841 protein-coding genes, 40 tRNA genes, 9 rRNA genes, 1 other RNA gene, 7 pseudogenes, 9 riboswitches and 7 other annotated features (2 of these 914 cut by a window edge) are annotated in these 922746 nt (G+C 35.8%); of the genes and pseudogenes, 200 read left to right on the forward strand and 698 right to left on the reverse strand.

Translation table 11 applies throughout. From position 1 onward, the window contains the following. The 4 genes from recJ to ACWV26_RS13590 form a co-directional block, all read right to left on the reverse strand. Window positions 1–26: the beginning of a single-stranded-DNA-specific exonuclease RecJ gene (gene recJ, locus ACWV26_RS13575; protein ID WP_455895265.1), read on the reverse strand. It extends 2323 nt beyond the left edge of the window; only the first 26 of its 2349 coding nucleotides appear in the window; the start codon lies at window positions 24–26; its stop codon lies off the left edge, out of view. Window positions 27–164: 138 nt separating this feature from the next. Further along, window positions 165–2090 (reverse strand): S8 family serine peptidase, encoded by a 1926-nt coding sequence (locus tag ACWV26_RS13580; protein ID WP_455895266.1) that lies wholly within the window; start codon window positions 2088–2090, stop codon window positions 165–167. A gap of 150 nt (window positions 2091–2240) precedes the next feature. After that, entirely contained in the window at window positions 2241–4508 is a 2268-nt protein-coding gene (secDF, locus tag ACWV26_RS13585; RefSeq protein WP_455895267.1) for a protein translocase subunit SecDF, read from the reverse strand. A 316-nt stretch (window positions 4509–4824) separates the two neighbouring features. Continuing rightward, on the reverse strand, window positions 4825–5127 hold the full coding sequence (locus tag ACWV26_RS13590; RefSeq protein WP_455895268.1) for a post-transcriptional regulator: 303 nt from the start codon (window positions 5125–5127) through the stop codon (window positions 4825–4827). Between the two features lie 82 nt (window positions 5128–5209). Between ACWV26_RS13590 and ACWV26_RS13595 the strand changes: the two genes are divergently transcribed. Continuing rightward, window positions 5210–6727 carry a putative polysaccharide biosynthesis protein gene (locus tag ACWV26_RS13595; protein ID WP_455895269.1) on the forward strand — a complete coding sequence of 506 codons (1518 nt, stop codon included), beginning with the start codon at window positions 5210–5212 and terminating at the stop codon, window positions 6725–6727. On the opposite strand, the gene ACWV26_RS13600 is transcribed toward ACWV26_RS13595, so the two are convergent. The 9 genes from ACWV26_RS13600 to ACWV26_RS13640 form a co-directional block, all read right to left on the reverse strand. Further along, the gene (locus ACWV26_RS13600) at window positions 6722–7354 is read right to left on the reverse strand and encodes a DUF421 domain-containing protein (RefSeq protein WP_455895270.1); all 633 of its coding nucleotides are present in this window, start codon (window positions 7352–7354) and stop codon (window positions 6722–6724) included. The genes ACWV26_RS13595 and ACWV26_RS13600 overlap by 6 nt on opposite strands. A 50-nt stretch (window positions 7355–7404) precedes the next feature. After that, window positions 7405–7620, reverse strand: a complete 216-nt coding sequence (locus tag ACWV26_RS13605; protein ID WP_455895271.1) for a hypothetical protein — start codon at window positions 7618–7620, stop codon at window positions 7405–7407. A gap of 145 nt (window positions 7621–7765) precedes the next feature. Beyond that, window positions 7766–8047, reverse strand: coding sequence for a preprotein translocase subunit YajC (gene yajC / locus ACWV26_RS13610; protein WP_455895272.1), 282 nt, complete (start codon window positions 8045–8047; stop codon window positions 7766–7768). A 46-nt stretch (window positions 8048–8093) separates the two neighbouring features. Beyond that, window positions 8094–9236 carry a tRNA guanosine(34) transglycosylase Tgt gene (tgt, locus tag ACWV26_RS13615; protein WP_455895273.1) on the reverse strand — a complete coding sequence of 381 codons (1143 nt, stop codon included), beginning with the start codon at window positions 9234–9236 and terminating at the stop codon, window positions 8094–8096. Window positions 9237–9239: 3 nt separating this feature from the next. Continuing rightward, window positions 9240–10289 carry a tRNA preQ1(34) S-adenosylmethionine ribosyltransferase-isomerase QueA gene (gene queA, locus ACWV26_RS13620; RefSeq protein ID WP_455895274.1) on the reverse strand — a complete coding sequence of 350 codons (1050 nt, stop codon included), beginning with the start codon at window positions 10287–10289 and terminating at the stop codon, window positions 9240–9242. A 92-nt stretch (window positions 10290–10381) separates the two neighbouring features. Next, on the reverse strand, window positions 10382–11386 hold the full coding sequence (gene ruvB / locus ACWV26_RS13625; RefSeq protein ID WP_455895275.1) for a Holliday junction branch migration DNA helicase RuvB: 1005 nt from the start codon (window positions 11384–11386) through the stop codon (window positions 10382–10384). A gap of 18 nt (window positions 11387–11404) precedes the next feature. Continuing rightward, the gene (gene ruvA / locus ACWV26_RS13630; protein WP_455895276.1) at window positions 11405–12025 is read right to left on the reverse strand and encodes a Holliday junction branch migration protein RuvA; all 621 of its coding nucleotides are present in this window, start codon (window positions 12023–12025) and stop codon (window positions 11405–11407) included. Between the two features lie 137 nt (window positions 12026–12162). Then, window positions 12163–13026, reverse strand: coding sequence for a phosphotransferase (locus tag ACWV26_RS13635; RefSeq protein WP_455895277.1), 864 nt, complete (start codon window positions 13024–13026; stop codon window positions 12163–12165). Window positions 13027–13029: 3 nt separating this feature from the next. Next, window positions 13030–14532 carry a LysM peptidoglycan-binding domain-containing protein gene (locus tag ACWV26_RS13640; RefSeq protein WP_455895278.1) on the reverse strand — a complete coding sequence of 501 codons (1503 nt, stop codon included), beginning with the start codon at window positions 14530–14532 and terminating at the stop codon, window positions 13030–13032. A gap of 135 nt (window positions 14533–14667) precedes the next feature. Between ACWV26_RS13640 and ACWV26_RS13645 the strand changes: the two genes are divergently transcribed. Then, entirely contained in the window at window positions 14668–15201 is a 534-nt protein-coding gene (locus ACWV26_RS13645; RefSeq protein WP_455895279.1) for a 3H domain-containing protein, read from the forward strand. Window positions 15202–15528: 327 nt separating this feature from the next. Here ACWV26_RS13645 and pheA read toward each other — a convergent pair whose 3' ends face one another. The 26 genes from pheA to ACWV26_RS13775 form a co-directional block, all read right to left on the reverse strand. Further along, window positions 15529–16428, reverse strand: coding sequence for a prephenate dehydratase (gene pheA, locus ACWV26_RS13650; protein ID WP_455895280.1), 900 nt, complete (start codon window positions 16426–16428; stop codon window positions 15529–15531). Window positions 16429–16443: 15 nt separating this feature from the next. Beyond that, a complete protein-coding gene (locus tag ACWV26_RS13655; RefSeq protein WP_455895281.1) occupies window positions 16444–16899 on the reverse strand; it encodes an ACT domain-containing protein in 456 nt (151 codons plus the stop codon). 18 nt (window positions 16900–16917) lie between these two features. Beyond that, window positions 16918–18207 (reverse strand): GTPase ObgE, encoded by a 1290-nt coding sequence (gene obgE, locus ACWV26_RS13660; RefSeq protein ID WP_455895282.1) that lies wholly within the window; start codon window positions 18205–18207, stop codon window positions 16918–16920. An 11-nt stretch (window positions 18208–18218) separates the two neighbouring features. Continuing rightward, window positions 18219–18746: a Spo0B domain-containing protein gene (locus tag ACWV26_RS13665; protein ID WP_455895283.1), complete on the reverse strand. Its 528-nt coding sequence runs from the start codon at window positions 18744–18746 to the stop codon at window positions 18219–18221. Between the two features lie 213 nt (window positions 18747–18959). Next, a complete protein-coding gene (gene rpmA / locus ACWV26_RS13670; protein WP_102691199.1) occupies window positions 18960–19256 on the reverse strand; it encodes a 50S ribosomal protein L27 in 297 nt (98 codons plus the stop codon). A 12-nt stretch (window positions 19257–19268) separates the two neighbouring features. Beyond that, window positions 19269–19610, reverse strand: coding sequence for a ribosomal-processing cysteine protease Prp (locus tag ACWV26_RS13675; protein WP_455895284.1), 342 nt, complete (start codon window positions 19608–19610; stop codon window positions 19269–19271). A gap of 12 nt (window positions 19611–19622) precedes the next feature. After that, on the reverse strand, window positions 19623–19931 hold the full coding sequence (gene rplU / locus ACWV26_RS13680; RefSeq protein WP_455895285.1) for a 50S ribosomal protein L21: 309 nt from the start codon (window positions 19929–19931) through the stop codon (window positions 19623–19625). Window positions 19932–19943: 12 nt separating this feature from the next. After that, window positions 19944–20019, reverse strand: a sequence feature (ribosomal protein L21 leader region). 35 nt (window positions 20020–20054) lie between these two features. Next, the gene (locus tag ACWV26_RS13685) at window positions 20055–20675 is read right to left on the reverse strand and encodes a site-2 protease family protein (RefSeq protein WP_455895286.1); all 621 of its coding nucleotides are present in this window, start codon (window positions 20673–20675) and stop codon (window positions 20055–20057) included. Further along, the gene (locus ACWV26_RS13690) at window positions 20672–21193 is read right to left on the reverse strand and encodes a peptidoglycan DD-metalloendopeptidase family protein (RefSeq protein ID WP_455895287.1); all 522 of its coding nucleotides are present in this window, start codon (window positions 21191–21193) and stop codon (window positions 20672–20674) included. The genes ACWV26_RS13685 and ACWV26_RS13690 overlap by 4 nt, the downstream gene beginning before the upstream one ends. A 221-nt stretch (window positions 21194–21414) precedes the next feature. Beyond that, window positions 21415–22215 (reverse strand): septum site-determining protein MinD, encoded by an 801-nt coding sequence (minD, locus tag ACWV26_RS13695; protein ID WP_455895288.1) that lies wholly within the window; start codon window positions 22213–22215, stop codon window positions 21415–21417. Between the two features lies 1 nt (window position 22216). Further along, window positions 22217–22888, reverse strand: coding sequence for a septum site-determining protein MinC (minC, locus tag ACWV26_RS13700; RefSeq protein ID WP_455895289.1), 672 nt, complete (start codon window positions 22886–22888; stop codon window positions 22217–22219). Between the two features lie 23 nt (window positions 22889–22911). Beyond that, entirely contained in the window at window positions 22912–23439 is a 528-nt protein-coding gene (gene mreD / locus ACWV26_RS13705; RefSeq protein ID WP_455895290.1) for a rod shape-determining protein MreD, read from the reverse strand. Further along, window positions 23439–24344, reverse strand: coding sequence for a rod shape-determining protein MreC (gene mreC / locus ACWV26_RS13710; RefSeq protein WP_455895291.1), 906 nt, complete (start codon window positions 24342–24344; stop codon window positions 23439–23441). The genes mreD and mreC overlap by 1 nt, the downstream gene beginning before the upstream one ends. 14 nt (window positions 24345–24358) lie before the next feature. Continuing rightward, window positions 24359–25375, reverse strand: a complete 1017-nt coding sequence (locus ACWV26_RS13715; RefSeq protein WP_455895292.1) for a rod shape-determining protein — start codon at window positions 25373–25375, stop codon at window positions 24359–24361. Between the two features lie 94 nt (window positions 25376–25469). Next, window positions 25470–26168: a RadC family protein gene (gene radC, locus ACWV26_RS13720; RefSeq protein WP_455895293.1), complete on the reverse strand. Its 699-nt coding sequence runs from the start codon at window positions 26166–26168 to the stop codon at window positions 25470–25472. After that, the gene (locus ACWV26_RS13725; RefSeq protein ID WP_455895294.1) at window positions 26158–26769 is read right to left on the reverse strand and encodes a Maf family protein; all 612 of its coding nucleotides are present in this window, start codon (window positions 26767–26769) and stop codon (window positions 26158–26160) included. Before ACWV26_RS13725 ends, radC begins: the two co-directional genes overlap by 11 nt. Before the next feature lie 97 nt (window positions 26770–26866). Beyond that, complete coding sequence (locus tag ACWV26_RS13730; RefSeq protein ID WP_455895295.1) at window positions 26867–27511, reverse strand: hypothetical protein; 645 nt, start codon at window positions 27509–27511, stop codon at window positions 26867–26869. Between the two features lie 83 nt (window positions 27512–27594). Continuing rightward, a complete protein-coding gene (locus tag ACWV26_RS13735; RefSeq protein WP_455895296.1) occupies window positions 27595–28350 on the reverse strand; it encodes a prepilin peptidase in 756 nt (251 codons plus the stop codon). Window positions 28351–28455: 105 nt separating this feature from the next. Continuing rightward, window positions 28456–29271 (reverse strand): hypothetical protein, encoded by an 816-nt coding sequence (locus ACWV26_RS13740; protein WP_455895297.1) that lies wholly within the window; start codon window positions 29269–29271, stop codon window positions 28456–28458. Next, window positions 29268–29855, reverse strand: a complete 588-nt coding sequence (locus ACWV26_RS13745) for a hypothetical protein (RefSeq protein ID WP_455895298.1) — start codon at window positions 29853–29855, stop codon at window positions 29268–29270. Before ACWV26_RS13745 ends, ACWV26_RS13740 begins: the two co-directional genes overlap by 4 nt. Next, window positions 29852–30832, reverse strand: a complete 981-nt coding sequence (gene pilM, locus ACWV26_RS13750; protein WP_455895299.1) for a type IV pilus biogenesis protein PilM — start codon at window positions 30830–30832, stop codon at window positions 29852–29854. Before pilM ends, ACWV26_RS13745 begins: the two co-directional genes overlap by 4 nt. A 137-nt stretch (window positions 30833–30969) precedes the next feature. Further along, window positions 30970–31500 (reverse strand): prepilin-type N-terminal cleavage/methylation domain-containing protein, encoded by a 531-nt coding sequence (locus ACWV26_RS13755; protein ID WP_455895300.1) that lies wholly within the window; start codon window positions 31498–31500, stop codon window positions 30970–30972. A 34-nt stretch (window positions 31501–31534) separates the two neighbouring features. Then, a complete protein-coding gene (locus tag ACWV26_RS13760) occupies window positions 31535–32740 on the reverse strand; it encodes a type II secretion system F family protein (RefSeq protein WP_455895301.1) in 1206 nt (401 codons plus the stop codon). Further along, the gene (locus ACWV26_RS13765) at window positions 32737–33780 is read right to left on the reverse strand and encodes a type IV pilus twitching motility protein PilT (protein WP_455895302.1); all 1044 of its coding nucleotides are present in this window, start codon (window positions 33778–33780) and stop codon (window positions 32737–32739) included. The genes ACWV26_RS13760 and ACWV26_RS13765 overlap by 4 nt, the downstream gene beginning before the upstream one ends. Before the next feature lie 11 nt (window positions 33781–33791). After that, window positions 33792–35456 carry a GspE/PulE family protein gene (locus ACWV26_RS13770; protein ID WP_455895303.1) on the reverse strand — a complete coding sequence of 555 codons (1665 nt, stop codon included), beginning with the start codon at window positions 35454–35456 and terminating at the stop codon, window positions 33792–33794. Window positions 35457–35473: 17 nt separating this feature from the next. Continuing rightward, entirely contained in the window at window positions 35474–36871 is a 1398-nt protein-coding gene (locus ACWV26_RS13775) for a VanW family protein (protein WP_455895304.1), read from the reverse strand. Window positions 36872–37262: 391 nt separating this feature from the next. Here ACWV26_RS13775 and ACWV26_RS13780 point away from each other — a divergent pair, with 391 nt between their 5' ends. Genes ACWV26_RS13780 through ACWV26_RS13790 form a run of 3 tightly spaced genes read left to right on the forward strand, consistent with a single transcriptional unit; the run spans window position 37263 to window position 39530 of the window. Beyond that, the gene (locus tag ACWV26_RS13780; RefSeq protein ID WP_455895305.1) at window positions 37263–37727 is read left to right on the forward strand and encodes a type IV pilus modification PilV family protein; all 465 of its coding nucleotides are present in this window, start codon (window positions 37263–37265) and stop codon (window positions 37725–37727) included. A gap of 1 nt (window position 37728) precedes the next feature. Further along, window positions 37729–38157: a PulJ/GspJ family protein gene (locus tag ACWV26_RS13785; protein ID WP_455895306.1), complete on the forward strand. Its 429-nt coding sequence runs from the start codon at window positions 37729–37731 to the stop codon at window positions 38155–38157. After that, window positions 38157–39530: a DUF7305 domain-containing protein gene (locus tag ACWV26_RS13790; RefSeq protein ID WP_455895307.1), complete on the forward strand. Its 1374-nt coding sequence runs from the start codon at window positions 38157–38159 to the stop codon at window positions 39528–39530. Before ACWV26_RS13785 ends, ACWV26_RS13790 begins: the two co-directional genes overlap by 1 nt. Window positions 39531–39594: 64 nt before the next feature. On the opposite strand, the gene ACWV26_RS13795 is transcribed toward ACWV26_RS13790, so the two are convergent. After that, a complete protein-coding gene (locus ACWV26_RS13795; RefSeq protein ID WP_455895308.1) occupies window positions 39595–41247 on the reverse strand; it encodes a sensor domain-containing diguanylate cyclase in 1653 nt (550 codons plus the stop codon). A 131-nt stretch (window positions 41248–41378) separates the two neighbouring features. Beyond that, entirely contained in the window at window positions 41379–42635 is a 1257-nt protein-coding gene (locus ACWV26_RS13800; RefSeq protein ID WP_455895309.1) for a bifunctional folylpolyglutamate synthase/dihydrofolate synthase, read from the reverse strand. 84 nt (window positions 42636–42719) lie between these two features. On the opposite strand from ACWV26_RS13800, the gene ACWV26_RS13805 reads away from it, so the two are divergent. Both ACWV26_RS13805 and ACWV26_RS13810 read left to right on the forward strand, forming a co-directional pair. After that, on the forward strand, window positions 42720–43598 hold the full coding sequence (locus tag ACWV26_RS13805) for an ATP-grasp domain-containing protein (protein ID WP_455895310.1): 879 nt from the start codon (window positions 42720–42722) through the stop codon (window positions 43596–43598). After that, entirely contained in the window at window positions 43591–44403 is an 813-nt protein-coding gene (locus ACWV26_RS13810; protein WP_455895311.1) for an ATP-grasp domain-containing protein, read from the forward strand. The genes ACWV26_RS13805 and ACWV26_RS13810 overlap by 8 nt, the downstream gene beginning before the upstream one ends. A 170-nt stretch (window positions 44404–44573) precedes the next feature. On the opposite strand, the gene ACWV26_RS13815 is transcribed toward ACWV26_RS13810, so the two are convergent. The 15 genes from ACWV26_RS13815 to ACWV26_RS13885 form a co-directional block, all read right to left on the reverse strand. Then, entirely contained in the window at window positions 44574–47201 is a 2628-nt protein-coding gene (locus ACWV26_RS13815) for a valine--tRNA ligase (RefSeq protein ID WP_455898259.1), read from the reverse strand. 145 nt (window positions 47202–47346) lie between these two features. Continuing rightward, window positions 47347–47559, reverse strand: a binding site (T-box leader). 534 nt (window positions 47560–48093) lie between these two features. Then, the gene (locus ACWV26_RS13820) at window positions 48094–48666 is read right to left on the reverse strand and encodes a hypothetical protein (RefSeq protein WP_455895312.1); all 573 of its coding nucleotides are present in this window, start codon (window positions 48664–48666) and stop codon (window positions 48094–48096) included. A gap of 163 nt (window positions 48667–48829) precedes the next feature. Beyond that, entirely contained in the window at window positions 48830–50122 is a 1293-nt protein-coding gene (gene hemL, locus ACWV26_RS13825) for a glutamate-1-semialdehyde 2,1-aminomutase (RefSeq protein WP_455895313.1), read from the reverse strand. 3 nt (window positions 50123–50125) lie between these two features. Then, window positions 50126–51109, reverse strand: coding sequence for a porphobilinogen synthase (gene hemB / locus ACWV26_RS13830; RefSeq protein WP_455895314.1), 984 nt, complete (start codon window positions 51107–51109; stop codon window positions 50126–50128). Beyond that, window positions 51106–51870 carry a uroporphyrinogen-III synthase gene (locus ACWV26_RS13835; RefSeq protein WP_455895315.1) on the reverse strand — a complete coding sequence of 255 codons (765 nt, stop codon included), beginning with the start codon at window positions 51868–51870 and terminating at the stop codon, window positions 51106–51108. Before ACWV26_RS13835 ends, hemB begins: the two co-directional genes overlap by 4 nt. Beyond that, on the reverse strand, window positions 51860–52792 hold the full coding sequence (gene hemC, locus ACWV26_RS13840) for a hydroxymethylbilane synthase (RefSeq protein ID WP_455895316.1): 933 nt from the start codon (window positions 52790–52792) through the stop codon (window positions 51860–51862). The genes ACWV26_RS13835 and hemC overlap by 11 nt, the downstream gene beginning before the upstream one ends. A 19-nt stretch (window positions 52793–52811) precedes the next feature. After that, window positions 52812–53642: a cytochrome c biogenesis protein CcsA gene (gene ccsA, locus ACWV26_RS13845; protein WP_455895317.1), complete on the reverse strand. Its 831-nt coding sequence runs from the start codon at window positions 53640–53642 to the stop codon at window positions 52812–52814. A 97-nt stretch (window positions 53643–53739) separates the two neighbouring features. Next, a complete protein-coding gene (gene hemA, locus ACWV26_RS13850; RefSeq protein WP_455895318.1) occupies window positions 53740–55104 on the reverse strand; it encodes a glutamyl-tRNA reductase in 1365 nt (454 codons plus the stop codon). 558 nt (window positions 55105–55662) lie between these two features. Then, window positions 55663–56244, reverse strand: a complete 582-nt coding sequence (gene yihA, locus ACWV26_RS13855) for a ribosome biogenesis GTP-binding protein YihA/YsxC (RefSeq protein WP_455895319.1) — start codon at window positions 56242–56244, stop codon at window positions 55663–55665. Next, window positions 56241–58568: an endopeptidase La gene (gene lon, locus ACWV26_RS13860; protein WP_455895320.1), complete on the reverse strand. Its 2328-nt coding sequence runs from the start codon at window positions 58566–58568 to the stop codon at window positions 56241–56243. Before lon ends, yihA begins: the two co-directional genes overlap by 4 nt. Before the next feature lie 208 nt (window positions 58569–58776). Continuing rightward, window positions 58777–60045, reverse strand: coding sequence for an ATP-dependent protease ATP-binding subunit ClpX (gene clpX, locus ACWV26_RS13865; RefSeq protein WP_455895321.1), 1269 nt, complete (start codon window positions 60043–60045; stop codon window positions 58777–58779). Between the two features lie 181 nt (window positions 60046–60226). Continuing rightward, on the reverse strand, window positions 60227–61519 hold the full coding sequence (tig, locus tag ACWV26_RS13870; RefSeq protein WP_455895322.1) for a trigger factor: 1293 nt from the start codon (window positions 61517–61519) through the stop codon (window positions 60227–60229). A 105-nt stretch (window positions 61520–61624) separates the two neighbouring features. After that, window positions 61625–62620, reverse strand: coding sequence for a DUF3196 family protein (locus ACWV26_RS13875; protein WP_455895323.1), 996 nt, complete (start codon window positions 62618–62620; stop codon window positions 61625–61627). A gap of 353 nt (window positions 62621–62973) precedes the next feature. Then, on the reverse strand, window positions 62974–63951 hold the full coding sequence (locus tag ACWV26_RS13880) for an MBL fold metallo-hydrolase (RefSeq protein ID WP_455895324.1): 978 nt from the start codon (window positions 63949–63951) through the stop codon (window positions 62974–62976). Window positions 63952–64472: 521 nt separating this feature from the next. Further along, complete coding sequence (locus ACWV26_RS13885; protein WP_455895325.1) at window positions 64473–65879, reverse strand: amino acid permease; 1407 nt, start codon at window positions 65877–65879, stop codon at window positions 64473–64475. Window positions 65880–67007: 1128 nt separating this feature from the next. On the opposite strand from ACWV26_RS13885, the gene ACWV26_RS13890 reads away from it, so the two are divergent. The 5 genes from ACWV26_RS13890 (at window position 67008) to ACWV26_RS13910 (ending at window position 72437) form a co-directional block, all read left to right on the forward strand. Continuing rightward, window positions 67008–67781, forward strand: coding sequence for a gluconate 2-dehydrogenase subunit 3 family protein (locus tag ACWV26_RS13890; protein WP_455895326.1), 774 nt, complete (start codon window positions 67008–67010; stop codon window positions 67779–67781). A gap of 22 nt (window positions 67782–67803) precedes the next feature. Next, a complete protein-coding gene (locus ACWV26_RS13895) occupies window positions 67804–69531 on the forward strand; it encodes a GMC family oxidoreductase (protein ID WP_455895327.1) in 1728 nt (575 codons plus the stop codon). A 411-nt stretch (window positions 69532–69942) separates the two neighbouring features. Further along, window positions 69943–70821 carry a LysR family transcriptional regulator gene (locus ACWV26_RS13900; protein WP_455895328.1) on the forward strand — a complete coding sequence of 293 codons (879 nt, stop codon included), beginning with the start codon at window positions 69943–69945 and terminating at the stop codon, window positions 70819–70821. A 227-nt stretch (window positions 70822–71048) separates the two neighbouring features. Next, window positions 71049–71345, forward strand: a complete 297-nt coding sequence (locus ACWV26_RS13905) for a hypothetical protein (RefSeq protein ID WP_455898260.1) — start codon at window positions 71049–71051, stop codon at window positions 71343–71345. Between the two features lie 273 nt (window positions 71346–71618). Further along, a complete protein-coding gene (locus ACWV26_RS13910) occupies window positions 71619–72437 on the forward strand; it encodes a purine-nucleoside phosphorylase (protein WP_455895329.1) in 819 nt (272 codons plus the stop codon). 67 nt (window positions 72438–72504) lie between these two features. Here the strand turns inward: ACWV26_RS13910 and ACWV26_RS13915 are convergent, their stop codons facing one another. From ACWV26_RS13915 to ACWV26_RS13930, 4 genes are all read right to left on the reverse strand, one after another. After that, window positions 72505–73857 (reverse strand): MFS transporter, encoded by a 1353-nt coding sequence (locus ACWV26_RS13915; protein WP_455895330.1) that lies wholly within the window; start codon window positions 73855–73857, stop codon window positions 72505–72507. 190 nt (window positions 73858–74047) lie between these two features. Then, window positions 74048–75172, reverse strand: coding sequence for a cupin domain-containing protein (locus ACWV26_RS13920; protein WP_455895331.1), 1125 nt, complete (start codon window positions 75170–75172; stop codon window positions 74048–74050). A gap of 16 nt (window positions 75173–75188) precedes the next feature. Next, on the reverse strand, window positions 75189–75692 hold the full coding sequence (locus tag ACWV26_RS13925) for a DinB family protein (protein WP_455895332.1): 504 nt from the start codon (window positions 75690–75692) through the stop codon (window positions 75189–75191). Next, on the reverse strand, window positions 75689–76636 hold the full coding sequence (locus ACWV26_RS13930; RefSeq protein ID WP_455895333.1) for a fumarylacetoacetate hydrolase family protein: 948 nt from the start codon (window positions 76634–76636) through the stop codon (window positions 75689–75691). The genes ACWV26_RS13925 and ACWV26_RS13930 overlap by 4 nt, the downstream gene beginning before the upstream one ends. Before the next feature lie 181 nt (window positions 76637–76817). On the opposite strand from ACWV26_RS13930, the gene ACWV26_RS13935 reads away from it, so the two are divergent. Beyond that, window positions 76818–77564, forward strand: coding sequence for an IclR family transcriptional regulator (locus ACWV26_RS13935; protein WP_455898261.1), 747 nt, complete (start codon window positions 76818–76820; stop codon window positions 77562–77564). A gap of 7 nt (window positions 77565–77571) precedes the next feature. Here ACWV26_RS13935 and ACWV26_RS13940 read toward each other — a convergent pair whose 3' ends face one another. Beyond that, entirely contained in the window at window positions 77572–78771 is a 1200-nt protein-coding gene (locus tag ACWV26_RS13940) for an FAD-dependent monooxygenase (RefSeq protein ID WP_455895334.1), read from the reverse strand. A gap of 138 nt (window positions 78772–78909) precedes the next feature. Here ACWV26_RS13940 and ACWV26_RS13945 point away from each other — a divergent pair, with 138 nt between their 5' ends. The 3 genes from ACWV26_RS13945 (at window position 78910) to ACWV26_RS13955 (ending at window position 81552) form a co-directional block, all read left to right on the forward strand. Then, window positions 78910–79626 (forward strand): helix-turn-helix domain-containing protein, encoded by a 717-nt coding sequence (locus tag ACWV26_RS13945; protein ID WP_455895335.1) that lies wholly within the window; start codon window positions 78910–78912, stop codon window positions 79624–79626. 304 nt (window positions 79627–79930) lie between these two features. Next, entirely contained in the window at window positions 79931–80371 is a 441-nt protein-coding gene (locus ACWV26_RS13950) for a MarR family winged helix-turn-helix transcriptional regulator (protein WP_455895336.1), read from the forward strand. Next, complete coding sequence (locus ACWV26_RS13955; protein ID WP_455895337.1) at window positions 80368–81552, forward strand: MFS transporter; 1185 nt, start codon at window positions 80368–80370, stop codon at window positions 81550–81552. The genes ACWV26_RS13950 and ACWV26_RS13955 overlap by 4 nt, the downstream gene beginning before the upstream one ends. Before the next feature lie 191 nt (window positions 81553–81743). On the opposite strand, the gene ACWV26_RS13960 is transcribed toward ACWV26_RS13955, so the two are convergent. The 12 genes and pseudogenes from ACWV26_RS13960 to ACWV26_RS14015 all read right to left on the reverse strand — a co-directional run bounded on the left by ACWV26_RS13960 (window position 81744) and on the right by ACWV26_RS14015 (window position 93802). Beyond that, window positions 81744–82307, reverse strand: a complete 564-nt coding sequence (locus ACWV26_RS13960; protein WP_455895338.1) for a 5' nucleotidase, NT5C type — start codon at window positions 82305–82307, stop codon at window positions 81744–81746. 12 nt (window positions 82308–82319) lie between these two features. Beyond that, complete coding sequence (locus tag ACWV26_RS13965; RefSeq protein WP_455895339.1) at window positions 82320–83396, reverse strand: FAD-dependent monooxygenase; 1077 nt, start codon at window positions 83394–83396, stop codon at window positions 82320–82322. Window position 83397: 1 nt separating this feature from the next. After that, window positions 83398–84495, reverse strand: coding sequence for a bifunctional diaminohydroxyphosphoribosylaminopyrimidine deaminase/5-amino-6-(5-phosphoribosylamino)uracil reductase RibD (gene ribD, locus ACWV26_RS13970; RefSeq protein WP_455895340.1), 1098 nt, complete (start codon window positions 84493–84495; stop codon window positions 83398–83400). Between the two features lie 13 nt (window positions 84496–84508). Continuing rightward, window positions 84509–85252, reverse strand: a complete 744-nt coding sequence (locus tag ACWV26_RS13975; protein WP_455895341.1) for a GTP cyclohydrolase II — start codon at window positions 85250–85252, stop codon at window positions 84509–84511. Window positions 85253–85632: 380 nt separating this feature from the next. Beyond that, window positions 85633–85842 (reverse strand): DUF3797 domain-containing protein, encoded by a 210-nt coding sequence (locus ACWV26_RS13980; protein WP_455895342.1) that lies wholly within the window; start codon window positions 85840–85842, stop codon window positions 85633–85635. Window positions 85843–86128: 286 nt separating this feature from the next. Then, window positions 86129–86347: a gamma-type small acid-soluble spore protein gene (locus tag ACWV26_RS13985; RefSeq protein ID WP_455895343.1), complete on the reverse strand. Its 219-nt coding sequence runs from the start codon at window positions 86345–86347 to the stop codon at window positions 86129–86131. A 161-nt stretch (window positions 86348–86508) separates the two neighbouring features. Next, on the reverse strand, window positions 86509–87030 hold the full coding sequence (locus tag ACWV26_RS13990; RefSeq protein WP_455895344.1) for a DUF6241 domain-containing protein: 522 nt from the start codon (window positions 87028–87030) through the stop codon (window positions 86509–86511). 736 nt (window positions 87031–87766) lie between these two features. Beyond that, window positions 87767–88849, reverse strand: a pseudogene (locus tag ACWV26_RS13995) (type I restriction endonuclease subunit R, EcoR124 family); the annotation flags it as partial. After that, the gene (locus ACWV26_RS14000; protein WP_455895345.1) at window positions 88839–89252 is read right to left on the reverse strand and encodes a hypothetical protein; all 414 of its coding nucleotides are present in this window, start codon (window positions 89250–89252) and stop codon (window positions 88839–88841) included. The gene ACWV26_RS14000 and the pseudogene ACWV26_RS13995, both read right to left, overlap by 11 nt. A 666-nt stretch (window positions 89253–89918) precedes the next feature. Then, complete coding sequence (locus tag ACWV26_RS14005; RefSeq protein WP_455895346.1) at window positions 89919–91310, reverse strand: hypothetical protein; 1392 nt, start codon at window positions 91308–91310, stop codon at window positions 89919–89921. A 112-nt stretch (window positions 91311–91422) separates the two neighbouring features. Next, window positions 91423–91749, reverse strand: a complete 327-nt coding sequence (locus ACWV26_RS14010; RefSeq protein ID WP_455895347.1) for a hypothetical protein — start codon at window positions 91747–91749, stop codon at window positions 91423–91425. Between the two features lie 67 nt (window positions 91750–91816). After that, complete coding sequence (locus ACWV26_RS14015; RefSeq protein WP_455895348.1) at window positions 91817–93802, reverse strand: FRG domain-containing protein; 1986 nt, start codon at window positions 93800–93802, stop codon at window positions 91817–91819. 114 nt (window positions 93803–93916) lie between these two features. On the opposite strand from ACWV26_RS14015, the gene ACWV26_RS14020 reads away from it, so the two are divergent. Next, window positions 93917–94528 carry a DUF1643 domain-containing protein gene (locus ACWV26_RS14020; RefSeq protein WP_455895349.1) on the forward strand — a complete coding sequence of 204 codons (612 nt, stop codon included), beginning with the start codon at window positions 93917–93919 and terminating at the stop codon, window positions 94526–94528. 640 nt (window positions 94529–95168) lie between these two features. Here the strand turns inward: ACWV26_RS14020 and ACWV26_RS14025 are convergent. The 7 genes from ACWV26_RS14025 to ACWV26_RS14055 all read right to left on the reverse strand — a co-directional run bounded on the left by ACWV26_RS14025 (window position 95169) and on the right by ACWV26_RS14055 (window position 102912). Next, window positions 95169–96143, reverse strand: coding sequence for a toll/interleukin-1 receptor domain-containing protein (locus ACWV26_RS14025; protein ID WP_455895350.1), 975 nt, complete (start codon window positions 96141–96143; stop codon window positions 95169–95171). A 1-nt stretch (window position 96144) separates the two neighbouring features. Next, window positions 96145–96654 (reverse strand): hypothetical protein, encoded by a 510-nt coding sequence (locus tag ACWV26_RS14030; RefSeq protein WP_455895351.1) that lies wholly within the window; start codon window positions 96652–96654, stop codon window positions 96145–96147. A 123-nt stretch (window positions 96655–96777) separates the two neighbouring features. Next, window positions 96778–98016, reverse strand: coding sequence for an HNH endonuclease (locus tag ACWV26_RS14035; protein ID WP_455895352.1), 1239 nt, complete (start codon window positions 98014–98016; stop codon window positions 96778–96780). Between the two features lie 182 nt (window positions 98017–98198). Continuing rightward, the gene (locus ACWV26_RS14040) at window positions 98199–99971 is read right to left on the reverse strand and encodes a DUF262 domain-containing protein (protein WP_455895353.1); all 1773 of its coding nucleotides are present in this window, start codon (window positions 99969–99971) and stop codon (window positions 98199–98201) included. 3 nt (window positions 99972–99974) lie between these two features. Next, window positions 99975–101285, reverse strand: coding sequence for a DUF262 domain-containing protein (locus ACWV26_RS14045; protein WP_455895354.1), 1311 nt, complete (start codon window positions 101283–101285; stop codon window positions 99975–99977). Between the two features lie 64 nt (window positions 101286–101349). Continuing rightward, a complete protein-coding gene (locus tag ACWV26_RS14050; RefSeq protein WP_455895355.1) occupies window positions 101350–101475 on the reverse strand; it encodes a hypothetical protein in 126 nt (41 codons plus the stop codon). A gap of 372 nt (window positions 101476–101847) precedes the next feature. After that, entirely contained in the window at window positions 101848–102912 is a 1065-nt protein-coding gene (locus tag ACWV26_RS14055) for a hypothetical protein (RefSeq protein ID WP_455895356.1), read from the reverse strand. A gap of 198 nt (window positions 102913–103110) precedes the next feature. Between ACWV26_RS14055 and ACWV26_RS14060 the strand changes: the two genes are divergently transcribed. Further along, complete coding sequence (locus ACWV26_RS14060; RefSeq protein WP_455895357.1) at window positions 103111–104226, forward strand: site-specific integrase; 1116 nt, start codon at window positions 103111–103113, stop codon at window positions 104224–104226. 159 nt (window positions 104227–104385) lie between these two features. Here ACWV26_RS14060 and ACWV26_RS14065 read toward each other — a convergent pair. The 10 genes from ACWV26_RS14065 to ACWV26_RS14110 form a co-directional block, all read right to left on the reverse strand. Next, a tRNA-Arg gene (locus tag ACWV26_RS14065) sits at window positions 104386–104459 on the reverse strand. 73 nt (window positions 104460–104532) lie between these two features. Then, complete coding sequence (locus tag ACWV26_RS14070) at window positions 104533–105033, reverse strand: metallophosphoesterase (RefSeq protein WP_455895358.1); 501 nt, start codon at window positions 105031–105033, stop codon at window positions 104533–104535. A gap of 11 nt (window positions 105034–105044) precedes the next feature. Further along, window positions 105045–105638, reverse strand: a complete 594-nt coding sequence (locus ACWV26_RS14075) for an XTP/dITP diphosphatase (RefSeq protein ID WP_455895359.1) — start codon at window positions 105636–105638, stop codon at window positions 105045–105047. 88 nt (window positions 105639–105726) lie between these two features. After that, the gene (gene racE, locus ACWV26_RS14080; protein ID WP_455895360.1) at window positions 105727–106521 is read right to left on the reverse strand and encodes a glutamate racemase; all 795 of its coding nucleotides are present in this window, start codon (window positions 106519–106521) and stop codon (window positions 105727–105729) included. A gap of 1 nt (window position 106522) precedes the next feature. Continuing rightward, window positions 106523–106993, reverse strand: a complete 471-nt coding sequence (locus ACWV26_RS14085; protein ID WP_455895361.1) for a MarR family winged helix-turn-helix transcriptional regulator — start codon at window positions 106991–106993, stop codon at window positions 106523–106525. A gap of 74 nt (window positions 106994–107067) precedes the next feature. Beyond that, complete coding sequence (locus tag ACWV26_RS14090; protein WP_119415556.1) at window positions 107068–107286, reverse strand: helix-turn-helix domain-containing protein; 219 nt, start codon at window positions 107284–107286, stop codon at window positions 107068–107070. Window positions 107287–107381: 95 nt separating this feature from the next. Continuing rightward, window positions 107382–107837: an acyl-CoA thioesterase gene (locus ACWV26_RS14095; RefSeq protein ID WP_455895362.1), complete on the reverse strand. Its 456-nt coding sequence runs from the start codon at window positions 107835–107837 to the stop codon at window positions 107382–107384. 192 nt (window positions 107838–108029) lie between these two features. Further along, window positions 108030–108803, reverse strand: coding sequence for a succinate dehydrogenase iron-sulfur subunit (sdhB, locus tag ACWV26_RS14100; protein ID WP_455895363.1), 774 nt, complete (start codon window positions 108801–108803; stop codon window positions 108030–108032). A gap of 2 nt (window positions 108804–108805) precedes the next feature. Next, window positions 108806–110557 carry a succinate dehydrogenase flavoprotein subunit gene (gene sdhA, locus ACWV26_RS14105; protein ID WP_455895364.1) on the reverse strand — a complete coding sequence of 584 codons (1752 nt, stop codon included), beginning with the start codon at window positions 110555–110557 and terminating at the stop codon, window positions 108806–108808. Window positions 110558–110621: 64 nt separating this feature from the next. Next, the gene (locus ACWV26_RS14110; protein ID WP_455895365.1) at window positions 110622–111230 is read right to left on the reverse strand and encodes a succinate dehydrogenase cytochrome b558 subunit; all 609 of its coding nucleotides are present in this window, start codon (window positions 111228–111230) and stop codon (window positions 110622–110624) included. Window positions 111231–111505: 275 nt separating this feature from the next. Between ACWV26_RS14110 and ACWV26_RS14115 the strand changes: the two genes are divergently transcribed. Further along, the gene (locus ACWV26_RS14115; RefSeq protein ID WP_455895366.1) at window positions 111506–111925 is read left to right on the forward strand and encodes a DUF2507 domain-containing protein; all 420 of its coding nucleotides are present in this window, start codon (window positions 111506–111508) and stop codon (window positions 111923–111925) included. A 72-nt stretch (window positions 111926–111997) separates the two neighbouring features. On the opposite strand, the gene ACWV26_RS14120 is transcribed toward ACWV26_RS14115, so the two are convergent. The 13 genes from ACWV26_RS14120 to zapA all read right to left on the reverse strand — a co-directional run bounded on the left by ACWV26_RS14120 (window position 111998) and on the right by zapA (window position 127284). After that, window positions 111998–113233 carry an aspartate kinase gene (locus tag ACWV26_RS14120; protein ID WP_455895367.1) on the reverse strand — a complete coding sequence of 412 codons (1236 nt, stop codon included), beginning with the start codon at window positions 113231–113233 and terminating at the stop codon, window positions 111998–112000. Window positions 113234–113354: 121 nt separating this feature from the next. Continuing rightward, window positions 113355–113537, reverse strand: a riboswitch (Lysine riboswitch). A gap of 57 nt (window positions 113538–113594) precedes the next feature. Next, window positions 113595–115370 (reverse strand): excinuclease ABC subunit UvrC, encoded by a 1776-nt coding sequence (gene uvrC / locus ACWV26_RS14125; protein WP_455895368.1) that lies wholly within the window; start codon window positions 115368–115370, stop codon window positions 113595–113597. Between the two features lie 390 nt (window positions 115371–115760). Then, complete coding sequence (gene trxA / locus ACWV26_RS14130) at window positions 115761–116075, reverse strand: thioredoxin (protein ID WP_455895369.1); 315 nt, start codon at window positions 116073–116075, stop codon at window positions 115761–115763. A gap of 165 nt (window positions 116076–116240) precedes the next feature. After that, window positions 116241–117218 carry an electron transfer flavoprotein subunit alpha/FixB family protein gene (locus tag ACWV26_RS14135; protein ID WP_455895370.1) on the reverse strand — a complete coding sequence of 326 codons (978 nt, stop codon included), beginning with the start codon at window positions 117216–117218 and terminating at the stop codon, window positions 116241–116243. A gap of 33 nt (window positions 117219–117251) precedes the next feature. Continuing rightward, on the reverse strand, window positions 117252–118025 hold the full coding sequence (locus ACWV26_RS14140; RefSeq protein ID WP_455895371.1) for an electron transfer flavoprotein subunit beta/FixA family protein: 774 nt from the start codon (window positions 118023–118025) through the stop codon (window positions 117252–117254). A 21-nt stretch (window positions 118026–118046) separates the two neighbouring features. After that, entirely contained in the window at window positions 118047–118820 is a 774-nt protein-coding gene (locus tag ACWV26_RS14145) for an enoyl-CoA hydratase (RefSeq protein WP_455895372.1), read from the reverse strand. A gap of 57 nt (window positions 118821–118877) precedes the next feature. After that, window positions 118878–119462, reverse strand: a complete 585-nt coding sequence (locus tag ACWV26_RS14150; RefSeq protein ID WP_455895373.1) for a TetR/AcrR family transcriptional regulator — start codon at window positions 119460–119462, stop codon at window positions 118878–118880. Between the two features lie 99 nt (window positions 119463–119561). Next, entirely contained in the window at window positions 119562–121250 is a 1689-nt protein-coding gene (locus tag ACWV26_RS14155; RefSeq protein WP_455895374.1) for an AMP-binding protein, read from the reverse strand. A 647-nt stretch (window positions 121251–121897) separates the two neighbouring features. Continuing rightward, entirely contained in the window at window positions 121898–122311 is a 414-nt protein-coding gene (locus tag ACWV26_RS14160; protein ID WP_455895375.1) for a DUF350 domain-containing protein, read from the reverse strand. Between the two features lie 28 nt (window positions 122312–122339). Next, window positions 122340–124706, reverse strand: coding sequence for an endonuclease MutS2 (locus tag ACWV26_RS14165; RefSeq protein WP_455895376.1), 2367 nt, complete (start codon window positions 124704–124706; stop codon window positions 122340–122342). Window positions 124707–124720: 14 nt separating this feature from the next. Then, complete coding sequence (gene polX / locus ACWV26_RS14170) at window positions 124721–126424, reverse strand: DNA polymerase/3'-5' exonuclease PolX (RefSeq protein WP_455895377.1); 1704 nt, start codon at window positions 126422–126424, stop codon at window positions 124721–124723. A gap of 55 nt (window positions 126425–126479) precedes the next feature. Beyond that, window positions 126480–127019 (reverse strand): CvpA family protein, encoded by a 540-nt coding sequence (locus ACWV26_RS14175; protein ID WP_455895378.1) that lies wholly within the window; start codon window positions 127017–127019, stop codon window positions 126480–126482. Continuing rightward, window positions 127012–127284 (reverse strand): cell division protein ZapA, encoded by a 273-nt coding sequence (gene zapA / locus ACWV26_RS14180; RefSeq protein ID WP_455895379.1) that lies wholly within the window; start codon window positions 127282–127284, stop codon window positions 127012–127014. Before zapA ends, ACWV26_RS14175 begins: the two co-directional genes overlap by 8 nt. An 87-nt stretch (window positions 127285–127371) precedes the next feature. Between zapA and rnhC the strand changes: the two genes are divergently transcribed. Further along, the gene (gene rnhC, locus ACWV26_RS14185; RefSeq protein ID WP_455895380.1) at window positions 127372–128307 is read left to right on the forward strand and encodes a ribonuclease HIII; all 936 of its coding nucleotides are present in this window, start codon (window positions 127372–127374) and stop codon (window positions 128305–128307) included. A 364-nt stretch (window positions 128308–128671) separates the two neighbouring features. Here rnhC and opp4A read toward each other — a convergent pair whose 3' ends face one another. From opp4A to ACWV26_RS14230, 9 genes are all read right to left on the reverse strand, one after another. After that, window positions 128672–130468 (reverse strand): oligopeptide ABC transporter substrate-binding protein, encoded by a 1797-nt coding sequence (gene opp4A, locus ACWV26_RS14190; protein ID WP_455895381.1) that lies wholly within the window; start codon window positions 130466–130468, stop codon window positions 128672–128674. Between the two features lie 19 nt (window positions 130469–130487). Then, entirely contained in the window at window positions 130488–131393 is a 906-nt protein-coding gene (locus ACWV26_RS14195) for an ABC transporter permease (protein ID WP_455895382.1), read from the reverse strand. A 33-nt stretch (window positions 131394–131426) separates the two neighbouring features. Then, window positions 131427–132389, reverse strand: a complete 963-nt coding sequence (gene opp4B, locus ACWV26_RS14200; protein WP_455895383.1) for an oligopeptide ABC transporter permease — start codon at window positions 132387–132389, stop codon at window positions 131427–131429. Window positions 132390–132391: 2 nt separating this feature from the next. Beyond that, window positions 132392–133339, reverse strand: coding sequence for an ABC transporter ATP-binding protein (locus tag ACWV26_RS14205; RefSeq protein WP_455895384.1), 948 nt, complete (start codon window positions 133337–133339; stop codon window positions 132392–132394). Continuing rightward, the gene (locus ACWV26_RS14210; protein WP_455895385.1) at window positions 133336–134349 is read right to left on the reverse strand and encodes an ABC transporter ATP-binding protein; all 1014 of its coding nucleotides are present in this window, start codon (window positions 134347–134349) and stop codon (window positions 133336–133338) included. Before ACWV26_RS14210 ends, ACWV26_RS14205 begins: the two co-directional genes overlap by 4 nt. Window positions 134350–134823: 474 nt before the next feature. After that, window positions 134824–137229: a phenylalanine--tRNA ligase subunit beta gene (gene pheT / locus ACWV26_RS14215; protein WP_455895386.1), complete on the reverse strand. Its 2406-nt coding sequence runs from the start codon at window positions 137227–137229 to the stop codon at window positions 134824–134826. A 12-nt stretch (window positions 137230–137241) separates the two neighbouring features. Beyond that, window positions 137242–138279: a phenylalanine--tRNA ligase subunit alpha gene (gene pheS, locus ACWV26_RS14220; protein ID WP_455898262.1), complete on the reverse strand. Its 1038-nt coding sequence runs from the start codon at window positions 138277–138279 to the stop codon at window positions 137242–137244. 50 nt (window positions 138280–138329) lie between these two features. Continuing rightward, window positions 138330–138565, reverse strand: a binding site (T-box leader). Between the two features lie 61 nt (window positions 138566–138626). Then, the gene (locus ACWV26_RS14225) at window positions 138627–139388 is read right to left on the reverse strand and encodes a TrmH family RNA methyltransferase (RefSeq protein ID WP_455895387.1); all 762 of its coding nucleotides are present in this window, start codon (window positions 139386–139388) and stop codon (window positions 138627–138629) included. Window positions 139389–139412: 24 nt separating this feature from the next. Continuing rightward, a complete protein-coding gene (locus ACWV26_RS14230) occupies window positions 139413–140390 on the reverse strand; it encodes a zinc-binding dehydrogenase (protein ID WP_455898263.1) in 978 nt (325 codons plus the stop codon). 130 nt (window positions 140391–140520) lie between these two features. Here ACWV26_RS14230 and sspI point away from each other — a divergent pair, with 130 nt between their 5' ends. Both sspI and ACWV26_RS14240 read left to right on the forward strand, forming a co-directional pair. Next, window positions 140521–140727 carry a small acid-soluble spore protein SspI gene (gene sspI, locus ACWV26_RS14235; RefSeq protein ID WP_455895388.1) on the forward strand — a complete coding sequence of 69 codons (207 nt, stop codon included), beginning with the start codon at window positions 140521–140523 and terminating at the stop codon, window positions 140725–140727. A gap of 124 nt (window positions 140728–140851) precedes the next feature. After that, window positions 140852–142237 (forward strand): FAD-binding oxidoreductase, encoded by a 1386-nt coding sequence (locus tag ACWV26_RS14240; protein ID WP_455898264.1) that lies wholly within the window; start codon window positions 140852–140854, stop codon window positions 142235–142237. A gap of 66 nt (window positions 142238–142303) precedes the next feature. On the opposite strand, the gene ACWV26_RS14245 is transcribed toward ACWV26_RS14240, so the two are convergent. The 14 genes from ACWV26_RS14245 to hmpA form a co-directional block, all read right to left on the reverse strand. Then, entirely contained in the window at window positions 142304–143047 is a 744-nt protein-coding gene (locus ACWV26_RS14245; RefSeq protein ID WP_455895389.1) for an ABC transporter ATP-binding protein, read from the reverse strand. Further along, window positions 143040–143813: an ABC transporter ATP-binding protein gene (locus ACWV26_RS14250; RefSeq protein ID WP_455895390.1), complete on the reverse strand. Its 774-nt coding sequence runs from the start codon at window positions 143811–143813 to the stop codon at window positions 143040–143042. Before ACWV26_RS14250 ends, ACWV26_RS14245 begins: the two co-directional genes overlap by 8 nt. Next, the gene (locus tag ACWV26_RS14255; protein WP_455895391.1) at window positions 143803–144765 is read right to left on the reverse strand and encodes a branched-chain amino acid ABC transporter permease; all 963 of its coding nucleotides are present in this window, start codon (window positions 144763–144765) and stop codon (window positions 143803–143805) included. Before ACWV26_RS14255 ends, ACWV26_RS14250 begins: the two co-directional genes overlap by 11 nt. Window positions 144766–144769: 4 nt before the next feature. Then, the gene (locus ACWV26_RS14260; protein WP_455895392.1) at window positions 144770–145654 is read right to left on the reverse strand and encodes a branched-chain amino acid ABC transporter permease; all 885 of its coding nucleotides are present in this window, start codon (window positions 145652–145654) and stop codon (window positions 144770–144772) included. 163 nt (window positions 145655–145817) lie between these two features. Further along, window positions 145818–146972, reverse strand: coding sequence for an ABC transporter substrate-binding protein (locus tag ACWV26_RS14265; RefSeq protein WP_455895393.1), 1155 nt, complete (start codon window positions 146970–146972; stop codon window positions 145818–145820). A gap of 237 nt (window positions 146973–147209) precedes the next feature. Beyond that, window positions 147210–148178, reverse strand: a complete 969-nt coding sequence (gene argF / locus ACWV26_RS14270) for an ornithine carbamoyltransferase (protein WP_455895394.1) — start codon at window positions 148176–148178, stop codon at window positions 147210–147212. Between the two features lie 295 nt (window positions 148179–148473). Continuing rightward, window positions 148474–149148, reverse strand: a complete 675-nt coding sequence (locus tag ACWV26_RS14275; RefSeq protein WP_455895395.1) for an ABC transporter ATP-binding protein — start codon at window positions 149146–149148, stop codon at window positions 148474–148476. Further along, entirely contained in the window at window positions 149149–150264 is a 1116-nt protein-coding gene (locus tag ACWV26_RS14280) for an ABC transporter permease (protein ID WP_455895396.1), read from the reverse strand. It lies immediately after the preceding gene. A gap of 102 nt (window positions 150265–150366) precedes the next feature. Continuing rightward, window positions 150367–150939, reverse strand: a complete 573-nt coding sequence (locus ACWV26_RS14285) for a TetR/AcrR family transcriptional regulator (RefSeq protein ID WP_455895397.1) — start codon at window positions 150937–150939, stop codon at window positions 150367–150369. 222 nt (window positions 150940–151161) lie between these two features. Then, window positions 151162–152250, reverse strand: a complete 1089-nt coding sequence (locus tag ACWV26_RS14290) for a M42 family metallopeptidase (RefSeq protein WP_455895398.1) — start codon at window positions 152248–152250, stop codon at window positions 151162–151164. 70 nt (window positions 152251–152320) lie between these two features. After that, window positions 152321–152758, reverse strand: coding sequence for a dUTP diphosphatase (gene dut / locus ACWV26_RS14295; RefSeq protein ID WP_455895399.1), 438 nt, complete (start codon window positions 152756–152758; stop codon window positions 152321–152323). A 122-nt stretch (window positions 152759–152880) separates the two neighbouring features. Beyond that, window positions 152881–153150 carry a DUF1294 domain-containing protein gene (locus ACWV26_RS14300; RefSeq protein WP_455895400.1) on the reverse strand — a complete coding sequence of 90 codons (270 nt, stop codon included), beginning with the start codon at window positions 153148–153150 and terminating at the stop codon, window positions 152881–152883. A 92-nt stretch (window positions 153151–153242) separates the two neighbouring features. Continuing rightward, window positions 153243–154601 (reverse strand): DUF5776 domain-containing protein, encoded by a 1359-nt coding sequence (locus tag ACWV26_RS14305; RefSeq protein WP_455895401.1) that lies wholly within the window; start codon window positions 154599–154601, stop codon window positions 153243–153245. Window positions 154602–154996: 395 nt separating this feature from the next. Then, a complete protein-coding gene (gene hmpA, locus ACWV26_RS14310) occupies window positions 154997–156187 on the reverse strand; it encodes an NO-inducible flavohemoprotein (protein ID WP_455895402.1) in 1191 nt (396 codons plus the stop codon). A 169-nt stretch (window positions 156188–156356) separates the two neighbouring features. Between hmpA and ACWV26_RS14315 the strand changes: the two genes are divergently transcribed. Further along, window positions 156357–156797 (forward strand): Rrf2 family transcriptional regulator, encoded by a 441-nt coding sequence (locus ACWV26_RS14315; RefSeq protein WP_455895403.1) that lies wholly within the window; start codon window positions 156357–156359, stop codon window positions 156795–156797. Window positions 156798–156981: 184 nt separating this feature from the next. On the opposite strand, the gene rplT is transcribed toward ACWV26_RS14315, so the two are convergent. The 3 genes from rplT to infC are packed head-to-tail and all read right to left on the reverse strand — an operon-like array spanning window position 156982 to window position 158132. Beyond that, a complete protein-coding gene (gene rplT / locus ACWV26_RS14320) occupies window positions 156982–157341 on the reverse strand; it encodes a 50S ribosomal protein L20 (protein WP_403095966.1) in 360 nt (119 codons plus the stop codon). A gap of 51 nt (window positions 157342–157392) precedes the next feature. Beyond that, window positions 157393–157593, reverse strand: a complete 201-nt coding sequence (gene rpmI, locus ACWV26_RS14325) for a 50S ribosomal protein L35 (protein ID WP_397539582.1) — start codon at window positions 157591–157593, stop codon at window positions 157393–157395. Between the two features lie 32 nt (window positions 157594–157625). Next, on the reverse strand, window positions 157626–158132 hold the full coding sequence (gene infC, locus ACWV26_RS14330; protein WP_455895404.1) for a translation initiation factor IF-3: 507 nt from the start codon (window positions 158130–158132) through the stop codon (window positions 157626–157628). Window positions 158133–158527: 395 nt separating this feature from the next. Here infC and ACWV26_RS14335 point away from each other — a divergent pair, with 395 nt between their 5' ends. Together ACWV26_RS14335 and ACWV26_RS14340 are read left to right on the forward strand one after the other, a co-directional pair. Next, on the forward strand, window positions 158528–159736 hold the full coding sequence (locus tag ACWV26_RS14335) for a glycosyltransferase (protein WP_455895405.1): 1209 nt from the start codon (window positions 158528–158530) through the stop codon (window positions 159734–159736). Further along, window positions 159717–160454 carry an HAD-IIB family hydrolase gene (locus tag ACWV26_RS14340; RefSeq protein ID WP_455895406.1) on the forward strand — a complete coding sequence of 246 codons (738 nt, stop codon included), beginning with the start codon at window positions 159717–159719 and terminating at the stop codon, window positions 160452–160454. The genes ACWV26_RS14335 and ACWV26_RS14340 overlap by 20 nt, the downstream gene beginning before the upstream one ends. 99 nt (window positions 160455–160553) lie before the next feature. On the opposite strand, the gene thrS is transcribed toward ACWV26_RS14340, so the two are convergent. The 13 genes from thrS to citZ form a co-directional block, all read right to left on the reverse strand. Beyond that, a complete protein-coding gene (gene thrS / locus ACWV26_RS14345) occupies window positions 160554–162491 on the reverse strand; it encodes a threonine--tRNA ligase (protein ID WP_455895407.1) in 1938 nt (645 codons plus the stop codon). 538 nt (window positions 162492–163029) lie between these two features. Then, window positions 163030–163268: a binding site (T-box leader), on the reverse strand. Window positions 163269–163339: 71 nt separating this feature from the next. Further along, entirely contained in the window at window positions 163340–164287 is a 948-nt protein-coding gene (gene dnaI, locus ACWV26_RS14350) for a primosomal protein DnaI (RefSeq protein ID WP_455895408.1), read from the reverse strand. Beyond that, a complete protein-coding gene (locus ACWV26_RS14355; protein ID WP_455898265.1) occupies window positions 164287–166098 on the reverse strand; it encodes a DnaD domain protein in 1812 nt (603 codons plus the stop codon). Before ACWV26_RS14355 ends, dnaI begins: the two co-directional genes overlap by 1 nt. A 34-nt stretch (window positions 166099–166132) precedes the next feature. Beyond that, window positions 166133–166603, reverse strand: a complete 471-nt coding sequence (gene nrdR / locus ACWV26_RS14360) for a transcriptional regulator NrdR (RefSeq protein WP_455895409.1) — start codon at window positions 166601–166603, stop codon at window positions 166133–166135. 238 nt (window positions 166604–166841) lie between these two features. Continuing rightward, window positions 166842–167861, reverse strand: coding sequence for a glyceraldehyde-3-phosphate dehydrogenase (locus ACWV26_RS14365; protein WP_455895410.1), 1020 nt, complete (start codon window positions 167859–167861; stop codon window positions 166842–166844). A gap of 135 nt (window positions 167862–167996) precedes the next feature. Then, entirely contained in the window at window positions 167997–168590 is a 594-nt protein-coding gene (coaE, locus tag ACWV26_RS14370) for a dephospho-CoA kinase (protein ID WP_455895411.1), read from the reverse strand. 15 nt (window positions 168591–168605) lie between these two features. Further along, window positions 168606–169478: a bifunctional DNA-formamidopyrimidine glycosylase/DNA-(apurinic or apyrimidinic site) lyase gene (mutM, locus tag ACWV26_RS14375; protein WP_455895412.1), complete on the reverse strand. Its 873-nt coding sequence runs from the start codon at window positions 169476–169478 to the stop codon at window positions 168606–168608. A gap of 198 nt (window positions 169479–169676) precedes the next feature. Beyond that, on the reverse strand, window positions 169677–172304 hold the full coding sequence (gene polA / locus ACWV26_RS14380) for a DNA polymerase I (RefSeq protein ID WP_455895413.1): 2628 nt from the start codon (window positions 172302–172304) through the stop codon (window positions 169677–169679). A gap of 395 nt (window positions 172305–172699) precedes the next feature. Beyond that, on the reverse strand, window positions 172700–174238 hold the full coding sequence (gene pnpS / locus ACWV26_RS14385; RefSeq protein ID WP_455898266.1) for a two-component system histidine kinase PnpS: 1539 nt from the start codon (window positions 174236–174238) through the stop codon (window positions 172700–172702). Then, entirely contained in the window at window positions 174238–174954 is a 717-nt protein-coding gene (locus ACWV26_RS14390) for a response regulator (protein ID WP_455895414.1), read from the reverse strand. The genes pnpS and ACWV26_RS14390 overlap by 1 nt, the downstream gene beginning before the upstream one ends. A 57-nt stretch (window positions 174955–175011) precedes the next feature. Further along, on the reverse strand, window positions 175012–175458 hold the full coding sequence (locus ACWV26_RS14395; protein ID WP_455895415.1) for a MaoC/PaaZ C-terminal domain-containing protein: 447 nt from the start codon (window positions 175456–175458) through the stop codon (window positions 175012–175014). Window positions 175459–175824: 366 nt separating this feature from the next. Then, on the reverse strand, window positions 175825–177090 hold the full coding sequence (gene icd, locus ACWV26_RS14400) for an NADP-dependent isocitrate dehydrogenase (RefSeq protein ID WP_455895416.1): 1266 nt from the start codon (window positions 177088–177090) through the stop codon (window positions 175825–175827). Window positions 177091–177171: 81 nt separating this feature from the next. After that, a complete protein-coding gene (gene citZ / locus ACWV26_RS14405; RefSeq protein WP_455895417.1) occupies window positions 177172–178287 on the reverse strand; it encodes a citrate synthase in 1116 nt (371 codons plus the stop codon). A gap of 218 nt (window positions 178288–178505) precedes the next feature. Here citZ and ACWV26_RS14410 point away from each other — a divergent pair, with 218 nt between their 5' ends. Beyond that, a complete protein-coding gene (locus tag ACWV26_RS14410) occupies window positions 178506–179504 on the forward strand; it encodes an AI-2E family transporter (protein WP_455895418.1) in 999 nt (332 codons plus the stop codon). Here the strand turns inward: ACWV26_RS14410 and ACWV26_RS14415 are convergent. The 8 genes from ACWV26_RS14415 to ACWV26_RS14450 all read right to left on the reverse strand — a co-directional run bounded on the left by ACWV26_RS14415 (window position 179485) and on the right by ACWV26_RS14450 (window position 189505). Beyond that, complete coding sequence (locus ACWV26_RS14415; RefSeq protein ID WP_455895419.1) at window positions 179485–179874, reverse strand: FxsA family protein; 390 nt, start codon at window positions 179872–179874, stop codon at window positions 179485–179487. The two genes, ACWV26_RS14410 and ACWV26_RS14415, sit on opposite strands and share 20 nt — an antisense overlap. A gap of 56 nt (window positions 179875–179930) precedes the next feature. Next, window positions 179931–181691: a pyruvate kinase gene (pyk, locus tag ACWV26_RS14420; RefSeq protein WP_455895420.1), complete on the reverse strand. Its 1761-nt coding sequence runs from the start codon at window positions 181689–181691 to the stop codon at window positions 179931–179933. A 20-nt stretch (window positions 181692–181711) separates the two neighbouring features. Next, on the reverse strand, window positions 181712–182671 hold the full coding sequence (gene pfkA, locus ACWV26_RS14425) for a 6-phosphofructokinase (RefSeq protein ID WP_455895421.1): 960 nt from the start codon (window positions 182669–182671) through the stop codon (window positions 181712–181714). 166 nt (window positions 182672–182837) lie between these two features. Further along, window positions 182838–183791: an acetyl-CoA carboxylase carboxyl transferase subunit alpha gene (accA, locus tag ACWV26_RS14430; RefSeq protein ID WP_455895422.1), complete on the reverse strand. Its 954-nt coding sequence runs from the start codon at window positions 183789–183791 to the stop codon at window positions 182838–182840. Next, window positions 183792–184649 (reverse strand): acetyl-CoA carboxylase, carboxyltransferase subunit beta, encoded by an 858-nt coding sequence (gene accD / locus ACWV26_RS14435; RefSeq protein ID WP_455895423.1) that lies wholly within the window; start codon window positions 184647–184649, stop codon window positions 183792–183794. It abuts the gene before it with no gap. 2 nt (window positions 184650–184651) lie between these two features. Continuing rightward, window positions 184652–185299: a FadR/GntR family transcriptional regulator gene (locus tag ACWV26_RS14440; RefSeq protein ID WP_455895424.1), complete on the reverse strand. Its 648-nt coding sequence runs from the start codon at window positions 185297–185299 to the stop codon at window positions 184652–184654. A gap of 159 nt (window positions 185300–185458) precedes the next feature. Continuing rightward, window positions 185459–188545: a DNA polymerase III subunit alpha gene (gene dnaE, locus ACWV26_RS14445; protein WP_455895425.1), complete on the reverse strand. Its 3087-nt coding sequence runs from the start codon at window positions 188543–188545 to the stop codon at window positions 185459–185461. An 18-nt stretch (window positions 188546–188563) separates the two neighbouring features. Then, window positions 188564–189505 carry a DHH family phosphoesterase gene (locus tag ACWV26_RS14450; protein WP_455895426.1) on the reverse strand — a complete coding sequence of 314 codons (942 nt, stop codon included), beginning with the start codon at window positions 189503–189505 and terminating at the stop codon, window positions 188564–188566. Window positions 189506–189620: 115 nt separating this feature from the next. Here ACWV26_RS14450 and ACWV26_RS14455 point away from each other — a divergent pair, with 115 nt between their 5' ends. Beyond that, the gene (locus ACWV26_RS14455) at window positions 189621–189938 is read left to right on the forward strand and encodes a YtpI family protein (protein WP_455895427.1); all 318 of its coding nucleotides are present in this window, start codon (window positions 189621–189623) and stop codon (window positions 189936–189938) included. A gap of 69 nt (window positions 189939–190007) precedes the next feature. On the opposite strand, the gene ACWV26_RS14460 is transcribed toward ACWV26_RS14455, so the two are convergent. Next, complete coding sequence (locus ACWV26_RS14460) at window positions 190008–191318, reverse strand: DRTGG domain-containing protein (protein WP_455898267.1); 1311 nt, start codon at window positions 191316–191318, stop codon at window positions 190008–190010. Window positions 191319–191422: 104 nt separating this feature from the next. Then, on the reverse strand, window positions 191423–192103 hold the full coding sequence (locus ACWV26_RS14465) for a metal-dependent hydrolase (RefSeq protein ID WP_455895428.1): 681 nt from the start codon (window positions 192101–192103) through the stop codon (window positions 191423–191425). A gap of 162 nt (window positions 192104–192265) precedes the next feature. Here ACWV26_RS14465 and ACWV26_RS14470 point away from each other — a divergent pair, with 162 nt between their 5' ends. Next, window positions 192266–193363, forward strand: coding sequence for a M24 family metallopeptidase (locus ACWV26_RS14470; RefSeq protein ID WP_455895429.1), 1098 nt, complete (start codon window positions 192266–192268; stop codon window positions 193361–193363). A gap of 76 nt (window positions 193364–193439) precedes the next feature. Here the strand turns inward: ACWV26_RS14470 and ald are convergent, their stop codons facing one another. Further along, window positions 193440–194552: an alanine dehydrogenase gene (gene ald, locus ACWV26_RS14475; protein ID WP_455895430.1), complete on the reverse strand. Its 1113-nt coding sequence runs from the start codon at window positions 194550–194552 to the stop codon at window positions 193440–193442. 615 nt (window positions 194553–195167) lie between these two features. Between ald and ACWV26_RS14480 the strand changes: the two genes are divergently transcribed. Beyond that, on the forward strand, window positions 195168–195620 hold the full coding sequence (locus ACWV26_RS14480; RefSeq protein ID WP_455895431.1) for a universal stress protein: 453 nt from the start codon (window positions 195168–195170) through the stop codon (window positions 195618–195620). A gap of 41 nt (window positions 195621–195661) precedes the next feature. Here the strand turns inward: ACWV26_RS14480 and ACWV26_RS14485 are convergent, their stop codons facing one another. The 11 genes from ACWV26_RS14485 to ezrA form a co-directional block, all read right to left on the reverse strand. Next, the gene (locus ACWV26_RS14485; RefSeq protein ID WP_455895432.1) at window positions 195662–196600 is read right to left on the reverse strand and encodes a class I SAM-dependent methyltransferase; all 939 of its coding nucleotides are present in this window, start codon (window positions 196598–196600) and stop codon (window positions 195662–195664) included. A gap of 78 nt (window positions 196601–196678) precedes the next feature. Then, on the reverse strand, window positions 196679–197185 hold the full coding sequence (gene tpx / locus ACWV26_RS14490) for a thiol peroxidase (RefSeq protein WP_455895433.1): 507 nt from the start codon (window positions 197183–197185) through the stop codon (window positions 196679–196681). A 68-nt stretch (window positions 197186–197253) separates the two neighbouring features. Next, window positions 197254–197814: an RDD family protein gene (locus ACWV26_RS14495; RefSeq protein ID WP_455895434.1), complete on the reverse strand. Its 561-nt coding sequence runs from the start codon at window positions 197812–197814 to the stop codon at window positions 197254–197256. A 12-nt stretch (window positions 197815–197826) separates the two neighbouring features. Beyond that, a complete protein-coding gene (gene sppA / locus ACWV26_RS14500; protein ID WP_455895435.1) occupies window positions 197827–198849 on the reverse strand; it encodes a signal peptide peptidase SppA in 1023 nt (340 codons plus the stop codon). 56 nt (window positions 198850–198905) lie between these two features. After that, window positions 198906–199817, reverse strand: coding sequence for an EamA family transporter RarD (gene rarD, locus ACWV26_RS14505; protein WP_455895436.1), 912 nt, complete (start codon window positions 199815–199817; stop codon window positions 198906–198908). Window positions 199818–199932: 115 nt separating this feature from the next. Beyond that, complete coding sequence (gene mbcS / locus ACWV26_RS14510; protein ID WP_455895437.1) at window positions 199933–201516, reverse strand: acyl-CoA synthetase MbcS; 1584 nt, start codon at window positions 201514–201516, stop codon at window positions 199933–199935. A gap of 178 nt (window positions 201517–201694) precedes the next feature. After that, window positions 201695–201913 carry a small, acid-soluble spore protein, alpha/beta type gene (locus ACWV26_RS14515; RefSeq protein ID WP_455895438.1) on the reverse strand — a complete coding sequence of 73 codons (219 nt, stop codon included), beginning with the start codon at window positions 201911–201913 and terminating at the stop codon, window positions 201695–201697. A gap of 257 nt (window positions 201914–202170) precedes the next feature. Continuing rightward, complete coding sequence (locus ACWV26_RS14520; protein ID WP_455895439.1) at window positions 202171–202380, reverse strand: small, acid-soluble spore protein, alpha/beta type; 210 nt, start codon at window positions 202378–202380, stop codon at window positions 202171–202173. Window positions 202381–202460: 80 nt separating this feature from the next. Continuing rightward, complete coding sequence (thiI, locus tag ACWV26_RS14525) at window positions 202461–203663, reverse strand: tRNA uracil 4-sulfurtransferase ThiI (RefSeq protein ID WP_455895440.1); 1203 nt, start codon at window positions 203661–203663, stop codon at window positions 202461–202463. A gap of 6 nt (window positions 203664–203669) precedes the next feature. Continuing rightward, on the reverse strand, window positions 203670–204806 hold the full coding sequence (locus ACWV26_RS14530; protein WP_455895441.1) for a cysteine desulfurase family protein: 1137 nt from the start codon (window positions 204804–204806) through the stop codon (window positions 203670–203672). Window positions 204807–204888: 82 nt separating this feature from the next. Further along, window positions 204889–206574, reverse strand: a complete 1686-nt coding sequence (gene ezrA / locus ACWV26_RS14535; RefSeq protein ID WP_455895442.1) for a septation ring formation regulator EzrA — start codon at window positions 206572–206574, stop codon at window positions 204889–204891. 148 nt (window positions 206575–206722) lie between these two features. Here ezrA and hisJ point away from each other — a divergent pair, with 148 nt between their 5' ends. Together hisJ and ACWV26_RS14545 are read left to right on the forward strand one after the other, a co-directional pair. Then, window positions 206723–207523: a histidinol-phosphatase HisJ gene (gene hisJ / locus ACWV26_RS14540; RefSeq protein WP_455895443.1), complete on the forward strand. Its 801-nt coding sequence runs from the start codon at window positions 206723–206725 to the stop codon at window positions 207521–207523. Window positions 207524–207538: 15 nt separating this feature from the next. Then, window positions 207539–208021, forward strand: coding sequence for a GAF domain-containing protein (locus tag ACWV26_RS14545; protein WP_455895444.1), 483 nt, complete (start codon window positions 207539–207541; stop codon window positions 208019–208021). A gap of 255 nt (window positions 208022–208276) precedes the next feature. On the opposite strand, the gene ACWV26_RS14550 is transcribed toward ACWV26_RS14545, so the two are convergent. Next, window positions 208277–210151, reverse strand: a complete 1875-nt coding sequence (locus ACWV26_RS14550) for a sensor domain-containing diguanylate cyclase (RefSeq protein ID WP_455895445.1) — start codon at window positions 210149–210151, stop codon at window positions 208277–208279. Between the two features lie 525 nt (window positions 210152–210676). On the opposite strand from ACWV26_RS14550, the gene rpsD reads away from it, so the two are divergent. After that, complete coding sequence (gene rpsD, locus ACWV26_RS14555; RefSeq protein WP_455895446.1) at window positions 210677–211279, forward strand: 30S ribosomal protein S4; 603 nt, start codon at window positions 210677–210679, stop codon at window positions 211277–211279. A 256-nt stretch (window positions 211280–211535) separates the two neighbouring features. Then, window positions 211536–212018, forward strand: coding sequence for a CotD family spore coat protein (locus tag ACWV26_RS14560; RefSeq protein WP_455895447.1), 483 nt, complete (start codon window positions 211536–211538; stop codon window positions 212016–212018). A gap of 98 nt (window positions 212019–212116) precedes the next feature. On the opposite strand, the gene ACWV26_RS14565 is transcribed toward ACWV26_RS14560, so the two are convergent. Beyond that, window positions 212117–212890 (reverse strand): sulfite exporter TauE/SafE family protein, encoded by a 774-nt coding sequence (locus tag ACWV26_RS14565; protein WP_455895448.1) that lies wholly within the window; start codon window positions 212888–212890, stop codon window positions 212117–212119. 156 nt (window positions 212891–213046) lie between these two features. Next, window positions 213047–213343, reverse strand: coding sequence for a rhodanese-like domain-containing protein (locus ACWV26_RS14570; protein WP_455895449.1), 297 nt, complete (start codon window positions 213341–213343; stop codon window positions 213047–213049). Window positions 213344–213513: 170 nt separating this feature from the next. Here ACWV26_RS14570 and ACWV26_RS14575 point away from each other — a divergent pair, with 170 nt between their 5' ends. Beyond that, window positions 213514–214326 (forward strand): cobalamin-binding protein, encoded by an 813-nt coding sequence (locus tag ACWV26_RS14575; protein WP_455895450.1) that lies wholly within the window; start codon window positions 213514–213516, stop codon window positions 214324–214326. 73 nt (window positions 214327–214399) lie between these two features. Here the strand turns inward: ACWV26_RS14575 and tyrS are convergent, their stop codons facing one another. Next, window positions 214400–215668: a tyrosine--tRNA ligase gene (tyrS, locus tag ACWV26_RS14580; protein ID WP_455895451.1), complete on the reverse strand. Its 1269-nt coding sequence runs from the start codon at window positions 215666–215668 to the stop codon at window positions 214400–214402. Window positions 215669–216002: 334 nt separating this feature from the next. Beyond that, window positions 216003–216205: a binding site (T-box leader), on the reverse strand. Between the two features lie 494 nt (window positions 216206–216699). On the opposite strand from tyrS, the gene ACWV26_RS14585 reads away from it, so the two are divergent. Together ACWV26_RS14585 and ACWV26_RS14590 are read left to right on the forward strand one after the other, a co-directional pair. Beyond that, entirely contained in the window at window positions 216700–219414 is a 2715-nt protein-coding gene (locus tag ACWV26_RS14585; protein WP_455895452.1) for a transglycosylase domain-containing protein, read from the forward strand. A 393-nt stretch (window positions 219415–219807) separates the two neighbouring features. Next, a complete protein-coding gene (locus ACWV26_RS14590) occupies window positions 219808–220776 on the forward strand; it encodes an NAD(P)-dependent alcohol dehydrogenase (protein ID WP_455895453.1) in 969 nt (322 codons plus the stop codon). Window positions 220777–220958: 182 nt separating this feature from the next. Here the strand turns inward: ACWV26_RS14590 and ACWV26_RS14595 are convergent, their stop codons facing one another. Beyond that, the gene (locus ACWV26_RS14595) at window positions 220959–222503 is read right to left on the reverse strand and encodes an AMP-binding protein (RefSeq protein WP_455895454.1); all 1545 of its coding nucleotides are present in this window, start codon (window positions 222501–222503) and stop codon (window positions 220959–220961) included. A gap of 283 nt (window positions 222504–222786) precedes the next feature. On the opposite strand from ACWV26_RS14595, the gene ACWV26_RS14600 reads away from it, so the two are divergent. From ACWV26_RS14600 to ACWV26_RS14610, 3 genes are read left to right on the forward strand one after another with little or no spacing between them, the layout of a single operon-like run. Then, window positions 222787–223419: a GNAT family N-acetyltransferase gene (locus ACWV26_RS14600; RefSeq protein ID WP_455895455.1), complete on the forward strand. Its 633-nt coding sequence runs from the start codon at window positions 222787–222789 to the stop codon at window positions 223417–223419. A 25-nt stretch (window positions 223420–223444) separates the two neighbouring features. Next, window positions 223445–224095, forward strand: a complete 651-nt coding sequence (locus tag ACWV26_RS14605; protein WP_455895456.1) for an acetoin utilization AcuB family protein — start codon at window positions 223445–223447, stop codon at window positions 224093–224095. Further along, a complete protein-coding gene (locus tag ACWV26_RS14610) occupies window positions 224062–225252 on the forward strand; it encodes an acetoin utilization protein AcuC (RefSeq protein WP_455895457.1) in 1191 nt (396 codons plus the stop codon). Before ACWV26_RS14605 ends, ACWV26_RS14610 begins: the two co-directional genes overlap by 34 nt. 54 nt (window positions 225253–225306) lie before the next feature. Here the strand turns inward: ACWV26_RS14610 and ccpA are convergent, their stop codons facing one another. After that, a complete protein-coding gene (gene ccpA / locus ACWV26_RS14615; RefSeq protein WP_455895458.1) occupies window positions 225307–226308 on the reverse strand; it encodes a catabolite control protein A in 1002 nt (333 codons plus the stop codon). Between the two features lie 173 nt (window positions 226309–226481). Next, window positions 226482–227567 carry a bifunctional 3-deoxy-7-phosphoheptulonate synthase/chorismate mutase gene (locus ACWV26_RS14620; protein ID WP_455895459.1) on the reverse strand — a complete coding sequence of 362 codons (1086 nt, stop codon included), beginning with the start codon at window positions 227565–227567 and terminating at the stop codon, window positions 226482–226484. 201 nt (window positions 227568–227768) lie between these two features. On the opposite strand from ACWV26_RS14620, the gene ACWV26_RS14625 reads away from it, so the two are divergent. After that, on the forward strand, window positions 227769–229925 hold the full coding sequence (locus tag ACWV26_RS14625; protein ID WP_455895460.1) for a cell division FtsA domain-containing protein: 2157 nt from the start codon (window positions 227769–227771) through the stop codon (window positions 229923–229925). A gap of 199 nt (window positions 229926–230124) precedes the next feature. Here ACWV26_RS14625 and ACWV26_RS14630 read toward each other — a convergent pair whose 3' ends face one another. From ACWV26_RS14630 to ACWV26_RS14675, 10 genes are all read right to left on the reverse strand, one after another. Next, window positions 230125–230658 (reverse strand): YtxH domain-containing protein, encoded by a 534-nt coding sequence (locus ACWV26_RS14630; RefSeq protein ID WP_455895461.1) that lies wholly within the window; start codon window positions 230656–230658, stop codon window positions 230125–230127. An 18-nt stretch (window positions 230659–230676) separates the two neighbouring features. Beyond that, window positions 230677–231141, reverse strand: a complete 465-nt coding sequence (locus ACWV26_RS14635) for a DUF948 domain-containing protein (RefSeq protein WP_455895462.1) — start codon at window positions 231139–231141, stop codon at window positions 230677–230679. Window positions 231142–231349: 208 nt separating this feature from the next. Next, window positions 231350–232654, reverse strand: a complete 1305-nt coding sequence (gene murC / locus ACWV26_RS14640; protein WP_455895463.1) for a UDP-N-acetylmuramate--L-alanine ligase — start codon at window positions 232652–232654, stop codon at window positions 231350–231352. 194 nt (window positions 232655–232848) lie between these two features. Further along, on the reverse strand, window positions 232849–236397 hold the full coding sequence (locus tag ACWV26_RS14645) for a DNA translocase FtsK (RefSeq protein WP_455895464.1): 3549 nt from the start codon (window positions 236395–236397) through the stop codon (window positions 232849–232851). Between the two features lie 268 nt (window positions 236398–236665). Further along, window positions 236666–237274: a YtpR family tRNA-binding protein gene (gene ytpR / locus ACWV26_RS14650; RefSeq protein WP_455895465.1), complete on the reverse strand. Its 609-nt coding sequence runs from the start codon at window positions 237272–237274 to the stop codon at window positions 236666–236668. 2 nt (window positions 237275–237276) lie between these two features. After that, window positions 237277–238086: a DUF1444 domain-containing protein gene (locus tag ACWV26_RS14655; protein ID WP_455895466.1), complete on the reverse strand. Its 810-nt coding sequence runs from the start codon at window positions 238084–238086 to the stop codon at window positions 237277–237279. A 16-nt stretch (window positions 238087–238102) separates the two neighbouring features. Continuing rightward, window positions 238103–238426, reverse strand: a complete 324-nt coding sequence (locus tag ACWV26_RS14660) for a thioredoxin family protein (protein WP_455895467.1) — start codon at window positions 238424–238426, stop codon at window positions 238103–238105. Between the two features lie 12 nt (window positions 238427–238438). Next, window positions 238439–238960, reverse strand: coding sequence for a hypothetical protein (locus tag ACWV26_RS14665; protein WP_455895468.1), 522 nt, complete (start codon window positions 238958–238960; stop codon window positions 238439–238441). Between the two features lie 80 nt (window positions 238961–239040). Then, window positions 239041–239568 (reverse strand): DUF84 family protein, encoded by a 528-nt coding sequence (locus tag ACWV26_RS14670; protein WP_455895469.1) that lies wholly within the window; start codon window positions 239566–239568, stop codon window positions 239041–239043. Window positions 239569–239749: 181 nt separating this feature from the next. After that, window positions 239750–240808 carry a M42 family metallopeptidase gene (locus ACWV26_RS14675; protein WP_455898268.1) on the reverse strand — a complete coding sequence of 353 codons (1059 nt, stop codon included), beginning with the start codon at window positions 240806–240808 and terminating at the stop codon, window positions 239750–239752. Between the two features lie 265 nt (window positions 240809–241073). On the opposite strand from ACWV26_RS14675, the gene ACWV26_RS14680 reads away from it, so the two are divergent. After that, a complete protein-coding gene (locus ACWV26_RS14680; RefSeq protein WP_455895470.1) occupies window positions 241074–241388 on the forward strand; it encodes a hypothetical protein in 315 nt (104 codons plus the stop codon). A 146-nt stretch (window positions 241389–241534) separates the two neighbouring features. On the opposite strand, the gene ACWV26_RS14685 is transcribed toward ACWV26_RS14680, so the two are convergent. The 7 genes from ACWV26_RS14685 to pepV form a co-directional block, all read right to left on the reverse strand. Further along, a complete protein-coding gene (locus ACWV26_RS14685; protein ID WP_455895471.1) occupies window positions 241535–242398 on the reverse strand; it encodes a YtnP family quorum-quenching lactonase in 864 nt (287 codons plus the stop codon). Between the two features lie 168 nt (window positions 242399–242566). Then, complete coding sequence (gene trmB / locus ACWV26_RS14690; protein ID WP_455895472.1) at window positions 242567–243220, reverse strand: tRNA (guanosine(46)-N7)-methyltransferase TrmB; 654 nt, start codon at window positions 243218–243220, stop codon at window positions 242567–242569. A 165-nt stretch (window positions 243221–243385) separates the two neighbouring features. Continuing rightward, on the reverse strand, window positions 243386–244381 hold the full coding sequence (locus tag ACWV26_RS14695; RefSeq protein WP_455895473.1) for an NERD domain-containing protein: 996 nt from the start codon (window positions 244379–244381) through the stop codon (window positions 243386–243388). 144 nt (window positions 244382–244525) lie between these two features. Then, the gene (gene dat, locus ACWV26_RS14700; protein ID WP_455895474.1) at window positions 244526–245377 is read right to left on the reverse strand and encodes a D-amino-acid transaminase; all 852 of its coding nucleotides are present in this window, start codon (window positions 245375–245377) and stop codon (window positions 244526–244528) included. A gap of 78 nt (window positions 245378–245455) precedes the next feature. Next, window positions 245456–247765: a hypothetical protein gene (locus tag ACWV26_RS14705; protein WP_455895475.1), complete on the reverse strand. Its 2310-nt coding sequence runs from the start codon at window positions 247763–247765 to the stop codon at window positions 245456–245458. A 32-nt stretch (window positions 247766–247797) separates the two neighbouring features. Further along, on the reverse strand, window positions 247798–249045 hold the full coding sequence (locus ACWV26_RS14710) for a right-handed parallel beta-helix repeat-containing protein (protein WP_455895476.1): 1248 nt from the start codon (window positions 249043–249045) through the stop codon (window positions 247798–247800). A 497-nt stretch (window positions 249046–249542) separates the two neighbouring features. Further along, window positions 249543–250937: a dipeptidase PepV gene (pepV, locus tag ACWV26_RS14715; protein ID WP_455895477.1), complete on the reverse strand. Its 1395-nt coding sequence runs from the start codon at window positions 250935–250937 to the stop codon at window positions 249543–249545. A gap of 327 nt (window positions 250938–251264) precedes the next feature. On the opposite strand from pepV, the gene ACWV26_RS14720 reads away from it, so the two are divergent. Continuing rightward, on the forward strand, window positions 251265–251486 hold the full coding sequence (locus ACWV26_RS14720) for a DeoR family transcriptional regulator (protein ID WP_455895478.1): 222 nt from the start codon (window positions 251265–251267) through the stop codon (window positions 251484–251486). A gap of 156 nt (window positions 251487–251642) precedes the next feature. On the opposite strand, the gene ACWV26_RS14725 is transcribed toward ACWV26_RS14720, so the two are convergent. Together ACWV26_RS14725 and ACWV26_RS14730 are read right to left on the reverse strand one after the other, a co-directional pair. Next, the gene (locus tag ACWV26_RS14725) at window positions 251643–252356 is read right to left on the reverse strand and encodes a pseudouridine synthase (RefSeq protein WP_455895479.1); all 714 of its coding nucleotides are present in this window, start codon (window positions 252354–252356) and stop codon (window positions 251643–251645) included. Between the two features lie 2 nt (window positions 252357–252358). Then, complete coding sequence (locus tag ACWV26_RS14730) at window positions 252359–253975, reverse strand: putative polysaccharide biosynthesis protein (protein WP_455895480.1); 1617 nt, start codon at window positions 253973–253975, stop codon at window positions 252359–252361. A gap of 127 nt (window positions 253976–254102) precedes the next feature. Between ACWV26_RS14730 and ACWV26_RS14735 the strand changes: the two genes are divergently transcribed. After that, on the forward strand, window positions 254103–255371 hold the full coding sequence (locus ACWV26_RS14735; RefSeq protein ID WP_455895481.1) for an NAD(P)/FAD-dependent oxidoreductase: 1269 nt from the start codon (window positions 254103–254105) through the stop codon (window positions 255369–255371). A gap of 141 nt (window positions 255372–255512) precedes the next feature. Here the strand turns inward: ACWV26_RS14735 and ACWV26_RS14740 are convergent, their stop codons facing one another. The 20 genes from ACWV26_RS14740 to ACWV26_RS14835 form a co-directional block, all read right to left on the reverse strand. Continuing rightward, entirely contained in the window at window positions 255513–256211 is a 699-nt protein-coding gene (locus ACWV26_RS14740; protein WP_455895482.1) for a YczE/YyaS/YitT family protein, read from the reverse strand. Window positions 256212–256281: 70 nt separating this feature from the next. Beyond that, a complete protein-coding gene (locus tag ACWV26_RS14745; protein ID WP_455895483.1) occupies window positions 256282–257586 on the reverse strand; it encodes an MFS transporter in 1305 nt (434 codons plus the stop codon). Window positions 257587–257617: 31 nt separating this feature from the next. After that, window positions 257618–258403 carry a 2-keto-4-pentenoate hydratase gene (locus tag ACWV26_RS14750; protein WP_455895484.1) on the reverse strand — a complete coding sequence of 262 codons (786 nt, stop codon included), beginning with the start codon at window positions 258401–258403 and terminating at the stop codon, window positions 257618–257620. A 124-nt stretch (window positions 258404–258527) separates the two neighbouring features. Beyond that, on the reverse strand, window positions 258528–259382 hold the full coding sequence (locus tag ACWV26_RS14755) for an alpha/beta fold hydrolase (protein ID WP_455895485.1): 855 nt from the start codon (window positions 259380–259382) through the stop codon (window positions 258528–258530). A gap of 19 nt (window positions 259383–259401) precedes the next feature. Beyond that, window positions 259402–260217, reverse strand: a complete 816-nt coding sequence (locus tag ACWV26_RS14760) for an FAD synthetase family protein (protein WP_455895486.1) — start codon at window positions 260215–260217, stop codon at window positions 259402–259404. Between the two features lie 20 nt (window positions 260218–260237). Continuing rightward, window positions 260238–260714: a flavin reductase family protein gene (locus ACWV26_RS14765; RefSeq protein WP_455895487.1), complete on the reverse strand. Its 477-nt coding sequence runs from the start codon at window positions 260712–260714 to the stop codon at window positions 260238–260240. Between the two features lie 29 nt (window positions 260715–260743). Beyond that, entirely contained in the window at window positions 260744–261928 is a 1185-nt protein-coding gene (locus tag ACWV26_RS14770; RefSeq protein ID WP_455895488.1) for an acyl-CoA dehydrogenase, read from the reverse strand. Window positions 261929–262332: 404 nt separating this feature from the next. Beyond that, the gene (locus ACWV26_RS14775) at window positions 262333–264207 is read right to left on the reverse strand and encodes a XylR N-terminal domain-containing protein (protein WP_455895489.1); all 1875 of its coding nucleotides are present in this window, start codon (window positions 264205–264207) and stop codon (window positions 262333–262335) included. Between the two features lie 92 nt (window positions 264208–264299). Continuing rightward, a complete protein-coding gene (gene dmpG / locus ACWV26_RS14780; protein WP_455895490.1) occupies window positions 264300–265316 on the reverse strand; it encodes a 4-hydroxy-2-oxovalerate aldolase in 1017 nt (338 codons plus the stop codon). A gap of 17 nt (window positions 265317–265333) precedes the next feature. Next, window positions 265334–266209 carry an acetaldehyde dehydrogenase (acetylating) gene (locus tag ACWV26_RS14785; RefSeq protein ID WP_455895491.1) on the reverse strand — a complete coding sequence of 292 codons (876 nt, stop codon included), beginning with the start codon at window positions 266207–266209 and terminating at the stop codon, window positions 265334–265336. A 75-nt stretch (window positions 266210–266284) separates the two neighbouring features. Further along, window positions 266285–267238, reverse strand: a complete 954-nt coding sequence (gene hpaD, locus ACWV26_RS14790; protein WP_455895492.1) for a 3,4-dihydroxyphenylacetate 2,3-dioxygenase — start codon at window positions 267236–267238, stop codon at window positions 266285–266287. Window positions 267239–267780: 542 nt separating this feature from the next. Beyond that, on the reverse strand, window positions 267781–268248 hold the full coding sequence (locus tag ACWV26_RS14795) for a DUF2231 domain-containing protein (protein WP_455895493.1): 468 nt from the start codon (window positions 268246–268248) through the stop codon (window positions 267781–267783). 78 nt (window positions 268249–268326) lie between these two features. Beyond that, the gene (locus ACWV26_RS14800) at window positions 268327–268884 is read right to left on the reverse strand and encodes a hypothetical protein (RefSeq protein ID WP_455895494.1); all 558 of its coding nucleotides are present in this window, start codon (window positions 268882–268884) and stop codon (window positions 268327–268329) included. Window positions 268885–268915: 31 nt separating this feature from the next. After that, on the reverse strand, window positions 268916–269551 hold the full coding sequence (locus tag ACWV26_RS14805) for a DedA family protein (protein ID WP_455895495.1): 636 nt from the start codon (window positions 269549–269551) through the stop codon (window positions 268916–268918). Window positions 269552–269561: 10 nt separating this feature from the next. Further along, entirely contained in the window at window positions 269562–270740 is a 1179-nt protein-coding gene (locus ACWV26_RS14810) for an MGDG synthase family glycosyltransferase (protein ID WP_455895496.1), read from the reverse strand. Window positions 270741–271124: 384 nt separating this feature from the next. Continuing rightward, complete coding sequence (locus ACWV26_RS14815) at window positions 271125–271709, reverse strand: DedA family protein (RefSeq protein WP_455895497.1); 585 nt, start codon at window positions 271707–271709, stop codon at window positions 271125–271127. 8 nt (window positions 271710–271717) lie between these two features. After that, window positions 271718–272419, reverse strand: coding sequence for a polysaccharide deacetylase family protein (locus ACWV26_RS14820; protein ID WP_455895498.1), 702 nt, complete (start codon window positions 272417–272419; stop codon window positions 271718–271720). Window positions 272420–272449: 30 nt separating this feature from the next. Next, entirely contained in the window at window positions 272450–273826 is a 1377-nt protein-coding gene (locus tag ACWV26_RS14825) for a sensor histidine kinase (protein ID WP_455895499.1), read from the reverse strand. 3 nt (window positions 273827–273829) lie between these two features. Continuing rightward, window positions 273830–274525 (reverse strand): response regulator transcription factor, encoded by a 696-nt coding sequence (locus ACWV26_RS14830; RefSeq protein WP_455895500.1) that lies wholly within the window; start codon window positions 274523–274525, stop codon window positions 273830–273832. A gap of 318 nt (window positions 274526–274843) precedes the next feature. After that, complete coding sequence (locus ACWV26_RS14835) at window positions 274844–275473, reverse strand: Bax inhibitor-1/YccA family protein (protein WP_455895501.1); 630 nt, start codon at window positions 275471–275473, stop codon at window positions 274844–274846. A gap of 159 nt (window positions 275474–275632) precedes the next feature. Here ACWV26_RS14835 and ACWV26_RS14840 point away from each other — a divergent pair, with 159 nt between their 5' ends. Beyond that, window positions 275633–275932, forward strand: a complete 300-nt coding sequence (locus tag ACWV26_RS14840) for a hypothetical protein (protein ID WP_455895502.1) — start codon at window positions 275633–275635, stop codon at window positions 275930–275932. Window positions 275933–275987: 55 nt separating this feature from the next. On the opposite strand, the gene ACWV26_RS14845 is transcribed toward ACWV26_RS14840, so the two are convergent. Further along, window positions 275988–276989 (reverse strand): immunoglobulin-like domain-containing protein, encoded by a 1002-nt coding sequence (locus ACWV26_RS14845; protein ID WP_455895503.1) that lies wholly within the window; start codon window positions 276987–276989, stop codon window positions 275988–275990. Between the two features lie 586 nt (window positions 276990–277575). Here ACWV26_RS14845 and ACWV26_RS14850 point away from each other — a divergent pair. Genes ACWV26_RS14850 through ACWV26_RS14860 form a run of 3 tightly spaced genes read left to right on the forward strand, consistent with a single transcriptional unit; the run spans window position 277576 to window position 281499 of the window. Beyond that, entirely contained in the window at window positions 277576–278916 is a 1341-nt protein-coding gene (locus tag ACWV26_RS14850; RefSeq protein WP_455895504.1) for a tyrosine-type recombinase/integrase, read from the forward strand. 2 nt (window positions 278917–278918) lie between these two features. Further along, complete coding sequence (locus ACWV26_RS14855) at window positions 278919–281060, forward strand: site-specific integrase (RefSeq protein ID WP_455895505.1); 2142 nt, start codon at window positions 278919–278921, stop codon at window positions 281058–281060. Beyond that, entirely contained in the window at window positions 281026–281499 is a 474-nt protein-coding gene (locus tag ACWV26_RS14860; RefSeq protein ID WP_455895506.1) for a hypothetical protein, read from the forward strand. The genes ACWV26_RS14855 and ACWV26_RS14860 overlap by 35 nt, the downstream gene beginning before the upstream one ends. Window positions 281500–281650: 151 nt before the next feature. Here ACWV26_RS14860 and ACWV26_RS14865 read toward each other — a convergent pair whose 3' ends face one another. The 5 genes from ACWV26_RS14865 to ACWV26_RS14885 form a co-directional block, all read right to left on the reverse strand. Further along, a complete protein-coding gene (locus ACWV26_RS14865; protein WP_455895507.1) occupies window positions 281651–282289 on the reverse strand; it encodes an alpha/beta family hydrolase in 639 nt (212 codons plus the stop codon). A gap of 406 nt (window positions 282290–282695) precedes the next feature. Continuing rightward, complete coding sequence (gene leuS, locus ACWV26_RS14870; RefSeq protein WP_455895508.1) at window positions 282696–285113, reverse strand: leucine--tRNA ligase; 2418 nt, start codon at window positions 285111–285113, stop codon at window positions 282696–282698. Between the two features lie 92 nt (window positions 285114–285205). Then, window positions 285206–285417 (reverse strand) — a binding site (T-box leader). 90 nt (window positions 285418–285507) lie between these two features. Beyond that, complete coding sequence (locus tag ACWV26_RS14875; RefSeq protein ID WP_455895509.1) at window positions 285508–285672, reverse strand: hypothetical protein; 165 nt, start codon at window positions 285670–285672, stop codon at window positions 285508–285510. Window positions 285673–285679: 7 nt separating this feature from the next. Beyond that, window positions 285680–286447, reverse strand: a complete 768-nt coding sequence (locus ACWV26_RS14880) for a 3-hydroxyacyl-CoA dehydrogenase family protein (protein ID WP_455895510.1) — start codon at window positions 286445–286447, stop codon at window positions 285680–285682. A 494-nt stretch (window positions 286448–286941) separates the two neighbouring features. Continuing rightward, window positions 286942–288132 carry an MDR family MFS transporter gene (locus ACWV26_RS14885; protein ID WP_455895511.1) on the reverse strand — a complete coding sequence of 397 codons (1191 nt, stop codon included), beginning with the start codon at window positions 288130–288132 and terminating at the stop codon, window positions 286942–286944. A 251-nt stretch (window positions 288133–288383) separates the two neighbouring features. Between ACWV26_RS14885 and ACWV26_RS14890 the strand changes: the two genes are divergently transcribed. The 7 genes from ACWV26_RS14890 (at window position 288384) to ACWV26_RS14920 (ending at window position 293405) form a co-directional block, all read left to right on the forward strand. Further along, window positions 288384–289355 carry a TIGR01212 family radical SAM protein gene (locus tag ACWV26_RS14890; protein WP_455895512.1) on the forward strand — a complete coding sequence of 324 codons (972 nt, stop codon included), beginning with the start codon at window positions 288384–288386 and terminating at the stop codon, window positions 289353–289355. Continuing rightward, complete coding sequence (locus ACWV26_RS14895) at window positions 289352–289921, forward strand: class I SAM-dependent methyltransferase (RefSeq protein WP_455895513.1); 570 nt, start codon at window positions 289352–289354, stop codon at window positions 289919–289921. The genes ACWV26_RS14890 and ACWV26_RS14895 overlap by 4 nt, the downstream gene beginning before the upstream one ends. A gap of 163 nt (window positions 289922–290084) precedes the next feature. Beyond that, window positions 290085–291152 carry a type III polyketide synthase gene (locus ACWV26_RS14900; protein WP_455895514.1) on the forward strand — a complete coding sequence of 356 codons (1068 nt, stop codon included), beginning with the start codon at window positions 290085–290087 and terminating at the stop codon, window positions 291150–291152. Window positions 291153–291209: 57 nt separating this feature from the next. Further along, complete coding sequence (locus ACWV26_RS14905) at window positions 291210–291692, forward strand: isoprenylcysteine carboxyl methyltransferase family protein (protein WP_455895515.1); 483 nt, start codon at window positions 291210–291212, stop codon at window positions 291690–291692. 199 nt (window positions 291693–291891) lie between these two features. Next, on the forward strand, window positions 291892–292818 hold the full coding sequence (locus ACWV26_RS14910) for an alpha/beta hydrolase family protein (RefSeq protein ID WP_455895516.1): 927 nt from the start codon (window positions 291892–291894) through the stop codon (window positions 292816–292818). 39 nt (window positions 292819–292857) lie between these two features. Continuing rightward, window positions 292858–293178: a heavy metal-binding domain-containing protein gene (locus tag ACWV26_RS14915; RefSeq protein WP_455895517.1), complete on the forward strand. Its 321-nt coding sequence runs from the start codon at window positions 292858–292860 to the stop codon at window positions 293176–293178. Further along, on the forward strand, window positions 293178–293405 hold the full coding sequence (locus tag ACWV26_RS14920) for a hypothetical protein (RefSeq protein ID WP_455895518.1): 228 nt from the start codon (window positions 293178–293180) through the stop codon (window positions 293403–293405). The genes ACWV26_RS14915 and ACWV26_RS14920 overlap by 1 nt, the downstream gene beginning before the upstream one ends. Before the next feature lie 47 nt (window positions 293406–293452). Here ACWV26_RS14920 and ACWV26_RS14925 read toward each other — a convergent pair whose 3' ends face one another. Further along, window positions 293453–294940: an alanine/glycine:cation symporter family protein gene (locus ACWV26_RS14925; RefSeq protein WP_455895519.1), complete on the reverse strand. Its 1488-nt coding sequence runs from the start codon at window positions 294938–294940 to the stop codon at window positions 293453–293455. Between the two features lie 519 nt (window positions 294941–295459). After that, window positions 295460–296260 carry an alpha/beta hydrolase gene (locus tag ACWV26_RS14930; protein WP_455895520.1) on the reverse strand — a complete coding sequence of 267 codons (801 nt, stop codon included), beginning with the start codon at window positions 296258–296260 and terminating at the stop codon, window positions 295460–295462. A gap of 126 nt (window positions 296261–296386) precedes the next feature. Here ACWV26_RS14930 and ACWV26_RS14935 point away from each other — a divergent pair, with 126 nt between their 5' ends. Both ACWV26_RS14935 and ACWV26_RS14940 read left to right on the forward strand, forming a co-directional pair. Next, the gene (locus tag ACWV26_RS14935; protein ID WP_455895521.1) at window positions 296387–296914 is read left to right on the forward strand and encodes a gamma carbonic anhydrase; all 528 of its coding nucleotides are present in this window, start codon (window positions 296387–296389) and stop codon (window positions 296912–296914) included. A gap of 139 nt (window positions 296915–297053) precedes the next feature. Next, on the forward strand, window positions 297054–298319 hold the full coding sequence (locus ACWV26_RS14940) for an MFS transporter (protein ID WP_455895522.1): 1266 nt from the start codon (window positions 297054–297056) through the stop codon (window positions 298317–298319). Window positions 298320–298377: 58 nt separating this feature from the next. On the opposite strand, the gene ACWV26_RS14945 is transcribed toward ACWV26_RS14940, so the two are convergent. Together ACWV26_RS14945 and metK are read right to left on the reverse strand one after the other, a co-directional pair. After that, window positions 298378–298821, reverse strand: a complete 444-nt coding sequence (locus tag ACWV26_RS14945) for a YiaA/YiaB family inner membrane protein (RefSeq protein WP_455895523.1) — start codon at window positions 298819–298821, stop codon at window positions 298378–298380. Window positions 298822–299125: 304 nt separating this feature from the next. Continuing rightward, window positions 299126–300319, reverse strand: a complete 1194-nt coding sequence (gene metK, locus ACWV26_RS14950; RefSeq protein WP_455895524.1) for a methionine adenosyltransferase — start codon at window positions 300317–300319, stop codon at window positions 299126–299128. A gap of 274 nt (window positions 300320–300593) precedes the next feature. Then, a riboswitch (SAM riboswitch) is annotated at window positions 300594–300710 on the reverse strand. 199 nt (window positions 300711–300909) lie between these two features. Here metK and pckA point away from each other — a divergent pair. After that, window positions 300910–302496 (forward strand): phosphoenolpyruvate carboxykinase (ATP), encoded by a 1587-nt coding sequence (pckA, locus tag ACWV26_RS14955; RefSeq protein ID WP_455895525.1) that lies wholly within the window; start codon window positions 300910–300912, stop codon window positions 302494–302496. Window positions 302497–302751: 255 nt separating this feature from the next. On the opposite strand, the gene ACWV26_RS14960 is transcribed toward pckA, so the two are convergent. The 6 genes from ACWV26_RS14960 to ACWV26_RS14985 all read right to left on the reverse strand — a co-directional run bounded on the left by ACWV26_RS14960 (window position 302752) and on the right by ACWV26_RS14985 (window position 306105). Beyond that, the gene (locus ACWV26_RS14960) at window positions 302752–303243 is read right to left on the reverse strand and encodes a hypothetical protein (protein ID WP_455895526.1); all 492 of its coding nucleotides are present in this window, start codon (window positions 303241–303243) and stop codon (window positions 302752–302754) included. Beyond that, window positions 303219–304004, reverse strand: coding sequence for an alpha/beta hydrolase family protein (locus tag ACWV26_RS14965; protein ID WP_455895527.1), 786 nt, complete (start codon window positions 304002–304004; stop codon window positions 303219–303221). Before ACWV26_RS14965 ends, ACWV26_RS14960 begins: the two co-directional genes overlap by 25 nt. Next, window positions 303988–304455 carry an RNA deprotection pyrophosphohydrolase gene (ytkD, locus tag ACWV26_RS14970; protein ID WP_455895528.1) on the reverse strand — a complete coding sequence of 156 codons (468 nt, stop codon included), beginning with the start codon at window positions 304453–304455 and terminating at the stop codon, window positions 303988–303990. The genes ACWV26_RS14965 and ytkD overlap by 17 nt, the downstream gene beginning before the upstream one ends. Before the next feature lie 52 nt (window positions 304456–304507). Continuing rightward, entirely contained in the window at window positions 304508–304825 is a 318-nt protein-coding gene (locus ACWV26_RS14975; protein ID WP_455895529.1) for a transposase, read from the reverse strand. 312 nt (window positions 304826–305137) lie between these two features. Then, window positions 305138–305605 carry a GNAT family N-acetyltransferase gene (locus tag ACWV26_RS14980; protein ID WP_455895530.1) on the reverse strand — a complete coding sequence of 156 codons (468 nt, stop codon included), beginning with the start codon at window positions 305603–305605 and terminating at the stop codon, window positions 305138–305140. 71 nt (window positions 305606–305676) lie between these two features. Continuing rightward, window positions 305677–306105: a VOC family protein gene (locus tag ACWV26_RS14985; protein WP_455895531.1), complete on the reverse strand. Its 429-nt coding sequence runs from the start codon at window positions 306103–306105 to the stop codon at window positions 305677–305679. A gap of 224 nt (window positions 306106–306329) precedes the next feature. On the opposite strand from ACWV26_RS14985, the gene ACWV26_RS14990 reads away from it, so the two are divergent. Together ACWV26_RS14990 and ACWV26_RS14995 are read left to right on the forward strand one after the other, a co-directional pair. Next, window positions 306330–306644, forward strand: a complete 315-nt coding sequence (locus ACWV26_RS14990) for a hypothetical protein (RefSeq protein ID WP_455895532.1) — start codon at window positions 306330–306332, stop codon at window positions 306642–306644. A gap of 623 nt (window positions 306645–307267) precedes the next feature. Continuing rightward, window positions 307268–308314, forward strand: a complete 1047-nt coding sequence (locus ACWV26_RS14995; RefSeq protein ID WP_455895533.1) for a Cj0069 family protein — start codon at window positions 307268–307270, stop codon at window positions 308312–308314. A 44-nt stretch (window positions 308315–308358) separates the two neighbouring features. Here ACWV26_RS14995 and ACWV26_RS15000 read toward each other — a convergent pair whose 3' ends face one another. Continuing rightward, window positions 308359–308607 carry a GlsB/YeaQ/YmgE family stress response membrane protein gene (locus tag ACWV26_RS15000; protein WP_455895534.1) on the reverse strand — a complete coding sequence of 83 codons (249 nt, stop codon included), beginning with the start codon at window positions 308605–308607 and terminating at the stop codon, window positions 308359–308361. A 102-nt stretch (window positions 308608–308709) separates the two neighbouring features. Then, window positions 308710–309486, reverse strand: a complete 777-nt coding sequence (locus ACWV26_RS15005) for a M15 family metallopeptidase (RefSeq protein ID WP_455895535.1) — start codon at window positions 309484–309486, stop codon at window positions 308710–308712. A 230-nt stretch (window positions 309487–309716) separates the two neighbouring features. Between ACWV26_RS15005 and ACWV26_RS15010 the strand changes: the two genes are divergently transcribed. The 3 genes from ACWV26_RS15010 (at window position 309717) to ACWV26_RS15020 (ending at window position 311187) form a co-directional block, all read left to right on the forward strand. Continuing rightward, window positions 309717–309887, forward strand: coding sequence for a hypothetical protein (locus tag ACWV26_RS15010; protein ID WP_455895536.1), 171 nt, complete (start codon window positions 309717–309719; stop codon window positions 309885–309887). Next, window positions 309884–310117: a membrane protein insertion efficiency factor YidD gene (gene yidD / locus ACWV26_RS15015; RefSeq protein ID WP_455895537.1), complete on the forward strand. Its 234-nt coding sequence runs from the start codon at window positions 309884–309886 to the stop codon at window positions 310115–310117. Before ACWV26_RS15010 ends, yidD begins: the two co-directional genes overlap by 4 nt. A 101-nt stretch (window positions 310118–310218) precedes the next feature. Then, window positions 310219–311187: a metal ABC transporter solute-binding protein, Zn/Mn family gene (locus ACWV26_RS15020; RefSeq protein ID WP_455895538.1), complete on the forward strand. Its 969-nt coding sequence runs from the start codon at window positions 310219–310221 to the stop codon at window positions 311185–311187. 78 nt (window positions 311188–311265) lie between these two features. Here the strand turns inward: ACWV26_RS15020 and ACWV26_RS15025 are convergent, their stop codons facing one another. Then, window positions 311266–311700 carry a Dps family protein gene (locus ACWV26_RS15025; RefSeq protein WP_455895539.1) on the reverse strand — a complete coding sequence of 145 codons (435 nt, stop codon included), beginning with the start codon at window positions 311698–311700 and terminating at the stop codon, window positions 311266–311268. 447 nt (window positions 311701–312147) lie between these two features. Further along, window positions 312148–312717 carry a manganese efflux pump MntP gene (locus tag ACWV26_RS15030; RefSeq protein WP_455895540.1) on the reverse strand — a complete coding sequence of 190 codons (570 nt, stop codon included), beginning with the start codon at window positions 312715–312717 and terminating at the stop codon, window positions 312148–312150. 459 nt (window positions 312718–313176) lie between these two features. Between ACWV26_RS15030 and ACWV26_RS15035 the strand changes: the two genes are divergently transcribed. Then, complete coding sequence (locus ACWV26_RS15035) at window positions 313177–314445, forward strand: PTS ascorbate transporter subunit IIC (protein ID WP_455895541.1); 1269 nt, start codon at window positions 313177–313179, stop codon at window positions 314443–314445. Between the two features lie 53 nt (window positions 314446–314498). Here the strand turns inward: ACWV26_RS15035 and ACWV26_RS15040 are convergent, their stop codons facing one another. Further along, complete coding sequence (locus ACWV26_RS15040; RefSeq protein ID WP_455895542.1) at window positions 314499–314825, reverse strand: GlpM family protein; 327 nt, start codon at window positions 314823–314825, stop codon at window positions 314499–314501. Between the two features lie 107 nt (window positions 314826–314932). On the opposite strand from ACWV26_RS15040, the gene ACWV26_RS15045 reads away from it, so the two are divergent. Both ACWV26_RS15045 and ACWV26_RS15050 read left to right on the forward strand, forming a co-directional pair. Next, window positions 314933–315829, forward strand: coding sequence for a LysR family transcriptional regulator (locus ACWV26_RS15045; RefSeq protein WP_455895543.1), 897 nt, complete (start codon window positions 314933–314935; stop codon window positions 315827–315829). Between the two features lie 703 nt (window positions 315830–316532). Next, window positions 316533–317414 carry a DMT family transporter gene (locus ACWV26_RS15050; protein WP_455895544.1) on the forward strand — a complete coding sequence of 294 codons (882 nt, stop codon included), beginning with the start codon at window positions 316533–316535 and terminating at the stop codon, window positions 317412–317414. Window positions 317415–317555: 141 nt separating this feature from the next. Here ACWV26_RS15050 and ACWV26_RS15055 read toward each other — a convergent pair whose 3' ends face one another. From ACWV26_RS15055 to ACWV26_RS15090, 8 genes are all read right to left on the reverse strand, one after another. Next, window positions 317556–318992 (reverse strand): o-succinylbenzoate--CoA ligase, encoded by a 1437-nt coding sequence (locus ACWV26_RS15055; protein ID WP_455895545.1) that lies wholly within the window; start codon window positions 318990–318992, stop codon window positions 317556–317558. Window positions 318993–319282: 290 nt separating this feature from the next. Then, complete coding sequence (gene menB, locus ACWV26_RS15060; protein WP_455895546.1) at window positions 319283–320101, reverse strand: 1,4-dihydroxy-2-naphthoyl-CoA synthase; 819 nt, start codon at window positions 320099–320101, stop codon at window positions 319283–319285. Between the two features lie 11 nt (window positions 320102–320112). Next, the gene (menH, locus tag ACWV26_RS15065) at window positions 320113–320937 is read right to left on the reverse strand and encodes a 2-succinyl-6-hydroxy-2,4-cyclohexadiene-1-carboxylate synthase (RefSeq protein WP_455895547.1); all 825 of its coding nucleotides are present in this window, start codon (window positions 320935–320937) and stop codon (window positions 320113–320115) included. Then, on the reverse strand, window positions 320925–322652 hold the full coding sequence (gene menD / locus ACWV26_RS15070) for a 2-succinyl-5-enolpyruvyl-6-hydroxy-3-cyclohexene-1-carboxylic-acid synthase (protein WP_455895548.1): 1728 nt from the start codon (window positions 322650–322652) through the stop codon (window positions 320925–320927). The genes menH and menD overlap by 13 nt, the downstream gene beginning before the upstream one ends. Next, complete coding sequence (locus tag ACWV26_RS15075) at window positions 322642–324027, reverse strand: isochorismate synthase (RefSeq protein WP_455895549.1); 1386 nt, start codon at window positions 324025–324027, stop codon at window positions 322642–322644. The genes menD and ACWV26_RS15075 overlap by 11 nt, the downstream gene beginning before the upstream one ends. Before the next feature lie 143 nt (window positions 324028–324170). Then, window positions 324171–325109, reverse strand: a complete 939-nt coding sequence (locus ACWV26_RS15080) for a dipeptidase (RefSeq protein ID WP_455895550.1) — start codon at window positions 325107–325109, stop codon at window positions 324171–324173. Between the two features lie 97 nt (window positions 325110–325206). Beyond that, the gene (locus tag ACWV26_RS15085; RefSeq protein ID WP_455895551.1) at window positions 325207–325713 is read right to left on the reverse strand and encodes a TraR/DksA C4-type zinc finger protein; all 507 of its coding nucleotides are present in this window, start codon (window positions 325711–325713) and stop codon (window positions 325207–325209) included. A 234-nt stretch (window positions 325714–325947) separates the two neighbouring features. Continuing rightward, window positions 325948–326718 (reverse strand): MerR family transcriptional regulator, encoded by a 771-nt coding sequence (locus tag ACWV26_RS15090; protein ID WP_455895552.1) that lies wholly within the window; start codon window positions 326716–326718, stop codon window positions 325948–325950. A gap of 212 nt (window positions 326719–326930) precedes the next feature. Between ACWV26_RS15090 and ACWV26_RS15095 the strand changes: the two genes are divergently transcribed. Then, complete coding sequence (locus ACWV26_RS15095; RefSeq protein WP_455895553.1) at window positions 326931–327425, forward strand: N-acetyltransferase family protein; 495 nt, start codon at window positions 326931–326933, stop codon at window positions 327423–327425. 118 nt (window positions 327426–327543) lie between these two features. On the opposite strand, the gene ACWV26_RS15100 is transcribed toward ACWV26_RS15095, so the two are convergent. Continuing rightward, window positions 327544–327975, reverse strand: coding sequence for a MarR family winged helix-turn-helix transcriptional regulator (locus tag ACWV26_RS15100; RefSeq protein WP_455895554.1), 432 nt, complete (start codon window positions 327973–327975; stop codon window positions 327544–327546). A 235-nt stretch (window positions 327976–328210) separates the two neighbouring features. On the opposite strand from ACWV26_RS15100, the gene ACWV26_RS15105 reads away from it, so the two are divergent. After that, a complete protein-coding gene (locus tag ACWV26_RS15105) occupies window positions 328211–328711 on the forward strand; it encodes a CarD family transcriptional regulator (RefSeq protein WP_455895555.1) in 501 nt (166 codons plus the stop codon). Between the two features lie 231 nt (window positions 328712–328942). On the opposite strand, the gene ACWV26_RS15110 is transcribed toward ACWV26_RS15105, so the two are convergent. The 24 genes from ACWV26_RS15110 to ACWV26_RS15225 form a co-directional block, all read right to left on the reverse strand. After that, a tRNA-Glu gene (locus ACWV26_RS15110) sits at window positions 328943–329014 on the reverse strand. 4 nt (window positions 329015–329018) lie between these two features. Beyond that, window positions 329019–329109 (reverse strand) — tRNA-Ser (locus ACWV26_RS15115). A 3-nt stretch (window positions 329110–329112) separates the two neighbouring features. Next, window positions 329113–329189 (reverse strand) — tRNA-Asn (locus tag ACWV26_RS15120). 9 nt (window positions 329190–329198) lie between these two features. Then, window positions 329199–329275, reverse strand: a tRNA-Ile gene (locus tag ACWV26_RS15125). Window positions 329276–329280: 5 nt separating this feature from the next. Beyond that, window positions 329281–329354, reverse strand: a tRNA-Gly gene (locus ACWV26_RS15130). Between the two features lie 4 nt (window positions 329355–329358). Then, a tRNA-Phe gene (locus ACWV26_RS15135) sits at window positions 329359–329434 on the reverse strand. A gap of 28 nt (window positions 329435–329462) precedes the next feature. Further along, window positions 329463–329539: transfer RNA gene (locus ACWV26_RS15140), tRNA-Asp, on the reverse strand. A 4-nt stretch (window positions 329540–329543) separates the two neighbouring features. Beyond that, window positions 329544–329620: transfer RNA gene (locus ACWV26_RS15145), tRNA-Met, on the reverse strand. A gap of 20 nt (window positions 329621–329640) precedes the next feature. Next, window positions 329641–329733, reverse strand: a tRNA-Ser gene (locus tag ACWV26_RS15150). A gap of 9 nt (window positions 329734–329742) precedes the next feature. After that, window positions 329743–329819 (reverse strand) — tRNA-Ile (locus ACWV26_RS15155). A gap of 7 nt (window positions 329820–329826) precedes the next feature. Continuing rightward, window positions 329827–329900 (reverse strand) — tRNA-Met (locus ACWV26_RS15160). 31 nt (window positions 329901–329931) lie between these two features. Beyond that, window positions 329932–330007: transfer RNA gene (locus ACWV26_RS15165), tRNA-Ala, on the reverse strand. Window positions 330008–330021: 14 nt separating this feature from the next. Continuing rightward, window positions 330022–330098 (reverse strand) — tRNA-Pro (locus ACWV26_RS15170). Window positions 330099–330101: 3 nt separating this feature from the next. Further along, a tRNA-Arg gene (locus tag ACWV26_RS15175) sits at window positions 330102–330178 on the reverse strand. A gap of 37 nt (window positions 330179–330215) precedes the next feature. Beyond that, a tRNA-Leu gene (locus tag ACWV26_RS15180) sits at window positions 330216–330304 on the reverse strand. A gap of 5 nt (window positions 330305–330309) precedes the next feature. After that, window positions 330310–330384 (reverse strand) — tRNA-Gly (locus tag ACWV26_RS15185). Window positions 330385–330433: 49 nt separating this feature from the next. Then, a tRNA-Leu gene (locus ACWV26_RS15190) sits at window positions 330434–330518 on the reverse strand. A gap of 15 nt (window positions 330519–330533) precedes the next feature. After that, window positions 330534–330609: transfer RNA gene (locus ACWV26_RS15195), tRNA-Lys, on the reverse strand. Window positions 330610–330623: 14 nt separating this feature from the next. Next, window positions 330624–330699, reverse strand: a tRNA-Thr gene (locus ACWV26_RS15200). A gap of 9 nt (window positions 330700–330708) precedes the next feature. Beyond that, window positions 330709–330784: transfer RNA gene (locus ACWV26_RS15205), tRNA-Val, on the reverse strand. A gap of 9 nt (window positions 330785–330793) precedes the next feature. Further along, a 5S ribosomal RNA gene (rrf, locus tag ACWV26_RS15210) occupies window positions 330794–330910 on the reverse strand. A gap of 126 nt (window positions 330911–331036) precedes the next feature. Then, window positions 331037–333966: ribosomal RNA gene (locus ACWV26_RS15215) — 23S ribosomal RNA — on the reverse strand. Window positions 333967–334147: 181 nt separating this feature from the next. Beyond that, window positions 334148–335695, reverse strand: a 16S ribosomal RNA gene (locus tag ACWV26_RS15220). The 16S, 23S and 5S rRNA genes sit together here with 20 tRNA genes alongside, the layout of an rRNA operon. 294 nt (window positions 335696–335989) lie before the next feature. Beyond that, complete coding sequence (locus tag ACWV26_RS15225) at window positions 335990–336889, reverse strand: DMT family transporter (RefSeq protein WP_455895556.1); 900 nt, start codon at window positions 336887–336889, stop codon at window positions 335990–335992. Window positions 336890–337002: 113 nt separating this feature from the next. Between ACWV26_RS15225 and ACWV26_RS15230 the strand changes: the two genes are divergently transcribed. The 3 genes from ACWV26_RS15230 (at window position 337003) to ACWV26_RS15240 (ending at window position 339082) form a co-directional block, all read left to right on the forward strand. After that, window positions 337003–337728, forward strand: a complete 726-nt coding sequence (locus ACWV26_RS15230; protein WP_455895557.1) for an MgtC/SapB family protein — start codon at window positions 337003–337005, stop codon at window positions 337726–337728. A 13-nt stretch (window positions 337729–337741) separates the two neighbouring features. Then, the gene (locus tag ACWV26_RS15235) at window positions 337742–338722 is read left to right on the forward strand and encodes a cation diffusion facilitator family transporter (protein ID WP_455895558.1); all 981 of its coding nucleotides are present in this window, start codon (window positions 337742–337744) and stop codon (window positions 338720–338722) included. 108 nt (window positions 338723–338830) lie between these two features. After that, window positions 338831–339082: a DUF378 domain-containing protein gene (locus ACWV26_RS15240; protein ID WP_455895559.1), complete on the forward strand. Its 252-nt coding sequence runs from the start codon at window positions 338831–338833 to the stop codon at window positions 339080–339082. 173 nt (window positions 339083–339255) lie between these two features. Here ACWV26_RS15240 and ACWV26_RS15245 read toward each other — a convergent pair whose 3' ends face one another. The 3 genes from ACWV26_RS15245 to pruA all read right to left on the reverse strand — a co-directional run bounded on the left by ACWV26_RS15245 (window position 339256) and on the right by pruA (window position 343471). Further along, the gene (locus ACWV26_RS15245) at window positions 339256–340500 is read right to left on the reverse strand and encodes a Glu/Leu/Phe/Val family dehydrogenase (protein ID WP_455895560.1); all 1245 of its coding nucleotides are present in this window, start codon (window positions 340498–340500) and stop codon (window positions 339256–339258) included. 97 nt (window positions 340501–340597) lie between these two features. Further along, window positions 340598–341797 carry an ornithine--oxo-acid transaminase gene (locus ACWV26_RS15250; protein WP_455895561.1) on the reverse strand — a complete coding sequence of 400 codons (1200 nt, stop codon included), beginning with the start codon at window positions 341795–341797 and terminating at the stop codon, window positions 340598–340600. Window positions 341798–341926: 129 nt separating this feature from the next. Then, the gene (pruA, locus tag ACWV26_RS15255; RefSeq protein ID WP_455895562.1) at window positions 341927–343471 is read right to left on the reverse strand and encodes an L-glutamate gamma-semialdehyde dehydrogenase; all 1545 of its coding nucleotides are present in this window, start codon (window positions 343469–343471) and stop codon (window positions 341927–341929) included. A gap of 138 nt (window positions 343472–343609) precedes the next feature. Between pruA and ACWV26_RS15260 the strand changes: the two genes are divergently transcribed. After that, on the forward strand, window positions 343610–344917 hold the full coding sequence (locus tag ACWV26_RS15260) for a sigma 54-interacting transcriptional regulator (protein WP_455895563.1): 1308 nt from the start codon (window positions 343610–343612) through the stop codon (window positions 344915–344917). Window positions 344918–344959: 42 nt separating this feature from the next. On the opposite strand, the gene yugI is transcribed toward ACWV26_RS15260, so the two are convergent. Continuing rightward, on the reverse strand, window positions 344960–345337 hold the full coding sequence (gene yugI, locus ACWV26_RS15265; RefSeq protein ID WP_455895564.1) for a S1 domain-containing post-transcriptional regulator GSP13: 378 nt from the start codon (window positions 345335–345337) through the stop codon (window positions 344960–344962). Window positions 345338–345580: 243 nt separating this feature from the next. On the opposite strand from yugI, the gene ACWV26_RS15270 reads away from it, so the two are divergent. Continuing rightward, the gene (locus tag ACWV26_RS15270; RefSeq protein WP_455895565.1) at window positions 345581–345793 is read left to right on the forward strand and encodes a helix-turn-helix domain-containing protein; all 213 of its coding nucleotides are present in this window, start codon (window positions 345581–345583) and stop codon (window positions 345791–345793) included. A gap of 130 nt (window positions 345794–345923) precedes the next feature. Here the strand turns inward: ACWV26_RS15270 and ACWV26_RS15275 are convergent, their stop codons facing one another. Further along, on the reverse strand, window positions 345924–346184 hold the full coding sequence (locus tag ACWV26_RS15275; protein ID WP_455895566.1) for a DUF1871 family protein: 261 nt from the start codon (window positions 346182–346184) through the stop codon (window positions 345924–345926). A 76-nt stretch (window positions 346185–346260) separates the two neighbouring features. Here ACWV26_RS15275 and ACWV26_RS15280 point away from each other — a divergent pair, with 76 nt between their 5' ends. Beyond that, a complete protein-coding gene (locus ACWV26_RS15280) occupies window positions 346261–347442 on the forward strand; it encodes a MalY/PatB family protein (protein WP_455895567.1) in 1182 nt (393 codons plus the stop codon). Between the two features lie 672 nt (window positions 347443–348114). Here the strand turns inward: ACWV26_RS15280 and ACWV26_RS15285 are convergent. Next, window positions 348115–348327 carry a hypothetical protein gene (locus ACWV26_RS15285; RefSeq protein ID WP_455895568.1) on the reverse strand — a complete coding sequence of 71 codons (213 nt, stop codon included), beginning with the start codon at window positions 348325–348327 and terminating at the stop codon, window positions 348115–348117. Between the two features lie 18 nt (window positions 348328–348345). Further along, window positions 348346–348936: a peptidylprolyl isomerase gene (locus ACWV26_RS15290; RefSeq protein ID WP_455895569.1), complete on the reverse strand. Its 591-nt coding sequence runs from the start codon at window positions 348934–348936 to the stop codon at window positions 348346–348348. Between the two features lie 230 nt (window positions 348937–349166). On the opposite strand from ACWV26_RS15290, the gene ACWV26_RS15295 reads away from it, so the two are divergent. Continuing rightward, complete coding sequence (locus tag ACWV26_RS15295; protein WP_455895570.1) at window positions 349167–351023, forward strand: transglycosylase domain-containing protein; 1857 nt, start codon at window positions 349167–349169, stop codon at window positions 351021–351023. A 62-nt stretch (window positions 351024–351085) separates the two neighbouring features. Here ACWV26_RS15295 and ACWV26_RS15300 read toward each other — a convergent pair whose 3' ends face one another. The 3 genes from ACWV26_RS15300 to ACWV26_RS15310 all read right to left on the reverse strand — a co-directional run bounded on the left by ACWV26_RS15300 (window position 351086) and on the right by ACWV26_RS15310 (window position 353542). Beyond that, on the reverse strand, window positions 351086–351646 hold the full coding sequence (locus tag ACWV26_RS15300) for a DUF5366 family protein (protein ID WP_455895571.1): 561 nt from the start codon (window positions 351644–351646) through the stop codon (window positions 351086–351088). A gap of 163 nt (window positions 351647–351809) precedes the next feature. Beyond that, a complete protein-coding gene (locus ACWV26_RS15305; RefSeq protein ID WP_455895572.1) occupies window positions 351810–351968 on the reverse strand; it encodes a hypothetical protein in 159 nt (52 codons plus the stop codon). Window positions 351969–352027: 59 nt separating this feature from the next. After that, the gene (locus ACWV26_RS15310) at window positions 352028–353542 is read right to left on the reverse strand and encodes a leucyl aminopeptidase (RefSeq protein WP_455895573.1); all 1515 of its coding nucleotides are present in this window, start codon (window positions 353540–353542) and stop codon (window positions 352028–352030) included. Between the two features lie 153 nt (window positions 353543–353695). Between ACWV26_RS15310 and ACWV26_RS15315 the strand changes: the two genes are divergently transcribed. Next, window positions 353696–354169, forward strand: a complete 474-nt coding sequence (locus tag ACWV26_RS15315) for a divergent PAP2 family protein (protein WP_455895574.1) — start codon at window positions 353696–353698, stop codon at window positions 354167–354169. A 38-nt stretch (window positions 354170–354207) separates the two neighbouring features. Here the strand turns inward: ACWV26_RS15315 and ACWV26_RS15320 are convergent, their stop codons facing one another. From ACWV26_RS15320 to ACWV26_RS15335, 4 genes are all read right to left on the reverse strand, one after another. Continuing rightward, window positions 354208–354537 (reverse strand): YuiB family protein, encoded by a 330-nt coding sequence (locus ACWV26_RS15320; protein WP_455895575.1) that lies wholly within the window; start codon window positions 354535–354537, stop codon window positions 354208–354210. An 82-nt stretch (window positions 354538–354619) separates the two neighbouring features. Next, entirely contained in the window at window positions 354620–355105 is a 486-nt protein-coding gene (locus ACWV26_RS15325) for an NUDIX domain-containing protein (RefSeq protein ID WP_455898269.1), read from the reverse strand. Between the two features lie 112 nt (window positions 355106–355217). Further along, the gene (locus ACWV26_RS15330) at window positions 355218–356435 is read right to left on the reverse strand and encodes an NAD(P)/FAD-dependent oxidoreductase (protein WP_455895576.1); all 1218 of its coding nucleotides are present in this window, start codon (window positions 356433–356435) and stop codon (window positions 355218–355220) included. Between the two features lie 153 nt (window positions 356436–356588). Continuing rightward, window positions 356589–356951, reverse strand: a complete 363-nt coding sequence (locus ACWV26_RS15335) for a HesB/IscA family protein (RefSeq protein WP_455895577.1) — start codon at window positions 356949–356951, stop codon at window positions 356589–356591. Between the two features lie 144 nt (window positions 356952–357095). On the opposite strand from ACWV26_RS15335, the gene ACWV26_RS15340 reads away from it, so the two are divergent. Continuing rightward, window positions 357096–357785: a DUF2225 domain-containing protein gene (locus ACWV26_RS15340; protein ID WP_455895578.1), complete on the forward strand. Its 690-nt coding sequence runs from the start codon at window positions 357096–357098 to the stop codon at window positions 357783–357785. 74 nt (window positions 357786–357859) lie between these two features. Here ACWV26_RS15340 and ACWV26_RS15345 read toward each other — a convergent pair whose 3' ends face one another. After that, window positions 357860–358108, reverse strand: a complete 249-nt coding sequence (locus ACWV26_RS15345) for a NifU family protein (protein ID WP_455895579.1) — start codon at window positions 358106–358108, stop codon at window positions 357860–357862. A gap of 83 nt (window positions 358109–358191) precedes the next feature. Here ACWV26_RS15345 and ACWV26_RS15350 point away from each other — a divergent pair, with 83 nt between their 5' ends. Continuing rightward, window positions 358192–358518: a YuzD family protein gene (locus ACWV26_RS15350; RefSeq protein ID WP_455898270.1), complete on the forward strand. Its 327-nt coding sequence runs from the start codon at window positions 358192–358194 to the stop codon at window positions 358516–358518. 386 nt (window positions 358519–358904) lie between these two features. Here ACWV26_RS15350 and ACWV26_RS15355 read toward each other — a convergent pair whose 3' ends face one another. After that, entirely contained in the window at window positions 358905–359969 is a 1065-nt protein-coding gene (locus ACWV26_RS15355; RefSeq protein ID WP_455895580.1) for an NAD(P)/FAD-dependent oxidoreductase, read from the reverse strand. Window positions 359970–360153: 184 nt separating this feature from the next. Between ACWV26_RS15355 and ACWV26_RS15360 the strand changes: the two genes are divergently transcribed. Beyond that, the gene (locus tag ACWV26_RS15360; protein WP_455895581.1) at window positions 360154–360390 is read left to right on the forward strand and encodes a YuzB family protein; all 237 of its coding nucleotides are present in this window, start codon (window positions 360154–360156) and stop codon (window positions 360388–360390) included. Between the two features lie 57 nt (window positions 360391–360447). Here the strand turns inward: ACWV26_RS15360 and ACWV26_RS15365 are convergent, their stop codons facing one another. Then, window positions 360448–361209, reverse strand: a complete 762-nt coding sequence (locus ACWV26_RS15365; RefSeq protein ID WP_455895582.1) for a TIGR01457 family HAD-type hydrolase — start codon at window positions 361207–361209, stop codon at window positions 360448–360450. Further along, on the reverse strand, window positions 361209–361658 hold the full coding sequence (locus ACWV26_RS15370; RefSeq protein ID WP_455895583.1) for a DUF86 domain-containing protein: 450 nt from the start codon (window positions 361656–361658) through the stop codon (window positions 361209–361211). The genes ACWV26_RS15365 and ACWV26_RS15370 overlap by 1 nt, the downstream gene beginning before the upstream one ends. An 88-nt stretch (window positions 361659–361746) precedes the next feature. Here ACWV26_RS15370 and ACWV26_RS15375 point away from each other — a divergent pair, with 88 nt between their 5' ends. Continuing rightward, window positions 361747–362013, forward strand: a complete 267-nt coding sequence (locus ACWV26_RS15375) for a DUF3055 domain-containing protein (RefSeq protein ID WP_455895584.1) — start codon at window positions 361747–361749, stop codon at window positions 362011–362013. 22 nt (window positions 362014–362035) lie between these two features. On the opposite strand, the gene ACWV26_RS15380 is transcribed toward ACWV26_RS15375, so the two are convergent. The 6 genes from ACWV26_RS15380 to ACWV26_RS15405 form a co-directional block, all read right to left on the reverse strand. Continuing rightward, on the reverse strand, window positions 362036–362464 hold the full coding sequence (locus tag ACWV26_RS15380; RefSeq protein ID WP_455895585.1) for a YutD family protein: 429 nt from the start codon (window positions 362462–362464) through the stop codon (window positions 362036–362038). Between the two features lie 28 nt (window positions 362465–362492). After that, window positions 362493–363410 carry a lipoyl synthase gene (gene lipA, locus ACWV26_RS15385; protein ID WP_455895586.1) on the reverse strand — a complete coding sequence of 306 codons (918 nt, stop codon included), beginning with the start codon at window positions 363408–363410 and terminating at the stop codon, window positions 362493–362495. 105 nt (window positions 363411–363515) lie between these two features. After that, window positions 363516–364298: a sporulation protein YunB gene (gene yunB, locus ACWV26_RS15390; RefSeq protein WP_455898271.1), complete on the reverse strand. Its 783-nt coding sequence runs from the start codon at window positions 364296–364298 to the stop codon at window positions 363516–363518. 50 nt (window positions 364299–364348) lie between these two features. Next, on the reverse strand, window positions 364349–365452 hold the full coding sequence (locus ACWV26_RS15395; RefSeq protein ID WP_455895587.1) for an HD-GYP domain-containing protein: 1104 nt from the start codon (window positions 365450–365452) through the stop codon (window positions 364349–364351). A 36-nt stretch (window positions 365453–365488) separates the two neighbouring features. Next, window positions 365489–366877 carry a bifunctional metallophosphatase/5'-nucleotidase gene (locus tag ACWV26_RS15400; protein WP_455895588.1) on the reverse strand — a complete coding sequence of 463 codons (1389 nt, stop codon included), beginning with the start codon at window positions 366875–366877 and terminating at the stop codon, window positions 365489–365491. A gap of 597 nt (window positions 366878–367474) precedes the next feature. After that, the gene (locus ACWV26_RS15405; RefSeq protein WP_455895589.1) at window positions 367475–368326 is read right to left on the reverse strand and encodes a DUF72 domain-containing protein; all 852 of its coding nucleotides are present in this window, start codon (window positions 368324–368326) and stop codon (window positions 367475–367477) included. A 184-nt stretch (window positions 368327–368510) separates the two neighbouring features. Between ACWV26_RS15405 and ACWV26_RS15410 the strand changes: the two genes are divergently transcribed. Then, a complete protein-coding gene (locus ACWV26_RS15410; RefSeq protein ID WP_455895590.1) occupies window positions 368511–368633 on the forward strand; it encodes a hypothetical protein in 123 nt (40 codons plus the stop codon). 113 nt (window positions 368634–368746) lie between these two features. Here the strand turns inward: ACWV26_RS15410 and ACWV26_RS15415 are convergent, their stop codons facing one another. Beyond that, a complete protein-coding gene (locus tag ACWV26_RS15415) occupies window positions 368747–369115 on the reverse strand; it encodes a VOC family protein (RefSeq protein ID WP_455895591.1) in 369 nt (122 codons plus the stop codon). Window positions 369116–369571: 456 nt separating this feature from the next. After that, on the reverse strand, window positions 369572–370003 hold the full coding sequence (locus ACWV26_RS15420; protein ID WP_455895592.1) for a MarR family winged helix-turn-helix transcriptional regulator: 432 nt from the start codon (window positions 370001–370003) through the stop codon (window positions 369572–369574). 285 nt (window positions 370004–370288) lie between these two features. On the opposite strand from ACWV26_RS15420, the gene ACWV26_RS15425 reads away from it, so the two are divergent. Together ACWV26_RS15425 and ACWV26_RS15430 are read left to right on the forward strand one after the other, a co-directional pair. Beyond that, window positions 370289–371803, forward strand: a complete 1515-nt coding sequence (locus ACWV26_RS15425) for an MDR family MFS transporter (RefSeq protein ID WP_455895593.1) — start codon at window positions 370289–370291, stop codon at window positions 371801–371803. A gap of 95 nt (window positions 371804–371898) precedes the next feature. Further along, window positions 371899–372861: an aldo/keto reductase gene (locus tag ACWV26_RS15430; protein WP_455895594.1), complete on the forward strand. Its 963-nt coding sequence runs from the start codon at window positions 371899–371901 to the stop codon at window positions 372859–372861. A 223-nt stretch (window positions 372862–373084) separates the two neighbouring features. On the opposite strand, the gene ACWV26_RS15435 is transcribed toward ACWV26_RS15430, so the two are convergent. The 8 genes from ACWV26_RS15435 to gltB all read right to left on the reverse strand — a co-directional run bounded on the left by ACWV26_RS15435 (window position 373085) and on the right by gltB (window position 385666). Beyond that, on the reverse strand, window positions 373085–373654 hold the full coding sequence (locus tag ACWV26_RS15435) for a GNAT family N-acetyltransferase (protein WP_455895595.1): 570 nt from the start codon (window positions 373652–373654) through the stop codon (window positions 373085–373087). Between the two features lie 193 nt (window positions 373655–373847). After that, entirely contained in the window at window positions 373848–375245 is a 1398-nt protein-coding gene (sufB, locus tag ACWV26_RS15440; RefSeq protein WP_455895596.1) for a Fe-S cluster assembly protein SufB, read from the reverse strand. A 31-nt stretch (window positions 375246–375276) separates the two neighbouring features. Then, a complete protein-coding gene (sufU, locus tag ACWV26_RS15445) occupies window positions 375277–375714 on the reverse strand; it encodes a Fe-S cluster assembly sulfur transfer protein SufU (RefSeq protein WP_455895597.1) in 438 nt (145 codons plus the stop codon). Next, window positions 375701–376933, reverse strand: coding sequence for a cysteine desulfurase (locus ACWV26_RS15450; protein WP_455895598.1), 1233 nt, complete (start codon window positions 376931–376933; stop codon window positions 375701–375703). Before ACWV26_RS15450 ends, sufU begins: the two co-directional genes overlap by 14 nt. Next, window positions 376933–378240 carry a Fe-S cluster assembly protein SufD gene (gene sufD / locus ACWV26_RS15455; protein ID WP_455895599.1) on the reverse strand — a complete coding sequence of 436 codons (1308 nt, stop codon included), beginning with the start codon at window positions 378238–378240 and terminating at the stop codon, window positions 376933–376935. Before sufD ends, ACWV26_RS15450 begins: the two co-directional genes overlap by 1 nt. A gap of 20 nt (window positions 378241–378260) precedes the next feature. After that, window positions 378261–379055 carry a Fe-S cluster assembly ATPase SufC gene (gene sufC / locus ACWV26_RS15460; RefSeq protein ID WP_455898272.1) on the reverse strand — a complete coding sequence of 265 codons (795 nt, stop codon included), beginning with the start codon at window positions 379053–379055 and terminating at the stop codon, window positions 378261–378263. Between the two features lie 595 nt (window positions 379056–379650). Beyond that, window positions 379651–381135 (reverse strand): glutamate synthase subunit beta, encoded by a 1485-nt coding sequence (locus ACWV26_RS15465; RefSeq protein ID WP_455895600.1) that lies wholly within the window; start codon window positions 381133–381135, stop codon window positions 379651–379653. A 13-nt stretch (window positions 381136–381148) separates the two neighbouring features. Beyond that, complete coding sequence (gene gltB, locus ACWV26_RS15470) at window positions 381149–385666, reverse strand: glutamate synthase large subunit (protein ID WP_455895601.1); 4518 nt, start codon at window positions 385664–385666, stop codon at window positions 381149–381151. A gap of 123 nt (window positions 385667–385789) precedes the next feature. On the opposite strand from gltB, the gene ACWV26_RS15475 reads away from it, so the two are divergent. Further along, window positions 385790–386692: a LysR family transcriptional regulator gene (locus ACWV26_RS15475; protein ID WP_455895602.1), complete on the forward strand. Its 903-nt coding sequence runs from the start codon at window positions 385790–385792 to the stop codon at window positions 386690–386692. Window positions 386693–386871: 179 nt separating this feature from the next. On the opposite strand, the gene ACWV26_RS15480 is transcribed toward ACWV26_RS15475, so the two are convergent. The 10 genes from ACWV26_RS15480 to ACWV26_RS15525 form a co-directional block, all read right to left on the reverse strand. Further along, window positions 386872–387705, reverse strand: a complete 834-nt coding sequence (locus ACWV26_RS15480) for a MetQ/NlpA family ABC transporter substrate-binding protein (protein WP_455895603.1) — start codon at window positions 387703–387705, stop codon at window positions 386872–386874. 61 nt (window positions 387706–387766) lie between these two features. Further along, window positions 387767–388435: a methionine ABC transporter permease gene (locus ACWV26_RS15485; RefSeq protein WP_455895604.1), complete on the reverse strand. Its 669-nt coding sequence runs from the start codon at window positions 388433–388435 to the stop codon at window positions 387767–387769. Next, a complete protein-coding gene (locus ACWV26_RS15490; RefSeq protein ID WP_455895605.1) occupies window positions 388428–389453 on the reverse strand; it encodes a methionine ABC transporter ATP-binding protein in 1026 nt (341 codons plus the stop codon). The genes ACWV26_RS15485 and ACWV26_RS15490 overlap by 8 nt, the downstream gene beginning before the upstream one ends. 101 nt (window positions 389454–389554) lie before the next feature. Further along, window positions 389555–389659: riboswitch (SAM riboswitch) on the reverse strand. A gap of 56 nt (window positions 389660–389715) precedes the next feature. Further along, window positions 389716–390024, reverse strand: a complete 309-nt coding sequence (locus ACWV26_RS15495; RefSeq protein ID WP_455895606.1) for a thioredoxin family protein — start codon at window positions 390022–390024, stop codon at window positions 389716–389718. A 12-nt stretch (window positions 390025–390036) separates the two neighbouring features. Next, window positions 390037–390378 (reverse strand): hypothetical protein, encoded by a 342-nt coding sequence (locus ACWV26_RS15500; protein WP_455895607.1) that lies wholly within the window; start codon window positions 390376–390378, stop codon window positions 390037–390039. Between the two features lie 152 nt (window positions 390379–390530). After that, on the reverse strand, window positions 390531–390911 hold the full coding sequence (gene gcvH / locus ACWV26_RS15505; RefSeq protein ID WP_455895608.1) for a glycine cleavage system protein GcvH: 381 nt from the start codon (window positions 390909–390911) through the stop codon (window positions 390531–390533). Between the two features lie 77 nt (window positions 390912–390988). After that, window positions 390989–391345 carry an arsenate reductase family protein gene (locus ACWV26_RS15510; protein WP_455895609.1) on the reverse strand — a complete coding sequence of 119 codons (357 nt, stop codon included), beginning with the start codon at window positions 391343–391345 and terminating at the stop codon, window positions 390989–390991. Window positions 391346–391939: 594 nt separating this feature from the next. Continuing rightward, window positions 391940–393724, reverse strand: a complete 1785-nt coding sequence (locus ACWV26_RS15515) for an acyl-CoA dehydrogenase family protein (protein ID WP_455895610.1) — start codon at window positions 393722–393724, stop codon at window positions 391940–391942. 36 nt (window positions 393725–393760) lie between these two features. After that, entirely contained in the window at window positions 393761–394933 is a 1173-nt protein-coding gene (locus tag ACWV26_RS15520) for an acetyl-CoA C-acetyltransferase (protein WP_455895611.1), read from the reverse strand. 30 nt (window positions 394934–394963) lie between these two features. Beyond that, complete coding sequence (locus ACWV26_RS15525; protein WP_455895612.1) at window positions 394964–397351, reverse strand: 3-hydroxyacyl-CoA dehydrogenase NAD-binding domain-containing protein; 2388 nt, start codon at window positions 397349–397351, stop codon at window positions 394964–394966. 264 nt (window positions 397352–397615) lie between these two features. On the opposite strand from ACWV26_RS15525, the gene ACWV26_RS15530 reads away from it, so the two are divergent. Both ACWV26_RS15530 and ACWV26_RS15535 read left to right on the forward strand, forming a co-directional pair. After that, on the forward strand, window positions 397616–397936 hold the full coding sequence (locus ACWV26_RS15530) for a thioredoxin family protein (RefSeq protein ID WP_455895613.1): 321 nt from the start codon (window positions 397616–397618) through the stop codon (window positions 397934–397936). Window positions 397937–398038: 102 nt separating this feature from the next. Next, complete coding sequence (locus tag ACWV26_RS15535; RefSeq protein WP_455895614.1) at window positions 398039–398557, forward strand: C39 family peptidase; 519 nt, start codon at window positions 398039–398041, stop codon at window positions 398555–398557. Here the strand turns inward: ACWV26_RS15535 and ACWV26_RS15540 are convergent. The 5 genes from ACWV26_RS15540 to ACWV26_RS15560 form a co-directional block, all read right to left on the reverse strand. After that, window positions 398546–399439 (reverse strand): 5'-3' exonuclease, encoded by an 894-nt coding sequence (locus ACWV26_RS15540; RefSeq protein ID WP_455895615.1) that lies wholly within the window; start codon window positions 399437–399439, stop codon window positions 398546–398548. The two genes, ACWV26_RS15535 and ACWV26_RS15540, sit on opposite strands and share 12 nt — an antisense overlap. Before the next feature lie 131 nt (window positions 399440–399570). Further along, on the reverse strand, window positions 399571–401064 hold the full coding sequence (hutH, locus tag ACWV26_RS15545) for a histidine ammonia-lyase (RefSeq protein ID WP_455895616.1): 1494 nt from the start codon (window positions 401062–401064) through the stop codon (window positions 399571–399573). Window positions 401065–401250: 186 nt separating this feature from the next. Further along, complete coding sequence (gene hutU, locus ACWV26_RS15550) at window positions 401251–402918, reverse strand: urocanate hydratase (protein ID WP_455895617.1); 1668 nt, start codon at window positions 402916–402918, stop codon at window positions 401251–401253. 259 nt (window positions 402919–403177) lie between these two features. Beyond that, window positions 403178–403624, reverse strand: a complete 447-nt coding sequence (locus ACWV26_RS15555; RefSeq protein ID WP_455895618.1) for an OsmC family protein — start codon at window positions 403622–403624, stop codon at window positions 403178–403180. A 15-nt stretch (window positions 403625–403639) separates the two neighbouring features. Further along, window positions 403640–404101, reverse strand: coding sequence for a hypothetical protein (locus ACWV26_RS15560; protein WP_455895619.1), 462 nt, complete (start codon window positions 404099–404101; stop codon window positions 403640–403642). Window positions 404102–404358: 257 nt separating this feature from the next. On the opposite strand from ACWV26_RS15560, the gene ACWV26_RS15565 reads away from it, so the two are divergent. Then, on the forward strand, window positions 404359–404988 hold the full coding sequence (locus ACWV26_RS15565; RefSeq protein WP_455895620.1) for a DUF2238 domain-containing protein: 630 nt from the start codon (window positions 404359–404361) through the stop codon (window positions 404986–404988). A 59-nt stretch (window positions 404989–405047) separates the two neighbouring features. Here ACWV26_RS15565 and ACWV26_RS15570 read toward each other — a convergent pair whose 3' ends face one another. The 4 genes from ACWV26_RS15570 to ACWV26_RS15585 form a co-directional block, all read right to left on the reverse strand. Beyond that, complete coding sequence (locus ACWV26_RS15570) at window positions 405048–406187, reverse strand: zinc-dependent alcohol dehydrogenase (protein ID WP_455895621.1); 1140 nt, start codon at window positions 406185–406187, stop codon at window positions 405048–405050. A 465-nt stretch (window positions 406188–406652) separates the two neighbouring features. After that, complete coding sequence (locus tag ACWV26_RS15575) at window positions 406653–407033, reverse strand: FAS1-like dehydratase domain-containing protein (protein ID WP_455895622.1); 381 nt, start codon at window positions 407031–407033, stop codon at window positions 406653–406655. A 258-nt stretch (window positions 407034–407291) separates the two neighbouring features. Then, window positions 407292–407546, reverse strand: a complete 255-nt coding sequence (locus ACWV26_RS15580) for a hypothetical protein (protein WP_455895623.1) — start codon at window positions 407544–407546, stop codon at window positions 407292–407294. A gap of 9 nt (window positions 407547–407555) precedes the next feature. Then, window positions 407556–407840 (reverse strand): hypothetical protein, encoded by a 285-nt coding sequence (locus ACWV26_RS15585; RefSeq protein WP_455895624.1) that lies wholly within the window; start codon window positions 407838–407840, stop codon window positions 407556–407558. A 294-nt stretch (window positions 407841–408134) separates the two neighbouring features. Here ACWV26_RS15585 and ACWV26_RS15590 point away from each other — a divergent pair, with 294 nt between their 5' ends. Beyond that, the gene (locus ACWV26_RS15590; protein WP_455895625.1) at window positions 408135–408680 is read left to right on the forward strand and encodes a DUF2179 domain-containing protein; all 546 of its coding nucleotides are present in this window, start codon (window positions 408135–408137) and stop codon (window positions 408678–408680) included. Between the two features lie 69 nt (window positions 408681–408749). On the opposite strand, the gene ACWV26_RS15595 is transcribed toward ACWV26_RS15590, so the two are convergent. Then, window positions 408750–409157, reverse strand: coding sequence for a hypothetical protein (locus ACWV26_RS15595; RefSeq protein ID WP_455895626.1), 408 nt, complete (start codon window positions 409155–409157; stop codon window positions 408750–408752). A 216-nt stretch (window positions 409158–409373) separates the two neighbouring features. Between ACWV26_RS15595 and ACWV26_RS15600 the strand changes: the two genes are divergently transcribed. Then, complete coding sequence (locus tag ACWV26_RS15600) at window positions 409374–410174, forward strand: helix-turn-helix domain-containing protein (RefSeq protein ID WP_455895627.1); 801 nt, start codon at window positions 409374–409376, stop codon at window positions 410172–410174. 81 nt (window positions 410175–410255) lie between these two features. Here ACWV26_RS15600 and ACWV26_RS15605 read toward each other — a convergent pair whose 3' ends face one another. Genes ACWV26_RS15605 through ACWV26_RS15620 form a run of 4 tightly spaced genes read right to left on the reverse strand, consistent with a single transcriptional unit; the run spans window position 410256 to window position 414516 of the window. Continuing rightward, entirely contained in the window at window positions 410256–411140 is an 885-nt protein-coding gene (locus ACWV26_RS15605) for a VOC family protein (RefSeq protein ID WP_455895628.1), read from the reverse strand. A gap of 18 nt (window positions 411141–411158) precedes the next feature. After that, a complete protein-coding gene (mhpA, locus tag ACWV26_RS15610; RefSeq protein ID WP_455895629.1) occupies window positions 411159–412757 on the reverse strand; it encodes a bifunctional 3-(3-hydroxy-phenyl)propionate/3-hydroxycinnamic acid hydroxylase MhpA in 1599 nt (532 codons plus the stop codon). A gap of 18 nt (window positions 412758–412775) precedes the next feature. Then, entirely contained in the window at window positions 412776–413759 is a 984-nt protein-coding gene (locus ACWV26_RS15615; RefSeq protein ID WP_455895630.1) for a fumarylacetoacetate hydrolase family protein, read from the reverse strand. 46 nt (window positions 413760–413805) lie between these two features. Beyond that, a complete protein-coding gene (locus ACWV26_RS15620; protein ID WP_455895631.1) occupies window positions 413806–414516 on the reverse strand; it encodes a FadR/GntR family transcriptional regulator in 711 nt (236 codons plus the stop codon). 440 nt (window positions 414517–414956) lie between these two features. Between ACWV26_RS15620 and ACWV26_RS15625 the strand changes: the two genes are divergently transcribed. Continuing rightward, the gene (locus ACWV26_RS15625) at window positions 414957–415391 is read left to right on the forward strand and encodes a DMT family transporter (RefSeq protein WP_455898273.1); all 435 of its coding nucleotides are present in this window, start codon (window positions 414957–414959) and stop codon (window positions 415389–415391) included. 113 nt (window positions 415392–415504) lie between these two features. Here the strand turns inward: ACWV26_RS15625 and ACWV26_RS15630 are convergent, their stop codons facing one another. The 10 genes from ACWV26_RS15630 to ACWV26_RS15675 all read right to left on the reverse strand — a co-directional run bounded on the left by ACWV26_RS15630 (window position 415505) and on the right by ACWV26_RS15675 (window position 428949). Then, window positions 415505–416857 (reverse strand): putative bifunctional diguanylate cyclase/phosphodiesterase, encoded by a 1353-nt coding sequence (locus ACWV26_RS15630; RefSeq protein WP_455895632.1) that lies wholly within the window; start codon window positions 416855–416857, stop codon window positions 415505–415507. Window positions 416858–416990: 133 nt separating this feature from the next. Continuing rightward, window positions 416991–417872 (reverse strand): Rgg family transcriptional regulator, encoded by an 882-nt coding sequence (locus ACWV26_RS15635; RefSeq protein ID WP_455895633.1) that lies wholly within the window; start codon window positions 417870–417872, stop codon window positions 416991–416993. 581 nt (window positions 417873–418453) lie between these two features. After that, the gene (locus ACWV26_RS15640) at window positions 418454–420172 is read right to left on the reverse strand and encodes a GMC family oxidoreductase (protein WP_455895634.1); all 1719 of its coding nucleotides are present in this window, start codon (window positions 420170–420172) and stop codon (window positions 418454–418456) included. A 67-nt stretch (window positions 420173–420239) separates the two neighbouring features. Next, window positions 420240–421010 (reverse strand): gluconate 2-dehydrogenase subunit 3 family protein, encoded by a 771-nt coding sequence (locus tag ACWV26_RS15645; RefSeq protein ID WP_455895635.1) that lies wholly within the window; start codon window positions 421008–421010, stop codon window positions 420240–420242. 469 nt (window positions 421011–421479) lie between these two features. Next, window positions 421480–422445, reverse strand: a complete 966-nt coding sequence (locus tag ACWV26_RS15650) for an ABC transporter ATP-binding protein (protein ID WP_455895636.1) — start codon at window positions 422443–422445, stop codon at window positions 421480–421482. Beyond that, window positions 422442–423422 carry an ABC transporter ATP-binding protein gene (locus tag ACWV26_RS15655; protein WP_455895637.1) on the reverse strand — a complete coding sequence of 327 codons (981 nt, stop codon included), beginning with the start codon at window positions 423420–423422 and terminating at the stop codon, window positions 422442–422444. The genes ACWV26_RS15650 and ACWV26_RS15655 overlap by 4 nt, the downstream gene beginning before the upstream one ends. 8 nt (window positions 423423–423430) lie before the next feature. After that, window positions 423431–424351, reverse strand: a complete 921-nt coding sequence (gene opp4C / locus ACWV26_RS15660; RefSeq protein ID WP_455895638.1) for an oligopeptide ABC transporter permease — start codon at window positions 424349–424351, stop codon at window positions 423431–423433. A 13-nt stretch (window positions 424352–424364) separates the two neighbouring features. Continuing rightward, a complete protein-coding gene (locus ACWV26_RS15665; RefSeq protein ID WP_455895639.1) occupies window positions 424365–425321 on the reverse strand; it encodes an ABC transporter permease in 957 nt (318 codons plus the stop codon). Between the two features lie 66 nt (window positions 425322–425387). Further along, window positions 425388–427106, reverse strand: coding sequence for an ABC transporter substrate-binding protein (locus ACWV26_RS15670; RefSeq protein ID WP_455895640.1), 1719 nt, complete (start codon window positions 427104–427106; stop codon window positions 425388–425390). A gap of 385 nt (window positions 427107–427491) precedes the next feature. Next, on the reverse strand, window positions 427492–428949 hold the full coding sequence (locus tag ACWV26_RS15675) for an anion permease (RefSeq protein ID WP_455895641.1): 1458 nt from the start codon (window positions 428947–428949) through the stop codon (window positions 427492–427494). Between the two features lie 620 nt (window positions 428950–429569). Here ACWV26_RS15675 and ACWV26_RS15680 point away from each other — a divergent pair. Continuing rightward, on the forward strand, window positions 429570–430295 hold the full coding sequence (locus ACWV26_RS15680) for a 3-ketoacyl-ACP reductase (RefSeq protein ID WP_455895642.1): 726 nt from the start codon (window positions 429570–429572) through the stop codon (window positions 430293–430295). 500 nt (window positions 430296–430795) lie between these two features. On the opposite strand, the gene ACWV26_RS15685 is transcribed toward ACWV26_RS15680, so the two are convergent. The 3 genes from ACWV26_RS15685 to ACWV26_RS15695 all read right to left on the reverse strand — a co-directional run bounded on the left by ACWV26_RS15685 (window position 430796) and on the right by ACWV26_RS15695 (window position 434221). Continuing rightward, window positions 430796–431284: an immunity protein YezG family protein gene (locus ACWV26_RS15685; RefSeq protein WP_455895643.1), complete on the reverse strand. Its 489-nt coding sequence runs from the start codon at window positions 431282–431284 to the stop codon at window positions 430796–430798. A 5-nt stretch (window positions 431285–431289) separates the two neighbouring features. Then, a complete protein-coding gene (locus ACWV26_RS15690) occupies window positions 431290–433035 on the reverse strand; it encodes a DNA/RNA non-specific endonuclease (protein WP_455895644.1) in 1746 nt (581 codons plus the stop codon). Between the two features lie 475 nt (window positions 433036–433510). Then, complete coding sequence (locus ACWV26_RS15695; RefSeq protein WP_455895645.1) at window positions 433511–434221, reverse strand: DUF4386 domain-containing protein; 711 nt, start codon at window positions 434219–434221, stop codon at window positions 433511–433513. Between the two features lie 330 nt (window positions 434222–434551). Here ACWV26_RS15695 and ACWV26_RS15700 point away from each other — a divergent pair, with 330 nt between their 5' ends. Next, window positions 434552–435049, forward strand: coding sequence for a TspO/MBR family protein (locus ACWV26_RS15700; RefSeq protein WP_455895646.1), 498 nt, complete (start codon window positions 434552–434554; stop codon window positions 435047–435049). Between the two features lie 74 nt (window positions 435050–435123). Here the strand turns inward: ACWV26_RS15700 and ACWV26_RS15705 are convergent, their stop codons facing one another. The 11 genes from ACWV26_RS15705 to secG form a co-directional block, all read right to left on the reverse strand. Beyond that, the gene (locus tag ACWV26_RS15705; protein WP_455895647.1) at window positions 435124–436020 is read right to left on the reverse strand and encodes a hypothetical protein; all 897 of its coding nucleotides are present in this window, start codon (window positions 436018–436020) and stop codon (window positions 435124–435126) included. Window positions 436021–436961: 941 nt separating this feature from the next. Next, window positions 436962–437756 (reverse strand): ABC transporter ATP-binding protein, encoded by a 795-nt coding sequence (locus tag ACWV26_RS15710; RefSeq protein ID WP_455895648.1) that lies wholly within the window; start codon window positions 437754–437756, stop codon window positions 436962–436964. Next, window positions 437756–438787, reverse strand: a complete 1032-nt coding sequence (locus ACWV26_RS15715) for a FecCD family ABC transporter permease (RefSeq protein WP_455895649.1) — start codon at window positions 438785–438787, stop codon at window positions 437756–437758. Before ACWV26_RS15715 ends, ACWV26_RS15710 begins: the two co-directional genes overlap by 1 nt. After that, entirely contained in the window at window positions 438784–439818 is a 1035-nt protein-coding gene (locus ACWV26_RS15720) for a FecCD family ABC transporter permease (RefSeq protein WP_455895650.1), read from the reverse strand. The genes ACWV26_RS15715 and ACWV26_RS15720 overlap by 4 nt, the downstream gene beginning before the upstream one ends. A 2-nt stretch (window positions 439819–439820) precedes the next feature. Then, a complete protein-coding gene (locus ACWV26_RS15725; RefSeq protein WP_455895651.1) occupies window positions 439821–440864 on the reverse strand; it encodes an iron-siderophore ABC transporter substrate-binding protein in 1044 nt (347 codons plus the stop codon). A 1676-nt stretch (window positions 440865–442540) separates the two neighbouring features. After that, on the reverse strand, window positions 442541–443164 hold the full coding sequence (locus tag ACWV26_RS15730; RefSeq protein ID WP_455895652.1) for an EcsC family protein: 624 nt from the start codon (window positions 443162–443164) through the stop codon (window positions 442541–442543). A gap of 414 nt (window positions 443165–443578) precedes the next feature. Then, window positions 443579–443936: a transfer-messenger RNA gene (gene ssrA, locus ACWV26_RS15735) on the reverse strand. Between the two features lie 159 nt (window positions 443937–444095). Then, a complete protein-coding gene (gene smpB, locus ACWV26_RS15740) occupies window positions 444096–444563 on the reverse strand; it encodes an SsrA-binding protein SmpB (protein ID WP_455895653.1) in 468 nt (155 codons plus the stop codon). 49 nt (window positions 444564–444612) lie between these two features. Next, window positions 444613–447018 carry a ribonuclease R gene (gene rnr, locus ACWV26_RS15745; protein ID WP_455895654.1) on the reverse strand — a complete coding sequence of 802 codons (2406 nt, stop codon included), beginning with the start codon at window positions 447016–447018 and terminating at the stop codon, window positions 444613–444615. A gap of 42 nt (window positions 447019–447060) precedes the next feature. Continuing rightward, window positions 447061–447804 carry an alpha/beta hydrolase gene (locus ACWV26_RS15750; RefSeq protein ID WP_455895655.1) on the reverse strand — a complete coding sequence of 248 codons (744 nt, stop codon included), beginning with the start codon at window positions 447802–447804 and terminating at the stop codon, window positions 447061–447063. Window positions 447805–447916: 112 nt separating this feature from the next. Next, complete coding sequence (gene secG, locus ACWV26_RS15755; RefSeq protein ID WP_455895656.1) at window positions 447917–448144, reverse strand: preprotein translocase subunit SecG; 228 nt, start codon at window positions 448142–448144, stop codon at window positions 447917–447919. Between the two features lie 331 nt (window positions 448145–448475). Here secG and ACWV26_RS15760 point away from each other — a divergent pair, with 331 nt between their 5' ends. After that, window positions 448476–449114, forward strand: coding sequence for an O-methyltransferase (locus ACWV26_RS15760; RefSeq protein ID WP_455895657.1), 639 nt, complete (start codon window positions 448476–448478; stop codon window positions 449112–449114). A gap of 123 nt (window positions 449115–449237) precedes the next feature. Here the strand turns inward: ACWV26_RS15760 and ACWV26_RS15765 are convergent, their stop codons facing one another. From ACWV26_RS15765 to ACWV26_RS15835, 15 genes are all read right to left on the reverse strand, one after another. Beyond that, on the reverse strand, window positions 449238–449732 hold the full coding sequence (locus ACWV26_RS15765) for a hypothetical protein (protein WP_455895658.1): 495 nt from the start codon (window positions 449730–449732) through the stop codon (window positions 449238–449240). 330 nt (window positions 449733–450062) lie between these two features. Further along, window positions 450063–451358: a phosphopyruvate hydratase gene (gene eno, locus ACWV26_RS15770; protein ID WP_455895659.1), complete on the reverse strand. Its 1296-nt coding sequence runs from the start codon at window positions 451356–451358 to the stop codon at window positions 450063–450065. Window positions 451359–451377: 19 nt separating this feature from the next. Then, the gene (gene gpmI, locus ACWV26_RS15775; protein ID WP_455895660.1) at window positions 451378–452904 is read right to left on the reverse strand and encodes a 2,3-bisphosphoglycerate-independent phosphoglycerate mutase; all 1527 of its coding nucleotides are present in this window, start codon (window positions 452902–452904) and stop codon (window positions 451378–451380) included. Continuing rightward, window positions 452897–453658: a triose-phosphate isomerase gene (gene tpiA, locus ACWV26_RS15780; RefSeq protein ID WP_455895661.1), complete on the reverse strand. Its 762-nt coding sequence runs from the start codon at window positions 453656–453658 to the stop codon at window positions 452897–452899. Before tpiA ends, gpmI begins: the two co-directional genes overlap by 8 nt. 24 nt (window positions 453659–453682) lie before the next feature. Further along, entirely contained in the window at window positions 453683–454867 is a 1185-nt protein-coding gene (locus ACWV26_RS15785) for a phosphoglycerate kinase (protein WP_455895662.1), read from the reverse strand. A gap of 244 nt (window positions 454868–455111) precedes the next feature. Beyond that, the gene (gap, locus tag ACWV26_RS15790; RefSeq protein WP_455895663.1) at window positions 455112–456116 is read right to left on the reverse strand and encodes a type I glyceraldehyde-3-phosphate dehydrogenase; all 1005 of its coding nucleotides are present in this window, start codon (window positions 456114–456116) and stop codon (window positions 455112–455114) included. A 65-nt stretch (window positions 456117–456181) separates the two neighbouring features. Then, a complete protein-coding gene (locus tag ACWV26_RS15795) occupies window positions 456182–457216 on the reverse strand; it encodes a sugar-binding transcriptional regulator (RefSeq protein WP_455895664.1) in 1035 nt (344 codons plus the stop codon). A 143-nt stretch (window positions 457217–457359) separates the two neighbouring features. Continuing rightward, complete coding sequence (locus tag ACWV26_RS15800; protein ID WP_455895665.1) at window positions 457360–457596, reverse strand: glutaredoxin family protein; 237 nt, start codon at window positions 457594–457596, stop codon at window positions 457360–457362. A 504-nt stretch (window positions 457597–458100) separates the two neighbouring features. Continuing rightward, window positions 458101–458937, reverse strand: a complete 837-nt coding sequence (locus ACWV26_RS15805) for a TPM domain-containing protein (protein ID WP_455895666.1) — start codon at window positions 458935–458937, stop codon at window positions 458101–458103. Continuing rightward, a complete protein-coding gene (locus ACWV26_RS15810; protein WP_455895667.1) occupies window positions 458937–459512 on the reverse strand; it encodes a LemA family protein in 576 nt (191 codons plus the stop codon). Before ACWV26_RS15810 ends, ACWV26_RS15805 begins: the two co-directional genes overlap by 1 nt. A 446-nt stretch (window positions 459513–459958) precedes the next feature. Continuing rightward, the gene (locus ACWV26_RS15815; RefSeq protein WP_455895668.1) at window positions 459959–460651 is read right to left on the reverse strand and encodes a response regulator transcription factor; all 693 of its coding nucleotides are present in this window, start codon (window positions 460649–460651) and stop codon (window positions 459959–459961) included. Continuing rightward, window positions 460644–462083, reverse strand: coding sequence for an ATP-binding protein (locus ACWV26_RS15820; protein WP_455895669.1), 1440 nt, complete (start codon window positions 462081–462083; stop codon window positions 460644–460646). Before ACWV26_RS15820 ends, ACWV26_RS15815 begins: the two co-directional genes overlap by 8 nt. 332 nt (window positions 462084–462415) lie before the next feature. Then, window positions 462416–464998: a YfhO family protein gene (locus ACWV26_RS15825; RefSeq protein ID WP_455895670.1), complete on the reverse strand. Its 2583-nt coding sequence runs from the start codon at window positions 464996–464998 to the stop codon at window positions 462416–462418. After that, window positions 464979–465356 carry a GtrA family protein gene (locus tag ACWV26_RS15830; RefSeq protein WP_455895671.1) on the reverse strand — a complete coding sequence of 126 codons (378 nt, stop codon included), beginning with the start codon at window positions 465354–465356 and terminating at the stop codon, window positions 464979–464981. Before ACWV26_RS15830 ends, ACWV26_RS15825 begins: the two co-directional genes overlap by 20 nt. Next, window positions 465356–466375 carry a glycosyltransferase family 2 protein gene (locus ACWV26_RS15835; protein ID WP_455895672.1) on the reverse strand — a complete coding sequence of 340 codons (1020 nt, stop codon included), beginning with the start codon at window positions 466373–466375 and terminating at the stop codon, window positions 465356–465358. Before ACWV26_RS15835 ends, ACWV26_RS15830 begins: the two co-directional genes overlap by 1 nt. A 304-nt stretch (window positions 466376–466679) precedes the next feature. Between ACWV26_RS15835 and ACWV26_RS15840 the strand changes: the two genes are divergently transcribed. Continuing rightward, window positions 466680–467312 carry a spore coat protein gene (locus ACWV26_RS15840; protein ID WP_455895673.1) on the forward strand — a complete coding sequence of 211 codons (633 nt, stop codon included), beginning with the start codon at window positions 466680–466682 and terminating at the stop codon, window positions 467310–467312. A gap of 60 nt (window positions 467313–467372) precedes the next feature. Here ACWV26_RS15840 and ACWV26_RS15845 read toward each other — a convergent pair whose 3' ends face one another. Continuing rightward, complete coding sequence (locus ACWV26_RS15845; RefSeq protein ID WP_455895674.1) at window positions 467373–468887, reverse strand: MDR family MFS transporter; 1515 nt, start codon at window positions 468885–468887, stop codon at window positions 467373–467375. Window positions 468888–469054: 167 nt separating this feature from the next. On the opposite strand from ACWV26_RS15845, the gene ACWV26_RS15850 reads away from it, so the two are divergent. Further along, on the forward strand, window positions 469055–469954 hold the full coding sequence (locus tag ACWV26_RS15850) for a TetR/AcrR family transcriptional regulator (RefSeq protein WP_455895675.1): 900 nt from the start codon (window positions 469055–469057) through the stop codon (window positions 469952–469954). 67 nt (window positions 469955–470021) lie between these two features. Here the strand turns inward: ACWV26_RS15850 and ACWV26_RS15855 are convergent, their stop codons facing one another. The 4 genes from ACWV26_RS15855 to ACWV26_RS15870 all read right to left on the reverse strand — a co-directional run bounded on the left by ACWV26_RS15855 (window position 470022) and on the right by ACWV26_RS15870 (window position 474849). After that, the gene (locus ACWV26_RS15855) at window positions 470022–471161 is read right to left on the reverse strand and encodes a Ger(x)C family spore germination protein (protein WP_455895676.1); all 1140 of its coding nucleotides are present in this window, start codon (window positions 471159–471161) and stop codon (window positions 470022–470024) included. After that, entirely contained in the window at window positions 471154–472587 is a 1434-nt protein-coding gene (locus ACWV26_RS15860) for a spore germination protein (RefSeq protein ID WP_455895677.1), read from the reverse strand. Before ACWV26_RS15860 ends, ACWV26_RS15855 begins: the two co-directional genes overlap by 8 nt. A gap of 2 nt (window positions 472588–472589) precedes the next feature. Then, window positions 472590–474542, reverse strand: a complete 1953-nt coding sequence (locus ACWV26_RS15865) for a GerAB/ArcD/ProY family transporter (RefSeq protein ID WP_455895678.1) — start codon at window positions 474540–474542, stop codon at window positions 472590–472592. A 235-nt stretch (window positions 474543–474777) separates the two neighbouring features. Continuing rightward, window positions 474778–474849: transfer RNA gene (locus tag ACWV26_RS15870), tRNA-Arg, on the reverse strand. A gap of 185 nt (window positions 474850–475034) precedes the next feature. Here ACWV26_RS15870 and clpP point away from each other — a divergent pair. Beyond that, window positions 475035–475628: an ATP-dependent Clp endopeptidase proteolytic subunit ClpP gene (gene clpP, locus ACWV26_RS15875; RefSeq protein WP_455895679.1), complete on the forward strand. Its 594-nt coding sequence runs from the start codon at window positions 475035–475037 to the stop codon at window positions 475626–475628. 65 nt (window positions 475629–475693) lie between these two features. Here the strand turns inward: clpP and ACWV26_RS15880 are convergent, their stop codons facing one another. The 21 genes from ACWV26_RS15880 to ACWV26_RS15980 all read right to left on the reverse strand — a co-directional run bounded on the left by ACWV26_RS15880 (window position 475694) and on the right by ACWV26_RS15980 (window position 494637). Then, the gene (locus ACWV26_RS15880; RefSeq protein ID WP_455895680.1) at window positions 475694–475951 is read right to left on the reverse strand and encodes an HPr family phosphocarrier protein; all 258 of its coding nucleotides are present in this window, start codon (window positions 475949–475951) and stop codon (window positions 475694–475696) included. An 83-nt stretch (window positions 475952–476034) separates the two neighbouring features. Further along, window positions 476035–476982: a DNA-binding protein WhiA gene (whiA, locus tag ACWV26_RS15885; protein ID WP_455895681.1), complete on the reverse strand. Its 948-nt coding sequence runs from the start codon at window positions 476980–476982 to the stop codon at window positions 476035–476037. A 34-nt stretch (window positions 476983–477016) separates the two neighbouring features. Further along, window positions 477017–478003: a gluconeogenesis factor YvcK family protein gene (locus ACWV26_RS15890; RefSeq protein WP_455895682.1), complete on the reverse strand. Its 987-nt coding sequence runs from the start codon at window positions 478001–478003 to the stop codon at window positions 477017–477019. Between the two features lie 5 nt (window positions 478004–478008). Then, the gene (rapZ, locus tag ACWV26_RS15895) at window positions 478009–478890 is read right to left on the reverse strand and encodes an RNase adapter RapZ (RefSeq protein WP_455895683.1); all 882 of its coding nucleotides are present in this window, start codon (window positions 478888–478890) and stop codon (window positions 478009–478011) included. Next, a complete protein-coding gene (locus ACWV26_RS15900) occupies window positions 478883–479365 on the reverse strand; it encodes an NUDIX domain-containing protein (RefSeq protein ID WP_455895684.1) in 483 nt (160 codons plus the stop codon). The genes rapZ and ACWV26_RS15900 overlap by 8 nt, the downstream gene beginning before the upstream one ends. Window positions 479366–480026: 661 nt before the next feature. Further along, complete coding sequence (gene trxB, locus ACWV26_RS15905) at window positions 480027–480971, reverse strand: thioredoxin-disulfide reductase (RefSeq protein ID WP_455895685.1); 945 nt, start codon at window positions 480969–480971, stop codon at window positions 480027–480029. Between the two features lie 122 nt (window positions 480972–481093). Beyond that, complete coding sequence (locus tag ACWV26_RS15910; protein WP_455895686.1) at window positions 481094–482614, reverse strand: tetratricopeptide repeat protein; 1521 nt, start codon at window positions 482612–482614, stop codon at window positions 481094–481096. A gap of 81 nt (window positions 482615–482695) precedes the next feature. Further along, window positions 482696–483316, reverse strand: coding sequence for a bifunctional phosphoribosyl-AMP cyclohydrolase/phosphoribosyl-ATP diphosphatase HisIE (gene hisIE, locus ACWV26_RS15915; protein WP_455895687.1), 621 nt, complete (start codon window positions 483314–483316; stop codon window positions 482696–482698). Next, window positions 483313–484071, reverse strand: coding sequence for an imidazole glycerol phosphate synthase subunit HisF (gene hisF / locus ACWV26_RS15920; protein ID WP_455895688.1), 759 nt, complete (start codon window positions 484069–484071; stop codon window positions 483313–483315). The genes hisIE and hisF overlap by 4 nt, the downstream gene beginning before the upstream one ends. Beyond that, window positions 484071–484808: a 1-(5-phosphoribosyl)-5-[(5-phosphoribosylamino)methylideneamino]imidazole-4-carboxamide isomerase gene (gene hisA / locus ACWV26_RS15925; protein ID WP_455895689.1), complete on the reverse strand. Its 738-nt coding sequence runs from the start codon at window positions 484806–484808 to the stop codon at window positions 484071–484073. Before hisA ends, hisF begins: the two co-directional genes overlap by 1 nt. Next, on the reverse strand, window positions 484805–485452 hold the full coding sequence (hisH, locus tag ACWV26_RS15930) for an imidazole glycerol phosphate synthase subunit HisH (RefSeq protein WP_455895690.1): 648 nt from the start codon (window positions 485450–485452) through the stop codon (window positions 484805–484807). Before hisH ends, hisA begins: the two co-directional genes overlap by 4 nt. Further along, window positions 485449–486039 (reverse strand): imidazoleglycerol-phosphate dehydratase HisB, encoded by a 591-nt coding sequence (hisB, locus tag ACWV26_RS15935; protein WP_455895691.1) that lies wholly within the window; start codon window positions 486037–486039, stop codon window positions 485449–485451. The genes hisH and hisB overlap by 4 nt, the downstream gene beginning before the upstream one ends. A gap of 1 nt (window position 486040) precedes the next feature. After that, window positions 486041–487321 (reverse strand): histidinol dehydrogenase, encoded by a 1281-nt coding sequence (gene hisD, locus ACWV26_RS15940; RefSeq protein ID WP_455895692.1) that lies wholly within the window; start codon window positions 487319–487321, stop codon window positions 486041–486043. Further along, a complete protein-coding gene (gene hisG / locus ACWV26_RS15945; protein WP_455895693.1) occupies window positions 487318–487959 on the reverse strand; it encodes an ATP phosphoribosyltransferase in 642 nt (213 codons plus the stop codon). Before hisG ends, hisD begins: the two co-directional genes overlap by 4 nt. Next, entirely contained in the window at window positions 487952–489121 is a 1170-nt protein-coding gene (locus ACWV26_RS15950; protein WP_455895694.1) for an ATP phosphoribosyltransferase regulatory subunit, read from the reverse strand. Before ACWV26_RS15950 ends, hisG begins: the two co-directional genes overlap by 8 nt. 118 nt (window positions 489122–489239) lie before the next feature. Next, window positions 489240–489764, reverse strand: a complete 525-nt coding sequence (locus ACWV26_RS15955; RefSeq protein ID WP_455895695.1) for an acyltransferase — start codon at window positions 489762–489764, stop codon at window positions 489240–489242. Further along, the gene (ppaX, locus tag ACWV26_RS15960) at window positions 489757–490416 is read right to left on the reverse strand and encodes a pyrophosphatase PpaX (RefSeq protein WP_455895696.1); all 660 of its coding nucleotides are present in this window, start codon (window positions 490414–490416) and stop codon (window positions 489757–489759) included. Before ppaX ends, ACWV26_RS15955 begins: the two co-directional genes overlap by 8 nt. Before the next feature lie 203 nt (window positions 490417–490619). Further along, window positions 490620–491429, reverse strand: a complete 810-nt coding sequence (gene lgt / locus ACWV26_RS15965; RefSeq protein WP_455895697.1) for a prolipoprotein diacylglyceryl transferase — start codon at window positions 491427–491429, stop codon at window positions 490620–490622. A gap of 41 nt (window positions 491430–491470) precedes the next feature. Next, window positions 491471–492403, reverse strand: coding sequence for an HPr(Ser) kinase/phosphatase (hprK, locus tag ACWV26_RS15970; protein WP_455898274.1), 933 nt, complete (start codon window positions 492401–492403; stop codon window positions 491471–491473). Between the two features lie 360 nt (window positions 492404–492763). Beyond that, entirely contained in the window at window positions 492764–493147 is a 384-nt protein-coding gene (gene cccB, locus ACWV26_RS15975; RefSeq protein ID WP_455895698.1) for a cytochrome c551, read from the reverse strand. Between the two features lie 257 nt (window positions 493148–493404). Continuing rightward, window positions 493405–494637 carry an EAL and HDOD domain-containing protein gene (locus ACWV26_RS15980; protein WP_455895699.1) on the reverse strand — a complete coding sequence of 411 codons (1233 nt, stop codon included), beginning with the start codon at window positions 494635–494637 and terminating at the stop codon, window positions 493405–493407. Between the two features lie 288 nt (window positions 494638–494925). Here ACWV26_RS15980 and ACWV26_RS15985 point away from each other — a divergent pair, with 288 nt between their 5' ends. Next, window positions 494926–495663: an enoyl-CoA hydratase-related protein gene (locus ACWV26_RS15985; RefSeq protein WP_455898275.1), complete on the forward strand. Its 738-nt coding sequence runs from the start codon at window positions 494926–494928 to the stop codon at window positions 495661–495663. A 67-nt stretch (window positions 495664–495730) separates the two neighbouring features. Here the strand turns inward: ACWV26_RS15985 and ACWV26_RS15990 are convergent, their stop codons facing one another. The 3 genes from ACWV26_RS15990 to ACWV26_RS16000 all read right to left on the reverse strand — a co-directional run bounded on the left by ACWV26_RS15990 (window position 495731) and on the right by ACWV26_RS16000 (window position 499450). Further along, window positions 495731–496195 (reverse strand): S-ribosylhomocysteine lyase, encoded by a 465-nt coding sequence (locus ACWV26_RS15990; protein WP_455895700.1) that lies wholly within the window; start codon window positions 496193–496195, stop codon window positions 495731–495733. Window positions 496196–496675: 480 nt separating this feature from the next. Then, window positions 496676–497320, reverse strand: coding sequence for a DedA family protein (locus ACWV26_RS15995; protein ID WP_455895701.1), 645 nt, complete (start codon window positions 497318–497320; stop codon window positions 496676–496678). A 156-nt stretch (window positions 497321–497476) separates the two neighbouring features. Beyond that, complete coding sequence (locus tag ACWV26_RS16000) at window positions 497477–499450, reverse strand: prolyl oligopeptidase family serine peptidase (RefSeq protein ID WP_455895702.1); 1974 nt, start codon at window positions 499448–499450, stop codon at window positions 497477–497479. 193 nt (window positions 499451–499643) lie between these two features. On the opposite strand from ACWV26_RS16000, the gene ACWV26_RS16005 reads away from it, so the two are divergent. After that, window positions 499644–500999 carry an amino acid permease gene (locus ACWV26_RS16005; RefSeq protein ID WP_455895703.1) on the forward strand — a complete coding sequence of 452 codons (1356 nt, stop codon included), beginning with the start codon at window positions 499644–499646 and terminating at the stop codon, window positions 500997–500999. 239 nt (window positions 501000–501238) lie between these two features. On the opposite strand, the gene ACWV26_RS16010 is transcribed toward ACWV26_RS16005, so the two are convergent. The 6 genes from ACWV26_RS16010 to ACWV26_RS16035 all read right to left on the reverse strand — a co-directional run bounded on the left by ACWV26_RS16010 (window position 501239) and on the right by ACWV26_RS16035 (window position 508819). Continuing rightward, the gene (locus ACWV26_RS16010; RefSeq protein ID WP_455895704.1) at window positions 501239–502795 is read right to left on the reverse strand and encodes a fatty acid--CoA ligase family protein; all 1557 of its coding nucleotides are present in this window, start codon (window positions 502793–502795) and stop codon (window positions 501239–501241) included. Between the two features lie 115 nt (window positions 502796–502910). After that, window positions 502911–504848: an FtsX-like permease family protein gene (locus ACWV26_RS16015; RefSeq protein ID WP_455895705.1), complete on the reverse strand. Its 1938-nt coding sequence runs from the start codon at window positions 504846–504848 to the stop codon at window positions 502911–502913. After that, the gene (locus ACWV26_RS16020) at window positions 504820–505593 is read right to left on the reverse strand and encodes an ABC transporter ATP-binding protein (protein ID WP_455895706.1); all 774 of its coding nucleotides are present in this window, start codon (window positions 505591–505593) and stop codon (window positions 504820–504822) included. Before ACWV26_RS16020 ends, ACWV26_RS16015 begins: the two co-directional genes overlap by 29 nt. Before the next feature lie 20 nt (window positions 505594–505613). Next, window positions 505614–506603 (reverse strand): sensor histidine kinase, encoded by a 990-nt coding sequence (locus tag ACWV26_RS16025; protein WP_455895707.1) that lies wholly within the window; start codon window positions 506601–506603, stop codon window positions 505614–505616. A gap of 3 nt (window positions 506604–506606) precedes the next feature. Further along, window positions 506607–507311: a winged helix-turn-helix domain-containing protein gene (locus tag ACWV26_RS16030; protein ID WP_455895708.1), complete on the reverse strand. Its 705-nt coding sequence runs from the start codon at window positions 507309–507311 to the stop codon at window positions 506607–506609. Between the two features lie 515 nt (window positions 507312–507826). Then, window positions 507827–508819: a lipoate--protein ligase gene (locus ACWV26_RS16035; RefSeq protein WP_455895709.1), complete on the reverse strand. Its 993-nt coding sequence runs from the start codon at window positions 508817–508819 to the stop codon at window positions 507827–507829. A 141-nt stretch (window positions 508820–508960) separates the two neighbouring features. Between ACWV26_RS16035 and yhfH the strand changes: the two genes are divergently transcribed. Next, window positions 508961–509086, forward strand: coding sequence for a protein YhfH (gene yhfH / locus ACWV26_RS16040; protein ID WP_119414582.1), 126 nt, complete (start codon window positions 508961–508963; stop codon window positions 509084–509086). A gap of 164 nt (window positions 509087–509250) precedes the next feature. Here the strand turns inward: yhfH and ACWV26_RS16045 are convergent, their stop codons facing one another. The 4 genes from ACWV26_RS16045 to ACWV26_RS16060 form a co-directional block, all read right to left on the reverse strand. After that, a complete protein-coding gene (locus ACWV26_RS16045; RefSeq protein ID WP_455895710.1) occupies window positions 509251–510282 on the reverse strand; it encodes an LLM class flavin-dependent oxidoreductase in 1032 nt (343 codons plus the stop codon). 14 nt (window positions 510283–510296) lie between these two features. Continuing rightward, complete coding sequence (locus ACWV26_RS16050; RefSeq protein WP_455895711.1) at window positions 510297–511133, reverse strand: VOC family protein; 837 nt, start codon at window positions 511131–511133, stop codon at window positions 510297–510299. Window positions 511134–511606: 473 nt separating this feature from the next. Beyond that, the gene (locus ACWV26_RS16055) at window positions 511607–512155 is read right to left on the reverse strand and encodes a hypothetical protein (RefSeq protein WP_455895712.1); all 549 of its coding nucleotides are present in this window, start codon (window positions 512153–512155) and stop codon (window positions 511607–511609) included. Further along, a complete protein-coding gene (locus tag ACWV26_RS16060; protein WP_455895713.1) occupies window positions 512152–512688 on the reverse strand; it encodes a hypothetical protein in 537 nt (178 codons plus the stop codon). The genes ACWV26_RS16055 and ACWV26_RS16060 overlap by 4 nt, the downstream gene beginning before the upstream one ends. Window positions 512689–512891: 203 nt before the next feature. Here ACWV26_RS16060 and ACWV26_RS16065 point away from each other — a divergent pair, with 203 nt between their 5' ends. Beyond that, window positions 512892–513803, forward strand: coding sequence for a hypothetical protein (locus ACWV26_RS16065; protein ID WP_455895714.1), 912 nt, complete (start codon window positions 512892–512894; stop codon window positions 513801–513803). Between the two features lie 95 nt (window positions 513804–513898). Here the strand turns inward: ACWV26_RS16065 and ACWV26_RS16070 are convergent, their stop codons facing one another. From ACWV26_RS16070 to hemE, 9 genes are all read right to left on the reverse strand, one after another. Continuing rightward, window positions 513899–516370 carry a YhgE/Pip family protein gene (locus ACWV26_RS16070; RefSeq protein WP_455895715.1) on the reverse strand — a complete coding sequence of 824 codons (2472 nt, stop codon included), beginning with the start codon at window positions 516368–516370 and terminating at the stop codon, window positions 513899–513901. A 70-nt stretch (window positions 516371–516440) separates the two neighbouring features. Continuing rightward, on the reverse strand, window positions 516441–517010 hold the full coding sequence (locus tag ACWV26_RS16075) for a TetR/AcrR family transcriptional regulator (protein ID WP_455895716.1): 570 nt from the start codon (window positions 517008–517010) through the stop codon (window positions 516441–516443). Window positions 517011–517185: 175 nt separating this feature from the next. Continuing rightward, complete coding sequence (locus tag ACWV26_RS16080; protein WP_455895717.1) at window positions 517186–517686, reverse strand: FixH family protein; 501 nt, start codon at window positions 517684–517686, stop codon at window positions 517186–517188. Then, the gene (locus tag ACWV26_RS16085; RefSeq protein ID WP_455895718.1) at window positions 517686–519077 is read right to left on the reverse strand and encodes a sensor histidine kinase; all 1392 of its coding nucleotides are present in this window, start codon (window positions 519075–519077) and stop codon (window positions 517686–517688) included. The genes ACWV26_RS16080 and ACWV26_RS16085 overlap by 1 nt, the downstream gene beginning before the upstream one ends. After that, window positions 519074–519757 carry a response regulator transcription factor gene (locus ACWV26_RS16090; protein ID WP_455895719.1) on the reverse strand — a complete coding sequence of 228 codons (684 nt, stop codon included), beginning with the start codon at window positions 519755–519757 and terminating at the stop codon, window positions 519074–519076. Before ACWV26_RS16090 ends, ACWV26_RS16085 begins: the two co-directional genes overlap by 4 nt. Next, entirely contained in the window at window positions 519754–520716 is a 963-nt protein-coding gene (locus ACWV26_RS16095; RefSeq protein WP_455895720.1) for a YncE family protein, read from the reverse strand. Before ACWV26_RS16095 ends, ACWV26_RS16090 begins: the two co-directional genes overlap by 4 nt. Before the next feature lie 158 nt (window positions 520717–520874). After that, the gene (gene hemY / locus ACWV26_RS16100) at window positions 520875–522272 is read right to left on the reverse strand and encodes a protoporphyrinogen oxidase (RefSeq protein ID WP_455895721.1); all 1398 of its coding nucleotides are present in this window, start codon (window positions 522270–522272) and stop codon (window positions 520875–520877) included. A 19-nt stretch (window positions 522273–522291) separates the two neighbouring features. Beyond that, a complete protein-coding gene (gene hemH / locus ACWV26_RS16105) occupies window positions 522292–523227 on the reverse strand; it encodes a ferrochelatase (protein ID WP_455895722.1) in 936 nt (311 codons plus the stop codon). 22 nt (window positions 523228–523249) lie between these two features. Then, window positions 523250–524299 carry a uroporphyrinogen decarboxylase gene (hemE, locus tag ACWV26_RS16110; protein WP_455895723.1) on the reverse strand — a complete coding sequence of 350 codons (1050 nt, stop codon included), beginning with the start codon at window positions 524297–524299 and terminating at the stop codon, window positions 523250–523252. A 293-nt stretch (window positions 524300–524592) separates the two neighbouring features. On the opposite strand from hemE, the gene ACWV26_RS16115 reads away from it, so the two are divergent. Then, window positions 524593–525105: an antibiotic biosynthesis monooxygenase family protein gene (locus ACWV26_RS16115; RefSeq protein WP_455895724.1), complete on the forward strand. Its 513-nt coding sequence runs from the start codon at window positions 524593–524595 to the stop codon at window positions 525103–525105. Window positions 525106–525171: 66 nt separating this feature from the next. Here ACWV26_RS16115 and ACWV26_RS16120 read toward each other — a convergent pair whose 3' ends face one another. The 3 genes from ACWV26_RS16120 to ACWV26_RS16130 all read right to left on the reverse strand — a co-directional run bounded on the left by ACWV26_RS16120 (window position 525172) and on the right by ACWV26_RS16130 (window position 528553). Next, window positions 525172–526038, reverse strand: a complete 867-nt coding sequence (locus ACWV26_RS16120) for a DMT family transporter (protein ID WP_455895725.1) — start codon at window positions 526036–526038, stop codon at window positions 525172–525174. A 600-nt stretch (window positions 526039–526638) separates the two neighbouring features. Next, a complete protein-coding gene (locus ACWV26_RS16125) occupies window positions 526639–527820 on the reverse strand; it encodes an ABC transporter permease (protein WP_455895726.1) in 1182 nt (393 codons plus the stop codon). Next, on the reverse strand, window positions 527813–528553 hold the full coding sequence (locus ACWV26_RS16130; protein WP_455895727.1) for an ABC transporter ATP-binding protein: 741 nt from the start codon (window positions 528551–528553) through the stop codon (window positions 527813–527815). The genes ACWV26_RS16125 and ACWV26_RS16130 overlap by 8 nt, the downstream gene beginning before the upstream one ends. A gap of 102 nt (window positions 528554–528655) precedes the next feature. On the opposite strand from ACWV26_RS16130, the gene ACWV26_RS16135 reads away from it, so the two are divergent. From ACWV26_RS16135 to ACWV26_RS16160, 6 genes are all read left to right on the forward strand, one after another. Beyond that, on the forward strand, window positions 528656–529081 hold the full coding sequence (locus ACWV26_RS16135) for an HIT family protein (protein ID WP_455895728.1): 426 nt from the start codon (window positions 528656–528658) through the stop codon (window positions 529079–529081). A gap of 411 nt (window positions 529082–529492) precedes the next feature. Then, window positions 529493–530020, forward strand: a complete 528-nt coding sequence (locus ACWV26_RS16140) for a tryptophan transporter (RefSeq protein ID WP_455895729.1) — start codon at window positions 529493–529495, stop codon at window positions 530018–530020. 335 nt (window positions 530021–530355) lie between these two features. Then, entirely contained in the window at window positions 530356–530739 is a 384-nt protein-coding gene (locus ACWV26_RS16145) for a YtxH domain-containing protein (protein WP_455895730.1), read from the forward strand. Window positions 530740–530849: 110 nt separating this feature from the next. Continuing rightward, the gene (locus ACWV26_RS16150) at window positions 530850–531371 is read left to right on the forward strand and encodes an HTH-type transcriptional regulator Hpr (RefSeq protein ID WP_455898276.1); all 522 of its coding nucleotides are present in this window, start codon (window positions 530850–530852) and stop codon (window positions 531369–531371) included. 159 nt (window positions 531372–531530) lie between these two features. Continuing rightward, a complete protein-coding gene (locus ACWV26_RS16155; RefSeq protein ID WP_455895731.1) occupies window positions 531531–532073 on the forward strand; it encodes a DUF3267 domain-containing protein in 543 nt (180 codons plus the stop codon). 75 nt (window positions 532074–532148) lie between these two features. After that, complete coding sequence (locus ACWV26_RS16160; protein WP_455895732.1) at window positions 532149–532331, forward strand: hypothetical protein; 183 nt, start codon at window positions 532149–532151, stop codon at window positions 532329–532331. Between the two features lie 91 nt (window positions 532332–532422). Here the strand turns inward: ACWV26_RS16160 and ACWV26_RS16165 are convergent, their stop codons facing one another. Further along, window positions 532423–532539: a YjcZ family sporulation protein gene (locus ACWV26_RS16165; protein ID WP_455895733.1), complete on the reverse strand. Its 117-nt coding sequence runs from the start codon at window positions 532537–532539 to the stop codon at window positions 532423–532425. Window positions 532540–532688: 149 nt separating this feature from the next. On the opposite strand from ACWV26_RS16165, the gene ACWV26_RS16170 reads away from it, so the two are divergent. After that, complete coding sequence (locus ACWV26_RS16170) at window positions 532689–533570, forward strand: peptidylprolyl isomerase (RefSeq protein WP_455895734.1); 882 nt, start codon at window positions 532689–532691, stop codon at window positions 533568–533570. A 60-nt stretch (window positions 533571–533630) separates the two neighbouring features. On the opposite strand, the gene yhaM is transcribed toward ACWV26_RS16170, so the two are convergent. From yhaM to ACWV26_RS16185, 3 genes are read right to left on the reverse strand one after another with little or no spacing between them, the layout of a single operon-like run. Continuing rightward, window positions 533631–534569 (reverse strand): 3'-5' exoribonuclease YhaM, encoded by a 939-nt coding sequence (gene yhaM / locus ACWV26_RS16175; RefSeq protein ID WP_455895735.1) that lies wholly within the window; start codon window positions 534567–534569, stop codon window positions 533631–533633. Beyond that, window positions 534566–537460: an AAA family ATPase gene (locus tag ACWV26_RS16180; RefSeq protein WP_455895736.1), complete on the reverse strand. Its 2895-nt coding sequence runs from the start codon at window positions 537458–537460 to the stop codon at window positions 534566–534568. The genes yhaM and ACWV26_RS16180 overlap by 4 nt, the downstream gene beginning before the upstream one ends. An 11-nt stretch (window positions 537461–537471) precedes the next feature. Next, complete coding sequence (locus ACWV26_RS16185; RefSeq protein ID WP_455895737.1) at window positions 537472–538695, reverse strand: metallophosphoesterase family protein; 1224 nt, start codon at window positions 538693–538695, stop codon at window positions 537472–537474. 147 nt (window positions 538696–538842) lie between these two features. Here ACWV26_RS16185 and ACWV26_RS16190 point away from each other — a divergent pair, with 147 nt between their 5' ends. Further along, window positions 538843–539037 (forward strand): YhzD family protein, encoded by a 195-nt coding sequence (locus ACWV26_RS16190; RefSeq protein ID WP_455895738.1) that lies wholly within the window; start codon window positions 538843–538845, stop codon window positions 539035–539037. Window positions 539038–539315: 278 nt separating this feature from the next. On the opposite strand, the gene ACWV26_RS16195 is transcribed toward ACWV26_RS16190, so the two are convergent. Then, window positions 539316–540104 (reverse strand): enoyl-CoA hydratase, encoded by a 789-nt coding sequence (locus ACWV26_RS16195; RefSeq protein WP_455895739.1) that lies wholly within the window; start codon window positions 540102–540104, stop codon window positions 539316–539318. 402 nt (window positions 540105–540506) lie between these two features. Then, window positions 540507–540739 (forward strand) — a binding site (T-box leader). A gap of 152 nt (window positions 540740–540891) precedes the next feature. Here ACWV26_RS16195 and ACWV26_RS16200 point away from each other — a divergent pair. Beyond that, window positions 540892–542064 (forward strand): pyridoxal-phosphate-dependent aminotransferase family protein, encoded by a 1173-nt coding sequence (locus tag ACWV26_RS16200; RefSeq protein ID WP_455895740.1) that lies wholly within the window; start codon window positions 540892–540894, stop codon window positions 542062–542064. Between the two features lie 15 nt (window positions 542065–542079). Next, window positions 542080–543666 carry a phosphoglycerate dehydrogenase gene (gene serA, locus ACWV26_RS16205; protein ID WP_455895741.1) on the forward strand — a complete coding sequence of 529 codons (1587 nt, stop codon included), beginning with the start codon at window positions 542080–542082 and terminating at the stop codon, window positions 543664–543666. Between the two features lie 439 nt (window positions 543667–544105). Here serA and ACWV26_RS16210 read toward each other — a convergent pair whose 3' ends face one another. From ACWV26_RS16210 to ACWV26_RS16255, 10 genes are all read right to left on the reverse strand, one after another. Beyond that, window positions 544106–544897: an HAD family hydrolase gene (locus ACWV26_RS16210; RefSeq protein ID WP_455895742.1), complete on the reverse strand. Its 792-nt coding sequence runs from the start codon at window positions 544895–544897 to the stop codon at window positions 544106–544108. Window positions 544898–545146: 249 nt separating this feature from the next. Further along, window positions 545147–546790, reverse strand: a complete 1644-nt coding sequence (locus ACWV26_RS16215; RefSeq protein WP_455895743.1) for a peptide ABC transporter substrate-binding protein — start codon at window positions 546788–546790, stop codon at window positions 545147–545149. A gap of 452 nt (window positions 546791–547242) precedes the next feature. Then, window positions 547243–548139: an ABC transporter ATP-binding protein gene (locus ACWV26_RS16220; RefSeq protein ID WP_455895744.1), complete on the reverse strand. Its 897-nt coding sequence runs from the start codon at window positions 548137–548139 to the stop codon at window positions 547243–547245. Next, a complete protein-coding gene (locus ACWV26_RS16225; RefSeq protein ID WP_455895745.1) occupies window positions 548132–549190 on the reverse strand; it encodes an ABC transporter ATP-binding protein in 1059 nt (352 codons plus the stop codon). Before ACWV26_RS16225 ends, ACWV26_RS16220 begins: the two co-directional genes overlap by 8 nt. Before the next feature lie 27 nt (window positions 549191–549217). Then, the gene (locus ACWV26_RS16230; RefSeq protein WP_455895746.1) at window positions 549218–550153 is read right to left on the reverse strand and encodes an ABC transporter permease; all 936 of its coding nucleotides are present in this window, start codon (window positions 550151–550153) and stop codon (window positions 549218–549220) included. Continuing rightward, window positions 550153–551082 (reverse strand): ABC transporter permease, encoded by a 930-nt coding sequence (locus tag ACWV26_RS16235; RefSeq protein ID WP_455895747.1) that lies wholly within the window; start codon window positions 551080–551082, stop codon window positions 550153–550155. Before ACWV26_RS16235 ends, ACWV26_RS16230 begins: the two co-directional genes overlap by 1 nt. 126 nt (window positions 551083–551208) lie before the next feature. After that, window positions 551209–552837 carry a peptide ABC transporter substrate-binding protein gene (locus ACWV26_RS16240; RefSeq protein ID WP_455895748.1) on the reverse strand — a complete coding sequence of 543 codons (1629 nt, stop codon included), beginning with the start codon at window positions 552835–552837 and terminating at the stop codon, window positions 551209–551211. Between the two features lie 665 nt (window positions 552838–553502). Next, window positions 553503–554327, reverse strand: a complete 825-nt coding sequence (locus ACWV26_RS16245; RefSeq protein WP_455895749.1) for a DUF2785 domain-containing protein — start codon at window positions 554325–554327, stop codon at window positions 553503–553505. Window positions 554328–554594: 267 nt separating this feature from the next. After that, window positions 554595–555941 carry a GntP family permease gene (locus ACWV26_RS16250; protein WP_455895750.1) on the reverse strand — a complete coding sequence of 449 codons (1347 nt, stop codon included), beginning with the start codon at window positions 555939–555941 and terminating at the stop codon, window positions 554595–554597. Between the two features lie 10 nt (window positions 555942–555951). Continuing rightward, window positions 555952–557082 carry a glycerate kinase gene (locus tag ACWV26_RS16255; RefSeq protein WP_455895751.1) on the reverse strand — a complete coding sequence of 377 codons (1131 nt, stop codon included), beginning with the start codon at window positions 557080–557082 and terminating at the stop codon, window positions 555952–555954. Window positions 557083–557209: 127 nt separating this feature from the next. Between ACWV26_RS16255 and ACWV26_RS16260 the strand changes: the two genes are divergently transcribed. Next, on the forward strand, window positions 557210–558301 hold the full coding sequence (locus ACWV26_RS16260) for a CdaR family transcriptional regulator (RefSeq protein ID WP_455895752.1): 1092 nt from the start codon (window positions 557210–557212) through the stop codon (window positions 558299–558301). A gap of 32 nt (window positions 558302–558333) precedes the next feature. Here ACWV26_RS16260 and ACWV26_RS16265 read toward each other — a convergent pair whose 3' ends face one another. Next, a complete protein-coding gene (locus tag ACWV26_RS16265; protein WP_455895753.1) occupies window positions 558334–559851 on the reverse strand; it encodes a coproporphyrinogen III oxidase in 1518 nt (505 codons plus the stop codon). A gap of 305 nt (window positions 559852–560156) precedes the next feature. Here ACWV26_RS16265 and ACWV26_RS16270 point away from each other — a divergent pair, with 305 nt between their 5' ends. After that, window positions 560157–560900 (forward strand): amidohydrolase family protein, encoded by a 744-nt coding sequence (locus ACWV26_RS16270; RefSeq protein ID WP_455895754.1) that lies wholly within the window; start codon window positions 560157–560159, stop codon window positions 560898–560900. An 80-nt stretch (window positions 560901–560980) separates the two neighbouring features. Here the strand turns inward: ACWV26_RS16270 and ACWV26_RS16275 are convergent, their stop codons facing one another. After that, window positions 560981–561331, reverse strand: coding sequence for a YlbF family regulator (locus ACWV26_RS16275; protein WP_455895755.1), 351 nt, complete (start codon window positions 561329–561331; stop codon window positions 560981–560983). 66 nt (window positions 561332–561397) lie between these two features. Continuing rightward, window positions 561398–562537, reverse strand: coding sequence for a DUF445 domain-containing protein (locus ACWV26_RS16280; RefSeq protein WP_455895756.1), 1140 nt, complete (start codon window positions 562535–562537; stop codon window positions 561398–561400). A gap of 159 nt (window positions 562538–562696) precedes the next feature. On the opposite strand from ACWV26_RS16280, the gene ACWV26_RS16285 reads away from it, so the two are divergent. Next, window positions 562697–562900 carry a YheE family protein gene (locus ACWV26_RS16285; RefSeq protein WP_455895757.1) on the forward strand — a complete coding sequence of 68 codons (204 nt, stop codon included), beginning with the start codon at window positions 562697–562699 and terminating at the stop codon, window positions 562898–562900. Between the two features lie 120 nt (window positions 562901–563020). On the opposite strand, the gene ACWV26_RS16290 is transcribed toward ACWV26_RS16285, so the two are convergent. The 4 genes from ACWV26_RS16290 to ACWV26_RS16305 all read right to left on the reverse strand — a co-directional run bounded on the left by ACWV26_RS16290 (window position 563021) and on the right by ACWV26_RS16305 (window position 571625). Next, entirely contained in the window at window positions 563021–563794 is a 774-nt protein-coding gene (locus tag ACWV26_RS16290) for a hypothetical protein (RefSeq protein ID WP_455895758.1), read from the reverse strand. A 23-nt stretch (window positions 563795–563817) separates the two neighbouring features. Continuing rightward, window positions 563818–567627, reverse strand: a complete 3810-nt coding sequence (locus tag ACWV26_RS16295) for a DEAD/DEAH box helicase (RefSeq protein WP_455895759.1) — start codon at window positions 567625–567627, stop codon at window positions 563818–563820. Window positions 567628–568143: 516 nt separating this feature from the next. Further along, window positions 568144–569886, reverse strand: coding sequence for an ABC transporter ATP-binding protein (locus tag ACWV26_RS16300; RefSeq protein WP_455895760.1), 1743 nt, complete (start codon window positions 569884–569886; stop codon window positions 568144–568146). Beyond that, window positions 569886–571625, reverse strand: coding sequence for an ABC transporter ATP-binding protein (locus ACWV26_RS16305; protein ID WP_455895761.1), 1740 nt, complete (start codon window positions 571623–571625; stop codon window positions 569886–569888). Before ACWV26_RS16305 ends, ACWV26_RS16300 begins: the two co-directional genes overlap by 1 nt. A 757-nt stretch (window positions 571626–572382) precedes the next feature. On the opposite strand from ACWV26_RS16305, the gene ACWV26_RS16310 reads away from it, so the two are divergent. Together ACWV26_RS16310 and ACWV26_RS16315 are read left to right on the forward strand one after the other, a co-directional pair. Continuing rightward, window positions 572383–573729 carry a hemolysin family protein gene (locus ACWV26_RS16310; RefSeq protein ID WP_455895762.1) on the forward strand — a complete coding sequence of 449 codons (1347 nt, stop codon included), beginning with the start codon at window positions 572383–572385 and terminating at the stop codon, window positions 573727–573729. 94 nt (window positions 573730–573823) lie between these two features. Next, on the forward strand, window positions 573824–574720 hold the full coding sequence (locus ACWV26_RS16315; RefSeq protein ID WP_455895763.1) for a cation diffusion facilitator family transporter: 897 nt from the start codon (window positions 573824–573826) through the stop codon (window positions 574718–574720). A gap of 49 nt (window positions 574721–574769) precedes the next feature. On the opposite strand, the gene ACWV26_RS16320 is transcribed toward ACWV26_RS16315, so the two are convergent. Beyond that, window positions 574770–575798, reverse strand: coding sequence for a DUF2332 domain-containing protein (locus ACWV26_RS16320; RefSeq protein WP_455895764.1), 1029 nt, complete (start codon window positions 575796–575798; stop codon window positions 574770–574772). Window positions 575799–576259: 461 nt separating this feature from the next. Here ACWV26_RS16320 and rsgA point away from each other — a divergent pair. Then, window positions 576260–577335: pseudogene (gene rsgA / locus ACWV26_RS16325) on the forward strand (ribosome small subunit-dependent GTPase A). A gap of 212 nt (window positions 577336–577547) precedes the next feature. Here rsgA and ACWV26_RS16330 read toward each other — a convergent pair. Together ACWV26_RS16330 and ACWV26_RS16335 are read right to left on the reverse strand one after the other, a co-directional pair. Next, window positions 577548–578195 carry a response regulator gene (locus tag ACWV26_RS16330; protein WP_455895765.1) on the reverse strand — a complete coding sequence of 216 codons (648 nt, stop codon included), beginning with the start codon at window positions 578193–578195 and terminating at the stop codon, window positions 577548–577550. A gap of 16 nt (window positions 578196–578211) precedes the next feature. Further along, on the reverse strand, window positions 578212–579327 hold the full coding sequence (locus tag ACWV26_RS16335) for a GAF domain-containing sensor histidine kinase (protein WP_455895766.1): 1116 nt from the start codon (window positions 579325–579327) through the stop codon (window positions 578212–578214). Between the two features lie 237 nt (window positions 579328–579564). Here ACWV26_RS16335 and ACWV26_RS16340 point away from each other — a divergent pair, with 237 nt between their 5' ends. Beyond that, on the forward strand, window positions 579565–579990 hold the full coding sequence (locus ACWV26_RS16340) for a disulfide oxidoreductase (protein ID WP_455895767.1): 426 nt from the start codon (window positions 579565–579567) through the stop codon (window positions 579988–579990). Next, window positions 579991–580509: a thioredoxin family protein gene (locus ACWV26_RS16345; RefSeq protein ID WP_455895768.1), complete on the forward strand. Its 519-nt coding sequence runs from the start codon at window positions 579991–579993 to the stop codon at window positions 580507–580509. 117 nt (window positions 580510–580626) lie between these two features. Here ACWV26_RS16345 and ACWV26_RS16350 read toward each other — a convergent pair whose 3' ends face one another. After that, complete coding sequence (locus ACWV26_RS16350) at window positions 580627–581454, reverse strand: aldo/keto reductase (RefSeq protein WP_455895769.1); 828 nt, start codon at window positions 581452–581454, stop codon at window positions 580627–580629. A gap of 154 nt (window positions 581455–581608) precedes the next feature. Here ACWV26_RS16350 and ACWV26_RS16355 point away from each other — a divergent pair, with 154 nt between their 5' ends. After that, window positions 581609–582907 carry an NCS2 family permease gene (locus ACWV26_RS16355; protein ID WP_455895770.1) on the forward strand — a complete coding sequence of 433 codons (1299 nt, stop codon included), beginning with the start codon at window positions 581609–581611 and terminating at the stop codon, window positions 582905–582907. Window positions 582908–582956: 49 nt separating this feature from the next. Here ACWV26_RS16355 and ACWV26_RS16360 read toward each other — a convergent pair whose 3' ends face one another. The 3 genes from ACWV26_RS16360 to queG form a co-directional block, all read right to left on the reverse strand. After that, a complete protein-coding gene (locus ACWV26_RS16360; protein WP_455895771.1) occupies window positions 582957–583112 on the reverse strand; it encodes a multidrug ABC transporter ATPase in 156 nt (51 codons plus the stop codon). Between the two features lie 323 nt (window positions 583113–583435). Further along, window positions 583436–583909 (reverse strand): tRNA (uridine(34)/cytosine(34)/5-carboxymethylaminomethyluridine(34)-2'-O)-methyltransferase TrmL, encoded by a 474-nt coding sequence (gene trmL, locus ACWV26_RS16365; RefSeq protein WP_455895772.1) that lies wholly within the window; start codon window positions 583907–583909, stop codon window positions 583436–583438. A gap of 226 nt (window positions 583910–584135) precedes the next feature. Next, window positions 584136–585278 (reverse strand): tRNA epoxyqueuosine(34) reductase QueG, encoded by a 1143-nt coding sequence (queG, locus tag ACWV26_RS16370; RefSeq protein ID WP_455895773.1) that lies wholly within the window; start codon window positions 585276–585278, stop codon window positions 584136–584138. Between the two features lie 60 nt (window positions 585279–585338). Here queG and ACWV26_RS16375 point away from each other — a divergent pair, with 60 nt between their 5' ends. Next, window positions 585339–586031, forward strand: coding sequence for a B3/B4 domain-containing protein (locus ACWV26_RS16375; protein WP_455895774.1), 693 nt, complete (start codon window positions 585339–585341; stop codon window positions 586029–586031). A gap of 281 nt (window positions 586032–586312) precedes the next feature. Here ACWV26_RS16375 and ACWV26_RS16380 read toward each other — a convergent pair whose 3' ends face one another. The 14 genes from ACWV26_RS16380 to ACWV26_RS16445 all read right to left on the reverse strand — a co-directional run bounded on the left by ACWV26_RS16380 (window position 586313) and on the right by ACWV26_RS16445 (window position 600066). Beyond that, window positions 586313–587320, reverse strand: a complete 1008-nt coding sequence (locus tag ACWV26_RS16380) for an ABC transporter ATP-binding protein (RefSeq protein WP_455895775.1) — start codon at window positions 587318–587320, stop codon at window positions 586313–586315. Between the two features lie 18 nt (window positions 587321–587338). Next, a complete protein-coding gene (locus tag ACWV26_RS16385; protein ID WP_455895776.1) occupies window positions 587339–588262 on the reverse strand; it encodes a C40 family peptidase in 924 nt (307 codons plus the stop codon). A gap of 1 nt (window position 588263) precedes the next feature. Beyond that, on the reverse strand, window positions 588264–589352 hold the full coding sequence (locus ACWV26_RS16390; RefSeq protein WP_455895777.1) for a dipeptide epimerase: 1089 nt from the start codon (window positions 589350–589352) through the stop codon (window positions 588264–588266). Between the two features lie 17 nt (window positions 589353–589369). Next, window positions 589370–590293, reverse strand: coding sequence for a S66 peptidase family protein (locus tag ACWV26_RS16395; RefSeq protein ID WP_455895778.1), 924 nt, complete (start codon window positions 590291–590293; stop codon window positions 589370–589372). A 106-nt stretch (window positions 590294–590399) separates the two neighbouring features. Further along, window positions 590400–592025 carry a peptide ABC transporter substrate-binding protein gene (locus ACWV26_RS16400; RefSeq protein ID WP_455895779.1) on the reverse strand — a complete coding sequence of 542 codons (1626 nt, stop codon included), beginning with the start codon at window positions 592023–592025 and terminating at the stop codon, window positions 590400–590402. 56 nt (window positions 592026–592081) lie between these two features. Then, the gene (locus tag ACWV26_RS16405) at window positions 592082–593131 is read right to left on the reverse strand and encodes an ABC transporter ATP-binding protein (protein ID WP_455895780.1); all 1050 of its coding nucleotides are present in this window, start codon (window positions 593129–593131) and stop codon (window positions 592082–592084) included. 6 nt (window positions 593132–593137) lie between these two features. After that, the gene (locus ACWV26_RS16410; protein ID WP_455895781.1) at window positions 593138–594073 is read right to left on the reverse strand and encodes an ABC transporter permease; all 936 of its coding nucleotides are present in this window, start codon (window positions 594071–594073) and stop codon (window positions 593138–593140) included. Then, window positions 594070–595008: an ABC transporter permease gene (locus tag ACWV26_RS16415; protein ID WP_455895782.1), complete on the reverse strand. Its 939-nt coding sequence runs from the start codon at window positions 595006–595008 to the stop codon at window positions 594070–594072. Before ACWV26_RS16415 ends, ACWV26_RS16410 begins: the two co-directional genes overlap by 4 nt. A gap of 33 nt (window positions 595009–595041) precedes the next feature. Further along, a complete protein-coding gene (locus tag ACWV26_RS16420) occupies window positions 595042–595866 on the reverse strand; it encodes a M55 family metallopeptidase (RefSeq protein ID WP_455895783.1) in 825 nt (274 codons plus the stop codon). Window positions 595867–596491: 625 nt separating this feature from the next. Next, window positions 596492–597412, reverse strand: coding sequence for a S66 peptidase family protein (locus ACWV26_RS16425; protein WP_455895784.1), 921 nt, complete (start codon window positions 597410–597412; stop codon window positions 596492–596494). Window positions 597413–597564: 152 nt separating this feature from the next. Beyond that, window positions 597565–597711 (reverse strand): hypothetical protein, encoded by a 147-nt coding sequence (locus tag ACWV26_RS16430; RefSeq protein ID WP_455895785.1) that lies wholly within the window; start codon window positions 597709–597711, stop codon window positions 597565–597567. A gap of 128 nt (window positions 597712–597839) precedes the next feature. Continuing rightward, complete coding sequence (locus tag ACWV26_RS16435) at window positions 597840–598697, reverse strand: type II toxin-antitoxin system SpoIISA family toxin (RefSeq protein WP_455895786.1); 858 nt, start codon at window positions 598695–598697, stop codon at window positions 597840–597842. A 173-nt stretch (window positions 598698–598870) separates the two neighbouring features. Next, entirely contained in the window at window positions 598871–599095 is a 225-nt protein-coding gene (locus ACWV26_RS16440; protein WP_455895787.1) for a hypothetical protein, read from the reverse strand. Between the two features lie 83 nt (window positions 599096–599178). Then, complete coding sequence (locus ACWV26_RS16445) at window positions 599179–600066, reverse strand: phosphotransferase (RefSeq protein ID WP_455895788.1); 888 nt, start codon at window positions 600064–600066, stop codon at window positions 599179–599181. Window positions 600067–600205: 139 nt separating this feature from the next. Here ACWV26_RS16445 and ACWV26_RS16450 point away from each other — a divergent pair, with 139 nt between their 5' ends. Further along, window positions 600206–600433: a hypothetical protein gene (locus tag ACWV26_RS16450; RefSeq protein WP_455895789.1), complete on the forward strand. Its 228-nt coding sequence runs from the start codon at window positions 600206–600208 to the stop codon at window positions 600431–600433. 253 nt (window positions 600434–600686) lie between these two features. Next, window positions 600687–601547, forward strand: a complete 861-nt coding sequence (locus ACWV26_RS16455) for a patatin-like phospholipase family protein (protein WP_455895790.1) — start codon at window positions 600687–600689, stop codon at window positions 601545–601547. A gap of 29 nt (window positions 601548–601576) precedes the next feature. Here the strand turns inward: ACWV26_RS16455 and ACWV26_RS16460 are convergent, their stop codons facing one another. The 6 genes from ACWV26_RS16460 to ACWV26_RS16485 all read right to left on the reverse strand — a co-directional run bounded on the left by ACWV26_RS16460 (window position 601577) and on the right by ACWV26_RS16485 (window position 606877). Beyond that, window positions 601577–602116, reverse strand: coding sequence for a chromate transporter (locus tag ACWV26_RS16460; protein ID WP_455895791.1), 540 nt, complete (start codon window positions 602114–602116; stop codon window positions 601577–601579). Window positions 602117–602118: 2 nt separating this feature from the next. Continuing rightward, entirely contained in the window at window positions 602119–602718 is a 600-nt protein-coding gene (locus ACWV26_RS16465) for a chromate transporter (protein ID WP_455895792.1), read from the reverse strand. A 227-nt stretch (window positions 602719–602945) separates the two neighbouring features. Then, a complete protein-coding gene (locus ACWV26_RS16470) occupies window positions 602946–603800 on the reverse strand; it encodes a glycerophosphodiester phosphodiesterase (RefSeq protein ID WP_455895793.1) in 855 nt (284 codons plus the stop codon). A 234-nt stretch (window positions 603801–604034) separates the two neighbouring features. Further along, entirely contained in the window at window positions 604035–604790 is a 756-nt protein-coding gene (locus ACWV26_RS16475; protein ID WP_455895794.1) for a 3-hydroxybutyrate dehydrogenase, read from the reverse strand. 26 nt (window positions 604791–604816) lie between these two features. After that, a complete protein-coding gene (locus ACWV26_RS16480; protein ID WP_455895795.1) occupies window positions 604817–605278 on the reverse strand; it encodes a lipocalin-like domain-containing protein in 462 nt (153 codons plus the stop codon). Between the two features lie 279 nt (window positions 605279–605557). Beyond that, a complete protein-coding gene (locus tag ACWV26_RS16485) occupies window positions 605558–606877 on the reverse strand; it encodes a GntP family permease (RefSeq protein ID WP_455895796.1) in 1320 nt (439 codons plus the stop codon). Between the two features lie 247 nt (window positions 606878–607124). Here ACWV26_RS16485 and ACWV26_RS16490 point away from each other — a divergent pair, with 247 nt between their 5' ends. Beyond that, a complete protein-coding gene (locus ACWV26_RS16490; protein WP_455895797.1) occupies window positions 607125–608036 on the forward strand; it encodes a LysR family transcriptional regulator in 912 nt (303 codons plus the stop codon). A gap of 430 nt (window positions 608037–608466) precedes the next feature. Here ACWV26_RS16490 and ACWV26_RS16495 read toward each other — a convergent pair whose 3' ends face one another. The 5 genes from ACWV26_RS16495 to ACWV26_RS16515 all read right to left on the reverse strand — a co-directional run bounded on the left by ACWV26_RS16495 (window position 608467) and on the right by ACWV26_RS16515 (window position 612005). Continuing rightward, a complete protein-coding gene (locus ACWV26_RS16495; protein WP_455895798.1) occupies window positions 608467–609288 on the reverse strand; it encodes an STAS domain-containing protein in 822 nt (273 codons plus the stop codon). 244 nt (window positions 609289–609532) lie between these two features. Beyond that, window positions 609533–610144, reverse strand: coding sequence for a PP2C family serine/threonine-protein phosphatase (locus ACWV26_RS16500; RefSeq protein ID WP_455895799.1), 612 nt, complete (start codon window positions 610142–610144; stop codon window positions 609533–609535). A 77-nt stretch (window positions 610145–610221) separates the two neighbouring features. Next, on the reverse strand, window positions 610222–611226 hold the full coding sequence (locus ACWV26_RS16505; protein ID WP_455895800.1) for a SpoIIE family protein phosphatase: 1005 nt from the start codon (window positions 611224–611226) through the stop codon (window positions 610222–610224). A 2-nt stretch (window positions 611227–611228) separates the two neighbouring features. Continuing rightward, window positions 611229–611639 carry an anti-sigma regulatory factor gene (locus tag ACWV26_RS16510; protein WP_455895801.1) on the reverse strand — a complete coding sequence of 137 codons (411 nt, stop codon included), beginning with the start codon at window positions 611637–611639 and terminating at the stop codon, window positions 611229–611231. 3 nt (window positions 611640–611642) lie between these two features. Then, window positions 611643–612005, reverse strand: a complete 363-nt coding sequence (locus ACWV26_RS16515; protein ID WP_455895802.1) for an STAS domain-containing protein — start codon at window positions 612003–612005, stop codon at window positions 611643–611645. Between the two features lie 436 nt (window positions 612006–612441). Between ACWV26_RS16515 and ACWV26_RS16520 the strand changes: the two genes are divergently transcribed. Then, the gene (locus ACWV26_RS16520; RefSeq protein ID WP_455895803.1) at window positions 612442–612651 is read left to right on the forward strand and encodes a hypothetical protein; all 210 of its coding nucleotides are present in this window, start codon (window positions 612442–612444) and stop codon (window positions 612649–612651) included. Window positions 612652–612948: 297 nt separating this feature from the next. Beyond that, window positions 612949–613581, forward strand: coding sequence for a BA5345 family protein (locus ACWV26_RS16525; RefSeq protein ID WP_455895804.1), 633 nt, complete (start codon window positions 612949–612951; stop codon window positions 613579–613581). A 184-nt stretch (window positions 613582–613765) separates the two neighbouring features. Here ACWV26_RS16525 and ACWV26_RS16530 read toward each other — a convergent pair whose 3' ends face one another. Both ACWV26_RS16530 and ACWV26_RS16535 read right to left on the reverse strand, forming a co-directional pair. Then, entirely contained in the window at window positions 613766–613993 is a 228-nt protein-coding gene (locus tag ACWV26_RS16530; protein ID WP_455895805.1) for a tyrosine-type recombinase/integrase, read from the reverse strand. Window positions 613994–614138: 145 nt separating this feature from the next. Beyond that, a complete protein-coding gene (locus tag ACWV26_RS16535; protein WP_455895806.1) occupies window positions 614139–614699 on the reverse strand; it encodes a flavin reductase family protein in 561 nt (186 codons plus the stop codon). A 417-nt stretch (window positions 614700–615116) separates the two neighbouring features. On the opposite strand from ACWV26_RS16535, the gene ACWV26_RS16540 reads away from it, so the two are divergent. Next, on the forward strand, window positions 615117–616247 hold the full coding sequence (locus ACWV26_RS16540) for an NADH-dependent flavin oxidoreductase (protein ID WP_455895807.1): 1131 nt from the start codon (window positions 615117–615119) through the stop codon (window positions 616245–616247). Between the two features lie 489 nt (window positions 616248–616736). On the opposite strand, the gene ACWV26_RS16545 is transcribed toward ACWV26_RS16540, so the two are convergent. From ACWV26_RS16545 to ACWV26_RS16565, 5 genes and pseudogenes are all read right to left on the reverse strand, one after another. Next, window positions 616737–617570, reverse strand: coding sequence for an STAS domain-containing protein (locus ACWV26_RS16545; protein ID WP_455895808.1), 834 nt, complete (start codon window positions 617568–617570; stop codon window positions 616737–616739). A 229-nt stretch (window positions 617571–617799) separates the two neighbouring features. Then, window positions 617800–618339 (reverse strand): annotated as a pseudogene (locus ACWV26_RS16550) (tyrosine-type recombinase/integrase). Window positions 618340–618407: 68 nt separating this feature from the next. Continuing rightward, window positions 618408–618698 (reverse strand): hypothetical protein, encoded by a 291-nt coding sequence (locus tag ACWV26_RS16555; protein WP_455895809.1) that lies wholly within the window; start codon window positions 618696–618698, stop codon window positions 618408–618410. A 294-nt stretch (window positions 618699–618992) separates the two neighbouring features. After that, on the reverse strand, window positions 618993–619400 hold the full coding sequence (locus tag ACWV26_RS16560; protein ID WP_455895810.1) for a hypothetical protein: 408 nt from the start codon (window positions 619398–619400) through the stop codon (window positions 618993–618995). Window positions 619401–619511: 111 nt separating this feature from the next. Continuing rightward, on the reverse strand, window positions 619512–620216 hold the full coding sequence (locus ACWV26_RS16565; protein WP_455895811.1) for an HNH endonuclease family protein: 705 nt from the start codon (window positions 620214–620216) through the stop codon (window positions 619512–619514). Between ACWV26_RS16565 and ACWV26_RS16570 the strand changes: the two genes are divergently transcribed. After that, the gene (locus tag ACWV26_RS16570) at window positions 620188–620436 is read left to right on the forward strand and encodes a hypothetical protein (protein WP_455895812.1); all 249 of its coding nucleotides are present in this window, start codon (window positions 620188–620190) and stop codon (window positions 620434–620436) included. The two genes, ACWV26_RS16565 and ACWV26_RS16570, sit on opposite strands and share 29 nt — an antisense overlap. A 758-nt stretch (window positions 620437–621194) precedes the next feature. On the opposite strand, the gene ACWV26_RS16575 is transcribed toward ACWV26_RS16570, so the two are convergent. From ACWV26_RS16575 to ACWV26_RS16695, 25 genes are all read right to left on the reverse strand, one after another. Beyond that, the gene (locus tag ACWV26_RS16575; protein ID WP_455895813.1) at window positions 621195–621476 is read right to left on the reverse strand and encodes a hypothetical protein; all 282 of its coding nucleotides are present in this window, start codon (window positions 621474–621476) and stop codon (window positions 621195–621197) included. Window positions 621477–622129: 653 nt separating this feature from the next. Continuing rightward, a complete protein-coding gene (locus ACWV26_RS16580; RefSeq protein WP_455895814.1) occupies window positions 622130–622501 on the reverse strand; it encodes a tyrosine-type recombinase/integrase in 372 nt (123 codons plus the stop codon). Then, window positions 622498–622668, reverse strand: a complete 171-nt coding sequence (locus ACWV26_RS16585; protein ID WP_455895815.1) for a hypothetical protein — start codon at window positions 622666–622668, stop codon at window positions 622498–622500. Before ACWV26_RS16585 ends, ACWV26_RS16580 begins: the two co-directional genes overlap by 4 nt. A 117-nt stretch (window positions 622669–622785) precedes the next feature. Beyond that, window positions 622786–622866 (reverse strand) — tRNA-Leu (locus ACWV26_RS16590). Window positions 622867–622899: 33 nt separating this feature from the next. After that, window positions 622900–622974, reverse strand: a tRNA-Cys gene (locus ACWV26_RS16595). A gap of 20 nt (window positions 622975–622994) precedes the next feature. Further along, a tRNA-Gly gene (locus tag ACWV26_RS16600) sits at window positions 622995–623069 on the reverse strand. A 7-nt stretch (window positions 623070–623076) separates the two neighbouring features. Next, a tRNA-Gln gene (locus tag ACWV26_RS16605) sits at window positions 623077–623148 on the reverse strand. Window positions 623149–623151: 3 nt separating this feature from the next. Next, window positions 623152–623227: transfer RNA gene (locus ACWV26_RS16610), tRNA-His, on the reverse strand. Window positions 623228–623262: 35 nt separating this feature from the next. Beyond that, a tRNA-His gene (locus ACWV26_RS16615) sits at window positions 623263–623338 on the reverse strand. A gap of 31 nt (window positions 623339–623369) precedes the next feature. Then, window positions 623370–623443 (reverse strand) — tRNA-Trp (locus ACWV26_RS16620). Between the two features lie 11 nt (window positions 623444–623454). Further along, window positions 623455–623538 (reverse strand) — tRNA-Tyr (locus tag ACWV26_RS16625). Between the two features lie 5 nt (window positions 623539–623543). Continuing rightward, window positions 623544–623619 (reverse strand) — tRNA-Thr (locus ACWV26_RS16630). Window positions 623620–623628: 9 nt separating this feature from the next. Further along, window positions 623629–623704, reverse strand: a tRNA-Phe gene (locus tag ACWV26_RS16635). Window positions 623705–623734: 30 nt separating this feature from the next. Then, a tRNA-Asp gene (locus ACWV26_RS16640) sits at window positions 623735–623811 on the reverse strand. Between the two features lie 4 nt (window positions 623812–623815). Beyond that, window positions 623816–623892, reverse strand: a tRNA-Met gene (locus tag ACWV26_RS16645). 20 nt (window positions 623893–623912) lie between these two features. Next, window positions 623913–623988, reverse strand: a tRNA-Val gene (locus ACWV26_RS16650). A 14-nt stretch (window positions 623989–624002) separates the two neighbouring features. Then, window positions 624003–624077: transfer RNA gene (locus tag ACWV26_RS16655), tRNA-Glu, on the reverse strand. 33 nt (window positions 624078–624110) lie between these two features. Then, window positions 624111–624202: transfer RNA gene (locus ACWV26_RS16660), tRNA-Ser, on the reverse strand. 7 nt (window positions 624203–624209) lie between these two features. After that, window positions 624210–624286, reverse strand: a tRNA-Asn gene (locus tag ACWV26_RS16665). Window positions 624287–624299: 13 nt separating this feature from the next. Beyond that, window positions 624300–624416, reverse strand: a 5S ribosomal RNA gene (rrf, locus tag ACWV26_RS16670). Between the two features lie 155 nt (window positions 624417–624571). Then, window positions 624572–627501 (reverse strand): 23S ribosomal RNA (locus tag ACWV26_RS16675). 97 nt (window positions 627502–627598) lie between these two features. Next, window positions 627599–627674, reverse strand: a tRNA-Ala gene (locus tag ACWV26_RS16680). Window positions 627675–627689: 15 nt separating this feature from the next. After that, window positions 627690–627766: transfer RNA gene (locus tag ACWV26_RS16685), tRNA-Ile, on the reverse strand. 100 nt (window positions 627767–627866) lie between these two features. Further along, window positions 627867–629414: ribosomal RNA gene (locus ACWV26_RS16690) — 16S ribosomal RNA — on the reverse strand. 344 nt (window positions 629415–629758) lie between these two features. Next, window positions 629759–630637: a nucleotidyltransferase-like protein gene (locus ACWV26_RS16695; protein ID WP_455895816.1), complete on the reverse strand. Its 879-nt coding sequence runs from the start codon at window positions 630635–630637 to the stop codon at window positions 629759–629761. A 129-nt stretch (window positions 630638–630766) separates the two neighbouring features. Here ACWV26_RS16695 and ACWV26_RS16700 point away from each other — a divergent pair, with 129 nt between their 5' ends. Beyond that, the gene (locus ACWV26_RS16700; RefSeq protein WP_455895817.1) at window positions 630767–631141 is read left to right on the forward strand and encodes a YgzB family protein; all 375 of its coding nucleotides are present in this window, start codon (window positions 630767–630769) and stop codon (window positions 631139–631141) included. A gap of 120 nt (window positions 631142–631261) precedes the next feature. On the opposite strand, the gene perR is transcribed toward ACWV26_RS16700, so the two are convergent. The 3 genes from perR to bcp all read right to left on the reverse strand — a co-directional run bounded on the left by perR (window position 631262) and on the right by bcp (window position 633350). Beyond that, window positions 631262–631705: a peroxide-responsive transcriptional repressor PerR gene (gene perR, locus ACWV26_RS16705; protein ID WP_455898277.1), complete on the reverse strand. Its 444-nt coding sequence runs from the start codon at window positions 631703–631705 to the stop codon at window positions 631262–631264. Between the two features lie 224 nt (window positions 631706–631929). Then, entirely contained in the window at window positions 631930–632874 is a 945-nt protein-coding gene (locus tag ACWV26_RS16710) for a D-2-hydroxyacid dehydrogenase (RefSeq protein WP_455895818.1), read from the reverse strand. 2 nt (window positions 632875–632876) lie between these two features. Continuing rightward, a complete protein-coding gene (gene bcp, locus ACWV26_RS16715) occupies window positions 632877–633350 on the reverse strand; it encodes a thioredoxin-dependent thiol peroxidase (protein WP_455895819.1) in 474 nt (157 codons plus the stop codon). 219 nt (window positions 633351–633569) lie between these two features. On the opposite strand from bcp, the gene ACWV26_RS16720 reads away from it, so the two are divergent. Continuing rightward, window positions 633570–634664 (forward strand): FUSC family protein, encoded by a 1095-nt coding sequence (locus tag ACWV26_RS16720; protein WP_455895820.1) that lies wholly within the window; start codon window positions 633570–633572, stop codon window positions 634662–634664. Between the two features lie 39 nt (window positions 634665–634703). Here the strand turns inward: ACWV26_RS16720 and ACWV26_RS16725 are convergent, their stop codons facing one another. The 9 genes from ACWV26_RS16725 to mutY form a co-directional block, all read right to left on the reverse strand. Beyond that, window positions 634704–635591 carry an ABC transporter permease gene (locus ACWV26_RS16725; RefSeq protein ID WP_455898278.1) on the reverse strand — a complete coding sequence of 296 codons (888 nt, stop codon included), beginning with the start codon at window positions 635589–635591 and terminating at the stop codon, window positions 634704–634706. 23 nt (window positions 635592–635614) lie between these two features. Then, entirely contained in the window at window positions 635615–636619 is a 1005-nt protein-coding gene (locus ACWV26_RS16730) for an ABC transporter permease (protein ID WP_455895821.1), read from the reverse strand. Window positions 636620–636753: 134 nt separating this feature from the next. Beyond that, window positions 636754–638370: an ABC transporter substrate-binding protein gene (locus ACWV26_RS16735; protein WP_455895822.1), complete on the reverse strand. Its 1617-nt coding sequence runs from the start codon at window positions 638368–638370 to the stop codon at window positions 636754–636756. 23 nt (window positions 638371–638393) lie between these two features. Next, on the reverse strand, window positions 638394–639383 hold the full coding sequence (locus ACWV26_RS16740; protein WP_455895823.1) for an ABC transporter ATP-binding protein: 990 nt from the start codon (window positions 639381–639383) through the stop codon (window positions 638394–638396). Then, the gene (locus ACWV26_RS16745) at window positions 639355–640377 is read right to left on the reverse strand and encodes an ABC transporter ATP-binding protein (RefSeq protein ID WP_455895824.1); all 1023 of its coding nucleotides are present in this window, start codon (window positions 640375–640377) and stop codon (window positions 639355–639357) included. The genes ACWV26_RS16740 and ACWV26_RS16745 overlap by 29 nt, the downstream gene beginning before the upstream one ends. Window positions 640378–640560: 183 nt before the next feature. Beyond that, window positions 640561–642306 carry an ABC transporter ATP-binding protein gene (locus tag ACWV26_RS16750; RefSeq protein WP_455895825.1) on the reverse strand — a complete coding sequence of 582 codons (1746 nt, stop codon included), beginning with the start codon at window positions 642304–642306 and terminating at the stop codon, window positions 640561–640563. Between the two features lie 112 nt (window positions 642307–642418). Continuing rightward, window positions 642419–642967 (reverse strand): nucleoside tri-diphosphate phosphatase, encoded by a 549-nt coding sequence (ntdP, locus tag ACWV26_RS16755; protein WP_455895826.1) that lies wholly within the window; start codon window positions 642965–642967, stop codon window positions 642419–642421. 134 nt (window positions 642968–643101) lie between these two features. After that, window positions 643102–643500: a gamma-type small acid-soluble spore protein gene (locus tag ACWV26_RS16760; protein WP_455895827.1), complete on the reverse strand. Its 399-nt coding sequence runs from the start codon at window positions 643498–643500 to the stop codon at window positions 643102–643104. A gap of 60 nt (window positions 643501–643560) precedes the next feature. Further along, window positions 643561–644625 (reverse strand): A/G-specific adenine glycosylase, encoded by a 1065-nt coding sequence (gene mutY / locus ACWV26_RS16765; protein ID WP_455895828.1) that lies wholly within the window; start codon window positions 644623–644625, stop codon window positions 643561–643563. 118 nt (window positions 644626–644743) lie between these two features. Here mutY and ACWV26_RS16770 point away from each other — a divergent pair, with 118 nt between their 5' ends. After that, window positions 644744–645739 carry a metal-dependent hydrolase gene (locus tag ACWV26_RS16770; RefSeq protein WP_455895829.1) on the forward strand — a complete coding sequence of 332 codons (996 nt, stop codon included), beginning with the start codon at window positions 644744–644746 and terminating at the stop codon, window positions 645737–645739. Between the two features lie 73 nt (window positions 645740–645812). Here ACWV26_RS16770 and ACWV26_RS16775 read toward each other — a convergent pair whose 3' ends face one another. From ACWV26_RS16775 to recX, 3 genes are read right to left on the reverse strand one after another with little or no spacing between them, the layout of a single operon-like run. Continuing rightward, on the reverse strand, window positions 645813–646070 hold the full coding sequence (locus ACWV26_RS16775; protein ID WP_455895830.1) for a YfhJ family protein: 258 nt from the start codon (window positions 646068–646070) through the stop codon (window positions 645813–645815). Next, window positions 646070–646396 carry a YfhH family protein gene (locus ACWV26_RS16780; protein ID WP_455895831.1) on the reverse strand — a complete coding sequence of 109 codons (327 nt, stop codon included), beginning with the start codon at window positions 646394–646396 and terminating at the stop codon, window positions 646070–646072. Before ACWV26_RS16780 ends, ACWV26_RS16775 begins: the two co-directional genes overlap by 1 nt. Beyond that, window positions 646380–647198: a recombination regulator RecX gene (gene recX, locus ACWV26_RS16785; protein WP_455895832.1), complete on the reverse strand. Its 819-nt coding sequence runs from the start codon at window positions 647196–647198 to the stop codon at window positions 646380–646382. The genes ACWV26_RS16780 and recX overlap by 17 nt, the downstream gene beginning before the upstream one ends. Before the next feature lie 586 nt (window positions 647199–647784). On the opposite strand from recX, the gene ACWV26_RS16790 reads away from it, so the two are divergent. After that, on the forward strand, window positions 647785–648582 hold the full coding sequence (locus tag ACWV26_RS16790) for a polysaccharide deacetylase family protein (RefSeq protein WP_455895833.1): 798 nt from the start codon (window positions 647785–647787) through the stop codon (window positions 648580–648582). A gap of 72 nt (window positions 648583–648654) precedes the next feature. After that, window positions 648655–650028, forward strand: a complete 1374-nt coding sequence (gene rlmD / locus ACWV26_RS16795; protein ID WP_455895834.1) for a 23S rRNA (uracil(1939)-C(5))-methyltransferase RlmD — start codon at window positions 648655–648657, stop codon at window positions 650026–650028. Between the two features lie 75 nt (window positions 650029–650103). On the opposite strand, the gene ACWV26_RS16800 is transcribed toward rlmD (ACWV26_RS16795), so the two are convergent. Beyond that, window positions 650104–651231, reverse strand: coding sequence for an MFS transporter (locus ACWV26_RS16800; RefSeq protein ID WP_455898279.1), 1128 nt, complete (start codon window positions 651229–651231; stop codon window positions 650104–650106). A 289-nt stretch (window positions 651232–651520) separates the two neighbouring features. On the opposite strand from ACWV26_RS16800, the gene ACWV26_RS16805 reads away from it, so the two are divergent. From ACWV26_RS16805 to ACWV26_RS16815, 3 genes are all read left to right on the forward strand, one after another. Further along, window positions 651521–651709, forward strand: coding sequence for an SE1561 family protein (locus tag ACWV26_RS16805; RefSeq protein ID WP_455898280.1), 189 nt, complete (start codon window positions 651521–651523; stop codon window positions 651707–651709). 136 nt (window positions 651710–651845) lie between these two features. After that, a complete protein-coding gene (locus ACWV26_RS16810; protein WP_455895835.1) occupies window positions 651846–653381 on the forward strand; it encodes a fumarate hydratase in 1536 nt (511 codons plus the stop codon). 236 nt (window positions 653382–653617) lie between these two features. Next, a complete protein-coding gene (locus tag ACWV26_RS16815; RefSeq protein WP_455895836.1) occupies window positions 653618–655519 on the forward strand; it encodes a heavy metal translocating P-type ATPase in 1902 nt (633 codons plus the stop codon). Between the two features lie 66 nt (window positions 655520–655585). Here ACWV26_RS16815 and ACWV26_RS16820 read toward each other — a convergent pair whose 3' ends face one another. Together ACWV26_RS16820 and ACWV26_RS16825 are read right to left on the reverse strand one after the other, a co-directional pair. Beyond that, complete coding sequence (locus tag ACWV26_RS16820) at window positions 655586–656524, reverse strand: YihY/virulence factor BrkB family protein (protein ID WP_455895837.1); 939 nt, start codon at window positions 656522–656524, stop codon at window positions 655586–655588. Between the two features lie 27 nt (window positions 656525–656551). Next, window positions 656552–656926 (reverse strand): YtxH domain-containing protein, encoded by a 375-nt coding sequence (locus ACWV26_RS16825; protein ID WP_455895838.1) that lies wholly within the window; start codon window positions 656924–656926, stop codon window positions 656552–656554. A gap of 186 nt (window positions 656927–657112) precedes the next feature. Here ACWV26_RS16825 and ACWV26_RS16830 point away from each other — a divergent pair, with 186 nt between their 5' ends. Next, window positions 657113–657334: a DUF1128 domain-containing protein gene (locus ACWV26_RS16830; protein ID WP_455895839.1), complete on the forward strand. Its 222-nt coding sequence runs from the start codon at window positions 657113–657115 to the stop codon at window positions 657332–657334. Window positions 657335–657529: 195 nt separating this feature from the next. On the opposite strand, the gene motB is transcribed toward ACWV26_RS16830, so the two are convergent. Both motB and motA read right to left on the reverse strand, forming a co-directional pair. After that, entirely contained in the window at window positions 657530–658330 is an 801-nt protein-coding gene (gene motB, locus ACWV26_RS16835; RefSeq protein WP_455895840.1) for a flagellar motor protein MotB, read from the reverse strand. Then, window positions 658314–659117: a flagellar motor stator protein MotA gene (gene motA, locus ACWV26_RS16840; protein WP_455895841.1), complete on the reverse strand. Its 804-nt coding sequence runs from the start codon at window positions 659115–659117 to the stop codon at window positions 658314–658316. The genes motB and motA overlap by 17 nt, the downstream gene beginning before the upstream one ends. A gap of 287 nt (window positions 659118–659404) precedes the next feature. Between motA and ACWV26_RS16845 the strand changes: the two genes are divergently transcribed. From ACWV26_RS16845 to ACWV26_RS16855, 3 genes are all read left to right on the forward strand, one after another. Next, on the forward strand, window positions 659405–659539 hold the full coding sequence (locus tag ACWV26_RS16845) for a hypothetical protein (RefSeq protein ID WP_455895842.1): 135 nt from the start codon (window positions 659405–659407) through the stop codon (window positions 659537–659539). 254 nt (window positions 659540–659793) lie between these two features. Continuing rightward, window positions 659794–660792, forward strand: a complete 999-nt coding sequence (mreBH, locus tag ACWV26_RS16850; protein WP_455895843.1) for a rod-share determining protein MreBH — start codon at window positions 659794–659796, stop codon at window positions 660790–660792. A 211-nt stretch (window positions 660793–661003) separates the two neighbouring features. After that, window positions 661004–661564, forward strand: coding sequence for a beta-class carbonic anhydrase (locus tag ACWV26_RS16855; protein WP_455895844.1), 561 nt, complete (start codon window positions 661004–661006; stop codon window positions 661562–661564). Window positions 661565–661724: 160 nt separating this feature from the next. On the opposite strand, the gene ACWV26_RS16860 is transcribed toward ACWV26_RS16855, so the two are convergent. Together ACWV26_RS16860 and ACWV26_RS16865 are read right to left on the reverse strand one after the other, a co-directional pair. Beyond that, window positions 661725–662270, reverse strand: a complete 546-nt coding sequence (locus tag ACWV26_RS16860) for a GNAT family N-acetyltransferase (RefSeq protein ID WP_455895845.1) — start codon at window positions 662268–662270, stop codon at window positions 661725–661727. A 77-nt stretch (window positions 662271–662347) separates the two neighbouring features. Beyond that, window positions 662348–663112, reverse strand: a complete 765-nt coding sequence (locus tag ACWV26_RS16865) for a polyphosphate kinase 2 family protein (protein WP_455898281.1) — start codon at window positions 663110–663112, stop codon at window positions 662348–662350. Window positions 663113–663279: 167 nt separating this feature from the next. On the opposite strand from ACWV26_RS16865, the gene ACWV26_RS16870 reads away from it, so the two are divergent. Beyond that, window positions 663280–664008, forward strand: a complete 729-nt coding sequence (locus tag ACWV26_RS16870; protein WP_455895846.1) for a tryptophan-rich sensory protein — start codon at window positions 663280–663282, stop codon at window positions 664006–664008. 28 nt (window positions 664009–664036) lie between these two features. Here ACWV26_RS16870 and map read toward each other — a convergent pair whose 3' ends face one another. Then, window positions 664037–664789, reverse strand: coding sequence for a type I methionyl aminopeptidase (gene map, locus ACWV26_RS16875; protein WP_455898282.1), 753 nt, complete (start codon window positions 664787–664789; stop codon window positions 664037–664039). Window positions 664790–665147: 358 nt separating this feature from the next. Between map and ACWV26_RS16880 the strand changes: the two genes are divergently transcribed. Next, window positions 665148–665516, forward strand: coding sequence for a DUF4870 domain-containing protein (locus tag ACWV26_RS16880; protein ID WP_455898283.1), 369 nt, complete (start codon window positions 665148–665150; stop codon window positions 665514–665516). Between the two features lie 325 nt (window positions 665517–665841). Here ACWV26_RS16880 and ACWV26_RS16885 read toward each other — a convergent pair whose 3' ends face one another. The 16 genes from ACWV26_RS16885 to ACWV26_RS16960 all read right to left on the reverse strand — a co-directional run bounded on the left by ACWV26_RS16885 (window position 665842) and on the right by ACWV26_RS16960 (window position 682723). Continuing rightward, on the reverse strand, window positions 665842–667071 hold the full coding sequence (locus ACWV26_RS16885; protein WP_455895847.1) for an aminopeptidase: 1230 nt from the start codon (window positions 667069–667071) through the stop codon (window positions 665842–665844). A 22-nt stretch (window positions 667072–667093) separates the two neighbouring features. After that, window positions 667094–668362, reverse strand: a complete 1269-nt coding sequence (locus tag ACWV26_RS16890; RefSeq protein ID WP_455895848.1) for a DEAD/DEAH box helicase — start codon at window positions 668360–668362, stop codon at window positions 667094–667096. 172 nt (window positions 668363–668534) lie between these two features. Further along, window positions 668535–669236, reverse strand: a complete 702-nt coding sequence (cuyB, locus tag ACWV26_RS16895; RefSeq protein ID WP_455895849.1) for a cysteate racemase — start codon at window positions 669234–669236, stop codon at window positions 668535–668537. Continuing rightward, the gene (locus tag ACWV26_RS16900; protein ID WP_455895850.1) at window positions 669237–670454 is read right to left on the reverse strand and encodes a carboxylate--amine ligase; all 1218 of its coding nucleotides are present in this window, start codon (window positions 670452–670454) and stop codon (window positions 669237–669239) included. Between the two features lie 366 nt (window positions 670455–670820). Then, on the reverse strand, window positions 670821–671825 hold the full coding sequence (locus tag ACWV26_RS16905; protein WP_455895851.1) for a C39 family peptidase: 1005 nt from the start codon (window positions 671823–671825) through the stop codon (window positions 670821–670823). Window positions 671826–671855: 30 nt separating this feature from the next. Further along, window positions 671856–673682, reverse strand: coding sequence for an asparagine synthase (glutamine-hydrolyzing) (gene asnB / locus ACWV26_RS16910; RefSeq protein WP_455895852.1), 1827 nt, complete (start codon window positions 673680–673682; stop codon window positions 671856–671858). A 138-nt stretch (window positions 673683–673820) separates the two neighbouring features. Then, window positions 673821–673973 (reverse strand): Fur-regulated basic protein FbpA, encoded by a 153-nt coding sequence (locus ACWV26_RS16915; protein WP_455895853.1) that lies wholly within the window; start codon window positions 673971–673973, stop codon window positions 673821–673823. Between the two features lie 55 nt (window positions 673974–674028). Continuing rightward, window positions 674029–674625 (reverse strand): VanZ family protein, encoded by a 597-nt coding sequence (locus ACWV26_RS16920; RefSeq protein ID WP_455895854.1) that lies wholly within the window; start codon window positions 674623–674625, stop codon window positions 674029–674031. 400 nt (window positions 674626–675025) lie between these two features. Beyond that, the gene (locus tag ACWV26_RS16925) at window positions 675026–676969 is read right to left on the reverse strand and encodes an FUSC family protein (RefSeq protein ID WP_455895855.1); all 1944 of its coding nucleotides are present in this window, start codon (window positions 676967–676969) and stop codon (window positions 675026–675028) included. A 270-nt stretch (window positions 676970–677239) separates the two neighbouring features. Then, window positions 677240–677428 carry a hypothetical protein gene (locus ACWV26_RS16930; RefSeq protein WP_455895856.1) on the reverse strand — a complete coding sequence of 63 codons (189 nt, stop codon included), beginning with the start codon at window positions 677426–677428 and terminating at the stop codon, window positions 677240–677242. A gap of 179 nt (window positions 677429–677607) precedes the next feature. Further along, the gene (gene dltD, locus ACWV26_RS16935; protein ID WP_455895857.1) at window positions 677608–678789 is read right to left on the reverse strand and encodes a D-alanyl-lipoteichoic acid biosynthesis protein DltD; all 1182 of its coding nucleotides are present in this window, start codon (window positions 678787–678789) and stop codon (window positions 677608–677610) included. Continuing rightward, window positions 678786–679019, reverse strand: coding sequence for a D-alanine--poly(phosphoribitol) ligase subunit 2 (dltC, locus tag ACWV26_RS16940; protein ID WP_455895858.1), 234 nt, complete (start codon window positions 679017–679019; stop codon window positions 678786–678788). The genes dltD and dltC overlap by 4 nt, the downstream gene beginning before the upstream one ends. Window positions 679020–679036: 17 nt before the next feature. Further along, on the reverse strand, window positions 679037–680203 hold the full coding sequence (gene dltB, locus ACWV26_RS16945; protein ID WP_455895859.1) for a D-alanyl-lipoteichoic acid biosynthesis protein DltB: 1167 nt from the start codon (window positions 680201–680203) through the stop codon (window positions 679037–679039). Further along, window positions 680200–681696: a D-alanine--poly(phosphoribitol) ligase subunit DltA gene (gene dltA / locus ACWV26_RS16950; RefSeq protein WP_455895860.1), complete on the reverse strand. Its 1497-nt coding sequence runs from the start codon at window positions 681694–681696 to the stop codon at window positions 680200–680202. The genes dltB and dltA overlap by 4 nt, the downstream gene beginning before the upstream one ends. A 19-nt stretch (window positions 681697–681715) precedes the next feature. Beyond that, window positions 681716–681853, reverse strand: coding sequence for a teichoic acid D-Ala incorporation-associated protein DltX (locus tag ACWV26_RS16955; RefSeq protein WP_455895861.1), 138 nt, complete (start codon window positions 681851–681853; stop codon window positions 681716–681718). A gap of 357 nt (window positions 681854–682210) precedes the next feature. Then, window positions 682211–682723, reverse strand: coding sequence for a YbaK/EbsC family protein (locus ACWV26_RS16960; protein ID WP_455895862.1), 513 nt, complete (start codon window positions 682721–682723; stop codon window positions 682211–682213). Between the two features lie 420 nt (window positions 682724–683143). On the opposite strand from ACWV26_RS16960, the gene cysK reads away from it, so the two are divergent. Beyond that, a complete protein-coding gene (cysK, locus tag ACWV26_RS16965; RefSeq protein ID WP_455895863.1) occupies window positions 683144–684067 on the forward strand; it encodes a cysteine synthase A in 924 nt (307 codons plus the stop codon). Between the two features lie 139 nt (window positions 684068–684206). On the opposite strand, the gene ACWV26_RS16970 is transcribed toward cysK, so the two are convergent. After that, window positions 684207–684977, reverse strand: coding sequence for a DUF2935 domain-containing protein (locus tag ACWV26_RS16970; RefSeq protein WP_455898284.1), 771 nt, complete (start codon window positions 684975–684977; stop codon window positions 684207–684209). A gap of 253 nt (window positions 684978–685230) precedes the next feature. On the opposite strand from ACWV26_RS16970, the gene ACWV26_RS16975 reads away from it, so the two are divergent. Then, on the forward strand, window positions 685231–686127 hold the full coding sequence (locus tag ACWV26_RS16975) for a DUF4405 domain-containing protein (RefSeq protein WP_455895864.1): 897 nt from the start codon (window positions 685231–685233) through the stop codon (window positions 686125–686127). A gap of 109 nt (window positions 686128–686236) precedes the next feature. Here the strand turns inward: ACWV26_RS16975 and ACWV26_RS16980 are convergent. From ACWV26_RS16980 to ACWV26_RS16990, 3 genes and pseudogenes are all read right to left on the reverse strand, one after another. Further along, window positions 686237–687337, reverse strand: a pseudogene (locus ACWV26_RS16980) (chloride channel protein); the annotation flags it as partial. An 18-nt stretch (window positions 687338–687355) separates the two neighbouring features. Next, a complete protein-coding gene (locus ACWV26_RS16985; protein WP_455895865.1) occupies window positions 687356–687598 on the reverse strand; it encodes a hypothetical protein in 243 nt (80 codons plus the stop codon). A gap of 156 nt (window positions 687599–687754) precedes the next feature. After that, window positions 687755–688927 (reverse strand): aminotransferase-like domain-containing protein, encoded by a 1173-nt coding sequence (locus tag ACWV26_RS16990; RefSeq protein ID WP_455895866.1) that lies wholly within the window; start codon window positions 688925–688927, stop codon window positions 687755–687757. 490 nt (window positions 688928–689417) lie between these two features. On the opposite strand from ACWV26_RS16990, the gene ACWV26_RS16995 reads away from it, so the two are divergent. The 6 genes and pseudogenes from ACWV26_RS16995 (at window position 689418) to ACWV26_RS17020 (ending at window position 697992) form a co-directional block, all read left to right on the forward strand. Then, window positions 689418–690197 (forward strand): amino acid ABC transporter substrate-binding protein, encoded by a 780-nt coding sequence (locus ACWV26_RS16995; protein ID WP_455895867.1) that lies wholly within the window; start codon window positions 689418–689420, stop codon window positions 690195–690197. Window positions 690198–690323: 126 nt separating this feature from the next. After that, window positions 690324–690983 carry an amino acid ABC transporter permease gene (locus tag ACWV26_RS17000; RefSeq protein WP_455895868.1) on the forward strand — a complete coding sequence of 220 codons (660 nt, stop codon included), beginning with the start codon at window positions 690324–690326 and terminating at the stop codon, window positions 690981–690983. A gap of 24 nt (window positions 690984–691007) precedes the next feature. Continuing rightward, window positions 691008–691745 (forward strand): amino acid ABC transporter ATP-binding protein, encoded by a 738-nt coding sequence (locus ACWV26_RS17005; protein WP_455898285.1) that lies wholly within the window; start codon window positions 691008–691010, stop codon window positions 691743–691745. 299 nt (window positions 691746–692044) lie between these two features. Further along, the gene (locus ACWV26_RS17010; RefSeq protein WP_455895869.1) at window positions 692045–695509 is read left to right on the forward strand and encodes a S8 family peptidase; all 3465 of its coding nucleotides are present in this window, start codon (window positions 692045–692047) and stop codon (window positions 695507–695509) included. A gap of 314 nt (window positions 695510–695823) precedes the next feature. Continuing rightward, window positions 695824–696165: pseudogene (locus ACWV26_RS17015) on the forward strand (L,D-transpeptidase); the annotation flags it as partial. 150 nt (window positions 696166–696315) lie between these two features. Beyond that, window positions 696316–697992 (forward strand): ribonuclease J, encoded by a 1677-nt coding sequence (locus ACWV26_RS17020; RefSeq protein WP_455895870.1) that lies wholly within the window; start codon window positions 696316–696318, stop codon window positions 697990–697992. A gap of 253 nt (window positions 697993–698245) precedes the next feature. Here ACWV26_RS17020 and ACWV26_RS17025 read toward each other — a convergent pair whose 3' ends face one another. Further along, on the reverse strand, window positions 698246–699094 hold the full coding sequence (locus ACWV26_RS17025; RefSeq protein ID WP_455895871.1) for an AraC family transcriptional regulator: 849 nt from the start codon (window positions 699092–699094) through the stop codon (window positions 698246–698248). Window positions 699095–699174: 80 nt separating this feature from the next. Next, window positions 699175–699387: a cysteine-rich CWC family protein gene (locus ACWV26_RS17030; RefSeq protein ID WP_455895872.1), complete on the reverse strand. Its 213-nt coding sequence runs from the start codon at window positions 699385–699387 to the stop codon at window positions 699175–699177. Between the two features lie 197 nt (window positions 699388–699584). Between ACWV26_RS17030 and ACWV26_RS17035 the strand changes: the two genes are divergently transcribed. Next, window positions 699585–699992 carry a PaaI family thioesterase gene (locus tag ACWV26_RS17035; protein WP_455895873.1) on the forward strand — a complete coding sequence of 136 codons (408 nt, stop codon included), beginning with the start codon at window positions 699585–699587 and terminating at the stop codon, window positions 699990–699992. Window positions 699993–700079: 87 nt separating this feature from the next. On the opposite strand, the gene paaX is transcribed toward ACWV26_RS17035, so the two are convergent. Together paaX and ACWV26_RS17045 are read right to left on the reverse strand one after the other, a co-directional pair. Further along, window positions 700080–700970, reverse strand: a complete 891-nt coding sequence (gene paaX / locus ACWV26_RS17040; protein WP_455895874.1) for a phenylacetic acid degradation operon negative regulatory protein PaaX — start codon at window positions 700968–700970, stop codon at window positions 700080–700082. A 144-nt stretch (window positions 700971–701114) separates the two neighbouring features. Further along, window positions 701115–702074, reverse strand: coding sequence for an NAD(P)H-dependent flavin oxidoreductase (locus tag ACWV26_RS17045; protein WP_455895875.1), 960 nt, complete (start codon window positions 702072–702074; stop codon window positions 701115–701117). A 79-nt stretch (window positions 702075–702153) separates the two neighbouring features. Here ACWV26_RS17045 and ACWV26_RS17050 point away from each other — a divergent pair, with 79 nt between their 5' ends. Then, window positions 702154–702669: a gamma carbonic anhydrase family protein gene (locus tag ACWV26_RS17050; RefSeq protein ID WP_455895876.1), complete on the forward strand. Its 516-nt coding sequence runs from the start codon at window positions 702154–702156 to the stop codon at window positions 702667–702669. Window positions 702670–702807: 138 nt separating this feature from the next. Here the strand turns inward: ACWV26_RS17050 and ACWV26_RS17055 are convergent, their stop codons facing one another. From ACWV26_RS17055 to ACWV26_RS17120, 14 genes are all read right to left on the reverse strand, one after another. Continuing rightward, the gene (locus ACWV26_RS17055; protein WP_455895877.1) at window positions 702808–703584 is read right to left on the reverse strand and encodes an enoyl-CoA hydratase-related protein; all 777 of its coding nucleotides are present in this window, start codon (window positions 703582–703584) and stop codon (window positions 702808–702810) included. 11 nt (window positions 703585–703595) lie between these two features. Further along, complete coding sequence (locus ACWV26_RS17060; protein ID WP_455895878.1) at window positions 703596–704801, reverse strand: 3-oxoadipyl-CoA thiolase; 1206 nt, start codon at window positions 704799–704801, stop codon at window positions 703596–703598. After that, the gene (locus ACWV26_RS17065; protein WP_455895879.1) at window positions 704798–705667 is read right to left on the reverse strand and encodes a 3-hydroxyacyl-CoA dehydrogenase; all 870 of its coding nucleotides are present in this window, start codon (window positions 705665–705667) and stop codon (window positions 704798–704800) included. The genes ACWV26_RS17060 and ACWV26_RS17065 overlap by 4 nt, the downstream gene beginning before the upstream one ends. Window positions 705668–705751: 84 nt before the next feature. Beyond that, window positions 705752–707266: an aldehyde dehydrogenase family protein gene (locus ACWV26_RS17070; RefSeq protein WP_455895880.1), complete on the reverse strand. Its 1515-nt coding sequence runs from the start codon at window positions 707264–707266 to the stop codon at window positions 705752–705754. Window positions 707267–707280: 14 nt separating this feature from the next. Continuing rightward, entirely contained in the window at window positions 707281–708054 is a 774-nt protein-coding gene (locus ACWV26_RS17075) for an enoyl-CoA hydratase/isomerase family protein (RefSeq protein ID WP_455895881.1), read from the reverse strand. Between the two features lies 1 nt (window position 708055). Then, window positions 708056–708832 carry an enoyl-CoA hydratase/isomerase family protein gene (locus tag ACWV26_RS17080; RefSeq protein ID WP_455895882.1) on the reverse strand — a complete coding sequence of 259 codons (777 nt, stop codon included), beginning with the start codon at window positions 708830–708832 and terminating at the stop codon, window positions 708056–708058. Further along, the gene (locus ACWV26_RS17085; RefSeq protein ID WP_455895883.1) at window positions 708832–709134 is read right to left on the reverse strand and encodes an EthD family reductase; all 303 of its coding nucleotides are present in this window, start codon (window positions 709132–709134) and stop codon (window positions 708832–708834) included. The genes ACWV26_RS17080 and ACWV26_RS17085 overlap by 1 nt, the downstream gene beginning before the upstream one ends. A 14-nt stretch (window positions 709135–709148) precedes the next feature. Next, window positions 709149–709646 (reverse strand): 1,2-phenylacetyl-CoA epoxidase subunit PaaD, encoded by a 498-nt coding sequence (gene paaD, locus ACWV26_RS17090; protein ID WP_455895884.1) that lies wholly within the window; start codon window positions 709644–709646, stop codon window positions 709149–709151. A gap of 17 nt (window positions 709647–709663) precedes the next feature. Then, the gene (paaC, locus tag ACWV26_RS17095) at window positions 709664–710452 is read right to left on the reverse strand and encodes a 1,2-phenylacetyl-CoA epoxidase subunit PaaC (RefSeq protein WP_455895885.1); all 789 of its coding nucleotides are present in this window, start codon (window positions 710450–710452) and stop codon (window positions 709664–709666) included. Next, on the reverse strand, window positions 710453–710797 hold the full coding sequence (gene paaB, locus ACWV26_RS17100) for a 1,2-phenylacetyl-CoA epoxidase subunit PaaB (RefSeq protein ID WP_455895886.1): 345 nt from the start codon (window positions 710795–710797) through the stop codon (window positions 710453–710455). It abuts the gene before it with no gap. Between the two features lie 11 nt (window positions 710798–710808). After that, the gene (gene paaA / locus ACWV26_RS17105; RefSeq protein ID WP_455895887.1) at window positions 710809–711759 is read right to left on the reverse strand and encodes a 1,2-phenylacetyl-CoA epoxidase subunit PaaA; all 951 of its coding nucleotides are present in this window, start codon (window positions 711757–711759) and stop codon (window positions 710809–710811) included. Window positions 711760–711839: 80 nt separating this feature from the next. Continuing rightward, window positions 711840–712079, reverse strand: coding sequence for a ferredoxin (locus ACWV26_RS17110; protein ID WP_455895888.1), 240 nt, complete (start codon window positions 712077–712079; stop codon window positions 711840–711842). Between the two features lie 45 nt (window positions 712080–712124). Next, window positions 712125–713120 carry an NAD(P)/FAD-dependent oxidoreductase gene (locus tag ACWV26_RS17115; protein WP_455898286.1) on the reverse strand — a complete coding sequence of 332 codons (996 nt, stop codon included), beginning with the start codon at window positions 713118–713120 and terminating at the stop codon, window positions 712125–712127. Further along, complete coding sequence (locus tag ACWV26_RS17120; RefSeq protein ID WP_455895889.1) at window positions 713114–714451, reverse strand: phenylacetate--CoA ligase family protein; 1338 nt, start codon at window positions 714449–714451, stop codon at window positions 713114–713116. The genes ACWV26_RS17115 and ACWV26_RS17120 overlap by 7 nt, the downstream gene beginning before the upstream one ends. A 359-nt stretch (window positions 714452–714810) precedes the next feature. Here ACWV26_RS17120 and ACWV26_RS17125 point away from each other — a divergent pair, with 359 nt between their 5' ends. Next, window positions 714811–715242, forward strand: coding sequence for a PaaI family thioesterase (locus tag ACWV26_RS17125; RefSeq protein ID WP_455895890.1), 432 nt, complete (start codon window positions 714811–714813; stop codon window positions 715240–715242). A gap of 70 nt (window positions 715243–715312) precedes the next feature. On the opposite strand, the gene ACWV26_RS17130 is transcribed toward ACWV26_RS17125, so the two are convergent. The 5 genes and pseudogenes from ACWV26_RS17130 to ACWV26_RS17150 form a co-directional block, all read right to left on the reverse strand. Then, a complete protein-coding gene (locus ACWV26_RS17130; RefSeq protein ID WP_455895891.1) occupies window positions 715313–718399 on the reverse strand; it encodes a S8 family serine peptidase in 3087 nt (1028 codons plus the stop codon). Between the two features lie 319 nt (window positions 718400–718718). Further along, window positions 718719–718850 (reverse strand): annotated as a pseudogene (locus ACWV26_RS17135) (arsenate reductase); the annotation flags it as partial. 310 nt (window positions 718851–719160) lie between these two features. Further along, a complete protein-coding gene (locus tag ACWV26_RS17140) occupies window positions 719161–720561 on the reverse strand; it encodes a SpoVR family protein (RefSeq protein ID WP_455895892.1) in 1401 nt (466 codons plus the stop codon). A gap of 41 nt (window positions 720562–720602) precedes the next feature. Further along, window positions 720603–721775 carry a sporulation protein YhbH gene (gene yhbH, locus ACWV26_RS17145; RefSeq protein WP_455895893.1) on the reverse strand — a complete coding sequence of 391 codons (1173 nt, stop codon included), beginning with the start codon at window positions 721773–721775 and terminating at the stop codon, window positions 720603–720605. Window positions 721776–721977: 202 nt separating this feature from the next. Beyond that, window positions 721978–723873 carry a PrkA family serine protein kinase gene (locus tag ACWV26_RS17150; RefSeq protein WP_455898287.1) on the reverse strand — a complete coding sequence of 632 codons (1896 nt, stop codon included), beginning with the start codon at window positions 723871–723873 and terminating at the stop codon, window positions 721978–721980. A gap of 268 nt (window positions 723874–724141) precedes the next feature. Here ACWV26_RS17150 and ACWV26_RS17155 point away from each other — a divergent pair, with 268 nt between their 5' ends. Then, entirely contained in the window at window positions 724142–725146 is a 1005-nt protein-coding gene (locus ACWV26_RS17155) for a M23 family metallopeptidase (RefSeq protein ID WP_455895894.1), read from the forward strand. A gap of 92 nt (window positions 725147–725238) precedes the next feature. On the opposite strand, the gene ACWV26_RS17160 is transcribed toward ACWV26_RS17155, so the two are convergent. Then, window positions 725239–725616 carry an iron chaperone gene (locus ACWV26_RS17160; RefSeq protein WP_455895895.1) on the reverse strand — a complete coding sequence of 126 codons (378 nt, stop codon included), beginning with the start codon at window positions 725614–725616 and terminating at the stop codon, window positions 725239–725241. 78 nt (window positions 725617–725694) lie between these two features. Here ACWV26_RS17160 and ACWV26_RS17165 point away from each other — a divergent pair, with 78 nt between their 5' ends. Beyond that, a complete protein-coding gene (locus tag ACWV26_RS17165; RefSeq protein WP_455895896.1) occupies window positions 725695–725874 on the forward strand; it encodes a hypothetical protein in 180 nt (59 codons plus the stop codon). 139 nt (window positions 725875–726013) lie between these two features. On the opposite strand, the gene ACWV26_RS17170 is transcribed toward ACWV26_RS17165, so the two are convergent. The 7 genes from ACWV26_RS17170 to ACWV26_RS17200 form a co-directional block, all read right to left on the reverse strand. Beyond that, the gene (locus ACWV26_RS17170) at window positions 726014–726169 is read right to left on the reverse strand and encodes a DUF1540 domain-containing protein (RefSeq protein WP_455895897.1); all 156 of its coding nucleotides are present in this window, start codon (window positions 726167–726169) and stop codon (window positions 726014–726016) included. Between the two features lie 172 nt (window positions 726170–726341). Then, a complete protein-coding gene (locus tag ACWV26_RS17175) occupies window positions 726342–726707 on the reverse strand; it encodes a DUF2294 domain-containing protein (protein WP_455895898.1) in 366 nt (121 codons plus the stop codon). Window positions 726708–726751: 44 nt separating this feature from the next. Further along, complete coding sequence (locus ACWV26_RS17180; protein ID WP_455898288.1) at window positions 726752–729310, reverse strand: DUF2309 domain-containing protein; 2559 nt, start codon at window positions 729308–729310, stop codon at window positions 726752–726754. A gap of 53 nt (window positions 729311–729363) precedes the next feature. Continuing rightward, window positions 729364–730896, reverse strand: a complete 1533-nt coding sequence (locus tag ACWV26_RS17185; RefSeq protein WP_455895899.1) for an NADH dehydrogenase subunit 5 — start codon at window positions 730894–730896, stop codon at window positions 729364–729366. Between the two features lie 523 nt (window positions 730897–731419). Then, window positions 731420–732520, reverse strand: coding sequence for an NADH-dependent flavin oxidoreductase (locus ACWV26_RS17190; RefSeq protein ID WP_455895900.1), 1101 nt, complete (start codon window positions 732518–732520; stop codon window positions 731420–731422). A 369-nt stretch (window positions 732521–732889) separates the two neighbouring features. After that, window positions 732890–733417 (reverse strand): D-glycero-alpha-D-manno-heptose-1,7-bisphosphate 7-phosphatase, encoded by a 528-nt coding sequence (locus ACWV26_RS17195; protein ID WP_455895901.1) that lies wholly within the window; start codon window positions 733415–733417, stop codon window positions 732890–732892. A gap of 169 nt (window positions 733418–733586) precedes the next feature. Continuing rightward, on the reverse strand, window positions 733587–734186 hold the full coding sequence (locus tag ACWV26_RS17200; RefSeq protein WP_455895902.1) for an FMN-binding negative transcriptional regulator: 600 nt from the start codon (window positions 734184–734186) through the stop codon (window positions 733587–733589). Between the two features lie 215 nt (window positions 734187–734401). On the opposite strand from ACWV26_RS17200, the gene ACWV26_RS17205 reads away from it, so the two are divergent. Continuing rightward, window positions 734402–735850 (forward strand): aminotransferase class I/II-fold pyridoxal phosphate-dependent enzyme, encoded by a 1449-nt coding sequence (locus ACWV26_RS17205; protein ID WP_455895903.1) that lies wholly within the window; start codon window positions 734402–734404, stop codon window positions 735848–735850. Between the two features lie 425 nt (window positions 735851–736275). On the opposite strand, the gene ACWV26_RS17210 is transcribed toward ACWV26_RS17205, so the two are convergent. From ACWV26_RS17210 to ACWV26_RS17230, 5 genes are all read right to left on the reverse strand, one after another. Then, the gene (locus ACWV26_RS17210) at window positions 736276–737610 is read right to left on the reverse strand and encodes a radical SAM protein (protein ID WP_455895904.1); all 1335 of its coding nucleotides are present in this window, start codon (window positions 737608–737610) and stop codon (window positions 736276–736278) included. A gap of 350 nt (window positions 737611–737960) precedes the next feature. Continuing rightward, window positions 737961–739613, reverse strand: a complete 1653-nt coding sequence (locus ACWV26_RS17215; RefSeq protein ID WP_455895905.1) for a methyl-accepting chemotaxis protein — start codon at window positions 739611–739613, stop codon at window positions 737961–737963. Between the two features lie 192 nt (window positions 739614–739805). Next, on the reverse strand, window positions 739806–740753 hold the full coding sequence (gene pstA / locus ACWV26_RS17220; RefSeq protein WP_455895906.1) for a phosphate ABC transporter permease PstA: 948 nt from the start codon (window positions 740751–740753) through the stop codon (window positions 739806–739808). Then, window positions 740743–741645, reverse strand: coding sequence for a phosphate ABC transporter permease subunit PstC (gene pstC, locus ACWV26_RS17225; protein ID WP_455895907.1), 903 nt, complete (start codon window positions 741643–741645; stop codon window positions 740743–740745). The genes pstA and pstC overlap by 11 nt, the downstream gene beginning before the upstream one ends. Before the next feature lie 83 nt (window positions 741646–741728). Further along, window positions 741729–742619: a phosphate ABC transporter substrate-binding protein PstS family protein gene (locus ACWV26_RS17230; protein ID WP_455898289.1), complete on the reverse strand. Its 891-nt coding sequence runs from the start codon at window positions 742617–742619 to the stop codon at window positions 741729–741731. Between the two features lie 646 nt (window positions 742620–743265). Here ACWV26_RS17230 and ACWV26_RS17235 point away from each other — a divergent pair. The 3 genes from ACWV26_RS17235 to ACWV26_RS17245 all read left to right on the forward strand — a co-directional run bounded on the left by ACWV26_RS17235 (window position 743266) and on the right by ACWV26_RS17245 (window position 746264). Further along, window positions 743266–744132 carry a YsnF/AvaK domain-containing protein gene (locus ACWV26_RS17235; RefSeq protein ID WP_455895908.1) on the forward strand — a complete coding sequence of 289 codons (867 nt, stop codon included), beginning with the start codon at window positions 743266–743268 and terminating at the stop codon, window positions 744130–744132. Between the two features lie 133 nt (window positions 744133–744265). Beyond that, window positions 744266–744445: riboswitch (Lysine riboswitch) on the forward strand. Between the two features lie 132 nt (window positions 744446–744577). Then, the gene (dapA, locus tag ACWV26_RS17240) at window positions 744578–745468 is read left to right on the forward strand and encodes a 4-hydroxy-tetrahydrodipicolinate synthase (RefSeq protein ID WP_455895909.1); all 891 of its coding nucleotides are present in this window, start codon (window positions 744578–744580) and stop codon (window positions 745466–745468) included. 187 nt (window positions 745469–745655) lie between these two features. Then, window positions 745656–746264, forward strand: a complete 609-nt coding sequence (locus ACWV26_RS17245) for a cupin domain-containing protein (protein ID WP_455895910.1) — start codon at window positions 745656–745658, stop codon at window positions 746262–746264. A gap of 193 nt (window positions 746265–746457) precedes the next feature. Here ACWV26_RS17245 and ACWV26_RS17250 read toward each other — a convergent pair whose 3' ends face one another. Beyond that, window positions 746458–747519: an LLM class flavin-dependent oxidoreductase gene (locus ACWV26_RS17250; protein WP_455895911.1), complete on the reverse strand. Its 1062-nt coding sequence runs from the start codon at window positions 747517–747519 to the stop codon at window positions 746458–746460. Window positions 747520–748119: 600 nt separating this feature from the next. Between ACWV26_RS17250 and ACWV26_RS17255 the strand changes: the two genes are divergently transcribed. Beyond that, window positions 748120–748908 carry a TatD family hydrolase gene (locus tag ACWV26_RS17255; protein ID WP_455895912.1) on the forward strand — a complete coding sequence of 263 codons (789 nt, stop codon included), beginning with the start codon at window positions 748120–748122 and terminating at the stop codon, window positions 748906–748908. A 49-nt stretch (window positions 748909–748957) separates the two neighbouring features. On the opposite strand, the gene ACWV26_RS17260 is transcribed toward ACWV26_RS17255, so the two are convergent. Beyond that, entirely contained in the window at window positions 748958–749473 is a 516-nt protein-coding gene (locus tag ACWV26_RS17260) for a DUF1456 family protein (RefSeq protein ID WP_455895913.1), read from the reverse strand. A gap of 303 nt (window positions 749474–749776) precedes the next feature. Here ACWV26_RS17260 and ACWV26_RS17265 point away from each other — a divergent pair, with 303 nt between their 5' ends. Continuing rightward, window positions 749777–750193, forward strand: a complete 417-nt coding sequence (locus tag ACWV26_RS17265; RefSeq protein ID WP_455895914.1) for a DUF1284 domain-containing protein — start codon at window positions 749777–749779, stop codon at window positions 750191–750193. A 120-nt stretch (window positions 750194–750313) separates the two neighbouring features. On the opposite strand, the gene thpR is transcribed toward ACWV26_RS17265, so the two are convergent. Next, complete coding sequence (thpR, locus tag ACWV26_RS17270) at window positions 750314–750883, reverse strand: RNA 2',3'-cyclic phosphodiesterase (protein WP_455895915.1); 570 nt, start codon at window positions 750881–750883, stop codon at window positions 750314–750316. Between the two features lie 285 nt (window positions 750884–751168). On the opposite strand from thpR, the gene ACWV26_RS17275 reads away from it, so the two are divergent. Both ACWV26_RS17275 and ACWV26_RS17280 read left to right on the forward strand, forming a co-directional pair. After that, window positions 751169–752860 (forward strand): copper resistance CopC/CopD family protein, encoded by a 1692-nt coding sequence (locus ACWV26_RS17275; RefSeq protein ID WP_455895916.1) that lies wholly within the window; start codon window positions 751169–751171, stop codon window positions 752858–752860. A gap of 24 nt (window positions 752861–752884) precedes the next feature. Continuing rightward, window positions 752885–753544, forward strand: a complete 660-nt coding sequence (locus ACWV26_RS17280; protein ID WP_455895917.1) for a YcnI family copper-binding membrane protein — start codon at window positions 752885–752887, stop codon at window positions 753542–753544. A gap of 161 nt (window positions 753545–753705) precedes the next feature. Here the strand turns inward: ACWV26_RS17280 and ACWV26_RS17285 are convergent, their stop codons facing one another. The 6 genes from ACWV26_RS17285 to ACWV26_RS17310 form a co-directional block, all read right to left on the reverse strand. Continuing rightward, window positions 753706–754785 (reverse strand): NAD(P)/FAD-dependent oxidoreductase, encoded by a 1080-nt coding sequence (locus ACWV26_RS17285; RefSeq protein ID WP_455895918.1) that lies wholly within the window; start codon window positions 754783–754785, stop codon window positions 753706–753708. Window positions 754786–754938: 153 nt separating this feature from the next. Next, window positions 754939–758061 (reverse strand): efflux RND transporter permease subunit, encoded by a 3123-nt coding sequence (locus ACWV26_RS17290; RefSeq protein WP_455895919.1) that lies wholly within the window; start codon window positions 758059–758061, stop codon window positions 754939–754941. Window positions 758062–758178: 117 nt separating this feature from the next. After that, window positions 758179–760542 carry a bifunctional YncE family protein/alkaline phosphatase family protein gene (locus tag ACWV26_RS17295; RefSeq protein ID WP_455895920.1) on the reverse strand — a complete coding sequence of 788 codons (2364 nt, stop codon included), beginning with the start codon at window positions 760540–760542 and terminating at the stop codon, window positions 758179–758181. 416 nt (window positions 760543–760958) lie between these two features. Then, window positions 760959–761228, reverse strand: a complete 270-nt coding sequence (locus ACWV26_RS17300; protein ID WP_455895921.1) for a hypothetical protein — start codon at window positions 761226–761228, stop codon at window positions 760959–760961. Between the two features lie 168 nt (window positions 761229–761396). Next, window positions 761397–761783 (reverse strand): SET domain-containing protein, encoded by a 387-nt coding sequence (locus tag ACWV26_RS17305; protein ID WP_455895922.1) that lies wholly within the window; start codon window positions 761781–761783, stop codon window positions 761397–761399. 204 nt (window positions 761784–761987) lie between these two features. Then, window positions 761988–763487, reverse strand: coding sequence for an MDR family MFS transporter (locus ACWV26_RS17310; protein WP_455895923.1), 1500 nt, complete (start codon window positions 763485–763487; stop codon window positions 761988–761990). Window positions 763488–763752: 265 nt separating this feature from the next. Here ACWV26_RS17310 and ACWV26_RS17315 point away from each other — a divergent pair, with 265 nt between their 5' ends. Beyond that, the gene (locus ACWV26_RS17315) at window positions 763753–763977 is read left to right on the forward strand and encodes a DUF1540 domain-containing protein (protein ID WP_455895924.1); all 225 of its coding nucleotides are present in this window, start codon (window positions 763753–763755) and stop codon (window positions 763975–763977) included. A 189-nt stretch (window positions 763978–764166) separates the two neighbouring features. Next, window positions 764167–764442, forward strand: coding sequence for a transporter (locus tag ACWV26_RS17320; RefSeq protein WP_455895925.1), 276 nt, complete (start codon window positions 764167–764169; stop codon window positions 764440–764442). A gap of 186 nt (window positions 764443–764628) precedes the next feature. On the opposite strand, the gene ACWV26_RS17325 is transcribed toward ACWV26_RS17320, so the two are convergent. Genes ACWV26_RS17325 through ACWV26_RS17335 form a run of 3 tightly spaced genes read right to left on the reverse strand, consistent with a single transcriptional unit; the run spans window position 764629 to window position 767678 of the window. Then, the gene (locus ACWV26_RS17325; protein WP_455895926.1) at window positions 764629–765627 is read right to left on the reverse strand and encodes a VOC family protein; all 999 of its coding nucleotides are present in this window, start codon (window positions 765625–765627) and stop codon (window positions 764629–764631) included. Window positions 765628–765639: 12 nt separating this feature from the next. Further along, window positions 765640–766803, reverse strand: a complete 1164-nt coding sequence (locus ACWV26_RS17330) for an acyl-CoA dehydrogenase family protein (protein ID WP_455895927.1) — start codon at window positions 766801–766803, stop codon at window positions 765640–765642. A gap of 11 nt (window positions 766804–766814) precedes the next feature. Beyond that, on the reverse strand, window positions 766815–767678 hold the full coding sequence (locus ACWV26_RS17335) for an alpha/beta fold hydrolase (protein WP_455895928.1): 864 nt from the start codon (window positions 767676–767678) through the stop codon (window positions 766815–766817). A gap of 161 nt (window positions 767679–767839) precedes the next feature. Here ACWV26_RS17335 and ACWV26_RS17340 point away from each other — a divergent pair, with 161 nt between their 5' ends. Beyond that, complete coding sequence (locus tag ACWV26_RS17340) at window positions 767840–769600, forward strand: V4R domain-containing protein (protein WP_455895929.1); 1761 nt, start codon at window positions 767840–767842, stop codon at window positions 769598–769600. Window positions 769601–769691: 91 nt separating this feature from the next. Then, window positions 769692–770264 carry a uracil-DNA glycosylase gene (locus tag ACWV26_RS17345; protein WP_455895930.1) on the forward strand — a complete coding sequence of 191 codons (573 nt, stop codon included), beginning with the start codon at window positions 769692–769694 and terminating at the stop codon, window positions 770262–770264. Window positions 770265–770414: 150 nt separating this feature from the next. Here ACWV26_RS17345 and glsA read toward each other — a convergent pair whose 3' ends face one another. From glsA to ACWV26_RS17365, 4 genes are all read right to left on the reverse strand, one after another. Further along, window positions 770415–771374, reverse strand: coding sequence for a glutaminase A (gene glsA / locus ACWV26_RS17350; RefSeq protein WP_455898290.1), 960 nt, complete (start codon window positions 771372–771374; stop codon window positions 770415–770417). Between the two features lie 123 nt (window positions 771375–771497). Next, entirely contained in the window at window positions 771498–772910 is a 1413-nt protein-coding gene (locus ACWV26_RS17355; RefSeq protein ID WP_455895931.1) for an amidohydrolase, read from the reverse strand. Continuing rightward, window positions 772894–774126, reverse strand: a complete 1233-nt coding sequence (locus ACWV26_RS17360) for an MFS transporter (RefSeq protein ID WP_455895932.1) — start codon at window positions 774124–774126, stop codon at window positions 772894–772896. The genes ACWV26_RS17355 and ACWV26_RS17360 overlap by 17 nt, the downstream gene beginning before the upstream one ends. Window positions 774127–774344: 218 nt before the next feature. Continuing rightward, on the reverse strand, window positions 774345–775655 hold the full coding sequence (locus ACWV26_RS17365; RefSeq protein ID WP_455895933.1) for a hypothetical protein: 1311 nt from the start codon (window positions 775653–775655) through the stop codon (window positions 774345–774347). A gap of 290 nt (window positions 775656–775945) precedes the next feature. Here ACWV26_RS17365 and ACWV26_RS17370 point away from each other — a divergent pair, with 290 nt between their 5' ends. Next, window positions 775946–776848 (forward strand): TIGR01777 family oxidoreductase, encoded by a 903-nt coding sequence (locus tag ACWV26_RS17370; RefSeq protein ID WP_455895934.1) that lies wholly within the window; start codon window positions 775946–775948, stop codon window positions 776846–776848. 169 nt (window positions 776849–777017) lie between these two features. Here ACWV26_RS17370 and ACWV26_RS17375 read toward each other — a convergent pair whose 3' ends face one another. Next, window positions 777018–777584, reverse strand: coding sequence for a DUF4256 domain-containing protein (locus ACWV26_RS17375; protein ID WP_455895935.1), 567 nt, complete (start codon window positions 777582–777584; stop codon window positions 777018–777020). 120 nt (window positions 777585–777704) lie between these two features. Beyond that, complete coding sequence (locus tag ACWV26_RS17380; RefSeq protein ID WP_455895936.1) at window positions 777705–778664, reverse strand: helix-turn-helix transcriptional regulator; 960 nt, start codon at window positions 778662–778664, stop codon at window positions 777705–777707. A gap of 108 nt (window positions 778665–778772) precedes the next feature. On the opposite strand from ACWV26_RS17380, the gene ACWV26_RS17385 reads away from it, so the two are divergent. Both ACWV26_RS17385 and ACWV26_RS17390 read left to right on the forward strand, forming a co-directional pair. Then, entirely contained in the window at window positions 778773–779258 is a 486-nt protein-coding gene (locus tag ACWV26_RS17385) for a GyrI-like domain-containing protein (protein WP_455895937.1), read from the forward strand. Between the two features lie 21 nt (window positions 779259–779279). Then, window positions 779280–779744, forward strand: coding sequence for a phage tail protein (locus ACWV26_RS17390; protein ID WP_455898291.1), 465 nt, complete (start codon window positions 779280–779282; stop codon window positions 779742–779744). A gap of 205 nt (window positions 779745–779949) precedes the next feature. Here the strand turns inward: ACWV26_RS17390 and ACWV26_RS17395 are convergent, their stop codons facing one another. After that, window positions 779950–780288, reverse strand: a complete 339-nt coding sequence (locus tag ACWV26_RS17395; RefSeq protein WP_455895938.1) for a cupin domain-containing protein — start codon at window positions 780286–780288, stop codon at window positions 779950–779952. 321 nt (window positions 780289–780609) lie between these two features. On the opposite strand from ACWV26_RS17395, the gene ACWV26_RS17400 reads away from it, so the two are divergent. Then, on the forward strand, window positions 780610–781941 hold the full coding sequence (locus ACWV26_RS17400; protein WP_455895939.1) for an MFS transporter: 1332 nt from the start codon (window positions 780610–780612) through the stop codon (window positions 781939–781941). Between the two features lie 131 nt (window positions 781942–782072). On the opposite strand, the gene ACWV26_RS17405 is transcribed toward ACWV26_RS17400, so the two are convergent. The 6 genes from ACWV26_RS17405 to ACWV26_RS17430 form a co-directional block, all read right to left on the reverse strand. After that, entirely contained in the window at window positions 782073–783113 is a 1041-nt protein-coding gene (locus ACWV26_RS17405; protein ID WP_455895940.1) for an NAD(P)-dependent alcohol dehydrogenase, read from the reverse strand. Between the two features lie 236 nt (window positions 783114–783349). After that, window positions 783350–784363: a ThiF family adenylyltransferase gene (locus tag ACWV26_RS17410; RefSeq protein ID WP_455895941.1), complete on the reverse strand. Its 1014-nt coding sequence runs from the start codon at window positions 784361–784363 to the stop codon at window positions 783350–783352. Beyond that, window positions 784360–785127 carry a thiazole synthase gene (locus tag ACWV26_RS17415; protein WP_455895942.1) on the reverse strand — a complete coding sequence of 256 codons (768 nt, stop codon included), beginning with the start codon at window positions 785125–785127 and terminating at the stop codon, window positions 784360–784362. The genes ACWV26_RS17410 and ACWV26_RS17415 overlap by 4 nt, the downstream gene beginning before the upstream one ends. 3 nt (window positions 785128–785130) lie before the next feature. Next, on the reverse strand, window positions 785131–785334 hold the full coding sequence (thiS, locus tag ACWV26_RS17420; protein WP_455895943.1) for a sulfur carrier protein ThiS: 204 nt from the start codon (window positions 785332–785334) through the stop codon (window positions 785131–785133). A 12-nt stretch (window positions 785335–785346) separates the two neighbouring features. Beyond that, complete coding sequence (gene thiO, locus ACWV26_RS17425) at window positions 785347–786459, reverse strand: glycine oxidase ThiO (RefSeq protein WP_455895944.1); 1113 nt, start codon at window positions 786457–786459, stop codon at window positions 785347–785349. Then, on the reverse strand, window positions 786443–787051 hold the full coding sequence (locus ACWV26_RS17430; protein WP_455895945.1) for a thiamine phosphate synthase: 609 nt from the start codon (window positions 787049–787051) through the stop codon (window positions 786443–786445). Before ACWV26_RS17430 ends, thiO begins: the two co-directional genes overlap by 17 nt. Window positions 787052–787209: 158 nt before the next feature. Beyond that, a riboswitch (TPP riboswitch) is annotated at window positions 787210–787319 on the reverse strand. 151 nt (window positions 787320–787470) lie between these two features. On the opposite strand from ACWV26_RS17430, the gene ACWV26_RS17435 reads away from it, so the two are divergent. From ACWV26_RS17435 to ACWV26_RS17445, 3 genes are all read left to right on the forward strand, one after another. Beyond that, window positions 787471–788454 (forward strand): LysR family transcriptional regulator, encoded by a 984-nt coding sequence (locus ACWV26_RS17435; protein ID WP_455895946.1) that lies wholly within the window; start codon window positions 787471–787473, stop codon window positions 788452–788454. 117 nt (window positions 788455–788571) lie between these two features. Beyond that, on the forward strand, window positions 788572–789207 hold the full coding sequence (locus ACWV26_RS17440; protein WP_455895947.1) for an HD domain-containing protein: 636 nt from the start codon (window positions 788572–788574) through the stop codon (window positions 789205–789207). A gap of 38 nt (window positions 789208–789245) precedes the next feature. Further along, window positions 789246–790754 (forward strand): succinate CoA transferase, encoded by a 1509-nt coding sequence (locus ACWV26_RS17445; RefSeq protein WP_455895948.1) that lies wholly within the window; start codon window positions 789246–789248, stop codon window positions 790752–790754. A gap of 112 nt (window positions 790755–790866) precedes the next feature. Here the strand turns inward: ACWV26_RS17445 and ACWV26_RS17450 are convergent, their stop codons facing one another. Then, entirely contained in the window at window positions 790867–792141 is a 1275-nt protein-coding gene (locus ACWV26_RS17450) for an MFS transporter (RefSeq protein WP_455895949.1), read from the reverse strand. Window positions 792142–792545: 404 nt separating this feature from the next. Next, a complete protein-coding gene (locus ACWV26_RS17455; protein WP_455895950.1) occupies window positions 792546–793379 on the reverse strand; it encodes an NAD(P)-dependent oxidoreductase in 834 nt (277 codons plus the stop codon). Window positions 793380–793500: 121 nt separating this feature from the next. Between ACWV26_RS17455 and ACWV26_RS17460 the strand changes: the two genes are divergently transcribed. Further along, window positions 793501–794373: a LysR family transcriptional regulator gene (locus tag ACWV26_RS17460; protein WP_455898292.1), complete on the forward strand. Its 873-nt coding sequence runs from the start codon at window positions 793501–793503 to the stop codon at window positions 794371–794373. A gap of 116 nt (window positions 794374–794489) precedes the next feature. Then, complete coding sequence (locus ACWV26_RS17465) at window positions 794490–794897, forward strand: carboxymuconolactone decarboxylase family protein (protein WP_455895951.1); 408 nt, start codon at window positions 794490–794492, stop codon at window positions 794895–794897. A 291-nt stretch (window positions 794898–795188) separates the two neighbouring features. On the opposite strand, the gene ACWV26_RS17470 is transcribed toward ACWV26_RS17465, so the two are convergent. The 10 genes from ACWV26_RS17470 to ACWV26_RS17515 all read right to left on the reverse strand — a co-directional run bounded on the left by ACWV26_RS17470 (window position 795189) and on the right by ACWV26_RS17515 (window position 807886). Then, window positions 795189–798239, reverse strand: coding sequence for an MMPL family transporter (locus tag ACWV26_RS17470; protein ID WP_455895952.1), 3051 nt, complete (start codon window positions 798237–798239; stop codon window positions 795189–795191). 27 nt (window positions 798240–798266) lie between these two features. Further along, complete coding sequence (locus ACWV26_RS17475) at window positions 798267–798770, reverse strand: MarR family winged helix-turn-helix transcriptional regulator (RefSeq protein WP_455895953.1); 504 nt, start codon at window positions 798768–798770, stop codon at window positions 798267–798269. 233 nt (window positions 798771–799003) lie between these two features. After that, window positions 799004–799972: a tRNA dihydrouridine synthase gene (locus tag ACWV26_RS17480; protein WP_455895954.1), complete on the reverse strand. Its 969-nt coding sequence runs from the start codon at window positions 799970–799972 to the stop codon at window positions 799004–799006. A 228-nt stretch (window positions 799973–800200) separates the two neighbouring features. Beyond that, window positions 800201–800326, reverse strand: a complete 126-nt coding sequence (locus ACWV26_RS17485) for a hypothetical protein (protein WP_455895955.1) — start codon at window positions 800324–800326, stop codon at window positions 800201–800203. Window positions 800327–800644: 318 nt separating this feature from the next. Beyond that, complete coding sequence (locus ACWV26_RS17490; RefSeq protein WP_455895956.1) at window positions 800645–802036, reverse strand: MDR family MFS transporter; 1392 nt, start codon at window positions 802034–802036, stop codon at window positions 800645–800647. A gap of 1036 nt (window positions 802037–803072) precedes the next feature. Further along, window positions 803073–803723: a 2OG-Fe(II) oxygenase gene (locus ACWV26_RS17495; protein WP_455895957.1), complete on the reverse strand. Its 651-nt coding sequence runs from the start codon at window positions 803721–803723 to the stop codon at window positions 803073–803075. Window positions 803724–803940: 217 nt separating this feature from the next. Continuing rightward, complete coding sequence (gene rlmD / locus ACWV26_RS17500) at window positions 803941–805302, reverse strand: 23S rRNA (uracil(1939)-C(5))-methyltransferase RlmD (RefSeq protein ID WP_455895958.1); 1362 nt, start codon at window positions 805300–805302, stop codon at window positions 803941–803943. Window positions 805303–805391: 89 nt separating this feature from the next. After that, window positions 805392–805502: a cytochrome bd oxidase small subunit CydS gene (gene cydS / locus ACWV26_RS17505; protein ID WP_455895959.1), complete on the reverse strand. Its 111-nt coding sequence runs from the start codon at window positions 805500–805502 to the stop codon at window positions 805392–805394. Window positions 805503–805517: 15 nt separating this feature from the next. Continuing rightward, entirely contained in the window at window positions 805518–806543 is a 1026-nt protein-coding gene (locus tag ACWV26_RS17510; RefSeq protein ID WP_455895960.1) for a cytochrome d ubiquinol oxidase subunit II, read from the reverse strand. Beyond that, window positions 806540–807886 (reverse strand): cytochrome ubiquinol oxidase subunit I, encoded by a 1347-nt coding sequence (locus tag ACWV26_RS17515; RefSeq protein ID WP_455895961.1) that lies wholly within the window; start codon window positions 807884–807886, stop codon window positions 806540–806542. Before ACWV26_RS17515 ends, ACWV26_RS17510 begins: the two co-directional genes overlap by 4 nt. A 278-nt stretch (window positions 807887–808164) precedes the next feature. Here ACWV26_RS17515 and ACWV26_RS17520 point away from each other — a divergent pair, with 278 nt between their 5' ends. After that, entirely contained in the window at window positions 808165–808815 is a 651-nt protein-coding gene (locus ACWV26_RS17520; RefSeq protein WP_455895962.1) for a carboxymuconolactone decarboxylase family protein, read from the forward strand. A 56-nt stretch (window positions 808816–808871) separates the two neighbouring features. Here ACWV26_RS17520 and ACWV26_RS17525 read toward each other — a convergent pair whose 3' ends face one another. Beyond that, window positions 808872–809783: a diacylglycerol kinase gene (locus ACWV26_RS17525; protein ID WP_455895963.1), complete on the reverse strand. Its 912-nt coding sequence runs from the start codon at window positions 809781–809783 to the stop codon at window positions 808872–808874. Between the two features lie 192 nt (window positions 809784–809975). Beyond that, the gene (locus tag ACWV26_RS17530; RefSeq protein ID WP_455895964.1) at window positions 809976–810536 is read right to left on the reverse strand and encodes a thioredoxin family protein; all 561 of its coding nucleotides are present in this window, start codon (window positions 810534–810536) and stop codon (window positions 809976–809978) included. A 136-nt stretch (window positions 810537–810672) separates the two neighbouring features. Here ACWV26_RS17530 and ACWV26_RS17535 point away from each other — a divergent pair, with 136 nt between their 5' ends. Then, window positions 810673–811842 carry an MFS transporter gene (locus tag ACWV26_RS17535; protein ID WP_455895965.1) on the forward strand — a complete coding sequence of 390 codons (1170 nt, stop codon included), beginning with the start codon at window positions 810673–810675 and terminating at the stop codon, window positions 811840–811842. Window positions 811843–812105: 263 nt separating this feature from the next. Here ACWV26_RS17535 and gatB read toward each other — a convergent pair whose 3' ends face one another. The 9 genes from gatB to ACWV26_RS17580 form a co-directional block, all read right to left on the reverse strand. After that, the gene (gene gatB / locus ACWV26_RS17540; protein WP_455895966.1) at window positions 812106–813533 is read right to left on the reverse strand and encodes an Asp-tRNA(Asn)/Glu-tRNA(Gln) amidotransferase subunit GatB; all 1428 of its coding nucleotides are present in this window, start codon (window positions 813531–813533) and stop codon (window positions 812106–812108) included. 1 nt (window position 813534) lies between these two features. Beyond that, window positions 813535–814995, reverse strand: coding sequence for an Asp-tRNA(Asn)/Glu-tRNA(Gln) amidotransferase subunit GatA (gene gatA / locus ACWV26_RS17545; RefSeq protein ID WP_455895967.1), 1461 nt, complete (start codon window positions 814993–814995; stop codon window positions 813535–813537). 23 nt (window positions 814996–815018) lie between these two features. Then, the gene (gatC, locus tag ACWV26_RS17550) at window positions 815019–815312 is read right to left on the reverse strand and encodes an Asp-tRNA(Asn)/Glu-tRNA(Gln) amidotransferase subunit GatC (protein ID WP_455895968.1); all 294 of its coding nucleotides are present in this window, start codon (window positions 815310–815312) and stop codon (window positions 815019–815021) included. 423 nt (window positions 815313–815735) lie between these two features. After that, the gene (locus tag ACWV26_RS17555; protein WP_455895969.1) at window positions 815736–816878 is read right to left on the reverse strand and encodes a CamS family sex pheromone protein; all 1143 of its coding nucleotides are present in this window, start codon (window positions 816876–816878) and stop codon (window positions 815736–815738) included. Between the two features lie 19 nt (window positions 816879–816897). After that, complete coding sequence (ligA, locus tag ACWV26_RS17560; RefSeq protein WP_455895970.1) at window positions 816898–818901, reverse strand: NAD-dependent DNA ligase LigA; 2004 nt, start codon at window positions 818899–818901, stop codon at window positions 816898–816900. Window positions 818902–818923: 22 nt separating this feature from the next. After that, window positions 818924–821164, reverse strand: coding sequence for a DNA helicase PcrA (pcrA, locus tag ACWV26_RS17565; RefSeq protein WP_455895971.1), 2241 nt, complete (start codon window positions 821162–821164; stop codon window positions 818924–818926). A 44-nt stretch (window positions 821165–821208) separates the two neighbouring features. Continuing rightward, the gene (locus ACWV26_RS17570) at window positions 821209–821898 is read right to left on the reverse strand and encodes a heptaprenylglyceryl phosphate synthase (RefSeq protein ID WP_455895972.1); all 690 of its coding nucleotides are present in this window, start codon (window positions 821896–821898) and stop codon (window positions 821209–821211) included. A 146-nt stretch (window positions 821899–822044) separates the two neighbouring features. Beyond that, window positions 822045–822362 (reverse strand): YerC/YecD family TrpR-related protein, encoded by a 318-nt coding sequence (locus ACWV26_RS17575; RefSeq protein WP_455895973.1) that lies wholly within the window; start codon window positions 822360–822362, stop codon window positions 822045–822047. Between the two features lie 203 nt (window positions 822363–822565). Beyond that, window positions 822566–824296: an adenine deaminase C-terminal domain-containing protein gene (locus ACWV26_RS17580; protein WP_455895974.1), complete on the reverse strand. Its 1731-nt coding sequence runs from the start codon at window positions 824294–824296 to the stop codon at window positions 822566–822568. Window positions 824297–824452: 156 nt separating this feature from the next. Here ACWV26_RS17580 and ACWV26_RS17585 point away from each other — a divergent pair, with 156 nt between their 5' ends. Further along, entirely contained in the window at window positions 824453–825235 is a 783-nt protein-coding gene (locus tag ACWV26_RS17585; RefSeq protein ID WP_455895975.1) for a hypothetical protein, read from the forward strand. 44 nt (window positions 825236–825279) lie between these two features. Here ACWV26_RS17585 and hutI read toward each other — a convergent pair whose 3' ends face one another. The 15 genes from hutI to ACWV26_RS17660 all read right to left on the reverse strand — a co-directional run bounded on the left by hutI (window position 825280) and on the right by ACWV26_RS17660 (window position 841649). Continuing rightward, window positions 825280–826533, reverse strand: coding sequence for an imidazolonepropionase (gene hutI / locus ACWV26_RS17590; protein WP_455895976.1), 1254 nt, complete (start codon window positions 826531–826533; stop codon window positions 825280–825282). Between the two features lie 454 nt (window positions 826534–826987). Further along, window positions 826988–828244 (reverse strand): phosphoribosylamine--glycine ligase, encoded by a 1257-nt coding sequence (purD, locus tag ACWV26_RS17595; RefSeq protein ID WP_455895977.1) that lies wholly within the window; start codon window positions 828242–828244, stop codon window positions 826988–826990. A gap of 89 nt (window positions 828245–828333) precedes the next feature. Then, window positions 828334–829869 carry a bifunctional phosphoribosylaminoimidazolecarboxamide formyltransferase/IMP cyclohydrolase gene (gene purH / locus ACWV26_RS17600; protein WP_455895978.1) on the reverse strand — a complete coding sequence of 512 codons (1536 nt, stop codon included), beginning with the start codon at window positions 829867–829869 and terminating at the stop codon, window positions 828334–828336. Between the two features lie 72 nt (window positions 829870–829941). Next, the gene (purN, locus tag ACWV26_RS17605; RefSeq protein WP_455895979.1) at window positions 829942–830511 is read right to left on the reverse strand and encodes a phosphoribosylglycinamide formyltransferase; all 570 of its coding nucleotides are present in this window, start codon (window positions 830509–830511) and stop codon (window positions 829942–829944) included. Beyond that, on the reverse strand, window positions 830511–831566 hold the full coding sequence (gene purM / locus ACWV26_RS17610; protein WP_455895980.1) for a phosphoribosylformylglycinamidine cyclo-ligase: 1056 nt from the start codon (window positions 831564–831566) through the stop codon (window positions 830511–830513). Before purM ends, purN begins: the two co-directional genes overlap by 1 nt. A 14-nt stretch (window positions 831567–831580) precedes the next feature. Continuing rightward, window positions 831581–833008: an amidophosphoribosyltransferase gene (purF, locus tag ACWV26_RS17615; protein WP_455895981.1), complete on the reverse strand. Its 1428-nt coding sequence runs from the start codon at window positions 833006–833008 to the stop codon at window positions 831581–831583. Continuing rightward, window positions 832984–835218: a phosphoribosylformylglycinamidine synthase subunit PurL gene (gene purL, locus ACWV26_RS17620; protein ID WP_455895982.1), complete on the reverse strand. Its 2235-nt coding sequence runs from the start codon at window positions 835216–835218 to the stop codon at window positions 832984–832986. Before purL ends, purF begins: the two co-directional genes overlap by 25 nt. Further along, window positions 835202–835888: a phosphoribosylformylglycinamidine synthase subunit PurQ gene (gene purQ / locus ACWV26_RS17625; RefSeq protein ID WP_455895983.1), complete on the reverse strand. Its 687-nt coding sequence runs from the start codon at window positions 835886–835888 to the stop codon at window positions 835202–835204. The genes purL and purQ overlap by 17 nt, the downstream gene beginning before the upstream one ends. Window positions 835889–835890: 2 nt before the next feature. Next, complete coding sequence (purS, locus tag ACWV26_RS17630; protein ID WP_455895984.1) at window positions 835891–836139, reverse strand: phosphoribosylformylglycinamidine synthase subunit PurS; 249 nt, start codon at window positions 836137–836139, stop codon at window positions 835891–835893. After that, window positions 836136–836852, reverse strand: a complete 717-nt coding sequence (gene purC / locus ACWV26_RS17635) for a phosphoribosylaminoimidazolesuccinocarboxamide synthase (RefSeq protein WP_455895985.1) — start codon at window positions 836850–836852, stop codon at window positions 836136–836138. The genes purS and purC overlap by 4 nt, the downstream gene beginning before the upstream one ends. Before the next feature lie 28 nt (window positions 836853–836880). After that, window positions 836881–838176: an adenylosuccinate lyase gene (purB, locus tag ACWV26_RS17640; protein ID WP_455895986.1), complete on the reverse strand. Its 1296-nt coding sequence runs from the start codon at window positions 838174–838176 to the stop codon at window positions 836881–836883. A gap of 12 nt (window positions 838177–838188) precedes the next feature. Further along, on the reverse strand, window positions 838189–839313 hold the full coding sequence (purK, locus tag ACWV26_RS17645) for a 5-(carboxyamino)imidazole ribonucleotide synthase (protein ID WP_455895987.1): 1125 nt from the start codon (window positions 839311–839313) through the stop codon (window positions 838189–838191). Beyond that, entirely contained in the window at window positions 839310–839798 is a 489-nt protein-coding gene (purE, locus tag ACWV26_RS17650) for a 5-(carboxyamino)imidazole ribonucleotide mutase (RefSeq protein WP_455895988.1), read from the reverse strand. The genes purK and purE overlap by 4 nt, the downstream gene beginning before the upstream one ends. A 193-nt stretch (window positions 839799–839991) precedes the next feature. After that, window positions 839992–840090: riboswitch (purine riboswitch) on the reverse strand. Window positions 840091–840182: 92 nt separating this feature from the next. Continuing rightward, window positions 840183–840371: an NETI motif-containing protein gene (locus ACWV26_RS17655; protein ID WP_455895989.1), complete on the reverse strand. Its 189-nt coding sequence runs from the start codon at window positions 840369–840371 to the stop codon at window positions 840183–840185. Between the two features lie 102 nt (window positions 840372–840473). Then, window positions 840474–841649 carry an NAD(P)-dependent malic enzyme gene (locus tag ACWV26_RS17660; protein ID WP_455898293.1) on the reverse strand — a complete coding sequence of 392 codons (1176 nt, stop codon included), beginning with the start codon at window positions 841647–841649 and terminating at the stop codon, window positions 840474–840476. A 475-nt stretch (window positions 841650–842124) separates the two neighbouring features. On the opposite strand from ACWV26_RS17660, the gene ACWV26_RS17665 reads away from it, so the two are divergent. After that, entirely contained in the window at window positions 842125–842349 is a 225-nt protein-coding gene (locus ACWV26_RS17665; protein ID WP_455895990.1) for a hypothetical protein, read from the forward strand. A gap of 144 nt (window positions 842350–842493) precedes the next feature. Here the strand turns inward: ACWV26_RS17665 and rrf (ACWV26_RS17670) are convergent. From rrf (ACWV26_RS17670) to ACWV26_RS17685, 4 genes are all read right to left on the reverse strand, one after another. Beyond that, window positions 842494–842610: ribosomal RNA gene (gene rrf / locus ACWV26_RS17670) — 5S ribosomal RNA — on the reverse strand. A gap of 68 nt (window positions 842611–842678) precedes the next feature. Then, window positions 842679–845608: ribosomal RNA gene (locus ACWV26_RS17675) — 23S ribosomal RNA — on the reverse strand. A gap of 181 nt (window positions 845609–845789) precedes the next feature. Then, window positions 845790–847338: ribosomal RNA gene (locus ACWV26_RS17680) — 16S ribosomal RNA — on the reverse strand. A 403-nt stretch (window positions 847339–847741) separates the two neighbouring features. Next, window positions 847742–849076 (reverse strand): NCS2 family permease, encoded by a 1335-nt coding sequence (locus tag ACWV26_RS17685; protein WP_455895991.1) that lies wholly within the window; start codon window positions 849074–849076, stop codon window positions 847742–847744. A gap of 123 nt (window positions 849077–849199) precedes the next feature. Continuing rightward, a riboswitch (purine riboswitch) is annotated at window positions 849200–849301 on the reverse strand. Between the two features lie 187 nt (window positions 849302–849488). On the opposite strand from ACWV26_RS17685, the gene ACWV26_RS17690 reads away from it, so the two are divergent. Next, window positions 849489–850115: a pentapeptide repeat-containing protein gene (locus tag ACWV26_RS17690; protein ID WP_455895992.1), complete on the forward strand. Its 627-nt coding sequence runs from the start codon at window positions 849489–849491 to the stop codon at window positions 850113–850115. Between the two features lie 343 nt (window positions 850116–850458). Here ACWV26_RS17690 and ACWV26_RS17695 read toward each other — a convergent pair. The 18 genes and pseudogenes from ACWV26_RS17695 to ACWV26_RS17780 all read right to left on the reverse strand — a co-directional run. Continuing rightward, a pseudogene (locus ACWV26_RS17695) lies at window positions 850459–850557 on the reverse strand (GMP synthase (glutamine-hydrolyzing)); the annotation flags it as partial. A gap of 159 nt (window positions 850558–850716) precedes the next feature. Next, complete coding sequence (locus tag ACWV26_RS17700) at window positions 850717–851034, reverse strand: hypothetical protein (RefSeq protein WP_455895993.1); 318 nt, start codon at window positions 851032–851034, stop codon at window positions 850717–850719. Window positions 851035–851979: 945 nt separating this feature from the next. Then, on the reverse strand, window positions 851980–852465 hold the full coding sequence (locus ACWV26_RS17705) for a phBC6A51 family helix-turn-helix protein (RefSeq protein ID WP_455895994.1): 486 nt from the start codon (window positions 852463–852465) through the stop codon (window positions 851980–851982). 21 nt (window positions 852466–852486) lie between these two features. Beyond that, complete coding sequence (locus ACWV26_RS17710) at window positions 852487–854238, reverse strand: hypothetical protein (protein ID WP_455895995.1); 1752 nt, start codon at window positions 854236–854238, stop codon at window positions 852487–852489. Between the two features lie 106 nt (window positions 854239–854344). Next, on the reverse strand, window positions 854345–856081 hold the full coding sequence (locus ACWV26_RS17715) for a hypothetical protein (RefSeq protein WP_455895996.1): 1737 nt from the start codon (window positions 856079–856081) through the stop codon (window positions 854345–854347). A 34-nt stretch (window positions 856082–856115) separates the two neighbouring features. After that, on the reverse strand, window positions 856116–856436 hold the full coding sequence (locus ACWV26_RS17720) for a hypothetical protein (RefSeq protein ID WP_455895997.1): 321 nt from the start codon (window positions 856434–856436) through the stop codon (window positions 856116–856118). Between the two features lie 7 nt (window positions 856437–856443). Continuing rightward, window positions 856444–856803 (reverse strand): DUF2577 family protein, encoded by a 360-nt coding sequence (locus ACWV26_RS17725; RefSeq protein WP_455895998.1) that lies wholly within the window; start codon window positions 856801–856803, stop codon window positions 856444–856446. Between the two features lie 54 nt (window positions 856804–856857). Beyond that, window positions 856858–857469: a hypothetical protein gene (locus ACWV26_RS17730; RefSeq protein WP_455895999.1), complete on the reverse strand. Its 612-nt coding sequence runs from the start codon at window positions 857467–857469 to the stop codon at window positions 856858–856860. A 212-nt stretch (window positions 857470–857681) separates the two neighbouring features. Beyond that, entirely contained in the window at window positions 857682–857885 is a 204-nt protein-coding gene (locus ACWV26_RS17735; RefSeq protein ID WP_455896000.1) for a hypothetical protein, read from the reverse strand. Between the two features lie 129 nt (window positions 857886–858014). Continuing rightward, window positions 858015–858455 carry a hypothetical protein gene (locus tag ACWV26_RS17740; RefSeq protein ID WP_455896001.1) on the reverse strand — a complete coding sequence of 147 codons (441 nt, stop codon included), beginning with the start codon at window positions 858453–858455 and terminating at the stop codon, window positions 858015–858017. Between the two features lie 131 nt (window positions 858456–858586). Then, window positions 858587–858892, reverse strand: a complete 306-nt coding sequence (locus ACWV26_RS17745) for a hypothetical protein (RefSeq protein WP_455896002.1) — start codon at window positions 858890–858892, stop codon at window positions 858587–858589. 48 nt (window positions 858893–858940) lie between these two features. After that, window positions 858941–859765: a hypothetical protein gene (locus ACWV26_RS17750; RefSeq protein WP_455896003.1), complete on the reverse strand. Its 825-nt coding sequence runs from the start codon at window positions 859763–859765 to the stop codon at window positions 858941–858943. Further along, window positions 859722–860072: a hypothetical protein gene (locus ACWV26_RS17755; protein ID WP_455896004.1), complete on the reverse strand. Its 351-nt coding sequence runs from the start codon at window positions 860070–860072 to the stop codon at window positions 859722–859724. Before ACWV26_RS17755 ends, ACWV26_RS17750 begins: the two co-directional genes overlap by 44 nt. Before the next feature lie 66 nt (window positions 860073–860138). Then, window positions 860139–861992 (reverse strand): hypothetical protein, encoded by a 1854-nt coding sequence (locus ACWV26_RS17760; RefSeq protein ID WP_455896005.1) that lies wholly within the window; start codon window positions 861990–861992, stop codon window positions 860139–860141. 286 nt (window positions 861993–862278) lie between these two features. After that, complete coding sequence (locus ACWV26_RS17765; RefSeq protein WP_455896006.1) at window positions 862279–862497, reverse strand: helix-turn-helix transcriptional regulator; 219 nt, start codon at window positions 862495–862497, stop codon at window positions 862279–862281. A 760-nt stretch (window positions 862498–863257) separates the two neighbouring features. After that, window positions 863258–863626, reverse strand: coding sequence for a glycosyltransferase (locus tag ACWV26_RS17770; RefSeq protein WP_455896007.1), 369 nt, complete (start codon window positions 863624–863626; stop codon window positions 863258–863260). Window positions 863627–863963: 337 nt separating this feature from the next. Continuing rightward, window positions 863964–864587, reverse strand: coding sequence for a hypothetical protein (locus tag ACWV26_RS17775; RefSeq protein ID WP_455896008.1), 624 nt, complete (start codon window positions 864585–864587; stop codon window positions 863964–863966). Window positions 864588–865164: 577 nt separating this feature from the next. Beyond that, window positions 865165–865380, reverse strand: a complete 216-nt coding sequence (locus tag ACWV26_RS17780) for a hypothetical protein (RefSeq protein ID WP_455896009.1) — start codon at window positions 865378–865380, stop codon at window positions 865165–865167. Between the two features lie 170 nt (window positions 865381–865550). On the opposite strand from ACWV26_RS17780, the gene ACWV26_RS17785 reads away from it, so the two are divergent. Continuing rightward, the gene (locus ACWV26_RS17785; protein WP_455896010.1) at window positions 865551–865769 is read left to right on the forward strand and encodes a helix-turn-helix domain-containing protein; all 219 of its coding nucleotides are present in this window, start codon (window positions 865551–865553) and stop codon (window positions 865767–865769) included. Between the two features lie 712 nt (window positions 865770–866481). On the opposite strand, the gene ACWV26_RS17790 is transcribed toward ACWV26_RS17785, so the two are convergent. From ACWV26_RS17790 to ACWV26_RS17825, 8 genes are all read right to left on the reverse strand, one after another. Then, on the reverse strand, window positions 866482–867411 hold the full coding sequence (locus ACWV26_RS17790) for a tyrosine-type recombinase/integrase (RefSeq protein ID WP_455896011.1): 930 nt from the start codon (window positions 867409–867411) through the stop codon (window positions 866482–866484). Between the two features lie 160 nt (window positions 867412–867571). Next, complete coding sequence (guaA, locus tag ACWV26_RS17795) at window positions 867572–869125, reverse strand: glutamine-hydrolyzing GMP synthase (RefSeq protein ID WP_455896012.1); 1554 nt, start codon at window positions 869123–869125, stop codon at window positions 867572–867574. A 128-nt stretch (window positions 869126–869253) separates the two neighbouring features. Further along, a riboswitch (purine riboswitch) is annotated at window positions 869254–869355 on the reverse strand. A 35-nt stretch (window positions 869356–869390) separates the two neighbouring features. After that, entirely contained in the window at window positions 869391–871631 is a 2241-nt protein-coding gene (locus tag ACWV26_RS17800; protein WP_455896013.1) for a DUF4129 domain-containing transglutaminase family protein, read from the reverse strand. Further along, window positions 871628–872848 carry a DUF58 domain-containing protein gene (locus ACWV26_RS17805; RefSeq protein WP_455896014.1) on the reverse strand — a complete coding sequence of 407 codons (1221 nt, stop codon included), beginning with the start codon at window positions 872846–872848 and terminating at the stop codon, window positions 871628–871630. The genes ACWV26_RS17800 and ACWV26_RS17805 overlap by 4 nt, the downstream gene beginning before the upstream one ends. Next, window positions 872845–873792 carry an AAA family ATPase gene (locus ACWV26_RS17810; protein WP_455896015.1) on the reverse strand — a complete coding sequence of 316 codons (948 nt, stop codon included), beginning with the start codon at window positions 873790–873792 and terminating at the stop codon, window positions 872845–872847. Before ACWV26_RS17810 ends, ACWV26_RS17805 begins: the two co-directional genes overlap by 4 nt. Before the next feature lie 308 nt (window positions 873793–874100). After that, window positions 874101–874925, reverse strand: coding sequence for an ammonia-dependent NAD(+) synthetase (gene nadE, locus ACWV26_RS17815; RefSeq protein ID WP_455896016.1), 825 nt, complete (start codon window positions 874923–874925; stop codon window positions 874101–874103). A gap of 15 nt (window positions 874926–874940) precedes the next feature. Next, the gene (locus ACWV26_RS17820; RefSeq protein WP_455896017.1) at window positions 874941–876407 is read right to left on the reverse strand and encodes a nicotinate phosphoribosyltransferase; all 1467 of its coding nucleotides are present in this window, start codon (window positions 876405–876407) and stop codon (window positions 874941–874943) included. Between the two features lie 321 nt (window positions 876408–876728). Beyond that, window positions 876729–877232 carry a methylated-DNA--[protein]-cysteine S-methyltransferase gene (locus ACWV26_RS17825; protein ID WP_455896018.1) on the reverse strand — a complete coding sequence of 168 codons (504 nt, stop codon included), beginning with the start codon at window positions 877230–877232 and terminating at the stop codon, window positions 876729–876731. A 127-nt stretch (window positions 877233–877359) separates the two neighbouring features. On the opposite strand from ACWV26_RS17825, the gene ACWV26_RS17830 reads away from it, so the two are divergent. The 3 genes from ACWV26_RS17830 (at window position 877360) to ACWV26_RS17840 (ending at window position 880285) form a co-directional block, all read left to right on the forward strand. Further along, a complete protein-coding gene (locus tag ACWV26_RS17830) occupies window positions 877360–878091 on the forward strand; it encodes an ABC transporter ATP-binding protein (protein ID WP_455896019.1) in 732 nt (243 codons plus the stop codon). After that, entirely contained in the window at window positions 878088–878843 is a 756-nt protein-coding gene (locus ACWV26_RS17835; protein ID WP_455896020.1) for an ABC transporter permease, read from the forward strand. Before ACWV26_RS17830 ends, ACWV26_RS17835 begins: the two co-directional genes overlap by 4 nt. A 467-nt stretch (window positions 878844–879310) precedes the next feature. After that, window positions 879311–880285 carry a proline dehydrogenase family protein gene (locus ACWV26_RS17840; protein WP_455896021.1) on the forward strand — a complete coding sequence of 325 codons (975 nt, stop codon included), beginning with the start codon at window positions 879311–879313 and terminating at the stop codon, window positions 880283–880285. Between the two features lie 168 nt (window positions 880286–880453). Here the strand turns inward: ACWV26_RS17840 and ACWV26_RS17845 are convergent, their stop codons facing one another. Continuing rightward, complete coding sequence (locus tag ACWV26_RS17845) at window positions 880454–881059, reverse strand: response regulator (RefSeq protein WP_455896022.1); 606 nt, start codon at window positions 881057–881059, stop codon at window positions 880454–880456. Window positions 881060–881178: 119 nt separating this feature from the next. Continuing rightward, the gene (locus ACWV26_RS17850; protein ID WP_455898294.1) at window positions 881179–882237 is read right to left on the reverse strand and encodes a fatty acid desaturase; all 1059 of its coding nucleotides are present in this window, start codon (window positions 882235–882237) and stop codon (window positions 881179–881181) included. Window positions 882238–882538: 301 nt separating this feature from the next. On the opposite strand from ACWV26_RS17850, the gene rpoN reads away from it, so the two are divergent. Continuing rightward, complete coding sequence (rpoN, locus tag ACWV26_RS17855) at window positions 882539–883828, forward strand: RNA polymerase factor sigma-54 (protein ID WP_455896023.1); 1290 nt, start codon at window positions 882539–882541, stop codon at window positions 883826–883828. Between the two features lie 60 nt (window positions 883829–883888). Here the strand turns inward: rpoN and metH are convergent, their stop codons facing one another. From metH to ACWV26_RS17875, 4 genes are all read right to left on the reverse strand, one after another. Further along, window positions 883889–887323, reverse strand: a complete 3435-nt coding sequence (metH, locus tag ACWV26_RS17860; protein WP_455896024.1) for a methionine synthase — start codon at window positions 887321–887323, stop codon at window positions 883889–883891. Further along, complete coding sequence (locus ACWV26_RS17865; protein ID WP_455896025.1) at window positions 887304–889163, reverse strand: bifunctional homocysteine S-methyltransferase/methylenetetrahydrofolate reductase; 1860 nt, start codon at window positions 889161–889163, stop codon at window positions 887304–887306. The genes metH and ACWV26_RS17865 overlap by 20 nt, the downstream gene beginning before the upstream one ends. A 96-nt stretch (window positions 889164–889259) precedes the next feature. Beyond that, window positions 889260–889363: riboswitch (SAM riboswitch) on the reverse strand. A 167-nt stretch (window positions 889364–889530) separates the two neighbouring features. Beyond that, window positions 889531–890190, reverse strand: coding sequence for a class A sortase (locus ACWV26_RS17870; protein ID WP_455896026.1), 660 nt, complete (start codon window positions 890188–890190; stop codon window positions 889531–889533). 46 nt (window positions 890191–890236) lie between these two features. Then, window positions 890237–891622 (reverse strand): protoporphyrinogen oxidase, encoded by a 1386-nt coding sequence (locus ACWV26_RS17875; RefSeq protein WP_455896027.1) that lies wholly within the window; start codon window positions 891620–891622, stop codon window positions 890237–890239. A 243-nt stretch (window positions 891623–891865) separates the two neighbouring features. On the opposite strand from ACWV26_RS17875, the gene ACWV26_RS17880 reads away from it, so the two are divergent. Next, window positions 891866–893890, forward strand: coding sequence for a Na+/H+ antiporter (locus ACWV26_RS17880; RefSeq protein WP_455896028.1), 2025 nt, complete (start codon window positions 891866–891868; stop codon window positions 893888–893890). Window positions 893891–893941: 51 nt separating this feature from the next. On the opposite strand, the gene ACWV26_RS17885 is transcribed toward ACWV26_RS17880, so the two are convergent. The 3 genes from ACWV26_RS17885 to ACWV26_RS17895 all read right to left on the reverse strand — a co-directional run bounded on the left by ACWV26_RS17885 (window position 893942) and on the right by ACWV26_RS17895 (window position 896936). After that, window positions 893942–895897 carry an acyltransferase family protein gene (locus tag ACWV26_RS17885; RefSeq protein WP_455896029.1) on the reverse strand — a complete coding sequence of 652 codons (1956 nt, stop codon included), beginning with the start codon at window positions 895895–895897 and terminating at the stop codon, window positions 893942–893944. A gap of 586 nt (window positions 895898–896483) precedes the next feature. Next, window positions 896484–896690, reverse strand: coding sequence for an excalibur calcium-binding domain-containing protein (locus ACWV26_RS17890; RefSeq protein ID WP_455898295.1), 207 nt, complete (start codon window positions 896688–896690; stop codon window positions 896484–896486). Between the two features lie 9 nt (window positions 896691–896699). Further along, the gene (locus ACWV26_RS17895) at window positions 896700–896936 is read right to left on the reverse strand and encodes a thermonuclease family protein (RefSeq protein WP_455896030.1); all 237 of its coding nucleotides are present in this window, start codon (window positions 896934–896936) and stop codon (window positions 896700–896702) included. A 593-nt stretch (window positions 896937–897529) separates the two neighbouring features. Here ACWV26_RS17895 and ACWV26_RS17900 point away from each other — a divergent pair. Further along, window positions 897530–898468, forward strand: coding sequence for a nucleoside hydrolase (locus ACWV26_RS17900; protein ID WP_455896031.1), 939 nt, complete (start codon window positions 897530–897532; stop codon window positions 898466–898468). Between the two features lie 45 nt (window positions 898469–898513). Here the strand turns inward: ACWV26_RS17900 and ACWV26_RS17905 are convergent, their stop codons facing one another. Both ACWV26_RS17905 and ACWV26_RS17910 read right to left on the reverse strand, forming a co-directional pair. Beyond that, window positions 898514–899677 carry an endonuclease Q family protein gene (locus ACWV26_RS17905; RefSeq protein ID WP_455896032.1) on the reverse strand — a complete coding sequence of 388 codons (1164 nt, stop codon included), beginning with the start codon at window positions 899675–899677 and terminating at the stop codon, window positions 898514–898516. A 70-nt stretch (window positions 899678–899747) separates the two neighbouring features. Beyond that, on the reverse strand, window positions 899748–899879 hold the full coding sequence (locus tag ACWV26_RS17910) for a uroporphyrinogen-III decarboxylase (RefSeq protein ID WP_455896033.1): 132 nt from the start codon (window positions 899877–899879) through the stop codon (window positions 899748–899750). Window positions 899880–900007: 128 nt separating this feature from the next. On the opposite strand from ACWV26_RS17910, the gene ACWV26_RS17915 reads away from it, so the two are divergent. From ACWV26_RS17915 to ACWV26_RS17925, 3 genes are read left to right on the forward strand one after another with little or no spacing between them, the layout of a single operon-like run. Beyond that, a complete protein-coding gene (locus ACWV26_RS17915; RefSeq protein ID WP_455896034.1) occupies window positions 900008–900226 on the forward strand; it encodes a spore coat associated protein CotJA in 219 nt (72 codons plus the stop codon). A gap of 3 nt (window positions 900227–900229) precedes the next feature. Continuing rightward, window positions 900230–900493, forward strand: a complete 264-nt coding sequence (locus ACWV26_RS17920; RefSeq protein ID WP_455896035.1) for a spore coat protein CotJB — start codon at window positions 900230–900232, stop codon at window positions 900491–900493. 42 nt (window positions 900494–900535) lie between these two features. Continuing rightward, window positions 900536–901105 (forward strand): manganese catalase family protein, encoded by a 570-nt coding sequence (locus tag ACWV26_RS17925; protein WP_455896036.1) that lies wholly within the window; start codon window positions 900536–900538, stop codon window positions 901103–901105. A 62-nt stretch (window positions 901106–901167) separates the two neighbouring features. On the opposite strand, the gene ACWV26_RS17930 is transcribed toward ACWV26_RS17925, so the two are convergent. Then, window positions 901168–901668, reverse strand: a complete 501-nt coding sequence (locus ACWV26_RS17930) for a pyridoxamine 5'-phosphate oxidase family protein (RefSeq protein ID WP_455896037.1) — start codon at window positions 901666–901668, stop codon at window positions 901168–901170. Window positions 901669–901843: 175 nt separating this feature from the next. Here ACWV26_RS17930 and ACWV26_RS17935 point away from each other — a divergent pair, with 175 nt between their 5' ends. The 4 genes from ACWV26_RS17935 to uvsE all read left to right on the forward strand — a co-directional run bounded on the left by ACWV26_RS17935 (window position 901844) and on the right by uvsE (window position 904493). Beyond that, window positions 901844–902518 (forward strand): DUF421 domain-containing protein, encoded by a 675-nt coding sequence (locus tag ACWV26_RS17935; RefSeq protein ID WP_455898296.1) that lies wholly within the window; start codon window positions 901844–901846, stop codon window positions 902516–902518. Between the two features lie 100 nt (window positions 902519–902618). Then, window positions 902619–903047: a YugN family protein gene (locus ACWV26_RS17940; protein ID WP_455896038.1), complete on the forward strand. Its 429-nt coding sequence runs from the start codon at window positions 902619–902621 to the stop codon at window positions 903045–903047. A 130-nt stretch (window positions 903048–903177) separates the two neighbouring features. Beyond that, window positions 903178–903435: a DUF3243 family protein gene (locus tag ACWV26_RS17945; protein WP_455896039.1), complete on the forward strand. Its 258-nt coding sequence runs from the start codon at window positions 903178–903180 to the stop codon at window positions 903433–903435. A 104-nt stretch (window positions 903436–903539) separates the two neighbouring features. Further along, entirely contained in the window at window positions 903540–904493 is a 954-nt protein-coding gene (gene uvsE / locus ACWV26_RS17950) for a UV DNA damage repair endonuclease UvsE (protein ID WP_455896040.1), read from the forward strand. Window positions 904494–904574: 81 nt separating this feature from the next. On the opposite strand, the gene ACWV26_RS17955 is transcribed toward uvsE, so the two are convergent. Next, on the reverse strand, window positions 904575–905000 hold the full coding sequence (locus ACWV26_RS17955; RefSeq protein WP_455896041.1) for a pyridoxamine 5'-phosphate oxidase family protein: 426 nt from the start codon (window positions 904998–905000) through the stop codon (window positions 904575–904577). A 189-nt stretch (window positions 905001–905189) separates the two neighbouring features. Between ACWV26_RS17955 and ACWV26_RS17960 the strand changes: the two genes are divergently transcribed. Together ACWV26_RS17960 and splB are read left to right on the forward strand one after the other, a co-directional pair. Beyond that, a complete protein-coding gene (locus ACWV26_RS17960) occupies window positions 905190–905450 on the forward strand; it encodes a transcriptional regulator SplA domain-containing protein (RefSeq protein WP_455896042.1) in 261 nt (86 codons plus the stop codon). Next, window positions 905450–906478 (forward strand): spore photoproduct lyase, encoded by a 1029-nt coding sequence (splB, locus tag ACWV26_RS17965; RefSeq protein ID WP_455896043.1) that lies wholly within the window; start codon window positions 905450–905452, stop codon window positions 906476–906478. Before ACWV26_RS17960 ends, splB begins: the two co-directional genes overlap by 1 nt. A 136-nt stretch (window positions 906479–906614) precedes the next feature. Here the strand turns inward: splB and ACWV26_RS17970 are convergent, their stop codons facing one another. Further along, window positions 906615–906791: an asparagine synthase gene (locus tag ACWV26_RS17970; protein ID WP_455896044.1), complete on the reverse strand. Its 177-nt coding sequence runs from the start codon at window positions 906789–906791 to the stop codon at window positions 906615–906617. A gap of 152 nt (window positions 906792–906943) precedes the next feature. Between ACWV26_RS17970 and ACWV26_RS17975 the strand changes: the two genes are divergently transcribed. Beyond that, a complete protein-coding gene (locus ACWV26_RS17975) occupies window positions 906944–907408 on the forward strand; it encodes a TspO/MBR family protein (protein WP_455898297.1) in 465 nt (154 codons plus the stop codon). Window positions 907409–907466: 58 nt separating this feature from the next. On the opposite strand, the gene ACWV26_RS17980 is transcribed toward ACWV26_RS17975, so the two are convergent. The 6 genes from ACWV26_RS17980 to ACWV26_RS18005 all read right to left on the reverse strand — a co-directional run bounded on the left by ACWV26_RS17980 (window position 907467) and on the right by ACWV26_RS18005 (window position 912568). Continuing rightward, window positions 907467–907790, reverse strand: coding sequence for a DUF378 domain-containing protein (locus ACWV26_RS17980; protein WP_455896045.1), 324 nt, complete (start codon window positions 907788–907790; stop codon window positions 907467–907469). A 601-nt stretch (window positions 907791–908391) separates the two neighbouring features. Beyond that, entirely contained in the window at window positions 908392–908667 is a 276-nt protein-coding gene (locus ACWV26_RS17985) for an aldehyde dehydrogenase family protein (protein ID WP_455896046.1), read from the reverse strand. 115 nt (window positions 908668–908782) lie between these two features. Beyond that, entirely contained in the window at window positions 908783–909652 is an 870-nt protein-coding gene (locus ACWV26_RS17990) for an alpha/beta fold hydrolase (protein WP_455896047.1), read from the reverse strand. 15 nt (window positions 909653–909667) lie between these two features. Further along, window positions 909668–910060: a hypothetical protein gene (locus ACWV26_RS17995; RefSeq protein WP_455896048.1), complete on the reverse strand. Its 393-nt coding sequence runs from the start codon at window positions 910058–910060 to the stop codon at window positions 909668–909670. Between the two features lie 209 nt (window positions 910061–910269). Beyond that, on the reverse strand, window positions 910270–912138 hold the full coding sequence (locus tag ACWV26_RS18000) for a sigma-54-dependent Fis family transcriptional regulator (protein WP_455896049.1): 1869 nt from the start codon (window positions 912136–912138) through the stop codon (window positions 910270–910272). Between the two features lie 196 nt (window positions 912139–912334). Further along, the gene (locus tag ACWV26_RS18005) at window positions 912335–912568 is read right to left on the reverse strand and encodes a hypothetical protein (protein WP_455896050.1); all 234 of its coding nucleotides are present in this window, start codon (window positions 912566–912568) and stop codon (window positions 912335–912337) included. A gap of 573 nt (window positions 912569–913141) precedes the next feature. Here ACWV26_RS18005 and ACWV26_RS18010 point away from each other — a divergent pair. Beyond that, complete coding sequence (locus ACWV26_RS18010) at window positions 913142–913420, forward strand: tyrosine-type recombinase/integrase (RefSeq protein WP_455896051.1); 279 nt, start codon at window positions 913142–913144, stop codon at window positions 913418–913420. Window positions 913421–913615: 195 nt separating this feature from the next. Here ACWV26_RS18010 and groL read toward each other — a convergent pair whose 3' ends face one another. Both groL and groES read right to left on the reverse strand, forming a co-directional pair. After that, the gene (gene groL / locus ACWV26_RS18015; RefSeq protein WP_455896052.1) at window positions 913616–915247 is read right to left on the reverse strand and encodes a chaperonin GroEL; all 1632 of its coding nucleotides are present in this window, start codon (window positions 915245–915247) and stop codon (window positions 913616–913618) included. Window positions 915248–915305: 58 nt separating this feature from the next. Beyond that, window positions 915306–915590, reverse strand: a complete 285-nt coding sequence (groES, locus tag ACWV26_RS18020) for a co-chaperone GroES (RefSeq protein ID WP_455896053.1) — start codon at window positions 915588–915590, stop codon at window positions 915306–915308. 190 nt (window positions 915591–915780) lie between these two features. Between groES and ACWV26_RS18025 the strand changes: the two genes are divergently transcribed. Next, entirely contained in the window at window positions 915781–916497 is a 717-nt protein-coding gene (locus ACWV26_RS18025; protein ID WP_455896054.1) for a CPBP family intramembrane glutamic endopeptidase, read from the forward strand. 68 nt (window positions 916498–916565) lie between these two features. Here the strand turns inward: ACWV26_RS18025 and tatC are convergent, their stop codons facing one another. The 3 genes from tatC to ACWV26_RS18040 form a co-directional block, all read right to left on the reverse strand. After that, a complete protein-coding gene (gene tatC / locus ACWV26_RS18030; protein WP_455896055.1) occupies window positions 916566–917348 on the reverse strand; it encodes a twin-arginine translocase subunit TatC in 783 nt (260 codons plus the stop codon). A gap of 17 nt (window positions 917349–917365) precedes the next feature. Then, window positions 917366–917560, reverse strand: coding sequence for a twin-arginine translocase TatA/TatE family subunit (locus ACWV26_RS18035; RefSeq protein ID WP_455896056.1), 195 nt, complete (start codon window positions 917558–917560; stop codon window positions 917366–917368). Window positions 917561–917644: 84 nt separating this feature from the next. Then, the gene (locus tag ACWV26_RS18040; RefSeq protein ID WP_455896057.1) at window positions 917645–918286 is read right to left on the reverse strand and encodes a redox-sensing transcriptional repressor Rex; all 642 of its coding nucleotides are present in this window, start codon (window positions 918284–918286) and stop codon (window positions 917645–917647) included. 126 nt (window positions 918287–918412) lie between these two features. On the opposite strand from ACWV26_RS18040, the gene ACWV26_RS18045 reads away from it, so the two are divergent. Continuing rightward, on the forward strand, window positions 918413–920353 hold the full coding sequence (locus ACWV26_RS18045) for an ABC-F family ATP-binding cassette domain-containing protein (RefSeq protein ID WP_455896058.1): 1941 nt from the start codon (window positions 918413–918415) through the stop codon (window positions 920351–920353). Between the two features lie 406 nt (window positions 920354–920759). Here ACWV26_RS18045 and tsaD read toward each other — a convergent pair whose 3' ends face one another. The 3 genes in view from tsaD to tsaB are tightly spaced (at most 8 nt apart) and all read right to left on the reverse strand, a layout consistent with a single transcriptional unit that may run on beyond the window. Beyond that, complete coding sequence (tsaD, locus tag ACWV26_RS18050) at window positions 920760–921782, reverse strand: tRNA (adenosine(37)-N6)-threonylcarbamoyltransferase complex transferase subunit TsaD (protein ID WP_455896059.1); 1023 nt, start codon at window positions 921780–921782, stop codon at window positions 920760–920762. Further along, window positions 921782–922225, reverse strand: coding sequence for a ribosomal protein S18-alanine N-acetyltransferase (gene rimI / locus ACWV26_RS18055; protein WP_455896060.1), 444 nt, complete (start codon window positions 922223–922225; stop codon window positions 921782–921784). Before rimI ends, tsaD begins: the two co-directional genes overlap by 1 nt. An 8-nt stretch (window positions 922226–922233) precedes the next feature. Continuing rightward, window positions 922234–922746: the 3' portion of a tRNA (adenosine(37)-N6)-threonylcarbamoyltransferase complex dimerization subunit type 1 TsaB gene (gene tsaB / locus ACWV26_RS18060; protein ID WP_455896061.1), read on the reverse strand. It continues 192 nt past the right edge of the window; only the last 513 of its 705 coding nucleotides appear in the window; its start codon lies off the right edge, out of view; it ends in the stop codon at window positions 922234–922236.

Here is a 922746-nt window from a genome sequence, read left to right on the forward strand (position 1 = left end):
TGCCATCTTTTTCTAGTTGCTGTCATTATTTCACTTCCTAACGGATATAATTATACAAAATATATGATTCTATTAATAGTCGAGCGATTTTAATAGACTTATTAAATAATTCTAAACAAAATGACCACATTGCCTTTATAAAGTATAATGTGGCCACTTATTCATTATTTTACTGTAAATTCGATAGCTATTGGTTTTGAAACTACCTTACCTTTAAACGTTTTTAAACCTTTATTGTCAATGAAAATTATATAATTTCCTTTAGTTAAATTACTTTTTGATGATAACTTAATCGTCTTTCCCTTTTGATCTTTCTTTATCGTAAAACCTGATATGTTTTTCCCTTCACTAATCACAAAGACGTTATGGGATGTGAGAGTAGAAGGTTTTATGGCTGTACTAAACGTGATGCTTGTTGTTTTTTTTGTCTTCATACTTTTTAAATTTGTTGCTTTTACTTCTTTCGATGATGAAGTGGCTGTAATTTTCAATAGTTTCATTTTTTCACTGTAATGTTTCACTTCATTTTGTTGTGTTTTTGTTAGCCCAGTAGTTATTGAGTATAAAGGTGCGAATTGTGATTTAAAATTTATGGCTTTTCCTTTATGTATTAGATTAATCCAACTTGTTATAGTACCAGCATTTTTTTCTATAAATTGTTCAGATGCTGATGGTTTTTCAGTAGTAAAGCTTATAAATCTCCCTAATGCAGAAATATTATTTGAATTTACAGCTTTTACCGAAACTTTATAGGTTGTTCCACTAGTTAGATTGTTTAGTTGATAATTTAGGTTTGATGTTGAGGCAACTAAATGATTGTTCGCAAAAATTTGATACTTCTTTGCAGGTACAATCGCATTTTTCTTTGGAATAAAGGAAATAGTTGCTGAAGTTTTTGTAATATGATCCACCTTCACTGATTGAACATCTTCTGGAACGGATTGATTATATCTTATTAAACCATATCCATAATAATCATCTTTTCCCCGCTCCCCCAAATCAAGCGTAAAATTTCTTAATACTTGTCGAAGTTGATCATTTGTATAGTCAGGGAATTGTTGCTTTAATAGCGCCAGAAATCCAGTAACATGTGGTGCAGAAAAAGAAGTTCCTGATTCTTGCATAATCTGATTACTAAGCCCCAATGAGTACACATTACTTCCAGGTGCCGTGAACTCAACTTTGGAACCGGTATTTGAAAAGTTTGATATGCGATCATTTTGGCTGATAGAAGATACAGCAATTACCTGATTGTATCTTGCTGGGAATTCTACATTTTTTCCTACTCCATCATTACCAACAGCAGCAACTAAAGTGATTCCTGCAGCATATGCTTTTTCAACCCCGTTTTTTAAAATAGGATCGTCAACTGAAGTCCCAAGTGACATATTGATAATATCAATATGATTTTCGATTGACCATTCCAGTGCCTTCATCAGCGACTCCATTGTTGCTTCATCTTGTTCAAATACCTTGAGACTATAAAGAGATACATCCGGTGCAACGCCAATCCTATTATTAAAATAGTTTGGCCCTATTCCAGCAGCAATAATCCCGGATACAAATGTTCCATGACCATCGAAATCATACGGGGAACTTTCATCGATTGTCTTGGTTTTAGGATCATCATCTACAAACGAATATCTTTTGACGTTTTGCAAGGAATTATTCACTGCTACTCCTGTATCAATCACCGCTATTTTCACATTTTTGCCTGTAATCCCTAACTTCCATGCGTTCTGTGCTTGCAATGTGTTGATATTCCAACTGGGTGTAATAGAGAGTAGGTTTGCACTAGATGTTTCATAGGATTCAACTTTTTCAGGATTTTTTTCGATTACTTTAATATCTGGTTGTTTTTTTAACTGATTTAATGATTCAGAAGTAAAAGTTCCCTCAATTGTTTTTAGGTTTTCATATGTATGTTCAATTGAAACAGCAAGATTTTTAATTTCATCTTTAACATCATTATTTTTATAAACGATCATGACATCATCTAACTGATTCGTATTGGCATGCGCAAAAAATGGAAGGGCTACTGATGCGATGCATGTTGTAACTGCTGTCGTCAACCACTTTTTATAGTTCATAATTCATTTCTCCATATAATAAAATTTAGTTTAAATTACTCTATTATTTTAACATGTATTTATGAGATTAGTTTGAATTATTTTAGAACTCATTGTACTCGTAATAAAAAGAACAAAAAAAGGACTGTCTAAGACAGTCCTTTTCATGTATTAAACTACAGGCTCGTCTGAACCCCATTGCTTTTTCTTTTTACTTACATCAACATGGCCTTTTTTCTTCATTTGACGTACTTTTAATACGTACCAGATTTGAGCTGCGATGTAAATTGATGAATACATACCAGTGATTAAACCGATTAACAATGCAATTGAGAAGGTTGAAATTGAACTTGCTCCGAAGATCAATAATGCAACAACTACAACAATTACTGTCATTACCGTATTAACAGAACGAGCTAAAGTTTGACGTAATGACTTATTCACAATATGTGCTAAATCGTCAGCATCATTAATTTTCTTCACTCTGTGTAAGTTTTCACGAATACGGTCAAATGTTACGATTGTATCATTGATGGAGTACCCGACAATTGTTAATACTGCTGCGATAAACGTAATATCTACTTCTATACGGAATAGACTGAAGATCGCCACCATGAAGAATACATCATGGAGAAGTGATACAATTGCACCTACACCCATGCGCCATTCAAATCGTAAGGCAACATAGATAATAATACCGATTGCTGCATATGCAAGAGCTTTGACGGCATTTTTTGCAAGTTCTTGACCAATTGTAGGAGACACTGTGCTGATCATTGGTTCATGACCAAATTCTTTATTGAAATCAGCTTTCATTGTCTTAACTTCTTCTTTAGTGAAGTCGTCTTTATATCGGATTACTGCGCGATCATTCTTACCAGAGATAACAATGTCATCTGAGCTGAAACCGATTTTATCAATATAAGTCTTAACATTTTCTTTCGTTAAAGCGTGTTCTGATTGAACTTCTACACGTGAACCACTAGAGAAGTCGATTCCTAGATTTAATTTGAAAATACCTAGTACAATCATCCCCGCAATAATTAATATTGCAGATAACGCAAAGAATTTGTTGCGAGTATGAACAAAGTCGAAACGATCGAAATGAGTTGATAAGTCAAGTGTATCAACACCTTCTTCGATTTTGTGTACACGCGATTTTTTGACTCCAAATAATCCGACTTTACCATCTAAATAGCCACTATTAATTAGTAAACCTAATAGTACACGAGTTCCCCATACAGCAGTTAAGAAGCTGACTAAGATGGAGATGATTAAGGTTGTTGCGAAACCTTTTACTGAACTTGTACCAAAGACGAATAATACGCCTGCTGCTAATAATGTAGTAATATTGGCATCGAAAATCGCAGTAAATGACGATTTAGATCCAGAATGGAATGCTGCTTTTACAGATTTACCTACTCGTAATTCTTCTTTAATACGTTCATACATAAGGATATTGGCATCAACAGCCATCCCTATCCCGAGTACTAATGCGGCAATCCCTGGCAGAGTTAATACTACATGAATCCAACTAAATAATACTAAAACAATAAATGTAAAGATTGTTAGAGTAATATCAGCCACTAAACCCGGTAAACGATAAACTAATATCATAAAGATGAATATTAACGCAACACCGATAATACTAGCGAATACTGTACTATTTAAAGCTGCATCACCGAATTGTGCTCCAACTGAAGTTGAGTACATTTCAGTTAATTTTGCAGGTAGTGCACCAGCATTTAAAATACCAGCTAAGTCTTTTGTTTCTTGAACCGTAAAGCTACCTGTGATTTGAACATCTTTTGAGTTAATCGTTTGAGTAACTTGTGGGTTTGAAACAAATTGTGGGTCTTTTTTAAGTACTTCAGTCTTATAACTATTCTTGCCTTCTACAAAGTCTAACCAAATAACTAATAGATTGTTTGGTGAACCCATTGCAGCAACTTTACTTGTCACTTGACCAAATTTGTTAGGGTCTTTTAGTTTTAAAGTAACCATTGGACGTCCTTGTTGGTCAAATGATGCTTTTGCTCCGCCTTGTTGTAAATCATTACCGTCTAATAACACTTTGTCATTGACATCACGGAAAGTAAGGTTTGCTTGATTTGATAGAACTTCACGTGCTGATTCTTGGTCTTTTACGCCAGCTAATTGAACACGAATACGGTGTCCGCTTTCAATTTGAATGCTAGGTTCGCTTACCCCCAGAACATTGACACGTTTACTGATTGCTTCTGCCGTAGCTTTGACATCAGATTCAGTAATTTGCTGTCCTTTTTTCAAAGGTTCTACTTGATAAAGAACTTCGAAGCCACCTTGTAGATCCAAGCCTAAGTTAATATTACTTAGTACGCCTTTTACGGTCGTTCCTATGAGTGCGCCAATTAGAACGACAATCACTAGAAACGCGACGATTCGGCTTTTAAATTTCATTAAAACTTCCTCCTCAAACAAATGCCGCGGTATTCCTAAATGACAGCTGACAATCTTAGGATGTTCGTTCCGTTAGCTAGTTGTCCTGTAACTATTTTGTTTTAGTGATGTCCTAGTCAGTTTAACTATCTTACATTCACGAGCACTGATTGCCCAAAGAAGCAGTAGAATTCTCGTATACTAATGATTCATATTCTATTGATTCAAACTTGTCACTATAAATGCATAACACGTTTATTATGAAACAGGTTTGTTTACCTGTCAAATCAATCCCATTTACTTAATTACAATTTATGAAGAGTTTTTTAAGTGTTTTTTAAGTTCCTATTAATAATTTCAATTCTTCCTCGTTTATAGGTGCAAACCAATTTGCACTTTTTAGTTCTTCTACTTGAGAGAAAGTCATATACTGAGCAGCAGTTAAAGAAAAAATATCGGAAATAACTTTATGCAATACTAAATCTGTCTCAGTTAACTTTTTCCATTTCTTTAATACTAAAAATCGCCATAAATCCTGTTCTGTTACGTTCTTTAAGCCTTCTATCTTGAAATCTGCTTTTTTAATATTTAGGACAGGTAAAACTTTTGTAAATATTTTCTCATATTGAACTACCATCATTTCACGTCCTTTATCAATTATTTTGAACGTACAAGATTTAATTTTTTTAATTGAAATTGTATATATAGAAAGAAGGGAACTTATGACTTCATTTTTCCATGGCACCTTTTTACTAATGGGAGCTGTACTACTCTCAAAATTATTAGGCTTCTTATACCGAATGCAATTTATGCGTGTTGCTGGAGAAGAAGCTGTAGGCGTTTATATGACAGCTTATCCTGCATTCATCTTCTTTTTATCACTCGTACAATTAGGTATCCCAATTGCGATAGCTAAAATAGTTGCTGAGTTAGAGGCAAAAGGTAAACGAGTAGAAATCAGTAAAGTCATGCGTACATCTAGACTATTAAGCTATATTTCGATTCTTATTTTCTTCCCAATCATATTATTATTTATACCCTATTTAGCAGAAAAACTTCTACACGATAATCATGTTCGAATGTTGTTATATGTTTCATTATTTACTGTTCCACTTTCTATGGCATCTGCATTATTGAAAGGATTATTCCAAGGACTTGCGAGAATCGAAGAAACAGCATGGTCACAAACAATCGAACAAGTTATTCGAATTGCCATGATTACTTGGCTCTTGCCTTATGGTGTTGTACAAGATTCTCCAGTTATGACAGCTACATATGCAATGGTGATCACTGGGCTTGCTGAAGCCTTTGCATTACTCTATTTATATTGGAAATACCTTTACGCAAAAAACAAAGGTCTTGTTTTATCATCAAAAGGCTATTCTTCTCCAAAACCAATATTAGATATTGCACTACCTTCAACTGGTAGCAGATTATTTGGATCTTTTACTTGGTTTTTAGAGCCAATTGTTTTTTTAAAAGCATTAACATTAGCTGGATTAACAGCAGCAGTAGCTACAAAGCAGTACGGGATTATCTCGGGCGTTCATATTCCATTATTACTTTTCCCTTCATTCATTCCGTATGCTTTAGCTGTAGTACTGATTCCTGCTGTAAGTGACGCCGTTGCAAGAGGAAAGCAATCCTTACTTAGAGAGCGTGTTCATATTGCACTCAGATTATCAACAATCGTTGGGTGTTTTAGTGCCGTATTCTTTTATTTGTATGGAGACGAGTTCGCCACTAAACTCTTTCACATCTCAGAAAATCGAGGGTATATGAAATTACTATCTCCCATCTTCTTCTTTTATTATATACAAAGTCCTTTGAACTCCATCCTGCAAGCCTTAGATGAAGCAAAGGCAGCTATGATGAATTCTGTTTATGGTGGAATTGGTAAGCTTTTAGTCATGCTTGCTCTAGCATCTCAACCGGGTATTGCAGAAACAGGTGCAGTCATCGCGATTGGATTTGGCGTTCTAATCACTTCTTTCTTGCATATTGCTACCATTCGTAAGAAAAAGTATGTTGATACTGGTTTTAAGTTATTTATTGTTCCTTATTGGGCTTGTATCCTAATTGTTATTTTCCGTGAATATATCCTTCCGACTACTCAATTTAACCTTTGGATTAATGGTTCCATTACTCTAGGTTTAGTTTTTGTCGTATTGATGATTGCGGATCAAATTCGACTTAGCGATTTCCGCTATCTAACAAAAACCGTAAGAAAAAGATTATGATTTTAGCTGTACATGAATTTGTCCATCTTCAAAGCAACAATAGAAAATTTGATCAATGTTCGTATAGCCAATTTTAGAAAGTTCTTCGTGTAACCATTTTTCATCTTTATTGGTTAATATAAGATGCTTTTTTTGAACCTCACCATCCACAATTAACGGTAATACCGGTGGCTCACTGTCTTTCATGAAGATAGAAAGATTGCCTGATGACTCTAAAAAAGCATATGCAACTTTTTGAATAGAACCAATCTGTTGTTCTCTTAGTTGTTGAAATAAATCGTCCAGATTATAACGTTGCTTTTTCATTGCAGCTTCCATAAGATGACCATCACGGATAATGATGATGGGATCTCCATCAATTTTATCACGAACCTTTTTACTTTTTAATGAAAGATAGGAAATGGTAATTTGTATAATCAATAGGATAATCATTGGTAAAATAGATTCAAATAGGTTTCTATCTGGACTGTCAACTGCAAACGATGCTACATCAGCAAGTAATATAAAAACGACTAAATCCATTACACTTAATTCGCCTACTTCACGCTTTCCCATAAGCTTAAAGATAATTAATATGACAAAGTATAGGAATACCATGCGAAATGCAATAACTAGTAAATCGTTCACATTTTGACTCCTTTTTCTCTTATACTTTGTCTTTCTTATCAATTTATACATTACAAGAAAATGGTAATTGCGGATACAACTAACCCAAATAATAAAAGGATAAATATAAACAGACCAAAAGAGCGAACCCATTTTGGCTTTGGATGCACTTTTAAGCGATTTCTTGTTCGGTTCTGCGCCATTTTTTGTCTAGCGGTTAAGCGAGAATGAATAGTATCATCATATCCTAGTTGCTCCAATTTCTTATTCCGTTTTTTTTTATTCATACAATCGCTTCCTTTTCAAACTGTTGAATAGTATATTACTTCTACATATATGCAAAAAAGCCTTTATTTCTAATTGAAATAAAGGCTTTTTACGTTTAAAGATAGTATTTTTCTAAATTCAGATTTCATTCTAAATATATTTATATTATTTAGTTTGAACTGCACCGTCTAATACTTTACCAATAGCTGCACGTTCAAAACGTAATTTTGAACCGTCTTCAACTTTAATAATTACTGATGCTTCATCAATCGCTTCGATTTGGCCATGTAAACCACCAATCGTCACAACCTTATTACCCTTTGCTAAATTACTTTGCATATTTTGAGTATTTTTACGATTTTTTTGTGCTGGACGAATTAACATAAAATACATCAATGCGAAAATAATAATCATTGGTAATAATCCTTGTAGACCTTGTAATGACATGAATTATATATCCCCCTTTCTCTCTCTAGCATTAATTATACAAGAATCAGAAATTTTTTGCATTTGGTTTATTAAATCCATATTGTTCAAAGAATTCTTCACGGAAATCACCTAGTCGGTCTTCGCGAATCGCTTGACGTACTTGACGCATTAAATCTTGTAAGAAATATAGATTATGATATGAAGTTAATCGTATACCAAATGTTTCATCAGCTTTAATTAAGTGACGGATATATGCGCGTGAATAGTTTTTGCAAGTATAGCAGTCACAATTTGGATCTAGTGGACCAAAATCACGAGCATACTTTGCATTTTTCACTACTAAACGTCCTTGACTTGTCATACATGTCCCATTACGAGCAATACGTGTAGGTAATACACAGTCAAACATATCAATTCCGCGAATAGAACCGTCAATAAGTGAGTCTGGTGAACCTACTCCCATTAAATAGCGTGGTTTGTCTGATGGCAGTAATGGTGTTGTATATTCTAGCATTCGATTCATAATATCTTTTGGTTCACCAACTGATAGACCACCAATAGCGTAACCTGGGAAATCAAGGGATACCAAATCTTTTGCAGATTGTTTACGAAGATCTTCAAATTCTCCACCTTGGACAATACCAAATAATCCCTGATCTTGTGGACGAGCATGTGCTTTTAAACAGCGTTCTGCCCATCTTGAAGTACGTTCAACAGAATTCTTCATATATTCGTACGTAGCTGGAAATGGAGGACATTCATCAAATGCCATCATAATATCTGAGCCAAGCGCATTTTGGATTTCTATTGACTTTTCAGGACTTAAAAACAGCTTGTCCCCATTTAAGTGATTACGGAAATGTACGCCCTCTTCTTCAATACGGCGAATATCACTTAAACTAAATACTTGGAAACCGCCAGAATCTGTTAGGATAGCACGATCCCAGTTCATAAATTTGTGCAAACCGCCTGCTTCACGAACAATTTCGTGACCTGGACGAAGCCACAGATGATACGTATTACTTAAAATAATGCCAGCACCCATTTCTTTTACTTCTTCTGGTGCCATTGTTTTAACAGTCGCTTGGGTACCAACTGGCATAAAAGCTGGTGTTTCGAAAGAGCCGTGCGGAGTATGCACGATTCCTAGTCTTGCGCCTGTTTGTTTATCTGTTTTGATTAGTTCGTATCGGATTGGTAGAGACATGTATTAATTTCCTTTCTTTGCTTTTGGTCGGATGAACATTGCATCGCCGAAACTGAAGAAACGGTATTTATTTTCTACAGCAATTTTATACGCATTTAATACGTTTTCACGGCCAGCTAATGCACTAATCATCATCACGAGAGTCGATTTTGGTAAATGGAAGTTTGTAATCATACCATCGATTGCTTGGTATTCAAATCCTGGGTAGATGAAGATTGTAGTCCAACCTGACTCTGCTACAATTTGTCCTGAATTTCGGTGTGCAATAGTTTCAAGTGTACGTGTTGAAGTAGTTCCAACTGCGATTACTCGTCCGCCATTTGCTTTTGTATCATTAATAATTTGTGCTGTTTCTTCAGACAAATTATAGAATTCAGCATGCATATCATGTTCTTCAATATTTTCAACATTAACAGGTCTAAATGTTCCAATCCCAACATGTAAAGTTAAGAATGCTACTTTTACACCTTTCGCACGAATTTGATCTAATAGCTCTTCTGTGAAGTGAAGGCCGGCTGTTGGAGCCGCTGCTGAACCAAGTTCTTTTGAATAAACTGTTTGGTAGCGTTCCTGATCATCTAGTTTTTCATGGATATAAGGTGGTAATGGCATTGTTCCTAGTTTTTCAAGTATTTCGATGAAAATACCTTCATATTCAAATTTGAACATACGACCACCATGTTCTAATTCACCAGTACATGTTGCTTTAAGTAATCCTTCACCAAAAGAAATTTCTGTGCCAACTTTCACACGTTTAGCAGGTTTTACTAGAGTTTCCCACTCATCATTACTAGTTTGTTTTAATAATAATACTTCGATATGGGCACCAGTTTCTTCTTTAACCCCAATTAAACGTGCAGGTAATACACGTGTGTTGTTTAGAATTAAGCAATCACCTTGGTGTAATTCATCTATAATGTCACGGAAATGATGATGTGATACATCTCCAGTTTCACGATCTAATACCATTAGACGGCTAGATGCACGGTCTTCAAGTGGTACTTGTGCGATTAATTCTTCTGGTAAATAGTAATCAAAGTCTTCTAATTTCATTGTAAACTTAACTTCCTTCTTGTTATTAGCATTGTTAAACAGATATGAAACTTAAATTTCTTACAAATTGGTCATTTAACAATGCTTATATTTTATGTTTCTGATGGATAAGCATAACCAAAATGCTCATAGGCAAGTGCTGTGACCATACGACCTCTAGGCGTTCTTTGGATAAAACCTATTTGCATTAAATATGGCTCATATACGTCCTCAATAGTCATAGATTCTTCACCAATGCTAGCTGCAATTGTATCAAGCCCAACAGGACCACCACGAAAGCGTTCGATCATATTTTCAATCAGTTTGTGATCGATATGATCTAATCCTAGCGGGTCGACTTGCAATAGTTCTAAGGCACCTTGGGCTAATTCCAACGTAATATCACCGTTTCCAATAACTTGTGCGTAATCTCGTACGCGTTTTAGCAGACGGTTTGCTATACGTGGTGTTCCACGAGAGCGTCTAGCAACTTCTCCTGCTGCTATTGTGTCTATCTTTACACCAAATAATTCAGCACTTCTACGAACAATTTCAGTCAATGAATATTCATCATAGTAGTCTAAACGTAATAATACACCAAAACGGTCTCTTAGTGGAGCAGATAGCGCTCCAGCTCTTGTTGTTGCACCAACTAATGTAAAAGGAGGTAAATCTAGTCTGACTGAACGAGCTTGAGGACCTTTTCCCACAACTATATCTAAACAAAAATCTTCCATGGCAGGATAAAGAACTTCTTCGATTGCTCGTGGTAAACGATGGATTTCATCGATAAATAGGACATCACCAGGTTCTAGTGAACTAACAATCGCTGCTAAATCTCCAGGACGCTCAATGGCAGGTCCGCTTGTCATACGAATATTGACACCCATTTCGTTCGCAATAACTGCTGCTAATGTTGTTTTTCCGAGACCAGGCGGACCATATAGTAAGACATGATCAAGACTTTCTTCGCGCATTTTAGCAGCACTTATGAAAATCTTCAAATTTTCTTTAACTTTTTGCTGTCCGATATATTGCACGAGCGTTTGCGGGCGCAATGATAATTCATACTGATCATCATCTCTTGAAGCTTCACCTGAAACGACACGGTCATCCATAAGACTCTCTCCTTTCTACTATTGTTGTTTTAATAATAACTTTAATGCTTGTTTCATATAATCTTCTGTCGTTGTTAAACGATCATCGTCATCTAGCGGATTTCGAATTTTCGCAAGTTCACGTTCAGAATAACCAAGAGCTGCTAATGCTAATAATGCCTCTTCTAGTTCATGCTTATTCGGATTAACTCCAAATAATGGCAATTCATCTTCCGCACTTGGTAATTCAATATCTGACATAAGACTATCCAATTTCCCTTTTAAATCTAAAATCATTTGGCGCGCTGTTTTTTTACCCACACCAGGGAATTTCACTAGGAACTTTTCATCTTCTTGCTCAATTGCAGAAATTACCTGAGTCGGATTACCACTTGCTAGAATAGCTAGAGCACCCTTAGGCCCAATACCAGAAACTTGTATTAGTTTTCGAAACAGTTCACGTTGGTCCAATGTTTTAAACGCAAATAATTGTTGTGCATCTTCTCGAACATGTAAATGCGTATACACTTTGACATTTTCATTTTTAACTTGGAACGCAAATGGATTTGGCGTGTACAATTGCCATCCAATTCCTTGTTGTTCTAGCACAATATATTCAGGCGTTACACGAGTAACAGTACCCATTATGTAGTCGTACATGGCCATTTCTCCTTTTATTAGAACGCTATCGATTATAGCATAATTTCATATAGGTGATGTTTCTAAGTATTATTCATGGGAAAAAAGATAGGCCATAGTTTTTGGCCTATCTTAATAGACAAACGTATATTCTGTTTTTACCCACCACAATCATACCATAATTTTGGCCAAGAAGAGAGTGCACTTTCTGTAAATTGTATTAATTCTTCCACAAACGTTTGTTGCTTCTCAGTCGTAACCGTTTTTACATACATCCATTCTCTTAGTAATTCATTTGGAAAACGCAATGTTTGTAGATAGCTCGCTGGGATTGTTTTAAGTAATGGCTGTTCATTTAGCAATGTACGTAGGTTGTAATTTACATGTGGTAAAACACGATGCATCCACATTATTAGCTCTTCCTCCGGGTGCCCATAAGAAGCTAAGTCAAAATCAATTAAATATTTTCTACCTTTAGAGTCTTTCAAGAAATTATGATGTACTACATCCCCGTGTAATAATGTCTTTCGACTCTGTAATGGTTCTATTTGCTTAAAACCTTGCAGTGCTTCTTGAGCATACAATATAAGCTGATTGCATTGATCCGTGCCTAAATAGACAGATACTTGTGTAAAATGCATGATGAACTTCTGCAATCTTTCTTTCCATTTCAGCTGCAAATCATACGATGGTAAAAGATATACATCTTTTGACCAGTCTACTTTTTCTCCGGTTTGATGTAGCTGATGTAAAATGGCTAGGGATTTTGTTCGATCATATTTTGAATGATAATTAAACGCCCTAGCATCTTTGATCCATGGTTGTATAAGTACGTTTTGATCTTCTAACTGAACTTTTGATAACGTATGTGGGAATTGCATGTCAGCCAATTTTTCATGGATAATTTTCACTTTACCCGCAACTAGTTCATTGTCATATTTTTTGACAACATATTCTTTTTTTCCTGACTGACAATGCCATACATTTGATTTAATCTTCTTATTTATTTCGAAGTTGTTCACCTATCAAGACTCATACCCCTCTTGTGGATAGCTTGGCATATTATATGGCTGAGGTTGTGGGTAATGCCCTGAGAATGGTGAACAACAGTTTCCAGGCCACATCATTTGTTGAGATGGCATTTGTTGAGACATCATTGGGTATTGCTGCATTGGGTATTGTTGCATTCCATAATTCGGCATTTGTTGACCATAATTCCATGGTTCTGCAAATTGCGGATTATACATTGCTGGCATGTGGTGCCATGGCTCTACATATTGCTCAGAATGCCCAGGGTATTGCGGCTGATTGAATGACGAAGATTCAATTTCTCTTGTTGATTCTGGCATTTGCCAATGTGGTGGTGCCATTTGAGTACCCATTGTTGTTTCTGGTCCTGACCATGGTGCTCCCATTGGCATTGGCATTTGACCCGGCATTGGCATTTGACCCGGCATTGGCATTTGACCCGACATCGGCATTTGACCCGACATCGGCATTTGACCCGACATCGGCATTTGACCCGACATCGGCATTTGACCCGACATCGGTTGCGCCCATTGTTGTGGAGCTGCCCATTGTGGTTCCATAAAGTGTCCTGTACCTCCACATCCACACCCTTGATGATGTTGTGGTGCTACCAGTTGTGGTGCTACCAGTTGTGGTGCCATCATATGATGGTGTCCCCCGCATCCACATCCATGATGATGTTGTGGTGCCATCATATGATGTTGCGGTGCCATCATATGATGATGGTGCCCTCCACACCCACAAGGTTTTGGTGCAACATATTGTGGACACGGAGCTGGCATTGGCATTGGCATCGGCATTGGTATTGGAACAGGTACCGGTGCAGGTGGTTTTTCAGCAATAGGTTTAACAGGAGCCTCTTGCTTTATTGGCTGAATTGTGAATTCCTCCTCATGTTGTTCGATCATCTCGACTCTAGCTCTGATAGGGCGGTATTCTACAAATGGATGTTCATGTGGGATTGGCTTTGGTTCTACAATTGGAATTGGAATTGGCTGCTCTTTAGGCATTTCTTTTACAGGTTTTACTGGAGGTCGCATAATTGGTTGTTCTTTTGGCACTACTTTTGGTTGCTCTTTTGGTCGTGCCACTGGATATTCTTTTGGCATCACTTTTGGTTGCTCTTTTGGTCGTGCCACTGGTTGTTCTTTTGGCATCACTTTTGGTTGCTCTTTTGGTCGTGCCACTGGTTGTTCTTTTGGCATCACTTTTGGTTGTTCTTTTGGTCGCGCAATTGGTTGTTCCTTTGGCATCACCTTTGGTTGCTCTTTTGGTCTTGCCACTGGTTGTTCTTTTGGCTGCGTTACAGCATGTTCTTTTTGCTCGTGCTTTTGATGTTCCTTTTTTGGTGCTTCAGGCAAAAATATTTCCATCCCTGGAACAATGTAATCAGGATTCGCTAAATGTGCATTTAATCTTTTTATATCCTCAAAAGAAATTCCATATTGTCTTGCAATTTTCCAGAGTGTTTCGCCCTTTTTGACAGTATGAACGCGCACGTATTTCCTCCTTCCGTCTCCTTACGATATGAAAAGCATCATTATTTGGACACTCGAATCTTATTTGTTTACGCCTTTCATGTTACACTATGAATGTAGAAGTACTATTTATGCTTGTATTTTGAGGTGTTATTTATGAAAAAGTTGCTTGGAGAAGAACGAAGAGCATTTTTATTAAATTTATTAAAAACAGAAGGATCTGCAATAACAGGTACGGAATTCGCAAAAAGAACGAACGTTTCTAGACAAGTAATCGTCAATGATATAGCCTTACTAAAAGCTAGAAACGAACCAATTGTAGCAACAAGTCAAGGCTATCTATATTTAAATAGTCAACCGAGTGTACAAATTTTTGAACGTCAAATAGCAGCTTACCATACTCAAGCTCAAACTGAAGATGAACTAAATACACTAGTTGATGCAGGAATCACAGTTAAGAGCGTCACAGTTGAACATCCAGTATACGGTGAAATAACAGCAAATATTATGGTAAAAAACCGATATGATGTCGAACAATTTATGAAAAGATTGCATGAAACGAATGCGAGCCCGTTAATGGCGTTAACAGATGGCGCGCATCTTCATACCATTACTGCACCGACTGAAGCTCAGCTTGACTTAGCTGAAAAGTTATTAAATGAAAAAGGGTATCTACTATTAAAGGATTAATCATTGCAAAAAAGATGGTACAAAAAGTGTAGCGGATAAAGAACACACTTTTGTAGCATCTTTTTTGGTAGGTTTTATAGTTGAATAGTACACATTTATTTATATTGCTTCTTTAATCATCTTTAACTATTCGAATTTAGTTGTCTCGGATAATGATTATTTTAGTGGTACGAAAATAGAATATGATTTTTATTTAGAATTTATTAATTAATTCCTTGAAAAAGATTAAATTTTATCATTTTTTGCGATTTTCAATGTGAAGGATGTTTGCGAATCTGGCATTTCTTGCTCAAATTATACCTTAGCACAATAAAAAAAGTGCCCTTATTAATGGGCACTTTCCTTTTGTTGTTTTTTTGAATGTTGCTTGAATGTAAAATAACTTCCTAATGATTTTACTGTGCAACCAAGTGCTGCTAGTTCCTCCATTGCCCCTTTCATCATTGGGGCATTTTCATCTTCTAACAAATCCAAGATAAAGAAGTAATCACCTAAACCTGTTTTTAATGGTCTAGATTCAATTTTACTTAAATTGATTTGGCGCCAAGCAAATACAGACAATATCTGATGTAATGCTCCTGAACGGTCATTTGGCAGTTTTACCATAATCGTTGTTTTAATTTGTTCTTCACGATTTAGAAGGTCAATTCGTCTATTCTTTTTAGAAAGCACAAAGAATCGCGTATGGTTAAAATGAAAATCATGAATTTTCGGTTGTACAATTTCCAAGCCATATGTTTTGGCTGCTTCTGTATTTCCTATTGCTGCTATGCACTCTTCTGGGTGCTCATGGACAAATTGTGCTGCTGCAGCAGTTGATGTTGTCTGTTGTAAAGGAATAGTTTTAAAACGATGATAGAGATATTTATGGCATTGTGCAAGTGCATGTGGATGCGAATATATGCCTGTTATGTTTTCCCAGTTTTCCACCTGTTTTTTATGTACCATTAAATGTTGTTCAATGGGAGATAATACCTCTCCTACTACATATAATTTGACCTCATGAAACAAATAGTCAATGGTTAGTGGGACAGTACCCTCCAAAGCGTTCTCTACCGGAACAATGGCTAAATCAACTTGACCTTCAGCCACAGCTTCAATACATTCTGGAATGGTTTTATAAGGAATTGTCCATTCGCTTTGAAATAATTCTTGTGCTGCTAAATGTGTAAATGTACCTTTTGGGCCTAGATAAGCCACTCGATTTTCCCATTCTTCTGATGCCAATTTGATATAGCCCCCTTATAATGCTCCTGAACTAATTACTTCTGCAGATTCTACGAAGTCTAGCTTTTTAAGACTTTGGATTAACTCGTCTAACTCCACATCCATTGCTGTAACATCTAGTGATAGTGTAACATTCGCACGTCCTTGAATCGGAATCGTTTGATGAATTGTAAGTATGTTACAATGCGTATCCGTTACTGTGGATAGAAGTCGAGCTAGTGTTCCTTTGCGGTCCTCTAGCTGTAAAAAAACTGTTAAAATACGTTCTTGTACAATAGAGTGAAAGGGGAAAACAGCATCTCGATACTTATAAAACGCACTTCTTGATAAATCGACTTGCTTAACAGCATCCCAAATAGAAGTAACAGCACCTGTTTGCAACAAGTGCTTTGCTTCTAATGTTTTATGCATGGCATCTGTTAAAACATCTTCGCGTACTAAATAATAGCGTTGATCTGCTACATTTTTCATCTTTTTCCCCCCTGATTACTACTCCACAAAGTCAAATTCAAATTCTAATAAGCGAACAGTATCACCATTTTGAGCACCGCGTTCGCGTAATGCATCGTCAACGCCCATACCACGCAATTGACGTGAGAAGCGTCTTACTGATTCTTCACGACTAAAGTCTGTCATTTTAAATAGACGCTCGATTGTATAGCCTGATAATACGTATGCTCCATCATCGTCACGGCTAATGACAAAATCCTCGCCTTTAGCTTCATGTTTATATAGAACAGTTGCATCTGTTTCTTCCTCTTCAATTTCATGAAGCGGAAATTCTGGTGTCTTATCCAATAGGTCTGCAACTGCAAATAACATTTCTTTTAAACCTTGACGTGAAATAGCTGAGATTGAGAAGATTTGATTATCTTCACCGATTTTTTCTTTAAATAATTTTAAGTTTTCTTCTGCGTCTGGCATGTCCATTTTATTGGCTACAATAATTTGTGGGCGTTCTGTTAAACGCATATTATATTGCTCTAGTTCTTTATTGATCGTTAGATAATCTTCGTATGGATCTCTACCTTCCATACCAGACATATCAATCACGTGAACAATTACTCGCGTACGTTCAATATGACGTAAGAATTGATGTCCAAGACCAACACCTTCAGATGCTCCTTCAATAAGTCCTGGTAAGTCAGCCATTGCAAAGCTTCGGCCATCATCAATTCGAACCATCCCTAAATTAGGTACGATTGTTGTGAAGTGATATGCGCCAATTTTTGGTTTTGCAGATGTCACAACTGAAAGTAGGGTTGACTTTCCTACACTTGGGAATCCGACTAACCCAACATCAGCTAATACTTTTAATTCTAATATAACATTAAGTTCTTGTCCTGGCTCCCCTTTTTCTGAAAGTTCTGGCGCAGGATTTGCAGGTGTAGCAAAACGTGAATTTCCTCGTCCACCGCGACCGCCTTTTGCGATTACGGCTTTTTGTCCATGTTCTACTAAGTCTGCAATGACACGGCCTGTTTTTTCATCCGTTACAACTGTACCAGGTGGAACAGAAACTAATAATGGTTCCGCTTTTTTCCCGTGTTGGTTTTTACTCATACCATGTTCTCCACGGTTTGCTTTAAAATGGCGTTTATAACGGAAGTCCATTAATGTACGAAGTCCTTCATCTACAACGAAAACAACGTCTCCACCATGGCCGCCATCTCCACCAGCTGGTCCTCCATTTGGTACAAATTTTTCTCGACGGAAGGCTACCATTCCATTACCGCCATCTCCACCTTTAACGTAAACTTTTACGTGGTCGACAAACATTAAAGTCACTCCTACTTTTTACAAATGACATATTGCCATTCTTTTTCTGAATATTGTTCATCTTCAATCGCAAGAAGCGGATGTTCAATCGATTGATTGAAAACTGTTTTTTCATTCCAATGTCCTATTAGATGAAATGAAATCTCAAATTGCGATTGTGTTGAATAAATCTGCAATTGTAATTGTTGTTCAGTAAACGGATCTAATGATGAATAGATGTGTGCTACTGATTGTTCTAAATAGTTACATATCGCATCATCTAGTTCTATATCTATTTCATGTTCAATCATACTTTGTATGGTACACTTTAAATTTGGGTGACGCCATCCCAATGTATGAATCCAATCAATTGTTTTGGGCAATCCTAGTCTATTGATTGCGAAAAAATTTTTACACTGATTGGCGCTTTGTTCAATCGATTCTTTTGCAGCCTCTGTTTTACCTAAATCAAGATTTAGTTTTATTAATTGAAGTTGGTTTAGAAAATCATGATTTGCAAAACGTAGTACTTCATTTATAGTGAGTGTTTTTTCTTTCATAAAGTGACACTCCTTAGGATGATATATTCCTTTTACAGTATACCAATTTTCAAATAATTTATCTTCTATTAGAAAAAATTCGGCTTTCGCAAAATATAGCGAAAGCCGATTTTGAACTTAGGTCATATATTTAAACTTACGTTGATTATACTCATCAATCAGTTTAAGAAAGAAAAAGGACTGCAGTAAATGCAGTCCCTTTTAGTGTGTTGATTATGCTTCTTGAGCAACTGGGTACACGCTGACTTTACGTTTATCGCGACCGAAACGTTCGAATTTAACAACGCCATCAACTTTCGCGAATAAAGTATCATCTCCACCGCGACCTACGTTTTCTCCTGGGTAAATTTTAGTACCGCGTTGACGGTATAAAATAGAACCAGCAGTAGCGAATTGACCATCAGCACGTTTAGCGCCTAAACGTTTTGCTTCAGAGTCACGACCGTTCTTAGTAGAACCTACACCTTTTTTAGAAGAGAAGAATTGTAAATCTAAAGATACTAGTAACATATGTTCCACCTCCTAGATCATCTTATATTTTAATTCGATAAAATCTCCATAACTTGCAACCATAGTATATACTTGGGTTACCATCGTTTGAAGAATAATTTGCAGTTTTGCATCCGTTTCAGCATCAACATCGGCTTTGTCAATAACGCAGGATAAGAATCCTCCGTCTTCACCTTGCTCGATTCCTGGTTGTATTTGTAGTATTTGTCCAATCGCATTTACAGTTCCAAAAGAAATAGCAGACGCCCCTGCACATACTAAATCATGACCAGGTTCACCTGAATAGGCATGACCTGAAACTTCAAATCCATAAGATTTTCGATTATCATCGCTATGAATAGTAAATGTAATCATCGTATCACCAACTTAAGCGTTGATAGCTTCAACAACTAATTTTGTGTATGGTTGACGGTGACCTTGTTTACGACGGTAGTTCTTTTTAGCTTTCAATTTGAAAACTACAACTTTTTTCTCACGGCCTTGTTTTTCAACTTTAGCTGTAACTGTTGCACCTTCAACGAAAGGAGCTCCAACTTTAACATCTTCGCCACCAACGAAAAGAACTTTGTCAAAAGTAACTGTTTCACCAGCTTCAGCGTTGATTTTTTCAACGTAGATTGCTTGGCCAGCTTCTACTTTAACTTGTTTACCACCAGTTTCAATAATTGCGTACATAACTGCACCTCCTATAATTCTCAGACTCGCCCTCATAAAGGTGTCACATGGATACTTTAAAACCTTTTCAGTGCGGTTGTAGCACAGGTGCTACATAACATTAGAAATAATACCATACTAAAACTATGGCGTCAACCTATTGTTCACAACGTTTTCAAAGGCTTGTTCGTATTTTCGATAGCGAAAAGCTCTGATGTTTTGATAAAAAAGCAAAATGAGGATTAGCATAAAAAAGATGGATTGTGGTATATACCATATCGCCAAAGTAAAACAAGTTAAACAGCAAGACATGGATAATAGTAGAAATGTTGTTTTGGTAGTTTGAAGGGATTTCTTTTCACTCCATAAGATTTCTAAAATTCGCCCGCCATCTAATGGCCAAATTGGCAGTAAATTAATTAATAATAGGAGCATTTGTATGGATTGTAATGGGTTTTTTAATGAATCTGGAAAGATGTTAGCTAGAATATACAGCAAGAGTGTTGCAACAGGTCCCGCCATTGCTATAAAAAAATGTTGCTTTTTTGTAATCTTCCACCTCATAGAGTATTGGATCTCTCCACCATATGGCATAAATGTGCATGACTTCACTTTTACTTGCAAAATTGATGCGACAAGCAAATGACCAAATTCATGCCAAGCTAAAGAGATAAATATCAGTGCATAGCTAGAAAACTGCCCCGTTATGATTAACCACACGATTAGTGGTAAAAGTGTTGGATGAAGCCTAAGCTTCCCCTTCATTTAAGCCAATCCTTTAATGAGTCAGGATCTAATTTTGCGCCATTACGTTCTACCTGAATATAGAATGTTCCTGCCTCCATCGAAGCTAATGGTTCCCCTTCCTTAATTGAAGTATACGGCAAATAATCCAATGTCTTTAGTAATCCATATGTTACACGTTCCCCTGTATCATATGTAATCGTCATTGTTTTGCCAAGAGATTTCGTATGACCAGTAAAAATAACAAAGCCATCGTGTTTAGCGTAGATTGTTAATGGCTCATCATAGGATAATAATACGCCGTTCGAGAAAGATTGCATTGTATTGTACTCACCAATCTTAGAATCTTCAACAGGTGCCATTACAGTAACTTTTTCTTCATCCTTGAATACTTCCTTTGTCCAATTTGTAAGAATGAATAGGTCGTCATTTGAGAGTACATAATCTGATACGTCACTATCTATGATTTGCTTTTTTTCTAATACGATTACGGTAAATAATAGTATTGCTAATACAACAGCAAATTTCCACTTCTTCATTATCAACCACCTCGATATTACATTTTTATAAAGTTTATGAGGTGAAGAGAATAAACAGTACAATTTGATAAGAGGATGATGCGAGTAATTAGAAATGCTTTCTCGGAATCTGCTTCAAGTTAGGACTTATTTTGCTTGATTCACGGACAAAAAAGCCTTCAAGGGACTACATTCCCCTGAAGGCTCTTTTTCTATGTAGCTAAACTTTTGATCTAATAGATCTAGTTTCTAGCAAATAGTGATTTGATTTTTGCGAAGACGCCTTTATGTTCATGTTCTAATGACATAAGCGGAACAGATTCACCTAAGATTCTGCGGACGATATTACGATACGCAATGGCAGCTTGCGTGGATGGCTCCATTACGATTGGTTCTCCTTTATTTGAAGAACGAATTACGTGCTCATCGTCAGGAATAATTCCCAATAAATCAATCGATAAATGTGTTGTGATTTCGTTTACATCTAGTGAATCACCGTTTTTCATCATTTGAGGACGAATTCGATTGATAATTAGTTTAGGTGGTTCAATTTCTTCTTGTTCTAATAATCCAATTATGCGATCAGCATCGCGTACTGCTGAAATTTCAGGCGTTGTAACAACAATCGCTCTGTCAGCACCGGCAACAGCATTTTTGTAACCTTGCTCAATACCAGCTGGACAATCGATTAATACATAGTCAAAATCAAGTTTTAGTTCTTCAACTAACGTCATCATTTGCTGTGGTGTTACAGCGTTTTTATCAGACGTTTGAGCAGCCGGTAGTAGATAAAGTAAATCATCGAATCGTTTATCTTTTACTAAGGCTTGTTGGATTTTACAACGCCCTTCAACAGTGTCTACTAAGTCATAGATTATGCGGTTTTCTAAACCTAAAATTACATCTAGGTTTCGTAAACCGATATCCGTATCGATTAAGCATACTTTTTTATTCTGAAGGGCCAATGCAGTACCTAAATTAGCAGTGGTAGTTGTTTTCCCTACCCCACCTTTACCAGAAGTAATTACAATAGCTTCACCCACATTAGCTTCCTCCCTTAAATGTCGACAAATTAGGTCTTATAATACGTAAATCCTGTAAACGGTCAATGGCAATATGGCCGTTTGAATGGATATAAGCACATTCCATTTCAGGTTTTTCTGCTAGAACTGTGATCTCATTGGTCATCAATTCCATCAAATCAGCAATCATAAGATGTGTAGCTTCTAACCATGAAGCCGCAATAACACAATCACGATTTCCACCTGCTCCAGCATGTGCAATACCCTTCAAACGCCCCATAACATAAATACTGCCTCCAGCAATCACCTTACCATTCGGATTGACATCACCAATAATAACGAGATCACCTTCAGCTCGTAACTCTTGTCCAGAACGAACAATACCTACGTAAGTTGCAGATTGACTTTTCAAAAGCTTTTGGTTACATTCTTCTACCGTAATAACATCACTTTTAATCTTTGAAACTTTTAGGTTTTTAGATTGTTGAACAACATGAAGAATTTCCTTTAACTGCTCTTGATTACAATAGCGGTTACCTACATGTATTGTTATTTCTGCTTGTCCCTCTAGACCATCTTCAGTGACTTTACGCTTTAATTCATCCAATAAATCAGAGTAAGCGCATTGATCATCTAGCTGAAGCACAAGCCCATGCTTTGTTCCTTTAATTAAGACTAGTTGCTTAGTTGTCAAATGCTTCACCTCACGCTTCTCTACTATAACGTTAATTGATTCGCTTTCTTTAAGAGTCGAGCTTCTATCAAATATTTAAATGTCCAACCAAGCATAATTAAATAAATAGAATTTGCAATCATTGTTGGAATTAAACGTTGATTTAAAAACTCGGCAAATGGAACCGAAGTAAAAGAAATCAATAAGAAAAATTGATGTAAAACAATCTCTAAAAGTGCTACAAGTACCAACGAAAGAATCGTGGTAATTGCTAAATGTTGATGGATGTACTTTACTGTAGAACCAGCAATAAAACAAATAAATGGATATAAGAATGTATATAATCCAATAATATCAATATAGAAAATATCATACAATACCCCAAATATTAATCCGTACAACATTGCACGTTTACGATCATAGTAAATTGACAAAAAGATTAGGTATAATATTAAGAATCTAGGTACTAAGTAATAGAGTTGGCCGTGCCATTTAATCGGCGAAAACAGGGAGAAATCTGTTTCTAAAAAGAACAGAACAACAGCAACGAAAGGAATTAGGAATCTTGCCATTATTGTTGTGCTCCTGTATTTGAAGAAATCACCTTATTTGTATTATTACCATCCGAACCATTAACGCTAATGGATTGACGTTTTGCAATAATAACATGATCGAGCATAGAGAAATCAGCAGCTGGCTTAACATAAGCTAATTTAGTTAATCCGTAATCATCTGTAGAGACTTTTGAAATTTCACCGATTAAGACACCTTTAGGGAAAATACCACCAAGTCCGGATGTTGTTACTTTATCACCCTTTTTAACAGGTAGACTTGAGTCGATTCTCTTCAAAATTAGTTCTCCACGCTTAACATCAAAGCCTTCGATTAAACCAAATGCTTCTGACTTTTTGTTGGCTACTACTGCTGATACTCGGTAATTTGTATTATTTGTTGATAATAATTCAACTTGAGACGTATAAGGTGTCGTTTGAACAATCTTACCGATTAAACCTTGAGAAGTAAGAACTGCCATATTCACTTTTACACCACTCATAGAACCCTCATCTAGTATGAGTTTTTCTTCCCATTGGTCAGGATTACGTGCAATTACACTTGCTTGAATGGGATCGAAATTTCTAAGATCGTCTTTTTTATCTACTAAATCTTTTAACTTGTCATTTTCAACTTTCAACTCATTGACTTTAGCTTGTAGTGTTCCAAATTCTTCCAATCGCGATTTTAAACGTTTGTTTTCGTCATAGGTATTCAATAAATCATCTATATTATTGATTAATCCATTAATATAGCTTGTCGGTTTAGCAACGAGAGATTGTCCAAAACCGACAGTGTCTTTAATGATTTGCTCAGGAAGTGAAGCATGTTGACGATCGCGTAAGGAAAAGCTAATCAATGCCACTAAGAAGATTACGCCGACAAGCAGCAATATAAATCGCTTATTCGAGAAAAACTGTGGCATTGTCTTTATCCCCCTTATTTTGTTTGATGACGACGCATAATTTCAATGTGGTCTAGTGCCATACCTGTACCAATAGCAACACAATCTAATGGGTTTTCAGCGATAAATACAGGCATATTTGTTTCGTCACTAATTACTTTGTCCAAGTTTTTAAGTAGAGCGCCACCACCAGTTAATACGATACCGCGTTCCATAACGTCAGCAGATAATTCTGGAGGAGTTTGTTCTAAAGTTTTTTTCACACCATCGATAATTGCTGCAATTGACTCTTTTAATGCGTCTACAATTTCATTTGATGAAATGCCAATTGTTTTTGGTAGTCCTGTTACTAAATCACGACCACGAATTTCCATTTTTTGTTCTTCTCCATCAATGCTAGCAGAACCGATTTCCATTTTAATGGCTTCAGAAGTACGTTCACCGATTGTTAGGTTATATGTTTTGCGAATATACGCTGTAATTGCGGCATCCATTGCATCACCGCCGACACGTACAGATTCACTTGTTACAATACCACCTAAAGAAATAACGGCTACTTCAGAAGTACCACCACCGATATCTACTACCATACTACCTGTTGGTTCCCAAACTGGTAGATTTGCTCCAATTGCAGCAGCAAATGGTTCTTCGATTGTATACGCTTCTTTTGCACCTGCTTGACGAGATGCATCAATAACTGCACGTCGTTCAACAGATGTAATGCCATAAGGTACACAGATCATGACATTTGGTTTTTTCCAGTTGCCACCAGAAGCTTTCATCGCTTCTTTCATATAATATTCGATCATTGCTGTTGTAATATCGAAGTCAGCAATAACACCGTCTTTCATCGGACGAATCGCTACGATAGAACCAGGTGTACGTCCGATCATATTTTTCGCATCGTTACCTACAGCAACGATTTCACCTGTTTTTGTATTTTTTGCTACTACTGAAGGTTCTCTAAGTACAATTCCTTTACCTTTTAAAAATACCAATGTATTTGCTGTGCCGAGGTCGATCCCGACATCTTTTCCGCCTAATCCAAACACTTTATACGTTCTTCCTTTCTCTTTTAGCCATAACTTTATCAGTCAATAAAATCATAAGTTTCATTATAACGGAAAAGAGTGAAAAATTACAGTGCTACATATACCCTTTCTCTTTTAAACTTATAAATTGATGATCACCAATTATGACGTGATCTAGTAACTCTATTCCGATGATTAAACCAGCTTCTTGAAGACGTTGAGTCACATCAATATCTTCTGGGCTTGGAGAAGGATTGCCAGATGGATGATTATGAGCGCAAATAATCGAGGCAGCAGAGCGTTTTACAGCTTCACGAAAAATTTCACGAGGATGCACAATACTAGCATTTAAGCTACCGATAAAAATAGTCTGCTTATGGATAATTTGGTTTTTGACATTCAAAAAGAGTGTCACAAAGTTTTCCTGCAATAATGAGGACATATCTGGCATTAAGAACGTTGCGGCATCTTGAGGCGAACGAATGGTGAAACGTTCGTCCGTTCGTTTTTTGCTTAAGCGTCTTCCTAATTCAATCGATGCGAGCAGCTGAATTGCCTTGGCTTCACCAATACCTTTAATATCCATTATTTCTTCGATTGTTGCATTCTTTAATTCGTGAAGCTGTTCAAAATGAGTTAATACGCGATTTGCTAAGTGTAGAACTGATTCTTGTTTCGTCCCCGTCCTGAGTAATATAGCGATTAACTCTTGATTTGATAAACTCTCAGCACCTTGACGTTTTAGCCGTTCTCTAGGTCTGTCATCATGATGCACTTCACTAAATCTTAGTGGCGTTTTTACACTAGTTGCCATGGACATGCTCCCCCGTTTCAACCGTGATAATTTTCTTATCACACAGGAAAGTTTTTAATACATCAAGAGGAAGTCCTGCAACATTATATTTGCTTCCAATAATCGTCTTCACTAAATTTTGTCCAACTCCCATTATATTATAACCAACATCTTGTTCAAAAGGTTCCCCTGTTTCGACATATTGTTCAATTATTTTTTCTGATAGTCGATTCATGATTACTTCTGACTGTACGACAAAGGATGAGAGTTGTTCTTCATAGCGAATGCCAACTGCAGTTGTTACTTTATGTTTCTTGTTTGATAATTTTCTGAGATAAGATTTTGCTTCCATTCTCGTTCGTGGCAAACGCAAAATTAACTCATTTATACTAACAACACGTTTTACATTCATGTAGCATAGAGACTTGTGAGGTGCACGCATCCGTAAAAGTTTTAAAACCACTGTACTATTGGTAAATTCGAAGGGATTTGTCGGTAATGCGTAATCCATTGAAATATCTTGATGAATGACTGAAAAAGGTAGTTGTAATTTCTCAAATAATTCCTCACAATTCCCTACTGGATTTAGTAGAATAATTTCCTTATTTAAACTTAGTGACATTTCATCAAACCTCCTTTTTAGTCATCATAATCCAAAAGTAAAAATAAGGGAAATCAGAAAAAATTAGCGAAATTCAATTTCGATAGCTTTTTACCTATCAAAATTGAATTTCTAAACAATCATTTTCTGATCCATAATGCGCTAATAATTGTAATTTTACGATTTCTAAATCATCTGAAACCTTGGACATTGCTGCAATTTGAGCCTTCCAGTCAGTTGGCATAGTAAGTCCTTTCTTAGCGTTTACAATATTTAATTCCGCCACCTTGCTAGCTTCCAATAATTGTGGTATACTTTTAAGTCCTTTTTCTTCACATGCTGCACCTGATAGAGAGAATGGCTTTATAAATGAGTCTTTTGTAACGATTGACTTGATCTTATTTTCATCATTTCCTATGCCACCCCACAGATAAAATTGCTTTCCAGATTGAACAATCGCAGCATTTTCATATTCCGGATGCCCCGCAAGAAAATCTGATGCCGCTTGGGAAGAAGAGTAGACACCATATTGAACCGCATAAAATTTCACAGCATTACTTTTACTCTCTGATACCTTTTCCTGCGACTTACTTACAGGTATTGGCTCATGAGTAGATTGCTGTGCTGCTCTCTTCTCAACAGTCTGCAAGATAAAGAAAAAGAGCAATATACCAGCAGCACCGATCAATACGCCATGAATGACAGCAGCTAGCATAAAATCCGTTTGCTCATTGTGTTTGTGTTTTTTTCTCTTAAATTTCATGACATCACCCCTATTCATACCCTAGCAGAATAGATATAAAAAAAGACAAGACTGATGTCGTCTTGTCATAAAAACTTTTCTAGCTAAACTAACAAATTTGTATACCATTCGAGTATCGCTTGCCCATAAAAGTACGTTAGAACACTTCCTAATGCAATCCATGGACCAAATGGGATGGGGTGCTTACGCCCTTTTCTCTGCCAAACAAGTTGCACAACCCCTGCAAATAAGCCGATTACCGAGGAAATAAATAATGCTAAAATCGTCAGTTTAAATCCTAGCACTAGACCAATCACAAAAAACAACTTGATATCTCCTCCACCCATACCACCTTTCGACAAAAAGGCAATGATAAATAAGATACCAAACCCAATGGTAGCACCTACAAACGCATCCCAAAAAGGATCAAGCGGTGAAAGGATTCGTCCAATGAAAAGAACGATAGTAAATGGTAGTAGCACCTTATTAGGTATGAGCATATAAGCAATATCTGAAACCGTAATGATAACGAGTAATGAAATAAATAATAATGCGACTGCTAATTCAAGTGTTAATCCAAATCGGATATACGCAAAGGCAAATAATATGCCTGTTAGAAGTTCCATCAGTGGATAGAAAAACCCAATCTTCGCACCACAAGTACGACATTTTCCGCCCAAAAATAGATATGAAAAGACTGGTACTAAATCGATTGCCGTTAATCTTCTATTGCACCTGTCACAATGCGATGGTGGAGTGACAATCGATTCCCCTTTTGGTACACGTAACCCTACTACATTAAAAAACGAACCAAATACCAAACCAATAATCACAAAAAATACTGCATAGACAATTTCCATTGTATAATCCTCTCTATCTCATATGAACGGGCAGTACACCCCTATTGCTTTTATTGGCAAAAGGTTGTGACTGCCCGATTCGAAACTAATAATCTATTTAGATTCCTAGTTTACTTGAGTCTTATTTTGATCATCCAATTGACCGACATAATAGAAGGTTGTAAGTTGAATTGTCGCTTGCAATTGATCTGTGTTTGGATCAGTTGATGATGCTGCTACCTCTGTATTTGGGGTATCATACGATACAGCATCTATACGCATAATTCGAGGTAAAATCTCAATTTCCTCTAAAAACTGTTTAATTTCTTTTTTGTCAGTAGCTTCAACCGTTAAATTCATGGTTAATAGTTTCAATGAATCTGGCAGACTACTTGAAGCAATTGGTGATACTGGTGTTTGATTTTCTGTACCAGTTTGATTTTGCCCAGTAGTTGTTGCCTGGTTAGCATTTATAGACGTATTATTTTGAACTGTAGCATTTTGTGCAGCAGTTTGCGTTGGATCCGTTGCTTGGTTTTGATTCGTCGCATTTGTCGCTTGGCCATTAGCAGGATCTGTATTGATTGTTTCTTTAACAGCTGCATCATAGTTATTAAACGCAATATCGACTACATTTGTTTTACTAACGGACTCAACTTGTTCAATTGAATTAATTAAACTACTAAGCTCTCTATTTGTAGGCACTTCTAATTGCAATTCAGCATTACTTTTTGAACTTGCTTGTTGATTAGACTTCATGTTCTTTAACTGGTTTTTAGAATCCTTTATTTGCGACTGCATATCCGAAATTTGGTATTGCAATGAACTTTTCTGTTCTTTCATTGGAAGTAGAAGATACGTATACAATGCAAATCCTATTAAAAAGATTAAGAGCGCGATTAATAGTCCTGCTATTTTTTTGTTTTCACCTAATGATTTCATGGTCGCTTCACCTCCGCTAATAGATTCGCTTGATTTAACGTTAGCTTAATAGAAGCGGTATAGCGTGGCACTAGCAGATCACTAGGTGTCGCGTCTTGATATTCTTTTTTGTCTGGTTCAAATGAAGTAACAGAATCTACTTGAACATCAGTATACAATTTATCCGTTAATAATTTTTGGACATACATAGAGACTCCATTTAGTGTTTCAAAATCCACAGTAATCAAAACGCCTGCTTCACCATATGTAATATTCGTTAACTTTTCATAGGATTCTAGATGACCTTCAATACTATCAATAACCGGAGTGACAGGATAAAATACGGATTCTACATATTTAACAGATTGGTCAAACGAATCTTGTGATTGACTATTTACATTTGAAATTTGTTTTTTGTAGTTTTCCATCTCACTTGAAAGTACTTGTTGCTGAGATTCGAGTGATGAAATATTACTTTTCAACAAACCGTAATAGATACCAAATGCAATGAACATCAGTGCAATTAGAATTACGATAACCCATAGTGCAGGACTATTGGTTGCTCTTTTCTCGACCTTAGGTAAGAGGTTAATATTAGGAATCATACCTTCACAACCTCCTTCAAGGCTAAACTAACTAGGCCAGCCTGTGATGCAGTAAAACTAGGAAACTCTCGTGCCATCACTTGGTCTGTGAGTGTATACACAGGTTGAGGAACGACGGTTTGTAGCATTCTTGATATATAGTCAAGTTCTGGAGAGTCCCCCATCACTACAATTTGGTCAACACCCTTTTCTCCTTTGTTGAGAGAAAAACGGTAGAAATTAATAATTCGTTCGATTTCAGATAATGGCTCCATTAAAGCTGCTTGATATTCGGAAATTTCATCTTTATAAAAATAATCAAAGCCATCCTCTGTATAACGCGATTGCCATTTACTACGCTCAGTTTCAATCGTTTGGAAACGCAAGAATTCTACTTCACCTTGTGAATAAATCACAAGCGATAGCTCATTAATTGACCAGTTGGCAATCAAGGTATTGTGTTTCGGTAATTCAGGCATAACTTGGTTCACTAAGCGAATGAGAGAAATAACTTTAATATCCGCAACAGTTGGCGTTAAACCAGCATCGGTTAATAAACCAACAACCTTCGTCACTTCATCTGCATTTGTCGCAAATATAGTCGCCTTTCCGTCACCTGATTGTGCATCATATAAATCAATTAGTGGATTTTCAAAAGGTAGATGAATCGTCCGGCCAATCTCCATCTCCACATATTGTTTAATTTCATTGGAATCTACTAATTCCTGTGGATGTTCAATCGATTTCATCATGACCGTGCTTTCAGGCACATAAAAGCTAACATTTTGCCCCTTAATGCCCCATTTCTTTACGTTGTCTTTTAACAACTCAAAGAACACAAGCTCATCTTCAATAATCCCATCCACAACAATCCCTTCATCTAGTGGAACGGTTTGTACCTTTGCATGTGCTAAATCGTTCAAACCCGACGTTAACACCTTGATCACAAAATCATTATATACAAGCGATACCTGTCGCTTCTTCTTCCCAAACAACATCATCATTCCTCCTACATGAAAGCTCTAGCTTTAATACTTCGGTGGAGAAAGCCAGTTTGTTTATGCAAATGCATAAGTTGAGTGGCATTCTTCAACGAAAGATTAAAGGGACAGCAGCTGGAAGGCTGCTGAGATATTTATTGATCCATTAATTTTTTTAGTTCAACAGAAGTTACAGAAGTGTCAGAAGTACTAATAACTGCTGTTTCACCAACTTTCTTAAACTTATCATTTTTAATATTAGCTAATCTACCAAAAGTCAATGTGTATGTTATTGTATTTCCACTAATAGACTTTACTACTTTATCTCCACTTGCCAAATCAGCTTCAACATAGGATGCTAATTCTGATGCATCACAAGTAGTTCCATCTGTATCTCCTGTAGTAGTTTTGCATGCATCATCTTGAAAAGCAATTCTTGCACCCGAAATAATATTTGAAGCATCCGCTAATACAGCTTTATCTCTAGAATTATTAATAACATTTCCAATTGCCGGAATAGCAATTACAGCAATAATTGCAATAATAACAATAACTGCTAAAAGTTCAATTAAAGTCATACCTTTTTGATTTTTCATCAATTTTTTCATTTTTGATTTCATTGTATTCTCTCCTTTTTTATATGTAGGCTCAATGCCTTGTAAATCACTTAATGTATCGTTTTTCATCTCCCCTTTCACCCCCTCTCAAATAATTTTTTTGTTACATTTGTTGATATAAGCTATACATAGGTAGCATTACTGCTGCCATTATGAATCCAACAATACCTGCCAATAATAGAATCATGATTGGCTCGATTAATGATTTGAGTGAGTCGACTGTGCGATCGACGTCATCTTCATAGAACTCCGCAATTTTCTGAAGCATATAGTCAAGTGAACCGGTTTGTTCACCGATGGATACCATTTGTGTAACAAGTGGTGGGAATACCCAGCTTTGCTCTAACGGCTGTGCCAGTGAACTCCCTTTTTCCAGTGAAAATTTCGATTTCTTAACAACTTCTTCAATCACTGGATCACCAATAATTTTTTCAACAATGGTTAATGCGCTTAATATAGGAACAGAACTACTAAACAGTGTTGATAGCGTTCTTGTCATACGTGCAATGGCTGACTTTTGAAGTACTTTTCCGAAAATCGGCATTTTCAATAATGCATAGTGTGTATAGAAGTTGAATTTCGGATTATTTTTATAGAGATAGATAAAGACGCCAATTACGACAAGTGCTACTATTAAAAACATCCACCATAGCTTTTTCAATGCATTACTTAATGCAAGAACCATTAAGGTGATAGCTGGTAGTTTTGCTCCAAAGCTTGCAAAGTTAGCCGTGAATTGAGGTACTAACCATAGCAACATAAAGGCAGATACTAAAATAATTAAAATGACTAATACAATTGGATACATCATCGTTGACTGTATTTTCTTCTTTAATTTAAAAAATTTCTCGTAGCTAAACGCCATGCGATCTAACGTATCATCTAGGTTCCCTGTTGCTTCCCCAGCTTTCATCATGTTGATGAATAGAGGAGGAAAAATCTTCGGATGTTTTGCTGCTGCATCTGAGAAGGCAACCCCTGAGCGTATATCTTCCTCTACACCCATTAAAGCTTTTTTCAATCCTTTACTTGACGTCTGATCCGATAAAATACGCGTTGCTTCAACAATGGAAATTCCCGCTCGAATCAGTGTTGCAAACTGGCGGCAATAGATTACAAAATCTTCGGTTTTAACCGCTTTGCCAATCACTAAATCCTTATGTAAGATACTCTTTGATTCATCAAGCTGCCTTGGGTTGATCCCTTTATCTCGAAGTTGTTTAACTGCTAGTTGTTTGGAATTTGCCTCGATTGTGCCTTTTTTCATAGCCCCCTGCATTGTTCGACCGCTAAAACGATAAACTGTCATACAATATCACTCACATTCATATAAACTTTGGCTGTTTGGAAATCGATGATTCTTTTCGCTAAAAGGTCTTGAATTGATTTATCAATTGTATGCATTCCTAGTGCACGATTCGTTTGCATAATGTTCGTTAATTGATGTACCTTATCGTTTCGAATTAGGTTTGCAACGGAAGGTGTATGTACTAATACTTCTGTTGCTGCAATTCGTCCAGGCTTGTCTAGTCGTTTAAACAAACGTTGTGAAATAATTCCTTGCAATACGTTCGCCAACTGAATTCGAATCTGCCCTTGTTGATGTGGTGGGAAGACATCGATAATCCGGTCAATGGTTGTGGGTGCACTACTTGTATGTAATGTTGCCATAACGAGATGTCCTGTTTCAGCAGCTGTAATCGCTGTTGAAATCGTCTCTAAATCTCGCAATTCCCCTACCAGAATAATATCTGGATCTTGACGTAGAGCTGCACGCAAGCCATTGGCAAAGCTTTTTGTATCTGAGCCCACTTCACGTTGGTTAACGATTGATTTATTATGCTTGTGTAAATACTCAATCGGATCTTCAAGTGTGATAATATGTTTTGCTTGATTGGCATTAATATAATTGATCATGGCAGCTAGTGTTGTTGACTTACCTGAACCAGTAGGACCTGTAACAAGAATTAGCCCTTGTGGTTTTTTACATAATTCTTTCAAAACTTCTGGCATACCTAATTGCTCGATTGTTGGAATTTCTGCGGTGATTTTACGAGCTGCTAATGTGCAACTATTACGCTGATGATAGGCGTTCATACGGAAACGACATCTACCAGGAAGTGAGTAGTTAAAATCGACTTCACCGTTTACCTTAAATTCCTCTATTCGATGTGGTGGTAAAACGTCACCAATCATTTGTTCTAAATCTTCAGGTGTTAAATTGTCCTCACCATGTGGCAACAATTGGCCATTAATACGGTAATACGGGGGTACCCCTACTGTTGCATGTAAATCGGAAGCATTCACTTCATCTGCATAAGTTAATAATTCTACGATAGACTTTGTCATTTCCTCACATCCTAATCATCTGTTGCAACACGTAATATTTCCTCTGTTGTCGTCAATCCATCCGCCACTTTTAGTAAGCCATCTTCTAGTAATGTCAGATAGCCATTGTTAAACATATGTTTTTTAATATCTGCCAAACTTGCTTGGTTTAAAATGAGCTCTTTCACTTCTTCATCAACAACCAGTAATTCATGGATAGCTAAACGACCTCTGTATCCCGTATTATTGCAAGACGGACAGCCCTTGCCTCTTTTGACATGAGAAATAGGTACATGATGCTTTCTAAAAATTTCCTGTTCCTGATTTGATAAATCATAGTATTCACCGCAATCTCTACAAACACGACGAACTAACCGTTGGGCTACAATTCCAACTACTGAAGATGAAATCAAAAAAGGTTCAATCCCCATATCAAATAGGCGAGAAATGGATTCTGCCGCACTATTGGTATGTAATGTACTTAATACTAAGTGACCTGTTAAGGAAGCACGCGTTGCTATTTGCGCTGTTTCTAAATCTCGAATTTCCCCAATCATGATAATGTCTGGGTCTTGTCGCAAAATGGAGCGTAATCCAGTTGCAAAGGTTAAACCAATTTCTTCACGAACCTGTATTTGATTGACACCATCTAGTTGATATTCAACCGGATCTTCAACCGTAATAATATTGACTTCTTCACTATTTAAATAAGTTAGTGCAGTAGACAAAGTAGAAGATTTACCAGAACCAGTTGGCCCTGTAATCAGTACTATGCCATTTGGCTTATTGATTATCTCTTTAAAGTGCTCTAAGTTATTAGCAGAAAAGCCCAGTTTATAAAGATCGCCATTCGAAATATTTAAATCTAATATACGCATAACAACTTTTTCACCATAGACTGTAGGCAATGTTGATAATCGAATGTCGACAGGATGCAGATTAATATTCGCTTTTATCCGACCATCTTGCGGTAAACGATTTTCTGTAATATTCAAATTCCCCATGATTTTAATACGTGCAATAATCATATTTTGCATGGTTTTCGGTAATGAACGTTCTGTTTTCAAGACCCCATCAATTCGATAACGAACGCGCAGCTCTGTTTCTTGTGGGTCAAAGTGAATATCACTTGCTCGTTGCACCACTGCATTCGAGATGATTTGATTCACTAATTTAACGATAGGTGAATCGTCGTCAAACATTTCAATTTCTTCATTTTTCTCTGCAGGCATTAAATCATTTAATGCAGCATCCATGGTTTCTTGCAGATCATAATATTTACTAATTGCACGACGTAAATCATCTTTTGTTGCGATACAGGTTTCAATTTGGCATCCTGTCGCCATACGAACTTCTTCAATTGCGAAATAATCCATCGGGTCATCCATTGCGATGAGCAACTTATTTTTTTCTCTTGTCAATGGCATGATTAAAGATTCTTTTGCGATTGCTTTCGGCAATAAATGAATGAGATCTGGATCAATAACAAATTGGCCAATACTGATATGTTGTATTCCCAATTGAATTTCAAGTACCTCAATCAGCTGCTGCTCAGTTAATAAATTTTCTTTAATTAAAAAGTCGCCTAACTTTTCATCTTTGGACTTATTTGTAAGCGCAAAGTCGAGTTGTTGTTCTGTAATGGCACTTGCTTCAATCAGTAAATCGCCGAGTCTTCTTCTTGCAGCAATCCCCAACGCTTTCCTCCCCTTTCTTATTTCGTATCTTTTGGCGTTACAATATCACCGGTCTTGTTATAGTAACTACCTTTTGGCACATCTCCACCATTTTTACTTTCTGTTGCTTCATTTGATTTTGCTTTAGATGTTTCACTGTTTGATGCAATTGTTTGGTTGCTAGTATCAACACTACTATCATCACTTGAATTTGAAGTTGTATTTCGGCTCGCTTCACTAGAAGTGTCTTGAGCATCTGTACTAGTTGTATTATCAGCGTTCACTGTATCAGTAGTTGAGTTATCGCTTACTGGTTGTTTGGATGATTTCTCGATAATTTCATTTTTCGGTGCATAGTAGTTTTGGCTAATCAATTGTGAATTTGAATCGCCATTTTCATCAGTAATCGTTCGATAGATTAGTAGCTGTAGACCTGCTTTGGGCTCTTGAACTTGTTTGGATTGGCCCAACGCTAAATTATCAGAATAGCGATAGATTGTACGTGGTTCTACCGTCATTCGATCCTTCTCAATAATTGTTACTTCTGGATTACCTGGCAAAGAATATAACTCAACTTTTAGTACACCATTTTTTACCTTGGCAACAATTTTCGCAGGGACTGTACTATGCGATACAAATTTTAAATCTTTTTCCAAGAATGGACTAACCGTTGCTTCATAGCCTGGTTTAACGATTGTTGGAATCATATCTGCTTGATGTCGTTCGAGAATTTCAAAACTACTTTGTAAAACAGCACTATATAATGCTGATGCAACCAAAGTCATTTCATCATCATTACCTCCAGCTTTTTCTGCTACCTCATTTAATGAGAATGGTGTCTCAGGTTCAATCACCATTCCATCTAGTTTTTCCGCTATATCTGTAACATCGGCAAGCTGAGAATCTTTAAGGGTAATGGTTTCAAATGAAATTCGCTCTGCATCTTTCATCGCGATATCTTGGACATTTAGTTTAATAGGAGAGTCTTTTAAATAAGAAGCTGCCTCTAAAATTTGTGGTTTAACCTCTACTACCTTCAAATTCGTTTCATTTTGAATTTTTTTGAATAATGAATCCTTAGCTTGTACCATTAATGGTTCGTGAACAGTAGGCTTTTGTTGCCAAAATGAGTACCAAGATTTGTCCGTATCATTGGTATATTGTTGAATTGACGCATTCACATCAAATAAGAAATCATCTCCACTTACCTGAATTTGATGTTCGCCAATTGTTATGTATAAATCGCTATTCTTCCATTCTTTTATAGCTTCGGTTAATTGCTCTTCAATTTCTTTATCTGATAAGTCTTCCACATTCACAGATCCAATTGTTGAACCTTCAGAAGAAGCGAATACCTTATTTAGTGCAAACTGGAATGAAAATAAGATTACCGATATCAATAGTACTAGTGCAATCAACTTAGAGAGTATTTTCATACACAATCTCCTATCTTCGCCAAAATATATGATATATTCTATAACTCCCAATCTATTATATATAGTTTTCAATAAAATAAACATTACTTTTGTAACAGAAATAAAAACTTTTTTCGACATTTTTAAATTTGTCTGTGATTTTTTTCATAGTATTTCATATAAAAAGAATTTACAATGATACAAAGGATGTCATATTATTAAAGAAATGTAAGTCTGTGTAGTTCACATTCATGATTAAAATTCACAGTACATAGTAATGTATACATAAAAATATCTAATATCTGTAAATTTATTATAACAATACGCACACTCTAAATTCTATAGTGACGAATTCCCTAAAAACCTAAAAATAATAAGAGATTCCAATCCAACTACGAAAGAAGGTTTTCTAATGTCACTTCACACAATATTAAAAAAAACCATGCAAAATGAAAAAGGCGTCACACTAGTTGAAGTAGTCGCCTCTTTCGTAATATTGGTGATTTTATTAGTTTCTTTTTATACGTTGTTTATACAAACAAAACAAACTACTAAAAGCTCAGCTGAAATCGTAAATGCAACCTATATTGCACAGACAGAAATGGAAAACGCTTATCAAATAAGTCTGCGAAGAAAAAATAATGCATTTTCAAATCAAGATTCTTTTATAAATTCATTGAGTAATAGTTATCCTGAAGAAATCAATGCCTCAATGCTAAAAGAGTATAGAAAAACAAAAGATCAATTTATTATTGAAATGAAATTAGAAAACAGAACTGAACAACCCTATTTAATGAATATTGTTATTGAGGTTAAAAGCAATAATGGTAAAGATAAAGCTAAAATGGAAAATGTCTTAGTTTGGAAGGATATATAATATGAAAAAAATACTAGACAATCAGAAAGGAATCACTTTGGTTGAAATCCTTGCAGCTGTCGTAATTATGGGGATTGTTTCAGTTTTAATATTCAATATCCAAGCAGAAAGTAATAAACAATACAAAGATCAACTATCAGAAAACGTACAACTACGTGACGTTTCATATGTATTGAAAGTTATGACAAAAGAAATGAGAAAAACAGAATCTAACAAAATTACATCGTCTAATATTAATGAGCTAACGATTAATACGAACACTTATACATTTGATCCAATGAATAACAGCATCAATATAAATGGTCAAGTTTTTGCTAAGAATATCAAAAACTTCACAGCAAAATTCCTAGACAATGCCTGGCAAATCGAGATTATTGACGAAGATAATCTGAAAGTAAATACCAATATAGTTGTTAGGGGTGGAAGTTAATGAAAAGAAAATTGAATCCGATTAGCAATGAGAATGGATACACACTTATTATTGTAATAATGGTACTAGTTGTTATTTCTATACTAGGTTTAGGTTTAATGGGTACTTCTGCAACAACATTAAAACAATCGGATAATGAACGAATTGATCAAGCAACATACTATATTGCTGAGGCTGGATTGGTACAGAAAAGAGAAGGCTTAAAACAAATTATACAAAACTCTTACCAAGATACTTTAAACCACTATAATAACCTATCAGTAAACGATAAAGCTAAATTTGATTTTGAGGGTGATCCTACATACGGATTCTATGCAATAGCAAATGCAAAAATCTCAAGTCCATCAACTACAATATACAGTAGTGAAGCTACAAGTGGGGAAAATAAAGTATATGAAAGACAGTATAACAAACCCACAAAATCTGTAGTAACTGTTCAAAAAGTCGATTCCAATTCTCGAATTTACATTATAAAATCTACAGGCACAATCGCTAATCATAAAAGCAGAACTGTTAAACAAGAGTTGATTGTAGATTTGCACGAAGATTCAACTGATAATAATAAATTTACGTCCAAATATGCTGTTCATGTAAAAAATAGCATTTTTTTAGATAATAATTCTAGTATAAGTGGGGAAATTGCAACTGAATCGTTAAATCCTTCAATTTCAGGAAAAGGAACTATTCCTAGAATAATAAATAAAGGTATTTCGTTACCTACTTTACCTGAATTCCCATTATATAGTTTTGATTCCTCTAAAAATGCTGATGAAATAATTACTGATGACAATGGAAATCTTGTAGTTGATGGTAGATTAGTGATTAATGTTGAGAATTCTAATAAAAAAATATCCATTAACAATTTAACAATTAATAATAACGGAAGTATAGTATTAATTGGACCATATAAATTAAATGTGTACATTAAAGGAAATGTAATCTTTGGAAATAATGTTGAACTTAACCCGACTAAGGATCCAATAATGTTTTCGTTAATTTATGAAGGGGAAAATACAATTGATTTTCCAAATAATATAAATCTAAATGGCTCACTATTCACAAAAAACTCTGCAATTGAAATAAAAAATAATCTTCAAATTACAGGAGGAATTTATTCTTATAGTAATAAAAATATTGCAATAAAGAATAATTCTATCGATAATTCATTGCTAATTTTCGCACCAAGTGCAAATGTTGAAATTAAAAATAACGCAAATTTTAAAGGTTCAATTATAGCAAATTCTTTATCAATAGAAAATAATAATTCTATAGTCTATGGGGCTGTAAATGCTATAACTGGAACAAATATACCGGATCATTCTAAAGTAATTAAGTTATCTTCTCAAAGTAATTTATTAGAAGAAACAGAGTAATTGTTTTTACATACAAAAACAGGAGTTCCTAAATTAGAACTCCTGCTTTTTCTATTTTTCCAACTCAAAACCCCGCAACCCGATTCCTACCCTTCTTCTTCGCCCCAGTATACATAGCCTGATCCGCATTACGTAGAAGTGTTGTGCCTTCGTCAGTATCTTCATATGCAGATGAAACCCCGATGCTTGCTGTGACGTGTACGATGAGGTGTTTTACGCCATCTATTAGGTCGGGTGAGATTTCAAATGGTTGGTTTTCGATTGTGCTGCGTATTTGCTCAGCGAGTTGAAGGGCCTCTTCTTTTGTATAGCCTGGTAGAAGGATTACAAATTCCTCTCCTCCATATCTAGCAATGGTGCCTTGCCCTCCCACTACTCGACGCAGCAAATCCCCAATTCCTATTAATATGTCATTTCCACTTTGATGGCCATAGTTATCGTTAATTTTTTTGAAATAATCGATATCCATCATGATTAATGATAGATTTGAAATATTGTGATTTCTTAATTCATCCATCATTTTAGTTAAATGGTTATCAAAGTATCGATAATTATATAATCCTGTTAGTCCGCAACGTTCGCTCTTCCGTCTTGCTTTTTGAACATATCTTGAATTTTCTAAAGAAACGGCAAAATACGAACAAAGAAGTTCGAGTATTTTCACTTGGTATTCTTTAAAGTAGTTCTTTCTCTTAGATGTAAGTAATAGTGCACCCTCCATATTTGAATTTCTTGTGATAGGCAACACTAAAACACTTTGAGTATTTGGTAGTAAATACTTGTCATGTGCTGAATACCATTCTGTCTTTTTTTTGAAGATTGTTTTTTCTTCTAATTTGAGGGTGTGCTTTAATAGACTTTGACTTAACTCTTTATGTGTTACATTTTTCATGATTTCTTGACCGTTTTCGTAAGCACGTAATACCGATAGTGTTCCTGTTTTATTTCTTCGATCGACAATATATAAACCATTAATATTAGCCATCTTAGGCACTCGTTCCATAAACAAGTCGAGTGTTTCTTCAGAATCTAGTTGGTTCGTTAATTGGTGACCAAAATGAGCAGCTTCTGAAAGTTCTTTATTGAGGTAACTTGAATTGCTATAAAGTCGTAATAATTGCGTTGCCATATAAAATGGAATACCAAGTAATAAGATAGATAAATCACCTACATATTCCCCCAGAAAATATAGGCTTAATCCCATCGGTAAGGCAAAGCAACAAATCAAATAATCCCATCCATCATCTTTTGTTAAGAAAGGCATTCGATTTCCTAACAAAATTCCACTTAGTTTTAATAATAAATGGTTTGCAGCCATATTGACTACTATGTAAAGCAATCCATAAACCACAATATGCATAAGATCCAGAGAATGTACTTTTCCACCGAACAACAAAAATGCAAAACCACTTATAAAAGATATGAAAAGGAACATCATGGAGTTCCATGGAATCCGATAACTACTTTGGGGTGTAAGTTTAATTCGGAAGAAAAAAGGAATAATTGTAATTTGCAATACAACCATTTCTATAAATAAACCAAATCTCAAAAAAATGGCAAGACTTACCCACTGTGTAAGGAAAAATGGAGTACCATTAATAATTGCTGGGCAAGTTGCTGTAAGAATTCCCAATACAATAAATCCAATTAATAATGGCCAATCAATATCTGTGATAGGTGGAAATTGACGATAAACTGTATATATGCTAATTGGCATAGCTACAATCCAGACAATGAAAATCATCATCTGAAAAGGAAAAGACTTTTTCGTACAAATTCCCCCTATCAATTAATTTAATAATGTAAATTATACCATATAAATTTTCCATATCAATACAAATGTATAGGTTATTTATACCTTGATAATAGTACTTTTCTCCATTGAGCTAATAGATAAAGCGAACCTGTCATCATCACAATGCCTGTCCCATCAAGCTTTTCGTCAATAATTTTAATGATATTATCTGTCGAAACTTTTTTACCTTTAGCGTGACTTAAGTCACAGATATTTTCAGCAGGCATAGCCCTTTCATTGTCCACATCTACAAAAGTAAAACTATTACCTACTTCTTCTAATAGTCTTAAAACCCCAGCTACATCTTTATCTTTTAGAATTCCTACAACAAAATGAATCTTTTGTCCTGGGAATTCTTGTTTAATCGTCTCAACAAGCGTTTTTGCACTGGCTGGATTATGCGCACCATCAACATACAGGTTAGGTGCTAATTGTTCAAATCTCCCTGCAAGATGAGCTTGATTGATGCCTCTTCTCAACTGTTCGTTGTTGATTTGAATTCCTTTATTTTCTGCAAATAATGTAAAGGCTTTGATTGCAAGTGCCATATTAGTTCGTTGATGATCGCCAGGCATCGAACGTTGTAAATTTGTAAATTCATTTTCTTTACTACTATAACTTTCTACATTTCCTTGTATATCAACTTCAAAATCTTTCCCATAAACAAATAAGGGTGCATTTTGCTTTGAAGCTTCTTCTTCAAAAACAGTCATGGCTTCATCTGGAAGAGCCCCTATTACAATAGGTCTCTCGTTTTTGATAATGCCTGATTTATGATAAGCAATTTCCGCCAAAGTATTGCCTAAAAACTTCGTATGTTCTAAAGAAATACTCGGGACAACTGAAACAACTGGTGTCATAACATTCGTGCAATCGAATCGTCCACCCATTCCACATTCAATAATCGCAACATCTGGCGCAAATCGACTCATTGCGAGAAAAGCAGCAACGGTAAGTAATTCAAAGTCAGTGAGTCTCCCATCCAAACCTGCTTCACTCATAATTTTGAAAATAGCATCCATTTCTTCTGGTTCAATAGGCAATTCATTTAATTGAATTTGATCATGAACATCTTCTATACATGGTGACATGAAGGTTGCTGTTTTGAGACCATGATTTTTAGCGATATGCTCGATAAAGCTTATGGTAGAGCCTTTCCCATTCGTACCTGCAACATGGATAACAGATAAATTATTCTGTGGGTTTCCTACTAATGCTAATGCCTCTTTCATCGCATCTAACCCTGGTTTTATACTTGCATCGCTTGTTATATGAAAGCGACTTTTATATTCGTCAAGTTTAGGAATCATTTCAACACTCCGTCCTATATATTCCGCAAATTTCGTGCTAAACTTTTATATATTATTATAGCACTGTGTTAAGGGGATTTTATGATGAAAACTTGTTGGATAATTTACAATGGAAGTCTCGTAAACGATAAATTTTTAGATCAAGCAAGACTGATGGCTGAAGCCGCAAGAGAATTAAATGTTCAGCCGGAAATTTATAAAAACTATGAAATTATGATGAAACTAGACGATGAACTCCAAAACAAACCTGATTTTGTCATATTTTTAGACAAAGATATTTTACTAGCAACCTATTTAAAAAATAGCGGTATCCCTGTGTTCAATGATCCAGAGGTAATTGAAACATGTGACAATAAGGCAAAGCAATACATACAGCTCGCAAAAGCCAAACTGCCCATGCCAACGACCATTATTGCGCCAAAAGTATATGCTAACTTTACAATCCGTAACAGTGGCTACTTTGAAAACGTATTAGAAACCTTAGGACTTCCTATGATTATCAAAGAAGGACACGGATCTTTTGGCATGAAAGTCTATCTGATTAATACAGAAGAAGAATTCTTTGAAAAAGTGGAAGAATTGCGAGGGGTAGATTTTGTTTTCCAACAATTTATAGATTCAAGCCGTGGACGAGATATACGTGTGAATGTAATAGGTGATGATATCGTAGCAGCTATGTACCGCCATTCCGAAACAGATTTTCGTGCGAATATTACAAATGGTGGACATGCTGAAAAAATCGTACTTACAGATTCTCAAAAGGAGATTGCTATTCGTGCAGCAAAAGCAGTAGGTGCAGAATTTGCCGGAGTAGATTTACTTTTTGGACCAAATGAAGAACCGATTGTTTGTGAAGTTAATGCAGCAGCACATATTCGAAATCTCTATAATGTAACAGGTGTCAATGTTGGTGTTCAATTTATTGAATATATTTTGAAGAAAATTGGGTGTGCAGATGAATAACGCATACCTATTATACGAAAAACAAGATGCCAAGAAAAATAGGATATTTATCGAACAAATGATAGATGAAGCAAAAAAGCATGAGATTGAACTAGCTTTAGTGATCATAGATGAAAACAATCATGATGATTTTCCAGACAACATTATTAGCAATCCAATTTTTATATGGAATAGAACACGTCATGCTGAAATTGCGAAGAAACTAGAAATGAAAGGTGTTAAAGTGTTTAATCGTTCTATTGTAAATGAACTTGCGAATGATAAAAAGAGCACCTTGCAATTTGCGCAACTTCAAGGAATCCCCACTGTTCCGATTCTATTACAAGACCGTATTCAGCAGTACCCTGTTATCATCAAAACAATTGATGGTCATGGTGGAAATGAAGTGGCACTATGTAAAAATAATGATGAACTGAAAGCTTATCAAGAGAAATGGCATACTCGTAAAATCATTATCCAACCATATATCGAATCAAATGCAACAGATATTAGAGTCTGGGTTCTTGGTTCTGAAATCATTGGTGCAGTCAAACGAATGGGTGGACAAGATTTTCGCTCCAACTACACTTTAGGTGGAACAATTGAAAAATACGAACTAGATGCTGAGAAACGACAACATATTATGAAGTTACAGAACGCATTAAAAAGCGATTATATTGGTATCGACTTTTTACTTTCACCTAATGGGGATTGGCTGTTAAATGAAATAGAGGATCCGGTTGGGGCTAGATCTTATTATAATTTGTATGAAGAAAATTTACCTGATTTGTTAATGCAATATTTCACGCAGGAAATAAGTAAGTAAAAGATATTCCTTAATCGAGGGAAACCCTTTGTTCAGGACTTCCACGATTAAGGGATATATTTTATCTGCAATTCCCACCTTTTATTTCCTCTCTCCCCTCCAACTTAGTCGATAACCAAAAAACCGCCCTAGCTACCAATTAGCTTGGGCGTTTTTCTTTATTCAAAGAATTACATATTTTTCAATTCAGCAATACGTTTTTCAACGGTAGCGAATTTTTCTAGGTAATCTGCTTCTTTTGCACGTTCTGCAGCGACTACTTCTTCTGGTGCTTTTGATACGAAGCGTTCGTTGTTTAGTTTACCTTGAACACGTTTTACTTCTTTATCCCATTTTTCGAGTTCATGAGTAAGACGTTCGATTTCAGCTGTTACGTCGATTAATCCTTCAAGTGGTAAGAATAGTTCAGCACCTGAAACAACAGCTGACATAGTTTTCATTGTTGGTTGTTGGTTTTCACCAAGTTTAAGTGTTTCTGGATTACAGAATTTTTCAATGTATGCTTTGTTTTCTTCAAGTACTGCTAAAGTGGCTGAATCTTTTGCAGAGATATACATTGGTACTTTTTTGCTCATTGGTGTATTAACTTCTGCGCGGATATTACGTACAGCACGAATGATATCCATCAACAATTTCATATCTTGAGATTGTTGTTCAAAGTTAAATTCTTTGTTTACAACAGGCCATGAAGCTTGTGTAATTGATTCTCCTTCATGAGGAAGGTTTTGCCAAATTTCTTCTGTGATAAATGGCATTAATGGGTGTAATAGACGCATTGTGTTGTCTAGTACATAAGCAAGAACTGAGCGAGTCATTTTCTTCGCTGTTTCGTCTTCACCGTATAATGGTAATTTAGCCATTTCGATATACCAGTCACAGAAATCATCCCAGATAAAGTTATGCAGGTGACGACCAACTTCACCAAATTCGTATTTATCTGCAAGTCTTGTTACTTCTTCGATTGTTTCGTTTAAGCGAGTTAAAATCCATTTATCTGCAACAGATTTTTCACCAGTTAAATCGATTTCTTCAAACTTCATACCATCCATATTCATTAGTGCGAATCGAGATGCATTCCAAATTTTGTTTGCGAAGTTCCAAACTGCTTCTACTTTTTCAGTAGTGTAACGTAAATCTTGACCAGGTGATGAACCTGTTGCTAAGAAGTAACGTAATGAGTCAGCACCATATTGTTCGATAACATCCATAGGGTCTACGCCATTACCAAGGGATTTAGACATTTTACGTCCTTCACCATCGCGTACTAAACCATGGATTAATACGTCTTTGAATGGACGTTCGCCTGTGAATTCGATTCCTTGGAAAATCATACGAGAAACCCAGAAGAAGATGATGTCATAACCTGTTACTAATGCACTTGTTGGATAGTAGCGTTTATAATCTGCACTTGCTTCATCAGGCCAGCCCATTGTAGAGAAAGGCCATAATGCAGATGAGAACCAAGTATCAAGTACGTCTTCATCACGAGTCCAGTTTTCTTCATCTGCTGGTGCAACTTTTCCTACATACACTTCACCAGTTTCTTTATGATACCAAGCTGGGATTTGATGGCCCCACCATAATTGACGAGAAATACACCAGTCATGCACATTTTCCATCCAACGAGAATATGTGTTTTCGAAACGATTTGGGACAAAGTTTACTTTTTCCATTTCTTTTTGTTGCAGTTCTAGTGCGGCTTTTGCTAGTGGTTCCATTTTAACGAACCATTGAGCAGAAAGATAAGGTTCTACTACAACACCAGTACGTTCTGAGTGACCAACTGAGTGCATATGGTCAACGATTTTCACTAGTACACCTAGTTCTTGTAAGTCTTTTACGATTTGTTTACGACATTCGAAGCGATCTAGACCTTGATATTTTCCTGCATTTTCGTTCATCGTACCATCTTCGTTCATCACGATAATGCGTTCTAAATTGTGGCGGTTACCAACTTCAAAGTCATTAGGGTCATGTGCTGGAGTCATTTTAACAACACCTGTACCGAAGTCCATATCAACATAGTCATCTGCAACGATTGGAAGTTCGCGACCAACGATTGGAAGAATTGCTGTTTTCCCTACTAGATGTGCATAACGTTCATCTTTTGGATTTACGGCAATCCCTGTATCACCAAGCATTGTTTCTGGACGAGTTGTAGCAATTTCAAGTTTACCAGAGCCATCTGCTAGAGGATATTCCATGTGATAAAATGCGCCTTGAACATCTTTGTAGATTACTTCGATATCAGATAATGCTGTTTTTGCTTGTGGATCCCAGTTAATAATACGTTCGCCACGATAGATTAAGCCTTTTTCATATAGTTTTACAAATACCTCTTTAACAGCATCTGAAAGTCCTTCATCTAATGTGAAGCGTTCACGAGAATAATCTAGTGCTAAGCCTAATTTCGACCATTGTTGACGAATTGTACCAGCATACTCTTCTTTCCATTCCCATGTCTTTTCTAAGAATTTTTCACGACCTAAGTCATAACGAGAAATATTTTGTTCACGTAATTTTGCCTCAACTTTGGCTTGTGTAGCGATACCCGCATGGTCCATCCCCGGTAACCAAAGTGCATCATAACCTTGCATGCGTTTCATACGAATTAGGATATCTTGAAGAGTAGTATCCCAAGCGTGACCTAAATGTAATTTACCTGTTACGTTTGGTGGTGGAATTACGATAGAATAAGGTTGTTTTCCACTTTCAGGTTGTGCTTTAAAGAATTCTCCTTGTAACCACCATTCGTAGCGACCTTGTTCAATTGACTGTGGATCGTACTTAGTTGGCATTGATGTGTTTTGTTCTGTCAATACAATGACCTCCTTTAATATCTCGTCATAGAATGAAGTATTAGTAAGTGAAAGAATTTTTTCGTGTGCAATTTTTATTTTACAAATTTCTACAATTTGTAAAATAAAAAAAACCTTCGCCCTAAAAAAGGGCGAAGGAATATTCGCGGTACCACCTTAATTTCAGCAGAAAACTGCTGACACTTCATCTAATAACGGCTACTAACCGATTTCTGCTACTAATCGTTCACAGAAATTGCTCCAGGGCTACATTCGAACATCTACTTGAGGAACTTGCACCAACCGTTCCCTCTCTAACAAGTAGGAGCGTTCTACTCCTCCCCTTCTTCGCATATAAATATATAGCTGTATACATTCTAACTAATATGACATCATTTTTCAAGTTTTTCAATTTTAAAAAACAATCACCTTAAGTTTTTCTTATGTCTATAATAAGAAATAATTTAATTAATAAAAGGGCATATATACCCCACTATATATTATAATTTCTTCTAGTTTTTAGGTGTTTGACTCTTGTTTAAATTACATAAACTAATTATTATCTAAATATAATACAAACTAAATTGATAATAACTAATTTTAAGAATAAATCGAAGCAATTAATACAAATATTTACCCACATTAACTACAAAAATCCATCCCTAGCTACATATATCACTAGGAATGGATTTTTATTTTAATAGAAAGGAGTTTGAAAATGAAACGAGGTCGTTACAACCCTTATTTACTTCCACCTTGGCTGAGAAAGACTAGATTTTATTGTAAAGGGTTTATTATTCCAATTACTTGTTTTCAATTTATTCGTGTGATCATTGTACCAACTACATGGGACGTTGTTATTCTTCTAATCTTTGGACTACTTTGTTATCTATTATTTACGGATTTTATTTAACTGAATCTCTACAGTTGTATAATGTTCTTCAAGATCCCATAAAAACTCACTCAAGATGGACTCCTCAGAATCTGTATTCTCTACAGATTCTGTTTGTTCTTTTAATTCATTCCCTTCTGAAGGTTGTACAACTTCTGGTTCTTCTGCTTCTTCATCATATAGACAATCAACATTGCAGCTAATTTTACAAGTTCCATTTTCATTTAACTCTACCTTCACATCTCGAGCATTCAAATCAATGGATGAATGTACAACACCAATTTTCGGTAAACTTACATCTAAAGGGATGGCATATTCAAAGTATCCTTGCTTATCTTGCCATTCCACCTCATCTATAAGTGTAGAATCATTTGATAATTGTTTTGCCACTTCTTTACCTTTGTCAAATTCCAGAAAAGCTGATAAATGATAAATTCCTGTAAGAGCTACTGAGTACTCATCTAAATTCTGTTCCCAACGTGGTGTCACATGAACCTCACTCGCTTTTACCGGGCAGCCATAAGTTTCTGGAAAAATAAATGACTCATTTATTTCCCAGGTAATCTTTTGCACTGTAATATCCCTCCTCTATCTTCATGTATATTCTTACATTTTAGAAGATAGAACTAGTCCGCTATAATTAAGCGCCTTTAATATATGTCGAACCAAAAATTATATTGATAAAACGAAAAAATCCAGGGGGATTCTAATACTCCCCTGGATTTTAATTTATATTTTATCTTGCTAATTTTTTAAATACTTTTTGGAATGCTTCTACGGTTTTTGCGATATGTGCTTCTGTATGAGCTGTTGAGAAGAAGACACATTCGAATTGAGATGGTGGAAGGAAGATTCCTTCTTCAGCCATTAATGCATAGTAGTCTGCAAACAATTGTAAATCCGCTGTTTTAGCAGTTTCAAAGTTAATGACTTTTTCATTTGTTAAGAAGTATCCAATCATAGAGCCCACACGATTTACAGTGTGAGGAACATTGTAAGTCTCAGCTGCTTCTCGGAAGCCGGCTTCTAATTGGTCACCCAATTTTTTGAAGTATTCATATGATTCTGGTGTTACATGTTTTAGTGTTTCAAGACCAGCTGTCATAGCTAATGGGTTACCTGAAAGTGTACCAGCTTGATAGATTGGACCTGCTGGAGCTACATGTTCCATAATTTCACGAGAACCACCAAATGCACCTACTGGTAATCCGCCACCAATTACTTTTCCTAGACAAGTTAAATCTGGTGTAACGCCAAGATAACCTTGTGCACAATTGAATCCAACGCGGAAACCTGTCATTACTTCATCGAAGATTAAGATTGAGCCAGCTTTTGTTGTGACTTCACGTAGGCCTTCTAAAAAGCCAGGTAGTGGAGGAACACACCCCATATTACCAGCTACTGGTTCTACGATAATTGCCGCAATTTCTTCACCGTATTTTTCGAAAACTTGTTTCACAGCTTCCAAATCATTATACGGAACTGTAATTGTGTTTTGAGCGATTCCCATAGGAACTCCAGGGCTATCTGGTAAGCCAAGAGTAGCTACACCTGAACCTGCTTTGATTAATAATGAATCCCCGTGACCATGGTAAGAACCTTCGAATTTTACGATTTTGTCGCGGCCAGTATAACCGCGAGCAACACGAATTGCGCTCATTGTTGCTTCAGTACCCGATGATACCATACGAACCATTTCAACTGATGGGACACGTTTAATAACTTCTTTTGCTAATTCGTTTTCGATTACTGTTGATGCACCGAAACTTGTACCAGTTTCAGCAACACGTTGAATAGCCGCTACAACATCAGGATGAGTATGGCCAATGATTAGTGGTCCCCATGATAGAACATAGTCAATATAGTCATTACCGTCAACGTCAGTAATAATTGCACCATGTCCCTTTTCCATAACAATTGGATTCATATTAACCGCATTAAATGCACGAACTGGACTGTTTACTCCACCTGGCATTAAATTGATTGCCTCTGCAAATGCTGCTTTTGATTTTTCATATGAACGAGTCATCGGTTATTTCTCCTCCATCCAGCGAATTGCATCTTTCGCATGATAAGTAATAATTAAATCTGCTCCTGCACGTTTTATACTAGTTAATGTTTCAAGTACGATTTGTTTTTCATCAACCCAACCATTAATTGCTGCAGCTTTGACCATTGCATATTCACCACTAACGTTATATGCAACAACTGGAAGATCATAATTATTACGAACATCGCGAACGATATCTAAGTATGATAATGCTGGTTTTACGATTAGGAAATCTGCTCCTTCTTCCACATCACTTGTTGCTTCGCGCATTGCTTCAAGACGATTTGAAGGGTCCATTTGATATGTTTTTCGATCACCAAACTTTGGTGCACCATCTGCAGCTTCACGGAACGGGCCATAATAAGCTGAAGCATATTTTACTGCATAAGACATAATCGGAACATCTTCAAAACCTGCGTCATCTAAGCCTTTACGAATCGCAGCAACAAAGCCATCCATCATATTAGATGGCGCGATGATATCTGCACCAGCTTGAGCTTGAGATACAGCTGTTTTTGCTAATAAATCTAGGGAAGGATCATTTAAGATTTTATGATCTTCAGAAACTACTCCACAGTGACCATGAGAAGTAAATTCACATAAACAAGTATCCGCAATTACAATGATATCAGGGTAGTTTTCTTTGACGAAACGTGTAGCCTCTTGTACGATACCGTGATCATGGAAAGCTTGTGTACCTACTTCATCTTTTTCTGCAGGAATACCGAAAAGAATAACAGATGGAATACCTAAAGCAACGACTTCATCCATTTCCTCACTTAAACGGTCGATTGAAAATTGATAAACACCTGGCATAGAATTAACAGGGGTTTTAATATTTTCTCCATCGATTACGAAAATTGGGTAAATGAAATCTTCCTTGTGTAAATACGTTTCTTTTACCATAGCACGCATGTTAGCTGAACTACGTAAACGTCTATGTCTTTTAAAGTTTAATTCTGTCATTTTTTAAGTTCCTTTCCTTTAGCCAATTCGTCAATAATGGCCATCATTGTATACTTTTCTGGTTTAATATCTACCGTTGCATTAACATCTTGCAATGCTTTTTCAGTAATATGACCAATTGCAGCAATTTTAAAGCCATGAAAGCCAACGTCAGGCGCTATATGCTTTGCAAAAACTTCTACTGCAGAAGGACTTGCAAAGATCACAGTAACCTTAAGTGATTGTTCAATCAACTCTTTAATCTCAAGCGCATGTTCTGTCGTTTGAATCGTTTCATAGACAGTCCATTCTTCTACTGGAAACGGTAAACCCTCTTTTATAGTATCCTTTGCTAAACTTCCTTTCAAGAATAGACAACTATTTAATTGTCCAACATAATTAGGAAATTCTTTAACAAATGCATCAGCACTATAAATAGATGGCATAAAATCAATATTAAAACCTAACTTTTCAAGTGCTTGAGCTGTTTTCTCACCAACTACTGCAATTTTTGCAGAACAATTTTCATTTGTTAGATGGAACTTTTCTAGCTTATTTGAAAAGGCATTAACTGCGTTTTGACTTGTAAAGATTAGCCATTCACATTCAAGCGCATGAAGTAGTAACTCTTCATCCTGTTGATTTTCCACTTCATGCACAGCAATAAGCGGCAAGTAGTGTACTGTGCCGCCTAGAGTTGTAATTTTGGAAGTTACTGAACGCGTCATTTTCGTGCCTGTAAGAACAATATGTTGTTCAAGTAGAGGCAAGTTATTTGGCATCTTGCTCAGCCTTTACTTTTTGTATTAAATCAAATGCGCCTTGTTCAGTTAGCTTAGCTGCTACTTCTTTACCTGCTGCAATCGCATCTTCAGAAGTCAGTGATTCTTTATAAAATACAGAAGCATCAGGTGCTGCGACTAAACCTTTGAAATCAACTTGTCCGTTATTATAGCGAGCAAATCCTGCAATTGGTACTTGGCAACCGCCGTCCATGGCAGCCAAAAATGCACGTTCAGCTTGCGCTTCTTCCCAAGTTGCTTTATCTGTCAATTTTGCAAGTTCGTTTAGTAATTCTTCATCATCAGCTCGACACTCAATTCCAAGTGATCCTTGGCCAACTGCTGGCATACAAACATCAGTAGATAAATATTCAGTTACTACTTCATCATTCCAACCCAAACGTTTTAAACCAGCTGCTGCTAATATAATTGCATCGTAATCATCTGTTTCTAATTTTGCTAATCGTGTATCGACGTTACCACGAATCCATTTAATTTCTATATCTGGACGAGCAAGTAGTAATTGCGCGCTACGACGTAAACTACTTGTTCCGACCACAGCACCTTTTTTAAGTTCTGCAAATTTTATATGGTTTTTAGAAATAAATGCATCACGTGGGTCTTCACGTTTTGGAATACAACCAATCACAAGTCCTTCTGGTAGAACTGCTGGCATATCCTTCATACTATGAACAGCAAAATCGATGCCTTTATCAAAAAGTTCTTGTTCGATTTCTTTTACGAATAAACCTTTACCTCCAACTTTTGATAATTGAACATCAAGAATTTTATCGCCTTTTGTGACAATTTCCTTTACTTCAAATTCAAAAGGGGCACCTGCTTTTTTTAATTGGTCAATAAACCAGTTTGTTTGTGTTAATGCTAACTTACTTCTTCTAGACCCTACAATAATTTTACGCACTTACAATCCAACCTTTCTCTTAATACCAAAAGTGAAAACTTGATAATCGACTCCCTAGGAAGAAGTTAATAATAACGATCAAAAATGCATAGATATGTGTCCAAGCATACATTGTCGTATGGAGTTTTCCTTTTCGATTTGCATACAATATCAAACAATAGATTAATAACAATACAAAAGAACCGACAATTTTCGCATCGAAAAATGAAAAATGTTCTAATGATACAAAGCTCCATTGTAATCCCAATATTAAACTGATTAATAGAACTGGAACACCTGTTAGTATAGAAGTGGTCATTCCTTTTTGAGCTTGTTCTAACGATGGTAAACGCGTCCATTGTTTTGTCCATTTCTTTTTCTTAAGCACATTATAAAGAATTAAATATAATGTGGAGAATACAAATGACAATGAAAATGCAACATATGACAAAATTGCAAACGTTACGTGAATAAAGAGCAACTCAGATGTTAGTGAATGGCCCACCGGTGACTGAGCGATCTGTGTTGGTGCAAATGTATGTATCGACATAAATATAAATCCAATAACATTTAAAAAGAATACTGGTAAATCTACTCGATACAAACAATGCAACAGAATAGAAATCGTAATCAATAGCCAAGCATAGAAATATATACCTTCAAACAAAGAAAGTATTGGGAAACGATGTGTTTGTATAATATAAAGTCCTAAGAAAGCAGACTGTAAAATCCAAACAATTGATATTAGCCAAAACGCAATTCTATGTGCTTTGGCATCTTTGTTGAGATAATCTATAAAATAAAAGACAAGACTGATCGCATATAAGACGACCATTGCTTCATGCAGCCTTGTCATCGTCAAATCGGCCATAACCTTCTCCTTTGATTAAAATACATAGATGAAAAAAGCGCCTTCGCACCTAATAGTTTACCACACATAGACACGAAAACGCCTTCCATAAAGCTCTTTAATATGACAATTTAGCATCAGTTGTTTGATCTTCTAATGCTATCTTTTGCATGCGTTCTTTTTGGTGAAGTTGTTGTTTTCGAGCTTGTTCTTGTACTTCTTCTTCAATACCAAAAATTTGCTGGAATAACGCTAATTGTTCTTGAGGCTTTTGAGATCCAGCCATTTCTTTTGCTTGCAAAATTGGTTCTTTTAATAATTGGTTGATAATCGATTTCGTATGCTTATTCAATACCTTTCTTTCACGATCAGTTAAGTCAGGCATTTTATTTTCGATACTTTGCATTGTTTCTTCTTGGATTCGAGCTGCTTTTTGGCGTAGTGCTGCAATGACAGGGACAACACCTAAAGTACTTACCCAATCCTTGAATTCATCGATTTCTGAATCAATCATTGAAGTGATTTGATTCGCTGCTTTTTGACGTTCAGCAAGATTAGCTTCTACGATACCGTGTAAATCATCAATATCATATAAGAATACATTTTGAAGATCACCGATTCGCGGATCAAGATCGCGAGGTACTGCAATATCTACCATAAAAAGTGGTTTTCCTTTTCGAATTTCCTCAACATGCTTCATCATGTCATAGTCAATTACATAATCTGATGCACCAGTAGAACTGATTAATATATCTGCTTCTAATAAGACACATTGCAGTTCTTCCATTGATTTTGCAGTTCCATTAAATTTTTCTGCTAATGTCTCTGCTTTTGAGAAAGTACGGTTAATAACTGTTACTTTACCGACACCACTACCATATAAGTTTTCTACAGCCAATTCACCCATTTTACCGGCACCTAAAATTGCTACATGTTTGTTTGTTAGAGATCCAAAAATTTTCTTTGCAAGTTCTACTGCTGCGTATGAAACAGAAACTGCATTTTCACCAATAGCTGTTTCTCCGTGTGCACGTTTTGCAAATGTGATGGCTTGTTTGAATAATTTATTATAAACAGTACCTGTAGCACCAATTTCCTGCGCTGTTAAAAAGCTACCTTTAACTTGTCCTAAAATTTGTGTTTCTCCTAAAACCATTGAATCGATTCCTGAAGAAACTTTAAATAAATGCATCACTGAATTATCTTCTTCACGAATATATAGATGAGATTCAAATGTCTCAACAGGAACTTTAAACCAAGTTGATAAGAATTGTTTTATATAATAACGTCCTGTATGCAGTTGATCTACTACTGCATAGATTTCAGTACGATTACAAGTAGAGACAATTACATTTTCTAATATGCTTTTTTGGCTTTGTAATGCTCTCATCGCTTCGGGAATTTCTTCTTTTGTAAATGAGAATTTTTCACGAATTTCGACGGGCGCTGTTTTATAATTCAAGCCTACTACGATGGTATGCATGAAATTATACACCTCTCATGTTCTAATTAACGATTCCTATTATATCACAAATTATACGATTTCCTGATTCTATTTTGTGAACAGGATATGACATAAAAATCGATTTATTTCTTTAGAATTATTATAATCTATATTTTATCAAATCATACATTGAAGCACAATATTGTTGCTCTTTTATTAATTTTTCTGAAAGTAATTGTTAAAAATAGAAGCTCTTTTAGATTGGACTATTCATATCAAAAAGCCAATGGAAACTAATTTAATACTAATTATTTATTTTAGCTTGATAGGGAATCGGCTTCGCTTGCCTGCGGGCGAGCGGTGAGTCTCGTCACTTCGTTGCGGGGTCTTACCAGTCTCGCTTTTTCCACGGGAGTCTTCGCCGTTTCCACTTCAACATGGTTTGGAGTACTAAACTACATTTGGAATACTAACTTATCTATTTTTTCAATAATCTTGGATCCCATTAATAATCTTTTCCCCTGAACTATAGATGTATATCACATCTATTAAAAAAACCTGTAGAAAATATATAATTCTACAGGTTTATGTAATCTATTACATTCTTTTTTCGATTTCGGCCCATGCTTCTTCCATGCCCATCGCTTTTTCGGATGAAAATAGAATAAGTGGGTCATTTGGATCCATGTCTAGTACCTCTTTGACCATTTTTATATGTTTGGCATAGTTCCCTTTTTTGATTTTGTCAGCTTTTGTAGCAATAACAATTGTTGGAATATTGTAGTGTTTTAAAAAGTCATACATCATGCAATCATCATCTGATGGTTCATGACGAATATCGACAATTTGAACGACCGCTTTTAACACGCCACGACCAGTTATATATTCTTCAATCATTTTGCCCCATGCTTCGCGTTCAGTTTTGGAAACTTTTGCGTATCCGTAACCTGGAACATCAACAAAGAATAATTGTTCTTCTATTTTATAGAAGTTTAGTGTTTGTGTTTTCCCCGGTTTTGAGGAAATACGGGCCATACTTTTTCTACCAATCATTCGATTGATAAATGAAGATTTACCTACATTAGAACGACCTGCTAGAGCGAACTCTGGCAGACCGTCTTCTGGATATTGAGCTGGTCGTACTGCGCTAATGACCAGCTCTACATTATTGACTTTCATGAAATCCCTCCGTCTAACGCTAATTTCAATACTTCATCTGCGTTTGACACGAGCTTGAATGTGAGCCCTTTACGAACACTTTCTGGAATATCATCAATATCACGTTCATTGTCTTTTGGTAAAATTATTGTTGTTAGTCCTGCACGATGCGCACCTAATGATTTCTCTTTTAATCCACCAATAGGTAGTACACGTCCACGTAATGTTACCTCTCCAGTCATGCCCACTTCACGACGAATTGGGCGTTTCGTAATTGCAGAAGTAATGGCAGTTACCATTGTTACGCCAGCTGATGGACCGTCTTTTGGAACCGCTCCTTCTGGTACATGGATATGAATATCATGTGTATCAAAGAAATCTTCCTCAATACCCATATCATGTGCTTTTGAACGTACATAGGACAATGCGGTTTGTGCAGATTCCTTCATAACATCGCCTAATTTACCAGTTAATTGTATCTTACCTTTACCCGGGGAAAGTGAAACTTCAATTTGAAGTGTATCTCCACCAACCACTGTATATGCTAATCCTGTCGCTACGCCAACTTGATTTGTTTTTTCTGCTTGGCCATGATGGAATCGATGTTTTCCGAGTAAATCTTCTAAATTTTTATTGGTAATTACCACTCGTTTTTTCTCGCCTGACACAATCAGTTTCGCAGCTTTTCGACAAAGCGATGCAACTTGACGTTCTAAATTACGGACACCTGCTTCACGTGTATAATAACGTATTAAGTCTAGAACCGCATCGTCTCGTATTTGAAGTTGTGATTTTGCTAAACCGTTTTCCTCCATCTGTCTTGGAATTAAGTGATTTTTAGCAATTTCTTCTTTTTCCACTTCAGTATATCCTGCAATTGTAATGATTTCCATTCGATCGCGTAATGGACCAGGAATCGTACTTAAATCATTGGCAGTTGCAATAAATAATACATTCGATAAATCATAAGGTTCTTCTATAAAATGATCACTAAATGTACTGTTCTGATTTGGATCTAATACTTCTAGCATGGCAGCAGAAGGATCACCACGGAAATCATTAGACATTTTATCAATTTCATCTAATAAAAAGACGGGATTGATGGTACCTGCTTTTTTCATGCCTTGAATAATACGCCCAGGCATTGCACCTACATATGTTCTACGATGACCTCGAATTTCTGATTCATCACGAACTCCACCTAGAGAAATTCGAACAAATTTACGGTTTAATGATTCTGCAACTGATTTTGCTAAAGAGGTTTTCCCTACCCCTGGAGGTCCTGCCAAACAAAGGATGGGTCCACGAAGAGAATTAGTCAATTGTTGAACTGAGAGGTATTCTAAAATTCGTTCTTTTACTTCTTCTAAGCCTTCATGGTCTCGATTTAAAATTTTTTCAGCCAAATTGATATCTCGGCGATCCTCTGTCGCTTCACTCCATGGAAGAGATAAAAGCCAATCTAAATAATTACGAATCACACCACTTTCAGCTGAAGCTGCTGGGATTCTATCGTATCGGCCTAATTCTTTCAGTGCAACTGCCTTTGTATCTTCTGGCATATCAGATGATTCTATACGCTTTCTTAAGTCTTCAACTTCAGATTGTTTTCCTTCACGGTCTCCAAGTTCTTCTTGGATTGCTTTCATCTGTTCACGCAAATAAAATTCTTTTTGCGTTTTTTCCATCGCACGTTTAACTTTTGTATTAATTTTCTTTTCAAGATTTAGCACTTCTTGTTCATCATGTAAACGTTGGATTAAGATTTTGATTCTTTCTTTAATGTCTATTGTATCAAGGACCTCTTGCTTTCCTTGTATTTTAAGTGGTAAATAAGAAGCTATGGTATCTGCAAAGCGCCCAGGCTCTTCTATATCTGCCACCGTTTCAAATGATTCATTCGAAATTTTACTTGATGCTTTAGAATATTTTTCAAAATAAGAAAGCAAAGTACGCATTAGTGCTTCAGTTTCAATATCCATTTCTTTTTCATCTACTTGATTTTCTAAATCAGCAGACAAATAATCCCCATGGTCTTTGATATCTTTAATTTTGGCACGATTAAGTCCTTCTACAAGAACTCGTAAAGTACCGTTCGGTAGTTTAAGCATTTGCTTAACATAAGCAACAGTTCCTACTTTATACAAATCATCTTCTAGTGGGTTTTCAACACTCATGACTTTTTGAGTGACAAGAAAAATCAGATTATCATCTGCCATCGCTTTTTCCAATGCTTCAATTGAGCGTTCACGACCTACATCAATATGTAATAATATCGTTGGATAAACGAGTAACCCTCTGAGCGGTAAAAGTGGTACGTTCTTGTGTCGTGTTACTTCTGCCATACGGGTGAACACCTCCAAGTGATTTCTATGATTATTTATCAATCATTTCTTGTTTTCTTTTTGTTTAAATTACGCTATAAGTATGTTACAAAAAACGCTTTCCATGCACAATTCAAAACTTTTCAAAATTTGTTCCATTAAAAAAGCCGGTCAACGAACAAGTGCAAAATTGGCACTTGTTCGATGCCAGCTTTTCAATCAGTTGTTCTTATGCAGACGTTTTTTCGTTGTCTGGATCTAACTCAGTACCATCATTTAAAAGCAATTTTGGACGTGCTTTTTCAATAACGGTCTCTTTCGTAATAATACATTTCGTAATATCATCACGAGAAGGTAGCTCAAACATTACATCTAACATAATATTTTCAATAATTGAGCGTAAACCACGAGCACCTGTTTTACGTTCAATTGCTTCTTTAGCAATTTCATATAATGCATCTTTTTCAAATTCAAGTTCAACATTGTCTAGTTCAAGCATTTTCTGATATTGCTTAGATAATGCATTCTTTGGCTCTGTTAAAATTTGTACAAGTGCATCTTCATCCAATTGTTCTAAGCTAGCCAATACTGGTAAACGGCCAATAAATTCTGGGATTAAACCGAATTTCAATAGATCTTCTGGAATTAAATGTTTCATCAAGTTTTTATCATCTGTATTATGCTTTTTGACATCAGATCCAAAACCGATTACTTTTTCACCCATGCGGCGTTTGATGATGGATTCAATGCCATCAAAAGCTCCACCTACGATGAATAAGATATTTGTTGTATCGATTTGAATAAATTCCTGATGAGGGTGTTTACGTCCACCTTGTGGAGGAACACTTGCTGTTGTCCCTTCAAGAATTTTAAGAAGTGCTTGTTGAACACCTTCACCTGATACATCACGTGTAATGGATGGATTTTCAGATTTACGTGCAACTTTATCGATTTCATCTATATAGATAATCCCTTTTTCTGCACGTTCAATATCATAATCAGCAGCTTGAATTAGCTTTAAAAGAATATTCTCAACGTCTTCACCTACATAACCTGCTTCTGTTAAAGAAGTAGCATCAGCAATAGCAAATGGTACATTTATGATACGAGCTAAAGTTTGGGCTAATAATGTTTTACCACTACCTGTAGGCCCGATTAATACGATATTTGACTTAGATAGCTCTACGTCATCAACTTTACTATTAGAGTTGATTCGCTTGTAGTGATTGTAAACCGCTACAGATAACGCTTTTTTGGCACGTTCTTGTCCGATGACATAATCATCCAAAATATCTAGTATTTCTTTTGGCTTTGGTATGTCTTTTAGCTCAACTTCTTCTTCTGTGCCAAGTTCTTCAACAACAATTTCAGAACAAAGATCGATACATTCATCACAAATATATACTCCTGGCCCTGCAACTAGTTTACGTACTTGTTCTTGAGGTTTACCACAGAAAGAGCATTTTAAATTGCCTTTTTCATCATTAAATTTGAACAATTATTTCACCCCTATTCAAGCAACAATGTTACAAGATTCATTCTATATTATCAAATATTATGATTTGATGTAACAATATTACTCTCTAATATGTATTATCTAAAAATTCCGTCTTTATGTGAAGAAAACAAGGTACGGATTTAAAACCCGTACCTTGTTCAGGTTTACTAATAGAACTGCATTATTCAGTTACTTTAGCGTTTTCAACTAATAATTCAACTGTTTTGCGGATTTTCACATCATGTTCTAGTACAGCAGTACCACCTAGAACTGATTTAATTTGTTCAACGTCCATTTTGAATTGTTCAGACATTTTTTCTAATTCAGCGTTGATATCTTCTTCAGTTACTTCAACTTTTTCAGCTTCAGCAATTGCTTCAAGAACTAGTGCTACACGCACGCGAGATGCTGCATCTTCTTTCATTTGAGCACGTAATGCAGCTTCGTCTTGACCAGAGAATTGGTAGTAAAGGTCAAGATTCATACCTTGCATTTGTAAACTTTGATCATATTCTTGTAGCATACGGTTAATTTCAGTTTCAACCATAGCTTCTGGAATATCAATTGTAGCATTTTCAGCAGCTTTTTCAACTAAGTCATCACGTAAAGCTGTTTCAGCAGCGTTTTCTTTTTCAGTAGTTGTTTTTTCTTTAAGTTTAGATTTAAGTTCATCTAAAGTTTCAACTTCTGAATCGATTTCTGAAGCGAAATCATCATTTAATTCTGGAAGTTCTTTTGCTTTAACTTCTTTTACAGTTACTTTGAAAGTAGCTTCTTTACCAGCAAGTTCAGCAGCATGATATTCTTCTGGGAATGTTACAACAACGTCTTTAGATTTGCCAGCTTTTACACCTACTAATTGTTCTTCAAATCCAGGGATGAATGAATCCGAACCGATTTCAAGTGAATAGTTTTCACCTTTACCGCCTTCGAATGCTACGCCATCTTGGAAGCCTTCGAAATCGATTACAGCAGTGTCGCCATTTTCTACAGCGCCATCTTCTTTTACAACTAATTCAGCAAGACGAGTTTGTTGGTCTTTTAATTGTTGTTCGATTTCTTCATCAGTAACTGTTGTTTCTTGTTTAGTTACTTCAAGGCCTTTGTAATCGCCAAGTTTAACTTCTGGTTTCACAACTACTTTTGCAGTGAATTTGAAGTCTTTGTTTTTACCTAGGTCTTCCATTTCAAAATCGATTTCTGGTTGATCTACTGGTTCGATTCCAGTTTCATCGATTGCTAAAGGATAGTTTTCGTTTACTAAAAGTTCTAAAGCATCTTGGTATAATGATTCTACACCAAATTTCTTTTCGAACATTTGACGAGGCATTTTACCTTTACGGAATCCTGGTACGTTAATTTGTTTTACAACTTTTTTGAAAGCTTGATCTAAAGCTTCGTTTACTTTTTCAGCAGGTACTTCTACTGTTAATAATCCAGAGTTACCTTCTTGTTTTTCCCATTTTGCTGACATTTATAATACCTCCAAAATTAATTTCAAATGTTGGACTATTCATTCGTTAATACGACTTTCACAACTGTTTTAGTATATCATAGATAGCTATAGTTTCAACTTATTTCATACATTGGTGACCTCAGAGTGCTCCTCTAAACGGTTTATCAAGTCCATTAATTCATAGTCCGTTTCTGTTACTTCTCCAAACATAGAATGTACGTAATCGATATATCCATCTGCTATTTCATCTGCTTGATATTGAAACCACTCAAAGGGATACGTTACGAACATATGTCTTGCTAATAGATATTGAACCATTTCTAATGTTGATGGTTCCTTTTCTAATGCTGTTTCTACAATACTTAATACTTGTTTTGCAATTGGCATTTCATCAGGGAATAGTAGCTTTGCTGGATTTACAGTTAGTTCTTGATAAAATTTTTTCACTTGGACTTCAAGATCAACTTCTTGTTGTACAAGTAAATATAAGGCAAAGCTTTGTATCATTGGATGAGCTCTATTATCTTCAATAATAGCAACCATTAAATCCTTCAGTGGTCTTACATTTACTTCACGTATAGCTTGTAATTGCTGCATTTGCTCTAATGTTGTTTGAGCAAAGAATTGATCTGTTTCAAGTTGACCACTTACTTTTTCCACATCAACTTCGAGCAGATTCTCTTCCTCTTGCGTATCTGCAATCATCGCATTTAAGTTTTTAATCCGTATAAATTTATCTTGGGATTCTGGTGGAATTACGTCCTCCTCAAGTAAAGATTCAATTAATGTCTCAACTTGTTTAAACTCTTTCAATTCCATCAACACTGTAAGATAAAGTTCCATTGTTTCTATGTATAGCTGTGGACCAATGGCAAGTAACTTCTCGCAAATTACTTTTGCTTCTTGAAAATTACGGGTTTCATACAATGAAAAAGCATAGACACTTAAGAGATTTTCATCCCCTTCAGTATATTCCAACGCCATTCTTAGCGATTCAACTGCCTTATCATATTGATAATTTTCAGCATACTGCTTTCCATCTGCAAAAAGTTTGTCTACTGTTCCAGGGAACACAATAACATTTTCGTGTTTTAGAAGTTTTCCTCTTTTTCTACGCAATTGTGTTCACTCTCCCTGTAACCATGATAGCATACTTTGATTTATACTTAAAAACATTTCGTACGACAAAATTAGTGATTTTGAAAGTCTTCGTAATTTTTGATTTCTACTATTATGTGTTGAAATGATAAGATTTATGCCACCTATAATAGTTGATTGAAATAATATTAAGGTTGGGATTTCGTTCGTTGGTCTTTTTTCTTTTAAATAACCCCAAAAATAACAAACCAACAAATCTTTTATTTTGTAATATATTTAAGAAAAAAAACGCAGATGTTTTCGATGAATATTTCGTACCGTTTCACCAATCTGCAGCAAAATCTATTATTATACAATAGTGAAATCTTGTATTTTTATTTTATAGAATAAATCCATTTCCCATCTATTTTTTCTTTTCCAACGGAATTTTGCTCTTCTAAGTAGTCAAGATGGCCAATAATTTCTGACATAACAAGTGAAAATTCGGTTTTATATTTGGATTTATAGTACCGTTTTGCTAATGAGCTTGCTGTCTGTGAACATTCAGTTATTAGCGCTAACAGCCTTTGTGATTTGCGATTCATACTAGCTAATTTTTGATTCACCAATTGTTTATGTTCTTCAATAATTGTTTTATGCCCAGGGAAGACAAATTGTACATCCATTTCCGCACATTTTACTAATGATTCTCTTTGTTGTGAGACGGATTTTAACCGAATTCCGTTTTGGTCAGGATCTATAATTGCATTTGTTGGAAAATCCTTAAGAATTAAATCGCCAGTAAATGCCCATTTTCGTTTCCTGTCCAAAAAACTAATTGAATCCGGTGAATGGCCCGGTGTCTCAATGACTTCAAATCCACAAACAATATCCCCCTGTTGGATAGGTATAAATTCCGCTGTTAGTTTTCTTTCGTTTAATTCATTTAAAGTTTTCTTCATTTTTTCTAATCGTGGTCGTGCATCCGAATGACAATCCATTTCTTTATATAAGTTATCGAAAAACTGATATCTCATATGAAAAAACGAGGAATCCATTTGTAATCTTTGAATCGCAATTGGATGTGCATAGATTGGAATATCTTTTACCGCTAAAATTCGTTTTAATAACCCAACATGGTCTTCATGATGATGTGTCAAAAGGATACATTCTATATCTGATACATTAGCCTCGAGTTCTGCTAATGTAAGATTTAAATGTTCCCAACAACTATCATGATTAATGCCTGCATCAATAAGTGTTAGTGAGTTATTTTGTTTCATAATAAAAAAATTATATGTTCCTACAGATCCATATGGTGCTGGGAAAATGATTGGACATACTTGTTGCTCTTTATTTGATATTATTTGCAAAGCAATTCACTTCCTTAATATACTCTCTCAATGTTTATGGAAATCAAAATGCTAAACTCCTTAACTCTTCAACACTATATTACTAAATATTATGAATTTTTGCTATTTCACATAATTACTTAATATGCTAATTCAACTGGTTCGTATCTTTACTATAGGCAAAGTGAGTTTATTCGATTACTCTGCTTTTCTGTGGGTCTAAAAGGTATTTCATACTTTATTTTATAGTTTACGCTTTCCTGCAGGTGAGCGGGGAGTCTTAGTTACTTCAACTTCAACAATTTTCCGCTTACTAATTTACATAGGTAATTTCCATTCAAAATTTCAATTAAATATGCTTTTCCATTCTTACCTTTATTAATATGGAGTCCTTATACCTTCTTCGTAGGCCTAGTTCTAATAAATCTGGCATATAACAATAGACCCGAAAATTGTTTCTCAAAAAAATGGCACCAAGGATTTTAATGTCCTTGATGCCATCCACGTTATTTCAAACTACTTCATATAAGTAATCAGAATAATTATTTTGTTACGGGTGAACTGATATGAGTCTTATTTTCTGTCTTGCTTGTTTTAGCTTCACGTTTATTCATGCCAAATGCATAGAACAGGATTGTCATCATTGCTAAGAAGATGATTCCTACAATTAATGAGATACGAGTATCATCATTAATCCACATACCGACTAATACAACAAACAAGAAGAGAATTGTAGCGTAATTACTTACTGGTGCAAAAGGCATTTTAAATGGATGTGTCTTCATCTTATCTGCATGTACTTTTCTAAAACGTATTTGTGCGATAAGGAGTGCAAACCATGGGATCATCCCTGGTAACACACTTGCACTATATACATACACGAAAAGTTTTGAAGGTGCAACAAAATTTAAAATTATACCAATTACTAAACCTATTAAAACTGCTATTGTTCCCCAATATGGAACACCATTTTTTGAAACCCTTCCAAACAATTTAGGCGCTTGTCCATTTTCAGCTAATGTATACATCATACGACCTGCACTGAATATACCACTATTACATCCTGACATTGCAGCAGTAATCACAACAAAGTTGATAAAACCAGCAGCTATTGTGATACCTACTTTTGCAAATGTTACAACAAATGGGCTACCTACTTCTTTTAATTGATCCCATGGATAGACTGTGACGATTACGAAAATGGCACCAATATAGAAGATTAAAATACGCCAAATAATTGAATTAATTGCTTTTGTAAGTGTTTTTTTAGGATCTTTTGCTTCACCTGCTGTGATCCCAATTAGTTCCACGCCTTGGTATGCTCCAACTACTAGTGATAAAGCAAAGAAGAAACCTTTAAAGCCACCAGTAAAGAATCCTCCATGAGACCATAAATTTGAAATTCCTAATGCTTCCCCACCATTGCCAAGACCGAAGAATATTAATCCAAACCCTGCAATGATCATTAATATAATTGTAATAACTTTAATAAAAGCGAACCAAAATTCAAATTCACCAAATGATTTAACAGATACTAAATTGGCACTTCCTAAAATAATCATTACGATAATTCCAGGAACCCATGCTGGTAAATCTGGGAACCAATATTGCATATAAGACCCTACTGCAATTACTTCTGACATCCCAACGATTACCCATTGGAACCAGTTACTCCAAGCTGTCAGATAACCAGCTAGTGGATGAATATATTGATGAGCAAATGTTGCAAATGAACCTGTTGTTGGTTCTAGATATAGCATTTCACCCATTGCACGCATGATAAAAAATACAAATATACCTGCTATTGCATAGGCAAGCATAACCGATGGGCCCGTCCAGCTGATCGTACTTGCAGAACCCATAAACAAACCAACACCGATTGTCCCCCCAAGTGCAATCATTTGAATATGTCTTGATTCCAAACCCCTTTTTAATTCTTCGTTAGCCATTTCTTTCCCCTCCTGTTGTTTGACAAAGATGCACATGTTCATACTTTTATTTTTAAAACTAAATAAAAGTTATAAATATAGTAGCTTGGAATTCACTTTACATATGGAAATGATTTTCAAACTAAATTGTGCTACAAATAAGTTTTTTTATATTTTAATAAATTTTGCGTATAAATACAATTGTATTTCTGAAAAATACATTATATTTTTTTAACTAAATTGATATAAGAATAAAATGATTAAAAACAAATAACAAAAAATCTTTACTAGAAACATCATATTATACGTCTAATCAATTATAAAGCTTATTTTTATTAGAAAATTATTCACCTTTTATTCATCTTCTTTTTTATTTAGAAAATTTTATTAATTCAATCCCATAACTTATTAGTTATGTATCCATTCTTTTATCCTATAAATGAGAAATTCTATAATAATAATTTTTATTTTTTTACCTGAAAAGTGATGCTTTTTTACCAAAATTGAAGCACCTTTTATAATCAAGGTTTTTTAATAACATTAGAAATTAAATTCACATAAATTATTTGATGCATTTTTTCACTTTTTTTACATATAAAAACATTTTCTAAGTCTCTAGCTAAAGATAAATATTTATTTAATTAATTTTATATTTATTCATTTATGTCAATACTGTTTTTTTCATTCATTTTCATATAAAAACCCTGTTTTTTTAATTTCTCAGCGTCTGAGTTCACCTTTAAAAAATTACCTTACATAAATTAAAATTTTTACATAAATAAATAAATTCAATTTTACCTAAATTTTAATTAATAAATTCTATATAATGTAGTATTTTAGCTAATATTCAATTTCACATTTTCAAGGTAGATTTATTATATAAAATCGTTTGTTATAAACAAACATCTTTACTAATTTCAAAAAAGTAATGTAAAATGATTTCTTGTTATCAAGGTCATATAATTTCCAATGCATAAAATATTCATTTTTTATACCTTTTACGGGTGCAATTAAATGATTCAAGGTTTACTGGAAAGATAAATGTATTGGCAATTTAACTTAAGCACTTATTGCGAAGTTTATCGTTTTTATAATCTATCTAAGCTTTCCAGTAATTTTTTAGATAAATATTTTTGGAGGTCGACGCAAATGTCTGAAAAAGATAAAAAACAAGATCACGTTGATGATAATTCTCGACGTAGCTTTCTTAAAAATTCGGGTTTAACCATTGGAGGCTTAGTTATTGGTGGTGCATTCGGTGGATTGCTAAATATGAACAACAAGCCAAAAGCTGCTTCAAACAATGGAAGTTCTAAAATGAATATGACACAGCTTACAGCAAACCCAAACGTTGCATTAATGTTCTTTACACAAGATCAGTTCAACACAACACAAGCTGCTGCAGATCGTATTTTCCCGTCTGACGATAATGGTCCTGGGGCCAAAGAATTAAATGCAGCGATTTACATTGATCATCAATTAGCAGGTTCGTACGGTATCAACGCTAAAGATTATCGCTTTGGACCATTCTTACCTGGCCGTGAAACAGCAGTTTCTCAAACGAGAATGTTACGTAAAGACATTTTCTTATCAGGACTTGCAGCACTAGATACTTATAGTCAAAAGAACTTCAAAGATAAATTCCAAGGTCTTGATGCAAAGAAACAAGATAAAGTCTTAACAGCATTTGCTGATGGCAAAGTAAAGCTTAACGGTACTACTTCAACTGAATTCTTTAACTTACTTCGCATCTTAACAATCGAAGGTGTTTACGCTGATCCTATGTATGGCGGTAACCAAGATATGAAAGGTTGGAGCATGAGAAAATATCCTGGTTCTCGCATGAGTTTTACTGCACAGATTACAAATGACAAATTTGAAAATCTTAAACCAGAAAGCTTAAACAGCCACATGAGTCATTGATTACAGAAAGGATTGAAATAGCATGGCTAAAAAATTAAATAGAGTACCCGTAGTTGTAGTAGGTATGGGGTGGGCAGGCGGTATCGTTTCAGCTGAGCTAACAAAAAAAGGTATACATGTTGTTGGGCTTGAACGTGGTAAAGATCGCACTACTGCTGATTATGCAATGGGTCACGATGAACTTCGTTACCAATCACGTACAGAATTAATGCAAGATTTAACAAAAGAAACAATTACACACAGAAACAGTATAAAAGAAGCAGCACTCCCAATGCGCCAATACGGTACTTTCATTGTCGGAGATGGCGTAGGTGGTGCAGGTAGTCACTGGAATGGTCAAACATATCGTTTCTTGCCTTACGATTTTGAAATCAAAACATTAACTGAAAAAAGATATGGTAAAAACAAAATCCCTGCTAACATGCCTCTTCAAGACTGGGGATTGACATACGATGATATGGAACCATATTATGATAAATTTGAAAAAATGGCTGGTACATCTGGTGAAGAAGTTGGAGAACCTTGGGGAAAACGCTCAAATCCATATCCAACAGGCCCAATGAAGAAAACAACAATCATGAAAATGTTTGAAAAAGCTACTAAAAAACTAGGCTATAAACCATATGTCATTCCTTCTGGTAATTTATCTGAAAACTATACAAACCCAGATGGTGTATCACGTGGTGCATGTCAATATTGTGCTTACTGTGAAAACTTCGGGTGTGAATACGGAGCAAAAGCCGACCCCGCTGTTACAGTTATTCCAGTTGCAAAGAAAACGGGTAAACTTGATCTTCGTACACATGCCAATGTTCTTAAACTCTTAAAAACTGGTGATAAAGTAACAGGTGTACTTTATGTTGATACTTTAACAGGTGTTGAATATGAACAACCGGCTGACGTTGTTGTAGTAGCAAGTTATGTATTTAACAATGCTCGTTTATTGTTGAACTCTAAAGTTGGTACTCCATACAACCCTCAAACTAAAACAGGTACAATTGGCAAAAACTATTGCTACCAAATGACATTTGGTACTACTCAATTATTCTTTGAAAACAAAGAATTTAACTTATACGGAGGCGCTGGTGCATTAGGTATTGAAATTCCTGAATTTGAAGGTGATAACTTCGACCATTCGAATGTTAACTTTATCCATGGCGCAGGTATTCGTGTAACACAATATGGTGACCGTCCAATCCATACAAACCGAGTACCAAGTGGCACACCTGCTTGGGGAGCAGAATTCAAAGCGAAATCTATAAAATATGCTAACTCTAACTTCCCAGTAAAAACTCAAGGTGCAACTATGCCAGACCGTTACAACTATCTAGACCTTGACCCAACTTACAAAGACGAATATGGCATGCCACTTCTTCGCATGACTTATGATTATACTGATAATGATAAAGCTATGGGTAAATATATGGCTAAAGTAACAGCAAAAATTGGGAATGAAATTGGTGCAGACATCATTGAAACTAGCACTGATACACCAAACTTCAATGTAAACAAAGATTCAAACACACATAATACTGGTGGTGTAATTATGGGGTTGGATCCTAAGACATCTGCAGTAAACACTTACTTACAAATGTGGGATGCTGACAATGTCTTTGTAGTTGGTTCATCTGCATTCCCTCATAACAGTAACTTTAACCCAACAGGTACACTTGGAGCTCTATCTTACCGTGCAGCAGAAGGTATCGAAAAATACCTTAAACAAGGTGGACTTTTAGTAAAACCAAAATAATATTTTTTTCAATGTGCAGGAATCGATATTAATTCAATTCCTGCTTTTTTCTTTTTCATAACTTTTTGGTTATCTATTTATATAAAAAAATCTATTTTTCATTTTTAGAAATCAGAATTATACTAGTTTGGTGTTAATAATTTGGGTTTACAAGTAATTTTGAAGAGCTATGTATCAATCAGTACGTGATATTATTCTTTTGTTCTATCGATTTTCTATAACAAAGCTATTATAAATAATTATTAATTCTCTATTTCCAAGTATTTGAAAAATAATACTCAGAAATATAATCAACTTATTACTCCATCCTCCAATAAATTCTTGCTCTTTTTTTAGATTGCATAAATGAATGACCATGGTAATTTGGTTATACTAATGGTAAAGATTTCGGGGGTGTTTTTCATAGATTTAATGCAATTACGTTATTTTCAAGTAACAGCTAAGCATGAGCATTTGACTCGTGCAGCTGATGAATTAAACATTTCACAACCCGCCTTAAGTAAAATGATTTCAAAATTAGAAGAAAATCTTGGATATGAATTATTTGATCGAGTAGGTCGTAATATTAAACTAAATAATTTTGGTGAAAGTTATTTAGGGACAGTAGAGAAAATTTTCTTATCGCTCCAAGAAGGCGAAGCAGAATTAGATCAATTAGCAGGAAAAGAGAATAATATCATTTCAATCGCTGTTACGATTCCAACTATTCTCCCTGAGTTATTGGGGGAATTTAACAAAATGCACCCAGAGGCCCGCTTTAAACAACGCCAAGTAATTCCCTCTCACATTAAGAAACTGATTGAGACAGGAGAGATTGATCTCTGCATTTCAACACAACCCGTTTTTGGTGATGATATTATGTGGTTGCCTCTAATAGAAGAAGAAATTCAAATGGCTGTACCACTTACCCATTCACTTGCAAATAAAAAGGAAATTTCATTAAAGCAATTATGTGACGAACCTTTTATTGTCATGCCAAAAGGATATCAATTCCGTGAAATGACAGAACTCTTTTGCATGAAAGCTGGTTTTTATCCCAAAATCATGTTCGAGGGTGAAGAAACAGGTATTACCTATCAATTAGTTGAACAGGGCATTGGAATTGCATTCTACCCTACTATATTATCTGCAGAACGAATTCAGAAGATTAATATGGCTAAGCTAAAAATTGTTGAACCAAAATGTTCAAGAACAGTTGGTCTGGTTTGGAATAAGAATCGAATTCAATCTAAAATGTTAGAGCATTTTATCCAATTTACTGAGACTTTCTTAAGAAATAGATATAAATGATTTTGATATTCAATATTTTTATTATATAAATATGACCTGATATAAAATATTTGATTCTATATCAGGTCGTTTTTATTTCTCCATATTAAATAAGAAGAAACTCCAAATTTATGGAACACTCGTTAAAAAAGTAATCATAGTACTAAAGAATAAATATAGACTTTTTGGGGAGATTAATAAAAAGACAAATACTTAATATAGGATTTTAAAAAAGAGGTGTACTTATGGTGGAATTCCCACTAATTCATACGAACTTTTGGGATGCAGTTTATGCCATTCCTATAATCATGATTGTAACGCAAATTTTAAAGATCTACCTTCGAATACCAAAAAAATATGTTCCAACACTTCCCCTTATTTTAGGTTTATTTATTTCTGTTTTTATCAGTCACCGCCACAATCTTATAGCAGGACTGTTTATGGGATGGTTTTACGGATATGCAGCCATTGGAAACTATGCAGCACTTAAAACAACGATTATTACCTATCAGCAATATAAAAAGAGACAAAGGATGACTGAATAAATCTTTTGTTTCTTTCAAATCGATTAAACGATAAATAGCTAAAACATCATACAAATCTTTAAATAAGAAAAGAATTTCATCAACATTTTTAGTTAGCAAACCTTATAAATGGTTAGTAAGTTTACCCCAAAATTACTTCCTTTTATAAATTTAAACTGATATACATACCATTTTAGTTATTTTGATTTTACAAAGATTCTAACTTCGTTTAAGCTTTTATTTGAGATAGTGCTATTCGCAATAAAGTAGCAACAATTCAAGGAGGAACTATTAATGCATAACACCCAAGATATTATGGAAGCAAAAGATTTCATTTTAAGCAAGACTAGCCAACAACCTGAGGTCGGTTTAATATTAGGCTCAGGACTTGGAAATCTTGCTGATGAAATTGAAAATTCAATTAGCATTCCATATAGTGAGATTCCACACTTTGCAAAATCTAGTGCTATTGGACATGCCAATGAACTTGTAATTGGTTCTTTAAATGGAAAGACAGTAGCAGCTATGAAAGGTCGCTTCCACTATTATGAAGGGTTTACTTTAGATGAAGTAACATTCCCTGTTCGTGTCATGAAAGCACTTGGCATTGAAAATTTAATCGTTACGAATGCTTGTGGCGCGGTAAATACAAACTTTGCACCTGGGGACTTAATGCTAATCACTGACCATATCAATTTAGCAGGTGCAAATCCATTAATCGGTCCAAATAATGATGAATTAGGAACACGTTTCCCTGACCTTTCTGAAGTTTATAGTAAAGAATTACGTAATGTAGCTTTAGAAGTAGCTTCAAAACAAAATATTTCACTGCAACAAGGTGTTTATGCTTGGTGGAGCGGTCCTACTTATGAAACGCCAGCTGAAGTTCGTATGGTCCGCACATTAGGGGCTGATGCAGTTGGTATGTCAACTGTTCCTGAAGCAATCGTAGCAAAACATGGAAATATGAAAGTACTTGGTATTTCTTGTTTAACAAATATGGCATGTGGAATTCTTGATCAACCTTTAAATCATGAAGAAGTGATTGAAGTTGCAGGTCAAGTAAATACTAAATTTGTTGGTCTTATTAAAGGATTATTAGAAGCTATGTAATTCGTAGCAAGCAAAAAGGCACTTGTTATAGCAAGTGCCTTTTTAGTATTTTATATGCAATTTTTTCTTATTCTACAGAAGGAATTGAAGAGATTGTTGTTTCCTCTAATGTATCAGCCTTTGCTTGTGCTTTAACAGGTACAATAGCTAAAGCAATAGCTGCGATTACACCTGGTATTGCAAATGCTAAAAAGTACTGATAATTAGGTAATGTTAGGGTGAGTAAAAAGCCACCTAAAATTGGTCCCATCATCCCGCCAATTCGTCCTACGCCTGAAGATGTCCCAAGTGCTGTAGATCGAATAAACGCTGGATAATATTGAGATACATATGCTTGTACAATATTTTGAGAGCCAATTGTAGCAGCCCCAGCCACCATTACTAAGAAGAATATCCAAACTTGACTTCCACCAAACCCTAATAATGTTAATGCCACTGCACCGGATGCGTACATCGGTACAAGCAAACGTTTAAAGCCATAGCGATCCGCTAATGGACCAATGATTAATGAACCTATAATTGCTCCGCCTTGTAAAGCAACTAAGAACAAAAGACTTGATGTTAAACCGTAGCCAGCTTGAATCATAAGCTTTGGCAACCACGTATTTAGGCCATAAACCATTAGCAAACAGCAGAAAAATGCTATCCAAAATAAAATCGTACTTAATGCTCTATTTTCCCGGAATAATGCTAAAGGACCGGTTTTTGTTGCTTCTGTTTCTAAAATAGTAAACTGCATCGTTTCATTAAAATTCTTTGTAGGTTCTACTTTTTGAAGTGTAAGAGCCAATTCCTTTAAACGATTCTTTTTTATTAAATAACGTGGTGTTTCAGGCAATTTATGATACATAATCGGTAAAATAACAAGTGGAATGAACGCTACCCAGAAAATAGACTCCCAGCCAAGTGTCGGCATTATGGTAATTCCTAAGATTGGCGCTAATATTCCCCCAACAGAATATCCACATAATACAATGGCAATAATAGTACCTTTATATTTTTTTGGAGAATAATCCGTTAATAGCGCGATTACATTTGGCATGATTCCACCTAACCCTAAACCCGCTGCAAATCTGAATATTCCGAATAATGTAGGTGAAGTAACAAAACCACATACTCCTGTAAATAAACTAAACAAGATAACCGTAATTGCAATGACTTTTTTACGCCCAATACGGTCAGCTAAAATCCCAAATACAATGGCACCAAACATCATACCAAATAATCCATAACTACTTAACGCACCTGCTTGGACTGATGTCAATCCCCATTCCTTTATCAGTACAGGTACAACTGTCCCATAAACTACTAAATCATAACCATCAAAAGAGATTAAAATGAATCCCCAAATCAGTAACATTATGTGGAATTTTGTAATTTTGCTCTGAGCAATTACATCATTAACGTGAACATTTTTCATTCTCCGCACCCCTGTCTTTCTATTCATAGTGAACAAAGTTATTAATAAGTGTCCCTTGAGAAGATTATAAGAGTTTACGAAAACGTTTTCAATAGTTTTTTAACAGAAAATTCATTTTTTCATAAAAAATCTAACTATTTTTTTGTATAAAAGAGAAAAAAGCGCATATTTTGCGCTTTTTCTCTTTTAGTTATATTTGAGAAGTTAAGATAACCGGCTTAAATTCATCTTTTACAGTTTGGAAACCGTTATTGCTATCATAATTGACTTTACGTTCTAAATTAAATTTCTCCATGATTGGTAAATCATTTGATTGGAATAATAAGCTTTCCTCTAATGCAACATGCTCATGCAATGCCCAGTTTGGAACAACAAAGTAATCACCTTTTGACCAATCAAAGCGTGTACCATTAATAACCGTATAGCCTGATCCTTCATGTACATGGTAGATAGAAGAATGCGTATGGCGATGTGCTTTTGAATGGAAGCCTTTTGGTAAAAGTTGCATCCATGCAGCAATTGTAGGTACTGCTGTTTCTCCATTAGTAGGATTGATAAACTCAACAGCGTAGCCATCGTATGGATCTGGCTCGAATTGTTGTAATCCGTTTAATGCTGCAATTGTTCCTGCCCATTTGTAATTTCCAACTGGTACGCTCTTTGGATAACGGTCGCCAATCGGACGAACCATGCCACCTTGGTAGCGACTTTGTGTAAAATTATCAGGAACTGTAGGTTGTTGTAAGCCATCTGCATATGGATCAAAGAATGTTCCCGCCGCGTAATAGACAGTAGGAATATCTAAACAATCCATCCAAATCATAGGCTTATCACCTGGATGTCCATGACCGTGCCAAGAGCCAGCTGGTGTTACAACAAAGTCCCCACGTTCCATGAAAATACGTTGACCATCAACAATTGAATATGCACCTTCTCCTTCCATTACGAAGCGAAGTGCATTTTGTACGTGACGATGTGAAGGCGCTGCTTCACCAGGAAGTAACAACTGCACTGCAGCATACAATGTTTGAGTTGTTGATGCCCAGCCCCATGGTTGACGATAGTTTAAACCAGGGTTTTGGAAGTAAATCGCACGACGTTCACCACCACGTTCAGGTGTGAAAATTTCAGATGCGTCCATTAATTTTTTATAGATTAAGTCATATTTCCATAGATATGCTTGTGCATGTGGCTCTGGAGTATGTTTCATTAATTCTGGGATTGCATGCCATAGAGGTCCTAAATGGTAACGTTGTATATCGCGATCAAAATCTTGGACATCTTGATCTTGGTAAAAATCTTGTTTTTCTGCCATATTTACCACTCCGATTCTATATTAAATTAAGTTCCTTAACTTTATTAAGATGTCTTTCCATTTGGCCATAGTGACCTTCTGCATGTTTCACAATTAAATGATCTACAATAAACGACATCGGCTTTTGATCAAAATTCGGATTATAACTTGGTGCAGTAGAAGCTAGTTGTTCTTCTGTGATTGTATTTAATACCTCTTGAACATTTTGATCAAGCTTTGTTAGTATTTCAATCGCCTTTTCAGGTGTTAACTGCTCTGTTACAGCATCTGCAACAGCTGCTAGACGACGCACATGTTCATGATTACGTCCCCATTTTGCACCTGGTACAATTTGCAATGCCTTTATATCATCTAACCAAAAAGATACAGCCTCATCGATATGAGAAGCTACTTGAGCAACAGACCATTCTTCCTCTGATGGCTTTTGATGAAATAGTTTTGGATCAATTGACTCTAAAAGTGTTTTCATTTGTTCAATTGCTTGATGAAAGCGAGAAGTTTCATCTATTAAATTTATCATCGTGCAACAAGCTCCTTAGATACTGACTTCACTTTGTTTTCGATATGACCAATTTTTTCAATTTCAACACGTACAACGTCATCCTCTTTTAAGAACACTTGAGGATTACGAGCAACACCTACACCACCTGGAGTACCTGTTAAGACAACATCTCCTGGTTCTAGTGTCATAAGTTCAGATAAGAATGCTACCATTTTTTGTACTGTAAATACAAGATTCTTTGTATTAGAACGTTGACGTTCCTCACCATTCACAGTTAATACTACTTCAAGATTTGATGCATCTGGTAATTCATCAGTTGTAATTAAATATGGTCCCATTGGAGCAGTGCCATCAACTGTTTTACCTTGAAGCCATTGTAATGTACGGCGTTGAATGTCTCGGTAAGTTACATCATTTGTAATGGTATAACCTGCCACGTAATCTAGTGCATCTACTTCTGATACATTTTTTGCACGTTTACCAACAACGAATGTAAATTCTGCTTCATAATCTAGTTGTTCTGAAATTGGATAGAATGGAATATCTTCTTCTGGACCAATTAGCGTATTTGCATATTTAGCAAAGATTACTGGATTTGGAGGTAATTCACGACCCATTTCTAAAATATGTTCGCGATAATTATGTCCTACACAAACGATTTTTCCTGGGTTAGTAATAGGAGCGCCAATTTTGACAGAATCTTTTTCATAAGTAAGTTGTACATCTGATTTTCCACTTAGTGCGTATTCAATAGCTTTTTGTGCTAAAGCGAAGCTCTCTTCTCCACCTTCTAAAAAGCCCTTTGTATCTTGTGGTACATAAGCTTGTGCAATTTGAGCTGCACGGATTTTTCCTTCAGCTTTTAATGCTTCTTCAGTTGCTCTATTTAAATCAATAACTTGTGTTCCTTCAAGTGCGCCTAATCGCTCGCGGCCATTTTCTGTAAATGTAATAATTTTCATTTTTTTACCTCTTTCCTACGCTAAAATTTAATTTTGCTGAATTAATTTAATCTACTAATTTGATAAGCCTCAAAACTTCCATGTTTTGTAAAAACATAGACATATTCAATTATTTATGCCATGATACTGCATAGATTCATTTAACAAAGGAGAGATTTCTATCGCTACAAATAATTCAACAATTGCTTCACTTGCTACAGGTCTTAGCATTATTGAATTGGTTGCTAATAGTGAGTCACCAATGAAATTCACTGAAATTCAAGATGCTACAGGCATTACAAAAAGTAATTTATACAAATATTTGAATACTCTCATTCAAGCAAATATGCTTTATCGAGATCCTAAGCTTGGAGATTATTCTCTTGGATACGCATTACTTGAATACGGTAGTAAACTAATGCATCACGATGAAGTTTTGCAACGTATGTCTTACCATTTAAAAGAAATAAGTACGGAATCTAATATGACTACATTATTGGCAAGTTGGGTGAATGATCGTCCAATTATTACCCAAATCGTTAATACTAATTTTGGTCTAAACATTGGTGCGCATATTGGAACAGTTCTTCCATTACTATCATCTGTAGGTAAAGTGTTCGCTGCCTTCTCAGCAGATGATATCGTACAAGAATGGAAGCAAGAGTCTATCGCAAAAAGTCAGATTGCTACTTTTGAAAACGAGCTTGTGAAAATCCGCAATCAAAAGTTCGCCTATTCAAAAGAGCCTCTCGTCCGACATGTTTCATCTATTAGCTTTCCTATACTAAACTATCAAAATCAAATTATTGCAGCCATTGCTATTGTTGGATTCACAGAAGACATTCCCTCTTCAAAAGAAGCGGATTTAATCCAAAATATTATGCCAATCATTCTTGAAATGTCTGCAGTATTTGGCTATAAAAAGTCAGAGGAAAATTCTCCACTTTAATAAGATTCTATTTAACTGTTTCAGTTAATTTACGACGAAGATGATAGCCATATAAAAATTCAGGTACATTAATATCATCTTTATTGTGACGTTCAAAAATAACATCTCTTAATTTAATAATGAATGGATCTTCAGCATGGATAAATTCACCCCATGCACGTGCATTTCCTTGAACTTTTGCAGTACGAGGAATTCGTTCTTCTTGGTATGCTAAGAAAGCTTCATTATAAGAATCAGATTCTGCAAGTTTTTCGCCAATTACAAGTGCATCTTCAAATGCTTGACATGCACCTTGAGCTAAATATTGAAGCATTGGATGTGCTGCATCACCAAGTAGCGCAATATTGCCATCTGTCCAGTTATCAAGTGGTAGACGATCATACATTGGCCAGCGAATTTGACGGTGAATGAATGAGATAGCGTTAACCACTTGAGGATGGGCATTTGCAAAACGGCGATCCATTTCCTCTGGTGTACCCCAATCATTACTATCTTCTTTGTACTCGTATGATTTAAATACAACAACTTGGTTGTAAAGTTCTCCACGTCTTACTGGATATTGTACTAAGTGCATATTTGGTCCAATCCACATCATAACATCATCTAAGTTAGTATCATTTGATACTTCTTCAATTGGAATTGTTCCACGATAAGCTACATATTCTGAGCAAATCGGTTCATCATCACTGAAATGTTTACGGATATTTGATTTTAAACCGTCTGCTCCGATAACAGCATCTGCTTCAAATTGATCACCTTTATTATTTTTTACGACTGCACCCTCAGCTGTATTCTCAGCGCTTACGATTACTTGATTTGTTTCGAATGAAATATTTGGGTATTTTTTACACTCATTAAATAAAACACGGTGCAAGTCTGAACGGTGCATTACTAGGTAACCGTTTTCATAATGATTTTTAAAAGCTTCACCTAAATCTAATACTGCTAATTCTTCAGCTGTATACATATCTTTTAAAACTAAACGTTTTGGAAAAACTGCTAATTTTTTAATTTCAGGCATAACCCCAAGTTGTTTTAACACTTCAAGTGCATTTGGTGCTAATTGAATTCCTGCCCCAACTTCTCCGAATTCAGGAGCTTGTTCTAACACCTTCACACTTTTACCAGTTTTCTTTTCAATACTTAATGCTGCAGCAAGTCCTCCAATACCTCCACCTACTACGATTACATCACTTTGTTTTGTCATTTGAGGTACCCCCTTTATATTTTCGATTCCACTTATAGTGAAATTTGTTTACTATTACGATAATTAGATTATAATAAATTATGAATTGTGTCAACTGTCTGACAAAAAATAATTATTAACAATAAAGGAGAAATTGAAGTGATAAAGCAGCAAAACAATGCAGTTATACAATCTCTCGCAACAGGAATTGACTTATTAGATGTAATCATTCATCAAGAAAAACCCTTAAAATTCACGGAGATTCAAGCACTTTCCGATTTAAAAACTAGCAATCTTTATAAATACTTATCTACATTAGCGGAAGCAAACCTTATTCAAAAAAACAGTAAGGAAAACACGTTTTCACCTGGTCCTAAATTGCTTGAATGGCAACAATCCATTGCCAGAAAACAGGTGCCTTTCATCGATGAACTGATCTCAAATTTAGAACATTTAAGTACAATAACCGATCTTACAACACTTATTGCTATTCCCTCATCTGAAGGACCTATTGTTTCAGGTATTCACCATTCACTTTATGGAGTTAACATTGGGGCACAGATGGGCTCTTACTTGCCCCTGGCTTCATCTACGGGCGTTGTTCAAGCAGCTTTTGATCCAAACTTTTCAAAAAGCATTTCAGAATCAATTATTTTAGAGAAAATCATTAATACACAAAAAAACTCCTTTGCAAGTTACAAAGAACCGCTTGTCCAATACATTTCGTCTTGTAGTATGCCAATAATCTTGAATGAACAATTAGTTGCAATTTTAACATTGGTAGGTTTTACACCACTGATACCGGAAGATTCTAAAGATGAAAGAATCGTCAAATGTATGGAATTTATTGATTCTCTTTCTAAGCAAAAAACCTAACTACTTATCAAGAGTTAACTATTGAATCTATTATTCAAATTGAAGTAGAATATTAAAACAGTTATAGGAGAAAAAGCGTCAAACCCTTTATTACTTGGTTTTGACGCTTTTTTTATTATTATTTGCACATGATTATCCCACTTAATAATTTGTCATTCCATAATCCTAAATTAAGAAAAATTACGATTAATAGAGAATAAACAGTAATAAATTTTTATATTGAATTCACCGATATAAAATAGTATAATCCAATTTATTAGTCGAAAAATGTTGTCACTGACAACAAAAATGGAAGGAATTAATCATGTATAACAAAAAATTATTTTTCGATATTATTTTGACATATCATCCCTTTGACAGACAATTAAATGATTTTTTACTAAAACATAATTTACGCCGTCCGGAATGGGCTATACTCTATCTTCTAGTTTCTGCCCCACATTTAGCACTTATTGATGTTGGCCGTTATTTAAACATGGACCGCGGCAATGTGACGCGAGCAATCAAACATTTAATATCACTCAACATAATAGAAATGCATCCTTCAGAAACAGATCGTCGTAAAAAGAATGTCATAATCACAGAAAACGGACATCAAATTTTTAATGAACTTCTTGAAAAAGTCAATAGCTTTGAACTTGAATTACTTGAAGGTATTTCTGAAGAAGAACAGCGGATTACACAGGAGACATTAGAGAAGGTTAAAAACAAATTAATATCAAGAGAGCGAGAGAATCAACAGTGAGTAATTCACAAGAAAAACTGTGGACAAAAAACTTTATTGATATGTCCCTAATTAACTTTATAATCATGGTCATCTTCTATTTGTTAATGGTAACGATGGCCTCTTTTGCAGCGAAGGTATATCATGCATCGGCTGCAGAAGCTGGATTGATTTCCGGTATTTACATTGTGGGAGCATTAATTGGCCGTATTATTACAGGGCGTATTATCAATAAAGTCGGTGCAAAAAAAATCCTTATGATTGGATTAATCTTCTTTACCATTACACTAGCATTTTATTTCATCCAAGCAGGCGTCGCAGTATTACTTGCTAGCCGCTTTGTAAACGGGGTCGCAGTCGGTATTGCATCTACTGCTACAAGTACAGTTGTTGCACAAATTCTACCAGCTGCACGTAAAGGTGAAGGTATTGGATACTTTAGTATGAGTACAACATTAGGTACTGCTATCGGACCATTCCTTGGTTTAATGTTAAGTCAATATACTTCTTACTTCATCATTTTCGCACTTTGCTTTATTCTTGGTTTGTTTACCGTTTTAAGTGGATTTTTCACAAAAGTACCTAAAATACAAGCTACTACAAAAACGACAGAAGTAAAAGGGTTCCACATTTCACAATTTATCGATTTTAAAGCATTGCCTATCGGTATTTTAATGATGTTATTTGCGTTAGGTTATGCAAGCATCATTGCCTTTATCAATTTCTTCGCCGAAGAACGCGATGTCGTTAGTGCATCTAGTTTTTTCTTCTTTGTCTATGCGGTAGCTGTATTGATTACACGCCCATTCTCAGGTCGCATAATCGATACGAAGGGTGCCAATTATATCGTATATCCAGGAATTATACTATTCGGTATTGGATTAATCCTATTGAGTATTTCTCATACACCAGTCCTTTTATTAATCTCAGGTGTAATTATTGGTATAGGATATGGTAATGTTTCTTCAACATTCCAAACGCTTGCTATTAAGGTAACAAGACCTGAAAATATGGGCTTAGCAACATCAACATATTTTATCGGTATGGATGTCGGTCTTGGATTTGGACCTTACCTACTCGGCTATTTAGTTCCTTCGCTTGGATATGGTAGCTTATATTTATGGCTTGGAGTATTTATTTTCATCTTATTGGCCGTTTATTTTTTCTTACACGGAAAAAAAGATCATATATTGATGGCTTAAATTCAACTATTTATATAGTATCCTATTAAAAGTTTAAAAGACATAAATTCAGTATTGCTGAATTTATGTCTTTTTTTGTAAATTGCCCTATTTTTATATTTTAGATTAAAGTAATTGACAAAAAAATCTCTAAGCTGTTTGTCCAACTTAAAGCGGTGTCAGATCAACTTAGAGATTTTTATTACTAATCTTTATATATTTACTAAGGACTTAAATTCAGTCCAAGAATTAAGGCGTGGTAGGTTGACGTCTTGATTATAGGATTGGTTCATGACAATTGCTTTTGTTTCGACATCTTCAAGAGTTAATAATACGGCTGGTTTGTCATCGAAGTAGTAATCAAGATTTAGTGATTTGATTGTCTCGATTTTCTCATGATCTTGCATACCACAATAAAATTGTTCATCTTTCACCGGAAAACCTTTTTCTTTCATCCATTCACGCGTTCTTTCACAATATTGTTTTGGGCGTGAAGTAATGAAGTAAATTTCATGACCATCCGCTTCTAACTGTTGCAGTGTTTCTAATGCATGTTCAAAAGCTGGACAATCTGTAAAGTAAATGTCTTCTAAAGAAGATGACCACATGTGACTGCCTTGTTCATCTGTTAATCCAAATGCTTCGTGAATTTCTACTCTTTGTAATGCACGAAAAACTTCAAGTCCTACTTCTCTTCCAAGTTTTTTGTTGTACAGATGAAAGGCATGTTCGCGTAAATTAATTAATGTATCATCAATATCAAATCCAAATTTCAAAAAAAGTTCCTCCTACGATAATACGGCAAAGTTCTCTGTATATGTTTGTTCCATTTCTAATTGTGATGCTAGAAGTTTCTTTGCTTCTTTTTTGCGTACTGTTGTAAAATAGGCAAAATCAAGTTGTGTGAGATGATCTTTATGGATTAATTCCGCTAATGCATCGGCATCGTTTAATGCACAGTTTAATCCATATCCTCCTGTTGGGGTCATTGTATGTACGGCATCACCAATACATAGCAATCCTTCTTTCCCCCACTCTTCACTGAAGCTACTAAATACATCTAGTAGCACAAAATCGTGCCATGATTGAATATGGTTTCGAACTGTTTCTTCGAGCTCAGGAAATGCCTCAATTAGTTTATCGATAAACGGTGTGATTGATTGTTTACGCAATAAAGGAAATGATCCTTTATCTATATTCCAACCGATTTGAATAAAATTATTTGCCTGTGAATAGACAGCTAATTGTAAATCATCAATGACTGCATTTTTAATCGATGGCGACCAATTTGTTGGCGCAGGAATTCTAGCCCATAACAAATCAAATGCGTGCATATAGGGTGTTGTATCCAAGCCAGCCTTTTTACGAACTGTTGAGTAACGACCATCTGCTCCGACGATTAAATCTGCTTCAACAACTTGTATTTCTTCACCGTGCTTCGTTTTAATAGCATGAAAGCGACCCAATTCATCTTGTAATACATCAGAAACAGTAGTATTTAGCCATAAATGAAAGTTGGGCAGTTTTTTTGCTTCGTTTAGAATAGCTGTCAACAAATTCGCTTGGGGCACATGAATACCTAGATGACCGATTGCTGGATCTGGTTCAATCGCTTTAAAAAGCCTACCATCTTGCCAATACTCAATATGCTCTATCCGTAAAAGCCCTAGTTCTTCTACTTGATCAAATAAATGATGCTTCTTTAAAATTGCTTCACCATCTTCGTTGATATGCTCGCCTCTAAAAAATTTTCCTACTTTTTCGGACTTTTCAATTAAGAGTACAGATATATTCTTCTTTGCTAATAAATAAGCAAGTAATGTACCACCAGGGCCCGCACCTACTACACATATATCTACTTTCAACTTACTCACCCTTTGGATAGGCAATAATACGAAGATCCTCGCCCATTTTTTCAAATGTGTCAAATGATAAGAGTGAGGCTGCATCCATCATGTCCACATCTTCTCCTCGTACTGGAGAAATCGAATGTTCGCCACCAATAATTTTTGGTGCAACATAAACAATATATTTATCAACTAGGTGTTGACGTATAAACGATGCATGAACCGCACCGCCACCTTCTACTAAAATCTCTGTAATGCCTTCTTGATATAGAATATCTAAAGTCGCATTTAAATCAAGGCCATGCTCATTTGTAGGAACATACAGTATTTGCACGCCTTTTGCTTCATATTCTGCCACTTTTGTACGCTCAATTGCTGAATCTGTAACAATAATAGTTTTTGCTTCTGTTGTATCCATCACATTCGCATCAAGTGGTGTACGTAATTTACTGTCTAGAATAATACGAAATGCATTTTTGCCACCTTGAGGTAATCGAGTTGTTAAAGATGGATTATCTGCTAGTACAGTCCCGACCCCTACTAAAATACCATCTACTTCATGACGAATTTCATGAACATCTTTGCGTGCTGTTTCTCCAGTAATCCATTTTGAGTGACCTGTGTGTGTAGCAATTTTGCCATCTAATGTCATCGCAAATTTTGAAATAACAAAAGGTTTACTTGTAAGCATATTGTGTATGAATCGTTCATTTAGACGTTTTGCTTCATCTTCAAGTACTCCAACTTTAACTTCAATACCTGCATCGCGAAGAAGCTTAATTCCACGTCCAGCAACTTGTGGATTTGGATCTTGCATAGCAACAACGACCCGACTTACTTTACCTTCAATTACACGATTCGCACAAGGGGGAGTTTTGCCATAATGGGAACAAGGTTCAAGTGTTACATATAGTGTTGCCCCTTCTGCATGACTACCTGCCATATTGAAGGCATGTACTTCTGCATGCGGTTCTCCGGCCTTACGATGAAGTCCCGTACCGACAATGACACCATTTTTTACAATTACTGCCCCCACAAGTGGATTCGGATTGGTATTTCCTTTTGCACTAGCTGCTAATTCTAATGCTAAACGCATATAGTCTTGATCTGTTTTCATAATGCATAACTCCTTACTGTAACGTAACTTTTTTCAATGGGATATGCCCTGATTTATTTATTTTGGTTTGTAAATAAAACTTATTTGTTTCAGTTAAACCACCCCAAAGTGGAATATGCCCATCTGCCAATAGACCATGTTCTTTTAGAGCATTTAACTTTTTAGGATTGTTTGTAATAAGTGTCACCGGTTTTTGTCGTAACGTTTCTAGGACGCGAATGGCATCTTCATAATTACGAGTATCATCTTCAAATCCTAGTGCATGATTTGCCTCGACTGTATCAAAACCTTGCTCTTGTAGTAAATATGCTAAGGATTTTGAAAACAGGCCAATCCCACGACCCTCATGGTTTGCTAAATAAAATATTGCCCCACATCCATGTTCTTTAATCATTTTCATCGATTCATGGAGTTGGTATCCACAATCACAACGTTGACTTCCAAAGATATCACCTGTGTGACATATACTGTGCATCCGTATAAGCGCTTCATCACCATTTTCAAAATCGCCATAAGCAAGAACAGATGACTGTTGTCCAAAAGCTAAATTCGACGTAGCAAGTGAGTCTATAACTTCTTCTTTTGTTAAACTTGCATCAACAACATGCCATGAATACCATTGAAAAGTCGCTTCAAATTCACCTTGTTTTACAGGAAGTTTTACGGGTCCTACAATACATATATTTTCTGTTTCTGAACGTTTTGCAAATTTCATTTTATCTTGTAAAAAATCTATTGTTTTTTGTAATGTTGTCATAGTTTCTCCTAGTCTTTCTTTTTGGATATTACTTACTAATCGTAAGTAAGTATATAATTATAACCCATCGATAGTCAAATGATATTTCTCTTGATGATCGCAAAAAAAGAAGCGGATGCATTTATTGCATCCGCTTCTAGTATCTACTTGAATCATTCGAAAGTAAATAGATTAGATTCTTATAGTATTTGTTTTTTGTTGACCAGCTTAAACACTAGTCAATTCTTGATTTATGTAATGGTGATATCAATGTATATAATAAATTAAGGAGTACCACTAAAGCTTCATGAAAATATGTTAGATTAAGCGTTTTCGAACCTTCATCTAAGAATTGATCAAGCGAAGATTAACTTTCCAGCTTCCAACAGTTTCCAAATATCTTACACTTTATCTACTTTAATCTTAACTTCCCATCCACATTTGCAAGTACGTTCAAAAGTTCCTACTTTTCCATTGTAATCCATCGTACCAGCCTTTTTGCTATCTCCTATTGCAGCGCTTCCGCATTGAGGACAAGTTCCATAATCCTTAACAAGCTCTTTGATTAAGTTCAAATTGTTGTAAACCTCTTCCTTGTATTTATAACTCAAATTTTCTCCCCTTCACTTTGTTTTTTAAAATACATTACACTCCTAGCATATTCCAATATGGTTAGAATTGGTGCTTGTTTATTATTAATTCATCTGTTTTAAATCTCAGAGTCACCAAAAATAAAAAATGCTTCAAATCCTTAATGAAAAAGATTTGAAGCATTTACTAAAACAAATATTATCTGTTTTGAAAATTAGTTTGAAAAACTTCGTGTGGTTATATAAAAAGAGAAAGTAAAACCTTCTCTTTTATATGACTTTTAAGAAAAATACTCTCTTTGGATTATTATGAGTTATTTTGTTTGTTATAGCTATAAATTCCAGAAGCTTGTTGTTTATTACGCTTAGCTTTTGCATTTTGTTGCCTTACTTCGTTGAAGTTTGTTTCAGCACCAAATTCTTCTTGTTGACCATATAAACCTGCTGTTCCTTGTTCATATGAATTAAAATTTTGTGCATCTTGTTGTCTTACTTCTTGTGCGTATTTATTTGATTTTTTGCCCATTAAAATCACCTCCACGAAATATAACTTGTGCAGTAAAGGTAATTTAATACAAAAGGTCTTAAAGCTCTTTTTGTACGTTTGCCAAATATTTTGCAAAGGTCCTGGCATAGGTAGAATTGAATCCCTCTGAATGAAAAAAATAGACGAAAGGAATTTTTCGCCTAAAATTTATTTCTAAAGTTTTCGGTTGTAAATTCAAGTTCTTCACTATCTGTCAATAATCGGTCTGCACTTCCAATTGTTCCGCCTTGCATATCCCAAATATCGTTGTGTGGATTTACGGCGTCATGGAAGTCGCCTTCTTTCCATTGTGTTAAAATATGACGATAAAGTTTTTCGTGTTCATATTTTGTTTCATCCAGTACTCGAAGCAAGTTATCAACTCGTTCTGATGTCAATTCTAGCGCTCCCCACTTATCAGAAGCATGAACTTTTTGGTGCGACATCATATGAATTTGTTGTTGGAAATCTTCTTCGGAAGGAATCATTCCGTCTTCGATTGCATTCGAAACTTCAATGAACGCTTCGGGTGAACCCATTCGGTCTTTCGTGTAGTTTTGCGTAGTGTCCCTCGAATCACTACTTTCCTCAATATTTTCAAATAATTTTAAAGTTGCTAGTGTACCAACAGCAACAAATAAAACAAACCCAAGTGACCATGCGGCGAATTTTTTCCAAGTCAAATGAATTCCCCTTTTCTCGTATTCTTGTACCTTATTTACATTCTAAGTAATGAAAACAATCGGCAATTAACACCATGCCATTATTTTACTTTATTATCCTTATATTTGTAAACAATTGGTATTCGTTCACCCCGTCGAATCGTTTTTACAAATCGCTCAATACGTTAATTTCCAATGTCGCTTGTCTTTATTTGATTCAATATGAATTTCAATGCAATATCAATTTTTAGTAACCCCGTTTTGTTCAAATCTTTTTTTTAAAAGATCGAACAAGTTGGCTAGATTAGCTTGACCCGTTAGTTTTTTGTTTTTTAACCACAAAAAAACCCTCCTAACATAATCGCTAGGAAGGCGTGTGTTTATGACGGGCTTTATTGCCGTTTAAAATATGTCCCAGGAGTACTTATAAGTATTCCTGGGATGTTGATTTTACAAGGAGTTGGGGGATGCTATGTGTAGAATTTGTGTAAAATATCCTAAGTTGAATTTACATCCTAAATTTTATTAATACTTTATTAAATTAGATCAGTACATCCGACCCACAAAATAAAAGAAACATTTTAACCAACAAGACTTATTAACAAGACTTCTTTCAGATATTTATTTAAGAATTTAAAAGTTAGGGTTCGCATGTTAAAAGAACAAGAATTATTCATTAATTATAACTAAACAGTAAAGTACAAAAAATAATAAGTTTGAGAATTACTCAAACTTATTCCAGTACTTCTAAATCCCTTTACCGTAACTCCTCATCCAACGGCACAACATATTCATCCAGTGTAGTTCTCCATTGTCGTTTCATTTCTGGACCGTATTTTAGAGGTTTTGCATCTGGGTGTGCAATTTTATATTGATCAAATCGCTTACTGTCGATAATCCCTCCGATATTTGGAATAGGATCTGCGCCTATTATATATTGCATAGCTGATGTATGGAGTTCGCCTTCATCTACAAACCAAGTATTCGCAAATTCAGTAATGACGTGATTGCGTGCTGCTGTAAAGAAACTACGTTTTACAACAAAAATATCTTCGTCTGCCTCTACTTCTTTATTATCAATAGCACTCAAAATATTTCGATATATTTCTTTTACTACTTCTGATTTTTTCAGTTTCTGAAGCGCACTTTCGATTTCTTCACGAATATCCTTATTGTTTGCTGAATATGTGCCTAATAGCTGGTCGATATATGCTGAATCAATATCATAAATGTTCCCTACATTATCTCCATAAAACTCAATACTTGAAAAGTCTGGGGATATACCATCTGTTGTTCTTTTATTTACAATGGACCCTTTGACTGTATTATACGCACCAACATACTCTTCTAAAGTCTCTACTTGTTCGTGCAACGCCTTTGATTTTTCTATGTCATCATTGTATTCATCATATGTCACTAAAGCTTCAAATGAATTGCTTAGCTCTTGGAAAGCTTTCACAAAATCAATTTTTACCTCAAGTGGAGAATGTTCATCAATTTCGGTTGGATCTGAAATAACATGTTTTAATTCTTTATGTGCTTTTTTAAAACGTTTTTTCGATTCATCATATGTTGGATATACTAAATTCGTTTCTTCTTGTTCATTAGAATACAATTTTGTTGCATCCGCTACATTTTGCTCCATTGAAAATGGCTTTCTAAATGTGACAATTAAACCTTTTGTTTTCCCTGGATACGTACGGTTCGTTCTTGAAAATGCTTGAATTAAATTCGCATAGCTTAAATTACGATCAACAAATAATGTTTGAATTGTTGGTGCATCAAAACCCGTTAGTAGACGATCGACTACGATTACTAAGTCTACTTGTTTACCAAACTCTTAGATTATCGTTAACGAGTTCTTTACGCAACAACAAAGATTGTTCATGCAATTCTTTAACATATTCGAATATGGGCGTGAAAAAGCTTGGGTGACGTAGATACTTTTTCAAAGAGTAAAATAACCTCTTTCCTACTTCGTTTTCTTCGTAATCATGAAAACAGGCAGGATCAGTCTCTTTAAATTTTTCTATCCATTGTATGAGTGATTTCACTGCATCTGCATCTATACTGCACATCAATTGGATTAAACTACTTTTTGTATTGCTATTCCCTTCTATAAACGGTTGCTCTAAATCTGCTATATGTACTTCTTGAGCTTTAATGAGCTTGGATAATAAATTAACCCCCTTCGTTCTCTCTCTTTTTTCTTCTGAACTAATTAAAGGCAATACTTGTTCCATTATTTCAATTCTCCCTTGTTTTCTTCACCTTATTTTCTTTTTAAGAAAGCTATTCAGCAAAAACCCCCAATAGCATAGGCTTTATTTCTTTATCCCAAAACTTGAAAATCTTTCTTTCACTAAACTGCTCCTTTAGTTTAAGTGTACTTCTTCACAATATTCATTAGCGGTACTACAGAATTTGGCCCTTTAATTGAATAATATTATTGAAATTTTTTTAGGGGTGAAAGAAAAACCCTTTATTATTAATACATAAGCGTTTATTAAATTTAAAATAATGAAGGTTGAATAACGTTTATTGAAGTCGCATCAATCTCTAATTCTTCATTAGATGGGTAAAAATAGCAATCATCAATACCTGAACTCTCTTTTGTCGAAATACAGATTCCCTTTTTCTGCTTCATTCATTAAAGCAAGAACAACATTCATATAAATATACGATCTTTTTATAGTTCCTGATAAAATCCGTTTATCAACATTAAAATATTCCCTCGTGATGCGACTAATTTCGGTTGCACTGGAAACCCCATTAAGTACTAATGAAAAAGCAATTTCAGCAATCGTTGCATTCGAGACCCTAGTAAATATTTAGTGCTTTCAAGGATCCTTTGTCACTTGGCATCTCTTTCCACTAATATTATTTCTCATTAGAATACAATAGTATTTTTACCAGCGATGTTCATTCTTCTTTAATGACTTCTGCTCTTCACTTTTCTCATACTCCCTACGCCCTAATAACTCATCTTCTCGAGCTACAATCGGATCAAACCAGTCAGCCTTCTTCTTAGCCCAATCAATCCACGCTAAGAGATCACCACTAACAGCTTTTTCGCAAAAAGCGTTTTCAACTGCATTGATATATGATCTAATTCTACAAGCTTTCTCATAATCGAGTGCTTCATTTTCTAACACAATTGTCCGCTTAACTTCGTCATTATATAAATTGCGTCTTTCTTCCTTTAATCTAGCCTCTTTTTCACGTTTACGAGCTGCCTCTTCAAGTACTTCGCGCTCAATTCGAACCACTTCAGATTCTTCATATAACTCTATTAACATATCTCCAAGCCTGGATTCTATCTTTGAATTGTCTGTATCTTTGAAATATTTACCTTTACGAATACTTACTCTGAGCCTTCCATTGAAAACATAGTCATACTTACGAATCTTTGGTTCAGATGCCCAGGTATGCCGACGTTTAGCATCCTCATAGACAATTAAAGCTTGTGCTTCTTGCTTTGTAATTTCATGTTTGATTTCATCCTGAAACTCCACAACTTCAATGCTGACTCGCTCATTTCTGATTTGAAGTGAAAGGTCGTCATTGATAGAACCACCTAGACTTTCTACTTGACGAAATAATGCATCAAGTATCCTGAACATACGTGGAAGAGATTCACTTGAAATAACTCCAGCTAGAAAAGGTGGGCGATTGGAAAAATTCTTGTAGCTCCTTTGCGCCCCTTGAGTTTTTGTGTCTTTTTTATTCCAATCCTTTATCACAGCTTTGTATGCATTTATTTTTTTATGTACTTTTGAATTTTCAGCAGATACCTTCATTCCTACCACTGTCAGTAATACTTTATCTCTCTCTTCTCCTGATAAAAATGAAAGTGATACTGATGACCTAACACTTTGCTTAACACCATCAATAGTACTTGCCCCAATTATCTCAGTTACTCCTATTGTCTCGAGTATTGGTAGACCAGTAGAAGCATCTACCATAGACTGCCTATCTGTTATTTCATCTTGATTCAGCACTTTTTGATCAAAAGTATCTGTAGTAGCTACAGTACGTTGAATGCGCTTTTTAGTAGAACTTAACGTCAGGACAACTTCCTCTTCTAATGAATCTGGTAATGGAGTTTTAATAACAAGTTTCCCAGATCTCAATTTTGTCCAGTATCCTGATGGAGGGATTGGAATATCAGACTCTTTGCATAACTTTATCATCTTGGCATATGGTACATTATATTTTTTTGCTACACCGGCCACGGAAATTTCCCAGATCTCATTATATAACTGTTGCCTTAGTAGAATTGTATCTTGTTCTTCAGTCATAGCAATTCCTCCTCTCCTTAATCTTTCGAGTCATTTACCACTTTCTTACTTGCCTGTATAGATTCCTCACCCCAAGAAAGCGAATACGCGAATTCAAACAATTTTATACTTCCTATTCCTCGTCTTCGCTTAATATAAAAAGCAGGTCTTTTTTCATTTCTTCGAATTGTGAAATAATGGCATCAAGATTCTTTTCAATGTTTTGAACTTGAACATTAGTTATCTTTCCATGCTTATAAGCAATAAGCCTCTCATCGATAATTTGATAACTCCAGCTCTCAGAAAACTTGTCTTCATTTTTTATGGCAAACCCAATAGGTAGAAGATTGTTCCTCATTCCAATACTAACAGCCATCGGCGATATTCCTAAATAATCTGCTGCTATTTTGCATGTTATTTTTGGGAAACGTCTTATTTCATCATCTGTATATTTACCCATGTTTCTCCCCCATGATTACTTGATAAAAGTTAGAAAAATTTAGATCAATCCAATCAATCAAAATAGTCTAAATTTTAAACTTCTTATAATAGTTGATAGTAGGTCCAATACCATTCCTGTCAACATATTCTCCATCTAAGTTTTCATATTCCAAACCAGCTTTACTTACAAATTTTTTATCTTGAACCGATGGTATTGAAAGTGAAATATTAGCTTCATATACACCTTCCAAATAGCCTTCACCTTTTCTACTGAATAATCCAAAATCAAAATTCCCATCTATAACATAAGCTTTACTTTGCCCAAGTAAATCCCCTTCATTATTTCTTATCGAAATCATTAATGAAGCCTTATCGAAAAGGTTAGTAGTCCCTTTTGCCGTAATTATATTATTTTCATTTTTAGATATTTCTAGATCAAACCATACTTTTAATGCATCTGGATTTATCGGAATGGTTTGTGAATATTGATATTCCTTTTTAGGATATTCCTTCTTAGCAAGACTTTCATATTCAGAATCCGAAAGACCAATCTTTTGTTTCCAACATTCTGATTGCCCTTTGATAGCATCAAAATTCTTTTTTAGTTCACGAAAGCATGTCGAAAACTGGTATATCTTGTCTTTCTCATGAAGATCATCTCTATTTAACAACCCTACAACATGATCAAGTTGTAAAGAAAATTCATGGTAATTGTTCAGATATTTATTGAAACTATCATCTCTTGAAAGACCAAAGTCACCAAATTGAATATATGACTTTGTAATTAACTTCCTATATCTTTCAGCAAGGTCTTTCAATTGGCATTGATCGTTATGCTCATAAGCTTTCAACATCTCAATATATATGGATTTTATCTTTTCAAAAGTCTTCATATTATTAGTGTATAAAATTTTATCCTCACTAAAAACATTTTCAGAATAATAGTCTGCTAATGTACTGTATGATCTTTCCAATACCCAACTGATATCATTTTCATCAATTGCACCTATTTCAATCGGTTTATGTCTTTTATCAAGTGTAGGTTTTATCCACTGTCCTCTTACTATCCAATTTCTCATAATATAATCATCGCCTGATTTAGCGATGTAAATCCATATTACATCATATTTGCCTTTGTTCTGCTCAATAATTTCCCTACCAATAAGCTTTATTTCTTCAATAAGTAACACTTTGTTTAGAATTCCAATTACAGATATTCTTTTAGCACCAAAATTTGATAATTCTTTAGATTCAAGAATACTGTAAGTCCCATCTGGTGAGAAGTTGATTGACTTATACTTTTCTTTCAAGTAATCAGCTACTGATGGCAACTCAGGATAAATTGTGGTTTCATTTATATTGTATTTTTCATCCAATTCTCTTTTAACTGCAAGTTTATGTTCATATGGAATTCTAATTAACATTGCAGGAACAATAGTATCAAGAGGGTTAATTGATTTCTTAATAAATTCACCTTCGACATTGTTACCACAAATCGCAAAAGTTCCTCGTTGACTAAACAAACGATCGTTCATTTTTATTAATTCCTCAGTATGTTCGATAAAAGCATTTTCAGATGCATATTTCAAGACCTCTTCCTCAGTGATAGTTTCTCCATACTGACTAAGGAAGGATGATTTGATGATTTCTATTTCGTATGAATCCAAAGTAGCAAGGAGCGCCAATAACTTAACCTTTTTATCTCTAAGAGAATGTTTTTGTTGTACATAAACATATACATTACCTGACGAAGTGCTATTTAAGTTTTGGACTGCAAAAAAAAGAGCAATTAAAGGATCCACGCTTAGGTCAATTAATCTTGTAGGTATCCCATAATGTTGCATTTTCGAAAGGTACTCAATGGGTTCTGTCAAACCGTCAAATTCAATGGATTTCATTTTAATGGATTCTTGATAAATAGCATATTCATTTTGAACATAGCCCTGGTTTCTAGAAAGGCTGGAAGTTATGCTTTTGTGTTTTTCAGACTGTCCCCTATAAAACACATTTGGATATTGCTTATATTTTTCGATAATATTCAGAAATTCCTCAATACTATTTGCTTGTTCCATGTTATTTGCCTCCTAAAGAATGCATTTTTTGCTCAAAAAGCTTGAATTTATTTTCTCATTATTCTAATAATATCGTAAGATTGTGTTAAGAAAAAATTTTTATGGGGTGATGATTTGAAAACCGTTTACTTTTCTAATTTTATTGAAGTGGAAAATATTGAGATGAATCCTAAACTTTTTGATTCAAGTGAAAAGACACTCCATCGTTTTTCAATTACGATACCTTTTCGTAATCGAAAAGATGGCGGGCATGCCATTGTAATTTTAAAAAATCCAAGTAATGCAGGTAAGGAAGATACTGGAGGAAGAAGGGTTTCAGATGATACAATTTATAAGGTTACAGATTATCTTTATAAATTAGGAAGTGTCAATAAGGTAACCATTGTTAATTTATTTACGATGGTCAGTGGTACATCAGATTATTTAAAAGAATACATAGGAACGGATGATGAGTTGAAATATCAAAAATACAATAATGAAGTGTTATTGCAATTATTATCCAATTTTAATTTTGAAAAAGATATCATTATTGCAGCTTGGGGTAATTATAAACCTTTACTTGAGAGTAAATATAAAGAAAGAATACGCCAGGTTGTAAAACTAATTGGGGATAAACCACTTTATCGTGTTGGCCCAATGGTAAATAATAATAATTATCCAGGTCACGGTAAATATTGGTATGACTATGAAGACATTTCCCCATACCCATCAAATGCAGTGAGATAAGTTGAATAGAATCATAACACCTAAATTTCCGACTTCATCTCGATTCCTAACATAATTGAAACCCTTGAATATGCCATTAATAAGCCATTTTCAAGGGTTTCAATTATATTTATCTCCTCGTGTCCCATATGTGTCAAAATTCACTACATCGATCCGTTTCTTATTTGAATCAACATCCGCAACTAGATTTTTTACAATAAATACAACCGTAGCTTCCTCTGATTTCATATAGTCGAAATACTATGCTAATACATCTTCATTGTTGTAGTTTTCCATTCTTCCTAACCCCTCCAAAATAATAAAAGCCACCAGTAGATAAATACGAATCCTAAATAAGGATTGTATGAATCTACTGGTGTCTATAAAATTGAATTTTATTTATCAAATAAGTAACTTATTTGAACGCCATCTTTAGCAGAATACTAAAGAAAATTTTAATTTGTTAGTTCTAAGATAACATATTTGTTAAATTACGGCAATTTGAAATCACTTTTTATTTCGACAAATATTAAACGAGCTAGGCATTAGCTATCTCAAGCCAAGCTACTGCTTCACAATGTGGTGGGTGCTGAGGGTGGTGCAAAATATTAATAAAGATGTAGTTAGAACACCTTACTCAATTATAAACAACTTAAAATTCTTACCTTAAGTAAGGCAAAATACTTGAGGTATATATTTCAGTAATTACATCATCCAATGTCATATTTTTATTTTGCGTCATCATATTCATAGGCATAGAAAATGTAAATTGATTACCTTCTGAAATTTCTAATGAAATATATCCATTAGTACTGTTATCGTTACTAACACTTACATGATTCCCTAAATAATATTGAATCACTTTTACAGAAGATCCTCCAAATGAATCTAACCATAATTTTAATTTATGAACTAGTTTACCGTTTATATAAAATTCATAAATCACTTTAAATTCGTGAACTTTATTTTCTTCAAATTCAAAGACAGGATTTTCTTTAGCAATATTGGTAAAGATTCCTTTTATTTGTTTGTTAAGTTCATGATACGACTGATTCATATATTTATTTTTATCTAAATCACTTACCTTATTAAAGCTAGGTATTTTTAAAGTTGAAGAATTGCCTGTACTTTGTAATCCGGGAACCTTTGGTTGCCTGATTCGTTTCTCTCCAACTTCACCAATGTCATATTTAGGAGTTCTCTGCAAGCGATATATTAAATCATCTAAAGAAGATTCAAACTCTTCATTTGAAAAATCAATATAATGGTATCCTTTCAAATAAAATGGGACCTTTTTAGAAACAATATTTGGTTGTTTTGTAACCATTATTACCTTATCTCTATTTTCGTTAATCACTGATAAGAGTAATTCAGTTTCAAATCCTACTCCACCAGCAAATTCATCTGCTTTTTTTACATAGTTTTCTGTAACAACTACAATAACAAAATCATCATTTTTAATGCGTTCAACCATCATTCGATTTAAATTAATTGTATTTTGCGATGTGATATACTGATCGTATGTTGCATTGTAGCCTTCATTTCGTAAACGTCTTACTAAATAAGCAACCCATTCTTGATGTTCTTGAGAATCCCAACTATAACTAACAAAAACATTTTCTCGTTCTTTTTGCATTCTAAACTCCTCCAATATGGTGCGTTAATGAAATAATATCAATCTCCTCAAAACGATCTATGTAAATAAAATCCAACTGGCTAGATTGATTATAAAATATCACATTTTTCAATTCAGGTCTTAGAAAATCATTCTCTATTTGAATATTCATTTCTTTAGCCGTATGAAGCAGCATCTCAAATAGAATAGCTAGTTCTTTTATATTTTCAAACTGCCCTATCGAATGACTTGTAAAATATTTCCTGCAAAATAATGCCCAGGCTTTAGTAAATAATTGAATCTGTGGTTCGTAGTAAGTTGTTCTCTCATATTCGTATGGCCCTAAATAATTTTTTTGAACTAGCACCCCATCATTTAAATCAACAAAATCAGTTTTTATTAAATTACCTTTATAGTGAATAACCCATTTTAGTTCACTACTATCTTTAGTCACTCTTTTTATGAAATCTCTATATTGTAGTTTTTTTAGTAAATAGTCCATTACTTGTGCTTCACAAAGAGAAACAATCACATCTTCACCTCATTCAAATATTTATATATCCTTTTTAGTAATGCTTATCTTTTTCCTAATAGCTACAAGCCGTATACATTTCAAATAATGATTGCCTTCATCTAGGCCTGCATAGAGTTAATGCTAACTATAGTAGGTAATTAGATCCCGTAACGAAATGCGAATCCCACACTTACGTAATCGATCTTTTCTACTATTATATAATTCTTCAACAATCTGTTTCTTTTCTTCTAAGGTCGCATGATGAATTCGTTTATGGCAAATTGGACATAAAGAAACGATATTTGCTTCTACATCTAAGCTATATTTAAATTTATCTTGATATTCCATTGGAACTAAATGATGCGCTTCCACGTAATTTTGTCCGGTAACTTTAGAATTAAAATATGTATGTGATTGGTCATATTCACATTTGTAACTTGCTAGCATAATCGCCTTTTTTGCAGTAACTCCACTTCGCAACCAATGCTGTTTCTCCTTACCCCTACTAATTTTCATTGGATTCACCGGTTTATCTTCAACATCGAAAGAATTCACTTCCATTTTTTCAATATCATCTTGATAAGCATCTTCATCTACCCTACTCATTGAAAATTGGATATTCTTTTCAATTAATAGAAACATAAAATCTTTGTAACCATCAATATTTAAGTTTTGTTGTGAATTTTTAAACCCTATAAAGTCCTTCCATACACTCTTCATATCACTATCATTTAATGGAGGGAATATCGCTATCGAGGAAGGAATAAATTTATAATAACCACTATAACCACCATCTATCACCGATTCGTACATTATTTTTGAATCTAATATTGCCGCCGCAATAATATGTGCTTCATATTGAAATAAAACTAATGTACCTTTGCCCGCATTCATTCCTTTTTTAAAATTATAAATCCTATTTGGCAGTACATCTTCAAACCAACCTTGTACTTCGGAAATATTTTTATTCTTAAACTCAGGATCGTTATTAGACATAGGCAAAATACGTATAGTATTTATTTGTGAATATGGGAAGATATCCTGTAAATACAATGGATTAATTTGGACTATCTCATTTCCATATATATTTTTCCAAGAATGATTATTCCGATTAGCATCGTTTACTAATTTTGTAAATTCATCCTTTACTTTATTTTTTTTGAAAATAAAATAATCACGTCTTTTTTGACCACTGAACATACTTGTCATTGCATAATTGTATGATTCAGCTTTCAATAGACCTGATGATTCTTTTGAAAGAATTGTTCCAATTTCAGAAACTGTATACTCTTTCCGAAAGTAATTGGTGTTATTACTAATAAAACTTAAAAGAAGTTTGAAAAGTTTATCTGCATTTGCATTCCCTTTCATTACTGACATTTTCAAATCCTCCTAGTGTATTTCCAAAATTAACTTAGTTAATAATTTCTTTTACAGTACTTCAAATTTCAACACTACGTCTAAACGAAAGATGCCTACTTTTACATAGATATCTTTTCAAAAATTACAATGATACTAAACATCAATTGTTTTTGTTCATCATTCACGAAAGTTCCTACCTGTTATTTTTCTAAAATTCGGAACATTTCCTGTTGATGTTTTTCAGCTTTGACTTTTGTCCAAGTATCTCCGTTAGTCATTGCTTTCATAATTTTTAGCTTCAAGCTTTGACTAATAATGTCATCATATTGGATTTTACCTTCAGGCGGCATATTAGAAAACTTGGAGTTCCCTGAAACTGTAATCAAAGCCAAATTTCCAAAGCAGTTTAAATGTTCGCTATCCCATGCTTCAGTAGCATCTGGATGTTGAGGATAGAAATGTTCAATTGAACTTCTGAATTGGAACTGCCAATCATCACGCAATGGTGATATTATCTCTTTTCCATCAAAACTGTAACCATCACGATAGAGCAAATAATCTAAATATGAAAATATAATTCGTTCAAATCTAAAATCACTACGATTTCGATAATCAGAAGCAATAACTTTTTCCTTACAATATCCTTCAAGTAAACAAATCAGATTTACAGATTCATTCTTTAACAATTCAGCTAATAGCAAAGTTATCCAATGCATTGTTTTTGGTGACGTATAGGTGATACGTAACGCCGATTGTAATGTTCGAAGCTTCTTATTTGTGCTGTCTTCATCGCCAAATGTGCCAACGTAGTTAGGTTTACCCCCTTTTTTATCAGTGTATTTTTCCAAGCGTTGAAGTGACCATTTTCCTGATTCTTTATAATCACGTGCAAATTCGCGTTTCAAAATATATTTATCAAATAAAACTCTGCATTTAAGCAAATAATATAAAAATTCTTTTGCTTTTTCAGTTGTTGACCAAGCCCAGGATAAATTATCTAAAAAGTTCTTATCATCTAAACTAGAATCCTCTTCTCCTAATTCACGTACTACAGCATTGACCTGAAGTAAAAAATTCGGAAATGAAATCGTTGATTCGAATCGTTCATTTTCCATATCGTTACCTTTGCTAGGATTGTTTAAATTCAATAGTTTATTTTCAACGAGTATATCCTGTAATGTCTTTTTATCAGAATTGCCTCCATCACCAGTTATCCTATCTTTGACTGCATCGAAGTCTTGCAATGTATTTTGTAAACTAGTCCAATCATTAGTAAATAAATTTTGGCGCACGGATGCATCAAAATTCATCTGTACGTATGAATTCATGTCAGAACACTTTTCCCAAATCTCTGCTGCCGCCTTCTTCTCATCATTGTTCGACAAGACTTCCAGAAGTTTCGCTTTCGCAATTTCATGCAATTCCAACTGCTCACCACGCGTATTCATGATTTCAAAGTAATGATTCAAATCAATATTTTGTGGTACTTGAACTCTAATCAAAAATACTTTTTTCAACTTTGTAACGAATTCAGTTTTATCAAGTTGTTTATTGTTAAAGTAGTCATTTATAATTTGAAATCCTTTGACAATCTCTTTTGCAGTCAACTCTTCCAACAAATCATTGCCAACAGATTCACTCACAAAAGCTAACGTTCTTGCGTATTTTTCACGTGCTTCAAATTTCAAAGCCTCTTTCGCGAATGGCAACCCAAGAAATCTTTCGAGTAGATAAAGAGTGGTTAATCGCTGTTGCCCATCAATCACTTCAAATAGATTATTGTCGGTTTGGTTTACAATCAAATTCCCTAAAAAATAGTTCTCTTTTCCGTGACCGATTGCTCCATCAATATCCTCAATCAGCTGATCTATTTGCTTTTCTTCCCAAGCATAATTTCTTTGATAGATTGGCACTATATAATTGTATTTCATAAAAATATCATAAACAGGTATTATTTTTAAGTCACTAGCCATTCTCTACCACCTATTCCAAGTACATAGCTTTTCGTATATTTTGTTGTATTTTTCTATACTCTTGTCATCCGCTTCTGGTCGTTCTAAAACAATTAGTTTTAATTCTTCAGGTTCCATCATCTCACTAATTTTTGAAAACATATCAAGTCCTGCATTAATTCGGTCATGATTCCCACGGGCATATTTATTGATGGTTTGTGGATACACAGCATTCATAGACAGTCGTAACGAGTAACTCCAAGAATAAAACTGCTGTAATACTGATTTCGTGAGACTATCTATGCCGAATCTGTCAGCAAAGAAAAGTAACACACATTCGTACAACTGCTTAATATAGATGTCTCCAGATCGTTTGCTTGGCACTTCAGTTTCATCATGAAACTGATTAATAACCTTTTGGACTTTCTCAAGCAACTCTCCGTAATGCAATGTATAGTTAAAAAATCGCTTTCCGGCAATCAATGGTTGCGTCAGTTGAAACTGATTTAACTCATTTGATGATAACAGCTCATTACTTCCGCTAGAATTGAACTGTTCTATAAATAAATTACTCGCCTTGTGATAGATGGCATAATTGGAAACATTAGAGCTTTTAATCCCCTTAAAGGCACCAATTTTGCTCGATGAATAACCTAATCCTTCTTTACGCTTGTACCACTGTGTCACAGGGTATAAGTAATTTCTAAATAAATCTCTAAGCTCGTTCTGACTTAAATCTTCCCAACGGTTAATTATTTTCAATTTGATATGTTTATCGTCATTTTCCATCTCACGTAAATGATAGGATTTCAATAAATCATGTGGATCCAATTCTTTTCCTCGAGAATTTTGCGAATCAAAGAATTGGAAAGCTTCTTGTTCACTATCGGTTACAATTTGAACTGTCGTACATTGATTAATAAGATATTCTTTATAGTTTTCAAGTTCATCTTTATCAAGTTCACCAGTACGCTTAGCTAAAATTCTATAATTCATTACAATGGCGTCATTTGACAATTTATTATATTTCTCTTGAAGCAGACTTTGTGTTAAGTCACCTAGACAGTACAACAAGATAGACAAAGTTGTTAAACGTTGTTGTCCATCAACAATGTTGTACTTTGCACCTCCACCTTTCATTTCCTTATGCAAGATTACAGAACCAAGTCGATATTCATTTGTACCTTCTTTAAATGCTCCATAGGTGTCTAAAAACAATGTGTTTGTTGATTGAACACTCCAACTGTATGGGCGTTGATATGATGGCAAGGCTAGTTTTTTATCGAGCAATTCTTGGATTTTCACAATTTTTAGTTCTTCTTCAATTAATGCCATAGCCGCTCTCCCTCGAACCAAGTATTACTACAATTATACCATTAGATAGATATATCAATTTCTTTCATTTAACATCTGATTTTAAATCTTGCACAGGATTCTTTTGCATTTTTAAATTTGCAAGAGGTTTACTGCTTTCAGTCATTAAATCCCATCCTTTCGCAATCTTTACTTCACCACTAATTTTCATAAGACCACTTTACATCTTAAATAAGGCTCTCTAATATTTTCTATAAAAAACCAAATCCCTCTAATTAGGATTTGGTTTTTCAATTTTTATTATTTTAACTCCAACCAAGCAACCGCTTCACTATGTGTAGAGTTTATTAAAATATCTTGGATGCTTAGGTTTAATTATATTGGTCTGGTTCATATTAAGTGGGATTTTGGGAGGTTTTTAATCATTGTAAGGGAACTTTTCATAAAAGAAGGTTATTCAATAATATGGCCCTTTAATTGAATAATCCAAATGAAGTTTTAGGGTTAAAAGAAATATACTATATTAATTAATTTTAGTTATATCAATCTTATTATTAATTTACAGAAAGGTCGTTCGTTATTTTTAAAATAACGATGGTTGAATAACGTTCATTGAAATCGCATCAATCTCTAATTCTTCTTTTGATGGGTAAAAATAGCAATCACCCATACCTGAACTCTCTTTGTCGAAATACAGATTCCCTTTTTCTGCTTCATTCATTAATGCAAGAACAACATCCATATAAATATAAGGTCTTTGTAAAGCTCCTGATAAAATCCGTTTATCAACATTAAAATATTCCCTCGTTATGCGACTAATTTCAGTTGCACTAGAAACTCCACTAAGTACTAATGAAAAGGCAATTTCAGCAATCGTCGCATTAGAAAACTCTAGTAAATGCCTAGTAGTTTCTAGGAATTTCTGTTCCCTGGCTTGTTTTTCTTTTTGTTCTAGTTCATAACGTTCTCTTAATATTTCTTTAGCTTTTAAATAAGCTTCTACTTTTTTGGCTGCTTCTACTCGCTCTGCTTTAAGTTTTTCATTTTTAGCCTTTTCTAATTCTTCAGTGTAGTATTTATTGACCTTTTGTTCAATTTTTTTGATATGTCGATTTAACAAAGGAATCTGATATTCTACATGTTCATTTATGTTTTTAGGTAATTCAATTTCTTCTGGAATTTCCTCTAATATTTCATATCCATAATCATCATCTTTGATCTTAACCAATAGTTCATCCAGCTCATAATCTATAGTTTTTAATCCAGCTATTACTGCTTCTATATCTTTTATAGGCAGATTTAAGAATGCTCTTAAATGGTCCTTACCATATGTAATCGTTTTATTTGTTCTCTTATGTTGAACAGTGAACATAAATCGTAAGGTGATACCGCAAGCACATTTTCCTAAACGATTCCCTGGACCAAAATCAACGTAATCAATAATATCCCAATCCTCTACGTTTCTTTCATCCTCTTGTAAATCAATATCTACAGATCTAATTGCTTGTACTTTTTCTTCAACCATAATATTACCAAAAATCGTTCTTCTTCCACGCTTTACTTTATTTAATAAATAATCTTTTTGTTCAGGTGTAACAAGTGATAACAATTCATTTCTCTCAGCTTGAGATAATGGTTCAAATAACATATAGTACCCCCTAAATTAATTAGATTTTCTTAATTTTACCATATTAATCTAATAAAATAGTATTAGGAATTAGAGGATAATTATTATGTTGAAACCATTTATTTTATATCAACAATTTTAATCAACTTCAAACTCTCAATTGTCAAACATTTGTTCTAAATCTATACTATTTTTATACCAATAAAAGGAGGAAATAGTATGGCTAGCTACACAAAGCGCGGTAATTCTTGGCAATATACCATCAGCCGCATAATAAACGGTAAGCAAAACCCAATTCGTAAAGGAGGATTTCGAACAAAAAAAGAAGCACAAGAAGCAGCTTTACTGATGGAACTTGATTTAAAAAACGGAGTACTTGATCCACAAAAAGAATATCCCATTGAAAAATACTTTATGGAATGGTACAAGACATATAAGAGAGATATATCGAATATAACCCTTAACTCATATAAAGCATCCCACAATAAACTTCTAAAATATTTTGGGGATAAAGCCATTCAAAATATTACCAAACGTGAATACCAACAGTTCCTTAATAGTATGGGAGAGCAATTTGCTAAAACAACAAATCGTAAAATGAATGGTTTTATTCGAACTTGTATAAGAGAGGCAATAGATGAAGGTTTAATTAAAACAGATTTTACTCGCAATGTTACGATAACAGGATTGGCAAGTAAAAAAAGCTCTGAAAAATTTTTAGATTATGAGGCAAGTCGACAATTACTAAATTATTTACACAATCATCTTAATAATGGATTGGAATATTTAATGCTGATTGTTGCATTAACATCAGGTATGCGGTATGGAGAATTAGTTGGGTTATCCATTGAAGATATTAACTTTAAAGAGAATACCATTAAAATCTATCGACAATGGCGCTATAAAGAAAATGGTGGATTCGGTCCGTTGAAAAATGAATCATCTGAACGTACAATTGGATTAGACAAGAAGACAATGTACATCTTAAAGAAACGGGTACTTAAAATTAAAAACCATCCGCAAAATGAAAATCACTTGGTGTTTTATGCACCAGATTCACCTATTCAAGTCATTACAAATGATCGTTTAAATGATGTGTTAAGAGCTTCTATAAAAAAACTAAAAATCAAACCTGTTATTACGGTACATGGTTTACGTCATACTCACGCTAGTGTTCTACTTTATAAAGATATTTCTGTTCTGTATGTTAGTGAGAGACTTGGTCATGCATCGATTGATATCACCACTTCTACTTACGCACATCTTTTAAAAGAACTTCGTGAACGGGATTCTTCAAAAACTATCTCAATCTTTGAGGAACTACTCGATGAATAAACTCTGGTGTAAAAGTGGTGTATAATGTGTATAAAAAAGCGACTTTTCATTCGGATTCTTTCTATTTCTTCAAAAACTAAAAAATGCCCCAAACCTTGTTATATCAAGGCTTGACGCATCTTCTTATCGGTTCAAACTTCTTCTATCTGAACCCTTCGATGTCCCAGGAGGGATTCGAACCCCCGACCGTACGCTTAGAAGGCGTATGCTCTATCCAGCTGAGCTACTGAGACAGGTTGCTTGCCTGATGTATTATCAGGACAATATTTATTATAGCAACATATAAGAAAATGTCAACACATTTTATTAAAATAATAAAGTTTTTTCTTCAATTACATTTTTTTCTTCTGTATAAAATATTATATGCCAACCGTGATCTATATTTTCAATGATTGCATAACTTTTTTCTTTTCTTCCTCTAGGAAGTAAGAGGCTTCCTGGATTCACATATAAGATTCCATCAACTAGCTCGACACCAAGTACATGTGAATGGCCAAATAAAGCGATATCTGCTTGCACTTCTCTCGCCCGATAGGATAGAGCCATTAAACTAGATTTTACATTCAAAAGGTGACCATGCGTCATGAATATTTTGTAACCACTGATTTCTTCTATTACTTCAGTTGGAAAATCCACATCATGATCACAGTTTCCTCTTACTTTATAAACACCTAGAAGTTCAGGGCTCTGAAATGTCAATTCACTGTCTCCGCAATGAAAAATAGCATCTACATCAGGATTTTGTGCAATGACCTTCGTAATAACCGTTGCATCACTATGCGTGTCGCTCATTACAAGAATTTTCACGATATTCCCTCCTATTTCAGCCAAGATGGTAATTGCTCTGCTAATAGGCGAATGGCATTTCCCCTATGTGAAATCGCACCTTTTTCTTCTGGGGCCATTTCTGCCATTGTACATTTTTTTGATGGTACGTAGAAGATTGGATCGTATCCAAAGCCTTTATCTCCGTGTTTTTCAGTTAGAATGATGCCTTCACAAGTACCAAAAACGGTTTCTGTTTTATGTATTGGACTTGAAACGGCTAAGCAACAACAAAATCTTGCTGTACGTTTTTCTTCAGGAACACCTTCTAAATTTTTTAGCACTTTCATAATATTCGCTTCATCGTCGTGATTTCCTGCATATCTTGCAGAATATACGCCTGGTTCGCCATGTAAAGTATCTATTTCAAGTCCACTATCATCGGCAATGACAATTGTATTTAATCGTTTAGCAACGGCTTCTGCCTTTAATATGGCGTTTTCTTCAAATGTAGTACCTGTTTCTTCAATATCCATATCTGGAGCTACATCAAATAATGTAAGAACTTCAAATCCAAGTGGTGCGAAAATTGCTTCGAAATCTTTTGCTTTCCCTTTATTCTTGGTTGCAATGACTATTTGTTTCATTTTTTGAACCCTCCTGTTTCTTAGTCCATATTACCATTTTAGCCAAAATAAAACCCGTAAAGTTATCTCTAACTGCACGGGCTTATCACTATAGTTTTATTCGTTTAACATTAACTTCATCTAAGGGTAACCAATTACTTGCGATTGATTGAAAAATAGGAACTGAACCTGTTGTATAAAAAAGGTATTCAGGGGATTTTTTAATAGTTCTCTCTATTTGTTGGAACTGTAAAATTTCCTTCACATGCTTAGCTGTTTCCTCTGCAGAAGAGACAACATGGACTTGATCGCCCATTACTTCTTCAATTAATCCTTGAATAATTGGATAATGTGTACATCCTAAAATCATAGTGTCAAACTTTGAATCTTTTAATGGTGCTAATGTTTCTTCTACTAAATTTTTAGCAAATTCTCCTTGGTATTCGCCACTTTCAACAAGTGGAACTAATCTAGGGCATGCTAATGCTGTTATATTACTAGAAGAGTATAATGAATACAATGCATTTTCATATGCACCACTTTTGACTGTACCTTGTGTTGCGATTACTGCAATATTATGTGATTTTGTCGCTTTAATTGCTGCCTGTGCCCCTGCATTGATAACGCCTACAACAGGGAAATTGCAATGCTTTTGTAAACCTTCTAAAGCAACTGCTGTGATTGTATTACAAGCAATTACAAGCATTTTAATATTCATCTTTGCAAGTTGATCGACTATTTGCCAAGTAAATTGAATGACCTGTTCCTTCGAACGAGGTCCATACGGGCAACGTGCCGTGTCGCCTATATAGGTTATCGATTCATTTGGTAAATAGCGAAGCATTTCCTTCACAACGGTTAGCCCACCGACTCCTGAATCAATTACTCCAATGGGAGCATTCACTTTAACCGCCTCTATCCTGGTTCATTTCTTTGTATAGTTTGCTTAATAATATTGAAAGAGATTGAACTTCTTCGTTATTAAAATCTTTTACGATATCTGTCAAGTAGTTTTGACGTTGTTCAATTACTTCTTCAATAATTCGTTCTCCTTCTTTAAGCAAATGGATACGAACAACACGACGATCTTGATTATCTCGAATACGTTGTACTAGTTCGTTTCTTTCCATACGATCAACTAAATCAGTTGTCGTACTGAAAGCTAAATACATTTTATTCGAAAGATCACCAATTGTCATGTCTCCTAGCTCATGCAGCCATTGTAGAGCGATGAACTGTGGTGGTGTAATGGTATAGTTACTTAAAATTTCTCGACCTTTTTGCTTAATGAGAGCAGCAATATGTCGAAGCTCTTTTTCTAGTAATGCTATTTGTTCTATATCATGAGTTATATGATGTTGCTCTTGGTTTGACATGTAGCTTTCCACTCCTCAAAAGGATTACTTAATCCTATTGTGAAGCGTTTAATGAAAAATGGCAAGTGTACTTTTTACTCTAAAGTAAACTCCCCTAATCGGATTAATTCGAGCATTGCTTGTGCACGACTAGATACGCCCAATTTCTGAATAGTATTAGAAATGTGATTACGGACTGTTTTTTCACTTATACCTAGCTCCTTAGCAATTTCCTTTGTCGTATAATCCTTCATTAATAAAAGAAATATTTCGTGTTCTCTTTTCGTTAATATTGAATGATGAAAACGACTCATTTACGTGCGCCCCTCCAATCCCCTCACACTGTAAAGTATGTTAAGAATAGGATTGCGGTGACGGCATTTGCCCGATGAATTTTCGGGGAGAATGATTATTTAATTATTTCTATTGGTACATGAGCGAGTTGTTCTTCTTTCCATGGTAGTGATTTCCCTGTTTTCGGGTTAACTTGAACTAGATTACCTCTGCCCGTAAAGCAAATTTCATCTTTTTCATTCATCCCTAAATAGTGCATATCAACTGAAGATTTACCAATCGTAGCAATTTTCACAAATACCCTTAATTCTTCTTCAAGATATACAGGCTTCACATAATCACATTGCATATCGGCAACAACAGCCATAGATTGTGCACCTTCACCGAACCAATTTTCCATCAATCCTAAATGCTTCATGTACTCTATCCTTGCTTGTTCAAAATAAATAAAGGGCACGGTGTTATTCATATGACCATTCATATCTGTTTCTGAAAACCGCATTTTAATTGGAACGAAGAAAGTAAATTCTTGCTTCCATTTTTCAAAATTGTCTATATATTTTTTTTGCATCCGCTTTTCCCCCTTGATAATAAAATGAATCATTATTCATTTTATTATAACAGAAATAGATTTTCTATCAAATGGAAGCATCCCATGGAATTCTCAATTTCGAATTCATTTGTTCTATAGCATATTCAAATTCTTATAAAAATGTAAAAACTCCGTACTAAAATAGTACGGAGTTTCAAAATTTCTAGTTTACTAGTCAACCATGTTATCAGAACCAAAGAAGTTCTTGAACATTTGAACTGTAGTAGCACGGTTTAATGCTGCGATAGAAGTTGTCAAAGGAATACCTTTTGGACAAGCAGCTACACAGTTTTGTGCGTTACCACAGCTAGCAAGACCGCCTTCGCCCATAATAGCGTTTAAACGTTCATCTTTGTTCATAGCACCAGTTGGATGTGAGTTGAACAAACGAACTTGTGATAATGGAGCTGGTCCGATGAAATCTGAATGACTGTTTACATTCGGACAAGATTCTAAACATACACCACAAGTCATACATTTAGATAACTCATAAGCCCATTCACGTTTGCGTTCTGGCATACGTGGACCTTCACCTAAATCGTAAGAACCATCGATTGGAACCCATGCTTTAACTTTTTTCAATGAGTCAAACATGCGACTACGATCGATTTGTAAGTCACGGATTACAGGGAATGTGCTCATTGGTTGTAATTTTAATGGTTGTGTCAATTGGTCAACTAACGCTGAACATGATTGACGAGGACGACCATTGATTACCATTGAACATGCACCACAAACTTCTTCTAAACAGTTCATGTCCCATGCAACTGGAGAAGTGTTTTTACCATCAACAGTTACAGGGTTTTGGCGGATTGCCATTAATACAGAGATTACGTTCATATTTGGACGATACGGAACTCTGAATTTTTCCCAATAAGGGTTAGAGTTAGCATCATCTTGACGTTGAATTTCAACGTCAACATATTTTTGCGCTTCGTTTCCCATGATTAGTGAGCTCCTTTCGTATAGTCACGTTTACGAGGTTTGATAAGTGAAATATCAACTTCTTCGTAGCTGATTTTTGGATCAAATGAAGGTGTGAATTCAGCAATTGTAGTTTTAAGGAATTTTTCATCGTTACGTTCTGGGAAGTCAGGTTTAAAGTGAGCTCCACGAGATTCATCACGAAGTAAAGCACCTTTTGTAATAACATTTGCTAAAGCAAGCATGTTTTTCAATTGACGAGTGAATTGAACACCTTGGTTTGACCATTTAGATGTATCGTTAATATTAACATGGTTCCAACGTTCTTTTAATTCTTGTAATTTTACAAGAGTTTCTTCTAATTGATCGTTGTAACGAACAACAGTAACGTTTTTAGTCATAACTTCACCAAGTTCTTTGTGAAGTAAGTATGCATTTTCGTTACCATCTAATTTTAATACTTCTTCCCATTTAGCTTGTTCTTCTTTAACAGCGTTATCGTACATAGATGAAGAAAGATCATCAACGTGTTTATCAAGTCCTTGGATGTAATGTACAGCATTAGGACCTGCTACGCTACCGCCGTAGATAGCTGAAAGTAATGAGTTCGCACCAAGACGGTTACCACCGTGTTGAGAGTAATCACATTCACCTGCAGCAAATAAGCCAGGAATTGTAGTTTGTTGATCGAAGTCAACCCATAGACCACCCATTGAATAGTGAACTGCTGGGAAGATTTTCATTGGTACTTTGTGTGGGTCATCACCAACGAATTTTTGGTAGATTTCGATGATACCACCAAGTTTAACGTCTAGTTCATGTGGATCTTTGTGAGAAAGATCTAGATAAACTACGTTTTCACCATTAATACCAAGTTTTTGGTTAATACATACGTCGAAGATTTCACGTGTTGCAATATCACGTGGAACCAAGTTACCGTATGCAGGATATTTTTCTTCTAAGAAGTACCAAGGTTTACCGTCTTTATATGTCCAAATACGGCCACCTTCACCACGAGCAGATTCTGACATTAAACGTAATTTGTCATCGCCAGGAATTGCTGTTGGGTGAATTTGAATCATTTCACCATTTGCGTATTTTGCGCCTTGTTGGTAAACGATTGATGCTGCAGAACCAGTATTAATCATTGAGTTAGTAGATTTACCGAAGATGATACCAGGACCACCACTAGCCATGATTACAGCGTCAGCACGGAATGCTTTGATTTCGTGAGTTGTTAGGTCTTGTGCTTTAATACCTTTACATACGCCTTCATCATCAAGAATTACGCCTAGGAATTCCCAGCCTTCGTATTTTGTAACTAATCCTTCAACTTCCCATTTACGAACTTGTTCATCAAGTGCATAAAGAAGTTGTTGACCAGTAGTCGCACCAGCAAATGCTGTACGGTGATGTTGTGTTCCACCGAAACGACGGAAATCTAACAAACCTTCTGGTGTACGGTTAAACATAACACCCATACGGTCAAACATATGGATAATAGATGGTGCAGCATCGCACATTGCTTTAACTGGTGGTTGGTTCGCTAAGAAGTCCCCACCATAAACTGTATCATCAAAGTGGATCCATGGAGAATCCCCTTCACCTTTTGTATTTACGGCACCGTTAATTCCGCCTTGCGCACATACAGAGTGTGAGCGTTTTACCGGAACTAATGAGAATAATTCAACCTCTGTGCCCATTTCAGCAGCTTTCATAGTAGACATTAAGCCAGCTAGACCGCCACCAACGACTATCAATTTGCTTTTAGCCATGTTTTTTTCTCACTCCTCGTTCGAATAGTAATCAAGCGCTTACAAGTGGCCTACTGCTTTTCGATTAAACGAAAGCAAATAGAGCCATTACACCGATTACAGATAACACTACAAAGAAAATCATTGTGATGTAAGTTGCAACTTTTTGTGATTTTGGAGATTGTGTAATACCCCAGCTCACTAAGAATGACCAAATACCATTAGCTAAATGGAATGTAGCTGAAATAATACCTAATGCGTAGAATACTACCATGATTGGGTTTGATAGTACATTAGCCATCATATCATAGTCAACTTCTGTTCCAAGTGCTTTTTGGATACGAGTTTGGAAAATATGCCATGCAATAAAGATTACAAGGAATACCCCAGTAATACGTTGTAATAGGAACATCCAGTTGCGGAATGTACCAAAACGTTTGTTATTTGGTTGAGCAGTAAATGCAATGTACAAACCATAAAATGCATGGAACATTAATGGAATGTAAATGATGAACCACTCAAGGAACCATAAGAATGGTAAGTTCCCCATAAAGTTACTTGCTTTGTTGAATGATTCTGCTCCGTGTGTTGCTTGGAAGTTTAATAACAAGTGTTGCGTCACAAACAATCCTACTGGAATAATTCCAAGAAGAGAATGCAGACGACGCAAATAAAACTCTCGATCTTTCGACAAGACTGTTACCCCCCTTAGTACTAGGAAACAAGTGCGTCACCTTTTTGCCATGCTTTTGTAACTCAGCATCTATTGACTGCTTGCTTCATAATGGTACAATATTATGACAAGTTTATTGTACTCTCAACATCCATTAGCGTCAAGGTAACATAAACTATTTATATCAACCCTTTAGTTCTTTGATATTCTCGAAAAGGTACATAAATTTCTCTTTTAAATCTATTACTTCTTTTCAAGACAAAAATTGGACAAAAATTTATGAAAGAAGGATTTCAATGTCTACTCAACAAAAAAATGAATTTACCCAATTTGGCTACGAATTAATACGCGATCATGTACTATCTTCAGTTTTAGGTAAAAACGAAGAAGATATACTATATTGGTGTGGTAAAGAATTAGCGCGTAAATTTCCGCTATACGAATTAGAGGAAGCTGTAGACTTTTTTAAAGAAGCTGGATGGGGAGATTTATCGATTGATAAAGTGTCTGCAAGTGAAGCTTTTTGTACTTTATCTGGTGATCCTGAAATCCTTAAATTTGATCAACGTTGTTTCAAATTAGAAGCAGGCTTTTTAGCTCAACATCAACAAATATGCTGCGGATTCCTCACTGAGTGTTATGAGGAGACAAAACCGAAACTATCCGTTGTGAAATTTCATATAAAATGGGATTTAAAAGATAAAATTGAAGGATAAAGTAAAAGAATTTCAAAGAAGTGTGTAAAACACTTCTTTGAAATCCTTTTTTTATTCATTTTAACAAATCGCTTATTGTTGAGCGATTTTTTCTTGGATTGAGAGGTTAAATTCATCATGCAATGCATTTGCTGCTTTTAGCATATCTTCTTGTGGTACAACCACTGATACTTTAATTTCGCTAGTACTAACCATTTTCACCGGAATTCCTTCGCGATATAAACGGTCAAACATCGAAGCAGCAACCCCAGGATTTGAAACCATACCTGAACCTACAATAGAAACTTTTGCAAGATCACCTTCATGGTCTAAATGGTGATAACCAAGGGTTTTTTGATGCTCAGATAATACATTTAAAGCATCTTGTAAATTTTCTTTTTTCACTGAGAAAGAAACAGAAGGCTCTGTTCCTTCAATAATAGATTGAACAATAATATCAACATTAATATGATTTTTGGCTAATGTTGTAAATATATTGGCTAATGAGCCAGTATAAGCTTTTTCATAATAAACAGTTAATCGAATAATATCTGATTCAAACGCAACCCCACGAACCACTAAATCTTTTTCCACAGAAACTTCCTCCTTCAAAATGGTGCCTTCTACTTCCTCATAGCTAGAACGTACTGACATTTTGATATTATGATTTTTAGCAACCTCTACTGATCTTGGGTGCAAAACACCTGCTCCAAGATTAGCTAGTTCTAGCATTTCGTCATATGACATTTCTTGTAGCTTTCTCGCACCTTTTACATATCTAGGATCACTCGTATACACACCATCAACATCGGTATAAATATCACATCGCTCTGCATCAAGTGCGCTTGCTAAAGCTACAGCTGTTGTATCAGAACCGCCACGTCCCAGTGTAGTAATATTGCCTTCATCATCAATCCCTTGGAATCCAGCTACTACTGCAACTTTCCCAGCTTTTAGAGCTTCTTTTAAAGCATTTGGCGCTATATTCTCAATGCGCGCATTGCTAGGCACATGTTCTGTAACGATTCCTGCTTGCCAACCAGTGAATGATTGAGCCGCAATTCCTAACTTATGCAAAGCCATCGTTAACAATGATATAGTTACTTGTTCACCTGTTGTTAGTAAGACATCCATTTCTCTTTTTGAAGGTGTTTCAGAAATTTCGTGGGCCATTTCAACAAGTTGATCTGTTGTTTTACCCATTGCAGATACAACAACAACAATTTGATAGCCATTTTGTATTTCATGTAAAATGCGCTGTGCGACATTCATGATTTTTTTTGTTGTCGCGACGGATGTACCGCCAAATTTAACCACTAAAGTATTCATCAAAACGCTCCCCTACATAGTTATATGTGGGCGATTTTCACAATGATTTCTAAAGAAAAAAGAGCAGCTTATCACAAATGTGATTAGGCTGCTCTTTGCATGCACGTTCTATAGAACATTCATGTGAGATAGCCCTCCAGAACCGGAATCGATTCTGACAATTCTACATTTCTTCAATGTAGAACCAGCAGCAAGGTGGAATTAGCAAACTTGCAACTTCGGCGGCCTCCCCTTTCGCCGACCTTCTAAGGATCTATTCATCCTCCAGTCGGATACTCTTGAAATCCGCGCCTCTATCATCACTAAATCAGTGATTTTTAATTGGTGTTATTAAGATACCATACGAATGACTATCTATCAATCATTTTCCCGAAAAAAAGTCAATTATTGTATGAGATAGAGTTTTTGGTACACCTGCTTCTTGCAGCTCTTCAAAAGTTGCTTCTTTAATTTTCTTAATAGAACCAAAATATTTCAATAATTGCTGTTTCCTTTTTGGGCCAACTCCTGGAATCTCATCTAAAACAGAAGTTATGGCGTTTTTCTCATGTAATTGTCTATGGAATGTTATGGCAAATCTGTGCACTTCATCTTGTACTCGTTGTAATAGATAAAATGCTTCACTTGTGCGTTTCAATGGAATGATTTCAGGAGGATTGCCATATAAAAGTTGCGAGGTTTGATGCTTATCATCTTTAGCCAAACCTGCGATTGGAATGTCGAGTCCTAATTCATCTTCTAAAATTTCTCGCGCAACCTCCATTTGTCCTTTTCCTCCATCCGTCACGAGTAAATCCGGTAAAGGTAGGCCTTCTTTTAACACTCTAGTATAACGTCTTCGGATAACTTCGCGCATCGCACCATAATCGTCATGGGCTTCCGCATGTTGGATTTTAAATTTGCGATAATCTTTTTTACTTGGTTTTCCATCTATAAAAACAACCATAGCTGAAACAGTATCTGCTCCAAATATATGGGAATTATCAAATGCTTCAATACGAATAGGTGTTGCAATATTCATAGCTTGTCCAAGCGCTTCACATGCACCAATTGTTCGTTGTTCCTGTCTTTCAATCAATTGGAATTTCTCTAATATTGCTACCTGAGCATTTTTTGAAGCCAAATCTAATAATTCCTTTTTTTGTCCTCTTAATGGTTTTATTACTTTAATATCTAATACTTGTTGAAGCACTTCATCGTCAATTTCCTGAGGAATAAGGATTTCTTTTGGTTTTATATGTTCAGTTTTTTCATAGAATTGCCCGACATACGTCAAAAACTCTTCATCAGGCTCACCATAAGATGGAAATAGTGATACATCTCGCTCGATTAATTTTCCTTGTCTGACAAAAAATACTTGAACACACATCCACCCTTTGTCTACTGCATAGCCGAAAACATCTCGATTGGTAAAATCATTCGTTGTGATTTTCTGTTTTTCCATTACTGCTTCAATATGTGCAATTTGATCTCTGTATTCTTTAGCACGTTCGAAATCAAGTTGTTCAGATGCCTCTATCATTTTCTTTTGTAATTCATCCTTGACAGTAGTATGTCCACCATTTAGAAAACTAGTGATTTCTTGTACCATTTTCGTATACGTTTCTTTTTCAATTTCTTTCACACATGGTGCTAGGCATTGTCCAAGATGGTAATACAAACAAACTCTATTTGGCAATGTCTGACATTTACGCAATGGATACAGTCGATCTAAAAGTTTCTTTGTTTCATTGGCTGCGTATGCATTTGGATAAGGTCCAAAATATTTACCTTTGTCCTTTTTGACTTTTCTAACGGTAAGTAATCTCGGGTATTTTTCATTGGTAATTTTAATATATGGATAGGTCTTATCGTCTTTCAGCATGATATTATATTTTGGATCATGTAATTTGATCAAATTTAACTCTAGTAAAAAGGCTTCTTTGTTTGATGAAGTGATAATATATTCAAAATCTTCTATTTCACTTACTAGACGTTGAGTTTTACCATTATGTGTTCCTGTAAAATAAGAGCGTACTCTATTTTTTAATACTTTCGCTTTTCCTACATAAATTACCGTACCTTGACGATCTTTCATTAAATAACATCCGGGTTGATCGGGTAAAATTGCTAATTTTTGTTTAATTAATTCATTCATCAAATCACCTCATAAAAGGGCTTGTCCAGATTATGGAAATATAAACTATAGAGCACAGAGTATGAGCCTCTTCTACTGCTTAGGAGTCTGAGTAAACATTTTCATTCAAATTTGGTGTTAATTTGAAGTACTTATCTCCATCTAAGATTTCTAGTCAAAATATAAATAATAAATATTTTATATTGATACATTATTCAATCGTAATAGACACTTGCTAGATACTAATCCTATAAGAGACTCCACTCAGAAACTTCGGTCTACTATTTATATAATAATTTAAAACAAAATTGCTCTTCTTCATATAAATGAGGAAGAGCAATTTTACTAATTATTACTTCTTTAATTAAATTTTACTTATTGGACAACCTCTTAGTATATCAATCCAAAGACTTAGGCGTGTTTTTGGATGAATTCAGCTAATGCTTCTTTTGGTTGGAAACCTACAGTTTTGTCAACTTGTTGGCCATCTTTGAACAATAATAATGTTGGGATTGACATAATACCGAATTGGCTAGCTGTTTCTTGGTTTTGGTCAACATCAACTTTTACGATGTTCACTTTACCTTCTAATTCTTGATCTAATTCTTCAAGGACTGGAGCGATCATTTTACATGGTCCGCACCAAGTTGCCCAGAAATCTACTAATACTAAACCGTTTGCAATATCATTTGAAAATGTTGCATCTGTTGAATGTACAATTGACATAATTTAATTTCCTCCTTAAAACTCTATGTATCGGTAGTGTAGCATAAAAAGAATGTCGAGCGCGACTGTTCTGCTCACCACTCCATTATTTTAACATAATATAACGCTTCTAATGAAAAAAAGAAACTCTGCATATCACTTAATAATTGCAGAGTTTCTTATGTTTTAAGAATTAACCGCTACTTTTTTGAATTCTTCAATTAGCAAAGGTACAACTTCGAATAAGTCACCTACGATACCATAATCTGCCACTTTGAAAATATTCGCTTCTGGATCTTTGTTGATAGCAACAATGATTTTAGAGTTCGACATCCCCGCTAAGTGTTGGATTGCTCCAGAAATTCCACAAGCGATATATAAATCTGGTGTTACAACTTTACCAGTTTGTCCAATTTGCAATGAATAATCGCAATAATCTGCATCACAAGCTCCACGAGATGCACCAACAGCTCCACCCAAAAGTTTTGCTAGTTCTTTTAATGGTTCAAATCCTTCTGCACTTTTAACACCACGACCACCAGATACGATGACTTTCGCTTCTGATAAATCAACACCCTCAGCAGCTTTACGAACAACTTCTTTGATTACAGTGCGTAGATTCGTAATTTCAACTGATTGGCTTGAAACTTCACCTGAACGAGAATCATCTTTTTCAAGAGGTGCAATATTATTTGGACGAATTGTGATAAATACTAGACCTTCTTTAATCTTCACTTTTTCAAATGCTTTACCAGAATAAATTGGGCGAATAAATAATGCATCATCCCCATCACCTTCAATTGCTGTAACATCAGAGATTAATCCACTTTGCAATTTACTAGCAATTTTTGGTGATAAATCTTTTCCCAAAGCTGTATGACCGAACACGATACCATCTGGATTTTCTCCCTCAACAACTGCCATAAATGCTTGGCTAAAGCCGTCAGAAGTGTATTGTTTCAGATGTGGATGTTCTACAGTTACAATACGGTCTGCTCCATATTGAATGAGTTCTTTACCATACTCTTCAACAGCATCTCCAATTAGAACGCCAACTACTTCACCACCAGAAGCAATTGTTTTTGCAGCTGCAACCGCTTCAAATGATACATTTCTTAAAGAACCCTCACGTACTTCACCTAATACTAATACTTTTTTTGTCATGTGATTTCCTCCTTAAGCATTTGTAAATCAGCTTTATATAACTTTTGCTTCTGAATGTAGTAATTGAACAAGTTCTTTTACTTGGTCTTGTAATTCTCCTTGTAGCACTCGTCCAGCAGCTTTTTGAGCAGGTAAGAAAATTTCAACTGTTTCTGTTTTTGCTTCTACATCATCTTCATCAATATCTAAATCATCTAATTCTAATTCTTCTAATGGTTTTTTCTTCGCTTTCATAATTCCAGGTAATGATGGGTAACGTGGTTCATTTAACCCTTGTTGTGCTGTTACTAAAAGTGGTAGTGAAGTTTCAAGTACTTCTGAATCCCCTTCAACGTCGCGCACAATTTTAGCAAGAGTCCCCTCAATATCTAGTTTTGTAATAGTAGTTACATAGTTAATACCCAATAATTCTGCTAATCTAGGTCCAACTTGTCCAGAGCCACCATCAATGGCAACATTCCCACCTAAGATTAAGTCTGCATCTTTGTCTTTTAAGTACTCGGCTAAAATATATGAGACAGAGAATTGATCTAATTCTTCAACATCATCTTCTGGATTAATCAGTACAGCTTTATCTGCACCCATTGCTAAAGCTGTGCGAAGTTGTTTTTCAGCATCTTCTCCGCCAATTGTTATAACTGTCACTTCGCCACCTTGAGCATCGCGAACTTGGATTGCTTCTTCAATTGCATATTCGTCATAAGGGTTAATGATGAATTCAGCACCATCTTCTTGAATCGCGCCACCATTTAATACGATTTTCTCTTCAGTGTCAAAAGTTCGTTTAACTAATACATAAATGTTCATATTTCTAACCTCCTAATACTTTTATTGTCCTTTAAAAACAGGCTCTCTTTTTTCGATGAATGCATTAATTCCTTCTTTGGCATCTTCTGTAACAAAAACTGTTGCGAATCCTTGAGCTTCAGCTGTGATTCCTTCATAAAAAGATGGCGTTTTGGCAAATTGCAGCATTTCAATTGCTTTTCTTAATGCAACAGGGCTTTTCTTTGCAATTTTCTTCGCAGTATTTAGAGCTTCCTCTAATAAGGATTCTTCTGGTACTGCACGATTAGCAAGACCACACTTTACTGCCTCAACACCTGAAATCGGATCACTAGTGAACATCATTTCAGCAGCTTTTGCTACTCCAACATAACGAGGTAATCGCTGTGTACCGCCAAAACCTGGTATTAAACCAAGTTGTAGTTCTGGTAAACCTAATTTTGCTGTCTCACTAACATAACGGAAATGGCAACTCATCGCTAATTCCAATCCACCACCAAGTGCCGCACCATGAATTGCTGCAATGATTGGTTTTGGAAACTTTTCAAGTCTCTCGAAAATATCTTGTCCTTGAGTTGAAAGGGTTTCAAAATCTTTTGGTGTAGTTAACTCAGTGAATTCTTTTATATCAGCTCCTGCAGAGAAGAATCTACCCTCTCCATGTAGTAAGACGACTCGTACATCTGTATCCTTTTCAACAGCATCAAGAAGTAAATTTACCTCCTCGACTAATGCACGAGATAAAGCGTTTGCAGGTGGACGATTGATTGTTGCTAATGCTACCCCTTCGTCTACTATATAATTTAGATATTCCATTCCCCATATCCTCCTTAGTCTATAAAAAATATGTATGTAGCAAAGTTAAAAACTTTGCTACCCCCTTTGTATACCTTTTAGCAAAATTTGATGAACACTTGGCGCCATAGCAACCAAATCATACTTTTGCTCTTTCATCACCCAAGTTGTTGATACTTCATCAATTGTTCCAAATATAACTTGTCTAGTAAGTCGAATATCAATATCTTCAACAAACTCTCCATCTTGAATCCCTTTTTTTAAAATTTCATCAAGTAAATCAAGGTATTCTTTCAAAATAGCGTTGATTTTCAAACGAAGGTCTTTATTTGATTGGCGAAGTTCTAGTTGTGTAACAATAGCTAAATGATGATCTTCTGAAAGCACTTTAAAGTGTCCCTCAATCATTCCATAAAGCATTTCTTTTGCAGTAGTACTTTGTTTCAATATTTTTTGTAAATTCTCCACAAAAACAGACATTTTCTCCTGGAAAACAGAAATCAAAATGTCTTCCTTGTTTTTAAAATACAAATAAATAGTTCCATCAGCGACTCCTGCTTGTTTTGCAATTTTGGAAACTTGTGCTTGGTGATAACCATTATCTGCAATTACGATGACTGCTGCATCAATAATCTGTCTGTATTTAGGCTTGTCTTTTTTCAATTTTGATCACCACCGGTTTAACATAAAAATATGAATGGTTATTCATTCATATTTTTATGTTATATTCTAAACCGGTTATTGTCAAGTCTGCTTTTTCCCTTAAATAATTTGCTCTAATTTTGCTTTTTCTTCTTCAATTAATGATCTGCGCAATATCTTACCTACCGCTGTTTTAGGCAATTCAGTCCTGAATTCATATATACGTGGTATTTTATAAGCAGCCAAATTTGCTCTACAGTATTGATCTAGCTCACTTTCTGATATTTGATAACCCTCTTTAAATACGATATACGCCTTTACTGTTTCCCCTCTATACGGGTCAGGTACTCCAGCTACAACGCATTCTTGAATAGCATCGTGTTCGTATAAAACTTCTTCCACTTCACGAGGATAAATATTATAGCCACCAGCAATGATAATGTCCTTTTTCCGGTCTACAACAAAAAAGTAACCTTCTTCATCCATGTAACCTAAATCTCCTGTTAAAAGCCATCCATCGCGTAAGGTCATTTCTGTTTCTTCTACACGATTCCAATATCCCTTCATCACTTGTGGTCCTTTTACAGCAATTTCGCCAATTTCACCGATTGGAAGCGACTCTGTTGTACCTGTTTTGAATATCACAGCATCTGTATCTGGCCAAGGAACACCAATTGAACCTTTTTTACGCTCTCCGTACCATATAAAATTCGCATGGGTAACTGGAGAAGATTCAGTCAAACCATATCCTTCTACAAGTTTTCCACCAGTAACTCTTTCAAAATTTTCTTGTACCTCAATTGGTAAGGGAGCTGAACCACTTATACATGCCTTAATCGAAGTCAAATTATATTGATCAAGATCTGGATGATTTAATAATCCAATATATAGAGTTGGGGCTCCAGGAAAAATTGTTGTTTGTTGCTTAGCTATCGTTTTCAATGTATCCGATACATTGAATTTTGGTACTAATACCATTTTATCTCCACGCATAACAGACAGCAGTAATACAGTTGTCATACCATATACATGGAAGAAAGGTAATACACCCATAACAACTTCTTCACCTGGAATACATTCTGACATCCATGCACTACACATTTGTACGTTTGTACTTAAGTTTTTATGCGTCAACATAACACCCTTTGGAAATCCTGTGGTTCCTCCCGTATATTGCAGTAAAGCTATATCATCACTATTATTGGGCGCTAAGTTTACCTTTTTCAGCTCTCCGATTTTCATGATTTCTGAAAATAGATGGTTAGAGCCGCTATGTTCAACCGTCACTTTAAAGCCATATTCTTTCTTTTGAATAAATGGATACAATAGGTTTTTGGGAAAAGGCAAGTACTCTTTAATGCCTGTAACAATGATGTTTTCTAATTCTGTATTTCGCCATACCTTCATAATTCTTGGATAAAGGATATCTAGTGTAATAATTGCTTTTACACCTGCATCCTTTAATTGATATTCAACTTCTCTCTCCGTGTACAACGGGTTTGTCTGTACAACGATACCGCCCGCATATAATATCCCATAATATGCGATAACACTTTGAGGACAATTTGGTAGCATAATTGCTACTCGATCTCCTTTTTCAATTCCGATTTTCACTAAATAATTTGCAAACTTTAATGAGGATTCGTATAACTCTTTATACGTAATGTCTTTCCCTAAGAAATGAATAGCAACTTTTGTAGGATATTTCTCAAATGATCTTGTTAAATTTTCTTGTAAAGGAATTTCTTCATACTTAAGGGATGTTGGAATTTCTTTTGGGTATTTCTTTAACCAAATCTTTTCAGTCAAGCGAACTCCCCCCATGCCATGCAAATTGTTAGAATATTTCCAATTCTAATTATAAATAACGTTGACATCGCTTTCAATTAATACTCACTGCTTTCTTATTTTTTCTATACTATGTAAGATCATAGGCATTTGTCCATGAATTTTGTTTTAGAATCAGATTATGATTTCTTTTATATAGCTAAGGGAATTGAAAATTATTTTATACTTATAATATTTAGACCTGAAGTGGAATCGGCTTCGCTTTCCTGTGGACGAGCGGTGAGTCTGCGCCGTTCCACTTCAATGATATTTGTGGTTCTAATCTCAATTAAAATATTCAGTAAAAATTTTAAAAAGTATATTTTTTCATACTAACTTTTTCCTTTACTATAGATATTTTATACTTGATTACTTGATACAGAATATATAATTTCTCACTAATCATATGCTTGAGTATAATCAAAACACTAAATAATAAAAAATGCCCTGTTCACACAAAAAAACCGTATGAGGTAACCAATAAATTAACGGTTATGCCATACGGTTTATTTTCGTTATTTTATTTAGATTTAGTGCATCATTAGATAGACAATTCCTGTTAAGATGAACAGGCCGCAGATAATCATTAATACTTTTGCTAAAGTTTCCATAAAAACTCCCCTAAACTACTAAGAAATACTTGCTCCTATTACATAGGATAGTCCTGCTGAAATGGTAAAGGAAATAAATCCGACAGATCGGTTGTCCTTTTCAATTTCTTCGTCGATATTGAAGGTAGGCGTCAAAAATTCAAACAGAATATACGCGAGAATTAGTAGTATAAAACCGAATAACCCCCATGCAAGCATTTCAATTAGCGAATTATGACGTTCAATAGAATAACGAAAAATGTTACATACCCCTAAGATTTTCCCGCCAGTTGCTAAGGCGACTGCGACATTACCATTCTTAATTTCTTGCCAATTCTTATATTTGGTCACAATTTCAAATATAGCCATGGCTACAACAAGACAAAGTACTACAATACTAAAATAGCCTGCTGTTTCAACAATTTTGAAATGCCAAAAGCTACTCAGCAACATACATTTCCCCACTCTCTAGATACTTTTTCTATTTTAACTCGACAACCGTCACACCGTATCCACCTTCGCCAGCATCACCAAAGCGGAATGATTTAACCCCTTTATGACGTTTTAGCAAGGATTGAATTCCTTGTCTTAGAGCACCTGTACCTTTCCCATGAATAATCGATACGCGATTATAGTTTGATAACATGGCATCATCTAAATATTTTTCTGTACGAATCATGGCATCTTCATATCGTTCCCCTCGTAAATCGAGTTCAAGTTTTACATAGGAGTCGCGATTACGAACATTTGATACGGAGGCTGTTTCCTTTGTTTTTTCAGGTTTAACGTATTCTAAGTCAGATTCATCTAGTTTCATTTTTAGAATCCCAATTTGAACAATCCATTCTTTGTCAGAAACTTTTTCTAGCAGTGTTCCTTTTTGACCATAGCTTAGAACTTTTACTTCATCGCCTTTTTGAAGGTCTTCAGCACGCGCATTTGCTTGTCGTTGTTTCTTCAAAATACGATTTTCAACAGGAGCAGCTTCTTCTAATCGTTTACGTGCTTCGATAATTTCGTGTTCTTTTACGATTTTATTGGCATTTCGTTGCATTTTATGCAGCTCATCAATTACTTCTTCAGCTTCTTTTTTCGCGTCATCTACAATTTTGCGTGCTTTTTCTTTTGCCTTTTTCGCTAGTTCTTCCTTATTTTCTTCGTATTCTTTTAACTTCTCATCAAGTTCAGCTTGCAGATGTTCTGCTTCTTTTAGCAATTGTTGCGAACGCTCTGCATCCGCTTCTGATCGTCGACGGCTTGCTTCCAACGACGCAATCATACTTTCAACTTCATGACGATCCGTTCCAGTAAATGATTTTGCGCTATCAATAATATGTTCTGGCAATCCAAGTCTTTTCGAAATTTCAAAAGCATTACTTCGCCCAGGAACCCCAATCAATAAGCGATACGTTGGACTAAGTGTTTCAATGTCAAATTCAACACTTGCATTTACTACACCTGGTCGGTTGTAACCATATGCTTTTAACTCAGGGTAATGGGTAGTGGCCATAACTCGTGCACCTCTACCATATACTTCATCTAAAATAGAAATTGCGAGCGCTGCACCTTCTTGAGGGTCTGTACCAGCACCTAATTCATCAAATAACACGAGGGAATGTTCGTCAAATTGTTTTAAAATATCAACAATATTCACCATATGACTTGAGAATGTACTTAAACTTTGTTCAATTGATTGTTCATCACCAATATCTGCAAAAATTTCAGTAAAAACAGCTAGAACAGAACCATCTAGTGCTGGAACTGGAATACCTGCTTGTGCCATTAATGTACATAATCCAACCGTCTTCAAAGTAACCGTCTTACCACCAGTATTGGGTCCGGTAATCACTATTGCTGTAATATCTCGACCAAATTCAATATCATTGGCAACTGCTTCATCCATTGGCAAAAGAGGATGACGTGCTTTTCCTAATCTTATATACCCTTCATCATTCATCTCAGGCATTGTACATTTATTTGCTTGGCCGTATTTTGCTTTTGCTAAAATCACATCAATCTCACAAAGTAACTGTACTAACTCAAAAAGTGAATGTGCCACTTCTTGTACTACTGCAGAAAGATGAAGTAGGATTTTTTGAATTTCAACTTTTTCCTTCGCTTTTAAACGGTGAATTTCATTATTTGCTTGAACAACTGCATCTGGTTCTATATAAAGGGTTTGTCCTGAAGCAGATTGGTCATGCACAATACCACCATAATGGCCGCGATATTCTTGTTTAACTGGAATAACGAAACGATCATTTCGAATAGTAACAATAGAATCTGATAACATTTTCGAAGCATTGCTACCTCGCGTTAAACTTGCTAACTTTTCACGTACTCGCCCTTCTTGTGCACGAAGTTGTTGACGAATCGAACGTAATTCTGAGCTTGCTGAATCCATTACGCCTGCATTTTCGTCAATACATGAATTGATCTCATGCTGGAGTCCTGTTAAAACAGGGATATCATTTTTCTTTTGAATAAAGTATGGGATTTTAATTGTCTCTTCTTCTTCAATCCCTTCGATAAATTCACGGAAAATGCGGCTTGCACGGATTGTACTTGATATCTCCATCAATTCTTGGGGGCTTAGCATCCCGCCTATTTGCGCACGTTTTGCATGTGGGCGAATATCGAAAATTCCACCTAGAGGGACATTTCCTTTAACTCGAAGAATCGATAGACCTTCATCCATTTCATCTAATAATACTTTTACTTTTGCTAACTCGGTTTCCGGTACTAATTTTTCAATTGCTGATGTACCGATTGAACATGTACAAAATGTTGCCACTTGTGCACGTACTTTATCAAACTCTAGTGTTTTTAGTGCGCGTTCTGCAATCACTAAAAAGACACCTCCTATTTTTTCTCTAAAAATTTCAAGAAGTCAGTAAGTGACCATGTATTCACAATATTTTCACTTGTAAGCCAAGCTTTTTGAGTATATTTTGTCCCAATATCCATAAAACGAAGCTGCTCTATTGCATGTGCATCTGTATTAATGGCTATAGGAACACCTGCTTGTGCAGCCATTTCTAAATGCTCAACACAAAGATCTAAGCGATAGGGATTGGCATTTAACTCTAAAATTTTACCATATTCTTTAGCCCAAGCGATAAGCTGAGCTATATCAGGATTGTAACCATCACGCTGACCAATTACACGCCCAGTTGGATGTGCAATCATATCTACATGCGGGTTTTTTATTGCATTATACAATCGTTCCATAATTTTCTCTTGCGGTTGTGAAAAACTAGAATGAATTGATGCAATAACAAAGTCCAGCTCACCCATGACTTCATCATCAAAGTCCAGTGAACCATCCGGTAATATATCCATTTCGGTCCCTCTAAGTAAACGAAATTCAGGATGCTGTTCATTGAAAGCCCAAATTTCTTTTCGTTGTTCAATTAATCGTTCAGGTGTTAGTCCATTTGCTACTCTTAAATATTGAGAGTGATCCGTAATGACCGCATATTGATAGCCTTTTGCAATCAACGCTTCCCCCATCTCACGAACCGTATTTGCTCCATCTGACCATGTTGTATGCATATGCAAATCTGATTTAACATCATTTAATTGTACAAGTTTTGGGATTTGTTCTAAACGATCAAATTCATGTGTACCCGCTCTCACTGTAGGCGGTATAAAAGGAAGATTGAAATGAGCAAAGAATTCTTTTTCGGAGTTAAATGTTAGGACAGTGCCATCTTGTTGTTCAACTCCATATTCGCTGATTTTCTCTCCACGTTCTTTTGCTATTTGGCGCATACGCACATTATGCTCTTTTGAACCAGTAAAGTGATGCAAAGCTGTCGCATATTCATCAAGTGTCACAATACGAAAATCGACATTGATGTCATCTGTTCTTAATGTAACAGATACTTTCGTATCACCTGCTGCTATGATTTCTTTTATCACCAATTTAGAAAGTAATGCCTCTTTCACAGCAATAGGGTTACTTGTAGCAATGATAAAATCGACATCCTTACTTTGCTCTTTGACACGTCTAAAGCTACCAGCAACAGAAGATTGTTCGATTTCTGGTATTGTTTGTAACGTAGTTTCAATTTCAGCTACCACTTCTTCTAACAACCATACGGGGTGAAATTCAGTCTTTTGTCCAAAATTCTCAAGTTCTTTCAAAATTTTCTCTTCTGTTTTCTTGCCAAAACCTGTAAGAGCGGATACTTTCCCCTCTTCACATGCTTTTTTTAAGCTTTCTGCTGAATCCACACCTAGTTCTTGGTACAACTTCGCAATTTTCTTACCACCAAGTCCAGGTAATTTCAACAATGGTGGCAATCCTGTTGGAACTTCTTTCTCTAACTGTTCAAGTACTTCTGAACGTCCATTTTCCAATAAATCGTGGATTACAGCAGCTGTTCCTTTACCAATTCCTTTAATGGCTGTAATGTCTTCAATTTCATCGATACTTCGTATATCTGCTTCTAATGCTGCAGCAGCTTTTCTAAATGCCGAAATTTTAAAAGGATTAACTCCTTGAAGCTCAAGGTAGATTGCAATCTTTTCCAAAGTTTTGATGATTGTTTTTTTATTCATCTGGATTTTCCTCCTTATCGACAAAAGACTTCTCTCTTTTGAGAGAAGTCTAATTTTACTTCATATAAACGAACCACAAATGTTGGAATGCACTTGATAAGATAGGCGTGTATTTAAGTATTAATGTAGTGAAAAACGACCCATCAATATACTTTTGAACTCCCTCTAATGGGATTAATGCTAATACATATAGCACGATGAAAATTAGCAAATATGCCTCAACAATTCCAAGTAGCCCACCTAAAATTCGGTTCAAGCCACCTAAGATTGGGATATATCTTAAAAAATCAAATAATGATGCCAAAATTTGTATTGCAAATTTGACAACAAAGAATATTAATGCAAAAGCTAATAATTGATAGAATGTTTGGCTTAAATCTAATTGCTCAACTGCAAATTTTAATGTAGTATTTTCATCAACGGAAGGATATGGAATCCAAAGCACTAATTTTTCCGCTAACGGTTTATAATAGATATAAGCTACAACTATCGAAATGATAAAGCCTAGCATTTGGATTAGTTGGACTATAAAGCCTCTTTTAGCACCACTAACTAATCCGGCAAATAATAAGATTAATATTATTAAATCAACCATTCAATTCATCCTTTAATTTTTTCAGTTCTGACTCTAGCACTTCTACTTGGTCTTTTAATATCAAGTAATCGTTTACTGCATTGCAAGCTGTGAGGACGGCTAGTTTGGCACTGTCAAGGCTTGGATTTGCACGCTTGATTACACGCATTTGGTCATCTACAGTTGAAGCCACAAAGCGCATATGTCTTGCGGATTCAGTTCCAACTATATTATATGTTTGACCATAGATATCAACTGTGACTCGATTTTTTCGATGCTCAGACATTGCCGTAACCTCCTTTAAAGTCCTATTTATAATGATAACATGAAGTTTTCCAGTTGTGAATTACTTGTGAAGAAAGGGATAAAAAATATGTCTAATATTGTAATTAAATTATCTGAAAAGGCACAAAAGGAAGTCATAAACTATTACTCTCAAAATATGATCGAACGCAAAGCACCAGGTGTCGTCTTTGCCGCAAAGCTTTCTGATTGCGCAATTACTGTCTACTCATCTGGTAAAGTGATGTTCCAAGGAAACGGTGGCCCGCGTGAAGCAAAACAATGGCAAACAATTGCAGAAGATACACCTACTATGACGTTATCAAAAGGAGATTCGTTGCCTAAAGACATATCCTCTTTATCTATTATTGGGTCAGATGAAACTGGAACAGGTGATTATTTTGGACCTATTACAGTAGCATCCGTATATGTACCACAAGACAAAATAGCATTAGTAAAAGAATTAGGAGTCAAAGATTCTAAAATGTTAACAGATGATTACATGCTTAAAATTGCCCCTGATTTAAAAGCAAGTCTTGATTACTGCGTACTCATTTTACGTAATGAAAAATACAATTTAGTACAATCAGCAGGTGCATCTCAAGGAAAGATGAAAGCTAAACTTCATAACCAAGCCATTCATCGACTTCTCTCGAAAATATCCCCTGAGAAGCCCGATTATGTATTAATCGATCAATTTGCTGAAAGAAAAACGTATTATAATTATCTGAAAAACGAGAAGGAAATTGTAACTGACAATGTATTATTTGCAACAAAAGCTGAACAAATTCACGTTGCAGTAGCAGCAGCTTCTATTTTAGCTCGTTGTGCCTTTTTATCCGAAATGGATAAGCTAAGTAAGTTAATTGGCGTTACATTGCCAAAAGGTGCCAGTCATAAAGTAGATGAAATAGCCGCGCAAATCTTACTTACACAGGGTGAAGACGTACTTCACAGTGTTACAAAATGGCATTTTGCTAATACGCAAAAAGCTTCGCGTATTGCATCTAAAACACGTTTTAAATAGACTTTATAACCCAGTATATCTTAAGTTTGTTGCAAAACTATGACTATTATATTATTTTTCAACGTTTACAATAAAAAGTGCCAAGAGATTTTTTTCCTCTTGGCACTTTCTTTGTGTTTATCCCGCATTAACAGGCAGTATGACTCAACTGCAAGGCTTTAGAAAATTCGAAGAAGCAGCAGTTGAGATAACTGCCCGTAAACGCCCGATTGGTGAGATACAGTGAAACTTACCGATGCGATAGCAGAGGTTTAGTTGAACCAATCGGGTTCGTACTGTCAATTGATGCACGCTTGCGATCTTCGCGACAATAGAACAGGACTAACAATCAGTGGGGATGCCCCCCACTGGTTGAAATTCCACTTTATTTCACTGGTTCGTTAGCAACTAACTCCACATTTTGTAAATTATCTTTTGACTCATTTAAGTAGTCAATATTCCAATTTTTCACTCGTTTGTTAACAGGAATAATTTCAGTACGGAAGAATGTTGGAATTGTTGTTGCTTGTTCACTCATATATTCTTGCCATTTTCTGAAGGCTTTTCCGCGGTATTCAGCATCCATGGCTTCTTTAGAATCGATATCATTTAACATTGCAGTTAAATCGTTAGTTACAAATCTACTAAAGTTGAATTGTGCTTCTTTTCCATATAAACCTACTGGTGAAGGGTTTGTACCTGTAGCCCAAGCAGCCATGAACATATCGATGTCTTTATCATCAGCTTGAACTTTATCGTAGAAGCTGTTGAATTCGATTAAACGGCCAGTTGTTAACTCTACTTTTAAACCAACATCTTTCCAGTTTTGGATAAAGAATTTCACAATTTTCTCATCTTTATCAGACCCAGACATTGACGCAAAATTAATAGTGAATGGTTTGCCATTTGGATCTTCTACATAGCCATCATTATTTGTATCTTTATAGCCTGCTTCTTCAAGTAATTTTTTTGCTTTTTCTGGATCGAATTTGTAGCCTGTTAAAGAATCATCATAGAAACTTGAGAAAACTGGTGGAATTAAAGAATTCGCACGAGTACGCAAACCATCGTAGTAAGCGTCCGCTACTTCTTCAATATTCATTGCATAAGCAATTGCTTGACGTAATTTAACATTGTTCATTTTAGATTGATCGTCCATTACGTTAACTGCTTTTTTTGTATCATATTTTCCAAGTTTGAATCCAATGTAAGAGTATGATAGTTCTGGACGTCCTAAAATATCGATGTTTTTCAAATCTTTAATAGATGAATAATCATTTGCAGGGTAATCTATTGCAATATCGTATTTACCTGATTTAAGTGCAGCAGCTGAAGATGAAGAAGGAACAACTTCAAGTACAACCTTGTCAAGTTTCGGTTGGCCTTTCCAGTAATTTTTATTTGCAACCATTTGTACGGATTCACCTTTAACAATCTTATCCACTACAAATGCGCCTAGTGTTACAGGATTTTTACGAACAGCATCTGATTTAACTAAGTCTTTGATTTTAATATCTTTTAATTGGTGTTTTGGTGCTGCATAAGCCCAAAGACCATCACCACCTGAATAAATAGCTGGAGACACTTTTTTGAATGAGATTTCCATTGTGTAATCATCTACTCTTTTTATACCAGAGATATCTTTAGCTTTCCCGTCATGATATTCTTTCGCACCTACGATATTTTGGAAATCTGTATCGTAACGAACGCCAGTGTAGTCTTTATCCGCGATGACATAGTAAGGGAAAATAACATCATCGATTGTGAATGGTTGACCATCAGACCATTTTACATCTTTTTTAATTGTAACTGTCGCTTTATTTGCACCTTCGTCTACTTTCAATTGTGCTAAGCCAGTATCTGAAATTAAAAAGTCTTCTTTTGTTCCGAAGATTGAATTAGATGTAAAGTTCATAATTTCTGCATCGTATTGATCTTCATTTAGCTCCCAGTTGAAAATCCCTTGGAACGGTGAATCTGTTACTAAACCTACTTTTAATGTACCACCTTTGATAGCATCCCCATCATTTTTTGCTTCAGATGGCAATACACTTGTATCTACCTTTTCTGGTTTAGCTCCTTTACCTTTTTCTCCTCCCTTGTCGCCTGAGCCACTACATGCTGCAAGCACTAACATAAGTGCACAAACGAAAGAAAGTAAAAACCATCTCTTTTTCTTCATCTCTCTTCCTCCCCCTTTGTTATCCTAATCTTTGTTTTGCATCTGCCGAACGACGTAATGCCTGTCCAACATAATTTATGCCTAACATCAAGACTAAAATTAGTAATGATGCTGGTAACCATACCCACCACTTATCTGCTAGAACTGTTTGGTTATTTGCATAGCTGACAAGTGTTCCTAAACTTGGCGTTGATTCTGGTAAACCAAAACCTAAGAATGAAAGACCTGTTTCGATTCCTACATTCCCTGCAAAATTTAATGTCATTTCAACGATTATGATAGAACTTAAATTCGGCATAATACCTTTGAACATTATGGAAAAATCGCTTGTCCCCATTGTTTTTGAAGCATTCACATAATCTCTCTTAGATTCTGATAATGCTTTACTACGAACAAGCCTTGCTGTTCCAACCCACATAAATGCACTTAATATCAAGATGAATGATGTGACATTATATTTTGGAATGATTGTCACGAAAACGATGATAATCATTGTAGTTGGTAAAGTCATGATAAAATCAATGATTCGCATGAAAAAATTATCAATAAAACCGCCATAGTATCCGCAAAGAATCCCTACGCCAATCCCTAAAATTCCCGTGATTAACGTAATAGCGATTGCAATAGCAATCGAGTTACGAGCTCCAATAATAAGCTGACCAAGAACATCACTACCACCTTGGTCAGCTCCAAGAATGAAACCATTTTCTCCAGGTTTTGCAAATTCATCTAGAAGACTAATTTTCATCAATTGTTCTTGGTCAATTAATGGAGCCCAAACCATTGTTCCTCCAATTATTAGAATTAACAAAATCAATGATCCAAGTGCTAATTTATCTTTTTTAAATTCACGAAAGACTACTCTTAATCCTGTAGCAGGCGTACCCTCTAATTCTTTTACTTGTTTTTCAGCAATTTGTTCCATTTTTATCACCTCGGCTAAACATCATGTGTAGTGTTATTCAATTCGAATACGTGGGTCGACAATACTCATAATTATGTCTGACAACAAACTACCTAATAATGTTAAGAATCCGTAAAGCATAACAAGTGTCGTAATCACACTGTAGTCACGAGCACTAATCGATTGGATAAATAATTGCCCCATGCCAGGGAATCCAAAAATTGTTTCGATAAAGACCGAACCACCAAGTAATCCCGTAATTGTAAAGCCTAAAAAAGCAGCAATAGGTAATAATGAATTACGGAAAATATGACGGGAATATACTTTTTTCATCGGTATCCCTTTACTACGTGCCGTTTTTACATAATCTTGTGTTTTTGCATCGATTATTTCTGACCGTAAGTATTGAATGATTCCTGTCGTACCAAGAACTGCGTATGTGATTGCAGGCAACAATAGGTGATAAACTTTACTCCAAAAATAACCAATCGTTCCAGGATCCTTGTCAACATCAACCGTACCACTCGTTGGAAACCACGATAATTGATAGCCAAAAATGTATAAGAAAATCAAAGCCAAGACAAATGTTGGAATCGCATAACTGATAAAACTATAAAGTACGATCGTTTTATCTTTTAGTGAGTTTTGATATCTACCTGCAATGACGCCTAATGGAATTGCAATTAGATACACTAAGAAAACACTGACTAATGAAAGCCAAAATGTATTTAATCCACGTTCTCCAATGAGTGAAGCCACACTCATTTTAAATGTATAACTATCGCCAAAATCCCCATGGAAAATGTTAATAAGCCAATGCCAATATCGAACATACCATGGATCATAAAAACCCGCTTGCTGTCGTAATTCTTCTATTCGATTTGGGTCAGTATCAGGTGTAATTAAGCCTGAGAAAGGATCACCTGGCATAAATTTAGCTAAGATAAACACGACTAAACTTAATACAAATAACTGCGGAATCATAATTAGTACACGTCTGATTATCGTTTTCCACATATCTAGATGCCCCCTTTTGCAACGTTCATCATTGCCACTCGATGGTTAGGTGCGACATCTACCAGTGGATAAACCTTACCATCTTCATCATAATACTTATGCTGTTTCGTTTTATAATCTACTTCCACTTGACGACGTTGTTCTTTTCGCTGTAAACGCGTTTCAGGTTCAATATTTGGAATGGCTGATAAAAGGCGATTTGTATAAATGTGTCTTGGATCATTGAAAATATCTTTTCTTCTACCTGTTTCAACGAAGCGGCCCTTATACATTATGGAAATATGGTCGCACATATGACGAACTACACCTAAATCGTGCGAAATGAATAGATAACTAAGTCCAAACTCTAATTGAATATCCTTCATAAAGTTCAATACTTGTGCTTGAACGGATAGGTCAAGTGCTGATACTGGTTCATCCGCAATAATTAATTTTGGATTACAAGCAACAGCTCGTGCAATGCCTAATCGTTGTCGTTGCCCTCCTGAGAATTCATGTGGGTATTTATACATTGCTTCTTCTGACATTCCGACAATTTCAAGCAATTCAATAATACGTCTCCGTTCTTCTTGATCACTTAAATTAGTAAAGTTTCGAATTGGTTCTGCAATGATATCCTTCACTCGTTTTCTTGGATTCATACTAGATGAGGAATCCTGGAAAATCATTTGGATATCACGATTATACGCACTGTTTCTTTTTCTGCGTTGGTTGGTAACATTTTCACCTTCGTACAGAATTTGGCCTGAAGTTATTTTTTCTAATCCAATAATTGCTTTACCTGTTGTAGATTTTCCAGAGCCCGATTCACCAACAAGGCCATAAGTTTTACCTTTTTCAAATTCCATCGATACACCGTCTACTGCATAGACATGATCAACTACTGTATTGAAAAACCCTCCTCGAATTGGATAATGGACACAAAGGTCTTTTACTTGCATAAAACTCATGCGATGTCCCCTCCTTTTTCACTTTCAAAATGGAAGTGTCGATAGCAGGTACATCGAACATAATGATCTGGTGAAATTTCATGAAGTTGTGGATTTTCCTCATGCAAATAAGTTGAAATCCAAGGAATTCGAGCAGAAAAGCGACATCCTTGCCTCGGTAGTTTCGTCAGTGATGGAACCATTCCATGGATCACTTCAAGACGATCAGATTCACTATCAATCTGCGGAATCGAATTGAGTAATGAACGTGTATATGGATGTTTTGGATTTCGAAATAATTCTTCTACTGGTGCTATTTCAATAATCTGACCTGCATACATCACCGCAACACGATCTGCCATTTCTGCAACTACTCCTAAATCGTGTGTTATAAGTATTATGCCTGCACCAGTTTCTCCTTGTAGATCTTTTAGTAAATCTAAAATTTGAGCTTGAATCGTCACATCTAAAGCAGTAGTCGGCTCATCAGCAATGATAATTTTCGGTTTGCATGCAATGGCGATTGCAATCATAACACGTTGTCGCATCCCGCCTGATAATTGATGAGGAAATTGCTTCGCTACACGCTCAGGATTCAAAATGCCTACCTGATTTAATAATTCTAAAACTCTCTCTTTCCTCTTTTTTTCGTCGAATTTTGTATGATAAATTAATGTTTCTTCAATTTGCTCTCCAATTTTCATTAATGGGTTTAATGCAGATAAGGGATCTTGGAAGATAAATCCTATGTCATTCCCACGAATTTCGTTTAATTCATCCTCTTTAAAATGAACTAAATTTCGACCTTTATATAGAATTTCTCCCGTCACTTTTGTATTGCCCGGTGGATGTAATCCAACTATCGATGTTGCTAAAGTACTTTTACCGCAACCAGACTCTCCAACAATTGCAAGAACCTCATTTTCCTTAAGGGTTAGTGATACATCATCTACTGCATCAAAATAGTCGTCTTTAATCCTGAAACTAGTTCGTAAATGGTTAATGTTTAGAATATCATTAGAAGCTCTCAAAATTATGCACCCCCTAAACAAATTGAAAATTCAAACTATTTTAACTGTAAATTACCTACCAAAATCTTTGCGAATCTACGATATTTCGATTCTCTAAGTTTATTATTTTTAACAATAATATAACATTTATTACATTATTGTCCACATATTTTACAGAAATATTTAAAATTTCTGAATTTAATAGACATTTTTTCTACATGAAGTCTGACAACTTTTAAACATTATAGCATAAGGTTATTAGATACACACGATTAATTTCATATTTTTTTACTATTTTTCCTCCTAGATTATAATTATATGATATTTATGTAAAATGAAATGACAGTTATTTGAATAGAAACGGAAACTAAAATTGTTTTTTTACAGCAGGAATTGCCACCACTACCCTAACTAGAGTATAAAAAAATTGCCTTTCTTTTTAATTATAGAAAGGCAATTTTTAGTAACTATCTGCTTAATTTTCAACTCTAATTATTATCGGAGTTCTGCTCCTGATTCAGTTAGTGCTGCTACGACTTGATCGTGAGCTGCTACGACTTCTTCATCAGTAAGTGTTCGTTCAGGTGTGAAGTATGTTAATGTGAAGGCTACTGATTTTTTGCCTTGTTCCATTTTTTCTCCTTCATAAAGGTCAAATACATTCACGTCTTTTAGTAATTTTCCACCTGCAACACGGATAATCGCTTCTAGTTCTGCTGCTTTTGTTTTGCGGTCTACAACTAATGCAATATCTCGTGAAATAGATGGGAAACGAGGAACTGCAATATAAACTAATGGTTCAGTTACTGCTGCAAGTATTGCTTCTAAGTTTAATTCAGTAACATATGTTTCTTTAAGACCATTTGCTTTTTGTTCTACTGGATGAAGTTGTCCTAAGAAACCGATACTTTCTCCATCTAAAAGGATATTCGCTGTACGTCCTGGGTGCAATCCATCTACAACGGCAGTTTCGTAAACAATGCGAGATTTTAAGTCAAGTTTTTCGAATAATGCTTCTAAAATTCCTTTTAAGACAAAGAAGTCAACTTTTTTATGCTCACCTTGCCAAGCATTGTTTACCCATTCTCCAGTAATGGCAGCTGCAACATGTTGTTCTTCATGAGGAAGTCCTTCTTCTGTTTCACCTAAAAATACAGAGCCTACTTCATAAAGTGCTACTGAATCTTGTTGGCGTGAAACATTATAAGATACTGCTTCAATTAGATGTGGAAGAATACTTTGACGTAAAGTACTACGTTCTTCACTCATTGGCATTAAAAGGCGGGTTGTTGGTGCTGTCTTTAATGCATATTTTTGTGAAAGTTCATCTGAAGTTAATGAGTAAGTTAAGGCTTGATATAATCCTGAACCTTGCAATTGATGATGTACGATACGGCGTTTAGCTTGATAATTTGTTAAGCCGCCAGCTTTCGCTTCACCTACTGGAACTGTAGCAGGGATTTCATCATATCCATATAAACGTGCAATTTCTTCCACGATATCTTCTTCTATTTTAATATCTTGACGGCGGGTTGGAGCATCGATATATAGAAGACCATTTGCAGTTTCAACATCAAATTTCAATCGACTTAAGATAGATACCATTTCGTTTAAAGAAATTTTCATACCTAAACGTGCGTTAACAAAGTCAGGTGAAATGACTACTTTTGCAGGTGTCTTATCTAATTCATCAAATACTACTGTTCCTGATAATACTTCACCGTCTGCAAGTTCAGCTAGCAATTGTGCTGCACGTTCTGCTGCAGGAATAACGCGATTTGGATCAATTCCTTTTTCATAGCGAGCACTTGCTTCACTACGTAAGCCAAGGTCTTTTGCTGTATAGCGAACGGATAATCCATCAAAATATGCTGATTCAATAACTACAGTAGTTGTTTTTTCTGTAACTTCAGAATCAAATCCACCCATTACACCAGCAACTGCTACAGGTACTTTACCATTTGTGATGACAAGGTTTTTTGCGTTTAATACTCGATCTTGACCATCTAATGTTTTAATTTCTTCGCCCTCACAAGCTTTTCGAACAACGATTTCGCCTGTGCCAAGTGCATCATAATCAAAAGCATGTAGCGGTTGACCATATTCCATCAAAATATAGTTTGTAATATCGACGACGTTGTTAAGTGGACGAACGCCAGCAGCCATTAATCGTTGTTGCAACCATAATGGTGATTCTGCAATTTTAACGTTTTTCACGACTTTTGCTGTATACAATGGGTTTACTTCAGGTGCTTCTACACGTACTTTTAATACATCTTCTGCTTTTTCACTAGCTTCAGCATGAGTTGTTTCTGGAAGTTTAATATCTTCTGAAAGAATTGCTGCAACCTCATATGCTACACCTAACATACTCATCGCATCTGAACGGTTTGGAGTTAAACCTAATTCTAGAACAACATCATCTAAACCTAATGCTTCAATTGCATCTGTACCAACTGGAATATCATCAGGTAATACAACAATACCCTCTGCATATTTTTTTGGTACAACTTTTCCTTCAACACCAAGTTCTTGTAAAGAACAAATCATACCGTTTGATACTTCGCCACGAAGTTTACCTTTTTTGATTTTCTTACCACCAACGTAACCATTTGGACGAACTGCAACAATTTTTTGGCCTTCTGCAACGTTTGGTGCACCACAAACAATTTGAGAAAGCTCTTCTTCACCAAAATCAACTTGGCAAATATTTAAGTGGTCTGAATCAGGGTGTTTTTTTAATTCTTTGATTTTGCCAACCATTAGTTTTTTTAGGCCATCTGATAAATGATGTACGCCTTCAACTTCGATCCCTGAACGGGTAATTTTCTCTGCTAAAACTTCAGGTTCTAATCCTTGTAAATCTACATATTGTGAAAGCCATTTTAAAGATACTAGCATGTCTATTCCTCCTTACTCTTCTATACGTTGAAATTGTGATAAGAATCGAACATCATTTGTGTAGAAATGACGAATATCATCCACTCCATATTTCAACATGGCAATTCGTTCTGGTCCCATACCAAATGCGAAGCCAGATACTTTTTTAGGATCATAACCTGCCATCGAAAGAACGTTAGGATGTACCATACCAGCACCAAGAATTTCGATCCAACCTGTATGTTTACACACGTTACAACCCGCGCCACCACATTTGAAGCATGAGATATCCATTTCAACAGATGGTTCAGTGAACGGGAAGAAACTTGGGCGTAGACGGATTTCACGGTCTTCACCGAACATCTTCTTCGCGAAGAGGTCTAATGTGCCTTTTAAGTCACTCATACGAATGTTTTCTCCAACAACTAATCCTTCAATTTGAGTGAATTGATGTGAGTGAGTTGCATCATCATTATCACGACGGAAAACTTTACCAGGGCAAATAATTTTAAATGATGAACCTTGTTTTTTCTCCATTGTACGAGCTTGTACTGGAGATGTGTGTGTACGAAGTAAAATTTCTTCTGAGATATAGAATGTATCTTGCATATCACGTGCTGGATGACCTTTTGGTAAGTTTAATGCTTCAAAGTTGTAGTAGTCTTTTTCAACTTCCGGACCTTCAGCAATTTCATACCCCATTGAGATAAACAAGTCCTCGATTTCTTCAATGACACGAGTTAATGGATGTGCATTTCCAACTTTTAAAGGGCGACCAGGTAATGTTACATCGATTGCTTCTTTTTCTAATTGTTCAATCATTGCTTTTTCTTCTAATTCTTTGTTACGGGATTCAAGCACATCTTGAACTTGAGCTCGTACTTCGTTTACTAAAGCACCCATTTTAGGACGTTCCTCTGCTGGAAGTTTCCCCATTCCCTTTAGTAAATCTGTAATAGGTCCTTTTTTGCCTAAATAAGCTACACGGACTTCATTTAATTCTTTTACATTTTGTGCTGCTGCAATTTTTTCTAATGCTTCTTCTTTTAGCTGAGATAATTGCTCAGTCATTGCCATTTGTAAAATCCTCCTTCCGAAAAATAAAAAAACCCCGTCCCTATAAAAGGGACGAGGATCTATTCGCGTTACCACCCTAGTTATTGCATAAAAAAACATGCAATCACTTCATTGACTTAACGGCGTTTCACCGGCCATCCTTTACAGTAAAATTACTGGTCCCGGTGGCTGCTAACGGGGTGAACTTCCATCATTCGCTACAATATGCACGCTTTCAGTCTATGACGTGCACTCCCTAAAGTGCTTGAAAAATGTACTTTTCCCGCTCAAGTGCATTTATTTATAATTCATTCTTCACTTATTATACGCAATTCAATTCTTTACTTCAAGTTTAGATTCCATCATCCTGCGAAATAATAAAGAACGATACCAGTTGCAACCGCTACATTTAATGATTCCGCTTTTCCCATAATTGGGATAATCACATTCTGATCTGTTTTTGAAAGTAAGTCAGGATTCATGCCGCTTCCTTCATTGCCCATTATGAGTGCAAATTTATCTTCTTTTTTCACTTGATTATAGAGAACAGCATTTTCTAATGCAGTACCATAAACAGGTACATTCTTTTCTTTTAACGAATCGACCCAGTCACTTAATTCCCCTCGAATGACTGGTAGATGGAAAATAGATCCTTGTGTAGAACGCACTGTTTTTGGATTAAATGGGTCTGCAGAACCTTTTCCGAGAATGACTGCATCAACCCCCGCAGCATCTGCAGTACGAATCATAGTACCCACATTTCCAGGGTCTTGAACTGCATCAACTAATAACAATTTTGTCCAATTATTTTGTACCTCACTTGTTATAGTAGGTTGTTTTACTTGTGCGAAGATGCCTTGAGAATGTTCTGTCTCCGAAAATTCATCGGCAACTTGTGCAGTTACTTCTACAACAAAGATATTATCTATATTCCAGCTTTTTGGAATTTCTACATCTTCGCGAATGATTAAATTTAAAAGTTCAGCTTTATTTTTTAGCGCTTCTTCTACTAAATGAAAACCTTCTATTAAAAATTCACCCGAGCGATCACGTTCTTTTCGTGTAGTAGCCAGTTTTTTCCAATACTTCACAAGGGAATTTTGTTGCGATTCGATTCTTTTCATGTATTATTTACCGCCTTTATATTGTTAAATCGTAAAAATAATTTTGCCAAACTGATGATTTTCCTTTAAATAATCTAATGCAGCCTGCGCATCATCTAAATTAAAACTACGATCCAAAACTGGATGCGTATTATATTTTTCCATATGCTTTATGCATGCACGGAACTCTTCTCGGCTGCCTAAAGTTGTACCAAGTAGTGTATATTGACCATAGAAAAATTGACGTAGGTCAAAATCCACAACATCCTCAGTTGTAGCACCAAATACCACTATTCTACCACCCTTTTTCAAAACAGCCAAAGAACGATTAAATGTAGCACGGCCAACACTTTCAACGACAAGGTCGATTGTCTCATCTTCAAGTTCTTTTGTCCAATCGTTATTTGTATCAATCGCGCGGTCTGCACCTATTTTCAAAGCAGCTTGGCGTTTTTCTTCTGAACGAGAAGTCACGATGACTCTTGCACCTACATTTTTAGCCATTTGTATTAAAAATGTCGCCACGCCACTGCCAGCACCAGGGATAAACACTGTTTGACCTGCTTTTATTTCACCTTTTGTAAATAGTGCACGGTAACCTGTTAATGGTGAAACACCGATGACTGCTGCTTCTTCAATTGATAAAAACGCAGGCTTTGGCTCAAGTTGTTCTGCAGAAATGGCGATTTTTTCAGCAAATGTCCCATCATCAGGTAAACTTAAAATTTCAAAATCTTCTGGTGGAAAATCCGATTGTTCATACCAACGTAATGATGGATTAATAATCACTTCATCACCAATTTTCCAATTAGTTACACCCTCTCCAAGCTCTTCAACAACTCCCGTTGCATCAGATCCGAGTATTAGAGCGTCGCGATCATTTCCAAGTCTACCTGGTGTATACAAATCACGTCGATTTAATCCTGCAGCCTTGATTGCTACCAATACTTCTCCTGTTTTTGGTTTTGGAGTTGGTACTTCTTTTACTAATAATTGTCCTTTTTCAAATACAACTGCTTTCATCATAACTACCCCCAATTATGTAATTTCGTCAAAAATTTTACTATTCAAAAATCTTTTCTCTAAATAAGTTTACCAAATGTATGTATAACAATCGAGTATTCGGCAAAAATATCATCAGGAGGGATGCCGAATGAATTTTCAAATTCGCGAAGCTATTAAGAAAAACGTCTCAGGTCATAGCCCAGATCAATTAAAAAATATTGTGGAAGATGCAATTAAGCGTGGTGAAGAGCATTTACTTCCAGGGCTTGGCGTATTCTTTGAAACCTGGTGGCAAAATGCGGACAAAAAAGAACAAGAATCATTCATGAGTGAATTATCAAAAGCCTTAGCCTAAAATTTCAAGTAGCAACTTCTAAAAGGAGATGCTACTTTTTTAATTTCCCCCCATTTTCTGATGTATTCGTATATAATTATTAGAAAATATTGAATTTTTGGCAACATTGCGGAAGGGGATAAAAATTATGGTTATTGTTGAATCAGTTATTGCAGCATTGAAAGATATTTTGTCTGATGACCAAGTGTCTGTGAATGAGACAGTACGAGAATTACATAGCAAAGATGAATCCTATCATGAAAGTCGACTCCCAGATGTTGTTGTTTTTCCAACATCTGCAAAGCAAGTTAGTGACATATTAAAAGTGGCAAATGACTTTGAGATTGCGGTCATTCCTTTTGGACGCGGCTCAAGTTTAGAAGGGCATGTAATCCCAGTTACAAATACGATCACCATCGATTTTTCTTTAATGAATACGATTTTAGAAGTTCGACCAGAGGATTTATTAGTTCGGGTTCAACCTGGTGTGACAAGAACACAATTGAATAAAGAGTTGAAAAAGTATGGACTCTTCTTCTCTGTTGACCCAGGAGCAGATGCATCTCTTGGTGGAATGGCGGCAACGAATGCGAGTGGGACAACCGCAGTACGCTATGGTGTTATGCGTGATCAAGTTCGAGACTTAGAAGTGGTGCTTGCAGGTGGCCGTATCATTCATACAGGAAATCTAGCAGCTAAGTCATCTTCTGGCTATCATCTAAATGGGTTATTTGTTGGTTCTGAAGGGACTCTTGGTTGCTTCACTGAATTAACCTTACAAGTATATGGTATTCCTGAATTTGAAATGGCGGCAAGAGCAGTCTTTCCATCAGTAAAAAATGCTGTCAATGCCGTAACTTCTATACTTCAAGCAGGTATTCCTATCGCACGAGTTGAACTTGTAGATGAACAATCGATTGAACAAGTAAATCATTATAGCGAGACGAATTACCCTATAAAACCAACACTATTTTTAGAGTTTCATGGTAATGATGCAGGTCTAGCTCAAGATGTTACATTTACAAAAGAAATAATGCAAGATTATGGTTGTACGGAAATAGAATTTGAAACTGATACAGCTGCACGTAACAAACTTTGGGATGCTCGACATAACCTTGCCTATGCTTATATCCATGCATATAAAGGGAAAAAGCTTATGTCTACAGACGTTTGCGTATCGATAACAGATTTAGCAGATGCGATTAGTTTTGCTCGTTCTGAATTAGAAAATATCGGTTTGCCTGGTGGGGTTGTTGGCCATGTGGGAGATGGAAATTTCCATGCACTTGTTATGATTGATATTAACAATGGTGAAGAAATTGAAAAAGCTAAACGTTTCAATGAATTATTAGTCAATTTTGCTCTAGAACGCGGGGGTACTTGCACTGGCGAACATGGAGTGGGAATCGGCAAACGTATGTATCAAGAAAAAGAACATGGAGAAGCATTAGAAGTGATGAAAACGATTAAGCTAGCTCTAGATCCAAAGAATATCCTAAACCCTGGTAAGTTAATTGATAGTCAAAAGTAGATATAACAAAAACACACGACAACGTTTTATTTTGTCGTGTGTTTTATATGATGATTTACAATTTAATTAAGAAGGAGTTTTTGCTTTTTCTTCTGCATCTCCTGTAGATTTTCTACCTAAGTATGCTTCAACAACACGTGGGTCTTCAAGCAAATCTGAAGCTTTTCCTTCTATTATAATCTTTCCTGTTTCCATTACATAACCGTAATCAGCAATTTTCAATGCTTGCTTCGCATTTTGTTCTACTAGAAGCACCGTTGTGCCATCATCTTTAATCTCTTTAATAATTTTAAAAATGTCCGCAACAATTAATGGGGCAAGACCCATTGAAGGCTCGTCTAGTAATAATAGTTTTGGTTTAGACAATAGGGCTCTTGCGATAGCAAGCATTTGTTGTTGACCACCTGACATGGTACCAGCAAACTGTGTTTTACGTTCTCGTAAAATGGGGAAACGTTCCATAACTGCTTCAATCTCTTTATCAACATTTTTGTCTTTCCGATGGTATGCACCCATATCTAGATTTTCCATAACTGTCATACTAGATAAAATAGCGCGACCTTCTGGAACGAGTGCAACCCCTTTACGTAAAAGTTGATCCGGTCTAAGTCCTGTTACTTCTTCTCCCAAAAATTCAACAGAGCCTTTTTTAGGTTTTAATAATCCTACAATCGTCTTCATTGTTGTAGACTTACCAGCTCCGTTTGCACCTAAAAGAGTAACAATTTTGCCTTCTTCAACGACTAGATTGATTCCCTTTAAAGCTTGAATTTGTCCATAATAAGTTTCAACGTTTGATATTTTAAGCAATGTCATCTTCCTCCTCTTTACCAAGGTAGGCTTCAATCACAGCTTCATTGTTTTGAATTTCTTCCGGCGTACCTTCTGCTAACTTTTTACCAAAATTCAGTACTGTAATACGGTCACACAATTTCATAATTAGAGGCATATCGTGTTCGATGATTAAAACAGTGATCCCTTTTGATTGAATTTTCTTTATCAAATCAAATAGGCTATCTGTTTCTTTTTCATTCATCCCAGCAGCGGGTTCGTCTAATAATAACAATCGAGGGTTACTAGCTAAAGCGCGGGCAATTTCTAAACGTCTTTGTTGTCCGTATGCTAAGTTTTCTGAAAGTATATCCTTAAATTCTAACAATCCAACTAATTCTAATAACTCTTCAGCCTTTTTCTTTAAATCTTGCTCTTCTTTACGTTGTGACCTTGTTCGAAATACTCCTTTAAAAACACCAGAATGTGTTTGAGAATGGCCACCTACCATAACATTTTCCAATGCTGACATTTGTGAGAATAAACGAATATTTTGATAGGTACGGCAAATACCTTTTTCTGTAATTTTATGCGGTTTTATTCCTGTAATATCGTCTCCGTTAAAATTAACCTCTCCAGATGAAGGAGAAAAAATATTGGTTATTAAATTGAACATAGTTGTTTTACCAGCACCATTCGGGCCAATTAATCCATAGATTTCTCCTTCATTTATAGAAAAAGTAACATCAGTTAAAGCGGAGATCCCGCCAAAGTTTTTAGATATATTATTAATCTTAAGAACCATGTACGTCTCCCCCTTTTGTACGTTTTAACTTTCTAAACCAATTTAGTACATTTAAATCTACAATTCCTTGAGGACGTACAGCCATCAAAATAACAAGAAGTAGTCCATAAATAATATAACGATATTCACTAATGAATCGTAATACTTCAGGCATAAGTGTTAAGAATGTTGCACCAAACACTGATCCTGTAATAACTTCACTACCACCAAAAACAGTGAAAATAAGAATTTCAACAGCACGATGATATGCAAAATCCGAAGGAGAAATGTAGCCCATTACGTGAGCAAATAATGCTCCTGCAAAGCCCGCAAAAACTGCTCCTTGAGCAAATGATAGGACTTTATAATACGTAATATTAATCCCCATAGACTCGGCTGCTTTTTCATCTAATTGGATTGCAGAAAAAGCTCTACCTACACGGGATTTTTTTTGACGATAGATAAACCAAAGGATTAAAACAGTTAATACTAACAAGATTAAAAATACTATTAAACTTGCAAACTGGTTGTTTTGTAAACCTAGAACTGTAGGATTAAATCCCGTATCTCTAGCAAAATATAAAATGTTTCTTCCGATTTGAGGAATGTTGGAAATACCAACCGCCCCATTTGTTAATGACTCCCAATTGACAAAAATAACACGAATTACTTCACCTAAACCTAGTGTTGCAATCGCTAAATATACGCCTGATAAACGAAGTGCAGGTAAACCAATTAATATCCCAAGTATACCGGCAACAACTGCCCCAGCTAAAACTCCTACTATAATTGGTGCATTAAAATGAATTGTCACTAATGCTGAAGTATATGCACCAATCCCCATAAATCCAGCACTACCTAAAGATAATTGTCCAGAAGAAAGCGTGACATACACACTAACTGCTAAAATAATATTAATTAGAACAAACGATGCTATTTGTAATTGATATGGATTTAAAAGTTCCCCTAACATATGATTACCTTCCTTCCAATGATGACTTCGAACCAAATAGACCTTGTGGTTTTAATAGAAGAATAACAATAATCATAATAAAGGCTATTGCGTCTCGATAACCAGAATCTCCATATGCTACAAGGACGGTCTCAGACAATCCTAGGATTAATCCACCAGCCATGGCTCCTTTTACATTTCCCATACCACCTAAAATAATGATAGCTAATCCTTTAAGACCAATTGCTAAACCCATTTGTGGGTTAACAGAGTTAAATGCCATACCAACTAAAATACCTGCAATGCCTCCCATTGCGGATGCAATAATAACGGTCATTGTAATTGTACGCTTTGTATTAACACCTAAAATACTCGCTGTTTCTAAGTTTTCAGCAGTTGCACGTAAAGCTTTTCCGGCTTTTGTTTTTGAAAGCCAGTAAGAAAGTGCCATCATTAAAATCACTGATATAACAAAGATTACTATTTGTACTACATAAATTGTAATCGAACCGACTTCAATCTTAAGCTCTGAAAAAGAAGTTTTAAATGGTTGATTACCAGCCCCAAATAAATGATGTGACATATTTTCTAGAAATATAGAAACACCAATCGTACTAATCAATGGAGCTAAATGAGAAACACCTTTTTTTCCACGAAGAGGACGTAATGTTAGTCTTTCTAATAAATAACCTAATATTCCAGTAACAACAATAGATGCTAAAAATCCTAGCCATAAAGGCCAACCCAATACACCAGTTGTCATGACACCAACATAAGCACCTACCATAAAAATTTCACCGTGCGCCATATTGATAATACCCAATACACCAAATACAAGGGTAAAACCAAGTGCTACAATTGCATAAATACTTCCCAAAGTTATTCCATTAACTAATTGCTCTAGTAGCATGATCAATCATTCCCTAACGTTTAATTTATTTAACACTCGAATGATCTGTAAAATACAAACAACCTAAATTGTTTCTACTTCTTTTACTTTTCATTTCATATGACTCCAAGCTTTAACTATTGGCTAGTTAAAGCTTGGGTTGTAAAACATTTTAATTTTCTGACTATTTAAATTCAACAAATTTTCCGTCTTTTATTTCTACAACTTTAGGATCCATTACTACGTCCCCATCTTTATCAAATGAGAATTTTCCAAGGATACCTTCAAAATCTTTTGTTTCGGCTAAAGCTTTATGGAATTTTTCACGATCTGCTTCTCCTGCACGTTTTAATGCATCAGCATAAATGTACATCGCATCATAAGCTTGAGCAGCGAATTGGTCAGGTAATTTACCATATGCTTCTTTGTATTTCTTATTAAAGTCAACCACTTTTTGATCTGTTGATTCGCCAAACCATGGAGTAGCAACGACTAAACCATTCGCAGCGTCTCCTGCAATTTTAATAACTTCTGGGGAGTTGAATCCATTACCACCAACAAACGGAACATTTAATCCCATTTTGCGAGCTTGGTCCATAATTACTGCACCTTCGTTATATAAAGCTGAAGCTAAGATAAAATCAGGTTTTAAATTTTTAATTTTTGTTAATTGTGCGTTGTAATCACTTTGACCTTTTTGGAATGTTTCGATTGTTACAATGTCAAGTCCCATTTTTTCTGCTTCTTTTTTCATTGTATCGAAGCCTGATTTTGTGAATACATCGTCATTACCGTAAATAATTGCTACTTTTTTCGCTTTTGTTTTAGATACTACTTTTTCCATTGCTGCTGGAATTGCTAAAGCTTCTGGTAGAGAGTTTCTAAATACATAATCTCCAATTTGTGGAATACCTTCAGCTGTAGTTGATGTTCCCATAATTGAGATTCCATTTAAATCTGCTTCTGGAGCAACTACTTTAAATTCAGTACTTAGAGTTGGTCCTAAAATTGCTACGATATCATTATCACTCATTAACTTTTGGCCTGCAGACAATGCTTGTTCTTGTTTACCTGCAGAGTCTTCAGTTACTAGTTCGATATTCACATCACCTTTTGCGTTAATTTCTTTTTGAGCTAATTTAAAACCATTTGTAATGGCTTCACCATATGCTGCACCAGCTCCTGTCAAGTAAGAAATTACGCCAAATTTCGCATTAATCTTACCATTCGACTTTTCTCCACTAGATTGAGTACTACTAGAACTTGTACCACATCCTGCTAGAACAATTAGCATTAATGCAGATACAAATACTAGTAATCTTCTTGTCATCTTATTCATATGTTTCCTCCTATTTATTAGGTTTTTGTAAATACTATTCTATTAAATTACATTTACGTGAATATGTAAATAGAAAAATCGTAATTATTAATATTTTCTGACTCTTGTTTTTATTCAAATATCATAATAATTATGCTTCAATCAGCAAAAACAGTCTATTTAATCGAAATATTCTAACAAATAAGACCGTAAAAAAACCGTAACACTTTTAAGCTTTTGTGCTACGGTATTTTGATGTTATTCCCCTAATATGGAAGCTAATACAGCTTTTTGTGCATGAAGGCGATTTTCAGCTTGTTCGAAAATAAAGGAATTTGGACCATCAATTACTGATGAAGCCACTTCTTCTTCACGATGAGCTGGTAAGCAGTGTAGGAACATATAATCCGGTTTTGCATTTGCTACAAGCGTATCGTTGATTTGATATCCTTTAAAGTCATCTAAACGTTTAGCAGCCTCTTCTTCTTGACCCATTGATGTCCATACATCCGTGTAAATCACATCTGCATTTTTTGCAGCTTCTACAGGATCGTATGTGTGGGCAACTGTGCTACCGTTTTTCACTGCAATCTCTTTTGCAATTTTCATAACATCTTCACTAGGTTCATAGTTTTTCGGAGTTGCAACAACCACGTCAATACCAACATGCGCACATGCAACGACAAGTGAATGAGCAACGTTATTGCCATCGCCAATATAAGCAAGTTTTAGTCCTTTTAGTTCGCCTTTTTCTTCTGCAATCGTTTCTAAATCCGCTAATGCTTGGCATGGGTGTGCAATATCCGTTAAACCGTTGATTACTGGAATAGATGCGTGCTCTGCAAGTTCTTTCACCATTTCATGTGAGTTTGCGCGAATCATAATTCCATCTAGATAGCCTGACAATACATGACCTGTATCATGAATAGACTCTCCACGACCAATTTGCAAATCGCGTGCATTCATGTACATTCCTTTACCACCTAGTTGATTCATCCCAACTTCAAATGAAATACGTGTACGAGTAGAATTTTTTTCGAAGATCATCCCTAAAGTTTTTCCTTCCAATAATGGAGGGCAACTACCTTCTTTTGTAATCACTTTTAATTTCATAGCTAGATCGATTAATCCTTGTACTTCCTCACTTGTATAGTCAGCAAGTGCAAGTAAATCTTTATCTTTTAAAGTCGTAACCAATTTAAGTTGAACAAGTTCTAATAATTTCATCCGAATCGCTCCTTACATTTGTTGTGATAATGAACATTATACATATGTATATTTATTAAATCAAATGTATTTTTATGTTTTTTTAAAATTTTTAAAATCCTTCATCTAATTGGATAAAGGATTTTTTGAAAATAATTTATACTGATAAACCATTACTATCTCTGTTTTAAAAAGCGTTAAATGAAAAAATCATCTTTATTAATAATAATTTTGATTTAATATAATCCTTTTACAAAATGATTAATCAATTTGTAAAAGGATTATTTGTTTGATTTAATTTTTACAAAAAACTATTTTAAATTAACGTTAAAATACCGTCTTCCATTTTATATACTTTATCACAGTATTTCAGCATACGTTCGTCGTGAGTTACCATAATAGCTGCTTTGTTACGTTTTTTCACTTCATCGGCGATTAATTGTACTACCTCATGAGCACGTTTAGAATCTAAGCTTGCTGTCGGTTCATCTGCTAGAATAATAGTAGAATTATTCATAAAAGAACGAGCAATTGCTACTCTTTGACGTTCTCCACCCGAAAGTTCATTTGGATATTTATTAAATTTGCCACCTAATCCAAGTTCAGCAAGTAATTTCTTTGCTTTTTCTTCACCTTCTTTAGATGGTTTACCGGCCATTTTTGTAACTAAAATTAATTGGTCAATAACTTTTAAATAAGGTATAAGATTTGAAGTTTGCAATATAAAGCCTATTTCATTTAAGCGGAATTTTGATAATTCTTTAGAAGATAGGCTTGTAATTTCTCGATTATTAATTAAAATTGAACCTGAAGTGGGTTTTAATAATGCGCCTGCAATTGATAAAAGTGTACTTTTCCCAGATCCCGAAGGTCCAACGATTGCGACAAGTTCCCCTGTTTTCACTTCCATAGAAGCATTATTTAACGCTGTTACTTTTGAGTATCCTTCATCATATGTTTTTGTTACATTCTTAATTTGCAATCCATTCATTTATTCCACTCTCCCTAATGCTGTTAATGGATCAATCTTTACGATTTGACGAACGGAAATAAGTGAACTTAACAAGCTAATAACAAGTAATGCAATGCCATATAAAACAACAAGAGTTCCATCCAAATTAAATGGCATATTTTCTGGGAATACAAGAGCCGTTAAATAAGTTAAGGCACCCCCTATTAATATACCAACTACTGAGAGGACAAATACTTGTGAAATAATTGCTCTAGTAATAAAGCTGTTACTTGCTCCAATTGCTTTCATTACACCGAATTGTTGTGTTTTTTGAATCGTAATTACATAAAAGAAAACAGCTATGACAAATGCAGAAATGACAATTAAAAATGCAAGCATCATTAATATAGTGCCATTTTCCTCCATGTAACCAGGCATTCCATTAATAGCAGTACTTTTGGTTACAGTTTCGATACCTTTAATTGATTTATCTAATTGTACATGATTCAAATTTGGCGCTTGTAAAACGATTGCATTCACTACATCTTTAATTCCATTGTTTGATCCTGGTGCAGCAAATGTATAATCTCTCCATTGATCTAATGTAGAAAATAAAACAGGTAAATGGTTAAATGTTTCTCCCTCTACGAAACCGATAATCTTTAATTTGATGATAGAACCATCAATTTGGATTTTGTCACCAATTTTGTAACCTTTCTCTTTTAATGATTCATTAGCAAGTACGCCGTTTTTTGTTGAACGATCTAGTTGTTTACCTTCAATCACTTTAGGCTCAATGAAGTCTCCAGGATTAATACCTAAAACAGCAATATCTGTTTTTTCATCTTCTTTTTTGCCATGTGAAATGGCAGCCATTGATGCACCGAATGGAGTTGCTTGTTTGACATTATCATTTTTCTTAATACTATCGATTAATGATTCAGATATTAACGATTTACTAAATGTCGCTTTAGCTCCATCTTCATACACTACATAATCGGCATCTAAATTCTTAATTGTTGCAGCACTTAACGTAGAGAGACCATTACCAAGGCCGGATAAGATAAATACAAGCCATGCAATTAATACGATAATGACACTCATCAAGGTATAGCGTAGTTTTGCGTGTTTTAACTCTTTTAATGCTAAAAACATGGGATTGTTCCTCCTTATAAGTTACACATGTGTCACTTTTAGATAAAATAATGCTAAAAGTACTTTAAGCATTATTATACACATAAGTTACACTCATGTCACTTATTTTCTGCCACATACACCATATAAAATTAATTGTTTAATATATTGAAGCTGCTCATCTTTCGACAGATTTTGTTGAAAAGGAATATCAATTGTTTGAAAGATAAATGCTAATACTAGCGAATCTGGTATAGATGAAGCAATATACTTTTCTCTTTTGCCATTCGAAACGATTCTAATAAGTGGTGCATATAAATCTTTATGCATAGATGCCAATTGTTCCTTTTTTTGAATGACTTCTTCTGATGTATTTTGAATGAGTGAAGTCATCCCAAGTAATTGATGTACCTCATTAAAACGAGACATACGATATAATAAATCTTCCAGTTGTTGCTCAAAAGTACCATCTTGACGAACTTTTTGTAAATCCTCTATACTTTGCTGCATTTCAAATACCATAAAGTCAATTAATAATTCATCTTTGTTTACATATTGTTTATAGATTGCTGCTCTAGAAACTCCTAAAACATCTGCTAGATGACTGATTGTAAAGCCATCATAACCAACTTGAAGTATTTGTTCCTTTGCCGCTATATATAAATCCAATTTTGAAAAAATACGATTTCTACCCAATCCGTCACCCCATTTTTATGTATTGAATTCATCTTATCATTAAAGTTTTTTGAAGAACAAGAATTTATATACAAGATGGTTTAATAAAAAAACAGTTGGAAGGATTATAAATCCCAACCAACTGCTCTTATTACCGTTATTGAATTACTAAGTTAGTTAATCATTACTTTCAACAAATCTTTTAACCATAGGTTAAATCTCCACTTTTGTTGAGAGCTGTATTTAGTCAAAAATAATCTTATTAACTGTTTCACGGTCTAATTTTTTGATAACTTCAATCACTAATTTGACCGTATTTTCGAAGTCATCTCGATGCAAGATTCCTGCATGTGAGTGAATATAGCGTGTTGCAATACCAATCGATAATGCTGGTACACCATTGGCAGTTAGATGGATGGAGCCTGCATCTGTACCCCCGCCTGGAATGGCTTCAAATTGATAAGGGATATTATTTTCTTCAGCTGTATCAACTACTAGATCACGTAAGCCTTTGTGGGCAACCATAGAACCGTCATAGATAATGATTTGTGGGCCTGCCCCCATTTTGCTATTAGATTCTTTAGACGAAATTCCTGGCGTATCACCAGCAATCCCTACATCTACAGCAAAACCAATATCAGGGTTAATTTTGTGAGTCGCTGTTTTTGAGCCTCTCAACCCTACTTCTTCTTGGACTACACCACAACCATAGACTACATTCGGGTGTTTTGCATTTTTTAATCCTTTTAAAACTTCAATCGCGATGGCACAACCAATTCGGTTATCCCACGCTTTTGCAAGCAAATGTTTTTCGTTTTTCATCACCGTAAATTCAAAATAAGGTGTGACCATATCTCCTGGTCTTACCCCCCAGCTTTCTGCTTCTGTTTTGGAGGCTGCACCGATATCAATGAACATATCTTTAATTTCATATGGTTGTTTACGAGCTGAAGCAGATAAAATATGAGGAGGCTTAGATCCAATAACACCAATAATGGTTTCACCAGAACGTGTTACTACTTGCACACGTTGTGCTAGCATTACTTGTGACCACCAACCACCAACTGTTTGGAATTTTAAAAAGCCTTTATCATCTATTTGTGTGACCATAAAGCCTACTTCGTCTAAGTGACCTGCGACCATGATTTTAGGACCGTTTGGATCGCCTACTTTTTCGGCAATGACAGCGCCTAAATTATCACTTTCTACTTTATCTGCATATGGTTCAATGTATTTTGTCATCACTTCACGGGATTCTTTTTCGTTGCCCGCAATTGCTCGAGCATCCGTTAAATCCTTCAACATTTTTAATGTCTCATCTAATTGGACCATTATTTCGCCCCCTAAACATTTCAATACTTGTTAATTATAATCCGAACAGAGGATAAATTCAAAATATTCATTAGAATTTACCAGATGAACCGAATCCTTGCGCAGAGCGTGTTGAATCTGTCACTTGGTCTACTTGCTCAACGTTTACTTGAAGAACTGGAGCAATAACCATTTGTGCAATACGCATATGTTTTTCAATGTTGAAATCAGACTTACCATGATTTATTAATATGATTTTAATCTCTCCACGATATCCTTCATCTATCGTACCAGGGCTATTTAGAACTGTAACTGCATGTTTTAGTGCGAGTCCACTTCTAGGGCGTACTTGTGCTTCTGTACCTTTAGGCAGTTCAATTATAATGCCTGTATGGATTAATGCAGATTCTCCAGCTTTGATTACTTTTTCTTCTACTGAATATAAGTCTAGGCCAGCATCACCTGGGTTCGCGCGAAATGGCATTTTCGCATCTTCATGAATGAGTTGTACTTTTAATGTGTAATCCATTGTCTTACCTACCTTTATTATTTCGAACTGTAATTTCTCTTTATCCATCGTATCGAAAAAGAAAGAAATTGAAAAGAAATTTTACTAATAACATTTTTGTATTATGAAATTGATTTATGATATTAAACTTTTAAAATGATAAATGCTTCTACAATAGCTAGAATTGTAAATCCGTATAGAAATTTCGGGTGACGGGTTTTGTGATGGAATAAAAGCATTCCTAACCATGTACCAGCTGCTCCTCCACCCCATGCAATTAACCAAAGTCTTTTTTCTGGAATACGCCACCGATTATTAATTGCTTTCCATTTATCGATTCCCATTACCAGAAACCCAATTACAAACAATAAAAGAAAATAAATCTTAATAACAATAGATAAATCTAAATTCATGCTTTCCTCCTCATAAAAAAAGCATATAGAGTATAAAATCTCCATATGCAAAAGTGGTATTTCTTTGTATTTAATTGTACTCTAGATATTCATTATCTTGCTTGAACAAATGATTTGTTTGCAGTGATATATTTGCCATTTGATAATTTTAATCTTGGTGTTCCACCTGATGTAAATGAAATCGATTTAACAGTTAATCTTTTCCCTTTTGAAAGTGCTGTTCCTCTATTTGCAGTAGTGAAACTTGTACTGCTATATTGGTAAACACTTTTCTTTAATTGAACTGTACCAGGATTGACATAAATATAATTAGTGATTGATGGTGTTACTACTCGTACAAAATCTTTACTTGCAGTAATGTATGAACCAGATACCGTTTTTAATCTTGGTGTTCCACCTGTAGAATAAGCTAAATCTTTAATGCTTAAAACTGTGTTCTTTTTCACACTAGTAAGTTTTTTGCTAAAGTCTGCATTGTTATATGCATATACCCCTGATTTTACAAGGATCTTTTTAGGAGTCGTTGTATAATAGTTGTTAATATTCGATGTAACTTTTACAACATAACTACGATTTGCTGAAATATATGTGCCATTCGTTAGTTTCAATCTTGGCGTACCAGCACTCGTTTTTACGATAGCAGAAACGTTAAGTAATGTGTTTTTAGGAATAGCTTTAACTTTAGTAGTCGTATTAAAAGTTGTAGATGAATATTGATTTACTGGTGTTTTTGTTGCGATTTTCTTTGGATTTGTTGTGTAATATCTTGCGTTACTTGTTGTTGTAATAGAGGAATCAGCTCTAAAGAATGTATTTAATGTTTTTCCTGTAGCTAATCTATTTAAGTCAACATCCCCATCAATTCCCAAAACGGACCCTTGGCTTGTATATTGCCATAAATCATAGTCAATTGTTGGTTGGGCACCATAGCGCGCAATCCATAAAAAGTCTGCATTCGTAACTTTTTTCAAGTCTTGGTCATTATAGAAGTATTCGCCAGAATATATCCCAACTGGTTTATTCGTTAGTTTTTTTAGTTGTGTGATAAAAGCTTTTGTTGCATCAACTGTAGTACCTCTTTTAACAGTTACTTCTTCTACATCCACTACATAAAACTTTGTGTTTTTACTAGCACGATTATAGAAATCTTTTGCCTCTTGTTGTGCATCGCTTTCATCCCAGTACAGTGCATAAGCGTATACCCCAAAAGGAATTCCATATTGCATAGCAGCCTGTTCGTATTGTTTATGCCATTTGTCTTCCAACGTGCTACCATATTGCGTGCGGATAATAACAAAATCTAAATTTTTGCTTGCTGTATTCCAATCAATTTCCCCTTGATGATGCGATAAATCTGCGATAACTGGTTCTTTTGCATCAGCACTATTTCCTCCAACTACAAATAATAGAGCCAGAAGAAACAATGCACTAATCTGCTGAAGTTTCCTCATTTTTTTACAATCCTCTTTCTATGTATATTGTTAATCTTTCAATTACTTATTAAGAATAACAAATTAACGTAAAGGGAAATAATACAACTTCATGTTTTGTTTTTTACAATAATTAATAGAAAGTTAAAATTATATTACATTTTTATTTTAATTAATAAATTGGTATTTTCATGCTCGATTTTTAAAAAAATTAATAAAAATTTAACTTTATGTTTCAAAACAATTAAGTATATAATCGTGATTTTATTCAAATAACCCTAATAGATTCGTTATACTAATTTGAGCTTTTCGTAGTTATATTGTATTGTTTCACAAAATTATGTAACAAAAAGTAGCCAGCTATTATTGTCTGGCTACTATTGGCTCTTGCTCTATTTTTTTGTGCTATTTTTCGATTATGCGTTTGCTTCAACTTTTAATTGTTGTGCTGGTCCAAAGAATTCGAAGTGAATTTGAGATTCTTTAAAGCCAATTGCATATAGGTGGTTAATCATTGCTTCCATGAATGAAGCTGGTCCACATACATATACATCATTTTCAAGGCTAACGTTTTCTTGTAAGAATTCTTTTGTGATATAACCAACTTCCTCGGTATTCAATGCAATGTAGCTTGCATTTGGCATTATTTCTAGATTATTTGAGATTTCTCTGTCAAATACATGTAGTTTTGCATTACGTGCGCTATGAATAAGTGTTGTTTTTCTGTTTGAATCAAGTGCAGCTAAAGTGTCAAACATACTCATAAGTGGTGTAATACCAATCCCACCTGCTATGAATGTTACTGGTGCTTTAGACGCTAGGTCTAATTGGAAGTCCCCTGCAGGTGCACTAACTTGGATACGATCACCAATACGCGCTTGGTTGTGTAGGTAAACTGATACTTTACCTTGAGGATCGTTTAAATCTTCACGTTTTACAGAAATACGGTAAAATGCATTTTTGTTTGCTGCTCTTGATAAGCTATATTGACGGTTATGAACGAATTCTTCTCCAGGAATTTTTACTTGAATTGTAATAAATTGACCTGGATTGTATTCAGGTAATACTTTACCATCAACTGGTCGTAAGTAGAATGAAGTGATTTCTTCGTTTTCTTGCACTTTGTCAGCGATTTCAAATTCTTTGAAGAATCTCCATCCGCCTTCTTGATTTTCAGCTACTTGGTACATTGCTTCTTCAGTTGAGATGAATGCATCAGCGATTACACCATATGCTTCTGCCCATGCATTAATAATTTCATCAGTAGCAGCATCGCCTAAAACTTCTTTAATTGCACCTAGTAAAAATTCTCCTACGATTGGGTAATGTTCTGGTTTAATTCCTAAGCTACGGTGTTTTTGTGCAATTTGGTGTACAACTGGCATAATTGCGCCTAAATTTTCAATGTGAACAGCTGCAGCATATACTGTGTTAGCTAGCGCTGCTTGTTGACGACCTTTAGCTTGGTTAGCATGGTTGAAGATATTTAATAATTCAGGATGTGCAGCAAATAAATTTTTATAGAATGTTTTTGTAATTGCATTTCCGTGTACTTCTAATACTGGTGCAGTAGATTTTACAATATCCATAGTTTGTGGTGATAACACTGGTCAACACTCCTTTTCTTTTAACAACCTAAAGATACACCTGCCTTACACTAAAAGCAATATTACAAATACATCTTTAACAAAAAAGACATATTTAAAATACATCTTTTAAAAATAAGTGAATTTTTCACTATCATGGTATAATAGTATGAGAATGGTGGTGTAATGGATGCGATTAACACTCTATACCGATTACTCTTTACGTGTCCTACTCTATCTAGGCTCAATGGATTCAGATAAATTGGCCACAATTAAAGAAATATCGGAATCATATGGAATATCTAAGAATCATCTAATGAAAGTCACACATGAGCTTGGTAAGCTTGGATATATAGAAACAATTCGTGGTCGCGGCGGTGGTATTCGACTTGCGATTAAACCGGAAGAGATCGTTATTGGAAAAGTGATACGGCAAACGGAAGAAGATTTCTATCTAGTTGATTGCTTTAATCCTGAATCAGTAGGTTGTATCATTTCCCCCGTTTGCAGTTTGAAAGGCGCTCTCAATAAAGCCATGCATGCATATTTAGCTGTATTGGATGAATATACACTAAGTGATTTTCTTCATTCAAAAGAGGAAATGGCTGCATTATTGTTTAATAATAAGTAATCATAAAAAAACCTTTCGTCCCGTCTGTGTGGCTAAAGGTTTTTTATGTTTTTAAACTTTTTTTCATTATGCTCGTTTCACTTTTACAAATGATTATGTTACATATTTATAAGAATCTAATTTACCCAAAAATAAAAGCCTATGAATGTTAAATTCATAGGCTTTTACTATTTATAATTACAAATTATTTAGCTACAGCTTTTTTAGCAGCGTCTGCTAATTGAGCGAATGCAGCTGCATCGTTTACTGCAAGGTCAGCTAACATTTTACGGTTAACTTCGATTTCAGCAACTTTTAAACCGTGCATTAAACGGCTGTATGAAAGACCATTAATGCGAGCAGCAGCGTTGATACGAGTGATCCATAATTTACGGAAATCACGTTTCTTTTGACGACGGTCACGATATGCATATTGACCTGATTTCATAACTGCTTGGTTAGCAACTTTATATAATGTGTGTTTAGAGCCAAAGTAACCTTTAGCTAATTTTAAAACTTTTTTACGACGTGCGCGTGATACAGTACCGCCTTTTACGCGTGGCATACTAATTACCTCCTGCTATTCAATTACATGAATATATATTGTATTTTCGAATTATTTAATGTTTGCAAGTAAAGATTTGATGCGTTTGAAGTCACCTGAAGAAACGATGTTTGCTTTACGTAGGTGGCGTTTTGCTTTTGTAGATTTGTTTGCGAATAAGTGGCTACCGAAAGCACGGTCATATTTTAATTTACCAGTACCCGTTTTTTTGAAACGTTTAGCTGCGCCACGGTGAGTTTTCATTTTTGGCATTTCGAATTCCTCCTAAACTGTTCGACTAAAACTTATTTTTTCTCGTTCTTAGGTTGAAGTACTAAGAACATGCTTCTGCCTTCCATTTTCGGTTTTTGTTCAACCGTTGCATATTCAGCACAAGCTTCAGCAAAGCGATCTAATACTTTTTGGCCGATATCTTTGTGCGTAATTGCACGGCCTTTAAAACGGATAGATGCTTTTACCTTGTCCCCTTTTTCAAGGAACTTAATTCCGTTACGCAATTTTGTTTGGAAATCGTGTTCGTCGATAGTAGGACTTAGTCTTACTTCTTTCATCACGATAACTTTTTGGTTTTTGCGTACTTCGCGATCTTTCTTTTGTTGCTCGAATTTAAATTTACCATAGTCCATGATACGAGCGACCGGTGGCTTGGCTTGAGGAGCCACAAGGACAAGATCCAAATTTGCACGTTCTGCAATTGTTAAGGCTTCATTGCGTGATTTTACTCCAAGCTGATCTCCATTATGGTCGATTACACGAAGTTCACGAGCGCGAATGCCTTCGTTTACATACATGTCTTTGCTAATAACAATCCACCTCCAAGTAGTGTCGCGAATACATGGTTTGGGCTAGTTGCCCGATGATCGGTACGGCTTATTTCGATGTCCACTAAAAAAGGGCGGACATAGTCGAAATGTCCGCCCGCAAGATATATGTACACGCGAAATGCGTGATCCGTTCTATCACATAACCTGTCAACACTAAAAACTTAGATCAATCAGGTGAGAAGCGGGCAGCCTCTACTTCAACCACAAACTTGTATTCTTTAACCTTTAATATATTATCATGAATTAAAACGCCTGTCAACAGTTCTTCATAAAAAACAAATACATTTCTTTAAAATGTTTCGAATAAGTAATTAAGGGCTATATACAAAATGAAAAGTATTTTCTAAGGAGGAGTCAAGAATATGACAGTAAAGAAAATATTATTTATCTCAGATCATGGTGACCCACTTGCTCCATTGGGTAGCAAGCAAGCTGGCGGTCAAAATAACTATGTAAAACAATTAGCCCTTGCATTAGAATACAATAATTATGAAATTGACGTAATTACACACTGGACAAACGATCAGGCACCTCAAATCGAAAAATTTGGACATAACAATCGTGTAATTCGTATTGCCGCAGGTCATAAAGGCCCAATCAATAAAGAAAATATTTTCAGCTTACTTCCTAAGTTTTATAAAGAAATGCTGCAACTGATTGATATTAAAGAGTATGCACTTGTTCATACACATTATTGGATGTCCGGTATTCTAGGAGACATGTTAAAAACACAATTCCATCTACCATGGATTCATACAAACCATTCATTAGGAATAGCTAAAAAAAACGGAATTGGTGTAGCAAATGAAGTTCGAATTCAATATGAAAAGAAAATACTTACAAATGCGGATGAAGTAATTGCAACTACACCAAATGAAAAAGAGTTAATTGAAAGTACTGTTCCCTCACCTACTTCAATAAAAGTAGTTCCTATCGGGGTATCCCCAAGATTTATCGATACACCAATTTCAATGAAACAAAGCCCTTATTATTTATATGTTGGACGTTTGGAAAAACCAAAAGGTATCTTCGTACTATTAGAGGCGTTTAAACTTTTACTAAAAAACCATTCCGTACCAGATGAGATTAAATTAATAATCATTGGTGGGAGTAAAAACGCAGTAGATTTAATAACTAAAGATCCCAAAAACAAAGAACTTCAACAGGCGATTGCAGGCTTTGAAGACCGTATTTTGTTTTTAGGACCGAAGAATGAAAAAGAACTTGTTCATTATTACAAAAACGCCATTGCTACGATTGTTCCTTCTTATTACGAATCATTTGGAATGGTGGCAGCAGAAGCTCAAGCATGTGGTTGTCCTGTTATTGCTTCAAAAGTTGGAGGTTTACAAAATGTCGTCCTTCCACAGCGAACTGGACTACATGTAACAAGTGGTGATCCCGAAAAATTTGCAGAAGCAATGGATATTCTCTTAAAGAATGGTCTGTTAAATAATTTATTGGGCTACAACGCTAAATCTCTTGCAGAAAAACAATTTGATTGGTCTGAAATTGCTATAAGAATTAGTAACTTGTACGAGGAGATTCAACATGAATATGTTCAAAAATAATATTATTGCAACTGATCTAGACAATACTTTAATCGGCGATTCAAAATCATTGCAACAACTACTTAATTATTTAGAAAATGATTTTTCTACCATCTATATTACTGGACGCCATAAACAATCAGCAATTGAGTTATTATCTTCCCATCAAATCCCTATGCCTGAAGTACTTATTTGCGACGCAGGGGCGACAATCTATAACTCACCAGAATTTGAACAAGATACGATTTGGAAACAACTAACTAAAAAAGATTGGCAACCTCAAAAAATAAAAGCAATCATGGAATTTTCACCTTCTATAAAAAAACAAAACTTGCCTAATGAAGAACGCCTATCGTATACAATATTAGACAGCAATATTGCGAAGATAGCCGAAATCAAATTATTAGATCATGATATTTCTTGTCATTGTATTTACAGCTCGGGAAAAGACTTCGATATATTACCTGCTTATACAAACAAAGGAACTGCCTTACAATATGTGTTGCGAAACGCACCCTCAGATGCACATATTCTAGTAGCTGGGGATTCCGGAAATGATTCAGATATGCTTACACAAGGTTATCCAGCAGTTATTGTAGGCAATCATCAACCTGAACTTGAAAAGTTAACAGGTATTTCAACCATATATTTCGCAAAAAAATATTATGCAGCAGGTATTCAGGAGGGTTGGAGTCATTTTCACTCACCTATTCAGATTCAGCCATCTACACATGTCTAGTCTTGTGTTTTTCAGCCATCGATTATTCCATTAAAAAAGCGACTTTCCGTTTGAAAGAACGAAAAGCCGCCTTTTTAAGTTTAACAAGATCAAATGATCTTAACCTTTATGTGCAACGTCTTCTTGAATTGCTTTTAAGAATTCATCAAATGGTACAGTTTCAGAATCTTTTGAGCCATAACGGCGAACATTTACACTACTATCTTCTACTTCTTTATCCCCTAGTACAAGCATATAAGGGATTTTCTTCATTTGTGCTTCACGAATTTTATAACCAAGCTTTTCATCTCGGTAATCCATTTCTACACGGAAGCCTTGTGCTTGTAATTTTTCTTCAACTTGTTTTGCATAGTCGAAGTGAACATCGTTAGATACAGGGATTACTTGTACTTGAACTGGTGATAACCAAGTTGGGAATGCACCTTTGTATTCTTCGATTAAGAAGGCTACAAAACGTTCCATAGTTGATACTACACCGCGGTGAATTACAACTGGACGATGTTGTTTACCATCTTCACCAATATAATTTAGGTCGAAGCGTTCTGGTAATAAGAAGTCAAGTTGAACTGTAGATAATGTTTCTTGTTTACCAATTGCAGTTTTTACTTGTACATCAAGTTTTGGACCGTAGAATGCTGCTTCTCCTTCTGCTTCGTAGTAATCTAAACCAAGGTCATCCATTGCTTCTTTTAACATACCTTGTGCTTTTTCCCACATTTCATCATCATCGAAATACTTTTCAGTATCTTCTGGATCACGGTAAGAAAGACGGAATTCATAATCAGTTAAATTGAAGTCTTTATAAACAGATAAGATTAATTCAACTACTTTTTTGAATTCTTCTTTGATTTGGTCCGGACGAACGAAAAGGTGAGCGTCATTTAAAGTCATACCACGTACTCGTTGTAAACCAGAAACAGCTCCACTCATTTCATAACGGTGCATTGTACCAAGTTCTGCTACACGGAATGGTAGATCACGGTAAGAACGCATAGCTGATTTGTATACCATCATATGGTGAGGACAGTTCATAGGACGTAACACTAAAGTTTCATTATCCATTTCCATTGGTGGGAACATGTCTTCTTGGTAGTGATCCCAGTGACCTGAAGTTACATAAAGTTCTTTAGAACCTAATACTGGAGTATAAACATGTTTGTAACCAAGTGACACTTCTTTATCGACAATATAGCGTTCAATTGTACGACGGATTGTCGCACCATTTGGTAACCATAAAGGAAGACCCATACCTACTAATTTGCTAGTAGTAAATAATTCAAGTTCTTTCCCAATTTTACGGTGATCACGTTCTTTTGCTTCTTCAAGCATTTGTAAATGTGCTTTTAATTCATCTTTTGTAAAGAATGCTGTCCCGTAAATACGTTGAAGCATTTTGTTATCTGAATTACCTCTCCAATATGCTCCAGCAATAGATAATAATTTGAATTCTTTAATTTTGCCTGTAGAAGGTACGTGTACACCACGGCAAAGGTCAAAGAAATCACCTTGTTCATAAATTGAAACTTGTTCATCTTCAGGGATTGCATCTAGAAGTTCAAGTTTATATTCATCATCAATTTCTTCAAAGCGTTTTTTTGCTTCTGCACGAGATACATCATGACGAACGACTTCAATATTTTCAGCAACGATTTTCTTCATTTCTTTTTCGATGCGTGGGAAGTCTTCAGAAGTGATAGGTTCTGGAGAATCGATATCGTAGTAGAAACCACCTTCGATTACTGGACCAACACCAAGTTTTACACCAGGGAATAATCGTTTTACAGCTTGAGCTAAAAGGTGAGCTGTTGAATGGCGTAATACTTCAAGTGCTTCATGATCTGTTGGTGTAATAATTGCAATTGTACCATCTTCTTCAAGTGGTGTTTTAGTATCAACTAATACATCGTTAAATTTACCAACGATTGCTTTTTTACGTAGTCCAGGGCTAATAGATAGTGCTACAGCATCAGTAGTAATGCCTTTTTCAAACTCTTTTACTGAGCCATCAGGGAATGTTAACTTAATCATGTCTGCCATAAATAATCTCTCCTTTGTTTGTATTCTAGAGCTCTGGGCCACAAGTAAGTGCTGAAGCGGCTCGTTCAGGCCTGACAAGCGTTGGAAGGCCCGAATTGAAAGCATCTTTTCAGCTTTCAACCGAGGGACTGTTTTAAAGAAGATAGCCTAAGTACGCGACATCGTGTCGCAAAGGCTATCGAGTACGCATCCTGCGCACCCCGAAGGCCTAGCCGCTGAAGCCGGATACAAGTAAGTGCTGAGGGCGCTCGTTCAGCTGCGACAAGCACTGGAGCCTTCGAATTGAAAGCGTCTTTTCGCTTTCAACCGAGAAGGTGAAGTGACTCGAGCAGCTAGCGCCCGAAGCCGGATACAAGTAAGTGCTGAGGGCGCTCGTTCAGCTGCGAAAATCGCTGGAGGGCTCGAATCGAAAGCATGTTTTAGCTTTCGACCGAGAGACCGAAGTGACTCGAGCAGCTAGCGCCCGAAGCAAGATACAAGTACGTACTGAAGCATCAAGCACACCTCATAAAAATTCTGCACAAAAAAACCCCGTCCGCAAAGGGACGAGGTTATTACTCGTGGTTCCACCCTTCTTCCTTCTATACATGTGAATAAAGTACATGTGTAGACGAAGCTCTAGTTCGGCTAACGGGCCGCTACCGTCGACAATTACTAATTGTTCACTGTCGCTGCTCCAAGGCGGTAAATTTTGTGCCGGTACTAAGAAGCTTTCACCAATTGCTTCTCTCTCTTTATAGTCGTACAGAAAATTGTTGTCCTTTTCTAAGCATTTATTATTAGATTATGTCTGCAATTATATAATGAAAAATTTTTAAAATCAAGTTTCATTTAAGTCTTATTTCAAACTAGTCGCCTTGATACAGTCTTCTATTTTCACCAATCATTTCAAAGTCAGTAGTTAAAGCTTTTACACGTTCCATTATTCGTGCTGCTTTTATGACATCTACTTCCCCTTTTTGAGTTGTAGCGAAATGACTTTCAAGTTGATCGTAATTATAGTTTGAAGTAATAAATATTGGTAATCCTTCATTCATACGGAATTGCAAAATTGTACCGATAATTTCATCTCTTGTCCATGCAGATAGATTTTCTGCTCCTAAATCATCTAGCATGAGAACAGGCGCCCTTTTCACAAAATCCACTTTATCTTGAAGGGATTGGTCTTGAATGGAACTCTTTAATTCACTTAAAAAGTCAGGTACATAGACCATCACTGTTTTAATTTCCATCTTGGCTAATTCGTTTGCAATTGCTCCAAGTACGTAAGACTTACCTACACCGAAATTGCCATAAATATAATAACCACTTCTCGGAAGAATTCCTGTTTTGCGTACATTTTGAATAAATAATTCTGCAAAATTACGAATGGCCATCTTCGATTCATTGCTAGTGTCTAAATCACTAATCTTAGCCTTTAAAACATCTTTTGGCATATGCATACTAGAAATCATCGAAGCGGCTTTACGGCGAGCATCTTCCATTCTCTTTGTTTGGCAAGGTATATATTCTACATCAATTTGCCCTCTAATGATGGTGAGTTTTGGTATAAACCCATTAATAGCATTTTTACAAGTAGCGACAGATTCACATTGGCCGCAATCATGTTGTAGGGTAACGTATTCATAAAGCTTCCCCATACCTCTTTCCACCATTTCGCGGTTAGCAATTTGGTCATTTTCGGCAAGGAATTTTTGAACACCTTTATCTTCTAATATTTCTTTTTGCATTTCTGCATAACGTGTTTGGAATTGTGAATCCATCATTTTTTTTAATTCGTTGTTGATCGGCTCCATTATGAATCCACCTCTCCTTCATTCATCCCTAATTTTTTCATAATTTCTTTACGTTTCTTTTCATAATCGGTTTGATCGGTTTGTATTTTCTTTTCTTCCGATTTTTTTTGTTGTTTGGCCTTATTTTCATAATACCAATCTGGCACATTTTGCTTATTTACTTGCTTCCCTTTTGGAATAAATGCTTTGCGTTTTTTTTGTTCTTGATAATCCTTTGCAAAAAGTAATGCTTGTTGTGCTGATTGGATATTATTCTTTTGCCAGTTAGAAGCAATTGCTTGTAGGAATGCACTATTTAAATTTGCATTACTTAAATAATACGCGTAATGAATTAAGACATTTATAACCGGTGTTGGCATGTCGTATTTTGATGTAAACTCTCGAACAACCTTTACATCCCGTTCAAATGGTGTCTTTCCTTTTGCAAGCATGATTAATAAGTTAGATGGAGTTGCACTATTCAAAATGTCCGTTACTTCTTTTTGAAGTTTATCAACATTTGAATAATCAGCGTCCAAAAACTGTGGCAACTGATAAAATGCACCTGCACCAGCCTTTAGGATTTTATATTCTTTCGAATAATCTTTTTCTTCTATTGATACACTTTGTTTTGAATCATTTGCATTTTGCTCTTCAAATTCTCTCGCTAATTTCATCGCTTCTCTTGCTGTTTTCACACCGGTATTACGCCAATGTGAAGCGATTGTTTCAACATACTTCCGATTTAATTTTCCATTGTTTCGTAAAAACACATAATGAATCAGTACGTTTACAACCGGAGTTGAAATACCATATTGCATCACTAAATCCTCGACAAGTTGTCGGTCGTTAGGAAACGGTTCCTTACCACTAGCTACAGCCTTTAATACATCAATAGGAGACGAAGATTCAAACCATCTGATTAACTCTGCTTCCATTGGATCTATTTCTTCCTCGACCACTTCAGTTTGCTTAAAAACTTCTTGTTTTTGCTGCTGTTTTTTTATAACAGATTGCATCTCAGGAGGTTCTTTAGATACAGTGAGTTTATAGTAATCTGCAGCTTCCTTTTTTAAACGTAAATCGCTTAGCTCCATTTTATCATCTAGAGCAAGTAAAATAATTTTCTGCATATCAAGTGGCGTTAAATGATATAAAAAAGCTAATTTAGCAATGGTTGCCTTTACTTCCGCAGTTAATACAGAAGATGGAACTAGTTGCTCAGAGAGACTAACTCTTAGAAGACTAAAATCAAATTCCTCGTAATTAAAAGGCAATTCTTTTGGTTTCTCTTGTAATCCAGTAAGTTGGATTCCATCAGAAGGCAAATTATGATGAACAGGTCGATAAACATCTGTAAATGTTCTAGATATTTCCTGATAACCGTAATTTGACAATCCTTTGGAAACAAATCGTTGACGTAAATTACGATAGCTGGATTCACCAATTTTACTAAATAAGAACATTGATAATAGTGGATCATCAAAGAAAGTTGCAGCATCAAGTGGTGGCATTACATCATAGATAAAAGATCGCATTTCTTGTTGGTCTTTACGAAAAGTACGCAGTAAACCAATTGCTTCTAATGCAATACGTGACTCAAAAACTTTACCGATTGGCAAATTCAAAGCATTCATCAAATGATAATGCGACATTGTACAATCTTCTACATTTTCCCCCTCGGCCCACAACAAAAAATAGAGACTTATTGGTTCTGCTCCAATTAATGGTTGATATAACAATGTAATCAATTTTCTATCATAACTAGAAAGAGGGAATGGTACGCGAATGGATAGACGGTCAACAGGCTGCAATTCTTTATATAAATTCACCAACTATACTCCCTCCAAAATATTAGCTTAAATTCTACTCTCGTTCTTTGGATTGTTTTTCAATTAACTCTTTCAGCTCATCGATAAATACGTTGATATCCTTAAATTGACGATACACAGAGGCAAAACGTACATAGGAAACTTCATCAATTCTAGAAAGTCGGTCCATGACCATTTCTCCTACTTCTTCTGTTTTTACTTCTGCATTACCAATTCTTCGTAAATCTTGCTCGATATCAAACACGAGGTCTTCTAAAACACTCAGTGCAACAGGACGCTTTTCACAGGCACGAATTAGACCACGAAGTACTTTTTCTCGACTAAACTCTTCACGTGAACCGTCTTTTTTCACAACAATGAGTGGCATTTCTTCTACTTTCTCAAAAGTCGTAAAACGAAAACCACAAGATTCACATTCACGACGCCTGCGAATTGCTTTATTATCATCCACAGGTCTACTATCAATGACTTTCGTTCCGTTATATTGACAAGCTGGACATTTCATATTTTTTTCTCTCCTGATTTCGCAACATATTAGTTTATCTATTATAGCAAAAAATGATGGTTGATATCGAAAAAAAGAGTAGAAAATCCTAAAATACAATCAAAAGCTTTACTAAAGATCGTCAAAGTTTAACTTAATCTAGTACAAAAATTCCGTTTTTAAGACATTTTTAAAAAAAATCCTTCTAACCTAGAAGGCTAGAAGGATATGAAAATATAGAAAGATTTAAAATTAAATTTTAAGCATTTACTGTTTCTTTCAATTCAGCAACTACTTTTTTAGTTAAATCTACAACTCTTGCAGAATAACCCCATTCATTGTCATACCAAGCAATTACTTTAACTTTGCGATCACCAATTGTCATTGTTGTAAGACCATCTATTGTAGCTGATGCTGGATTAGTATTATAATCACTAGATACAAGTGGTTCCATACTAAAATCTAAAATTCCTTTTAAAGGTCCTTTTGCAGCTTTTTTAAAAGCCTCATTTACCTCATCAACAGTAACATCTCTTTGTAAATCTACTACTAAATCTACTAGAGAAACATTAGGTGTTGGAACACGTAATGCCATACCATGTAATTTTCCTTGTAACTCAGGTAAAACAAGTGTTAATGCTTTTGCAGCACCTGTAGATGTAGGGATAATAGATTGTGCACATGAACGTGCGCGACGTAAATCTTTATGTGGATTGTCTATATTTTTTTGGTCATTTGTATATGAGTGAACTGTAGTCATTAAGCCATTATCAATTCCAAATGCATCATTTAAAACTTTTGCTACTGGCGCAAGACAATTTGTAGTACAACTTGCATTTGAAATAACATCGTGTTTAGAAAGGTCTAATTTATCATCATTAACCCCCATCACAATTGTCACATCTTCGTTTTTCCCTGGTGCTGTTAAAATTACTTTTTTCGCACCTGCTTCTAGATGTAATGCAGCTTTACTGCGTTCGTTAAACTTACCAGTTGCCTCGATTACAATATCAACGCCTAATTCTTTCCATGGCAAGTTTTGTGGATTACGATCATTAACAATTAGAACACGTTTTCCATTAACAACGATTGCGTCTTTTTCTGCAATAACTTCTCCATTAAATTTACCGTGATTTGTGTCATACTTTATTAAATGTGCTAACGTCTCTGTTGGATAGCTCGCATTAATAGCAACAATGTTTAAATCATCTTGCATGATCGCTTGACGGAAAACCATACGTCCTATACGGCCAAGTCCGTTAATAGCAATTGAAGTCATGAATAAAATCCTCCCTGTATACTCCGTAACATTTTTGTCTTTGGTTTAGGAATAGTATAGCACATTTCATAGAAAGTAAAACCTAATATAGCCTATAAATTATAGTTTATATTTTCGGAATTTTATATACAATAATCATATAACGTCCCACAAACCCAGTATTTTCAATAGTTGAGCACGTGTTTTTTCTAGATTTCCATTATTATAAATAACTGCATCTGCTCCTTTTTCTTTTACTGAAATTGGTAATTGCGAAGTGATTCTTGCTTTCGCTTCTTCCTCAGTAAAGTGATTCCTTTCCATTAATCTTGTTAATTGGGTATCCTCATTTACAGATACCACTAAAATTTTCTCAACGAAATGCTGTAATCCACTTTCAAATAATAAGGGAATATCCATGACGACATGCTTTTCTCCATTATTAAGCCATTCATCCCTTTGCCTTAGCATTTCTTTACGGATTGCTGGATGCATTATATCGTTTAGCTGTTTTCTTTTTCCTGGATCATGAAAAATTAACTCTCCTAGTTTTGAACGATTAAGTCCACCATTTTCTAATAAAATTTCTTCTCCGAAAACATTTACAATTTCGTTCAGAGTTTCTGTTCCTGGTTCAACCACTACTCTAGCTACGAGATCGGCATCCACGATTTTTATACCTAATTCTTGTAACATCTTAGCTACAGTACTTTTTCCGCTTGCGATACTACCGGTTAAACCAATTATCATTTTGTTCACACACCTTTAATGTTGGCATTTAGGGCAGTACACTGAGTTCCTGCCTGATATCACCATTTGTTTTGTATTAGTATGACACATTGGACACGCTTTCCTGCCATACATTTGTAAGCGGTCTTGCATACCTCCTGCTTCCCCATTTATATTACGATAATCTGAAATACTTGAACCCCCTGCATCGATACTCTCTTGAAGAATCGCTACTATTGTATGGAATAATTCTCTTTTTCGTTTATCACTTATTCTTGAAAGTTTTCTTGCCGGGTGAATTTTCATGCGAAATAAGGACTCTGTTGCATAAATATTGCCACATCCTGCAATAACTTGGCCATCCATAATTACTTCCTTGACCGGTTTATTTGCATACTTAGGCAATTTAGACTTTGCCAAGAAATACGGAAGAGCCTCCTGTGAGAAAGGTTCAGGTGCTATTTCAAGAAGTGGTGGATATTCTTCTATTGAGTGTAAAAAGCGCATTTCCCCAAAGCGGCGAATGTCTGCATATACAAGATATTCATCTTCTTCCAAAGTCAATACGATATGTATATGCTTTTTAAACTTTCTTTCTGCAATTTCATCTAAAGAATGCACATAAAACCATGCGCCGGTCATACCTAAATGGTTGACTAATACATAGCCTACATTGTTTTTTTCTAAATAAAATAATATATACTTGGATCTTCTTTTGATTTCGCTAATTTGCATATTTTCTAGTGCATGTGAAAACTCCAAAGGATCCATTTCTTTTATAATACAAGCTTTGCCTTCATCTATTGATTTACAAATTGTAGTTGAAACCTGTACGTGACGGATAATTTTCCCCGTCACGACTGGTTTTAGTGCACGCACAACACCTTCAACTTCAGGTAATTCTGGCATGCAATCACTCCTTTACCCCGCATTAACTGGCTTTTGACACAACCTCAAGGATTTAGAAAATTAGAAGAAACATAGGTAGTAGATAACTGCACGAATCTAGCTGCGGCTCCTAGCCCCTCGACAAGCATAAGCTGTACAACTTTGTGGCAAAATGCGCCACGCCGTTGTCCAACTTATGCTTGTCGGAGAAGTTTCGCTTTATTTCGTTTCGTACCAGGTATTTCCTGAAGCGAAATCCGCTTTTAATGGTACTTGTAATTGGAACGCATTCGCCATTACTTCAGGTACTAATTTTTCTAAAATTGCTATTTCTTCCTCAGGTGCCTCAAAAATTAGTTCATCATGTACTTGTAGCAACATTTTCGCTTGCAACTGATGTTCATCTAATGCTTTTGCCATGTCAATCATCGCTTTCTTGATAATATCTGCTGCACTTCCTTGAATTGGAGTGTTCATAGCTGTGCGTTCTGCAAAACTGCGTAAATTGAAATTAGAACTATTTAAATCTGGAAGGTATCTTCGACGATTTAAAATCGTCGTTACATATCCTTTTTTCTTCGCATCTTCTACACTATTCTTCATATAGTCTTGTACACCTGGGAAGCTATTTAAGTAGCGTTCGATAAATTCAGCCGCTTCCTTTCGTGTTATATTCAAGTTTTGAGAAAGTCCATAATCACTTATGCCATATACAATACCGAAGTTAACAGCTTTAGCGGCACGTCTCATATTAGAAGTTACATCTTGTTCTTCTACATGAAAGACATTCATTGCTGTTTTCGTATGAATATCCATATCATGTTTAAAAGCATTAATTAGATTTTCATCATTAGACATATGTGCTAGAACACGTAATTCAATTTGAGAGTAATCAGCCGCAAACATTTTCCAACCTTCATGAGAAGGAATGAAAGCTTGGCGAATTTTACGTCCTTCTTCTAAACGGACTGGTATGTTTTGTAAGTTAGGATCAGTTGAACTTAATCGACCTGTTGAAGTTAGAGCTTGTTGATAGCGAGTATGAATTTTTTGATCTTCCTTATGGATTTCCTTCAATAAACCGTCTATATAAGTTGACTGTAATTTTCCGAGTTGTCGATATTGTAATATGTGTTGGATAATTTCATGTTCAGGAGCAAGTTTATCCAAAACATCAGCAGCAGTAGAATAACCCGTCTTCGTCTTCTTAATAACTGGTAGGCCTAGTTTTTCAAATAAGATAACACCTAGTTGTTTTGGTGAATTGATATTAAACTTTTCCCCAGCAATTTGGTAAATTTCTTCTTCAATATTTCTTAATTTAGATGTAAGTTCACCGCCCATTTCGATTAATCGTTCACGGTCAACTGCTACACCATCGCTTTCCATTTGGCTTAATATACCTGCAAGCGGTAATTCTAAATTGTTATAAAGATTATATTGTTCGTTTTCTTTTAGGCGTTCTTCAATCTTATCGTGAAGCGTTAGGACTGCTGTTGCTTTTCGACTTGTATGTTCTGCTATAACATTTTCTTCCGGTACTGATTTCTTTGCACCTTTACCATAGACAACATCATTGGATTGAACATCAAAATAACCAAATTCTTTGACGACTGTAGCTACATCATCAGATGACATAGCAGGATTAAGAATATACGCAGCTAATAATAGATCAAATTCAATCCCTTTTAATTTGATACCATTACGATATAAAGCAGCTTGAGTAGCTTTTGAATCGAATACATATTTTTTCTTTGAATCATCTTCAAGCCATGCAACTAATTCTTTTGATTCCAAAGCTTTTTCAAATGGAATGTAAAAAGCTGTTTCTCCTGCAGTTATAGCAATTCCGAATCTTTCACAAGTGTGATAATGTTCATTGGCTAATTCTAAATGGACTGCCATCGGAGTAGTCAATTGTTCTTTAGAAAAATGATCAACAACTTCGTATTTGATCTCAGCAGTCTCTTTCGCCTCTGTTTGAAACTCGCTTTTTTCGATTAATGATTTAAAAGAGAGATCTTGCCATAAAGCAAATAGAGTATCCACATCTGGACCTTCATAGGCTAAATCATCAATGCTTACTTCAATCGGAGCCTGACGATTAATTGTTGCTAATTGCTTACTCATTTTTGCTTGCTCTTCATTATTCACTAGCTTTTCTTTCAACTTTGCTCCACTTACTTCTTCAATATGGTCATAAACTTCTTCTACTGTTTTGAATTGAGATAGTAGTTTTATGGCTGTTTTTTCACCTACACCAGGTACACCAGGGATATTATCAGAGGAATCACCCATTAATCCTTTCATATCGATAATTTGGTGAGGGGTAAGCCCGTATTTTTCATTGATATGAGCAGGCGTATAATGTTCAATATCTGTCATACCTTTTCTTGTTATATACACGGTTGTACGTTCGGAAGCCAATTGTGTTAAGTCTTTATCTCCCGAGACAACTATAACTTCTATGCCTTGTTCATCAGCTTGTTTGCTTAATGTTCCGATGATATCATCTGCTTCATACATTTCTAATTCGTATTGTTTAATACGATATGCATCAAGTAACTTTCTTAAATAAGGAAATTGTTCGGATAGTTCAGGTGGGGTCTTTTGTCTACCACCTTTATATTCTGAATACGTTGAATGGCGGAATGTTGTTTTTCCAGCATCAAATGCAACGAGCATTCTAGTTGGCTTTTCTTCTTCCAGTATTTTTTGTAGCATCGTTGTAAAACCATAAATAGCATTCGTATGAATACCAGAATCATTTGTTAGTAATGGTAAAGCAAAAAATGCTCGATACGCCAAACTATTACCATCCAATAAAAGTAACTTTTCCTTCGTCATATTGTTGCACACTCCTAATTTAAATGATCAATTATTTGATCAATTCATCTCTTTAGCTTAACTTATATATTCATTAGCTTATTCTTAATGTTTATTTTACCATGCATACAATTGGAAAGGAAAAGTGTGGGCTATGTATAATACGAAAAAATGTTCGATTTTTAATTGATGAAATGAATAGGAGAAAAATAGAGGAGATCTTTTTAAATAATACTCTATTCACTAAAAATAAGAGAGCGCTAAGGTATGCGACTCTCTTAAAATAATTTGAAGGGGGCTTCGACTATTAGTATAAGTTTAATCTTTGTAGATTGTATAAAGCCAATGTAAAGATATTGTAAATAACTTAAAATGTTGCATATTTAGTTCTTATATAAACTTATAGTAAAAATTATCTAATAAGCTTTTGGAAAGATAAGTCGCATCGTTGTTCCTTTTCCGACACTACTATCAACTTGAATTTTTCCATGATGTGCTTCAACTAAGTGTTTCACAATGGCTAATCCTAAACCAGTACCACCTGAATTACGGCTACGAGCCTTATCAACCCGATAAAATCGTTCGAATAAACGTGGAATCTCAGATTGTTCAATACCAATCCCCTCATCTTTTACTTCTAAGATAGCTTTCTTATCTTTTTCATATAAATGTACGGTTATTTTGGTATCTTCAGGTGAATAATTAACGGCGTTGATCATTAAATTCATCACTACTTGAACTAATCTATTTGGGTCACCATTGATATATATATCATTATCTATTATTGCTTCAAATTGCATATTTTTTTCTTCCATTTTTTGATGGGTCATTTCTGTTGTTCGTACGATAATATCACGTAAACTTGTTTTTTCCATATTTACAGTAAAGCCATCTTTTTCAATCTTTGATAAATCTAATAGATCATTTACGAGCATTTGCAAACGATTACTTTCTTTATTGATTATTTCTAAGAAGGTTAGTAATGTATTTTGTTCTTTATAAGCACCATCTAAAAGCGTCTCAGAAAAACCTTTGATTGATGTAATCGGCGTTCTTAGTTCATGGGATACATTTGCCACAAAGTCCTTACGAATTTGTTCTAGTTTTTTAAGTTCTGTTATATCATGCATGACAATTACAACACCTAGCCATAAACCGTGCTCTCCAACAACCGGTGCACCATATACTTCCATATCGCGATATTCATGTTGAATTTTAATATGAATCTGTTTTCTATAAGGGACTTCCGTCATAAATACATGATCCACAAACTCTTCTAATTCAATGGGTAGTCCTAATTCGCGGAAAAGCTGTTTTTGTAAGTCTTCATAAGGTTGATCGAACAATTCACTAAAAACCCTATTGACTATTGTGATATCCCCTTCTCTTCCAATCATCACTAGGGCGCTCCCCATATTTTCAATCAATGTTTTTAAACGCTCTTGCTCAATTTCACGTGTAATCATAATATCTTGTAGATTCCTAGCTAGTCCATTCACCGCCTTACTCAATCGCAAAGTTGGTGAACCAGTGATTTCATATGCACGAGCTCGATAATTTCCTTTTGAGAGTTCAAAAGCAGTCATCATAACATTATCTATTGGTTGAGATAGATTTTTGATAAGGCGAAAAGTTACGATAATTAGAATGATAAAAACGATTATAAATACAATTGTAAGCAAGGCCCATACCTCTAAGCGAAAAGCTGGTATATTCGGAAAATTTGTTGTAGCATTTATTGAATCTAATAATGCATTACTTTGTGAGTTGGTTAAGTCAATATGTTGATTCTCTATCGTATGGATAAGATTTTCCTTTGATTGTTTCATATTCGCATTAACAGAATCTTTCGCTAAGAGAGGGAAAAGCTGACCAAGTGTGAAAGCAAGGCCAGCTAGTGTACTTAAATACAATAATCCAAGGGAGAATATTAGCCGTAAGTGTAATGATTGCATCAATTTTTTGGCTCCTCAAATTTATAGCCTAACCCACGTATGGTTTTAATAAATTTAGGTTTACGGCTATTTTCCTCAATTTGATCTCGCAAATGGCTAATGTGAACATCCACAATACGAGTATCACCAGCAAAGTCGTAATGCCAAACAGCACTTAATAATTGATCCCGTGTTAATACGCGGTTTTTGTTTTCTATTAGATACATTAATAATTCAAATTCCTTAGGTGTGAATTCCAATAGAGTTTCGTCTAAAAAAGCTTCAAAACGATCAGGGTATATATTTAAATGCCCAATATGATAGGTTTTCTCTCCTAAAGCAGGTTCTTCATCATGAGTCTCTTCAATAACTCTAGAACGTCTTAGAACTGCTTTAACACGTGCCATTACTTCTCTAGGGCTAAATGGTTTTGTCATATAATCATCTGCACCTAACTCAAGGCCTAGTACTTTATCAAACTCTTCGTCCTTTGCAGTTAGCATGATGATAGGCGTATTAATCTTTTTCATACGTAATTCTTTACATACTTCCATACCATCTAACTTCGGCAACATTAAGTCTAACAATATTAAATCAGGCTTTTCTGAAATCGCCTTGTTTAATCCGTCTTGGCCATCATTTGCAGTAATTACATCATATCCAGCCTGATTTAAATTGTATTGCAATAAAGTTGCAATTGAAATTTCATCTTCTACTACTAATATTCTTTTTCTCATAACGTGTGCCTCCGCAACTGATTTGAAACCCCCATCTCAAATCGCTTTGCTAAAAGATTATTTTGGATGTATTGGTGGTACAACTGTTACAGTACCTTCTAATACAATTTCTTCATTCGAATTGTTTCCTATTACATTTACTATTACTTCATGTTTCATTGTATCTATTTGTTCAACAGTTAACTGAATTTGAATTGTCTCATAATGATATAATGGCTTTGGATATCGAAATGTTTGCCCACTTATATAGGATCCTGCACCCGGCAAATATTTTGAAATGGCAGAAATCACAATTCCCGTCAACATAATAGTCGGAACAACTGGTTTTTCATATGAAGTATGTGCTGCATAATCATGTTGTATATACAACGGATTACTATCATTTGTTAAGCCCAAGTATAATAATAAATCTTTGTCCTCTATTTTTTCTGTTAGCTGAATCGATTCCCCTACTGATAATTCTTCAAGCTTCTTTCCTAGCTTTCTTTTTTTATCAAGTAACACAGGATTCCCCCTTTGAAGTATAACAGTAATTTTATAGTATCAATAATTAATTGAAAAATCGAGTACGAATTGAAATGTGATATCAGATATATGCATTTTTTAGTAATTGTTTATGAAAATATTAGATGTTTCTTGCTTAATATATCTTTATTATATCTATTTTCATTCATCTTAATTCATATTCATTCTCATAACATTAGTTACTTCCAATATCCTTAGGAACTTCGCACTTTACATCTATTCTATTGGCATTTGCTTTTAAATAGATGTGACTATAAAAAAATCGGATTGGCAAATTCCAATCCGATTTAAATGAAAAAAAGGGAAAAGAGTGTTTTACCCTTTTCCCTTTTTACTCTGTATGAATTAAAGATTTTTGATTAATTCGTCAGCGAATTCAGAGCATTTTACTTCTGTAGCGCCATCCATTAGACGAGCGAAGTCATAAGTTACAACTTTAGAAGCAATTGTTTTTTCAACTGAAGCAGTGATTAAATTAGCAGCTTCATTCCATCCTAAGTGTTCAAGCATAAGTACACCTGAAAGAAGTACTGAAGATGGGTTAACTTTATCTAAACCTGCATATTTAGGAGCAGTACCGTGAGTAGCTTCGAAAATTGCATGTCCAGTTACGTAGTTGATGTTAGCTCCTGGAGCGATACCAATACCACCAACTTGTGCAGCAAGTGCATCAGAAATGTAGTCACCGTTTAAGTTCATTGTTGCAACAACTTCAAACTCTTTAGGACGAGTTAAGATTTGTTGTAAGAAGATATCAGCGATAGAATCTTTAATTAAGATTTTACCAGCAGCTAGAGCTTCATCTTGAGCTTTATCAGCAGCTTCTTGACCTTGTTCAGCTTTAATAGCATCGTATTGGTTCCAAGTGAAAGTTTGATCAGCGAATTCATTTTCAGCTACAGCATAACCCCAAGCTTTGAATGCACCTTCAGTGAATTTCATAATGTTACCTTTGTGTACTAAAGTAACTGATTTGCGTCCTTCTTTGATTGCATAGTTGATTGCAGCACGTACTAGACGTTCTGTACCTTCTTTTGATACTGGTTTAATACCGATACCAGAAGTTTCTGGGAAGCGGATTTTGTTTACGCCCATTTCGTTTTGAAGGAAGTTAAGAACTTTTTTAACTTCTTCAGAACCTTCTTTATATTCGATACCAGCATAGATATCTTCAGTGTTTTCACGGAAAATTACCATGTCAACATTTTCTGGGTTTTTAACTGGAGAAGGAACTCCTTCGAAATGACGTACAGGACGTAAGCAAACGTATAAATCAAGTTGTTGACGTAATGCTACGTTAAGTGAACGAATACCTCCACCAATTGGTGTTGTAAGAGGACCTTTAATAGCGATTAAATATTCATTGATTTTATCTAAAGTTTCTTGTGGTAACCATTCGCCAGTTTTGTCGAATGCTTTTTGACCAGCTAAAACTTCAAGCCATTGAATTTTCTTTTCACCATTATAAGCTTTATCTACAGCTGAATCGATTACACGAGAAGCTGCTGCCCAGATATCAGGACCGATTCCGTCACCTTCGATGAATGGAATTACAGGATTGTTTGGTACATTAAGTACTCCGTTTTCTACTACGATTTTCTCAGTTGACATTTTGTTCCTTGCCTCCTATATTCATACACGTAGGGCAGGAGCTATATAAGCGCTGCCCTACGATATTTAACATTATAACAGTTATCTTTCTTCAACTGGTACATATTTTTGCATACCAGGTCCAACATATTCTGCACGTGGACGGATTAAACGGTTGTTAGCATATTGTTCTAAGATATGAGCAACCCAACCAGATACACGTGAAACAGCGAATACTGGAGTGAATAAATCATGATCGATACCTAGTGAATCGTAAACTGATGCAGAGAAGAAGTCTACGTTTGCAGGTAAGTGTTTTTGTTCTTGAATCATATCATGAATTTTAACTGACATTTCATAAAGTTCAGGATGACCTGTAAGTTTAGTCAATTTTTCAGACATTAAACGTAAATGTTTTGCACGTGGGTCACCTTTACGGTAAACACGGTGTCCGAAGCCCATGATTTTTTCTTTGTGATCTAATTTGTTTTGGATATATGATTCTACGTTGTCGATTGAACCAATTTCAGACAACATTTTCATAACTTGTTCATTTGCGCCACCGTGAAGAGGTCCTTTTAAAGCACCAATTGCTGCAGTAACACCAGAATACATATCTGATAATGTAGCTACACAAACACGAGCTGTGAATGTAGATGCATTTAATTCGTGGTCAGCATGAAGAACTAATGCTTTGTTGAAAGCTTCTTCTTCAATTGGTTCTGGTTCTTTACCAGTAAGCATGTACAAGAAGTTAGCTGCATAAGATAAGTCTTTTTTTGGTGCAACTGGTTCTTGTCCAGCACGGATACGACCAAATGCAGTAACTACAGTTGCCATACGAGCTTGTAATTTAATAGCTTTACGGTAGTTAGCTTCGTCAGACATATCTTCAGCATCTTCATCATATAAAGCTAATAGAGATACTACTGTACGTAGAGCTGCCATTGGGTGAACTGATTTAAGATCGTAAGTTTTGAAGTGGTCTAATACCGCTTGTGGCACTGCCATATTATCAGCTAGTTGTTGTTTAAATTCTGCTAATTCGTCTGCTTTTGGTAAACGAGTATGCCATAGTAGGTAAACTACCTCTTCAAAAGATGCGTTTTCTGCTAAATCATCAATGTTGTACCCTACATAAGTTAAAGTATCATCAATAATTGAGCTAATACTAGTTTCTGCTGCTACAACGCCTTCTAAACCTTTAGTTGTTGCCATTATATCTCGCTCCTTTTAACACAAAATTCGTTAGTAATGTTGAAATCTATTCAACATATTAAATCAATATGAACCTATAAGTAAATCGCTTACATTTAATATTATAATAAATTTTGACGTATTTGTGAATGAAAAACCTCCATTGATGAAAAAATCGGATTTATGGAGAGTATTTATGCATTTATTAGCAAATATGCAGATTATTAAGAAGTTAGAAATTGGAAAAACAGGAAGCTGGTGACCTTATTTTTAAATTCCTAGATAAAAATGCAATTGATCATATAAAGCTATGGAGTTTTGTAATATTTTTAATTATCTTCGCTTGGTTTATACTTCCAGTAACTTTAGCAATAGTTTCAGCATATCTACTATATCCATTATTACAATTGTTTCATAAACAATTAAAAATACCTTCTTTAATAACTGCACTTATTACTGAAATACTTATAATAGTAAGTTTTGCATTTATTTTATTGTTCCTCACTTCAGTACTTATTGATACGCTACCTGTATTAAAAGAAAATTTATCAGATCAATCTTCGTTCATTCATATTCCTACTGCTGTTATGGAGCAAGTACGTGACCAGTTGTTTGCGCTATTCGATATAATGTTGGCCAAAATTTTTCAATCTATACAGGATATTATGCAAAATTTAGTCGAAGTCACTATATTTGTAGTGGCATTTTACTTTTCCTTATATGAAACAAGCAGGAATAGACATTGGTTTTTTGTCTATATTCCTGCTCGTTTCAGAAATCCTATTCGTAACATTTTCGAAGAGGCTACAACAATATTTAGTTATTTCATCTCGGTAGAAGTTCGTTTGTTATTAATAACTTTCGCATTATTATCAGTTGGCTTTTTTATACTAGGTTTCTCGCAACCTGTTGGAAAAGCATTTCTAATATCACTTTGCGATTTTTTGCCTTTTTTAGGTATTGGAATATTCTTAATCCCAATTAGTATTCTCTTTATGACAACAGGGAAAATTGCTCTCGGGATTCAATTAATTATTTTATATGTAGTCATTCAGTTAACAAGACAAATTGCTGAATCTATGATGTGGGCGTCTACCTTGCAAATTCGCTCAGTACACGCCTTCATCTTAAGTGCTATTAGTCTATTATTATTTGGAGTAGCTGGTATTATTATTAGCCCGTTTGTATTATTGATTGCAGTAAAACTACAGCGTCACCCTATTTTTGCATCAAAATAATTCGACTACTTTTCATTTTCTTACGAAGCATATAATAGATTACAGGTTTAAACAATTTTCTAGTTGCAGGTATTACTAATAATATCCCCAATATATCTGAGACAAAGCCAGGAAATACAAGCACGATTGAGCCAATAAATGTAAGGACTCCATCAATTATTGCATCTCCTGGTGCTTGTCCATTAGATATAGCTATTTTTAATTGTTGAAAGGCTTTGATTCCTCTGGTTTTAGCTAGATAAATACCCAATATTCCTGTTCCAATTACTAAAATAATCGTTGGAATTACCCCAATTAACTTACCTGAGAGCAATACAACGGCTAATTCAAAAATTGGAACGGCTAATAATAACAGTAAAAATTTCCGCATTTTCTTCACCCCTTCTTAGAGTTCAGATCATTAACAAAATATGCAATGCGGTTGTTTTATAGAATTCTTGAAGATCCGTAGTAAATAACTCCTGATACAGCATCCATTGAAACTTCTTGGTTATTTTTAATTAGTTTAGTTGCATCTTTTACTCCGACAATTACAGGAATCCCTAAGCTAAGACCAACCACTGCTGCATGACTAGTTAAGCCACCTTCTTCTGTAATTAATCCTGCGCATTTTGAAATACTTGGCATCATTTCACGATCTGAACCAATTGTTACGATAATACGATTTGTTGTATCTTGAGCTAATGCTTCCTCAGCATTGCGGACAACTAACGCTTTACCAATTGCTTGTGATTTGCCGATTCCTTGACCTTTAGTTAACATATCACCAATTACATGTAATTTCATTAAGTTTGTAGTGCCTGCTTCCCCTACTGGTACTCCTGCAGTAATTACGACTAAATCACCATGCTTAACATAGCCCTTATCTAAACTTTGTTGAACAGCTTGTTCTAGTACTTCATCTGTAGATGTAACTTTAGGAGCTACAACAGAAGTGACGCCCCATACTAAGCATAGGTTGCGACATACTTCGTCTGATGATGTCATAGCAATAATCGGTACACCAGGACGGTATTTCGCGATCATTTTTGCAGTATTACCACTTTCAGTTGGAGCTAATATAGCTGAGACTTGTAGATTTAATGATGTATGTGCAACAGCTTGGCTAATCGCTTCTGTCATGTTGGAGCCTTTTTCTTTGCTTCGTTCATTGACAATACGTTTATGGTCTAGAGTAACTTCAATTCTACGAGCAATTTTATCCATTGTTTTAACTGATTCAACTGGATAAAGTCCTGCAGCTGTTTCACCTGAAAGCATAATTGCATCTGTTCCATCGAGAATTGCGTTCGCTACATCACTCGCTTCAGCACGAGTTGGACGTGGATTACGTTGCATTGAGTCTAACATTTGAGTGGCAGTTATGACAGGTTTACCAGCTCGATTACATTTCTTAATTAAACTTTTTTGAACAATTGGAACTTCTTCTGCAGGTATTTCTACACCTAAATCTCCTCGTGCAACCATAAGACCATCTGATACTTGAATAATCTCATCAATATTATCGACACCTTCTTGGTTCTCGATTTTTGGAATGATATGAATATGTGTAGCATTATTGTTTTCTAATAACTCTCGAATTTCCATAACATCTGATGGTCTACGAACAAATGATGCAGCTATAAAGTCTACATTTTGCTCAATACCAAATAAAATATCTTGTGCATCTTTTTCTGTAATTCCTGGTAATTGAACAGAAACTCCAGGGACATTTACACCTTTTTTATTTTTCAGTACGCCTGCATTTTCGACTGTTGTATGAATTAATCCTTGTTCTGAATCGATACCTGTTACGTGTAATTCAATTAGTCCATCATCTAGTAAAATGACTGATCCAACTTGAACATCTTCAATTAATCTTTCATAAGTAATGGAAAAGACTTCTTTGTTACCCAGCACTTCTGACATTGAAATATCAATACTTTGACCAGTAACAAGTTCTATTGCATCATTTTCCATATTATGAGTACGAATCTCAGGACCCTTTGTATCCAGTAAAATGGCTACCACTTTTCCTGTCTTTTTCGCTGCTTCGCGAATGGCTTGAATTCGTGCGCCGTGTTCCTCATGACTTCCGTGAGAAAAATTTAAACGAGCAACATTCATACCTGCTTCAATTAATGCAACTAATGTTTCTGGTGATTCACTTGCGGGACCAATAGTACAGACAATTTTAGTATTTCTCATAGTTTTACCACTCCATTTTATTAAATCGATAATTCTTTAGATAAGGTATACATAGATAAATCTGCTTTATGTTGTTTATTAAATGCTTCATTCAAATCATAGTCTATCACCTCATGATTACGAATGCCAATTGCTACTCCTCCGCGGTCTTCCATTAATACTTCTACCGCCTTCGCACCAAGTTGACTTGCAAGTACCCGATCTCTTGCTGATGGTGAGCCGCCTCTTTGGATATGCCCTAAAACAGATACACGAGTTTCGATATTAGCTTTTTCTAATAACATTTTGGCTAATTCTCCACCGGACATAACTCCTTCTGCTACGATAATAATACTGTGCTTTTTACCACGTTCAGACCCTAGTTTTAGTCTTTTTACTAATCCGTCTATGTCATTTGGTACTTCAGGAATAATAATGGTTTCAGCTCCACCAGCAAGACCTGCCCAAAGAGCTAAATCCCCGGCATCACGTCCCATTACTTCTACAATAAAAGAACGCTCATGAGAAGTAGCTGTATCACGAATTTTATCGATACAATCTATAACAGTATTTAAGGCTGTATCAAAGCCAATCGTATAATCTGTACCGGGAATATCATTATCAATAGTTCCAGGAACGCCGATACAAGGAAAGCCTTTATTTGTTAATGCTAGGGCACCACGATACGAACCATCCCCACCAATTACAACAAGACCTTCAATTCCTTGTTTTTTTAATTGTTCTATTCCCTTTTGTTGAACTTCATCTGTTTTGAATTCAGGACAACGTGCAGAATATAGAACGGTTCCGCCACGTTGAATAATATCCCCTACATCACCAGCATCTAAGTCTTTCATTTTCCCTTCAACAAGACCTTGATATCCATGATAAATACCCGCTACTTCAATGCCATGATAAAGTGCCTTTCTGACAACAGCACGAACTGCAGCATTCATACCAGGAGCATCTCCGCCACTCGTTAATACACCTATTTTCTTCATCTGTACCAATCCTCCTGACAGTTATAACTATAACACATGTATATAGGAAAATTAACTAGTCATTTGTTTAAAAAGAAAGAGGCTGGTTCAAACGATTGAAAGCATTCGTTTAAAACAGCCAGTATCCATTCATTATTTTAACTTGTCAGACGTCTTTTGCAAAATATTATTCAGCGAAAACGCCAATTTTTCTAAACTTATTGTATCTTTGATCGATTAATTGATCTTCTGAAAGCAATAGCAGCTCATCTAATGATTTAAGTAATACTTCTTTTAAGTATTGAGCTTGCGTTTTAACATCCTTATGAGCTCCACCTAATACTTCTGGAACAATTTCCTCAATAATTTCTTCCTCTTTTAAATTTGGAGCTGTAATTCTCATGGCCTCTGCAGCTTTTTGTGCAAGAGATGCATCTTTCCATAAAATCGAAGCTGCTCCCTCAGGAGAGATTACTGAATACGTAGAGTTCTCAAGCATATGAACATGGTTGGCAACGCCTAATGCTAAGGCACCACCACTACCACCTTCGCCAATTACTACACTTATAATCGGAACCTTTATCCCAGCCATTTCCAATAAGTTTCTAGCAATTGCCTCACTTTGGCCTCGTTCTTCAGCAGCTTTACCTGGGTAAGCTCCCTTTGTATCAATAAAACAAATAATAGGTCGTTTAAATTTCTCTGCTTGTTTCATCAAGCGTAATGCTTTGCGGTAGCCTTCTGGGTGAGGCATACCAAAGTTGCGTCGAATATTTTCTTTCGTATCCTTCCCGCGTTGATGCCCAATGATTGTGATAGGTTTTCCTTCAAAAGAAGCAATCCCCCCAACAATGGCCTCGTCATCACCAAAATTACGATCTCCATGTAATTCGATGAAATCTTTAAATAGCTCATGAATATATTCGAGTGTAGTTGGACGGTCAGGATGACGGGCAATTTGCACTCGATCCCAGGGTTGTAAATTATGATAAATATCTTTTTCAAGATTAGTAAAACGATCCTCTAATTGTTCGATTTCTTTTGTTAAATCCACCTCAGCGTCTGATGATAATTCTTTCAGCTCTGTGATTTTTGATCGTAATTGAACAAGTGGCTCTTCAAAAGGTAATGTTTTTACCATTTAGATTGCCTCCTTTACATGCAATTTAACAATTGTTCCAACTGTTTTTCTTAAATCATGACGTGATACAACAGCATCAAGTTGACCATGTGCTAATAAGAATTCAGATGTTTGGAAGTCATTTGGTAACTTTTCTCTAACTGTTTGTTCGATAACACGACGACCAGCAAATCCAATTAGCGCCTGCGGTTCAGCTAAATTAATATCACCTAGCGAAGCAAAACTTGCAGAAACTCCTCCAGTTGTTGGGTGAGTCATAATGGAAATAAATAGATTTCCTTTTGCTCCATGACGTTCTAGTGCAACACTGGTTTTTGCCATTTGCATAAGTGAAATAACACCCTCCTGCATTCTAGCCCCACCACTTGCAGTGAAGATAATAAACGGTACACCTAACTCTGTAGCCTTTTCAATTGCTCTAGTAATTTTCTCACCTACAACAGATCCCATTGAGCCCATTCGGAAGAACGAATCCATTACAGCTACAACAACTTGTTGATCATCTAATTTTCCGACTCCAGTTAAAACAGCTTCGTTTAAACCTGTCTTTTTAATATCAGATTGTACTTTTTCCAGATATCCAGGGAAATTTAAAGGATTTACAGATTTTAAATGGTCATCTAATGACTCGAAAGTACCTTCATCTAAAAAGTCTTCGATTCTTTCATGAGCAGTCATTTTATGATGGTACTGACAATTAGGACATACCTTTTGATTTTTTTGTAAATCCTTTGTAAGCATTACATGATTGCATTCTGGACATTTTGTCATAATTCCTTCAGGCACATCATGGTGTTCGCGTGTAATTGTTATATTCTTATTCGGCTTATTTTTTTTAAATAGATCTCGAATACTCATATCTATTCTCTCCCTTTATGTAATAACTTTGTCCAATCTTCAAAGGCATTAATAGCCTCATTGGTATGCCCAAGCATCATTTCACTTATAAAAGTTTGTAAAAGTGGCTGCTCCTCTTCAGTTGATTGGCCGCTATAAGGTTCTTTTCCATATTGTTTTAAAAGTATCCAAATTTTAAGTACTAATCGATTATTTGTTGTAATTATAAGTTCTCTCATCAAATCTTCACGAGCAATATGTCCATGTGCTACCACATTTGTCAACAAACTTTCCCATACTGGTAAATTCCGAAGTGATTCATCTTCTGTTACGATATGGATTGCATTCCGTTCTAAAATTAATCTGGTCTCGTGAACATTTCTTAAATCCTTTTCCTCTTGTAATATAAACGTCGATAATACTTCGACTAATTGATGATTATGAAAATCCGCAACAAAGGTACCCCCACCTCTGCGGGTTTCTATTAATCCTAGTAATTCAAGACTGCGTAGTGCTTCTCTAATAGATGAACGTCCTACTTTTAATCGCTCTGCAAGAACGCGTTCTGACGGAATTTTCCCTCCTGGTGGAATTTTCTCTTCCTGTATAATTCCACGTAATTCACGTACGATTTGTATAAACATTTTCGAAGCAGGTTTATCTCCACCCATCCTTAGTCCCCTTAGTATTCTTTATTTTCTGAAAAAGTGGTCAGACCACTTTTTAAAATATATAATACAGAAAATAATTACATTAGTAAAGGAAAAACCAGAAAAACTGTGCGATGGTCACACAGTTTGGACAATATTTCTATATTCTTATTGATGAAATTATGACTTTATTGCCATACATTTTTTTAATATAATTTGTGGCTGCCCATTTCTATGGTCAATCACCCCTTCAGCAAGTACTATCTGATCTTCTTTTATCCATTCAACTATATTTAAATATTCTTTCGGAAAAATAGTTACAGATATACTTCCCGTTTCATCTTCTAATTCTACAAAACTCATTAACTCTCCTTTTTTTGTTCTAATTTGTTTAATCGAAACAATTTGTCCAACGAGTTTTACGAATTGTCTACCATGCAATTTTCGAATTGATTCGGCTGAAGATGAATTTATTTGTTGTTCTTGCTTTACTCTTTGAACCGGATGTGTAGAGATATAAAATCCCAATACTTCTTTTTCAAATTGCAACTTCATTTTTTCGGGGATTGGACTTGCTTTTGCATGCTTTGGCTTTCCAAAAAAGAACGATAAATCATCTAATAGTTGTGCTTCCTCATTAGGTCTATATAATTCTGCATGTTTAACGGCCGCATCTATAGAGGCAAGTAGCTCTGCACGATCCCTACCGAATTCATCTAATGCACCCGCTTTTACTAATGGTTCAATAGCTTTCCTTGTGAAATGAACCGCAGTTAAATCAAGAGCCATATCAAATATATCCGCCCATTTTGGGTTTCCTACTTTGCGAAGTTCTATTATTTTATTTAATAAGGTATGAGGAACGCCTTTGATGGCAGACAATGCAAATCGAATCGCTCCATTTTGAACACGGAAAGACCTACCACTCTCATTGATAGATGGTGGTAATATCACGATTCCTCTATGCTTTGCCTCCATCAGTATTTTATTAAACTTATCACGATTACCCATCGTTGAAGAAAGAAGTGCCGCATAAAAGTATGCTGGAAAATGTGCCTTTAAATACGCCATTTGATACGAAATCACACTATATGCCACAGCGTGACTTTTAGGGAATCCATAATTAGCAAATCGAACAATTAAATTATAGACTTCCATTGCAGTTTCTTTTGAAAATCCATTTTCTATCGAATTATTTACGAAATGGTTTCTTTCTGAATCAAGTAGTTCTTTTTTCTTTTTACTAACTGCTCTACGAAGTAAATCTGCTTCACCCATAGAAAAGCCGGCCATTCGAGAAGCAATCTGCATAATTTGCTCTTGATAGACAAGTACTCCATAAGTTTCACCTAAAATTGGCTCTAATACTGGATGAGGCATTTCAATTGGTTCTTGCCCATGCTTCCGTCGCGCATATATAGGAATAAAATCCATTGGACCTGGACGATATAAAGCATTAACTGCTACGATATCTTGAAAAACAGTCGGCCTTATATCCCGTAATGCCTGCCTCATTCCATCTGATTCTAATTGGAAAACACCTGTCGTATCCCCGCTTTGAAGCAATTCAAACGTCTTTTCATCATTTAAAGGAATTTTCTCAAACTGTAAATATCTCTTTTGATCATAGTAAATCATCGAACGAATTCTCTCTAAAATCGTTAAATTGCGCAATCCTAAAAAATCCATCTTCAATAAACCAACTGATTCTACTTCCTGCATTGGCCATTGCGTCAAATATAAACCTTCGTTTCCCTTTTCAATCGGTGCAACATTTACAATTGGTTCTGGACATAATACGATCCCCGCAGCATGTGTAGATGCATTGCGAGGCAATCCTTCCAAGTTCAACGCAACGCTCATCCATTGCTTTCGAATTTGACTTTCGTTAGCAAAATTTCTTAAGGCTTCTGATTGATCAAGCGCAACTTGTAATGTAACGCCAACTTTACTAGGAATTAATGATGAAATCTGAGTAAGTTCCTCATTACTAAATCCAAACACTCTTGCTACATCACGAGCGACAGCTTTTGCTGATAATGTTCCAAAGGTTATGATTTGAGATGTATAATTTGCTCCATATTTTTTGGCAACATAATCAATCACTTCTTGCCTACGATAATCAGCAAAATCCACATCAATATCCGGCATCGTAATACGCTCAGGATTTAGAAATCGTTCAAATAATAAGCCAAACCTCAAAGGATCCACATCTGTTATTCGTAAAGTATAGGCAACTAGCGAACTTGCTGAGGATCCCCGTCCGGGACCGGTCAATATTTGTTTGCTCCTAGCAAACTCAATATAATCGGCAACAATTAGAAAATAATCAGCATAACCCATTTTCGTAATTACATCAAGTTCGTATGTCAATCGTTCATGATATGCATCTCCTGCATTTGGTATTCGATTTTGCAATCCTTCATAACATTTACTTTGTAAGAGACTCGCTGCAGTATCTCCTTCTGGCACAGGGAACTTCGGCATATAGAAATGGTTATAGGTAAGTTCTACATGGCAAGATAAGAGCATATTTTCTGTTGTTTGGAGCCATTCTGGATGATCATCAAACCAATCGATAAGATTCTGATTAGTTGGCAAAAACTGTTTACTTTCACGTAAACTTAGTTTTTCTTGATCTGCCATCTTAACTCCTGTTGAAATTGCCTTTGCTACTTCAAAACTAAAAGCGTGTTCTTCTTCAATAAATGTACTTAAATGTGTTGCACATATCTGTATTGCCCGTTCATTGCAATAAGAAATAATATTCTCTTCAGAAGCATTTCGAATACCACCTGGGCGATCTATTCCCATTACTAAATTCTCGAAATCAAATATGCTAGTGATTCTTTCTACTTTATCCATTGGTTGTTGTTGCCACGCATCATTTGTTATGGGAATCAAAGCAATACAACCTTCGTGATATCCTTCTAACCATCTGAGTGGTAATGTTTCGTTTTCTCTTAACGATGTGGAAGAAGTAATTTTAAGTAGATTTTGATAGCCTATCGAGTTTTTAGCATATAATACCAGTGGTCTATAATCCTCTTCTGGAAACTCTACTTGCACTGTTAATCCTATTACAGGATGAGTGCTTGTCTTTTTTAGTTCACGCCAAAAAGGTAATACCCCATATAATTTTGAATTTGTAATAGCACAAGCCTTAGCATTTTCTCGTTCAAGGAAGGAAGTGAGCTCACCTATACGAATTGTACTTTTCAGCATATCCGCAGATGTTACGATTTGAGAATATACAGGTTGCATCATCATCTCTTCCTTTCTAATTTATGCTTCAATGCATAGTTTTTGTAATTTACTAATGATTTCATCTGCTTCAGACCATTCGAAGATTGTGGCACCTGAAGCCATCGGATGACCACCACCACGATATTGTTTTGCTAACTTATTAATAACTGGTGCCTTGGAACGTAAACGAACACGAATTTGGTCTTTTTCTTCAACGAACATAACCCATGCTTTAATCCCTTTAACATCCCCAAGTGATCCAACCAATGCTGAAGTATCGCTTGCTGTAACACCGAACTTCTCTAAAATTTCGATAGGTAATTTTATAGAGGCTGCACCACTTTCATCGAATGAGAAGTTTTGATAAATATATCCTTGTAAATGTAATAGTGAACGATCTAGTTCGTACATACTATTAAAAAGTTCTGTACGATCAAAATCATACTGTATTAGTTCTCCTACTACATTAAAAGTCGTTTCAGTTGTACTTGGATAGATGAATCGCCCAGTATCACCGACAATACCTGCAAATAGAAGACGTGCTCCCTTTGCATCCATTTTCCACCCAGCAGAAACTTGCGCTTCTTTAAACAACTCATAGATCATTTCGCTACATGAACTTGCTGCTGTATTTACCCACAATAAATCACCATATGCATCATCGTTTGGATGATGATCAATTTTAATCAATAATTTTCCTGTATGATATCTTTGGTCATCTATACGCTCTGTATTTGCTGTATCAGTACAAATAACTAATGCATCATCAAAAATCTCATCAGCAATTTCTACGGGGTGGCCTAAATAATCAAAAGCTAAATCATGTTCACCTACTGCATAAACCTTTTTTTCTGGATACGTTGTTTGAAGTATCGCTTGCAATCCTAATTGCGAACCATATGCATCTGCATCAGGTCGAACATGGCGGTGTACAATAATCGTATCGTATAAGGCAATCGTTTCTATAATTTCTTTTTTCAAGTGAAATCCTCCAATTTTTGTTTCCCACTAAAGTTAGATGTTTCCTTACTTTCCACTATCTTTTTATGACTATTATCGTTAAAATGATAACAGATTTGCTATTAGGAGGAACATCATGGGAAATGTCTTTAATATTATTTTAGCATTTTTGATCGTCATTTCAGTTGTGTTTTACTTATATTTAAAAACAAAACAATTTCGAACTAGCTTACCAATACGAAAGAAATGGTACGCAAACCGTGCAGGAGTTTCACTTGGTGTCTTATTGATATTATTTGGGATTAATCAAATTATTATATATCATACTATTCTTACATATGTAGTCTGCACGATTTTAATTTTGTTTGGCCTATTTGCTAGTATTAATTATACCAAACGAGTTCGTCATTACAGTCAGTATATAGATGAAGAGGAACAATTGAACAAAAAGTGATGCACAAAGTTTGTGCATCACTTTTTGTGTGTTTAGCTTTTTATTATAAACGTTTAATATTAGTAAAAATTATCGCTCAAGTAATTGGAAAGTAGCCATTACTTTACCAACTAACATATCTTCGCTATATACCTCAAAATCCATTTTAGCAAATTTACGGCTCATATCCAAAATTCTTGGTTTTACTGTAACACTAGTTTCCATTTGAATTGGTTTGAAAAAATTGATGGTCATGTTTTCTATTACACTCTCACCACGTTTTACTTTTTTCAATGTAAAAGAACCAGATTCAACAATTAAAGTTGTAAAAGCTCCATACGAAATGGCACCTAATTGATTGGTCATTTGTGGCGTTACAGTAAAGTTTACAATGGCTTCATCATCAAATAAATTCATCGTCATTTCATTTTTTACGATATCATCTATTGTTTCACCATGTTGCGGTTGTCGTTGAGCCATTTGCAACGCTTTTAACACATCTTGTCGACTAACAACTCCTTGCAAAATCCCATGATCATCTGCGACTGGTAAGAGATCAATTCCTTCCCAAATCATTCTATGACCAGCAGTTGCTACACTTGTCTTCATCGTAACTGTAATAGGATTTCTAGTCATTAAACGGTCAATTTGATCATTCTCATGCTTTCCAATTAAATCTCTGGCTGTTACAATACCCACGATTTTCCCATGCTTATCGACTACAGGGTAACCACCATGTCTTGTTTCAGAATTTAGCAAGTTGTACTCTTTGACAGTGTCTGTCGATCTTAAATAAGACGTGTTTTTTATCGGAATCACAATATCCTCAATTAACAAAATTTCTTTTTTAATCAATTGGTCATAGATTGCACGGTTAATCATTGTTGCTACTGTAAAAGTATCATAACTTGTCGAAATAATAGGGAGTTCTAATTCATCTGCTAGTTTCTTTACTTCTTCAGTCGTGTCAAATCCACCAGTAATTAGTACAGCAGCTCCAGCTTTGAGTGCATATTCGTGAGAACGTTCACGATTCCCTACAATCAATAAATTACCCGCATCTGTATAACGCATCATATCATCTAGCTTCATAGCACCGATAACAAATTTCGTTAAAGTTTTGTGAAGGCCACTTTTTCCACCCAATACTTGTCCTTCAACGATATTGACAATCTCTGCAAATGTAAGGCGTTCAATATTTTCTTTTTTCTTCTTTTCAATACGAATCGTACCTACTCGTTCTATAGTACTAACTAATCTTCTCGTTTCAGCTTCTTTAATTGCACGATATGCTGTTCCTTCACTTACAGCCATATCCTTAGCAATTTGACGCACTGAAATTTTGTCGCCTACAGGTAAAGATTCAATATATTGAAGAATTTTTTCATGTTTTGTAGCCAAAAAATCACCTAATTTCCAACGTGGTTCTGGCTTAAGTGTAACATATTTCATCTAAATACTTTAGTAATATGACATTGGATATAAAAATTTTGTATACATAATAACTAAATTTCAAATTGGTCTCCAGCATTCATTATTCTAACTGAAGCTGTATCGACCATTGACGCAAATTCTTTTGGGTCTTGTTTGATAAGAGGGAACGTATTGTAATGGACTGGGACAACTTCTTTTGGTTTCAAAAACTGTACTGCTCTAGCAGCATCTTCTGGCCCCATTGTGAAATTATCCCCAATTGGTAAGAACGCCACATCCATTGGATGGTTTTCACCAATAAGCCTCATATCACTATATAGTGCTGTATCTCCTGCATGGTAGATTGTTTTTCCTTCTGCAAACAGTAATATTCCTGAGGGCATCCCTGTATAAATGATTTGCTTGTCAGGTGTTTCATATGAAGAACCATGAAATGCTTGAGTTAATTTGACTTTACCAAAGTCAAATTGATAAGCTCCGCCTATGTGCATCGGATGTGTTTTGATTCCTTGCCATGAAAGGTATACAGCTAACTCATTTGGTGCGACTACTAGTGCTCCTGATTGTTTTGCAATTTCAACAGTATCACCAACATGGTCGTTATGCCCATGTGTTAATAAAATAGCATCTGGTTTTAGATCAGCCACTTTTAAATCTGTTAACCCATTACCTGTTATAAAAGGATCAATTAGAATTGTGTAGCCATTCGTTTTAATTTGTACTACTGAGTGTCCATGATAAGAAATTTGCATGTTATTCCATCCTTTCGCTGTGTCATTCACTAGATATAATTTCGTTATGAATACTTATTTTCCTTTATTTTTGATAGACTATAGATGAAAGAGTTACTTAAATTTATTATTCTCCACCCAAAATAGTTCAAGAGCTCTAGAAATTTAATGAGGAGGATCCTTATGAACAAGGTTCAATTAATTCAAACTTATTTACAAGAAAAAAATATCGATGCTGCATTTATCACAACACCTGATAATGTATTCTATCTATCAGGTTTCAGCAGTGATCCTCATGAGCGTCTTCTAGGTGTAATGGTATTTAAAGAGGCTGAACCATTTTTGATTTGTCCTAAAATGGAAGTACCTGACGCACTAGCATCAGGCTGGACAAATGAAGCAGTTGGTCACGATGATACTGATAATGCCTGGGAAATCTTACACAATACAACTACCACACGCGGTGTTCAATTAAACACGATTGCAATTGAGAAAGCACACTTAACTGTAGAACGACTAGAAGCTCTTCAAGGCTTTTATCCAACTTCTAAATTCGTTGGTTTAGATGAACAATTGAATAATATGCGATTAGTAAAATCTGAAGATGAATTAGAAAAATTACGTGAGGCTGCTAAATTAGCTGACTATGCAATTGAAGTAGGATGCAATGAATTAGCTGAAGGTAAAACTGAAATGGAGATTTTATCTGCTATCGAAGCTGCTATGAAAGAAAAAGGTGTATACATGTCATTTGATACAATGGTGCTAACAGGTTTAAATGCAGCTTCACCACATGGCACTCCAGGTAAACAAAAAATTCAAAAAGGCGACTTAGTACTATTTGACCTTGGTGTTGTTTACGAAGGATATTGCTCAGATATTACGCGTACAGTTGCATTTGGCGATCCATCTGAAGCACAAAAAGAAATTTACGAAGCTGTAAAAAATGCCAATATATCTGCTATCGAAGCTGTAAAACCAGGTGTCCGTGCAATGGACTTAGATAAAATAGCTCGCGAACGTATCACTGAAGCTGGTTTTGGTGAATATTTCACACATCGACTTGGACATGGTCTTGGCATTTCTGTTCATGAATTCCCATCTGTACATGGTGCAAACGAAATGGAGATGAAAGAAGGAATGGTCTTCACAATCGAACCAGGCATCTATAAAGGTGATACAGCAGGCGTTCGTATTGAAGACGATGTTTATGTAACAGCAAATGGAGTAGAAGTATTAACTAGCTTCCCTAAAGAACTTCAAATTATCCAACCTAAATAACTATTCTAATATAACCCTCCCTCGCTAAAAGCGAGAGGAGGGTTTTTAGTCGTTTAGACCAATTATTAGATTACGATTATAAAAGTGAATCAGCAGGCACATAATGATAATTTAACGCTTCTGCTACAGCTTCGAAGGTAACTTGTCCCTCTAAAGTGTTAATGCCTTTCTTCAAAGCTTCATTCGTTAAGCATGCTCTTCTATAACCTTTATTTGCAATTTCTAATGCGTAAGGAACTGTGTTATTTGTTAGCGCAATCGTTGAAGTACGAGGCACTGCTCCTGGCATATTTGCAACCGCATAGTGTACTACACCATGCTTAATATAAGTTGGGGCATCGTGAGTTGTAATACGATCAGAAGTTTCGAAAATACCACCTTGGTCTATCGCAATATCAACAACTACAGACCCTGGAGACATAGTCTTGATCATATCTTCGGTAACCAACTTTGGTGCTTTTGCTCCTGGAATTAGAACAGCACCGATTACTAAATCAGAGTTTTTCACTGATTCAGCAATATTATAAGGATTGGACATTAATGTTTGAACATCACTTCCAAATTGATCATCTAATTGACGTAAACGTTCAGGACTTAAATCGATAATCGTTACTTCAGCACCCATGCCAATTGCCACTTTAGCAGCATTCGCACCTGCCATACCCCCACCGATAATCGTTACTTTCGCACGTGGTACACCTGATACACCACCAAGCAAAATTCCTTTACCGCCTTCTTGTTTTTCTAAATATTGTGCACCGATTTGAGTAGCCATACGACCTGCCACTTCACTCATTGGCGTTAATAATGGCAATGAACGATTTGGTAATTGTACTGTTTCATATGCAATTGCTACTACTTTTTTATCTAACAAAGCTTGAGTTAATTCTGGTTCAGGAGCTAAATGTAAATAAGTGAAAAGAATTTGTCCTTCATAGAAGTGATTGAATTCTGAAGAAATTGGTTCTTTTACTTTCATTACCATATCTTGTTTCCAAGCATCTCCTGCAGTTTCGACAATCTGCGCTCCAGCAGCTTTATAATCTTCATCAGTAAAACCTGAACCTATACCAGCACCTTTTTCTATAAATACTTCGTGCCCAAACATAGTTAAGTTCACCACACCAGCGGGCGTCATTGCCACACGGTTTTCGTTGTTTTTAATCTCCTTTGGAACACCGATTTTCATACCCCATCCTCCTCATTTTAAAAAAGTAACCGATTGTTTTTTATGTATAATTTTTATACTTTACATAAAAACAAGTTCATTGTAACAGATTTCGAAATACTTTTGTTAGCATAATTAGAAAATTTTAATTATTTAAATAGATTGGATGTTTTTAATAGATTTGATATCAAACATTGTTTAGAATATTACTAATTGGGTATTAATAAATAGAATTAACTTTTGTTTGATATAGCGATTGAAAGCGATATATTGACCTTAATTTAATTTAGGAACTAGCTATTCACAAAGCGGGTGGGAGACTCAGTTCAACCCTACCTGAATAATATTTCGAGAACTAAAATGTATCAAATTTTTTATACGAAATTTTAAATAACTGTGTTCCTACATTCATGCTCTTCTAACGATATTATTCTCCAATGAGTCACTAGTACTATATCACCGAAAATGTTCACGTATCTTTTATATGAAATTCCCCATAAAATTGTATTTACACAGTACTTAAAACCCGTATTTAAGATTTGGGAAAACTTTTACAGATTTCCAAACTTTCAATCAAATCAATTTTTAAAATAATTCAAAATGGTATAATAAGAGTATCAAAAGGAGGAATCCATTATGGCATTAACTTATAAAAGCATCGTTGTTGCTGTCGACGGTTCGAAAGAAGCAGAATACGCATTCAAAAAAGCAATTTCAGTAGCTAATCGTAACGAGTCAACATTAAACTTAGTTAACATTATTGATACTCGTTCATTTGCAGCGATTGAAGCATATGATCGCTCTATCCAAGAACGCGCTCAAGAATTTGCTGAGGAATTATTAGACGGCTACAAAAAAGAGGCCGAAGCTGCAGGAGTTAAGAATGTTAATGTGATCATTGAATATGGTTCACCAAAAACAATTATCACTAAAGATGTCTCTAAAAAAGTAGATGCAGATTTAATCATTTGTGGTGCTACCGGTCTTAATGCTGTTGAAAGATTCTTAATCGGAAGCGTTTCTGAAAGTATTGTACGTTCCTCAAAATGTGATGTTCTAGTTGTTCGTACAGATTCAGTTGTAGAATAATAATTTCAAAAAGCCCGCTCCATACGGAGCGGGCTTTTTACTTACTTCTTATTTTGTTTTTTCCATTTTTGAACTTTGGCAAAAAACATCTCTAAAGCTTTAATGTTTTTCATGTTAGGAACTTTAGCAAGGAGTACTTCTTTTACTTGCTTATCCTCACCATTCTTCTTTTGTAAGATGAGTAAGCTCTTAGCATGTGCTTTGCTTGCGAACAATTCATCTGGTAATTGAACAACAGCTTGAATCCATGCTTTTTGTGTTACTAATTTATTTAATAATGGAGATTGTTCAGATTCAAAAATATGATCTGGTACTAAGAAGAAGAGGTATCCTCCATCTTTTGTATATTTTAATGATTGCTCAATAAAGAGATGATGAGCATACGTCATACCTTCTTTTGCTTGCACTTCATAGTTTTTAGCCACTTCATCATTCGGGTAATACCCTACTGGTAAATCACAAATTACAGCATCTGTAGGGTCTATCAATAGATTTTCCAGTGAATCTTGGTGATAAAGTGAAATAGGTTGATGTTCTAATTCTGATGATGCCGCAGCAAGTTGAATTAATAATTCATCAATTTCAACTCCAACACCTTCGATTTTATCTCCTACTAAGTTCATCACCGTTAATAATAGATTACCTGTTCCGATTGCTGGATCCAATATAGTCATTTTTTGATTGGATTTAAATTCTTTTTCATAAAACTGTTCTACAAAATAACCTAATAAAAATCCAAGTGTATCTGGTGTCATTTGATGATTTGGTTGTGCGTTTTGTCGCATTCCTTTTAAAATAGCGAGTTGTATTGCTTTACGAATTTCTTCTTTTGAAGGATGTTCGACGTCAGGGGATATATCACCATCTAACCATGTATTTAAAGTCTCGAGAACACTATCTAAATAGGTTAAATCATGCTCTTTAGCAATGTTTTCTGAATGCTCATCTATAAATGAAAATAGATTTTCTATGTTTTCCATTTCTTTCTCCTTCAAAACGGAAACCCACTCTAACATTCTTGAGTGGGTTCCAAACTGTTTATTGCCGTTCAATTTTACTTATTTTGCTAGTGATTTTACAGCTTCTAATGCACTTTCATAATCTGGGTGGTTTGTACCTTCTGATACATATTCTACATAAGTAACTTTGCCTTCTTGATCAACAACAAAGATTGAACGAGCAAGTAATCGTAATTCTTGCATATGTACGCCATATGCATCACCGAATGATAAATCACGGTGATCTGATAAAGTATGGATATTTTCGATACCGTTTGCTCCACACCAACGTTTTTGAGCAAATGGTAGGTCACAAGAAATTGTTAGAATTACAACATTTTCTCCTAAACCTGTTGCTTCTTCATTAAAACGACGTGTTTGTGCATCACAAACTCCTGTATCTAATGATGGAACAACACTGATTAATACAATTTTACCTGTAAAATCAGATAAATGTTTTTCCGATAAATCAGGTGCTACTACTGTGAAATCAGGTGCTTTGTCACCTACTTTAATTTCTGGTCCTACTAATGTTACTGGGTTGTTTATAAATGTTACTTGTGCCATTTAGAACGCCTCCTCAAGAACAATTTTACTCGAATGTTTTAGAATCACGCAACTTAGAAGCCTTACAATTACTGTTCGTTTTCTTGAATTTTTTGTTGTCCATCATTATTTTCTACTGCAATTACTTTTTCAGTTTGTATATACGTATGTTCATGTACAACTCTTGTATCTGCTATATAATCGTGAATCGCTTTATTCTTAGGTGTAAATGCAATAACAAGATACAAGATTTTAACTGTGACAGATATAAATCTACCAATCCATTCTCTGAAAAGTACAGTTCCCCATGTAAGAGGGCGATTATTCTCAGATATCACTCGAATTCCAAGGGCAATCTTGCCAACAGTTTGCCCCCAAATCTTCGTCATAATGACAAAATAACCGTAGAAGATAATACTTGTTGCAAATCCATATGGTGCAATGTGTTTTATTTCAAAGTCTTCCCAACCTGTAAAGAAAAATAAGGGCTTAACAGTAATTGCCGTTAATGATGTGATGACAATTAAATCAATTATATATGCCCAAAATCTAGTCCAAAACCCTGCAGATTTCAAGTGATAATCTGTTACCTTTTCTAATTGCATTGCTGTCTTTTGGCTAAATGTTCCTGCATCAATCGCTTCTGACATCAACAAGCCCCCCTATTCTTCACCATACATGTACATCATTCGTGGTGCACTATTTTGGGATAACAATTTACTCAAGGCTTCTTTTTCTACTGAACCACCAAGCATTGAATTCATTTTAGCAGAGAAAAGTGATGTCCAATCTTCTGTGGACGAATACTCATATACTTCCGCACCTTTTAGATTATTGTCTTGTTTAAGCGCAATAAGAGCATCTTCACTGTATCCTAGTTCATCTACCAAACCTACTTTTTTAGCTTGTGATCCATTCAAAACGCGGCCATCCGCAATTGCTTTGACCTCTTCAATCGTCATTCCGCGTCCATTCGCAACAACATTAACAAATCGGTTATACGAATCATTTACCATATCTTGTAATATTTTTTTGTCAGCAACCGTCATTTCACGCGAACCACTCATAATATCTTTGTATGGACCTGTCTTAATTGTATTAAATTCAATACCAACTTTCTTCGCCAGTTTACTATAATCCATTCCTTGCATAATAACACCAATAGATCCTGTTAGCGTCTCTTCATCTGCAAATATTTTATCTGCGGATGCAGAAATATAGTAACCTCCAGAAGCAGCCATCGAGCCCATAGATACATAGATTGGAATATTTCTTTCTTTTTTAATTTCCATTAACTTATCGTAAATTTGTTTTGATTCATTTGTTCCACCACCAGGTGAATTTACTTTCAATAGTATTCCTTTTACTTGCTTGTCATCCAAGATATCATTTAATTGATCCATAAAAAACTGATGATTATAAGTCTCCGTACTAAAAATAGAAGATGAATCTCCTGTATCAAGAATAGAACCATTAACTGTTAACACAGCTATTTTCTTAGTAGGATTACCCGTTTCAATAACCGTTCTATCGTATGTACTGCCACTATCGCTATTCATATTAATTGCAGAATCAAAACTCTTCTTAAAATCTAACTTTGCCATAGACCATGCAATACTCGCAAAAGTAGATACTACAAATAACACTGCCGCTACACCTAAAGCAATCCATCTTTTTGCTGTCATTTTATTAATCCCCCTTTTGTACTTCTATACATATACGAACGGAAGCATTAAATGTTTCATGCTTTTTGATGAATTCTATGTGACTTTCTCACTTCTGCAATGGTAGAAATAGAGAAAATAACTAAAGCAAGCCAAATAAATGAAAATGAAACTAGTTCAATTCCTCCAAATGACTCATGATAAACAATGACACCTAAAATTAAGGTCATAGTTGGAGAAATGTATTGAATAAACCCTATTAAATATAATGGAATATTTTGAGCGCCTATCGCAAATAAAATAAGTGGAATCGCAGTTACAATACCTGTTCCAATTAATAACAAATTGGTTTTCATATCGACATGAAGAAACGACATATTTCCCTGGAAATAAAGAGATATAAAATAGATGAGAGCCACAGGAAAGACAAACATTGTTTCGATTACTAATCCTCGAGTCGCATCTAAAGCGATCTGTTTCTTCAATAATCCATAAATACCAAAGCTCAAAGCCAAACCAATGGCAATCCACGGAATTTGCCCATATGAGGCTATTAATATAATGACCCCTATTGCTGCAAATGAAAATGCGACAATTTGTGATTTTGATAATTTTTCTCTCAGGAATATTATGCCTAAAAGTACTGAAATAATAGGATTCATGTAATATCCTAGGCTTGTTTGAACAATATGATTATGATTTACTGCCCATATGTAGATAAACCAGTTTAAAGTAACTAAGTATGCTGCAAAAAATAATGACCAAAATGCTTTTTGGTTATGCCACAACCCCTTGAAATCTACTAATAGTATTTTCCCTTGTCTTAGAATGATTACGAAGATGAATGTTAATACAAATGACCATATTACACGTGATGCTAATATTTCTTCACTTGAAACATGTTCAATCAATTTCCAATAAAGCGGAAAGAGTCCCCATAAAAAATATGAACCTACCGCTGCAAGGATACCCTTTTTTTCATTTTGCATGAATTTTCACTCCATTTGATTTACTTATGTCACCATTCTAATCATTATAATTTTTATACGAAAGAAAGTAAATGACGCAAAAATAAAAGGCCACCATCAATGGCAGCCAATTAAATTAGCTATGCTGTTTTTTCTTTTTTTCTAGCTCTCGTAATTCAATTCTACGAATCTTACCTGAAGAAGTTTTCGGTAATTCTTCTACAAACTCAATTTCTCTCGGATATTTGTAAGGAGCTGTGAGTTTTTTAGTATGGTCTTGTAATTCTTTGATTAATTCATCTGATGCTTTTGAAGGGTCTCTTAAGATAACATATGCCTTTACAATATTGCCTCGTACTTCATGAGGACTGGCAATTACTGCACATTCTTGTACTTCAGGATGCTTAACTAATGCATCTTCAACTTCAAAAGGTCCAATTGTATATCCTGAACTAATAATAATATCATCGTTGCGACCTTCAAAGAAGAAATAACCATCTTCATCTTTTCTTGCACGGTCGCCTGTTACATAATAATCTCCACGGAATTGTCTTGCAGTACGTTCTGGATCATTTAAATATTCTTTAAACAATGCAGGTGTAGAGCGGTGGACTGCGATATCTCCAACAACACCAGGAGCACAAGGCTGACCATCTTCATCAATTACTTCAACGATATTACCTGGTGTAGGTTTACCCATTGAACCAGGTTTTGCTGGTACACCTTTAAGATTACCTAGTAATAAGGTGTTTTCTGTTTGCCCATAACCATCTCTAACATCTAAATTAAACACTTTTTTGAAGATATTAATAACTTCTTGGTTTAATGGTTCTCCAGCTGATACTGCACTATGCAATGAAGATAAATCATAATTTGATAAATCATCTACTTTTGCCATTACACGATATTCAGTTGGTGTACAACATAAAACTTGGATTTGATATTTTTCAAGGAGTGATAAATACTTTTCTGGTTTAAAACGTCCATTATAAACAAACCCTGTTGCACCACTTCCGAGTACTGATAAAAATGGACTCCAAATCCACTTTTGCCAGCCAGGACTAGCAGTTGCCCAAACAAGATCACCTTCATTAATTCCTAGCCAATGAGCAGCTGCTGTTTTTAAATGTGCAAATGCCCATCCGTGTGTATGAACTACGCCTTTTGGATTTCCGGTTGTACCACTTGTGTATGATAAGAAAGCCATGTCTTCACTTTTTGTTCTAGCAGTTTCGAACTCTTCTGACTCCTCTTCTGCTTCTTGTATCATTTGAATCCATGGTTGATGTGCTTGTCCAATAACATATTGTTGTACTTGATTTAAATGTTCAACTTGATCAAATTGGTCTATAAATGGTTCGTAAGCGATAACCGCTTTTGCATTACTATGCAATAATCGATAGTCAATTTCTTTTGCTCTCAACATTTCTGAGCTTGGAATCACTACCAAACCTGCTTTTAATGCCGCTACATATGTAATATAGGCATCGATTAGACGTGGCACCATGATTAATACTACATCACCTTGTTTTAAACCATGTTTTACAAATACATTTGCCACTTGGTTGGCTCTTCTAATTAAACCGTCATATGTGATAGAATCTGTACTGCCTAAATCATTTTCAAATCGAATAGCTACCTTTTCTTTGTCTTTAGCGAATTTTTCAAATTCCTCAACTAAGTTATAATCTGTAGGTGCAATTAAATCCTCACGTTTCATTAATATTCCCCCTCGCATAACGCATTGAAATTGCAAATTAATTATATCGAAATTATCCAAAAAGTACAACCAAATCACAATATCAATTATTAATACCAGGTACTAAGAGCAAGTAGCTTATTAAAAAGTAAAGCCGGAGAAGTATATTACTCCTCCGACTTTTTTTAAACTTATTTAATTATTTGTTTTTTGGAAAGCCGTTCATTTGTTGTTCAGCCATTGCAACTAAACGCTTTGTAATTTCTCCGCCAACGGATCCGTTAGCACGCGCTGATGCTTCTGCTCCAAGTTGTACACCAAATTCTTGTGCGATTTCGTACTTCATTTGGTCTACAGCTTGTTGTGCTCCACGAACTAGTAATTCATTGCTATTACCTGAGTTGTTGTTGTTTGCCATGTGTGTCTCACCTCCTTGTGCATATAGAATGTGTAAATGCGAAAAAATCATACTTGTTTTTTAATAAAAATTTAACATTTGATTTAACTCAATTTAAATTTAAAGTTGAATTTTGTTATGTAGTTTAGTTACTTTATTTACTTTTATTATTAGGAGCTTCATCGCATTAAAAAATGAAAAAACCGAGGAAGAATTCTTTTGAATTTTTCCTCGGTTTTTTTTGTTGCTTATGAGTATACTAAATACTCAAAATGGTTTTATTTTGTAAAACCAGTCATTTGTTGTTGAGCCATTGCAACCAAACGCTTAGTAATTTCTCCGCCAACGGATCCGTTAGCACGCGATGATGCTTCTGCTCCTAATTGTACACCAAATTCTTGTGCGATTTCGTACTTCATTTGGTCAATTGCTTGTGATGCGCCACGAACTAATAATTCGTTGCTATTTCCTGAATTGTTGTTTGACATGTGTCTCACCTCCTTGTGCATATAGAATGCGCCGGATGAAAAAAAACATACAAACAAAATACAGGAAATTTCTTCTTCTATTAGAGTAAATCTAGAAATTCATCGGTTTTCTTTTTCGGGAACGTGTGAATTTCGCGATTTTTCACTGCTCTTTCAATCATTTCATCGAAATCCGTAAAGCTTTCGTAATAATTCATCTTTTCAATTCTTGGTTTTGTTTTTGGATTTGCTGGTGTAAATACTGTACAGCAATCTTCGAAAGGACGAATTGAAATATCATAAGTACCGATTTTTTGAGCAACTTCTATAATTTCTAATTTATCAAATGTGATTAATGGTCGTAAGATTGGTGTTGTTGTTACATCGTTGATTGCTGCTAAGCTTTCTAATGTTTGGCTTGCAACTTGTCCCAGATTTTCACCTGTTACAAGCGCTTTTGCATCAATCTCATTACGTACTATATCTGCTACTTTCATCATCATACGACGAGTTGAAGTCATTGTTACATTTTCAGGGACACTACTTTGAATTTTTTGTTGGATTTCTGTAAAAGGTATAACATGTAAGCGAATATTACCACCAAAACGGCTGATTTTATTGCAAAGTTCTTTTACTTTTCCTAAAGATTGGTCACTTGTAAAAGGTGGACTAAAGAAATGAATTGCTTCTACTCTAACGCCACGTTTCATCATATAATAAGCTGCTACTGGACTATCGATACCGCCTGATAGTAGTAATAACGCTTTGCCGTTTGAACCAATTGGTAAACCACCAGCACCATGTATGACATCAACCATCATATAAACAGCTTTTTCGCGAACCTCAACACGTAATTCGATATCTGGTTTTTTCATTTGAACTGTCATACCAGGAAGAGACCCTAAAACATGGCTTCCTAAAGTTTGTTGAAGTTCATATGTGTCTAGAGGAAATTTTTTATAAGATCTTTTTGCATTCACTTTAAATGTTTTGTCTTGATAATCCATTTTTTTTACGATTTCTACTGCTAAATCCTTCATCGCTTCAATTGTTGGTTCACAATGTGCTACTGGGCTAAATGAATGGATTCCAAAAATATGAGGTAATCGTTCTAATAGTTCTTCCATTTCACTATCTACATCGCTACTAAGATACATACGGTCTCTTTCTGAGCGAATTCGTAGGTTAGGAATATCTGCAAATGTATAACGTAAATTTTCTTTTAAGCGATTTATGAATAATTTACGGTTACGCCCTTTTGTCGTAATTTCACCGTAACGTAATAAAATTTCATGCCATTTCATGCTGTGTTACATCTCCTTTACTTGTTGCATTACTTTGCGAAAGGCAGTTTTAAAGGAAGCAATATCTTCATCAGAAATTCCTTCACCAAGGCTCATACGTATTACCCCTTTTTCATATGAAGGGTCAACGTTTATGGCATGCACAACATGGCTAATTGTATGATCTTTTGATGAACATGCGCTAGAAGTAGAAATAATAAATCCTTCATGTTGCATAGCATTTACTAGGATTTCCCCTTTTAGCCCTTGAACTGCACAACTGATAATGTGTGGTGCACCTTCTTTACTTGAGAGGACACGCACATATGTGAATTGCTTAAAGAATTCATGTAAATCATCACGCCATTTACTATATTGTTTGGCTCTTTGAGGTTGCTTTTCTATTGCTAGACGTGTTGCTTTTGCAAGTGCTACGTCTTGTGGGACTGCTACTGTACCGCTTCGGAATCCCATTTCTTGTCCTCCACCATGGATGATTGGAGAAATGTTCACTTGTTTTCGTAAGGCCAAAAATCCTGAACCTTTTAATGCGTTAATCTTATGTCCTGAAACCGTTATGGCATCAGGGCCATTTTCCCCATCAAATTGTACAGGTATTTTTCCGAAGCTTTGTACCGCATCCATATGATAAAAAGCACGGCTATTTTGATGTACGATTTTTGCGATTTCTGAAACAGGTTGAATTGCTCCCATTTCATTATTAACATGCATGATGCTTACTACAACTGTATCTTTGGTTAGCTTTTGCTTTAAATCATCTATTAATATAACTCCATGCTCATCAACATCGACATAATCAACAGTATATCCTTCTTTTTCTAAAGCTTTTGCGCTTTCTAAAACTGAAGCATGTTCGATTGCTGAAACAAGAATTTTTGTGCCACGATGTTTATTTGCTCGAGCGAATCCTTTTATCGCAAAATTATTGGATTCAGATCCGCCAGATGTGAATATAATTTGATTTGAAGACGTTTTTATAATATCGGCAATTTGTTCTCTTGCTCGAGTTAGTAATGCGTTTGCTTCAACACCCATTTGATGAAGAGATGCTGGATTTGCATAATAATGTTCATTTGCTTGGACAAATGTTCGCAAAACAGCTGGGTCTGGTTTTGTTGTTGCGCTATGATCTAGGTAAATCATTGTTTCTCCTTCCTTCCAAAAGAAAGCCACCAGCACAGTACCGTGCGGTGGCGTAATGCTTTTCTTATTATGAACGTTTCCCTTAGCTTTTGGCAAGTACCTGAATTTTCTTCATAGCGCCAGGTTCGACAGCTTCAACTGCTGTTGCAGCATATTCAAGTGCTTTTGCATAACGCATTTCACGAAATGCATCTTCTGCCTCTAATAGTTGTTGATGTAATGCTTTATTCGTATTTCTATAACGATTACCGTATTGAATAATACGTTCGATTAATTGAACATTTTCGAGCATTTCGATTGCTGTATTATGTACATCTTCTATGCACTTTTCTGCAATTTCAAGATTTTTGTATACAGTATTCATATTTAACGGTATTTCTTGAAGATTATTGACAACAACGAAAATTCTTTCTGCTGCTTCTTCAAGTCTAGCATCCATCTCTTCTGGGATACCAGGTAAATTTGCTTTATGTAGCATACGCTCAGTATCATGAAGCATTTTCCTCAAATTACCTAAAGTAGCTCGTGCCTTATTTTCATCTACACGCAAGCTTTTCATTCGATCTGCAAATTGTTCTTGTTCTTCAAATAATTGCTCAATCGAATCTTTTAGTTCTTTTAATGCTTCTTCCATACTAGAATAAGCAGACTGTTCTTCATTTACTTCAATTGCTAATAGTTCATAGCGTTGACGTATAGAAAGTAATTTTTGTCTACAATTTACCGGTACTTCAGCTTCTTTCTCAGAAAGTCGATAGCTTTTTTGTACTGCATCTGCTTCTTTTGCAGTCTTTTCTGTCGCTACAATTGCAGATTCAAGTTGTTCACCAATAGCTACAAAATAATTATCAACGAATTTCTTACCAATTACTTCTTTTTCTAACGCATCATAGAAAGATTCAATTTCGTCTTTCATTTCATTTACGCGATGCTGAACTGATGTTATGTCTAATTCCGCTATTTTTTGTTTAAACACAATTAAGCTTTCTTCCATTTGATCTAGTTTATCTAAAATTTCAAGATGCACAAGGAAGTAAGATTGTTCTTCCATTTCACGATGACCATTTCGAATTTCATGAATATCTGAAGGAATTTTATGTTGAATTTCAGTCAACAATGCAGGAATTTCGTTGATTAGTTTAAAGAGAACCTGACCTTCTTCGTTTAAATTCACGACGATTTCTCGCGCTTTTAAATAATTTCCTGTCTCTGTTAAGTGATCATATTCCTCAAATTGAGGATTGAATATTTCTAATCGTTTTTCCAGTGGCCCCGCAGCTGGTCCATAAGAATATTGATGTGCCAATAACGTTTTACGAGCTGAACGATACTGATCTTTTAATTGTTCAATTTCGATTCGATTTTTTTCTTCACTTCCGACTAATTCATTTAATTCTTTTAAGATTTTCACCATTTCTTGATCGTACTCAGCAATTTTAGATTCAATTTCTTTTTCAATTTCCGAAGCTTTTCCAAAATGAAACTTATCTACTTGTTCTTCAACATCAAATAAAAGGACATCAATTTTCGGCATTTCTACATCCATTAACTCTGTCCATTTATTGCGCCAGCGCTCAAACATTTCTTCTGTTTGGCCATTCATATTCAATGCTTTTACTTTCATCAACTCTTCAAGCACTGGCTTATTCTGAATTTGCAGTTTCTTTTGGTCAAGTCTTTGAATTTCTTTTCTATGTTTTCGACGAAATATAAAAACAATTGCTATAATTACACATAGTACGATGATGGTAGGAATGATATACTTCATCGTAAGCCTCCTATCCCAAAATCATTTTTTCAGCTCTAGTTAAGCTTAATAGTACCATGTTTTAGGGTAATTTGTTTACCCTTATGAGAGATTTATCTAAAAAATATCTACTATTTAATCAAATTTTAAGAAATTGGAGGGATTTTTGTTGAAACGTGACGCACATATTCATACTCCCTATTGTCCCCATGGCACGAAAGATTCTTTAGAAAATTATATCAAAAAAGCTATTAAATTGGGATTTGAAGATATAAGTTTCACAGAACATGCACCATTGCCAACAAACTTTGTTGACCCTACACCTGAAAAAGATAGCGGAATGGATCCTCACAATCTACTAACTTATTTGGATGAGCTTAACATTTTAAAAGAAAAATACAAAGACGATATACATATCCGTATTGGTTTCGAAGTCGATTATATCGTTGGATATGAAGTGGAGACGACAAGCTTTTTAAACATTGTAGGACCACAAATTGATGATGCTATTCTATCTGTTCACTTCTTAAAACATAATGAAAAATATACTTGCATTGACTATTCAAGCGAAACATTTCTAGCATTTGCAGATCAAGTAGGATCTGTTCAAGGGGTTTATGATTTATATTATGAAACGGTAAAAAAATCAATCGAAGCAAACCTCGGCAAATATAAACCTAAACGAATTGGGCATCCATCACTTGTGCATAAATTCCAACTTGCACATGGTGAGAAAATCGATGACGATTCACAAATTAAAGGAATCCTAAAACTTATGGCAGAACATAATTGCGAATTAGACGTTAATAGTGCAGGTCTTGCAAAAAAATATTGCAAAGAATCCTATCCACCGTTACCCTATATTCAGTATGCTAAAGAATTAAATATTACATTAGTTTTCGGCTCTGATGCCCATCAAGTATCAGATTTGCATCAATATTACGATGAAATATTCCCATTCAACGATTAAAACGGAGGTATTATGATGTTTCAAAAAACAAGCTACCGTGGTGATTTAGCCGCTAGATACAACTTACTCTCAAAACAATTAGATGCACTATTAGAAGGAGAGCTAGATACAGTTTCGAATTTAAGCAATGCCTCTGCACTACTTAATCAATTTTTAGATAATATCAATTGGTGTGGTTTCTATCTTTGGAAAAACGATGAACTATTATTAGGCCCATTCCAAGGTTTACCTGCATGTGTTCATATCTCTTTAGGTAAAGGGGTTTGTGGTACTGCAGCCGAATCGAAAAAAACAATAATCGTCGAAGATGTACATGCATTTCCTGGCCATATCGCTTGCGATAGTGCTTCATTGTCAGAAATTGTTGTACCAATTGTCATTAATAACGAACTTTTTGGCGTACTTGATATTGACAGCCCTACTACAAACCGCTTCACAGAAGAAGATCAAGCGGGGCTTGAACAATTTGTAGCAGTGCTTACAAAACATATTCACTAAGCGCAATATCAATAATAACCATGCGTTATTTCACTAAATTACTTTTTTTAATTTCAATAAAAAACTGATACCATAGAAAACCTTTTTGATCGACCCAAGAAAGGTAGACATATGCATTTAAGCAGCTTCAAGGATCTGAGTTCGGTATTCTACCGCGCTTAGATCTTTTCATTTTGCCATAAAAAAGTCCCCGGAAAAATTAGATTGGTGTCTAACTTTTACGGGGCAGTTCATTTGGTATCAGTTTTTTTATTGTTAAACATTACAATTACCCAGTATTTTTTGGTATAAACAATAGCGATTTTTCCCACTATTTTTTGCTTTATAAAGAGCTATATCAGCATGTTGTAATAGACCCTGATATGTTAATTTTGAATTTGCATTCCATATTTCGATTCCTGATGACATAGTTACAGAGGGTTCTGTTACTTGGGGAATAATTGTCATAATGTTGTTAACTAATTTCACTGTGTCTTCTACCGAAATGTTTGGGAGATAGATAGCCATTTCCTCTCCACCCCATCGTGCGCAAATCCCATTATTTTGCACTATTTGTTGCAAACTTTTTCCCACAGTCTTTAAAATGTTGTCTCCTGTTTGATGTCCAAAAGTGTCATTCACTTTTTTGAAATTATCAATATCAAACAATACCAGAGAACCAAACTCAGCATCTTGCATAGATTTCTCAACGAATTGCTCTAAATAAATTCGTGCATATAAATTTGTAAGGTGATCTCGGTCAATCATCTCTTGAAGTTGTTCTCGCAATAAAATATTCGAAATAGCAAGCGAAGAATGTCGAATCAGTGACTGCATTAATTTATAACTATCGAAAGAAAAATAATAAGGGTCATGGTGTAAAATAGCACAATATCCTTGAACTCTATCATTAATAGTAATAGGTATTGCCATCAAAGAATTATAGGTGACTTTTTGATTAACTAAATTTTCAAAATAAGCGACAAATAATGGGTCTACAGAATTCTTAAAATGATGTTCAATATAGTCGTTATAAATTTTTGCTTCCTCTTCGTAAAAAAATTCAGTGGTTCCTGTTGTATTTTTAAACATATTATGATCAATCAAAGCAAAACAAATTTCTGCAGGAACAAATGATTTGTTCAATTGTTTCGTTAGAAAAGATAGTATTTCTTCTCTGTTTAATTTCATATTAAGCCGTTGTGCCGTTTCATTTATTAACTGCAAATCCGACACTAAACGATGAGATTGATGATATAGTTTTGCATTTTCTAGAGCATTGCCTGAAGTATGCGCTAAATGTTGAATAAATTGTTTTTCTCTTGAAGATAAAGAATAATCAAAAGGGACAAAAATTTGAAGTATACCGTAAATTCCTTGCTTTCCATAAATCGGTGCATTCAATAGGTGATAATTGATATCTAGTGCTAATTCAGTCGTCATTTCTCCTGAAACAAATGCTTCAACTGTTGAAGGCCTTTCCATTGAGTAATCAAAAACATATACATCTTCTATATCTCTACGATCTTGATCATTTGATAATATTAATTTTGATTGGAAATTCGGAAATATCCTTTTTACACCTTGGATTACTTCTTCTAGAATGTGATTAATATCCATTGTTGAATGAAAAACTTCAGTCATCTCATATAATTCGCGATTTAGCTTTTTCTCATACGAATTTTTCCTACTGCATCTTATCATTATTACGGTATCTGATAGTAATTTCTCAAATTTCTTGATATAAAGAGATTCTGCAAACTCCTTCCACTCAGGGGTTGCTTCTAAAACAATAAGTCCCATAATCTCGTTTTCCTCTTGTAAGACCAAAACATCTCCTGCATGATCAAAAAATTGTTTTAACATTTTTACTAATGTATTAGGAAATTGATGTCGTTGTTCTATATAAGGTGCAAACGTAATATATGGAATCCCATTGGTATTATACTGTTCTTTGTTACAAGTTGATGATGGATATAGCATCCCATTGTCAAAATGCAGATAATCCACATGCTCGATTTTAAACTCACGTAATATAATCCCTTTAAATAGCTCTAAATAGTCGATTGTGGTAAGTGGTTTTTGAGCACATTCTATCCACAAATCAAGCAGTTGGCACTTTATATTTTGCAATATTTGTAGATTCCGCAACTTTACATCACCTTCCCCGTAATACGATATATACATTTAACTACTTCTAGTATACATGAAATAAGACTTTTACACTATTAACATTTTGTTTTTTTTGATAAATTAGTTCACTATCCATTATAAATTACTATAAAATCTATCCCACATTAACGGGCAGACTGGATAGCTGTCACTCAGGTGTTACCACAGGACGTAGCAAACAACCTGGGTTTCTTTTTCAGTAGGCTAGAATAAAAACCCCTACTGATTGAAGTTTCCCTTTATTTCTATATTATTTCTCACAACTAAAATAAGTAATTTCACTTGACACTCCTACTCCTAACAGATAGAATGATGTTTGTGTAAAATAAACGCAGCGGTTGTATGGTTTGGTTGCTTCATTTTATTCCTCTACGAAAGTAGATGGTGTATTGCGTAACTCTTCGGCTGCAAGAGCGAAGGTACATGAAAATAAAATGACTATCAGGCTAAATACATCTGGTTTTTATTTTATGCCAAATAAAAAACCAATAGGAGGGACTCTAAATGTCTCGTTATACAGGTCCATCTTGGAAACTATCTCGTCGTTTAGGTATTTCTTTAAGCGGTACTGGTAAAGAAATCGAAAAACGTCCATATGCTCCAGGACAACACGGCCCAACTCAACGTAAAAAATTATCTGAGTACGGCTTACAATTACAAGAAAAACAAAAACTTCGTCATATGTTTGGTATGAACGAACGCCAATTCCACAACTTATTCGTTAAAGCTGGTAAAATGAACGGTGTTCATGGTGAAAACTTCATGATCCTTCTTGAAACTCGCTTAGACAACCTAGTTTACCGTCTTGGATTAGCTCGCACTCGTCGTGCTGCTCGTCAATTAGTAAACCATGGTCACGTTATGGTTGATGGCAAACGCGTTGACATTCCTTCATACAGCGTAAAACCAGGTCAAGTGATTTCTCTTCGTGAAAAATCCCAAAACCTTGATATCGTAAATGAAGCAATCGAAGTTAACAACTTTGTACCAGAATACCTTTCATTTGATGCAGACAAAAAAGAAGGTACTTTTGTACGTCTTCCAGAACGTAGCGAATTATCTGCAGAAATCAACGAATCATTCATCGTCGAATTCTACTCTCGCTAGTAAATTGCTCGCTTATAGCAATAATCAAAAACCTAGAAGCCTTTATTTATTGAAGGTTCTAGGTTTTTTTATTTTATCTTTTACTTTAAAAGGTTATGTATCCCTTCCGCAATGAAAAATGATACAAAACTTTTTTCTTCTTACACGATCTCATCTTCATGTATTAAATACGGTTTTAGGCATAAAACTATTCCCTTTGTGAAAGAGTACATATGTTATTAATGACACACACCTTATTGCGAAGGAGGTCAAAAAAATGCACAACAGACATTGTCAGCACCATGGAAGAGGTTGTCACTGCATGATGCCATTCTATCAATCACCAGAAATGTTTAATCCGACTCAAGTTTCACCGGAAATGATGTATCCCGGTCAAGTTTCACCAGAAATGATGTATCCCGGTCAAGTTTCGCCAGAAATGTTTAACCCAACTCAAGTTTCACCGGAAATGTTTCCCGGTCAATTAGGTCCGATTAACGTTCCACCTCAAGTATTCCCTACACAAATGGCTCCAGAACGTGTTTCACCTACACGTAATATTGTGAGAACGAATGTTTATAATACAGTCGTAAGACATATTCATCCTACTCATACTACTCATGTTAATAAGCACGTTATTCATAACGAACATTACTTCCCACATACAGAGTCCGTGGAAAATGAATGCTATGAAACAAATAACATTTGTGGTGAAATGCCAAAAGACCACTGCCGTCCTCCGAAACACGATAAATGTTAAGAAAAAAACTTCTTCATTTATAGACGAGAACAAAGTAGTCAAATCCCCTTTTTATTGAATATTCTTCTTTGCCAGGCTATCGCCTGGCATTTTTTCCGTTAATGTAGAAATACACCCCACCAGATTTTCACTGACGTTATTATTAAAAGTGCTGCAAATATCCATTGAAGTTTTTGTACTGATAACTTATTACTTATTCGAACGCCAAATGGTGCACCTATTAACCCCGCAATTGCTAGAAATATAGCTAATTGATAGTCAATACTATGTGCAAAGACTTTTCCAGAGACAGTACCTATTGAAGATAAAAGCGTAATCCCAAGTGAAATTGCCATTGCTTCACGAGTCGGGATTTTGATCACCTGAATCATTAGTGGTACAAAAAGAAATGCCCCACCTGCTCCAATCATGCCTGCAATTAGCCCGACAATAATTCCTACCAATATAGATAAAACCATTTTCCTTTTTTGTGGCATTTTTGCTTGAGTATTTACTTTTGAAGGTAAGAACATCAAAATCACAGCAACAAGTGCTATTCCTCCATAAAGTATATTCAAATCATAATCTGGAACTATTTTCGAAACAATTCCACCGATAAACCCACTTAAAAGAGCAGGAATACCAATTGCCCAAATTATGCTGGTTTGTAATTTTCCATCCTTTCTGTGTGTTAAGACACCACTTAACGTTGAGAAAAACACTTGAAATGATGTTAATCCGGAGACTTCCAGTGGAGAAAAAGCTTCATAACCAAGTATGGGGGGGATAAATAACAGAAGGGGATACATCACAATTGCTCCGCCGACACCTACCAATCCTGAAAAGAAAGACCCTATTAGCCCTAATAGTAATAATAGAGTAATTAAACCCAAAAACGATCACTCCTAAAATAACTCATGCAATTTTTTATCTTCTCCAAAATATCATATATTAAAATACTAATCGACCATGGATTCAATAAAATTTTACATCAACTTAATAAAAATAGAGGTACGCCAACAATGTGCATACCTCCCTAAAAAGTAAACCTACTCTACTGGACCTTTCCAAGCTAACATACCGCCTTCCATGTTAGACGCCTTATATCCCTTTTCTTCCAAAAATTCAGTAGCTTGTGCACTTCGACGGCCTGATCGGCAAACCATAATATATTCAAGATTTTTATCTAATTCTTCAACATGGAATTCGAGTGTACCTAATGGGATTTCTTGTGCAATTGCAATCTTACCTGTAGCTATTTCTTCTGGTTCACGAACATCAATAATATTGATTTCTTGACCTTCATCCAGCATTTTTAGTACTTCTTCTGGTGTGATTGTTTTCATTATAATTATCTCCATTCATATTAATTTATACTTTAGTATTATCTCCATTTGATGATTAAGTCAACGATGCCGAATTGTGAAAATTATTATTCATCATTTTTTAGCCTCCTTTCGTTTATGTTATAATGACCAATAATTATTGGATTCTTTGATGTGAAAGGGGCATTGTAGTGAAGCTAATTTCGATTTGTCCAAGTAATACTGAAATTTTAACCTATTTAGATTTAGATAAGGAACTAATTGCTGTCGATGATTATTCCGATTGGCCATCAAGTATAGAGAACTTACCAAGACTTGGTCCGGATTTGTCCATTGATGTTGATATGCTCGAAAAATTAGAGCCTGATTTAGTATTGGCGTCTTTAAGTGTACCTGGCATGGAGAAGAATGTAGCTGAATTAGAGCGTCGAGGAATTCCACATATTGTTTTAAATCCTAATAGTTTGTCAGAAATTGCAGAGGATTTAAGAGTAGTTGCTAAAGCATGTCACATACCTAAGGTTGGCAACACGAGAGCTGCTCAATTTGAAGAGTTTATCCATCAAATGAAAATGATTGCAAAAGATTGTAGTAAAAATCCTACTTGTTATTGGGAATGGTGGCCAAATCCAATCTTCACACCTGGACATACGAATTGGCTAACAGAAATTAGTGCAATTGCAGGTGCCAGAAACCTTTTCCAAGATGTTGAGCTCGCAAGTGTACAAACGAATTGGGAAGATGTTCGGTTACGCAACCCTGATTATATTTTTCTAGCATGGGTTGGAGTACCACATGAGAGGGTTAAACCATCTCTTCTTATGAAAAGACCTGGTTGGCCTGAGCTTCCTGCTGTTGTTGAGGGACGTTTATATGTAATGGAAGAATGGCTTTATTGTCGACCGTCTCCCAGATTATTAGAAGGCGCTTTGAAATTAGCGAAAATCGTTCACCCAAAGGAATACGGCAATTTAGAACTTCCTAGTTGGATTTATCAAAATTAGGATTAAAGATTAAAAATCATTTGAAATAATAAAAACCGCCAATCCTAATTAGTCAGGATTGGCGGTTTAAATTTTAGCTAAATTTCACCATATGGTATTTTTTCTTACCGCGGCGAATTATTGCAAATGCGTCTTCCATGCGATTTTTTGCATCAATGATATATTCAAGATCTTTTACTTTTTCACCATTAACTGAAATAGCACCATTTGTCACATCTTCACGTGCTTGGCGTTTAGATGATGAAATGTTTGCTTCTACTAATAAGTCAACGATATTTTTGTCTTCTTTTGCAACTTCTACTGATGGCACTCCTGAGAATGCTACTTTCATTTCTTCTACTGACAGTGATTTAAGATCTCCAGAGAATAACGCTGCAGTTATGCGTAATGCTTGATCCAGGCCATCTTCACCGTGGATTAGCTTTGTCATTTCAGCAGCTAAAGTTTTTTGAGCAACGCGAAGATGTGGTTCAGTTTCTACTTTTTCGGCTAATGCTTCAATTTCTGAACGAGTTAAGAAAGTGAAGATTTTCAAGTATTTCACAACATCTGCATCTGCAGTGTTTAACCAGAATTGGTAGAATTCGTATGGCGAAGTTTTTTCAGGATCTAACCATACTGCTCCTCCAGCTGTTTTACCGAATTTTGTACCATCAGCTTTAGTAACCAGAGGAATTGTAATACCGAATGCTTTTGCCTCTTCATCATGTGTTTTGCGGATGACTTCAAGCCCTGTAGTAATGTTACCCCATTGGTCAGAACCACCAACTTGAATTCGAACATTGTAGTGATCGTATAAATGGTTGAAATCAATACCTTGGATTAATGTGTATGTGAATTCGGTAAAGGATAAACCTGATTCTAAGCGTGATGCAATTGTATCCTTATTTAACATGTAGTTAATATTTATAAGTTTACCGTAATCACGTAAAAATTCGATTGCGCTTAGTTTTCCTATCCAATCATAGTTATTCACTAATTGGGCACCGTTTTGATCACCAGAGAAATCGAAAATACGTTCAAGTTGTTTTTTAATGCCAGCAACATTATGATCAATTTGTTCAGCAGTTAGTAAGTTACGTTCAGTAGATCGGCCTGATGGATCCCCAATCATACCAGTAGCACCACCAACAACAAGTATTGGACGGTGACCTGCTTGTTGGAAACGACGTAAAGTTAACATAGGTACAATGTGACCAATATGCATAGAATCAGCTGTTGGGTCAACTCCTACATATAAAGAAACTTTTTCTTCATTCAATAATTTCTCCATACCTTCTGCATCAGTTTGTTGGTATAACAAACCACGCCATTGTAAATCTTCTAATAATTCATTAGCCATTAAATTTCCTCCTAAAAAGTTCATTCTTATTTTTCCTTGAAAAGAGCCGCTTGAGTATTTAATTGGTAACCGGCATCACGCGCTAGCTATTCGATCACTTCGCCTTCTCGGTTGAAAACTGAAAAGATGTTTTCAATTCGAAGACTCCAGTGCTTGTCACAGCTGTACGAGCGCTCTCAGCACTTAAATGGTAGTTGCTTCAGCGGCTAGACCCTCGAGGGTTCACAGGATGTGATCCCGATAGTCGTTGCCGCAGGACGCAGCGCTCTTAGAGTATCTTCCTCAAATCGAGCCGCTTTAGCACTTAAATAAAAAAAGTCCCTGCAATGTTAATTGCAGGGACGTTAATTACATTTATAACGCGGTACCACCCAGCTTGAAGAAATAAGATTCTTCCGCTTCAATCGCTTTATCGCAGCGGCTACGTTCTAAGCTCCAAATGTGTAATTCGCGTCCATACTATGACTAGCTTGCACCAACCGCTAGCTCTCTAAACAGGGAATATGTCTGCTACTGGGCATTTTTCTTCACTAGAATAACTATTAATGACTATTGTACTTCATTTTAATTAGTTGTCAATAATTATTAATTTGTCTAATCGTCTTATGGTATAATAGACAATATTTTAGAAGGTTATTAATAACTTGATTGCATGTTGACTTTCTTTATTAAAATTAGATATTTCAGTGTCTACTAATAATTAGTAAAATAGAATAAATTCCATAGAATATTGCAAAATCTAAAGTCGATTCTATAATTTTATTATAGAAATTATTTTCATTTTGTTACATACTCAAGTTAGGAAACGATTTCTTTTACTACAACATGTATAGCCTTTACTTCTAAATATTGTTTAACTCATTTGATCGAGTACTACTAAAAAACAGTAGCAACATAGAAGTAGACCATTGGCGGATGCAACAATGGCTATTTTACAGTGAAAACATCTAAAGGAGGTAGGCCAACTGTCAAAAGGCACCATCTAGCTTTAAGGTCTAGATTTTTGGCATAGGTCGTAGATTATCGAAAAGATGAAAGAATGGATAACCAATATAAATCAAAAGGTGGATGAATTATCCAAAAAAACTTGGATGAAATATTTCCGTATTACTTCAAGTGTAGTTTGGAATTTATTTTTAATTTTCATCATCTTTATTGTAGTAGGTACTGTTTTTATTGGGTCGGTTGGTGCCGGTTATTTCGCTTCACTCGTTAAGGATGAACCTTTACGTTCGAAAGCTGAAATGCGTAGTGCAATTTTCGATTACGATGAGACCAGTACACTTTATTTCGCGAGTAATAAGTATCTAGGTAAAATGCGTACTGACCTTGAACGACAAGAAACTACTTTGGACAAAGTATCACCAAATGTGGTAAATGCCGTTCTTGCTACAGAAGACGAATATTTTTACAAACATTCAGGAATCGTTCCAAAAGCAGTATTGCGTGGACTATTTCAAGATGTGAGCAATTCGAATACCCAAACTGGGGGTTCTACCCTAACACAACAATTAATCAAAAACCAAGTTCTAACGAACGAGGTTTCTTATGAACGTAAAGCAAAAGAATTATTACTTGCAATGCGTTTAGAGCATTTTATGACCAAAGATGAAATTCTAGAGGCTTATCTAAATGTTATTCCATATGGTCGAAATGCAACTGGTCGAAATATTGCTGGTGTAGAAACTGCTGCTGAAGGACTGTTTAACAAAAAAGCAAAAGATTTAAACTTAGCACAGTCGGCGTATATTGCTGGGATTCCTCAATCTCCCTTTGCATATACCCCATTTACCCAAAAAGGAACCCTAAAAGACAAAGATAGTTTAAACTTAGGTATCAATCGTATGAAAACAGTCTTATACCGAATGCACGAAACAGGATATATAACAGATCAACAATATCAAAAAGCATTAAAGTATAATATTGTAAAAGATTTCCGAAAACCCGAAATTCGCCCTGAAGAGAAATATCCATACGTTACCTATGAAATTGAAGATCGTGCAAAAACCATTATGGCTGAGATATTAGCCAAAAAAGATGGTATTGATGTAGATCGTTTAGACAATGAATCAAAACTTAAAGAAAAGTATAGAATTTTAGCTGACCGTGAATTACGTTCAAAAGGGTATAAAATTTACTCTACAATTGATAAGAAAATGTACGATTCAATGCAAAAAGTAAAAGATAATTTCCCATATTACGGTCCAACATTTACGAAACAAGTAACAGATCCAGAAACAAGTAAAGTAAGTAATGTTGACACACCTGTTCAAGTTGGGAGTATTGTCATTGAAAATAAAACCGGTAAAATTTTGAGCTTTATTGGTGGACGAGATCATAACTTAGAGGAATTAAATCACGCAACACAAGCCAAACGTTCAAACGGTTCGACCATGAAACCATTACTTGTATACGCTCCAGCCATTCAATATGGTTTAATTGGTGCAGGCAGCCCGGTTGCAGACATAAAATTTAGTGTCGGATCTTGGTCACCTTCTAACTATTCGATAACAGATGAACGAGGATTAATATCAGCTCGTGAAGCGTTAAAAGATTCTCAAAACTTACCAGCAATTCGTTTGTATGCACAAATTATGAACCGTCGACCAGCAAATCTATTAGCAAAAAATGGATTTACAAGTTTAGATTCAGATGACTATACCAACTATTCAACTGCAATTGGTGCATTAAAATATGGCGTTACAGTTGAAGAGAACACAAATGCATTCGCAACCTTTGCCAATGGCGGTAAATTTGTTGATGCCTATATGGTTTCTAAGATTGTTGATAAATATGGTAAAACCGTATACCAACACAAATCAAAAGCGAAAAGTGTGTATAGTAAACAGACATCCTATATTACAACGGATATGCTTCGTGATGTATTAAAGCAAGGTACGGGTACAACAGCAAATAGTAATTTAAAATTCCGTGCAGATTTTGCTGCCAAAACCGGTACTTCTCAAGAATATAAAGATGTTTGGTTTGTTGGCTACAATCCAGATATATCAATGGGTGTTTGGATGGGATATGATCAACCTCAAACTTTATATCAAGCAAATGGCATTTATGGTCAACCAAGTACACGGATTAACCTACTATGGGCTCGTATAATGAATTCAATTTACGATACGAATCCTAAACTTGCCACAGCAAGTGGCAAAACCTTTAAACAACCGTCTGGTGTTGTAAACTTAACATTCTGCGGTATTACAGGTCATGCCTATACAAGTGCATGTGCAGGTAAAGCTCGTACAGATTTATTTAACGCAAATGTTATGGTACCAGGACCTGAAACAGCATTATCTGGTGGTGGTATAACAGATGCATTCAAGCAAAGTATACTAAGCCCATTTGGTGGAGATTATTCAAAAATATATGGTGTGAAAGTGAAAGTGAAAACGGAAAGTACAGTTAAACAAAAGCAGAAAGAAAAAAATACTGGAAATCAAGAGAACTCAAATACACAAAATACCAATAATAATTCGAATAACACAAGCACAAAGCGCCCTGTAAATTCAAATAGTTCTAATGGTAATTCGAAAAACAATGACAATTCAAATAGTAGTAATTCAAATAATGCTAATACGAATAATACAAATTCAGATAAGCCAAAGAAAGAAAAACCACAAGAACAGCCGACTAAAAATGATCAATTAGGTGGTAATTTAAAGCCTGATAACTCAGGAAATGGTACAGACCAAACTCAGAAACCTGAAAATGATAAAGAACAAAATCAGCAATGATGTTAAAAGAGTAAGCTGTTTCCTTTACGTGTTTAGTTGAATGACGCAAAGGTAAAAAAAGCAAAAAACACATGCTAATTCGAAAAGAATTAGCATGTGTTTTTTTATTTTATTATCTTATTCTTCTAACGTCTTATAAACTATACCGTTTGCGCAAACAACCTAACATAATCTGATTGGGAGCTCTTATTACTTCAATAGATAAGACTATCAAGAGGTGAAGCGTTTTATATGAACGACGATATTAACAAGCGCAATGGGCAATATTCTAATATCTGTAGAATCTTTTCATTCATTATTACGTATTATTCATTATGTCCACAATCACTGGCTTTCTACTATGAGTGGTCTTTTATTTCTTTGTAAATATTATAGAAAATTGGAGGAACTTTTATGAAAGCTATAGTGTGTAATAAATACGGTTCACCTGATGTACTTGAATTAAAGGAAATAAAAAAACCTTTTCCCACCGAGAATGAAGTATTGGTTAAAGTTCATTCAGCTTCATTGAACTTTGGTAACTTGGTACTTTTGAAAGGCAAACCTTTCTTAGCTCGCCTTGCTTTCGGACTAACGAGACCAAAATACTCTATACCAGGAGGTGACATAGCTGGTACAGTAGAAGCTGTTGGTAAGAATGTTAAACTATTTCGAGTTGGTGATGAAGTATTTGGCGATCTCTCCTGCTGTGGCTGGGGAGGATTTGCTGAATACGTAACTGTCCCCGATTATGCTTTAGCCTTAAAACCAACCAATATCTCCTTTGAAGAAGCAGCTGCGACACCTATGGCAGCCGTTACTGCCTTACAGGGACTACGTAATAAAGGTAAGATTAACTCGGGACAGAAGGTATTAATTTATGGAGCATCTGGTGGCGTCGGTACTTTCGCGGTACAAATTGCCAAATCATTCGGTGCTGAAGTAACAGGTGTATGTAGTACAAGAAATTTAGAGATATTGAATTCTATAGGAGCAGACCACATGATCGATTATACAAAAGAGGATTTCTCCAAAAATGGGGAGTGTTATGATTTGATTCTTGGTGTGAATGGATCAAATTCCATTTCAGCTTATAAACGTGCACTAAAACCTAATGGAAACTTTGTACACGTAGGAGGTTCTGAATCTCAATTATATCAATCATTAATTTTTGGACCTTTTATTTCGATGACAGGAGGCAAGAAAATAAGTAACATTTTACAGAGAGCAAACCAAAAAGACTTAAATTATATAAAAGAATTACTTGAAACTAATAAAATAAAACCAATAATTGATAAACGCTATAAGTTAAGTGAAGTTACTGAAGCATTCAAATATTTTCAAGAAGGCCATGCTCAAGGCAAAGTGATTATTAGCGTATAAATACCAAAACCAAAGGCTTTTTTTAATATAGTGAACGCAAAAATGGCATCACCAAGTCTCCCCAAACTTAGTGATGCCACTTTTTTATTTCGTAGAATTATTCATTCTAAAAATTTATTATATAAAATACCCCTTTAATTGAACATATGTATCCCCTATACATATGAAATCAAATGAAACTCCTAATGTTCCATTGTAGATAAATCTCCTGTTGGAAGTTCTAGTTCCCATGCTTTAAGTACACGGCGCATAATTTTCCCGCTTCGCGTTTTAGGAAGCTTGTCTCTAAATTCGATTTCACGTGGTGCTGCATGTGCCGCTAAACCCATTTTGACAAATCGTTTGATGTCTTCTTCGATTTCAGCAGTTGGTTCAATACCCTCTTTTAACGAAATAAATGCCTTAATAATTTCGCCCCGCACAGGATCCGGTTTACCAATTACCCCTGCTTCAACAATTAAAGGATGTTCCAATAGCTTACTTTCAACTTCAAAAGGACCAACCCTTTCCCCAGAAGTCATGATGACATCATCAATTCGCCCTTGAAACCAAAAATAACCATCATCATCCATATAAGCAGAATCACCTGATACATACCAATTGCCCGCCAAAAAGTAGGATTCATAGCGTGCAGGATTATTCCAAATTTCACGCATCATGGACGGCCAGCCTTTTTTAAAAGCTAAATTCCCCATTGTAAATGGTGGTAACTCATTTCCCTGATCATCAACAATTGCAGCTATAATACCAGGGATTGGTTTTCCCATCGAGCCTGGCTTAATCTCCATTGAAGGATAGTTGCAAATCATTTGAGCACCTGTTTCAGTCATCCACCATGTATCATGAATTCGATGATGTAGAACTTGATCTCCCCATTTAATCACTTCTGGATTAAGTGGCTCTCCTACAGATGCTACATGACGTAAAGCAGATAAATCATAATCATTTAGAATATCATCTCCAGCACCCATTAGCATTCGGAATGCAGTTGGAGCACTATACCAAACTGTGATTCGATAGTCTTCCAATGCTTTATACCAAGATTGTGGCGAAAAACGGCCACCAATTACGACAACCGTGGTACCTGTGAGCCATGGACCGAATATACCATAGGCTGTACCAGTCACCCATCCGGGATCAGCTGTACACCAGTAAACATCATCCCTACGTAAATCAAGTACCCATTTTGTTGTTTGATAGTGCTGTAGCATTGCATTATGTACATGCAAATCAGGTAAGCGCTCAAGTGGCACTCTGTGAAGTAATTCTTTTGTTGTAACAAGTGCACTTGCACCGCTATCACTTAAACGATCAAAAACAGCACCTTCCATGAAAGCTTCAAAAAGAGGTCCAACGATGATCCCCTTTTTCAATGCACCAATGATTGAAAAGTACAATTCAGGTGAACGTGGCATGAATACAAATAAACGATCCCCTTTTTCTAACCCAGCTTGTTGAAATACATTAGCAGCTCTATTCGACCATTCTTTTACATCCTGAAAAGTATAGGATTCTTTTCTTACTCCATTCTCGAAGTAAAGAGCTATTTTATTTTTTAGCTCAGATTCAGCATGCCGATCAACAGCTTCATACGCCATATTGACCTGTCCTGTATTAAACCAGCTAAAGGATTGTTCTGTTTCCTTCCAATCAAACGTTGAATTTATTTCGTCGTAGTCATGTAGTTGATATTCTCCATTAGCTACTTGCAATGGCTCAATTCTCAATATCAAAACCCCCTTGTTGAACTACTTAACACTATTATATAACAGATAGATTCTATTGTATAACATTAATTTCAATAGATTCGAATTTTTTCGTCAAAGGAAACTTACTACACTTTCTAAGTAAAAATAATGGCCTATTAAGTGAATTATTATATAGCGCTTAATCATTCATTAAATTTATTCAAATGTATTAAAATACATAAAATTTTCTCATTTGCGCTTAATTTTTTCTTCCTTGCTCATGTATAATTAATAAACAAACCTTTTAAAAGGAGGTGAATGTATGGAACATCCGCGAACTTATTATTCTAAAAATTTAGAAACCTCACTGGGGACCATTGTAATAGAAGGCCCGGTTACTACTGAAAACCTCGAAAAGCTTCAATTTCACGAAGGGCTTACGGCTTTTAGAATTTCTGAACGCCAATATGAAGCCATTATTGAAATATCCAAACTACCTGAGGGAAGAATCGTTATTGCTCGATTAAATGAAACCATTGTTGCGTACGCTACATTCCTTTATCCAGATCCTCTTGAACGGTGGTCGGAAGGAAACATGGATAATTTAATAGAATTAGGTGCTATTGAAGTGGCACCAGAGTTTCGTTCATTTGGTATTGGCAAAAGCATTTTGCAAGTATCAATGAAGGATGACGCAATGGAAGACTATATTGTGATTACAACTGAATATTACTGGCATTGGGATTTAAAAAGATCGAATCTAAATGTATGGGAATACCGCAAAATCATGGAAAAAATGATGCGAGCAGGGGGTCTTGTAGTAGCAGCAACGGATGATCCTGAAATCTCCTCACATCCAGCAAATTGTTTGATGGTGAAAATCGGCAAACGAGTCGATCAATCATCTATAGAGAAGTTTGATCAATTACGATTTATGAATCGTTATATGTACTGATTTATTGTAAGGGGTGAAAAATAGTATGTTAATCGAAGAAATTATGAATACCGACGTGATCACTTTAAAATCATCAGATACGATGAAAGATGCAATCCATACGATGAAAGAAAAGAAAATTCGGCATTTGCCTATTGTAGATTCAGATAATAAGTTAGTAGGACTTATAACAGAAAGAGATTTAAAAAACGCACTCCCATCCTCTCTTTTAGAAGAATCTTATGAACGTGTTTATGAGCAAACATTAGATAAAATTATGATTACTGAGCCAATTGTAGGCCATCCACTTGATTTTATCGAGGAAATAGCGGCAATCTTTTATGAGCGTCAAATTGGCTGCTTACCTATTATAAGTTCAGGAAAAATTGTTGGTATTGTGACGAGATCAGATTTATTGTATACGTATGTTGAACTAACAGGTGCTACTAAACCAAGTTCTCAAATTGAAGTCCGAGTACATGATAGAATAGGGATATTGCATGATGTATCGAAAGTTTTTGCCACGCATAATGCAAGTATATTAAGTGTCCTAGTTTACCCTGATTCAACAAATGACGATCAAAAGATTCTATCAATCCGTGTAAAAATCATGAATCCTCTACCGGTTATTGATCAGTTACGGAAGGAAGGGTTCGATGTACTATGGCCAAATATGCCTGGAATCAACAACCTTTAAAAAATGCTGTTTTTGTTTATTCAACCGATCAATTAGATTATAAATTCTCTGAAACTCATCCTTTTAACCAAAAACGTCTTCAAATAACAGTAGACTTATTAAAAAGCATTGGTGCTCTAGATGAAATAGATATAGTAAAACCAAGGATTGCTACTGAAGAAGAATTACTTTTGGGCCATGATTACCGTTACATAGAAGCTGTAAAACTTGCAGGACACGGGAAACTTTCAACTAAACAAGGAGAACCTTTCGGAATTGGAACAGAGGATACGCCCATATTCCACAATATGCATGAAGCAAGTTCTCAAATTGTAGGGGGTACACTTACAGCATGTGATTATGTCATGTCAAATAAGTCACAACATGCATTAAATCTAGGGGGTGGATTACATCACGGTTTCAAAGGGCGTGCTTCCGGATTTTGTATTTATAACGATAGTACAGTAGCTATTAAATATATGCAAAAAAAGTATAACGCGCGTGTTTTGTATATCGATACTGATGCACATCATGGGGATGGTGTGCAGTGGAGCTTTTATGATGATCCTTCTGTTTGTACTATTTCAATTCATGAAACAGGACGTTATTTATTCCCTGGTACTGGTGCAGTTACAGAAAGAGGCAATGGTCAAGGCTATGGAACAGCCTTTAACTTACCAATTGATGCCTTTACAGAAGATGAGTCATTTCTAGATGTATATAAAACAGCTTTTCGTGAAATAACAGCCTATTTTAAACCAGATGTCATATTATCCCAGAATGGTGCTGATGCACACTATTTGGACCCATTAACCCATCTATACGGAACAATGAATATTTACAAAGAAATTCCAAAACTTGCTCACGAGCTTGCACATGAATTCTGTGATGGCAGATGGATTGCCGTTGGTGGTGGAGGGTACGATATCTGGAGGGTAGTGCCTCGTGCATGGTCACTTATTTGGCTTGAGATGACTGATAGTAAAGCACCTGTCGGTAATCTCCCTCAAATTTGGCTTGATCAATGGCAAAAGCAATCTCCCGTACCACTTATCCCAACATGGATGGATTCTGAAAATCTATATGAGCCAATTCCACGTAAAGAAGAAATTACCGAGAAAAACCATCAAGTACTTCAAAAAGCTTTGTACCAAATTCGCCAAGAACAAAAAAATTAATCAAAAAGGATAGTTTCGATACCCTAATTTAGAGCAGAAACTATCCTTTTTGTATTATTTGGTTGAATTTCTGTCTTCGATACGGTGTGGCAAGATAACATTTTTTGCATCATCCACTTGTTCTTTATTCATATATTTTGTTAGTAAACGCATGGATACTGCTCCGATATCATAAAGAGGAAGTACTACACTTGTTAACTGTGGTCGAACCATCCGAGCTAATTTTGAATTTTCAAAACTAATAACTTCATAATCATCTGGAATGTTCTTACCTGCATCTACTGCTCCATGTATGATTCCAATTGCCAATTCATCACTACCGGCAAAGAATGCAGTAGGTGGATTTTGTAAATTACTCAATGTTTCAAAATCCTCTAAACCACTATCATATGAATCTTCAGAAGCAATGACTAAATTATCGTCTATTTCAATACCCGCTTCTTCTAATGCTTTTTTATAGCCTTCATATTTATAATTTTTGTTAATCGTTGACGTAAATGGACCTGACACATAAGCGATTCGTGTATGTCCATTGTCTATAAACCGTTTAACAGCTTCATAGGCAGCTTGTAGATAGTCAATATTAACTGAAGATGTTTCTTCTGATTCATCAATTGTTGCTGCTAAAACAATTGGTACGGGAGAATGACTCATTTTTTGCTTAAGCTCATCACTTACTTGATCACTCATCATGACAATGCCATCAACTTGCTTACCATACATATTGTCTAGTAGTTGTAATTCCTTTTCTTCTCTTTGATCTGAATTTGAAAGAATAATGTTATAGCGATACATTGTCGCGATATCTTCAATACCACGGGCTAATTCGGCATAAAAAACATTCGAAATATCAGGAATAATTACGCCGACAGTTGTTGTTTTTTTACTTGCTAAGCCACGAGCGACCGCATTTGGTCTGTACTCTAAGCGTTCAATCACATCGAGAACTTTTTTTCTAGTAGTTGGTTTTACGTTTGGATTTCCATTCACAACGCGAGAAACTGTTGCCATCGAAACATTTGCTTCGCGTGCAACATCATAAATTGTTACGGTCACTTGTTTGACACCTCATTTCATATCTTATTTTAATGATACGATAAAATGGAAGCGATTTTCAAGAAAATAAAAGTGACGATTCTCGTAATTCGAATCGTCACTAGTAAAATTTGCCCTTTATTCACAAGTAGTACATCTAAAACTTTGGAATCAACGATGTGAATTCCAATGACTTATGCTTGCACTTGGTAATTTTTCATAAATTTTTGAATTTGTTCATAAAAATCATCAAATTGTGGAATACTCATTTGTTGTTGAGCATCAGATAATGCTACAGCTGGATCTGGATGAACTTCCGCCATTACACCATCAGCACCAATTGCAATTGCAGCCTTTGCACAAGGTAGAAGTAAATCACGGCGACCAGTTGAGTGTGTTACATCCACAAATACTGGTAAATGTGTTTCCTGTTTTAAAACTGGAACAGCAGAGATATCTAATGTATTACGTGTAGCTTTTTCGTACGTACGGATTCCACGTTCACAAAGAATGATTTGGTCATTCCCTTTAGAGATAATATATTCAGCAGCATGGATAAATTCATCAATTGTAGCTGCAATACCTCGTTTTAGTAGGACTGGTTTATTTGTAGCGCCCGCTGCTTTTAATAGTTCGAAGTTTTGCATATTACGCGCACCGATTTGAATCACATCGATGTAGTCTAAAGCTTCATCTAAATGAGCTGGTGTAACTATTTCAGAAACAATACCTAAACCGTATTTTTGACCAACTTCTTTTAGAATTTTTAAACCTTCAAGGCCAAGACCTTGGAAATCATAAGGTGATGTACGAGGTTTATAAGCTCCACCACGCATTAATTTTAATCCTTTAGCATTGATTGATTCAGCAACAGCTGCTGTTTGTTCATATGATTCTACAGCACATGGGCCGAAAACAAATGTTGGTTTTCCTTGGCCAATTGCTTCACCATTCACCGTTACAATTGTATCTTCTGGTTTACGTTTACGTGAAACCAATAATTCTTTTTTCTGTTCTGTTTCTTGTAATTTAAGTGCAGATTTGAAAATTTCTTTGAAAATGTGTTCAACTGTACCTTGACTTAATGGACCTTCGTGATGCTCTTTCAATAGATTCAACATATGTCGCTCACGAAGAGGATCATAACGGTTTACACCTTGTTTCTCTTTAACTTTTCCAATTTCTTGTACTACTTCAGCACGTTCATTGATTAAACGTAAAATTTCAAGGTTTAATTCATCGACGCGGTCACGTAGGTGATCTAAATTTTGATGACTCATTGCCGTTTCTCCTCTCTTCCTCGTATCAGGTACTTTCAGAAGTCTGAAAACTGTGATACATTTTATGTTATTAGGAACATTATAATCAATATTTAAAAGAATGTCACGCATTTTTTCTTTAGCGCTTCAACGCGACGAAGTATAATTGTCCAATTTTTGAAAATTTTCTTATTATTACTCACAAGAAAGGGTGTGAAAAATTTGACTTCAAAACTTTTCGCATTAGATATAGGAACTCGTTCTGTAGTTGGGATTATTTTAGAAGAACAAGACAACGGATACCATGTTGTGGACTTGATCTCAGAGGAACATAAAGAAAGAGCGATGGTTGATGGACAAATACATAATATTATCCATGTTGCAATAGTGATCCAAAATGTGAAAGAACAATTAGAGAAAAAGCATGGTCCTCTCCATAAAGTAAGTGTAGCTGCAGCAGGCCGTGCATTACAAACAGAGCAAGCTAGTACCACATTAGATATAAAAAACCGCACGGCGCTGATAGATGATGATATAAATCGATTAGAAATAGCCGCCGTTCAAAAAGCACAACAGCAATTGCTTGATCATCATGAAAATAATACCGGTAGTCATTATTATTGTGTTGGGTACTCTGTTTTATACTACCGATTAGATGGGCAAGAAATCGGCAGTTTAATGGACCAACAAGGTGAAGTTGCGGAAGTGGAAGTTATTGCTACATTCTTACCAAGAGTCGTTGTAGAATCGCTGCTAGCAGCTTTAAAAAGAGCAGATTTAGAAATGGAAGGTTTAACTTTAGAACCGATTGCTGCCATCAATGCTTTAATCCCTTCTACGATGCGTCGTTTAAATATTGCACTAGTTGATATTGGTGCAGGAACTTCCGATATAGCAATTACAAATAAAGGAACCGTAACAGCCTACGGAATGGTGCCAACTGCAGGCGATGAAATAACAGAATCATTAAGTGATCATTTCTTGTTAGACTTCCCTGTTGCAGAAAAAGTAAAACGTGATTTGTCAAAATATGAAGAAATTACAATTTCAGATATTTTAGGGTTTGAACAGGTTTATCAAAAAAACGAAGTCATCGATGTTCTACTCCCCTCAGTGACAAATCTTGCAACTAGCATTGCAAATGAAATTCTACGATTAAATAGCAATATTGCACCAAAAGCAGTCCTACTTGTCGGTGGAGGTAGTTTAACTCCAGAAATTACAGACGAGTTATGTAAGGCACTTAATATTCCTGAAAACCGTGCAGCTGTTCGAGGAATTGATGCCATTCAAAAACTAACCTTTGAAGAACATGTCCCAGCATCACCAGAACTCGTTACACCAATCGGGATTGCAATCTCTGCCAAGAACTCTCCTATTAAATATATGACTGTAGAAGTAAACAAACAAATCATTCGTCTATTCGAGTTAAAGGAAATGACGGTCGCAGATGCCCTACTTGCCGCAAATGTTAACATCAACAGACTTTATGGCAAGCCTGGCTTAGCGATTTGTGTAAATGTAAACGGACAAGACATATTTGTACCTGGAGAACACGGAAGCCCTACTGAAATTTTTGTTAATGGAGAGAAAGGAACGATTAAGACACCAATCCAAAACGGAGATAAAATCGAGTTAATAGCGGGGAAGAATGGAAATCCTGCGCACGTTACCATTCAAGAAATGATGGAACTAGAAGAAGAACTAACCATATTCATTAATGATGAGAAGTATAAAGTACAATCTATAATTCTATTAAATAATCAACCTGCAAAAATTCAAGACTCACTGCAAGATGGCGATATGTTAGTCATTGATACAGCCAATAACATTGAACAACTTTTACATCATATAGGTCTTAATTACTTGCTAAACCTTCTAACTCCATTTTCTGTTTCAATAGATGGTAAGGTTATTCAATTACCAGAATATAATCATGAAATTGTGTTAAACAACCAGCCTGCAACATTATATTCTCAAATAACAGAGGGCGATTACATTCGCATTCAAGCGAAAAACAAACCCACTGTTCATAATATTGCTAAACACCTAAATCTTTTATACGAAAACCGGATATTGATTACATTTCAAGGTCAACAGCTAGAACTAAGCAGACCTTATTATGATATTCTGGTTAACGGACAAACTGTAGATTCCTCTACAGATATCCAAAAGAAAGACGCTTTGCAATTCTTACCGAGAGAAACAACCAATTGGGTCTATCAAGACGTCTTTCGCTTTTCAGATTGGCAATTACCACCAGACTTTAAGGGTACTTTTGAAATCCTAAGAAATGGTGAACATTCTCAATTTGATGCAGCCATATTCGGTGGAGATGTACTTGAGATTAATCTTATTCCGACTACTCCAGCTTTATAAATTTTCTTTAATTGGAACAATGCGCTTTTAGAATATCAAATAGTTTCGAATTTTAGATGATATCATTTTGGATAGTAAAATAACTACCCTTCTCTTACAAAATGGGCATTGTCAATTTCACCACAGAAAAACCCCAAACAGAACACATTTGATTGTGTCCCTATTTGGGGTTTTATTTGTTTTTAAAACTGTTTTAGAGCTAGCTGTTCTTTGAAGAGGCTTTTTCCTTCGTTGAACCAGCAGCTGCTTGTTCTTTTTGTTCATTTTCATATTCAGCAATGGTTTTTTCCATTGTTTCCATAATATCTAGAGGTTCTTCACCTTCATAAGAAACTGTACCATCATCGAATGGAGGAGTTGTAGTAGATTTTAAGGATTTTACCTTATCAACCAATTGACCAGATTGAGCTTGTACTTTTTTTGAAAGTTCTACTGTTTTTTCTTTAGCAGTAGATGTGAAACCAGCACTTTTTTCTTTTAATTGACTTGCTTGGACGGCAACGTCACTTCTTAATTCTTTCCCAGCTTTAGGAGCTAAGAATAATGCAGTTGCTGCTCCAACTACACCACCAACAAAAGCACCGATGATGAAGTCTTTTAAATTCAAATTGGCATCATCGTTCGCATACAATGATTCAGCACGCTTACTATATGTTTGTGGCAAATAATTTTCATCATTACCTTCAATACCTACATTTCTCACTTCACTGTAATTTGGTTTTTGTTCTACCATACTAGCGCCCCCTTAGAATTATTTACGTTTGCCTTTTTTTGAAACACCTTCATAGATGATATCATCGTCTAGAGCTTTACTTTTTTTTATTTTATCACGAATCCCTACGAAGGCATTTCCCCATTGAATAACTTGAGCGATTTGGTCGCTGTTTTTGGATACATTTGTATTAACGGATGTGGTTACATTTTTAACTGAATCACTTAAACCCTTAATAGAATCTGCAAATCCTTTAACAGCATCGACTACTGAATTTAGTTGCTTAGATTTCACTTGGATATCTTCAGCAAGCATATTCGTTTTTTCTAATAAGCTTGTAGTCTCGCCAGTAATTCCTTTCATTTGTCCTTCAATTCCTGCCATAGTGTTTGCCACATTGTTCATTGTTTTTTTCAATGAATTCAAAGTCATGGCTAAACCTATACATAACACTAGGAAACCTATCGCGGCAACTAATGCTGCAATGTATAGAATAACAATCATTTAAAAAACCTCCATTCTATCTATATAAGGATATTTCCACAAAATAAGTGTCTTTAAACATCACTTACCTAATTACATTCTACAGAGTTTTTCTATATCCTGCCAGAGTAAACGTTCCCAAAATAATATTCTTTTATAATAAAAAACTGTAGAAAACGAACCATATCTGTTTTCTACAGTTTAAGTATTTGAAATTATTTACTTTCCCTTATTCAGCTTTTAATAAGTCTTCAAAAGCTGTTTGGAATTTGTGTATGTCACCAGCACCCATGAACAAGAATACAGCATTCTTATGATCTACCAATTCTTGAACATGATCCATTGATAGTAGTTTACTACCTGGTATTAAGTCAGCTAAGTCTTGAATAGATAATGAGCCTGTTTTTTCACGTGCAGAACCAAAAATATCACATAAATATACACAGTCCGCTTGATTTAAGCTATCCGCAAAATTTGAAAGGAACGCTTGAGTCCGAGTAAACGTATGTGGTTGGAAAATGGCCACAAGTTCACGGTCTGGATATTTTTGACGAGCAGATTGAATGGTTGCACTTATTTCAGTTGGGTGGTGTGCGTAGTCGTCAATTAATGTACGATCACCAAAATCTGTTTCTGTAAAGCGGCGTTTTACACCATGATAAGTATGAAGTTGTTCTTGAATTAGTTCTGCTGGTAGTCCTTCATAATGACAAAGCGAAATAACTGCTAAAGTATTTAACACATTGTGGTCACCGAACATTGGAATAAAGAACTTGCTATAAAATTCGTTGCGAACATACACTTCAAATGAAGTACCTTTTGTTGTTTTTTCTACATTACGAGCTTCGAAGTCATTTTCTGAACCAAAGCCATAGTAAACAACCGGCACATTCGCTTTAATTTTTTGTAAATGTTCATCATCACCACATGCAACGATCGCTTTTTTTACTTGAAGCGCCATTGATTGGAATGCATCAAACACATCTTCAACGTCTTTGTAGTAATCTGGATGATCGAAGTCAATATTCGTCATTACTGCATAGTCTGGATGATACGCAAGGAAATGACGACGATATTCACAAGCTTCCATTACTAGGTTTTTAGCGTTTTTGGCACCTCCACCTGTACCATCACCGATTAAGTATGATGTTGGGCTTGAACCCTCTAATACATGTGCCATCAATCCTGTTGTGGAAGTTTTCCCATGTGCACCTGTAATAGCAACTGATGTAAATTTCTCTAAATAGCTGCCTAAGAACTTGTGATAACGAATAACTTCGACACCCATTTCATTTGCACGTACAATTTCAGGATGGCTGTCAGGAAAAGCATTTCCTGCAATTACAGTCATTCCTTCCTTAATATTATCTGCATTAAATGGCAAAATAGTGATATTTCGTTTTCTAAGTGGTTCTTCCGTAAAGAAATACGTTTCTATATCTGAGCCCTGCACCTGACATCCTGAATCAAATAAAATTTGAGCAAGTGAGCTCATTCCTGAACCTTTAATTCCTGTAAAATGATAAACTGTCATGTTGAAACCTCCTGGGAAAGTTTCCTTACCCTTGAATAATCAAATCTATTAAATTAAAGCATCTACCATTATAGCACGATTTATCCCAGTTCTAACATAAACACTGATTCCTTTTTAAATTTGTCTTAAACTAGAAATATTATGCTTATAATCGTAATATTTATACATGCAAATCGTAATATTTATACACGCTATTATCCGAATAAATCGTCTAGATCACGCTCTGTTAAAAATACTTCTCTAGGTTTTGTACCCCTAGATTCTGAGATAAAGCCTTGAGCCTCCATCATATCCACTAATCTTGCTGCACGATTGTAGCCGATTCGGTATTTCCGTTGAAGAGACGATGCAGATACTGAACCTTCACTACAAATATAACGGCAAGCTTCTTCAAATAATTCATCTTGTTCATCAATTGTTTCAACTTTTTTCAATAATTCCTCTTGTTGGAATAAATATTCAGGTTCGCCAAGTGTACGTACGAAATCTGTTACTGCTTCAATTTCATCATCCGTAACATACGTACCTTGTACGCGGACTGGTGCAGACATGCCGTTTCCTAGATACAGCATATCTCCCCTTCCCAGTAATCGTTCTGCCCCTTGGCTATCTAATATCGTTCTTGAATCTACATGTGATGAAACAGAAAAAGCAATTCGAGTAGGAATGTTGGATTTAATCAATCCTGTAATGACATCAACAGAAGGTCGTTGTGTTGCTAAAACTAAATGAATACCACAAGCTCTTGCTTTTTGTGCAATTCGGCAAATGGATTCTTCTACTTCCTGCGGTGACATCATCATTAAATCAGCTAACTCATCGATTACAATGACTAGATATGGCATTTTCAAAGAGAATTTTCTCTCTTTTTCTACCATTTTATTATAACGTGTAATATCACGTGCACCTACATGAGCAAATAACTGATAACGACGGTCCATTTCATCTACTGCCCATTTAAGTGCGGCAGTTGCAGCCTTTACATCCGTAATAACTGGACTCACTAAGTGTGGGATATGATTAAATGGTGCAAGTTCCACCATCTTTGGATCGATTAACATTAATTTTACATCTTGCGGACTAGCTTTCAATAGTAAACTGATTAAAAGTGAGTTTATACATACAGATTTTCCTGAACCAGTAGCTCCTGCAATCATTCCATGTGGCATTTTACGCAAATCAATAGTCACAGGTTCCCCTGTTAAATCTAAACCTAACGCTGCTTCAAGAGGTGATTTAGAATCTATAAAAGATGAATGATTAACTACTTCTGATAGCCTAACAGCACGCGATGTACGATTTGGAATTTCAATACCAATTGAACTTTTTCCAGGTATTGGTGCCTGGATGCGAATATCTCTTGCTGCTAGTGCTAGTTTTAAATCATCTGCTAAATTACGTATTTTACTTACTTTAATCCCATGACCGACTGTAATCTCAAATTGTGTTACAGCTGGACCTTGAACGATTTGTACGATTTCTCCATCAATTTGGAAATAAGACAATGCTTCAATTAACTTCTCACCTTGTGCATCCATCCATTCAAAATCTTCTGTCTGTTCTTCTGGAGCTTCAAGATAAGAAAGTGCTTCTTCAAGATGTTCATTTAAAGGAGCTGGCTCTTTTACTTCTATAGTATTATAGTGCTGTTCTAAAGTATCATGATTTTGCATTGTTTCATTTTCTTCTTTTGGTACAATTTTAACTTCTTGCTCTACTTCTAATGCCGATATTTCTACAATTGCAGCAGGTTCGGCTTCTGAAACGGTTGACTTTTCTTCAGTAACAATAAGATGATCAGAATTTAATTTCTCTATTGTATTACTTGAAGTAGAATTTGTTTCAGACGATACCGATGTAACATGTGTATTTTGTGCTGAAGTGGCTTTTGTATATCCAGCTGCAAAAGATTTTACACCAGGCAATGGAATTTCCTGTAGTCTAATTTGCTCCATTTTCGCTTTATCAGATTTTAGCATCACTACATTGAATGGAACTCGACTACCTGTTCTTTTTGGTTCCTCTTGATTTTGAATTTCTTGTATAGTTTCTGGTTCTATTTCCGCTTCTAATTCTTGAACTGTTTCTTGTACTGAATTTAGCTCTTGTACATTCGCTTGTTCAATTGCTGCTGTAGTAGATGCTGCTTCTAGTTCCGTTTCACTTTCAACCTCTTGCTCAATTTCAGCTATACTTTCAACTTCTTCTACTGCTTCGTTCTCAGAATGTTCCAATACTACTTCTGTGAACAATTTAGAATCATTAGTTTTCTCATTTACTGTATCCGCTATCAATTCTGGCTCTAGTGGCACAGTATTATCTGAAGGAGTTTCATCATTCTTGTTCACTTCTAAAATTGGTTCGATCTCTTGTATTGATTCATTCTCAGATTGTTCTATAGTTACATCACTTAACAATTCAAGTTCTGTAGTTTGTTCTTTTACTGTTTCTGCCACTAAATCGTTATCAAAAGAAGAAACGACCTCTGCTTCATCATCACTAACTTCTAACGTTGTTTCAGCTACTTTCACTTCATCTGCAACCGGTTCTTCTATTTTTGATTCAATAGATTGAGAAGGTAACGAATCAGCATTGTTTACTTCCAATTCTTGAGGTAGAATTTCTGATTCATCATTTATCCCCCTTGTTTCTATAGGAGATAATGTAATTTGATTTGTTTCAGTTGTTTCTTCAACTATATGTTCATTTACTGCATTTTGAACCTGTCCATCATTTTCTTCGATTGGTACAATGTTGTCCATTTCACTATTGTGTTGTTGTTCGGAGATGATTTGATGGTTTTCCTTATTTATACCATTTTCCTTAACAACAACTTTTTCAGTGTCTTCAATAGGTGGCACTTTACTTTTATCTATTGAATTCGAAACTGTTTCTTCCGTTTTTTCAACAAGTTGAGGTGAAGAGGCAGCTACTTCACCCCATGCAGTATTTTTTAGAGTTACATCGTTCTTTTTCTCTGTATTCTTTTCTTTCTCATCCAATAAGTCATAGATATTATTATTCCGTTTAGGCGGCGTTTGGAACCCATAAATAGGTGAAGGCACTCTAGTTGGAATAAACTTCTTCTTTGGCTCCTCTGGTGTGTTTACCTCAATTACTTTGATTGCTTTACTTTCTATATTTACAGTTTTTACAGGATCTTTTATTATTTTCTTTTCAGGTTTTGCTTGAACAATTGGGCGACTTTTAGGTTGAGGTGCGAGTTTCTTTGTTCCACCTGGATTAAATGGATTATAATTTTCTCGACTAGGTTTTTCAACAACCCCTCTTAACCCACGAGGTTCTCGAACAAATGGAGAATATTGTTCTGGACGACGTCTATCTGAAAGATGTAAAGGCTTTTGCTCATCTTGATTATGCGTTTGTTTTACTTGCTGTTTACTTACAGGTTGTACATACTCTTCTTGATTCATCCATTTAGAAGAATTGCCGTTTTGTACGTTATTTCTATTACCTTCATCTTGAATAATAGGGAATTTAAAAGATTCTCTACCATTCATATAATTCGGATTTTGACCTTGTACTTGTGTTCTATCCTGATGGTAATCTTCTATATATCTTGTTTCTTCTTCATTTTCATAGTTTTCATAGTCATAGTCATTTTCAAATTGATCAAATGATTTATATTGTTGATCCCCGTTGTAATTGTCATTATATTTGGTTGACGTTTCTTCTATCTCATCACCTAGAATGCGAGATACGATTTTTTTAAACCAACTCATATTTATGCACCACTCTTTTCTAAATCATTGCCTTCATTTTAGCAGTATTAAATACCATCGCGCAACGCGTAAGGAGGGATTGTGTAAGATATCCTTCTTTTTTTACTCATCCTTTATTTTTCCGGAAAAAGTCAAGGGAATTTTTCCCTATTTTAAAAATTGGGTTCATATTTATAAGTGATTATACAAAAAGTGCCTTAGTTCATAAATATGAATAAGGCACTTAGGTGAATATTATTAACTTGGATTGAATCCATAACTATATTAGTTAGAATTTAAATGCTGATCCTACTTCTGCATTGTCATCTAATACCATAATGCCTTTTACTTGAGGGGCATTTGGGATGGCTAGTTCACGAGCAGAACACATCATACCGTATGATTCTACGCCACGTAATTCAGATTCTTTGATTACTAAACCTGAAGGCATAACTGCACCGATTTTTGCAACAACAACATGTTGTCCTTCAGCTACATTAGGTGCACCACAGACAATTTGTAATGGTTCCTCTTCACCAACATCTACTTTACAGATATGTAATTTGTCAGCGTTTGGATGTTCGGAAACTTCTTTTACAAAGCCCACTACGAATTTAGGTGTTAAGTCAACATCTAAGCTGAAAATTACACCATTTTTGGTTATGGCTTCTTCTAGTTTGGATACAAGTTCTTTTGTTACCTCAACATTCCCGATTTCCTCAATTGTCATATAGTTACTAGCGTTAAAAAGGTTAAACCCTTTTACTTCGCCAGTTGCACCTTCTTTTAGTAACACTAAATCTCCGTGTTTTTCAATTTCCGTTTTGACAATCGCTTCTGTAGTTAGTTGGACTAATAGAACATCCCCTACATGCGCTTTGTTGTACGATACGATCATGATTATTCTTGCTCCTTTTTTACTCTGTTTTTCGCTAGGATGAAGATTGGTTCTAAATGGCCATCTTCATATACAAATGATAATGATGTAATTGGCACTGCACCTTCTGTAAAGAAATGCATCGTCATTTGGGCTAATACATCATAACCTGTATTATTGCGAATGTCTCCGATAATCAGTACATCTTGATGAGGTACTGACACGGTCATATCCCCTTCAATTTTACCACGCATTTCTTTTAGAAAAGCATCATTTAAAATTCGACTTGCATCATAGCCGTCATTTTCATTTAAAAAGTAGAATACGTTTCCAGCGACGATATCTTTTTTTACCTTTGTAGGTAATTTACGTACTTGAAAACGAGCAGATTCTTTCATTTGTTCAACAGATATCTGTAGCTTTTTCACGATATCTTCATCGATTAAACGATACGTATTTCCAAGGTCAAGTGCATAGTAAATACGTGTCTCAGCTGTATGCTCTGTTGTAATAAATGCATGTCCTTCTTTTGATTTTTTTGGAAAAGAACCTGAGCGAATAACAGGAAATATATTCGTCAATTCTTGAAATCCTAGTTCTTTTTCTTTTTGCATGGCAGAAAAGGTTTGTTCGATTGTATATACTACTTCGTCGATTGCTTTGTCTTTACGTACATCATATTTTGTTAGAACATCACCTAAAAAAAGGTCCATCCCTTTTCCTAATTTGCGATGATCTAATCGTAATTTATTTGTTTTAGAATCTAGCTTCCATTCAAATTGATCTTCGCCTAGACGTCTTTTTAAAATATCGACTAATTCTTGTGCTGTCATCTAGTGACTCACCTCATTAAATTTTGCTAGTTTGTGCATTTAAAAATGCTTCAATCTCTTCTTGCGTTTTGCGATCTTTAGATACGAAGCGTCCTGTTTCTTCCCCATTATTGTATGCGATAAAGCTTGGGATACCATAAACATCAAGTTCACCACATAAATCGATAAAATCATCACGATTCACGGTAACAAATGTAAAATCACTAAATTTCCCTTCAACTTCAGGCATAAATGGTTCGATAAAACGACAGTCTCCACACCATCCAGCTGAAAATAGGAAAACATGTTTTCCTTGTTCTTTTAGTTCATGAAATTGTTCTACTGTTTGTAAAGTTTCCATTGTTTGATTGCCTCACTTGTTTTTTAATTTGACAGATTGTGCGATGGTCATTAGTTCTGTAATTGTATCATTGATATTTTCATCACTTGCTATTCCAGTGACCTTTACTCCACCTTGACTTGCAATGACTTGATAGTTTTCTTTGTCTTCTTTTAATACGCTAGTAAAACCAAATCGCCCATTTTTTTCATAAGATTGTTCTTTGATAATATGGTCTTTTAAGTTAGTTTGCATCGTCTGATAGAAACGCTTACTTACTTTCGAATCGTTAGGATTGTAAAAGACTGCATATGTTCCTTTTCCCTTTGATAAAAGAATATTTGTTTCATCAGAAGAGTTTTTTACTTTATAGCCTTCCGGTAGATAAAATTTCAAATGTTCTGTAGATGCTGTATAGTTCTTTGGTTTCGAATTGAAAATCGTATTGGCATCGGAAAAACCTTGTGACATTTTAGAATTGATTGATTGACCACATGCTGCAACATTCAATATAAGGACACTTGATACTAATAGCTTGGTACATTGACGGAACATTCGGAATTCCTCCATTCGTACTGGACTATCTATATTGTAAAATGCCCAATATTCCTATGCAACTATCGTGCCTTTTCATGCTAATTCGTGTATTTTTGATAAAAGAAATATTGTCCTACTAATTGATGAAGAATATGCTCGAACATTTCTTTTCGATCAATCATACCATCCGTAAAAATACCAATAGCTCCGACATTTTGACGAGTATCAAGTTGATGAACAAAATCATCCATTACAGGTCCTAATTCTCGCCCTGCAATAATTTGGTCCGCAATTTCTTTTGGTAGTGGTATTTGAGCACCTGCAGCTGTTAAAACTTGTCCATTTTTTAAGGCAAGTGCCCCCCAATTACATAAGTACATGATGTCATCAATCATTGTGACGCCACCTTCTAATCCAAACGCTAACTCAGCGTCCGTTTTTTTCAATGTTTTTCTTGCTCGATTCATTGCACCAAGTCTAGTTTCTTCAGTTGACATGGGTTGAGCAGAAACGCCAGAATCTACAGAGATATGTTCAAATGTCAAAATATCGTGAAAATGTTTTGTAACTACTGAGAGGACTGCACCAACTTTTGCTTTATTTGTCGTACCTATACCAACTTTCATCATGACACTTCCTAACTATAATGTAAAACTACAATCAACCGTGGATTTTTTTATGAATACTGATTAGCCGCCACGCTTAAACAAGTAGTAATCTCCATATAAGCTTTTTAATTCTGAATAAAATTAAGGGAGAATTCCGAATGGAAACCTCCCTTTACAATTCATATTTTAATGGAACTAATTAACTGTTACGAATTGTATCTAGCGTTGTTTTGTCTGCATTTTTTACAAGTTTAACAAGTAGTTCTTTTGCAGCATCGATATCGTCAGTATGGATAACTGATGCATGTGAATGAATGTAACGAGCGCAAATACCAATAACTGTACTTGGCACGCCATCATTTGAAATATGCACATTACCAGCATCTGTACCACCTGGTGATACAAAGTATTGATAAGGAATGTTGTTCGATTCTGCAGTGTCTAATACATACTCACGCATTCCTTTATGTGTGACCATTGTTCGATCATAGATTCGAAGTAATGCCCCTTTGCCTAATTGACCAAATTGATTTTGATCGCCGGAAACATCATTAGCAGGGCTAGAATCTAACGCAAAGAATAAATCAGGTTTAATCATATTGGCTGATACTTTTGCTCCACGCAATCCAACTTCTTCCATAACATTTGCACCTGAATATAATGTATTCGGTAGCTTTTCGTCTTTTAATTCTTTTAATAATTCGATTGCTAAACCGCAACCATAACGGTTATCCCATGCTTTCGCCATGATTTTCTTAGGATTTGCCATTGGTGTGAACGGGCAAATAGGAATGATTGATTGACCAGGACGCACGCCTAGTTTGATTGCATCTTCTTTATCGTCTGCCCCTATATCAATTAGCATGTTGCTAATTTCCATTGGTTTTGATTGTAATTCAGGAGTTAATAAATGTTTTGGAATAGATGCAATGACACCTGGAATTGGTCCGTTTGATGTATAAACTTCTACTCGTTGTGCAAGCATCACTTGGTTCCACCATCCACCAAGTGTTTGGAAACGAATCATACCATTATCCGTAATTTGAGTAACCATAAATGCTACCTCATCCATATGTCCTGCTACTAAAACTCGTGGCCCATTTTCGTCGCCCTTTTTCAAACCAAAAATACCACCTAGGTGATCTTGTACAATTTCATCAGCGTACTTTGATAATTGTTCACGCATATAGGCACGAACAGCATGCTCATTACCTGGAGCACCTGGTAATTCTGTAAGTGTCTTAAACATATCTAACATATCTTGTTTCACAAAAAAGCCTCCCTTATGAGCCATTCTTTACTATTGTAGACAAAAAAACAGTAAAATTCCACCATTGCAATTTGTATTTGAGTGATATTTCTCAGTTCGTAAATTCTTAGATAGATATTATTTCAAGAAAGTGCTTTTTTTTGTAACTATGAACCTCAGTAGCAAAAGAATTTTCTCTTTTCGCACTCATCTTCTTTTCACACAATTCGTTGTATATGATACACTTATATATATACCAAAGGAGGCATATTTGATGAAACTACGTGATTTTTTACTAGGAGCAGCCACAGGGATTGCCGTTACTTACGTTATTAAAGAAGCAAGTGAAAAAGTGAGTCCATACAAAAATGCTAATCATATTTTAGATGACTTGAAAGAGAAATTTAAAGAACAAGGGCCAATTGATGGATCATGGATTTATATGAAGCCTCAAACATTCCATAAAGAAGACATTGAAATTCCTGTATACAAAGGAGGCATTTCTCGCGTAGAAGAAGGAGAAACAGTTAACTTCGAATTTGCTGTAGACGCAAGAACTGGCTCTGTTGTTGATTTAGAAAGAGTATAAAAAAACAAAGCTATATTGATAGAATATCCTGAACTTGTTCAATTGAATGAGTTCGGGATTTTTTTGTGCTACGATTAGGATTGTTGTTTTATCGACTTAGTGTATTGAAAAAAACCCCACACTAAGTGTAGGGCGATAGTTTCAATTTATGCTGTTGTGTGCGATTCTCGTGTGCGAGGTAGTTCATCAATGACTTGTTTACCTGCTTTGTCCCACTTGATTAAGCGTTTGAAAGCATCGTGGTAGAAGCAGACCCAATAGCCATTATCAAGAATTTCCTTTACAAGTTTTTCTTTTGCGAAGATGGATGTCATAGGGTAGTCATCATATGCTAATACCCATAATGGATTTTGATGAGCATGTGTTGGCATGATATCTGCCATATGGATAATGGTTTCACCTTTTTGTGATAAGCGGATGATACAATGTCCATCACTATGACCTCCAGTATGAACCATTAAAATACCTGGCAATACTTCAAATTGTTCATTAAACGGTTTTACTTGCTCTTCGATTGACTTCCAATTTTCTTCCCAATACGTATTGGCAGAGCGAATATTCGGCTCGCGCATTTCATCCCATTCGATTTGCGAAACGAAAATTTCCGCATTTGCAAATGTTGGAACCAATTGATCCCCTTGCCATTTTGTTAGACCACAAGCGTGATCAAAATGTAAGTGTGTCATCAATACATAATCAATATCGTCCGTTGTAAGACCTAACTCTTTTAAACATGCATCAATATTTGATTGTTCTTTCACGCCATAATTGCGTAGTTGCTTGTCCGTAAATTTCCCATTACCTACACCGGCATCAATGAGTAGATTCTTGCCTTGATATTGAATTAATATAGGGTCTGTTCGTAATTCAATTTGATTATTGTCATTCACTGGATATTTTCTTGACCATAGAGGCTTAGGAACAACACCAAACATTGCACCACCATCTAAAAAAGTAACTCCCCCATTTAACCATGTTAACTTCATATCATGAAATTGAAATGCATCCATCCTATGATCCCCCTTTGTAAACTCATAAAATTATCACACACAATTTATGTAAATGTGCTTCAATAATTGTAACATGATTGGCAATTTTCCAAAAGAAATGTATTGATACTTTAGAGAATTTAAAAATCCACATTCTACTCACAACAAATAGAATGTGGATTTGATCAGTTAGTCTTTTTTAGTTTGAAATTGTGATTCTAAACGGTAGATTGGTTGGCCTTTTGAGGAGAATTTTTCCTCATATTCTGTCATGACATTGTCTTCTGGCATTTCAGCATGTAAATCAAGGGATACGTAGTTTAACTTCATACCATAATGCGACATGCTTACAAGTGAAAATTCAAAAAGTCCACGGTTATCTGTTTTGAAATGCACTTCTCCGTTATCTACTAACACGGATTCATATAATTTTAAAAAGTTTTCATGTGTTAAGCGACGTTTTGCATGGCGTGATTTTGGCCATGGATCAGAAAAGTTTAGATATAGACGATCTACTTCTTTTTTGTCGAAGTATTTTTCTAAATCGGCACCGTTGATTAATAATAAGTGAACATTATTAGGAGAACCAGCTTCGATTACTTTTTCAGCAGCTGTAACAATAACACTGTCAAATAATTCAATTCCAAGATAATTAATCTCTGGATTTTGTAGTGCCATTCCTGTTATAAATTGACCTTTTCCTGAACCTACTTCAATATGCAAAGGATTGTCATTTCCAAATAACTCTTTCCATTTGCCTTTATGCTCTTCTGGAGTAGGAATAATAATTTCAGGGTGAGCTTTGATAAAATCTGCGGCCCATGGTTTGTTTCGAACTCTCAAGTATATTTCCTCATTTCTATATTTTTCGTGCAATTCAACATTTAATTATTAAAGAAAGAATGTACTTAGTCAAGAAATCTTTCTAGCTATTTACTTTATCATATCTACTAAATAAATTGTATTCGCTATGGTAATAGTATGTGTATTTTCTTACTTATTTATTATTTAATCCGATGATTCAGCATCTGTTTGTTCGTCTTCATCCTCATCTAATCTTTGAAAGGAGGTAGTTTGTACCTTATTTAATAGACACTGTGCGGCTTTAAATTGCATATGTTTCATTGGTGACGGATTTTTCTTCAAATGCGTAAACCATTCTTTATATTTTCTCTTATCAATCATTTCTATTCCATAAATTGAGCCAGGATAATCAATATAACCGTTACGAGATAGCACCACTTTTCGAATAGGTAAATCAATTTCATGTGTTTTGAAAACTTGTTTCACAATTGATTCCATCCGATTTAAACCAATGAATGGATTTAAAACTTTTTTATCAATCTTCCCTATTTTTTTAGCCCAAAAGCGACTTCCATCACCAACAAACACAGCTTCGTTCTCTTCTTCTAATACTTGAATACATATACACTCTGTGGGTGTTAAAAGTAATATGCCCATTTCAATAGGAGCCTTTTTGATTTGAAAAATGGGGTAGTAAAATAGAAAGTAACTATCTGGTAAACGTTGTATAAAAGCGCGCAATAATGCATCACGATAAAATTTCGGATTGATATATGACTTTTCTCGTAGAGTCGCACTCGCCCATTTTAATTGAAATTGGAAAAGTTGATCCATGTACATTCTTCTTAATTCTTCTATTGTTTGTGGATAATATAGAATCTTAGGTTGGAAAAACTCATTTAGAAGATTATTTTCTTCAGAAGTTGGCTCATCTCGATTTTCGGAAATATAAGCTTCCTCACTATCCTCTACATACTGTTTCTTTCGACGATTAAATGGCAACAAGCGCTGAAGAAAACTTTTCGATTGTTTTTCTACTTCTTCTTCGTGTTCCCACTCGGAGATTTCTTCGCCAGACTCCCAGTTACTTTTCATATGGTCCCACTGTATATTTTTTAGTCTCACAAATTGGGTTGGATATCTTTTTAAATCATTTTGATAACGAGAAACGTAGTCTTGTAGTTTAACTAATTGTGCCATAATACCCCTCCCAAATGACTATTGGTTGCAAAGTTAGTTTTATATGTAATCGTTGCATGCAAAAACAAACCGTATAAGGCCACATAGCGGACTTATGCGGTTTTTATGCTAAAAGAATCGGTACTTTCCAATTGAAGAAATTCATTAAATTTTATTTATAGATTGAACCTTTTCTTCAAAAGCTTGTTGAAGTTTACGTGTATAGGCACCAGGTACGCCTTCTCCAATTACTGTATCCTCTATTTTAATAATAGGTGTAATTTCTGAAGTTGTTGATGATAGGAAGATTTCATCCATTTGAAATGCTTGTGATTTTGTAAATGGTTCCTCCACAACTTTCAACTTAATTTCCTCACAGCACTTCATGACAACTTGGCGCGTGATTCCGTTTAATATAAAGTTATTGGTTGGGTGCGTATAGAGTACGCCATCTTTGATACCATAGATATTTGAAGATGAGCCTTCTGTTATCACTTCTCCTCTATGTTGAATCGCTTCATAGCAATTAGCTTCATGTGCTTTTTGTTTTGCTAGAACATTACCAAGTAAATTCAAGCTTTTGATATCACAGCGAAGCCAACGAATATCTTCAACGAAAATCGCGCCAACCCCATTGCGATGATTTTCAATAGGTCTTCCTGCAGTTTGCGTATATGCAATTAATACTGGCTCCGTTACTTCTACAGGAAATGCATGATTACGCGGAGCCACACCTCTTGTAATTTGCATATAAATATGACCTGCTTCTAATTCATTTTCTTCAACTAGATCATAAAGCATTTTATGTAAAACATCCTTTGTATAAGGAATTACTAGTTGAATTTCATCTGCACTTCTATAAAAACGATCGATATGTTCTGTTGCTGTGAACATAGAGCCATCGTATACTTTAATCACTTCATATATCCCATCACCAAATTGGTACCCTCTATCGTGAATCGAAATTGTTGCCTCTTCTTGGTTCATAAATCGACCATTATATAGCATTTTCGCCATTTTTCTTTCAACTCCTCTATTCATACATTATACAAAAGAAAAGATGTGGTGAACGAAAAAGTTCATCACATCTGAAATTTAACTCATCAGTTTTACTTTTTCTGGATTACTGTACACTGCGTATATAGTCGAAATTCGAATATACTTTTCTGTTAGGTTAAATATTTGATTTGTTTTTAGCATTTCTTTTTCTTCTTCTGTTAAGACGTCTTTTATCTCCTTATACTGCTCACCAGGACCTTTATTTTTCCATGCAATAAATTGTATAGCACGTCCCATATTTGTAAAAGTATTGTTGCGAATTTTTGGATTTATGGCGCCACTTGAAAGTATCCCTCTTTTGCTTGAATTGTTTACCGCTACATTTCGAATATTATTATTTTCAATGATAGGTGTTTTCCAGTTCATCACTCGAATGGCGTCATTTCTCATAGTATCAATCGTATTTCCTCTGATGATAATATCTGTATGAAGATGTCCTCCTGAATACTTATGAGTACCGATTGCTCTGTCTAAATTTCTAAATGTATTATTCGTTATGTTCACTCCGGAATTTGCAGTACAGTCAAAATTACTCCATTTTGAACTCCAGCCGTGTGTTGTTCTATCAGGTGTATCAATGTTAATAGCCTCCTTAATGTATCGATTGGAAGGCTTAGAATCGACAAATTGGCTGTTTGTGATAGTCACATTTTTGGATGCATCCATTTCAATAAAATGGCCTGAATACATATTACGAAACTGGATATTTGAAACATAGACGTTTTTGTTATGTCCCATAATGATGGCAAAGCTAAATAATTTATAGTTTAAATTGAATATAACGTTTCCTTTTCCAATAAAGCTAATATTTTTTTCACCATTATAACCCCTGACAGCTCTTTCTTTTTTAGCTAGTGATGGGCGAATTAGTTGGAAAATGGAATGGGACGGACTCATATTTGTTCCTGTTTCATCCCCTTTTATGATTTCAGTGCCGTCTTCGAATTCTAATGTGACATTCGAAGGGACATACACTACATTTGTGATTGTATAAACACCTCTTGTAAAGACGATTTTCCCTCCGCCTTGTTTTTCAAGCTGCTCCATATACGATCTCAATGCATAATATTGCTTGGTCTGTTCTGTATAAGATGGAAGAAGCAGATACTCTTTATTGAGAGTCACTGATTGAGGGGTTATTTTGTACTCAGCTTTTCCTAAATCCAGCAAATTCGTAAATTCAATTTTTTCATTGTGCTTAAGTACAGTGTTTTCTATTTGCGTATCATACTCCTGTAGGTCTTTTCCAATGTTTGAAGCCAGTGCCTTTTTAACGCCTAAAGTAATGGTATTCTCATTGAATGGCTCATTTGTACCTGTTTGTGCAACCAAAAATACTGCAATATTAAGTTTTATAAATTGATTATGCTGAATAATTGGCTTATAGGTTCCTTTAACGAATATCCCATAAGGACCCTTTACAGATTGAATTTTGTTATTTTCTACAATTGGTAGCCTCCAATTTTTCATAACAATTGCACTTACTTCTGTATTTTTTATAGAGTTATTCATAATCGCTACATTCGAATGGAATTTGTCAATTGTAAAATGATTAGAACCTATGGCCTCATGTACTTGTCTGAACTTGTTTTTCTCGATTAATATTTTTGTATTTGGGGTGTTATCATACGAACTCCAGGAAACTTTGTACGTTCCATAAGAGAAGTCAGCCGTTTCAATGCTAATAGCTGGTTTAGAGGAGGATGTTTCATTTGTAAAACTATTATTTTGTATCTTCGTATTTTGGGTAGCCACTAATTGAAGAAAATATCCTTCATTGGCATTTTTAAATTGGAGATTTTGAATGGTAAGATTTCGATTATGTCCTGTAATAATACCACTTACATTTTTATAACCTTGCAAGTCAATTGTAGCTTTCCCATTGCTCGTGATGGTTACATTCTCTGATCCGCTATAGTCACCAATGGAAGCACCTGAATTTCTTATACTAGGTGCTACTAATTGGAACATGGAGTTAGATGCTTTTAAAGAATTCCCAGTATCTATACTTTTTTCTAGTGTAACACCATCATTTAATTGGATCGTTACATTTGAAGGTACATATAATGTGTTAGTAATCTTATATGTACCTTTTTTTAGGATTAAAGTACCACCACCAGTTGACTCCAGTCTTTCTAAATAGGATCTTAGTGTGTAATAGTTTTTTGTCTTGTATGAATATGTTTTATATTTTTTCATTTTGTTATTAATAGGAGAAGTTCTTGGCGAAATGGTGTAGGTAGATCCTTTTCCAGATGCAGTAAGAAACGAATGCATATACCAACCTACACTAAATAGACCTGCTAAAAGCGCTATGTAGGTTGCTAATTTCCAACTAAATTTCACCTTACTCTCTCCTATCTTAACGATTATTTCATTTACAAAGATGTTGATGGATTTGATGGATTAGGTAATACTATTTTTTCAGCATTACTGTAATCTCCATACGTTTTGTTTGTGATGCGAATAAAATATTCCGTTACATTATGAACGGTATTTGTTTGTAATGCTGCTTTATTTTCATCTGTTAGTGTGTTATATATTGGCGGGTAAATACTACCTGGACCGCTATTTTCCCAAACTATAAATTGCATAGCACGCGCGACTTTGTCGAATGTATTATGTTGAATTGTAGGGTTACTTGCTCCACTAATTAAAATACCACGCAAACTATTTTGGCCAATTCCCACTTCAGAAATTGTATTCTCGTCGATAATTGGATTGGACCAATTCATCACTCGAATCGCATCAGATCGCATTGTTTTAATCATATTATTACGAATGGTTACATTGTTGTGCAATTTTCCTCCAGAATATTTATGTGTGCCAACAGCTCGATCCAATTGTTTAAATGTATTATTTGCGATTAGCACATTGTTATTCGGTTGTTTATCAAATTTGCTCCAGATCTGACTCCATCCTTGTGTCTCGTGATCTGGTGTATCAATATTGATGGCTTCTTTATCATGACCAGTCATATGTTTTGAACCTTGGAAGGATGAATTAATGATTTTCACATTATTTGAGGCATCTAGTTCAATAAAATGACCTCCGTACATGTTTTTAAACTGAATATGATTGATTTCAATATTTTGGTTGTGTCCTATGATAATCGCGATTGCTTTTAAATCGAATTGTAAATCGATTGTAGCAGTACCACTGCCTATCAATTTAATATTTTTTTCTCCTTCATATTTTCCGTAAACATTTGCTTTATATGCTTTTGATGGTCTGATGAATTGGAAAATGGATTTAGAAGGTACTATTTTGCTTCCTGTACTTTTTCCTTTTATAATTTTGGCCCCATCTGCAAGTTCAATCGTTACGTTAGACGGCACATATAATGCATTACTTACAATGTATGTCCCTTTTTTTAATATCAATTTGCCACCTTTTGTACTTTCTAGTTTTTCAAGATATGAACGGAGCATATAGTAATTTTGGGTTTGCTTATTGTAGGTTGAGTATTTTAAATAGGATTTATTAATTGGCTTTGATGTTGGTGTTACTTGAAATGTAGGTTTTGTTGTTGCTGCATGTGCTTTTATTCCCTCGATGTTTAAGCTAAGTACACAGAAGAATGCAATTGTTATTGTTAGAAACCAGAAGTTTTTCTTGGTGTTCATTTTTGTATAAATCTCCTTTCGAATGTTAACAAGTTACTTAGTCAAATGCATTTATAATATAAATACTATTCAGTTTTAAAAAGGTATATTTTATAAATAAATAATAGCTATTTGGTGTACCTCCTTGGCAACTTAGGGTACTGTAAAAATATTTTATACTTATTAGATTTAGTATGAAGTGGAATCGGCTTCGCTTTCCTGCGGACGAGCGGTGAGTCTGCGCCGATTCCACTTCGATAATAATTTTTGGGTACTAATTTCCATCAAAAGAGTTATATATTGGCTAGATTGTCCTAATAATCTGTTCCGTGCATCCCCCTCCAAATCTACCTATCGAATACTGTTAAACTGCAATCAACCACTCTGTTACTAATAAGAAGGATTCCGATTATTACTCTTTTTTAGTATGCCAAATAGAAAAAGCCCCCATCATTTTATTGCATGGAGGCTGTTAACATTATTTTAACAATATTTACAAGTAACTTAAAGAGTTTTTCCTAATTTTTTGTGCCTAGTTCGACAATTGCGTCTGCGTAGATAGCAGCTGCTTTTACTAGGTTTTCGATTACTACGTATTCATCAGCTTGATGTGCTAGGTCTGGTTCTCCTGGGAATAACATACCGAATGCTACACCTGTTGGTAATTCACGTGCATACGTACCACCGCCGATTGATAGTAATTCTGTTTTTTCTCCTGTGTTACGTTCATACACTTTAGATAGTTTTTGGATTAGTTCTTCTTTTGGATCTACATAATGTGGTTTTGAATCGTCTACTACATCTAGCGCAAAGCCAAGTTTTGCTACAGCTAATCCACCAGCTGTAATTTTTTCTTCATAAGGGTAAGATACAGAATAACGCATACTTACATCAATTTGGCCACCCTTACCTTCTTCAAATGTAACAACACCAGCGTTCAATGTTGTATCTCCTGAAATTTCGTCTGTGAAAGCAAGATCCAGTGCGCGTCCGCGAGTTTCGTTTGCAAAACCTGTTACTAAGAACTGAGTAAATTCTTTAGATTGTGGAGTTGTGAAAACTGTATTTAGATATTGAGCAAGTTTCACTGCTGCATTGATTCCTGCATTTGGTTCCATTGCATGTGCAGACTTTCCTTTTACAGATAGTTTGAATCCATCAGTAGTTTCTTCAATAGAACCCTCTAATTCAGCTGCTTTTAAATATGCATTAAATGTTACTTCGAATTCTTCAGGTACATTTCGTACAATGGCTTCTGCAAAATCTGGTACCATGTTAATTCGGTGTCCAGCATGGAATGATACTAATTGTTCGTTTTCTTGTGATTTTGCTTGTTGACTAAATGTTAGTTCAGCAATCCCTTTTTCGGCATTAATAATAGGGAAATCAGCGTCTGGTGCAAAGCCCAATGTAGGCATTTCTTCTTTTTCCACGTAGCGTTTTACACAGCGGAAACCACTTTCTTCATCGGAACCAACAATCATACGGATTCTACGATTTAGTGTGATGCCTGCATCCTTCACCATTTTCATCGCTAACCATGCAGCCATTGTTGGACCTTTATCATCGATTGAACCACGTCCAAATAATTTACCATCTTCAATGACAGCGCCAAATGGTGGATGTACCCAATCACTACCTGCTGGTACAACATCTACGTGACATAGAATGCCGACCATTTCTTCCCCTTCACCCATTTCAATATAGCCGACCATATTATCGATATTTTTTGTTTTTAGGCCTTGATCTTCACCTTGTTTTAGCATCCAATCTAAAGCTTCTTTAGGACCCACTCCAAATGGAGCATCTTCCGTTGCAGTACTTTCATCTTTCACACTATTAATTTGTACTAACTCCTGTAAATTGCCGATTAATTCCTCTTGGCGCAGTGATGCTTGTTTCAACCAATCCATTATATAAATTCCTCCTTAACAAATCTCAATATTATTTTACACCCTTTCCTAAATTTCACATAGGATTAACAAAAACACGTACGTTTTTAATTATATTTAGCATTTTCGTTCGCCTTTAATTGTAAACATAATGTTACAAACGTTAAATTCTGATCAAAAGTATGGAAATATACAAGCTTATTGGTTATAATGAAATTGTCAGATAATAAGTATTTGGCTAACAACTTAGAAAAGGGGATGTCTAAGGCAAACTAAATTAGGAGCCTGAATACCTCGCAATTTTTCCGTCCGCTAGTCTTGAGAAATGAGATAAGGAGTGGTTCTTAAATGAAACCAACTACTGATCGGATGCTTAATCGAATTAAGGATGTGTATAAGTACATTCATAGTAAAGGTACTGTTACTACACAAGACTTAGTCGATGAATTTGGCATCACTCCTCGCACGATTCAAAGAGATTTGAATGTGTTAGCCTTTAATGATTTGGTAGAAAGCCCAAGTCGAGGCAAATGGACAACGACGCGTAAGAAAGTGAAAATGACATCTTAGAAAGATTCAACGAGTTGGATCTCACGCTTTTCGTTGAATGGACGGTCAACTCGCCATATGCTGGTGGCAAATTCGTCTAAAATGTTACTTTACAAATTACAAAAGTTAAAAAAAGAATGACCATGCTGCGTCGCTTGGTCATTCTTTTTGTTTTGATTAAAGCTTTTCTTTAATCTTTTCGATTTCCTCTTTTGTTAATTCCCTATACTTACCTAAGCTTAAACTCTCATCAAGCTGTAAATTTCCCATTGATAGCCGTTTCAAGTATGTTACCCTTTTTCCAACTGCTTCAAACATTCTCTTTACTTGATGAAATTTTCCTTCTGAAATTGTTAATTCAATCTCTGAAACCTCTCCTGATTTTAGGATGTTAAGTTCTCCTGGCTTTGTATGATAGCCATCTTCTAAGATTACACCTTGTCTAAATGCTTCTATGTCCACTTCTGTTACTCTACCATCAATCTTGGCATAGTAAACTTTCGGCACATGCTTTTTCGGTGATAATAGATTATGCGCTAGCACGCCATCGTTCGTGATCAGTAAGAATCCTTCTGTATCCTTATCTAAACGGCCGACTGGAAATGGTTCGAAGTGCACGTGAAATGGATCAAGTAAATCAATGACTGTCTGATCATACAAATCCTCTGTAGCAGAAATAACACCTGCAGGCTTATTCATCATTAAATAGATGAATTCTTGATATTGAACTCGTTCGCCTAGTACTGTGACATTTTGCTTGTCTGGATCAACATGGAGTGATACATCTTTTGCAATAACTCCATCAACAGATACAGCTTTCATCTTCAATAAATTCTTTACTTCTTTACGAGATCCATACCCCATATTTGATAATAATTTATCTAAACGCATAGTTACCCCCTAAAACCCAGTTTACTTGCAATATTGGCTATTCTCGCACCTAATAGTTTTTGTGCTAGTCTAATGCGGAAGGAAAGAAAAGCATAAACAACAGCACCAATTGAAATACAAATGATTAAGTATACAAGTGCCAAAAATTTAGAATGCGCAGCTCCAAAAATCATGACTAATACATGATGAGCAACGATGACAAATGCAGCCATAATAAGTGTTAATAGTATAATTAATATAGAGCGTCTAATAACCATTTTCGATCTATAATTCAGTGCTTTTCTTAATACCAACATGTTGATTACAATGGAAATTATATATCCAATTGAAGTGGATAAAATAGCACCTTTTGTTTGAAACGCTTCAACTAGTGGGATGTTAATAGCTAACTTTACTAAAATCCCTGTTAGCAAACTAAAGACAATCCATTTTTGGAAGTCAATGCCTTGCAACAATGCAGCTGTTACTTGGAAGAAAGCAAAAAGAATTGCCACTGGAGCATATGTTGCAAGCACACTAGCACCCATCGTACTTTCTGAATATAGTAAATGATATATATCTGTAGATAAAACTGAAATTCCTACGACGGCAGGTAATGTGATAAATAATAGAATTTGATACGTTTTGTCCATTGTGGTAATTAACGCATCATTTTGTTTTTTCGTATAGTAGTTTGTAATGGCAGGAACTAATGCCATTGAGAAACCTGTTGCAAGCATGACAGGTATGATGACAATTTTATGGGTTGTGAAGTTCAGCATACCTAAATAATCATCAGAAACTTTTGCCAGCCCAATATTAGACATAGCCGTATTAAACGTTAACATATCTACTAATTGGAAAAGTGGATTCGCAATCCCTACAAATACATAAGGAATGGAATAAGTTATTACTTCTTTATAAATATTTTTATAGGATAATTGACCAGATGACACACTACTTTGTAGCTTAAGATCAAATTCCGGTTTTAGCTTTCGCCAGTAAAACCAAAGGGATATTAAACCTGCAATTGCTCCGATAAATGCAGAAAATACAGCAAAGGAAATGGCTGATTCTGCTTTACCACTAAAGACGCGCATCACAAGATAAGATCCAGATAATAACGCAATAATACGTATGATTTGCTCTACTAATTGGGAGGTTGCAGTTGGCTCCATATAATCATAGCCTTGGAAAAACCCACGCACTAAACTCATAAATGGAACAACAATTAAAGCAAAACTTACCCATCGTATGACACCAGCTATTTGTGACACATTAAAAATTTGTTCATCGTCTTTAATCACGATATGAGCAATAGGGTCAGCCAATAGATATAAAACTATAAAAGATAGAAAACCTGTTATGGTCATGATCAACAAACCAGATTTCACTAGTCTACGACCAGACTCGTAATCACCAAGACTGTTATACTTTGCTACAAATTTCGATACAGCAATCGGTGCTCCAGATATTGCGACCGAAAGCATAATCGTATATGGGACATAGGCATACGAATATAACGCCACGTTTTTTTGGCCAATAATGGCATAAAACGGGAAGATGTAAACGAGGCCAAGTATTTTCGATAAAAACATGCCAATCGTTAAAATGGCAGTGCCTTTCATTAAAGATGACATAATACCCTTCCAATCTATCCAAATCTAATAAAACTAATTTTTAGTTTACAACTCGCAGTAAAATTACTCAAATAGTTTTTGTGCTTCGTGTATAATAAATTAAAAAACAGAAAGTGAGTTCCCCTAAATGTATGATGTTATTGTAATCGGCGGTGGTCCTTCTGGATTAATGGCTGCAATTGCTGCTGGTGCTGCTCAAAAAAAAGTTCTACTTCTTGAAAAAGGACATAAATTAGGTCGCAAATTAGCAATTTCTGGTGGAGGTAGATGTAATGTTACAAATCGTCTTCCCATCGATGAAATTGTTAAACATATACCAGGAAATGGTCGCTTTTTATACAGCCCATTTTCAGTTTATAACAATGAAGATATTATTTCTTTTTTTGAAAATCTAGGTGTTAAATTAAAAGAAGAGGATCACGGCCGTATGTTCCCCGTCTCAAACCGTGCACAAGATGTTGTGGAGGCAATGCTACATGAACTTGATCGTTTAAAAGTAGAAATTCGTCAAAACACCCCCGTCGCAAAATTATTAATGGATGATGAGAAAATAATAGGTGTTCGTCTAAAAGACGGAAATGAAATAAAAGCGGGAGCAGTTGTTGTTGCGGTTGGCGGAAAAGCTGTTCCACAAACAGGTTCAACCGGTGATGGCTACCCTTGGGCTGAGAAAGCTGGACATACAGTTACAGAGCTATATCCAACTGAAGTTCCATTGCTTTCAAATGAGACGTTCATTCGTAGTAAAGAGTTGCAAGGTTTAGCACTTCGAGATGCAGAAATTTCCGTTTTAAATAAGAAAGACAAAACCATTATTACGCATAAGATGGATATGCTCTTTACACACTTTGGTTTAAGTGGTCCCGCTATTTTACGGTGCAGTCAATTTGTCGTAAAAGAAATGAAAAAGAATGCAAACAAACCTGTTACAATCAGAATTCAAGCATTAACTGATTACAATGCCGAATCAGCTTTTCAATACATTTTCAAACTAGCAAAAGCAGAGCCAAAAAAAGCATTAAAAAATGTATGGAAAGGAATTGTCCCAGAACGCTGGCTCCTATTCTTAATGGCACGTGCAGAAATTGATGAATCATTAACCGGTGCAGAATTATCAGCTGAAAAAGCACGCCATCTAGCAAACAATCTAGTAGGCTTTGAAATGACCGTAAATGGTACACAACCACTAGAAAAAGCCTTTGTTACAGGTGGCGGTGTATCCGTGAAAGAAATAGAACCCAAAACAATGGCTTCCAAAAAGAAAGCAGGCCTATATTTTTGTGGCGAGATATTAGATATCCATGGTTATACAGGTGGCTATAACATTACCTCAGCACTTGTAACTGGAAGAATTGCCGGAATGAGTGCTGCAAAACATATAACAAATACAAATTGAACACAAACTAATCACTTAGAACCTACAATTCTTTAAATCAAACAGATACTAGGGACAAAACTAATAACTAGTGTATAGAAGTTCAAGCATATATAAAAGCCTTAGCTAAAAAATTTGCTAAGGCTTTTTATTATTTAGCGATTAACTAATTTTTGCTTTGTTCTTCTCTATAATTCTGAGCTCGTGCAATCTACTTTCTTCTCTTAAAGTTACCATTCTTCGTTTAATCATTTCTTTCATGATAATCATCACTTTGATTATATATCCTACTAGAAAAGCTGAAACAAGAGTGCCTAGTCCAATTCCTCTAATATTATGTAAGAAAACAAATGAAAGAAGACATGCAGTTGCTACAAGTGTCCAATCTAAAATAATTTTGACAGTGCCAAAATCCTTGTCATACTTTTCCGCAATTAACTTTACGATTGCTTCTCCCGCATTCATAACGACATTTGCAATTACTTGCAAATAAATTCCCATACTTAACATGGTGCAACCTATTATGAAAGCGATAAGTTGCACAATGATTGAGGTTGGATGGACAAAAGAAAAAACATACATGCCCAGATCTACAAAAAAACCAAAAAATATTCCAACAATCATTTGTGCAATCAGCGATAGATCAAAAAGTTTTTTAAGAATGATTAATTGCACAACCATGAATAATAGGGACAAGACAAAAGAAAAGACTCCAAATGATAATGGTGTGATATAACTAGCTACAAGAGGTACAGTCGATATTGGTGAAGTTCCAAGCTTAGCCTGTGTAATTAAAGCAATGCCCAAACCCATAAGTAATAATCCAAATCCTAAAAGTATATAGCGACCTAGAAGTTTCATATTGTAAATATTCCTCCTAAATGGAAAAATAGCGGTTTCTTCGATTAACATCGAAAAAACCGCAGAATGACTATTGCTCGATTACTGTTTCGTTTATAGTAGTATTTTCTGCAGCAAGTTGTTTTTTCGGACGAACTCCTACTACTGCAAAGAATCCGATCAAGGCTAAAATGATACCGCATACACGGAATGCTAGATGGAATCCATCAGATAGTTCACTAGCTTGTTGTACAAGACGACCAGTTATATATGGCCCAGCTATACCACCAAGTGATGTGATTGCCATAAACCATCCTTGTACTTTACCATGATCCTTTTTCGCAACAAATTCTACTAAAATCGCTGGTCCCAGAACTAGAGTTAAACAACCTAGACTTAAACCAAGTGATAAAAATGCAATAGCTAGTACATTCGATGTCATTAATGTACCTATATAGTAAAATACACCTGCTAACATCAAAATTGGGCCTAGAATGAAAACGCGGCTTTTTACAAAATTACGTGTTTTGGCATATAGTCTATCTGATACTGTAGAAAAGAATAGTTGTGAGCACGCAATTAATATCCATGGTAATGAAACAACAAAGCTCAGAGTTTGAGCATTTAAATGACGAACGTTTTCTAAGTAGTTTGGTAACCAGTTTAGCCCAACTGTAAAGGACCAATAAGTACCGAAACCGCATAACGCTATAAACAAGAAGTTTTTAGAAAATAGGAAGGACTTGAAGCTTTGAAATACTTGTGTCTCTTCTTTCTCTATTTCGATTGCTACCTGCTCTTCTGTTTTTTCAGGCTGCTCACGAGCAAATAGTATCCAAATAATGGTCCAAACTACACCAATGATTCCTGTTGCGATAAATGCTGAGCGCCATCCAAAGTTCGTAATTAAATGTAATAATATTGGTGCTGAAACTGCTACCCCAACCGGACCACCAATTGATACGAAAGTTAAGCCAAAGCCAAGTTTTTCTTTTGGTAACCACTTAGAAGCTGCTGTCATCGCAAGAGAGTAAGATGGTCCCTCTCCCGCTCCTAATATAATTCTTGTAACTAAAAGAATAGCAAAGCTTGAGACAAAAATAGTTGAAAATTGTACAAGGGCCCAAATAAGCGCCATCCAAATAATTACTTTCTTTGTACCAATTTTATCAGCAATTCCGCCAACTACTACAGCTGATATAGAATATAGAAGGAAAAACACACTGCCGACAATCCCCCATTGCTCAGGTTGTAATCCTAATTCCTTCATAATTGGTACAGATGCAAATCCGATAATCGCTTTATCTGCATTACTAATGATTGTTAAAAAGAAGAGTAATACAATTACAAGCCAACCCCTTGGCGTAATTTTCGCTTTTGTTTGACGATTTTCCATTATCCCATCTCCCTTATGTAAATCAAGAATATTAAGTGAATTTCACTGAAACACTTCCAATATCTGAGAATTCAGCAGTAAAAGTATCTCCTGGTTTTGCAACAACTGCTGCAGTTAATGCACCTGATAAAATAATTTCTCCCTTTTTCAATGTCACCCCATATTCAAACAGCTTATTAGCAAGCCATGCAACACAAGTTGCGGGATGACCTAGCACGTCTGCGCCACTCCCTTCATTAATAACGCTACCATTTTGTAGTAGACGCATTGTTACTTTCGTCAAATCAAGGCTTTCTACTTCAGTTTGTTGATTACCTAAAACGTATAGTCCACATGATGCATTGTCTGCTACTGTATCTGCTAACTTGATTTGCCAATCTTTGATACGACTATCTACAATTTCGAGTGAAGGAACGACAAATGCTGTAGCCGCTAAAACTTGCTCTTCTGTTACATTTGGTCCAACTAGATCTTCTTTTAATATAAAAGCAATCTCGCCTTCTACTTTTGGTTGGAATAATGTTGCCGTTTCAATTGTACCGTTATTCTCAACTGCCATATTATTAAGTAATTGACCATAATCTGGTTGATCAACACCAAGTAAATTTTGCATAGCAAGTGAAGTTAATCCAATCTTCTTGCCTGTAACTGACCGTCCAGCTTCTAATTCATCTGCAATCAGCTTTAATTGAACTTGATACGCTTCCTCAACAGTAAAATCAGGATTCGCTTCAGTTAATGCCTGAATTGAAATATGGTCCTTTATTGCGCCTTTTAATTGTTCATATGCTTGTGTAATAGCTGTTGTTGTTGTCATCTTTTTTCCTCCTTATACGCCAAAAGAAGGGAATGTAGAGAATCCCCCTACATTCCGCTTCCTATCTTGTTTTTTTATCATGTTTTTTAACTAAGCCATTTGGTAAAAAATGCAATATTATGATTTATACATTTACAGGTTGTACACAGAAATCAATGATTACTTTGTTAAACGCTTCAACTTGCTCCCATTGAGGCCAATGCCCAGCATTTTCAATAACTACTAGCTCTGCATTTGGAATCATTTCTTTAATTGGTTGAGCCTCTTCAACAGTAGATGTTGGATCATGATCTGTCCAAGCTAATAATGTTGGAACAGAAATTTTGCCACACCATGATGGATCCCAAATGTATTTTTTACGTGCTTCAACATCTTGTAAATAGACAATATTATACGCAGCTTTTTGATAAGAAGGTTGTGTATAGATATCATAACGACATTTAATCAATTCATCTGTTACCTGTGTTTTATCAAACATTAGCCATTCTAAACGTGTTTTCACATTTTCATAACTTGCTTCTAATACAGCTTTTAATGTAGATTCTCTTAAGCCCTTCATTACTTCAGGTTTACTATTTACATTCCCTGGAGTATTTAATACTTGAGAAATAACGTATTCTGGATGTTCAGCAGAGAACCATGCTGCAACCCAACCACCAAGAGATTCACCAGATAAGTAAACACGATCTAGTTTCAACGCTTGAATTACAGCTAGTAAATGATCGCTATAAGCATCGATACCATAAGGATATTCTGGCTTATCAGTGTAACCATGACCAAGCATATCGATACAAATTACTCTGAAATGCTTGCTAAGTTCTGGAATATTGCGAGCATATGCTTCAATATGTCCACCAGTACCATGTAAAAGAACTAACGGAGTTCCTTTACCTGCTTCCAACACACGTGTACGAACACCATTTGCATCTACATAGTGTAAAGAAAACTCTTGATTTGCTAAATCTGACCAAATTGACATTTTAAAATCCTCCTATAAGTTATATTTGAGCTTGTTCAAACTTTATGTTTTCAAAATTATTAAGCCATTCGATTCGTATATTTCCATACAATTCACTTGGAAACCTACTTGGAACAACAAGGTGACGATTTGTCGTGACCATTACAACCGTTTCAAGTTGTTTTTGTTCACAAGTCACTCGAACTTGGTAAGAACCTGGTGCAGGAAGCATACATTGGAACTGTTGCTTAAGCTCGCTTCCATTCCAATATGCATCAATCGTATAATGTTGACCTAATAAATTCTGTATATCTGCAACTGCTCCTTCACTTAAACGTTTGCGAATGGATGTAGAGCTAATTTTCTCACCGCAAAACTCCACCTTTTCAACTTCAGTTAGTTGTATAGGTACATTTGTATATTGTGCTATATTTGCCAATGTTCCTTGACCCTTATATCCAAAAGTAAAATCAAATCCTGCTACTATATGTTTCACTTTTAAACCATGTATATAGTTTAAGATAAAGTCTTCAGGTGAAAGCTTAGCAAAGGATTTTGTGAATTGTACTAAATACAATCGATTGACCCCCATCTTTGCTAACTTTTCGCACTTAGCTTCTAGTGTCATTAACTGCTGTACTTGTTTTTTACCATTTGATAATACAACTTTTGGATGTGGACTAAAGCTCATAACTGAAACCGGAATTTGTTCTATTTTCGCTTGATCGATTGCTGTTTGAATAACTTTACGATGCCCAATATGGAGACCATCAAAATATCCGAGGGCCAATACTTGTCTTGAAGATTGATGTTGAAATTGTTCAATATTATCTTCATTCAGAAATACGATCTCCACTTTGAGCACCTCCAGTTTTGTTATGCTTCTACAGTTTGAGCAATTTGACTATAGCGACCATTATAGAATAACAATGGGTTTCCTTCATTAAGGTTGATCTCTGTTACTCGACCAATAAATAATGTGTGATCTCCTTCAACATGTTCTGCTGCTAGTTCACATGTAATTTGAGCTAAAGCGTCTTTAATTACTGGTTGATTGTCCAGCTTTTCGAACTCAACTTCATATTGTTCATCCTTTAATTGTCCTGCAAAACGCATTGATACTTTTTCTTGTTGATCTGATAATATATTGACTGAAAATGTTTTACTCTCTTGAATCTTAGGAAGCATACGTGCATTTTCTTTTATTGAAATTACGATTAATTTTGGATCGAGTGATACAGACATAAATGCATTTGCTGTCATACCATGTACTTCACCATCATGTTCAGTTGTTATAACAGTTACACCTGTAGCAAACTTGCCCATTGCTGTTCTAAATTGACGATCATCCATTTGAAATTCCTCCTTTTAAAAAAATTTAACTACCCACGTACTTTGCTTTCAAATCCAAATAAATCTTGACCATATGCTGCAACTGAATCTTCATATAAAGACGTTTTGTGTGTTGCAACTGATAAAATATCACGGATAAATAATTCAATTGTGCCGCCTTTATAAAGAGCACCGCCACCGAGAGTAAGCAATGCACGTACTGCAATTTCAGTACAAGTTTTAATAATACGTGTACGAATAGCAAAGAATTCGGAACGCATTGGGTTTTCGCCATGGCGGCAACTTTCTAACATATTTAAGTATTTATCCATAAGTGCTTCTGCAGCTAAATAATCTGTTGTCATCTCTGCAATAACACGTTGGCTTCGTGGTGACTCACTTTCACGAATACCATCCATTAAACGAACACGTTGTTCTGTAAGCTTTTTAAATTCATGTAAAATACGTTCTGCACCACCAAGTGCAATACTTGGGAATCCTAGATAAAATGTTGGGAAGAATGGTACATTATAGAAAGGATAGTCCTTATCATACTCTTCCTCTGGTGGTAGACCTGTTTCATCTACAAGATCTAATCGAAGTATTTTATTTGTTGGTACGAAAACTTTTTCAACGCGGACTTGATTACTACCAGATCCTCTTAAGCCAAATGTATCCCAGTTTTTCACAATTTCAACTTGCGAACGGTGGAAAACAGGCATTATAATTTGAGGCTTTTCTTTGTCATCAACTTCCGCAAGTACACCTAGTGAAATCCATTCACTATAAAGCACACCACTTGCAAAGTTCCAAGTACCACTGATGATATATCCACCATCAACTTTTTCAGCTTTCCCAACAGCTGCAAATACGTCACAGATTAATCCTTGAGACTCTACAATTTCATCTCTAACTTCCTTTGTCAAAAATGCTGGGAATATATTATGTAACGGATATAAATAAGCTAGCCAACCTGCCGAGATATTGTGATAAGATACTTGTCGAACTATATCTGAAAATGTTTTTAAAGTAATTTGTGGACCACCATATTCTTTTGGTAATAGAATTCTTGTAAGTTGTGTTTCTTTCAAAAGATCAACAACATTTTGTGAAATTGTTGCATTAATTTCAGCTTCATGAGCTTCTTTCTCTGCCAATTCACCAACACGTTTTGCTGCTTCCAAAAGTTGTTCTGCAGTTATTGCCTCATTTGATTTGACTGAAGAAATTGCCATTTCACATTCCCCTTTGTATATAAATTTTCTTTCTTGATTATGGGCTATTTGTTATCGCTTACATTTCAATGAAAGAATGAAAGTTAATTTGTTAACTTCTAAATAAATAATATTATTTTCTGAATTTTCAAACCAGAACTACTTTTGTCTATATATAACAATATCTCGAACAATTTTTGCTCTTTTTTGTGTTATATAACATTATTTATTTCTATTAGTAGCAATGATTTTTTGTGAAAATACTGGAGAATTGCTGCTACTTTTAAGCTGGTTATTTTCTTTTTTGATTTATCGTTGAATCAATGAATCTTCAATTTTTAGTTAACTTTTCAATAATTTATAAAAAAACATAACAAAAAAACTACTACAAAAGTGAACAATTATTCACCTAGTAGTAGCTACTATTAAAAATGCAACTCATCTGAAATAATTAATGCTTTAATGATTAAGAGTAACTCATAAGTCTCTTCTGGATTTCGTAAATCTTTTTGCAAGATGTATTCTATTTTTTGTATACGGTGGCGCAGCCCACTCATCGATAAAACAAGATCAGATTTGGTTTGCTCTAGATTTCCGCCATTTGACAAAAATACGTAAAGCGTTTTCAATAATTCTACTGACTTTTGCTGATCCGTATTATAAAGAGACTTCAGTTCTTTTTTAGCAATCGCTTTAATCATTTCTAAATTATTATGATCCATTAACACGCCGATTACTCCGAGTGATTGATAAGATGCTACTTGTTTTTTTAACGTTAGCTTTAGTGCAATGAATGCCTCTTGGTAACATTGCAGGGCCTCGTTTATGTTCTCATGGCAATTACTAACACCTATTTTAATCTGTTTTTGTCCGAATTGTTCAGTTAAATATTGATAAAATCTACTAAGTTCGTCTTCTATCGAATGTTCTATACAATCCTCTGTTATAAATAGTGTTACTTTTCCTTCACGCTGACCTACCAAGACATTCCTTTTTATGCTATTAAAATATAAAAAACTCGCTTCATGAAGAGCCTCTTGTAAGTTATAATCTTCTTCGATTGAGAGTAACATTCCTTGAAATTGTACAACAGCAATAAAGTATGGTTTGGATAAATTGATGTTCGAAAACGCGCCTCGTTTAATCAGTTCTTTTTCTGTAAATCCACCTGTTAAAATTTGCTCGAAAAAATTACCTTTCATTCTGGCAAATGATTCAAAACGTGTCTTTTCGTTTAGTAAAAGGATTGAAACTGTACTTGTTAATCGATCCAAAAATAATTTATCATGATCCTCTATTTCGCGATGTTCAAAGATGAGTGCACACCAACCGATTAGTTCTTTTTCTACAAAAATCGGTGATATTAGCCTTTGATGCTTTGATGCTTTAATCCGTTTTGGCTTTGGGGAAACTACTTTTGATCCCTTTTTGAAGATCACTTGGTCAAATAGATCCCCTTTAATATGTGTACTTAAATCTTCCTCTAACTGTATAAAACGTCGTTCAGATAAACCTGCATATGTAACAGAATCGGTTTTTGTACCCTTTACAATAATAGGTATTCGTAGCTGTTCATTTGCAACTCCAACAATATGCTGTAAATCATGGCCATTTACGATTTCAGCTGTTAATAGTTTTTGGAAATCTAAAATTCTTGTAATTAATTTTTCACGCTCTAGTAGTTGGTCGTATGTAAAACGTAATTCATCAACGATTGGTATTTGTGATAGAAATGTGCTTTCATCTTGCATCTCCATCTGCCATTGTTTTTGGGTTTTTATAACCCAACTGCAATTGGCATCACCTTTTCCAACACATGTCAATTCCTTCGCAATCATTTTCTCTTCAAAAATGGTCGACATATATCCACTTGCATAACCTAATAATGTATGGCAAACACTTTTGTCAGATTTCCCTAACCATTTTAGATGCTCAAGTGCTTCATATGACTCAAACCACACGCCCTGTCCAGTAATCGAAATAATTTTGCCATCTTCATTTAATTTGACATCACAATCATGTTGAACTCCACTTATATGCCCATTTTTTATATGTAATATAGGTCCATATTTAACTAATTCCTCAAGAGTTTGATGACTATTTTTTGCTAAAACACCATCGGCTGCACCCATTTCGAAGCCAAAATGGAATAATACATCCTGAATACGATCTTCCCCTAAGTTTTTTGCCAACTGACGTCGCAAAATGCCAAATGTTGATGACGGCATACTAATTTTGCGCTCATTCTTAATATTTTCTTCTACTTTTTCTAATTCTGAAATAGAAAAACTATTTTTCATATGATTACACCCCTATCATATTTTAAACAGAAAAAAACGCCTATCCCTTATAGTATAAGGAAAATAGACGTTTTTTTCTATCTTTTCTGAATTCAAGTATTTTGTAGTTGTTGTTTTTGCAAATCTGCTGCTACATCTAATATCATATCTTCTTGGCCACCGACAATCTTTAATTCGCCAAGTCTAATTAAAATATCTCTTGCATCTACATTAAATTGTTTCGAAGCTTTTTGCGCATGAAGTAAGAAACTTGAATATACCCCTGCATAACCCAAGACTAAACTATCTCTAGTAATTTCTTGTGGCTTTTGTAAGATTAGTGCGGCAATTTCTTCCGCAACATCCATTAATTTGTATATATCGATCCCTGTTTCGATCCCTTTTTTATCAAGAACTGCCGCTAATACCTCTGTTTGTGTATTGCCTGCACCCGCTCCAAGGCATCGAATACTGCCATCAATGCGAGTTGCTCCGTTTTCTATTGCTACAAGTGAATTGGCCATTGCAAGTGATAAATTATTATGTGCATGGAATCCGACTTCAGCAGTAGTTAAAGCATCTTTTAGTGCTTTAATACGATTTGCCACCTGTTCTGGTAGTAATGCTCCAGCAGAATCTACCACATAAACTGTATCGGCACCGTAGGATTCCATCAACTTTGCTTGTTCTACGATTTTCTTAGCATCAGCCATATGTGACATCATTAAAAAGCCTACTGTTTCTAATCCTAGTTCTTTTGCAATGGATAAATGCTGAGCGGAGACATCAGCTTCTGTAACATGGGTTGCAACTCGAGCAAGTTTCACTCCAAGATTAGCAGCCTCTTTTAAATGTTTACGTGTACCGATTCCTGGAATAGAAAGTACGGCAATTTTTGCTTGCTTCGCCGTTTCAACAGCCGCTTCAATTAGCTTCATCTCATCTGTTAAAGATAAGCCATATTGTAAAGATGAACCACCAAGTCCATCACCATGAGCTACTTCAATGTATGGAACATTTGCTTCATCTAAACCTTTAACGATATTTTTTACTTGTTCTACCGTAAATTGATGCTTGATGGCATGGCTACCATCACGTAATGCAACTTCAGTTAAAATGACTTTACTCATCGAACGTTCCTCCTTTTTTATTGGTTGACTAATTGTTTCGCCCATTCTTCTGCTACATTAACAGCCGCTGCAGTCATAATATCTAAATTCCCTGAGAATTTTGGTAAATAATCACCAGCACCTTCAATTTCAAGGAAAACGGTTACACGATTACCTTCGATAATAGGCTCTTGTTTTAAATGATAGCCAGGAACATATTTTTGAACACTTTTTTCCATTTCATGAATTGATTTAACAATGGCATCTTCATCTACAACATCGCCATCTAATAAGCAGTGAACTGTATCGCGCATCATAATTGGTGGTTCAGCTGGATTTAGGATGATAATTGCTTTACCAACCTCAGCACCCCCTACCGTTTCAAGTGCACGAGATGTAGTTTCAGTGAATTCATCAATGTTTGCACGAGTCCCTGGACCTGCACTGCAACTAGAAATTGTTGCTACGATTTCACCGTATTTAACATGTTGAACACGATTAATAGCATGAATCATTGGAATTGTCGCTTGTCCACCGCAAGTTACCATATTCACATTTTCTGCTTGTAAATGTTCATTTAGATTAACTGCAGGAATAACAGCCGGACCAACTGCAGCAGGTGTTAAATCAAGAACCTTTTTGCCTGCTTCCTTTAAGAGTTTTGCATGTTCGATATGCGCATAAGCGCTCGTTGCATCGAAAATAATATCAGCTAGCTCAGGACGTTCCAAGAATCCGTTGATTCCTGTATAGATCGCTTCATATCCATTTTCCTTTGCAAGACGAAGCCCATCTGAATTTTCATCTATACCAATAACTGTCGTTAGCTCCAGTACATTTGAGCGACGTAATTTCATCATCAGGTCGGTACCGATATTCCCAGACCCAAGAACCGCAACTTTAACTTTAGACATTTGACTCTCCCCTTTTCTAGTCAATAATAATGAAAAGAAGGTAATCCCCATTACTGGTTCATACCTTTTGTTCAACTAGTGTTCTACCTTCTCTTTGATCCATTCTTTGTTTAAAGGAGTTGTTTCATAGAAGCTTTCTGGGCATTCAGAACCCCACCATAAGCGTCCATGATTCGTATATTCTTCTTTTGTCCACTCAATAGGCTCACAATCTAAATCACGGTGATAGTCTTGAGCATAGATTTCCATACGATGTCCATCTGGGTCGCGAATGTATAAGAAGAATGCATTTGTTGCACCATGGCGACCAGGTCCGTAGTTAATGGATTGACGATAGCCAGCGTCAGCAAGCAAATCTGCAGTTCGTATTACACCAGGAACACCTTCTACAATATAAGCTACATGATGAAGTGCTGCTTGAGGTGCTTTTACTAATGCAACATCGTGAGTAGTAGTTGCACGGCGTGTCCATGCAGCAAATTTTTCGTTTGTGTCTTGAACATACTCTGAAATGCTGAAGCCCAATGCTTGCCAGTATTCTAGTGCTTTATCCACATTAGTTACACGTAAATTCATATGGTCAATTTTCAATGGTGGAATGCCTTTAATTGTGTGTAAATTACGCATTGGATGTGGTAATTTTCCGTTTTCTCCACGCATTTCGATTTGTTTCATTGAATGATAAAATACAACTGGATGACCATTTGGCTCAGCTACTTTTAAGCATGCGCCTAAGCCAGGATGAATACCATTTTCTACGTATTCGTTAGGAATGCCTTGTTTGTCATGCCATTCCTTTAATTCAAGTAAATATTCTGGTGTTGATACACGTAAACCAAAGTTCGCTAATGCTGCATATGAATGTTCAGTAAGAATTAGTGAATACTCATCGAATTCCTCGATTGCACGTAAATACAAACTTTTGCCTACTTGTTTTACTTCAATAAAACCCAATGTATCTACATAAAAATGTCTAGATTTCTCTAGATCTGTAACATATAACTCTGAAAATCCTAATCGCAATATCATATTTTCCATCTCCTTAGTGTTGTTTAAACTTTTTAGTTAACAAGCTATTTACGAAGAGTAAAAGTAAACGCTTACTTTTGATTTGGATGTTAACTTTTAGTTGTTACTGTCATACTAAATCATTGGAAAAAACACTGTCAATCTGATTTCAGAATATTTCGTTTTTTAAACAAAAACTGTTTATTGAAAAACAAACAATCGTATAAATTTGTCCTTTTAATCCTTAAAATTCATCTCAAAAATAAGCCAATTTTATTGGAGATTTTGTTATAAGGATTTTTATATTTTCAAAATATAATAAATTTAGTTTTCCTTAAAATATGTATGTAAGTCATAATCAATTTTTGTTTATCCACGGTTTCTTGAATTTTATCCGTGTACACAGCAATTTATATCCCCTTTAAACAGTTTTTGTTAGCTTAAAAAAATTGCTTAAGCTAATAAAAGATTTCAAATAAAAAAAGTGAAAGTAAATGGACGAATTCACCACTTACTTTCACTTTTTTCAAACCAGTTTGTCCTACAATAAAATCACTGTTTCATCATTGCTTATTCGTATTAGTCGCTGTAGTTTGCTGATTTTCATATACAATTTTCCCACCAAGATGGCCGGTTGTTGCTAATGATGCGATTCCAGCAATGCTTAGAATGACGATTAGTGTTGCAAGGAACCAATCTTTTACGAATTTTGGCCTCCACTTGATCATTGAATGTTTAAATACTAATTTAATGACTGCTAAGACACTGAATAGTATCATAGAAATTGTTGCAAAGAATGAATGGGTTTCAATTTGATTATGTATCCCTCTTCCTAAATGATTGTATGCAAAATGTTCTGCTCCGTCACCTGATGCAAGTGCTGCGAAACCTGATAGAACTCCGATCACAATTAAGAAGGTACCCAATTTATTTAACATTTCTTTTTTTACTGCTATATTGATGATTTCAATAACTGCCCCTAGAATTAAGAGCGCAATTGGGAAATGAACAATTGATGGATGTAATGGCATTTTTAATTTTCCCTTTCTTATTTCATTTTTATTAAACGACCTCTATCTGAAATGAACCTGAAATTCGAAATTAGAAAATTACACTAAAATCTCATCAAGAATATAATTTATTTCGGATTTTAAATATTGTTCAAAGGCAGTTAATTTTTCTTCATTTTGTAATTTATCAAGGAGTTCATTTACAAACAGTTTGTTCTCTTGATCTTTAATATCTTTTTTCACTAAAGATTCCAAAAAGTGAGCAAATAGCACGTTTCGGTTTTCTTTTAGTTCCTCAACCAATGCAATTCCTTGACCTCTTTCTGATTGGAAAGGTCTTTTTTCAAAAGGGATTGCTGTAATTTTTACAATTCCCTTTATTTTGTTAGGTTCACCGACAAGTAACATGCCCGCTTTTCCAGTGTGTATTTCAAATTCACCTGTGAATTGATCGCCGTTTTCGGAGATTAATACAACTTGTTCTTTTCTATAATCCAATGTATTTACAAAGTTTATAACAGTTGGATGTACGTTTAATTCAGCTTCTACAGTCGTTTCATCTTCTTTGGATAGCGCATCTTTATATTCGATTAATCGTATATTTCCCTGTTGAATTGGAATTTCTATACCTTTTATCAATACTTTTATTAAATTCATAGTGAATGCTCCTTATTGAACAACTTTGTATTTATAATTGGTGTAGTATCTTATAAATCGTATTTTTTATTTGGACCTTAAACTTTTTACAAATAAGTAGTATCGCTATGATGGCAATAGCTACAATACATCCGATTATAAGATACTTTGTCATCATTGTTTGTAGTAACTCCCAATGTTTTCCTAATATCCTACCCATGTAGACAAATACAGTCACCCATAAAAGTGAACCAATATATGCGTATAATGCAAATGTTCTATAAGGTAGTCTAGTTATTCCCGAAAAGTATCCAGTTACATGGCGAACTCCGGGAATGAAATAAGCAATGATTAATAATTTATCTCCATATTTACTAAACCATTTAGAGGTTTTGACCAATAATTTTGGTTTTAGATGAAAAATCTTCCCATATTTCTCTAAGAATGGCCAACCTAATTTGGAACCAACAATATAGGATATTGTTACCCCCATTGAAGTGCCAATCCAAGCTATGAGAATACTTAGGAAGAGGTTTAACTCACCATTAAATATAAGAAAACCACAATAACTCATTAGAACTTCACCTGGTAGGGGTAAGGCAATTAGTTCGAGCATTAATGCAACGAATAATACGACATAGCCGTAATGATTCAAATAGACAATTAGATCTCCCAAGGTAAGCTCCAAATCCTTCCTTCTATACTCTAGCAACAGTTAATTGGATGGCTGGCTTTGAAGCAACAAATGGAATACGGTTTGTTTTGTTTTCTAACATCCAATTCATTACTTCCATCAATTGATCTGGTGTATCAATTTCTAATCCTTGTTGATAAAGATTTATAGATTGTTCCCAGAGTACCATTTGCGCAGTATGATCTAATATTTTGTTTAATTGACTTTCCAATGTAGATTCTTGATCTAGTTCAAATACAAGTTGATGTTTTTTTAAATAAGTCATATTTATTTCTTCTTGTCCTGGAAGATAAGAATGAACAAAGATAGGAAGTCTTTTTTTCAAAACTTCACTAATGGTTACACCACCTGGTTTCGTTATAATTGCATCCACTTGGTCATAAATATCATTCATTTCTTCTCTTGAAGAGATATATGGTAATGGTTTGATATGTTCTAATTCCCATGAAGAAATTTCATCATATAGTTCACTGTTATTCCCACATAGCACTAAAAAATCATATTGTGTAGATTTTTTCATATCATCTGCTAATTTTAAAATTCCACCTAATCCACTATTTCCGCCTGCAACTAAGATTTGTTGTTTATCTGCATGTCTTTTTCTTTTAGTGGTTTTTATAATTTCTTCATGAACTGGAATTCCTGACACAATAATATTTTCACTAGAGACTTGATATTCATTTATTAAATTTTCTTTTACTTCTTGGCTTGGAACAAGGTGAAGGTCGATTCCTTCTTTTGCCCATACACTATTTATAAAGAAATCAGTATAAACATTAATAATTGGGCCATTAAATATCCCATTTAGTTTTAAAATGCTACATAAATAAGAAGGAAATCCGTGTGTACAAACAATCGCATCGGGTTTTTCTTCAGTGATCAGTTGTTCCATTTTCTTTAGAAAATACCCTCGATATAATTTAGAAAAGCTACTTTTTGTTTGTTTTGAACTATTGAAAAGGTTTTTGTAAACCAAATTATAAGAACTTGGCGCAAAACGAATCCATTTTAAGTAGCTGCTAGATATTATTTTTTCTAATTTTTCATTTGAATAACTCATTAAATCTATTTTTTTTAATATTAATTCTTCGTTTCGAATTTTTAGCATATCCATTATTGCATCTGCAACTTGGTGATGTCCTGATTGCATCTGCATGAGTGGAAAGAATAGAATCTTTTTCAATGTTATGAACTCCTTTTTACTTTAGAAGTCTTTTTATTTTTCCATTTAGTTTTTCGTTAACTTAACAATTAGACAATAACATGAAAATAATAATTTACTTTGCTTTTAATTTATTTTTAATGTAATTTTCAGTTGCTATATAGTTATGACATCTAAATTTAGGGATTTTATTGCAGATAACAGTTCTTGCATTTTTATATTTTCGATATGTTTATTCCCGTTTCCTGTATAGATTAAGCACCTTTAGCTATGTTTCATCTAATGTTCATGTTTTCATCACATCTTTGACTTATCAATTGATCAGCAAGATGTTTACATATAAAAAGACGTTCACTACGTAATTTAGTTACCTGTGAACGTCTTTTAAATTGGAAAATTATCGAATTATTTTTTTGATGTAAATTTCTTGATTAGTACATAGATGATAAATATAGCGAACAATGCAACGCCAACATATGGGACATACTTAGGGTTAATATTAATTGAATTTGCTGTAAAATAGCCTACTAAAACAATCGGGAGTGTCCAGAGCATACTACCTAGTAGCGAAAATAGAAAAAATCGAATAAATGGAACTTTAGATATTCCAGCAAAATAAGGACTTAATTGGCGGATGCCTGGTAGATAAAAACCGAATGTAATGGTTTTATAAGCACCTTTCTTATATCTATTTTCTATATTTCTCCATCTTTCTTGGGTTAGTCCGATGTATTTACCAAACTTATTGATAAATGGTGTACCAATATATCTCCCACAAGTGTAGGCAACAAGCATTCCTATAAAAGCCCCTAATTCTGTATAGATTAGTGCTGGCCCCATCGAAAGTTGATGATGACTTATTAGGATTCCTGTTAAAAACAATAAGGATTCTTCTGGTGCCGGTATTCCAACAATCCCAAAAAATAAACAAACAAACAGAATTATATAACCATATAAACCAATATATTGTGTAATTGCATCTATACTCATAGCACTCTCTATTCTATAAATTCTTTTAATGTGTAAAACTTAATATTTCGTTGTTTACATTCTTCTAGGAAAATCTCTAAATTTCGGATCATAAATTTAGGTGCTTCTTCATCAGCTCCTAATGTATCTCCATTATCATGTAGCAATAAAATAGAACCATCTTTGATAGAATCTCGCAACTCATCTAATAATCCATTTTTGGCTTTTTCAACTTTCCAATCCCCAAATATATTAGCCCACATGATTTTCTTGTACTTTTTACTGATAGCTAATGTAAAAAGATTAAAATGGCCCCAAGGCGGTCTATAGAAGGATACTTTTTCTCCTGTAAGATCAGTGATAATCTTGTCCGTCATTTCTAATTGGTTTTTCACGCGAAATGGTGACATAATCCAACTAGATACATGTTCATAATGATGAATCCCAATCGTATGACCATCTTCTGCCATACGTTTAATAATATCAGAATTATTTTTAATGTGGCTACCTACAACAAAAAAGGTAGCTTTCACATTATATTTTTTTAAAAGGTTCAGCAACTCAGGTGTATATTTTGCATTTGGCCCATCATCAAAAGTTAGAGCCATTCCTTTAGCAGGAATTCTTTTTGAAATACCTATCTCTAAAGTACGTATAATAACTGTAGTTAAAGGGCCATAGCAAACAAATAGTATAAGTAATAAAACAATGAGGATTAATATAAGTTTCACGTTAAAGACAGCTCTTTTCAATTCATTTTTTTAGATTTGATGCTCTATTTTTGGCAAATATAGTTCTACCTCAGTTCCTACTCCCTCTTTGCTTTTTACTTTTATCTCTCCATTGTGCTGCTTTAGAATACTTTTGGCTATAGATAATCCGAGCCCTGTACCGCCTGTTTCTCTACTTCTCGCTTTATCAACTCGATAAAATCGTTCAAAAATATTATTAATTTCGTGTTCAGGTATACCTATACCCTGATCTTTCACTCGAATAACCGTATCATTTTCGCGATTTTCTATATACATTTCAACTTTATCTTGGCTGTATTTGATTGCATTATCCAAGAGTATAATGATGACCTGTTTCATCTTCAACTCATCTGCAACAATCATTATAGGTGACTCATTAAATCCAAGGTCAATTTCTCTTTTATAAGCTCTATTCAGTTGATTCACAATATTCTGGCTCAATGATATTATATTGAGGGTTTTCTTGTCTAGAACATTTTCTGTTTCAGCATTCGCTAAATCAAGAAATTTTTCCGTCATCTGTTGAATTCTCGTTGCTTCCGAATAAATAACATCAATTGCATCTAAAGCTACTTCCTCATTTTGTATACCGCGTCTACGTAAAAAATCTGCATAACTTTTAATAACGGTAAGTGGTGTTTTTAATTCGTGAGATGCATCAGAGATAAATTGTTGTTGTTTTTCTAAATTGGCATCTAAACGATCAATCATTCGATTAAATGTGACAGCCATTTTCTGTAACTCATCTTTTGGCTGATTTTCAACTTCCATACGTTTTGTAATACCACTTTGTTCTATCTCTTCCATTGTATCGATCATTTTCGATACAGGTCGCATAATAATATTGGCAAACCATTTTCCACCTAAAAGCGAGATTAATGCACCCAAAATCGTACAAACAATTAGGATAACCATTAATACATCCTTACCCAATTCTAATCCCACAATTCTTTCGCCAATCTCTAACGTTTCCGTTACTTGTCCGTTAGTAGATATTGGAATTCTAACAACAAGAATTTGTTCTTCTCCTGTTGCCAATCTTACAAGATAACGCTTAGATGTTGTATCGAAAACAAATTTACTTTTTACTTTATTGGCTAACTGTTTATTATTTGTAACTTCATTGATGGTTTTTGATTTGTTATTTACAATTCGTATAAAGGACCCATTTGTTAAGTATTTTGATAGTGTTTCTTTAATCACCGCATTTGAATCCCCATGGTTAATATCTTCCAGAATATCACTTGCCTTTTGCAAAACCACTTTTTCTTGAACATTGACAGTGACATTCATAAAGGAGTAAAAAACAGCTATATTAACAACAACCAGAACACAAGTAATCCAAGCTGTTGTGATTAAATTTACTTTCGTTGTAATCTTCATCATGATTTAACTCTCCTTTACTATATACCCCACTCCCCTAACGGTTTGGATGATTGTTGTCTCAAAACCATCATCGACTTTTTTTCGTAGATGCCAAATGTACACATCAATAACATTGGTATCCCCTTCATAATCATAATCCCATACTTCTTTTATTATATTTTCTCTAGTAACGATTTTATTTTTATGAGAAATCAAATAAACTAATAAATCAAATTCCTTTGGGGTTAAAGTGATTTTTTGATTTGCTCTTGTTACTTCTCTTGTTTCTGTATTTACTTTTAAATCACGGAAAGATAAAACTTTTTCTTCCGGATTGATTGCATCGGATAAAATTTCATTTTGTCTAAAACTTGCACGTACTCTCGCAAGTAATTCTTCCATTTCAAAAGGTTTTGTAATATAATCATTTGCTCCAAGATCTAATCCTGTTACTTTATCCATTGTCATATTACGTGCTGTTAAAAGGATAATTGGCACAAGCTTATTTTCTTTACGTACTCTTCGTAATACTTCCATGCCATCCATTTCTGGTAGCATAATATCTAAAAGAATTAAATCTATTTTGCCCTCTAACGCTACATCCAATCCAAATTTACCATTATGAGCAACGACTACTTCATACCCTTCATATTCAAGTTCTAATTTCAATATTTTAGCGATTTGTACTTCGTCTTCTACGACTAGAATTCGTTTTACCATATTGAACACTCCTTTTTGTTACCCATGTAAATAAACCCAGTTGCAATCATTTTGCTCAACTAGTGATTTTCTTAATATAATTTGTAGAATTCCAATATTTCAATTAAAGTGGTTTTTCGAAAAATATTCCAGTTTTAATTTACCATGATTATTCAAATTATTTCTTTTTTTAATTAAACTTTAAGACAACATTATGGACCTTTCTAGAGATTAAAATGCTATCTGGAAGGTAAGTGTATTTTTCCTAATTGGATTTAAGGTCTAATTACAAAAAAAATAGCGAAAGCTTTTTAATCAGCTTTCACTATTTCTTAAAGATTAATCTTCATCAAAGATATTTTTTAAAAAGTATACGAGTTTTAGTAGTTCTGTAAATAGGTTAATGAAGTCTAAATATAAATTCAATGCAACAAGCGGCACTTCTTCATCGCTAATGTAGTTACGTGCAATTTGATTTATATCATACAACGTATAGCCGACGAATAAGAGTACACCAATTGCACTAGCAATCACCATAACGATATTACTAAAGCTAACAAATATAGCGATGATTGAGAATATAACTACACCAATTAATACGATGAATAAAAATTTACCAAAGTTTGCAAAATTACGTTTTGTATTGTATCCAATCAGTCCGGCAACAATAAATATAGCTGCCGTTGTACCAAATATGACAAGGACAAGATTTCCGCCAAGAGCTCCTATATAAAAGTTTAATAAACTATATAGTGTTATACCTGTTAAAAAAGCAAATACGATTGATATCAATTTGCTTGCTTTTCGTGCTGCACGGCTGAACATAACAATGATCAGTAAGACAACTGTTGCAATACTAATAGGCAAAACAAGGGATGGTGGAACAAATACTCCCGCAAATAGCCCAACTGCCGTGATCGCCCATAAAAGGGTAAAAAACCGAAGAACTTTTGGAAATTGTGATTCCATTTAATATATAACCTCTTCTCAATTAATTCTTTTTAAATTATATACGATTTAAGTCACAGAAAGTTTCAAAAAGATTTAGTGGAAATGTTTTCTTTTTTGAAACTAACTTTTTACTTTATTCGTAAATACATTAACCAACATTTTAAGGAGGTCTTGCAGATGTTTTTTTTACCAACAATGATCGCGTTACTATATGAACTATTTCTTGCAATACCAATTCTCGGCGGTACTGTTGTGATTGGCTCTGGTTATACGGCATTAACCGTTGCGCTTGTCATTCATATTATTGTTCTGGTATTGCGATTTATTACAGGTCATTCAAAAATTGTACCAATTTTTGCAATCGTACTGACTCTACTAACATGGGTTCCTTTCCTTGGTTGGGCAATCCATTCAGTACTTGTACTTGCGTATTTGATAGATTTAATTGTCGGAATGATAAAGGGTTCGAATAGATAATATAATCTAAAAACGCCACTTCTATTAGAAAGATTAGAAGAGGCGTTTTGTGCTTTTACCATTCATTAAACAAATTAACAGCATCACTTAATGCACTAATTTCTTTCTTGGATAGATATTTTGTGACCGTTTTTTGGGAAGTAGTAAATTGCACTTTTGCTTTATATTTTGTTGATACATTTTCTTTAAAATATTTTATTTGTGAAGCGTTGAGCCATATTGCTCCATTTGTTAATTGAAGCGTAAGTTTTTTACCTTTTGATACAATTGTCACCTTTTTAACTGTTAAATTTCCTGTATAAGCTTCCATCCCCATACCTTTATAATCTCCATTCATAGCGGGAATTAATATGATGGTATCTTTATAAAGTTGTTTTCTTTTAGAATCACCTAGATTTTTGTGAATACAGTATTCCATTTTCTTATCTTTGTAGCATCTAAAATTACTCTTCAAAGGTTTTTTTACTGTAATGATTCTTTTCATTACAGTTTTATTTCCAGAGGAATCAGAAACTGTATAAGTTATTGTGTATTTACCTGTTTTTTTAATATTTACAGTTCCTTTTACTATGACTTTTTTTGTAATATTTCCATCATAATTGTCAACTGCATTAATTCCTGTTTTGGCACTAAATTTACTATTCAGATTGATTGTTTTATTGGAGACACCAGTTAATTTTGGTTTTGTTTTATCGACTATTTTAATGGAAAAAGATTTGGTATCTCCTTCATATACAGCAGTAAGTTTTATGGTTCCCAACTTTTTTGTTGTTAATTGATTACCATTAATTGTTGCATACGATTCATCTGTAATGGCCCAGTTTACGTTTGAAATAATTGTTTCCTTTTTGCCATCAGTATAATTTTTGATAAGCGATAAGTTTACTTTCTTTTTCACTTCTAATGTTTTTAAATTTGTTGGCAATTCCAATACATAGGATGTTGTTGCTGGCAATTCATTATTAGCAGAATTTGAATTGTTTTCTTCTGCAAATGAATGTGTTGGCAGTACAAATAACAGAGTTAAAAATACGAATAAGAATAGCTTGCTTTTCACATAATCCCTCCAATTTTCTTCGTAATACCATATTTCTCCTTTTATTGAAATATTACCTCTTTTTTATTCTCTTTTACTTAGTTATTTCTATCTATAACTATTTGATTTGACTTTCTATAATAAAATTGGTATTAGCCATGAATCATATTTAGCAATATATTTATGTTGTACCTAACAAAAACCTTGAATTATTTTTCAAAGCGATTTTTTAAAATCTAGTATCAGCTCTGACTTCTATTTCAATGCCTACAACCTTTATTGAAGAAGTCCGGTTGAATAAAAATCACTAATTATTTGCTATTGCTTTTTCCATTGTTAAAGTTACCCCCGTATTCAAAAGAAAAGGCATAAAAGAAAAAAGCAGCTCTACTCTGTAATATTAAAGACAAGTAAATGTACTTAATTGTTCATTACATCATAACTTGTTTATAATGTTGCACATATTATAAAAATGTACATTACTAAATTCAATTTAGTGATGTACATTTTTTTGCTTTCATTTCTATTGCTTAATAAATGGTTGAATAATTTACAATAAACTGGGAAAAGGTTAAAGTTGACGTTCTATTCTGTGAGGTGCAAATAAATGTATTGGTATGAATATTGCCCGAAACATATCGAAAGTAAATATCAGTTACTTGTGTTCAAAGGAAATCAGCCTTTTTTACCTTTAACGGATTACTACCATGATTGTTTAGGGAGAATTGATAAGAGTTCTGCAACATCCTATTTAAAGTGTTTACTTCCCTTTTTTAAGTGGTTAGAGGAAGAGAGCAATTTTCAAGGGAAACAAGTGCAATGGAATGATTCAGTAGAGAAAATACGTGTAGCTGTGGAGGATTATTTGATTCATGAATCGAACTGTAAGATTCGTGATAAAGATTCATTTCGTATTGTGAAATTAACAAATAAAAGTCCTAACACAATTAGCCGTTTCTTATCAGCATTAAAATCATTTTATAAATCTATGATTCGTTTAAAACAATACCTCTATAACAATCCATTAATTGATGGTCAAGCTATCTTGCATCAGTATAAAGAAGAACTAAAGGGAGTTCGAGAAGATAAGCCAAGAATGCCTTCCATTGCTGGAACTGAACAACCTATCGTTCATCGCAGATTAACAGATTCTTATTTTAAAATTATTAATGAAGAATGGCAGCCTCAAATAATTGATGATGATGATTTACCGTATCAAGTATATCAAGCAGGTAAAAAAGTTAATTGGTCACAACGAGATATGGTTATTGCACGAATGCTATTTGAAACTGGAGCAAGGGCAACAGAAATTATTGAACTAACTGTTGGGGATTATAGACAGCGTAAAAGTCATCAAGAAGTAATTACGTTTAACAAAGGGAGCCATGGCAAGAAGATAAAGTTTCTACGCTTTAGCAAAGAAACAGTTAAACTCTTGTTTCACTATATAGAATCTGAACGTAAAAAATTTGATAAAGACCATTTAAATTTTAATTCATTATCAGATGATGCATCTATTTTTCTAACAGAAAAAGGTACTTCTTTTAATTATCCTGCTTGGTATTATCATTGGAGCCGGGCAATGAAAGCTAATGAACTAAGTTTAAATCCACATAAATCAAGACATTGGTTTGTAACGTCACGATTGCGAGTGATTTATAACATATCAGAAAATGAAGCTGAAATTCATCAACGAAAAAATGAATTAATTAATTATATAAAATGGAAAAATCCCAAAACAATAACTGTTTATGAACATCATTTTGATGAAGTTAAACATCGGGAAGCACACGAACAAATGCTTAAGCAAATGGAACTAAGAGAAAAAGAATACAATAAACAACTTAAATCCTCGAAGAAAATAAAACCAAAGTTAAAAGTCATAGAAACAATTGATTCTGAAATATTAGATACAGATTTACAAGAGTTATTAGAAGGGTTGGAATAGGCTTGAATGAAACGATACAACAATTACCATCAACAGAATGGTATAAGGTCTGGCAAGAAAAAATGGATACAGAATTAATGTGTCTACAAAATGGAAGAGGTGAATTTTTAATTGATAAAATTGATGAACGGACTATGAAATATCTCAATAATAATTGTTTAGAGTACGACTGGAGAAATCATATATTATTAGTAGCACTTATTGAAACAGATAGAAATAATGATTTCGTAAGTATCTATAACCCTATACGCGTATTACACTTGAGATTCAAAGATATATTTAATGCCTTTAAACTTTCAACAATGGCTGATTTCAATGCAAATGTTCATATGTATAAATATTTAAAAGGGGAAGTTCTTCATGATTCGACTAACAATATGAAAAACGATTTATTTAGATATTATAGAACATCTTTAAATCATACGAATAAATGGATAAGGAGTAATATTTCTGTTGAAAAACAAATGTATTTTAGACAATATTTACTTCAAAATATATCTTTTGATTCAAGAGATTTTTCATTCCGTAAATTAGCAAGCGAAGAGGCTCAAACTACTCGTAAAGATGAAACTGATGCCATTGTTCCTCATCTTCCTACGATACGTGCAGAAGCTAACTTTAGATGGAATCAAATGAAAAGGTTACGGGATGCCTTTCATCAACAAATTCAAAAAGTTGAAAATGAAGTATTATCCCTTCCGATAGAATTTTATTATGACGAACCTGAACGTGTTGGGGAACGATTTCATTTCCGTTTATGGGATAAACCTTCTTTTGTGTTAAATCACCAAATTGAGTTTTCCGATACTATTATTAAACAAGCTACTCAAAGAAAAGTAACTTATTCGGATGAGAATAATACTTATTTCCTTGAATTTATTCATGCAGTATCAATAGAGAATGAATCAACAGCAAATGGTCTTTGGTTTAATGAATTAATTGAGCAAAATGTTATTGGTGCTTGGTCTCAGAATAGACCTATTGAAGAACATGAGAACATCTTAGATTTTTTAAAAATATGGGGATATGAATCTGAAAACCAGCAAAAACCAATACCATTTGCTTCATATCATAAAGGACTTTTAACGCCTTCCATATTTGTGTCTTTACACAAAGACAAAGCTAAAGGTTTATTAATAGATATAGAACCATTTTATGTAGCATGTACATTTGGTTTATTAGCTATCGATATTTTAACTACAACTGGGGCAAGAATTAATGAGTTGCTTCAAATCAATAATACAAAAGAATGTATTGAAGTGAAAAAAGTTAACAACAAGCTACATTTTTCATTCAAAGCCATTCCTAAAGGTAGAGATTTATTAGAAGAATATTATGTAAGCAAGCAAACAATGGAACACATTCAGACTTTATCAAGGATGCTAAGAGAACACTATAATGATGATAAAATTCCAAGTGTTCAATATAGAGGAGATAGAAAACACATATTCACACAACCTTTACCTTATTATTTTCAATATGAAGGGAAAGCATTGAAAACAGATGCAATTTACAGTTCTATTCGTTTTCTCCTTCATGGTTTAGTCTTTGAAACACAGAGTGGGAAAGCTGTAACTATTAAGACACACCTTTTACGTCATGCGTTCGCAACAGAAGCTGTTCAACGACAAAAAATGCCGATTGATATTGTTGCAAAAATGTTGCATCAAAAGGATTTGAACGTAACAGGTTATTATTCAGCTCCAACACCTTCACAAATTTCGGAGTCGGTTAGTGAATTGCATGATGTGATTTCAAGTTATGTTGATATTGATGATGCGTATTTAAGAAGTCCACAAGAACTAAAAAAAGAATTAGACGATTATACAGAAAAGGTCGGTGTATTTAATAAAGTATTAGGTGGGACTTGTGTAACAGATTATGTATGTCCAACGAAAATGCAATGTTTAGGTTGTAAAGCAAAAGTGCCTGAACCAGACCAAGAAGATGAACTGTTGGAAGTTATTCAATTATCGAAAGACATGGAGAAGCGTTTTAAAGAGTTAGGATTAGAAGTTGAAGTACGGAAAGCCAAAGAAATGGCAAAACAAGCAAAGATTGAATTGAAAGAAATTGATTTAATCAAGAAATATAGAGAGGAACGTCACTATGAACCAACCATCCAACACAATCCATTCAGATAAGCGACAATGGCTCGATAAAGTGCATCAACAGCGTAAAGAGCGTTCTGTTTCCATAGGGATTGACACAATTGAATATCTCGTCGAACAAGGTATCCCTGTAACCTACCATAATATAAGTCAGCATTCGAAACAGTTCGACACTCAAGGTAAAGGGATTCATCCCAATACAATAAAGAGTAATGATGAATTGTATACTTATTACAAAAAGCATAGCAAAACATATAAAGTAAATAGGGTTCGTAAAAAGCTCAAAACGCCTCCTAAATTTGATGAATCAATTTTAAGAAAGATTTCCTCTAAACGTAATATAGATGTTGTTAAAAAGAAGTACATGAAGCTCTCAAAGGAAGAATTAGTGAACGAGCTGATAGCTATGGAGCAATATATAGCAGAGAATCAAAGGCGTTGGGTTGCTAATCATTTTGAGCAGTTTAAATAGATAATTAATGAGATACAAAATTGCCTTGTTAAAATATTTTTAACAAGGCTACCTTACTTTCTCATTCACCCTTTTGTTGAATAAGAAAAGAGACGCTTCTTCAACAATTGCGCCCGATTGTTGAAGAACCTTATACGTAACGTGCATTTTTTTATTTGTTGGTAATAAAGTGATGTAGTGCCTCATTTACTTTTATCATAGCTTTTAAGGACTGAGTTGTGTTGATTGGTTCAACATCTAATGAATGATTAGCACCGTCTATTTCAATTAAATTTAAATTAGGCTTCACTTGAATTTCTTTAATTTTATTAGTTTCATAATGACCATCATTTGTACCAATTACCATTAAAATATCATTCGAGCTTCGCATTATATTTTTATATAAACCTTCAAGCTTTAGTAAAGGGGTAAGCAATACGAATTTAGTCTTTTTTGAAGTAACATTATTTGCATATTTAAAACTAATTGGTATTGTTCCTAAAGATTTTCCTAAGAAAATAATTTCCTTATATTTCTTTGTAGCAAGGACTTCTTCAACCACAGAATCAACATCTTCGATTATTAAATTACTAAGATAGTCTATTTCTTTTTCAAAAATTGTTGGTTCATAAGAATAATGAACTTGAACAACATCAAAGTTATTCTGAAGCATTTCCATTTTCGAATAGTACATTAGAGGTTTGTCGTATAAATAATTTGAACCTGATAACATAAAACATACCGTGTTAGAATCATTTTCAATATATGTATATCTAATTTTTTTCTGTGTTTCCTTATCGGTAACTTTCATTGAATTCCCCTCCTAATAACATAACTCTTTCGACAAATCTATTTTATATCCTTCTTTATAATGTTCATCAAGTATCGTTTGAGTAACCTTTCATAGAAGAATGTTATTCAACAATATGTCCCGATTGTTGAACATAAGTTATATCTTTAAACACAAATAAAAGCTTAACTAATACAAAAATTAGTTAAGCTTTAAAATAACTTATTATAATGTTACACATTGTATAAAGAATACTGATGCATTAAGTGTATTACTTAAAATCTTGACTTTTAATAAAAAACTTTGAGCTGCTTTTTTGTGTGATTTTCGTATACTAAAAAACCACGTCCCACTCTTTTTAAAAGTGAGCGCGTGGTTTTCGGTTTTTAGGCTTAGATTGTTTCGTAATAGGGTATATACCTATCAATTATTTTGCTACGATGTTAACTAATTTGCCTGGTACTGCGATGACTTTTTTAATGTCTTTGCCTTCAATCATTTCTTTTACATGTTGATCTGCTAGTGCAGCTGCTTCTAGGTCTTCGCGTGACGCATCTTTTGAGACCATTAGTTTTGCACGTACTTTACCATTGACTTGAACAACGACTTCAATTTCGTCATCCACTAGTTTTTCTGGATCAAATGATGGCCATTGTTCATAAGTGATTGTTTCAGTATGGCCAAGTTTTCCCCAAAGTTCTTCAGCGATATGAGGAGCGATTGGTGCTAACATTTTTACGAATCCTTCTGCATATCCTGTTGGCACTACATCTGCTTTGTAACATTCGTTGATGAAGACCATCATTTGAGAAATAGATGTATTAAAGCGAATATGTTCGTTGTTATCCGTTACTTTTTGTACTGTTTGATGATAAACCTTTTCTAAAGTTGTATCATTTGAAGCTTGGATTTTGTCAGAAAGCGTATCAGTTTCTTCATTAATAAATAGACGCCAGATACGGTCTAAGAAACGGCGTGCTCCATCTAAGCCATTTGTTGACCATGGAATTGAAGCTTCTAATGGCCCCATGAACATTTCGTATAGACGAAGTGTATCTGCACCATGACTTGCAACGATATCATCTGGATTTACGACGTTGCCTTTAGATTTAGACATTTTTTCGTTACCTTCACCTAGGATCATGCCTTGGTTAAACAGTTTTTGGAATGGTTCTTTCGTTGGTACTACACCCAAATCGTAAAGTACTTTATGCCAGAAACGTGCATATAGCAAGTGAAGTACTGCATGCTCTTGACCACCGATATAAATATCTACTGGAAGCCAACGTTTTAATAATTCTGGATCTGCAATAGCTTCTTTGTTGTGAGGATCAATATAACGTAAGAAGTACCAGCTTGAACCAGCCCATTGTGGCATTGTATTTGTTTCGCGACGACCTTTTTTACCTGTTTCAGGATCTACTACATTTACCCACTCTTCAATATTTGCAAGTGGTGATTCACCAGTTCCACTTGGACGAATGTCACTTGTTTTAGGTAAAACTAATGGCAATTCTTCTTCAGGAACTGTAGTGATTGATCCATCTTCCCAGTGAATTACTGGAATTGGTTCCCCCCAATAACGTTGACGAGAGAACAACCAGTCACGTAATCGGTAAGATACTTTCTTTTCACCAACTTTATTTTCTTCAAGCCATGCGATCGCTTTTTTAATACCTTCTGCTTTATCAAGACCATTTAAGAAATCAGAGTTGATATGTGGACCATCTTCAGTGAAAGCTTCTTTAGATACATCTCCACCTTCTAGTACTGGGATGATTGGTAAATTAAATTGTTTTGCAAATTCAAAGTCACGTTCATCATGAGCAGGTACAGCCATAATCGCACCAGTACCATAGCTTGCTAGTACATAGTCTGCAATCCAAATAGGAATTTCTCTACCATTAATAGGGTTCACAGCATAAGCACCTGTGAAGACACCTGTTTTTTCTTTCGCTAGATCTGTACGTTCTAGGTCTGATTTTACTTTTACTTGATCTAGGTACTCTTCGACAGCTTGGCGTTGTCCTTCAGTAGTAATTTCTTTTACTAAATCATGCTCTGGCGCAAGTACTGTATAGGTAGCACCAAACAAAGTATCTGGACGAGTTGTGAATACGCGGAAGTGTTTATCTGTATCTTTGATAGTAAAATCAACTTCTGCTCCTTCTGAACGGCCAATCCAGTGACGTTGCATATCTTTAATATTTTCTGGCCAATCTACTTCATCTAAGTCATCTAGTAAACGATCAGCATAGGCAGTAATTTTAAGCATCCATTGTTTCATTGGGCGGCGTTCAACTGGGTGACCCCCACGTTCTGATTTACCATCAATTACTTCTTCGTTTGCTAGAACTGTTCCTAATGCCGGGCACCAGTTAACAGCTACTTCATCGATATAAGCTAAGCCCTTTTTATAAAGTTGGATGAAGATCCATTGAGTCCATTTGTAGTATTCAGGATCTGTTGTATTAATTTCACGATCCCAATCATAGCTAAATCCTAGTTCTTGGATTTGACGTTTAAATGTACCGATGTTTTTTAGAGTGAATTCTGCTGGATCATTCCCAGTGTCTAGTGCGTATTGTTCTGCAGGAAGACCAAAAGCATCCCAGCCCATCGGATGCAATACATTGTATCCTTGCATACGTTTGAAACGAGATAAAATATCCGTTGCAGTATAGCCTTCAGGGTGACCTACGTGAAGACCAGCACCTGATGGATATGGGAACATATCCAATGCATAAAATTTAGGCTTTGTTGTGTCATTTTCTGTTTTAAATGTTTTGTGATTAGCCCAATAAGCTTGCCACTTTTTTTCGATTTCTTGATGATTGAAATTCAAAAGATTCCCCTCCTTAAAGTGTTCAATGATACCCATTTTGTTTGCTGCCAATATGAGAGGTTCTTAGAAAAATAAAAAAATCCCGCCCCTAAAAAAGGGACGAGAGTATAAATTCCCGCGGTACCACCCAAATTAGTGTCAGCACTCAACTTGATTCCTTAACGCGGAAAACGACTTTGGCTATCATATAATTTCACCAATGTGACTCCCGGGCGAGTTCAATTCACTGATTTACCAACTTTCACCAAACGTTAGCTCTCTACAAAATCTAGATAAACCTACTAATCCCATTCACAGTCATATCATATTGTGTCTAATTCTAATCGAAGTTACGTAAATTGACAAGAGATTTAGCATAATTGTGGAATTGTTGCTAAAATAATCAGGAATATCTTTATTTACCAGTCTTCATGTCGTCTTTTAGGAATTGAATGAGTAATTGTTCACGCTCAAAATTCTTTTGCGTAGAAAATTCTTCATCCCAAGAATAATACCCTTTCCCATTCTTGTCTCCATATTTCCCTGCTTCAACTAATCGAGATAATGTGTCTCCTGGCATTTGAACATTACTTAAATCTTCGAATAAGTAATTCGAAATCGATTGTACAACATTCTAATCCAGTCATATCTGCAGACAATAATGGTCCGCTAGCTGGTAATCTTCTACCAATACTATATGTAACTGCTGCATCTATATCTTCTTTAGATGCTACCCCTGCTTCATATAAACTTTGTGCTTCTCTATATAATGCGAATTGCAAACGATTGCCTATAAATCCTGGAATTTCACGATTAAGCTTGATTGGCTTTTTATTTATTTCTATTAATAATTGCATTGTTCTTTCTACTACATCCTCATTTGTAAATGATGTTTTCACTACTTCTACTAATGGGATAAGATGCGCAGGATTCCAAAAATGCGTAATTAAAAAGCGTTCTTTATGGTCCATTTTTTCTGATAATAAGCTAGGTTGGAGTCCAGATGTATTGCTAGCAATTACCACATTTTCATCAACCAATGCTTCTAATTGCTTATACATATCTTGTTTTAATTCTAAAATTTCTGGAATTGCTTCTATAATAAATGTTGAATCTGCAACAGTTTCTTCTAATGAAGTAAAAAAGATAATTTTCTTTTTAATAGATTCTGCTAACTCTTTTGTGAAAACTTCATTTTCTACCATAACATTCAGTTTAAAAGCCAATGACTTATTTGCTTTTTCGACATCTGTATCATTGATTCCATATATATTAACGTTAGAGCCTGCCCAAGCAATAGATATGGCGATTGAATGCCCCATTGTTCCGCACCCGATGATTGATATTTTCTCCATATGTATCCCCTCCTATTAATATATTAACATAAAAAATTCTATATTTTCTTAGTTAAACAAGAATTTTCTCTTTTGAGTCAGTTTTCATAAATACTTCTGCTGTTGAGCTATAAGACTCGACCCTCTATCTCTTAGGGACTGAATAACTAATAAATACTAATCATTAATGTCTTGAAGTGGAATACTAATCTCCATTAAAATTTTCAGTCAAAAGTTTTATTAAAGTATTTTTTCCTTCTTGCTTATTTAGGATTTTCCTTTTATTTTACAGGACAAATTAAACTGCTACACAAAAACTATCTAAATCATAAAGTGTATTAAATTCCCCCATACATTGTTCTTTTTTCATATCTTGTAAATTGAAATTGAAACTATTTAATATCTACAACAGGATTCAAATCACTAGGCATCACCTTTTTAGTTGCTTGACTGTTTTTTAAGGCATTAACAAAAACCAAAAAGAGAGTTGCCATTATTGACAACTCTCTACTTTCTTATTGAAATGTTTCGTTTTCTTTATTTTCCCTATTTTTTATTGGTCGATCATATAACATATAAGGAATTAATGATATGAATAGGATGGCAATCAATACATAGAAAGTGAATTTCATCCCGTATTGGTCTGCTAATACGCCGCCTAGGAATGGCCCTATCATTTTACCGACTGCGCTGAAGCTATTAATCAAGCCTTGGTAGAACCCTTCTTTACCGCGTGGTGCAAGTGTACTTGCAATTGTTGGGACAATTGGCCAGACAAACATTTCACCAAAAGTTAGAATGATGATTGCAACAAGGAACATTTTAAAAGATCCTGCAAAGCTTACAACGTAAAAAGACACGATAAAAATAGCAATTCCCGTAAAGATTTGTCCTTTGTAAAATCCAGCAAATTTTTTAACAATTGGACTGATTAGCGGTTGACCTAATACGATCAGTAATCCATTAGCCGTCCATAGTAAACTATATTGGTTTAAGGAAATACCAAGGTCTTGTGTATAAGACGAAATGGTAGACGTCCATTGTATGTAGACCAGCCAGCCTAACAAGTAACCGATTCCTAATATAATTAGTGCATATAACGACGATCTATTCTTTACTTTTCCACTTTCACTAATTACAGAACTTGGAGCAATTTCGTTTTCTGTTGGAATTTTTTTATATGATAAAGCAACAAAGAAAAACAGCACATACATGATTAAATTCGCTATAAATAAATAATCAAAGCTTTTATTTGCAACGATTCCTGCAAGTGCTGGACCAATTGCTACGCCTAAGTTTTGTGCAAGGTAGATTGCATTAAATCCTCGTCTACCTCCCTCAGGCCAAGCAGTACCTATCATGGCATACATGCTTGGAAAGACAATTCCTCCACTAAAACCGATTAATGTTAAAAACCATACATAATGTGGCCATCCATGCCAAATAACGAGGCATATTAATCCAATAATAGTAAGAATCGTTCCAATCAAGATTGTTTTAAATCCACCGAATTTATCAAATACATATCCGCCTAACAGATTTCCAACTACACCAGCAGCAGCGTTTCCCATAAGTACAAGACCAGCCATTGAAAGTGTTTGTCCAAGGTGGTCATGCATATAAATTGTATTTAGCGGCCATAAAAAAGAGTTGCCTATTGTGTTAATAAGCATCCCTGTAATTAATAACCAAACACTTTTTGGCATCGTCCGTCCTCCATTTATTTCGAATATCTAGCCAATATTAACAACCTTTTGTTAAAGTTACAACCATAATTCATTATTAAAAAATATTGTGAAAATTCAACTAACATATACACTATCTACTATTAAAATCCAAAAATCAGTGAGCTAAATAATTTCAGCTTGGATAAATGCCCCCTAACATGGATTAAGTCTTCGTGAACGTGGATTAATCTATTCAGTCCGTGATAGAATTGTTGGTGAGGAGTGAAATTATGAATGACATAAAAGACAATGAGTTTCCATTTCCTTCTGATGGGAAACGTTATTATACATGGAATCGTTATTTACGCGATGAATTTGATTGTAAGGTTTATAAAGTAGCATTAGATGCGGGCTTTGACTGTCCCAATCGTGACGGTACAGTAGCTTTTGGTGGATGTACTTTCTGCTCTGCTGCTGGCTCAGGCGATTTTGCTGGAGATCGTGTGGATCCAATACCTGTTCAATTCGAAAAAATCAAAGAAAAAATGCAACATAAATGGAAAAACGGCAAAACGATGGCCTACTTCCAAGCCTATACAAATACACATGCACCGCTATCAGTTTTAAAGGAAAAGTTCGAAGCAGCTCTTGCATGTGAAGGGGTCATGGGGTTGAGTATTGCTACACGTCCTGACTGTTTACCCGATGATGTTGTAGAATATCTAGCCGAATTAAATGAACGTACGTATCTATGGGTGGAACTAGGTTTGCAAACTGTACATGAACGTACTGCGAATTTAATCAACCGGGCACATGATTATCCTACGTATGTAGAAGGGGTAGAAAAACTTCGTAAACACGGTATCCGAGTTTGCTCTCATATTATTAATGGCTTACCTCTGGAAGATTACGATATGATGATGGATACAGCTCGAGAAGTGGCGAAATTAGATGTCCAAGGTATAAAAATTCATTTACTTCATCTATTAAAAGGAACACCACTAGTTAAACAATACGAAAAAGGTATGCTCGAACTAATGGATAAAGATGCGTACATCAACTTAGTTGCTGACCAATTAGAAATAATCCCTCCAGAAATGGTTGTGCAACGGATTACTGGTGATGGACCAATCGATTTAATGATCGGACCTATGTGGTCTGTCAACAAATGGGAAGTACTAAACGGTATTGATGCAGAACTTGCGCGTCGTGGAAGCTATCAAGGGAAGTTCTACAAACCAGAAGAAGTGACTTCAAAATGAAATTACAAAGAGTTTTACAATACGCACAATTCCTGTTGCAAGATACAGTAGCAGATGGTGATATTGTGGTTGACGCTACAGCAGGAAATGGCTATGATACAGCTTTTCTAGCACAATTAGTTGGCGAGATGGGTCATGTCTATGCATTTGACATACAACAACAAGCCATTGATTCTACAAAAAGCCGTTTAGAAGACATCGGATTAGCAGATCGAGTATCCGTTATTTTAGATGGCCATGAAAACGTAGCTAATTATGTAGAAGAACCCATTAGTGCTGCTATTTTTAATCTTGGTTATTTACCAGGCAGTGAACACGAAATAATTACGAAGCCTGATACGACATTAAAGTCAATCGAGGATTTACTAAATTTACTAAAAGTAGGCGGAATAATTGTTTTGGTTGTGTATTATGGACATGCTGGGGGTAAGAATGAACGTGACCAAGTAATAGAATATGTCAGCAACTTACCACAGAAAAATGTTCACGTACTGCGTTACGAATTTATCAATCAAAAAAATGATCCTCCATTTATCATAGCGCTTGAGAAAATGAAAGATTTTTAATTTTTCACGCGATAATGATTAATGATTAATAATCAACGGCCTCCCAGATTTTCAGGGAGGCCTTTTTTGATTATTTTCTGCTCGACATAATTCCCCAATTGTTTTAAATCTTTCTGAACATGCATAGGCTTATTACTAGATAGTTCAAAGGGGGTTAAAGTTAATGCCGAAAATCCATGCAGTGAGTACATACTCTCCACCCCATCAATTATCGCAGGAAAAAGCTGAAGAATTCATACATCATCTTTTTGAAGGCAAAATGGAAAGACTTGAACGGTATTTAAAAGTCTTTAAGAATGGAGAAATCTTAAAAAGACAGCTTGCTATGCCAGTTGAATGGTATATGGAAGAACATACTTTTGCAGAGAAAAATGATTTGTACATTGAATTGGCAACAGAATATGGTTGCCGGGTAATTCAAGACTGTTTAGCAAAAGTATCAGATGTAGAAATTGCAGATATTGATGCCATTTTCTTCATATCCACTACTGGTATTTCAACGCCAAGCATTGATGCTCGTATTATGAACCAGCTGGCATTCCCAGATGATGTTGTGCGAATCCCTATTTGGGGACTCGGTTGTGGTGGAGGGGCAGCAGGTATTAGTCGTGCAAATGATTATTGTCTTGCGCACAGAGAAGCTATTGTATTAGTTATTTGTCTTGAATTATGTAGTCTAACCTTCCAACCAAGCGATTTGGATAAAAGCAACTTTGTAGGAACCTCCCTATTTGGTGATGGCGTTGCTTGTGCGATTGTTGCTGGTGATCAAGCTAAGTTAAAGAGCAACAAATCCTTACCTGCAATTCAGGCTACTGCTTCAAAAATACTCCCACATTCTGAAGATGTAATGGGATGGCGGATTGAAGATGATGGTTTACACGTGATTTTCGCCAAAAGTATACCTAGCATTATCGAAAAGTGGCTTACACCATTTGTGAAAAATTTCCTACAAAAGAATTCACTCTCTATCCCCAACATTAGTCGATTTATCGCTCATCCTGGGGGCAAAAAGGTTCTTGCTGCATATGAATCTGCATTAGAGCTCTCAAAAAAAATACTTGAACCAAGCTCCTTCATCTTACAACAACATGGTAATATGTCCTCTCCAACAGTTCTCTATGTATTAAAACATGTAATGGAACAACAACCTGATAGCGGTGAACTTGGAATTATGACTTCACTTGGTCCTGGCTTTAGCGGTGAACTAGTATTACTGAAATGGGAGTGATGAACTATTTTATTTACAATTATTTTCGTCATCATATGTATACAAAGAATTGTAGAGTTGAGGATTGCAAAAGCAAATGAACGTTATATGAAAGAACGTGGTGCAATTGAATTCGGACAATCACATTATCCTTTCATTGTCCTGTTACATGTTTGTTTTTTACTCAGTCTTTTATTGGAGCATACTTTCAAGCAAACATCGCTTAGTCCACTATGGATTTCATTAATTTGTTTCTTTATTGTCTTACAAATGGGACGCATTTGGGCTATAAAATCATTGGGGCATTTCTGGAATACTAAGATTATCGTATTGCCAGATGCAAAACTTGTAAAAAAAGGTCCCTACAAATGGCTTCCACATCCAAACTATTTAATTGTCGCTTTAGAAATTGCAGTCATACCTTTGATATTCCAAGCCTATTATACGGCAATTGTATTTACAATTTTGAATTTGATTATGATGTTAATACGGATTCCTGCAGAGGAAAAAGCTTTGCAAAAAGTCTATAAAAATGAAAATTATGTTTTAGAGAGATCGTAATTTAAAGACTGGTGTGAGTAGCAAAAAATGATCCCATATTTTTTAACGATGGGATTTTTTTATGTTTGTTTTAAATAAACATTTCCGTTTAAATAGATAGTAGTTTAAACGTATTTTTATGTTAAAATTTGTTATAAATGAAGAGTTTTTATAATGTATTTAAAGAAGAAAATAAATTACCATCAAATGGAGGAAACTAGTGGCTGATGAAAAAATTGTAATTGGTGAGAATGGTAAGTACCCGCTTAACGGAATATTGTCTATTCCAAATGAAATGGCTGAATCATATCCTGCGGTTGTATTAGTTCAAGGATCTGGCCCAAGTAATATGGATGGTAAAATTGGCGAAAACTATCCATTTAAAGACCTCGCCGAAGGTTTATCAAAAAGAGGAATTGCTGTGTTACGTTATGACAAAAGAACATTTGTATATGGCAAAGAAATGAAAAAAGACACCTCGCTTTCAGTTAAAGAGGAAACAATCGAAGATGCCATCCTTGCAGCGGAATTCTTAAGAAAAGATTCTCGTATTCTTTCAAATAAAATCTTTATTATAGGTCATAGTTTAGGAGGAATGCTAGCTCCGAGAATTGATGCAGAAGGTGGGAACTTTGCTGGAATCATTATAATGGCCGGATCCCCACGCAAATTAGAAGAGATTATGATGGAACAAAATAACGATGTTTTAAATTCCTTGAATCGTTTTTTAAAATTAATTGCTAAAAAGCAAATCGCAGCTTTATCCTCTAAATTCAGTAACATTTATGACTTAAGTGATGAAGAAGCGAAAACTAAATCCATTATAGGGAAATATGTCAATGCTTACTATTTTAAAGAAATGGGTGAACACCCATCCGTAAATTATCTAAATGTATTGGATAAACCAGTTTTCGTTTTGCAAGGAGATAAAGATTTTCAAGTATCATTGGAAAAAGACTTTAATAGTTATAAAAAAATATTGAGTGAAAAGTCCAATGTTACGTTTAAACTTTATCCAAACTTAAATCATTTGTTTATGCCTTCTGTTTATGGGGAAATTTTAAAAGCGAAAAAAGAGTATAAAATAGCGCAGCATATCGACAAGCAAGTGATTATTGATATTTCTGACTGGATTCATTCAGTTTAGGAATCACAATACTAAAACAGTAAAATGGAGGCGAAAAATATGTTGGTGGTAACAACAGAAAAAATTGAGGGCTATAAGGTTGTTGAAGTAAAAGGACCTGTTTTTGGATTGATCGTGAGGAGTAGAGGCCTTGGTGGCGATATAATGGCAGGCTTAAAATCACTAGTTGGTGGAGAAATCAAACAATATACAGCAATGCTTGAAGATTCAAGAAAAGAAGCGATGGACCGCATGATTAAAAATGCCAATGAAATGGGGGCAAATGCCATTACGATGATGCGATTTGATTCGGGTGAAATCGGTAATAACATGAGTGAAATCGTCTCATATGGAACGGCAGTCGTGGTTGAGAAAGTATAATGGGTTTCGTTATCGGATTCTATGTCATAGAAATTATAATCGCAATTATATGTATTTTACTTGGATACTTTATCTATGACAAACGAGTAAATCGTAATCACGGCAGAAAAATCCCCGAAGGTTTTCAATCAACAGAAGAAATTAATATTGACCCTGTTTCAGGAGAAAAAACAAGGGTATATTATAATCCTGAAACTGGAGATCGGTTTTATAGAAAAGAGAAATAGGTATCAAAAGAAGGGCTATTTCACTAAAGAAATAGCCCTTTACTATGTTAAATTCGTTTTACCTTTTCTAATGTTTTTTGCTCAAGATTGTTTTTATTTCGTTCTACCCAGAAATCGGCGTTTTTGATGCCAAGTTTCTCTGGATCAAATATAGGATCTTTCCCTGCTTTTTTCTGCTGTTCATAGTCTTTCAGTGCTATAAGCGCCGGTTTAACTAAGAAAATAAGGGAAATGATGTTAACCCAAACCATGATACCTAGCCCAATGTCTCCTAGTGTCCATGCAGACTCAGAAGTTTTTACTGCACCGAAATAAGTTGCTACAATGATTAATATTTGTACTACTCGGATGGCAACCTTTTGTTTGTGGCCATCAAATAGAAACGCTACATTTGTTTCAGCAATATAGTAATAAGCCATCGTTGTGGTAAAGGCAAAGAAGAATAAGGCAATTGCTACAAACGCAGCACCAAATCCACCAATTGGGAACGCTGCATCAACAGCTGCTTGCGTATAAGCTGCCCCTGCATCAATACCTGGAATATTCTCAACAAGGAAATGGCCACTTCCATCTTCCGTTTGAACATTGTACATACCTGTAAACAAAATCATAAACGCTGTTGCTGTACAAACCAAGAATGTATCTAAATATACGGAAGCTGCTTGTACTAATCCTTGTTTTACTGGATGTGATACTTCTGCGGCTGCAGCTGAGTGTGGCCCTGTACCTTGTCCCGCTTCATTTGCATAGATACCACGTTTTACTCCCCAGGCAATAGCAGCCCCAAGAATACCACCGAAAACTTTTTCCGCTCCAAAAGCACTACGGAAGATTAAACCAAATACATTTGGTATTTGATCAATATTTAAAATGATGATAATTGCTGCAACAAGAATATAACCAATCGCCATAAAAGGTACAATGACTGATGCTGCATTTGCAATACGTTTTACACCACCTACTATAATGGTGCCTAAGATTAGACATACAACTAATCCTGATATCCAATGCGGTATATTAAATGCAGTATCCATTGCATCTGCTATTGCATTTGATTGTACAGTTGGTTGAAGCACAGACATGGCGATTAATGCCGCAATAGCAAAGATCATTCCTAGCCACTTTTTACCTGTGAATTTATGGATGTAGTATGCTGGCCCCCCACGATACTCTCCATTTTTTTCTTCTTTATATATTTGAGCAAGAGTTGATTCAACATAAGCTGTTGCTGCACCGATAAATGCTGTTACCCACATCCAGAACACTGCACCTGGACCTCCGAAAGCAATTGCTGTTGCAGTTCCGGCAATATTACCTGTTCCGATTCGCCCAGATAATGCCATCGACATCGCCTGGAAAGAAGAAACACCAGCCTCTGATTTTTTACCGTTAAAAATTTGACCGAACATATCTTTTAGAAATCGAACTTGTACACCTTTTGTTAAAATAGTGAATGCTAACCCAACAATCAAGATCCCATAAATCATCCATGGTCCCCATAAAACATCGTAAATAGATTGAATAATAGATTCCATTCTAGTTGACTCCCTTCATGATGAATTGTCTAACCGTCAATATCATAAACTTTGAAAGAATTGAAAATTTTCTTTCAAATACTATAGGAGCCATTATATATTACAGAATTATTTTTTAAAATATAACTTCGACATTATATACACGTTGTAATCGTTTACAATCAAAATTGACAAAAAATCGACACATTATGTACTCTCTGTATGTACATTGTGACAAAAAGTGGGTTTACTTCAACTATTTAAAATGTATTGTTTTAGGCATTTCTACTTCAAAACTAATAGTAGAGGTTCACAATTTATTTTTTTGTCCACTGGAAGAAGTCATTAGAGGTCTAGCCTTTACCAATTTTACTCTTAAAGTAGTAGAAAGTTTATCAAAACAATGAATAATTATACAACTTGCTTTACATGGATTTGAAATGCTTTTCGTGTGGATGATATTTTGCTAATTAATTTCCCAATCAACAAAAAACTGGTTACCATAAGTAAATTTACTTATGATAACCAGTTAAACTTTCTTTAAATGATGTAACCAATATTTCGTAATGCATTAAAGATAAAAGATTCCATATATTGATAGATATCATCTCGCTCTGGTTCTTGGAAGAGATCGTGATAACAAAGTTTCCATTCTTTATACTGCATCTCCGATAATTTTTGCTGCATAAGCCATTTTCTACTGTGAGCTTTCGAAACCAGTTTATCATTTCCACCATTCATTAATAATAAAGGAATATCTGGAAAGTCTTCTTGCGTGATGGAGACAGTCTTCATAAATTGCAGTAATTCCCGATACCAACTAACTGTAATATCGGAATTATAGTAATGATCATCTTTTTCCTCTTTATAAAATTCATAGCTTCTAGATAACTGTTTCACCGTTACATCATGATGTATTTTCATATTCCCAGTTATTTTACTTAACCCAGTCAAGGCATTAGATAATTTGGAAGGTTGGTGAATTAAATGCATCCAAGGAGATGTTAGGATTAAACCTGCACATTCGTATTTATATTTGTGTTCAATTTGAATAGCGAGTGATGCGCCTAGGCCATGTCCAATGATGAAGATGGGTAAATTATAGTCAAATGCCACTTGCATCATTTGCCGGATAAATTTTCTGTATTCTCTAAAATCCTCATCATGCGCTTTTTTGCGTCTACTCTCTTCTCCATGTCCAGGGAGATCACCTGTAATGACATTCATCCCCGACACCCTTAGTTTTTCGATTAGCCAAGCATACCGACGATGATGCTCATATGCACTATGTATAAATACTACGACCGCTTTGGCTTGACCTTCTGCTTCCCATTTCCACATAACTTACTTCTCTCCTCATGTGTATGATTCCTCTATTTTAACGTAATGTACGAATTTCTGTTCCAATTAATACATGAGTTTGTTACGATAATAGTATAATCTTAGCTTGAAATGAGGCGTATTTCGATGATTTATCCATTTAAAGATAAAAAACCATCCATTGACCCATCTGTATTCATCGGTGACAATGTTGTTATTACTGGTGATGTGACTATTGGTGCAGATTCGTCCGTTTTTTATAATACCGTTATTCGAGGAGATGTATCCCCAACAATTATCGGTCAAAAAGTGAATATTCAAGACTTATGTTGTTTGCACCAAAGCCCAGCCTATCCTCTTATCCTTGAGGATGAAGTTACAATTGGTCACCAAGTAACATTACATAGTTGCCATATCAAAAAAGGTGCACTGATTGGAATGGCCTCAATTGTATTAGATGGTGCTGAAATTGGAGAAGGTGCATTTATCGGTGCCGGTAGCCTTGTCACACAAGGAAAGAAAATCCCACCAAACACACTTGCATTTGGCCGTCCTGCAAAAGTAATTCGTGAATTAACAGAAGAAGATAAAAAAGACATGGATCGTATTCTTAACGAATACTATGAAAAAGGCCAATATTATAAATCAGTACAGAATAGCCCATTGTCTAGATAACTCAATTGATTGATTGACAGTGGTTTGGTTATATAAGTACAAAGCTTTGGGCTCGGTCTAATATTCCGGGCCTTTTTAAAAAGATACCGAGTTAAAAAAGCTAATACATACTAACTTCTTATAATCTGGAGATGCGTATATGAAAAAGTTTCATTATAGTTGGATTATTTTAGTAATCACGTTCTTTTCTATCATTGTTGCAGGAATCATTCGTTCCTCTTCCGGAGTTTTTATCGAGCCATTTGAGACAGAGTTTGGTTGGAGCAGGCCTGCTATATCATTTGCCTTTGCGGTAGGGTTGTTCTTATACGGTTTTTCTGGACCTTTTATGGCTGCATTTGTCGAAAGATTCGGATTAAAGAATGTAATGATGGCCTCTATGGCATTATTAACTTTAGGATTAGGATTAACACTAATGATGAAACAGGAATGGCAGCTAATTCTTATTTGGGGTGTAATGATTGGAATTGGTTCCGGCCTGTTTTTGACTGTTCTTAGCACACAAATAGGAAATCGATGGTTTGTGAAACATCGCGGACTAGCAGTTGGTATTTTAACCGCAGCTACAGCAACTGGACAGCTGGTACTATTGCCGGTACTTGCTACATTAATAGAAAAGTATAGTTGGCATCATGCAATTGGCTTGATCTTTGGTTTAAGTATCATAATGCTTATTTTTATATTAATTTTTATGAAGGATTGGCCAGAACAAGTCGGAACAACACCACTTGGTCAAATAAAGCAAGAAAATGTTACATCCGACAATGTTTCTAAAGAGAATCCATTCAAAATTGTTTGGGACTCATTAATGGATGGGAGTAAAAGTAAGGCTTTTTGGCTCTTAGCTGGCAGTTTCTTCATCTGTGGACTATCTACAACAGGATTAATCGGTACACACTTTGTAGGATATTGCATGAGTTTTGGCATTCCAATGGTACTTGCTGCATCCATGCTCAGCTTTATGGGGATTTTCGATTTAGTCGGCACCACTTTATCTGGTTGGCTTAGTGACAAAGTTGATAATCGCTGGCTGCTATTTTACTATTATGGCCTTCGTGGACTATCATTACTTTTCTTACCAATTGCTCTAAACAACGGTTCGGTTACGTTACTCATTATCTTCTCCGTTTTTTATGGACTCGATTGGATTGCGACCGTCCCTCCTACTATTGGTCTTGCAAGACGGGAATTTGGTAATAAGAAAAGTGCCATGATGTACGGCTGGATGGTTGCATTTCATCAAGTAGGTGCAGCAGTAGCAGCTTTTGGTGGTGGTCTTATTTACAACATTTTCGATTCTTATACTTGGGCATTCATGCTTTCTGGAGCATTTTGTGCATTAGGTAGCTTATTCGTCATATTATTAAAAAAACATAATCCAAAGGAAGAAGTCATTTTACCTTAATATATAAAAAAAGAGCTTTGTTGGAGTCATCCTTCAAAGCTCTTTTGTATAGATTTAATTACTCTTCCTCATCTTCATTCATATCATTATAAAATTGAATTGCTTCTTTATCCTTCTGTCTATTAGCAAAGTCTTGACGATCTCGAATTTCTTTTGACAGTGCAAAAGACGTATACATGACAAAAATGATTCCTAACCAATAGTACCCTTTCTCAACTAATTCCCAATCTGTATTCCAAACACTAATCATCCCAATACCAAACGATGCAACCACTGATAGCCAACATAACGCCAAATATTCTTTCGAAACTTTAATATTCTCTCTTTTATCTCGTATTGTTTTAACAAGGGAAAAAGAAGAGAACGTAATCCATCCCAATATAATGGTGTAAAACCCTTGCTCAACTAGCATCCAATCTGTATTCCAAATGGCAATTAGAACAAATGCAAAGCCAATTAAAAATGCTGCCCATGTTAAAAAGAAGAATTCATTTGACCTCATCTTCCGAATCTCTCCTGTCATGTCTTCTCACTATTACCTTATTCGTGCTTTTGATCGAATATGATTGGCTGAATCGAAAGAAGTCATTCACTTATTTTCTTTAAGAGTTAAAATAGTATAACCTTTTTCAAATAATGAGCATAAATATGTTTTTTAATTATATTTAAGGTAATGACACATCCTTTTGTTGTTGAAATCTAAAAATGCCTTCCAAACAAGAAAAGACCCTATAAGGTAGACATATTATGTATGTCTACTTTATAGGGTACATTTTAGATAATTCTATAGATTATTTCATTTCAGATTAAGAGAATCTTGCTTTTAAGACTTCTACTTTGTCTGTGTTTTCCCAAGGTACGTTTAGATCTGTACGACCAAAATGTCCATAAGCTGCTGTTTGTTTATAGATTGGACGGCGTAGGTCAAGCATTTTAATGATTCCTGCTGGACGTAAATCGAAGAATTCACGCACTGCTTCTACTAAATCACTTTCTTTAACTTTGCCTGTACCGAATGTATCGATTGAAATAGAAACCGGTTGTGCTACGCCGATTGCGTATGCAAGTTGGACTTCTGCACGGTCAGCTAAACCTGCTGCAACAATGTTTTTAGCAACATAACGAGCTGCATAAGCACCAGAACGGTCAACTTTTGTAGCATCTTTACCAGAGAAAGCACCACCACCATGGCGAGCATAACCACCGTAAGTATCTACAATGATTTTACGGCCTGTTAAACCTGCATCTCCTTTAGGTCCACCGATTACAAAGCGGCCAGTTGGATTGATAAAGTATTTCGTTGTTTCATCTAGTAATTCAGCTGGTACTACTTCAGCAATTACTATTTCTTTTAAGTCTTTTTGAATTTGCTCTAATGTTACTTCTTCATCATGTTGAGTTGAGATAACAATTGTATCTACTCGTACTGGTTGGTTGTTTTCATCATACTCAATAGTTACTTGCGTTTTGCCATCAGGACGTAAATAATCTAATTGACCTGATTTTCGTACTTCTGTTAAGCGTCTTGCTAGTTTGTGAGCAAGGCTAATTGGAAGTGGCATTAACTCTGGTGTTTCGTTACAAGCATAGCCGAACATTAAACCTTGGTCCCCTGCACCAATTGCTTCAATGTCTGCATCTGTCATTGAACCTTCACGAGCTTCTAATGCTTGGTCAACGCCTTGTGCAATATCAGGTGATTGTTCACCAATTGCAACAAGTACTGCTAAGTTTTCAGCATCGAAGCCATATTTACCGCGAGTATAGCCGATTTCTGAAACTGTATCACGTACGATTCCTTTAATATCCACATAAGTAGATGTTGTGATTTCACCTGCTACTAGTACTAAACCTGTAGTAACAGTTGTTTCACATGCTACACGTGCATTTGGGTCTTTTGCAATAATGGCATCTAAGATGGCATCTGAAATTTGATCGCAGATTTTATCCGGATGACCTTCTGTTACGCTTTCTGAAGTAAATAATCTTCTGTTTGACATTTGGTTTCCTCCTATTATAACGAGATCCTAGAAAAGATACGGTACTCATTACCCATGTCCGTTTAAACTGTTATGCTAAACGCCAAGCCAGCATTTATTGCTGCTTTTTAACACGAGGATATAGAAAGTGCCAGTACATAATATAAATAGTATTCAACAAATCACATATAATAATGAAGCAAATCAAATTTGCTTCTATGTTATTTTTGAAAAAAAAAACCTTTCGCTCATCGTAGTCCAATGAGGAAAGGATATGTTTCGTTAGCACCTTTCACTCTTATCGTTCAAGGAATCATCCTTGCATCCAGATTAGCACCAGCGCATTACGTGAAAGATAATGCAGGTTGCCGGGTTTCATAGGGCCTGACCCTCCACCAGCTCGGGATAAGAGTATCCGTTCTATTGCATATAGTAAGTGATATTTATTTGAAAGTCAAACTATTTTATATTCAATTAAAAAAAATACAAAATCTAAAAAATAATTCATAATTAGTATAGATTATATATATAAATGTGTTATACTATTTCCAGAAACCGATAACTAAACCCTTTTGTAGGGGAAAACTATAAAAAGGATGGTACTTATAAAGATGAATTCAGTAGAAATTGCGAATGAACTGAAGGATTTATTACAAGGTCAAAACATTCAAAAGCAACTTTCAGTCCCACAACTAGTAGAAAAAGCGACTTCACGTGGAGAAGCAATTTTAACAGCTGAAGGTGCTGTTCGTGCAGTGACTGGTAAATATACAGGACGTTCTCCTAAAGACAAATATTTCGTTGAAGAAGAATCATCTAAAGATCAAATTCATTGGGGTAAAATTAACCAACCTATTTCTTCAGAGGTATTCGATTCATTATATAACAAAGTAATCAATTATTTAAAACAAAAAGAAGAAATTTTTGTTTTTAAAGGCTTTGCAGGTGCTGATCCAAAATCTCGCTTAGCAATCCAAGTTGTAAATGAATACGCTTGGCATAATTTATTTGCTCACCAATTATTCATTCGACCAACTGAAGATGAACTTACTACGCACGATGCTGATTTTACAATTGTGTCTGCTCCAACATTTAAAGCAGATCCTGAAGTTGATGGTACAAAATCAGAAACTTTCATCATCGTTTCACTTGAAAAACGTATCATTTTAATTGGTGGTACAGAATATGCTGGAGAAATGAAAAAATCAATCTTCGGTATTATGAATTACCTATTACCACAACAAGGCATTCTTCCAATGCATTGTTCTGCAAACGTCGGAGAAAATGGCGATGTTGCCCTATTCTTCGGTTTATCTGGAACAGGTAAAACAACATTGTCTGCTGATGGAAATCGTAAACTAATCGGAGACGATGAACACGGTTGGTCTGATACTGTTGTATTCAATATTGAAGGTGGTTGCTACGCAAAAACAATCAACCTTTCTCCAGAGAAAGAACCAGAAATTTATAACGCTATTAAATTTGGTACAGTTTTAGAAAATGTAATAGTTGATCCTGAAACTCGTATGCCTGATTATGACGATGTATCACTAACACAAAATACTCGTGCAGCATATCCAATTCAAAATATTGATAATATTGCAGAACCATCTGTTGCAGGTCACCCAAAAACTGTTATCTTCTTAACAGCTGATGCTTTTGGTGTGCTACCTCCAATCAGTAAACTAACAAAAGAGCAAGCAATGTATCACTTCCTATCAGGCTTTACTTCAAAAACTCCTGGTACAGAACGCGGCGTTGTTGAACCAGAACCAGTATTTTCTACTTGCTTCGGTGCTCCATTCTTCCCATTACATGCAACTGTTTATGCAGAATTGTTGGGTAAGAAAATTGACGAACATGAAGTTAATGTTTTCTTAGTTAACACTGGTTGGTCTGGTGGTAGCTACGGTGAAGGTAGCCGTATGAAACTTTCTTACACTCGTACAATGGTACGTGCAGCAATCGATGGCAAATTGAATGATGTATTTACTAATCAAGATCCATTCTTTGGTCTTGCATTGCCAACTGAAATTGAAGGAGTTCCAACAGACCTTTTAAATCCACGTGACGTATGGGCTGATAAAGAAGCTTATGATAAAAAAGCAACTGAATTAGCTGGTATGTTCCATGAAAACTTTAAAAAATTCGGTGCAGTTGCTGAAGATATCGCTAAAAAAGGTGCACCAATCGTTTAAAGTGAAACTTTAATCAGTTGTGGTTCTTCCATCCCCAACTGATTGTTAGTTGAACCAATCTGGCTTTTACGGGCAGTTATCTACCACCAATGCTTCTGCCTTGAAGTGGTATCCTACTGCCCGTTAATGCGGGATAATAATACTAAATCGCTTCGCTTACAACCTAGCGTTAAAACCTATAAGTAATCCATAAATCGTTAAAAACCCCTAGTAGTCTACACTACTAGGGGTTTTTTGTTACTGCACTCTTTACTTCTAATCAGTATCATCTGGTACAAATTCAGAAATCAATTGGAGTTTCTCAAACATCGCTACAATCGGCTCTGCTTCCTCGGTCGTTACTTGGTTAAAGAATATTTCTTCGCCATAATTTCGAATTTCAATTCCTTCTCTCATTTCTTCATCATGAAAAAGGATGGAAAACCATTTGAGTTTTCCATCAATTTGTGGCTCGTTTTTAAAGTATTCTCGTGTTTTATCATTTAGCATAACGATTTGTGTCTTAACAAGACCTTCATCCCGTGATACACAGCTGATTTGTTCTAGCTCTTTTATTGCTTGGTTTTCTTCTTTCCAATTTTGTATTTGAACTTCCGTATAGGGATCAGTATAATTTGTCCATAATTCTAGCCAATAGGGATATTTCTCCCCAAAACTCAATTTGTCATTCGCAAACTTATCCGGATTAACCCTTGCCTTAATATAGCCCACCTGTGTCACCTCTACGATTGTTGTATCTTCATCCATTGGCAGGCACCATCTACCACTTTCCGATTAACCTCGCCCGGGAAAAAATGAGTAAACTCTGGATAGTACCAAGTTTCTACATGTTTATTGAAAGACTTGAGGGCATTTTCCAAAAGCTGTGCATGTTTGAATGTTACATTCATATCTAACATGCCATGAATGATTAATACCGGTGCTTTAATTTCAGCTATTCGCGAAATAGGTGTTCGTTCTTCATAGGCGGAAGGATTTTTTTGAGGCGAACCACCTAATACACGTTTCATCATCCTCCGCATATCAACTCTTTCTTCATATGTTAACTCTAGATTTGAAACGCCACCCCATGTGACGATAGAGGTAATATCATTGCGCAATATTCCCGTCCATAGCGCCATGACGCCACCTCTTGAAAAGGCAAAAATATGAATTCGTTCATTACAGACAAAACGTTTTAATACATCGACTGCATGAATCGCATCATAACGATCATTTCCACCGTATTCGTCTCGGCCTTCTCCACCCCGTACACCTCTATAATATGGTGCAAAGACGATGAATCCATGAGAGGCCAGTTGGGCAATACGAGCTGGACGTACCATTCCCACACTCTGAATTCCACCGCGTAAGTATAGAATACCATCCGATTCTGCTTTCATAATAGGAGTAGCAAGCAAACCCTTTACTCTCAATCCCTCTGACCAATAGGTAATTTCCCTTAACTTTACGTTAGGATTTGGTGATGGATAATCTCTGATATATTCAATTTCACCATTTATCTTCACGTTCGCTCACCTTTTCCAAAATCTTCTTCATCCCTAAATCTTTCATATGGAAACTTAATTGTCTATTTTCTAAAAACTCTTCTTCAGTCATGAGTATTGCGCCATTTGTTTCCTTGTTTGGATGATTATGATCAATACTTTGAACAGTCGCTGTAAAAACTGCTTTTGTAAATGGAATTGTTTCTTGAACCATATAGGTTGCGAGCCACTCAATATCGGTGATTTCTACACCCGTTTCCTCCATTACTTCCCTTTTAGCTGCTTCTTCTAATGTTTCACCTGCTTCTACTTTACCGCCTGGAAATTCAACACCACGTTTAGGATGCTCTGTAAGCAACCATTTCCCTTCAAATTTTGCCAAAACTAATACATGTTTGGGACTTATACTAAATGCGTTTTTTTTAAAAGATAACTCACAACCGTTACCATTCAAATCTGTATATGTAAACATACCTACGTTCACTCCCTTATTATAATTAGTGTAACGAAGGTATCGTTTTCTATCAACTGTAGTAAGGCATTTGCTCGATGAATTTTTTTGTTTCTTTATCTCCAAATTCATGGATAAGTGCGTAGACTTTCTTTAAACGTAAATCCACTTCGTCATTTTGTTGATCAAAATGATATGGTACTGCTGGTAATTGTGCTCTCCACATACTATTGTTATCCCAGCTAGTCATTTGAGCAAATAAATGATCGAATATCGGTAACATTTCGCGATTAATATTTATATGAAATTCCCATGGTGAATGATGTGGAGAAAAGTTATAGTACTTGTGCATGACAGAAACATAAACGTCTACATTATTATTATTTGGCATAAGCAAGCTCCTTTTTATCCCGCATTACGGGCTTTTGACTCCCAACTCAACGCTTTAGAAAATCCTAAGAGGCAGCGGTTGAGATAACTGCCCGTAAAAGCCCGTTTGGTTCGGACCAACAAGAAGTTGGTCACTCAGGTGTTGTTGCCACAGGATGTGGCGGTTTTAACCTGAGTTCCTATAGTTCAGTGGGGATTAAAAAACCCACACTCAATGAAGTTTCACTGTATAAATTAGTTTGGATATTTAGACTATTTTTATACAAAAAAACATCAGAGTGTCTTAAAAGACAATCTGATGTTATAAGCCAAATTAAAATACATCCCATTTCATAACATACATTTCTCCACTTCTGCCATTCTCTCGAATTCCAGTGTCAACAAAACCAACCTTTTTATAAAGAGTAATCGCGCTTGTATTGCTAGAAGTAACTGTTAGATAAATCACTTTTATATGTGGGAAATTTCCCATTAAGTATGTAGGCAAAACTTGAAATATCTTTTTGGCATATCCTTTACGTTGATACATGGCATCTGTAGAAAATGAACGTAACAATAAAGAACAATCATCCGAACTATATGGTGCCACGCCTTCTTTTTCGTGTAATACAAAAAAGCTTACAATCTTTCCATCCTCATCTAATACAATAGGATGGCGCGACGAATCACTTAAACAATTCATCATGCTTTCAATAGGTAATTTTGTAAAAGCAAGCTGCTCTTTATGTAGGGAATATTGCTGTAATCTCGATAAATCTTTTTTCGTACAAGGTCTTAACAATTAAATCCCCCCAGACTAATTAATAAAAAAACAAAAGGGTAACCCTCTCTCTTCGATTACCCTTTACTTGTTTACATATTCTTTGCTGTAGGATCCTCATGGCTTAATTGCCATTCCACACCAAACTTGTCTCTTATACTACCGTAGCATTTGCTCCAAAACGTTTCTTGGAGTTCCATGCTAACGTGACCGCCTTCTTTTAACTTGTTAAAAGAATTACGTATTAACTCCTCATCATCGCTAACCACTGCTAAAGTGATGTTATTCCCAAAGGTAACGGATTCATTGAAATCGTCGGAAAACATCACATTACTGCCTAGAATATTAAGACGAGTATGCATGATTTTATCCTTCGCTTCTTCTGGAAGTGGATATTTTGGGTCAGCTGGTGATTCTCCAAAAGTCTTAAATTGTGGTTTTTCTGTGTTGAATACATCTGCATAAAATTCAACTGCTTCTCGACAATTCCCATTAAATAATAAATAAACATCTACTGCCATTTTAAATACTCCTCACTTTTACCTAGGTATTTGGAAAACCAAAGTAAGTATACCATTTTTAGAAAAATTATAATCATATGGAATATTATTTTTACTTGAATCTCAATATTATTATTTTCCATTCCTTGGAGTATTTACATTCGTGGGCATCTGCGTACAGTGTATGAAAACCAATTCATATAATAAATATAAGTTCTTATAATATTCAGAAAGTGGTGAATGATGTGCATCTTTTTTCATATATGTATTTGGCTGGGTTGCTAGGTGGGCTAGTTATTGATGCACTTTCGTATTTGCTTCCATCAAGTTTAAAACATAGTACTAGGATTACTATTATTTTTATGCTAGCTATTATTATTTTCATAGTGAGCCTTTTAACAAATGGTTTTGTTGGAATTGCTATTGGCTTTTTAAGCTTAGGAATCTATACTACAGCACTACTCTTAGCACTGTTTGGCATACAGGCTTCATGGAAAAAGCTTGTATATTTCTTCGTCATACTTCTTGTGATTGGGATATATTTATTTACTTTATTATAGATGAAAAGAAAATCTTACTTAAGATTTTCTTTTTGTTTTTTTACTATATCATTAGAAATCTCCCCGCCATTAGATGAATCTAATAGCGGGGTATCTATATAAAATCACCAAGCTTATAACTTGGAGATATTACATTACACTGTTTATTTCTAATATGACTTATTATATTTGGTTAAGTAAATAGTGGACAGTATTTCAATTGAATTACTTACGTTTTTCTCTATGCTTCTAAGAGAGGATTCAATTCATTTACATTTCACTTCAATAGTGGAGCATAAAGCTTAAACTTTAAATCCTTTCATTATCATGAGCTATCGAGAAAAATTTATACTAAAAGTGATTATGTGATTTGATTTAAAAATTTATTTTTTCTTAACAAATTTATAGAGACGAAATTTAATCTTTAGTGATAAAATGAATTATCAATAATAAATGTGTAACACAATTCCTCGAACTAACAAAAATCTTCAAGTTTAATTCATGAATCTTACCTTTTCCTCATTATTCATCTTTTTTAAATTGATATTTTATCGAACATTTTTACACATTCGCATTATTTACAAATAATAACTTAAATGTATTAATTTTCATCAATTGTTACATTAACTAAAGGAGGATTTTTATTGGAAAAGAAAGTTATATTTTTTGAAGTGCAAGGCGGAAGTGATAAAGGCCAAGATGGTTATAGAAAAGATACAATGCCTATGGTCCATGCGTTACAACAACGTGGACAAGATGCAGAAGTGATTTTCTTTGAAATCGAAAAACAACAAGAGATATTTGATTATGTAAAAGAAAATGCGGTTGCTTACGTTTCACGTATTAATCCAGGAAATTTAAAGGACGAGTCAGCTTACTTTTCTATGCTACGAAATCTCTGCGCGGAAGGCATCATCGGTATGCCTCATCCTGATGCAATGATTGGTTATGGCGCAAAGGATGCATTAGTAAAATTAACGAATACCTCTCTCGTTCCAGAAGATACGTATGCTTACTATACAATTGAAGAATTTAAAAACAGTTTTCCGAAATCATTAAAGAACGGGATTCGGGTTTTAAAACAAAATCGTGGTTCAACCGGTGAAGGAATTTGGCGTGTTCAATTAATGGACGAGCTTTCTTCAGATGCAGAGCAAGTGCCTCCTCACGCTACAATAAAATGTACCGAAGCCAAAGATAATCATGTGGAATTTTTTGAACTTGCTACATTTATGGACTATTGTGAACAATATATCGTTGGAGAGAACGGCATGCTAGTTGATATGCAATTTTTGCCACGTATTAAAGAGGGCGAAATTCGATTATTTATGCTTCATGATCAACCAATCAATGTAGTACACAAGAAACCTGCAGAAAGTGAAGATGCATTTAGTGCTACCCTATTCTCAGGTGCTAAATATAGATATGACCAACCTGAAGACTGGAAGGAACTTGTTGAAATGTTTTTAAGTCAATTGCCTGAAGTGATGGAATGTTTAGGTGGTTACGACTTACCATTAATCTGGACTGCAGATTTCATCTTAGATACAGATGAACATGGATTTGATCGCTATGTTCTTGGAGAGATGAATTGTTCCTGTGTAGGCTTCACATCTCAATTAGAGTTAGCCAACAATGTTGCCGAAGAGATTATTTCTAAAATACAAGGCTATGCTAAATTGCCTGCTTAATGCAAAAAAAATGCGAATTCCACTTAGGGAATTCGCATTTTCGATTATTTTCTCATCGCTCTGAAAATAAAGCTTACGATGAAGATTAAAATAATCGCACCTAGAAGAGCCGGAATAATATAGAAATCACTAACTTTTGGTCCCCAAGATCCAAGTAAGAAACTACCAATCCAAGCACCTATAATACCTGCAATAATATTACCTATAATACCACCAGGGATGTCTTTTCCTAATATTAAGCCAGCTAACCAGCCCAAAATACCTCCGATAATTAAAAACCAAATAAAACTCATTCTTATCAACTTCCTTTCTTTCCGGCTTACTTTATAGATTCCCCAATTTAGCGGTTTTAAACTAAGTTTTTTTATTTTTACCGTAAAGAAAGAGTTTATGTATTATTTTACTGGGACATCTAGTGTTGGAAAGTCAACATTTTGGTCATTGTAGTGCCACCATTCAGAGCTAATAGTCGTAAAACCTGCGGCAATCATGATTTTGGTCAAAAACTCCATGTTTTGCTGAACTTTTTTAGAATTCTTATTATAGTCACGTCCTGCTTTTTCAGAGAATGAGTCAAATTTTGTTGGCATTTTTAGTTCTTTCCCTTTTTTATCAACAAGTGTGACATCAACGCTTACACCTTTACTGTGTTTTGAATCGGATAATGGGTAAGCTACATACATATGATTTTGAATTTTGTACCACATGGCCCACTGAATACTTAATGGACGATAAGCATCCCAAATTTTAATTTTATATCCTTTTTTGTTCGCTAATTTATTGGCTTTTTTTAATTTTTTGGCAGTCGATTTTGTCATAAGCGCTTTCGCCTTTTTGGGATATAAACGCTCTTTCATAAAATTCTTTTTCGTTGCATAATGCAAATCGATGATAAAACCATCTTTTTCAGTTAATTCCACTAAACCAGCTTCCTTATAAGTAGCTGGAGCTTCTACTAAATAATTTTTCGAAACCCAACCTATTTCCCCTTTATAGCTTACTTTATACCACCCTTTATAATAGGAAGTGGCCTTGACAAAAACCCCTTGATCTATAGTACTCATTTTCGGATATTTTGTGCCAGCACCTTTACGAATAATTAGTTGTGCTGTTGCTTTTAATGTGTGATTCACTGTTTGAAATGATGCTTCTGCACGAATCGATTGTTCCATTTTCAATGCAACTCCTTTCGTATCTATAAAACATACGCTACAATTTATAATAATTTGTAAAATCTAAAAATTTAAACAAGAACATGACATTAAATATTCACAACACTTTTTTATTCAAAACACTATACTATTACTATACATGAATTTCCAGTAAAATAGAGTTAAAGTGTAAACTTTACTTCAAGATAAATGGAGTATTACTGCCCCAAAGAATTAATGGAGTGAATAAAATGTCAATTGCATGGATTGCTATATTACCTGTCGTGATTATTATAGTAATATTAGCTTCAGTTTTTATTTATTTTGTTGCGAAAAGCAATAATAAGAATTCACATAAAACAATCGATCCAAAAATTGCAGATAATTTAAACCAATATCTAAAGAAAGAAGAGTTGAAGTGAAAAAGTTATTCATCTTACCCATTCGCTTCTATCAGAAAGTGATATCACCTTTAACACCACCAAGCTGTCGATTCTATCCAACATGCTCTAACTATGGTATTGAGGCAATTGAAAGACATGGCGTGATCAAAGGTGGATACTTAACAATTCGCCGGATTTTACGCTGCCAACCATTTTGTGAAGGTGGGTACGATCCAGTTCCTATTGAATGGCCTCCGAAAAAGAAATAACCTTCGGAGGTTTTTTCTATTGTTTTTTTTAAAGATATCTTGTATAGTAATTAATGTTCGAAAAAACAAACCGTAACCATTACTATTTATGGGGTGAAAAAATGAAAAGAATCCTCTCCATATTTCTAGTGGCCCTACTAGCTGTTTTTACTTCAGCTTGTGGTGCAACCAAAGAAACTGGAACAACTAAAGAAAATAAAGGTACACTTAAAATTTATACTACTGTCTACCCTCTTGAATACTTTGCAAAGCGAATTGGCGGTAATCATGTAGAAGTATCCTCAATTTATCCTCCAGGTTCAAATGAACATACTTTTGAACCCACGCAAAGAGATATGATGAATGTTGCAGATGCGGATTATTTCTTTTATATTGGATTAGGACTTGAAGGATTTGTTGAAAATGCAAAAAAATCATTACAAAATGAAAAAGTAAATTTTGTAGAAACGGCTGCAAATGTCTCAAAAGATAAACTTTCTGTTAGTACAGGACATGATGACCACGATGAAGACGCAGCTTCAGGTCATGCTGCTGAAGACCATGGTCAGTACGATCCACATGTTTGGCTATCACCTATCATTAGCCAAGATTTAGCACGATCTATCAAGGATGCATTAGTAAAAGCACAGCCTAATAACAAGGCAGAATTTGAAAAAAACTATAACTCATTAATTAAAGACTTAAAAGCATTAGATAGTGACTATAAAGCAATGGCTACGAAAGTACAAAACAAAACATTCTTTGTCTCACATGCTGCGTTTGGCTATATCGCTGGCACATATGGTCTTAACCAAGTTTCTGTTGCTGGCTTAAACTCACAAGATGAACCATCACAACAACAACTAACGAAAATCGTTGATCAAGCGAAAAAAGATCATATTCATTACATTTTATTTGAACAAAATGTATCATCTAATTTAGCCAAAGTAATCGAAAACGATATCGGTGCTCAATCACTTACACTGCATAACTTAAGCGTTCTAACAAATGACGACATAAAGAATAATGAAGATTACTTTACTTTAATGCATAAAAATATCCAAACATTTGAAAAGGCTATGGAGAAATAGCAATTTCTATAGAATGAAAAAACCAACGAAAAATTGATTTCGTTGGTTTTTATTATATCGCCAATTTTAAAGTTTCCATTATCCTAAGAACGCTTTTAACATCCATGTATGTTTTTCTAAACTTTGATAAATGGAGTTCAGTAAATCTTCTGTCATATCATCATTCTCATTGGCTGCTTCTGTCATACCTGATTTTAATCTTTTCATAAGGACTTCAAAATCTTGAATAAGGGTTTTGACCATTTGCTCAGCTGTTTCACTACCTTGCGCTTCTTTAATCTCTGAAATTTCTAGATGTTCCTTAAGAGTTGCTACTGGTTGTCCATCAAGTGCTAACAGTCGCTCTGCTATATCATCTAAATGTTGTGTGGCTTCATTATATAATTCCTCAAATTTCGCATGTAAAGTGAAAAAAGTCGGTCCTTTCACATACCAATGAAAATTATGTAGTTTCATATACATTACGGACCATGAGGAAACTAATTGATTTAATTCTTGTTGTAAATTTGACATGAACAATCACTCCTAATTTCTTTTTATATTCCACATCTACTATTCCACAATTCAACACATACTAAACATAAAAAATTAATTACTTACTTCGGTAAATGGATGGAAAATAATGGTCATATTTTATCCATGTACAATCAGCCAAAAAAGAAATAGCCTTAATTTTTAAGTTAAAGTTTATCTATTTTAAAACTCGAAGGAGTAATTAAATGACGAAAACTAGTTTTATTAAATTATTAAAAGGTGCATTTGCCATAAAAAAAGTACCTTTTCCTCTAACTAGGGCTATATTCGCTGGAGTATGTTCTGCAGTTCCCAAATTAGTGGATTACAACATGCAATCAATATATCTCAAAAGAAATTACAAAATGCATAACGCTTGCTATAAAATAATTAAAGCCTTCGAATTTTATTCGAAGGCTTTTGCATTGACTTCATTAGATTGTATGGCTAAATAAACATTTCAAATACCCCAATACAAATCAGCAACATCCCTGAAATTACAGTTGAATATTTTCCTATAAATGTCTTTGATAGTAATAATCCAAATTTCCCTCCAATAATGAAAGTTAATATAGAAAATACACCGATTGATACCACTGTCCAAATGACTGAAATGCCGTTTGCCCCTATAGCAATACCACTTGCCAAGCAGTTGATTGATAATATAAGACCTAAAATAATGGCTTCTCTTACTGAAATAATATTATTTCTGTCTCGATCGATTCCCTCTAGACTTTCAGCAGACTTAGGTCGAGAAAAATGGTTTGACAAAATTGTGTAGCTCCCTATTGCACATAGCAATACGCTACCAAGCAAGTTTGCTTTATGTGGGGAGATATAATGCAACATTGCATGACCAATACTTACAGATATATACGTTACAATCATTGACACAATTGCAATCGTAATATTAGAAGCAAGAGGAATTTTTGTCTGTTTTACTCCATAAGCAAGACCAATCCCTAAATTGTCTAAATTCGCGGCGAATCCAATCAAAATTATTGTGATCCAGTGCATAAAATCCTCCCTGTTGTTTTCCACATATACGTATTCTTATCATCATATGCAGAGAGGATTTTATGCGCTAATTCTTTTGGTGAAGGGGCAAAGCTTCTATTAATATACGTGTTTGATGATCTAAATTGTCATCTTATTTTCCTCGTGGAATTTTATTCTTTCATTTATTAAAATTTTCAAATTTCCTTTTTCTTTTTCATGAAATAAAATTTGTCGGCATATGTTTCTTTAGGTAGAAAATTAGTCTTAACTGATTGGATACCTTTGACATAGAATCATTTTTCTAAAGGAGCGTGATTACAAAAGCTGACTTGAACTAAAATAATGTCGTGAAAGCTTTAGAGTGCAGAAGATGGTATTGGTATTGTTTAGAGAACATGTTAAGTAACTATTCCTGAGATTAAATCAAAGCCAAAAGCTGTTTATGATTTTTAATCTAAAAGGACAGAGGTGTTTGTCATGTTAGATGTTGTGATGAATGACATTTTAGCAACACCCGCTATTTTAGTTGGTCTCTTTGCTTTAGTAGGACTACTAATTCAGAAACAATCTGCTTCAAATGTTGTATCAGGTACGTTGAAATCCATTTTAGGCTTTGTGATACTAGGTGCTGGTGCTGCTGTGTTGATTGGCTCACTGGATTATTTCGGTAAAATGTTTGATCATGTGTTTCATCTACAAGGGGTAATTCCTAATAACGGTGCATTTGTAGCTACTGCTCAAACCAAATTTGGCACTCAAGCCGCATTAATTATGCTATTTGGGATGGTTGCGAATTTATTATTAGCACGCTTTACTCCTTTTAAATATATATTCTTGTCTGGGCATCATACATTAATTATGGCTTGTTTACTCACTGCTTCCTTATCAGTTGGTGGTATGAGTGGAGCTCCCCTTATAATTGTTGGTTCCATATTACTTGGAATTTGTATGGTTGTTTTCCCTGCGATATTACAACCATTTGTCAGACAAATTACGGGCAAAGATGATTTTGCTGTAGGGAATTTTGGTAGTATCGGCTATTACGTTTCCGCGCAGGTAGGGAAATTTTTTGGCAACAAGAATCATACAACAGAAGAAATTAACGTTCCTAAGTCATTCGGCTTTTTACGTGATACTTCTGTAGCAATTTCGTTTACGATGGGAATTATCTATATCATCATATCATTGTTTGCAGGTCCTTCTTATATAGAAAATGAATTATCAAGTGGTTCTAACTTTATCGTTTTTGCTATCATCCAAGCGATTACTTTTGCCGCTGGGGTATATATTATTCTAGCAGGGGTTCGTATGATTCTCGATGAGGTAGTTCCTGCATTTAAAGGAATTGCGGATAGAATCGTACCTAACGCAAAACCAGCCATTGATAGTCAAACTGTATTTACTTTTGCGCCAAATGCCGTATTAATTGGTTTCATATTCAGCTTTATTGCTGGGCTAATCGCCATGCTCCTATTACCACTAGTGGGTTTAAAAGTCATTGTTCCTAGTCTTGCTCTTCATTTCTTTACAGGCGCTGTTGCAGGTGTATTTGGTAATGCTACGGGTGGTCGAAGAGGTGCTATACTCGGTGCATTTGCTAACGGTATAGTCATTAGCTTGATTTCAGCTTTACTGTTGTTGTTCGTTGGGGATATCGGATATGAAGGTACTACATTTGGTGATTCAGACTTTGGCATTGTGGGTATTGTTATTATAAATATTATGAAATTATTTGGTGCAGTCTGAACCAATGTATCTTAAGAAATTTGGCTACTTCAACGTTGAAGTAGCCTTTTTCATTATGCAATTAAATATTTTGAACCTACCATAAATGCAACATATACCCCTAACGCAATGAATACGGCTTGACCGGGTTTTAACCAATTGGTAAGCAAATAAATACCGCCTACTAGAACAACCATTCCAATTGCCCCGATAATCCCGTTTCGTTGCGTCATGTGAAATTTTTCTGCTGTCATATGACGAACTTGCAAATTTAAATTCATTAAAGTCAGAATTGGCAACAGCGTGATAATTCCTGATAAAAACAAGTATTTCGATTTACTAAGCATGGCAGCAAGCATCATAACAGAACCGCCAATGATAAATTGTAAGACATATCCCACAGTAGTTTTACCCCTCTACTTCATTGATTTGTTGTCATTGTAATGGTATTTTTGTCATTAGTAAATTAAATGTTTTGCATATGAACCATAGAAAAACTTAATAGTGGGTGATTAAAATATCAATCAATAAAATAAAAGCATTTGTAACAGCTGTAGAATATGGAAGTTTAACAAAGGCAGCTGAAATACTCGACTACACCCAGCCAAGTATCAGCCATATGATCAGTAGTTTGGAAGAGGATTTTGGCTTTTCATTATTACTTAGAGGAAAACATGGGATAAAGCCTACTGATAATGGTTTAGCGTTGTTACCTATCATGCATGAACTATTGAAAAAAAATCAACTTTTATCGGAAATGGTCAATGACATAAATGGCATGGAAATTGGTACAATTCGGATTGGTGCTTACACAAGTGTATGTGTACACTGGATGCCAACTGTTTTAAGTATGTTTAACGCCAAATATCCAAAAATACAAGTCCAATTGTATGAAGGAAATTCGCAAGAAATCAAACAATGGCTTGAAAGCGGCAAAATTGACTTTGGTATAGGCACAACTCAAATTGAATCAAATCCAAATTTCATACCGTTAATGCAAGATCAGATGCTAGCTATTCTACCAAAACAGCATCCTTTAGCGAACCGTGATTCAATTCCATTGAAAGTTTTTACGTTAGAGCCTTGTATCATGCCTTATGGAGATTCACATCACGATGTTCAAACCATCTTAAAAAGGTCGAAGATCACACCAAATATTGCCTATCAAATTCGTGGAGACGAAGCGATAATTGCTATGGTAAGAAAAGGATTAGGAATCAGTTTACTTTCTGAGTTATTGATTAAAGAGCATCTGACAGAACTTTGTGCAAGACCAATTGAAGGAAATTATATTCGTACACTTGGCATTCTAACAAATGCTTCAGTTCAAAGTCTCTCCCCTTCAACTAAAAAATTCATCCCATTTTTACGGGATTGGGTAAAAGAACGTTTTAGGGATTGTTGATTTATCATTTTGGCTTATAAAAAAGGATATATTGCACTGTAAGCAACATATCCCGTCTCTCATATCAATTTGAAACTTCCTTACTTTGTTTTAAACGATGGTTCTTTTCTGACTGATATTTGACAGTAAAAACAAGACATACTGCCATTAGTACATAGGAAAGCTCTATAATTGCACAAAATCTTATGAAGTAAAAAAGTGTTGGCCGAACTAAATTTTCAGCGGCAGTATAAAAAATCGGAATAAATAAAAACCAAGTAAACATTGTTAGGAAGCTTTGTAATTCAATATTAATTTGTTGTTTTTTTGCTTGTACCATTAGTAAGCAAAAATAATTGACCACCAATAAAAAGATTGTTGCTAAAATAATGGATGGACTTATTTGATGCAATTTTAAAAATGTGATTAGTACAATGGCAACACCTGTTGATAGCACTGATAATTCATTGCGAAATTCGAGTAGTAGTTTTTTGATAGTATCTCCTCCTATAATTCTTGCTGATTTTCACCACTATTTATAGCTCCTATTATTATTATGTATGGGACAAGCCTGCATCCTATGACTATTATTTTTTTGTTTGCTACTAATTCTGGTGTCACTCTTGTTTTATTTGATGGTAAGATTAGTTGATATAAATTTTTCGTGTTGTACATACATAAATTTGTAGCCTATTTATATATTATTTCAGTCGGAGGAAAAGAAATGAAACAACCTTTTGCTATAAGTCTATTGTTCATTACCGCCATTATTTGGGGTAGCGGATTTGTCGTGACTGACATTGCTTTAAAATATTTATCAGCCTATCAAGTCATGGCAGGTAGGTTTTTATTAGCTGCCATTATTCTTATTATTGTTTTTGGCAAAAAGTTAAAGAAAATCACAAAGTCGGTAATTTGGAAAGGAATTGTGTTAGGAATAATATTGTATATTGCATTTGCTTTACAAACAGTCGGTCTACAATATACTACACCTTCTAAAAATGCCTTTTTAACTGCAGTTAACGTCATTATAGTACCAGTCCTAACGTATGCGGTTTATAAACGCCGCATTGATGGATATGAAATCATAGGAGCCATTCTTGCTATAGTAGGTATTGGATGCCTATCGTTGCAAGGCTCTTTAACGATGAATATCGGGGATGTACTATCGTTATTGTGTGCTGTTGGGTTTGCTTTTGATATTTTCTTTACGAACCTTTTTGTCCAAAAAGAAGATGCTATTTTACTTACAATTGTTCAATTTATCACTGCAGCATTGATTAGCAATATAGTAGTCATCATACAAGGTGATATCCCATCAACACTTGAAACAGGTGCCATATATTCCATTGTGTATTTGGCTGTCTTCTCCACTATGATTGCTTATTTATTCCAAAATATCGCGAATCAATATACATCTGCTACAAAATCTGCAATTATACTTTCTACCGAATCCTTTTTCGGTATGGTGATGTCGGTTCTATTTTTACATGAAATGTTAACAACACGCATGATTATTGGTGCTGTTCTAATCATGGTTGCAATTCTCATTGCAGAAGTAAAACCAGCATATCCAAAAAAGCAGCTAATGGATCATACCCATTAGCTCCAAATTTGGCAACAAGAAAAAACAAATATTTCCGAGGAAATATTTGTTTCTACACTAATCTTTCTAATTCTGCTTGACCGATTTTCAATAATTACCCTAAAAAGTCAACAGTAATTGTTATTACTGTCGGCTTTTTCCTTATATCAACTCTCGTAATTTACGTCTCATTAATTTATTTGATCCATTACGTGGTAGTTCATCTACAAAATATACTTTTTTTGGTACTTTATAAGAAGCTAAGTTTTCTTTGCAATATGCGATTAGCTCCTCTTCGTTAACGTCATTTTTCACAACTACAAATGCATTCGGTACTTCTCCCCATGTTTCATCTTCTACACCACAAACACCTGCTTCTCGAATGCTTGGATGAGATACTAAAACGTTTTCTACTTCAGCTGGATAAATATTTTCCCCGCCAGAAATGATTAGATCCGAACGACGATCTACTACATATAAGTATCCTTCATCATCCAAATAGCCAATATCGCCACTATGTAACCATCCATTTTCTTGAGAAGGCATGTCATTAAATCGCCCTACATATCCAGGTGTTACATGTTTCCCACGTATTAATATTTCACCTTGTTCAAAAGGCGCTTTGGCATTTGCTATTTGAATCTGATTGAAAAATAGAGGCTTCCCTGCTGAGCCAATTTTCCGAAGTGCATCTTCACTCGATAAAGTCGCCGTTTGAGATGCTGTTTCAGTCATGCCATATGTTTGAGAAATCTTAATACCACGCTCAATTGCTCGATTTAAATAATCGATTGGAACCGGTCCTCCACCTGCAAGCATTGTTTGGAAACGTTCCGATACATAGGCATCACGACGCTCTAATTCCGTTAAAATCCGTTCAAGAACCACAGCAACCAATGACATACGAGTAACAGAACCATCAATTAATTGGTCAACAACTTTTTCCACTTCTAATTTCGTATAAAGATCTAAACGTACGCCGTGAAGTAAACATTTACATAGCATAGAGAATCCACTTATATGAAATAGAGGAACCGTGCATAACCACGCATCATCTTCTATAAGGCCAGTGTTATATAATGATGATGTCGCGTTCGCTACATGATTACCAATGGTTTGGCGAACTCCTTTTGGAAAACCTGTCGTCCCCGATGTATACATAATGGTCATCGTATCTTCTTCGTTCCATTCATCTGCGGGTGTGAAATCTACAGAAAGTGTATCAGAAATTGCAGAGAATGAATGAATCTGTATAGTTGTTTCCGGTAACTTTTCCATCAAATCTTCTTCCGCTAAAATTGCACTCACTTCAGAATCCTCTATTTGATAGGCTAGTTCTATTTTACTTAAACGTAAATTCAATAACACCATTTCACATTGTAAATGCATGCAGCCACAAATCATGAAAATAATTTGAGGAGTCGATTTTGCATAGATGGCAATTCGATCATGCTGTTTAATGTTTAATGCTGCTAATTTTCGAGCTTGTTGTAAAGCTAGTTCATTTAATTCTTTATATGTCCATGATTGACCTTCAAAACGTAATGCAATACGATTTGGTGTCAAATCTGAACGTTGTATAATCCAGTTTGGAATCATGTTTTTCACCCTTATATATAATCATCTATTCTATTTTATCATTTTCCCAATAAAAATAGAAAATCTCATACCTAAATTGACGGTGAATTGAGTATGTATTTTAAAAAATTGTCTCCATTGCACACGGCAAAAAACTATGATGCCTTTATTTTTAGTAGGCCGTGAATAAATCGACACTTAGCTCCCGCTAAGATTGATTCCCTCTACTCAATTAACTGTAAAAAAAAGAGTCAACGAAATTTCGTTGACTCTTCAAAATCTAGACTAAAAGAGATAGTCTAAACTGCTCCTTATGGAAAACGTGGGAATTGACCGAAGTCTGGTTTGCGTTTTTCTTTGAAAGCGTCACGGCCTTCTTTTGCTTCATCTGTTGTGTAGTAAAGAAGTGTTGCGTCGCCACCAAGTTGTTGTAAACCAGCTAAGCCATCTGTATCTGCATTGAATGATGCTTTTAAGAAGCGTAATGCTGTTGGCGATTTTTCTAGCATTTCTTCACACCATTTAACTGTTTCGTCTTCTAGTTGTTCGTAAGGTACGACTGTGTTTACAAGCCCCATATCTAATGCTTCTTGGGCGTTGTATTGACGGCATAGGTACCAGATTTCACGAGCTTTTTTGTGACCTACGATACGAGCTAAATAGCCTGCACCGTAACCTGCATCAAATGAACCAACTTTTGGTCCAGTTTGTCCAAAGATTGCATTTTCAGCAGCGATTGTTAAGTCACATACGATATGTAGTACATGTCCACCACCGATTGCATAACCTGCAACCATTGCTACTACTGGTTTTGGCGTTTTGCGGATTAATGTTTGTAGGTCAAGTACGTTTAGACGAGGAATATTATCTTCTCCAACGTAACCACCATTTCCGCGTACTTTTTGGTCTCCGCCTGAGCAGAATGCTTTTTCGCCTTCACCTGTTAAGATGATCGCGCCAATTTTGGAATCATCACGAGCGCGAGAGAATGCATCGATCATTTCTGCAGTCGTTTTTGGGCGGAATGCATTTCTTACTTCTGGACGGTTAATTGTAATCTTAGCAATGCCATTATAAGATTCATATCTGATATCTTCATAGACATGTTCAGTTACCCATTCACGTGTCATTATTAGTCCTCCTAAATAAGTTCTAGTTGTTCCTCTATTATTGTAGCAAAAGTTTGCGGATTTTCCACATGTATCGCATGACCAACGTTTGGTACAACAATTTTCTTACAATATTGAAATTCTTTTTGCATTAAATCAGCCTTTTGCACAAACTTTTTGTCTAATTCTCCTGCTAGTAAAAAGACTGGATTTGTATAATTGTGCAATTCATCCCAATAAGATGGTTGTTGCCCAGTTCCCATGCCACGTAAACTATTTGCTAAGCCGATTGATCTTTGTTCTAATCGTTCTTCACGAATGGATTGCTGCACTGAATCCGGTAATTTTTTTTGAGAAGCAAATAATGGGATGTTCTCCCAATGATTTACAAAGGCTTCAAGCCCGTCCTTTTCTATTTGTTCTGCTAATGCATGGTCATTTTTTCTTCTTGTTGCTCTCTCTTCTTCTGTTTGAAGACCAGGAGATGCACTTTCTAGGATTAACTTTTCAACCATAGCTCTGTATTTCATCGCAAAGCTAAGTGCAACGCGCCCTCCCATTGAATAGCCAACTAATGTGAGTTTTGATATACGTCTTGCCTCAAAAAAATCATGCAATAACTCAACTTGTTCTTCCATTGAATATCTTTGAACACTATATGGTGCATCTGTTAATCCGTGTCCGATTAAATCGATCGTAATAATCCGATAAGTGTTATGAAATGACTCGATTACCGTATCCCATGTTTTGGTACTCCCTGTAAATCCATGCAGAAAAACAAGTGTATTTTCAGATAACGGATTGATAATTTGGTAATGGACATTGGACCCTCTTACTGTTGTCATTACGCTTGCCATTTATCATCTAACTCCTTACCGATGTAGTCCCATAATTTACGATGTGATTGCACATTATCGGGACGGTTTGTAATTACTTCAATGATTCGAAGTGGCTTTTCTTTAGGTGCAGTAAGTACTTTAATAAGTTCTTCTTTAGTGTGTATAGCAGCATATTGTGCATCATACATTTTTGCTAAATCTGCAAATTGTAAGCCTGACGGTGTACCAAATAATTCCTCATAATGTTCTTCTACTGTTGATTGGGATAGATAAGAGAAGATCCCACCACCATCGTTATTCATCACAACGATTGTTATTTCACATTCTTGATAACGGGTAGCAAGTAAACCATTTGAATCATGTAAAAAGGCTAAATCACCAATTAGCAAGTATGAATCACGGTTTGTTGCTAATTGCGTACCAATTGCTGTTGACACAACCCCATCAATTCCATTCGCACCACGATTTGCATAAATATGAATATCTTTTGCCGTTTTAGTGAAGAAAGTATCCACATCACGAATTGGCATACTACTACTTGCAAATAAGTTGCTATGGTCAGGTAAATGTTCAAAAAGGACGCAAGCAAGTGCTCCTTCATCTGTAGCTTGCTCCATGTAAGCATGCACATGTTCCGTTGCCATATGATTTGCATCAATCCAAGCTTGAACATATGCTTGATCGGTACTTTGTGATGTAATGGTTACATCATTTAACCAATTACCAATTGTTGTTTGCACATGATATGTGGCGATAGCTGAAAAGTCACGGAACATTGGATCTTCATCTACAACTAAATAGTTTTCTGGTTTTATGCCGTTCAAAAACTGCATTAACGGTTTGGAAACAGGTTGTGCACCAAAACGAATAACCGTATCTAATGTAGCTACATTTTTAAATGTTTCACTTTTCAATAAGGCATCATATTGATCGATGATGTAATCTGCACAATCGCTTGGTACATTACTGCGCAAATGAGATAGGCTTTCTACAAGAACGGGCCATTTAAGATGGCGGATGAAATTCCAAACTGCTTCTAAATCTGTATTTTGGGCCATTTCTCCGATAATCAAAATACCTTTTTTGGCATTTTCAATTGTATTTTCTAATACATTCATAGCATGCTCACTTGGTCTGATTTCTTGCATGATACTTTCTGTAAATGTAACCTCTGGAAGCTGTTCCTGAAAATTAATCAATAATGGTTCACGGATTGGTACATTGACATGAACAGGTCCAGCAGGTGTTGTTTTCGCAATTGACACGGCACGAGCTATATGGCGCTCGATAAATGATAAAGTAGTTGGAAACTCATCTGCTATTGGAAAGTCAACTGCCCATTTTACTTGGTTACCGTATAAATTAGGTTGAGCAATTGCTTGTGGTGCACCCACTTCGCGAAGCTCATGAGGCCGATCTGCCGTCAATACGATTAATGGAATGCGTGACAATTTTGCTTCCACAATAGCAGGAAAATAATTAGCTGCTGCTGTACCAGAAGTACAAACAAGTACTACCGGACGAGTGCTTGCTTTTGCTAAGCCTAATGCTAAAAACGCAGCTGATCGTTCATCTACTTGGCGATACATTTGAAATTCTTTTGTATGTGCAAAAGCGTAAGCTAAAGGGGTTGAGCGCGAACCTGGGCTCACTACAACATCCTTTATACCCGCTTTAGATAAAGACGCAACAATCTTATATATATAGCTTGTTAAAGTCTCCTTATTGGTCATGTAATTGTCCTCCTAAAGCACGAATCATCGGACGGAATTTTACAAGTGTTTCTTCATATTCACTTTGCGGATTTGAATCTGCAACAATTCCACCACCAGCATATAGATAGGCCTCATCGTCTTTTAATAATGCTGAACGAATGGCAACGGCAAATTCACCATTTCCTTGCGCATCCAACCAACCGATTGGAGCTGCATAAAATCCACGGTTCATTGGTTCATATTCACGAATTACTTCCATAGCCCTTTTACGAGGCACACCACCTAAAGCTGGAGTTGGATGTAACGTTTTAACTAATTGTAAAATCGTTGCGTCGTTTTTCAACTGGCCTTCTACTGGTGTATATAAATGTTGAATATCTCTTATTTTTAAAAGCTGTGGTTGTGATGGGATAACAGTACTTGAGCAATTTTCTTTAAATGTATGCCCTATCATTTCTACAACATATTGATGTTCAGAACGATTCTTTGCGTCGTTTAGTAGTTCTTGTCCCAATACTTCATCTTCTTCTGCTGTTTTTCCACGCTTAACTGAACCTGCAACACAAGAAGAAAAAGCATATGAATTTTCAACTTTTACTAATCGTTCAGGAGAGGCTCCAAAAAATAGTTTCCCTTGTTGTTCCAATCCAAATAAATAACTTTCCGGTTGTTCTAAAATAATTTGAGATAAAACATTTGGAGAAGAAACAGAATTCTTAAATTTCAAAGCAAGTGACCTTGCAATCACCACTTTTTCCGCTTCCTTTTGACGAATCAAAGATGTCACTTGTTTAATAGATTCCAAATATTCTTCCTTATATGGTTCGAAACTGCTGATTACTTGTGGTTTTGCATATGTTTTTAACGTTTTTACTTGAGCTGCATGCATCAACTCGTCACGTTTTTTACAAAGTTTTTCAAAGGCTAGCGGATTTTCTTTTTCCGCAATATAATTTGTACTAATATACACATGGTCGTTACGCATTACTAGCTGGTATGTAGCAACTGCGAAAAAGGCTTGTGGTATTCCTTCCCATTCACCTGACACTTCATTTTCAGGATCAAAAGTAAACCCACCAAACAGAATAGGTTGTATCGCTGTATCATTTGTAACAATATGCTGTGTTAGCTTTTTCCATTGTTTTTCTACATCATCAATGCGTTGTTCTTGTGACTGACTAGTAATCGTATATGCATGACCTAGGCCAACAAGAGTAAACGTTTTCTCACGATTTTGCCAAAAGTATCGCTTGCCGGCAAAGGATTCTTCCCCTGCTTCAAAAAATGCTAATGCTGATAATCGACTTACTTCAACTGTTTCTGAAAAAAACTGTAGTGTCGACTTTTCTCTGTCAATTTGGTCGTCGGTTGTTGTCGACAACTTTTGATTCATGAAAATTCCCTCCGTCAGTAGATTGAATATGGTTCGAATCTACTCGTACATACTTCAATACCTATACTATCATACAACTTTCTATTAAATTCGGCACTAATTTGATTCATATTGTACTGAAAAAGCATGCAGAAAAAATAATTCTACATGCCCTGTTTTTTGATATATCGAAGAAAGTTATTGCTTGCAATCTTTTCAACTTGCTCTGTCGAAAAATGTTGCTTTAACGTAGTAATCAAGTTTTGACTTTGCCCAGCATTTTGCAAATGAGTGACTGTTTTAGAAATACCATCAAAATCAGACCCTAAACCAATATTCTCGACTCCCACCAAATCAGCCAAGTATTTAATATGTTCTACAAGATCCATGATTTGCGCCTGCTCTGCCTCCTTTTTGATAAAAGGAGGATAATAGACTACATGGATAAGGCCACCATTCTTTACTAATTCAATCGCCTGCTGATCTGTTAAATTTCTTGGATGATCACATAACGCTCTAGCATTCGAATGACTGGCTATTATATGCTTTGCTCTTGGTAGCACATCCCAAAATCCCTGTTCGTTTAAATGGGACACATCTATAATGATATCTCGATCATTTAATAATTTTACTACTTCCATGCCAAATGACTTTAATCCTTTTTCTGGTGACTCTTCTGCTCCGTAGGCTACCCCATTTTCAAAATTCCATGTAAGGCCAACTAATTTAACACCTGCATCAAGAAGGGCTTGCAATTTATATACATCTTCACCAATTGCATCACAGCCCTCAAGACTAAGTATGGCACCAATTTGCCCCTTCTTTAATAATTCTAACTGCTTCCAATCTGTTATGTGAATCATATCAGTATTCGGCTGAATTACATTGGTTTGAAAAAGTTCTACCTGACGCATTGCTTCTGTGAACTTTTGTGATTGTGGTATATTTTCATCAATGAAAATAGCAAAGTTTTGTACAATGACGCCACCAGCACGTAGCTTATCTTTACTTGCATGAAGCTCTGTTGCATGAGCAAAATTAATCGGTCCCTCACTCATTGATAATTTGTATAACACATCACAATGTAAGTCAATAATGTTCAATATTCTACCTACTTTTTTATTTTCATTATACGAAAAAATAAAAGAAGTTGCCCTTAATTTGGCAACTTCTTAACAGTACATGTGAATTATTTTCATTTTAAATCCGATCAGAATTATATCCTCTATCAGAAGGGGTATCAGAAGAGCCATACTCTTCAACAACCATAAAACTATCCTCTCCATCTATTCTGTAATCCTTCAAGTTACTTGGATCAGAAGTGGTTGCATTTAGTATTCCTTCTTCAACTGGACGTTCTTGCGTACCTGCAGTTTTTTCTGAGTGCTCAACACAAGTCAATGTTGTTGGGATTGCTTCTAAACGCTCAAAAGGAATTTGTTTCCCACAAACAGAACAAACGCCATATGTTCCTTCATCTATCGCTCTTAAAGCATTTTCAATTTTCCCTATTTGGAATTCGTTAAAATTATCTACTGCAAGTTCTGTAGCCTGGTCAGCTAAATCTGTCGCTTGATCTGCTGGGTGATTGTCATAATTAGACAACTCCGTTGATTCAAATATTTCATCATTATCCGGTCTCGCTTTAATTCTTTTCAATTCATCTTGCAGTGTTTCTTTTAAAGTTTGTATTTGTTGATCCGTCAAAATTTTCAGCCTCCATTCTGTACTATTTATACCCCAATTACTTTTTTTCAAAGCAGTAATTCTAATATTTATCAAAATTAAAAAGGAACCTCAAATAAAGTTCCTTAGATACAACTATAAAATGAAACTTCAAACAGTGGGGATTTTCTTCCGACGTACAGGACGTACTAGTGCCAACGTTGTGATTGACGTGGCGTTTTTGGTTGGCCATCCTCACCCTTTGTTAGTCCCGTTCTACTGCCCGTTAATGCGGGATAAATTCGCATAAATTGCATCATGCAAAAACTGAGTCATCCCTTCTTGATATTTATCATAATAAGCAGTAAAACGTTCATCCGCTATATACATATCAGCAAGTCCTCTGTGAGCTTCTTTGGAATAAGTTGGCCAATATTGTGTTAACCATTTTCTATGACATTCTACAGCTTCCTGTGCAGTCTCACTAGTCACATCACCTTGTAACATTGCTCTTTTCAAAAGCTCAATCATTTTCTTCTCAAGAATCTGATTTTCTTTAAACTGTTCCTCACTCATTCTTCGAAATTTTTTATTTGAAGCATCTACTACATCATTGCCATACTTCTCTCGTATTTCTTCTCCATATTGCTTTTCGTTTTCTTGAATCATCTCTTCTTTCAAGCCTTCAAATCGTTCCGCATCTTTCATCTCATACTCTCCTTCTACTGATTTTATTGTTTTTTCAACATTCTGCAGCATTCTTTCAATCTTCTTTTTCTCAACAAGCAATTTTTGCTGATGATCAAGTAAAGCTCTCTTTATATCAAAATTCGAATCATTTATTATCTTTTTTATTTCTTCCAGCTTTAATCCTAATTCTCGATAAAATAAGATTTGTTGCAACAATTTGACTTGCCACTCTCCATAAATCCGATACCCTGCATCACTTAGCGTTTTAGGCTTAAGTAAGTCAATTTCATCATAATATCGTAATGTTCTAGCCGACACTCCAGAGAGTTTCGCAAGTTGCTGTATCGTATACTCCACTTCACTCACCTCCATATACAAATATAAAGTTTGACGTAACGTGAAGGTCAATCTATTTTTAAAAGTTATTTTCTGATTTTTTTATTATGACCACAACATATAAACTAAATTCATATTATATTTAAAAAATCATCTTTTTTATAGAAATCAAGGGTTTTGCTGTAAGGAGTTGAATAAATATTGTAGATAACAATTTAGAAGGGAGAGTTAAAATGCAAATAAGACATGCCACAATCCATGATGCTCAAGAAATCATTCAAGTAATGCAAGATGCCGAAAGCTCAAACTTAATGTTATTTGGACCAGGAGAACGAAAAGTAAGCAAAGAACCATTCACAAAATTCATTGAAATGATAAGTAATAAAGCAAATTCTGCATTATTTGTTGCAAGTGAACAGAATCAAATAGTTGGGTATTTGATTGTACAAGGTGATTCACCAAAGAGAATTTCACACAGAGCTTATATCGTTATTGGTGTACATAGCAATATGAGAGGAAAAGGTGTTGGGAAATCCCTTTTTGTACATGTGCACAAATGGGCAAAATCTAAAGGGTTTCATCGATTAGAGTTGACTGTCATCACCCAAAATACACCTGCAGTAAATCTTTATAAAAAAATGGGATACGCCATAGAGGGAGTAAAACATGACTCATTATTAATTGATGGGGAGTATGTAGATGAATATTACATGGCAAAGTTAATCTGATAGTAACAACTTTTTAGTTAACTTTCCAATTAACACGATACTTGCCTTATTACTTTTTGGTAATACGAGTAATTGATGGTATCGTGTTATAAACACCTTCTTCACCGAAAGATAGTGTTTATAACCTCCAATCTAATTTTAAAATTTCTTTTAGAACTGAGATATTCTCAATTCCGATTCTCTCTGCTAGCTCTTTCTCTATTGTTGTTTTTAATGCTTCGTTTTTTTCGAAACATTCTTCACCTAACTTAGTTAAATGTAAACTTTTCTCTTTCTTATTGTTTTCTACGTTACGAATCTCGATTAATCCATTCGCTTCAAGTCTTTTGACGAATTTATGAGTAGCTTGTCTGGAAAAATTAACATGTTTGGATACGTAAGCAATAGTTTGTGGTTCTTTATAGATTTTAGACATAATAAACCATTCAGAATTTGAGATATATAAGTCGCTTTGATCACTCCATAATTTCTCAGTAGCATTACGCACTTGAAATAGGCGTTCACTTAATAGATTTACTAAGTCCAAATGTTGAATTTTAGAATCTAACATACTCCTCACTCCTCTCAGTTTTTACTTTTCAAGTAGGTTTCAATTTTACTGTCTATATTTGATGAAAGGTCCATTTAGTTCTAAGTTTAATGTTGAAGTTTTTGAGTCCAATTCTTTCGAATATTACTATATAAAAGTGAGCAACCATTGTCAATTAAGTTGACAAAATTTTTATAAGGTGTATAATTAATTTTGTAAACTAGGTTGATAATTTAAAAATAGAGGAGCAAATGCGATGTTTGAAATTGGAGACGTAATTATCTATTCAGAACACGGGTTATGCCAAATTGATGATATTTGTGAAAAGACTTTTTCCGATGTGACAAAAACCTATTATGTATTGCATCCTCTTTCAGCGGCTAATTTGAAAATTAGTACCCCGGTTGATAATGATTCAGTAGTAATGCTAAAGACATTAGATAAAGAACAATCCGAAGAAGTTTTGCAGTTATTTAAAGAACCTGAGATTGATTGGAATGACGATACAAAACAACGTAATAAGGAATTCCATGGAATTATTAAAAGTGGAGATCGCAAGGAAATTGCGAAAATGCTAAATAGCTTAATGAGAAAAGAACGAGAACTTAAAAGTATCAATAAGAAAATGCATGATCAAGACTCCAAACTTTTAACCCAAGTCAAAAATATATTATTTAAAGATATTGCATTGCCTTTGAATACTTCCTTTGATGCGATCGTAAAACGAGTTGACAAGATGATTGCGGAGTCTTTATAAATCTCGCGCAGGCTACCTATATCTTAGAAACACAAAACAAAAATTAAATACTTTATAGATTATCGGCGTATTTCAAAAAAGAAGTACGTCTTTTCTTGTGTATAAAAATAAGAAATATTTTTTGAGAGGTTAGTGTATTGTTTTTTTAGTGAGGAGAATTCTATCAAAATTGATATTATCAAAATCGATAAAAAAAATCCTTCAGAAATTTAATTCTGAAGGATTTTAATATGACCCCTACGAGATTCGAACTCGTGTTACCGCCGTGAAAGGGCGGTGTCTTAACCGCTTGACCAAGGGGCCAACATGGCGGAGAAGGAGGGATTTGAACCCTCGCGCCGGTTACCCGACCTACACCCTTAGCAGGGGCGCCTCTTCAGCCACTTGAGTACTTCTCCATATGGCTCCGAAGGCAGGACTCGAACCTGCGACCCTCTGATTAACAGTCAGATGCTACTACCAACTGAGCTACTTCGGAATAATTAAATGGTGGGCCTAAATGGACTCGAACCATCGACCTCACGCTTATCAGGCGTGCGCTCTAACCAGCTGAGCTATAGGCCCATAAATGGAGCGGGTGAGGAGAATCGAACTCCCGACAACAGCTTGGAAGGCTGTGGTTTTACCACTAAACTACACCCGCATTATGGTGGGTCGGGACAGAATCGAACTGCCGACACTTAGAGCTTCAATCTAATGCTCTACCAACTGAGCTACCGACCCACAATAAATTAATAGATTATTAAAAAAATGGCGGTCCGGACGGGACTCGAACCCGCGACCTCCTGCGTGACAGGCAGGCATTCTAACCAGCTGAACTACCGGACCATTTTGGTTGCGGGGACAGGATTTGAACCTGTGACCTTCGGGTTATGAGCCCGACGAGCTACCGAACTGCTCCACCCCGCGATAATATTATAAAGTTTAAATGGAGGAGGAAGAGGGATTCGAACCCCCGCGCGGTTTGACCCGCCTGTCGGTTTTCAAGACCGATCCCTTCAGCCAGACTTGGGTATTCCTCCTAATAAATATGGTGGACCTTGCAGGACTCGAACCTGCGACCGGACGGTTATGAGCCGTCTGCTCTAACCAACTGAGCTAAAGGTCCTTAAATATGGCGGCCGAGGGGATCGAACCCCCGACCTTACGGGTATGAACCGTACGCTCTAGCCAGCTGAGCTAGGCCGCCATGATAATAATTGTTGATTTAAATATATAATTGGTGGAGCCTAGCGGGATCGAACCGCTGACCTCCTGCGTGCAAGGCAGGCGCTCTCCCAGCTGAGCTAAGGCCCCAATATAATTTTAAATGGTCGGGAAGACAGGATTCGAACCTGCGACCCCTTGGTCCCAAACCAAGTGCTCTACCAAGCTGAGCTACTTCCCGAAATGGTGCGCCCAGCAGAAGTCGAATCCACAACCTTCTGATCCGTAGTCAGACGCTCTATCCAGTTGAGCTATGGGCGCATATTATAATTATTTGTTCATTGCTTACTATAACAGATGGTGCCGAGGACCGGAATCGAACCGGTACGGTAGTCACCTACCGCAGGATTTTAAGTCCTGTGCGTCTGCCAGTTCCGCCACCCCGGCATATTTGGAGCGGAAGACGGGGTTCGAACCCGCGACCCCCACCTTGGCAAGGTGATGTTCTACCACTGAACTACTTCCGCATATGCTTTAAGTTTTTTAAATCTGGCAATTATAAAGTTTTAAAATAAATGGTGCGGGTGAAGGGAGTCGAACCCCCACGCCTTGCGGCGCTAGATCCTAAGTCTAGTGCGTCTGCCAATTCCGCCACACCCGCTAAGTTTAATTAAAATGGTGAGTCATGCAGGATTCGAACCAGCGACCCTCTGATTAAAAGTCAGATGCTCTACCAACTGAGCTAATGACTCATTAAGAAAATCCATGGTGCCGGCGAAAGGAGTCGAACCCTCGACCTACTGATTACAAGTCAGTTGCTCTACCAACTGAGCTACACCGGCAATGTTAAATGGTGGAGGATGACGGGATCGAACCGCCGACCCTCTGCTTGTAAGGCAGATGCTCTCCCAGCTGAGCTAATCCTCCATATGTACAGCCTAGCAACGTCCTACTCTCGCAGGGGGACAGCCCCCAACTACCATTGGCGCTAAAGAGCTTAACTTCTGTGTTCGGCATGGGAACAGGTGTGACCTCTTTGCCATCATTACTAGACTATTTGGTTTTCTTAAGGACAAGAATAATTTTACCATTATTATAATTAAAAGTCAAGAACCTTTTTAAAAGTTCCTTATTCTTTCAAAACTGGATAAACTTTCATTGAAGTTCTTAAAATAACGTTTGGTTAAGTCCTCGATCTATTAGTATTCGTCAGCTCCATGTGTCACCACACTTCCACCTCGAACCTATCTACCTTGTCGTCTTCAAGGGATCTTACTTACTTGCGTAATGGGAAATCTCATCTTGAGGGGGGCTTCATGCTTAGATGCTTTCAGCACTTATCCCGTCCACACATAGCTACCCAGCGATGCTCTTGGCAGAACAACTGGTACACCAGCGGTGTGTCCATCCCGGTCCTCTCGTACTAAGGACAGCTCCTCTCAAATTTCCTACGCCCACGACGGATAGGGACCGAACTGTCTCACGACGTTCTGAACCCAGCTCGCGTACCGCTTTAATGGGCGAACAGCCCAACCCTTGGGACCGACTACAGCCCCAGGATGCGATGAGCCGACATCGAGGTGCCAAACCTCCCCGTCGATGTGGACTCTTGGGGGAGATAAGCCTGTTATCCCCGGGGTAGCTTTTATCCGTTGAGCGATGGCCCTTCCATGCGGAACCACCGGATCACTAAGCCCGTCTTTCGACCCTGCTCGACTTGTAGGTCTCGCAGTCAAGCTCCCTTGTGCCTTTACACTCTGCGAATGATTTCCAACCATTCTGAGGGAACCTTTGGGCGCCTCCGTTACTCTTTAGGAGGCGACCGCCCCAGTCAAACTGTCCGCCTGACACTGTCTCCTACCCCGATATAGGGGTACGGGTTAGAATTTCAATACAGCTGGGGTAGTATCCCAAGGACGCCTCCACCGAAGCTGGCGCTCCGGTATCTCAGGCTCCTACCTATCCTGTACAAGCTGTACCAAAATTCAATATCAGGCTACAGTAAAGCTCCACGGGGTCTTTCCGTCCTGTCGCGGGTAACCTGCATCTTCACAGGTACTATAATTTCACCGAGTCTCTCGTTGAGACAGTGCCCAGATCGTTACGCCTTTCGTGCGGGTCGGAACTTACCCGACAAGGAATTTCGCTACCTTAGGACCGTTATAGTTACGGCCGCCGTTTACTGGGGCTTCGGTTCTCACCTTCGCTTACGCTAAGCAATCCCCTTAACCTTCCAGCACCGGGCAGGCGTCAGCCCCTATACGTCACCTTACGGTTTTGCAGAGACCTGTGTTTTTGCTAAACAGTCGCCTGGGCCTATTCACTGCGGCTCTCTCGGGCTTGCACCCTACTAGAGCACCCCTTCTCCCGAAGTTACGGGGTCATTTTGCCGAGTTCCTTAACGAGAGTTCTCTCGCTCACCTTAGGATTCTCTCCTCGACTACCTGTGTCGGTTTGCGGTACGGGCACCTCCTACCTCGCTAGAGGCTTTTCTTGACAGTGTGAAATCAGGAACTTCGCGGTAAACCGCTCGCCATCATAGCTCAACGTTATAGAGAGCGGATTTGCCTACTCTCACGCCTTACTATTTAGACGCACATAACCAACAGTGCGCTTACCCTATCCTACTGTGTCCCCCCATTACTCAAATGGTAGGGAGGTGGTACAGGAATATCAACCTGTTATCCATCGCCTACGCCTATCGGCCTCGGCTTAGGTCCCGACTAACCCTGAGAGGACGAGCCTTCCTCAGGAAACCTTAGTCATTCGGTGGATGGGATTCTCACCCATCTTTCGCTACTCATACCGGCATTCTCACTTCTAAGCGCTCCACCAGTCCTTCCGGTCTGACTTCACAGCACTTAGAACGCTCTCCTACCACAGACATCATAGATGTCTATCCACAGCTTCGGTGAATTGTTTAGCCCCGATACATTTTCGGCGCAGCGTCACTCGACCAGTGAGCTATTACGCACTCTTTAAATGGTGGCTGCTTCTGAGCCAACATCCTGGTTGTCTAAGCAACGTCACATCCTTTTCCACTTAACAATTACTTTGGGACCTTAGCTGGTGGTCTGGGCTGTTTCCCTTTTGACTACGGATCTTATCACTCGCAGTCTGACTCCCGTGCATAAATCATTGGCATTCGGAGTTTGTCTGAATTCGGTAATCCGGGATGGACCCCTAGTTCAAACAGTGCTCTACCTCCAAGATTCTCTATCACGAGGCTAGCCCTAAAGCTATTTCGGAGAGAACCAGCTATCTCCAAGTTCGATTGGAATTTCTCCGCTACCCACACCTCATCCCCGCACTTTTCAACGTGCGTGGGTTCGGGCCTCCAGTAAGTGTTACCTTACCTTCACCCTGGACATGGGTAGATCACCTGGTTTCGGGTCTACAACCACATACTCATTCGCCCTATTCAGACTCGCTTTCGCTACGGCTCCGTCTTTTCAACTTAACCTTGCATGTAATCGTAACTCGCCGGTTCATTCTACAAAAGGCACGCTATCACCCATTAACGGGCTCTAACTACTTGTAGGCACATGGTTTCAGGATCTCTTTCACTCCCCTCCCGGGGTGCTTTTCACCTTTCCCTCACGGTACTGGTTCACTATCGGTCACTAGAGAGTATTTAGCCTTAGGAGATGGTCCTCCCAGATTCCGACGGAATTTCACGTGTTCCGCCGTACTCAGGATCCACTCAGGAGAGAATGAACTTTTGACTACAGGACTGTTACCTTCTTCGGTAGGTCTTTCCAAACCGCTTCGTCTAATTCATTCCTTTGTAACTCCATATAGAGTGTCCTACAACCCCAAGAGGCAAGCCTCTTGGTTTGGGCTGTTCCCGTTTCGCTCGCCGCTACTAAGGGAATCGAAATTTCTTTCTCTTCCTTCAGGTACTTAGATGTTTCAGTTCCCTGAGTCTGCCATCATGACGCTATGTATTCACGTCAAGATACTATTCCATTACGAATAGTGGGTTTCCCCATTCGGAAATCTCCGGATCAAAGCTTACTTACAGCTCCCCGAAGCATATCGGTGTTAGTGCCGTCCTTCATCGGCTTCTAGTGCCAAGGCATCCGCCATGCGCCCTTAATAACTTAACCTATAAGTTATTAAGCCTAAAAATTTAAAACTTAATATAAAAAAATGTGTTACTTAAGAATTTTTCAATGTCGTTTTATCCAGTTTTCAAAGAACAATGTTTTGAAAGCGATGAGCCTTCAAAACTGAACAGCAAGCGTTAATCTTAGAGAACCACGTTCTCTATTCCGAAATATTCCTTAGAAAGGAGGTGATCCAGCCGCACCTTCCGATACGGCTACCTTGTTACGACTTCACCCCAATCATCTATCCCACCTTCGGCGGCTGGCCCCAAAAGGTTACCTCACCGACTTCGGGTGTTACAAACTCTCGTGGTGTGACGGGCGGTGTGTACAAGGCCCGGGAACGTATTCACCGCGGCATGCTGATCCGCGATTACTAGCGATTCCGGCTTCATGTAGGCGAGTTGCAGCCTACAATCCGAACTGAGAACGGTTTTATGAGATTAGCGTGCTCTCGCGAGTTAGCGACTCTTTGTACCGTCCATTGTAGCACGTGTGTAGCCCAGGTCATAAGGGGCATGATGATTTGACGTCATCCCCACCTTCCTCCGGTTTGTCACCGGCAGTCACCTTAGAGTGCCCAACTAAATGATGGCAACTAAGATTAAGGGTTGCGCTCGTTGCGGGACTTAACCCAACATCTCACGACACGAGCTGACGACAACCATGCACCACCTGTCACCAATGTCCCCGAAGGGAAAACTCTATCTCTAGAGCGGTCACTGGGATGTCAAGACCTGGTAAGGTTCTTCGCGTTGCTTCGAATTAAACCACATGCTCCACCGCTTGTGCGGGCCCCCGTCAATTCCTTTGAGTTTCAACCTTGCGGTCGTACTCCCCAGGCGGAGTGCTTAATGCGTTAGCTGCAGCACTAAGGGGCGGAAACCCCCTAACACTTAGCACTCATCGTTTACGGCATGGACTACCAGGGTATCTAATCCTGTTTGCTCCCCATGCTTTCGCGCCTCAGCGTCAGTTACAGACCAGAAAGTCGCCTTCGCCACTGGTGTTCCTCCAAATCTCTACGCATTTCACCGCTACACTTGGAATTCCACTTTCCTCTTCTGCACTCAAGTCTCCCAGTTTCCAATGACCCTCCACGGTTGAGCCGTGGGCTTTCACATCAGACTTAAGAAACCACCTGCGCGCGCTTTACGCCCAATAAATCCGGACAACGCTTGCCACCTACGTATTACCGCGGCTGCTGGCACGTAGTTAGCCGTGGCTTTCTAATAAGGTACCGTCAAGGTACGTTCATTTCCTAACGTACTTGTTCTTCCCTTACAACAGAGTTTTACGATCCGAAAACCTTCATCACTCACGCGGCGTTGCTCCATCAGACTTTCGTCCATTGTGGAAGATTCCCTACTGCTGCCTCCCGTAGGAGTTTGGGCCGTGTCTCAGTCCCAATGTGGCCGATCACCCTCTCAGGTCGGCTATGCATCGTCGCCTTGGTAGGCCGTTACCCCACCAACTAGCTAATGCACCGCGGGCCCATCCTGTAGTGACGCGAAAGCGCCTTTCAACATTTCACCATGAAGTGAAATGGATTATCCGGTATTAGCTCCGGTTTCCCGAAGTTATCCCAGTCTACAGGGCAGGTTGCCCACGTGTTATTCACCCGTCCGCCGCTAAATCAGAGGAGCAAGCTCCTCGTCATTCGCTCGACTTGCATGTATTAGGCACGCCGCCAGCGTTCGTCCTGAGCCAGGATCAAACTCTCCATAAAAGTAAAGTTTGAAAGCTCATTAGCTTTGCTAGCGCATCATCAAAGATGATGTCTATTGTTTGTCCTTGTCACTAACGAAAGTTAGTAAACAAAGTTTATTGATTAACGTCTTGCTTGTTCAGTTTTCAAGGTTCATATTGCGTCGTATTTTGACGACTTAAACATCTTATCATTTCCATTTCTCTTTGTCAATAACTTTATTAAAAAAGTTTTTTAAGAAGAAAAATAGATGAGATATAATATTTTACCACGTCTTAACGACATATATTAATATACCTCATCTATTTTTAAAAATCAATAGTTTTTGTGAAATAATTTTTTCATTTTTGATTCGTCTATTACAAATAATGTTATGCCAATAATAACAATAGTTCCACCTACTATTTGTGTAGTAACTAAATGCTCGTTAAATATAAAGAAAGCTAATATTGAAGCTCCTACCGGTTCAAAAAGAATGGCGATAGATATTACATTGGCAGATACCCATTTAAGTGCCCAATTAAATAAATTGTGCCCAAGGAGATTTGGAACAATGGCCAGTAGTAAAAACCAAATCCAATTCATTGATGGGTAAGGACCAAAAGACTCCCCTTTAAAAAGCACATAGAAAAATAGCGTTACTGTGCTTGAAGTATAAACAATAGTGGTATATGTAGTTAGGGATATTCTTTTTCTTACTTCTTGTCCAAATAACATGTAGCCAGTTACGAGTGCACATGCTATTAACGCGAGCACATCTCCATAGAATGCGAGTCCACCTACTTTAAAATCTCCCCAACTAATAAGAAAACTGCCAAATATCGCAATAATTCCTGTCGATATCGTTTTAACATTAATTGGTTCTTTAAAGAATACATATGTACCTACAATTGCAAACAAAGGTTGTAATGTCACTAACACCGTTGAACTAGCTACGGAAGTATAGCGCAATGATTCAAACCATAAGATAAAATGAAAGGCTAAAAATATACCTGATACAATTGAAAAAATCCAATCTTTTCTTTCAATATTTAATACTTCTTTTCTATAATGTATTAAAAAGGTGGGTGCCATCAATAGGACTGAAAATAACATCCTATAGAATGCAATAATCCCTGAATCTGCCTCTGCTAGTTTAACTAGAATTGCTGATGTGGATACAGAGATAACACCGATTAATATTGCTAATAATGGATGTATGTTAGGTTTATCCACTCTTAATACCTCCGATATTCATTTATTTCATTTTTCAGTTCAATAAAACACATTATACAACGACATTACCGTTTCATACTTAAAATCTATATTTTAAATAAGAGGAGGAAATTATGATCGATACAATCATCGGAAATTCAATTACATATGAAACACTTTTTAAACTAACAATCGCTGCACTTTTAAGTTTAGGAATAGGTATAGAAAGGGAATTAAAAAAGAAACCAGTAGGACTTAAAACAAATCTGGTTATAGCTACTTTTAGTTGTCTTTTAACGATTATTTCAATTGAAGCCGTTTATAACGCAAAACCTGTACCTGGTATTAATGTAACAATGGATCCTTTACGTTTAGCAGCACAAATTGTTAGCGGAATTGGTTTTTTAGGAGCTGGCGTGATTCTCCGCAGAGGCAATGATAGTGTAACAGGTTTGACCACTGCAGCGATGATTTGGGGCGCAGCTGGGATTGGGATTGCAATCGGTGCAGGATTTTATCTTCAAGCAGTTGCAGCAGTAGTTATTGTCCTTATTGGTGTTGAATTGGTTCCTCCGGTGTTTTTTAAACTTGCACCTAAAAGGCTTCGTTCAAGAGATGTTTCACTTAAGCTACACCTGAAAGATGCAAATAATATAAAGGATATATTAGAATATATTCATGATCACCATATGGAAGTAGAGCATATTCGTATAAAAGACGTGCGATTGTCAAACAATGAATTACAGCATCTAATTATTCTTCGTTTTTCAATCTCTCAACAACTAAATACCATTGCGCTATATACCGAAATTAAAAAACTTCCTTATGCAGAAGAAGTGGAAATTGAAATATTGTCTTAAAGGGGTTTAATTGATGAATGAATTATGGAAACTTTTAAAGCATGGGAATAAGCCTTCCCTACTCGCAGCTTTTGTTAACTTATTCTTAGGAATCATAAAGGCTATAGCTTTTTTCTTTACAGGAAATGTTGCAATGTTTGCAGAAATGATGCACTCTCTAGGTGATGCAGCTAACCAATTTTTCGTTTATATCGGTTCTGCTCTATCTAAAAAAGCTCCTACAAAAGATTTCCCATACGGTTTCGGTCGTGTTGTAAACCTTGTTTGTTTAGGTGCTGTACTAATTGTTGGAATATTATCTTATGAAACAATCATCGAAGGTTGGCATCAAATTCAACATCCAGTTGAATCATCCAAAATGTGGATTAGTTTGGCAGTATTAGGAATTGGTATTATCATGGAAGGTTCAGTATTGCTCAAAGCAGCTAAAGAAATTTCACATGAGGCAGGATCGAAAGCAAACACTGTTAGCGCTATTCCAAAAGCGTTTACTCATTTAGGAAGTGCAAAGCCTGCTACAAAGTTAGTATTCATGGAAGATTTAGTTGCAACTTCTGGCGGTGTATTAGCCTTTATCGCGGTGCTAATTTCACACTTTACTGGATTTTTACAAGCAGAAGGGATTGCTTCTGTTCTCATTGGAGCGATGATGTTCTATGTGGTGGGCACTGTATTCTTAGAAAATGCACGTGGAGCAATCGGTGAAACCGATGAGGAGATGTTAAATCATATTGCTCATCTTGTATTAGATGATCCTAATGTAAAAGACATAAAAAAACTTGTCGTTCTTAAAGAAGGAGAATTTCTTCATGTAGAGCTAATCGCAGAAGTAGATCCTACATTAAGTTTCGCTTATCTCGATGATGTCAGAGATCATCTGACAGAAATGATTTTATCTCAAAAAAATGTATCAAAGGCTCATATTTCATTTGATGAAGATAATGGTGTAATAGAATGGAAACATATAGATAATCGACCAGAAAAATTAACATAAGCGTATAAAGCTGTTCCAAGAGTTACTCTACTTGGAACAGCTTTTTATTTTCTACATATTGAATGAATTTTAGATTTATACCACAAACTATTATTGGAGGTGATTTTAATGAACGGATTACAAAGATTTGCTCTTTTCCTAACTATCATAGGCGCACTCAATTGGGGTCTTTTAGGGATTTTCCAATTTGATGTTGTGGCAACACTTTTCCGTGATGGGCAAGCAAGTTTTGGAGCACGTGCGCTTTACACAATCATTGCAATCGCTGGTCTTATAAGCTTAAGTAGATTGTTTGCTCCGAATAGAGTACATGTGAGAACAGTAAAGAAAGACAATGTTCGCCCATTAAAGAGTGTATAAAGCGAAACTTCAATCTGTGGGATTCTTCCCCACTGATTGTTAGATTAACCAATCAGGCTTTACGAGCAGTTATCTCACAAAGCTTAATACGGGATAAAAAAAGGCCGAAGAACAATTCTATGTTCTTCGGCTTTTCTATTTCAATAAGAAGTTTAAAACTTCACTATTTTAAATTACACCCAACCTCTGAAACGAGAAGCCTCAGCTGTTTTGCGGACACCAACCATATAGGCTGCTAAACGCATATCAATGTTGCGAGTTGAAGCAACATTATAGACATTATCGAAGGCTTCGACCATTTTTTTCAATAGTTTTTCATTTACTTCATCTTCTGACCAGTAGTAACCTTGGTTGTTTTGTACCCACTCAAAGTAAGATACCGTTACTCCCCCAGCGCTTGCAAGTACATCAGGTACTAGAAGAATGCCACGTTCATAAAGAATCTTAGTAGCTTCTGATGTAGTTGGTCCATTTGCTGCTTCTACTACGATTTTCGCATTAATATTGTGAGCATTTTCTGACGTGATTTGGTTTTCGATTGCCGCAGGTACAAGGATATCACAATCAAGCTCAAGTAATTCTTGGTTTGTGATTGTATTTTCAAATAATGTAGTTACAGTACCAAAGCTATCTCGGCGGTCTAGTAAATAATCAATATCTAAGCCTTCAGGGTCATGTAATGCACCATATGCATCTGAAATACCGATTACTTTTGCACCTAGATCACTCATAAATTTAGCTAAAAAACTACCTGCATTACCGAAACCTTGGATAACTACACGAGCACCCTTAATATCAATATTACGACGTTTTGCTGCTTCTTCAATAATAATAGTAACGCCTTGTGCAGTTGCACGATCACGCCCTTGAGATCCTCCAAGAACGATTGGTTTACCAGTTATAAATCCAGGTGAATTAAATTCGTCTATTCGACTGTATTCATCCATCATCCAGGCCATGATTTGTGAGTTTGTAAACACGTCTGGAGCTGGAATATCTTTTGTTGGTCCCACAAACTGACTAACAGCACGAACATATCCGCGACTTAATCGTTCCACTTCACCCATTGACATTTGACGAGGGTCGCAAACTACGCCTCCCTTACCGCCACCATATGGTAGATCAACGATACCTGCTTTTAAAGTCATCCACATAGATAAAGCTTTTACTTCTTCCTCAGAGACTTGAGGATGGAAGCGTACGCCACCTTTAGTAGGACCCACAGCATCGTTATGTTGTGCTCGGAAACCTGTAAATACTTTTACAGAACCATCATCCATTTTAACTGGAATACGGACTTCTAACATGCGTAATGGCTCTTTTAAAAGTTCATACATCGCTTCATCATAGCCAAGTTTTTGCAAAGCTTCCTTAATCACAGCTTGTGTAGATGTAAACAGGTTTAGATTTTCTGCCATTTGTTTTTTTCGCCTCTTTTATTCTTAATAATGGTTAATAATAGTACTAAGTGCAAACATTGTAACATAGTTTAACCACTATGTTGAGTATTAATTTTTATTTTTTAAAAACTTCACGGATTTTATCTAATGCCCAATCTAATTCCTCTTTTGTGATGATTAATGGTGGAGCAAAGCGGATGACTGTATCGTGGGTTTCTTTGCAAAGTAAACCTAAACCCATTAGTTTTTCACAATACGGGCGAGCGTCTACATTAAGTTCAAGACCGATAAATAATCCACGACCACGAACTTCAACAATTGATTCGTTATCAATTTTTTTCAATTCATTTAAGAAATATTCGCCTAAGTCAGCTGAACGCTCTGACAATTTCTCTTCAATTAATACATCTAAAGAAGCGATTGACACTGCGCAAGCAAGTGGGTTACCACCAAATGTCGATCCGTGTGAACCTGGAGTGAATACACCTAATACTTCTTTGCTGGATACAACAGCAGAGATTGGCATTACACCACCACCAAGAGCTTTACCTAAAATGAATATATCAGGATTTACATCTTCCCATTCAACTGCAAACATTTTACCTGTACGTGCAAGACCAGTCTGAATTTCGTCTGCAACAAATAATACATTGTTGTCGCGACATAACTCACTCGCCTTTTTCAAGTAACCTTGTGGAGGAATATTGATACCTGCTTCACCTTGGATTGGTTCGATAATGAATGCTGCTGTGTTTTCTGTGATTGCTTCCTTTAATTGATCTAAATTTCCGTAGTCAACCAATCTAATCCCGGGAAGCAATGGACCGAATCCACGGCGATATTCAGCTTCAGAAGTCATAGAAACTGCTAACATGGTACGACCATGGAAGTTACCATTACATACGATTACTTCTGCTCGATCAGCTTCTACCCCTTTTACTTCATAAGCCCATCGACGAACAGCTTTAAAGGCCGTTTCTACAGCTTCAGCACCTGTGTTCATTGGTAATACCATTTCTTTTCCAGTAATGGCTGTTACTTTTTCAAGCCAAGTACCTATTTGGTCATTATGAAATGCACGAGATGTTAATGTTACCTTATCCGCTTGGTCTTTTAATGCTTGAATAATTTTAGGATGACGATGACCTTGGTTTAAAGCGGAATAAGAAGATAGCATATCTAGGTACTTATTACCCTCAGGATCTTTAACCCAAACTCCTTTACCTTCTGAAATAACGATTGGAAGTGGCTTGTAGTTTTTTGCACCAAATTCATTCGATAAAGCAATAGCTTTCTCAGAAGTTGTAGATACCATCCAAATCCCTCCTTATAATTTGTGAAGTATATAATTCTTTACTCGCTATTCTTCATTTTTTCCAACAAAAATCGACAATTATATTAATATGCAGGCAATATGATAATTGCCTGCATATTCGCTTAATCTTTATAGTGCTTCACCGATTGATTTAGATTGCATATGGAGTGTTAAGAAGTCTGGACCACCAGCTTTCGAGCAAGTACCTGACATGTTGTAACCACCAAATGGTTGGTAACCAACTGTAGCAGCAGTACATCCACGGTTGATGTATAGGTTACCTACAAAGAAATCTTCTCGAGCTTTTTCAATATGTTCACGGTTTTTGGAGATTACTGCCCCAGTTAAACCGTATTCTGTATTATTTGCAATATCGATTGCTTCATCGAAATCTTTTGCCTTGCAAACTGCAAGGATTGGGCCAAATATTTCTTCTTGCATCAAACGAGCTTTAGGATCCACGTCAGCTACGACTGTTGGGTTTATATAGTAACCTATTGAGTCATCTGCAGTACCACCAACTACAATACGACCTTCGTTGTTAGCAACTTCAAAATAGCTTGTTATTTTCTTGAATGCATTATCATCGATTACTGTAGCCATGAAGTTTTCATAGTTTGTTGGATCACCAATTGTTAGACCTTTCGTTAATTCAACGACGCGTTCAAGTACCTGATCATAAACTTCTTCTACAATTACTGCGCGGGAACATGCCGAACATTTTTGACCACTGAAACCAAAAGCAGATTTTACGATAGATTGAGCTGCTAATTCTAAATCAGCTTCTTTATCAACAACGATTGTGTCTTTCCCGCCCATTTCAGCGATTACGCGCTTGATCCAAATTTGGCCTTCTTGTTGAACAGCTGCACGTTGATTAATGCGAAGACCTACATCACGTGAACCAGTGAAACTTACAAAGCGAGTACGCGGATGGTCTACTAAGTAATCGCCAACTTCTGCGCCTGAACCCGGAATGTAGTTCACGACACCTGCTGGTAGACCTGCTTCCTCAAGAATCTCCATAAATTTATATGCAATAATCGGCGTTGTAGAAGCCGGTTTTAATAATACGGTGTTACCTGTAACCATAGCAGCTAGTGTAGTACCAGCCATAATTGCAAATGGGAAATTCCATGGAGAGATGACTACACCTACACCAAGTGAAATATATCCAAAGCGATTATTTTCATTTGGACGACTATTAACTGGTTTGCCATCTTTTAGTTCAAGCATTTGACGACCATAGTATTCCATGAAGTCAATTGCTTCTGCTGTATCAGCGTCCGCTTCTACCCATGGTTTACCAGCCTCAAGCGTCATAATAGCTGACATTTCGTGTTTACGACGTCTTGTAATAGCAGCTGCTTTGAAAAGGATATCAGCGCGAACTTCTGGTTTCACTTTGCTCCAAGTCTTAAATTTTTCATCTGCTATTTTCATAGCTTTTTCTGCAAGTTCTTGATTTGCTTTTGAAACTGTACCTACTACCTCTGTTTTTTTTGCAGGATTGTAAGATACAATTTTGTCTTCAGTTGTTATTCTTTCCCCACCAATAATTAAAGGATAATCTTGACCAAGTTCACTTTGCACTTTTTTCAAAGCCTCTTGATAAGCTTGGCGATTTTCTTCATTTGAAAAATCTGTTAATGGTTCTGTTGTGTACGGAATCATTTCATATCCCCCTTTGATTTAGAAAGTGCAAAAAATATTTGCATTCAATTATTGTTTACACTTATAATAATGCAAAAGATTCTTGCTTTATTCAAGTTAAAAATGCTAAAAAAATAAAAAAATTTTCAGGTGATCGAATTGGGTAAAAATGATGAGCGTTTATTGCCGTTTTATAAATTTGCTACTAAGCATGTTTCCGTAGGAATACATGCAGTTGATTTAAACGGTCGAACAATAATTTACAATGATAAAATGAAAGAAATTGAGGGGCTACATCTTGCAGATTTTCGAGATCGTTCTATAATGGAACTTTTTCAATTTGAGAAAGAAGACAGTACGTTACTAAATGTATTGCAAACAGCAAAGCCTGTACAAAATGAAAAACAAACATACTGGAATCAAAATGGCCAAGAAATAACAACTATTAATGATACCTATCCCATATTCGAGAATGGCCAACTTCTTGGCGCAATTGAACTAGCAAGAGATGTTACAACTCTAGAAAAGCTTGTGTTTCAACCTTTGCGCCGATATGGAGAAGCCATTACATTTGATACGATTACGGCTGTGTCTGAGCCGATGCGTGAGGTGATTGAGACGGCTAAAAAAGCAGCTGCGGCAAGACTTCCTGTATTATTAATAGGTGAATCTGGTACAGGGAAAGATCTAATCGCAGAAGCCATTCATTCTGCATCAACACCTGCTCAAGAAAATTTCATCACTTATTTCTGCCATCGTTCAGATACTGGAATGGTGGAACGTTTAAAAAAACAATTACAAAGTAGTGATAGTAGTACTATATTCTGTGAGCGAATCGAATATTTATCTCTTGAAATACAAAAGGAATGCTTAAATGTGCTTGAACATCATCGTCAAGATCCACATCTATTAATCGCAAGTATTGGTGGCGATCCAATTGACTTAATCGCTTCTGGCGAATTATTAAAGGAATTGTATTACTTTTTTGCAGGAGTATCGATTAATATCCCTCCTCTTCATAACCGCAAGGAAGACATATTACCTTTCATCAATGATTATTTAAGACGTTATGAAAATCGATTTGGTAAGAAATTAAGCGGCATTTCCAATGAAGTTGAACAACTATTTATGGACTATGATTGGCCAGGTAATTTAAAGGAATTAGAAGTTTTACTTGACGACATAATGTCTATGATTACAAATGAAGAGGAAATCTCGTATGAGCTATTGCCTATTCACTTTAAATGGAAAGTAAAAAAGTACCAGCCTACAGAAAAAAGTCCAGATTATTTTGTTGTTCAAAATGATAAAGAACTTTTACCTTTAGAGGATTATCTTCGTGAAGCAGAAGAGTATTATTTAAATAAAGTGCTTGAAATGTATGATCACAATATAACCAAGGCCTCTGAAGCCCTTGGTATGAGTCGTCAAAATTTACAATACCGTATACGGAAGATGAAAAAATAAGAAAGAAGCTATTTCGCATCAATTTGGCGAAATAGCTTCTTTTTACTTTATACCTGATTCCTCAATCCAGTCTCGTAGTTTCACTTTTAATGAGTTAAAACCTACTGAATCATTTTCATCTACACGATCTTGAAGTGATTTACGCGGAGCAAAGTCTTTACGCTTCACAGGCGGCCGCTCTTGAAGTGCGCGAATGGATAAACTAATTTTCTTTTCGTCTTCGTCTACTTCTAGTATTTTCACTTGAACATCTTGTCCAACATTGAGAAAATCTGTGATGTTTTTTACAAAGCCGTACGTAATTTCAGAAATATGCACGAGACCTTGCGTTGTGTCATCTAATGCAACAAATGCGCCGTATGGCTGGATACCAGTTACTTTTCCTGTTAGCACATCTCCTACTTCATATTTTTTTGTCATTCGACCTTCCTACTTTCCATTTACAACTATATACATTTTTTCACGTAAATTATAGCATAGTCCAATGATAGCGAGCAAAAATTCCATTACCTATCTATAAACATCCACATTCCTTAATGTTTTCAAAAATTCGTAATACACTTTTCTGAATTATGTAACAATTCACTTAATCATTCTGTTTTAAACATGTTATAATCAAATCACGACTAATTTATTATTCAATTTAAGAGGGGTGCTTTCTATATGATGAGAGAAAATCTTCATACTCAATTAAGTATGCTACGTAAAGAACGCAATCTAACATTGGATCAATTATCACTAAAAACGCGAATAGGTGTAGAAAAGCTAGCACGCTACGAGTCTGGTGAAGATATACCTTCTGAACAAACACTATTAAAGCTATCAAATGCCCTTGAAGTACCTGTTTCAAACTTGTTAGATGGGATCAACAAATAAAGAGAAATGCCCGTTAATTCGGGATAAATAAAAAGCCTACCTTTAAAATATACAAATAATTTTAGAGATAGGCTTTTTCAATTCTAGTAGATTATTATAAAACCACTTACTCATGAATTGGTAAATAATTTTATAAAATACATTTAGCCTCAAATTTTATAGCTAAAAGTTTATACGAAATTTCAATGCAATCTTCAATTGGAATCCATAGTTCAAATGATTGCTCATAAATTTCTTGAATCACTTTCCCTAAATTTGAAGGATCATCAATATATTGTAGAGCTGCTACAACATCAGCAGCTTCCGTATCATAAGTAAAACCATCTATTTTAAATGGGTTCCAGTCTTCTAAAGTGCGTATGGCTTTTCTATTCATCTCAATATTTTCCATCTTTTGTCACCTTATATACTTTCCTATTATAAAGGATATAATAACATAATTGTAAAAAAAGAAAAGAGGGGTAGCCTTGAATAATTTTGATTTTGTAGAAGATAGACTTCATACCAATTCATTTAAATGGGATAAGCTTGATGTTGTATATCATTTAGAAGATGCAACTGATATACTTCCAATGTGGGTCGCTGATATGGATTTTGCTGCACCAAAAGTACTGATAAATGCCCTTAAAAAGCGCCTCGAACACCCAGTATTCGGATATTCTTTTGAAAGTGAATCTTGTACAAGAGCCTTTACTTCTTGGGTAAACAAGCGCCATAACTTACATGTAGAACCAAAATGGGTGCTTTATCATCAAGGGGTTGTACCTGCACTTGCATCAATCATTGAAACATTTACTTCAGAAAATGATTCTGTATTAATTACACCACCTGTATATCAGCCGTTCTTCAATGTTCCTAAAAGATTGAATCGTATCGTAAAAGAATGTCCATTGAATGAATCGGATGGCATCTATTCTATGGATTTCAAGAAGTTTGACGAAATGACCTCAACAGATGACGTTAAATTATTTATATTATGCCACCCCCATAATCCTGGAGGTATTGAGTGGTCTGTAGATACTTTGCAAGAAATTATTCGGATTTGTGTAAAAAACGATGTGCTTATCATATCCGATGAAATTCATGCGGATTTAATGTTAGATGGCCATAACCATACCCCGCTCATGAATATTGCGAATGAACTACAAAATCATATTATTACATGTATGGCACCGACCAAAACTTTTAATATTGCGGGTATTCAAGCTGCGATGATGATTGTTCCAGATGATCAAAAACGACGCAAGCTACAACAAAACGCTACAAAACATGCCAGAATGGGACTATCTATTTTCGCTGCGACAGCAGTGGAAGCAGTCTATTCAGAAGAAGGCGAAGCGTGGTTAGACGAACTGTTAAAATATATCTCCTTAAATATGGACTTAGTTATTGAACAACTTACAATAGCAATACCTGAAATCACCATTCATAAATCCTTTGCCACCTACTTACTCTGGATTGACTATCGCAACACAGGATTAGAAGAAGACGAAGTGATGAATCGATTACTCACTAAAGGAAAACTTGCATTAGAACCAGGTTCCAAATTCGGTGAACAAGGCCGAGGCTTTTTACGAATGAACGTCGGCTGCCCGCGCGCAACAGTAGAAGAAGGAATTAAACGATTTATTAAAGCATTTGAAGCATAATATCCTTATGAAAAACACCCTATATGAGATACCCCAAAAGTTAGACTTTACGCTAACTTTTTGAGTACTACATACTGGGTGCTTCTTTTTGTTAGATTTAGTAATTCTTTAATAGACTTATGTCATTGTATTTTAAAAGTTTGAATCAGCAACAAATAGTTACAAAAGAAATCTTCTACCATAAAGAATTGAAGTAAAATAGATTTTTAATCCAAAGGAAATGTAATATTAGAAAGATATTTTAATCAAACTATGCTAGAAATCTTTTGGTGGAGATTAGTACCACAAATAAAATGAAGTGAAATTAGCGTAGACTCCTAGCTAAAAAAAGCGAGACAGGTGAGGCCCCGCAGGAAAAATTCCTTTTGCTTTTGCAAAAGGAATTTTCTGCGACGAAGCTAGCGATGCGATGCAGGAGCACATGGTTTTGACAAGGAGACTCACCACTCGTCCGCAGGAAAGCGAAGCTAATTTCACTTCGAACTAAAACTTAATTAGTATTTATTACTTTTTCAGTTTTCTAAACAGAAAGAAGAAAAAGTCCATACAAAGGTTCTCTACTCGCTAGGAACAAATTCGCAGTACTAAGCAAAAATTATATTAGTTACTGAATTTAAAATTTTAATAAAAAAACCCTGCACTAGCATACTCAACTAGCACAGGATTTTAAAATTAAGGATTCTTCGGAGCAGAATGTTGTTTTTGCTTTAAAATTTTCTCTTCTAATTCCCTTGTCTTTTCAGCATCTTTTCTTGCTTTTTTTCTAAATAAATTAAAAACAAGAATACATAAAACAAGGATAATTGCCATCTCTATTACTGCAGGGATGTACTCCGATTTATCTTCCGGAAAGTATAAAAATTCATTTAAAATCCAAAGATTCATGAATCATACATCTCCTTACTATTTTTCGATTACTTTAATAGACTCAATCACAACATCTTCTACTGGTTTATCTTGGAAACCTTTTTCAACATTTGCGATATTATCAACGATATCCATACCTTCTACAACTTGACCAAATACAGTGTGTTTACCATCTAACCATGGAGTACCACCAAGCTCTTTATAAGCATTGATGACTTCTTCTGGGAATCCAGCATCTTTCATTTGACCAATCATATTAGAAGGAACTTGTGACATATGCACGATAAAGAATTGGCTTCCATTTGTGTTAGGGCCAGCATTTGCCATAGAAAGTGCTCCACGGATGTTCATAAGTTCTGGTGCAAATTCATCTTCAAAAGAATGACCATAAATACTTTCGCCACCCATACCAGTTCCAGTTGGGTCTCCACCTTGAATCATAAAGTCTTTAATAACACGGTGGAAGATAATTCCTTCATAGTAACCGTTTTTAGCATGAGTTAAAAAGTTTTCTACAGTTTTTGGTGCTAATTCAGGGAATAATTTAATTTTGATTGCACCTAGTGTTGTTTTCATTTCAACTAATACTTCGTTTTCTGCTACTTCTTTTGATAATTGTGGGTACATAATTGCATCTCCTTTAATTTGAAAATACTAATTCTATTTAATGATATTTTCTATCTTTCCTATATCCTGTCCTAGGATAACATATTTGACAGCAATTTTCATTTTGTAGCATTTTTTTCTTTACGTTTTTGGACAATCTTTTTAGAATCTATGCCCTTATGAATAGCAATGTGCTATTCTGTTAAATGACAGTTTCGCATCTATATTTATAAATAAGAGGAGGATCATTTTTGAGAAAAGGAGCAGGCATTCTCATCATCATTTGCAGCCTTCCTCTGTTACTTTTTCTATTTACGAAAATTTCAAATGAACTACAAACAGCAAAAGGCTTTGAAAAACAGTTTACATCGAATGTTCAACTAGATGCTCCGAATGTACTAAACCCTACAATTCTCAAGGATCGAAATAAACAAGTCTTTTCTGAAGAATATACAGAATGGCGAAAACCTTTAGAACTAGCGGATATACCAGAGTTTGTGCAACAACTTTATATTTATAGTGAAGATCAAGATTTTTATCAACATATTGGTTTTGATTTATCAGCAATTGCGCGAGCTTTTATGGCAAATAACTCTAGTGGGGAATCCGCGCAAGGCGGGAGTACCATTACGCAGCAACTCGTTCGGATGCGCTATTTATCACAAGAAAAAACGTACGAACGAAAAATCCTTGAAATTTTTTATGCATATGAACTAGAACGGAAGACAACAAAAGATGAAATATTAAATATGTACCTAAACGAAATGTATTTTAGTAACGGTGTGTATGGTATCAATGGCGCTGCAACCTATTATTTCAATAAACCCATTGCAAAATTATCGAAAGCTCAAATGGCTTTTATAGCTGCCATTCCAAATAATCCATCACTTTATGATCCGTTAAGGCATTTCAAAAATACGAAGAATCGACAAGAACGGCTTATAGATAAATTAGTAGATAAAAACGTCTTATCTAAAAATGAAGCAGAAAAAATCAAAAAAGAAAAGATTGTTTTAATCTTAAAGGAGAAAAAGCAATGGTATCCAGCTTATAGCACTTATGTGATGAATGAGTTTCGTTCACTGATTGCAGAAAAAGAAGGTTATAACAATCTATTAAGTACTGCAAAAACATCTTTGGAACGTAAGCAAATTAATACGAAGCTTTCAAATCGTGTGAACACACTATTAAACCAAGGTTTAACAATCGAGACAGCACTATCTCCTACAAAACAAGCAAATGATACAGAAAATATTGATCACATTTTGGCAAATCGCGGCAATTTACAAGCTTCAGCAGTTGTCATTGATAATACAAATCGTGAAATCATTAGTATTTATGCAGGAAAAGGTTATAAAAAATATGATTATAATCGTTCTTTCCAAGGCTTTCGCCAACCAGGTTCTGCTTTTAAACCACTTATGGATTATGCACCATATTTCGAAGTGACAAAAGCAACTCCCTATACATATGTTAGCGGTGCACCCTTTTGTAAAGGCAGCTATTGCCCTCAAAACTACGGCGGTCAAATTCTAGGAAATGTCACCATTTTACAGGGATTCCGATATAGTTATAATACCGTAGCAATAAGGTTATTTGATCAAATAGGTATGAATAAGGCTTTCTCTTATCTAAAACCTTTTCAGTTTCAATCTTTAACAAAACAAGATCGCGTTTACTCTGCAGCAATAGGAGGACTAACGCACGGAGTCACAACTGCCGAATTAGCGGATGCCTACACAAGCTTTATCGACGGGGATTATCAACCAGTACATACAATACGCAGTGTAAAGGATAGGTATGGTAATGTCTTGTATAAATGGTCATCACAATCAAACCAAGTTTGGTCACCAAATACCGTATCACAAATACGCTTTTTAATGTCTGATGTTGTACGTAATGGTACGGGTGTAGGGATTCATGTCAACTCATCTTACGTAGGTGCTAAAACAGGAACAACCAATGACTACAAAGATTTTTGGCTAGCTGGTTTAACAAATCGTTATACCAGTGCTGTATGGATAGGTTTTGATCGTCCACAAAATATGCAAGGTCTTGAAAATGCTAAAATTCAACATCAAATTTTCTCTGAGGTAATGAATAACTAAAAAAGCTATTCGGACAATGACGATTTATTGTTCCGAATAGCTTTTAATAATTTCTCAAGCACTTATGAGAAGGGTAAACTTGAAATAATACCGTTATAAAGTTTAAATACAACATAAACAATCAGTGTTAAAAAAACAGCCCAAATTACAATTTCAAAAAGCATAACTCCTACAGTCGCCCCAAAACTCATATAGTTACTTAATTTATAAATAACAAAAACAAAATAGATAAACGTCGCAGCTAAAAGAATTATTAATAGGATCAAAAAGGATTGAATTCCAAAAGCAGAAGCAATAGCACCAAAGAAAAAGATGACATTACCTCCACGTGCTTCATAAACTGTTTTTCCTTCTAAATCTTTTGAGAAAAAGAGCATGGCCAATTCATGAATTGTTTCGCCAATTAATTTTAATGCTGAAAATAGCATGAAATAGCATAAGGCAAAAACAATCAATAAAAAGATTCGCATTTGTACATCAGATAGAAATTCTCTCATTCCCGAATAAACGCCAATAGATTTAAAAAGTTGGAGCGATTCGGTCACTGTAAATAAGCCGAATGTAAGACTAAAAAGGATAATTGTAATAAAAGGTAAATATCCGTAGATATATGGATTTTTCATTCTTAAACTTCCTCGTTTTCCTATGTATTATCTATTCAATAATAGCTAAAACCGCTTATTCTGTTAAGCTCAATTTTTGCTTCAGGCTCTTAACCTGTCTCACTATCTTTGAAAAGTAAAAAGCTCTTACCCACATTTTAAGTGGATAAGAGCTTTTATTTTTTTACCACCAAGGTCTTTTGTAATAATATGGTGGATAGTATGGTGGATAGTATGGTGGATAATAAGGTCTTCTATAATAATATGGATATGGACGAAATGCCGAACCGGCTAGCCCTCCTAAAAAGCCGCCAATGAATGGACCCCCAAAGAATGGAAACATAATCATCCTCCTCTCAGTTCTATCGTATGTCACTAAGAAGAGAGAAGTTAGGATGTTGCCTATTCCTTATTCGCTTGTTGTCCTATGCGTTCTACAAATGTAGCAAGTGTTCGAACCATCACACCAGTTCCACCTTTTGGTCCTAAATCATATGCAGCTTGCGCATCTGATGTACCTGCAATATCTAGGTGTATCCAAGGTGTATCGCCAACAAATTCACCGATAAACCCTCCGCCAAAGATCATATGGCCATCACTACCTGGAGAATTGTTTAAATCAGCCACATCACTTTTGCGAATACGTTTTTTATCGTTTTCTGTTAAAGGTAGCTGCCAGACAAATTCACCCGTTTCTTCTGATGCTTCTAGGAAGGATTCATAGAATTCCTTATTGTTTGTAAGTGCCCCTGTTTTATCATAACCAAGTGCTGTAATCACCCCGCCTGTTAATGTGGCTAAGTCGATAATATAATTGGCACCTTGTTGTTTTGCATAAGCAACAGCATCTGCTAGTACTAAACGACCTTCAGCATCTGTATTTAAAATTTCAACTGTTTTACCACTGAATGTTGTAATAACATCATCCGGTTTAAATGCTTCACCAGATATCATATTGTCTGTTGAACCAATTACGCCCATAACATTCTTGTTTGGTCGAAGTTCTCCGATAATCCGCATGGCACCAAGAACTGCAGCTGCTCCGCCCATATCACCTTTCATGCCAACGAGGCCTGTTTTAGATTTAAGTGAATAGCCACCTGTATCAAACGTTACACCCTTCCCAACAAAGCTTACAACGTCTTCCCAATTATCTGTTGCTTGGTATTTTAATGTGATTAAACGTGGTTCTTCTTTTGAGCCTTTATTAACCGCGAGAATGGCACCCATGCCAAGTTCTTCTAGTTGAGCTTTATCTAATACTTCCACTTCAAAATCATAAAGACTCGCAAGTTCAACCGCATAGTCTGCTAAATTTGTAGCTGTAAGTAAATTCCCTGGTTTGTTGATTAAACTTCGAGCCTCATTAACAGCAGTAGCATAGATTTCTCCAACTTCAAAGCCTGCTACTATTTCATCAATATCTTTGTTTGTTATAAAACTTACTTGTTCCAAAGAAACATCTGCAATATTAGAAGTCGTTTTATAATTTTCCACTTTATATGCACCCAAATTGATTCCCTCAGCAGCTAGTATGACTGCATCTGTTGCTGGTATTTCTTCCGTTTCAAATGAGTCAACCCAAATGGCAAATGATGTAGTCTTTTGTTCGCGCAATGCTTTTCCTGTTAACCCAAATGCTTCACGTAATACATCTGGTACCAAAGTTTTGCGGTTATCTAATCCAACAAAAATAATACGCTTCACATTTGCTTTTGGTTCAAATACAGGAATCTTATTAATCGACTTTGCATCTGTTTTTATATCTCCATCTTTTATCCATTGCTCAAATGGATGTCCAAAGAAATCTAAGAATTGATCCCAGCCTGGAACATTATGTTGATTTTTTGATATCCCTACAATGAGTGCATCTGCTGATATTGATTGAAAGGATTGCGGAGCTTTATTGATTTGCATTTCGTACCCTCTTTTCATTTATTATTTTCATTATAACAAACTAACGTACTATACGAAATTTTCTAAATTTGCGAAAGACATAATGGATGAACCATAATCGTCACCTATGTTATATTGAAAATATCAAGTGAAGGCTGAAAGGTGCTGATCATAATGGAACTACTTCACAACACTCCTTTAATTGTCGCTTTACTCGGAATACTCGTTGCACAATTTGTAAAAATTCCAATTCACTTTATTGCAACAAGAGAAATTGATTGGGGACTTTTTACATCAACTGGTGGAATGCCTAGCTCCCATTCGGCTGCAGTCTCAGCTTTAACTACTGCTATTGCATACGAAAATGGCCTTTCCTCACCGCTCTTTGCGGTTTCAGCAATTTTCTCAGTAGTTGTTATGTTTGATGCTAGAGGAATACGATACCAGGCAGGTCAGCAAGCAGTCGTTATTAATCAGATGCGGAAAGACTTTCAAACATTCATCATAAAGGCGAAGGCACTTCCTGATAAAACAAGTGAAGAAAAAATTGAAGATTTAAAAACACTTCTCGGTCACCGCCCTATCGAAGTATTTTTCGGTTGTCTTACAGGCATTATTCTATCCGTCCTCATTTATACCTTAAAGTAAAAAAAGCAGTGAGCTAATATATGCTCACTGCTTTTGTTTTAAAACATTTGATAACCCATTTTACGTAAAATTTTCATGACAATCCCCGAAATAATTGCACCGACTAATCCACTTGCAAGAATCAAAATATCAGCAGGTTGTAACGATACTAATTTATGTCCTAAAGCACTGAATGCTGTTCCAGCTTTAAAAAAGTAATCTAGGAAACTAACATCATCAACGATGAGGATCACAACAATAGGATATAGGAATGCCATAAACCATGTAGATCGAAGTAACATATTCAATAAGAATCCAATTCCAAAAAACATTACCAAGAATATTAACATGGATAAGATTAATTGGATAATAGAAAATCCACCTGTCATGTTTGAAACCTCCATTTTCTCTCACATTAGTGTAACTGATTGAGGCATCGCTTTCAACGACTAGGTATAATTTTCTATTTATTTAAAAGAACAATTTATACTCGGTATAACCAAAAATATTATCACTTTCTATTCCTTCTTTAGTTGCTGGTCTTGATTTTAATGGCAAGTCTACTATTTCATTCAGTAACATTGAAGTACGATTGTCTTTTTTTAAAGCTTGTGGTGACATCCAACATACCTCATATAATTCGTCTAGTTGGACTTTAATTTGTTGTTCTTGTGCGTTAGTTGTTAAGTAAAAGATTACCATCGTATCGCTTATATCATTGCGAATTACCCCCGTTCGAATACCCAGTAGTCCTTGCATAGTTGCTTTGATTCCTGTTTCTTCGAGTAATTCGCGATTGATTGCCTGGTCTATTGTCTCTCCTGGTTTAACAAAGCCTGCTGGCAGTGACCACATTCCCTTAAGACCACCGTAGCGTTTCATCGCAACAAGCCATTCACCCTTCTCATTTTCCACTAAGGCTGCTGCACCTAGCCAAACTCGTCCCCGTTCTTTCATGCTCACTCTAAATCCCTCCATGTCATGATTTAGTATGTACGTATTAAGAAATTGAAATATATACAGTTTAAAAATTATTTTTGTGTGCAGTCAACAAACTGCTAGGCATAGCTTATTTAAATATATTCAATTTCCCCTTTTTCCATACTAATTTCATGCCACCCATCAAATAGAGCGCACGATTATCAATCAGCTTTTTCATGATTGCGGCAATTTTCCCTGACATATCTTTGCCGAATACATTGCCAATTGCGTCCTTATTCCCTAATGAACAAACAGTTCCTTTTAAATTCGGTACAAACGCCTGTGTTTCTTCCCCTTTTATCAATGCAACCAAGTTATCTGAAACTGCCCCTGCTTGTTGTATAGCAATTTGGGCTGTAGTTGGATATGGGCGTTCTGTTTCTTTATTCATTAAGAAAGCACAGTCACCGACCATGAAAATATCTGGATAACCAGGTACACGTAAATCATCCTCTACTGCTACTCGAGCACGCTTAGATGGTAAATCGGATTGTTCAACAATTTGTGATCCTCGGACACCAGCAGCCCAAACGACAGTACCTGCTTTGATGAATTCAATTTCTTGGCCTTTTTTCACTTTTACGCCTTCTTTTGTTGCTTGGACAACAGGGGTGCCAACGGAAAATTCAATTCCTTTTTGGGTTAATACTTTTACTGCATATTTCACTAGTTTTGGCGAAAACATAGGCAATACAGTTGGGGCCGCTTCAATACAAATGATTCGTACTTTTTCTTTTGGAACGCTATTTTCAATACACAATTCCGGAATCTTATTTGCTAATTCTCCTAAAAATTCAATCCCTGTAAATCCTGCTCCGCCAACAATAATGGTAAGCAAAGAATCGTCCTTAGTTGTTTCCTCTTGAGCTGCCCACTTAGCAAATTGTGTATGAATATGATTTCTAATCTTACGAGCATCATTTACATTTTTAATACCAAAAGCATATTTGTCCAATCCTTCAATACCGAATGTTTCCCCTTCAAAACCAAGTCCTACAACTAAATAGTCGTAAGATAATTCCCCTTTGTCTGTAATCACTTTTCTATTTTGGATATCAAGTTTTTCAACGGTTTCTTCTGTAAATAGGATGTTGTCATTTAAGATATCATTGATTTCATATTGAACTTGTTCAGGTTTTAGAGTTCCAGCAGATGCTTCATGTAACCAAGTAGTTTCATAGTGATATGAGTTTTTGTTAACAAGCGTAATTTCAGCATCTTCTTTTCTTAGTTTTCTTTGTAAGTGAACAGCTGTCATTAAGCCGCCGTATCCTGCCCCTACTATTAAAATTTTCGGTTTACTCACAAAATCAGACCACCTTTAACTGGGTATTATCTTATCTTTATTAAAGATGCAATACAAAATATACTGGATATTTAAAAAGCTTCCTCAAATAGTGATGTTTAATACAGACTATCGAGGAAGCAAGATATACATACTATTAATTTTTCAATGATTCTAGCATTCTTCCGGTGTACCAGCAACTTTTGCTGTTCTAAATGAAGAACCACAGCCACATGAAGCGATTGCGTTTGGATTATCGATGGTGAATCCACCGCCCATTAGTGATTGTTTAAAATCAATTGTAGTTCCTTGAAGAATTGGTGCATCTTCGCTTGAAACAATAATTTTCAAGCCATGTTCTTCAAATAGCTCATCATTTTCTTGTTTTTCACGGTCGAAGCCCATCGCATATGAAAGGCCGCTGCAGCCGCCACCTTTTACGGCAACTCGTAAATAAGAGCCTTCTTCTTCATTGTTACGCATCATTTCTTGGATGTGAAACGCAGCAGCTTCTGAAATTTCGACTACTTGTGTCATACGTATCCACCTCTTTCTTATCATTATCATATCAATTTTCGGTCTTTGAGTAAAATTGAAATGCTCACAAAAAATATCAATTTCTTTTTTAGTCTAATATGATATAATTTACCTATATTCATCATCTGAAATGGGGCTATTGTTATGGAGCTTTCTCCTTATTATGAAAAACAAGTTGAATGCATTCATTGTAAAAAGAAGTTTAAATCAATGAAGGTAAGATCAAATTTCGTAAAAGTTAAAGAAAACGCGAGTGATTTTCAACCAATATACGAAAATGATGTAACCCCTTTTCTTTATAATGTGTTCGTTTGCGAGCATTGCGGATTTTCATTTACCGAAGATTTCACCAAATATTTTGCTCCTGGAACTAAAGAAGCAATCAACGAAAAAATTACTTCCCATTGGAAAATACACGATTTTTCTGGAGAACGCACTATTTTTGATGCCTTACAAGCCTATAAACTTGCACTTGTTTGTGGAAATCTAAAGAAAGAAAAGCATATAACACAAGCTGGACTTGCATTACGCATAGCATGGCTCTATCGTACATTACAAAAGACAGAGCAAGAAATAAGATTTATGGAGATTGCTAGAGAACAATATCTAGAAGCATATTCAGCAGAAGATTATATCGGAACATCTATGAGTGAAATACGTGTGATTTATTTAATTGCAGAATTGTCTCGTCGTATTGGAGATCGCGAACAAGCGATTCGATATTTCTCTCGAGTCATCGAAAAACAACGTTTGTTCAATGAGCCTAAAATTATTGAAATGGCAAAAGACAGTTGGCAACAAATGCGGTATGAAAAGGAATCAGTAGCTAATTAAACATTTATAAAATAAAAACAGCTGTCCTAGAAATAGTTTATTGCTATTTTTAAGGACAGCTTTATTATTAAAGATTAAAATACTTGTTCTACTTCTACAACGCCTGGTACTTCTTCTAATAGTGCGCGTTCGATACCGGCTTTTAAAGTGATAGTTGAACTTGGGCAGCTACCGCATGCTCCTAGTAAGCGTAGTTTAACAACACCATCTTCTACATCTACTAATTGGCAATCTCCTCCATCACGAAGAAGGAATGGGCGTAATTTATCTAAAACTTCTTGAACTTGAGCTAGCATATCTTGGTCTTGTACATTTTCTGTCATTACTATCGACTCCTTTCTCTATAATTATTATAATGTCTATAAGGTAAAAAATCCATTATAGAAATGCGAGGCTGAATGATTTGATAAATGATTCAATAACAATCGAAATTTACGGAGCCAATGTACAATGTGCAAGTTGCGTAAATGCACCATCTTCAAAAGACACTTATGAATGGCTTCAAGTAGCAATTGATCGCAAATATTCAAAACCCAATTATACTATCACTTATATCGATATAGAACAGCCAATTGAGAATGAAGAACATCAAAAATGGGCTCAAAGAGTGATTGATGATGAATTCTTTTATCCACTAGTACTGATTAATGGAGAAGTCGTTGGTGAGGGCTATATTCAGTTAAAACCTGTATTCCAAGCACTAGAACGTCATGGCTTTCAAACTTTAGCATAAGGTAAATATACTCCAAATTAGGGATTCTTCTTCTCTATTTTTCATTGGCTAGGTAATAAAATTAATACTAATTTTTAATTTAGTTTAAAGTGGAATCGGCTTCGCTTTCCTTCGGACGAGCGGTGAATCTCCAAAAACGCATGCTCCTGCATCGCTTCGCTAGCTTCGTCGCAAAAATTTTTTTTTGCAAGACAAAAAGAAATCTTCGCTACGTGTTGGGACTCACCTGTCTCGCTTTTCCCATGGGAGTCTTCGCCGATTCCACTTCAATTATTTTGGGGTACTTATCTCCATCAAAAGTTCCCAGAGTGTTCATATCCATACATAGCATGGAGAATTATTCATATGGATAAAAAAACTAGAGCATTTAAGCTCTAGTTTTTTTATTAACCATTATGGCGTTTGTACATCCACAGTAAACCTGATTTCATCAAACGAGCGATTCGACCTGTGACAGTTGTGTCGCCTAAGTAAACAAAGCCTTGTTTCTTACCAAGAGCTCCCATAAAGCCTTTTAATTTAATTTCAGGCATTTTTTCTGGGAGTGCTTGATTGCTCCATTGTAGTTTTAATACTTTTACAATATGTTCAGCTTGTTCTTCCGCAAGTTGTGCACTTGGACCAAATTGAGAAGCTGCACAGTCACCCACTATAAACACATGTGGATCACTTGGTAAGCTCATATATTGAGTAACCGCAACACGACCACGTTCCATCTCAAGGCCTAATTCACGGACAACCTTCACTGGTTGGATCCCTGCTGTCCACACTACTGCATCCACTTCGATTTTTTCTTCGTGGTTATAAAGAACTGTATCTTCTACTTTTGTAATATTAGAATTCGCAATGATTTCTACATCATTATTTTCAAACCATTTTTTCACGTATTTACTAAGACGTTCTGGGAAGTCTTTTAGAATACGTGCACTACGGTCAAATAATTTAATCTTAAGATCCGCACGACTTTCACGTAATTCACTAGCAAGTTCGATACCACTTAAACCTGCTCCAACAATACCAACAGTTGAACCTGAAGGTAATCCAGCTAAATCATTATACGTAACTCGAGATTGAGCCATTGATTGAATACTGTATGTAAATTCATCCGCTCCTGGAACGTTGTGATAATTATCTTCACAGCCAAGACCAATTACTAAATCATCGTATTCAATGTTTGTACCATTATCAAGATGTACGACCTTGTTTTTTAAATCAATATTTTCAATTTCTCCATAAACAGTTGAAAGTCTTTCATGTTCGGGAAATTTTACCCGAATTTCTTTTTCAGGTGTTGTTCCTGCAGCCAATGCATAAAATTCTGTTTTTAAACTATGGAATGGTGCTCGATCCACCAATGTAATTTGTAAATCATCTGGTAGATTATTTGGTAATAAGCGAAGTAATACGCGCATATTGCCGTATCCTCCACCTAGTAGGACTAGGTTTCTCATAGCAATCTCCTTTTTAACAAATTCGACACATTTATTCTATCCATAACGAGTATAGCTGATTGTGATAAGTTTCACAATATGTTTGTGAAACTTATCACAAAATAAAAGTAGATTATTGAATCAAGTAGAAAAATTGACGAATAAAAAAAATAATAGTAGGATTCGAAGGGAGAGGTGACGTACTATGAATCCACTTGTTGAATTTTGCGTCAGCAATTTAGCAAATGGCTCCCAAGAAACTTATGAAGTGCTTGAAAAAGATCCAAATATAGATGTTCTAGAATATGGCTGTTTAAGTTATTGTACCAGATGCTCAAACACCTTGTATGCACTTGTAAACGGTGAATTGGTTGAAGCTAATTCGAGTGAAGAGCTAACCAAAAAAATTTATCAATTCATTGAGGAAAATCCTTTGTTTTAAAAAAAATGACCTTTTCAGTCTTATTATGACTGAAAAGGTCATTTTTAATTACTTATTTTATAATAATTCTTTAAGTGTTTCTACCACATAGGTCGAAGGGATATCTTTTGCTTGTACATCTTCTGTTCTTGTGACACCTGTATTGACATGCAATGTATCGATTCCATAATTGATTCCACAAAGAATATCTGTGTCATAATTATCCCCAATCATCAACATTTCTTCTTTTTGCAAATTAAACTGTTGACGAATAATTTCGAGCATATGAGGAGCTGGTTTACCTATATACACTGGAGTCACACCGGTAACAGCATGTAGCATTTCTGAAATAGCTCCATTACCTGGTGCGAATCCAAATTCTGTTGGATATTTTATATCAGCATTTGTCGATACAAATGCTGCACCATTTTCTAATGAGTAACATGCGTCTGCTAGCATTTGGTAAGTCAATTCTGTATTCATGCCTTGTACTAAAACATCCGGATGTTCTGTTACAATCTTCATCCCCTCATCAAGTAGAGCTTCTGTTAAGCCATCTCCTCCCAAAACTTTCACAGTTTTGTTTGGAAATTGCATGGCAATATACTTAGCCGTTGCAATTGCAGAAGTCATGATATGGTCCTTATTTGCTTCAATCCCCATTTTATGCAATTTTTGTTGAACCTGTAGACTAGTCATTTTGGCATTATTAGTTGCAAAAAAAGGTTCAATTCCTTGCTGTTGAAGATACTTGATGAATTGCTTTGTTTCTGTAATCGGTTCCAATCCTTTATAAACTGTGCCATCAAGATCAAAGCAATACGCTTTATATTTTTTCATTATTGTTCCTCAGGGATAAAAGCAGATACTGGGCCCAATTCGTTAGTTAAATAATCATGTACACGAGGAGAGAATTCTTTAATAGCAGTTAAACTACTATTTAAAATCTGTACAACTTCTTCATCGTTGACTTCTAAAATGTCTCGCACAAGACCACGGCGAAGGCCAATTAACGCTTTTAGTGGTTGGTCCATGTCATGGGTAATAACTTTTTCGTCCACTAAAATATCAATAATGTCTTCATAGCTACCAGGATCACGCATGATAAATCCATCAATCATGGAGTTACCAACATCAATAATTGCTTCGATTAATATATTAGCAATACGTTCAACAGCTAATTTATGCACATCATCACTTAACCAATCTTCAGTTTGCTCAAAAGTATTGATAAGGGAATCCATATATTCAAGATTATTTGTAATTTTTTTTCGGTCAACAAAATACACTTGTACTTCCTCCATTCGAATAAAAGGTTGATACTTCTTTCTCTTCTATAGTACCATATCTTTAGTATTGGAAGGGGATTCGAACAAAATGGAGAGATTTTTCTTATATGATGAGATAGAAGAAAACAAAACAAGATTTGTCAGTTTTATGGGTGAAGAACAGCGCTATGATTTAGCCATATTACAAAGTGGTCGATTCTATGGCAAAATATTGGTTCTTGATATGCAACATAGCCGTTTTGCCATTTTAGGAACAGATGACTTAGATGAACCTGGATATTTAGAATCTGTCTACAACCGTACTCCTGAAGAAGCACAAGAAATAAGAGAATATTTATATGAAATCATGAGTTAACAAAAAAAAACATCGAGAGAGCTTATAATTGCTCTTGCTCGATGTTTTTTTGTTGTTCTGATTCTTCGTTCGTTGTAGCATCTTGAGTCGCTTCAAGATTCTCATTTTTAGCAGGCTCCTGGCTTTCATCGCTAACTTCTTCAACAGCATTTTCAGCCTGAATAACTTCTTTAGGTGCTTTTCCGCTTTTCTTTAATACGAAATAGGCACAACCAAAATTACAATACTCATATATATAGTCCTGTAATGTACTAATTTTTGTATCAAAAGATGCTTTTTGATTCTTATCTTCATAAAAACCTTTTAATCGAAGCTGACCATAACCCCAGTCTCCCACGATATAATCGTATTTGGATAAAATATCACTAAACCGTGTTTTAAAGTCCTCTTCCTTGAAACCCTCTTTGACATTTACAATTAGTTCATACACATATTGATCTGCAATAATCATTTGATCACCATCCAATTGTCATGGGTGATTACGCATTTTCGCCGATTGCTTGTTTTTGTTTTGTCGCAGCATTTACTTGTTCATCGGCATGGTAACTACTACGTACTAGTGGACCTGCTTCACAATGTTTGAAGCCTTTTGACATGGCAATTTTACGTAGTTTACCAAATTCAATCGGTGAATAATATTTTTTAACTGGTAAATGTTTTTTTGTCGGTTGTAGATATTGCCCAATTGTCATGATATCTACATTATTTGCGCGTAAGTCATCCATTACTTCGATAATTTCTTCTTCCGTTTCACCAAGACCAATCATTAATGATGATTTAGTTGGAACATCCGGTTGCATTTCTTTTGCACGACGTAAAAACTCTAAAGAGCGGTCATATGTTGCACGTGCGCGAACTCTTGGTGTTAAACGGCGAACTGTCTCTATATTATGATTCAAAATATCTGGTTTTGCATCCATCAAAATTTGTAAGTTTTCTTTTATCCCACCCATATCTGAAGGTAACACTTCGATGGATGTAAATGGATTTTTGCGGCGAATTGCACGAACAGTTTCGGCTAATACACCTGCCCCACCGTCTTTTAAATCATCACGTGCTACAACGGTGATGACTACATGTTTCAAATTCATAAGTTGAACTGAATCTGCAACTCGTTCAGGTTCTGCCAAATCTAGCTCATTTGGAAGGCCCGTTTTAACTGCACAAAATCGACATGCACGAGTACAAACATCACCTAAAATCATAAATGTTGCAGTACGACGTTCACCCCAGCATTCGTGAATATTCGGGCATTTTGCTTCCTCACAAACCGTATGTAAATTCTTTTCTCGCATTAGTTTTTTTAAACTTTTATATTCTTCATTTGTATTTAGTTTAATTTTAAGCCAATCCGGTTTTCTGATATGTTCTTCTTTAGTAGGTTTACATGATGTCACAATACTCAGCTCCCATCAATTAAGTAAATTATTAAATCTTGTACTGTTGTCAATGTATCATATTCAAAGGTTTCTAACAACCTCAGAGTTTATATGAAATTTGTGTTATGGGGACTTTGTAGATTGGTCTTGATTTGGTATTGGGACCTCTATGGAAGGCTGAGTTGATCCATCTTTTGAATAGATATATGGAACATTTCCTTTTAAAAGACTGATTGCTACTGGTATTTTCTGTTCTACTGTAGCAGACTTACTGGCAAAAGGAACGATAATTTGTACGTTAACGGTTGTTCGAACACTTACCTGTACGTAAGCATTGTTAATACCAAATTCTTTGATTTCTCTTTCTGCATTCACTTGAACGTTCCCAATAACGTGAAAACGAATTGGAACTTTTGGTCCTAAGTTTCCTAGTAACGGCAAACCTGTTGCTTGCCCAAGTGGTACATAAAACACAATCCCGCCATCTTGTTCCATGGCACCCGTATCATATTCGATTTCTTCATTCTTAGGTAAATAATCTAAATTACCTCTTTCAGCTTCTTCTAAATGAGATTGTACTAGGGTTTGCGTTTCTGACATGATTCGAGTAATCACTTCAGTATTTAAATTTGAGTCTACTAGCCCTTGATTATTTCCATTTTTTGGTTCAACACTTTGAATCACATCATTACTATCTAATACATTTGAAGTTCTTGAATTAATGGCTTTACTAATTACATAAGAGGCAATTTTGTTTGTTTCCACTTCTGCGTATTGCATAAATGTAGGCAAAAGCCTAACATTGATGAAATAAAAAAGTATTGCTATTGAACCTACCAAACTAACCATTAATACCGGTAAAAAACGTGGTTTTTGACGTGCATATAATTGTTTTTTCTTCTTCATTAGTCGCAAAATAATACCTCCTAATCATTCTTATGATTAGGAGGCTGTCATTATTCGACGTGATCGAGGTATTCAACTTCAACTTTGTCTACGAAAATATTCTTTTCTTCGGATAATAAAATCTCATATGTAGCTTTTAGCATTTCGCCGTTTTCTTCAAAGATTCTAACCCAAGGTCTCTCTGTCCAGTCTTTATTTTGTTTACTAACAATCCCTCTACGGCCATCTGAAAGTAATAGGACACTTCCATTCGGATAGTAAGCAACACAGCGCCTGAAAGCATTTACGACCTTTTCATCATATAAAGTGCCACTTCCTTCTTTGATGATCTCCATCCCTCTTGAAGGAAGCATTTTATCACGATATACTCGATTTGATGTCACCGCATCGAACACATCTGCTACAGCAATAATTTTTGCATATGGATGAATTTCAAAGTCTAATAATCCTCTTGGATATCCACTACCATCTAATCGTTCATGATGTTGAAACGCACAATGTGCAGATAATAGCGATATTGTATGTAAGTTTCGCAATACATCAAAACCATAATTGGTATGCAATTTCATCGTTTCATATTCATCGTTTGTCAGGCGACCAGGCTTTTTTAGAATTTCTTGCGGAACCATCATTTTCCCAACATCATGCAGGATTGCACCAATACCAATTTGTCTAATCTCTGATGCGCTGTAATGCATTTCTTTCGCAATAGCTATTGCATATACCGCAACTTGAAATGAATGTTGATAAATGTAATTATCATAAAGGAAAGCATCGCTCAATACGGTTAAGATTTCTTTACTATTCTTGATATGGTCGAGCAAGTCATCAATAATCGTTACAAAATGTTTTGATTGTTTTTCAAGACAATATGTAACTTCTTTTCCTTCTAAATGCTTTACTGAATTAAAAGAAGATGTTATTTGATCAATTGCTCGCCTTCGTACGGCTGTTGGAACAGTCTCTACTATTTCAATATCAGTTGAGATTTTATCATCAATATATACATATTGTACATTTAATTGTTGTAATCGCTGGATACTGTGTTCAGATACCTTTACACCTTTTTGTAGCAATGGTCTGCCAGCTTCGTTCCAAATGGTCTTTCCTATTACCATGCCCGCTTGTATCGCCTTTGTTGAGATCAACCGCATGCTTTATTTCCCCAATCATCTAATATAACAAAATACCTAATTCTCTAAATCACTCTTATTACTTTTATTATAATCTTGTCCATATGAAATCAGGATATCACGTAAAAACTGAGGTAACAAGTATGTTTTTGGTAAATTTTTAAAATGGGGAAAGAAGTATCCAAAGGTAAACATATCTAATGTTACTAACTTGTAATTTTGGGTATCGTTAGCCTTTTCACTATTTATCATTAAATCTCCAAATGAATTAAGTGAACATCCGTATGTTAATATTTTACCAAGGACTAACCCTCTAAATCCTAGCCCTTTTAATTCGGTTCTTGGCCAATCTAAGGACTCTTTTGCAAGTTCTAATGTTTCTTTCAATTCTTGGCCACTAATTTCAATGATGCAAGCATTAATCGGATGTGGAAGGCATTGATGTACATCAAATGCAGTAACCATTCCTTTTGGTAAATCTCGTAAAAAGATACCAGCATTGAACAATGCACAGTCTGCTTGCGAGAATTCCAATAGTCCTTTTGCAAAAAAACGTGAAAGTGCAGAGTGATGGTACCATTCTTTGTTTAAATAATGATTTGCTTCAAATACAGGATGGTTCAGTAGTGATTTTCCTTTTTCAATCAATTCCTGATCAAATTGTTCTTCACGTTCTACAGCTGGTAATTCGGATGTACTATAAAGCTCTGTTTTCTTCTTCTCTATGCTTTTTTGATGAACATCAAAATGGATTTCGGTATGACCTACGAATAAGCCGAATTTTCCTCCACCAGTTAATAATGTACTACCAACTAGTTTTCCTTCATGCAACACATGGTGTGTATGAGATCCAAAAATGACATCGATTTGAGGACATAAGACGGCTAATTCTTCATCCATATTGATACCTAAATGAGACATGCAAACAATGATATCAACCAATGGGTGTATTTCTTTTACAAGTTCCTGTAATACAGGTAGTGGATCTTCTATGGTCCAGCCAAGTGGTTCGTAATAAGTACGATACTCAGCTGTTGCAGCAATCACGCCAATTTTTGTGCCGTTTTGTGTTTTATAAATTTTATAACGCTTTGCCCAGTCCGGAATTTTATTGCCCTCTTTTAAATTTGCAACGATGACATCAAATTGAGCTTGATCATACAACTCGTCTAAATTTCCTTTTGATAAAGTAATCCCTTCATTATTGCCAATTGTGACTGCATCATACAGACCACCATTTAATAGCGTAATATTGCCTTTTCCTAATGTCGCTTCAGTATATACATGTGAGCGGTCTATAAAATCACCGATATCGAATATATAACAGCTATCGCCTACTTCTGTATGCCATTTCTTCCTGTTTGTAAGTAACTTTTGAATCCGTGGCCAATATCCGAAATGGCTATGTAAATCATTGGTATGATATAAATGTATTGTTTCTATCATGTTGACACCTCACTTTTGCTAAGAATAACTCTTCATAAACGGAGCGTATTCCAAGTAGTAATAGTATAATTCGCAAAATAAGTATTAATGTATTTGACCCGATTTTTGCACCAATATATGCTCCTGATATTAATGGAATCGTATAAGCCCAAGGAATATGTCCAAGATAAATATGACTTGTAGATTTATGATGGAAGATTAGAATACCATGAACATGGACGTTGAAAAAGCAACATGCGCTGGAAATCCAAATAGATTGATTAAAAGCAGGAACAGTCATCGAACATCTACCAATTCCAAATAACCTCGATGTAATACCAATCTAAAAGGTCAGTAAAATGGCAAACTACGTAGGGTAACTGTATACATAATTCTGGTCATCTTTTGGATCAAAAAAGAATGTTGCTTACCATGTTTTATAAACCATTGTACAGGTTTTAAATAATCTTGAATAAGTAATATGATTGCTAAAATAATAAGTAATATACCAAAGTTTAAGTTAAATAAGGGTAAAACTATTCCTTTATTGATTTACGCGCCTAAAATAGTACCTGGTGCACTACCTAAAAAGAAGATAGACTCACTATTCCATCTCTACTACCCTTCAAAAAAGTCTAGCTGTTTCGGTGATAAATCGTGATATTCAATGCCTAACATTTTCTGTAATGTCTTCGCATTTGCAGCTGCGTGATGCCCAGAGTTGTTATTAAACAATACATAAACATCCTTCGCAGATTCTTGAATTTTCAATACCGTTTCTTTTAAACCTGCTAATTCTTCTTTTGTATAATCATATAAAAATCGGACTTCTCTCCATCGCTCATTATTTCCAGGATTACGCCAGCCATGTACATTTCTTCCGTGAATACGAAATAACACTTTCTCTCCCGTTGAAATCGGTACTAAGGGTACAGACCCCTCACCTGCTTGAGGCTCATCGCAAACTGTATGAAATAAGCCCTGTTGCTTTAAAAACTGTAATGTTCCATCCATATAACTTTCGCTATACCAAGTGCGATTTCGGAACTCAATTGCTACAGGAAAATCTGCAAGTTGTTGCCTTATATATCGTATATATTGAACATTCTTTTGTTGGCAATCAAACCATGGCGGGAATTGTACAAGTATTAACGCTAATTTCCCCGCCTTTTTAAATATATGTATGGACTCTTTAAAAGCTTCGAACATTTCTTGTCGAGTATTAAAAGGATTTTCTTCACGTAAATGCCCAGTCATGCCCTGATACGCTTTAACAACAAATTGGAAATGCTTTGGTGTTTCATTAATCCATTTTTGGACATTTGAAGGAGATGGAACGGAATAAAATGACGTATCTAATTCAACTACTGGAAAGTATCCACTATAATCAAAAAGTTTGTCTTTTGCAGACGAAGTTTTGCTATATAAGTCTGGATGATCTCCCCATCCTGTTAAGCCAATATGGATCATATAAATCCCTCCATTTTGATAAGTATACCCATCATATCATAGCTAGTTATTGGTGCTATATAATAAGGATTGTTTTAGGTTATTATTACTTTCACTACCTATCCTTCTAATAGTATAGCGAATTATATTTTCTTATGTTTATATAAGATAAAGGAGAATCATTATAATAAATGGGAGTGATAATTTGAAACCAACTCGTGAAGAAAACCGTGATCTTTTTGATCGTACATATATAGGAAAACCCGGTTGCATGGCTATTTTAATTTTGGTTGTTATCTTGTATATCATTTATGATATGTATAAATAGGATTAGCAAAATAGTTTTAGAGAGGTCATATCATTTTCCTAAAACTATTGTACAAACTAAAAAAAGAGATACAACTGCAACATGTTATTTGCAGCTTATATCTCTTCTAACTATCAATTAATAACTGTTCCAAAGCCGATTAAATAACCATCTAAATCACGAATTGCAAATTCACGTAACTTTTCGCCCGCAATTTCTCGCACTTTTGGATAATAGGCAAATAGTGCTCCGTGCAATTTTGCATCATTAAATAATTTATCTAGTTGATCTGCATCTTCCATGTAACTAAATACATTCCACAAATTCCGATTTGGCTTTACGTCTTCAATTTTTTCCGCTTGTATTAACTTAATGGCTAAACCGCAATCCTCGCGGTAAAGAATACCTTCCACTTCTTCACAGCTTAATACTGTCTTATAAAAAAGCTTTGATAATTCTATATCCGATACTAGTAATACACTCACGGATGACATTAAATGCATAGGAAAAGATACACCCCATATTGTATAAAGTTCACAGCATAGTTCTGAATAGTCAGAACACTATTTTCCTATTATATTTTACCATGTTTTTCTTGTGTAATATACATTTTTCTAGAAAAATTGAGAAAAATCCAGGAATTATTCTACAAGATTCCTGAGTTTTCATACAATCTATTTATTTTTAATCAATAGAGCTTTTCATTTAGAAAATCTTTACATTGTTAAACTTTATTCCGAAATTCAGTTCGAAAATTCATATGATAAATAAACATTCTGAATAAGTAACAGACATAAGAGACATAATCTTTCGAGTCCTAGTCGGATTTGTTTAAGCACTCCGTTCAATGGAAAATAGTGAAGGTAAATATCTTTTTTAGAGGAATTCAATAGGAAATCTCTATGAGGTTATAAAATTAATTATTTTGTTTAGTTGCATTTACTGCATGAATTGAAAAATTAGTTTTCTTTTAAATGATCAACAAGTCGACTGAGTAAATTACTTAAAACTACTATTTCTTCATCATTGTAAATATGATAGGTTTTGCTATTAAATTCATCTCGTGATGAACTTAATTGTTCATAAACTCGTTGTCCTTCTTCTGTCATCTTCACTCGTGTTCGTCTTTTATCTTCAGGGTCAGTAAATAAAGCAACTAAATTAGCCTGCTGTAAGCGATTGATCATCCCAGTCATATTTTGTTTTGTTACAAGTGTTTCTTCTTTTAATTTACCAATTGATATATCTCCTTTCTCTATTATTGTTTTGAGGATAACCCATTGCTGTATACTATTAAGCCCTACATCTGCAACCATTTTTGCACCATATCTGCTCAAAAGATTGGATATCCTTAAGAAATCTAAAGTTATATTGGTTTTTAAATTTTCCATATTAACCTCCTGGCCTGGAAAAGAATTTTTTATTATCTACCAATTTTAATTACCTTATTCAAATTAGTCAACTTATTGACTAATTTTCAACTGTGAATTAAACTAAAAAATATTAAATTTTTCAATACCTTGACTCAATATGTGTTTGGGAAAGTATGTAAATGGTATTTATAAAGTGTACAGCTTTCAATTATTTGATATATTTTCTAAACACCCAAAAAGTGATAGATCAACTTTTCCTAAACTCACCTTTCAATTATTCTTGATAATCAGGAGATGTAAAGTATGTCAGAAAAAACAACGAATCGCAAAATGGTAACTATCGCCATGCTAGTTGCTATCTTATTAGTTGCTATTGACGTAACGGTTGTTAGTACCGCAATGCCACAGATTGTCAAAGATCTCAGCGGATTAAAATTAATTAGCTGGGTGTTTGCCATCTATACGCTTACCACTTCAGTAACTACACCGATTTACGGAAAATTAGCAGATTTATTCGGACGAAAAAAAGTCTTTATTACGGGGGTCATTCTATTTGTTGTTGGATCAATGCTTTCTGGTGCTGCACAGACAATGACCCAATTAATCTGGTTCCGTGCTTTCCAAGGAATTGGAGCAGGGGCGGTAATGCCTCTTACCTTTACGATTATCGGTGATCTTTACCCGGGAGAACAGCGTGCAAAAATGCAGGGCGTATTTAGTTCGGTCTGGGGAATTGCAGGTCTCCTTGGTCCATTAGTAGGCGGGTTTTTTGTAGACCAAATCAGTTGGCGGTGGATCTTCTATATTAATTTACCAGTAGGCTTAGTAACGCTTGTGTTACTCACTATCTTCTTCCACGAATCAATTGAATTGCAAAAGGATCGTAAAATTGATTATCTTGGAGCCCTTACTTTTACAATTGGAATTTCAACTGTCTTATACGCTCTATTAAATGCAGGACCTGGTCAAAAGTATGCCTGGAACTCAACAGCCATTTACGTACTGTTTGCCGTTGGGGTCATTTTTATCGTTCTCTTTGGTTATATTGAAACCAAAGTAAAGGAACCGATGCTTCCTCCATCATTATTTAAGATACCTGTAATCCTAGTATCCAATCTCATTGGTTTCCTAGCAAGTTCTGTTCTAATAGGAGTGAATGTTTATTTGCCAATGTGGATTCAAACAATTCTTGGACACAGCGCAACCAGCTCAGGACTTACCCTAATGCCAATGTCAATCGCATGGCCTCTCGGTGCAACCTTTGCTGGGCGTTACATGTATAAAATTGGCTCCAAGTTCACCGCCATCATAGGGGCAGTTTTAATTACCCTTGCAGGAACATGGTTACTAGCTGTTGAATTGGACTCTCCTTATTGGTATTTTGTTGGAATTATGATTGTTATTGGTCTAGGGATGGGGTACGCTACCACCCCAACGACTGTTCTCGTTCAATCAGCTGTTGGCTGGCAAATGCGTGGTGCCGCGACTGCTTCAAATACATTTACTCGATCAATTGGACAAACGGTTGGTGTGGCTGTCTTTGGAACCATTTTTAATAATTCACTTATAACGTTTGGAAAAGAACATGCGAATGGAGCATGGAGCGGAGAGGGCAACAATATCAGTAACCTCCTAAGCTCGGAGACCATCAATAAACTACCAACTCAAGCAGTAAAATTAATCCATGAGGGACTTGCCCATGGTATGCACCTGGTGTTTATTCTCGTATTTTTTATTGCGATTGCAAATCTTATAATGACTCTATTCCTTCCTTCACACAAGAAGGTAATGGAGCAGCAAAAGAAAGTCCAACAATAAACACTTTACTGACATCGCACAGTGGTTGCAAAAAATTGCTTCTAACAGGCAATGTATTATAAAAAAAATGCATATATAGAAAGGCGTGAAACGCAATGAAATTAGTAAAATTGCAAAATGATAAAATCCCTCCAATCGCCCTTGGTACATGGTCATGGGGCACTGGTGCAAACGGCGGGGATGCAGTTTTTGGAAATTATATTACAGAAACAGAATTATGGCCTGTATTTGATGCGGCGATGGCTGCCGGATTTAATTTATGGGATACAGCAGCTGTTTATGGAATGAACGCTTCTGAGAATATTTTGGGAAGTTTCATTAAAGGCAGGGAGGATGTGCTTATCTCCACTAAATTTACTCCACAAATGGCAGGAGACAATGACAACGCTGTTGAGGAAATCTTGAACGGAAGCCTAAACCGGCTCGGCATAGATGAAGCTGATATTTATTGGATACACAGCCCAGCAGATGTGCAAAGATGGACACCAAAATTAATCCCTCTAATGAAAAGTGGAAAAGTAAAACATGTAGGTGTTTCCAATCATAATCTCGATGAAATTAAATTGGCAGCCAGCATCTTGGCGGAAGAAGGGCTGAAAATTTCAGCTGTCCAAAACCATTACAGCTTGCTTTACCGTTCATCGGAAGAAGCCGGAATTATTGACTACTGCAATGAAAATAATATTGTGTTCTTTTCTTATATGGTATTGGAACAAGGTGCATTAACTGACAAATACAATACGAATAATCCAATGCCAAGTGGTACCAGAAGAGGCAAAGCTTTTAATCCAGATGTGCTTGAAAAGATCGAATCCTTAATCCATGTAATGAGAGAAATTGGCAGTATTCACAATGCATCCACAGCACAAATTGCTACTGCTTGGTCCATTGCTAAAGGGACTGTACCGATTATTGGTGTTACGAAAATCTCCCATGTTGAGGATGCTATAAAAGCTTCTGAGGTACATTTGACAACTCAAGAGATTCTCAAACTTGAAAAAGCCGCTAAAGAAACCGGTGTTGAGGTCAAAGGCGAGTGGGAAAAGCCCATGCATTAATATAAACATTAACTTAGGGACCATAAAAAGCCCATAGCTTTAAAAATGTATCATTTAAAGATGATGTCTGTATTGTTCAGGCATCATCTTTTTATGTATGTTGTTCTTTACAATCAGGAGCATTAGTTGAAGTATGATTTATAAAAAATCTGTATCTACGATTTTCTAACAAAGTATAGACTCATTCAAAAAATCAGATTTATAGTATCTAATGATTTCCCTATTATTCTTCCTTATTACCGGCATTTAAATATTCATCTTTTAATATAGAGTAATGTGCACTATCTACTAGGACACCTTTTATCTTGTGGTTTCTACGAAGGGTCCCTTCATATGTCATACCTAAGCGATCCAATACTTTTCCGGAAGCACCATTCCTAACTTCATACTCTGCAAACACTCGTTCTAAACCTAGTATATTGAAAGCCAATTCGAGTATTAATTTCCCTGCTTCGTTCATGTAGCCATTACCCCAGAAATGCCTATTTAATGTATAACCCAATTCTCCACTATTATTGTATTCATGCACTCTGAACTCAATAGCCCCAATCATTTTATTGTTTTCTTTTAATATAATTGCATATTTACCGATTGGCTCTTTCATAAAATAGTTTGCTATCATTCTCTTTGTTTGATTTAAATCTGTATGTTGGTCATAAAGATAACGTGTAGTTTCTTCATCAGATGTGTATTCATACATATCTTCAGCATCATCAAGCGAAACAGGGCGTAAAAAGATACGCTCGCTTTCCATCTGACTGTGCTCAACCATTAAAAGGTTTATATTATCCATTTCAACACTCCCGTTTTATCTTATTTAATTACATATAAATTTACCGACTATTCAAATTATTATAACATACTACAACTATTTAACCGTTTTATGAAACAGACTTTTTATGACTGCAAAAAAAGAAGAAGGCGAACTTTAAAAAGTTCGCCTTCTAAAATCAAATCGGCACGCCGATTATTTTGCTATTTAAATATTAACCAATAGAACCTTCCATTTCGAACTTGATTAAACGGTTCATTTCAACTGCATATTCCATAGGAAGTTCTTTTGTGAATGGTTCGATAAAGCCCATTACGATCATTTCTGTTGCTTCTTGTTCAGAAACACCGCGGCTCATCAAGTAGAATAATTGTTCTTCAGACACTTTAGAAACTTTTGCTTCATGTTCAAGAGCAATTTGGTCATTCAATACTTCGTTATATGGAATTGTATCAGAAGTTGATTGATTATCCATGATTAACGTATCACATTCAACATTTGCACGAGCATTCGTTGCTTTTTTACCAAATTTCACGTTACCACGGTATGTTACGTTACCGCCGTGTTTAGAAATGGATTTAGAAACGATTGTTGAAGATGTGTTTGGTGCTAAGTGAATCATTTTCGCACCAGTATCTTGGTTTTGGCCGCGACCAGCAATAGCGATTGATAATGTTAAACCACGAGCGCCTTCGCCTTTTAAGATACATGCTGGGTATTTCATAGTAAGTTTAGAACCGATGTTACCATCAATCCATTCCATAGTAGCATGTGCATCACATGTTGCACGTTTAGTAACTAAATTGTACACGTTGTTTGCCCAGTTTTGGATTGTAGTGTAACGGCAATATGCATCTTTCTTGATAAAGATTTCTACAACCGCACTATGAAGAGAGCTAGTTGTATAAACTGGTGCTGTACATCCTTCAACATAGTGTACGCTAGCGCCTTCATCAACAATGATTAATGTACGTTCAAATTGACCCATATTTTCAGAGTTAATACGGAAGTAAGCTTGAAGTGGAGTTTCAAGAACAACACCTTTTGGAACATAGATGAAAGAACCACCTGACCAAACCGCTGAGTTTAATGCAGCAAATTTGTTGTCATTTGGAGGAATTACTTTACCAAAGTATTCTTTGAAAAGATCTTCATTTTCACGAAGAGCAGAGTCAGTGTCTTTGAAAATAACACCTAAATTTTCAAGTTCTGCTTTCATATTGTGATAAACTACTTCAGATTCATATTGAGCAGATACACCAGCAAGGTATTTTTGTTCTGCTTCTGGAATACCTAATTTATCAAATGTTGCTTTGATTTCTGCTGGTACTTCATCCCAAGAGTTTTGAGTTGCTTCAGATGGTTTTACATAGTAAGTAATTTCATCGAAGTTAAGTGCAGATAAGTCGCCACCCCATTGTGGCATTGGTTTTGAATAGAAAATGTCCAATGATTTTAGACGGAAATCTAACATCCATTGTGGCTCATTTTTCATTTTAGAAATTTCTTTAACGATTTCAGGAGTAAGCCCACGTTCTGTACGGAAAATGGATACGTCTTTATCATGGAATCCATACTCGTAATCGCCAATTTCAGGCATTTGTTTAGCCATTTTTTCTCCTCCGTTCTTCTGGTTATATCTATTATAAATTCGCTTCTTTAATACCTTTTTCCATTGCTTTCCAAGAAAGTGTTGCACATTTAATACGTGCTGGGAATTGAGCAACACCTGAAAGTGCTTCTACATCTCCAAGGTCAAGCGAATCATCATGTTCATGACCTAGCATCATTTCTGAGAAGACATGAGCTAATTCTACCGCTTCTTCTGTTGTTTTACCTTTAATCGTGTCTGTCATCATAGAAGCAGAAGACATTGAGATGGAACATCCTTCACCTTCAAATTTGGCATCAACAACAACGCCATCTTCTACTTGTAATGATAAATGGATGCGATCTCCACATGTAGGGTTATTCATATCAATGGATACATTTGAATCATCGATTACACCTTTGTTACGTGGTTTTTTATAGTGATCCATGATAACTGAACGATATAATTGGTCTAGGTTATTCATTGACATCAGCAAAATACTCCTTCGCTTTTAGCAACGCTTCAACAAGTCGATCAATATCTTCTTCAGTATTATAAATATAGAAACTTGCACGAGCTGTTGCAGTACATTCAAGCCATTTCATCAATGGTTGTGCACAGTGGTGTCCTGCACGCACAGCTACACCTTCCATATCAAGTACTGTGGCAACATCGTGTGGGTGAACGCCATCAATATTGAAAGTAATAAGTCCAGAGCGTTTCTTAGGATCATGAGGACCATAAATTGAAACGCCATCAATTGCACTTAGTTTTTCCATTGCGTAACTAGATAATTTTTGTTCATGTTCGATAATATTCTCCATACCAATCTCTTCTAAGAAATCGATTGCAGCTCCTAAACCGATTGCTCCTGCAATATTAGGAGTACCACCTTCAAATTTCCAAGGAAGATCAGCCCATGTTGATTCATATAAACCAACAGTACTAATCATTTCACCACCAAAAGCAAGTGGTTCCATGTTTTCTAGGAGTTCCTTTTTACCGTATAGTACCCCAATACCAGTCGGTCCACACATTTTATGACCAGAGAATGCTAGGAAATCACAATCTAAATCTTGCACATCTGTTTTAAAATGTGGCACGCCTTGTGCTCCATCAACAACCATGTAAGCGCCATGTGCATGGGCAACTGCAGCGATTTCTTTAATTGGGTTTACTGTACCTAATACGTTAGAAGCAAATGCGATTGAAACGATTTTTGTTTTGTCAGTAATCGCTTCTTTTACTTTGTCCATTGATAATGTACCATCTGGGTTCATATCAATATATTTAAGTGTAGCATTTTTTTCTTTTGCTAATTGTTGCCATGGGATTAAGTTAGAGTGATGTTCCATGTATGTGATGACGATTTCGTCGCCTTTTTTAACATTTACACGTCCAAAGCTTGCAGCAACCATATTTAAACTAGCAGTTGTACCTCTAGTGAAAATAATTTCTTCAGTTGAATTCGCATTGATAAACTTACGAACCTTTTCACGTGCGCCTTCATAAGCATCAGTCGCACGATTTCCTAATGTATGCACACCACGGTGAACATTAGAGTTTTCGTATTCATAGTAATGTTTGACAGCTTCTAAAACTTGAGTAGGTTTTTGAGTAGTAGCTGCACTATCTAGATATACTAAAGGATGACCATTTACTTCTTGATTTAAAATTGGAAAATAGCTTCGAATATCGGTTTTAATCATTAGCGAACTTTCCTTTCAATGACCTCCGTCAGTTGTTTTTTTACACCTTCGATAGGTAATTTGTTGACAACTGGCGCAAGGAATCCATGGATTATTAAACGTTCAGCTTCTGCTTTTGAAATACCGCGGCTCATTAAGTAATACAATTGAACTGGATCCACACGACCAACAGAAGCAGCGTGTCCTGCTGTTACATCATCTTCATCAATTAATAAAATTGGGTTTGCATCGCCACGAGCATCTTTGCTTAGCATAAGAACGCGTGATTCTTGTTCAGCATCTGCTTTTGTAGCACCATGCTCAATTTTACCAATACCATTGAAAATAGCGCGAGATGAGTCTTTCATAACACCGTGAGTTAAGATATAGCCATTTGAAGCTTTACCCCAATGTCTAACTTCAGTTGTGAAGTTTTGACTTTGTTCACCACGACCAACTACTACAGATTTGGCATCTGCGTAAGAGCCGTCACCTTTTAAGTATGTGATATTTTCAGAAATTGTATCGCTATCATTCATTAAGCCAAGAGCCCAATCTACTTTAGCATCACGGTGAAGAATAGCGCGACGATTTACATAAGTAGTGAATCCTTTTGCAAGAACGTCTACAGCGCCAAAAGTTACTTTTGCGTTATCATTAACGATTACTTCTGCAATAATATTAGCTTGGCCTTTTGCTTCTTCAATAGTAGAAAGATAGTTTTCTACATAAGTTACTTGGCTATTTGCTTCAGCAACGACTAATACATGGTTATATAATGATGCATCCGCATGATCATGTAGGAATACAGCTTGAATTGGCTCTTCTACAATGACGTTTTTAGGAACATATACAAACACGCCACCATTTACTAATGCTGCATGTAGAGCAGTTAGTTTGTGTTGGTCTACTTCTACGCCTTCAGTCATAAAATATTTTTGTACAAGATCGCTGTGTTCGCGAGCTGCAGTTAAAATATCTGTCATGATGACACCTTGAGAAGCTAGTTCTTCTGAAAGTTTTAAAAAGGCTGGTGTATTGTTGTGTTGAATATACACATTTTGTTGACCTTCAGCATCAACAATTGCTTTTACTTCTTCAGGAAGTTCTTCTAGTGATGCAAAAGGTGCACTATCTACTACTAGGCTTGGAAATTCTGTGAAGTTCCATTTTTCTACATTTGTTTTATCTGGTTTAATCATTGGTAGTGTATCAACGTTCGCTAATGCACGTTCACGAAGCTCAGTCAACCAGCTAGGTTCATTGTTAGCTTCAGAGAAAGAGCGTACATCTTGAGCGGTTACTGATAATTTTGTTTCAACCGTCATGTTTGCTCAAATCCTCCCTATTATGCTTCTTGTTCAGATGTTTCTTCGGCTTCGTCTTCGATACCTAATTCTTTTTTAACCCAATCGTAACCTTCAGCTTCAAGTTTTTGAGCTAATTCTTCGCCACCTGATTTAACAACACGACCTTGCATCATAACGTGTACGTGGTCTGGTTTAATATAGTTAAGTAGACGTTGGTAGTGAGTAATCATTACGCAACCGAAGCCTTCACCGCGCATTTCGTTGATACCTTTAGATACAACTTTAAGAGCATCAATATCAAGACCAGAGTCAATTTCATCTAAGATTGCAAATTTAGGTTTGATCATCATTAATTGAAGAATTTCATTACGTTTCTTTTCACCGCCTGAGAATCCTTCGTTTAAGTAACGTTGACCCATTTCTTCAGGCATTTCTAAGAATTCCATTTTGTTATCTAATTCGCGGATAAATTTCATAAGTGAAATTTCATTACCTTCACCACGACGAGCATTGATTGCTGAACGCATGAAATCTGCATTTGTAACACCAGAAATTTCTGATGGGTATTGCATTGCTAGGAATAGACCAGCTTTTGCACGTTCGTCTACTTCCATTGCTAAGACATCTTCACCGTCTAAAGTAACAGAACCTGATGTTACTTCATATTTTGGGTGACCCATAATAGCAGATGCTAAAGTAGATTTACCAGTACCATTTGGTCCCATGATTGCATGTATTTCGTTTGTATTGAGTGATAAGTTTACACCCTTTAAAATCTCTTTTCCGTCGATAGAGACGTGAAGATCTTTAATGACTAATGTTGACATTCCAATACCTCCATTTAAATTCAGGTGAAATGAATTTGTACCCATTTCTAATTTAATATCATTCTAATTTTAGCCTAAAAAAAAGACCTTTGCAAATCATTTGAAAATGTTTCTCAATTTATTCTAAGAATGTTGATATATATCCATTCTTAAAGCTATTATACTAGCTAAATATTGCTTTAGTTGAAAATCGAATGATTTTCAATAGCTGTTTTATAATTGAGAATGGATTTCACTATGCACACAGTAATAATATCACTTTTTTAGTGTAATGGAGCATTTTAGTTCTTAAATTTTAGTGAATCCAATATGGCGACTTATGTCGTAATAGGTGAAATTATATAAATGTAATAATTTTTTATTGCGATTGGGCTTATACGGGGCTGGACGATCTCCTTTTATATAGAAGAAATATTAATTGACTGAAACTTAAATTGATGAGTTTGCCCATTTAATTTAGAAAACCATGGATGTTTAAATTGTGCCTGACGAGTTGAACCAGTTAGTTCCTTTACCCAAATGATGGCTGATACAAACCGCGAAAAAATCTCCTATCAAAATGCCGAGCATTTTAGATAGGAGACTAATTTTTTCTTATATATTACTGTGCAACTGCATGTGTGCTGCGTAGATATAAGTTGACGCTTTCTGCTACGTTTCTTCCTTCGTTGATAGCCCAAACAATTAAGCTTTGACCACGTCTTGCGTCGCCTGCTGCAAATACACCATCAACGTTTGTTGCGTAGGTTTTTGATTTTGCTGCAATTCGGTTATTTGTGATTTGGACGCCGAATTGTTCAGCAACACCGTTTTCAGTACCTTCGAAGCCAATGGCAACAAAGACATAGTCTGCTGGCCATACTCTTTCAGTACCTGGTAACTCATTGAAATACACGTATCCTTCTTCACTAACCACTTTTTCCATTTGAATGGTATGCAACTCTTTTACATGACCAGTACTATCTGCAACGATTTTCTTTGTTTGAATACAATATTCGCGTGGGTCTCGGCCAAATTTTGCATCTGCTTCTGCATATGCATAGTCTAATTTGTACACTTGTGGATTCGTTGGCCATGGATTATCCATTGGACGATTTTCAGGTAGTTGTGGATGCTTACCAAATTGGAATACTGTTTTACAATTTTGGCGCATAGCTGTTGCTACACAGTCAGCACCTGTATCACCACCACCAATGACAATCACGTTTTTGCCTTTCATATCAAGAAATTTGCCATCTTCGAAATTAGAATCTAGCAAGCTTTTTGTAGTAGAGGTTAAATAATCCATAGCAAGGACAACACCTTCTGCTTCGCTTCCTTCAATATGAAGATGACGTTGCTTTGTTGCACCTGTGCAAAGAATAACTGCATCAAATTGTTCTTTTAATTCATCCGCTGTTATATCTTTGCCGATTTCAGTATTCAAGATAAATTGAATACCTTCATCTGATAACAATTGAACGCGTCTTTCTACAACGTCTTTTTCCAATTTCATATTTGGAATACCATACGTTAGAAGACCACCGGCACGGTCAGCTCTTTCGTAAACTGTTACGCTATGTCCTTGTTGGTTTAACTGGTCTGCAGCAGCTAAACCTGCAGGACCAGAACCAACAACAGCTACTTTTTTCCCTGTACGATGTCCAGGAACTCTTGGTGTAATCCAACCGTTTTCAAACCCTTTATCAATGATTGCACGTTCAATACTTTTGATTGCAACAGCAGGGTCTGAAATAGCTAACGTACATGATCCTTCACAAGGTGCAGGACAAACTCTTCCTGTAAACTCAGGGAAATTATTTGTTAAAAGAAGACGATCTAACGCTTCTTTCCATTTACCATGATAAACCAAATCATTCCATTCAGGGATAACATTATGAATTGGACAACCTGCTGCTGAACCACGAATTTCCATTCCCATATGACAAAATGGTGTACCACAATCCATACAACGAGCACCTTGGGTTTGAAGAGCTTCATCTGTTAGACGTGAAGAATATTCTTTCCAATTTTTTATACGCTCTAGTGGTTGTTGTTCTTTCCCTTTTTCTCGGCTATAATCCATAAATCCAGTAGGTTTCCCCATCTAGAACTCCTCCTTATTTAACAGAAAGCACTAAATCCTTTTTAGATGTATTTGCTATAAATGCTTTCATCGTTGCTTGATCTTCTGATAATCCTTGTGCTTCAAATTCATTAATACGATCGATCATTTTCTTATAATCAGTTGGAACGACTTTGATAAAGCGACCAACATATTGTGACCAGTTACTTAAAACTTGTTTTGCTTTGGTACTTTCTGTGTAATGAACATGTTGTTCTAATAATTGATGCAACACTGCCTCATCTTCTTTAGAATGAACACTTTCAAAACCAATCATTTCGTGATTACATTTCCCTTTAAATTCTTGTGGATTGTCTGCTAGAACATAAGCGATACCGCCTGACATACCTGCACCAAAGTTTTTACCTACATCACCTAAGATAACAACATGGCCACCAGTCATATATTCACATCCGTGATCTCCAATACCTTCAACAACAACATTTGCACCACTGTTACGTACTGCGAAACGTTCTCCTGCACGACCATTAATATACGCTTCACCACTTGTTGCGCCATATAAGCATACATTTCCTGCAATAACATTCGTTTCTGCTTGACCTTTGACTTCTGAATTGATTACAACTTTACCGCCTGATAAGCCTTTACCGAAGTAATCATTTGCATCACCATCGATATGCATTAACATCCCTTTTGGAATAAATGCTCCGAAGCTTTGGCCTGCAGAACCTGTAAAGTTCAATGTAATGGTATTATCAGCAAGTCCTCTTGCACCATATCGTTTTGAAATTTCACTTCCGACAATTGTCCCTACAACACGGTCTGTATTTTTAATTGGAAAATGGAATGATACAGGTTTTTCTTCTACAATTGCTTCTTCGACTTTACCAAGGATTTCACGTAAATCAAGAGATTGTTCTAGCTTATGGTCTTGCTCAACTTTTTTCGTTCTTGGTCCATCCACTTGATATAGAATTGCATCTAAATCTAATTGACCAGCTTTCCAATGATTTTTTGCACGATCGCTTACTTCTAAAATATCTGTACGTCCAACCATTTCTTCAAATGTTCTAAAGCCAAGCATCGCCATATATTCACGAACTTCTTCTGCAACAAATTTCATAAAGTTCACAACATGATCTGCTGTTCCCATGAATTTCTTACGAAGTTCAGGGTTTTGCGTTGCAACCCCAACTGGGCAAGTATCTAAATGACAAGCTCTCATCATGATACAACCAAGGACGATTAGTGGAGCTGTAGCGAATCCAAATTCCTCCGCACCAAGTAATGCTGCCATCACGACGTCTTTACCTGTCATTAATTTACCATCTGTTTCGAGTGTTACTCGATCACGAAGTCCATTTAACATTAATGTTTGATGAGCTTCAGATAATCCCAATTCCCAAGGAAGTCCTGTATGCTTAATACTTGTTTTTGGTGATGCCCCTGTACCACCATCATAACCACTAATGACAATAACATCTGCTGCACCTTTTGCTACACCAGCAGCAATTGTACCAACACCTGATTTAGCAACTAGCTTTACGCTAATTCTTGCATTTCGGTTTGCATTTTTTAAGTCATGAATAAGTTCAGCCATATCTTCAATTGAATAGATATCATGATGCGGTGGTGGTGAAATAAGTCCAACGCCTGTGGTAGAACCACGAACTTCTGCTACCCATGGGTAAACTTTATTCCCTGGTAATTGACCACCTTCACCTGGTTTTGCACCTTGTGCTAATTTGATTTGTAGCTCATCCGCATTGACTAAATAATGGCTGTTCACACCAAATCGACCAGATGCAACTTGCTTAATAGAACTTCTTCGATTATCCCCGTTTTCATCGATTGCGTAACGGTTTGGGTGCTCGCCACCTTCACCACTGTTACTTTTACCACCAATTCTATTCATGGCAATCGCTAGTGTTTCATGAGCTTCTTGGCTAATTGAACCATAAGACATAGCACCTGTTTTGAAACGTTTCACAATAGATTCTACTGATTCAACTTCTTCAAGCGGGATTTTATTTTCAGCCTTTTTGAAGGTTAATAGATTTCTTAAGAAACCAATTTGTTCTTCATTCGCCATTTCAGTGTATTGATGGAATAATCCAAAGTCTCCATTACGAGTTGCTTGCTGTAATGTGTGGATTGTTTTTGGATTGAAAGCATGATGTTCTCCTTGATAACGCCATTGGAAACTACTACCTGCTTCTAATACTTTTTCAATCGATTCTACTGCGGCAGAGTGTTTAGCATTAGCTTCTTTAGCGATTGTTGTTAAATCAATTCCGCCAAGTTTTGACACAGTTCCTGTAAAGTACTGATCAATTACTTCTTGACTAATACCAACTGCTTCGAAGATTTGTGCTCCACGATAGCTTTGTACTGTTGAAATACCCATTTTGGACATTACTTTGACAACGCCCTCTGAAGTAGCTTTGACATAACGTTTTACTGCTTCTTCATAGCTATAATTGATATGACCATCTTCGATTGCTTGAGCCGTTGTTGCAAATGCTAAATACGGATAAATTGCATCTACACCATAACCAATTAATGTAGCAAAGTGATGTACTTCTCTCGTCTCACCTGTCTCAACGATGATACTTACTTTTGTACGTTTACCAGTTTTTACAAGATGTTGATGAAGACTACTTGCTGCAAGAAGAATTGGCATCATCTTAGTTTTAGCATTTAATTCTCTATCAGATAAAACAAGCAATTGTACCCCATTTTCAATCGCTTTATCTGCTTCATCTGCTATACGTGCTAAGTCCTTTTCTAAATCTTCAGACATTGAAATGTCGATGATTGTCATATCGAATTGATCCTGTGTTTTTAATTGTGCAAATTGACTTTTCATCAACACAGGTGTTTCTAAAAAGATTCGATGACAATTTTCTGCACTTGGATGTAATAAGTCACCTTCCGCACCTAGTAGAGTCATTGTTGACGTCACGATATGTTCACGAATTGAATCAATTGGCGGATTTGTAACTTGTGCAAATAATTGTTTAAAGTAATTAAATAAAGATTGTGGTTTGTCAGATAAAACTGCTAGTGGTGCATCATTCCCCATTGATCCTAGCGGGTCTTTTCCGCCTGCCACCATCGGTACAATATATTTTTGAACATCTTCATGCGTATAGCCGAACACTTTTTGTCTGAATAGTAAGTCTTCTATAGTTTCAGGTTGTTCATTTGTAGGCTCAACCACTATTAGGTTTTCTTCTAACCACTTAGCATAAGGTTGTGCCTGTGCCATCTCAGATTTTAACTCTTCATCTGAAATAATCCGTCCTTGTTCTAAATCAACAAGTAACATTTTCCCTGGACTTAAACGTTCTTTGTAAACAATATCTTCTTCCCCTATATCTACTACACCAACTTCTGAAGAGAAGATAATGTAATCATCCTTTGTGACATAATAACGTGCAGGTCGTAAACCATTACGGTCTAGAATTGCACCAATTTGTTTCCCATCTGTAAAACAAATAGCTGTTGGACCATCCCATGGTTCCATTAAAGTACTTTGATATTGATAGAAAGCTTTTTTCTCTTGTGAGATATGTGGATTTTCTGACCAAGGTTCTGGTATCATCATCATCGCCGTTTGTGCAGGTGTTCGACCCGCTAATACGAAGAATTCAAATGCGTTGTCTAACATGGATGAATCACTACCAGATTGATCGACGATTGGTAATACTTTATCAAGGTCTTCTCCAAAGGCTTCTGAGATAAATTGTTGCTCACGTGCATTCATCCAGTTAATATTGCCTCGTAGTGTATTAATCTCCCCATTGTGAATAATATAACGATTAGGATGTGCACGTTCCCATGATGGGAATGTATTTGTACTGTAACGTGAATGAACCATCGAAAATGCTGACGTAAAACGTTCATCTTGCAAATCAAGATAAAACGTTGCTACTTCTTCTGGTGTTAGTAACCCCTTAAACACCATGGTTCGACTGGACATGCTCGGACAGTAGAAATCTTTGCCATTGTTTTTTGCCCAAATCTCAGTTTGTTTACGAATCAAATATAGTTTTCTTTCAAAAGCAAGAGAATCATTTACATTTACAGCTTTGATAAATACTTGGCGAACAACTGGTGCAGATTGTTTTGCTATATCACTTAAAACTCCTGGATTCGTTGGAACTGTTCTCCAACCCAGTAATTCTTGGCCTTCGACTTGGATGAATTCATTAATTTTATTTTCGATTTCCTCTTGTACTGATAAGTCTTTATCAAAAAATAACATCCCTACCCCATATTGTCCGACTGCAGGTAATGTCCAATTACTACAAACTTCTCTAAAATAGCTATCTGGTATTTGGACCATTAACCCTGACCCATCTCCAGTTTTACCATCACTACCGCGTCCAGCTCTATGATCTAATCTACATAACATTTCCAGGCCTTTCATAACGATGTCATGAGTAGCTTTTCCTTGTAACTGTGCATAAAGTCCAATACCACATGCATCATGTTCTAATTGTGGAGAGTATAAACCTTGTGCTGTTGGAATTTGGTGAAATGTCATATGATTCCCTCCTTTATATATAAAGAATATCTTAAGTACATTTTAGATTTTCAAATTGATATAAACAATATATAATTTGGATAGGATTAATCTATATATTAGATGGAAAGGAGTTGACATGGCATGGAATTACGACAATTACGCTACTTTGTTGCTGTAGCAGAAAGAGAACATATATCTGAAGCAGCGGAAGTACTACATGTTGCACAATCTGCAGTAAGTCGTCAAATTGCCAATTTAGAAGAAGAATTGGGCATTGAATTATTTGAAAGAGTCGGTCGAAATGTAAAACTGACACAAATAGGTAAAACTTTTCTTGAACATACCATATCAGCATTACAAGCAATTGATTTTGCAAAAAAACAAATTGATGAATATTTGGATCCCGAAAAAGGAACGATTAAAATTGGGTTTCCTACAAGTCTTGCAAGCTTTCTATTACCGACTGTCATTTCAGCGTTTAAAAAAGAGTATCCAAATGTTTCATTTCAACTGAGACAAGGCTCTTATCGATTTCTGATTAACGCAGTGAAGGATCGTGAGTTAAACTTAGCATTTCTAGGACCGGTACCTGCAAAAGATGAATCGATTAATACGAAGATTTTATTTACCGAAAACATCTCAGCACTTGTACCTTCAACACATCCATTAGCAAACAAAGGTGAAATTCAATTAACGGATTTACGAAAAGATGGCTTTGTGTTATTTCCTAAAGATTACATTCTAAACAAAGTGGCAGTTGAAGCTTGTAAATCTGTAGGCTTTAAACCAAATGTTAATTCAGTGGGTGAAGATATGGATGCTATTAAAGGTTTAGTAGCAGCCGGAATAGGTGTGAGTCTTTTACCTGAAAGTGCATTTTTTGATGCTACACCTCGTCGAACTTCAAGATTAACGCTGACCGAGCCACCATTCACACGGAATGTCGGGATCATTTACCCGACTAAACGCGAACTAGCGCCATCAGAAAATATTTTCTTGAACTTTGTAAGTAATTTCTTCTCCAGATTAACGCAGTTTAAATAGCTCGCTTAACATGCTTATGTTGATTTATTTTCATTCAAATTTTCTGAATTGCATGTAATCTATTAGAAGTGGGTGAATGATGTGCTTAGAAATATTAGAAGCATTAAACAAAAAAGAGGCTGTCCCAAAAGTGAATGTATCACTCACTTTTGGACAGCCTCTTCTACTAATTCAATTCATTATTTTGAAACTGGAACAACGGAACCTTTCCACTCTTTGTTGATGAAATCTTGAATTTCTTTAGAGTGTAGGACATCTACTAATTTTTTCACAGCAGCGTTATCTTTATTTTCTTTTTTCACTGCTACAACATTTACATATGGAGAAGAGTTTTTGTCTTCAAGTGCAATTGCATCTTTTGTTGGAGTTAAACCTCCATCAATCGCAAAGTTAGAGTTGATGACAACAGCATCTCCTTCGTTGTTATTATACATTTGCACTAACATTTCTGCAGAAGTTTTGTCGTCAATTTTTAGATGTTTAGGGTTTGTTGCGATATCTTTAAGTTCAGCAGATGATTTATTAACACCTTTTTTCAAAGTGATTAGACCATTTGATTCTAATAATGTAAGAATACGACCTTGGTCAGATACAGAGCTACTAATTAAAATTGTTGCTCCGTCTGGAAGTTCTTTTAGAGATTTATATTTTTTAGAATAGACACCGATTGGTTCGATATGGATTCCACCTGCACTAACAAAATCATAACCATTATCTTTAATTTGTTGGTCTAGGTATGGAATAGTTTGGAAATAGTTTGCATCTATATCGCCTGAATCAAGATCTTTGTTTGGTAAAATATAATCTTGGTATTTTTGGATATCTAGTTCTACCCCTTCTTTTTCAAGAATAGGTTTTGCTTTTTCTAAGATTTCTGCGTGAGGTACATTAGAAGCACCTACTACTAACTTAGTTTCTTTTGAATCACCAGATGATGCTTTATCATTGCTTCCGCATGCTGCTAGACTTAGCGCTAGTGATGCTGTTAGAATTCCTGCTACAATTTTCTTCATGTTCTTTTCCCCTTTTCTTTATACATTTCATTATGTTAACGTAATTTACGTTTGAACCAAATTATCTTTTATCTGTTTTTGCTGTGATAAAGTCACCGATAAATTGAATGATAAAAACGATAACTAACACAAGTACCGTAGCGACAAATGTGACATCATTACGACTACGTTGGAAACCATCCATAAACGCTAAGTTCCCTAAGCCACCTGCACCGATGACACCTGCCATCGCTGTATAACCGACTAATGCTACAGCTGTTACGGTAATTCCAGAAATAAGTGCTGGAAGGGATTCTGGTATTAAAACCTTCCAAATGATTGTCCAAGTTTTTGCACCCATAGAGCGTGCTGCTTCAATGACACCTTTATCGATTTCACGTAAAGCAATAAGAACCATTCGTGCATAGAATGGTGCAGCACCAATGATTAATGCAGGCATAGCTGCATTTGCTCCACGAATTGTACCTAATAAGAATTTAGTAAATGGAATTAACAGAATAACTAAAATGATAAATGGAATGGATCTGAATATATTCACAACTGAACCAGTTAATAAGTTAGCTAGCTTGTTCGCCCAAAGTTGTGTAGGACTTGTAAGGAATAATATAATCCCTAAGACGATTCCAATAATAAAAGTTAGAATTGTTGAAACAGCTGTCATATATAAAGTTTCTCTTGTGGCTTCCCACATAAGTTCCCAATCGACATTCGGAAAGAGATCGTTAAGCATGACTGATCACCTCCGTTTTAATTCCTAGTTCATCTAAGTAATGAATTGCTTTTGTTGTATTCTCGTTGCTCCCGATGATGCGCACAATTAATGTTCCATATGGTCCACTCTTCGTAGGAGAAATATTACCGTGTACAATGTTAACATCAACATTAAATTCACGAATCAAATGTGAAATCACAGGTTGTTCTGTCTTTGCTCCAACAAAAAATAATTTGATCAATTGATCGTTCGGATAATTTTCAAGCATTTGAGAAATAGATTCTTTGTGACCTGCTGTTTCTGTCACTTGAGATACGAATTTCTTCGTCACGTCTGCTTGCGGAGATTGGAAAACTTCAAGAACGTTTCCTTGTTCTACTACTTTTCCCGATTCCATTACTGCCACACGATGACAAATTTTGCGAATAACATGCATTTCATGAGTGATTAACACAATGGTTAGTCCCAGTTTTTCATTAATACTCACAAGTAAATCTAATATTGCATCCGTTGTTTCCGGGTCTAGTGCTGAAGTTGCTTCATCACATAGTAGAACTTCTGGGTTATTAGCTAGCGCACGAGCAATCCCTACGCGTTGCTTTTGTCCCCCTGATAATTGGGAAGGATAGGCTTTTTCTCTTCCTTTTAATCCAACCAACTCTACTAGTTCAAGCACTTTCTTTTCACGTTCCGCTTTACTAATGCCCGCAATCTCTAATGGGAAAGCAATATTTTCTTCCACTGTTCTTGACCAAAGTAAGTTGAAATGTTGGAAAATCATACTGATTTTATGGCGAGCATTTCGTAATTCTTTTCCTTTAATTGCTGAAATGTTCTGCCCATTTACGGTAACGGTACCTGAAGTAGGCTTTTCTAAACCGTTAAGTAAACGAATCATTGTACTTTTACCAGCACCACTATAACCGATAATGCCAAAAATCTCACCATCATTTATTGATAAATTAACATCATTAACTGCAGTTAGAGATCCATTAGCGGTTTTGTATTTTTTTACTACATTTTTAAGTTGAATCATAATATTCAAAACCACCTTTTGTAAAATAAAGCTAAAAATAAATAAGACCTTTCTGCAAGATTAACAGAAAGGTCTAACGTACGTTTTATACGATAACCGTTCTCTCATCTTCCAAAGCATTTGACTTTGCGTGAATTGGCACCGTGTCACATTGTGACGGTTGCCGGGCTTCATAGGGCACTTCCCTCCACCTCTCTGAATAAGAGTTACGTAAATATTTATTTAATTATGTTTGATACTTTACCACTATATGATTATATCGTCAATCCTTTTTATGAAATTTTTCATATAAATACGACACGGATTGAAAAGCATAGATTTTATCGCGAACCTTACCATTCTCGGCAATCAGTAAGCATGGGACGCTTTCCACCTGATAATCATATGCGATTTGTTCGACAAAATTTAAATTTGCTTTACCTATTTTGATGTCTGGAAATGTTTGATCGATTACCTCCATCATTTTAGAAGCGACCATACATGTACCGCACATAGGAGTATATAAATAAAATGCACATAATGACTCGCTTTCCTTCATATGCTCCCATTGTTCTATTGTCCATTCTTGCATTGTCCGTCATTCCTATTCTAAAAGAAAACTTGCATGTATTTTAAAATCTGCAGCTAATAATATTCTAGCCAAAAATTTTCTTGGTGTCGCCTCTACTTGCTTATATAAAGAAAGCGTACGTAAATGGTACGCCTCTGGATATTCTTTTTTCATCAAGGATCGTAAGCAATCCCCTGAATAATCTTCATCGAAAAACGTATATAAATCATACTCTTCATAAGGGTGTATGAGCTCTTCTAGTTTACTTGGACTAATGGTACCATTCGTGCAAAGAATTGGAACATCCTCTGCTAGTAGAGGTTGAATTTGCAATTTATCTTGTCTACCTTCAACAATAAGCACTTTATCCGACATGCTAATTCCTCCTTACAGTTTGATTCCGCGCTTAGCGGACAGTAAGAATCCTACTTAAGGGAAAAATGAAGCATAGGCAATGATTCTGAAAGCAAATGCCTGAATATACATAAAAACGCCAGCACAAAAGTGTGGCGCTTTAAGTAGTATAATTATTCTTCGATTAGTTTTGTGTATTGTTCAGCTGTAAGTAAGCCTTCAAATTGTGTAGAATCAGTTGGTTCTACAACAACCATCCATGCTTTTTCGTATGGAGATTCGTTAACGAATTCTGGGCTATCTTCTAAGTCTTCGTTGATTTCAACAACTTTACCTGAAATTGGTGCATATAATTCAGATACTGTTTTTACAGATTCAACACTACCGAATGGTTCATCAGCTTTGATTTCGTCGCCAACTTGTGGAAGTTCAACGAATACGATATCACCTAGTTCTGATTGTGCAAATTCTGTAATACCAATACGTACTTTACCATCTTCAGTTTTTACCCATTCATGTTCTTCTGTATAACGTAATTCTGCTGGTACGCTCATTATTAACCCTCCAAGTATGTATTTTTATACACCATAATTTTGACATATTCCTTATTCAAAAACAAGCAATTCTAAAATTATTTCCATGTATTTTCAAACTCTTTTTCATTAAAGCCAATTGTTATTTTTTGGTTGTCTGTGACAATTGGTCTTTTGATTAGCATGCCGTCTGAAGCGAGTAAAGCAATTTGTTCATCTTCGGACATTTCTTTAAGACGATCTTTTAGTTGAAGTTCACGATATTTCATCCCTGATGTGTTAAAGAATTTTTTTAGTGGTAGTCCGCTTAGTTCCCAGTATTTTCTTAATTCATCTTGTGTGGGTGTTTCTTCAACTATGTTGTGAGCGGAAAATTCGATGTTATTTTCTTTTAGCCAGGCTTGTGCTTTTTTACAAGTTGTACATTTTGGATATTGAATCATTTTGATCGTCATGTAAATACTCCTTTTAAAACGAATTTTGGTATCATTTTAATTGTATTGTGACTCTCATTTTGACGCAAGAAAACCGACCCAGAGATATAATGGCCGGTTTTGTTGGTTTATATACATGGTTTTAGAGTTATATTTTTGTTAAATGATTAGAAATTAATCTTCTTCCTACGCTTTGCTTTGTACACTGAAAATCTATTTTATTACTAATTATATTTAGGTTTGTAGTGTAGTCAGCTACGCTTTCCTGCGGGCGAGCGGTGAGTCTCCTCCTTCGTGCGGGGCCTCACCTGTCTCGCTTTTCCTAGCTAGGAGTCTTCGCTGACTACACTACAACTATTTTTGGAGTACTAATCTCCAACATAATTTCTAAAAAAAATCTAGAAATCTATAAATATCTTTAATACATTTTATGTGACTTCAATTAGCGTGCTAATCTCAATTTCCACAAATAATCACCTAAATACTGAAGTTCAACTTCTTTGCAATCAACATATACAATGATAAGAACTTTCCATATAGCAACAATATTTTTACATTTCTTCAAATGCAGCAAAAAGGTGAGCCCCCATCTTACTTCCGGGGCTCACTTTTAGTTTATACTGTATATTTTTCAGCAGCGATTAGTTTTACTGATGCTTGGCGTTTTTTGGTGATGAGATTGTTTGGTGTGTAGCGTGTTAGTTTGCGCAATGCTGATAGTAGCATGCGTGCTTCGTCACCATCTGCTGAAGCGATGATTGTTTCTTTTGCTTCTTTTTCAATTTCTTCAAATGCTTCTTGGGTGAAGATTTCTGTGTAAAGAATTTTTTGTGCTGCTTTTTCTTCTCCATCACGGTCAATTGCTTTTTCCGAACGCAAGACAGCTGATTCCATTGCGAATAGTTGGTTTGCGATATTCGCAATGTTTACTAGGATTTCTTGTTCTACTTCTAATTTTGGTCCAAAGCGTTGTACAGCTGTACCCGCTGCTAGTAATGCGATTTTCTTTGCCATTTTGACTAAATATTTTTCTTGTGCAAGTGCTTCATTGCCAATTTCCTCTGGGATCATGGAAAGTAATTCAGCTTGAAGGCTTTGTGCTTGTGCAAGGAGCGGCAATTCGCCTTTCATTGCTTTTTTCACAAAAGTACCTGGGACAATTAAACGATTGATTTCGTTTGTTCCTTCAAAAATTCGATTTATACGAGAATCGCGATAGATTCGTTCCACTTCGTATTCTTGCATAAAGCCATATCCGCCATGTAATTGTACGGCTTCATCTGCAATATAATCTAATGTTTCTGAACCAAATACTTTATTAATAGAACATTCGATTGCATATTCTGCAATAGATGCTGCGATTGCTTTACCGTCATTTTTTTCTTCATCGCGAAGATTACTCATACGATCTTCAAAGTAACCAACAGTACGATAGATTAATGACTCTGATGCGTAAAGTTTTGAAGCCATCGTTGCTAGTTTTTCTTTTGTCAGATTGAAAGATGAAATTGGTGTGCCAAATTGTTGGCGACCATTTGTGTACGAAATCGCTAATTCAAGTGCGCGTTTTGAAGCACCAAGTGTGCCAACGCCTAATTTATAGCGACCAATATTCAATATATTGAAGGCGATGACATGCCCGCGTCCCACTTCACCTAGTAAGTTTTCAACAGGTACTGCAACATCTTCTAAAATCAATGTGCGTGTTGAAGATGATTTAATCCCCATTTTCTTTTCTTCAGCACCCGTTGATACACCTGGAAAGGCACGTTCAACGATAAATGCTGAAAACTTATCGCCATCAATTTTGGCATAAACAACAAACACATCTGCAAAACCTGAGTTGGTAATCCATTGTTTTTCACCATTTAGAATATAGTGGGTACCTTCAGCATTTAGTTTTGCATGTGTTTTTGCACCTAAAGCATCAGAGCCTGAACCTGGTTCTGTTAACGCATATGCCGCAATTAGTTCACCGGAAGCTAATTTTGGTAGATATTTTTTCTTTTGATCTTCATTGCCGAATAGTACGATTGGCAGCGAGCCAATTCCTACGTGTGCGCCATGCGTAATCGAGAAGCCACCTGCTACAGACATTCTTTCAGCAATTAATGCTGAAGAAATTTTATCTAAACCTAGTCCTTCATATTCTTCTGGGACATCCGCTGCTAACAAACCTAGTTCGCCTGCTTTTTTCAATAATCGTACAGAGTGTTCAAATTCATGGTTTTCTAATTTATCAACTACTGGTAATACTTCGTTTTCTACATACTCTTCCGTTGTTTTGGCAATCATTTTTTGTTCATCTGTGAAATCCTCTGGTGTGAACACGCGTTGCGCTTGAATATCCTCCGTTAAAAAGCTACCACCCTTAATAAGATTCAATGTATTTTCTGCCATATTCATTCTCCCCTTTGTGTGAATAATTTATTGGAATTAAAGTAATTCAAATACGCCGGCTGCTCCCATTCCGCCACCAATACACATCGTGACAACCCCATACTTTTTACCTTGACGTTTTAATTCATGAATAAGCTTTAATGTTAAGATTGTTCCTGTAGCTCCAAGTGGATGCCCCAAAGCAATCGCACCACCATTAACATTGACTTTCTCTATGTCGATACCTAATTCGCGAACAACTTGAATGGATTGGGATGCAAAAGCTTCATTGATCTCCCATAAATCAATGTCTTCAATTGATAATCCAGCAATCTTTAATGCTTTCGGTACGGCTACAATTGGTCCAATCCCCATAATTTCTGGTGGTACTCCCCCTACTGCAAAGCCAAGAAATTTTGCCATTGGCTTTAAACCTTGTTTTTCAGCTTCCTCACGATCCATTACTAATACAGCACCTGCACCATCTGAGGTTTGTGATGAGTTTCCGGCTGTTACACTACCAGTGACTGAAAATGCTGGACGCAATTTTGCAAGTGTGTCCATAGATGTACCAATTCGAACCCCTTCGTCTACTGCAAAGGTAAATTTCTTTACTTGTGGTTTGTTGTTATCATCTACATAATGTTTTTCAACTTCAACCGGAACGATTTCATCAACAAATTTACCTTCTGCAATGGCCTTTGCGGCACGTTCATGTGATCTCACAGCAAAGGCATCTTGTTCTTCCCGACTTACTTCATATTTTTTGGCAACCTCTTCAGCTGTATGGCCCATGCTCATATAGTACTGAGGTGCTTCTTCTGCAAGTTTAGTATTTGGACGAAGCACATTTCCCACCATCGGCACCAAACTCATAGATTCGATACCGCCTGCAATGATTGCTGTAGAGTGGCCTAGCATTATTCGTTCTGCAGCATAAGCAATCGATTGCAAACCTGATGAACAAAATCGATTAATGGTATTAGCTGGTGTCGTATCTGGTAAACCAGCCAATGCACCAATATTCCGTGCAACATTCATACCCTGCTCTGCTTCTGGAATAGCACAACCTATTATTAAATCATCTATCGGACCAGTATATCCGGATCTCATTAACGTTTCTTTTACGACTAATGCACCCAAATCATCTGGTCTTACTGTTGCTAATGACCCTTTTTTTGCTTTTCCTATTGGTGTTCGTGCACCTGCTACAATTACGGCTTCACGCATATGATTTCCCCCTTTGACATTACATAACAATTAGTTACGTAATGGTTTTCCCTTCATAAGCATGTGTTGCATTCTTGCTTGAGACTTTGGATGACTAACCAGACTAATAAATGCTTCTCTTTCAAGATTTAATAGGTATTGTTCATCTACCAAAGTACCGTATGGAACCTTACCTCCTGCAATGACATAAGCCAATTTCTTGGCAATATATAAATCATGTTCACTTATAAAGCCCGATTGTAGAAGGCTTTGAGCCCCAAGCAATAATGTTGCATAACCTGGTTCCCCGACAACAGGTACTTTCTCACGTACAGGAGGAATATAACCTGCATCAGAAAGTGCTAAAACTGCTTGTTTTGCATCATATAGTTGGTGATCTGGATTTACACTCACGCCATCTGCAAAATCCAAGAAATTATTTTCTCTTGCTTCCTCACCAGAAGTCGAAACTTTTGCCATCGCAATAGACTCAAAGACTTTGTTTGCAACGGCTTGTAGATCAATTTCCACCCCTTTTGGTAGACCTTTTAAATGTTTTAAATAAAGTTCTTTGTTACCACCGCCGCCTGGTATCAATCCAACACCCGTCTCAACTAAGCCCATATAGGTTTCCATTGATGCTTGAATATGAGCAGATGGTAAGCAAACTTCCGCACCGCCTCCAAGCGTCATCGCAAATGGTGCTGTGACAATTGGTTTTCGAGAATACTTGATACGCAATGTAGCTTGTTGGAATGTATTAATGATATGCTCCAGTTCAAACAAATTATCATCTTGTGCTTCCATCAGAATCATGGCTAGATTGGCACCAACTGAGAAGTTTTTGCCTTGGTTTCCTATTACCATCCCCTTGTAATCAGAAGAGTTTAGTAAATCTAAACCATGGTTTAAGATTTGCATAATATCCAAACCTAGAGCATTGGATTTTGAATGGAATTCCAATAATAATACTTGATCCCCAAAGTCTATTAAACTAGCACCAGCATTACTTTTGAGTGTGCCATGCTTTTTCTTATACCGTTTTAAATCGATAGCTTTTTCATTGAATGGAACAGCTGTATAGTTCTCTCCATCAAAATAAGCTAAATCTCCATCGATTTCAGAATAGAAAGTAGTGAAGCCTTTTTCTAATAGCGTTGTGACAAAGGATGGAATTTCCAATCCTTCATCTTGCATTTTTTCTACTGATTCTTTGACGCCAATGGCATCCCAAATTTCAAATGGCCCTTGTGCCCATCCGAATCCCCATTTCATCGCTTGATCAATCGCTACAATATTGTCTGCAATCTCGCCAACTAATTTTGCTGAGTATAAAAGAGTTGGTGCGAAAATCCCCCACAATAGTTCACCCGTACGGTCTTTTGCATATGTGAGTGTTTTCACTTTAGCTGCTAATCCTTTTTGCTGTTTTGCCAATTCGATTGAAGGTGTGCTTAATTTCTTTACTGCTTCGTATTCTAGGGTATCTAAATTCAATTCCAGTATTTCTTTTCCTTTTTTCAAGAAGAAGCCTTGGCCTGATTTTGCCCCAAGCCAGTTGTTTTCAACCATCTTTTGCAAATAAGCCGGTACCTCAAATACTTTTTGCTCTTCTCCAGTTGTATGGTCATAGACGTTTTTCGCTACATGGACAAATGTATCTAGCCCTACTACATCAAGAGTTCGAAGTGTTGCAGATTTTGGACGGCCGATTAATGGACCCGTTACAGAATCCACCTCACCAACTGAATAGCCTTTTTCTTTCATCACTTGTAATGTAATAAGCAATCCGTATGTACCGATACGGTTTCCGATAAAGTTCGGTGTATCCTTTGCAAGTACAACCCCTTTACCTAAACGGTTTTCTCCGAACTTATGCATGAACTCAACCACTTCAGGCAATGTCCCTTGTGCCGGAATCACTTCTAGCAATTTCAAATAGCGAGGTGGATTAAAGAAATGCGTTCCTAAGAAATGTTTTTTAAAGTCTTCTGAACGTCCCGAAGTCATCATATTAATACTTATACCTGAAGTATTTGAGCTGACGATTGAACCTTGCTTACGAACAGAATCCACTTTTTCAAATAAGTTTTGTTTAATGTCTAGCCTTTCAGTTACGACTTCGATAATCCAATCAACATCTGATAATTTGTTTAAATCATCTTCTAAATTACCAACCGTTATTAAATTTAAGCTTTTTTTCGTTGTTAATGGAGCAGGTTTTTGTTTCAAAAGTTTTTGCAATGCACTAGCTGCAAAGCGATTTCTCACACTTGAATCCTCTAGTGTCAGTCCTTTTGCTTCCTCTTCTTTTGAAAGCTCTTTTGGAACGATATCTAATAATAATGTCGGAATTCCGATATTCGCTAAATGTGCTGCAATGCCTGAACCCATCACCCCTGATCCAAGTACGGCTGCTTTTTGTATATGATAAGTCATGAGCAAATCCTCCCCCTTTATTTTGAATGAATGCTCATTCATTTTATTGGTAAAAAAAATAAAACTTGCTTATCTGGAATTTATTTTAGCTTATTCTATGAATTTCCGCAATGAAAAAACCCTATTTTTTATAATAAAATGTAGCAATTTACTATTTTAAGAGGAGTATTTGCTGGATTGAGCAAATCAGTATAACTTTTAAAACACTTTACTAGCATAAAGGCCCATTAACCGTGTAGACTTAAGCAATAGGAGGGATATATAATGCAACCAATTTTATCTGAAGAACAATTTAACGAAATTATTTCATCATCACAACCGGTGATCGTCAAATTTTTTGCTGGATGGTGCCCTGACTGTTCACGTATGAACATGTTCATCGACCCAATCATCGAAGAATACAACCAATACACTTGGTATGAAATCAACCGCGATGATTTTCCAGAGCTATCTGACAAATATCAAGTAATGGGCATTCCAAGTCTGTTAATCTTCAAAGATGGAGAAAAACTTGCTCACTTACACAGTGCAAATGCGAAATCTCCACAAGATGTAACTGATTTCTTAAATGCTCAAATTGCTTAATAATCAATCACTAAAGGCTTACTTTTACAGTAGGCCTTTTTTATTTTGAGAAGGTATACTAATTGTTGTAATGATAAAAATTTGGAACAAATGGAGGCTGCTATGCGAATACAATTACCGGTTGAAGGACAATCACAATATGCACCATCGATTGATAACAAATTTCAAAGCTCAGCTTGCGGTCCAACAACTGCATATGTATTGCTCAACTATCTACAACCAGATCAACAAAAAAGCATCAATCAGCTCTACAAATCGCTTGGATGCACAAGAATCGGTCTATTTTCGCATCGCATGATTCGCAATTTGAAAAAAATTCTTGGTCCGTCTTTCGATGTTCGCAATTGTAGTCTAAATGATGCTCTAAAAGAAATTGAGGCTGGGCGCCCTGTTGCGATGAAATTTGATCGATACTTCTCCCATCATTTTTTCTTTAAAGGAGATTTTAACTATCATTGGGTACCACTCATTGGCTTTGAAAAAACAGAAGATGATATTCTTCTAATCATTCATGATAATGGAGCCAGAAATCGTAATAGCAAGATTTGCGAAGTTTCGTATCAAAAAAACCGAAAAATACTTAGCTTTATTAAGATTGCGCCGATTCCATTACATCAATGAACGCGCATGGCGAGAAATCAGCGAATAACCCTCCATTGTTAATTGTTCGAGCTTTGCTTGATCCCAAATCGGAAGTTCACAATCATTAATCGTTGCGTCAATTGGTACATTTGTCTTGATTCTAGCTAATTCTAGTGATAGCTTTAGCATTTCTTCATTTTCTTGAATTTTTGTCCGTTGTGCTGGTTTTAACTCATCAATGGAAGCTAGCACTCCGCCAACAGAACCATATGTTTGGATTAACTTTAAGGCAGTTTTCGGTCCAATACCTTTGACTCCTGGATATCCATCGCTTGTATCGCCCATAAATGCTTTGACATCTGCAAATAGTGGTGGTTCGATTGAATATTCTTCTTTAAAACGTTCTTCGTTATAAATGTTGTATTCAGTATAGCCTTTTTTCGTTAAGGCAATCGTTGTAGAAGGATTCAATAATTGAAGTAAATCTTTATCCCCACTGATAACCGTGATTCTTGCTTCATCTTTCCATTTATCAATAATGGAACCGATTGTATCATCTGCTTCCATACCCACTGTTCCGAAGTTTTTCCAACCAATCATTTCTGATACATCTTTCGCCATATCAAATTGCGGTTTTAACTCATCTGGTGGTGCTGGTCGATTTGCTTTATATCCATCGAACAGGTCATTGCGAAATGTATGAACACCCATATCCCAACAAACTGCAATATGTGTAGGACGCATGATTGATTGTGCACTCAATACATGTCTCGCAAAACCTTGTACGCCATTTGTTGGTGTACCATCCGATTTTCTGAAAAATTGATGCATGGGCGCTGTTGCAAAATAAGAACGGAAAAGAAGCGCCATTCCATCAACTAGTAATATGTGAGGTTGATTTTCCAAAATAAAACTCTCCATTCGTAAACTATTAATAGTCTAAGTAAATAGTATACCAAAAAATAGTTTACGAAGAAGGTACCAACTACTATTTAAGATGAGGTAATTTTTGAGAGTTATAAAAAGACCAACCTCTCCTAAGAAGGAGGGGCTTAACACTTTTTACTTGATGGACATAAATAATCTGCCAATCGTTCGATATCCTGGCTATATACACGATCCCTTTTTATACTAGGTACTACGTTTCGAACATCTTGCCATTTACCACTCAGTTTAGGCGACATATACTCAACGCCTCGATATTCCACCGCATGTGCTGCGCAAATGGCTTCAATTGCTAAAACCTTTCGGCAATTCTTGATGATTTGGTAAGCATGTCTAGCACCTATTGTCCCCATACTAACATGGTCTTCTTGATTTGCAGAAGATGGAATCGAGTCAACAGAAGCAGGATGTGCCAGTGTTTTATTTTCCGAAACAAGACTAGCTGCAGCATATTGCAAAATCATTGCTCCTGATTGTAATCCAGGTTGTGGGCTTAAGAATGGTGGTAGGCCATCGTTCAATTGTGGATTGACCAAACGTTCAATTCTTCTTTCAGAAACGCTTGCTAATTCTGCCACACCTATTTTCAAGAAATCCACCGCAAAGGCAATCGGCTGTCCGTGAAAATTCCCACCAGAAATAACTGTCTCACCATCTTCTAAAATCAGTGGATTATCTGTAGCAGCATTCATCTCAATTTCTAACTTTTCTTTGACATAATTTAGCACTTGCCAACTAGCCCCATGAATTTGCGGTATACACCGTATAGAGTAGGCATCTTGTACCCGAAGCTCGCCTTGTTCAGATGTTAGTTCACTGTCTTTTAACCACTCTTGCATTCTTTTCGCTACTTCCACTTGCTCTTGATAACCACGAGCTTCGTGAATGGCAGGATGAAAAACATCCTTTATGCCGCGTAATGCTTCAATGGTCATTGCTGCAATCCATTCACTATCGCATGCCAGTTTTTCTGCTTCTATATAGGCAACAATTGCTTGAGCAGTCATTGCTTGTGTCCCATTGATCAGCGCCAATCCTTCTTTTGCTTCTAGTTCAATCGGTTGCAATTGATGTTCTCGCCAAATTTCCATTGATGCTGATTGTTTGCCATCTTGCCAAACAAAGCCTTCACCTACAAGTACCAGTGCTAAATGTGAAAGGGGTGCAAGATCTCCAGAAGCTCCAAGCGATCCTTGTTGTGGAATAATAGGATGTATACGATGGTTAATCATATAAGCTAAGCGTTCTAGGACTTCTAAACGAATTCCTGAAAGTCCCTTCAACAGTGCATTTAATCGCAATACTAGCATGGCTCTAGAAACGATTTCACTAAATGGTTCACCCACTCCACAAGCATGTGATCTTATTAAATGCAGTTGTAATAATCTCGTATCTGATTCATCGATTTTCACATCACTAAATTTGCCAAAGCCTGTATTAATGCCATAAACCGTCTTCTTACTTTTTACAATTTGCATCACAGCATTTCTGCTTTTTTCAACAGCCAAACGTGCTGATGGCGCAATTTCAACTTGTTGATTCTCATATAAGATAGCTTTCATATTTTGAATTGTTAATTGGTTGCCATTTAATTGAATCATGTGTTGGACTCCTTTCCGTATTTTTTTGAATGTCTTTTTGAAATTGTTAAACATTATTTACCCGTTTTTTGTCTAAAATAAGCTTGCTACTTGATTTATAATCATGCCAATACTTTTAGTTTTCCACATTACACAGTACAATATCCGTTTGTTTTTGAACTAATTTTTCTACTTAAAAGGGTTAAGTCATTTTTTCTTTTCCCCCATCGGTATCTTTAGATTTTTTTCTTCCGCAATTTTTTCTGCTAGTTCATATCCTGCATCTACATGGCGGACAATGCCCATTCCTGGATCTGTTGTTAATACACGTTCGATTCTTTCACCTGCTTCTTTTGTGCCATCTGCTACAATTACCATGCCTGCATGTAGCGAATACCCCATACCGACGCCACCGCCATGATGAATAGAAACCCATGTTGCGCCACCCACTGCATTGATCATGGCGTTTAGTATTGGCCAATCTGCTACAACGTCTGAGCCATCTATCATCGCTTCCGTCTCACGATTTGGGGAAGCAACAGATCCTGAGTCGAGATGATCACGGCCAATGACAATTGGTGCGGATAGCTCTCCCGAAGCAACCAAATCATTAATGATTTTGCCAAATTTCGCTCGCTCTCCAAATCCTAGCCAGCAAATGCGTGAAGGTAACCCTTGAAATGCAATCTTCTCACGTGCCAACCGAATCCAATTGCATAGATGTTCATTCTCTTTAAATTCACGTAAAAGAACCTCATCTAATTTATAAATATCTTCTGGATTACCAGAAAGCGCTACAAAGCGGAATGGCCCTTTCCCTTCGCAAAATTGGGGACGGATATAAGCAGGGACAAATCCCGGAAAATCAAAAGCTCTTTTAAACCCTTCATCCGATGCTACTTGCCGAATATTATTCCCATAATCAAATGTAATCGCACCTAAATCCATCATATTCACCATTGCTTCTACATGCGTTTTCATCGAAGCTTTGGATTTTGAAGTATATTCATCTGGATTTTCTTTTCGCAATTTACTAGCTTCCTCCACCTTGTATCCAACTGGGATATATCCATTTAGGGGATCATGTGCAGAGGTTTGATCCGTTAAGATATCTGGATTAAATCCTCTTTTAATCATGTTTGGCAATATTTCAGCTGCATTCCCAAGTAAACCTATCGAAAGTGCTTTTCCCTCTGCTTGTGCTTGTTTTGCTGTTTGAATGGCTTCATCGAGTGTATAAATTTTAGTATCCAAATATCTCGTTTCAATTCTGCGATCGATACGTGTTTCATCCACTTCAATGGCAATACAAACACCACCATTCATCGTCACGGCAAGTGGTTGTGCACCACCCATCCCTCCTAATCCTGCTGTGACGGTAATTGTATTTTGCAATGTCCCATTAAAATGTTGTTTGGCAAGCTCCGCAAATGTTTCATAAGTTCCTTGGACAATCCCTTGGGAACCAATATAGATCCAACTTCCCGCTGTCATTTGTCCATACATCATTAATCCTTTTTGATCAAGCTCATGGAACGTTTCCCAGTTTGCATAAGCAGGGACAATATTGGAATTTGCGATTAATACTCTTGGAGCATTTTCATGTGATTTAAAAATGGCTACAGGTTTTCCGGATTGGACAAGTAAAGTTTCGTCATTTTCTAATTCTTTTAATGATTTTACGATTGCATCAAAAGCGTCCCAGTTACGAGCTGCTTTTCCAATTCCACCATATACAACAAGCTCGTCTGGATGTTCTGCCACTTCTTTATCTAAATTATTCATCAGCATACGCAGTGCTGCTTCTTGAAGCCAGCCCTTTGTGTGAAGCTTGTTACCACGATAACGAATCACCTTTTGATCTGCTTTTCCCACTCTTAGACCCCCTTTAACCTAATTGCCTTTGTACTAACTATTTCTATGCGAACTACCGTATTGTTTGAACAAAAGGGGGAAATTTATAGTAGATTAGTAGATTATTCATTTAGCAAATTAGAGTAGTGACGACTCTCTTTTTGAAGGGTGTTATGACTTAAATTGTCATCAGCAGGGATACTGCTCTATTTCATAGATTTAAATAAAAAAAAACCGATTACCCTAAACGAGAGTAATCGGTTAAAAAATTTGTTAATCATTATTGATATTCAATTGTAATTTCTAACGCTAATTCTACATTTCCTTGTATCGCTTTGCTGATCATACAAGTTTTTTCTGCTTTTTCAGCGAGTCGTACGATTTGGCGTTCCTGTTTTTCTGAATAGTCATGCGGGATGACAATTTTAGGTTTGTGGGTAATTTTTACGTATGTGAATACACCTTTTGTTACATCAACGAGTCCTTCTGAAACCATGGACAATTCGACTGGTTCAAGGTTTGTTCGTTCAAGCATTGCCGCAAGTGTAATAATGTAGCATGTTGCAGCTGCTCCTAGTAGCATTTCATCTGGATTTGTCCCAACATCTGGTCCATCCATTTCTTTTGGTATGGATACTTTTGTATGAAGTTTTTCTGCTGCTATTTCTCCAACAGAATTGCGACCACCAGGCCATGAAGCTGTTAATGTGAAAGTATGTTCAGCCATATTAACTCCCCTTTACTAATTTGAAAATGCAAAGTACTTTTCAGTATTTGGATCAAATGCAAAACGTTCAATTTTTGTGTTCTTCCTCAATGCAATAATATAAACCTCTTTGCCAGAATAATCGACGATTGTTTGACCGAATACACGATCTTTTACCACTTTTCCGCCTTCTGTTCGCTCTATAATTTGTGTGGCATCGTCTACATTAAATGTAGGGACATGGCTTTTGTAAACAAATGGAGCAATGATTAATAGAGCATACGCAACTGAGATTAAGGCATACTTTTTACGAAAATTGCTGTTTTCTACCAATAAAAAATAACTTATAAAGAAGAAAGCATTCCCTACTACGACATATGTAATCATATTGTCCAATCCATTTACAAACAAATAATCTCTACCTATAAAATAAAAGCAAAGGATTTCAATTACTGAAACGACCAAAATCCCTTGCAATAATCGTTTCCTTTTCGTCAATCTTATTCACCTCATCGTGATTCATAATCAGTACAATCTATCCAAAATAGATATTCTACCACTTTTCAATTTTCAATGTATATAACAAATTATGCCATAATTTTATATGAAAATGTAAAGAGCCTTTGGTTTTTCACATAAAAGACGGATTGTTAGAGAGTAATGTTCCCACAGATTAAGTGATCTCTCACTTTGTACTGTATATTAATTGTGATTACTCACATACTATTTGTAAAACTAGTATTGGAGTGACATGGGTGTCTAATGCAAAAACTCCTTTAAAATTCCATTTGTTCTTATTATTAATCGTTACGCTTGTATTAATCTGGTCACTAATCAAACCATTGAGTTATAGTAGTTGGGCAGCTGAATCCGTCCCTATTTTAATTGGATTAATTATTTTGATTGCAACCTATCGTAAGTTTACATTCACTACCCTTTCTTATACAATCATGGCTATATTAGCTATTTTGGAATTTATAGGCGGTCATTATACTTTTGAAAAAGTCCCTTTGTTTAATTGGATTAAAGAACATTCCGATTTAAAACGAAATGATTATGATCGGTTCGGACATTTTATGAAAGGCCTATTTGCCATTGTTTTCCGAGAAATATTAATTCGTAAAGTCCACCTATCCAAAGGTGCTTGGTTAGCTACCATTAGTATTAGTATTTTATTTTCGATTGCTGCATTGTACGAAATTATTGAAATGCTTTTCTATAAAATTGCGAAAGGAACTGCAATCGCGAAAGGCTTTTTAGGTGAGCAGGGAGATAAATTTGATTCGCAGTGGGATATGACAAGTGCTTTAATAGGGGCAATCCTTGCTATACTTTTCTTTTCAAAATGGCATAATAAATTATTGGAAAGAATACACAAAAGTTAGGAATCAAAACAAAAGGGATTCGATTTATAATCAATCGATCCCTTTTGTTTTACTTTTATTTATGGTTTTAATATAACCTTAATACAGTCATCTTCGTGATCATTGAATAATTGATAGGCTTCATGAGCTTTTTCTAATGGAATTTTATGTGTGATAATTTCAGTTGGATCGAATTCTCCTGCCACAATTTTATCAAATAACATGGGCATCATATGAATGACTGGTGCTTGCCCCATTCTCAGACTAATATTTCGTTCAAATAGGTGTCCTAGAGGGAACTGATTATATTTTGCCCCATAAACACCTGTCATTTGAATTGTACCGAATTTTCGTACAGCATCCATCGCAATTTTAATTGGACTGATGGTACCACCTTGCAATTTTAGTTTTTGTCCAACCGCTTCGGCAGCTGATTTTTTACCATCCATTCCTACGCAGTCTATGACAATATCGGCGCCGCCATTTGTAAAGTCATGTAAATAAAAACCTGTTTCATCGTGAAAATCAAAATTAATAACTTCTACTTTATTCATTTTCTTCGCCTGATTTAATCTGTATTCTACATTGTCAACTGCAATCACTCGCTTTGCACCCTTCATCCAAGCGAACTTTTGGGTCATTAAACCAACAGGTCCACAACCCAGAACGATGACAGTATCCCCTTTTTTTACACCAGCATTTTCAACACTCCAATAAGCGGTTGGGAGAACGTCAGATAAAAATAATAATGACTCATCTTCTAGCTCACATGATTCAGGAATCACGAATGGCATAAAGTTACCGTATGGAACATGTAAATATTCTGCTTGCCCTCCTGGATAATCGCCATAACGTTCGGTAAAGCCAAAATATGCTCCTGCATCCAATTCTTTATTATTATTTGAATTATCACATTGACTTTCTAAATCGTGTGTACAATAATAGCATTCGCCACAGGATACATTAAATGGCAAAATCACACGATCGCCCTTTTTCACTTTGGTAACCTCAGGACCTACTTCTTCCACAATCCCCATTGGTTCATGCCCAATCACAGTATCTTTTGTTGTGGGCATCGAACCTTGATAAATGTGTAAATCTGATCCACAAATAGCCGTTGAGGTGATTCGAACAATGATGTCATCCTTCTTTTTTAACGTCGGATCATCCACTTCTTTTACCTGCATATCTTTTATGCCTTGATACGTAACAGCTTTCAATTCATCATCTCCTATAGAAGTTATTAGTTCTTCTATAACCATTTTGTATACAGGATGAAACCTAATTGATGTTTTTATTAAAAATTAGGTAACAAAAAATAGAGATTCTGAACAATCTTGCTTGTTCAAAATCCCTATCTACTTTCATCCGTAATTAATTTTCTTGGATTAATTGTTCAACTTTTTCTATTACTTCTTCTACTGAATTACCTAAACTAATAGCGAGCTCTTTGTACAAGATAGGCAAAACTTGATTTAGAATTTGATGTTCTCCACTAGGTAATTTTTTGTCTTGATTAATATAACTTTATAGCTGCATTATGGTAAGAATAACAAGCATTGATAACATATTGAAGAATGTAATAAAACTTATAACGACACCAAGAACAAAGAGTGGGTATTTAAATGCTTTTAGATATACAATTATTTCTTCTTTAAATAGATAAGAAAATCTAAACAAAAATTTTAAAGGATTACCCCCGAAAAATCCCCTTTTAACACTTCTTTTTCATTCTGATTTGTACAGATAAAAGATGCCAAAATAGCTGTTCTATTATTAGTTTCTTGCCATTCATATTTTTCAATTTTCACTTCACAAATAATCGTATCGCCTGTAAACACTGGTCTTAAAAACTCAAAATTCATTGTTCGAGCCAGCACGTTTGCATCTCCACCTACTTTTGTTGGTAAAGTTGCCGTTAATAACCCTTGGATTACCAGTCTTCCCTGTTCGTCTGGGGTGGTATGATGAATCCCTTCATCACCTGAAATCTCTGTAAATAATTCAACATCCCTTAATGTAAAAGTGCGTTCAAACGTTATGATATCTCCCACTTTTAATGACATATAATTCTCCCCCTGAAAGTTTTAATTGACGATTAAAATATCTAATATTCGCTTTTATTTCAAGTTCTATAGTCAAATCAATAATTCCTTTAAAGGATTTTTTAACAAAAATGTATTTTATTATATTCCAACGTACCTGCAACAAGAATAGCTATAGCCACTTAGGCAATTTAAAAAGCAAGGCTCGATTAGCCCTGCTTGTTATTCAAAAATTATTTTTTTACTATCACTCTTACACACATTGAGTAATCACCATCATTACAAAATTTTGACGAGTTTTGTAATTTCACCGTTCTGTTCAACTCTATACTTAAAAATTTCAGTTGCAAACGTATTCTGCAAGATGTGCTGTTGTAGTTCTAAAGCTAACTCAACTTCGTGAAGTAACTGACCCTCATATGGTTTGATTCTTGTTTTACTTGGTGGTGGTAGAGGGAGGGTTGGTGAAGTGATTGAGTTATATTGTGTTGCCAAAATTTTACCTGTATGATCTGCTAAGACACTTATTTTCATGATTACCTCCTAATCGTAGAAAAAGTGAACTTTGAAAGAAACTGATATCGAATTATTATTTTGAATGCTGTAATCATACTCACATGGGCTAGTTAGATTACCGATTGATTTAAACTGCACTCCAACAGTGGACGGCGTCAATGAGATGTTTGGAGTAGTTGGGATTCCAGCAACTACCATGGGGCCATAATAATCTCCACCTGCATCGAAATCATCATTATTGAAAACTGTTCCGAGAGCAACTGCTGTACCCGGGGCAACAGTAAATACATCCTGACCATATGATATCGTCATTGATATCCTCCTCCAATATTATTTATTGTAAAATTCTCTAATGGATAGAGTTGTTTAAATCCTGCATAGCTTTTAGTTTCACTTCCGATGCTAATCTAATTGAATTTTCAAAGGAGCGTCTACCAGTATTGAATGAAAATAGTATGTTACTATACGAGTTCTTTATACATGTAGATGCAAATCAATAAAATTTCTATTTTGCTGAGGTTATTAATGAAATTGTTTAACTCTTTTCGCCAAGGGTATATTAAATTTATATCTATTTTAATCATACATAAAAGGAGGATTAACTAGATGATTAGCGCTATATTAATTGTCCTGATGCAATTAGTAATCGTTCCCCTCACTACATTACGTACGACATTTATGGTGAAAGGGTACAAAATCATTTCAGCTATTATTGCTGCTATGGAATCGTTAATTTATGTTGTAGCACTCGGAATGATTTTCGCTGACCTTTCGAACATTTGGAATATGTTTGCTTACGCCATCGGTTATGCTGGAGGAGTCTATTTAGGCTGTACTTTAGAAAATAAATTAGCTGTCGGATACCGAGCGTTTAACGTCAATCTATTAGAACGCGACAATGATTTAATCCAAAAATTAAGAAATGAAGGTTTTGGGGTAACTATCTTTGAAGCGGAAGGATTGAATGGAAACAAACGAACTCGACTTGAAATAATATCAAAACGTTCTAGAGAAAATGAATTGATGGCCTTTTTACAACGAGAAGCACCAAAAGCTTTTGTCGTGGCCTTTGAACCTACTAGCTTTAAAGGTGGTTATTTGATTCGAGGAATGAAAAAAGCACATGCAAAAAAAATGGAAGCAAAATCATAAAGAGCAATTAATTATATAGAAAAACCTGGACATGGTGATGCAATGTCCAGGTTTTTTTCTTACTAGAACTTAATTTAATTCAAAATCTTCAGTCTTATCATTCCAGTCAATTTTCAATGAAATTTTTGTATGCTTATTAATAGATTCATTACTTACTGTACCAGTGTCTTTATATAAAACAGATTTATTTGTAGGTAAACCATCTGGTCTTGTTTCAAAACGATTTACTTCGATTTGGCCATATTGAAAGTTGTAATGAATTTGATGTACATCTTTTAGATCATCTAAATCACCTTTATACTCAATACTCAAAGTGTAGTTTGTATTATTTGAGTCTTTCGAAATTTTATCCACTATTACGGCTCTCCAATTTTTAGACTCTCCAGAATAAGTCACTCCCTTACCATTTGGCTCATTATTTGAACATCCCGCTAAAATAATCATTATTAGTGCAAATACCATGGACATTTTTTTCATAAGCTTGCCCCCTTATTTAAATCCCCACCCTTAATTTTATTAATCATCTTTTAAAATAATAGCATTTTTAATCGGAAAATTATTTTTTCGTATCTCGAATTTTTTAGATTTGAATAATGAAGTTGATTAGATTGAGGAAAAATTTTTTTGCAACATGTCCCTCTTTGTCCCCTTTCTCACTATTTAATTATAAAAAGAGTAGAAAGCAGGGAGAGCATGGCACGTTTTGAATATTTAGCACCTTATGTTACGTTTGCATCTGTCCAAGAAATGGACGAGCAAGTGGCGTCTCATATTCGAAAACATATTTATGATTTGACTTCATCGGATCAGGCGATTTTATATAAAATGTCTTCCCATGCACTCGATTATCCCGGTGCATGTCATTTGAAAGCTCAAACAATTGCAAAAGATCTAGAGATTTCTGTTCGAACCGTTTTTCGAAGTCTTAAACATTTGGAAGAACTAAAAATCATTAAACGAATCCATACGAAAAAAATGAATGGCATCAAAGGTGCAAACATTTTTTCTATTTTACCTTATAATGACACATTGAGCGTGTCACATCAGAAAAAAGCTGAAACACCTTGTGAGAGTAAGGAAGAACTCACACAAACAGAAGAGGAACCATCTTTTTCTTTTAATCCTAAACATCATTATGTAAAACATACGTATCCGATTCTAAATTCAACACTAAGAAATAGAATATACCACCATTTATCATCAACTACTGGAAATACATCAGAAACCAAAAGATTCCTGGATGTAATTCAAAAGCAAATATATCCGTTACTTGAATGGGATGTATGGAAATCTCGCAAAAAGCAATTAGAAGATATCAGTTTTATTACTTTTAAAGAAGTCATCCAAAAAGCGAAGAGACAGTTCATTCGAAATCCATTTGGTTATCTGTGTGATCGGTTAAAGAGAAAATTAGATTCGTTTATGATGGAAATGATTGAGGAGTATGCAGAAGAAGCTAGGAATAGTGGGATATGTGACTTTTTGAACCTATAAGTATGAAAAAGGCACCTCCTTTACTGATACGTCATTGTATCAGGAGGTGCTGATGATTGGGCAATACGCTCAACTCTGGAACTATACTTCCGCTAAATCAACTTTAAATTCTGTTCCCCACGCGCTTAAGCTATACCAAATACGTGGTTTTAATGGTAAAGACTCATGCCATGGACGAGGTTCGAAAATACCCAATTCTTTGATATATACATCCATATCGATATATAACTCGATGACATTTCCATCCGGATCATGGTGATATGTTGCGATATTATGACCAGCAGTGTGTCTTGATGGTCCCCATAGAACTGGATAATTATGAATACGTAAGGTGTCTGAACTTGCATATTGATGACTAGCATCTTTCAATTGGAATGCAATATGATGGATTTTCGTTTCATTGGAAGCAACAATGTTAATCACATGGTGGTCATTGTTACAAGTTAGGAAATAACAAAAATTTTCATCAATCTTATCGGTAAATTCAAAGCCCAACACATCTTGATAAAACTCGGCAGTTGTTACATGATTTTTTGCATAGAACGCAATGTGTCCTAATTTGAGTGGTTGAATGCCTTGATTTCCAAAACCTACATCTGTGTAATCCATTTTATTGAAGATTTCTACAGTATTCCCTGCCGGATCCTTCACTTCTATAAGCTCTTCAATCCCAGGTTTTTCATTAATATACTTTTTACTTTCAATGTTTAGTTGAGAAAGCTCTTCTTGAACCTCTGCAATACTTAAACTACCATCTAATTGATACCCATAACTTCTAATATAGTTCGAATTACTAGGAGTGATGACAATATTATGGTGATCAAGACCATTTGTTAAATAATAGATACCATCCTCAGTATCCGTTACTTTATATCCCATGACATTTGTATAATACTCGACCATTTTCTGAACCTCTGTTGTACAAAAATCTGCATAAGCTAAACGAAAAGCTTTTATTTTCCCCATCACTATTACCTCCGATAATTAATTAATTTTATTTAGAGATTTTTTAGTAATATATTGATTCAATTGCTCATGAAGCTCGTTTATTAAAATTTTTGCATCGTCAACATTGCTACAAGCACCAAATGTATAAAAGTCTGGCCGTACAATTACTGTAGTCACTCCTCTTAATTCGAAATATTCAGCGTATTTAGAGTGCACATCACCAATTGTTTGTTGGTTTACTTCTTTATTAGATATATTTAAGATTCGTGCCTCAATTAAATTTAAAAAGTCTAATTGTTCCTCATTTAGATGATCATGTAGATCTTCTTTTGTTAGGATGAACCATCCATGTCCTACTACATCGTCGAAAAATCCTTGCTTTCCGTTGTATTCAATTTCTGCTTGCAAGGACAATTCACCCACTAGTTTAGAAAACTCGTTTTTAGATAAAATCCCGTTTTCGAGAATTGGAAACGCTGGAAATGCTGGTACATTCCCTGTTAAAAATGCTTCATCTCGTTTTTTGGCTTTTTCTACGTCTGTTTCACAAATCATTTTCCCCAAGTATAATGCTGCATTTACAATTTGCTCATTATGAGGAGATCTTTCAGCTGTATAGGTTTCTAATATTGAATCATCATATACACCTTTCAACAGCAAATCTAACTTCCAGCTTAAGTTCATGGCATCCCTTAGACCAGAACATAGGCCCTGCCCCATAAATGGTGGTGTTAGATGTGCAGAATCCCCCGCAATGAGTAGATTGTCTTTTCTCCAATTATCTTTCCAAAGTGCTTTAAACGTATAAACAGCGTGACGTTCTAATACGGCATTTTGAGGTGTAATATTCCATTTCTCTAAAAGCTTCCATGCAACATCACTTTGATTCATTTGCTCTTTTGTTTCTCCCGGCAATAACATAAACTCCCAGCGTCTTCTGCCTGTCCCTCCAGAAACCACTGTTGTTGGGCGCTCTGGATTACAAATTTGAACATTCATCGGGGTTATTTTCCATTCTTCATTCGGTATGATGTCAATTACAAGCCAATCCGCTTCAAAATCTAAGCTCGTTTCAGTCGTGTCCAAATATTTTGCCACAAAACTATTTGCACCATCACAGCCAATTAAGTATTTACTTTCAATATCGAAAGCGCTTCCATTTTCGGTTATTTTTAATAAATGATTATCAAACTCTTTAATTGTTAAGAATGCTTTATCGTCTTCTACTTTCACAGATATTGCTTCGTATCCTAGATTCAATTCAATGTTCGGGGTACTTTTACATGCCTGATCTAGAACGTCCTCTAGTTCAGGTTGATTGAAAAACATATCGCCAGGCCAACCGCTAATTCCATCTTGCGTCCAATCGATGGATAACAAAATTTCACGTTTGGCATTTTGCCATTCATAAGAATCGGGTACAGTTTGCGATATTCTACGAACTTCTTCAAAAGGAACGACAGATTGTAAGATTCGTGTTATTTCATGATCATAGTGGACCGCTCTTGGAAGCTTATAGCCTTCAGTAAATCTTTCAATGATTCCAACTTTCCAACCTTTTTTACCAAGCAAAGCCGCTAATAGTTTTGCAACGGGGCCGTAGCCCACGATTGCAACATCATACACTTTTTTCATTCCACAACACACTCCTTATTAAAAAGTTTTCATCACAACTTTTTCAGAGATTACCTTATTTGATTGTTCGCCTAAATCAATTGAACCTGACTCTGATTTAATGCTGCATGTAATAATATCGCCATCATTTAAATAACGATTCGTTTCTTTTTGTGATTTTAGGAGTGCTTCTTGTTTTTCAGAAAATGGAATACTAGAGTTAGAGACTGTGCTCATAAGCTCTTTAGTAAGATTTAAAGCGACACCGCCTGTTGTTCCGGTGATAATTAAATCGCCAACTTTTAAATCCATAATACCTGAAAGCTCAGTTAGCGTTTCAGCTGGTTTAAATAATAATTGTTCTGTACTAGCTGCTTGTCTAATTTCACCATTTACTGATAATTCCAGTTTTAGATGGTTGATTTGGCTAATTTCATCTTGATCTAATAAATAGAGGTAAGGACCTGTTGGACCAAATGTACGATAGCTCTTTCCTTTTAACCATTGACCTTCTAATAATTGGACATCACGTGCAGAAACATCATTTACAATGACTAAACCGCAAATGTAATTTCCTAATTTTTCTTCTGTCACTTGTTCTGCACCATTAATCTCTTTGCCAATTACTAATCCTAATTCAATTTCATAATCTAGTAATTCAACATGATTAGGTCGAACAATATTAGCATTTGCGCCGCTCAAGGAACTAATATCTTTACCAAACATTAAATTAAACGGTGGTCTTGCTGCTTCTAGGCCTGCTTCCGCACGGTGCGTTGAATAATTAGCGCCTTGGCAAACAACTTTGGAAGGCCATGTAATAGGACTTAATAATTCCACATCAGAAGCGTTTACTAAATTTACTTGTTTTTTTGCAGCAGCTTGAATTTTTTCTTGTCCTGATTCCAGAAGTTCGTTCGTGCTTGAAAATTCTCCATCAATTAAAGCATACTCCTGATCGTTAATCGCTACACCCCAATTAATTTGATCTTCTTGTTTGAATCGCACAATTTTAGTTCCCATTACTCCATACCTCCATTTTTTTATTATATTAGGACTTGCTTGGATATTAATCTGATAGCTTTTGTAAAAGTTGTTTTACTCTTACCATCATGTCGAGGGATTTCTGATAGGCAAGATTTGCATTTCCTTCTTTGATGGCTAGATATAAAGCTTCATGTCTTAATAAGACTTCTAGTGATGGTTCATTTTCTTTTTCTGAATCTCGAATTGCACCATACGTCTTTTTACGGCTAATTACTGTTGCCTTTCCTAATAGCTTCAACATACTAATTAATAAATCATTATGTGAAGCTTCACAAATACTTAGATGAAATTCGTAATCTGCTTCTGACCAGGCAACTGGATCATCCAAAGTTAAGATTAGCTTCTTGTATGTGCTTTCAATTTTCTTCAAATCTTCCTCAGTTGCCCTTTGAGCAGCTAAAGAAGCTGCAAGCGGTTCTAAAGCTTCACGAATTTCTGTCAGGTAAATCAGAAAAGGTTCATCATGTAAATCAATTTCACAAAGCCACTCCATCACTTCTAAATCCCATATATTCCAATTCGCTCTTGGTAATACGATGGTTCCAGATTTTTGATTAGACTTGACCATTTTACGAGCCGCTAAAATCTTTAACGCTTCTCTTACTACAGTTCTGCTCACGCCAAAATGTTCACTGATGTCTTCAATCTTCGGCAAAGTGTCCCCAGCTTTAAGCTCTCCATGCACTATTTTTTTCCCAATGGTTTGCACGATCTGTTCTGTCATATTCAACATTGAGCATTTCTCCTAAACTTTAAATATTCTTTTAATAGTACAGAATATAACACTTTACTTCAAAATAGACTGATTAAATATTATTTAATTTGTTAAATTAAACATTTTTTTGAAATAAATAATATTTAATAAATAGAATATAATCTCTCCTCATGAAATTGTCAATATATTCTGTAAATTTAATTGTAGTATTTTTCTATTTAGTTATATGTTACTTCTGAAGGTGTTGGGGTTTTCATAGAAGATGTAAATTGCTTAGTATGCGGAAGCAATTTGAAAAATCACAGAAACAGAGATGAAAATGGCGGATATCACCATCATAAAAAAATACAAATTACACTATGGGGCAGCTAGAAAAATTTCAAAATATAAAAGGGTAATTTATGTAATTAATAGAAAACAACATTTGTATGCTGTAACTACAATGGGGGATGTTCATGATAAAAATTATAATTGCTTTATTCGCAATGGTTGGCGGTTCGGCTCTTGCAATACAAAGTCAAATTAATGCTCTATTAAGTAAGAAAGTAGGCGTTTTAGAAGGAGCAACTACTTCCTTCAGTGTTGGGGCACTTGCGCTATTCTTTTTGGCTTTGTTTTTCGGAAAAGGTAATTTGCTTAATGTATTTAGTGTTCCAAAATGGCAATTGATAGGTGGATTATTAGGGGCATTATTTATTGTCGTTAATATTTTTTCAGTAAATCTGATTGGGGTTGCCTCCACACTTATGGCCGTTATCATCGGTCAAATTGTAGCTGGTGCAATCATTGACCATTTTGGACTATTTGGTGGGGCTATCTATCGATTGAATACTACGAAACTCATCGCACTTGGATTAATGTTTGTGGCAATTTATTTATATAATAAAGCATAAAAAAACGAATGGATTAGCCATTCGTTTTAATTTTTTCAGCAGCATTTTTGATAGAAGATGTCGCAAAAAAAAAACGCAAAACCCTAAACTAAGGATTTCAACGTTTAAATTAATTATAGAGTGATTTCTTTCACTTTATGTTCTAAATTTAAAAAGTTTCTAGATATTTGTTCAAAACATATCGGTCTACTAATTAAATATCCTTGAATAAAATCACATTTCTTTTTCAAGAGGTAGCTTAATTGTGATACTTCTTCTACGCCCTCTGCGACTACTTTTAATTTCAAATGTTTTGCCATTGAAATAATCATATCGACCAATGGTTCACTACTAGTATCGTGTTGAATATTTTTTACAAATGAGCAATCGATTTTCAAACAATCGATCGGTAAATCCCTTAAATAAGCTAGCGAAGAATAGCCTGTTCCAAAATCATCAACAGCTAATGTAATTCCTAGTGATTTTAAATCATGAAGAATAGGGGTAAGATGCGCTGTATTCATCGTCATACTTTCCGTTAATTCCAGCTGTAATAATTGTGGTGCCAAATCCACTTTTTCAAGTATTTGTTGCACAGTTTGAACAAAATCACCTTGAAATAACTGGCATAACGACAAATTTACAGCAATTCGAATGGGTTTACCTAGTTGACATTGTAGTTGTTTTGTTTGTTCACACGCTTTTTCAAGAACCCATTTTCCGATTGGATTCATCAGTCCGGATTCTTCCGCAATAGGGATAAATTCACCTGGTGAGATTAATCCTCTTTTAGGATGCTGCCATCTGACTAACGCTTCCATTGAAATGACTTCGCCTGTTTTTGTATCTACTTGAGGTTGATATTCTAAAAATAACTCATCATTTTTGAGTGCTTTGTGCAAATCATTTTCTAATATTACTTTTGCTTTTCTCACATCTGACATGTATGTTTCATAAAACGAAATATGATTTAGCGTATTTCTAGCTTCATATAGCGCAAATTGAGCAAACTCAATTAACTCCCTTTCAGACACTGCATCTTTCGGATAGAATGAAATCCCAATATTTAAACCATAGTTCAATGAAGAATACTGAATTTCAAAAGGTTCTTCCATCATTTTCTGAAGTTGCTTACAGAACTTGATAATATCGTTCTGGCATTGAAAATAATCAATTAAAATAACAAATTGATCATCTCTTAACTTTCCAATAATAAATTGGCTCGAAAGTTGTTTTTGTAACCTATTTGATACCATGCTTAAAAGGCGATCCGTATAAAGTGAACCAAGAGATGCCTTTATAGAAGCTAATCGATCAATTTCAAAGACTAATACCACTTTATTATTTGTATTAACATGTAAATTTTCTTTTATTTTATCTAATAAATACCGCTCGTTTGGTAAATTTGTAATATCGTCAACATATGTTTTATGTTTTATATCTGCTTCGGAAACCATTAGATTTAAATCACAATCAGTTTTCCTCATTATTCCACCTCAAATTATAATTCTAAATACATATGAATGAAAATCCTAATTAAGTATTTAGTATTGATTAAATATCTCCCTGTATATATATTTAACCTTATTTTGGGGCGATAATAATTATTTGTGTATTATTTTATACTCTTTTATTTGAAGCAAGCTTCTTTTTCAAGAAATCATCTAAGTCTTCTTTTAATTTTGTATAAAAATAATCGTTGCCTAATGTATGAAATATATCCAAAGATTTATGACACTTCTCTATTCCTTCTGTAATTGAATCATCTACTATATTAATTATTCCTTCATAAAATAGTGATAGTGTTAGTTCAAAGAATTCTGTTTTTTTTAAGGTATATGTTTTAGTAGCATTTAACAGCATTTTTGCAGATTCATACTCATTATGTTTTATACTTAATTCTAAAAGGTTAAATAATAAAAAACTTAATATTTTTGTATCTGAATTTAATTCTTTATACTTTTCAGCATATTTCAATAAGTTTTTGGACATTAAAATAGCAGTAGCAGGAGGAAATAAAAATAAAAAATTATTCAATACAACCAACTCATAGTAGCACCAATCATCAATGCTCAACAAATAATCGGTCATTTCCTCAATAAATTCTTTATTTATTTTATTAACATCCAAGTCATTTTCCATACAATGACACAAAATATATAAATGTCTTAAAAAGATATCTCCATTTTCTTCATATTTCTGCTTTATTTCACTTTTTATTTTTGAAATTTCTTCTAAATTTTTCCCATAGTATAACTGTAATATATGATTGTAGTCATTCATTTTCGAAGTAATTTTATAATCATTTTTAATATAGAAAAATTCATTGTAAGATACATTACAAAAGTCCAATATTTCAGTAAGTTTGTCAGATGAAATACTATTTTTTCCTGATTCAATCCGAGCAATATATGGACGAGTCATACCAATCGCATTTGCTAGTGATTGTTGTGTAATGTTCTTATTTGTACGTATTTTTTTAATAACCTGACCTATTTCCATTAAATTACCCCCTTATTTCAAGGAATATGTATAATTTTGTTTACATTATAGTTTTATAGTCTTTATTCTATTATAATTACTTATGTATCATAAAAGGAAGGACTGAGAAAATCATGAAAAAGAAATCTACTTTTATTAGTTATTTAGTTGCAGCTTCTTTAGTCGTAGCGGCATCAACTGTTCAACCACTTTGGTTTTTCGCAGGATTCTAAGTCTTAAATCGTTTTGTGATTAAAACTTTTATTAACTAAATTAAAATAATCACTGCTCAAGTCCTCCACATATTAAAGGAGGATTTTTTTTATGAGGAATTATTCGACTTTTTGTTCTAGATTATGAGCAATTAGCCTTACAGTTAAATTCTATCACATAAATTGTTTTACAATCCTTTTAAGATTATTTTGCACTATTTATAAGTGACTTTTCTACTTTAAATATCTAATGAAACTTGATATTAATTTTATTGGAGAAATACTTACTAACATATAAACAAAATGAACCATAAAGTTTCCAAATAGAAATTTTATGGTTCATTTCATTATTGCTTTTATGCTGTTTTCTTATTAAAATATTTTAGTCGATTATTTTATTAATTGACCGCCATTTTTCATATATGATAGGATACCCTCTGCTGCACGGTAAGATAATGCACCTACTGTACCTGTTGGGTTATATCCAGCGTTTTGAGGGAAAGAAGAAGCTCCTACAACAAATAAGTTATCCACATCCCACATTTGAGAATAGTTATTTACTGCAGACGTTTCTGGGTCACCACCCATAATTACGCCCCCTGTATTATGCGTAGATTGATATTCTGCTATATCATAAGGTCCTAGATCTTTATTTGTATCGATGTGATCTGCTCCCATTTCTTTAAGGATCTTTTCACATTGTTCAGCTAAGTATTTTGTCAATTGACGATCTTGTTCCTCAAAGTCAAATGTAATACGAGCTAATGGATCACCAAAATCATCTTTATAAACAGGGTCAAGGTCAATGTAATGTTGTTTGTAAGCCATGGATGCACCTTCACCTTTAACTGTTAAATAAGCGTTTGAGTATTTTATTGATGCTTCTTTAAATTTTGCTCCCCATGAAGGAGTACCTGATGGAACTGAATTATTCGCAATCGGACGTAATCCAGTTTGTCCAAGAATAATCATACCACCATGGATAAAGTCTAAATCAGAGTGATCAAAGTTATCACCGTTGTAGTCATCTACAATCATTCCTAATCCACCAGAACCAGCGAAATTATTAAATTTCTTACTATCAAAGAATCCAGTTGAAGCACCTTTTCTGATTTGATATGCATAGTTTTTACCGATTACACCAGTACCTGTTTTTGGATCATATGGTCTACCAATCTTTGATAATAATAGTAGGCGAACATTACTAAAGACGAAACCAGTTAGAACAACTACATCAGCAGGTTGCTCGAATTCTTCACCTGTTTCTAAATTTATATATAATACACCTGTTGCTTTTTTTCCATCATAAAGAATACGGCGTACTTCAGCATGCGTACGAATTTCAAAGTTTCCTGTTTTTTTAGCTACAGGAATAACTGTTACAACTGGATCTGCTTTCGCACCATATTCACATCCAAAACGTTCGCAGAAACCACAATATTGACAAGCTGCTCGAGAAATGCCGTCTGGATTTGTATAGTCTTCTGAAAGGTTCGCAGATGGTTGTACATATGGATGCATATCTAATTTATTTGCAGCATCTGTAAATAACTCCATTGCTTTCGTTTTCTTCATAGGACCAGTTGGATAAGGACTTGAACGGAAACCACCTAATGGATTTTTCTCCCCTGAAATCCCAGCCATTTTCTCATATTTATCATAATAGGGTTCAATTTCTTCATATGTTATACCCCAGTCTTGAATGGTCATATCAGCTGGAATTTTATCTTTTCCATATTTTTCAATCGTTTTACTACGTATTTCAAAGTCATAAGGTAAGAAACGGAAGTTTTGGCCATTCCAGTGTGAGCCTGAGCCACCTAAACCAACACCAATTAAGAATGAGCCATACTCACGCATTGGCAGTGCACGCATTTTATCATTATTACGGAATGTAACCGTTTCTTTTGAAAGGTTTTGCATCATTTCATATCGAACTGAATATCTAAGTTCGTCGTGTGCCATCATATAATCTGAAGTTGATCTAGATTTACCTCTTTCTAATCCAACTACTTTTTTTCCCTTTTTTGTTAGTTCAGAAGCTATAATACCTCCAGCCCAACCAACGCCAATAATTACTACGTCTGTTTTTGGTAATTTTTTTGCCATTTAAATATCCTCCTAAAGTCCACGAGCGATAATATCACTCGAACACTAACTAATAGAACATGTATAATTAATGATTATGTTGTGAATTTAGTGCAGCTGGTTTGATCTTCGCAAAATCTTTGTCGATGATATTAAGATAGCTCATTTGGTGTCCTGGGAAGTTTTTCATCTTCCAACCAGCCATATTTTTATTTCCACCATATAATGGGTCCGCATATGCCCCTTCAAGAGTTGCCCCACGTAAAATGCCAAAGAATGTTTTAGCAGAAATTCCGTTTAGTTTCACTTTATCATCCGCAAAATCTGTTAATACTGCATCTTGTTCTTCATTTGTTAAATCTGGGAATTTCTTTTTATATTTTTTTAAACTTTGAGTTTGTAAACCTTCTAACCCAATATTAAATATTTGTTGTCTATTTAATCGACCTTGATAGCCTTGAGTATCTTCACCTGGATAGAAAGGACCTTTTGTATATTCTTTTGATCGAAGTCCCCATGGTCCAACCAGTTGATGATCAATATAATAAGCAACTAATAACTCTTTTGCACCAGGGCCATTCGCATCAGCAGGGAAAATTCTTTCTGTAGCTGCTTCTGTAATGCTAAATTGATCATGTGTGAAGTACATTAAGGCAACATTCGGATTTTCTGTCGAATTATGAGTGGCAGCTGTTGTTGGTATTTTTTCGTTTGCACTCTTTTTCGAATCAAGACCTAATAGACTTCCAATAGCTCCCCCGATTACTAAACTACCAACTGTTAATCCTGAACTTTTTAAGAATGTTCGACGACTTAAGTTTTTATCTAAAAACTCGTTCTTTTTATTTTGTTCCGACATAATTAATAAACCTCCATTCAATAAATAACGACCCAAACTCGCAAATAGATACAGGCTCATATTACTACATAAATACTTAATTGTGTCCAAAATAAGAACTTTTTTATGTCATTTTAGTTATTAATACATATCAATTAGGGAATAAAAGGTTAAAGTGAAATTAAAATTATTTCCAAAAAATCATTAACTTTACAGCCATAGGATTTTCCGTTTCTAACATTGCATGGATGAACATGAGTTCTTGAAAGAAAAAATAGTCTATTGGCTAAGAAAGATACAAAAGGATAATCTATTGATGATGTGGGTGATTGCACTAAGCTTTGAGGGCTATAAGCTGGATTTTTTCTGCTACAACTATGTGGATTAATTGATAAGAATATCTCTATTTTAAAAGTAAAATATAAAAATAACCTATTAGAGAAATAGAGCCCCAATAGGTTATTTTTAAAGTTTTTTCGATTACCTTTAATTATACATAATGACAAGCAACGAAATGATTATTACCTACATCACGAAATTCTGGTGTTTTTGAAGCACATAGCTCTGTAGCAAGGGGACAACGAGTGCGGAATTTACAACCTGAAGGAGGATTAATCGGGCTTGGTATATCGCCTTTTAAGATAATTCTCTCTCGTTTTACCTTTGGATCCGGAATAGGAACTGCTGACAGAAGTGCTTTTGTGTAGGGATGTAATGGGTGATCGAATAATTCTTCTTTCGATGTCATCTCTACAATATTCCCTAAATACATAATGGCAATTTTCGTGCAAAGGTGCTCGACAACACTCAAATCATGTGAAATAAATAAATAGGAAAGTCCTTTATCTCGTTGTAAATCACTAAATAGATTAATAATTTGAGCCTGAATGGATACGTCAAGTGCCGCCACAGGTTCATCCATTACGATAAATTCTGGATTTAAAGCCATTGCTCTAGCAATAACAATCCGTTGTCTTTGTCCACCTGAAAATTCATGTGGATAGCGGTCAATTTGATAAGGCGATAATCCACACATCTTCATAACCTCTAAAACTCTTTCGCGCACTTCTTTCTTTGAGACAATTCCATGTTGCACCATTGCCTCACCAATGGCATCCCCTACACGAAGTCTAGGATTCAGCGAACTAAATGGATCCTGAAAGACAAGTTGTGTTTGCGTTCGAAAGTTTAAAAGTTCTTTTTTAGAAAGTGAAAAAACATCTTTCCCCTTAAACTTTACTTCACCTTCCGTTTTGCCATGAAGACGTAAAATAGTTTTTCCGATGGTTGATTTACCACTTCCAGATTCACCAACAAGTCCAAATACTTCCCCCTTGTTAATCTTAAAGCTTACACCATCGACCGCTTTGACAGATTCACCGTATTTCTTAAACATTCCTTTAGATGAAGAATAATATTTCTTTAGGTTTGTCACTTCTAGTAATGTTTCACTCATTGACTTTCACCATCCTTATAAAGCCAACATGCTGCTTTTTGGTCTTTTGCAATTTCAGTTAATGCAGGTTGCTTCCCTCGACAAATATCCATCACATGCTCGCATCGATCTGCAAAATAACACGCTTCTGGTAGGTTTACTAGATTCGGAACTTGTCCAGCAATTGTATAAAGTCGTTCTTTTCGTTCACCGATAACTGGTTTCGCTTTTAACAGCCCTTTAGTATAAGGATGTTGAGGGTTTTCAAAAAGTTCAAGAACGGGTCCTTCTTCAACCACTTTCCCTGCATACATAACAACTACATAATCAGCCATTTCTGCCACAACACCAAGGTCATGGGTGATTAATAGAATAGATGTATTAAATTTCTCTTTTACTTCTCGTAATAGATCTAATATTTGTGCTTGGATTGTTACGTCCAGTGCTGTCGTAGGTTCATCTGCAATAAGTAGCTTTGGTTGGCAACTTAATGCGATGGCGATCATGATTCGTTGAAGCATTCCACCACTTAATTCATGTGGATAGCGATTCACTATTTTTTCAGCATTTGGAATTCCCAACATCGTAATAAGCTCCATTGCTTTTTTATATGCTTCTTTTTTACTTAACAATAAATGCTCTTGAATTGGTTCTATCATCTGTTCCCCGATTGTAAAAACGGGATTTAGAGAGGTCATTGGCTCTTGAAAGATCATGCCAATATCATTTCCTCTTAGACGACGAATTTCTTTTTTACTTAGATGTAAGAGATTCTTTCCATCAAAGTTAATTTCTCCACCTTCAATTTTCCCATTTTCAGGAGTTAGTTGCATGAGCGATAATGCTGTAATGCTTTTACCGCAACCTGATTCCCCAACTATACAAACGGTTTGCCCTTCACGAATAGAAAAACTCACGTCATTTACTGCTTTGACAACACCGTTTTCTGTATAAATGTTCGTTTGAAGATGATTTACTTCTAGCAACATCTCATTCATAACTATCCCTACCTTCTCATCTTCGGATCAAGTGCATCTCTCAGTCCGTCACCAAGTAAATTGATCGATACAACTGTTAAAAAGATAGCCGTACCTGGTGGAATCCAAAGCCATGGTCGTTTTCTGAAATCCATGAAGTTATTAGCAGCATCCATCATATTTCCCCATGAAGGAGTTGGTGGTACTACGCCTAATCCAAGGAAACTTAGTGCTGATTCACTTAAAATAGAACCTGCTACATTTAATGTAGCAACGACTAGCAAAAGTGGAACTGTATTAGGAATAAGATGATGCAAAATTTTACGTCGGTCACTTAATCCAAGTACTTCTGTTGCTAACATAAATGGTTGCTCTTTTAGAGATAGAATTTGACCTCTGACTAAACGTGCAAGACTAGGCCAACCAACAAAACTAAGCATAATCATAATGATATAAAGACGATACTCTGATGGAACCTTCCATTCTGATAACAATGCAGCCAAGATTAATAGCAGTGGCAAACCAGGAATCGACATAAGAATATCTGCGATTCGCATAATCACCATATCGACAATTCCACGATAAAAACCAGAAATTGCTCCTAGCAAAGAACCAATAATCACGGATAAAAACATGGACGCAATCCCAATGGTTAATGAAATTTGCCCTGCCATCATTAATCTTGTCAGAACATCTCGGCCATAATTATCTGTACCAAGCCAATGTAAACTACTTGGTGGTTGGTTCATATCTGCTATATTCGTCCGATCAAGAATATATGGCGAAAAATGCGGCCCTACAAAACTAAGCAAAAACATAAAAATTAAAACAAACAAACTAATCATGGCTAACTTATTCTTTTTTAATCGACGATAGGTTTGCTTCCATAGCGAAGGTGATTTCACTGCATCAGATTTTTGTTTACCTACAACTGGATTGTGTGTTTCCAATCTTGCTCTCCTCCTATTTCAATCTAATTCTTGGATCTACAGCAGCATAGGCTACATCCGCTAAAAAGTTCCCAATGATTGTCAAGCATGCTAAAAACATGGTAAGGGCCATCAATACAGGGTAATCTCTAAAACCTACAGACTCAATTTGAATTCTACCGATCCCAGGCCAATTGAAAATTTGTTCCATAATAATGGCTCCAGAAAATAGTCCAGGTAGCTCAAATGCTAAAAGGGTAATAGCTGGCAGAATGGCATTTTTTAAAGCATGTTTAAAAACCACAACTCGTTCTTTTAATCCTTTCGCTCTAGCTGTTCGTATATAATCTTGTCGTATAACTTCAAGCATCCCCGTTCGGAAATAACGAGTTAAGGATCCAATACTTAGTAATGTAAGAACAATAACTGGTAAAATCATATGTTTTCCGACTTCGAGTAAATAAGCAACTCCCGAACTATTACTTCCCGTATCAATCATCCCACCAATTGGTAAGATTTTTAGATCGACACCAAACCATTTAATAAACAATAGGCTGATAAAGAATGATGGGAAAGACATAGCAGCGAACACAAAGAATGTCACAAAACCATCAAACCATGAATATTGCTTGATTGCTGAAATAACGCCAGTTACTAATGCGATTGACCAAGTTAGTATCAATGCAATAAGCGCTACGAAAAAGGAATTCCATACGTATTTATTTAAAAGCGATAATACTTTTTCTTGATGTTTCAATGAATACCCAAAATCACCATGTAGAAGATTTCCAAGCCATGTGATATAACGCTCCAGCACTGGCTTATCCAATCCATAAAGTGCCTTTAACTCGTGAGCTCTTTGTGGCGTTAAATTTATATTCGAATCAATATAATCCCCAGGCAACATGGCAAACAAGAAGAAAATGATAAATGATGTACCAAACAAAATCACGATCATTTGCAAAAATCTATTAAAAACATATTGTTTCATGCATTCTTCTCCCTTACATAACAAAGTGCCTAGCTTAAAAGCTAGGCACTTAATAGATTTCATCTATTACTTTTTAATCGAAATATTTGGCAAGCTAGCACTTATACCTGTATAGTTGTCAGGATTTAATCCTTGAATTTGTCCACTAACTGCTTTTGCACTTTGACGATAATTGATAAGAATAACTGGTGGATTATCATTTAATTCCTTATAAAGATCATGATAAATCACTTTACGTTTTTCAATATCTAAAGTGCCTAAACCTTTTTGAATTAGTTCATCTACTTTTGGATCAGAATATGCTGCAGCATTATTAGGGTTATTTGTTGCAAATTCTTCAACTGGATCGCTTGGATCTAAAATTTGAGATGTTGAAACAGCTGCAAGGTCATAATCTTTGTCATTTAATTTTGAAACGATTGCATTGAAGTCCATGATTTCTGGTTCAAATTTGATACCAATATCTTGATAATTTTCTTTGGCAATTGGAATAACTGGATCTTCAGCATCACGTGTTAGATAATGCATAACAAATTGTTTGCCGTCTTTTTCACGAATGCCACCTTTACCAACTTTCCATCCAGCTTGATCAAGTAATTCTTTTGCTTTTTTCGCATTGAATTCGTACTTATTGATACCTTGGTCATTGTATGCCCATGAAACTTTAGATACTGGAATATTTGCGACTTCTCCGTATCCTTTAAACTTCACATCAACAATTTTTTGTCTATCCAAACCATAAATAAGGGCTTGTCTTACTTTCTTATCCTTAAACTGTGGACGTGAATTGTTTACATAGATAAAACCATAGTCATTGACTGGTCCAACCTGAATATTCGCAAATTTCAATTCTTGTAATTGTCCAACTGTATCATCATCAGCTGAGAAACCTGCATAATCAAGTTCACCTGTTTCAAACAATTGTAGAGATGTTGCAGTATCAATAACTTTAAATATCAAATTCTTAGTTTTTGGCTTACCAGCATAATAGTTTTCATTTGCTTCATAACGAACTTCTTGGCCAGGAATATACTTAACAAATTTGTATGGGCCAGCGCCAAGTGGTTTTGAATATAAGTCTTTTAAATAATCAAGTTTGCCATATTTATAATCTTTGCCGTAATAAGCTTTTGATAAAACTTGGCCACCTAGAATAAGTAGTGATTTTGCGTTAACTTTTTCTGTTGTGATTTTGATAGTTTGTTTATCAACTACTTTAATACCTTCGATTGATTTCGCTTTACCTTCTTTATATTCTTTACCGCCTTTAACAGCTGCTAAAGAAATATCTTGGTAACCTGCATAAGCTGGGTCATGTAATAACGTTAAAGTAAAGGCTACATCATCAGCAGTTACTGGAGAGCCATCACTAAATTTCAATCCATCACGTAAATGGAAAGTATATGTTAACTGATCAGCTGAAACATCCCAACTTTTTGCTAACACACCAACCGGTTTACCATTCTTGTCTAAATTAACTAATGGAGCAAAGATTGGGTCCGTTACATTGCCGTCCCATCCGTTTTCATAAAAATATGGAAGGAATACCCCACCTGGTGCTGAAATACCAGCAATAAATAAATCTTTTCTTTGTTTTGTTTTTTCTGGAAGCGCAGATAAGTCAGTTGCTTTATATTCTTTTTCCTCTGTACTTTTCACGTTGACATTACTAGTGTTTCCGCTCTTAGATGATGATGAAGAATCGTTTTGACTAGGAAATGCACATCCTGTTAAGAGAGCAGAAATCGCTACTCCAGCAAATAAATGCTTTAAACTTCTTTTCAAATTTTACACCTCTGTTTACTTGGTTTAATTTTTATAAAAAATACTAGAATTGTAAAAAATTAATAGTAAAAATAACAACTTCATTTTAATGTATACAATTCTGATATGTTTTTATAGATATAGTCTATCATTCAATTTCAAGTTGTCAATTATTATTTTGGAATTTTATTAGGATGAAAGTTTGGTTATAGAGACCTTTCTATAGGTAGTAAATCATTAGTTTTACTTTTATAAATATTCAAATAATATTATATCTAGATAATATGTACTGGGAATTATTAAATACATACATACAAAAAATAAAGACCTAAGTCCAGTCAAATTCCGAACTTAGGTCTTATTGAAGGTCACCTATACGATTTACATTTATTATTATTTACATTTATTATTGTGCCGATTGAAGAGATTCTGGTCTTACCCAAAGTCCAAGTACCTTCCACCATAAGCCACCAATAACAAGCCAAATGATAAGATGAACAATTGAAATCATAAATCCAATTCCCCACCATTTTTCTTGTGTCACATAGCCTGTTCCAAAGAATACAGGAGCTGGACCGCTGCCGTAATTTGTTAAACAGCCGAACAAATTACTGATAAATGCTAAAAGCAGCGCGGATACCATTGGAGGTGCTCCGATTGCTACAAGAACAGAGAGAAAAGCACCGTACATCGCACTGACATGCGCTGTATTACTGGCAAAAAAGTAATGTGAATAGAAATAAATGATGACAAGAATGACTAATGCAATCATCCAAGATGTGCCGCCAATCAATCCTTTTACCATATCACTAAACCAAGGAATCATCCCTGTACTATTCAAGAATGTGGCCATCATGACTAAGACTGAAAACCAAACGAGCGTATCCCATGCCCCTTGTTCTTGCTTTATATCAGACCATGTTAATACTTGTGTAAGTAGCAGTAAACTTAAGCCAATAAAAGCTGTAATTGTGGCATCAAGATGGAAGTTTGATCCGAATATCCATAACACGAGCAAAATGATAAAGATCCCAATCATATACCATTCTTCTTTTTTTAAAGGCCCCATTGCATCCAGTTTCTTTTTTGCTTCTTCTGTTGCAGATGGGGTCTCTTTAATCTCCGGTGGATAGATTTTATATATTAAAAATGGCACTACGATTAAACTGATTAGCCCAGGAACGATGGCCGCTACCATCCAACCTACCCAAGAAATTGTTGTACCTGAAATCTCTTGTGTTAGCTTCGCTGCTAGAGGGTTAGCAGCCATTGCTGTTAAGAACATAGCAGACGTAACCATATTAGCTTGAAAAGAAGTGGTTGTTAAAAACGCACCAATTTTTCTTTCCGTCCCATCACCTGATTTCGAACCATATGTTTCTGACAATGAACGAATAATTGGTAGTAAAATCCCACCAGCTCGCGCTGTATTTGATGGCATTGCTGGAGAAAGAATTAAATCACTGGCAATCAGTGAATAGGATAATCCTAGAGTCTTTTTACCAAACAGACGAACGAAAATATACGCTACACGCGTACCAAGGCCGGTTTTAATAAATCCTCTAGAAATAAAAAATGCAATAACGATTAACCAAATGGTTGAATTTTGGAAACCACTTAGCGCTTCCTCAAGTTTTAAAGTATTTGTAAGAATAACGACTGTTAAAGCTAAAATGGCAACACTTCCCATTGGAATCGGTTTTATAATGAGCCCAATAATGGTTGCAACAAAGATAGCAAACAAATGCCATGCTTGTACTTTTAAATCTCCTGGAGGCGGAAGGAACCAAATGATTGCTCCAATTAAAACAACTATGATTAAAGGAATATATTTTACTTCCTGTTTTTTCTTTTGTTGATTCATCTTCTTGAAACTCCTCTCAAATTAAAGATGTACTTATAATGCGTGTTTAGTATAAATCCAAACATTTGAGTTGTCTAACAACCATACAATTGTTCGTAGTAATAATTAATCGTTTAATAGTAAATTTACGTAATCAGTACGCTATATTAGGTAAAATTGAGCAAACAAACATTTAATTTAATATTAATTTTTCATTTATTTGTATAAAATAAGTAAAAATTTGATTTAATTAATGAAATGATATGGCATGTAAAAAGGTTTTCGAACTATGTGGCAAATGGGAGTGAATCTCTCTAATTGAAAGGATCATAGACTTTGAGCATTTGTGCCAAAGTAAAAATATGTAAACACGAACTTGATGAGGAGTGTTCATATGGAAGCTGTTAGAACAGCCCAATTCTATACCTATGAATTCAGATAAAAAAGCACCTCCTTCAGTACAAAAATTGTACTAGGAGGTGCTCATACTTCATTACGACTCACCACAAATAAATATATAATACCTTTTGAATTTTCTGCCAATGTGGTGACAGGTGTCGTAATCAAAATACAGGATATACAATCCAATAAACGATATAATGAGGGCTATATTATATTTAGAGTTGAAGGGAGTCGTTCGTATGGGACAATCATTAAATGGAAAAGTGGCATTTATTACGGGTGCAGCAAGAGGAATCGGCAAGGCCACTGCAATGGCATTAGCAAAAGAAGGAGTAAATGTTGGTTTACTCGCAAGAACCGAGTCGACTTTAAAAGAAGTGGCAACAGAAATTGAAGGTTTCGGTGTAAAAGTAGCTTATGCAACTGCTGATGTTTCATCTAAAGAACAAGTAGAAGCAGCTATTGCTTCTATAACAGAGAATTTAGGTGCTGCTGATATTTTAATTAACAATGCAGGTATTGCCTCATTTGGCTCAGTTTTAGATATGGAGCCTGAAGAATGGAAAAGAATGATTGATGTGAACGTAATGGGCACCTATTATGTAACACGTACCGTATTACCTCAATTAATCGAAAAAAATGGTGGCGACATCATTAATATTTCCTCTACAAATGGTTTAAACGGAGCAGCTACTGCAAGTGCCTATAGTGCATCAAAATTTGGGGTAATCGGATTTACCGAATCATTAGCTCAAGAAGTTCGTCGGAATAATATCCGCGTTTCTGCATTAACTCCTAGTACGGTAGCAACAGATCTAGCAATGGACTTAAGCTTAATAAAAGAAAACGATGACTCCAAAATCATGCAACCTGAAGACATTGCAGAATTCATCATCAACCAATTAAAACTAAATCCGCGCATTTATGTGAAAACTGCAAGCTTTATTGCAACGAATCCGTTTTAGTCTACGGATGTAGTGAGATTGTAGAAAACTTTATAGATATTCCAAAAGTTAATGCTCAATAAAAATGTACCTTATAAGCTATAATATTTCTTATAGGGTACATTTATTAGATTTTCCATGATTCATTTCTGAAATAATAATAGTAGAAAAAGAGCACCTGTTTCCTAAAGACAAACAATCCTTAGATCCTTAGATTAATCTTTAAGGACTCTGAAGGGCCATCCCCCACCCATCATACAAATATACAAATCTTTTTAATTTCCAACTAAGATTTCTTCAATATTAAAAGTATCCGTACGTAACTAAATATTTGAAATCCCCATTTTTTTATTGTTAAATCAGCACTGAGTAGCCCACAAAAAAACCTTGAAATGTATATAGCCATTCAAGGTTAACTTTATTATTAATTTAAATAATTATGAATAAGTACAAGACTTTGCACAACCAATCTGCAAGTCGTGCACTTCTAGATTACTAATTTTCAAATAAACTATTGATAATTAATTAGTATTGTTCTCGTATTTTTTCATTTCCTCAAATTTCTTTTTTTCATTTTCGTTTGAAAGTGCTTTATTTAAATACTTATATTGGAAATAATTGATTCGATCCGTAGGTCCATAATCTGATTTATTCCATTGAGTATATCCATAATGAATATTTAACTTACCATTTGATTGCAAAATCATATCAAATGAATACCATGGCTCTTGACCATATTCTATAAATTTTTCTTGCAACTCAATACATAAATTAAATAATTCAATATACTGGGTATCATAATCATCTTCACTAACGTTGAATTTATCTGGTATCTCATGTGAGTAAATGTATTGATCTAATTCATCTGATGTATTAAAAAAGAAGAACACTCCACCTTCTTTTTTATCCACTTCTCCATTTAAGTAGAAAGCATTCCATTCAGTAGGGATAATTTCGTCAACTTTTTCAGCTATTTTTTGATAGATTTTATTTAAATCTGATTCTAACATTTATATTAACCTCCATTTCCATTTAAAATAACGCGTCTTACAGCTATATTTCCTTCAATTTGGTATTTAAGAATAAACTTATCCGGTCTTAGTGAATCCTCTGTATACATTGGCTTTATATTTACCTTTACATTTTTGGGTGGAACTTCTTTTAATGCATTGGCCCATTCTTTCTCCATGTTATACCATTCTCCACCAGATCGATTAATTTGACTGTTTTGGGCTACAAGGTTATCAATATCTCCAGATCCATGGAATTGACTTCCAATTAAATGTCCTCCATCATCGTCTGGCCTTCTATATTCTCTTCCTACAACCCTTTGCATTCTTAATTTTCTTTTTCCCTCTTTTAAGATTAGACAATCCGCTTTTACTTCAACAATTCTTCCTAGATCATCGGTTGTATATTTATAGCCATCTTCAGTCACATAGCGAACATTAGGAGCAAGTTCTTTTCTTCCTCTTTTACCTTTGGCAAAGTGGTCACCAAAGTTTACTTCATATATGTCTTTAATATTATTAACATCACTGGACGGAATCCTTGTACCTTTTTCACCTAACCAACGATCTCTCTCAGCCTGCTTCGCCGCAAGAAACTGATCCGCCTTATTCTCCAATTTCCCATCAGAAGCAACTCGTTCAATCCCTGCAAATACATTGTCACCTGTTACTGTCTGCATCGTTCGAACTTTAACTGGTCTAAGTGCATCATCGAGGAATCGAGAAGTTTTCCGTATCGTTTCCCTACCAGCTTTTGAAGTAATCATCGCATTTAGCGGATGCTTTAACATATAGTTTAGTTGTTTTGAAGCGCCAGAACTTAATTTTTTTGCTGTGCTGATGGCGCTTGAAACAGTATTTTTAATTGGTTTAATCGCATCATCGACAGTTTTGGATGCTGTCTTTAATACATTTGCTAACGCTGGTACATTGCGAAGAATCGTTTTAGCTGCTAATCCACCGGCAGCGGGAACAACGGAGAATACACCCCGCATAATCCGTTCGTCATCGGATAGTTTGCGACCAGATATCAGGTCTTCCCCTTTTACTGCCCCTGCAACATCGATGGCTGTATAAATTCCTCCTGCGACTAATCCAGCTGGCGGGCAGACGATGGTGAGTCCAATTATGAGACCAGCTGATACAAGGTTGAACCAAAATTCTTTCTTTTCTTGTCCTGCTCGGATTCCTTCATATTCAAAGGCACCTGTATGTAAGGCAGCTGTTCGGTAGTCTTCTTCAGAAACGTCTTGATCCTTGTTTTGCAGTTTCCAATTTTCAAATTCTGTTTTTAGGTTTTGGGAATAAGTTGTGTCGGTATTATATAAGTCGTCAATTGTTATGCTATCTTTCTCATGCTTAAAAAGAAAGCCCTCTTTGACGTCAATCGTGTTGGCAGTGCTGTAGGAACTAATCGTTAGGTCGGCCATCTTTTGTATGTAACCATCGATGGATTTGTAAAAAGGTGTATCTACTTTTTCATCTATTATTTTACCAATATTTTTGGCATAATCATACAATTTGCTATAGTCTTCTCGGATAGGTTTTGCCTCTGGTTGATAGGTTTTTGTCTTGAATGAAATAGCGCCATCTACGTCTTTTGATACGATTTCAGATTTGGAATCCTCAAATAATTGATCTGCCTTTTCATACTTATCGTCATATTTATGTGCCTCGTTCACTTCTTCTAACGCAGTAGCGATTTTTTTCCACTTTTCCTCTTCGTAAAGTAACTTATCCAGTTCAACCACCCTTCCATAAAGCTTGCTTATTTAAAAAAGTGCATATCTTCTATAAATTTTATAGATACTGGATAATACTGGTCAATCATTATTATATTTATAAAATAAAATGCATAATTCGCAAGTGGAACACAGTCTTACTACGGTTTCATAAGATTATAATGTACTATGAATCTAAAGAATAACGATAAATAATAATACCTAAATAGCAAGTCTATAGAACTAGTGTAACATCATATAAGAAGAGAAAAGATAATGTATTATCGATTTTATAAGTATTATTATTCACATATTTTAACTTTCCCTATTTCTTTATTCTTATTTTCTAGGTAATAAAGCTAATTACCGTTTTATATTATTCGAATATATAATCATTCATTTCCAACAGAATATTAAAAGCTCTAATCCTATGAAGTAACGGATTAGAGCCTTTGTTTGGTTATATTTCGTAATTTGGTAGTGATCGGCATTCAAAATTTTAACCTTACGCTGTTTTCCTTTTAGAAGAGATTTTAACAAGAGCTGATGCATTAAACCCTTTAACAATAAGCCATACAGCAAGAATCATTTCATTCGCCGCTACTGGCAACGCCAAAATTGCACCCCAAACAGAAAGTTGTTGAATGACACCGAACATTTCTAACAAGGCTGCAAAAAATATAAGAGTTGCACCCGTCATTCCTATAATGGGGATGAATTTTGGAACGAGATTGAATTTATAAAAGATATAACTATACATAATCGTATTGAAGCCAAGCATAAAATTCGGACCAAGTAAAAACGTCCATTCATGAATCGCTTTTAATACAATTCCAGAAGCTTGAAAAGAGGCAATATCCGGAGCCCCTGCTGCTACATATTCACGACTTAAAGTTAATAGGGACAATACGCTGATGACACCAATTATAATGATCACCGCTTCAAGAAACCTGAAACAAACATGCCAAAGAGCAATCGTTTCATTATACTTTCTTAAATACGGAAACATGATGGTTGCAGTGCCTACCGCTGAAATGACAAGAATTAATTCCATTACTGCTCCCAATATAATCTGATTCGCATGTTCGGCACCTTTCATTAAGTAATCAGAATCATTTAAAATAGGATCGTATAATTTTAGTCCAATGATCGCTGTTACAGCAGCAAGAATAAATAGTATTCCCACAATCCTTGCAGCTCTTTTGTTTGAATTCATTTTTATCTCCTTTATAAATAAATTCAGAAACAGAAATACTACCTTCGATGGTCTTTCTCCTTTGTTTCTGAGACATGTATATTCTTTGTTTGGCAGATATATGAACCAAAGCGTATTAAGATACGACATAGCTGTAATTAAGTGTAAGATCAAACTTTTCATCTACTTTTACACTTATCTAATTTTAAGTCGTATTGCAAAATGGCGTGTTTTCATTTCTTTTTGTATGTTGGCTAAGGATTTATTTCCTAAATATTTGGTGTTTTCTCCTAAAATAATGGTTTTAACACATGCTACAAAGGAAAGAATTATATAGGAGGTGTATTGATTGTGGAAATTTTAAAGGTAGATGGGAAGTTAAATAAAAAACGCTTGGCAATTGGCATAATAGCCCCTATAATTGGCGGTTCTATTACTGGTTGGCTTGCCAATCGAAATGCCCCAGAGAAGTATCAAAGGCTAGAAAAACCTTCATTTTCACCACCGGCTGCCGTCTTCCCCATTGCTTGGACGACCTTATATGCCATGATGGGACTTGCTAAATATCGTGTTACCCAAAAACAAGAATCTAGCGGTCTTAAGAAAAAAGCCATTTCTTCTTATGAAATACAAATTGGGCTAAACTACTTGTGGTCATTCTTGTTCTTTAGATGGGGACTTCGAGGTGCAGCGTTAGTGGAATTGACGATTTTATTAGGTGCTATTGCACTTACTGCTTATGAATTTTACAGGACTGATGCAGTTGCAGGGGCACTAATGATTCCGTACATCGGGTGGGTACTCTTTGCACTTTGCCTGAACTATTCAACTTGGAAATTGAATGAATAATAACAATGGATTAAAAAAGCACCCCCTTGGTACATTATTTGTACGAGGAGGTGCTGCATACTTTCTTTACTCACTTACCGCAACCCCAAATATCCTCCGTTCATATTTACTAGATATATTACACTGCCTAATAAAAAACTAACAGAGTATCTCAGAGTGCTTTGTTTGTACTTTCTTATTGCTGAATGAAATATCAATTTATCAAATGCCATTTTACAATAAATAATTGTATTCATAATAGCTTCTTGTACTTGTGTAATAAATATATATTTCATATCAATTTTCTTTAGAAAAACATACGTTTTTAACGCACGAATTGTCCAGATTACGGCTAAAGCATATTTAAAAAACACTAATATTGGAAATAAGAGTATAGTAGAGATCAAATAAATGCCCATGAATAGTCCATGATTTTTTTCTAATTGTATGTATCCGTTTGATAACCTTGATCCTATAAATCCATCTTTGATAAAAGTAGAAAGAAAATCATAGCAACGTAATGTATAGATTACCATGAGTGCGATGTAGCTCCATGTAAATAAAAACAATAGAGAAACAATACTGAAGAATAACAAAAGAAAATACATGTTTTTAACTAAATCCTTTTCAAAGAAATTCCCCCATTTTGTTTTCTTTAAATATGGGAAAACAAAGGCATTTGATTTTTGCTGAAAAAATTCAAATGATTTTAAAACGGAAAAACAAACAAAAAACAAATAGGTATTCGTTATGACAAATAAATAAATTAGGATAGTAAAAAATAATACTTTCAATGCTATATCCATTAAAGTTAAAGGTCGTTCTTTATCAAAAGAATCCCGTTTGATCATTCGTGTCCATTCTAGTAAATGAAAAATCATATTTTTTAAAAAGTCGTAATGTCTAAAGGTATTAGCGACTAATAAAATTTTAAACAAGAAATGGCCAATTGCTAATAAAGATGGTAAACCTGTTTGAAATAAATGTGCCAAAGACAATCCTCTCCTTGAAGCAAAAAACATTAAGCGGCACAGACACCTTTTAGGAGAACAGTACCTCCTAAGAAGATGTGATTAAAATGTAATTTGTGAATTTTCCTTTTTTCTCAACTTTTTGCACTAATATCTGTACTACCACTGATTGGTGCATGGTAAACTTATCCATCCATTATTAGAAAATTAAACACGCTAAAGTGGTAATATTTAGAAAAATTCAAGGAGAGAAATGTTATGAATATGTAGTTATAGTCCCTGTTGAAGTTAACTCACAATATAAATTAGAGATACCGTTCTCTATAAAAATAGTTGCTCACTCCTTAAACAATTTCATATAAGCATCTTCATTCATATTTGAATTTAGGTGGCTACTAGGCATTCAACCAATCCAGGCTTTCACCCTAAGCATTAACTGGTTATAAGTCTATTTTTATTAAGGAGTGAACCTTGAATTATGGCAAATTTACAACACATGCCACCCTTTGACCAGAATCCTTGGGGTCTTCAACATTGTATATATCATTTCACATATATGTGGCTTAGAAACGGAGACAATTTCTGGTTTTTCCTGACGACTGTCAGTGAATCAAGAGCTCAAGGCTTTAGGTTTTTCGGAGGAAGATGGAATCCTTATTCAATTCCTTTAAGAGATATTGTTTTCTACAATTGTTCTCCAACTCCAACTCTATATTAAAACACTGTGCCTGACCTTCTTAATCATATCGTTTTAGTCTTACTTAAGAAGTGTCTGGCATTTCATATAGAGAACTTTTTTGATTACTAGATGTTCGTTACTCATCATTTCGTATCAAAAACAAGACATTTTACTTTCTACTATCCCGGTAGTTATAGCACTCAAACCGAAAGCGTAAACAGAGAATAAAGGAAAGGCATCCCACTACACATAAGCGAGATGCCTTTCCCTTAACTCTTTTTCCTTATACATGATGACGACCAATCGGTACAATCAGTGGCGTATTCGAAACCGGATCATTAATAACTTGACAATCTAACTGAAAGGTTTCTTTAATTAAATCTGCCGTTAGAATTTCAGTAGGTGTTCCTTCTGCAATGAGTTGACCATTTTTCACCGTGAACAAATAATCTGCATAGCGTGCGGACAAGTTAATATCATGTAACACCATGACAATTGTCGTGCCATACTTTTTATTTAAATCCGTAAGTAAATCTAAAATTTCTACTTGATACGTAATATCCAAATACGTTGTTGGCTCATCTAAAAACAGAATATCGGTTTGTTGCGCTAATGCCATAGCAATCCAAACACGCTGTCTTTGACCACCTGATAATTCATCGATATTACGATCTGCAAATTCGGTAATATTCATCATCTCTAACGCTTCCGCTACTGCTTCATAATCTTTCTTCGACCAGCCCTTCATTACGCTTTGATGTGGAAAACGGCCGCGACCGACGAGATCTGCTACCGTAATGCCTTCTGGTACGATTGGGGACTGAGGAAGCAGCCCTAATACTTTCGCCAATTGTTTTGGTGCCATTTTATGAATGGATTTACCGTCTAATAGTACATCTCCACCCGTTGGCTTAATTAAACGTGCCATTGTTTTTAATAGTGTCGATTTCCCACAACCGTTAGCACCAATAATGATGCTAATTTTATTACTTGGAATCGATAGGTTGACGTCGTTTAAAATCGTTTTATTGTCATATCCTGATTGAATATGTTCCGTTTCAAATGTATGAGTTGTCATTAAATATCTCCCTTTCGATTAATCCGAATTAGCAAGTAAATCAAATATGGTGCACCGATAATTCCTGTAATCACACCTACTGGATAACGGGTATCAAAGGCAAACTGACCAATTAGGTCCCCACCTAATACTAAAATAACCCCAATTAAACCTGCTGGAAGAATATTTGAAAACCCAACCCCAACAAGTCGCTTGGCAATAGGTCCTGCTAAAAAGGCTACGAACGCAATGGGGCCGGTTGTTGCTGTAGCTAACGCGATAATTAATACCGCACTAATCATTAATATGACACGGGTTTTATTGGTATTGACGCCTAAAGAAGTCGCTGCTTGTTCACCTAGTTCTAGTATTTCAAGTTGTTTCGCAAAATATATGAGCACAGGGGTGACGATCACGTCTGTAATGATCAATGGATACGTCATTTCGAGCTCTGCCCCATTTAAACTCCCACTTAACCAACGTAAAGCATTCGGTAAGTCATTCGTTTTTCCAATTAACATTAAATAGGAAATAAATGCATTTAACATCGCTTGAATACCGATCCCAATCAAAATTAAACGACCGATAGAAAAAGAGGTTCCTTTCGATAATCCATAAATGATAGCAACCGTGACAAGCCCTCCAACAACAGCAGCAAGTGAAACAACAGTACTACTCGTATGCAGAACGATAATGCAAAACACTGCAGCCGCACTAGAGCCTGTTGTAATCCCAATGACATTTGGATTAGCTAATGGGTTACGCAGCATCGTTTGGAAAATGTAGCCCCCAGCACCAAAAGCAAAACCTGCAAATAAACCGGCTATAGTGCGTGGCAAACGAATTTCGTTAATGGCAAAAGAAGCACCTGGAATAGTCTCACCAAGTAAAACGTTGATTACATCTGATACAGGATAGATTGTATTCCCGAGCATCATCATCGTACAGCACAGACCAATGGCAATAAGGGCTAAAATTATCGTTACGCCGACATAGCGATTTCGGCGTTTTTTTCTTGCTTTTATAATCATCTTCATTGTTTCATTCATCATATTGTACGCATTTTCGCTTTCATAGTAATTACTATTAAAATTGGCGCGCCGATAAAGGCCGTTAAAATCCCTACTTCTAATTCCCCTGGACTACCAAGGAAACGTCCGCATACATCTGAAATCAATAGAATGATAGCTCCAGACAATGCAGCTAAAGGAATAAGGAAACGGACATCCGGACCTACGACCAATCGAACCAAATGGGTAGCAAGTAAACCAATAAATCCTATTGGACCAGCCAGAGCCGTCGCTGCCCCACAAAGTAAAACACCGGCAAAAGCCGCTAACATACGAATAACTCCTGTGCGCACGCCTAAGCCTGTCGCTACTTCGTCACCAAGAGCTAATGCATTTAGTGCAGGTGCTACTAAAATAGCAATAACAACACCGACAATGAAAAATGGAATAAAAATATGAACGGAATCCCAGTTGGCAGCTCCTACACTCCCCACTTGCCAAAAACGAAATTGATCCATAACATTCGTGCGCGGGATTAAAATGGCCGTTACAAGCGAAGACAAAATAGCTGTCGTTGCTGCTCCCGCCAATACGAGTTTCAGTGGTGTAGCACCACTCGCTCCCATCGAGCCAATTCCGAAGACAAATACTGCCGTCAACATCGCACCAACTATGGCTAACCAAATATATTCACTTGGTGATTGAATGCTTAAAAAAGCAATCCCACAAACGACAAATAAAGATGCACCGGTATTGACACCTAAAATACTCGGATCTGCAATCGGATTTCGTGTGACAGATTGCATCAGTGCCCCAGATACACCGAGCGCTGCCCCACAAATTAAACCGAATAGTGTTCTTGCGATACGTTGTCGCACAACGCTTGCCTCATGACTTTCTACAGAAGGATGAAACAAGCCATCTATAAGCCCATCTAGACCAATTGTACGAGAACCAAATGCAAGAGACATCAAAATACTAACAATGAGCAAAACAAACAAAAGGGCTACTACCTTTGCTAAACGCTTTGGTAGTAACCTTTGCTCACTTCCTTTTTCAGTAAAATTCCTCATTATTATTTAACGTTTTTTGCCACGTCTGAGATTTTAGATAAGTAGTCGTTAATTGTATATTTAATTGATAATGGGCTTGGTGTACCGGCGGCTGCTAAAGGTGTATTGTCTTCAATGACCACAACATTCCCTTTTTTAATAGCTGGAACTTTACCTAAAATAGGATCTTTTTGAAGCGTTTTTAATGTCGTATCATTACCGTATACAACTAATAATTCTGTATCGTTTAATACGTCTGCATTTTCTGCACTTAATTCAAGGTAGAAACTTTTATCATCTTTAATTTGTTTTTTAATCCCTTCAGGATATTCCATCCCTACCTCTTCTAGCATTGCACCACGTGGATCTGATGGTGTGTATATGTAGAATTTAGATAAATCTGTTGTATTGAACATACCGAAAGCGGCCTTTTTACCTTTAATGTCTGGATATTTTGCAGCAGTATCAGCAATTAATTTTTCAGTATCCTTAATTAGCTGTTCCCCTTCTTTTTCCATACCCATACCCATTGAATCGTATTTCACTTGATCGCGCCATGAAGTGACCCATGGTTGATCTTTATATGCAACTACTGGAGCAATTTCACTTAATTTATTGTACTCTTCTTCTGTAATGCCAGAGTATGCAGCTAAAATCACATCTGGTTTAGAATCAGCAATGGCTTCGTAATCTAGACCGTCTGTATCTTGATAAACGTTCGGGCTTTTAGCACCTAGCTCGTCTAATTTTTCTTGTGTCCAAGGTAAGATTCCTGTTTTGTTATCCTTAATGCCGTAATTGGCTGCTGAAAAACCAACAGGTACAACACCTAATGCTAATGCTACATCATGGTTTGCCCATGCAATTGTTGCAACACGCTCAGGCTTTTTCTCAATTGTTGTTGTTCCGAAAGCATGTTTGATTTTAATTGGATATTGACTATCTGTTGATGCTGACTTTGTATCACTTGATGATTTCTCTTTCGAAGAATCACCTGAACAAGCTGCTAACGCAAGAACGAAAACGGACATAATTGCGAATAGCAACACCTTTGTCATCTTTTTCATTTATTTTTTACACTCCTATCATAATTGATAATGAGAATCTTTATCACTTATAAAAGTGTAACTTTCTATTTTTGGGTTGTCAATGGAAAGATTAGAGATGTTCTAGTTTCAAAGCCCTTCGATAATTGAAATGTCGTTGAAGTTTCTTCCGAGATAACAATGAATACCGCTAATTGAAATAAATTTGCTTTAATAATTGTTCCTGGTTGTGTAAACATCTTTGCATTACCGTTATTCTATTTTTGTTTACAATCAAACTTATTTAATCTCAATCTGCAACTGTAATTGCATTCCCGCTTCATATATTGATATACACTAGTGTATCTCCTACCCTCTTCAAACTTTGTGTTTGACAGGCACTCATTCTTAGTTCTAATGTTTAAGCACATAGCACAGTTTATCTTGCAGATGGTGAAGCGCGACTACAATATCTCTTTTTGGGAACAATTATGTAGAAAAGCACCTCCTTTATTGATGCGTTCATCGCTCCAGGGGATGCTGATCATTTATATTTGTAGTTTGAATACTTGTTTACTGTAAGTCTAGAAAAGCTAATATTTTATTACATAAGTAAGAAACTTTTCAACTCTTCAATCAAACAAATTCTTCAATAAATTTCGGACACTTAAAAATCTATAAAGGAGAATGATTAAACGAACATCAAAACTTATATATATATTCGAGAAGTAGATAAGTTTATAAATACTAAGAAAAAAGAAGAAATAAAGGAAATTATCACTACAAAAAAAGATGTTTTTGAAGATGGGTTCTTAAATTTAGATGGGGTTATTGTATTTAATAACGGTGTTCATGGAAAAATTGAAGATTTTGAAACATATGATGATATTAATTCATTATAGTATTTTTATAAAAATGCATTAGAAAATTTCTTAGAAAATGGAGAAGGTGAAATTTATTTTCCTAATACAACTATTGAAATTAAGTTTGAAAAGAAAAATAAAAGTAATTTACTCATATCAGTAGATGAACAGCTATTAGTTTGCGATACTAAAGAATTTATCGAAGCATTCTATGAAGAAGGAAATGAGTTTACGGATTTTCTAGATTATATTTCAGATTACACTTATAAAAGTGATTTTAGAAGGGATTTAAAAAAGCTAAAAAAATGATGAAAAAACAAATACCGAAACGATTAAAAGATAGAACAATCCTTTTTAATAGCTTCATAAATTCACCTCTTATTTCCAATTTAATACAATTGAATTGGTAAATAAAGGGAAATAAGTAAAGAAAGTTATATTTCAACTGTTATTCGACGAACTATCATTCTTTAGTATTTTCATTTTTCTTTAATGAAAAAATATTAAAAATCATAAATAAAACAGAAAAGAAAAGAATAGTTGGTATATTGATAGGAATATCAAAATAAACGTTATACATTGTTAGTAATCCCAAAAATAAAGCCGAACTTTCTATGTTTGAATTTGAGAATATATTCTTCAACATTTTAAAAAACCTTCCTTCTTTTTACATATTACAATTAAAGTATATCATCCTTGCAGTTTAATCACCATTACAAACAAATATAAACATTTCAGCTGCCTGTCACACCTCGAATAATGTCGATGATTTCGACAGATTGCAGGAGATGACTGGTACTAAAACCATTGTCTTCTCCTTAAAATTCCTATTTAGCATCACCCTACTACTATCTGTCAAATAAACACATTTTTAGCCGTTTTCCCAATAATTCTTGTGCCTATTCCGTCTACTGTTCCACCAATCAGACCACCTACTAGTGGTATTGCTTTACCTAAATTAACTACTCCCTTTTCACCAAACTTAGTTACTAATCTAAAACCAACAGCTTTATTTATCGATTTAATAATTTCTCCAGGTATTTTCTTTATAGCTTGTTTTGTAAGTTCCGTCCCCGCTTTAATTCCAGCTTGTTTTAATATATCTGAAGCTGACTGACCTGTTAAACAAACAAAGACAAATGTTTTGACTTGGTCATCTTTTAAATCATAACCTCTTATATGTGCAATAGCTGCAATCATCTTGATTTGTACATAAGTGACTGATGCTATATTAGCTGGTATTGCTACTGGTAAGGTAATCAAACCTCCTAAACCTGTTAAAAAACCACTCGTTGCCGATTTAGTATTTTGCCAGCGAATTAGACTGTTAATAGCATCATCTGTGGAATCATGTTTCACAATAAAATTCTCAGCTAGTTCATAGGCTGTATTTGTACCTGGTATTCCATTTATAGACTTTTCATAAGCCCAATCCAACAATTTATCCAATTTACTTTCGGTCAATTGATTATCTGCCATAATACCCCTCCTGAACAGGATAAATTAATTAATTTCATTTTAATCTAAAAGTAGTAATATGAGGAAAAATATTTTAATATTATATATTTTCTAACCTTTAATAATTAGTGGCAAAGCTTTACATCATATCTTGAAATAATGATTAGTAATATTACTGTGTTTATAGTACCAATTCTTAGACAAAAATAGTCCTGACTTACGAAGAAATCAGGACCTAATTGTAGCGAATTGTGTAGGGGACTGGCACCTTTATTAAACTGCATACATCTATAATCTTTTTGACAAATTCCGGGCGGTGACTGGCACCAAAAACTTAATGACTTGATGAAATTTAATAAAATTATACGAAAAACAAAAACGCCAAAACCCTTAATATTAAAAGTTTTTGGCGTTCTATAAAATCATAATTTTGTAATATGGAGACGGTGGGAGTCGAACCCACGTCCAGAAACTCTGATACTTCAGTTACTACGCGTGTAGTTTGTCTATTTGAGTTTCGCGCATCATTCTGCCGACAAACAGGCGTCCTGTGCGCTAGCTTGGAAATCTCTTGCTGCTAGCTCAAGCGGCACTAGCAACCGTATCCCACTAAAGTTGAGCCCGACTACGCTACATGGGCGATAGAGCAGTTAGGCAGTTCCGAGCTTACGCTGCGAAAGCTAAGTTATTGTTAGTTTTGCCAGTTATTATATAACTTCCGTTGATGACGAAGCCGAGACCTCCGACGCGCAACTCAAGCTCAAGCAATCCCTGTCGAATCCGTAACGTCCCCTTAATATAGGAGTAGCAAAGCAACTATTAATTGCTTCTACATCCATTAAGGAGCTGAATTGAATCAGCGTTTCGGATCAGTATGTTTAACATACTGTTACTGGCTTAACGTTGTACTATGAGTATAAGACAAATTACGTCTTATTTCAAGTGGTAGATATTAGAATTGATTTTTGGCTTTGACTGCTCGGGCCATTTCGCGGTTGGCTTCTTTTTTCTTTAAGTCTGCGCGTTTGTCGTAGTTTTTCTTACCTTTACCTAGTCCTATTAATACTTTTGCGTAACCATCTTTTATGTACATTTTCAGCGGAACAATTGTGTAGCCATCTCGTTTGACGTCAACATTTAATTGCATGATTTGCTTTTTATGTAACAATAATTTACGTACGCGAAGTGGGTCATGGTTGAAGATATTGCCTTGTTCATATGGGCTAATATGCATATTGGAAATCCAAGCTTCCCCTCTTCTGATTAGGATAAAGGAGTCTTTTAATTGGACTTTGCCTTTTCGTACGGATTTAATCTCTGTACCATTTAATACGATTCCTGCTTCTATCGTATCTTCAATATAGTAATCAAATCCAGCTTTTTTGTTTTGTGCTAACACTTTCCCAGTACCTTTTGGCATATGGAATCACCTCTATATAATGACTTGAGAAGAGCGAGAAGCTCTTCTCTTATTTATTTTTTCTTCTGCGTCGTTTTTGTTGTTTTTTCGCAATGCCTTCATAGTAAGCTTTTTTGTTTCCAGAACTTCCGTTTCCTGAGTTTCCAGACTGACCTGAATTTTTGCGATCTTGCTTACGCGTTTTACCATTCACTTTTGCGCCACTTGGTTGATATTTGGTACTTTTTCTACTTTTACCTTTTTCTCTACCTTGTTCCCCGCTTTTCGATTTTGCACGAATGACAACAGGTGCTTGGCGGCGAGTGCGATTGGTAGCTTTTGGCATCCCAACAATTTCAAAGTCAATTGCTGATTCATCGATGTTTACTTCTAACACACTGATTTCAACTTCATCACCAATATGGAAGATTCGGCCTGTTCGTTCTCCGATCATCACCATTTGACGATCATCGAAATTGTAATAGTCGTCTGTCATATTGCTAATATGCACGAGACCTTCGATGGTATTTTCTAACTCGATAAACATACCGAAGTTTGTAATTGAGCTGACAATACCAGTGAATTTTTCACCAATCTTGTCTGACATATATTGTGCTTTTTTCAATGATTCTGTATCACGTTCAGCATCAACAGCTCGGCGTTCGCGGCTTGAGGTATGGTCTGCAATTTCATCCATTTGTGAACCCCAGTAGCTGACTGTTTCTTTGCTCTTATCGTTATTGATGATATACGTACGAATCAAACGATGCACGATTAAGTCAGGGTAACGTCTGATTGGCGACGTAAAGTGTGTATAGAATTCTGTTGAAAGACCAAAGTGTCCAAGACATTCTGGGCTGTATTTTGCTTGTTGCATAGAGCGTAACATCATTGTAGAAATCACAGGATATTCCGGTTCATCTTTGACAGAATCCAAAATTTCTTGCAATGCTCTTGGCTCTACTGTATTCCCTGTACCACGAATGACCAAACCGAAGTTTGTGATAAATTCAAAGAATCGTTGTAGTTTCTCTGGTTTCGGATCTTCGTGAATACGATAGATGAAAGGTAGTGCCATACGATTTACATGTTCAGCAACTGTTTCATTGGCAACGAGCATAAATTCTTCGATGATTCGCTCAGCAACTGAACGGTCACGCAGAAGAATATCTGTTGGCCAACCATCTTCATCTACTACTACGTAAGATTCTTTAAAGTCAAAGTCTACGGCACCGCGTTTCATACGGCGATTGTTTAAAATCATCGCTAAATCACGCATATCCTCAAACATTGGAACTAATGGTGCATAGCGTTCTTTTAGTTCTGCATCGTCTTCTTCCAAAATCTTAAAGACATTCGTATACGTCATACGTTCAGTTGTCTTAATGACACTTTGGAAAATGTCATGATCGATGACTTCACCGTTTTTATTAATCGTCATTTCACAAGAAAGTGTTAATCGATCCACCTGTGGGTTCAATGAACAGATACCATTTGATAGACGATGTGGAATCATTGGAATAACACGGTCTGTTAAGTAGACACTTGTTGCGCGGTCATATGCTTCGCGGTCTAAAGCAGAGCCATCTGTCACATAATAACTTACATCCGCAATATGAACACCTAATTTATAAGTGCCATCGTCGTTTTTCGTTACGGTAACAGCATCATCTAAGTCTTTTGCTGTTTCGCCATCGATTGTGACAATCATTTGGTCACGTAAATCTCGACGGCCTTCACGATCCTTATCAGAAATTTCATCAGGTACTGCACGTGCAGCATCGATGACTTCTTGGGGAAAATCAACCGTAATATCATGTTTGTGAATGATTGATAAAATATCCACACCTGGGTCGTTTTTATGTCCTAAAATTTTCGTGACAATCCCTGTTGCAGAACGATGTACACCTGGCCATTCAAGAATTTCTGCGACAACCTTGTGTCCATCCATTGCACCTAATGTATTATCTTTTGAAATAAAGACATCCATGGATAATTTCTTATCATCTGGTACGACAAAACCAAACCCTCTATTTGCTTGGAATGTTCCGACAACTTTGGTTGTTCCACGCTCTATAATTTTGATGACTGCACCTTCACGGCGATCGCCTGATGTAGTGTTGGATACGCGGATTAGAACGGTATCTCCATTAATGGCACCATTGACATCGGTCGGCGGGATAAATACATCATCCATTCCTTGTTCAGCTGGCGCAACAAAGCCAAAACCTTTTGCGTGACCGATAAATTTTCCTTGTAAATAATTCATACGATCTGGCAAACCATAACGATTTGTACGCGTGCGAACAACATCACCTTGTTGCTCTAATTTTACAAGGGTTTTGACAAGCTCTTTGAATTCGTCTGCATCGCGAAAGCCAAACTGATCCTCCAGCTCTTCTACGGTTAAAGGTTTATAATCCTCTTCCCTCATAAACTCCAATAATCTTGATTCTAAATTTTCCTCTATATTCATCGTTCTTCCCTCCTTCTACTAGCATTTGCAGTTAAGACTATTTTACTCGTTCCAATCTAACGACTCTAAAAATTGTAAAACATCTTCATGCAACTGTTTTCGTTCTTTATCTAATGTAATAACATGGCCCGATTCTTCATACCATTTTATTTGTTTGATGTTCGACTCTGCTGATTCATATATATAATTTGCAGAATCAATCTCAATGACTTTGTCTAATCGACCTTGTACGACAAAAAGTGGTGCATATATTTCATCGACATGCTCTCTTACGTCATAAACAAATTCACGTAATTCTTGTAATGACGGCATACCTTGTTTTTTTATAGTTTCTAAACTGTTAGCTGCTTCTTCATTTGTTCTGAACTGTTGGTTAAATCGTTTTGCATACTGAAGTACACCTTCGAACATCAAGTCTGTTGAACGCATCGTCATTGGTGCACACATCGGTATAATTCCCTTTAATGGATAAGAATAACCTAATTTCAATGAAAAAACGCCACCAAGGGATAACCCTGCAACTGCAATTTCTTTGTATCCAGCATCTTGAAGTTTTTGATAACCATCTAGTACACTTTGCCACCATTGTTTAGGATTCGTATGTATAAGTTCTTCAGGCACTACTCCATGTCCTTTATAATGTGGTGCAAGTGTCGTATAGTTATGCTTTTCTAAAAAACGACCGAGCATCCGGAAATCAGCCGAATTGCTAGTAAATCCATGTAAAAGCAAAACCGCTCTAGGTCCAGCCTCAAAGAAAAATGGTTCTGGTAAAACTGGTTTCATGAGGTTGCCTCCTACGTTTAAAAATTATTCAAATTCACATTAAGCTTACCATATTATAATCCAAAAAGTAGAAAACGCCTAACCATATAGTGGTCAGGCGATTTTAGTGTCATTATATTTTTGCGATTGCGATTGCCAAGACGAAGAATAAAACAGCTAAAACAACCGTAATACGGTGTAATACTAAATCCATTCCTCTAGCTTTTTGTTTACCAAAAAGTTGCTCAGCTCCACCAGAGATGGCTCCTGAAAGTCCAGAACTTTTACTAGATTGTAACAATACTACTATGATTAACGCAATTGACACGATAAGTAGTAGTGCCATGATCGCTGTATGCATACGTCCACCTCCTGATTCGAAACATCACAACAGTCCTATCTTAACAAAAACTGTACGTAATGACAACGAAGTTCTATTTTGAATAGAATATCAAACCAATTAAATACACACTTTTCTATTATTTTATCATTTCTCGTATAGTTTGAGTATAAAAAAGTAAAACTTTAGAATCATATTTAAAACATTTACATTTATTTAACATTAATTTAAAAATCAAATCCTAAAAAAGCAACTTTTGTTCTTATCTTAAACAATACCGTCATAAACTGTATCTGGCAAAAGAAATTTTTAGGAGGTGCTACAAATATTCGATCAGATTTTATGGACATTTATGGACGATTATATTGTGGAAAAACTAATCCCCAAAGATTCTACCTTGGCGCAAGTACAGAAATCTAATAAGCAGGCAGGGATACCCGATATTAATGTAGCAGAAACACACGGAAAATTATTATATCTTTTAGCTAAACTAAAAAACGCCAAAAACATTTTAGAGATTGGAACCCTTGGTGGCTATAGTAGTATATGTATGGCTCGGGCTCTTTCTAAAAGTGGAAAATTATATACGTTAGAATTCAATCCGGATTATGCGAAAGTCGCAGAACAAAATATCCGCAATGCAGGTTTCGAAGATAGAGTGGAAGTAATTGTCGGAAAGGCTTTAGACACATTACCAACCCTTGAAGAAAAAAATTTGTCATTTGACTTTATCTTTATAGATGCCGATAAAGAAAACTACGCAAATTATCTAAATTGGTCTTTAAAATTAGCGAACTCTGGTGCGCTCGTTATTGCTGATAATGTTGTAAGAAATGGTGAGGTCTTTGATGTAACAAGTGAAGACGTGCGTGTAAAAGGCGTACAACAATTTATGGACGCATTAGTCAATAATCCAGCTATTGATTCTACAGCCATTCAAACAGTTGGTGTTAAGGGGTATGATGGCTTTATGATAGGGATTGTAAAATAAACAGCTGAAAATTTATTTAAATACTCTATAAAAAACCGTTATCCTATTTACTGGATAACGGTTTTCTTCTTAATTTATCTTGGATTAAAAAGTCCTCAGTTCCATAAAGCAAATGAATATTGTTCATCGAATATTTTCCTCCCAAATTGTTTCACATGCTTCACTACATAAGGAAATCATTTCACCTCTATAAGTGAATAAAATACCATTATGGATTTCATGTTCATTTAGGCACACGGGACAAACTACCTTATTCGTTAATTTTGTTCTAAACAGTTGATAAGCTGTGACTTTCATTGAAACTACAGCTTCTACTACTTCTACTTGTGGCAATTGATTAATAAATTTAGCATTTTCATTACTGATAAGCATCCCTTTTTCAAAGAAAAATAATAGATTTAACTTCTTTTTTGAGTTTTTAAGTTCTATTTGAAACGGAAAAGCTTTGTCCAAATAGCACTCCTTACATAATGGAATATCTCCAAATTCATGATGCTCGAAAAAATGATTACAGACTTGGCATTCTCTAAATTCTGAAGCAAAGTCGGCCCAAAAGCTTGAATCCTGTGGAGAGAAACCTTTACTGATCATGGCAAAAAAAGCCTCTTCGCGAGTCATTTAAAAGCCTCCTTAAAAAGTTTTTTGGTTAATGCAGCATAGCCCATCATCGGAAAAAACTATTAGAGTACAAAGGCCATACTAATAACTACCACTTTTCTTACCATTTTAAAAGCAAAGTAAAAAAAATAAGATGTCTAAAAGCAATGATAGCCAACCAAAATTGTTTACTAGTGAAATTAATATATTCATGTTTTTATAGACATCAGCTACCTAGTTTCTAAACAAAAACACGCTATCCTCCCATATTCTAAAGGGAAGATAGCGTGTTTTAAAATGGACATTCAATATTCAAATCAACTTTAGTCGAATGAAAAATTAGTTATCTCATTATCGTTTAATGTTGTAGAAAGATTGAATGCCATTAAATTGAGCTGTATCAGACAATTGGTCTTCGATGCGAAGTAATTGGTTGTATTTTGCAACACGGTCTGTACGTGATGGTGCACCAGTTTTGATTTGACCAGCATTTGTAGCAACTGCGATATCTGCAATTGTTGTATCTTCAGATTCACCAGAACGGTGAGAAATGATAGCTGTGTAGCCAGCGCGTTTAGCCATTTCGATTGCATCTAAAGTTTCTGTTAATGTACCGATTTGGTTAACTTTAACTAAGATTGCGTTACCAACGCCTTCTTCAATACCACGAGATAATTTTTTCGTATTTGTAACGAATAAGTCATCTCCTACTAATTGTACGCGGTGACCGATACGATCAGTTAGCATTTTATGACCTTCCCAGTCATTTTCGTCAAGGCCATCTTCGATTGAGATGATTGGGTATTTAGAAGTTAACTCTTCGTACCAAGCAACCATTTCTTCAGAAGTTTTTGCAACGCCTTCACCATCTAAGTGGTATTTGCCATCTTCATCAGAATACAATTCAGAAGATGCAACATCCATAGCTAGCATTACTTCTTCACCCGGTTTGTAACCTGCACGTTCAATTGCAGTAACGATTGTAGAAAGTGCTTCTTCGTTTGAAGTTAAGTTTGGAGCAAAACCACCTTCATCACCTACTGCAGTATTGTGACCAGATTCTTTTAGTACTGATTTCAATGAGTGGAAAATTTCAGCACCCATACGTAAAGCATGACGGAATGATTCTGCGCCTACAGGCATAACCATGAATTCTTGAATATCCACGTTGTTATCAGCGTGTTCTCCACCGTTTAGAATGTTCATCATTGGAACTGGTAATTGTTTAGAATTCACTCCACCGATATATTGATAAAGCGGTAAGTCAAGGTAATCAGCACCAGCACGAGCTACTGCTAAAGAAACGCCTAGAATAGCGTTTGCTCCTAGATTTCCTTTGTTTTCTGTACCGTCTAATTCGATCATCATTTTATCAATTGACACTTGATCTAGAACTGAATAGTTTCCGATTAGTTCTGGAGCAATGACGTTGTTTACATTATCAACTGCTTTTAATACACCTTTTCCAAGGTAGCGAGTTTTATCTCCATCGCGCAATTCTACTGCTTCATATTCCCCAGTAGATGCACCAGATGGAACGATTGCACGACCAAAAGCTCCTGATTCTGTGAATACTTCTACTTCTACTGTTGGGTTACCGCGTGAGTCTAATACTTCACGGGCTTGTACGTCTGTAATAATTGGCATTGTTTAACTCTCCTCAGTTTTAAAATAATGGTTTTCCTGTCATTTCAAGTGGTTGTTCCACTCCTAATAATTTTAACATGGTAGGAGCCAAATCGGCTAAAATTCCGCCATTTCTTACCACAATATTTTCTTTTGTGACAATAACAGGCACAGGGTTTGTCGTATGAGCTGTCATTGGTTGGCCTTCCAAAGTTACCACTTCGTCTGAATTCCCATGGTCAGCAGTAATAATCGCTGCGCCGCCTTTTGCAAGAAGTGCATCTACTACTCTACCTAAACATTCATCCACAGCTTCAATTGCTTTAACAGTAGGTTCTAGCATACCACTATGACCAACCATATCAGGATTTGCAAAGTTTAAGATGATGCCATCAAATCGATCTGCTTCAATTGCTTCAACTAACGCATCTGTTACATCATAGGCACTCATTTCAGGTTGTAGATCATATGTTGCAACCTTAGGAGAATTAATCAAGATACGTTCTTCTCCTTCGAATTTATCTTCACGGCCACCGCTCATAAAGAATGTAACATGTGGATACTTTTCTGTTTCTGCAATACGTAATTGACGAAGATTGTTGTTTGCTAATACTTCACCAATGGTATTTTTTAAATCATCATCATTAAAAGCAATGTCAGCAATTACTTGATCACTGTACTTTTTAAATGAAACATAATCCAAATTTTGTGGATGCTTTTCACTTAAAGCAAAACCATCAAATGTTGGATTTGTAAATGCAGTTGATAATTCAATTGCACGGTCTGGTCGGAAATTAAAGAAAATAACCGCATCATTTGATTCGATTGTTGCAACAGGTTTGCCTTCGTTTTTAATGACAAATGGTACAACGAATTCGTCTGTCACTTCATTTTCATAGGATGCTTCAACACCAGCTAAAGCAGATGGCGCTTCAATGCCTTGTCCATCAACTAACACTTTATACACTTTTTCTACTCGATCCCAGCGTTTATCGCGGTCCATTGCATAATAACGACCACTAATAGATGCGAACTGGCCAACACCCATTTCAGCCATTTGACGTTCTGTTTCAACAATATAACTAATGGCTGTTTTTGGACCTACATCACGGCCATCTAGGAATCCATGAACATATACTTCTTCTAGACCTTGATCTTTTGCTAATTTCAGTAATGCAAATAGATGTTCATAATGACTATGTACGCCACCATCTGATAATAGCCCCATTAAATGAAGTTTTGAGTTATTTTGTTTTGCAAACTGCATTGCTTTTACTAGTGCTTCGTTTGTGAAGAAATCGCCATCTTTAATCGCTTTTTGAATTCTAGTTAAGCTTTGATAGACAATTCGTCCAGCACCAATATTTAAGTGTCCTACTTCTGAGTTCCCCATTTGTCCCGCTGGAAGACCTACTGCTTCCCCTGACGCTGTTAACGTATTATGAGGAAAAGTATTCCAATATCGGTCCAAATTTGGTTTCTTCGCTTGCGCTACTGCATTACCAAACACTTCGTCGCGTAAGCCTAAACCATCTAAAATAATTAATGCTACTGGTTTATTAGGCATTTGCCCCGGCCTCCAATAATGATAAGTATGAATTTGGTTGTAAACTTGCTCCACCAACTAGAGCACCATCGATATGCTCCATTGATAACAATTCTACTACGTTTTCTGGTTTCACACTACCACCGTATTGAATTCGAATAGATTCTGCGGCAGTATTTCCTGCTACTTCTTCTACTGTTTTGCGAATGGCTTCACATACAACGTTTGCATCTTCTGCAGTTGCTGTTTTGCCAGTTCCGATTGCCCAGATTGGTTCATATGCAATGACGCTTTTAGCAACTTGTTCAGCTGTTAATCCATCAAGAGCTTTACTTACTTGAGAAGATACTTTTGCAACAGTTTGATTTGCTTCACGTTCTTCTAAGGTTTCACCGACGCAAATGATGGGTGTTAAATGATGAGCAAATGCTGCATGTGCCTTTTTATTGACGCCTTCATCTGTTTCGTTGTCGTATTGACGGCGTTCTGAATGTCCAAGTATGACATATTGAACTTGAATATCTTCTAATTGAACAGGGCTTACTTCACCAGTAAATGCCCCTTCGTTTTCATAGTGCATGGTTTGTGCACCAATTGCTAAATTTGATCCTTCTGCCTCTTTAACAAGAGATGGCAAAAATAGTGATGGAGCACAAATGACTGAATCTACTTTCTCTTTTTCAGGAAGAGATGATTTTACTGCATTGACAAATTCAATTGCTTCAGATAATGTTTTATACATTTTCCAGTTTCCTGCAATAATTGGCTTGCGCATGGTATACAACCCCTTCTTCTCCTATTATTTGTCGTTTAATGCGACAACCCCTGGTAATTCTTTGCCTTCCATAAATTCAAGAGAGGCACCGCCACCTGTTGATACGTGATCCATTTTGTCTGCAACATGGAATTTCTCTACTGCTGCTGCTGAATCACCACCACCTATGATGGTATACCCTTCTGTTTCTGCCATTGCTTCAGCCACTTTCTTTGTGCCATTTGCGAAAGCGTCCATTTCAAATACACCCATCGGTCCATTCCAAATAATAAGTTTTGAATTTTTGATCACTTCAGCATATTCTGCGGCTGTTTTTGGTCCGATATCAAGTCCCATCCAACCGCTTGGAATTTCATTGATATCTACTACTTTTGTTTCTGCGTCTTTTGAAAATTCATTTGCAATGACAGCATCGATTGGCATATGTAAGTCAACACCGTGATCAGATGCTTTTTCGATAAATGATTTCGCTAAATCAATTTTATCTTCTTCTAATAAGGATGTACCAATTTCATATCCTTGTGCGCGAGTGAATGTATAAGACAATCCACCACCAATGATTAGGTGATCTACTTTTTCTAAAAGATTATCGATTACACCGATTTTGTCTTTTACTTTTGCACCACCGATGATGGCAGTGAATGGACGTTCTGGGTTAGATAGAGCTTTGCCTAATACGTCAATTTCCTTTTCCATTAAGAAACCTGATACTGCTGGTAAATATTTTGCAATGCCTGCAGTTGTTGCGTGAGCACGATGAGCTGCACCGAAGGCATCGTTGACATAGACATCTGCTAATTTTGCAAAGCTTTCAGCAAGAGCGGGGTCATTTTTTTCCTCACCTGAATGGAATCGAACGTTTTCTAGTAAAATGATTTCTCCATCATTCATACTGTTTACCGCTTGTTCTACTTCTTCCCCGATGGATTCATCTAATTTTTTTACGGGTTGTCCGATTAGATTAGATAGTCGTTCACCAACTGCTGTAAGACGTAATTCTTCTTTCACTTCACCTTTTGGACGGCCTAAATGACTAGCTAAAATTACTTTTGCACCTTGTTCAACTAAATAAGAGATGGTTGGAATGGCTGCTCTGATTCGCGTATCGTCCGTAATGTTACCTTCTTCCATTGGTACATTGAAATCGACACGTACAAATACCCGTTTCCCTTTTACTTCAACATCTTTCATTGTCTTTTTTTGATACATCATTTTACCTCCTAAAAGTTTCTACCTAATACTTTAACAAAATATTTAATTTATAAACAAAAAGCCTCTTCAAGAGTTTTAACGATTGACCTGAAACTATACATGTGAGTGTTCATTTCTGGCCTTCAATTCTCTAGTAAAGCGCTTACTTGTGTCATAAAAAAAGGAGAAGTTGAAAAACCGCTTCTCCTTTTATCCTAATTCATTATATACATATAGAAACTATCTGGCTATATTTTTTGCCTTATAAACCTTGTTTTGCCATGTATTCAGCTAAATCGACAACACGAGTAGAATAACCTGTTTCGTTGTCATACCAAGCTAATACTTTTGCAAGGTTTCCTTCAAGTACCATTGTAGAAAGGCTATCAACTGTAGATGATGCACTATTGCCATTGTAATCAATTGATACTAATGGTAATTCTGAGTAGTCAAGAATTCCTTTTAGTTCATTTTCAGATGCTTGTTTTAATGCTCCATTGATATCTTCAGGAGTTACGTCTTTTTCTAGTTCAACAACTAAGTCAACTAATGATACGTTTGGTGTTGGTACACGGATTGCCATACCATCTAATTTTCCTTGAAGTTGTGGTAAAACTTTTGCTACTGCTACTGCAGCACCTGTTGTAGTTGGAATCATAGATTGTGCAGCTGCACGAGCACGACGATAATCTTTGTGTGGAAGATCTAAGATTTTTTGGTCATTTGTATATGAGTGAACTGTTGTCATCATACCGCGTTTAATACCGAATCGTTCATCCAATACTTTCGCTACTGGAGATAAACAGTTCGTTGTACAAGATGCATTTGAAACAACAACATCTTTTGCTGGATCATATTGTTCGTTGTTAACTCCCATTACGTAAGTTGGCATGTTTTTACCTGGGGCTGATACGATTACTTTTTTAGCGCCTGCTTCAACGTGTTTGTGTGCATTATCATAGTCTGTGAAACGACCTGTAGATTCTACAACGATATCAACACCCAATTCTCCCCAAGGAAGTTTTGCAGGATCTGTTTCAGCATAAACACGAACGTTTTTGCCGTTTACTACAAGATACTCACCTTCAGATGTTACTTCTGCATCAAGAGCGCCGTGAACTGAATCATATTTTAAAAGATGTGCAAGCATTGCTGCGTTAGTTAAGTCATTTACCGCTACAATTTCAATATCTTCACGTTTCATTGCTTGACGGAAAACTAATCGTCCAATACGTCCAAATCCATTAATCGCTAATTTTAAAGTCATCTTATTTTCCTCCATTAATTGCGTTTTTTATGTTTTATCTTTCAACGGCCAAACAAGCCGCTTGATTACTTAATTAATTGAACCATTTCTTTTGCAGCAGCAACGTCTGTTATTAAAACAGTTTGTTTTGCTCCATGTTTGAAGTATGAAAGAATCGCTTTTGCTTTATTCTTCCCACCTGCTACTGCAATAATACTTTTACATTTATTCACTTGCTCTAATTGAATGCCTACAGTACGAATTCTATGGACTGCATTCCCTTGTCTATCGAAATAATAACCAAAGGCTTCACTAACTGCGCCGGCATTCATTAAGGCTTGTTGTTCCTCTACACTCGTTTTGCGTCTTTCTGCCATTTCTAATGCAGAGCCGATACCGTGGATGACGATATCTGTTTGATCGTATAGTTCCATCATTTCTTTTACCATTGGTTCTTGAACGATTACATTATAAGATGTTTCACTCAGAGTCTCCGGTAAATATAATGTACGATACTCATTGCCAGTATTCCCGGCGAATGTTGCTGCAATGGTGTTAGCTTGTAGCCTCATCTCGACTCCCATACCACCGCGAGCTGCGATAAATGTTATGTCAGTTAACTCTTCTGATGGAGTAAGGCTATCCGCTATTGCAGCTAATGTACTTCCACCTGTTACCGCGACAATTTTGCTTTTGTTCTTGCTTGTTACTAATTTTAATTGTTTTGCCGCTTCCAAACCCAGTAGTGATTTTATAGATGAAACTTCATCAAGGTCACCATCGACAATCATCACATTCTGAATACCAAGTATTTGTTTTAACTGTTTTTCCATCATGAAAATACCTGACCAATCGTAAACGAGTGGTTTTAATACTTCCAATACTTCTATACCCGAATTTGAAATTCTCATTCCAGAACGACTAGCTATAATCAGTCCTTGATCACGAAGTAAATCTGTTTCCTTGCGTGCCTCTCTTTCTGCAACAGCAAGGTTCTCAGCAAGTCCTCTGCGACCAATGGGACCTAACATTTCAATCATTTGTAAAAAACGATATCTTGTGTGAAGAAGCTCAGACATTTCGGGCATTATTTTCAATTGTGCTTCAGAAAGTGAAGTCATGTCGCTGACTCTCCTTTTAACAGTGGGACGAAAATTATCCCATCTATTTATTTTATGTCCCACTTGATGTGAAAAGTATACATTTTCATTAAATAAAATGCAACTTTTTCCTTCATCATTTCGACAAATTTGTTGAGAAAATTTTATTCTTTACTAATTCCCTCTATCAAAGTGACGTAATCTAATGCACCGTACTGTATAATTTCCCCGTCTTTTTCCACAACAGGAATCATCAGCATATATTTTTCGTGAAGGACTTCATCATCTTCAATATTTACCTCTTTCACATCAAAAGGAATATCCTCACGCACTAATTTAAGCATTCGTTTTCCATCTTCGCAAAGGCCACATCCTGGTCTGCTATAGTATGTTATCTCCATAGACTTTTCTATACCTCACATTTCAATTTTTAATCCTTAAATCGATCGTAACATTAAAGAAGTTTGCGTGCATGTTTTGTGATTTGAGCTTTAGATACTGTTTCAAGGGGTTGAGGATGTTGGGTAGAGTACTTAAATTGATGATTTTTGGGTGAAATTTAGAAAATAGCGAATTGACGTGGGAAAAGAGCGAGTTGGGACACAGTATTGGCGAATTGAAACTCCGAAAGAGCGAATTGACTCTCCAAAAGAGCGAATTGGCCCGCCAAATGAGCGAATGAAAGATAAACTTACTTGAACTAAAAAAGCTGGAGTGCATGATTCGCACTCCAGCTACTATTCAAAAGGTTTTTAAGACTTAAATTGTTGTCTATTACATGAAATTGAGAAAATAGCAAATTGGATTGGGGAAAAAGCGAGTTGGACCACAATATTAGCGAATTGAACAGCCAAATGAGCGAATAGGCTGAACAAAAGGGCGAATAAAAAATGGCTCTAAAGTCATCACCATTTTCGCCCTGCTCCACCGCCAGCTGAGGAACCTCCGCCAAATCCACCGAAGCCTCCGCCGCCTGAATTTCCGCCACTTCCACCGTTCCAATTACCAAAGCCTCCAAAGGAATTAGGACCACCATAGTCGATATTTCTTCTACGGCGATTGCCACCGCCACGGCCTCCGCCGCCTCCTCCATTTCCTCCTGAGAAGATGGAGTAAAGAATGACCGCGATTACTACGAATATAATAATAGCGGTTACTGAGAGTTCAGAATCATCCGAACTATCTTCTATAGAATCGGCATAGTCTACTTTGCCATCCCAATTATATTCATCGGCAATCGTATTATAGATTGTGAAGTAAGCAGAACTAAATGCTGCATCGTAATCATCGTCTTGTAAATGAGGAATCATCTTTTCATCAATGATTCGTCCGATTTTCCCATCTGGTAGTGCGCCTTCTAAGCCTTGACCAACCGAAATATAAACATCTCGATTCCCTTCTGATTCGCCAAAGCTGGCAAATATCAATACACCATTATTTTTTTCCTTATTTCCTATTCCCCATTTTCGGATTATTTTCGTACCAAACTCTGGGGCAGTATAGCCATATAATTTATCTGTTGTTAAAATGACAACTTCAGAACCCGTCGCTTTCGCTAATTTTTCTGAATAACTGTTTAGTTCGTTTTCAGTCTCTGTCGTTAGTTTACCTGCCAAATCTTGAACATAGGGCGTTTTATCGAATTTTGGTTCTGGAAGTGCTGCTGCTTCGGTTTTGGCCATACAACAAAAAGAAAGAACAAACGATAAGACGACTCCTAATAGGACTGCAGATTTCTTCATTATTTATTATCCTCGAAGTTTACAGTTGGTGCTTCTTGTGCTGCAGCATTTGCTTTAAAGTATTCACGTTTACTGAAATTGAACATACCTGCTACTAGATTACCTGGGAATTTTCGAACGATTCCATTGTATTCTTTCACGGTTTCATTGTAATCTTCACGAGCAACTGTTAAACGGTTTTCTGTTCCGGCTAGTTCATCCATCAATTGACGGTAATTTTTGTCCGCTTTTAAATCTGGATACTTTTCCACCACGACTAGCAATCGATTCAAGGCACCTGTTAACTGATCATTTGCTACAGCCTGCTCTTGAGGTGTGTCTGCGCCAGCCAGTTTTGAGCGTGAATCAGCAATACTTTTCATAATACTTTCTTCATGCTTGGCATAGCCTTTTACTGTATTCACTAGGTTTGGTATTAAGTCCAATCTTCTTTGTAATTGGTTTTCAATTTGTGCATATTTTGAGTCAACTTGTTCATCCATAGTAACCAATTTGTTATATCGTGGAACAAACATTGCTGCAATAAGTGCAACGATGATCACTATTACCACAATTGGTCCTAGCATTTTTTTCATACGAATTCCCCCCATATACTTTACATACTGTCTTTTTCCTTTTAGTTAAAGAAATTAAACTTCTATTCATATACGGAGGATTATGTAAGAAAGTTTCATTATATGATTTGATGGTTACTAAAGATTTGAATATAATATAGAAAAGGTGGTGTGGTAAATAATGGATACAGCGAAAATTAATCGTTTAATACTATTAAGTCTTTTTATCAATGCTACTTCAATGGGAATATTAGCTTTCATTCATTATAATGAAAATAAAGTAGGTTACACTATAACATTTACTATCCTATGTCTTCTATTTCTATTTTTAATAGTTCTTACAATTTATGGATTCGTTCAAAACAAGAAAAGAGATATCGAGAATGAACCGCGGAAGGTTTTATGAGATGGTTTGCATAAAAAATCGACTTCTCTTGAAATTCTTCAAAAGAAGTCGACTTTTATCATTATGAATTTAAACGGTATCCTGCACCCCAAATTGTTTCAATAATTTTCGGGTTAGAGCTATCCTCTTCAATTTTTTCACGAATTCGATTAATGTGTACGGTGACGGTTGAACTATCGCCTGTATAGTTGTACCCCCAAATCTTCTCAAATATTTGTTCTTTGGATAGTACGATGTTTGCATTTTCTGCTAAGTAAACAAGAACTTCAAATTCCTTGTTAGGAAACTTAATTTCTTTCTCGTCTATATAGATTTTCCAACTTTTTTTCAATATTTTCATGTGTCCGATTTCAATTACTTCATCGGATTTTGTATTTGTATGTTGCGTTAATCTTTTAAAGCGTTCAAGATGTGCTTTCACTCGGGCTACGAGTTCTGCTGGATCAAATGGTTTTAAAATGTAATCATCCGCGCCAAGTCCTAAACCTCTTATGACATCAATGGACTCCGTTTTGGCTGTCACCATTAGGATCGGTATTTCAGATACTTCACGTATTTCTTTGCATAGTTCATAACCACTTTTGCCAGGTAACATGATATCTAAAATGATTAAATCATATTGTTTCTGATTCAGTGCTTGTAATACGGTATTGCCATCTTGCTCGATATCCGTCTCAAAATCACTAATTTCAAGATAATCTTTTTCTAGCATAGCAATTTCGATGTCATCTTCTACTATTAATATTTTATACATGTTCATCCCTCATTAAATCAACAGTTGGCAATGTAATGATGATTTTAAGCCCATCCTGGTTTTCGGCAGAAATTGTACCACCATGTTCTTCAACAATATATTTGGACGTATATAACCCTAAACCGTTCCCCTCGATTTTGTTTCTCGATTCATCACCACGATAGAACTGTTCAAATAGGTGTGTTAGTTTTTCTTCCTCTACACCTTTGCCATTGTCCTTTATTTCAAGTACTTCTAAACGATTCAGTTTCTTTAAGGTAAAAGATATTTCCAAATGTTTATGATTAGCATATTTCAGACTATTTTCAATAACGTTAATTAATACCCGTTTAAAAAGAACTGAATCAATTGAAACGAAGTGTTTTTCATCTGTTATTATGACAGAAAATGTTACGTGCTGAGTAGTCAGATCATCATTCATTTCCTCAATAAATTGTTTTAGGAATAGATCAAAAGCGACTGATTTTTTTACAACAGGCATATTCCCTGTTTCTAATTTTGAAAAATCAAATAGTCGTTGAAGTAAAACATCCATGTCGCCTGCTTTTTTATAGGCTATAGTTAGATATTGTTCCTGTTTTTGAGGTGTAGTTGCAATCCCATCTAGTAACCCTTTAATATAACCCTTTACAGAAGTTAGAGGTGTACGTAAATCATGAGAGATTCCGGATACCATGTCTGTTCTGTTCTTTTCGTATTTTTTGTTCCGTTCTTTTTCTTCAAGTAAATGCTTTTGCATTTGGTTAAAAGTCTTGCACAGTATCTCAAACTCTTCTATACCTTGGTATTCAATCGGTTCTCTAAGGTTTCCTTTCTCAATTCGCTTTTCCCATGCAATTAGTTGAGTTATTGGAATCGTTACTTTCTTCACTAAACGTTTTGTAAACATTTGACTAAATAGAATAATGAGGAGAATGGCTACAAGCCCAATAACAATATACATACCGACTATTGTTTCTAATCCTCCACGTTTAAGGATTGTCCAAAAGGAATGTTTGCTAATATTGATGGATACGACATGATAGTGATGACCCATCGCATCAAATTCTTTATGTACAATGGTTGCATAATCCCAATGATAAACGGCATTTGATTGGCCTTTTTTGAGTTTTGGCATTTCATTTACATAGTCAAGTTCAAGATTTGTTAGGTTGGAATAGATTTTCTTTTGGTCCTTTGTTACATATAATTGATAGCCGTATGTTGCAATTTCTTTGTCTAGTTTATTCCAATCTGTGTTTGGTGTATTGATTTGATTGAAGATTGTTTGGATTTCATAGACGTTTTTGTTTAGTTGTACTTTTTTGATTCGTGTATCAATATAGTCTTCGTTAAAGATGCTGATGATTGTTCCACCGACTATGAAGAGAAGGATTAGAGGAAGGAGAACCATGATTGTATTTGATTGGAAAATCAGCTTTTTTATTTTCATTAGACTACCTCCTCATAGTATACCTCTTTAGATGTAATTCTTCTTTCACTTTGACGTTGGGAAAGCTAATTTTATACTAACTATTTTTAAAAAGAAGTGGAATTAGCTTCGCTTTCCTACGGGCGAGCGGTGAGTCTCCTCCTTCGCCTACGCTCGTGCGGGGTCTCACCTGTCTCGCTTTTCCCGTGGGAGTCTGCGCTAATTCCACTTCAAAATTTTTTGGGGTACTAATCTCTATCAAAAATACCTAGCCAAATTTTTTATAAACTTTTTAGTTTCTCTTTCCAATTCACATACATTCAAATAAATAATTTTAGTGACTGACAAAAATACTACGAATCCTTCCGCATTTTTCTCCGTCTATAAACTCCAACTAAAAACAACAGAATAGATACGAAAGATATCACCAGACACACTTTCCAATAGGGTGGTTCGTATTTTAGTTCGATTTTATTTTCGCCTTTTAGTAGCGGTACGCCGATGAATGCATAGTTTACTTTTTCTATTTGTGCTTTTTTGCCGTTAATGTATGCTGCCCAGCCTTGTTCGTAAGGGATTGGTGTTACTAGCATTTCGTTAGGCTTTGTTGTTGTATAGTTGCCGATTGCATGGTTATTATTCCAATGAATGTTTGCGCCATTGTTTTCGTGTAAGGCTTTTGTTAAGGTTTTATAATTTTCTTCGTATACACGAATATTCTTAATCCGATAGTTTCCTTTATCTAAACGGATATGAATGGTACTTGATTTGTTGATAGCAAATGTTAAGTGATTGTATCCTGTCCGATAGATGGAATTGGATTTTTTTCGTAGCGTTGTATATTCATTCACTGAAAGGTTGAACGCTTTTTTCTTATGAATTCCTTCTATAAAGAATTGAACGTACAAGTCTTTCACTTCTTTTGAAGGCGTTACATGGAAATCTACTCCACCTTGATCTTCCTGTACTTTTAAGGTATCTCCGTTCCAGTTTGAGTGAACAGTACTCAACTGATGAATATCTAAGGAAGGTACCTGAGGTACGTTAGAACTTTCGCCATTCTCTGTGATAACACCATTTAACATGGCATGTTCTTTTGCTATTATCGGCTTGCTATCTAAAGCTTTTGATGAATAGAGATTGTTTGTCACACGGAAAGCTGGTAACAAATCTTGATTTTCATATATATTATAGTTCTTTGATTGTTTTACTAAATGGTAATGATAAGGAACTGCTTGATTTACGTTTTCCCTCATATAAAACTGTGCTTGCCATAAAGCCATTAAATTTGTTCTTGCACCAATTGACTGATAGCGACTGACGCTTTCTTTCTCCATATCAATTTGAAGGTGTTTTTGATACATATTCAAAATATCACCATTTAGCACACTTGAGTAGACACTATTTCCTCTATAGTTTTGTACAATCGGCGTGTTCGTGCGATCTTCAACAATCCAATCGATACGATTAGAATCTGACTTTAAGTGTGACTTCATAAATTGAACTAAATGCTGTTGTTCTTTTGAATTATACTGATCTGAATTCATGAATTGTATTGTATCTCTGCTTGGTAATAAGTCATCATTCGCTAAACGATTTACTTCAAATACATTGGCAAAGATTATCATGAAAAGTATGACAGAAAACATAATGACAGTTGGTGTGATTCGTTTTGCTAGTACATACCAAACTAAAGCAATCCAAACAATAGTCATTAAGAAAATAATCCAATCTCTTCTAAAGCTAAATGTAGGGTCTACAAAGCTTCCGATGAACATGAAAAGTAATAGTATGCTTGAAAATCTATACAATAAACTTAGTTTCCAATATTCAAAGTGATCAATGGCAAATGCAAAAGCGCCCGAGTATCCTAAAATCACAATGGCTTCCCAACGGTTTTGAGGTGCTGAAAATCCATTGAACATACTGCCAACATACGGAACAAAGTGTAGCAAAGTACCGACAATTGCAATCCAAGCAAACACCTGAAACGTCTTATTCTTGTACATTTTTTTGATGCATAACACAAATAAAATAAAGACCGGCAACCAAAGAATTCGTGGATTTGTTAGTATATCATCCTGAATTTCTACTAATGGAATCGAGTCTTTATATGGTGGACGAGAATTATGTAGGAAGCCCATTGCCGCAGGGATGAAGGCAAAACAACCGATACCAAATCCTAATAATCCACCTTTTATATAGTGATGCATTTGTTTTTTTATGGATAACTCATGATTTGAGCAATGTAAAATCCACCTTATTAGGATATAAATGAACCCTGTAAGCAAGTTGATATACGCTAGATAAAAGTTATTGATAAAGATAAGGGCTAAAGCAATAACAAAAGTCGTTTTGGAATTGTTTCTTATAATTCTTTCAATACCTATTAATAACAGTACAAGCCAAAATATTCCGTCCGTTAAAATATCCCAATACATTTCATGTCTAAAAAAGAATGGGCTTACTGCATAAATAATTGCCCCGACATAAGAAGCTTTCTTGGATAAATTCATTTTTTTAAAATAGATATACGCAACAAACATAATGGCAGTTTGTTTTATTATGCTCATTGGTATAGCAAGTTGTACCCAAGTATTTAAATCTACTTGATATTTAGAAACAGCTTCAACTAAAAAGAGCAGCAAGGAAATGAGCAAAAAGAATATATTCGTAGTGAAATAATAGGCTAATTGTGAATAAATTCCTCCACCAAGTCCAAAGTCATCTGCATAGAAGAAATTTCCTTTTGAATAATTTTCAAAGATATATTGTTTAAATGGAAGCATTTGAGACAGTCCATCATTAACACCCTTCATAACAAACCCATCTGGCAGTTTCCAGATAAAATAAAAGTGGGCTAAAACGGAAACAAAAAACATACTCAAAAGGAGTAGTCCATATTGCTTCCAACTCTTAGACTGTTTTTGAAACACGAATAATCCTCCTCGTAACTATAAATGTGATTGGCACACTAACTACTGCCGTTACAAGAGGCGCGATATAAGCTGAAAACTTCAATGTATCTACAAAGATTACCAAACAAACCATTTGCACAATGATATTCGTCAATTGTGTTAGTGGAAAAAGTAAAAAAGACTTCCACGAAGGTTTTTCTTTATAGGTAAAATAGACATTCAGATAATAAGAACCTATCATACTTAAAATCGTAGCAATGATATGACTCGGTAAATAGCTGATATTACATAAGGAGTAGAACAATACATACCATGCATAATAGTGGGCAGTATTAAACCCACCCACTACAATAAATTTGAACCATTCACTATTCATTATCGTTCCTCTTTAATTCGGTATAAATGTGATTTCTTTTTAATTGTTGGATTAACATCTTTTGTCATTACTACATGTGGTACAACTTTTGGTGAATCGACCATATTTGATTCCGCTACAATATAATGAGGTCGGCGTTTGACTTCATTAAAAATTCGGCCAATGTATTCCCCTATGACACCTAAGCTTAGTAATTGAACGCCACCGAGTAAAAGAATCGCAGAGATTGTGGTGAAGTAACCTGGCACTACAATTCCTTTAATAATAATCCCTAAAAAAGTGGTCGCTATATAAATCAAACCGCTAAGTAAAATAAGTACGCCCATATATAGACAAAGACGAAGTGGCTTTGTGTTAAAAGATAAAACACCATCTAATGCGTAGGAAAAAAGACTTGAAAAGGACCATTTACTAGTGCCATTTTGACGTTCTACATTGTCATAGTATATGTTCTTTTTTGATAAGCCAATCCATTCATAAAGTCCTTTTGAAAAACGATTACTTTCACTAAGTTGTAATAGTGAAGTCACTGCTTTCCGACTTAATAACCGAAAATCGCCCGCTCCGTTTTCTAATTGTACTTCCGTCAATTTATTCATTGTACGATAGAACATACCAGCGAATAGTCTATGTAAGAGTGATTCGCCTTTTCGATTTCTACATGCTACGACTTGATGATACCCTTGTTCAAAACCTTCGATCATTTCTTTTACTAAGGAGGCTGGATGTTGGAGATCGCTATCCATCAAGATTACCGCATCACCAGTTGCATTTTGTAATCCAGCGAATATAGCTGCCTCTTTTCCGAAATTCCGGGATAATGATACATATTTAACTTGCTTATCTTGACTTGCTACATTTTTAATCTTTTCTAATGTTCCATCCGAACTCCCATCATTCACAAATACTAGTTCATATATATATTTGATTGTGTCGAATTCACCTACAATTGTTTCATACATCTGCTCAATATTTTCTTGTTCATTGAACGCAGGAAGAATAAATGATATCTTCTTCATTTTAAGCACCTCTGTCAGAATGATTTTCAATTTTATCCATTCCATTATTTTTGATTTTTGAATTAGCATTATTATTTATGTAAATAATAGTATAAAAAATGTATCTAAACAGTTAAGTGTAAAAAGATAAACAAATTATTAACAATAGACATTTAGCCTTTACATTAGTATTGCTTATTTGTAATAAAAATACACACAATATTAAAAGAACAATAAATGAAAGTTTCAATTCGAAGGTATTGAAGTAAAAACGTTGTCCATACTATTTTTGCGTGGCAAGCGCATATAAAAAGGAGGTTATATTTTGTCTCAACAACAACAAAACCAAACGGGTAACGACCCAATGTATCATGTAGATTCAGCAAAGTTTAATCATGGTGGCCATGAAATGTTGGATATGCATGAAACTTTGTCAGCAATAGTTGGTGGTTTAAACCAATTTGTGCTGTTACGTGATCAAATCCAAGATCAGGAACTTCGTACAATTTGTGATCATCAATATCAATTCTGTGTTGACGAATATAACACATTGGTAGAGGCTTTCAAAACTGGACAAGACCCTTCAAAACCTACAGGTCATTATGAAATGACAGAGAACAACAAATTCACGTTTGGTCTCAAAGCTGGTCAACCTACAAAACCAATTACACAAGCTAGTGAGCTTAATGATGAAATTATCTCCGGCTATATACTTGGCTCACATAAAGCAGTAGCCACAGTAAAATTAGGAACTGCACTGGAAACAACAAATCCTGTTGTTCGCCGTGTATTAGCTGACTCGATTCCAAACTGTATCGAAATGGCATACGAAATGTCGATTTACCAAAACAGAAAAGGCTATTACCAAGTACCACAATTATCTCCACAAGATATGGCAACCTTGTCCAATTGTTTTGGAGAAGCAACATCCAACTCTTCTACTTCCCGATTGAGTTAACGAATAAACAAAAAAGCTCCCGACATCGTATTGTCGAGAGCTTTTTGTTTTATTTTTGTTTTATTTTGTTTGTTTTCTTACATCTACTCGTTTAACGAACAAGGAAAGTACCAAAGCTACTGCTGAAATAACTGTAGCTACTAAGAATGTATAGTTGATACCATCTAGTAAAGCTGTTTGAGTAATATGTGCTTTTAATTGTGCAATTTGTTCTGCAGTTGGTGCAGATGGTGTTTGCCCAGCTTCTGCCGCAGCCTTTGCGGCTTTAGCAGCTTTTGCTTTTGCTGCTGCAGCTAAATCAGTTGCACTTGATTTAATTCGATTATCCATGACAGTTACTAAAATAGCTGTACCAATTGCACCTGATACTTGTTGAACAGTATTATTGATCGCCGTACCATGCGGGTTTTTATGCATCGGTAATTGGTTCAAACCATTTGTCATAATTGGCATCATAACCATAGACATACCGAACATACGGAAAGTATAAACCGTAATAATATAAGCGTAAGTAGAATCTGCTTGTAATTTAGATAAGAAATAAGTAGTTACGGTCATAATGATTAAACCCGTAAACGCTAAAATACGCGGACCAATTTTATCAAATAACTTCCCTGTAATTGGTGACATTAGGGCCATTACGATAGCACCTGGTAACATCATTAAACCAGCATGGAATGGAGAAATACCACGAACTTGTTGTACATAAGCAGGTGTTAAAATCATCCCTGAAAACATCGCAACTGAAATAACAGCTGAAATGATGGAAGATAATGCAAACATCTTATGTTCGTAAATTCTAATATCCAAAAACGGTTCATCCATTTTCAATTGTCTAATAATGAAAATGATAATACCTATTGCACCGATTACGATTGTGCCATAAACCAACGGACTATCCCAGCCCTTATCACCTGCTGCACTAAAGCCGTATAATAGGCCACCAAATCCAATGGTAGAAAGAACTAAAGAAAAGTAATCTAGATTAACATGGCGTGTTTCCATGACATTTTGTAATTTCCAAACACCAAATAATAGGCTTATTACTGCAAACGGAATAATCATTTCAAACAACATGCGCCAGCTATGGTGTTCAACAATATATCCAGAAAGTGTTGGTCCAATTGCCGGTGCTGCAATCATAACTAAACCAAATATCCCCATTGCTGAACCACGTTTTTCAATTGGGAAACTTGTCAACATAACGTTCATTAATAATGGAGACATTGCAGCAGACCCTGCTGCTTGAACCATACGTCCTGCAATTAACACCCAAAAATTTGGAGCGCTTGCAGCAATAATTGTACCTAATGTAAAGACTGACATCGATATAATAAACAACGTACGGTTTTTAATTCGCACAACAAAGAATGCTGATGCGGGTATTAATATACCACTTACAAGCATAAATCCAGTGGTTAACCATTGTACTTGTGAATACGTGACATCAAAATCCTTCATAATCGTAGGTAAAGCTACGTTCATTAATGTATTATTTAAAAAAGCAACAAAAGCACCAACAAACAAAATCGCAATCATGCCATAAGGTGGTTTTTGTGTAGATTCAGTACTCATAATTTCCCCTCGCTCTTTTTATCTATATTTTTCGGATGTTTTTTATTTTATACTCTCAGTCTAATTTTTTCAACTAAAAAATTTGATAGATTTACAAACGTTGATTTAAAAGCGTTTTTGTTTTAGAATTAGAGTATAAAATATTATAAAGGTGATCATAAAATTCTATGAATACACGAAAAAGAAAAGTACTTGATATTGCACGCAGTCTATTCATCGATCAAGGCTATGTCGAAACTTCTATTATGGATATTATTCAAGAAGCTAAAATTTCTAAAGGTACATTTTATAATTATTTCAGTTCAAAAAACGAATGCTTAATTGCAATATTGGAAGAAAGTCGTGAAGAGGCAAGTATTCGTAGACATGAGTTAATTTTTGGGAAAGACCCCAAAGACGTAGAAGTTCTTTGCGAGCAAATTGCTGTCCTCATGCATATTAATCGTGAGCAAAACCTTTTACGAATTTTTGAGTCCATCTTCCAATCAAGAGATGAAGCGATTAAAAAAGTCTTGATTCAGCATCATTTACAAGAAATTGATTGGCTTTCTACTCGATTGGTTGAAGTGTATGGTGAAGAAATCAGTATCATGAGTTATGAATGTGCAATACAAGTATTCGCAATGATCAATCATACGATGCGGACCTTACTTTTTGCAGAAGATCGTTATGTGGAACCAGAATCTGTTGTGAAAATGGCCCTTCGAAATATTGATGCGATTATTTCACGTATGTTAGAAACAAAAGAAATACTGATAGGTATTGACACGATTCAATTCATTAAAAACAGTGTAGATCACACAGTAGTTGATAAGGATATGATTATTCAACAGCTTAGCGGCTTTATAAAAGGCTTATCTAAGGACGATTCAAAAGCTGGAACTGATTATGCAGTATATATTTTAAAAGAATTGCAACAAGAAGATATTAAATTTTCCATTATTGAAGCACTTCTTACGCCGTTCCGAAAAGCATTTTCTAATACAAACCATGCGGCTGAAGCTCGTGAAATATCAAACTATATTTGGAATTTTGTCAAAGTCGAAAATTATACAGAAGATAACTAGTCAAAAGCAGCTCTTCCAACTCGGGATGAACTGCTTTTTAATTTTGTTTATTTTATTTTCTAGTTTTTCATCTTTTTATAACTTCATTGAAGTTCTTTCTTCCAGAATGAACTGAGACAATCTCTACGTTAATTTTTCGAATGGAATTCTCGTTTAATTCAATCTTTCCACCTTTTTGAAGTTTACTCCAAGTTTTAACATCCTTCCGATATAAATACTCTGATAGACGGTAGATATCCGCATCCATACTTAACCCTACCGCAAATGTATCTTTAATTTCTTTTTGTATTTCTTTCGCTACTTCTTTTCTTAAATTACTTTCTTTTACAGTTCCATGGAATCCACTTAAATCAACTTCAATCTTTAGATTTATATCAAACTTTACATTATTATTTTTAACAATTGGCGTTACTTTAACGGCATCAACTTTTCCATTTGCCGCCAGATTACCCGTCAATTGCAATTCCACTTTTTTATTTTTCTTATTAAACCATCGTAGTCCATTGATATCGTCCCCTGAGATATTCCCTTTTAAATCCCTCGGCGTAACAACACTCACACCATTAATATTGGTTGTAGGATTTTTTCCTTTTATCGTTTCCCAATTCTGAGTCAAGGTCACTAAAGGAACATTTACCTCATGACTAGGTTCGTCCAGTCTTAGTATTAATTTTCGAATACTCATCGGTTCAATTGCAGAGTCTTGTCTATACGAATTTAATGGATCTGATAATTTAGATAATGATATAGCTTTATTTAGAATAGGTGTTACTAACATGACATCTTTAACGGATTCTTGTGTGCTATATACCCAAGTTTGATATCTTGTATTCAGAAAACGGATAAACGAATTGACAAATGAATTCATTTTTCCAGATTTAATCGCTTCTTCAGAGAACACGATATATGATAGATGCCCCCAATATAATTCTTCATCCAAGGATTTGTACAAATTATAAAAAGCTTCATGTTCGGTTTTACCCGATGCATACCCTACTTCCGCCTGAATCGTATCGGGGTTCGCTGGTTGTTCTGATTTGGCGATGTTAGCAAAACTAATGATTTGCGCATACATTTCGTACTTTCCATCCTTATAGTCAACACCAATTCCATAAATATAAAACAAACGCTGTGCTTCTCTTGAATCCCAACATCCTGAAAGTAATATCGTGAGAATGATTAGAAGTATTACTATTTTCTTATTCATTTTTTTTTGCCTCTTTAGTCCGTGTATTATCTTGAGGATTTAAAGCTGGTGGACGCGTCTTATATTTCTTCGCAGGTAAACGAAAAATTGACCTAAATATCGTAGACCAGCTTAAATCTGTTGCAATAATCATATAGGAATAGCCAAATATTCGAATATTTGATAAAAAAAGAAGCACGAACAGCAGTGATAAAAAGAAGCCAAATAGACCAAAGAATGCAGAAAAAATTATAATAAAAATTCGAACCAAAATAATTGCTGTTAAAAGTGATTGGTTAACTAATGTGTAGGATGCTATGGATGATACTGCTATCACTACAATCATCGCTGGACTTGTAATACCTGCCCGTATCGCTGCATCTCCAATAATTAGTCCACCTACAACACCAATCGTTCCCCCTAACACCATAGGAAGACGTAAACCAGCTTCTCGGAATAACTCAAACATGCCAATCATCACAAGCATTTCAAGTGCCGAGGGAAATGGAAGGCCTGTTTCAGCCATCACGACTGTTGCTAGCAATTGAAAAGGTAATTGGTTTTGATGATAAGTTGTTAAGGACAACCAAAATCCTGGCATAAGTGCACCAATTAATAGACCAACTATTCGCACTATCCGTTGAACTGAACCATATAATACAGGATATTCATTATCCTCAGATGTCTTTAAGAGCATAAATAAATTTACAGGCGTAATGATTGCATACGAAGTTCCATCTACAAATATTAGGAACCTACCTCTTACAAGAGATTGGATTGCATAGTCAGGTCTCCCTGTATAATCATGTCTTGGAAAGATTATAGCTCTCTTATTTATTTGTTCCATAAATATGTCAGCACTAAAGAGAGCATCTGTACTAATTTTATTTATCTGTTCTTTAATTCTGTTTAATACATTCTTATCTGCAATATCTTCAAAGTAGAGAATAGCTACTTTCGTTTTTGAACGTTCTCCAACTTCAAATTTTTCCACAGATAATGAATTGGTCGGCAAGCGTTTGCGTAATAAAGCAATATTTACAGATAAATCTTCAATAAAGTTATCTCTCGGCCCTTTTACGGTAACTTCCGTACGCGTTTCTTCAGGGTTACGGTTAGGTTTTTTGGAGATATTACTTGAAAATAGTAGTGCATCCTCTTCAAAGAAAAGAAGGACACTTCCTGTAAACAGATTTAAAATGGCTTCCTGCTCATCCTTCACTTTTTTTAATCCAGGCACATATAGTTGTGAAACAATTTGTTTTTCCATTGGTTCATCGGTTAAATTACTACATAAAAACCCGACGCGTGGAACAATCACTTCGTTTAATAACTGCTGATCAATCATTGCTTCACAATTGATAAGATGGATTGTATGATCTTGGAATTTATACTGTTGAAAGTTAACGTCTTGTGTATTCTTAAATAACTGTTGCAATGTACTCAACGTTATTGATTTTCCATTTGATTCGATTGTCCTCCACCACTTTTCTTGTCTTCTTTATCTTGTTCTTGATTTTGATTTATATTTTGATTTTGATTTTGGCTTTGGTTTTGTTGATGTTGATTTTGGTTTATATTTTGATTTTGGTTTTGATATTGATTTATATTTTGATTTTGATACTGATTTTGATTTTGATTTATATTTGGATTTTGATACTGATCTTGATTTTGATTTGTATTTGGATTTTGATACTGATCTTGATTTTGATTTGTATTTGGATTTTGATACTGATCTTGATTTTGATTTATATTTGGATTTTGATACTGATCTTGATTTTGGTTTATATTTGGATTTTGATACTGATCTTGATTTTGATTCATATTTGGATTTTGATACTGATCTTGATTTTGGTTTATATTTGGATTTTGATACTGATCTTGATTTTGATTTATAAATGGATTTTGATACTGATCTTGATTTTGGTTTATATTTGGATTTTGATACTGATTTTGATTTTGCCCCTGATTTTGACCTTGATCTTGATTTATATTTTGACCTTGATTTTGATAGTGATTTTTATTTTGATATTGTATTATATTTTGACCTGGATTTTGACTTTGGTATTGATTTATATTTTGGCTTTGATACTGATCTTGATTTTGATACTGTTCTTGATTTTGATTCTGATTTTGATTTTGATTTTGATTCTGATTTTGATTCATATATTGATTCTGATTTTGATTCTGATTTTGATTCTGATTCATATATTGATTCTGATTTTGATTTTGATTCTGTTTTTGATTCTGATTTTGATTTTGATTCATATATTGATTCTGATTTTGATTCTGATTTTGATTCATATATTGATTCTGATCTTTAGAATTTGATTTTTTAGATATCAAAGAAACAGTCACTAGGATTATAGATAATATGAAAAAGAAGCCCAAGGTACTCATCAGGAAATAGCTCCCGTTAATCTTCAAAAATAAGTTATCTCTTATAAGAATCAACGATAAACAAATAAATAGAAATGGCGGGGCAATATATTTCCATATTTTCTTTTTGTCCTCTGACAAATTCAATAATTCTGAACATATATATAAGATTAGCCCTATTCTTATAAATGCTCCTGTTAGCCATTGATAAATAGAGAAGAAATCTATATGTTCAATAAAGCGTCCAATTGTCGCTAGACCCCATTCTTCATAAGGCGGATATCTCTGCTTCGATGCTTCCGATGGTCCAAATTCAGTTATTGCCCCTACTAGTGGTCCCATCGTTAAACCAGTTATGATGAATAGCATGATCGCAAAGTGATGCCATTTAATACGATGACTGATTCGATGTTGTAGAAATAGAATCAGCAATAATTCGATATATCCCGAAGCAGGATAGATTGATCCCATTAACACTGGTTTAAATCCATGTTCAAAAAACGGACGTAATAGTTCAAATTCTTTCACTTGTAAATTTACAAATGCCACAAGAAAGCCAAAAGTAACTACTCCCAATAGTACAAATACATTTACAATCACAATTGTTTGTAACCCTGATGCCACAAGAAAAATAATCAATGCTGAATATATGACTAATAAAAATACAATGGGCGTCTTAGGTAGAAAAGTTGTATTAATCCAAAGTAAAGCTTCTCTCATTGTAAAAGCAGCAAGTATCATTAAGTAAATTGCTGTCATATATAGAACAATGGATGAGCCAACTTTCCCTATTTTTTGTTTTAACCAATCTTTAATTGGCTCTTGCTTAGATTTATTATGAACAAAAACTAATAGAAACAACCATATTGATATTACAAATGTACCTAATAAAACGGATGCCCATCCATCTCTTCCAGCTGTTTTTAATATAGACGGAATTATGGTGACATGATTTTTCAACCCAATAAACGTCATCGTCAGAAATATGACATGTAATATACTTATTTTTCCATCATTTTTCATAATTAAAAACCTCTAACATTTTTTGTTAAAGACAGTTTTGACAATAAATAAAAATAATATAAGTTTATTCTTCGTAACTTTGATACAATCATTTAAAAAAATCCAAAAAAACACCTCTAATCAAAAAATGATTAGAGGTTGATTGTTTAAGGAAAAAACTGGTTATAATTATTTTGAAATCCCCCATATTTTATGCAAGCTCTTTTCGTAAGGGCTTGCGTTTTGTTTTTAAGTACGCCCACGGAGGGAATCGAACCCCCAGCCTAAGAACCGGAATCTTATGTTTTATCCGTTAAACTACGTGGGCAAATAATTATTTGCGACTAATCTATTATACAAATTAATCAAGAACAATTCAATACTATAAAAAAACAATCGTAACATTTGACCTTTACTGACCATCATGTGTATCATTAAGTTACAGCTGAAATATAGTTAATTTCAGCAAATGGAAAACGAAATTACTTTATTAAATTTGAGGAGGCTATTCACATGAATTTAATTCCTACAGTTATTGAACAAACAAACCGCGGTGAACGTGCTTATGATATTTACTCACGTTTACTAAAAGACCGCATTATTATGCTTGGAAGTGCAATTGATGACAATGTTGCAAATGCCGTTGTATCACAATTATTATTCCTTGAAGCAGAAGATCCTGAAAAAGACATCTTCCTTTATATCAACTCTCCTGGTGGTAGTGTAACAGCTGGTATGGCAATTTATGATACAATGCAATTCATTAAACCAGATGTACAAACAGTTGGTATGGGTATGTGTGCTTCTATGGGATCATTCTTACTTACTGCTGGTACAAAAGGCAAACGTTATGCCTTACCAAACTGTGAAGTAATGATTCACCAACCTCTAGGTGGTGCACAAGGTCAAGCAACTGAAATTGAAATTGCTGCAAAACATATCTTAAAAACACGTGAAAAACTAAATGCTATTCTTTCTGAACGTACAGGTCAACCAATTGATGTTATCTCACGAGACACAGATCGTGATAACTACATGACTGCTTTACAAGCAAAAGAATATGGTTTAATCGACCACATTATGGAACGTAACGAACTTAACAAATAATCGTTATAAAACAAAAGACGGGATATGGAACAACGTAATTGCTCCATATCCCGTCTTATTTATTTTTATTCTTCGTTTTCAATGATGCCAGCAAGTTTTTCTAAAGCTTGTTCTTCATCATTTCCTTCTGCACTTAAGATAACAGATGTTCCTCTTGCAATCGCTAAGCTCATAATCCCCATAATGCTTTTGGCGTTAACTTTTTTATCGTCTTTTTGAAGGAATACGTCAGCTGTATGGCGATTTGCTTCTTGTACAAATAAGGCAGCTTGTCTTGCTTGTAAGCCTGATTTTAATTTTACTACTACTTGTTTTTCTACCACGATTGCTCCCCCTTATATAATAGGAAATTATATATATAACTACTTACTAAGAATAATCACATAAAACGTGTTGATTTTATTATTTATACTTTTACTTTTTCTCCACGTCTTAGTGAATCAGCGATTTCGTCAATTTTTCTTAGGCGATGGTTTACACCAGATTTACTAACAACCCCAGTTGATACCATTTCACCGAGTTCTTTTAATGTAACTTCTTGATATTCTACCCTTAATCTTGCTATTTCACGCAATTTTTCTGGTAATTGTTCAATACCAATTGCGTTATCTATAAAGCGTATATTGTCTACTTGACGAATAGCTGCTCCGATTGTTTTGTTCAAATTGGCTGTTTCACAGTTAACTAATCGATTGACACTATTTCTCATATCTCGTACAATTCGAACATCTTCAAATTTCAGCATGGCTTGGTGTGCACCAACAAGACTTAGAAAATCTGAAATTTTCTCTGCTTCTTTAAGATAAGTGACAAATCCCTTTTTCCGTTCAATCGTTTTAGCATTGAGATCAAATTGGTTCATCAAATCCATCAACGCTTCCCCGTGTTCCTTATATAAAGAATAAATTTCTAAATGGTAAGAGGATGTTTCTGGATTATTGACTGAGCCTCCTGCTAAAAAAGCCCCACGCAAATATGCTTTTTTATTTTCCGTAGTTCCGATTAACTCTTTGGCGATGGTATGGTTAAATAGAAAATTACCTGATAGAATATGTAATTCTTCTAGTAATTCTTTTGCACCTTCTCTCACGCGACAAATGTAAACATTATTTTTCTTGAGCCTCATTTTCTTTCGTACAAGAAGCTCAATACGATAGTTATATAGTTTTTTGATATTAGTATACATTCTACGAGCAATCGCTGCGTTTTCTGTTTGAACATCAAGACTTAATTGTCGATTAGTAAATGACAGAGAACCATTCATTCGGATTAGGGCAGATAGCTCTGATTTAATGCTTTTATCTTTTGCTTCAAATTGTGTTAGTTCTTTTTTTGTTTCTGAAGCAAATGACATACCGATTCCCCCTCTCTATCATATCTATTTTACGCTAATTTGACGGAGATTGCTTCTTTTGTTGATAATTTGTCGCATATTCTACAATCCATTTTGCGACATGATTCGTTTCATGTCTTACAACGCCATTACAAATATTAGCAATGTCTTTTTTTATTACTTCTAATCCCATTTCTTCCAAGCGTTCTATATCAAATTTAACAGGCTCCGCCGATTGTTTAATATAAGCATCTTTAATCGCTTGTGGTACTTCTTCATCATTTATTAAAATGGTTTGAATAAAATTCGTACCAACATGGTCGTAAAGCGCTTGCACGTGATCTGCGGCTGAATAGTTTGATGTCTCACCAGCTTGAGTCATTAAATTACAGATATAAATCTTATGCCCACTTGCTTCGAGGATGGCTTTTTGAATCCCTTCCACTAACAGATTCGGTAGTATGCTAGTGTATAAACTTCCTGGACCAATAATAATGATATCAGCATTTTCGATTGCGTTTACTGCATCTTGTAAAGCTAATACATCAGGTGGTGACAAAAATACTCGTTTAATACGGGAATTATATGTTGGAATTTTCGATTCACCTTGAACAATCCTACCATCTTCTAATTCTGCTAGGAGGGTAAGTCGTTGGTTTGCTGCTGGCAAGACTTTACCATGAACGTTTAATACACGGCTCATTTCACGAATAGCGTGTGAAAAGTCTCCAGTTATTTCTGTTAATGCAGTTAACATTAAGTTACCAAGGGAATGTCCACCCAATTCCTCTTTTCCTTGAAAGCGATATTGGAACATTTCCTCTACTAAAGGTTCAACTTCTGATAATGCAGCAATAACATTTCGTATATCTCCTGGCGGTGGAATCGCGAAATCATCGCGTAATCTACCTGAACTTCCGCCATCATCAGCCACGGTAACAATTGCAGTCAAATCTATATTGTATTTCTTTAAACCACGTAATAATGTAGATAGACCTGTACCACCGCCAATGATCACGATTCGCATTGGTTTTCTTTGCATTAATGTTATTCCTTTCTTTTAGCAATATCACGATGAGTGATCACTGTTGGGGCATATTGATCTAAACGGTTACCAAAATACTCCGCTAACGTAACCGAACGATGTTGTCCACCTGTACAGCCAAAAGCAATAATGAGTTGCGTTTTTCCCTCTTTTTTATAAAGAGGTATCATAAATTCAAATAGATCCGTTAATTTTGCGATTAGCATATTCGTTTCATCATACTTTAATACATATGACGAAACTTCTTCATCTAATCCGGTTTTTGGGCGTAATCCTTCTATATAAAAAGGATTTGGTAAGAACCGTACATCAAATACTAAATCTGCATCTATAGGCATGCCATATTTAAAACCAAACGACATGACATTTACCGTAAATTCTTTTGAGTTTACGCTAGAAAATTGTGCAATAATTCGTTCACGTAACTCTCTTGGTTTCATAGTTGACGTATTATATTTGTATTGAGCACGTTCTTTCACTTCAGCTAATAATTCACGCTCATGATTAATCCCCTCTAAAGGTAACCCATTTTCAGATAACGGATGGGAACGACGAGTTTCCTTATATCTACTAACTAAGGTTTCATCATCTGCATCTAAAAACAAGATTTTCGTCGAAACAAGATCTTCTCTTTCTATTTTATCTAATGCTTCAATAAGTGTTGAGAAGAAATCTCCTCCACGTAAATCCATCACAGCTGCAATACGAGAAATTTCTTTTTTAGATTCTTTCATTAAATTTAAAAAAGTCGGTAATAATGTTGGTGGTAAATTATCGATACAATAGAAACCTAAATCTTCAAAGCTTCGAATTGCTACTGACTTCCCAGCTCCAGACATTCCCGTTATAATGATTAACTCGTTTACTTGCTGTGGATTAGGCATTCCTTTCATCCCCTTCACACGACGTTTGTATTTTTTCTTGTAACAATTGGAAGTCTTCAGTATATGTAAAAGTTCCATATTGTGTGCCAGTTTGTTCAACTGCAAATAGTAAGTTCGTGCGATCTCCTTCTGCCATAGGCAAAGTTTTAAGGCTTTCAACTGGATGCCACTCTAATTCACCTTCACGGGTCTCTTCATAAGGCGTTCCTTGTAGACCTTCCGCTAAAAAAGTGAAGAGCATCCATTCATTTACGACTTCATCATCACGTTTTATAACCATGGTATAGACACCTTTTAAATGTGGATTAATCGCAATAGTACCGGTCTCTTCTCGAAATTCGCGACTTGCTGCTTCGAAAATTGATTCTCCGCTTTCAATTTTACCACCAGGTGCAACATACCAATTGCGTCGTGGTTTTTTTAACAAAAGTACTTTGTTGTCTTTTTTTACTAATAAATTGGCAATTCTTTGCACACACGACACCTCGTTTCTAACAATTCTAATAATCTCTATTATACAGTTTTCCTGTGGAGTAGTACAAAGGAATACACTAAATATACAATTTCTTTAGATTTCCTTAGTATATTTTGTACACTTTGGAGATTTCATTGGATTTTATGGGGTAATTATTATTTATCTGTGGTAGCCCTGAGCAATGAAAAATATTTCATACTAATATTGGTCTGTATTTCTAGTCAAAATTTTATTATAAATATTATTCAGTTCTTATCTTTTTAGTGATTCCTAGTGATTCCTTATTTCTGCTTTTTGTACATTAATTTTATCTCGTAGAGGAGAAATTATGGCTGTCCTTTGATTTACTTTTTACCAGCACCTTAATTGTTCTTTTCGCGGAAATTTTTTAGAAAACCGCAGTTAGTTCTGCTGAAACCGTTGATGTTTGGTCCCACATCACGGACAGTTGGCCTATTATTACTTACGGGTGCCAATGAAAACTATTCGCTCCAGAGCAATTAAATTTGCCCATAAAAAGAGGCTGTTTCTCAGTCGAGGGAACTGATGAAACAGCCTTTAAAAAATTCTAATTATAAAAAGGGGTTATTACTCTTATTATAATACTGAATGATTGTGTCAGCTTTATGTCAAAATCATTAAAAGAATATTATTTTCATTATTAAACAGGGAATTTTTCTTTTAATGTTTCTACATAGTGTTGAACTGCTTGTGCTGCGATACTTCCATCGCCAGTTGCTGTAACGATTTGGCGTAATGTTTTTTCACGAACATCACCTGCAGCATAGATACCAGGTACTGATGTTTCCATTTCTGCATTGGTTTTAACGTAGCCTTCATTGTTTAGAATGCCTAAGCTTTCGAATGGTTTTGTAAGTGGAAGCATTCCAATGTAGATAAACACACCATCAGCTTGCATTTCTTGTTCAGTACCATCAACAGTAGAAACAAGTGTTACACTACCCACTTTACCGTCTTTTTCGTGAATTTCTTTTAGTGTATTGTTCCAGATAAAATCGATTTTTTCGTTTGCAAATGCGCGATCTTGGATAATTTTTTGAGCGCGTAATTTGTCACGGCGGTGTACAATGGTTACTTTGTCAGCAAAGCGAGTTAAATACATACCTTCTTCAACTGCAGAGTCGCCTCCACCCACTACGATTAGATTTTTTTGTTTAAAGAATGCGCCATCACATACTGCACAATAGCTGACACCACGGCCACCAAGTTCTTTTTCGCCTGGGATGCCCATTTTTTTGTATTCTGCACCAGTTGTAATGATAATGGCACGTGTTTTATATTCTTTTGAACCAGCCTTAATAGTTTTATATTCTTCGCCATCGATAATTTCAGTGACATCGCCATATGCATATTCTGCACCGAATTTTTTCGCATGATCAAACATTTTCGTAGATAATTCAGGCCCTAAAATGGATTCAAAACCTGGATAGTTCTCAACTTCTTCTGTGTTTGCCATTTGTCCACCTGGAATACCTCTTTCTAGCATTAATGTAGAAAGGTTTCCACGAGCAGTGTAAACTGCAGCAGTCATACCAGCAGGGCCTGCTCCAATAATGACAACATCATAAATTTTTTCTTCGGACATGTCTGTTCCTCCTAAGTTGTAGATTACATTTGCTTTTATCTTAGAGGATAGCAAATGGTAATGACAAGATATCTGCTTTAAGATAACGTGAAACTATATAAATCTTTTGTCGAATAAGAATATTACTTATCGAAAAGTGGCAAATACTGCATTAATTCGTTCACGTATTTTGTAAGTGTTGCTGGAGAAACCCCATAGTACTTAGCGATTTCCTTTTTGGTAATGTTTTTCATACGAGAAGATTTATACATATATTCTGTTGCAGCAGCTAGGGCTTGGGGGTTTTTGAATGCATATCCATCCTCAAGTGCCCGTTCACATAGTACAAACCACATTTGAAAAATGAATGTATCATTTAATTTCAATGGCTTTGCATCGTTGTATAAGATTTCAGCAACTTCTAAACTCCGTAAAAAAGGTTTCAAAGTACCGTCATCCCCATGAAAATCATGGTCCAATGAGTAGGCTAAATACAGCTTTTCGATTGCTGAGTAGTTATCGATACTAACCCAACTTGGATGTGCAAGTATTTCTTGTTGATAGGCTGATTTCCCTAATAAATAGATGCCCAATAAACGTTCGCTTCTATATTCACTTTCTAATTTTTGGACAATAAAATCACGATTTTGCTCAATTGAATCTAAATCAACCTCTGTTTTGTTTTTCAACCAAGGTTCGTATCCTTCTTTATCAGGATCGATTTCAAGTAATTTTGCCCATGCTTCTTTTGCCTTTTTTTCATATCCAGAGAAATAAGCAGCGTTAGTTAGCCAAAAGTAAAATCCTGCATCCTCTTCAACACCCTTATTCTTTACACTTTGAAGCCATTTATAAGCTTCTTCATAACGTCCTATTAGTGCAAGTGTTGCACCAAGTTTGTACCGCTGTTCAAAAGAATAAGGATAAAGTTTTACAAGTAATTCTGTTAATTCTTGCAACTCATCTGTAGATTTTTCATAGTAGGCCATGACGGCTAGGTTACAAAGAGCATGTATATTCCCATAATCTCCTTGTAGAACCTCATACAATACCGCTCTTGCTTGCTCAGTCTCTCCCTTATAGAAGTAGGCAAGTGATAAATTGTTATAGGCAGCCCAGAAATCAGGATGATCTGTTACGATGTTTTCTAAAATTTCAATTGCCTCATCGAGCTTTCCTTGTCCCATCAACTTTCTTGCCTTTTCTTGTAAATAAACCACTTCACTATTTAGAGAGCTACCAAACACATTGTTTTCTTCTAAAGATGATGCAAAGTCAATTATGTCAATTGCTTCATCTGCATATTCTCCCGTTTCATCAATACGCAAATATTCTTCTGCAAAGTATTTTGCATCCTCAGTTAAACCTGCTTGTACTGAGCCTTCCGCTAAAAAGAGCAAGATTTCAGGTTCATTTGGGTCAATTTCATTGGCTTTTCTTAACAATTCTAAAGCGTGTTCAAGACGACCAGCTTCCATCTCAATAATTGCATACTGGAGCAAGATTAAAGAATCCTCAGGGCTCAGGTCCACTGCTCTACGTAAATATTTGAGTGCTTTTTCGATTTGATCTCGATTTAGGGCTTGCACAGCTTTTTTATAATAAAATTCACCATTTGGAATAAAGGACACAACATTTTTTTGAGTATTTTTTTTACTTTTCATATCCTAAAGTTTTCCTCCAAAAAACAATAAGGAACGCTATTTAACGTTCCTTAAGACTAGTATCCTTTATTATAACACAGATTAGTGTTTTTCATGGCGTTTTTGCAAAACGCCTAAAACTTCATACAAATCTAATTTTTGTTCTTGTAGTAGTACTAATAAATGGTAGATTAAATCTGCTGCTTCCCATTTTAATTCTTCTGAATCACGGTTTTTTGAAGCAATGACAACTTCTGTCGCTTCTTCCCCTACTTTTTTACAAATTTTATCTACGCCTTCTGTAAATAGGTATGTAGTATAAGCACCTTCAGGCATTTCTTCTTCACGGCTTTTAATGACATTTTTTAGCGTTTCTAAAATATCTAGAGAGCCGATTGAGGAATCTTTTTCTTTGATTACTTCTGTAAAGCAAGAAACAGTCCCATTATGGCAAGCTGGACCATTTGGTAAAACTTCCACAACTAATGCATCTTGGTCACAATCCGCGCGCATTGCGACTACTTTTTGAGTATTGCCACTTGTTTCACCTTTATGCCAAAGCTCTTGTCTTGAACGGCTGTAGAACCAAGTTTCGCCTGTTTCAATTGTTTTTTCATAAGATTCCTTATTCATATATGCTACTGTTAAAACTTCTTTTGTTTGTGCATCTTGTACAACGGCTGTAATTAAGCCTTTTTCATCAAATTTAAGATTGTCGATCATCTTACTGCCACTCCTTTTTGTTTTAAGCTTGCTTTGACTTCTGCAACACTTGTCTCTTTATAGTGAAAGATTGAAGCGGCCAGTGCTGCATCTGCATCCACATCTTCTAATACATCATAGAAATCATTTACATTTCCTGCACCACCACTTGCAATGATTGGTACATTTACTGCTTGGCGGATTGCTTTTGTTAAAGGTAGATCAAATCCACTCTTCTCTCCGTCCTTATCCATACTGGTAACAAGTAATTCACCTGCACCAAGTTCTACAGCTTCCTTCGCCCATGCTACAGCTTCTCTTTCTGTTTTGTTTCGGCCACCATGTGTGTAGACCATCCAAGTACCATCTTCTTCACTCCATTTGGCATCAATGGCAACCACGATACATTGTGCACCAAAATAATCAGAACCTTCTTTAATAAGCTCAGGGTTCTGAATAGCTGAGGAATTAATCGAAATTTTATCTGCACCTGCACGAAGCATTCGTTTCATATCATCAAGTGTTCTAATTCCTCCACCTACTGTAAAAGGTATTGAAAGTGATGCTGCTGTTTTGCGAACTACATCGACCATTGTTTCTCTGCCCTCATGCGTTGCGGAGATATCAAGGAAAACTAATTCATCTGCACCTTGTTCATTGTAAAATTTGGCTAATTCAACTGGATCACCAGCATCTCGTAGTGATACGAATTGAACACCTTTTACAACACGTCCCTCTTTGACATCTAGACACGGAATAATTCGTTTTGTAAGCATTATTCAGCCTCCTTTAATGCCTCTTGGAGTGTAAAGCGCCCAGCATATAATGCCTTTCCAATAATAACGCCACTAACTGATGAGTTTCTCGCAGCTGTCTTAACCTTCGCAATATCTTCTAGTGAGCTAATGCCACCAGAAACAATAATTTCTGCATTTGTTGCTTCTGCTAATTGGATATTTGCCTCAACATTCGGTCCTGCAAGGGTTCCATCTGTTGCAATATCAGTGAAAATGAAATACTTTGCACCGGCACTCGCAAAATCTTGACCGACTTCAATAGCAGACTTATTGGATGTTTCAATCCATCCATGTGTTGCGACCATGCCGTCTTTTGCATCTAGCCCAATCACAATTCGTTCAGACCCGAACTCTTTGATAAAACCTTTTACAAGTTCTGGTTCGCGAATTGCTAAACTTCCTATAATAACGCGGTTCACACCATTTTCTAGATAAAAACGAACGTCTTCTTCAGAACGAATTCCTCCACCAATTTGAACCTTTAGAGGTAACTCTTTTGCAACTCGAATTACTTCTTTTGCATGTGTACGTTCTCCATCTTTTGCGCCATCTAAATCAACCATATGTACGTAGCTTGCACCTGCATTTGCGAAGCTTTTTGCCATTTCATACGGAGAGTCCGCATAGACTGTTTCTTGTGCATAGTCACCTTTAAATAATCGTACACATTTGCCACCTCTCATATCGATGGCTGGGTAAATTTGAATAGAACTCAATTAACTCCAACTCCTTTTGCAACACCTGCAAGCCATTGTTGTAATAATGAAACACCACATTCTCCTGATTTTTCAGGGTGGAACTGCATACCGGATACTTTGCCTTTTTGCACAATCCCTGGCACTTTCACATCACCATAGTCTGCATAGGCGATTAAGTCCTCATCATTCATATCTGTCGCAAAATAGGAATGGACAAAGTAGACATAGCGATCTTTTGGCAACTGTTCTAACCAAGTTGGTTCTTTTTCAAATTGCAAATCATTCCATCCCATATGTGGAACTCTATAGGATTTTCCAGATAAATCTTGGCCAGAAAATCGTTTGATTCGACCTTTAAAAATCCCAAGCCCTTGCCAAATTCCGTTTTCTTCGCTCTCTTCGAATAGAAGCTGCATACCTAAACAAATACCTAAAAGAGGCTTATTCGTAGTAACTACCTTTTCAAACAATGATACAAGGCCTGTATCTTGTAATCTCTTCATAGCATCTTCAAATGCACCAACACCAGGTAGTATAAGTGCATCACATGCTAGTAAACTTTCTTGGTCAGCCGATATGACTACTTCGCATCCTAAACGTTTAATGGCCTGTTCCACACTAAAAAGATTACCCATTCCATAATCGATTACACCAATTTTCATGTTAACAACCCCTTCGTTGATGGTACTCCTTTAACACGAGGATCGATTTGAATCGCATCATCAATTGCTCGCGCTAATGCTTTGAAAATGGCTTCAATGATATGGTGTGTATTATGACCATATGGAACGATAACATGGACATTCATACGTGCTTCTAAAGCAAATTTCCACAAAAATTCGTGGACAAGTTCTGTATCAAACGTTCCGACTTTTTGTGATGGAATTTCAGCACGAAATTCTAAGTGTGGACGGTTTGAACAATCAATCACAACTTGTGCAAGTGCATCATCCATTGGGACAAATGCATTACCATAACGTTTTATCCCTTTTTTATCGCCTAGTGCTTCTTTAATCGCTTGGCCAAGTACAATCCCTAAGTCTTCAGTCGTATGGTGATCGTCAATTTCTGTATCGCCATGTGCTACAATTTTGCCGTCGAAAAGACCATGTTTCATAAAGAGGTCAAGCATATGGTCCATGAATGGTACACCCGTTTCAACTGTCGCTTTTCCTTCACCGTCTAAATTGATTTCAACAGCAATTTGGGTCTCGTTTGTTTTACGTTCAATTTTTGAGAAACGTTCCATGCTATTCTTCTCCTTTTTCCCAGCCTCTTGATTCTACTGCTCTTGCGTGGCCTTCTAATCCTTCTAGTCGAGCGAGTCTTGCAATTTTAGGCGCATTTTCTGCCCAAGTTTTTTCTGTATAATACACAACACTTGTTTTCTTGATAAAATCGTCTACATTTAAGCCACTTGCAAAACGTGCTGTACTATTTGTTGGTAAGACATGGTTAGTCCCTGCAAAATAGTCTCCGACAGGTTCTGAGCTGTATCTTCCTAAGAAAATGGCACCTGCATTTCTAATTTGTTCACTGACTTTTTCTGCATCTTTTGTGACAATTTCTAAGTGTTCAGGTGCTAATTGATTAATAGCATCTGTTGCTTGTTCAATGGATTCTGCTATATAAATACAACCAAAGTTTTCTACTGATTGACGTGCAATGGATTCACGAGGTAGCACTTTCAATTGTGCTTCAACTTGGGCTGATACTTTTTGTGCAAGAATTTCACTTGTTGTCACTAAAACTGGACAAGCCATAGCATCATGTTCTGCTTGTGAAAGCAAGTCTGCAGCAACTTCATCAGCATAAGCAGTTTCATCTGCAATAATCGCAATTTCACTTGGGCCAGCAATCATATCAATGGCAACCTCGCCAAATACTTCTCGTTTTGCTAATGCTACAAAAATATTCCCAGGTCCGGTTATTTTATCAACTGCTTGAATTGTTTCTGTACCATATGCAAGAGCACCAATTGCTTGAGCTCCACCCATTTTGTAGATTTCTTCAATCCCTAAAATAGATGCTGCTGTAAGTACTGCTGGAGGAAGTTTACCGTCCTTGCCACAAGGTGTTGCTAACACAATTCGTTTCACACCTGCTACTTGTGCAGGAATTACATTCATTAATACAGAAGAAGGATATGCCGCTGAACCACCCGGCACATATAATCCTACAGAACCAATTGGTAAAATACGTTGACCAAGCCATGAACCATTTGATAGTTCTAATTGATAGCCATTACGTTTTTGTTTCTCATGATACAAACGAATGTTGGCAGCTGCTTCTGTTAAATCTTGAACTAATTGGGGATCTAATGCTGCAACTGCTTCGCTTATTTCTTGTTCCGTTACGCGAAGATCATCTAGTGCAATACCATCCCATTTTTTACTATAGAATTTAACTGCTTCATCACCTTTTTGTCGTACATCAGCAAGTACTTCGCGAACAGTTTTTAACTGCTCTTCGTTACCGCCTTCTAAAGGTCTTTTCAATGAAATATTATCTGTTAATGCTTTGATTTTCATAGCAAATCATTCTCTTTCTTTACACATTTTTTTAGTCGTTTTACTAAATCAATTATTCGTTCATTTTTCATTCGGTAACTTACTGGATTCGCGATTAATCGAGATGAAACATCTGTGATAAATTCGTATTCAACAAGTCCATTTTCTTTTAAAGTTTGACCAGTAGATACAATATCTACAATTCGATCTGCAAGGCCAATCATCGGTGCTAATTCAATTGAACCATTCAAACCAATGATTTCAACTTGTTCCCCTTTTTCACGATAGTATTCTGAAGCGACAGTTGGATACTTTGTCGCAATACGTGGTGCAATTTCGTTCAAAGTAGTATTTGGTAATCCTGCAGAAGCGATATGACATTTACTAATGTTCAAATCTAGTAGTTCATGAACTTCACGATGTTGTTCTAATAGTACGTCTTTCCCTGCGATTCCTATATCTGCAACCCCATGTTCAACATAAGTTGGAACATCCATTGGTTTTGCTAATATAAAGCGAATTTTCTCTTCTGGTATCTCAATCATTAATTTCCGTGACATTTCTACATTTTCGGGTAGTTGAAAGCCTGCTTCAATCAGCATTTCGTAGGCTTCCTCGAAGATACGACCTTTCGGCATAGCAATTGTTAACTCATTCATGGACTGTTCCTCCTTGTCCAATTCGTACAATTTCTGCAAAATGATTTTTGAAAGCTGCTAAATCTTCTAATCCTTCCATTGATTGCAATGTTGTACGTTTTCCTTGTGCACGAAGTTCATTAGCAATTTTAAGTGCTTCTGCAAGTTGTGGTGCAACAAATAATACAAGCACATCTTCATTTTGCTCTTCTTTTTGAAGAACTACTTCTAATAGATGATCTACTCTGAGTCCAAAACCAATTGCACCAACTTCTGTTCCAAATTCTTGAAGTAATCCATCGTATCGACCGCCATTTCCAAGTGGAAAACCTGAACCTGTTGCAAATACTTCGAATAGCATACCAGTGTAATAATTCATATGGCTTGCTAATGTGAAGTCAAATGATATAAAAGATGTTGCATCTGCAATCTCTAAAATGGATGCTAATTGCTCCATATAAAGGAAAGCATCTTTTTCATATAAGTATTTTGCTATTTCTCGAATGCTCTTCATCTCTGTAGCATCTTCGATAAAGGATGATAATATTTGAGTATTTTCTTGTGGCAAATTATATGAAGTGACAGCTTCTTCAAATCCTACGATATTTTTGTGTACCAATAAATTATGTAATTCTTTATATTGTTCATCATTCTGTACATTATTTTTTATAATGGCATTTAATATTCCTGCATTTCCGATTGTAATTTTAAAGTCTTCTACACCTAATGCTTTCAATAAGTGGATTGCAGTTAAGATGACTTCCGCATCGGCATAAACAGATGAGTCACCGATAATCTCAATGCCCATTTGTTCAAATTCTGCTGGACGTCCACCTTCTAATTGCTGTGCCCGAAAGACGTTTGCAAAATAAGAAAGTCGGAGTGGAATTTTCTCTTTTAATAATTTTGAAGTAGCAACACGAGCAATTGGAGTAGTCATATCTGGTCGAAGTACTAACGTGTTTCCTTGACTATCGACAAGTTTAAAAAGTGATGAATCTACGATTGCCGATGCTTTACCTACTGTATCGTAATACTCTAAAGAAGGCGTTTGAATAAAGTCAAACCCTCTTAAACGAAGAAATTCACGACCTGTTTGACGAATAACCTCTTTTTTTTCAAATGTTTTTGGAAATGTATCGCGCATTCCAAGCGGTTTTTCAAACTTTTGAATTGGTGACATTTTTACACTTCCTAATCTTTATACTTTAGTATGCTAGAGTGTTAGAGTGATGATGTATGAAAGTATTTTATAATAAGCTTGAAATAATGTCAAGTAGGTTTGCAGATAAGTCCATAAGTTAAGACTGTTTAGAATTAACTGATTTTTTTAATGCTAGTTCTTCCTTTGTATAAATTATTTTCATTGGATTTCCACCAGCAAAGGCACCTGGAGGCACATCTTTGTTGACTAAGGTCATAGCAGAAATAATGGCGTCATCCCCAATGATAACTCCAGGTAATATAGTTGAGTTTGCCCCAATCATAACACGATCACCGATTACTACATCTCCAAGTCGATATTCATCCACTAAGTATTCGTGTGCAAGAATAGTTGAATTAAAGCCAATAATTGTATCACTCCCCACTTTAATACGTTCTGGAAACATCGTATCTGGAGTTACTTTTAGAGCAAATGCTGTTTTTTCACCCACTTCCATGTGTAGGAATGTACGATAAAGCCAATTCTTCACTGAAAGAAACGGCATATATCGAGCCGTTTCAATTACGATAAAGCATTTAACCACTTTCCAAAACGAAACTGTTTTATAGATTTGCCAAAGAGAAGTTGAACCTGAAACTGGATACTTTTCTGTTCTACGCATTGACAGCTTCCTCAATGATTGAAAGTAAATCTGCCATTTGGTGTAACATATAATCTGGTTTGAATTGCATTAAAAACTCTTCTCCTTTCAAAGACCATGCAACAGCAGCAGTTCTAACACCAGCATTTTTCCCACCCATAATATCATGTGAATTATCACCAATCATCAGTACTTCTTCTTTCTCTAGGTGCATTTTTTCTAATGCTAAAAGAATGGGTTCTGGATCTGGTTTTACTTTCTTCACATCGTCCATACTCACAATTACTTCAAACAAATCTTCAATATCCAAAAGACGAAGACCTTTTGTTAAAGAATCAATTCTTTTTGTGGAAACAATTGCTAAACGAATTCCTAATTGACGCAATGCTTGTAATGTTGATTTTACACCATCGAATTCTTTCGCAAGTTCATCATGATGTTCGGTGTTCCATAGGCGATATTGTTGAATCCATTCTTCTGCTCTATTCGCATCAATTGTAGAAAATGATTCTTTTAATGATGGGCCTATAAAGGGAATCATGTCTTCTTTTGTAAATTTCCCGGGAAATTCCACATCTAGTACATGTAAAAATGATTGAATAATTAGCTCGTTTGTGTCTAATAACGTCCCATCAAAGTCGAATAGTAGCCCTTTAATTTTTTTGTTTGTCATGTTGAATCACTCCTAGAGTTAAACTATTGTTGTATTTCCCTAATACTAAAGGAATCGCCGTATTACTATGAAGACTTTTATCCCAACCTCACTTAGGAAACGTCTTAAGCCATAGCAATATCGGCGTTTGTTAAAAAATATTAATTTTATTTGTCTTATATAATGTCTCCGATTTTAATCAAATCTATTCAAATCTTGCTTTTCTATTGATCTTTGTAATGAACAGGTGGTTTGATGGTTAGGCGACGATAGATGATTAATACGACACCTACGATTAAGGCCACTAATGACACGATTTGGGCCATTCGTAAATTACCAATTAGTAAACTATCAGTTCGCATACCTTCGATAAAGAAACGACCAAATGAATACCAGATTACGTATGTTAGGAACATTTCTCCACGTCGTAAGTTTGCTTTGCGAAGTAATAGTAAGATAATTAATCCAATGATGTTCCATGAAGATTCATATAAAAATGTTGGATGATGATAGAAACCATTCACATTCATTTGCTCAATTAACCAATTAGGTAAATGAAGTCCTTCTAAAAAGGAGCGATCTACTACGCCTCCATAAGCTTCTTGGTTCATAAAGTTTCCCCAACGCCCTACAATTTGACCAATAATGATAGAAGGGGCTAGTATATCTGCTAACTTCCAGAAACTAATTCCTCGCTTCTTACAAAATATAATAGCAGTAATTACTGCACCGATTAAAGCACCATGTATAGCAATCCCACCATGCCAAATCTGTATAATTTCACTTGGGTTCGCTGCATAGTATGGCCATTCAAATGTTACATAATAAATGCGCGCAGAGATAATAGCAATTGGTACAGCCCAAATAAGGAAATCAGTTAATATGTCTTCACCAAATCCTCGTTTTACCATTTCTCGTTGTCCTACATAGTAGGCAATAACAATTCCACATGCAATGATTATTCCATACCAACGTACTGATATTGGTCCAAGTTCAAATGCAACTGGATTTATAGCCAATAAAATTGAATCCATCTTTTATCTGTTACTCCTTTCGCCATTCGAAAAACTATCAATTAAAATTCATCGTTATTTGCTTGAATTACACTGTCTAATCTACGTGAAAATTCTTCTGCTGCATTCACACCTAGACCTTTTAAACGGTGATTCATTGCTGCAACTTCAATAATAACAGATAGATTTCGACCAGGTCGCACTGGAATTGTTAGCTTAGGTAACTCTGTGTCAATAATTTTCATCGTTTCTGTTTCTAAGCCTAAACGATCATACGTTTTATCGGCACTCCAAGTTTCTAAATCAATAACAAGTGAAATGCGTTTATGTTTTCGCACTGCACTTGCACCAAATAATGTCATAATATCGATAATACCGATTCCTCTTATCTCTAGCAGATGATTGATCAGTGGAGGAGCACTACCTACAAGAGTGGTCTCACCTTCTTGACGAATTTCAACGCAATCGTCTGCTACTAATCGATGTCCTTTTTTGACAAGCTCCAATGCAGTTTCACTTTTCCCTACACCGCTTTTACCTGTAATTAAGACGCCAATCCCATAGATATCAACCAACACACCATGAACAGCTGTTGTAGGTGCGAGACGACTTTCTAAATAATTCGTCAATAAACTCGAAAATCGGGTAGTTGCTAATTTTGTCGATAAAACTGGTACATGATGTTCTTCAGAAGCTACAATCAATGCTTCAGGAACCTCCATATCATGCGAAATAATTACAGCTGGTGTTTCTTGGGAGCATAACTTATTCATTCGATCAAATTGAACATCTCGGGACAACATTTCAAAAAACGATAGTTCTGTTTTACCTAAAAGTTGTACTCTTTTTGCAGGATAATGCGTAAAATAACCTGCCATTTCAAGCCCAGGACGTGAAATATCGCTCGTTAAAATATGTCGACCGATTCCTTCTTCACCACTTATAAGCTTCAGATTCAATACTTCCATAATATCTTTTGTACAAACCTGATCCAAAGCCATCATCACTCCACCTTCCAAATAACCATAAGATACCAACATTCTAACATAAAGTTAATAGTGGAACACGCAACTTGTCGTATTCAAGTGAAAAGATTTATTTCCCCATATTATCTTTCTATAGTTTTTATATTTCATAAAAGAATTCGAGAACTTATTAAGGTATTTTATTTTACAATAATTCACGTTATCTTTTTTGTAATTGTCGCCTACTTATGTATGATAGAAAATAATAATCAGCCTAATAAAACAATTTTCCTTTAAAAAAGGGGATTCTCGTATGTAAAAACAAGGATTAACTTCTCAACCTAATAAAAAAACTAGCTCTCCCCTCAATGAAAGCTAGTTAAAAAAATTTTATTTTTTTTCAGATAGCCATTTAGCTACTGCATCTAATTCTGCACCAGAAACTAATCCAGCAGGCATGTTCCCTTTACCATTTTTCAAAACATCTTTGATTTGATCTTCTGATAAAGTAGAACCGATATGAGTTAAATTCGGACCAACAGCACCTGATAAATCGTTACCATGACAAGAAATACATTTTTGTTGTGTCACTGCTTTAGCATCAACTTTTGTTGTCTCGGTAGTTTTTTCTGTTGTTGTTGGATTATTCGCTGTGTTATTAGTTGTTTCAGTAGTTTTAGTAGTTGTTTCTTCGTTAGCAGACTTATTTCCACCACCACAAGCACCTAAAACTAATGCTGCACCAAAAACACATGCAAGTAGAGCTTTTTTCATGATATACCCTCCTATAAAAATTTGTAATAACTTACGTTGTAAGTATACCAAAATCATTCACTTCTTAAACCTTGCTACATTAAGATAATTATGACTTTTCCATGCCAAACGAATCAGTATAATTCACTAATTTTTCTTATTATTTTAAGCGCAACACTTCTTTTTTGGGAATATTATAATTACTTATTCCCTTTTTAATGGATTATCTACGTCATTTATGTGACTAATTACATTTTATTTTTTTGAAACTAATCTCTCTAGTAATATGCGTTTGACCATTTATTTGCTGCTTTTGAAATTTCAAATATTTTATCTAAACTAACATTCAATTTTAATGCAATATTGTCTATCATAGAAAAATCCATTCGTTCTAAAGCTATTGTTAATTGTAAATATGGCTGCATTACTGTTTGTCCACCTGAAATCGTTTCTACCACTTCATCTGATAATGGTAATCGCATAAGAATGTTATTGATTGGTTTTCGCAACAATGCATCAATCAATGAAAACATACCTACAAGAAAATACTCAGATGTGTTTCTCACGCCTCTTTCTCTCGCTAACAATTCACACATTTTCGCACGACATAAAGAACTTTTCATTAACTCGTCAAAAGTTCCAGTTGCATTATATTTTTGTGATTCTCGATAGGTTAATATATGAATCCACTTTTTTAAATCCTCTAGCCCTAAATGTAATATGGCCTGTTTAATCGATCGAATTTTAGATCTCGATCGTTTTGATGAAGAATTTACTAATTGCATCAGCTTATAAGATAATGCGACATCATGTTCTATTCCTTCAGCAATTTGATCAATATTCGGTTCATTCGTTCGTAACATTGCAATGACCCGATAATACTGCAATAAATTTGTTGATATATCGTTTCCTTGAATTATTTGTGGTTGCATAAAAAAATAGCCTTGGAATAATTTATATCCTTTGTTCTTTGCTTCTTGATATTGTTCCCTCGTTTCGACTTTTTCTGCAAGTAGTACAATATGAGGAAACTCCTGCTTTACACGTTGTTCTATTTTACGTCTCTCTGCAGTTGTTGATATTAAATAGTCAACTTTAATAATATCTGTATATGTAAATAATTCGTTATAACTATCGACATCATTATGCATGATAAAATCGTCTAAAGCGATTCGATACCCTTTTTTCTTTAGTTCCTTAACACGATGTACTAAATCTTTCGTGATAGGTATATCTTCAAGAATTTCAATGACTACTTGCGAAGGATTTAAATGGTTAAGAATATCGCTCATTATTAGATTTTCAGTAAAATTGATAAAACAAGGTTTACCATCTGCCAATTCTTCAAATCCTATAGAAAATAATGAATTGATAATTACATCAACTGTTGCTAAGTCTGAATCAATTTCAGAAAACTTATTTATTTGATTTCCACTTCTATATAATAATTCATAAGAGTATACCTTTTCTTGGATATTAAAGATTGGTTGCCTACCAATAAATACTTCCATTTCCAACCTCCTACGCTTTTTTTACTAGTATTATAACATTATTTACAAAAAAGTAGTTTGGATAATTTTAGTAATGTAACTTTTTACTTATTTTTAATTAAAAAGCTACATTCAACGAGCCCCCTCGAAATATATATAATTTCTCCATTTCATTCTAATTAATAATGGTATTTTTCCCTTCTTTCATTCATAAAAAACTACTAGAAATATTAATGTATATAGCCTAACTACTTAAGGGGGACTCAGGAAGTGGAGAATGTACTTTTTAAGGAGCATGAACATATTGCTATGGTTACGCTTAATAGACCTGAAGCTATGAATGCATTTAATTATGAGATGCTTGAAGAATTATGCGATGTTGTTGAGTCTATTCGTATTAATTCTAATATTCATGTTGTGATTTTCACAGGAAGCGGTGGGAAGTCTTTTAGTGTTGGAGCGGATTTGAAAGAGAGAAAAATTTTATCTGAACAACTAGTTAAACGAAATCTTAACAAAATAGGAGAATTATTTTCCGCTATCGAAAAATTACCGCAACCGACTATTGCTTTGATCAATGGTTATGCTTTTGGCGGAGGGATGGAGTTAGCACTCTGTTGTGATTTTCGTATTGCAGTAGAAAATAGTCAGATGGGGCTTACTGAGACGAGCTTAGCTATTATTCCTGGTGCTGGTGGTACTCAACGACTCCCTCGAATTATTGGGGAAGCGAAGGCATTAGAATTAATTTTAACTGCAAAGCGGATTACTGCGCAGGATGCATTACAACTTGGCTTGATCACTGCTACCTATTCCCGAGCCAATATTGAAGAAGGAGTTAAGCAATTAACAAGTCGTATACTATCAAACGGACCAATTGCTGTTCAACAAGCGAAATTTGCTATCAAAAATGGGATGAATACAGATTTGCAAACAGGGCTTCAAATTGAACGAAAAGCATATGAAATAACGATTCCAACAGTAGATCGAATAGAAGCTTTAGAGGCATTTGCTAATAAGAGGAAGCCTCGTTTTAAAGGATATTAATGAATGTAAAAAAAGGGATCTAGCAAAGTACTTGAATACTTTGCTAAATCCCTTTTTACTGTTCCCATTATTCAGCGAAAATAGTTCCCCATTCATCGCGTTTTGCTAGCATTTCTTTTGCTAATTCTTTTGCACCTTCTAAGCTGTGGCTTGCTGCCCAACCGCATTGTACTTCATTACAAGCAGGTACTTCAGTTGCATTCAACACATCATTGAATGTCTTTTCAAGAATATCTAATACTTCATCGTAATCTGTATGATTAATAAGTGATAAATAGAAACCTGTTTGGCAACCCATTGGACTTAAATCCACCACATGGTCTGTATGATTTCTAATATTTTCTGCCATTAAATGTTCAATTGAATGTAGTGAAGGCATTTCCATATGTTCCTTATTTGGTTGTTTGAAACGGATATCGTATTTATAAACTTCATCGCCATTCATCCCTTTTTTAATACCTGCAAGGCGAACAAACGGTGCTTTAACTTTTGTATGGTCAAGATTAAAACTTTCTACATTTAATTTTTCCATTAGGCAAATCTCCTTTTTATCAAATAGATACTTCTATTTTATCATTTTTCCGAAATTTTAGAATCTAAATAAATAATTATTAAGCATTATTGCATTCGCAACGCTTGAGAACACTAAAAAAAAGATTGTATTCTAATTGTGTTTAGTTTGAAGTGGAACCAGCTCGCGGTTCGTAGGGCGAGCGGTGAGTCTCACAACGATGTTGCGGGGCCTCACCTGTCTCGCTTTTCCCGTGGGAGTCTACGCTGATTCCACTTCAATAACATTTGGGGTACTAATATTCGCCATATGTTGAATACATCTTCATTAAAAATTTAAATATAACTTCTTAATTTATCATGTTATTTTCAACATAATTTCACTTCACAATGTTTAGAGTTTTAAATTCTCTAAATAAAAAAGTCTGCTTTCCAATAGAAGAAAAGCAGATTTAACCGGTAATATGATATTTCATTATGAAAGCTTAGATATTCCCTATCTTTATGCTTTCTTTGTTCTTGCCTTTAGCAACCCAATTACAGCTGGTATTAGCGATACTACAACAATTGCTAAGATTACTGTTGAGAAGTGATCTCTTATAATTGGAATATTTCCGAAGAAGAAGCCACAAAAGACACCGACTATTACCCACAATAAACCGCCAATAATATTATAAGAAATAAAATGTGTGTAACGCATTTTACTTGCCCCTGCAATGAATGGGATAAATGTCCGAATGATAGGCATAAAACGTGCGAAGATAATTGTTTTGCCACCATGGCGATCAAAGAAATCTTGCGCCTTTTGCATACGATCTTTATTGATCATTCGTCCTAAGAAACTTTCTTCAGGGATTGACTTACCAATTTTATGTCCGATTTGATAATTTAATGTATCACCTAAAACTGCTGCTAAAAAGAAGACGATGAGGCAAATCCATAAATTTAATCCTCCCATTGCTGCTAACGCACCGCTTGCAAACAATAAGGAATCCCCTGGTAAGAATGGCATAATGACCAAACCTGTTTCGAAGAATACGATTAAAAATACGATTCCATAAACCCATGCATGGTATTGGGTCACAATGTCTCTTAAATGCACATCAATATGCATGATAAAATCGATTAACCATCTTATAAAATCCACAATACTCCACTCACATTCCTAATTTTCTCTAATTCATCATACTGTTTTATCTAAAAACTGTCTTGTATAAGAATCATTACATTAATATTAACCGAATGAGAAGCAGTATTGTTGCTATTTAATTCTTAAATTTACATTAAATTTACACTGGTATTATCAAAGATACTTTTTAAACCATTCAACAATTTGCTCTAAGCGTTGTTGTCTCAAATTAGGGATACCCGTACGTGAAAGATTGTGTTCAGCATTTGGAAAGCGTACAAACCGGGTTACTTTTCCCATTGATTTTAAAGTAATGTACAATTGTTCAGCTTGTTCAATAGGGCAACGATCGTCTTTTTCACCATGTAAAATCAGTAAAGGTGTTTCGATATGCTCGGCATATTTGAGTGGTGAATGTTTCCACAATGTTTCGACGTCTCTCATATCTTGACCAATTTGCCATTTTGTAAAGTAGTATCCAATATCGGAAACACCAAAGAAACTAATCCAGTTGGAGATGGAGCGTTGTGTTACTGCTGCTTTAAAGCGTTTTGTATGACCAACAATCCAGTTCGTCATAAAGCCACCATAGCTACCTCCTGTCACGCCAAGTCTTGTTTCATCAATCCATTCATTCTGTTCAATTACATAATCTAATCCATCCATGATATCTTCATAATCTCCGCCACCATAATCATTGCGACATGCATCAACAAATTGTTGACTGTAACTATGACTGCCTCTTGGATTTACATACAAGACACCATACCCTTCCGCTGCTAACACTTGTAATTCATGAAAGAATGTATTGGCGTACATTGTATGAGGCCCGCCATGTATTTCAACTACTAATGGATATTTGTTACCTTCTATATAATTTACTGGTTTCATGAGCCATCCATGAATTGTCCAATCATCTTTCCCTTCATATACGATAGGTTGCGGTTTTACCATCGTAACTTCTTCCAACCAGTCATCATTAAAATGCGTAATTTGTTGTCTGTTACCTTGAGTGATATCGTATGTAAATAATTCACCAGGGAAAACGGGATTACTGATAGCAAGTATTGCTGTATCCCCCTTCCTAGATACATCATAGCCATAGACATGTTCGTCTTCTGGACTCGCTGGATAAATAGCCCCGTCTAATGTTGCATAATATAACCTTACATCCCCATAAGTTGATAATTGGAAATATAGATCATTTGCTTCAGTCCAAACAAGACTTGGAGCGAAAGCACCTTGTTGTAAATCACCCACAGAATAATCCCCAATTGGTAAATCAAGAGACTCAGTTAAATTCCAGTAAGTATTATTTTCTATGTCATAGATATATAAATTTGCATGTCCTGCATTTTTGTATGCAAAATCAGTACCTTCATAAGCGATATATCGATCATCTAAAGAAAATGTTGCACCTCCAAAATAGCCCTCTTCATTTGCAATCATTGTTTCTTGTTTGGTTTCAATATCAATCAAAATAATTGGGGAATGGAAATCTTGGTCCTTATCTTCTTTACGGTTTACTCCTACTACAAGCGAACGACCATTATGCGATATAGCTTGTAAGTTATAATCATACGTATCTTCTATAAACCGTGATACTTCACTATTTGAAATCGTTATTTTGCCAATCTGACTATAACTTTTCTGAGATTTTAGTCCAACGCCATTCATTTTATATTGCATGCCTTCTACTATATAAGCATTTGGAAATTCATCATTGTTTTCTTCTTTTTCATCAGTAAAGTCTTTTTCTTCTTGCACGTTAGCCGTAAACCAAATGTCTTCGTTATTTGGATCCCATAAATATGAATTCACACCATTTGCAAAATTTGTGATTTGTTTTGCTTCTCCTCCTTTTTTCGAAAGAATAAATAATTGTTTTTGTTTATCTCTTGTAGATAAGAATGCAATCGATTGTCCATCAAATGACCAGCTTAAAGCAGAGATTCTTTCTTCACCAAATGTCCATTGTGATACTTCATTCGATTTTAAATCAATATGAATTAAATACGATAAGTACTTATTCTTTTTTTGATCCATTATGGTACGAATTGCAATTGCTTCATAACCCTCTGGAGACAAAATTGGTGAAACAACTGAACTTAATTTATATAAGTCTTCTTTTTCAATTATTCTTTTCATACCATTACTCCCCTTCTTACGATTTTAGTAGTGTAATTTCACTATAACTTAAGCATATATATATCGTAAAATGTTACCTAACAATCTATTCAGAATATTATTTTATCTAGTACCTGAATATCATTTTTATTCTCTTCATTTTGTGATACTATATGGAAGTTATAATTTTAAAGCATCGAAGGAGATTTTATTAATGAACAAAAATCCACAGCTCCAAAGAAGTTTGGAGTCGCGACATATCGCACTAATGTCGCTCGGTGCTGCCATTGGAGTCGGCTTATTTCTAGGTTCTGCAGGCGCTATTCAGTTAGCTGGGCCTGCTATTTTAATCGCTTATGCCCTTGGTGGTATCGTAATTTTCATAATCATGCGTGCACTTGGTGAAATGGCGGTTGAGTACCCTGTCGCCGGATCCTTTAGTCGTTATGCAAAGGATTATCTAGGTCCACTCGCGGGTTTTATTACTGGATGGAACTATTGGTTTTTGTGGATTGTTACATGTATGGGTGAAATAACAGCCGTCGGAATCTATATGCAATTATGGTTTCCTGGTTCCCCTAAATGGATGTGGGCACTTGCCGCACTTATCCTCATGACAATCGTTAACTTAATCGCTGTTCAAGCATTTGGTGAATTTGAATTTTGGTTTGCATTCATTAAAGTTTTTGCAATAATTGCAATGATTGTTATTGGATTAGGAATTATCCTCCTTGGTATAGGCAATGGTGGTATTGCTATAGGTTTTAGTAACTTATGGAATCATGGTGGATTTATGCCAAACGGTGTAAAAGGTATTCTAATGTCATTACCCATTGTCATGTTTGCTTACTTAGGAATTGAAATGATTGGAATAACTGCCGGAGAAGCAAAGAATCCTAAAAAAGTTATTCCACATGCAATTGATACTGTTTTATGGAGAATATTAATTTTTTATATTGGTGCACTGACTGTTATCATGTCTATCTATCCATGGAGTGAAATTAATACAAATAACAGTCCATTTGTTTTAACCTTTGAACAAATTGGCTTACGTTATGCGGCTGGTATTATCAATTTTGTGGTCTTAACAGCAGCACTCTCTAGCTGTAATGGTGGTATTTTCAGTACAGGCCGTATGTTGTTTAATCTCGCTGAGCAAGGCCAAGCACCTGCTGTATTTAAAAAGGTAGGACGTGGTGGTGTTCCAACAGCTGCGATTATCGCTTCTGCATTTGCATTGCTAATAGGCGTTGTTTTAAATTACTTTGTTGCTGAAAAAGTATTTGTTTGGGTAACAAGTATCTCAACATTCGGTGCAATTTGGACTTGGGTGATCATTCTTTTAAGCCAAATGAAGTTCCGTAAATCTTTAACTAAAACACAAGTCTCAAAATTATCCTATAAAGCATTTTGGTATCCATTTGGTTCGTATTTCGCGATACTTTTCCTTCTTTTAGTGGTTTTCCTAATGGGTATATTCCCAGATACACGTATCGCATTAGTAGTAGGTCCAATCTGGATAGTGGCGTTAGTTGTTTTATACTTTGTTAAATATAAAAAAGTTGTATGAGTTTAAAATACCTATCTACCTTAACTGGTTGATAGGTATTTTTTTATAGAGTGTTCTGAATGGTGTTTATCCATGTTTGGCTGTTCTTTATCCACGTAAAATCGAATTGTATTCAAGCTGAACGACTATTTAAGTCACCAAACTCGTTTTCCCAACTAAATGCTCCAATTCCTCTTAAAGAAAAAACGGGCAAGGGAAAAAATCGATTTCTTGCCCACTCTCCTATACTTAAAAACTATTTAGCTTTTTGAAAGAGCCTTATCTTTCAAATTGCGGCGCAAAATTTTGCCTGTGGCATTTTTCGGTAGTTCTTCTAGCAAAACGATTTCTTTTGGGCATTTATAAGAAACTAATCGACTCTTACAATAGTCATGTAAATCTGCTGTCGTAATAGATTTGTCTTTTAACACAACATACGCAAGGACCTCTTCACCTAAATTTGGATCTGGTATTCCTACTACTGCAACTTCTAGTACACCAGAATTAGAGTAAAATACCTCTTCGACTTCTCTTGGATATACATTATAGCCACCGACGATAATCATATCTTTTTTGCGATCTACAATGTAGAAATAGCCTTCCTCATCCATTCGAGCTAAATCCCCTGTACGTAACCAATCATCACGAAATGCTACAGCCGTTTCTTCGGGCATATTATAATAGCCTTTCATCACGTTTGGACCTCTTACAACAAGTTCTCCAACTTCGCCTACTGGCACTTCTTCACCTAATTCGTTCACTACTTTGTTTTCTACATTAATAATGTTTGTCCCAATGGATCCTGCTTTTCTCTCACGATCTAATGGGTTAAAACATGTAACAGGTGAAGCCTCTGATAATCCATAACCTTCTGATACACGTAGGTTAAATTTCTCTTCAAAATGATGAAGTAGCGCTACAGGCATTGCTGCTCCGCCAGAAATAGCAAAGCGTAATGATTTCAAATCATCTGGGTTGCCGTCAGGATATTGATACAAGAAATTGAACATCGTCGGAACTCCTGCAAAAACAGTAGGCTTCAGTTCTCTTCCAATTTTGAAAATCTCTTTTGGGCTAAACTTAGGCAGAATGATTAATTGTGCTGACTTTAATAACGGTGCATTTACCACAACTGTTAATGCAAATACATGAAACATTGGTAATGTTGTAATAACCCGATCCATCCCAGTAAATTGTAGATAATTTGATACGTCTCTTGCATTTGAATATAGATTTTTGTGCGTTAACATAGCACCTTTGGGATGGCCTGTGGTACCAGATGTGTACAATATGACAGCGACATCATCATCATCAATTTCACCGGGTTTGATTTTGGGGTTGGATTGTGCAATTAATTGTGCAAAAGAATGAATTTTTTCTTTTACCTTTTGTGGTAACGCTTTCATTTTTTCATAAACATCTTCTTGTGTTTCGCAAACAACATACGAATGTACATCAGGAAATAATTGTATACCTGCTTCCACCAAAGGTAGTAATGCATCTAAGGCAATCACTGTTTTGACGTCACCATTTCGAAGAATATATGTAATCTCATCTGGTGCGTAAAGTGGATTCACAGGAATAGCTGTTGCACCAATTCTCATTGTTGCATATAAAGATATAACAAAATGAGGTGTATTGCTCAAAAGAAGAGCTACATGGTCACCCTTTTCAACCCCTAATTCTTTTAAAGCTGTTGCAAACTTTGAGACCGCCTCTTCAAACTCTTTGTAGGTCGTATCCTTTCCCCCAAAATGATACGCTACTTTTTCTGCCTTTTCTGTAGACGTCTTATAAACCTCTGATACTAAATTCATATTCTTTCGCCCCTTTGCAAAATAAAATGAATAGTGATTCATTTCCCATCCAAATCTATTATATAGAAACAACTAAAAGAAAACAACAGATAGCCATATTTGCTACCTGTTGTTTTTAATTTGCTCGAATATGTGATAAATAACGCCAGCGTATTAAATAGAAGTAAGCTAGTTGTATACAGGTTATCCCCGCTAGTACAAAGAAGATTTCTCTTAATATAGATAACTCAGCGATTCCCTTCCAAAATACTTGAAGTGCCAAAAATGCAAATATACAATGAAACATTGCTAGACCCCATGGTAAGAAAAATTGAGGTACTAACTGTCTATTAACAATCTTCCTTAACTCTTTATCGGTAATTCCCATCCTAAGTAATGCATCATATTGTTTTTTGTCCTCTTCAAGACCTGTATAAAGTTTAAAGTAAATAAAGCTTCCTGAAGCAAGGAAGAATACAGTAGCTGCTAGTAATCCGATAAATAATAACAATGCAAAAGTAGAGCGTATAAAGGAATAATCTAGCCCAGGATTTTCAAAGTAAAATGGTAAATCGCTCTCATGATTTGTCATATATGCTTCCGTCACAATAGTGTCTAAATTTGAACCTATATCCTTTGTCTCTGTCCATTGCGGTACATAGAAAACAAATATATGATTTGTAGACTGGTTTGCACCTGCACCAACCATTGGATCTTTTAGTAAACGAAAATCTTGATCACTTACGATAATAACATTTGTACCAAGTTCAGTAGGAGAAAATAGAACTTTTGGATACACTTTATTAATATAAAGTGGCACGCTATTTTCTTGTAAAACTGTTTCTACTTTTTTATTCTTAAGCTCATCAATAGATTCCTCTGAATAAGCTAAAAACATTGCTTGACCAGGTTTTAAGTTGACAACAGGATAGCCAAAAACGAGCGCTAATCTGTTAATATCTGATTGCGTAATAATCTTCACTGTCTGCTGTGTATTTGATGAGGTTTGACGCTTAATATCAAATTTATTGAGATGATAACTAAGCCCCTTCTCTTCTAATTCATTAATCAAACCTGTAATATGCTCTTTTTCATACGGATTATCTAATTTACTTGAATACACTAAACCTAATGGATTTAGTTGATGATATTGATGCGTAAATGTTGACATAGAGCTTAATGTACCTATTGCTAAAAAGGCTAAAGTGGATACCATACAAGTTATAAAAAACATTCTTGCATTTTCTCTCATACTTGTTGATATTCCAGCTATCGAAACAATTCGATATTTATGCCAATTCCATTTTTTGTACTTACGTATACGAGATAAGAAAAAAGGAATGGAATCGGTGAAAAAAAGATAGGTGCCGATCATCGCAAGAGGAGGAGTTAACGCTGTAAATAGTACAACATTTTCCTTTTGAATGTTAGCAGCCATGACATAGGCAATAACGAGACATAGCAGACCTAAAATCCCTTTCCAGATTGAATACTTTGCAAATTGCTCATTACGCCAATATCCACGCAGCAATCGAACTAAATTCACATCTTTGATAAACATCACACTGATCCATGAAATAATGACAAATAGACTAGTAAATGTTCCAATTGTTAATGCAAATGGTTTCCATGAAAAGTACAATGGAAGGCTATCGATTTGCAAAATCCCACGCACAATCATAAAGAAAAATTTTGCAAAAGCAAATCCAAAAACAATGCCCACAACAATAGAAGCTAGCCCGATGATCATCGTTTCAATCAAGATCAACTTATTCAGTTGTCTCTTTTCTATCCCTAGGTGTAGTAAAATACCAAATTCCTTCGTGCGAGCCTCCAAAAAAGCACGCATCGAATAAAATAAGAAAAATAAAGTGAAGAGGACTAAAATTACTTCTGCAATAAACATTCCTTGAAAGGCAATTTCTCGCAAAAATTCATCTTCCACTTTAGGATGAAACATCAGCATGGAGTAGATGAAAAACACCATAACAGATGCCACACTTGCTAAGAAGAATGCTGCATAGATTCGTTGATTTCTAATAACATTACGGAAGGCGAACTGTCGAAAAGTCACCGACATGACCTCCTAGTAAACTCAACACATTTAAAATAGCTTGGAAAAAGGTTTGACGATGATTATCTTTATAAATTTCATTAAAGTATTCTCCGTCTTTTATAAACAGCACTCGGTCACAGTAACTTGCAGCAATTGGATCATGTGTAACCATGATGATCGTTGTATTATCTCGCTTGTTTATGCGACCAAGCAGCTCGAGTACATCTCTTGATGATTTCGAATCTAAATTCCCTGTTGGCTCATCTGCTAAAAGTAATAAAGGCTTATGAATGATAGCTCGTCCAATTGCTGTTTTTTGAGCTTGTCCTCCAGAGATTTCATTTGGACGCTTATTGAGAATTTTTTCGATTCCAAGTTGTTCTGTGACATCCTTTAATCTCGTTTCCATAGTTTTTAAATCTTGATTATCGAGTGTTAGTGGTAAGACTATATTTTCTTCCACGGTTAGCATTTGCAATAGGTTGAAATCTTGGAAGACAAATCCCAGTTGCCGTCTTCTAAAATATGCTAAGTCGTTTTTCTTTAAGTTATGAGGTTTTATATCATTTACGATAATCTCACCTGAGGTAGGTGTATCAATGGTGGAAATCATATTCAGAAGGGTTGTTTTACCACTACCTGAAGGTCCCATCACTGCTAAAAATTCTCCTTTTTCGACTTCGAAATTTAGTTGATTGATTGCACGATGTGTAACTTTTCCTTCATATACTTTTGTTACGTCTTGAATTTTCAAAATCGACATATATGATTACCTCAATTCAATTAAGATGCTTTAAAGTACACTTTAATCGTTGTACCTTTACCTACACTTGAGTCTATTTCCAATTGGTGGCCAAGCTTATCGCATACTTCCTTTGCTAAAAATAAGCCCATTCCTGTCGATTCACCCGTTTTACGTCCATTTTCCCCAGTAAAGAAAGCTTTTGTCACTCGTTTTATATCTGTTGGTGGGATTCCAATTCCTTCATCCCTAATCGTTAATACAATTTGTGTACCCTTTTTTGCCGCAGATAAATACACTTTCTTGTTATCTTCAAAAGTATATTTCACAGCATTCGTGATAAATTGTCCGATGATGAACTTAATCCATTTTGGATCGGTCGGAACGATACAATCCTCTGCGATATCAATGTTAGGGAACACATGATTGACGATAAATAATCGTTTATTTTCATTAACGATTGAGCTTACTAAAGGACGCAATGCAACCTGTTCAATTTTCATATCCTCTTCAAAAGTATCTAGACGCGCATTCATCAAAACGGTTTCAAGACCATGCTTTAAACGCTCTACTTCCTCTTTCACACTTACCTTGTCTAATGGACCCTCTTCTTGTAAGAGTAATTCTAAAACACTAATAGGTGTTTTCATTTGATGAACCCATTGATTCATAAATTGGAGATGGCGATTTTGCTTATTGTACAATTCCTGAGCCTCCAATTGGTAAATCTTATAAAGTTCATGGATGTACTTTTCTGTTTCTAAATGTTCGATTGTTTTTGCATTTTTTTGTAAAGCATCTTCCATTGAATGTGGAAGTAACAGGATTTTTTTATAGAATGACCTTCGCATAATATAACGCGTACACAAGAATGTAGCAGTTAGAATGAGTGAGATAATGATAGAGTAAAGTGCTGTATTAATATTACGGAAACCGTCTAACCCATACAATAAAAGGATAAATAGCACCAGTACGATATCGAAGAAAAGATAACTTATATGTTCTTTAATAAATAGCTTAATTGAATCCACAGCCTATTGCTCCTCTTCACATAAGACAAAACGATATCCCGCACCACGTACTGTTTCTATAGCGGATTGTACATGATAATCTGCAAGTTTTTTGCGCACACGTGTCATATTCACATTTAATGTGTTTTCATCGACAAAAGCTTGGTCATCCCATAATTCCTCTAATAATTTTTCTCTTGATACTACCTTTGGTGCTTGTCCCATAAGTAATTCCAAGATGACGCATTCCTTTTTTTGGAGTGGTATTACTTCATCCTTAATATGTAACTCCATTCGTTCTAAAAAAAGCTCTAGCAATCCGAGTTTTACAGTACGTTCTTCTTGCTTTGTTGCATATTCTCCATAGGATCTGCGTAAGTGGCTTTTGATTTTGGCCAAGACGATTTCATAGTTGAATGGTTTTGTGATGAAATCATCTCCGCCATTTTCTAATGCGAATACTTGGTCCATTTCTCCAGACCTTGCTGAGATGTATATTATTGGGATGGTTGTTAGTTGTCGAAGTTGGCGGCACCAATAATAGCCATCAAATGAAGGCAAGTTTATATCGAGCAAAACAAGATGAGGATTGAATGCTTTAAAGTCATCTAGGATATTATCAAAGGATTCAACTTTTTGGACATCATAGTGATATTTTATTAATGTATCGGCTAATAACGATGCGATTTTCAAATCATCTTCTACGATTAATATTCGATGTGTGGTCATTTTTTCACTCCTTCACCTTACTAATTATTTAAAGTTGAACTACATCTACTTTTGAAGCCAGTGTGAGTCTCTTCTTTCTCTTTGGAAACTGATAACTAATTTATTACTAATAAATTTTAGATAGAAGTGGAATTAGCTTCGCTTTCCTGCGGACGAGCGGTGAGTCTCCTCCTACGCTTCGCTACGTGCGGGGTCTCACCTGTCTCGCCTTTTCCGCGGGAGTCTGCGCTAATTCCACTTCATTATTATTTCCAGTACTAATCTACACCCAAAAGAGCCAATCAAAATTTTTGTAAATATTCATTCAAACTCTTTATCGGTGACTTCCTAGCTTTTCCAAAGGGAGTCTAAATCAATTCCGTATCAACAAAGTTCAAAACTCTAATGTCCAACTAAGTCATTTTAGATAATCTAAGGTTTTCATTTCATTATTTTCGTACTCCTACAACTAAAGAGTAACGAATAATTTACTTTGATTTAACTAATTCCACATTGTCATATAACAGTTCGCTGTATTAATACATTAGTTTTATGAAGTCTTCTTTTGATACGCCGCCGAAGTATGTTGGGATATCAATTTCGTTTAGGGCTTCTGCTATTGTGTGTGGTTCGTATTTTTTACCTTTTAGTGCGTTTTCTATGTCTTCCATTTCGCCTACGCCGAAGAAGTCGCCGAAGATGTGTACTTCTTCCATAAGTCCTTTGTTTACTTCAAGGCGTATATCTATAAATCCTGATGGGAATTTTTTTGTGCGTTGAATGTTGAATTTTGGTGATTGGCCATAGTTCCAATCCCATTGTTGATATCGTTCTTCGGATAGTTTGTATATGTTATCCCAGTCTTCATCTGTTAGTTCATAGTATTTTATATTCTCTTCTCCACCGAAAATGGATTTTAATATTTCCATTCTGAATTCTTCAACAGTGATTGGATTTTCCATAAAATCTGCAATGTTTGCAACGCGTGAGCGAACAGATTTAATACCTTTTGATTCAATTTTTTCTTTTTTCACTTTTAATGCTGCTACAACAGCATCAATATTCGAATTAAACATTAATGTACCATGGCTAAATAAGCGGCCTTTTGTTGAGAACATTGCATTCCCTGAAATTTTTCGTCCTTCTGCAAGGATATCATTACGACCTGAAAGTTCTGAGTTAATGCCAAGTTTCTTCATGGCATCTACAACAGGCTGTGTGAACTTTTTAAAGTTTTGGAAAGACTCACCGTCATCCTTTGTGATGAAGCTGTAGTTTAAGTTACCTAGATCATGATAAACTGCACCGCCACCAGAAAGACGACGAACTACAATAACGCCATTTTCCTCAACATAGTCTGTGTTAATTTCTTCAATTGTATTTTGGTTTCTTCCAATAATGATGGAAGGTTGATTGATGTAGAACAGTAAAAAAGATTCTTTTTCTACATCTAAAGTTTTTAATGCATATTCCTCAATAGCTAAATTTATGCGAGGGTCATTGATCCCCTTGTTATCTATGAAAAGCATTTAATGTCACTCCTTAAATTATGTCTCAAACTATTTTAACTTAAAATCGAATTTTTGTATTGACATATGTCATCGTGTTATAATACAATGCATAATATAGAAACAGTAATATAACAGAAGATACTAAGGAGGAGATTTTCAATGTTAGAAAATGTTGTTGAATTTTTCAAAAACTTACCGGATAAACACTGTGCAGAATGTGGCGAAAAAATTGAAGAACAAAGCGAGTGCTATACAAACACTTGTGAGCATTGCAATAATCTTTAATCTATTAATCTTAAAGTATTTTTATATTACAAGTTAAATTTCCCATTGCTTTTATAACTCACCCCACATCTCTGTCTGAACCGCAGATGATGAACTTATAAGTAAACTGCTTACAACAAAAAAGCGTAAAGAGCTTGAACCACTCTTTACGCTTTTTTATTTTTTTATTTGATATATTGATTGACTTTCGGCATAACTTTGGTTGCTAATAACTCCATAGAGCGTGCAACAGTTTCGAATGGTTGACCTCCGATATCTAACTGTGCCAAAAATCTCGTATGGCCTAATAATTCATGTTGTCTCAAGATTTTCTCTACAACCTCATCAGGACTTCCAACAAATAATGCTGAACGAGGTCCAGTCATTTTTTCAAATCCTTCGCGGTCTAGGCGAAATGCCATTCCGCGTTGCTTATTCACATAACCCCAATAGTTTTTGTAATAAGCATAATATTCGTCTCTCGCTTTCATGCCATCCTCATGAATGTAACCATGAGCAGTTACGGCTACTTTAAATTGATCTTGTGGATGCCCTGCGGCTATAAATTCACGCTTATATGCATCTACAAGTGGAACGAAGTATTTTGAGTCTCCACCAAGAACGGCAAGGGCAAGACCTGTTCCAAATCGTCCAGCGCGCATTGCACTTTCTGGTGTACCACCGACCCCAATCCATGTAGGAATTTCTTTTGTTGCACGAGGAGAAATTTGTGCATCTCTTAAAGGTGCACGTAATTGTCCATTCCAAGTTAGGATTTCTTTGTTGTTTAATTTTTGCCAAAGATCTAAATGTTCTTCGAATAGTTCATTGTATTGCTCTAAATTGTACCCAAATAGTGGGAAAGATTCGATAAATGCTCCACGGCCAGCTATGATTTCTGCTCGACCATCTGACAATAAATCTAAAGTTGCGAAATCCTCATATAATCGAACAGGGTCAACTGTACTTAAAACAGTAGTTGTGCTGGTTAGTTTAATATTCTTCGTTTGTTGTGCAATTGCACTAAGTATAACGGGTACAGATGAAACAGCATAATCTAAGCGATGATGTTCGCCTACTCCAAAAATTTGAAGTCCTAGTTCATCAGCGAGTCTTGCTGCTTTTAAAACATCCTGAATTCTTTCTTTAGCTGAAATTGTTTCACCAGTGTATGGGTTAGGTCCTATATCTGCTAATGTATATACGCCAAATTCCATTGACTTTTCTCTCCTTATTTTTCCACGACAATATGATTGCCAGATGGATCGACTGTGATAAAGCCATCCGTTGTTTCTTCAACTTTTGCACCAAGAGAAGTGAGTCTTTTGATAACTTCTTCATCACCTTCATTTAGTTGCACCGTGTAGCTTTGTAGACCAACTTGTTTTTCTGAAGGTTTTGGAGCGCCTACACCATTCCAGGTGTTAAGTCCAATATGATGGTGGTAATCTCCTGTAGAAATAAATAAAGCTTGGTTTCCGTACCTTAAAACTACTCGATATCCTAGTGTTGTATAAAAATCTTCTGCTTCTTTCAGATTTGCTACGTGTAAATGAATATGACCCATTACTGTGTTTGTTGGAAGGCCAGACCATTCTCCTTCACGACTATTCTTCAAATCGTCAAAATTTAATGGTTCTGTTTTCATAAACACTTGATTATTTGACCATTTCCATTCTTCTGGAGCACGATCTCGATATATTTCAATACCGTTGTGGTCTGGATCGCGTAAATAAATTGCTTCACTCACATCATGATCTGAAGCACCGAAATAGACACCATTTTGTTGTAAATAGTGGACGATATTCGCTAAATCTTTTCGGCTTGGCAATAGAATTGCAAAGTGATAAAGACCAGTCGTTTTTTGTGGTGATTGATATGCACCTTCAGGTTGTATGATGGATAAAATGCTTGTTTTGCCATCTGTAGTGAAAATTGCTCGGTCTGTTGTTTGGCTTAAAACTTGAAAGCCAATTACTTCTGTGTAGTATTTAATTGAACGTTCTAAGTCTGATACTTTTATTTCAACATGTTTTACATACATATTTGGTTTTTCGTGATATTTCATAGTAGGTCCTCTTTTCTATTTAACTTTTTCTTTTAACTTACTTTTCGTAACTTACTATATTTTAGTTATTAGATTATGTCAAGTAACTAATTTGATTGAGATTTCTTTTTAGAGGAATCTAAAACAGTTTTTGGTTGAAGTAGCACTAGTTTTAGTGTCCTTCTTGTTAGAAGTATTAAAATTTAGTTTAATACTAATTAGGTTTAGTTTGAAGTGGGCCGGCTACGCTTTCCGAGCTAAGCGAGCGGTGAGTCAATGTTCGCTTTACTTCAATTATTTTAGAGGATTAATCTTGACCAAAAATCTTCAGTGAATGTTAGTATGAATTCTTACTTTTTAATTTTCCCCTAACATCCCTCAGTTACACCACAAATGAAGAAACAAGTAAAACAACACCATAGAAAAAGAAAGAGGCGATTCTAAAGAATCGCCTCTTTCTTTGCTATTCATCTACACTTACATCATTATAACCTTTAAGGTACGGTAGAAAATAATTCAACATCATCGAAATAATGAATAGCATCTTTATCCTGATCGTAAATATATAATCCATAACCCTCTTTATGATGCAATAATTCTTCTTTCTCACCATTAGTCAAAGGTCTTGCTAAATTCAAATTCAAATTGACCTTATAAGCTAATGAATTATCTGGTTTCATAGGAGTACCTGGAACTAACCCAGTGCTGTTCTCCTTTACTATGGAAGAAATATTTTTAGGTAGCTTTAATTCAAGATAATATTTGCTATTAATTTCTTTTAACAAAGTATAAAGCGAAGGACTGACTCTGTAAAAAATTTCAAATCGAACAGATTTATTATCATTCTTCACTTTAAATTCATTAACTGTAAAATTTGGTGGAGTGAATTCCCCTTCTAAAGAAATTTGACCACCGACATTATCACTTTGTTGATAATTTCGTTGATTATTATTTTGTTGATTATCACATGCTACAATACCAAAAATGGATACAAAAACAACTAGAATAAAAATAATAAAATTTTTACTCTTATTTTTTATCATTGTTTGATCTTATCGCTCCAACTAGAATATGTCCAATTTCCCGAAACACTTTTAGAACTTACTACTTTTCCTGCACTCCATAATTTTTCAGTTCCAGTTTCTTTGACCCAATTACTTCCTGCTCTTAATTGATAGGTTGTTTTTGCAGGTATTGACCATGTGATTGTAAGTGTTTTTGTGTTAGTTGTACCTAGTCCTACTTGAGTTGAAACCCCTGCTTCAGCAACCATCGTTTTAAAACTAGCACTAGAAGTAACATTTGCCGTAGTAGATTGAGTAACGCCTACTGAATAGCTAACAGTATCGGTTGATGAACTACTATTGTTGTGCGTATGTGTAAACTCAACTTTTTTGTTCTTAGAAGTAGAAGAATGAACATATTCATATCCAGATAAATCAATAACCATTGGGGAAATCATTGGACGAGCTACATCGTACTCTGTATAATCCTTAGATTCTGCAGCGCTAGCACCAATACCTGCGTTTAAAGATAATAAAGATACCATAGCTGTTGCCAATAAAATTTTCTTCATAAAATGACCTCCATTTTTAATAATATGATAGCTGTTAGATTTTGTGGCTCTTCTGTACTTTCCATAATTCTATAGCCCAATCATCCAATCTAAAATACTCACAAGCATCCCTCTTCCTAATGTATATTTACTATATAAGGAAATTATATATAATAAAATAGTAGTATAAACAATATAAGCATATATGCTTGTGGGAGACAGAGGTGAATAATAAATTAATGGAGAAAGAATACGGAGGAACATTTAAAACTATTAGATTATCTAAGAACTTTGAGCAAATTTTTGTTTCAAAAAATGTTTTACACCAAACAAGCTACTCTAAATTTGAACTTGGCAAAACTGATGTTACTTCAAAAAAATTTGTAGCATTATTACGCAACATTGAAATGGACTTTGAAGAATTCGATTTTATTCATCATTCTTACAGTTATTCACCCAGAGACGCAATTATTCAGAAGTATTACAATTTAAAGTTCATTGATGATGACATTTTACAAGAGATTATTAAAGAAGCAGAAATATATCTAAAAAAAGAAGATGATAGGTATATAGAAAATCTATTAACTGTGTCAAAAGGATTACGTGCCTTCGGTAAAAATAATAACATCGACCATGCACGTTTATATGCGGAAATTGTTTGGAAAAGACTTGAGCAATTGGATACCTGGTATTTGTCTGATTTACGCTTAATAAACAGTATTCTTTTCATATTTCCAATAGGAACAGCTATGACCATAACAAAATTTGCTATGACACAATTATATAAATATAAGCAACATTCATTATATAAAAAGCTACTGCTTCCTTTTAAATATAATCTTGTACATTTATTGATAAGAGAAAATCATCTGGAAGAAGCATACAAAATAAATGAAGAACTTATCGAAGATTTTAAGAAAGAAAAAGCCTATTTCCACATATCATTATGCTATTTGAGAAAAGGCTTACTTCAAGGAAGCTTAGGTATAGTTGATAAAATTAACTATATAGAACAAGCTAATCAAGTATCCATTTTCTTCAATGATAATCAATTACAGAAGCATTTAGAGTATGAAAGCCAGTATGTTTCAGAACTTCTAGAAAGGGAGACACTATTAGGCGAAATTAAAGGATAGTAGATACAGAACCCCAACATAAAAGCCTTCCATCATCATTCAAATGATTGGAAGGCTTTTGTTTATTTTAACTTAACTGTGTGTGTACTATTCACCTATTCTGTTGCTGCTTCTTTTGCATAGCGTTTTTTGTAAAGTAATGTGAAGAATAGGCATGTGATGAATAGGAAGCATACCATGAATGCTAATAATACAAACACGTTTTGAGTCCAGTATGACATATCTCCTGTTGAGATAGCTGCTCTAAATCCTTGTACTGTATATGTTACTGGTAATAAATTATTAAAGAATTGTAATGGTTTTGGTATTAGTTCTAATGGGAATGTACCTGCACAAGTTGTTAGTTGAATGACCATTAAGATTAAAACAACATAACGACCCGGATCTTTGAACATGGATACAAACAATTGAACTAATGCGATAAATGTATAGCTTGATATCAATGCAAGTAAGAAAGTAGCACCAAGGTTTTGCGGTTGAAGCCCCAATGCAAATTTAACAACGACGATTGCAAGTACTGATTGTAAGAACCCAATAACCGCTAAAACTGAGACTTTACTTGAGAACCAAGCAAAACCACTTGTTGGACGAATAGACGGTTGTACTAATGGAAAGACCACTGAAATAACGACAGCACCTACAAATAAACCTAATGTGATAAAGTATGGTGCAAATCCTGTACCATAATTTGGTACTTTATTGATGGAATCTTTTTCTACTGATACAGATTGGCCTACCATATCATACGTTTTGTCATTTGCATGTACTTTGGAAGCTGTATCATGAGCATCATTTAGGCTTGATTGCAATGTATTTGAGCCTTTTGCTAAATCCTTCGTACCATTTACGAGATTGTTTGAGCCACTTTCTAATTGACCTAAACCACTTGCTAGTGATTGAGAGCCGTTACTTAATGTGCCAAGACCTGTATTTAATTGACCTGACCCGTTTTGCAATTGCCCCATCCCAGATACAAGTGACTGAGTACCGTTACCTAATGTATTTAATCCTGCTGCCAGTTGACCAGATCCATTTTGTAATTGACCTAGTCCACTATCAAGGGAAGATAAACCTGTTTGTAATTGACTAGCGCCGTTATTTAATTTTTTGGCGCCTTCAATTGATGTACCCCAATTTGATGCAAGTTTTTCTGTGCCTGATGCTAACTGCTTTGTGCCTGGTTCTAGTTCATTGCTAACTGAAGTGTTCATTTTATTTAAGCCAGCTGATACAGCTGCTGCCCCTTCTTTTAACGCTGTTAAATCTTTTGTTGGTTTAACAGTAATAGAAGACACATTATTATTTAGCTGTGATGTACCTGCGCTTAGTTTTGATGCTCCTGCATTCACATTAGTAGCACCTGAATCCATTGATTTTGCAGTTGCTAACAAAGCATCCTTTTGTTCTTGCGGAATATCCATTGCATTAATTTGAGCAAGTAATTGCTTAGTACCGCTTGCTAGTGATTCTGTTCCTTTTGCTAAATCCGATGCCCCATTATTAAGATTGGCAACACCTGATTGCAGTGAAGAAATTTGAGCTGGCATTTCCCCTAGGCCACTTACTAACTCTGATACACCATTCGATACTTGGCTTGCTCCTGGTGCTAATTGGGCTAGGCCAGTACTTAATGTACCAACACCATCATTTACCTTATGAGCACCATCATTTAGGGCATTAATGTTATCTGTATTACCAACTAATCCCGCGACTAGAGTATCTGTACCTTTCTTCAAATCGGAAGAGCCCGATACTAGTTGACTTGATCCGTCTTTTGCAGATGTAATACCATTCGTTAATTGGTTCGCCCCATCTTTGGCTGATTTGGTACCGTCATTTACTTGACTAGCACCTGTTGCAGCTTTATCTATTCCTGTTTTTAAAGATGAAGAGCCTTTTGCTGCTGATTTAGCACCTTCACTTAATGATCCAGCACCATCTGAAGCAGATTTTATACCATTTGCTAATTCTCCTGCACCAGATGATAACTTATTGGAGCCGTCTTTCAGTTTACTTGCACCATCAGCAGCTTCTCCATAGCCGTCTCCCATTTTTTTAATGTTTGCAAACAATTGCTTCGCATAGGTCGCAGATACTTGTTTGTTTACTTCTGCTCGTATTTTCTCAACAGCCGAATTACCAATTTGGCTTCCTAAGAAATTCAATCCCTCATTTGGTTGATAGACAATTTTCATCTGTTCGGGATTATCTTGTAACAACGTCCCAGCATTTTGACTAAAGTCCTTTGGAATTTTAATAATCATATAATAATCCCGATTATTAAGTCCTTTTTTGGCTTCACTTTGAGGTAATTCTTTAAATTTAAATTCTTTACTTTTTACTAACCGATCGACTATATCATTTCCTAATTTTAAATCTTGCCCTTCTACTGTTGCTCCAGTGTCATTATTAACGATAGCGACTGGTAGTTTTTCTAAATTACCGTATGGATCCCAAAAAGACCATAAAAACATACCTGCATAAATTACCGGAACAAAGAGAATGGCAAAAAGTGAAATGAATAACATTCTATTTTTAAAAATATTTTTCCATTCAGCTTTTAACATACTTTATTCTCCTTCCTAAAACTAATTGACCGTTTTGTTCATTCGGTCATTTTCCCTCAAAAAAAGAGTCTCATGGCAAGAGACCTCTAAAAATTGTATCTCGAAACAACTCAGCAATTGTTTCTTCTGATAGCTCTGAATCATGAGTTGTACCCCAGTCAGCTACAAATCCAATATATGCTTTGAATAACATATATGCCACAAGCTTCGAATCGCATTCTCGAATTTCTTTTTTTGCAATGGCTGTATCGATTTTCTCAGCAATGTAGGAAACAATTTCTTGTTCTACTTTTACTAGCATCGCTTTGACTGCTGGCGTTCGTATTTCTTTTTCTTCTTGTACTAATTTTGCATAGAGCTGATGTACTTCTCTAAATTGCAATATTTTCATCAAAACATTATGTGCATTTTCTTGGAATGAGCCATTTTGATTGGTGACTTGATCCACTTCTGTCTTCATTTCTGAAATCATTTTCACGACAATTTCTTGAAAGAGGATTTCTTTGTTTGCAAAAAATGTGTAGATGGTTCCTTTTCCGACATTTGCAATTTTTGCTACTTGATCCATTGTTGTTGCTTTATATCCAAATAGAGAGAAAGATTTTGAAGCTGCTTCAAGTATCTCTTGTCTCCTATCCATTCAATTCCCACCCGCTTTCTCAAATGAAAATGACCAGAAAACACTTTTGGTCATCTGGTCATTTATTTTACACTCTTTAATTTTTTGTTGCAAGTAAGTGGAGCAATTTTTTAATTGCTTTTCTAGTTGCTTTGTGAGCCATGAGCCTGTATCTTAATCAAGATTTCAACCAATCTTAATGATCATCTTGTCCTTTTGCAGTGGATTCATCCATGTTCATGCTGCCATCGTCTTTGTCTTCTTTTACTTTGCTCATGTCAGGTTTGCCTACGATGATTTTTTTCTTAGGCATTGTGTGAAGTCCCCGAGCGGTTGTGTGTGCGTACATATAGTAAACGCCATCTTGATCAAATTTAGTAGTTGCTTTGTATATACCGTTCTTATCCAATTTTCCTTCCATGATTTTGCCTTCTTCTCGATATCCTGATTGCCATACTTCGAATTTTACTTCGTCTGCATCATTTACATCTTTTCCGCCTTGTGTAACATGTGCAATCAAGTCTACGTCTTTTCCTACGTCAACTTTTTCAGGTGTTTGAATATCTACTTTCACTTCGACTGTTGATCCTTCAGTATTAGATGTCGAAGTTGTTTTAGACGAATCTGAATCCGTATTATTACAACCTGCAAGTAGACCCATAATGACAGCTAAACTAATTAATAATTTCTTCATCATTAAAACTCCTCTATTAATGGTATTTGTATCGTCACAAGTGTTCCGATACCTAATTCGCTAGCGATATGCCAAGTTCCTTTATGTTCCTTGATAAGTTGATCCACGATGGAAAGCCCTAATCCGCTTCCTCCATCACTTCTACTACGTGCTTTGTTGACTCGATAGAATCTTTCTGTAATATAAGGCAAGTCTTCTTTTGGAATTCCTATCCCATGATCTTGTATTGTAATTACTGCTGTGTCTTCCTCTTTGATCGCTCTAATCGTGATTTCAGTCTGTTCTTTTGAATAACGAAGAGCATTTTCTATTAAATTAATCAAAATTTGCTTTAACTTTTCTTCATCTGCATTTATGATTATGTCCTCATCGATATCGGTATGCATGATGATTGCTTTTTGTTGTGCCTGCTGTTTCGAGATTTGCACTACTTCTCGTATGGTTTCTGCCAGTGGCAATGGATATAAAGTGATTGCATCCTTTTGATTAGCATCCCTTGATAACTGTAATAGATCGTTTGTCAGCTTTTCTAAACGATTGGCTTCTCGAACAATTAATGCTAATGTTTCTTGTCTTTGTGACGCATCAATATAGCCATTTTCTAAAGCTTCTCCATACCCTTTCACATAACTTATTGGTGTCCGCAATTCATGGGAAACTGTAGCTAAGAATTTCTTTTGTGCCTCGTCTTCTTGTTGTATAGAGAGTGCCATCCTGTTAAAGGTTTGCGCAAGTTGTCCGATTTCATCTTTAGAATTCACTTCAACCCTCGTTTCATAATTACCGCCTGCCATTTTCTCCGCTGCATTTTGCAATTCTTTTAATGGTTTCATAATGTGCTTGATACCTTTAAAAACACCTACACCAATTAATAAAACGAAGACTACCGCACTTCCTAGTAAAATCAAAACCTCTTTTGAAGCCATTTCCGTTATTTTAGCAAGTGGATAATAAATATAAATAATACCTTCTAATCGATGCTGATCGGTTAGTGGAATAATGGCTGAAATAATTTGACGATCAAATCGTTTTTCATATCCTTTTTTAGTAATGGTTTTCCCATTTAATAGTTGCTGCCTTTCATCTGGACCAATTAATGTTTCATAATCAATATCAAATGGTACACAAGCACTTAATTCTCTAGGATTTCGAACAGCAAATACATTAACATTGGAATAGGAATTATAATCATCTATTTTCGTGATAAAGGCATCTGTTACTTTTCCTCCATCATACATTGTTGCCAACTTTTCTCCGATTTCTACCATTGAATTTTCAGCATCTTTTACATACAGCCCTTGATATAGGAAATCTGTTAGAACGTACATAAATAATATAGTTAATGCCAAAAATGCTACAATAATTGCCCAAATTCTTGTAGATAATTTCTTCATCTAATTACCTCAAAACGATACCCTAAACCCCAAACGGTGTGGATAAATTGACCAGCACCAGACCCAAGTTTTAAACGTAATGTTTTAATATGTGTATCTACTGTTCTATTACCACCACCATAATATAATCCCCATATTAGTTCTAATAACTGTTCTCTTGTATAGACAACATTTTCATTGATCATAAATAAGTGCAATAATTCAAATTCTTTTAATGTAAGTGGAACGGACTTTCCAGATACCCATACTTGATGAGAAGCTTCATCTAATTCAATTGGACCTTTTACAAGGAGTTTGTGTGTTTGCTCTAAAACTTCACCAAAAGTCCTACGTAACACAGCTTGAATTCTTGCTACTAGCTCAGATGATGTAAAAGGCTTCACAACATAATCATCTGCACCTATCGTTAATCCTTTTACTTTATCCTCATTTGCATCCTTGGCTGTCAAGAAAATAATAGGTACCTCTGAAGTTTTTCTAATTTCAGTACACACTTCAAAGCCATCCATATGTGGCATCATAACATCTAGGATGATTAAATCGATTTGTTCTTTAGCTAAAGCATCCATTGCACTGAACCCGTCTTTTGCCTGAAGTGTTTGATATCCGGATTGACGCAACATAACCTTGATGAGGTTTCTCATATCTTGTTCATCATCTACAATTAGAATTGTCGTCATTGATTCTCCCCCCTTACAAGCAATTGGAAAGGCCCTTTTCCAACATTGATTGTTTTAGCTATCTTGCCATTTTGCAAAAAATAGACATGGTGATCATCATAGCCAGCAACTACTACATACTCTTTAAATATGTTTACGGAAAACGGATTTGCCCCAACTTCCAACTGCCGTTTTACTTTTCCATCGAATGTCACTTCTGACAGAGTACTTTCTCCATGGCTAATCACATAAATTAGGTGGTTACTTTTCGCAAATCCAACTGGCATCATCGGTAATTTTACATGAGATTCTTTTTCTCCAGTTTTTAAGTTCATCACATCAATTGTTGAATTTGGTTTGATTCCCTCTCCATGACCACCAAGCCAGAGTTCTTTGTCCTTTACTACAATCATTCCATTTGAGGATTTAGAAATTGTCCAATTCTTTATTGGTGTTAAGCTCTTTGTTTGTAAAATAGAAAGCTTCGTATCTTTATAATTTACGACATACAATTGTCCATCATGAATTAACATAGACATTGGATAATTGCCGACTTTTTGTTCTGTTACTTTGTTGCCGTGATTGTTATAAGCTACTACACGATTAGCCTTGCCGTTTGCTAAATAAATGAGGTTATGTACTGCATCATAAATTGCATTTGTAATGCCTTCTTCGGTATCAATAGAATACACAAGTTTACCTGTTGTTAAGCTATAAACAGAAGCCTTTTTCAATTGAAATCCATACAGTAATATTTGGTCTTTATCGATCAAAGTAGCACCCGTATACCCCTCTTTAAGATTCCAGGTTGTAAACACTTTTCCTTTTTCATCGATAAAACTTATAGATGGTGCTTGTATATTGACTGATGCGATAAAATCTTGATCTTTTGGAATCGAGGAATAGGTTGGTTTTCCACAGCCCGAAAGTATTACTATAATCGTTAAAAAGAGTAATAGCGCAAATTTATGCCATCTCACAAACATCACCTCCAGGTTTATTTTACTGTATATTTGTGAAATATGATTGAAATTAGTTATCAAAAAAATCTGCCATTCTATTTAGAATAGAAAGACAGATTTCCATTAGTTAAACATTTATTTTGGACTATAACTAGACTTATTGCATAGCGACTTTTTTAAAAGATTGAAGCCAATACCTCTTTAGCTGCACGCTTTCCTTGTTTAATGCAATCTGTTAAACTAATGCCTTCGTAGCTCATACCAGCAAGACGAATAGTAGGATATGCTTCGTGTAATTCTTTTTTTGCTTGCTCTACCCTTTTCCGGTGTCCAATGGTATATTGCGGCATAGCATTCTTAAAACGTGAGACGACAGTATAAATTGGTTTTCCACTAACTTTCAGTACACTCTGTAAGTCTTGTAATACTACTTTTTCAATCTCATTATCCGATAATTCAACGATTGTTTCATCACCTGAACGCCCTACGTAACATTTTAGCATTGCATACTCTTTCGGTACTGTATGAGGCCATTTTCGATGGACTAGCGAGCAGGCAGTAATTGAGTATTCACTGTTCCTAGATACAACAAAACTATTCCCATCAAACTTTTTCTTGATCGCTTCTTTTGGAAAAATCATTGATACCGTTGCAACTGTATTACCTGGAATATCAAGAAGGTCTTTCAGCAACCCTTGGCGTTCAAATAACTTTGTTGCAACACTATGTGGGGTTGCAATGATTACACCATCTACTGGTATAGCGTTTTGATTGTTTAGTAATAACGTAATTTGATTGTTTACTTTAAAAATACTTTCAACTCGTACACCTTTATAGATAATAGCCATATCTATTGACTTTTCTAAAGCGAAGATCAAACTCTCTAACCCATTTTCAAAAGTTGTATAAGTTTGATTTTGTACAGTTTCTTTAATCTTACTACTTCCCTTTTGAATCCCTTTTATGACACTGCGATGTTTCATACACGCTTCAGCAAGGACTGGGAGTGTCTCATGTAAACTCAATTGATCAATATCCCCTGAATATATTTGTGACAACACTGGTTCAATTAAGTTTTCTACAACTTCCTGTCCAAATCGTTTGCGCAAGAATCCCCCTAATGATTGGTCTTCTTTTACATTTAGTGGAGGTAAAAACAAATCACAAGCCGCTCTTACTTTTCCACTCCATGAGATAATGTCTGATTTCGCAAAAGGCATCATTTCAGTGGGGATGCCTAATATGGACCCTTCTGGAATAGGTGAGAGTAGATTATTTACTGCTACATAAGTTTTGCCTGGAACATGGCTAATTAGCTGATTCTCAATGCCTAGTTGTTTTGCTAAATCTTCAACTATATTCTGTTGATCAAAAAAAGAATCCGGTCCTCGTTCAATGATAAAGTTGTCTTTTTTTAATGTTTGAATTCTGCCGCCTAGTCTGTGAGATGCTTCGATAAGAACTATTTCAAGGGGGAGATTCTGCTCCTTTGCCCGTTGTTGCAGATAGTACGATGCTGTTAAACCCGTAATCCCTCCACCTATAACGGCAACCCTTTGCTTTTGTTCAGTCACTAATAATCATCACTTTCTATTAGGCATGAGCTAAAGTCTTTTGCACGACATCTGCCAAAGCATCGATAAATAATGGATTGTCATTAGGCATTTTAGGACGATGGTATTTTGCACCTAATTCTTCGCAGACAGTTTTACATTCATAGTCGTTATCATAGAGTACTTCTAAATGTTCTGCTACGAAGCCAACTGGCGTATAAACAAATGAGCGATATCCTTTATTGTTATAAAGATCGCGCGTTAAATCTTGAACATCTGGTCCAAGCCAAGGATCACTTGTTTGTCCAGCAGATTGCCATCCAAATTCCATGTTTTTGACACCTGTACGTTGTTGAAGAATTTCAGCAGTTTCATGTAATTGATCTGCATATGGGTCGCCCATTGCAATAATTTTTTCTGGAAGTGAATGCGCACAAACGATTAAGCATGCTGTTTCACGTTCTTCATCAGACATTTTTGCAAACTCTTCATTAATCTTTTCAGTCCAATATTGAAGATATTTCTCTTCTTTGTACCAGCTATCGATTGTATGAATTGTTAATATGCCACCAAGTTCTGTTGCTTTATCTGTTGCTCGAGTATTATAAGATTTAGTTGAAAATGATGAGAAGTGTGGCGCTAAAACAAGCGAAACTGCTTCAGTAATTCCATCATTATGCATTTGTTCTACAGCATCCTCAATGAATGGAGCAATGTGTTTTAAGCCAATATATAATTTGTATTCAACTTCATCTTGTACTTCATTTAATCGTGCTTCTAATGCTTTCCCTTGTTTTTCAGTGGTTTCTGCTAAAGGTGAAATACCACCGATTGCTTGGTAGCGTTTACGTAAATCTTCAATATGTTCATCACTTGGACGGTGTCCGTGGCGAATATGTGTATAGTAAGGAATTAAATCATCTTCGTTTCTTGGCGTACCATACGCCATCACTAATAGTCCGATTTGTTTTTTCATGTCAATCACCTCAAAGGAAGTATTAAGAATGCGCTTTAATTTTTTGCGCGCTATATTCGTGTATAAATGATGTTAACCGTTTTAGAACATCTGGATCCACAGACGGAAAGACACCATGACCTAAATTAAATATATGACCAGGTATTTCTAAACCTTGATCGATTATTTCTTTTGTCCGTGATTCAAGAACGGACCAATCTGCTAATAATAATGTTGGATCTAAATTTCCTTGAACTGGCTTCGTAATTCCCATTGCACGTGCTTCACTGATTGACAAACGCCAATCTAATCCAACGACATCTACAGGAAGTTCTTGCCAATCTAATGCTAAATGACTTGCGCCCACTCCAAACAAAATCATCGGTACTCCTTCACCTTTTAACTCACTGAATATGCGCGCCATAACAGGCTTGATGAAAGTATTGTAATCACGCTTGCTTAATGCACCTACCCAAGAATCAAAAATTTGGAAGGCTTTGGCACCTGCTTTGATTTGTGCCTTTAAGTCTGTCACGATCATATCTCCCAATTTGTCCATCAGAAGATACCAAGCTTCCGGTTGGGATACCATAAAGGATTTTGTTAAGGCATAGTTTTTTGATGGTCCACCTTCAATCATGTAACTTGCTAACGTAAAAGGTGCCCCTGCAAAACCAATTAGAGGAACATCTAATTGTTCTTCGGTCAATAGCTTGATTGTATCTAATACGTATGGAACATGTTCTTCAGGATGGAATATTTGTAGATTCTTTACATCCTGTGCTGATCGAATTGGATTAGAGATTACAGGTCCTACACCAGCTTTTATCTTCACATCCACACCCATACCTGGTAATGGAGTTACAATATCTTTATATAGAATTGCTGCATCTACATCGTAGTTCTGTACAGGTAAATGTGTTACATAAGCACATAATTCTGGTTGATGTGTAATTTCCTCTAATGAATATTTTTCTTTAATTTTGCGATACTCAGGTTGAGAGCGTCCTGCTTGTCGCATATACCAAACTGGTGTATAGGCTGTCCTTTCACCTCGTGCTGCGCGTAAAAGCGTATCATTAAATGTTCTCATGAACAGTAAACCCTTCCTTTCATCAATTCAGTAACTATTAATTCGACATTTTATCCATTTTTCATGATAGACGTTTCTTAAGTCCTTGTATAGTTCAACGGCCCGATTGTCAAAAAAATGTATGTTAAAGTTGACATTTTTTCGACAAAGCATAACGAGTATTTTATTTTCTTTTCTGCGATATACTATTATTGACTTTTTCAAGCAATGTTTATACTTTTATAAGCCCGGGAATATACTAAAGTACAATGTTTTCCTTAAACCACAAGAATGTTCATATAGGAGGAAATGATATGTTTATATATTTAACTTCAGGAACACCTGAATTTATGGAAAGTTTACAAAAAAAATATGCAAACGAAAAAATGATTGTATTATATGGTCAAGGAAATGCTATACTACTTCATGAATCAACGAAGAAAAGCGTATTTGCAACCCCTAGAAAATACGAAGTAGTAAGTGAAATAAATGCATTAGACGAACATGGTTTTTTCGCACTTAATCATATTCCTGTAAAAGGTGAAAGCCACAAATTATTTGAAGACAGATTATTAGACCGTGTGAATGCAATTGAAAATGACCCTGGATTTATTGCTTTCCGCTTATTAAAACCTTTGGATGATGAAACGTATATCGTTCTCTCCGAATGGAATGGACCGCATTCTTTTGAAGCTTGGAAAGCATCAAAAACATATAAAGAAGCATTTGAACAAAATACGGATGGCGTTGATTCTAGTAACATTTTCGCAAGTGCGCCTTATGTCAAAACATTTATCACAAATCGCCCTGATGATGAAGAATTATAATTGACGTTATTTTCAACAAAAAACTATGTATGAAAAGTTTAATAACCTCTCATACATAGTTTTTACTTATGCCCTATTCATGGTGTAAATACTGATTAAAATCAGCAGTAGTCCTATAACAAGTGACCAAGTAAATGGTTCGCCTAAAACAATTGTACCAATCGCTACGGCCAACAATGGTACCAAAAATGTAGCCGCTCCTACCTTACTCGCATCACCAGATCCCATTAATTTAAAATATAGTGCAGTTGCACATGTAACCCCAAAAATACAACCATATATGAGACATGATATATATGGAATATTCCATTCAATGGATGAGAAATCTTCTGTGATCAGCCCAGAAACTGTTAGAAATCCGCCACCGATTAGATTTTGCAAAGCTACTAACCATAAGCCATGCACTAGAGCAGCAGTTTTCCGAACATAGATAACGCCTAGTGCCCATCCTATTGAAGTAATCAGAGCTAAAATAACACCCAAAAGTGAGATATTCCCTGTAAAACTTTCTATACTAACTACAACAACTCCTAAAAAGCCAAGTAGCATTCCTATAATTTTGGTTCTTGTTAATGATTCCTTTAACCAAAGCCATGCAAGTAATACAACAAGTACGGGTTGTAAATAGACGATGACGGAATATAGTCCTGACGGTAAAAATTGTAAGCCAACGGTTTGTAAACCTTGAAATATGACTGTGTTAAATAAACCTACGATTATGTAAATATACCAGCATTTATTCCACTGAATTTTCCTCCATTGAGGCAGAAGAAATAGAGCTAGTAATAATCCTCCCAAGAAAGAGCGCATTCCTGAAAATAGCAAGGGCGGTGTGTAATTTAAGCCAACTTTATAGATTGGCCAACAAAGACTCCATATAAGAATGACAGCCGCTATACTTAAAACTGTCTTCTTTTTCGACATATTTTCCATTATGTTTCCTCCATGTTGTTTTATGTAGTTCATTAGTTACTAATCTATTTTCTTTTTAATTGCCAATCTAGATTTCACTTTTCTTAGCTATTGAGCTAAAAATCTGTTTTAAACTAATTTATTTATAGTATAAAGTGGAATTTGCTACGCTTTCCTGCGGGCGAGCAGTGAGTCTCCTCGTCGAAAAGCATGTGCTCCTGCATCGCTTCGCTAGCTTCGTCGCAGAAAATTTCTTTTGCTTACGCAAAAGAAATTTTTCCTGCGGGGTCTCACCTGTCTCGCTTTTCCTAGCTAGGAGTCTTCGCTAATTCCACTTTAATAATTTTTTTGGCACTATTGAAGATTAAGAAACTAGAAGTTTCTTTTCAAGCTTTAATTAAAATAATTCTTGCATCTCAATAGCTTCTTAATCTCTAAGGAAGGATAGCTATTCTCCTCTTTATAGGCATATAACACTTGCTTAATAGAACACAAACATTTTTACGAAAACACTCTAACTTGTCCAATCGATTCACTTTCCAGAAAACTAAGCCCAATATTTCAAGTAAACAAATCGACTAACTTCATTTAGAAATTAGTCGATTTAGATGTGTGTTTTCATTATTTACTTAGACGGAGTGTTAGTTCTCCAATTATGAATACTAGGATACCTTGTATAAAGAAATACGGTGTTCCGATGCCAGCAAGTATGACGATGATAGCTTGTGCGATGATGGTGTAACGCACAATTTTAACTGTGGCTTTTTTTCTTGAATTTGCTGGTAATGGATACAGCATGTCCATTCTGAAATCTGTTGAAGTCGTTAAGGCTTGTTTTAACTGAATCGCAGTCGCGAATGCTAGCGCACATACTACCACTGCAATAGCAATTGGAATGTGAATAAATGCTGCTGCCAATGCTGAAATAACAGTCAAGCGTAGCCATAGATAGAAATGATCATCTGTACGAATAAATGTACGGAACACTAAATATTCTTGCGTGTTTTGTTTTGTTTGTGAAATGAATCGATAAACAAAGTCTAACCACGCACGACGTTTTATACTGCCATGAATATTTGGTACATCTGTAAAGTAATTAGCAAACCGATAGATACCCATCATTCGATTTTCTTCTAATTTTACAAAATGTTCATATGGAAAAGGCGTTTCTTGCAATTTCTTTTTCCATAATGTCGGATAAAAAACAATGATTAGAATCATGATAATCATTGGAATAAATTGTAGGTTTAAAATGGATGCGATGAGCACAAATGAACAAATCATTCGAACAATTCGATCCATCCATACATTATGGCCAGTATAAGACCAGCGATAAGTAAACTCAGTGTGTATATTCCACCATTTAAGGATGATGGCGACGATTAGCCCAATCATTATGACGATTGGTTCTAACCCCGCTACTTGTCGAAGCATCGGCCATGTCACCATATAAAGAAGGAATACCAGTACAATTTGTGAACCAAATGTGAATCGAATTGCTTTACTAAAATACTGAGGTAGTTTTGTCTCAAGCGGTAACAAATAAACCTCATCTGGTTTTCTAATGAGCGTGACAGGTCTGCTAAATCCTAGTACGATTCCTATTAATGCAGCCGCTAACCAAATTGAAGGAAAATCACTCGATGCTGTCTTTAGCCATTGGCTATATTGGTATCCTGCTGCTCCAAGAACAAACATGATAACTATCGCAATATGGCCAGTAAAGACGAAGCGCATATATTTTTGGGTCTCCCCCATATAATGGGCAAATCGAGTACGCCATACATCATGCAAGCTATTCATCTTCTTGCTCCTTCGTCATCGCTATATATAAATCATCAAGCGTAGCATTTGGCATATTGAATGTTTGGCGTAAATCATCCATTGTACCATAAGCACGCAACCGGCCATTGTGCAGTAAGAGTATTTTATCGCAATGTTTTTCAGCAGTTGCCAAAACATGCGTTGACATTAAAATGGAAGACCCGTCTTTTTTCTTTTCATCCATCTGATTAAGTAATGATTGAATTGCTAATGGATCAAGCCCTAAAAATGGTTCATCAATTATATAAAGAGCTGGATTTACTAAAAAAGCACACATAATCATTACTTTTTGGCGCATCCCTTTAGAAAAATGTGATGGGAACCAATTTAATCGTTTTTCCATCCTAAACTCTTTTAATAACGGTTCTACACGTTCTTTCATTGTTTCCTTATCAATTCCATACGCCATTGCAGTTAACTCAAGATGTTCTTTTAATGTTAGTTCATCATAAAGAACTGGCGTTTCAGGAATATAGGAGAAAGATGATCGATAACGATCCATATTTTCCTTAATGGACACCCCATTCAGTAAAATTTCTCCTTTTTGCGGTGTCATTAAACCAATGATATGTTTTATTGTTGTACTTTTACCTGCGCCATTTAAGCCTATTAATCCTACTAATTCTCCTGATTCAATAGTAAAAGATAAATCATGGATGACAGGTTTTCGCGTATATCCACCTGTAACTGATTGTAATTCCAATACCGTCATTAAAAGTCACTCCTATCTTCTAATATTTTATCAAAAATTCCTCTTTTTAGCAGTTCCTATGTGGTAAAATGAAAAGCAAAATAGTGAAAGGTGTGTTTTAGTATGAGCGATTGTATATTTTGCAAAATTATCGACGGTTCTATTCCAAGCACAAAAATCTATGAAGATGAGTATGTCTATGCATTCATGGATATTAGTCCATTAACAAAAGGACATACATTACTAATCCCAAAAGAGCATGTAGCGAATGTTTTTGAAATGTCCGAAGAAACAGCTGCTAATCTGTTCAAAGTCGCTCCTCGCATTGCGAATGCAATTAAAGATACTGTAAATCCAGCCGGTATGAATCTATTAAACAATAATGGTGAACCTGCTGGCCAAAGTGTATTCCACTTCCACTTACACTTTATCCCAAGATATGATGAATCAGACGGATATAAACCTACTTGGGTTACAAAAGAAAAAGAATTTACCTCAGATGTTTTAAAACAATTATCTGATGAAATCATAGCAAACTTAAATAAATAATAGAACTCTTATTAATAGAAGAAATTATTTTTTAGCACAGACTTATCTGTGCTTTTTATTTTTGCCTGATAAGTGTGTTATGAGCTATATAGTAGAAAAAAATTAATTTAATGCTAACTGTGTTTTAGTTAAAGTGGAATCGGCTCGCGGTTCGTAGGGCGAGCGTTGTTTTCTCCAATGTTGTTCATTTCTAATTTACTAACACTATTTAAAAAGATATAAAAACCTTTTCTGTGTTTATCTAGAAAATACCTATATCAAATTAACTCAAGTTAGATTAAAAAATGCGTTCTCCCCTTGCCTTTCAATCAATTAAACTGTAAAATCAATATAAGTTTTCGCTTTCGATCATGAGGATACGGAAGGAGAACAAGAGTTAGAGCTTAGGCATCTGAATAGGAGAGATGAGAAATGAATACAAAAAATTTAGTATTAATGGCACTACTTGTTGGTGTTGGCGCAGCATTATATGTTGTCATTCCAGGGATTAACGGTGGTATGAAACCAGATTTCATGTTAACCATGATGTTTATTGGTATTCTACTATTCCCTAGAGCAAAAGAAGTATTTTTGCTAGCTGTCACTACTGGCGTAATTTCAGGACTATTTTCAACATTCCCTGGTGGATTTGTGCCAAATATTATCGATAAATTTGTTACAGCGTTTGTATTTTTTGCAATCGTCGTATTACTAAAAAAAGCAGCACAAAAAATCGCAGTTTCAGCTGTACTCGCTGGTATAGGTACAATCATTTCAGGAAGTACATTCTTAGGTTCTGCAATTGTCGTAACTGGCGCAGACATTCCATTTGGCGCATTGTTTTTAACAGTAGTACTACCTGCAGTAGTCATTAACATCGTAGCATTCATAATCATTTACCCAATCATTATGAATCTCGTAAAACGCTCAAAATTCACAACATCATTGAAACAAGCATAAAAAAAGAGTTGACCCACAAAACCAGTGGGTCAACTCTTTTTTTATTATATAGAAGAAATTCTATTTAACAATATGCTTTCACTTTAAGTTTAAAGATTATAGAATTCATAGACTTGATATAAAGCACGAATACTAAACAGTCGGTATAGTATTTCAAATATTGATGAATTATTGACTTGCATATTTTTGAAATAATTTATTAACATCATTTTATTATTCTAGGAATCACTCTTAAAATGTTAACAAACTTAAGAGAGATCCCTTTTATTTTTCCACAATCATGTTTTAATATAATATATAAAGGTAATAATTATTATGAAAGGAGTTTGATTACTATGAAAACATCATCATTTGTACTCGGCATTGCAACAGGACTATTAGGAAGTGCTACTGCAATTTTACTCACTACTCCAAAATCCGGAAAAGACTTACGCCTATCTCTAAAAGAAGCAAAAGATGCAGCAAATAATCAAGTTCAAGATTTAAAATTACAAGTTGCAAATATTAAAGAGTCTGTTCAACAAATTCAAGGAGAAGTTAAAGACAAAGGCCCTAAATTTGCAAAAGACGTGAAAAGCTCTATTGAAAAATTCCAACAAGAAACAGCGCCAATCCAAGAACACCTAAAGCAAGAAATAACAGCATTACAAAATTCTGTTGAAGAAATCCAACAAGAAATAGCTAATTTTCAAAACCGAAAAGCAAAAAATAAATCTTAATATTTTCTCTTAATGTTATCACGCTAAAGTTTCTCTCTATAACATTTCTTTAATCTATTGTATATTTTTGTAAGGCAATGATATAATATTAAGAAATTACGAAAGTGGTGATAGCTATGTCAGAAGAATTAATTGTGGCTAAAGAAGCCATGCTCTATTCACAACGTATTGCTCAACTATCTAAAGCTCTCTGGAAAGCTGTGGAGAAAGATTGGCAGTCATGGATTAAACCTTATGATTTGAATATCAATGAACACCATGTTCTCTTAATTGCTAACAATTTAAAAGGTGCTTCCATCTCTGATATTGCTAAATTTGGTGTAATGCATGTTTCGACAGCATTTAATTTTTCAAAAAATTTAGAAGAACGTGGCCTGCTATCATTCTCTAAGCGTGATGATGATAAACGAAATACATATGTTGAGCTCACCGAGAAGGGTCAGTCATTACTTTTAGAGCTATACGAAAACTTTAATCACTCTAGGCACAGTGTTATCGAGGGTTCCTTACCTTTAAAAGAAATGTATGGTAAATTTCCGCAATTTTTAGAATTAATTGCATTAATACGTAATATATATGGTGATGACTTTATGGATATCTTTGAAGATTCATTGAAAAATATAAATGACTAATACACCTTTTCAACATCAAATAATGCTATTCGCAGAGTTTTGATGTTGATTTTTTTTTGCATATAAAAGCTTAAAAAATTATCTTGCTTTTCCTTTAAAAAAGCATTAATGTTATGTATCGATGATTTTATTTTATTTTAGAAATTGGAGATGCTTAAGTTGCAATGCTGGAAAACCATAAATGTACAGAAACAGTACGGCCATAATCGTATTTTTCTATTTTCCGCCATCTTCGTGATGATGGTTTTTTCTGTCTTTTATATTTCGATGACTGCTTATAAAGATAACCCTGTTTCTGATCGTTTGTTTCCATTATTTACATTGTCGTTTTTAATGATCTATCCGATTCACAAACTTTTGCACTTTTTGCCTATCATGCGTTTTCGCAACAGATTACGCTTTTCTATAGTAAAACAATTTAAGATTTTACCAGTATTAAGTATGAAAATACATGAACCTATATTAAAATCGCGTTATATTGTGGCATTGCTGTTCCCCTTTATTTTATTGAACAGTATACTAATAGTAGGAGCAATCATCTACCCTACATTCAGACATTATTTTGCAATTCTTTTAGCATACCATTGTGGTTTATGTGTTATAGACTTACTCTATGTAAAACATTTAATCCGATCTCCAAAAAAGGCATTGATTGAAGAGACAGATAAAGGTTTCGAAATCCTGATCCCAATACTCAAGTAAGTGAGTGATGACAAACTTGTCATTTCTGTTCGTCTTTTGTTATGCTAGAGTGGAAAATAGAGGGGAGGAAAAGACTTGATCGCCATTGTCGTCCTATTCTCGGTGTTCTATCTGTTTCAAATAAACAAGATGACTTATGCTTTATGCGCACAGAAAGAAATCCCCGAGGAAAAACAACCTAAAATCTTTCGCACTATTAATGTGCTAATAACCATTTTATTGATTTCATTTTATCTTGAAATGATGTTTACTTTATAAAATAGGCTGTGCATGGCTATGAAGCCTTCTCGCCCTTATAAAAATTAGAAAAAAGACCATTTACCGTTTGGTAAATGGTCTTTCATATTAATTAATAGCCACCATAACCCATAAACGCTGCACCTACGATGATCAACAAAATGAATAGAACAACCACAAGTGCAAAGTTTGAACCAGAACCATAGTTGTTTTGATATCCTCCAGACATGAAATGCACCCCCTTTCTTAACTATCCTATGCATTTATGAAAATGTGTTTTAGGCTCTTTTTAATGCAACCTTTTCCTTTTTTTTTCGTTCTATGGTATAGTTACATTTGCATAAGTTGAAGTGACATAAGTTGGGAGAGATATCGAGGATGAAAAAAACAGTTTTATCATTAACACTTGCAGCATCAGTACTTGCCCTGTCTGCTTGCGGCAACGCTTCGAGCGAGAATGTTGCTACTACTAAAGTAGGCGACGTCACAAAAGATCAATTATATAACGAAATGAAAGACTCAGTTGGTAAATCAGCATTACAACTCATCATTATCGAAAAAGTTCTAAACGATAAGTACAAAGTATCAGATAAAGATGTAGAAGCTGAATTTAAAAAACAAAAAGAACAAATGGGTGCAAATTACGAACAAACTTTAGCTGCCCAAAACATGGACGAGAAATCATTTAAACGTAGTATTAAATTAAATCTTTTACAAGAAGCTGCATTAACAGATGGTGTACAAGTATCTGAAGATGAAATGAAAACGTATTTTGAAGAAATGAAAAAAGAAGTAAAAGCAAGCCATATTCTTGTTGCTGATGAAAAAACAGCAAAAGAAGTAAAAGCTAAATTAGATAAAGGTGAAGATTTCGCCAAACTTGCAAAACAATATTCTACAGACACAGGTTCAAAAGAAGCTGGTGGTGAACTAGGTTGGTTCGGTCCAGATAAAATGGTTCCTGAATTCACAAAAGCTGCCTACGCACTTAAAAAAGGTGAAATCAGCGCACCTGTAAAAACTTCATATGGTTACCATATTATTAAAGTTGAAGATATTCGTGACGCCAAAGTAACAGGCACTTATGAAGATAACAAAGCAGATATCAAGAAAAAATTACAACTTCAAAAAGCAGATCAATCACAACTACTACCTAAAGTATCTAAATTAGTAAAAGATGCTGACGTGAAAATTAAAGATAACGACTTAAAAGATGCTCTTGATCAATTCACTAGCTCTTCAAGCTCTCCATCTAAATAATTTCCCTAAGAAAAAAACCTGGACAAGTTATGTCCAGGTTTTTTCTTTACCCTTTTAAAATTATTCAATGGTTGGTTTGTAGAACGCGCGATTATCAAGTGGGAATAATCGTTCTGTGAATTCCCCAGGTTTTGTTTTGTTAAGAGCACGTTTCAATGTGTTCATTTTGGCATCAATGTTATCAATATAGTGTAACATTTCAGCCTCTTGAAGCATTGGTTTTTTAGGACTTCCCCATTCTTCCTTACCATGATGTGATAAAACCATATGTTGAAGAAGCATTACTTCTTCTCCTTCAATATTTAGCTTATCTGCTGCAATAGCAATTTCAGTTACCATGATTGAAATATGACCAAGCATATTCCCAGTTACGGTATAAGTTGTGGAAATTGGTCCTGATAATTCTACTACCTTACCAATATCATGCAAGATTATACCTGCATATAATAAATCTCTATTGAGAGTCGGATATAAGTCTGCAATAGATTTACCCAATTTCAACATTGATACCACATGGTCTAGCAAACCTGAAGCATAGTCGTGGTGATTTTTTGTTGCTGCTGGATAAGTGGTTAAGGCCTGCTGATTTTCCATTATTAAAAAACGTGTAATACGTGAAATATTTGGATTTTTAATCTCAAAGAAGAATGCCATTAATTGGTCGAATAATTCCTCTTTTGGTGTTTCAGCAGATTGGACTAACTCAGACACTGAAATATTTTCATCTTGATTTATTGGACGAATTGTTTTTATACGTAATTGCAATTTCCCGCGATAATCGTGAATTTCACCACCAATACGGACAATTCCTCCTGATTGATATATTTTTTCTTGCTCGTCTCCAGTATCCCATAGCTTCGCTTCAATACTTCCACTTTTATCCTGCAAAATTAGTGTCATAAATGGCTTTCCCATTGTTGTAACACCTTTTGTCGCTTGTTTAATGAGTAAATATTGATCGACTGGTTCTCCTGCTTGTAATGTAGCTACCCCATTCATACCGAAGTTATTCCCCTTTCGTTTTTAAGTTCTGCCACATGGATGATATTTGCTGTCTCCCACTGCTTGATCATATCTTCATGACATGTAAAATAAAGTATCTGATGTTCATCTGAAGTACTTTGTATTAATTGTACCATGTAAGAACATCTTAAACGATCAAAATGGACGAATGGATCATCCATAATAATTGGGAATGGTGCAGATTGTTTAAGCGAATTAGCTAATGCAAAACGAAGTGCAATATAAGCTTGCTCTTTTGTTGCTTGGGATAGTTCTGCAACAGAATAACGGATTCCATCTGCAGATAATGCTTCAAATCTTCCTTCTGTATTTAAATAAAGGGATTCATACTGATTATTTGTTAATATTTTAAAGTATGATTCCGATTGTATTAATACTGCTGGAAGCTTTTCTTCTTTTAACTGATGTAGAGTATCTTGTATCGCATTTGAAATAAGCTTTGTGATAACCCACTCTTTTGCATTTTGGTTTAACAACGCCTTTTGTTGTTCAAATTGCTGTAATTGATTTCGATATTGTTGATCCTGTAAAAGGTGTTCTGTTTCTACATGAAGAGTAGCTTGTTCCTTTAAAAGGGCGTCCTTTTTTTGTCTAATTTGTATTTCTGCTTTCTTGTACTCATTGATTCGACTATCTGCTTCTTGGATTGTCCCATCAATTGTTAACACCACTTCATCAAAAGCTTTAAGTTGTACATCAATTTGCTGCAATTCATATGTTAATTGCATAAATTGTCTATATTGTGCATCTGCTTCATAAAATGCTTCTACTGTTTCAACTTTTGCTTCTTCTAATAATTTCAATAATTCATTTTGATAAGTCTCATCAAGCAAGCGAAGCTCATCAAGCTGCTCCTGCAATTGTTTCTTTCTTTCGATTGAGCTTACTAAAATTTGCTGCTGTTCTAGCATCTGTTGATAACTTTGCCCTACGAAGGTTGATAAATTTTCTGTTGTACAAGCTCTTTTACATGCTTTGGAAGCTTGTTGTAAACGTTCATCACTAAATTCTTCAAGTTTTGCTCTTTGCTTTCTTTTCAATTGCAAACTACTATATGTCTGTTGAACACCACGTACATTTCTGAACAGTTCTTGTAATAATTTAGGTTGATAATCTCCATTAATCTGAAATTTGGCTAAAAACAAATTCAATCGATCTCTAAATTGATTAGCCTGTGTTTGATATTTACTTAATGTTTTATATACTTGTTGTTGTTCTTGTTCTTTATCCTCTAATTGTTGCTCAACTAATGCTACACGATCATTATATTGACGAATGAATTGCTCTAACTTTTCCATTTCTCCATTTTGCGTTTGCAGGTGTTTCAATTTTCTTTCGAGTTCTTCTCTTTTGTTTATTTCTTTTCCCTGCTTTGTTTGTCTGCCAAATAACAAAATAATTATGGCTGCTGCAACAATACCTACAATTGCAATCATAATATTCTTTTGCATGGTGCCAACAATGACCGAGATAGCTAGTAACAGGATACTTATTATTCTCGCGAATTGAACATGTCCTTTTTCAGATTGGTGCTGCATTATTACTTTTGCTTCAACAGCTTCTTCTTTTTCTTTATGCCAGTTGTTTAAGCGTTCTTGATCACTCTTAGTAGGTTTTCCTTCATATAGCTCATCTAATTTTGATGAAAGTAATTGCATTTCTTCCTGTAATCGATCTGCTGTTCGCTGTTGAAAACGACAGTGCTCTTCTTGCTCTTGAAGCTCATTCAACATTCTTTGGAATTGATCATCTTGCTGTAAAGAAGCATCTGCTTGTATGACCGCCTGCTGTTGTTCTACATTATTTAATCCTAACAGCTGAAATTGAGTAGCTACCTCTTGCTGTAGAGTCTGAATTTCTCTATCTAATTGACGGATTTGGATTTGCCATTCGCGCCACTCTCCATCCAAATCAACCAGTTCTTTTAATGTATTTAATCTACTTTCATCGAACTCCAAACGCAAATTCGATAATAGTCGTTCATAATCCTGTTGAACTTTTTTTAGCGCCGCTTCATTTGTTAACTTTCTATCTAACAGTTGTTCATAACGATTCACTCCATTCGCAGGAAATGATGTACAAGTTATAGCAGATAAATGAGATTGCAATTTACGTTTTTCGTCCAATAACGGAGAGAGCTGACGAAATGCATTTAATTGCTGTATATTCTTTTCTAACTGTTGTTCTTGTTGATTGAGTTGTACTAATTCACACTGTATATCATTAATCCTTTTCATGGATGGCTCAAATTTATCAATTTTGTTTCGCTCTTCTTTTATTAGATGATCAAGTGATACTAAATTTGTAATTTGTTGATTTAAGAGAGGCACTTTTCCTGATTTTTTGAATAATTCCTGCTGTCTTCTTTCTAATTGTTGGTTCACGTCTGACAGCTGATCAGCTCCTGTAGTTCCAGAAGCAAGAAGAACTCGTGTTAACTCCTCTTCAGATAAATTCTCCATTTGTTGTAATTGATGCACAGAGAAAGAAAATACCGACTCAAAGCCTTGCCGATTATAGCTTCGTAATAGTTTGTTTAATAATTCTTCATGGCCCTTTTCCCCATTTGAAAGATAGACAGTTACATCTCCAGCGGCTTTTCCTTTGACTCGTTCAATCACACAATCGCCAAATTCTTTATCCGTTATATGTACTTGACCTCCAAATTTGCTTCCCTTTTTAGGTTCGTAACGAAGTAGTTGTTGATTCTTTAATGGAAAACCAAAAAGTATTTGTAGTATAAATTGTTGAATGGTCGTCTTTCCAGCCTCGTTTAAACCATAAAACACATTAATGCCTTTTGATAAATCAACTGTGATTTCTTCATGCTGTCCGAAACCATAAATCACTAATCTTCGAATATACATAATTACACCTCCTATCCTTTTTGCATACTCATAAATCGTTTAAATAATTGCTCTGCTTCTGAGACAAGTTCATTCATTTCCTCACCAGACAAATCATTTAAATATCTACTTCCTTTAGGATGCTGGTATAGGTCTTTGACTATTTCCTTTACATGTTGACGGTCCCAGTTATTTAATACTTGGATGACAGATTCAGTCGCAATGGTGGGTTCATAGGTATCTGAAATGCACTCTCCAATCTCGAGATCTTGAACCCATATAAATGGTGTATTTTCTTCTTCTTGTTCACGAATCACTTCTAGCCAGTCATCTTTAGTTGAATCTTCAAATAAGGTCATAGCTTGTTCGTTAATATTGGTTATTTGCAGAAAAACTACACCAGCACCATATTGCTTACGAAAAACATCTATTGTTTTCGAACATTCAAGTAGTACTTCATTTGCATGGATTAAGTTTTCACAATTAACATCAATCTGATCAAAAACGATTGCTGAAGTTGGGACAAAAGTACAATCTGCAGCAAAATTTGAAATAGTTACATCATAAAACCCTTTTACACCTTGTTCTTTTTTATGTCTGCTTTGTATATTTCCAGGATAAATAATAGGTGGGTCTGTATGTAAAACTTGTCGCTTGTGAATATGACCCAGAGCCCAATAATCGTAGTTTTTGGATAATAAATCTTCAATCTTAAAGGGAGCATATACATCATGCGTTGTGTTCCCTTGAATACTTCCATGCAACATTCCTATATGAATAGCATTTTGTTCTGTAGCGATTGGATAGGTGTCAGTCATTGATTGTTGTACATGTCGTTCTGGATAACTAAACCCGTAGATAAAAACCTTTGTATCATGAATCATAAGTTCGAATTTCGTTGTTTTTTCCGGCATAACGAATACGTTTTCTGGCAAGGAAAAACGTGTCCATTTTCCTTTTAGATGATCATGATTTCCGTAACTAATCACAACAGGAATTTGATTTTCAAATAGTTTTTCCATACCATTTTGAAAAATCTTTTGTGCTCGTAAGCTACGATCTTCTCCATCATAAATATCCCCTACAATTAACACGAAATCAGGTTTTATTTCAATTGCCTTCTGAATTAAAGCTGAAAAGGCTTCAAATGTACTATCTCGTAGTTTTTCTAGCCCGTTTTCAGGTAACTCTGACATTCCTTTAAATGGACTATCCAAATGTAGATCAGCTGCATGAAAAAATCTTATTGAAGTCATTCAATCCCTCACTCCCAATGCGAATATTTGTTCCTATTTTATCATATATTTCCATTCTTTTATAGGCAATTTTCTGAGCTTTATTAAGTTTTTTTCTATACAAGTATCTGGCTATTTTTGTATAATGAATATATATTTATTAAAGGGGTGGTAGTTTTGCAAACATTTCGTTTTACAGCATTTGAAAAAAATGGGGAAATCGTAAAAGATGAATCATGGGAGTTCACAGACGAAGCTATAGCTAAATCACAAGGAGCAGAAAAAATTGAACAACTAGGTTTATCGGGAAAAACACATCGCCTAGTAAATACAAGTGGTAAATTAATATTATTTCATGTGTAAAATCGAAAGAATTGGCATTTCAGCATCATGATGAAACTCTAAGTTAAATAAATACAGTCAAATAAAAGGACGTTACATTTAATCAGATTAAAAATGTAACGTCCTTATTCTCTTTAGCATTTTCTTTTTTGTAGAGAATACCGAATTATTTCGTATTTAACAATTTCTAATTTAAAAGTTTATATTCTATAATCAATTCTTCAATTATGAAATAGCTTCAAACTATTGCATATATAAATCGCAAGTTTTAATTATATTAAAATAACAAAAACTATGATTTATCTCCCTTCAAAGCTTGGAACACGTTTTTCAACAAAGGCTTTAATACCTTCTAAATGATCCTCTGTTTTTCGCATTCTAATTTGTGCTTCTTCTTCCTTGCTTAAAATAGCTTTTAGTTCATCTAATTTTGTTGAATGTAGAATTTTTTTCGTTTCGATCATTGCAGTAAGTGGTGCATGAAGTAGTTTTTGCGCTATTTGCCCTGCTTCCTCATTTGCGAATCCTTTGGCAACAATATGATCAACTAACCCTAAATCCTTCGCTTCATGGACATTTAATACATCCCCCGCCCAAATCATTTGAATAGCCTTTGGAATGCCTAAACGCTCTTTCATAAAGAAATGCCCACCACCGTCAGGGATTAAACCAATTCCTATAAAGTTCATTGCTAATTTACTATCATCTTCTGCAATAATGATATCACTCGCTAAAGTAATACTGAATCCCAGTCCAGCAGAAGCCCCATGAACTGCTGCAATTGTAACCATTGGTAATGTATAGTAAGCTGTCACTAATCGAGCAATATCAACCATCACTTTTTCTGTTTCAAAGCTAGCATCTTCTTCTGTTCCAAGCATTGCTTTAATATCGCCACCTGCAGAAAAGACTTTTCCGCTTCCCTTTAGAATTAATACCTGAATAGCAGTTTCATGAGATAACGCTTCAAAGCAATTGGCTAATTCATCAAGCATTACTCCATTCATAGAATTCATCGAGTTTGGTCGATTAAAGCTTACAATTGCAAGCCTTCCGTTTTTCTCAACCGTAATTGTTTCATAGCCCATGATTATTCACTCCTTGATCCTGACTTAATAATTACTTTGTTACATACTTAACAAATTCTATTTTTAAAAATAAATCCCTCTTACTTTTTAAAAAATATAAAGTAAAATTCGATTTATTTTCTAAATAATCTAGAATAAATAATTATCAAAATATTCTAATTTTATTATTTAAATATAAGAATTAGAGGTAAAGCAATTACGAATGCATTCGCTTTCAATCATCAAAATCAAGAAATATTGTACTTTCCATAAGGACGAACATTCTTATAGATAAATAATATTAAAATTCGTATTTAACTATAAATTTGTATACTATTGAACAATAATTTTAAGAAATTACAAAAATACAGTTGACACTTGGTGCTTTTGGCTTTAATATGGGATTAAATTTAAATACGACGAAAAAATACGACGACGAAGACATGCTTAACGATTTGAAAATCTCACAGCGAGCTGATGGTTGGTGCAAATCAGTGATTTCAACGGTAAGTTCCACTTCTGAGTAGGTATTCTGAACTTTTCAGTAGGTTTACCCGGTCCATGCACGTTACGCATATAGCAAAGTCTGTCCATATCAAGAGGACAGTGAACAAGGGTGGTACCGCGATTGTTAATTCAAGCTTTTCGCCCCTTACGACGGTAAGGGTGTGAGAAGCTTTTTTTATTTTAAAGCTGAAGTGGCTCGTTCAGCCCCGAAAAGGGGCTAGCCACTGAAGCTAAATCATAAATACTAAAGGGGTTTAACTTCGTTTAGTAAACTTTCCAAAAATGAGAGGGGTAATTATTCATGTTACAAGATTATCAACTATTACGTATTCCAGGACCAACTCCAATTCCACCAAGTGTTGAACGCGCTATGACAAAGCCTATGATTGGGCATCGTGGCAACGAGACTAGTCAGATGATTCAAAATATTAAGCCAAGACTGAAAAAAGTTTTTGGTACGACACAAGATGTCATGATGCTAACTGGTAGTGGTACTTCAGGTTTAGAAGCTGCAATTGTCAATGTTGTCAAACCAGGCGATAAAGTGTTAGTTGTTGCAACAGGTGTATTCGGCAATCGTTTCACAAAAATCTGTGAAGCATATCACATAAACGTAGAAGAATACAAAGTTGAATGGGGTACTGCTTTAAAACCAGCTAAAATTGCTGAATACCTTAAAGAACATACAGATATTAAAGCAGTATTCTCTACTTACTGCGAAACTTCTACAGGGGTACTTAATCCAGTTGGTGAATTAGCTCAAGCTATTCACGCTGTAAATGAAGAAACCTTAGTAATCATCGATGGTGTATCTTGCATGGCAGGCGTTGAAACAAAGATGGATGAATGGGGTATCGATGTTGTTGTAACAGGTTCTCAAAAAGCATTCATGCTTCCAGCGGGTCTTAACTTCATTGCTATTAGTGATCAAGCTTGGAAAGTAATCGAATCTAATCCACAAAAAGGATTCTATTTAGACCTTACGAAATACCGTGATAACTTGAGCAAAGATACGACTCCTTTCACACCAGCATTATCACTATTATTTGGTTTAGAACAAGTGCTTGAGAACTTTGAGCAAGAGGGTCTTGAGAACGTCTATGCTCGTCATCAACTAATGCGTGATATGACACGTGCTGCATTCAAAGCCTTAGATCTTCCATTATTTGCATCTGACGAAGATGGTTCTCCAACAGTTACTTCTGTAAAACCAAATGACTTTGATGCAGAAGCATTCCGTAAAGTTTTAAAAGCAGACTTCAACCTGTCAGTAGCTGGTGGGCAAGCAGATCTTAAAGGGGAAATCTTCCGCGTTGGTCACATGGGTTATTGCGCACCTACAGATGTACTTCAATATGTAGCAGCAATGGAAATTGCCCTTATTAAAGTAGGAAAAGAAATTCAACTTGGTGCTGGTACTGCTGCAGCCCAAGCGGTTTACTTACAAAATACAAAAGAAAAAGTTGCACAATAAGGAGCGAATGTAGAGATGGCTATTAACATTTTAATCAGTGACCCATTAAGCGAAGATGGTATTTACCCTCTTCGTCAAGAAAAACAACTAGATTTGAATATTGTGGTTAACACTGGCCTTCCACCAGAAGAATTAAAAACAATTATTAAAGACTACGACGTATTACTTGTACGTAGTCAAACAAAAGTAACTCGTGACATCATAGAAGCGGCTGACAACTTAAAACTTATTGGTCGTGCAGGTGTAGGTGTTGATAACATTGACCTTGAAGCAGCAACTGAAAAAGGAATTATCGTAATAAACGCTCCAGACGGTAATACAAACTCAGCTGCAGAGCATACAACTGCAATGATTATGGCTTTAGCTCGTCATATTCCTCATGCATACCTATCATTAAAAGAAGGTCGCTGGGATCGCAAAAAGTTCGTAGGTGTTGAGTTAAAAAACAAAACGCTAGGGGTTATCGGCTTTGGCCGAATCGGTCAAGAAGTTGCTCATCGCGCAAAAGGCAACCGTATGAATGTTATTGCTTACGACCCATTCCTAACTGCTGAAAAGGCTGAAAAAGCTGGTGTAGAATTTGGTACTGTTGAAGATGTTGCAAAAGTTTCTGACTTTATCACGGTGCACACACCACTTTTAGATTCAACTCGTCATATGATCAATGAAGATGTTTTCAATGTCATGAAAGACGGTGTTCGCATTATTAACTGTGCTCGTGGCGGTATTATCGATGAAGAGGCACTATACAACGCGATTGAAATTGGTAAAGTTGCTGGTGCAGCATTAGACGTAATGGAAGATGAACCATTCGTAGGTAACCGACTTCTTGACTTACCACAAGTCATTGCTACGCCACACCTTGGTGCTTCAACAATCGAAGCGCAAGAATCAGTTGCGATTGATGTAAGTAATGATATTTTAAGCTATTTCAAAGAAGGTACTGTTCGTAACCCAGTGAATACGCCATCTGTTCCAAAAGACATGGTTGCAAAAGTAGAGCCATTCTTTGAACTAGCAGATAAAATCGGAGCTTTTGTTTCTAACTTAACCAATGAAGCAATTGAAGAAATAAATGTTTACTATTCTGGTGAACTTGCAGGATTCGACGTTCGCCCATTAACAAACAACACAGTTAAAGGTGTACTTACTCGTAATCTTGGCAACCATGTAAATAATGTCAATGCTCGATACTTAGCAGAACGTAATACAATTAAAATTAACGAACATAAATCTACAACTGCAAAAGCATTCTTAAACTCTATTTCTGTTGAACTAGTAACCAAAAACGAAACTCATAAAGTAAAAGGTACTTTACTAAATGGACTAGGACCACGCATCGTGCAAGTGGATGAATACGTAGTTGACGTTGTACCACAAGGGCATATCATTTTCATTAAACACACAGATAAACCTGGTGCAATCGGCCGTGTCGGTACACTACTTGCTGACAAAGAAATTAACATCGCAACAATGCAAGTTGGTCGTTCTAACCAAGGCGGAAATGCAATCATGATGCTTTCAGTTGATAACTCAGTAGATAATGTAGACTTCTTAACAAACCAAGATAATATCTTTGAAGCAAAAGCAATAAACTTATAGATTATTAGATATAAATATAGCAGTCTCTTGTAAAAGAGGCTGCTTTTTTATGTATATTGGATTATTTTTGTATATCTAGGGTTATCTGCGATATTTGAAGTTATATCCGCGCTTTGGAAATTGCATCCGCGATTCCAACAATTCACGTCTTGTAGCAAGCTCTGTCTAGCAGATTTTATCCCCTTCATCATCCCCTTCACACAACAGCTTTCTGTTCCCAAAATTATAGTTGTCTTTCACTATATAACACGCCGGACCAACTAAAAAAAGAGTAGCTAACATGGCTACTCTTAGAAAAATCAATATAAACGATAAATCACTAAAACCAAAGTTAAAATACTAGCAACTATAGACATCGGATCTTTCAATAATTTTTTCATAGCCACATATCCTTCCTCGGTTATGAACGATTTTCCACTTTACTAGTTTCAATTTTTAACTACTGGATTTCATCTAACAATCGAACAAGTTCATGAAGTGAATGAATCTCATAAGTAGGCGTAATTCCCTCTACCTTTTGTTTATCTTCACGATTTATCCATGCAGAACGCATTCCAACTCGAGAAGAACCAAGTATATCAGTCATTAAGTTATCCCCTACCATAATCGCCTCATCTGCACTAATCTGTGCAGTTTCAAGCACATGCTTAAAAATGGAGGCTGCTGGCTTACCTTCACCAAAATCACCTGAAATAATAATATGGTCAAAATAAGGAACGATTTCTGATGTGATTTTCAATTTCAAATTTTGTAAACTTGGCGCACCATTTGTTAATAAAATAAGCTGATACTTTCCTTTTAAACAATCCAATACTTCAAACGTTTCTTCATAAACAAATGGACTTTGCATTCTGGCCTCCACAAAGTATTCAGCAAGCTCTGCTCCTAGCTTGGCATCATTTACGCCAAGTTTTACTAATCCATTTATCCAAGCATCTTTACGATAATTTGGAGCAATCTTTTTTAGTTCTTGAAATTCGGGAGTTGGATCATCAAATGTACCCCAAAGTCCTTCAAATGGGTTAATTCCAATCATTTGTGTATATTGAAATGTAGGGTATGTACTATATAATTCACGTGCTGACTCTCGTACAGCATCTTCTAACGCCTCCGTATTTAAATCTATAACTGAAGCAGCCTTCTTACATGTTAAGGCAAAAGCTGTTGCGATACTTTTCTTGTCCCATAATAATGTATCATCTAAGTCAAATACCAAAGTTGAAATTGTCACTTGTGCGTTCGCTCCCTAAAGTTCATCTTATTATTAATATCGTAGCATAGTTTCCTTAAAAAATAACGGAATTTTCTATAAATATCATTATAAACTTTTTATATTTAGGTTTTGAAATTTTTGACCTTCATATATAAATTTTATTAATGTTTTTTCCTATTTATACATATTAAAATCAATAAATCTCCCTCTTAAAAAATATAGAGGGAGATTGTTCTTACTCTGATTTAGAAGTTGTTCAACAGTTCATTACTTTTGAATATCGACATTTTTAAGATCGATTTCACCTAATTTGTTTGGAGTCATATTCTTCACATAATCTTTTACTACATTAAGATTCGTGTAGTAGTAAATTGGTGCAACTGGCATATCTGTCATTAGAATTTTTTCGCCTTCTTTTAAGTATTCAAGACGTTTTGCTTCATTGACTTCTTTTTCAGCTTTTTGCATAAGTGCTTTGTATTCTGGATTTTCCCAACCTGTATCGTTATTACCATTCTTAGCTGTATCATAACGTTCTAGGAATGTGTAAGCATCGTTGTAGTCTGCAATCCAGCCTAAACGAGCAACATCATAATCAAGAGCTGTTAATTTATCTAGATATACTTGCCATTCAGAGTTATCGATTTTTACATCGATTCCTAAGTTTTTGTGCCACCCTTCTTGAATATATTGAGCGATGGCTGCATGAGCTTCACTTGTATTAATAGAAATGCCAATTTTAATATCGCTTGCATTTTTGATTCCTAATTCTTTCATACCTGCTGCAAGAGCTTTTTTAGCTTCAGCCATATCATTGTCTTTGATGTAACCTGTTTGATTTTCAAATCCTTTAACCGCTTTTGGCACCATACCTAGCGCTGGAGTTTGTTCACCTTTCACAACGTCTTTAATTAATGCTTCACGGTTAATTGCTAAAGTTAGAGCTTTACGGATGTTTTGATTACTTGTGTATTTACCTTTAGTGTTGAATTTGTATTCATAAATAGCTGCGTAATCCTCGATATTTAAAGTTTTATCTTTTTTATAACCATCAATTGCATCAAGTGGAACCGTTTGGAATGGAGATCCTAAATAGTCAATATCTCCACTTTTAAACATACGATTAGCAGTAGTTTCTGATTCAACCATTTTAATATTAACTGTGTTTAATGCTACATTATCAGCATCAAAGTAATCTGGATTCTTTTTAAGTGTAATGGAGTCACTGTGTTTCCATTCAGCTAATGTGAAAGGTCCATTTGTTACATAATTATCACCAGCATCAGAAGCCCATTTTTTGTTAGCTTTTGCCACTTTTTCATTAACTGGTTTATAAGTATAGAATGCAGTTAATTCTAAGAAGTAAGGTGTTGGATTCTCAAGTGTTACTTCTAAAGTTTTGTCATCAATTACTTTAATACCAAGATCATCAGCTGAACCTTTTCCTTCGTTATACGCTTGAGCGCCTTTGATTGGATAAAGGATAGATGCATATTCAGATGCATTTTTAGGGTCTAATGCCCATTTCCATGCATATGCGAAATCTCCTGCAACAACTGGATCGCCGTTTGTCCATTTAGAATCACGTAGCTTGAATGTATAAGTTAATTTGTCATCGCTTACTTTTACATCCTCAGCAACAGCATTTTGTACATTACCATCTTTGTCAACGCGAGTTAGACCTTCAAATACTGAACGCAAAATAGCTCCTGATGTACTATCAGTTGCAAGTTGTGGATTCAAACTTGGTGGCTCGGATGGAATTGTTAGATTCAATGTTTTATCTTCAGATTTTGTATCAGCAGTTTTAGATGAATCACTACTTTTATCTGAAGAACCCCCGAAGTTACATGCTGCTAATACAAGCATTAATGCTGATAATAGCAGTAGTGAAAAAACCTTTTTCTTCATAATAATCCCCCTTATTTTTGGTGAAAATTTTCGATAGTTACTAACCAAAAGTAACTACTATCTATTACTATAGCAGAGGATTCACTATAAAAAAACAAAATTTCTCACTTTTCCAAAAACAATAAATTATCTAAAATTTACGTCATATAAATATTTAGTGGATAAATATTCACGTTTTAATTAACTATTTATGTATTTTAACTGTTATATTTGCTAAACAATATATTACTTGAATGTTTATACATTGGGATGTTTTATCTTTTGAAATGTTTTTCTGAAAATTTCTATCACACTAAAGTAGTAAAGTGTCGAATTTAGCAAACAACTCATGTTAGAGGTTAGTTTCTACTACTTGCAATGTTGTATCCGGCTGACGATTATTTAAGTCCTCTGCGCAGTCCTGTTCAATAAAAAAACCAAGACCTAGTTTTAGATCTTGGCATTTGAATTAATTATTTTGTCCATCTAGCAATCTGTTCATCTGTTCCATAAACAAAGTGTCCAGGAAAGACTTCATGAGTTGATGCGTTATCCCCTGTTTCCTCATGTTGATATGGAATACGTGTACGTTTACTTTCTGAGATTGGATCTGGTAGTGGAATCGCAGAAAGTAGTGATTGCGTATATGGATGTACAGGATGGTGATAGATATCATCTGCAGTACCGAGTTCTAAGATTTTACCACGACGCATTACAGCGATTCGGTCACTGATATATTTAACCATAGATAGATCATGAGCGATAAACAGATACGTTAAACTATGTTTCATTTGAAGCTCTTTTAGTAAGTTTACTACTTGTGCTTGAATGGATACATCAAGTGCTGAAATTGGTTCATCGGCAATGATAAAACTTGGGTTTAAGCTAAGTGCTCTAGCAATACCAATACGTTGGCGTTGACCACCTGAGAATTCATGTGCATAACGGTTCATATGTTCTCTGTTTAAACCAACAGCTTCTAATAGTGAACCAATTTGTTCTTTACGTTCGGCCTTATTTTTGTAAAGGCCGTGAATATCAAAGCCCTCTGCAATAATTTCTCCAGCTGTCATACGTGGATTTAAAGATGCATATGGATCCTGGAAAATCATTTGCATTTCACGTTTGAATTTTTTTAATTCACTTTTAGATTTTTTACTGTGAATATCTTTGCCGTTAAAAATGATTTCGCCATCTGTAATATCATAAAGGCCAATAATTGAGCGTCCAGTTGTAGATTTACCGCAACCAGATTCTCCTACAAGACCTAGTGTTTCACCTTTATACACATCAAAGCTGATTCCATCAACAGCTTGAATCGTACCGAAATGCTGTTTTAAATTTTTTACTTCTAAAATTTTCTCAGGCATTTTGAGCACCTTCCTTTGCTAAATAACCATCGATTCGTTTTTGAACCGCTTCTGGTACTGGAACATTCGGTGCATCAGGGTGTAATAACCATGTTTTCGCATAGTGTGTATCACTTACTTTAAACATAGGTGGCTCCTGTTCATAATCGATTTGCATTGCAAATTCATTACGCGGTGCAAATGCATCCCCTTTTGGTGGGTGGATTAAGTCTGGAGGTGAACCAGGAATTGTACGTAACAATTCATCTGTCTTATTATCAAGATCAGGCATCGAACCAAGTAACCCCCATGTATATGGATGTTTTGGATTGTAGAAAATCTCATTTACATTACCGTATTCCACAATTTGACCCGCATACATAACAGCTACGCGGTCTGCGATATTCGCCACAACCCCAAGGTCATGAGTAATGAAAATAATAGATGTTTTGCTTCTCTTTTGAATATCTTTCATCAATTCAATAATTTGAGCTTGAATCGTAACGTCAAGAGCAGTTGTTGGCTCATCAGCAATTAGAAGCTTAGGTTCAGCTGCAAGTGCAATTGCAATAACTACACGTTGACGCATACCACCTGAAAATTCATGTGGATATTGCTTAAATCGTTTTTCTGGGAATGGAATCCCCACTTCATCTAATAACTCAATGGCACGTTTCTTTGCTGATTCTCTTGTTGTTTTTTTGTTATGTTTTAAAATAACTTCCATGATTTGCTTTCCAACTTTCATCGTTGGGTTTAAAGCTGTCATAGGATCTTGGAAAATCATCGCAATATCATTACCACGAATTTTTTGCATTTCTTTTTCAGATGCAGAAACAAGGTCTCGTCCTTCAAAAAGAATTTGACCATTTGCATAAATGCCTGGTGGTTGAGGAATGAGTTTCATTAAAGCGTTACTAGTAACACTTTTACCAGAACCTGATTCACCAACGATGGCAAGTGTTTCACCTTGTTTCAGATCAAAACTCACACCACGTACAGCATGAACAACCCCTGCATAGGTTTTAAAGTTGATTTGTAAGTCTTTTACTTCTAATAATGTGTTACTCATTTTCTCACCTACTTCTTCCTTACATGATTATTTACGTAGTTTTGGATCTAATGCATCGCGAAGACCATCGCCTACAGCATTAAAAGCAAAGATTGTAATAGAGATAAAGGCTGCAGGGAAGATTAGACGCCATGGTGCAGTATCGATTGCATTATTCCCTTCAGAAGCCATTGTTCCCCAGCTGGCCATTGGTGCAGGTACACCTAAACCTAAATAACTTAAGAACGATTCAGTGAAAATAGCGTTTGGAATTGTTAGAGTCATTGTTACTAAGATTGCGCCAAGTGCGTTTGGCACTAAGTGTTTCATTATAATATGGCTTGTTCCAGCACCGAGTGTTCTTGCTGCTAACACATATTCTTGATTCTTAATGGACAATACTTCACCACGTACAATACGGGCCATATTCACCCATCCTGTAATGGATAATGCAATAATCATTGGGAGTAAACCTGGTTGCAAAACTACTAATAGAATAATAACTACTAATAGATAAGGAACTGCTGTTAATACATCGGCAATACGCATCATGATATCATCTACACGCCCGCCTACAAGTCCAGCAATCGCTCCCCAAGCAACACCGATAATTAAGTCAATGATCGCTGCAGCTATCCCGATGAATAGTGAGATTCGAGCACCTACCCAAACACGAACAAAGACATCACGACCAAGATCGTCTGTACCAAACCAATGCTTCGCTGATGGAGGGGCATTATATACACCTAATTGTTCACGATAACTATATGGTGAAAATAAAGGAACGAAAATTGCAAGTAATGCAACAATTATTAACAGGATTAAACCTACAATGGCTAATTTGTTATGTGAGAAACGAAGCCTAACTTCTTTCCAGAAGGAAACAGATTTGTCTGCAAGTTTTTCTGTTTCAGCATGATTTCCGCCAACAATTGTAAATTTGTCCTTTGAAATTTTAGGAATTTCATTTACAGGTTGTGTCATTATTTTTTCGCTCCTCTCAATTTAATACGTGGATCGATAAATCCATAAAGAATATCTACTATTAATACCGCGAATAATAGAATAATAGAATAGAATACTGTAGTACCCATTATTACTGTATAGTCACGGTTTGTAATACTTGTCACGAAGTATTTACCTAGGCCAGGAATCGCAAAGATTTGTTCCACGATGAAACTACCTGTGATAACACCAGCAGCTAATGGTCCTAGATAGGTAATAACTGGTAGAAGAGCGTTTCGTAGGGTGTGTTTGAAGACAATTGTCCATTTACCAATCCCTTTAGCGCGTGCCATTTTCACATATTCACTGTTATTTTGTTCAAGCATACTTGAACGTGTTAGTTTTGCGATAAAACCCATGTGTGTGATCGCAATTGCAAGTGCTGGCATAATACTGTAGACAAAACCATTCCAACCACTAATCGGTAGTAGTTGCATTTTTAAACCTACAAAGTATTGTAATAAACCCGCCAAAATAAAGGACGGAATGGATATTCCTAGGACAGCAAATGTAGTCCCTAAGTAATCGGGGAATTTGTTGTGATATAGAGCTGTTATAGCACCTATTAATACACCAAAGCCCACTGCAAGAATCATCGCTTCAATACCTAATGTCAAAGAAATTGGGAAACTCTCAGAGATCATATCATTTGTAGAACGATCTTTGTATTTCATAGATTCACCAAAATCAAATTTTGCAGTGGAAACTAAATAGTCTTTATATTGGACATACCATGGATTATCTAATCCATATTCCTTATTAAGAGCTTGCTGAATTTCAGGTGGCACACTCTTTTCACTAGCAAATGGGCTACCAGGGGCAATTCTCATAAGGAAGAATGTAGCAGTTACGATTACAAAAAGTGCAACTAGTATATAAACAAGTCTTTTTAAAATATACTTAACCATTCACGTAGCCTCCTTTAGGTTCATTCATAATATAGAAGGGGTTGCCTAAAGTCATCACCGAAATGATGCCCGGCAACCCTATTTGGCATTACTTACCGAAAGGCTAGTAATACAAAGTGTTATTGATTATTTTTCAATTTTAACGTTTTTAAGGTTAATGTTGCCTAGTAAGTCAGGAGCCATGTTTTTCACATAGTCTTTTGCAACATATAGGTTAGTGTAATCATAAATTGGTGCTACTACATATTCAGACATAATTAATTGTTCAGCTTGTTTTAGAAGTTCCATACGTTTCGCTTCATCAGTTTCTTTAGTAGCTTTCGTCATTAAGTCTTTATATTTTGGATTTTCCCAACCAGTCATGTTGTTACCATTATCAGCAGTTGTGTATGAATCTAAGAATGTGTTTGGATCATTATAATCAGCAGTCCAACCCATACGACCAACTTGGTAATCGATTTTACTCATTTTGTCTAAGAATACTTGCCATTCAGATGTATCAATTGTTACATCAACACCTAGGTTTTTATGCCATCCTTCTTGGATGAATTGAGCGATAGCTTGGTGACCTTCATCAGTGTTAATAGAAAGTTTGATTTTAATATCGCTTGGATTTTTAATACCTAATTCTTTCATACCTTGTTGAAGGGCAGCTTTTGCACCTTCAATGTCGTTATCTTTGAAGAATTGTGTTTGGTTTTCAAAACCAGCGATTGATTTAGGAACGATACCATAAGCAGGTTTTTGTTCACCTTTAGTAATGTTATTAATTAAGTCTTGGCGATTAATAGCTAGAGTTAATGCTTTACGAATATTTTCATTTTTCATGAATTTATCATTCGTATTGAATCTGTAATCATAGCTTGATGCTAAATCAGAGATGTGTAAAGATTTGTCTTTCTTATAAGTATCAATTTTATCAAGTGATACGCTTCCAAATGGAGCACCTACAAAATCAAGGTCACCACTTTGGTACATACGATCAACTGTTGCATTAGATTCAACCATTGCAATTTTAACTGAATCTAAACCTACATTTGCTTTATCCCAGTAGTTTTGAGATTTTTTCAATGTTACTGATTCATTGTGTTTCCATTCAGATAATTCAAATGGTCCGTTTGTTACATAGTCTTTACCAGCATCAGAAGCCCATTTTTTGTTAGCTTCAGCTACTTTTTGATCAACTGGCATGTAAGTATAGAATGCAGTTAATTTTGTAAAGTAAGGTGTTGGATTGTTTAATTTTACTTCTAGAGTTTTGTCATCAATTGCTTTTACACCAACAGCGTCAGCTTTACCTTTACCAGTGTTGAATGCTTCAGCACCTTTAATAGGATATAAGATGTAAGCATATTGAGAAGCATTTTTAGGGTCTAGCGCCCATTTCCATGCATATTCGAAGTCACCTGCAACAACAGGATCTCCGTTTGACCATTTTGCATCACGTAAAGTGAATGTGTAAGTTAACTTATCATCGCTAACTTTTATATCTTTAGCTATAGCGTTTTCAACTTCATCTTTATCATTTACACGAGTTAAACCTTCGAATACCCCGTTAAGAATCGATCCAGATTGAGAATCTGTTGCTAATTGTGGGTTTAAGCTAGGTGGTTCTGAAGCGATTGCAAGATTCAGATTTTTTTCTCCAGATTTTGTTGAAGAATCTTTTGAAGAATCTCCACCGAAGCCACAAGCCCCTAATACTAAAGTAAGAGCAGCAAGGATTGTTAACCACATAAAGTTTTTCTTCTTCATGTTATAAATCCCCCTAAATATAATATAGAATTTTCGCTATTTTTAAATAGCTGTTAATACTATATCAAACAAATAACCATAAATAAAGAAGTTGATAGAATATTTTTAAATTCGCAATAAATGAAGTAATTCAAAACTATCACCTATTTCAAACTTTACTTTATATTTCTGTATTTTTATTAAAAATAAATGGTCAAAATAGTCGAATAACTAATATTTATAGTTCTTAATATATAATTATAACTTACTGTATATTCAGTCTATTGTCACAATTTTAAAAAATATTAGCGCACTAATATACTAAAGTATGATAGATTTATATTCACCATCAAAAAAATTTACATTTTATGCCACCTTAGTATATATTATTTTGAGACTTCTAAGGGATTAAATACTTAATTATTTTAAATTCGACATAAAAAAACCTGTATTTTTATTAAATAAATACAGGTTTTTTTATCATTTTACTTTTCTAGTATAATTTAAACAAAAGAATGCATTAGATTTATTAAAATAGTCTAAAGCTAGCATGATTGATTTTTTATAATTATGACCGATTGTGAACGAAATTCCATGATTGTGGGTTAAAAAATTCAATCACTGCATTTCGAATAATTATTCAGAGATGGAAAGACTTAAGTTTTATTTCCCAGATTTACATCGTTTTAAATTTCAGCTAGGCAACTACTAATCGATTGTTGAATTGATTTGTACTTTTCATTTGCAGCAGTAGATATATAGAAGCTTTTTAAAAAGCTTTTGCAATTTGTATGAAGCTTTAAGTATTTTTCTTCATCAATTTTATCTTTTTGTTGTTTTAAAAACTTAGGTACTATAATTGATAATTCCTCTACGATTTTATAAGGTAACCCAATTTCTAACATCGTCATAATTGGTTTTAGTATATGTTCGTCCTCATCAGCAATATAAACATCAGCATAAGTAAATACTTTATTTACTAATGCTTGATATATGTCGGGATAGTGTTGAACATTTAACTTAGGATTTTTGACCAATTCATTAATTGCATCGGCAGTTAATGCTACACTGTACGCCCATCCTTTTTCAGGAATATACCCTCTTAAGTCTTGCTCTAAATCTAAATAGAGAAGGAGTTCATTTTTTACTTTATCGAGTAATGGTAAGGTGATAAATGAGCGTTCTAAATCCTTTGCTAATATTAATGATATAAGTAAGACGGAATGTGCTCGTTTGAAAATATGATTTGTGCCAACTTCCCCAATTTCAAAAAATAGATACTCGTCCCCTAGTGCTTTGTTTAGCAAATTGACGAGTGACTCATCCGATATATGATCATCATGAATTAAATAATTAAACTCCCGATAGATTAAGTCTTCTCTAAGTTCGATTTCAGGTGAGCCAATATGCTCCATCATGGCGTCAATCAATTCTTGTTGATTGATTTCCTCCCGTGTAACTTCCCCGCTTCGAATATCTAATAGTTGTTTTTGTAATTGTTTTTCATCCATAAAAGAGACCTCCAATACGAATACTTTATCGACTGAACTCAAAATATTGCTTTTTATATTATTATGTCGATTACTCTGTATTGATTTTATTATTATAGCATTCTAGTTTGATGTTGTCTGATGCTTGGTATGTTCTATGGTATGTATTCATTGGTAGATGTATGCATGGCTTGTACAATATTCGTTTTATTAAAAAAGAGCTAGTGTATTTTTTTCACACTACGCTCTCTTTTTGCTTTTATATAGACTTCATGATATAAACGTGAATTAAACAAACAGAAGCCAAATAATCATTGTAACGAGGATTGTTGTAATCCCTTGTAGTAATGTTGCCATTGTTTGCGCCTTATAAGCATCGGTAACTTTCATACCACTAAATTGTGTGACAACCCAAAAGAAACTATCATTTACATGGCTAACTGTCATTGCACCAGCACCAACTGCCATAACTACTAATGCTAATGGTAGTGCGCCTTCAATTCCTAATGTAGGTAGCATTGGAGCAATTAATGATGAAGTAATAACTAAAGCAGCAGTAGATGAACCTTGTGCGGATTTTAATGCTGCTGCAATTAAAAATGGGACTAATAAGAACAACAAACCTTGTGATAATACACCTAAGTCCATTGATTGTAGAATATCTGCTACACCAGTATTTTTTATAATCGTCCCAAAAGCACCACCTGCACCAGTAATTAATAGAATGGGTGCCGCTTCTTTCAAACTTTCTCCAATCCAATCATTTAATGTCACTTCACTTATTTCAGGAAGTAATAAAAATGAAGCTAATACACCAAATAGTAATGCTACAGATGGTGAACCAACAAATTGTAGGAAATGGGACAAACCTGAATGATTATCTATTGTTAATGCCGCGATTGATCCAATACCAATTAATACAATTGGTAGAACGATAGGCAAGAATGCTTTAAATGTAGAAGGCATTTTACCAAAAGATTTAATCACTTCATCATAGTCTAAAACCTCTTCGTGATCAGCTGGAACATCAATCTTCGTACCTATCTTAACTGCCCACAAATAACCAACAATTGTCGCTGGAATTGCTACTATCAAACCTACCAAAATGATTGTTCCAAGATAATTAGTTGCCCCAATATTCCCAGCAGCTGCTATTGGCCCCGGAGTTGGTGGAACTAATGTATGCGTTGCATATAGACCAGTTGCTAATGCTACAGCCATAGATGCAACTTTAACTTTTGCTCGTTTAGCTAAAGACTTTTGTAAACTTGATAAAATAATGAAACCTGAATCACAAAATACTGGAATAGAAACAATATACCCAATAATACTCATAGCAAGCTGTGGTCTTTTTTCACCAAGAATTCGTAAGACTACTTCAGCCATTCGGTATGCTGCACCTGATTTTTCAAGAATAACACCGATAATTGTTCCTGCAATAATCACAATCCCGATGTTTGTCATCAATCCCCCGAAACCTTCATTAATATTCTTGACAACATCCAGAAGCGGCATACCTGACGCGATTCCAACAAAGAAAGCTGCAATAATTAGAGCCAAAAATGGATGCAATTTCAGCTTTGCAGTGGAAAACACGATAAACAATACACCAATTAATATAATAAGAAATAACATATTAACACCCCTATAATTTTAAAAGTCTTAGTACCGTTTCATATGTTCTTTGTTTTAAATGTAAAGAAGCATTTTCTATTGATTCTTTACTTGAAACTTGTTCATTGACTACACTAGCAATCTCTATAAAATAGTTTGCTAGTTGTGCTATGCTTTTTTCTTCTATAAAACCAGAAATTAAGGCCACTGGTACTTGCTGCTTTGCTGCTTCTTTCGCTATTCCAATTGGTGCCTTTCCAGCAAGTGTTTGTAAATCTGATTTTCCTTCCCCTGTTAACACAAATGATGCTGATTGAAGATGATGTTTAAAATCTATTGCTTCCATGACCACATTAATTCCTGACTTTAGTTGTACTGGAAAGAATGCCAGGAATGCACCTCCAATACCACCTGCAGCACCTGCTCCTTCCATTTGATGCAGTGCAATACCTGTGATATTTTCTATTAAATCTGCTAAATGGCTTAAATTGAAATCAATTTCTTTCACCATTTCGCAGGTAGCCCCTTTTTGAGGGCCGAAGATTGCAGTTGCGCCATTTGGACCTATTAGCGGGTTATCCACATCGCATGCAATGATGAATTGAGACTCTTTTATGCGATGATCAAATTTGCTAGAGTCAATTTCCACTAAATCTCTTAATGACTCTGCACCTTTTGCTAAAACGTTGCCATTTGCATCCAAAAATTTCATTCCCAAAGCAGCAAGCATCCCAGTACCTCCATCATTTGTAGCACTTCCCCCAATACCAATGACAAATTTCCTATACCCAGCATCTAATGCATGAAGAATTAATTCACCTGTTCCGTATGTTGAAGTAATTAATGGATTACGTTCTCTTTGTGATAAAAGTGTTAAACCTGACGCTTTTGCCATTTCAATAATGCAAGTTTCACCATCACCAAGAATGCCATACTCTGCAGTAATGATTCTACCTAACGGGTCTTGAACTTGAACTGAATTAATCTCTCCATTTGTTGCATTCACAAGGGGCTCAAGCGTACCTTCACCACCATCTGCTACAGGTAATAGTACTGTTTCAATTTTTACATCAACTTTTTGAATAGCTTCTGCCATCGCTTTTGCCGCGTCTATTGCGGATAATGATCCCTTAAAAGAATCTGGGCTGACAATGATTTTCATGTCAATTCCTCCTAAAAGTAAAACGCTTACATAAAATTATAGTGATAAATATTCATCTTTACATTATACTTATTGTATAATTTTCCTGTAATATAACAGTGATATTTTCGACATGGAGGAGTACAGAATGATTTCAAAACAATTGGCTAATCAAATAGTTGAACAAACAATGTTAAGATTACACCGCAATATTAATGTAATGAATACAAATGGTATGATTCTGGCTTCGGGAGATCAATTACGTGTAGAAGGTATCCATGAGGGTGCAAAAATTGTTGCAGAAACGGAAAAGCCCTTAATCATTACAGAACAAAGTATGCACCAATTCCCAAAAACAAAACCAGGGATTAACCTTCCAATTTTCTTTCAAAATGATTTAGTAGGGGTAGTAGGAATTACCGGAGATGCTGATGAATTAGTTGAAATTGCAACCCTTGTTCAACTCACGACTGAAATGATGGTGCATCAAGCACTGATTGCTTCTCAATCAGAATGGAAACGTAAATTGCGTGAACGTATTTTTGAAGATTTGCTAAATGAACAATCAAATGAGAAAGTACTAACTGAACAATTAACCAAAATTTCCTTTTCCACAAATCCCCCATTCTATCTAATAATCGTGAAAGCAACACCGAAACAACAATCTTATCAATCTTTTGTTGAATACTTAGAGGATTTCTTTATCCCTGAACCTGTATTAGTTGGCAAATATCAATTAGAGGAATACTTTATCTTAACATCTGGAATCGATGAGAAAATTTTGAGAAAAAACCTCTCATTATTGGTTAAACAAATCAAGAAATATGCGAATGTAAAAATGGGTGTCGGACAAGTGGTAGATGACTTAAGCAAGATTCGCCATGCTTACGATACTGCTAAAACCGCAATCGAATATAGTGAACCAGAACAGTATATTACTTTTTTCGAATCAGTGGAGATTCATTCATTACTTAAAAGGAAAGATTCATTCGAAGCACGCCATTTTACGAAACGAATATTAAATAAGGTAAACCTCAAACTTTTACATACTTTAGAAGTGTTTTTGCAATGCAATCAACAACTTTCTGTGACTGCAGAAGCTTTAGATATACATAGGCATACATTATCTTATAGACTAAACCAAATTTATGAACAGACTGGATACAACCCTACTGTTTTTCAGGATGCGCTAGTTTTACAAATCGCGATATGGTTAATGGACGAAAAAAAGAAAGAGTGATTTGACGTCACTCTTTCTTTTTCATTTTGTAACTATTTACTTACTTCAAAACCATATAGCTCATCTAATGCTTGGATTTTTTTATGAATAGCTTCTTCATAAGTTAAGATGTATGCTGCAGGTTCTTTGGGGTTATGGTATTGCTTAATCTTCCCTGTTTCTGCATTTACGAGTTTTGTTGAGGCTCCACATCCAAGTCCAATAATTGTTTGTACTTCTTCCATTATCACAATATTATAGATACTTTCTTCATCTGGTAATGAATATCCTACATTTTCAAGATTGCCTAGTATATTCTTTTGTCTATAAAGATAGTAAGGTGTATACCCATGAGCGTCTGTCCATTCATGGGCACGTTGCATCATCGCTTCTGCTGTTTTACGATCTGCTACTTTATATTTATCTTTGTTATGTGTCATTTCTGAAGCACGTTTAAACGACAAGGTATGAACTGTCAAAGATTCTGGCATCATTTTTTCGGATTCACTGAGAGAATGTTCAAATTCTTCAAGGCCTTCGTTTGGAAGTCCGATAATTAAGTCCATATTAATATTATTCATACCAGCATTTCTTGCCATCCAAAATTTATCGATTGTTTCTTGAACGGAATGATGGCGGCCAATTGCTTTCAATGTTTCATCTGTATACGACTGTGGGTTTACACTAATTCGGTCGATTCCCCATTTTTTTAGCACTTCTAATTTTTCTGGTGTAATTGTATCGGGCCTTCCTGCTTCAACGGTGATTTCTCTAATTGTTTCAAGATGTGGAAATGAATCAAACATTGTTTTATACAATGCATCCATTTCTTCTGCTTCAATTGAAGTTGGTGTACCCCCACCCCAATAAACTGAAGTGATTTTCATATCATGCTGCTTTAACCATTTTCCCATCTCTTCGATTTCATAATGTAAACCATCTAAAAATGTAGCGACTCTGCCTTGCTTACGATTACTTTGAATGGCATAAGCAGGGAAAGTACAATATGCACATTTTGTTGGGCAAAATGGAATCCCGATATAGATACTAACATCTTTCCCAATTGCATCTAAATCAGGAATTGCTTTCAATTGTGTATCTACTATACTTTTTAACAATTTAATCTTCTCATCAGAAAGACTAAATTCTCTTATTAATCGATCATGAATTTCTTCTTCAGATAATCCTGCTTTTCTAAATTTATGGTAAAGCTTTGTTGGGCGAATACCTGTAAGAATCCCCCATTGTTGTTTGATTCCCGTCATTTGTTCCAACGTATCAAGTAACACATGTGACAATGCACGTTTCAAACGAATCTTTTGTTCTTTTTCAGTACCTTCTGTTTCATATTCTTGCTCGAAATGACTTATATATTCGGTACCCATTGCTTGCAATGTCGCATCCGTAATGATGGTAAATTGCTCATTCGTATAATGATTCAAGGAAACCAATAAATCGGGTACCAAGTCCCCTTTCGCTAACTTTGTATCTTCAAAAAACAAATTTGTTATATCATGAAACACACGCATAAAATCTTGTGGGTATTCTTGAACTACTTTTAATACTTTCATACACCTGTCACTACTTTCCTTATTACATTTTGCAATCTATTTTCAAATTATTGAACTGTCTAATGTTAATCTCTAAACTCAAAACATCCTATTTATTGTAGCAAATTTTAAGTAAAATCTCGAAAAGAATCTTATTTTGGATTTAATCATTCTTAGTGTAAATGCATTTCCATAGAAGGTGTTTATAATACTTTCAACTTACTACCACTTTAGTTCTATAAGTAAAAATTATGGACTTATATAAAATATCTATTATTCATCTTATACTTCTTATTTGGTATGTTATAGAAAAGGGGGGAATTATAATGCGAATTTTTGATGCACATTTTCATATTATTGATTTTGACTTTCCAATTATAGAAAACCAAGGATATTTACCTCCAAGTTATGTTGTAGAAAATTATCAAAACGAAACTGCTGATTTAAATGTATTAGGGGGAGCTATTGTATCTGGTTCTTTCCAAGGATTTGATCAAGACTATTTAGTAAAAGCACTTAAACAAATGGGGCCAACATTTTGTGGCGTAACACAATTACCTTATACTGTGACGGACGAAGAAATACTAAATTTAAACAAAAACGGAGTAAAAGCTTTACGCTTTAATATTAAACGAGGCGGCTCAGAAGATTTATCGAAGCTGGATTTCTTCGCTAGAAGAGTTTATGAATTAGTAGGTTGGCATAGCGAGCTTTATATTGATGCAAAAGAGTTACCTGAAATCGCTTCAACGATTGAAAAACTACCAGCCATATCAATCGATCATTTAGGGTTATCTGAAGAAGGACTCCCTCATTTATTAAAACTAGTTGATAAAGGGGTACATGTGAAGGCTACTGGTTTTGGCCGAGTAGATTTAAATGTTGAGAATGCGCTAAAATCAATTTACGAAATTAATCCAGATGCTCTTATGTTTGGAACAGATTTACCATCGCCAAGAGCAAAAAGAACATTTGAGTATGGAGATATTGAATTGATTCAACAACTCTTTGATGAACAAGCTACTGATAAAATCTTGTACACAAATGCTCTCAAATGGTATTTCAAATAATTTATAGTGCTAAAGTAAATTTATTTGGTAATAAAAAGCTCTCAAGTACTTGTGACTTGAGAGCTTTTTCATCTGACTTCTTATTGATCTAATTCTTGGTATAATCCTTGAATTGGTTTTACAAGTACACGATTGATTTCTTCGATTAGGCCACTTAATGCCATTTCAGCTTGTAGCATTTTTGCGATTTTTTCATTTTGTTGTGCTAGTTGTGCTACTTTTTGAGCGTATTGTAATTCGTCATCTTGAGGTTGTTCACCTTTCATTTGTTTTTCTTGCAATGATAGTTGAACTTTGCGGAAATTTTGGAAAATTGCTTTAGCTTCTGAATCAGCTTTGACTGCTGAAATCGCTTCTTGTAATGCGTTAAATTCACTTGTTTTACGGAATGCTCCTTCTAATGCGTTGATTTCGTTATAAATATTAATCAATTCATTTCCCTACTTTCTCTTTTTATTTAGACAATGTTTTTCAGCCAACCATAAAAGCTGGACAGTTTAGAATATGGTTACTATGATGCCTTGTATGACTCCAATTACTCCACCAAGTACATATCCAAGAAGTGTAATCATTTTGAATTCGCGTTTTGAGATACCTAATACTAAATCTTCTAAAACCGAAACTGGGAATGAATCCACTTGTTCCTTGACGATTTCTTGAATATTCAAGCGTTCGATGGCTTCGTCTAATTTATCTTCGGCAGTAGTAAATCCTCTTTCCACTAGTTGTGGCACGATATTTTGTGCAAACCAATTCGCACCATCTTTCCAATAATAAACAAGTGGTTTGTCCAAACGATTTTCTAATTGGACTTCTTTTTTTACATAATCTTGAATTCTTACTTTCGTTGAAGTGAAGTCTAGCTCTCCTACTAATTGTGGTACTGATTGAACTTTTAACTTATTCCATTCAGTGGTCAAAATATTGGTAAGCAATACCATTGTACCAGGTGCATTCAAAAATTTGTTTACTTCTTTTTGCATTCGAATAACAAGTGAATTGGAATCGCCTAAAAACATTTGAATCATACCGCCAAGTGTCCCTTTAGATTCCAAAAAGTCGTCGATTAATCGTTTAATGGTTTGATAGCCCTCATCTGATTGGAAATAATCTTCGCCTTTTTTCAATATATAATGAGAAATCTCTGGAATCTTTTTGGATGCTTTTTCTTGCCATGATATAGGCATCAATGTTTCGATTGCATTCACGGTCAAAGAATGATTTAAATGGTCAATTTGATTGTCGACAAGCTCATCAATCTTCCCCTCAATTGTTTGTGATAAATTAGTTACACCAACTTGATGGAGCCAATCATTGATAGTTTTATCTTCTGTAAAAACAATTTCTTTGATTTTATCGTTTAGCCATTTCTCCACAATCTTCCTATTGTTATCTGTGAATAATTTTTTTCGGAACATTTCAGGAGTAAGTAAATAATTTACAACTGTATTTCCTAGCTGTTTTGCTAATTCATCACGTCTTTTGGGAATGAGACCAGGTGTGAATGGTAATCGCCAAGAACCAAGATAAATTGCATTATACGGTCTAAACAGCATTTTAATGGCAATATAATTTGTAATACCGCCAATTACTGATCCAACTATCGTCATAAATATGATCGATAATAGACTATTCATCTAATTCACCCACTTTTATAAAACTAAGGATATTATAGCAGACCATACTTTGTTATAAAATTATTAGCCACTCTTCGACATTTACCCGGATTTAGCTTTAATTAAAACAGATGGTAATTTATACTAGGAGAAAAGTTATTTTGAAGGGGGGCAATACATTTGATTCAACATTTTAGTTTTAAACCACTTTATGAAAATCAACAAATACCCGGTTGGATGATTAGTTTCTTTTATAAACAAAATCGATATGAAGGAGTTTATGAAAAGGATGGAGTTATTCAATGGACAGATTTGATACCGCCAGATGAAGAAAAGGTGAAGAAAATGGTTCATGAGTTAATGCTGTTTCATGTTTATGATTAAATTGAGGCTATTCAAAAGTATTAAGTGTTACGTTTTCTACAAAAAAATTGCCTTTCTACTTAAAATAGAAAAGCAATTTTTTGTCAATTGAATATTATATTTTTTATTAATATATTCTTATCAATTAGCGTCTTTTTTTTCCAAGTATTCTTCACGCCACTTTAGTAATTCTTTTTCCGTAAGTATCTTTTCTAATGTTTCATCCCAATGCCCTGTTAGTGTGTTCCATACTCGAACGTAGAGTAAATCTTTTTCTTTGTTGTAGATGACAAGTTGCATGCATGGGATGTCATTTATTTGGATGGTTTTCTTGGATTCAATGGAGGTGATGAATGTTTGGACTGCGTTTTCACCTTGCTCATCATCTTCTGGTATTGTGCGATTATCTTGCAGTGCATCGATAATTATTTCATCATCCACATTAATTGGCTCTTCTGAAGCATAAGCGAAAGTCTCTGGCAATTCATCAAAATCATCCAATTGCTCGATATCACCTGATAGAAATGCTTTATGATTTGCACTATAGAGTAATTGTTGTATTTCCTCTTCCTGAGCTTCTTCGAAAATCCCCATTTCTAACTGTTTTTTTCCTCTGGCTGTTAGCTGATAATACTCTTCTTTTTCTACTAGGCCTGTATTTGAGAGGCTTTGTAGTAGATCTCGAATAAATAATTCTTCAACTAGTAATAAGTCACTCAGTTCCTTTGTGTCTGCGATTTCTGCTTGTTGTAAGCTAAGTAAAATCATTTTCATCAAGATATCCATTGTTTGACGTTTTACTGGTTGATAGGTGAATTCTACTGTTTGAATAGGAAAGCACCAGCTTGATGTTGCTAAGATTTCAGCATTTCTGTCTTGTTTGATTTTACTTATTAGCTTTTTCTCTAAACTCAAAGTTATAGTGCTCCCTTCAAATGTTATTTTGGATTTCCTTGTTCGTCACGCAGTCCGTTTTGTGATTTAACAACACTTAGTAAATGACTGTACATTTCACGAGATTCTTTTTTCTTTGCACGTTTTGTGAACATTTCCGTGCTACCAACTAAAATCAATAGTTCTCTAGCACGAGACAGTGCAACGTTTAATCTGCGATAGTCATTCGCAAAACCGATATCCCCACCTTTATGTTCTGTATTACGAACCATACTAACGATGATAACGTCCATTTCCATTCCTTGGAATCTATCGACAGTACCGGTACGTAATTGTAAATGATCTAATTTCAATTCTTGTTGAGTAAGATGGTCGATTTTCTTTACTTGTTCACCATAGAAACTAATTACCCCAACACTTTTCTTTGTACCTTCTGGTAAATCCCCATTTGCTATCGCTTTTTTTGTTGATTCATTCAAATCTAATAAAGCATGGCGAATAGTATCTAGTTCTCCTGGATTAAAACGACTCTTGCCATTCTTCATTTGTTCTTCAAAATAAGGCTTTTTACTTGGCATATCGAGCCAAATTAGGTGATCTTGTCGTTTTATAAAATGTCCTTCTAGGTGATGATTGCGTACTTTGTCGGAATCTTCTAAGCCGCAACGAAGATGGTTATCTTCATTTTCATAAAATGGTGTGATTGTTTTCATGATATTTTCATGCATTCGATATTGAATCGCCAACATTTGCTTATTCGTTTTAGGTAAGTTTTTGAATAGACGTTCGAATAAGGATTCTTTTAGGAGTTTCTTTAACTCATTGATTTCTTGCAAATCATCGCTTTCATCTATAATTGCTTTGAGCGTTTCTTCTAACGTATCGTCTCCGATTAAGGGTGGAAGTTGATGATGGTCCCCTACTAATATAATTTTCTTACCTTTTAACATTGGTAATAATAATTCAGGTGGTGTTGCTTTTGAAACTTCATCAATAATGACCACATCAAATGTAGGATAGTTGTCCATAAACTCTTTACGTGCAGAAGCCACACAGGTTGTTCCAATTACATTTGCGTGATTGACATATAGTTTTCGGATTTCGTCTAAATCATGTTCACTGGCGTTTAATAGTAATTGATGCCATTGTTGTTGCAATTGTTGCTTTATCGGTAATTGCTGCTTATCGTGAAGAAGTTTTTCGATTTGCTTATTAACAGCCTTGATTGTTTCTTCTGTGTATTGTTTTTGTCTTGTTAAATCTTGTTGCAAAATTTGTTCAAGCTCTTTTAATTTTTTCTCTTGTGCAATGCCTTTTGCATTAATTTCTTTTACTTCTGTTTCTTTTTGTGACAATTTTTTTAAACAAGTTGTTTCTTCTTCAACAGTTTGTTTAAAGGCTTCTTGCATAGTTTCTAGCTTTGGTAAAGTTGTGGCTACTTTTTGCTTTTGCGCCGTTAATAATTCCAATTCTTTTTCTTGTTGTGCTAACGACACTTCAAGTTTTACAAGTGCCATCTGCATTTCATTTTCATCCAGGACAATCGATAATTGGCCCAGTTTTCTTTTTAGTTGCTCAACCTCTGCATTCCATCTATTTCTGACATTTAACAATCCACTTTCATGTTGCTGTGACGTATTTAAAATATAAGATACTTGGTTTTCTACTTCTTGCTTCATCATTTGGAAGAGACGCATGATTTCTAATCTCTGATTTTCGAGCATTCCAAACTGTTCTTCAACAAAAAGGCGACGATTATATAAGCGTTCTAGATAAACATAGAGTTGATTGACATATAGATCTGGTGTATCCAATAAGAATTTCTTGAAATGATCGATTGCTGAATCTACTTCTCGAATGGAGTAAGAGGAGTAGCCATTTGCAGCTTGTTGCTCAACTTTTTGGAGAATTTGTTGACTTGGTCCTACACCGATTTTTTTCTCTAAAAATCCAATTGCACTATTTAAACGATTTCTCACTTCTTTCCAATCGTTATAGCCAAACATTTCTGTTTGGATTCGTGCAAAGGAGTTACGTTGCCATTCAATTTTCGTATTTGCTTGAATCTGATGTTCTTCCATAAAGGCATTTAAATCTTGAATTTTCTTACAGCCTTCAATTGCATCTTTAGAAGCTTGCAGTTTTTGATGATTTAAAAGCCATTCCTCATAAGCTGTAATTGCATTATTAAGAGATATTTCAGCTTTTTCTAATTCACCTTTTGCGCTTAAATAAGATACCTGCTGACGGAGTTTTACTACCTCTGATTGCTTAAGTTGTTCTGCTTCTTCTAGTTTTTCTAAGGATCCAAAGCCAGCAAGTAGTTCTTCAAATCCATTGATTTGTTGTTCTTCTTTTGACCTTTTAGCAGTTAGTTCCTCAGTTTGTTCTTCTAGTAATCCTAGTTCTTTTCGTAACGCACTTAACGATTTCTTTAGATTTTTAATATCTTCTTCAACAATGACTATGTCTTTTTCTGCTTGTTCTTGTTCAATAATTTTAGCTTCAAGAATCGATAGTTGTTCCTGTAACCCTTGTAATTCTGTTTCCTTTTTCTCGATTGCTGTATCTAATTCTGAAGTTCGATCTCGATGAATCGCTAGTTCTGCCTCTATATCGTGTAATGTTTGTTCGCGCCAGTGTAGCGCCACATTTTCTTCGATAAATTTTTTGCCTTCTTCTTCAATACTTTCTGTACGTCCATATCGAAGAATTCGAATATCTTTGTTTGCTAATAATCTACTGAGTGCATTATCAACCGCTAAATTGGATTGTGAAGCAACGAGTGTTTTTAGACCTGCTTTTGCATTTTGCTGACAGATTTCAGAAATAACCGTTGTTTTCCCTGTACCTGGAGGACCTTGAATCACGTATAAATCCTCCGCAGACATAGCTCCTATTACAGCTTCTCTTTGGAACTCATTGAGGCGATTATCAAATGTCAATTCCGCTCTTTTTTTAGGTTGTTGAATGCGTGGTCGTTCCTCAAATAAGATTTTCTCTAAGTTGCTATTCGCAGCGAGGCCTTTTTCTAAATCACTAAAACCTTTACGTAATCGACGAATCTGACTGAGTGTCGCAAAATTACTAAAGACTAATTCTTTCGATTTTGGATGCCATTTATTCTTTCGCACTTGTTCTTGGGTAAATGGGCGTAATTCGATTTCGACAATTTTCTTTGAAGCTTGTGCTTTTAATACAGATCCAAGTTCATCTTTATTACCTTGTACTTTTGCACTTAATCCTACGACTTTTTTCCATTCGCCTTCTTTTAGACCGTTAATATGAAAAGTAATTCGACTGAAATCTTCATTGAAATCATAATGCGAAAAGCTGACATTCATATCATCAATGGTCGCATCACGCTCTTGGATTTTTAAATACCCTTCCCAGCTGGAAATCCTCTTTTGTACATACTTAGAGCGTTCTTCTGCAATTGGTAATTCTCGAATTTTACTATGCAACTCGAGCGGCAAACCCACTGTATTACTAGCGTTTGTCGCAAACTCCAATTTTGTTTTAAAACGTCTATTTGTATGAACTGGTACTCGATTACTAAGTACTCGGAAATTGGTAGCAAGTAAACCATCATACTTGACTACGCAATTCATGATTGCTACTTGTCCATCTAGTTTTTCTGCAAGCGCGATATTTTCAATATTATCGAAATAAAGCGTCGCGGCCATTTCATCCTTCGATGTATTTTGTACATGTTCAATATGTACAACAAATGATTTTTGTAGATGAAAAAAAACATGTTCATCCTTCGCCCATGCTTGTATACCATCGCGAGCTTTGTTCGTTAATATGATATTTGTTCGCATCACTGCAGGCTTAGACATCACTTGTGCCATGAACATATCTTCCTTTCATTGTTAATTTTCATTTTCAAAATGAACACTGGTAAATTCATTACACGATCAACAATGAACTTACCAGTGCTTACTTGGTTCATACAATTTTAAAAACGCCAATATCTATAATACCAGTTTTTAATGGATTATTGCAGAGTTGAAATTCGTAAAAAGAAAAAATCCAACTAGGAACGAAGGTGTTCGAAGTTGGATAAAAGGATATTTTCAAGGAAATTCCCCCAAAATATTTAGGGGTCAAAAAACTGGTTTGATACTAATTTTGTTTTAAAGTGAAGTGGAACCAGCTACGCTTTCCTGCGGACGAGCGGTGAGTCTCCTCCTTCGCTTCGCCAACGAAGAGGGTCTCACCTGTCTAGCTTTTTCTAGCTAGGAGTCTTCGCTAGTTCCACTTCAAGGACATTTGGTGTACTAATGTCCATCAAAAGTTTTCAACGAACATTTTATTTAAATATTCCTCCATTATTTTTCTGTAGTCTCAAATAATTGAGGATTTTTTTATTTCATTTCTCCAGATTGAAGTTTATACATTTGGTTATATCGTCCTTTTAATGAAAGAAGTTCTTCGTGTGTGCCTTGTTCTACGATTTCTCCTCTGTCTAATACTAAAATACGGTCTGCGTTTTTAATAGTAGAAAGTCTGTGGGCGATGATGAATGTTGTGCGGCCTTTTTTCAATACTTCCATTGCGTGTTGAATGATTTCTTCTGTTTCTGTGTCGATATTGGAAGTGGCTTCATCTAATATTAATATAGCTGGATTGAATGCCAATGCTCTTGCAAATGAAATCAATTGACGTTGACCAGACGAAAGGGTGCTTCCTTTTTCAATAACTGGTTCGTCTAAGCCACCTGGTAAATTGGCTAAAACTTGGTCGCCCCCCACTGCCTTTAAAGCTTTTTCTACTGTTTCTCGCGTTATCCTTGGATCATCTAAACTCACATTCGAACTTATCGTACCTGTAAATAGATAAGGATCTTGCAATACGATGCCCATATGTTCACGAATGGTTTGACGAGAATAATCTTGAATATTTAACCCGTCAATTGTGATGGAACCTTTTGACACGTCGTAAAAACGGAACAATAAATTCATAATTGAACTTTTACCAGATCCCGTATGCCCTACTAATGCAATGGTTTCACCTTGTTTCGCTTTGAAGTGGATATCTTTTAACACATATTCCTCTTCTTTATAAGCAAACCAAACATGATTAAATGCTACATCGCCATGATAACGGTCTATTTTCGTATCATCGACTGCTTCACCTGATTGATCTAATAAATCAAAGATACGTTCAGATGCAACATTCGCTCTTTCCAGGTTGGCAAGTTGATTGACAATATTCGTTACTGGATTGAACAGCCGTGTAATATAATCGACAAATGCATAAAGCATCCCAATCGAAATGGCACGATCACCTACTAATTCGTCACTTCCAAAATACCAAATGAACATTATAAATGTTAGCGACCTAATTACGCCCACCAAATTATGTGAAGTTGCGGAATCTAACAATACGAGCTTATTTTGATATTTGTAATATTCATCATTTAATTCATTAAATTCATCTGCTATTTGCTTTTCACGTCCAAAAGCTTGGATGATGGTCATACCGTTAATAGACTCATTAATCATTCCATTCATATCAGATAATTTACTGCGCACGATATGATTGTATTTTGCTGCATATTTTCGATATAGAATAGCCCACAAAATTAGCAAAGGAATAACGAGTAACGCAATACAAGCCATTTTCCAATCAAGGAAGAATAACGCAATATAAATACCAAATATAGTCATAAAACTCGCTGCAAATTGTGACAATACCTGAACAAATAAGTCATGTATTGCTTCCGTATCATTGGTCACTCTTGATACCACTTTCCCTGCAGGTAAGCGGTCAAAATAACGAATTGGCAGAGTTTGTATATGTTGATAAACGTCATTTCGCATTTTTTGAATAATACGATTAGCGCCTTTTTGTAGAAGTATATATTGACCATATCTAAAAATTGCAGTGATCACAGCAAGGCCAAAGAACACAGCTAGTAACAAGGCAATTGGCTTAAATTCTAAACCTTGTATTGTCGCTTTTGCGATATATTCATCGATTATTTTCTTCGCTACTAGTGGACCAGCCAAATCTGCAGCAACTGCAATTGCTAATAGAAATAGTCCCATAGCTATTATTTTTTTATATTGTAAGACATATTGCCAAAGTCTTTTGGTTGTACTCATTATTTCGCCTCCTCAATTTGTTGGCGATCATGCTGTTCTTTGTACCAACCATCATTTTCTATTAATTGTTCATGTGTACCTTCTTCAATAATTTTGCCTTCTTCTAATACGATAATCCAATCTGCATGCATAATGGCAGACAAACGGTGCGTTACAATAATAGTTGTTTTATGTTGACGAATTTGCTGGATATTTTTGATAATCACACTTTCTGTTTTCGCATCTACTGCTGAAAGTGAATCATCCAAAATCAATATCTCTGGATCTCTTATCAATGCACGTGCAATGGATATTCGTTGTTTTTGACCACCAGATAGAGATACGCCTTTTTCACCTACTAAAGTATTTAAACCATTTGGTAGCATGTTTAAATCATTTTCGAAGCATGATACTTTAATTGCTGTTTGTAATTCTTCTTCTGTTGCATCTGGCTTACCGAATAGTATATTTTCTCTTATCGTTCTTGAGAAAAGGACATGGTCTTGCGGTACATATCCAATCCAATTACGCACCTGTTCTTTCGTTTGTGCTTCGATTAACTCTCCTGATAATTTTAGTGCTCCCACTCCTGTAGGGTACTCACGGAGTAACTGTTTGACTACCGTCGTTTTGCCACTACCTGTCTTCCCTACAATCCCTAATGTTTGACCTTTTTCAAGGGATACTTCTAAATGAGATAAGTTGGTAGATTGTGATTGAGGGTATTGGAAAGTCACATCATGGAAAACAATTGAGTTTGGTTTTTCAATAACCATTGGTGTAACTGGATCAGCCACGTCTTCTTTTTCATTTAGCGTCTCTTGCACACGATCTAATGACGCATTTCCGCGCTGCATAACATTAATCAGTTCACCAATAGCAAACATTGGCCACACAACCATTCCTAGATAAACATTAAAAGATATTAATTTCCCTAATGTTATATCTCCAGTCGATACTAGGTATGCCCCGTAACCAAGACCAATCATATAACTTAAACCTGTTAAAACTCTTGTGATTGGTGTAAACCAAGCATCGATTTTTTCTACCTCCATATTTTTCCGATAAACATCTTCCGTCATATCTGCAAACTGTTTTTCAGTTGCTCGTTCATGAACATAAGCCCGAATAACCCGAACACCTTCCACTGCTTCAAGTACACGGTCATTCATTTGACCAAAGGCGTCTTGCGCAACCATATACTTCTCATGAATTTTCTTACCTAATATTTGCATTGTAATAGCGAGGATTGGCAAAGGAATTATCGCTGCAAGTGTTAGCTTCCAAGATACAGAAAAGCCCATCATTAAAATAATGGTGCCTAGATATAAAGTAGAATCTAAAAGGGTCATAATACCAAAGCCAGCTGTTACGGAGACTGCACGTAAATCATTTGTTGCACGAGCCATTAAATCCCCTGTTCGATTACGCTCATAAAACGGTGGTGACATTCTTAAAAATTGTGTCATTAAATTCTTTCTTAGTTTACGTTCAATAACATTCGATCCACCAAATAATTGATATTGCCATATAAAGTTGACTACATATGCTGTCACTAATATAGCTGCTAACGCGCAGATAAATTGCAACAACAATATATTTGTTAGCGTTCCACGGTGAATGGAATCAATCGATTCTCCGATTAACCATGGAGGCAATACTTCTAAAGTATTTGCTACAATCAACAGAACAACTGCAATCGTATAGCGTTTCCAGTTTTCTTTAAAAAACCATTGTAGTTTTATTAGAACATCAAACATTACACAACATCCCTTCTTTTATGCCAAAATAGCTAACCATCGTCTATCGAATCCTTGTTCAATTGTCTTCTCATTTTGCGAATAAACATAACGTACTCTCTCCTTTATTGTTTTTTCACACTAATGATTGAATTAATAAGCGCAAAAAAGCGCATACCCTTATGGAGCATGCGCTAATCATAAAGAGTACGGGACACACCCGTACCTGCTATTAGTTCAAGATTAAAAAGAAAATAGGATTAGGTGTGGATACATTATGAAGTTTGTTTGTTGGTTTTTGTTTCATCATTCTCATGTTCCATACCTCCATTTCCTTAAATTATTTAGTGTTTCTAAATATTAACATTTCAATTTTCTAATTGTCAATACTTTTTGAAAATTTTATCATTTGAGTAAGATTACTTCAATTATAGTAGATGTAGCTTTCTTCTGTGATGGGTGTAAACCGACATTTAATTTAGAATGAAGTACTAATCTAGATTTAAAAGTCTACAGTCAAAATTCTCTTATATATTCTTCCATTTAATTTTTTATATTTGCTTTGAGTTCTCATCTTTCTCTCAATATTATATGAAGGAGTCGATATTTTTATTGGGATTCCTAGTCAAAAAGTTTGAGAAATATTGACAAAAGCGTCTTGATGATTTGTTTTTTGTCGATAAATATTTTATTATTAGATTACATAACTATTTTATCATTCACAGGAGGTGTACACTTTGTTCTCCCCCTCATTTGGGTCTTGGAACAAAGGAAGTCTTTGGACATAGCCATACGATTGACAGCATTTGCTGTCTTGATCGCATGTTCAGCAGTTTTCGTAGCAACTGAGTTTGCTATCGTAAAGGTTAGAACAACTCGAATTGATCAGCTTATAGCTGAAGGTAACAAAAAAGCATTAAAAGCAAGAAAAGTAGTTTCAAATTTAGATGAATATTTATCTGCCTGCCAACTAGGGATTACGATTACATCTTTAGGTTTAGGTTGGTTAGGGGAAGGTACCGTTGCAAAAATACTAGACCCACTATTTGACCTGTTAAACTTAAACGCCAATGTAACAACAATCCTTTCATTTATCCTATCATTCGGTATCGTGACATATGTTCACGTTGTTATGGGTGAGTTAGCACCAAAAACATTAGCGATTCAAAAAGCAGAAAGTGTTGCTCTTAATATTTCTGGTTTCTTAATCGGATTCCATAATGTTATGTTCATATTCATCAAACTCTTAAACTCATCAGCCAATGGCATAGCAGCTCTATTTGGGTTAAAAGGTATGAAAGAATCCGAAATCGCGATGACTGAAGAAGAGTTAAGAATTATCTTATCTGATAGTTTAAAAGGTGGCGAGATTAATCAGTCTGAATATAAATATGTTAATAGCATTTTTGAATTCGACGATCGTATTGCCAAAGAAATCATGGTACCCCGTACAGAAATCAGTGGTATCGAAAAAGATTTAACATTAAAAGAAGTATTTGAAGTAATGGGTGTAGAACAATATACTCGTTATCCAATTATTGATGGTGATAAAGACCATATCATTGGCCTTGTCAATATGAAGAATCTTTTAACTGCTTATATTAAAAATCCAGGAAATGGTTCAAAACCAGTTACTGAATATATGCAACCAATTATTCGCGTATTTGAAACAATGCCAATTAGTGATTTACTTTTGAAAATTCAACGAGAACGAATCCATATGGCGATTTTAATGGATGAATACGGTGGTACTTCTGGTCTTGTTACAATTGAAGATATTATCGAAGAAATTGTCGGTGATATCCGTGATGAATTTGACCAAGATGAAGTCCCAGAAATTCGTAAAGTTGAAGATGACCACTATATTTTAGATGCCAAAATGTTAATCGAAAATGTGAACGACTTCCTATCGATTAATATTGAAGAAGATGACATCGATACAATTGGTGGTTGGTTTATGACAAAAGATTTCGATGCTGTAAAAGGCGAGAAAATCACTGAACAAGGTTATGAATTCATCATCAAGGAACTTGATGGACATCATATTCTATATCTCGAAGTCATAAAACTTCCAGAACCTTTGGAAGAACAAGCTTTAAATAACGAAGAAAATGATGAATCTTAAGACATGATCTACTAACTTAACATCGAACGACGCACACCTAAATCAGTGTGCGTCGTTTTTCGCTTGTCTGAAACTTTTGCAGGGAGGAAACATTGTGGACTTATATACAAATTTAAGACAAGGGGAAAAAGGCGCCTGGCTTAGTATCTTCACTTATCTTATACTTAGCTCAGTCAAATTGACCATTGGCTTTATCGGCCACTCTACCGCATTAAAAGCGGATGGTTTAAACAATACTACCGATATCATTGCTTCAGTAGCAGTTCTAATCGGGCTTCGAATTTCTCAGAAGCCACCAGATAAGGATCATCACTATGGTCATTTGCGTGCAGAGACAATATCTTCACTTATCGCTTCCTTCATCATGGCGATTGTAGGGTTTCAAGTGCTCTTCAACGCTGGCAAAAGTTTTATCAATCACCATTACACCACTCCATCATTATTAACAGCATTTGTTGCACTCGGCAGTGGTGTAGTGATGTATTTGGTATATATATACAATATTAGACTAGCAAAACGTATTGATAGTTCAGCAGTTAAAGCTGCAGCCTATGATAACCGTTCAGATTCTATGGTCAGTCTTGGTACAGCTATTGGTATTTTTGGTGCCGTTTTCGGTTTCCCTATCATCGACTCAATTACTGCTATTATTGTCGGATGTTTAATTATTAAAACAGCCTATGATATTTTCTTTGATGCCGTTCACACCTTAACAGATGGATTTGATGAAGAAGAATTAGAAGCATTGTCAGTCCTAGTTAAAAACGTTGATGGTGTTATTGAACTAATTGATTTTAAAGGTAGAAATCATGGCAGTTTAATCTTCGTTGATTTAACCGTAACGGTTGATCCCGAACTAAATGTCTGGCAAAGCCACCATATCACAGAAGAAATTGAGAGAACCATTCGTCGCGCAAAACCATTCACTGTTGTCCTCGTTCATATTGAGCCAGAAGGTTTAAATCGTGAAAATGAAGAACATTTCTTTTAAAAAGATAAGTCGACTTCTTAGTTACATGAAGTCGACTTTTTGCTTATAACTATTCTACTTCATTTTCCCATGTAAACCACCTTGCGTGTCCATTCGTTTTCCCTAACACTCTTTCGGATTTCACCATATCGTTTTCTATGTAATCTTGATGTAGATACGGATCATTCATGTTATTGTAACAATGGTACAAAGGCCGTTTTGTACTAATGTGTTTCAATTTTCTCATGAGTTCATCCTTTAAGACAGCTGGAATTTGATTTGCTACATGCGTATGAAATATGACAATTAGCTGATTGAATGGAATTTGATCACAAATTGATTCAATTTGTTTGACTGCATCGCCACTAACAAACTGAATATCTAAATTTTTAATTATGGTAGCAGCTTTATTCAATAATTCTTTTCTTTCGTGATGTTCTGGCCAAATAAGTGCATGTAACCATTTCAATTCTTCTTCATTTTTCAAGTCGATTGGATTTAAATCCATTCCAATGCGTGTTTGGACAACAGGAATATTAAATATAGATGTTGGTAGTACCTTGCCTCTATTTTGAGAATAAATGGTTAGCAAACTATCTGGATTTCCTGCTTGTATTTTTTCGTTATAAACATAATGATATTGCTCCACACCTAGCTGTAATCCTGCACTTGTACCAATTTCTATAAGGGCTAGTGGCATTTGATGCTTTTCGTAAATATCTGCAAACATTGGATATAGATAAGCACATCTACGAACTTCATTTGTTTGGACAAGCTTTGATTGAAATAGTTGTTTAAGCTTTTCTTGATTAGATAAAACAAACTCTTTGAAATAAGGAAAAGCACTATTTGCTGGAAGAGGGTTTTCTGTAAAGGATGCATAGTATTTTTTCAAATCATGATGTGCATCGCTTAATAGATATTGAGTAGCTGCAAAGAATAGATTAGGCACTGGCTGTCCTTCAGGAATATGTGTTGCTAGTTCAATTAATTCGGAATCCTCTGCGATATGATATGAAAGAGTTTCGTATAATTCACTTGAGTTTTCACATTCATTTTTTGCAAAACGTTGGAAAATTTCAGTTATATTTCGTTCCATACTCTACACCTCTATTTTTATGTATATCTATATAAAATTGTATTATTATTGGATATTTTAGTAAATTATTTTAATGATAATTATTAAATTAAGTCAAATGATTGGAAGGATTATAAATTGAAATAATTGAAAAACAGAATGATGGTACGGATTTGATTTCATCGCATAGTATAAGATTAGAGTTTCTATTGAAAATAACCGTTTGGATTATTCCATATAAATATATAGTTGTAATTTATTTGATTATCTGTTAATCTGTTTTTAACTAATTCGAAAGAGGTGAGGTATTATGACAATTTTATTAAGCATTGAAATGATGCAAATTGGTTTGTTACGATACGCTCACTACTCGTATACTGTTTAAGTATGCTTTTCTTTTAATGTGCGTAAAACCCGTAACTGCCAATTTGCAGTTACGGGTTTTTATTTATCAGCAGAACACACATTAGGAGGCATACAAAATGAATTTACATGAATTAGGTTGGAATAATAATTGGCAAAATCACTATGATGAATATTTAACTTTAACAACACACAACAATTTAACAGTTGGTCGTGTTTTATTAGAACATAAACATTCTTATCGCGTTATAACTAGTTTTGGAGAATGGCTTGCTTTCCCATCAGGCAATTTCCAATATAATGCAAATGCTCGGCGTGATTATCCAGCAGTTGGTGATTGGGTTGTTTTAGAAGAATTACCTGGAGAAGAAAAAGGTGTCATCCACTCGATTCTTCCACGTACATCTCTATTTTCACGAAAAGTAGCAGGATTGGCATTTGAAGAACAGATTATTGCTGTAAATGTAGACTATGTATTTTTAGCAATGAGCTTAAACAAAGACTTTAATTTACGTCGGCTTGAAAGATATATGTTAGCTGCATATGACTCTGGAGCGAGCCCAGTTATTGTGTTAACAAAAAAGGATTTATGTGATGATGTGACTGACTATTTAAGCCAAGTAGAATCCATTAGTTTTGGCGTTCCTGTTTATGTTGTTAGTAGCTTTACAGGTGAAGGAATTGATGGTTTGCAACAATTGCTAGCAGATGGAAAAACAGGTGCCTTACTCGGTTCTTCAGGTGTTGGCAAATCTTCATTGACCAATGCACTTTGCGCCCAAGATGTGATGGCTGTTCAAAAGGTTCGTGAGGATGATGATAAAGGCCGTCATACCACCATTGGGAACTCTTCCAGATTCCCAATGGTGGTCTGCTTATTGACACACCAGGAATGCGGGAATTCCAACTATGGAATAATAGCGATAGCCTAGATAGTAGTTTCCATGATATAGAATCTCTTGCCACACAATGTCGCTTTAGAGACTGCACGCATAAACAAGAGCCGGGGTGTGCAGTTCTTGGATCTATTAAAGAAGGGACGCTTGAACAGGAAAGATATAATAGCTATTTTAAGCTAAAACGTGAGCTAGCTTTCATCGAAAGAAAAGCAAATGCACAAGCTCAAGTAGCTGAGAAAAATAAATGGAAACAAATTACGAAGCAAGTTCGACATAATAATGGAAAAAAGAGATAAAAGCGGGGGTCCCCCTGCTTTTTCTTTTTATTTGATAGCTGTAATATGGATTGGTAGTACCTTTCAGACTCCGATTAAATCAACTCAAGCTTCGATTAGACCAACTCACTCCCCAATTAGAACAACCCAAACTCCTACTACCACACTCACTCTAATTCACCTTTCCAACCATAAAAAAAGCAACTCCTTTTCAATAGGAGTCGCTCAAATTCTTATATTCCACTGGCTTCTGTCAGTCCATGCTTGACGGCATATAGTGCAGCTTGAGTACGATCTTGTACTTCTAGTTTTGCGAAGATGTTGGAGATATGAGTTTTCACCGTTTTTTCAGTTACGAATAGCGATGCAGCAATTTCTTTATTGCTCTTTCCTTTTGTTAGTTCAGCTAATACATCTTGTTCTCTATTTGTTAATGGATGCTTGATGTGTGGGAGATCTTCCATCATTTCGCGATTTAAAATAAGCTGACTTGTTGCTTGTGGGTGGATAATATTTTCTCCAGCCATGATACGGCGAATGGTTAACACTAGTTCATCTGGTTCGATGTCCTTTAGTTGATACCCTGCTGCACCTGCTTCAATTGCAGGAATGACATGGTCCCGGTCAGAAAAACTTGTTAACATTAAAATTTGCGTTTCAGGGAATTTTTCTTTTATTTTTTTTGTTGCCTGTATGCCATCCATCACAGGCATTACTAAATCCATTAATACAATGTCAGGATGAAGTTTGGTAGTTAGTTCAACAGCTTCCTTACCGTTACTTGCTTCCCCAATCACTTCAATATCCTTTTGGGTTTTCAGGAAAAATAGTAAGCCTCGTCTTACAACATGATGATCATCAGCAATTAATACTTTAATCATACGGATTTCCCCCCTTTTAATATGGTAGGCGGATTAATATTTCAGTACCTTTTCCTAAATCACTTACCCAATCAACAGAACCTCCTAAAGCATTTGTGCGATCACGCATGCTTTGCAAACCTATAGAAGGCAATTGAACGAGTGAGTCAACTTGGAATCCCCTACCCTCATCCTTTATAACGAGTAATACGTCTGTTTGTGTAATGGTGACAAAGATTTCTGCTTTTTTCACACCAGAATGCTTTCTTATATTGTTGAGTGCTTCCTGTGTCAATCGAAAAAGTGTTTCTTCAATACGTGATGGCAATTGGAGTACACCTGATACTTTGACTTTAAGTTGTAAACCAAGCATCTCCGCATATCCTTTAATAGCTTCCATCAATCCACTTTCTAAACCCTTTGGACGTAATTGCCAAATAAGCGCACGCATTTCTGTTAGTGCTTCTTGTGTTAAATCTTGAATTTCCTTAAATGTTTCTTTTATTTCAGGTTGCTTCGTCATTTCGATACCAGCTCGTGATGTTAATGTAACAGAAAACAATAACTGATTCACTGAATCATGTAAATCCCTTGCTAGGCGATTGCGTTCTTGTACTAGGGCCATTTCTTGCTCTTGTTTTGTTAACAGAATCCTCTTAATGGCTGAGCCCATTTGAAATGCTACCGATTCTAATAGTGCTAATTCATCGTCAGTAAAACGGACTGTATTGGGAGAAGCCACATTGAGCAAACCAAATCGTTCTTGCCCAGATTGCAAAGGAACTGTTGCATGATGTGTAATACCTTCACTATTTCCAACACAGGCGGCAGTTGAATTTTCAATTCTTTGACACTCTATAATGTTTGAAGCTTTTAATAATTCTTCATTGCGATATTTTGAAACACACCAGCATCCACCTTTGGCTAGAAATTGACAATTATTATGTGCCAAAGCAGGTGGTAGATTTTCATGTACAATTAATTCAGATCGTCCTTTGTCATTGACAAAGAAAATCCAACCCGTTTCAAAATTTGTGCCTTCTAAAAACTTATGGAGTGCACCTTGTAGCATTTGTTGCACTTCTGTTTCTTCATTTAACAATTCAGCAATTTCTTTTAATAAGCTAATATTCGAGTGATCTGTTGGTTTCATAAGTGCCTCCAATCTCGGGCGCTAAATTATTACTATTGTACCTTCTATCATACCACTGCCAGATAAACCTTCATATTATTTACATCTCGGTAATTTGAAGGAGATTCTTTTAATTTTTATTTTCAATTTCCCCATGTTAGAATGGAAATAAAAGCCACTCTTAAAAAAATAATTATTTTACATCTATTACGATTACTTCTATAATCGTAGAAGAACTTTAAGTTTAGGAGATTTTATATGACAAAAAAGTTGGAGAATAGCCTTCTATTTATGTGGATTGTATCGTTCATCGCTATGATGGGTTCTCTATTTTTTTCAGAAGTTCAGCATTTTGAACCTTGTAAGTTATGTTGGATACAACGTATTTTTATGTATCCCCTTGTCATCGTTTTAGGGGTTGCATATGTTCAAAGAAATGCTCGCATTGCAGTAACTAGCGCAATCTTCTCATGCATAGGCGCATGTATTGCTTTGTATCACTACGGCATTCAAAAAGTACCATTCCTACAAGAATCAGCAGTTACTTGTGGACGTGTACCTTGCACAAGTGACTATATTAACTGGTTAGGTTTTATCACCATCCCCTTCCTTTCACTTGTGGCCTTTCTATTAATCGCTGGTACAAGCTTTTATATGTTAAAAGTCCTTAAGGAGGAAAAATAATTGGCAAATCCAAAAAAAACTGCAGCTCAAAAAAAGGATAACAAACTGACCATATTATTAATCGTCGGATTCATCATTATCGCTGCATTTATTGCTTTATATTTTATCAATAGTAACTCTAACAAAGACAAGCTAGCAAATAACCCTTACGGTAAAGATACACTCGAACAATCAACCATTGATATTTTGAATGATAAGAACTACCAAAATATTATACTGCCCAATGAATTAGAAAAGAAAATATCGAGTGGCAATGAAGAAATGGTCTATTTCTTTCAGTCCAATTGTCCCCACTGTAAAAAAATCACGCCAATCTTAATGCCTCTTGCAAAAGATATGGGCGTTCATATTGATCAATACAATCTTCTTGAATTCGAACAAGGCTGGGATCAATATGCCATCGAGGGCACCCCAACACTTGTCTACTACAAAGATGGTAAAGAACAATCACGCGTTGTAGGCGAGCAGACAGAAGACACCTTCAAAAAGTTCTTTGAGGCAACTATATTGAAAAAGTAATAAGTATTATCAAAGTACATCTCTTACACAAAGGGATGTACTTTTTTCTTATAAAAAATAATAGTGCCAACCATGATCTTGTCAGCACTATTATCGTCTACAATTATTCTTTTGCTTCTAATATTTAAAGTGATCCGGATGAGAGCCAAATCTTTCGTTGCGATTCAAGTTGTCGATTGTTTTCATATCTTCTTCTGATAGTTCGAAGTCGAATACATTTGCGTTTTCTTCGATACGGCTTGGTGTAACTGTTTTCGGAATAACAATATGATCGCTTTGTAAGTGCCAACGAATGATCGTTTGCGCAATAGATTTGTCGTATTTCTTACCAATTGCTGCAATGGTTTCATCTTGTAGAACATTACCTCGTCCTAATGGAGACCAGGCTGTTACCACGATATCGTTTTCTTTACAGAAATTGCGTAATTCTACTTGAGAAAGATATGGATGCAACTCGACTTGATTGACCATTGGTTTGATATTCGCGTTAGTAAATAGTTTTTCAAGATGGTGGATTTCGTGATTAGAAACACCTGTTGCTTGAATTAATTTTTCATCATATAGTCTTTCGATGGCACGGTATGTTTCTGTAAACTTTTCTGGAACTGGCCAATGGGTTAAATACAAATCTAGATAATCTGTATTTAGTTCTGTTAACGTTTTTTCAAAAGCTCTTAATGTTTCATCATAACCTTGGTCAGTATTCCACACTTTTGACGTGATGAAAATATCCTCTCTTTTCTTTCCAGATGCGCGTAATGCCTCTCCCACTTGTTTTTCATTTTGATAAAAAGCCGCTGTATCGACTGCAATATAGCCTGTATCCAATGCTTTTTTTATTGCATTGAATGCCTCTTCTGGTTCAGTCATTTTATAAACACCTAATCCAAACCGAGGCATCGCTATTCCATTATGTAGTGTTTTAGTTGAAGTAATTGTATACATGGTACTCCTCCTTTTCTCAGTACTATTATTATAAAAAAATTGTCAAATCATTTCGAGAATAACGACTTTTTTATATAAGGTTGCAATGTTACCTGAAACCGAATATTATATTAAATGTTGTTCCAATTGTTCGTATTTAGAAAGTAGGTATAAGATGTTTCATTTAAAAGAAAATGGTACAGGCGTTAAAACAGAAATCATTGCTGGTATTACAACGTTTCTTACCATGGTATATATTATCGTTGTCAATCCAGCAATTTTATCTGATGCGGGTGTTCCTGTAGATCAAGTTTTTATGGCAACTATCATTTCAGCCGCTGTTGGAACCCTATGGATGGCCTTATGTGCTAACTATCCAATCGCGATAGCTCCAGGCATGGGATTGAATGCCTTTTTCACATATTCTGTTGTATTAGCTTCTAACGGGAAGATTGACTATATTACTGCATTTTCTGCTTCCTTTGTTGCTGGTATTATTTTCATTATTCTATCTCTCACACCGCTTCGTGCAAAGCTAATAACAGCTATTCCAGAAAATTTAAAACGTGCTATTACTGCAGGTATTGGTTTGTTTATCGCTTTTCTTGGTTTACGGATGGGTGGCGTTATTGTTGGAGATAAGAGTAATTTAGTAAAGCTCGGTGAATTAACTTCTCCTGGTGTTGTTTTAACTTTATTTGGCTTAATCATTACCGTTATTTTAATGGTACGAAATGTAAAGGGCGCACTATTTATAGGAATGGTGATTACTGGGATTGTTGCTGCATTAACGGGACAACTTAAAATCCACAAAGTCGTGGCTCTTCCCCATTTACCAGAAGGTGTTTTAATTTGGAACCCAATTGATGCCATTTCAAACGTTATTCAATATGGATTATATGGTGTTGTTTTCTCATTCATATTAGTGACATTATTTGATACAACCGGCACACTTGTTGGTATTATGAAGCAAGCTGGATTAATGAAAGGTAATGAATTACCACGGGCTCGTAAAGCGTTATTGGCCGATTCACTTGGTACAACAATTGGTGCAATGTTTGGGACAAGCCCAACTTCTGCATTTGTAGAATCTTCTGCTGGTGTTGCAGCGGGAGGTCGTACTGGTTTGACTACTTTAACTGTAGCCATACTCTTTATCATTGCTTCATTTTTCAGTCCATTAGTGATGGCTGTTTCAGGAGTTGCTGCTATAACATCACCAACCCTAGTCATTGTAGGTACTTTAATGATTGCTTCTATAAAGGAAATTAATTGGCATGAGTTCGATGAAGCGTTCCCAGCTTTCCTTATTATTTTAATCATGCCGTTAACATCTAGTATTTCAACAGGGATTGCCTTTGGATTTATCGCATATCCTATTTTGAAAATCGTTAAAGGCGAAGCCCGTAAAGTACATCCATTATTATATTTATTTGCAATTTTGTTTGCGATTCAACTTATATTCTTACAATAAGAAAAACCCCTTGTATGATCATAAATCAACAAGGGGCTTCTTTTTTTCTTTATTTATCATCAAATTGCTCAGGGTCCTGTTCTCGCCCTACTTCTTCTAATTCTGCTTCATCTCGTCTTTTCTCCATTTGTTTGCCAAGTTCTTGAACTTCATCAAAAGAAGTGGCCATTGATCCATTTTCTTGTTTTTCCTTCTCTTTTCCCATATTCATAACCTCCAAACATTTTTCTAATTAACTATTCCCTGTTAAGTGAAAAATTATGCAATAGGAAGACATAAGAATGATGAACGATTTCAGCTATGTTTTAGAGGCAATTGACGTTTCATTTTAAAAGGAATTAGGCTATACTTGTAAATGAACTTGTAATTATTATTAGGAGGTACTTCCATGAGATTAATTTTAATTCTTGGTGTAATCTTATCATTCTTAGTTGCAATCTTTACTGCTGGTTATGAAGACAAACCTGTAAAATAATTTCTTATATAAAAAGAGGACAACCACTAAGGTAGTCCTCTTTTTATATTGGATTAATGCATTCCTTTAAATCCTTGTTGACGAAGTGCTTCGAAAATTACAATTGCCGCTGTATTTGATAAGTTTAATGAACGGACGTTTTCACTTTGTGGAATTCGTAAACACATCTCTTTGTGATCTTTGATTAGATCTTTTGGAATACCTGTTGTTTCTTTTCCGAACATGAAAAAAATCTCTTCATTTGGGTTACTAAAGTCGAAATCAGAATATGGCTTTGTTCCGAAAGTTTCGATGTAGTAAACTGTGCCTCCAGCATTCTTTTCGTAAAATTCTTCTACTGAATCATAGTAAGTAATATTCACGCTATGCCAATAATCTAATCCTGCTCTTTTTAGCATTTTATCATCTGTTGAAAATCCTAAAGGACGGATTAAATGTAAATGCGTATTGGTTCCTGCACAAGTTCTTGCGATATTACCTGTGTTTGCTGGAATTTCTGGTTGATATAAAACGATGTGTAAAGACACTTCTTGGACACTTCCTTAATTTTTTTCTGCTATTAAAGTGAAACTTCAATCAGTGTGGGATTTTTTTATCTCGCACTGATAATAGGAACTCAAGGCTTAAGTACGCCACGTCATGTGGCAACACCTGAGTGACAGCCATCCTGCCTGCCCGAACCAATCGGGCTTTTACGGGCAGTTAACTCAACTGCTACTTCTTCGAATTTTCTAAAGCCTTGAAGTGGGAGTCTTACTGCCCGTTAATGCGGGAAAAATCTAACCCTTTTTGTATTTCCATTCGAACTTCTTCATCTTCTTCATGCATTAAGCCCTTTTGCAAAACGTCCTCCATACCCTCTCCACCGATTTTGCCAATAGCCCAAGCAGCTGTTCCTCGAATAACTGGACGCTCATCTTTTTGAAAAACTTCTATTAAACTAGGTAAAGCTGAAGTTTCTTTAAAATGGGCAAGTGCGATGATCGCATTTCGTTGGATCGGCTTTTTACCTCTCCAGGATCCTGATACATGGCCATAGGTTTCTTTAAACTCACGATTTGAAATCGTAAGTAATGGTTCAAGCAATGGTTTAGCAATTTCCGGATTTGGCTTGAGCTCTTCATGAATCCAATTGATTTTTCCTTTATTCTTAGGGCATACCGTTTGGCAAGTATCACACCCATAAATTCGATTTCCGATTTTCGCTCTATACTCATCTGGTAAAAAGCCTTTTGTTTGAGTTAAATATGCGACACATTTTTGTGAATTTAACTGTCCGCCTTGAACAAGCGCACCCGTTGGACAAACATCTAAGCATAATCTGCAATCACCACATTGATCTTCCATCGGTTCATCTGATTCAAAAGGCAAGTCAGTAATAATCTCACCCAAATAGACATATGAACCAAATTCAGGCGTAATGACTGCACAATTTTTCGCACTCCAACCAATACCTGCTCGCTCGGCCACAGCTCGGTCCGATAACTCTCCCGTATCCACCATGGAACGGAGACGACAGCCTGGTGCCTTTTGTCGTAGAAAATCTTCTAGTAATGCAAGCTTTTCTCGTAAAACGGTATGATAATCCGTCCCCCATGAAGCCCGACAGAATATCCCTCTTCTTGCGCCTCTTTTTCCTTGAGGCGCATCTTTCATTTTTGATGGATAAGCAATAGCAATGGCAATAATACTTGCCGCTTCTTCTAGAAGTAATTGTGGTTCTGTTCGTTTCTCTATATCTGACTCTTCAAAACCAGACTGATAGCCCAATTCTTGTTGGCGTCGTAAATGATTCTTTAATTCACTGAAAGGTGATGCAGAAGTAAAACCAATTTTATCGATGCCGATGCTCTTTGCATAAACAATCAGTTCTTGCTGTAGGTCGATTATGTTCATTTGGTTTCACTCTCCTTTCTATGATAAACTGGAAAAAAATATATAATTAGGTGATAAATTGTGACAAAAATAACACTAGACTCATCTTTAACAAATATTGTCCCGACATTTAAAATCGGCATTATCCATTATACCAAAATTGTAGTCGAAGAATCTCCTCAAATGATTAAAGGACGAACACAACTATACCAGGAAAACCTATATCTGGAGTTACAAGAACAATCAGTAACAGATAGACCTGGCATAAAAGAATGGCGTACTACATGGAAGGCCTTAGGAGCAGACCCAAATCGCTATCGACATTCTGCTGAAAGCTTAATGAGAAGAATCGCCAAGCAAAATTATTTAACCCCTTTTCATTCTGCTGTAGATTTGAATAATTTCTTTTCTTTGCAATATGAAATTCCAATCGGCATTTATGACGAAGATTTAGTACAAGGCGATATCACGATTGCCCTTGGTTATGAAGAAACTGGCTACGAGGGATTAAATGGTCGCTATAATTCTTTGAATAAGATTGCTTATTCCAAAGATGATGAAGGTGCTTTTGGTAGTCCTTTTGTAGATTCAAAACGAACTGCTGTGACAGAGAATACAACGGATGCAATTCAATTATTCTATCTACTTCCTTCTTTTTCTAAAGGAGAAAGCTTGGAATTGTTGAATGCAGCTGGTAAGATGTTTTCTCAAATTCATGGCGGGGATTATAATGTTGCACTGCTAACAGAAGGCGAAGCTCAGGTAGAGATTTAAAATGGAAATGTTCATATGTTTGTGACATCGGATAGTTTCAATAAATGGAAAGAGGAACACAAACAAGACATAGAAGATAAAAATGATGGAAGCTTTATAGATTGAATTGGTAAAGTGCTTGACGGAATAATCATTGAACCTCATTGTAATTATTGGGTTGAGTTTACAACTAATGAACTTATTATTGAATAACAGAAAAAGGCTATAAAGTTTTTAACCGAACTTTATAGCCTTTTTTAAAACGAATTTGAATTTTCCTAAGTTAGTTTACAGTCTATGCCTTATATTTTAGCTACTGAAGCTTCCTTCTCTGCTTTCATAACTTCATCATCATATAAGTGACATGCAACGTAATGGCCTTGTTCTTTTTCTGTCCAACGTGGTTCTAGATGTTTGCAGACTTCTTGTGCCATTTTGCAACGGGTATGGAAAACGCATCCTGTTGGAGGATTAATCGGGCTAGGCAATTCTCCTTCTAAAATGATTCGTTCTCTTTTTTCTTCGATATCTGGGTCTGGTATAGGAATTGCTGATAATAGTGCTTGTGTATAAGGGTGAAGCGGCTCGACATAAAGTTGTTCTGATGTCGTTAATTCTACCATCTGCCCTAAGTACATCACACCAATGCGATTTGATATATATTTGACCATCGACAAATCATGTGCAATAAACAAATAGGTTAATCCTTTTTCTTTTTGCAAACGTTGTAATAGTTTTACAACAGATGCCTGAACGGATACATCTAATGCGGAAATGGGTTCATCAGCAATGATGAATTCAGGGTCTAACGCTAGTGCTCTAGCAATTCCAATACGTTGCCGTTGCCCACCCGAAAATTCATGGGGATAGCGATTGGCATGTTCTCTATTTAGTCCTACATCTTCTAATAATTCATACACTCGTTGTCTCAAGTCTTTTTTATCTTTGTACAAATGATGAACTTCCATTGGTTCGGCAATTATTTCAAAGACAGTTGAACGTGGATTTAAAGACGCATAAGGATCTTGGAAAATCATCTGCATGTTTTTTAGCATTTGGTCACGTTCATTTCCCACTTGTTGATGAACATCTTTCCCCTCAAATAGCACCTTTCCTTCTGTCCGATTATACAAACCTAAAATTGTTCTTCCTGCTGTTGATTTTCCACAACCAGATTCGCCAACTAGTCCAAATGTTTCTCCTTTGTGGATATCAAAACTAATACCATTTACCGCTTTTAAAATATTCCCTTTTCCTAGGTCAAAATGTTTTTTTAAGTTTTCTACGGATAATAATACTTCATTTGTCATGATGTCCTCACCTCAAGTTTATGGTTGATATCGACTAACTCCACAAAGTTCATCTTCGAATACTGTGCTTGCTAATGTCATGATTTCAATAGTTTTTCCGGTTTTCGGCGAGTGGATCATTTTCCCATCCCCATAGTAAAAGCCTACATGCCGGACAGGTGCTCTACCATGATCATCAGAGAAAAATAATAAATCACCAATTTGCCACTCATCTGGATTGTGCATATTTACTTGCTGCCCTGCTTCTTTTTGATCTCCAGCATCTCTTGGGATAATGATTCCGGATGCTTTTGCCATGTTATATGTAAAACCTGAACAATCGTAACCGTATGAGGACATACCACCCCATAAATATGGAAGGTGTAGGAATGCTGTTCCCTTCAAAACTGCCTGCTCCATCGTTGTATTATTTCCAGTGACATTGGACAAAGTTATTTCTGCTCCACTTTTGGCTATAGACCCTATTCCATTAGTAATTGCGACATTATAAAAATGTAAATCCTCATTGATTAATGGCAGTATAGTGTTAAAAGGTATGTCGAATAAAATGGTGCTATCGTCTAAATATAATGGAACCTTATTTCCCGTTACGATGACGTATTTATCGTATTTTGGAAGTCTTCCCTTCTTTAACTGTGCTAAAGGAACCCATCCTGGATATCCCCTCTTGTCTTTTTTAGAAGGTTGATGGATACAAAAGATTTTAGCCCATCCATCGATGATTTCATCAACTAGTACCTCTTCTCCATAAAGAAGTTGGGTTTGCACACGATTCGCTTCACATAAATCTAACCTCTCATTATATGAAAGTACATGTAGCCACTTTGCTAGATTCACTGGCACTTCGATTGCTGGTGCGTCAATTGCCCGTGCTGATTCTTTTGTTGTCCAGACAGTAGCAACAGGGACGATGCACCGCCAAATATTCTCTATATCTGCCATTTTACTTTCCTCCTTTTTTCATCTGCTTAATCCCTAAACCAGATGAAGAGTCAAAAGTTATTTTGGCACCATGATAGTAGATGCCCCCTTCCAGTAAATCGTCTTTTAACATTAATGGTGCATCAAAATCGTAATAAATGATATTTGATTGACTTGCCGCAAAATGCGCTGCTGCACCAACACCTAGCTTCGTTTCAATCATGCTACCTGTCATACACTTCATATCATGGCTTTGTGCTAGTGTTGCGATTTTCAATGCTTGATAAATGCCTCCTGCCTTCATCAATTTGATATTAATCAAATCCGCAGCCCGCATTTCAATCACGCGTTTAGCATCATATAGTGAAAAGACGCTTTCATCAGCCATAATGGGTGTTAAAGTGTGATCTGTTACATACTTTAATCCATCTAAATCATGGGCTAATACTGGCTGCTCGATGAATTCGATATCCAATTGTTCTTGTTCCATTTGCAAAATAGCCCTAACTGCTTCTTTTGGGTTCCATCCTTGGTTTGCATCTAATCTAATTTTTATATCCGATCCTACAGCCTCACGAATTGCTTTAATTCTTTTAATATCATCTTCAATCTCACCAATTCCAACTTTTACCTTTAACGTTTGAAAACCATCCTGAATGTAACTTAATGCATCATTAGCCATTTCATGTGGTTCATTGACACTTACCGTATAGTCTGTCGTTAATTCATTTCGCGCTCCACCCAAATATTGATAAAGCGGCAAACCAACCTCTTGTGAAATCAAATCATATAACGCCATATCTATTGCTGCCTTTGCACTCGTGTTATGAACCATTGAGCGGTGTAAGGCTTGGAAAATTTGTTCATGGAAACGTAAATCCTTGCCTATAAGTAGGGGCTTAAACACTTCTTCTATTGCAAATCGGATGCTCGCCAATGATTCTCCTGTAATGACATGTGTTGGCGGTGCTTCTCCGTACCCTTCCCTTCCATCCTCTAATTGAATTTTTACATAGATTGCTTCAGCAACTGTCACTGTTCGTAATGCAGTTTTAAATGCTTTCTTCAATGGGACTTCGACTTGAAAAGTTTCGATTGTACGAATAATCATGGTTTCCCCCCTAAGTGTTATTTAACCCCTGGTTGTATGGTGATTGTTTTTTCATCAGCGTCCAAAAACGCATTGGCCCCTAGCGGTATTGCGAAGTGTGGTTGGCAATGTCCGATTTTTACGTCTTTAACGATCGGGACAGGAAGTTTTCCAAAATAATGTTCATAAACTTCTTCTAATGTAAATGAAACTTTTCGCTTAGAAGGTTCTGCATGACTAAAATCACCGATGATAACACCTGCAATAGCATCAAATTTACCTGCTTGCCGTAATTGATTTAACATACAATCTACTCGGTAAGGTTCTTCATCTATGTCCTCAATAACTAGGATTTTGCCTTGTGTATCTACTTCGTATTTCGTTCCGATACCATTCGATAACAGACTTAGATTGCCACCTGTTAACTCCCCTTGGCATTGTCCTGGATTAACTGTTTCAATGGATGCAAAGGACTCATCGTACTTGATGACGGTTGGTTCAAAGAGCTGGTTGAACATACCCGCTGACTTTTCGTGGAATGAATCTTTTCCTATATCCGAACCAAGCATCGGCCCATGGAATGTGATGAAATTTGAGTACCTTCCCATGGCTGTATGTAAAAAAGTTATATCCGAATATCCCCAGAAAATTTTAGGATTATGTGCGATTAAATCAAAGTTAATACGATCTGTATAGCGCGCCGCTCCATATCCTCCACATGCACATATAATGCCCGCTATACTAGGGTCTGCGAACATTTGATGTAAATCATCTAAGCGTTCATCATCCTCTCCAGCCAAATAGCCATTCACTTTAAAAACTGAATCACCAAATTTAAAGTTAAGGCCAAGTTCTTGCAAAAACTTTAAAGATTTCTCTAGACTCTTTTGATTTGGTGGACTTGAAGGTGCAATAATCCCAATTGTATCTCCTTTGTGTAATCTGTTTGGTTGTCGCCTCATTTTTTATAATCCCTCCCTTTCTGTCTTTCATAAGATGATAATGCTAGAATTATCATTTTATGAAAAAAGAAAGGACAGTGTCACAAAAAAGTGACACTGTATTCTTTTAGTTTTTATCAGCCCATTTAAGTTCTACGTAACCTATAGGGTGACGTACAACCCCTGTTACAGATGGTTTTTGTAATGTTAATTGGTTGTAGAAATACAATGGAACAATTGGCGCTTCATCGATTAAAATTTTCTCAGCGTCTTGAAGCATTTTCCAACGTTTATCATTGTCTGTTTCTTTCTTAGAGTCCGCGATTAACTTATCAAACTCTTTGTTGGACCAGTTTGTACGGTTCATAGAAGAACCTGTGATGAAACTTTCAATGGCATTCACTGGATCTGCATAGTCAGATAAGAATGATGAACTTGATAATTGGTATTTCAACGCTTTTTGCTCTGTCATAAATACTTGTGGTTCCACATTTTTTAGTTTAATATCTACGCCAAGATTTTCTTTAAATTGGCTTTGAAGCGCCACTGCAATTTTTTGTTTATCTGGGCTTGTTGAATATGTTAGTGTAACGTCAGGAAGTTTTGACCAACCCTCTTCTTTCATACCTTCTGCTAGAAGCTTTTTCGCTGCATCCTTATTGAAAGTGATTAAATCGCCCGTTTTTTCACGGAAATCTTCACCTTTTGAATTAGTGATGCCGTAGCTAACAAAACCATGTGCAGCTTTTTGACCTTGTTTTGTTACATAGTCCACAATGTTTTGTTGGTCTACTGCTAAAGCAAACGCTTTTCGTATTTTTTCATTTGTGAAAGGTTCTTTGTCTACATTGAATCGATAGAATGCAATACCTGCTTGGTCTTCAACCTTCATTTCTTTATTGTCTTTTAAATCAGCTGCAAGTTCTGGTGGCACATTGGAACTATCAAGCTCATCGTTTTGATACATCTGATATTCAGTGTTCGTATCATTGACCATTGCCCATTCAACTTTATCTAGTTTCACAGTATCCTTATCCCAATATTGGTCATTCTTCGCAAATACCATTTTCGAATCATGCTCCCATGATTCTAATTTGAAAGGTCCGTTTCCAACAAATGAATCTGCTTCTGCAAACCATTTTGGATTTTCTGTAGCGACCTTCTCATTCACTGGGAAGAAGCTTGGATTTGAAATAATATTTAAGAATGCTTCAGTTGGAGCATTTAAAGTTACAACGAATGTTTTGTCATCTTTTGCTTCAATACCGATATCTTCTGGTTTACCTTTACCTGTGTTATAACTTTCTGCACCTTTGATAACATATGCTAAAAATGCTGCAGGAGAAGCTGTTTTAGGATCAAGCATGTGTTTCCACCCATAAACAAAGTCCGCAGCTGTTACTTGATCGCCATTAGACCATTTTGCATTGTCCCGAAGTGTGAATGTATACGTTAAACCATCGTCTGAAACATCAATTTTCTCTGCAGTTGCAGGCTCTGGTTGGTCTTTATCATTTAATCTTACAAGGCCTTCCATCAAGTTATTTAATGGTGCCCATGCAACTGCATCAAATGCAACAGATGGATCAAATGAGCTTGGTTCCACACTATTGTTTAAACGTAGTACTTTTTCTTTTTTGCCGCCATCACTAGTAGCATCTTTTTCTTTTCCTGCATCACTGTTTGCTGTACATGCTGCTAATGAAAGCATGAGTATAGAAACAAATAAGACATACAGCCATTTTTTCTTCATACATTTCCCCTTCTTTCCCCTTTTAATAATTATGTGAAGCACTATGTGCCAATCACCTAACTTTCAAAAACCTGTTTTGCTCGTGGGTCTTGTAACCAACAATCTGTATAGTGACTTAGAGTTAAATAGGTTGCCTTCGGTTGTGCATAGTCACATACTTCCATGGCATATGGACAACGTGCTGCAAATGCACATCCCTTTGGTGGTGCAAATAAATCAGGAGGCGTCCCTTCGATTGGCTCCAACTCCTCCTCTAGTAAATCTAACCTCGGAACTGAATGTAAAAGTCCCTTAGTATAGGGATGAGTTGGCTCATAGAAGATTTCCCGTTTCGTACCAATTTCAATTACCTTTCCTGCGTACATTACTGCAATACGATCTGCAATTTTCGCCACTACCCCTAAATCATGTGTAATTAATATAATAGAGACACCAGTTTTTTCTTGAATCTCTTCAAATAACTCTAGAATCTGAGCTTGAATGGTAACATCTAGAGCAGTCGTTGGCTCATCTGCGATTAATAATGTCGGTTCACAAATTAGCGCAATGGCAATCACAATTCGCTGTCTCATCCCACCTGAAAATTGATGCGGATATTGTTTTAATCGCTCATGTGGATTTGAAATACCTACTAGATTTAATATTTCAATTGCTTTTTTATAAGCTTCATCCTTACCAATTGATTTGTGTGTTCGAAGACCATCCGTTAGTTGCTCACCGACAGTCAAGGTTGGATTTAGGGCAGTCATTGGATCTTGGAAAATCATCGAAATATCTACCCCTTGAATTTTCCGCAATGCCCTTTTATCCAGTTTTGTTAAATCTTTTCCCTTGAAGAAAACCCTGCCGTTTGTGATTCTACCCGGTGGCTGAGGAATCAACCCCATAATGGCATTTGAGGTTACGCTTTTCCCGCAGCCGGACTCTCCCACGATAGCAAGTGTTTCCCCTTCATGAAGATCAAAAGTAACACCACGAACAGCCTGAACCTCACCACCGTAAGTCTTAAACCTTACGTGCAAATCTTGAACTTCTAAAATTTTCTTACCGTTTGTGAGTGTGTGATTTTCAAGTTGCTCATCCTTTTGTTGTATGTTGCTTGTCATTTATGCTCACCCCCTAAGTTTTGGATCAAGTGCATCTTGCAAACCATCACCTAAAACATTAAATGCAAACATTGTAATCGCGATAAATAGTGCCGGGAAGAAAAGTCTCCACCAATACCCAGATAAAATAACTGGCAATGCATCATTTGCCATTACGCCCCAGCTAGCGTAGGGTGCTTGAATGCCTAACCCTAAAAAGCTCAAGAAAGCTTCAGCAAATATTGCACTCGGTACTGTTAATGTCATTTGAACAATGATGGGTCCCATTGTATTTGGCAATAAATTCTTACGGATAATTCTTGATGTCTTAGCACCGAACGATTTCGAAGCAGTCACAAATTCATAGTTTTTAATCTGTAACACTTGTCCCCGCACAATTCGGGCCATACCTACCCAACCTGTAATCGTTAATGCAACGATAATTGTTGTTAGGCTTGGCTCCATTATGACCAACAGTAGAATTACGACTAATAAGTGTGGTAATCCATAAAGTATTTCAATAATTCGCATCATAAAAAGGTCAACTTTACCACCTTTGTAACCGCTGATTCCACCATAAATAATGCCAATAGTGACATCAATAAGTGCAGCCATTAAGCCGACAAAAAGGGATATTCGTGCACCGTACCATGTTCTTGTAAATACATCTCTTCCCATCTCATCTGTTCCAAACCAGTTTTCCATTGAAGGTGCTTTGTTTTGATTTGGCAAATCTGTTGCGGTTACTGAATGTGGTGAGAACATCGGGATGAAAATAGCAGCCAGGCTTAAGAAGATTAAGAAGTATAAACCAAACATCGCTAATTTATTACTCTTCAGACGCCTCCAAGCATCCGCCCAATACGATAGGGATGGTCGAACAACCAGGTCAGCTTTTTCATGGCTTTTTTCCTTCTTTTTAAACCATTCATCTTTTACTTCTATTTCGTGTACACTCTTCATGATGTCTCACCCTCTTTTTTATGCAATTTGATCCGAGGATCTAAAATACCGTAGATTATATCTACCAGGAACAGCATAAAAACTAAAAACGCACTATAGAAAACAGTGGTCCCCATAATAACGGGATAATCACGGTTATTAATACTTTCTACGAAATATTTTCCCATACCTGGAATGGCAAAAATCTTCTCAATGACGAATGTCCCTGTTAAAATACCTGCCAGCATCGTCCCCATGATGGTTACAACTGGCATCATGGCATTCCGTAATGCATAACGAAAAACGATTTTCCATGGTTTTAACCCTTTAGCTTTCGCCATTTTGATATAGTCCTGCGTTAAAACTTCTAGCATACTTGATCTTGTTAATCTCCCGATGATTGCCATAGGACCAGTTGCTAATGCGAGTGTTGGTAACACCATATGCATTGGACTTTGCCAGGTAGCTGCCGGGAACCACCCTAGTTCACCTGCAAACACTTTAATAAGTAATGTAGCTAAGATAAAATTTGGTAGGGATATCCCGATTACAGCAAATGTCATCGCTAAATAATCGATTACCCCGTTATGTCTAAGAGCTGCTAATGTTCCTAATATAACGCCAGATATTAAAGCGACTACTATTGTCAACATACCAAGTTCAAACGATATCGGAAAACCTCTACTGATTAAGCTGTTTACTGTCTCATTTGGCTTTTTAATAGATGGGCCAAAGTCAAAAGTCACAATGGACTCTAGATAACTTATATATTGTTTATGTAGAGGCTGGTCTAATTTATAAAACTTTTCCAAGTTTGCTTGAATGGTTGGATTAGTAGTACGGTCGCTATCTAATGGTGAACCTGGAATGGCATGCATTAAAAAGAACGTTAAAGTTGCAATAATTAACACTGTTACGACCATCATCAAAAATCGTTTGATGATATATTTCACCATACAATGTCCCCCTTTGTAGACCCTTTGATGTCATCAACAATACTTTGCTTGGAAAGCAAGCTCGGCCATTACTAACATTGCACGATACGCTTCAAGAATATCTTGTGCGGGAAATTCCACGATTGTCGTCCCTTCTATAATTCTTGTTCCTGGCATTAACGCAGCCCATTCTGCTTGTCCATAATTGGTAAATTCAATTTTCAATATTGGATTTTCTGGAGGTGTCAATGGTTTGATTTCATCTTTTTTAGCTATGGCTTCTGCCACCTTTTCCGCAACTAGAGCACGCGCTTTTTGGGGATGCAGAGTTTTTACACAAGACCTAGAAATTGATTCTTTAACTGCTGCTGTTACTACTCCAGGAATAAGTGCTTCAATTTCTCGACAAGCGCCATCATCACCTGCTAAGAAAATAACAGGAACCCCGTAATAGCCAGCTACATAAGCATTAAATCCTATTTCCCCTATCTCTACATCATTGATATAAATTGTTCGGAAGCTAAATGTCATGGAGTGGCTCATAACCCCCGGCATGCCAGCTCGCGCGTGATACCCATCGAAAAGTACACCGTCAAAGCTTTCGTCAACATTATGTACCATAGAGAATTGCTTGAAATCACCCGATATTAGTGTGGCATCAGGATTTAATTCTTCGACTAATAGGTTATTCATTTTTGAATGACTGTCATTTACTAGTACTTCTGTTGCACCATTTTGAAATGCTGATTCAATGATTGCATTGGCTTCTTGTGTCATGATTCTTCTTGAATTTTCATAATTGCGTTCAGAAGATGTGACAAAAGTATAGTCTGGTAATCCTGTAATGCCTTCCATGTCTACTGAAAGAAAATATTTCATCCCTACTCCCCCTATTATCCTTCAAACTTATTAATAGATTACCAGACGTTATCTGAATATTCAATTATTTTTAAGTAATATAATGTAAATAAAGTTTGTTTTTACACTAAATAGATAAAAATATGTAAAAAATATAGGGCTGTCTTGTGTGGTTCCTTATAGATTCAATGATAATTTTTTGTGTATTAATCTCTTGTTATCAGCTTCCTTCTTTGTTCCGCTGAGTGTATTAGAAACTGTTTTAATACTAATTTAATTTAGATTGAAGTGTAATTAGCTTCGCTTTCCTGCGGACGAGCGGTGAGTCTCCTCCTTCGTGCGGGGCCTCACCTTTCTCGCTTTTTCTAGCTAGGAGTCTTCGCTAATACAACATATATTGGAGTACTAATCCCCACCCGAAATAGCTAACAATAAATTTTTGTACAAATTTATTCATTCTTACTTTCCCAAAAGCTTCACTTATTATAGAGTCTAAAGATTACACACTATTCTAAGTAGAAATCATAATTTTTAACGTGTAAAACACAAAAAATTTGCCCTTCTTAAAAAAATAGAAAGGCAAATTTTTATTAATTGAACTCTATTATTTGTTTAATAAGACCGATTGAATAGCTTATTCTTAGTATTATTCTACTCCCGGTAATATAGCTAGATCTTTATGGTCTGCATCTAGGATTGCATCGACGCCTAGTGGGATGCCGACGTTTGGTTCGCAATGGCCGATTTTGAAGCCGCTGACAACTGGTATGTTTAAGTCTGTGAAGTAGGATTCGAATAATTCGTGTAAGCTTGGTGAGTCCTGGTATTCGCGTGGCGTGGCATTTGTAAAATCGCCAATTACGATGCCTTTAACTTGTTCGAATTTCCGTGCTTGTCTTAGTTGGTTTAGTAATGAATCAATTTGTGCAGGTTCTAATCCTATATCCTCAATCAAAAGGATTTTGCCGGTTGTATCGATTTCAAATTTAGTCCCTAGACTGTTCGCAATTAATGTTAGATTTCCTCCAGTCAGTTCCCCACGAGCTGCTCCTCCGCAAATAACTGTAAGAGGTGAGATACTTTCATCGTAATGAATCTCAGCTGGTTGGAATAACTGCTCGAACATATGCTTAGTTCGATTTGTCACATCATCGCGTCCCATACTAGATAATGTCGGTCCATGGAAAGTGACAATATCTGAGTACATTCCAATTGCAGTATGCAAGAAAGTAATATCTGAAAAACCCCAAAATATTTTCGGATTTTCTTCTAATAATAAATAATCAATTTTATCCGCAATTCTTGCAGCACCGTACCCACCACTTGCACAGAAAATGGCTTTAACCGCTTTATCTTCAATCATTTCTTGCAAGTCACTTGCTCGTTCTTCATCTGTACCCGCTAAATAGTGATTATGTAGTTGAACTGTATTGCCTAATACATAATGTAAACCAAGCTCTTCTAGAAAATCGAAAGCTTTGGTTAATCTCTCTATATTGGGAGGACTAGATGGCGCAATAATCCCAACTGTATCCCCTTTTTGTAATCTTGGTGGACGTCTTTTCATTTGGCAAAACTCCTCATATAATCAATCATCATATTTACTTTAGCAGAAATATAGCGAGGCTGGCTAATTTTATAGCTGAATTGTTATGAAGAGTTTTGCAATGAAAATTTCTTAGTCACTTGTTGGCTATTTACATGTATTTGTAGTTTAAGTTAGTTTGCTCTATTTTTAATTTCATTAATTTTATTCTTCATTTTCTTATTTAAATTTACCAACCGATCATCTTCATCTTTATATTTTGGCAATTTGCCACTTGGTTTATCTAGAAAGAACGGGCTTTTCTTTTTGTTTGATTTCATCTGTTTCACTCCATACAATTTACTATATTCTTTGTATGGACAACATTTCTTTAATCTAAACAAAAAGAACAGGGTTTTCCCTGTTCTATCTACTTTTTGATTGACCTAACTACTTTTACTATTTTTTATCAATCATATTTTTTATACCAGGAATGAATTATTGTTAAATTGATAATATGATTAAAGTCAATCTGCAAGATAGGCTCGTTCTGCGACACGATGGCAATCACTACAGGGTGGATTAGTTTGGTAAAGGGAATGAGTACCGTATAGTTATCAATTAGAACGATATTCTCATCATCTAATTTACTCAACTCTTCCTCTCCTAATTCAAGCCCAAGAGTTATACCTAACTCTGTAACAAATTGGTTCGTATCTGTTTTACATAATACTGAAATATTTTCCCTACACTTTTCTCCATAAATGTATAGAAAATCTTCTAAACTAACGCGATATTCCTCCATGTCATTCCAAGACTGCGTTCCAAATGGTTCTGTAGCAATACGATCAAGTATAGAAGTAAAATGTTTACTTCGACTTTTGGTTTGTATAATAACCTTCTTCATTTCATCATTGATTGATTCTACTTCATGAATGTTTTCAATCTCAGTTCCACCAATTTTCTTGATGTTTGGTGTGATGAAAAGGGCTAAGTCAACAAAGATGAACATACCTCCTAATAATACATATCTTCTCCATTGGTCTTCTTCAAATCCACTATTTTTAAGGATTAATACTATTCCAAAAATGAAAAAGAAATACCATGTTCTTCTCAGACTTTGTTTATACTTTCTAAAAATATCAGGAAATACAAAGCTTATGTATAAAATAATTGTTGTCATCCCAATTAACAAGAACCATTTATTAATAGAAATGAATTCTGTTATTTGATTGACCCAATTTTCTTTAATAAAAAAGGCAATTAATAGCACAATAATAGGGAAAGCGATTTTTAATATAATCTTCCATTGATACGCTTTTTTCATCATACTTTCCTCCTTTTTTAAGGGTTTCCTTTCTAAAATTTGATACGATTATTTAACTTATCGCAAAATATATACAAAAGCTCTGATAATTAACTGTATTCACGAGAACACAAAAAAAGCCCTAGCAATATTGCTAGAAGCTAAGATTGTGACATAAATATTTAAAACTATATTCAAGCATTACGCTTGGACACATTTGGTTCTATTCCATGATCTCGATTAAACTCCACCCATTTTTCCTTCTCGCGGTGGACAGCTCTATTCTGCCATTCCATAAAGCCACATTCATCACAATGGCTGTCAACATAACTGTTTCCATGAGTGTCTCGATGATGGTAGATTGTCATTGAGTTACAACTATAGCAAAAAATAATCTTATCATCAGAGTGTAAATGCATAGTAGCTACCTCCTAGTAACACTTTTTACTACCATGCTTGTCTAGTTATTAGAGATTTATACATTTAAATCTACATATGAAGATCAGCTGTTTCTCACACTTTTGGATAAGATTAATTTTAACCTTTCTAAATTTTCCTGATAGAACAGCTTATGTCTTTCTAAACCCCTTTTTTCGCTCCAACCAATTGAATTAAATGCATCGGTAAATTGGAAAAACGGTAATACTTGAGCAAGATCCGTTAATGGACGAATAGATGTATATCCTAGCTGATAAGCATCCATTAACGTCTCATCCTTACATAGTATATCTCGATTGATTTTGGTAAAGTCTATTTGAGTCACCCCAATTCGAACACTTTCAAAATCAATAATGCCGACAACTCGATTTTTTCGTATTAGAATATTTGCTGGCCTGAAATCCATATGTACAAAACTTGGTCCATCTGGAGTTGGTAGTAATGGATAATTATCTTCAAAATAGTTTAAAGCTAATTCAAATAATTTCTGCTCAATTACTTTTTCCACACCTACTGAAAATGAATAAAATTGTTCTCTTACAAATTTTGGCCACCCTTCATGAATATTACGGATGTGACTTTTTAAATCCTGTTCAGTTAGCTGAACTGCATGAAATTTAGCATGATGTCTTCCTATATCATAGGCAAGTTTCTGATTCACTGGCCGAGTAATAGAAACACCATCGATTGCAGACAATAACAAAGCACCAGAAATATCTTCATTACCTTCCCAATAATTTAAAACCCTTGGTACTGGTAATTCATCTTTCAACCTTTCAAGTACCGTATATTCAAGCTCTAGTTTTGCTTTTGTATATGGAATTTTTAGATATACTGTTTGATGCGTAACTAGCTGAATTTTATATACAGTAGAACTATATGATTCCGGAACATCCTCAATTGATAATACATTTAACCGAAAGATTTCTATAAGCTTTTTTAGATGACTCATTTATTCCCTCCATCTAGATTGTTCAGTCTCCTAATACGATTATAAATAGATAATACTATTTACTTCCAGTTTTTATAATCCAAAGTAAGAATAAAACAATCTTTTCAGAGCACATTAAATTCTAGGAGGTGAACAATCCATGGTAAAGACAAATACTAGCAATAAAAATAGCAAAAAGACTATGAATGTAAGAACTCATAATCCATTTGATACCTATTTAAAGCTAGATAAGGACGCTAGCAATAGAAACAACAATAACCCAAATGACAACCTAAACGAAGAATTTGCTGCAGAATTTGACTCTAAAGCGAAAAACAAAAATAATGCAACCAACCATGCTAAGGACCAAAAATCAAACAAAAATTAATATAAATTTATACAAAAAGGAGAGTGCTATACGTACTCTCCTTTTTGTATAGCATATATAATCAGTTCGTATTTGCTCCATCCTCTTAGACATATAAATTTACTTACGCTTTCATTAAAGGTAAACGTTTAGTTAAAATAGTATTAGAGACTTTTTCAAAGAGATACTGTAAAATTATTCAATATTGCATATCAATTTCTTTACACTAGAACACCCCCATACTTATTTTTCCCGTTAGAAAGAAGGTTTCATGATGTTACAAGTAAATGTAGAGAATACGAGTTTAATATTAGAAGGAGGCACTTTTCGTACATTATTTACAGGTGGAGTGCTTGATACTTTTTTAGAACAAGAGATCATGATGCCTTATATAGTTGGGATTTCAGCGGGTGCCATAAACGCTACTGCATATATATCTCAACAAAAAGAGCGGATGTTATATACATTACTAAACTATCGACACGACAAACGCTATATGGGCGTGCGTAACTTCTTCACTGACCGTAGCTTATTCGGCTTAAATTTTGGATACAATACTATCCCTAATGAGTTGTACCCATTCGATTGGGAAACATATCAAAACTATACTGGCCAAATAGAATTTGGCGTTACCAATGCCATTACGGGGCAAGTTGAATATAAAAACGCAATTGAAATGGATCGGAATTGTATGATGCTTCGTGCTACATGTGCTATTCCTGTACTCTTTCCAGAAATAAAATTAGATGGAATCCCTTATTACGATGGCGGACTGGCTGAACCAATTCCTATTCACCATACAATCGAACAGGGCTTCAAAAAGCATGTTATTATTCTTACCCGACCAAAAGGTTATCGCAAAACGATAGACCGCCAAAGCAAAATAGCGATGAGACTTCTCAAAAAGCGTTACCCTGCTATCGTGAAAAGTATGGAAAAGCGTGCCGACCATTATAATGCTTCATTAGAATATTGCGAACAACTCGAAGCAGAAGGAAAAGCATTTATTTTCCGCCCTACCTCAAGCCTCAATAGCTTTGAAAAAGACCTAAACCAAATACGTACAAATTATCAAATGGGCTATGAACAAGGAATTCAAAAAATGGCTGATTTGAAAAGCTTTTTAGCAAATTAAAAGACAGTCCCTCTTTGAACTGTCTTTTCTTAGACAAAATGTTGAAGGACAATTCCTCCATAAATAAACGCTGCTAAAATCACAAATGCAGGATGTACTTTTTTGAATCTCATGGCAAAAAACGCGATTGCAGCGATTCCAAGGAATTGCCAAGCGCCAATCGAATGGATTGATTCTTTAGCCATTTGCCAAGTAATAACCAACATCATAATTGCTAAAATTGGCTGTATTAATAATGTCATTCCTTTTACTACGATTGACTGACGATGCTTATTTAATACATTCAATAACAAGATCATTAGGACTACAGTTGGTATAATGGTTGCTGCTAAAGCAACGGCAACACCTAAAAAGCCATATTCATCATAACCAACAAATGCAGCTATTTTAGTTGCTATCGGTCCTGGCAGTGCATTTCCAAGTGCCAGCATATTTGAAAACTCACTATTCTCTAACCAATGATAACGTTTAACAATTTCATCATACATGAGAGGAATTGATGATGGTCCTCCACCATACCCAAGCATATTCGCAATGAAAAACCCAACAAAAAGATGAAATAGCGTCATATCTAAACACTTCCTTTCTGCTCTTTATCGTGTTCTTTCTTTTTCCAATGAGAAATTAGTCTAAAATGAATGCATCCATATGCTAAAAACAGAAGAACACCTATTCCCGAATGTATATGAAGTACTTGAAGTAATATAAATGCAATTGCAAAACAACTAATCCCCATCACAATTCCAAGCCCTTTTATCGTTTTTTCTCCAAATTTATAAGCCATTTCAGCAAGCATAACAGCAACAACTGGCATCACCGCTGCTATCATCCCGATAACAACTTTAGAATTACTTAAGAAACCTACAACAGATAAAAGAGTAATCATAAAAATTGTACTCGGTACTATGTGACAAAGAATTGCCCATGCAGCGCCTTTCACACCTCTTAATTTATACCCTAGATAGCCTGCCATTTTCGTTGCAATCGGTCCTGGCAAAGCATTTGCAATTGCCAAAATTTCTCCAAATTCATCGTCACTTATCCACTTATATTTCTCTACAGCCTCATGACGAAAAAGAGGCATGACAGACGGTCCTCCTCCATATCCTAAAACCCCTGTTCTAAGCATAGCCATCGCTAACTGTTGATAGGGATTTTCCTTTTTCTCCATTTGCATAACCTCTTTTCTAAAACTCTTCCATTTCTCTGCTTCTCGCCTATGTAATTTACTAGCCCATTGTCATATGTTAGAGAATGCTACATTCTATATTAAATCTAATAATACATTAAAAGCATTCATCTGTTTTGCCTAAATACATTTTTTCTAACAAAAAAGAAATGAGCTAACAGTTATAAAACCAAACTGAACTCATTTCTTTTTATAAATATGTTAGAAGGTTATTTACCTTTCTTTACTTCATTCAGTAAGTCTGGGAAGTTCGTAAACATTCCTGTTACACCCCAGTCAATTAACTGTTGCATTCTTGCTTTGTCATTCACTGTATATGGGTGAATTTCAAGTCCACTATTGACTACTTTTTGTATATAATCTTTGTTTAAATACGTATGGTTTGGTCCAACTCCGATTGCATATTCTTTAATACTTGCAATCTCTTCATCTGTAATTGTCGCATTTGATTTATAAGATAGTAATTGAATCAAGTTAATTGATGGATCTAAATCATGCACAATTTTCAAACTATCAGAACTGAACGATTGAATAAGTAACTTGTCTTTATTGATATGATACTTATCTACAAGACGTAACAGCTCTTTTTCCATTCCAGGGTATATGTTTGGAGACTTTGTTTCGATATAATAGCTATTATTCTTTCCAAATTTATTGAAGATTTCTTCAAGGGTTGGTACTCGTAAGTCAACATATTCAGGTTGTGCATATTGCGGATAAGCTTGATTAAACCAGCTTCCAGCATCCAATTTTTTGATTTCATTTAGTGTATAGTCTTTTACAAGGCCTGTCCCATTTGTTGTCCGATCTAATTTCTCATCATGCATTGCAATCAACTTGCCGTCTTTTGTCATCTGTAAATCAATCTCGATATAATCGCCATGCATTTTTTCTCCCAATTGATAGGAAGTTAAAGTATGTTCAGGAGCATAGCCAGATGCACCACGATGTGAAACATTCTCGATGTCCTTATATTTTTCCTTAGCCAAAGCTGCTCCTCCATTTGTTACAACACCAGCTACTAATACAAGAGCACCAAGAGCAGATAACCATTTTTTCTTCATCCAAACATCTCCCAACTTTTGAATAGTTTTACTACTATTCAAAAGTAACAGGAGAATATTAATCTCTCATAACAGATTTGTAAATATTTGTTTTTTAATATTAAGATAAATCATAATCTTACTTATTTGGTCACAGCATAGAGTAAATTCTTTGCAATAACAGAAAAAAGCGAGTAATTATAAAATTACCCGCCCAAAGATTAATCTTTTAAAAACAAAAGATCAATTATTTAATTATTCCCCACCAGTAACGGCAAGTGCTTCACCAGTGATAGCTGCTGCGCCATCAGATGCTAAGAATACACATGCTGCTGCGATTTCTGAAGGTTCAAGTAGACGTTTCATCCATTGAGCACCTAAGATGTGGTGATTTAATGCTTCTTCTACGCTTGTTCCATCTTGTTCAGCAAGTTTTGGTAATTGTTTTTCGATTAATGCTGTACGAGTTGGTCCTGGTAAAACAGCGTTTGCAGTGATACCATTTTGTGCATTCTCAAGAGCAACAACACGAGTAAACATGATTTGGCCAGCTTTTGCTGCACAATATGCTGCTTTGTAAGCATCTGGGCGTTTACCGTGACCAGATGAAATATTGATAATACGTCCTTTATTTTGTTTTTTCATAGCAGGAAGGGCATATTTTGTAGTTAAGAATGTTCCTTTTAGGATTACATTCATGACGAAATCCCATTTTTCTCCTGGGAAGTCTTCTACAGGTGAAATAAATTGAACGCCTGCATTGTTTACTAGAACATCAACTGTTCCCCGTTCTGCAATGACTTGTTCAACTGCAGATTTAACACTTTCTTCGTCTGCAACGTTTACTGCGTAGCCTTTTGCATTGCCTAATTTTTCAGCTGCACTTGTAGCTGCTTCTTCGTTTAAGTCGAAGATTGCAACAAAGTCACCATTGTTTTTAAATTCTTCTGCGATAGCGTAGCCAATACCTTGTGCTGCGCCTGTTACGATAACTGTACGTTCTTGTGCCATGAGTATTACTCCTTTAATCTATCATATTATATATTTTTTTCTACACGTTTCCATGTAAGTTTATCTTCAGGTTTAATTCCATTAAAGATAACAACAACGTCACCATCAATTTTCGCAATGCGTGGTTGAGATTGATCTAGCCATGTTGGATTCATACTAACTTCCATGTGATGAGTTAATTCTTGTTTTTCTTCATCTACTTCAAAGCGGCCTGAATAAGCTAGATAACCGTGTGCTGCTGCTGCCATTTCTTCTTGTGTACCAGTATGTAGGTCACCAGATTGATAAGCAGGGCGGCCAGTAGCCATGATTTGTGCTGACATATAGCCATCAGGATTATACATGATAAATCCTTTTGCATCTTTTCCTAAAGGATAGATCACATTTCCTTCTTCATCTGTTGATTGATAAGATATAAGTGACCATGTACCGATTACTTGTTCACGTAATGTTGGTTCAGTAGCTTGACTCTTGAATGCTAAAACCATTTTATATTCACCTTCTGTAATTAATGTGTGAGGAATCTTTTGAAAGGATGAGACACTTTTCTACAATAATTTCTTTGTTTATTTACATCGCTTCTAAATAGCCATTACTCATCCAGACTTTCTTATGTTTTCCTTACACCATTATTATAGGTGCTTTCAATATATAATAAAAATATATATTTTAAATAAAACTTATTTGTTTATTTTATAAATAAAAATATCCACCTAAAAAGAAACAAGCCTGATGAATAATTCACCAGGCTTGCAATGACCTAACTATTAATAAATTAAGATAGCAGCAATTAATACTGCGATTAACGCAACCAAATTAGCTCCGGTCATTGTAAAGAATTGATATTTAAAGCCATTTTTATGGTTGAGTCCTGTAAGTGCGAAGAACGTTAACACAACACCAGTATGAGGCATAACTGTAAAAACAGATGATGCAACAGCTGCTACCCTATGGATAACTTCAGGATCAAGCCCCATAGCCATATAACTTTTAGCAAAGGCTCCCATAACAATTCCCAAAGCTCCTGAAGCCGAACCAGTGATAGCACCGAATGCTGCAGATGCAACAGATAAACTGATAAGTGGGTTTCCAGGGATTCCTAATATGAAGTCAGAAATATATTTAAATCCGGGCGCCAATGTAATAACAACACCAAAAGCTACAGTAGATGCAGTTAAAAAGATTGGCATAACTGAACTGCTTGCACCTTCATTGAAAACAGCTTTTTGATTTGGAATATATTTGTTGAAGATAATCGCAGAGACAATAATAGATACTGTTAATGCGATTAAGATACTATTTTGTATTTTTAATGCACTACCTACAAAAATAATAACGATGAGTAGCACAATTGGCAGGATACTCATGAAGAAAGGCGGAATCTTTGTTCTTACTTCCTCATTTGTATCTTCTACATCAAAATCGGCAAAAGTTTCTCCTCTAGCAATACTTTTCTTTAACATGGATTTCATATACCAAAGACCAAAGGCAATCGCCACAACTGTTCCAATGATACCTAACAATGGCGCAGCGGTAAGTGTTGTGCCAAGGTATGCTGTTGGAACAACATTTTGGATAGATGGTGTACCAGGAAGCATCGTCATCGTAAATGTACCTAAGCCTAGCATAATCGGAATAGAGATTAAGTTCCAAGCAATATTTAATTGTTTAAATAATGGTTTGGCAAGTGGAATAAGCACAAATACTACAACAAATAAACTTAGACCTCCATAAGTTAAGATCGCTGTAATAATGAAAAGTGCAACCAATACTGGAAACGGCTTATCTGTACCTGTTTTGGATAAAATCTTTTGCGCGATTGATTGAGCAGCTCCACTCGCATCGAAATATTTTGCAAAAATAGCACCTAATACAAATACAGCAAAGAATTTAATAATAAAACCAGCAAGACCCGTCATATAAGAATGCTCTGCTCCGATAATGTACGAGAAAAAGTCCATTTGGTTCGTTAAGATTACGATGATGGAAGCAATCGGAGCTACCATCAAAATATTTAAACCTTTCATTGCTGCAATAACGATAAATACAATTGCAAGCAATATACCAACAACTTGAATGATTTCCATTCTATTTTCCCCCAAAAAAATCTATTCACCTGTATTCAGGATTTTTTGTTTAACAATGTATGCATTATCATTTGATTTATAAGTAACCAATTCACCTTGCTAAACTAACCAGAAATGTCTATTTGCTTTTCCCATAGCTTAGATATTACCTGTTCGTTTGATTATTATAGAAGGTATTCAGTTATAATAAAAATACATATTATTAATAGAATATATTTGAGTATTTTATATATAAGGAGAAAAAAGTATGGATAACAGGCAAATACATTACTTTACTGAAGTCGTAAAACAAGGGGGCTTTTCTAAAGCAGCCGAACAATTATATGTTTCCCAGCCAACGATCAGTAATGTAGTAAAAGAATTAGAAAAAGAATTAGATGTACAATTATTAATACGGACAACAAGAAAATTAGAACTAACGGATACTGGTAAACTTCTCTTTGACTACGGCGAACAAATTTCTAAATTATATCGCCGTTTTTATCAAGAATTGGACGATTTAAAACATGTAGAAAAAGGCTCCATCAAGATGGGCATCTTCTCCTCTGTCGGTACTGAGATTCTCACTAGTAATATGTCGGCTTTTTCTAAGCAATATCCCAATATCACTATTCATTTTGTGGAAGATGGAGAAACAAATTTAAAACACGCTTTGGATAACGGAGAATTAGATTTAATCGTACTTGAGGTGCCGAAATCGTCGGTAGACGAACCGATTAATTATATTCCATTTTTAAAAGGGGACTTGCGTTTACTTGTTCATCATACTCATCCCCTTGCCAACAAGGAAATGGTAACCTGGGAAGAACTACGGGATGAAAAATTTATAATCTTCCATGAAGGCTTTGCGGTTCGCCGTTTTATCTTACAAGAATGTGAAAGAATCGGGTTTGAACCCAATATTCTTTGTGAGACATCGCAGTGGAAATTCATTCTCGAAATGGTTTCTTGTAACATGGGGATCAGTATCCTGCCACAAAGTAATGTAACTGATTTAAATGTTGCCCATTTAGGAATTAAAGTTTTACCGATTGTCAATCAAGAAGTCCATTGGCAATTAGGCATCGTATGGAGGAAGGACGGCTATCTTTCTTATGCAACAAGAGTATGGATTCAATTCTTAAAGGAGCATTTAGAAGGAATTGAGGAGTTTAATTAATATAATTTGAAATTAAAGAAATTCTTATCCCTTATATTAAAAGCCATCAGTTATGGTGGCTTTTACTGTATTCATAAAATTTACCCGATTAAATTTGTGCTCTTAGTGCTCTTTTTTAAAAAGGCAACTCATAGATACATTTCATCCTGCTTACCAATGCACTCGATATTCGATTTTCCTGTCATTCTATTTAGCATAAAAAAGACCTTAGCAAATCTGCTAAGGTCTTGATATAACGAAGTTATAGGATATCGGTTTGCGAGGACGAATTAACGGTCAAAGTGAGGAATAAAAGAAGCCAAACAGATGCTGAAGGAACTCATACATTCATTGTGATGCGAGTAAAATTGAAAAACAGCATAATTACATGGAATCTAAAAAAACCCCAAGCAGTGAACTTTCTCCAGGTATTAGATATATATTTATAGGGTTAGCTAAGGTAATTATTTAATGTTTGCTGTAGGGTAGCTTTTGTTTCTGTGTATCTAGTAAGATCGATTCCTAAATGAACCATTTGTCTAACAAGTTCTGGTCGTAATCCAGTTATGACTGATTTTGCCCCCATCAGTGTGATACCAATCAACACTTTTTGGAAACGAGCGATGGTTACTTCGTCCATGTCTGATATTCCTGACAAGTCAATAATTAATGTCATAATCCTTAACTTAGCAATATCTGTTAAAACTTTTTCTTCAATAATATCCATACGATAAGCATCGAATGTACCAATTAACGGTAATACAGCTACCGTTTGACTGACTGGTATGATAGGTACCGAAAGATGTTCTACTAATTTTCTTTGAGAAAGGATTAATTCATCTTTATAATGTGAATAGCTAATAAAAAACGTGTTTAAAAACTCATCAATCCCATCATTAACTTTTTCCTCTAATTGAAAAAAGTTGCCTGCAAGACTAACATCTTCATTTTTTTGATTATATTGTTTGATAAAATACCATAAAGTACGTCTAATTGCATGTACCCATTCTAATTTGAACGCAACAGTTAATGAATATTTCGCCCAAGCAATGCCTTCTTCTTTAGCGAATGCAATGAGCTGTTCATTTTTATCTTCCACTACATAAAGAACTACCTTTTGAGCGTTTTTCAATAAGTCGATATTCCCGTCTTTTAAAATATTTTCAATATTAGTAGCAACATTGACAGCCTCCGATAATAGTTTCTCCTGAAATTCCTGCTTATTAATGGAAATATAATGGGATATATTTGTAGTATCATAGAACTTTTCCAATTTTTAATCCTCCTTAGTTAAGTCTCTTCTAAGCTTTACAGTGTTAACTTCATGTTAATACCCTAATTTTAAAGTAATTAAAACTTTTTTAAGGCTATTTTCATAAACTTTGATTCTCTTGATGTCATAATAAGAATTAAAACTTAAAGTTTCTAGACAAATTAACGCAAACGTTTTTATAAAAAGATACCAAGAAGAATCTAGTTTTACGTTTTTATGAACTGATGCGAAAAATGGCCTTTGTTTAAAAAAGTTGACCTACAATGTAAGTCAGGTCATCTTTCCCTGTTTTTGCATGGTTATCTATATAGTTAGAGATTTCTTCAATCGAATTAGATGAGCATGCTAATGACTTTATACCGGGTAGCGATAGACCATCCGTATGGATAATAAATTTTGATCCCATTTCATAAGAAAATGTATCGCATCGATATTTTTGCGGCCTCCCAGATAAATATCCCAGAATAGGCAGTGGATAGATAAACTTTCCAGAGGGGCTAGAAAGAACAAACTGAATGTTTCCCACCGAGCTATAGGTGAAAGTCTTTTGTGAAAAATGTGCCTTTATAATGCTTAGAGTCGCACCTCTTTTATCTTTGAGGACCTGATTGCAATAGTCGATTAATACCTCTACATCTTTATCATGGTTTTTTTCCACTTCCTTGCGAACCGCATCCGACGAATGAAAGGCATGCTCCCCACTGCCTAAACCGTCACAAACCGCACAAATAAAGTATTCGTCAGTTATTTTAATATAAATGCTATCCCCGTTAATTACATTTCCTTCCTTAGGAACTTGATAGGCAATTGCCTGAATATGTTGGTTGCTAAATTCAAGCTTTTTTTTCCCCTCCATCTTTACCAGTGCCTTTCATAAATTTTTGGTTACTTTTTGGTATCTTCGATAACACAATATGATTGATTGAACATCCACTATAGTCTTTTAAAAATAATCAGCGTAAAGTCATCCCTTATCTCGTAATTTTGTAACCTCTCGAGATCACGATAAATGTTCTCCACCATTTCTTGTGCGGACAAATGCATATAGGTTTGAATTAAATCAGTTATTATTGATCGTTCAATAAATCCCTTTTCTGTCCTTGATTCTGTCACACCATCTGATAGTAAAACTATCATATCCCCGGGACTAACCTTCTTTTCAAATTGCTCATATGTAATATCATGTTTTACACCTAAGATCAAGCCTCTTGTTGTAAGGTCCTCAAATGATTGAGAAGACGCATGATAATAGAACCCCTGTTCATGCCCTGCAGCAGCATATGTAAATGTATGATTACTTAAATCATATACTCCGTAAAACATGGTAATAAATACACTTGAATCAAGATTACTTTCTACTACTCTATTTAAATTTAATAACACATCATTTGGTTTGTTTATTGACTTAAGTAAACTATCCATTCCATACTTAATCAAATTCATACAAAGTGCAGCAGGTATTCCTTTTCCCATTACATCTGCAATTGCAACGCTAATACTTTTTTCGTCCTCAACAAAGCGATAAAAGTCTCCATTAATTTTTTTCGCTGGTACACTAATGGCACCAATATCAACTTCATTCAGCTTCGGAACGGACGTTTCTAAAAAGTTTTCTTGTATGCTCGCAGCCATTTCAATTTCCGATTTAATTTCAAACTGCTTGTCCCTCAAGCTCTGGTATTCTTGATAAGCTAAGCCATAGTTCATCATAAATTCAATAAGGAAATCAAACGAAGCTAAAACTTCCTTTCCAATATCAGGAAATAGATTCTTTAAGACTTCACGGTGGATACTAATAATTTCTTCAGGAGATATTTGCTGTTTAATGAATTTCCTGCTGAACATTTGCCCTTGATACAATGCTGCTTCAGAAGATTCTTCTATATATTTGCGAAGTAACTCCCGATAACTAGATTCTAATATCGGTTTGAAATCCATTTTTAAAACCTCCCACGAAGCCATTTTACTACCTTAACAGTTGTCCCTTTTCCAACTATTGAGGTCAAATCAAATTCATCCATTAAACGCTTTGCCCCGGATAAACCTGACCCTAAACCACCTGATGTAGAATATCCATCCTCCAGCGCTAACCTAATATCCTGAATTCCCGGACCATGATCTTGAGCGATTACTTTTAAACCTCGCTTTCCAAGAGCACTGACAGTTTCGAAACGAATCTCTCCCTTATCGGCATACAAATAAATATTTCGCGCCAACTCAGAAATTACAGTGGTGATTCTTGTCTGGTCAACTATTCCAAACCCAAGCTCCTTAGCAATCTTTCTACCATGCTGCCTAGCTGTAACGATATCAAATTCTGATAATATTTTTATAGAGGATTCGTATTCCATGATCTAATCCCCCAAACCTTTTTGTAATAGTTCTAGCCCCTTTTCTAAATCTAATGCTGTATCGACATCTTGGAGATGAATCCCCATTTCAACTAACGTAATTGCCACAGCTGGTTGAATGCCAGTAAATACAACTTTCGCACCCATCATTTTAGACATACTAAACACATCGCCTAGAACCTTAGCAATAAACGAATCAATCATATCAACAGACGTTAAATCAATTACTACACCACTAGCACCAGTTTCATGTATTCTTTGGAGCAATAATTCTTGAAATTGTAAAGCTGTTTGATCATCAAGCTCCCACTGAATGGAAACAAGCAGATAATTATATAATTTTAAAATTGGTATTTTTATATTCATTTTATTCCCCCATTTATACAATCTTTCGATTTGTCATTACTAATGTATCACAACATTCCCCTGTTATTAACATGACTTTAATTCTAAATTCTATAATACCATAAGCAAGATTTATCGGTCTTGGTATCTCTATGGTAAGCATTGGATGAAATAACTTTCTAATTAACTTGGGACAAAAATCGATATATTTATATTTATATAATTTCAATTCACCTAGTCAAAAAAGGACTATCAATAACATAGTCAAAATTAATAGAAAGTAAGGATATGGGGGAAAACAACTTTCATAAAATACCCGTATATTTAAATATTAAACCTAAAAAATTTACCTTTTTATCATTTGGTAATCTCATATATTTTATTAGTCTATAATAATTGATATTTATATTTAATTTACAGGAAAGCCAACAAAGAATTACAGCTTGAAAGACATATGATGGTTAAACCTTCATACAGAATACGTTCAACTTATGAACAAAGACTAGAAAAACTTATAACGATTAGTGTAATAAATATTGGTTTTAACAGAGTAATGAATACAGTTGTGGGTGAATGGAACGGAACATTGGGTGTAAAGGTTACCGTTAAAGAAACAATTCAGAAAAATACTGGTGGACAAAATGATAATGACGATTTAACAATTTAGATTAATTTTTCCGATGCGAAGAAAAAGATATAAAAGGTTCGCTATCATTAATTTATACTGATATTTAGGGTCAACAATATAAAGAGTCCGTACATATTGAAATTAAATCCAAGTACTATAAAATTGTTGAAGAAGAATCTCCTATACTCGAAGAAGGTTTAATAGGCCAATATTTTAAATAATCATCGTCCTTTCGGGGACGTTTTTTTATGAATAATGATTTAAAATAAATCTATATTTTTTTCAAAAAAAGGACTTTAAAAAAGAATTAAAAATATAAGACAAGGAGGTAATAAAATGAAATTTGAAACAAAATATTTAATACGTTGGGGTATCCCTGGATGGGTGCTGATTTTCTGGATGTTCTATGAATATTTATTTTTAAAAGGTATCAATCCATTGGATAGCAAAATGGTAGATATAACAAAAGGTTTAACGTTATTGTTATCTTTAACAGCAGTTGGCGTACCTATTGGTTACCTATTACATCAATTGTATTTTGGATCTGCATGGGTTTGGAACAAAAAACGTAAATTTGCTGATGATTTTGCAAAAGAGCTAGGTGACAAATTACCAAAACAACAAGGTTGGGGCACTGATAAAAATGAAGATTATTTTCAAATTGAATATGTATGGCATTCAGTTTTGATTAATCAAACTCCAGAAACCCGAGCATATATTGAAGCTAGATACAGACATCTGTTAGGAACAATTCATGCTTTAGGAGCATTGTTTGTAAGTAGCATGGTCGCTACTATCATTTCAGTAATTATAATATTCACCCATCTATCAGGTTTCCCCTACAACGCTTATTTTTGGATGGGTATTGTTTTGCAATTATTAATATTCTTTTTTGCTGGAGCGAATTATAAATATTATTCGGCTAACCTTACTGCATTACAAATCAAAATGTTAAAAACATATTTGTAACAGTACATATATTAAACGTGCATACTTACGCTGTGTGCGTTTTTCTTTTGTTTTTGATTAAATTATTCCTCAATGATATAAAACGAACGCAACCAGTGACGGCTACGTTCGTTTAGCGTTACATATTGTTCAACGGGGAAAACTTTTGATGATTATTTTGAATATCGTTAGCAAATAGGTTTACCTATTTCTTCGTTATTTCCATAGATGTATGACCTAATAATGATTGAAGGTGGAAAGCATCTCCCCCATTTTCAATATACATTCGTGCCATTGTATGACGGAACGTGTTACAGCTCACCCTGACATCAGTTATGCCACTTAGTTTCCCATAATGTTCAATTCGATTTTGAATACTCCTACGCTTCAATGATTTATCATCTTGATTGATAAATAGTTTATCTGTATCCAAAATATTGGGATGATAGGCTGATAGGCGTTTTTATTAAGATATTCTTCTATTTGGATTGATTATGCATCTAAGATGGAATGAATCCCCTAAAATCAACGCATCCACTTTTGACGAAATTTGTCTTTCTTTCAACACGTGTTTAATCTCAATCTTTATCATAATGTTTGTGCAATTTTGCAGTGTCATCAGCAATTAAATATCTAGAACGACCGAAATAGAGTGGAATCTGCAGCTTCGACAAATCTGGGACCTGGTTTTCATTAAGCAATTCTGCATCCTTATACGTTTGCAGGATTTCCCCCGAAAACAAATCGTGGTCACCGTGAGGTCGTATATCAGTTACTTTACATTCATAGGCAAAATAAGCATCCTTTAAAATTGGCACGTTCAAAATTAACCCATCGTCATAAGAAATGCCAAATGTCTTAAACTTATCTATATCACTCCCGCTTGTCGTACCGATCAGTTGTATCCACTCTGACAAATGTGATGGAAGAAAATTCACAGCAAATACACCACTTTCCTCAATGAGTTTATGTGTATACCTTGCCCTACCAATGGAAACGCCATAAGTTGGAGGTTTCATCCCCAAATATGTGCGCCAAGCTGCAGCCATTATATTTTGTTTCCCTTCACTGCGAGAAGTAACAATAGCCACTAGCCCGGGATAGGTGTATATAAGTGATTTGTCTGTTGGTGTTCTCAATGAAATTTCCTCGTTTCAAAATTTTTTTACTTATATGGTTACCAGACTAAGTATATTTTATGATTAAAACGAATAATTTAAATTTTCTAAATGTTTTTTATTACAAGCCTTTTAGTTAAAATAATACAATTGCGTCTACCTTGTAAACTCCGGTTATTGAGAGGAATAGGAGGAAACAATTTGGAAGGTAAACTCACGGAATGTGTAATCGCTCAAGTTCCATATATTAATCAGCGCCACTTGTCATTCTTGCGGGTAATCCTTCAGTTTGGATATTATCACATGCCAAGCGGTCACTGATGTTGAGAATGGAGAATTAGCAAGAACTTTCTACTTCAATCGGCTTTAATCATATATCTTCCATTGCCAGGTTGGATAAACTACAATAGAAAAAACATTTTAAAAGAGGTATTGAACATGGATAATAGATACAGCAAATTATTTGAGCCTTTCACATTCCGAAGTGGTGTCAGTATTTCGAACAGATTAGTCATGGCACCGATGACAACTTATTCAGGCAATGAGGACGGTACCGTATCGGATGATGAGATAAAGTATTATGGTCGCAGAGTGAATGGTGTCGGACTCGTTATCACAGGGTGTACTCACGTTACTGCTAATGGAGTTGGTTTCACTAATGGATTTGCCGCGTATGATGATAAATTCATACCCAGCCTACGAAAATTAGCAGATATAGCGAAAAGTGGCGGCGCCCCTGCTATACTTCAAATTTTTCATGCTGGTAGTAAAGCCGTACCGGAACTTATTCCTAATTCAGATGTAGTTAGTGCCGATGTGATTCCATTTCTTCCGGGCATGATTGAACCTAGAGCACTTCTCCATGAAGAAATTCTGGATATAATAAAAGCTTTTGGTGAAACAGCAAGACGTGCAATTGTAGCAGGTTTCGATGGCGTCGAATTACATGGGGCACATGGCTTTTTAATTCAAAGCTTCTGGTCTCCCGCGACCAATCAACGGACGGACCAATGGGGAGGAACACTTGAAAATCGGTTACGTTTTCCATTGGCGGTTATTCAGGAGGTTAAAAGTGTTATAAAAAAATACGCTATCAAACCGTTTATTTTAGGATATCGATTTTCCCCTGAGGAATCATCGAGAAACGGGGGATTGACTATGAATGATACGTACGAATTAATCGACCACCTCGTAAATCAAGATTTAGATTACATCCATGCTTCATTAGATGATGTATCTTCGAAACCGAAAACCAGCAAGAATGAAAAGACAAGGCTTGAATTAATTATTGAAAGAGCTAACGGCAAAGTGCCTATACTAGCTGCCGGTTCAATGAGAACGCCGGATGAAGCTTTAAAAGCTTCCAAATTAGGATTACCTTTAATTGCTATTGGCAGGGCATTAATTATGAATCCTGAGTGGGTTGAAATGGTCACAAATGGACAGGCGGATAAAATCGATACGGAATTGAAGGTTTCAAAGATAACTCTGCTAGATATTCCAGAAAAAATGTGGAATACCATTCAAGTAAAACCGGGTTGGTTTGCGATTGCTAAAGAAAGACTATGAGCCAGAAATTAATAGTTAATTTCTTATCGAAGTTAGCAAGATAAAAAACGGCAGATCCTTCCTGCCGTTTTTATAAATTCGTTAATTGCCATTATTGACTCGAACCTTTTTTCATTATAATCTCTTTACTTAATTAAACCCTTTCCAATTTTCAAATGATGGGATGTGGCTCCTTCCCTCTCTCTATTTAATAGTTAGTCTCATAAATGCTTGTTAATCGCAACATTTTTCTGCCCCAAGTGAATGTGGGATCTTTGAGTTAAAAGAAAAAGAAAAAAGCCTTTCCCCTTATTGAAGAAAAGCCCCCGCTAGTTGAAGAAGCTTATATAATTTCTATCATTTAATATAAAAGTGTGCATGTAATTACAAGCTCCCTTTATATAAACAGAAAATGGCATAGTCAATTCTTATGCCATTTCTTTTGTTTATTTAACGTTTTACAACTTAAAATGGAACCTTTTAGCCCCAATTAACCAACTCAACATCTTTTTACATCACTGTTCCAAACATACTTATTATAGCTTGTTGAACCGTAGCAAATGTTTTTAAAGAAGATAAATCAATACCAGCGGTTATAATTTTTATTGATAGTTCGGGACGAATGCCTGTAAATATAGCATCAATACCTAATAGTTGTAGAACATGGTGAATTTCTAAGATTCTACTTGCAATCTCATCATCAATCAAAATTATACCAGACAGGTCTATGATAAGACATTCCACTTTCAATTCACTAATTTTCGATATTGTATGTGTCATGATATGTTCACTTTTATCCAAGTCAAACTCTCCAACTAAAGGAAGAACTGCCATGCCATCTCTTAGTGGAACAACTGGTGTTGATAACGCAGTTATTTTCTGTTTATGTTCTTTTTCAGTTTCATTTACCTGTCGTTCCCTTTCAAGAATAGTTTCAGTAATACTTAAATCGAGCAGATAACTCAACCTGCTATTTACAAATAAAACTTCCTCTATAGATAGTCCCTGGTCTATTTCATATTTAGTTAGCATGGAAATTAATTGTAACCTTGTATCAGCATAAGGTTTAATGAGAGTTGAAAGTGCCTCTATACCAAAGCCTGAATCTTCAGGTTGTAGAAGTGTTTTATGCCATTTGATAAATTCTGATTTAACGGTTTCCATTGACCAATTAAATGAACTTCCTAAAAACTCAAAAAATTTACGGTTGTTTATAACGGATTGTTTTACGATATCATCTGGTACGGAAATATCTAATTTTTTAATATTATAATCAACAATTTCTTTGCTCAATGATTCTGCATATTTAAGTAAATATTGTTGGAATTTTACAAGTGAATTCATATAACCTAGCCACCCTCCCTAAATCATATCCTATCTCACTTTTTCTAATAGTACCGCTACTGTTTACAGTTATTATAGAAGAAAAGCCACTTGCAAGCACCTTGTCCTAGAGTTGCCGCTCTGTGATGGACAAGGTTTTATTTTTATTTTAGCCCTTTAGTGTACTAAAGTAAATTAACTTGGTTTAGATTTACAGCTTATCAATCGAGCTAAACTTTTTTGCCTTCTCTTATAAGTCGTTTCCCCACAAAGCCACATATCTCTTTGTAACCGATAAATCTGAATGGCCTAAAAGAGCTGCTAATGAGAAAGCATCCATTCCCCTTAAAACCATATGTTTAGCATAAGTATGACGGAGGATATTGGGACTAAATTACTTTTCAATTTTGGCTAATTTTTTGTACTTCTCGAATCTGTTTTGAATACCTCTGTTTTTTAATCGTTCATCATACTCATTAATGAATAAATAATCAGAGCCGACATTTCCTCTTAACCACAAGTAAGCTTTTATCTGAATCTGGGTCTTCTTACCAACATTAACTGTTCTTTCCTTATAATTATTGGTGTTTCGAACAATCAATTTATTTTCTCTTACATCATCCAATTCCACCCCAGTAAGTTCTGATAAACGAATACCAGTATCTAAAAGAACCATAAAGATTGTAATGTCTCTTTCACCAACAAATGAATCCTCCTTACGTATAATTACTGCTATCCTCTCTATTTCTTTTATCTCTAGGGTTTCAATTATTCTTTGTCTGTCCCTCATTTGTTTAATGTCTTCCGAAGGATTGATCGAGATTATTTTATTTTTCCTTAAAAAGTTGAAATACGCTTTTAGAGCTCTAATTCGAGTATTATACTAACAACTTTTATTTGCTCCTTTAAACATAAAAGAACTTCTTCAATATCACTTTTAGTTAATTCAATAAGTTGTTTATTAATGTTTAGCCCTGCCAATGATTTTTGAAAGGCCATAATTTCATTCTTGTAATATTTAAGAGTAGCTTCTCTTAAATTTCTTACAGCACAATTATGTTCATATTTTGCCCAGGCTTCTTCATCTGTAATTTGTGTTTTGATTAAAATTTTTTCTTCCGTTGTTAGTTCTCTTTTTCTTCTTGCCACTATTCTTCCTCCATCTCGTATGACTAATCTCGTAAGACACTTTCACGAAAATAATCAGACGAGATGAAATAAAAAAAGACCTCCAACATAACGTTGAAAGTCTTGATTTATAAGGCTTGGAGCCTTACTTTAGATACCGGTGGTCGGGGTCGAACCGACACTCCAAAGGAACACGATTTTGAGTCACAAACATTCATAAACTGTTCCTAAAACTTTTTATATCAATGCTTTTAATATTTGCCTTTAAACTTCTCGTACGATTACCCAAGATTATGCAACTACTAATGAAAAAAGTCAAGTCATCTTTAATTGTTGGATGTTCAAATCAGCCTGTCCGATTGACTTAAATAACTCTATAAGTTTTCCTTCTAACTTATATGCTTCATCTCTATCATTGAATGAAGCTAGTATCATATATTTTATTTCCCCATCTCTCATTAGCTCTTTATGATATGAGTTTCTTCTATTAGAATACCTTCTACACCTATACCATACACCACTACCAATATAAATAACTTTCCCTTCATAAATATGAGCATAAACAATATATTTTTCTGTTTCTCTTAACTCATCTGCATTTAGCTCATATTTCTGTATGAGTGAAGTTATTTTTTGAAAGGAAGTATTATATATTCTTGCTATATCTTCATTAGTCATTTTGTTTTTTAAATGATTGGTTAGTTCTTCTTTTGTTGGCAACATTAAATCTCACCTCAAAGAAGTTATATCCTCTTAGTGATGAATGTAAATTAAAATTGATAAATAATTTGTATGAAGTAAGAAGCTTTAAACCATATTATTAAATTCTATGCCTTAGCTATTTACATAAATTATTGAATCATTTTCTGAATTTGATAAATAAATAACTAAATCATTTTCTGTCAATCCAATTGCTTTAATTAAAGCCAAAAGATTTTTCTTTTTTTCATCACTACTTGAGTTTGTATTAATATAAAAACCGGTCTCTAAAAGTTTATGACTTGAACGGAAATCATTCGGATTTTTAGAAATATAATTTTTCCCAACGAATTCTCCACTATTAACTGTTTCAATTAATAATTCAGGATCTAATTGGTAAATTTCAGAAATAACTTTTACATATAAATCTGTCATATTTTTTACCTCATGTTTCTCTTCCATAAAAGTAAAATATTCAGGCTTTATATTTTTCCAATCATCATCGAAATCCAAAATCATATTATAATTTTCTTCAGGAAAATCAACTTCTGGATAAACCCAAATATTTTTCGCTACTTCAAATAATCGATTCGCCCTTTTTAATATTTCTTCTTCATTCCATGTCTCTAACTCAATTAAATCAGTATTTAATCTACATGGACTTCCTTTAAATCCATTTTCCATATCTCGTTTCTCAGTAAAGAATTTATTTCCCATTTCTCCATTGTAACGAGTAAGTGTCAAGTTTCCTATTGTATGAAGATATTTACCGTGGATTTGTTCCCAATTAGCCCCAAGAGCATTTACCCATTTGGATGATAAATTATTCGATTGTGGCATGATGGATACATCAAATGAACCCCAATCGATAACCCCATCATTAATACCTTCTCAACCATCACCACAAAGACTCCAACCAAAGATAGTAAAAGTCAAAGTCATACCAGAAGAAAAGATTCTTGAACAGTATAAAATGGTAGAGGAAGAACGAAAGAAAGAAGAAAAAGACAAACCTAAAATAATTGATATGAGCACTATATTATTACGAGATACCATTTGATATCTCGTATTTTTTTGCCTAAAATTAGAGAGTGTAAAAAAAGTAATCTCAAACAGCTCAAATGCTGTAAAAAAAGTAATACGCTATTTATAGAATAAATATAAATAGATACAAGAGTGCGCAAGCACACTTGTAGAGATCGGCTTGTCACCTACCTCCCTTTCGTACGGTAGGCTGCCTTGATTTATAGAAAACCATCAAAATTAATAATTATGTATTGATATGAAAACAAATAAAAAAATCTCTTAAAATGAGCCTAAAGATGATTTAAACTCGTTCTAAGAGACTTTTATGTTGTTCTTGATAATTTTATTAGGAATCCTCTAAAGAACCTTAAACGCACATAAAATCAATATTTTATTACTTGTTCTTGTATTGTTACGAATGCGATTGATGTATCTGTATATATATTGTGTTCCTTAAAATTGTTGCATATCCCTCTTTATTACTTTTAACCATTTACGTATTATATTTCGAATCCAAAATATTGTTGTAAATAAGCCAATTATAGCTAACACTAGCATTAAAACTAAAACAAATAATTCCATCAGATTTAAACCGCTCAAAAAATTCAAAAAATAATTAACTATCTTTGAGTCCTCCTTATTCACTCTTACTTATTTTATTGTGAATCCAAGATGCTGTTTTAAATGAGCCAATTGTAGCTAACGGTACTATTAAAAATATAACTATAACCCCAATCCCAAAAGACATTGTTCTGACCTCTCAATTAATGTTAAGTAATAAGTAGTATGCGTTTAGCAATATAGGTTATACTCTGTCCAAACACCCATTAATTTAGGGAATGTAATCGATAATAGATGGAATATAATTTTCTTTTGTTTAACTTGTTCTTCTAGATGTTCAAGCCTAGCATTTATATGTGCTAATTCTAAGCGATTGTTATTACTTTTAACATTGAAGTTCTTCCCTATTTTATTAACATTGTAGTATCTCTCATAGAGATAATCTAAAAGCTCAATTTTGTCCTCTACCTTTAAATCATTAATCATTTCAAGAATCTTACTCACTTTTTCCAAAGTAATCACCTCGTGTATTTTTTGTGAAACTATCAGTTTATTTTTTATTCACCATTAACGAGCTAATTTCTTCGAGAGAGTTAAAATTAGGTTTCTCAACATATTGCCACCAAAATAATATTTGATTGTTAGTTTCTTTCTCAATTTTCATTACCATTTCAATAATATTTGATAAGTACTTTGATACCATATCTATATCAATATTTATTAATCTTTGCATTCTAGATAAATCTGATCCATTTTCTGTAAAAGCAGACATATGTACATAGGCGTCTCGATAATCTGTTGTTTCCTCATAAATTTTGTATTCAGAAGATATTTCAGTTCTTAATGTTGGAAATTCAGGATATAAGAGTTTTTTTTTGCTAATGAAAACGCGTCAATACCTTCCATAATTGATCGCTTAGCATAAGTATGTCTTATGATATGAGGACTAAATTGTTTCTTTATTATGCCATGTCTTTATACTTTGCAAATCTATTTTGAATACCTCTACCTTTTAATTGCCTGTTATCAACATTTACGAATAAATGTTCAGTATCTAGTTTTCCTCGTAATCTCAAATAAATGTTCAGTTGTTGTATCGTCTTCTTACTTAAATAAACACTTCTCTCGTTCAAGTTTTTCGTTTCTCTTATAATGAGCTCATTTCCTCAAATATCATTTACTTTAATTCCAACCAATTCTGAAAGAAGAATTCCTGTATCTAGCATTACCATAAAGATAGTTATGTCTCTTACTCCAACAAAAGTATTTTGACCTCTAATAACCTTTGCAATTTTTTCAATTTCCTTATCGTCTAATGTTTCAATAGTACGTTGTCTATCCCTTAGTTGTTTAATATCAGCAGTAGGATTTTTATGGATTATATTACTCTTATACAAATAATTAAACAATGCCTTCAAAGCTCTTATACGAGTATTAATGCTGACTGTTTTGATTTGTCCTTTTAAGTGAAGAATAATCTGTTCAATATCATCTTTATTGAGTTCGATAATTTGCTTATTAATTTCCAACTCAATCATTGATTTTTGAAATGCTGTAATTTCATTTCTGTAAAACTTAATAGTGATGGTCTTAAATTTTTTAATAGACAGTCCCTCTCGAATTTTTCAAACACTTCTTCATCAGTCATTTTGATACGTGTAAAAATTTTTTCTTCTGTAGAAAGTTCTCCTCTACGTCTTCTCATTTTTTATCACCTCGTACGATTCACCTCATAAGATTTTGGCTGTAATAATCGTACGAGAAAACACAAAAAAGACTTTAGCAAATATTGCTAAAGCCTTGATATTACTTAGTTTTAGGATACCGGTGGTCGGGGTCGAACCGACACTCCAAAGGAACACGATTTTGAGTCGTGCGCGTCTGCCAATTCCGCCACACCGGCACATTATTATTAGAGTTATCAATTTTAAAATTATGGAGGCGGCAACCGGATTTGAACCGGTGAATAAAGGTTTTGCAGACCTGTGCCTTACCACTTGGCTATGCCGCCTTAATTTTTATTTGTATTTATGGAGCGGAAGACGGGGTTCGAACCCGCGACCCCCACCTTGGCAAGGTGATGTTCTACCACTGAACTACTTCCGCAAATTAACTGGGGTACCTGGATTCGAACCAGGGCATGACGGAATCAAAATCCGTTGCCTTACCGCTTGGCTATACCCCAATATGGGGCGGCTGAAGGGGATCGAACCCTCGAATGCCGGAACCACAATCCGGTGTGTTAACCACTTCACCACAGCCGCCATTATACTATTGTCTTTTTTATTAATTTTAATAATGGGGCGGCTGAAGGGGATCGAACCCTCGAATGCCGGAACCACAATCCGGTGTGTTAACCACTTCACCACAGCCGCCATTATGTTTAGATTTAATAAATTTTATAATTGGCAGGGGCAGTAGGAATCGAACCCACATCAAAGGTTTTGGAGACCTCTATTCTACCGTTAAACTATGCCCCTATTTTAAAATATGGTGGAGGGGGGCAGATTCGAACTGCCGAACCCGAAGGAGCGGATTTACAGTCCGCCGCGTTTAGCCTCTTCGCTACCCCTCCGAAAATGGTGCCGGCGAAAGGAGTCGAACCCTCGACCTACTGATTACAAGTCAGTTGCTCTACCAACTGAGCTACACCGGCAAATTATTATGGTGGGTCGGGACAGAATCGAACTGCCGACACTTAGAGCTTCAATCTAATGCTCTACCAACTGAGCTACCGACCCATAATAATTTCATATATTTTATATTGTTAATGGCGGTCCGGACGGGACTCGAACCCGCGACCTCCTGCGTGACAGGCAGGCATTCTAACCAGCTGAACTACCGGACCATTTTGGTTGCGGGGACAGGATTTGAACCTGTGACCTTCGGGTTATGAGCCCGACGAGCTACCGAACTGCTCCACCCCGCGATAATATTATTTTTAAAAAATGGTGGAGGATGACGGGATCGAACCGCCGACCCTCTGCTTGTAAGGCAGATGCTCTCCCAGCTGAGCTAATCCTCCATATTGAATGTTAATGGTGACCCCTACGAGATTCGAACTCGTGTTACCGCCGTGAAAGGGCGGTGTCTTAACCGCTTGACCAAGGGGCCATTTATATAAATAAAAGATGATTTAAGGTTTTATGGCGGAGAGTAAGGGATTTGAACCCTTGAGACAGGGTTACCCGCCTACACGATTTCCAATCGTGCTCCTTCGGCCACTCGGACAACTCTCCATTTAAATGGCTCCGAAGGCAGGACTCGAACCTGCGACCCTCTGATTAACAGTCAGATGCTACTACCAACTGAGCTACTTCGGAATAATTTTTAACAGCCTAGCAACTTCCTACTCTCGCAGGAGGAGATCCTCCAACTACAATCGGCGTTAAAGAGCTTAACTTCTGTGTTCGACATGGGAACAGGTGTGACCTCTTTGCCATCATCACTAGACTATTTACTTAAGGACAAGAATTATTATACCATTTCAGGAGAAAAAATCAAGTGTTTTTTTCTATTTTAGAAAAGTTTTATTAAAAAACATTTAACTAAAAATTCTTGTTCTTTCAAAACTGGATAAACCTTCATTGAAATTCTTAAAATAACTCTTGGTTAAGTCCTCGATCTATTAGTATTCGTCAGCTCCATGTGTCACCACACTTCCACCTCGAACCTATCTACCTTGTCGTCTTCAAGGGATCTTACTTACTTGCGTAATGGGAAATCTCATCTTGAGGGGGGCTTCATGCTTAGATGCTTTCAGCACTTATCCCGTCCACACATAGCTACCCAGCGATGCTCTTGGCAGAACAACTGGTACACCAGCGGTGTGTCCATCCCGGTCCTCTCGTACTAAGGACAGCTCCTCTCAAATTTCCTACGCCCACGACGGATAGGGACCGAACTGTCTCACGACGTTCTGAACCCAGCTCGCGTACCGCTTTAATGGGCGAACAGCCCAACCCTTGGGACCGACTACAGCCCCAGGATGCGATGAGCCGACATCGAGGTGCCAAACCTCCCCGTCGATGTGGACTCTTGGGGGAGATAAGCCTGTTATCCCCGGGGTAGCTTTTATCCGTTGAGCGATGGCCCTTCCATGCGGAACCACCGGATCACTAAGCCCGTCTTTCGACCCTGCTCGACTTGTAGGTCTCGCAGTCAAGCTCCCTTGTGCCTTTACACTCTGCGAATGATTTCCAACCATTCTGAGGGAACCTTTGGGCGCCTCCGTTACTCTTTAGGAGGCGACCGCCCCAGTCAAACTGTCCGCCTGACACTGTCTCCTACCCCGATATAGGGGTACGGGTTAGAATTTCAATACAGCTGGGGTAGTATCCCAAGGACGCCTCCACCGAAGCTGGCGCTCCGGTATCTCAGGCTCCTACCTATCCTGTACAAGCTGTACCAAAATTCAATATCAGGCTACAGTAAAGCTCCACGGGGTCTTTCCGTCCTGTCGCGGGTAACCTGCATCTTCACAGGTACTATAATTTCACCGAGTCTCTCGTTGAGACAGTGCCCAGATCGTTACGCCTTTCGTGCGGGTCGGAACTTACCCGACAAGGAATTTCGCTACCTTAGGACCGTTATAGTTACGGCCGCCGTTTACTGGGGCTTCGGTTCTCACCTTCGCTTACGCTAAGCAATCCCCTTAACCTTCCAGCACCGGGCAGGCGTCAGCCCCTATACGTCACCTTACGGTTTTGCAGAGACCTGTGTTTTTGCTAAACAGTCGCCTGGGCCTATTCACTGCGGCTCTCTCGGGCTTGCACCCTACTAGAGCACCCCTTCTCCCGAAGTTACGGGGTCATTTTGCCGAGTTCCTTAACGAGAGTTCTCTCGCTCACCTTAGGATTCTCTCCTCGACTACCTGTGTCGGTTTGCGGTACGGGCACCTCCTACCTCGCTAGAGGCTTTTCTTGACAGTGTGAAATCAGGAACTTCGCGGTAAACCGCTCGCCATCATAGCTCAACGTTATAGAGAGCGGATTTGCCTACTCTCACGCCTTACTATTTAGACGCACATAACCAACAGTGCGCTTACCCTATCCTACTGTGTCCCCCCATTACTCAAATGGTAGGGAGGTGGTACAGGAATATCAACCTGTTATCCATCGCCTACGCCTATCGGCCTCGGCTTAGGTCCCGACTAACCCTGAGAGGACGAGCCTTCCTCAGGAAACCTTAGTCATTCGGTGGATGGGATTCTCACCCATCTTTCGCTACTCATACCGGCATTCTCACTTCTAAGCGCTCCACCAGTCCTTCCGGTCTGACTTCACAGCACTTAGAACGCTCTCCTACCACAGACATCATAGATGTCTATCCACAGCTTCGGTGAATTGTTTAGCCCCGATACATTTTCGGCGCAGCGTCACTCGACCAGTGAGCTATTACGCACTCTTTAAATGGTGGCTGCTTCTGAGCCAACATCCTGGTTGTCTAAGCAACGTCACATCCTTTTCCACTTAACAATTACTTTGGGACCTTAGCTGGTGGTCTGGGCTGTTTCCCTTTTGACTACGGATCTTATCACTCGCAGTCTGACTCCCGTGCATAAATCATTGGCATTCGGAGTTTGTCTGAATTCGGTAATCCGGGATGGACCCCTAGTTCAAACAGTGCTCTACCTCCAAGATTCTCTATCACGAGGCTAGCCCTAAAGCTATTTCGGAGAGAACCAGCTATCTCCAAGTTCGATTGGAATTTCTCCGCTACCCACACCTCATCCCCGCACTTTTCAACGTGCGTGGGTTCGGGCCTCCAGTAAGTGTTACCTTACCTTCACCCTGGACATGGGTAGATCACCTGGTTTCGGGTCTACAACCACATACTCATTCGCCCTATTCAGACTCGCTTTCGCTACGGCTCCGTCTTTTCAACTTAACCTTGCATGTAATCGTAACTCGCCGGTTCATTCTACAAAAGGCACGCTATCACCCATTAACGGGCTCTAACTACTTGTAGGCACATGGTTTCAGGATCTCTTTCACTCCCCTCCCGGGGTGCTTTTCACCTTTCCCTCACGGTACTGGTTCACTATCGGTCACTAGAGAGTATTTAGCCTTAGGAGATGGTCCTCCCAGATTCCGACGGAATTTCACGTGTTCCGCCGTACTCAGGATCCACTCAGGAGAGAATGAACTTTTGACTACAGGACTGTTACCTTCTTCGGTAGGTCTTTCCAAACCGCTTCGTCTAATTCATTCCTTTGTAACTCCATATAGAGTGTCCTACAACCCCAAGAGGCAAGCCTCTTGGTTTGGGCTGTTCCCGTTTCGCTCGCCGCTACTAAGGGAATCGAAATTTCTTTCTCTTCCTTCAGGTACTTAGATGTTTCAGTTCCCTGAGTCTGCCATCATGACGCTATGTATTCACGTCAAGATACTATTCCATTACGAATAGTGGGTTTCCCCATTCGGAAATCTCCGGATCAAAGCTTACTTACAGCTCCCCGAAGCATATCGGTGTTAGTGCCGTCCTTCATCGGCTTCTAGTGCCAAGGCATCCGCCATGCGCCCTTAATAACTTAACCTATAAGTTATTAAGCCTAAAAATTTAAAACTTAATATAAAAAAATGTGTTACTTAAGAATTTTTCAATGTCGTTTTATCCAGTTTTCAAAGAACAATTGGTGGAGCCTAGCGGGATCGAACCGCTGACCTCCTGCGTGCAAGGCAGGCGCTCTCCCAGCTGAGCTAAGGCCCCAAAAGAGTATTTAAATGGTGGGCCTAAATGGACTCGAACCATCGACCTCACGCTTATCAGGCGTGCGCTCTAACCAGCTGAGCTATAGGCCCCTTTGGGAATTAATATCAAATTAAAAGATATGAACTCTCAAAACTGAACAACAAGCGTTAATCTAGAGAACCACGTTCTCTATTCCGAAATATTCCTTAGAAAGGAGGTGATCCAGCCGCACCTTCCGATACGGCTACCTTGTTACGACTTCACCCCAATCATCTATCCCACCTTCGGCGGCTGGCCCCAAAAGGTTACCTCACCGACTTCGGGTGTTACAAACTCTCGTGGTGTGACGGGCGGTGTGTACAAGGCCCGGGAACGTATTCACCGCGGCATGCTGATCCGCGATTACTAGCGATTCCGGCTTCATGTAGGCGAGTTGCAGCCTACAATCCGAACTGAGAACGGTTTTATGAGATTAGCGTGCTCTCGCGAGTTAGCGACTCTTTGTACCGTCCATTGTAGCACGTGTGTAGCCCAGGTCATAAGGGGCATGATGATTTGACGTCATCCCCACCTTCCTCCGGTTTGTCACCGGCAGTCACCTTAGAGTGCCCAACTAAATGATGGCAACTAAGATTAAGGGTTGCGCTCGTTGCGGGACTTAACCCAACATCTCACGACACGAGCTGACGACAACCATGCACCACCTGTCACCAATGTCCCCGAAGGGAAAACTCTATCTCTAGAGCGGTCACTGGGATGTCAAGACCTGGTAAGGTTCTTCGCGTTGCTTCGAATTAAACCACATGCTCCACCGCTTGTGCGGGCCCCCGTCAATTCCTTTGAGTTTCAACCTTGCGGTCGTACTCCCCAGGCGGAGTGCTTAATGCGTTAGCTGCAGCACTAAGGGGCGGAAACCCCCTAACACTTAGCACTCATCGTTTACGGCATGGACTACCAGGGTATCTAATCCTGTTTGCTCCCCATGCTTTCGCGCCTCAGCGTCAGTTACAGACCAGAAAGTCGCCTTCGCCACTGGTGTTCCTCCAAATCTCTACGCATTTCACCGCTACACTTGGAATTCCACTTTCCTCTTCTGCACTCAAGTCTCCCAGTTTCCAATGACCCTCCACGGTTGAGCCGTGGGCTTTCACATCAGACTTAAGAAACCACCTGCGCGCGCTTTACGCCCAATAAATCCGGACAACGCTTGCCACCTACGTATTACCGCGGCTGCTGGCACGTAGTTAGCCGTGGCTTTCTAATAAGGTACCGTCAAGGTACGTTCATTTCCTAACGTACTTGTTCTTCCCTTACAACAGAGTTTTACGATCCGAAAACCTTCATCACTCACGCGGCGTTGCTCCATCAGACTTTCGTCCATTGTGGAAGATTCCCTACTGCTGCCTCCCGTAGGAGTTTGGGCCGTGTCTCAGTCCCAATGTGGCCGATCACCCTCTCAGGTCGGCTATGCATCGTCGCCTTGGTAGGCCGTTACCCCACCAACTAGCTAATGCACCGCGGGCCCATCCTGTAGTGACGCGAAAGCGCCTTTCAACATTTCACCATGAAGTGAAATGGATTATCCGGTATTAGCTCCGGTTTCCCGAAGTTATCCCAGTCTACAGGGCAGGTTGCCCACGTGTTACTCACCCGTCCGCCGCTAAATCAGAGGAGCAAGCTCCTCATCATTCGCTCGACTTGCATGTATTAGGCACGCCGCCAGCGTTCGTCCTGAGCCAGGATCAAACTCTCCATAAAAGTAAAGTTTGAAAGCTCATTAGCTTTGCTAGCGCATCATCAAAGATGATGTCTATTGTTTGTCCTTGTCACTAACAAAAATTAGCAAACAAAGTTTATTGATTAACGTCTTGTTTGTTCAGTTTTCAAAGTTCATATTTTGTCGTCGTCTTGACGACTTTTATATCTTATCATTTCCATTTCTTTCTGTCAAGAACTTTTTTAATAAAGTTTTTTAGAAGAATGAATCGCGATATAATCAGTATGTCTTAACGACAATTAATATAATACAATAGCTTATGTGATAATGTCAACACATATTTCATAGTTTTTTTCATACTTATTAAAGTGCTTTATTTACTATACTACTCTTCAGTCGTTTCTTCAATCTTGTAATGTCTGTGGAAGATCTGATTACTCTTCGTATTAACCTTCACAGCTTGAATATAGCCTTTACTAATAAGGAATTCCATGAATACTTCTAAATCTACAGAGTAGTTTTTTAGCTCTTCTTGTTCATGTAACTCTTGTATTGTCCAATACTCTTTATCCGACATTACTTTTAATATATGGCGTGCTCCATCAGAAGTGCGTGAATGAATTAAGAATTCGCTTGCTAAGAACAATAATTCCAATCTTTTATCAATTGTTTCATCACTTGAAATAAGTTCTTCATATAATTTGTAAATCTCTGGGTCAATTTGTTTTACTTGTGACCAAACGGTTACTTCAGGATACAACCCTTTATCTAAGATTGCTAATCGAGCTAAATGGTGTAATGATTCTACAACATGATTATAAGCATCTAAATAATTAGTTTCATCAAAGCATACTTTCCCCTCTAAATAATGGCGGATTAGCTTTGCAAACTCAATACCCATTTTGACGTTTCTACCATAGAAAGGAAAATCTCTTAGGTTTTGTTTTAAATTTGATATATACTCATTACGATCAAAAACTATTTTACCAAACAAGAGCCAGTCGATTAATTTCTTATTAGTACCAACAAGTAACCATTTATGTAATTGTTTTTCAGTGATTATATGCATAGCTGCTTTTTTATTTTCAAAAGTATAATGCTTTGTATATACAGGTACTCGATTGTCTTTCGTTATGATTAAAAGAATAGTATCGAATGTATCTGTAATCGGACTAACTTCTTCTCTTTTTTCTACTAGAATAATCCCTAATGTATTGGGTTGACTTGCACGTTCTTGATATATCGGACGAAGTAAATGCTCCATAAAAAATCCTCCTAGAATAAAATCTCTATTGTAAATTTCGACAGCAAGATATAGATTCCTCTTTGAAGTTTCAAATCGTATTGCCTTGGAATTCTGTTTTTAGTATGCTTTAGCTTAGGAGGCATACAAATGAAATCCAATAAGAAACCTTATAAAAGTAAAATTAATAAAATTCGTACATTTGCTTTATCTTTAATTTTTATCGGTTTTATCATCATGTATGGTGCCATATTCTTCCGAGAATATCAATGGCTTGTTATTATTTTCATGACTCTTGGGGTACTTTGCATTATTGCAAGTACTGCAGTTTATGCATGGATTGGATTTTTATCAACACAAGCAGTTATGGTTGAGTGTCCAAACTGTCATAAGCATACAAAGATATTAGGTCGCGTTGATATGTGTATGTTCTGTAGTGAACCTTTGACATTGGATAGATCGTTAGAAGGTAAAGAATTCAACCAAGATTATAACAATAAATCAAAACGTCATACGAACGAATAGTAAAGAACCTCGTTTCATCATGAGACGAGGTTTTTTACTATTTAACAGTCTAACATAATATTCACAAATAAAAAAAGCTATACATAGTGATGTATAGCTAAAACAATAAATTGTAAGAAATCATTGTAACTTTGTTGCCTTTTCTTGACAATCCGGGCATGTTCCGTATACTTCCAAACGATGTGAGTTTACTTTAAAACCAGTCACATGAGCGGCAAGATGTTCTACCTCATCAAGTCCAGGATAATGGAAGTCTACAATTTTACCGCAAGATTCACAAATCATATGGTAATGGTTATTAGTAACAAAATCAAAACGGCTAGCGTTATCTCCATATGTTAATTCGTTAACCAGACCGGATTCTCGGAATACTCGTAAATTATTATAAACAGTTGCAACACTCATATTTGGAAATTTATGCTCTAGTGCTTTATAGATATCGTCAGCAGTTGGATGAGACATCGATTCAATCAAGTACTCTAAAATCGCATGACGTTGAGGCGTAATTCTTACGCCAGTTGATTTTAAAGTGTCGAGTGCACTTTTCAAGTGTATTTCGGACATTGCCATGCACCTCACTTCATAAGTATTATTTATTTATAATCGTTATAATTAGTTTACTTAATGGTGAATACAATTGTCAATATTTCTACCTACTGCTATAATATCTAGTTTGCATTTCAAGCTCCTGAACTCTGGAAAATGTGGTAATATGCACTGCAACATAATTTTTTTCTCAACAATTTTCTCAATTAACAATTGTTAATGATAGTTTTTATAAATTGCTATTAGTATCCTTTTTGAGCATCAATCATGTTTTCTAGTTGTTTGTCCCCTGCTAACCACTTTCTTAAGCTTGGCTTAAATATTTCGAAGCTACGTTCCAAATAGCGTGAAGAATGGCTCGATACATGTGGTGATACCATGATATTATCCATTTTCCAAAATGGATGGTCTTTTGAAAGTGGTTCATCTTCAAATACATCACATACTGCATATGCAATTTCTTTTTGTAAAAGTGCTTGTTTTAAAACTTCTGTTGAAACTAAATCGCCACGTCCAAAATTCATAAACATAGCACTATTCTTCATCAATTTGAAATGCTCAGCGGAGATTAGATGATGCGTTTCCTTCGTACTTGGTAATACAGAAATTACATAATCAGCAGTCGGCAATACGGTATCTAGGTTTTCAAACGAAACCATATCATGCATGTAGTCTGCAATCTCCCCTGAGCGATTGCAGCCAATTGTATGAACACCGAAGCATTGTAATAATCTGCCGATTTCTCCACCAATCGCTCCAGGCCCTAAGATTACTGCTGTTGAACCATGTAATTCAGTGTATTTAGCCTTGCGAATCCATTCTGCATTTCTTTTATTGTCATAAATCCATTGCAACTTACGATTATATGCAAGGATATGAGCTAATACGGATTCCGCCATTGGAATTTTATGTATGCCACGAACATTCGATACGACAATCCCACGTTCTGCTATTTTTTGTAACGGCATTTTCTCAAGTCCTGCTGACACAACCATAATCCATTGTAATTTGTTGGCAATTTCAATATGCTCATCATTCAAATCTTCACCGTATGTTACTAAGATTTCGGCTGTTTTTAAAAGATCATCTTCTATAGAGCTACGGAAGATGAATTCTTGTTCTGGAAATTCACCTAGTAAATCTTCTTTTAAATCTGGACGTGGATCAAATGTAAAATAGATTTTCATTATTATTCCCCTTTGTTTTGTAAATAATTTAACACTTCTTCTATGTGATTTTTTACACGTACTTTACGCCATTCTTTTTCAACGATACCTTCTTTGTTGATCAAGAAAGTAGAACGTTCAATCCCCATGAATTCTTTGCCATACATCTTTTTTAATTTCCATACGCCATAGGCATCTGCTACTTCATGATCGGTATCCACTAATAGAGAAAATGGAAGTCCATGTTTTTCGATGAATTTAACATGTTTACTTTCATCATCAGGGCTTACACCTAAAATGACTGCATCTAGTTCTGAGAAATTTTCGTGAGCATCACGGAAATCACATGCTTCTGTTGTACAACCAGGAGTCATGTCTTTTGGGTAGAAATATAGTACAACTGATTTCTTTCCTTTAAAATCTGCTAATGAAACAGTTTCTCCTTTTTCGTTTACTAACGAAAACTCTGGTGCTTTTAATCCTTCTAACATTGTCATGAAAAATCCTCCATTTCATTTTCTTACTGATATTGTAACAATTTATTTGTTTTTCTGTTGTAATTTTGAATACAATTAAATGACAGTATTTCTTCCTTTTATATTAAGTTGCAATTATTTGGGGTAAATAAAATAATAATGCTTCTATTGACCATCGATACTTTATCATTTAAAGTCAGGAATACACAGTATATAGAAAGAGAGGTTACCCATTTTCAAATGAAATTAGGTGCCCGAATATTAAAAACTGGAGTAGCCATTGTATTGTCTTTATTTATAGCAAAGGCTTTACATTGTCCTTCTCCAATATTTGCAGGAATTGCTGCAATCTTTGCTATGCAGCCTTCTGTTTATCGTTCATATCGAACAATTATCGAACAAGTTCAAGGGAATATAATAGGCGCAGTAATTGCAATAGCTTTTGGCACTATTTTTGGTCATGAGTATGTTGCTGTTGGAATAGCCGCAATTGTCACTTTGGCTATCATGTTACGATTTAAATTGGAGGATAGTATCTCCTTAGCATTAGTAACGATGATTGTTATTATGGAGGTCCAAGGTGATCAGTTTTTCACGTTTGGACTCATTCGTTTCGCTACTATTATGATTGGTGTAATTGCAGCTTTTGTCGTGAACTTACTATTTCTTCCACCCCGCTATGAAAAACGTCTTTTTGCATCTATTAATCTTTTGGAAGATGATATCATTCGCTGGATTCGATTGGCTGTTCGCCAAGCTTCTGAACATACGTCCACAAAGCAATCATTACGTACCTTGAAACAGCGAAACGACCGTATTAATACACTTTATAAATTATATAGAGAAGAACGCGTTTACTTTGGTAAAGCAAAATATGTGAAGAGCCGAAAATTAGTTGTTTACAGGCAAATGATTTTAACAACTAAGAAAAGTATCGAAGTGTTAAATAGACTCCATTTACACGAAAACGAAATGGCTAACTTACCTGAACGCTTCCGTATAATGATTCAAGAACGTTTAGATTTTCTTCTAACTTATCATGAACAGCTATTATTGAAATATACAGGTAAGTTAAAACACGAGCATACAAAATGGGTTGGGCAAGAGGAGTATTTGCAACGAAATGAAGTGATGGATATCTTTGCAAATCATATTGTTCTCGCTCATTCAAGTGAAGAGGAAGAAGAATTTTCAAGTTATCATCTGCTCCATATCCTTTCTCGAATTTTAGATTATGAAGAAAATCTAGAACATTTGGATACGTTGATCAGTGCATATCAAAATCGTCATTCTAATGAAATTTTAAAACTAGAAATAGATGATCGTATTATATAAAAAAACTCCAATCGTCTTCAATCGACGACTTGGAGTTTTTTAGTTTTTCATTTTCGGATCAAGTGCATCACGCAGGCCATCCCCCATTAGGTTAAAACCTAAAACAGTTAGCATAATTGCTAAACCTGGGAAAATCATTGTCCATGGCGCATTGATTAAATAGATTCTTGCATCGGCAAGCATCTTGCCCCATTCAGGTTGAGGTGCCTGTGCCCCAAGCCCCAGAAAGCCAAGTGCTGCTGCTTCGATAATTGCTGATGCAATTGCCAGCGTGCCTTGTACAATAACAGGTGTCATAGAGTTTGGTAGAATATGTGAGAACAGAATACGAAAATCCTTCATTCCAATCCCTTTAGCCGCTGTAATATACTCTTCTTGTTTAATACTTAATACTTTTGAACGTATTAGCCTTCCGAAGTTTGGAATGTTTATTACTGCTATCGCAATAAGTGCATTTTGCAAAGAAGGACCTAATACAGAAACGATCGCAATTGCTAATAGAATACTTGGAAAAGCTAATAAAATATCAAAAAATCGTGAAATAATCGTATCTATCCATCTACCATAGTATCCCGCTATAATTCCTAAAACACTTCCCACTATAACTGAACCAGTGACAGAAAAGAAACCAACCATTAAGGAAATTCTAGCCCCATGTACTACTCTCGAAAATATATCTCGGCCAAAATCATCTGTACCAAAAAAGTGATCGGCGGATGGTGCTTTTAGTCGATTGCTTAATTGTTGTTCATTAATACCTTGTGGTGCTATTAGAGGACCGAATATTGCTAATAATAGAAAGAAAACCACAATACCTGCTCCAATTAGCGCTACTTTATTTTTCTTAAAGCTACGCCAAGCTTCTTTCCATGGACTATCCGATTGATTATGCTTTGCAACATTACCTGGTGGTATATTGGGTGCCATTTGTGACATATTAGGTCCTCCTTTTAGTTATATTTGATTCTTGGATCTATGAAGCTATATAAAATATCAACAAGTAAATTAATCATAATGAAGATAAACGCAACGATTAATATTCCTGATTGAATTACTGGATAATCACGGTAACCAATCGCATCATAGATATAACGACCAATACCTGGCCAACTAAAAATTGTTTCAGTTAAAATTGCTCCACCAAGTAATAAACCCATTTGTAAACCAATGACTGTTAAAACAGGGATAATTGCATTTTTTAACGCATGCTTGTAAACAACCCAAAACATCTTTTGTCCTTTAGCACGAGCTGTTCGAACATAATCTGAACGCATTACTTCTAGCATGCTTGAGCGTGTCATTCGAGCAATAATTGCCATTGGAATAGTTGCTAACGCGATAGCTGGTAAAATTAAATGTTGAATAACTACAACTAGTTGATCAAAACGGCCTTGAAGTATAGTATCTAAAATATACAAGTACGTTATTGGATTAATAGGATTTCGTGCATCTTCGCGTCCCGATGTAGGTAACATATCAAACTGAATTCCAAAAACCCATTGCCCCATCAAACCTAGCCAAAAAATTGGCATGGACACACCGATTAACGCTAGAATCATCGCACCATAATCAAACCAAGAATTTTGGAACCAGGCAGAAATGATTCCTGCATTCACACCGATTACAACTGCTAAAATGATTGCACAAAGAGATAATTCTAAAGTTGCTGCTAAATATGGCCAGATTTCACTTGCTACCGGTGTCTTTGTACGCATTGATTCACCTAAATTTCCTGTTAATAAATCACCAAGATAGTGGAAATACTGCACATACCACGGATTATCTAATCCTAGACTTGCTCTCAACGCTGCAACTGATTCTTTCGTAGCCTGTTGACCTAAAATCACTTGTGCAGGATCCCCCGGAATTGCACGGATAATCAAAAAAACAATAAATGTCATTCCAAGCAAAACAGGAATCAATTGTAATAGCCTTCTCCCAATATAACGAAGCATACTACCACCTCTCCATCCTCTTGTTGTTTTTATTCTGATAAAAACTCGCCTTCTACTAAACTAGTTAAACTAGTAAAAGGCGACAATGTTCTAGTTATTCTGATTTGTGATTATTAAATTACAACCTTATTCTTCTACTCTTTAATATCTATTTTAGACAAGATATCTGAACCAGTAGGATGTGGCAAAAAGTCCACGATATCCGCTTTTCCCGCTAACAATGGTGTAGAGTGAGCAAGCGGTACCCATGGTGCTTCTTCCGAAATAATTACTTGAGCCTTTTTATAAAGTTCATTACGTTTTGCTTCATCAGTTTCTGTTTGTGCTTCTAATAAAAGCTTATGTGTTTCTTTATTTTTGAAGAATGTGTAATTATTACTTCCAATATTGCTTTCATCTAACAATGTATACAGGAAGTTATCAGCATCTCCATTATCACCAGTCCATCCAAGTAGGAATGCATCTGCTTCCCCTTTCGCGGCTTTGTCTAAATATGTTGCCCATTCGAATGTAACGATTTTCGCCTTCATACCTACATCGCTCAAGTTCTTTTGAATTGCTTCAGCTACTTTTTGTCCATCAGGCATATATGGACGTGGTACCGGCATTGCCCATAGCTCAATTTCTTTACCGTCATAACCTGCTTCTTTTAGTAGTGCTTTAGCTTTTTCTGGATCATATTCATACCCTTTAACATCATTATTGTAGCCTTCAATTACTGGAGGCATTGGGTTTTTCGCTACTTCCGCTTGTCCCTCAAAGAATGCATCTACTATTGCTTGCTTATCGATTGCGTAGTTTACAGCTTGTCGAACTTTAACGTTATCAAATGGTGGACGAGTTACAGTTAAGCCTAGATAGCCAACATTCATAGATGGACGTTCGAAAACTTGTAATTTACTGTTACCTTTAATAGAAGTTACATCTGATGGATTGATACCATCTGCTAAATCAATTTCACCAGTATTTAACGCGTTTAAACGAGCAGAATTATCTGGAATTGAGCGGAAGACAATTTTATCCAACTTAGGAAGTCCCTCTTTCCAGTAATCTGGATTTTTCTCAATTGTTACTGAATCATTTCGCTTCCAGGATACAAATTTGAATGGTCCAGTACCTACTGGATGATCACCAAACTTGTCTCCTTCTTTTTCAAATGCTGTAGGGCTTGCAATACCAAACGGACTCATAGCAAGGTTTTTTAAGAATGGAGCTTGTGCACGATTTAACGTAATCACTAATTTATAATCTCCATCTGCTTTTACTTCTTTAATAACCGCTTCTTTATCACCTTTAAATCCGCCAAACATGGATGCGAAATAAGGATATTTCTCAGCATCTCCGCTCATCCAACGTTCGAAGTTTTTCACTACCGCTTCAGCATTAAACGCTGTTCCATCATGGAATTTTACACCTTGTTGCAAATCAAAAGTGTATGTTAAACCATCTTTAGAGGCTTCCCATTTTGAAGCAAGGCCCGGATGCAATGTTGTATCTTGTTCCCCAAAATTAATTAATGTTTCAAATACATTTTGTGTTACTTTATAAGATTCGCCATCTGTAACTGTAATCGGATCAAGTGATACCGAATCTCCGCCACGTCCAAATACTAATGTTTTTTCTTTTTTACTGTCACTTGAATTCGTGTTGCTAGATGTATCATCTTTGCTACCAGATGAACACGCTGCTAGAATTGTTGATAGCACTAAAACTAACAACACCCCTATGGATAAAAACCTCTTTTTCCCCATTTAATAACCCCCATGCTTGTAATTTATTTATCATTGTTGGACTTTCCATCATAAAGATGGCAGGCAACAGAATGACCCTTTTCAACTTCTACCAACTGTGGCACTCGTGATATACAAACATCCAATTTAAATGGACATCGAGTATGAAATGCACAACCTGTAGGTGGATTAGATGGGCTTGGCATATCCCCAGTTAGTAGAATTTGTTCCCTTTTATAATCTGGATCAGGTATAGGTACAGCAGAAAGTAAACCTTTTGCATAAGGATGTAGTGGATTACTATAAAGTTGTTCACTCTCTGCGAGTTCAACCATTTTTCCTAAATACATAACGCCAACGCGATCGCTAATATGTCGTACCACTCCTAAATCGTGGGCGATAAAGACATATGTGAGTTTCAATGTTTTTTGTAAATCTTGCATCAAATTTAATACTTGTGCTTGAATAGACACATCTAGAGCGGATACAGGTTCATCTGCAATGATTAACTTTGGATTCGTCATTAAAGCACGAGCTATTCCAACACGTTGTCTTTGCCCTCCACTAAATTGATGAGGATAACGTTTTGCGTGATAATATGATAAACCTACTATTTCTAGTAATTCATTTACTCTCTTCTTTCTTTCCTTTGCATCCCCTAGGCCATGTACGATTAAGGGTTCTTCAAGAATTTTTCCTATAGAGTGTCTTGGGTTTAGCGAAGCATATGGATCTTGAAAAACCATCTGAATTTCTCTACGTACCTTACGCATTGCAGAATTCGATAACTTTGCTAAATCTTTCCCCTCAAATTCTATCGATCCGGAAGTAGGATTAAGTAATCTCATAATCATTCGACCAGTAGTTGATTTACCACATCCAGATTCACCGACAATACCTAATGTTTCTCCTTCATTGACATAAAAAGATATGTCATCTACCGCCTTTACACTTCCTTGCTCGTGACCCAGAATACCTTTTTGAATAGGAAAATATTTCTTTAAGTTATTTACTTTCAATAACGGTTCTGCCATCTATAGGTGCCTCCTTCCTTTCATGCAAGAAGCATCTTGTTCTATGATCAGAGGATGTCTGATATAAACCTGGATTTTCTTTTGTACAACGAGCAAATGCGAATTCACAGCGTGCAGCAAAACGGCAACCAAGCTTTACTGTTCCAGGCTTTGGTACATTTCCAGGAATAGAATAAAGTCGCTCTTTTTTATATCTCATATCAGGTACTGATTGTATTAAGCCTACTGTGTATGGATGCTTTGGTTCCTTGAAGATTAACTCTACAGGACCTTCTTCCACAATTTGCCCACTATACATAACAATCACTCTTTCACATGTCTCAGCAACAACCCCTAAATCATGCGTAATCAGCATTACTGCAGTATTTAATCGCTTATTTAAATCTTTCATCAATTGCAATATTTGCGCTTGAATCGTTACATCAAGTGCTGTAGTCGGCTCATCAGCAATTAATATTTTTGGATCACAAACTAAAGCCATTGCAATCATGACACGTTGACGCATTCCCCCTGATAATTGGTGTGGGTATTCTTTTAATAATTCTTCCGCTCTAGGAAGCCCCACTAATTTCATCATTTCCACCGCATGTGCAGAAGCCTTTTTCTTTGACCAATCCTTATGATGGATTAAAATTGCTTCTATTAACTGATTGCCAATAGTAAACAATGGATTTAAGGATGTCATAGGCTCTTGAAAAATCATCGCAATCTCTTTTCCTCTAACTTTGCGCATTTCTTTTTGTGAATATTCAGATATTTTTTTGCCCTCTAATAGAATTTGTCCATTTGTAATTTTCCCAGGAGGAGATGGAACAAGCCCCATAATAGATAAAGAAGTAACACTTTTTCCACAGCCAGATTCACCAACAATACCTAGAATTTCTCCCTCTTTAAGAGAAAAGTCAATATGATCAACTGCTGAAATTGGCCCATCATCTGTAAAAAACGTTGTCTCAAGTCCTCTCACTTGTAATAACTCTTTTCGATGGTTCATCATATCACTCCTTTTAGAGCCATATTTTCTATTATTCTCACTTTTTTACATTCTATAATTATTTATATATAAATTGCAACATATTCTATTTTATGTAATAAATATGGTTAAGACTAAAGAAATAGGCTTCTCAAAAAATGAGAAGCCTTAATTATATTTCGATATATTATTTTGTTATCTACTTTAATCTAATTTTTGAACTTGGAACAAGTTATGGTAAATTCCATTTTGATTCATCAATTCATCATGTGTACCATGTTCCTTTAGTTCACCATGGTCGATAACCAAAATTTGATCAGCGTGTGTGATGGTAGATAAACGGTGGGCAACAATAACTGTTGTACGGTTATGCGCTAGACGATCAAGTGATTCTTGGATTAACGCCTCACTCTCTAAATCTAGAGCAGAAGTTGCTTCATCTAAAATAAGAATAGGTGGATTTTTTAAGAAGACACGCGCAATTGCTACCCGTTGTTTTTGTCCACCAGATAATTTTACGCCACGTTCCCCCACCTCTGTATCATAACCATTTGGTAATGACATGATAAAATCGTGGGCATTTGCAGCTTTGGCAGCAGCTATGACTTCTTCATCTGAAGCTTTTGGATTCCCCATCAATATATTGGCTTTTACTGAATCACTAAACAAAATATTATCTTGCAATACAATCCCAATTTGAGAACGTAATGTTTCAATAGTTGCTTTTTGAACGTTCATATTATCTACTTTTATCGTTCCATTTGCTACATCATAGAATCGCGGTATTAAACTTATGATTGTTGATTTACCACCGCCACTCATCCCAACTAGCGCAACTGTTTGCCCTGGTGAGATATGGAAGTTGATGTTTTTTAGAACTTCTCTTCCTTGTTCATCATAGCGGAATGATACATTTTCAAAATCAATTTTACCTTTTACTTGCGTTAATGCTTTCGCATCTTTTGCATTGACTATATCATATTTTTCATCAAATAAGTCAAACATACGGTCCATTGAAGCAACAGCTTGTGTCAGGGTTGTGGATGAGTTTACAAGGCGTCGTAATGGATTATATAGACTATCAATATATGCTACAAAAGCAGCCATAGTACCTACTGATAGATTACCGTGAATTACTTGATAACCTGCATACCCAACAACAATAAGCGGTGCAATCCCTGTTATTGTATTAACTACAGCAAATGTTTTGGCATTCCAACGTGTTTGTTCAATCGCCTTGTCCAAAAAGTTTCCATTGGTTTTGGCGAAAAGTTCTTGTTCATGCTTTTCAAGTGTAAAACTTTTGATAATACTCATACCTTGTACACGTTCATGTAAATAACTTTGAACTCCAGCCAGTGCTTTGGATCGTTCTCTTGTTAGCTGTCTTAAACGTGCAAAGAAGTAACGAACGCTAATTGCATAGAATGGAAATGCGATTAATGAAACTAATGTTAATTTCACATCTAGTTTCATCATAATGCCTATGGCAATCAAAATCGTACATAAATCAATCCACACATTCATAAGACCTGTCATGACGAATTCTTTTGTTTGTTCTACATCATTAATAATTCGAGAAATGACATCCCCTACTCGGTTATTTGAATAAAATTTTAAACCAAGTTTTTGGACATGTGCATATAGTTTCTGGCGAATGTCGTACAAGATTTGGTTGCTGACCCTTTGAGCAAAATATTGGCGATAATACTCAACTGGTGGACGAACTATAAAGAATAGAACAGATGTCCCTATAATCCAGTAAAATAATTCTTTTGTTTTCTCATCAGCGGATAAATCTTTGGCACCGACAATATCATCAATTACTATTTTGATAAGTACTGGAGTAAAAAGTGGAATGGCAAATTTGATTACTCCCAATATAAATGTAAAAAAAATGTCGAATCTATATGGTTGAACGAAGCGTAAATAACGTTTCATACTCCCCATTTTCAATCACTATCCTTTCAAGTGAAAAAGTTGCCCCAAAGGTATTTTTGGGGCAACTTCTTTACAATTTCCGATAAGTATAGTAGTTAACACTACTAACTAAATAACCTTTTTACTTATCGTTTTCGTGAAGCTGTCTTTGGAATTCATAACGATTCGTCCATGCTTCGATAAAGTCGGGAGCAAATGGCCCTCTTCGTTGATGAATCCAACTAATTAATTTATCTACATTTGATTTTAGGATATGGTCAATGACAGGTGGATATCCCATAGCCATTTTATGTTGCTCGTATTCATCTTCATCAAGCAATGTGTAAGACATATCTGGAAAGACTTTTACATCTAAATCATAGTCAATATATTTTACTGCATTATGATCAAATACAAATGGCGAACTCATATTACAGTAGTAATATACTCCATCTTCTCTTAACATACAAATAATGTTGAACCAATGCTCTGCGTGAAAATAGCAAATTGAGGGTTCTCTTGTAATCCAAGTACGCCCATCTGATTCAATAACAAGTGTTCTTTCATTCGCACCGATTACTATATTTTTGGTAGCTTTTAAAACCATTGTTTCTTGCCAAACTCGGTGGATGTTGCCATTGTGCTTATAACTATGTATTTGTATAATTTCCCCTTCTGACGGAATTGCCATTCAAAAGCCCACCTTTTTTAACAAACACTCATGTATGAGCGTTCTTTTGTAACATTATAACAATCCTTGCGAAAAACTTGTAGCAAAAAATAGGTGAAGGAATAAATCCTTCACCTATAGTGTTCAAAATAATCTTACTGATTATTTTGTTGACCGAATTGTTGGCCGAATTGACCAGAAGCTTGTGCTTTATTCGCTTCAGCTTGGCGGTTTTGTTGTTGAACTGATTGTACATCAGTTTCAGCACCAAACTCAGTGTTTTGTTGTTGCGCACCACCAAAAGCACCAGAAGCTTGTTGACCAAAACGTCCAGAAGCTTGTTGCTTGTTCATTTCAGCTTGACGGTTTTGTTGTTGAACTGATTGTACATCAGTTTCAGCACCAAACTCAGTGTTTTGTTGTTGTGCACCACCAAAAGCACCAGAAGCTTGTTGACCAAAACGTCCAGAAGCTTGTTGCTTGTTCATTTCAGCTTGTTGGTTAAGATTTCTTACTTCGTTCGGATCTGTTGGACCTGAATTTCTTTTTGCCATGTAATATCACCTCCACGAAATATAACTTGTGCATCGGAGGATTTTTTATACCTTAAGAATTCAATTAATCATTTCGTATTGCTTCCATACTTTTTGCATTGGTACAGGCATAGGCAATTTCTGCATTTCTTCTTTAGAAAACCAAGCACTATTTTCTGGAGCCTCACCTAATTGGTCTACTCCAATCATGTAGCTATCCATATGCCATACAAGATGTGAAAAGATATGTTTGAATGAGAAGAGTTTTTCTCGATTGATTAACGCAACATTATAATTTGCGGAAAGCAATGATTCATTTGTATGCTCTGCATTACTATTTTGTTCGTACATGGGGAATTGCCACATATTTGCGAGCAATCCTGTTTCGGGTCTTTTTTCTAGCAGGAATTTCCCTTCTTCATTCCGCACAACAAACACATCATAATAAAGGTTTTTTGTTTTTACTTTTTTTGTTTTAACAGGCAATTCTTCGGGATTTCCCTCATTAAATGCTGTACAGTATTCTCTAACAGGGCAAAGTAAGCACTTCGGTGAAGTCGGGGTACATACTAGAGCGCCTAATTCCATTAAACCTTGGTTAAATTCTGATGGATGATTGACGTCGATTAGCTCCATAACAGCCTGTTCAAAAATTTTTTTTGTTTTCGGTAGTGCAATATCTGCATCGATTAAGAGTACTCTGCTCAGTACCCGCATAACATTACCATCTACTGCATGTTCAGCTTTATTGTAGGCAATACTTAATATGGCACCTGCAGTATATGGACCGATTCCTTTTAGTTTTGAAATTTCCGGACGATTATCTGGTACGATACCACCGTAGTTTTCGACTACTTCACGAACTCCTGCTTGTAAATTTCGTGCTCTAGAATAATAACCCAGTCCTTCCCATTGCTTTAATAGTTTTTCCTCTTCAGCTTCAGCCAATACTTGTGGTGTTGGAAATTCCTCCATAAATCGATTGTAGTAAGGAATGACCGTATCTACTCTTGTTTGTTGAAGCATAACTTCTGAAACCCAAATCTTATAAGGGTCTTTTGTTTTACGCCAAGGTAATTCTCTTTTTTCTTGTTGAAACCATTCGACTAATGCTTGTTGAAATTGTTTTTTATATTGGTAATACACGTTTGTCTCCTAAAAGTAATTTTATTTCACATAAAAAGTGGGTATTATAATGTAAACTTAGTTTAAAGTAATACTTATCATATATATATCTCTCCACTAGATTAAGGAGTTGGTTATTTTGGATTCGGGAACACATCTTGTTATGGGTATTGCTTTAGGTGGTCTTGCTATGGTTGATCCTGTTGTTGCTCAACATTCACCAACAACAATGGCTGTTATTACTGGAATGATTGTTGGTTCTCAAGCTCCAGATATTGACACTATCTTAAAATTGCGTAGCAACGCTGTTTATATTCGACACCATAGAGGAATTACCCACTCAATTCCAGCTGTTATTTTATGGCCTATTTTGATTAGTGCAGTTCTTTTTATTATATTCCCTGGTGTAAATCTCTTACATCTTTGGCTTTGGACATTTTTTGCTGTATTTTTACATGTCTTTGTTGATATTTTCAACGCATATGGAACGCAAGCTTTAAGACCATTTTCAAATAGATGGGTTGCTCTCGGGTGGATTAATACATTCGACCCGATTATTTTTGCACTACATGTGATTGCACTAATGATATGGGCATTCGGTGCTAATCCTGTACCGACAATGTTTATATTATATGGAGTCATTTTCATCTATTATATAATTCGTTACATTCTACAAAAGTCTGTAAAAAAAGCTGTTCGTAACACGATTCCTGATGCTGAGCTCATCATTTTATCTCCAACTTCTCATTTTTTTCAATATCGTGTTGCTGCAAACTCCTCAACACATCATTATGTTGGGCGTGCATACGGGCGGTCCATTACCATTTACGATAAGTTTTTAATCGAGCCAATTCCAGATTCTCCTGAGTTTGAGGTAGTAATGAAGGACCCGAATTTTAAGACATTCGCTTCTTTCTCTCCATTATATAGATGGGAAGTTAGCAAATTGGAAGATGGATTAATCGAAGTAAGACTAATCGACTTACGCTACAGAAGTAATAATCACTATCCATTTGTTGCAATTGCTCATCTTACCCCAGACCTAGAGATTATTAAATCATTTACTGGTTGGATTTTTAGTGAAGATAAATTGCAAAGAAAACTTATCGTTAAGGAATCTAAATTCCAAAACTAATACAAAGTTTTGGAAAAAACACTGACCGCTCCCCAATTGGAACGGTCAGTTTTATATTGGTATCAATAATGCATTACTCTACTTCTTCTAACAAGTGAGCGTATTTTGGATTACGTCCAGCAAACTCATGGAGTTGTGAGCCATAACTTTCAATCCATTGTGTGATAATTTGCTCTGTCATTTTTGCACCACGATATTCGTAACCTGCTTTTGCGTATGTGGATTCAAAATCTGACCATAGTAACTCAATCCATACGCGTGCTTTTTCAATCGATACATTCGGGTTTTTAGCGTGTAATTTAGAGACCAATTCGTTAATTATTTGCTCCACTAAAAAGCCTCCTTAACTGGCGTTAACATTGAGATTGGAATTGCTTCTTCAAATTGATTTCCACCTAAACGATAGCCCCAAGCATATACACCTTTCAAGCGATCTACTTTAAAAAACATACCAGGGTCATTATGAATACGATATATTTCTCCAGGTATAAAATCTTCTGGATTTAATAAATAAGCTTGTGCCAACAATGCTTTACGTTCATATACAGCAAACTCATTTAAGATTCCAAGTTGTTCTGCTTTTCGTGCTTTTTCTTTTAAAGTTGCAATTACCTCACGCAACTCGTTTGGTGTCATTTCACTATATTTTTTCTCCATGGTCTTGCTCCTTTTGTTCTATGAATATTTCAATTTTATCAGTTGGAAAGCCTTTTTGATAAAGCGCCTGCTTAACCCGCATCTTCAAGTCATAATCACTGTATTTAGATGCATACTTATTCCATAACTTTTCACCTTGAAGACTTATTAATTCTATCCATTCATCTTCATCTTTTGATAGTTCAATCTTATCCAATACATGTGTAACGATTTCAAAAGAGTACCCTTTACGAATAAGCATTTCTTGTATCTTTTGCTTAATTTGGCTAGGGGTTTTGCGATGTTCACTGCGTACTGTTTTTTCCGCTAATTGTAATGCTATTTTAACTTGTTCATCTTCTGAGAACTCATTTAGTACTTGCTGTTGCAGGTTTTTGCCTATTCCTTTTATCTCCAAATCTCTTTGGATGGCACGAGGGCCTTTTTTGGCCGTTTTCTTTTTAGTTTCTACTAATGCCTTCGAGTAGCTTTCATCATTTAAAAACCCAAGTTTCTTTAGTTTTTGTATTGCTTCTTGTATTACTGCTTCGCCAAATTCTTGGTCTTTTAATTTTTGATGAACTTCATATTCACTTCGCATTTGGTAACTTAGAAAAGATAAAGCGCGATTGAAGGCTCTTTGAATTTCATCATCAAAGGCTATTTCATCTACGGTTAAATCATCCATCGTCTTGCCTTTTGTGAGACCATATTGGATTAGAATAGACTCATCCACACTGAATGCATATTCTTCATTTAGATAAATATTATATCGTTCTTGGTTTCGTTTTTGACGGCTAATTTTCGTAATGACTCGAGACATAAAAGCCCCTCCTTCGCCTCGTTATAGTATACATCTTTTTTTGGGTAACTTCATTTATATTAATTTTTATGTATTGAGTAAAATTTATAAATGCTTTTTAGTTTTACTTTATATACAATTTTTAATTAATAAGCCGCTCCAGATGGCGCTTTACGAGCTAAGCGAGCGTTGAGTCTCCTCAAAAAACCTTTATTCCTGCATCGCTTCGCTAGCTTCGTCGCAGAATATTCCTTTTGCATACGCATCCCTGCTGGGTCTCACCTGTCTCGCTTTTCTTAGTTAGGAGTCACCATCTTCTGCTACTTAGACTAATTCTAATAATTAATGCAAATAACAATTTCTCCTTAAGAATTAGTTAATTATAAGCGCTAAATATTTTTTAAGGACACAAATCGTATCAAAATTGTTTCATTTCTAAAAGAGCTTGCTTTTACACTCCATATTCCTGCAATTTTCCTCTACAAATTAGCCTAAAATAAAAGTGCAATTGAAAATTACATATATCAAAATCCATTCAAAAATATTTAAACCGTATAATTACATCATATAGACACAATCTATCTTTAAAAAAGGAAGGTTGGGTTTTATGATGAGACAGCATGCGACGGGTATTCTTTTGGCTATGGCCATTGTTATCGTTGGGTTTATTACGAATCCATTCACGGCTCTCGCTCAGGAATTTAGTTGGGGGTTTAAGAAGGCTCAAAACGAAGTACCTCCTGAAGCTGGTGCTACATTTGACCAAATGCTTGAAAAGTATGGCGCTATATATAAAGGAAACCCGGAAGACAAGGTTATGTATCTTACTTTCGATTGTGGCTATGAGAATGGGTATACTGAATCAATTTTAAATACGTTGAAGAAAGAAAATATACAAGCGACATTTTTCTTAACCGGTCATTATTTAACTAGTGCAACGCCATTAGTAAAACGTATGGTTAAGGAAGGTCATGAAATTGGAAATCATTCAGACAAGCATCCGAATATGGCAAGACTGACTGAACAACAAATGATTGATGAATGGCAACGTTTTGATAAAAAGCTTGCTGAAATTACCGATGTCGAAAGAACAGTTTTTGCAAGACCACCAGAAGGCGTTTTCAGTGAAAACTTATTACGAGTTGGCGAAAAAGCTGGATATCGCCATATCTTTTGGTCCGTTGCATTTAAAGACTGGCTTAGAGATAAACCTCAAGGATGGAAATACGCTTATGATAACCTCATGTCACAAATGCATCCTGGAGCAATTATATTAATGCATACCGTATCTCCTGATAATGCAGAAGCACTTCCTAAATTTATCGAAGATGCAAAGAAAAAGGGTTATCGTTTTGATTCGATTAATAACCTTGTTAATGGCGGATCTGTACTTCCAACTCCATAAATTACTGATTCTTTCCTTACACGCTATCGTTCGTTATAATGAAAAGATGAATGTAAAAAGGACGTGTAAGTTTTGGAGCAACAATCCACAATGACATTGGGACAGAAGATTCCACTTATTATCAAACGATTAGGTATTAATGGCGAGGGTATCGGTTATTACAAACGAAATGTTGTTTTTGTAAAAGGTGCCCTCCCTGGTGAAGAAATTTATGCTGAAATAACAAAGATTAATCGCAACTTTGCCGAGGCAAAAGTATTAAAAATTCATAAAAAGTCAAAAGCACGCCAAATTCCCCCTTGCCCTGTTTACGAGGCATGCGGCGGATGCCAATTACAACATATGAAGTATTCTTATCAACTTCAAGCTAAACGAGATGTAATTGTTCAAGCTTTAAATAAATATGTAAAAACAGAAGCAAAAAATATTAAAATTCTAAAAACAATCGGCATGGATGATCCTTGGCATTATCGAAACAAAAGTCAGTTTCAGGTACGCAACCAAGGAAAGCAAGTCCTTGCCGGTTTATATGCAGAAAACAGTCATAAACTATTGAACATTGACGACTGTCTTGTTCAACACCCTATGTCTACTAAAGTAACAAATGCAGCCAAAAAGATTATTGAAGATTTACAAATACCAACTTACGACGGTCACTCTATGAAGGGGATTATTCGCACAATAGTCGTACGTGTTGGAATACAAACAGGTGAAATTCAACTTGTACTTATTACTACACGTAAAAACTTTCCTAAAAAAGAGTTACTCATTGAAAGACTAAAGGAAATAAATCCCGACATTGTATCCATTGTGCAAAATATTAATGCAGATAAGACTTCACTAATTTTCGGTGACCAATCCATTACTCTTGCAGGCAAGGATACAATCCATGAAGAATTAGGAGAACTTGCATTTGATCTATCAGCACGTGCATTTTTCCAATTAAATCCTACTCAAACCGTACACTTATACAACCAAATCAAAAAGGCTTGTGCCCTAACAGGGAAAGAAACAGTCGTTGATGCTTATTGCGGTGTCGGCACAATTGGATTATGGCTAGCGCAGGATGCAAAAGAAATCAGAGGGATGGATATTATTCCAGAAAGTATTCAAGATGCGAAGCAAAATGCCAAAAAACATGGATTTAACCATACGCTCTATGTAACAGGTACAGCGGAGAAATGGTTAGACACTTGGCAAAAAGAAGGATTTGTTCCAGATGTTCTAACAGTAGATCCTCCTCGTACTGGCCTTGCAGATAGCTTAATCAAAACAATTCTAAAAGTAAAACCAAAACGGGTAGTTTACACATCATGTAATCCCTCTACCCTGGCAAAAAATTTACAAGAATTGTTGAAAATTTATAAAGCAGAATACATCCAACCACTAGACATGTTTCCTCAAACATCACACGTTGAGTCCGTGACATTGTTAACTTTGAAATAGAATTTGTATTAAATATTTTAGATACTTTAAAGGGAAGTCCAACTAGCCACAACGACTAATAGGACTTCCCTTTTTCTAGATTGCATGTTTCTTTTCTTTTCCAAAAATCCAGCTAATTACAAATAGCATGAGTAACACAAAGGAAATTAGCAATAAAAAACTATAATGATGTACGTATTGCAAATAAAAGCCACCCAAAACCGGTCCTGATAAACTACCAACACTAAAGAAAATACTACACATTAAGTTCCCAGTTGGAAGCAATTCTCTTGGTGTTAAATCGCTCATATATGAAATACCAAAAGAAAAGAGCGAACCACAGAGCATTCCAGCCAAACAGAAACAAAGTGCAACTAACACTTCAGATTCTTCAAAGAAACTGCCTAACAAAAAGAACAATCCTCCGAATAATAAGGAAGTTAGCACAACTTTTCTACGACCAATTTTATCCCCTAAGACACCAAGAGGAAATTGCGTAACGATTCCACCAAATGAAAATGCTGCTAAGATAATTGATACCATAGAGACCTCAAAATGATTTCGAAGTGCATATACTGGGAACAATGCATTCAAAGAAGATTCTAAAAAACCATAGCATAGTGCCGGTAAACAACCAATCCATGCATATTTTAATGTGATTAAATAACGTCTGAAGATACTTTTCTCAACACTTTTCGTTTGGATTGGATCAGGCTTATCATTTTTCAATAAAAACACAAGCGACCATGCCAATAGACATAAAATGGCTGAAAGGATAAAGGGAAATGCTTCAGATATCTTGGTTAACGGAACAAATAACGGACCAACCGCAAAACCTATCCCAAATGACAATCCGTAAATTGCAATATTCTTGCCAAGGCGAGCTTTCGGTGCAGTACTTGTAATCCAGGTTTGAGTTGAAAAATGAAGTGAGTGATCCCCAATCCCTATTAATAAGCGAAGGACAAACCAAAACAGCACATTCTTCCAGAGAGGAAACATTAGAAGTGCTGTAAAGACAATTGCTCCCCCAACTAAGATAATAGGTTTATACCCAAACTTACGAAGAGGCTGTTCAATAAATGGCGATATGATCAATGTCCCGATATATAACCCAATAGCATTTAGTCCATTCAATGATGAAGATACACCATCTTGCTCGAAAATAACTGAAATAAGGGGCATCAACATCCCTTGTGAGAATCCAGAAATAGACACAATCATAACTAATATTAAAAATCGCCTTTGTTCTAAACGATGACTAAGTTCCACAAATACCTCCATATATGTATATACAATAATTTAATGATGTTTGATTCGTGTATCATCTTAACATAATCTAACATTACTTGTGAGTCTAAAAAATATATTTTAGGACATATTAGAAGAAAGAAGAAACTGAAGCAAACTATAAATTAATAAACATCCCAATGGGACTATTATTTTGACAATTACAATTGAAAAAATTGATAAAATCATATACGATGGTGATGATGATGGAGGTGTTACTGCTTTGAGCAAAGCAATTACGGATAAAGAGCAACAAGTAACTTACTTAAAAGAACGTTTGCAAATTTTCATGGAAGTATTAGATGCTATTGACCCTGAAACTGCAGATTTAGAAGATATTGACCGCCTTATTGCAATGATGGATGATTTAGAAGATAAGATGGATCAGTTTAATAACCATACTGAAAAATAGGATTTTTACATCTCCTATCTTAAAAACTCAAAAATTAACTACAAGAGCGTAAATTTACGCTCTTTTTTTCATGTTTGGGGATTGTTATAATAGGATTGGTTTAAAATACATTACCTTTTTGAGGGGAGCTATTTCTATGAATCTAGAAACACTAGAACAAAGCCTTTACGATTTAGTTACTGAAACTTCTACCAATTTACCAAAAGACGTCCGTCGCGCTATTAAAAAAGCTAAGGACGCAGAAAATGCTGGTACTCGTGCAGCAATGAGCTTAGACACAATCGCAAACAACATTTTCATGGCAGATGATAATGTTTCACCTATTTGCCAAGACACTGGTCTTCCTACTTTCAAAATCAAAACTCCTGTTGGCGTAAACCAACTAGAAATCAAAGAAGTAATTAAAAAAGCAATCGTTCGCGCTACAAAAGATGCAAAATTACGTCCAAACTCAGTTGACTCTTTAACTGGTAAAAACAGTGGAGATAACTTAGGCGAAGGCGTTCCTGTTATGAAATTTGAGCAATGGGAAAAAGATTTTATTGAAATTAAGCTAATTCTTAAAGGTGGCGGCTGTGAAAACAAAAACATTCAATACAGCTTACCTTGTGAACTAGAAGGACTTGGTCGTGCTGGACGTGATTTAGATGGTATTCGTAAATGTATCTTACATTCTGTTTATCAAGCACAAGGACAAGGTTGTTCAGCTGGCTTTATCGGCGTAGGTATTGGTGGCGATCGTTCTTCAGGATACGATTTAGCAAAAGAACAATTATTCCGTCATGTTGAAGATACAAATCCAAACCCTGATCTTGCAAAATTAGAAGATTACATATTAGAAAAAGCAAATACATTAGGTATTGGCACAATGGGATTTGGCGGTGAAGCAACATTACTTGGTTGTAAAATCGGCGTGATGAACCGTATCCCTGCTTCTTTCTATGTTTCTGTAGCTTATAACTGCTGGGCTTATCGCAGAATGGCAGTAGATGTAGATGCAACTACTGGTGAAATCAAAAATTGGCATTATCAAGAAGGCGAAAAAATTGCATTTGATGAAACTGCTGCAACTACACAAGAACAACCTGAAAAAGAAGCAATTGAACTAAAAGCTCCTATTTCTGAAGAACAAATTCGTGCACTTAAAGTGGGCGATGTTGTAAAAATCACTGGTCGTATGTACACAGGTCGTGATGCCATTCACCACCATTTAATGAGTCACGATGCTCCAGTAGATTTAAATGGACAAATCGTATACCATTGTGGCCCTGTTATGGCAAAAGATGAAAATGGTAACTGGACTGTTAAAGCTGCAGGACCTACTACTTCTATTCGTGAAGAACCATACCAAGGTGATATCATGAAAAAATTCGGTATCCGTGCAGTTATGGGGAAAGGTGGCATGGGACCAAAAACATTAAAAGCATTAGGTGAACACGGTGGTGTCTACTTAAATGCAATCGGTGGTGCAGCACAATACTATGCAGACTGCATCAAATCAGTTGACGGCGTTGACTTAATGGAATTTGGTATTCCTGAAGCTATGTGGCACTTAAGCGTAGAAGACTTTACTGCTGTTGTCACAATGGACTCTCACGGCAACTCATTACACGCTGACGTCCAAAAAACATCATTAGAAAAATTATCAGAGTACGCTGAACGTGTATTCTAATTTAATTTTTTACAAACCTCTCTTAACAAATTGTTAGAGAGGTTTTTTTCATTCCCCTACTTTTTTCTCAAAGTAAAAAATATAAATCATTATACTTCTCTCCGCACTACCTCTATGTTATAATAATTCTAAATTAGAAATGACTTTAAATCTATATATCAAATTATTGAAAATGCTTATCAGTTCTGATATATATGGTTTTTGATATTGATTTTCATTATCAGGAGGGTATGCCGATGGAAATAGTAAAAGAGAATAATAATCATCTAATTGAGAAAATAAAGGAACACGGTGAACTAATCGCTGCAATAGTATCAGGTATTTTTATAGTAGTTGCATGGCTTTTAGGTAAAAACGACTATATTACTTCCTCTATTATCTTCTATATATTAGCTTTTGTTATCGGAGGATTTGCTAAAGCAAAGGAAGGTGTAGAAGAAACAATTGCTAATAAGGAATTGAATGTTGAGTTTTTAATGATTTTAGCAGCGATTGGGTCAGCTATCATTGGTTACTGGACTGAAGGGGCTATTCTAATCTTCATATTTGCTGTGAGCGGTGCTCTAGAGACATATGCGATGAATAAAAGTCACAAAGAAATTTCAGCACTAATGAACTTGCAACCTGAAGAAGCATGGCTAATCAATGACCACGGAGAAACAGAACGCGTAGCCGTTTCTTCCTTACAACTAGGCGACCGATTGCTAATTAAGCCCGGAGAAAGAGTTCCTACAGATGGTGTGATTGATGAAGGTTCTACTTCAATTGATGAAGCTGCAATCACTGGTGAATCTATCCCGGTTACAAAGTTAGTTGGGGCAGATGTATTTGCAGGTACTGTGAATATGACCGGTGCTGTAACAATGAAAATGACAAAACCAAACTCTGAGTCATTATTCCAAAAAATTATTGATCTTGTACAATCAGCACAAAGTGAAAAATCACCATCACAACAATTTATCGAACGATTTGAAGGGACTTATGTTAAATGTGTCCTTGCAGTTGTAGCCCTAATGATGTTCGTTCCTCATTACTTACTTGATTGGAGTTGGAACACAACATTCTATCGTGCTATGGTATTGCTTGTTGTTGCATCACCTTGTGCACTCGTTGCTTCCATTATGCCATCAACATTATCAGCCATTTCAAACGGTGCTCGAAACGGCGTACTATTCAAAGGCGGATTACACATTGAACATTTAAGTGTATTAAAAGCCATTGCTTTCGATAAAACAGGTACTCTTACACAAGGTAAACCTGTAGTAACAGACTTTGTCACTCGTGATGATGTAGAAGAACTTGAAATGCTGTCAATTATAGCTGGGATTGAATCAAAATCGAACCACCCTCTTGCTCAAGCCATTACTGCTTACGCAACAGAACGCGGTCTTGCAACTTTCCATCAAGCACAAATTGAAGATGTACCTGGTTGGGGCTTAAAAGCAAAAGTAAATGATCAAGAGTACAAAGTGGGTAAAACAGATTTTGTAGGGAGTGTTGCTGCCAATACATTCGCTAACGGTATTGCATCTAAGCTTGCTGAACAAGGTAAAACTGTTATCTTTTTAGCCGACGAAAAAGGTATTATAGCACTAGCAGCGATGAAAGATACTGTACGTGATGAATCGAAAAAAGCCATTGCCCTATTGAAAAACTTAGGCATTCACACTGTAATGTTAACAGGTGATAACGAAAAAACAGCTAAAGTAATCGCAAAAGAAGCTGGTGTTGATGCATATATCGCTGAATGTTTACCTGAAACAAAAGTAAACCATATCAAAGATTTAATGAAATCATATCAACATGTTGGCATGGTCGGTGATGGTATCAATGATGCCCCTGCCCTAGCTACTGCAACAACCGGTATTGCCATGGGTGAAGGTACAGATGTTGCTCTAGAAACTGCTGATGTTGTATTAATGAAAAATGATCTTTCTAAAATTTCTTACGCAGTAAAGCTATCACGTAAAATGCAATCAATCGTGAAACAAAATGTAGTATTCTCCATCTCAATTATTATGCTATTAATCATTTCAAATTTCTTGCAAGCAGTCGATTTGCCACTTGGTGTTGTTGGACACGAAGGTAGTACAATTTTAGTTATATTAAACGGATTAAGACTGTTAAAGAAAATCTAATCAACAAAAGACCTAAAAAAAGACTTCTCAATGAATGAGAAGTCTTTTTAGCTATGCATTGTTTTTTTATTTTCTTCTTAGTTTTTCTTTTCTTAGTTGTACAACAGCATTTAGTTGACCACCTACCATTAGGATCATACCTGTAACATATAACCAAAGCATTAGAATAATAATCCCACCGATACTGCCATATGTAGCTGAGTAGTTTGAAAAGTTATTAATATAAAAAGAAAAGACATATGAGACTAATAGCCAAGTGATAGTGGAAAATAAAGCTCCTACCCAAACGCTATTTAGGGATAATTTTATGTTTGGCATTATCCAATACATCAATGTCAGCACGATAAAGATTAATGCTGGTGGTACTAGTAATCGCAGTTGATTCCATATAGCTAAAAAACCTTCTTCAAGTCCGAATACAGAGAATAAGAAAACGCCAATTTGTTCACCAAATACCGGCAGAACCAGTGCAACCACGATTAATAGAATTAACATTAAAGTAAAGACAATAGACATGAAACGTGCAATCAAAAAAGGTCTCGTTTCTTGTTTATCGTAAGAACGATTTAATGATTTTGCAAGGGCGTTCATACCATTGGATGCTGACCAAATGGTACCGACAATCCCGATAGATAGTAATCCCCCATTACGGTTTTCAAGCACCTCTGCCAAAGTCCCCTTTATCATTGTATAAACTTGTTCAGGAAGTAGCTCTTTCAAAAAGGCATATACTTCATCTACAGGCAAATTTAAAAAAGGTAATAGGGTCATAAGGAAAATTAATAATGGAAATAATGATAGTAAAAAGAAGAATGCTAATTGCGCACCAAACCCGGGAATATCCGCTTCTTTTATACGTAGTAAGGACGAAATGATAAATCCCTTAACTGTTGTAATTCTCTTTTTCCCTATCTCTTTTTTTTCACTTTGTGTAAGTTCCATATTAATTTCAGAAGAACCTTCTGGAGAATGTCTTGAAAGTTTTCGTTTACTAGTTTTATCCATAAGACCACCCCTTATCGTATGTGTTTCTTATAGATGGATAACTGTTTCAGCAGGAAGTTGCTTTTGTCTTTCTTGTTTTCCTTTTTCAATTCCAGAAGTAAATACTTCTTTTGTTTCAACAACAATGTCCTTTACCTGAGGAGTAAGTTTTTGAATTTCTTCAATTTTTTCTAAATAGAAATCCTTATCGTGCATAAAGGTTTTATACATAGATTGAACAGTATCTGTTTTAGTCTTAATGATTTGAACTAATTCGTCAGTATTATTAGCGAAGTACTGTACATCTACAACAAAATGCTTAACTTTTTTTACAGTGGTATCACGTGTACGTCGGTCTAGCATACTTAATGCTGCTCCCGCAACTGCTCCTAATGTAATCCCTGTAACTAATTTGTTAGTCATATTTATCCTCCTCCAAACGTCTATATATATTATTATACCCCACTGTTTTGTATGTAAAACAGTTTGAATCTATAAGTACATGCCACAATTTTTAATTAAGCTGAAAAAGGTGTTTGACAATCAAAAGACATCGTGAAATGATACTGTAGGAAATGTATTTGTAATAATACTTAAGGAGGAATCTCTTTGAATTTAACGCAACCAACTACAGAGAATGTAATTTACATGATTGAAGGTATTAAGGATAAGCTTCGAATGGTTAATGCAGATGCGATGAAACCTGAACATTTCGGAACAGAGCACTATGAAGATTTAGTTTATTTATATGAAATGGTTATGAAACGTGATGCATTTAGTCCAAGTGAAATGCAAGCTATTGTTGCAGAACTAGGTTCTTTAAGAAAGTAAAAACTAAAAGCGAAGGCGGCTCGTTTAGACTCGAAAATTATTGGAAGGCCTGAATCGAACCTCTTTCCAGTTTTCGAACGAGGGACTGAAATGACTCGAGAGTCTAGCCGCGAAAGCTGGATACCAATACTGTTAAAGGATAAGTAAAAAAAGGATGTCTTATAAGACATCCTTTTTTTACTTACTCTTATTGTTTTAGTTTTGATCAGACTTCGTTGTTGAATCTACTTTACTTGAAGCATTTGTGGAAGTCCCATCCTTTTTCACTAATGGTTGGATTAATACTTCAACGCGGCGATTCTTGGCTCGTCCCTCTACAGTATCATTCGATGCAATTGGCATGTTTTCTCCATAACCTTTAGCACTAAAATAGGATGAATCTAATTTAGGATTGTTCTCTACAATTAGTTTTAAAAAGTTTACTGCACGCATGACACTTAGTTCCCAGTTTGATGAAAATTCTTCATTATTCATCGGAACATTATCAGTATACCCTGTAATGACTACATTTCTTTTTGGATCAAACACAAGTAGCTTGGACAATTCTTTTGCAGTCGCTTTATATTCTTCTTTTACATCTGCTTTTCCCGGGTCATACAGTACGCTATCTCTAATAGTAACAAGAAGACCATCATCAGTTAACTTTGTTTCAAATTGTTTTTCTAATTCATTTACAGCTATAAATTCATCTACATTTCCTTTTATCTTCGAAAGCGACTTTTGATCCTCTAAATAAGCAGCATTTTTGCTTGGGGTGTCACTTTTCACTTTAGTTGGATCTACTGGAGATGGGTAATCCATTACCCCACTTCCCCCATCAAATACTGCATTAAATACAGATGATAATTGAAAAAGTTTCTGGTTATCCACAGAACTAGAAGCAAATAATACGATAAATAACGCTAACAGTAATGTTAGTAAATCGGAATAAGGAAGCAGCCATGACTCTGGAATTTCGTCACTTTCCTTTTTGCGTTTTTTAGATCTCTTCGCCAAGGCCATCCGCCCCGCTTTCTTCTATTATTTGTCTGCGTTCTTCTTTTGTTAAATACGAAGCAAGCTTTTGTTCAATTATTCGTGGAGCCTCCCCTTCCAAAACTGAAAGAATCCCTTCAATCATCATCATTTTTTGGCGTACTTCAATAGTTGATTTTCGTTTAAGTTTGTTTGCGAATGGATGCCACAGTACATAACCTGTAAAAATCCCTAATAACGTTGCGATAAATGCTGCTGAAATGGCATGTCCTAATTTATCTACATCATTCATATCTTTTAAAGCAGCAATTAATCCAACGACTGCACCCAGTACCCCTAAAGTTGGAGCATATGTACCTGCTTGAGTAAAAATTTGTGCCCCACCCAAATGGCGGTCTTCCATTGCTTCCACTTCTTCAGTTAATACATCTCGAATATAGTCTGCATTTTGACCATCGATTGCTAATGTTAAACCATTTTTTAAAAATGGATCGTTAATTTCGCTTACTTTTCCTTCTAATGCTAATAGCCCTTCACGTCTCGCTAAATCTGCCCAATTTGAAAACATTTTGATAATTGCTACATCGCTAATTAACTTCTGCTCTGTGAAAATAATTTTAAATAGTTTTGGTATTCTCTTCAATTCACTCTTAGGAAACGCAATTGTAATTGTAGCAATAGTTCCTAATAAGATGATAAAGATTGCTCCAGGGTTTATAAGTGCATCAGGAGTCACACCTTTAAAGTACATACCTACCAATAATGCGACGAATCCAAATATAAGACCCACAACTGATGATAAATCCATTTTAGTACCTCCAAAGTCGTCATTCTTGTTATTATTTCGGTTATTTTTTTTTAATTTTAATATTCTATTTTGAACATTAGGTGATATTTGCTAAAAATAGTAATAAAGAAAGTACTCGTTTATATGTTGCTATATAATAACCATTACATTTTCAGCAAAATGTGTTATGATAATAGTGTTCTTTTATTCTTGAAAACTTTTAAAGTATTCATATTTTCAACTTATTTTCAAAGTTAAAATCATGTATACTTATTTATAATGAATAAATTTTAGGAGGGTTATCGATTATGGCTCCATTTTTAGCTTCTGTAGTAGGAGTAGTTGGCGGTATCTTTGCAGTGGGTGCAATCTTAATTCACTATTTACGCGTAGGCCTTGATTCTTCTACTTCACATATCGTAGATCCAAAACCGAAAAACTAAATTTTAATATAGTGGAGTTACTCGTAATATGTGCGGGTAGCTCTCTTTTTTTAAATTATCCTCACATTTATTTAACAAAATGATAACAATCAATGTCTTTCAACCTGGTAATCTTCCATTATTTTACCTAAAACATTAACTATCTATCCATATGCTCCCGTAATGAATGTTACATACCATAAAATAACATACTTTATCGTTAAAATATATTTTATACTTATATAACCTAAGGTATTTGAGGAGGAATAATACGTATGTTTTCGACAACAGCTCTTGGAATCGATCTTGGCACTGCCAATACGTTAGTATATACAAAAAACAAAGGCATCATTTTAAATGAACCCTCTGTTGTAGCGTTTAATATAAATACAAATGAAATTATTGCAACTGGTATTCAAGCGAAAGAAATGGTTGGAAAGACACCGATGTCTATTCAAACTGTTCGCCCATTAAAAGACGGTGTAATCGCTGACTTTAATATGACTACTGCAATGATTAAAGCATTGATGGATAAAGCCGCTCAAAAAATGGGTTCATCACTTCGCAAACCAAATGTTGTAGTCTGTACCCCATCTGGTGCAACATCAGTTGAGAGACTTGCTATTCAAGATGCTGTAAAACAATGTGGCGCAAAAGAAGTTTACCTAATTGACGAACCAGTTGCAGCAGCGATTGGTGCAGAGCTACCAGTAAGTGATCCAATCGCAAGTGTCATCGTTGATATAGGTGGAGGTACTACAGAAGTTGGTATTATTTCTTTTGGTGGTATTGTTTCTTCTAATACGATGAAGCTTGGTGGCGATCATATGAATGAAGAAATCATCCTATTTGCACGTAAAGAATTTAATGTGTTAATTGGTGAACCTACTGCTGAAACCATTAAACAAGAAATTGGCCATGCCCTTATTGAACATCCAGTAGAAACATTGGAAATTCGAGGACGTGATATTGTAACTGGACTTCCGGTGACTATGACAGTCTCATCAGTTCAGATTCAAAATTGCCTAAAAGAAAGTCTTCAAGCAATTTTAGAATTGATTCGTAGAACGCTAGAAAGCTGCCCACCAGAATTATCAGGTGATATCGTAGACCGTGGTATAGTACTTACTGGTGGTGGTTCTTTACTAAAAGGAATGACTGAATGGCTTACAGAGGAATTGGACGTACCTGTACACCTAGCTCCTGAACCACTTGAATCTGTAGCCGTGGGAACAGGAAAAGCACTAGATACTATTCATTTATTAAAAAAATAGTAACTAATCAATCATGCATACAATATTTTAAAATGAAGTGGAATCATCTCCGTAGAAAATTCGCGAAGATGATTCCACTTCAACTATTTTAGCGGCTCTTTAAATGTCATACTCCAAGCTTTTGCCCATAGCTAAAATCAATATTTGCATTATGAATCAGTTTTTTAAAAATTAATATACTATAACTAATGGGTTTTGGAAGGAGTATGGTATGGCACTATTAAATGATATTCTTACGTTCAATAAAAGCTTTGTAAATGAAAAAAGATATGAACCGTTCATAACAAGTAAATATCCTGATAAACATTTTGTGATTCTAACTTGTATGGATACTCGTCTTGTCGAACTATTACCGAGAGCCATGAATCTTAGAAACGGAGATTGTAAATTGATCAAGAGTGCTGGAGCAACGGTTAATCATCCGTTTGGAGGGATTATGCGAAGCTTACTTGTCGCTATATATGAGCTTCAAGCAGATGAGGTGTTCGTAATCGGTCATTATGATTGTGGCATGAGTTCTATTGATGCAGATAAGCTAATTAGTAAAATAGTCGATCGTGGTATTAAACAAGAAACAATCGATTTATTGAACTATTCTGTAGCAAACCTACATGAATGGTTGTCTGGATTTGAGAATGTTCAAGACAACGTTCGTCATAGTGTTAATATGATTAAAAATCATCCATTAATCTTAGATTCTATCCCTGTTCACGGCTTAATCATTGACCCAAAAACAGGTCATTTAGATGTTATTGTCGATGGAAATATATAATGCAAAAAATAAAAAAGACGATTTTCAGCAAAATTCTTGAAAATCGCTTTTTTCGTTTATTACCGACACATTTCCCGGGAAATTTGCCAACATATTTCTACATTCCGTTAAAAATTTTTCGTAAGCTGCTTCTCCATTTCCGCCATGCGGCCTTTCCCTTTCAATAATCCTCTTCCATTAATGCATATATATAATGGTCTTGCCATTTCCCATTAATATATAAAAGCTTTCGTAATAAGCCCTCTCTTTGAAAACCTGCTTTTTCTAAAACTCGTACAGAACCTATATTTTTCGGTGATACATATGCTTCTAACCTATGAATACATAAATCTTCAAAAGCAAACTTTGAAACGAGTTTAAGTGCTTCTGTGACTATTCCTTGACCTGTATAGACCTCATCCATTGAATACCCAACAAATGCACTAGAAAAAGGTAGTCTCCTGATAGAGTATACTGAAATATGTCCGATGATTTCAGTTGTCCCAGATGCAAAAATACCAAAGCTATATTCACGATTTGCATGCATTTGTCTTACAGATTCTTGGATCTTCTTTAACTGAATTTTTTCAGTGTAGTATTCAGGAGGATGTAATGGTTCATGAATCGACCAATAACGCATATTGCGAGCGACCATATTGGTATATGGTGTTACATCTGCTACCTCTAATGTACGTAAATAACAACGTTGCCCCTCTAAAAATACCATACTAGATAACACCCCTTTGCAATTCTCTATGAAGCTTTTAGTACTTTTATCTACTAATTATGATATTACTGTTATGATTAATTTATAGTAAGCTCTGAAAGTTTTGGAACTTGTAAACCTCTAAGCTTACATTCTTTTTTTATATGTTTTATTGTTTCTTCTAAAACTTGAATACGCGCATACTTTTTATCATTTCCTGCAATTTGAATCCAAGGTGCATTCTTTTTATTAGTCTTGTCCATCATATCATTAGCAGCATCCACATATTGGGACCACTTTTCTCTATTTCGCCAATCTTCATCAGTCAATTTCCACTTTTTATATGGATTTTCTTGGCGCTCTTTGAAACGTTTTAATTGTTCATCGTATGAAACTTGAATCCAGAACTTTAACACGATATATCCATCCATTGTTAGAGATTTTTCGAATTGATTGATTTCTTCATAGGCACGTCCCCATTCGTCCTTATTAGCAAACCCTTCAATACGTTCTACTAATACTCGTCCATACCATGTCCGATCAAAAATACCAATCTGACCGTGTGCAGGAAGGCGTTTCCAAAAACGGCTTAAATAATGATACTTCAGTTCTTCTTCAGTTGGGGCTGCAATTGGATGAACTGTATATCCACGTGGGTCCAAGGCTTTCGTTAAGCGTTTAATTGCGCCACCCTTTCCTGCTGCATCCATTCCTTCAAAACCGATGATTAGTCCAATATTATAGCTAAATAGGAATTGCTGAATAGTCAGCATTTCAAATTGTAATTTTTCAAGCTCTTTTTTGTAAGAAATTTTATCTCCTAAATGTAGCTCTAAATTCATATCTTCAATATGCTTAATCATCATAATCTGCTCCTTATTTCTACCATTATTAATATATTACTGCAAAATTCTCTAAAATGGTATTTGTTGTTGAAGCAAAACGATTGTATACTTAATAGTGTTGACTGATTTTATATAATGGTAATAAGTGTGATAACTGTAAATCTAATTCTAAGGAGGAGATTTTATTGGGCAGACTGTTTGCTATTACTATTGTTTATGTTGCAATGATTGCATTTAACACAGCTGCTAATCTGATTCCACTAAATGGTCACACAACAAGTGAAATCTCCAATAGCTATACTGTCCTTTATAGTCCAGCAAAATATGTTTTTATTATTCGGGTACTTATTTATATTATTTTAGCTTATTGGATATATCTACTATGGAAAAATCGTAGCAATCGATATCAGATTACAATTTCGCAAACAGCTTTCTTTGTTGCAAGTGCGGTATTTAATATGTTATGGATTTACCTTTGGCATTATGAGTATTTTACAGGGTCAATTGTAATAATTGTTTTAATGCTATTATCTTTAATAGGTCTGTACTTTTCTTATCCTTCATGGAATACTTCATGGGGTGGACGAGCTCCTATTTCAATTTATCTAGCTTGGGGAAGTAATGTAACTTTCATGAATATTGCTTTCCTTTTCACTCATAATCATTGGAGCATTCTTAATTTAAGTGATCCATTATGGGCAGTTATTATGCTTACTTTTGGAGCAGCAATAGCATTACATATGAGATTCCACTACGGTGATATACTTTTCCCTATAATTTATATTTGGGCATTTATTGGTATTGCAGTTAAAAATGGCTTTGAAGAATTACTTGTTACAACTGCAGCTCTTTTTTTAAGTGGGGTATTAGTGGTTGGGATCCTCTTCATAAAAAAACAAAAGCTCTCTGAATAAGTACAGAGAGCTTTTTCTTTGGTTCTATTTAGTCAATTTTTGTTGTAATAATTGGTTCGCCGTTTGTTACAATAATTGTATGTTCAAGTTGCGCAACAAGGGATTTGTCTGGTGTGATGAATGTCCAACCGTCTCCTGCTTCCACAATATGTTCAGCTTTTTGTGAGATAAATGGTTCAACTGCTAAAACCATTCCTTCTTTTAGAATGGTACGTTCCCATGCATCAAAGTAATTTAGCACATATTGTGGTTCTTCGTGTAATGAATGACCTACACCATGCCCAGTTAAATTCATGATTACAGATAAGCCATTATCATGTGCTTCACGTTCTACTGCTTTACCGATTTGGTTTAAGCGAGAACCAGCTTTTACTTTTGTCATAGCACGATCAAATGCACTTTGAGCAACGTCACAGATTTTTTGAACTTCTGGTAGGTCTGCATCTCCTACGATAAATGAAATACCTGTATCTGCATAATAGCCATCAACATGTCCAGATACATCAATATTAATCAAATCTCCGGCTTTTAATTTATGATGATTTGGAATACCATGTGCAACTTGTTCGTTTACACTAATACAAGTGTATCCTGGAAAATCATATTCTGCTTTAGGTCCTGAAACAGCACCTTTTTCTTCAAATAGTCGGCCGGCTAAATCATCCAATTCTTTTGTTGTCACACCTGGCTTAGTAGCTGCCTTCATAGCGTTGCGAATTTCAGCCATTGCACGACCAGCTTTCATTAAAGCATCTATTTCTTGTTGCGTTTTTGCAATCATTTCTAACGATCCCTTCTCATTCAATATCTACTCTCTACTATACCACAATTTCTAAAAATTTTCGTTCGTGTGATTATTGTATGTATTTTATAAGGATAATTGCATCATGGAAAATGTTTAAAAACTGTTTAAACTTACTAAAATGATAGAAGTATAGATGAGATGAATCTTTTATGCATATCCATACGTATAAAGTGAAACTTCAATCAGATGGGGATTTCTCCATCCCCATCTGATTGTTAGTTGAACCAATCGGACTTTTACGGGCAGTTATCTCCCACCAATGTTTCACCGAATTTTATAAATACTTGCAATTGAATCTTACTGCCCGTTAAAGCGGGATAAATAGTAATTGGAGGTGTCAAAATTGGATAATAATCGAGTGCTTTCATCCCTTTGCTATTTTAGTATATTTTTTGCTGGGTTCATCCTACCTGTAATCGTCTATTTTGCAGCCAACAATCAAGAAGTAAAGCACCATGCCAAACGCGCTTTTATTTCACATCTTCTTTTACTTATCCCAACCATTATAGGTGTGGTATTATTTATTGCGCTTCTCGCGAGTAGTGCGTTTACCTTTAATGTAAGTTTCGCTAATGAATCATCTAGTGGTGGCGGTACATTCATAATAGTTGCTTGGTTTGTATTTATCATCGTAGAAACCATTTTATCACTCGGTGTTGTGATTTGGAATATTATTCAAGGAGTAAAAATTTTGAGGGTTTAAATTTTCAATTTTGTGGTATTAATTATTGTAGAATATAGAAGAGTTTATAGAACGGAGTGCTTAGAGATGAAATTAGGAAAAATTGTAAAAGCTGCTATTAAAATTGCGCCAATTGTCTATCCAATTATCAAAAAAGTGATTTCTGCAAAAAAGAAGACTCCTGTAAAGAAATAGATTGATGTATCATAATCGCTGAAAGCTGAAGCTGTTCAGCGATTTTTTTGTTTTTTGTAGATTAGACTAACTCAGGCTCCAATTGAATCACTCGCTCAATTTCTCCATAAAAAAACCATCCATTTTATTAGTTGGATGGTTTCTTTCGTTTTTAGAATGCCCAGCTTCCTTTGCGGAAGATTGGTTCTGTTGTCCCGTCTGGCAGGATACCATCAATGTCCATTTCGCCACTGCCAATCATGAAATCCTCATGGGTGATGGATGTGTTGATGCCTTTTTCTTCTAGTTGTTCTTTTGAAAGGGCACTGCCACCTTCATAGCATGTTGGGTATGCTTCACCGATAGCTAGATGGTTTGATGCATTCTCATCGAATAATGTATTGTAGTAAAGGATATTTGAAGCAGAGATTGGCGATTCATGAGGTACTAATGCTACTTCTCCAAGATACTGAGATCCTTCGTCTGCTTTTGTTAATTCTTGTAGTAGTTGTGCCCCTACACCTGCTTCAGTTTTTGTGATTTTGCCGTTTTCGAATGTGATTTTGAATTGATCGATTATATTGCCTTGGAACACAAGTGGTTTTGTGTTTGATACATATCCGTTCACACCATATTTTGAAGGCATTGTGTAGACTTCTTCAGTCGGCATGTTAGCAACAAATGAAGTACCATCTGGTGTATGGCTAGCACCTGTGCACCAAATATGTTTGTCAGGTAATTCGATCGTTAAATCAGTTCCTGGTGCAGTGTAATGTAATTTTGCATAGCGTTTATCATTGAGAAGTTTTGCACGTGCATGTAAGTTTTTCAAATGTTGTTCCCAATTATCAATGACATTTCCTTCACCAATATGCACGGTTTTAAATATTGCTTCCCATAACGCTGGCACTTGTTCTTCTTCTTTTAAATTAGGGAATACTTTCTTTGCCCATTTTTTTGATGGAACAGCAATAATTGACCAGGCAATTTTATCATTCATCACTGCATCACGGTAATTTTCTAGTGCTTTGCCTGATGCTTTTTGTTGTGCTGAAAGTTTTTGTACTGGAACGCCTGTTAAATTATCAGGGTCAGCTGCATCAATCCATAATAAGGCACCTTTACGTTCAATCAGTTCATCGCGTTGTTCACTAATCCAACGAGGAAATTTTGAAAATTCATCATCCGGTGCATAATCATAAAATTCTCGTTCCATCACATCATCTGAGTAATTTACTGTTACACGAGCGCTACCTGCTTCATATGCCTTTTTTACAACTAAGCGTGTAAATTCTACCGTATCGACCGTCGTATTGATTAGCATGGTTTGGCCTTTTTGAATATTTGCCCCAACCTTCACTGCAAGCTCGGCAAATTGTTCTAACTTTTCTTCAAAAGTCATTTACTAGTTACCTCTATTCTTATTATTTTTTCTTTGTATTCTTTGAAAAGTATTTTTTCTTACCAGCGTCTCTGGAAGATGATCCATTCGAATTTCTTTCATTTTGCTTTTTGTATGCTCTTTGGTTCGGATTTCTGTTTGAATTTGATGTTTTTTTAGCCTGTTTTACTTCTGCATGACCTTCCACAAGTTGGCCATTAGTTAATATTTTTTCAACGGGTTTAACGGATAATTCAAGTAAACGTTTGTGGTAGGCTTGTTCTTCATGATATGCAAGTAAAGTCACAACTTCACCATCTGCTCCTGCGCGTCCTGTACGTCCTGAACGGTGGACATATTGTTCTTTTGTGTATGGAACGTCTACATGAATAACATGCGTTAAGCCAGTTATGTCTAAACCTCGCGCTGCGATATCTGTAGCGATTAGAATACGTGCTTCACCTTTTCGGAAACTGTCTAACGCTGCTTTTCGTTCTTCTTTTTTCATCTCAGAATGTAGTGCAACTATTGGTGCATTTCGAAACTCCAGCTTGGATTTTTTCATTAATACTTGATCTAAATTATTGACAAATGCTAGTGCTCGAATATTAGATATATGTGAGAACTTACGTAAAAATTCCGTTTTATCACGTTCTTGTAGCTTTACGTAGCTATGAACAACTTGGCCACCTAATTGTGATTCTTCCAAATTCACTTTGAACCGTACAGGATTGTTGAGCATACGATTTGCTACTAATTCAATTTCTTCTGTAATTGTTGCAGATACAACAGCAACTTGACGATCGTGGTTTGCCCCATCTATAAATGATTTAACAATTACTCGGTAGTCACGACTAAGTAGTTGATCTCCTTCATCTAAAACAATTGTTGTTAACTCATGAAGTTTTAATTTACGTTCATTTACTAGCTCATTTAATCTGCCTGGTGTGCCTACTGCAATGGTTGGCTTTTTCTTTAATTTTTCAATTTGACGTTGTGGATTGGCTCCGCCGATAAGTGGAACGACAGTGATGTTCGTACCTGCAATCCATGTACGAGTTACTTCGACAATTTGCATACATAATTCTTGTGATGGTGCGATAATTAGTGCTTGTGTTGCTTTTTTTGAGCCATCTACTTTTTGTAAGATTGGCAATAAATATGCTAATGTTTTCCCTGTGCCTGTTGGTGATTCGGCTACTACATCTTTTCCTTCTAATAGTGCTGGAACCATTTGATCTTGAATAGGCATTGTAGTTGGAAAACTCCACTTCTTTTGTAAGTCTTCATTTAATAAATTTAAAAATGACATTGTTCCTACACCTTCTCTCTAATTTGTTTGCTTAATCTATTGGAGTTAAATTTTTATTTTCTACTCGTACTCTTCTTATCTTTTTACCCCATTAATTGTATAGAACCATATTAACGAAAACTTGTTCAAAAGTAAAAACCTGTCCTAGTGACTAGGACAGGTCTATTGATGATTAGTCTAATACTTCATAACCACAACTTGTAATTGCGCAGTCCGCTAATGCAATCAATGCATCGATATAAAAATTATCTAATGACAATTCGCGATTTATAACAGATAACTCTGTACAACCTAAGATAATGTAATCACAGCCTGCATTTCTCATAGCTGTTTCAATAGGTTGCCATTGTTCTTTCGTAACCTTCTTGCCTGCTTTTACGTAGTCGTATATTACAGACATTAGAACCTGCTGCATCGCTTCATCAGGAACAACTGGCTCAATACCTTCAGCGATTAATGCCTCCTGATATAAATTGGATTTTAATGTCCCAATTGTAGCAAGTACACCCACACGTCTCGCTTGCATTTGATATGCTCTTTTCGCTGTTTCCCGTATCATATGCAAAACAGGAACTTTCGACCCTTCTTGCAAAACCTCATAAAAGCTATGTGCCGTATTACAAGGGATACAAATGATATCTGCCCCCGCATCGGCAAGCTTATTTGCATCCTCTATCATCACTGGTAGTGGATTCTCCTTTGAATGGTCTAATATATAAGCTGTTCTGTCGGGAATTCTCGTATCGTTATCAATGATAAAATGCATATGTTCCTGGTCACTAAACGCTTTTGTTCGACGGACGATCATTTCACCGAGTAGCATTGTTGCTAACGGTCCAACACCGCCAATGATACCAAGTACTCTCTTTTCCATTTATTCAGACAAACCTTTGTTGTTAAAGTATTTTTTGTATTTACGATAATAGTTCAAGCTATTCAATGTTAGCTTGTACCAACGTTTAAAGTTCATATCCTCTTTGTAGAATAATGAGTTCGTTGCTTTACCTTCTTTTATTAATTTGCGAGCTTTTGCTTTTAGCTCATTATTTTGTGCATATTTGAATAATACGCCGTTCGGTATAATGCTCCACAAATGTTCGTTATTTGCATAAGTACATTCTTGTGGGATGTGTAGCATATAGTCATCTGCAACGTATTGCATTAGGTTATAACCTGCAGCTGTTACATAGTAACTACTACGTCCATTACGCAAGTTAATTTCAAATAGTTTATATTTGCCATCGCGATAGTCATATTTCATATCAAAGTTTGCAATCCCACTGAAACCGATATCTTCTAAGAAATAACGCACTTGGTCTAAAAGATCTTTATCGTATGTAGTTATGATTGCTGCATAACTACCTATTCCTTCTGGTGAGTGTTCTTCAAGAATTGGGTTACCTAAACACATAAGCTTCACTTTACCATCAGTTGCTACATATGCGTTTAATACACGCATATATGAATCGTCACCAGGTATGAATTCTTGAATGATTAAGTGGTCTTTATAAGATGAACTATAAATTGCTTTTAAAATCGCATTTTTTTCATCTTCGTCATGTGCAACGAATACCTTTTTCTTTCCTGGGAATTGACATGCCCAATATGCTACTGAATTTGATGCTTTAATAATAATTGGGTATTCAAATTTCACTTCGAAGTTTTCGTAAGTTTCATATGTGCAAGTATCTGTTTTTGGGTAACTAAAGTTGTATTTCTCACACATTTTGTAGAAGTTTTCTTTTAATAAAATACGGTCCATTAAGGATTCATCAATATATGGAACTGTAAAATATTGTTCAAGCGCTTTTTTGTTTTTGATGATTAGTTTTACATAATCATCACCACAACCCATTAATAATAAGTCTTTATGAGCGTATTCTTTTGCTACTTTTTTTAGTTCTTCAACGAAGTTTTCTTTAATTTTTGGTGCTTGTTTGAAATGTAAGATTCGGCTATTTTGTGTTGCTGTTAAGTGTGATTTGCCGACTACAATTGATTTGATGCCATATGCTTCGTAAAAAGCACGTGCCATTCCATATGCGTTCATGTCTGATCCGATTAATATAGGTAAAAATGGTTGTTCTGCCATTTATTATCATCTCGCTTATTTAGTACTTTTTAATGCCATTAGTGTATCATATTTTAACTTTATAGACGAATAAACTCTAAATTTGTCGTTGAATTTTTGAATCAATAATTAAAAAGTTAAAATTGCTTACAGCGATCGGTGAGTAAGTTTTCTTCTTTGCTCTATTGGAAGCGCTGAAAACAAATTTTATTCTAATTGGAGTTTAGTTTGAAGTGGTATCGGCTTCGCTTTCCTGCGGGAGTCTTCGCTGATTCCACTTTAATAACTTTTGGATACTAATCTCCATCTAATATTGTCAGTCAAAATTTTATTAAAACATACTTGCATTCCACTTTCCCATTGAACTCTATCATCGTCTCTAGGATTTTACTTAGCTATTGCAACTGCTTGTGAGCCTAGTGCTTTGTAGCTGTTGAAGAATTTTGTTGCTTCGTGAGATACGTAACCGTGTAGTGGGTCCATTACGATGACTTTGTTGTCTTCGTATCCTGTTAAGACTACTACGTGTAGGTTGCGATACATTTTAGGCTTTTTATTTGTCCCCTTAATATACCAACCTTCTTTTGTTTTCGGTTTCGATAAATCGAGTGTTACCCACATCATAACAGGTATGCCTTCTCTAACCTTGTTAATGATTTGTTGCTTACTTGAGCCCGTTAAATTGGTTACTTTTAAACTCTTTTTATTATCTATTGCTACTTTTTTTGCTACTTTTGTGATAACAGGAGCAAAGGTGTATGTACCAGTCATTTCGTTTGCAGGGTCTCCTGCATACGCTTTGTTTGGATCTGGCCCCATTCGCTTACCGTCTTTTTCGATTATTTCTTCTGTTGGTAAATAGTCTTTTGAAAGCCGTATTTTAGATAGATTTAATCCGTAATAATTTAATGCAGCAGTCAATGCAGTAATTTCACAGCCATGTGGAAGTTGTGGATTTTGTAAAACAACTGGCACATTTAGTCGTTGATTTTCTTTCTGATAGTATGTTTCAAGCACAACATACGCTGTATCCTCTTTCACCAAAACACTCTTTGCTACACTGTTTGATTCGTTTGTCGTATCAGTTTTTTGGATAGATGTAGGTACAAATAGATATCGATGTCCTGTTTTTAAACCATGAAGAGTTACTTCCCCTTCTACGTCGCCTGTTGCAGTTGTTATTAGTTGATCTGTGTCCATATCCCGAACACTGACTTGCATATCTGGAATCGGTTCTCTACTTCCAAAAGCTACAATTAATACTTTAATTCCTTTATCTTTTCCCTCTTTATTTGCTGAAAGAATACTAGAACAGCCACTTATAATCCACACAAAAAGCAGTATAAAGCAAAAGAGGAGTAAATGCCGAGGCATATTACTTCTCTTAGACATGCTTATAATCCCCTTTTTAACCAATGATAATTAGCCGAAATATTTTTTGTACCATACTAAGAACATGTAAATTGTCCATACTTTACGTTGGTTTTTCGCTTTACCTTCGTAGTGATCTGTTAACAATTTAACAATAGCTTGTTGGTCAAAAAATTGTGCTGCTTCAGGTGATTCGAATGTTGCTTTGATTTGGTTAAAATATTTATCTTCTTTTAACCACAGACGGATAGGTACTGGGAAACCTATTTTTTTACGATGTGCCCATTCATCTGGAAGTGCACGTTGTGAAGCCTGACGGAATGCATATTTTGTATCCTTTTCGTTGACGCGATAGCGAGATGGAACTTTGGATGCCACTTTCATCACTTCACGGTCTAGGAATGGAACGCGTAGTTCAATGGAATGAGCCATACTCATTTTATCTGCTTTTAAATTGATATCATCCACGAGCCATAGATTTAAGTCTAATAATTGTTTCTTTGTTAAATCATCTTCACCAGCTGCTTTTTTATATACCGGCATAACAATATCTGCAACAGTTGGAGCATGGTTATATTTATCTGTAAGAATCGCAGTTGATTCTTCTTCTTCGAATATATGCGCTTGTCCAATAAATGTTTGTTCAACAGGAAGACCTCCACGCATTAAGAAATGCTTACCGCGCATTTCAGGAAGAGCTTTTGCCACTTCTGCAATAGGACGACGGATAAATTGCGGTACTTTTTTATATTTACGCATAGTAGGTGTTTCATCGTATTCAGCATAGCCACCGAATAATTCGTCTGCACCTTCACCAGAAAGAACAACTGTAACATGCTTTCTTGCAAGCTCTGCTAAGAAATATAAAGGAACAATGGATGGGTTAGAGTGCGGTTCGTCCATTATATATTGTATTTCTTCTAATTTATTGAAGCATACTTCTGGATCGAGCACTTCGTTTACATTTTCAATACCAAGTTCTTTTGATAATTCTTTTGCGTTATCAATTTCTGAGAAGTTTTCTGCACTAAATCCTACAGAGAAAGTTTTATCTGGTTTTAAAACAGAAGCTACATAACTTGAGTCAACACCAGATGATAAGAATGAGCCTACTTGAACAGTTGGGTCTGAAAACTTGTGCGCACTAATTGATTCACGAACCGTTGTATCAATTTCTTCAACAATTTGATCAAGTGGACGTTCTTCTGGATTGAATTTTGGTTCCCAATAGCGAGTGATTTCTAATTTACCATCTTCAAATGTTAAGTAGTGAGCTGCTGGTAATTTGAAAACACCTTTAAAGAATGTTTCTTTTAATACTGGGAATTGGAATGTTAAGTATGGTTTTAGTGCTTTTTCGTTAAGTACTTTTTCGAAGTGTGGGTGTGGTAAGAAACTTTTAATTTCTGAACCGAAAAATAATGTACTATTCATGTGTGCATAGTAGAATGGTTTAATACCGAACATATCGCGAGCTGCAAATAAGCGTTTTTTGTTGCGGTCCCAAATAACAAATGCGAACATACCACGTAATTTTTGAACTAATTTCGTGCCGTATTCTTCATAACCATGTATAAGTACTTCACTATCAGTATCAGTTGTGAAAATATGACCTGCTGCAATAAGGTCTTCTCTAATTTCTTTAAAGTTATAAATTTCACCATTGAAGATTAATACTAATGATTTGTCTTCGTTATATAAAGGTTGGCTACCGTTTGCTACATCGATGATACTTAAGCGACGGAATCCAAGTGCTGCTTGACCATCTGTAAATTTCCCTGAAGAGTCTGGTCCGCGGTGAATAATTTGGTTCATCATGTCTTCTAACACAACGTCAGGGTTTGATACTTCACCGATAAATCCTGTAAATCCACACATATAATCGTATTCTCCTATCTAATCTTTTCAATCTATTCATATTAATTCATACGTATTTGAACGCAATATACCTGCATTCGGCATCTTTAGATTATACTCTATTTTTCACGAAAAAGATTGCCACATAGTAGCAATCTGTTAACTTGTATGCTTTTTGTATTCTTTCATCAGAACTTCTAACGGAACTTGATAAAGCTGTTTATCCTTTATTTTAAACACACCTAGTTCCATTAAATGATCGATGACATGATTCTTTTTTCGTTCTTCAACTGTTAGCTTCTCGTTATTCATGTTGTATCCCTTCTTACCTTACTGTTTTATGACATTCTCCCCCAAAATACGAAATCTAAACGAAAGCCTTAAATTTCTCTTTTAATTTAGGTATTCGCTTTATACATTGTCTATAAATTAGAAATCCTATGATGGCTCCTAATGTATTCAACCATAAATCATCTACATCCGTACTTCTATATTGGGGTAGCTGCATTGTCTCGATAAAGAAAGACAAGCATAGTCCAGTAAACGAAACAAAGAAGAACCTTTCCATCCTACGCCAAAGTAGTGGAAGTAAAAATCCAATTGGCATAAAGATTGCAATATTACCAAGAAAGTTAATGAAAAACGGTTGCCATAAGTCTAAATAATGAATGGCATTGTACACGTCTGTAAAAACACGAAATAGATGAAAGTTAATGCCGAGTGCATCTCGATCATGAATTCGCATTTCTGCATATTGAAGGCTTACGCCATTTTTTGGAACTATAGTTTCGTAAAACAAGCCAATTAAATAAACCCAAAACGTCATAATTCCAATTTCATGCCAATGATTTTTTAGGCTGTGGTCACGTTTTTTTCGTGACTTAAAGCGAATATACACGACAAATGGAATTGCAATAATCATCACAATCATCATATCGAGAGTATATTGAAGTATATAAGTCAACTTCGTCACTCATTTCTTACTTTCTACATAACAGGACAAATTATATAACAATAGGTTGCAAAAAAACATTAAATTTAGTTAACAATCTTTTCTTATATAAAATTTCTGTCTATATTCTACGATACCATATTCACTAAAGCTTCGCACAAAGTCTATTGAACTTTTTCTATATTTCTTGTGTTGGAATTTTTTAAGTTTTTTCTAGTTGAAGATTAATTATATAAAATTAAAAATTAATGCCCCTGAATTTTACTGTCCGTAAAATTTCAGGGGCATCTCAGTTTTTAAAGAGGTTTAGTCCCAACCTCTATTTATGACATAATATCAAAACTAAAACAGCGCAAAACTATGGTTTGGCTAGTTGATTTAAATAGCCTCTATTTAAAAATAGTTTCCTTTATTAAGAAACTTCTTCACTCTTCAGAAGAGCATTTTGCAACGAAATAATTTCTTTTTGTATGCTTGGGTAGTCTTCTATTTCAGGTACATTTTTGAGGACTGTAGACTGTTCTTCAGCTGTAGCTTTAGCCATTGTTTCAAAAACCAATAGCAACTGTGCAAGTGTTTTATCTGAAAGAACTGGGCGATTAGTGTCTTTGGAACAATTCTCAATTAAATATCCTAATTGTTCAATATAAAATATAATTGGCCAATAATAATCCAATTTGTTTTGGTTAACTGGTATCTCCCCTGAAGCTGTGTTGTAGAGTGTTTTTAAATTATTTAAATTGATTTGCATTTTAATTCTTTCTCTACTTTTAGCTAGATTAAAAAATCCCCTTTGCTCTGAGAAAAGGGTGTGTAAAAACTGCGCTTGACTTCGTAATGTTTTAGAAACTAAATGGGGAAGACGACTTGAAGCAGATCGCCTACCTATCACTAATACTCCTATAAGGCCAATAGCAGTTCCTACAAGGATATCGATTAATCTGGTGGAAGCGAAATAAGCAAATTCGGCCCCGCCAATACTTGTACTTTCAGCCATGAGTAATGCGTTAGGAGTAAAAAATAACGCCGCTAGTCCATAATTTTTTACAATAAAAAGTTCTGTAATAAACGTAAAAAGGAGAATAAGAAAAGCAATCATGTATCCTGTAGGATGAGTTGTAAGAATCAGACTTGCAATCAGAATGCCAAATATTGTCCCAATTGCCCTTTGAATAGCACGATGGTAGGTAGCCACAATAGTAGCACCTGACATTACTGCTGCACAGGATAAAGGAACCCAAAAAGAACGATTGAAATTAAATTGATAGGCAATAATTGATGCAATGGCAAGTACCACACCGTATCGTATAGCAGTAATAAAAACTATGGAGTTTTTATCAAATGCCCCTAAAAAGACGTCCTTAAGGGATGGTCTTGAAATTCGGATTAGTTGATTAATCTTGGAACTTGGTTCAAGCCTAATGGCGTCAGCATCGTAAATTCTTTCGAATAACTGAGCAATGGAAGGATTCATATGATCTGGTTGGATAATTGCTTTAGGAAGAGTTTTCTTTTTATTATCTATTGAATGGGCTAGCTCTCGAAATGATTCTCCTAATTCTACGGGCATTGATGAACTTGTATCTGAAAAATTCTCGAGTATATACAAAAATATTTTGTCTGCTTGATTCTTTAATACATACAATCGATTAAATGTTTCTGTAAATCTCCATGGTATATATCCTGCTACAAGTGTTTCTTCAGCTTGTTTTAAGGACGTAACCACTCTATTTCTAGTAGAATTAAATTTCTCTGTACCGACTGAATCGATAAATGAAGCAAGTTCTAAATATAACCTTTTTACTACGACTGTTTCCGGTCCATGCTGGTTAGCTATCCAACCAATCATAGCAATCACCCATGCGAGTAATCCACCAAGAAAAACGAGGCCGCTACGAAGCGGTGCAAGATCCGGATTAACGGGCATCCCTGTTGTCATCGCAAAAACTAAAACAAAGAATATCGCAGATGGGCCCGGAATTTTTAAAGTACCAAAAATAAATATAGCTGCGAATCCAATTATCCCCATTAATATAGAAGTTGCCAAAGGATATGGGGCAGCAATTGTCCCTAAGTAAGAGACCAAAGTTAGTCCAAGTACAACAAAGAATATTTTCTTAGCTCTTTGTGCGTAAGGTATATTAAACACATATAGAAAGGCCATTCCACCCATTCCAGCCACTAACCCATTTTGCAAATTTCCTAGTAATAACCCAATAATGACAGGCAGGGCTGCAGATAGTCCTGCGCAAAAAGCCTTTACCCATGGAAATGGTTTTTTATTAACGGTTAAGGCTTGTTTTATAATGGATGGGCGTTTTGAAATTGATTTTTTTACTTTACTGATTTTCAGCACTTTGAATATTCCTTCCTAAAAATTACTTTGCAAAGAGTAACTATTAACTATTTAATACTTAATGATAAACGTATTAAACATTTTAATATAGCATGTTATTTTATCATAGTGTTATACATCTATAATAAAATTCACGATTTATTCATAGTCGTATAAAAAAGGCCATAATTTGCAATACTGAACAGCTTCCTTTATTTTCTTCCTCAATGAAACATTTTTAAAACATAAAAAAAGAACCTTCTAATAAGAAGGTTCCCCATTCATCTATTGTTATTGGGCTATAAATAGTACGGATGGTACAAAAGAAAGTACAAAGAATAATGCATACCAGCCAGTTACGCGTCTCATCGAAAAGGGTTTGCTTTTTTTCTCTGCGTAAAATGCATCGAAGAAAATGGCACAAACCATTGGGATGGTCATACAAGCAATAGCAATTAAAATAATATCATTAAAATTCATTTGGCATCCCCCTTTAATATTTATGTTCAAATTTAAATGTGACAACTTTATGTCTTAATAATAATGGTTTGGACACAAAATGTCAACATTTCATTCACAATTTGGACAAACTTTTCACAAAAAAACATAAAGCTTAAGAAACATAAAAAAAGCTGCCTCATGTAGAGACAGCCTGTTCTTTAATGATATTTGATTTGCCAATACCGATCCATATCCCGGTCTAGGTATACCCAGCCTTTCCAACCGATATGAATTGTGTCGGTGATGAAATGTGGATCATATTCATGTTTAGAATAGTCTATGATTGGAAGATTTTCATCATGTAAGATAGTATCTATCTTATTGTAGTACGCTTGGCGTCTTTCTTTTGGATAGCCAGCATAATCATACCATTTACCATTCATGGGAATGGAGATAAATAGTGGTTTGGCACCAGCATCTTTAAGCACATCGATAACAAGCTGAAAATCTTCATATTCTGGTGACTTAGAATAGTCTACATCTTTTCTGAAGTTTTTTAATTTCTTATAATTTGGTGCAATATTACGATTAAAGTATGAATCAGCTACATCCAAATTATTATTTGTAATACGTTTTTTCCCATATGCCTCTGCATTATGGACTTGTTGTTCAAATGTTTTATTTTTTATCAAGGATGGCTTTGCATGTAATTTTCGATTCTTTTCATCGATCAATGAGTAATACAAATCCTTTTTTTCAAGAATTTTAAGGTTCATATAGCCCATTGCCATACTTACACGACCAAGTAAAGGCTTTTTGTCTTTTGCTAATTCGTACTTATACATAGATACAAGCAAATGATCTCGCTTAACTGTATCAAATTGAAGCAAACGACGCATCGCTCTTTCCTTTAACTGCGGATTCATCCCATGATTGAATGCCAAATCATAGGCATGAAGCATGGAATAGTTTGGAGAAAAATGAAAGTCATCCATTCCTACATCAGTAAACCACTGTGGAGAAATAATGAATATCATCTTTTTCCCTTTTAAACTTTTCTCTTGCTCAGCAAAATCCAAGAAATGTGTAATACTTTGAGATCCTCCACGACCAACCATAAAAGTAGTATAAGGTGTTTTATTTGCTTTCGTGTAGTTATATGGATAAAAAGGATCTGTATGCTCTAATTCAGATGATCCATAAATCGGCATTGTTTTTTTATCCTCTAACATCCTGCTTTGCAGATATTGACCTTGGAACATAAGTGGATTCATCTCAATCTTCGCTTCTTCTACTCTTTGATCCGTAATCCAACTCTTCAAAAGACGATTTGGGAAAAATAAAAAAGCGAAAAATAATATAACTGCAATTCCTAGAGGTAGGAAAATATATTTCTTCATGATAATTCAGCTAATTTCTCCGCAATATGATTTGGTGTATTCCACTCCTCACGAGTGAATTCAGTGATAGGTACATTAATACCTAGTTTTTCTTCAATTTCAACTAGTAACGTAATGGTACCAAATGAATCTAATAAACCCTCTTCAAAAAGTTCGATATCTGGATTTTCTAAAATAACATCATCTTCACATACAGCAGCTAATATTTCTAATACTTGTTGTTTTTCCATTTTAATAAACTCCTTTATTATTTAAATAAACTTCCTGAAAAAATATAAAAACCAAAACAGATAAAGTGGAATGTAATAACAATTGAAATAGCGTTTGTCCATTTGTTTTTCGGCCACATTTTATGTTTCTTATTCCATCTTTCAAATTTATCAAAACATATTATTAGTAATGCATGATATAAACCATACACAATATAATGCCATTCTAGTCCATGCCAAATTCCCATGATCAGAAATAAGACAACATATCCAATATAAGATACAGTATAACGATTCTTAATCCACTTTTTCTTCGTCATCCAAAAAACAAATCGCATATACACATAATCTCGGAACCAGAATGATAAACTCATATGCCAACGATCCCAGAAATCTTTTATATTCTTACTTAAGAATGGAAGATTAAAGTTTTCTGGCGTATTAATGCCCATGATTTTACTTACACCAATTGCAAACGCACTATAGCCAGCAAAATCAAAGAATAGATAAAGACTGTATACATACATATAAGCAATTCTACCTTCAAGAGGCGTTAAGTAATTATACGTATGATCTGGTAAATACAAAAGGATCTTATTATATAGAATAAATGCAATAATAAATTTATATAAAAATCCTTGGAAAATTTTATTAATACCAGTAAATAATAATTCTTGATATTCTAAACGTTCTGGAACATGATGTAAATCTTTTTCGAATCGTCTCCACCTATCGATTGGCCCTGATGAAATCGAAGGGAAAAACAAAAGGAAATAGATAAGCTCTACAATGGAAATGCTTTTTTTCATCATTCCATCACGCGTTTCCATAATCATTTGTACAGCTTTAAACGTAATATATGAAACACCTAGAAATCCAAATAAATGATGCAGTCCTAATATAGGTAGCACTTTCACCAATACTAGTGGCAAAATGGCTAACACTACAGCTAATACAAACACGGTGCCGTTATTATTTTTAAACCGATATGCTTGATACCCTTTAATTAGTAACACTTGGAAAATTGTAAATATGATCAAAGAAAGTATACCTTTAAGTGATGAACCAAAAATAATGGCCAAGATAATTACTGAAATGAACATATTATATTTTCTTGATGACTTTCCGCTAAGTCCTAAAATAATAGTAGGAATCAATAAAATACCGATGATAAAGAAAAATGTAAAATCACCATACGGTATCATATCGTTACTTCAACCGCCAATCTCTTTCGGTCAACTTTTCCATTGGCGTTCAATGGTAGTTGGTCTACATAGATAAACTTCTTTGGCACCATATAATTTGGGACTACTTTAGATAAGGCGTTTTTTAATCTTTTAGTTGTTTGATATGGCTTTTCATCAGTTTTTTGAGCCAAAACTACAAATGCTGTTAAAGATACTACTTCTTCTTGTTTCTTTGTAGGTTGTACGATACATCCGCTAACCTCATCTAATGACTCTATTTTCTTTTCAATCTCTTCAATTTCTAAGCGATATCCATGAAGTTTAACTTGGAAATCAGAGCGACCTGAATAAAATACATAGCCATTTTCGTAATAACCAACATCGCCTGTGTAATAGACGTCTTCATCACGCCAAACTTTAAATGCCTTTTTGGTTTGTTCAGGTGCACCTAAATATCCAATGCTTACAGTAGGACCTGTTATGACAAGTTGGCCTTTTTCTCCCTCACTTACAATTTCACCGTGATCATCAAGTAATATCAATCGATCAGAATCAGCTTTTGCTATTGGCAATACATCAAATGTCTCAAGTAAATTTTCCGTTACTTCGACTGCTGTAACTGCTACTGTCGTTTCAGTTGGACCATATAAATTAATAATACTAGCTTGTGGAAATCTCGCTTGTAGATTGACTGCAAGTTCATGTGGCAATACTTCTCCACAAAATAAGAACTTTTTGAGTTCGGGCATCATGTCAGCATTCCACAATGGATTCATCAAACAAATTTTCACAAATGATGGAGTTGAAGTCCAAACGGTAATATTTGATTGTTGCAATACTTCGAAAAGCTTTGCAGGTTGATCAATTTGAGATTTCGTCAGCGCATATAATGTACGACCTTTAATCAGGCTTGGGTATAAATCCATTACCGATAAGTCAAATGAATATGGCGCTTGGTTTAGATATACTCCATCTTGCAAATGCGCTTCTTCTTCAAGCCATAAAACGAATGCTTCTAGGTTATTGGCTGTAATTTGAACACCTTTAGGGTTCCCTGTACTACCTGATGTATAAATAATATAAAAAACATCTTCTCCATTTACCCAATTACGTTCAGAAACTTTTTCAGAAGTTTGTTCTTTTAAAACTGAATTCACTTCAAATGTAGGGACTTTATACGTAAATCCCATTTCTTCTGTTGTAAGCAACATTACTGCATTTGAAGCAGAAATAATATGCTCGATTCGTTCATTTGGAATTGAGATATCTAGCGGGATATATGGATGTCCAGCTTTCACTACAGCTAAAAACGCAATGATTTGCTCTTTTGACATATGGCCGTAAACGACAATTGGCATTGCATTATTTAATTTCTTTTGGATTATATATTCTGCTAGGCAATCGGATTGCTTCCATAGCTCTTCATAGGTTAATGTTTCACCTTCACATTGATACGCTATACGTTTTGGATAAACACAAGACATCTCACGAATCATATGCAGTATACTCATCTATAACACTCACTTTCCATTAAAACTCTGTATAAATAAATGGACCTGAATTCATATCATGGAATCCGTAAATTAGCACAAGTAACACTAAAATGACAAAATAAAATAAAGTATATGCAACAAAACGAATTCCTACGTTTTCTTTTAATTTTTGCAATACGCCACATCCTCTCTGGCACATTTCTTTAAAACGAATGAAAAAATTAAAATTATTGATTTCCCTATACAATATCTGAATTCTATATTAAATTTACGTAAATTTCATTACATTTTTTTGTGTTTCTCTAGTACATCATCGACAATACCATTAATTTTATTTAAAATTATAATTTTAATATATTTTTAATTTAAATTAGAGGTTAACTTCATAAACAGGAATTTTCAGGTAGAATGGAAAACAGAAAAAAAGCTTTTCCTCTAAAAAAGAAAAGCATAAATTTATTATTTGGATACTAAATCTTTTATTAATATAGATTTATCGGCATCCCTTTGATTACCCACATCATTCCCCTAACTAGTGAGTACTTATTTTATTTTCATTTTCCATTTTTCCCTCATCTTGCCACCCTTTACATACATCAACCCAAGCAATCCCGTAGCTGTAAGTAAATAGTTCGTGGCATGTTAGTTCGATGGCACTGTTGCTACTTCCGCATGCTGGATATACTGTTTCAAAACGTTTTAATGATTCATCGAGATAAACGGGAATATTCTCTGGAATTCCAAATGGACAAACACCGCCTACTGCATGTCCAACTTGTGCAAGTACTTCATCTGGTGTGAGCATTTTGGCTTTTACACCAAAAGTGTGTTTGAACTTTGCATTATCAATTTTCGTGTCGCCTGCAGCGACTACTAGAAGGCAAGAACCGTCTTTTCTAAATGAGAGCGTTTTGGCAATACGCTCTGACGCTACACCCAATGCTTTTGCTGCAAGATCTACTGTTGCACTTGATGCAGTATATTCCATTATTTTGTGGTCCAATCCCAACTTTTTGAAGTGCTCTCTTACTTTTTCAATAGCCATACAGTTCTCCTCTTTTTATTGTTACTTTTTTGAATATGGAATCGGAAAATTCCGAATAATAACATTATAACTCAGATTCAATTTATTTGATTAGTTTGCTTTATTATTTTTACTATACTAAAATGATGTAAACCGACTATCCTTATTATTCTTATTAAATTAATCGATTTATATATAGTGCTGAGGGCGCTCGTCCAGCTGCGAAAAGCTACTTTCAGACCCGAATTGAAAGCGTCTTTCCAGCTTTCAACCGAGGGACTGAAGTGATCGAGCAGCTTAGGGCCCAAAGCCGGATTATATAGAGTGCTGAAACGGCTCATTCAGGCCCGACAAGCGTTGGATGGCTCGAATCGAAAGCTTGGTGCTCGTAAAAAAATAGTTATTCCCTTCAATATTTTAATCTAAAGAGGTGGCAGTGTTATGAAGTATTATAATTCAATACTTGAGTTAATTGGAAAAACACCGATTGTTAAGTTAAATAAATTACCCGATGATCACGGAGCAAACGTATTTATTAAGTTAGAATCCTTTAATCCTGGTGGCAGTGTGAAGGACCGTGCTGCTTTTAATATGATTGAGCAAGCTGAAAAAGAAGGTAAGTTGATTCCTGGGAAGAGTATAGTGATTGAGCCGACTTCAGGCAATACTGGTATTGGACTTGCGATGGTATGTGCTATAAAAGGGTATCCATGTATTATTACCATGCCCGATAATGCTACAAAAGAGCGTATTAAAATCATGAAAGCATATGGAGCTGAAGTACATCTAACTCCTGCTGCCTTACGCATGCAAGGTTCAATTGATGAAGCAGAGCGTATTGCAAAAGATATCCCAGATAGTTTCATTCCAATGCAATTTGAAAACAACGCAAATGCAGATGCCCATAGAGGTACAACTGCTGTAGAAATAATGGAAACATTTGATGGAAAATTAGATGCCTTTGTTTTGACTGCCGGCACGGGTGGTACGGTAACAGGTACAGGCGAAGAATTGAAAAAACAAATTCCAAATCTAAAAATATATGTGGTAGAACCAGCTGGATCTCCAGTATTATCAGGCGGTGAACCAGGACCACATAAAATCCCTGGTACTGGACCTGGATTTATCCCCAAAATCTTAAATCAAGAAATTTATGATGAAATTCTTCATATTGAAGATGATGATGCACAAGTGATGGCTCGCCGATTAGCTTCCGAAGAAGGAATTTTTGTTGGTGCATCTGGAGCTGCATCCGCATATATGGCAATCCAAGTAGCAAAAAAACTACCAAAAGATGCAAATGTACTATGTCTCGCACCTGATACTGGTGAAAGATATCTATCATCAGATTTATTTGCAGATTAAAAAAAGCCTAGTCTCCCCTGTACAGGAAATCGTTCAGGAGACTAGGCTTTTTACTTTGAAACATACATATGTTGCTATAGTGTTGGAAAATTCTCACTTCCTTTTCACATAGGATGGTTAATTTTTTTATGAAAAACTCTTATCCCCCCCGTGACTCAGCAAGTTTAGTTAAGTAATATTGTTCCTCCCTTGCCATATGGTCGGCCATTGGCGCAGTGAAAGTTCCTAATACTTCCGCACTTAACTCCATTTCTTCTAACTCACGCAAAAAGGTTTTAAATAAATTCATCTCTACTTCAACGTCATGATTGAATCGATTTAAACTTGGGAATGACTCTACATTAGCCCGTAGAAATCCAGTAAGTTCAACAGCCTTCAAATAAAATTGATCAAAATGCTGTGTGAAAAGATGACTTTTTTCTTTTAGCCTTTTTTCCACCCCATCCAAATTATCATTAATTGCTCCTGCATGACCTGAAGCATCCATTAACCATAACAAATGATGATGTAACTCATGGAAAATCGGTGGTACTTCACCTTTCTTAAGATAACTTAAAACATTTTGATATTCTTCTAATTCGTTCACCATGTGATTGATAAATGATGGCGGAAGATGGATGCCAATTTTACCAAAAAGTTGTCGCCTAATGATAGAGAGTTTAAACTGTTTGAGCTCATCCGTTGCTTTTTCAGCTGTAATTGCAAAGGATTCCGCATTCGATTCGTTTAGAAGACTAACCTGCTTATGAAGATCTGAAAACTGATTGATGAGTGATTGGGCCTTTTCAATATCCTCTTTTTCAGATGGTACAAGAGCATCACGAATAAATTGACCATGATTCTTAAGAATTTCTAGCCAAAATTGGTGCTCAAAAACAGCACTCTTTAAATAATCCGGTAAAAAGTTTATCTCTCCTTTCTCTTTTCATAACTCAAATGTATTCAGTTAAGGTTTGTACTAGTCGAAACTTTTGTGTTGAAAATTTCTTGCGGACAATGTACTAAAACACTCATCACTATTGATTAAAGTATTGTCATATTACTGAAATCCGCTTTTCCAGCTCTGTCAAGGTAATATGACGCAACAACGAAAAGTTTATCTTTTGACATCTTCCTGACACTATTAGTTGGCAAAATGGAAAATAGCTTAGGAGGGATTCTATATGAAAAAGAAAAATATAAAGTATATAAAGTTCGGAATTGATTTGTTAATGGCGATTACTTTCGTATTATTTTTCAATAAACGGGTATTAGGGGGGCTAACTTTTCATGAAATTGCAGGCCTACTAATCGCAATTGTTTTCTTCACTCATGTATTAATAAACTGGCAATGGGTAAAAAATGTTACATTAAAGTTATTTGATCGAAGGTTACCTCTAAAAACTAAATTAAATTATCTATTAAACCTATTATTGTTAATTAGCATGGTCTTTATTATTATGAGCGGTATTTTCATATCAAGAGTGGTCTTTCCTAACATCAATATTGGAAACGAACAGTGGTTTAAAATGTCTCATATGGCTATATCATTTTTGGTACTAGTCATTGTTGCCGTTCACGTTGGATTACATTGGAAATGGATCATGTCAGTTTTTAAAAGTATCGTCAAGCTAAAGACCCTTAAGAAAAGCTTTAGCATTTTAGCAAAGGTGGCGACAGTTGCCCTACTGTTGTTTGGAAGCTACCAAATGTATCATGCGAATTTTTGGATGCAGATGCAAAGAGTTACAAATGTCTTTAATCTATCCTCATCTCAAATGTCTGAAGGACGTTTCAAAGGTGGTGAAAGACCAAATTTTGATGGAGAAGGCCCTACACTTCCAGCCGGTGATTTTAGTGACAAAGATAGACCAAGTGATTCTGAAGGAAACTTTGGAGACGCTAGAAGAATGACTCACGTTCATGGCGAATTTAAGGGTGATAAGGGTCAGTCTGAGAGCGCAAATGTATTTAGTGTAATCATTCAATATTTTGCAATTATGTCTGTCATTATTTTTGTTGTTTACTATATTCAAAAAATAACGACGAGGAAGAAACGCAAGATAAACTATCAAAACTAACTGTTTTCTGTGAACATTATTTATAAAGATCCATTAAAGAAGATATATTGCACGAAAACATAGAAAAGCCATCGTTTTCTTTGAAATTAGAAAACGATGACTTCTTTTTTTATTTAGAGTAACGATCTCTTCCATTATGTTTAAAGCGTTTTAACTTTCTTAAGAGACCATAGGAAATGTGGATTTTTTCATTTTGAAGCTGAATACCTGGTGTCACATGCATCCAAAGTGATTTAGAAAAAGCAACTAGTCGGTCAGGATAAACACTCCTATGCCCTATAACAATATAAGAAGAAATACAAGCGCCAACTACATAAATACCTGGTAATCCACCAAATAATTCGTATCCCATAAAAACTGCTGATAAAGGTGTATTAGATGCAGCAGCAACTACAGCTACCATACCTATTGCTGCACCAAAGGCTGGATCTATTCCTAACATTCCCGCTAATATATTTCCAGAAAGGGCTCCAATCACAAATTGTGGTGTGACAATCCCTCCATAGAAGCCAGATCCTAACGTAATCGCTACTAATAGGATTTTCCAAATTACGCCCATAAACGCAACATGTTCACCATTTAGAGCTTGTTCCATAATAGGAATACTTAGACCTAAATAATCTGTTGGAATCCAAAATATAAGGATAGCAATCAAAATCCCTCCTATAAAGGGCATGAACGGTGGCCATATGTTAAATCTTTCTTGAATCAGATGAAAAAGCAAAGTTATTTTTTCAAAAACTTCTATGAACAACCAAGATATTAAACCACAAAGAAGTCCAATTATGATAATTTTTAAAAATAGTCCTTCCGAAAAGTGAGAAGACATTTCCATTGGATAATAAGCATATGTGAGCCCCCACCATTTGCTCACCTCGAAGGATACAATCCCTGAAATTACAGCTGGAAAGATTAAATCATATCGTAATCTTCCTATTGTCAAAATTTCTATCCCATATATAGCTCCAGCAATTGGTGTTCCGAACACACTCGCAAAACCAGCACTAACACCGCATGCAACCATCCTTTTTTGACTCTCCGGTTTTAAATGAAGGATATAGCCAATCCAAGATGCAAGTGTACCACCAATATGCGAACATGGTCCTTCTTTCCCAGCAGACCCTCCCGTTGCTAGCGTAATAATTGCAGCTATGGGTTTAATAGGCATGGTTTTGTAAGGTAATATTCCTCCTTGCTCATGTACTGCTGCAACAACTGAATCCTTTTTTCAGGGCTTTACTTTTCGATACGTAAAATAAATAATTAGACCATTTAATAATCCACCAATAGGTAACAAAATCATTTGTAACCACAGTGGTAAAGACGATGTTTGGCCGAGTGCAACATATAGTGTTTTGACAAATAATGTGGTACCACTTCCAGCGATTGCACCTGTTGCGATTGCTAATAAAAACCAACGGCATAATGTAGCGATCATGATAATTGGTTCAATATAATTTATGCGAAACAAAGTTACTCACACCCTGAAAAAATTTTACTTATAAGAAATCTATACTATATTTTGACACAAAAACAAGGTTACTATTAATTAGATTCTCCATTACAAAACAAAAATAGTCTGTATTTAATCTAAATAGATTAATACAGACTATTTTTCGTCCTCACGCTATTTTAAAACTTCCGCTAATCTTCTAATTCCTTCATCAATTGTCTCAGGATCTGAATTTGTGTAGTTTAAACGTAAAGTACTTGCTCCTTTTACATTTGTGTAGAATGGGTCTCCTGGAACGAATGCTACTTTGTTCTCGGCTGCTTGTTTTAAGACTTCTACTGAAGATACTCCTTCACCTAAATCAGCCCATATGAACATACCACCTTCTGGTTTTGTAAATGTCACATGTGCTGGTAAGTGTTTTTCCATAGAAGTAATCATTGCATTACATTGTGTTTTATACAATTCAGTAATTTGGCTAATATGTTTTTCGTAATCGTTATTTACTAAATAATCATAGATCGCATATTGAGAAATTACATTTGTATGCAAATCTGAAGCTTGTTTTGCTGCGATTAAATGCCCCATTAACTCATCATTCGTTGTACAAATATAACCGATACGCATACCTGGTGATAATGTTTTAGAGAATGAACCAAATAATACACTATTTTCAGATTTTCCTCCTGCTATATAAGGAAGTGATTCCCCTTCAAAGCGAAGTTCACCGTATGGATCGTCTTCAATTAAGAATGTGTTTGTATTTTTGATGATTTCATAAATCGCTTCACGTTTTTCTTTTGAGTATGTTAGACCTGTTGGATTTTGGAAATTTGGAACTGTATATAATAATTTCACATCATCATTTTTTAATGTTTCTTCTAACTCTTCTAAATTTAAACCGTCTTCTTCAAGACGAACTGGTAAGAAATTCGGTTCGTAAAGTGAGAAAGTTTGAATAGCTGCAAGATAACAAGGACTTTCTACTGCAACTTTATCTCCCTTATTAATAAGTACTTTACCCATTAAATCTAACCCTTGTTGAGAACCGGTTGTGATTAAAATATTATCTGCAGTAACATCCATGCCGAATCGTTTTTTATAACGATCTGCAATCCATTGGCGCAATGGTAAATAGCCTTGTGTTCCTGAATATTGGAATACTTTTTCACCAGAATCTTCTAAAACACGATTCATTGATTGTTGGAATTCCGCTACTGGAAAGGAAATTGGATTTGGTAACCCTCCTGCGAAAGAAATAATATCTTTTGCCTCAGTTAATCGCATAACTTCTGCAATAAATGAGCTATCTGTTTTTAACATTCTATCTGAAAAAATTTGTCCCATTATCCATTCTCCTTTTAAACTTCAAATTCTATTTGTTTTATATTATAGCAAATCACAAAACATTAGAAATTGTCAATATTTTCACGAATATTCAAGTAATTTTATCCTCATTAATTATAGCCTAATTGGATTAAATTAGCATTGCATTCATCATCTTCATACTGCAAAAAGTGCTCAGTCTGCATGCATCAGAAATATTAAATAGAAATAAAACATAACAATTCTCTATGTGTACAAAATCCAACGAATATTAATCATTTTTTTATGCATCCTAATAAGAGCAAATATTCCTCTTCCTATTAAAAGAAGGCAAATGTATCAAGTAAAAAAACTTTATATTATAATTTGTAGATTCAAGAAATTGACGTAAATAATGATTGTCTTTTATCAAATAATGATGTTATAATATACTAACTTGATAACGTACTAACACACTAGTGAACTAAAGTGTTAGAAATTAAAATTAAATAATTTAAGGTGGTTTTCAACTATGAAACGTTTTGCGATTATGACGATGTTCGTCGTAGCTATTTTCAGTATAATGGCTGGATGTTCATCTAACAAATCTGCTTCAAAAGATGATAAAACATTGATTATTGGGGTTGACGATACATTTGCACCAATGGGATTCCGTGATAAAGATAACAAAATCGTAGGATTCGATATTGACTACGCAAATGCAGCAGCTAAAGAAATGGGTTACACTGCTAAAATTCAACCAATCGATTGGAGTACTAAAGAATCTGAATTAAGCAGTGGTCGAATTGATTTAATTTGGAATGGATATACGATTACAGATGAACGAAAACAAAAAGTTAACTTCACTAAACCTTATTTAAAAAATGCTCAAGTCGTTGTAACACTTGCTAATTCAAAAATTGCTAAGCTAGATGACTTAAATGGAAAAGTAGTTGGTTTACAATCTCAATCATCAGCAGCAGATGCATTAAATGCAAATCCAATTAAATCTAAACTTAAAAATGTTAGTGAGTATAAAGATAATGTTATGGCATTGAATGACTTAAAAAGCGGTCGTACAGATGCAGTAGTTATTGACGAAGTTGTTATTGATTACTATATGTCTAAAGAAAAAGGAACTTTTAAAGTTCTAAACGAATCTTTAGCACCTGAAGAATATGGTGTTGGTGTTAAAAAAGGCAATGATGAATTATTAAATAAATTGCAAAAAGCTTTAGATAAACTAAATCAAGACGGCACAGCAGCAGAAATTTCTAAAAAATGGTTTGGCGAAAATAAAGTATTAAAGTAAAATATATAACGGGCAAAATCGGGTTTCCTATTTTGGAAACCTGTTTTGTTTTTTACTGTGATAACGTAGATATATATATTATCTATTCTGCACAACCCGCGAACTTCATTTAGGAGGAACACTTGTATGAACATGGAATATTTCATTTCGATTCTTAAGCCGATGCTTGAAGGATCTCAAATGACCATACTATTATTTATTATCGCTATCGTGTTATCTATTCCTCTTGGCTTCTTATTAACATTGGCGGTAAAAAGCAGCTTCAAGCCTCTCTCTTGGTTAGCGCAAGCTTATATTTATGTGATGCGTGGTACGCCACTTTTACTTCAATTATTGATTATCTGCTTTGGTTTACCAATGATTCCTGTTATCGGCGATTACTTAGTATTAGATCGATTCGTTGCAGCGTGTATCGGTTTTATCCTTAACTATGCAGCTTATTTTGCGGAAATCTTCCGGGGAGGATTATTAGCAATAGATAAGGGACAATATGAAGCGGCACAAGTACTTGGATTAAATAAATTCCAAACAACAACACGTATTATCTTGCCACAAATGTTCCGCATTGCGATCCCATCTCTTGCTAATGAATCCGTAACATTAGTAAAAGATACAGCATTACTTTACGCAGTGGCTGTTCCTGAGCTATTGCACTATGCAGAAACAGCAGTTAACCGAGACTTTTCGATCTTTCCATTCTTCGTAGCAGGTGTCATCTACTTAATCATGACACTTATACTAACATTAATCTTTAAATGGATCGAACGTCGATTTACATTTGAATAGAGAGGAGTGGTCATTTTGGCTTTTATGGAAGTATCAAAATTAAAAAAATCATATGGCAATCTTGATGTATTAAAGCAAATTACATTTGATGTAAACAAAAAAGATGTTGTGGCGGTCATTGGGCCCTCTGGATCTGGTAAAAGTACGATGCTCAGAAGCCTTGTGCATCTTGAAGAAATAGATGGTGGAAGTATTGCTGTTGATGGAGATTATCTTGTCAAAGATGGTGTTTATTCAAAAACTCCTGAAATCAAGAGCATTACTTCTAAAATGGGCATGGTATTTCAACATTTTAATCTATTCCCCCATTTAACCGTCAAAGAGAATCTTGAAATGGCACCTCGTTTAGTAAAAAAAGAATCATCGAAAGATCTAAGCAAACGTAGCAATGAGCTATTAGAAAAAGTAGGACTAGCAAACTTTGCTTCTTCCTACCCTTCCAATCTTTCAGGTGGTCAAAAACAACGTGTTGCTATTGCTCGTGCACTTATGATGAATCCTGAAATTATGTTATTTGATGAACCGACTTCAGCACTCGATCCTGAATTGACTGGTGAAGTACTACAAGTAATGAAGGATTTAGCCGAAGAAAGTATGACAATGATTGTGGTTACACATGAAATGGGATTTGCTAGAGAAGTGGCTAACCGAGTTGTCTTTATGGATAATGGTGAAATCCTCGAATCTGGCACACCACAAGAACTGTTTGACAATCCACAATTTGATCGTACAAAAGCTTTTTTAAAGCGTAGCTTAAAATAAATAAATTCAAATCAAAAGCTGACCAAGGTTTCCTTTTTGGTCAGCTTTTTTTATCGTTTATTTCCACCCTTCCCCCACTCCGAATATATTTAAGTAGCTAAACCATTTCATTAAAGTTCCGCATAGATTTTTAATCGATAGGGAAAATATATCAATCTATTTACAATTTTTTTATTTATACAATGACTTTTTGTAATTATCTATATATTTAAAAAGACCCATATACTATAATGGTATATATTACCACAAAAGGAATTGCTATGTTGATTTAGATATAGCCATCATTAAGGAGGAATTTCGTGAAATCCATATCTATTACAAAAAAAATTGCAGCTGCTGGATTAAGTTGTGCTTTAGTACTTACTCCATTTAGTAGTCTAGCAGTACAAGCGCAAAGTGGTTCTGCAAACACCATTCTTCAATCTCCAAGTATAACCTCTAAGGCAGAACAAAGTAAAAAAGTATCAAATTATAGTGATGATACAATTATTGTTAAATATTCAAGCCCACTCACCTTAAACGATCACAAAAGAGCTGGCGGTATCGTATTAAACCAAATCACCGGTCTCAATTATGTCGCAGTAAAAGTCAAAAATAAAAACAAACTACAACAAACAATCCAAAACTATCAAAAAAATAAGAAAGTTGTTTCTATTAGCTTAAGCCCAAAATATAAACTAGCAAGTGTAGCAGATCCTAAAGTAAGTGAACAATATATGCATAGTTTACTTAAAACAGCTGATGCACAAAAACTTGCAGGAAAAAACCAAGTAAAGGTTGCAGTCATTGATACAGGTATCGATCGAAATCATCCTGATTTAAATGGAACGATTATAAAGAGCAAGAATATCCTAAATCCAATGAATCCAAGTTCACCTAATACACATGGTACCCATGTAGCTGGTATTATCGCTGGAAAAAAGGATAACGGTATTGGCGGCTATGGTATAGACCCTGCTGCTAAAATCTTGTCATTTGATATATTTGATGAAGATTCCTGGACATTCGATTATACGATTGCCAATGCCATTCTCGAAGCAGTAAATCAAGGGGCAAAAGTTATTAACATGAGCTTAGGTGGATACTCCTCTTCAGATGTTTTAAAAGAGGCAATTGATAAAGCAATCAGTAAAGGGGTTGTTGTGGTTGCTGCTGCCGGAAATGAGGCATCAGATTATCCAGTCTACCCTGCAAAATATGAAGGGGTTATTAGCGTAGGATCTATTAACAAAGAGAAGAAGTTAAGTGAGTATTCTTCGTACGGACCTTCTACCGACGTCGTTGCACCTGGAGAAGATATCTATTCCACTTTCTACGATCCGGAAAAAGGATCCACATTTACTAGACTTAGCGGAACATCAATGGCTGCCCCTGTAGTAGCAGGTACAGTAGCATTACTATTATCAAAACATCCTAATCTTAAACCTGTAGAAATAGAGTATATTTTAGAAAAAACAGCGACTGATTTAGGAGCGAAGGGTTTTGATAGTAAGTATGGTAGTGGTTTGGTTAACCCAGTTGCAGCTTTAAAATATGATGTTAAAAAGATTCCTTCCTTAGTAACGGAAACTTGGGGTGAACAGGAAATCCTCAATAATGCAGAGCAAATTATTGCACCTGCAGAAATTAAACACACTTTCACAAAGCCATCTGAACAAAAATGGGTTAAACTTCCTGTTGAAAAAGGTCAGTATATACAAGCTACTTTAGCTGGGGCATCACAATACGACTATAAAATGACAATTCAATTTTTCGGTGATAGTCAGCAGCAAAAAACAGAAATCAATGATGTAACAGAAGGCAAAACGGAAGGTAAACTCATTCAAGCCCCATTTAGTGGAACAGTAGCAATCGGTATCAAAGATGTGAACGGAAGTTATGATGATTCCAATGCAAAACAATCATATGCTTCCCTAAAGGTAGAGAAATTAGATCAACTTCCTGAAGCTGAATCAACAGCTACTAAGCCAATTGAAATTGAAAACTGGCCATATAATAAGGATGGACTTTATATGATCGGTGAAAAAGGTGACGAAGATTACTTCCACTTTACTTCGAAAGAAGCGCAATTCATGAAGTTTACAGTCTCCGGAATACCTGGGGTGGATTTAGGATTATCCGTTTATGATAAAGAAGAGTTATTCCCTATTACTATTGATGAAAACGGCAACGAAATACCATCTGAAGTTCCATCAGAAGAAGCATCTCCTCTTTTCTCAAGTAATTCAGGTGGTACAAGCATGGGAGAAACATTACTATTCCAAACAGAAGCAAACAAAGAATATTATGTAAAAGTATCAAACAAATTATTATTATCGGATTTTAATATTTTTGAAATGCTAATGAATGGGTACTTTGGTCCGGAAAATAGTGACCCTTCACAATCTGCCCTTCCATACAACGTTCACTTAGAAGGAAAAACGATTCCTGCGGATGAAGACAATTATAGTGGTAGAACGCATGCTTCAGACGAATCAGTATCCGTGACCCAAACAAATACAGGCACAATTATTACATCTTTTATGGGAGCAGAAGCAATGGATGACTCGCAAAGAATTAGCGAATTAGAATCCGTGGCACTTCCATACCAATTAGGCAGTTCAGCAACAGGATATCTTCAAAATATCGAAGATGAAGATTGGTTTAAAATTACCCCTTCAAATAAAGGGATTTACCAATTCCAACTACCTACCCCAACGAAAAATATTCCGTATATATCATTGTTTGAGGTAGTAAAGGATAAGAATGAAAACGGCAAAGAATATCAAATTCTTTCAATCGTAGCGACAAATGAAGATTGGTACTCAATGAATGAAATGCTTAAAGGTCAATTTATAGCTAGTTTGGATCCGAATAAAACTTATTTCTTATCAATTAGTCCAAACTTCGAATCTTCTCAAATCCCTTATGATGGATATCAACTAACTTCAAAATTACTAGCAAGTAATCCGGGGGATAAATATGAAGACAATAATGAACCAAACAAAGCAAGGGTATTTCCTATAAATGGTGTACAAGCAAACTTTGGTACTTCTAATGATGTAGACTCTTACTATTTCACTGCTCCAAAGGATTCAATCTTTGGCGTTAAGTTCTCAAGAACAACATTGACTTCATCACTAAAAGATAAATATCCAAAAGAATTGTTAGCTCCATTCTATGGATTTATCGAAATCGCAGAAGATGTTAATAAAAACAAAAAACTTGATCCGCAAGATATTGATCGTACAACCTATATAACGAATGTAACAGAATATGGAACAACAACAGGCTCCTTTGAAGCGAAAAAAGGGAAATCTTACTTTGTAACGGTATACTCTTCAATCGATTCAATTTCTGGTATTACACTTTGGCCTTACGATTTGAAAATAAATGCGGTCAATAAAACAGATGAAGATGCAAACTCTAAAATAACGAAAAACAAACCATCTAAACCGCTCAAATTCAAGAAAAACACAAGCAAATCTTACTCTGCAATAGGCTATTTCAACTCAGGATATGAAAATGGAGATGCTGATTGGTATGTTTATGATTCCAAGAAGGATAGCCAGGCAACCCTTTCACTTGATGCTGGAAAAGAAATTGATGGTGTCATCGAAGTCTACCAAAACGGTAAAAGAGTAGCTAAATCAGATATCTATGAAAAAGGCGACAAAGAAGTCCTATCCTTGAAGATGAAAAAAGGTACGTATTTTGTTTTAGTTCGTGATGCAAAAGGACGCGCTTCAATCGATCCTTACAAACTATCATTAAACGTTAAGTAATATAGAAGCTGGCCACAAAAATCATTTAGGATATTGTGGTCATCTTTTTTATTTCGCATAAAGTGAAACTTCAATCAGTGGGGGGTCTTCCCCACTGATTGTTAGTCTCGTTCTACTGTCGATTGGTTCAACTAAACCTCTACTAACGCATCGGTAAGTTTCACTGTATTTTACCAATCGGGCATTTACGGGCAGTTATCTCAACCGCTGCTTCTTCCAATTTTCTAAAGACTTGAAGTTGAGTCATATTGCCCGTTAATGCGGGATAAAATATGATAATTAAGTTTAAACCTCTGGAGGTGATTGTCTTGATTCATACAACTCCATACCATATTGTCATATCGCTCAAAAAACGTAACCTCACCCTTTTCAACAAGGGAAGGATAGAAAAACAATTTCCAATTGCTGTTGGTAGAATGTTACACAATTCACCAACAGGTAATTTTGTCATCATTAATAAGCATCCAAATCCTGGAGGTCCATTTGGAACAATGTGGATGAGTCTATCGAAAGAACATTACGGCATCCACGGCACAAACAATCCAAGCTCCATCGGTAAAGCCGTCTCAAAGGGCTGCATTCGAATGCACAATAAAAATGTTGAAGAACTTTCAAGGATTGTTCCTATAGGTACTCCTGTTTCCATACACCAATAGAGATTTTGAAAACTCCTTGCCTATTCTCATACCTAAAGACATTCCCTTCGTATAAGAAAAAGAACAGCTAGCCATACTAATAGATGATAATAATCAAAATAATTATGAAAATAAAAAGAAAAGAGTTAAGACTAGTAGGAGGTAATTCTTTTGACTAAGAATGGCAAGAATGCATTATCGATTTATGCACTAGGTGGTATAAACGAAATCGGTAAAAATATGTATGCAATACAATACGCAGATGATATTATCCTTGTGGATTGCGGAGGAAAATTTCCAGACGAAAGCTTATTAGGAATTGATCTAATCATCCCTGATATTTCATATTTACTTGAAAATAAAGAAAAAGTTCGTGCTTTGGTTGTTACACATGGTCACGAAGATCATATTGGTGGAATCCCCTACTTTTTAAAAAAATTAAATGTCCCAATTTATGCCACCCGTTTTACTCTAGGGTTAATTGAGATTAAATTAAAAGAACATAAAATTCTAAGAGAAACTGAGCTACAACAAATTGACTCTGAATCTAATTTAGATTTTGGCAATATTAAGGTTGCCTTTTTTAAAACAAGTCATAGTATCCCTGATTGTCTTGGCATCGTATTTCATACACCAGAAGGAGTTGTCGTACATACTGGCGACTTTAAATTCGATTTGACTCCTGTAAATGATCAATGTTCAGATATTCATAAAATGGCCGCAATAGGTACAAATGGTGTAATTGCACTTATTTCTGAAAGTACTAACGCAGAGCGACCAGGCTCTACTCCTTCAGAGCGCTTAGTCGGAAAACATATCGATGAAGCCTTTTTGGGTGCTAAGAAAAAAATTATCATTTCTACGTTTGCTTCTAATGTAAACCGTATTCAGCAAATAGTAGAGGCGACGAAAAAAACCAATCGAAAACTTGCTCTACTCGGTCGTAGTATGGTAAATGTAGTAGCTGTCGCAATTGAACGTGGTTATTTAAATGTTCCACCAGGAATGCTTGTTGATGCACGCAATGTAATGCAGCTTCCACCAGAAGAGGTAGTTGTTCTTTGTACTGGTAGCCAAGGTGAACCATTAGCAGCATTATCCCGTATGTCTAATAATGATAATCGCGATGTTCAAATTCACCCTGATGATACTGTGATTTTATCTGCCTCCCCTATACCTGGCAATGAAAAAGACGTTGCACGGATTGTGAATAACTTATTTCAACTTGGTGCCAAAGTGATTTATGGTTCTTCAACCATAACAGGTATGCATGTTTCAGGTCATGGCTATCAAGAAGATTTAAAACTGATGCTATCGTTGATGAAACCAAAATATTTCATTCCTGTTCATGGTGAATACAGAATGCTTTATCTCCATCGTCAATTGGCTGAGTCTGTTGGTGTTGAAAGAGATCACACGTTTATTATTAAAAACGGAGATGTTGTAGATATCGAAGGTGGAGAGGCTCGTCAAACACGTAAAATCCCGGCCGGTGATACGTATGTCGATAGTGTGGATATCGGTGAAGTTGGAGAAATTGTATTACGCGACCGTAAACAGTTATCCGAAGATGGCATGCTTGTGATTGTATTAACCATTAGTAAAACAGATGGCACGATTATTTCTGAACCTGATACAATTTCTCGAGGATTCGTCTATGCAAAAGATTTCGAAAACCTCTTAAGAAATGTCAATCGTTTAGTAGTATCAACAGTGGAAGATATTCAAGTTGAAGAAGCAAAACAATGGAATGTTGTGAAGAGAAAAGTTAAAAAAGCAGTCGGTCAGTATCTTTTCACCCAAACTAGAAGGAAACCAATGATATTACCAATTATTATTGAAATTTAAAAAAAGCAGACGGTATTAGATCTCTATTAGCTCTTTTTACGATCTATTCACCCTATTTGTTGGCCAATTCGCTCTTTCCTATCCCTTACTCGCTCTTTTTCAAATTGTATTCGCTTGTTCAGCAATTTACGTCATTCTCTACAAAGAAAATTGGTTCTCTATTTCTGTAGAAAAAGAAAAAAACAATGTACACAGTCCTTATATTCAAAAGGTTGATTCATACTTCGAATCAACCTTTTTCAATTAAACCTCCTTATTTAATTGGAACCCAAATTTCAGAATAATAATCATCACTATATGGATTTCCATCCCCATACACTTCTAACTCAGGTGTTTGTGCTAGTTCATATGGCTGTGATGGTAGCCATTCTTGGAATATTTTTTGCCACACAATAGGCATTGCATTTGGCATTGCACCATGTACTTCGAAAATCGCCCATTTGCTAGCTGGAACTGTATAGGTTTCAAAGTTGCCACTATATTCATCTTTATGACTCGCCGCAATCCAATAATCCATAATATCTTTCTCTGTAACATCACAAATACCTATTAGGCCATTCACTGTACCATCTATAAAGGTAGCTAATTGGCTACTTGTACCATCCTGATTTACATCTTGCCAAAATTGAGCAATTTTCGGAGATTGCTCCCCATTTGCACATGAAAAAGTACGCTTTACACCAACTACTTGAAAACTGTCCATTTCAATAATCTTATAATTCATTGGTTCTGCTCCTCTCAAAGTTACTTTTATGACAAGCTTATTGTAAGAATGAATCTTATTTGAACGGTCTCTTGCATCTGTAGGCTTCATACCATGTTGCTTACGAAATGCTTTAGCAAATGCCTCTGGTGTTTCGTAGCCATATTTGTAGGCTATATCGATGATTTTACAATCCGTATTCGCTATTTCTTGGGCTGCTAACGTTAGTCTTCTTCCTCTGATATATTCTCCCAAAGTCATACCTGTTAACAGTGAAAATGCTCGTTGGAAATGGAAAGATGAAGAATTCGCTACGCTTGCTACTTCTTCAGCTCGTATATTTTCTGTCAAATTCTCCTCGATATAGTCAATTGCCTGCTGAATGGACTGTAGCCACATGTCTGATTCACTCCTTACATATATATCTTAATGCCTCTAGTTAAAATAAACTGGTCAATATTTGCTAAGTTTGGACATTTTCACTTGGTACTACAATTTTGGCAAATACAATATTTTCCCTTCATTTCTACAGGAACTAATTTCAGCACTTCTTTTGAAATTTTTACATTTTTACACCAACAATGATCTTGTTCACTTGTACCTGCCATACAATGATTTTCCTCACCACATATCGGACAATACTTTTCATCGATTTGCAAATTTAACAATCCTTTCTCTGTCTTTTGAGTCACTCTTTAAAAAGGCTAATATTTTAATTCTTTGAACTTATAAAACTCCCTTTAGAATATTGATTTCTGCATAGTAATTCTCAAAAACCTCATTGTTCATATATTCCCTATTGAATCAATCGCATTATGCATCGTATTCCCCTCTGGAAATACATGATAAAATAGTTATAATTAAGGATTTATTGGAGGGTGATTATAACATGATGTTACATAAATTAATAGCAGGTCAAGCAGAACAACCTAATTGTGATGTAACTCTTGGCTTAAAGCTAGTTGAAGCAAAAGAGGGAAATTCGTTATGTTTATGGACGGTTGATGAACGATTACTAAATGGGAACCAAGTGGTCATGGGTGGATTTATCACATCAGCTGCAGACATCGCAATGGCGTATGCAAGTGCGTCTTTGCTTTCAGAAACACAATCCTTTACTTCTATTTCTATCAATACAACATTTCATCGCCCTGCATTTGTAGGTGAAATTACTGTCAAAGCCCATATCAAAAAATTAGGGCGTACAGTGGCCTATGCAGAAGCAACTTTACTTCAAAATAACAAAGTCGTCGCAGACGTTACTTCATCAATTATGATTCTAAACCCAATACATTAAAGCTTATATGAGTTGTTACATTTGCGACATAGGAAAAAGGAGTAATCATACCTTTGAAAGTACAATGACTCCTTTTTCAAAAAAGTATTAAGCTTCATCAAATAATACATAAGGATGATACCCAGCATCGTAGGATTGTTCTTTTTTATGTAAATCATTGTCCTTTTCGAATATACTTTCAAAAAAACGACTTGCAGGCCCAGCAAGTACTTTATAGTATTGGCTAAATAATAATGCTGCATGATTGCCACTCCACATCTGTGGCAATAATTCTGCCGGTAATCCCGGATCGATGAATAGGAATTTCCTGTATTCATGGACAAGCTTTGTTCTTTCAACAAAACATTCCGCATCTGACATATTCCCTTGTGCAATTACGCTTTGATGGATGATATATTGTTTACTATATAAATTGATAAATTCTTCATAACGTTTTTCAATACCGTCTAAGTCCCAACTCTTTGCGATTAATTGATCATTATCTGTTGGGCCAACATGGTCTGAAAGAAATAACTCTACATGATTTTCAATATTATATTTTTGAATAATACCTTTTACTTCATCTACCATTCTGTTTGGAGAAATCCAGCAGCCACTTGTAAATGAACCAAAACCACTCCATTGTAACTCTCTACGTAATTCATCACGGATATGTCTATCTTCCTCAGGAATTGTATATAGAAGAACTCGCCATTTGCCATCCCATTTTCTTGGCTTTAGTTTAAAAATACGCTTGCCTGCTTCTAAAATTCGCTGTTCGCCTTGGGTCGTTAAAAAGTAATAGCTTTTGTTTCCCTTTTTTTCAGACTGTAGCCATCCTTGCTTAACCATTCGTGAAACAGCTACTCTCACACTCTGTTCATTGTGTCCAAATTCCTTTAGTAATTGAATAAGGCTACCAATCCAAATTTTCGAACCATAATGGCAAATATAATCTCCGTACAATGTAAAAATCATCGATTGTGTATTAGCAGCCATAAACGATCACTCCTTCAACCTTAACTGCAAAATATCATAGATCATGTAATCTTCATGACTTACCAATCATTCTTAAAAAGGATATTTCAAATTATTCTTACAACTATTATAATGACATATTTTATTTACTTTATCTATCATTCGTTAAACCTTCTCGATAGAATAATCAGCTAACTTAGTGATACATTCTTTTAATTCCTGCATAATTTTTTCTATTAATTCTTGCACAGTTGGCAAATCTTGAATGATTCCAGCAATTTGACCACTGTTTATAAATCCTTCATTTGTGTTTCCTTCAAGAGCACCTTTTACATGGAATACTTCACTTGTGCAATGGTTATATTCTTCTAATGTCATCCCATTTTTTTCAGCTAGGCTAACTTTTTCTGCATAAGGATTTCTCAATACGCGCCTTACTTGCCCAACAGATCTTCCTAGTATCATCGTTTCTTGATCACTTGCTTGTAAAATTCGGTCTTTATAAGAATTATGAACTGTCATTTCTTGTGTTGCTATAAAGCGTGTCCCCATTTGAATTCCTGATGCCCCTAGTGCTAGTACAGCAGCCAAGCCATCTCCATTTGCAATCCCACCTGCAGCTACTACAGGTATATTCACCGCTTTAGAGAGTTGTGGTATCAAAGTCAGGGTTGTTAACTCTAGATTTGAGTTAATACCTGCTGCTTCAAACCCTTCAGCAACCAATACATCTGCCCCAGCCTCTTCCGCCTTCATCGCATGCTTAACTGCTGCCACTACAACAATTACTTTAATTCCTGCCTCATGAAGTTTTACTATAAATGGGGCTGGGTTCCCGGCAGATAACGAAACGATTGGAACTTTGTGTGAAATGACAAGTTGTACGAGCTCTTTTGAATACTTATTTACATTTATCGGTATATTCACAGCAAATGGTTTAGTCGTCCTTTCTTTTGTTTCAATAATCAATTCTTCCACTTCTTGTGGGGGCATTGTGCCACATCCAATTGTCCCCAAGCCACCTGCATTACTTACTGAACTTGCTAAAATTGGGCTACTAATATTCCCCATACCACCTTGGATAATCGGATATTGAATGTTTAAGAGTTTGCATAAATTTCTCATAGAATCCACCTCATCTCATTCTATATTCATGTTATAATAAAATTCCAAATATTCAAAATTATATAACGGAGGATGTTACATGATTATCAATTATTTAAATAAAAAACCGGCTATTCGTGATTCTGTTTTTTTGGCACCTGGTGCGTATGTAATTGGCGATGTTTCAATTGGCGAACAAACTTCAATATGGTTTAATGCCGTATTACGTGGTGATGAAGATCGCATTACAATCGGGAACAAATGTAGTATTCAAGATAATTCAACTATTCATCTGTATGAAGGTGCGCCTGTAGTAATCGAGGATGAAGTTACTGTTGGCCACCAAGTTGTTTTACATGGTTGTAAAGTAGGAAAACGATCCATAATTGGCATGGGTTCAGTCATTTTAGACCACGCTGAAATTGGTGAAGAATGCATTATCGGTGCCAATACATTGATTACACAAGGTACAAAAATCCCCCCAAGATCTTTGGTTGTCGGTTCACCAGGAAAAGTAGTGCGTGAATTAACTGAAAAAGATTTGGATCTAATCCAACTTTCCATCGATACATATGTTCAAAAAGGACAAGAGTTCAAAAAGGAACTTAATTCGTAAGTCCTTGCTTCTATTAAAAGAATTCTTAAACAATATTGGAACTAATTTTGATATTACAATTCGAGTATTGATAGAAATGGGATTGGCTTTGCCAATCCCATTTTTAACTACTTATAATTTTCTTTTAGACTGAAAAAATTACTGTCCTGAAAAAACTGGCTCTCGTTTTTCATTGAATGCGTTTAATGCTTCGATTCGATCAGTTGTTGGGATTACTACTTCATAGCTTTCCGTTTCTAGTGCTAACGCCGATTGTATGTCCATATCAATCCCTTTTGAGATTGCATACTTTGCTTGGCGTATTGCAATTGGCCCATTCTTTGATATAGCAGCTGCTAATTCTAAACTTTTTGATAGAACCTCATCAACTGGGACGGCATGTAAAACAATTCCTAATTCTACTGCTTCTTTTGCCGATATTTTCTTCGCTGTAAATATCATTTCTTTTGCCTTCATCTCACCGATCAAACGTGGTAATCGTTGCGTACCACCAGCACCTGGTATGATTGCCCAACTTGTTTCCGTTAATCCAAGTAATGCTTTTTCTGAAGCTATGGCGAAGTCACATGCTAGTAACCATTCAAACCCACCGCCTAATGCATGGCCATTTACTGCAGCAATCGTTGGCTGAGGTAAATTCGCAATGCTATTAAAGACATCTCGAATAGCTTTTACATTTCGTTTTACCTCTTGGTCATTTAACGTTTTCCGTTCTTTTAAATCTGCTCCTGCGCTAAAGGCTTTTTCCCCTTCACCAGTGAAGATAACAATACGTACATCAGGGTTTTCGCTAATTTCGTTTACTATCTCTTGTAATTGCACAAGTACTTCATAATTAAAACAATTTAGAACGTCTGGACGGTTCACTGTGACAATTCCTATTTGCTCCTTGACTTCATAAAGAACGACGGACATTTATACTCCCCCTATTCCTGTATATTTTCGATAATTGTTGCAATCCCTTGACCAACACCAATACACATGGTTGCTAGGCCATATTTTGAATTTTGCTTTTTCATTTCATGTACAAGTGTTGTTAATATACGAGCACCACTTGCACCTAATGGATGTCCAAATGCAATAGCACCGCCATTTACATTTACAATAGAAGAATCTAATTCTAATTGTTTGATACATTCAAGTGATTGAGATGCGAATGCTTCATTTAGTTCTACGAGATCCATTTGATCAATTGAAAGATTTGCTCGTTTTAAAGCTTTTCTTGTTGCATAAATTGGCCCTAATCCCATAACAGCTGGTTCCAATCCTGCAATGGCTCCAGTTACATATTTAGCTAGTGGTTTAATCCCTAGTTCTTTTGCTTTTTCGGCATTCATTAAGAGTAATGCTGAAGCGCCATCATTAACACCTGAAGCATTTCCTGCAGTTACTGTACCATTTTCGAAAATAGGGCGTAATTGACTTAACTTTTCTCTAGTTGATTCTGGACGTGGATGCTCGTCTTTATCAAAAATAGTTACATTTCCTTTTCGGTCTGTTAGTTCAACAGGTACAATTTCTTCTTTGAAACGATCATTATCCATTGCTCTTTTTGCACGTTGTTGGCTTTCAAACGCAAAATCATCTTGTGCATCTCGACTGATATTATATTGCTTGGCAACATTTTCTGCGGTTTGTGGCATTGAATCTGAGCCATACATTTTATGTAACTTTGGATTCGTGAAACGCCAGCCAATCGTAGTATCAAATAGTTTTTGATCTCCTCTTGGATAATCGATTTCCGGCTTACCCATTACAAATGGTGCACGTGTCATGCTTTCAGTACCACCTGCAATGAATATATCCCCTTCACCACTTTTAATCGCACGAGCTGCATATTGCACTGCATCCATCCCTGAACCACATAAACGGTTGATCGTTGTACCACCGATTTCAATAGGTAGGCCTGCTAATAATCCAGCCATTCTAGCAACGTTTCGATTGTCTTCTCCAGCCTGGTTTGCATTACCGAAAATGACATCTTCAATTTGATCAACAGGTACATTAGGGTTTCTTTCTACTAAACTTTTAATCACAACGGCACCTAAATCATCTGGCCTTACTGATTTTAGCGCACCTTTATATTTACCAATTGGCGTTCTGACAGCATCTACAATTACAACTTCATTCATTTTTTCACCAATTCCTTTCTTTCTGAGTAATTGTATACGCCGCAACCACTTTTGCGTCCAAGGCGACCTGCTTTCACGTATTGTTCAAGTAATGGTGCTGGGCGATATTTTTCTCCAAGTTTTTCATGTAAATAACGTAAATTATTTAAACGTGCATCAAGACCCACCAAGTCTGCAAGCTCGAATGGCCCCATTGGATAATTTAGTCCTAGTTTAATAGCTTTATCGATATCTTCTGGGCTACCTAATCCCTCTTGTAGCATGTAAAATGCTTCGTTTCCTACTAATGCACTGATTCGACTTGTTACAAACCCTGGGAACTCATGAATAACAACTGTTTCTTTTCCCATTTGTTGCGCCACTTCGGCAATGATTTTAGCCGTTTCATCATTTGTTTCAAGCCCACGTACAATTTCAACCAATTTCATCTTGTGAACAGGATTGAAAAAGTGCATCGCAATGGTACGTTCTGGTCTTTTTGCAAAAGATGCAATTTCAGTTGGACTCATCGTGGAAGTATTCGTTGCAAAAAAGCATGTGTCTTTCGCGAATTCTTCCATTTTTTCAAATACAGCTTGTTTAATTTCCGCTTTTTCTGGCACAGCTTCAATGATTAGATCTGCATTTACTACCCCTTTTTGTAAATCAGTTGTGAATGATAAATTGCTTTGACTTTGAATTTTTTGTTGTTCGGAAATTTTGTTGTATTTAATGGCTTTATCAAATATTGTTTGAATTTCATTTTTTGCACTCGATAACGCATTCTCATTAACATCTACTAATGTTGTATCAAATCCACCTAGAGCGCTTACATAGGCAATGCCTCGTCCCATTACGCCTGAGCCAATTACAGTTATGTTCTTCATCTTCAAACCTCCAAAAAGTAGAATATGAAAATAGGGGGACCTCCCCCTATTCAATTTATTAATTTCGAAACAAACGCTTATCTATTAAATTCCTAGTGGATTTAATGGACGATTTCCATAGTAAGAAATGATACTTTTTGTTTCTGTATATAAATCTAGTGTTTCGATACATAGTTCACGACCGAAGCCAGATTGTTTGTATCCTCCAAATGGTGTACCTGGCATTGCTGAGAATGGGCAGTTCACCATAACGATACCTGCTTGGATTTGGTTAGCAACCCGTGTTGCTCTTGCACCGTCTTTTGACCATATTGCTGAGCCAAGGCCAAATTCTGTATCGTTTGCTAATTGAATTGCTTCTTTTTCATCTTTGAATTTCATAATGACTACAACTGGTCCAAAGATTTCTTCATTGACTACTTTCATCGAATGATTAACATTTGCAATGACTGTTGGTTCATACCAGAAACCATTTTCATAACCTTCTACTTGTGCGACTTTACCACCTGTTAAAATATCTGCTCCATCTTGAATAGCTGATTGTACATAACCATCAATCACATCTACTTGTTTTTGATCAATGATAGCGCCCATATGTGTTTCTTTTTCAAATGGATTGCCTAATTTGATTTGTTTCGTTTTAGCTACAAATTGTTCAACGAATTGTTCGTAAATATCTTCTTGTACATATAAGCGAGAACGTGCTTCACATGATTGACCAGAGTTATAGAAAATACCGTACAATGAGCCATCTACTGCTGCATCTAGGTCTGCGTCTGCAAATACGATGTTTGGTGATTTCCCACCTAGTTCTAGTGTTACGCGTTTTAATGTTTCTGAAGCCTTATTCATAATGTCTTTACCGATTGGCGTTGAACCTGTAAATGCCACTTTATCAACTTGTTTATGTTCAACAAGATAGTTGCCTACTTCAGATCCAGATCCAGGGATGATATTGACAACACCAGCTGGAACTCCTGCTTCTAAGCAAATTTCACCTAAGATGATTGCTGTTAATGGTGTTAATGAAGCTGGTTTTACGATTACTGAACAACCTACTGCGATAGCCGGTGCAATTTTCCATGCTGCCATCATGATTGGATAATTCCAAGGGATGATTTGTGCACAAACACCAACAGGTTCTTTTTCTGTGTAGTTGTGGAATTGGCCCGGCATATTATTTACTACACCACGATGTCCAACGATTGCACCTGCATAGAACTCAAAATCTTCAATTGCCTGATTGACTTGACCCTGTGCAGTACTTAATGATTTACCAGTATCCAAGATTTCTAGTTCCACTATTTCATTGAAACGAGCGCGCATAATGGAAGCAATCTTATTTAATACTTGTGCACGACGTCCTACAGGATATTTTCTCCACTTACCGTGATCAAAAGCTTCTCTTGCAGCTTGTACAGCACGTTCTGCATCTTCTTTACTTGCTTTTGCTACTTTTGCAACTAATTCACCAGTAGCTGGATTATAAGTTTCGATTGTTTTTCCATTTGAACTTTCTACTTTTTCACCATTGATAATTAGGTGATAGAAATCTCGTTTCAAAGAATTTTGTTCTACTACTGTTTGTGTTGTTGACATTTTACTTCCCCCTTTTATTTTCCTACAAAAACAGGTTTTCTTTTTTCCATAAACGCTTTGATACCTTCTTGATGATCATCTGTTAAGCCAGCAATTCTTTGCCCTTGTGCTTCATATTCTAAATAATCAGTTAAATTCAATTCTGCTGCTGCTTTTAATGCTCGTTTTGTTAAAGCGATTGCTTTTGTTGGAAGTGCAGCAAGATTTGTAGCATATTCTAAAACTGCAGCTTCGAATTGTTCATTCGGCACAACCTTTGTTGCAAGTCCAAGTTGCAACGCATCATGTGAAGAAATTCGTTCTCCAGTAAGTGAGATTTCAAGTGCTTTGGCATCGCCAATAAATTGTCTTAAATAATATAAATTTCCTGAATCAGGTATAAGCCCTACTTGGATAAATGCATTCATAAAGAATGATTTTTCAGCCATAATTCGAAAATCACATGCTAAGGCTAAGCTAAATCCTGCTCCTGCCGCTGCTCCATGTACCGCAGCAATAATCGGCTTTTCACACTGCTGGATTTTCATCACCATTGGTCCATATAAATTGCGCAATAATTCTCCATGATCCATTGATTCGTCTATCTCAGATAAATCCTGTCCTGAACAAAATCCTTTTCCTGCACCTTTTATAACAATGCAACGAACCCCATCTGAACTTTCCGCGGTTTTAATTGCTTTTGTTATTTCCTTGTTCATCGTAGAGGTAAAAGCATTTAAAGATTCAGGACGATTTAATGTAATAAAACAAACAGAATTCGTTACTTCATATTGAATAGATTCGAACATTCTATCGCCCCTTAAACTGAGGAGTGCGCTTTTCTACGAACGCTTTCATTCCCTCTTTTTGGTCTTCCGAAGAGAATAATAAGTAGAAGTTTTTCCGTTCATATTGCATTCCCTCATATAATGAATAGTCAACTGCCTTTGTCACAGATTCTTTAATCAGTCTGATGGCTAAAGGTGGTTTGTTACTGATCACTTCTGCAAATTTCAAGGCTTCTTCTTGCAAGATTTCAGGTTGAACGACTTTGTTTGCAACACCATAGTGCAGCGCTTCTTTTGCTGAAATACGTTTCGCACTCCAAATCCATTCTAGAGCTTTTGTGCGTCCAACTAGTTTAGTTAAACGTTGCGTGCCACCTGCTCCAGGCATAACACCCAAGTTTACTTCTGGAAAGCAGAATTCTGTTCCTTCAGCTGCGATTAAAATATCACAGCTTAAAGCAAGCTCGAAACCGCCTCCGAAAACATAGCCATGTACTGCTCCAATGATTGGCTTTTTCAATAAAGAAACACGGTCCCAATCTGCAAATTGGTTTAATAATTCCAAGCGAATCGTGTCATCAGAAGCCATCTCATCAATATCTGCTCCAGATGAGAAGGCCTTCCCTTTTCCGCTTATGACAATTACTCTTACGCTTTCATTTTGCTCGAACTTTTCAAATGCTTCTACGATTTCTCGAACCATTTTTCGGTTTAAAGAGTTATATTGTTTTGGACGGTTCAGTTCAACCAATCCGATACTATTTCGAATAGATATTGTAATGAATTGGAAATTCTCCACTACTCATCATCACCAATCATTAATGTGACAAGATTACCTGCAAAACTCATTAAGTCTTTGCCAGATGCTTTCCCTTCTTCAGAGCGCATGCCTTTTTTCAAATCTTCCGGGCTATCGTAAATCATTTCGCACATTAAATAATATGGCGCTTCCTTTCCCATTGGTGTCATACTGAACTTTGTTACTTTCATTTCACGTAAACCAGGAATCTTCTCCGTAATTGGAACATGCACCTCGTTGTAGTGTTTATCAAAAGCCACTTGATCCTCAGGTTTTTTATACAATGCGATTAATTTAGCCATTAATTTTCTCTCCTTTACATAATTGTTGAAACGGGTTTCATCGCTTCAAATGGATTTTTGCAACTCTTGCAATATAAGATACTTCGACAAGCTGTTGGGCCAAAGATATTGTCTAACGTCACATAAGTTGAACCACAATATGGGCAATCGACATGCCATGAGCCATCATCCTCGATATACTCTGGTGGTGCTGCGATGCCAAATTCTTTTAATCCCTTTTTCCCCTTCTCGGTAACTCGTTCGGAAGTCCAAGGTGGATTTTGTATAAATTCAACTTCTATTGACTCTACTTCATCAATGCTTTTAATGGCTTGAACAACACGATCTTGAATAATATTTAGCGCAGGGCACCCAGAAAAAGTAGGAAGCATTTGGATATGAACATGCTTTTCATTTACTTCAACCTTTTCAACCATCCCAAGATCAATCACACTGACTGTATCTATTTCCGGGTCCTTCACTAAATCAAGCACATCATAGACTTGATCCATTATTGATTGCGTCACAAACATCTAATCACTCTCCCGTATTACCAAGTTGCTTTAAGATTTGATGTATACACTTCAGACATTGTAGTAATTGCCTGTTGCAGTTCATCTGTATGTTCTCCATTGCGCCCATTAAGTGATGGCGCTTTTAGCTCTGGTAGTGGAATATTGATTTTTTTAAAAACTGGATTTAACAATAGTAGCCATCTTTCTATCAATTCATCGCTGCCTTCTATTAATCCACTAGCTACAATTTCCTTTTCTAGACTGCCAAATGAGAATAGATCGCCTGAATCTTCAATTACTCTATTTAAAGCCTCTTGCATTCTAAGTCTCGCTTCATCTGTTGATGTAAATAATTGGACAAACCATGTTTTCCAATGTAACAGATGGTAGTATAGCTCCATACTAATCTTCACTGCTGCTTCTTGTAATTTTTCATTGGAGCTAGACTTTAGTGAATCGATTTTTACCTTTTTAGCTACTGTATAGAGATAATTTCTTACAACTGCATACGCCCAGTCATATTGAGGATTTTCTAAATAAGTCCCCTCACCATTTTTACGTTCTACTAAAATACTATTTCTTCTTTCTACTACAGGGCGTAAATGTGCTAATGCATCAGCATCCCCAACATTCAATGATTCTAGTAAACGATAGAACATTGTCGCATGCCCCATTGTGTCCTGTGTGATAGATGAAAAGGCTACATCCTCTTCAATATGTGGTGCGAGCCCAAGCCATTCAGATCCTCGATAAGAGAAAAGAAAATCATCATCTGCTAATTGGAATAGGAGTTCAATTTCTGGCGCTTGTTTTTCGATTGTCATTTACTTTTTACCTCCTGACCAAGATAGAATTTCTTTTTCATCTAGCATCTGTTGTTCATAATGACGCCATTTCTTTTTCAAGTACCCGTAGCCCTTTGTATTCCGATAGTCTTTGTTATCTAAACGTTGTAGTATCTGTTTCTCCTCTTGATCTAATTTGCGAATATCCTGGCGATCAACTACCCAAACATCTACAACAGGCTCACGTCTCATAAAATTTTCTTGGGCCATTAATATGGCAATTTCTTTATTTGGTGCAAGTAAGCTAAATTGATGTTGAAATGCAGCTGTTGGTGTACGCTTACTGAAGACTTCATATTCTTTGTAAAATGTCTCGTTTTGCATAATAATTCCTCCTAGACAACTTTATGTCGTAATGCATCTCTAACCCAGGCACTATTTTCATAGGAAGTTCTTCGAAGTGCTAAACGTTCTTGAGATTTCGGTCCTTCATTGCGTTGCACCTTTTTAAAGTTCTCCCAATTTGGCTGTTCATAAATCCATTGCTTTTGTTCTTCATCGTAGTGCATTGTTTTGTCAGGTAACTCTAAGCCTAGAGATAAAATTCGTGGAACATATTTATCGAAGAAGCTTTGGCGTAGTTCTTCATTTGTATTAACGCGAATTTTGTATTTAATCGTAATGTCTTGTTTACTTGATCCTGTTGTTTGACTTGAAGCTGGGCCAAAGAAGAATAATAATGCTTCCCACCAACGATTTAATGCATCTTGCACCATTGCACGTTGCTCGTCTGTTCCTTCTGCAAGCGCCATGATAATAGCTTCACCATGTTGTGCATGGAATACTTCTTCTGCACAAATTCGTTGCAATGCTCTTGCATATGGACCATATGAAGCACCTAGCATATTCGTTTGTGAGATAATAGCTGCTCCATCTACTAACCAGCCAATGAGTCCTGCATCTCCCCAAGTCTTCGTTTCCATATGAAAGACATTATGGAATTTTAATCGACCTGCAAATAAATCCTGCATTAAATCATCACGGTTTTTACCATATGGCTTTAGTAAATCTTCTGCTACTCTTAGTAATAATTGTCCATGCCCCATCTCGTCTTGAACTTTAGCCATAATACCAAGTTTACGATAGAGAGAAGGAGCTTTTGGAACCCATTCTTTCTCCGGTAATGCTCCCATAATTTCACTAATGCCATGCATGGATATCAACTTAATAAGTGCTTTCCGATACTCTTCTGGCATCCAATCATCGACTTCAATTTTTTCGCCAGCTTCAATACGTGCTTCAAATTGCTCTTGCAACTGTTCTTGATTTAACTCTTCAGTTAACATTATGCAACCTCCTTATATAACGGATATTTTGATAAACGTAATATTATTGTTATATTTAACTTCAAAAAAATAGATTCTTTTTAAGACTCGATTAATTCAATAGGTTGTGAAGATACTAATATAGAATCCGTTGGGCATCCATCAACTGCATCCTCTAAATCTTCATATAAATCTTCAGGAACTGCCTCAATTCCTTCATTGTCATCTAACAATACAAAGGCGATTCCTTCGTCATTGTAATCAAAAATCTCTGGCGCACATGCTCCACATGAACCACACGCAATACATGTAGTTTGATTTATACGAGTGAATTTTGTCATATTAATTTCTCCCTTCTCCTCATAATTTAGATTGGCTGATTGGACTTAAGCCATTATACTGGTACTATGGAGCGGCTGTACTTTAGAAGTAGGATCAACAAATACCTTTGCATTGCTGACGGCAACGGGTGCTTCCCCAAAACCACTTGCAATTAATTTCACTTTGCCATCATATGTGCAAATATCTCCAGCAGCATAAATTCCTTTTATATTGGTTTCCATTCTAGAATTCACCACGATTGAATTCTTTTCGATATCTAAACCCCAATTTTTAATTGGTCCAAGAGTAGATAGGAAGCCAAAATTCACAATGACATCATCTACACCTTGTGTAATTGTTACACTTTCATCTTTTGCATGTTGTAACAATACTTGTTCAATCCTATCGCTACCGATTAGTTGTTTTGGTATATAGGGTGTTAATACATTGACAGTTGAACTCATTAGCTGTTCAACACTATGTTCATGGGCACGGAATTTATCACGACGGTGAACTAATGTAGTGTTTTTAGCAATTGGCTCAACCATTAATGCCCAATCCACTGCAGAGTCCCCTCCACCAAAGATGGTTACATTCTTGTTTCTAAAACGTTCTAAATCATTTACAAAATAGTGGATGTTTTTCCCTTTATATTGTTCTTCATTTTCTAGACCAAGAAGGCGTGGATTAAATGCACCATTACCTGCTGTAATTAAAATTGTTTTTGAATAATGTTTTTGTTTATTTGTATGAAGGATGAAAGTTTCATCTTCACTCTTCTCTATTACTTCTACTACTTCATCTAAAAAAACATCTGTAGGAAAAGTACTCATTTGTTGTTTTAAATTTTCGATTAAATCATATGCCTTCACTTTTGGAAAACCTGCAATATCGTAAATGTATTTTTCGGGATAGAGGGCAGACAGTTGTCCACCCAATTGAGGTAAGCTTTCAATAATTTGTACGCTCATCCCGCGTAAGCCCGCATAGAAAGCTGAAAACATTCCAACAGGTCCACCACCAATAATAATGATGTCCTTTACTGTTATATTACTCACGATTGAACAACTTCCTCTCTTTTCTCGTTTCTACGGTCCACAATACGAATTGCTTTACTTTCAAAACGAGGCAATTCTAAAGGTGCTTTTATTACAACATCTACAGAAATCAAACAAGCATTTTTGATTGAATGCTGAATTTTTCTCTTTAAATCAGTAGCAAGTGGATGTTGTAAATCTCCGCCAATTTCTTCAAATAACTTAGGAGCAATTTCAACTTGTAACTCTACTCCATCCATATTTCCTTTTTTCAGAAGATGAATTTGATAAAATGGGGATAATTGTTCTACTTTCAACAATTCCCTTTCAATTTCAGATGGAAAAACATTTACACCTCTGATAATCATCATGTCATCTGTACGTCCTTTAACACGAGCCATTCTTACCATCGTGCGTCCGCATTTACATTTCTCTCTATTTAGAGATGTAATATCACCTGTACGATAGCGGATGACTGGTAATGCTTCCTTCGTTAGCGACGTAATGACTAACTCTCCCTCTTCACCATCTGGAACTTGTTCTAAAGTCTCTGGATTAATAATCTCAACTAAGAAATGATCCTCTGCGATATGTAAGCCATCTTGCGCTTCATGGCACTCAATAGCAACGCCCGGTCCCATGACTTCACTTAATCCATAAATATCTACTGCTTTAATATCTAATTTCTCTTCGATGGTTTTGCGCATTTCCTCTGTCCAAGGCTCAGCACCGAAAATACCATATTCAATACCATTTGTTGCTGGGTCCATTCCTAATTTTTCCATTTTCTCTGCAACATTCAAAATATAAGATGGAGTACCCGCAATACCTCTTGGTTTTAAATCTTGAATCAATGTTACTTGGCGATCGGTGTTACCACCAGAAATAGGTACAACAGCGACACCTAACTTCTCTGCGCCATAGTGAAGGCCAACTCCCCCTGTAAATAGTCCATAACCATATGCATTATGGAAAACATCATTAGGAGTTCCACCTGCAGTTGCAATCGCTCTTGCTACGATTTCTGACCAAGTCTCAATATCTTTTTTTGTATAACCAACAATCGTCGGCTTACCACTTGTTCCAGAAGATCCATGAATTCTAACTACTTCTGAAAGTGGAACGGCGAATAGGCCAGTTGGATAATGCTCACGTAAGTCTTTCTTTTTTGTAAATGGCAATTTCTTTATATCTTCGAGACTTTTAATATCTGATGGTCTTATATTGAGCTCATCAAATTTCTCTTTATAAAATGGAACGTTTCTGTAAACCCTTTCAATAGTTTCCATAAGGCGTTGAAATTGTATCTCTTGTATTTCCCCGTGTGATAATGTTTCAACTTCTGGATTGTACATCCAAGCACCCCTTTGCTTAAGAAATAAAAAACAATTTTATATAACACTATAATTACGACTCGTTATATACTCGTAATCTACATTCATAATAATTAATGTGTTCAGAATTGTCAATAAATTAATTATATTCTACAAAATAGTTATTTTTATCTCTTTCCCACTTAAATTTTATTAAAAAATAACACCAATATGGTATTTCGAACTTAAACCTTCAGACTTTTTCTTTTTATATCAAATTTTATTAACCTTCGTAAAAAAATCGTTATATACATTTCTATAAATATAATTTACTTCCTAATAGTGGATGTGTTAAATTATGAATATTCTAACTATTAAACAATACTACAAGGGGTGCTAACATGTCTAAGATTCCAAATGAAACTCATAATTTACCTGCATTTCAATTTTTAAAAGATGAGCCATTTGCTAACTTTTTAGGAATGAAACTTGTTGCAATGGATGCTGGATCAGCTACCGCAGAATTATTTGCTACTGAAAACATGCTAAACTCGCACGGCACTGTACATGGAGGGGTGATCTTTTCCCTTGCGGATTTTGTATTTGCTGCAGCAAGTAATTCATATGGACAAGTAGCTGTAGGGGTGAATAATAACATTAATTATTTTGCTGCAGGGCGTGCCAATTCCTTACTTCGTGCTCATGCTACTGAGGTGAAAAGAACAAGAAAACTTGCTTGGTATAACATCCAAGTACAGGATGAAGATGACACATTAATTGCTTCTATGGAAGCGATGGTTTACTTGAAAAGTCAAAACTTTTTAAAAGAATAATGAAAAAGAGCACCGACTTTTTAACAAGTCCGTGCTCTTTTTTAATTATTGGTAGTTGTGAATTATTTCTCTATTTCTTCACAGTTACCTTTCTTGCTTTACTTGAATTACCTGCAGAATCTTTGGCAGTTACATAAAGATGTGTACCTGCTTTTTGCTTTTTAATTTTGACTGAAAAGTTTCCTTTACTACTTGCTTTTGCTTTACCAATTATTTTACTTTTTACTTTAATCGTAACAGTTGAGCCTTTTTCAGCTTTCCCTTTTACCGTAGTTGTTTTACTTGTTACAGTATTTACGATTGGCGTATTTGGTGCAATTTTATCTTGAACAACAACTTTCACAGCTTTACTTGAACGTTTCGCTGAATCTACGCTAGTAATATAAAGCGAAGTTTTTGCTGGTTGTTTTTTAATCTTAATAGTAAAGTGACCTTTACTATCTGCTTTTCCTTGGCCGATGATTTTCTTTGAAGCGTTTTTAATAATAATGTTTAGCTTTGCTTTAGCTGTTCCAGTTACACTTGTTGTTTTATTGCTTATGGTATTTACTTTTGGAGCTAATGGACTTTTGTCTTTCTCCACATATAAATTTTGTGTTGATTTTGCTAGACCTGTAGAATCCACGATTGTTACCACAAGTCGTTGGTTTATTTTTTGTGCTGGAATTTTAACAGTGAACGTTCCTTTTGATGATACTGTTGCCTTTCCAATTACCTTTGTACCTTTTTTCACTTCAATTTTGGAGCCTTTTAAAGCTGAACCTGTAATGTAAGTTTTCTTTTCGATAATTGGATTCACTTTTACTTTTAAATCAACAGCACTTACTGCACTATAAGCATTTAATCGTCCATATCCAGATACAAGATCACTACCAACTGGTGGTTTCACATCTTCTAGCGCCATGCCACCACTCACAAGATCATAAACATCCGTACTATCTTCTGTCTTATCTTTCTCTTCAAACGCAACATGGTCAGTTGTTTGATGTAGAAGATTTCTAATGTCTGCAACTTTTAGTTTTGGATTTTCTGATAATAGTAGCCCAGCTACAGCTGCTACGTGTGGTGCAGCCATTGATGTACCACTCATATAAGCTACTTCTCCATTTGGTATAAGACTTGGAATATTCGTCCCTGGTGCAACTAAATCTAATTTTGCGCCATAATTTGAATAATCCGAGACGATATCTAATGTATTCGTTGCTCCTACTGATATCGCATATTGTGAGGATGCTGGATATGCAATACCATGAGTGCCGTCATTTCCACTTGCAGCTACTACCACAACATTTTTCGAAGCAGCATATTTCAATGCGTATTCAAGTACACGACTATAGCTTCCACCAAGACTAAGGTTGATGACTTTTGCTCCATGATCCACAGCATATTTAATACCATATGCAATGGTTTCTGTATCACCTGAACCACTTGCATCTAAAACTTTAACAGGCATAATTTTTGCATTTTGATTAATTCCTGCAATGGAATAGTGGTTGTTAGACTGCGCTGCAATGATTCCTGATACATGCGTACCATGTCCATTATCATCTAATGGTGGCACAACTTTTTCTGCACCGTTATCATCCACTTCAGGTTGGTCTACAAAATTCTTTCCAAGGTCTGTTCTTACGCGTTTTTTTAAATCTGCTAAGTTATAATCTACACCAGTATCTACAACTGCGATTAGTGTATCTTTTAAATTACGTTTACTTAACAAATTTTGTAGTTGATCGTTTTTAATATCTGCACCCTTTATACCAGTATCTCCACCTAGGTTTTTCAAAGACCATTGGTAAGATGATTGAATATCGCTTGAAAGCGCATGGTATGTTTGGACAGGTTCCACAAATTCAACTTCAGGTAATTTTTCAAGCGTTCCTGCAGTTGCGGTAAACGATTTTGCTTGTGCTTTAGCGCTCATCCCTGACTTTGGCTCGTCCATTTCTACAACATACATATCATCTAATAGTTCCTCTTGTGGACTTACAGATAATGTTGATAAAGTATTCGATTTTGTACCATTGATTTTCGATTGGACAGATTTTAAAGAAACGCCGTCTTTCAATTTAAGAATATATTTGTTGTTTGGAGTGTCCGAAAGTTTAATCCCTACTTTTTTTGCAACATCAGACAATTTTTCACCAGCTAGGCTTGTTGCATTTGCTTTTTTTGAAAGACTATCCACATCTTTTTTTAATGATTGTGGGACTGCATTATTTGCAATTGTAAATAATGATTGGATTGCATCTGCTTCTGTTTTACTAATTACGCGTGAGCTATTGCCGTTTTTATTTATTTCAGTAATTAATGGTTGAAGTACAAGAAGGTTATTATAAAGTGCATCTTGTTCTTTTTTGTCTATTGCAATCTTGGCTACAAGGAATGGTGCTGCTTTGTAGTATAAGGAAGACAATTGACGTCCTTCTTCTGTTTTTGAAAGGACTCCATCACGGAACAAACGAATGTCTTTTAATATTTCTTTAGCTGAAGTTTTACCCTTTACACTAAACTCAACTGGGCATGTTTCGCCTGTTGGTATGTCTTTAGTTGGAAAAGTTTTAATAGAACTTGTTTGCAATGTATAGCTAACTTTTCCTAAGTCCACGCCATCCACTTGTGATGGATTAGGTGTATTTAAATCTGGTGATAAAGCTTGCATTGATGGGTCTTGTAAAGTAGGATCTGCAAATGCAGGTTCACCCAAATACTCTACTTTAATATAGTAAGGACCTTCCCATGCATATGGAAATTTAATTTCTGCTGGTATGGCTTGCTCACCCGGAGCACCAGGAGTTGTCCCAGCAATGTATTGTTCAAATGTTTGATCGTTTTCTGCATTTTCTTTACTAGAATAGACAGATATGTTAACAATTTGATCACTATTGACTTTTAATTTCAGATGGGAGTATTTTGAGATTTGGTCTTGTGTTGGCGTAACTTTATACCAATGTACGCCTGGTTGTTCAAAGGTTCCCTCTTCCACTTTTCCATTCGTGACTGTTTTCACATCAGTTTCATTTATCTGGTTTGTTGTAACATTTGAAAATTCTGTTGTTGGAATTGTTTCTGCCTTAGAATTTTGAGGTAATATAAATCCAAATACTAATGCAAAAATAAGAATCCACCCTGTGACTTTGCTAATACTATTAATCTTCAATTCGAAACCCCCTTCTAATTTTTTCCTAAAAAGTACTACCTCACCTATCATATCTGTAATCTTTAGATAGTTCAAAAAGATTTTTATTATTTACAATAATTTAAACTATATGCTTATAATTTACCGAATGATTGTTATAGTTTTATCATTTTACTAGGCTTCTATTTGTTACATAAGGACTATCGAATTTTTATTTTCATTATTTTTCCATAACATATCATTATTAAAAGGGATAACTAAGACGTTATCCCTTTCTTTTAAACTTCAATTTTAGAATAAGCTTATACATACTGGATCAAAAATCTAAAAAAGTATTTACTTATATATGTAATTCTTCTATTCCTGAAAACTGTTTAATTTTCTCTCCTATTTCATCACGAACGCGTTGGAAAACAGCCCATTTTTCTTCATCAGTGCCTTCTGCTTTAGCAGGGTCATCAAAACCCCAATGCAAGACATCGACTAAATCACAAGCACAGACTTCTCCATTTTTCAAACATGATAACAGTTTCAAACGATTCAAATCACTTACAGCCTTTAATTGTTTTTCAAGTGTTGTTAGTGAAGTCAATTTTATGCCTCCTTTCATATAACTGAACACTTATATAACTATTTACTTATATAAGAGTAAAATTATTTATTTAAATAGGCAAGATGATAAAAATATAAAGCCAAAAAGCCCATGGAATCACTTCATGGGCTTGACGCTGTATTTAGTTGAATCTTTTACTAGACTATGCTGTTATGAAACCGATTCCTTTTTATAAAAACTTCTTAGAATTCTTTTTGCCATCATAGGAGTAGAGTATGAATTTTCCTTCTACGACCGTTCTTACATGGACTGGGCGTCCCCATAGTTGGTAGATATATGGAAGGACATGCTCTAAATATTTTGGATCGAGTTCCATCCCTTCGTACCCGTGTACTAAGAATAATTCACCGTTTCGTAAATAGTCTCCATTTTCTACTACGATGTATGGGAAACCACCGTTCACTCGCATTGAAACAAGTTGGTCTCTTACTGCATCGCATTCTTTGTTGGTAATTTTGTATTCGGATCCTTTTTTCTCAAATAAGTAAAGATCCTCTCTTTTTATTAAATCATTTGTTAAATAGTTTCTGATAAAGGACATATCTGATTCTACTTCGCGTACTTCGAAGATTTTTTCTCTTCCTGAATTTGGTTTTACACCAATTCGTTTCATTTCTTCTGTTGGATTATTGTATCTTTCTTCTATATCCTCGAAGATCTTGATTCCTAAATAATAGGGATTAATCGAAGTTTGTGATGGTTGAACTACGCCAGCATTTAATTTTGCATAATCAATTGTTTCATCGGTCCTTAAACTTAATTCTCTCATGATTCGTTGATGCCAGTACGAAGCCCAGCCCTCGTTCATGATTTTCGTTTCTAATTGTGGCCAGAAGTATAGCATTTCTTCTCTCATCATTGTTAATATATCCCGCTGCCATTCTTCTAACTCACGACTATAAAGCTCGATGAAAAGAAGTAAATCTTTTTCAGGTTTTGGCGGGAATTTTTTCTTCTTAAATCGAATGACGTTCGAATCTTTTTCTGGCTGGTCTAAATCCCAAAGTTCATCGTAAGGCTTTTTTGGTGCATTTACTTCTTCTTCTTCCTCTTCATAGTCACTTTTTGAAAGCCTTGGACGTAATATGGATGGATCAATATGTTCTTGAATTGCTAATATGGCATCTAAAAACTGTTCTACTTCTTCTTTCCCATAGTTCATTTCATAATGTGCAATTCGCTCAGCAGTTGCCGTCATGCTTTCAACCATATCTCTTCTCGTGTTAGAGAAACGTACATTATTTTTGAAAAAATCACAATGTGCCAAAACGTGAGCGATAATTAGTTTGTTTTGAGTTAAGGTATTTGAATCAAGTAAGAATGCATAACAAGGGTTCGAATTAATAACAAGTTCATAGATTTGACTTAGCCCCAGATCATATTGCAGCTTCATTTTATGAAATTGTTTTCCAAAGCTCCAGTGTGAAAAACGTGTAGGCATACCGTATGCGCCAAATGTATAAATGATATCTGCAGGGCAGATTTCATAACGCATTGGGAAAAAATCTAAACCAAACCCTGTCGCAATTTCCGTAATCTCCTCAATCGCACGGTGAAGCTCCTTTTCCATTTATTGTCCTCCTCGCGCTCAAATTTCTAAAAAATGTTTGGTCAATTTGCGTTTGCTTCAGGTTGTTCTTTTTGGAAGAAGGTCTTTAAGGCTTCGTATACATCGTTTTTACTCTTCAATACATAATGACGGAATTTCTTGTTCTCTATTTTCTTATAGTTATACATTAAAGTAGAAAAACGATTATGCTGATTTACTTCGCCATAGCCAAACATACTTGAAACTTTCATCAGTTCTTGAACTAAGCGAATACAGGCCTCATTGTCAGTTGACATATTCTCACCGTCAGAAAAATGAACAGGATAAATATTATATTGCACAGGATTATATTTTTCCTTTATAAGTTCTAAAGCTTTTAAATAAGCAGATGAACAAATCGTCCCGCCACTTTCGCCTTTTGTAAAGAATTCTTCCTCCGTAACCACTTTGGCAATCGTATGATGCGCGATGAATTCAATTTCGACTGTTTCGTATTTTGATCGCAAGAATCGAGTCATCCAAAAGAAAAAGCTTCTTGCACAGTACTTTTCAAAACTTCCCATCGATCCACTTGTATCCATCATTGCGAGAACAACTGCTTTAGATTCGGGTTTTACGACTTCATCCCAGGTTTTAAAACGCAAATCATCATTATGGATAGGGGCTATTTCAGCTTTCCCTTTCATCGCATTTCGCTTAATCGCATTTAAGATTGTACGCTTTTTATCGATGTTACCCATAAGGCCTTTTTTACGAATGTCATTGAATTCAATCTTTTCTAATGTAATATCTGCTGTCTCTTTTTCTTGCAAATTAGGAAGTTCTAATTCTTTGAATAATACATTTTGGATTTCTTCAATACTGACTTCTGCTTCATAGTAATCTTCACCAGCAGTGTCACCTGCTTCCTTACCTTTTCCAGGCCCTTGGCTAGTTCCACTACCATCACGAGCTACCACATCGCCTACCTTACTGTCACCTTTTCCTTGACCAACATGCTTTGACTTATCATAGTTATACCGAATTTTATATTCATCTAGAGAACGAATAGGGATTTTAATAACATCTCGACCGTTAGACATAATAATGCTTTCTTCGCTTACTAAGTCAGGTAAATTATTTTGAATAGCATCCTTTACTTTTTCCATATGGCGTTGTTGATCTTGGTGCCCTTTGCGATGGAGGGACCAATTTTCCTGAGAGATGACAAAATGTTTGTTGGAATTTTCAGTCATTTATATCCTCACCCATCTATCATTAGAAGTTTTTAATGCAAATCATCATCATTCTTAGAAGTAATGTATTATGTAATTCTTAGAAGTAAAAAAATCTCTTTTCTTATACTATGCTAACTTTTAAAATTATTTAACTTTTTAAGATAAAAAAATGGAGTGTCCTTAAAAATTTTTGGACACTCCTAATTCTCATCACTAAGTCTTAACGATTCAATAAACTCCCTACATATTGCAACAATTCGTTTGCAGATGTTGAATTATAACCATGTTCGTCTATCAGCGTTGCAACAACTTCGTTTATCTTCTTCAATTGCGATTCATCAGGCGTTTTAGAAGACGTTGTAATTTTCACAATATCTTTTAAATCAGCAAATAGTTTCTTTTGAATGGCTTCACGTAATCTCTCATGAGAATTATATTCGAAGCGTTTTCCTTTTCTTGCATAGGCAGATATGCGAATCAAAATTTCTTCTCGGAATGCTTTTTTCGCATTTTCTGAAATACCGATTTGCTCTTCAATTGAGCGCATTAGTTTTTCATCCGGATTCATCTCTTCACCTGTGAGTGGATCTCGAAGTTTGTTTTTATTGCAGAATGCCTCCACATTATCGAGGTAATTATTCATTAACGTTTTTGCAGATTCTTCATACGAATACACAAATGCTTTTTGAACTTCGCTTTTCGCAATTTCATCGTATTCTCTTCTAGCCACCGCGATATAATTCATGTACTTTTCTTTGTCTTCTTGACTAATAGAAGCATGTTGATCGAGCCCGTCTTTAAGAGCAAGTAAAACATCTAGTGCATTAATAGATGGTACTTTTTTACGTATAATAGCAGAAGAAATTCGGTTAATAATATAACGAGGGTCGATTCCATTCATGCCTTCGTTTGGATATTCTTTTTTCAAGTCTTCCACGTCTACGGAGTTAAATCCTTCTACACTTTCACCGTCATACAAGCGCATCTTCTTCACTAAATCAATGCCTTGCTTTTTCGGGATTTCTAATCTTGTTAATACTGAGAATATGGCTGCTGCTTTTAATGCATGCGGTGCAATATGGATATGAGCCATATCACTCTCATTAATCATTTTTTTGTAAATACGTTCTTCCTGACTTACCTTTAAGTTATAAGGAATCGGCATTACGATAATTCGAGAATGAAGCGCCTCATTCTTTTTATTGGAGATAAAGGAGCGATATTCAGTTTCATTCGTATGGGCAACGATAAGTTCGTCTGCACTAATTAAAGCAAATCTACCTGCTTTAAAATTCCCTTCTTGCGTTAATGATAACAAGTTCCATAGAAACTTCTCATCTAATTTAAGCATTTCTTGGAATTCCATCATCCCTCTGTTCGCCTTGTTCAATTCACCATCAAAGCGATACGCACGAGGATCTGACTCAGAACCAAATTCTGCGATAGTCGAGAAATCAATACTACCTGTTAAGTCTGCAATATCTTGAGATTTAGGATCAGAAGGTGTAAATGTACCAATACCAACACGCTTATCTTCTGAGAAGAAAATACGCTCAATCATAACATTTTCAATATTGCCGTCATATTCTTGTTCAAGTCTCATCGTGTTTAAAGGCGATAAGTTTCCTTCTATTCGTATACCATACTCTTCGTAGAAATCAGGACGAAGATGATGTGGTATTAGGTGTAACGGATCTTCGTGCATTGGACAACCTTTGATGGCGTATACCGCACCTTCATCCGTTCTTGAGTATTGCTCTAAACCTCGTTTGAGTAAAGTCACAATTGTCGATTTACCACCACTTACAGGTCCCATCAATAATAATATTCTTTTTCGAACATCCAATCGTCTTGCTGCCGGATGGAAGTATTCCTCCACCAGTCTTTCAATTGCCGATTCAAGTCCGAAAATTTCTTTTCCAAAAAAGTGATACAGCTTCTTACTATCTCTTTCTTCCAAGCCAGAACTCTTGATCATATTGTATACCCGAGAATGGGCTGTTTGGGCAACTTCTGGTCTTTCCTTCACAATGCTTAAGTAATCCGAAAATGTCCCTTCCCACTTCAGCCTGTTTTCTTCTTCACGATAACTTTTAAACTTGTTTAAAATGTCTATAGTTTTCCCTCCATTCAGGCTAGTTTTATATCATATTATGAAATTAAAGAATTAATGATAACCACTACACATTCTTTGGTGGATAAACTTTCTTAAAGAATTCATTCAAAAAGCCCCAGGTAGATATGTTCTTTAGTAAAGAAAAAACTTTTTGTGCAAAAATAATCACATATTAACGTACGCGAAACAAGGAAAAAATATTCTGATTGCTACACTTATGAAAATGTAATTTTCGGTTATTCTAATTGAGGTGAAAGGAGGTTATTACTTGATTCGCAATCTTATTCCTTGTTTTGCATTCATAATTGTTTTCAGTACACTCTTATCTACGAATGCCTATGCTTCAGAGGAGCCGTCAAGGGAAGAGGTTTTGAAAGCGCGAATGACGTATTATGTAAAATTTGAGGATTTGCTTGTACCTTGGTATTTTCTTGCTGCGATTGATCAATATGAACGAAATATACAAACTGTTCGTAAAGACATACCAAAACGTAATAGCGTCATCGCGATCCAATTCTCAGAAGAATTCTGGGCAGGTGCATTAAATCCTTCTAGTCAGGACAAATCCCCTTCAACAATTGATTATTTTGGGGGAATGGGGCTTGATGGAAATGGTGATGGTGTTGCTAATTCAGATAATGACGATGATGTGTTGTTTACAATGGCAAGCTTCCTAAGTCGATTTGGACCCACAGACGATGGCTTTAAATTAGCACTTTGGGAGTATTATAAAGATGAAAAAGTGGTTAATCAAATTTTGACCAATGCTATTCTTTATAAACATTTCAACACCATCAATTTTGATCAACATGTTTTTCCGGTTGCTTTAGGCTATGATTATAGCTATAAAGGAACTTGGGGAGCTAACAGAGGCTGGGGTGGCAGAAGAATTCATGAAGGGACAGATGTGTTTGCTGGCTATGGCACACCGGTTCTTTCAGCAACTTATGGTGTAGTTGAAACAAAAGGATGGAACCAGTTTGGTGGATGGCGTGTTGGGATACGTGATCACAATAATTCATATCACTATTATGCACATCTTTCTTCATATGATAAGAAATTGAATGTTGGCGATATCGTAAAACCTGGTCAAGTCATTGGATATGTCGGTAGTTCTGGTTATGGGAAACCTGGTACATCAGGAAAATTCCCACCGCATTTACACTATGGCATATATAAATTCAACGGCCGAACTGAATGGGCATATGACCCGTACCCATCTCTTTTACAATGGGAACGTCAAACGAAAGAAGCCAAAAAGGTAAAAAAATAATCTTGAATTGCGAACAAACCGTATGAGCTCGAGTTCTCTAAGGTACTTACTAAAAAGTCCACAGAGATATAAGCTCATACGGTTTGCGCGCTTTATTTTTTCTTTTTGGCTTTTTGTCTATTTTCTTCTACTCTAAATTTAACGATTTTACTTACTAAGTCCAATGGTAAAGGTTCTTCTATTGGAAACTGTACGGTCCCTTTTCCCCCTTTATATTGCGTTAACTCATTCTGAAATTCACGAATTCCACTTGAAGTTGGATAGAACCCAATATGTTTTTTATAGGCTGCAAAATAGACTAAGTTACCTTCATACTTGAATGCAGGCATTTGATAGCTGATGGTTTCCGTTGCTTCAGGTGCAGCTTCTTTAATCACTTCTCTTAACATTTGTAGTTTTGCCTGAACATCTGCTCCGAAATTGGCAATATACTCGTCAATTGTCTTACATACTACTTTATTATTTTCCATATATTTCTCCTTCTATTGAATAAAATTACTATTTTAAATACATACTAGTAGAAAAATAATAGAGAGGAAGTTATTCAAATGAAACAATTAGAACAAGAGGTTTTAAATAATGCTGAGCTGATTGATTTAAGAAATAAAATTACTTCAGTAATATACAGTCTTCACTTTGATTGTTGCTATCATATTGAAGATTGTATTATAGATTTGCACAAATTACTATTAACAATAGATGATTTAGAAGCATCTCAAAATTTTTGATAAATCACGAATGAAATTGATAATTAATATCAATACTATTATTACAAGAAGCTAATCACTGATGAAATTTGAAAGGCTGTCTTAAAAGTGTTGTTTGCACTTTTAGGACAGCCTTATAGAGAGATAATAAGCAGTTTAGTTATTTTCTTGGTTCAAATGTTTTACAATCTGTTTCTTCAGTAGTAGAGGCCTGTGATCCTCTATTGCTGACTACATAAATTTCATGGGCAGTACATTGATTTCCCTTTTGCCAAAATGTACAGTTACTTACTTCACAAAGAACGTCCTTTGCCAAAATGAACACCTCCTTTGTAATTAGTATTAACAATTCAAATTAAGTTCATACCTAGAAGGAGGATTCAGCGAAGCAATAAGACGTTCCGTTGCAATTTGAAACTTTTTCATTTACTTTAATTGATATACTGACCATTTTATCCGATGTACAACATTTAAAGTAAGCATTCTTTTTAGGATAATTTACTTTGCAAATCATCTGAGAGTTTAAAAAGCATCACTCGTTCACCTGTTTGCGTACTAATATCTGTATGGAAACTGATTACATCTACATTCGTAATTGTACGTATTACTTCTTTTAATTCTTCAAGACCTGATTCCACTAAACTATTCCGATGCATTTTAACTGATAATAACCCCTCATTATTTTTGCATACGGAGTATTCAGCTGGTGATAATATCCCACGTAGTACAACAATAATCATATCTCGCAAGATGTCCGCTTTTACAGATACCGACCCTCTACCAAGATAGCTTTTCTCCCAATGGGTTAACGCTTTACTAATTTCCGATTCAAGATTTCCTTTTGTTTTTTCCATAATTCTATTCCCCTATTGTAAATACATAGATTTAAATCATATAATTAAGACCAACTTTTCCAATTTCCGTTCTCATCAACGGATGCAAGACGAACCCATCCATTTTGCACTTTTTGAAGAAAAGCTACATCACGTTTTAATAATCGCTCTACATAGTTCTTCGGTGCTTGAATCACTACCAAAAGTCGTAGTGGTGCATGGTAAGCTTGATTGTCTGATTGCATAACGGATTGCCATGGAAGTCCAGTTAATAGATCACTGGCATTTCCTTGCATCACGCCAATTCCTGCTGTTACCGTTTGGGTAGCCTTATTACCACTACCATAATAATGCGGTGCAACAGTTGATGCATAATATTGCAAGTTAATCCATTGGGCTACTGTTGCTGGTCCTGCGATGATGTTGGAAAGTATATCACCATTTATGTCATTCTTCCAATGATAGTTGTGAAGAAAAGCCCTTCCATTTAAATTGCAATCTTGTGTTAAGCTACGATCACCTATTATAAATGCTGCATTACGAGCTAATCCCCATTCTGGTCGTACCTCGCTCCAATCCTCTGCAATACGTTGCATCTCTTCTGTTGGATTCTTATGATTTGCACTAAGGGTTGGTAATTGAACAATTCTCTCAGCACTTGCTGCTTCTTGAACCTTAGATAATTTCGTTTGAATACAATCAAATGACTCTTTTGATGCATTTGAAAGTTCTGGTACATATATGAAGTTTAACTCATCAAGCGTTGTATTATGCTCCGCTGCTACAAAAACTGTCTCTTCTGGAATGATAATACCTTCGTTTGCAAGGAGCTTTCTTATATTTAGTAGATTACATAATTCCGCTAGAACTCTCGCGTTAAATCCACTTGAAGCTCCACCACATGCACCACAATCTAATGAAGATGAGTATGGATTGTTTGTACTGTGGCTACCATGACCACAAATAACGACTAATGGTGCAAAATTATTAGTCAGACCCATCATTTTCAACGCTTGACGAGCATAGTACAACTGCTCTTCTTCGGAAAATCCAACTGGTAACTCTGAATCTAAATGGTGTGTATGGTTAAGTGATAATTCAGTAGATGGTTTGTCTAACCATGATTTTCGCATTTTAGTTAATGCTTTACCTGCTTTTTTAGGTACAAAGCTACGTGCTAAAGTTTGTAAGCTCAAAAAAGGCCCACTGATTTCTGGTAATAGTAAGCTAGAAAACAGGTTTTGTTTCAATGTTTTAAACGTATGACCAGCAGAATTAGCAGCGTCCTCACGTTGTTTAAACTGTTGTAATTCATTTGTCGCAGCGGATTCTGTAATTTTATATTGTGGTTTAAACATTACTGGTAATGATTCATGGCTATGTTTGCTTCCTAGCTTGGTCGTTTCAATCGGCAATCCGAAAAATCCTGCAGTACCAAATGTTTCAAATGGTCCTATTTTTTCAAGTTGTCGACGGAAAGGCTCTGAGCGTACATCAATACAAAAAGCAAATTGAGCTACAACAGGTTTTGTTTTTTGCTCTGTAGATTGTTTTGAAGTGAGTGTATACATTAATTCAATTTCATAAGTTTTTTCCCATGCTTCTAACCAAAGTTGATTGCGAGTAAATTGGTCAAAACGGGCAGCAAGTAATAAACGGGCTTTTATTTCAGAAGGCGACAACATTGACCACTCATTATTTTGCATGTTTCCCCATCTGTTCCAACAGATAATGAAGGATTCTAATTTTGCTTGGTCATTAACTTTTTGTTCAGGTAATGGAAGATGGGAATTAATTAAAGCCCATTCCATAGAAACTCGAACAGCTAAATATTCAGTAAGAAGTGCCTCTAGCGTAGTGGATTGTTGAGATTTCCAAAGCATCATTCCTGCCCAACCTGGCAATGCAAGTAAATGAGCTTCAAGATAAGCTTGTATCTCTGAAGCTGGAACTCCTAATGCAACTAATCCCTCAGCTAACGCTTGATCAGCTTCTCCTGGTATATTCTTTAATTGTTTACGAATGCTGTGGTTAAGTGCAGAGTCAAATTGGACCATTTCCTTCCAAGCATGATAGAATCCTTTTTCCCGATTCGGCATAGACCACACCGCTTGAGATTCATCCAGAAATAATTTACACCATTTAATAATTTCAAAATTAAGGCTCTCTGAATAATTTCCATTTCCCAACCCCAACTCATCTAACCATTGGCTTTTCGTACGTACTATATTTTCCAGAGACATTTTTGGTTTGAAACGGCTTAGTTTCTTTGCTAATTCTTTTATACCTTTTGTCTCTGCATTTTCAAAAACTTGTTGATTTAGTTTTAAAGCGTTATGACAATATTGTTCTGCAACTTCTCTTGGCATATCGAAAGCTTGTAAATCCAGCCATTTTTTCAAACCATCTTTTAACAGGTCTTGATTGATTTCATCTTGCTCGGATGCTGATTTTAGCATGGCTTCATTTGGATAAATATCTATGTCGCAAGTACCCTTCATTTGTCGAGCAGTTTCTTCAAATGTTTGATCTTCTAAACCTGCCCAAGGGCTACGAGCAGCAAATTGATTGATAGGTCCTAGCGGTACAATCACTTTGCTAGCCGATTTCACCATATCATTCATATCAGGCACTAGGTAATCAGATTCTTTTTCTAAATTTAAAGTGAGTGCTGTACTCAATGTAAGTGACCCCCTCGAGATAGTAATTGTGTAAGATACTTCGGATGACTTTCTACTAGATTATTTTTTGGCTCTCCCAATCTTACAAGCCACAGATAAATAGCTATAGAAACTTTTGAACGTTTACGAACTAACCATGTTCCTATTACACTGCTTACTAGCAAGATACATAGTAATAAAATGGCCAGTGGTAGATGTGTTTGGCTGCTCATTGGCATATCATCATGTAAAAGATTGTAAAAGATTGTATGGATTACTTGAAATACAATTGCTGCTACAACAAATAACATAAATCCTGTTAGACGTACAATTCGGCCAGAAACTGAAGCCATAAGTTGAGTCCAAGCTAGTGACACAGACCATCCTAAAATAAGCGCACTTACCAATTGATACCCTTGCTCTGGTGCAGTTAACCAGTAACCAAATCCAATAGCAAGACCTAAAATTCCACCAGATACTGTCCATACTAATGACGCTGGTTGTTTTTTGTGAGCAATCGGCTCGCTATACTTTGCAGCAGATCCAGCTTGTAAAAATAGAGTTGATTTGAATAATCCGTGTAATACCGCATGTGTAATTGCTGCTAGATATGCACCTAAAGCACATTGGATTAACATAAAGCCCATTTGTGCGATTGTCGAGCCTACTAGTTGGCGTTTATAGTCAACTTGCACCAACATAATCCCTGTTCCAATCACAACCGAAACACTACAAAGTACAAGCAATATAACCTGTGTGATATCGCCATTTAAGATTGGCGCAAAGCGTGCTAACAAAATACTACCAACATTGACGATACCTGCATGCATAATTGCTGAAATTGGTGTTGGTGCAACTACAGAATCTAGTAACCAACGATGTGCAGGCCATTGTGATGCCGGGATAACTACTGCAATGATTAACAGTAGATTAATACAAGTTTTTTCCCAGGAGTCTATTTGAGCAAGACTGTTATGAGTAAGTGCTTGAGATAACTCCCAATGTCCAGTAACTTGCGATAACCAAACGATTGCCAAAAGTAAAGCAAGAAAGCTAATCGCAAAATATCGAGCAGTCAAAGCTGAAGCCTGGCGAGCTACTTTCCATTCCTTTTTAAGACCGATAAGCATTGTTAATCCTAATAGAGTAATGCCCCAACCTAATGCCATTAAGCGAAGGTCATCGCTTAACCAGGCTACTGCATCCGCTACTGTCGTAAATGTTAACAGTGCAAAATATTTTCGATAAGAACGATCACCAAACAAGTAGCGTACACAATATCGTTGAATGATTAATCCAATTGTCAATACGAACATTGCCCATAGCCATGATAATGAATCAAAATGCCAAGGACCTATGTTTACACTTTCATTGTTGAAAACCAAAGCAAAAAGAGCAACAATCGGTGGCAAGGCTACGATGCCGATATGCACGCGAACGAAGTTTAAAGGAACCTTTGGGCTTAACATGATTAGAGCACTACACAAAGAAACGAATATCAATATAAAAAATATGGTCTGCCATGAAGTAAAGTAGAAAGAATTTAACATCCAGCATCCCCCCTTTAGAAATGGATTTCATTTTCAAATTGTCATTTTTAATTTATTCAATAAAAAAACCGATAATTTTCGAAGTTTAATGGACAGATTAATCCACTAGACTTTGGAAATTATCGGTTTACTTTTAACTGACCCAATTAATGGGTGTTAAATAGTCTACCTTTTATTAAATTGGCTACCTTCTAAATTAAGAAAGTGCATTAGAATTTAAATATAAATTAATAGCTCATCTTTTTCAAATAGCCATATTCAGAATATAACTCTCTGCTAAAGAAAACTATACTAGATTATAGGTAATTCATTATCTAATATTATCTTAATATTTTACATTTCTAATGTCAAGTATTATTAGAATTTTTCCACTTTTCTTATATTAAACTTGCGAATATGCATAATAATAGGGCTTAAATTTTAGACTTATCCATCCTTTTCAAGTCAGCTCTAATCTTAATAAAAAACCATCCTAAAAACTATACCCTGTAAGGTACTGATTTTAGGATGGATCTTTTATTTCTTAAAAACCTGGTATCCAGCCTGGTCTTTGTAGCATTTTCCACATTGCGTCTGGAATAACGAGTTCTTTTTGTTTCGATGTATCCATTTCTGTTGGGATATCAGTATCTCCCGCTTCAGCTTTTTGTACCCAGTTTGGTTCGATTAATAGTTCGCGACCTAAAGCTATTAAATCTACCCCTGATTCACTTGCTTCTTTAGCATCTTCTAAAGAATAAATTGACCCTACGCCAATAAATGGAGTGCGACCGTTAATTGTTTCAAGTAGAATTTCTACGCGGGATTTGTTTAGATCTCCGCTAAATCGATGTGATTTTGTATAGAACTCCATTTGTGACACATGTAAATAATCTAAACCAGTGCCAGCCAGTGAATCAACTAGTTTCACTGTTTCATCCATTGTGATGCCAGTTTCTTCTGGCTCTTCTGGTGAGAAACGATAACCTACGATGAACGGTTTTGTTGCATATTGAGCTACTACATTTTTTACTTCCTTTACTACCTCTAACGGGAAGCGCATACGATTTTCTAGTGAACCACCATATTCATCTGTACGTCGATTAGTATAGCCTGAGAAGAATTGTTGAATTAAATATGTGTTGGCACCATGGATTTCAACGCCATCGTATCCTGCTTCAATCGCACGACGAGTCGTTTCTCCATAGTCTTTAATAATGTCTTTAATTTCTTCTATTTTTAATGGGCGAGGTGCTGGTTTACCTTCAGATGCAACATCACTCGCACTTACAAGTTCACCATTTGGAACGCCTTCTGGTATTGCTTGACGGCCACCATGAAAAATTTGAAGAACTGCTTTAGCTCCACCGTCGTGAATGGCGTCTGCTACTCGCTTTAAGCTTGGAATAAAGCGATCATCAAATCCCGCAAATTGTCCAGGGAACCCTTTGCCATTCTCTGTGACATAGGTACAAGCGGTAATTACCATACCAACACCTTTAGATCGTTTTGCATAATATGCCACTTCATCATCGGTTACGGTACCATCGTCATTTGATGAATAGTTAGTCATGGGTGCCATTACAACATGATTTCGCAAAGAAATACCATTTGCAAAAGAAAAACTTTCGAATAAATTCGTCACTCTAAATGCCTCCTAAATGTCTAGATGGGAATTGTTTACCTATCTATCGTATAAGTCCTAAAAGCTTGTGTCAAAAGATTGGATTTTGCCTGTTTCACTTTAACTTCATTTGCCATCCTGTTTAGTTTCATGACAGTTTTCCAATTTTGTATGGTTATAGGAATAACAAGTTTTTGGATATGCTTTGGCAACTTAGAATCACTTGGAATAAGATATAGATTTTCCTATTCTTTATGTAGCATTCTTCTTTTACACCATTAACTCCAATATAGTTTATGCTTTCTGTTGAAGGTTTATTTTCAAGTAATATTGTCCTTATTTTTAATTCTTTTATACTTAAGGCTGGTTATCACGCAAAACAAAAGCTTACTATTCTTTTGTATCTTCTAAAATCCAATCTGCAGCACTTCTCAAATCGGGAAATATCGCGTCTGCTAGTGGATCGCTTTTGCCTAGAAATACTCCTTTTGTTCCTGCGTTTTTTCCTGCAATAATGTCTGTATCCGTATCTCCAACCATATAGGACTTAGATAAATCAACATCATACTTCTTGGAAAGGTCTAGGATGAGTTTACTTTTGGGTTTGCGACATTCGCATCCTGCCTTTGGTTTATGTGGACAATAGGCTACATCATCGATAATTGCTCCATGTTTTTTCAACTTAGCAATCATATATTCATGTATTTTCTTTAATTGGGATTCCTTCATAAAACCTAATCCCACGCCGCCTTGATTGGTCACTACAAAAATATAATCGAAGGCAGTATTCAATTTTTTTATTGCATCAGGAACCCCTGGCAAGAAGTATAGATCTTGTGGTTTATTTACAAATTTAACGCGGTCTGTTAGTACTTCATTAATCACACCATCGCGATCCAAAAATACAGCTTTTTTCAATTACGTCACACCTTTATATCGTATTCATATCTTTTCTATTGTGCCCAATCATCCATAACACAAACAAGCTTCTATCAACTTTTCTTTAATTCATTTATTTAAAAAAATTGCTCTTCTTCATTAAAAAATGAGGGAGAGCAATTTTATACGGTAATGAAAACTAATCTTTTTAGAATTCTTTCATATAAGTAGCTATTTGTCTGTCAAATAAATGGTCTCTTTTTTCTAATTGATGAATGACTCTTTGTCTTCTTTCATCCGTATGGTTTTGACTCAGTTTTGCTTTTCCTTGTAGTTTAGTCACATTCATTCGAAATGCTTGAACACCCTTACTCATGTTTGCAAGAAGCTTTTTTTCCATATTCTCTAAACGGTAGTCGCTACCTGGGACTTCGTATTTTTCTACCATACGATTGAAATCCTGCATCATTTCTTCCCCATCGATTAACTCCACATTTCCAAATGCCTGAACCGTAACATAATTCCATGTAGGTACTGTTTGATTCGATTCATACCAAGAAGATGAAATATAACTATGTGGTCCTTGGAATAAGGCAAGGACGGTTTGATTTGTGATGTCTTTCCACTGCGGATTGGGTTTAGCAAAATGCCCTGATAATTGACTAAGATCCTCATTTGTAAGTATTGGTAGTTGTGTGGCACAAGGTACCCCCTCATGAAGAGAAATGATTGTTGCAAAGCTAAACTCTTCCATAATCCTTTTGATTAATTTTTTATCAGTTATCACAAAATCTTTTGGCATATACATACTATTTCCCCCTCAGTTTATCATCTTACGGTTATGATAATACAATTTATTGACACACGAAAAGATACAGTTTATAACTATTTCATATGTCAAAGGGGGTATGAATCAATGAAGGATATTATATTCGCTCTAGATGAAAACAAGCCATTGGGCTACTTAAAAGGGCTTGGCTAGGATGATAAGATGAAAAAAATAAATAGTAAGGAAGAAAACAAATGAATCAACTTCAAACCCCATTATTTGACGCATTACATACTTTCAATAAACAAAACAAGGTTTCCTATCATGTTCCCGGTCATAAGAATGGAAAAGTATTTTTAGAAAAAGGAAAATCCCTTTTCAAACAGTTACTTTCAATTGATGCAACAGAGCTAACAGGACTTGATGACCTTCATTCACCAGCTGGCCCTATCCAAAATGCCGAACAACTATTAGCAGATTTATATGGCGCGTTGAAAAGCTATTTTTTGGTTAATGGCTCAACCGTTGGGAATTTAGCAATGATTTTAGCAACTTGTACAGAAGGCGATACGGTACTTGTTCAACGAAATTGCCATAAGTCAATCTTAAATGGATTGATGCTTGCTAATTTAAATCCTGTCTTTTTGGCTCCATCTTTTTATCAAGATTGGAACATAGCAGGCGGCGTTAATACAAAGACAGTATCAGATGCGTTGAGATTATATCCAGATACAAAAGCCATTATTTTGACTTACCCTAATTATTACGGGCTTGGAGAGGATTTAACAGAGATTATCAACTTAGCTCACCAAAAGAACATTCCCGTATTGATAGATGAAGCACATGGGGCACATTTTACTTTAGGTCATTCTTTCCCTAAAAGCTCCATTGCTATGGGGGCAGATATTGTTGTTCATTCTGCACATAAAACTTTGCCTGCTATGACAATGGGCTCTTATTTACATGTAAATAGCGCGTTAATAGATAGTAAAAGCATTGAAAAGTACTTACAAATGCTCCAATCTAGCAGTCCATCTTATCCTATTATGGGCTCACTAGATTTAGCACGTGCATACTTAGCATCTTATTCACGCGAAGATCAGGAGGCGCTTTTAAAGGAGATTGCTCAATTCAAAAGGGGTCTCAAAGCTATTCCCGAAATTGAAGTATTGGAGGCTCCAAAAGGTGTATGGAACGATCCGCTAAAATTAAGTATTCGCTCTACAAAGGGATTAAGCGGTTTTGAATTACAAGCATTGTTTGAGGAAAAAGGCATTTATACCGAATTAGCTGATTCTCAAAATGTATTAATGGTCTTGCCATTAATACAAAAAGGACAATCCTATCCTTTTATTGAAACAGTAAAACAAATTAAAGATATCGTGAAGAATCAAATTGGAGAACGTTCATTGGCAGATGGTTCTCATGATCCTTGGACCCTTTCAAAAAGTTTTACTACATTAAATTTATCTTACGCTAAGATGAAACAAGCAAAGACAAAACCTGTTTTATTTAATGAAGCTATTGAGAAAATTTCTGGAGAAATGGTAATCCCCTACCCTCCTGGTATCCCATTAATCATGGTTGGTGAGAAAATTACTGCAGAAAAGATAGAGGCGTTGGAAAACTTAATTGCCCTTCACTCCCGTTTTCACGGTGGTACGGCATTAGATGAGCATAAACTTGTTGTTTTTGAAGATTAATGGTTTTGTTTCGAACCTCCTCCGCTTTTAGCTTTATCCAGCTCCACGCGCCAGCCCCTCGAGGGTGCACAGGATGTGTATCCGATAGCCGTTGCCACACGACGTGGCGATCTTAGGCTATCTTCATTGTTCCGAGCCGCCTCCGCTTTTAAATGCAAAAAGGCCTTAATCTTCATTTTTGAAGATTAGGACCTAAATTGCGTTTAAGTATTAGAATTGCTTATGTGCCGGAACTTATTTTAAGTTACCAGGTACAGATTTCATGATTCTTCCAGTTTTTTGTTTTTTCACTGGAGTAGTTGCAGGGCGTAAAACGCGCATTCATCTCACCCCCTTTCAATTCCAGATCAAGAGGCTATTTACTTTCCTTCTACGCTAGTGAATAACGATGGCTAAAAATAAGTCTCTTATTCTTTTTATAAATCTTATTGAACAGTTTGTAAACTATTCTTCCAAACAAGTTTTAAAACTTTTTTAATATTTTTCTTTTCAGATGGACAAGGTCTTTCACCTGATACAACACGATACCATGGACAGTGGTTTCCTTGGCAAGCTGGACGGTAGAAGCATGATTGGCAGACTGAGTCTGTTTCTTCCCCAGACATTACCCAAGAAGCGATTTTATCATAATCGAGATCCATAGTTCCATCTGCATTAATATGGCCTACTTTGTTCACTTCTTCATCTAAAACCGTTGTACATTTATAAAGTTGGCCATTTGAGCCAATGACCATTGCATTTGGTTTCGCAGCATAGCAAACAGATGCTGTTGGCATTAAGGCACCCGTTACCATATTACTCATGCTAAGGCCTTTATCCATTGCAGTTTCAGTGAATTCCCAGATTTTTTTGTTGGCTGTGATATGAGTACATGTAGGGATTTCATCATTGTGTTCCCCACCCCATCTACCAACAGGACGGAAGAATAGACCAAAACGTTTATCTTCAGCAAAATAGTCTTTTAGGAACTCAATTAGGTCGCCTGTTTCTTCTAAGTTGTCTTCATCGAAGTTAACGCGAATTGTCATATCAAATTCGCCTTCCACGTCACGAAGAGATTTTAGGTTTTCAACAATTCTTTCAAATGTACCTTGACCGCCAGCCATGTGACGACGACTATCATGAACTGCTTGAACGCCATCAATTGTAACCATATATTGACGAACTTCCCAAGATAATAACTTTTCAAAAACCTCTCTTGTTAGGAAGAAACCATTTGTAACGATATCCGCTGAATAATCTATTTTGTTTGCTTTTGCCTCTTCCATAAATGTATTAGACAATTCTTCTATAATGCCTAATTCAAGTAATGGTTCGCCACCAAACCAACTAATATGCAAATTATTTAAAGAAGTAGCGCGTTCTTTTACTAACGCTTTTATTCCATTTTTCGTATCATCTGTCATTTTCCCACGAGCAAATGTTTCGTAACAATAAGTACAACGGAAATTACATTGTTCAGTTGTCATTAAAATCAGATGTAACATATCTGTACGATGCATGGATTGATGCAAGTAATCTGCTCTTTTTTTCTCATCAACAGTATCTGGGACGATAAATCCGTTATCAAATAATGAATTTCGTACTTCACTATCTAATCCTTCCATTCCCATTCTTTTTAAAGACGCCATTACTTCTGGCTTTTCGTCTTCTGAATAAGTAACGATTGCTCCTGAATAACTATTGTACATAATCACGCCATTATCATCTGTTTGGGATAAAGCATTGAATTTTGATGGAACATAATTTGTGCTTGCCATAAGTGCCTAAAACCTCCTTTAAGTTCATTTCTATTCTTTGAAACTCATTTCTATTCGCAACATCAATCATGTTACTTCTATATAATTACTAATAGAGTAATTGTAAACAAATTTAATTGACCAATCGTTGTATGTAATAAAAATGAATAATTTATGTAGAAACGTCTCCTAATAAAACTAGGAGCAATTTATGATACCATATCATAAAAATATTACGCAAGAAACGGGAATTCATGAAAATAAGCCCAGTTCTTTAAGTTTTCATAAATATATATGCAACCTCTAAACGAAAAATGATATTTTAAGAGACTTTACTTATACAAAAAATTTTATAAACTAAAAAGTTAATCCTAAACTTTAAAATTACTTAAAATCTTTTCTAAATCTTTTGCTAAATCATTTAAAACAAGAGCTTCATTCGTAACATTATCCATAGAAGCTTGTTGTTCCTCTGTGACAGCTGAAATATGTTGCATGGTTCCAGCGAACTTCTCTGAAATCGAGGATACTTCCTCCATACGATTAACCATATTTTTTGTTTTAATACTAACATCATTCACAATTGTCGCTACGTCATCTGTTTCATTTGTAGCTCCTCTTACGGCTGTTACGATATCTCCAAATGAATGTTCAGTTTGATTTACCATAATAATCCCTTCTTTTAATACCTTTAGCCCTTGGTTCATTGATAGTGTAACTTCATCTGTTTCTGTTCTAATCTTATCTGTTATTTCTTTTATTTGCATAACTGCTTGTTCCGAGCGGTCTGACAAATTTCTAACTTCTTTTGCAACAACTGCAAATCCTTTACCATGTTCACCTGCGCGAGCCGCTTCAATTGCCGCATTTATGGATAAGAGATTAGTTTGCGTGGCTATTTCGCTAATTAGATTAAGTATTTGATCGATATCCTTTGATTTTAATTGTAATGACTCAAGCATTTCAGCAGTATTTTCTACAGTTTTTTCTACTAGAGATATCTGTTCAACTGTATTATTCACTAATTGATTTCCTGAGTCAGCTATTTGGTATGAACTATTGATGGAATTTTGGACACCTTGGATGTATTGGTCTGCCTGTTTCATACCATCTGAAATTTCAAAAGCTTGTCTAGAAGCAGTTGTAGCTGATTCTACTTGAACTTCTGTTCCACCGGCCACTTCTTCCAGTGCGGCTGATATTTGTTCTATCGCAAATCTTGATTCTGAGGATGTTACTCTTAATCGATCAGATGATTGAGTTACTTGTTTTGCACTCGTTTCTAAATGAGTCATTAACGATTGCAGACGGTTTACCATTTCATTAAAACCAATTGATAATGAATAGATTTCTTGACTTGATTGACCAATTTCTATTCTAGTTTGCAAATCACCTTTAGAAACTTTATCCATCAATTTTTTTAAAGAAAGAACCGGTTTAGTTACTTTACGAATCATTACGAAACCTATGAACACAGCAACTAGGACCGTAACTAAAGTAATCGTAAATAATAGATTCCGATAATCATATACAGGTTGTAAATAGTCTTGATCGTTTAATGCAATAACATAAATTGATTCATCAAGCTCAAGTTGATTAGACAACACATATGTAACGCCGTTATCATGTATAATGCCATTCTTTTGTTTATGCATTTTTTTGATGAATGTAGCAGACAACTTCGGAATATCACTCTTAAATTCGTTAAATGGTTCAGCCTTTCCTTCCTTTGTTATTTTAAATTGCATGGGAATAACTTCTGACGACTTAAAGCTATTTTTATTTTGGGTTAACGCATATGAAAATTTTTTATCAAATTGTTCTTTAGTAACTGTAGATTTTAACATGGTAATCTTTTGATTGATCACTTCTGCAGAAGAAAGCATTTGATGCTCTACAGATTGAATAATCACCTGCTTGTTTTTGTCGTAACTGACAAATGCAATAATACTTGAGGATAGAATGATAAGTAAAATAATTGGAGCCATCAACATTGTTCGAAAACTTAATCGTAATTTTGACATTGATTGTTTTCCCTCATTTAATAGTCAATTTATTTTTATATGAAATATCTCAATTTAATAATATGTATAATATAAAATTAACAAAAAGGATTTAAATCTAAAATTAGACTACTTTACATCCGAAGAAATCTAGCAATCGAATGTAAAGCAGTCTAATAAACTATGCATTTTCATGTTATTTAATTTTTTAAATTAATTTGCTGGTTTGCTTTTTACTTTTTTACGTTTTCCACCTGAAGAACCTTTAAAGTGTCTATCTAAGATTTTTGCAAATAAACGTGCTGCAATATTAAATATGAATACCATAATGATTAATATAGCTGCTGATTTAGTAGCAATTTCACGTGCATCCGGAACAATACCTTCAGAATTCAATTTCCAAATGTGAACCGCAAGAGTTTCAGCAGGTCTAAAGATATTAAATGGATTTACAGGACTATTAATGTCTGCATTCATATTAAGTGTAGGTGTTGTTAAGCCTGCAGTATAAATAAGCGCTGCTGCTTCACCAAATATACGACCAGCTGTTAAAATAACACCTGTTATAATTTCTTGAAATGCCGATGGAATCGACACTCTTACAATTGTTTGCCACTTTGTAGCACCTAATCCAAGGCTAGCTTCCTTCACGCTTGATGGAACAGAAGTAATAGCCATCTCACAAATTCTGGTTAAGTTTGGAAGATTCAATATTGTGAGGACTAATGCACCACCGATTAATGTATATCCCCAATGTGCCAATGTAACAAAGACTAGTAAACCAAAAAGACCCACAACAATGGATGGAAGTGATGCCATCGTTTCAATACAAAGACGAACAAAGTTAAGGAATTTCCCTTTTTTAGCGTATTCAGCTAAATATATTCCAGCGCCTAGTCCTAGTGGGAAAGATACGATTAAGGCAATGATTAGTAAATAGAAAGAGTTGAATAATTGAGGTCCAATACCTCCACCAGCTGTAATGTTACTTGGGCGTCCAAATAGGAAATCAGGATTCCAGAATCCCCAACCCATTGTGATAATCTTTTCAGCTATAAACACTAATAGCGCTATGACTAAAATAGCTATTGCATAAAATATAACTGTCCAAAAATTATTTACTATTCTTGCTTGATTGTTATTGTTGAATTTATTGTCCATGCTGAATACCTCTCTTACCAATCATTCTAATAATTAAGATAAACAAGAATGAAATAATTAATAAGATCATTGCCAAGCTCCATAAAGCATCATTCCATGCAGTACCATTTAGGGTATTAGACATATCCATAGTCAGTATACCTGTTAAAGTAGAAGTTGGACTGTACAAGCTGTCCGGTAATTTGACTGTATTACCAATAACCATTTGAACTGCTAATGCTTCACCAAATGCTCTAGCAAGTCCTAAAACTATTGCTGTTAGGATGCCATTTTTTGCGGCTGGAATGATAATACTTCTAATTGCTTGCCAACGAGTTGAGCCTAATCCATAAGAAGCTTCTAAAAACTCAAATGGGACTCCTTTAATGGCATCATCAGAAATACTAGCAATCGTAGGAAGAATCATAATACTTAGCACGATAATCCCTGCTAACAAACTAAATCCTACTCCGCCCATTTGATTACGTAATAATGGAACGAGGATGGTAACTCCCAAAAATCCATATACAACTGAAGGTATACCTAAAAATAATTCTAAAACGGGTTTTACAAAAGTAGAACCAAACTTCGGAGATATATAGTTATTAAATATAGCAATCCCTATTGCAATTGGGGTACTAATAATCGTAGCTCCAATTGATACTAAAGTAGAACCTACAATAAAAATCAATGCACCGTACGATTTCTTCTCAGGATCATTTGGACTCCAGTTTGTGGATGTAATCATATCCCAAAATGAAATATTACCATTAAAGAATGATTGAAGTCCCTTACCACAAATGAATACGATGATTGAGAGAGTTGCGACAACAATTAGAAGCCCACAAATTGTTGCGATGGTTTTGCCGAGTTGTTCACTTACAAAATAATTTCTTGATTTTTGCCCCTTCACCTTATTACCACCTTACAAATGGAAAAGACTGGACAGTAGCCAGCCTCTTCTTTTTTGTTCAATATTATGTTGCCTGACGGAAATTATTTTAAATCAGACATTGGGATATAACCCATTTTCTTAACTGTATCAGAGAATTCATCACCAGTTACGAAGTCGATAAATCCTTTAACTGCTTCTTTAGGTTCACCATTTGTAATCATATATTCATATGCCCAGAATGGATATTTTTTTGCTGCAACGTTTTCGTTAGTTGCTTCTACATCATTAATTTTTAGCGCTTTTAAAGCATTTGCTTTTTCGCCTACTAGATAAGACATTGCAAGATAGCTAATAGCACCAGGAGTAGAGTTAACAGATTGTTCTACAGCACCATTTGAATCTTGAGCTGTTCCAAGACTATCGTCGATTTTAGCGTTTTTCATGAAGATTGATTCGAATGTTGCACGTGTACCTGAAGATGCTGGACGGTTGATAATGTTGATTTTTTCATCGTTACCGCCAACTTCTTTCCAGTTTTTAATTTTACCAGAGAAGATGTCTTGAATTTGTGCTTCAGTTAAAGAATCAACTTTAACATCTTTATTTACTACCATAGCAAAAGCAATACCTGCTACTTTGTTATCAACAAGTTTACCTGCCTTAGATTTGTCTTCTAATTTATCAGCTGAAGGAACATCAGAGTTACCAATATCAACTGCACCAGAAGCTACTTGGTTTACACCAGTACCACTACCGCCACCTTGTACAGTTACTGTTAGATTAGGGTTTGTACCTTGAATTGCATTTGCAGCTTCTTCTGCTAGAGGTTGTAGAGCAGTTGAACCAGCTGCTGTAACTGAACCAGATAATTCTGTAGTTGCTGGTTTTTCAGCTGTTTTATCTGTACCGCTTGTTTTTGTATTATCACTGCTAGTTTGAGCATTGCCACATCCAGCTAAAGCACCTGCTATTACTAAACCTGCCATTGACATTTTTAAACCTGAAAACTTCACTTTCTTTTCCTCCCTTTATCGAGTCCGTTCTGTTTATCTTGCCTCTTACAAATCCCATATTAAAGGTGAAATGTTATCCCACTGTGTATTTAATATTAATTTAAAGTAAATCTATTTTTGGTATATTTACATTGCGTTTACATTAACCAATACAGAGGGTATATTTCATTACATAATATTCCCAATTATTTATTACCTTTTTATCCAATTCCTCCCGTCTCTAATTTTTTCACCTTGTTAGAAGTATGGATAGATTAGCATTTATCATACGAGTCAAATATTACCTACTTTAAAATAGTAATTAACTTGTCTTGTTTGAATGGTTTGTTTCAAACAATAAGCACATAATAAACTTGTGGGTTTTTAGTTTTTCTCATTTTCATATTTCGATACACAATAGGCAATTAACCGTTCAATTAAAAACGGTTAGTTGCCTATAAAAATTCTAATATAAACGATTCAAAATACGCTCTTGTCCAAAAAATACATGAGAAAAACTAGTCCTTTTTTAGAGCTACACATCAAAAATATCACTACTTTTCAACATTATTTGTTTTGCCGTCATCATTGCGGGTATATGTAAAACGAAGTGATAAAAAACTCTAAAAAACGGAGGTAATTATTTATGAGTAAAAAAGTTTTAGGTGTTTATGATACGAGAGTGGAGGTTATTCGTGCGATTCATGACTATGAACAAAAGGGATATTCGTTAGACCAACTTTCAATTGCGACGAATACAAAGGACTTCCCTTCCCCTGCCGCTATCGAAAATGAAACAGGCGTAACTTCTGAAGATTTTGGCGGTGCAGATGTGGATGAGGATAAAGGATTCTTCGAAAGTCTTCTTTCCGTTTTCCGTGGTGATTTTGATGTAGACGGAAGAACTTATTACGAATATTTACTAGGACTTGGTTTGGGTGATGCAGAAGCACGTAATTATGCAGAAGAAATCGATGACGGGAAAATTTTACTTCTTACCGATAATGTAGCAGCTAGTTTATCCAACCCAACTGATCCATTATACGAAAGGTCACCACTTAATTCTTATGGAACAGATGAAGAACACTCACTGAAACTTCGTGAAGAACAACTGAATGTAGAAAAAGAACCTGTTCAAACCGGCGAGGTCGAAGTTCATAAGGAAGTGGTTGAAGAACAAAAAACAATTAATATTCCTGTTACACATGAAGAAGTGTATGTGGAAAGACGCAAAGTAGATGATGAGGTAGCAGCTACATTAAACACAGCAGATCCTACTACACCAATAGATTCAATAGATGGTGATGAATCTATCCGTATACCAATAGTGGAAGAAAAAGTTGAAGTAACGAAAAAACCAGTGATAAACGAAGAATTAGTTATTGGAAAGAATAAGATAGAAAAGACCGAACAAGTTACCGATCAATTAAAACGTGAAGAAGCAAGAATTGAAACAAACGGTGATGCAATTATTCATGAAGACAGCGCACGTACTGATCAAGACAAATTCTAATAATACTATTAAATGGTGAATATCTTTAGGACATATCTTAGTATTATTTTCTATATTATAAGTGTTGCAATCACATGAAAATACTGGTATGATTTAACCAACTAAATATTCACTTATTTCAATATTCTTTTGAAGTAAGGATAGAGGAGCATATATCATTAGTACACAATGCAAGAATGATGAGATTCGATGACCATTGTGAAAAGGGATATTTGCCGAAGTGGAAAGAAACTCATTCATCTTGAAGCTGGTTCTGTTATTGAATAAATACAGAACTGTCATGTAGGAAACTATATGGAGGGCTATCTTACGCACAGAAATAATTTTGTTTTATTGTTTCTACTGCAACAACGTAGCCACGTTGTTGCTTTTTTGCGTTATCTTACTAATTGCCCTTCTCCCTCTAGTTTATTTTACAAATAATAATAAAGGGTGTGGAGAAGTAATGAATTTTGGACAAATATTAACTGCGATGGTAACTCCATTTGATCAAAATGGCGACATTGATTTTCAAGCCACTAGAGAACTAATTAATTACTTAATAGATAATGGTACTGAAGGTTTAGTAGTAGCCGGTACAACTGGTGAATCACCTACTCTCACTTCAGACGAAAAAGTAGAATTGTTTAAATTTGTTGTAGAAGTTGTAAATAGACGAGTTCCAGTCATTGCTGGTACTGGATCAAATAATACAAGAGCTTCAATCGAGTTAACAAAACAAGCAGAAAATACAGGTGTCGATGGCATCATGCTCGTCGTTCCATATTATAATAAACCTTCCCAAGAAGGATTGTATCAACACTTTAAAACAATTGCTGAAAGCACAAAACTTCCTATTTTACTTTACAATATCCCTGGTCGTAGTGTTATCAATATGTCAGTCGATACAGTCGTTCGTCTTGCGCAAATTCAAAATATCGTTGCCATCAAAGATGCAGCTGGTAATCTAGATGCAATGGCTGAAACCATTAGCCAAACACCTGCAGAATTTAGTGTTTACACTGGCGAAGACAGTTTAACATTACCTGCAATCGCTATTGGTGCTACTGGGGTAATCTCTGTTGCATCTCATATCATTGGAAATGAAATGCAAGAAATGATTACAAAATTCAAAAGCGGTAAAACACAAGAAGCAGCTGCAGATCACCGTAGACTTCTTCCGGTTTTCAATGGTCTATTTGCAGCACCAAACCCAGCACCTGTCAAAGCTGCATTAAATCTTAATGGAGTTGTTGTTGGCGGAACTCGCTTACCGATTATTCCTTTAAATGATGAAGAAACAAGTCAATTAAAAGAAGTTTTGCAAGCAGTGAATGAAAAAGCGGCAACTGTATAATAGATAAATAGCAAAAACCCTGTGCATCCACTTAGCACGGGGTTTTATTTTTACTTTTTTACTAGTAAGCTTTCTGATTATGAGAACAAAAGAGCAAGGCATAAATATCCTCTTTTTATAGATTGCATCACATTATCTGCCTAACTGAATACAATGATTGAGGAAGCCTAAAAAAAGGAATGATTAAATGAATTATCACTACTATGCAAGTTCATGTCCTTATTGTGCTAATCAAGCAATGTATAGCACAGGTAATATGAATAATATGTATGGAATGCCTGTCCAGCCTTACTCTCCTTCTCCTTACAGTCCAAATTTTTCGGGACAATTAACACCATACGATATGGGATATGCACCTGGAATGGATTTTCCACAGCAACAAAATAATCCTCCAATTGTCTTGAAGGATTATGGGCCAAATCCGTTTGTCGTAAACATTGAGCAAGCGACAAAACAAAACAATAATTATCGCACCGCTTTATGGACGGGTGATCATTTACAACTCACCTTAATGAGCATTGGTGTAGGAGATGACATTGGTTTGGAGGTTCACCCTCACCTCGATCAATTCATACGTATTGAAGAGGGGCAAGGAATCGTGAAAATGGGTAATAGCAAAGAAAATTTAAATTTCCAAAGAAACGTTGCGGATAATTATGCGTTCATCATCCCTGCTGGAACATGGCACAATTTAATCAATACAGGTGATAGACCGATCAAATTGTACTCAATCTATGCTCCAGTTCAGCATCCACATGGGACAGTTCAACAAACGAAACCTGTGGAAAATCATTGAAGAGAAGATTCTTTTTGCCACAATTTAAGTCAAATACTTTCCAATGATTTTGTTGAATTGCCTATTAAAAATCATAAATACAAGCTTTTGTGTAAGACTGGACCCTTACTTATATAAGTGAATTAGAAATAATAAAAAAGATAAGAACTCCAATTCAGAGTCTTATCTTTTTTTGTTCGGTAAACATTTTAACCTATAAAGTCCCTTCTGTCTCCGCTTCCCATCGGTCAATTTCCTCTTTTACAATAGGTGCGACTTCCGTTCCTAATAATTCAATTGCCATAAGTACATCTTCATGTGGCATGGATCCAACTGGTACATGGAGCATGAAACGAGTGATTCCAAGGTTTTTACGAAGGAAGATGATTTTATCTGCGACAGTTTTCGGATCCCCCACATACAAAGCACCTTCTAAACTGCACGCTTGTTCAAAGGTTTGTCGAGTGTATGGTCCCCAGCCTCTTTCTCTCCCCAATACATTCATTGCTTGTGCAGTGGATGGATAAAATTTTTCTTTTGCAAGTTCTGTAGTTTCAGCAATAAATCCATGGGAATGGGAAGCAATCTTCAACTTAGATAGATCATGACCAGCTTGTTCTGCTGCCCTATAGTAAAGTTGGACTGACCTTTCAAAATATAACGGACTCCCACCAATGATTGCTAATGTAAGTGGCAATCCAAGAAAGCCTGCTCGTATAGCTGATTCCGGTGTTCCCCCACTAGCAATCCAAATAGGTAGTGGCTCTTGTACAGAACGAGGATAGACCCCACGATTATTAATCGATGGACGATGTTTTCCAGTCCATGTGATTTTTTCAGATTCTCGAATTTTTAATAATAAATCTAATTTTTCATCGAATAACTCATTATAATCTTGTAAATCATATCCAAAAAGTGGAAACGACTCGATAAATGAACCACGACCAGCCATGATTTCCGCACGGCCATTGGAAATCGCATCGAGTGTTGAAAACTCCTGATAGACACGTACAGGATCATCTGAAGATAATACAGTAACCGCACTTGATAATCGAATATGTTTCGTCTGTGAAGCAGCTGCTGCAAGAAGTACTGCTGGTGCAGAACATGCATAATCTTCGCGATGATGTTCCCCTACTCCAAAAACATCCAATCCCACCTTGTCTGCAAGTACAATCTCTTCTACAACCTCTCGTATACGTTCGGCATGACTTTTCACTTCACCTGTTTGAACATCAGGCGTTGTTTCAACAAACGTTGTTATTCCTAATTCCATCAATTTTCCCCCTCATCTAAAATCTTTCATAATCACTTGAATAGTGTCATTATAAATCAACTGAAAAAATAATCCTAAAACTAGGATACATTAAATTACATATTGCATCACTATACTTTTAAATGATTTATGAAACAATCACAGCTATATTCTCTTTCTTTATTCTATTATCTAAAATCTTCTGTTATTGCTATAGACAAGTTGTCTGCATTTCAAGTAGTTAACATCCATTCTTCTTTATTTATTAATTAGATGAAAGTTATATGAAAAGGGACAAGTTGATTGAAAAAATTTTTAAAACAATCACAGATAGTGACCTAAGTTTCCATCTTTTTGATTCAATTTAGTTTCACGTGGAACTGTCCGCTCGAAGATATATAAATTAATTTGCTATTTAAGTAGTAATTACTCTCCTTCTTGTGCAATTTAAATATTCGGATTTTTCATTGAAGAAAACAGACTTAAGTTGTCATCAGAGTGAATAATACAAACTCTTTTTTATAATAGAGGCTTAGTCATGTTTACTTATCGGTAAATTTATTGTACATACACCAAGGAATTCACTAAAATAAACATATCGAGCATTCAGGAGGAAATTTTATGCATCCATTAATAGATATTGGTCTTAACATAACAGAAAAGAGTTTTTCAAAGGATTACAACGAAGTGATTGAGCGGGCAGTTCAAAATGGTGTTGGCAAAATGATTCTTACGGGTTCTAGTGAAAAAGGTAGTAAAGCTAGTCTAGAAATCGCAAAACAATATCCCACAATTCTTTATTCCACAGCAGGGATTCATCCTCATGATTCAAGTCTATTTAACCACCAATCCATCGATGTTTTAAGACATCTAGCACAAAATAAAGAAGTCGTGGCGATTGGTGAATGTGGATTGGATTTTAATCGAATGTACTCCCCTCAAGATGTTCAGGAAAAATGTTTTGTTGCTCAGTTGGAGTTAGCAAGAGAACTTTCCATGCCACTCTTTTTACACGTTCGAGATGCACACGAACGTTTTGTAGAAATCATGAAAAATTACCCAGATCTAATTGAAAAGGCAGTCGTTCATTGCTTTACAGGGAATGCATCGGAAGTCAAAACCTATGTATCAATGGGATTTCATATTGGAGTTACAGGATGGATTTGTGATGAAAGAAGAGGTATGGATTTACAAGAAGCTGCAAAGTTCATCCCACTTAATCGCATAATGGTCGAAACAGACGCTCCCTATCTAACACCCCGGACATTGCGTCCAAAGCCAAAACACGGTCGAAATGAACCAGCTTTCCTCCCACATATTGTTGAGGAAATCGCCAAATATATGGATGTTACGCCAGAAGAAGTAGCTAGACATTCTTTTGAGAACACCAAACGATTTTTCCACCTGTAAAAACGAAAAAGTCCCCTGTTTTGGGGACTTTTTTGTATGGTACTTTCCTCTATAATCCTCTATATCTAAACGTCAATCCTTTTAAGAATTTCCGCGCAAAGTTATCACCGCATTCTTTGTAATTACGATGAGCAGGGTTTCTTAAAATAGCGCCTAGTTCACCTTTTGATACTGCGATTCCACCTTCGTCTAGAATATCTAGCATATCTTCCGTTTTTAATTGAAGTGCTACTTTTAGTTTCTTTAGCAGCATATTATTAACATGGTCTTTTTTATGGTTTGTTGGCTCAGAGACATTAGCTTGTCCTGGCTTAGGTTGTTGAGGTCCTCTTTTAAATGTAACAAAGCCATTTAAAAATGCTTCTAACTTTTTGTCATTGCATTTGATTTGGTCTTCAGATTCTTCCATTTCATAATCATCATACTCATCTTTTGATTTGGTAAGAATTTTTAATACTTCTTCTTTCGTTACTTGCACACCGCCAAGTTTAAAGATTTCTACCATATCTTTATCTTTGATATCAAATGCATATCGTAATCTGATTAATATATCGTTGTTTTCCATTGATCATCTTCCTCACTAATTGTTTAATTACTCCATTAAAAAAAGTTACTAGTCAAACATCATTGTATTTATATCATCAATATTTCCAAATTACTAACTGGCAATCCTCCATATGATGATAAATCTGAACTTTATGTAGCTATAAGAAAATACACAAATAAAAGTGTATCATTTCAACATCGTAATTGATACTTTCATGGTTTTTTATCATATGGCATCTTTTGTATGCTAAAATAAAGAAAATAAGTTAACTTACCGTCATTATTAGTTAACATAAAATCCAATCAAACCGGGGGTTGAGTTATGTATAGGTTACGAGGTCACCATATTTTTTGTCTACTAGGTTATCGAGGAATGGGGTATTCCAAAGAATATGTTGAAAATATGACACGCTTACATCATATTTTAAGAGAAAATCCCGAGACGTATATTCAACTTGTACATGGTCCAGATCAATTATGCGAAAAGTACCCGAACTCCGGTAAATACCACTGCCAAGATTATAACATTTTTGAAAGAGACGCTGTTATTTTAGAAAAAATCGGATTAAAAATTGGACAAATTGTAAAGTGGAAGGACATTGAATCCCATGTCCAAAAACATGTCATACCTTCTGATATTCAAACAGTTTGTGAAACTTGTTCGTGGCGTTCTTACGGATATTGCGAAGAAGGGGTTCAACTTATTATTGATGGAAAAGGATTAACAGAGATTAAATAATTTCTTTACCTAATATATGAATAAAAGAACCATCCTTTTTGATTATAAAAAAAGGATGGTTCTTTTATATATTCTTTTATATTTGCGAACTGCAGGTGAATTTTTTTCAGCCTAATTACCTTACTTTATTAAGGAAATCGTTTTAATCGGTTCATATTTTGGTGCTTTTTCTAGATTTGTTTTATATAAAACAATTTCATCTGCTATAAAAGATAAAGGCTTCTCATGAAACGGGTTATACTTTTCTAACAGATTCGTATTGAATTCTCCATTTCCTGACCATTTTCTTGCGATTGTAATATGCGGATGATATGGACGAGTTTCCAAGGTAAATCCGACTTCCTCACATTTTCTATGAACGATTTCTTGAAGTTGAAATAATGCACTTTCATGATTTACTGCTCCCCAAAAAATCCGTGGTGATTTTGTATTGCCAAACACATTAATCCCTTGAATCTGTAATGGAAAGACTTTTTCATTTTTAATACCTTCACTTACTCGTTCGATGACAGTTTGCAGCTTTTGCTCATCTACTGCCCCAAGAAAAGCAAGGGTAATATGGTAATCGTTCATATGTACCCACCGATCAAACAAAAAAATTTGTTTGAGATCTTCCATTTCATTTTGAATAGTTTGTTTAATTGAATCCGGCAATTTTACGGCCCAAAAATAATGTGTACTTTTATCCACGGTATCCCTCTTTTATCTTTTTAATCATAGGTTTCGTAAAAATTGATGACAAAATACAGCTGTTTTTTTGTTTTTTTTAAATCCCCTCGAAACTTCGTTCAAATTTCACATTTATCTTATACAATGTTAATTGTTAATAAAACCAGCCTATATTTTAATTTTCGTAGTCTTAAGGTGAAAATCATCATTAAAATTCAATTTTAAGGAGAAGACTAGAGAGGAAGAATAATCTGCACCTGTTGCAACAGGCAAAAGTGGAATTTAAAAAATGAGTGGTGATTGCAAATGTTTGCCATAATGGCGAATAAAAAAAGATATTTACATAAACTATCTATTCTAATTGGTTTCATTACATTGTGTATGTATATTTTAACCCTATTTCCAAAAGAGGCCTTTGCCCATGCTTTTATCGTTAATTCGAGCCCTGCTGAAAATGAAGTATTATCCACAACACCCGAAAGATTTTATCTTCAGTTTAACGAGTCGATACAATCTGGGTTTCATTCAATCGAAATTTTGGATTCTTCGGGAAAAAAAGTACCATTAGAAAAGACTCGAATCGATGAGAAAAATAATACAATTCTTGAGGCTAACATAAACGAAAAGTTACCAAATGGCATTTATACGCTTCAATGGAAAGCCGTTTCTGCAGATGGACATCCAATTCAAGGGGTCATCCCCTTTAGTATCGGTACAGCTCAAAATAAAGCGAGCGCTGTGAAAGCAGTAACTTCTAGCTATATGCCAGAAGCAGATTTACTATTTCTACGATGGCTTTTATACACCAGCTTTGCCCTATATATTGGTGGTGTTATTTTCCACCTCTTTATAGTTAAAGCGAAGCAAATGGAAGACTATAATGTCATAACTTCCAAGTCAAATCGAATCATTTGGTTTGCATCGCTCGGTATGTTCATGAGCTTATCGCTAAATCTTCCATTACAAACTCGTATTGATGCAGGTGTATCTTGGCTAGAAGCATTTAACCCTAACCTATTGAATATAACTTTGAATCAAACTTCATTTGGCACTATTTGGTTCGTCCAAATGCTTTGTATCGTTGGACTTTTGATTGTTGTCTATATGGGTAAGCGACGAGAAACTTCTTATAAATATTGGATATTCTCGGTTGTATTTTTTGTAGCTTTACTGATTTCAAAATCACTGACAAGTCATGCAGGAGCTTCTCAATATAAAATCTTAGCCATACCACTAAATTTTCTTCATTTACTAGCTGCAAGTGTTTGGGTAGGATCACTACTCTATATCGCATGGCTTTTACCAATTAGCCGTAAAGTACAAATGGATAACGAAAAAGAACTCTATTGGAATTCGATTCATCGATTTTCGTCTATAGCTTTTATAGCAACTGCCGTCCTATTACTAACAGGAATCTATGGAAGTCTGGCATATATTCCAACATTCTATTCTTTCGTTCACACATATTACGGTAAAGCCTTGATGGCCAAAATTATATTGTTTGCGGTAATGATTATTTTCGGTGCATTCCACTTGATTAAAAGCAAAAAGCGTGGAAATAAATTACTTACTCGTTCTATTTATTTGGAATTTGGGTTAGGTGTGATTGTGATGATTCTGGCAGCACTATTAACCAATTTACCAACTGCCATTTCGTCACCAGGACCTTTCAAACAAACATTAGTACTAGATAATAAAAACACAGCAACTTTACAGATTAGTCCTAATGTAGCCGGCGTGAATTCTTTTAGAATTATTTTAAAAGATCCATTTGGAAAGCCGATTTCGGATGTAGAGCAGGCACAGCTTACATTCACTAATTTGAATGCAAATCTAAAAGAAAATACAATCAACATATCGGAAAAATCACAAGGTGTATATCAATCCAAAGGCATGTATATCAATATGGCTGGTAAATGGAAAGTAAAAGTGCATATCTTAACGAAGTCTTTAGATAGTTACGATTTTGACTTTAACCCCGTCGTGGGAAGTCAATAAATTAGGAGAAAAGGAGAAATCAAAATGAAAAATGTATTGAAGAAATGGTCAGTAGGAGTTATGTCATCAGGTCTTGCTTTGATGATTTTTGCAGGAACAGCAAGTGCACATGTATCCGTAAAACCAGATGTTTCTCAACCAGGTGCATGGGAAACATATACAATGAAGGTACCTGTAGAAAAGGCAGTCAATACAACAAAAGTGACATTAAAAGTTCCAGAAGGCGCTGAATTTGAATCTTACCAACCTATAGCAGGATGGGACGTTTCGCTTGATAAAGATGCAGCAGGCAAAACAAAAACAGTTACTTGGAAGGCAACTGGTGCAGGTATCGCTGAAGGTCAATTCCAACAATTCTCTTTTGTAGCAAAAAACCCAGAGAAAGAAACTGAAGCAGTATGGGATGCTTATCAATACTATAAAGACGGCACTGTTGTAGAATGGACAGGCGATGAAAGTGCAGATACACCGCATGCCATTACGAAAATTACCGCTTCAGCAACTAATGCAGCATCAGAAACTTCTGCTCACAATCATGCAACAGCAGAAGCTGGACATACCGAAAACGCAGCATCCGCTACTGAAACCAAAGATTCTAATTCTACAACAACTTTAACATTATCAATCATCGCTCTTATTCTTGCGATAGTTGCAGTAATTCGTTCATTCATGAAAAGAAAATAAACTTTATTAATCATGAATACACTATAAGCTACCATTTTCAAAATACTTTTGAAAATGGTAGCTTATTTTTTTCTTTACTATGCAACTGCTACTTGATTATTGTCTATTCTTTGAAACAGTAATCAATCTATATCGAACAATATATAAAAACGTGAAAAGAATTATTTCTTTACGAGCGGTGGAATAATTCCTTTTAGTAATCCGAGTTTTCCAAAAGCATCTCCGTTGCCGTTTAAGAAAGCATACTCACCTAGTGTCTTATTCGAACGACTTACTACTTTCACTAGTTTATCCAATATACTTGGGTTTAATTTATATGCGATGTTTGCAAGACGTGTTTCTCCGTCAAGTTTTTTACCTAAAACTTCATTAATTTTATGTTGATATTGATTTATTTCGTCATTAACAATGCATTCAATGGCAATTTTACCTGAAATACAAGCATTATCAATTCCCCCACCATGTAAGGCAGAGACTAATCCAGCTGCATCCCCTGTTAGTAAAACATTGTCATACACTAATCGATCAGGTTGAACAACTGGACATATACCACCTAGCTTTCTTGTTTTTGTATAAGAAGCTAAGCCCTCTTTTTCAATAATCTTGTCTAGTTCTTCCCAAAGATTTAAATTATTATCTTTGAAGAAAATTAACCCGACATTTGCTTCGTTCTCTGATTTCGGGAAAATCCAATAATATCCAGAGTAATTTTCAATTAAGGCTGCAAAGATTTTTCCTTTGTACTTACTGAAATCGCCTAATAATGTATATTGTACTGTTAGACCAGATGTTTCTTTATAGAATTGATTAAATCCGTAAACTTTTGATGTTACAGATGGAGCACCTGAACTATCAATCACCCAGTCATACTTTTCAACAAGCTCTTTAAATTTATCCTTTGAAATTGGCGTGTTTTCGTAAATATTTGCACCTAATCCTCTAGCTTCTTCTGCTAGAGCAATTTGCCACTCGCTTCTATCAATCATCCAAAGATTTATTTTGTCATCACTTAGAAATGAATAAGTATTCTTCGCCTTGAAATCCATTTCCTCAACTTTAAATCTTACACCAGCTTTTGGTTCACCAAGCATGTTTAATGTGTCAAAAAAGCCTTCCGCACATCGGATATGATCTCCGATATTGTATTGGTCATATAAATCTATACTTAAGCCATTTTTAGCACCTTCAATCGCTGCCGTTAAACCAGCAGGACCTCCACCTATAATTGCAATTTTCTGCATCTGAAAATCCTCCTTACGTTATGTCTCCTTTCCATCATATCACTACAAAGGAAAAAACATTCCTCATTAAAAGCTTCAAAATTCATCTAAAAAAGCGAATCCCAAATTAATTTGGAATTCGCTAATTTTCTTCTATTTCTCATACTTTAAGGATTAAGCAACTTTCTGATTCTCAACCCTGTTTTTGGTTATTGTTGTTTTTCTACGTAACCATGCATAGAAAAGCGGAATAACCACAAGGCAAATAACAGTGGAACTAATCATACCACCAATTACGACAATACCGAGTGTTTGAGAAACTAGTGTATTCCCATTATTTGAGAGAGCTAATGGTAGTAATGTTAAGATTGTTGTACCTGCAGTCATTAATATTGGTCTTACCCTGCTAGCTGTTCCAAGTAAAATGGCTTGTTTCGTTTCCATTCCTTCTGCAAGATTTCTTTCAATTTTATCGACAAGAACAATTCCGTTTGTGACAGCAATCCCTGTAAGCATTAACAATCCGATTAATGCTGCTAAATTCCATTCTAATCGGAAAATTGTCATACTCCATACTGACCCAATAAGCGCCATGGGAATACAAACCAATACAGCAATAGGTGCTTGCCAGCCACGAAATACAGAACTGACAATCATAAGAACAAGAAGAAGGGATAACGCTAAAGCAAGACTCATTTCCATAACCATTTGTTTAACCTGTTGAGAAATTCCTCCAATCGAATAGTCAACACCTGTTGGTAAATCCAAACTTTCCATCGTATTTTCCACTTGTTTTGTTACCTTTCCAATGTCTCTAGTGATAATATTTCCTGTTACAGCGGCAAATGGACTGCCATCTCGCTCACTAATCATCGTTTGGGTACTTGTCTGTATAGAAGCTATTTCAGCTAAAGATACTTTTGAGCCATTCTTTGTTTTAAATGTTTCATTTCCTATTCTAGATAAAATAGTTTTTTCAGGATATTGATCAAACGTATTTAGACTTTCTTGTTTATCTATACGAAGTTCAACAGGCGTGCTAAAATCTTTTGAGGTTACATCCATCCTAACTTTTTGAGGCAAATGACTGTTAATTCGGTTGAGTACTTCATTGATATTAATTCCTAAGCTTTGTATTTTTTCAACATCTAGTGAAAGATAGTGTTTAATCGGTGCATCAGCATCATTAGCCGTTCCTTCAATACTAAGTCCTGGTATCATTTGAAGTTTACTTCTCACTAAAACGGCGGCTGTTGCAAGCTCTTTTTGGTCTGCCCCAGATAAAACGATTTTCAGCTTAGAATCATCTCCAGCAATGTTTTGATTGGAAACTGTATAAACTGCTGTAGTTGACAGTAAGCCAAGCTGTTTACGCATTTTTATAACAAATGCATCAATATCCGTTTGATCCTTGACTCCAACTGAGATATTGGCAACATTTTGCTTTTGCATCCAGCCCCCACCTTCATCAAAGACATCATCGAACATTGGTGTAAATGATGAGCCGAGTGTAGAAGAATAGGTTTTTACCTCTGGAATATCCTTTAAGATAGTTTCAATATTTTTCACTTCTGCGTCAACATCAGCGAGTCTGGCTTGCTCAGGTAGTTCAACTTGAATGGCCACATCTTTTACATTACCACTTGGTAAAAAGTTTAATGGGATAAAGAAAGCTCTAGCTACAGTAACTGCCAATAGAACAACAGCAAGCATCGCGATTGGCTTTTTTCTCACAAATATTTTTTTTAAGGTACTTTGTGCTTTTGTTTCCAGTTCAATTGGTGAAGACAATGGCTTATTTCTCCACATGCTATAGGCCAATGTTGGCACAACAAAAATTGAAACAGCAAGTGACGTCACAAGGGCAATCACAACAGACCATGCAAATCCTGAAAAAGCCGAGCTAATCATGCCACCAATTAGTGAAATAGGAATAAACACTGCCACTGTGGTTGCGGTGGAAGAAGCGATTGCTGGAATCATTTCAACGACCCCTTCCGCTAGTTGCCGTTTGGTTACATGACCGTCCGTTTCTTTCATAAGCTTCCGATACATATTGTCAATAACCACGATGGAATCATCAACAACACGCCCCATCGCCACAATTAACCCAGAAATGGTTAAGATGTTTAAACTAACATCCATTGCACGAAGTATGGCGGTTGTAGCAAGTAAACAAATTGGCAATGACAATGCAATGATAATCGTCGAACGAACATTTCGGAAGAAAAATAATACACAAACAATCGAGAAAATCATTCCCAATAATCCTTCTCTTATTAACCCCCTTAATGCATTATTTATTTCATGTCCTTGGTCCGATAACACAGAAAGCTTAATAGCTCCTGATTGTATTTCTGAATTGTTTTTAATTCTTTCATTGATCCTTTTGGTTACATCCGTAATATTAGAAGAAGGTGTTTTTAGCACATCCAGAATAACGCTCGGCTGTCCGCCCGTTCTAGAAATAGTTTGTAAGTCCACGATATTTTGATCCATTTTTGCAATCTCTTGCAAACTTACAGAGCCACCGTCCTTTACCGGGATTTTGATATTTTTTAATTCAGAGCTAGTGATGGGCCAATCTTTTACTCGGAGTGGCATTGTTAATTTTCCCTCTGGCCCTCCTGTCGCTTGGATTGTTCCTTGTGACAGTTCTGGTTGAAAAGATAAAATGGCATTTTGAACATCCTTTATCGTTATGCCATATTTATTTAGAGCCGCTTGATTCAATGTTAATATGTATCCATCTTTTCCTGCTCCTGTGACACGAACTTCCCTTACACCAGGAACATGTTTAATGTCATTTACTACTTTTTCTTGAAGTGAAGTTCGCAACTGATTTTCATCAATAGAATGATTTCCACTAGTCAAACTTAAACGCATGACAGGAAATGAGTTTGTACTGACACGTGTAATCTGAGGCATCTTCACACCCTCAGGCCACTTCATTTTTTCAATTGCAGCCAATACATCGTTTTCTGCCTTTTCCATATTCGTATGGTTAGGGAAATAAAGGCTTGCCATATAACCTCCATCAAATGAATTAGACTCTATGTAATTCAACTTATCAATGGATCCGGCAGCTTCTTCTACTTTAGATGTGATCATTTGTTTTACTTGGTCAGCTTGATATTGATCTGCCTGAATAGATACCATGAGTGCCGTGTTGTTAATAGGTGGTAGGTAGTCTCGTTGCATTTGAATCGCGGACATTGCACCCCACGCTAAAATAAGAACAACCATCGTTAAAATCAAAACCGAGCGTTTCATTGTTCCCTCAATTATTCGGATCATTAATGAAAACCTTCCTTTAAAATATTATTTTCCTATAAAAGAAAGTGTGGCCTAAATTGACTGGCCACACATTTAATATGCTATCTATTTTCTCAAAGTAGATGGCGCACCATTTTCTTATTTAGTTGAACTTTTTTCACCTGGATATGGTTTATCTCCTTTTGTTGCTTTCCATAGAATTTTATTTAACTTTTCTGGATCAGCATGGTCAACTCCAGTGAAATCAAGTTTTGCAGATTCCGCTGCCATCGGTGCGTTATCCCCATTCTTTCGATCAAGTGGATATGTTGGGTCTTCTACTTTGAACGACTTAAAGTTAGGTTTTGCGTCGAAAGTATTGATCATTGGTACAGCTGAAGCATCATATTGTGTCATTGGCTTCATGCCTAAGATCATTTCCATCGTACGAAGCATGGATGTTGTATCATAAAGTGTGCTGTCCACTTTTCCTGTTTGTGTGTATGGACTGATCACAAGCGATGTTGTACGGTGGGCATCCACGGAATCCCAGCCGTTTTGTGCATCATCTTCTGTCACAAAAATAGCTGTTTCTTTCCAATATGGAGAATTACTTACTGCATCCACTAGCTTCCCTACTGCATAATCATTTTGAGCCACCATCGCTTGTGGAGTTAGTTCTCCCTTTTTAGTACCAAGCGTGTGGTCATTAGGCAGACGAACAATTTGCAGTTGAGGAAGATTGCCATTCTCTACATATTGATCAAATTCTTCTTTCCACGCATCATAGCGAGTAAGATCGGAAATTTTAAGATTATATGAAGGGAAGTCAGGATCAAAGTTATTTCCTAAACTAGCTTCAGAAGCAACATATTTTCCAGTGTTTTTATCAAATTCCGTGAATTCACCATAGCTACGGAAGGATACACCTGATCGAGCAGCATTAGTCCATAAGAATCCTGCTTTTGGATAAGCGGCTTCATTTCCTCCTTCGAAGTCATATGAACGGTTACGGCCTGAGTAATTGGCAAACCAGTTTTTCTCTACATAATCGTTTGCTTGAGCGGCTGTTGACCAGTTATGACCTTGGGCACTGATTTCAGCGTTAGCATAGAAATTATCTAATAGAACGAATTGATCAGCTAGCTTATGAATATTTGGCGTAATTTTCTCACCAAAAGTCGTTAAACTTGGGTCGCCATTTCCCTTTTCCATATCCCCAAATACTTGGTCATACGTACGATTTTCTTTTATTACATAGATGACATGCTTGATAGGTGACTCTTGTCCTTCAAAACGAGGAATCGGGAATTTTTTACTTGCACTGTATCTAGTTGGTTTATAAACTTCATTATTCTTTTCTACTTTTTTCGTATATTTTTTCAATTGATTTTCATTTGGTATATTGATAAAGGACATTGTTCCTTTGATCATACTTCCAATATATTGACCTTCTTTATTCGGACCAGCACCCAACCCTTTACCATTTAGTACCAATAGTTTGTTATTTTCTACAAAGATTCCACTTGGATACCAAGCAGTAGGAATCAAACCTTTCACTTTACCTGATTTCAGGTCAACAACAGTCACATCATTATTTCCTCCATTAGCCACATATAATGTTTTACCATCTGCGCTTAAACTTAAAGCATTTGGCTGACTACCTGTAAGACCATTTTTATTTGGATTTACTGAGATTGTTTTGACTGCTTTTTGTAACTTTGTATCCACTACGGAAATAGAATCACTGTCTGTATTGGATACATAGATTTTTTTGCTTTTTGGATCTTCAATAATGGCGTTCGGGTGGAGACCTACTGAAATCGTGTTTTTGATTGCTAACGTATCAGGATCTAAAACACTAATGCTACTTTCACCCCAGTTGCTGACATAAAGAGAGCTTCCATCATTGCTCATAACCGCAGCATATGGGTGTTTACCAACAGGTGTTGTTTTTACGATTTGATTTGTAGCAAGGTCTATTTTTGAAATCGAGTGGTTTAAATTATTTGCAACAAATAGTGATTTTCCATCCTTAGAAATTGAAATTCCAGCGGGATAGAAGTTTGTATTGTTTTCAGATGTAAGTTTAATAGAAGCTTTTTCAGTTAGCATTCCATTTTCAAATCCCAAAACTCGAACTTTGTTGTTGCCCCCCGCAGATGCATATACTGTTTTTCCATCTGGTGAGAAAGCAACACCAAAATAAAGAGCTTCTGGCGATTTGTAAGGAAGAGTTTGGATAACCTTTTGACTTTTAATATCCACAACTTGCAAAGATTGCTCCCCTTGTCCATTATTCGAAACAATAAGATAACGATGATCAGGACTTATTGCTGACCCCATAGGGAAATCTCCAAGTGTTATTTGATCCCCAGTTGGAGTAACCGTCCAACCATGTGGCGTTACAGCCGTTCCATTTTCTTTTGGTCCGACAAAATTAGGGTACGCTGCATAACCAGTAGTTGATCCAAGAATAACTGTCGCAAGCGATGCCGCTGCAATAAACTTACTACGTTTCATCAATATACCACCTTTACCATTTAGTCTTCTTCCAAAAACTAGCATACTCCTACCTTGTAAAGGGACAGTTAATGATTAGTAAATTAAAAATTAAGAAAATTGGAGTATAATTATCATTTTTTTACAAAAAAAGAATAGATATTTTTAGAAATGTGATAATGGTCCTTTTATAAAATTCATCTAACAGGAATTTAGGAATATTTTTTTTTGATTCTGAAATGGTGGGTATAAAGAGGCAATGCCATAAAGACGATTAGATGCGCAGAGGAATAGTGAAAAAGACTTTGACAAAGAATTAATATAAAAAGTGAAAAATAAATAAGAGATAGTTCTGAGCATAAATAACGCAGTGAGATTAGCAAAAAAAATAAAAAACGAAAGCAAAATAGTTTCGCTTTCGTTTTTTATCTAAATGATTATTTTGAACTGTCTACTACATTTAGGCACCAACAAAAATTATCCCAAGCTGAATACCAACCGTTGAAAATCTCTGATGAATCATCCCAACGTACATCAAATTTCTTTTGACCGTCTATATCTACTAAATATAAAGTAAGGGATTCATCTGCCTTAGAAGCAGCTAATAACATACCGTTTTGAAGTTCTTCGTCAGTGAATGAAACGTCTGAAACCGAACGGAGTTGTGCCTGTTCAAATACTTGTTTGTTCATAACTTTGTAATTCATCATAATCCTCCAATAAAAACTTACTATTAAATTTTAGTTCCTACTCATTTCTGCAAAAAATAAAGGACTCTTATAGTATATCCTATATTCATTCAGCAATTAAGAAAACAAAAAATTAAGTCTGTTTTTTTTTTCGATTAATCTAGTGGATTTTTTCTGTAATCATTACTACCCTTTATAATCCTCTTGAAACCAAAGCGGATCATTGTTCTCAACATCACCATTATAATTGATAAAAATCTCATCTCCTGCTTTTATATCTGTATAAGCATAGAAGTCAAATGTGTGATTATCAAAATTAATTTCATATGTTGCATTTGGCTCATATGAATGGTTAAACAACATTCCATAACCAAGAAGGATAGCAGTATGGTTAATCCCATACTCAAATGCATAATCAGCAAGTAACGTTTGTTCTATATATTGATGTTGTTCATTTGGATAAGAAATAACAGGTGCTTCGTGTATAAGTGCACCTTTTTTTATATCACAGGTAGCAAATACTCCTCTATTGAATTCTCCACCACTTATTGGAGATGTTTTAACTTCGATCATATTGTTCGCCTACTCACTTTTAAAATATTATTTACTAACTGTACCATTAATTTGACCATATAGCTCTTTTTATTTTTTTGTGGCTCTCGAATTTTTATTTAATATGTGTAATTGTCAAATACTTATCATAACTATTTATAGGATGAATAAAAAAAACGAACATCAAAAGATGTTCGTTTAGAAATTTTCAAAGCTCTGAAATCGTTAATTATTCTCACTCTGATGCATCTTCGCATCTGATAGTTTTTCTTTTCCCATGAACAATATACATAAAAACGCAATTGCCAGTGGTACAAGCGTCCATAAAAAGGTTGTTGTCAGTGAGCTTGAAAGTGCATTTGTAATTTGTTTTAAAATATCTGCCGGTATATGTGCACGTAACTCCGGAGATAATAGAGCACGGCTGTCATTGCCCGCAGCATTTTTTTTAAATGCTTCAGGAATTTCAGATAAAAAACTATTTTTTTGAATTACCCCAAAAATCGTTACACCAAGCGTCATTCCTAAAGAACGTAAGAAATTACTTGTTGAACTAGCAATGCCTCGCTGTTGCGGCAACGCTTTTTGAATAGATGACATCCCCAAAATTGAGAATGAGGGACCAACACCTAGACCGATAATCATCATATAAATGGTTAACAGATAGCGCGGAGTTGTAGGATCTAATGTACCAAGTAAAATCGTACCAATCGCTAAAACAATACTTGAAAATATCATAATCGATTTATAGCTAAATTTATTGGCAAAATTACCGCCTAAAGCGGCTGCGACACTTGAAGTCACCATCATCGGCAATAATAACAGACCGGAATTGGTAGCACTACCACCTGTCACCCCTTGAATATAAAGAGGGATATAAATAGTAGAAACCATAAATGTTGCTCCATAGAACATCCCTGTTAAAACACTACTTGAATAAAGCCTTTCCTTAAATAAGGCAAAAGGTAAAATAGGGTCTTTTGCATATTTTTCGACGAATAGAAAGATCACAAAGCATACAATTGCGAAGACAAATAATGAAATAATTTGCCATGAACTCCAAGCATACGTATCCCCACCTAACTCAAGCCCAAACATGAGTAGAACAGAAAAAGCAACAAGGAATATTGCCCCTGCCCAGTCAATAATTTGACGAGTGTGTATGGTTGATTCATTGTAAAAGAAAACAATTAATCCTAAAGCAATTAAACCAATTGGAACGTTTATGTAGAAAATCCAACGCCAATGGAAATGATCTGTGATGAACGAACCTAACAATGGACCTACGATACTAGAAAGGCCAAAAACAGCGCCAAATAGTCCACTCATTTTGCCACGCGCTTCAGCTGGCAATACGTCCCAAATGATCGTGAAAGCAATCGGCATTAGAGCACTACCACCAATCCCTTGGATAGCACGGAAAATACATAATTGAATCATCGTCTGTGCTGTTCCGCAAAGTATGGAACCGATAAGGAATACAAATAATCCAAAAATAAAAAACTTCTTTCGACCATACATATCCGATAACTTACCGAATATCGGCATACCCGCCATCTCTGCTACCAGATAAGCAGAAGTCACCCATACATATTTATCCATACCGCCTAAATCACCAATGATGGACCCCATACTTGTTGCAACAATAGTGTTATCAAGCGATGCAATAAATATCCCTAACATGAGTGCAGACATAACAGGCATGACCTTTGTTTCTCTCTTCATTTTGTACCCCCAATGTCGTATAAAATTAATTCGCTTCAGTTTATCATGGTTATATTGAATATCATACCTATTCATTGTAAAAATCCCCACTTATTTCACTAATTTTATTACGGTCGATAACGATAAACACTTTTTATTTTTCAGTTATAATTTTTTCCTTTCTGCAAAAAATACCAGTGGGACAGATTTCATTTTAGATGAGAGCAAATTATCGTAAAAATATTAGATTATTTCTTTCTAGAATCTAACTTTCAGGAGGAGTATTATGCCAAACGTAGAAGTTAACTGCACAGTATCTAATTGTTTTTTCCATGCAAAAGGCAATATATGTGGAGCCAGTAAAATAACAGTAGACATGGATTATCAATCAAAATATGGTAAAGAGGAATTTTCTCAGGATTTTGACATGAGAGATCGTAAAGAAGAAGCAGACCACTCCGGCGAGACATGCTGTAAAACTTTTAAACAAAAGTCTAAGTTTTCTTCTTAAACATTTTACGAAAATGACTCACAAAAAAGACAGCTCAAAAGTGGACATTGGAGCTGTCTTTTTGCTTTTAAATTTTTAATTAGTTTTTAAAGTATAAGAAGTATGTTATTACATATTGACCAGTTCATAATCATTTTGATTCGTCTCCACATATAATGTGGGGATATAATGAAAAGGAGTGAACTCAAAATGGGATTTTTCCAACCAGGAGGTTCAATGCAACCACAATATCCTCCTCCAACTTTCATACCACCAAAACCATCTGTATCCTATATCATCGACTGTCTATATGAAAACACTTATGTATGGCTTATAACTGGGGAACAATTCTGGTTTTACCCAACTCGTGTAGAATATGGAGAAATAACGGGATATAGGTGGAATGGCGCCTTCTGGGTATTCTACGGAATTGATCCAAGATTCATAGACGCTGTTGCCTGTACTCCTACTCCTACCCTTTATTAATAACCAAAAAATCCTCGCGGTGAAAAACCACAAGGATTTTTTATTTCAAATGATTATCTATAACTTTTCCTATGAAAAGAATTTGCTCATCAGCAACATGTTTTAAAACAACTTCACATGCCATTTGCGTGCCTCGTGATAAATCCTATTCACTACTAATTTTGGATTCAAAGAAATTCTTATCCCTTAATCATTTGCCACAGTAATTTTCGCTGGCCCAGCATTAATCGTTAATTCTATATCTTCTGGATTTACTCCTGCTTGCTCACCCCAGTAAGTATACCCTAATTCCATTTCTTCTAATGTCCATTCTATTGGCTCCCAATCTGGTTCGAAGATTAAATAACCATTCGAGAATAACTCTAAACGAACTCCACTACCAGGATCTAAAACATATACATATAAAGCTTGAGAAATTCCATGTTTTCCAGGTCCGATAAATTTAATGCCATTTTCAGATAAAATATCGGCAGCTCTTAAAATGTCTTGCGCATTATCTGACCAATAGGCAAGGTGATGAAGTTCATGCGGAGTACTAAATGTTGGATCTCCCATGACCGCAATATCATGTACTAATGGTGTTACACTCATCCATGCTCCAAGCATTCCATCGGTTGGCGCTTTTATATACTCACGAATCTTGAATCCAAGCTTTTCAGCCAAAAAGTTGATGACAATATTTGGGTCACCATTTGTCCCTATATTCACATGGTCAATTCGTCTTGGCGAAATGCCTTTTCTCCATGCTTTATATGTTTGATTTTTTAATGCGGCTTTACGCTCAGCATTCGCTTTTGTCTTTTCCATATCAAAATAGATTTCAAAATTATGTCCGCTTGGTAGCTGGAAGCGAATGGCTTCTCCTTGTCCTTTTTCAACTCCAGCTTCTACTTTTAATACTTCTACCCCAGCATCTTTTAACAATACTGCAAAATTATCTACATCTTCACGTCTTTTCGCTTTAAAGGCAATATGATCAACTCGTGATTCTGGACCAGCTGTTAAAGATAACGTATGATGTTCAAAATCACCCCAAGCACGCAAATAATGTACGCCTTCTACTTCTTCTGTTTCTTCTAAACCTACTACCTCTTTAAAGAACCATAGTGATTTCTCTAAATCTGTTGAAACCAAAGCCACATGACCTAATTTAGCAATCTCCGGTAAATAGTTGAACTTTTCCATTTTATCTCCCCCTTATCCTAAACAAAATGTTGGTACATCAAATAAGACCTTGCCATAATTGCTAATTCCGTCTTCATATAAAGATGTTATATGAGCGCAAATAGCCGTTAAATCTCTTGTAATCATTTCAAGCGGACTTCCTTTTAGCAATGCAGTTGCACCAAGTGTTGTCGTTGCCTTTGAAGCAATTTCCATACAATCATGAACAATTTTTACTCGGATTGCATTGAATTCTGCTGGATGGTGAGCGTCTCTTCCACTTTCCAACATGTGATTGTATTCATTCATTAAACCTTTTGCCGCCTTGTGCTTCAACGTTAGTTCCGCAAGTACCCTTTGGCTCTTTGGAGACTCACCTTCATTTGAACCATCAAGTCGTACTCGTTTCTTTGTTCTTTCTTTAAATTCAACTAATACTCTCTCTGCTCCCCCTAATGCCATTGCCGGGAAACCAACAAAAAATGCAGGGAAAAATGGAGCACGTTTATATAAATAGTCTTGATCAACAGATGTATTAAACGCCGTACCATCGATTGCTTCTGGAAAGCGGAAAACCATATCATTCGGAACAAATAGTTTATCTGCGATAACCGTATTACTACCACTGCCTCGTAACCCAATTGAATCCCAATTTTTGATAACTTGTAACTCGGAAGCTCTTACACATAATCCTATAGGGCTCGGCATTGGTTCTCCTTCAAATTGGTGGGTTGCGCCTAACGAAACCCAAGTTGCATAATTGATACCGCTTACAAAATTCCATTTACCGGATAATACATATCCACCTTCTACCTGTTCAACTTTACCGACTGTAGCAAAAATATCGGCCAATAGACCGCCGTCACCTACAATCTCATCCATCCGATGTTTTGGAAGAAGCGTAGTCCAGGAATTGTGCAATGAATAAAAATAAGTTAACCAAGCTGCGGATAAATTATAATAACCCACCTTTTGGATAAAATCGGTATACGTTTTAAAATCAATTTGTGGATGACCATAGACTTTCGGCAAAAGTAAACGATGAATTTCTTCTTTCATAAGAATATTGACAACATTTTGTGAAATCGAGGCATTTTTATCAGCTTCTAAAGCCTCTTTCTCTGCGGCAATACCAATACGCTTTGCACTTTTCATCAGTTTGTTATGGATTTTCTCATCTTTTATAATAACCGTCATATAGCTACCCCCTAGATTAATGATACTGATGCACTTTTTGTATCAAGAAATTGATCAACTAATTGAATAAAACGCTCTTCTTGTTCAATTTGTACCCAATGCCCACATTGTTTTAATAGAACCAACTCCGCATTAGGAATATACTCCATTAGACTCAAACTACTTTCTTTTGGCACGAATTGATCCTCATACCCATGAATGAGTAGCACTTGCTGCTTTATTCTTTTTAAGGCACTTGGAGGAATTAGTAATTCAAACGGATTCGGCGAGAACAATGTTGGATAAAGCTTTTGAACTTCAGGTCGCATAATCACTTTATATCGATTTTGAATAATTTCTTCTAATTTATCTTCCAAGACACTTTCGTCATACAAAAACCAAGTAATTAAATTACGGAAATCTTCAATAGTTGGATTTTTAAAGAAGCCTGTCATTCGTACTATTTCTGGAGTTGGCCCACTTGTAGCTCCTCCTCCACTGCCCATTAGAACCACTCTATTAAATCGATTTGGGGCTTGCATCAGCGCGTTTAGAGAAATAATTCCTCCCATAGAATTACCTACTAGATTTACTTTTTCTATCTTATGATGGTCCATAATCTTCAAAACCTGTTGCACACGTAAAGTTGTCCATTGCCAGAATGTTAGATTCGTATTTTCAGGGATTTCAGTATTTCCAAATCCAACTAGATCCGGTGCAAAAACATGATATTTCTCCCCTAAGATTTGTAATGCTGCTTTCCAATTTGATTCACCTGTTGCTCCAGGTCCTGATCCGTGTAAGAAAAAGATCACCTCTGAATTATTCGCTCCAGCTTCGCAATAAACTGTCTGAAAGTCACCAGTCTGAATTTTTTTAATTTCATAAGATACCATTGATTTCCCCTCCAATTCGTTTTTAACGCTAAAACTATCATATAAAATCAAAAGATGGATTATTATATCTCTTTTAATTGTAAATTCAGAAAATTTCAATTATTATAATTGTACAATTACGTACTTTATTAAAAATAACTATTCATATAGGAGACTTATAGATGAAATCTACCAATATGGCTTCTGAAATTGTTATTACATCTCAGTCCTTTGGATTACTAAGAAAGACGTTGATTGAAAATATGGGGGTTGATCGAGCGAAAAAAATCTTATTCCAATTTGGAAAAGAATTAGGAGGATCACGAGAAACGAGTTTACAAAAAGAAAACTTTACAATGGATGATTTAATAAAGGAACATATTAATTTAGGGCATATATCAGCCATTACATATGATAATAAAATAAATTATATCGATGAAAAGAGAAATTTAAATCTGCAAAGTGGTTTTGGAATTTGGCATGATTCTTTTGAAGTAGAGATACACCTAAACTTTTTAGGGAAAGCCTCTGAATGCTCTTGTTACACCTTAAGTGGTTTTGCAAGTGGCATTTTATCACATGCATTTAGGGAGGAAATACTTGTTAAAGAAATTACTTGTAGATCAAAAGGAGATCAACATTGTTCCTTTCAAGTGAAAACGAAAAAAGAGTGGATGAATGAAGGAGTAGAATTTAATAACCAAACGATTTTAAACGAACTTGAAGATACTTATGATAAATTACTGGAGAAACATAACTTACTCAATAAAGTGACAAAATATCATGGTGAACTAACAGAATCCGTTATTAATCAGAACAATATCCAACAAATAATACATTCCGCGTATTCTATACTAAATGTTCCTGTTTTTATCTCCAATCAACTCGGAAAATTAACGGTATACGCGGGGTTAAATGAAACCGCTTTAAAACACGTTCGTTCTCATCCACTAAATGTTAAAAAATGTACGAAAACGACGAGATTAAAAATAGATAATTACCATATTTTAACTTCACCCATTTATATAGAAAATCAATTATTTGCAACATGTTCATTTTTATATTGTACGAACGAAATTGACTCTAATGATTATCTATTTTTAGAAAGGCTTGTTTCTGTATCTACTCTTTATTTTCTTAATGATAAAGTGAAATTTGAAACAGCAGAACGTCTAAAGATTTCATTTTTGGATCGGTTAATCAATAAACAATTTAAGAATAATACAGAACTTGTAAATCAGGCACAGTTCATTAATCCTCATATAACAAACGACTTTATCACACTAGCAATTAAATATAAATCAAAAAAGGCAACAGATATTTCAGTAGATATTTATAATATCGTTTTACAAATTTCTAGGTTATTACAACTATACAATATACATGGATTAGTAACTCAAAGAGTAGAACATATCATCGTCTTTATTTATTCAATAAACGATTATTCAATTTTTAAAAGAAAAATAGATAACATACTTAAGGAATTATGTACTCGATATAACCATTTTAATTTTTCAGTTGGTATAAGTAATAAATTTAACCGCTTAGAAGATTTTGATGAATCCATCATTCAAGCTGAACAAGCAATGAATGTCCCTAGAGGAGATATACTTTTAAGCTTCTCAGATTTAGGCTTATTGGGCGCTATCCTGCAAAAAATGAATAGCGACGATATCATTAATCTTGCACAAAAAGAATTAGGAGAATTACTCACTAATACAAAATCAAAAGAATTACTCTATACTCTTTTTATCTACTTAAGAAATTCGGGAAAACTAGAAAAAACGATGAAAGATCTCTCCTTATCCCTAGGTGGTTTACAATATCGACTAAGAAAAATTGAAGCTATTATTGGAAAAGACTTAAAAGACTCTGCAACTACATCTTATTTGTTTTTACTTCTTGAATGTTTGAATATAATTGGAGAAATTAATTTTACGTGAACTCTCCTCCGCAAAATTCATGAAATTATCAGGCCTGCACAACATAAACAATGGAGTAACCAGAAAAAATACTATTTAGGAGGAAAGCAATTTGCCAGATTATTGTTTATGGCCAGAAGACAAGACACCGGAAAATCTCATTGATTGTAGCGAGTGCGGTCTTATTCAACAAGGCTCTCGAATGGTCTGGGGTGAAGGAAATCCTAAAGCCCCCATTATGATTCTATTGGACAATCCTGGAGCACGTGAAGATAAGGAGAACACTCCTTTTGTCTGCGGAACAAGACAAACACTGCAAAAGGCTTCAAGTGAAGTAGGATTAAAAGTGGATGACTTATACGTTACCTATGTACTTAAGAGAAAACCTAAACGAGCTTATGATAAAGAGAAAACGAGAGAAATCTGCATACAGCATCTACACCAACAGTTACAGATTACAAAACCGGATTTTATTGTTTGTCTTGGAAATGTTGCCGTACAATCATTCTTCCAAGATTCAAAAACAGATGTAAAATCACTCCGGGGTAAATTTCATGAGGTACAGGGTTTCCAAACAACCGTTGCCTATCATCCATTAGCTGTAAGACGTCGTCCGAATCTATGGAAAATGTTTGTAGAAGATTGGAAGCTTGTGGCGGAACATTATTTCCAGTCGAAAAGTTAAAGTATTTATATGAATTTCACTCTAATTCTCTTTACCGATTGCAGTAATAACTTAGAAATTTACATTAATGAAACTAATTTGTATTTAACGCTATTCAAAAACGGCCAATTTCTAATTGACCGTTTTTCTCTCTCGCCTATAAAAAGACTCCTAAAAAATACTCAAATCATATTTCTTTGAAAGACTCTCAATAAATTTCATGCCAGCGACGCTATTCCCGACTTCATCAATTGCCGGACTAAAGACGCCAATTCCTAATTTACCTTCAAGATGTTCCACTAAACCATAGGGTACTGTGCTCAAAATCCCACCAGATACACCACTTTTCATCGGAATTCCGATAGAGGCTGCATATTTTCCTGAGGCATTATAAAGTCCACAAGTTGTCATTAGTGCTTTTGTGACTTTTGCTGTGCGACGTGTGATGAACTTTTCATTTGTTAATGAATATACCCCGTTCCCCGCAAGCATCAGTCCTATTTTGGCAAGATCTTTTGTTGATACTTCTAGTGCGCATAAACAAATATAAGTCTCTAATGCTTGTTCGACATCACAGAGTAAATAATTATTTTCTTTTAAATAGTAAGCAATTGCACGGTTCCTGTAACTTGTTTCCATTTCAGAATGGTATACCGCTTCATTTACTTGATGTCTACTACCTGTAATGCGATTTAAAAAGTCCACAACATATGTTACTCGATCCTTAGCTGTTTCCCCTGGCAACATTGAAGCAACAGTAATCGCGCCTGCATTTATCATTGGATTAAATGGTTTTCCCGGTTTAGAGCTTTCTAAACGAACAATTGAATTAAAAGGATCACCTGTAGGCTCTAAATCGACCTTATCCAGAACAAATTGCAAACCATGAAATTCACAGGCCACCATAAAATTAATCACTTTTGAAATACTTTGCAGTGTAAAAATTGTATCTGTATCTCCAGTCTCAAAGTAGTTACCATGTTCGTCTATTAGACATGTAGCAAATTGATTGACAGATTGTAGTGAAAGCGCTGGAATATAGGATGCCGGTTTTCCTTCACTTGTATATCTTTTCGCTTCATTCGCAATTTGCTCTAACATTGTTTCTCCATTAGTAATTTGCTCTAACATTGTTTCTCCATTAGTAATTTGCTCTAACATCTCTTTTCCCTCTCTTTATGGTCAAGAAAGAGATGTCCTACTTTAGAGAACATCTCTTTAACATTTCATTTATTTATTTATTTTTTTATTTCTTTATTTATTTGGAATAAGTGAAACGTACTCTTCACCATTTAAGCGTGTTTTTAATTCATTTTTCGCTTCTTCAATGATGCTTGGATTTTCCATACAAACAATCGCAGTTCTAGCCATAATATCTGCTGCATAAAGCATTCCCCTATGACCAATTGAAGTATTGCCTACAGCTACTACTTGCCATGTGTGTAATGGCGTTCCAAGTACCAAGCTAGCTGTTGTACATTGTACTGTTGGTGTTTTCCAGCTTACATCACCCACATCAGTTGAACCATACATAATCGCTGGTTCTTCTGATAATGGTAATACCAGATTGCTCAAACGCTTGTCCCCAAGCAATTCCTTTTGTTCAGCTGGAATCAACACAAGAGCGGTATCTTTACTTTCATCATCCAATGATTGATAAATTTGCTCTGCAAAAGTATAATCCTCTTCACTAAATTGAAGAGCAGGAGCCTCGTCAAATTGTTTTTCCATCACTTTTGCTAGTGTCATATTCGGTATTAAATCAGATGCTGCTCCATCGAACCCTTCTTCAACCGATGTTTCTGTCATTAAAGCCGCGCCTTGTGCAATTTTTTGAATTCGTTTATAGATCTCTATTACTTGTTTTTTCTTTGGTGCACGAATTAAATAAGCAACTTCAGCATATGGTTGCACTACATTTGGGGCAGTACCGCCACTATTCAACATTGCATAATGGACACGTGCCTCTTGAATAATATGTTCACGTAAATAGTTCACACCAACATTCATCAACTCTACCGCATCTAATGCGCTTCGTCCTAGATGAGGAGCTGCAGCTGCATGAGCACTTTTACCTGTAAATTTAAACGTTGCGGCATAATTTGCAAGTGTTGTCATATTTACTGCTTTGTTAACTGTTTGAGGATGCCATGTAATCGCCATATCTACATCATCAAACAAGCCAGCTTCCGCCATATACGCTTTACCTGATCCTTTTTCTTCTGCCGGACATCCATAAAAGCGAATAGTGTATGGAGCATTTGTTTTCTCAACATATTCTTTTGCCGCAACTGCTGCAGCAAAAGCACCCGTACCAAGCATATTGTGCCCACAACCATGACCATTGCCATTTAGTTCAATAGGACAATACTCTGCCTTACCACTTTCTTGACTCAAAAGTGGTAAGGCGTCATATTCACCTAGAAATGCTATAACAGTTGGCCCGTTACCGAAGCAACCCATGATTGCTGTTTCAAGATTCGCTACATTTTTTTTAACTTGAAATCCTTCTGCTAGTAATGCTTCTTCCATTACGGAAACAGCATATTTTTCTGTAAAAGCTAATTCAGGGTTTGCCCAAATTTTCCCGCTGATTGTTGTAAATGTTTCCTTTTTTTCTTGAATAAAACTTGTTACGTCAAATGATGTATCATGCATTGTACTCATAAGGGGCCTCCTCTGATGTTTTTTTATTTAAAGAAATTGATAAAACAGATATGATACAAATAATTGAAAATGCAACTAACATCCATACGGCTGCATTATATGAACCATCAAATGCATCTACCATAAAACCGATTAATGTTGGCGTTACAAATCCTGCCAATTGACCACCCGTGTTTGCTATCCCCATAGCTGTCCCAGCATATTCTCCAGGAATCTTCTTCAATATAAATGATGGTAATAGCAACATGACATAAGTTAATAACATTGAAACAACACATTGATAAGTGATAAATAAACCAATAGATTTTGCATCGAACATTAAAAATAAGAATATTGCTACAAAGAATGCACAAAAAGCACCGATGATTCGATTTATGTTTAAATCTAGTTTATCAATGATATAACCACTTAAAAGCATAGTAATGATAATAATTAAACCCGGAATCATTTGTAACCATCCGATAGAAACCAAATTAAGTCCTCTTACTTTGGTTAAATAAGTTGGTAACCATGTATTCAATCCCCAGTTCACCGCGTAAATCGTAAAGTAGCAGATAACTAAACTCCACATAAATGGCATTTTTAATAATTTTCTTAATATTCCTTTTATTTCAGGTGCCTCTACCGATTGGTCGGCTACTTTATCCTTCGGTACATACTTCCAATATAGGAATCCAATAATAGCACCTAATGACGCTGCAATGACAAAGAATGCTCGCCAACCAATTGTCATTAACAGTGCAGCAGAAATAATCGGTACTAACATCCCCATAATCCCTGAAGAAGTAAGCATAATTGACATAACCTTACTTCGCTCATTCACGGGGAATGATGTTGCGATTACTTTTGAAGCTGATGGTTGGAATCCACCTTCCCCAATCCCAAATAAGAAACGAACAACTAACATAACACTTAATGTCCAAGCAATAGCTGTAAAGCCTGTAAAGATTGACCACGCAATAACTGCAAGCAATAAAATCCGCTTTGCGCCAAATTTATCTGCTAAAATTCCCCCTGGTATTTGCATGATGGCATATCCCAAGAAAAAGGTACTTAAAATTAAACCCGTTTCGGTACTAGTTAAAGATAGATCCTTACCGATATCAACAATTGCATAGTTGATGACATAGCGGTCTAGGTTACCTAATGCCCAACCTAAAAACAACAAGCCAACTAATGTATTGCGAACTTTTTTTGCTAATAATTTTTCTGTCATAATAAGCCTCCCCTTTGCTCATTTAACGAACATTTCGTTAATACTTCGTAAATTATATATTAAGAGTTCACAAATTTGCAATAGTTTTTAGAAACTTTAGACTGTAGGAAACTTTCAATTAATATATCTAAAATTCCATATATTTTACATAAAAAGGTATTTATACATACCTGAAAATACAGAAATGTATAAATACCTTAGGTTTATTATTCAGTTAATTATTCCTTTAATTTATATAATTTAGCAGGTCGTCCTCTGGTTTTTCGGTTATCCTCCCCGCAATATTCTATTAAATTAACTTTCACTAATTCGGAAATAATTCGCTGTGCGTATCGTTCTGTCATGCTTAACTCTTTTGCTAAAACCTTCGCACTAAATGCGTCTATTTTCAACTCATGCAAGATTGCTTCTATTTTTGTAAACATCCTCACACTGACGGAAGTCTGTTCTAGTGTATCAATCATTTTCATATCTTGAACACGGCTTTGATAAGTAAATTCAGGTGACGCTTGAGCCATTTCAGTGATTGTTCCATCTTCCTGCATGACAACAATACCATTCGTACTCTTTTCAAGCATATCAAGCATTGCATGATGCGCATTACTTTCTGCATAATATACTGTTTGCGCATGGCCAATTCCGACAACAACCGCCTCATCTGTCTCAACAGATAATCGATCAACCATTTCTGATATGGCATCCCTATTTCGTTCAACAATTCCGCGTGAGCTTAATATGACAAAGTGACCATTGCCTTCCTCTATTAAATAACCATCAATTTTCTCGCAAAGTAGTAATATTATTTTTTTTAAAGTTAACTGTAAAAAGTGGATGGCATAGCCATTCTCGTGCGCCATTTTGATAGAATTGAAATTTTTGATTTGCACAACTAATGCAGTCGTTTGTGTTTCCTTATAATAAGACGTTTGGATTTTTTCGCTAAATAACTGCAGTGCATGGAAAATATCTTGTTTAGAGGGACCTATCCAATGGACAGGAATTCCTTTTTCTTTCAGCTTTTCTTCTACTATAGGATAAACTGTAATGACTACATCAATTTCTTGTTTATTCCAAAGTTCTTCATGATAAGCAATAATTTCATCAGTAGAAGTCTTAGCCGTAAAACGTTTTACATACAAGTGATCCAGAATTTTAGTTAAACCTTCAACACCATCAAAGGAATCATTGTTTTCAATAGTACTTAATATATCCATACTAGCTCTTCTTGCCAATTTTCCAATTTCATAACTTACTTCTAAAAGACCTCGGCGGAAACTATCCCCTGCATAAAAGATATACTCCATTTGATTTTTCGAAAAGTATTTGGATTGTTTGGCTATTTGATACGGCATCAAACCTGAAAATAACCAAAAGTCAACATCACTATGATACTTATTCAAAATATCTGTTGTTTCATCTACAAGATTATAAGAATATCCGGCAAAGGATAGATTTGTCTCAAACTTATTTGCATAGTATAAAATTCTTTCAACAGAACGAGCGGGTCCTACAATACCAACCTTATACATACGTAATTCTCACTTTCCTCTATTTTCAACAAACTATCTTTATTATAACAAGAATAGGAAGCTAAACACTGTTCGTTTCTTTTAGTCTTTCCGAATAGCATGTTTCCCTTCCTATATTCTCGTAAAGTGAAAAAAACAAACGGGATAGCTTGAGATTAATGGTTACCGTAGGGCTATTATATCGCACGAGAATATTAAGCTCATTTTTTAAAGTTTATCAGGAATATTTGTTAAGATGTAGGATAAGAACAACAGACTGTTTCATTATTTTTTTCAACAGGGGTGAGAAGATGAAAATAGTAATAGCAGGTGGTTCAGGATTTATTGGAAAGAAATTAACTGACCTTTTAGTAGCGGAAGGTCATGAGGTTGTAATCCTTACAAGGAAAGAAAAGATTTCATCAACGAGAGTATCGTATGTAGTGTGGCTTAAAGAAGGGGCAAATCCAGAGAAGAAATTAGAAAATGTTGATGCATTTATTAACTTAGCAGGTGTTTCAATCAATGCTGGTAGATGGAATGAAAACCATCAAAAGCAAATCTATAACAGTCGAATGGTAGCAACTGATGAGTTAATAAGGATTATTGATACATTGCCTCAAAAGCCTTCTGTATTAATCAATGCCAGTGCAATCGGCATTTATCCTGTATCAAATGATGTTGTCTATACAGAAGAGTCAAAAGATATAGCAAACGACTTTCTGGGTAGGACTGTGTATGATTGGGAATCGAAAGCAAAAAAAGCGGAAAAGTATGGTGTACGCACTGTTTTTACGAGATTCGGAGTTGTACTTGGTGGTGAAGCTGGTGCTCTCCCACTAATGACTCTGCCCTATAAATTATTCGTGGGCGGGACGGTTGGTTCTGGTGAACAATGGGTGTCATGGGTTCACGTCTCAGATGTTGTCAGAGTCATATCATTTGCTATTAAAAATGATCATCTATCTGGACCAGTTAATGTAACCTCTCCTTCCCCCTTGAGAATGAGAGATTTCGGAAAAACAATTGGTTCAGTATTAAAACGTCCACATTGGTTTCCTGTACCATCATTTGCCATGAAATTGTTGCTCGGACAAAAAAGTAAACTTGTTCTCGAAGGACAAAAAGTGATACCGAAAGTGCTAACAAAGGAAGGATTTGAGTTTTTATATCCAAAACTCGATTTAGCTTTGGAAGATTTGTTAGATCGCTAGAGGAAAAATTAGTTAAGAACTCGTATTCTTGATTATTTAAAATTTAGAAAAGAACTATTTCTTTTTGATAAAAAGAAAATAGTTCTTTTTTCTTTATTCCTAATGCGATACTACATAAATCTCATACGAAACAACAAGGATATTTGAAGAAAAACCTATTACAACAAAATTAAACCCTTAGTGAACCACGGAACCCCCTGGCAGCATAGTAGGATTCTGCTCCATTATGGTACACAAAGACCGTGTCATAGCGACGATCACAAAAGATAGCTCCACCTAGTTTTCGAATATTATCAGGTGTTATCACCCAACTTGATGATTTTGTATCAAAATTTCCAAGTTCCTGCAGCTCTCGATATTGTTCTTCCGATAAAATCTCAATCCCCATGTCAGCAGCCATATCCATAGCGCTATTTTCTGGTTTATATTTTTTTCTTGATTCCAATGCTTGGCGATCGTAACAAACATTTCTGCGACCTTTAGGACTTTCAGCAGAACAGTCGTAAAATACGTATTCATCCTTCTCCTGATCATAATCAACCACATCCGGTTCACCATCGGTATCTTCCATCGCATGAAGCGACCACAGTTTTTCAGTATTCGCTTCTAGCTTTGCTTGTATATTTGCCCATTCAAGTTCTTTATGGCGATTCATATTTGCTTCAAAACGTGCTTTCAATATTTCGAGTATTTTTTCATATTGTTCTGTTGTTAATGTTCTTTTTTTATTTTCCATCCTAAAGCCTCCTCTTTTATGTATAGAACTACTATATCAGAAAGCCAAACTGACTCCTTACTGTAACAGTAAGTTCTTTTAAGGAAAAAGGTTTTCCTTTTACACTTCTGCCACAATTTACTAACAGTATAAACTTATTCTCCCTTGTAAACCTTCTACCACTACTTCTGGAATTTCCCTGATTTTAATATCCTCACCTAGAAATAATAGCCAATTTGTTATTTCAGTCAATTCTTCGGGCATACTTACATTGATAAAAGTCTTAAGTATAGCAGTGGTTTGGTAAGGATTCATATAGGAAATTGAAATTTTTAAAGGATGGTATTTTTTAAACTGGGCAATCGCATTTGGGCCAAGTTCTAGGACAAGATTAATTACTTCTTTCTGTGTACTTAGCTTTTCTTCTATCTTTTTCTTACTTACTCTTATTTTCGATTCGTAGGGTTTGACATTGACAAGTTGATCAACAGGAAAGATTTTCTTCTTTTCTTTATTTAAGTCAAATCCCTCAATTAACCAAATCCCTTTTTCATTATAAAGGTGCAACAGATAAATTGGATAAGACATGGTTATCTTCTCTTCTTTTATGCTAATCATTAAATAGCGATCCGAAAGAAGGATTTGGATCAGTTTTTCTAACATGGGATGCGGAAGATCTGTAAGCTCAAGTAGATCAGGATTATGTGGATTGGTCCCTTCAAAAAGCAAGATTTGGTTTAGTAGAACGAGAGTCTCTTGCTGATTCTCTGATATTAGTCCAAGCAGCTTTTCAGCTAAAGACTGACGGCTTTTTAGATAAGGAAGTTGTTGATTTCTTGTGGCCATAAAAGCAATGAATAGAGCTTTGACCTCATTATCAGTAAAGCGAACAACTGGCAAGACAGAATTGTGCATGACAAAATAACCCCCATCTCTTCCAACTTCAGAGACGAGCGGCATACCCATAGACTCAATTTCTCGGATATCGCGAATCGCGGTGGATCGAGATATGTTAAATTCTTGCATGATTTCAGTAATTGTAAAACGCGAGCGGTTGTTGATATACCGCATGATGATATTAATCCGTTCAACTTTTTTCATATGGACTCCTAACAGTATCATTTTTTGACATGATTTAACGTTATCATAAATCCATCAGGTGATGAGGACAAGTCATTTGATTAATCTAAAAAGAGGAAGGTATTAAATATGGCAGATTACACACTAGAAGAAAAAGACAGTTTTATCGTTTTTGGTTTAGGAACTGAGCTTAAGAGTCATTACACAGACTTCGCTGGTTTAAGCAAAGAAAAGGCAGACTTTTGGCAAGCCGTAAGCCAAGATGGACGACTTGATAAATTAAAATCCATTGCCACAAATGACTACATTTTTGCCGTGAACGAAGCAGTAAACAACAAAATGATGCATTATGCAGGCGTCATGACAGATGAAACAGTACCAGAAGAAGAAGATTCAAGAGTAATCCAATTTCCAAAAGGCCACTACCTAGTTGTAAAAGGAGAAGCGAAAACTTCTGAAGAATTAAGTAATAGACTTGCCGGCATTGCCTTTGGTCAAGTTCTACCAGAAGTGAAGGATTTTGCTTATGTTGGTGGTCCAAATACTTCAGTTGAAATGGGACAACGAAACGGCTTAGTTTTCGGTGAGATGTGGATTCCCGTTGTGAAGAAATAATATATATAAGGAGGAATGAAAATGCCCTATGTCGTTGATTTTAAAAACGTGTCAACGGTTGGCTTAGAGTCTTCGCCTGTAGTAGAAACACTTGCTGGATTACGTGCCAACGAAGCCCGTTACTTTATGAACAAATACAAGCATGAATTTACTGTTGTACCTGCTAGCGAAAGTCAAGAGACACTTGATTATGTGAATCGGATTTTGAAAGAAGAACGTGACATTGAATTTGCAGCCAAACCTTTAGAAACCTCACGTTTTGAATTAGAAAATATCAAATTTGCCTACGTCTTTTATGAGGATGGTCTAGAGGTCAACGTAATGTATACAGTTGAAGACAATAAAAAACGTGCCGTTGGATTTAAGCTTTCTGACGGAATGGAAATACCAAAGGAATTAGAAGGTAAGTTTAAGTTTGCTAGACAAAAATCTAAACTAGCTGGAACAATCCGTGGCTCGTATTTTGTAATTAAAGGTGAATATTAAGTAAGCAAAAGCACTTTCAATCATAAAAAAGGGATGCAGACATTTTGCAAAATGATTTAAACCCGATTGCAAATCTTCTCCCCTTTTTTTCTTCTTCCCCCACACAAAAATTCACATCCCTAAACACATCTAATTTTCAACTTTAAACGAATCTCCATTTTCACGCACTTTTTCCAAATTAAAAAAACTAGTTGATTAAGATTTTTTATATATTAACCCTGTCACCTCTACTATTTGGTTGAGATATTACTATAAATTCAACATCCTCATTTGATTCATTACGCATTTGATGATGTGTTAAAGGGGGAACTTCAATCCCTTCATGTGGGTTTAACGTAATAAATTCCCCTTCTATATCAATTGTTGCTACACCAGATAAAACAAAGAAAAATTGTCGTGCTTGATTATGATAATGTATAATTTCCGCTGTATTCACGGGCATACGTTCATGAATGACACTTAACTCATTATTTTTCACCAAATGCCACCCGTCGCAATAATCTCCCCATAGGTAATGTTCAGCATTGTGTCTGCTTATTTTCAATATGATCACTCCTTATATTCTACTTTTTTATTATTTTAACAGAACATTCTACTAACTAATTCGTTCTATAGTAACAAAAAGTTCTACCTTTTAATCCTTTTTTTCTAGATAAGTAGGCATTCAAAACCTATTATTAATAAGAGATTGAATCCATAAAAACATATTGGTATAATATTTCCAATAAAAATAGTTTGAATAATTAGAATTGTTCTGCATGCATAATATTTTTATTAATTAAAGGTTATTCAGGAAAATATCAATACCAATGAGTATGAGAGAATCCCTTATACTCATTGACTAAATACATAAGGGGGAATTATTTTGAAACAATCAAAGGATGGTGTAGCAACACGGCGTATTACGAGTAACATCATCAAAGGTTCACTTGGAAATCTTATTGAATGGTATGACTGGTATGTCTATTCTGCTTTTGCCATTTATTTTTCTGCTGAATTTTTTCCAACAGGAAACACTACCATTCAATTGCTCAATACTGCAGGGATTTTCGCTATTGGTTTTCTGATGCGTCCGATTGGTAGCCTTATTATGGGAGTCTATGCTGACCGATTTGGTCGCCGAGCTGCATTGACCTTAAGCGTTAGTATCATGGCTGCAGGTTCATTTGTGATTGCCCTTACCCCAGGTTATAGCAGCATTGGTGTTTTATCACCAATTATTCTCGTTGTTGCCCGACTGGTCCAAGGGATTTCACTCGGAGGCGAGTATGGAACTTCCGCAACCTATTTATCCGAAATGGCCTCAAGTGGACGCCGAGGCTTCTATTCAAGTTTTCAATACGTGACTCTTGTTGGGGGACAATTAATCGCACTTGGCGTTCAGATCATCCTTCAGCTCGTACTAAGTAATGACCAGATGATTTCTTGGGGATGGCGGATTCCATTCGTCATTGGAGCACTAGGAGCTTTGGCTGTATTATGGCTACGTCGTACAATGGACGAGTCTGAACAGTTTACAAAAATGGGCTCAGAAACGAAAAAGAATGCCGGAACCCTTAAGGTTTTACTAAAATATCCAAAGGCTGTTCTTACAGTAGTTGGTTTAACACTTGGCGGGACCATTGCCTTCTATACATTTACAACCTATTTACAAAAATTTATGATCAATACCGTAGGAATCGAGAAAGAATATGTCACCTGGATCAACTTTTTAGCCTTACTTATCTTTGTTGTTCTTCAACCTCTCGCAGGTATGCTGTCTGACAGGATTGGTCGCCGTCCGTTATTATTAGGGTTCGGTATATTGGGAACCATCTTTACTGTTCCCCTCTTTATGCTGATGCAGCATACAAACAGTCCGGTAATAGCATTTTTACTAATGATGGCTGGTCTTGTGATTGTAACAGGCTATACATCTATCAATGCAATTGTCAAAGCAGAGTTATTCCCGACGGAAATTCGAGCACTTGGAGTTGGACTACCTTATTCGCTTACTGTAGCAATTTTTGGAGGAACAGCTGAGTTTATAGCCTTATGGTTAAAGAGTGCCGGAGTAGAGTCGCTTTTCTTCTACTATGTAGCCGCTTGTGTTGCAATAAGTCTATTCGCCTATTGGCGTATGGGTGAGTCTTCAAAGACTTCTCATATTGAAGCTGAATTAAATTCTGGACTGAATTCTAAAAATCATTCAGCGTAGAAATAATACAGATATATACAAAGAAGCCATCCATCTCATTGGGTGGCTTCTTTGTGCTGCTAAATAGTATTTATGTAGAAGAAAAGCCGTTCTTCTAAAACAAGAAGAACAGCTTTATTCAATGATACAACTCACATTGTACTGATATCAATCACAAATCGATATTTCACTTTCGAAGCTAATACGCGTTCATATGCTTCATCAATTTGATCAGCAGAAATCACTTCAATCATAGGAGCAATATTATGTTCCGCACAGAAATCTAACATTTCCTGTGTCTCACGGATACCTCCAATTAATGAACCGGCAAATGAACGACGATGACCGATTAAATTGAACACTCGTAATGACAACGGTTCTGCTGGAGCACCTACATTTACTAACGTACCATCAAGATTTAGCAATCCTAAGTAATCATCTAGATTAATCTGTGCACTAACCGTATTAATCATTAAGTCAAAGGTGCCAGCTAGATTTTCAAATGTTTCTGGGTCACTTGTGGCATAGTAATGATCTGCGCCTAATTTTAACCCATCATCCTTTTTGTTTAATGTTCTAGACAGAACGGTAACTTCTGCTCCCATGCCATGTGCAATTTGAACAGCCATATGCCCCAGTCCGCCCATACCAATAATCGCTACTTTCTTACCTGGACCTGCTCCCCAATGATTTAGTGGAGAATATGTCGTAATTCCTGCACAAAGTAATGGAGCAGCGACATCAAGCTCAATCTTATCAGGTATTCTTAATACAAAATCCTCGGTTACAACGATGTGGGTAGAATAACCACCTTGAGTATACTCGCCGTATTTATCAACACCAGCATAGGTTTGGATATTTCCTTCAAGACAGTATTGTTCTTCACCTTTACGGCAGTTCTCACATTCTCCACAGGAATCAACCATACATCCGACTCCTACTCGATCACCAACCTTATATTTTGTTACATGAGGCCCTACAGCCGTAACAAACCCTGCAATTTCATGTCCAGGTACAAGTGGATACTTAACCGGTCCCCATTCTCCATGAGCTGTGTGAATATCAGAGTGGCAAATACCAGCATATTTTATTTCAATTAGAACATCATGGTCATCCAGTTCACGTCTTTGAATTTCAGCAGGTCGAAACGATTTATCCGGTCCATCAACAGCTCGTGCTTTAGCAGTTATCATTTAATAGCCTCCTAATTTTTTATACTTTTCAAGAGAATTACCCTTTATCCTATTTCTTCCCTTGCAAAACTATGTTAATCCTTAAAGTTAACTTGAGGTCAAGTGATACATTTATATTTTTGGGAAATCCCAACTTTAGGACTGTTTATTAGAAAACCGAACACCAAAAGCCTGTATCTTCAATATTGATACAGGCTCTTGGTGCCTTTAATGTACAATCATCCAATTATTAAATTCTAGTAATATTGTACAAATCGGCTATAAACAGCTCGTGCTTTATTTGCTTCATTGGTACCGTGGATGATAGCACGGCCATCCTTAAAGAAAACGATTCGATAATCCTCAAATTGACATGACAGCAAGTAGGGATTTAAGATGGGCTTTGTTATTTGGTTCTTTACTCTTTCCAACAAGTGGTCAAGTGAATATAACCTTTGAACACCCGGTCTTAGTTGAACAGCATCTCTTCCACAGAGTACATCTGTTTTTGTTTGATTTTCAAACAATAGAAAAGGATATGTTGGTTTTTCCCCGCATGTTGGACATTGTTTATTTTTCAATCGCGATACATTAATCTCCACCTTTTCACTTTTCCAAATATCAATTGATCGAAGAATCGGTGATATTGTTTCACCTGAGAGAATTCGCAGAGTTTGTGTCACTTGAACAGCTGCTATGACTTGGACAATTGGACTGATTACCCCAACTGTATCGCATGTCATCCCGTCGATCGGCAAATGATTTAATAAACAATGTAAACAAGGTGTTTCTCCCGGTATAATCGGAAAGGTTAGTCCATAACTTGCAACACACGCTCCAAAAAGGAAAGGAATCCCCTGTTTGACAGCTGCATCATTAACAATCAAGCTCGTCTCAAAATTATCGGTTGCGTCAATGATTATTGAATGGCCTTTGATCAATTCTTCAATATTTAGTCCATCAATATCCAATACAAAACTATCAATGGTAATCTCGCTATTAATTTGTTCGAGTCTTGTCTTTGCAGCAATCGCCTTTGGCAGTTGATTTCTCACGTCAGCTTCCGTATATAATTGTTGCCTTTGTAGATTGCTCCACTCTACATAATCCCGGTCAACTATTGTAAGACTTCCTACCCCTGCCCTTGCCAACATCTCTGCACTGGCAGATCCCAGTGCTCCAGCTCCTATTATGATGACACTAGCATTTTGGATTTTTTCTTGTGCAGTACTTCCTAAAAATAATTCTTGTCTTGCATACCTGTTGGTCAAGATGTCACCATCCCAGTTGTTGGACTGCTCGCTACTGCATATTCTTTTTCGTCGATTCGGCCTGCTTCAAATCCTAATCTTCCTGATTCTACCGCTAAGTTCATGGCAAGTGCCATTTTGACAGGGTCTTTTGCACCTGAAACAGCCGTATTTAGTAATACTCCATCAGCCCCAAGCTCCATCGCAAAGGCCACATCTTTTGGAGACCCAATGCCCGCATCTACAATCACAGGAATAGAAGATTGTTCAATAATAAATTTCAAGTTAAGAGGATTGACAATTCCCTTTCCTGAACCAATCGGAGATGCACCCGGCATAACGGCATGTACACCTAGCTCTTCAAGTCGTTTTGCTAACACAACATCATCGGAAATATAAGGCAATACAATAAATCCTTCTTCTAGTAGCATTTTAGATGCTTTCAATGTTTCAACTGGGTCCGGAAGAAGCGTACGATTATCACCAATCACTTCTACTTTAATCATGTCACATAAGCCAGAAGCCTTTGCCAGCTTCGCAATTCTTACCGCTTCCTCAGCTGTTTTGGCACCAGCAGTATTTGGAAGAAGCGTATATTTAGATAAATCAAGCTGTTCAAGAAAATTAGGTTGTTCCTCAGAGAAAATATTCATTCTTCTCACAGCAAACGTTAATATTTCAGCTTGTGAAACCTCAACAGCCTTTTTTTGAATCTCAAATGACGGGTATTTCCCTGTCCCTAATAAAAGTCTTGAATGAAATGTACGATCAGCAATTTTTAACATGCTTTAACCCCCTCCTACAAAATGGATAATTTCGACAACGTCTCCGTCTGATAATTTCACGGTTTCATAGTTTTCTTTCATGATGATTTCCTTATTGACCTCTACAACTACAATGCGATCTTCTAAATGGTAATGAGAAAGTAGTTGTAGGATAGATTGGATTCCCTCTTGAAGGTCAATAAGTCTTCCATTTAATCTAATAGACATTTATATCACCTACTATATTGGTAGTGGTGAGCGGCGAGCGATTTTAAATGCCTCCACCCATTCTTTTTTGATGTCTCTTTTCAATATCAAATCACGAATCATTTGCCCTGTTGCAGGAGCCAGCAGGATACCATTTCGATAATGCCCTGTAGCAAACAATATTCTTTCTTCCTCAGGATGTTGTCCGATAAATGGCCTTTGGTCAAACGTTTGCGGACGCAATCCTGCCCAATTCGATGCAATTTTCATATCCGCTACAGCAGGAAGCATTCTCTTTGCTTTCGCAATTAATGATTCGATTCCAGCAAGGCTTACTCTTTCATTCCAATCTTTTTCAATCATCGTCGCTCCAACCACAAGCCTTCCGTTATTTCTAGGTACGATATAGTAGCCATCATGAAAAAGGGTATGATTTAACACTGAATTCTCATCGATGACAGAAAGACATTCCCCTTTTACCGGTGTGACTTGATGAGATAATCCAAGCTGCTCAAAGAATTTGGAGCTCCAAACGCCGCTTGCAACAACGACATACTTAGCTTCGATTTCACCAGCTGTTGTTTGGATTAAATAACTACCATCATTGTTTTTAATTTGAAGCACTGATGTAAATTCAAAAAGAGATGCACCTAACATCTGCGCACTTTTAGCAAAGGCATGACAAACACCAATTGGCAGCACGTTCACATCATCTTCAATATAAGCAGCACCTACTATATCCTGCGTAACCGCATGCTCCATTTCTAAGACATCCGCAGGTTCCAGCCACTTAGCAGTTGGTTGAGAAAGAATCTTATAGAGCTCATCTTTATCCGTATTTGTATAAGCAAGCTTTAAAATGCCACCCCTTCTGTACTGCAAGTCTATTCCGCTAGATTCATATAACTCCTCTTTCAGACCTGAATAAGCTTGCTGGCTGCTTCTTGCAAAAGGAAAAAAGACATCCATATCCCCTTCACACTCAGAATGTGCACCTAACATACCAGCTGCAGCACTTGTGGATTTAGAACCTATTTTGCCAGCTTCAAACAATGCCACATCCATCTTTTCTTTCGCTAAATAATAAGCAATGGAGGATCCGATAATCCCACCGCCTATAATGACCACTTCAAAGTTCTTTTTCATATACTATTGCCTCTTTATATTGGTTTGCAGATTCTAGCGGGTTCTCAGCAGAAAATATTCCTGACAACACTGCTACTCCATCTGCTCTTACTACTCGCAACTCATGTACGTTCTCACATGTAATGCCACCGATAGCAAAAACCGGTATGCTTAAGTTTCTTTTCATTTGAATGATGGGATCAATGCCGTTCGGAGCCCTGCCTTTTTTACTATTCGTTTCAAAGCAATGCCCATATACCACATAATCTGCTCCATCTAGTTCAGCTTTCTCAGCACCTTCAAACGAATGAACAGATTTTCCAACTCTTATATGCGGAAAGAATTGCTTGACCCTTCTCACAGGCAGCCCTTTTTCAGGCAAATGAACAGTTGGAATATTCATCAACAAAGCAATATCCAACCGATCATTGAGGATGATTTTTTCTTTTTCAACACCACCCTCTTCTAAATATTCAAGAAGTGTCATGATGTCTTGAGGTGATTTTGTTTTCTCACGAATTTGAATAAAATCAACCTTGTTTTTGATTTCAATAATCGTAGATGCAAGTGCACGAACGGAAGATACATTGTCCGTTACAGCCATTAACCTCATATTCTTCCCTCCTTCCACACATAAAAACTGTTCTATCACCTTCCTCCAAACTTCACTATGTATAAACAAGACCGGCGTCATTTTATTCAAATAAAAAACCACTCTCCTAGACAGGAAAGTGGTATGATTGTTTGAGATTTGTCCAAATAAAAATATTGCACAAACATTCGCTACTTCCCTACGCAGGTACGAACCAGGTCAGGTTATGAGGGTTTAAAAGTAACTACTTTATTCTCAGCCCTTATCAAGGGATCCCCTAGTGAAAATTTGAAATATTCAATTATTATCAACCAATGATAATATATTATAATATTGGAAATATTTCAAGTTAATTTTTTATCTTTAATTCAGTCAAAGATAATCTAGACTGACATTGTATTAACAACAAACTTCTCTAGTACAACTATAAAATACAAAAAATGTTTTTAAAGAAGAATTTCAGAAAGAAGCAAACATTTCAACGGAAAGGATTGATTCCCATCGAGCTACGACATTTGGAATATTTTTTAATGGTCAGTAAAGAACTGCATTTTACAAGAGCTGCTGAAAAGTTAGGGATTTCCCAACCCACTCTAAGCCAACAAATTAAAATGCTAGAACAAGGAGTTGGCTATGCGCTTTTTAACCGTGTTGGAAAGAAAATCGAACTTACGAAAGTGGGAGAAATTGTACAGCAAGAAGCATTGAATATACAAGATTCCTTACAAAGTATGTCCTCTCAAATTGAAGCACTTAGAAAAGTAGAAATTGGAGAAGTGAAAATTGCTGTTTTGCCAGGTGAAATGACAGATTTGGTTACTACTTTATGTATTCGATTTAACCAACTCCATCCGAACATCAAAGTGTCCATTCAAAGTACCGATCAAGTGGAAAAAGCTGTTCTAGAAGATGGCGCCGATTTTGGGATTGGGTTCTACTTCCATCAAGTGGATATGCTTCAGGTGACAAAGCTTTATGATGAAGAATTTTACTTGATCAGTAATCAAGAAAGTGGAGAGCAGAAGATTTCATTTACAGATGTTTTAGAAGGTCCACTTATTTTATTTCCAAATACTCATCAATGCAGAAGACTTCTTGATACAACGAGCTGTGAGGTTGGAAAACCAATAGACCCCCTAGTTGAAACATCAAGTGTTGAATCAATCTTGAAGCTTGTTCGTAATGGTGTTGGTCGTAGCGTTGTCTCACGTACATTGTTTGAATTTAATGATACTGCGGATTTATATTATCAACATATTGAAAAGCCGGCTTTGACGAGAGAAGTGAATCTTGTCATGAAGAAGAATTGTTTTATCAATTATGCAGCACGTAAATATGTGGAGTTATTAGTACGGGAAATTGAAAAGCTCCGTTTTCTAATTGAGAAGGAGGCCATTACATCTTTGCAAAGCACTATATTATAGTTTTTATCTATCGTTATCATAGGATTAATGAAATAGTTAAATCAGAAAACCCCCTTTATAATGAAAGTAGACTCATGAAAATGAGAAACACTACATTTGGCGAAGGGGGTTTAAATTGTGTTTCAAGAAGTAGCAGGTATTCAAATTCCAGATACACGATTAGCGACTGATGCAGCAGATATCTTACGAGAGTACGGGGATGACTTGTTGTGGAACCATTCAAACCGCGTCTTTTTATTTGGTGCAGTCATGGGGAAAGAGGACAAGCGTAATTATGATTTAGAATTGTTATATGTTGCTGCATTGTTCCATGATTTAGGCTTAACAAAGAAATACAGCAGTCCTGATTTACGCTTTGAAGTAGACGGTGCAAACGCTGCGAGAAGCTTTTTACAGCATTATGAAATTCCTGACGAGTCGATTCGTCGTGTGTGGGATGCCATCGCATTACATACGACAATTGGAATCGCGGAGCATAAAGAATCTGAAGTCGCCCTACTTTATTCGGGAGTTGGCTTAGATGTCATGGGAGATGGCTTTGAACAGTTCCCTATTGGACTAAGAGAGGAAATTGTAAAAGCTTTCCCTCGCAATAATTTCAAGCAAGAAATTATTCCAGCGTTTTATGAAGGTTTTAAACATAAGCCAGAAACAACTTTTGGCAATATTAAATTGGATGTCGTTAAGTATTTTGTACCGGATTACAAACCGAAAAACTTCTGTGACTGTATTTTACATTCACCATGGGAGTAATTACCATAAATTAAATCGTATTTTAGGAGGTTTTATAAATGAACCCGATTGTTGAAAGGCGTTTAGGTTTAAAAGAGCTTGCTGACAAGATTGTTTCCGCAAATGTTGCTGCAGCGTTGATCTCAGACGGCGATGTAGTCGGAATGAGCGGATTTACACGTGCAGGTGACGCAAAAGTTGTCCCAATGGCACTTGTAGAACGTGCGAAAAATGAAAAGTTTCAAATTGATGTGTATACAGGGGCATCATTAGGTCCTGAAGTAGACAAATACTTAGCGGAAGCAGGCGTGATTCGCAAACGCGGACCATACCAAAGTGACGCGATGATCCGTAACTTGATTAATACGGGTAAGGTGACTTATGTTGATGCACACGTTTCACATAACGCAGAGTTCGTTCGTCAAGGCATTATTGGCCCAATCCATTATGCGATTATCGAAGCTTGTGCAATTACAGAAGATGGCTACCTCATTCCAACGAATTCTGTTGGAAACTCACCTATTTTCGCACAACACGCTGATAACATTATTATTGAATTAAATATAGCTAGTCCAGAATCATTAATTGGTATTCATGATGTTTATATACCAGCGGAACAAGGTAAACGCGAACCAATACCTATGACAAATGCATCCAATCGCATTGGAGAAACAGGGATTAAAATTGACCCTGCTAAAGTAAAAGCAATTGTTCTATCTGAAGAACACGATGCTTATTCCTTAATCGTTCCTCCAGATGAAGAGACAGATACAATGGCAAAACATTTACTAAACTTCTTACGTGATGAAATCAAAGTTGGTCGTCTAACAAACAAATTGGCACCAATCCAATCAGGCGTAGGCTCTGTATCAAATGCTGTTTTACATGGCTTCTTAGCTTCAGAATTTGAAGACTTACAAATATACTCGGAAGTATTGCAAGATGCCGTATTTGATCTGATCGATGCTGGTAAAGTTTCTTTCGCCTCAGGCACGTCCATTACGTTAGCTGAAGAAACGAATAAACGTGTCTTTGAAAACATGGAGAAATACGCAGATAAACTTTGCTTACGTCCACAAGAAATCACGAATCATCCAGAAGTAATCCGTCGTTTAGGCTTAATCTCTATTAATACTGCACTTGAGCTCGATATCTACGGCAACGTCAACTCAACGCATGTATCCGGTACGAAAATGATGAACGGAATCGGTGGATCTGGTGACTTCGCTCGTAATGCTCGGCTTGGTATTTTCGTCACAAAATCATACGCAAAAGGTGGAGCAATTTCCTCCATCGTCCCAATGGTTTCTCATGTAGATCACACAGAACACGATGTAGACGTCATCGTAACAGAACAAGGCGTTGCTGACTTGCGCGGTCTTGCACCAAAAGAACGCGTACCACTCATCATCGAAAACTGTGTTCATCCAGAGTACAAGGAACAATTATGGGCTTACTATAACGAAGCACTTGAATTAACAGGTGGTAGCCATACACCGCATAACTTGCGAAAAGCTTTTTCTATGCATATTAATTTTGCGGAAAATGGAACAATGAAAAATAAATAATCAGAGTTTAATGACCATAAGAAATGGCAGACCTGACTATTGATAAATAAATAAATAAACAGGGGCATAATACTACTTATTCATTGCCCCTGTTTGTTAAAGTTATTAATAGTTAAGAAGATATTGTCCTACTACTAATAGGTTTATCTTGTTTCATTTTTTGCAGCTTGAGTTGCTCAGGAATTAGGTATGAAATGATGCCCGCGCTTATTAATGTGAATGCCGCTAATCCGAATGAAAAAACATGGGTGCCAAAGACTTCATAGCCCCACCCTCCAAGGAATGAAGAGATTGCCCCTCCAATTTGATGACCAAGGTAAGACCATCCATAAAGTACACCTAGAAGTCTTACACCAAAAAGCTCTCCTAAAATAGCTGAAGACATCGCAATACTTCCAGACCACACTAATCCCCCTAGTGCTGCAACTAAATAAAGTTGCCATGTGTTGTGTGAAAATACCAACCCTAAAAAACCCAACCCTCTTACAAAATAAATAATAAATAGTAGTTTACGTTTGGCAAAACGATCAGCGATTGAAGCTAATACAAGTGTGCTAAATATGGCAACAAGACCAATAAGCCCAACTCCAAATGAAGCTGTAGTTGCTTCAAAATGATGATCGATTAACATCGGGACTGCATGAGAACCTAGCAAGTTCATACTAAATCCACATGCAAATAACCCCACGACAATTTGCCAATACGCTTTTGTGCGAATAGCCTCTCTCAAAGTAAGCTTTTGAATTATTTCTTGAGTAGAGGTTATGGTACTTGAAAAATCTCCTTTTAAATCAGCTCCTTCTGGAACATCTTCTTTAAAGATGAAAATAGCAGCAGGAACAATTAACACAACAAAAAGGATTGCAAAAATGAACAGAGTCATTCGCCAACCACTGGCCTCAATCATAAAAGTAGATAATGGAGTAAAAATAGCAATACCCGCCATAGAGCCTGTTGAGAGAGAAAACAAAGCCCTTCCCCTTTGACGTATAAACCAACGACTTATAATCGGAGTAACTGCAACAGGGCTCGTAAAGGCAAGACCAAACGACAGAAGCACGCCATACATGAAGAAAAATACCCAGACATTGTGAGTTAACACCGTTCCTAAAACCGATAACTCGATGATAACAAGCCCGAGAAGAAGAACAAATTTTGTACTATATTTTCCACATAAATAACCTGTGATAGGCATTCCAATACCATACATAATCATACTTACAGAAATGATCATAGATATAAAAGTTCGTGTAACATGTAGATCTTCCATCATCGGTAATACAAAAGAACCTATCCCCAAGCGAAGCCCTACCGTTAACAATGTAATAATCATGCTTACAATAACAATATACCAACCAAAGTAAATTCCTTGCCGTTTTTGAACCATTGCATGTACCTTCCTTCTATGGCACTTAAATTTTTCATTTCATGGTTTAAGCATATTTAGATCACTCTAGATACAAATGCATTGAACTTATGTTCACTTATCTATACAAGGTTAAATACTGAACAATTGATAAATATATTTATGTAATGGTACTCGTAAGAATTACTTAGATTAAAGATGGAGATTCATTTTAGCTTACTTTGCTTTATTGATAAGGATTGAAATCCCCAACAATACTTGAAGTATTTTTAAGTATTCTGCATTTAAAGTTAAACTCCTCTTTCTTAAGGTTTTTATGCAAAATAAAAAAAGAAAGCATCCTATTCAATACAGAACAGAACGCTTTCCTAGTAGGCATGTGGTACAATCCACCAAATAATAATATTGCTAAGTTTATTCAATTATTAAGCTTCTGGTTTTTCTTTTCCCATAGAGTTAAATAATTGTGTAGATGATAAAGCATTGAATGGTAATGAAACATTATGGTTAAGCCCTTGAAGGTGTGCTGCTTTTAAGTCTTTAAGTAGGACAGCCAAAGCAGTGTCTGCAGTCCATTCAGATACGTCGCTCCAATTTCTAACTACCCAACTATCACCTGTACTAACTTTCAATAAGTTTAAGATTTCTTCTTCAGGTAAGTTATAGTATTGACCTAATTTAAGTCCTTCAGCTAATGCATTCATGTTAATACCTAAAATCATATTATTAACTAATTTTGCTACTTGGCTGTTGCCTGGTTCTGCACCATAGTAGAAAATATTAGAACCCATTGCATTAAAGTATGGTTGGAAAGATTTTACGATTGACTCTTGTCCAGCTGTCATAATTGATAATGTTCCAGCTTCAGCACCTGTAGAACCACCGCTTACTGCAGCACTAATTAAAGTCAAATCACTTTTTTCTTCGACTTCTTTACCTAATTTATTCATTGTTTCAGGGTCAAGTGTACTCATGACAATAACTGTTTTATTTTTAGGTTGAGCAGATAATAAACCGTCTTCTCCAAAAATAACTTCTACATTTTGTGCATAGTCACGAACCATTGAAATCATCGCTTCGTCAGCTTGTTCTGCCACTTCTTTTAAAGTTTCTACCATTGTAATTCCAGCAGATTGAGCCTTTTCATAAACACCTTTAAAGGCATCATAACCGATTACTTCAAAACCAGCTTTTTTTAAATTAACGGCCATTGGGAAGCCCATTGTTCCTAATCCGACAAATCCAATTTTTTTGTTCATGTTTCTCACTCCAATATTTAAACTTTAGTGCCCATTTAGTATACAACTCAATTAGATATGAGTAAAATGAATATAAAGAATGCAAATTATAGATAAAATTCATAGAATGGAGATAAAATTCATGGACATACGTCAACTTACTTATTTTATAGAAGTAGCTAAATACAAAAGTTTCACAAAAGCCTCCAAATCGCTTCACCTGTCTCAATCTACACTAAGTAAAGTAGTCAAAAACTTGGAAGAAGAATTAAAGGTGGAACTAATTGACCGTTCCGCAAAGAAAATTGAATTAACGGACGCAGGGGAAATTGTTTTAGCAGAAGGGGAAATAATTATGGAATCGGTAAATGATTTATCTACCCACCTTTATGATTTAATGAACTTAAAAAAAGGAAAAATAAAAATCGGCATACCGAATATCATTGGTTTTTTATTTTTTCCAAAAATCATTAAAGGTTTCAATAATCTGTACCCCGATATCCAAATAAAAATCTCTGAAGATGATTCAAAAAAAGTCAAACAGGAAGTCAAAGACGGAATATTAGACCTTGGTGTAGTTATGCTACCGGTGGATGAAAAGGAGTTTGATGTAATCCCCTTTGTTAGTGGTGAACTATCACTTTTCGTCCATCACGACCATCCATTAGCACAGAAGAAGAAAGTTGAGATGAACGAATTAAAAGATGAAAACTTCATTCTATTTAAACAAGAGTTTATTCATGAAATTATTGTGCAGCATTGTCTGCGGGCTGGTTTTCGTCCAAAAATTGCTTACGAAATTTCTGAGTGGGGTTTTATTAGTGAAATGATTGGCGAAAACTTAGGGATTGCGATTTGCCCAAAACCCATGGCAAAAAAAGTCGATCAAAATTTAATCAAGGTGATTCCCATCGTTAATCCAAGTATTCCTTGGAATTTAGGCCTTATTTCAAAAAAGAAGAAACATGCATCACCTGCAGTTCAAGAATTTATTAAGTATGTTTCAGCTGAATGAACTTTTATATCATGAAAAAAAGGAATTATTAGCATGATTTATATGTATTTTACGAATATCAAAAACGGCGTTATAGTTACTTTTGCAGATACAAATAACATCTAGGAGGAATTAACATGGCAGAAGTAGACCGTTACCAAAGAGGTTTAGATATTATCAAAAAGTATTCTTTAGAAGGAAATGATGAAATCTCATCAGTACAACAAATTCGAGATGCATTTAAAGATCTTGCACCAGATTTAGAAGAACTTGTTGTTTCATTTGGTTTTGGAGATATTTATTCACGTGAGGGCTTATCAGATAAAGAACGTACCATTGCCACACTTGCTGGTCTTACAACTCTAGGTACAGAACCACAATTGGAATTGCATATCAACAATGGACTTAATATTGGGTTAACTCCAAAACAAGTTGTTGGAGCTATCTTGCACATGCTTCCATATGCAGGTTTCCCACGTGTCTTGAACGCTCTAGCTGTTGTTAAAAAAGTTTTTGCTCAACGAAATGTAACAGTTAACGATTAAGCAATAACGCCACACCAATAAAACCTCAAACACCCCATGCTTACGCAGTTGGATTTGGGCTTTATTGTTGACAGCCATAGTCAATTTAAAGTCTTTAAGTTTAGGTAAAATAAATTTCCCGACATATTCATCTTAATTATGAATATGTCGTTTTTTATGTAGACTAAGTTTCAGAAAGTACCCCATCAATACCTCTCCCCTTCCAATAATAAAATTCCTATGCCTGTGGAAAACTCACACAAACATAGGAATCTATTTTTTAGATTAGAAATAAAGAGACTAAATTTAACTTCATTTTTCCTTAGAAGCAGAAGGCGCTAGCTTTTCTGGTAAAGCGATCAATGCCGGAACAAAGATAGGCAATAGAATAAAGCATAGGACAATCAGCCCTGTAATGACCGCAACCGCTAATTCCGTTAATAGAATAATTCCAGATGGCATTAATGTAGCAAATGTTCCTCCAAGTATAATAACTGCTGAAATGATAACACCGCCAGTATGCTTGGAAGCTAGTACAATTGCTTCTTTTGGAGATAACTCTGGATATTCCTTAAAGCGCATCATTAAGAAGATACTATAGTCTACTCCCAGGGCAACAATAATAATGAAGGAGAAGAATGGAACAAAGGAAGAAATCCCTGCGTACCCCAATAGATTTAGGAAAATATAATTGATGATGAACATCGCTGTATAATATGCCCCTACGAGGGATGCCGTAATAAATACCGGAGTCCAGAATGAACGAATTACCAAGAATAAGACAAGTAATACGCCAATTATAACGATTACTGTTGTTCTATTTAAATCTCTTGATAATACATCGTTCATATCTTTCGTTGTTGCACTTGTTCCAACTGTACCGCCTTTCGCATGCGATAGCACAGTTCCTTTTAGCCCATTTGAAAGTGTATCATTGATTTGATCAACTGTTGATAAAGCTTCATCTGAATAAGGGTCATCCTTTAAAACAATTGTCATTTTAGTGATTTTACGATCTTTAGACATAAATGCATCTAACGATTTTTTAAATTCCTTGTTCGTCAATGCTTCTTTCGGGATAAAGAATGTCTTATTCGTATTGAGTTGAGTTAAATAACCATTTGTTTGTTCAAGCCCGTTTGATATTCCGTGCAGTCCATCATTCACATCTGTTAGTTTTTTACCGAATTTATCAAATTCACTAAGACCTGCAAATAACTTTTGTTGACCAGCTTTCATTTCGCCAAGTCCATTGTTTACTGTATTCATATTAGTTACGATTGTGGTAATTCCTGCAGATGTTTGTCCAAGTCCAGATTTTAACTTTTTCAAACCATCTGCCATTTGTGATAAACCTTTACTCATGCTTACTAGATTTTTGTTGGCAGTATTAAAGCCTGCAGTGACATTGTTATAATTTTTGTTTAATGTCGCAATACTTTCTGGCGTAATTTGGCTTAATGACGTTGAAAGCTGATCAATGGTTTGTTTCAACGCTTGGAAATTAGGATCATTCTTAGAATCTACATAACTACTACCTAATGCATCTGTCATAGATTTCATTTGTGTAAGAGTAGCTTTAACTCCGAGCAGTGCCTTTGCTGCATCTTGATAATGAGATCCCATTTCAGAGTAGCCAGCCTGCATTTTCCCATAACTTTCTGCCAGCATTGCTACCTGACTGCTCATTGTTGAGAGATTCGTTTGAATAGTAGCTAGTCCATTATAAATCGATTGTGAATTATTTGTTCCATCATAGATTCCTGCTTGGATTTGTTTGAGTCCATTTGTTAAGGCGGTCATACCATTTTGAAGTTTTGCAGTACCATCGACCATTTGGCTGGCTTTTGAAAAGTCTGCAGATTCAAGCCCTTTTTGAGCCTCTGACAATCCATCATAAATTTGGTCCACACCATTTTGCGTGTGAGAAATACCTTTTGTTACGCTTCCCATTTGATTGTCGACATAAAAGTCTGCAATTTGTTTACCTTGTGGCTGAGTAACCGAAGATACCATTTTCACACCTTTTAGTTTCTTCAATCTTTCTGTGATGTTATCAATAACAGCTAGAGACTCATTTTGGTCAAGCGCTTTATCATTTTCAATAACTACCGTTGAAGGCATTGCTTGACCTTTACCAAAATGATCAGCCACTAGATTAATTGCTTTTGATGAAGGATAAGAATCCCCAAGTTCACCAACCGTATCGAAGTTAAGCTTTTCTTTATGCAGAATAACTATCGGACCGATGATTAAAAGAATAATCACCGTTACAAGAATCGGATGCTTTGTACCAAAGGAAGAAGTCTTCTCCCAGAATTTGTTTTCTTTATGTCCTCCAGCATTTTTTGATGGCCAGAAAATCTTCTGACCTAGTACTTTCATGATAAAAGGTGTTAACGTTAAAATTTCTAATAATAAGATCGTTACGCCAATAACAACAACTACACCCGATTTATATATCGGTGATTCGGAGAAAACAAGTGCTAAGAAAGCGATAAACACTGTGAGAATACTATAAGCAATTGTTTTACCTGCTGTTTTATACGTATTGACGATGGAATCCTCTACTGAGAAGCCTTTTGCCAATTCTTCCTTAAATCGATTAAATAAAAGGATATTATAATCTGTACCAATCCCAAAAAGAATCAGTACTAAAAGCATTTGTGTGAGACTCGTTACTGGGAAACCTGCCTTATCAATTAATTGTGCTGCAATACCCATCGAAACAAGATAAGAAAATGCTACTGCAATTAGAGAAATAAAAGGTGTAACAACTGATCTAAATGCAATAATCAGTACTACTAGAATAAAAATGACTGTAAGGATTGCACTTTTCTCAACACCTGCCTGTGATGCTTTCAAATAATCATTATTAATAAAGTCTTCACCGCTAAAATAGTAATCTACTGGTAGACCTTTAAGCTTACTTTCAAATTTTTCCTTTATATCGTCGATTTCTCGACCTTTTTTATCAAGCTTATAGCTCACCATTAAAGTTGTGCCGTCCTTAGAGACTAAAGAACTTTTTGCAGCAGGCGTACTGAATGGATCAATCATTTCTGTAATGCCAAGTTCTTGGCTGCTATTACGGATTGTTTTTACTGATTCTCCGATTTGTTTCATCTCTTTATCGGATATTTTATGTTCATCGTAAAAAACAATTAGATTGTCCGTTCCCTTAACAGTGTTCATCTTTTCTAATATATTTCCGGCAATTACGGATGGGCTTTTACTGCTCGTACCTTCCTGCCCTTGTTGGCGTAATATTGCATTAATGTCAGGCTGAATAACCGTTAGTATGATTGTCGCAATAAGCCAAATCAAAAATATTGCCCAACGCCCTTTTATGATTTTCTTCACTTCATGTCCTCCGCCTTTTTATAAATGTTATTTCCCACGCTTGTCCTTTTCGGAGAAATACACAATGTCGATGAAATCATAGTTATCCATTCCCTCAGCAATCATTCGTTCTTTAACGGCTGAAACTAATAATTTCATTCCTTTTTCTACGATTTCCTGTTCGTTAGGATTTAATAGATTCAATACTCCAACCAATGACTGATTAGTCAATTCCGCTATACTTTCATCAATCTCTTCAGCTAATCGAGGAGATAACGTAATGTCTACTAACCGCTTATCTTTTTGATTTGGCCTTTTTACTAGTAACTCTTTCGCAATCAGCCTTTCAACAATATCTGAAACTGTACTTTGCGTCATTTTTAAATTTTGAGCGAGTTGCTTAACGCTCACGGTTTTATGGGCAAATACATCACCAATTACCTTTATTTGTGGAATCGTAACTCCATGCTCCTCCGCTGTTTTTTGTAGACTTTTCATCGTATAGCGATGGATAAAATCAATGGATTCCCCAACAAACTCAGCTCTTTTCAAATTTCTTCTCCCCTCCCATAAATAAATCGTACACGATACATCGTATACGATTTATTTTATTCAGATAAAATTCTATTGTCAATATAATGTCCTATTACTCTATAAAATCAAGTTATACTATATTTCCACCAAGAAAAAAGAACGAATTCCATCATCGGAAATTCGTTCTTCTTCATTGGTTTCTATCCGTTTACAGCGTAATATGTTACTACTTTTGCAGTTATATCATTTTTTCAATCAACTATATTTGATTGAAAATTATCAAGCATTGCACGAACTTCATCTGTTGATTTCGTGTTCATCAATTGATTCCTTAATTCAGCAGCTCCAGGGAATCCTTTGACATAAATTTTGAAAAAGCGATGAAGTCCTGTGATTGAACGTGGTAGTAGTTTTGCATAATGATCTTGGAGATCGAGCTGTAGCCTTAACAAATCAAGGTATTCTTTACTACTATGCTCTTTTGGCTCTTTTTCAAAAGCATAAGGATTTTTAAAAATACCTCGCCCAATCATAATGCCATCAATACCATATTGTTCAGCAAGCATTAGACCAGTTTGACGGTCAGGAATATCTCCATTGATTGTGAGGAGTGTATTTGGTGCGATACGGTCACGTAATTTTTTGATTTCAGGAATTAGATCCCAATGCGCATCTACTTTGCTCATTTCTTTTCTTGTACGTAAATGTATAGAAAGATTCGCAATATCTTGTTTTAATATATGCGTTAGCCAGTCCTGCCACTCGTTTATCTCCGTATAGCCAAGTCGTGTTTTCACGCTAACAGGCAGTCCACCCGCTTTTGCTGCTTGAATAAGTTCTGCAGCAACGTCGGGACGCTGAATGAGGCCACTACCTTTTCCTCTCGATGCTACATTTGGTACAGGGCAGCCCATATTAATATCGATTCCCTTAAATCCTAGCTCTGCCATGCCAATACTCATTTGGCGGAAATAATCAGGATTATCACCCCAAATATGCGCCACCATTGGTTGTTCATCTTCTGTAAAAGTCAAACGGCCACGCACACTTTTCATGCCCTCTGGATGACAATAGCTATCCGAGTTTGTAAACTCTGTAAAAAATACATCCGGTCTACCGGCTTCACTTACTACATGACGAAAAACAACATCCGTCACATCTTCCATTGGTGCAAGTACAAAAAATGGTCGTGGTAAATCACGCCAAAAATTATCTTTCATATTCAAATACAAATCCTTTCATTATGCATTACGGGATACATTATCAAACTGTTCTCCCCCAATTTAAAAGCAAAATATTTCACGTTCGTTAATTATACAATCTATTTACTAAATACGCTTCTCTATTATAAAGTCAAATAAATTATATGATAAATAAAAAGAACGAACTCCTATACAGAATTCGTTCCTATATTGGGCTTTATTTTCTCTCTATATGTTTGCAGCTTGCTATTTTATACTTTCTTTAACTGTTTTTACTTCGTATAATGCATTTTCTGCACTGATGATGTATTCAGGCTTTGCTGCCTTTGCAGCATAGATAGAGCTTCCTGCTCCTCCGATTAATCCAACCAATTATTAGTGACGGATTTTCTCCCATGTGCCTCTTCGAATCTAAGTAAATCATTTTGGCTTGTACTTTCAACTTGCTGATGAAAACAGTCCATCCTAATATAAAAAAACACCAGCTAAATAGTTACGAATTGAACCAGGTAACAAATGGTAGAATAAATATGGTCATAACATTTGAAAAGAGAGTAAGGATTACGTAGATAAATTTAGCTATGCATTCTTGCGTTTTTCTATTATAAAAAAACCCATTGAAAATGACTTCTCTAAGTCCTTTCAATGGGAAAATTATTATTTTACTGTCACCACACTGCCGTCGAGCTCTTAGTGCTCTTCTATTGCGGAAACACGTTTAGTGAAGAATGAAAGAACAAGGGCAATAACCGAAATAATTAATCCAAATAATATGGAATTTTGTACCCCTTCTACTAATCCTGTTATTGGACTTTCATATCCTTTTGCTGTAATAGACATTACTGTTACTGCGATTGCAGTACCAATTGCCCCCGCCACCTGTTGTAATGTATTCATAATGGCAGTACCATCTGTATATAATTCTCGTGGCAATTGATTTAAGCCATTTGTTTGGGCTGGCATCATTATAAACGAAAGCCCAATTAGTAATAAAATATGCATGATGATGATTGTTATATTTGACGTATTTGTATTGATCGTGCGTAAGAAAAGTAAACTGATTACAGTTAAACCAAGTCCAATTGGTATCATCAATCTTGGACCATATTTATCGAATAGATTCCCCGCTACTACCGACATTAAAGCATTCACTATCCCACCTGGTAATAGTAGTAATCCTGCAATCATTGGTGCTAATAACAATACTTTTTGTAGGTAAATTGGTAAAAGGACCATAACCGATAATAATGTCATCATTACAGCTAAAATGATGAACAATCCAATTGTAAACATTGGGTATTTAAATACTTTTAAATTTAGCATTGGTGTTTCAAGTCTGAATTGTCGGATTCCAAATAACACTAATGAAAGTAAACCAATTCCTACTGCAATATAAACTTCAGTTGTCATAAATGTACCTAATTCCCCTGAAATACTGAATCCATAAACAACGCCGCCAAAACCGATCGTTGAAAGGATAAATGATATTACATCCAACTTAGTCGGCTGTACTTCACTAACATTTTCAATGAATTTTAGACCAATTAAAATGGCAATAAGTAAAAACGGGAATGTTATCCAAAAGATTAAATGCCATGTGAATTTTTCTAAAATTAGCCCAGCTAGCGTCGGACCAATAGCGGGTGCAAATATAATGACAAGACCAATTTTCCCCATCGCGGCTCCACGTTTTTCAACTGGGTACACCATTAAAATAACTGTCATCATCAATGGCAAAATAATCGCAGTTCCTAATGCTTGGAAAATACGAGCAAGTAATAGAATCGAAAAACTTGGGGCAATTGCTGCAATGATGCTACCTAAAATCGATAAAGTTAAGGAAGTAGCGAATAATTGTCTTGTTGTAAACCGCTGCATTAAAAAGGAAGATACAGGTACAAAAATACCTAATACGAGCAAGTATCCAGTTGTTAACCATTGTACCGTTGAAGTTTCAATACCAAAACCCTTGCTAATCTCCACAAATGCCATATTTAATGCTGTTTCGTTAAACAGTCCAACAAAGGCAGCGATTAGAAAAGGGAGTACGATTTTGTTTCTTTTTTCATATAAGTTACCCATAAAACCTCCTTGTATTTCTTACATATCAAAGAGAGATTCTATTTCATAATCTCTTCATCAATTTTTAGTATACTTTTTCTCAATAGGATAAATGTGTAAATTTTACCTCATTCAATTCTAAAGTTTTAAATACACAAATTCAACTACCATTTTCATGTCGACTGACCTTCACCTTCTACTACTGCGAAAAAGCTCCTTTATGAAGTCCTCATTTTGATGCATTGTTACTCTCAAAATATACAATATGAATGTAACTAGAATGTGAGTTATACGTAAGTTGAATGTAAATACTACTGAATGCACCTCCATAACAATCAAAAAAACGATTATCATTATTCGGTAACCGTTTTTAACCTGTTGATGATTACACAATTCAAAGCAAAGAAAACAGTGTCTGGCATCAGAATTTTAAAATGGTCCCAGGGTGTCCACGACCTTCATTCACTACTATTATAAAAAAATATCCCTTAAATCCTTCAATACCAAAGGCAAGTATTTCAACTTAAACATCATCTTCAACCTTTTTGCTATTCTTGCTTTTAAGTCAAAAAGTACTTCTTCATGTGAATACTAGACGGAAAAGTTTTGAATAGTTGGCTTTACTTTCTCTCTTTATATGTGCAGCTTGGAGCTTTTTATTTTACTTTCTTTAACTGTTTTTACTTCGTATAATACTGGTACTTACAATCGATGCAGCAAAGTTTACTCATAAGGCTACGATTTGTACTAGATTTTGTCGAAGGGTAGATAAAAGTTAACTAGTATTTCAATTGTTTGTATATTTAACCAAAGTAAAAATGAGCTCGTTTCAGTTAAGAAACAAGCTCACTTTATTATTTTAAAATTAGTTTCGTCACACACTATACATGCGCAGAGTGTATGCGGCAACATATGAGTGCTGGTGGGTTTAATTACATAGGCTTGGTTCCTATTTTCCTGGGAATCTAGCCTATTAAGAAGATTAGGCAGCTTTCTATACTTCAAATAATCTATTGATTTGAAGGGATTCGACGAACTACTCGTTTACTTGGTCGATTTAGTTTATTTTCTGCCTTCTCATCCATTGTGTGGCTATCCACTTTTCTCCCTTTACAACTGGAGCTCCTCCATGCAACGTTAATTCGTTTAACGTTTGATCGTTATAAAAATATTCAAAGTACACCGCCATGCCCTTTTGCGGACTAACAGAAAAGTTTAATTTTTGGAAAAAGGTGCTTCCTCCCTCTTCCACATCATTTAAGTAAATCACTAGCGTTGCGATTCGATTGTTACTCGCCGCTTTGCTTGTAGGAGCGAAATAATCAAAATGTTCTTTGTACTCTTGACCCGGTAGGTAGTTCAAAATATGAAGCCCTTCCCCGTGTTCTATAGGAATCCCCATAATGGCAGATACCCTTTTTTCCACCCTCGCAAGAATATCATTGTTGATGTCTGTTAAAAACACACCGCTGCTTGTTCGTATCTCACTGACTTCTCGGGTTCCTCCGATTTTTGAACGCTGAAGGCGGCCTTTTGCCAACTGAATTAGTACATCGCATTCCTCATCATCCAATACCGAGCCTAAAACTACGACAAGTGGTTCTTCAAATCTAGCAATAATATTAATCTCTCTGTCTTCTGTTTTTATTTTATTTTCAATATGATTAAAAATAGTTGCTTCTTTTATATGTGCATCTTTAAAAACCATCCTATTCACCAACCCCTGTTTTTGTCGAAATATTCACTTACTTCGACAAACAGTTTTCCATTTCCTTTCAATTCTTCACTGAGAAAAAAATTATTTTTATATTCTTCGTTTCCTTTCACATTTACAAGCTTCTTCTATAATGAGTTGAGCGATATATTCTCATTAACAAGCAAAAAAGAACGAACTCCATCAATCGGAATTCGTTCTTTTAATATAATTACGATAACTCTAACCAAGCAACCGCTTCACAATGCGTCGAATGTGGAAACATATCAACAGGCTGTACTTCCTGCGTCTTATACCCTCCATCTTCTAAAATCCGTAAATCCCTCGCCAATGTTGAAGGATTACATGATACATACACAATACGTTTTGGTTTTTGTTCCAAAATCGTTTTCAGCAATGCTTCATCACAGCCTTTTCTCGGCGGATCGACCATTAAGACATCAGCTGTTTTTCCTTCTTTGTACCAGCGTGGAATAACTTCTTCTGCTGGGCCTGCTTCGAAGTAAGTATTTTCTAGGCCGTTTAGTTTTGCATTACGTTTCGCATCTTCAATCGCTTGTGGGACGATTTCAACGCCCATTACGTATTTCGCTTTTTTGGCCATAAATAATGAGATCGTGCCAATTCCACAATAGGCATCGATAACAGTTTCTTCCCCTGTAAGCTGTGCATAGTCTAATGCTTGTTTGTACAAGACTTCTGTTTGAATTGGATTGACTTGATAGAATGAGCGAGCAGATATTTCGAATCTTACTTCACCGATATGATCTTCAATTGTATCTTGACCCCAGAGGTTGACTGTTTCGTTGCCAAAGATTACGTTTGTATTTTCTGCATTAACGTTTTGCATGATGGATTTGACATTCGGAACAAGCTTACGAATGAGTTCAATAGCTGCTTCTGCTTGTGGAAATTTGGTTTTTTTTGTTACAAGTACGACCATCACTTCATCTGTTGCTCGTGCTTTTCGAACGACAACATGACGTAGCATTCCTTGTTTTGTTTCTTCGTTATATGGTTTAATGCCTAGTTTCCAAAGTTGTGGTTTTAAGCCTTCCAAAATCGCATCTGCTTCTGGCGTTTGGATCAGGCAGCGATCTGTGTCGACAATGGCATGGGATTTTGTTTTATAAAATCCTGCGATTGGCACATCGCCATTTAAGCCAAATGGAATTTGGGCTTTGTTTCGATAATTCCATGGGTTGTCCATTCCTTTTACCGGATGAACAGGCGCATCGATTTTACCAATGCGTGTCATGACGTTTCGAACCATTTTTTCTTTCCATTTTAATTGACCTTCGTAGGATAGATGTTGCAGTTGGCAACCACCACATTGTGCGTAGACACCACATGTTGGTTCTACTCGTTCAGGTGAAGGCACTTCAATCTTTATAATCTTAGCGAAGCCATAGTTTTTTAACGTTTTTAAGACATGAACTTCCACTTGTTCATCAGGTAGTCCGCCTTGAATAAAGAGCGGATAGCCATCTACTTTTGCAACGCCCGCCCCGTCATGAGTTAAATCTTCTATATAAACAGATAATCGATCGTTTTTCTTTACTGGTGCTGTCATACTTAACGTCCTTTCGTTTCAGTCCTTCTATTGTAACATGACAACTCAAAAGAAAAAATCCAAGAGCCCTTACGCCCTTGGATTCAACGTTACTCTTCGTCTTTCGTTACAGCACCATCTTTGAAAGCAACAGAAAAGCCAATGACGATTGCTACGATTACCACGATAAATGGTGCATAGAAGATAATGATATGTTCCATTTGGCTTGCCTCCTTTTAAGCATGGTGATCTTCTTTTCCTCTTACATAATCCTTATCAAATAGGAATAATTTCAACACTAAATATAAGGATGGCAGTAATAATAATAATCCCAAAACGAACGCAACGACTAGTGAAACGGCCATCGCCTTATTTGTAAATGAATCATAAATCGTTAGGTAAGGATATAACAAATAAGGATAATGTGAAATTCCATAACCAAAGAATGCAAATACAAATTGGCCGATTAATAGCCAAACTGCTAGACCATAATTTCTCCTTACCGCGATACAGCCAATCGTAATGACAAACATTACGGCTGATATGGCAAATAAATACCAAAAATCCACGATTCGATCAAAATGTTCTGTATTATGCCTTCTTAGCTCAACCATTATTCCGATTACCGAAAAGATTAATGGTACCGCCCAAAAAAGTGCATATCTTCTTAGTAAACTCGTGGCTTCCTTATCACCAGCAGAATTTGCATACCACGTCAAAAATACAGCTGATATATAAAGAACTGCAGATAGAGAAAGCAATACAATACTCCAAGTCAGCGGATTTGCAAATAGTGCTCCATAATCTAATACTGGACGATTATCTTTAAGCGTCACAAAGCCGCCTTCTGAAATCGTTAGGACAACCGATAGCGAGGCAGGTATTAATATCCCTGCAGCACCATACATAAACGAATAGCCTCTATGTCCCCTTGAACCATACGATTCAAATGCATAATAACTTCCTCTTATACACAAAAGCACTAGTGCAATACTGACAGGTATAAGTAATGTCGTCCCATAATAATAGGCTGTTTTAGGAAAAAAACCAACAATTCCTACGAAGAAAAAAACCAAAAATACATTGGTGATTTCCCATACTGGAGATAAATAGCGTTGAATAATTTTGGTCAAAGTGTGTTTCTTACCGATTGACAAACTATAGGCATTAAAGAACCCTGCCCCAAAATCAATCGATGCGATGATGACATATCCGAATAAAAATAGCCACAAAACGGAGATTCCAAGTACTTCTAAACTCATCTATGGCCACCACCCTTTTCAGCTTGACGATCAGATATCTCTCGTTCAATTGGATTTCGCTTGAACATTCTGCGAAGTACTACAACACTTCCTACTCCGAGAATAAAATAAACAACACAGAAAACTAATAACATTAAATCCACGTGCTGACTCGATGTAGCTGCTTCAGCCACTTTCATATAATGGACTAGAATCCAAGGTTGACGCCCCACTTCGGCTAGCCACCAACCTGCTTCAATTGCAATCACAGATAAAGGTCCTCCAGCAACAATAACCCAGCGGAACCATCTTGAGTGGATAAACCTCCATCTCCGTAGCTTTCCTAGGACATAAATAGCAGATACAAAAACCATAAAGAAGCCAATGGAAACCATTATGTCAAATAGAAAATGGATATAAAGAGGTGGTGTTTCGTCTTTAGGAAAATCATTTAACCCTTTTACTTCTGCAAAAGGATTGTTATGAGCGAGTAAGCTTAAGGCATACGGTATTCGAATCGCATATTTGACTTCCTCACCATCCCGAATACCGAACACTAAAAGCGATGCACCTTTTTCCGTTTCAAAATGCCACTCTGCAGCCGCCAATTTCTCCGGTTGGAATTCTACTAAGTATTTTGCAGAAAAATCCCCTACAAGTGCGGTCCCAATAGAAAATACCAACCCAAGTTTCATAAATAAGTACAATGATTTCTTATGATAAATATGCTTGGACCCTTTTAACATTCTAAATGCAGCAATTGCTGCTAACACAAAGGCAGAAGTCATATAAGCCGTCAACAATACATGCCCTACTTTGGTCGGCATTGCAGGGTTAAACATTGCAACTAATGGTTGAACATTCACTAACTGTCCATTTACGACCTCAAATCCTTGTGGTGCGTTCATAAATGCATTGACCATTGTGATGAAAATCGCTGATGCGGAAGCACCGACTGCGACTGGGATTAATAATAAAAAGTGCTTTTTCTGATTTTCGAAACGATCCCAAGTATATAAATAAATACCTAAGAAAATGGCTTCAAAGAAGAAGGCAAATGTTTCCATGAATAGTGGTAAAGCGATAATATTACCAGCGAGCTCCATGAAATTCGGCCACAAAAGGGATAATTGTAAACCAAGCGCCGTACCTGTAACAACACCAACAGCCACAGTAATAACAAACCCTCTTGCAATACGTCTTGCTAGTAAAATATAATGCTCATCGTTCTTTTTAATCCCAATCCATTGAGCGATCATAATCATTAATGGGACGCCAACACCAATCGTGGCATAAATAATATGAAACGTTAATGTCAGCTCAATTAAAAGGCGGCTAAAAAACACCGCATGTTCATTTACCATTATGAAACCTCCTTAATGTCCAAAAATTCTCCCTAAAATGGAAAGCAACATAATGAATGCAACAATAAAACTAGTCCAAATCAACTTTTTCTCCTGCTGTTTATACATAGCACCCTCTCCTTATATTTAATATACCCAGACTATCCCTCACTAAGCTCTTTATGAACATATTCATCATGAAAGGTATTTATAAGTTCAATTTCTTTTAACTAATCAGTAAAAGGTCTACAATCAAATTGAACATTGCAAATAATCAAAATAGAAAGGATGTATTGAAATTGTCTAACTCACTATATACAAAGGAAAATTTAGAAAACCTCCAACAACTTAAAGAATTGGTTCCAGAACAAACAAAAGCTTTTTCTGAATTCAATGCAGAAGTTTTCAAAGATAGTGCTTTATCTAAAAAGGAAAAAGAAATCATTGCTGTTGCTGTCGCTCATGTAACACAATGCCCATATTGCATTGATTCGCATACTAAAAACGCGAAGAAACTCGGCGTTTCACTTCAAGAATTACTTGAAGCTGTTTACGTGACTACTGCTGTTGAAGCTGGCGGTGCAATCACTCACAGTACTAATATGCACAATGCATTAAAAGATAATGCGGATGATGCATTATATAATCGCTCAAATTTAAAAGAACTAGCACAATTAGGTAAAGAATCTAGTGGCTTTAAATATTATTCTCATTTCAGCAATACAGCTTTAAAAGAGGGTGCATTAACTGCTAAATTCAAGGAAATTATCGCAGTTGCTGTTGCTCATGCTACACTTTGCCCATATTGCATCGATGTTCATACAAAAAACGCTTCTAAAAAAGGCGCAACAAATGAAGAATTAGCAGAAGCAGTCGTAGTCGCATCTGCATTATCAGCAGGTGGCTCCTATGCACATATGGCCAATTTAATCGCTAGTTACAATGACTAAAACTAATTAAAAAAGGTCTAGAAAGTGTATCAAAATTCACACTTCCTAGACCTTTTTTATATTTTATCAATCTCTCGAATTTCATCAATTGGCACAAATAATTCAATATGACGTTTTAAGTTAATAAATTCTGCAGGTGCATCGCCGCCATATTCACCATCTAAATTCAATTGAATCTTTTCGTCAGATGTAATTTTCAGTTCTCTAGCCTTCGCATAAATAACATGAGGATCCTTCAAATGTTCTCCTCTACTTGCCAGCGTTACCAATTTCACAAAATCTGCTATATTACTTTTTTTCAGGATGAAGATTGAAAACAATCCATCATTTAGACTTGCATCTGGCGCAAGTTTTTCGAATCCACCAACTGAATTGGTTAAAGCAATTAAAAACATCATTGCTTCATCATCAAATACTTCTCCGTCATATTCAATACGCATTTTAGTTGGTTTAATGGATGGCAACATTTCAATGCCTTTTAAATAATAGGCAAGCTGGCCAAGCATCGTTTTCAGTTTGCTCGGTACTTCGTAGGTTAACTCGGTAATTCTACCTCCACCAGCAATATTGATAAAATAGCGATCATTGACACGACCTACATCTACTGGAATACTATTTCCTGCAATAATGATCTCAACTGCTTTATCAATATCTCGTGGAATATGGACCGCACGCGCGAAGTCATTTGTAGTACCCATTGGAATCAATCCAATTTTCGGTCTGTTTTCAAATTCACTAACACCTGCGACTACTTCATTTAAAGTACCGTCGCCACCAACAGCGATGATAATATCAAATTCTCTTTCGACTGCAGCTTTAGCAGCAGTAGTTGCATCCCCTGCACCCGTAGTAGCATGGCAAGAAGTTTCATAGCCTGCAACCTCTAGTTTTGCTAATACTTCAGGTAAGTGTTTTTTGAAAATCTCGCGACCTGAAGTGGGGTTATAAATGATACGTGCTCGCTTCATTTTTCTACCTTCCTACTCTAGATATTTCTAATATATATGTTAACGAACTTTTTAGGGATTAGTTCCCGAGTCACAATCAAACAGGCTGTCTCATATAGTTTTAAAAAAGAGGCAGCCGCTGATTTTAACTTAAGTTCGAATTTAGACCTTCATATATTTTATACCGAAGTAGTCATGTTCTGCAAATTCCTATTAAGATAGCGCTAAAATAAGTGCTCTACTAATATCTTCGTATACGTAACCCCAGAACTCATCATTCGTTGCATTTTCCTTTGTAATTCCTGCAAATAGTTCTTTTTGTTTGTCAGCAAATGTTGGATCATCTTGAGACGGTAACTCACTTCTTTTTTTCATGACATACTCTTGAAGCTGTGGTGCACGTGGTCCCCATTTTCCAATTACTTCACCTTGTTCATTTAAAAAGATATAAACAGGAATAGAGCGGCCACCATTTGTTAAATACTGATCCATCAATTCTAAATTTTGGTCACGGAATACAGTTCGCACTTCAAGATCTGCTTCTTCTCCAATGCGACGCATAATGGCATTATTCATCATTGCATCCCCGCACCAATCTTCTGTGATTACTAAAACATGTGGCTTTTTTTCGTTTAATAACGATAAAAAGTTTTCATCATGTGGTAATTCAAATAAGCGATATACATTAAGACTTTCTTCTTTAAATTTTGTCATTTGTTCCATATAATCTTTGATTGGTAATGCTTCATCAAAATATTGCTGCTCTGTTTTCATATTAAATCCCTCCATGTTTTAAGTGTAATGTGTTCCCACCATTTTCGCAAAAATACTAGCTCAGGAATTAGAATATTCCAACATTTGTTTCTTTAAAAATATTTCTGTAAAATTAGTCAAGGAAATAGGGAAAGGAATGAAAGTTTTGAAAGTTCAAAGTCTATTAAAAGGACACAATTTTTTATTTTTTGGTTTGCTTGCTCTATTCATTCCATTCTTACCTGTATTTTTAAATGGACAGGGATTGACTACGAGTGAAGTTGGTCTCATTATCGGTGCGGGTGGCTTTGTAACGATTATCGCCCAACCCTTATGGGGAATGATCAGTGACAAAACGAAGACATTACGGAAAGTTATGCTTATATTAATCTTCATGACTGCTGTATGTGGGTTTCTCCTATTTAACATGAATAGCTTCTGGGGTCTAATAATTGTAGCGATGCTCGTTTACTTTTTCTTAATGCCTTTAGATCCCTTAACAGAAAGCTTAAACTATACGATGACGGAAGCTACTGGTACAAGTTATGGATCTGTACGTACTTACGGGGCACTTGGATATGCGGTCTTAGCATTAGTCGTTGGCTATGTGATGGAATGGTTTGGTATGAATAGTATCTCAATACTTTTCGTACTGCTCGGTGTTATTTGTTTCATCTTATTGTGGAAGCTTCCCGATGCTCCAACCTCTTCAGCTCCGGTCACAATTGATGGTTTGAAGAAAATCTTAAAAAATAAAGAAATGATCTTATTTTTAATACTCATATTCATTAGCTCTGTTCCTGCACGTATGAATGATACATTTTTAGGTATCCATATAAATGCACTTGGAGGAAATACATCACTTGTTGGGATTGCGTTTTTTATCTCAGCAGGGACTGAAATTATAGTGTTTGCCCTAAGTTATGTATGGTTACGAAAAGGAAAAGAATTACTCATTATCACAATTGCTATTTTCTTTTACGCACTCCGCTTTTTCTTATCAGGTTTAGTAGAAAGTCCAGTTAAGCTTGCAATTATTCAACTTTTACAAATGGTGACTTTTCCAATATTCTACACGGCAGCCATACAATATCTATATCAAATTGTCCCTCGGGAATGGAGAGCAACTGGACAAACTGTTTTGGCATTATTGTTCTTCGGCATCTCTGGTATTATTTCTTCATCTGTTGGAGGATTTATATATAATGCGTATGGTGGACATGTTTTCTATTACACTATAGCAACCATTTCCTTCCTAGCAGGAGTGTTTGGTTCAGCACTATTACTTCGGAAGAAACAAAAAGCAAGAATAAGCAGTACAGATTAAAAAGGAGAGGAATTATCCCTCTCCTTTTTGATATCTTTTGCTTTACAAAGCCCAAAGCCCCATAGCACCTTCTTGGCTTAAGCTAAGCAACACACAGCTCTTGATTAGAACAAGACAAACTACTATTAGACTAACTCACCTCTCAATTAGAACAACTCACTATGCCGCTAGTACACACACTCTATTTAGCGCTCCATTTCTTTAAAACAAAAATAGAGCTAACAAAAATTCATTTTGTCAGCTCTATCTTTTATTTGCTTTAATTATCTTTTTTGAATTTCTTCTAAAAGCATTTTGTTAACCATTTGTGGGTTTGCTTGTCCACGTGAAGCTTTCATGATTTGACCTACTAGGAAGCCAATTGCGCGGTCTTTACCGTTTTTGAAGTCTTCAATAGATTGTGCGTTGTTATCAAGAACTTCAGTAACCATTTTAAGAAGTGCACCTTCATCAGAGATTTGAACAAGGCCTTTTTCTTTAACGATTTGTTCAGCATCTCCACCATTTGTAACAAGTTCTTTGAATACTTTTTTCGCAATCTTAGAAGAGATGGTACCTGCAGTGATTAATTTAATCATGCCACCAAGACCAACTGGAGTAAGTGCTGTTTCTGAAAGTTCTTTTTGTTCAGCGTTTAAGAACGCTGAAACTTCACCCATTAACCAGTTAGATGATAGTTTTGCATCTGCACCAGTCGCAACTGTAGCTTCAAAGAAGTCAGCAGTTTCTTTTGAAAGTGTTAATACATGTGCATCATAAGTTGGAATGCCATATTCAGCTACATAGCGTTCTTTACGAGCGTCAGGAAGTTCAGGAATCATCGCTTTTTCGCGTTCTAACCATGCATCGTCGATTACGATATCCACTAAGTCTGGTTCAGGGAAGTAGCGATAGTCATCTGTACCTTCTTTGACACGCATAAGAATAGTTTTACCTGTTTTTTCATCGAAACGACGAGTTTCTTGCTTGATTTCGCCACCAGCATTTAACACTGCTGCTTGACGTTGTTCTTCATATTCTAGACCTTTACGAACAAAGTTGAATGAGTTTAAGTTTTTCAATTCTGTTTTTGTACCAAACTCATCTTGACCATAAGGACGAATTGAAATGTTGGCATCACAACGTAGTGAACCTTCCTCCATACGTACGTCTGAAACGCCAGTGTATTGGATGATGGCTTTTAGTTTTTCAAGGTAAGCATACGCTTCTTCAGGAGTACGCATATCTGGTTCAGATACGATTTCAACTAAAGGTGTACCTTGACGGTTGTAGTCAACTAATGAAGAATTTTTGCCATGCGTTAATTTACCAGCATCTTCCTCCATGTGGATACGAGTGATACCGATACGTTTTTTCTCACCGTTTACTTCGATTTCAATCCAACCATTTTCACCAATTGGTTTATCAAATTGAGAGATTTGATAAGCTTTCGGATTATCAGGATAGAAGTAGTTTTTACGGTCAAATTTAGTATGTTGGTTAATATGCATATTAAGCGCTAGTGCAGCACGCATTGCATAGTTCACAACTTCTTTGTTTACGACAGGAAGTACCCCTGGGTAACCTAGGTCGATTACAGAAGTGTTTGTATTTGGTTCAGAACCGAATTGGTTTGGAGATGGAGAGAAAATTTTAGAATTAGTTTTCAACTCTACGTGTACTTCTAAACCAATGACTGTTTCGTAGTTCATATTATTTTACCTCCCAAGTTTGAGGTGTTTTTTCGTGGAAGTCTGTAGCACGTTCGAACGCATCTGCCACACGGTAAACTGTACCTTCCTCGAAGTATTTACCAATAATTTGTAAACCTACTGGAAGACCTTCATCAAAGCCACATGGAATTGAAATAGCAGGAACACCAGCAAGGTTGATTGGAACAGTTAAGATATCATTTGCATAGACAGTCATTGGATCATCGATGTTTTCACCAAGTTTGAATGCAGTAGTTGGAGCAGTTGGACCAACAATGACATCATATTCTTCAAATACTTTATCGAAGTCTTGTTTGATTAAAGTACGAACTTGTTGTGCTTTTTTATAGTAAGCATCATAAGTACCAGCTGATAATGAGTAAGTACCAAGCATAATACGGCGTTTTACTTCATCACCAAAGCCTTCAGCACGTGTTTTCGTATATAGCTCATCTAAGTTTGATGCTTCTGCACGGTAACCATAACGGATACCATCGAAACGAGAAAGGTTAGATGACGCTTCAGATGAAGATAAGATATAGTAAGCTGCTAAAGCGTATTTAGAGTGTGGAAGTGATACTTCTTCTACTGTAGCGCCTAGTTCGATTAATTGTTCCATTGCAGCTAAAACAGCAGAACGTACACCAGCACTTACACCTTCTCCTAAATATTCTTTTGGTACAGCAACTTTAAGACCTTTAATATCACCAGTTAATTGGTCAACATAGCGAGGTACTTCAACATTTGCTGAAGTTGAGTCGTGTTCGTCAACGCCTGCAATCGCTTCAAGAATTAAAGCATTATCACGTACGTTACGAGTGATTGGTCCGATTTGGTCAAGTGATGATGCAAATGCAACTAAACCAAAACGTGATACACGACCATAAGTAGGTTTCATCCCAACAACGCCACAATAAGCAGCTGGTTGACGGATTGAACCACCTGTATCAGAACCTAGTGAGAATGGTACTTCTCCTGCAGATACGGCTGCAGCTGAACCACCTGAAGAGCCACCTGGTACATGTTCAAAATTCCAAGGATTGTGAACAGGTTTAATGCTTGAGTTTTCGTTTGCAGAACCCATTGCGAATTCATCCATGTTCAATTTACCGATTGTAACCATACCAGCTTCTTTTAATTTGTTAACAACTGTTGCGTTGTAGATTGGATTAAATCCTTCTAGAATTTTAGAAGCACAAGTTGTTTCAAGACCTTCAGTTACGATATTGTCTTTTACCCCGATTGGTAGCCCGTAAAGTGGTCCACGGTTTTCAAATGGTACTTGATCCATTTCTTTTGCTTGGTTTAATGCGTTTTCTTTATTCAATGCTAAAAATGCGCCTACTTCGCCATCTACTGCATCAATGCGATCATATGCTTCTTGCGCTAAATCAGCAATTGTAATTTCTTTGCTATGTAATAGCTCTTGTAGTTCTGCCGCTGATTTTTTGAATAGTGACATACTTGTCCCTCCTAACGCTTATCTTATTCAGTAATAATTGGTGGTACTTTAACTAAGCCATCTTGTTGTTCTTTTACGTTTTTCATCATAACATCACGGTCCAAACCTTTAACTGCAACGTCTTCACGCAATACGTTAACTAAAGGTAAAACATGAGTTGTCGGTTCAACATTCGTTGTATCTAGTTCGTTTAATTGCTCAGCGAAATCAGTAATTGCAGCAAGTTGTGCAGCAAATTTCTTTGCTTCATCTTCTGTAATTGCAAGGCGAGCTAGATTTGCTACGTGCATTACTTCTTCTTTTGAAATTTTTGCCATTTATCACACCTCCGAAATCAATAACCATACCGATAATAATATCATTACTCCAAAGAAATGTGCAAGACACTTCTTTTTACTAAAGTACGTTTAAACGCTTGAAAATAAAGGGTTTTATTCCCTACATGCGAATGTTTAATCATCCAATTTCATTATAGCGAAAAATAAATTAAAATTTGAATAACTTAACATTAGACAACGAATCGTCACAAAAAGAAGTATAGCCAAGGAGAATTAAAATTAGGCTATTTTCATATACAAATGATTTAATGCGCGAATTGTTAATGCTTAATCTTTCAAAAAACATAAAAGAGCATTTTTAAAATTAATTAAGTAATCATCAGCGTGGCGTGAATTCTATGAATAAATCTCTACTGCGTATAAAAAAGAGATTAAACCAAAAATTGGTTCAACCTCTTTCTATTAATCATTATAAATATGAATATATGGTTCATCTGAATTTGCTTTTTTTACAACCAATGCTTCCGGGCCATTTACAGAAGTAACATTTACTTCAACCTGTAAACCTTTTGGAAATTGGTCCATTACTTCACCAGACATGTATTGTGTAAAGCCAATAATTTCTGAAGACCCATAGAATTTGATAGGTATTTGAATATTTAACTTTTGAATCTGATTATCTTGATAGAAACCAGTACCTACCATATTCGTATAATTAGAGAAATACTTATCGATATCTTGTTTGAAATAGTTAAAGTTTTCATTGATATCTCGATAATTTGCATCACTTGTTGGGAAAAGAACGTATTTTTCTTTTATCTTTTTCCAATCTTTAATTTGATTACTTCCTTCATCTACATCTGTATACGCAAAGTAGGTTCCAGGGACAATGGATGAACGGCTTTGTTGCTTAAATAGACCAATTGTAATTGGCACTTGAGATAATCCATTTATTTGACGTATTCGTTTCACTACTTGTGTTGCAATTTTTTTACCTTCAGTATCTAGAGTGGCTTGTGGAATTGGCTCTTCGTAAGTCGCACCATAATCTTGTTTTTGGTAATAATAAATAGAGTTTAATGCAAGACCGATAGAAATACCTGCAAGTTTCACCTTATTGTTGCCTGTTTTTTGAAGATAGTTTTGTTCTACAATATGTGCCAAATAGATTGGTGCTGTTTTGGCACGTTCTGTTGGTGTCATGTTTTTTGTTGCTTTTGGATTTAATCCAGCAGGATCTTGATTACTTCGTGCTAGCCATGAAGAAACCGTGTCCTTGTCTAAATATTGACCTTCTTGGAAGTAATATTTGGCTGGATCAAATGCTTGTTGTGATAAACGTAAAAGACCACTTTCTGCTTCTTTTACATCATATTTAGTATTTATATTTGAAACAATTAAACCTCTACTTGCGCTTTCTTTATATGGTAAAAGTGTACGGTAGTATTGGTCATCAATTTGCATTCTAGGAATGATGGTTGTTTCTCCCTTATCTTTTGTTGACTTTGTGCTTTGTACAACAGTTGAATCTTTTGATAAAGAAGGTAAACTACACCCCGCTAACATAGCTGTTATAACCATAGCTGGTATTAAGCGACGGTTCATTGTTTTAATGCTCCTTTTTTTAAGTTAATTCTTCGATTAGGCGGGCTTCATCCCACACTTCTATACCGAGTTCTTCAGCCTTTGTGAGTTTTGATCCTGCTTCACTTCCTGCAATGACAAGGTCTGTTTTTTTACTTACACTCCCCGTCACATTTCCACCTAACTCTTCTATTTTCTCTTTTGCCTCTTGGCGTGTCAATTGTTCTAATTTACCAGTTAGGACAATTGTTTTTCCTGAAAATGCACTTTCAATTTCTTCTGCAGTCACTTTTTTGCCTAGGTAGGTCATATTCAAACCAGCTTCACGTAAACGCATGATTAGTGCTTGTACATCTTCACTATCAAAATAAGAAACAACAGAGTCCGCCATTTTGTCTCCAATTTCAAAAACATTGACTAGTTCCTCTTCCGATACTGTCATTAAACGTTCCATTGTTTCGAATTCTTCAGCTAATAGTCTTGCAGCTTTTGCTCCTACATGACGAATACCAAGCCCAAATAATAATCTTTCAAGGGAATTCTTTTTAGATTCTGAAATAGCATTCACTAAATTTGTTGCAGACTTATCACCCATACGATCAAGCTGCACTAATTCTTCCACTTCAAGATGATATAAATCAGATACGTCTTTTACTAGCTCTGATTTTAATAATTGCTCTACCACCTTTTCTCCTAAACCATCAATATTCATGGCATTACGTGACACGAAATGTGCCATTCCTTCTGAAATTTGAGCAAAACACTGAGGGTTTACACAACGTAGTGCAACTTCCCCTTCAATTCGTACAAGTTCACTATCACAAACTGGACAATGCGAAGGCATGCTAAAAGGTTCGCTATCATTACTTCGTTGATCAAATAAAACGGTTACGACTTCTGGGATGATATCACCAGCTTTACGAATAATGACTTTATCTCCGATACGAATATCCTTTTCTCGGATAATATCCTCATTATGTAAAGTAGCACGTTGCACGGTTGTTCCTGCCACTTGAACTGGTTCTAAAATAGCTGTTGGTGTCACAACACCTGTACGTCCAACGGTTAAATCAATATCTAGGACAGTTGTGATCACTTCTTCTGCTGGGAATTTATAAGCAATAGACCAACGAGGAACTTTTACGGTATTTCCTAGTTCTTCTTGTTGATCGTAGTTATCGATTTTAATTACGATACCATCAATTTCATAAGGCAATGTTGGACGTTTTTCAGTCCATTCATCGACATAAGCCATAACCTCTTTTATATCTTTGCAAATACGACGTTCATGGTTTGTTTGGAAGCCTAGTTTATCCATGTAATCTAAAGCTTCACTATGACTTGTTAAACCATATGCTTCACCATTACCACCCATCGCATAGATAAATGTGGAAAGATTTCTGCTTGCAGCAATTTTAGGGTCTAATTGACGTAACGATCCAGCAGCAGCATTACGCGGATTCGCAAACAACTCTTCGCCCTTTTCAGCACGCGCTTTGTTTAAGTTTGTAAATGAACGTTTTGGCATATAACATTCGCCACGTGCCTCAATTGTAACGGGTTCTTTTAAGCGTAGCGGCACAGAGCGGACTGTTTTCAGATTTTCCGTAATATCTTCACCAATCGTACCGTTACCACGGGTAGCACCTTGTATAAATACACCATTTTCATAACGCAATGAAATCGCTAAACCATCAATTTTCAATTCACAAACGTAAGTAAAATTATCACCAATGACAGATCGAACGCGTCGGTCAAAATCTTTCAAATCTGCTTCGTTAAATGTATTTCCTAAACTTAGCATTGGATATTGATGTGTTACTTTTTTAAATCCTGTTAGTACCTCACCACCCACTCGTTGTGTTGGTGAATCTGGATAGATTAAATCAGGATTCTCTTTCTCGATTGCAATGAGTTCATGTAAAAGTTGATCGTATATTGCATCCGGCACAATTGGTTGATCTAATACATAGTAGGCATGTCCATATTCATGAAGAAGCTGATTTAACTCTTCAACACGCTTTTCCAATTGAATTCTATCCATTCTTTTTCCTCCAATTATATGCTTAGACTTTTTCGATTGGTGCGAATTTCGCTAATAATCGTTTAATACCAGTTGGGCTATTGAATGCAATATCTAATTCTGTATTTTCGCCTTCTCCACGCACACTAACAACAGTACCCACACCCCATTTTTTATGGGAGGCTTTGTCCCCAACCTTCCAGCCGATTTGGTCTCCGCCAGTTTGATTATAAGTTGATGTAATAACTGTTTTACGTGTTTGAGGTGCTATAAAGCCAGATGTACGGCGCTTTGTTGTACCAAATCCATTACTTGAAGTTTGTCCTTGTGTAGACACTTCATCCATAATTTCTGTACCAATTTCTTGCAAGAAACGTGAAGGACGGTTAAAACTACTACGTCCAAAAATTGTACGGCATTGCGCACATGTTAGGTATAATCGCTGTTCTGCTCTAGTAATGCCCACATAGCACAATCTACGTTCCTCTTCCATTTCATCTTCATCTTGTAATGAACGTGAATGTGGGAAGATGTTTTCTTCCATACCAATGATGAAGACAACTGGGAATTCAAGACCTTTTGCAGAGTGCATCGTCATTAATACGATGGATCCTTTTGATTCATCTTCTTTATCAAGTGAATCAATATCTGATATTAACGCCAAATCTGTTAAGAAAGCCACCAATGATTTATCTTCACTTTGGTCTTCGAAAGCTTTCGTAACAGTTAAGAATTCATCAATATTTTCTAATCGACTTTCTGCTTCAATTGTTTTTTCTTTGATCAACATATCGCGATACCCAGATTTGTCTAAGACTTCTTCAACTAATTCAGTAACTGACACGAATTCTTGCATTTTCGTGAAGTTTGAAATCATCGTATGGAATGCAATGACTGCATTCGTTGCTTTTGCAGATAGTCCCATAAAATCTGCTTCTTTTAATGCATCGAAAATAGAGCGATCTTGATCAATCGCATATTGAGCCATGCGTTCAAATGATGTTGCACCGATACTACGTTTTGGTTCGTTAATAATACGAGCCAAAGATAAATCGTCATCATTGTTCGCAATTAAACGAAGATATGCAAGTAAGTCCTTTATTTCTTTGCGATCATAGAACTTTGTACCTCCGACAATTGTATAGCTCATATTCGATTTCACAAGCATTTCTTCCATTACACGCGATTGAGCATTAGTCCGATAAAGAATGGCAAAGTCATCTAATGTGCGATTTTCTGATTCTATTAACTCTTGGATTGTTTTCACAACAAATTGAGCTTCTTGCTTTTCGTCATATGAATGATAGTAAGAAATTTTTTCACCATCTTCGTTATCTGTTCTTAATTCCTTTGGATAACGGCTGGTGTTGTTTTTAATGACGTCATTAGCTGCTTGTAAGATGCGAGAAGTTGAACGGTAATTTTGTTCAAGCATTATTACTTTGGCTGTTGGATAGTCTTTTTCAAACGATAAAATATTTTGTATATCCGCTCCACGCCAACGGTAAATAGATTGGTCAGAATCCCCTACTACACAAATATTTTTGAATTTCTTAGCAAGCATTTGGACCAATCGATATTGTGAATGATTGGTATCTTGATATTCGTCTACGTGAATGTATTGGAAACGATTTTGATAATACTCCAGTACTTCAGGAACCTCTTCAAACAAGCGGATTGTTTGCATGATTAAATCATCGAAGTCTAATGATTGGTTTTTTCTTAATCGTTTTTGGTAATTTTCATATACTTGTGCCACAGTTCGTTCATATGGATTTGATTCATTTACCTGTGCTTGATATTGTTCAACATCAATACATTCGTTTTTTGCTGAGCTAATAGCATTTAGCATCGAACGAGGATCAAATCGTTTCGAATCAATATTTAATTCCTTTAATGCATTTTTAATGACTGTCAATTGATCTGATGTATCTAGAATGGAGAAGTTTTTGTTGAATCCTATACGGTCAATATCTCTTCGTAAAATACGTACACACATGGAGTGGAATGTAGAAACCCACATACTTTGCCCAGTACCGTTTCCAAGCAATCCATCAATTCGTTCTCTCATTTCACGAGCAGCTTTATTGGTAAAGGTAATTGCTAATATTTTGGATGGGTATACTTGTTTTTCAATAACTAAATATGCGATACGATGAGTTAGCACACGTGTCTTACCAGAGCCAGCACCTGCCATGATTAGTAGAGGACCCTCTGTCGTTTTTACAGCTTCTTCCTGTTCTTTATTCATACCTTTTAATAAGTTTTTTGTTAGTTGTTCCATAATGAACCACCTTTGCACAAACATTTGTTCTTAATTATACTATATTACTTTTTATCTTTCACGGCTTTTACTGTTTGTAATGCCATTTTTACATTATCATAAATAACATTTCCGACAACCACTGTATCTGCATATTCAGCCATTTCAGCTGCTTGTTCAATAGAAGTAATCCCACCGCCATAGAAAAGCTTTGTTTGTTGTAATTCTTGGCTAATTTTTTTTACTAATTGTGGGTCACCATAAGTACCGCTATATTCCATATAAAATACAGGTAATCTAAAGAAATTTTCAGCTAATCTTGCATAAGCAATGACATCATCTTCATCTAAATCAGTTTTTGCTTCCGTTACTTTTGCTGCTTTACAATCACCATTTAAAATACAATATCCTTCTGCAATTAGCTCGTCCCACATCATCACATCACCAAATGCTTTAATTGCTTCATGGTGTAAGTCTTTTACCCATGTAGTAGATTGGCTATTTAATACGGTCGGGATAAAATAGTAATCATAACCTGGTGTAACTGATTCTGTATTGGATATTTCTAATGCTACTGGGACCGTATAGCGACGGATACGAGCAAGTAAGTCTAATACACCATCTATTGTCACATCATCTGTACCGCCAACAATAATGGCATCTGTACCTGATTCACATAATGATTCTAGTACTTCATCTGTAATATTCTTTGCTGGGTCCACTTTGAACACATGTTGCCAATTCTTTATCTCCATACATTTCCCACCTATTTTCATTTTTCTCTCTTAACAGTATACACAAAACAAGCCTTCCACTACTATGAGTGGAAGGCGCCATGAAAATTTTTAAAAAGAAAAAAGTATCTCTGTTCAATACTTAATTCCTTAAGAATTATTGTTTCTTATTTTGGTGCTTGAAATGGTTTTTCGTCAGGATAGAGACGACCTAACATTTCATCATACGTATCATTACCGTAATCGAAGCATCTGCGTACGCGAGAAATCGTTGCAGTAGAGGCACCAGTTTCTTTTTTGATGGATTCATATGTTTTTTTCAAGCGTAGTAAATGAGCAACTTCAAAACGTTGTGCTAATGATTGAATTTCACTGATTGTGCATAAATCATCAAAGAATTTATAACACTCATCAATATTTTTTAACTCTAAAACGGCTTTAAACAATTGATCTGTTTGATGGCCTTTAATTTTTTCGATTTGCATTTATCGTTCCTCCTTCCTGATTTCTTGTGCCAAGCGACTTTTTCTAGGTCCAGGATTGGAAGGTAAAAGTGATCCATGATGGACATAACATTCAAGATTTTAAAACTGTTCACACTAAGCCGCTACCCGTGTGACAACGATTCTTATCAATACTATTTTATATCATGTAGACGTTTATTTCAATTTAACGCGTTAAAGCGCTACTATCTCATAACAGATGGGAAAAGCACCTTTTTCTTCATCACATCGAAAATACCACGTTGCGTTATACGAATATATGGTAAATGTGTTGATTGCAAGAATAATAACGTATAGAATGCATCACCATGTTTATAACCACGTTCTGCTAAAGCTTGCTTCAAAGCTTTTTCTTGTTCAATAAGCTTCTCTAGTGGCTCTGTTGATAAACCACCACCTAAAGGTAAAGGCAAGCTTTCTATTACACTACCATTTTCTACAATGACCATTCCACCATTCATTTTCTTCATTTCATGGAACGCTTGAAGCATCGCCTGTACATTCTTACCGATTAAAATGATATCACCTGTGCAAGAATAAGAAGAGGCAAAACCTTGAAGCTTGTTAGCAAATCCCTTAATTAGTGTGTTCACACGCCATTTTCCTTCACGGTCAACAAGCATTAAATAACATTCATCATGGTCATCACTCAAATACCCTTCATTTGTATGAACTGCTACTTTATATGGTTTGGTAATAACATCATTTGTCATTTCAATTCCAAAAGGCATTGAAAACTGACAATCCTCTTCCGTAATATCAAAGTCCAAATCTAATGATCCTAATGCTGAAAAATCAGTTCCTTCTATAGAATGAACTTTCTTTCCATCTCGTTTTAACCAAACGCCTTTTGATAAAACGCTTACAGGAACTGGATGATATTCATCTTGTAAAATATTTAATGTAGCATAACGACCAGTTGCTATAAAACCCTGCAAGTCTGACAAATTATAATACCTTGCCACATTATAAGAAGCCATTTGATAAGCATCAATTGGATCAACACCAGCATCAAGTGCTACCTGGATACATTTGTCCATAATCCCATCTTCATAAAACGCAGGTGTTGCACCATCAGTTGTCATCATTAAATGGTCAAAGATATTTAGTCCCTTATCTACAATAGCCTTCAATAAATCAGGCAAATCAGGTCGTATGGAAGAATGTCTTAATGTCACTGCATACCCATGTAAAATACGATTTTCTACTTCTTCAAGTGTCATCGCTTCATGGTCACCTTCTGCACCAAAAAGTTTTAAGCGCGCTAAGGTTCGAGAAGATGCTCCAGGTAAATGTGTTTCAATCTTTTTACCGTAGGCTTTTGCAGCTTGTAACCAATAAAGCATCTGGTCATCACCAGCAACTAATCTTGGCCAGCCAGTTAGCTCTCCTCCCATTATTACATCTTTACGGTCTAACCATTCATGTATGGAAGTCGTTGTAAATAAATCATGTTCATGTAAAAGCTCCGTTTGAGAATCAAAACGAACCCACCAGTAAAAAGAAAATGGTAACTGCTTCAGTTGATCTAAAATTGAAAACGCTTTCTTGTTACTCAATTTTAAAAAGAACGTCATGTTGTCTGCTATAAAAGTTGTAGTTCCAAGTTGTGCCGAATAATCCGCTAATGTTTGGGGATTATAAAGTTGAAATGGATGTACATGTGGTTCAATATAGCCTGGAACAATTGTCTGTCCCTTTGCATCTACGATTTCTGTCCCCTTTTTGTTTACTGGCATTTTAGGACCTGCATATATTATGCGATCATCTAAAATCCAAATGTTCCCCTGCATCCAACATTTATACATGCTATGTAGATAACGTGCATTCATAATGACGATGCTTGGTGCAGTTTTCCCATCTATTACAGATACTTGCTTTCGAATTTCTCCAATTTTCCATGCTGGCTCAAGCATTGCATCCATCTCCTTTCTTAAATTGTGTTAAAAATCATGATTATTTTGTAATAAAACAGTATTGATTTTTTCCATTATAAAGTAATCGTATCATAGCACTTTAGGAAAGCAAAGTATTAAGGTTTGAATAATTACTAAATACTGGAGGTTAGATTGATGGCATTAGGTGAAAATATTAGTGCTCAGAGTGCTTTTGGCCGCTTTGTATGCGGTGCTACTATGACTGCATATGGTATAGCAAGAGTTGCAAAAGACAAAGGTGGTTTTAGAGGCCAAGCCATGATTATGTTTGGGGCTATGAAGATGGCAGAAGGAGTTTTAAAATATTGCCCTACAAAAGCGGTACTTAATAGTTCTCTTAATAATTCATTTAACTCTATTTTGAGTCAAATGCAGTCGAACAATACAAGTACTTCTACATCAGGTGCAAATTCAGGAGCTTCAGGGATGAACTCAGGAGCTTCTTCAGGAATGAACTCGGGTTCTTCTTCTGGCACTTCTTCTGGCTCTGCTACAAATCCGATTATAGACGTTGCACAATTGATGAAGGACTTCGGCAATGCCACTATGATGAACATTGCTGGTAACCAACAACAGTCCAATCAATCGAACGCGAATCAGCAAGCGGGGGCTAACCAGCAAGCGGGGGCTAACCAGCAAGCGAACGCAAATCAACAAGCGAATGCTAACCAACAAGCTAGCGCAAGTCAACAGTCTAATTCGAACCAACAAGCAAACGCTAACCAACAGTCCAATTCAAATCAACAAAATAATACAAATCAATCTGCTAGTTCCAACCAACAAAGCAATGCGAAACAACCTGCTAGCTCGAGTCAACAAAGTAATTCGAAACAACCTGCTAACTCGAGTCAGCAAAACAAACAGGGACAACAAAATTCGAACCAGCAAGCAAAACCAAAAAGTCTTACAGGAAAGTAGTCATGCAAACTGCCCGATTAAATCGGGCAGTTATTTTTTTCTGTTCACACAACTTGAATCCCATTTTTCCAAACTGCACAAACGTGATTGACCCCAAATAGATACTGTAATTCTTGATAATTCCCCACATTCCACATGACAATGTCAGCTGCTTTTCCAACTTCTAATGATCCTATCCTGTCTTCACATTTAATGGCACACGCTGCGTTATAGGTTGCAGCCGTCAATGCTTCAGCTGGCGTTAGTCTCATTGTGATACAAGCAAGATTCATTACTAAGGACATTGATGTAGTAGGAGATGATCCTGGATTACAATCTGTAGAAATGGCTACTGGTACACCTGCATCAATCATTTTTCTTCCCTGTGCCGCAGTCTCATGTAAATACATAGCTGTTGCTGGTAATAAGCAAGCGATTACTCCTGACTTTGCCATTCTGTTAATGCCATGATTAGAGGCCTTCAGTAAATGTTCAGCAGAAATAGCACCAACTTCCGCAGCTAATTCTGCTCCACCATATGCCTCTATTTCATCTGCATGAATCTTAGGGATCAAGCCGAATTCCTTTCCTCTTTCCAAAATTCTTCTTGATTGTTCCGGAGTAAATACATCCTTTTCACAAAATACATCATTAAATACAGCTAATTTTTCTTCCGCCACTGTTGGAATCATTTCATTCATAACATGCTCAACATAGGCATCTTCTCTCCCCTTATACTCAATAGGAACAGCGTGAGCTCCCATAAAAGTTGGGATAATATCAATTGGATGACTTTTTTGTAGTTTGTGCATGACTCTTAACTGTTTTAACTCTGTTTCCTTATTCATACCATATCCACTTTTACCTTCAATGGTTGTGACGCCATGATGTAAGAAGGAATCTAATCTAAGCTTTGTTTGCTTTATCAGTTCTTCTTCTGTTGCTTCTCTAGTCATACGCATCGTGCTATGAATACCACCACCAGCATTCATAATCTCCATATAGGTGGCTCCTTGAAGGCGCATTTCAAATTCAGTTTCTCTACTCCCCGCATATACGACATGCGTGTGGGGATCAATTAGTCCTGGTGTTACAAGGTGTCCAGTGGCATCTATTATCTTTGCTTCCTTTGCTTTTTCACGATATTTTCTTTCCAATTCTATTGTTACGCCAACATCTTTGATTTCTCCGTTTTCTACCCAAACGCTTCCATCTTCAATGATTGCTAGGTCTGACATTGCTTTTTTCGACCGTGCTCCACTTTGGTTACTTGCTAATGTGGCTAATTGTGAGGCGTGCTTTATCCATAAGAATTTCATAAGAAGTTCCCCCTCATCCTTCAAAATACCCTATGAACGATTGTCTGGATAATTTATATCTATTACTCATACTGTTTGGGTTATGCCAATAACTTTCCAAAACAATATGGGGGGTAGATTAAAAATAAATGTCTGTAAAGTTAAGCTTATGCATAATTAAAGAGTGCTATCTAGAATTGTTAATTTTTTCTTTCTACCTTTGCCACTGACACTTTCTTTGGGTACTAATCTCCACCCAAAAAGCCAATAATGTTTTTGTGAATATTCTTTCATTCTTATTTTTTTATTTGCTATCGTTAGTACGGAGAAGACTCACGCTTCCCAAATTTGTGGCAACCTGAAACGGAGAACAACAAGTATCCCACAAAATGTCACCTTCCCTTTCAAGATGATTGCTATATCATTTATATCAATTAAGACATGTCAGACAGCCTGTACTAAAATACAATGGCAATTATTTAAAAGTACGCCAGCCAATGTCTTTTCGATAGAAGAAGTTATTCCATTCTTCTTTTCCTAATCCTTCATATACTTTTTCTTGTGCTTCTTTTAATGATGGTGCTTTTGCTGCTACTAGCAAAACGCGTCCGCCATTTCCTACAAATTGTTCACCTTGGCGTTTTGTTCCTGCATGGTATACTGAAAATTCTTGTGTAAGTTGTTCTAATGAAGGTAGAGGATTTCCTTTAGTTACGTTCATTGGATAGCCATCTGCTGCAATAACTACGCCTAGCATCGCTTCTTGTGACCATGTTAAATCAAATGGTTTTTCTTGCATAAGTGCCATCATGAAATCTCCAAAATCGGATGTCATTCTTGGTAGCACTACTTGCGTTTCAGGGTCACCAAAACGTGCATTAAATTCAATTACTTTTGGTCCTTTATCAGTCAAGATTAGTCCTGCATAGAGAATACCAGTAAAAGGTGTCCCCTCTTCTGTCATCGCTTGTACAGTAGGTTTCACAATTTCGTTATAGGCACGAAAAACGACTTCATCAGAGATTTGTGGAACTGGTGAATAAGCCCCCATTCCCCCTGTATTTGGACCTTTATCGCCGTCATATGCACGTTTATGATCTTGTGCAATTACCATTGGATAAATTTGATTGTTATGAACGAATGACATATAAGAAAATTCTTCGCCATCTAAAAATTCCTCAATAACGACTCGAGAAGATGAATCTCCGAAACGTTGATTTCCTATCATATCTTGTACAGCATCTATAGCCTCTTGTTCAGTCATTGCTACAATTACACCTTTACCTGCTGCTAGGCCATCTGCTTTGACAACAATTGGGGCACCCATTTTTTGAATGTAGGCTACTGCTTTTTCTACTTCTGTAAACGTATCATAATCTGCAGTTGGAATATTGTATTTTTTCATAAGTTCTTTCGCAAATGATTTACTACCTTCAATTTGAGCAGCTGCTTTGGTTGGTCCAAAGATTAACAAGCCTTGTTCGTTGAATGAGTCAACAATTCCTTCTGCGAGCGGTTGTTCCGGTCCTATAAATGTCAAATCAATTGCGTTTTCTTTGGCAAATGTGATTAATGATTCAAAGTCTGTTGCAGCTATATTTACAATAGTAGCATCTTGTTCCATGCCATCATTCCCTGGTGCTACATACACGTTTTCAACAGAAGAAGATTGTGCAAATTGCTTGGCAATCGCATGTTCTCGGCCACCACTACCGATGACTAAAATATTCAATTTTGTTTCCTCCTTAGACAAGAAAACACGCTCAGGCTACCGGGCGTGTTCCTTTTTTATTGTTATTTAATAGAATTTGTATACAGTTATTAGTGTTTAAAATGACGTATTCCAGTTGTCACCATTGCGATTCCGTATTTGTTTGCAACGTCAATAGAGTCTTGGTCGCGTTTAGAACCCCCTGGGTGGATAATAGCTGTAATTCCTGCTTTTGCAGCTTCTTCTACTGTATCTGGCATTGGGAAGTATGCATCAGAAGCTAGGCTTGCACCTTTTGCTTTTTCTCCAGCCTGTTCAAGGGCAATTTTAGCAGATCCAACACGGTTCATTTGACCAGCACCAACACCAAGTGTCATTTTGTTATCTGTTACAACAATAGCATTGGATTTAACATGTTTTACAACAGACCAACCTAGTTTTAATGCTTCCCATTCTTCTTCAGTTGGTTTGCGTTCTGTTGTTACAGTAAGCTCTGCATCTTCAAAGCCTTTACGGTCAGGTTCTTGAACAAGTAAACCACCTTCAACAGATACAGTATTGTATTGATCTTGTTTTTGTTGTTCAAATGAGATTTTAAGAAGACGAACATTTTTCTTCACTGTTAATTTTTCAATAGCTTCTTCTGTGAATCCTGGAGCAATGATAATTTCTAGGAAGATACTTGCTAGTTTTTCAGCAGTTTCAGCGTCAACTTCACGATTTAGAGCAACGATCCCACCGAAAATAGAAGTTGAGTCAGCTTCGTATGCTGTATTGAATGCTTCAGCAATTGTTTCTCCAGTACCAACGCCACATGGGTTCATATGTTTCACTGCAACTGCTGCAGGTTGTTTATACTCTTTAATCATTTGAAGAGCTGCGTTTGCATCTTGAATATTGTTATAAGATAACTCTTTACCATGTAATTGTTCAGCATAGGCAATAGAGAAATCAGAACCAAGACGTTTTTGGTAGAATGCTGCTTTTTGGTGAGGGTTTTCGCCATAGCGAAGTGGTTGTTTCAATTCATATGTTAATGTTAATTGTTCTGGGAATTCTTCACCTAGATAGTCAGTTAAATAGTTAGAAATATAGGAATCATACGCTGCAGTATGACGGAATACTTTCGCTGCAAGATGACGACGAGTTTCAAGTGTTGTAGAACCTTCTGCTTTTAATTCTTCTAATACTTTTGGATAGTCGTTAGCATCTACGATGACCGTTACATATTTTTGGTTTTTCGCAGCTGAACGTAGCATTGTAGGACCACCAATATCAATATTTTCAATTGCATCCGCAAATTCGACATTTGGTTTTGAAATCGTTTCAACGAATGGGTAAAGGTTTACACAAACAATTTCAATTGGCTCAATCCCATGTTCTTGCATTTGAGCTTGATGTTCCGGATCATCATATTTTGCAAGAAGTCCACCATGAATCATTGGGTTTAATGTTTTTACACGACCACCTAAGATTTCAGGGAATTTTGTTACTTCATCAACAGAAGTTACTTTAACGCCATTTTCTTGTAAGTGTTTTTTTGTACCACCAGTTGATAAAATTTCATAGTCTAATGCTTCCAATTCCTTCGCAAATTCTAAGATGCCTGATTTATCAGAAACACTAATTAATGCACGTTTTGACACTATAATTTCCTCCTTGAGTTTTAACCAACATATAGTATGTAGGTATATAGGTTGTAGTAATATTCTCTATAATTATACTAATAAGGTTTGTAATGCAGCTGGATAAATTTCGTGCTCTACTTCATGAATCGCTTGTTCTGTTTGTTCGCGATTACCATCAATCACACAAACTGCTTTTTGCATAATAATCTTACCTGTATCCATGCCTTCATCGACAAAGTGGACTGTGACGCCAGTTACCTTTACTCCATGATTCATCGCTTGTCCAATGGCGTCTTTTCCAGGAAAAGATGGTAGTAATGACGGATGAATATTAATAATTTTAGAAGGATAAGCTGAAAGTAAAGTATGGCCGATTAAACGCATATATCCTGCTAATACTAGCCATTCCACATGATTTTCTTGCAATACTTTTAATATTTCCTTTTCATAAGCTTCCTTCGATTCAAATTCTTTCGGACTAAAAGCTAAGACTGGAATCCTTTTTTCAGCGGCACGTTTTGTTACATACGCACCGCTTTTGTCAGTCACTACTAATTCGATTTTAGCTTGAAGCTTGCCACTTTCAATCGCATCTTGAATTGCTTGGAAGTTTGTACCGCTCCCTGAAGCAAATACTGCGATAGATACTTGTTTCGTCATTACACTAAACTCCCATCATGCTCACCGTTGAAAATAACCCCTTCTCCTTCAACAACACGACCAATTGTATAGGCATTTTCGCCATGTGCTTTTGCAATAGCTTTTACGCGATCCACTTCAGTTTCAGGAACTGCTAATACAAACCCAATTCCCATATTGAAGACATTGTATAAATCACGTTGTTGCAAATCTCCTTGTAGTTTAAGGAATTCGAAGATTGGTAAAACAGGCCATGATCCTAGTTCAATTTCTGTTGCAAGTCCGTCTGGCATCATTCGTGGAAGGTTTTCATAGAAGCCTCCCCCTGTTACATGTGCCATGCCATGAATATCGCACTCTTTTAACATTTCAAGTACTGGCTTTGCATAGATTTTCGTTGGAGTTAGAAGCGCTTCGCCAATTTGACCAAGATCTTCGAAGCCAGCTATAACTGTATCTGGCGTGAACCCAGCGTCTGCGAAAACGATTTTACGAACGAGTGAGTACCCATTTGAATGTACGCCACTAGAAGCAAGCCCGACTAGCACATCACCTTTAACGATTCGTTTACCGGTCACAATATTCGCTTTTTCTGTTGCCCCTACAGCAAATCCAGCTAAATCATATTCCTCTTCATTATAGAGACCAGGCATTTCTGCTGTTTCTCCACCAATTAAAGCAGCGCCAGATTGTACACAACCATCTGCTACCCCTTTTACGATTTGTTCGATTTTTGCAGGAACTGCCTTACCAACTGCTACATAATCTAAGAAATACAGTGGTTCAGCCCCCTGTGCCACAATATCATTGACACACATTGCCACACAGTCAATCCCAATTGTGTCGTGTTTACCTACCATAAATGCCAACTTTAATTTTGTTCCGACACCATCTGTTCCTGAAATAAGAACTGGTTCTTTTAAGTTGAGTTCGGATAAATCAAACATGCCACCAAATCCACCAAATGTTCCTAGGATGCCTTTTCTTGCTGTACGCTCTACATGTGATTTCATACGTTGTACTGCTTCATAACCGGCTTCAATATTGACGCCTGCTTGTTCATATGCTTTTGACATGATGTTTCCTCCTATTAATGGTGTACCAATTCTTTTTCATGTGGCAGAACGGTATCTGGGAATATTTCTGTTGGGTATTTACCAGTGAAGCATGCTAAACAGTGTCCACAGTTTGGACCTTCATCTGTTCTTCCAATAGCTTTAACCATACCTTCTACTGATAAATAAGTAAGTGAATCTGCGCCAATTGCTTCACGGATATCTTCTACACTGTGATTAGATGCTATCAATTCTTCTGATGTAGATGTGTCAATTCCGTAGTAGCAAGGATTTGTCATTGGAGGCGAACTGATCACCACATGCACCTCTGTAGCACCTGCTTCTTTTAGCATATTAACGATTCTGCGGGATGTCGTACCGCGTACAATCGAGTCATCCACCATTACTACTCTTTTACCTTGAACGACTTGGCGAACTGGTGATAGTTTCATCTTCACGCCTCGTTCACGCATTTCCTGTGTTGGTTGGATAAATGTTCTACCGACATAACGGTTTTTAATCAATCCTAATTCGTAAGGAATACCACTTTCTTCAGAGAAGCCGATTGCAGCTGAGATACTTGAGTCTGGTACACCTGTTACAACATCTGCCTCGATATGTGCAGCTTCTTTTGCGAGTTGGATGCCCAAACGTTTACGTGCTGAATGTATGTTAATGCCATCGATATCTGAATCTGGACGTGAGAAGTAGACATATTCCAGTGTGCAAATAGCACGCTCTGCAGGATATGCAAATTTCTCTGATTTCAAGCCTTCATCATTAATCGTAATGAGTTCACCTGGTTCTACAGATCGTACAAACTCTGCACCGATAATATCAAAAGCACAAGTTTCTGAAGCTACAACCCAAGCATCGTCTAGTTTCCCAAGAGATAATGGACGTAAACCATGTGGATCTAAAGCAACTAACATTTCATCTTCTGTCAAAATTAAAAATGCATAAGCACCTTTCAATAAAGTTAACGCATTTTTTGCACGATCATTTATAGAACCGAAACCACTGCGTTTTAAAAGATGAGCCAATACTTCTGTATCAGAAGTTGTTTGGAAGATGCTTCCTTGACGTTCTAAATGTCTTTTCAAATGGTTTGCATTAACCAAGTTCCCATTATGAGCAATGGAAAGACTTCCTGTCGAGGAGTGGAAAAGCAATGGTTGAACATTGTCAAGTGTACGACCGCCAGCAGTTGCATAGCGAACGTGTGCAATGGATGCTTTCCCTTTCAGCGTACTTAATTTGTCGCCGTTAAAGACTTCGTTGACTAATCCTTCTCCTCTTACCGCTTGAATCTTTTCACCATCCGTTACGGCAATACCTGCTCCTTCTTGACCTCGGTGTTGAAGTGCGTGTAATCCGTAATAAGCCATTTGTGCAGGGTTTTCATGACCCCAAATTCCAAAAACTCCACATTCCTCATTTAAGCCTCTGATTTCACCAAGCATGGTATAGCCCCTTTCCAAGCATCTTGGAATTCTGATACGGAACCCTCGATTAAAATTTCATTCTTTGCATTACGAATAATGAACTCAGGATTATCTAAAACAGTACCGATTTTTGTTGCATCTTGAACGATTGATTCGAAGCTTTGTGCATTTTCCCTTTTCACAGTAACTAGGAAACGTGATTGTGATTCACTAAATAATGCAGTTACATTTGATCCATCTACTGTTACATCTACACCGAATTCAGTACCAAAAGTTGTTTCTGCTAAAGCTACTGCAAGACCACCTTCAGCAAGATCATGTGCAGATACTACAAGACCTTGTTGAATAGCTTTCAATAACTCTTCTTGTCTAGCTGCTTCTACTGTTAGATCAATAGATGGAGCAAGTCCGAAAATCTTACCGTTATTTAGTAGTTTTTGAAGTTCAGAACCACCAAATTCTGTTTTCGTATCACCAATTAGATAAATCAAATCATCTGCTGCTTTTAGTTGTTGTGTTGTTGTATGTGCTAAATCTTCTACTAAACCTACCATACCGATTGTTGGAGTTGGATAAATTGCAACACCACTACGTTCATTGTAAAGTGAAACATTACCGCCGATGACAGGTGCATTTAATGCTAAGCATGCTTCAGAAATACCATCTGCTGATTTTTCAATTTGCCAGAAGACTTCTGGTTTTTCTGGATTCCCAAAGTTTAAGCAATCTGTTATTGCAAGTGGTCTACCGCCAGAACAAACAATATTACGTGCTGCTTCTGCTACAGCAATCTTGCCGCCCACTTCTGGATCTAAATAGATGTAGCGTGAGTTACAATCTGTTGTCATAGCAAGTCCTTTGTTTGTACCACGAACACGAACTACAGCCGCATCAGAACCAGGTGTTACAACAGTTGATGTACGTACTTGGTAATCGTATTGATCATAAACCCATTCTTTTGAGGCAATAGTAGCTTGTTTAAGAAGTGCTAACAGTGTCTCTTTGTAGTTTTCAACAGCGGGTTCTACGTTTTCAATCTGCTTAAATTCTGCAAAATATGTTGGTTCTTTAGAAGGTTTATGATAGACAGGTGCATCTTCTGCTAAAGCATCAGCAGGAACATTTGCTACAACTTCACCTTTATGGAGTAAGCGAAGCATTTTATCCTCTGTTACATGACCAACTGCTACGGCATCTAAGCCGTACTTTTCAAATAGGTCTACAATTTCTTGTTCATGGCCTTTTTTCACAACGATTAACATGCGCTCTTGTGATTCTGAAAGCATCATTTCATAAGGTGTCATATCTGTTTCACGTTGTGGGACTAAATCTAAGTCCATTTCAATACCAAACCCTGCTTTAGAAGCCATTTCCGCTGAGGATGAAGTAAGACCTGCAGCACCCATATCTTGAATACCAACAAGAGAGTCAAACTTTACAAGCTCAAGACAAGCTTCAAGCAACAATTTTTCCATAAATGGATCTCCAACTTGGACAGCTGGGCGCTTTTCTTCTGAAGATTCGCTTAATTCTTCGGAAGCAAATGTTGCTCCATGAATCCCATCTCTACCTGTTTTCGCACCAACATACATCACAGTATTGCCTACACCAGAAGCAATACCTTTTTGGATATCCTTATGGTCAATTAACCCAACACACATCGCATTGACAAGAGGATTTCCCTCATAACATGGATCGAATTGAATTTCACCACCAACTGTTGGAATACCAATACAGTTTCCGTAGCCTGCAATCCCTGCTACGACTTCTTCAAATAAATATTTCACACGTTCAGATGCATCTAGTTCACCGAAACGTAGAGAGTTTAACATTGCAATTGGGCGTGCACCCATTGAAAATACATCTCGAATAATACCGCCAACACCTGTAGCAGCACCTTGATAAGGTTCTATTGCTGAAGGATGATTGTGAGATTCCATCTTGAAAACAACCGCTTGCTCGTCACCAATGTCAACAATTCCAGCACCTTCACCAGGTCCTTGTAATACATGAGGCCCTTTTGTTGGAAATTTACGTAGCACTGGTTTAGAGTTTTTATAAGAACAATGTTCAGACCACATAACAGAGAAAAGTCCAGTCTCTGTCCAGTTTGGTGTGCGTCCTAGAATTTTTTCCACTAAAGCAAATTCTTCGTCTGACAAGCCCATCCCAGCGTATAACTTTTGTTCTTTAATTTGCTCATTTGTTGGTTCAAGCTTGGTTGACATATGATTCCCTCCACTGTTTGACAATTGATTTGAATAATTTAAGACCATCTGCTCCACCGATTATGTCATTCACTGCACGTTCTGGATGTGGCATCATACCAAGAACATTTCCTTTTTCGTTGATAATACCAGCGATATTTTCTAAACTACCGTTTGGATTGTCACCTTCATAAGTAAAGACGATTTGGTTATTGTCTTTTAATTGTTGTAGTGTTGTTTCATCACAATAGTAATTTCCTTCACCGTGTGCAATTGGAACTTTAATCACTTGGTCTTTTTCATATTGGTTTGTAAATAATGTGTTGTTGTTTTCAACTTTTAACTGAACAGTACGACACATAAATTTCAAATTCTTATTTCGTAACAGTGCTCCAGGGAGTAGTCCTGCCTCTGTTAAAATTTGAAAACCGTTGCAAACGCCTAGAACAGGCTTACCAGCTTCTGCTGCCTTTACCACTTCTGGCATCACATTCGTAAAACGAGTCATCGCGCCACAGCGAAGATAATCACCATAAGAGAATCCACCTGGAAGTAATATACCGTCATACTCGCTTAAATCTGTTGCATCATGCCATACGTATTCTACATCTTCACCGAGTTCGTCTTTGATTGCGTGATACATATCTAAGTCACAGTTCGAGCCCGGGAATACGAGTACTGCGAATTTCATCTCTAGTTAGCCTCCTCGATCTCATAACGATAATCTTCAATAACCGTATTCGCTAAAAGTTTTTCACTCATTTCTTTTACAATTCCATCAATATCACGTTCAGAAGGATCGATTTGTAATTCTAAATATTTACCAATACGAACATCTCTTACTTCGTCATAACCCATTTTGTGTAAAGAACCTTTCACAGCAGTACCTTGTGGGTCTAATACACTCTCACGTAGGGTTACGAAGACTTTTACTTTTTTCATTTTGATACTCCTCCTAAACGGGATAATATGATTTCGTACACTTCAGTTAAGTCACCAAGATCACGGCGGAATACATCCTTATCAAGATGTTGCTTTGTTTCTGCGTCCCATAAGCGACATGTATCAGGTGATATTTCATCTGCTAGTAGAACATTGCCATTTTCATCACGGCCAAATTCTAGTTTGAAATCTACTAATATCACACCAATTTCATTGAAAAATGGACGCAAGATTTCATTTACCTTTAAGCCATTGTCGTAAAGGGCTCTCACTTCTTCTTTAGAAGCGATGCCCATTACGTCAATATGTTCTTCCGAGATAAACGGGTCTCCAAGGTCATCATCTTTGTAATAAAATTCTACGATTGGACGTTTAAGAGGTGTTCCTTCTTCCATTCCTAATCGTTTCGCAAGGCTACCAGCAGTGATATTACGGATAACTAATTCAATTGGGATAATATCCACTTTTTTCACAAGTTGTTCGTTGTCTGAAATTTTTTCAACGAAGTGTGAATCAATACCAGCTGCTTTTAATTTGTCAAAGATCAATGATGTAATGCTGTTATTTAAAACACCTTTCCCTGCAATTTCTGCTTTCTTTTCACCGTTGAATGCTGTAGCGCTATCTTTGTATTCAACAAACAAAATTTGTTCATCTTCCGTTGTATACAATCTTTTTGCTTTTCCTTCATACAAAAGTTGACCTTTTTCCACTGTTTATTCCCCCGGTAGGTTTAGTTATTTAGTTTAAGCCTAGACGATCGAAAATCATATCCACATTCTTTAGGTGATAATGATAATCGAAGCAATCATCTAGTTCTTCTTTTGAAAGATAAGAAGTAATTTTTTCATCTGCGTCGACAAGTTCACGGAATTGAATTTGTTCATCCCATGCTTTTGCAGTTAGTGGTTGAACAGTATCATATGCTTCCTCACGTACAAGACCCTTGTCGATTAATGCTAGTAACACGCGTTGTGAGTAGATTAAACCAAAAGTGCGCCCCATATTGCGTTTCATATTCTCTGGGAAAACAGTTAGGTTTTTCACGATGTTACCAAAGCGATTTAACATGTAATTTAAGCCGATTGTTGTATCAGGTAAAATGATACGTTCTGCAGAAGAATGTGAAATATCACGTTCATGCCATAAAGAAACGTTTTCGTATGCAGTCAACATATGGCCACGGATGACACGTGCCATACCAACCATATTTTCTGAGCCGATTGGGTTACGTTTATGAGGCATTGCAGAAGACCCTTTTTGACCTTTTGCGAAGAATTCTTCTACTTCACGTGTTTCTGATTTTTGTAGTCCACGAATTTCCGTAGCGAATTTTTCAATGGATGTTGCAACTAATGCTAGTGTTGCAATATATTCAGCGTGGCGGTCACGTTGTAATGTTTGAGTTGAAATCGGTGCAGCTTGTAGACCTAATTTTTCGCAAACATATTGTTCTACAAATGGATCAATATTTGCGTAAGTTCCTACTGCACCAGAGATTTTCCCTGTTTCAATTGTTTTAGCTGCTGCTTCAAAGCGTTCTAGGTTACGCTTCATTTCTTCATACCATAGTGCAAGTTTTAAGCCAAAAGTAGTTGGTTCAGCGTGAACACCATGCGTACGGCCCATCATTACTGTGTATTTATGTTCTTTTGCTTTTTCGGCAATAATGTTGATGAAATTGTTAATATCTTTTCTTAGGATTTCATTTGCTTGTTTTAATTGGAAAGAAAGTGCTGTATCTACAACGTCTGTTGAAGTTAAGCCGTAATGTACCCATTTGCGTTCTTCTCCAAGTGATTCAGATACGGCGCGAGTAAATGCTACCACATCATGGCGAGTGTCCTTTTCAATTTCTAGAATGCGATCAATATCGAAAGTTGCATTTTCACGGATTTTCGCTACATCTTCTTTTGGAATTTCTCCAAGTTCAGACCAAGCTTCACATGCTAAAATCTCTACCTCTAACCATGCTTGATATCTGTTTTGTTCTGTCCAAATTGCGCCCATCTCAGGACGAGTATAACGTGCTATCATAATTGTCTCCTTCTATTCTGCCCAGATGGCAGAATCATTAATTTCTCTAATAGTATGATCAAGATCATCCGTCATAATTGTAACATGTCCCATCTTTCGATTCTTCTTTGCTTGTTGTTTTCCATAAAGGTGAATAGACCAATTTGGATATTTTGGTAATGCGTTTGTAACTGGTGCCACATGCTGCCCTAAAATATTGACCATAACAGAAGGGCTCCAAAGTTTTGGCTTGCGTAAAGGCCAGCCACAGATTGCTCGAATATGCTGAGCAAATTGTGATATATTACAAGCTTCAATTGAGTAATGGCCAGAATTATGAGGTCTTGGTGCTAACTCATTAATCAGAATTGTACCATCTTCTAATACGAACATTTCTACAGCTAATGTACCAATAAGTTGAAGATAATCTGCAATTTTCTCTGCTGCCTCGATTGCTAAGGAAGCTGTTTTATCCTCAATCCGAGCTGGCACGATTGTTTCATGAAGGATATGGTTGACATGTATGTTCTCACCAATTGGTAAGCAATATGTCTCGCCTTGCACATTACGTTGAACAATGACCGAAATTTCCATTGTAAATGGTACAAATGCTTCTGCTACACAAGATGAATGTTCAAATAAGGGTGCTGCAAGTTTTAATTCATCCATTGAACGAATCGTTTGCTGACCTTTCCCGTCATATCCTCCACGAGCTGTTTTTACGACACAAGGGTACCCTACTTTTTCAATATTTTGAACAAACTCATTAAAAGTTTGGCAAGCAATATAATTTGCTACTGGAGTGCCAGCTTCTTTGATTGTCGCTTTTTCTAGGATACGGTCTTGTGTAATTTTAATAATTTCAGCACCCTGTGGAACATAAGCAATTTGAGTTAATCGTTTAAGACCCTCATAATCTATATTTTCAAATTCGTATGTGATTACGTCACTGACTTCCGCCAATTCTTCAAGAGCTGCCTCGTCATTGTATGGCGCAACAATTCGAATATCTGCAACTTGACCACATGGAGAATCCATCGTTGGCTCTAACACAGCAATTTTAAATCCTGCTTCTCTTGCTGCAAGTGCCATCATGCGTCCAAGTTGACCACCCCCGATAATGCCAATGGTTTGGCCAGGGAAAATCGTCTTCATCACTGTAATTCACCTGTGCTTTCTAAGGCTTTCATCTTCATCTCTTGTCTTCTTACTTCTAATTTCTTCGTAATGGTCTCATCCGTTGTCGATAGAATTTGAGCCGCTAATAATCCTGCATTCGTTGCACCAGATTTTCCAATAGCTACAGTTGCTACTGGAACACCTCCAGGCATTTGCACAATTGAAAGCAATGAATCAAGTCCATTTAAAGCCCTTGATTGAACTGGAACACCGATTACCGGTAATGTTGTTTTAGCAGCTACCATACCAGGTAAATGCGCTGCACCACCAGCTCCGGCTATTATTACTTGTAAACCTCTGTTACGCGCTTCCTGTGCATATTCGAACATCAAATCAGGGGTGCGATGAGCAGAGACTACCTTTTTCTCATATGCAATTTCTAATTCATCTAAAATATCACAAGCATGCTTCATAGTTTCCCAATCACTTGAACTACCCATGATGACGCCAATTTTCGGATTCATGTATATGCTCCTCCTATAGAGTGAAACTTCAAACAGTGGGGATTTTCTTCACCCACTGATTTGACCGTCCTTTATCCGGACAAATAAAAAATCCTCAGATACCTCAATTCACACATAATACTATGCGCGAAAAGCGAATACCTAAGGATTTAAAATGACAGGGATCAATAAAAATATACTTTTCCTGTACTTTTCCAAAGTTGCTTTCCCGCATAGTCCAGCATTTACGGTGCTGGGTAGAGACACTAGAGCCAATCCTCTAGCATATATGGGGATTCGATGTTTTTCTTCATTTTATCAGTAGAAAGAATACAAGTCAACAACAAAATACGAACAATGTATAAATCAAAAAGTACATCGTTCGTATTTTAATGGAATTTTATTCTATTCTTCTATTAACATGCCTTTAAATTTGATGATTTGTCGAATTGGGACAGGTTCACCATTCACCATTTGAAAAAGAGGCTCTTCTTTTCTCCCAACCGGCATATACCCTTCTCTCTTCATTCTTTCCAAACATTCATCAATTGTTTCCGTTTCTTCTACTTCAAACCATACTTGTCTCTTTGCCAAAGTGTCACATCCTTACACGATTCTTTTTATATTATAACTGCTATGACACTTTCTATTGCAAAAAAATGCGCAGAACATAGAAGTCTGCGCATTTTTAACCAATTATAAAGTTTCTACAATTTTTTCTTCTTGCAGTCGTGCCACCCCTGTTGAAATTGCTGCATCTCTAACAGCCTCAGCAACAGTATCCGTTACTCTCCCGTCAAAGATTTCCGGTACGATGCGACCGTTTTCCAAGTCTTGTTCATTAATAATGGATGCAATGGCCGATACTGCCGCTAACTTCATCTCTTCATTAATATCTGAAGCTCGTACATCTAAAGCCCCTCTGAAAATACCAGGGAATGCAAGCATATTGTTAATTTGATTAGGATAATCAGATCTCCCTGTTGCAATAATACGGACTCCCCACTCTATTGCATTTTCATATGATATCTCAGGAGTTGGATTAGCTAGAGCGAAGACGATTGGATCATTGCTCATAGACTTAATCATTTTCTCAGTTAATAAATTCGCTACAGAGACACCGATAAAGATATCTGCACCTACTAAAGCATCTTCTAATGTACCTTGAAGGCCATCTACATTGCTAAATTCTGCAATTCGTTCCTTCATAGGATTCATCCCTACTTTACGATCCTTATAAATAGTTCCTTTCGTATCACAAACAACCATATGTTCAAAACCTAAATCACGTAGTAAGCGTAAAATAGAAATCCCTGCGGCACCGGCACCATTAATCACAATTCGAACATCTTTTATATCCTTCTTAACGATTTTCAAAGCATTTAATAATCCAGCCCCAACTACTATTGCAGTACCATGTTGATCATCATGGAATACTGGTATATTACATTCTTGACGGAGTCTTTCTTCGATGATGAAACAACGTGGTGCAGCAATATCCTCTAGATTAATCGCACCAAATGTTGGGCTGATTGCTTTTACTGTTTGAATAATTTCTTCAGGATCTTTTGTATCCAAGCAAATTGGAAAGGCATTTACATTAGCAAATCGTTTTAATAACAATGCTTTACCTTCCATTACTGGTAATGCAGCTTCAGGACCAATATCCCCTAGTCCAAGAACAGCTGTACCATCTGTCACTACACCTACTAAATTCCCCTTCATAGTATAGTCATAGACTTTATTTGGATCCTTCTCAATTTCAATACAAGGCTCAGCAACGCCTGGAGAATACGCTAAACTTAAATCCTCAATAGTTTCTACGGGCAACTTGATTTGAACGTCCAACTTTCCAACCAATTCTTTATGCATATCTAAAGCTCGTTCTTTTAAACTCTTCAACAATTACACATCCCCTTTTGATTATTTTCTCATTACATTCGACATATTCATTTTCTAGAAAAAAACGCATTTTTTTGCCTTATGTCTAATTTTATCTCGTAATTTACAAAAATCTATACGTTATAGAGTAATATACTAGTGTACTAGGAATAGTTTGTCAATACTATTTCATCATCTATTTTAATTTAACGCTTTAATCCGTTAAAGAAAGCGATTACATTATAAAATTAGGCACTATGTTGCCAAAATTACAGTTGAGTAAAATTTTATATAACTAAACTTGAGCAATATTTATATAGATTTTTCTCTAATATTTACAAGCTCAATTTGATTTTATTGAATTGTTTTTTGTGTTACTTTTAAAACAGCAGTCGACAAAAATTGTCTATTTTATAAGATATAAATCTAATTTTGTCCAATAGTGTTATTGAAAGGAGTAATTTGGATGAGCAATCACAATCTGTTTTATGATTATAAACAACAATATAAGAGAAACGGGAACGTCTTTGTTGCTATCAGAGATAAAGGGGAAAATGCCCTATTAGAAGTAGAGAAAAAGGGAGATCAGGTAGATATCATTACTAATTGGCGTAACGAAAAAACAACTAAGTTTTCACTACCATTAGAACTTCTTGAGAAATTGTATAACGATATTATTCAAAGTAAATAATGTGGGTTTCTTAAAATGAGTCCATTAAATGAATTTAGTAAGGGAATAGGGAATAGCATTTTTTTCATTAGTGTTAACCCCTAAACACTTTATTAAAGACAAATAAAAAAGGTACTACTGATAATTTCAGCAGTACCTTAGTGAGCCTAGCAACGTCCTACTCTCGCAGGGGGACAGCCCCCAACTACCATTGGCGCTAAAGAGCTTAACTTCTGTGTTCGGCATGGGAACAGGTGTGACCTCTTTGCCATCATTACTAGACTATTTATAAAGAAAGAATTGTTCTTTCAAAACTGGATAAACTTTCATTGAAGTTCTTAAAATAACGTTTGGTTAAGTCCTCGATCTATTAGTATTCGTCAGCTCCATGTGTCACCACACTTCCACCTCGAACCTATCTACCTTGTCGTCTTCAAGGGATCTTACTTACTTGCGTAATGGGAAATCTCATCTTGAGGGGGGCTTCATGCTTAGATGCTTTCAGCACTTATCCCGTCCACACATAGCTACCCAGCGATGCTCTTGGCAGAACAACTGGTACACCAGCGGTGTGTCCATCCCGGTCCTCTCGTACTAAGGACAGCTCCTCTCAAATTTCCTACGCCCACGACGGATAGGGACCGAACTGTCTCACGACGTTCTGAACCCAGCTCGCGTACCGCTTTAATGGGCGAACAGCCCAACCCTTGGGACCGACTACAGCCCCAGGATGCGATGAGCCGACATCGAGGTGCCAAACCTCCCCGTCGATGTGGACTCTTGGGGGAGATAAGCCTGTTATCCCCGGGGTAGCTTTTATCCGTTGAGCGATGGCCCTTCCATGCGGAACCACCGGATCACTAAGCCCGTCTTTCGACCCTGCTCGACTTGTAGGTCTCGCAGTCAAGCTCCCTTGTGCCTTTACACTCTGCGAATGATTTCCAACCATTCTGAGGGAACCTTTGGGCGCCTCCGTTACTCTTTAGGAGGCGACCGCCCCAGTCAAACTGTCCGCCTGACACTGTCTCCTACCCCGATATAGGGGTACGGGTTAGAATTTCAATACAGCTGGGGTAGTATCCCAAGGACGCCTCCACCGAAGCTGGCGCTCCGGTATCTCAGGCTCCTACCTATCCTGTACAAGCTGTACCAAAATTCAATATCAGGCTACAGTAAAGCTCCACGGGGTCTTTCCGTCCTGTCGCGGGTAACCTGCATCTTCACAGGTACTATAATTTCACCGAGTCTCTCGTTGAGACAGTGCCCAGATCGTTACGCCTTTCGTGCGGGTCGGAACTTACCCGACAAGGAATTTCGCTACCTTAGGACCGTTATAGTTACGGCCGCCGTTTACTGGGGCTTCGGTTCTCACCTTCGCTTACGCTAAGCAATCCCCTTAACCTTCCAGCACCGGGCAGGCGTCAGCCCCTATACGTCACCTTACGGTTTTGCAGAGACCTGTGTTTTTGCTAAACAGTCGCCTGGGCCTATTCACTGCGGCTCTCTCGGGCTTGCACCCTACTAGAGCACCCCTTCTCCCGAAGTTACGGGGTCATTTTGCCGAGTTCCTTAACGAGAGTTCTCTCGCTCACCTTAGGATTCTCTCCTCGACTACCTGTGTCGGTTTGCGGTACGGGCACCTCCTACCTCGCTAGAGGCTTTTCTTGACAGTGTGAAATCAGGAACTTCGCGGTAAACCGCTCGCCATCATAGCTCAACGTTATAGAGAGCGGATTTGCCTACTCTCACGCCTTACTATTTAGACGCACATAACCAACAGTGCGCTTACCCTATCCTACTGTGTCCCCCCATTACTCAAATGGTAGGGAGGTGGTACAGGAATATCAACCTGTTATCCATCGCCTACGCCTATCGGCCTCGGCTTAGGTCCCGACTAACCCTGAGAGGACGAGCCTTCCTCAGGAAACCTTAGTCATTCGGTGGATGGGATTCTCACCCATCTTTCGCTACTCATACCGGCATTCTCACTTCTAAGCGCTCCACCAGTCCTTCCGGTCTGACTTCACAGCACTTAGAACGCTCTCCTACCACAGACATCATAGATGTCTATCCACAGCTTCGGTGAATTGTTTAGCCCCGATACATTTTCGGCGCAGCGTCACTCGACCAGTGAGCTATTACGCACTCTTTAAATGGTGGCTGCTTCTGAGCCAACATCCTGGTTGTCTAAGCAACGTCACATCCTTTTCCACTTAACAATTACTTTGGGACCTTAGCTGGTGGTCTGGGCTGTTTCCCTTTTGACTACGGATCTTATCACTCGCAGTCTGACTCCCGTGCATAAATCATTGGCATTCGGAGTTTGTCTGAATTCGGTAATCCGGGATGGACCCCTAGTTCAAACAGTGCTCTACCTCCAAGATTCTCTATCACGAGGCTAGCCCTAAAGCTATTTCGGAGAGAACCAGCTATCTCCAAGTTCGATTGGAATTTCTCCGCTACCCACACCTCATCCCCGCACTTTTCAACGTGCGTGGGTTCGGGCCTCCAGTAAGTGTTACCTTACCTTCACCCTGGACATGGGTAGATCACCTGGTTTCGGGTCTACAACCACATACTCATTCGCCCTATTCAGACTCGCTTTCGCTACGGCTCCGTCTTTTCAACTTAACCTTGCATGTAATCGTAACTCGCCGGTTCATTCTACAAAAGGCACGCTATCACCCATTAACGGGCTCTAACTACTTGTAGGCACATGGTTTCAGGATCTCTTTCACTCCCCTCCCGGGGTGCTTTTCACCTTTCCCTCACGGTACTGGTTCACTATCGGTCACTAGAGAGTATTTAGCCTTAGGAGATGGTCCTCCCAGATTCCGACGGAATTTCACGTGTTCCGCCGTACTCAGGATCCACTCAGGAGAGAATGAACTTTTGACTACAGGACTGTTACCTTCTTCGGTAGGTCTTTCCAAACCGCTTCGTCTAATTCATTCCTTTGTAACTCCATATAGAGTGTCCTACAACCCCAAGAGGCAAGCCTCTTGGTTTGGGCTGTTCCCGTTTCGCTCGCCGCTACTAAGGGAATCGAAATTTCTTTCTCTTCCTTCAGGTACTTAGATGTTTCAGTTCCCTGAGTCTGCCATCATGACGCTATGTATTCACGTCAAGATACTATTCCATTACGAATAGTGGGTTTCCCCATTCGGAAATCTCCGGATCAAAGCTTACTTACAGCTCCCCGAAGCATATCGGTGTTAGTGCCGTCCTTCATCGGCTTCTAGTGCCAAGGCATCCGCCATGCGCCCTTAATAACTTAACCTATAAGTTATTAAGCCTAAAAAATTTAAAACTTAATATAAAAAAATGTGTTACTTAAGAATTTTTCAATGTCGTTTTATCCAGTTTTCAAAGAACAATGTTTTGAAAGCGATGAGCCTTCAAAACTGAACAGCAAGCGTTAATCTAGAGAACCACGTTCTCTATTCCGAAATATTCCTTAGAAAGGAGGTGATCCAGCCGCACCTTCCGATACGGCTACCTTGTTACGACTTCACCCCAATCATCTATCCCACCTTCGGCGGCTGGCCCCAAAAGGTTACCTCACCGACTTCGGGTGTTACAAACTCTCGTGGTGTGACGGGCGGTGTGTACAAGGCCCGGGAACGTATTCACCGCGGCATGCTGATCCGCGATTACTAGCGATTCCGGCTTCATGTAGGCGAGTTGCAGCCTACAATCCGAACTGAGAACGGTTTTATGAGATTAGCGTGCTCTCGCGAGTTAGCGACTCTTTGTACCGTCCATTGTAGCACGTGTGTAGCCCAGGTCATAAGGGGCATGATGATTTGACGTCATCCCCACCTTCCTCCGGTTTGTCACCGGCAGTCACCTTAGAGTGCCCAACTAAATGATGGCAACTAAGATTAAGGGTTGCGCTCGTTGCGGGACTTAACCCAACATCTCACGACACGAGCTGACGACAACCATGCACCACCTGTCACCAATGTCCCCGAAGGGAAAACTCTATCTCTAGAGCGGTCACTGGGATGTCAAGACCTGGTAAGGTTCTTCGCGTTGCTTCGAATTAAACCACATGCTCCACCGCTTGTGCGGGCCCCCGTCAATTCCTTTGAGTTTCAACCTTGCGGTCGTACTCCCCAGGCGGAGTGCTTAATGCGTTAGCTGCAGCACTAAGGGGCGGAAACCCCCTAACACTTAGCACTCATCGTTTACGGCATGGACTACCAGGGTATCTAATCCTGTTTGCTCCCCATGCTTTCGCGCCTCAGCGTCAGTTACAGACCAGAAAGTCGCCTTCGCCACTGGTGTTCCTCCAAATCTCTACGCATTTCACCGCTACACTTGGAATTCCACTTTCCTCTTCTGCACTCAAGTCTCCCAGTTTCCAATGACCCTCCACGGTTGAGCCGTGGGCTTTCACATCAGACTTAAGAAACCACCTGCGCGCGCTTTACGCCCAATAAATCCGGACAACGCTTGCCACCTACGTATTACCGCGGCTGCTGGCACGTAGTTAGCCGTGGCTTTCTAATAAGGTACCGTCAAGGTACGTTCATTTCCTAACGTACTTGTTCTTCCCTTACAACAGAGTTTTACGATCCGAAAACCTTCATCACTCACGCGGCGTTGCTCCATCAGACTTTCGTCCATTGTGGAAGATTCCCTACTGCTGCCTCCCGTAGGAGTTTGGGCCGTGTCTCAGTCCCAATGTGGCCGATCACCCTCTCAGGTCGGCTATGCATCGTCGCCTTGGTAGGCCGTTACCCCACCAACTAGCTAATGCACCGCGGGCCCATCCTGTAGTGACGCGAAAGCGCCTTTCAACATTTCACCATGAAGTGAAATGGATTATCCGGTATTAGCTCCGGTTTCCCGAAGTTATCCCAGTCTACAGGGCAGGTTGCCCACGTGTTACTCACCCGTCCGCCGCTAAATCTCAAGGAGCAAGCTCCTCGTCATTCGCTCGACTTGCATGTATTAGGCACGCCGCCAGCGTTCGTCCTGAGCCAGGATCAAACTCTCCATAAAAGTAAAGTTTGAAAGCTCATTAGCTTTGCTAGCGTATCATCAAAGATGATATCTATAGTTTGTCCTTGTCACTAACAGAAGTTAGTGAACAAAGTTTATTGATTAACGTCTTGCTTGTTCAGTTTTCAAGGTTCATATCTTGTCTTTATCTTAACGACTCATATATTCTATCACGTCTAATCCCCAAAGTCAAGAGCTTTTTAAATTAGAAGTTTTAAATCGGTTTTGAAGTTTGTTATCTCTTAATGAGGCAACGTTCATAACTATACTCTCCTATTTACCAATTGTCAACATATTAATTTAAAATGCAATGATCATATAAGATTGCTTATCTTTCTTCTATTAAACTAGCATAAAAAATAGCAGCCCCCTTATATAGGAGAGCTGCTATTTTAATTTGAATTTATCTAACCCATATGAAGTATGCTAGGAATACGAAGAATAAAACATACATTAATGGATGAACTTCTTTTTTGCGTCCTGCAAGTAACATTGTAACTGGATAGAAGATGAATCCAACTGCGATACCAGATGCAATACTGTACCCCATTGGCATCATGAACATTGTCATAAATGCTGGTACAGCAATTTCAAATTTATCCCATTCAATCAAACGTAATGATGATGCCATCATAACACCAACAATTACTAATGCAGGCGTTGTTACCGCTGTCGTTACAACACTTAGTAATGGTGAGAAGAACAATGCTAGTAGGAAAAGAATACCTACGACCACTGCTGCAAATCCAGATCTTGCACCTGCACCAACACCAGCAGTAGATTCAACATATGCAGTAGTTGTTGAAGTACCGAAGATAGAACCAACTGTTGTACCTAATGCATCTGCTAGTAATGCTTTACCAGCACGTGGTAATTTGTTGTCTTTTACTAATCCCGCTTGATTTGCTACAGCCATTAATGTACCAGCTGTATCAAAGAAGTCAACGAATAAGAATGTTAATACAACTACTAAAAATTTCATATTAAATAAAGAAGAAGGATCATGAATAATCGGATTTAATGCGACACCGAAAGTTGGAGACACACTTGGAATTGATGCAACAAGTGATTTTGGCACATCTACTAAACCGAAAATCATGCCGATAACGGTTGTGATTACCATTCCGTAGAAAATACCTGCTTTTACTTTTCGGGCTAATAAAATAACTGTGATGAAAATACCTGCGATAGCTAATAACACATTACCATTTGTGAAATCACCTAGAGTGATAAATGTACTCTTATTTGCTACAACAATACCTGCATTTTTCAAACCAACAAAAGTTATGAATAAACCAATACCTGCAGAAACAGCATATTTCAACTGAACAGGGATGGCATTAATAATTGTTTCACGAACACCTGTTAAAGAAAGGATAATAAAGATAATTCCCGAGAAAAATACACCAGTTAAACCAGTTTGCCATGGTATATGATAAGTTAAAACTACTGTGTAAGCAAAGAATGCATTCAGACCCATCCCCGGTGCTAAACCAATAGGATATTTCGCTATAAAGCCCATGATGAATGAGCCAACTGCTGCTGCTAAAGCTGTTGCTACAAATACTGAGCCATAATCCATACGCATAGCATCCGGCAAATCTTTTACATCAGCTAGCGTTAAAATAAGTGGATTTAGCGCCAATACATACGCCATAGCTAGGAATGTTGTAACTCCCCCAATTATCTCTCGGCGATAATTTGTGCCAAGTTCTTCAAATTGGAAATACTTTTTCATGATTAATCCTCCGTATGCCGTCTTATACGTCTTGTGAGAATAAAAAAGACAATCAACTTGGATTGTAAGTTGACTGCCTACGATTCTTTACTGGTTTTCCTGTAAAGATATTAAAGAAGTTAAATACCTTCTTCTAATAATCGTAGTCAAGTCATTTACGGTAACTCGGTAGAAACTTTCGGGCCATATTCCCGACATTATACGACGACGTGATTTAATTTACTTTGATAATATATCATGCTTTTTATGTCATATCAATACTTTTCCGAACATTATTTTATTTTATTAGATAATAGTTCGTGAATAACCCTTACATTGGAGTAAATGTAAAATTCCTTCCAATGATAATGTTTTATTTTTCGAACCATATACGACATAATATTTACAAAACAATAGCAAAAGAGGCGATCACATGAACAAAATTACGGCACCTTCCACAAACTATACACAAACTATCCAAAGTGACCATGTTGCACTAGAAGATATTGAAGAAAATACACATTTCATTGATTGTGAGATTGATTGTCGGTTCGGCAGAAAGCAATTACAAGAAGTGCAATTTGAAAATTGCCGATTCTTGTTAAATGATTATTCTCAAATGGAATTTTTGGATATTGTATTCAAGAAATGTGATTTATCTAATTTTGAATTTAACAAATCTATATTTTATCGTTGCCAGTTTCAGTCTTGTAAGTTGATTGGCTCTCAATTTACCGGGAGTATGCTAAAAGATATACATTGGCAAGATTGCCTGATGAACTATACTGTTTTCTCTGATAGTAAGTTTAAACAGATTAGTTTCGAGGATAGTCAATTAGAAGAGACGTTTTTCCAAAATGTAAGCTTTGATAAAATTGAATTCTTGAGATGTAATTTACAGATGGCAGATTTTACAGAAAGTAAACTAAGTGGTGTAGATTTATCATCTTCTGATTTTATAGATATAAAACTATCACCAAACTTAGCAAAAGGAATGTCAATTCGATTTGACCAAGCTGCTGCAATAGCTGCTATGCTTGGCGTAAAGATTCGAGATTAACATTGCTTTATCGCACTCATTCTCATTGATATTTGCCTTCTAAAGTAGAACTTACTCCATGTAGAGCTTTTTACGCTAAACGTAATTTGATTATTATTAATGGTTAATGTTTGCACTGAGTCAGGAACTATAAATCATTAAAAAACTCTCTTCTATCCGTAAAACATACGAATAAAAGAGAGTTTTTTTAAGAAATACGTTATTTGCTACTTCCACGAAGTGTGCTTCACATGCTTCATTATTACTCTAGCTTCGACTTAGAAGTAATTGCTCGTCGCAAACGTCAGCGCTACTTCGTAGCCCTAACATCTGCGGTGCAGTTGCTCCTCGATGTTGCTGACGTTTATTCCCACTCAATTGTAGCTGGTGGCTTAGAAGTTACATCATACAGTACGCGGTTGATATGGTTTACTTCGTTTACGATACGTACTGAGAACCGTTGATATGACGTTGATATGACGCTGATATGCCATTGATTCCTGCGCTACTGAGCGAATTTATCATAAAATATGCGTTTCAAATATTTTCGAATTTTGGTAAATCAATTGTAGCACGCAGAGTGGCGTTTTACAACAAATCATCTTTCAATAATTGATATGTATTATTTTAATGAATCAATAATCTCCTGTGTCATCTCATTTACTTCTTTTAACTTACGTTTCAATTCTTTCATATTTACAGCAGTATAAAAAGTTTCCTTTGTTTCTTCACACGCTAATCTTAAATCCTTTTTTCCACTTTGACTTTTCATTTGCTCATCTAAGTAAGATAAAACATTTAACTCATTTTCATTAATGCAGCGTTTACCATTTTCTCTAGCAAAGATTACGCTTTCCATCATATTAACTCGATCATTAAGCGTGCTTTGTGCGATTCCGAGTTTATCTGAAGCTTCTTTAAGTGTATAAGTTTTTATCACCGTATATTCACCGCCTTTCGACAGCTATTATACCTGCAACAAATCACCTTTAAAATAGGCTTTTCAGCGGATGGACATGCGTGATACAATTTTACAGAAATAAAAATATAGCTGACGAAAATATGGCGAAAAGCTATCGATATATTTATATAGAAGAAACTCCGATTGACCCCCGCCTTAAAAATGAGAAATATTAGGTGCGGACAGGAGATGAGCGGCCTATGCGGTGCCGGCGGTTGGGGAGATCTTACGTAAGAAATCGCTTGACATACGCATGTATAAACATACGGAATTAACTTCCTATATTTTACGTTATGTAAACTAGATTAAGAGTTAAAACGTTGATATAACGCCATTTGCGCCATGTAACGTAAGTATTCGATATACATATTTTATGCATCGCCCTTTAACGCAGCAATAGCGCATAGTTACGAAAAGTAACCTCGCATAACGAAGCTAACATGATGTATAAATCCTGCATATAATATCCGCGCTGACCCCCTGTTTTTATTCGTCCGTCCTCCCGGCGCCGTCGTGCAAATGTTAGTGGTAGTATACGCAATATTACGCGGTATAGCCGGATTAGTACATGCTTCTCTTTCGTAGGCTAACGAAACCATAGCGTTGAATGATATAGAGTATTAGCGGTAACTACCGAAGGATGGCGCCTATATGTACTAATGCGTTATAAAGTTATTATTGCTAATCGTCATGAGAGGCGCTTTTCCTCGAATGACAGGCTCGCTCTTTTTAGAGCCTTAAAAGACTAAGGTCTAAACATACCGCTCACTAGCGTTCACGGAGATAGCAATACCATCTATACCGCTTAAAAAATGCACATAAATGCTACTATATACTAATAGCAAATGTGTGCACTTTTCACTAATCCGGAACATAAAAAAAAGAGCGGACACCAACGCTTTTACACGTCAATGCCCGCCATTATTAATCCTCTACGTATTCCGCAACAATTTCCGCCAATTCTTCATCGCTAACTTGCGCCATGCCTTGCGATTGAGTCGCCACTGTAATTTCGTGAGTCTGCGTCTTACTATAAAGACCGCCCATGCTTAAGATCATCTCGATTGCTTTAATACTTGGCGATCCTGTAATGCTACCGTCTGCCAATTCGTAAAGTCGCGTTACTGCCATTGCCAATCCGCTATTCACGAAGGCTTGCGCTGAGTCTTTCGTATAACGCTGAAACTCCGGCAATGCTCTCCATCGCGCTAGTGTATCGTGACTAATGCCGAGCTCGTCCGCCAGTTCTTGATACGTCTTGCGGCGGTTGCCTTTCCGCTTAATTGTCATTTCGTTACTTAATACGGCTTGTGCTGCCTCTAATTGTGCAGGCGTAAGGTCGTATTTCTTCGCGTCAATCGTTGGCGCTGTCATAGCGCTTGGCTCTGTGATTACTTCAATATTCGTCATAGTATCGTCTCCCTTTTGTTATTAAAGCCACGCAGGCTTTGGCATTACTTTCGCTGGCTCGCGCTTCGTCGCTGTCTCATACGCCATGCTTAACGCGTCGATTACGTCAACTTTGTTCCCTGGCATTGGATAGTAGCGCATCTCTGTTAATAATTCCGTCTCATTTTCGTTTAAGATAATCGTTTTATTTTCTAGCGGTACTTCTAGCGATTCAATGCGGGCTTGCTTTGATTGCTTACCGTGCGATTTAATTGTGCTAAGTCGCGTGCTATAAAGTCTTGCGTGTTTTAAGCGCTCGCGTAATTCATCCTCTAGCAAACGGTAAGCTCCAATACCTTCTAACGCTATATTGTGAATACGATTTTCTAGCGCTTTTTCAACGATTGCCTCCATAAACTCGGAAGGCGCGCAACGTTTTGCGAACGTATCTAGGACGAAGTAGTAGCCGGATTCTTTATGTTTACCAATTAATACATAGGCATTTAAGTCCGCCCGTCTGCTTTCGCCAAGTGCCGGGTCATATGCGAGTGTAAGGACCATATCGTTAATATAGTAATACTTGCCGTTGTAATGTACGGCGTCAGCATATGCCACGTTATCAAATACACGTCTGCAGTAGCCGTAGCGATCCATTTTGAAGAATTGCTCATCTTCTGCAAATGATTCGTTTAAGTATTCGCTAGCAAATGCGCGTGAGCCAATCGTTGCCTTTTCGTGCATAAGCGCTCGATACGTCCATCGACGAGGCCAGCTAAGCTCAATGCCGGATTCCATTTCCGCTTGATGCCCGTTGTAATAGGCGTCTACGTCGGTTTGTGATGCGTCGCTATTGTATAAATGCAAGTAGTCGCTCCATAAGTTCGGATTATCAGGCCCGTTAATAATTGCGGAATATGTAACGCTCTTATATTCACGCTTTGTAAGCAAAGTAGCGAGTAGTCCTGTCGCAGTCACTTTTGTTCCTACGATTACAGTCGCACAATCGCGTGAGCCTAGCGGTGTGATCGTTGTATTCCACCAATCGATTAGCTTTTCGCGTTGTTGCTCTGTTGCTTCGTTGTTCATAGAACTTAAATCATCTGCAATAATTAAGTCCGGACGGTTTCCAAGATGCGTTTTACCGCGGAGTGCCTTACCGGAGGACGACGCTTCGACCAATTGCTTAGCGCTAGTAATAAAGTTATTTTCGTTGTCCACTTCGTTTTTAGTGCTAATCGGATTTAATAGCTCGCCGAAGTCGCGTCTTAATTTCGCGTTATGCTTTAATTGCGTTGAAATAGCAGTCAGAATACGTTTAGACAGCGTATCTGTTTCTGATAGCAATAATACATATTTACGCTTTTGATATACGACTTCATGTAGCGCTAGAATCGTTGATAATACCGTTGTCTTTGCATGGCCACGCGGACAGCATATCGCATACTTGCCCTTTACTTTCGTCGTAATTTCGTCTGATATATCGTACATATCGCGGTGGATTGGCGCCATTTCTGCAATTGTTTCGTGCGGTGTATTGCCTTCGCCATTCGTAATAAAGTTGCCCGCTGAGTTGTCTAAATTACGCTCATCGCTAAAGTATGTGTATGCGAATAAAGCAACGTCATTTTCAGCGTTAATAATCGCTTCAAGGCGCTTTACTTCTTCGTCTAATTGCTTTAGTTTTAAGCGGTCGCCTGCGGGTAATGATTCGCCTTTGCCCACACGTTTAGCGAGTGATTGTAAGCCCTTTTGCGCTAGTCTTAAGCGTTGTTTATGGTCTGCTATCAATGTCAATTTCGATTTCCCCTCTCATTTTTCAGCACACAAAAAGAGCCCGCTAATGCGAGCCCTTCTTTAGATGAACACAACCGCCGTAGCAATCATGCCCGTTGTTTTAAATTTAAGCTCCACGACCTGCTGCGGAGTAAATTTGGGTTGCTAACGCTTTAGCTATCGACTCAATATCACTTTCCTGGCGTACATGGAACGTGTTGCCTGTGATTGAGATAGCGCCAGTACCCATTCCATCGCTATACGCTTTGTTTTCTTCGCGAGTAAGAACGCGCTCCCCATGATGCAAGCGTGCTAACATCTGTGAAGGACGTACATAATCAAGTCCAGCATCAAATCCTTGCACGGCATGTCCACCGTTGCCAATCGTAGTAGCCGTAGCTTTCGCATCTGCTGCAGCTTGATTTCCCCAATCTACGCGGGCTATCACTGGGATATTAACACCCGGTATTTTATTGATGACTTTAATCATTTCATTAATTCCGCCGATTACGGAGTTCACCGTTTCAGCCGCTGAACGCTTCATAGCGCCCCATACGTTTTCCCATACAGACTTAGTGCTATCCCAGTTTTTAGCGAGATCAATCGCAGCTCCGATGATAACGCCAAGCGGTCCAGTCATAATACGAACTACGCCTTTAATTCCGCCAAGTGCTTCCCATAATTGCATTGTTTTCGCTTTGACTGTGTCCCAATGCTTATAAAGCAAGATAGCAATTGCGATAACTGCGCCAATGGCTACGATAATCCACGATCCCGGGAATAGTAGCATAGATAAACGTACTAGTGCGAAAGCCTTTCGTAATCCATTGAATACTGTAATTCCTGTTCTTACTACGCTTGTTACACCGCTTATAACTCCGATTAATACCGAAATACCTTTAAGCGCAATGAACGACACGGCTACCGCTTTAACTACAGTCGTAATCGTGCTCCAATGCGTTTGAACAAATGATGCAAATTTAATCGCTTTATCAGTTGCAGACGTAATAGCTCCGCCAATTTTCACGTTCATGTCTTGCGCGAATTTATCGAAGGCAGGGCTATTGATTTTGGCGAGTACTCCATCGAGCGATTTGGCTATGCCCGAGTTTCCGTTCGTTCCCATATTACGAAAGACTGAACTCATGCGCTCTTTGACTTGATTCCATTTTGATATGGTCGTATCGCCCATCTTCGCGACGGTCTTATTCGTAATACCTGTCTTGTCTAAGTATTCCTGCATTGCTGCAAGCTGTTTATCGAACGATAGATTTTTAATGCTATTGACTACAGACTTCGGCATTTCAAAACGCTCGGCCATTGATACGCCATCGCCCGAAGCTAATTCTTTCATCGCATAAACGGCGCCCTGCAAGCCTTGCTCCGGATCCATAATGGATAGCTTTTCGGCAATCTTCCACGCCTTTTCAAGCTCCGGCATAGATTTCGTAATACCGATGAACGCTTTGGAGCTACCCATCATATCGCTAGTATTCATAATTGGCGATTTCTCCGCTAGCTTTTGAACCATTGCGTTATACTGTTTGGAAAGTTTTTTGTCGTCAAACATCGCTTCAACTAATACGGCCGATTGTTGATATTTTGCGGCTTCTCCTATTGTTGCCTCTAGTACTTTCGCAGCGCCTATTGCCGTACCTAGACCCGCTGCAATTCCGCCAATAGCAGTCACAACTTTACCGATGCCCGATCTCGCTTTTTCAGCGGAATTATTAATATTGTTAAATGAGTTACGCCCTGACACACCTGCTCGACTAATAGCACTATCAGTCTTTTTTGTAGCGCTTTCGATTTTATCAATCGTGCGTGCCGCCTTTAGAGCTGGCCCCGAAAAGCGGTCTGTCATCGTCAAGACTGCCCGCAAATTAATTGCCATTCGTTCATTCCTCCTTAATTTGTTGCTCTAGCCGCAAGGCCTCTGCCTCTGCTGCATTGTGTAGTTCTGCGACTTTAGCGAGCTTTTCTTCGTTTTTCTCTTTCGCTGCGGTAAGCGCCGCCTTTAGCGCTGCAAGTGTCAAGCCCGCTAGCTTTGCGAGCAAGCCTTTTCCTTCTATGATCGATTCAAGCGCCATAATGTCGCGCTCTGCCTTCGCTATTTTTGTTCTGCTCACGTTTGCATTTGCCTCATAAATCTTTTTGTACTTTCGTTGTGCTGCAATAATCTTTTTTAATCGTGCTTGCTGTTGCTCAATTGTTTCCATTAATAGTTCACTCCTCGTATGATTTCGCTACATCAATCACGCAATAATCGTCTGTTTCATCGTCATATACAATTAAAACGCGGTCGCCTACTTTTAAAACGTCATCATAATGAATGAGCCGTTTTTCCCCGTCGATATAGACATCACGTTCATGCGCCATTAAGTGCTGCGCTACTACTAAATCGTCAACTTCAAGCACTAAGCCGTCATCCTCGCACACAATTTCGAGATTAGGCGGGGCTTTTTGGACTGTTCCGAAGTCAATATAGGTGCGTTGCGACTTTTCACTTATTGAGCGGATTGTGTGAACTATTAGCGCTCCTGGCGAACTTCCCCGAGAAAATTGGTCGGCTTTCTTTTTCGTCATACTTTCGCTCTCCTTTCATCAAAAATAAAAAGAGCCCCGCTAGGAGCTCCGTTCTCATTCAACTGTATTGCGTGCAGTAATCATTGACGGTCTAGTCTGTGCCTCTAGCGCTGCCTTTTCAGCTTCTGCCCGTTCAGCTTGCTCAATGCTTTCTAATCCTGCCGTTGGATTATCAAGGTATTTGCTAACGCCTTCTCCTATAATTGAGCGTACTGACTGAGTTGCCGGCGAAAAGTCTTGGAAGAACTTTTTACTTTCAGCGTTCGCGAAGTATTCTAGCGTTTGCTGCGCTTCTCGTTGTTCTTCCGTAAAGCCTTGCGATTCAATTGCTTCATACGCTTTACCGAGTGCTTGTCGCGTTGCTATATCGCCATTAATCCCAAGCGTAGCTCCTGCAATCTCGCCGTATGCTTGTTTAATTTGTGACGCAAAGTATGGCTCGTTATATTTAGCGAGTAATGCGTTTAATGCTGCTATATTATTTTCAGCTCTCGTCGATACAAGCGCTTTTAACTTTAAATCTGCGAGCTCACGTTCAAACTCTCCTATTAGTAGCTTGTCCTCTGGCGCTATGTGCTCAACCGCTAAAGCCTTGCGTGCCGCGGTTGTAGCGTCTTGTGCTAACTTTTGATAATCGCTATGCAACGATCCTGCGACCTGTAGCATTTCCTTTCCGTAATGAGATTTCAACTTCTCAATGCGGTGGTGACGCTCACCCGTTGAAATGCTTTGATCTCGCTTAATAGCCTGCTCTTGCTCGTAGTAATATTTTTTCAACTGTAACGCTAGCTTTGTGGGGCGTTGATTTAACTCGAATGCCTCGTCGATGTATTCTTTAAAAGTTTTCTTTGTCATAATTATCAATCTCCATTTCATTTTTATAGTATTATTTCGTAGCCTTCTGCTTTCATTTCGTTGGCTAGCTCTTGCTTAACTTGTTCTAATAGTTCGCCAGGGTCTGCGCCTAGATGTTCTCGCTCAATTGTTCGTATTATTTGCCCTGTCGAATGGTCCGTTGCAGTAACGCGAGCACAACCATATTCAAGGTCATGCCATGCGCTATCTGCGTAAATGTGTATCACTCAATCACCGCCTGAATAAGTTGCTTAACGGTTGGGCTTGCAATAATGTAAGCAAGCTCTGTCGCCGTTAATGCGTCGCTATCGACGTCTATCGAGATTTGCTTAGTACCGCAATCAATGTAGACCTTGTTAGCGTTGCGGTCGTGGTAAAGGTTTACGTTTGTCATGGTGTTTTCTCCTTCCTAAGTCGAGTTGCAACTCAACGTCAAGCAATTGCAAGCGTTCGGAAGTACGTCGGCTCATGTTGCCTCCACGGTCGATAATATCCTCGATAATTCGCTTTGCATTCGTAGCATATATAACGAGCACTTTGCCTGGCGCTATTTCTTCCGCTATTTGCTCGATTGCAAGGTTGACGGCCAGCGGTGCGCGAGTGCCTTCGTATAGCGTTCCGACTTCGATGACTTCACGCTTATTTGCATATGTGAACGTGATATACGTATCATTTTCCGTGCTACGATCGCGCTCGATAAATAGCGTCGCCGTAATGCGCTCTTTAGTAATAACGTCAGCTACATTTTTAATCCAGTCGTCTGAGTGCTTTATGTCTGTCGATGTTTTGCGTCCCATTAATATAGTTCACCTCCAAATACAGAAGTGAATAGCATTAGTAAAACGCAACCTGATAAGTTCGCTATTATTGCAATTTGTTGGATAAATTCAACCATTTTCATTCTCCCTCTCATTCTCATTTTCGATTTTTAGCGTGTTATATATTTTATTGACTTAATACTGCACGCGCTGTCCGCTAGTGTATCTTTTAGCATCACCGCAAGCCGTTTTCCACTTGTTTCAAGATTTTTTAAATCGCTAATAAATGATGCACTATTGCTACAGACGTCTAACTCTGTACTGCCATGCCCGCGGCAAAAATAAATCAACTCTTTATATAATGGATAAATGGCGTTTGTACCTGTGTATACTTGACGCGTTATACCTTCCTCACTAGTAACTGTTACCTCACGTTTTTGACTATCAAATGTTCTAATTTCCAAAGTAACTTCCATTTGCAATCTTCCTTTCGTTCATGTATAATGATTTTAAAATGGCGTATGTTATGCCTTTTTACGTATTTCATTTAAAAAAGAATCGCCGAATTTTTCTTTAATCTCGGCGTCTGTCATTTCACTTAATTTGTACGTTATTACTTCGCTTGCTCCCGCCTTACATACTTCACGATCAATCTGTTGCTTTCGTATAGCACGCTCACGACTTGCACGGCTTGTCTTAGTCATGCGCTCTTGTACGCCAATGCCGAATACACGCTCATGTTCTTTATATAGCTCGTCCATATGCTGTTGTGTACGCGTCTTATAAGCGTAAACTGGTAAGTACGTACCATTCACATATAGTTTAGATGTGCGTTTGAACTCTTTGCGAGCGTTCTTTTCTGCCTCTGCACATTCCGGACAGCAATACTTTTGTTTACCGTTAGCTGGTCGAAAGCCTGTTATGCAAAAGCGGTGTGCGCACTCTTGGTACTTAGCGAATATGTGTGGCTGTTTAATGTGCTCTAGCGTAAACATTGAATATCCGCCAGGCTTAACTTTCGCATACTCGTATTCGAGTTGGCGCCATTCCTCTGCGGATCGTTCTTGGATTTCAAGCATTTCAGCCTCACGCTCTAAATTTAGTGCTACACTGTCGAGCATTGCGCCGAATATTTCGAGTTGCCCTTTGTTGATATGGTCAGCCTCCGCATTTGATGCTAGCGCCTTTTCAATTTCGATTTCGACTTGTTGTGCCAGCTCCTCAAAATCTGTCATGCCTGCGTGTGTGTAATGCCGTTTTAATTGCTTGATACGGTCATAGTCACACTTTACCGCAATATGCTTTTTAATTTGTTCTCCTTCGTTTGCTCTCTCGTAAAGTTTTACCAATCTCAATCTCTCCCTGCAATTTTGATAGATACGCGTCGGCAGCGTGATTAAATGCCTTTGCGTCCGATGTAAATGCACTTGTAAAAAGCGATTCAATAATGCTTAGCTCGCGTTCTAATGATTTTGTTAAGGCTGTATAGTAGCGCTTTAAGTTTGTGCGCTCATTAATCGTCTTTAGTAGGTTTGTATATGTTTTATGTGCGTCACCAAGCTCATATTGCGTCTTAATGACGTTCATGTCGTTTGTCGTTTGCAAGTAATTCAAAACGGATAATCTAGCGCTTAGTAGCGCCTTTTTAACGCTCATGTCCCCCGCCCCTTTCTTCACTATTAACGAGGAAATTTACCCTTTAAAATGGCGCCATTACTGGCTTTATGCACTTTTTACGAAAGAAGTTTTTTCCTTAGTTATTCCATATAATTGCATTGCTTCTATTACTCTAGGATTCTTTAATTCTTTAGCGAAAGTATTTCGGTGAATATCTAGCGCCTTTTGAATCGATGCACCTTTTGCCTTTGAACCTTCCGGCATTTCTGCGAAGTATTTGATAATGGCGTCGGCTGATGTTTGCTTACCTGTTAGGCGTTGGACCGGTAAAAACTCCGATACTTTAGCGCCAGGATATGAGTCGACTAAATGCTTTAGCATAGTTCCGGATTTATTAAAGACGTATATATCGACATTTTGCTTTTTACGGCTTGCGCGAAGGCGATTCGTTTCTTGGACCATATTCACTGCCATGTCTATATCGCGATACTCATTTACTATATCTTCTTTAAATACGATGCCATGCGCTTTGTTTGACTCATACTCTCCGCTGATTTCGATACCTAAGCGATCACCGGCGACTGCTTGCGTTGTTGAAGAATAATAAGCGGAGCCTTTAAATAGGTTGCCGACGTAAACGGCTGTATCTGCGGCAGTATAAGCATTAGAACCTCGTCCACCGTCGAAGTGCTTCATTATCACGTTTTCCCCTTCAAGCAACTTTGCGAGCGTGTCTTTATGCGTTTTGTAAGTAACAACAAGTGTTGGCGCCTTCTTCTTGCGTGCAATTTCTTTAATCATATCCGCAATGCTTTGCAGTTCTTCCGGCTTTTTTGTCAGTGAAGCGCGAGAAAGATTATAAGCGTCGCAAACGTGGAAAGTAACGTTTTCATATGTCGGCATTACGTCCGGCATTGTTAAGTAGAAATCATTCGTCACATAGTCGGGATCCTTCGAGCCTGTGCCGTCTAAGATAAACGTATTAAACAGTGTGTATTGATAATGGACTATTTGCGTTGTTGAAACTGTGCCAATCGTATTCTTTAAATCATACATACCGCCGAATGATACAATGCGTTCGAAAGCGCGCAGTAACGCCATTTGTTCGTGTCCGTGTACCATCGCATAGTCACGTTCCATATGACGTGGCACTCGGTAGCCAGGCTTAATTGCGGGGAACTTGCGAGCTGGTATTTCTTCTCCACTTTCGAGAATAGTGCGAATTTCATTCACTAGCTCTAGCGTCTTAGAGTAATACGGTGCGAGCTTACCGTTTCGAGCTCGGCTAGCCTCTTGTACGTCCGCTAAAAACGTATTTAGGTCGCGAGTAGTCAACGCATGATTTAAGACAAGCGAAGGCTTTTCGTCAATCAAAAGTAGGCGTCGCGGATAGCTACGGCCATATCCGTTAGTAAACTCCGTGAAGTTGCTGAGCTTTTTCTTTAGCGTTTGTAACTCGAATTGTTTAGTTGTCATGACTACCACGTTATAAAATACGAACTCGTTAAACTGTTCCGAGTATTCTTCGCGTGTCATTGTTTCTTCGTCAAAACCACGGATTGCAAACGCATATTTTCCATTCACTACATCGCCATTGATTTCTTTAACTAACGCGTTCACATCTTCCACGCGCTCTTTAATGACGATAGCGGAAAAGCGATCATGTTCCCTATGACACATTTCGCGGAGGAATACACCTAGCATTGTAGACTTACCAAAGGCGGGCGGTGCAGCGATGATGACCGGCTTATCAATCGTTTGCGTTTCTTGCCATATGAAAAACGTTTTAGCAACGTATCTAGTCTCCGCCATTGTAGGCTCGGCGCCATTGCTATTTAGTTTGCGCTCCCATTGAACAGCCATTTCGCAAGCAGTATCGAGCTTATGAGAGTCAATATTTCCGTTAAAAGGTAAAGGCTTGCGTGTCACTCTTTGTAATTCCGCTAATGTTGATGTCAATTTCAATCTCTCCATTCATCGTATTTTTCCGGATTCGTAACCGGTTTTCTGTTTGATTCGTGTTACTTGAAAATCATGCAATATATACATGTGTTGGAGGCGTAGCCGACAACAAGAGGCGCGCTCTTTGCCTCTTATAAGTAAGGCGCCATATAACGCTAATAAAAGATTAAGGTCTAAACATACCGCTCATATACATTCGCGGGGTTGATAAGGAATATCTATAACGCTAAAAATGCACATAAATGCTATTAGTATATAGTAGGAAAAGTGTGCACTTTTTTAACTAATCCGGAACCAATCGACTAGCTCGCTCCTTCCTTTCTAATGCGTCTTGCTCCGCTGCCTTGACGTCGAATAACGCCCTAACTTGACGCTCGACTGGCTCGCTAATATCACAATAGTTCCCTTCGATTTGCGCCACGTATGATCGGCTTACGCCAAGTAGCACCGCTAAGGACTGCTGACTTAATCCGTAATAATCGCGTATGTGTTTTAAATTCATCTTGATTCGCTCCTTTTAATAAACTTTTTGTTAGTGATACGGTAAATAAAAAGCTCGGGAATTGCTTCCCCTTATTACCCGCAAAGTCAACGGTTTTGGCACGTTACTTCTCTCTTTCTACAATACAAACTAGGGTAAGATATACGTTCTCCCCCTTATACGTAGTTCAGAACGCCATTTCATACATTAATCTAGTCCAACTGGCGTCCCATAATATCGGAAAATGCTTTCTCTTTTAGGACAGACATTTTCGGCATTTTATACGGTTGTGCTTTTAAAAAAATCCTCCCTACATTAAATTGACACTAAAGCGATGGAAATTGGACCGCATTTCACGGCTTTTTAATGTTCAGTGTCCATCTACTTCTTAATACAAGGTAGCCTTTTGCTTTACACACTTAACAGCGCGTTTTTATAAAATTCCTTACACTTATACCTACGAAATAACTTTTTGTTTCGCACAATTTCCTCCTAATACGTCTTATACTTTTTCCAAAAGAATCTGTGCGGAATATCCGTAAAAAGCAAAAAAAATAAGCGAGACTGTTCTCTCGCCTTTCAAAAAAACTTTTGCAAAATAAAATAAAATTCCTTGCCGATTTCAGTCATATTTCTCATGTATTTCGAATAAGCTATATAGCATAGCGCGCTATTAGCTTCCCGTTAGTCCTACCGCCGATATAGCGGCTTTTTTTATGCAATCAAACGCTGAGGTGATTATCCTCGTATAATAAAAAAAGGAACGCACTTAGCGCTCCCTTTAAATCGTTTTTAACCAATCGCGGAGATCAATCGCATGTGAAGCAAGAATGTAACCGCAAGCCGTCCCAATTAAATGCTCAATCGCTTGTTTTCGATGTCCTAAAACCCAGTTTGCAGCTGCGAATATGATTACAAGCACTACGCCATAATCAAATGCGTTCATCACGACTTCATGGATCCTTTCGAATGTGCCATCGCTTGCAAACGCATGGACAGGCGTTAATATATACGTTCCGATACCGCTGAATACACCGCCATATCGCCAGGATTTCTTCGGCTCCATTTCCTCAACAAAAGCATTTCCGCCCAAATTCGGATTCCTGTAGTCAGCCTCTAAAAACGCATAATTCGGATTTAATATCGCCATTAATGCACCTCCGGTATGTTTTCAAAATCGCATGACAATACTACTTACAAACGAAAGAAAGGAGCCTATTACTATGCAGTTTCTAATCAGTTTCGGTGCTGGTGCAGCACTAGGACTACTCGCAAACATTCTTGAGGCAATCGTTCATTAATTTATTGCAAAACGGCCGGGCAAGCGCTCGGTCTTTATTTTTGTTTGCGATAAGCCGACGCCAAAGCCTTCACCGCGGTTATATCGTCTTTCTTGCCTCTTTTCAGCCATCTGTAAAACCTTCGAATCCTTCTACCTTGCCACGCCCATAAAACCGTTGCACATGCCGTAAATCCAATTAGATTAATCAATAGTCATTATCCCGCCAGTTATTAATAAGAAACTCGCCAATCATTTCTTTTGCAGACGCGACTGGACGTTTGATCTCTTCGATGATTGCCCCAAGAATACTAGCTAAACTTTCGTGTTCTCCTACACTCTTAACGATTTTCTCAACCTCCCGTAAGTGATAATCGTCTAGGCTGTTCTCCAAATACGCCTTAACATAGCGGTTTATAAAGTCGAAGTCATCAATAGCCTCGAGTAATAACGTCGCTGTCGCCTTTGATATAGTGCAATCCAATCCATACGCAATCGCAGCAACGGAATTGTGTACCTTTTGCGGAAGTCGCATACTTAAGCGTTCTGTTTCTTCTTCCCGCAAGTTTATCGGTAATTGCTCCCGTTTAGTGCTGCCATTTAAAAACGTATTTCCAAGCCGAACATCACGCCTAACATATGGGGCAATGTTATCCCGAACCTCTGCGCTGTTTAACGAATAAATAACTAAATCCTCTGCCACGTTTTTGACAGGTGAATTCGTAATAAATGCTAGACGATAAATTTTATCCTTTAGCGAAATTGGTACGGTTGGCTTTACATCCCTTTTTTTGTCGCTTCGAACAGCTCTTTTTGTTCTCTCCCCCACCACTTCTTCACTCCAATTCAAGAAATAAATTTAAGGCAGTGTCTTTGTGTCCTAGACTTAAAACATCATATGCGGATATAGCCGTCGGATATTCACGTATAAAATTAATTAATTTCGTTAAGACTGTCCCTAAAGGACGGTGCTTAAAATGGGTACATACAAAGAACAATTTGCAAAGAAAGTGGCAGATCAAACAAAGAAATACGGATGGCCGACGAAGCCAAAGAATAATGGAAAAGTAAAGAAAAGCAAAGGCAGCTAACCTTCGCTTTTTCTTTTTGTATTCCGTTATTAAAAGTTTTCAGCGTCTTTCATGCCTACTCACCGTTTTTATAGGTCCAGCCGTTTGCCGACGACTGAATTTGCGTTTGATTCGTTACGCCAATAACGATCAATTAGATACTTACCATCGTATCGACTACCTACTTTGCGCTGCAACGCACGACTAGCGTAATGCCATCCGTTTTGCGCAGTCAGAATCCGTCTGATAGCGCTCGTTCTTACAAAGAGATAACACTTCACGTTTTTAATCCGACGCCCGCCACTAGTAGAAAGCGCCATCGCTTCCGCAAAATTCACCTTAATTTAAAGTTGTTGCTAACACCGCTAAAAGTTCAATTGGCTCGCATACGTCTAGCTCGCTAAATACTGCCTCAGCATCCTTTGACCATTTAAACTCAACTAATGAATCACCAATTAACAATGCTGCCTCATTGTTTTCATAGACCAATAGGTCAACCCCTTGAATAATATTTGTTACGTTAATTGCTACAGTTTCTGCTATGATTGTTTGCATCTTCATCGCCTCCTAATTTTATGAACACGTTCTGTAGTCGCTTAGGTATAAAATGCTGCTGTGTTCTATATACTTATAATACAATGACTACGTTCCGTTGTCAACCACATTCCGTAGTCTTTTTAAAAAAATTATTGTATACTAAAGAAAAAAAATTGGAGGCGTTACACATGCGTGTTAAATCAAATTTAAAAGCTATACTAGATCGTAGAGAAATCTCTATAAGGGAGTGCGCTCGAATGGCCGATCTGCCTGTTGAAACTGTAAGACGATTATATAATGATGAAACTAAGCAATATCAACGTGATTCACTAGGAGCTCTATGCGAAGCACTTAACGTAGGAATAGGCGATATACTTGTATTAGATGGAACGGACGCAGCCGAATAGGTTAGCGTCTTTTTTTATTTTTATGTATTTTAGCACTTGTTTTATCTTTTGAACTTTGGCATTAAGCTGATTGCTAAGCTTAGGCTCACGGTGCAAAAGTTCGCCTGCCTTGTCTAGCGGAATCAAAAATACGAATCTACTAAACAAAGACAAGCGACTCCATTAAGCGTCATGTAAGTTGAGTTATCCGTATGCCCCTATTAGTCGCGATTCTTCCGAATCCAATCGCCTACACGCCTGCTCATTCCCCCGGCGGTTACACGCGTCCTTATATGCCGATCATGGCGATATAAAGTTAATAGCTATTCGTCTATGCGAAGCTCACTAAACGCGCTTATATAGCGATTGCAGCACGTACCGTAATACGTAATGCCTCCCACTCCTGACCGATTATGTGCGTCAGCCACATTCAGCTACTAAACGCAATAGGGAGCGCTTGAAATGTAGCCTAGACACCTTTTCTGCAACGGCGGCGTCGATCCTTTCCAGGTTTGATTAACGTCAAGTTATTGGGCGACCTAGACGGAGTACCTAAAAAAGGCAATAGCAAACTAGACCTTTGCATTTTCACTTTTTTTCAAGTAAAATGAAGGCATATAAGTACTCATATTTAGTTGTGGGTATTAGATACTCTTATTTAGTTTCCATGTGGTGTGTGAGCAAATTTGAGTAACGAAGGACTTGCGTTGTGAGCGCTGGTCCTTTTTTATTTTCAAATCCTCATATCATTCAGCGGGCTATGTAAACGCCCTATTTCTAATATGTCTGATTGCTCTAAACCTCTTAGATACTTAGACGTTATCTGCGTATCATAATGGCCTAACAAACGACTTAAACTATACACGTCGATTCCATTGCGTAATTGTTTTTGTGCATAGTAATGTCTGCAATCGTGCGGAGAGCATCGTATTTCCTTTCTAACGCCAGCATTTTGGCAATGCTCTTTTAGTATCTTGTTAATGCGTGAGCGTGATAGCTGCATTGCTGACTGATCCAAAAAGTAGTAGTCCTCAATTTCGTCCGCATCTTTATGTTTGAATCGTTTCTCTTTTATCTCATCATACTTGCGCATGTACCTACGCATAGTCTTGCTAATATAAACTAGGCGATCTTTACTGCCTTTTCCGTGTATTAAAATGTGCTTCCTAGCTATATCGCTGTTTTTTATATTGCAAAGTTCGCTCACCCGGATGCCCGTCTCAAAAAGGAAAATAAGAATTAGCTTATCGCGCATATTTGAGTACGTTTCTTCTTTTACATCGTTAATAATCCGCGATACCTCATCGTCATTGAACGTGATGATAACCCGCTTATCTTCTTTTAAGTTTTTAATGCGGCGCATCGGATTATCTGATTCGTCTATATACTCCTCATCGACCACGTAATTAAAAAATACCTTTAGCGTAGCGATACGGTTGTTAATCGTGATATTCTGCTCGGTGCCGGCCTCTTGGCGCGCCTGTATATAGTGTTTAACGTGTATCGCTTTGACTTCTTCCACTTCATCAACGTCAAATTCGCTTTTCATATACTCCTTAAAATCATTCAAGCGCCATATGCACAAATCGATATACGCCTTTTTCCTACTCTGAATTTGCTGATTAAGACGGAAGTCGTCTATTAGTTCAATAATTTTGGACACAAAAAAACTCCCCCTTATCTCCGGAATTTCGAAAATAAGAGAGAGCATATTTATGATTTCAATTGTTGCGGGTGCGAGCGTGTAATCTAACGCTTAGTACGCTCTCAAACGTTGATATGACGCTGATTCCCCGTAAAACTGACCGCTAAAAATAGCGAATTTATTCCCACTCAATTGTAGCTGGTGGCTTAGATGTTACGTCATACAGTACGCGGTTGATGTGGTTTACTTCGTTGATGATTCTTACTGAAATTTTTTCTAGTACATCGTAAGGAATACGTGCCCAGTCCGAAGTCATGCCGTCGATAGATGTTACTGCACGGATACCGATTGCATAGTCGTACGTACGTTGGTCTCCCATTACACCGACTGATTTGATGTCAGGTAGTACTGTGAAGTATTGCCAAATTTCGCTTTCTAGGCCTGCTTTTGCAATTTCATCTCGTAAGATTGCATCAGATTCGCGGACGATTTCTAGTTTTTCTTCTGTTACTTCTCCAAGTACACGGATCGCTAGACCTGGTCCTGGGAATGGTTGACGCCATACGATTTCATGAGGAAGACCTAGCTCAGTTCCTAATTCACGTACTTCGTCTTTGAATAATGTTTTAAGAGGTTCGATTAATTCGAACTGCATGTCTTCAGGAAGGCCACCAACGTTATGGTGAGATTTAATGGTTTGTGCTGTTGTAGTACCACTTTCGATAATGTCCGTATATAAAGTACCTTGAGCAAGGAAGTCCATTCCTTCTAGTTTTGAAGCTTCGTCATCGAATACATAGATAAATTCGTTGCCAATGATTTTACGTTTTTTCTCCGGATCACTTACACCAGCAAGTTTGTCCATGAAACGTTTGCGCGCATCAATTTTAATCATGTTAATGCCGAATTTACCTTCGAATGTTTCCATTACACCTTCAGCTTCATCTTTACGAAGTAAGTTATGGTCAACAAACATACATGTTAATTGGTCACCAATTGCTTTATGGATTAGAACTGCAACTACTGATGAGTCAACGCCACCTGAAAGAGCACAAAGTACTTTTTTGTCGCCAACTTGTTCACGGATTTTTTGGATTTGCATGTCGATGAAACTGTCCATTGACCAGTCACCTTTAGCTCCACAAACATCGAATACGAATTGACGCAAGATGTCGTTGCCATATACAGAATGACGTACTTCTGGATGGAATTGTACTGCATAGAATTTACGTTCTGCATTTGCCATTGCTGCGATTGGGCATGATGCACTTGTAGCTATTGTAGTGAAGCCATCTGGAGTTTGAGTAACTAAGTCACCATGGCTCATCCAAACTACTTGTTCTTTTGGAAGTTCACCAAATAAAGCATTATCTTCTAATACTTTAATTTCTGCTTTACCGTATTCACGGTGGTCAGCTGATTCAACTTTACCGCCTAAAGAATGAGTCATTAATTGCATACCGTAGCAGATTCCTAGGATTGGTAAACCCATGTCGAAGATTTTCTCATCGATATGAAATGCATTTTCATCGTATACAGAGTTTGGACCACCGGAGAAAATAACACCAGTAGCGTTCATTGCTTTTAACTCTTCCGCAGTGATTGTGTGAGGATGTAATTCACTATATACACCGAATTCACGAATTCGACGAGTAATAAGCTGGTTGTATTGGCTACCAAAATCAAGAACGATAATTTTTTCTTGATCTTTTAATATTGTACTTACTGACAACAGTTCCACCTCTTCTAAATTTTATAAATGACTATTCCCTTATAAATTCTATTTACGAAAAAACGCGTTGAAAGTATTTTCTTCCTACGCGTTTAGTCTCTCCAAAAGGCAAACAAACCATGTTCAAAACATAGCTATATTTGCCTCATAGTCAAACTATTTACGGTAGCTTGGTAGAAACATTCGAACCATATTTTCGAACATATACGAGGGTAAATCAATTATTTATAATTTTTCTCAATTTTACAGTTTATAAGAATCAAAATCAACCGCTTGTACAATTGATTAAATATTCCCAACATTCTTTGATTTTATTGTAACCAATTGTTGGTCCTTCTTTACTATAAAGGCTTTCCTCATAAGCTTGCGTCAAAATAGTCATTTGATTAGTACCGAATTTTTCATCTACAAGTTTTGCAAAATCACTTAGTGTTTGTCCTTGCACTTTTGTCAATCCTATTGCAGAAAGCCTCTTTAATAGTACCTCATACAACTGATCAATAGGAACATGCTTTCCTTTTGCTCGATATTTCATCAATAGCCATTTCGGCATCCATTTTCTTCGTGTTCCATACATAATTAAGGCCACAATAGCAACCAGTAGGATAGTTATGAATAGTGCCTTGTTGAAAGCAGAGTTTGATTCCTTTTTCTGATTCTGATTTTTAGCAACTTTTTGTTGATCCTTTTTCTTTTCTTGTTTTTTCACTTGTTCTTTTTGTTGTTTTTCTTTTTTCTTTTGTTCTGCTTTCTTTTTCTTTTCTGCTTTTGCTTGTTCATTTTCCTTTTGCTTAGGATTGATTGTACCTTTGTTTTCATTATTTTGTACGTCATTTAATACATTATCAAATCCATTGAAACCAATTGTAGGTTCAAAGGCCATCCAACCTACACCGGGTAGATATGCTTCTACCCATGAATGGGCATTATTGTTTGTTACGACAAAATGGCGCTGTTCATCGTCTTTTGTAGCTACTTCATCGCCTTCTGAAAATCCTTTTACCCAGCGAGCTGGTATTCCTAAAGTACGAAGCATCACTACCATAGAAGTTGAAAAGTTATCACAATACCCTGACTTGGTCTCAAAAAGAAACTGATCAACATAATCTTCTTTTTCTGACGGTATTGCCACATCTGTACGAGAGTATTTATATCCATTGTATTGAAAATATGAAACAATCGAATTTGCCTTATCGTAAAGATTATTCTCATTCTTTGTTATCTCAACTGCCAAATCCTTAACGCGTTTCGGCAATGTTGCTGGTAGCTGCAAATATTGATTATATTCTTTAGATAGCTTTTTCAAATCCGAGCTTCTTGTCTTTTTTAACGCCTTCAAACTATATTCTGGAGTTGAATACGCCATTGAATACTTGGGCAAGAGCACCCTTTCCTCATTTTTTATCGGACGGATTTTTTCCCCGTCTATTTCAATATAAAATGATTTCTCATCTTTTGGTTCGTCAATCGTTTTTAAGCCATAAGGTTGTAATATAAATTTATAGTTTTTCTTTAGCGTAATCGTTGCTTCATCGGTATTTTTCATCCTACCAGGCTTCATGGACATTGGGATTTCTTCTCCATATTCAAAAGTATGGACATAGATATCGCCTTTTTTCCGCTCCCATCCTTTGCCAGTATAGATGTTCTTCGTTTCTATTCGCCAATATTGGTTTTTGTTTGCAGTTACTTCAAATACTTGGCGACTATCTTTTTCGAAAGGACCACCTAGTTTACTATCATCTTCAACATAGCCAATTCTACCAATCCCGGCATTTTGGTTATTTTTCCAATTCATTAGCTTTGATATTGATTCTGGTGTAGAAACCATCGGCTGTTTTTTAGGCATAAAATATGCAAATACTGTGCTAAAACAAATCATGACCAACAATGGAATGACCATCATAAGGTAATTTTTAGGTTTCCACTTAACTTGGCTGTTTGTATACAAACGATGAATCAAAAGTACACCCATTAATAGTAAACCTAATACCATTACACGAATCATTGCATATTTGGCATTATAATCAGTAAGTGTGTCTAACAAACTTAAAAAAATGATAGTAGTCAATAAAAAATAGAATACTGAATACTTCACTGTTAGCCAGTGATGTATTAAATAGATTGTCATCCAGATGATAAGGAAAAATAGAATACTTCGAAATGAGTCCGCTATACCGTTCCAATTACCATCAATTAAAGCTTGAATACTTACAGAAAACTCATCTGCAAGTTTAATAAAGCTTCCAACTGCAAATATCTTTGTACCCATATAGACATACATTAAAAACCAAATAACATAAAGCAACTTAATTGCAACAGACAATAGGCCATTTAAATTAATAATATTGCTTACTAAACAGATCACGATAAAAATAATAAATAAAAGAAGATGCCCTGTGTCTGTTAGACGAACTACAGGGACAAGCCATTCAACTAACATCAAGAAAATGATGAGATACATGCCTAGCAAACTTGTCCATTTAACAATTGAGGAATTCATCATTTCAACACCTCCGTAAAGGCATTTGTAAATTGCTTACTCGTTAAAGAAAATATAAGAATACCATTTTCCTTCGCGATTGCTTCTAGTTTTTCTTCTGAATCTGTAGCGATTTGTCCTTCTGCACGTATAACAAAACAAACCACACCTTTTGACTTTCTGGAAACCTGTTTTAATATATTGATCCATTCAGTTGTAAGTGAAGTCGTTACGAAGTAAATCATCGTTGCATGAATCAGCGCACGGTTTTGTCCGTATTTATGTTCAACATCATGAATATCCTTCGGCTGTACACCTGCTAAATGATACATAACTTGTTGTAATTGATCTTCTGATTGAATTTGGCCAAAATAAGATTGTTTTTCGAAAGCAGAAAGAAAGGAAATAGTTAAATGCTTTTTTACTACCGCAGATAAAATTGAAGCGCAAAGTTCGACCTTTTCTTCAAATAACCTAGCTGGAGTTCCATCTAACACAAGACATACTTCCTGAAGTTGTTGGTCTTCAAATTCCTTTGTTTGCAAACTTTGAGTTTTCGCAAAGGACTTCCAATGAATCCAAGTCATGCGATCTCCCGGTTGATATTCTCGAATACCAGATACCATTGTCGTATCTCGCACAGCTGAATTACGCGCTGTTCCTGTACCGCCACTTTTAGTTATGCGCAATGGCGAATAGTCAATCATCGTTACCTTTGGATAAACAATTATGGTGCGCTTATTCGGAATAAGTGCAGTCTTTTTGATCCATCCAAAGAAATCGGTAATTGTTAACTCAATGCCTTCTAGCTGATAATGGCCGCGGGGCATATTCTGAATTTCATAATTCCATGATAGTTGTTTTTTCATCCCCATTAAAAAGAAATGGCGTGTCTGATCTTTGGCGTTTTCATTGAAAATCTCAAGAAGCATGCTTTCCTGTATGACAGCATAGAGTAATGGAAAGCGGGATTTTCGTCTTAGTGTCACCTTCATCTGTAATGTATCGCCATTGTTTAAATGGCCAGAAATCATCGTTCTTTCGATTGAGAATGATTTTAAAGGTACAAAAAATAACACGATGGAATAAAGAGCAAAAGGTACAAACATGAAGAAGATAAACCAACTAACAAACCCACCTTGCATTAACGCAAAGCTTGTGGAAGCAGCTAGTAATATAACAACCATTACAAAACGTGTAATGGCTTGTGTGAGCCATTTTGCTTTATATACCCTCTTCATCTTGAAGTCCTTTTAATTGGAACAGGTGTGTTAATGATAATTCTCCCAATAATTTCTTCAGAGGTAATTCCATCATAACGTGCCTCAGCTTTCAAAATGAGGCGATGCGCGAAAACAAATGGTGCCAAATACTGAACATCATCCGGAGAAACATATTTACGTCCTTTCAGTAATGCATAAGCTTGAGACGCTTTCATCAATGCAATGGAGCCACGTGGGCTTGCACCTAAGTAAACATATTGATGTTCACGTGTTGCTCTTGCAAGATCCACAATATATCCCTTTACCAGTTCATCAACATGGACTGTTTTCGCTTCACGCTGTAGTTCTATTAACTCTTCTAATGTAACTACCGATTCTAATGAATCAATTGGACGGGACCCTTCTGCTCTTCTCAAAACTTCGACTTCATCATCATGGTTTGGATAGCCCATTTTCATCTTCAATAAGAAACGGTCTAACTGCGCTTCAGGAAGTGGATAAGTTCCTTCATATTCAATTGGGTTTTGGGTAGCCATTACAAAGAAAGGCTTCGGAATTGGCACTGTTTCCCCTTCTATTGTAATAGCAGCTTCTTCCATTCCTTCTAATAGAGCTGATTGCGTTTTAGGAGATGTTCGGTTAATCTCGTCTGCCAACACAATATTCCCCATGATTGGACCGGGGTGAAAGTGGAATTCCATATCCTTTGGATTATAAATGGATACACCGATAACATCAGATGGTAGTAAATCTGGAGTAAACTGTATACGTTTGAAATTAGCACTTATTGATTTCGCAAGTGCACGTACCATCACGGTTTTTCCAACTCCCGGTACATCTTCAAGCAAAACATGCCCTTCTGCTAATAATGCTACAACACTTAGTTCGGCGATATGTCTTTTTCCTATCATCACTTTTTCAATATTCTTGATGATGGATTGTAGCTTTTCTTGCGTCCCCATTTAGATGTCCTCCTGTAAGTTATTCTTTTAATATTTTTTCTTATAATTCACAATTAGCATTATTATAACATGACACAATTTAACACCTATAAAAAACACGACCTGATTAGTAGTCGTGTTTTTATATGCTATTACTCTTATTTCTTTTTTTGACCAATTTCATGCATAAATTTTTTGATTGTGTAAATTTCATAAATAGTTTTCGAAACTGGGAAGCCTTTTATTTTATATAATCTCATTCGATTAACTTAATATTAAAAAAGCTGTTCCAAAAGTGATTGAAACATTCACTTTAGGACAGCTTTTTATTATTTCCAGAAGTCATCAAATATAGTGATTGGTAAATGACGTTTATGTCTTGAGTTAATATAACGTTCTTCTATTTTCTTACGAGCAGCTTCTTCAATTTCTTTGCCTTCTAAATAATCATCGATTTGATTGTAAGTTACACCAAGTGCTTCTTCATCTGGTAATGAAGGACGATTTTCTTCTAAATCTGCTGTCGGTGTTTTTTCATAAAGGTGTTTTGGACAATCTAGTTCAGCTAATAATGTCTTCCCTTGTCGTTTGTTTAATCGGAATATTGGTGTGATGTCCGCACCACCATCGCCGTATTTTGTATAGAAGCCTGTAATCGCTTCAGCAGCATGGTCCGTTCCTAACACGATTGCACTATTATGGGCGCCAATTGCATATTGGACCTTCATACGTTCACGTGCTTTTTCGTTTCCCTTTAGAAAATCAGAAAGTTCAATTCCTGCATTTTTTAGCGATTGTACACCCGCATCAACTGCTGGCTTAATATTAACTGTATATACTTTAGTCGGTTTGATAAAATCAATAGCATCTTGGCAATCTTGTTCATCTGCTTGTTCACCATACGGTAAGCGGACTGCCCAAAATGAATATTGATTTTCACCTGCTTCTTCATTTAACTCATCTACAGCAATTTGTGCAAGCTTACCAGTTAAAGTTGAGTCTTGGCCACCTGAAATCCCAAGTACAAAGCCTTTTAAGAACGCATGCTTTTTAGCATAGTCTTTAAGCAATTCCACTGATTTTCGGATTTCCTCTTTTGGATCAATTGTAGGAAGTACGTGTAATTCATTTATAATTTGTTGTTGTAAAGTCATTATAGCTCCCCCTGTTCATGAATCGATTTCTTGAACAAATTCCTTGACTTCTTCAATGTTACGCATTTTATTGTTCCAACATTTTTGGCTTAGATCGACTGGATATTCTTCTGGGTTTAATGATCGTTTGTACTCATCCCATAGTAAGTTTAGATTTCCCTGTGCATATGCTTTCATCTCTTGTACAGATGGGCTTTCATAAATAACTTTACCAGCTTCAACTACTTTTGTATGGAGATTTTTGGCAGTAAAGTTTGTAACGAATTTTGAAATAAATGTATGAACAGGATGGAACATTTTAATGCGTTCTTCTGATTCAGGATTTTCATCATCCATCGTAATATAGTCGCCTTGTGCTTTTCCATTTTCTAGATCAATAATGCGATAAACATTTTTCAATCCTGGTGTAGTCACTTTTTCGGCATTAGCAGAAATTTTTATACGATCTTGCATTTTGCCATTCGCATTCTCTAAGGAAACGAGTTTATATACTGCCCCTAATGCTGGTTGATCATAGGCTGTAATTAACTTTGTACCAATTCCCCATTGGTCCACTTTCGCACCTTGAGCTTGCAAATTTAAAATAGTGTATTCATCTAAATCATTAGAAGCTACAATTTTTGCATCTGGGAAACCTGCTTCATCTAGCATTTTGCGAGCAGCTTTTGATAAGAAGGCAATATCTCCACTATCTAGTCTGATACCTAGGAAGTTAATTTGATCACCTAATTCTTTTGCCACTTTAATTGCCGTTGGGACGCCAGATTTTAATGTATCATAGGTATCCACAAGGAAAACACAGTCTTTGTGACGGCGTGCATAGGCATGGAAAGCTTCATAATCACTCTTATATGCTTGTACCATTGAATGTGCATGAGTGCCGGCAACTGGTATATCAAATAATTTACCTGCTCTCACATTACTTGTTGCATCAAATCCACCAATAATAGAAGCTCTAGTTCCCCAAATGGCAGCATCCATTTCTTGTGCACGGCGAGTACCAAATTCCATTGTAATATCATCTTTAACTATATTTTTAATGCGACTTGCTTTTGTTGCTATTAATGTTTGATAGTTAGCAATATTAAGTAGTGCAGTTTCAACTAATTGAGCTTCTCCTAAAGGAGCTTCAATTCGAACAATTGGTTCATTACCAAAAACAAGTTCCCCTTCAATCATTGAATAAACATTACCAGTAAAACGTAGATTTCCTAAGTAATCAATGAAATCCTGACTATAACCTACTTCTTCTCTTAAATACTCTAAGTCAGATTCACTGAAGTGGAAATTGCGTAAATAATCCAACATTCTTTCTAGACCAGCAAATATAGCATAACCATTTCCAAAAGGTAATTTTCTAAAATACAATTCAAACACTGCTTTTCGATTATGTATTCCGTCGGCCCAATAGGATTCTGCCATATTAATTTGATATAAATCTGTATGTAGCGCTAGGCTATCGTCTGGATATTTTGATTTCATACTTAGTCCCTTCTTCCAACGTCTTAATAGACATAGTATACACTATTTACTTTATAAATATGACCTAAGAACCTATTGAAGCGATGATACTTGGAAGTATTTTGGTCAATTTGTTGATATAGCAAGGTTAGATTGCTTTTAAATAATTTGAAAAGTCTAATAAATATTTTTAAACTTTGTCTATCCATTACTTAACTATTTGCGGTAAAAATAGCATATTGAAATAGTTATAGAAAAATTTTGTTTTAACTTGAAGTAGATTAAGCATCGTTTTCCTTTATGAGTTTGAGCCAACTTATAAAGCTGGCACATCTACTAACGTTAATCTTTGTATGTTACATTTTCTATATCTAACAATGCCTTTTTTAATGGAATCCCTGAACTAAAGCCTGTTAGTTTACCGTTTTTCCCTATAATACGATGACATGGCACCGCAATTAAAATTGGATTTGCACCAATTGCACCGCCCACTGCTCTTACGGCTTTTGGATTGTTAATCATATTAGCAATTTCTGAGTAATAGGTTGTTTTTCCAAATGGAATTTGAAGTAATGCCTGCCATACTTGTTTTTGAAAATCCGTACCTTGTAAATCCAATGGGAAATCAAATATCATTCTCTTTTTTGCAAAGTATTCCCGATATTGTTTTTTGTAAACGGACGTCTTCTCATGATCTTCTATTAAAATAGCATCCCTATAATGCTTCTTACACCATGCTTCCACTTCATCTAAAGATATCCCTACATAGCATAAGCCATTTTCTGTAGCTGCAATAACAATTGTCCAATCTTGTTCTTGGAATGTAGTCCAATATATTTTTTTCATCGTAAATCCTCCATTATTCCCTTAAATAGAATTATAAAATACTTATTAAATAGATTCACGTGTAAGTGTGAGGTTTTTAAATTATGGTACATTTGTGAGGGGGATTTTTTCGAAAGGAGTATATCAAATGAAATCAATTTATCAGCCCGCTATTCACTTTCAGAATGTGGAATTTGAAGTTCAAGGTCAGAAAATTTTACACCATATTACTGGTTCTTTTCCTGCAGGTAAAATTACTACACTTGTTGGTCCATCTGGTGCCGGCAAAACCACTTTGATAAAACTATGTAATGGATTAAACTCTCCTAGTTCAGGTGAAATTTATATAGACAATAAACCCATTACCACCATTAATCCTGTCTCTTTACGCAGAAGAGTTGGAATTGCATTGCAAGCTGCTCCCATGGTAAAAGGAACCGTATACACTAATCTATCTTTGCCAAAAACACTCCAAAAGTTATCACTAACACGCTCTGAGGCTATCTCTTACTTAGAAGATGTTGGATTAGATGAATCATTTCTTGATAAAAACGCTACTGATTTATCAGGTGGTCAACGTCAACGTGTTTCCATTGCTAGAACTTTAGTCAATAAATCAGATATTTTATTGTTAGACGAAATTACATCATCATTAGATAGAACTTCCGTCAAGGAAGTGGAAGAACTCATTGTGAAACTCAATCAAAAGTATAAAGTGACAATTATTTGGATTACACATAATTTAGATCAAGCTATTAGAATTGGTCATTACACTTGGGTCATGATGGATGGACAAGTCATTGAAACTGGGGAAAGCACACTTTTAACAAGTCCAACCAGGGATATAGTAAAAGGCTTCATAGAGGGGGTTAACGAATGAGCTACGCAACACTTTCTTTGACATTGTTATTTGTTTTAATTCCATTACTCCTTTCTAAAACGCTACATCTCGGTTTGGAAAGGGATACCATCATTGCTACTGTTCGTTCAATTATTCAATTACTAGCAGTTGGTTATATTTTAAAATTTGTATTTGAATCAAATAACGTTCTTTATATATTGATAATGATTACGTTAATGATTGTTGCCGCTTCAGCTAATGCCAGAAAAAAAGGTAAAAAAATTCACGGAATTACATGGAAGGTTGCCCTTACCATGATTACAGTAGAAGTCATTGTTCAATCTATTTTACTTGGTTTTGATATTGTGCCAGCAAAAGCACAATATATTATACCGATTAGTGGGATGGCGATTGGAAATTCTATGGTCTTATCTATTCTTTTCTTGAATCGATTCCAATCAGAAATTGAGACCCATCGAGATGAGACTGAACTTATACTGTCTCTTGGCGGCACACCAAAGCAAGCAATCCATAGACAATTATTGGATGCAATTAAAGCTAGTATGATTCCTACAATAGAAAGCCAAAAAACAATTGGCTTAGTACAATTACCAGGCATGATGAGCGGGCAAATTATAGCAGGTGCTGATCCTATACAAGCTGTCCAATTTCAACTTTTAATTTTGTTTGTATTATTAACTACCGCTAGCATATCTAGTATCTTACTTGGCATTTTATCGTATCCTACTCTTTTTAATAGCCGTATGCAGATGCTAAAGGAAAAATTTTAAACTTATAGAATGTATTACTCGTTATTTTATTTGAAACACAAAAAGACGTCTTCCCCATTCCATGTAGGGAAAACGCCTTTTGTGTCATAATATTAATTTTGTACCTCAATACTAAGTTACATATATATTTAAGTTAATGCAACTCATTTTTCATAAAAAACAACAATTTTCGACACAACTAAGTCTTATCGTGCAGTTGTCTCACATCTCTTCTAACATCTCCATCATATACCCTACTATTAGTCCATTCAACAAATTCACCTTTTTGTAAAAGAAATTTCTCACTTATCCCTATATCTCCCTTACTTAATGGTAAATAATAGTAACATGAGAAATAAATCTATGAAACATTTATTGTCGAAACATAGATAAAAACTATCCATTTCAAAGTTTATGAATTAAATAACTTTTCTGTTAATTATGTTATAATCGAGAAAAAACAATTCATTAGCAAGGGGAAATGATATATGTCACTTAAAGATTTCTTTATCGCATTATCTGAAAACCAGTTTTTAAATAACAATGCTAAAAAATATGGATTGAAAATGGGAGCTGCTAGTGTAGTAGCAGGAACTAACGTCGATGAGGTAATCGAAAGTATTAAAGAATTAAATTCACATGGAATTTCATGTACCGTCGACAATTTAGGGGAATTTGTTCATAACAAGCCTGAGGCAACTACAGCTAAAGAACAAATATTAGCTGTTATTGAAGCCATCCACGAAAAAGGTGTAGATGCGCATATCTCTTTAAAACCTTCCCAATTGGGCTTGGATATTGACTATGAATTCTGCTATGACAATTTAAGAGAAATCATTGAACTGGCAGATCACTACAATATTTTTGTCAACTTTGATATGGAAGACTATGATAGACTTCAGCCATCTTTTGATTTACTTGAACAATTATCAAAAGAACATGACAATATTGGTACCGTAATTCAAGCCTATTTCTTCCGTGCTAGAGAAGACATTCGAAAATTCAAAGACTATCGTTTACGTATTGTTAAAGGTGCTTATAAAGAGTCTAGTGATGTTGCATATCAATCAAAAGAAGATATCGACAGAAGCTACATAGAATTAGTAGAATATCATTTATTGAATGGTAAATTTACTTCTATCGCAACACATGATCATAATCTCATTCATCATATTAAGGAATTTATCGCATCTCATGATATTCCAAAGGAAAAATACGAATTCCAAATGCTATATGGCTTCCGTCGCGATATGCAACTTGAGCTTGCAAAAGAAGGTTATAACTTCTGCACCTATGTACCATTTGGACAAGATTGGTATGGCTACTTTATGCGTCGATTAGCAGAACGCCCACAAAATATCGAACTTGTTGTAAAGCAAGTATTCAATAAGAAAACCAATACCATCCTCGGAGTATTAGCAGCAGGATTTGTAGTTGGCCGATTAACAAAACGTAGATCATAATAAATACAAAAAACACCGGATTCGCTTTTACTTATACAAAATGAATCCGGTGTTTTTTGTTTTCCTTATACGGGTGCGTGCTGCACTTATTTGTATCCGGCTTCGGGCGCTAGCTACTCGAGGTCGCTTCGGTCTCTCGGTTGAAAGCTGGACGAGCGCCCTCAGCACTTATTTGTTCCATCCTTTTTCTTTGAATCTTGCGATAGCTTCGATTCGGTTGCTGACGTCTAATTTGTCTAAGATTGTGGAGATATAATTACGTACTGTTCCTGGGGATAGGTATAGCTCATTTGCGATTTCTTTTGTTGTTTTCCCTTTTGCTACAAGATTAAGTACTTCACTTTCCCGATCTGTTAAAGGGTTTTCGCTTTCTTCTTCATAGACAATATCTATTAGCTCTGGAGCATATATTCTACGTCCATCCATAATTACTCGAATGGCATTTACTAACTCTTCAATAGGGCTATCTTTTAGCAAATACCCCCTTACTCCAGCTTTTCTTGCTCGTTCAAAATATCCAGGTCTCGCAAAGGTTGTTAAAATGATTACTTTACTATCGGTCTCTTTTAGTTCTTCTGCGGCATCTAACCCTGTTTTCTCAGGCATTTCGATATCCATGATGACAATATCAGGATTATATTGTTTAACAAGCTTCAGTGCATCTACCCCATTATGACCGACTCCAACAACCTCCATGTCATCTTCCATATTAATCAATGATTTCAAAGCACCCAACAACATTCCTTGGTCTTCCGCAATAACAATTTTTATCATCTTGTTCACTTCCCTTGAAATTTCTACCCGATATTATGTACTTTCATTATATTATGAACAAATTGGTCTATAAAGTATAGAAAAGGAGTCATCCTTATTTAAGGATAACTCCTGCAATTTTAACTTACCTTTCCGACTGTAACCTTCGGAGTTTTCGGTTCGCAATTCTTTTTTGATACAAGACCTTTTACTTCTTTGAATGTAATAAAGGTTTTATGTGGTGTGTCATATAATTTATAGCGTAATGATTGTAGACTTGTCTTAATGGTAATCGTTGTGGCACGTTGTAATGGCGGCGTCTTTTTATGTGCTTCCTCAAGTTTATAGTTTGGAACTCGTGGTGCTAAATGATGCACATGATGGAAACCAATATTACCTGTTACCCATTGTAAAATAATTGGTAACTTATAATATGAACTTCCTTCAACAGCAGCTTTCACATAATCCCATTCATTTTCATTTTCAAAATAAGAATCTTCAAATGTATGTTGAATGAAGAACAGCCAAATTCCTAAGGCCCCTGCTACGAACATCGTTACTCCATGAACGAGTAAAAACGATTGTAGATTTGTCACTAGAATAATGCTTGTAGCTACAGCAACAATTAGCAAATTAGATATATACGTATTCATTCGCTCTTTTTTCTTTGCATCTTTACGATTAAATCTACTTGAAACAAGTACTAAATATAAAGGGCCTAATCCAAACATGACAAATGGGTTGCGGTATGTTCTATAGCAGAAACGTTGCCATTTAGATGCCTTCAAATATTCATCCACTGTCATGACCCAAATGTCACCAATTCCTCGTTTATCTAAATTGGAACTAGAAGCATGATGAATCATATGCTCTTTTTTCCACTTTTCGTATGAAAATAATGTAATTACCCCTGTTAATAAACCCACAATATCATTGGCTTTTTTGTTTTTAAAGAAAGAGCCATGTGTACAATCATGGAATATAATAAATGTACGAACAACAAAACCTGCTGCAATCACACTTAATGCAATAGATCCTAATAAAGTGTACGGTAACACGATATATGCCGCAATCCACAATACGATAAGTGGCGAAATTGTATTTATAATTTGAATAATACTTTTTTTCGTATCAGATTTTGCATATGGTGTAACAGCTTTTCTTAGCTGTATTGTCTTCTCACGATCTGTCAAAAGTATCCCCTCCAACTTTTGTAGCTGAAATTATCATAAGCCCTTAACCAAATTTTATATAGGCATAGATGTCATAACGGACATATGACATCTATCATATACCCGATCCTAATAGCTTATAACCGCGGCTAATTTCAAAAATTATAATACTATGAAAGTGAATTTTTTTTCACGCCGGTTAAATTCCTTGTCTGTTCCAATCAGAAAGCACATAAAGTATAATATTTAATACATATAGAAGATTTTTTGTGCTTTATTAGATTAAAAATGTTTTTTGGTATGAGCGTTACATAAGGGGGAGTTTGTAATGGAACTGTTCATGCAACAAAGGCAAGAATTAAAACTTTTAATGACAACTCAGCTAAGACAGTCAATTGAATTACTTCAATATTCAACTGATGATTTAGAACAATTTATCCGTCAGCAAGAACTAGAAAACCCATTAATTGAGCTGATCGAACCCAGCAATAATAAGCAAATTGAAAAGCTAACTTTTTTTCAAAGAAGTAATGCCACTAACAAACCGACAGATGTTGTAAGACCTATAGAGGAAAATTTTAGAGATCAAATGATACGAATGGTCAACTTAAATTTCAAAGAAACTTCTACTATAAGGTTATTAAAATACATTATTAACAATTTATCTGATCATGGCTATTTGGAACTGGGTTCGATTTCTGACTATTCATCTGAAGAACTCACAAAGGGAATTGCACTACTTCAACAAATTGGTCCCAGTGGAGTGGGTGCAAGAAGTATTGAAGAATGTCTTTTGTTACAAAGCCAACATCGTTATCCTCAGTTTCCCATTTTACAAGAATTAATTCAGGCGTATTTACCTTTACTTGCTGAAAAGAAATGGAAACAAATTGCTAAAAAATTGAAATGCTCTATTCCTGAAGTTCAACAATTAAACGATCTCATTTTATCGTTAGCTCCAAAGCCATGTTCGTTTATGACAACTGGTTGCACGGAATATTTACGCCCCGATATAGTAGTCGAAGAATATCAAAATGAATTTAATTTTTACCTTAACGATCGCTATTTACCAAAAATCGAATTAAATGACCAATACTTAACGTTACCCACTACCAATCGTGAAGAAAGGCAATATATAAATCAGCAACACAAAAACTATCAATGGCTTATTAGCAGCATCGAGCAGCGCCGGAATACTATTATTAAAATTATGCATGTATTACTCAAAAAGCAATTTGCATTTTTTAAAAAAGGGCTCTCTGAACTAGCTCCCCTCACATTAAAAGAAGTAGCAGAAGAAATTGAGATGCATGAATCAACAGTAAGTCGAGCAACATCCAATAAGTATATTCAAACACCAATCGGTACATTTGAATTAAAAGCACTTTTCACATCAAAGGTAGAAACAAAGAATGGTTTTACGATTTCTCAAGAAAAAGTAAAAACATTATTACAGCAATTAATCCTAAAAGAAAACAAGGAAAAACCATTTTCCGATCAAAAAATTGCTGATTATTTTAATACAGAACATGCGATTCAAATTGCAAGAAGAACCATTAGTAAATATCGGGATGAGCTGAATATCCCTTCCGCTAGCATGCGAAAACAATGGTCTTAACAAGTGAAAAGAGGCACCTTCCAACATATATGATTTGGAAGGTGCCTATTTCTTTAGCTACTATTCTACATTAAAATAACGTGCATCCGGATGTGCGAAGACAATTGCAGATACCGATGCTTCCGGCGACATCATGAATCCATCTGTCAATTGAACGCCGATATCTTCTGGCTTAATAAGCTTAAATAGCTTTTCTTGATCATCTAAATTTGGACATGCAGGGTAACCGAAGGAGAAGCGTTGTCCTTGGTATTTTGCTGCAAATCGATCACGCATCGTGAAATCTGTTGCGTCTGGGAAGCCCCAGAAATCACGCATTTCTTGGTGGATTCGTTCTGCAAATCCTTCTGCTAGCTCTAAAGCCGTTGCTTGCAGTGCATGACTTTCTAAGAATTTTCCTTGTTCTTTAAAGCGAGTAGCTGCTTCACGAACGCCATGACCTGCTGTTACTTGCATGAATCCTACATAATCCATTTCTCCACTGTCGACTGATTTTAAGAAATCTGCCAGGCATAAAAACGGTTCCTTATTTTGACGTGGGAATGTAAAACGTTCTATTACTGTTTTCGCATCACTTGGATCATAGATGATGACATCATCTCCATCTGATTGTGCTGGGAAGAATTGATACATAGCTGAAGGACTTAAAATATTTGCATTCAAGAATCCCGTAACTAATTCATAGAGCTGAACTGCTCGTTCATCGCCTTTTGCAAGCATCTCATCATTATATCCTTTTAACCCTAGATGATGACCAATCAACGTCCTCATATTGACATAAGGTTGAAGATGCGCAACAGAATAATCCTTCATCACGTGTCTATTTAAATCCTGTGGTACAAAGACAGGCACATCTGAGCGAACAGTTTTTACAGGTCTTGGTGCAACCGCTACTGCTGTTCTTTCACTTCTTCTAGCTTCTTGCGCTAATCGCTTTTCTTGAGACTCATGTAATTCATGTAAGAGATTTTCTTTATCCTCACTTTGCAGACGGTTGGCAAGTTCTAGTCCTTGCATTGCGTCCTTTGCATAAAACACAGGACCATCATATTCAGCAGCAATCTTCGTATCGGTGAATTTCCGAGATAAGGCGGCGCCGCCAACTAGGATCGGTGTATCAATTTGTGCTTCTTTAAAATCTTGTGCTGTGATCACCATTTGTTGTGCTGATTTTACCAATAAACCTGATAAACCAATGATATCTGGCTTTTCTTTTCGGATTGCTTCTATTAAGTCTTGCGGAGCCACTTTAATACCTAGGTCAATGACTTTGTAGCCATTATTACTTAAAATAATGTCAACAAGGTTTTTACCGATGTCATGAACATCCCCTTTTACGGTGGCTAGGACTACCTTTCCTTTCCCTGTATCATCTTCATTTTTCTCCATAAAATCTTCAAGGAAGGATACCGCGGCCTTCATAACACCTGCCGATTGCAAAACTTCTGCAACGATTAGTTGATTTTCATTGAAGAGCTTACCTACTGTAGCCATACCGGCCATCAAAGGACCATTAATAATATCAAGAGGTGTATCGTATAACCCTAATGCAGCTTGTAAATCTGGAATAAGCCCTTCCTTTGTACCCTCCAAAATATAATAAGACAAACGTTCTGGAACCGTTTTTGGAATATCAGCTTCTGTTTTTTCTTTCTTTTTATCACGATAAAAATCAGTAAAATCTGCTAATGTTTGATCGTTTGTTTCAAACAATAGATCATTCGCTAATTTAATTTCATTTTCCGGAATAGAAGCATAACGCTCAAGCTTTTCTGTATTGACAATGGCATAGTCGAGACCAGCTTGTGTACAGTTATATAGATATACAGCATTTAATACTTCGCGTCCTACTGGAGGTAAACCAAATGAAACGTTACTTACTCCTAAAATAGTCAAAGCTCTTGGTAAATTCTCTTTGATTAAACGAATTCCCTCGATTGTTTCGACAGCTGAACCGATATACTGTTCATCACCTGTTCCAACCGGGAATACTAGTGGGTCAAAAATGATATCTTCTGGTGCAAGTCCCCATTTATCTACAAGTAAATCATAAGAGCGTTTCGCAATTTCTAACTTACGATTTCGATCTACTGCCATCCCTTTCTCGTCAATTGTTCCGACAACAACAGATGCACCATATTTTTTTACAATTGGTAGAACCGCTTCAAAACGATCTTCACCATCTTCAAGGTTAATCGAGTTGATAATTGCTTTACCTTGTGAATATTTCAAAGCTTCCTCAATTACTTTGTCATCAGTTGAGTCAATGACAAGAGGTACTTTCACCTTTTTTACTACCTCTTGCATAAAGCTTCTCATATCCTGTAACTCATCGCGGTCAGGGTTCGCTAAACAAATATCAATTACATGGGCTCCGTTTTTCACTTGAGCACGAGCAATTTCTGCAGCTTCTTCATACTTTTCTTCAACTATAAGGCGTTTAAATTTACGTGAACCAATAACATTCGTTCGTTCTCCTACAAACAAAGGACGCATTGAATCGTCGTAAATTAAAGAATCAATTCCAGAAACAACATGGCCATGCTCCTGACTTGGTTTTTTACGTGGTTTGCGGTTCTTTACTACTTCTCGTATTGCACGGATATGAGCAGGAGTGGTACCACAACATCCACCTACAAAATTCAACCATCCTTTATCAGCAAAACCTGCTAGTTTTTTGGATAAGGATTCAGGTGTTTCATGATAATGACCCTCTTCATCAGGTAAACCTGCATTTGGATAACAACTAATATAACTTGTTGCAATTTCAGATAGTGTACGTAGATGGTCTGTCATAAATTCCGGTCCTGTTGCACAGTTTAAGCCAACAGAAAGTGGTTTAATATGTTCAATCGAAATATAGAACGCTTCGATTCCTTGACCAGCAAGCGTCGTTCCCATTGGTTCAATGGTTCCCGAAATCATTACTGGGATTGTGATATGTAATTCATCGAATGCTTGTTTAATGCCAAGTGTTCCCGCTTTGACATTAAGCATATCTTGACTTGTTTCCAACAATAATACATCGGCTCCGCCTTCAATTAAGCCTTTTGCCTGTACATAAAAGTCATGTTTCAATTCATCAAAAGTAATGCCACCTGTAACAGATAACGTCTTAGTAGTTGGCCCCATTGCACCAGCTACAAAACGAGGCCATTCTTTAGTTGAGTATTCACTTGCAACCTTTTTTGCTATTTCTACTGCCTTTTTGTTGATCTCTTCTGCACGAGATCCAAGATTATATTCATTTAAAACAACAGGTGTGCCACCGAAAGTATTTGTACTGATTACATCTGAACCTGCTTCAAGATAAGCACGGTGAATCGATTCTACAACATCTGGACGTGTAATGTTTAAATATTCATTACACCCTTCAAACGCTTCACCGCCAAAATCATCAGCTGTCAAATTTGCATTTTGTAACATTGTCCCCATAGCACCGTCTAGCACTAATATATGATTTTCTAACCGTTCCTCAATAGGATGCTTTGACATAGTTGCTTTCTTCCTCTCTTCTGTGATCTAATTCATGAATATAATTCATTAATTCAATTGACATCTCATATCGCATGAATGGTGTGATTAAATAAATACCATTGAACAATTCAGCTGCTGTATCGATTAATTCTTTCGCAATTGCAATTCCTTCTGCTTGAGCAGCTTCTTTGTCTTCTCCAGTTGCTCTCATCCGTTCTAATACACCTTCTGAAAGCTTAATTCCTGGTACCTCATGATGTAAAAACTCTGAATTTCGTATGCTAGTCAGTGGCATAATACCAATGAAGATTGGTGTATCTAAATGCTTTGTTGCTTCATAGACTTCAATAATTTTTTCCTTACTATAAACAGGCTGCGTGATAAAATAATCTGCCCCTGCTTCTATTTTCTTTTCTAAACGACCTACAGCACGTTCTACTACCCGGACATTTGGATTAAACGCTGAGGCTACCGAGAAATTTGCCTTTTTTCGCAATGGCTTACCTGAAAAGGATATTCCCTCGTTTAAATTTTTGATTAGCTGTAGAAGTTCAAGACTAGAAACATCATACACACTAGATGCACCTGGGAAATCCCCTACTTTTGTCGGATCTCCAGTGATTGCTAAAATATCATGAATACCTAGAGCGTTTAAACCCATTAAATGTGATTGTAAACCGATTAAGTTTCGATCACGACAAGTAATGTGAGCCAGCGGACGTACATCGTGATTTAATTTTAAGATAGAGCCCATTGCCATATTACTGATACGAGGTGAAGCAAGAGAATTATCTGCCATTGTTACCGCATCAGCTCCAGCCTCATATAAAGCTTTTGAACCTTCTATAAATTTGTCAACATCCAAATGTCTTGGTGTATCTAATTCAACAATTATAGAACGTTCTCTTTTAACTTTTTCATGTAAAGGTTCATAGCTACTTTTTGCAGCTTCCTTTATCTTAATAGCTTCTTTTTTATGGACCACTTTATGTTGGATTGGTGGTAAATCTGCAAGACGTTTTTTTACAGCCTCAATATGCTTAGGAGTTGTTCCACAGCATCCCCCAATTAGTCGTACCCCTTGATCACGTAATAATATTGCAGAACGACCAAAGTAATCTGATTCGGATTCATATACGACTTTGCCATCCTCAACATCTAGTAAACTTGCATTAGGATAGGCAGAGAGAAATGCACTTGATGGGAGTTCAACATCTTCGAACGCTTGAATTGTATGATGAGGACCTAGGCGACAATTGACACCCACAATATCTGCACCAATTGCTTCTAACTGATGTAGCGCATCATTTAAGGTTAATCCATTTTGCAAAATGCCCGGTTCATGCATAGATACTTGTGAGATAATCGGAATATTCGTTATTTTACGTAAGTGTTTCACCGCAGCCGTAAGCTCTTCAAAATCATAATACGTTTCTAGTAAAAGACCGTCTGGATCCCCTGCTAGTAAATATCCTGCTTGTTCATCTAATGATTGAATGATTTCATCTAATGTCGCATCACTTTTACGCACACCGCGAATGCCGCCAATTGTACCTAATACAAACTGCCCCTGTTTTGAAGCAACTTTTTTAGCAATTTGAATAGCACTTTCATTTAATACTCTTACTGAGTTTTCCAATCCATATCGTTCAAGTTTGATTGCATTCGCTGTATAAGTATTAGTTTGAATGATATCTGCTCCAGCATCGATATATTGTTGATGTATATTTTCAATGATTTCTGGCTTTTTTATATTTAGTTCCTCATAACAGTAGTCAATTCCATATGAATATAATAACGTTCCCATTGCTCCATCAGCTGTTAATACTTGCGATTGAAGTTTCTCTAAAAGTCCCATATAAACACCCTTTCTATTCTGGTTGGCAACTTTTTTAAATATAAAAAACCTTCTTACATCAAAATAAGAAGGTTGTGTTTTCTAGTGTTTTGCTCCTTCTTATCTACAGGATTACTCCACTGGAATTAGCACCTGACCAATTCTTTCGGCTGGTTGCTGAAGCTTCTTCGGGCCAGTCCCTCGGCTTCTCTTGATAAGAATTACTATTTAATTTTTTAGAATAATTAAAAGAATCATACTCCTTTCTTTCATTTGCGTCAAGACAATTCGAAAAAATGACATATATTACTTATTTTAAAAATAAAAAACCTGCCTTTCTAGAATAGAAAAGCAGATTCCATCAATTGAACAATTTGATTATATTTTGTTAGCTTATCTTAAAAAAAGATGAATTATCTGAGTATGCAAATGTCTTAAGAAGTGCGCCACGAATAATCACTCGTTTTGATCCATCATTATTACAAGTAACGAGTGTTATAAGTTTTTGGTTGGCCTTGTCATCAATTACTTCTACTTGAGTTGGTTCTACAATGAAAATATCAGATATCTTATATTCATAAACGTTTTTGAAATCCGTTATATAAACGTTCATGCCCTTTTTTGCTTCTGCTAAAGGACTGAATAGTGTTTTGTTATCATTCATATTATGAGCAGCTAAAGCGTAGTTACCTTTGCCCATGATTTGATCTCTTTTCATTGTTCCCGCTCCGATTGTTAAATTAACATTCGAAATACCATAAACAATTGGTAACTGCATTTGAACATCAGGTACACTAATGGCGCCGATTGGTTTTACGTTTTTCTTTTCTGTCTGTGCAGCTAGTACATCTCGTAATTGTACATTTTTCACTTTTGTAAAATCAAAAGTTGAATCAGGAGAAACTGTTGGCTGTTCAACTTTTGGATTTTGAATAGCCTCTTTTGACATATTGGCGACAAGGTAGGTCATGATTGGTTTTTGAAGAGATAATATCAGTCCAATTAAGAGAAATAGTATACCAAATATGAGTACTAATTTTCTTATCATATAAATGATTTATCCCCTTTCTCGCCCTCTTGTTTTTGCAATTTCATCATAATAGATTGGCAATTTTTTTAGCTGTATCTTGCCCATTTTGAATACAGTTCCCAATCCCTACACCATAATAGGAACAACCTGCTAAAATGACATTAGGATACTTTTCTTCTAATTGATTGTTTAAAGAATCTACGATTGCTGCATGCCCCATACCATAAACCGGCATTAAATCATTCCATTTTGTGACATTAACTGCAGCTGGCTCGCCCTCTATTTTTAGTGATTTCTTAATATCTTCTAATGCAATAGCTGTTAATTCTTCTTCGTTTTTATTTAGTAATTCCTTAAAAATCGGATTTGTACTTTTATAGAACATACGAACAAGTAAATTTCCTGATTTAGATGTATGTTTCCATTTACGGCTTGTCCACGTGCAGGCATTACAATTTACATCACTATTTTTAGATACAATAAAACCTGTACCGTCAGCTGGTAATTGCTTATCAGGGATATTAAAACCAACATAAACTGTGATAATTGAAGCGTTTTTAATAGCATCCAATTGTTGAGTTATTTCTTGGTCATTTAAAATTTTACTGGTTACAGCATGTGGTGTAGATAGTACTACAACATCACAAGTAATATCATCTTGTCCTTCAAATGAGCAAATGTATTGATGATTTTGCTTTACAATATTGGTTGTAATAACACCCTTTATAATTTTTACATCGGTTAATGTTTCTTCTAAACGATCAATTAATTGGGATAGGCCATTTTCAAAAGAAATAAATTTTTTGTCAGCTGAGTTTTGGAATTGCGCTAAGTTTGCACCGAAGCCTTTAATAATACTGCCATATTGCTCTTTATAATCAAGTAAATATGGTAATGTAGATGCCATTGTTAATTTATATAAGTCTCCTGAGTAAACACCAGAAAGTACAGGGGCAATTTGTTTTTCGACTAATTCCTTTCCAAAGAAATATTCCAGAAAATCTCCTATTGAACTCTCCTTTGTGAAGCGGTCATTCGGTAGGTCTAAGTCTTTTAATGCTCGTTGTTTTCCTTCCATTGAAACAAGTGTACTACTATTCAATGATTCGATTGTTGTCGGAATACCAAAAACACTATCTGTTGGTATAGCATGCAGGGTATTATTCGTATATATATAAGAGATACCTGTCCCGTTATAAACTAAATCTTCTCCAATTCCTAACTCTTCAACAAGTGGCATTACACTCTTATGTCTTGCTACTATAGAATCTGCGCCTGTTTCCATGATGAAGCCATTATCATATACCGAGTGGATTTTCCCACCTAGAAACTCATTTTTTTCGACAAGTATAAGTTGGATATCTATGTTTTTTTCTCTTTTTAGTTTTTGTAAATAGTGCATGGTGCAAAGACCTGTAATGCCTCCACCAACTACAACAACTGTTTTCAAGTTGCTCATCTCCTTCATCATCACAAACAATTTAGGCTTTTGTCTTATTTAGTATAAACTTCTAGCGGAATAGATGTCATGATTTTGGTCACATCGCTCATAATAATTCAACTATATTGTTAAATCTAGTAACAACTTCGTCAATTTTTCTAAGTTTGGGGTATATTATTTGTAGAAAAAATTTCGATATCTTATTATTTTTTAGAAGGAAGGTTCCATTTTAATTGATGTGAGGATGATGTTATGGATTTATTGATGATTGTATTATTGTTAATCGGATGTTTACTACTATCTAATATTATAAGCCACTACATACCTTCTATTCCAACAGCTCTTATTCAAATTGCTTTAGGAATAATTATTGCACTTTCATTTAAGGACGTTACTTTAGAATTAGAAACAGGATGGTTTTTATTATTATTTGTAGCGCCACTTTTATATAATGATGGTCGCAATTTTCCTCGAGACGAACTGTGGAATATGCGTATGCCCATTTTAGGAAACGCCATTTTTTTAGTATTGATTACTACATTAGCTGGTGGTTATTTTATCCATTGGTTAATCCCTTCAATTCCAATAGCTGCTGCGTTTGCACTAGCTGCTATTCTTTCTCCAACTGATCCCGTCGCAGTAAATGGTATTGCAACACGTATTCAAATACCTGAGAAAATTTTAAATGTCGTTCGAGGAGAATCGTTAATCAATGACGCATCTGGTCTTGTGGCATTTAAATATGCCGTAGCTGCAGTAGTTACTGGTTACTTCTCGATTAAAGAGGCATTTCTTGATTTCTCTTATACCTTTATCGTAGGTGCTATTTCAGGTTTAATCGTTGGAACCATAATAACTCAAATTCGATTTTCTTTAAGAAGAGCAGGAATCCGTGATGTTATATTCCATACGCTCTTACACTTATTAACCCCTTTTATCGTCTACTTAGTAGCAGAAGATCTATTCCATGCTTCAGGGGTAATCGCTGTTGTTGTTGCTGGAATTGCACAAGCCTTAGTCAAAGATAAAACAGAGACAGTATTAGCAGAGGAACAATTACTCACTGAAAATACCTGGTCCATCGTTTTATTCATCTTAAATGGCATTGTCTTTTTATTGCTTGGGCTAAATATCCCATCCACAATGAAAGAATCCATAAAAAACACTAGTATTAATAACTGGAAGCTTATGGCCTATGCTATTGCAATTGGTGTTGTGATATTAGGTATACGATTTGTTTGGTCTTACTTCACTGCCATTTATGAATACAAAAAAGGTCGTGATGAAAAACCTTCTTTAAAAACAAGTTTACTTAGTAGCTTAACAGGTGTACGGGGTGCCGTAACAATGGCTGGTGTTTTGTCACTTCCTCTTATTACAGACCATGGTGAAGTATTCCCTGAACGATCCCTGATTCTATTTTTGGCTTCTGCAATTATTTTATTTACATTAATTGTTGCAACTATTTTCCTTCCTTTACTAATTGAAACAAATGAAAAGGGAACAGAATCCGATGAACAGTTAAATTTTAATAATGCGAAAAAGAAAATTTTATTAGCTTCGATTAAGCAAATTCACCGGGAGATGAATGATGATAATAGATTTGTAGCATATCAACTGATTGGAGAATATCAACAAATGTTCCGTCAAGTCCAGCTAGAAAGTCATGCTGTAAAAACATTTGAACCTGGCCATCAAAGTGAAGTGACAACAATCCGGTTAAAGGCACTGGCGATTGAAGAGCAATATGTAAAAGAACTGCATGATGGGAGCCATTTGGATGAAGATATGTATATTGGGTTGACCACTACATTTATGGAAAGAAAACGTGTTATTCAGAATAATATGCGAAAAGGTTTTGCTTATATTTTCTATAAGATTTTACATGAGTGGAAAATCAAACGTAAAAAATACCATCTCGATAAGGAGCAATTCATCTCCTATATTCGTATGAAACAAGAAATTCGAAAGAATGCATATAAACAAGCTCTAACCTATTTAAGGGAGCAAGGACAATTATCTTCTACTCCCGATATCTACTATATAGTTGCATTTGAATACGAAAGAGCTCTTGAGCAAATGAGAACGCCCATCACAGTAAGTACAAACAAACAAGAGGAATTAAAGGATGAATTACGCTCAGTTATAACAGAAACTGAACGTGCAGAAATTCATCGAATGTATGAAGCTGGTGAGATTAATCGTGAACAAGAACGAGATTTACGAAGGTTTGTCAACTATATTGAAAGTGTCAACTTATATGAACATGTAGAATAAAAATAAAAGGTGCTATAAAGTCTTCTCATCATTGACTTTATAGCACCTTTATTATTTCTCACCTTTAGCAATTTTACTGCTAATTAACGCTGTGTAATACTCTCCACCAGCTTGATTTGGATGAATATGATCATCATAGAACAAGTCATACTGTCCTTCTGTCACAGTATACCAATCAATAAGTTTTACATTTGGATGTTGTTTTACAGCATTTTTTATTTTACGGTTAACATTTTCTTGCCAATTTCTAGGAACGCGCGTATTTACCAAATAAATATGACGTTCATTGCCTATTGTCTTTAATAACTCATTTAGTTGCGACTGACTAAAGTCTCCATTAGATCCTAACCCTAATACAACCACTTTACCTAATTTGCCTTCACTTTTTAACTTTTCCACAATAGTTGGTGTCTCATATACTTGACGCCCAACTTTTGCATCAACAATAATTTGAGGTATTTGTTTTTTTAAAGCTGTAGCTGCACTCAACATTACGGAATCACCAATTGCGGTTACGCTAATAGAAGCGGGTACTTCCATTGGTTTAATATCAATTTGCTTTGTTTTTAATTGAGCCGCTTGAGCTGCTACTTTCTCCTCTTTATCGTTAGTTACATTATTCGAGTTATTTTTCGTATTTGATGACTCATTTTCTTTTTCAACCTTATTAGAACTTGCAGTTATCTTTTTCTCTTCGTTCTGTGGGTTAGATGTCTTCGCTTCATTTAGTTTTTTCTGCTCGTCTTTTAAATGTTGTTCCAACGCTAGGCTACCTGTATCGCTTTGTGGTGGTGGAATAATCATTCCCATGACAAATATGATGATTATACACCCAACTAAGCTAGATCCAATTCGATAAGGAAGCGCCCATTCTTTCCAGTTCCAAGACCACTCATGTGTTTTAAATTTATAAAACCATATTTTCCATTGACCTTGACGAACGGGCACTTCGATAAATCGCCAAGAAAGTTCTGCAAATAGAAGCGTTAACACAATGATAAGAGCCGTCTTCCAAAATGGTACTTCTACACCTTCAATTCCCGCTCCCATCAATACGACAAATGGAAAATGCCAAATATAAATCCCATATGAACGTACACCAATCCATAATAACGGTTTTAAGCTAAATGCATCACCTACTCTACTCGCAGGATGCACAATTGTCGCAATTAATATCGCTGTCACAATTGATGCGAGAAACATTCCCCCATAATATAAAAACGGTCCCTCTTCATGCATGAATATAAACATGACAAGAAGAATAACGAAACTAACAGCACCAGCACCATTTAATAATTGCTTTGCACCGTCTGTTATATTGGCTTTCAGTTTTCTGCTAGGCCAAACACACGCCAAAGCTGCTCCGATTAAAATAGAAAATGCACGTGTATCTGTTCCATAGTAAATACGACTAGGGTCTTCACCCGGTGTATACATGACTGCCATCATGATAGCTGATATAAGTGCTACACCTAAAATCCCTAAGGCAAATTTTTCTTTTTGGCGAACAAATCGGAAAGAAATGAGTATGACAACTGGCCATATGATATAAAATTGCTCTTCTACCGCTAGGGACCACATATGTTGCAGTGGTGATGGAGCTTGAAACTTCGTAAAATACGAATGATCTGCAGCGATGTAGAACCAGTTACTAATATAAACAGCAGCTGCTACTATTTCTGATCGAATTCCAACTAAAAAAGAGCGTTGGAAAAGAATAATCCAAAATCCTACTAAAACTAACATAATGAATAGAGCTGGGATCAATCTTCTAATTCTTTTAATCCAAAAGATTTTCAGACCAATGGTGCCACTCTTTTCCCATTCATGTATTAATAAATCTGTAATTAAATAACCTGACAATACAAAGAAAACGCTAACACCTAGATGCCCACCTACAATGCCTTTTACATGTAGATGGTATAAAATAACCGCTAATACCGATAACGCTCTTAGTCCGTCCAAACCACTTATGTATCTATGACCTTTTCTTACCGGTTCCGGCATGAAAGTACCTCCTACTTACAAATCAACCCTTTAAATTTCATATTATTGAACTACAAGGAAATAGACTTTTCATTCTACAAAAACACAATAAACTGACTAAATCTAGTAGAAAATGGTATAAATTAAGATATTTTTCGAGCCTATTCTACTAACATTGTATATCCACATACCCTTTTTTTCAAAAAATATAGGTTAATTTGACAAGGTTCGCCAAATAACCCATGTATACTATTTTGCAATAATACAGTAGTAATCTCAATGTATCTAAAGTTATATATATCTATTACTCGCATGTATATTTTCCCACTTACTTTTTTCACTTAATAAACATTCATAACTAAAAAAAGAGACCAATCATTCGATTGATCTCAAGGCTAACAAGACGCTGCTCCCTCAGGCTATCTTCCTTAAACGAGCCGCCTCCGCTTGTCGGGTCTAAACGGGCGCGTTACGCTTTTATCTTTATCCAGCTCCGGCGGCTAGACCCTCGAGTCATTTCAGTCCCTCGGTCGAAAGCAAAAGACGCTTTCGATTCGGGCCTTCCAATGATTTTCGGGTCTGAACTAGCCGCCTCCACTTTTATTTATTATCTTTCACATGCGTATCCGTCTTTGTCCCTGTCCATTTTCGCTTGGTATGCAGGAGGAGATTTAGATACGCCATTTGGATAGTACTTTCTTAATTCTGTACAATTTTTAAAATTTGTTTTCTTTGTAGTGGTTTTATGAGTAGTTACTTTTTTACTGCTCCACAGGCCTACTTTGCTCTTTTTCGCTTTTTCTTGTAGAGCTATTAGTTTGCTTTAACAGGAATATGTTCCATAATCATAGGACTTTTCTACATAGCCTTTTTTCACTAAAGATTCTTGTAGTAATTTCCCATCAACAAAAACCCATACAAGTGTACGACCGTATTTATCTTTTTTAGGACCATCATATTGCGACTGGATTTTCTTTGCATTTTTTAATTTACTGCATGTGTATTTAGAAGCAGTTTTCCCATACGGTTCAATTTTATAGGTTGATTCTGGTGTATCCACATATAGGAATCGTGAATATCCTGCCTTTTTAAAATAAGCTGTATCACCATCAACACATTTTGTTAGTATCTGTAAATTTATTTCCAGCTTTCGCATCGGCAGTTGTTGGAATTGTAAAACTTACGACGATCATAGAAACCATCATCAACATGCTCAAAACCATTGCTACTTTTTTAAATTATCCACCTCGAATTACTTTTAAAGAAAAAATTTCTTTATAAATTAAGGTACCATAATTTCTTTGAAAAAATATGCAACACTAGTCTTGTCCTCCTACTTTTTATTGGATATAAATATTTTATATAGCAATAAAAAAACAGCAAGCACCATTACAAAAATAAAAATAAATTTGTACATTAGTAAAGTAATTATCAAACGTATGATAGATGCTCCAAATTTTAAAAAAATGAATATGCAAAGGAGAATTATTAGACGCTTAGTTATTTTATTCATATGGCAAAAACCTCCCATAAAAGTGCTTATTATATTAAGTCATTTTTCAATTATAAAAAGATAGATTTAAAATGGAAAATACTATTGGTTTTTGGTAGCATTAAGTTGTAACAAAATAAATGACAGGTGAGGTGATTGATATGTCTAAGAAAGTGTATTTGAACCATGATGGTGGAGTAGATGACTTAATATCACTGTTTTTATTATTGCAAATGGAAGAAATTGATTTAGTAGGCGTTGGTGTAATTCCAGCTGATTGTTATTTAGAGCCTGCACTATTTGCAAGTGAAAAGATTATCAATCGTTTCGGTCATGGGATTACGGTTGAAGTGGCACCATCCAATTCAAAGGGAAAAAATCCATTCCCGAAAGAGTGGCGAATGCATGCCTTCTATGTTGATGCATTGCCAGTATTAAATGAATTTGATATCACTAAGCCGATGATAGTTGAAAGACCAGCTCATCTTCATTTAGTAGATGTATTAAGGGAAAGTACGGAAAAAGTAACTCTCCTATTTACTGGCCCATTAACGGATTTAGCTAGAGCATTGGACTTTGCTCCTGATATTGAGGAGAAAATTGACAAGCTTATTTGGATGGGCGGAACATTTTTAGATAAAGGAAATGTAGAAGAACCAGAACATGACGGTACAGCGGAGTGGAATGCCTTTTGGGATCCAGAGGCCGTTGCACGTGTGTGGGGATCTTCTATCGAAATTGATCTGGTAGCACTTGAAAGCACTAATAAGGTTCCATTAACTACAGATATCAGATCATACTGGGCAAGAAATCGACAAGATATGGGCATTGAGTTTTTGGGTCAATGTTATGCAATGGTTCCCCCATTGTTACATTTCCAAACAAATTCAACTTATTTTCTATGGGATGTATTAACAACTATGTCTGTCTTTGACCCTGAGTTAGTAAAACGAAAAACAATCAAGAGTATCGTTCATACAAACGGGCCGAGCCAAGGAAAGACTGAAACTTCAGATTCGGGGAGACCTGTTCATCTAATATATGATGTTGATCGAGAAGCTTTCTTTGAAAATATAACTGATCTTGCAAGACAAGAATAACGATTTAAAAAGGGGATTCCTAAAAAAACAGGAATCCCCTTTTCCTTATTCTTGTTTAATTTTCCCGTATGCACCGCCACCACCGCTAGATAGTGTGAGTTTGCCATTTCTTCCTTTATCAATTAATGCAGCTATTTTTTCTGGTACAACTTTTTCTAAATCTTCTACATTCACTTCATGTAATATGGCCATTTCTGTCCCAAGACTTAGTAGTAATTTTTCCATTGTTTTCTTTCCAATTCCCGGTATGAAATCTAATGGAACTTGATGAATATATGGTGGACGTTTACGTAGCACTTGATCTGTATCCGTTAATTCTTCAATTCGTTTTGCGACACCCTTTACGAGATGCTTTCCACCGCAATTTGGACAAGGAATTTCCGTTGTTTGAAATCCACAATTAGCACAAGCAGTTTCGTGATACTTTCCTAACAGAGGATTAAGACCGTAATTTGCTACAATTGCTCGTCCATCCTCCTCTCTTAAGGCTTTGCCAAGTTCCTCAAAAGAAGGGTTGAGCATTCGAATTTTTTGATATTCACGTGCCATTTTACCAAGCGAGTGTGCATCTGAATTAGTGACAAATGTATACTTCGCTAATTCACTAATCCCCTTTACCATATCTGCATCAGAGCTAAGTCCAAGTTCAATGGCATCGATTTGATCCATATCAAATACTTCTGCAAGGCTCTTTTTCACACCTTTACCATAGGCACTTTTGAAAGGTGTGAATACATGAGCGGGTATAAATAAGCCACCTAGGGAATGAACCTTATGTTGCAACGTTACCGCATCACATGCAATTCTCTGTGTACTCAATTGAATATTCGTCACATATTGCTGCATCCAGGTAGAAAATTCTTTCATCTTCTGCCATGTACTAAAAAAAGCAAGCACATGCAAAGGCCCCAAACAATGCTCGTCATTCACTTCTATTTCTACTCCTGGTATAAGTGTTGTATCTTGATAGCGTAGTCCTCCTCCTTCTTGCTCTACTAACTTATTATCCTTTATCAGATTTTCCATTTCATCTAGTACTTCAGGAGAATGGCAATCAATGATTCCTACAATATCTAAGCCCTTCTTCATTGTTGCTGTGTGTAAAATATTTTCGAGTGTTAACGTTTTGCTACCTGTTATTTTCACAGGTTTCCCTTTCCATGTTCGGCCAATATGAATATGTAGATCAACATAAAATTCTTTTAACACAAAATCACGCACCTCTCGGGAATGAAACAAGACTGTCCTTTTTGGACAGTCTTGAAGATGGATGGTTTTCCTATGATTGAGGATGACTTCCGCTATTTCCTTTCGTATCATAAGCAACCAAAGTATATCCAAATTTTTCTTCAAGTTTTTTTAACTCTTTTAGTTTTTCTTCATTAAGTGTTGCATATTTGGTATCGTTCATCAAATCATCCTCTCTGCATTTCCTCTTATTTTATCCACGGTTAGTCGAATTATGTAAAAAAACGCATGAAAGAATGATTTTACTCATATACATTGGATGATAGAAATATCAATAAGAAGGAGGTTTTTATGTTTACTCAATTTAAGTATTGGGAGCCTTATATTAGTCCATTTGATCCTTGTAAACCTATACGGGTGAAAAGTTTTTCAACACCACCACAACTTTATATACCATTCCAACCACCAGGATTACCACAATACCCAACTGCACAACAGGCACTTCATTGCGGAACACTTTGGCCAGACCTTTTTAGCCCTTATCCGAATCCACAAAAAAAGGGGAAATAAGAGATGACTAATAAAATGCCTCCTGAGTTTTATACAATGCTAGAAGAAATTCAAGCGAATGATTTTGTCATCGTTGAATTGAATCTCTATTTAAATACTCACCCGAATGACTATGCAGCAATACAACAATTTAACGAAGCCTCGCTGAAAAGTATGGAAATGAAAATTGAATTTGAAAAATGCTTTGGGCCTCTTATGCATTTTGGCAAAAGTTTTTCAAATTATCCGTGGGACTGGGGAAATACGCCTTGGCCGTGGCAAGTCTAAATCTGAATTTTTATGTGAATGAGTGATGGGAGGAAACTTTGAATGTGGTATTACGAAAAGAAGCTACAATATCCCGTAAGGGTTAGGGAGTGTAATCCTCGATTAGCCAAATTTTTGGTAGAACAATATGGCGGGGCTGATGGCGAATTAGCAGCTGCCCTTAGATACTTAAATCAGCGTTATACAATACCAGATAAGGTAATCGGTCTTTTAAACGATATTGGAACAGAAGAGTTTGCCCATCTTGAAATGATTGCTACAATGATCTATAAACTGACTAAGGATGCTACTCCAGAGCAATTAAAAGCTGCTGGTCTTGGCGATCATTATGTAGGCCATGATGGCGCACTTTTCTATAACAATGCTTCAGGGGTTCCGTTTACAACGCAATACATTCAGGCAAAAGGTGACCCTATTGCAGACTTATACGAAGACATTGCAGCAGAAGAAAAAGCACGTGCTACTTATCAGTGGATTATTGATATGTCTGATGATCCTGATATAAACGATGGGTTGAAATATCTTCGTGAAAGAGAGGTAATCCATTCACTCCGTTTTAGAGAGGCTGTAGAAATCTTGAAAGAAGAGAAAGATAGAAAGAAATTCTTTTAATCTAAAAAAACAATAAAGGGCGTCAGTTACCGATTCTATTATCATGTAACCAACGCCTTTTTTTAATGCACTAGACCTTCATTTAATTTTCCAGTCATTTTATCAACTTCTACTTCAAACAACTCGATTTTAGGTAGGATTGGATATCCTTGTCTTTCAAATGTCCACTCAGGGTTACCATACTTTTCTAGCAAATGATCAAAGAACCAAGCTTTTTTCTCATCCTCTTCTATGCGACTGATATTCCCGAATAAGACAACACTTGTATAGACAAGAGCAGATTGGCAAGCATACTTTTTGCCAGGATGTAAATCTCCCATTTCACTTACCTCGATACAGATTTTAGGGTTCTTCTTAATATTCTCAAAGAAATGACTTTCACGTATATTCCCAATATGTAGGTATACTTTATCATCTTCATAAATGTATACGAGTGGAATCACGTAAGGAAACCCATCCTCGTCAACTGTTGCTACATGCGCTACTTTCGCCATCTTCAAAAAGTGCTTCGCTTCATCTTCTGTAATTTCTACCCTTTTGTTTTGAACATTACCTCTCATCATTTTCCCCACTCCTTTTGCAAAATATGTAAGCTACATTAATTTACCCAATCATAACATATATTTAAAATACATCATATAATTTATTTTATTTTTCAGAATAATGAAGGGAGAATGAATTAGCAATGAAATGGAAATAGATGTATGTAACTATATATTATAGATGAGAGGATTTTACATAATTATGATTTATATGTCCATTAAACTTATTGTAGGATTCATCATATTATTTTTTGTTATTTCATTTGTAGGTAGAAAAATTATTAATCAAATTACACCATTTACATTTATCGGATCAATTGTCATTGGAGAATTGCTAGGAAATGGTGTATATGAAGAACATGTTAGTATATTTGAGATTATTTACTCCATCTGTCTTTGGGGATTACTACTATTTATTGTGGAATTTCTTGAAAGGAAGTTTCTGGCTTTTCGCGGTTTTGTATTAGGAAAGCCAAGTGCACTCATTCAAAATGGTAAGATCAATCGAAATGAATTAAAGAAATGTCGTATGAACATTAACCAATTACAAAGTTTGCTACGGCAAAATGAAACTTTCTCCGTTCGTGAGGTTGCCTATTGTTATTTAGAAGCAAATGGTACACTCAGTATTTTAAAAAAATCACAATATCAAAAAACTAACAAAGAAGACTTCAATTTACCAGAAAAGCCTGTACACGTCCCTGTCACCTTAATTCGTGATGGCAAAGTCTTAAAGGATGAACTACAAGATATAGGCTATGACGAAAGCTGGCTAAAAAAACAACTCGCATCACATAATATATCAAAATATAAGGATGTTTTCCTAGCAGAATGGCTAGAAGGTGATGGGATGTTTGTCCAGAAAATCTAAATATCCCGCACATGACTTATGCATTTTCGAATTTTAAGTATGAATATCCACCTACTTTGTTAAGAATAGTAACAGTAAATAAAAACAGAGGTGATTATTCATGATTCAATTTGACTCAATAATAGAAGGAAAAAAAGCTTATTTCGGTTACATTCGCGATGTATTTCAGTCTTACGGTTGTAGTTTCTGTTCAAATTTCGAATACCATGAAGGGAAATTTGATTCCATTCTTCATCGACAAGACGGAGAAACAATTTATCTAAGAATGCCTTTTAGAGTTATAGATGGCGAATTAGATCACCGTTCCGCATATATACAGTTTGGAAGACCATTTGTGATCAAACACGTAGTTAATTTAGGTCTAGATTATGATGAAAACTCGTTAATGACTGCCACAACTGGTCTTAGTCAATTCCAAGATCCAATCGATAAAGATGGGAATATTAGAGATAAAAGTAGATGGGCCAAAGCTGGAGAAGAAAAAATTGAAAGAATGTTAAGTTCCATTGATGGTGAATTAGTTTCATAAAATTGCTACTTAAACCGAAACACCCTATTTATAAAGGGATTTCGGTTTTTTTATATATAGAAAAACTTTTAAGAATGGCACATAAAGTTCTTAAAAATACTCATACTTAATTTATAAAGGAGGGATTAAGATGCCTATCTTAGAAAACTGGCAACAATGGACATCTTTTTTAGGTCAAAACGTTGAAAAAGCTGAAGACGTTGGGATGCCTAATAATATGATTAAACAAGCAGCAGTACAAATTGGTGAGTATTTGGCTACAAATGTAGATCCAAAAAACGAACAACAACGTGTACTCTCTGATTTGTGGGGCGTTGCTTCAGAAAGCGAAAAAGAATCGCTTGCGAACTGTGTTGTTAAGTTAGTTCAAAGTAAGAATTTACAGTAGAAGATTTATGGAAACCCCGAATTGCAAATCACTTAAACGTGAGCTATTCGGGGTTTTAAAATAATTACCTTTATTTAGTTTACCCTCTTACAAGGAGTTTATAGATGAAAATTCGTTTTGGCTATGTAGCAAATGCTTTAGGGCTATGGGATTCAAGTCCTTCTAAGACTTTAACTTTTACTCGGTATGCATCTCTTTCAAAAGATGACCGAATGGATCAATTAATTCGTATTACAGCACAAAATTTACAGCACACAAAAAGAATTTTGCATTATAACATTGCTCATGAAATAGAATTATATCGATTTTCTAGTAGCCTTGTTCCATTAGCTACTCACCCTGAGGTGATGTGGGATTTTATTACGCCCTTTAAAAAAGAATGGGACGAAATTGGAGAACTGATCCAACAATTCAACCTTGCTCCTAGCTTTCATCCAAATCAATTTACACTCTTTACAAGTCCTAGAGAAGAGGTAACATTAAATGCCATCAAGGATATGGAATACCATTTTAAAATGCTTGGGGCAATGAATGCATTAGATAAAGGGATTATTAATATTCATATTGGTGGTGCTTACGGAGATAAGAGTACAACATTAGAACGATTTCATAAAAACTTAAAAAAATTACCTATTGAAATAAAAAAACAGATGACACTTGAAAATGACGATAAGACCTACAATGTTGAAGAAACACTTATAACATGCGAAAAAGAAAATGTGCCGATGATTCTTGATTATCATCACTATATGGCAAATAAAGAAGAAGGGAACCTTGCACACTATTTAGAACGTATTTTCGATACATGGAACAATTTTCATACTGTACCAAAAGTTCACCTATCCTCTCCAAAGTCTGAAAAAGCATTTCGCTCTCATGCAGATTTTGTTTCTTTAGAATTTGTTCTTCCTTTTATCGAAATGGCTAAAGATCAAAATCGAGACTTTGATGTAATCATTGAAGCAAAACAGAAAAATCTTGCCATGCAAAAGTTAATCGAGGATTTAGCTTCTATTCGTGGTGTAAAACGCGTTTCAAGCTCAGCATTGGAATTGTGAAATTTAAATTAGGCCCCTTTTTCATTTACCATAATCGAAAGAAGGAGCCACAATAAAGAGATTATCGAAAATATTATATTTTTATAGCGTAAGTTCTTCTGCTGGTTCACCATTAATGTTTAAAATCCGTACAATTTCTGGTTGAATCTGAAGAAACACATAATTTGAATCTTCAGGACTTTCAAACCATTGTTTAAATGATTCTTCCCAATATTTCTCTTTTAAATCCTTTGACTTATTAATAGTGGCTGTTCCAGAAATTGCAACATAAGCATCGCTTTGCCCTTTATCTTCATACCCTAATAAAACGGAAACGGATGGATTTTTTTCTATTTCATCAATTTTTTCAGTATCCAATTTTGTGGGCGAAAACAAAGTTAAATCTTCACTAAAGAATGTCATGTATCTTGCATGTGGTTTGTTATTTTCAACTGATGCAAGCACTCCCTTTTTGTGTTCTGAAATTATTTTCACAACTTTTTCTTTTAACTTATTTTGATTGCTCATTATTCCACTCCTTTTTTTATTTATATCCAACTTAACTTTCCTCATAACTTCAGAATTATACCCTCCAAATTATGAAGTAAATGTATTTTCCTCTTTCCATAATAAAGAAAACATATTTTCAGATATTAAAGACAAACTTTAATCGTAAAGTATTTCTAAGATTATTATTGAAAAGAATAGGTGATGGAAATGGAACAATTTAGCGAAAATCAAATGTATAATGCTGGAGATATTGTATATGTGTTTTACAGGAATCCACATACTCAGGACGTTGCAAATATTCAATCAGCAGCAGTAGTAAAGAACCCTGAAAATGATAGTGAGTTAGCCGTATTTCTTTACGAAAATTACTACCCATTAACAGAAGAAATGGCCGTATACACCACCGAAGAAGAAGCAAATGATGCTTACAATTATTATTATGGAAATTCACCACAGAGGTTCTCATAATGAATAAGCCTTTTATGCCAAAGCTGGTGTATTTCGAACCTAAAGCTTTAGATTATCCATTAGGAAAAGAACTATATGATAAATTCAAAAAGTTAGATCTCGAAATAAGATATACGACTTCTCATAATCAAGTAAGAAACCTTCCAGGAGAAAATGACTTTCAAAAATATCGAGTAGCGAAATCTACATTAGTTGTTGGAATTAGAAAAACACTAAAGTTTGATACTTCGAAACCATCTGCAGAATATGCAATTCCCTTTGCAACAGGTTGTATGGGACATTGTCATTACTGCTATTTACAAACAACAATGGGAAGTAAACCATATATCCGTACTTATGTAAATGTTGATGAAATTCTAGATGCTGCTGACAAATATATTGAAGAACGCGTACCAGAAATAACAAGATTTGAAGCTGCATGTACATCTGATATCGTAGGAATTGATCACTTAACTCATACGTTAAAGCGAGCAATCGAGCATTTTGGGCAATCTGACTATGGAAAATTGAGATTTGTTACGAAATTTCATCATGTAGACCACTTACTTGATGCGAAGCATAACGGAAAAACAAGATTCCGCTTTAGTATAAATGCAGACTATATCATTAAAAATTTTGAGCCAGGCACTTCTCCACTAGCTCAACGAATCGAAGCAGCAGGAAAAGTAGCAAGAGCCGGCTATCCTCTTGGGTTTATTGTTGCCCCAATTTATTTACATGAGGGTTGGCAAGAAGGGTACCATCATATGTTTGAACGCCTAGACGCTGAACTTCCAATTGATGTAAGAGATGATATTACCTTTGAATTTATTCAGCACCGTTTTACAAAGCCCGCAAAAAGGGTTATTGAAAAAAACTATCCCATGACAAAATTAGAATTAGGTGAAGAAAAACGAAGATATAAATGGGGAAAATACGGTATCGGAAAATACATTTATCAAAAAGAAGAAGAAGAGGATATTAAAAGTCATCTCTATGGCTATATGGAGGAATTTTTCCCAAACGCAAAATTGGAATATTTCACCTAACAATAAGATCTTCGAAATATAGGTACTAATTAGGGTAGATAAGGGGTGTTCCCTGTCTATCCTTTTTATTATTTAAATAATCATTTTCACAAATAAAAAAAGGAAAGGACTTAAATCCTTCCCTTTTTAAGAATCTTTAGCGACGATGTTCCACTAAATCAATTGCACCTAAAACTACATGGGCCACACCAAAACCAATGATTGAACCTTTGATTAAAGGCGTAATGTTTTTATTATTTCGAATTGCAACACCTGTTGTTGTTACAGCAGTCCCAAGAACTGCAGGTATTAATCCTTCTCTTACGTTTCCCATAAAAACACTCCTCTCGTTAGTTGCCAAGATTCCTTTATATCTTTTGCATTCATCTCCTATTTAATACTTAACGAATCTGCATTCTAACTTAATTTTTTACCTGTTATAATTTTCACATAAAATCATAAAATTAGATAAGTAATGGAGGTGAAATAATTTTTTCAGCTGTTTTAGTCTTTATAATCGTTTATCTATTGTTTAGTCTTTCTGGTATCTTATTTCCAATCGATCCAACATGGTATGCTACATTAAAAAGACCAACTTGGACACCTTCTGGTAAGGTAATTGGAATTATTTGGGGATTATTATATGGACTAATTGCCCTTTCGCTTGCAATTGTTGAATATAAAGTTGGTTTAAAGAATACTAGCTTAACCTTTATGATATTATGGCTTATCAACTATCTAGCCAATCAAGCCTTTAGTTATTTTGAATTTAAAGCAAAAAGACTAGATCTAGCCTTTCTTGATACAGCTATCGTTGCAATTACTACCCTATTACTCATATTCGCCACACTACAATATTCCGTACTTGCATCTGTATTACTCATACCTTACTTTTTATGGTCTACAATTGCGACATACTTGGCATGGAGAATTTTCCGATTAAATTATTGAAAACCTTTTTCACTAAAAAGGAAAGCCATGCATATGCATGGCTTTTTAATATAACGGATTAATCTTTGTTTTTGTCTTTGTCTTTGTCTTTGTCTTTATCGATTTTGTCAAAATCGACTTCCTCACCAAACTCTGTAGAGAGCTCATGATTTCTTACGCGGCGATAATTTTCATCTCTCTCTTGAGTGTTAACCGGGTCAAACAGAAGTGTAATACAAAGTAAGGCACTTAACCCAACAAGAGCATAAACAATTCTCGCTACAAAGGAACCCGCTCCTCCGGTAATGTTTGTTACTAAGTCATAGTTAAAAAAGCCAATTAGTCCCCAGTTTAATGCACCAACAAGAACAAGAACTAAAGCAATACGACGTATAATCCCCATTAATTTTCCACCTCCTTCATTCTGTTGTTAAGTGCCATCTTATCTTTTGCATTATAAGATTTTTAATACTAACTGAAGAAATTGGCATATTTAAAAATTATTTTTTGCTTTGCTGTACATACTAAACATTAAGGAAAATCAAAAAAGTAAGGTTACCCTAATTGGCAACCTTACTACGAACAAAGTAATAATCATACTTCTAAATAACAGAACTCGTGGCATCACGTAATGTCATCGCAAGATCTGGATTATCTGTTATGATTGCTTCAATCCCCATTTCTAATAACTCTTTCAATTGTTTTTCACTCCAAAACATCAAAAAGGCCTCCCATAAGTTTGAAATAAACTTATAGGAGATCTTTTATAAAAACTTATTATTAATTGTTTGATTAACAAAATGTTCGTATTTCTGTTTTGCCTTATACCCACTCATATAAATTAAGGAGTTGGAGACTTTATTACATCATACCTCCCATTCATTTTCAATTATAATAGAAAAAATAGTGTTTAAAAAAAGGCTTTAAATCAACACTTTTAGTAAATTTGACTTAAATATTTTAAATGCATCATAAAACATGGGAGGACAAATAGGAGGACAATATCAGATGTGATAATGTATAAAGCCTGTCTCAATTGAGATGGACTTATTATGCTCGATGAGAGTAAACCAATTTTTTAAGTATTCACTGCGTTCATATGCCGTTGTTTTCGACCACGTAGAAAATGCTACATGTGCCGCATTTACTGCAATTTTTGCTACGTCACTCCCTTCATTTGGAACTGACGCAATGATTTCTTTTGTGGCAGGGTTTTCCACTTCTAATACATTACGGGTGTTAAACCACTCGCCGTTTATGTACATACTGTAATGTTTCATCCTTCTTTCATCTCCTTTTGACTTAAATACTTGTCATCTGTTATAAAAGGATAAAAAATAACAGACGAGACGACTTAGCGCCTCCCCTGTATGATGTCAAACAAAACTTGACGGTCTATTTTATTACTAATGTTTTTTCTTTCATTAAGATATCTTGAAGAACTTCTTCTAAGTATTTAACAAATACCTCATAATTTTCACTCATTGGAAAATGCCCGATTCCCTTCATTTCCACAAATTTTGCTCCAGAGATTTGATCGGCAGTACGTTTTGAATCCGCAGGAGTAGATAGGTAATCATATTCACCTGTCATTAAATATACAGGGCATTTTTCAGCATCGATTAGGTGTAGCTTTCCACGAAGGTCATGATCAACACTATAGAAATAAAGATCCCCCTTAAAAACACCTGGTGCTCCTTGGCTATAATACCACCATGTTAGACGACGATCTTTTTCAGGACTTTGTGGCGCCATAAGACCCCAAGTCCCAGATGCACAAACCTCTCCACCATGCGTATGAGGATGGTTCCACCAATCCACGAAATAGCCTGGAGTATAATCGGCTCCTTCGACAGGAATGGTTGCTCTAAAGTAATCCGGATATTCAAGAGCGAGCTGCAGGGCTACATTTCCACCAAATGAACTTCCCATGAATACAGGATTTTCAAGTTCAAGCTCCTCACAAAAACTTCTAACAAATTGAAGAAACCACTGGGTAGTAAGTTTATATTCTTCCTTCCACCACTCAACAGCATGTGGAGGATCTGATTTTCCATGACGTGGTAAATCATAGGCAATAACCCTGAAATTTTTGGTTATGTTTCCATCCTCTAAAAGTCCGCGCCACTGGCGGTTATCAGAACCTGCCGTATGTTGACAAACAAGAGGGATACCTTGACCATTTTCCTCAAAGTAAACCTTGTATTCAACATCTTGTACATTTACGTAAACATAACGACCTTTAACCGTAGATAATTTACTCATTTTTTATCCTCCTTTTTATGCTACTGTAAGTTGAACTTCTCTTGTTACATCCAGAAGGCGAGTCATTGCCCGTAGATTTGCCATTAACTCCTTGATATCGCCATCTATCTGTAAGTTACCTTGGAACATGGCAGCAAATAATTCGTGATACATTGGAGGTGGAGTCGGCTGAGTAAACTTCCTCCAAGCGTCTACTGTTCCACGGATTGCAAATTTCCAAGGTTCCAGTGGAGTTGGATTTGAAATAATATTCTTAATTTTTCCTTCCAAAACTTCAATCACGTAACTCTCTGGGCCAATCTGCCAAAGGAATTTTGTAGTGAAGTATTTTCCAATAACATTGAGTTCCTCGTCATTGTTTACCGTTTTCTGGAACTGGCCCATCCATTCTTTTGTTCCAACATGCATATTTCTTGTCCCCCTTATGAAATTGTTAACCTTGTAAGCGGCTACACTATTTATTAAAGCAATTACCATGCCAATTAATTATAGTATTCAAAATAGAGGGAAAACTCAGATTAGAACAGGCCTGTTCATTTTTTAACACAAGATTCCGACTTCATATCATGTATATTTGACCGCTCTATGTTCGGACGAGTGAACAGTATATATACCATTTATTCGATACTATATTTTTGAATTTTCCGATACAAAGCACTGCGAGATATACCCATTTCCTTTGCAGCCTCAGTACGATTGCCATTCGTTTTGTGGAGAATGTCTGTGATATATTCACGCTCACTAGTTTTTTCAGCTGATTGGTCAGCTCTTAAAAACTCATGTGCATGAAATGAATCGAACGTATCTTCATCGTGTAGATAAACAATTCGTTCAATTACATTTCTGAGTTCCCTTAAATTCCCCGGCCATGTATGTTGTTGAAATAAACTAATTGCTTTTGCATTGAGGGAGATTTTTTTTCGTTGCGCTTTTTCGCAAGCTTTGGACAACATGGTATCAAAAATACTTTCTAAATCTTCCATTCGTTCTCTTAAAGAAGGGATCTTTATATTAAACACGTTTAAGCGATAGTAAAGATCTTCTCGAAATTCCCCTTTTTCAACTAGTTCTTTCATATTTTTATTTGTAGCAGCTAAAAAACGTACATTAACTGGAATTGGTGTAGTACCGCCAACCCTTATGACTTGTTTCTCTTCCAAAGTTCTAAGAAGAGTAGCTTGTAAATCTAATGGCAAATCTGCTATTTCATCTAAGAATATTGTGCCTTTGTTAGACGCTTCAATTTTCCCTTGATTCCCTTTGAGTTTAGCACCTGTAAAGGCCCCGCCTTCATAACCAAACAACTCTGTACTTATTAGTTCTCGCGGCAATGCTGCACAATTAATTGCGGTATAAGGATAGTCCCTTCTTTTGCTTTGATTGTGAATAAAACGAGCCATATAATCTTTCCCTACTCCACTTTCCCCTTGTATAAGAATGCTTGCATCACTTTTTGAAACCTTTACAGACATTTGTATGGTCTTCTCAAAAGCTGCATTTTTAGTATTAAAGGCAAAATAATCGGGGTGGTTTACTATAGTGTTGGGTAAAATTAACTTTGTTTTGGGATGTATAAATATGACGGTAGCTAACTGTTTGTCTTTAATCAATATTACTTCTGAATCGATAGCAAATTTCTTCCCATCCACTTCAAATTCATTCAATACCGAACCATTATCAAAACTACTAAAAAATTTTTTTTCTTTTGATTTCAAATCAAATTTGTTTTTTTCAAACAACATTAAAAAGTCTTGAGCCGGCTTATTTTTGAATAACTCAATACCATTTTTATCAAACGAAATAATACCTGTTTTTTCGTTCAACTTATGAACGTAGTCGGTTAATACACTTGATAAAACCTGTTCTTTGATTTTTGTTTTATTAAACTGGTATCTTTCCGTAACGGCACGAGCACCGGCACCTGCCAGTGTATATAACTCTTTCAAGTCATTTTTGGGACCTATGCGGCAAACGTCAAATGTTCCTATATAAACTCCATCAACAAAAATAGGACATGCAGAACAATCCCAGCCACGAAGAGCTAAACAGTAATGCTCATTCCCTGAAGTAGCCATAGCAGTCCGTGTTCTAAGCGCAATTGATAATCCTGTAGAACCAACATTTTCTTCTGTCCATCGTGCCCCAGGACATATTCCGCACCGGTCAGCTAATTTTTGTGCTTTATGATCGGCCATCACTTCTAATAAATATCCATCTGCATCCGCAAGCAAAAGAAGGTATCCTCCCCCTTTTAAACGTTTACAAAATTCCTCCATAACTGGCACTGCGGCGTTAATCAGGTCGGAATTTTTTTGTCGTGTGCTTACAAAATCACTTTGTTTAATATGTGAAAAAATTTCCTCCTTTTCATAGGAAACGTCCAATTGCTTACACCTATTCCACGAATCTAAAATTTCTTTTCTTACGTTGATATTAGTACTTCCCTCAAGAACAAACTGTGTCCAATTCTCATCTGCCATTATCATATATATCCCTCTCCGCAAAACTGATTTTTTTATATCCCGATATAATAAATATATATTTTTACCAGACCCAATAGCCTTGATAACTCAATAAAAAAGTTTCTTGTTTGCTTTTTTTATCTCCAAATAATAAACATTATTAAATAAATGAACTTGGGCTGTCCGATTAATCCAAATCGTAATATTATGATATTTTACATTATTCTGTGTTGAAGTATTGACCTTTACATAAGAATCTCGCATAAGCGATTATTTGTTTATTATAATTATCTTCCATTATGTCTAAATATTCAATATATTCAGCTGCAAGAACACATTTATAAATATAATTTTCCCAGTCAAAACTCTTGATGACTATATTTTCAAATTGTTTAATACCAGTACTTACGATTGGATAGTTTTCAAGAATAAATTCACGCTTTTTCGTAACCAATAAAGAATGCCAAAATATCTCTTCTAGATGGACTTCACAATCGGTATTAATATAGGAAGCAGCAATTATTTCAAATGCCTTCTGAAAGGCTTGTTTCTTCTCTTCTCAGATCCACGTCCCATATAAATTGGAAAATCTGGCGTATCTGCAATTGTAACGAATTCATTAGAAAAATAATCGTCATTGCTATTGATTTTATCATCTAAAAAATCCTAATAAAAATTTGTTTATAATGGTATAACCTTTATAAACAATTAAATTATAAAAACGGATTTTTCTTGAAAAGATTAATTTATTAAAAATAAATGAACTCTATTGGAAGGGAACGAAAATAACATTTTTGAATTTTGTCGAAAATGAACATTTTATTCCAATTTAGTGTTATTTTACTATTATATATTTTTTTCTGGGGGTTCTATATAATGAGAAGTGTAATCTCTTTTTAAAGCGGGGTACTATCCGAGTTACTAAAACTCTTTATAACCCTACCAATCATTTTGAAAAATATCAGCTTTTAACACCAAAGACAAAGGCTCTTTCCGTACATTTAAGATTGATGAAATGCTTATCAGCATGTTAAAGAAGCATCGGCTTAAACAAAATGAAATTAAATTAAAAAATAGACCTATTTACCAAGACAACGGGTTTATTTTTGCTCTAGAGGATGGGCATCCTCAATTAAGAAAAGTTGTTGAGACCCGGCTTAAAAGATTTCTGAAAAAAGCAGAGATAGAAAAAAACATTGCTCCACACTCATTTAGACATACCCACACTTCATTATTGATTGAAGCTGGAGTTGGCATTAAAGAAATACAACAGCGCTTGGACATACAGATATTAATACTACAATGAATATCTATGCTCATATGACCGCCAATATGGAAGAAAAGGCCTCCCAACAGTTTAGCAAACTGATGAAAGGCCTTCTCCTATAGTAGCTTTTTAGTCATAGGTTGCCCTGTTTTTTATAAAACGAGGACAAATCCGAGGACAAGAAAAGCATATTATCATTTTAGACGTTGATATAACAAGGTTTTAAAACCCCTATTACATCATGCCGCCCATTCCCATGCCCATGTCTTGAGGCATTGCAGCAGGAGTTGGTTCTGGAATATCAGCAACTACAGCTTCTGTTGTTAAGAATAGAGCTGCTACAGAGGCTGCGTTTTGAAGAGCTGAACGAGTTACTTTAGTTGGGTCAACGATACCAGCTTCGATCATGTTTACCCATTCACCGTTAGCAGCGTTGAAACCTGTGCCAATTTCTTCGCGTTTTAAGCGGTCAACGATAACTGAACCTTCAAGACCTGCGTTATTTGCGATTTGACGAACAGGTTCTTCAAGAGCACGTAAGACTATTTTAACACCTGTAGCTACGTCGCCAGATTCATTTGCTGCAACTTCAGCTACTTTGTTGTAGATACTTACTAACGCAACACCACCACCAGCAACAATACCTTCTTCTACTGCTGCACGAGTTGAGTTTAGAGCATCTTCAATGCGTAATTTACGTTCTTTTAACTCAGTTTCAGTTGCTGCACCAACTTTGATTACAGCTACGCCACCAGCAAGTTTAGCAAGACGTTCTTGTAATTTTTCTTTATCAAATTCTGAAGTTGAATCTTCATATTGAGCACGGATTTGTCCAACACGAGCTTCAATTGCTTCTGAGCTACCAGAACCTTCAACAATAGTTGTGTTATCTTTTGTAACTACTACTTTACCTGCATGTCCAAGCATATCAATAGTTGCTTGTTTTAAGTCTAAACCAATATCTTCAGTAATCACTTGTCCACCAGATAATACTGCGATATCTTCTAACATTGCTTTACGACGGTCACCAAAACCAGGAGCTTTAACAGCTACTACGTTAAATGTACCACGAAGTTTGTTTAGAATTAATGTAGTTAATGCTTCACCTTCAACATCTTCAGCAATGATTAAAAGTGGTTTACTTTGTTGAACTACTTGTTCAAGCACTGGCAAGATTTCTTGAATATTAGAAACTTTTTTGTCTGTAATTAAGATATATGGATTGTCTAAAACAGCTTCCATTTTATCTGTATCTGTTACCATATAATGTGATAAGTAGCCACGGTCAAATTGCATACCTTCTACTACATCTAATTCAGTAGTGAAACCTTTTGATTCTTCGATTGTGATAACACCATCGTTACCAACACGTTCCATAGCTTCTGCGATTAATTCGCCAACTTCATCGTCAGCAGAAGAAATTGCTGCTACTTGAGCGATTGATTCTTTATTTTCTACGGGTTGAGAAATTGTTTGCAATTCAGTGATGGCTGTTGCCACCGCTTTATCGATACCTTTACGAATACCAACTGGGTTAGCACCTGCTGTTACATTTTTCAAACCTTCTGTAATCATAGCTTGAGCTAATACTGTAGCAGTAGTAGTACCGTCACCAGCAATTTCGTTTGTTTTAGATGCAACTTCTGAAACAAGTTTTGCACCCATATTTTCATAAGGATCTTGTAATTCGATTTCTTTTGCAATTGTTACACCATCGTTAGTAATTAGTGGTGAACCGAATTTTTTTTCAAGAACGACGTTACGTCCTTTAGGTCCTAATGTAACTTTTACTGCGTTAGCTAATTTGTCTACACCTTTTAACATAGCGCTACGAGCATCTTCACTAAAACGAATATCTTTTGCCATTTTGAAAAACCTCCTAATAATTTATCTATCCTTTTTCATTTCATTAAATGTTTAATTATTATTCAACGATTGCTAGAACATCTGATTCACGAAGAATTAAGAAATCTTTGCCTTCGTATTTAACTTCTGTTCCTGAATATTTTGAGAAGATGATGTTGTCCCCTTCTTTTACATTAAGTGGAACCACACTACCACTATCAGTTAAGAATCCAGTACCAACTGCAACTACTTTACCTTCTTGAGGTTTCTCTTTTGCAGAGTCTGGTAGTACGATGCCGAATGCAGTTTTTTCTTCAACTTCGACAACTTCGATAATGATACGATCGCCTAATGGTTTTAACAATTGAAACAACCTCCTAGAATTGTGAGTGAATAGTTATATTTTATTAGCACTCTTTCTTATTGAGTGCTAACACAATTATTATAATAATGAATTCTGATTCTTTTTGCAAGTAAGAAGCATAAAAAATTTTGATTTTGTGAACTTATATTTTACAATGGAGAAAACAAAGCTATTAGAGAGGATTCTGATTTTGAAATCTAAAAAAACAGCATTATATATTTTATTGATTTACATTGCCATGCAGTTGTCCTCTATCTTATTTTTACGTCCATTCTTACACTTTATACAAGGACGTCATCCAGAAATGAAAAAGTTAGAGCTTCTTTTGACTTCACAGGGCTGGTACATTGCTATGAGTATGGGTATAGCACTAATACTATCTCTTATAATCATTTCAAGAGATCGATACTTCTGGAATGTTTATAAAGGAAACAAAGCCTCCATCCCTACTTCTATTTTATGGGGTATTTTAGGGTTTTTCATGGTATTCTTCGGGCAAACAATTGGTGCTATGATCGAGAGTTCTATAGGAATTACTCAAGGATCTGAAAATACTGCTAATCTAGTCTCAATAGCAGATGTAGCCCCGATTGCTATATTGGCAATAGTATTCTTTGGACCCATTTTAGAAGAATTTATATTCCGTCGTGTTATTTTCGGTTCTCTAGTTCAGAGTACTAATTTTATTGTTGCTGCATTGGTAAGTTCTATCGTATTTGCATTAATTCACCTAGATTTCAAGCACATCATACTATATGCAATCTCTGGTTTTATATTCGCATTCCTTTATCATAAAACGAAACGAATCATCACTTCGATCATTGCACATATGATGCTTAACGGGTTCGTAACGATTATTCAGTTATATCAAGAACCGATTCAAAAGTTTTTACAACAATATCAGTAAGATTTTATCTAGCAAAATAAAATCGCGTTATGTAGTAATTCTTCATAAAAACAAAAAATCCTTCTACCTTATTTGGTAGGAGGATTTTCTTCTAAAGAGCTTGCTGCGAACTCCATTTGCCTTGCTTGCTCTGATTTCAAATATTTACGATAACCTATGCGAGAGATAATAATACTAATCTCATACAAAATACATAGAGGGATTGCTACTATGAATAATGACATAATATCTGTCGGTGTTATAATGTCGGAAACTACTAATAAGATAAAGTATGCATATTTTCTTACTTTCCCTAACATTTGAGGTGTGATAATTCCTAAGCGTGTTAAGAATAACACAACAATTGGTAGTTCAAATACAATACCAAAAGGTAACGTAATTTGTACCAAAAATTGGAAATATTCATTGATTCCAATTGTTTGTTCAACATTTAATTCTGCAGACATCTTAGCCATAAAATTAATCATGTAAGGCACCAAGATTTCGTATGAAAATAAAACACCTATGATAAACAATAAGAAAATATATGGTATATACCTTAATGTAGCACGCTGTTCCTTTGCATATAAACCCGGACTTATGAACGCCCACAATTGATATAAAATAACTGGTGAAGTCATTACAATAGCAAGTATAAATATGACTTGGAAATAGATATTAACTGGATCGGTAATCTTAAAAGAGTGGAGCTGCAATTCTTTCGCAGTATCACTTACCTGTAAGAAATTTATTAATGGTTCTGCTAAAAAGAAACTGCCTATAGTAGCAAGTACAAAGAAAACGGCAACAATCATTAGCCGCTTTCTTAATTCTTCTATATGTTCGACTATTGTTAGTTCATTATTTTTCATTTGGCGAATATCCTAACTTATTTATCTTCAGATTTTGTAGATTCTGAAGTTTTTTTAGAAGGGTCATCGTCATCTGCTAATCCCTTAGTAGCATTTTTGAATTCACGGAGAGTTGACCCCATCGCTTTCCCAAGCTCAGGTAATTTCTTCGGTCCGAAAATTATTATGGCAACTATGGCAAGTATAACTGCAGTCCCAGCACTAATTCCCATTAAAGGCACCTCCTCATATTAATTCAATTTTAACTCATAAATATATTTTTCGCTATTTCTATTATTATCCTAATTGCCAATATTTTAAGTGTGTTTATCGTTTCGTATAAAATAACTTAACGTTTGTAACTCCACAGTTAAGTCAATAGTATGAACTCGAATATATTCTGGAACATTTAACCTTACTGGTGAAAAGTTTAAAATACCTTTAATCCCAAGCATCACTAAACGATCAGTCATCAATTGTGCTGAACGTGCAGGAACCGTCAATATCGGTAATTCTGCATTATATTCTACAAATTTCTCCTCTAATAGCTCTGGCGGAAAAATTGGAATATCATTTATATAAGTACCTTCTGGTGTACCACTTGGATCAAATGCCACAACAATTTTCATATTATGGCTCTTTTGGAAATTATAATTTAATAAAGCACTGCCAAGGTTCCCTACTCCGATTATCGCTACATTCATTCGTTCGTCTTGGTCTAATATATTTCTAAAGACATTTAGTAAAAACTGTACATCATAACCATAGCCCTTTTTACCAAGAGCTCCAAAATGTGAAAAATCTCGGCGAATGGTCGCTGAATCGATTTTCATTGCTTCACTTAGTTCTTTAGAAGATATTCTCGTAAGTCCAGCTTCTGCAAAACTTAATATGAAGCGATAGTAGAGAGGAAGTCTTTTTGTTGTAGCTTGCGGAATATTATTTGTAGTAGCTTTCACAATATTTCCTCCTGCAATCAATTCGGAATCCTTTCAATCTTACATGAGACTTCTCTATATGTAAAGCTATCCCGTTGCACACATGAGTGTCTTCCTATAAACTAGGATTGAACTGAGGTGTCTAATATGATCGTTTTACAGGTCAATCAATTATATAAATCTTATATTGCTGATGAAATTTTAAGCGGTGTGAAACTTGAAGTTCAACACCGAGATCGCGTTGCTCTAGTGGGTCGTAATGGTGCTGGAAAATCAACACTATTAAAAATAATCGCTGGCCAGCTGTCATATGATTCTGGTGATATCATTATGCCAAAAGATATTCACCTAGGCTATTTAGACCAACATGCAGGATTAGAATCTAATCTAACAATTTGGGAAGAAATGATGACTATTTTTGAGCCATTAAAGAAACAAGAACAAAAGCTTCGGCAACTAGAACTCGAAATGGCTAATCCTGCAATATTCGAAAATAAAGAAGCAACCGCGAAAGTTATGGCTGAATATGATCAGCTTCAACATGATTTTAAAGAACAAGGTGGCTATCAATATGAAGCCGATACGCGTTCAATATTGCACGGTATGCAATTCTATCCTGATAGTTATGGCCAGAAGATTTCTTCACTTTCTGGTGGTCAAAGAACTCGTTTAGCACTTGCGAAGTTGTTATTAAGCAAACCTGAACTACTTATTCTAGATGAACCGACTAACCATTTAGATATTGAAACATTAAGTTGGCTTGAAAATTTCTTAAAGAATTACGATGGCGCGGTATTAATTGTATCTCATGATCGCTACTTCTTAGATCAAGTTGTTTCTATTGTATATGAAGTTTCCCGTCATCATGTTAAAAAATTCTCAGGTAATTATAGTGCATATTTAGATCAAAAAGCGAAAAACTATGAACGAGACCGCAAAATGTATGAAAAACAACAAGATGAAAAAGCGAAACTGGAAGACTTTATTCAAAAAAACATCGCCCGTGCATCATCAACGAAGATGGCACAAAGTCGTCGCAAAGTTTTAGAAAAAACTGAGTGGATGGATTCACCAGATGGCGACGAAAAATCTGCTACCTTCACATTTGAAATTGAGCGCCAAAGCGGAAACGATGTTCTTTCTATTAATGATTTAACAATTGGTTATGGTGATACTGCTATATCTAAGAATATTCAAATGCGTGTATACCGTGAAGATCGCATTGCACTTGTTGGTCCCAATGGAGTTGGTAAATCTACATTATTAAAAACAATTGTCAAAGACAAGTCTTCTCTTACAGGCGATATCTCGTATGGAACGAATGTTCAAATTGGTTACTACGATCAAGAACTAGCGAAACTAACTAGTAATAAATCGGTCTTAAAAGAAATTTGGGACGAGTGGCCATTAATGAGCGAAAAAGATATTCGTACTGTACTTGGACGTTTCCTTTTTTCTGGGGATGATGTAGATAAACAAGTGTATGACTTATCTGGAGGAGAAAAAGCAAGATTATCTTTAGCTAAGTTAATGCTTCAAAAATCAAATCTACTTATTCTTGATGAACCTACGAACCATTTAGATTTAGATAGCAAAGAGGTTTTAGAAAACGCACTGGTTGGTTATCCAGGAACTATTCTCTTCGTATCACATGACCGTTATTTTATCAATCGTATCGCTACTAAAGTTATTGAACTTTCAAATGAAGGAACAACAGAATATCTCGGAGATTATGATTACTATATCGAAAAGAAAAAAGAGCTTGAGGAAATCGCTGCAGAAAAGATGGCCACAATTCCTCAAAATACAGTAGTAGTTTCAAAAAAACAAAAGAGTACACAAATTGATAAAGAAGCGAAGAAAAAGGAACGTAAAATAAGAAGACGTATTGAGGAAATTGAAGAAGCAATAAACCTTTTTGATTATCAGATTAAAGGGATTGAGGAAAAGCTTTGTGACCCGGAAATCTTCCAAAATCACGAAAAGGTACTAGAACTCCAAAACGAACTTGATCATCTGAAAGACCAACATGAAGAAGTTGAAATGGAATGGCTTGAATTAAACGAACAACTAGAAGAGTTTGAATAACTTAACATAGGAATGGCTACTTTATTATGTGGAAAATCACTTTTAAAGTAGCCTTTTTCAATTATACATAGAGTATAGAATGCGAATTTCGACAAAATTTTGTCGTATTAAGGTATAACTTGTCTATATATTGGTCAATAATAAATTTTTAACCTCTTTTTTTCCACAAAATTATACACAACTAACTTGCTGCTATATTAAGGATAAATGCACTTTTCCACATTATCCACAATTTTTTATTGAGTTATGCACAATTAAATGTGCAAAACCCAATACTATATATAGTAAACGCACATGTTTTCCACAGGTTATCCACAAACTGTGGATTATTTTCGAATTTTCTTATAATTTAATACAAAAAAGAGACTTTCGCAAAAGTTCGAAAGCCTCTTTCTGTGCATAACTTTTAATCATACCATGAAGTTAATTCCATGCCTGGTCGACCGTTTAGTGTTAAATCGCTTCGTTTTCCTGCTTTAAACATGGATGTACCGGCAGCTGCAATCATTGCTGCATTATCTGTACATAATTTTAAAGGCGGTACATAAAAAGGTATACCCTCTTTTTGGAATGCTTCTTCTAATGATGCTCGTAATCCTTTATTTGCAGAGACACCACCAGCTGCAATCACTTGTTTTACTTTAAATTCTCGTGCTGCTCTTAGCGTTTTTGCAGTTAATACTTCTACTACACTATCTTGGAACCCTTTTGCAACATGCATTGGATTTATTTCTTCTCCGCGTTGATCTGCATTATGTTTATAATTAATAACAGCTGATTTTAAACCACTGAAACTAAAATCATATGAATTATGATCTAACCAAACGCGTGGAAAGTCTACTGCACCATCACTTTCATGTGCTAATTGATCAATTTTTGGGCCTCCAGGATACGGAATGTTAAGCACCCTTGCAACTTTATCGTAGGCTTCACCAGCTGCATCGTCACGTGTCTCACCAATCAATTCGAAATGACCATCCGCTTTCATCAACACAAGCTCAGTATGTCCACCTGATACAACTAATGCTAACAATGGAAATTCCATTGGTTGAATTAGTGCATTAGCATAAATATGACCTGCAATATGGTGTACTCCCACTAGTGGTAAATTATTTGCAAAAGCAAAAGCTTTAGCTGCATTAATCCCAATCAATAATGCGCCAACAAGTCCGGGTCCTTCTGTGACACAAACAGCGTCCAAATCTTCAGGTGTCATATCTGCTTGTTTTAATGCTTCTTCAATAACAATAGTTACTTGTTCTACATGATGTCGTGAAGCAATTTCGGGTACTACTCCACCAAAACGTTTATGGCTCTCAATTTGAGATGCTACTACATTCGAAACAATCTCATGACCATTTTTCACTATGGAAGCAGCTGTTTCATCGCAACTACTCTCAATGCCTAATATATATAGTTCTTTTTCCATTATAAATTCACCCACATGACAAGAGCGTCCTCTTGGTTATCAGTATAATAGCCTTTACGAACTCCACCTTCTTGAAATCCAAGTTTTCGATACAGGTTTTGAGCAACAATGTTGGATACACGAACTTCTAAGCTCATAATCACTACATCACGTTCTTTTGCTATACGAATCGCTTCTCGCATTAAACCTTCACCTGTACCTTTCCCCCTACCAGCAGGGAGTACGGCTACATTCGTAATTTGGCTTTCATCTAAAACAATCCACATGCCACAAAAGCCGATAATTTCATCTGTTTCGTCCACAGCAACGACGTAGGTGGCTTGTGTATTGGTTGTCATTTCATGATAAAAAGCGTCTAGTGTCCATGGCGTAGCAAAAACTGCTTCTTCAATGCCATGTACTGCCTCTACATCTTCAATCGTCATTTGTCGATACGTAATCATCAGCTCACCTATTGTTTTCCATTTTGTTCTTTTAACCAGTTGGCTTCAGCTTCTGCTAAACGACAATATGTTGGAACAAAAGTATGTGTTGCCTCTATAGACGGTAATTCTTGTTGTTCGGCCAATTGAATAAGCTTTGCTGCATCTGGTAAATCTAGCGTATACGGTGCTCTTAGTGCTTGCTCGCCCAATTCTTGTTGAATTAGTTGCCAGAAGTGATCTACATCATGGCCAACAAAAATAACTGGTTGACCTAGTCGTTCTAATTTTTCTAATAAGCTCATCATACTATAATGCCCATCTTCTACAACAGTTTCAAGCCCTTTTGTTGCGTTAAAAGCTGCTGCATAAACATTTTGACGTCTTGCATCGATTAATGAACAAATAACTCCTTTAAACATAAAAGCGTTTGCCGCAAGCACTTTCAAGCTTGAAACACCCACTAAAGGTTTTTGTAATGTCCAAGATAACGTCTTTGCAATAGTAACGCCTATACGCACACCTGTATAAGAACCAGGTCC

Source organism: Rummeliibacillus sp. JY-2-4R (assembly GCF_053847205.1).

What these genes read in the sequence shown, in the direction of transcription:
- ACWV26_RS15710 (WP_455895648.1), bottom strand. Translation starts at nt 437,756, where the DNA reads ATGACAACTCATACATTTGAAACGGAACATATTCAATCAGGATATGAC.
- ACWV26_RS15540 (WP_455895615.1), bottom strand. Translation starts at nt 399,439, where the DNA reads ATGGAGAGTTTTATTTTGGAAAATCAACCTCACATATTACTAGTTGAT.
- secDF (WP_455895267.1), bottom strand. Translation starts at nt 4,508, where the DNA reads ATGAAATTTAAAAGCCGAATCGTCGCGTTTCTAGTGATTGTCGTTCTA.
- ACWV26_RS16410 (WP_455895781.1), bottom strand. Translation starts at nt 594,073, where the DNA reads ATGAAGAGTGTACACGAAATAGAAGTAAAAGATGAATGGTTTAAAAAG.
- ACWV26_RS17415 (WP_455895942.1), bottom strand. Translation starts at nt 785,127, where the DNA reads ATGTTAAAAATTGCTGATCGTACATTTCATTCAAGACTTTTATTAGGG.
- ACWV26_RS16340 (WP_455895767.1), top strand. Translation starts at nt 579,565, where the DNA reads ATGACAAAAAAGTTGGAGAATAGCCTTCTATTTATGTGGATTGTATCG.
- rplT (WP_403095966.1), bottom strand. Translation starts at nt 157,341, where the DNA reads ATGCCACGCGTAAAAGGCGGTACTGTATCACGCGCACGTCGTAAAAAA.
- ACWV26_RS14840 (WP_455895502.1), top strand. Translation starts at nt 275,633, where the DNA reads ATGTTTTTTTTACCAACAATGATCGCGTTACTATATGAACTATTTCTT.
- ACWV26_RS15800 (WP_455895665.1), bottom strand. Translation starts at nt 457,596, where the DNA reads ATGGAGATAACATACTATAGCAGACCAGGATGTGGCCTTTGCGAAGAT.
- gatC (WP_455895968.1), bottom strand. Translation starts at nt 815,312, where the DNA reads ATGGCAAAAATTTCAAAAGAAGAAGTAATGCACGTAGCAAATCTAGCT.
- ACWV26_RS14300 (WP_455895400.1), bottom strand. Translation starts at nt 153,150, where the DNA reads ATGAATTTAGATTTATCTATTGTTATTAAGATTTATTTTCTTTTATTG.
- ACWV26_RS14880 (WP_455895510.1), bottom strand. Translation starts at nt 286,447, where the DNA reads ATGGAGAAAATATCAATCATCGGGTGCGGAACAATGGGGCATTCAATC.
- ACWV26_RS16425 (WP_455895784.1), bottom strand. Translation starts at nt 597,412, where the DNA reads ATGAAAAGACGTCCACCAAGATTACAAAAAGGGGATACAGTTGGGATT.
- groL (WP_455896052.1), bottom strand. Translation starts at nt 915,247, where the DNA reads ATGGCAAAAGATATTCGTTTTAGTGAAGATGCTCGTAGCGCTATGTTA.
- lon (WP_455895320.1), bottom strand. Translation starts at nt 58,568, where the DNA reads ATGGCAGAAGTAACACGACACAAGAACGTACCACTTTTACCGCTCAGA.
- ACWV26_RS15990 (WP_455895700.1), bottom strand. Translation starts at nt 496,195, where the DNA reads ATGGAAAAATTAAATGTAGAAAGTTTTAATCTTGACCATACAAAAGTT.
- ACWV26_RS15340 (WP_455895578.1), top strand. Translation starts at nt 357,096, where the DNA reads ATGGAGCTTTCTCCTTATTATGAAAAACAAGTTGAATGCATTCATTGT.
- ACWV26_RS15240 (WP_455895559.1), top strand. Translation starts at nt 338,831, where the DNA reads ATGAACGGATTACAAAGATTTGCTCTTTTCCTAACTATCATAGGCGCA.
- ACWV26_RS14630 (WP_455895461.1), bottom strand. Translation starts at nt 230,658, where the DNA reads ATGGTAGAACAAAAACCAAATTACAGTGAAGTGAGAAATGTAGGTATT.
- zapA (WP_455895379.1), bottom strand. Translation starts at nt 127,284, where the DNA reads ATGTCTGAGCATCGAAAAAATCGAGTCACAGTTGATATCTATGGTCAA.
- ACWV26_RS17555 (WP_455895969.1), bottom strand. Translation starts at nt 816,878, where the DNA reads ATGAACCGTCGCTTAATACCAGCTATGGTTATAACAGCTATGTTAGCG.
- ACWV26_RS17915 (WP_455896034.1), top strand. Translation starts at nt 900,008, where the DNA reads ATGTTTACTCAATTTAAGTATTGGGAGCCTTATATTAGTCCATTTGAT.
- ACWV26_RS15105 (WP_455895555.1), top strand. Translation starts at nt 328,211, where the DNA reads ATGTTTGAAATTGGAGACGTAATTATCTATTCAGAACACGGGTTATGC.
- ytkD (WP_455895528.1), bottom strand. Translation starts at nt 304,455, where the DNA reads ATGTTTACATATACAGATTTGAATGGTAACGGTTGTGAGTTATCTTTT.
- ACWV26_RS13910 (WP_455895329.1), top strand. Translation starts at nt 71,619, where the DNA reads ATGCATAACACCCAAGATATTATGGAAGCAAAAGATTTCATTTTAAGC.
- ACWV26_RS17085 (WP_455895883.1), bottom strand. Translation starts at nt 709,134, where the DNA reads ATGGCTAAATTAATCGCATTGTATAAAAAACCTGAGGATCAAGTGGCT.
- hutI (WP_455895976.1), bottom strand. Translation starts at nt 826,533, where the DNA reads ATGAAATTCTTATGGATAAAGCACGCCTCACAATTAGCCACATTAGCA.
- ACWV26_RS15365 (WP_455895582.1), bottom strand. Translation starts at nt 361,209, where the DNA reads ATGAAAAAATATAAAGCGTATTGCTTTGATCTTGATGGCACAGTTTAT.
- ACWV26_RS16580 (WP_455895814.1), bottom strand. Translation starts at nt 622,501, where the DNA reads ATGATTGAGTTGGAAATTAATAAGCAAATTATCGAACTCAATAAAGAT.
- ACWV26_RS14520 (WP_455895439.1), bottom strand. Translation starts at nt 202,380, where the DNA reads ATGTCAAACAACAATTCAGGAAATAGCAACGAATTATTAGTTCGTGGC.
- opp4A (WP_455895381.1), bottom strand. Translation starts at nt 130,468, where the DNA reads ATGAAGAAAAAGAGATGGTTTTTACTTTCTTTCGTTTGTGCACTTATG.
- ACWV26_RS14985 (WP_455895531.1), bottom strand. Translation starts at nt 306,105, where the DNA reads ATGGCAGTAGATGTTTATTTATTATTTAATGGGAATTGTCGAGAAGCA.
- ACWV26_RS14710 (WP_455895476.1), bottom strand. Translation starts at nt 249,045, where the DNA reads ATGAACACCAAGAAAAACTTCTGGTTTCTAACAATAACAATTGCATTC.
- ACWV26_RS16915 (WP_455895853.1), bottom strand. Translation starts at nt 673,973, where the DNA reads ATGAATAACGAGAAGCTAACAGTTGAAGAACGAAAAAAGAATCATGTC.
- ACWV26_RS14735 (WP_455895481.1), top strand. Translation starts at nt 254,103, where the DNA reads ATGTATGATGTTATTGTAATCGGCGGTGGTCCTTCTGGATTAATGGCT.
- pfkA (WP_455895421.1), bottom strand. Translation starts at nt 182,671, where the DNA reads ATGAAGAAAATAGGTGTATTAACGAGTGGCGGAGATGCTCCTGGTATG.
- ACWV26_RS17315 (WP_455895924.1), top strand. Translation starts at nt 763,753, where the DNA reads ATGCCAAACGTAGAAGTTAACTGCACAGTATCTAATTGTTTTTTCCAT.
- trxB (WP_455895685.1), bottom strand. Translation starts at nt 480,971, where the DNA reads ATGTCCGAAGAAAAAATTTATGATGTTGTCATTATTGGAGCAGGCCCT.
- ruvB (WP_455895275.1), bottom strand. Translation starts at nt 11,386, where the DNA reads ATGGATGACCGTGTCGTTTCAGGTGAAGCTTCAAGAGATGATGATCAG.
- cydS (WP_455895959.1), bottom strand. Translation starts at nt 805,502, where the DNA reads ATGGAACATATCATTATCTTCTATGCACCATTTATCGTGGTAATCGTA.
- ACWV26_RS17245 (WP_455895910.1), top strand. Translation starts at nt 745,656, where the DNA reads ATGAATTATCACTACTATGCAAGTTCATGTCCTTATTGTGCTAATCAA.
- ACWV26_RS15620 (WP_455895631.1), bottom strand. Translation starts at nt 414,516, where the DNA reads ATGTTGAATATGACAGAACAGATCGTGCAAACCATTGGGAAAAAAATA.
- ACWV26_RS14050 (WP_455895355.1), bottom strand. Translation starts at nt 101,475, where the DNA reads ATGAAAATTAGTGGTGAAGTAAAGATTGCGAAAGGATGGGATTTAATG.
- pnpS (WP_455898266.1), bottom strand. Translation starts at nt 174,238, where the DNA reads ATGCAATCATTACACTTACGGCTAATATTCTCCCTTGGATTATTGTAT.
- purF (WP_455895981.1), bottom strand. Translation starts at nt 833,008, where the DNA reads ATGCTTGGTGAAATCAGAGGCTTAAATGAGGAATGTGGAGTTTTTGGA.
- ACWV26_RS17165 (WP_455895896.1), top strand. Translation starts at nt 725,695, where the DNA reads ATGAAACAATTAGAACAAGAGGTTTTAAATAATGCTGAGCTGATTGAT.
- ACWV26_RS17180 (WP_455898288.1), bottom strand. Translation starts at nt 729,310, where the DNA reads ATGAATGATATGGTGAAATCGGCTAGCAAAGTGATTGTACCGCTAGGA.
- ACWV26_RS15680 (WP_455895642.1), top strand. Translation starts at nt 429,570, where the DNA reads ATGGGACAATCATTAAATGGAAAAGTGGCATTTATTACGGGTGCAGCA.
- ACWV26_RS16520 (WP_455895803.1), top strand. Translation starts at nt 612,442, where the DNA reads ATGGTTAAACCTTCATACAGAATACGTTCAACTTATGAACAAAGACTA.
- ACWV26_RS16990 (WP_455895866.1), bottom strand. Translation starts at nt 688,927, where the DNA reads ATGGGACAAATTTTTTCAGATAGAATGTTAAAAACAGATAGCTCATTT.
- pilM (WP_455895299.1), bottom strand. Translation starts at nt 30,832, where the DNA reads ATGTTGTTTGGGAAGAAGAAGCGACAGGTATCGCTTGTATATAATGAT.
- ACWV26_RS14920 (WP_455895518.1), top strand. Translation starts at nt 293,178, where the DNA reads ATGGGTTTCGTTATCGGATTCTATGTCATAGAAATTATAATCGCAATT.
- ACWV26_RS13775 (WP_455895304.1), bottom strand. Translation starts at nt 36,871, where the DNA reads ATGAAAATACTCTCTAAGTTGATTGCACTAGTACTATTGATATCGGTA.
- ACWV26_RS15285 (WP_455895568.1), bottom strand. Translation starts at nt 348,327, where the DNA reads ATGAATCTTTGGATTTTAAATGAATTTTTATACTTTCCGGAAGATAAA.
- ACWV26_RS15415 (WP_455895591.1), bottom strand. Translation starts at nt 369,115, where the DNA reads ATGCATTTAATGTCATCCGTGAGTGTATTACTAGTATCGGATATAGAA.
- yhaM (WP_455895735.1), bottom strand. Translation starts at nt 534,569, where the DNA reads ATGAATGGGGTAGCTACATTACAAGCAGGAGAACCAGTCGATCAATAT.
- ACWV26_RS16825 (WP_455895838.1), bottom strand. Translation starts at nt 656,926, where the DNA reads ATGACTAACAAATTAGTTACAGGGATTACATTAGGAGCAGTTGCGGGA.
- ACWV26_RS16995 (WP_455895867.1), top strand. Translation starts at nt 689,418, where the DNA reads ATGAAACGTTTTGCGATTATGACGATGTTCGTCGTAGCTATTTTCAGT.
- ACWV26_RS13755 (WP_455895300.1), bottom strand. Translation starts at nt 31,500, where the DNA reads ATGAAAAACGATACATTAAGTGATTTACAAGGCATTGAGCCTACATAT.
- ACWV26_RS14225 (WP_455895387.1), bottom strand. Translation starts at nt 139,388, where the DNA reads ATGAAAAGAATCGAATCGCAACAAAATTCCCTTGTGAAGTATTGGAAA.
- purM (WP_455895980.1), bottom strand. Translation starts at nt 831,566, where the DNA reads ATGTCAAAAGCATATGAACAAGCAGGCGTCAATATTGAAGCCGGTTAT.
- ACWV26_RS16440 (WP_455895787.1), bottom strand. Translation starts at nt 599,095, where the DNA reads ATGCATTTACACTCTGATGATAAGATTATTTTTTGCTATAGTTGTAAC.
- ACWV26_RS16010 (WP_455895704.1), bottom strand. Translation starts at nt 502,795, where the DNA reads ATGAATTTAGTATCAGAGGTTTATAAGACGTCTACAGAAAAGGCAGAA.
- metH (WP_455896024.1), bottom strand. Translation starts at nt 887,323, where the DNA reads ATGTCAAAGCATCCTATTGAGGAACGGTTAGAAAATCATATATTAGTG.
- mreBH (WP_455895843.1), top strand. Translation starts at nt 659,794, where the DNA reads ATGTTTTCGACAACAGCTCTTGGAATCGATCTTGGCACTGCCAATACG.
- ACWV26_RS13900 (WP_455895328.1), top strand. Translation starts at nt 69,943, where the DNA reads ATGCAATTACGTTATTTTCAAGTAACAGCTAAGCATGAGCATTTGACT.
- ACWV26_RS17995 (WP_455896048.1), bottom strand. Translation starts at nt 910,060, where the DNA reads ATGCATGTTGGAACAAAAGAATGGATGGGCCAGTTCCAGAAAACGGTA.
- tyrS (WP_455895451.1), bottom strand. Translation starts at nt 215,668, where the DNA reads ATGGCTAATGAATTATTAGAAGATTTACAATGGCGTGGTTTGTTATAC.
- ACWV26_RS14815 (WP_455895497.1), bottom strand. Translation starts at nt 271,709, where the DNA reads ATGAGTATAGATGCAATTACACAATATATTGGTTTATATGGTTATATA.
- ACWV26_RS17835 (WP_455896020.1), top strand. Translation starts at nt 878,088, where the DNA reads ATGAGCTACGCAACACTTTCTTTGACATTGTTATTTGTTTTAATTCCA.
- ACWV26_RS16700 (WP_455895817.1), top strand. Translation starts at nt 630,767, where the DNA reads ATGAAATCCAATAAGAAACCTTATAAAAGTAAAATTAATAAAATTCGT.
- ACWV26_RS16055 (WP_455895712.1), bottom strand. Translation starts at nt 512,155, where the DNA reads ATGATAAAAAATAAGAGTAAAAATTTTATTATTTTTATTCTAGTTGTT.
- ACWV26_RS17800 (WP_455896013.1), bottom strand. Translation starts at nt 871,631, where the DNA reads ATGATGAATTCCTCAATTGTTAAATGGACAAGTTTGCTAGGCATGTAT.
- ACWV26_RS17055 (WP_455895877.1), bottom strand. Translation starts at nt 703,584, where the DNA reads ATGTCCGTCGTTCTTTATGAAGTCAAGGAGCAAATAGGAATTGTCACA.
- ACWV26_RS16540 (WP_455895807.1), top strand. Translation starts at nt 615,117, where the DNA reads ATGGATAATAGATACAGCAAATTATTTGAGCCTTTCACATTCCGAAGT.
- ACWV26_RS17785 (WP_455896010.1), top strand. Translation starts at nt 865,551, where the DNA reads ATGCGTGTTAAATCAAATTTAAAAGCTATACTAGATCGTAGAGAAATC.
- ACWV26_RS13605 (WP_455895271.1), bottom strand. Translation starts at nt 7,620, where the DNA reads ATGAATAAAAAAAAACGGAATAAGAAATTGGAGCAACTAGGATATGAT.
- ACWV26_RS17885 (WP_455896029.1), bottom strand. Translation starts at nt 895,897, where the DNA reads ATGCCGGAACCGGTAAGAAAAGGTCATAGATACATAAGTGGTTTGGAC.
- ACWV26_RS17300 (WP_455895921.1), bottom strand. Translation starts at nt 761,228, where the DNA reads ATGAATTACAAAGTTATGAACAAACAAGTATTTGAACAGGCACAACTC.
- ACWV26_RS16030 (WP_455895708.1), bottom strand. Translation starts at nt 507,311, where the DNA reads ATGACCACACATCGAATATTAATCGTAGAAGATGATTTGAAAATCGCA.
- dltD (WP_455895857.1), bottom strand. Translation starts at nt 678,789, where the DNA reads ATGAAGAAATATATTTTCCTACCTCTAGGAATTGCAGTTATATTATTT.
- pepV (WP_455895477.1), bottom strand. Translation starts at nt 250,937, where the DNA reads ATGGATTGGTTGAAACAAGCATCACTGCGCCAAGAGGAATTAATCGGC.
- hisIE (WP_455895687.1), bottom strand. Translation starts at nt 483,316, where the DNA reads ATGATCGACAATCTTAAATTTGATGAAAAAGGCTTAATTACAGCCGTT.
- ACWV26_RS16740 (WP_455895823.1), bottom strand. Translation starts at nt 639,383, where the DNA reads ATGGCAGAACCGTTATTGAAAGTAAATAACTTAAAGAAATATTTTCCT.
- ACWV26_RS16080 (WP_455895717.1), bottom strand. Translation starts at nt 517,686, where the DNA reads ATGATGAAGAAATTATTAATTAGTTTAGCTGTCATTATGGGTCTACTT.
- ACWV26_RS17390 (WP_455898291.1), top strand. Translation starts at nt 779,280, where the DNA reads ATGCCCTATGTCGTTGATTTTAAAAACGTGTCAACGGTTGGCTTAGAG.
- ACWV26_RS17070 (WP_455895880.1), bottom strand. Translation starts at nt 707,266, where the DNA reads ATGTCAACAACACAAACAGTAGTAGAACAAAATTCTTTGAAACGAGAT.
- ACWV26_RS16725 (WP_455898278.1), bottom strand. Translation starts at nt 635,591, where the DNA reads ATGGCACCCAATATACCACCAGGTAATGTTGCAAAGCATAATCAATCG.
- gap (WP_455895663.1), bottom strand. Translation starts at nt 456,116, where the DNA reads ATGACTTTAAAATTAGCGATTAATGGATTTGGACGTATTGGACGATTA.
- ACWV26_RS14645 (WP_455895464.1), bottom strand. Translation starts at nt 236,397, where the DNA reads ATGAGTTGGTTTAAAAAAATCGTATCTCGCATTCTAGGTGATGAGATA.
- ACWV26_RS16790 (WP_455895833.1), top strand. Translation starts at nt 647,785, where the DNA reads ATGATGAGACAGCATGCGACGGGTATTCTTTTGGCTATGGCCATTGTT.
- ACWV26_RS15530 (WP_455895613.1), top strand. Translation starts at nt 397,616, where the DNA reads ATGCAACCAATTTTATCTGAAGAACAATTTAACGAAATTATTTCATCA.
- mhpA (WP_455895629.1), bottom strand. Translation starts at nt 412,757, where the DNA reads ATGAAAAAAGTGTATGATGTTGCAATCGTGGGCTACGGCCCCGTTGCA.
- hisH (WP_455895690.1), bottom strand. Translation starts at nt 485,452, where the DNA reads ATGAAAATTGGTGTAATCGATTATGGAATGGGTAATCTTTTTAGTGTG.
- ACWV26_RS13800 (WP_455895309.1), bottom strand. Translation starts at nt 42,635, where the DNA reads ATGATTCCTAAACTTGACGAATATAAAAGTCGCTTTCATATAACAAGC.
- ACWV26_RS14480 (WP_455895431.1), top strand. Translation starts at nt 195,168, where the DNA reads ATGGCATTAACTTATAAAAGCATCGTTGTTGCTGTCGACGGTTCGAAA.
- trxA (WP_455895369.1), bottom strand. Translation starts at nt 116,075, where the DNA reads ATGTCAATTGTACATTCAACAGATGCAACATTTTCAAATGATATTGCA.
- ACWV26_RS15765 (WP_455895658.1), bottom strand. Translation starts at nt 449,732, where the DNA reads ATGACTCGCGAAGAGGCTTTTTTTGCCATGATCAGTAAAGGTTTCTCT.
- ACWV26_RS15020 (WP_455895538.1), top strand. Translation starts at nt 310,219, where the DNA reads ATGAAAAGAATCCTCTCCATATTTCTAGTGGCCCTACTAGCTGTTTTT.
- ACWV26_RS17840 (WP_455896021.1), top strand. Translation starts at nt 879,311, where the DNA reads ATGTCACTTAAAGATTTCTTTATCGCATTATCTGAAAACCAGTTTTTA.
- purB (WP_455895986.1), bottom strand. Translation starts at nt 838,176, where the DNA reads ATGATAGCACGTTATACTCGTCCTGAGATGGGCGCAATTTGGACAGAA.
- ACWV26_RS17705 (WP_455895994.1), bottom strand. Translation starts at nt 852,465, where the DNA reads ATGACGAATATTGAAGTAATCACAGAGCCAAGCGCTATGACAGCGCCA.
- obgE (WP_455895282.1), bottom strand. Translation starts at nt 18,207, where the DNA reads ATGTTTGTCGACCACGTAAAAGTTTACGTTAAAGGTGGAGATGGCGGT.
- ACWV26_RS13730 (WP_455895295.1), bottom strand. Translation starts at nt 27,511, where the DNA reads ATGAAATTTAAGAGAAAAAAACACAAACACAATGAGCAAACGGATTTT.
- sufD (WP_455895599.1), bottom strand. Translation starts at nt 378,240, where the DNA reads ATGACGGTTGAAACAAAATTATCAGTAACCGCTCAAGATGTACGCTCT.
- ACWV26_RS15985 (WP_455898275.1), top strand. Translation starts at nt 494,926, where the DNA reads ATGGTTACGCTTAATAGACCTGAAGCTATGAATGCATTTAATTATGAG.
- ACWV26_RS17970 (WP_455896044.1), bottom strand. Translation starts at nt 906,791, where the DNA reads ATGGGAAACGTAAGAGAAGGATTAATACCTGCAGTTCTTGGGACTGCT.
- perR (WP_455898277.1), bottom strand. Translation starts at nt 631,705, where the DNA reads ATGTCCGAAATACACTTGAAAAGTGCACTCGACACTTTAAAATCAACT.
- ACWV26_RS15830 (WP_455895671.1), bottom strand. Translation starts at nt 465,356, where the DNA reads ATGAATAGTGAATGGTTCAAATTTATTGTAGTGGGTGGGTTTAATACT.
- ACWV26_RS15375 (WP_455895584.1), top strand. Translation starts at nt 361,747, where the DNA reads ATGGAGAGATTTTTCTTATATGATGAGATAGAAGAAAACAAAACAAGA.
- ACWV26_RS14495 (WP_455895434.1), bottom strand. Translation starts at nt 197,814, where the DNA reads ATGTCAGAAGCGATTGATGCAGGAACATTTAGCCAAAAGACAGCAATG.
- ACWV26_RS14605 (WP_455895456.1), top strand. Translation starts at nt 223,445, where the DNA reads ATGTTAATCGAAGAAATTATGAATACCGACGTGATCACTTTAAAATCA.
- ACWV26_RS15850 (WP_455895675.1), top strand. Translation starts at nt 469,055, where the DNA reads ATGAATACACGAAAAAGAAAAGTACTTGATATTGCACGCAGTCTATTC.
- ACWV26_RS15310 (WP_455895573.1), bottom strand. Translation starts at nt 353,542, where the DNA reads ATGCAAATCAATAAAGCTCCGCAATCCTTTCAATCAATATCAGCAGAT.
- rpmA (WP_102691199.1), bottom strand. Translation starts at nt 19,256, where the DNA reads ATGTTACTAGTATCTTTAGATTTACAATTCTTCTCTTCTAAAAAAGGT.
- ACWV26_RS13885 (WP_455895325.1), bottom strand. Translation starts at nt 65,879, where the DNA reads ATGGCTAACGAAGAATTAAAAAGGGGTTTGGAATCAAGACATATTCAA.
- ACWV26_RS16960 (WP_455895862.1), bottom strand. Translation starts at nt 682,723, where the DNA reads ATGGCTATTGAAAAAGTAAGAGAGCACTTCAAAAAGTTGGGATTGGAC.
- ACWV26_RS14340 (WP_455895406.1), top strand. Translation starts at nt 159,717, where the DNA reads ATGAATATGTTCAAAAATAATATTATTGCAACTGATCTAGACAATACT.
- pheS (WP_455898262.1), bottom strand. Translation starts at nt 138,279, where the DNA reads ATGACTGAGCAATTATCTCAGCTAAAAGAAGAAGCATTAGAAAAAATT.
- ACWV26_RS16885 (WP_455895847.1), bottom strand. Translation starts at nt 667,071, where the DNA reads ATGACTTTTGAAGAAAAGTTAGAACAATTTGCCGAGCTTGCAGTGAAG.
- ACWV26_RS15075 (WP_455895549.1), bottom strand. Translation starts at nt 324,027, where the DNA reads ATGAATCAAAAGTTGTCGACAACAACCGACGACCAAATTGACAGAGAA.
- hisG (WP_455895693.1), bottom strand. Translation starts at nt 487,959, where the DNA reads ATGAATGAGTTAACAATTGCTATGCCGAAAGGTCGTATCTTCGAGGAA.
- ACWV26_RS16430 (WP_455895785.1), bottom strand. Translation starts at nt 597,711, where the DNA reads ATGAAATCAAACAAAAAGAAAAGCCCGTTCTTTCTAGATAAACCAAGT.
- ACWV26_RS14740 (WP_455895482.1), bottom strand. Translation starts at nt 256,211, where the DNA reads ATGAAACTTCTAGGTCGCTATATACTTTTAGGATTTGGATTATTACTT.
- ACWV26_RS17255 (WP_455895912.1), top strand. Translation starts at nt 748,120, where the DNA reads ATGCATCCATTAATAGATATTGGTCTTAACATAACAGAAAAGAGTTTT.
- ACWV26_RS16385 (WP_455895776.1), bottom strand. Translation starts at nt 588,262, where the DNA reads ATGGCAGATATAGAGAATATTTGGCGGTGCATCGTCCCTGTTGCTACT.
- ACWV26_RS14620 (WP_455895459.1), bottom strand. Translation starts at nt 227,567, where the DNA reads ATGAGTCATCAAAATTTAGATCACCTACGTGACCGCGTCGATGAATTA.
- ACWV26_RS16720 (WP_455895820.1), top strand. Translation starts at nt 633,570, where the DNA reads ATGAAATTAGGTGCCCGAATATTAAAAACTGGAGTAGCCATTGTATTG.
- ACWV26_RS16090 (WP_455895719.1), bottom strand. Translation starts at nt 519,757, where the DNA reads ATGACGACAATTCTAATTGTAGATGATGAACAAGATATGAGAAACCTC.
- ACWV26_RS17580 (WP_455895974.1), bottom strand. Translation starts at nt 824,296, where the DNA reads ATGCTTGAGCCAGCATGGAAAATTGGAGAAATTCGAAAGCAAGTATCT.
- ACWV26_RS14755 (WP_455895485.1), bottom strand. Translation starts at nt 259,382, where the DNA reads ATGTCAATTTGGTCAGATTTAGCAAATCAAGAGTTTTCTTTACACTAT.
- ACWV26_RS15525 (WP_455895612.1), bottom strand. Translation starts at nt 397,351, where the DNA reads ATGACTTATCATATACAAAAAGCAGCCGTACTTGGATCAGGGGTGATG.
- ACWV26_RS15095 (WP_455895553.1), top strand. Translation starts at nt 326,931, where the DNA reads ATGCAAATAAGACATGCCACAATCCATGATGCTCAAGAAATCATTCAA.
- ACWV26_RS16380 (WP_455895775.1), bottom strand. Translation starts at nt 587,320, where the DNA reads ATGACAAATGAAGTATTATTATCCGTAGAAAACTTAAAAAAACATTTT.
- ACWV26_RS14725 (WP_455895479.1), bottom strand. Translation starts at nt 252,356, where the DNA reads ATGCGTTTAGATAAATTATTATCAAATATGGGGTATGGATCTCGTAAA.
- paaX (WP_455895874.1), bottom strand. Translation starts at nt 700,970, where the DNA reads ATGGCTGCTAATACACAATCGATGATTTTTACATTGTACGGAGATTAT.
- ACWV26_RS14590 (WP_455895453.1), top strand. Translation starts at nt 219,808, where the DNA reads ATGAAAGCTATAGTGTGTAATAAATACGGTTCACCTGATGTACTTGAA.
- ACWV26_RS17295 (WP_455895920.1), bottom strand. Translation starts at nt 760,542, where the DNA reads ATGAAACGTAGTAAGTTTATTGCAGCGGCATCGCTTGCGACAGTTATT.
- ACWV26_RS16745 (WP_455895824.1), bottom strand. Translation starts at nt 640,377, where the DNA reads ATGAACCATCGAAAAGAGTTATTACAAGTGAGAGGACTTGAGACAACG.
- ccsA (WP_455895317.1), bottom strand. Translation starts at nt 53,642, where the DNA reads ATGGCCGATTTGACGATGACAAGGCTGCATGAAGCAATGGTCGTCTTA.
- ACWV26_RS15795 (WP_455895664.1), bottom strand. Translation starts at nt 457,216, where the DNA reads ATGACTTCACTTTCTGAAGCACAATTGAAAATAATGCCCGAAATGTCT.
- ACWV26_RS16130 (WP_455895727.1), bottom strand. Translation starts at nt 528,553, where the DNA reads ATGACGGTATTGGAATTACAATCAGTTACAGGTGGATATACGCGAAAA.
- ACWV26_RS17660 (WP_455898293.1), bottom strand. Translation starts at nt 841,649, where the DNA reads ATGCATAAAGAATTGGTTGGAAAGTTGGACGTTCAAATCAAGTTGCCC.
- ACWV26_RS17900 (WP_455896031.1), top strand. Translation starts at nt 897,530, where the DNA reads ATGTCTAAGAAAGTGTATTTGAACCATGATGGTGGAGTAGATGACTTA.
- ACWV26_RS15810 (WP_455895667.1), bottom strand. Translation starts at nt 459,512, where the DNA reads ATGAAAAAAATGCTAGGACCAATTGTGGTAATAGTGATCATCGTTGCA.
- ACWV26_RS13815 (WP_455898259.1), bottom strand. Translation starts at nt 47,201, where the DNA reads ATGCCAACTAAGTACGATCCACAGTCAATTGAACAAGGTCGCTACGAA.
- mreD (WP_455895290.1), bottom strand. Translation starts at nt 23,439, where the DNA reads ATGGCAAGATTCCTAATTCCTTTCGTTGCTGTTGTTCTGTTCTTTTTA.
- ACWV26_RS14940 (WP_455895522.1), top strand. Translation starts at nt 297,054, where the DNA reads ATGAAAAAGTTTCATTATAGTTGGATTATTTTAGTAATCACGTTCTTT.
- ACWV26_RS15845 (WP_455895674.1), bottom strand. Translation starts at nt 468,887, where the DNA reads ATGAGTACTGAATCTACACAAAAACCACCTTATGGCATGATTGCGATT.
- ACWV26_RS17445 (WP_455895948.1), top strand. Translation starts at nt 789,246, where the DNA reads ATGAACCCGATTGTTGAAAGGCGTTTAGGTTTAAAAGAGCTTGCTGAC.
- ACWV26_RS16760 (WP_455895827.1), bottom strand. Translation starts at nt 643,500, where the DNA reads ATGGCAAAAAGAAATTCAGGTCCAACAGATCCGAACGAAGTAAGAAAT.
- ACWV26_RS16845 (WP_455895842.1), top strand. Translation starts at nt 659,405, where the DNA reads ATGGCTCCATTTTTAGCTTCTGTAGTAGGAGTAGTTGGCGGTATCTTT.
- ACWV26_RS14250 (WP_455895390.1), bottom strand. Translation starts at nt 143,813, where the DNA reads ATGGTTCTTAAGATTAATAATATATCTAAAAACTTTGGCGGGATCTCC.
- ACWV26_RS17380 (WP_455895936.1), bottom strand. Translation starts at nt 778,664, where the DNA reads ATGAAAAAAGTTGAACGGATTAATATCATCATGCGGTATATCAACAAC.
- ACWV26_RS17495 (WP_455895957.1), bottom strand. Translation starts at nt 803,723, where the DNA reads ATGGTTTTTAAAGATGCACATATAAAAGAAGCAACTATTTTTAATCAT.
- pckA (WP_455895525.1), top strand. Translation starts at nt 300,910, where the DNA reads ATGAATTCAGTAGAAATTGCGAATGAACTGAAGGATTTATTACAAGGT.
- ytpR (WP_455895465.1), bottom strand. Translation starts at nt 237,274, where the DNA reads ATGATCGTATCGTACAACAAAGCGCATGTAGGGGATGTTCTATTAGTC.
- ACWV26_RS16350 (WP_455895769.1), bottom strand. Translation starts at nt 581,454, where the DNA reads ATGTATACAATTACTTCAACTAAAACACTACATAATGGAATAGCGATG.
- gatB (WP_455895966.1), bottom strand. Translation starts at nt 813,533, where the DNA reads ATGAACTACGAAACAGTCATTGGTTTAGAAGTACACGTAGAGTTGAAA.
- tig (WP_455895322.1), bottom strand. Translation starts at nt 61,519, where the DNA reads ATGTCAGCAAAATGGGAAAAACAAGAAGGTAACTCTGGATTATTAACA.
- ACWV26_RS17435 (WP_455895946.1), top strand. Translation starts at nt 787,471, where the DNA reads ATGTTTTTAAAGAAGAATTTCAGAAAGAAGCAAACATTTCAACGGAAA.
- ACWV26_RS14095 (WP_455895362.1), bottom strand. Translation starts at nt 107,837, where the DNA reads ATGCAAAAAAAATATATAGACAATTTTGAAAAATGGAAGCAAGAATTT.
- ACWV26_RS13580 (WP_455895266.1), bottom strand. Translation starts at nt 2,090, where the DNA reads ATGAACTATAAAAAGTGGTTGACGACAGCAGTTACAACATGCATCGCA.
- ACWV26_RS17035 (WP_455895873.1), top strand. Translation starts at nt 699,585, where the DNA reads ATGATGTTACATAAATTAATAGCAGGTCAAGCAGAACAACCTAATTGT.
- ACWV26_RS15030 (WP_455895540.1), bottom strand. Translation starts at nt 312,717, where the DNA reads ATGCACTGGATCACAATAATTTTGATTGGATTCGCCGCGAATTTAGAC.
- ACWV26_RS16500 (WP_455895799.1), bottom strand. Translation starts at nt 610,144, where the DNA reads ATGGAGGGGAAAAAAAAGCTTGAATTTAGCAACCAACATATTCAGGCA.
- ACWV26_RS14440 (WP_455895424.1), bottom strand. Translation starts at nt 185,299, where the DNA reads ATGGGTGGAGATAAACCTGCTTCGAAAATGTTTATACAAATCGTACGT.
- ACWV26_RS16525 (WP_455895804.1), top strand. Translation starts at nt 612,949, where the DNA reads ATGAAATTTGAAACAAAATATTTAATACGTTGGGGTATCCCTGGATGG.
- ACWV26_RS16860 (WP_455895845.1), bottom strand. Translation starts at nt 662,270, where the DNA reads ATGGTATTTTTAGAGGGGCAACGTTGTTATTTACGTACATTAGAGGTA.
- accD (WP_455895423.1), bottom strand. Translation starts at nt 184,649, where the DNA reads ATGAGTATTCGAGATCTATTTAAAAAAAATAAGCCGAATAAGAATATA.
- ACWV26_RS15950 (WP_455895694.1), bottom strand. Translation starts at nt 489,121, where the DNA reads ATGTCACCAATTCAAAAGTTTGAAAAACCGCTTGGAATGCGCGATACA.
- ACWV26_RS15325 (WP_455898269.1), bottom strand. Translation starts at nt 355,105, where the DNA reads ATGAAAGAACGGGGACGAGTTTGGCTAGGTGCAGCAGCCTTAGTGGAA.
- ACWV26_RS15380 (WP_455895585.1), bottom strand. Translation starts at nt 362,464, where the DNA reads ATGATTATTGCAGATCAATATGTGTATGAACTAATTGTAAATGTCAAA.
- dltA (WP_455895860.1), bottom strand. Translation starts at nt 681,696, where the DNA reads ATGAGTATACTGCATATGATTCGTGAGATGTCTTGTGTTTATCCAAAA.
- ACWV26_RS14860 (WP_455895506.1), top strand. Translation starts at nt 281,026, where the DNA reads ATGAACCAACCATCCAACACAATCCATTCAGATAAGCGACAATGGCTC.
- rarD (WP_455895436.1), bottom strand. Translation starts at nt 199,817, where the DNA reads ATGCAAAATGAAAAAAAGGGTATCCTTGCAGCGGTAGGTTCATATTTT.
- thrS (WP_455895407.1), bottom strand. Translation starts at nt 162,491, where the DNA reads ATGGCAGACATGATTAAGTTAACATTCCCTGATGGCTCAGTAAAAGAG.
- ACWV26_RS16115 (WP_455895724.1), top strand. Translation starts at nt 524,593, where the DNA reads ATGTTTATATATTTAACTTCAGGAACACCTGAATTTATGGAAAGTTTA.
- ACWV26_RS15435 (WP_455895595.1), bottom strand. Translation starts at nt 373,654, where the DNA reads ATGGATAATATAAACCTTTTAATGGTTGAGCACAGTCAGATGGAAAGC.
- ACWV26_RS14025 (WP_455895350.1), bottom strand. Translation starts at nt 96,143, where the DNA reads ATGCAAAAAGAACGAGAAAATGTTTTTGTTAGTTATAGTTGGGATTCT.
- yhbH (WP_455895893.1), bottom strand. Translation starts at nt 721,775, where the DNA reads ATGACTGAAAATTCCAACAAACATTTTGTCATCTCTCAGGAAAATTGG.
- ACWV26_RS13745 (WP_455895298.1), bottom strand. Translation starts at nt 29,855, where the DNA reads ATGATTCCTAATATTAACCTCTTACCTAAGGTCGAGAAAAGAGCAACC.
- ACWV26_RS17210 (WP_455895904.1), bottom strand. Translation starts at nt 737,610, where the DNA reads ATGGCAAGCACAAATTATGTTCCATCAAAATTCAATGCTTTATCCCAA.
- ACWV26_RS13740 (WP_455895297.1), bottom strand. Translation starts at nt 29,271, where the DNA reads ATGAAATCATTAGGTGAAAACAAAAAAATAGCAGGACTATTAATCGCG.
- ACWV26_RS14685 (WP_455895471.1), bottom strand. Translation starts at nt 242,398, where the DNA reads ATGGATGCATTTCAATTTCATGATATGAAGTTAACATGGTTAAATGGG.
- ACWV26_RS14205 (WP_455895384.1), bottom strand. Translation starts at nt 133,339, where the DNA reads ATGAGTTTTATGCAAGTAAAAGACCTTTGTGTCCATTATCCAATTCGA.
- ACWV26_RS15650 (WP_455895636.1), bottom strand. Translation starts at nt 422,445, where the DNA reads ATGAGTGAAACATTACTAGAAGTGACAAACCTAAAGAAATATTATTCT.
- ACWV26_RS17365 (WP_455895933.1), bottom strand. Translation starts at nt 775,655, where the DNA reads ATGTATAAGGTTGGTATTGTAGGACCCGCTCGTTCTGTTGAAAGAATT.
- ribD (WP_455895340.1), bottom strand. Translation starts at nt 84,495, where the DNA reads ATGAAAACAGATCAAGACTATATGCGTTTAGCATTAGAATTAGCAGCT.
- ACWV26_RS14275 (WP_455895395.1), bottom strand. Translation starts at nt 149,148, where the DNA reads ATGAATGGATTGCAAATTAAGAATGTAACAAAAACATATGATGAAGGA.
- ACWV26_RS16255 (WP_455895751.1), bottom strand. Translation starts at nt 557,082, where the DNA reads ATGAAAATCATTGTCAGCCCAGATTCTTTTAAGGGATCATTATCCGCA.
- tsaD (WP_455896059.1), bottom strand. Translation starts at nt 921,782, where the DNA reads ATGGAAAAAGAACTATATATATTAGGCATTGAGAGTAGTTGCGATGAA.
- rnhC (WP_455895380.1), top strand. Translation starts at nt 127,372, where the DNA reads ATGTCTAATATTGTAATTAAATTATCTGAAAAGGCACAAAAGGAAGTC.
- ACWV26_RS16125 (WP_455895726.1), bottom strand. Translation starts at nt 527,820, where the DNA reads ATGAATAGCTTGCATGATGTATGGCGTACTCGATTTGCCCATTATATG.
- ACWV26_RS14975 (WP_455895529.1), bottom strand. Translation starts at nt 304,825, where the DNA reads ATGCCAAATAATAATAATGTAGACGTTTATGTTTCTGTCATGCACAAG.
- ACWV26_RS17360 (WP_455895932.1), bottom strand. Translation starts at nt 774,126, where the DNA reads ATGACAGAAAAATTATTAGCAAAAAAAGTTCGCAATACATTAGTTGGC.
- ACWV26_RS17120 (WP_455895889.1), bottom strand. Translation starts at nt 714,451, where the DNA reads ATGTACAATCCAGAAGTTGAAACATTATCACACGGGGAAATACAAGAG.
- ACWV26_RS14085 (WP_455895361.1), bottom strand. Translation starts at nt 106,993, where the DNA reads ATGTCAAACCAAGAGCAACATCATATAACTCATGATATAGAACAAATA.
- ACWV26_RS14265 (WP_455895393.1), bottom strand. Translation starts at nt 146,972, where the DNA reads ATGAATAAGATGACAAGAAGATTACTAGTATTTGTATCTGCATTAATG.
- ACWV26_RS14945 (WP_455895523.1), bottom strand. Translation starts at nt 298,821, where the DNA reads ATGAGGTCAAATGAATTCTTCTTTTTAACATGGGCAGCATTTTTAATT.
- ACWV26_RS14730 (WP_455895480.1), bottom strand. Translation starts at nt 253,975, where the DNA reads ATGTCATCTTTAATGAAAGGCACTGCCATTTTAACGATTGGCATGTTT.
- ACWV26_RS14750 (WP_455895484.1), bottom strand. Translation starts at nt 258,403, where the DNA reads ATGACAACAACAACAGCTATTACACAAGCATATGAACAATTAAAAGGC.
- ACWV26_RS16320 (WP_455895764.1), bottom strand. Translation starts at nt 575,798, where the DNA reads ATGGAACGAAATATAACTGAAATTTTCCAACGTTTTGCAAAAAATGAA.
- ACWV26_RS17865 (WP_455896025.1), bottom strand. Translation starts at nt 889,163, where the DNA reads ATGGGACTTTTAGAGAAACTTCAATCGCAAGTATTAACAGCTGATGGA.
- ACWV26_RS16000 (WP_455895702.1), bottom strand. Translation starts at nt 499,450, where the DNA reads ATGAAAAGAATAATTGAAAAAGAAGACTTATATAAATTAAGTTCAGTT.
- ACWV26_RS13915 (WP_455895330.1), bottom strand. Translation starts at nt 73,857, where the DNA reads ATGAAAAATGTTCACGTTAATGATGTAATTGCTCAGAGCAAAATTACA.
- ACWV26_RS16855 (WP_455895844.1), top strand. Translation starts at nt 661,004, where the DNA reads ATGGCACTATTAAATGATATTCTTACGTTCAATAAAAGCTTTGTAAAT.
- ACWV26_RS18035 (WP_455896056.1), bottom strand. Translation starts at nt 917,560, where the DNA reads ATGGGAATTAGTGCTGGGACTGCAGTTATACTTGCCATAGTTGCCATA.
- ACWV26_RS16420 (WP_455895783.1), bottom strand. Translation starts at nt 595,866, where the DNA reads ATGAAATATTTTCTTTCAGTAGACATGGAAGGCATTACAGGATTACCA.
- ACWV26_RS13925 (WP_455895332.1), bottom strand. Translation starts at nt 75,692, where the DNA reads ATGATAAATTTAATAGATGAAACTTCTCGCTTTCATCAAGCAATTGAA.
- ACWV26_RS16045 (WP_455895710.1), bottom strand. Translation starts at nt 510,282, where the DNA reads ATGGAATTTGGCGTATATACATTAGCAGATATAGGACCTAACCCATAC.
- ACWV26_RS14195 (WP_455895382.1), bottom strand. Translation starts at nt 131,393, where the DNA reads ATGGAACAAATTGCTGAAAAACAAGTAAAAGAATTAGAGGGTACGCCT.
- ACWV26_RS17065 (WP_455895879.1), bottom strand. Translation starts at nt 705,667, where the DNA reads ATGAAGAACATAACTGTAATTGGCTCAGGCGTAATGGGACGAGGCATT.
- ACWV26_RS17820 (WP_455896017.1), bottom strand. Translation starts at nt 876,407, where the DNA reads ATGAAATCAAAATATCCAGACGATAGCCTAGCGCTACATACAGATTTA.
- ACWV26_RS17290 (WP_455895919.1), bottom strand. Translation starts at nt 758,061, where the DNA reads ATGATCCGAATAATTGAGGGAACAATGAAACGCTCGGTTTTGATTTTA.
- ACWV26_RS14875 (WP_455895509.1), bottom strand. Translation starts at nt 285,672, where the DNA reads ATGCCAGGAGACACATTATCTCGATTAGTTGAAGCAGGGAAATATGGA.
- ACWV26_RS17570 (WP_455895972.1), bottom strand. Translation starts at nt 821,898, where the DNA reads ATGGAGATAAAGAATTGGCAACATGTGTTCAAAGTGGACCCAGCAAAG.
- ACWV26_RS17200 (WP_455895902.1), bottom strand. Translation starts at nt 734,186, where the DNA reads ATGTATATGCCAAAAGATTTTGTGATAACTGATAAAAAATTAATCAAA.
- ACWV26_RS13890 (WP_455895326.1), top strand. Translation starts at nt 67,008, where the DNA reads ATGTCTGAAAAAGATAAAAAACAAGATCACGTTGATGATAATTCTCGA.
- ACWV26_RS17125 (WP_455895890.1), top strand. Translation starts at nt 714,811, where the DNA reads ATGTCTAAGATTCCAAATGAAACTCATAATTTACCTGCATTTCAATTT.
- ACWV26_RS17250 (WP_455895911.1), bottom strand. Translation starts at nt 747,519, where the DNA reads ATGGAATTAGGAATAACAACGTTTGTTGAAACAACGCCTGATGTTCAA.
- tgt (WP_455895273.1), bottom strand. Translation starts at nt 9,236, where the DNA reads ATGTCTCTACCAATCCGATACGAACTAATCAAAACAGATAAACAAACA.
- ACWV26_RS16730 (WP_455895821.1), bottom strand. Translation starts at nt 636,619, where the DNA reads ATGCTTCGTTATATTGGGAGAAGGCTATTACAATTGATTCCTGTTTTG.
- ACWV26_RS17235 (WP_455895908.1), top strand. Translation starts at nt 743,266, where the DNA reads ATGAGTAAAAAAGTTTTAGGTGTTTATGATACGAGAGTGGAGGTTATT.
- ACWV26_RS14675 (WP_455898268.1), bottom strand. Translation starts at nt 240,808, where the DNA reads ATGTTAGATATGTTTAAGACACTTACAGAATTACCAGGTGCTCCAGGT.
- metK (WP_455895524.1), bottom strand. Translation starts at nt 300,319, where the DNA reads ATGTCAAACAGAAGATTATTTACTTCAGAAAGCGTAACAGAAGGTCAT.
- ACWV26_RS13790 (WP_455895307.1), top strand. Translation starts at nt 38,157, where the DNA reads ATGAAAAGAAAATTGAATCCGATTAGCAATGAGAATGGATACACACTT.
- ACWV26_RS15820 (WP_455895669.1), bottom strand. Translation starts at nt 462,083, where the DNA reads ATGAAAATAAAAAAGCTGATTTTCCAATCAAATACAATCATGGTTCTC.
- ACWV26_RS17275 (WP_455895916.1), top strand. Translation starts at nt 751,169, where the DNA reads ATGTTTGCCATAATGGCGAATAAAAAAAGATATTTACATAAACTATCT.
- ACWV26_RS15000 (WP_455895534.1), bottom strand. Translation starts at nt 308,607, where the DNA reads ATGAGTTTTATTTGGTTTTTAATTATCGGAGGTATTTTGGGCTGGTTA.
- ACWV26_RS13655 (WP_455895281.1), bottom strand. Translation starts at nt 16,899, where the DNA reads ATGAAAAATGTAGCAGATCAACGCTATTATTTAGTACGCGAAGATGTT.
- ACWV26_RS15025 (WP_455895539.1), bottom strand. Translation starts at nt 311,700, where the DNA reads ATGTCAAATTTACAACAAGAATTAAATCAATTAGTTTCCTCATGGTCC.
- ACWV26_RS14655 (WP_455895466.1), bottom strand. Translation starts at nt 238,086, where the DNA reads ATGACAGCACAAGAATTAGTCGATATTTTAAAAAGACGTCTAGGCGAA.
- ACWV26_RS14530 (WP_455895441.1), bottom strand. Translation starts at nt 204,806, where the DNA reads ATGATTTACCTAGATCATAGCGCAACAACAAAACCAGACCCAGCTGTT.
- ACWV26_RS17665 (WP_455895990.1), top strand. Translation starts at nt 842,125, where the DNA reads ATGAGCAATCACAATCTGTTTTATGATTATAAACAACAATATAAGAGA.
- murC (WP_455895463.1), bottom strand. Translation starts at nt 232,654, where the DNA reads ATGACAGTTTATCATTTTACAGGAATTAAAGGTTCAGGAATGAGCTCA.
- thiI (WP_455895440.1), bottom strand. Translation starts at nt 203,663, where the DNA reads ATGAAATGGCATGAAATTTTATTACGTTACGGTGAAATTACGACAAAA.
- ACWV26_RS16230 (WP_455895746.1), bottom strand. Translation starts at nt 550,153, where the DNA reads ATGACACAACCTGTAAATGAAATTCCTAAAATTTCAAAGGACAAATTT.
- rlmD (WP_455895958.1), bottom strand. Translation starts at nt 805,302, where the DNA reads ATGACAGCACCAGTAAAGAAAAACGATCGATTATCTGTTTATATAGAA.
- ACWV26_RS13810 (WP_455895311.1), top strand. Translation starts at nt 43,591, where the DNA reads ATGAATAACGCATACCTATTATACGAAAAACAAGATGCCAAGAAAAAT.
- ACWV26_RS14230 (WP_455898263.1), bottom strand. Translation starts at nt 140,390, where the DNA reads ATGAAAGCAGTTGTATTTGAAAAAGGACAATTATTAGTAAAAGAAGTA.
- ACWV26_RS16435 (WP_455895786.1), bottom strand. Translation starts at nt 598,697, where the DNA reads ATGAAAAAAGCGTATCAATGGAAGATTATATTAAAAATCGCTTTCCCT.
- ACWV26_RS15270 (WP_455895565.1), top strand. Translation starts at nt 345,581, where the DNA reads ATGATGAGAGAAAATCTTCATACTCAATTAAGTATGCTACGTAAAGAA.
- ACWV26_RS15600 (WP_455895627.1), top strand. Translation starts at nt 409,374, where the DNA reads ATGGCACGTTTTGAATATTTAGCACCTTATGTTACGTTTGCATCTGTC.
- ACWV26_RS16930 (WP_455895856.1), bottom strand. Translation starts at nt 677,428, where the DNA reads ATGAATTTTAATGATATTATTTTAATTGCTATTGCTTGTATGACCATC.
- ACWV26_RS16865 (WP_455898281.1), bottom strand. Translation starts at nt 663,112, where the DNA reads ATGATTAAGCATATTGAAGATATGAATTTAGAGCTACATTTAGGAGAT.
- uvsE (WP_455896040.1), top strand. Translation starts at nt 903,540, where the DNA reads ATGAAAATTCGTTTTGGCTATGTAGCAAATGCTTTAGGGCTATGGGAT.
- ACWV26_RS18010 (WP_455896051.1), top strand. Translation starts at nt 913,142, where the DNA reads ATGTTAAAGAAGCATCGGCTTAAACAAAATGAAATTAAATTAAAAAAT.
- ACWV26_RS16905 (WP_455895851.1), bottom strand. Translation starts at nt 671,825, where the DNA reads ATGTCTAAGAGAAGTAATATGCCTCGGCATTTACTCCTCTTTTGCTTT.
- ACWV26_RS17280 (WP_455895917.1), top strand. Translation starts at nt 752,885, where the DNA reads ATGAAAAATGTATTGAAGAAATGGTCAGTAGGAGTTATGTCATCAGGT.
- ACWV26_RS15335 (WP_455895577.1), bottom strand. Translation starts at nt 356,951, where the DNA reads ATGACACAAGTAGTCGAAATTTCAGAAGCTGCTGCGTTTCACATCCAA.
- eno (WP_455895659.1), bottom strand. Translation starts at nt 451,358, where the DNA reads ATGCCAATTATTACAGACGTACAAGCCCGTGAAGTATTAGACTCACGC.
- rapZ (WP_455895683.1), bottom strand. Translation starts at nt 478,890, where the DNA reads ATGCCTAATCCACAGCAAGTAAACGAGTTAATCATTATAACGGGAATG.
- ACWV26_RS17690 (WP_455895992.1), top strand. Translation starts at nt 849,489, where the DNA reads ATGAACAAAATTACGGCACCTTCCACAAACTATACACAAACTATCCAA.
- ACWV26_RS16780 (WP_455895831.1), bottom strand. Translation starts at nt 646,396, where the DNA reads ATGGAGAAAAAATATAGTGAAATGACACCAAACGAGTTGCGTGAGGTA.
- motA (WP_455895841.1), bottom strand. Translation starts at nt 659,117, where the DNA reads ATGGATTTATCATCAGTTGTGGGTCTTATATTTGGATTCGTCGCATTA.
- ruvA (WP_455895276.1), bottom strand. Translation starts at nt 12,025, where the DNA reads ATGTACGACTACATAATGGGTACTGTTACTCGTGTAACGCCTGAATAT.
- ACWV26_RS13920 (WP_455895331.1), bottom strand. Translation starts at nt 75,172, where the DNA reads ATGGCAGAAAAACAAGATTTTTACCAAGATCAAGATGTCCAAGATTTT.
- ACWV26_RS16890 (WP_455895848.1), bottom strand. Translation starts at nt 668,362, where the DNA reads ATGTCATTTTTAAATTTATTAAATGAAGACTTACAAAAGAAGTGGAGT.
- ACWV26_RS17465 (WP_455895951.1), top strand. Translation starts at nt 794,490, where the DNA reads ATGGCAGAAGTAGACCGTTACCAAAGAGGTTTAGATATTATCAAAAAG.
- ACWV26_RS17325 (WP_455895926.1), bottom strand. Translation starts at nt 765,627, where the DNA reads ATGGAAAAGTTCAACTATTTACCGGAGATTGCTAAATTAGGTCATGTG.
- gpmI (WP_455895660.1), bottom strand. Translation starts at nt 452,904, where the DNA reads ATGCCTAATAAACCAGTAGCATTAATTATTTTAGATGGTTTAGGCTTA.
- ACWV26_RS17990 (WP_455896047.1), bottom strand. Translation starts at nt 909,652, where the DNA reads ATGAGTAAATTATCTACGGTTAAAGGTCGTTATGTTTACGTAAATGTA.
- accA (WP_455895422.1), bottom strand. Translation starts at nt 183,791, where the DNA reads ATGGTAAAAACATTACCTTTTGAAGAGCCACTTGTTCAATTACGATCA.
- gltB (WP_455895601.1), bottom strand. Translation starts at nt 385,666, where the DNA reads ATGACATTTCACCAAATTCCAACAGCACAAGGTTTATACTCTCCACAA.
- infC (WP_455895404.1), bottom strand. Translation starts at nt 158,132, where the DNA reads ATGTATGTAAACGAAGGCATTCGCGCTCGTGAACTTCGTGTAATCGAC.
- ACWV26_RS17355 (WP_455895931.1), bottom strand. Translation starts at nt 772,910, where the DNA reads ATGAGTACAATGCATGATACATCATTTGACGTAACAAGTTTTATTCAA.
- menD (WP_455895548.1), bottom strand. Translation starts at nt 322,652, where the DNA reads ATGACCAATAAGGAGACTTTAACAAGCTATATATATAAGATTGTTGCG.
- dut (WP_455895399.1), bottom strand. Translation starts at nt 152,758, where the DNA reads ATGGATTACACATTAAAAGTACAACTCATTCATGAAGATGCGAAAATG.
- ACWV26_RS14890 (WP_455895512.1), top strand. Translation starts at nt 288,384, where the DNA reads ATGAATGACATAAAAGACAATGAGTTTCCATTTCCTTCTGATGGGAAA.
- purE (WP_455895988.1), bottom strand. Translation starts at nt 839,798, where the DNA reads ATGAATCCGAAAATTGGCGTCATCATGGGTAGTTCAAGTGATTGGGAA.
- ACWV26_RS16415 (WP_455895782.1), bottom strand. Translation starts at nt 595,008, where the DNA reads ATGGTGAAATATATCATCAAACGATTTTTGATGATGGTCGTAACAGTG.
- ACWV26_RS13665 (WP_455895283.1), bottom strand. Translation starts at nt 18,746, where the DNA reads ATGAAAGAAAAAACACTCACTATAAATGAAGTACTACGTTTTGCAAAT.
- ACWV26_RS15815 (WP_455895668.1), bottom strand. Translation starts at nt 460,651, where the DNA reads ATGTATAAAATATTAATAGTAGAAGATGACATCGAAATTGCTATGCTA.
- ACWV26_RS17205 (WP_455895903.1), top strand. Translation starts at nt 734,402, where the DNA reads ATGAATCAACTTCAAACCCCATTATTTGACGCATTACATACTTTCAAT.
- ACWV26_RS16300 (WP_455895760.1), bottom strand. Translation starts at nt 569,886, where the DNA reads ATGAGTACAACCAAAAGACTTTGGCAATATGTCTTACAATATAAAAAA.
- ACWV26_RS15010 (WP_455895536.1), top strand. Translation starts at nt 309,717, where the DNA reads ATGTCAATTGCATGGATTGCTATATTACCTGTCGTGATTATTATAGTA.
- ACWV26_RS16280 (WP_455895756.1), bottom strand. Translation starts at nt 562,537, where the DNA reads ATGAATAGTCTATTATCGATCATATTTATGACGATAGTTGGATCAGTA.
- dmpG (WP_455895490.1), bottom strand. Translation starts at nt 265,316, where the DNA reads ATGAGTAAAGTCATTTTAACTGAAGTTGCATTACGTGATGGTAGCCAT.
- dnaE (WP_455895425.1), bottom strand. Translation starts at nt 188,545, where the DNA reads ATGATGCAACCTGTATATTCTCAAATCGTAACATCTGCGGATATGCTG.
- ACWV26_RS14850 (WP_455895504.1), top strand. Translation starts at nt 277,576, where the DNA reads ATGTATTGGTATGAATATTGCCCGAAACATATCGAAAGTAAATATCAG.
- mutM (WP_455895412.1), bottom strand. Translation starts at nt 169,478, where the DNA reads ATGCCAGAATTACCTGAAGTTGAAGGTGTTGTGCGTGCACTAAAACCA.
- ACWV26_RS16545 (WP_455895808.1), bottom strand. Translation starts at nt 617,570, where the DNA reads ATGAATTCACTTGTAAAATTCCAACAATATTTACTTAAATATGCAGAA.
- ACWV26_RS17215 (WP_455895905.1), bottom strand. Translation starts at nt 739,613, where the DNA reads ATGTCAAAATTACGATTAAGTTTTCGAACAATGTTGATGGCTCCAATT.
- ACWV26_RS14000 (WP_455895345.1), bottom strand. Translation starts at nt 89,252, where the DNA reads ATGGAACAAGTATTGCCTTTAATTAGTTCAGAAGAAAAAAGAGAGAGA.
- ACWV26_RS16695 (WP_455895816.1), bottom strand. Translation starts at nt 630,637, where the DNA reads ATGGAGCATTTACTTCGTCCGATATATCAAGAACGTGCAAGTCAACCC.
- ACWV26_RS17575 (WP_455895973.1), bottom strand. Translation starts at nt 822,362, where the DNA reads ATGCAAATCGAAAAAATTAAAGGCCATCAAACAGATCAATTGTTTAAA.
- thiO (WP_455895944.1), bottom strand. Translation starts at nt 786,459, where the DNA reads ATGAAAAAGAACTTTGAAGTGGTCATTATAGGCGGTGGGATTATCGGA.
- cysK (WP_455895863.1), top strand. Translation starts at nt 683,144, where the DNA reads ATGAAGTATTATAATTCAATACTTGAGTTAATTGGAAAAACACCGATT.
- ACWV26_RS16710 (WP_455895818.1), bottom strand. Translation starts at nt 632,874, where the DNA reads ATGAAAATCTATTTTACATTTGATCCACGTCCAGATTTAAAAGAAGAT.
- ACWV26_RS15910 (WP_455895686.1), bottom strand. Translation starts at nt 482,614, where the DNA reads ATGAAAAGTAAAAAAAATACTCAAAAAAATGTTGTGTCCTTTATTCCA.
- ACWV26_RS16360 (WP_455895771.1), bottom strand. Translation starts at nt 583,112, where the DNA reads ATGGGAAAAGAGAAGGAAAAACAAGAAAATGGATCAATGGCCACTTCT.
- ACWV26_RS16185 (WP_455895737.1), bottom strand. Translation starts at nt 538,695, where the DNA reads ATGACTTCAATAAGATTTTTTCATGCAGCTGATCTACATTTGGATAGT.
- ACWV26_RS14305 (WP_455895401.1), bottom strand. Translation starts at nt 154,601, where the DNA reads ATGAGGAAACTTCAGCAGATTAGTGCATTGTTTCTTCTGGCTCTATTA.
- ACWV26_RS15695 (WP_455895645.1), bottom strand. Translation starts at nt 434,221, where the DNA reads ATGAATTCAAACAAAAGAGCTGCAAGGATTGTGGGAATACTATTTATT.
- ACWV26_RS15675 (WP_455895641.1), bottom strand. Translation starts at nt 428,949, where the DNA reads ATGAATCAACAAAAGAAAAAACAGGAAGTAAAATATATTCCTTTAATC.
- ACWV26_RS15720 (WP_455895650.1), bottom strand. Translation starts at nt 439,818, where the DNA reads ATGAGGAATTTTACTGAAAAAGGAAGTGAGCAAAGGTTACTACCAAAG.
- ACWV26_RS15615 (WP_455895630.1), bottom strand. Translation starts at nt 413,759, where the DNA reads ATGGGAACTAAAATTGTGCGATTCAAACAAGAAGATCAAATTAATTGG.
- ACWV26_RS17260 (WP_455895913.1), bottom strand. Translation starts at nt 749,473, where the DNA reads ATGGAAAACAACGATATATTAATCAGATTACGATATGCATTTGATATC.
- ACWV26_RS16335 (WP_455895766.1), bottom strand. Translation starts at nt 579,327, where the DNA reads ATGAAACCAACAGATCACTCGAATATTAGCTTATTAAAAGAAATTGCT.
- pheT (WP_455895386.1), bottom strand. Translation starts at nt 137,229, where the DNA reads ATGCTAGTATCTTTAAAATGGCTTTCACAATATGTAGATTTACAAGGA.
- ACWV26_RS13950 (WP_455895336.1), top strand. Translation starts at nt 79,931, where the DNA reads ATGTATAACAAAAAATTATTTTTCGATATTATTTTGACATATCATCCC.
- ACWV26_RS17910 (WP_455896033.1), bottom strand. Translation starts at nt 899,879, where the DNA reads ATGAACGATACCAAATATGCAACACTTAATGAAGAAAAACTAAAAGAG.
- ACWV26_RS15785 (WP_455895662.1), bottom strand. Translation starts at nt 454,867, where the DNA reads ATGTATCAAAAAAAGACAATGAAAGATGTTGAAGTAAAAGGGAAACGG.
- ACWV26_RS15425 (WP_455895593.1), top strand. Translation starts at nt 370,289, where the DNA reads ATGTCAGAAAAAACAACGAATCGCAAAATGGTAACTATCGCCATGCTA.
- ACWV26_RS14035 (WP_455895352.1), bottom strand. Translation starts at nt 98,016, where the DNA reads ATGTCAGTAATGAAAGGGAATGCAAATGCAGATAAACTTTTCAAACTT.
- ACWV26_RS14770 (WP_455895488.1), bottom strand. Translation starts at nt 261,928, where the DNA reads ATGGCAATTTCTTCAGTCAAATCAAATGAGGCAATAACTGCAGAACAA.
- mreC (WP_455895291.1), bottom strand. Translation starts at nt 24,344, where the DNA reads ATGCCACAGTTTTTCTCGAATAAGCGATTTATATTGCTGCTTGTCGGC.
- ACWV26_RS15230 (WP_455895557.1), top strand. Translation starts at nt 337,003, where the DNA reads ATGATCGATACAATCATCGGAAATTCAATTACATATGAAACACTTTTT.
- ACWV26_RS16505 (WP_455895800.1), bottom strand. Translation starts at nt 611,226, where the DNA reads ATGGATTTCAAACCGATATTAGAATCTAGTTATCGGGAGTTACTTCGC.
- ACWV26_RS15500 (WP_455895607.1), bottom strand. Translation starts at nt 390,378, where the DNA reads ATGTCGGATAAAGTGCTTATTGTTGAAGGTAGACAAGATAAATTGCAA.
- ACWV26_RS13835 (WP_455895315.1), bottom strand. Translation starts at nt 51,870, where the DNA reads ATGCCAAATAACTTGCCTCTACTTGAACAACATATTGTTCTTACAGGC.
- ACWV26_RS16305 (WP_455895761.1), bottom strand. Translation starts at nt 571,625, where the DNA reads ATGTTTGATGTTCTAATAAAACTACAATGGTTTTTTAAAGAAAACTGG.
- ACWV26_RS17340 (WP_455895929.1), top strand. Translation starts at nt 767,840, where the DNA reads ATGAAATCTACCAATATGGCTTCTGAAATTGTTATTACATCTCAGTCC.
- ACWV26_RS16735 (WP_455895822.1), bottom strand. Translation starts at nt 638,370, where the DNA reads ATGGGGAAAAAGAGGTTTTTATCCATAGGGGTGTTGTTAGTTTTAGTG.
- lgt (WP_455895697.1), bottom strand. Translation starts at nt 491,429, where the DNA reads ATGGATTCAATTTTATTGGCTATAAATCCAGTTGCATTTGAACTTGGA.
- ACWV26_RS17730 (WP_455895999.1), bottom strand. Translation starts at nt 857,469, where the DNA reads ATGCTACAGGTCGCAGGATCGTTGCATAGCGATTATCAAAAGTTAGCA.
- rimI (WP_455896060.1), bottom strand. Translation starts at nt 922,225, where the DNA reads ATGATTACGTATCGACAAATGACGATTGAAGATGTAGAGGCAGTACAT.
- ACWV26_RS14600 (WP_455895455.1), top strand. Translation starts at nt 222,787, where the DNA reads ATGGAACATCCGCGAACTTATTATTCTAAAAATTTAGAAACCTCACTG.
- ACWV26_RS15760 (WP_455895657.1), top strand. Translation starts at nt 448,476, where the DNA reads ATGGACGATTATATTGTGGAAAAACTAATCCCCAAAGATTCTACCTTG.
- serA (WP_455895741.1), top strand. Translation starts at nt 542,080, where the DNA reads ATGGCTATTAACATTTTAATCAGTGACCCATTAAGCGAAGATGGTATT.
- ACWV26_RS15420 (WP_455895592.1), bottom strand. Translation starts at nt 370,003, where the DNA reads ATGGAAAATTTAAAAACCAATATAACTTTAGATTTCTTAAGGATATCC.
- ACWV26_RS17320 (WP_455895925.1), top strand. Translation starts at nt 764,167, where the DNA reads ATGGGATTTTTCCAACCAGGAGGTTCAATGCAACCACAATATCCTCCT.
- ACWV26_RS13595 (WP_455895269.1), top strand. Translation starts at nt 5,210, where the DNA reads ATGACTTCATTTTTCCATGGCACCTTTTTACTAATGGGAGCTGTACTA.
- ACWV26_RS15100 (WP_455895554.1), bottom strand. Translation starts at nt 327,975, where the DNA reads ATGTTAGATTCTAAAATTCAACATTTGGACTTAGTAAATCTATTAAGT.
- ACWV26_RS17510 (WP_455895960.1), bottom strand. Translation starts at nt 806,543, where the DNA reads ATGAGTTTAGAAGTACTTGGAATCTCCGTTTTGTGGCTATTTTTATTC.
- ACWV26_RS16560 (WP_455895810.1), bottom strand. Translation starts at nt 619,400, where the DNA reads ATGTTGCCAACAAAAGAAGAACTAACCAATCATTTAAAAAACAAAATG.
- ACWV26_RS14695 (WP_455895473.1), bottom strand. Translation starts at nt 244,381, where the DNA reads ATGGCACAATTAGTTAAACTACAAGACTACGTTTCTCGTTATCAAAAT.
- ACWV26_RS15465 (WP_455895600.1), bottom strand. Translation starts at nt 381,135, where the DNA reads ATGGGGAAACCTACTGGATTTATGGATTATAGCCGAGAAAAAGGGAAA.
- ACWV26_RS16260 (WP_455895752.1), top strand. Translation starts at nt 557,210, where the DNA reads ATGATTTCAAAACAATTGGCTAATCAAATAGTTGAACAAACAATGTTA.
- ACWV26_RS14915 (WP_455895517.1), top strand. Translation starts at nt 292,858, where the DNA reads ATGTTGGTGGTAACAACAGAAAAAATTGAGGGCTATAAGGTTGTTGAA.
- pyk (WP_455895420.1), bottom strand. Translation starts at nt 181,691, where the DNA reads ATGAGAAATACTAAAATTGTCTGTACTATTGGTCCCGCAAGTGAATCA.
- ACWV26_RS17825 (WP_455896018.1), bottom strand. Translation starts at nt 877,232, where the DNA reads ATGAAAAAAATATATTGGACTACATTCCAAGAACAAGATTGGACAATT.
- ACWV26_RS15575 (WP_455895622.1), bottom strand. Translation starts at nt 407,033, where the DNA reads ATGTCATTAAAAGTGGGAGATATCATAACGTTTGAACGCACTTTTACA.
- ACWV26_RS17330 (WP_455895927.1), bottom strand. Translation starts at nt 766,803, where the DNA reads ATGACGGTTATTATAAAAGATGAGAAAATCCATAACAAACTGATGAAA.
- ACWV26_RS17770 (WP_455896007.1), bottom strand. Translation starts at nt 863,626, where the DNA reads ATGGCGATATTAAATCCGAATTATGCGTTTTTAGAGGCTGACTACAGG.
- glsA (WP_455898290.1), bottom strand. Translation starts at nt 771,374, where the DNA reads ATGTTAGAGCAAATTACTAATGGAGAAACAATGTTAGAGCAAATTGCG.
- ACWV26_RS14635 (WP_455895462.1), bottom strand. Translation starts at nt 231,141, where the DNA reads ATGATTGTTATTCTATACATTGCAGCATTAGTTGCCGCGATAGGTTTC.
- purN (WP_455895979.1), bottom strand. Translation starts at nt 830,511, where the DNA reads ATGACGAAACAAGTATCTATCGCAGTATTTGCTTCAGGGAGCGGTACA.
- ACWV26_RS16245 (WP_455895749.1), bottom strand. Translation starts at nt 554,327, where the DNA reads ATGGATGAAAAACAATTACAAAAACAACTATTAGATATTCGAAGCGGG.
- ACWV26_RS17525 (WP_455895963.1), bottom strand. Translation starts at nt 809,783, where the DNA reads ATGAAGCGAGCACGTATCATTTATAACCCCACTTCAGGTCGCGAGATT.
- ACWV26_RS17685 (WP_455895991.1), bottom strand. Translation starts at nt 849,076, where the DNA reads ATGAAAAAGTATTTCCAATTTGAAGAACTTGGCACAAATTATCGCCGA.
- ACWV26_RS14115 (WP_455895366.1), top strand. Translation starts at nt 111,506, where the DNA reads ATGTCTACTCAACAAAAAAATGAATTTACCCAATTTGGCTACGAATTA.
- ACWV26_RS16265 (WP_455895753.1), bottom strand. Translation starts at nt 559,851, where the DNA reads ATGAAAGTATTAAAAGTAGTTCAAGAATACCCACAAGATTTTATGCGT.
- ACWV26_RS15395 (WP_455895587.1), bottom strand. Translation starts at nt 365,452, where the DNA reads ATGCGGTTGATCTCAACAAAGGCGATACAAGCGGGCATGGTAATAGGA.
- ACWV26_RS15345 (WP_455895579.1), bottom strand. Translation starts at nt 358,108, where the DNA reads ATGACAGAAAATGTACAAGACCAAGATATGCTAGCTCAAGTTCAAGAA.
- purQ (WP_455895983.1), bottom strand. Translation starts at nt 835,888, where the DNA reads ATGAAATTCGCAGTACTCGTATTCCCGGGCTCGAACTGTGACTTAGAT.
- ACWV26_RS17830 (WP_455896019.1), top strand. Translation starts at nt 877,360, where the DNA reads ATGAAATCAATTTATCAGCCCGCTATTCACTTTCAGAATGTGGAATTT.
- ACWV26_RS14260 (WP_455895392.1), bottom strand. Translation starts at nt 145,654, where the DNA reads ATGCTACTAGAGCAATTAGTTAATGGAATAACTTTGGGAAGTATTTAT.
- ACWV26_RS17385 (WP_455895937.1), top strand. Translation starts at nt 778,773, where the DNA reads ATGGCAGATTACACACTAGAAGAAAAAGACAGTTTTATCGTTTTTGGT.
- ACWV26_RS15315 (WP_455895574.1), top strand. Translation starts at nt 353,696, where the DNA reads ATGGAACTACTTCACAACACTCCTTTAATTGTCGCTTTACTCGGAATA.
- ACWV26_RS14135 (WP_455895370.1), bottom strand. Translation starts at nt 117,218, where the DNA reads ATGACAAAAAAAGTATTAGTATTAGGTGAAGTACGTGAGGGTTCTTTA.
- ACWV26_RS15865 (WP_455895678.1), bottom strand. Translation starts at nt 474,542, where the DNA reads ATGAAAAATGATGGAAAAATAAGTATATTACATGTCATATTTCTGACG.
- ACWV26_RS17985 (WP_455896046.1), bottom strand. Translation starts at nt 908,667, where the DNA reads ATGAAACATTACAGTATGTACATAAACGGCGAGTGGTTTAACACCCGT.
- hemE (WP_455895723.1), bottom strand. Translation starts at nt 524,299, where the DNA reads ATGAGAACATTTAATGATACGCTTTTACGCGCAGCACGAGGTGAAAGG.
- ACWV26_RS14485 (WP_455895432.1), bottom strand. Translation starts at nt 196,600, where the DNA reads ATGGAAAACATAGAAAATCTATTTTCATTTATAGATGAGCATTCAGAA.
- radC (WP_455895293.1), bottom strand. Translation starts at nt 26,168, where the DNA reads ATGGCAACTAGTGTAAAAACGCCACTAAGATTTAGTGAAGTGCATCAT.
- pstA (WP_455895906.1), bottom strand. Translation starts at nt 740,753, where the DNA reads ATGGACAATAAATTCAACAATAACAATCAAGCAAGAATAGTAAATAAT.
- ACWV26_RS14415 (WP_455895419.1), bottom strand. Translation starts at nt 179,874, where the DNA reads ATGCGGAAATTTTTACTGTTATTATTAGCCGTTCCAATTTTTGAATTA.
- splB (WP_455896043.1), top strand. Translation starts at nt 905,450, where the DNA reads ATGAATAAGCCTTTTATGCCAAAGCTGGTGTATTTCGAACCTAAAGCT.
- ACWV26_RS15715 (WP_455895649.1), bottom strand. Translation starts at nt 438,787, where the DNA reads ATGATGAATGAAACAATGAAGATGATTATAAAAGCAAGAAAAAAACGC.
- ACWV26_RS14935 (WP_455895521.1), top strand. Translation starts at nt 296,387, where the DNA reads ATGATTTATCCATTTAAAGATAAAAAACCATCCATTGACCCATCTGTA.
- ACWV26_RS16135 (WP_455895728.1), top strand. Translation starts at nt 528,656, where the DNA reads ATGAGCGATTGTATATTTTGCAAAATTATCGACGGTTCTATTCCAAGC.
- ACWV26_RS17940 (WP_455896038.1), top strand. Translation starts at nt 902,619, where the DNA reads ATGATTCAATTTGACTCAATAATAGAAGGAAAAAAAGCTTATTTCGGT.
- ACWV26_RS16170 (WP_455895734.1), top strand. Translation starts at nt 532,689, where the DNA reads ATGAAAAAAACAGTTTTATCATTAACACTTGCAGCATCAGTACTTGCC.
- menH (WP_455895547.1), bottom strand. Translation starts at nt 320,937, where the DNA reads ATGGCAAGCGTAATGACAACAGTAAGAGGGTCCAATGTCCATTACCAA.
- ACWV26_RS15955 (WP_455895695.1), bottom strand. Translation starts at nt 489,764, where the DNA reads ATGCGTAGAACAGAAAAGTATCCAGTTTCAGGTTCAACTTCTCTTTGG.
- ACWV26_RS16270 (WP_455895754.1), top strand. Translation starts at nt 560,157, where the DNA reads ATGCGAATTTTTGATGCACATTTTCATATTATTGATTTTGACTTTCCA.
- ACWV26_RS15595 (WP_455895626.1), bottom strand. Translation starts at nt 409,157, where the DNA reads ATGAAAAAAATGTCCATGGTATTTGCACTAATAATGATTATTTTAGCG.
- paaA (WP_455895887.1), bottom strand. Translation starts at nt 711,759, where the DNA reads ATGTTAACTGAAGAGTTAAATCAAGAACAGTTGCAAGAGCAATTTGAA.
- pruA (WP_455895562.1), bottom strand. Translation starts at nt 343,471, where the DNA reads ATGATTCCGTACACAACAGAACCATTAACAGATTTTTCAAATGAAGAA.
- hisD (WP_455895692.1), bottom strand. Translation starts at nt 487,321, where the DNA reads ATGAAAATCAAAGCATTAACAGATAATATTTCATTGAAAAGACCTTTA.
- ACWV26_RS14825 (WP_455895499.1), bottom strand. Translation starts at nt 273,826, where the DNA reads ATGATGAAGATTACAACGAAAGTAAATTTAATCACAACAGCTTGGATT.
- ACWV26_RS17925 (WP_455896036.1), top strand. Translation starts at nt 900,536, where the DNA reads ATGTGGTATTACGAAAAGAAGCTACAATATCCCGTAAGGGTTAGGGAG.
- ACWV26_RS17960 (WP_455896042.1), top strand. Translation starts at nt 905,190, where the DNA reads ATGGAACAATTTAGCGAAAATCAAATGTATAATGCTGGAGATATTGTA.
- ACWV26_RS14015 (WP_455895348.1), bottom strand. Translation starts at nt 93,802, where the DNA reads ATGGAACAAGCAAATAGTATTGAGGAATTTCTGAATATTATCGAAAAA.
- ACWV26_RS15430 (WP_455895594.1), top strand. Translation starts at nt 371,899, where the DNA reads ATGAAATTAGTAAAATTGCAAAATGATAAAATCCCTCCAATCGCCCTT.
- ACWV26_RS17230 (WP_455898289.1), bottom strand. Translation starts at nt 742,619, where the DNA reads ATGTCAATGGCAGGTTTAGTAATAGCAGGTGCTTTAGCTGGATGTGGC.
- dapA (WP_455895909.1), top strand. Translation starts at nt 744,578, where the DNA reads ATGAATTTTGGACAAATATTAACTGCGATGGTAACTCCATTTGATCAA.
- ACWV26_RS14800 (WP_455895494.1), bottom strand. Translation starts at nt 268,884, where the DNA reads ATGAATTTAATAAAAGTATTGATAAAAGGTATAGAAATTCCAATTCAA.
- ACWV26_RS17075 (WP_455895881.1), bottom strand. Translation starts at nt 708,054, where the DNA reads ATGTTCGAATCTATTCAATATGAAGTAACGAATTCTGTTTGTTTTATT.
- ACWV26_RS14545 (WP_455895444.1), top strand. Translation starts at nt 207,539, where the DNA reads ATGTTTCAAAAAACAAGCTACCGTGGTGATTTAGCCGCTAGATACAAC.
- cuyB (WP_455895849.1), bottom strand. Translation starts at nt 669,236, where the DNA reads ATGGAAAAGAGAGTACTTGGTATCATTGGCGGTGTTGGACCGTTAGCA.
- ACWV26_RS17515 (WP_455895961.1), bottom strand. Translation starts at nt 807,886, where the DNA reads ATGGTAAATGAACATGCGGTGTTTTTTAGCCGCCTTTTAATTGAGCTG.
- hisF (WP_455895688.1), bottom strand. Translation starts at nt 484,071, where the DNA reads ATGCTTACAAAACGAATTATTCCGTGTCTAGATGTCAAAGAGGGACGT.
- ACWV26_RS15300 (WP_455895571.1), bottom strand. Translation starts at nt 351,646, where the DNA reads ATGAAAAATCCATATATCTACGGATATTTACCTTTTATTACAATTATC.
- ACWV26_RS15520 (WP_455895611.1), bottom strand. Translation starts at nt 394,933, where the DNA reads ATGCGTGAAGCCGTAATTGTAGCAGGTGCACGAACACCAATAGGAAAA.
- ACWV26_RS16465 (WP_455895792.1), bottom strand. Translation starts at nt 602,718, where the DNA reads ATGGAGAAAAAGGAAAATCCCTATCAACAGTTAGCGATGGCTATGCTT.
- hemA (WP_455895318.1), bottom strand. Translation starts at nt 55,104, where the DNA reads ATGCATACCATCGTAGTAGGCTTGAATTATAAAACAGCGCCCGTCGAA.
- ACWV26_RS17980 (WP_455896045.1), bottom strand. Translation starts at nt 907,790, where the DNA reads ATGGGGATTATACGTCGTATTGCTTTAGTTCTTGTTCTTGTTGGTGCA.
- ACWV26_RS16195 (WP_455895739.1), bottom strand. Translation starts at nt 540,104, where the DNA reads ATGGGCTATGAAACAATTACGGTTGAGAAAAACGGAAGGCTTGCAATT.
- ACWV26_RS14390 (WP_455895414.1), bottom strand. Translation starts at nt 174,954, where the DNA reads ATGAGAAAAAGAATATTAGTAGTAGAAGATGAAATTTCAATTGCAACT.
- yugI (WP_455895564.1), bottom strand. Translation starts at nt 345,337, where the DNA reads ATGACAAAAAAATATGAAGTAGGAGATGTGCTAACAGGAAAAGTAACT.
- ACWV26_RS14465 (WP_455895428.1), bottom strand. Translation starts at nt 192,103, where the DNA reads ATGCAAATTTCTTATCATGGACACTCAGTAGTACAAATTAAAACGAAT.
- ACWV26_RS17880 (WP_455896028.1), top strand. Translation starts at nt 891,866, where the DNA reads ATGGATTTATTGATGATTGTATTATTGTTAATCGGATGTTTACTACTA.
- ACWV26_RS17765 (WP_455896006.1), bottom strand. Translation starts at nt 862,497, where the DNA reads ATGAATTTAAAACACATACGCGATTATTACGGATTAAGTCAGCAGTCC.
- ACWV26_RS17805 (WP_455896014.1), bottom strand. Translation starts at nt 872,848, where the DNA reads ATGAAGAGGGTATATAAAGCAAAATGGCTCACACAAGCCATTACACGT.
- yihA (WP_455895319.1), bottom strand. Translation starts at nt 56,244, where the DNA reads ATGAAAGTCAATAATGTAGAGCTGGTCATTAGCGCAGTACGACCAGCT.
- ACWV26_RS13985 (WP_455895343.1), bottom strand. Translation starts at nt 86,347, where the DNA reads ATGGGCAAAAAATCAAATAAATACGCACAAGAAGTAAGACAACAAGAT.
- ACWV26_RS13765 (WP_455895302.1), bottom strand. Translation starts at nt 33,780, where the DNA reads ATGACAAAGTCTATCGTAGAATTATTAACTTATGCAGATGAAGTGAAT.
- hutH (WP_455895616.1), bottom strand. Translation starts at nt 401,064, where the DNA reads ATGATTCAATTAAATGGCAACCAATTAACAATTCAAAATATGAAAGCT.
- ACWV26_RS14835 (WP_455895501.1), bottom strand. Translation starts at nt 275,473, where the DNA reads ATGGAATCACAATTTCCAAAAGTTCTTCGGTTTTTTACCCTTTTATGG.
- tpx (WP_455895433.1), bottom strand. Translation starts at nt 197,185, where the DNA reads ATGGCACAAGTAACATTTATAAACAACCCAGTAACATTAGTAGGACCA.
- ACWV26_RS15475 (WP_455895602.1), top strand. Translation starts at nt 385,790, where the DNA reads ATGGAATTACGACAATTACGCTACTTTGTTGCTGTAGCAGAAAGAGAA.
- ACWV26_RS16085 (WP_455895718.1), bottom strand. Translation starts at nt 519,077, where the DNA reads ATGAAGAAATTATCTACAAGAATTTGGGCAATTATTGTAGCATTTTTG.
- secG (WP_455895656.1), bottom strand. Translation starts at nt 448,144, where the DNA reads ATGCATACAGCGATCATGGCACTACTACTTATCGTGTCAATTGCGTTA.
- ACWV26_RS15555 (WP_455895618.1), bottom strand. Translation starts at nt 403,624, where the DNA reads ATGGCTGAACATACTTTCACATTAACAGCTTCATGGCCTGGTGGTCGC.
- icd (WP_455895416.1), bottom strand. Translation starts at nt 177,090, where the DNA reads ATGTCAACTGAGAAAATCGTAGTAGAAAACGGAGTACTTAATGTACCA.
- ACWV26_RS14515 (WP_455895438.1), bottom strand. Translation starts at nt 201,913, where the DNA reads ATGGCAAACAACAACAACTCAGGTAATAGCAATGAATTACTAGTTCGT.
- ACWV26_RS13780 (WP_455895305.1), top strand. Translation starts at nt 37,263, where the DNA reads ATGTCACTTCACACAATATTAAAAAAAACCATGCAAAATGAAAAAGGC.
- ACWV26_RS17370 (WP_455895934.1), top strand. Translation starts at nt 775,946, where the DNA reads ATGAAAATAGTAATAGCAGGTGGTTCAGGATTTATTGGAAAGAAATTA.
- whiA (WP_455895681.1), bottom strand. Translation starts at nt 476,982, where the DNA reads ATGTCATTTGCTTCAGAAACAAAAAAAGAACTAACACAATTTGAAGCA.
- thiS (WP_455895943.1), bottom strand. Translation starts at nt 785,334, where the DNA reads ATGTCTATTAGATTAAATGGAAGACTTATTGACCTTCAAGAGGGAATC.
- yajC (WP_455895272.1), bottom strand. Translation starts at nt 8,047, where the DNA reads ATGTCATTACAAGGTCTACAAGGATTATTACCAATGATTATTATTTTC.
- ACWV26_RS15655 (WP_455895637.1), bottom strand. Translation starts at nt 423,422, where the DNA reads ATGAATGAGATGTTGCTAGAAGTAAATCATCTTCAAACGAACATTTAT.
- dltB (WP_455895859.1), bottom strand. Translation starts at nt 680,203, where the DNA reads ATGATACCGTATGGTGATTTTACATTTTTCTTTATCATCGGTATTTTA.
- ACWV26_RS14175 (WP_455895378.1), bottom strand. Translation starts at nt 127,019, where the DNA reads ATGGTTGATTTAATAATATTAATCTTATTATTTGCCGGATTAGTTAGT.
- ACWV26_RS15730 (WP_455895652.1), bottom strand. Translation starts at nt 443,164, where the DNA reads ATGGCAGATAATCAATTGACCGAAAGTAAATTGGATAAATTGTTGGAT.
- sppA (WP_455895435.1), bottom strand. Translation starts at nt 198,849, where the DNA reads ATGACAGCAAAAAGATGGATTGCTTTAGGTGTAGCGGCAGTGTTATTT.
- ACWV26_RS15605 (WP_455895628.1), bottom strand. Translation starts at nt 411,140, where the DNA reads ATGGGGAAAATAAAAGCTTTTCGTTTAGCTTATGCAGATTTTTGTACA.
- ACWV26_RS17530 (WP_455895964.1), bottom strand. Translation starts at nt 810,536, where the DNA reads ATGAAAACAGAGCAGCAATATTTTGATGAAGCATTACCAATCAAAGAT.
- ACWV26_RS15360 (WP_455895581.1), top strand. Translation starts at nt 360,154, where the DNA reads ATGAATCCACTTGTTGAATTTTGCGTCAGCAATTTAGCAAATGGCTCC.
- ACWV26_RS15035 (WP_455895541.1), top strand. Translation starts at nt 313,177, where the DNA reads ATGTTAGATGTTGTGATGAATGACATTTTAGCAACACCCGCTATTTTA.
- sspI (WP_455895388.1), top strand. Translation starts at nt 140,521, where the DNA reads ATGAATTTTCAAATTCGCGAAGCTATTAAGAAAAACGTCTCAGGTCAT.
- uvrC (WP_455895368.1), bottom strand. Translation starts at nt 115,370, where the DNA reads ATGAATGAATTAATTAAACAAAAATTAGCAATTTTACCCGATCAACCC.
- ACWV26_RS14055 (WP_455895356.1), bottom strand. Translation starts at nt 102,912, where the DNA reads ATGTTATTTGAACCATTATCTCAAGCTGAGAGAAATGAATTGTTATCA.
- ACWV26_RS15640 (WP_455895634.1), bottom strand. Translation starts at nt 420,172, where the DNA reads ATGGCAAAAAAATTACCAAAAACAGACGTAGTAATTATTGGCGTTGGT.
- opp4B (WP_455895383.1), bottom strand. Translation starts at nt 132,389, where the DNA reads ATGTGGAAAACGATAATCAGACGTGTACTAATTATGATTCCGCAGTTA.
- gatA (WP_455895967.1), bottom strand. Translation starts at nt 814,995, where the DNA reads ATGTCACTATTCAAAAAATCAGCGGCAGAACTACAAGAGCTATTACAT.
- recX (WP_455895832.1), bottom strand. Translation starts at nt 647,198, where the DNA reads ATGTCTCGAGTCATTACGAAAATTAGCCGTCAAAAACGAAACCAAGAA.
- ACWV26_RS17780 (WP_455896009.1), bottom strand. Translation starts at nt 865,380, where the DNA reads ATGCAAACAATCATAGCAGAAACTGTAGCAATTAACGTAACAAATATT.
- ACWV26_RS14010 (WP_455895347.1), bottom strand. Translation starts at nt 91,749, where the DNA reads ATGGGTAAATATACAGATGATGAAATAAGACGTTTCCCAAAAATAACA.
- ACWV26_RS16180 (WP_455895736.1), bottom strand. Translation starts at nt 537,460, where the DNA reads ATGTATATTCGAAGATTAGTGATTTATGGTTTCGGACAGCATGAAGAA.
- yunB (WP_455898271.1), bottom strand. Translation starts at nt 364,298, where the DNA reads ATGAAGAAGAAAAAACAATTATATGCACGTCAAAAACCACGTTTTTTA.
- ACWV26_RS16810 (WP_455895835.1), top strand. Translation starts at nt 651,846, where the DNA reads ATGAATCTAGAAACACTAGAACAAAGCCTTTACGATTTAGTTACTGAA.
- smpB (WP_455895653.1), bottom strand. Translation starts at nt 444,563, where the DNA reads ATGCCAAAAGGTACTGGGAAAGTGTTAGCACAAAACAAAAAAGCTGGA.
- ACWV26_RS16405 (WP_455895780.1), bottom strand. Translation starts at nt 593,131, where the DNA reads ATGACAAGCAACATACAACAAAAGGATGAGCAACTTGAAAATCACACA.
- ACWV26_RS15005 (WP_455895535.1), bottom strand. Translation starts at nt 309,486, where the DNA reads ATGGAACAATCGATTCGTGCAGAAGCATCATTTCAAACAGTGAATCAC.
- ACWV26_RS13690 (WP_455895287.1), bottom strand. Translation starts at nt 21,193, where the DNA reads ATGAAGAAGTGGAAATTTGCTGTTGTATTAGCAATACTATTATTTACC.
- ACWV26_RS13685 (WP_455895286.1), bottom strand. Translation starts at nt 20,675, where the DNA reads ATGAAGGGGAAGCTTAGGCTTCATCCAACACTTTTACCACTAATCGTG.
- paaC (WP_455895885.1), bottom strand. Translation starts at nt 710,452, where the DNA reads ATGACAATCGAAAAACAAGCGCCAGAAATTGAACTCCTATTCCAATTA.
- ACWV26_RS13940 (WP_455895334.1), bottom strand. Translation starts at nt 78,771, where the DNA reads ATGACAAAACAAAGTGATGTAATCGTAGTAGGTGGAGGTATTGGAGGA.
- hemL (WP_455895313.1), bottom strand. Translation starts at nt 50,122, where the DNA reads ATGACTCGTTCATATGAAAAATCAAAAGCAGCATTTGCAGAGGCAATC.
- ACWV26_RS15235 (WP_455895558.1), top strand. Translation starts at nt 337,742, where the DNA reads ATGAATGAATTATGGAAACTTTTAAAGCATGGGAATAAGCCTTCCCTA.
- ACWV26_RS14090 (WP_119415556.1), bottom strand. Translation starts at nt 107,286, where the DNA reads ATGAGTCGTTTTCATCATTCAATATTAACGAAAAGAGAACACGAAATA.
- ACWV26_RS15495 (WP_455895606.1), bottom strand. Translation starts at nt 390,024, where the DNA reads ATGCAAGAATGGACAATAGAACAATGGGAGCATATGAAGGAAAGCGAG.
- ACWV26_RS16330 (WP_455895765.1), bottom strand. Translation starts at nt 578,195, where the DNA reads ATGATTAAAGTATTAATTGCTGATGATCATCATGTTGTAAGACGAGGC.
- ACWV26_RS14005 (WP_455895346.1), bottom strand. Translation starts at nt 91,310, where the DNA reads ATGACTGAAGAACAAGATACAATTCTACTAAGGCAACAGTTATATAAT.
- ACWV26_RS14470 (WP_455895429.1), top strand. Translation starts at nt 192,266, where the DNA reads ATGAACAAGGTTCAATTAATTCAAACTTATTTACAAGAAAAAAATATC.
- sufB (WP_455895596.1), bottom strand. Translation starts at nt 375,245, where the DNA reads ATGGCTAAACAAATGCCTGAAATTGGCGATTACGAGTATGGATTCCAT.
- ACWV26_RS18045 (WP_455896058.1), top strand. Translation starts at nt 918,413, where the DNA reads ATGATCGTTTTACAGGTCAATCAATTATATAAATCTTATATTGCTGAT.
- ACWV26_RS14120 (WP_455895367.1), bottom strand. Translation starts at nt 113,233, where the DNA reads ATGAATACTTTAGTGGTTAAATTTGGCGGTACATCCGTCGCGACAACA.
- ACWV26_RS17265 (WP_455895914.1), top strand. Translation starts at nt 749,777, where the DNA reads ATGTATAGGTTACGAGGTCACCATATTTTTTGTCTACTAGGTTATCGA.
- ACWV26_RS17025 (WP_455895871.1), bottom strand. Translation starts at nt 699,094, where the DNA reads ATGTGGCTACAGTCCATTCAGCAGGCAATTGACTATATCGAGGAGAAT.
- ACWV26_RS14290 (WP_455895398.1), bottom strand. Translation starts at nt 152,250, where the DNA reads ATGGTCCAATTAGATGAGACATTAAAAATGTTGAAGGATTTAACGGAT.
- ACWV26_RS17045 (WP_455895875.1), bottom strand. Translation starts at nt 702,074, where the DNA reads ATGAGAAATTTATGCAAACTCTTAAACATTCAATATCCGATTATCCAA.
- purS (WP_455895984.1), bottom strand. Translation starts at nt 836,139, where the DNA reads ATGAAAAAAGTAAAAGTCTTCGTAACCCTACGTGAGAGTGTATTAGAC.
- ACWV26_RS16480 (WP_455895795.1), bottom strand. Translation starts at nt 605,278, where the DNA reads ATGGTTTTAGCATTCAAGAGTCAAGCTACTGAACCAACATTACGTGAA.
- ACWV26_RS15585 (WP_455895624.1), bottom strand. Translation starts at nt 407,840, where the DNA reads ATGACGATATCATATGGTCAGGATGTATTTACTGTTGCCCCGGGTACA.
- ACWV26_RS17720 (WP_455895997.1), bottom strand. Translation starts at nt 856,436, where the DNA reads ATGGAAACAATTGAGCAACAGCAAGCACGATTAAAAAAGATTATTGCA.
- ACWV26_RS14900 (WP_455895514.1), top strand. Translation starts at nt 290,085, where the DNA reads ATGCCGAAAATCCATGCAGTGAGTACATACTCTCCACCCCATCAATTA.
- ACWV26_RS16355 (WP_455895770.1), top strand. Translation starts at nt 581,609, where the DNA reads ATGTTTCATTTAAAAGAAAATGGTACAGGCGTTAAAACAGAAATCATT.
- ACWV26_RS13795 (WP_455895308.1), bottom strand. Translation starts at nt 41,247, where the DNA reads ATGCCAATTAGCATATATACAGTTTATCGTCAATTTCCACCTATCACA.
- purL (WP_455895982.1), bottom strand. Translation starts at nt 835,218, where the DNA reads ATGTCAACCAAGCTTGAACCAACAAATGAGCAAATTAAAGAACAAAAG.
- hemB (WP_455895314.1), bottom strand. Translation starts at nt 51,109, where the DNA reads ATGACAGAATTAAACTTTAAAAGACATAGACGTTTACGTAGTTCAGCT.
- ACWV26_RS16120 (WP_455895725.1), bottom strand. Translation starts at nt 526,038, where the DNA reads ATGGAAAATATGTCGAAAAAGAAGACAGTTTTAAGTATAGCGGCTGTC.
- ACWV26_RS16005 (WP_455895703.1), top strand. Translation starts at nt 499,644, where the DNA reads ATGAACAAAAATCCACAGCTCCAAAGAAGTTTGGAGTCGCGACATATC.
- ACWV26_RS16020 (WP_455895706.1), bottom strand. Translation starts at nt 505,593, where the DNA reads ATGTCGATTTTGAAAATTCAAGACGTAACAAAAGTATATGAAGGAAAA.
- ACWV26_RS16450 (WP_455895789.1), top strand. Translation starts at nt 600,206, where the DNA reads ATGGTAAAGACAAATACTAGCAATAAAAATAGCAAAAAGACTATGAAT.
- ACWV26_RS14665 (WP_455895468.1), bottom strand. Translation starts at nt 238,960, where the DNA reads ATGTTCCGTCAATGTACCAAGCTATTAGTATCAAGTGTCCTTATATTG.
- ACWV26_RS17585 (WP_455895975.1), top strand. Translation starts at nt 824,453, where the DNA reads ATGGCATTAGGTGAAAATATTAGTGCTCAGAGTGCTTTTGGCCGCTTT.
- ACWV26_RS15355 (WP_455895580.1), bottom strand. Translation starts at nt 359,969, where the DNA reads ATGAGAAACCTAGTCCTACTAGGTGGAGGATACGGCAATATGCGCGTA.
- sufU (WP_455895597.1), bottom strand. Translation starts at nt 375,714, where the DNA reads ATGTCAATGAATAACCTAGACCAATTATATCGTTCAGTTATCATGGAT.
- dnaI (WP_455895408.1), bottom strand. Translation starts at nt 164,287, where the DNA reads ATGGAGCCGATCAACAACGAATTAAAAAAAATGATGGATTCACAATTC.
- ACWV26_RS16165 (WP_455895733.1), bottom strand. Translation starts at nt 532,539, where the DNA reads ATGTCTGGAGGATATCAAAACAACTATGGTTCTGGTTCAAACTTTGCA.
- pcrA (WP_455895971.1), bottom strand. Translation starts at nt 821,164, where the DNA reads ATGGAACAACTAACAAAAAACTTATTAAAAGGTATGAATAAAGAACAG.
- ACWV26_RS14775 (WP_455895489.1), bottom strand. Translation starts at nt 264,207, where the DNA reads ATGAAAAATAGTTTTTCTATTTCAGAATTAGAAAAAGTAGAAGAAAAT.
- ACWV26_RS16240 (WP_455895748.1), bottom strand. Translation starts at nt 552,837, where the DNA reads ATGAAGAAGAAAAACTTTATGTGGTTAACAATCCTTGCTGCTCTTACT.
- ACWV26_RS14885 (WP_455895511.1), bottom strand. Translation starts at nt 288,132, where the DNA reads ATGCCAAAAAGTGTTTGGTTATTAATTACAGGGATGCTTATTAACACA.
- ACWV26_RS16455 (WP_455895790.1), top strand. Translation starts at nt 600,687, where the DNA reads ATGTTACAAGTAAATGTAGAGAATACGAGTTTAATATTAGAAGGAGGC.
- bcp (WP_455895819.1), bottom strand. Translation starts at nt 633,350, where the DNA reads ATGACAATGTTAGAAGGATTAAAAGCACCAGAGTTTTCGTTAGTAAAC.
- ACWV26_RS17405 (WP_455895940.1), bottom strand. Translation starts at nt 783,113, where the DNA reads ATGATAACTGCTAAAGCACGAGCTGTTGATGGACCGGATAAATCGTTT.
- ACWV26_RS14365 (WP_455895410.1), bottom strand. Translation starts at nt 167,861, where the DNA reads ATGACTTCAATTGCTATTAACGGACTTGGCCGTATAGGACGTATGGTT.
- ACWV26_RS15050 (WP_455895544.1), top strand. Translation starts at nt 316,533, where the DNA reads ATGAAACAACCTTTTGCTATAAGTCTATTGTTCATTACCGCCATTATT.
- queG (WP_455895773.1), bottom strand. Translation starts at nt 585,278, where the DNA reads ATGAACATAATCGACCTACAGCAAGAACTGATTGTTTATGCAAAGAGC.
- cccB (WP_455895698.1), bottom strand. Translation starts at nt 493,147, where the DNA reads ATGAAAAAAGCTCTACTTGCATGTGTTTTTGGTGCAGCATTAGTTTTA.
- ACWV26_RS16070 (WP_455895715.1), bottom strand. Translation starts at nt 516,370, where the DNA reads ATGTTAAAAGCTGAATGGAAAAATATTTTTAAAAATAGAATGTTATTC.
- asnB (WP_455895852.1), bottom strand. Translation starts at nt 673,682, where the DNA reads ATGTGTGGATTTACAGGATTTATCGGTGAAGTATCAAACCCTGACGTT.
- ACWV26_RS17740 (WP_455896001.1), bottom strand. Translation starts at nt 858,455, where the DNA reads ATGGGACGCAAAACATCGACAGACATAAAGCACTCAGACGACTGGATT.
- rpoN (WP_455896023.1), top strand. Translation starts at nt 882,539, where the DNA reads ATGGAACTGTTCATGCAACAAAGGCAAGAATTAAAACTTTTAATGACA.
- rnr (WP_455895654.1), bottom strand. Translation starts at nt 447,018, where the DNA reads ATGAATATAGAGGAAAATTTAGAATCAAGATTATTGGAGTTTATGAGG.
- ACWV26_RS14830 (WP_455895500.1), bottom strand. Translation starts at nt 274,525, where the DNA reads ATGGTAAAACGAATTCTAGTCGTAGAAGACGAAGTACAAATCGCTAAA.
- ACWV26_RS15645 (WP_455895635.1), bottom strand. Translation starts at nt 421,010, where the DNA reads ATGTCGGAACAAAATAAAAAGAACGAGTTTTTAGATAAAAACTTAAGT.
- ACWV26_RS14140 (WP_455895371.1), bottom strand. Translation starts at nt 118,025, where the DNA reads ATGAACATTTATGTATTAGTTAAACGAACTTTTGACACTGAAGAGAAA.
- ACWV26_RS13895 (WP_455895327.1), top strand. Translation starts at nt 67,804, where the DNA reads ATGGCTAAAAAATTAAATAGAGTACCCGTAGTTGTAGTAGGTATGGGG.
- ACWV26_RS16900 (WP_455895850.1), bottom strand. Translation starts at nt 670,454, where the DNA reads ATGGCAGAACAACCATTTTTACCTATATTAATCGGATCAGACATGAAC.
- ACWV26_RS14765 (WP_455895487.1), bottom strand. Translation starts at nt 260,714, where the DNA reads ATGGATGATCGTCAATTTAGAACAGCAATGGGCAAGTTTGCTACAGGT.
- tpiA (WP_455895661.1), bottom strand. Translation starts at nt 453,658, where the DNA reads ATGCGCAAGCCAATTATTGCAGGAAACTGGAAAATGTATAAAACATTA.
- mbcS (WP_455895437.1), bottom strand. Translation starts at nt 201,516, where the DNA reads ATGAAACGTGAGGATTTAATTGCACCTACAGATTATAACTTAGTTGAG.
- ACWV26_RS17955 (WP_455896041.1), bottom strand. Translation starts at nt 905,000, where the DNA reads ATGAGCAATCAAAATAAGTTAAAAGAAAAAGTTGTGAAAATAATTTCA.
- ACWV26_RS16490 (WP_455895797.1), top strand. Translation starts at nt 607,125, where the DNA reads ATGGATAACAGGCAAATACATTACTTTACTGAAGTCGTAAAACAAGGG.
- ACWV26_RS14610 (WP_455895457.1), top strand. Translation starts at nt 224,062, where the DNA reads ATGGCCAAATATGCCTGGAATCAACAACCTTTAAAAAATGCTGTTTTT.
- ACWV26_RS17430 (WP_455895945.1), bottom strand. Translation starts at nt 787,051, where the DNA reads ATGAGGTTAATGGCTGTAACGGACAATGTATCTTCCGTTCGTGCACTT.
- ACWV26_RS15750 (WP_455895655.1), bottom strand. Translation starts at nt 447,804, where the DNA reads ATGAAACCAGTTTTACCAGAACCATTTTTCTTTGAGGCTGGACCTAGA.
- ACWV26_RS15580 (WP_455895623.1), bottom strand. Translation starts at nt 407,546, where the DNA reads ATGAAAATAAGTGTCTTAGCAGATCATACAGGTAAAATTTTGGCAACA.
- clpP (WP_455895679.1), top strand. Translation starts at nt 475,035, where the DNA reads ATGAATTTAATTCCTACAGTTATTGAACAAACAAACCGCGGTGAACGT.
- ACWV26_RS14670 (WP_455895469.1), bottom strand. Translation starts at nt 239,568, where the DNA reads ATGAAAGTTGGTATAGGTACGACAAATAAAGCAAAAGTTGGTGCAGTC.
- ACWV26_RS15245 (WP_455895560.1), bottom strand. Translation starts at nt 340,500, where the DNA reads ATGGCAGAAAATCTAAACCTGTTTACATCTACACAAGCTGTGATTAAG.
- ACWV26_RS14560 (WP_455895447.1), top strand. Translation starts at nt 211,536, where the DNA reads ATGCACAACAGACATTGTCAGCACCATGGAAGAGGTTGTCACTGCATG.
- ACWV26_RS17000 (WP_455895868.1), top strand. Translation starts at nt 690,324, where the DNA reads ATGAACATGGAATATTTCATTTCGATTCTTAAGCCGATGCTTGAAGGA.
- ACWV26_RS17375 (WP_455895935.1), bottom strand. Translation starts at nt 777,584, where the DNA reads ATGGAAAATAAAAAAAGAACATTAACAACAGAACAATATGAAAAAATA.
- ACWV26_RS16820 (WP_455895837.1), bottom strand. Translation starts at nt 656,524, where the DNA reads ATGGATAAAACTAGTAAACGAAAACTTTCAAGACATTCTCCAGAAGGT.
- ACWV26_RS15275 (WP_455895566.1), bottom strand. Translation starts at nt 346,184, where the DNA reads ATGGAAAATATTGAGATGAATAGAAAAGCCATACGCACTTTAGAAGAC.
- ACWV26_RS16445 (WP_455895788.1), bottom strand. Translation starts at nt 600,066, where the DNA reads ATGAGTCATCTAAAAAAGCTTATAGAAATCTTTCGGTTAAATGTATTA.
- ACWV26_RS17185 (WP_455895899.1), bottom strand. Translation starts at nt 730,896, where the DNA reads ATGTTAAATTCTTTCTACTTTACTTCATGGCAGACCATATTTTTTATA.
- yhfH (WP_119414582.1), top strand. Translation starts at nt 508,961, where the DNA reads ATGTTAGAAAATGTTGTTGAATTTTTCAAAAACTTACCGGATAAACAC.
- ACWV26_RS17310 (WP_455895923.1), bottom strand. Translation starts at nt 763,487, where the DNA reads ATGAAGAGAGAAACAAAGGTCATGCCTGTTATGTCTGCACTCATGTTA.
- hpaD (WP_455895492.1), bottom strand. Translation starts at nt 267,238, where the DNA reads ATGATATTGCGATTAGGATTTTCAGAGTTATATGTTACAGATCTAGAG.
- ACWV26_RS16750 (WP_455895825.1), bottom strand. Translation starts at nt 642,306, where the DNA reads ATGGGGAGTATGAAACGTTATTTACGCTTCGTTCAACCATATAGATTC.
- ACWV26_RS17175 (WP_455895898.1), bottom strand. Translation starts at nt 726,707, where the DNA reads ATGGAAAAAACAAAAGGAAATCTTGAATCGGAAATTAGTAAAGCGTTA.
- ACWV26_RS17285 (WP_455895918.1), bottom strand. Translation starts at nt 754,785, where the DNA reads ATGCAGAAAATTGCAATTATAGGTGGAGGTCCTGCTGGTTTAACGGCA.
- ACWV26_RS13675 (WP_455895284.1), bottom strand. Translation starts at nt 19,610, where the DNA reads ATGATTACATTTACTATTCATAGCGATGATAATCGAAAATCTTATGGA.
- ACWV26_RS17305 (WP_455895922.1), bottom strand. Translation starts at nt 761,783, where the DNA reads ATGATCGAAGTTAAAACATCTCCAATAAGTGGTGGAGAATTCAATAGA.
- ACWV26_RS16140 (WP_455895729.1), top strand. Translation starts at nt 529,493, where the DNA reads ATGAATACAAAAAATTTAGTATTAATGGCACTACTTGTTGGTGTTGGC.
- ACWV26_RS14895 (WP_455895513.1), top strand. Translation starts at nt 289,352, where the DNA reads ATGAAATTACAAAGAGTTTTACAATACGCACAATTCCTGTTGCAAGAT.
- ACWV26_RS15665 (WP_455895639.1), bottom strand. Translation starts at nt 425,321, where the DNA reads ATGAAACAATATGTTTTTAATAGATTTTTGCAAATGATCGTGATTTTG.
- hemH (WP_455895722.1), bottom strand. Translation starts at nt 523,227, where the DNA reads ATGAAAAAACAAATCGGACTATTAGTGATGGCGTATGGTACGCCAAGA.
- ACWV26_RS15290 (WP_455895569.1), bottom strand. Translation starts at nt 348,936, where the DNA reads ATGTACCCACAATTATCAAAAGAAGTAGCAGAAAACGAAGTATTAGTT.
- ACWV26_RS17050 (WP_455895876.1), top strand. Translation starts at nt 702,154, where the DNA reads ATGATTATCAATTATTTAAATAAAAAACCGGCTATTCGTGATTCTGTT.
- ACWV26_RS15450 (WP_455895598.1), bottom strand. Translation starts at nt 376,933, where the DNA reads ATGATTAAAACCGATATTCGAAGCTATTTTCCAATTTTAAATCAAGAA.
- polX (WP_455895377.1), bottom strand. Translation starts at nt 126,424, where the DNA reads ATGAATAAAAAAACAATCATCAAAACTTTGGAAAAGATTGCAATCTAC.
- ACWV26_RS15250 (WP_455895561.1), bottom strand. Translation starts at nt 341,797, where the DNA reads ATGGTATCTACAACTTCTGAGAAAGCTATTGCTTTATCGAATGAATTT.
- ACWV26_RS15590 (WP_455895625.1), top strand. Translation starts at nt 408,135, where the DNA reads ATGATTAGCGCTATATTAATTGTCCTGATGCAATTAGTAATCGTTCCC.
- rplU (WP_455895285.1), bottom strand. Translation starts at nt 19,931, where the DNA reads ATGTACGCAATTATTGAAACTGGTGGTAAACAAGTTAAAGTAGAAGCT.
- ACWV26_RS15510 (WP_455895609.1), bottom strand. Translation starts at nt 391,345, where the DNA reads ATGACGATCAAAATGATTCAATATCCAAAATGTACAACTTGTAAAAAA.
- ezrA (WP_455895442.1), bottom strand. Translation starts at nt 206,574, where the DNA reads ATGAAGTATATCATTCCTACCATCATCGTACTATGTGTAATTATAGCA.
- rpsD (WP_455895446.1), top strand. Translation starts at nt 210,677, where the DNA reads ATGTCTCGTTATACAGGTCCATCTTGGAAACTATCTCGTCGTTTAGGT.
- ACWV26_RS16800 (WP_455898279.1), bottom strand. Translation starts at nt 651,231, where the DNA reads ATGATTGTGTCTATTTCTGGATTCTCACAAGGGATGTTGATGCCCCTT.
- ACWV26_RS14680 (WP_455895470.1), top strand. Translation starts at nt 241,074, where the DNA reads ATGAAACTACGTGATTTTTTACTAGGAGCAGCCACAGGGATTGCCGTT.
- ACWV26_RS17110 (WP_455895888.1), bottom strand. Translation starts at nt 712,079, where the DNA reads ATGACAAAATTCACTCGTATAAATCAAACTACATGTATTGCGTGTGGT.
- ACWV26_RS16390 (WP_455895777.1), bottom strand. Translation starts at nt 589,352, where the DNA reads ATGATTATTCGTACAATCGAAACTTTTCAAGTCGAAGTCCCATTGAAG.
- coaE (WP_455895411.1), bottom strand. Translation starts at nt 168,590, where the DNA reads ATGATAATTGGTTTAACCGGTAGTATCGCAAGCGGAAAAAGTACTGTA.
- ACWV26_RS16815 (WP_455895836.1), top strand. Translation starts at nt 653,618, where the DNA reads ATGGAAATAGTAAAAGAGAATAATAATCATCTAATTGAGAAAATAAAG.
- ACWV26_RS17140 (WP_455895892.1), bottom strand. Translation starts at nt 720,561, where the DNA reads ATGGAAAAGGAGCTTCACCGTGCGATTGAGGAGATTACGGAAATTGCG.
- ligA (WP_455895970.1), bottom strand. Translation starts at nt 818,901, where the DNA reads ATGGATAGAATTCAATTGGAAAAGCGTGTTGAAGAGTTAAATCAGCTT.
- ACWV26_RS14795 (WP_455895493.1), bottom strand. Translation starts at nt 268,248, where the DNA reads ATGCCATTACATCCATCAATTGTTCATTTCCCAATTGCGCTCTTAATT.
- ald (WP_455895430.1), bottom strand. Translation starts at nt 194,552, where the DNA reads ATGAAAATCGGTGTTCCAAAGGAGATTAAAAACAACGAAAACCGTGTG.
- ACWV26_RS14660 (WP_455895467.1), bottom strand. Translation starts at nt 238,426, where the DNA reads ATGGAAACTTTACAAACAGTAGAACAATTTCATGAACTAAAAGAACAA.
- ACWV26_RS17535 (WP_455895965.1), top strand. Translation starts at nt 810,673, where the DNA reads ATGAAAGTTTTGAAAGTTCAAAGTCTATTAAAAGGACACAATTTTTTA.
- ACWV26_RS14040 (WP_455895353.1), bottom strand. Translation starts at nt 99,971, where the DNA reads ATGGCTAGTGACTTAAAAATAATACCTGTTTATGATATTTTTATGAAA.
- ACWV26_RS14785 (WP_455895491.1), bottom strand. Translation starts at nt 266,209, where the DNA reads ATGTCTAAAGTTAAAGTTGCGGTTCTTGGGTCTGGGAATATCGGTACC.
- ACWV26_RS15535 (WP_455895614.1), top strand. Translation starts at nt 398,039, where the DNA reads ATGCGAATACAATTACCGGTTGAAGGACAATCACAATATGCACCATCG.
- ACWV26_RS16225 (WP_455895745.1), bottom strand. Translation starts at nt 549,190, where the DNA reads ATGAGTAACACATTATTAGAAGTAAAAGACTTACAAATCAACTTTAAA.
- ACWV26_RS15685 (WP_455895643.1), bottom strand. Translation starts at nt 431,284, where the DNA reads ATGTTAGAATCAGATTTAAATAAAATCTATCAAAAAATAGCTGAAAAA.
- ACWV26_RS17725 (WP_455895998.1), bottom strand. Translation starts at nt 856,803, where the DNA reads ATGACGAAAAAGAAAGCCGACCAATTTTCTCGGGGAAGTTCGCCAGGA.
- ACWV26_RS14745 (WP_455895483.1), bottom strand. Translation starts at nt 257,586, where the DNA reads ATGGAAAATCGTCAAACAAAAGCGAAAATTACGCCAAGGGGTTGGCTT.
- gcvH (WP_455895608.1), bottom strand. Translation starts at nt 390,911, where the DNA reads ATGAGCGTACCAGCAGAATTACGTTATACAGAAGAACATGAATGGGTA.
- ACWV26_RS13725 (WP_455895294.1), bottom strand. Translation starts at nt 26,769, where the DNA reads ATGTCACTAAGTTTAAATAAGGAAATTATTCTACTAAATCCAGTAGGG.
- dltC (WP_455895858.1), bottom strand. Translation starts at nt 679,019, where the DNA reads ATGGAAAAACAACAAGTATTAGAAATATTAGCTGCTGTATGTGAAGAT.
- citZ (WP_455895417.1), bottom strand. Translation starts at nt 178,287, where the DNA reads ATGGCAACAACTAAAGGTTTAGAAGGCGTTGTAGCAGCAGAAACTAGT.
- ACWV26_RS17945 (WP_455896039.1), top strand. Translation starts at nt 903,178, where the DNA reads ATGCCTATCTTAGAAAACTGGCAACAATGGACATCTTTTTTAGGTCAA.
- ACWV26_RS13975 (WP_455895341.1), bottom strand. Translation starts at nt 85,252, where the DNA reads ATGACAACATTACAAAAAACAATAGATTTTTTACAAGATAAAATGAAA.
- ACWV26_RS15480 (WP_455895603.1), bottom strand. Translation starts at nt 387,705, where the DNA reads ATGAAGAAAATTGTAGCAGGAATTCTAACAGCATCACTAGCGCTAAGT.
- sdhB (WP_455895363.1), bottom strand. Translation starts at nt 108,803, where the DNA reads ATGGGAAACGAAGCGCAAAAATATGTTGACGTTGAAATTCAACGTCAA.
- ACWV26_RS17920 (WP_455896035.1), top strand. Translation starts at nt 900,230, where the DNA reads ATGACTAATAAAATGCCTCCTGAGTTTTATACAATGCTAGAAGAAATT.
- ACWV26_RS17715 (WP_455895996.1), bottom strand. Translation starts at nt 856,081, where the DNA reads ATGACAGACCGCTTTTCGGGGCCAGCTCTAAAGGCGGCACGCACGATT.
- ACWV26_RS17160 (WP_455895895.1), bottom strand. Translation starts at nt 725,616, where the DNA reads ATGGAAAATAATAAAGTAGTATGTAAGACAATTGACGAGTATATTGCC.
- nadE (WP_455896016.1), bottom strand. Translation starts at nt 874,925, where the DNA reads ATGACTTTACAACAACAAATTATAAATGAATTACACGTACTTCCTACA.
- ACWV26_RS14865 (WP_455895507.1), bottom strand. Translation starts at nt 282,289, where the DNA reads ATGAAAGTTACCGATAAGGAAACACAGAAAAAAATTAGATATACATAT.
- ACWV26_RS17930 (WP_455896037.1), bottom strand. Translation starts at nt 901,668, where the DNA reads ATGATGAGAGGTAATGTTCAAAACAAAAGGGTAGAAATTACAGAAGAT.
- hisB (WP_455895691.1), bottom strand. Translation starts at nt 486,039, where the DNA reads ATGGAACGTTTCTCAAAAATTGAACGTAAAACAAACGAGACCCAAATT.
- ACWV26_RS16475 (WP_455895794.1), bottom strand. Translation starts at nt 604,790, where the DNA reads ATGGCACAAGAACGTACAGTTATCGTAACAGGCGCAGCACAAGGTATT.
- ACWV26_RS15405 (WP_455895589.1), bottom strand. Translation starts at nt 368,326, where the DNA reads ATGATCCATATTGGCTTAACAGGATGGGGAGATCATCCAGACTTATAT.
- ACWV26_RS13645 (WP_455895279.1), top strand. Translation starts at nt 14,668, where the DNA reads ATGAAAAAGTTGCTTGGAGAAGAACGAAGAGCATTTTTATTAAATTTA.
- ACWV26_RS15890 (WP_455895682.1), bottom strand. Translation starts at nt 478,003, where the DNA reads ATGCAAAGAAAACCAATGCGAATCGTGATCATTGGCGGTGGTACAGGT.
- ACWV26_RS16975 (WP_455895864.1), top strand. Translation starts at nt 685,231, where the DNA reads ATGAAAAAGAAAAATATAAAGTATATAAAGTTCGGAATTGATTTGTTA.
- ACWV26_RS14255 (WP_455895391.1), bottom strand. Translation starts at nt 144,765, where the DNA reads ATGTTAGGGGAACTTTTAAATCCATATCAATTACAAATAGCATCGTTT.
- ACWV26_RS14570 (WP_455895449.1), bottom strand. Translation starts at nt 213,343, where the DNA reads ATGAAAACAATCACACCAGAAGAAGTACTAAAAATGCTGGATGAAGGT.
- ACWV26_RS17480 (WP_455895954.1), bottom strand. Translation starts at nt 799,972, where the DNA reads ATGAAAGATAATTTTTGGCGTGATTTACCACGACCATTTTTTGTACTT.
- ACWV26_RS13760 (WP_455895301.1), bottom strand. Translation starts at nt 32,740, where the DNA reads ATGACAGTTTATCGTTTTAGCGGTCGAACAATGCAGGGGGCTATGAAA.
- ACWV26_RS15485 (WP_455895604.1), bottom strand. Translation starts at nt 388,435, where the DNA reads ATGCTTAACGATCTCTTTCCGAATGTCGATTGGGAACTTATGTGGGAA.
- ACWV26_RS14060 (WP_455895357.1), top strand. Translation starts at nt 103,111, where the DNA reads ATGGCTAGCTACACAAAGCGCGGTAATTCTTGGCAATATACCATCAGC.
- queA (WP_455895274.1), bottom strand. Translation starts at nt 10,289, where the DNA reads ATGAAATTAGAAGACTTTGATTACTATTTACCAGAAGAATTAATCGCA.
- ACWV26_RS14315 (WP_455895403.1), top strand. Translation starts at nt 156,357, where the DNA reads ATGCGATTAACACTCTATACCGATTACTCTTTACGTGTCCTACTCTAT.
- paaB (WP_455895886.1), bottom strand. Translation starts at nt 710,797, where the DNA reads ATGCAAAACGAGACATTTTACAAAGAATATGAAGTCTTCAGTAAGCGT.
- ACWV26_RS17745 (WP_455896002.1), bottom strand. Translation starts at nt 858,892, where the DNA reads ATGGAAGTTACTTTGGAAATTAGAACATTTGATAGTCAAAAACGTGAG.
- ACWV26_RS17450 (WP_455895949.1), bottom strand. Translation starts at nt 792,141, where the DNA reads ATGGTTCAAAAACGGCAAGGAATTTACTTTGGTTGGTATATTGTTATT.
- ACWV26_RS16250 (WP_455895750.1), bottom strand. Translation starts at nt 555,941, where the DNA reads ATGTTATTTCTTATTATATTAATTGGTGTATTGTTTATCGTGTTTTCC.
- ACWV26_RS16200 (WP_455895740.1), top strand. Translation starts at nt 540,892, where the DNA reads ATGTTACAAGATTATCAACTATTACGTATTCCAGGACCAACTCCAATT.
- argF (WP_455895394.1), bottom strand. Translation starts at nt 148,178, where the DNA reads ATGAAATTATTAGAACTTGTTCAACTTAAATTGGTTACGACTTTAAAA.
- ACWV26_RS17060 (WP_455895878.1), bottom strand. Translation starts at nt 704,801, where the DNA reads ATGAATGAAGTTGTAATTGTAGATGCTGTCAGAACGCCAATTGGTAAA.
- ACWV26_RS14720 (WP_455895478.1), top strand. Translation starts at nt 251,265, where the DNA reads ATGAAACCAACTACTGATCGGATGCTTAATCGAATTAAGGATGTGTAT.
- polA (WP_455895413.1), bottom strand. Translation starts at nt 172,304, where the DNA reads ATGACGAAGGAAAAGTTACTTTTATTGGATGGTAATAGTTTGGCGTAT.
- ACWV26_RS16220 (WP_455895744.1), bottom strand. Translation starts at nt 548,139, where the DNA reads ATGCCTGAGAAAATTTTAGAAGTAAAAAATTTAAAACAGCATTTCGGT.
- ACWV26_RS16585 (WP_455895815.1), bottom strand. Translation starts at nt 622,668, where the DNA reads ATGAGAAGACGTAGAGGAGAACTTTCTACAGAAGAAAAAATTTTTACA.
- rpmI (WP_397539582.1), bottom strand. Translation starts at nt 157,593, where the DNA reads ATGCCAAAAATGAAAACTCACCGTGGCGCAGCTAAACGTTTCAAAAAA.
- nrdR (WP_455895409.1), bottom strand. Translation starts at nt 166,603, where the DNA reads ATGAAATGTCCAGCTTGTCAATATAACGGAACGAAAGTCATTGATAGT.
- ACWV26_RS16060 (WP_455895713.1), bottom strand. Translation starts at nt 512,688, where the DNA reads ATGAAGAAAATTTTATTGGCAACAGCTATGGTATCTTTATTATCTTTA.
- ntdP (WP_455895826.1), bottom strand. Translation starts at nt 642,967, where the DNA reads ATGGCAATTCCGTCAGAAGGGGAAATTATACAAATACATAGTTATAAG.
- ACWV26_RS17870 (WP_455896026.1), bottom strand. Translation starts at nt 890,190, where the DNA reads ATGATAAGAAAATTAGTACTCATATTTGGTATACTATTTCTCTTAATT.
- ACWV26_RS14335 (WP_455895405.1), top strand. Translation starts at nt 158,528, where the DNA reads ATGACAGTAAAGAAAATATTATTTATCTCAGATCATGGTGACCCACTT.
- ACWV26_RS14930 (WP_455895520.1), bottom strand. Translation starts at nt 296,260, where the DNA reads ATGTGGAAATGGGAAGCAGAAGGTCAAGCCAAAGCGGTCGTAGTATTT.
- ACWV26_RS15980 (WP_455895699.1), bottom strand. Translation starts at nt 494,637, where the DNA reads ATGGAAGTATTTATTGGTAGGCAACCAATCTTTAATATCCAAGAAAAG.
- ACWV26_RS17460 (WP_455898292.1), top strand. Translation starts at nt 793,501, where the DNA reads ATGGACATACGTCAACTTACTTATTTTATAGAAGTAGCTAAATACAAA.
- ACWV26_RS15630 (WP_455895632.1), bottom strand. Translation starts at nt 416,857, where the DNA reads ATGAGGAAAACTGATTGTGATTTAAATCTAATGGTTTCCGAAGCAGAT.
- ACWV26_RS15400 (WP_455895588.1), bottom strand. Translation starts at nt 366,877, where the DNA reads ATGATAGAAACAATACATTTATATCATACCAATGATTTACATAGCCAT.
- ACWV26_RS16510 (WP_455895801.1), bottom strand. Translation starts at nt 611,639, where the DNA reads ATGGAATACGAATCCTCTATAAAAATATTATCAGAATTTGATATCGTT.
- ACWV26_RS16485 (WP_455895796.1), bottom strand. Translation starts at nt 606,877, where the DNA reads ATGGAAATCATTCAAGTTGTTGGTATATTGCTTGCAATTGTATTTATC.
- ACWV26_RS15635 (WP_455895633.1), bottom strand. Translation starts at nt 417,872, where the DNA reads ATGGAAATAGGTCAGGTTATTAAAAAAATACGTACAAATAAGAACATT.
- ACWV26_RS17490 (WP_455895956.1), bottom strand. Translation starts at nt 802,036, where the DNA reads ATGGGTAACTTATATGAAAAAAGAAACAAAATCGTACTCCCTTTTCTA.
- ACWV26_RS16295 (WP_455895759.1), bottom strand. Translation starts at nt 567,627, where the DNA reads ATGGCACAAGTGATGTCTAAGCCTGCAGTGATGCGAACAAATATCATA.
- ACWV26_RS16075 (WP_455895716.1), bottom strand. Translation starts at nt 517,010, where the DNA reads ATGGATAGGAGACAAGAGATACTTGAAGCAGCTTCAAAATCTTTCTCT.
- ACWV26_RS16215 (WP_455895743.1), bottom strand. Translation starts at nt 546,790, where the DNA reads ATGAAGAAAAAGGTTTTTTCACTACTGCTATTATCAGCATTAATGCTT.
- ACWV26_RS15490 (WP_455895605.1), bottom strand. Translation starts at nt 389,453, where the DNA reads ATGATTCAACTTAAAAATGTAGTAAAAAAATACAAAACCGCTAATGGA.
- ACWV26_RS15835 (WP_455895672.1), bottom strand. Translation starts at nt 466,375, where the DNA reads ATGAAGAAGATATCATTTATTCTTCCTGCGTTCAATGAACAAGAAAAT.
- ppaX (WP_455895696.1), bottom strand. Translation starts at nt 490,416, where the DNA reads ATGACAAACAAAAAAATTAAAGGGCTACTATTCGACTTTGATGGGACG.
- ACWV26_RS15305 (WP_455895572.1), bottom strand. Translation starts at nt 351,968, where the DNA reads ATGTTTCCATTCTTTGGGGGTCCATTCATTGGCGGCTTTTTAGGAGGG.
- menB (WP_455895546.1), bottom strand. Translation starts at nt 320,101, where the DNA reads ATGACACGTGAATGGGTAACTGAACATGTCTATGAAGATATCAGATAT.
- map (WP_455898282.1), bottom strand. Translation starts at nt 664,789, where the DNA reads ATGATTGCAAAAACGCAACAAGAAATAGATGCTTTAATGAAAGCTGGT.
- ACWV26_RS14145 (WP_455895372.1), bottom strand. Translation starts at nt 118,820, where the DNA reads ATGGAATATCTAAATTATATAGTAGACGAAGGGGTAGCATTAGCAACA.
- ACWV26_RS16035 (WP_455895709.1), bottom strand. Translation starts at nt 508,819, where the DNA reads ATGCTTTTCATAGATAACAAGGGGATCAATGACCCTCGCATAAATTTA.
- ACWV26_RS14585 (WP_455895452.1), top strand. Translation starts at nt 216,700, where the DNA reads ATGAAAGAATGGATAACCAATATAAATCAAAAGGTGGATGAATTATCC.
- ACWV26_RS16460 (WP_455895791.1), bottom strand. Translation starts at nt 602,116, where the DNA reads ATGACGCTATTTCATCTTTTTGTTGGGTTTTTCATTGCGAATATGCTT.
- ACWV26_RS16395 (WP_455895778.1), bottom strand. Translation starts at nt 590,293, where the DNA reads ATGAGGCGACAACCAAACAGATTACACAAAGGAGATACAATTGGGATT.
- ACWV26_RS16515 (WP_455895802.1), bottom strand. Translation starts at nt 612,005, where the DNA reads ATGAATATAAAAATACCAATTTTAAAATTATATAATTATCTGCTTGTT.
- ACWV26_RS15320 (WP_455895575.1), bottom strand. Translation starts at nt 354,537, where the DNA reads ATGACAGGTGGATTTTCTATTATCCAATTAATCTTATCCATGTTAATA.
- ACWV26_RS14045 (WP_455895354.1), bottom strand. Translation starts at nt 101,285, where the DNA reads ATGGCATTAATTGAAGAAGAACTAAAAATTGTGAAAATCCAAGAATTG.
- ACWV26_RS17845 (WP_455896022.1), bottom strand. Translation starts at nt 881,059, where the DNA reads ATGATAAAAATTGTTATTGCGGAAGACCAAGGAATGTTGTTGGGTGCT.
- ACWV26_RS13785 (WP_455895306.1), top strand. Translation starts at nt 37,729, where the DNA reads ATGAAAAAAATACTAGACAATCAGAAAGGAATCACTTTGGTTGAAATC.
- tatC (WP_455896055.1), bottom strand. Translation starts at nt 917,348, where the DNA reads ATGAAAAATAATGAACTAACAATAGTCGAACATATAGAAGAATTAAGA.
- ACWV26_RS15055 (WP_455895545.1), bottom strand. Translation starts at nt 318,992, where the DNA reads ATGATTCCAAACTGGATTATACAACGTTCAGATTTGACACCAAATCGT.
- ACWV26_RS16050 (WP_455895711.1), bottom strand. Translation starts at nt 511,133, where the DNA reads ATGAAATATCACGAAAAACCAAATATGTATGTAAAACATGTTGAAATA.
- ACWV26_RS16145 (WP_455895730.1), top strand. Translation starts at nt 530,356, where the DNA reads ATGAAAACATCATCATTTGTACTCGGCATTGCAACAGGACTATTAGGA.
- ACWV26_RS15515 (WP_455895610.1), bottom strand. Translation starts at nt 393,724, where the DNA reads ATGGCAGAAAATACATTGAATCTTATTAAGGGTGGTAGCTTTTTAACG.
- ACWV26_RS14280 (WP_455895396.1), bottom strand. Translation starts at nt 150,264, where the DNA reads ATGTTTTTAGCATTAAAAGAGTTAAAACACGCAAAACTACGCTATACC.
- dat (WP_455895474.1), bottom strand. Translation starts at nt 245,377, where the DNA reads ATGGCGAAAATGCTATATAATGGTCGATTTATGAACCAAGAAGAGGCA.
- ACWV26_RS18000 (WP_455896049.1), bottom strand. Translation starts at nt 912,138, where the DNA reads ATGATAATGGCAGATGAGAATTGGACACAGTTTGTTCTTGAGGGAAGT.
- ACWV26_RS16565 (WP_455895811.1), bottom strand. Translation starts at nt 620,216, where the DNA reads ATGCCACAATCGAATAATTTATCATCCAAATGGGTAAATGCTCTTGGG.
- ACWV26_RS15725 (WP_455895651.1), bottom strand. Translation starts at nt 440,864, where the DNA reads ATGAAAAAGATGACAAAGGTGTTGCTATTCGCAATTATGTCCGTTTTC.
- ACWV26_RS14960 (WP_455895526.1), bottom strand. Translation starts at nt 303,243, where the DNA reads ATGGATGAAGATACAACAATCGTAGAGGTGACACAGGTGGGCTATATT.
- ACWV26_RS13805 (WP_455895310.1), top strand. Translation starts at nt 42,720, where the DNA reads ATGAAAACTTGTTGGATAATTTACAATGGAAGTCTCGTAAACGATAAA.
- ACWV26_RS16470 (WP_455895793.1), bottom strand. Translation starts at nt 603,800, where the DNA reads ATGAAGAAAAAATGGTTATCTGCTCTTGGTGCTCTTGTATTAGTAGCT.
- ACWV26_RS17755 (WP_455896004.1), bottom strand. Translation starts at nt 860,072, where the DNA reads ATGAGCGTTAAAAAGGCGCTACTAAGCGCTAGATTATCCGTTTTGAAT.
- ACWV26_RS17810 (WP_455896015.1), bottom strand. Translation starts at nt 873,792, where the DNA reads ATGGGGACGCAAGAAAAGCTACAATCCATCATCAAGAATATTGAAAAA.
- ACWV26_RS14925 (WP_455895519.1), bottom strand. Translation starts at nt 294,940, where the DNA reads ATGGAATCTATTATTCAATCTATTTACGATGTTTTATGGGGACCATGG.
- ACWV26_RS14075 (WP_455895359.1), bottom strand. Translation starts at nt 105,638, where the DNA reads ATGAAACAAATAGTCATTGCAACCAAGAATAAAGGGAAAGCAAAAGAT.
- sdhA (WP_455895364.1), bottom strand. Translation starts at nt 110,557, where the DNA reads ATGGCTAAAAGCAAATTGATAGTCGTTGGTGGCGGTCTAGCTGGCTTA.
- ACWV26_RS13930 (WP_455895333.1), bottom strand. Translation starts at nt 76,636, where the DNA reads ATGAAAATTATTACATTTACAGAAAATGGCCGCGAGCGATTAGGCGCA.
- ACWV26_RS15855 (WP_455895676.1), bottom strand. Translation starts at nt 471,161, where the DNA reads ATGAATAAGAAAATAGTAATACTTCTAATCATTCTCACGATATTACTT.
- ACWV26_RS16235 (WP_455895747.1), bottom strand. Translation starts at nt 551,082, where the DNA reads ATGGTTAAGTATATTTTAAAAAGACTTGTTTATATACTAGTTGCACTT.
- ACWV26_RS17455 (WP_455895950.1), bottom strand. Translation starts at nt 793,379, where the DNA reads ATGAACAAAAAAATTGGATTTGTCGGATTAGGAACAATGGGCTTCCCA.
- ACWV26_RS14160 (WP_455895375.1), bottom strand. Translation starts at nt 122,311, where the DNA reads ATGTTGCTGAGTAGCTTTTGGCATTTCAAAATTGTTGAAACAGCAGGC.
- paaD (WP_455895884.1), bottom strand. Translation starts at nt 709,646, where the DNA reads ATGTTTGTGACGCAATCAATAATGGATCAAGTCTATGATGTGCTTGAT.
- ACWV26_RS13590 (WP_455895268.1), bottom strand. Translation starts at nt 5,127, where the DNA reads ATGATGGTAGTTCAATATGAGAAAATATTTACAAAAGTTTTACCTGTC.
- ACWV26_RS14455 (WP_455895427.1), top strand. Translation starts at nt 189,621, where the DNA reads ATGGGAAATGTCTTTAATATTATTTTAGCATTTTTGATCGTCATTTCA.
- ACWV26_RS15805 (WP_455895666.1), bottom strand. Translation starts at nt 458,937, where the DNA reads ATGAAGAAATCTGCAGTCCTATTAGGAGTCGTCTTATCGTTTGTTCTT.
- ACWV26_RS17005 (WP_455898285.1), top strand. Translation starts at nt 691,008, where the DNA reads ATGGAAGTATCAAAATTAAAAAAATCATATGGCAATCTTGATGTATTA.
- ACWV26_RS16400 (WP_455895779.1), bottom strand. Translation starts at nt 592,025, where the DNA reads ATGAAGAAAAAATGGCTGTATGTCTTATTTGTTTCTATACTCATGCTT.
- ACWV26_RS17335 (WP_455895928.1), bottom strand. Translation starts at nt 767,678, where the DNA reads ATGGTATCTTATGAAATTAAAAAAATTCAGACTGGTGACTTTCAGACA.
- ACWV26_RS13735 (WP_455895296.1), bottom strand. Translation starts at nt 28,350, where the DNA reads ATGGAAATTGTCTATGCAGTATTTTTTGTGATTATTGGTTTGGTATTT.